A 798302-nucleotide genomic window follows, 5' to 3' on the forward strand; every position below is an offset into this window, starting at 1 on the left:
GCGCGGACGATCACATTGATGAACAATCAGCAACCCCCAGAGGGTTTGATTCTGAATAATTGGAACTACGAGTTTGGCTCTGACCTCGATGTCTGCGAGGAATTCAACCAAGCAGGGTACGATTGACTCGTTTTCATCTTCGCTATCGTTGAGGGCATAAACTCTTCCTTGGATATAGCGTTCGTAGGTGTCTTCGGGGAAAACCTCTTCTGGGAAGAGGATATCCAGGAGCTTAAGCCTATTTGGCGAAACAGATTCAGCAATGGCAGCCCCCGTCCCTTCAGGAAAAACCCGATAAACCAGCGTTCGGTCTGATTGCAAGAGCTGATGGATTTCCTCAACAGTGCTATTGAGAATCTCGTCCAGATTTAGAGACGATCGCATCCGTTTAGTAATCGCTCCCAGCAAACGTTCCTGTTTTGCTTGTTGTTGCAATTTCTGTTCGGCTTCTTTGCGATCTGTGATATCCTGAAACGTGCCTACCAGACCAATAACATTATCTGAGCAGTCTCGCAGGGGAGCCTTGTGGGTTTCGATAAATATTAGTTTACCATTGGGTAGGGTTAGCGTTTCTTCGATCCCTAATATAGCTTCACCCGTTTCCATTAACCGCCGATCCATCGCACAATACTCGTTCGCCTCGACTTCTTCCTGGCAAATATCTAAATCTTTTTTACCTATACTTTCGGTCGTAGATGGCAAGCCTAGAGTTTGGGCAAACTGCTGATTGCATCCTAAAAAAACCGACTCTCGATTCTTCCAAAACACGGCGAGCGGAATGGTATCGAGTACCGTTTGCAGAAACTGCTGAGATTCCTGCAAAGCCTTCTGGGCCTGTTTGCGCTCGCTGATGTCTACTAATACACAAATAGTTTGATCGTCTGAATCTGGGAGGAGTGCCACTCCGATCAGGACAGAAATCCGGCTGCCATCCTTACGGTAGTATTCCTTTTCCCAGGGTTCGATCGCGCCATCCTGCATCACGCGCTCCATCGCTAAAACATCAGCGGGGAAATATTCGGGGGGGGTCATGGCATCCCAATGAATTAGCCCCGCATCTAGTTCCTCCCGAGTGTAGCCAACCATCTGTAAGAAGCGATCGTTGGCATCGATAATGTTCCCCTGAAAATCGGCAAATATCATGCCGCTCACACTGGACTCAAACACCCGGCGGAAGCGGATTTCACTGCTTTCTCTTGCGATTTCAGCTTCTTTGCGATCGCTGATATCCGATAAAATTCCCTGGATGCTAATCAATTCCCCTTCAGCATTTATAACGGGTGTGGCGCTGCTTCTTACCCAGACATAATTGCCATCTCGGTGGCGGTGTCGGAACTCATAATCACTTGACTTTTTACCAGATTTGATATTTTCCCGATAATCAGTAACCACCAAAGAGCGATCGTCTGGATGCACCAGATATATAAACGACTTACCAATCCATGCACTCTCGTCCCAGCCAAACATGGTCTTGAATTGCGGTGACACATAAGTGAGTATGCCATCGGGTTCACATGACCAGATCAAATCATTAGCTCCTTCTACCAGTCGCCGGAATTTAGCTTCACTCTCTGCTAATTCGGCTTCGATCTGTTTGCGATCGCTGATATCGCGGCATACACAAATCAATAATCCATTCTCTGTGAGGGTGAGGGACAGCCCTTCGGCAAAGGTAGAGCCATCTTTGCGGGTGCCGATCGCCTCTCCCTGCCAAGCGCGATCGCGTCCCAGCACCGGAAAGACTTCCCGCTCAAACCGTTCTAACTCCTCTGGGGAATACAAAAGTTGCCAGGTTTTGCCCAGCAGTTCTTGGGGATGTTCGTAGCCAAACAGTTCTAGATGGGCTTGATTCAAATAGAGGTAGGTATCTCCTTGCATAATCGCAATGCCGTCGATCGCTGCCTCAATTGCCGCCAGTTGTATTTTTAGGGTTTCTTCGGTTTGTTTGACATCGCTAATATCGGCAAAATAGCCGATAATCTCGGTTGGGCAACCTTCTTCATCTCGCACCACGCGCAGCTCATCCCGTAGCCAAACGTAGTGACCATCGTGATGCAAAAATCGATATTCATGCTGATGAGTATTGTACTCAAAGAGAGCGGATAGATCTGCAAAAACTCTAGGGGCATCTTCTGGGTGAAGATGGTTAGCCCAGAAGCCAGATTCCGATAAAAATTCTTCTGGCTTGTAGCCCAAAATAGCTGACATATTTTTGCTCATGAAGGTTAATTCATAGTCGCCATAGGGCTTACAGCTATAGATCATCGCGGGACTGGATGCCAGAAGAAATTCGAGGCGTTCTTTCAACAGGCGATTTTCTCGCTCTGTCTGTTGGCGATGGGTGATGTCTTGGATCAGGGCCAGCGCATAGAGATGTCCATCATCACCCGATAGGACAGAGGTGGAAATGGAGATAGTGCGCCGCTGTCCATCTTGACGCTGGATTTCCCTTTCCACAGCGATCGGCTGCATCTGTCTACAGTTGGCGATCGCCTGTTCTCGATCTTCTAGATTCGGGTACAAGGTTTGATACCACCCCAGACGGTTAATTTCTTCTAAGGTGTAACCCGTAATCGCTTGCATTTGCTGATTCCAGACTGTGAAGCGGACAAAGGGAAACTCCTCAACTTGATGGAAAACGCACAGCCCTTCTGCCATGTTTTCTACAATTTGTTGACGGAAAGTATTTTCCTGCTGAAGCGTTGCTTCGGCCAACTTGCGATCGGTAATGTCGAAGCCAATGGCTAGATACTGAAAAGGTCGCCCTTGTTCGTCCAAAAAGGGGACGATGGTGGTGGCGACCCAGTACAGGCTACCGTTTTTTGCCAGATTGCAAATTTCACCGCGCCAAATCTGACTGCTGTTAATGGTGCGCCACAAGTCTTGGAAAAAAGCAGGGGGATGATAGCCAGAGTTGACAAGGCGATGGGTTTGTCCGATCAGTCGATCGCGGGAGTAGCCAGAGACTACACAGAAGCGATCGTTGACGTAGGATATCACCCCTTCGCGATCGGTGATGACCACAATGGCAGACTGATCCAAGGCCTGTTTAAAGGCTGATAATTCTTGAATTAACTGCTGTCGTTGGAGTTCAGCCTGTTTGCGATCGCTAATATCAAAGTTGACCCCTATCATGCTCTGGGGATTGCTTTGGGCATCTCGCACGACGACACCATAGGCTTTAATAAAGTGCAGGCTGCCATCGGGATGCACGATCCGATACTCGGTATCGTATTCTGCCTGTCCTAAGACGGCTTGGTGGAGCAATGTTTCGGTGGGGATGCGGTCATCGGGATGTAGCCTGTTTGCCCAAAAGTCGTAGACCTGACAGGCATCAGATGGTTTTGTCACAGCAAACAGTTCGTACATCCGCTCATCTCCAAGGATGGTATTCTGTCCAAGGTTCCATTCCCAAGAAGCGATCGCCCCAGATTTGAGGGACAAGGCGAGGCGTTCCGATAGTTTTTGTAGTTCTGCTTCGGCTCGTTTGCGATCGCTAATATCTTTGGCGATGCCTAAAAAGCCGATAATTTGCTGATGGACATCCTTGAGGGCGGTGATGGATAGCGACACAGGAAATCGAGAGCCATCTTTGCGGATATAGCTCCACTCTTCTTCGCTGACCAAGCCTTGGCGTGCTTTGGCAACAAAAACCTCAAAGCCGGGGGGAATATTTTGCCCTAGTTCGGCAGAGAGTGATGCTGCCCGGTCAATTACCTCATTTGCATCGTGGATGAGTGCGGGGGTAGCTTGACCGATGATTTCTTGAGCACTGTAACCCAGCATCCTTTCGCCTGCGGCATTCAAGGTCTGGATGATGCCACTTGGGTCACTGGAGATGATGGAGTAATCAGCACAATCGAGGATGGCGCGTTGCAGGCTGTTGACTTGCCAAAGCTCTTGGGTGCGTTCTGCGACTTTGGTTTCTAGCTGTTGGTTGAGTTGCTGGAGTTTTTGTTCGGCTTGTTTGCGATCAGTAATGTCTGTAGTAGTTCCTACATAGCCGACTACTTGCCCGTCTGCATCCCGTTCGGCAACGGACTGCCCATAAACCGACGTTACCCCACCGTCGGGACGTTGAAAGCGATATTCGAGTTGGAAAGGGCGATTTCTTTGGACAGATTGCTCCCATTCGGCGATGACGCAATCGCGATCGTCGGGGTGTAGCCCTTGTTGCCATCCTTCCCCGACGGCGGTTTTTGGGGTGAGTCCGCTGATCTGACACCAGCGATCGTTAACATATATGCAATTGCCTACAGCATCGGCGCGAAAAATCCCCACTGGAGCGGCTGCCACTAGGGTGGCGTAGCGTTCTTCGCTTTCTTGCAGGCAGACTTCAGTTCGTTTGCGAGCGCTAATGTCGGTAATAGTGCCTATATAGCCGCTCCGATGTCCATTGGCATCGAGTTCGGCGACGCACTGCCCATAAACCCACGTTACCGTACCGTCGGGACATTGAAAGCGATATTCGAGTTCAAAAGAGCGGTTACCTTGAATGAATTGCTTCCATTCGACCATGACCCAATCGCGATCGTCGGGGTGCACTCCTTGTTGCCATCCGTGTCCGATAGTGGCTCCTGGTGTGAGTCCGCTGATCTGAAAGTAGCGATCGTTGACATAGGTGCATAGCCCCGTAGCATCGGTGCGAAAAATCCCCACCGGAGCAGCAGCGGCAAGGGCGGCGTAGCGTTGTTCGCTCTCGATCAAGGTGGCTTCGATCCGCTGTCGCTTTACCAGTTCATTCTGCAATTTTTGCTGGATCATGGCTTGCCCAAGGGCGATCGCCACCTGTAGAGAAACTTGTCGCAGGAGTTCGATCTCGTCAGTCGTCCAAGAGTGTGCACTGGCTCGATAACTGGCGATCATTAATCCGCGCAGTTGTTCCTCAATCACGATCGGCACCATCAGCTTGGCGCGAATATCAAACCCCACTAACATTTCCTGATGGCACTGGGTCATTGGTTCGCCGTAGATGTCGTTGATGATGCGAATTCTGCCCTGGCGATAGGGTTCAAGCCATTCTGGGCTCATGCAAGGATCGTGGGCTTCCCTATGGAGCACCGATCGCCCAGTGTCGGTAATCGCTTCCGCAATCACCGTGCCGCTAAAGTCAGATCGAAACTGGTAAATGATGACGCGATCGCACCCCAGAAGCGAGTGAATTTCCTGCACCGTAGTCTGCAGAATATCTGACAAATTCAGGGACGAGCGGATCTGCTCGGCAATGGTATTGAGAAGTTGCTCTCGATCGGCCTTTGCTTTGAGGGCGGCTGTCCGAGCTTCCACCTGCTGCTCGAGCTCAACGTTGCGATTTGCCAGCAGCGCCACCTTTTCCGCCTCTAGGCGCACCACCTTCTCTTCCCACTTCTGGACCAGTTTGTATAGCTCCAGCGGGTTGAGGGCTTGCAGCAAACTGGTCTGGGTGACGATGCCTAATAGTTCTCCTAGCTCCCCTGTCACCGCCAACCGACGGATCGATCGCTGCTCCACGATCTCCTGCACAGTCCAGAGCGAATCGTCGGGTCTAACGGCAAAAATCGGCGTACTCATTACCGCCTGAGCTAGACAGGTTTCCAGGTTCAAGCCCAATGTCTGAAATTGCACAATATCCCGTTCGGTGAGAATCCCCACTGGAATTTGTAGCGGTTCAGTAGAGATTCCGCCTGGGTGTACAATCACCACGGAACTGACGCGATTCTCTGCCATAAGTTGGGCGATCGCCAGTAGGGAAGAATCTGGCGCAGCACAAATCACTTCGCGGGTCATCACTTCTGCTACCATACGCAACCGCAGCAGGTCGATCGGTCGAGAGGTTTGGCGCAGACTTTCGTGAGTCACTAGGCCCACTAGGCGATCGAGATCGTCCAGGATGGGCAAATGGCGAATGTGGTGCTGCTGGAGCAGGTTAATCGCAAAAAATAAATCGGTGAAGGCGGACTCGCGGAGGGTGACGACGGGGTGTGCCATCACCTCCCGGAGCACCAAATTCTCCAAGGAACGCTGTTGGGCACTCAGCCGCACCACGTCTCGCTCGGTCAGTACGCCGACCAATTGCTCGTTTTCCACTACCAACACGCAACTCGATCGCGCCTCTAGGTGGAGGTCGTCAAGTTGACCATCCGCCGTTCTAGTGGTGTTGCAGAGCGATCGCACGCCGCTCATTTGGGCGATCGCATCCATCACCGTCGTATCGGGCGAAACCACCAAGGGTTCCCGGACGATCGCAGTCCTGAGTTCTATTGGAGTCAGAGCCGTAGTACGCATGAACATGAGTTTATAGGGTTTTATTGCTGATTATTTTTTTAAACACTTCGCCTTAAACACATGAGCTGATAGCGTAGCCTGGCGTCAGCCATAGTAACGAGAATAGTTACTTAGCTGCACGACATTCTCTAAATATTATATTTACTTTCTGTTGGCTCCTGCATGAAATGAGTTATGGAAATTCGGCGACTCTAAGGTAACAATCTCTTATCACTCTCATGAGATCATAAAAAGAGAAAGTAACGATCTTTCATCACTTTCCTGAGATAATAAAAACAGAAAGTGGCGTAAACTCTTTACGACTATGTTGAAGCTCGGAGAACTCGCCGTAAGGAGAAAATTTATTGACGATTGACGCTTACTATAAATTATACAGAGCATACAAAACACTATTCCCAGAAGTGAGAATTTGTGAGGCTCTTAATTACTTTCATGGGGAGATTTTCTGATATTAAGCGTAAAACACTACCAGCAATATCTCGTGTAGTGGGATTAAGCAATGAACAAAAACTCTGGCTTTTTCTAAGCGAATTACTTGAAAATTATAACGCTTGAGACAGGCTAGGCTAAACCTTATTCTACAAGAACTAGCGAGACGATCAATTCTTATACTTATTGTTGATAAAGTAGGAAATTAAAAGAAAGGGAATACAACCGATTATCTGAAACGAGGTCACCACTCAAATAGAGTTTGAGGAAGTCGGGGTGAAAAAACAGAACTCTGTTAAAAATAAGTGAATACAGAGAATGTTTCTACTGAGGCAACTCAATATATGGGCGCTATATTAAGGGCAGTTTTGACTCAAAAGCAAGACAAAAATCTCGGAAAACTAAGAACGGCGGATGGAGCACAAAAAGTTAAATACGCCAGCCCTTGTAGTTAGATTAAATGCACATGGCTGGTAGGTTGTAAAAATAGCAACGCCGGATTAATTGGACTCCCCAAACAGGGAAATAGGTTTTACATAAATGGCAAAAACTATGCCAGAAAAAGGTTTGGTAATTTTGGAATCGATTTTTAAAAGCGAAGTTAAAAGAAGCAGACATAGAGTTCTTATAAGAATGCCTCAAAAACAAGCCACCTACATACAACAGTATTCTATTAGATAATAAATTAGATAAAAAGCGCTCTCTTATATTATAGAAACTCATGACTGATTAAATTAAATACTAAAAAAAATGGTTTATTTGCCAACGAGGAAGGAAGAGTCATAAAGGAAACCAAGAAGCTGTATTACACCAAATTAAACCAGACCTAGATATGTTGGAATGGGCTGCGTGGGGGGAATAAATCGACTGAAAATATTTGGTTAAATCAGGGTTGTGTGCAGGGAGTGAACCTGGTTACACTGATTACCAACGACGTGAGCAAAAACTGCTGAAATAAACGAAACGCCGTGCTCTTAGATTATTGTAGGAATTTTATAACATTAAATTAGCTGGGTTTGCGGCTTGGTAATTTAGTTTATTCATCGAAAAGTTTATATCAAGCTCATGGAGCAATAAGCCCAAAAACCTGCTCAGATTAGACGCTCCCGAATAATCATCCAAAACAACTGATAATAATACACGGGTGTCAAGAATTACAAGAGTTAGGATAAAAATAAAAAAATAGGTTGTACATATTTTTTATTATCCAACTATTGTGCCGAAATGAACCCAATTGAAGTGGAGTGGCAACCCATGAAAAAAGATGAATTAGCGGGAGAGATATTTGACTGAGAGTTAGAAGTCGCCACGCCGTAATTCACGGATTAGAAGTTAGAGGAGAAAGAGGAAACTACCGTACACAACGTGTTAAATTTAACTCCCTTCACGCTACTTAATATTTAGTTAAATAAAGATTATTTTTCCCGCCTACCTACTTAAGCTACAGCTTATTACTCGACCGAACGGCAGGCTGGCTTATTTGCATCTACCTACTTATTTATTCGGTGATTTATTCCCTCGCGACTGGAGCCATACTTTTTTATTAAGAATAAAATATCACATGAAGTATCCAGAAACCCGGTTTATTAAGGTCAGTGCCTCTTGGAAGCTCCAAAAGCGGAAACGAGAAACCGGGTTTCTTAGGCAAGGTAAGAGCATCCTAAGTTACAAAAATTATCACATTAATTATCAATGCGGTACTCTAAACTCAGCCGCGAGTTAAGTTAGACTGAATTGTCAGTGCGTGAATTATTCACAGGTTAGCATCTATGCAGCTCAAACATCTTAATCAGCCTTCACAAGAACTCTCTACCTCTTGCGAGCATAACATCAAAGAGACCCAGCCACCAAAGCTCAATTATTTCGCTCACATAGCCCGTTCCTTGGGCAACCTCAGTATTCACGACAAAATATGCCGTGGGTACGCACTGGCTCTTTGTGTTGCGATTGGGGGAACGACTGTCGGGATGTTGGTGGGCACTCATTACTATCGAATAACTAATAATCAAGTACACATCGATCGCGAAAGTCAGCTTTTACATAAGTTGCAGGTGGCTTTAGTGCGGACGCAAAACAGCCAAGAGTGGCTGATTTACGGCATCGACAAGCCCCAAATATTTGACAAAAAATACCAACAGCTACAAAAGAATATTTACAGCTTAAAAGAGTTGCTATCTGAAGTTAAAAAACCTAAATACCTGAAACAAATAAAAGGGCTAGGTAAATTTATAAATACTTGCGATTCGCTACTATCTAATTATATTTCTCAACTAGAAATAGTTAATAAAAAAAGTAGTTATTTGCCAAATAACCCCGCTCAACAAAGCGTAAAACGTAAGTTGGTGTCGAATTTCGCTCGAAATAAAACAGGGTTGCAACTAGATACGGCTGTCAATGATATAGCAGCAATTATCGATCGCGCCCAAGAGCAAGAAGATGCAGGGCGGGAGGATCTGCTGCGAGCCCAGGCGCTGCGGGTGCAAATAATTTTGGGTAGCATGGCACTGTCGATCGTCGTTGCAGCAGTGCTAGCGGGCTTCACCAGTCGGGCGATCGCCAAACCCCTCGCCGCTGTAACTAAAATCGCTCAGCGAGTGACTGAAGAATCTAATTTTCAGTTGCAAGTACCAGTTACCAGCACCGATGAAGTAGGAGTATTAGCAGCTTCGCTGAATCAACTGATTCAGAAAGTAAATCAGTTGCTACAAGAATTGAAATCTGAACAACAAACCCAGATACTTCAAAATGAGAAAATGGCAACTTTGGGGCGGATGTTAGCCGGTGTTGCTCACGAAGTTAACAACCCAATCAATTTTATCTATGCCAATATCGACCCAGCCAGAAATTATGTTGAAGATATTTTAGATTTGCTCAAAACTTACGAAACAGAAATTGCCAACCCGCCTGCCGCAGTGCTGGCGAAAGGCGAAGAAATAGACATCGATTTTCTCAAAGAAGATTTGATCAAAATATTGGACTCGATGCAAGTAGGGGCTGAAAGAGCCAAAGCTATTATCTTAAGTTTGAAAGATTTTTCTCGCCTTGATGAGGCAGCCCCTCATCCCGTCGATTTGCACGCCTGCATAGATAGCAGTTTGCTGATTCTCAACAGCCGCCTCAAACAGGGCATTGAAGTGGTATGCAATTACGGGAATATTCCGACTGTTGAAGGCTATATGGGTTTGCTTTACCAGGTATTTGTGAATCTTCTGAACAATGCACTAGATGCTGTGGAAGAAAAAGCAAAAATGGAGAAAACCCGCTCTAAGGAGGCGAAAAAACAATCGGCTTCGGACTCAAGCAAACAAGAAGCACCGAGTTTTTCGCCGAGAATTGTGATTGCTACAGAATACTTGGACGACGACTCAGTGGTAGTGCGAATTTCTGATAACGGTATGGGAATAGCGCCAGAAAGTCAAGAAAAAATGTTTGAAACATTCTTTACTACTAAACCGAGAGGTGTAGGTACTGGTTTGGGATTGGCAATTGGTCGCGAAATTATAGTCAAGAAACACGGGGGGACGATTAACTTTTGGTCAGAGGTGGGAAGGGGGACGGAATTTTCGATCGCCCTGCGGATTAAGCATGAGGATTCCATGCCAAATCCGCTGTTAAAACCTCCAATTGCTCGCGAATATAATTCCCTCGGCAACGAGAACGTGCCAACGAAGCCCGAAAAGAGAGGGACTGTAAAAACTTAAAAATAATAACTTTTGGTAAGTATAAAAAAATACTACAACTGCCCGCAAGCTAAAAACTCTGAGGTCATAATTTATGCCAAATCTCAAATTTCAAATAGTATGAGATTGCTTAGTGACTGGCTGTCACCCCCCCAGCACTCACTGAGTGATAATACCAAAATAAAAACTATTTTCCATAATCTTGAAAAACAGGATTTGCTATAATTTAAAGTTGAGCAATCACTGTACGGAGCGAAAATTATGGGACTATTTGACCAAATTTTGAGCGCGATCGACAATCCCAACCAACAAGCAAGCCCCAATCAGTTGGGCAACATTCTCGGTGCGGTAGAGCAGTTGAGCGGCAACCAGGGCATCGATGCGGGTACGACTCAGCTAGCAATGTCGGTTTTGGGCGGACACGTGCGATCGGCATTGCAAAACGTGCGATCGCAGTCAGGAGACGCACAAGCTCAACAACTTGTCAACCAATTTAGCGGCACAAATCCCAATCCCCAAGCGGTACAGAGTTTGTTCGGAGCCGGCCAACTGACGCAAATAATAGCCGATATCGCCCAAAGAACCGGTTTAAATAACGCGACAGTGCAGGCGATGATACCTGTTTTGGTGCCCCTGGTGTTGAATTTGCTAAAAACCGGCAGCAACGCCCAAAATCCAGCCCAGGGCAGCAATCCTGTTTTGAATACATTTTTAGATGCAGATGGAGACGGCGACGTAGATATTACTGACGCCATGTCGATGGCAGGCCGCTTTTTGAATCAGCCCCGTTAATTTGGGATTTTTGTAATTGCAGATATCAGCGGATGGACACAGATGAACGCAGATAGGATTTTATCTGCGTTTATCTGCCTTCATCTGCGCTTAAAAAAATTCCAACTTTAACCCAAACCCAAATCAGTCACAGCACCGACACTGCTAGAAGAAACCAACTTAGCGTATTTAGCCAAAACGCCCCTAGTATAGCGAGGTTTAGGAGGCTGCCAAAGAGCGCGCCGCTGCTCCAATTCAGCATCAGAAACATTGAGCTGCAACAAGCGATTGTTAGCATCAATCGTAATCGAATCGCCCTCTTTTACCAGAGCAATTGTCCCGCCAACTTGTGCTTCGGGTGCAACGTGACCGACAACCATGCCGTAAGTTCCGCCAGAGAAGCGACCGTCAGTAATTAACCCTACAGAATCCCCCAAACCAGCGCCAATAATTGCCGAAGTTGGTGCTAACATTTCGCGCATTCCCGGCCCGCCTTTGGGCCCTTCGTAGCGGATGATAATCACATCTCCGGCTTGAATCTTGCCGGCTAAAATTGCATCCAAACAATTTTCTTCAGATTCAAATACCCGCGCCGGGCCAGTAATTTGCGGTTTCTTAACGCCAGTAATTTTAGCAACGGCTCCTTCTGTTGCCAGATTTCCCCTGAGAATTGCTAAATGTCCTTGGGCGTAAATCGGGTTGTTCCAAGGGCGGATGACATCTTGGTCGGTGCGGGGTTCGGCTGGAATATCTGCTAACACTTCCGCAAGAGTTTGACCGGTAATTGTCAGCGCGTCTCCGTGCAGCAAACCCTGTTCTAGCAGGATTTTCATTACTTGGGGAATGCCGCCGGCTTTGTGCAAATCGGTTGCTACGTATTTGCCGCTGGGTTTGAGGTCGCACAGCACCGGCACTTTCGCTCTAATAGTTTCAAAATCGTCGAGGGACAGTTCAACTCCGATCGCATTGGAAATGGCCAATAAATGCAGCACAGCATTGGTTGAACCGCCGACTGCCATGATTACCGCGATCGCATTTTCAAAGGCCTTGCGAGTCAAAATCTGGCTCGGTAGCAACTGTTTGCGGATCGCTTCCACCACAACTTTTGCAGATTCGGCAGCGCTGTCAGCTTTTTCGGCATCCTCAGCAGCCATTGTCGAAGAATAAGGCAAACTCATGCCCATCGCTTCAAAAGCGCTCGACATCGTATTTGCTGTGAACATTCCGCCGCAAGAACCGGCACCCGGACAAGCATTCTGTTCCACTGCATTGAGTTCTGTTTGGTCAATTTTGCCCGCGCTGAATTGACCGACTGCTTCAAAAGCGCTGACAACGGTTAAATCCTTTCCGTTGTGGTGTCCTGGTTTGATCGTGCCACCGTAAACAAAAATAGCAGGAATGTTCATGCGGGCGATCGCAATCATCGCCCCCGGCATATTTTTATCGCAACCGCCGACAGCCAGCAACCCGTCCAGACTTTGACCGTTGCAAACAGTTTCGATGGAATCAGCAATCACATCTCTCGACACCAGAGAATATTTCATCCCTTCAGTTCCCATCGAGATCCCGTCGCTGATAGTAATCGTACCGAACATCTGTGGCATCGCGCCGGCTTCTCTTGCACCCGCAATAGCCCGCAAAGCGAGGTCGTTCAATCCCATATTGCAGGGCGTAATCGTGCTGTACCCGTTGGCAATCCCCACAATCGGCTTAGTGAAATCGCCGTCACCAAAACCGACTGCCCGCAGCATTGCTCGGTTGGGCGCGCGCTGCACGCCCCCAGTCACAGCTTGGCTTCTCAAATTTTCAGGCATTTTAAAATTTCCTTTGTCTGTTGACAGTTGACAGTTGACAGTTGACAGTTGACCGTTGTCAGTTGTCAACTGCCAGCTCGCCCAAAAACGAATACAAGTTTCCGATAATCGTCGTGGTGAGCCCATAATTTTAGACCAAAGTTCCGGCTCCCAGATGAATCTGTGGAGCAAATCTAAAATCTAAAATCTAAAATCGACTGACTCAGTGCCGAGCGCCGAGAGTTTTACCCTATTGTTGATTTTCTCAGAAGCTTTGATATTTGTCAGACCTTTTAGGAGGCAGTGGCACAGCAGTGCCCGGAAAGCCGTGCAAAGATTCTACAGATACTACAGCGTGCAGAGTGAATACCGTGGTTATCTGGGATGATGTGGTAACACCCATCACTCTAACGTTTAAAAAAATTGCGAGGCGAATGACATGGAGGCCGATCGAATTCTGAGGCAATATGCGGCCGGAGAAAGAAATTTTCGAGAGATTAACCTCGTCGGGGCCGACTTAAAAGGGGTAAACCTCAGCGAGGCTAACTTTACCAGATCGAATTTCCAAGACGCAAACCTCAAAGGCGCTAACCTGACGGGAGCGAACTTGCGCGAGGTGAAATTGGCAGGGGTGGACTTGACGGAAGCCAACCTCAGCGAAGCAAATCTCATCGGTACCGATTTGAGCCGCGCCAATCTCAGCGGGGCTAACCTGATGGGAGCCAACCTGCGCGGCTCAATGGCCAGAGAAGTCAACATGACCAAGGCTAATTTGACGGAAGCTAATTTGACCGAAGCCAACTTTACCGAAGCGAATTTGTTTGCGGCCAACTTAACCGACGCTAGCATGATTCGCATTAATTTGATGAAGGCAAATTTGAGTTGGTCAACTCTCAAAGCGGTAAACCTGACAAATGCCATCCTCAGCGAGTCGCTTTTAGAAAGAGCTAACCTGAATCAGGCAATTCTCAGCGGGGCGATGCTCAGCGGGGCTAACCTGACTGGTGCAGACTTGCGCCAAGTAACGATGGTGGGAGCTAATCTGAGCGAAGCTAATCTGAGCAATGCTAATTTGAGAGTTGCTAATGTGAGTTGGTCAACGCTAGCAAAAGCTAATTTGAGCGGTGCTAATTTGTACCGGGCCAAGCTGTGCTGGTCTAATTTGAGCGGGGCTGTTTTGTTGGAAGCGGTTTTGATTGACGCTAATCTCAATCGAACTAACTTCCGCGATGCAGATTTGAGGCGGGCAATTATGCCGGACGGCACGACTAATGATTCTTAAAATTTGATTGTTAACTGTTAACTGTTGACTGTTGACTGTTGACTGTTAACTGTTAACTGTTAACTGTTGACTGTTGACTGCTGACTAATAACTAATGACTATCACTGAATTATTGATTCTCGGTGCGGCAGGAATTTTTGCCGGAATTCTAGCTGGATTTTTGGGTATCGGTGGCGGTACGGTGCTCGTACCTTTGTTGGTTGCTCTCAATTACGTTCCGGTACAGGCGGTTGCTACTAGCGGTTTGTCGATCGTCATTACAGCTATTTCTGGCAGTATCCAGAATTGGCGCATGGGCTACCTCAGCTTGAGTCAAGTCGCAGGCATCGGATTTCCCGCCGTCATTACCGCACAAATCGGTGCTTATTTGGCGGGGATAATTCCGCCTTACTTGCTGTTACTTACTTTTGGGCTTTTGCTGTGGCTCAATATTTATTTGATTGAAGTTCGCAAGCACCTGACAGCTAAGAAGAAAGCGGAAGTAGAACAAGAGGAACTAGGAGGAGAAGCCGGACAAGGAGATAACGATCAATTACCAATTACCAATCACCAATTGCCAAATAATTCTAATATTTTATTCAATCCAACTTTTGCTAAAATTGCTACCGGCAGTGCTGCGGGTTTATTAGCCGGTTTGTTCGGCGTAGGCGGCGGCGTGATTATGGTTCCCCTCCAAATTTTGCTATTAGGAGAAAGCATTAAAACCGCAATTCAAACCAGCTTGGGCGTCATCGTCATCACGGCTATTTCGGCGACGGCGGGACACGCGGCGCGCGGCAATGTTTTGTGGGTTGTGGGGTTGATTCTGGGCGGCGGCGGTTTGTTGGGCGCGCAGGTGAGCACGCGGTTTTTGCCGAGATTGCCCGATCGCATTGTTAGTTTAGCTTTTCGATCGCTCTTGGCAATCTTATCGATTTATGTTTTCTGGCAAGCTTGGCAAAAATTTAGTAACGGGTAATGGGTAATTGGTAAGGTGCGCGGCAGAAGAGCCCCCTACGAAAAAATCCCGGAAGGTGCCCGCGCAGCACCCTACGAAAAACGAATAAGTAAGACTAATTTGCTGATAGTTTCTTCACGGCACGAGTCAGACGCTGCAAATAAGGCTTGACAATTTCTTGATTTTGCCGCTGCAATTCGGAAACTTGCTGCTGCAAATGCTGAATCTCGGTTTGCAGCATTTCTGTGTCTATTGTGGGTCGATCGAGCAAATCCTGCAATTGCTTCAGAGAACCTTGGATTTGATCCAAGTCTACTTCGTTCGATCGCTCCTGCAACTGAGCCGTAATAGTTTTAACTTCAGTTAACTTTTCGCCCATCAATAAAAATCGGACGTTGACATTTTCCCAATCATGCTCTCTCAGGGCGCTATTTTCCAAAATGCGGACTTTCTGCTGCAAATCCGACAGTTGCGTGTTGAAATCCTGAGAATCTGCCGGAAGCGCCTGCGCTTGGCGTTCGAGGGAGGCTACGGCAGCTTGTACCTCGGCGATGACGCCGGATTCCAAGCCGAGGAGTTTCTGCTGCAAGTCGGAGACGGCGGTGTAGAGTTCCGCAGGTTCTCCAGGTAGTATCTGAACTTGCTGCGAGCGACGTTCTACTGCGGCCTGTACGTCCGTAATCGCAGAATTTGCCTTTTGTTGCATTTGTTGCTCGAAACGCTGGCGATTGGCGAGATTCAGCGAGAGTGCTGCGGTTAAGGGGGCGGCAGCGTAGAGAATTTGGCCCGACAATACAGCAGTAATCGTGCCAATAGCTGAACCAGCCACAGAGGCGTATTCTGCCAATTCTAGCCAGTCCGGCTGGTTCGGGGCACTTCTCAAAGCTGGGAATGATGCTTTTTCAATCTTCTGCATAGCCTTTTAGTCGTAGTCGGATAGATGGCGATAGGGACATGATAAAAGCGATCGGCAAATAAATCAGGGCTATTTGTCAAAATTTCCGGATTGTGGTATTTTCATTGACCTCGGGGCGAATACCTTCTGCCTTCAAAAGGGTCAATCTCAGGTAAAATTCAGGATTAAGTCGATCGCTTAAGAGTTAACCATTAACCGCCGTCTGTCAGGAGTCTACAGAAAATGGGTCTCAAGATTATTGAAAGCTACGATAGCAGTTTTGTCCTCGAACCCGATGCTAAAACGGCACTGTTCGGTTTATTAACCGGTGAAAGCTTTGTCCAACAAGTAGCGCTACAATTGCAATGCTCGCGCCTGGAGTTTGCCGAGTTACTTTTTCAGCCAGTCCCTTACAGCAGTGAGACGCCGAAGGGAATGCCTGCGGAATTTGAAAAGTATCATCAATCGAGCGATTTTGCGATCGTCAACGTCCCGCCTAATTTCATGTTCCAAGCCAAAATATTTAAACCCAGCCGCCTCTGTGCCGTTTATCGAGTTTTTAAGAGTTAGGTAAAGGCTGGTTAATCTGTGGTTAAATCTAAAATCTAAAATCTAAAATCTAAAATCGGATGACAGAAGACATTCAATCTCTTGCCAGCTTAGAATTCATTCCATACATAGACTCCGAGGGGAAATTGCCTGATTTTGTTCAGGGAAAAATCGGCGTTTACGCGATTTTTGACAGCGAGAAAGTCCTGCAATTTGTCGGCTATTCTCGCGACATTTACCTCAGCCTCAAACAACATTTGGTACGCCAAACCCAATATTGCTACTGGCTGAAAGTCCAAACTATTGACAAGCCGAGCCGCACTATCCTAGAAAGCATTAGAGAAAGTTGGATTGCCGAAAACGGTTCCCAACCCCAGGGTAACGGTGCCGATGCTGCCAAGTGGAACGATCCCATCGACACCAAAACTGTAATGACTACCGAAGAAGTAGCAAATTATGAAGGTATCTTTGCCGATGAAATTGCCAAAGATAAATTGTTGAAAAATGTAGCGCGGCGCGTGGAAAATGAAATTTTATCGCTGTTGAAAGCTCGCGGCGTAACTGAAGAAATCCGGTTTAATCCCAAGCTGAAAACTAGCGGATTGCTGGATTTAAAGTAAATACCGCTCACCCGGCACTCCGCCAGGGAATGAATTCCCTGTCTAATAGCGAAAGTCCTCTAAAAGAGGACTGAATAATTTATTAGTCCTCTTTTAGAGGACTTTCGCTTTGAGGCAGGGGTTTCAACCCCTGACGGACTGACGGAATATCGGTTTTACCTTAAGGGAACACCAATAGCCATTGCCGTGTCCATAATTTCCGTGCCGCGACAGCTTAATGGCGTTTCCCTACAGATGCTCGCGTACAATCTATGTGATATATTCTCTGGGTCTGATTAAATTTTAAAAGGTTAAAATTTATTAACATTTAACAGATATCGGAATCTGCAAAGTTAACTCTGTTCCTCGGCCCGGAGCAGAAATACAACTGATTTTACCTCGATGTTTTTCCACTACAATATCGTGACTTATGGCCAACCCTAATCCAGTACCCCGGCCTACAGGCTTCGTAGTAAAAAATGGGTCAAATATCTGGTGGCGCACTTCCTCACTCATCCCACAACCGTTATCGGCAATTAAAATCACAACGGATTGATTGTTTTGAGTGGCTAATATTGAATCTGGATGGTGCAGCGCAGCTTCTGACTCAAAACTTACTGAAGTGGTAATGGTAATTTTTCGGGGAGACGATTGATTTTCCAGGGCATCAATAGCATTAGTTAGCAGGTTCATGAACACTTGATTTAACTCACTCGCGTAACAAGCGACTCTTGGCAGTAGGCTGTAGTTTTTAATGACCTCAATCTCACCGGCATTGTGTGAGCCCTTCAGTCGGTGTTGCAAAATAACTAAAGTATTGTCAATGCCTTCATGAATATCTACTCGCTTGTACTTTTGTTCGCCAAGGCGCGAGAAGTTCCGCAAAGACATCACAATTTCGCTAATCCGAGAAGCACCCTCGGTCATCGAATTCAGCAGTTTGGGATAATCCTCTGCGATGAATTCGGGTTGAATCTCGTCCAATTCGCCGATAATTTCTGCAACGGGGTGGGGGTAGTAATGTCGGTACAATTCAACGAGGCGAAGCAAATCTCGCGCATACTCCGCCGCTAGAGAAATATTGCCGTAGATAAAGCTGACGGGATTGTTGATTTCGTGAGCAATTCCTGCCGCTAGCTGACCTAAAGAAGCCATTTTTTCCTTCTGTATTAACTGAGCTTGAGTTTTCTTTAGTTCAGTTACGGTTTGTTCGAGTTCCTTGGCATAGGATTGTGTTTGCTGGAACAACTGGCGCTGCACGAGTTGATTTGAAACGCGGGCCAAAACTTCTTGTTCGTGAAACGGTTTTGTGATATAATCTCTACCACCAACTTCAAAGGCTTTGACTTTATCAAACACTTCATTTAAAGCACTGATAAAAATAACTGGAATGTCCTTCGTTGTGGGAGAAGCTTTCAATGCTTGGCAGACTTTGTAGCCGTCCATACCGGGCATCATGATGTCGAGCAAAATCAAGTCAGGAGGAGTTAACTCGATCGACCGCAGCGCTAGTTTGCCGTCGGGTGCGGTGCGTGTTTTGTACCCTTGCTGCGAGAGTATTTGAGCTAAAAGTTGCAAATTAGCCGGAATATCATCAACAATTAAAATATTCCCTTTGATGACGGGAGTTGGTTCGTAATTCATATCTAGTGCTGTAAAATAACCTTTATAGGTTTGTAGTGAGTACCATCGCCCGATGGGGTTTTATGAGGACGATCGTACTCACTACAAACCTATCTCATATCCTTATTATTTTGGTTCGGGATGGATGAGAGCTAGTATTTGATTGAACTGAAACTCGTTAGCCAATGCGGCTAGAGCGCTAGCTAAAGCGTCATTGCGATCGCGAATTTGCTCAATTTGGATCAGAATTAACTCTAAATCGCACTCAATTGTGGCTTTCTCTAAAGCTGCCAGCCAATCTGCGGGTAAAGCTGCCAGAGTCTCTGGAGTCGGAGCCTCGATTTGAGTTGACTCGGGAACACTCTCCGGTTCATCGTAAATGTAACGCACTCCCAGATGTTTGTGCAGGGTGGCCAAAATTTCTGTATCTCGAAAGGGTTTGTGGATAAAGTCATCGCAATCATCTGATACAGTAACGGTTTGCGTTTCCTCGGCGTTACCGGCACTCACGGCAATAATTGCCGTAGCTTGACCTTTAACGGTGGCTTTAATGCGTTTGGTCGCTTCATGTCCATCCATCACGGGCATCCACATATCCATAAAAATTAAGTGTGGCTCAAAACTCGACCACATTTCAATAGCTTCTATGCCGTTGGTGGCTTCTTGGAGTTCAAAGTTAAAGGCAGCGAGGAGTTTGATCAGCAGTTGGCGGTTGTCCGATTGATCGTCCACAATCAAAATACGATAGCGTGGCTGGTTGCGTTTGAGCGCTATCACCCGATGCAGCGGCTGTACGGGTTGAGTCGCCGGGGCATCAACGGCGCTGACGGGGATATCAAACGCGAAGGTGGTGCCGCGTCCTACTTCACTGCGTACAGTAATCACGCCGCCCATCAGCTTGACAAACTGTTGGCTGATAGCCAGCCCCAAGCCTGTTCCTTGCTGAGATTTGGTTCCTGTTTTGGTTTGCACAAAGGCTTGAAAAAGCTTATCTAACTCATCAGCAGCTATGCCGGCACCCGTGTCTTCTATTTCAAAATGTAATTGGTAATTACTGATTGGTAATTGCTGATTTTCACGGTCTATAAATGCACTTACTCTTAACTTAATTACTCCTTGTTTCGTAAATTTAATAGCGTTAGAAAGCAGATTAATTAAAACTTGGCGCAACTTCATTTGATCTGTTTGCACGTATTCGGGAACTTCGCTAGAGCAGTCAAATATTAACTGCAATTGTTGCTCCATTGCCTGGAGTTGAAACATCTCTTCCAGATCGTTTAACAGGCTGCTTAATTGAAAGCTGGTTGGGTTGATTGTAATGCGTCCCGCCTCTATTTTGGCTAAATCTAATATTTGATTGATCAGAGCTAGCAAGTGTTCTCCGCTGCGGTTGATGATGCGGATATTTTCCTGTTGTTCGCGATTCAGGTTGGTCGAACGCTGCATCAATTGCGAGAACCCCAGAATTGCGTTTAGCGGGGTGCGAAGTTCGTGGCTCATATTTGCCAGGAAAGTGCTTTTGGCAAGGTTGGCGGCTTCTGCGGCCCACGCGGCTTGTTGAAGCTGTACGGCTTGCTGTTGAGTGGCTTCGAGCAATTGAGCTTGTTGTAAGGCAACTCCCAGTTGAGTGCTAATTTGCAGCGCAATATTGATTTCTGCTTCGCGCCAAGTGCGGGGTACAGAATTTTGATAGCTGGCGAGCAAACCCCAAAGTTGACTGCCACAAAATATGGGAAAAATAACGTAGGCTCTAGCTTGAAATTGTTTTAACAGTTCTATGTAACAAGGGCTCAAGCCAGCGCTGTATATGTCTTCAATTATGCGGTAAGGAAGGCCTCTAGCGTACATACCGCCTTGATTTTTTTGTAGATAAGTATCCAGCACTGGTGTTCCGCCGGCTTGCATAGTTTTCACGGTACAGCGAGAGTGTTCGACGAGAGTGTTTGGCACATTACCATCGTCGCGTTGTTGCATCAGAGATATCCAGCCGGGAGCCATTGATTCGGCAACAAATTCCCCGCTCCAATCAGGATTAAAGCGATAGATACCGACACGATCGCATTTTAGGGTTTGTCGCAGTTCAGAGGTTGTGGTTTTGAATATTGTGTCAATATCTAAGGATTGACGGATGCGATCGATCGATCGGGCGATGGCTTGTTCTCCCTGGGCGCTTTCTCGCAAAGCTAACTCGGCTTGTTTGCGATCGCTAATATCCAAAACAGTGCCGAACAAACGGATCAACTCGCCTTTTTTATCATAAACCGGTTTCCCTCTGACTTCAATGTAACTGAGCGAGCCATCTCTTCGGATTAGCCGCACATCTATTTCAAAGCTTTGTCCCGACATAGCTTGCTCGCGAACCATTTTGACATAGCGCGATCGATCTTCTGGATGAAAATGCTCGATTAATTGTTCGGTTGGCAGCGGTTTTTGAGTCGGATCGAGCTCGTAAATGCGATATAGTTCCTCGCTCCAAGTAGTTGTTTTTGTGGCGATATCGTGTTCCCAACTGCCAATACGGGCAATTTTTTGGGCTTCGAGCAGTCGGGCTTCGGCAAACTGGCGATCGCTAATGTCGCGCGCTACCCAAACCGCAGAACTATCGGACAGTGGCGAAATTTTAGCAGCAAACCAAACTTCTTTGTTATTAATCCGCAGACTGTAATCAAAACTAATAGTTTGTTGGGTTTCCAATGCCTGTTGAACTTGAGCGAAATAAATGTCCTCGCTTTCCTCTTGAAATAATTGTTCGATGATGGAGTCGCTCTGATTAGTCTGATAGTTGTATTGGGAAATTCCCTTGGTAGGTAGAATTTGGATGCTTTTTTCCTCATGGTTAAAAATCAAGACAACATCGGTTATCGACTCAAATATTTTTACAACTTGCTCGGCCGAAGTGTAAAGTTTTTGTTCGAGCAATTTGCGATCAGCCATTTCATATTGTAATAGTTCGCTAGCACGAGCTAAGGCGCAGGTACGTTCGGCAACTTCGGCTTCTAAAGTGCGATTGTAGTCAGTTAATATTTTTTCATAGTGTTTGCGCTGTGCGATGTTAGAAAAAGCATTGATGGCATAAATAATATTTCCGCCTTCGTCGAAAATGGGTGTGGCGCGCACCTCAAAAGGAATAAATTTCCCATCTCGATAAAGTTCTATATCTTCAACAAATACCGTTTCGCCGCGCAGTGCTCGGAATGCAGGCAGTTCTTCAATTGGATACGGCTGGTTTTGGCGGTACATTTGATAAACTTCTACTGCTTCTTCTAAAGTCGCATCGGGGATAGTTTCTACACCGAGCCAATGCTTGGCAGTTTGGTTTAAGTACACGACTTTACCCGAGGCCTCGTGGATAGATACTCCTGCAGGTATGGCTTCGATAAATTGCTGGAGTTGGCTCTCGCTGTGCGCTAAAGCTTCATTTAAAGATTTTTGGTCTGCAAAAGCCTGTTGCAGTTGCCCTGCCATAAGATTGAAGGAATTGGCGAGTTCTCCGACTTCATCCAAGCGTTTAATTTCTAAAGGTTGATCCCATTTTCCTTTTGCAACATTTTTGGCGGCGGTATTCAAGCGCATAATTGGCTTTGTTACCCAACGGGAAGTCAACAATCCGATCGCCATTCCCAGCGGCAGTGTACCGGCCAATAACCACAATGTGTTGCGCGTATTTGCTTGAATCGGAGCCATGAAATCCGACTCTGGCACCACCACCACAATCAACCCATCCAAACTACGGCCATCTCGATAGGGAGTGACGCGGACAAACTGCCTATCGCCCTTGCTCGCCAGGGTCAATTTCTCGGTTGTTTGCAACGTGCGGAAGTTGCCAAATCGGTTGGCGAGTTGTCGAGCAATATCTCGCGTTCGAGCATCCTTGCTGTTGGTGGCTAGCAATGGCGTCGGTTGCTTTTTTGCTGGCGTCACCAAGGGTGTTTCTAGTCTGGATGTGGCAATCAGATTGCCCGATCGATCCATAATAAAAGTTTGTCCTGAAGCCGAGAATTGCAGCCTAGCCAGAAAGGTATTGATTGCCGACAGCCCATTATTATCCGTGAGGCGATCGCTAATTCGCTCTCCTACTTGTTCGATTAACTGATGCGCTACATCTTCGACTGATTCCTGACCACTTTTGAAAGAAAGATAGCCCACTAGCCCAACTACACTTACCGTTTGCAAAACCAACGGAACAATCAGAACCCTTCGCAGCGGAAGCTTGCTAAAAAATTTGGCGGTTAGGCGGTTGAAGTGATAAATGGGCATGGGTGTAAACCAATTTGCGCTGATAATCCTATTTTAACTGCTGTAGCCTGCCTTTTCCGGCAATTGGCGCGCCCTAAAAACTGTGAAATTTTCCGCCCGGTTCAATATAGCCAACTACTAGCGAAGATTAGACGCGGATGCGAAAATTTGCTTCTGTCAGTTCTGTTTCTAGCTGTTGGGAATTTGATTCACTTTTACTTGCAAAAACTGTGATAAATTTTCTAATTGCTTTGTGTGTATCGGCAATCATGTTGTTAATGAAAAGCCAGCGGGGGCGGGTTTATGAGATTGTAGATTATGGGCAATTATTATTGGTGAACCCGCCCCTACAAGATTTAACATCATACAAATCCCAATCAAACGGAAATGATATTATTTGTGCGTTCATCGAACCCGATCGCCCTAATGCAAATTTGTTAACTTGGCTAAAACGGTGGCGAAGAGAGCGGGTTCGATCGGCTTTGTTAAGTGTTCGTTGTAACCAGTGGCGAGCGCCTGATCGCGGTCTTCTTCGCTAGCATAAGCTGTCAGCGCCACGGCCGGCAAGCGCTTGATGTTGTCTGATTCAGACGATCGCACTTTGCTGATCAGCGAGTAGCCGTCCTCAACGGGCATACCGATATCACTAACTAAAATATCCGGCGGCGACTGCTGTAAAATGTCGATCGCCTCCGCAGCCGAAGCAACCGCAGTCGCAGTCGCCCCCAACTGTTCGAGGGCCGCAATCAAAAACTTGCGGTTGTCGGGTTCGTCATCAACTACCAACACCTTTAAACCTGCCAAAATACCCGGACGAATTTGATGGGATTTGCTTTCCTCTCTCAACTGTGGCTGCTGACCCCGACGGTGTTTGAGCGGCAGTTTCACCGTAAATGTCGCACCCTTGTCTTTACCGGGACTTTCCGCCGTCACAGTGCCGCCGTGGAGTTCCACCAAGTGCCGGACGATCGCTAATCCCAGTCCCAAACCGTTTTGAGGCCTAGTAAGCGAGGCGTCTGCTTGTCGGAAGCGATCGAATACGTAGGGCAGAAACTCAGCAGAAATGCCATTTCCGGTATCGCTGACAGTAATTTGCACGTAATTTGGTGAGGAGGAATTGGTAACAGCTACCGCCGATAAGCGGATTTTTACAGTTCCTCCAGAAGGCGTAAACTTGACGGCGTTAGTCAGCAAATTCGACATTACCTGCTGCAACCTCTGGGCGTCGCCCCACATCAAGTTGACTGCGGGGTCCAATTCTGACGAAACGGTGACAGACTTGGCCTGGGCTGCAAGACGAACTGAATTGAGGGCAACCTCGATCGTCGGTTTCATGATGAACCAGCCGGGTTTCAGAGCCAGCTTACCTTGAATAATCCGGGAAACATCGAGCAAATCTTCCACTACCTGCACCTGCACCTTCGACTGACGCTCGATGGCTTCCAAACCGCAAGCTAAATCATCTTCCGTGTAGGGGAGGGCGCGCAGCCTCTGCGCCCAGCCCATAATCACATTTATAGGCGTGCGGAGTTCGTGGGAAAGAGTGTCTAGAAACTCGTCTTTCCGGCGGCTGATAGCTTCTGCTTCCGCCCGCGCGGCCTGTTCGCGCTCGAGCAACTGAGCGCGTTGTGCTTCGACTTGCTTGCGATCGCTGATGTCGGCGATGATCGACATACAGTGGATATTGCCGTTGCTGTCGCGGACTGGAGTTGCCCAGAAACTGATGTCGATCAAGCTGCCGTCTTTCCTTTGGCGCTGGGTTTCCATGCCGGCGATCGCGTTTCCTTCGCGAATTCCTTTCAAATTAGCCATGAATTCCTCCCGCTTGTCTGCGGGAACGCTGGGCACAAATTGACCTACCGCCTCTGATTCGCGCCAGCCAAAAATCCTCTCGGCGGCTGGGTTCCACATTTTCACAGTCCCGTCGTCGCAGCCCAAAAGGGTAATTGCTAGGGGACAAGCCTGAATCAAGGCTTCTAAAGTTTGATGGAGGTGCGATCGCGCTGCTTCTGCTTGTTTGCGAGCGCTGATATCGACGTTCACCCCGATCATCCGCAAAGGCAAACCCCCCTCGTCCTGAAACACCTTAGCCCTGCAAGCAATCCAGCCCACGCTTTTGTCCGGGCGGCAAATGCGAAACTCTATGTTTAATTCCTCCCCGGACGCCCCCGCAGCTTTTATCTGCTGTTCGGTAACAGCGCGATCGTCTGGATGCACCATTTCCACCCAACTTTGATAGCTGTCGATACCGCCGGCCGGCAGCCCGTACAAAGCCTCTAACTCCGGTGTAAACGCGAGCTCGCCGGTTTGGACGTTCAATTCAAAAGTTCCGATTTTGCCTGCTTGCTGAGCGATTTGCAGCCGTTCTTGATGGTGTTTGAGTTCTGCTTCCACGCGGGAGATCTCGGTCAAGTCGATGAAGAATGCGACAATCGTCTCTGGTTCGCTAGCGTCCGGGGACAGAGTGGTTCCGCCCATCAGAATCGGCACGCGGCTGCCATCTTTGCGGATGTACTCTTTCTTGAAAGGAGTTGCGACTCCCTTAGCCCGCAGTTCTTGCGCCGCCACGGCGTCGAGGTGCAGGTATTCGGGGGGGTCATCCTGTCCCACCGCATTTTACCCGAGAGCAAGTCTGAGCGGGTGTAGCCGACCATGTTGAGCAGGGATTGGTTGGCGTAGGCGATGCGGCCGCTAAAATCGCCGATCGCGACTCCGAAAATATTTGACTCGAACAGCCGCCGGAATATGGCTTCGCTTTGCTGCATTACCCGTTTTGCTTCTTTGCGATCGGTGATTTCGGCAACCACCGTGCTAACTCCCAGCAGTGTTCCTGATTCATCGTTCACTGGGTAAAAGCTGATTTGCCAATCCCGCAAAACTCCCGGCTGTTGCTTGGTTTCGGCCTTAATTTCCAAGTCGAGCACGGGGGTTTGCGTCGCCAGCACTTGGCGGTAAATCCGCTCTACCATATCGGCCATTTCGGGAATTACTTCTCTAACTGTGCGCCCGAGGTGCTCTGCGATCGATCGGCCGTTGATCGCAGCGAGGCATTCGTTCAGGCGGATGTAGCGCAAATTGGTATCGACAAAGCACAGCCCGACTGGTGTAGTCTTGTAAACTAAGTCGAGTTCTGCTAGTTGGCGGCGAATGCGTATTTCGTTTTCTCGAAGTTGATTTTGGGCTTGTTTGCGATCGGTAATATCGAGTACAAAGAATGCTCCTTTGTCTTTGCATCCTTGGAAGTTTCCGCCGCCGACTAAAACTGGGAAGCGCGTGCCGTCTTTGCGGAGATATTCTTTTTCAAAAGGCGCGCAACTTCCTTCTGCTTCGACTTGCGCGAGGGCGACGCGATCGAGTTCTAGATATTCCGGCGCCGTAAGTTCGAGCCAGCGGATCTGTCCCGAAGCTAAGTCTTCCCTTGTATATCCGATCATTTCCAGTAAGGCGTCGTTAGCGTCCGTAACTCCGCCACTAACATCCCAGAAACCAATGCCAATTATGTTAGATTCTACCACGCTGCGGAAGCGCATTTCGCTTTCCCGCAAAGCTAATTCGGTTTGTTTTGCTGCGGTAATATCTGTGATAATTAGGCCGACTCCGATTATTTCTCCCCTTTCATTTTTCACTGGGTAGTAGTTGGCGAGCCAGTAGCCCAAATCTCCAGCTTTTCCCGGAGGTTCGCCGCTAATTTCTACGTTTAAAACAGGCTGACCGGTTTCTAAAACTTGCTGAATTATTGGTGCAAATTTGGTCGCGCATTCTGGCAACAATTCCCGGAAGTCTTTACCGAGATGCTGTTCGGCGGGCAAACCGTGGAGTTCGGCTAAAACTTGATTGATACGGATGAAACGCATTTCGCGATCCAGAAAGCAAATCGCTAGGGGAGATGCTTCTAATAGCGAGTCAATTAAGGCAAAGGATTGCGATGTTTGAGATAGTGCTTGCTGCGCTTTTGTGTAAAGTCTAGTGTTGTCTAGGGCGATCGCCACGCGATATGCTAAATCTTCTAGCATAGCCATATCTTCTGCATTGTAGCGGTGGCCCAACTTGGAGGTAAAGCAAGTGATGGAACCCATTACCCGCCCGCGGGCTTTCAGCGGTACGCAAGCCTGAGATCCGATATTGAGCGATCGAAGTATTTCCAATTCTGCTGCATTTTCGGCTGCTGCTGCTAAAATTTCTTCATCCACTTCGGCAATTAGTTGGGATGTTCCGGTGCGGATTACCAGCGGATAGCCGTTAACAGCATTGTCGGCGCTCGGACTGCGGATTCTCAAGTTATTCAGACTATCAACTATAGAGGCTTGTGCGTGAGCAGCAGCGACTCGACGCACTTTTGAGTCGGTTTCGGTCAAATAAATGCAGCACCCGTCGGCGATCGAATTTATTGCTAATTCTGCTACCTTTTGCAGCGCCGTTTCCCCGTCAAACGCATCAGCCAGCATTTTGCTAACTTCTGCTAAAAATGCCGAGCGCTGCTTTTCAATTTCCGCTTTTTCCCTCGCTGTTTGCTCGATTGTTAACTGCAATCTTTGAGTTTCCGCAAGTTTTATTTCTGTGATATCGCGAGCGACAATTAAGGCTGATTCTGGTACGCCATTTTTGTCCAATTCGGGAACTACGTGGGATTGATAACTTCGGAGGCCGTTGATTGAGAAACCCTCAAATTCGATAATTTCTTCTTGACCTGTTTCTAACACTTTGTGCAGGGTTTCATCCCACCTCTGGCACAGTTCCGGCGGCATTCCTATTTCTTGACTGGTTTTACCCAGGAAGAATGAAATCGGTTTTCCTTGGCTTCTTGCAACTGCTTGATTGACATAAATATAACGCAGATCTTTGTCAGTGCGGATAATTACATCGGGCGTATTTTCTAGCAGAGTTCTCAGTTGCTGTTCGCTGCTTGCCAAAGCTGCTTGCGTTTCTTGTCTTTCCGTGACATCTCTCACCGTCCCCACGTATCCGATGAGTTCGCCGGAGTCGGAGCACATCGGCGAGGAACAAACGTTAATCCAGCGCACAATCCCCTCTGGTGTTTGCAGGCGATACTCGATCGCATATTCCCCACCTTGCCGAGTATAATCCAGCCATCGGCTCAATACGCGATCGCTGTCTTCCGGGTGAATGCACTTCTCCCAACCGTCTCCTAAAAGTTCTGCCAAACTTAAGCCGCAAATAGCTTGACAGCGTGGGTTTGCATAGGTGTAGCGCCCCTCAAAATCTGCTACAAAAATGCCGACAGGCGAACAGGAACTTAAACAGCGAAATCGTTCTTCTTGAGCTTGCAGCGCTTCTTTAGCTACTGTTAGTTCTGCTGTGCGCTCTTTAACGCGGCTTTCTAGCTTCGTGTAGGATAAAGCCAGGGCTATTTCTGCTTTTTGGCGCTCAGTAATATCGATGCCTGTTCCTATCACATATTCCACCACGCCCTCGCCATCTAGGGTCACAGTATTAGACCAAGAAATTAAGCGTTGCTCGCCATTTTTAGTGCGCCAATAGTTTTGATATTCGCTGTAAAAATGTTCGACTTTGAGGTTGGTAAAAACTGTTTTAACTGGCTCTATTTCTTCGGGAATTAAAAACAAATCCCAAACATATTTATTAATTACTTCTGCTGTTGAGTAGCCTGTAGTTTTTTCGCAAGCTTGGTTAAACCGGACAATCCGTCCTTGGCTGTCGAGAACTACAATCAAGCAAGCTGTCGTGTCAATTACTTTTGAAATAATATTACGTTCTATTTCTAGTTCTTGTTCGGCGGACTTTAACCCAGCATACCAAGCGGTAACCATTGCAGCGGCCAAAAGTAAGAGAGTAGGAGCTGCCTTGAATGAAAACAGTAACAGGGTTGTCAGCAGTAAACCCGTGCCGACACTAAACGTAGCAATGTTGTAAGATTTAATGGGTAAGGGCAGGACCTGAAACCGATTCATTTTTTTTGACCTGTAGCGATGGCGCGATCGCACTATTGCTTATGTCGATGAAACAACCTCGTTAAAACTTAGTTAAAACTAAGTATTTATTTTTTCTATACAAAACCACATTTGTGGGTCGCGTGCCATCTTCCCAGAGACAGATTGGCAGCGGGATTTCTCCTGAATCAACTGCTATCATAGATCCAGGGACAAATTAGATTATCTAATTTTTGGGAGCAATAAGCGAGTGAATGACAAGCTGGCAAAAATTATCGGGTTATTTTTCGCAGCCGCCACCCTCTTTGGATTCGTCGGTTACGCGCTTCAATATCCCAACGTAGCTAGCAGCTCAGCGATATCGATCGGCTTCCCCAATCTTACCACCGTGGCCGTCGGGGCGATCGACAACAAACGATCCCAAATCTATCTCAACGGAACTTGGCAATTTGTCCCCGCAGTTGGCAACCCCCAAAACCCCCCCGTCTCTCCAAATTGGGGTTCCATTTCGGTGCCTGGAGACTGGCAAAAAGAAAACAACGAATCCGTACCCGGAATCATCACTCGCGGCAGCGGCAAAGAGTGGGAAAACTTCAACAGTAAACAACTATCAAAAGCTTGGTATCAAAGAAATATAGACATTCCCGGCGACTGGACAAACCGCCGAATTTTTCTCGACTTAGCCAGAGTCAGCACCGATGCAGTCATCTTTGTCAACGGCATTAACTGCGGTCAAATCCCCTGGCCCTACGGCACTATTGAAATTACCAAAGTAGCAAAACCAGGTCAAAACACCCTATCTATTTTAGTGGTGGCAGTATCCGATGAAAAGGAAAAAGCCGTCATCATGGACCCCACAGAAATCTACACAGAAAAAGCCAACTTGCACTCGCGGGGAATTATCGGTGAGGTACGGCTTCTGAGCCTTCCCCCCGGCCCGCTGATTAGCGACGTATTCGTGCAAACTTCCACCAGAAAAAAGCAAGTTAAATTAGATGTAGAACTCAAAGACGTTGCCCAAAACGGTCAAGTTGAATTAATCGCGCAAATGCTCGACGAAAAAGGCAAAGTCGAACAAAAATTTACCGGAACTGCCCGGGTTCAAGCTAAACCCATTCAAACCGTACAAGTTCAGTGGAATTGGCCAAATCCCCGTCTTTGGGAGGTCGCGCAACCAAACCTTTACACCCTGCAATTAGAAGTAAAAGGCAGCGGCATAGACACGCAATACGACCAACCTTTTGGCTTCCGCGAATTTTGGATAGAAGGGCGCAAATTTTTCTTAAATGGAACAGAATTTCGGCTGCGACCAAACTTGCACTCGGATACTTGGCAAGGCGGGACAGTAGAAGTTTCTGACCGCCTAATTGATGGCTACGTAAAAGCCGGTTTTAACATAACAGAAATGTGGCCTTGGAACCACGACGAACGCGGTAGGTGGCACTTCCGAGAGTTATTTTCCGAAAGAGCAGACCTCAAAGGCTTTCCAATTATGGCTCCCGCTTTAGACATTAGTCCTATCGCTTGGAACGGCAAGTGGAAAAACCGCCAGTGGAACGACCGCTGGAAAGCCCGAATGGTGACTGAAATGCGTCGCTACCGCAATCATCCATCAGTATTAATGTGGGCGACAAGTCCTAATTTTTTCGGCCACGCTGACGACCAAAATCCGCGCCGCATCGGCAAAAGAAAAGTAGAAGCAACTCTCAGTCCTTACGAAAGCGAGCGTTTGCGGGTGAACACTCCCCTAGGAAATGACGCTATAGCTGCGATTAAATCGGCAGACCCAACCAGGCCTGTGATGGTACACCAAGGCGCAAACTTCGGCGATGTTTATGCGCTGAATTCTTATTTAAATATGATTCCCTTGCAAGAACGGGAAGAGTGGATTTCTGAGTGGAGCAAAACCGGGGAAATGCCCTACATGGCAGTCGAGTTTGGGACTCCTCTGCACGCAACGATGATGCGGAACCGCAAAGGTTTTGGTCAGGTGATTCTCAGCGAACCTTGGATGACTGAGTTTGCGGCCATTTATTTTGGCAAGCAGGCTTACGAGTTGGAAACTGCCGCTTATAAAGCTAAAATTCGCGAGCAATTCGTCAATGGTCAGGAGTATCAAAGCTGGCATGGTAAAAAAGAGTTAGATTTTGCACCCGCTTTTCAAAAGTTGCAGCAGTTATTCAGTACAAATACTTGGCGGAGTTGGCGGACTTTTGGAATGTCTGGGGGGATGATTCCTTGGAATGACGGACATGGTTGGGAAGTTTCCGAAGCTGGTCGAAAGAAAGTGGATATTGGGGCATTTCAACCGGGTCGCCGGGGAGTTTATTTGAAGCAAGTCTCGAATAATCTTTTGAATTATTTGCAGCCCGAAGCTTACACTGTTCATCCTGGGGGCGAGGCAATTATGAATAATAATAGCTCGACTTTGGCTTGGATTGCTGGTGCTAGCCCGGTTTTTACTGCGAAGGATCACAATTTGTTTGTGGGCGCAAAACTGGCAAAGCAAGTAGTGTTAATTAACGATACGCGGGCGGCGCAAGAATTTTCGTTTAAGTGGCGGGTTTTGGTGGGGGGTAAAGAAGTTAAAAAAGGCGAGCAAAAAGGGAGGATTGAGTCGGCAGGAACGCTGTTTTTCCCAATAGATGTAAATTTGCCAAATACCATTTCTAGCAAGGCTGACGGCGAAATTCGCTTGACTGCACGGGTGGGCGAGCGATCGCATTCTGATACATTTGCTTTCCGGGTTTTTCCCAAGCAAGCCAAAAGCAAGGATACGCTGACAATCTTCGATCCAGCGGGCAAAACATCGGCAATGTTAAAACAGTTAGGTCATCCGCTTTTACCGTGGAATGGTTCGCAAGTTTCATCGCTATTAATTATCGGTAGGGAAGCGTTTTCGAGTGGAGAAAAATTGCCGGGAAGTTTAGAAAATTTTGTCCGAAACGGCGGCAAAGCAATTGTGTTTCCTCAACGCAGAGAATGGCTGAAAAATACGGGTTTCCGGGTTGCTGCCCACGTCAGCCGTCGCGCTTATTCAGTTGACAGCAACCACCCGGCAATTAGCGGTTTAGACAGTGAAGATTTGCGGGATTGGGTGGGGGAAAGCACGCTGGTTGAAGCTTATCCAGATACGAGCAAAACTGGCCCTAATTTGAGTCCGGCAAATAAACCTTGGTACGGCTGGCGTTGGGGAAATCGTGGCGGTGTCAGTAGCGCTTCAATTGAGAAGCCGCACCGCAGCGGTTGGCGCCCAATTTTGGAATCAGAGTTTGATTTAGCTTATTCGCCGCTGATGGAATTGGATTACGGAAAAGGGCGGCTGATTTTAAACGAGTTGGATTTGGAAGACCATTATTCTGTAGATGCTGGGGCGGCGCAGTTAGTGCAACAAATTGTGAGTTACGGGATGAATTCTCCGGTGGTTGGAAAGCCGGAGAAAGTGGTTTTAATTGGGGGAGATGGGGATGCCCAAAAGTTGGACAGTTTGGGGGTAATTTATCAGCGCGCTAGTTCGCTTTCTAATGATTTTGGTTTGGTCATTGTGGGGAAAGAAGCGAATCTGAAAGATGCAGATTTGCGCGGTTATTTGAATGCTGGCGGGAAGGCGTTTTTCTTGCCGCGTCAAGTGCCTGTTGCGGGTTTGGGTGTGGGTTTGCAGCAAGCGCAGGATTTTGGGGGTTCGCTGGCGGTTCCGAGTTGGGATGAGGTGAAGGGGGTTAGCGCCTCAGATTTGCGATCGCGCTCTTTTTATGATACTTGGTTGATTAAGTCTGGGGGAGAAATTGGTGCTGACGGTTTGTTAAGTCGGGTAAAAGTTGGCAAGGGTGTGGCGATTTTTTCTCAGATTGAACCGGACAGTTTGAATGCTGATACTAAGACTTATTTGCGTTTTACTCGCTGGCGGCAAACCCGGGCAAATGCTCAGATTTTGGCTAATTTAGGGGCGAGTTTTAAAGCGGATGGATCTGTGTTTAACGGTTCGAGTCGGGAGTTTTATCACTGGGATTACAAGACGGATTTTGAGAATGGGGACGATCCTTATCGGTATTATCGATGGTAGGTGTTTTTAAGCGCCGATTAACGCGGATGTTATGGAGGATATTACAGGTCAAAGTGACGGCGGAAGCGCGGGTCTAGTTTGTCGGTTTTCTTTTGGTTGCAGGTGCCGCAGAGGGTTTGCAAGTTGCTGATGTCGTTGCTGCCGCCGCGCGCTAGGGGGATGATATGATCGATCGTCAGTTGGGTTTCTAGTTTGGTTTGGCCGCAGCTTTGGCATTGGTATTTATTGCGCTCGAATACATATTTTCTCACTTCTGGGGGAATGGGAATTCTAGGGGTTTTGCTCATGAATTGTTCGGTTGATTTTCATGGTTTAGTAGTTGGCGGCGCAAATCATCAAGGGGTGATTCTGGTTGGGGAGTTTCTGATTCGTTCTTTTCTGGTGTTTGTTCGGCTTCTGGTTCCTCTGGGCAAAATTCTACGCATATTTTAACTCGAATTTTTCCTTTTTGCCATCCTTGAGAACCAAACCTAAGAACTTTACCTGCTATACCTTCATTAAATAGCACATCTTTTATCTGTTGTACTAGGCTAATAGAGTTTTTGAGATAAGTTTGAAATTGACCACTACTAATAATTGGGTACTTAAAATAGGAGTTGACTCCTAAATCTTTATTGACACTTTCCCAGTCGTTTACCAACCACAAAACTTCTTCATCATCTAACTCAATAAATCTTTCTTCTGTGTCATCCTTATTCATAATTCAACCTAGGTTCCGAGTAATCATTGACTTGTGGAAGTAAAGATAGACTCGCGTCTAACTGATTTTTCACTTAATGCAAACATTATGTAGGGTGCGCAATGCGCACCCTACTCAAGATAATGTATCGGGAACCCAAAAATCAGGTGTTTTAATTTCTGGATGTTTTTGTAATAACTTATTCACTTTTTGACGAATTTCTAAAATATCGGGAATTTGTATTTCATGTTTACTCAAATTTTCTTTGGATAAGTTTGAGCCACTTTGAGAATCTTTAGCAAATACCTGACAGGCGTGAGAAACTTCAGCTAGGGATAAGCCGCAGTAATCAAAAATAGCGCTGACTATCTTCTGAGGATCTGCCACTAAATTTTCATAACGAATTGTACAGGTGGAAATTCCTTGCTGCTGAAGAAACCTGTAGCGTTGCATGACAGATAACCATGCTGTTGTATATACATCAATGGCGGTAGAGTCAGTGAAATCTATATCACTGGCATACTCCTTAAGTAAAGGGATAAATCGACTATATAAGTCTATGTTCTGTGCAATTGTCGGAAGCATGGTACTCATATAGACAAAAGCACTGATAGATGATTGAACGACAGCTTCTGCATTTCGATATAAGAAAATCACTTTAGAATCAGGAAAAGCCTGATATATTAAGTCTCCTAGTTCAATGCAAAAACTCCGTAGCTTAAGTACACAGCACGATTGTTTTCCTTTTAAAGCAGGTTTACTCAAAAGATAAATACAAATTTTTAGTAATTGGGCTATTTCAGTATCATTACTGCCGTCGGGATTTCGTAGACCTACTATCTGAGAAAAAACATCAGGTTCTGATAAACTGAGGACTGTTTCAATTTGATTAAACACTTTACTGAGCAAGGTAGAGCCACAGCGTCCGACGGAATAAATCATTATCATTTTTTCGATCGGCTCTTCTATAGCTGTCATCAGTTGAGGTAAATCTTCTAGAGGAACAGCAATTAATCGCTGGGCATATTCATACTGGGCTTGGTAAAAAAAAGGTGCATTGGAAAGCTGGATATCTAACGGGGTTTCAACAAAAATCGCTTGTTGGTTTTGAGGATCGAGGCAATATAAACTGATGTTAGGACTTTCAATAATAATTTGGGGGTTAATATTTTCTCCTTCTATATAGTCAAAATTTTGCAGCTTAACTATAGAGAGAGGGTCGGGTCGTTGCTTGCTTTGAATGTAAAGAACTTTAGCACTCATTTGAATTTCCTCTAATCAATCACATCGTCAAGAATTTGGTTGAGATTATCTGCCGAAATTATCACAGCCGGACGCAGTTTAAACTGTGTTAGCTGAGTAGAAGGCATTGGCACTTGAGCCAACACTACATCACGGCGCCGTAAGTTCATCGGCAAATAGTTCGTCATAAATGTCATTTTCCGCACTCAGCCAATCTTGATAAGCTTGGGATACAAGCATCGGTTGAACAGATTCTTTCCCACTTTTCAAGAATAGGGCTATGTTCAAAAGTGTTGCTAACTTATCCTCTGGAAGTTGTTCGATTATTGTTAAAAGTTTTTGGCGAATGTTCATAGGATTAAAGTCGCTCTTTGTTGGCTATTATAGCACAATAAACAGAATAAAGAGGCCTGCGAATTTTCTTAGCCAAAATTGCAATCATTCACCATCCACCGAAACGCTATCATTTTGTCCAATTACAGGCAATAGATGCTCGTGCAACTTCATCGCCTGCAAACAACTATTAATCCCAGAAACCGCCCGATCGTACTCTTGAATCTTCTGCTCATTCTCAGCTTGCAGCCGCTGGTTGCGGGCAATCTTTTCCTCCGCCTCCTGTGCCAAAGTTTGCTCCAAATAATCGCGGGCTTGACTGTATTTCTGCAAAATATCATCAGCTTGCTTTTGGGCCAGCGGCAACAAATGCTCTTTCAGCGTTTGGTTGACAGTTTGGCGGAAAGTTTGCCGAATAGTTCTAGATACTTTCGGCTCAAAATCCAGCCGCAATAATTGCCGAATTGCCGGTTGGGCGTCCACCATGTTTTCGCAGTCGTAACCTTGAGAAGTTTGCTGCAATGTTTCCCGGAATTGATAAATCGAAAATGTGCCTTCGTCGTAAAAACGGGGACTTTCTCGCACGTAGCGATCGCACTCAACGCCCGCCGCATTTACCAAAGCATCAGAAACCCGCTTTGATAAATCCTCTAACTGCTGTTCAATTCCCCCGTCGTTCCCCAACAACCGATAAAGTAATCGATAGTATTCAGACTTGCGAACGCTATCTTTCAAATACTGGAAATAATTATCAACCAGTGACTTAGTAGCCTCTACTAAAATATCTTCCAACTGATTGGCTAAATAATAAAGTGCTTCAACTAAAACAGCAATTAAAGGTGCTGTGGCATTGCGGGGATGATTCCGCAAAGTGCGTCCGTAAGCCGCCTCAACAGAAAATCCATCTAACAATTCATCCAAGCGCCGGATCATCCGAGATTGCAATTGCCGAAAGTCTATATCGAAAATATCGCATCTGTTCATAATCATGTCATTGACTTCTTCGGCGATATGCTCCCGAAATTCCTCCCCAACTTGCTGCAATTCTTGATTTAGTCGCAAAAGTTCCTGTGCTTTCATTGCTTCAATTTCGCGGGGCTGGCTGTCCAAATTCCGCTGAATTGTTTGGTAATGTTTCCGCAGTTGAATGCACAAGTCTTCTAAGTCGTCAGCTAAATTTTTGAACAGTTGCGGGCGTTTTTCTTCGGTGAGGTACCGGGTGATGGCTGTGCGAAAATCTTCTATCCCGCTATCTTGAATTAATTGACCAATTAATGGTTGTCCTTGCTCTGCAAGAATCCGCACGTAGTTTTCATTTGGTGTTTCGTAGCTGTTAACTGAAATGCGAAATCGGCTCGGAGATAGCTTGCCGGAATTCGCACAGTAGCGATTAAATTCACTAACAAATTGCGGAGTTTCTTCACTATTACCGAGCAATTCTGAATCTAATTTATCATCTCCAGAAACTCGCCCTTGACTACTGGCAAAGATTGTATTTAAACCAAAGCGATCGCGCCCTGTTGTCCCTCGAATCAAACTCCCGTAAAATCCCAACAATCCGCTAGTTTTGTAAACTCTCGCAGTATCGCGAAAGTCGGAATTAATCAAATTTTCTAAGCGCTGTCGCAGTTGCGTGTTGTACCAAGTTTCGTCGATGCGGTTGAAAATGTAAAAAAGTCGATCGCGAATTCCCGGATTTCCCCGTGTCTTTTCCATCAACTCGGTTTCTTCCATCGTCATTTCCCCAGACGAAGCCGCTTTCAAAACGCAGACAACCGCCGAAGTATCCGGGCTTTCAATCTTATCATAAGTCAATTCTGCATCCCGCTGCACCGGCGCATCAATTCCCGGCGTATCGATAATAATATTGCCATCTTGTAGCAAGGGATGATAACAGTAATATTCAACTCGCTTGAGTACAGCACTGTTGCTACCGCGACGGGCATAACTAGCAGCTTCCTTGAGATTGGAAAAGTTAAACTGTTCCATCGAGTAGGTAGCGTTTTCGAGAGTTTGGATGCGATCGCGATTTGCCTCAAAACCTTCTAACAGCAGCATCAAAGCCTTAGCTTTTTTGGCTAGCTCGGATTTATTTTCGCCACCTTCCGTTTCAATAATTATGTTACATCCCTGAGACAACAGCGACACTACATCTGTTTGATTAATATTAAGTTCAGTAGTTAAACCTAACTGATGGCAAAGCACAGAAGCTTGCTGGCGAATTTCAAACTCGCTCAAAAAAGTTAGAACAACGCGCTCTTTTTCCGGCTCAGCAAAGGCGATATAACATTCCGTACCTGTCGCGTGTCCTTCCGCACTGTAGAGCAATTCCCGCTCCAGCAAAGCATTAATTAACATAGATTTTCCCGCACTGAAAGCGCCAGCAAACACAATTTCAAACTCAGGAGAAATTGCCTTTTTCAGAGAAGCTTGTACCGCCGTGATATCTTGTTGTCGCAAAGACGATTCCTGACGCAGCAGTTGCACTAAAGAATCAACTTGCTCTTGCAGACTGGTGCATTGACGGGGCATTTGAGTCATGGCGGCAGACTGCTCCTGATTGTGGGAAAATTACCTTATTGTTAATTCTCTGCTAGTTCAGGGATAATCACAACAGTAATTTTACTTATGTGAGCGACGATTGCTGAAAGTGCGATCGGCTATTCTGGCGACAAATCCTATCGTTTACGGTTGTTTCGGAATTATTAAACCGCAGAGGCCGCAGAGGGCGCTGAGTTAGAGAATAGAGAGAGGAATAATTGGTATACCCACGGACTTGATATCATCTATTTACAGCCAAGTGGCGAAATCTGATATGTCAGTAAAATTCAGCCAAGCATCTCCTAATTTTTCGTACACGATTAGTAGTAAGGCACGCATTATTGCGCCCCTACAAAATTAAACTGGCGCATTGCGTACTCTACATTAAACCGATAAATCCTGACGCGGTTTAAAAGACTCAACTTGCCGCAACTTTTCGTATAATTCCCGTTCCTCCTCACTAATTTCTTTGGGAATTAACACCTGAATTTCTACCAATTGATCGCCCCGATCGCCATTTCCCGTCGGATAGCCCTTGTTAGCCAACCGCAACCGCTTTCCAGACGTTACTCCCGGTGGCAATTTCATCTTTACCAAGCCATCCAGCGTCGGTACTTCCACATCTCCACCCAACACCGCTTCGCTGGGAGTCAGAGGCAATTCGCAGCAAACATCCGACATTTCCAATCGAAAAAATTGATGGGGAGAAACCGTGATTTTCAAATATAAATCTCCGCCACCAATACCTTGATTTCGCAAGCGAATCCGCTGGCCTGATACCATAGCAGGAGGCAGATTTACCTCGATCGCTCGCCCATCTTCCAGACGAATTCGCTCGGTACCGCCCGAATAAGCCCTTTCCAAAGGCAGAGTTAGCCTGGCCTCAATGTCTCTTCTCGTTTCGCGATCGACTGTTTCCCTAATTTCCCGTCGCATTTCGCGATCGGCTATATCCCTTCTGATTTCGCGATCGACTATCTCCCGTCGCATTTCTCGATCGACTGTTTCTCGTCGCATTTCGCGATCGTCGAAATCCCGTCGCATTTCGCGATCGACTGTTTCTCGTCGCATTTCGCGATCGTCAAAATCCCTTCTAGGTGGGCGAGAATTAGCAACATAACTCGTTTTCTTAGAAGCCGTACTCCACGGTTCAGAGGAGGCTACTCCCGGTGCATCATTCGCTGTCGCCATCCTCACTTCCCGGCGTCTTCCGAGCACTTGGTCGAGAAATTTATTAAAATCCGAGTAATCGCTAAAATCGACATCTTCGGCCGGTTTTTTGCGGGTAGTTTTACTGTTTCCCCAAGTTTTGAAATTGGGAAGTCGTACCCCTTGCTTTCCTTGAAATCCCTTTTGTTTCCAGAATTTACTAAACTGATCGTATTGAGCTCGCTTGTCAATATCGGAAAGAATATCGTAAGCTTCATTAATATCCTTAAACCTATCTTCAGCAGATTTATCACCTGGATTTACGTCAGGGTGCAACTGTCTGGCTAGCCGTCGATAGGCTTTTTTTATCTCATCAGCCGTGGCATCTTTGGGTACTCCCAAAATTAGATAGTAATTACGAAAATTCTGCATAGTTGGAGAAGGAAGAAGGAAGAAGGAAGAAGGATGAAGGAAGAAGGAAGAAGGATGAGGGATGAGGGATGAAGGAAGAAGGATGAGGGATGAAGGAGGAGGGATGAGGGATGAAGGATGATGTTTTATCCTTCTAGTTTGTTGATTGTACTGACAATTAATCGGGTGAGTTCATCTGCTTCTTTGATAACTGGTGAGATTTTTTCTGGTGCGGCTAACCTACTCTTTCAGAAATCACTAGATGAGTATCCAGTTCTCGGAGCGAACCGAGAGCTATTCGCAAATATCGAATATACTCTTGTCTCGTAACACGCCCATATCCCTCCGCAAGGTTAGCTGGTACTGATACAGATGCACGGCGAATTTGACTGGTAATACCATAAATTTCCGACGCATGAAAAGATTTAGTTAATTCGTAGCAAACTTGACAAAGATAAATACCCCGCTGCCAGATGTATTGTTCTCTATGGGTCATACAACATAATTTTCTCCTTACTTATCCTAGTAATCTTTATCTACTTCAAAGAAGTCTAGTGTAGGAGAGGAGAAAGAAAAAAGCTGAGAAGAATTAGGAAAAGAGCTGTCACAAATTCTCTGCTGAAAATCCGTTATTTTCCTTCTTCCTTCTTGCCTCTTCCTTCTTCCTTCTTCCTTCAATTACAGCCAATCGTCGTCATCATCCCAATCGTCGCTTTGATTTTGATAAGGGCGACTCGGGCGATTAGCACTGCTTCTACGATCGCCCATACGATCGCCCATACGATCGCCCATACGATCGCCCATGCGATCGCCCATGCGATCGTTCATACGATCGCCGGTGCGATCGTATGGGCGATCGGGAATTGGATCGACAGTCGATCGCCTGTACGGCTTAGCATTGGTATAATAGCTGCTGTCATCGCTGCGCCGCTTCGTACCGTCGCCCGTAAAAGTCCGCTTCACAGACTCAAAGAAATCGTCATCATCGTCATCCATCGCAAACGCGGAAACTTCTCGGCTCAAATCGTAAAGAGCATCCTGCAAATCCGAACCAACTTGGTCAACTCCCCGCTCATCGTTGCGTTCCAAACTGTCTCGCAATTCCCGAATTAAAGTTTCAATTCGCTGGCGACTTCTTTGAGCAAACTGCATTCCGCGATCGAGCGCAACTTCTCGCAACTGCCGCTCGGCTTGATAAGCTAAAGCTTCAGCGCGATTGCGTTTTTCCACCTTTTCCCGCTGCAACTTATCAGCTTGAGCAAACTGTTCCGCATCGCGAATCATTTGATTCACTTCCTGCTGAGTCAGCGTCGAAGCACCTTGCACAGTAATGCTTTGTTCCCTGCCAGTAGTTTTGTCCAAAGCAGTCACCAACAGCATCCCGTTAGCATCAATATCAAAAGCTACTTGCACCTGCGGAATCCCTCGCGGTGCCGGCGGAATTCCAGTTAGTTTAAACCGTCCCAAAGACTTATTATCTCGGCCTAATTCCCGTTCCCCTTGGATCACGTGAATTTCTACCACAGTTTGGTTGTTTTCAGCAGTCGAAAAAATGTCCGATCGCCTGACGGGAATAGTAGTATTGCGAGGAATCAATTTTTTCATCACCCCGCCGATAGTTTCCAAACCCAGCGACAGCGGCGTCACATCCAACAGCAGCACATCGCGGACATCGCCACCCAAAATACCCGCTTGAATTGCCGCACCCACCGCCACAACTTCATCGGGATTCACATTTTGATTCGGTTCTCGATCGATCAAACTGCGAACCACTTCCTGCACCAAAGGAATGCGAGTCGAACCGCCGACCAACACAACTTCATCAATGCGAGAAGGACTCAAACTTGCATCAGCCAAAGCTTGTTTGACTGGCCGCCGCAACCGCTGCACCAAATCTGTACACAGCCCCTCAAATTGACCGCGAGTCAGCCGCGTTTCCAGATGCAAAGGCCCATCTTCATTCGCATCGATAAACGGCAAATTAATCTCCGTGACACCGACTCCCGACAGTTCAATCTTGGCTTTTTCGGCCGCTTCGATCAAGCGCTGCAAAGCTTGGCGGTTGCGACGCAAATCAATTCCTTCTTTTTCTAAGAATTGTTCTGCCAACCAGTCAACAATTTTGGAGTCAAAATCATTGCCACCCAATTGAGTGTCACCGCTAGTTGCTTTAACTTCAAATACTCCGTCTCCCACGTCTAAGATAGAGACATCAAAAGTACCGCCGCCCAAATCAAACACTAAAATAGTTTGACTTTCTCGCCTCTCCAAACCGTAAGCCAAAGAAGCCGCCGTCGGCTCATTTAAAATCCGCTTGACATCAAGTCCGGCAATTCGTCCCGCATCGCGCGTCGCCTGTCGCTGCGAGTCGTTGAAATAAGCGGGAACAGTAATTACAGCCCCCGTCACCTCTTGTCCCAGATAGCGGCTGGCTTCATCAGCCAGTTTCCGCAAAACCATCGCCGAAATTTCCTCTGGGGCAAAATCTTTTTTCAGGCGGGGACACTTGATTTTGATGTTCCCGTTTTCGTCGCGGCGAGTTGTGTAAGGGACGCGCTTTGATTCTGGAGTCAGTTCGGTATATTTGCGTCCGATGTACCGCTTGACGGCGTAAAAGGTGTTTTGCGGGTTGAGAACAGTCTGGCGTCTGGCCATCTGTCCCACCAGGCGTTCTCCTTCCTTTGTGAAAGCGACTACCGAGGGAGTTGTCCGCATCCCTTCTGCATTGGCAATCACAACCGGTTTGCCGCCTTCCATGACGGCTACTACTGAGTTTGTTGTTCCGAGGTCAATGCCAACTACTTTACCCATGCGTCAGTTGTCTCCTGTGGCGTTGTGTGTAGCCTTTTCAATATAAGCGTTAAGTATGATTGCATTTATTGTACCGCGTCGAGAAGCGGGGGCTGCGGGGGGATTGCCTCACTTTGGTCAAGCGGCTGCCGTTGGCTGGGTGCGATCGACCTTTTTTCGATCGCGCCCAGCGCCGCAACTGAGGAGCAACTTGATTAGAATGGAGAGCAAAAGTTATACCTATCATCAACATAGAGGTAGCCTGAATGACCGGATTAGAAGTATTGCACTCAGTTGAATTTCTCAATATAAAAGGCCAACAAGTTGCTGTCTTAGATGTCGAAACTTGGTAAGCACTCATCGAATAGTTAGAGACTTTAGAAGATTTGCCAATTCCCAAACAAGCATTAAAGGACTTAAAAGCTGCTGGTGGAAATTGCGATCGTGCCGCTTGGTGGAAATGGGATGAGGTGAATCGGAGCTAGAGTGAGTAATTACACAATTTACATCAGATATAATCGAAATTCAAAGTGCGATCGCCCTCCCTCTCAAAAATGCCTCCAATCAAAATAACATTATGAAATTCACCCTAGATGTAGAAAACAACCCTACAGGCTGGCCAGACCACACTCAGCTACCCGAATCAGACGGTACTTTTGTGAAAAATTTTCAAGAACATCCCCAAAGCATTCTGCTAACCGATTCAATTACTCCCGTCCTCCAAAGCATTCATCCAGATGCTAACTATTGTATCGGTCAAGACAGCGGTATTTATTGGCGATTAACTGAGCCGCTAGAACGGGGTGCGGAAGCACCGGACTGGTTTTATGTGCCTAATGTCCCCCCAACTATTGACGGTCAATTGCGCCGTTCTTATGTGATGTGGCAAGAATTTGTAGCACCGTTAATTGTGTTAGAATTTGTATCGGGAAATGGTGCAGAAGAACGGGACAGAACGCCTTTATTGCGATCGGGTCAACAGGAAACTAAGCCGGGTAAATTCTGGATTTATGAAAATGTCATCCGTCCAGCATTTTACGGGATTTATGAAGTGAATCGAGCTAGCGTTGAAGTCTATCACCTGATCGAAGATAGGTATCAATTAGTTGCTGCAAACGATCGCGGTCATTATCCCATTGAACCGTTAGGAGTGGAATTGGGAATTTGGCAAGGAAGGTATCAAAATGTTGAGTTACCTTGGCTGCGCTGGTGGGATAGTGAAGGGAATTTGCTGTTATCGGGATCTGAAAGAGCTCAACAAGAACAGCAAAGAGCCGATCGCGAACAAGAAAGAGCTCAACAAGCAGAAGACCAATTAGAGCAATTGCGCGCTCAGTTGCGATCGGCGGGAATTGAACCAGAATTGTGAATTGTCTGCAAGTGCGATCGCGCCCATCCCCAGCGCTCGCACCTCAAAACTTTACAATGGCGATCGGGAACATCGATCGCTCCTATTGAAGCTAAAATCAAACAACAACCCAAAATAAATCTATGGGACTCTTTGACAAGATTCGCGGCGAATTTGTCGATATCATCGAATGGTTGGACAATACCAGTGACACCATTGCCTATCGATTTGAGCGTCACCAAAACGAAATTAAACAAGGTGCTAAACTAACTGTACGACCAGGACAAATAGCAGTCTTTGTCAGCGAAGGCCAAGTTGCCGATGTCTTCGATCCGGGAATGCACGAACTCTCCACCCGCAACTTACCCGTTCTCAGCACCTTAAAAGGTTGGCCCTACGGTTTCAACTCTCCCTTTAAAGCAGAAGTCTACTTTTTTAACACCAAAATATTTACCAACCTGAGATGGGGAACCTCTAACCCTGTAATTATCCGCGATCCAGAACTCGGCCCAGTGAGAATGCGGGCTTTTGGCACATACAACATTAAAGTTTCCCATCCCGAAAAACTCTTAAAACAACTAATCAGCACTGACGGACTATTTCAAGTAGATGAAATCAGCGAACAGCTACGCAATACAATAGTCAGTGCCTTTGCCAATTGGGTTGGCAATTCCCGCGTTCCCCTGCTAGACTTTGCAGCCAACTACACGCACATGGGCGAACAGGTGCGAGTTGCCATAGAGCCAAGTATCCAGCAGTTTGGGTTAGAGTTAACTCAGCTATTAATTGAAAATATCTCGATGCCGCCTGAAGTTGAAGCAGCACTCGACAAACGAGCCTCGATCGGACTTCTGGGAAATATGCAGCAATATACCCAATATCAAGCTGCTAACGCTATAGAAGCATCAGCAAATAACCCCAGCGGCGGCAACCAAGCACTAGAATTGGGCATGGGCATGGCAGTAGGCCAACAAATGACAAATATGATGCAGTCACCAGCATCGCAAACACCGCCGCCACCTCCGGCACCAACACAAACTCAGTGGTATATTGCCCAGAACGGTCAACAAGTAGGCCCTTTTGGATTGGATAAACTTTTGCAAAATGGTTTGACGCATCAGGTAATGGTTTGGCGTGCAGGTTTTGACGGCTGGAAGTTAGCATCGCAAGTGCCGGAATTAGCATCTTTGTTAGCGACAGTGCCCCCGCCGCCCCCGCCAGCCGCCGCCTAAAATTTTGCATATTTATTTAATTGGTAATTGGTAATTAGTATGCTTTCCCGATTACCCATTGCCAGTTACATCACCAATAAATCATTATGAATACTTCTGAACCTGCTGTTAAACGTTTTCCCTGTCCTAGCTGCGGGGCTTATTTAGAGTTCAACCCCCAAGCAGGAAAGCTCAAGTGTGCTTACTGCGGCTGGGAAGATGCAATTGCCCAAACTGCTGAAGAGGTAAAGGAAAATTCTTACGAAGAATATCTCCAACTCGATCGAACGGCGCTGGCAACTTTATCAACAACAGCCGTTGAAGTAAAATGCAATGATTGCGGAGCAAGTGTTACTTTTGAACCGCCGAAAGTAGCGGGCCAATGCCCATTTTGTGCTTCTCCAATTGTGACGCAACCTGCAAAAGCGAACCCTAGCGTGCATCCAGAGGGAATTGTACCGTTTGAAGTTACTGATAAACAGGCCAGAGAAAGCATTCAGAAGTGGCTCAGCAATCGCTGGTTTGCTCCTTCTGCTTTGAAATCCCTAGCGCAACAGGAGAAAATTCAAGGGGTTTATCTGGGAGGGTGACAAAGAGGCCTAGGAACTAGACCTAATCAAGGTTGCAGCCCGTATACCCTGTTGATAAAAGCGACGTTTATTACGGGTTAACTTCATTAACTCTTGGACTTCTAACGAATATCGATCGAGATAATTCACCCACTCTTCTCCATCCTGACCGATGCCAAATATGCTCCTTCTACGGTATTTCTGGCGCTTGTCTTTACGGCGAGATACATATTTTTGTACCTGTTTTTTCTGAATTTCAGTGCCTTGAAATATAGCTGAGCTGTAAACGAGCGCCATTAACAAAATAATTTTTATGAGTCGGTCTCCCTTGAGACCACTCCCTTCTAAATTATAGCCTCCTGTCTTACAATCTCGGAACATTTCTTCAATTCCCATTCGTTTTTTATAAGCTGCGATCGCTACTGGCAAAGAGCCTAAATCAGTTAGAATAAACCAGGCGTCTTTTACTTTCAATCCTTGATAGTTTCTTTTCCATTTACAAGCGATATCAAACCCTAGTACGGGTCGACTTTTTCTGACCCTCACTCCTTGAAAATACAAAGATGTTCCCGGTACTACTCCTAATGAGTCTAAGCGTTGCCAGATTAAGTTTTCTGTTTCGACACAATGATTCTTTTTGAGCCTCAAGCAAAAAGACACACCCCTTGTCTTGAGCCAGAATCCCTGCGTCTACTGAACAAAATTCACGGTCACCCAAAACAATAACTTTATATTCTTTAAATAATGGTAATACTTGTTGTAGAGCGAGAGTTTGTTGTGGTAAGTTACTGTTTCCTAATTTGGGTAACAAACACCAGTATAATGGAATGGCTCTTTTCTGCCAAATCAAGGCGATTGTGAACAGGTTGATACACCCCCATTGGGTGCGATCGATCGCTACTGATAAAGTTTGTCCGACTGAGCAAAAAGTTGTTAACCAATAAGCGATCAATGGAAACCAGATGAGTGATATCGTTAATTGAGGTAAGTCCAGAAATCTTTGCAGTTTACGGCGCCGACTTTCGGTGGTAATTGGATAAGGAAATACTCGTGCCAGCCTCTCTAATCTCACTTGTTTTTCTGACTGTATCACATTCAATAAGATTGTGAGCAGCATAAACTGGGCCTGGGTCAGTTGTTTTTGTAAATGAGTCTGATAGAATGTGGGTAACATTTTTGTTGGGTAGGCTAGCCTGTAACAATTCGGCTGCCTATCTTTTTTTAGCACAAGTGGGTTAAATCTTTATTCACTCTGGGTTTCAGGCGGGGTTGTCACCCCGCCAGGGGGTTTATTTGCCGTTTTGGACTTACGACACTTATACAGTTAGTTACTATCAAGGTTCTCGCGGAGAACACTACTACGTGACTGAAACTTATACGGAAACAAACTCGCAGGGTGAAACTGAAACTAAAACTCGCGAAGTGCAACATACTAGGTGGTGGCCTGCTTCTGGCAAAGTCGATCGCTTTTTTGACGATATTCTGATTCCCGCTACAACTTCAGTCGATCGCCCCCGCCTAGATGCGTTAGAACCTTGGCATCTCAAGGAGTCGCTGCGCGCTTACAATTCATCTTATTTAGCTGGGTTTGAAGCGCAGCGATCGCAAGTTTCTCTCACTCAAGGATTTGAATCTGCTAAAAATGTCATGGCCTCTACTATTCACTTCGATGTTTGTAGGAATATTGGTGGCGACGAGCAGCGGGTTCACAGCATTTCTACTGATTACAGTGGTATCACTTTTAAGCATATTTTGCTACCTGTGTGGCTGTGTGCGTATCGTTATCAAAACCAACGATATCAAGTAATGGTTAATGCACGCACCGCTGAAGTTCAAGGCGAACGTCCCTACAGTGTTTGGAAAATTACTGCTGCTGTTGTTAGCGGTGTCGTGCTTGCGGGTGTTATGTACCTCTTGTTTACGGGTAATTGGAGATATATCCGTGTTCCCGGTTTGCCTCAACCCCAACCCCAACCCACTTCCCTACCTGTACCGCGCCAAAGTTTACCGCCAGTTCCTATTCCCTCTACCGCACCTGTACCGAGCCAAAAATTACCGCCAGCGCCTGTTCCTTCTACCGCACCTATACCGAACAAAAAATTACCGCCAGCGCCTGTTCCCTCTACCGCACCTGTACCGAACAAAAAATTACCGCCAGCGCCTATTCCCTCTACACTCTAGTAATTCTCGATGGAGCAGTCACCGGAGGCGGCGGAGGCATCGTCGTCGGTGTAGTAGTCGCGATCGATGTCAGTAAAATTAACTCAATTATTATTTTGTCCCAATCAATAAATTTAAGGGAAATCTACCTTAAGGAGTACACAACACTGTTTTTAAGTATATTTTTTAAAACACCTAAATTAAAGAGAACAAGCTCTCTTTAATTTAGGTGTTGCTTTAAGGAAAGATTATGAGTACAGTAGATTTAATTGTACTGATGATTTTAATAAAAACCCATACTATTTTCAGAAATAATATATAAACTACGAAATATCGACATTTAAAAACACATTCATGAACTGCAATTGATAGCATATAAAACTTCGTGAAAAAGCGAAAACTTGTAAATATATTGTGTCAAGCACTCAAAAATTATTTAATTAGTACAACAAACGAACTTTTACTAACATAATTTGAGAATCACTTGTATGAATCAAAATCAAATTAAATGGTTGGCCGCCGCTCTAATGCTAATAGACCACATCGGATTGATGCTTGAAGCAGAACCCATGCGTATCATCGGCCGCCTCAGTTTTCCGTTGTTTAGTTGGGTATTTGCTCAAAACTGGAAACGACCGGGGGACAAAAATCCTCTAATTACTCGACTGATATTATTTGGGGTACTTTCTCAAATACCTCATATGTTACTTTTTGGCAATTTACAGTTAAACATCATGTTTAGCTTTGCCGTAGCAGCACTAACTTTGAGCTACATCCGACGCTTCGATCGCAAAATTGCAGTTTTAAGCACAGGTCTAGTAAGTGCTCAAATTTTAGGAGTGACTTACGGCTGGTATGCAGTGGCTTGCCCGCTATTGATGATTAGGTGGAAAGGAGGAGGATCTCGCCTTTGGTGGTTCGGCTGGACTATAGCAAATATCGGATATGCAATTAGTTGCAAAAGCTGGATTCAAATTTTCGCTATATTCACACCGCTAGTTCTGGCATACTACGATACCTCTAAAGACCAAAAACCAACGGCTCTAGAAAAAAGATTTTTCTATTATTTTTACCCACTACACCTTGGGGGGCTAGCGGCACTGCGAACAATGGTCTAAATAAGACTGGGGATTCTAATTAGTTCATTGTTGATTTTTTATTTAAACGAAGTACAACCGCGTCTGTGAGCGATCGCCCCCAGAAAAGCGCGATCGCTTTCCTGTAACTTGCCTTCGCTCTGTCATCCAGGAGTATCTGACAGAAGTCGGGATCTTTGCTGGCTTACCCGTCTGTGAGATTTTTCCCTAGGCTGAGAATGACAAAATATTGTAACGAGTTGTAAAGTATAATTAAACCGAAGCGAACACAGAGGCCAAGTAGTATCAAATGCGAGTTGCGATCGCCGGAGCAGGCTTAGCAGGACTTTCCTGCGCTAAATATCTTACCGACGCGGGCCACACCCCCATCCTCCTAGAAAGTCGGGACGTACTCGGCGGCAAAGTAGCCGCCTGGAAAGATGCAGACGGCGACTGGTATGAAACCGGCCTCCACATCTTCTTCGGTGCATACCCGAATATGCTCCAACTCTTCAAAGAACTTGACATCGAAGACCGGCTGCAATGGAAAGAGCACTCGATGATTTTCAATCAGCCGGAAACCCCCGGAACCTATTCCCGCTTTGACTTTCCCGACCTTCCGGCTCCCTTCAACGGCGTCGCAGCCATCTTGAGCAACAACGATATGCTCACCTGGCCCGAAAAAATCCGCTTCGGTATAGGTTTGATTCCGGCGATGCTTCAGGGTCAAAACTATGTCGAAGCAATGGACAAATACTCGTTTTCCGACTGGCTCAAAAAGCAAAACGTCCCTCCCAGGGTCGAGAAAGAAGTATTCATCGCCATGTCCAAGGCGCTCAACTTCATTGACCCCCACGAAATATCTGCAACCATACTGCTGACAGCCCTCAACCGCTTCTTGCAAGAGAAAAATGGCTCGAAAATGGCCTTTTTAGACGGTTCCCCCACAGAGAGGTTGTGTCAGCCGATGGTAGACTACATAACTGAGCGCGGCGGCGAAGTACGGCTGAATGCACCCATCAAAGAGTTTTTGCTCAACGATGACAACACGGTGCGCGGCTTCCACATTCGGGGAGTAAAAGGGGCAGAGTCAGAAATTCTGACGGCCGATATTTACGTTTCCGCGATGCCGGTTGACCCGCTCAAGTTGATGATGCCGAAACCTTGGGGCGAAATGGATTATTTCAAACAGCTCGAAGGCTTGGAGGGAGTACCCGTCATTAATGTACACTTGTGGTTCGATCGCAAATTAACTGAAATCGACCATTTGCTGTTCTCGCGATCGCCCCTGCTGAGCGTCTACGCCGACATGAGCAACACCTGCCGCGAATATGCCAACCCAGACAAATCCATGCTGGAACTGGTTTTAGCACCGGCCAAAGACTGGATAGGCAAATCAGACGAAGATATCGTCGCAGCCACAATGGTCGAGTTAGAAAAACTCTTTCCCGATCAAATCCCAGAACCAGCCAAACTGCTCAAATATCACGTAGTCAAAACCCCTCGTTCCGTCTACAAAGCCACTCCCGGACGCCAGCAGTGCCGTCCCACCCAAACAACTCCCATTAGCAATTTCTATCTAACGGGGGATTATACGATGCAGCGTTATCTTGCGAGTATGGAAGGTGCCGTGCTTTCTGGTAAGCTGACAGCGCAGGCTATTTCAACGGCCAATAACCAATGAAAAATTAAGAATTTTTCATAAAGACGTAAAAAATCTCCCGTTTTCTAAACGGGGGAAAATCAGTTCTAATCTTTAAATTTCTTATTCTCGGATGCTGCAACTGTCAAAACTCCAGTGCATGAGAACTCTGGCTTCTGTGGATGACTCTTACGAACTGTGCCGCCAAGTCACCGCGAGTTATGCCAAAAATTTTTATTTAGGCACTCAACTCATGCCCGAAGCCAAGCGTCGGGCGATTTGGGCGATTTACGTCTGGTGCCGCCGCACCGACGAACTCGTAGACGGGCCGGGTTCTGATGCAACGACCCCTGAAACCCTCAATCTGTGGGAAAAACGGCTAGAATCTGTGTTTGCCGGCCATCCTCACGACGACTACGACGTAGCTTTGGTGGATACGCTGTCTCGTTTCCCGATCGACATTCTGCCGTTTCGAGAGATGATTGCGGGCCAGCAAATGGACTTGTACCGCAGCCGCTACGAAACTTTTGAAGAGCTCAATCTTTACTGTTATCGAGTAGCGGGTACTGTAGGGCTGATGTCGATGTCTGTCATGGGTGTAGGCGAATCGAGCTCCGCTGCTAACTGGAATTGGCATTGGGGGAATAGAATTCCCAAAGAAGAAGCGATAGCCCTGGGTATTGCCAAGCAGTTGACTAATATTCTGCGCGATGTCGGAGAAGACGCCCGCCGCGGCCGCATTTACATTCCCTTAGAAGACTTAGCCTTGTTTAACTACACCGAAGAAGATTTATTCAACGGTGTAATTGATAACCGCTGGCGGGAATTGATGCGGTTTCAAATTCAGCGAGCTCGCAAATTATACGCCAGCGCCGAACCGGGAATTAAAGTGCTGAGTCCCGATATTCGCTGGACAGTTTGGGCTGCTACTATGCTGTACAGCAGGATATTAAATGCGATCGAACGCAATCAGTACGATGTTTTCCAGAAGCGGGCTTATGTTAGCAATTCTCAAAAACTGCTGTGTCTCCCCGCCGCTTGGATGAAGTCAAAAGTGCTTTAGCCGCAGGCAATTTTGCTGGCGATTCGGCAAGGGGTAAGGGGTATTTGTCAAGTTACAAATTATATGATGTCCAGCAAATTGCATATGAGGTTTGTGGGGATGCGCTAGTGCCGTGTCCCTAACTTGGGTGGGTTAACTTAAGTCAATTTATAAGTCAAATTAGTGGAGTAGCGGGCGGAATTTTCAATTGGGCGATCGAACTTTCCAACAATTGCTTTTCCTGCTGGAGTTTTGCTTCTAAATTTTGAATTTGTTCTCGGCGGGCTTCAACTTCAATCAAGCGGCGAGACAATTCTTGACTCTGCAAAGTGAGAGATTGCCTCCAATCTTGTGCTTTCTGGGCTTCTTGCTGCAAAAAATCGGGAGTAAAGCCTGTTGTTAAATATTTCTCTACTAATTGTAGTACCCAGTTTGTAGCTGCTTGAATATGCAAAACTTGGGTATTTCCGTCAACATTTGCTAATACTAGCATTCCTTCATTTAAAACATTAGTTGCAGAGTCAATTTGATTTTGATCAAAATCTTTCGGTAATGTCAAGAAACTTTCTTCACTAAGAATAGCCCAAGTATCATCAGAATTTTGGCAAGCCAGCAATTGCAGACTTATCTCGCCTAAATTTTCCTCATTTTGTACTTTGGCTAAATATAGCATAAGGGTTATTAGTTATTAGTTATTCATAACTGGTAATTGGTAAAAACAGCTATCCCTGTATCGGTGCATTCCGGGTCATGCTATTGGTAATTGGTAATTGTAGGATTTGCATCGGGAGCATCTCATATTTGTAAAAACACTTCTTCTGGCTCCTTCCTTCTTCCTCTTTCCTCCTGCCTCCTCCCTCCTGTCTCCTGCCTCAAAACTCCAATTTCTAGCTGGGCTGCTTTCATTGAGAGGCTCCCTTTGCGAACTCGTAGGGGAGGGTTTTACCAAGAATAATTGCCTCAAACTAACTATCTCGTAAACCCGCCCCCGCCACTGTCAACAGTCAACTGTCAACTCTTAAAACAACTTTAGCCGATCGCGCAAAATCTCCGCCTGTTTTTCGGCTTCCGCCAAAGCATCCCTCGCCCCCTGAACCACATCAGGAGTAGCCTTATCCACAAACTTCTGATTAGTCAAACGCGCCGCAGTATGCTTAATTTCAGCTTCCACCTTGCTCAACTTCTTCTCTAATTTAGCACGCAAAGCCGCCAAATCGACCACCCCAGCCAGAGGAATCAATACTTGCACAGTACCGACCACCCCAGCAATTGATCCCCCTTGCCCCCCCTTACCAAGGGGGGATTCTGCATCCAAACTAGCAGTTACGGTCAGATTTTCGACTTTTGCCAAATCCTGAATGTAAACGCCTCCATCTGAGATGATTTGACGTTCTTTTTCGCTTTCGCTTTGCAAAATCGCCGTCACCTTCACACTGGGTTTGATATCAGCATCTGCCCGCAAATTGCGAATAGTGCGAATTGTACCGAACAACAACTCAAACTGCTGTTCCAAATCAGCATCAATGAGTGATGCGTTTGCTTCAGGATAAGCCTGCAAAGCCAAACATTGATCATCACCTGTTTGAGTCAGAGTGTGCCAAATCTCCTCAGTAATGTGTGGCATAAAAGGATGCAGCAGTTTCAGAATCCCTTCCAACACAAAAGCAAAAGTTTGCTGTGCCACTTTCTTAGAACTTTGTTCAGCATCCTGTTGCAAGCGAGACTTGACTAACTCAATATACCAGTCACAGAAATCGCCCCAAATAAACTCATAAAGTCCCTTCGCCGCTTCCCCCAAACCGTAATTTTCCAAACAATTGCGGCTTTGTTGCACAACTTGATAATAGCGAGACAGAATCCAGCGATCGCACAATTCCAAACCACCTCCCCCAGAAGGACTTCCCAACTGCTGCGGCGTCTGTCCCTCCAAATTCATCATCACAAACCTAGCGGCATTCCACAACTTATTCGTGAAATTCCGGGAAGCTTCCACCGATTTCGATTCATCAGTTTTGCGATCGTACTCCATGCGAATATTTTGACCGGCCCCAACCACTTCCTTAACCAAAGTGTAGCGCAAAGCATCAGTCCCGTACTTGCCAATCAACAGCAGCGGGTCGATACCGTTGTTTTTACTCTTAGACATTTTCTGACCGTTTTCATCCAATACCAAACCGTGAATGTAAACAGTATCAAAAGGCATCTTTTCAGTAAAATGTCCCGCCATCATCGTCATTCTAGCAACCCAGAAAAAGATGATATCAAAACCCGTAACCAAAGTAGTTGTAGGATAGTAAAACTCCAAATCTTTAGTTTCATCCGGCCATCCCAAAGTTGAGAAAGGCCACAACCCGGACGAAAACCAAGTATCCAATACGTCTGGATCTCTTGCTAGCTGCACGTCATCACCAAATTTAGCCGTAGCTTTTTCCTTAGCTTCAGCTTCAGTTTTCGCAACTATAAAAGGTGTTGTATCAGTAATTTCTCCTTGGGTTTCGCTAACAGCATACCAAGCCGGGATTTGGTGTCCCCACCACAATTGCCTGGAGATACACCAATCCTTTAGCTTCACCAACCAATCGCGATAAACCTTTGTCCATCTGTCAGGAACAAAGACTGGTGAGTTACTTTGATCTAATGCTTCTAAAGCGCGTTGAGAAAGAGGGTCTATCTTCACAAACCATTGCGTAGATATCAACGGTTCGACCGCAACTTTGCCGCGTTCGCTGTAGGGAACTGTATGCTTATAATCTTCTATTTTAACCAAAACCCCGTCATTTTCTAACCGCTGCACCACATTTTTCCTGGCAACAAATCGGTCTTGTCCCTGGAACTCTCCGGCATTTTCATTTAAACTGCCGTCCTTATTCATGATGTTAATAAACGGCAAATTGTGACGCTTACCCATCTCGAAGTCATTCGGATCGTGGGCGGGTGTCACCTTGACACAACCAGTTCCGAAAGTCGGATCGACAAACTCATCAGCAATGATTGGGATTTCGCGATTCACGATCGGCAAAGTCACAGTTTTACCGATAAGATGCTTGTAGCGATCGTCCTGTGGATTCACAGCCACCCCTGTATCGCCCAACATCGTTTCCGGCCGAGTCGTCGCCACCTCCAAATAACCAGAACCGTCCGTCAAAGGATAGCGGAAATGCCACAAATGGCCTTCAACTTCCTGCTGGTCTACCTCCAAATCCGACACAGCAGACTGACTCGCCGGACACCAATTCACCAAGTAATTGCCGCGATAAATCAGCCCCTCATCGTACAGCCGGACAAACGCTTCTAAAACCGCAGCGGATAAGCCTTCATCCATCGTAAAGCGTTCACGCGACCAATCGACAGACACGCCCAAACTGCGTAACTGATTAGTAATAGTATTGCCGGATTCCGCTTTCCACTCCCAGGCCCGTTCCAAGAATTTTTCTCGGCCTAAATCGTGGCGAGTTTTGCCTTCTGCTTTGAGTTGCCTTTCGAGAATAGTTTGAACTGCGATGCTAGCATGATCCGTTCCCGGCAACCACAGCGTATTGCGTCCAGTCATGCGGTGATAGCGGACGAGGACATCAATCAGCGTCTCTTCAAAAGCGTGTCCCATGTGGAGGCTGCCGGTCACGTTGGGCGGCGGGATGACGACGCAGTAAGGTTCGCCTCCGGCTTCGGGGTCAGCTTTGAAGGTTTGGTTGTCTTCCCAGTATTTTTGCCATTTGGCTTCGGTGGCTTTGGGGTCGTATTGCGGGGGTAGATTTGCGGTCATGGTGGCTTGAGAGTTTGATCTTATTTAAGATTGTGCCACAGGAGAGGGAGGAGAAGAGTTTTGAACCGCAGAGGGCGCAGAGGACACAGAGGGAAGAATGCTGGGAGGGTTTTGGGTTATGATTGCGATCTAGGTTTGAGAAGAGGAGAGAGGAGAGTTGGGAGAGGAGCTTAATGAGTTGACTTATGCTGTGATTGGGGCAGCAATGGAGGTTCATAAGGAGTTGGGGCCGGGGTTTTTGGAAGCGGTATATGAGAATTCGTTGCGTGAAGAACTCTCGCGCCGGGGAATTCCTTTTGAACCTCAACCTACAGTAAATGTGATTTACAAAGGTGTTGTGGTTGGGGAAGGCAGATACGATATGCTGGTTGCCAACACCCTCGTTGTTGAATTAAAGTCAGTTCAAAGTATACTTCCTATCCATGAAGCTCAAGTTATATCATATCTGAAAATGACTGGTTATCCTCTCGGTCTTCTCATCAACTTTAACGTCCGCTTTTTAAAAGAAGGAATCCGCCGCCTCATCGTCTCCTAAATAAACCTCTCATCCCTCTCCTCTCTGCGCCCTCTGCGCCCTCTGCGGTTAAATCCTCTTAATATCTTTAATTATTTCACCTCCTTATAATCCACCCCATAACTCGTATCTCTCCCCGACAAATACGTAGTTTTCCCGGTTAAAGTCTCCAGAGTTTTTTTCGTTTCAGCCGAAGTAATCGAATTCAGAGGTACGCCGAACTTGCTAGCCAAGGCAGCCGCCACGCCCACACCTTGTCCTTGATAAATATTCACCGTCGCAATTCGCCCGACGGATACAGCCATACCCACATAACCAGACGATCGCCCGACAATGGCTAAATTCTTGACTTTGCTAGCCAAAGCGCTTTCAATCCCGAAATTATAGACTGGCAGCGGCGGAATTCTTGCAGATAAATTCTTGACTCCGCCCCGCATATCGAAATCGTAGGAAAAACTGCCGATCGACTTTTCGGGTACTGTTCCTCCTTTGATAATCTCCTTCCCCGTCAGTGGATCTACCACATCGCGAACGTTCAAAGTTTGCCTGATATAAATCTCGTCTGGAATAAATACTCTCACATCTTTACCAGACTTCTTTTGTAGCCAGTGTTGGAGATGTGACATTTCTTTAATCATTTCAGGAGTCGGTTTTCTGCCGTTAGCTTCCATCTTCATGATTTGGTGAACTTGGTATTTAAACAAAAACCCGTTCCAGGACAGCACATTTTTGTTATAAACGCAGACATTGCCTTTATCAAAAAAGAATCCTTTATTTTGACTAAATGGTAGATTTCTGTCTATGTGATACGCTGCGCCTATGGCTACACTTCTGATATCGTAGCCGTCTGTATATGGCTGATAAATCGTACTCCAGAAATTCCTCAGCCAGAATTTTGTACTGGCCGGATCTTTAGATTTTGTAATGCTTTCTTTAATCTTTTTTACTAAAGGCCTGTTGTAAAGAATATCATCTTCTATTCTGCGGAATTCGGACATTGTTATACCTGTAATTCTCGGAACTACAGAGACTGCTAAAGTTTCATTTTTTGATTTGATATTTTGAGATTCATATCCTGTATAATAAGATAATCCGGCTTTTCTGGCTAATTCCGCGTCTTGAGTTACGTCAATAAAAGAGTTGGCTTTAATTTTTAGATTGCTGCCTTTTACTTCGGCATATTCAATTTTTTTATGGACGACGTGGGGAGTAAGAGTTGAGTTGGAAATAACTTTGACTTTTGCTGCTGAAAGCATTTGCCTGAGAGCTCGATCTGCCATTTTTGGGTCTAAGCAAGATTCGCGCGCATTGGCTTTATCTAAGAATTCCTTAAAACATTGGGCGTAGGGTTGGCGATACCAACCGGGGATTTTATCTAAATCGATGTAAGCTAAACCGCCGCGGGTGAGTAAGCCGCCCAAAGGATCTCTTCCGTAGTTCGATCGCACGATCGCAACTTTGCCCTTTGCGCCTAAAGTTTTCTTAGCCCATATCGCCGCACATATCCCCGGTACTTCATCACCATATACTACTACATCGAACTTTTGCTCGGGTGATTTTTTGGGAGGTAACGGAGGCGGGCTGCTGGATTTTTGCTGCTGATTTCCAGCGTCTAAGGTAGCACTTGCTGGGTCTCTATTTGCGATATAATTTTCTATTTCTCTGAAAACCGGATAATTAAGTAAAAGTTTTAGGGCGGCAAAGATGATTGCAATTGAAGCTAATTTCTTAAAAGTAGAGAGCATTCAGTTGACTCGTTTGTAAATTTGCATTACCTGAAAGCACAGTTCAGGGTTGACGGAATTGAATATAGCACGTTTAGATTATTTCGACACAAGTTTAAATTTTCCGGCAACTGTTGTTAGAGGTTTTGCCAGTGTTACTGGTTTGGCAGGGCAATTGATGAGGGTAATGATGGTGGGTGCGATCGCATCTCAGATATCTGGTGTCGGGAAGGGCGATCGGCTACAATAATTTAAGAACAACAATTGAGTCACCTTAAACATACAGAAAAAATGAAAAAAGTTTTTGTACATCCTGAATGCCCTTTTTCAGTAAACACATTTAACCTATTGACAGAATTTTATGAAAATCCTAGAGTTGATTTTTACAGGATACACAAAAAAGATTTGTTGAAATATGTAGAAGAGCCAGTCAAGTATATTTTAAGCCAGGTAGAAGAGCAGTTGCCGGATTTTATTAAAAAATATATAGATCTCAAGCAGGAGAGCTTTGGCCGCATTCAAACACAACATTTGGAATCCGCAGTAGTCTACCCCTACCCTATAGACTACTGCGCCTTTAACAGTATGATTCCTCCCGAAGCTCCTCAGTTAATGTTAAAATTGGAATACCCCACATTAACTTTTGGTTTGAAGGCACAAAAGACTGTGTTTGAGTTCATGCTATATAATTATAAAAAAAATCTTAGAACTGATCTTAATTCCCTCGAAATTCTTAAAGGTTATAACCTTCCCAATAAAGATGAGTTTTATTTAGACTATAACATTGCAAAACAACCCGATGGCAATTATTATCCTCTTCAGATTACTTGGAGTGATATTGTTCTTGGGATAAATAAACCTCGCAAATATACTTGTATTTATGAACTCTTAGAAAGTATTTTGACAAAGCTTCCTGTCGATTCATTAGAATCTGAAAAGTTTTCAGAAGCATCTCAAAAATTGGCACACGAAATGATTTTTGTGAATGATTTTTTTGTTGGTAGCTCGCTTGACTTACAAGAAATATTCGGATATTCTAGTCAACAAATAATTTACAAGGTAGCACAAACGTTTAAAAAAGTATTTCCCTTGTTTTTGATTAGTAATAAGAATTTACCTATTCTTATTAGTGAATATTTTTCAGTATATGAAAAGGAATTTAACCCAGTGTATCAACTAGAAAAAATTTCCAAAATTACAGGTTTTCAAACAACCCAACTAACTCAATGGATACACGCCATTAACCGCAAAGGTCAAACCATCATCCAAGGCCCACCCGGAACCGGAAAAACCTTTATAGCCGAAAAACTAGCCAAACACTTAATCGGCGGTGGTGACGGTTTCTCAGACATTATCCAATTTCACCCAGCCTACACCTACGAAGACTTTATCGAAGGCCTCCGCCCAATAACTCTAAACGGACAATTAACCTACTCAATAGTTCCCGGTAGATTCCTAGAATTCTGCGAACAAGCCGAAGCCTGTGAAGACACTTGCGTTCTCATTATTGATGAAATTAATCGCGCAAATCTTTCTCAAGTCTTTGGCGAGTTAATGTATCTCCTAGATGACCGACAAGACACAGCACGCTTTATTACACTAGCCAGCGGTAAACTATTTAGAATCCCTACAAATGTCCGCATTATCGGCACAATGAACACCGCAGACCGTTCTATTGCCTTAGTCGATAACGCACTCCGCCGCCGCTTCGCATTCCTCCCCGTCTATCCAAACTATGAAGTGCTGCGAGAGTATCACCAGAGAGAGAAAACAGGTTTCCCAGTTGATAAATTAACTAGCATTCTAAAAGATGTCAATCGCGCAATTAACAACAAACACTATGAACTAGGCATCTCCTTCTTTTTGACAAAAACCTTAGCTGAAGATATCCAAGATATTTGGAAAATGGAAATTGAGCCATACCTCGAAGAATACTTCTTTGATAATCAGGCAAAAATGGAGGAGTTTCTCTGGGATAAAATCGAATCTCAATTCAGCAATTGATAATCTAACGCTACCATTATTACCACAAACACGGCGTTACAGCATCTATGAAACGAGAATCACCCCAAATCATCGAACTCACAGAATATCAATCAGCAACCTTTGATCGAAATTCAATCCCCGAATTAGTAGGAGAGAAAATATACCAGAATTATGCCAAGGAAATAGAGATAGAATTTCCCAACCCTAAAACTAAATATAAATGGCAATTAAAATCTAAAGGCAGAGTTGGCAACATTCCCATCACTCCAGAATTTCACATCGCCATCCGCCCAAAGGTTCCCATAAACAACCTCTTCGGAATGCTTGACTATGCCTACAACCTTAAGATAAAATTTCCCCAAGGCTCGATTCAGTGCCAATCTTTACAAGAAAGTTACGAGAAATTAGCTAACATTCTTGCCCAAAAAATTCTAGAACGCTGTCGCAAAGGATTATATCGCGATTACTTATCCAAAACAGAAAGACTCGCCTACATTCGCGGTCGCGTCGATTTGCGGTCAGCCCTGCAAAAACCTTGGGATGTTAAACTAAAATGCCACTATAACGAACAAACAGGCGACATCGAAGACAATCAAATACTCGCTTGGACACTCTTCATCATTGGTCGCAGCGGTTTGTGCCGTGAATCTGTTTCATCTACTGTGCGAAAAGCCTTTCACGCACTCCAAGGATTTGTTACATTAAAACCTTTTAAATCAGAAGCTTGTATTGATAGAAATTATCACCGTTTGAATCAAGATTATCAACTTTTACACGCCTTATGTCGATTCTTTTTAGATAATACAGGGCCGAGTCACGAAACAGGCGATCGCGAAATGCTCCCTTTTCTCATAGACATGGCTAATTTATATGAACAATTTGTCGCTGAATGGCTCAAAGCAAATACACCAAAACGCTTTTTTGTCAAACAACAACACCGAGTCACCCATGACCAGAACTATTTCGATCGGATTGACTTACTCCTAGGCGATAGTGAAACAAAAAAAGTCCAATACGTCCTCGATACAAAATACAAAGCTCCCGATAAAGTAGCCAATAATGACATTCATCAAATAGTTGCTTACGCAAATGCGTTAAAGTGCCAAAATGCAATTCTCGTCTACCCGCAAAACCTCAAACAGCCACTAGATATAAAAAATGACGATATCCGAGTTCGCAGTCTAACTTTTTCCCTAGATAGCGACCTCAATGAAGCCGGAAAAACCTTCTTAAAATCTCTACTTGCAAACACCCTCCCCTATTGGTGACAACTTAAGAAAACGTACAAAATTTTAAGGCATACAAAAAAATGTAAATAGCTGAAACATTTACAGGCAAAGCAGTTTAGCTCCCTTGAAGGAGTAAGGGATCATCTCTGTTTTGCTTTTTTACTGCGATCGCCCCCGCTCGCTAATGAGATGATTCCCAAAACAGTCTTGATGTACAACAGCTTAATTAATAAGCCGTATAATTAAAACAAGAGAAAAAGTAATTATCCAGAAACAACTTCCGTTCCCCAAAAGCGCATTGATTCGCGCCGCCATATTCAGATAGACCTGGCAACTGTGATAGATTGGTTCGACGCAGTATTACTGCACTGCGGCAGTTTCGACACTGCACAACAAGCAGTCCACAAAAAGCTGTGAGCTGGATGAATGCGGGAGAAGGAGTTGGCGACACGCTGCCATTTCTTAAGCTCGCTTGCCCTACTTAAATCACAAATATGATGAACTCTCAAGATTTTTTGACGAGTGGTGATGGGTACTTACCCAACAAGGAAACTCATGCGCTAAAAACTACCCACGATGTCTGTTTTGATGTTCCATTATATACTCACGATATTTCCTCTGTCGAGGACTCTCAAGTCGATCTAACTCGATCTGACTATGTGAGTATCCATCAATGGTTTGAAGCACAGGTTAAGCAGACTCCTGATGCGATCGCCCTGTCATTTCAAGGGCAAGAATTAACCTATGATGCCTTAAATCAACGCGCAAACCAGCTCGCCCATTACCTTCAAGCACTAGGAGTGCAACCGGATGAACTGATTGCTATCTCTATGAATCGCTGCATGGAAATGGTGATTTGCTTTTTGGGGGTGCTCAAGGCTGGGGCGGCCTATGTGCCGATCGACCCAACCTATCCCCACGAACGTCGAGCGTACCAGTTACAAGACGCCGCTGTGCGATTCATTTTGATTCAACAGCATCTGGTTGAATTTTTGCCAGAACACAATGCTCGCGTGATTTGTCCAGATACAGACTGGCACGAGATGGCGCTATACAGCACTGAAAATTTGTCTCTGCTGACAACGCCCGAGCATTTGGCTTACGTTATTTACACCTCTGGTTCGACGGGATATCCCAAGGGTGTAATGATTGCTCACCGGGGCATGGTTCACCACAGCAAGGCGATCGCACAGGCATTTAATCTTGGATTGGGCGATCGGGTACTTCAATTCTCTAGCATGAGCTTTGACACCATCATTGGGGAAGTTTTTCCATCCTTGGTAAGTGGTGCAACAATCGTGCTGCGAACGGAAGACTGTATTAGCTCTACCCGCCAATTCCTCGAATTTATTGAGCAAGAACGCATTACTATTCTGCACTTGCCAACTGCTTTTTGGCATGGCCTCGTCAGCGGACTCTCATTGCTACGCGTTCCCATGTCGCCAGATGTGAGATTGGTGATTGTGGGCGGAGAAAAAGCCTCTCGGGCTCTGTATGGTGAATGGCGACAATTGGTTGGGCAATATCCTCGTTGGCTCAATGCCTATGGGCCAACTGAAACTACGGTGACGGCCACCATTTTTGACCCGATCGCTGAAGATTACGATCTCAGTAGTGAAGCAGACATTCCGATTGGTCGTCCTCTTCCCAACAGCCAAATTTACATTCTGGATGAAAACCTAAATCTTGTGCCAGATGGCGATATTGGAGAACTGTATATTGGCGGCCCAGGGCTTGCGAGGGGATATCTCAATTTGGCAGAACGCACTGCAAGTAATTTTGTTGCTAATCCATTTAGCGATCGACCTGGAGACAAACTTTACAGAACAGGGGATACTGCCCGCTATTTACCCAATGGAACGTTGGAGTTTATTGGTCGCCTCGATTTTCAAGTAAAAATTCGAGGTTTTCGGATTGAGTTACTAGAGATTGAAACCTATTTGGAACAGTACCCATCTGTGCAACAAGGTATAGTTTTGGCACGGGAAGATGTACCCGGTGAAAAGCGCTTAGTGGCATATATCATTCCGAAGCACGGACAACCAATTCAGGTGTCTGCATTGCGTAGTTTTCTACAAACAAAGCTACCGCCATACATGATTCCGCCAGCGGTTGTAGTGATGGAGAGCTTCCCCATGACCCCCAATGGTAAAGTCGATCGTCGTGCATTTCCAGAACCGCAGGTTGTCGATCTGGTTCAGTACGGTGAAGTTGTGTTGCCTGCTGATGTACTAGAAACTCAACTTCTCCATATTTGGGAGCAGGTACTCAATATTAAGCCGATCGGTACTGCGGATAATTTCATGGATTTAGGCGGTACATCCCTGCTAGCAGCTCGCTTAGCTGACAAAATTGACCAAAAGTTCCAGCAGAGTTGGCCACTATCGATTATCTTCCAAGCCCCAACCATCAAACAATTAGCCGACATTCTACGTCAAGGGAATATCCCCAACCAAAGCCTTTCCTTAGTTGAGATTCAACCGAAGGGTTCTGTGCCACCACTATTTCTGTTTGAAGGAGTGTCTATTTATCATCCGTTAATTCCATATTTGGGGGTAGATCGGCCGATATATGCCTTAATTACTCTTGTTAAAGATCGCATGAATGGACCACTCAATCAGGTTGAGGCGATCGCAGACTATTACATCAATGAACTCGTGAAGGTGCAACCAGAAGGCCCCTATTATTTGTGTGGTTTGTCATTTGGAGGTATTGTTGCTTTTGAGGTAGCTCAAAAATTGGCAGCTAAAGGACAGGAAATAGGGTTATTGGTGATGTTTGATCCCATATTGCCCTCTGCCTGCAAGCCCCTACCCATTCAGCAGCGGCTGCGCTTCCATACCCAAAAAATTGCTAAGCAGGGTATAGGTTACATCGTCCGTAGTGTCGTCTATAAAATAATGACACTTACAGACCCAATGACAATGCTGGCCCGCAAGACGATCGGGCGATACCTTAAGCCGAAAGAACCTACAGAGTCAATGTCTTACACCACAGACTATTGGATGACAGACAAGATAATTCAGCAAGCAGAACGAGCTTACGTGCCAAAACCCTATGCTGGCAAAGTAGTTATGTTTAGAGCGCTGGATTCTGAAGATGGCAAAAGTGTCAGTCTCGATCCGGATCTAGGCTGGAAACCTTATCTCAAAGACAATCTGACCATTTACGATGTACCTGGAGACCATGTAGGTATTTTACAGGAACCCAATGTCGGGGCGATCGGCAACCGAATGAAGCTATTGCTGGAAGAGGTAATGGTGCAGCAGTAAAGTTTTTGGCATTCTTAATCGATATTCAGACAGGGTTGCATCGAATTGCGGTTATTAGAAAGATGAGGTACAACTTAGATTGCAGAATTTTAGATTAGGGGAGTGGAGGATTGGAGGATTGGGGGATTGTTAATGAATTGATGAATACCTCATCTTTCCGAGAACCGCTATAGATAATTCAAGAAAGTAGAACTACCCTCAATCAAGCATGAAAAACATTTTTAAACTCTCTATTGCCAAACACTCTACCCTAACTCAATATGCTTGGGTTAACGCTTTTTTCCGAATCTCATCTCACGATTTCATAGGCAATACAGGCATTTTTTGAAATTTAGATATTTCTGAAATGAATTGTATTATGCCCTAACTCTTCTCTGCGCCAAAATCACCCTCTGCGGTTCATTTCTCCACAAAAAAAGAGGCGCAATTGCGCCTCCCAAATCTTTCATGTCTGCGTTCTAAACACTAACAGCCACTTTCGCTTCTTTTGCAGTCAACTTCTCGTAAGTCGCCCGCATCTTCAATCCGACTAACACTTGGAACAAACCAGTTCCATTGTTGGAACCAGGATATTCGCGGTGCTGAAGCAACAGGTGAGTTAACTCGCCTTCATACTTCGCAGAAGTCTTGCTCAAATGGCTTTCGATGTAAATAACTTCTTCGAGATTCTCGAATTGACCATCTACTTCCAAAATCGAGACTTCGTGACCGTAGAAAGCATCAGGCCCGTAGTACATCTTAATTCCGGGATAGGAACAAGTCAGCTTGCGGCCGCAAGGAACCCAGTTAATTGTTGAACCTTCGTCAAACAAATACGCAGGCTCAAAATTGGCGATACCTTCGCGCTGGATCATCTGCACGCGCAGAACCTTCCGCTCTTTGTCATCTTTGATCAAGTTGGTGGGCAACACTTGAATTACCACATCAGCATATTGCTTTTGCGGGTCGATGTAGGCGGTAAAATCCGGTTTGCGAGCATTGATGGCAAACAGCACGTCTTCGTAACGGTGGCCCCGTTCCGCCATGTCGCGCTGGATTTTCCAAGCAATTTTTACCTCGTCGCTGATGTCGAGGTAGACGCTGAAGTCGATGAGCGATCGAACTCGCTCGTCGTACAGCGGATGCAGCCCTTCAATCACAATCACGTGATTCGGCTCTACCCTTTCGGGCGGGTCGATCATACCGGTTTCGTGGTTGTAAATCGGCTTGTCGATCGCATTACCTTCTTTGAGAGCCTTCATTTGCTCGGCCATCAGGTCAAAATTGTTGGCTCTGGGGTCAAGGGCTGTAATCCCTGTTTCCTTGCGCTGCTTGCGATCGAGACTGTGATAGTCGTCGAGGCAGATTACAGTCACGAAATCTTCCCCGAACAAATCTGTCAATCGGCGTAAAAAAGTAGATTTTCCGCATCCGGAATCTCCGGCAACGCCAATTAAAACCACGCGATCCGGCTTACTGGTCATAGTTTCCCTCTAACAAAATCACTGTTTACTAACTAACTCAAGTCTAGATTCCACAAAATTTCAGCCCGCAGGTAGCCACAAGCAGGTTTTGTGCTGCTTTGCTACCCCGAGAGGATCAAGTTCTCACCAGCATACAGCAGTGAGTTGACTGCCTGCCCGGGAAGACCCAAGCAATCTTCAAGGCAAGTAATTAATACTAACTTTAGCGGTTAATCTTACCAGAATGCGTCGGCCCCCTACAAGCTCAACCTCATTAAACTCCTCGAATCTTCCTTTCTCTGGTGGGGCGCTCCCCAAATCACAAGGACTTATCGGGGCAGATGCCCCGATCGGGTAAAATATTGGCAGTACGCAGACAACAATAGCTATAGGTCAACAGCCGAACGCAATAGGGCTCGGTGAGCGCGGCGTTCGGCTAGTAGGGATTTGATACGCGAGCGATCGCAACTTCAACCTTCCCGCCGGCGTGGCGAGGCCCAAAAATTGGCGCGGCCAATTAGTCCCGATGGCCTTAAGAAAAAAGTAAATTGAGTCTAACGTCACATTCTCTTTCTTTATAACTCTGTATCGTGAAGGAAAATCAACAAATGTACAGCCCAAGCTTATCTGGTGGAGCGGCAAACTCAGAATCAGGCAGCCGCATCTTTGTTTACGAAGTGGAGGGTATGCGTCAGAGCCAAGCAACTGACCAAATAAGTAACCCGATTCGCCGTAGTGGCAGCGTATTTATCTCCGTGCCCTACGAGCGCATGAATCAGGAAATGCGTAGGATTGCTCGCATGGGTGGAAGAATTGTCAGCATCCGCCCCTCAAACAGCGCTCCCGAAACAAATGGCAAAGTCGCACCAGAAGCAGGGCTACAGAGTCAGAAATCTGGAGAAGAAACTAAGCCCATGACTCAAGCCAAGGAAAAAGTTCAGGTTCCTGTTAACCTCTACAAGCCGGCCAATCCCTATATTGGTAAGTGCATTTCTACAGAAGAATTAGTCAGAGAAGGCGGCGAAGGCACAGTCCGCCACGTCACCTTTGACCTTTCTGGAGGCAATTTGCACTATCTCGAAGGTCAAAGTATCGGGATTATTCCCGATGGCACAGATAAAAACGGCAAACCTCACAAAATTCGGCTGTACTCGATCGCCTCCACCCGTCACGGCGACCACCTCGACGACAAAACAATCTCCCTGTGCGTCCGTCGGCTGGAGTACAAAAGCCCAGAAACTGGCGAACAAGTGTTCGGTGTTTGTTCGACTTTTCTCACCGGTTTGCAACCTGGGGATGATGTCAAAATCACCGGCCCCGTAGGCAAGGAAATGCTGTTGCCCGACGACGAAGAAGCCACCATTATTATGATGGCTACCGGTACGGGTATTGCTCCTTTCCGCGCTTACTTGTGGCGGATGTTTAAAGAAAACAATCCGGATTACAAGTTCAAAGGTCTAGCTTGGCTCTTCTTGGGAGTTGCTTACACTCCCAACATTCTCTATAAGGAAGAGTTGGAGCAATTGCAGCGCGAGTTCCCCGATAATTTCCGCTTGACTTATGCCATCAGCCGCGAGCAAAAGAATGCTGACGGCGGCAAGATGTACATTCAAAACCGGATTCAAGAGAACGCAGACCAATTGTGGGAATTAGTTCAAAAGCCGAATACTCACACTTATATCTGCGGTTTGAAGGGTATGGAAGGCGGAATTGATGAAGGAATGTCGGCAGCGTCTAGCAAGTACGGTGTTGAATGGGCTGCCTATCAGAAACAGTTGAAAAAAGAACACCGTTGGCACGTTGAAACTTATTAATGTGTTACCTGATTTAATCTGATTTGTAGGGTGGGCTTGGCTCGCCCTACAATTGTTTGTAGGGCAATTGTCTCCGACTTGTAATATCGTTTCCGGTTGCATCGGAATAATAAAATCCAGTCAACAGTTAACACTCAACCCTTCAGTTTTTCGACCCGCCCGTCAACAGTCAACAGTCAACAGTCAACAATCATGTATGAGTGCAACCGGAATTGATATAACGTACTGAATGCGTACCCTACAATACTATTTTGATTGCTCCGGTACGGGAATAGCCTACAATGGTTGTGGCTTAATTGAGTTTCTACGGGTCAAAGTCGTGGCTTTCAAAATTGGTTTGTTAGGTTTGGGTACAGTTGGCGCGGGAACAGCAGAGATTTTGCTCTCCCCAGATGGTCGCCATCCGCTGTTGCAGGAATTGGAAATCTATCGGGTGGGAGTGCGCGATATTTCTCGAACTCGGTCTTTACAATTGCCAGAAAATGTGCTGACAACTGACCTAGAAGCGATCGCAACTGACCCGGAAATTGATATTGTAGTAGAATTGATTGGCGGATTGGAACCGGCGCGATCGCTCATTCTGCAAGCTATTGCCAGCGGCAAGCACGTCGTCACTGCCAACAAAGCAGTTATCGCCCGCTACGGGAATGAAATCTTCGAGGCCGCCAACAAAAAAGGCGTTTACGTAATGCTAGAAGCTGCTGTCGGCGGCGGCATTCCGGTCATTCAAAGCCTCAAACAATCTTTAGGTGCAAACCGCATTCAAACTGTCACCGGCATTGTCAACGGCACAACTAATTACATCCTGACGCGGATGCAAACAGAAGGCGCAGACTTTGCCGAAGTGCTCGCCGACGCTCAGCAATTAGGTTATGCTGAAGCTGACCCCACAGCAGATGTAGATGGATTAGATGCTGCCGACAAAATTGCTATTTTAGCCTCGCTAGCTTTTGGCGGACGCATCAAATTAGCAGATGTTCACTGCGAAGGTATCAGAAAAGTTAGTGCGGCTGATATTGACTACGCCGACAAGCTGGGATTTGTGATTAAATTGTTGGCTATTGCTCAAGAAACCTCCGGCTACAATGGCAAGCAAGCGGAGGGAGAAAGCGAACTGCTGTCAATTCGAGTGCATCCTACTTTTGTGCCGAAAACTCATCCGCTGGCGAGTGTCAACGGGGTTTACAATGCAATTTTAGTCGAAGGAGAGCCGATCGGGCAATTGATGCTGTACGGACGCGGCGCCGGTGCGGGCCCCACAGCTAGCGCCGTAGTATCCGACATTATAAATGTGGCGGCCATCCTGAAAAGCCAAGCTGTTCCGACTCCTCATCCTTTGCTGAGTTGCAGTCACCAACACTACTGCAAAATTGCTCCGATGCAGGAACTTGTTACTCGCTTTTATGCCCGTTTTCTGACGCGCGATACTCCGGGGGTAATTGGCAAACTCGGCACTTGTTTTGGCAATCACAAAGTTAGTTTGGAATCAGTTGTCCAGACGGGAATTCACGGCGACTTAGCAGAAATTGTCGTCGTGACTCACGATGTTAGGGAAGGTAATTTTCAACAAGCACTCGATGAAATTCGCGCGCTGGAAGCAGTCGATAGTGTTGCTAGCACGTTGCGAGTTTTGTAAAAGTGATGGGAGAGGGACGGGTTTCACCAACAATAATTTACAATCTCTAAAACCCGCTCTCTCATTCACCCAACGGTAAATGTCATGTAGATTTTTCGCATCTGGTAGCGGCGGGTTTCCTATCAAATCTGTTAGCACCGGATTATTCCTATCTCTCTTCTCGACCTCTGCGTGAATCGGCGTCAATCCATTGTCATCTGCGGTTAATACATTCTCTTTTTTTCACCCCAGATACAGGCAGATAAACACAGATTAACGCAGATGAATTCTATCAATTCGTTGCACAGTCCGTGGTTGACTGTTGACTGGATTTTACGCCCGACGATGCTACCGGATTTGATATCACATAGAATATTTGCCAATCATGGACAATCTCTAAAACCCGCCCTCTCACTCACCCAAGGGTAAATGTCACGTACATTTTTGCCATTTGATACAAGTAAACCTTAATTGAGATTATTCGTTGTCCGGTGGCGGTTTATCTATATTTTTGGTAGTTATTAAATATTGTTGGTAAAACCTGCCACTACCAGATAATGAAAGGAACAGAATTCGATTTTGTCGATCGCCAGACGGGAAGGCACTTGCTAGATTCCCTCTACGAAAAGTTTGCAAAACCCCAAATGCACGATACTTCTAAACCCAATAATCCTTCAATTTACGTTCGGCACGAGTTAGGGCAAGTTATTGATGGAAATTATATCATAGAAAAAGTGTTTGAAGATTCTAGCACTGGTTTTTATGCTGAAAGTCGCGTTCCCATTTCTGGCAATAATCCGCCTGTTATCGTGATTCGCGGATACGGTTCTTGGTATCCTTTCGATGGCGTTTTGGAAGATACGCCAGATGTATTTATGGCAAAACTAGAACGCCAGTTCAAATCGGCGCAAACTGCGGGTGCTATTGATTGGATAAAGCAGCAATTTCACAGCGGGAATCCGCCGGATGTCATCGGAGAAAGTTTGGGCGGCAAAGTTGCTCAGCAAATAGCAGCAAAATACCCGGATTATATTAGATCCACTGTAATTTTTAATTCTTTGGGCGTTTCGGAAAAGTTAGCTAAAGCTTCCACCGCTAACAATGTTTTTCACTACTTTACTTTAGGCGAAAGGTATGCTTTCTGGGCAAATGAAGGCGATTACATACCGGGAACGATTTTTGTGGTTTCCCAGAAAGGCAACAACTGTTGTTATAAAATCGAAGAGGCGATCGTCCGAATGGCGCGTTTTGAAGGCAATTTTCAGAAAAGACGAGCCCTGGTGGTAGTATTGGCTCAGTTGCTTTTGGTAAACAGACACAATGCGATCGTCCTCAACAAGCCACGGCCGGTAGTCGTTCAGATCGATCGCACTCAATTGCAAATTTTCCGAAAAAAGCGCTTTGTTTAAACTCAGACAGAATGGCTTCAGGCCGCAGATGGCTGATTTTCCCGCGCTGCGACGGCGAGAACCAGACAAAGTGCTGCGATCGCTTTTTCCCATTCTTGCTTTACAGCCGTGGGTTGAACTTCATCAAAGGCGCTAACTAAACGAGGGATCGCTCGTTCTAATGCCTGTCTGGGAATTGATTTGTGCAGATCAACTAAACGAGTTAAACTTTCTTGATTCTTCAAAAAACCGACTACCCATTTCGTAGTATGATCGGGACTGTCAGGGACGTTTTTAAGTCCTAGTTCTGTTTGCAACCAGTCGTAAAAAGGCGGCAGCTTTTGAGCTAAAACAGTTCCTGCTGTTGGCAAAGTTTCTTTGAGCAAACCACTATCCAGACTTGCGAATAATTGATTGAATTCCGGTGAATCGAGCAAGCTGGTTAAGGGCAGTGAAAGCAGGGCTTCCGAAGCCTCAGGGGATACATTTAAAGTCCGCGAAAATGTTTGCAGCATTGGAAAGTCTCTGGTAGTGATGACTTTTTTAGCCTAACAATCACGCGAATCAATGAATATGAGCTACCTCATACAGCGTATTCCAGGTTTATGAAGTAGGGACAAAGGCTTTCGCCGTGTCCCTACGGCGGGGATAGAGCGATCAGGGGTATTCTTCATAAACGTGGAATCGGCTGTATCTGCGTATATCTGCGTGCATCTGCGGTTAATAATTCTCTGTTAAAAATTCTACACAAATTCTCCCTTAGCAACCATCACCACCTTACCACCAACCAAAACTTCTATTTTCCCTTCATTTTGGGCTGCTTGTAACAACAACAAAGAAGGTCGATCGATTTCATAACCCTGCTCAACTCTGACATCAATCTTTGCTTCCCCATAATAAGCATATTCTACCAAATATCCAGCCAAACAGCCGTTAGCACTGCCAGTCGCCGGATCTTCAGGAATTCCTAATGAATGGGCAAAAACTCGCACGCTTAAATCATTAAGGTCGCTGTAAGTTTCTGGGCAAAATATCAAAATTTCTTTCGCTTCCATTGTATTAACTAGCTCAAAATATTTATCTAAGTTGACTTGAGCTTTTTTGAGCGAGGCGAGAGTTTTTAATGGGACAATTATAAACGGCACTCCGGTCGAAACTTCTTGAATGGGGAAGTTGGCATCAATTTCATCGGGTTCTAAATTCAAGACATTTGCCAGAGTTCCGGTTGATAAAACTTGACCAAAACTAGGCGGGTTTTGTCGCATCCACAAAATATCTGCCGATTCATTGTGATAATTAAAAGTAACCGGAATTTGACCGACGGCTAGATTGAGAATTACTCGATCGACCTTTTCGCGAATAATCTCTTGTTGCAACACAAACGCAGTGCCCAAAGTCGGATGACCGGCAAAGGGCAATTCCTTCTTGGGCGTGAATATCCGCACGTCATAGCCGCCATCTTGCGGATCGGGCGATCGAATAAACGTAGTTTCTGAATAATTGATTTCCCTCGCTATCAGCAGCATTTGGGCCTCAGATAGTTCGGCAACTCCCGCACCGCAAAATACAGCTAGTTGATTGCCAGCATATTTTGACTCGGCAAACACATCAACTATATAAAAATTCACATTTCCCTCGTTCAACAGTAGTTTGTGTAGCAGCGGTTTCAACCGCCTCCTCCTTATAAAAGAAGTTTTTAACTTGCTATTTCAAACAGCGAATTGCTTCCAACATTCCCCTGGCTTTATTGAGTGTTTCCTCATATTCCATATCCGGGTTAGAATCGGCCACCAAACCAGCACCTGCTTGCACAGAAACCGAATGTTTATCCCCTCCTTGAGAACGAACAACCATAGTCCGAATTGCGATCGCACTATTCAATTGCCCCTCAAAATCATAATACCCGTAAACCCCAGAATACGGCCCCCGGCGGCAACCTTCCAACTCGTGCACAATCTCCATCGCCCGAATCTTCGGAGCACCGCTAACCGTACCTGCAGGAAAACCAGCTTTCAACAAATCCCAAGCTGTCTTATCCTCAGCCAATTCTCCCACCACATTGCTCACAATGTGCATGACGTGAGAATAACGCTCAATTTCCATTAATTCGTCAACTTTTACAGTACCGTTTCGACAAACTCTTCCTAAATCGTTCCTGCCCAAATCAACTAACATGACGTGTTCCGCAATTTCCTTCGGATCTTGCAGCAATTCAGCAGCCAAAGCATCATCTTCTTGAGGAGTTTTCCCCCGGCGGCGAGTGCCCGCAATCGGTCGCAAAGTTGCAATCTTCTTGCCATCAGCAGTGTTTTCCGCCTTCACCATAATCTCGGGACTCGAACCGATAATCTGCCAATCTCCGAAATGAAAATAAGCCATGTACGGAGAAGGATTTATGAGACGCAAAGATCGGTAAAGTGCAAAAGAATCGCCACTGTATTCAGCCTCTAGGCGCTGCGAAATAACTACTTGAAAAATATCTCCCGCTTTGATATAATCCTTAGCCTTTAAGACATTGGCACAATACTTTTCACGGGTAATATTGCTCGTGTAAGCCAATTCTGTATTTCCGGTTGTGGAACGGGCATCTTGCCCGTTATTGGGAGGTGTCCATTCTATGAGAGTAGATTGCCGGGAAAGCGGCGATTGCAGCTTCTGAACTAACTTACCAACCCGATCGCACGCTTGCTGATAAGCATCGGCCAAATCAACGCCAACATCCCGCAAATCCGCATAGGCGACCGCCCAAATTTTCCGCTTCACCTGGTCGAAAATCAGCAAATTATCCACCTGCATCCACAATCCATCCGGCAAATCATTCTCGCTTGCTGGATGCACGGGAACTCGCGGTTCTATCCACTTAATTAACTCGTAACCCCAAAAACCAAATAACCCGCCAATTCCCGGCGGCAACTGCGGCAATTTCACCGGTTGATAAGACTCCAAACATTCAGTTAAAGCTACAAACGGATCGCCCGTAAATACTTTTTCGGAACCGTCACGGTAAACTTGAGTTGTGCGAGATCCCCTTGCCTCCAAAATCCACAACGGATCGCACCCTAAGAAACTATAACGCCCAAGTTTTTCCCCACCTTCCACGGACTCCAGGAGAAAACTGTAAGGTTGACCGGCACAAACCCGATACCACGCAGACACCGGCGTATCCAAATCAGCAACCCATTCTTGATACACGGGTACAAAATTGCCTTGTTTCGCCAGTTCCGAAAATTGTGAGAAATCGGGAAATATCATATACTCACTTTACTATACTATCAATAAGCAAAAGACGGAAAGTAACAGCCATGAGGCTGCTGGTACTCGCCAACTGCCATCACCGCCATCGGTTTGAGCGCGCGCAGCCCCTCTTGCAAACACCAGCGAAACAAACTTGCGTAACGCATCGGCAAGTGGAAAGAAACCTGTGCTTCGGAGTTCGACGCGGCCGCCCCCAACAGTAAAGCCTGCATATCCGCCTCAGTTTCTGCGACGCTGTGGCTCAAAGCCGACACCGCACAAGTATAAGCCACAATCCGACCTTGTTTGCAAGCAACCCAAGGAGAAAAGAAATTCAGGGCGTACTCAATATCGCTAGTTCGATCGCACCTGTATAATTTCTTGCACAAAGCCGCACATTCACCAACATCCTCACTAGCCAGCGGCCGCACCTCAAACCCATACGGAGGCTGGCTGTGAAACTTCCCCTCCATTAAAACGAAAGGTTCCTTCACCTCAAAACCCACAGAAGCGTACAGCGACAGCGACGCCATATTAAAAGATTCCTGAACCAAACGGATGCCCCGAGCGTCCTGTCCCCGTTCCAGCAAAGCTTTCATGATTTCCCGCCCCGTGCCGCGGCCTTGAAAAGTTCGATCGACAGTGACAGGCCCGATACCGCGAATCGGGTTGCGTTCGTCCATAAACCCGCAGCCGACAACCGCACCCTCGATCTCGGCTACGATCCCAAAAAATACCGGACTTTCGATCGCAAGACCAATAATTTCAGTTGAAAACTCCAGCGTCGGAAAATCTGTAGGGAATTGATGCCGATCGGAAATCTCTTTAAAAGCTTCATAATTAATGCGAGCGCAAACATCGATATCAGAAGGCTGCGCTCGCCTGATTGCGACATTCATTTTTAATTTAACGATTAACTTTTAATTAGATTTGAAGTTTGCAGTAGTATTCTGGCGCTGCGGGCTTAGCCTCCCGCGCCAGAATACTACTGCAAAAACAAGTTTACAAGCTGAGCCTTACAGGGAATATTACCTATGTTTTGCTCAGCCATGCACTCATGGTCTAAGGATCGAAAGTCTTCTTACCTGTGAACTTCAGCGTAGCCGGATTTGGATTGCTGCCAATATTGCGCTCAATCTTACCGTTGTAGGGACGACCTTCGTTCACCTTCTCAGGGAACACGCCATCCTTGGGATGCAGGTACTCAGTATTACCGTCGGGAAACACGCGGTAAATTTTGTAGTTCGTGATTTTGAATTTAGCCCGCAGTTGCTGGCCGCCCAAAGCGATGCACTGCTCCTTCCGGGGCAGATACAGCAAGTTGTCGCCTTGACGCATAATCGCAGCGCCACCAGTAGGCATTTCAAACACCTGCTCCTTGGGGCTAGTCCAAGTGATAGCGTACTTCTCTTCAACTAGCGCCTTGGTCAGCAAGCCGCCTGTGCTGCCGCCGAAGATTGGGGGTTGTCCAGTGAGTTGTTCGGCCATAAATATATCCAAAGGATTTTTAGGGCATCGTATCATCGAGACTGCACGCTGTTCTCGAAATTGTAAGGAAAATTAACAGTTTTTTGGCGATCGATCTTTTGTGATAATTGATAATTAGTATTTAATAATTCATAATTGGTAATTTCCACCAAAGTTAGAAAACAGAATTAGGCAGCACGAATCCCGAAAAAATAATCAAAAAAAAACAGCAATTATTCTGGTGCTTGTGGGGCACCCGAATAATCGCACATTCCCCCAATTTTCCCCCACACACGATCGAACAATTTACCGCGCCACCCTAAGTCAAGAACCAATTAGGGTCATAGCCGCGCGGAATTTGGCTCAAAGCAGTCCAAGTTTCTTGATTGACAATCCCGTCGGCCTCAATCCCAAAGCTTTTTTGAAACGCGCGAACAGCTTTGTCCGTCAAAGTTGCAAAGTCGCCGTCAATTTTACCGCCATAATGCTTGGAACTTTTGAGAACTTCCTGAACAGTAGCGACTGCTTCCCCAGAACTGCCCAATCTGAGTACCGGCATATTAACTGGAGCTGCAGTATAAAGCGCCTGCCAAGTGAGCGGCCCGACAATGCCGTCCGGCGACAAGAAAACCCGAAACTGAAACAGCTTCACAGAAAATTCAACTGCTTTGTTAAAAATTCCTTTAGCAGGGTGCCGATAAAGTTGCAACTTGGTTAGCAGTTGTTCGAGTTCCAATACCGCTTTACCTTGGGAACCTAATTTTAGTTGTGGCTTGTTGGCCATAGGTTGAGTAGATTTCATCTGGCTTGTAGGTGACATAATCGATTTTCCTACCCTCTAGGTTGGAATATTCTCCTGGAAACAAACTTTTTCCGGGTGAAACATTTGCATCCTCAACTTTTCACGAATCAACACTGGCGTCGGCAGGCATCAACAGATTCGATCGACTTTTACCATCTCACGGCTTGTGCAGGGCAGACTTATACCATTTTAGATTTTAGATTTTAGATTTTAGATTTTAGATTGGGCATGACGGATTACTATCGGGGTTTGCAGCTTGCCTACAGTTGCATTTTTTTTAAACGGGTATTAATTTTCGGCAGCATCCCTAGGTATTCTGTCGCCAAACCGGGTTTAAGAGGGCAAGCGCGTGCTGAATCTGCTTTGATACTTTCTATCCTAAAGGTGAAGACCGCTCCCGCCGCATCACCTCTAAGGCCGATCTAAGAGGGTGAGGGTTGAGGGTTGAGGGTGTAGCAGCGGAGGCTGGTTCTGCAGTGAAAACTTTTCTGTGCTATCGTGTCTCGGTCGATCGATTAACTCGATCGAGACTTGCGCGATCTGACCCTCACAAACCCGGTTTTTTAACTTTGTTCGAGGGCTTTAAGCAAGTATTTTCGTTACCGGAAATAATCCACACGATTTTGATTCGCATTGCTGACAACGGACTGGAAATGCCGGAATCATATCAATTCCGGTAGCATCGGAATAGTAAAATCCAGTCAACAGTCAACAATCACGGATGGTGCAACCGGACTTGAGATAATTAATCTGCGTTAATCTGTGTTGATCTGCCTGTATCGGCAGTAAAAAAAAGAGAATGTATTAACCGCAGATGACAATGGATTGACGCTGATTCACGCAGATCAAGAGAAGAGAGATAGAAATAATTTCGATGCTAACAGATTTGATATCAGTCACAGCAAAATTGTTTACGGCATTTTTTACAACTAAAGCAGAAGGCAAAGGTACGGGATTGGGACTGTCTATTGGCTATCCGATAGTAACTCAAAAACATTGGGGAACTTGGAAATGTTTGTCATCGCTAGAAGGTGGAACAGAGTTTGCGATCGGTATTCCAATGTAGGATAGACTGACGGGTAGTTTGCAGTCATTAGTAATTAGTCATTAGTGATTAGTCATGAGTTAACACTTGTCAATTGATTCTCAACAGTGGGAATAGTAAAGTGAAATTCACTTCCTCGGTCTTTTCCTGCGGAATCTACCCAAATTTTACCGCCCCAGCCGGCAACAATCTGTTTGCAAATTGCTAATCCCAAACCGGTACCGCCGGCGCTGCGGCGCAAAGCTCCTTCTTCTTGATAAAATCGATCGAACACTACTTTTAAACTGTTCGCCTCGATTCCCCTCCCCGTATCGGCTACGAGCACTTCCACCATTCGAGAACCGTTGCATTTCGCTCGCACTGTCACGCTTCCTTGAGGTGTGGTGAATTTGCAAGCGTTGTCTAACAGTTTGGAGAGGACCTCCACCAACCACTCTCCGTCAGCTTGCACTAAAGGCAATTCTGCAGACACCTCGGCGATAATTTCCGGTAACTGTTGATCGACCGTGCGCGATCGCACGCTGCTGAGGGCCAAATCAACGCATTCTTGCAGCGTCAGCGATTCTACATTCCATTTAACTCGCCCGCTTTCTAAGTGAGAAAGAGTTAAGAAATCCTGCACGAGTTTCCGCATTCTATCGGCATCGCCGAGGGCAGTTTCTAACATGATTTGCCGCAATGGGGCGGGCATATCTGGTTCGGAGTTCAAACTTTCCAAACAAACTTGAATCGTAGAAAGAGGGGTGCGGAGTTCGTGTCCGGTGATGGCAATTAGATTGCTGCGAGTGCGGTCTAATGCTTCTAATTGTTGGTTGAGCTCTTCTAAATGAGCATAGGTTTCTGCTTGAATTAAGGCCGCTCCGAGTTGGGTGGCGATCGCCTCTACTAAAGCAATTTCGTCTTCTTCCCAAGCCAAAGTCGATCGGCACTGGTGCATTTCCACCATGCCCAAAACCCGCCCCTGATAAAGCACTGGCACCATTAACCAAGAGACAATTTGCCAATTTTTTACAGTTTTTTTCAGGAATTTTGTATTGACAATCAGCGGGTGTTGTGCTGTGTCTTGGATGTAAACTCGCTCCTGCCGCGCCACCGCGTCGCTCCATATTTGATTTTCCTGCAACAGGCAAGTCTGATCCAGCATGGAACTAGCGCCCGGCCCCAAAAACTCGCGATCGATTTTGACCGCCACATCTGTGGCCTTGCACCGATAAATCAAACATCGGCTTGCCGACAGGGCAGTACCCAGTTCTTGCACTGCGACTTCGACGATTTCTTGTGGGTTGAGAGACTGCCGCATTGCCGTGGTAATTAAGTTTACCAGGCGTTCTTTGCGTTCCTGAGCGGCGATGGCGCTGTATGCTTTGAGCAATTTGTGCTGGCCTGCTTGCAAGTAGGTGACTAAGCGTTCGGTAAAAGCATCGCTCAATTTGGGATTGGGAATTTTTGAGTTTTTTCCCGTAATTATGTCGGGTTTGCTGGCTTTGGAAGTGGCGGATTTCCTGGTTTTTTTCGGTGTTTTGACGAGCTTGTAAGTAGTTCGCGCTCGATCGATCTTTTCGGCCAATTCCGGGCGATAATTGCCAATTCTATCGAGCAACAATGCCGCAGCTTTGGAGCTTACCTCGCGATCGAACGTCCAAATTCCTTCAAATCTGCGAGCTTGATCCATCAACAGTGGCCCGCGATCGTCCTGGTTGTCGATCGGCACAATTTTTTCTTGACAAATCAGGCAAGTTGAGTAGTGTTCCCCCAGTACCACTAAGTGCCACTCTTTACTTAATCCGTCCTCCGGTGCAAACGCCACAGTTTCGTGACACTCCGAAGCATTTTTAAAGTCTGTTTCCGGTGCTGCCAGCACGTATACCTGAGACGAGCGTGAGGCAATTCGCCGATAGCGGTGAGCTTCCTGGCGGTAGAAGCGCTCTCGCTGAAAGCTTGCAATGACTAGCGGTTCGTCGGAACCCGCCAAAACTAAGTCTTCCATCGCGTGAGACAGGGCTATCATGGAAGATTTGAAATAAATTTGTGCCCGCAGTTGGGGCAAAGCTTGCAGAACTTCTGCCAGTAGCGAAATAGGGACGATCATCTAGCCTTAAACGTGCATTTTTGCCGATGACAAAACAGGATCGATAGGAGGTTTAGAGCGATCCCTTTTCAGTATCTGATACATTTATGCTTCATAACACGACTGTTTAAGTCATATCATGCTAGCAATAGCACTTAGACGAATCTAAGCAGAGGTATCCCTCCACGACCTTGAGTTCATCCCAAAGTCACCTGTTTTTACCTCTAGGTTTTGACGCTAACTCATCTATTCAGGCTTCGATTCGGGCGTTAGCACTCTCACCATTCAGACTTGTTAGGCACCGCTTGCGGATCTCTTGCATTATACTATTCTTGAGCTATTTGATATCAGTGCCATCAGTATCGGTTTTTGGCGAACCGGTTTTTGGCGATTGATCGGGCTAATCGGCAATTAAACTTTCAAAAATCACAAATAATTGGCCATTAGTTAAAAACTAACGGCCAATTATTTTTAGGACTTATATCCAATCTGGTGAGATGCAGAATGATGCCAAGGGTGCAAGCATCATCGCGATCTCTTAAGCTCGCACTGAACTCGGAAAATTATTATTCCGATGAAGCGCGGAAACGATTTTCACCAAAATCTATGAAGAAAAAGGGTTTCGGACACCTAGCTTGTAAGTCCTATATTTTTTTTGAGGCCTAGCGCCTAAGTATAAATGCTGCGGCTGTGGTTGTCTTAGGCTAGTTCGCCCCCTTCGTCGCTGCCGCCCGGAGATGATTTGTAGAGAGCATCTAATTGTTCGCGGGCGTCTTGGACAGTCAGCGAACGCATCACTAACAGTGGCTCATTGACTATGTTTCCCTGTTCGTCTAAAAGTTCTGGATGCGGTACAGATTGAGAGCCAGGATAGGATGGGTGGCGATTATTTGCCCTGAATTGTTGAGGACGCTGAGACTCCATACCAACGGTGACTAGACTGCGGATTAAGTTACCGACTGCCAGAAAGGCAAGAACGGTAAAAGCTAAAATATAAAGCAGGTGCAACATTATTTTCTCCTCCGGGCTAAACAGCCACACAGCAATTTACAAAAGTGTTTCAGCAAGTAATAACTTATTAACTGGAAATTTGTTTGAGGTTGTCAAGTGGGCCGCCACATTTCCCAAGGTTGGGGATTTGACTTCAAATTTAACTTGAACTCGCTTCCTTATTTTCCAGGGGGAGCGGACTGCAATGAGCGAAAGCGTGCCGATACTTGCCAGCATTCGGCGAGCAGTCTGTGCCACGGCATCAGTGCTGTGGTTTCAATCCCAACTTGACCTCCGGTTGCTTGAAATAGACCTTTAGCTGCGCCTACTTCTTGCTGAGCTTGTTTGACTCGCGCCAGCAAGTCAGATTGCTCCTCGTCGCTGAGAAAGGGAATTTCCTCAGTTTCTAAGAGGTTTGCCGATCGATCTAACCAGTAATTGAAATCCTCTAACAGCGGTTCCAGTAACGCTTTGAGCAATTCTGGCTCGGGCAAATTGGAATTAAGCATGGATCAAAATTGGGTTATTTATCTATTATAGTCTTAGACGAGCTTTACAAATTGTAACATATTTTTAACAAAAATTCAATGATTTAACAACAATTAGCAGGTGGGTGTGAATAAATTTAATTGTGTCAGCAGCGATTTTTGAGTCGAAATCCCCAAATTCTGCCAAATTAGTTCGGGAACTCACGCATGGTTAGAACCGGGTTTTTTCAGGCAATACTTAGTTACAGCCCACCCAAATAGTAAAAAACCCGGTTTCTGAGAGTGGGAGTGCGGGAGGCACTAAACGTCGTAACCATCAGGGCCGTTGTTGTAATTTCCCGGAGTGTCCCCCAGCCGGAAGTCGGCGCTTACTGTCCCAACCTTAGTAAGATAGAAGCAACTGCAACTAAATTAATTGCTAATTCAGCCGATGTCTAGCTCACAATCCATGTCCCCTCCAGAAGAGTCCGTTAAGATTGAGTTGCCCCGCACGAGTGAGTCGGAGCCACTAAAAAAAATTCGCCACACCACCTCCCACGTTATGGCGATGGCGGTGCAGAAGTTATTTCCCAAGGCGCAAGTGACGATCGGCCCTTGGATTGAAAACGGTTTCTATTATGACTTTGACACTCCCGAACCTTTTACGGAACAGGATTTAAAAGCCATTAAAAAAGAGATGATCAAAATCATCAACCGTAAATTGCCTGTAATTCGGGAAGAAGTCAGCCGCGAGGAAGCGGAACGCAGAATTAAGGAGATTAACGAACCTTACAAATTAGAAATTTTAGAAGGTTTGATCGAACCGATTACTCTTTACCATGTGGGGGAGGAATGGTGGGATTTGTGCGCCGGGCCTCACTTAGATAATACCAGTGAGTTGAATCCAAAGGCGATCGAGCTAGAAAGCCTAGCAGGCGCTTACTGGCGCGGCGACGAAACCAAAGCTCAGTTACAGCGCATTTACGGCACTGCTTGGGAAACTCCCGAACAATTAGCAGCATACAAACACCGCAAAGAAGAAGCCCTCAGGCGCGATCACCGCAAATTAGGCAAAGAATTAGGCTTATTTATTTTTGCCGATGCTGTGGGGCCGGGTTTGCCTTTGTGGACGCCGAAAGGCACTGTTTTGAGAAGTATTTTAGAAGATTACTTGAAACAAGAACAAATCAAGCGCGGCTATTTGCAAGTAGTGACTCCGCACATCGCCAGAGTGGATTTGTTTAAAATTTCCGGCCACTGGCAGAAATACAAAGAAGATATGTTTCCGCTGATGGCGGAGGATGAAGAAGCGGCAGCAAACGAACAAGGTTTTGTCATGAAACCGATGAACTGCCCTTTTCACATTCAGATTTACAAAAGCGAATTGCGTTCCTATCGAGAACTGCCCATGCGCTTAGCGGAATTCGGCACAGTTTACCGCTACGAACAATCGGGAGAATTGGGCGGTTTAACACGGGTGCGCGGCTTTACGGTGGATGATTCCCACTTATTTGTTACGCCGGAACAGTTGGATGCAGAATTCTTGAATGTAGTGGATTTGATTCTGTCAGTCTTCAAGAGTCTGCAACTGAAAAACTTTAAGGCGCGTTTGAGCTTCCGCGATCCGAACAATTTAGAGAAATACATCGGTTCTGATGAAGCTTGGGAAAAGTCTCAAGGTGCCATCCGCCGCGCGGTGGAAACTTTGGGTATGAATTATTTTGAGGGAATTGGGGAGGCGGCTTTTTACGGGCCGAAACTCGATTTCATTTTCCAAGATGTCTTGGATAGAGAATGGCAGCTAGGAACTGTTCAGGTAGATTACAATTTGCCAGAACGTTTTGATTTGGAATACGTCGCTGAAGACGGCACTCGCAAGCGTCCGGTGATGATTCACCGCGCTCCTTTCGGTTCTTTGGAACGTTTGATCGGGATTTTGATCGAGCAGTATGCGGGCGATTTTCCGCTGTGGTTAGCGCCGATTCAGGTGCGGTTGTTGCCTGTCAGCGCCGAGTTTTTGCCGTTTGCGAAGGAAGTGGCGGCGAAGATGAAAATGCTCGGAATGCGCGCCGAAGCTGATGAGAATAGCGAGCGTTTGGGCAAGTTGATTCGCAATGCTGAGAAGGATAAAATTCCGGTGATGGGTGTTGTGGGTGCGAAGGAGGTTGAGGCGAATAGTTTGAATATTCGGACTCGCGCTTCTGGGGAGTTGGGGGCGATTTCGGTTGATGAAGTGATTGGGAGGTTGCAGGCTGCTATTAGTAGTTACGGCGATTTTTAAGCGATTTTAATCGCAGATTTTAGAACGGGCGAGACGCCCGTTCCACAATTCACTTAATGGGCGTCTCTCCCGTTCCACGATTCACTTAACGGGCGAGACGCCCGTTCCACAATTAATACAAATGATAAGCTGTTGTGCATTTAATTTTCACAATCCTCTCCGTTGCCTTTGCGTGCAGGTGATGCTGAACCAATTGTAGATTTACCAGTGTTATTAAATGGGGTTTACGATCGCCCCGCCAAGGACTTTAGAATAAATTATATCGCCCTATCAGTTCCCCCGCTGTCCGAAACTTAAGCTGCTGGGGCGGATGTTTTGTTGGAGGAGAGGGGATCGATCGGATGAGAGAGGGAGGTTTAAGTGCGATCGCCCGCATATAAATTGCTGAGATATAATTAGATGACGTAGAGTGCCAATAACAAGTAATGGCAGATATTCAAATCAGCGTCGAAGGACAAGATGCAGTTGCTGCTACAGAGGAACTGTTGGCGATTTCTGGCTTGTGGGGAAATTGGGAAACAACCGGGGATGGTGAGAAAGAGGGAACTTTAATAATCATCCGCTTACAAGCCAGAGACAATTCCAGAAGTAGGAGAACTAGATGAGCTACAAATCTTTCTAGGATAAAAAAACAATCTGGGTGTGGACAGCAGTAAATTACTTTAGACCTGGTATTCTAGGATGGGTATTAGGAGACCGAGCGTCCTAAAACGTTTGAACCTTTGTGGGATGTAGTTAGTAGATGGGGATGCTATTTTTATGTGACGGATAGCCGGAAAGTTTATGCAATGTTTATTCCCGATGGAAACCAAATTATGTACCCAACTTACATGACTTGCTGTTGAAGGTGAAAACACAAGATTAAGACACTATCTGGCTCGCTTAAAACGAAAGACTTTTTGTTATTCTCGCAGCCGAACAAATGCTCAGATATCCAATTAAACTACTTATTCATTATCTCATGTTTAATGATGTTCCCCTTCCCTATTCAATTAATTATTTCGATCGAGGATTAGTCACCCCACGCGATTGCTAAACCATACCCCAATTCAGCAACGCCGGGATTGGTTTGTGTGGACAGTGTAGGGTACTGGGTTCTACGGCTGATGCGTTACAAATTGTTGCGAAATGATGCCGTAATGCAGTAAAGAGTGAGATAGTTGGTAGTGGTGCATTATCATGTTAAACTAATAAAATAATATCAATACTCCTGAGTATATATGAGTATCACTTGTTTAAGATGTCCTGCGGGGAAAATTATTAAATACGCTCATACTTATGGTAAACAAGTGGTAAACAAGTGGTAAACAAGTGGTAAACAAGGATATAAATGTCAAGAATGTGGGCGACGGTATTTTGTCCATGAGTATAATTTATCGTTAAGGCGAGTTCCGTGACCTGCAATTACTATACACTACTACCCAATTACTATGTACGACAAAAATAATCCAAATAAGCTCATGCCAGATCCAACAAGTGAAGGGAAGACTCACTTTATCTCACCACGGTTACTAAAGTTATTAAGTTACCAGACCCCTATAAGACAATTCTTTACCCAAGCGACCTATATGAGTCGCCGAACTGAGCCGGGAAGTATTGATTTTACTATCGGTGATGCCCATGAAATACCACCTCCAGGGTTTGTAGAAGCCTTACAGCGTTGGAGTGTACCGCAAAATCAAGGGTGGTATGGCTACAAGGGAAATATTCCACAATCACGGATCACTGTATCCGCTGCTCTTCAGGATAAACGCGGACTTTCTATATTGCCTGAAGATATTTTTATGACCAATGGTACTGTAGTTGGTTTGGCGATTTGTCTGCAAATGTTAGCTGGTGAGGGAGATGAGGTAATTATTTTGACTCCACCCTGGTTAGGTTATAGGAGTATGGTGCATTTTACCGGTGCGGTTCCGGTGGGTGTGCCTGTGGATACAAACACCTTTGATATGGATTTGCAGGCGATCGCATCTGCAATTACAGAACGGACTCGAGCAATCATTATCAATTCACCCCACAACCCTACAGGTAAGCTTTTTTCAGCTAGTACCCTGGAGGGTTTGAGTGGTATACTTAACGAGGCTTCTAAGCACTATGGCAAGCCTATTTATATTATTTCCGATGAAACCTTCAGCCGCATTGTTTTCGACAACCAAACTTGTCCCAGCCCTACTCAGTTTTACCCATTTTCTTTCTTAGTATATGGTTATAGTAAGACTTTAATGGCACCCGGTCAACGTATAGGGTATATTGCTTTACCTCCCACTATGCCTAATCGGGAAGAAATAAGACGAATCATTGCTTTCCTACAACAAACTCCTTTTGGTTGGTGTTATCCTAGTGTGCTCATGCAGTATGCCTTAGGAGACTTAGAGCAACTCAACATAAATATCGAGCATTTACAAAACAAGCGAGATGGGATGGTAAAGGCACTGCGGGATATGGGTTACACCATGTATAACCCTGATGGGACGTTCTTCCTCTTGGTGCAATCACCTTGGGATGATGACCTTGCTTTTGCCGAGTTATTAGCAAGTGAAGATATATTTGTTTTACCAGGAACTCCCCAGGAAATACCCGGTTACTTCCGAATTTCCCTTACTGCCAACGAAGAAATGATTTCGCGTTCTCTACCCAAATTCCAAGCTGCGATGGAATACGCTGTTGCTAACCCACTTGCTTCCCCCTCTTCTGTCACTAAGCGGCAGAGTATAATAGAACAAAATCTCTCAAACCAAAGCTAGGTCTATGGTTAACCCTCGCCAAGCTAATTCAACCTTGAAATTGATTGATGAGTATTGTCGCTATTACAGAAATCTGTTTTCAGAAGTCAGAAGCTTCAAAGCTTTTACAAACCTTCATGCTGGTATAATTTCTGATATGGCGTTGCTGAATTGGGGTATGGTTTAGCGATCGCGTGCGGTGAGTAATGCTCGCTCGAAATAATTAATTGAATAGGGAAGGCGAACATCATTAAACGTGAGATAATGAATAAGTAGTTTAATTGGATATCTGAGCATTTGTTCGGCTGCCAGAATAACAAAAAGTCTTTCGTTTTAAGCGAGCCAGATAGCGTCTTAATCTTGTGTTTTCACCTTCAACCGCAAGCCATGTAAGTTTGGCACATAATTTGGTTTCTCTCTGGAATAAACATTCCATAAACTTTCGGGCCATCCGTCACATAAAAATAGCATCCCCATCTACTAACTACATCCCACAAAGGTTCAAACGTTTTAGGACGCTGGGTCTCCTAATACCCATCCTAGAATACCTGGTCTAAAGTAATCTACTGCTGTCCACACCCAGATTGTGTTTTTTTTATCCGACAAAGGTTTGTAGCTCATCTAGTTCTCCTACTTCTGGAATTGTCTCTAGATCGTAAGCGGATGGTAGCAGCTTTCCAACTTGCTTGAGCCAATTAATTATTGTCGTGTGATGCAGGTCTTTGACTCTCTGGCTCGCACGAAAACCCATCCCATTGACATATATCTTTAGGTATTGATATTTAACTTCTTGCGCGTAACCCTGGTGGGTTTGATAGCAATCTCTAAATGGCCTGCCACAGTCAACACAAATATAATTTTGCTTGCCTTTCTTGGGCGCATTTTTATTAACATGAGTTGACTTATCTTCAGGAAATTTTATTGGCTTTGACTTTCAGTTAATTGGTTTTTGTGAATCGCTCACTCGCTCTATCGTACCTCAATTCAACAACGCCAGGAAAAGATTGGCAATGTTCAAGGGAAAGCTGCTACTTGGCACCAACTAGCAGGAATTTATGCGGATCAAGGGGAAGTAGCAAAGGCGATCGCACTTTATGAAGAATCTCTCGAACTTACGGAAAAGAGTGGCGATGTTCGAGGGAAAGCTGCTACTTTGCACCAACTAGCAGGAATTTATGCCAATCAAGGGGAAGTAGCAAAGGCGATCGCACTTTATGAACAATCTCTCGAACTTCAGGAAAAGATTGGCTAGGTTCGAGTAAAAGCTGCTACTTTGCACTGTCTAGCAGGAATTTATGCCAATCAAGGGGAAGTAGCCAAGGCGATCGCACTTTATGAACAATCTCTCGAACTTCAGGAAAAGATTGGCAATGTTCGAGTAAAAGCTGCTACTTTCGCAATGTTAGGACAGTTGTTAGCAGATAAGAAGGGAGATTTTGACAAAGCCTTGAATTATTTACAGCAATCTTTGGACATTTTGCAGCATTTGCGATCGCCAGAGGCGGAAAAAGTGAGGAAAATTATTGCTATAGTTCAGCAGATGGCTGGAGATTGATGGTGAGTTTGCAGTTTATACAATATTAAGCGCCTAACCGCTTTTTCAAAGCATCCAAAAAATGAACAGACCAATATTCAAGAAATCGGCTTTTCAGAGGTTTGATGAATTTATCCCAAGGATTGAGGTCAACAATATAATTACCGATTTTGATACCAATCGGCTCTAAATGTTTGCCTTCTATTTCCTGGCTCAATAAAGGCAATTTTCTATTACTTAGCTGTTGTATGAGCCAAAGTACATCGCTGTTTTTTTGTTGTTCGGGACTTTTGTTAATATCATTGGTAGAACCAGCACTATCATCTCGATCGAAAGAAATTATTGCAGTCAAATTAAACAGAGAACTATTAGCAATAAAGCATTGAGTTTGTTCTCTGGTTGGTAACACTCCTAAGCGGAATTTGTCTAACAGTTTTGCTAGCGATCGCACTGGAATAGCGCTCTCTGTATTGCTGATATCAGGAGCAATTAATAAGGACGGCTGGCCTTTAATTGAAGGTCGGTCGATGCCCAGATTTTCGATTAACCTTTGAATCCGTTCGTAGTCAGCGCGATCGCAGAATTTATCCACAATATTTGGATACCGATCGTCGCTTAAAAATTCTAAAAGAGCAATATACTTGCATCCCAGACTGTGACCTACCCAAAAATAACTTGATGGTTCTTGATAAATTTCGCTTTCATAGCCTAATCTTTGAGCAATTGTGGTCAGTTCTGTTCTCAGTATCTCCTGCTCTTTTAATAACCCAATAGCGATCGGCCAGTGCCGAAAAGTAAATCTAAATGGCAAAGCAACTACGGTATAACCTTCTTCAAACAACTGCTGTAAAAAATATCGATAAAACAAAGTTGGCAAACTACCAAAAAAAGTTCCACCAATAAATTGAACCACACCTTTGGGCTGCGGATGAACAGCCACCCAACTAAAAGAAACAGCCTGAAATTTAAAGGAGTGCGACATTTGAATAAAGCTCACTGAGTGTATAAGTATGCTTAATTAAACCTAATCAAACATAAGGTGGGCATTGCCCACCTTACAGTTACTTAGCATTTAACAGTTCTAGCTGCGAGACATTCTGACAGGAATATCGAATTTATCCATCACTGTATTTAGCTCTTTCAAATTGACATCATTGGCATCGAGTTGGGCCAGCAGTTGCACTAAAAGTTGAGCTTTTTCGGAATTGTCTGCTTCCAAACTAGCTATGTCCAAATTACCGTTGCGTAACTCTTCCAGAACTGGGGTAACAATTGGTAAATCGATGATAATTGGTTTACCTGGTTCAGGCGTAATCTCGTTCAAGCCTTTTCCACTGGCGATCGCTAAAGTGTAATTAATTTGATCGAAGTCTGGTGAAGTTCGAGTTTCTGATGGGAAATCGTTTGGCAAGAAAGTACCGCGAATTTCGGGATTCAATAACACCTTGACTGGTTTCTTGCTTTGGGGTGTAGGCTTGGGAAAGATGGAACGCGCTGGCACAAATAGCGAGACATAGCCGCGCACTTCCAACAAACCTGGAGTCAGAGTTTTTGGCAGAATGGGCAACAATTGAACAGATGCAGTTTTGTGAGCGGGTATTGTGAAAAATGCGCGATATACCTTCGGTTTCCCTGGCTGCTGAGTCAGAGGTACTTCGATGTTACTGCCTTCAACGTCAACAACTAAGAAAGCGTTGTTGAGCAAGATTTTATTAGGATCTGCCGGCACGGGTAAGCTGATGGTAAACTCAATCCGATATCGCAAGTCGATCGCTTCGAGATTGGAGATGGTGAGAAAATATCCCTGAACGATTCGACGAGCCACTGGGATGAGTTGTGGAGGGATGGCCATCACAGGTGCGATCGGTGCGGTGAGGATTTCAAAGGTGGAAACTTCCATGTTTTTGTGCGAGTAATTTAACTTTTAGCTTGGGTTATTTAGCCGGAAAATTTTGTTTCTGTTTTTCCGTGCCTATATCTATGAATAACTGCCCGTCGCGGTTGGTTAACAGTCGCTTTTTCTGGTGACACTCATTTTAGTTAACTCAAATGAGTGTCGCTTGATTGTGCGACTTGACAATTTAAAAATTTTTGTTAAAGCGCACAGGAACACGGATCGGGAATTAAATTTATCCTTGTGTATCTGAAGATAAAAATAAAATATCAAATTGATAATCAGCCCGATCGCACATTAATCTGTTGGTATAATCCCCCTTTAATGCGCCCGGGGCGATCGAAAAGCTCAAAACACCTACACAAAACGTTACATATTTGTTACCATCGGGACGAGGCTATCCTCGGCAGCCTCTCTATTAACCTTCTAAACTAACCGTTATGAGTCAACCTCCCTCAGCAATTCCTGCCTCCGAAGAGTCCGCCGAAACCCAGACAGCGCCGACAAACACTGCACCTCCACCGAGTTATGTCAAGCTGGCGATGCGGAACATGGTTCGCAAGCGGGCGACTTCTTTGTTTCACTTTGCTTTGACAGCGGCGGGACTTTTAGGCGTACTCGTCGGTTTGGCTTTTCTCGATCACTATTTCAATTCTTAATCGAGGATTCCAACAATCAGCCTCTAATTTCTGCTGATGTTTTTGATCTTTCTTAATCGGGAGTTAAGCTGATTGTTCTGCCTGCCTGTTGCAATCTCTAACAGATTACTGTATCTTTCCAGCAACAGCAAAATCCCCTGCCGTTCGATCGCGCAATTGGAATTTGTAAAAAAATTGAATATATCCCTTGACAGGAGAGCAAAAAAATGTTAATTGAGGTGAACGTCGAAGACTGTTACGGGATCGCCCAGCAGTCAGCCGACGCTTCCAACCTCCCTGAGAGTGCAGCCAGCGGGGAGATTTCAGCCGAAACCTGGGAAAATTGGTTTAGCGTTTGGCTGGAAAACCAGGCGGCGGATGTGCCAGTGGCCCCGGGCTACGAGGTCAGTCTGCGTTTAACCGCCGATACGGAGATGCAAGCCCTCAACCTCCAGTACCGCCAGCTCGATCGATCAACCGATGTACTAGCTTTCGCATCTTTAGAGGTAGACTGTCCTCAGCTAGAGGAAATGCAGTCATCGGAACCCCTATACTTGGGTGATATCGTCATCTCGATCGATACAGCTAACCGACAAGCCCAGCAGCAAGGACATCCCCTGAAGACCGAACTAGCTTGGCTCGCAGCCCACGGTTTTCTGCATCTTTTGGGCTGGGATCACCCGGATGAAGAAAGTCTGACTCAAATGCTCGATCAACAAGAAACATTGCTGCAGGCGATCGGTCTTACGATCCAAACAGCATAACTTAAGTTGATGGTTACTTGACAAATCATGTCAAGCCCAACATAACTTTCTGAAATTACACCAAAACTTTAGTAAAAACTTAGGAAAGTTACCTAGACTAGATGAAGTCAATTTGAAAAGTCTAGCTTTCATTCATCTCTGTAACTTAAAGTTGGTAGTTTATGACACTAAATCGACCGTCAATTTCATCAAGAATCGCACAGTTTCTGCCCATGCCTCAAGACTCTTCCAGCCCAACAGTCCACGAGTCTAAAACAGCCTTGAAATACAACCGAGAGCTATCCTGGAAAATCGCATCTAGCTTAGCTACCAGTTTTAGATACGCTTGGGGGGGTCTGACTTATGCTTTTGAAACTCAGCGAAATTTTCGGATTCACACTGTTATAGGAACATTGGCGATCGGACTAGGACTATTTTTGCAACTCAAACCTGTAGAAATATCTGTGATCGGCGTCACCATTGGCATAGTTTTAGCAATGGAACTTTTGAATACGGCGATCGAATCGGTGGTAGACTTGACAGTCGGGCAATCTTATCACGAACTAGCCAGAATTGCCAAAGACTGCGCTGCCGGAGCAGTTCTGGTATCGGCAATGGCTGCGATCATCGTCGGTACTGCACTTCTGCTTCCTCCTTTGTGGGTCGTCATTCAAATTGCGATCGCCCGTCAGTAACTTATTGGACTCAGCAAATTTTAGGTTTTAGATGACAAATTTGAGATTTTTAGTTTTAGTCGTCTATATTGCAGCTATTTTTATCTTCCGCATCTATCTAAAATCTTGAAACCCTTGCTTTCAGGCAGCGAGTCAATCTAAAATCTAAAATCTAAAACCTAAAATCTAACTTAACCCGTGATTATAGTCATCGATAACTACGACAGTTTTACATACAATTTGGTACAGTATCTAGGAGAACTCGGTGCTGAGTTGCCGGTAGCAAGCGAAGTGCAAGTCTACCGCAACGACCAAATTTCCTTAGCAGAAATTCGCCAATTGCAGCCTGCAGCAGTGGTGATTTCTCCAGGCCCGGGGCGGCCAGAAGATGCGGGAATTTCTCTGGAATTAATCAAAGAATTGGGACCGACTTTACCAATCTTAGGCGTGTGCCTCGGACATCAAAGTATCGGTCAAGTATTCGGCGGCAAAATTGTTTCTGCGCCCGTGTTGATGCACGGCAAAACTTCTCAGGTAGAACACGCAGGAGTCGGAGTTTTTCAGGGCCTGGAATCGCCGATGATTGCAACTCGCTATCACAGTTTGGTAATTGAAAAGCAGAGTTGTCCAGAAGTGTTAGAAATTACGGCTTGGGTTGAAGACGGAACTATTATGGGTGTGCGGCACCGCGAATATCCGCACATTGAAGGTGTACAGTTTCACCCGGAAAGTATTTTGACGACTGCGGGAAAGCAATTATTGCGAAATTTCTTAGAAAGACTTTAGTTGGGTGGTGAATTTTGAGTTTTTGTCTGCATCTTTCGGGTGCGGAATTCGCACCTGACTGTGCAAATTCTGTGAAGCTTCCGGGTGCGAATTACTTACCTTACGGTAAAAGTAGGGTGTACATTTCGCACCTGACGGTGTTTTGTGGTATTGTAAAACTTCGTTGATTTTATAAGCAATTATAAACAATAATGGTATCATATCGCTATGAGTGTTGAACAAGAAATACGCACAGCCCAAAGAACGGAAGTCTCAAATGCAGCTAACAGAGAGGCACATCATTAAATCCACGGAACACCGTTTCGCCCAAATTGACGAACTAGCTTTCAAGTCCAAAAACCTCTACAATGCCGCCAATTACGTTATTCGTCAGAGTTTTATTTATGGGTGGGGCTATGTTAATTACAACGAAACGAACCGCTTGATGAAGTCTCATGAAGCCTACAAGGCTTTGCCTGCCAAAGTAAGTCAGCAAATCTTAATGGTTTTAGACAAGAACTGGAAATCGTTTTTTGAAGCCGTTAAAGCTTACAAAGTTGATTCTTCAAAATTCACGGGTCGCCCAAAACTGCCGAAGTACAAAGATAAAGTTAAAGGGCGAAACCTTCTCGTCTACACGATTCAAGCAATTAGCAGCAAACAGTTGAAGAAAGGAATCATTAAACTTTCGGGTACAGAACTTTTAATTAAAACGAAAGTCAATCCCGACCAGGTTTGCCAAATTAGGCTGGTTCCGAAATGTGATTCCTATGTAATTGAGGTAATTTATGATGAACCGGAGTCCACCCTTGGCAACGCTAATTCTGTAGCTAGTATTGATTTAGGACTGGATAATTTAGTGGCGTTAACTTCAAATCAACCGGGATTTATCCCTTTGTTGATTAACGGGCGACCATTGAAATCGATTAACCAGTTTTACAACAAGCGGAAAGCACGATTGCAATCCCAGTTCAAAGGGAATCGCAAAACTTCGCCCCGCATTCAGCGCTTAACTCGCTGTCGCCATCAAAAAGTTGATAATTACTTACATCATGCTAGCCGTCTAATTATTAACCTTTTGCTCACCAAGCAGATTGGGACGCTAGTAATTGGCAAGAACGCGCAGTGGAAAACAGAAATCGAGTTAGGGAAGCAAACCAATCAAAACTTTGTTAGTATTCCTCACTCTCGATTAATTGAAATGTTGGAGTACAAAGCTCGGTTGGCGGGAATCACAGTAATTGTGCAGGAAGAATCCTACACATCCCGATCCAGTTTTTTAGGTTTAGACCCAATTCCTGTTTATGGAAAAACCGAAAAAGAGCCTGTGTTTACTGGTAAGCGGATTAAGCGGGGTTTGTACAAAACATCGACTGGTCAGCTAATTAATTCCGATGTGAATGCAGCGTACAATATCCTCAGAAAAGCAATCCCAAATGCGTTCAGCAATGGGATAGGGAGCTGCCTAGTTCAGCCGAGGCGGGTCGATCCGCTCAAAGTGAAAGGGAAGGGGGAGGGACTTAACGCCTCCCATGTCATGCAATAAATGACTATACTTTTACCAGCTATAACAACAAACGACCAACACCCGACAACCCCAACCACAAGATGAAACGGCGACAATTAATACGTTACGCACAGACGGGTTTGCTAGCAGCTTTAGCAACTGGTTTACCATCTGGATGGGAAAGCTATCAAGCTCAAACTGCTGATTCTTTGTCGGTTCAGTGGTTGGGCCACACTTGCTTCTTGTTCTCCGGAGGCGGTGCGAGGGTGCTGGTGAATCCTTTTCGCCCCCTGGGCTGTACCGCCGGCTATCGCTCTCCTAAAGTGCCAACAGATTTGATTCTGATTAGCAGCCGGTTGCTTGATGAAGGGGCGATCGACGGATTTGCGGGCAATCCCGGCCTGTTGTACGAGCCAGGGGCTTACAGGTCTAACGGGCTGCGGATTCAAGGGATTAGGACGGAAAAAGACCGTGAGGGAGGAAGGCGATTTGGGGTCAATGTGGCTTGGCTGTGGCAGCAAGCGGGCGTTAAGATTTTACACTTGGGCGGAGTTGCTGGCCCGATCGGCATTGAAGAGCAAATCTTGATCGGGCGGCCGGATATCGTGCTGATTCCCGTGGGCGGAGGGCCGAAAGCTTACACTCCGGCGGAAGCGAAGCAAACTTTGCAACTTCTCAAACCAAAGATGGTGATTCCGACACATTTCAAAACCCAAGCCGCCGATGCTGCTGCGTGCGATTTAGTGCCGCTAGATGAATTCTTGGCGCTGATGGATGGTACGCCGGTGCGCCGATTGAATAATGACACGATTTCGATCAAATCTGCTGACTTACCCCAAACTGGTTCGGTGATTGAGGTTTTGAGTTACAGATTTAGCGGTTGATGCCCGATTTCTTAGCTTGCGTTATAGTAAGGAAGTTTTGGTCGATCGGGGATGCAAGAGAAATTTCTCTCTATCTTAGCCTCTGGCAACCTTGCCTTTTGTCGAGATTTGGCTAACATAACAATTCATGTTCACTGTTTTATCTCCTAAGGAAATGCAAGCGCAATGAAAAATCAAAATTTACCTAGCTGGATGAAACAACTGACAGGTTTCGCAGGAATAATCGGCGCTAGCGCGTTGATTGGTTTCCCGGCTTGGGCTCACATCACCTCCAACACCAATGTTGCTAATGCAACTCAAACTCCACAAGTTGCAGGAAACGTGAAAACCGCTGCTTCACCGGCACCAACTGGCGCTACACAGGCACCAACTGGCACTTCACCGGCACCAACTGGCACTTCACCGGCACCAACTGGCGCTTCACCGGCACCAACTGGCGCTACTAAGGATATTGTTGCTATTGCATCTGGCGACGCTCAATTCAAGACGCTGACAAAGGCTTTGGGAGCTGCAGGTTTGGTGACAACTTTACAAGGAAAAGGCCCTTTCACTGTTTTTGCTCCGACTGACGCGGCATTTGCTGCTTTGCCAAAAGCAACTGTGGATGATTTGCTCAAACCGGCAAACAAAGCCAAACTTACTAAGATTTTAACTTACCACGTTGTTCCTGGTGCGGTTTTATCTACTAGCCTGAAATCCGGCGATGTTAAAAGTGTGGAAGGCACCTCGCTGAATGTGGCAGTTAGCGCAGGCAAAGTTACTGTCAGCGGCGCTAATGTTGTGAAAGCTGATATCAAAGCTAGCAACGGCGTTATTCACGTAATTGACAAGGTATTGATGCCCCCTGCTCCAACAAAGTAGGACTAGCGTTTTTTGCATCAATTGATGTCAGATTCGGTTAAATGAAAGCGAAATAAGGACACAACATTGTTGTGTCCTTATTTGTATGGCAGGCAATTCAGAATTAATATAGATAAAGCTTTAGCTAGCTGTGGGTAGTTACAAAAATTGCTGCCAACCCTTACCCCGATAGCCAAAATCGAAGATTTCGGGATGGAGAATTTCTGCTAAAATTTCTAACGAATCAACCAATCTCGGCCCCGGCCGATTAAAGTAAGAATTGCCGTCAGTTATGTAAACTTGCCCCGTTTTTACTGCTTGCAAATTAGGCCATTCTGGGTTTTTAGTTATCTGCATTGCTTCGCTGCGAGTGCGGCTTAAATCAAAGCCGCAAGGCATGAAAATAATTACATCGGGATTAGCTTCTACTAGCGATTCCCATTTTAACCAAGGGGAATGTTCCCCGACCATTCCAAATAGTGAATTGCCTCCCGCCATTGCCACTAATTCCGGAATCCAGTTACCCGCAGCCATCAAAGGCTCAATCCACTCGATGCAAGCTACTTTGGGAACTCTCTCTTTTGTGGTAAGAATAGATGATGCTTGTGTTTGAGAGGTAATAGCATCGATGCGGGATTGCAAAAGGTCGATCGCACTTTTGCCATTTACGCCCAAAGCATCAGCAACTCGCTGAATATCCGTCCAGATTTCTGCTAGCATATTCGGCTGCAAAGAAATAATTTCCGGCTTGCTATTTACCAGCGTGCTTACCGCTTGTTCAACCTCTGTTAGAGAACAAGCGCAGACTTCACATTGAGCTTGAGTAATAATGTGAGTCGGCTGCAATTTTTCCAAAGTATCTATTTCTACTTTATAGACACTCAGCGCATTTTGCAACAATTCTGTCACGCGGTTGTGAATTTCGCTGCTAGTTCCTTCTGGATTGAATTTAGGCTGAGTGCAAATAGGTAAATTTTGAATTTCTGGGGGATAATCGCATTCGTGGGAACGGCCCACAATTGCATCGGTTAATCCTAAAACTGCTACAATTTCGGTGGCACTGGGAATTAGAGAGACAATTCTGAGTTGGTTCATTGGTTTTCTGTTTTTTACCGCTTCGCAAGCACAGGCGTTACAGATTTAGAAGCACAGGCGGGACGCCCGTGCCACAATAAAAGGGATTGTTAAACTTTCAACTTTTTTAAGAATTGCAAATCTTGCCATGCTTGAATGAGATTACCTTGCATCAGAGCCGCTACGCCGTTTAAAACTCTAATTTCCGGTAGGTTGGAGTTGAGAGCGAGAGCTGGTTTTAATGCTGTTTGAGCAGCTTTGGGATGCCAGCCGTACAGGTGTACGAAAGCGAGATAGGCATAGGCGTAGGGGTTTTGAGAGTCGAGTTGGGTAACTTTTTCTAAGGCGGCGATCGCACTTTTGACATTCTGCTGCAATACCCGAGAAAATGCCAAAGCATAAGCCAATTCTAGATTATTTGGTTCCTGTTTCAACCGATATTCTAATGCTTGTTCTGCTTGCACGGTATAATCTTGAATTGGATCGTACTGATTGATGCGCCCAATCTGCTCGAACACGGGTTCTAAACCGGGCAATCCTTTGGGTAAATTAACCGCCATCGCCCGCAATTGAGTCACCAAATCTAACTCAGGCTTATCTGTATTATCCTGGTTCCCAGGCTCTGCCTGGAAACGCATATCCCGAGGCTCTGCCTCGATCTTAACACTAACTGCCGGCCCATTAATCGGATAAGTTTCGCCGGTTTTCCGATTTAGATAAGTAGCTTGCAGATTGTAAGTTCCCGGTGCAATATTAGCAGGAGGAAGCATCGCCGTGCGATCGACAACTCGAAACCCCACAGCAAATTTATCCGCTTCCAGCATCCCCGGATGCAAAGCCGCCTGGGCGATCGCGCGATCGTGTAAAATCCTGAAAGTCTGTCCCGGTGGAATATTGCCAGACTGCTGATTTTGCCACGTTACCAACACTAAACCAGACTGCAACTGCTGCCAAGGTCCAGACCAAGTATAAGTAACCGGCAGCGCGACTCCGGGAACTGCTTTTGCAGCGACAGTAACTCGATCTAATTGTACTTGCGATCGCGCTTCATTCAACGGCTGTATTTCGACGGGCTGCACTCGCTTGCGATAAAGATTTAAATTAGTAAAATCTGGCAAAATCCAAGTTTTTTCTAACTGAAATTTGTCCTCTTTTTCAATCGCGGTTACGGCTGCATCTTGAGCTTTTTTAATGCGTTCGCGAATCGAACCTTGCGGGCCACTTTTAGTTACGAACCAAGAGAGCGATCGCACATCTTGCGGCACTTGTTTTAAATTCGTTCCCACCTGCCGCCCGTAAACCTGAAAATTAGCCAAAGCACCGTAAAAATTCAAATTATGCTGGTTAATTTCCGGCGTCGAAGGCAACACCCCTAAAGTAGATTGTAAATAAGGTTCCCTATCAATAATTTCTGCAATTACCTCTCGGTGCGGCCACTCTTTCCCCAAGTAAGGATAGTTAGAATTGCCGGGACTGATAATTTGGACTAAGGTATTTCCCAGAGCACCTCCCAGCGGCAAGATATGGAACAGCATCGCCAGAATGGCCAAGCCAATTGTACCCCAGCGAATTTGTCGTCCCCACCGAGAAGGCCACAGCGTTAAACAGTAGGCTAAGAAAATAGATAAAACTGGCAAATAAGGTATCACATATCGGTCGTCTTTGTTGATATTTAGAGAATTAATTAAATAAGCTCCTCCCCAGAAAACAGCCAGCCACCGACAGGAGTTGAGATGCAAGATTGACGAACTATCTTGCCGGCGACGCCAATAAAGTATCAATCCTACTAAGGGAATAAGTAACAGAGGCCAAGAAATGTGTTCGGGTAAGTGCTTACCGTAGTAAATCCAAGCGTCGATCGTATTGATGCCCGGATCTCCTTCGGCGATCGCAGAATCCAGCGTTGCCCGTTTTCCCCCGGTCAAAATTAACAGCCAATTGGTTTTCGCCCAGGGCCCAAACACGGCCGCAGACAGCAACAGAGCACCAGTTAATTGACCTAATCTCCCCCAAGCTTTTTGCCGCACAGCACCAACAGCCAACCACACAATCGGGGTAAACAGAAATAATACGGTAGTGTGTTTAACTAATATTGATAAACCGAGAGAAATTCCAAAGGCGATCGCCCAAAAGAAAGATGACGCGGAGAGTGAGGGAGTGTGGGAGAGGGAGAATTTATACTTTTTCTTTGTTCGTTCCTCCAACTGAGTTCTATCGGTTACATCCGTTAAATCCGTTGCCGAACTTCCTTCTTCCTTCTTCCTTCTTCCTTCAGAAGCCTTCCACATTGTCAGACAATAGAAAGCAAAAGTAATTGCCGCAGTGAGGGGATAGTCGAGCAAAAATTGCAAGCGGAACCGATAAAGTCCCGGTAACAAAACGCAAATTGCAGCGGCCCACAAACCGACTTGTCGGTTAAATAATTGGACGCCCAGACTGTAGACTGAGGCGAGGAGAATTGCACTAAATAATAAATGAACGAGGGTTGCCCGATCGCCCCCAGTACCGAACACCTGAAGAAACGGAACCGTCAAGATGTATGCTAAGGGCGGAATTTTCGTCGAAAGCAGCCAGAAGTTTGTCCACCACTCCCCGGAAAACCACTGAGGATGCTGCAACGCCTGCAAGTATTTCAGGGTGCTAGTCAGGTAGTCTGCTTGATCCCACGCCGGGACAGATCGATCGAGGGCAAACCAGAGGCGATCGCTAATTGCCCCCAGCAGCCAAATTATGCCTAAGACAAGCAGACTCTTGCCCTCGCTGTCCCGATGTTGCTGTGCCATTGCGATTGTTGGATTTTAGGTTGCAGCTTTTAGCTTACAGGCGGGCGGTTCCGGGCGATCGAAAAATTAATTTGAAAAAGTGCTTGCTAAATTCTGTATGTGTCTGCTAAGATAGTAAAGCGCGAAAAAACAAGCCGGGATAGCTCAGTTGGTAGAGCAGTGGACTGAAAATCCACGTGTCACGAGTTCAAGTCTCGTTCCTGGCATCGCAAAGCCCTCACAAAGTTGAGGGTTTTTTTTTAGGCAAAATGCGGGCAATGCAGTCAATTATCGAACTCGATTTGCCTCAAAGTTTAGCTTACGAGATTGATGAATCTGTTCGACCTGAATATTTAAAGCTGTGGAGAAGCGTTTAACCCCGCCGAGAATAGTTTTTTCGGGATAGCGCCTTATTTTTGAGTGAGGTACGACCCTAGTTCTGGAATTTCACCGGCGCGCTGCCACTCGGCTTCCCCGCGCCGCACTTTGGTTCGGGCTGTGATTTCCTGAATCTCCCATAATTGCAATTTGGTATAGGGCCCCTTGGCTTCACCGCTGCGAAACACATACCAGTCGGCAATTTCAGGAGTTGGCTGGGTCGATCGTCTTACTGACTTCATCCGATTCATTCCAGTTGTCGCTTTGAGCTGATTTAGTTCTTGTTCTACCGGATTAGGAGGCGCTGAATTAGAATTGGGCGAGCGCTTTTTCTTAGCTGAACTCTGACTTTTCTTAGCCTCCGGCTTACCTCTGGCAATTTCTACTTCGCGAGGCCACCCCCAGAAATGCCACAGCGCCACCCAAACTAGGGCTACGGCAGATCCTAAAATCTCTTCTTGTGTTTCTGACCATTCTGAAGACTCTCCAAACAGCAGAAAACCGATCACACCGAGTACGCTCGCTATGAGGTTTAGGCAAATTAGGTTGGTAGCGTCGTTAGCGGCTAAGTGCCAACTGGTTGTGTGCCGAACAAAAGATTGGCTGGTTGCTGTCGTGTTGTGTTTCCAGGCTTTGCGAGCTTGAATCCGGCTATGACCAGGAGATTCGGCGGGCCACCACATCGCTGCCCAATTAACTAAATGCGCTGACCAATACTGCAAAGCTGCATATCCCACTATTGCGCTCAGCAGTACGCACACAACTAAGAAAAAAGTTGTTAATGGTAGTAGCTGTTTCGGTAGGATTTGTGCCGTCGCAATAGTTAGCAAAAAAAACGGAGTACCAGTTACTACTGGAACTAACAAAAGTTCAAATATCTTTAGAAGGTCTGCATAGAAAATCCCTAAGAATTTAAGAATAATTTTAAGCAGCTTTGCAAAGCGGAAGTGATACAGGTAAGCAGATGCGAGCGCAGTTCCTAGAATTAAAGCAATGAGCGCGCCCGAAGAGCGGTTGACCGGCAGCATAAAAATTGAGATCGCCGGAATTCCCATCACGATTGCTGCTGGCAGCGTGAGAAATGCAATAACCCCTTCCCTCCAGTGCTGCCAAGCCGATACAGTCGGCGGTTGCTGATTGTGCCGCCGAATTTCCACCCACTCTGCAAGCTTGGTTAACCCCCAGTGATAGAAAGCAAATAACAAGATTTGGCACAACCAAGCAAATGTTATTACGGCTTGAAAGTCTGAGCTCCTCATGGTGTACCAGTACCTCCTGCTAAATCCGTAGGAATAATAGTAAGCATTGGGCCACAGTAGAGAAACAATCAGCCAAAAGCTAATGCTTAAGGCAAACCCTCTGGCGCAGGATGTAGGATCGGGGAGGAATTTCGGCCAATTATTCATGGTTAGGATAATTTGACGGGATATCAATATTGTCCCATTGCGCCGATCGTTCTGGGGAGTGCGATCCGATCATCTTGAGCGCCGATCACTTGAGACCGATCGCCCGCTCTGGGACAATTTAAATTAAATTGCTGCAATTACCAACTTTAGAATAAAGATAACTGTGCTTCTGTGAGTTCCTTGTTCCTCAAAAAATCATTTATTCTACTAGCAACAATTTCACAGTAATCAGCCCTAATTTCAAATCCAATAACTTGACGCTGCAAACCCAGAGCCACAATTGCTGTAGTACCTGAACCCATAAACGGATCTAAAACAATTTCGTTTAAATTCGATGCAGACTTGATGATGCGATCGACAACAGCAACAGGAAATTGAGTGGGGTGAGGCGTGCGTTCTTTTGAAGCTCGGTTTTTCCCCGACGTAACTTTTGGGAACTGCCAAACATCCGTCGGATTTTTGCCTTTTAAGTTTACTTTAATCTTGCCGTTCTTTTTCTGATTCGGGTATTTCACATTTGGATCGCGCACTTCATCTAAATTAAAAGTATACTTATCTTGATTTTTTACATACCAGAGAAACTTTTCATTGCGGGGTGAAAAGAACTTGCTGCCCGCAACTCCCGCGCCGTAGTTCCAGACAACTTCTTGAATCAGATAAAAAGGCACTTTGTCCCAAAGCAGGTAGGAAATCGGAATTGCTTTTGCCCGATCGCGAATTGACAAATAACCTAAATTCAGCCAAAATGCTCCTCGATCGAGCGTTACCCGGTAAACCTCGGCTATCCACTGCTCGCACCAGTTTAAATACTCATCTAACACCAAGGATTTTTCGTACTCTTTGCCGATGTTATAAGGCGGGCTGGTAACGGTTAAATCTACAAATTGATCGGGTAGCAGCTTCAAAGCTTCCAAGCAATCCATGTTATAAATTACGCAATTAGGAGCTTGGAAGTACGGTTTACCTAAAATATTCGCGATCTCAGTCAAGCTCATGAAATATTGGGGAGAGATTTTGTTGACAAGATGCAATAATTATAGTAAGTGAGTTTAGAAATATTGTCAAACTCATCTGGACTGGGGAATCGCCCTGTCGGAAACAAAAGGTTACAATCACAAATACATTCTATTTCCATAACATTACTGTTTATAGCTTGAACTCCTCAGTGCCAAATAACAACTCCTCCACACAATCATTTCAATTTGACTCGATCGACAGCGCCCTCGCAGACCTCAAAGCAGGTCGCATGGTGGTAGTAGTCGATGACGAAAATCGCGAAAACGAAGGCGACGTGATTTGTGCCGCCCAATTCGCCACCCCCGACAACATCAATTTCATGGCCGTGAACGCGCGGGGTTTGATTTGTCTAGCCTTGAGTGGCGAAAGGCTCGATCGCCTGGAATTGCCCCTCATGGTCAGCAAAAACACTGACAACAACCAAACTGCCTTCACTGTCAGCATCGATGCAGTCAACGGCGTCAGTACCGGTATCTCGGCCGAAGACCGCGCCCGCACCATCCAAGTAGCCATTCACCCGGACACCAAACCTCAAGACTTGCGCCGTCCCGGTCACATTTTCCCCCTGCGGGCGATCGACGGTGGCGTCCTCAAACGCGCCGGCCACACCGAGGCCTCCGTTGACCTCGCCAGACTCGCTGGCCTGTATCCCAGCGGCGTCATCTGCGAAATTCAAAACCCCGACGGTTCGATGGCGAGGTTGCCCGAATTAATCGAGTACGCCAAAACCCACAACCTCAAAATAATCAGTATTGCCGACTTAATTAGCTACCGGCTCAAGCACGATCGATTCGTCCGCCGCGAAACCGTCGCCAAATTGCCCACTCAATTCGGCGAGTTTATGATTTACGCCTACCGCGACACCCAAGACAATTCAGAACACGTTGCGATTGTCAAGGGCGACCCGGCAGAATTTAAAGACAAACCCGTGATGGTGCGGGTGCATTCCGAATGCCTGACCGGCGATGCTTTGGGTTCCCTGCGCTGCGACTGCCGGATGCAACTGCAAGCGGCACTGAAAATGATCGAAAATGTCGGTTCTGGCGTCATCGTTTACTTGCGCCAAGAAGGTCGGGGTATTGGATTGGTAAATAAACTAAAAGCTTACTCGCTGCAAGACTTGGGATTGGATACTGTAGAAGCCAACGAACGGTTGGGATTTCCCGCCGACTTGCGGAACTACGGCGTCGGAGCACAAATGCTCAACGATTTGGGAGTTCAAAAAATTCGGTTGATTACCAACAACCCGCGCAAAATTGCGGGTTTGAAAGGTTACGGGATTGAAGTAGCCGATCGCGTCCCCTTACTAATTGAAGCCACAGATTACAACTCGATCTATCTGGCAACAAAAGCCGAAAAACTCGGTCATATGCTACTGCAAACTTATTTAGTAACAGTGGCGATTCAGTGGGACGAAACGAAGGAAGAAGGTAGAAGACCTTCGTCAGAAGGAAAAGAGGAAGATTCTGCAATCCAAAATCGGTACGAACACCTCGAAAAACTGCGGCATTTGGCGGCTAGCCAGCACTTGCTGCTGCAAGAAGAAGCGCGACCGGTGGGAATAGCCCTTTTCGGAGAAGGCTCCCTCATCGTTCACCTCGGCTTCGATCAAGCCGGACTCGCAGCCCCCGATTGGTACAAAGATCCAAACCATCCTTACGTCAAGGCGATCGGTCAAATTTTGGGCGAAATCAGCACTGATCCGAATTTGCAAACATTAGAATTCATGGTTTCCTCCGGTGGAGATCCGCTCAAAACCCTGCAAGTCCAGCTCGATCGCGAGACATTTCTTTTGTCGGAATTAACCGGAATTTGCGATCGGCTCGAACCTCAAAAAATCTACAGTTTTGCTCCTCTTGCCTGAAGGCAGAAGGTAGAAGTTAACCCCCCCCTACCCCAGCGGGGGGGAAGGCAGAAGCCAAGAAAAACTGTGAATTTCAGAATAATACTTGTTGATACCAGCATCTTCCTTTCGTCAGAAAGCAGCCACCAATAAAAACAGTTAATAACAATGTTGATGGCAGTCTAACAAGTCGATATAGCGAATACTTGAGAGAGAATCCTAGATCCACATTTATATTATTAAGCAGTATTAATAGTTATTAAATTATTTACTAGGACTTTTAGTTAATGTTAATTTTTTTAGACATGGATGGTGTACTTATTCCTGACAGAAGACATGAAACAGCGAGCTTGCCAACAGATATAATGAAATTTAGTTCAGCTTGCCTTAATCACTTTGAAAATGCCCTTCGTTCCTATCCTAATGCGCGAGTAGGAATTTCATCTTCCTGGCGTGAAATATTCCCCTTCGAGGTAATCCCGCCATTATTTTCACCAGATATCGCTATCCGTATTATCGGATTCACCCCTTTTCTAAACCCCAAAAATATTCACCAACACAAATATTTACGACCCCAGGAAGTTCTTGAGTATCTTCGACAAAATCAAGCAGAAAACTCACCTTGGGTAGCCATTGACGATATTCCAGAGCACTATCCGCCAGATGCGCCAGTTGTGGCTATTGATGATTACAATGGTTTTGACCAGAACTCAGCAAAGGTACTTTCAGAATATCTAACTTGATTTCAAAGGTTAGGAAAAAAGTATCGGAATAGAGAGGGTGAATTTGACATGGAAATGAACGTTGGTGACTTTCTGCACCGACTCGACCTCAGGGGACAAGCACTTAAAGGCACCAACCTCGGCGGTGCGGAACTCCGGGGAGCCAACCTCAGAGGCACGGATCTCCGAGAAACTAACCTCAGCGGCGCTATGCTCAGGTATGCAGACCTGATTGAAGCCGACCTCAGCGGCGCTAATCTCAGCGGGGCGGATTTAGCTGAATCATTTCTTAATTTAGCTAACCTCACTAGAGCTGATTTGACTGGTGCTGTCCTCCGAGAAGCTAATCTCGTAGGAGCCGAATTCACCGGCGCCAACCTCAAACAAGCAAGTTTGATCAAAGCTAATTTAGTTGGAGCAAATCTCCACGAAGCCAACTTAACCAGAGCCAACCTCAGTGGGGCCGATTTGCGCGGTTCTCAGTTGAGCGGGGCCATTTTAGACAAGGCGGTATACAACAACCGGACTATCTTTCCCGAGGATATTGATCCGGGTGCAATGGGAGCATTTTTGCTAGCTCCCAATGCTTCGCTCCCTGGCTTAAATCTGGCTATGGTAGATTTGACCGAAGCCGATTTAAAAGGAGCCGATTTGCGGCGGACAAACTTATACAAAGCTATTTTATTTGGCGCAAAACTCGATCGGGCCAACTTAGCAGGAGCCAACCTCAGCGCAGCGGACTTGAGGGAAGCTAGTTTGAGCGGCACGATTTTGGAGAAAGCTGTTTACAGCAAGAAAACATTGTTTTCAGAAGGCATTGACCCCGCTCTGGGCGGAGCTTATTTAATTGCTCCCAATGTATCGCTGCAAGGGGTAAACTTAACCGGAGCCGACTTAAACGGGTCAGATTTAAGCGGAGCTAATTTGAGCGGTTCTAACTTAAGTTCGGTTAATCTCAAAAATGTAGACTTCAGCAGAGCTAGCTTAAAAAAAGCTTACCTCAAAGGTGCAAACTTGGAGCAAACAGATTTGAGAGGAGCCGATTTAAGCGGCGCAATTTTACACCAAGTAAACTTGAGTTCTGCTGACCTCCGGGGTGTAGACTTAACAAGGGCTGACCTCAGCGGCGCTAATTTAAGCGATGCCGATTTGAGGGAGACAGATTTCACGGGAGCTACTTTGCTGTTCGCTAACTTGAGCGGGGCAGACTTGAGAGGTGTAGACTTGACAAAAGCTGACCTCAGCGGCGCTAACTTAACCGAAGCTGACCTCCGAAAAGCAGATTTGATGAGAGTAAATTTGGAGGGAGCAGATTTAACTGAGGCAGACTTGAGCGATGCTCATTTATTCCGAGTTAATCTCAGAGGTGCTAACCTGAAAGGTACTAACCTCAAAGGCGCAAGTTTAAAAGGGGTTTTTTTGACCGATGCTTATTTGAGCGAAACCGATTTGGCCGATATAGATCTGAGTCCAAGTTTTTTTGAATTGCCACTAGGATCGGAATGGTAATTAGTTGACTGTTAACAATCGAAAATCTAAAATAAAAAATCGCCCATCGAAAAGTGCTCGATTATTAACAATCTAAAATCTAAAATCTAAAATCTAAAATGGATCGACCGTTAGGCTCTGTTATTCAAGGTTCTCTGAGCAAGGGATTAGAAGTGCGACTGCACGCCGACGTTTCGGTGGAAGATATGAGGGTGGGGAAATTTCTAGTAGTGCGGGGGGTGCGATCGCACTTTTTCTGTATGCTCACCGACGTGTCTCTCGGAACTTCTAGCGCCCGCATTTTATCGAATCCTCCCAATCCCGACGACGATTTTCTTCTCGCAGTGCTAGCCGGTAGCAGCACCTACGGTACGATCGAACTGTCGCCGATGTTGATGTTGACTGCTGAACGAGAAAAACCGCAGGCAATTTTCGACCCGACGAAAAACGGCGGAGTTCGCGAGAATAAGCTGGCGTTAGGAAATTTGGCTTCTTTTGAGTCACAAACCGGTGCGGATATTGAGTTGCTGCCTGTCAAAACTATTCCCAGCCACTTTTCCCAGGTGTTTGATGCCAAAGAAACTGATTTTCGGGCAGTTTTTGGCTGGGAAGATGACCCGTACCGCCGCAATTTTGCGATCGGCAAACCGATTGACATGGACGTTGCTGTGTGCTTGGATTTAGACCGATTTGTGGAACGCAGCAACGGCGTTTTTGGCAAGTCGGGAACGGGAAAATCTTTTCTGACGCGCTTGCTATTGTCGGGAATTATTCGCAAGCAAGCTGCTGTCAATCTAATTTTTGATATGCACTCGGAGTACGGGTGGGAAGCAGTTTCGGAAGGGAAACAGTTCAGCACTGTTAAAGGTTTGCGGCAGTTGTTTCCCGATAAAATTCAGATTTATACCCTCGATCCAGAATCGACGAAACGCCGGGGAGTCCGCGACGCTCAAGAGTTATTTTTAAGTTTCGATCAAATTGAAGTGGAAGATATAGCGCTGGTGCAGCGCGAGTTGAATTTGTCGGAAGCTAGTATCGAAAATGCGATTATTTTGCGAAATGAGCTTGGAAGTGGTTGGATAAACAAGTTGCTGGAAATGAGCAACGAAGATATCCAAATGTTTTGCGAAGAAAAGCGGGGAAATAAGTCTTCGATTATGGCTTTGCAGCGGAAATTAGAGCGGCTGAATGATTTGAAATACATTCGGAAACGCTGTCCGAAAAATTATGTGACTGAAGTTTTGCAGTGTTTGGATGGCGGGAAGAATGTAGTAATTGAGTTCGGTTCCCACTCGGATTTGCTGTCGTATATGTTGGCTGCAAATGTAATTACTCGCCGCATTCACCAAGCTTACGTGCGGAAAGCTGAGAAGTTTTTGCAGAGCAAAAATCCGTGCGATCGCCCGCAGCCATTGGTGATTACCATTGAAGAAGCTCACCGCTTTCTCGATCCGGCGATCGTGCGCTCAACTATTTTCGGTACGATCGCCAGAGAAATGCGAAAATACTTCGTAACCCTGCTGATTGTAGACCAGCGTCCTTCTGGCATCGATGCCGAAGTCATGTCGCAAGTCGGGACGCGCATTACTGCTTTGCTAAACGACGATAAAGACATCGATGCTATTTTTACCGGCGTTTCGGGAGGGCAGAGTTTGCGTTCAGTTTTGGCAAAACTCGACTCCAAACAGCAAGCATTAGTTTTGGGGCACGCCGTACCCATGCCCGTAGTCGTGCAAACTCGCCCCTATGACGAGCAATTCTACAGAGAAATTGGGGATATTGACTGGCAAGAAATGCCCGATGAACAAGTATTTGCCGAGGCAGAATCTGCTAAAATGGATTTGGGATTTTAGATTGACAACTGCGAGATTAATTACAGAACTGAGGCAAATGTTACTGTAAATTAGTCTTTGCGAACAATTCGCGATCGCGGGCAATGACAGAAATATCTGATTTTTGCCTCAGTTATAAACGAAAAAGTGCGATTGAACGTCAAAAAAACTAGACCCCAGCTTTCAGTCAGAAGCTTTTCCCCTTTCACCCCCTCACCCCTCATCCCTAACTGCCCAAAATTTGCATAAGCTTAAACATGATGGAGATGATGGAGCCTCGCAGCACAATGAAAGTCAAACAGGGCAACAGCCAGCCTTTATACACCTTGTCGTTACTCGTAGCAGAATTGGATTAGCATATTTAAATAAAAATGTCAATAAATATTTTAAACAGTTACTCGCATCTAATACGGCGATCCAGTTCGGTTATCTCGCATGCCAGCATCTAGGCAGCGAGAAAATTTCAAGCGATGATGGAACAGAGAGCAAAACAAAGCCCTCGAATTGCATGAGTCTGTTTGCATGAGTATTGTGAAGTTGAGTGGCAGTTAAAACTAACAGGGAATTCAAAACCTTAAGGAAAAATGTAGAATCTTGACCTTAAGACAGAGGTTTTTACCCTTTACGATCCTCAAAATTGGGAATAATATTGAGAAAACTAAACTCTTGCTCCACTTCGCCTTGAACTAGCCGTTAAAGCTAGCGAGCTACCGAAAATCGACGGGGATTACTGGAAAATCCAGCACAAAAGTAATCCCAAACAAAAAGCTTCTACCGATCGTCACCGATAAACAGGAGGGGAAACATCCCCTTTGTCGCAGTCTTTATCCCACTTGCAAAAGTGGGACAGGGTATCACCAACTTTTTATCTGTTGTTACAAGGAGTGCAATACTCACCCATGTCCACCATAACCCCCAAAAACAAAACAGTGAAAGCCGATCGCATGGGCAGCCGGCCATACTCCTCAACGGATACGGTTCGTACCTATCTGCACGAGATCGGTCGCGTACCCCTGCTAACCCGAGAAGAAGAAATTGTTTTCGGGAAGCAAGTGCAGCAAATGATGAAATTAATCGAAGCAAAACAAGCACTTGCTAAAGAATGGCAGCGGGATCTGACGAATCAAGAGTGGGCTGCCGAAATGGAGTTGACCGAACCTGAACTTAGCCGGATATTACACATAGGGCGGCGGGCTAAGCAAAAGATGATTGAAGCGAATTTGCGGCTAGTAGTGGCGATCGCCAAAAAATACCAGAAACGCAATATGGAATTCTTGGATTTAATTCAAGAAGGCACCCTTGGTTTAGAACGAGGAGTCGAAAAATTTGACCCAATGCGGGGATACAAATTTTCTACCTATGCCTACTGGTGGATTCGGCAAGCAATTACCCGCGCGATCGCCCAACACGCCCGCACAATTCGATTGCCAATTCACATCACCGAAAAACTCAACAAAATCAAAAAAGTGCAGCGGGAACTTACCCAGCAGTTGGGCCGATCTCCCTCCCCCGGGGAAATTGCCGCGGCCTTGGAACTGCACCCTTCCCAAATTCGGGAATACCTGCTGATGGCAAGACATCCAGTTTCTTTGGACTTGCGGGTAGGAGACAACCAAGATACCGAACTGCAAGAACTCTTAGAAGACGAAACTGCATCTCCCGACAACTACATTACCTCGGAATTGCTGCGGCAAGACCTCGATACTTTGATATCAGAACTGACCCCCCAGCAGCGAGATGTGATAATTCTGCGCTTCGGTTTGGAAGACGGCACAGAAATGTCTCTGGCGAAAGTGGGAGAACGCCTCAATCTCAGCCGGGAACGGGTGCGGCAGCTAGAACATCAAGCCCTTGCCCACCTGCGGCGCCGCCAATCTCAAGTCCGAGAATACTTGGCTAGTTAGTTACTAAAAAAGTTGAGATTTTGGGAAATCTCAACTTTTTTTACGTCTATACCAGGTTGAAAAAAGAATGTAACTGTAAGCAGGTGATTCACACAATTAGGCAATAGGTCATTCCCAATTATTCCATTCTTTAATCTAAAACAGGACTTACGCACTATCGAGCTTAAATCAAGGGTTTGAGATTGCTTCACTACGTTGTCTTCGGAGAGAAAATTGTAGTAGATGCGTCCAGGACTATAAAATTTAAAATCTAAAATGGTATTATTTGATGGGTGGATTGCCCAATCAGGGCGGACGCAAAATTTGTCAAAACTAATCTTACATTTAAGTTCAGGAACCGGGCGGGCGATCGTTCCTTCAAGTTAATAGCCAACATTAAGCCAAATACCCGGTTTCTCTACGATCTTTGTGAAACTGGTACAAAAGGCGCTTGGAACCAGGTATTTTAAATTTTGGGGTCTGGAGTGGTTTTGACTTATTTGATATTGACAGGAAGTTTAGAAGCGATCGCGATCGTGCTTGCTCTCTCGCCCAGTAACTTCAGCATCGCATTCCCCGCACGCCTGGTGCAGGACTCGGACATCAAATCCAGCGTTTTAAGCTTGCAATCTCCCCCAAATCCTGCGCCAGATACAGCTAGCACAGGTTTAGCAGATGGCATTTACCTCTACGGCCAGTCGAGCAAGCCAGATGAAATTAAACAAGAATATTTGGTATTGGAAATGCGGCAGAGTAAGGTAGTCGGAGCTTTTTACCTGCCTCGGTCTGCTTTTTACTGTTTTTACGGCACAAGCGATCAAACTCAGTTAAATTTAACAGTAGTTGACAGTTACGACGGCAGTCGCTCTCCCTACTCCGTAAATCTGCAACAGTATTACCCAATTTCCACCATCAGCGACAACGATCGGCGCATCTTGGGTATTTGCAAGGAAGCTCACAAGCAGCAGGTGTGGGAAAAGTAGGAAACACGCGCTGCGCCACCAGTCAATCGATTTTAGATTTTAGATTTTAGATTTTAGATTTTAGATTTTAGAATTGAAGAAAGCAACCCCACTGATACATCGGGGGCCCCCGGATCAAATTGCTTTCGCTCAGGGTTCAGGAAACAGCAGTAAAATTGCTCCTGAGTTTAGAATTTCGGACGGACACCACACACATGGCAAGATGAAACTGCGTCGGAAAACACTATCGATCATTGGCATTACTATCGCTGGATTGACTGGCATTCTGTATGCCGCCTCCTCAAGAATCCTCTTGGGCAGCCTGATCAAAGCAGAGGAACAAGAAGCCACACAGGTTGTCAAGGGAGTGCTCAGCGTGTTCGGGCAAACTGCAGACGACTTCAACTCGCGCTTTGCCGACTGGTCGGCCTGGGACGACACCTACGCTTTCATCCAAAACCGCAACTCAGAATTTATTGCCTCCAATTTAATTCCAGAAGGGCTGGCTAATTTGAGAGTTAATATAGCCGTATTTGTCAATACTTCGGGCAAAATAGTTTACGGTACGGGTTTCGACAGCGAAAAGCTGAAACTAACGTCTGTTCCAGAAGCATTAAAACGGCGCATTTCTCTCAGTGACGCGCTGTTGCAGCACCCCAACGCCAAAAGCAGCATCGCTGGTATCTTGCTGCTACCATCAGGGCCAATACTGATTAGTTCCCGGCCAATTCTGACGACTAAAAGCACCGGCCCGATCCGAGGTACGCTGATATTCGGGCGCAACTTGGATGCTGCGGGCATTGCGAAGCTTTCTAAAATTACTCGCTTGCCGCTAATCGTACACAGCGTTAATGAGCCTGGGTTGCCTGCTGACTTTCAGAAAGCGCGGGAGAAACTGTCGGAAAAAAAGCCGATTTTGGTGCGTCCTGTAAGCGAAGAGTCGATCGCGGGTTACACTTTGATCCGCGATATTTACAACCAACCTGCGCTGCTGTTGCGGGTGGATATCCCCAGAGAAATATATCGGCAAGGTCAAATTAGTTTGCTGTACCTGCTGGGGTCTGTAGCGTTAGCGGGAGTTGGGTTGGTCGGCTGCACTCTGCTACTGCTAGAGCGTCTGGTGCTGTCTCGGTTGAGCGGTTTGGCGAAAGCAGTGAACCACGTCAGCAGCAGCCAAGACCTCTCGGTGCGACTGCCGGTTACGGGTGAAGATGAGTTGTCAGACCTTGCCCATACTATCAACGGAATGTTGAGTGCCATCGCCCAAGCCGAAAGCGAACAACTTGAGGAAAAAGCCCGCTACCGAGCCGTAGTCGAGCAAGCTACAGATTGTATTTTCCTATGGGACGCTCAAACCAAACGCCTTTTGGAAGCCAATACAGCGTTTAGAGACTTGCTCGATTACAGTCCTGATGCGATTTCGCAACTAACTATTTACGATATCATCGCTTACTCTAAAGAGCTAATTGACAACAATATCGAGTTGCTGCTGACGAACAAACAATTCAGAATTGGCGAAGTTCTCTACCGCCGCCGAGACGGTTCCTGCGTGGATGTGGAAGTGAGCGGGAGCGTGATTTCCTACGGCGGCCGCGAGATTATTTGCACTGTTGTCCGCGACATTACCGAGCGCAAACAAGCCGAAGCCGAACTGCGAGCCTCGGAAGAACGCTACAGACTTTTGTTTAAAAATAACCCCCATCCGATGTGGGTTTACGATTTAGAAACTCTGGAATTTATAGCCGTCAATCAGGCTGCTGTCCAACACTACGGCTACACTCGTGACGAATTTCTCAACATGACCGTTGCGGACATTCGTCCCCCCCAAGAGCGGCCGAGATTGCTAGAAAATATCTCCCAAGTAGATGCCGGTATTGAGTTTGCAGGTGTGTGGCAGCACCAGAAAAAAGACGGAACAATTATTGATGTTGAAATTACTTCTTATGCCATGGTATTTGATAGCAGAAATGCTGAATTAGTGCTTGCTCACGACGTAACCGACCGCTTGCAAGCCGAGGCAGAACTCTACAAGGCAAAGGAAGCCGCAGAAGCAGCTAGTTTGGCTAAAAGTCAGTTTTTGGCTAACATGAGCCACGAACTGCGAACTCCTCTGAATGCGATTATCGGTTACAGCGAGATTCTGCAAGAAGAGGCTTTAGATTTGGGCGAAGAAAATTTTGTGTCCGATTTGGAGAGAATTCACAATTCAGGCCAGCTTTTACTTTCCTTAATTAATGATATTCTGGACTTGTCCAAGATTGAAGCCGGTCACGCGGAACTTGAATTAGAAAGTTTTGACGTGTCGGAGGCCGTTCAAGATGTAGCCAGAACTGTTGAACCGCTATTTTTGCGAAACACTAATCGCCTGAATGTGGAGTGTCCTAATAATATTGGCGAATTATATTCGGATAAAATTAAGTTGACTCAAATTTTGTTTAATTTGCTCAGTAATGCAGCTAAGTTTACTCATAAAGGAACAGTTACACTCAGCGTTGAAAGAATAAACAATGACGAGAATAGTGGGAATTCGGAACAGTTAATTATTAAGTGTACTGATACGGGGATTGGGATTACTCCTGAACAGCTACAAAAGTTATTTCAACCTTTTACGCAAGCTGATGCTTCGACTACCCGCAAGTACGGAGGTACGGGTTTGGGCTTGGCAATAGCGCAGAAATACTCTCAGATGCTGGGGGGAGAAATTACTGTGAGTAGCGAGTTTGGCAAGGGGTCAACTTTTACTTTAACCTTGTCAGCTTAGGATATATTTAAGATTTTAGATGTGAGATTGGTGAAAAGTCCTGACTACAAAAAACATTAATACTCAATACCTGGTTGAGCTTTAATGCCTTGTTCTCGGAATGGATGCTTAACTAAAGTCATTTCTGTCACCAAGTCTGCGCGTTCGATTAGCGCTGGCGGGGCGCCTCTGCCTGTTAAAATAATGTGGGTTTCTTCTGGTTTTTGGTCTAACCCGGAAAGCACTTGCTCGACTTGCAAATAACCTAGTTTTAATGCTATATTGACTTCATCTAGAAGAACTAATTTAAATTCGGGATTGCAGATAAAAGTTAGGGATTTTTCCCAGGCTTTTTGAGCTGTTTCGATATCTCGATCGCGGTCTTGCGTGTCCCAGGTAAAGCCTTCCCCCATTGCGTGGAATTCTAGCTGTTTTTCCCAGAGTTGAAAAACGGCTTTTTCTGCAGGTTCCCAAGCTCCCTTGATAAATTGTACTATAGCGACGCGGTATCCGTGACCGAGCGATCGCACAACCATTCCCAAAGCGGCCGTGGTTTTGCCTTTACCGTTACCCGTATTGACTATAATTAAACCTTTTTCTTTGGATGAGTTAGCGATTCGCTGTGATTGCACGTCTTGGCGGCGCTGCATTTTCTGTTTGTGTTGTTCCGCTGTTAAGCCAGTGGTTGCAGTGGTTTCTGTATTTGTTTCCATTAGATTTTTTTTAACCGCAGATGAACGCAAATAAACGCTGATAGATGCAAGATGTCTAGTTATTGCCACAGTGTTTGCAAGTTTAGCACGAAACCGGGCAAAATATCTTCTCCTGAAAGTTCTGTTGGACATTCCAAAACTTCTATTTCTTGTCCTTGGCGAGAAATTTCGACTCTCCGGGTTTTGCGGTTGATTAACCAGCCTAGTTTTACTTGGTTATTCATGTATTCTTGCATTTTGTCTTGAGTATCTTTTAAACTGTCGGTTGGCGACATTAACTCTAAGACAAAATCCGGGGCAATGGGAGGAAATTTTTGTTTTTGTTCGGGAGTGAGGGCATCCCATCTTGATTTTTCAATCCAAGAGACATCGGGAGAACGGTTTGCACCGCTGGGCAGTTGGAAGCAAGTTGAAGAATCGAAACAAACTCCCAGTTGAGTTTGTCTGTTCCAAATTCCAAAATCAGTAGCTATTTCAAAATTGTAATTTCCGGTTTCTCCTCCTGTGGGTGACATAACGATTATTTCTCCTTCGGCATTGCGTTCAAATTTGACATCGGGGTTTTCACGACACAATTGATAAAATTGGTCGTCGGTTATTTTAATTATGGAGTTGAAGTTGATGGTAACTGCTATCATGGTATTTTATCAAAGTGCGTTGGAATTTTTAAGCCACATAATGTATATGAATGCCGAGCAAGGCAGAACGATGGAGATACTGTAAATATTATTGAGGTAGCCAGGGGATTTTAGGATATTTTTTGAGGCAGTTTTGATAATGATATCACCTACTTATAACTAGCTATCAAGAGTTTTATAAAAAGCTTTTTGTAGTAAACACTTACAGACATACCAATAATAAAATGCAATGTTAATTTCGCTAAACAGTTTAGGTACTCCCTCTAGTAAACTGGAGAACATCTTGTTTTTTAAATGCAGGGAATCCACGCCGATCGCAAAAAACAACAAGCCCAAAGCCGCTAACAATATTTGGTAGGGAGTCAACAGTAGTTCTCGCCGAAAAAACCATCCGTAGGAGGACAAAACAACGGCGTACAAAAGGCTTACTCCTAGCTTGGGAATGCCTAATGCTATCATATATATATGAATTCTGTAACTGTGATTGAGCAGAAAGCCGCCTGTTAAAAGAGCGGAGAAGAGAATAAATCGATTTTCTAAATTGCGCGGTTGAATACTTTGAGCTAGTCCATAGGTGAAAGTACAAACAATGACGGGTACAGAACATAAAATCTGGAATGTCCGAGTTAGCAAGGCGACATTGGGATTGGGGGAAAAATAAGGGTGAAAGAATAAATCGCTGACTTTTAAGCCGGAAAGTTGAGTGAAAAGTATCAGCAGCACAACCAGAAATAAGGATAAACCATTTAGTCGAACAACAAAGCGAGAAATAGTCATAAGCAATTAACACCAAAAATTAGGTTTACTGCCCAAGTACAAAAAATTATATCACCAATATCTCTGGATATTTTGCTAAACTTAATCAGGAGTGTTATCAAAACAAGGAGACAGTCATGCTGTCAGTGAAAGAAGCAGAATCGATCGTTCTAAATTTGGCGCAACCCCTCGACAGTCAGCGGGATGTAGAAACTGTAGACTTGCTGGCAGCATCGGGGCGCATTTTGGCTGCCCCTGTAACTGGTTCCCTTGATTTTCCTTATTGGGACAATTCCGCAATGGATGGGTACGCGGTGCGCTTTGCTGATGTTGAAAATTGTAGCGCCGAAAAACCAGCGGTACTCGAAGTAGTTGAAGAAATTCCAGCCGGATATCAGCCTCGGAATACCATGCAATCGGGGCAAGCGGCGCGGATTTTTACGGGTGGGGTGATGCCTGCGGGTGCTGATACGGTGGTAATGCAGGAAGAAACAAGGCGTGAGGGCGATCGCATTTTTATCTTAGTTTCTCCTGAAAAACCGCAAGCATTTGTCAGGCACAAAGGCACTTTTTATCAAGCAGGAACAACTTTGCTAACTTCCGGTACAGTTATCAACGCCCCAGAAATGGCGGTGTTAGCAACTGCCCAGTGCATTCAAGTTCCAGTTTATCGGCGGCTGCGGGTGGCAATTTTTTCTACGGGTGACGAATTGGTATCGCCAGACGAACCTTTGGCACCGGGTAAACTGGTAGACTCGAATCAGTATGCTTTGACAGTTTTGTTGGCCCAAATGGGATTTGAACCGATTCGATTGGGGATTGTTTCTGATAATGAAGATGCGTTAAATAAGGCGATATCCGGGGCTGTTGCGACGGCGGATGTGGTGCTTTCTACGGGGGGCGTCTCCGTAGGAGACTACGATTATGTCGAGAAAATTTTGGCAGATTTGGGAGGAAAAGTTCACATTAGTTCGGTGGCGATTAAGCCGGGGAAACCTTTAACGGTTGCTGCGTTTAAACGAGGTGAAAAAAATGATGATTCGCCGACTTTGAGTTCGGATTGTCTCTATTTTGGTTTGCCGGGAAATCCGGTTTCGGCTTTAGTCTGTTGTTGGCGGTTTGTTGTGCCTGCTTTGAAAAAGATTTCTGGGCTTGGCCCGGATGCTTGGGGGCCGGAGTTTGTCAAAGCTAGGTGTAATGCTGAATTGCGATCGCCTGGCCGGCGCGAAACTTATGTTTGGGGTAAACTACATTTAGTTGCGGGAGTGTGGGAATTTGAACCTGCTAGCGGCAGCCAAAATTCAGCGAATTTAATTAACCTCGCCAATACAAGTGGTTTAGCAGTTTTGCCACCAGTGGAAACCGGGATTTTACCAGGCGAATTCGTGGAGGTTTTAAAAGTTAGTCATTAGTTAGTTGTTATGGATTATTTGTTATTGGTTCGGTATAAGTTAATGTAAAATATTAACAACTAAGTAATCTTCCTCCTTCCTTCTTCCTTCTTCCTTCTTCCTCCTTCCTTCTTCCTTCTTCCTTCTTCCTTCTTCCTTCTTCCTTCTTCCTTCTTCCTTCTTCCTTCTTCCTTCTTCCTTCTTCCTTCGTATTATGAGAATTTTAATTGTTGAAGATGACCCGATGATGCAACTGGGATTAGAGCAAGTTTTAGCCGATTCCCCAGAAATAGAAATAGTAGGACAAGCAGAAGACGGGTATTTAGGCGTAGCAGCCGCACTGAAACTTAAACCTGATATTATTGTGATGGATATCGGTTTGCCACGGCTGGACGGCATAGCAGCGACGCAGCAAATTAAAGCACAACTGCCAGAAGTTCGAGTAGTAATGTTAACTTCTCACACGGCAGAAACTGAAATTATTGCTGCCCTTTCTAGCGGTGCTGATGCTTATTGTATTAAAGGTGCTTCCGTAGACAGGCTGTTAGCAGCGATTGCAGCCGCAGCAGAGGGGGCTACATATCTTGACCCTCAAATTGCCCGGACTGTCATTGAACACCTCAAACCCCCGATACCTGCCTCTACAACTACTTTTGGTCAGTTGTCACAGCGGGAATTGGAGGTGTTAAAATTAATGGTGGAAGGTAACAGCAATCCCGAAATTGCAGCGGCGCTTTACTTGAGTCCAAATACGATTAAAACTCATGTTCGCGGTATTATGAATAAGTTGGCAGTGGATGACCGCGTGCAAGCAGCAGTTGTAGCGCTGAGAACTGGATTGGTGTAAAGAAGGAAGAAGGAAGAAGGAAGAGGGAAGAAGGAAGAGGGAAGAGGGAGAAGGGAAGAGGGAATAAGGAATAAAAATAATTCAACATTTTTCAGTTGCCAATCCCCACTTCCCTATTGCGGCTTCTCAATTCCAAACACCAAATTCCCCTTATCAATTACTAGCAATTTGAGTGATATAATCTATGTCTGAGTGGATAGAAATCGGTAAAATTGTAGCAGCTCAAGGTTTGGACGGGGAAGTGCGAGTCTATCCCGATTCGGATTTCCCGGAAAGGTTTATCGAACCGGGGAAGCGGTGGATTTTGCGCCCTAACAAAAGTGAACCGGAACCGATCGAGTTTTTGGGCGGTCGCTACATTCCGGGCAAAGGGCTGTATGCTGTAGAGGTAGAGGGTGTGGAAGACCGCGATAGTGCTGAGGCGCTGCGGGGCTGTAAGTTGTTTGTTGAAAAGACCGATCGACCTTACCTCGAATCTGATGAGTTTTACGTCCAAGATTTGATCGGTATGGAAGTTTTTAACCAGCTAACCGGGGAAATTTTAGGCAAGGTAAGTGATATTATTCCCGCAGGTAACGACCTTTTAGAAGTAGAAACGAATCTAACGCCGCCGGAAATTGTCGCCGCAGAATTAGAAAAGCCAAAACAGCCTGAAACTCCCAAAGCCAACGCTGACCCCAGAAATACCCGCAAACCCCGGAAAATTCGCGTTAAAGAGCCTAAATCCACAAAAATTTTGATTCCTTTTGTGGAAGAGATTGTGCCAATTGTTGACTTAGAACAAGGCCGAATTGAAATTGTGCCCCCTCCTGGTTTATTGGAATAATATCATTTCTGGTCAATCGACCGGATATGATAGAGCAATTCTAAATAAGTCGTAATTTTTTTACCCCACCCCAACCCTCCCCTTGGTAAGGGGAGGGAGTAAGAAATTCACAAATGAGGCGAGGATTGCTATATTAGTTATTTAAAATTCCCACTTCTCAATTCCCGATATTACTCTTTTTCTTTATTTGTGTACCGCACTATCAAGTAACTGATGGAAAGGGCGAAAATGGCAGTCGCTAAACCAATCAAGTCGGCTGCTGTTTTTTTTTCCAGGTCAAGAATGATGATTTTTCTAGATACTGCTATCAAAGAAGTTACAATAACTAGCTCTACTTGAATTACGTGCTTTTTCAGATAAGCTGTAATATTTTCCAAGATTTCCAATGCAATTAAAACATTTAAAAATAACCCAAATATGACAAACAACGTGTCTTTTAACAAATTATCAGTGTTGCTTACCAATTCTTTTGCTAAAAAAATCAGCAAATCGCAAACGCTGAGGAGAATTACCCAAATCATCGCCAGTGATAAAATTTTCGATATTATTACTTCTACACTTTCTGTAAAATGCAGAAAATTTTCATCATTGCTGAACTTGGAAATTTGCCTAAATATTTTTTTCAGCATACCAGTGATTTAGTCATCATTGTTGATGATTTTGCCATTGTTCGGTACACTTTGCAAGCACAAAACTCTGCGATTGCCTGGTTTCACTGCGCCACGCGGGTAGTGGGGAAGGCGACTCTCTGTGCCTGTTATTTTTTATAGTTTTTCGTGCCAACTAGGAATCGATCGCACGCGATGACCTCCTGATTAATAATTTTTGCCATAAAAAAACCTCAAACTATTGTCTAGCAATATTTTGAGGCTTTTAAGGCGCGGTGCTACACTGAACTAACTATCTATTCTCAACAGAAAATGATTGTTGACTCCCAGCTTGCTCCGACGCCATATACAAGATAGCTAAAAATTTAGCTCGGGTGGTTTAGTAGCGACGAGAATTGCCACCGCGATCGTTGTTGCCCCAGTTACCACCACCAGCATTGGAACCACGTTCTTCACGGGGTTTTGCTTTGTTGACTTTGAGGTCGCGACCCATCCACTCAGCACCGTCAAGAGCCTCAATGGCTGCGGTTTCTTCGGCTTCAGTAGACATTTCTACAAAAGCGAAGCCACGCATCCGGCCTGTTTCGCGGTCAGCAGGCAATTGAATGCGCTTTACTGTTCCGTATTCTCCAAAAGTTTGGCTGAGGTGCTCCTGCGTTACTTCGTAGGATAAATTGCCGACATAGATTGACATTGAACATTCTCCAGAATCGAGGGTGTAGAGATTTAAATCCGGAGGAACGCCGATCGAACGAACTGTACTGCCGAAAATAAAGCCTTGTAAAAACATCATAGCACCTCTAGGTGCAAACTGCAATTGTCTGACTCGATTAATTAAAAAGAAGGCCGAAAGCATTCGCCAGAAGACATTCTCCCCCAGGAAAAACCCCCAATCAAGAAGGAAGAACTCAGAATACATAAATTTACATAAATTTAATTTTCCTTATTCCCGAGCTCTGCCGGGGAAACGCAGTTTTTAGGCTGCGTAATGCCATAACGATTTTAGGTTTTAGATCTGGGATTTGAGATTTAAGATTTATCTGTAGGGTATGTCCGGGTTCAAAATTGCTTGATCGAGAGAGGTTGTTACCCCAAAAAACGGATACCCGCCCCGGACTCGTGTCGGGAAGAGTGCACAATTTTAGAATCTTGTTCAAGAACCCAGATTCATGTGTGGAGTAAATCTCCAATAGTTCGACTGAGCGCGATTGACGGAGCGCTCGCCGAACGTATCGCCGAACGTCCACCACGTTCCTCCCCATGTCTATCGCCCGAGGCTTCCGGCTCGTTCTGCGGTGATTTGTAACATCCCATAGTTGGACGGCAGCTCAAGAAGTGACGGCAAGGGTGGATTTGGCCCAATTAAATTCCCCAACTTCTGCTGCAACTTCTGCTGCAACTTCTGCTGCAACTTCTGCGACAACTTCCGCTGCAGTTTCTGCCCCAACCAGGCTCAACTGCACCGCACAAGCTTTTAACTCAGGCTGTTTGGAATCTGGACAGCTTGCAGCATGAGTCATGGCATTGGCTTCAGCACCTTCGGCCCACAGGCAACCCCAGTGCATGGGTACAAATAGCGTACCTGGGGCGATCGCCTTTGTGACTTTTGCTGGAAACTGCGCCTTGCCACGGCGCGATCGAACTTCCAGCAAATCCCCCTCCTTAATCTGCAATTTGGCAGCATCGCGGGGGTGAATTTCCAAAAACGGATCGGGGTGCAATTGATTAATTTTCTCTGTTCTACCCGTCCGCGTCATCGTGTGCCAGTGTCCGTAAACTCTTCCTGTCGTCAACACAAACGGATAATTCGGATCGGGAGGTTCTGCCAGTCCCCGGGAGTGATAGGCCGAAAATCTCGCCCGCGCGTCAGGAGTGTGAAAACGCCTGTCAGTGTACAGCCGTTTCGCTTCGTTCGCGGGATGCGGAGGCAGATTTTCTGGGCAGGGCCACTGCTGGGGGCCTTCGGTGCGCAAATACTCATGGCTGAGGCCTGTGATGTCGCAAGGCTGGCCCTGCGTCAACTGCACGTACTCTTTGTATACGTCACCAACGCTGTCGAAAGCAAAGTGTTGGGCAAAACCCAACCGCCGTCCCACCTCGGCGAAAATGCTCCAGTCGTCCCGGGCTTCCCCGGAGGGAGTGTCGAAACCGGGACAAAACGTAACGCGGCGTTCGGAATTCGTCATTACTCCGGTTTTTTCGCTCCACTGCGTTGCCGGCAGCAGGATGTGAGCGTAGGCGGAGGTTTCAGTGGGATAGTAAGCTTCTTGATAAATAGTAAAGGGCGATCGCAGCAAAGCGGCTTTAGTGCGTTCCAAATCCGGCATACTCACCACCGGATTGGTAGCTGCAATCCACAGCAACTCGACTTCGCCAGTTTCCAAACCGGTAATCATATCCCAAGCTGTGCGGCCCGGATTCGGGGAAATGCTTCCCGGTGCGATTCCCCAAAACTCCTCGACTTGGGTTCTGTGTTCAGCATTTTTCACAAATCGGTAGCCTGGGAGCAAGTGAGACAGTCCTCCCGCTTCCCGCCCTCCCATCGCGTTTGGCTGGCCGGTAAGGGAAAACGGGCCGCATCCCGGTTTGCCGATTTGACCGGTCATCAAGTGCAAATTAATCAGCGATCGCACCTTTGCCGTGCCTTCCGACGACTGGTTGATTCCCATCGACCACAGCGACAAAACCCGCTGCGACTGTTCCCAGTAGTTTGCCGCCGTTTCTAACTCGCTGACAGTAATGCCGCACCGCGAGGCTACAAACTCCGGCGTGTAGCTGCTAATAACCTCAGCAAAAGCTGAAAAATTCGCCGTGCATTCTTGAATAAAGTTAGAATCTATTGCTTGCCTGTGTAACAACAAATATGCAATTCCGTTAAGCAAATCTATATCCGTACCCGGTTTAATTGCTAAGTGCAAATCCGCAGCTTCAGCAGTCGGAGTCCGCCTCGGGTCTACCACAATCATCTTGACATGGGGATGCTTTTTGTGGTATTTTGCTAATCGATTAAACACGATCGGATGGCATTCCGCTGTATTGCTGCCGATAATAAAAGCGCAATCGGTTAATTCTAAATCGTCGTAACAGCAAGGCGGCCCGTCCGAACCAAAGCTTTGAACGTATCCTGACACGGCCGAAGACATACACAAGCGAGAATTCGCATCAAAATTATTAGTACCCAGACAACCTTTCATTAGTTTCTGGGCAACATAATAATCTTCTGTTACGAATTGACCCGAACCGTAAACGCACAAAGCATCGGGGCCGCTGGTGCTGCGAATTGTTTGGATGCGATTAACAATTGCATCGAGAGCTTCGTCCCAGCTAGCGCGGCGGAACGGTTGGTCGAGAGTATCTCGCATCATCGGATACAGTAGCCGATCGCTCCGAATGGACTCTGCTACGGTTGCTCCCTTAATACAAACCATACCTTGACTCGATGGGTGATTGCGATCGCCCCGCACTTTCCAACTTTGTTTTTTGTCTGGAACAACTTCTAGACCGCAACCTACACCGCAGTAAGGGCAAAGAGTTTTTATAGTTTCCATCTGGTGATTTTAGATGCTAATTTTTGAAAGCTAATGGGTAATTCGTAATTTGTCATTATAGTCGGAACTGAGGGCTCCTGCAAATAACGTGTCAATCCTTACTAAATTTCCGCATATATGCTTCCCAGAAACGGACAATACCCTGATTTAAAATTACCCGCTATCTTACTAAAAATCGTGTTCGCTCTCGCTTGTAGTCAGCTTCTGGCTGCTACTAAATCTTCCTCAAACAGAGGAAATTCCAACCTAACTCTTGTCACCCCCAAAAATGGGGGGTAGGAGGAATTTTTGCCTATTTCAAACAGCGCCCAGGTACTACTTTTGACCTAGTTGTTGATAGCAAGGTGAGATTTAGTGCGGGAGTATTATGTCGCCTACTTCCCTGATTTAACTTCAAATACGCCACCGTTGGTGGGGCTAAAAGTTACTTGGAACTCAGCAGTTTTTTCAGCGCCGGCTGTGGCACCGACAGGAGTTTGCAAAACAGGTAGAGGAGTTTCTTTGACGAAATCTTTAGCTGCTTTATTTGTGGGATCGAACTGTAGGATATCCCCGTTTTGTTTTACTTTGACCCGATAAGTCAAACTTTCGGTAAATGTTGGAATTGTTCTCCACTTTTGGTCGATTTGTGCATACAACTTCTGTCCGATCGCATCGAGTTCGGCTTGGTCAGAAATCTCTGATGTGGCACTGGTTGCTGCATTGGGCGCGACGGCGCTGTTAGCAGCAGCGATGGCTGCAGGGCTGGCATTCGGTGCAGGACTTGCAGCAGCGATGGCTGCAGGGCTGGCATTCGGTGCAGGACTTGCAGCAGCGATGGCTGCAGAGCTGGCATTCGGTGCAGGACTTGCAGCAGCGATGGGCGCAGAACTTGCAGCAGCAGCGATGGGTGCAGGGCTAGCAGCAGCGATGGGTGCAGGGCTAGCAGTCGGTGCGATGATCGAACTTGCTGCGATTTGCGGGCTGGCGGGAGAACTCACAACCGCCGCCGCATTCGTCGCCTGCGGTGCAGTTTCTTCTAGTTTCGCTTCCTTTAGCTGGCTGGAAATAGCAGACATATTGACGGCAGCTAAAGTAACCATTGCTACGAACCACGAGGCTGCCAGGATGCCGCGTTTTTTTGGCGAAGCTTCTGGGGCAACGGCTGCGTGAGACACAAAAGGTGCAGGTGCGATCGGCTTGTTAGCAGTCTCGGCAAGCGCAGGCTTTTTGCTAGCAGGTAATGGCATGGGTAGTGCGACGGCTTCTGTCTCCGAGTCCGTTGCTTCATCCCCTTCGTGGTGCGCGTAGCGAGAAAACAGGAACTCCAAAGCAAAGTTGCGAAGTTCGTAGTATTTCGGGTCTTCCATAATCCGCGCCCGGTTCCGGGGACGGCTGAACGGAACGTGCATATCTTCGCCGATGGAAGCTGCTGGCCCGTTGGTCATCATCACGATGCGATCGGCCAAAAACAAAGCCTCATCAATATCGTGAGTAATCATAATGACGGTAATTTTTTCCTTCCGCCAAATTTTCAGCAATTCTTCCTGTAACTCTTCCCGGGTAATCGGGTCTAGAGCTCCGAAAGGTTCGTCCAAAATCAATAGTTTGGGGCGAGTTGCCAGAGCTCGGGCGATCGCCACCCGTTGTTTCATCCCCCCAGACAATTGGCCCGGTCTTTTGTTACAAGCTTCGGTGAGCCCCACTAATTCCAAGTGTTCCTTGACGATCGTATTGTGTTCGTCTGCGGACTTTTCCGGGTAAACATTTTCAACGCCGAGGTGAATGTTTTCAGTAGCAGTCAGCCACGGTAGCAGCGAGTAGTTTTGAAACACCACCATGCGATCGGGGCCTGGTTCAGTAATCTGGGAACCTTCCAGGGCTACTTCTCCGTTTGTCGGCCCGTTGAATCCCGCAATCATATTCAGCAAAGTGGATTTGCCGCAGCCCGAGTGACCAATCAAACAAATAAATTCGCCTTCATTAATAGTCAGGTTTACACCGTCGAGAACGACGTAAGGGCCTTTAGGGGTTTCGTAGACTTTCGATACGTCTTTAATAGTAAGAAAGTCTTGCTTGGACGTTTGAATTTTGGTTGTTTGGGGATTTTTTAGAGTTTGCATATTTTCAGGATTTGGATTTTGGGTCGGGGAATTAGACATGACAACTTTCGATTGAGAATTTGAAATTAGGGATTTAGGAAGGAGAAAATGTGGAGTCTTGTTTCCTGATTTCTTGCTCCTCATTCCCTCTTCCTATTTGCTGGTTATGCTGGCAGTTTGATGGAACACTGACTGCCTATTTGTTCAATTAAGATTTCTTCAATGCGGACGGCGCGCTTAATTTTGACATTCTGAAGATACTGGATCGGGTCGTCTAGATTAAACACAGTGCCGTCAAATAGCTCGATCGTCCGGCGATCTCTGGCGATATCCGGCAAACCCAATTCGCGCACTGCTTGACCGAAAACATCGGGCCGCAAAACTCGATCGACCACTTCCACCCAGTTTCTCGGGAACGGGATCAGTCCCCAGCGAGCCATCTGCGCCATCACCCACACCATTTCTAGGCGGTCTGGAAAATTGGTTTTGTCAACATAGAACTGGTTGAAGTTGTAGAGCATTTCGGGTTCTGCCTCCGTACCGGAGTTGTACGGATCGATGAACCCCGGACGGATGTCTTTCGGATCGGCGGCGATGTATTGTTCTTGGCTAATCAATGCTAGGACTTCTTCGCGGTTGCGGCGGTCGTCGCAGTAGTCGCAGGCTTCCAAAAGCGCTTTGACAAGGGCGAGGTGGGTTTGAGGATATTTTTGAGCCCAATCTTCGGTAACACCGAGAACTTTTTCGATGTGTCCGGGCAGAATATCGAGGGAACGGGCCATGACAAAACCCGTACCGCTGTTGACTGCGTGGGAGTTCCAGGGGTCGCCTGAGCAGTAGCCGTCAATGTTGCCTGCTTTTAAATTCGATACCATCTGCGGGGGCGGAATCACGGTCAAGCCCACGTCGAGGTCGGGGTCAATGCCCCCAGCGGCCAGCCAGTAGCGGAACAGCAGATTGTGCATGGAGGCGGAGTGTACCATGCCCAAGGTGTGAGCTTTATCGGGACTCTTGGCGATCGCAGCTTTGAAATCCTCTAATGTCCGAATGCCTTGTCTGTAAAGGTCTTTGCTGAAAATAATCGAATTGCCGTTGCGAGACAGGGTGAGGGCGCTACAGACGGGTACAGGGGCTTCACCGTCCAGGCCCAACAGCATGGCGATCGGCATTCCTGCGACCATTTGCGCCGCGTCCAGCCGTCCTTCGGCGACTCCTTGGGCGATCGCTTTCCAGCTAGGTTCGCGGCTGAGAGTAACTTCTTCCAAGCCGTGGGCTTGGAAGAATCCTTTTTCTTTGGCTACTACTAAGGGCGCGCAGTCGGTGAGGGGAATAAAGCCGATGTCGAGGTTGATTTTTTCCAAGCCGTTGCGGGCGATCACAGGCGGTTGTTGTTTGGCCCGGCGCTGTTTGACCCGCTTTTGCTGGTTGAGGAAGTAAACCATTTCGTTGCGCAGCGCATAGTAACTCGGATGGTTAACAACTTCCATGCGCTTGCGGGGGCGAGGAATGTTCACTTCGAGGATTTGCCCGATTTGGGCTTCCGGGCCGTTGGTGAGCATCACAATGCGATCGCTCAGTAATAAAGCCTCATCCACGTCGTGAGTTACCATCACGCTGGTGACTTTACTTTCTTCGCAAATTTTCATCAACTGGTCTTGCAAACCACCGCGAGTTAAAGCATCGAGGGCGCCGAAGGGTTCGTCTAGCAGCAGCAATTTCGGGCGAATCGCCAGGGCGCGGGCGATCGCAACTCTTTGTTTCATCCCCCCAGAAATTTCGCCCGGGCGTTTGTCGGCGGCGTGTCCGAGTCCGACTAATTTAATGTGGTGTTCGATCACCAACTCGCGATCTTCTTTCGAGTTACCGCTGTAAATTTCATTTACTGCTAGGGCGATATTTTCGCGCACCGTCAGCCAAGGTAGCAGCGAGTAATTTTGAAACACCACCATTCTGTCCGGCCCTGGATCGCGGACTTCGCGCCCTTCTAAAGTAATCCCGCCCTGACTTGCTTTGTCGAGGCCGGCGATGATATTTAGCAGTGTAGATTTACCGCAGCCCGAGTGTCCGATTAAGGTGATGAATTCTCCCTTTTTAATTTTCAGTTCGATATTTTTAAGAGCGATATATTGCTCTCCATTGGGCAAGTTAAATACGCGGTCAACGTGGTCTACTTCAACAAATACTGACATGGTAATTTTAGGTTAGTTGGTAATTTCTAGAGGCTAATTATTAATGGGAAATTGGGCATTGGGCATTGGGCATTGGGCATTGGGCATTGGGCATTGGGCATTGGGCATATATAATTATTCCCGCTTCCTAATAACTAATCACCAATCACCAACCACTAATCACCCATTCCCCATTCCCCATTCCCAAATCCTATTTCTGTTCTTCTGGAACTACTTTGGACGCGATGAAACCAACGATTCTGTCTAAAATCAAACCGACGATTCCTACATAAAGCACTGCTAGAATCACTGCACTGAGTCGAGAACTGTTGTAAGCGTCCCAGATGAAGAAGCCGATACCGACGCCGCCGACTAACATTTCCGCAGCTACGATCGCCAGCCAAGACAAACCGATGCCAATTCTCAAGCCAGTGAAGATGTAAGGAACTGAAGAGGGCAGCAGGATTTTCCAGAAGTATTTTTGGTTAGGGAGGCGCAAGACGCGGGCGACGTTTCTGTAGTCTTGGGGTATTTGTTGAACGCCTACTGTGGTATTAATTAAAATCGGCCAAATTGCTGTAATTAAGATTACGAAGAGTGCGGATACTTCGTTAGCTTTTACCCCCATGCCTTCAAAGGGATTGAACTGTTGAAATACTGCCAGGGCGATCGGCAGCCAAGCCAGGGGCGGGATAGTTCTGAATACTTGAAACAGCGGGTCTAAAGCATCGAACATTAGGGAGTTTGTGCCGATCAGGATTCCTAAACTGATGCCGAGAACTGCTGCCAAAGTAAAGCCGATCGCCACCCGCTGCAAGCTAGCCAAAATTTGCCAGAACAAGCCTTTGTCTGTACCGCCGTTGTCGAAGAAAGGATTGATAATCAGATTCCAGCTTTCTTGGACAGCTTTGATTGGCCCTGGCAAGCTGGACTCTGGACTGTTGCAGAGGATTTGCCAGATTATGAGCAGAACTGTAATTGCTACCAGCGGGCGGATGATTTTCCGGCGGTTTTTTTGAACCTGATCCAGAACGAAATTTACTGGATTTTTGCTTTTAGTAACAGCGAGGTTTGTTGCCATTTTTGTTTTTGCTGTATTGTGAATAATCGATTATTTGTAGATACTTTGAACTGAGTTCAGCAGGTTTAATCCGTGGACCGAACCCTCCGTTTCACTGTGTCCAACACCATCAATTTTAGAAGTTGGTCAACAGTTGACTGTCAACTGTCCACTGTTGACCAACTAATTATGCTTTTTTGATTGCCAGACCCTTCAGATATTCTTCGGGTTTTTCTGGGTCAAACTTCACGCCGTCAAAGAAGGTTTCGACACCGCGAGAAGTGGTAGTAGGAATTTGGGCTGCGGGAACGCCAAGTGCTGTCGCTGCTGCTTTCCAAATATCTTCGCGATTAACTTTATCAATTGTGGCTTTGATGTCGGTAGTTGCCGGGATATAACCCCAACGAATATTTTCAGCTAAGAACCAAGCATCGTGACTCTTGTAGGGATAAGAAGCATTGTCCGCCCAGAATTTCATCGCCACTGGGCTGGCGGCTTCTATGCGGCCAGTACCGTAGTCAATTTGTCCTTTCATGCGACCAATAATGTCTGCTGCTGGCACTTTCAACCACTTATCTTGAGAGATGATTTGAGACATCTCATCGTGATTTTCTGGCTTGTCGCACCACTGCTGGGCTTCCAGTACGGCCATTGTAATTGCTTTAGCAGCTTTGGGGTTTTTCTCAACCCAATCTCCTCTTAAAGCTAAAGCTTTTTCTGGGTGGTCTTTCCAAAGTTCTCCGGTTAATAAGGCGGTGTATCCTACCTTTTGAGTAACTAGCTGAGCATGCCAAGGTTCGCCTACGCAAAAGGCTTCCATGCTGCCAGATTTCATGTTCGCTACCATTTGGGGCGGCGGTATGGGAATCACGGAAACATCTGTATCTGGATTAATACCGCCGGCTGCTAGCCAGTAGCGCATCCACAAGTCGTGGGTGCCGCCGGGAAAAGTCATAGCAACAGGAACGTTTTGATTGCCAAAAGCTGCTTTCAGGGGTGCGCTGTCTGTACCTACTTTTAAATCTAGGTATTTTTTGCTAAGCGAAATTGCCTGACCGTTAGTATTTAACCGCGCCAGAATGTTCATCGGCACTGGCTGATTGCCTTTGGTAATAGTGCCTAATGTCATGTGGTAAGGCATCGGGGATAAAATGTGGGCCCCGTCAATGCCGCCTTTGTCGGAACCGAGTTCTAAGTTGTCGCGAGTAACTGGCCAAGATGCTTGTTTGGTAACTTGTACGTCTTTCATGCCGTACTTGGCAAATAACCCTTTTTCTTGGGCGATGATTAAGGGTGCTGAGTCGGTGAGGGCGATGAATCCGAGTTTGGCTGCGGTAACTTCTGGGGCGTCGGCGGGGTTGATGTTGACTGCTGGGGCGGCGCTGGGTGAGGCGCCGCTGGGAGTTGCGCTAGATGTGGTGGGACCGGAACTGCAACCGTGGGCTAGGAGGGTGCCGGCTGCTGTTGCTCCGGCGGTGATGATGAATTTTCTTCTCGAAAGGTTGCTCATTTGTCTTGAATTGTTGTTGTACTTGAGATGGTGGAAATGTGAGATGTGAGATTGATTCGCGACCTTCGCATCGCATCTCACATTATGAGATTAGGCGTCGATCGTCACTTTGCCGATCGCCCGCGCGCTGCAAGTTAAAATGAACCCTGATTCTAAGCCGGCGGCCGCTTCGGGGTGGCTGTCGTAGGCGGCAATATTACCTTCTAGGAGTTTCTGCTTGCAAGTGCCACAAACTCCCTTTCGGCAATCGCTGTCAAGTTCGACCCCGGCCCGTTCGGCAACGTCGAGAATGTACTCATCTTCGCTGCAAGCAACTTCTTTGCCCGATCGAGCGAAAATGACAGTAGATGTCTGAGGTTTGGGAGCCTGGGCTGCCTTTTCGCCCTCCTCAACCGTCAATTCCAGTTGCCGGTGCAGCACAGCTACATCCCCTGTAATCTCTTTGGGAACTGCCCCAAACTGCTCGACTAACAGTTGATGCAGCAGCGGTTTGAGGTCTTCGCAAGGGATGCCTTTTTGGACGCAAGCACCCAAATGAGCCTCTTTGCCAACTGTGCCTCCCATGTAAATGTCTACACCTTCGAGGGTTTTCCCGTTCTTGCGAACTTTTGTTCCCATCAAACCGATGTCTGCTACTTGGGGTTGACCGCAGGAATTGGGGCAACCCGTCCAGTGAATTCTCACAGGTTTGGGAAGTGAAAGTTCGACATCAAGTTCCTCAATCATTGCCACAGCGCGACTTTTGGTTTCGATGAGGGCGAAGTTGCAAAACTTGGCGCCGGTGCAGGAAACCAAGGCTCGCATCAGGGGTGCGGGCTCGATGGAAAAACGCTGCAACAGCGGTTCTTTGACCAGTGATTCAATCCGCGAGTCGGGAACGTTGGGAATAATCACGTTTTCTTCCACAGTGAGCCTGAGCTCGCCGCTGCCGTAAACCTCGGCGATTCTGGCTAAATCGAATAAATCCGATGCCAGCAGCCGTCCGACGGGAACGTGCAGCCCTACATAGTTGAGCCCTGATTGTTTTTGGGGGTAGATGCCGATGTGGTCGCGTTTGTCCCAGGTGATTTCATCTTTGAGGGCGGCGGCGGGCAAAGTGCGACCTAATTCTTGTTCGACTTCGGCTCGGAATTGTTCGATTCCGAGTTCGTCAATCAGCCACATCAGCCGCGATTTTTGGCGGTTTGCTCTCGGGCCTCGATCGCGAAACACAGTTAAAATTGCTTTGCACAAATCTACAACGTCGCTGGGACTTGCCCATGCGTTGAGAGGAATTGCAGCTTCGCAGCGTTTGGCAGAGAAGAAGCCGCCGACTAAAACGTTAAAGCCGATGTTGCCGTCTTTGTAAGCGGGTACAAAGGCGATGTCGTTGATTTCTGCGTGGACTGAGTTGTCGCGGCAGCCTGCGATCGCAATATTAAACTTTCTCGGCAAATTTGAAAACGCGGGGTTGCCTTCGCCGCTGTTGGTAATCATGTCTTGGACTTGGTTCGCCAGTTCCCGCGTATCAATCAGTTCGTCGGCGTCCAGGCCCGCGACTGGGGAACCGGTGATGTTGCGTACATTGTCCATGCCAGACTGGATGCTGGTCATGCCCGCTTCTTTGAGGCGGCGGAAGATGTCGGGTACGTCTTCGATGCGAATTCCGCGCAATTGCAGGTTTTGTCTGGTGGTGATGTCGGCGCTGCCGTCCTCGCCGTAGCGTTGGACGATTTCTGCTAGCGTTCTGGTTTGATTGCTAGTAATGATGCCGTTGGGCAAGCGCAGCCGCATCATGAATTTGCCGGGAGTTACTGGCCGAAAGAAGATGCCGAGCCATTTGAGGCGGTGCTCGCGATCTGTTTCGTTCATGGCTTCCCAGCCGATTGCGGCGAAGTGGTCGAGTTCGCCTTTTAATGCTAAGCCATCTTTTTCGGCTTTGAGTTTTTCAAACTTGTTCAGGCTCGCTTGGGCTTTGGGTTCTATTGTTTGGGTCATCGGTTTACCCTCGCTGCTGGCTTGTGGGGAGGTATTGACTTGGAGCATAAAGTGTGTGTTTCCTGCTAACCTTAGTGACTGTATGAATTTAAAACTGTATATTTAGTTACTAGATCGAATTTCTTTTAAGCATGGTTGGTCTTCTGTAAACTTTAGTTTGACTGGGCGCTGGCTCGAACGTCGCCAAACTATTTATGGTTATAGTTGCTACCGATGATTGGGTCGATCGCTGCGTTTCGATGCACCTTGGTTATGAGCTAATGTAAAGCCCACGATTGTAAATATTCGTAGCTATTTTTACAAAATATTGAGTTTTATGAATATTTCGCATAAGGGCGATGCGTTTTATACATGGGAAATGGGTAAAGACGCCCACAAAACCGAAAAATCTCTCTAAATATTTAGATTTAGGAGGAAAGAGGGGGAAATTGGAATATCTAAGATTAATTCTGTGACTGCGATCGCAGACTTAAAACGAGCTCGTCACACAATTACAACGGTCGCTGTCACACAGTTTGCCTCAAAACATCACCTTGTGTGCTATGCGAGCGTCACTATTAATTTTCGGAGAACGAGAGATGATATAAGTATCGAATTCAGGGAACATCTCATGTTTTTAGTTCAACTTATCCCCGGCGCTATTTCCGAAATGGTTGCCTCTGTTGCGGAGACGGGTTGTTTGACTTTAGCCGATCGCTACGGCTTGATGGCCGCTGTTTTGGACGACTCTCTCGACGATGAATACAGACATTCGATCAACCGCCTGCTGCGTTCTGTGATTAAGGGAAGAGTCAAGATAGTCAACGAACTGTCGGCGATATATTAATAGCATTTAAAAATTTGATTGATTTATGCAGCCCTGCAAGTGCAGAAACCACCCGCCCATTTAGAAGGAACCCACGATGCCTGCAGCGGATGTAGGGCCGGAAGTTTCTTGGGTGTTCTAAAAACTTGCGATCGCTCTTGCCGTATGATTTTTTTTGATTATCCAATTCTCGCTTTGTGGGCCACTTACAAAAAAAGTGGTGATTCACAGTTTTGACGCTCAATTGAGAGCCTGTTGGGTGGAACGCTTATGGTAAAATTAGTAAAATTGTGGGCTATCGGCATTTAAGGAGTTTGAGGAATGAAGTCATCCCAACCAACGTAATTATAATTATTCAACAGCGCTGGAAAGGAAAGACAATTTATGAAAATCATTAATCAAACAATCGAATTATTAATAGAATCCGGCATAGGCATCTACAACATCACGCCTATTTTTGTCAAAATTCATTGGTAATTGATAAAAAATCAATTAAGTCGAGTGGCCCGAAAGAACAATAATATCTTGTAGGGGCCGGTCAAGCCTGGATATTGACTCGCAGACAGTTTATTGCTGCACTCAACCGCCTAAACCCGGTAGTTGGTTTATTTGCACCTATACAAGACTTATGCAGCCATACTTTATACTGTGCCTGCATAAATCCTATATTTAGTCACTGCCATTGGTTAGTTTTTTTAACCAATATACTTGATATAATGCGATCGCCCGACCAAAATTTTAATATTTTCAGCCGGAATATATGATTGACTGAAAATTAAAAACAGTCGAGCAAGCAGACTTGACAATTTAAAAATGATTCCCAGGGAGCATTTTATGAATTCCATTGGTAAAAACAGCATCCACTGGACTTACCCAGTGGCTCTTTTATTTGCAATAATCGCACTACAGCAACAAAAAGCTACAGCAGCAACGCTATCGAACGGCTGGAATTATGCGATCGATTCCTTCAACGACGGCGTGACAGGGCCCCAAATCGGCGGCGGGGAATTTGAATTTTACGGCATCGCCATCAAAGAAACATCAGATACAGCTTTCATCGCCATCAACTCCAATCTAAGTTTAGCAGGATATGCCGACCCACTAGCTCAAAGAGGCAACATCAACTACGGCGATTTATTCTTCAATTTTTCCGGTCAAAACTTCAATACAGCTAACGCAAACGGCAGCTTGTTTGGTATCCGCTTTGCCGCCGAAAATGACTCCGGCGTGGCGACAACAGGCGCTTACAGAAATGTTACAGCGAAAAACGTCACCCAAACTAACTCTGGCTTTAGCAATTTAAATCAATTCAATACGGTAGTGGCATCTCAAGGCGGAACCCCATCAATGGGCGATTTAGCTGCCACAGACCCCTATTTTCAACAAACAGGAAACTCGACTATTCTCAACTCAATAGCTACGGGTACAAAAGTAGGAGAAATCAATTTTTTAACGCCAGCAACTTTGAGCGTCCTCGGTCTTAATTTCGCTCAATTTAATGCAGTAGGTTCTCAAACAATTGGATTCAGTTTTAATAAATCCTCAATGCCTTCGGGGAACTATATTGCTAACTTTTTGGCCGAGTGCGCTAACGATGCGATCGCTATTCACGGATCGTTTGAGGCTGTACCCGAACCTTCTACTTGGTTTGGTACGTTACTAGGATTGAGCTTTTTAGGTATTGGCGTAGCAAAACGCAAAATTAAGCGCAAGATTTCCTAATTTAGGTAGGGTGTGCATTAAGTACCTTACGAATAGCTGTTATGCACACCTTACGAATAGGCGTAGTGCCTCACAAATTGCAAACAGTAGAGTAGATTATGGAGAGATAAAATGGGCCCAAACATTCCCATCTGGCCCAGCAACTTGATTGACGTAACTGTAGGGATACATCAACTTTCTCCCCTCAGTATCGCTGTAACCAGTGAGTGCATCTCCCCACGGATCTTGCACGATATAACCCTGAGAATTGTAGCCAATTACAGTAAGAATGTGACCGGCCGCAGTAAAATCTCCGGCTAAAACTATTGGCCGCCGATTTAGCAATTCCGATCGCACCTCAGCCCATGTGCGAGTCGTACTAAAACTCGTCTTAAACCCGTAGGCCTGAATCAGCGCCGAAAGCACACTGTGATCCGTTTGAGAACCCTGGCCCGCATAGTCGAAACACCACTGCAACAACTCATCCTCCAATTGTCCGCCCCCCTCAGAACGAAGGCCGTAATAATAAAGCACCATGGCGATCGAAGTTACGTTGCAAGTAGACCAATCAAAACGCGGATTGTCTCGCTGCGAAAAATACGGCACGTTCAATTCCACATTGTTCGGAACCGGATCGAAAATTTTATCTCCCCGCTTGAACTGAACAAAACTAGGAAAAACATAACCTGTATTGCCAAAATTCGGCAGTTCTTCAGTCAGGGAAACTTTCATGTGAGATCCTTCCACACCGTAGCTGTTCACGCCGTAAACTCGACCTAAAGGCAGCGTAGTTTTCTCGGTACTGCTCAGGCTGGCAGCATCTACAGGCCGTTTTTTAAACACAGTTGCTTGCAGGATTGTCATCGTCAAAGCACTGGTGTCATAGGGAACTTCTTTGCCGTCTTTTTTAATTTTAACATCCTGCCAATAAATAAATCCGATATTGCCGAAACCGGGAATAGGTTGGGCGAGAGTTACTCGGAAATGCCCCAAAATGCAGGCATAACCAGTAATGGCATAGGTGCTGCCTAAAGTTATTTGAGCAACTTGATTTGCAGGCAGTTTAGATGAATCTTCTGGTTGAGCTTTAATCTGAGTTGTTTGAATTACCAACAGTTGAGCGCTGACGTTGCTATTCGGTACGTCGGCCAGGTCAAATTTTAGGATTTGAGTACCTTTGGCCAACTGAACGTCGGGTTCGTAAAAATAGCCAAAAGTGCCGATCGGCGAAATTTCTAAATCCACAACCACCTTGAGATGCCCGTCAATAAATCCGTATCTGCTAACGGTCAAAGTTTGACCTGCTTTGACAAGAACTTTTTGCTGATTGTTGAGTTGAGAAGAATCAACAGGAGCTACCTTAAACAAAGTGTCAGAAACTATCTTTAAGGTCAAACCTCGTCCTACAGTTAGCGGATCGGAACTTACGGTAATGTAAATTATTTGGCTGCCAGTAACGTTGCCTTTGCTGTCAGTTGCCCGCAACCTGAGCCACCGAGCTCCAGCTACGCTAAATCCTTTAGACAAATTAACTTGCCAAGTGCTGGCTTCTTGGTTTAGCGTCACGCTTAGGGGCAAGGTATCCTCAGCTATCACCTCAATTTTTGCTGCTTGTTGCCGATCAAAAGTACCCCGAAGGACGATCGGCTGATTTACTAAAACTTCTGACGGCCCTTGATAAGTTAAATTCACAGCGGGATTAAAAGATTTGCCACCGCGGCTGAATTGCACAAAATCGGGATAAATGAAACCCGTATTGCCAAATTGCGGCAAATTCTCGGTCAGCGAGACTTTTATGTGGCTTTGTTCGATCGAGAATCCGGCAATTCCGTAAATCATTCCCGCCGGCAAGGTAATCTTTTCTTGGGGTGGCAGGCTAGCGGCATTTATCGGCCGCTTTTTAAACACAGTCGTTTTGATGATTGTCATCGTAACTGCATTTCTATCATACTCAATTCCCCTGCCGTCTCGCAAAATTTGGACGTGCTGCCAGTACAGAAATCCCGAAGTTCCCAAGTTAGGAACTGCCCGAGCAAAAGCGACTCGAAAATGGTTTTCCACGCAAGCGTAGCCGAGAATATTGAAAGTTTCTCCCGCGTTAAATTGTAATTTCTGAGTTGATCCTAAAGTAGCGGAATCTGTGGGGTTGAGCTTTAACCAGGTCTTTTTTATCACCCATAGTAACTGCATTCCCGGCGGCGGGGTCGGCAACTCGGCGCGATCGAATATGAGAATTTTTGCGCCTTTGGTTATAACTACGTGTTTTTCGTAGAAAAAGCCAGAGGTTCCCACCGGAGGAATTGGATTATTTAGTTGAACATTCAGGTGACCGTCTTCTAACTCGTAGTCCCTAATTTGATAAGTTTTACCTGCTGGTATTTCCGCTTTTTGCAGGTTGTTGAGATTGCTTGCGGGCAGTGTTCCGACTTTGAATGCGGTATCTCTGAGAGTAATTAACGTGAAGAATTGAGCGGGTGACTGAGAAGCAGGATTAACTTTGATGTTAATTGTTTGTTGGCCGATAACTTTGCCGGTCTTATCAGTTGCCCTCACCTGCAGTGTGCGAGTTCCTGCGCTATCGAATCCTTTTTCTAAACTGATGTGCCAAAAGCCTCTAGAGAGATTGATCCCCACATTCAGCGCATTTGAGCCTTCTGCTGCTGAAATCGCTGCCACTAGATTTTTGTCAAAACTGCCAACTAAGACAGTGGCTCTATTAGCCTCAATTTCTCGCGGGCCTAAGTAACTCAAAATAATGTTGTTGGTTGTCATTATATATCCCTCTACCTACTTAGTTATTCAGCTAAAGCAAGGATAACTTCTGATTTTATCAAACACAATGACCCGAACCAGGACAAAATCGCCCCTAGATTCAGCCTACGGGCGGTTAATGCCTTTTCCAGCATAAGTTTTTAATTATTGGCGGGAGTTGCGCCACAAATCTAACTTTAGACGTACCATAAGCACATTAAGCGAATATATGCCTGGTTGAGCAGATTTGTGGTGCAAGTTTTGAGGGAAGGGATTTAGTTCGAGTAGGTTGCTTCCCCCTGTATCCTTGACCCCTCACTTGCTGAGTCAGGACTTACGAAAAAAACCCGGTTCCTACGAGAATATTGCTTATAGCAACGAGGCATCTAGGAAGAAACCGGGTTTTTAGCCGTTTGGTGCATCCAGGAAGGTTAGTGCGATCGGCTAAAATTCGACTAAACTATGGTGACAAGAATATCTTGAGCGTGAGAGTCAACTTTCATGGTTTCGCCCTCATAAACTTGAATGATTTTGCCGGTACCGTCGATGACGAAAGTAACGCGCTTGGCATAATCGCCTTTTTCGACATCGTAAGCTTTGGTAATCGTGCCATCAACATCTGCTAAAAGCTGGAAAGGCAAACCGTATTTCTCTGTAAACTTTTGGTGCGATTCCTCGTTGTCTCGGCTGACACCGAGAATTACAAGATCTTTGCCTTTGTATTCTTCATAAGCTGCTTTGAAGCTTTGGGCTTGTCTTGTGCAACCGGGGGTGTCATCTTTAGGGTAGAAATACAAGATGACGGTTTTACCGGTGAAGTCGGAGAGTGAGACGGTGTTGCCGTTGGTGTCTTTGGCGGTAAATTGAGGGGCAGCGCACCCAACTGGTAATGTCATAGTTTTGTTTCCCTTGGGATTTACCAACCTATTTTAGTTGATTTTGTGCTGCTACCGTCAATCTTTTGAATGTGAAGTTCGGGATTGAGTTTTTCCCAGGGAAATTTTGCGCTTGGAAATAGTTTGCTCGGGTGATTTTTGGCGTTGACTGGCGGGCGATCGCGTGTTATAATATTATAAACGTTTCCTCCTATTGTTATAAAACTTTTGTAATAAACGTAACAAATTTATGAAGCTAGATATTTTTGAATATGTGTATAATAAAGGTTTGCCTGGTGAATGGCGAGTCGAAGAATGTCGATTAAGCAAAACCAATTTAATTGTAGGTAAAAATGCTAGTGGTAAATCAAGAATTGTGAGAGCAATACATACTCTCTCCGAGTTACTATCAGAAAGTGGATCTCTTGCTCCCCAACCCAAAAGCTATGAATGGCGTTTGCTGTTTGATACTGATCTGCATGAAGAAAAAACAGAATATATATTGAAAATAGAGAAAGGTCTTGTAATTAAAGAAAAATTAATTATAGGCAGTGGAAGTGATGAGCCACTTTTAGATAGGGATGAATCAGGCAAAGGTAGTATCTTTGCTAAAGAACTTGAGCAAAATATACGGTTTCAAACTGACCAAACAGAACTCGCAGTCGTTAAGCGTAGAGATTCTATTCAGCATCCATTTTTAGAGAATTTATATCAATGGTCTAACTCCCTAAGATTTTATGAGTTTGGAGAACAGCTAGGTAAAAATACGATGGCTCGTATTCCTTCCACAATGGAATTACTGAAAAATAAAACAGATTTCAAGGATTCTGATTTTGTGGTCGGTATATTTGTGATTGGAAAACAGGAAATAGGCGAGCCGTTTATAAAAGCAATTCTCTCTGACATGAGAGAAATTGGTTATAAATTATCAGACATTGGCACAAAAGTGCCATCTTTAATCAATGCCGATATTTCTGTTGATAGCCTAGCTCTAAATAACTTACCACAATTTTTATATATTCAGGAAGAAGATTTAAGTGATGTTACAGAACAATCAGAAATGTCACAAGGAATGTTTCGAGCCTTATCATTATTTATTCAAATCAATTACTCTTTACTAGCAAGTAAGCCTAGTTGTATTGTGATTGATGATATTGGAGAAGGGTTAGATTATCAACGATCTTGCTCTATAATTAAAATACTAATTAAGAAAGCTGAGACAGGATTAGTTCAACTTATTATGACTACCAATGATGAGTTTATTATGAATGGTACTCCGATAGAATATTGGTCATTAATTGAACGAACTCCTGGTAGTGCCAAGTTACATAATATTTATAATTCACGCGATAAGATTGAGGAGTTTAAGTTTATTGGACTTAATAACTTTGATTTGTTCACCAGTGAGTTTCTGTTACAAAAAGAAGGTGATGAAGAGGCAGCATAAATTATGACACCAAAGAAAATCGCTTGTTTTGTAGAAGGACAAACGGAACAGATATTTGTTGAAAGGTTATTTCAGGAAATTGCTGGTTATAAAAAGATATCTATTGAAACTTATAAATTTCAAGGCAGTAAAGATAATCGTATAATTCAATCACTTAAACTGAGTAAAGTACAAGATGCTCCTTTCTTTGTTCTTTTATATAATTGCGGTTGTGATTCTCAGGTACTTTCTGATATCAGAAAACGGCATGAAAGTCTAACGAATAGTGGCTATGAAAAAATTCTAGGACTTAGGGATTTATACCCAGACCCTTTAGAAAAAAAGCAAGAAATAGAAAAAGGAATCAGAGGCTGTTTGAAGCCTTTGCAGAAAAAGGGTATTCCAATTTCTATGAATTTAGCTGTTATGGAAATAGAAGCATGGTTTTTAGCAGAATGGCATTATTTTTATAAATTAGATAATTGCTTAAGCCCAGATTTTATTCGGCAAAATTTAGGTTTAGATTTAATAAATATTGATGTTGAACAAAGACTACATCCAAGTCAAGATTTAGATGACATTTATCATTTAATAGGTAGTAAATATGACAAAAGTGAAGAAATATCTCAAAATATTATAAATTATCTAGATTATGAATTTTTGTATTTGGAGTTAGTTAGTCGTGTCAAACAACTCAAAAGTTTTATTGGTGAGATAGATAGTTTTTTGGTTGAGTAAATTAACCACGACTTAGGCAGAAGCTGTATATGTAGGTGCGCCGAAGAGCACCTCACCCTATAATTCGCGCGTCAAACCACTTTTTACGTAAGTCCTGATTGAACTCCTCTCACAATTTTGGTATGCTTTTCACAACTCCACTTTGACTCTAAATCTGTAACAATTAAAAACACAATACCTACTCAAAAGTTCTCTCAATGACTTTTATCCCATCCGAAGCGTTTAAATCTATTAGTTATCCCAGCCGCACCGTCAAAAGATCCGATCGCGCCGTCCGGTGCAGCCCTTTTCAATTACACTTCTTCCAGACGATCCGCGATAACAGTGTTTTCCTAAGTGTGATCGCCTCAAACGCGGGTGTCGAAAGCGGCTACACCCGATCGCCCGTATCCGAACTCGTAGCCGAAAACTCCCTACTGTGGCTGATCCAAGTCGGCGTTTTGCGGCGGGAAGTAGACGGACAAGGGATTACCGACAGTTTTCGCCTCACGCCCCTGGGCCGCCAACTCGTGGAAAAATGGGAACAGGAAGGACAGGGAGTGCCGGCCGCGTCATTGTGCGATCGCATGGGAAATGCCGTTAGCCGCGGGTTGGGACTATTTCTATAACCTTTTCTCGCTTGCTACAGTCCGACAGGGAATGAATTCCCTGTCTCATAGCGAAAGTCCTCTGAAAGAGGACTGGGGCTTGTTGTTTTTTCTCGGAGAATCCCATAAGAAAATTTACTCTTTATTGTGGAACAGGCATCTTGCCTGTTCTTAAAAAGGGTGCGGGCCAGATGCCCTCCCCGCAATAATTTGAATAAATCCACCCCATAAGAAAATTTACTCTTTTTTGTGGAACAGGCATCTTGCCTGTTCTTAAAAATGATGCAAGATGTGAGTATAAATTAAACGCCCGATCGCTTAACTAATACAAATTAAACTTAAATCAAATAAAAATAATGCTTCAAACCGCTTCTAACCCTTTGAGTCTCGATGAATTTCTCCAACTCTCGGAAACCAAACCCGCTAGCGAATTCATCGACGGTCAAATTATCCAGAAACCTATGCCCCAAGGAAAACACAGCACAATTCAAAGCGATTTGGGTGCTGACATCAACCGGGTACTCAAACCCCAACGCATCGCCCGCGCTTATCCAGAATTGCGCTGTACCTTTGGTGGTCGATCGACAGTACCCGATCTTGCAGTCTTTACCTGGGAACGCATTCCCCGCGACGAAAACGGCGAAGTAGCCAACACTTTCGCCATCGCCCCCGACTGGACAATCGAAATTCTTTCCCCCGACCAAAGTCAAACTAAAGTCGTCCGCAACATTCTCCACAGTCTCAGCCACGGAACCCAGATGGGCTGGCTGATTGACCCGGAAGAAGAACTGGTATTTGTCTATTTTGCCGATCGCACCATAGCAGTTTTTGAAGAACCGGGCGATCGCATCCCCGTTCCAACCTTTGCCGAATCCTTTAATCTCACCGTCGGTGATATGTTCAGTTGGCTGACTGAGTAGTGCCACCTCGGTTTATGAATGATTTAACCGCAGAGGGCGCAGAGGGCGCGGAGGAGGGAGAAGAGAGATCGCCCTACGGATTTGCTTCGATCAAATGTGCGGTCGATCGCTTATACTAAAATATCTGGTTGTCAGCTCTTCAATGACGAGAGATGACTAAAGTGGTCACTACAAACTTAATTATGATTATTTAACCGGACTTGATATCATCTTTCAAATAACCGCTAACTACTAACAACTAACTACATAAAACGTTTCTCAAAAATGGAAGCTAAATCTTACAAAGACACGGTAAATCTGCCCAAAACCAAGTTTGATATGCGCGCCAACGCCACCAAACGGGAACCCGAATTGCAACAATTTTGGGCAGATCAAGAAATCTACGATCGCCTCTCCCACAATAACCCAGGCGACTTGTTCATCCTGCACGACGGCCCCCCCTACGCCAACGGACAACTCCACATCGGCCACGCCCTCAACAAAATCCTCAAAGACTTTATCAACCGCTACCAAATGCTGCGCGGCAAAAAAGTCCGCTACGTGCCCGGTTGGGATTGTCATGGATTGCCGATCGAACTTAAAGTATTGCAGAACATGAAATCGGAGGAGCGGCTCAATCTTACCCCGATCGAACTCCGTCACAAAGCCGCCACCTTCGCGCAGCAAACAATGGAACAGCAGCGCGAATCCTTCCAGCGCTACGGCGTTTGGGGCGACTGGGAACACCCGTATTTAACCATGAAACCCGAATACGAAGCCGCTCAAATCGGCGTTTTCGGTCAAATGGTGCTCAAAGGCTACATCTACCGCGGCTTCAAACCTGTTCACTGGAGCCCGAGCTCGAAAACAGCCCTCGCCGAAGCGGAATTGGAATATCCCGAAGGCCACACGTCGCGCAGCATCTACGTCGGCTTCCATGTGAAAAAATTGTCAAAATCCCTGCAAACGAAGCTCAAGCGCTATATGCCGAGCCTCTGGGCGGCGATTTGGACGACTACCCCCTGGACGATTCCGGCCAACTTGGCGATCGCCGTCAATCCCGAACTAACTTATGCCGTGGTGGAACCGCCGGGAAATGCCCACATCGCACAACAATTTATCTTAGTAGCTGTCGATGCGGTCGATCGGCTGTCGGCAACTTTTAACACTAACTTAAAAATACTCGCCACCTTCAAAGGCAAAGAATTAGAAGGTTGCAGTTACAAACACCCGCTGTTCGATCGCGAAAGTCCAATTGTTGCCGGCGGTGACTACATTACCGCCGATTCAGGAACCGGATTGGTGCACACCGCACCGGGGCACGGACAAGAAGACTTTATCGTCGGAAAACGCTGCGGTTTACCAGTTTTAACACCCGTAGACGAGAACGGAAATTTCACCGCAGAAGCAGGACAGTTTGTAGGTTTAAATGTCCTCGGAAATGGCAATGCCGCAGTGATTGATGCCCTTGGCGAAGCAAATTGTTTGATTAAAGAGGAAAGTTACGCTCACTCTTATCCTTACGATTGGCGCACGAAAAAGCCGACCATTTTTCGGGCGACGGAACAGTGGTTTGCCTCCGTTGAAGGATTTCGAGATGAAGCCTTAAAAGCGATCGCGGATGTTAATTGGATTCCCGCCCAAGGGGAAAATCGGATTACTGCAATGGTGGGCGATCGATCGGATTGGTGTATTTCTCGCCAGCGGACTTGGGGCGTTCCCATTCCCGTATTCTACGACGAAGAAACCAACGAACCGCTGTTAAATGAAGAAACGATCGCCCATGTGCAAGCCCTTTTTGCCGAGAAAGGTTCGGATGCTTGGTGGGAATTGTCGATCGCCGAATTGCTGCCGGAATCTTACCGCAATAACGGCCGCACTTACCGCAAGGGAACCGACACGATGGATGTGTGGTTTGACTCGGGTTCTTCCTGGGCCGCAGTTGCCCAAGGTCGATCGGAATTAAACTATCCTGCTGATATCTATTTGGAAGGTTCAGACCAGCATCGCGGCTGGTTTCAATCGAGCTTGCTTACCAGTGTAGCAACTAACGGTGTTGCTCCTTACAAAACTGTTTTGACTCACGGTTTTGTGCTCGATGAAAAAGGCCGCAAGATGAGCAAATCTGAAGGAAATGTTGTCGATCCGGCAGCCGTAATTAAGGAATATGGAGCCGATGTTTTGCGGTTGTGGGTGTCTTCTGTAGACTACTCGGCAGACGTGCCGTTGGGCAAAAACATTCTCAAACAGCAGTCGGATGTTTACCGCAAAATTCGCAATACAGCTAAGTTTTTGCTGGGGAATTTGCACGACTTCGACCCGGCAAAAGATGCCGTTGCTTACGAGGAATTGCCGGAACTAGACCGCTATATGCTGCACAGAATGTGCGAAGTTTTTGCGGAAGTTCAAGATGCTTTTGAAAGCTTCCAATTTTCCCGCTTTTTCCAAACTGTGCAGAATTTCTGCACGGTGGATTTGTCGAATTTTTACTTGGATATTGCCAAAGACAGACTTTACATCAGCGCCACAGATACCCGTCGCCGCCGCAGTTGTCAGACGGTGATTGCAATTGCTGTGGAGAATTTAGCAAGGGCGATCGCACCTGTTTTGTGTCACATGGCTGAGGATATTTGGCAGTACCTTCCCTATCCGACTCCTTACAAGTCAGTGTTTGAAGCCGGCTGGGTGCAAATTGATGCTTCATGGCACAATCCAGAATTGGCTACTCGCTGGCAGTATTTGCGACAAGTGCGCGGCGAAGTTAACAAGGTTTTGGAAAAAGCCCGGATGGAAAAGGCGATCGGTTCTTCTTTGGAAGCTAAGGTGTTGCTGTACGTTCCCGATGTGGAGAAAAGAGAGCAATTGCAAGCTTTGAATCCCAGCAGCGAAGAATTGGTGGATTATGTACGATCGCAAAATTCCGTCATACAGTTAGCGGCCCAGGAGAAAGCAAAAGCAGCACAAGATCAACAGGAAGAACAAGCGGCAAAAGTTGCCAAAGTGTTGACAGAAAACACAGTTTATGTTGAGGGTAAAACGCTCGCAGAAAAGGGCGATCGATCTTCTCAGATCGTACAGTATTCGGCCCCGGAACCGTCGGCTTTAGATTTGCAGCAAATCTTAGATCGAAGCGCCGAGTTTTTGGCTAATTTGCCTGAATACGCGGGCAAGTTTTTCACAGAATACCAAAAAGCGCTGGTAACACTTGGGCTGTTAGCCTCTGTGTTGATAACGGGCAGAGTAACGCTGGCGATTTTGGATACGATTAATCAGATTCCGATGTTGGGAGGCTTATTGGAAGTCATCGGCATCTTATTTACAATCTGGTTTGCTTTCCGTCACTTGCTGTTTGCCGCCAACCGTCAACAACTGGCTCAAAAGATTGATTTTATGACAGCAGATGTGGTGGGGCGGACAAGCGGGCTTGTGCTTGCAGAAACACAGGCGATCGTACTCGCACCCCCAGTAGAGACAGCGCTTGTGCTTGTAGAAGAAACACAGGCGATCGTACAAACAGCCCCAGTAGAAACGGCGCTTGTAGAAACACCCCAAATCCTGGAAGCAGAATTAGTGGCGATCGATCCCAAACCAGAAATTCCTGCTTCCATAGCTGTAACGCACGATTTTACAATGATCTGCAAGGGTGTAGATGAACTGCGGTATTTGTTCATTACTTCGGAAGTGGAACTGGTAGAATCGAATGAAATTCTGCAAGAATTGCCGTACAGTTATCAGTCTCCCGAGTTGGCGATTGGTGTAGTGAAAGCAGACGGGGAAAAGTGCGATCGCTGCTGGAATTACTCGACTCACGTCAGCGAGTCGATCGAACATCCGCTAATTTGCGAACGCTGCGTGTCAGCAGTAGACCACAAATTCTAACCTAGGCTGTGTACCGCGCACCTTACATCTTCATGTAGGGTGCGTTACTATCTCAAAAGTTTTTTTGGCAACCTTGTTTCCGGTTATATCGGAACTATAAAATCAATGGGTTATATGGTTTCCGGTTGCATCACAATCATAAAATCGAGTCAACAGTTAACAGTTAACAGTCAACAGTCAACAGTCAACAGTCAACTTCGATGACTTTTTCGAGGATGTCGAGTTCTTGGTAGAGTTGGCGGCTGTCCAGGCAGAATTGCACGGCGGTGGTGGCGGCATCGGGTTGATGCGGGATGCGATGTTTGTAGATTTCGCCGAGGAGTTTGAGGGCATCGGCTTGGAGTCGGCGGCGGTTGAATTCCTCGAAGGTTTGCAGGGATTGGCGGGTGAGGGATTCGGCAAGGTTGAGGTTTTCTAAGGCAGGGATTTCTAGGTAGGCGCGGGCGATGTCTAGGGTTTTTTCAGCGAGATTGACGGTTTGCCCGAGGGCCGTGAAGTGGCCCAAACCCATCGAATAGTTGTTCTCGAATTGGGCGATGCGGATGGGTTGGGTGGGATCGCCGGCGGGGATGTGACGTAGAAAATCGCTACAGACGAGGCTGAGGGCGATGTAGTCGTAGGCGAGGTTTTCTCGATATTCACGATCGATATTTAGCTGTATTGCCTGTTCTAGGTGTTGTTCTGCTTGGGTTAGAAGGGAAATTGCGGCAGTACGATCAACGGTTTCGCGGGCGAGTTGGCGCTGACTGTTGGCAATGTGTCTGAGTTGTCGGCTAAGGCTGTCAGTTTTGCCCAATTGCTGATAGATTTCTCGGCTTTGTTGGTGATGGGCGATCGCTTCTTCATATTTCCCCCAATCTTGATAGATTCGTCCCAATTGATAGTAGGCCTCAGCAATGTTGGGTCGATCGTCGAGTTGCTGACGCAGGGCTAAATTCTGTTGTGCGGCATCGAGTGCCTGTTCATATTTACCCCACTGCCGATAGCAAACTGCCATCCAGTACCATTGGGTGGCGACATTTTTTTCATTACCCAATTGCTGATAGAGTTCTCGGCTTTGTTGGTAATGGGCGATCGCTTCTTCATATTTCCCCCAATCTTGATAGATTCGTCCCAATTGATAGTAGGCTAGGGCAATTCTGGGTCGATCGTCGAGTTGCTGACGCAGGGCTAAACATTGTTGTATGGCATCGAGTGCCTGTTCGTATTTACCCCACTCCCGATAGCAATCTGCCAAGTTGTGCCATTGGTTGGCGACATTTTTTTCATTACCCAATTGCTGATAGAGGTCTCGGCTTTGTTGGTAATGGGCGAGCACTTCTTCATATTTTCCCCAATCTTGATAGATTCCTCCCAATTGATAGTAGGCTAGGGCAATTCTGGGTCGATCGTCGAGTTGCTGACGCAGGGCTAAATCCTGTTGTGCGGCATCGAGTGCCTGTTCGTATTTACCCCACTCCCGATAGCAATCTGCCATCCAGTACCATTGGTTGGCGACATTTTTTTCATTACCCAATTGCTGATAGAGTTCTCGGCTTTGTTGGTAATGGGCGATCGCTTCTTCATATTTTCCCCAATCTTGATAGATTCGTCCCAATTGATAGTAGGCTAGGGCAATTCTGGGTCGATCGTCGAGTTGCTGACGCAGGGCTAAACATTGTTGTATGGCATCGAGTGCCTCTTCGTATTTACCCCACTGCCGATAGCAATCTGCCAAGTTGTACCATTGGTTGGCGACATTTTTTTCATTACCCAATTGCTGATAGAGGTCTCGGCTTTGTTGGTAATGGGCGATCACTTCTTCATATTTCCCCCAATTTTGATAGATTCGTCCCAATTGATAGTAGGCTAGGGCAATTCTGGGTCGATCGTCGAGTTGCTGACGCAGGGCTAAATCCTGTTGTGCCGCATCGAGTGCCTCTTCGTATTTACCCCACTGCCGATAGCAATCTGCCATCCAGTACCAAGCATCAGCAACATCTTTTTCCTTACCTAACTGCTGATACAGTTCTCGGCTTTTTTGGTGATGGGCGAGCGCTTCTTCATATTTTCCCCAATCTTGATAGATTCGTCCCAATTGATAGTAGGCTAGGGCAATTCTGGGTCGATCGTCGAGTTGCTGACGCAGGGCTAAATCCTGTTGTTCTGCATCGAGTGCTTGTTCGTATTTACCCCACTGCCGATAGCAATCTCCCATCCAGTACCATTGGTTGGCGACATTTTTTTCCTTACCCAATTGCTGATAGACTTCTCGGCTTTGTTGGTAATGGGCGAGCGCTTCTTCATATTTTCCCCAATCTTGATAGATTCGTCCCAATTGATAGTAGGCTAGGGCAATTCTGAGTTGATCGTCGAGTTGCTGATGCAGGGCTAAATCCTGTTGTGCTGCATCGAGTGCCTGTTCGTATTTACCCCACTGCCGATAGCAATCTCTCATCCAGTACCAAGAATCAGCGACATCTTTTTCCTTACCCAATTGCTGATAGATTTCTCGACTTTGTTGGTAATGGGCGAGCGCTTCTTCATATTTTCCCCAATCTTTATAGATTCCTCCCAATTGATAGTAGGCTAGGGCAATTCTGAGTTGATCGTCGAGTTGCTGATGCAGGGCTAAATCCTGTTGTGCGGCATCGAGTGCCTGTTCGTATTTACCCCACTGCCGATAGCAATCTCTCATCCAGTACCAAGAATCAGCGACATCTTTTTCCTTACCCAATTGCTGATAGATTTCTCGACTTTGTTGGTAATGGGCGAGCGCTTCTTCATATTTTCCCCAATCTTTATAGATTCGTCCCAATTGATAGTAGGCTAGGGCAATTCTGAGTTGATCATCGAGTTGCTGACGCAGGGCTAAATCCTGTTGTGCCGCATCGAGTGCCTGTTCGTATTTACCCCACTGCCGATAGCAATCTGCCAAGTTGTACCATTGGTTGGAGACATTTTTTTCATTACCCAATTGCTGATAGAGGTCTCGGCTTTGTTGGTAATGGGCGATCACTTCTTCATATTTCCCCCAATCTTGATAGATTCGTCCCAATTGATAGTAGGCTAGGGCAATTCTGGGTCGATCGTCGAGTTGCTGACGCAGGGCTAAATCCTGTTGTGCCACATCGAGTGCCTCTTCGTATTTACCCCACTGCCGATAGCAATCTGCCATCCAGTACCAAGCATCAGCAACATCTTTTTCCTTACCTAACTGCTGATACAGTTCTCGGCTTTTTTGGTGATGGGCGAGCGCTTCTTCATATTTTCCCCAATCTTGATAGATTCGTCCCAATTGATAGTAGGCTAGGGCAATTCTGGGTCGATCGTCGAGTTGCTGACGCAGGGCTAAATCCTGTTGTTCTGCATCGAGTGCTTGTTCGTATTTACCCCACTGCCGATAGCAATCTCCCATCCAATACCATTGGTTGGCGACATTTTTTTCCTTACCCAATTGCTGATAGACTTCTCGGCTTTGTTGGTAATGGGCGAGCGCTTCTTCATATTTTCCCCAATCTTGATAGATTCGTCCCAATTGATAGTAGGCTAGGGCAATTCTGAGTTGATCGTCGAGTTCCTGATGCAGGGCTAAAGCCTGTTGTGCTGCATCGAGTGCCTGTTCGTATTTACCCCACTGCCGATAGCAATCTCCCATCCAGTACCAAGAATCAGCGACATCTTTTTCCTTACCCAATTGCTGATAGATTTCTCGACTTTGTTGGGAATGGGCGATCGCTTCTTCATATTTCTCCCAATTTTGATAACTTCGGCCAATATTCCAAAGAATGTGAGCTTCCGTTTTCCGGTTGTTAACTTGTCTGGCAATTCCCAATGCTTCCTGGAAGCAATTTAACGAGGAATCGTATTTTTGATGCGATCGATAACAAATTCCCCAACATCCCCACAGGATAAATAAATCAGCAGCAGGGGAAGATAGCAGCTTATCCGAACATTGCTGATAGTAACTCAAACCCCGATCGTAATCTTCTTTTTTCTCGCAGGCAAAGGCGATCGCCCATTCGACAAAACCTCCTAGAGCGCAATCCCCTCGCTCTTCTATAGTTTGTAACAGGGAAATTGCCTGATCGTACTTTTCCGATCGCAAATAAGACAATCCGGTCATAAATTCTAAGGCTTGTCGGCGATCCAAATCGCAGATTGCATCTTCCGAAGCGCGTTCCAATGCCAGAGTCATCTCTACTCCCAATTGGGAGACTAAATTCAGAATTGCTTCAAACAACGATGGCGTTAACTGTTGTACGGTGCTCGTCACGCCTGCAATTAAACCTTCTCCCGCTTCGCCACAAACCACATACAGCATCGCCACCCGCGCCTTATTTTGCTGCTGTTGAGAAAGCATATCGTCTGCTGCTGCTTGTTGCAACCTGTCTAAAACCTGTTGATTAAATACCTCAATTCCCCGCAGCAACCGCAACAACTCCTGAGTTGGTTCATCTGCAAAATCATCCCCATCCAATCCCAAATAAGTCACTACCAGCTTCTCCACTTGCTGCCGACAGAATTTGGGCGTAACTTTGATTTCTGCCAATACCTGCCCCACAAATAGCAAATCCTGCCACAGCGAATCAGACTCCCGCGGGGCTGCCTCTGCCGGTGGATACCACACCAGCACTCGATTAGCGCCCGCCTGTTTCAGCCGAATCTCCTTCCCAGCAATATCCGGTTGATAGTCGGCTAAATTGCCAAACAACAGTTCCAACAACCGATTCACTCGTTGGCGATCCGCACTCAAATACCCCAACGCCAGCAAAATCGGCTCGTTCCACCGTGCCTGATAGCGATAGGTGTCGATAATTTTCAAAATGTCGGGAATCTCGTTGTCGGCAATGTACCGCGCCGCATAATATTCCTCAAAAGTCAGGTGCATAAACCCATACACCGCCGGAGCTCGTTCTACAAATAGCCCCGTCGTCTCCCGCACCTTCCGCAAAAACTGTCGCACCAGTTCCAGTGCCTCCGGTTCCTCCACCCCCTGTAAATCCGCCATTTTGGGCGTCAACCAAGCTTCCACCTCCCCCTGCGTCACCAACCCCGACGGCTTCTCCTCGTGCATCTGGAACGCCAGAGGAGCCAGCAGTGCCGTCACTTCCTCTTCCACCAGCGAAAATTGCTTCTGCTTTACCCCATAGGCAATGTTGCGCCCCGACTGCCAATCTTCAATCAGCGTCTTGGTTGCCAAGTGATACAATTCCACCCGTCGCTGCGGCATTTGAGTGCCGTTGCGGTGAATCAGCGCCAAAATCGTCAAAAGCAGCGGATTCGTGGCAAATCGACTCACTCCCGGCTTGGTTTCAATCGCCTGCAAAATGCCTCCTGCTTCTCTTTCCGCATCCCGCTGATGCGAACTAACATCAGCATCGGGACGTTGCGCCTCTTCTATAGCCCGACACCAGCGTTCCAGAAACAGCTTGATTTGGGCATTGCCCATCGGCGTAATCGTGAACTCTCGAAACCGGCTGCCCAGGGAGGCTTCCTGATATCCGGCAATCCGGCTGGTGATGACAAACTTATTCTCGCCGTATTCCTTCACCAATCGATCGATCTGCTGCACCACCTGCACCCGATTTGCTCGATCGAAAACCTCATCCAACCCATCCATCAGCACCAAACAATCCCCCGCCGCCATCTTTGCCAGCAACAAGTCGGCAACCGCATCGCCGTGGGCTCGATCGCGATTGCACTCCCACTGGCGATAAAACTGCTTCAGGTACTCCACCAAACTCAAATCGGGCTCTTGGGCAAGGCGTTCGGCAAAATCGGCAATCCGAAACAAAACCGGCAACCGAATCTCTCCTAAATCTTCACCCATGCCTCCGGGCACCCTCAAGGGCGGCCCCTCCCCAACCCTGAGACGAGAGGGGCTTTCCTCCCCAGAAGGCTGGGCGGTTGGGTATTCAACAGCTTGAAGGCCGCCATAGGCGATCGCAAAATGTCGCGCCAGATAGCGCAGCAACGTCGTTTTCCCGGCTCCAGGCTCCCCTAAAATCGCACTGTAGGTGTGTTTCCGCAACGCTTCCGCGAGATCGACGATTTTAGTCACGCGCTGGCGACTGCTAGGTTCCGCACTCACAGCCAGCATCGGCTCATCTGTAAACTCGAAGTCTGGGAAATCGGGTTCTCCCAGTTTGTGAGGGCGACTCGGTTTGACTCGCCCTTCCCCCCTTGTAACTCGTTCTCGAAACGATTGACTCTGTTCCTCGACCCATTCTGCCTGAAGCGATACATAAATGCGATCGAGGAGAATATCCACCTGGCGGTTGACTTGCATCACCCCAGCAATTTTCAGGTAAGAGTTTTCAGCAATCAGCCACTGCAGATACGGATACAGCAGCGGATTCGACGGGGGGCGCGTCGCAAAGACGGCCACGTTCCCCCGCCAATCCCAAAAGTCTGCAGCCTGCTGGCGAAACTCATTGAGAAACGTCTCCCGACTCAGCCAAAACACCAGCACGATATTGCGATCGAAAATGCGTTCTCGCCCCAAATTCAACTGCTGCATTTCCTGTAGCAATCGGGGTCTGGGCAGGTACTCCAGCCCAAAAGCCATCACTACCCTGCGCCCCGATGCCGCCACTCCATCAAGACGGTGGAGGCAATCGAACAGCGAATCGTCACTGTAGAAGAGGGTGTGGAACTCAAACGGCTCATCCAACTCCAGCAACTGCGCTTTAAACTGTTCCACCACCGGATGATTCGGGGCGCTATCCGGCGCGATCGCAAATAAGCTGAGGCTGCGATCGCTCAACGCCACTGCATTGACCAGTTTCGTTAATTCTGCTCGATCGCCCGGTTCTAGTTCCTGCATCACCTACTCCTTGGCTTACTGCCAGCGTTCCAAATCAACCCACAACATCGGATTCACATCAAACCAACGCCCATATTTCTTGTCGTTGTACCCTAACACCAACTTGTAGTGCAGTAACTCATTACAAATGACAATTCTGCCGTGCTTTGGCGAGTCAAACTCATTGCTGGTCAACTTGCCCGTGCGATGCACCGCCTTCAGTTCGGGAAAATGGTAATCCTCGATCGTGTACGTTTGATGTTCTAATCGAACCGCTTCCTCGGCAATGGCGCGATCGATCTTGCTCGCTTGCTTGTTCACTGCCACTTCGCAAGCCGTCCGCGCCAACCGCACCAACTCCCGCATCACGCCCCCACTCTTCTCGCCCAGCAGATCCAGCGCCTCCGGTTCGACTAAATTCGCGTAGGCATTGCCCAATTTTGCCAACCGTTTCTGAACCACATCCTTCAAAATATGCCGTCCCACATTATCGGGATTTGTAGTCGGACGAGCCATGTCATCGCATTTAAAAACACCAATATTGGATAAATCTAGACATTTGTTAAAGCTCTCCATCGGCTGCTTAAAAGATGGAGAATAGCGCAAGGCGATCGGAATTGCATAAACAATATGGCACTGAATATCCGTCAACAACGAACTGGAAAACATCTCCAGGGCGATCGAATATTCCTTTCGATCCAAACCATCCACAATGACTAATAACTTCCGTGTCTGTCCTTGAGCCGCAGCAATAATCTCATTCACCTTGTTGATAATTTCACCCAGAACTGGTTTCACTTCCAGCGTCCGCGTCGTTTCTCGCTGAAACCCCACTTTGAGCTGTGCCCCCAAATCTTGAAACAGCTTCGGTAACTGAAGTTCGCCCCCACCCGTAACTTTATCTTGGTAAGTTATTTTTTTGAGACTTTCCAAAAGTTCCTTTTCCAACTTTTTGGGCAACTTCCAACCCACATCTGCCAGTCGCTGCACGACTTGCATCCCAATCAGCACAGCCACTTCCGCATGACCGATGTTAAACTTGTCCAGCGCCGTATCCGTATCCACCCAAACAACTGTGTAATCGGCCATACAGCCTCGTTCTAGTCGTCTCAGTTCGGTGGTTTTACCGCCCCCGCGATGTCCGGCGACCAGATACTTAGCTGGGTCGTCGTCCATTTCCAGCAAATTTACCAAAGTATCCACCGGACTATCTTCCCGGCGCACGTAGAACTCTTCTAATTCCTTATTCATTAACGGCTCATCATGTCGGAATAGTTGATAAGCTGGTTTCCAAAATTTGATGTTACTCATTCGCCGCTCATTTAATTTCTTTTTCAATTGCAGGTATTATACCAGTTAATTAGGGCATAGGGCATAGGGCATAGGGCATAGGGCATAGGGCATACCTCACCACGCTTGAGAACCGTTATAATTAATTTGACAAATTTAACAATCTTGAACCTTGTATGGTGCCTAATTTATTTTTCAGCATTTAGATTTGAGCGATCGCACTGGCATATCCCAACTTTTACTAGACCAAAAATGCGATCGCCTTGTACACCTCGCCAAGCCGGCGTCCGCTACTCCCTGCAAAATACCCACGCTTGCGCAGACAGCAACCTCACGGGATTTATTAACCTTTTAGAAGGCTGTCGCTCAGCAAAATCGAGCATTCAGTTTTTGCTTATTCGAGTTCCGTTTACGGTACTAACACCAAAGTTCCGTTTGCTGTTAGCGATAACGTCGATCGTCCTATTTCCCTTTACGCAGCCACCAAAAAAGCTAAGGAACTGATGGCTCATTTCTACAGCCATTTGTACAACTTGTCAATCACCGGATTGCGCTTTTTTACAGTCTACCGCTATTGGGGGCGGCCGGATATGGCTGATTTCAAATTTGTAAATTTGTCGGTATCCTTTCCTACTAATTTGTGTTTATTTTTAGGCAAAACTATCCGACTGGCACTAAATGTAAGCTAGCTTATAAGAAGACGAGATAAATTGAATTGCCAAAACTATTTCTGATTAAAAAAACCGCAGACGATTTCACCAGGGTTGTTTTGTCCAAATTTCAAAACAGTTCCATCTTTCTTAACTGTAGTGCGATCGCGGCAATTGTAGACTTCCAGAGGCTGTTTAACTCCATCAACACTCAGAATTACCCTGTATTCCCAATAGTTTTTCGCACTGCGTTTAATATCGACAATGCAAATCTCGCGCTCTTGATAATTGCGGCATACAGATGCCTTAGCAGGAAGCGCCCAGAAAAAAGATATTAATAGCAACAAGCAGCAAACACATTTCATCATCCGCGATCGCATTTTCCTTTACGCTACTCCGAACCCAGTCTGCGGACGCTTGTAAGGTGGATGCAACCCCAACACAATATCATCCTCCGATACTCCCATCTCGACAAATTCCCGTGCAATATCCACTTCTGTCATATTGCGCTGAATCCAAATTTTGCCATCCTTAATATCTAAATGAATGAAACAGTTGTATATCCGCTTTAGCCCCTCCCAGCCAACATCTAGTAACTGATAGTGGTCGTGTTCCCAATCAAAAACAAGCTGGCATTCAACGTCTGAATTAGGCTTTTCTATCGTTGCTTGTTGAGTTAGCAATTTGCGGATACACTGGCGGTAATGCTCTACTCTTTCCATTCCACAATTACCTCCTTTTGCGGATCGTAAACGACGAGTTTAAGTTGATAAACATTGACCGCTTCTTGTATAAATGGCTCTTGAAAAAACGAGTCAAAAGTATCAAAGGGTACTGCTAGATACAGTGTTCTGTCCGGTTCTTTGATTTGTAAGGCAAGCCGATAATTTAAAAATTGACCCAAGGCGAGATGAAAGTCAGTAATTGCAGAATTGTTGAGAAAGCTTTTAATTTCAACAGCAATTTTTTGCCCTAATTTTTCCGCCGCCAAAATCTTCTCTGCGGCTAAATCAATCTCAAACTTAACACCCTGAATTTTGACGACCAGCGGATCTGCGGTGATTTCCCACTCCTCCTTCTGAAGCGCTTTTTTTACAGCATCGTGAAATAAATCTCTAGCAGCCATTTCTCCCTCATACAGCTTCTATATCTATCTTATAGCAGCCAAAGCGCAAGCTGCTGCGATCGATCGCCCTCAAGTGGCGACATCGTAAGATAGCTGAACCATACCAGAACTATATGTCTGACATCCAGTTAACTGCAAAGCTGTAGTATTTATGGGATTAACAAATAAAGGGATTCCCTCGCCTAAAATAATCGGGTGCACCGAGAGAATCACTTCGTTGACAAAGTTTTGATTTAGGAAATCGCGAATTAGCAGAGAACCTCCCACCAACCAAATATTCTTGCCGTCAAGCAAGCGCACATCATTGACAAACCTCTCTAAATTTGTTACCACTTCGACATCAGAAGTCCCTGGAAAATCTCGATTTTTCGTAAAAACATAACTCTTTTTTTCCTGGTACGGATACTCGCCAAAAGTTAGAACTTGTTCGTAAGTCTTTCGACCCATGAGAACCGTATCGATGCTATCTAAGAATTTAGTATAACCGTAATTTTGGTCTGTAAACAGCCAGTCAATATCGCCATTCGATCGGGCAATATAACCGTCCAAACTAGATGCAATGAATAGTACAATTTTCCGCATGGCAACACCTATATAAATGCTCTACAGATACTTTATAATACTATAGGGGCTTTCCGTGGTCTAGAGGCACATTTTGATAATTAGTAATTTATGTTTGTAATTTATCGGCTGTATCCCACCTATTTTGCCATCGCCCTTGTCACTTCCAAAAACTCCCGCAAAATCGGCGAATTATCGTCTGCCCTCCATACCGCTGCCATCGGAACAGTTGGTGTAGATTCCGCAATACTTTTATAAATAACGCCCTTCCGTTGAATATTTTGAGCATTAGCCGGCAGCAAAGCAATTCCCACGCCGCCCGCGACTAAGCCGAGTATGGTCAGCATCATTGTTCCTTCTTGAATAACATTAGGAGAGAAACCAAATTGTTGGCACAAATGTTCTATTTCTTCTGACCAACCGGGTGCAAATTGACGAGAGGGAAGAATAAACGCTTCCTGTGCAAGTTCTTTTAAAGAAACTTGAGTTTCATTAATAACCGATGATTTTCTGGTAGTGCCGCAATCAAAGGTTCTTGCCAAATCGTCACTGAACATAAATCTGATTCTTGAACCATTGATGACATTAAATGGAAAAACCCAACATCCAAATGCCGATCGCGTAGTGCTTGCAATTGCAGCGATGTTGCTAACTCCCGCCAAGTCAGTTCCACTTTGGGAAATCGATCGCGATAAACTCGCAAAATATCAGGCAACAAACAGTTTGCCATAGAACTGTTAAAACCCACAATCAAACGCCCGATTTCTCCCCGACTGGCGCGTTTGGCGGTTTTGACAGCATTGTCCACCTGCGCGAGGATCAAACGAGTTTCTTCTAAAAAAGCCTGTCCTGCCCAAGTTAACTGAATGGCTTGCTTGGTACGATCGAACAACTGCACCTCAATCTCGTCTTCCAGCGCCCGAATTTGCTGGCTCAGAGGAGGTTGGGCCATGTGCAAACGCTTCGCAGCGCGACTGAAGTTCAACTCTTCTGCTACTGCAATGAAATACCGCAAATGTCGAAGTTCCATTAATTAACTACTACTATATCTTTTAAATATAGCTTACTACTTAATTCGATATTGGACATATACTAAGACCTTAGCTAATCTGGATAGTAAGACATTATTAATCTCAAGTCAACAGACTTCGAGAGATATTGCTGCCGTTGGGATAGGAAGTTATTTGTTTATGAATCAAATTAAACGTGTTGCCATAGTGGGAGGAACCCACGGAAACGAACTCACAGGAATTTACCTCGTGAAGAAATTCGATCGCGCGCCGGAGTTAATTGGGCGATCGACTTTTGAAACAATCGCCCTGCTAGCCAATCCCAAAGCTTGCGAAATCGGGACACGCTACATCGATATTGACCTCAACCGCTGCTTTAGAAAGCAAGATTTAGCAAATCCCCATCTCTCCAGCTATGAAGCGCAGCGGGCGAAAGAAATCTACCGCCTTTTTAGTTCAAAAAACACTCATCTGCCAAACTTAATTATCGATTTGCACAGCACCACATCCAACATGGGGCTAACATTTATTCTCGCCAGCCATCATCCATTTAACCTGCAACTAGCAGCTTATTTAACATCTTTTTATCCCCACCTCAAGGTACTCGCTTCTACAACCAAAAATCATGATAGTCCTTTGCTGCGATCGCTTTCCGAGTTAGGCGGTACGCTGGAAGTTGGTGCAGTGCCGCAAGGCGTATTAGATGCCTCTTTATTTCAGCAAACTGAGCAAGTTGTGTGCCGAATTTTAGACTGCGTAGAAGCCTACAATCAAGGCACAATGCCTGCTGCAAAGAATCCCCTGACTATTTATCACACCATTGGGGCGATCGACTATCCCAGAAACGAGAACAGAGAAATTCAGGCAATGATTCATCCTCATCTGCAATCCAGAGATTATCAAGCCCTGAATCCCGGCGATCCGATGTTTTTAACCTTTGATGGTGAGTCGGTATTGTATGAAGGTAAATCAACCGTTTATCCAATTTTCATTAACGAGGCAGCTTATTACGAAAAAGGAATTGCCATGTGTTTTACCCAAAAGCAAATTGTTGTTAGTCATTAGTCATTAGTCATTTCTAGAGACGGATCTGGTGACAAAAACTCCTCTTTAGAAGCCGTAGTCAAAGAACGCAATTCCTTCCATATTTCCAAACTGAGAATACAGGTAATCAGCCACACCAAACCAGCCGTATAACCAGCAATAACATCGGTAGGCCAGTGAACTCCTAGATAAAGCCGACTCAAACCAATAGCAGCAATTAATACAACTGTCAAGCTGTAAATCCACCAGCGCTGTTTCGGAAAGCGCGTACCCAAGAAATATCCTAGCAAACCGTAAATAACCATGGAAATCATCGCGTGTCCGCTAGGAAAACTATAAAAGCGAACGTCAACAACGCGCTCCCAAAGTTGAGGTCGAGCGCGGGCAAAAAGTTTTTTTAAGAGTAAATTTAAACCGATCGCCCCCCCACCGGTGATCGCAATAGTTGCGGCTTCCGATCGGTGATTGCGCGCTAGCAAAACAATACCCAAGCTCAGACAAATCACTAGCAGCAACTTCGGCTCGCCCACAAAGGTAAAGCCCAGCATTATTTGATCGCGCAGCGGAGTGTGAAGGCTCCTGAGATATAGTAAAATAGATGTATCGAAAGCGTAACTTTGTTTTCCCAACACGTCTTCGGCAATGGTGGAAAATCCCCACATCCCCAAAGCAGCAACAGCAAGCCCGGCCAGCCGAATTATCGAAATGAGCGATCGAATTTTAGAACGCATTTTCTAAGTAATTAAAATTTTAAAATTTCCAACTGCAAATAATACCACAAGTATCGGAAACGAAAACGCCTTACCCATCGTCTAGATTCTTGAGCAACTATATTCTGAACCATTAATTGATTTTTCACTACCCACCTCAGCTTTTACATCCAATCGGCGAATGACTATACTATCCACAAAACACATTTCTGCAATTTTGTTGACATTGGGGTTGACAACTGTGTCTAGCTGTGGTAAGACAACAGGAGTCACTGCCCCGATCGCCGAAGCAAACACGATCGCCCAGCGTCTCGTCTCGACCGCAGTCGCCCAAAAGCCGAACAACCCGCAATTCGGCCAGCCGATCGACTGTACCCTAGGCAAAGACTGTTTTGTATTGCTGTATTTCGATCGAGAACCCGGCCCCACCGCCGTAGATTTTGGCTGCGGGCGCCAAACCTACGACGGCCACGACGGCACAGATTTTGCCATTCCCGACGCCAAAGCAATGGCAAAAGGAGTTCCAGTTATTGCCTCCGCTGCAGGCAAAGTTTTGCGATCGCGAGATGGTGTGATCGATCGGCGTTTACAAAATGATACAGAAAAAGCCAACATCGCAGGCACAGAATGCGGCAACGGCATGGTAATCGACCACGGCGGTGGTTGGGAAGCCCAATACTGCCACCTCCGCAAAGGCAGCGTTGCGGTCAAACCGGGTACGCAGGTACAAAAAGGCACAGTTTTGGGCATGGTGGGGAACTCTGGGATGGCATCTTTCCCCCACGTACACGTAACTTTTCGCTATCAAGGCAAACCCGTAGATCCGTTTGTCGGCCCCGACGCGAAGGTAGGCTGCAACATCGCCCGCAATCCAATTTGGGACAAGCCTCTAGACTATATTTCCACAGGTTTAATTCGGGCTGGTTTTGCCAATAAGCCACCCGATATTAACGCTCTCTGGGAAGGACAATTTTCAGAGACTCAACTCCCTGCAAACAGTCCAGCTTTGTTGTTTTGGGTGCAAAGTTACGGAGTGCTCAAGGGCGATCGCGAACAATACAAATTATTTGCACCCAACGGCACAACCATCGCTGACCAGACGAATGAAATTAAAGCCCCCAGCCGCACTTGGTTGGGTTATGTCGGCAAAAGAAACAGTACAAATTCTCCTCTGACTCCCGGAGTTTGGCGGGCCGAATATCGGTTGACTCGGGGCGATCGAGTTTTGACAGAAGTCAAGCGAGAAGTTGAGTTGCGTTAGTCCGTTGACTGTTGACTGTTGGCAGCCTTTAATTCCTGTATCCGTGTCAAAATCACTCTCTTCCTTCTTCCTTCTTCCTTCCGAAGATTATTTCAGCAGCCAGCCAAATAATTCTCCGACACTCAACCGCAGTTCGCTAGCGAAGGACGGCACCGGTAGCAGCATTTCTGGTTCATCAAATACTGCTGTCTGTTGCTGGGGAACATAAACAAAAACGCATTGTTCGTCGGGATCGATCAGCCAGCCCATGTGACTTTGATGATTTAAACAGTGGAGAATATTTTTAGTAAGTTTAGTTTGACTTTGTTCCGGCGACAAAATCTCTATTGTCCAATCAGGAGCTATGGGAAAGACATTAGCAATTTCGCCGTTATCATCTGTGGGAATTCTGTTCCACACAAATACTGAAACATCAGGCACTGTTGACCTTCCGCCAAAGGTACACCGGAGTTCGGGAAAAGCTCGTGCAACTTTTTTTGGTTTTAATATAGCGTTAATGAAAATAATTAGTTCACATTGAGTCGCACTGTGTTTTCCTTGTGGCAGTGGTTTCTGAATAATTTGATTATCAATGTATTCGCTTGCAGGTTTGGTTTCGGGTAGTTGGAGAAACTCTTCTAAATTTAAGGATTTTAATGTTGTTTGTACCATTTTAAGTTCACCTTTAATTAGATAGATCTTTTAGCTGCCGTCTAGTCTAAGGTAAATTGTTCCAAGCTTGAGCCACAATGTCGCTCAGCCATAGCCTCTGAGCAAAATCGAGCAGATTGTCGTCCGCGAGTACCTCAGCCTTTAATTCCTCCAAAGACTGAGATCGCGATCGAGCTATTTGGATCACACCCGCGATCGCCGACGCCACCAATTCTTCATTCAGTGGCTGCTGTCGCAAAGCAATCATTTCTTGAGGATTCGTAGGGATGGGATAATTCATAGGAGTGCATACCAAAGGGAGTAGATATTCAGCCGTTGCGGGCCAACCGAGAGCAAGAGCGATCGAAAACCTAAAAATCTGAGAACATTGTAAACTTATTTAAAACTCAATAAGTATTCGGGAGTATAGCCTACTTTGCTCCCTTGTCAACTCCCCCATCTTTATTAATTTATTCAGAATTGAGAGCCTAATCATGCAAGAAATTCTTTATCTAGAAGTCCCGACACCGGATACAGCAGCCGTCTGCACTTGGTTGCAGCATGAATTCGATCCCGGAATCGGAGAAAAAATTATTACTGCTGACGGCTTTCGCCTGCTTTCACCAGCCACAACAGCCGAGGTTCTCAAGTCTGGAACTCAAAAGGCCAATCCAAAACCCGCCTTGGCTGACACCAATTCAGGAAACCAAAATTGGCGATCGACAGAACTTTCCACCTTTGTCTGGTCACTGCAACGCACCACTTATTTAAAAGTCTTTCGTCTAGAAGAGGCGCCTGCGGGAGAAAAAAAGTTCCTGGAAGCTCTGAATCTTGCTGTGAAAAACAAGTTTCCCGATCGCTACCCGGAACCCCCTGTCATAGACCTCTCCAAACAGTCAATTTTTGAGGCTCTTGCCCCCTATTACCCCCTCACCGTCAAATACTTCCAAAAAATGCCTGAAGGCGAATACGACCTCAAGCGCGTCTACTGGTGGGAGCAACGTTGGCGCGAAGGCACTCGCAATCCTCAAAAGCCAAAACAAGTAGTGTTTTTGAAGGAAGAGGGAACAGGGAAGAAGGCAGAAGACACGATTTTGGTGTCGGATTCTGGCGATACTTTTTATGACTTAATTTATATTGGCGGGGCCTTGGGAGTGATTCACGCCGCAGTCATGGCGAGATTGGGCTACCGGGTGCTGCTAGTTGAACGAATGCCTTTCGGGCGAATGAATCGCGAGTGGAATATTTCGCGGGATGAAATTCAAAGCTTAATTGATTTGGGTTTATTTACTGCTGCAGAAATCGAAACTTTGATTGCCCGAGAATATAAAGATGGCTACAACAAGTTTTTTGATGCTAACAATCCGCCCGTGGCTAAAGCACCAGTTCTGCACACACCAAAGGTACTCAATGTAGCTTTGGACGGCGAAAAATTGCTGAATTTAGCGGGAGTTAAGCTAACAGAAGCTGGTGGGGAAATCTGGGACGAAACTGAGTTTCTCAGAGCCGATGTTGAAGCAGAAAAAGTAGTAGTTCAAGCCCGCCACTTGCCGACAAAAGCCGATCGCACTGCATTAGGACGGCTGCTGGTGGATGCAATGGGTTCGGCTTCTCCCATCGCTTGGCAATTGAACGAAGGGCGGACTTTTGACAGCGTTTGTCCGACAGTGGGAGCAGTTATCGACGCAGGATTTGAGCCGGGAGTGTGGGATTCCGAGTACGGGGATGTGCTCTACACTCACGGGGACATTTCCCGCGGGCGCCAGCTCATCTGGGAGTTGTTTCCCGGCGCTGGCACAGAATTGACAGTTTATCTATTTCACTACCACCAAGTACATCCAGAGAATCCCGGTTCTTTGCTGGAAATGTACGAGGATTTTTTCGCAATTTTGCCGGAATACCGCCGCTGCGATGTCGATAAATTGGTGTGGAAAAAACCGACCTTTGGTTATATTCCGGGGCATTTTAGCAGCAACAGCAGCGATCGCTCCGTGGCGATCGATCGCCTAGTCTCGATCGGCGACGCAGCATCCCTGCAATCTCCCCTCGTTTTCACCGGCTTCGGCTCCCTAGTCCGCAATCTTTTTCGCTTAACAGACCTTTTGGATACAGCTTTAAAGCACAATTTGTTGACGGCCAATCACTTAAACCAAATTCGCGCCTACCAGAGCAATGTTTCAGTAACTTGGCTCTTTTCTAAAGGCATGATGGTTCCTACCGGGAGCAGTTTGCCACCTCAAAGAATTAATTCTATTCTCAATACCTTTTTCGGTATTTTGGCAGGACAAAAACTCACCGTAGCCGAAACTTTTATTAAAGACAGAAGCGACTGGCTAACTTTCAATCGACTGGCGATCGAAGCAGCCGGAAAAAACCCTTCTCTCCTCTTGTGGATTTTAGATTTTGTCACCTTGGGGGATATTTGGCGCTGGCTGGGAAGTTACGTGAATTTTACTCTGCTGGCTTTGGCCAGTTTGCTGTTCGGATGGCTTCCCAGCTTCGCTCGCAGGGTACAACCTTGGTTGGAGCCCCGGTATCCGGCTGTTTGGCTGTGGCTGTTGGCTACCAGCTATGCTCTCACCTACGGCATGGGAAAAGGGAGAAAAGAGTTTTGAGTTTTGACTCAAAACTAGCAACTTCAATTCGCTATCGAAAACTCGGCAATTCAATTTCAGCTAGCGATCGGCGTTTTTTAGAAGCCCGCAGCGGACTGGCAATCAAGCTCAGCCAGTCTGGTTGGGCGACTGCTGTAGGTTTTGCCACACTCGATCGCACTTCTTGAATGCCAAAGGTTTCAACGGAGTTCAAAATTTGAAAAGCCCTGGCCAATTCTTGGGTGTCCACATTGGTAGCAGTTTCGGGTTCAGACTCCGCCACCGGCAGTTCAGGTTCCGCAACCGCAGGGGCCGAGTCAGGTGCCGGCTCATCAGGCTGGTAGGTTTCGGTCTCCTGTAATTGAATGGCGGATACTTGGGCTAATTTGTTGAGTTCTAGAGGGGCGGGGGATTCAGGCTCGATCGCATCGACAACAACCGCTACCTCTGGATGCTCTTCGGTTTCCGACCAAGGTTGGACAGGGGAAGCGTTAAAGGCAGGCGGCAGCGGAACTTGAGAGCTTTTGACCGCAGCGAGCAAGGATTCTAATTGCGCGCTGGCGCTATCCTCTGCATTGTCAGGCGGCTCGATCCTCGGCGACTTTACCTGCGGCCTGTCCAAACTTCTTTCCAAGGCAGCTTTGAATTGCAGAGTGTGGCGCTGCTGGCGGTGCAAGCGGGCTCGCAATTCCCTGCAAATATTTTCTGTGGCTACTAACTGGTGTAACTGTTCGTTGTAGCGCTGCACAGTTGACGCACATTCTCGCTCAACAGTCGCTAGCCTTACTTGGCTGGTTGCCAACTGACTTCTTAATTTTTCGACTAAAATTTCTTGACTTTGGAGGGTTTGATGGGAAACTTCCACTTTCCCAAACAGCCGCGTCAATTGTTCTTGAGTATTTTCCAGTTCTGCAGTCCGCTGTTCTAGCAAAGTTTCGCGATTCTGCAATGTTTTTTGGGACTCTTCGAGAGCTGTTTCTAGCTGGGCGATGCGCTGTAAAAGGTCGCGGTTGCATTCGTGCAGCGCTTGCATTAAGGTGACTGGGGTTGATCCTTTGCCCTTGGCCTGTTCGGCATTCCCAAGCATATTTTTTAGATTCTCTGAAATCGGGGGCGAGCCCGCCTCAGTCGGCTGTGTCGGAGATTGCGAATTTTTTGTTTCAGGTTTTGTGGGAATTGCATCTACACTGATGGCGTTGGGAAAATCTACTGTTTGCCAGTCTTCTTCTGGCTGTTGGAGAACCGTTGCGGGAGGGTCTGTCGCATCGGGGGCGATCGGCTCAAAACCCCCAGCAGCAGCAAAATCTGACTGCAATGGTTCGGTATCGGATGGAACAGCAGGGTGCGGTTGGTGCTGATGGGCTCGAAGATCAGCTTCTGACATGGCTTTTTATCCCAATACTCACAGGGTCTCAGATACAGTCTATCCTTAGAGATTCTCCAGAAGGAAGCCCCTAAGTGATAGTTTTTGGCATTTTTCCGGTTTTTTGGGACAATAACCTCTGAATCGAGTGGCGCGATCGAACTATAGCGTTCGGAACAAGTCCCATGGAAGTCGCAACAAGCAAGAAGGAAGAACCAATAAAATCAAGGGTTTGAGCAATTAAGAACGTCCTAACCGTTTTAGCTGTTGCGCTATACAACCCGAACTCTAATTAACGCGTAAGTTGCGCGCACCAGCACCCTCCGGCTGTGAGTTTTTCGCCGCGACTCCTATCAAAATGATTTTTCTCAATCTCTAATAGCAGTTTCAAACAATGATGCCACTGTAGACCCCTGATCCAAACCCAGGCAGAATAAGTTATTCCCAATTCTTTAATTCTTTAATCTAAAATGGTATAACTTCCTGTTTCGGTATCCGTGCGATCGCCTAAGCTTTAACAACTGCAAAATGTTTGTCAATGATTGCTGGAACTTCTGCCGGGGCAATGCGACTGTAGCGAGTTTTGTCCGGCATTAAAACTATATTTGGGCCGGCTTTGCACTGTTTGAGACATCCGGTTCCCTGAACTGTCACTTTGTCTTCTAAACCGCGCGAATTCAAAGCATTTTCTAAAGCTTTACAGACTCCTCCAGCGCCCCGCTTCAGGCAGTCTGATTTTTGACATACTAATATTTTGGTTTGGGTTTTTGCCGGAGCTTTTACAGTTTGAGCTGCTGTGGCAGAGGTGAATTGGCTTTTGGCGATCGCGCGAGCGTCGGATGTCCATACCGCAACAGGCAGATTGGTGGAGTCGAGCAGTTCTGGCGATCGATCGTTTTGGCCTTGAGCCAGCTTGAGGCTGCGAGCTTTAAGTTTTATTTTACCGTTTTTCAAGTTGATTTCTTTCTCACCTACAACTTCAACTTTCAAACCCGGCGTCAAAACAGGTAACAGAAATGACCGCAATTCCTTGCACAGTTTAACAAGATATTCTACTCCCCGAGCATTGCTAATTCGCAAATATTTAAGTTTGCAGCCATCTTCAATAATCAGGCCGAGGATTTCTCCCTCTAAACTGAATTCGGAAACTTGCTTGCCAGACTTATACATTGTTATGACTCCTTTAAATCCGTTACATCCGTTACATCTTGTACACTGAGCTTTGCCGAACTTCCTTCTACCTTGAAGCCTTTTGCCAGCAGCACTCCAGCCATTCCACCAGTTCGTCCCGAGGGGCACTGACTTGCCTCAACACGCTCATTAACTGAGCCGCTTGTTTAGCTGTGTTGACTTTTGCCCGCAAAGGTTGGTCAACCGCACACCAGCAGGGAATTTCTAGTTCTTGCAAGCGTTTGTAAACTTGCCACCTATCTAGCCAACTAACTTGCACAATGTCACAAACTTCTAATTCTGGATCTGCTGGATTCATTTTTTAACAACAGTAATAATTTGCATTAATTTTTACCCTGAAGGGTAGCGGGTAGAAGTTAAAAGCCAGATTTCAGCAGAACATCAAAGATGATCGAAAGCCCTTCCTGAAAAATTCTGCCTTTTGCCCTCTGCCTTCTGCTTTCAGAAGGTTCGCCCCACTTTCAGGAAGCGTTCAGAACTAGGATCTTGTTCAAGCATAACCCAACTGCTAATAATTCTCAATAGGTTTACAAAAAAAATTTCCTACTCTATAAAATCTTCTACTATCGAGGCAGACGCTGCTTGACTGGTAAATTTACGGTGCTAGACTGACTCTATTGGCAACAAAACTGCCTATTGAGAGGAGAACACACATGGCTGAGACTCAGAGTGCATTGAGACCGTTTGGACACATAGCCGAAAACCCAGTTCTACTGGAACATTCAGTCACAGCACCGATTTGTGAAGGGATGAACGCGCTGCTGGCCAGTTTTCAGGCTCTATACCTGCAATATCAAAAACATCATTTTGTGGTGGAAGGGGCAGAATTTTACTCCTTGCACAAATTCTTTGAAGAAAGCTACGGAGAAGCTCAAGATAGCGTCCACGAGTTGGGCGAACGGTTAAACGGGTTGGGCGGCATACCAGCAGCTAGCTTTAGCAAGTTAGCCGAGCTGTGTTGTTTTGAGCCTGAAGCCGACGGCGTATATTCCTGCCGCCAAATGCTGGAACACGATTTAATTGCGGAACAAGCTATCCTCGGTTTGCTGCGGCGTCAAGCAGGACAAGCAGAAAGTTTGGGCGATCGAGCTACGCGCTACCTCTACGAAAAAATCCTGCTAAAAACAGAAGAGCGGGCTTATCACATTTCTCACTTCCTCGCCCCCGATACCTTAGTGCAGTTGAACTTGAACTAACAATTCTTCTTCTTCCTCTTCCTTCGCGCCTTCGCGGTTCGTTATCTTAGATCAAAAAAAAGCGGGCAGTTTTGTGACTGCCCGCTTTTTTATACAAAGTGCGCTTGCCTGCAGGGAATTAAGGCGCTAAAGCATTGCCGCGCAACAAGCTACCAATGGTTTTCGCAGTAATCTTCATCTGCACGAAAGGATTGGCCGGTACTACTGTTTTATACAAGTAGCTATCGAATGTGAGCTTTTGCACATCGCGATCGGCACACATTTCCACAAAAGCTTCGCGGGTAGCGTCGGAACGGTAAAACACGCGCTGCAAAATGTCAAGAACTTTGTAAGTAATGCCGTAGGCTTTATCCCACCGCTTCAGGTAAATCTTAATTTCCTCTTCAGTCGGAATGCGCGCGCCTTTATTGGAAATCTCCACAATAGTTTCGGCGCACATCCGGCCAGACTTGGCGGCAAAATAGATACCTTCGCCGGAAGACTTGGTAACGTAGCCTGCAGCATCGCCTACGAGAGCAACTCGGCCGACAACCCGGCGGGGACGCGGATGTTCCGGGATGGGGTGAGCTTCCACTTTAATAATCTCACCGCCCATCAGTTTTTTGGCAGCGCGGGCGCGGACTCCTGCTTGCAGCTTTTTGATGCTGGCTTGATTGACTTTCATCGTGCCGGTACCGACGGCTACGTGGTCGTATTTGGGGAACACCCAAGCGTAGAAGTCGGTAGATACGTCGTCGCCGACGTACATTTCGGCTAAGTCTTCGTAGTAAGCCATTTTATCTTCTGGCAGGCGGATGCGCTCTTGGAAGGCGATCGCATAATTGTAGTCGCCAGCGTCGATCGCCTTTGCTACGCGGGAGTTAGCGCCGTCAGCCCCGATTACCAAATCGACTTTCAGAGTTTTCTGAATTCCCATTGCGCTGCCGTCGGAGTGGTCGGCATAGTGGAGAGTGTAGGGGTCTGTATTGTTGCCGGGAATTTCTAATTTGTGAACGGTGCCGTTAATCAGTTTTGCACCCAACGAAGCGGCGCGATCGCGCATGAAGCCATCGAGCACTTCGCGGCGGCACATACCGATGTATTCGTGTGCGTTTTCAATATTGATGTCCACCTCGACGTTGGAGGGGGAGATCATTTTCATTTTTCTGACTTGGCGGTCAATAATACTTTGCGGCAAATCAAATTCGCTGACCATGCACAGGGGAATCGCCCCACCGCAGGGTTTGGCGTTGTCTAATTTACGCTCGAATAGGTATGTTTCGATTCCTGCTTTTACCAATGTTTCGGCGGCGGAAGAACCCGCAGGGCCTGAACCTACTACTGCAACCCTTAGTGTCAAAGCTTTTCTCTCCAGTTTTTTTCTATAGGCATTACTCAGGTGTGATGGTATCACGGACTTTGGATGCGGTGGCGTGAAGCAGGGGAGATTTCAATGAAATGAAACAGAGCTTAACAGTTCGATACGAAAATCGGGTTTCGGGCAGTAGGTGCGATCGAAGATCTTAAATCTTTAACGGCAGATGAACGCGGATGGACGCTGATGTGCACGGGTGTACAGGGGTGTGCGATCGAACTTCTAAGAAGAAGCTTTCGGGCCTGTTCCACAACAGATGAATTTTCTGCTTGTGGGGTGGGCTTCTAGGCTGAACGAGCTTTCGGGCCTGTTCCACAACAGATGAATTTTCTGCTTGTGGGGAGTAGGGGCTGGGCATCTTGCCCGCCCATAAGAGGTTAGAAGCAGTCCAATAAGTTACATTAAAGTTACTTGCACTTATATCTAAAATTCTTATGCTCGGTAATTTTCAACAAAGCAACCTGCGGATTGAGCTTGAAGCTTCTGAAACAGCGATTAGAGACAGCTTGTTGCGTCCGAGTCAATTGCAGCAGTGGATGTGGCCGCAGCAGTTGTCTAGCGGTTTGCCGGAAGAATTTGCTCAAGGTTTGACCTTTACGAGTTGGTTGGGCCCGGTGGCAGTTCAGCATCACGTTGATATTGCTGAGCCGAATTGTCTGCGGCTGTTATTGAGTCAGGGAATTGACGGATTTCACGAGTGGTATTGGGGCGACGGTTGGGTGCAGTCTCGGTTGGAGGGAGTGTCGCTGCTGCCACTGAATTTGGGGCAAACCGCTAGTTTACTGCGGCTGCGGGAGTTTGTGGCCCGCAAGGGGAAGTAGATAAATGACTCTCCAAAATCCTTAGAACAAAGTCTGGTAGTCCTGCATAGCAACGAAAAATCCTAAACACTTTTAGGGGTAAAGAAGCGTTGTAATGATGGATAAAATACCCGAAAGCCCCACATCATTGGATATCTTTATAGATAGATGAGAACAAAGTCTTTCTTACCAACCGAGATATCCTTTGGTGAGGGGTGTTATTGAATCTTTCGTCGATCTCAGAAGTTTTGCCCGTATCTTTCCCGACAGATTTGTGTCGCTGGCGAGGCAAAACTTTTTTATATGCGGCCAAAAAATCTGTATAATAGACGGCACCTTGTCTGTCAACTACTGGGAGGGAATCCGACCAACCTTTAGCACCCATTTCAACTAGACTTCCTATATATAGCAATCCTCGCATCATTTGTGAATTTCTTACTCCCGAGCGAGCGAGATCGGGGAGGGTTGGGGTGGGGTAAAAAATTTACGACTCATGTAGGATTGCTATAAACCGCTAAAATTTCTTTGGTTAAGGCATCAATTGGCAGCTTTTTCCACTGCTTGTTACCATTAGGGTCTACGAAAGACTACATTTCATCACCTTGGATTGTTAGTTGGCCTTGGTTTTTTGACTTTACTTGAACTTTCCGGGGGACTGATGCTAATTGTTGAAAAACACATAGTATTGGAACCAGCGAGGGGACAGCCTCGTGACTTTGACAATCGCGACTCAAGATATTTTTTCTAATAAAAGCTGATCTCTCAATTTTTTTGTTTCTTCTGAAATCCTTGGATGTCTGGGGTTTTAAACAAACTGTTTGTGACAATATATACATTTAAAGTTTTGCTGAGCGCGGGGGGTGGGACAATTTTTAACGATGTTTGGAGAACCGAAACGGGGACAATTCATGGAGTTGAGAATTAACAAGGCTTAGATACGTCGCATTATAACTGCTTACCCTTACTATGCCAGACTACCTGAAAGCCACGAGCTGCCGAAAAACTAACAGTGTGTTATAAAAACATAATTTGTTCCTTTCTAAAGCGCTATTCTCGACAGAACGAACCCGGTGTGTTTTGACTTCGCGTTAATTTTTACCAGAAAAATAAATATGCTGTCCATTCCAGGCATTGCCGTCCAGAAGCTGCTTTACGAAAGTGCTAACTCTCTGGTTTACCGGGCCCTTCGGGAAGCGGATCGCCAACCGCTCATCCTCAAACTTCTCAAAGAGAGCTACCCCACACCTCAAGAATTGCTACGCTACCGCACCGAATACCGAATCACCCGAGAGCTGAAAGAGGCGGGAGTCGTGCAAGTTTATGACTTGCAAAAATACCAAAACAGTCTCGTGATTTTTGTGGAGGACTTTGGTGGCGAATCCTTGAAAATATGGATGCAGCAGCGAAAGTTTAGCCTCAAGGAATTTCTGCTCCTGGCGATCGCAGCCACTGAAACTTTAGGGCAAATTCACAGCGCCAATATCATCCACAAAGATATTAACCCCTCAAATATTGTTTATAACCCGGAAACGAAACAATTAAAAATTATCGACTTTGGCATTTCCACTCAGCTCACGCGAGAAATGCCAACCCTGAAAAATCCCAACGTTTTAGAAGGAACCCTCGCTTACATCTCGCCGGAACAAACTGGTAGGATGAATCGCTCTATCGATTACCGCACTGACTTTTACTCCCTCGGCGTCACCTTCTACGAATTGCTGACAGGAAAACTGCCTTTTGAGACAGAAGACGCTTTAGAGCTAGTTCACTGCCACATTGCCAGACAACCAGTTCCCCCGCACGAAATCAAGCCAGAAATTCCCCTAATTGTCTCGCAAATTGTCTGCAAGCTGATGGCAAAAAATGCGGAAAATCGCTATCAAACTGCATTGGGACTCAAGCAGGATTTAGAAATGTGTCTGGTTCAATTACAAGAAACCGATAGCATAGAAGAATTTGACTTGGGGACGCTGGATCTTACAGATCATTTCCTGATTCCCGAAAAGTTATACGGCAGAGAAACAGAAGTTTTTAATCTATTAGCGGCCTTTGAAAGAGTTCGTAATGCTAGTGCCGAAATGATGCTAGTAGCTGGCTTTTCTGGGATTGGTAAAACCGCAGTAGTGAATGAAGTGCATAAGCCGATCGCCCGACAGCGTGGCTATTTTATCAAAGGCAAATACGACCAATTCCAGCGCAATATCCCCTTCAGTGCATTTGTGCAAGCATTTCGGGAATTGATGGGACAATTATTATCAGAAAGTGACGCTCAGTTACACAGATGGAAAACCCTGATCCTCACCGCAGTAGGCGAGAGTGGGCAAGTCTTGATTGACGTAATTCCTGAATTAGAACACATCATTGGCGCTCAACCGGCTGCACTAGAATTGTCGGGGAGTGCAGCACAAAATCGCTTCAATCTGCTGATGCAGAAATTTGTGCAAGTATTTACCCAAGCAGAACATCCCTTAGTGATGTTTTTGGACGATTTGCAGTGGGCAGATTCGGCATCGCTGAAATTGCTACAACTGTTGATGGAGGATACGGGGCATCTGTTAGTATTGGGTGCTTATCGGGATAATGAGGTATCACCGGCTCATCCGTTTATGTTGACTGTGGATGAGATTGTGAAGTCTGGAGCCACGGTGAATACGATTACCCTGCAACCGTTGAGTTTAGCAGATCTCAATCAGTTGGTAGCAGATACGCTGATTTGCGATTTATCTTTAGCCAGCCCCCTGACAGAATTGGTTTATCAAAAAACCCAAGGTAATCCCTTTTTCTCGACTCAATTCCTCAAAGCCTTGTATGAAGATGGTCAAATTATTTTTAACCCCCCTCAATCCCCTCTTAGTAAGGGGGGAAGTAAAGGGGGGTGGCAGTACGATATTAATCAACTTAAATTTGCCGACGCCTCGGATGTGGTGGAGTTTATGGCGGCGCAATTGCAGAAGTTGCCTGCCAAAACTCAGGATGTTCTCAAGTTGGCGGCTTGCATTGGGGCGCAATTTGATTTAGAGACATTGGCCATAGTCAGCGAAGAATTACCCGAACAAACGGCATCAGCGCTGTGGATAGCTTTGCAAGAAGGACTTATTTTAGCGATTAGTGAAGGCTATGATTTAATTCAAACAGATGCTCAATTCCCTACTGGGTCTGTTGCTAATCCAATTTATAAGTTCTTGCACGATCGCGTCCAACAAGCGGCTTACTCATTGATTCCCGAAAACCAAAAACAAGCCACGCATCTCAAAATTGGACAGTTACTTCTACGAAAGTCTTCGGTTCTAGAAAGAGAAGAAAAACTATTTGATATTGTGGGGCATTTAAATTTAGGAAAAGATTTAATTAATCAATTAAGCGAACGAGAAGCTTTAGCCAAACTCAACTTAGAAGCGGGAGGTAAAGCCAGAAGTTCTACTGCGTACACTGCGGCAAATATCTATGTACAAACGGGAATTGCTCTTTTGAGAGCCAACTCCTGGCAAAGCCAGTATGAGTTAACCCTAAATCTCTATGTTGCTGCTGCCGAAACTGCCTATTTGAATGCTGACCTTGAGGGTATGGAAGAAATGGCAGCGCAGGTTTTGCAAGAAGCTAAGACGATTTTAGACAAAGTTAAAATTTACGAAATTCAAATTGCCGCTCAGACAGCCCAGAGCAAGGTGTTAGAAACGATCGCAGTAGCAAGAGAAGCACTCTTGCAATTGGGGATTGAAGTCCCTACCGAACCTGATGAAGCCTTGATTGGAAAAGCGCTACAAGCCCTTGCTGCTCAATTAAGCGGCAGAAGGATTGAGGAACTGGTTGACCTGCCTGTGATGACAAATCCACAGACTCAGGCAGCCATGGAACTGTTAGGAATGTTGTTTACAACGATATTCCAGGGAATGCCGGGTTTGCTGCCCCTGCTTAGCTCGACGATGGTGAATTTATCGCTTTCCTTTGGGAATACACCCGCATCTACTGTGGGGTATGCAATTCACGGAATGGTCTTGTGTGCCTTTTTGGGAGAGGTGCAAACGGGCTATGGCTTTGGGCAATTGGCACTCTTATTGCTGGATAGGTTCAATGTGCCCGAATTCAAGTCTATAATTCTCTTTTTGTTTGGGGGCTGGATTCAGCATCATCAAGAACCTGTGAGGGCAACGATACCGACGCTGAAAGATGGCTACACGGCGGGCATGGAAACTGGTAATTTTCTACACGCTGGCTACAGCATAAGTATTTACTTTGATTCCAACTTTTTTGGTGGAGTAGAACTAGACACTTGGGAACCCGAACTAGCAGCTTACAGTGCTGCGTTGGTTCAAGTGAAGCAATATTCTGCTCGGGTTTATTTGGATATGAAACAGCAGATGGTGTCGAACTTGAGGGAAGCTCGTATTCGGTCGGATTGTTTAATAGGAAGTGCCTACGATGAAACCGTGATGATTCCTAAGCACCATCAGAACAATGAGCTGACGGCGATCGCTGCTGTCTACATCTACAAACTATTGCTTGCTTACTCATTCGGGAATTACACGACTGCCCTAGACAACATTACTCAAGCCAAGCCGTATTTAATGGCAGTATCAGGATTTGTTTTTGTTCCCATTTTTCATTTTTATGCCGCCCTGACGCACCTGGCACTTTTTCGGGCACAGCCAGAAGCAGAGCAAACTGAAATCCTTGCCTTAGTCGAAAGCCATCAAAGCACTCTGCAACAGTGGGCCCAAAATGCTCCGATGAATTATCTGCATAAATGGTATTTAGTTGAAGCAGAACGGCAACGGGTGTTGGGCAATAAAGCCGAGGCGATTGAAATGTACGATCGCGCCATTTCTGAAGCCAAAGAAAACAAATATGTTAATGACGAAGCCCTGGCAAACGAACTAGCAGCCAAATTCTACGGGGAATGGGGCAAAATAAAAGTTGCTCAAGCCTACATATTTGAGGCGTATTATTGTTATGTTGAATGGGGAGCTACTGCTAAGGTAACGGATTTAGAAAGGCGATATCCCCACTTATTCGCGGTAACTCAACCGGGAAGGAAAAACACTCAAACTACGGTAGCAATGACAACGACTGGTTCGGGGAATCACCTAGATATCACCGCAGTCATGAAGGCTTCTCAGGCGATTTCTGGAGAAATTATGCTAGATAAGCTACTGTCTAGCTTGATGAAAATTTTGATTGAAAATGCAGGGGCGCAACGAGGCTATCTGATTTTGTTAAGCCAGGGACAACTGTTCATTGAAGCTGAAGGGACAATCGATGACGAACTCGTCACCGTGTTGCAGTCAATCCCCGTTGAAACCTGTCCAGAACTTGCCTCCGCAATTGTCAATTATGTAAGCCGCACTCAAGAAAGCGTGGTACTGGATGATGCTGCGCGATCGGGACAATTTACCAACGACGCCCACATCCGAAAGCATCAGCCGAAATCAATTTTATGTGTGCCGCTGATTAACCAATCTCAAATCATTAGTATTGTTTACTTAGAAAATAATCTGACCGCAGGAGCTTTTACCCCTGAAAGAGTGGAACTATTAAAAGTGTTATCTGGACAGGCGGCGATCTCGATTCAAAATTCTAAGCTTTATACAGAAGTACGCGAAAATGAAAGCAGGCTGGCTCAACTCAACAAAGCTTACGAGCGATTTGTTCCCCATCAATTTCTCCAGTTTTTAGAGAAATCAAGCATCATTGATGTGGAATTGGGCGACCAAGTGCAGTTAGAAATGTCGGTGTTGTTTTCCGACATTCGCGACTTTACCACGCTTTCGGAAACTATGACACCGGAGGATAATTTCAAATTTATCAATTCCTATCTTTCCCGTATGGAACCTGTTATTAATCAAAATCACGGGTTTATTGATAAATATATTGGCGATGCGATTATGGCGCTGTTTAGCGGTGAGGCGGATAATGCGGTGAAAGCGGGAATTGCTATGCTGCACCGTCTCGTTGAATACAATAAATACTGCGCCAACGCTGGCTGTGCCCAGATTCAGATTGGGATTGGGATCAATACGGGTTCTTTGATGCTGGGAACGGTGGGAGGACCAAATCGCATGGACGGGACAGTAATTAGCGATGCGGTGAATTTAGCTTCTCGCGTGGAAAGTTTGACAAAAAATTATGGGGTGGCGCTGTTAATTACCCAGCCAACTTATGCGCGCCTGAAAAATCCATCCCAGTACGCAATCCGCACTCTAGACACGGTAAAAGTCAAGGGAAAATCCGAAGCTGTGACGATTTATGAGGTGTTTGATGCAGATCCGCCAGAAATTAAACAAGCCAAGTTAGCTACGCTGGAATTGTTTGCAGAAGCTAGGGCACTTTACTCGGAAGGGAAGTTATTTGAAGCGGCGCGGTTGTTTTCCGAGTGTGGGCGTCAGAATCAGGGCGATCGCGTCTCTAAAATTTATTGGGAACGCTGTGAGTCTGCATTGGTGACTCGCACAAAAATCAAAGACAGGCTACACAATTTACATTAAGCGGTTGCTATACTTGACAATCAAAGCCACAAAAAATGCGATCGACTGCTGAGACACCCTACAAACTAGGCGATCGAAATGGGGTAGGTATGTTGTTGCGCTAAAGCGCTTTAGCGCAACAACATACGAAGTCTAAAAAGTTACTCCCTGAACTATACTGCTGGCAGTGACTCCCTTCAAGACAGCTAAATATTCCCCTGTTACCTGATACTGAATTATAGTATCGTTCACCAAAGCGCCCGTCCCTTGATAAATATTTAACTGGTTAAAAGCCAGGGGGCTAATTAAATCAATTTTGTCTTGATTTAGCGTAAAATCAGTAATAACATCGGCGGCGGCTAAGTCTGTTCCACCAGTATCGATCGCGATCGCAAACACATCAAAACCCAATCCGCCTGTGAGAGTGTCGGCACCCATTTCTCCAAATAAGTAATCATTGCCCCCGTCGCCAAACACTATATCGTCGCCATCGCCGCTGTAAATGCGATCGTTTTCCTTACCTGCGTAAATCAAGTCAATACCGCGATCGCCACTAATAAATTCACTCCCTTGGCCGCCAAAAAGAATGTCATTGCCATCACCGCCCCTGATGCCGTCATCACCTTTTTGTCCGTAAAGCAAGTCATCCCCTGCTTTGCCATGAAGATAGTCATTGCCGGGGCGTGCGTGGATAATGTCGTTTAATGCCGATCCTGTGATGCGATCGTCCTTATCTGTCAAACCGATTACTGATTTGTTCAACAAAGTTTTGACATCGCCTAAGTTATCGTTATCGCTGATATTGACTGTGAGAGGGGCGACTAGATTATTATACAATGTGTCAGTGCTAATAGAGGCGTGGCTAATTGAGCTTACACGATCGCCCTCAACAACCGCATCGTCAACCGCAGTCACCGTTACCGTTTGAGCGACCTTCCAATTGCCGGGAGTAAAAGTAAGGGCAGGTTGGCTGACAGTAACTTGAGTTTCAGGGGTAATGGCGACGGTGACATTAGCCGTTGGCTGAGTATTTAGTCGCACTTTGTATATATCGCTGCCCAAGCTTTCGAGTACCTCGGTAGTGCCAAGTGGTTCAAGGAAAATGACAGCGGGAGTACCTAGAGTTGTTGTCGCAGTTGGAGTCGGAGTCGGAGTTATTGTCGGTGTTGGCGTCGGAGTTATTGTCGGAGTTATTGTCGGAGTTATTGTCGGAGTTATTGTCGGAGTTATTGTCGGAGTTGGCGTCGGAGTCGGAGTCGGAGTTATTGTCGGTGTTGGCGTCGGAGTCGGTGTTGGCGTCGGAGTTATTGTCGGAGTCGGAGTTGGAGTTGGAGTCGGAGTTATTGTCGGAGTTGGCGTTGGAGTCGGAGTTGTTGTCGGAGTCGGAGTCGGCGTGGGAGTCGGAGTCGGCGTGGGAGTCGGTGTTGGCGTGGCAATGTTAACGGTAAAACTGCCTAAATTGCTAGCTACAACTTGATTGCCAAAAGTATCTTTTACTTGCGATGCTTGCAAATTAACAGCGTAACTGCCATTATCTGTATCATCCCAACTTCCCCCAGGCGGAGTCAGCGAATAAGTTGCCGTGCGAGGTGTGCCATTACTATTAGTATCGACGCTGACAAATGTAGCGGGAATTGCACCACCTGACCAGTTTACTACCAGATCAGAATTATCTAAACTGCTAACATCAACTCCACTGCTATCAGTGAAAGTAACTGTCAATGTCTGACTTGCGCCGCCCGCTGTAATAATGTTAGAAATTGTACCCAAGCTACCAGTAGGTGCGGTAAAATCAGCAGTACGAACCAGTTGAGTTGCTGCGGTATTGTTATTACTCGCAGTATCCGTAGCTGTTGCCTCCGGTACATCAACTGTGACAGCGCTATCAGCATTCGGTGTGACTGTAAAATTATAAGTCGTGCCGCTACCTGTAAAGCCGCTAACCGTACCGTTAGTAACATTAATGCCACTATTACTAAATCCTGTCACATTTTCACTGAAAGTTGCTCTGACTAAAAATGGTGCATTTATTGTTGTGGGTGAAGTTGATGTTAAGGCAACAGTTGGCGGTGTAAAATCAGCGGTACGAACCAGTTGACTGGCAGCGGTATTGTTATTACTGGCAGTATCCGTAGCTTTAGCAGCAAGTACATCAACTGTGACAGCGCCATCACCATTCGGTGTGACATCAAAGGTGTAGGTTTTGGCATCAACTGTGACAAAGTTACCGACAGTCGCATTGGTGACGGTAATATCAGTATTATCAAACCCAGCGACATTTTCGCTGAATGTTGCTGTGACGCTAAATGCTGCGTTGACTGTGGTTGCTGAAGTTGATGCTAAGGTGACATTAGGTGCGGTAATATCAGCAGTACGAACCAGTGGAGTGGCGGCTATATTATTATTACCCGCAGTATCTGTGGCTTTAGCAGCAAGTACATCCACGGTGACATTACCATCAGCATTAGGTGTGACATCAAAGGTGTAGGTTTTGGCATCAACTGTGACAAAGTTACCGACAGTCCCATTGGCGACGGTAATATCAGTATTATCAAACCCAGCGACATTTTCGCTGAATGTTGCTGTGACGCTAAATGCTGCGTTGACTGTGGTTGCTGAAGTTGATGTTAAGGCAACTGTTGGTGCGGTAAAATCAGCGGTACGAGTTAACTGAGTGGCCGCCGTATTGTTATTACTCGCAGTATCCGTAGCTTTAGCCACAGGTACATCAACTGTGACAGCGCCATCAGCATTCGGTGTGACATCAAAGGTGTAGGTTTTGGCATCAACTGTGACAAAGTTACCGACATTTGCATTGGCGACGGTAATATCAGTATTATCAAACCCGGTGACATTTTCGCTGAATGTTGCTGTGACGCTAAATGCTGCGTTGACTGTTGTTGCTGATGCTGATGTTAAGGCAACTGTGGGTACAATCGTGTCTACAATTATGGCTCTGGTATCCGCTAAAGAGTGTCCCGCAGAAATAGTTAAAGTTGCATCATTTCCAGCAGTATCTTTTAAGGTTGCACCAGTCGCTAAAGTTATACTATTTGAATTAAGGTCGAGGCTATTTTGTCCGGTTGCTGGAGTATAAATGCCCACAGCAGATGTACCCGTAAAAGGTGCAATAGTAACAGTGCCACCTGTGTCTAAGGCGACACTCATATTACCGCCTGCTAAGGTGACGGCTTCGCTGAAGTTGACGGTAACGTTGATGTTGCCAGTTGTGTTGTAACTGCCGTCAGTGGTGGTAGAGGTGACGCTGGCGATGGTGGGTGCAAGGGTATCAATAACTATGGCTTTACTACCGCCGAGAGAGTTAGCTGAGGCGGTAGCGGGGAGAGTTAAGATGCCATCCACAGTCAAATTATCTTTAATTGTGCCGCCGTTGAGGGTGAGGGCACTTGTGGATAGGTATTCTAAGTCGAGGGAAGTGTCTCCGGCTTGCACTACATAGTTGAACGTGAGGGCTGTACCGCCGCTACCAGAGGCATAAGTGGCAAAGCGGTCGGTTGTGCCGGTTTCTACCTGCAGTTGAGGTGTGCCGGTGACGTTGACAGCGGCATCGAAGGTGACGGTGATATTGATGGTGCCACCGACACCGTAGCTGCCGTCAGCGGTGGTGGCGGTGACAGCAGTAACTTTGGGGGTGGTGTTGAGCAGGATGCCGGCGTTGTTGTCGCCCGGGTTCCCCACAGCTAAGTCAGGTTTTCCGTCGCTGTTGATGTCACCGATGCTGACGGAGCGGGGGTAACGGCCAGTTGGGAAGGGAACTTGGGGGGCGAAATCAGGGGTGGTCGCTCCGGTGGCAGTATTGTTGAGCAGGATGGAGACGTTGTTGCTGAAGTCGTTCGCCACAGCTAAGTCAGGTTTTCCGTCGCCGTTGATGTCGCCGATGCTGAGGAATCTGGGGCCAGCGCCAGTTGCGAAGGGAACTTGGGGGGCAAAAGTGGGGGTGGGGGCTCCGGTGGCAGTAGTGTTGCGTAGGATGGAGACGTTGGCGCTGTCCGTGTTCGCCACAGCTAAGTCAGGTTTTCCATCGCTGTCGAGGTCGCCGATGCTGACGCCGAAGGCGCCAGCGCCAGTTGCGAAGGTAACTTGGGTGGCGAAAGTGGGGGTGGTGGCTCCGGTGGCAGTAGTGTTGCGTAGGATGGAGACGTTGGCGCTGCCGTAGTTCGTCACAACTAAGTCAGGTTTTCCATCGCTGTCGAGGTCGCCGATGCTGACGCCGAAGGGGCGATCGCCAGTTGCGAAGGTGACTTGGGTGGCGAAAGTGGGGGTGGTGGCTCCGGTGGCAGTATTGTTGAGTAGGATGGAGACGCTGTTGCTGCCGCTGTTCGCGACAGCTAAGTCAGGTTTCCCGTCGCCGTTGATATCGCCGATGCTGACGGAGGCGGACTTAGTGCCAGTTGGAAAGGGAACTTGGGCGGCGAAAGTGGGGGGGGTGGCTCCGGTGGCAGTATTGTTGAGTAGGATGGAGACGTTGTTGCTGGTGTAGTTCGCCGTTGCTAAGTCAGGTTGACCGTCGCCGTTGAAGTCGCCGATGCTGACGCCGAAGGGGCCAGCGCCAGTGGCGAAGGGAACTTGGGGGGCGAAAGTGGGCGTGGTGGCTCCGGGGGCGGTGGTGTTGAGCAGGATGGAGGCGGTGTTGCTGTCGGTGTTCGCCGTTGCTAAGTCAGGTTTCCCGTCGCCGTCGAAGTCGCCGATGCTGACGGACAAAGGGTTACTGCCAGTAGGGAAGGTGACTTGGGGGGCGAAGCCTAGTAAACCGCTGTAGGTTTTGAGGGTGGTTTCTGTGAGAATTAGTTTTGGCTTTTGAGGGGATGGGGGGATGAGTTGGGGGATGTCCCAGGTGCCTCCTCGTTTGCTGTTGCCTGTAGGGTGGGGGTTGGCGGTGATGTTGGCGCCTGTGAGTTGGTTGAGTTGAGTGAGGAATTGGTGGCCTGTGTCTCCGGCTGCTAGGTTACACCCGTAGAGGAGAATATCGGCACCAAGAATTAGTGCTTTGCGCCACTGTTTGAGTTGAGGGGCGAAGCTTTCTATGTTGCTGTTGTTGAGTGTATTTGTACCGAGATGTACTGCACCAGGACTGCCGTGAGAGATAATATGGATTGCTTCTATATTTTGTTCAATTGTTAGCCTTTCGGTGATTTGCTCAATCCCCTCCCGCGTTTCATCTAGGATAATTACTTCTGCATTTGGGGAAACGCCACTAATTAAGCTCTGATAATCTTCAACACTTGAGTCAATAAAAACTAGAAGTGAAACCAATTTTTGGTGTATCATTTGCATCATATTTACTTTTAAACTTTTAGAGTTTTCCTTCAAATAACATTAGTAAAATTACTAGCAATCAGATGTTAGGAATTTCCTTGTTACTGGCGATTGCTTCGCTTCTCAATGATAGTGTTATTTTTTATGCATTTCCTACTAGGTCCTTACGAATAACAAAGCAATTTTATGGCGCGATTCACGAAGCAATTGCAATTACCTTTATACCTTACCAAGGACTCCCAATCATTGTAAAGCCCGACCAATAATAAGGATGGAAGAGATTTTCATTACCTAGTTTAGCTAATTCAGGTGGCAATTCTAACTCCTTATTTAAGTTTGAGAAAATTAAACGGCCATTTTCAATGCGAACTTGACCTTTGAGCATGGCGATTTGAGCCTGCCGTAAGGCTTCGGCTTTAATAGGCGCGAGTTTTAACTCATGGTAAAATTCAGCCATTAACCCTAAAGTACCTTCATCGCTGACGTACCAAAGACTTGCCAAAACTGATTTCACCCCTGCTTGCACAGCTAGCCCCGCAAAGCCTAATTCCACGCCCTCATCACCCACAGCAGTTTTACAAGCGCTCAACACCAATAGCTCAACTTTAGGCGGCTGATTCCAGCCTAGTTCGCGCACGCGATCGAGTGTTAGCCTGGTGTCTGATAACTGAATGTAAGAATTGCTCGGTACTCCTGACTTAAACTCTCCGTGAGTGGCGAGGTGAATAATTCGATAGGCTTGGGCGCGGCGTTGCGACCTGAGATTATTGAGAGTAAAGGTTTGATTAAGGAAAGATTCGCCTTTCCATTCGGAGGCAATAGCGTTAAGTTCTGCAGGCACTGCTAGCAAGGGTTCGTTATTGGTAAATTGCGAGGCTCCCATTGCTAAAACTTCAGCATTTTTAACGCTTTCATAATTGGTATCGGTCAAGTTGACGCTGGGAATGAGTCCGATGCTGTACTTTTCTACTAGAAATTGGGAACCGTCATGGAGGGCGGCTAAGGGGAGCGATCGCAACCCCGTATCCATACTAAAAACTAGCGTATCGATGCCCTGAGCTTTCAAATCAGCTTCCAAGGGAGCAATTATCCACTGGTAAAGTTGTTGGGATGCTGGCAAATAGCTCTCAGTATTGATGTTTCTGGGATTAAGGAGTTCCGATCTGAAATTGCCGGCCACTTGCATCAAAGTTTCGCGCTTAGCTGCGGGGATGCTTTTGTGAATTGGGAGGCCTGTAGGGGGAACGATGATCAGGTCTAATTGTTCAGGGCGGGCTAAGGTGTAGATAATAGCCGGTTTTTTACCAGTTTGGCTAGCGATCGCTCTAATTCTTTGCTGTATGGCCGTAAAAGATTGCAAATCCCGCCTGATTTGTTGGTTAATGTATGACCCCACTTGTTCACTATAGAAGATATCAAGAAAGAAACTGCCTTGAGGAATATCGCCTCTATCGATCAGTCGTGTGATATCGCTGGGGCTAACTCTATTTAGAGGCGATGCCGTTTGAACAACTTCGCTTTCCCAATCGGATCTGTAGTTAAAAAGAGATTCAATTCTATTAATGCTATTCAGGTTGCCAGATTCGGCGATCGCGTTGGTAATTGAAATATCGGGTAAAGGGAAGGTGGCACCCACAGACGGAGATAGAGTGGGTGTCGAAGTTGGCAATGGCATCGGCGCTAGCACTTCAGGCGTAATGGGGGGCACAACCAATATCGGTGATGTTGTTGGAAATGATATGGGCGATGGCGCGGGTGATGTTATTGGAGATGATATAGGTTCCGGTGTTGGAGATGGTGTTGGTTCCGGTGTTGGAGATGGTGTTGGTTCCGGTGTTGGAGATGGTGTTGGTTCCGGCGTTGGAGATGGTGTTGGTTCCGGCGTTGGAGATGGTGTTGGTTCCGGCGTTGGAGATGGTGTTGGCGATGATGTCGGTGCCAATGTTGGAGATGGCGTCGGCGATGGTGTCGGCGATGGTGTCGGTTCCGGAATTGGTTCCGGTGTCGGTTCCGGCGTTGGCGAGGGTGTCGGTGCCGGCCTTGGCGATAGCGCGGAAGTAATGATAGCAATATTGCCCTGAGTGTAAGTGCTAGGCGGCACCGGCACCGCAAACTGTGGCGAAATTGTCTCGGAACCTGATGCGATCGCTCCCGTCGTCCCATTCGTTGTCGCATCGCCGACAATAAAAGGTGTAGTAGTGCTCCCCGCGTGGCGAATAGTAATCGCGCCGCCACTTGTGCCATTAGCGCTGGAAATGCTCACATTTACACCGTTACTATCTGTAAAAGTGCCGCTGACTGTGAGAAGATTGCCAGCCGTGAGGTCAATACTGCCGCCAGTAGACTGAAGAGTGCCTGTAACGGCGATGTCGCTAGCAGCTTTGAGAGTAATATTGCCCCCAGAAGTGGCGATCGCATCCAGCGCAATGTCCCCTCCTGATTCCAAAATCACAGGCCCGCCTGCTGTCGAAATCGCTCCCACTCCGATGCTATTGCCCGAAGCAACACCGGGTGAAGCAAAAAATGTCTCCCCTGCGGTGACATTCGGCGGCAGATTCGCAGCATTCGCCAGAGTCGAAACGCCCGATCGCAGAATTAAAGCTGCACTACCTGAAAGCACCGCCGCATCTGGATCGGCGGAACCCAACAAAGTAGTATCTGGCCCAGTGATGGTAATATCTCCGGCCGCGATCGCGCCTTTTGCTTCTACCTTAAGTGAGGTTCCAGTATAATCACCAAATCTTACATCTCCCTCGGAGCTAATAATCGGGTCGAACAAACTCACAAAACTGCCGCCGTTGCCAGACAATGTGAGAATACTTAGATTACCTCCCGCAGCGAAGTGAGCATCACCGGAAACATTGCCATTGCTCAATAATGTGATATCCCCTGCGGATTGGAATGCAGGGTTAGGGTAATTTAGCGCCAAGATATCAATATTTTGATTACCTTGTATAGTAAGATTGCCGCCTGCGATCGCCCTGAAAGCGTTATTTCCATCCCTCACCCGCACCGTATCTCCTGCCAATAGATTCAAATTACCCTCAGTAAGTAGCTGGGTTTCTACCAAAGTGAGATTACGTGCTGCCGAGAGTGTAGCATTCTGACTATTAACAGTAGAACTAGCGATCGCAACATCCCCGCTTTCCACGCTCAAACCCGCCGTCAAAACCACTTCTCCTGCACCGTTAACGGAGATACCAGTAGCAGAGTTTCCACCTGCGCCCCCAAGCAATTGCGGAAGAGACAAAGGCAGAGATAATTGCCCATTCTGTGCCAACAATCCCCCGTCAACAACCCCTATTTCTAAACTTAATAAATGTCCTTCTTGACTAAGCCGAATAGTATTCTCACCGGGAACAGCAGCGACAATAATATTACCTTGGGGAGCCTTGAGGGAACCAGTGTTGACAACTGTGCCGCCAATTAAACTTATACTTTGCCCCGCCCTGACTGCTAAAGGACCTGCATTGATGATACTTCCCGGTTGGCTGAGATTAAAGTAAAAAGTGTTCGGAGTTCCTATCAGCGTACTGTAATAGTTCGCTCCGGCAACATTGAGCAAACCCGAATCAAAACCGATGTTAGTAGCAGTAGTAGCTGTAAAAGCAGCCGGAAGATTCAAGCTAGCATTAGGGCCAAAGATAATGCCCGAAGGATTGATTAAAAATAGGTTGGAATTGCCACCACTTACTTGAATTAAACCATTAATAATAGAAGGATTGCCTCCTACTACCCGTCCTAAGATATTGCGAATAGCGGGATTAGAGATAAAATTAGCAATCTGCCCTTCGGTAAGCCCAAACTGTTGAAAACTGTGGAAAAGATTCGCTCCATCTCTAGAAGTTTGGCCACCAGTGATATTCAAGCGATCGCCGTTGTCAGGCGTGACAGTAGTGCCAGTGCCATCAGGTGCGGGAACAATGGGTTGTCCTTGTACCACCGCTGTACTCAAAATAGTGGCTGCGATCGCTAGCATTGCAGCACTCTGTATAGAAAAGAAGGCTAGTTTCATTAGCTTTGAGCTGGCAGAGTACGTATCTGACAATTATAACTTTAAGGTATTAGCTACTCAGTGGGGTCAACTGCGACGCAGGCTTAGCTATTATTAAGAACGTCGTCGGCATCAGGGCGGTTGCTTTACCTGAAAATCACATTCTGCACCCTCAACTCTCACGATCGGTTTTTACTTATTTTTATCCAGCAAAAAAGCTATAATTTATAGCTTTAAACCGTACATTGACGGATAAAAAACTTTTTAAAAGCCTAATTTATTACTTAAAAAATAGAGTTTTCTGCGTAATTATGCTGTGTGAAACCCCAGGCTGCGTAATGTGGGCTGAAAATCAAAGCAAAAGTGCGATCGACTGCTGAGGCATCATACAAAGTAGGCGATCGAAATCGGGGCTACCACAAAGTATTTCCAGGCTGTTACCCCAAAAACTCAACATTTGTTAACAAACCCCATTTTGTCCTTTTTAACGTGCTATTCTCTACACAAAGCTGGTGCGTTTTGACTTAGCGTTAATTTTTAGCAAAAAAATCAATATGTTGTCGATTCCAGGCGTTACCGTTGTGACACTTCTCTATGAAAGCGCCAACTCTCTCGTTTACCGAGCGATTCGGGAAGCAGATAACCAGCCGATTATCCTCAAACTGCTCAAAGAAAGCTACCCCACACCTCAAGAATTAGTGCGCTACCGCACCGAATACCGCATCACCCGAGAGTTGAAAGAGGCGGGAGTCGTGCAGGTTTATGACTTGCAAAAATACCAAAACAGCCTCGTGATGTTTGTGGAGGACTTTGGCGGCGAATCCTTGAAAGTTTGGATGCAGCAGCGGAAGTTTAGTCTCAAGGAGTTTCTGCAAATTGCGATCGCCACAACTGAAATTTTAGGCCAAATTCACCGCGCCCACATCATCCACAAAGATATTAACCCTTCTAATATTGTTTACAACCCGGAAACGGAACAATTAAAAATTATTGACTTTGGCATTGCGACTCAGTTAACGCGGGAAAACCCTACGATTAAAAGCCCCAACATTTTGGAAGGCACTCTCGCCTATATGTCACCGGAACAAACCGGACGAATGAACCGCATTTTAGATTATCGAACCGATTTTTACTCTCTCGGCATTACTTTTTACGAATTGTTGACCAATAAGCTGCCTTTTGAGACACCAGATGCGCTCGAATTAGTCCACTGTCATATCGCTAAACAGCCATTACCACCCTCTGATATAAATTCAGAAATTCCCCAAGTAGTTTCAAATATTGTAATTAAATTAATGGCGAAAACGGCCGAAGAGCGATATCAAAGTTCTTTCGGAGTTAAAGCGGATTTGGAAAACTGCTTAAATCAATTACAGAACCTAAATATAATATTATCTTTTCCAATTGCCAATCAAGACATTTGTGATAAATTTCAAGTCCCGCAAAAACTCTATGGCAGAGAGCAAGAAATCGAAATTTTACTAACCGCTTTTGAGCGGGTTACATCCCAAAGCGAATTAATGCTCGTTAGTGGATATTCCGGCATCGGTAAATCAGCTTTGGTGCAGGAACTCTACAAACCAGTTACCGAGAAGCGGGGGTATTTTATCTCGGGAAAATTTGACCAGTACCAGCGCAACATTCCCTACAGCGCCATCGTTACAGCGTTTCAAAAATTAATCAACCAATTGTTAAGCGAAACGGAAGCACAGCTTCAAGAGTGGCGTGAAAAACTTCAAGCTGCCTTGGGGAACAATGGGCAAGTGATTGTCGAGGTAATTCCTGAAGTAGAGTTGATAATTGGCAAACAGCCTGCCGTGCCAGATCTCGGCCCCAACGCGTCTCAGAATCGCTTTAATTTAGTCTTTCAAAACTTTATTAAAGTGTTTACTAAAGCCGAACATCCCCTAGCATTATTTATCGATGATTTGCAGTGGGCGGATGGCGCTTCTCTGAAATTAATGCAACTGCTGATGAGCCGGGGCCGGGCATCAATCGGCTTGTTTTTAATTGGGGCGTATCGGGATAACGAGGTGGGATCTGCTCATCCGTTAATACTGGCAATCGAGGAAATTGCTAAAAGTGGGGCAATTATTAACCGGATTTTCTTGGCACCTTTCGAGTTACTGACTGTTAGTCAATTTATTTCAGATACTCTCAATAGCTCTGAGAGTGCAGCAAAGCCCCTAGCCGAGTTGGTGCTTTTTAAAACCGGGGGCAATCCGTTTTTTATGAATGAGTTTCTCAAGTCCCTTTATACGGAAAATTTACTAGAATTTGACTTTCAGACATTGAGTTGGCAGTGGCAGTTAGGGCAAATTCACGCGCGAGGCTTTACTGATAACGTTGTCGAACTAATGGCACGCAAAATTCAAAAACTGCCAAAAAATACGCAAGAAGTGTTAAAGTTAGCTGCCTGCATCGGCAATCAATTTGACTTAAAGACCCTGGAGTTAGTCGCCGGATACTCGCTAAAAGATACAGTCAGCCATCTGTATCCAGCAGTTACTGAGAGTCTAGTTGTGCCGTTCGGGAATATAGGGGATGTGGAATTAGCGATCGCGGCGACAGAATTTCTCGCTTGCCCCTTACCAACGACCCAATCCCCATTTTTAGAATACAAATTTGTTCACGACCGGATTCAGCAGGCAGCTTCTTCTCTGATTCCCGAGGACACAAAGCAAGCAGTACATTTGCAAATGGGACAGATCCTGCTAAAAGATACTCCGCCTGACAAACGAGAAGAAAAAATATTTGATATTGTTAATCAACTGAATTTCGGCACCGAGTTAATCACTTCTAGAGCAGAGAAAGATGAACTGGCACATTTAAACCTCATAGCAGGCAAGAAAGCGAAACTATCGGCAGCGTATCAGCCCGCATTAAATTATTTGCAAGTTGGCATAGGACTGTTGGCAGCCGATAGTTGGCAGCAACGGTACGATCTCACTCTCTCGCTTTACGAAGAAGCCGCTGAAGTTGCCTATCTTAATGCAGAGTTTGATTTAATGAAAATATTTATTGAAGCAGTGTTATTACAAGCAAAAAAAGTATTAGATAAAGTAAAAGTTTATGAAGTAAAAATTATTGCAGACACTGCCCATAGCCAGTTTGATGACGCGATCGCAAGTGGATTAGAAGTGCTTAAATTGCTGGGAGTAAGATTGCCCAAACAGCCCAAAAAACTCGATATTTTATGGGGAATGCTGCGAACAAAACGGACAGTAGGACTTCGACCCATTGCCAGCTTAGTTGACCTGCCAACAATTAGCGACCCTGACCTTAAAGCAGCGATGCGTATTTTAACTACGATCGTCTCTGCTACTTACTCGGCTGCACCGCTGCTGTTCCCACTGATTGTGTTGAAACTGGTCAACTTATCCATCAAATGGGGCAATGCTTCTGAATCTGCTTTTGCCTATAGTTGCTATGGGATGATTCTCTGTAGCGTTGTCGGTGATATAGAGAATGGCTATCAATTTGGTCAACTCGCCCTCAACTTGCTCTCCCGGCTTAATGCAAGAGTTGTTAAAGGTAGGACAGAGATGGTAGTACATGGCATAATTCAACACTGGATAGATCCTGTAAAGAAAACGTTGAACCCACTGCGGGAAACTTACGCGGTTGCACTGGAAACTGGAGATTTAGAATTTGCAGCCTATTCAGCTTACCACTACTACTACCATGCCTTTCTGAGCGGCTCCGAATTGGCGCAACTGGAGTTAGATATGGCGACCTATGCTCAGGTCATTCGTCAAATGGGGCAAGAAAAAGCTGTTGATATGCACAATGTATATCATCAAGCAGTCCTCAACTTGCAAGGGCTAGCCAAAAATTCCTGTTATTTGATTGGCAAAGCTTTCGACGAGGAGGTGATGCAACCTGCGCTTCAAAGCAGAAATGACCGCACTGCCATTTGCTCTTTGTACTTCAATAAGTTAATGCTTTGCTTTTTATTTGGTGAGTACGCTCAGGCCGTGGAAAATGCCTCAGCAGCCGAAGATTACCTAGATGGGGTTACAGGACATCTTACCGTTCCTCAATTCTACTTTTATGATTCTCTAGCGCGTCTGGCAGTGGCTACTGATGCTGAGCAAGCCGAGCGAAAGCCCCTTACGAGAAGGGTGCTTCACAACCAGAAAAAGATGCAAAAATGGGCAAAGTATGCCCCGATGAATAACTCGCATAAATATCTGCTCGTAGAGGCTGAACTTTGTCGGGTGCAAGCCCAAAATGCTCTTGCAATGGATTATTACGATCGCGCCATTTCCCTCGCCAAAGAAAACGAATACATTAATGAAGCTGCCATTGCTTACGAACTGGCCGCTAAGTTTTATCTATCCACAGGTAAAAAACTGACAGCGAGAGCTTATATGCAGGAAGCGCGTTACTAAGTAGGTCGGCGCAAAAAAACCGAAGTATGTTAAAATAAGTAAAGAAAGAGAATACATCTACTGAGGTAACTCAATATATGGGCGCTAGATTAAGGGTATTCCTGACTCAACAACAAGACAAAACTCTATTAGAACTGAGAATTGCGGATGTTCCACAAAAAGTCAAAGATAGAGCAGAAGTAATTAGATTAAATGCACATGGCTGGTACGTTGAAAAAATAGCTGCTCATTTTAACTGGACTCCACAAACAGTGAGAGAGGTTTTACATAAATGGTCGCATCTAGGCATGGAAGGGCTTTGGGAATCGCCTGGTCGAGGGGCAAAACCCAAGTGGAAAGAGTCAGATATAGAGTTTTTAAAAGAATGCCTCAAAAACGAACCACGTACATATAACAGTCTTCAATTAGTCCAGAAATTAGAAAAAGAACGTTCTGTTAAACTAAGTGCCGACCGATTAAGACGGATACTAAAAAAAAAGGTTTATTTGGAAATTCGCTTAGAAAAAGTCATAAAGGAAAACAAGACCTCATAGTACAAGAAACGAAGCAATCCGACTTAGATATGTTGCAATTAGAGGCAGCGGCGGGAGGAATTGACTTAAAATATTTAGATGAATCAGGATTTTGTGCGTGGAGTGAACCTGGTTATACTTATTACCAAATAGGTGAGCAAAAACGGTTGGAACAAACGAAACGGCGTGGTCGCAGACTAAGTATTGTCGGACTTCTTCAACAGGGAATCAGTTTTGTTTACGGTTTAATCATTGGGGGTGTTGATCGAAAAGCTTATATCAAAATGATGGAACGAGAAGCCCAGGAAGCTGCTGAGATTGGACGACGGAGAGTAATCGTACAAGACAACGGCCCAATACACCGATGCAAAGAAGTCCAAGAATTATGGCCGCGTTGGGAAAATCAAGGTTTATATATCTTCTTTTTGCCCAAGTATTGTTCGGAAATGAACCCCATTGAATTGGAGTGGCAACACATTAAAAAAGATGAATTGGCAGGACAAATGTTTGATGATGAGTTAGAACTCGCCTACGCCGTAATTCATGGAGTAGAAGTTAGAGGACAAAGGGGAAATTACACTACACAACGTCTTAAGTTTAACTCCAATTAGGTAACTTAATGTTTTGTTACATAGATAGGTTTTTTACCGCCTACCTACTTACTATCAGCTATGGGGTGCGACTGCGAAAGTTAAGCATTTAGAAACGCGATATGGTGAGTTATTAACGGGAACTCAATTGGGAAGTAAAGGTTCCCCAACAACTAGCACAACTGGCATCCGTTCAGGTTCTAACCTTGATATTGCCACAATAATGAAAGCTGCTCAAGCTATTTCCGGCGAAATATTGCTGGATAAGTTACTGTGTAGCTTGATGCAAATTCTCATCGAAAATGCAGGAGTTCAAAAAGGCTACCTCATGTTACCCAGCGAGGGAAAGCTGCTCATTCAAGCTGAATGGGCGCTCAATTTTGACTGCTGTACTGTGTTGCAGTCTATGCCCATTGCTAACTGTCGGGTACTTTCCGAAGCCATTGTTAATTATGTCGCGAGGACTAAAGAAAGCGTCGTGTTAAATCATGCGACTCGCGAAGGCCAATTTACCAATGATGACTACATCAAAAGATATCAACCTAAATCTATATTATGCGTGCCACTGATTAACCAGGGAAAGCTCGTAAGTATTGTTTACTTAGAAAATGAGTTAACGACTGGGGTGTTTACCCCCGAACGGTTGGAAGTATTAAAGGTGTTATCTTCCCAAGCAGCCATCTCGATTGAAAATGCCAAGCTGTATACAGAAGTACGCGAAAATGAAAGCAGGCTGGCTCAACTCAACAAAGCTTACGAGCGCTTCGTCCCCCATCAATTCCTCCAGTTTCTAGAGAAATCAAGCATTATTGATGTGGAATTAGGCGACAAGTGCAGTTAGAAATGTCGGTGCTATTTTCCGATATTCGCGACTTCACCACGCTTTCGGAAACTATGACGCCGGAGGATAATTTCAGATTTATCAATTCCTATCTCAGTCGCATGGAACCCGTTATTAATGAAAATCACGGGTTTATTGATAAATATATTGGCGATGCAATTATGGCGCTGTTTAGCGGCGAAGCGGATCATGCGGTGAAAGCGGGAATTGCCATGCTCAATCGCCTAGTTGAATACAATCAACACCGCGCCAAGTCTGGCTATGCACCGATTCAGATTGGGATTGGAATTAATACGGGTTATTTGATGCTGGGAACGGTGGGCGGACCAAATCGCATGGACGGGACGGTAATCAGCGATGCGGTGAATTTAGCTTCTCGGGTGGAAAGTTTGACGAAAAATTATGGGGTGTCGTTATTAATCACCCAGGAAACTTACTCGCGTTTAGAAAATCCATCTCTGTACGCAATCCGCACCCTCGATACGGTAAAAGTCAAGGGAAAATCTGAATTAGTAACAGTTTATGAGGTGTTTGATGCTGATCCGCCTGAAATCAAAGCGGGCAAGTTAGCTACGCTGGAATTGTTTGCAGAAGCTAGGGCAAATTACTTGCAAGGGAAGTTTGCTGAAGCGGCTGGGCTGTTTTCCGAGTGTTGGGGTCATAATCAGGGCGATCGCGTCGCTAAAATTTATTGGGAACGCTGTCAGTCTGCATTGGTGAGTGGCAGCACAAAAATTAAAGATCGGCAACACAATTTAGATTAATTGGAACAGTCCCAAACTCGATCGCTACATTGTTGGAGGGGGAGATCATTTTCATTTTTCTGACTTGGCGGTCAATAATACTTTGCCGCAAGTCACATTCCTTGACCATGCACAGGGGAATCGCCCCACCGCGATATTGCTGAGCAGAATTGTCTACCGCTGTTATTGAGTCAGGGAATTGACGGATTTCACGAGTGGTATTGGGGCGACGGTTGGGTGCAGTCTCGGTTGCAGGGAGTGTCGCTGCTAGCGCTTTCTTTGGAGCAAACCGCTAGTTTGTTGCGACTCCGGGAGTTGGTGGCGCGGAAGGGGAAAAACCCAAACTGATGTGAAGGCCGATCGCTTCATTGAGGACTAGAATTAGGTCAAGATCGATCAAAGCAGCGATCGCGGGCAAGGAAGGCAAAAGCAAGAGTAACCGAATTTTTCTGGCATTATCTAAACTTATGTCCCTGTGTAAAAACATACCGGAACATATTCTAGATTTTTCGCCCAATTCGGTATGCAACATTAGCTGTAAGTTTGGGAAAAGTAATTATCCTTGTCTTGTTAAAATGCTAAAATTAGCTTTACATGATTAATGGTAAAGCTGGGCAGTGCTTGTGTCAACAACTGTATATTTATAAATTTCAGTAAAACGTAATCAGCGAGCAGATTTATGTATACTCAACTTTCATTATGGGAAGAGCCAAAAGCAGAAAGCCAGAAGCATGGTCAGCAATTATCTCTGCCAGATGCCGAAGTAATCATGTACCGCGACTTCTTCAATAACAATGAGAGCAACGAGATATTTGCGGAATTGTACGGCACTATTAATTGGAAGCAAGAGGTGACTCTGCTTTTTGGCAAGCAAGTCGCTATACCGCGACTTACCGCATGGTACGGAGATGCAGGTAAATCTTACACTTACTCCAACATAAAAATGGAGCCTAATCTATGGACACCTACACTCATAACAATCAAATCTAAAATAGAAGCAATAGCAGGTACAGTTTTTAACAGCGTGTTGCTTAATCTATATCGCGACGGCAAAGATAGTGTAGCTTGGCACAGTGATGATGAATCAGAACTTGGTGAAAACCCAGCGATCGGTTCTGTAAGTTTTGGGGCTACTCGTCGTTTTATGCTCAGGCACAAATACCAAAAAGAAATGAAATTAGAAATTCAATTAACTCCTGGAAGCTTCCTGCTGATGAAAGGACAAACCCAGCATTTTTGGCAACACCAAATCCCGAAAGCAGCCAAAGTTACTGAACCAAGAATCAACCTTACTTTCAGGAAAGTAAGCTAAATTAATTAATGATAATTGGTAATTTGCATATGCGTTTATCTGCCTTTACTTGGGGTTTTAATAAAAAATATTGCAACTTTTGTTAACAGTAAAAGTAGCGATTTTAGCACAGCAATAAAAGTACCGCCGAATTAGCGATCGCACGGGAGTGCCGCTGCTAAGGCTGAATTTGGGTCAAACGGCTAGTTTGTTGCGGCTGCGCGGGTTTTTGGCGGGTCAGCAGAAAGGCTCAGACTGATGTGAAGCGCGATCGCACTTATTGTCTCTCAAAGTCTCCTTCTTCACGTTTACCGATTTGGCCTGTTAAGGTGTAGTGCATCGCCTTAAGTTTTACCTCATCTTTACGCCCTAACTCTTTCAATTTCCTTAACTAACTCGAAGCTAAATTTGCTCAAACTATTGACCTAATTTTGGCAACATATATATTAATAATTCGTAAATAGCTAGGTCGGGAGGAATACCAATCTCGACAATAATAATTATATCTGAAGATAGACGAATCCTAAATTAAACACAGCTAGGCTATATAACTAGCATCAAAGAAAATACTTAAAAATTGCTTATAATAAATTGATTAATATAAGGAATTTTTAAGTAGAGCTTAAGATAAAAAAAGGAAACTTATGGTATTGAGTATTATTGTTCACGGTGGAGCAAAAACCATCTCCGAAGAGAAGGTTGCAGCAAACAATGCAGGCTGTACCGCAGCAGCAGAAGCTGGTTGGGAAGTGCTGGCAAGGGGGGGTACAGCAGCAGAAGCTGTTGAGGCCGCTATCCGGGTTCTGGAAGCTGACCAGACATTTAACGCAGGCTTTGGATCAGTTCTCAACAACCAGGGAGAGGTAGAGCTAGACGCAGCAATAATGGAAGGCGGTTCATTAGCTTGGGGAGCGCTCGCCAATGTTCAAGGCGTGCGCCATCCCATCTCGGTGGCGCGAAAGATTATGGATAAAAAACCCATGTTCTTAGTAGCGGATCACGCAGAACATTTTGCAGCAGAAAATGGAGCCGAGATGTCTGCAAAAGAAGACTTAATCGCGGATGAGCAACAGGAAGAGTGGGAGGAGGAAAAAGAAGTTCTTGACCGCCCCAATACGGTTGGTTGTGTAGCTTTGGATAGTAGTGGCACCTTAGTTGCCGGTACCTCAACAGGCGGCACTATGAATAAGCCCGCCGGTCGCGTCGGCGACAGCGCCATTATCGGCTCAGGCTTGTTTGCTGAAAATAAACGCGGCGGTTGCTCGACCACAGGCGATGGCGAGTCGATTATGCCAGTAGTTCTGGCTAAAACGGCGATCGACATTCTAGCGTCCGGCAAGCACCCAGATGAAGCAGCGCAGATCGCAATTGAGACTCTGGCATCTAAGGTGGCAGGAGAAGCTGGGTGCATCCTCATAGACCCTCAAGGGCGGGTTGGCTGGGCGCATAACTCAACCGACATGGCTTGTGCTTATAGAACCGAAGAAATGGACAAGGTGGCTGTGTTCACTAAGAAAAAACAACTCGTCCATCATTGAAATTATTGAGGCTGCATTCTCTCTAGTTGGAGAGAGTGACTATTCCGCAACTAATATCTTGTTTCCTAGGTATTAAGTAGCTGGACATCAATAAACACTTTTTTAATTTGTAGGGCGGGCAGTGCCCACCCTACTTTTAATTATGTCGAGCTACTTAGTGGCCGGGAAAACAGTTCAATTCAAACTAGACTTGGAGGTTTCTATGAACTCAACATACGACTTTCCTTACTTTCAGGGTAATTCTCTTTCCGATTTGTTTGCTCCCGACATCACAGATGCACGTTATGCGTTCATCCTAAATTATCCTGCAACTGCGAGTTGGGCTGCTTACCCCAACAGGGAAAAATACTTTATTCAAGACGGCAGCAGTGAAGCCACCAAAACTTCTTTCGACAAGATTGGCCAGAAGGAACCTTGGAAAAATCTGGCTGTGTTAGGCGATGCCATCCCAGGGATTGTGATTAATTCGCCGCCGAAGTCGCTGATGGACTATTGGCGGGAGCATTTTGGCTTCAGCTACAGCAGTATGGAGATGATAGACTGCTCAACTTATCTCGAAGATCTCAGCGTAAGCGATCGCTTTGACAAACTCCTCACTCTCTTTCCCTTCGACAATCTCAAACCCGAAAAACACGCCGTCCATCCTGACATCCACTACCACTTGCTCAGCAAAGCAACGCTAGCCGAATTAGGCGTGCAATGTCCGAAATACCAAACCTACAATCTGCACGAAGTCAATCTCGAAAGCATTCAGTTACCCGAGAAATTCCCCTACTTAATTAAAGCATCCCACGGACTTTCTGGAGAAGGCACTTATATTATCAAAAGCGCCAGCGATCTCAACTACTGCTTGCAGGAAGTGAGGAAATATCTTGATATTAAGTTGCTGGATACGATTATTGTCTCGGAATTCGTCAAGAATGAAGTGCAGAACTATTGCGTGCAGTTCTATGTAAGCAAAACGGGAAATATCACGCTTATCGGCACTACCAGCCAACTTGTAACCCCAGAGGGCAGCTATTTAGGGGGACTAATTCACTACCGCGAAACCGACATGAGTAGGTTTTTTGAGATGATTGCCGCTATTGGTAAATATGCTCACCAACAGGGTTATTTCGGTGTTATTGGTTTCGACGTGCTAGAAGACTCTGAGGGACAGTTGTATGCCATCGATGCCAATTTCCGAGTTAATGGCTCGACTCCGCTTTGCTTACAGCGCCATACCCTACTGGGGCGGGGAAAGGAGGTGGCTAAATATTCCAGTGACTGCCGAATGGACGGGACTTTAGAATCGATTCTTGTCACCCTGAAACCCGAACTCGAGCGCAAGGACTTGATAATCTTGTCAGCTTTAGAGAAGGTTAAATACGGAAAAATCTACACGGAAATTTACGGGATAGTTGCGGGTGAGGATATGAATGACATGCAGCACATTGAGGAGAATTTGCACAGTAAGGGATTGCACCAATTGGGTTAATTCTACTCTACCCATTGCAGCGGTTATGGGGTTTTCCCGCTCATCTCGCCCGCACCACCAACACCGAACAAGGAGCCTCAGCGACAACCTCAGCACTCACCGAGCCCTCCAAAATTCGCTTTAAACCAGTCAAACCCCGGCAGCCGATCGCAATTAAATCCGCCTTATAAATATTAGCCAAACGCAAAATTTCCTCTGCGGGCTGTCCGGAAACAATTTCTAAATCGCTCTGGCAAGGCAACTTTTCCTGATAAGATTGCAGTAACTTCTCCACCTCTCGGTAAGCAATCTCATCTCCCTGAGCGTGAGGTCGATCGACAACCGCGTCAAAATCCGACGTACCAGAACTCACAACATGAACTAGAATCACCTTTGCCGTCGGTTCTAGCTGAAATTGTCCTACAACTTGCAAAACTCGTTCTGCAAGCTCTGAATTGTCGATCGCTACCAAAACAGTATTCAATACCATGCACCTTTAAATTTTTCGTTGATTGTCGCCTACTGTCCACAATTTAGCCCTTCCCACCAACATCCTTATTTCCTACCCAGAAACCCGGTTTCTTAACATAATTGCGTCATTTAAGCAAGATACTTGAAGAAACCCGGTTTCTTAAGCCCGGAGTTGGTAAGTAGATAGGTGCAAATAAACTTTGCCACTTGTCACATAATGTAAAGCTACGATAATCACCAGCGAAGTGCTTCGTTTCACTGGCTTTTGACTAATTATGTATTTTGCCGATCATCTACTTAAATCTACCATCTAAAACTCACCCTTTCCCTCATTTTCAGTCCGCAGTCGCACCGAATCAGCGTGAGAAGGAAGCCCCTCTGCTTCCGCCAAAACATTAATCGCCCTACTCACCTTCTTAAGTGCTGCAGGCGAATATTGAATCAAACTCGAATGCTTCATAAAAGTTTCGACACCCAGCGGCGACGCATAGCGCGGAGCCCCAGAAGTCGGCAAAGTGTGATTCGGGCCAGCCAAATAATCACCCACAGCTTCCGGCGTCGAGCAGCCCAAGAAAATCGCCCCAGCGTGGCGAATTTGGTCGAGCAAAGCCCAAGGATCTGCAACTTGCAATTCCAAGTGTTCCGGGGCAAACTCGTTAGAGAGTTCCGCCGCCGCTTTGAGCGAGTCAACTACCACGACTAAACCATAGTTGGCGATCGCCTTTTCTGTTAAAGTTCGGCGCGGGTGATTTGCCAACTGTCTGTCCACCTCAGCCACCACCTTCCTAGCCAGCACCGAATCCGCCGTCAGCAAAATTGCCGACGCCATCGAATCGTGCTCAGCTTGAGCCAACATATCCGCAGCCACGTGCACGGGATTCGCCGAACCATCCGCAATAATCAACACTTCCGACGGGCCAGCCAGAGAATCGATCCCCACAGTCCCGTAAACCAGTTTTTTAGCCAGAGTGACGTAAATATTCCCCGGCCCAGTAACTAAATCCACCTTCGGAATAGTTTCCGTACCGTAGGCCAAAGCCGCGATCGCCTGCGCCCCGCCTACTCGATAAATCTCATCAACTCCCGCTTCCTGAGCCGCTACCAGCACCGCAGGATTCATTTTCTTCTCCTGTCCGGGGGGAGTACACATCACCAGTCTCGGCACCTTGGCGACCTTCGCAGGAACCGCATTCATAATCACCGAGCTTGGATAGGAGGCCTGACCGCCAGGAATGTAGATTCCCGCTCGATCGACCGGCGTGTAGCGCTTGCCCAAAACAATCTCGTCATCGCCAAACTGCACCCAAGACTTGGGTACGCGCTGTCGGTGAAACGCCTCTACTTGTTTGCAAGCCAGCCGGATGGCATTTAATAATTCTTTCGACACCTGCTGGTAAGCAGCATCCAGTTCGGCGCCGCTGACCCGTAAATCTTCCACATTTAGGGTCATGCGGTCAAATTCAGCAGTGTAGTGCAGCACAGCCTGATCGCCTCTGCGCCTTACAGCTTGCAACACCTCGCGCACGGTGGCTTCTTTGTGAACGACAAGTTCGTCATGGGTGCGATCGCAGATCCGTCGCAGTTCAGCTTGTGCCTCAACCCACTGAGTAATGATTCGCAGCATGGAGATTAGGAATGCCGTCTATAACTTCACTAACATTTGCTTGACAATTGGGGATTTTTGTGGCGTTCTCCTAGAGAAGTAAGCCACCACCAGTCCACAAGCTTAAACCGCGAGTTTCGCGGCATTTTCCAAGGCTTCAGTGCAGCGTTTAAATCTCTGTCGAGGATTTTGCAACACTGAGGACAAGTCACAACCTTCTCTAGGAATTGCCCGCCAGAGAACCAGGTGCGGAGGAAGAGGGTTGGAACGCAGAGGGGGAGAGTGTCCGACCCCGATAATATCCGAGAGGGAGAGTGTTCGAGGGGGAGAATTTTGATTCTGCCTTCTACCTTCTACCTTCTGATCCGGCTGTCTTCTACCTTCTACCTTCTGCTTTTTACCTTCTACCTTCGGTAAGTGCTTCTTGCCGAAGCCCAAATAACCCGTATTCTTTGTTATAGCTTAACTTGGATTTTTCATAGAATGGGATTTTAAGCAGAATAGGTGCTATATTAGTTTTTCCAACACCTGATAATTTTTTTATAAAAAAACGCCAAATTATTGTATACTTGAAAATTGCGCGCAAGAAACCGTGACTTTAACTCGTGACGGTGGAAACACCGCAAGACGCCTCTGTAACACCCGTGTCATACCTTTGGGTATTGTCAGGGGTAAAAACCAGGCAGTTAAATGAGTCAATAAAAAATTATTGCGCGGGCGTCGCCAAAAAGTAGCCAGAGACTCAGCTCAATCTGAGCTAATTGAAAGTTGGCTGTCTCACTCCGCCTTTAAAAATCAAGCTTTTTGCGGATCGATCCCGAAAAGGTTGTCCTTCAAAATCCCCCTGTCTTGGGACTGTCTTGAGACTAGGGTGTATCAATCAATACCTACTTCCAGCAACTGAACTATGGCAAATATTAAGTCCGCCGTCAAACGAGTCAAAATCGCCGAACGTAACCGCTTGTACAACAAATCTTACAAGTCAGCGGTCAAAACTTTGATGAAAAAGTATTTCGCTGCCGTAGACAAGTACGCCGCAGCTCCGAGCCCGGAATTAATGCAAGAAGTCCAGCAGCGAATGTCTGAGGCCTACAGCAAAATTGACAAAGCTGTCAAAAAAGGTGTACTCCACCGCAACAACGGCGCTCGCAAAAAGTCCCGCTTGGCAAGAACCCTCAAGCCGCACGAAGTATCGGTAGCATCTTAAGGAAGCAGAAAGTTCGGCAACGAAGCAGTGTACAAGATTGAAGGGATGGATGTTGAGGGAAGAAGTCAAGCGTGAAGCAGTCAAGCGTGAAGAAGGAAGAAGGAAGAAAGAAGACGGAAGATTTTTCCCACACACTCTCTGCCACTCCCACTCCCAGACTCTCTCACTCCCCCCTCGCCCTATCCCACCAGGACTCTCCCGTATCACCTCTAATCTGCTTCCCCCATGCAGCTCATCGACACTCACGTTCATATCAACTTTGAGACCTACAAATCTGAGTTAGAAGCCATTCGAGAACGCTGGCGCGAAGCTGGTGTAGTTCGGCTGGTTCATTCTTGTGTAGAGCCAGAAGAGTTTGCCGGCATTCAAGCAATCGCCAATCAGTTTGCAGAAGTCTCGTTTGCGGTTGGACTCCACCCCCTAGATGCCGAGAAGTGGAAAGACGAGACTGCGAGCCAGATTAGGGAATTAGCGAATTCGGACTCTAGGGTAGTGGCGATCGGCGAAACCGGACTGGACTTTTATAAAGCGGACGATCGAGAACACCAGTTTAAAGTGTTTGAGGCACAGCTTGAAATCGCCCAGGAACTTGACAAACCAGTCATTATCCACTGTCGCGACGCCGCCGCCCCAATGGCCGAAATGCTAAGGAACTTTTGGCAAACACGCGGGCCAGTGCGCGGGGTCATGCACTGCTGGGGAGGCACACCCGAAGAAACCCAGTGGTTTTTAGACCTAGGTTTCTACATCAGTTTTAGCGGAACAGTCACCTTTAAAAAAGCCTTGCAAATACAAGAATCAGCTTGTATGGTAAATAGCGATCGCATCCTAGTCGAGACAGATTGCCCTTTTCTCGCCCCCGTACCCCAGCGGGGAAAACGCAACGAACCAGCCTACGTCTACTACGTAGCCGAGCAAGTTGCTAAATTGAGAGGAGTTTCTCTCTTAACTTTGTCCCAGCAGACAACCGAAAATGCCTGTCAGCTATTCGGCTTTTCAGTTTAGCTTATTCAGAACAGAGAAACGAGGAAAAAAGGTCGATTTAGGGGCAAGCCATAGGGACAATCCCATTTCTATCCTGCCAGAAAAACCGGATTCATCCTTTATTGGAGATTCTTTTGGCGTTGCCTGTTGCGATCGGATTTGCGTCCTATAATAAAAAGAACAGACCGATCGGGCGTTGGTTTAGTATCCGCGACTGCGATGTCGCCCGGGAACTATCAACACAGCGCGAGTACCCTAACCTTCGGGATCGGTCAAAACTTCACGCAATACCTCAAACTTACACACTCAAACTTACACATCAGAAGAAACTTGGAACATCAGCAATTTGGCAATAGCTGTCAAGTCAATTTTAGGAGTCAAAAGTGTAGGGGATTTACCCAGGAAAACCACGAGATCGGAGCTAAAAGCATCGGGATCGAAACCAAAATCCGCACAAAAATACTGCGAGGCACCCGCAAAAATAACCGTTGCAGCAGTTGGTAGGCGATCGAAAACATCATATAAATTCTCTCACACAATCAATCAAAAAAACGCAACAAGGTAAAAAAGCCCAGCCTTGGCGCCATGTAAAAAGCTAGAGCCACTGCGGAAAAAGGATACCCATGACGATTACTAAAGATTACACAGAATTCGCCTTCACCTTGCCCGACCTGATCGAAATCCAGCGGGCAAGTTTCCGCTGGTTCCTAGAAGCCGGACTGATCGAAGAACTCGACAGCTTCTCCCCGATTACAGACTACACGGGCAAGCTGGAACTCCACTTCATGGGCAAAGACTTCAAACTCAAGCGCCCAAAATACGACGTGGACGAAGCCAAGCGCAGGGACAGCACCTACTCGGTGCAAATGTACGTGCCCACCCGCCTGATTAACAAAGAAACAGGGGAAATCAAAGAACAAGAAGTCTTCATCGGCGATTTGCCCTTGATGACCGAGCGCGGCACTTTCATTATCAACGGCGCCGAACGGGTGATAGTCAACCAAATCGTGCGTTCCCCCGGCGTCTACTACAAATCGGAAACCGACAAAAACGGTCGCCGTTCCTATAACGCCTCGCTCATCCCCAACCGCGGCGCTTGGCTCAAGTTTGAAACAGACAAAAACGATTTAGTCTGGGTCAGAATCGACAAAACCCGCAAACTATCGGCTCAGGTGCTGCTCAAAGCATTGGGACTCACAGACGGCGAAATCTACGACTCCCTGCGGCACCCGGAATACTTCCAAAAAACGATCGAGAAAGAAGGACAATTCGGCGAAGAAGAAGCTTTGATGGAGCTCTACCGCAAACTCCGTCCAGGGGAACCCCCCACCGTGGCGGGCGGCGAACAGCTCCTCAACTCGCGCTTTTTCGACCCCAAACGCTACGATTTGGGCAGAGTCGGTCGCTACAAACTCAACAAAAAATTGCGCTTGACAGTCCCCGATACCATGCGGGTGCTGACATCGCAAGATATCTTGACAGCGATCGACTACTTAATTAACCTCGAATTCGACATCGGCTCCACCGACGACATCGACCACTTAGGCAACCGTCGCGTCCGCAGTGTCGGAGAACTGCTGCAAAACCAAGTGCGCGTCGGACTCAACCGCTTAGAACGGATCATCCGCGAAAGAATGACCGTCTCGGATGCCGACTCCCTCAGCCCCGCTTCTCTGGTCAACCCCAAACCGCTGGTAGCAGCAATCAAGGAATTCTTCGGTTCCTCCCAGCTATCGCAGTTCATGGATCAAACCAACCCTCTGGCAGAACTGACTCACAAACGTCGGCTTTCCGCCTTAGGCCCAGGAGGTCTGACTCGGGAACGCGCCGGGTTTGCAGTACGGGACATTCACCCGTCCCACTACGGCCGGATTTGCCCGATCGAAACACCAGAAGGCCCCAACGCCGGTCTGATCGGTTCCTTGGCAACTCACGCCCGCGTCAACCCCTACGGCTTTATTGAAACTCCTTTTTATCCAGTAGAAAAAGGACGGGTGCTGCGCGACAAAGCCCCTGTTTACATGACAGCCGACGAAGAAGACGATTTGCGCGTCGCCCCCGGAGACATCAGTCTCGACGAAAACAACAACCTCTTGGGCGAAACCGTAGCCGTCCGCTACCGCCAAGAATTTACTACCACCACGCCGATGCAGGTGGACTACATGGCGATTTCGCCCGTGCAAATCGTCTCCGTAGCGACATCGCTGATTCCTTTCTTGGAACACGACGACGCCAACCGAGCTCTGATGGGATCGAATATGCAGCGGCAAGCTGTGCCGCTACTGAAACCAGAACGGCCGCTAGTCGGTACGGGGTTGGAAGCTCAGGCGGCCCGAGATTCCGGGATGGTTGTGGTTTCCCGGATCGACGGCGAGGTGATTTACATCGACGCTACCCGGATTATTGTCAAACCTCTGGCTGTAGATGCCGAATCGAATTCCAGCGAAGAACATTTCCTGATTAAGGAATACGACGATCTCAAAGTCAAACAGCCCTCGGTTTGGAAGCAAAAATATGCTGGCTGCATCGAACACGAACTGCAAAAATATCAGCGCTCTAACCAAGATACTTGTTTAAACCAGCGTCCGCTGATTTATGAGGGCGATCGAGTCGTAGCAGGTCAAGTTCTCGCCGACGGTTCATCCACCGAAGGAGCAGAACTCGCTCTGGGTCACAACATCCTCGTAGCTTATATGCCTTGGGAAGGCTACAACTACGAAGACGCCATGCTAATTAGCGAGCGTTTGGTGTACGAAGATGTCTACACATCGATCCACATTGAAAAATACGAAATCGAAGCCCGCCAAACCAAACTCGGCCCCGAAGAAATCACCCGCGAAATTCCTAACGTCGGCGAAGACGCGCTGCGCCAGCTAGACGAACAGGGCATTATCCGCAAAGGTGCTTGGGTGGAAGCCAGCGACATCCTAGTCGGCAAAGTCACCCCCAAAGGCGAATCCGACCAACCGCCGGAAGAAAAACTGCTGAGGGCAATCTTCGGGGAAAAAGCCCGCGATGTGCGCGACAATTCCCTCCGCGTCCCTAACGGCGAAAAAGGCCGCGTGGTGGACGTGCGGGTGTTTACCCGTGAACAGGGCGACGAACTGCCCCCCGGCGCCAACATGGTCGTCCGCGTCTACGTAGCTCAAAAGCGCAAGATTCAAGTCGGCGACAAAATGGCCGGCCGCCACGGAAATAAGGGTATTGTGTCCCGGATTCTGCCGATGGAGGATATGCCCTACTTGCCCGACGGGACTCCGGTTGACATAGTGCTCAATCCTTTGGGCGTACCGTCGCGGATGAACGTAGGTCAGATTTTTGAGTGCTTGCTGGGATGGGCGGGCGAAAATCTGTCCATGCGGTTCAAGATGGTGCCTTTTGATGAAATGCACGGCGCTGAAAAGTCGCGGGAAACCGTACACGGCAAGTTACAGGAGGCGCGCGAAAAAACCGGCAAGCCTTGGGTGTTTAACGAAAAGCACCCCGGCAAGACTATTGTCTACGATGGCCGAACTGGCGAACCGTTCGATCGCCCCATCACAGTCGGCATCGCCTATATGCTGAAGCTGGTTCACTTGGTAGACGATAAGATCCACGCCCGCAGCACAGGCCCTTACTCGCTGGTAACGCAGCAGCCTTTGGGCGGCAAAGCGCAGCAGGGGGGTCAGCGGTTCGGAGAAATGGAAGTCTGGGCTCTGGAAGCGTTCGGCGCAGCTTATACTTTACAAGAGTTGCTGACTGTGAAGTCGGACGATATGCAGGGACGGAATGAAGCGCTGAATGCGATTGTTAAGGGCAAAGCTATTCCGCGCCCCGGTACGCCGGAATCTTTCAAGGTGCTGATGCGGGAGTTGCAGTCTTTGTGCTTGGATATTGCTGTGCACAAGGTGAATACGTCCGACGAGGGCAGCGAGCACGTTGAGGTGGATTTGATGGCAGATGCTGGGGGCAAGCGATCGCCATCCCGGCCTACTTACGAATCGCTTTCTCGTGACGAACTTGACGAGGATTAGGCATTAAAGATTAAAGATTAAAGATTAAAGATTTTTTGACAGCATTCAATTCTTTAATCTTTAATCGACAATCTCAAATTAAAATGCCTCAGCAGTGTTCGTACCACTGCTGAGGCGAATCAACGCTCTAAACAGGAGAGACGCTGAACATGAATATTGTAACAGTTGTCCCAGGAATAGAAGGAGAATTTGACCGGGCGACAGGCTGTATTAACTGGCAAGGGAGCAAGTTTGGCAACGGTTACGCGCGCAAGTGGATCGATGGCAAAACAGTATTAGTCCACCGTTTAGTCCTCGAATCGAAAATAGCAGGGTTCCTCGGTTCCGGTTATTTTGGTTGCCATACCTGCGACAATCGAAGCTGCATCAACCCGGCACATCTGGTAGTAGGTACTGCTGCTGAGAATACCGGGCAGATGATGAAGCGCGATCGCAAAACTCCCAGACGCAAAAGTATTCCCGGTATTGGTAAACTATCGATCCTGTCCGAGGGCTGCGCTAACGAACAACTGCGGGAAATTCAGGCTAAGTATTTAGCTGGAACCATCAAAAGCCACCTAATAAAAGAGTATGGCGTACACTATGAAACTATTACTAAGAGACTTCAGGCAAATATTCCTGATAACTTCACTACAGTTCCCTCCGGTTTGGTAGGAAAAATTCAAGACAGCGGCTGCATAATTTTTCAAGGGGCAAAGGATGGTCAAGGTGGTTATGGCAGGTACTTTAAAAATGGGAAATCCCAATCAGTTACTCGTGCTGTTTTAGCCGAGAAATTAGGATGTGAAGTGCCGACTTCGATAGATGCTGGTCATACCTGCGATAATCCCAGTTGTATTAATCCCGAACACCTTTGGGGTGGAACTCGCACTCAAAATTTATTAGATGCTTCTAAGAAACGACGCACTCAAGGCAAAAGTCATCCCCTTTCAAATGCCAAATTAGATTGGGAAAAGGTGCGAGAAATTCGGCAAAAACTAGCAGCAGGAGAGAGAGTGAAGGATGTAGCTCAGGAATACAGTGTTGGTTGCAAAACCATACACGATATTAAGTATCACGTCACTTGGAAGGAAGCAGGCGAAGAGGTTCCAGTGCCTCGCATGGGTGGATATCTCGATCGCAAATTGACTTTCGAGCAAGCTCTTGAGGTACGAAAAAGAATTACAGGTAGAGAATCCATCTCTCAAATCGCTGATAACTTTGGAGTATCGTCAAGTGTCATTTGTGATATTAAAAACAACGTCACATATAGAGGAGTATAACATTGAGTTAAACCGTGAAACAAGCCAACAAAAAAGATAAACAACCACAAATAATCGACTGTAAATTATCAATTGGAGTCAAGAATGGCTAAAATAGAACAACGCTTTGATTACGTCAAGATCGGGTTAGCTTCACCAGAAAGAATTCGACAGTGGGGAGAGAGAACTTTACCCAACGGTCAGATTACTGGAGAAGTGACAAAACCAGAAACAATAAATTATCGGACGTTAAAACCAGAAATGGATGGCTTGTTTTGCGAGCGCATTTTTGGGCCGGCAAAAGATTGGGAATGTCATTGTGGCAAGTACAAACGAGTTCGCCATAGAGGCATTGTTTGCGAAAGATGCGGTGTTGAAGTCACTGAATCTCGCGTCCGCCGTCACCGGATGGGATTTATCAAATTAGCAGCCCCAGTAGCTCACGTTTGGTATCTCAAAGGCATCCCGAGTTACATGGCAATTTTATTAGATATGCCCCTGCGAGATGTCGAACAAATCGTCTATTTCAATGCCTATGTTGTTCTCAATCCCGGTAATGCCGAAAAACTGCAATACAAGCAATTGCTAACCGAAGATGCTTGGTTGGAAATAGAAGACGAACTTTACAGCGAAGATTCCACGCTGACGGGTGTAGAAGTAGGCATAGGTGCTGAAGCTTTGCAAGTTTTGCTGCAAAACATTCCGCTAGAAAGCGAAGCGGAAAAGTTGCGGGAAGATATTGCCAATGCTAAAGGTCAAAAACGGGCGAAGTTAATTAAACGTTTGCGGGTAATTGACAACTTCATCGCTACGGGATCTCAACCCGATTGGATGGTGCTCAATGTGATTCCGGTGATTCCCCCCGACTTGCGGCCGATGGTGCAGCTAGACGGCGGGCGTTTTGCAACGAGCGACCTCAACGACCTTTACCGGAGAGTAATCAACCGCAACAACCGCTTGGCGAGACTCCAAGAAATTTTGGCGCCGGAGATTATCATCCGCAACGAAAAGCGGATGCTGCAAGAAGCTGTGGATGCGCTGATTGACAACGGCCGCCGGGGCCGGACGGTGGTGGGGGCAAACAACCGCCCGCTGAAGTCGCTGTCGGACATCATTGAAGGGAAACAAGGTCGTTTCCGGCAAAACTTGCTGGGGAAACGGGTTGACTACTCCGGGCGTTCGGTGATTGTGGTGGGGCCGAAACTGAAAATTCATCAGTGCGGTTTGCCGAGGGAAATGGCGATCGAGCTTTTCCAGCCTTTCGTCATCCACCGCTTGATCCGCCAAGGATTGGTCAACAACATCAAAGCTGCCAAAAAACTGATCCAGCGCAACGATCCCAGTGTTTGGGACGTGCTTCAGGAGGTGATTGAAGGACACCCGGTAATGCTAAACCGGGCGCCGACCCTCCACCGTTTGGGGATTCAAGCCTTTGAGCCGATTTTGGTGGACGGGAGGGCAATTCAGCTTCACCCGCTAGTCTGTCCGGCTTTTAACGCTGACTTTGACGGCGACCAAATGGCAGTGCACGTGCCTTTGTCTCTGGAATCTCAGGCGGAAGCGCGCTTGCTGATGCTGGCTTCTAACAACATTATGTCGCCGGCAACCGGAAGACCGATCGTTACTCCTTCTCAAGATATGGTGCTCGGTTGCTATTACTTGACAGCCGAAAATCCTGACGCTCAAAAAGGAGCTGGTCACTATTTTTCCAACCTTACCGACGCGGTTGTAGCTTACGAACAAGGAGTCGTTGACTTGCACTCATACGTGTGGGTGAGGTTTCAAGGCGCCATAGAAAACACAGAACCCGAAGGAGAACCGCTGAAGGTGGAACGCTCTACCGACGGTATCGTGACGAAAGAATACAAGTTCCGCCGGGTTCGGGAAGACGGAGACGGCAAGGTGATCAATCAATTCATTCGCACTACTCCGGGCAGGATTATCTATCACCAAACCATCGAATCGGTCATTAACAATTAGAAATGGGTAAGGGGTAAGAGGTAATGGATAAGAGGTAACGGGTAAGGGGTAATGGGTAATAACTGACAAATAATCGCTAACAAATAATAGTGATTGAAACCAGAAAATTTACCCATTACTACTTACAAAAACTTTCAGCGATGCGGTTAGTGAGCGAAGTCTAAGGGCAGTAAAAGTTACCAATTACCAATTAAGTAGGTAGGTGCAAATAAACTTTATTATGGGAAGGGCAGGTGAGTCAATTCATTTTTTAGCTTAGCTCTCTTCCTTATACGCTAAACCCGCCCCTAAAAACAAAATGCTTGTTGTTTTTTCCCGCCGCTCTACTTATCAATTACCAATTACCAATTACCAATTACCAATACTTCGGCTACGCGGTTCCTGAACCCTTGGGCTTCGCTCAAGAGAACCGAAGTCGAAGGGCAGTAAAAGTTACCAATTACCACTACTCAGAAAAATGACAGAAAATAAGGAAATTGTTTTTCGTAATCGAGTTGTTGACAAAGGTCAGCTCAAAAAATTAATCTCTTGGTCCTTCATGCACTACGGAACGGCCCGTACAGCGCAAATGGCCGATAAACTCAAAGACTTGGGTTTCCGCTTTGCGACACGAGCGGGAGTTTCGATTAGCGTAGACGATTTGCAGGTTCCCCCGTCCAAACGATCGCTCCTCGATGCCGCCGAAGAAGAAATCCGCATCACCGAACAAAAATACACCAGAGGCGAAATCACCGAAGTCGAACGCTTCCAAAAAGTAATCGATACCTGGAACAGCACCTCAGAAGACCTCAAAGACGAAGTAGTCAAAAACTTCCGAGCCACAGACCCCCTAAACTCGGTCTACATGATGGCATTCTCCGGGGCGCGGGGAAACATTTCTCAAGTGCGGCAGCTAGTCGGAATGCGCGGATTGATGGCTGACCCCCAAGGAGAAATCATCGACTTGCCAATTAAAACCAACTTCCGCGAAGGACTCACCGTCACCGAATACATTATCTCTTCCTACGGCGCGCGCAAAGGCTTGGTAGATACAGCTTTGCGGACGGCAGACTCGGGTTATCTGACCCGCCGTTTGGTGGACGTATCCCAAGACGTAATTGTGCGGGAAGTGGACTGCGGCACTCAGCGGGGAATTCGAGTACGGCCGATGACGGACGGAGCAACAGTGCTGATTCCCCTCAAGGACAGGCTGCTAGGGCGGGTGTTCGCCAGAGATGTGGTGCACCCCAAAACCGGGGAAATCGTGGCTTACGGCAGCGAAAAAGCCGTCCGAAATCAGCCAATTACCGAGGAGTTGGCGACGGAAATTGGTAATTCTGGGGTGGCAGAGGTGTATTTACGATCGCCCCTGACTTGTGAATCAACCAGATCGGTTTGTCAGCACTGCTATGGCTGGAGTCTCGCCCACTTGAAAATGGTGGACATGGGAGAAGCCATCGGGATTATTGCAGCTCAGTCGATCGGGGAACCGGGAACCCAGCTCACCATGCGTACCTTTCACACCGGCGGCGTATTCACTGGAGAAGTCGCGAAACAAGAACGCGCACCCTTCCCCGGCGTAGTGAAATTCAAGAACTTGCGTACTCGCTCGTTCCGCACCAGACACGGTGAAGAAGCACTGGTGGCAGAAAACAACGGCAAACTTGTATTTGAGGGCGACGGATTTGAAGAAGGGAAATCCGGCGCCAAAAATCAAAAACTGAAAATCGAATTGGCGATCGTCCAGGGTTCTACTCTGATGGTCAAAGACGGACAGCGCGCCATTCCCGGTCAAGTTTTGGCAGAAGTGCCGATCGTCGGTCGCGCCGCCCGCAAAACCACTGAAAAAGTGACTACAGACGTGGCTTCCGACTTAGCCGGAGAAGCCAAATTTGCTGATTTGGTGCCTGAAGAAAAAACCGACCGCCAAGGGAACACAACCCGCACAGCCAGCAAAGGCGGACTGATTTGGATTCTCTCAGGAGAGGTCTACAACTTGCCCCCGGGCGCGGAACCAGCAGTGAAAAATGGCGATCGCATTCCGGCCGAAAGCGTAATTGCCGAAACCAAACTCATCTCTGAACACGGCGGCGTAGTCCGCATCGCTGACCCCAGAGAAATTGAAATTATCACCGCCCAAGTCCTGCTCGACCAAGCAGTCGTGCGGGCAGAAAGCGCAGGCGGCCGCGACCACTACACCATCGAAACCTCTTCTAAGCAGCGGTTTTCCCTCAAGACGGCTCCCGGGAGCAAAGTCATCAACGGGGAAGTGGTGGCGGAACTGCTCGACGACAGCTACCGCACAGCTACAGGGGGCATTGTCAAGTACGGGGGGGTGGAAGTCCACAAGCGCGGCAAAGCTAAACTTGGCTACGAAGTCGTTAAAGGCGGCACTCTGCTCTGGATACCGGAAGAGTGCCACGAGGTAAATAAAGATATTTCATTGCTGCTGGTGGAAGATGGTCAGTACGTTGAGGCCGGTACAGAAGTCGTTAAGGATATTTTCTGCCAAACCAGCGGGGCAGTGGAAATCACTCAGAAAAATGACATCCTCCGGGAAATTGTGATCAAACCGGGCACACTCCATGTAGTTGACCGCCCGCCACTAACATTTGGGGAAGGTCAAATCGTCAACGCCGGTGAAGAAATTTTCCCAGGCTTGGTTGCCGAAGAGTTGGGCTATGCGGAGTATATCGAAACTCCCGAGGGCCCGGCTTTGCTGCTGCGCCCTGTGGTGGAGTTTCCGGTGCCGGATAAGCCACCTGTGCCTTCTCAGACGGCGCTGAATGAGTCGATCTCTTTGAAAGCAGTGCAGCGACTGCCTTATAAGGATGGGGAGCGCGTCAAATCTGTGGAGGGATTGGAACTGCTGCGGACTCAGCTTATCTTGGAAATTGGTTCGGGAGCTCCGCAACTGGCGGCGGATATCGAGCTGCTGCCGGATGAGGAGGATGCTACGGCTTTTGGGGCGGACGGTTCGGGACCTGCTTGGGGCTCGCCTGAAGACGCTAGTGCGTCGCAAGAGTTGGCGATGGCTGTGAGCGATGGGGGCGATCGAGCTTCAAAGACTTTCCGCTTGCAGTTAGTGATTTTGGAATCGCTGGTGATTCGGCGGGATGTGTCTGCCGATCCGACTCAGGGCAGCACTCACACGCGGCTGTTGGTCGAAGATGGGCAGTCGATCGCGCCCGGGGCAGTAGTCGCCCGCACGGAGATTCTCTGCAAAGAAGCGGGTATTGTTCGGGGCATCCGTGAGGGGCATGGCGAACCAGTGCGCCGACTGTTGGTGATGCGAGATGCGGATTCTATTTCGATCTCTGTGGCGGGTACGCCGGATGTGAGTCCGGGTCAACTGCTGGTGGCTGGTACCGAAATAGCTCCGGGGGTTGTTCTCGAAGAGTCCGGTCAAGTTGTGAAGGTTGTACCTGCGTCGGAGACAGAATCGGCGAAACTCTTGCTCAGGGTGGCTCGTCCTTACCGGGTTTCGGCCGGTGCTGTGCTGCACGTAGACGACGGCGACTTGGTGCAGCGGGGTGACAATTTGGTGATTCTGGTGTTTGAGCGGGCAAAGACTGGGGATATCATTCAGGGTTTGCCACGGATTGAGGAACTTCTGGAAGGGCGGAAGCCGAAGGAAGCTTGTATTTTAGCCAAGCGACCGGGGACGGCTCGCGTGGTTACAGATGACGATGTTGTGGAACTTGCGGTGATTGAGGATGATGGCCGGATTGAGGAGTATCCTTTGTTGCCTGGTCAAAACCCGATCGTTTCCGACGGACAGCGCGTAGGCGTCGCCGAAGCTTTGACCGACGGGCCTGCTAATCCTCACGAAATTCTGGAGGTGTTCTTCCATGTGCTCAAGGAGCGGCAGTCTACTTTTGAGGCTGCCTTGGAGAGTTTCCAACAGGTGCAGACGTTTTTGGTGAATGAGGTGCAGTCGGTTTATCAGTCTCAGGGCGTGGATATTTCTGATAAGCACATCGAGGTCATCGTCCGCCAGATGACCAACAAAGTCAGGATGGAAGATGGTGGGGATACTACTATGCTCCCGGGCGAGTTGGTAGAATTGCGGCAGGTTGAGCAGGTTAATGAGGCGATGTCAATTACTGGTGGAGCGCCGGCGGATTATACTCCGGTGTTGCTGGGGATTACTAAGGCTTCGCTGAATACCGATAGCTTTATTTCCGCTGCTTCGTTCCAGGAGACTACGCGGGTGTTGACTGAGGCTGCGATCGAAGGTAAGTCTGACTGGCTGCGGGGGCTGAAGGAAAATGTGATTATCGGCCGCCTGATTCCTGCGGGTACTGGGTTCAATGCCTATGAGGATGCTGGCGTCCAGGATGCGGGTTTTGATGGTGCTGTGTTTGATGACGACATCCACGATTTACAGGAGGATGTGGTTTTGGATGATCGCACTGCGCGCCGCGCTTATACGATCGAGAGCGGTTTTGAGATCGGGCGCCCGTCTGATCTTGAGCCTGATGAGGATTTTGAGGAAGTTGAGGTTGATGAGGACGAGTTTGTCGCTGAGACTGATGATGATGCCTTGGGACCTGATGTTGACGATGATGATGATATCGGTTTTGACTTCGATGAGGACGAAGACTAATCATAGTTTTGAGCTTGCATGAATGAGTGAACAGCGTTGTGTTCGCTGAGGATAAGTTGGTTCCTCGCCACAACGCACACTCCGATTTCATCAGTTAAAAAAGCTCAAATTTTTCCTCACAAATTCCAAGTCCGAACTCCTAGCATTGTGCGATGGGACATCGAAAGGAAGAAGGAAGAAGGAAGATTCAGAGTTTAAGCAAACTTTGTAACTCTAGAGTTTTAATTGTTTGTTGGTTCAAACAAATAATTCTTTCTTCCTGCTTCCTTTTTCCTTCTTCCTTCTTATTCCTTCTGCATATATGGTTCACTCAATCAGGCAGCAAAGCCTTGATTTGATTAACAAACTCTTGATGGTCTACCACAGGTTTAGAGATGTAACCGTCGGCACCGCTTTGATCGAGAAATGTTTCTTTATCACCAGCCATCGCGTGAGCAGTCACCAAAATAATTGGCAGCGAGGCAGTTTGCGGGTCAGCTTTAAGCAGTTGAGTAATCTTAATGCCGTCAACAGATTTGCCCTGGTACACGCTGCGCGAAAGAGACACATCCATTAAAATCAAATCAGCTTCGCCGTTGGCAGCAATCTGCATCACCTCTTCAACATTTTCCGTGTGCTTGACGGCTAAGCCCCCCCGCTTAGTCAGAATTTTGGAAAAAACCCGAGCATTAACCAAATCGTCCTCTACAATCAGAACGGTTTTCATAAATAAATATGGGAAGTATAGAAACTTTGTGACTTTAGTCCAAAGAGGAACACGACACGGGGACTACATTCCCCGTCAAAAATGCAGAGTTTTTAGCGCCATCAGCCGGGAACCCTGCAAAACCCGTATGTATATCCTTGAGCCACTAGCTGTGAGAGGGTTTACAGATGCCTAGAAGCATCCAGTACCATCATTTAGACTACTACACACAGACAGTTTAGTTCTTTTTTATAACTAGACCTGACACTGGTGAGAGTCTCAAGATTCTCAGGTAGCAGGTTTCTAGTACAATCCAGGACGCATGGACGAGGCCTCGAAACCGGGTTTTTGCTCGTTTCGGCGGGCTATAACGAACTATTGCTATGAAAAAACCCGGTTTCTGACTACCCGTGCGTCCTGGACTTATAGTATCGTCTCTTTCGGTCAAGCCTCCGGCTTCTACCATTTTAGATTTTAGATTTTAGATTTTAGATTTTAGATTTTAGATTTTAGATGGGAACTGATTGACTGGATATGGGTTGGGATCACGGATATACAGTTGCATTATTTTTTGAACTGGTATTAGATTCGGGAATGTGGGATAATTATTTTCCTTCTTCGTCATTAGAATCAAGCCATGTTTATTCACATACTCCCGTCGCCACAGCATTCGGAGTAGCGAATCTAGCGGGGATTGTTGGAGATTGCTAATTCTCAGTTTTAACCCTTCAAAACCGCTTAAAATATCGACGCTTCCGTTCATCAAGGGGATGTCAGACTAGGAGATATCGCCAGGAGAGCTTTTGACTGATGAATTCATCAATATCGGCATTTTTCACACTCTCAGCGAGTCACGGCCACGCTCTATGGTTGAATAAGGCCAAAACTTGGACTTCACTCATAGTCCAGTCGCCTCTACACGATCAGAACAAGTACCAGTACCAGAGGTATTCCAATTCCGCTTACTTTTCTTTTTTAATACTTTCGGAGTCCCTGACGCTTGCCAAAATACGGTAAGCTCGATCGTCTACCATTGCTGCTTGATCCACGCTACGGCTGTACCGAGACGAGATCAATCTGGGGTTTCTCCTGAATAAAATATTTCTTCGTGTAGATGGTTATTCCTAATTGCAATTAAATTCTATCATAGATTGACGGGGACTCAAGTTCCTCGTGATGCTTTCGTAGGAAGAGCTACAGCCTCACTACGTTCTGAGTTTCTGGCATTCCGTGTTCTCCTGTGAATCAAGCTTCTCACGATAGAAGGTAAATAGACAGGTAGGCGCAAATGAAGGCAACATAGAGGTTAGGGTAAGAGTGGAGAGTAAGAGGCAAGTGTTGCCCGTCTTCGGGACTCTGATTCTGCTTTCACAAGTTAAGTTTATTTTTATTCTTCAACTGGGCGGTTGGATCGAACTTTCGGTTCGCCTGCGGCAAAGCCTTTTAAATCGAGACAGGGAACCTCGGCATTATTGACAGAGGCTGTTTTCACTCAGGAATTAACGGACACAAGGACTCATGGCTAAACAACTCAACCTACTTTCCGGGCAAGTAATTTCTACGCCTCTGCACGCCGAGATGCAGCAATCGTACCTCGAATATGCCATGAGTGTGATCGTCGGGCGAGCTTTGCCTGATGTCCGCGACGGTTTAAAACCAGTTCACCGTCGAATTTTATATGCGATGCACGAACTCGGTCTGACGCCAGACCGACCTTACCGTAAGTGCGCCCGGGTAGTTGGAGATGTTTTGGGAAAATATCACCCCCACGGCGACCAATCGGTTTACGACGCTCTGGTACGCATGGTTCAGGAGTTTTCGAGCCGCTATCCTTTACTGGCGGGTCACGGCAATTTCGGTTCGGTGGACAATGATCCGGCGGCTGCTATGCGCTATACGGAAACGAGGCTAGCGCCGATCGCCCACGAAGCCATGCTAACCCAAGTCGGCGATGCAACTGTTGATTTTACTGCTAACTTTGACAGTTCCCAGCAGGAACCGACGGCGCTTCCTGCTCAGTTGCCGTTTCTGTTACTCAACGGCTGTACGGGCATTGCTGTGGGGATGGCAACTAATATCCCGCCGCACAATTTGGGGGAGGTGGTAGACGGTTTAATTGCTTTGATTGAAAACCCGGAACTATCCGACGAGAAGTTGATAGAACTGATTCCGGGCCCTGATTTTCCAACCGGAGGGGAAATCGTCGCTACAGAGGGCATTGTTGACGCCTACACTAAGGGTCGAGGCAGCATTGCGGTCAGGGGTGTGGCAGGGGTGGAAGAGGTGCCAGGTAATCGCAAAGTGCGTACTAAAACGGCGATCGTGGTGACGGAGTTTCCGTTTCAGGTAAATAAGGCGGCTTGGATTGAAAAGGTGGCGGAGTTGGTCAATGCTGGCCGCCTCGACGGTATTTCTGATTTGCGTGATGAGAGCGATCGCGAAGGCATTCGAGTGGTGATTGAACTCAAGCGGGAATTTACGCCAGAAGCGGTTCTCGCTCGCCTTTACCAACAAACTGACCTGCAAACAAATTTTGGGGCGATTTTGCTGGCAATTGTCAACGGTCAACCGCGACAGTTGACGCTCAGACAATTGTTGCAGGAATTTCTGGATTTCCGGGAAGTGACTCTTACCCGCCGCTACAATTACGAGTTGCAAGCTGCCGAACGCCGCTGTCATATTGTCCAAGGCTTAATGTTGGCTTTGACAAATCTCGATACAGCGATCGACATTCTCAGAAATTCTCCTGACGGTTCTACTGCTAAGCAAACTTTGCAAGTTCGCCTCAATTTAAGCGAAAGTCAAGCTGATGCGATTTTGGCGATGCCTATGCGTAGGCTCACTGGTTTGGAAAGGCAAAATTTGCAGTCTGAGTTTGATGAGTTGATGGCTAATATTCAAGAATTGCAGCGGTTGTTGAGCGACAGGCGCGAACTTTTGAAGGCTTTAAAGAAGGAATTTCGCTCGCTCAAACGCAAGTACGCTGACCCCCGTCGCACTAAATTCGCCAATGGAACTGCACGCGCAGCAAACGCCGAATCACAATTTTCTGGTAAGAAAAATTCTGGGGTCAAGCAGTTGTCGCCGGCAACGATTCAGCCTAACTTATTGCCCGTTGTAGAGGCAGAGGAAACTATTGTTGAATTTTCGCACAAGCAGTACGTGCGACGCTTGCCGACTGGGGAAAGGCCACGCTCGAAAAGTCGCGAAAAATCGGTTTCAGCTTTAGAAAAAAATGAAGATTTTATTGTGACGGCAAATCTGACCAAAACCGATCGCACTTTGGTCGTCTTAACTCCTAACGGCAAAGCTTACCCGCTGAAAGTTGCCGATATTCCTAGTAGTAGCGCCAAAGACCGGGGAACGCCGATCGTTAGTTTGTTGTCGCCGAGTGCTACTAAAGAAAGTGCCGGTCGCGCTTTGTCGGAAATCACAGTTGCACACTTTATTTTGCCGGAAAATTCGGAAGCAGCAGATTTAGTAACTCTGACTCAGCAAGGGAAAATTAAGCGCTTGCCGATGCAGGAATTTGCTGATTTGACTAATCGTGGCGTTACTGTTGTTAAACTCAAGGAGGACGATCGGCTGCGCTGTGCGAGTCTGGCTAAAGTCGGGGAGCAAGTGGCGATCGCAACTTCAGGAGGCCGAGTCCTCCGGTTTGAGATTGATGATGAACAACTGCCGCCAATGGGCCGCGCGGCCCAGGGCTCTCAAGTAACCAGGTTGCGGAAGCAGGAAGAGTTGGTGGGTTGCATCACTCTGGACCCGAACGACAGTCTGGTGCTATTTTCCGAGTTGGGTTGGGCAAAACGAATGCCTGCAGGTTCTGTCAGACTTACTAACAGAGGTGAAATTGGCACTCAAGCTTTTCGTTTCTCAGAGCCTAAAGATGCTTTAGTTGGCTTGCTGCAGGCGGTTCCGGGTACGGATGTCAAACTTTTTACTAATTCAGGCCGTATGCTGCGATCGGCTATTGATGCTATAGCTTTTTGGGGGAAAGATGCTGCGGGCGATCGAGTTTTTGACCTCAATCCGGGTGAAAAAATTATCAAAGTTATCAGCAGTCAATAGTCATTAGTCATGGGTCATTCATTGTGTCATTATTCGCTGTGAGTCAATTAAAGCTTGCCTTTGTTGCCTTCGAGCGTATACGTCCAATTCCATCCCCCATTCAGCCTTGTTCCCAGGCTCTGCCTGGGAATACATACCCACAGGATCTGCCTCCAATTCTCCAATCTAAAACCTAAAATATAAAATTATTTAATGGCGCAAGTTGTATTAGAAAATATTTACAAAAGTTTTCCGCTCCGCCAAGGAGAACAGGAAAAAGAAGCAAACACCGTCGCAGAAAGTGTCTCACCTCTAGCCGATCGCTCTTCGTCTAACAGCGTTTTGCGGCGCATTAACCTGACGGTCGAAGACGGGGAATTCATGGTGCTGGTGGGGCCTTCTGGCTGCGGAAAAAGCACTTTGCTGCGAGCGATCGCTGGTTTGGAAATCTTGACTGCCGGTAATATTTGGGTTGGCGATCGGCTCCTTAACGATTTGCCTCCTAAAGACCGAAATATCGCTATGGTATTTCAAAATTATGCTCTCTATCCTCACTTAACAGTTTACGATAATCTCGCCTTTGGATTGCGCCGCTCTGAAAGGGAGAAGGAAGAAGGAAGAAGGAAGAAGGAAGAAGGAAGAAGGAAGAAGGAAGAGGAAAGAGAGAAGAAAGTAGAAGGCATAAGGGGGAACATACAAGGAGAAGAAGGAAGCATCCCGAAGGGAGAAAAAATTAGGAATAAGCTAGAAGAGGTTATTAATTATTTAGCTTATAATTATTTTAAAACTCCTCTAGCTTATCCTTTGTTTGAGGACTTTTTAGGAGGAGCGACTCGCAAGTTGCCTCCAGGTTTGCGCTATTTATCGGAACGGGAAAAGGCCGTAGGAGAACGAGTCCTGAAGGTAGCTGAATTATTGCAAATAGAATCTCTTTTAAATCGGTTGCCGAAACAACTTTCGGGAGGGCAAAAGCAGCGGGTAGCTTTGGGTAGGGCGATGGCTCGAAATCCTGAGGTGTTTTTGATGGACGAACCGCTATCGAATCTTGATGCGAAATTGAGGGCGGAAACTCGATCGCAAATTGTGCAGTTGCAGCGACAGTTGGGAACTACAACTATTTATGTAACTCACGACCAAACTGAGGCGATGACTATGGGTGATCGGATTGCTATTATGAATAGAGGCCAGCTTCAGCAAGTAGCTCGACCTCTAGAGCTTTATAACAAGCCGACTAATCTGTTTGTTGCTGAGTTTATCGGTTCTCCGCCGATGAATTTTTTGTCTGTCGAATTTAGTGCTCCGCTGTTGATTTCTCACCCGCAATTTCGCTTTACTTTACCCGATATTTGGGCAAAAAGTCTACAACAATATGACGGGCGAGGGCTAATTTTGGGTATTCGGCCGGAACATCTGAGTATTAACCCTCCGGCTACCAAAAATCTTTCGGTACAAGTGGAAATTGTAGAGGCTTTGGGACACGAAACTTATTTGGGGGTTTGTTTGACGGATGCTCCGGCGGTGCGGATGCAAGTGCGGGTTCCTCCTGAGCGATCGATCCGAGTTGGCGAGGAGCTTTGGTTGGCCATCGCCCATGACAAAATTCACTTGTTCGACCCTGATACTGAGTTGGCTATTTTTCCTCGTTAGGCAAAATCATCAAGGTCGATCAACCGCTGTGACCGATATCACTACTCACAAGCTTGCATTTTTATCAAGGAATGTTATATTTATTTACATAAGCCTTACACAAGTTAACGAAAGGAGTTCGCACTATGCAAGAACAAAAACGCAACGCTTGGAAGTGGGGCTTCAGCGAAGGAGCCGAAAATTGGAACGGTCGTTTGGCGATGATTGGTTTCTCTGCCGCTGTCATCATCGAATTGGTTTCCGGTCAAGGCCTGCTTCACTTTTGGGGCGTGATGTAATTTTATAGTTAAGGATTATTTTGTAACACTGCAAAGCTTGGGAGTTCCGTAACGGACTCCCTAAATTTTGGCAGCGCGATTTGGGCAGCAAATAGCCACTTGCTCCGGGCAGTTAGCTGGACAAAATTTAACAGCTATAGCTCAAAGCGGGGCGGGGGGTCTCCCCCCCAAAAAAAACAGTGCGAATCACTCTTTTGGGTGATGCTAGCAAATTACTCTAGCGGATATATTCTTTTAAGATGCTGTTGCGATTGGGATGGCGCAACTTCCGCAGGGCTTTAGCCTCGATTTGGCGAATCCGCTCACGAGTGACGTTAAAGATTTGACCAATTTCCTCCAAGGTCTTCATCCGTCCGTCATCTAAGCCGTAACGCAGCCGCAGTACATCCCGTTCTCGGGGGCTGAGAGTATCCAAAACGCTTTCCAAGTCTTCCCTGAGCAAGTTTTTCGAGACTTGATCTTCTGGTGTTTCCCCGTCGGATTCAATAAAATCTCCCAGACGTGAGTCTTCCTCTTTGCCGATCGGAGTTTCTAAAGAGATAGGCAACTGTGCGGACTTAGCGATGAACCGCAACTTCTCGATCGTCATCTCCATGCGGGTAGCAATTTCTTCTTCCGTAGGCTTGCGACCCATTTCCTGAGACAAGAGTTTGGTAGTTTTCTTGATCCGCGAAATGGTTTCATAAAGGTGAACCGGCAGGCGGATAGTGCGCGATTGGTCGGCAATTGCCCGCGTGATGGCTTGACGTATCCACCAAGTTGCGTAGGTAGAAAACTTGTAGCCTTTTTCGTGATCGAATTTTTCAGCAGCCCGGATCAGACCCAAAGAGCCTTCCTGAATCAAATCTTGGAAAGACAAACCGCGATTCATGTATTTTTTGGCGATCGACACCACCAAACGCAGGTTTGATTGCACCATTTTTTCCTTGGCCCGACGGCCGACGTGGAGTCGGTGACGGAATGCAGGAAGTGCCATATCTACAGCATTAGCCCATTCGCTGTCTTTGGGTTCGCGGTTATACTCTTCGAGCAGTTGTTCTCGAACTCGCTCTAATTCCAGCAAATCTGCAATCTTGCGCGCTAGTTCAATCTCTTCGTCAGCTCGCAGCAGTCGAATCCGACCGATTTCTTGCAGGTAAAGACGAATAGAGTCTTCAGTATAATGCTTTTTCTTTGCCTGTGCCCGACGGCGGGCTTTGGCGCCTTTGCCAGATTTAGGGTCTTCCTCAGATTGAGAGTCTAAGAATTCTTCTCGATCGTCATCTTCGTCGATAAAAAGTTCTAACTCGCTCTCAGGTAGAACGCTTTCGGCGCTCCGAAGCAACTCGATTGTTTCCATTTCCGGTGTAATTGTGGTTTCGAGTACGGTGTTAGCCTGGATCATGCCGTCTTCCTCATGCTCCTGAATTAAAGAATAAATAACAGTGGAATAGTGTCTGTTTGTAGTTTAGACAAGTTAGCCAGTATTGACATTCCCGCAGGAAAAAATAGTGGGATTTTCGGTCTGCTAGCTGAATCTGTTACCGAAACTGCACCAGTTTTATGAGTCAAAGTTCGAGTTCGGGTTTGAAGCAGGCAGCGCATTCAATCGAGCGCAGATTTTAACATCGCGACCTTAAATTGAGCTGGCGGCTTTTTCTTTCGGAGCGAGTTACCACATCATCTGCAATACCTTGCCCAGAAAAGCAAACCATGAACTACGATCGATCGCACTTCCAAAAATACTGGCTTTTTTACTCGGTACTTCGAGTTTTTACCCGTACAAGTTTTCCGGCACGGAACCCTCTAACTTTTGTATTCGAGGTGTCGAACTTTTGATTCGCCTTGCTTTACTCGGGTTGTCGGACATGACAGTTGCGCGGCAGATTTTCGCCACCTTGGATGTCGGTCTGCTGCCTCAAATGCAACAGCAGAGGGTTGAAGCACCAAACCGGGAGAATCGGATCTTGCAAAGACCTTCCCGATTGTAGCCTTTCTCACAAAAAATGGAAGTTGTTTTCCATTGTTGGTCAAGAACTAGGAAAACTCTGTCAGCTTAGCTTGACAATACTAACTTATGTCCGGCTCTGCTAAATCCTGAGAACGGCCCGCAAAAACTTTGGCACGATCAAACGGCGCTGTTTTCTGCGTATATCTGGGTGAACGGCTGCGGCGTAGTTGGCCAGACAGTTAGCAGACAATTTTTGAGTTGCCCAAATTGGAACCAATACAATCCGTGTAGATACACCCATCATTACCCTGTTTCCCTGAATTGAATCATACGCAATCTGCGATTGAATAAAGCTCGTAGCTTTAGTTTTAAGCCGGCCACTCTGGATTAGAGACCGACTCTGACCCCCCATGAAGCGTTGCGGGTTGAGTAGTGCAACAGGGGCTTTCATTGTTAAGTTAGCTCAAATCTCAGAAATTGGGTTTAATTTTGACGTTAAATCACATTAAGTTCTTAACGTCACATTCTTATTTAAGCAGTTCGACACGAGTTTGTCGCGTCAATGGCAAAAACCACCAGGATAAATTCTACTAAGAGTTAACCCGCCGCGCAACTCTAGGCTGCGGACTTCTCTAAATTTTTGGCTTGCGGTTCGCACTTGCGTGATCGCACGTTCTTCTCACAAACAACACAATTCGCCATCTCTCGGAAGTATAGCTTCACGATTGCTTTAAATATATCGTGACAGTGTGAAGATTCCATAAAGCCCCTCAATCAATTTTAGGTAGCATTCCCGAATTGTCTGGATAATTTGAAGCAGACGAAACAAAAGCCACAGGGGGCGTTGCTGCAACTGTCGGCCGATGATAACTCCGCCAGGGAAGAAAAATTTACCCAGTTAGCGATGTGCTTGCTATGGTTAGAGAAGGCCTAAACTCCAGGATACTTAAAGCAATGGAACGGTAGGACGTTGGTGCGATGCTCAAAATTTTGTTATTATTTACAGCGTGTCATCAGAAAGCACAGAGCCTTGCTTTATCCTCTACTCGGGTTTAAATTATGTGGCTTGACCTTTAGGGGATGAAGCTATCAAGAAAAATTTCAGATCCGTGTCTATATTGACAACCCAACGAAGGTTTACTAGAAAAAATTCACATTCTTGAGAGAAAGATTTAGTAATTAATCGGACCGATATTACCATCTCTTTCTAGCGCCTGTTTGTAGTCAGGACTTCAGTTTTTTTTATATTTGTGAATAAGCACTAAAGTCCTGACTGCGAACTTAATGTAACCGCGAGACAGATTACTGCTGATTCCGCAGGCGAGGGTTAACAAACTCGTTTAATCCTTCCCCCACCAAAGACAGTCCCACCACCATTAAAGTCATCGCCAAACCGGGAAACAAAGCTGTCCACCAAATGCCAGTAGGTAGCGCATCTAAAGCTAAACGCAAGTCGTGTCCCCATTCGGGAGTCGCTTCGGGAAGTCCTAATCCGAGAAATCCCAAACCTCCTAATGTTAAAATTGCATCGGCCGCGTTGAGCGCAAACAGGACAGGTACGCTCTGAATCACATTCAGAAACAGATAGCGCGAAAGCACTGTCCAAGTGTCAGCACCCATTGCTCGCGCAGCTTCGACAAACAATTCGGTTTTGACGCTGACGGTGTGATTCCTGACGACGCGGTAGTATTGAGGGATGTAGGAAATGCTCAGGGCGATCGCAGCATTCAAAACTCCTTTTCCCACTACAAACGCTAGCGTCAAAGAAAGTAGCAGCCCCGGCAAAGTATAAATTGTATCCATTAAAAATAACAACACTCGATCGAGCTTACCGCCCAAATAACCGCTAACCAAACCCAGCGGCACACCGATAAACAAACTCAAAGATGTGGCTAAAATCACCACTTGCCAAGCGGCCCGAGAAGCAAACAGCGTGCGGGAAAACACATCGTAGCCACTGCGGCTAGTACCAAACCAATAATTCGCCGACGGCGGTTCGTGGATGGGGTTAATCAAAGCCTCGGTAGGATTTTGCAGCCATCCCCAAGCTTGCATAGCTGGAGACAAGGTGGCTACCAATATAAACACGGCAGTTATTGTCAAACCTGCCCACATCATTTTCATTGACAGGCTTGAGGGTGAGGCACTGTTGAGAAATCGCGGCAGTCGGAGGCGGCTTTGAGCCATAATGACGATCGACCTATATAAGACTTTTCGATTTTAGTAGCACTCCGGCGAAAAAACTCGGAACACTCCAAAATCCTCTTTCTCATTCGCCAAACACTCGCGACAAACCGGGTTTTTTCGCGCGATAGGGATAAAAAAAAACCGGTTTATCCCCTGCGCGGGACTGGCGCGCAGGGGATAAACTGTTTTTTTGGCAGGTGGGACGCAAGTTGAGTTTAGGTTAAATCTCCCTTGGCGAACCTGAAATCTAAAATCGATCGACTTGCTACAAATTACTGGCAATTAACTCGCGGTACTGGCTTTTCGGCTTAACTCCCTTGAGTTCAGCCACCATATCTTTGTCTTTGAAATACTGAATCGTCGGTGTACCAATCACGCCAGCATTTTCAGCAATTTCTGGATCTTCTTCGATGTCAATTTCCACGTAGTGGATTTTGCCATCGAACTCATCTACTACTTTGCTCAAAATCGGCTTGAGGCTGTGGCAAGGCCCACAACTCGGAGAGGCATATTTGACCACAATCAGTCGATCGCTATCGTGGAACAACTTCCGCAAAGCATAACCTCCTTCGTGGCGCGTGTCTTGGATATCAAAGTTCGCGCTGGTTTTGCGGACTTTTTGAGCTTCCGGCGCTGCCACGGGTTGCTCGGATTCCTCGGTTTGGCGGAATTCCTGAGCTAAACCGTTGACTGACAGCCAACGTTCTGCCAGCATGGCCCCCATGCAGCCGCTGCCGGCGGCGGTAATTGCTTGGCGAAACTCGTGGTCTTGCACGTCGCCGACGGCGTAGACTCCCTCAACGCTGGTTTCTACCGAACCGTGTTTGGTGGCGATATAGCCTACTTCGTCGAGTTCTAGCTGACCTTGGAAGAGTTGAGTGTTGGGAGTGTGACCGATGGCGTAAAACAATCCCTTCACCAGCAAATCGCTCTCAGCGCCTGTCACGATATTTCTAAGTCTCACCCCGTCCATTTTGCCGCCCGCTTCGCCCAAAATATCAACTGCTTCGGTGTTCCAGTGAACGGTAATTTTGGGATTGCTCAGCACTCGGTCTTGCATGGCTTTGCTGGCGCGCATTTGATCGCGCCGCACCAGCATATGTACGTGAGAGCCGTATTTTGTCAAATAAATAGATTCTTCCGCTGCTGTGTCGCCCGCGCCGATTACAGCTAAATCTACTCCTTTAAAAAGTGGGGTAGCGCCGTCGCAAATCGCACAGGCAGAAATGCCGTGACTCCAAAATACGTGTTCGCTAGGCAGCCCCAGCCTTTTCGCCGTCGCGCCTGTAGCGATTACTATCGTGTGGGTTTTAATTTCTCGGTCTTCCGATCGCACTGTAAACGGACGCTTGGTCAAATCCACCGAAATTACATCTTCTGTGTATAATTCGGCACCCCAGCGCACTGCTTGAGCTTTCATCCGATCCATGAGTTCCGGCCCGGTGATGCCTTCGGGAAAGCCGGGAAAGTTTTCGACTTCTGTGGTGGTCATCAGTTGACCGCCGGGGACGCCTCCCGCTTGGTAGCCCTCAAACACTACGGGTTTCAGGTTGGCCCGACCTGCGTAGATTGCTGCTGTATAGCCTGCAGGGCCTGAGCCGATAATTACTAGGTTTTCTACGGTTTCGTTGGTCATAGCTATTTACTTAAACTCATAACGACTTCGTTTAACTAATTCTAGCAGAGTTCGATCGAGTTTTGTTTGATGCCCCGAAGTGCGATCGAGCATCTGTATCTATTGTTGAGGGTCGATCGGTCTTCGGGGCAATTCCAGCTACTTTAATAAGCAAAAACAATCTAAAAGTCGATTTAGTTTTAAATGTTCGATCTATTTTCACTTCTCAATTCTTAAACCAATCTAAAGACGACCGAAATTATTGACTTCATTCTCAATTATTTTACCTATTTACTTGCTTTGAAGCTTGTGGTAGGATTTTCACACTCCAGGGGCTTTATGACTAATTTAAGTTTTTGATGCTGAAAGCTTTTAAAATCGTCAAACTAACGAACTCTGCAAATGTAATAAGTACAATTGTTTATGCAAAATCCGCATTTTATGGTTTAAGAATTGTAACGGAGATTTTGGTCACTTTGACAAAATACATGATTTGTGGTATGTAAGGTGATCTCAGGGGAAAATTCGATCGAGCTTTTTAACCACAGATGTGTGCGGATTAACGCAGATAAAATAGCATTTTGTATTTGTGTCTGAATGGATAAAATCAAGATATTGTTTGTGTGCAGCCGGAATAAGTGGAGGAGTTTGACTGCCGAGAAAATATGCCAGAAAGTTAGTGGCTACAGTGTGCGATCGGCTGGAACCGAAAAAGGTGCAAGAATTAGAGTAACTGAGGGTCTTCTCGGTTGGGCAGATTTGATATTTGTGATGGAGAAGAAGCATGGCGATCGACTCCGCAGCAAATTTCCCGAAAGTCTCGAAGGCAAGAAGCTTATTTGTCTGCAAATCCCGGACAATTACGAATATATGGAACCGGAGTTAGTCGAGCTTTTGCAGGCGAAACTGAACCCCTATATGAAAATGCCAGATAACGAGATAAATTCTATGCAGCGAGTTTTAGAACCGGAAGTGATGGATTCCTTGGAAGAGGCGATCGAATACGATTCGATGGACTTTGCTGAGGTTAATGCTGCTTTTGCTCAGAGTGCTGCGGCGTTGGGGCCGGTTTTTGGAAACGTTTTGGATGCGGGGACGGGTACGGCGAGAATTCCGATCGCCCTTTGTCAACTCCGACCAGCATGGAAATTGACGTGCATTGATTTGTCCGCAAATATGCTGAAAGTCGGGGCAGAAAATGTGGAAAAGGCGGGCGTGCGATCGCACATTAATCTCGAATTAATTGATGCTAAGGCAATGCCTTACCCTGACAATTATTTTGACATGGTTATTTCCAACAGCATTATTCACCATTTGCCAGATCCACTGCCGTTTTTGCAGGAAGTCAAGCGCGTCTTAAAACCGAACGGAGCAATATTTTTGCGGGATTTACTCCGACCTATGGATGAGGCAATGAGGACTCATTTAGTCGAGATGTATGCGGGAGATTGCAACTCGCATCAGAAACAGTTATTCAGCGATTCGTTGCAAGCAGCATTTACGGTGGATGAAGTTGAGGAGATGATCCAAAATGCCGGGTTGGATGGGTTGAGGATTTATGAATCTTCAGACAGACACTGGACGGCGGAGCGTGCTTGGTGCGAGTCTTTGTAGGCACGGGACGATCGCCCGATAACATTTCAAATGAGAATAGGAGCGATCGCACCTCTCCAGCTATGCGTCGTACCGTGGGGCGATCTGTTTGTTGTTTAATTACTGTTTTCGGGTCGGAAAAATTAGTATGATTGAACCGCGAAGACGCGAAAAACGCGAAGGAAGAGTCAGGAAGAATCACAAGTAGATAATCTTCTCCGAGGAAGGAAGTAAGATGTTTAATCATCTGATCGGAAAAATCTGCGATCGAAGTTATGCCGAAAAAGCCCGTTCCGCAACCAGAAGATGAAGAGTCGCATTTGAAGAAGCTCAGGGAAGAACTGGAGATGAGTCAGGAAGATTTGGCGCGAGAGCTTGGCGTTTCGTCGCAAACAATCAGCCGTTGGGAGTTGGGAAAGAATGTACCCACGTTCACCGTCAAGCAGATGAAAGCTTTGGAGAAATTGCTGGCTAGCATCGGCAGGTCGATCGGCGATTTGCCAGACAATCTGTGATCGAAACCATTAAACAAGCCCACGGATAAATCCGTGGATAACTTTTTCCAATCTAAAATCTAAAATCTAAAATCTAAAATTACTCGATCGCGCCCTAGGTCTTTAGCTTGATAAAGCGCGCGGTCTGCCGCTGCAATCAAGTTTTTTTGTGCTGCGGACGATCGAGGGAACGTACTCGCTACCCCCAAACTCAGCGTCACGAGAGAACACACCTCCGAATTAGCGTGTTCAATTTTTAGTTCTTTGATCCACACTCGAATTTTCTCTGCAATCCAGACAGCTATTTCAGGTGAAGTCCGAGGCAAAATCACTGCAAATTCTTCGCCTCCGTAACGGGCTACCAGAGTCTCACCCGCAACTTCGCCTGCCGAGTAATTTACGGCTTCCAAAATAGCTTGGGCTACCTGCTGCAAGCAAGCATCTCCCGCCTGATGTCCGTAAGTATCGTTGTATTTCTTAAAAAAGTCAACATCGCATAAAATTAAAGATATTTCTGCTGCTGCTTCTCCCAATTCTTGCCATTTTTTCTCTAAGTATTCGTTAAAACAGCGGCGGTTCGCCACCTGAGTTAACCCATCTGAGTTGGCAAGGCGATACAATTCGGAATTAGCTGATTGTAATTGAGAATTAGCTGCTTCTAACTCGGCTTGTGTGACCGCTAAATTGTAATACAGTTCCCTAATATACCCAGTAGCTTGTTGGTGAATTTGGGATAAAGCTACCAATACTTGATGCACGTCTAACAGTCGGTAAACTTGAGGTTCTAACTGCACAACAATCGGGTCGTAAAGCAGTTCGGGCTGCCGCTGCATGGCTCGATGAGCTGCCACGACAATTAAGGCTACTCCTGGTAAAATCAAAATATCAGTTTGAGCTATTTGATACAAAGCCATAATGGGTCTGCCAGCAAATGTATCTAGTCCGTAAGGGCGGCTCATGCGTTCCATAAATCGCCGGCGCGATATCATCCCTAAAAATTCGCCTTTTACGGTCAAGATAACTCCCGGAAGCAGCGGGTGAGCTTGAAAAAACCGGGCTACTTCTTTGGCTAGGGATGAAGCTTCAACTTGAAAATTTAATACAGCCAGATCCTTAAGAGTAGACTCTAAAGATAGATTTTTTGGTAGTTTTTCGGGCGAGTTAGATGGCGGGATAAATTCAACAGACACAGCGCAGATCCGAATAAACAATAAAGCAGCAACAAAGCTAGTCTCAACTATTAACTTATCTTAGTATTTATTTCGGATCATGGGCTGTATTTTTACTACACTATATATTTAAGGGGATAAGATCATGCGTTAGTTTATGCCCTGCGTGCATTGCCTTGCATTGATTCATCCTCACTTAATTATAGATTTATTGAATTATTACTCGATTTTTTACTGTTGGTTTTTTGCGTCGTAAAAAAAACGATTTCAGCGGCAGTCCTCAACTCATTGACGGTGTACACAAAGTCAAGAAACCAGGTTTTTAAACCTGGGTCGAGGCTGTAACGAGGTTGGGCGTAAAAAAAACGTGGTTTCTCCCCCTGTTCTCAACTCAAAACTCAAAACTCAACCTTCCCTCACCACCCCCAAGTTCCTGGCCCTCCCTTAAACGGGCCGACAATATCTTTGGTAATCCAGCCGCCGTAAAAATCCCCTGGTTGAGATTGCACTAATTCCCCGTCCACATAACAGGCATCCATCTTGCTCGGATAAAAAGCCACATAATCTTTAACAGCCTCAAAAACTTGGGTGGGATTGGGATAAAACCAAGCAGCATTTACTACTTCCTTTTCTCCCACCGTCACAGTGTAATAACCGGCTTGTCCCTTCCACTCGCACCAAGAACCCCGTAAAGTTTTGTGCAAATATTCCATTTTGATGTCATCGGGGGAGATATAATAAACAGGAGGGTGGCTTGTCTCCAATACCCGCTGAGGGCGGCGCGTGTCTGCGATCGTCACTCCATTAAAAATTATCTGTACGTGTTTGGTCGATTCCTCAAGGCGAGGGGGGCGCGGGTAATCCCAAACAGACTCTTCACCAGGGCCGGGCTCTATTCGATCGAAGTTCATTTGCACTATCTCCCCTGCAAAAAAAACACTTAGCGACTTAGCATTACAATTTAATGTACCCTTAATCGAGTCGCTGCTTCAGAGCAAACCAGCTTTTCTCAACTCTTCGTAATATGAGTATTCGCGGTATAGATGTTTCCGACTACCAGCCCAATGTCAATTGGCAAGCAGTTGCCCGGGATGGTATTACCTTCAGTTTTGTCAAATCGACCGAGGGCGCAACGTTCGTTGCCCAAAGTTTCGCTCGCAATTGGGCGGCGATGAAAGCGGCGGGGATTCAACGCGGTGCTTACCACTTTTTTCGACCTGCAAGCAGCATTCAAGGACAAATAGATTTGTTCTTGAAAACTGTAAAACTCGAACCGGGGGATTTGCCACCAGTCTTGGATGTGGAAACTACAGGCGGTTTGAGTACGACTCAATTGTGCGATCGAGCCGCAATTTGGCTAGAAGCCGTCGAAAAAGCCACCTTGATGCGGCCGATTATCTACACCTACCCCGGTTTCTGGGACAACCTGGGGACAAAACGGTTTGCCGATTACCCACTGTGGATTGCTCACTATACCACTGCTGAGGAACCTTGGGTGCCCGGCGGCTGGAAAACTTGGACTTTTTGGCAGTACAGCGACAGCGGCAGCGTGTCCGGCGTCTCGGGCAATGTAGACACCAATATTTTTGAAAGCGTCCGAGAAGGCGCTCAAAATTATAAAGTTGCAGACATCCAGAGGGAATTAAGAATTAAAGGTTTTTATCAAGGCGCGATGGATGGTAAATTTGGAGCCACCACCACAGCGGCCCTCATCTCGTTTCAGAAATCTCAAGGTTTCAATCCAGATGGCATTGCAACCCTCAAAACTTGGGCCGCTTTGATGCGAAAATCTCCCAAAGTAGTTGTCCCCCCTCCAGCGCCGACACCCGCCCCGCCGCCGACTCCCGCTCCCATATCAGGCGTGCGGCTGACTCAGGTATTCTCGTCTTATAAAGCTAGCGCTAGCCAAGATACTGCCTTAATTTGGCTGCAAAGTCAGGTTCCTACCTCTGTTTTAGGGGAATTTGCTCAAAAATGGCGGGCAACTACCTTACCTCCAGACAGTAATTTGCGATTGATAGATGTCGGCAAATTTTATCGCGGTTTAGCACAACAAGACCAAGCTTTAGATTGGCTGCAAAAACAAATTTCTCCGGCTATTATTACTGAGTTTGCACAAAAATGGCGCTCTCAATCTATTGTCACTAATTCTCCGATTCGGCTGATAGATGCGTGCAAATTTTATCGGGCCGCACCCAACCAAAACCAGGCTTTAGATTGGCTGGAAGGGCGAATTTCGCCGGCAATTCTATCCGAGTTTTTTGGCAGGTGGCAGAATGCCAATCGATGATTGATTTTAGATTTTAGATAGACTCTACAGATGAATCGTGCGATTTTAGAGTTTTTTAGATAGGAGATTGACTCCACAAATGAATCTGGGGGTTTGACCGCTCTATAATGGAAAAGCTAGCAAATCTTGCTATTTGAGATTGGAGATTAACTCCCCATCAAAATTCGTCAAATCCTCTTCCTCTGTGCCCGCATCCCCATCTGACTCTCGAACATAACAGAGACTCTCTCGCTTAGCTACAGCTTACTGCCATCTTTGACGCCAAGAGAATTATCTGATAAAGTTATACCGACTATCAAGGTTTTTTAATCTAATTGGGAAAAATGCAGGGCCGTGCCGAGTTTGTAAGCTGCGCCGAAAATAGCGCCTGCACTCCTATTACCCGCGATCGAACATTGAAAACTAAGCGGGCAGCCTGTAACAATTATATCTATGGAAATCCCCTTTAACATCACCCTGTTGATGGTCATGACCGTCATCTGTGGCATCAGCGCTCAAGTTCTCGCCGCTTATCTGAAAGTTCCGGCGATCGTCTTTTTGCTGTTGTTTGGAATTTTAGCCGGCCCAGACTGCTTCGGAGTGCTGCACCCGAATCTCCTGGGCAGCGGTTTGGAAGTTATGGTATCGCTTTGCGTAGCGTTAATTCTGTTTGAAGGCGGCTTGAATTTGGAATTGCGAGATTTAGGAAAACTTTCCGGCAGCATCCGCAATTTAGTTACCGTAGGCACTTTAATTACGCTCATTGGCGGCGGAATGGCCGCACACTGGTTGGGGGAATTTCCCTGGCCGATCGCATTTTTGTATGCTTCTCTAGTAGTCGTCACAGGCCCGACAGTAATCGGCCCTTTACTCAAACAAGTATCTGTTGACAAACAAGTCGCCGCCTTGCTAGAAGCAGAAGGCGTTTTAATCGATCCTGTCGGGGCAATTCTGGCAGTATTGGTGCTGAATATTATTTTGAACGGCAATCCTGATTTGCTGGTTTTGTTCCGAGATTTAATCGTGCGACTCTTCGTTGGCACAGCCATCGGGGTTGCGGGAGGTTGGCTGCTGGGATTCATTCTCAAGCGATCGCAATTTCTCTCAGAAGACCTCAAAAACTTAGTAGTTTTAGCCGGTTTGTGGGGGTTTTTCGGCTTAGCCGAAGAAATCCGCAGCGAATCGGGACTGCTGGCAACAGTCCTATCCGGCATCGTCCTCAGAGCCGCTGCTGTGCCGGAAGAAAGGCTACTGAGGAGGTTTAAAGGCCAACTGACAGTCCTGGCTATTTCGATGCTATTCGTGCTGCTGGCGGCCGATTTATCGCTCGCTAGTGTGGTCGCCCTCGGTTGGGGAAGTTTGTTTACAGTTTTAGCTTTAATGTGGGTAGTGCGCCCGATCAACGTTTGGCTGTGTACTTGGAACAGCGGACTGAATTGGCGGCAGAAATTATTTGTTTGTTGGGTAGCGCCGAGGGGAATTGTCTCAGCGTCGATCGCATCTTTATTTGCAATTTTGCTCACCCAGCGGGGAATCAACGGCGGCGACTCGATTAAAGCCTTAGTTTTCCTAACAATTATTATGACAGTTTTCGTCCAGGGACTAACGGCCGGACGGATCGCTCAACTTTTGGGCATCACCTCAAAATCCGCAACCGGTGCTGCAATTGTGGGGTCAAATCCTTTAAGCAGATTAATTGCTCGCTTGTTTCAAGAACGCGGAGAATCTGTAGCAATTATTGACACCGACCCGGAAGCTTGTGCACAAGCAGAACGAGAAGGTTTGCGGGTGTTTTTGAGCAGTGCTCTCGACCACAGCGTGTTAGAAGAAGCCGGACTCGATTCGATGGGAACTTTTTTGGCAATGACTAACAACGGCGAGGTAAACTTAGTGTTAGCTCAGCGAGCAGCCGAAGAGTTTGCACCGCCGAGGGTTTTGGCCATATTCCCCAAAGATCCGCAAGCAAATACGCCTGCAAATCCGACTAAAATCAATCAAGCTTTTGTCTCGGATTTGTCGCTGAAGGATTGGAACGAATATTTGAGCGACGGCGAAGTGAAATTGGGGGAAACTGAGTTAAAAACAGAGGGATTGCAGTTTCAGATTGCTCACTTGCAAGCTTTGGTTCAAGCCGGGGAGTTGGCGCCGCTGCTGCTGGAAAGGCAAGGATACTTGCAAGTAGTGTCGGCGACTCAGATTTGGCAAGCAGGCGATCAAATTATTTATTTGCTGTACGATCCGACACCGAAATTGTTGAAAAGATTGTCTGGTTCGTCGCAGTCTCGCTTGACTTTGGAAAAGCATCAGGTAGTTGAAGAAGTGCCGATTCCTTCTCCGGTTTTAGAGCCGGTTTTGGAGGAAGCTAAAATCGAGAAGGAAGCAGAAGTTTTGCTACCGCCAGTTTCGCGATAGGGGCAGTAAGCTGTCGTGCATCTAGATTGTCTATGGTATTAGAGGGGAAGAGGGGGAGACGGGGAGAGGATTTGACAATTTTTGATATGGGATTGAAATATACAATTTCAATGCACAACATATATCAGATCGATCGCGACAAGCAGATTAGAGCGATCGTCCTTACTCTGCCTCCCCAATTAAAGTAAATGCCGCCCAATTTCGCGGCCCAGGATGAGTTTTCATCGTAGTTAACATTGCTTGCCGCAATGCCTGTGCTTTGTCGGGATTATTTTGCAAGTTTTGATAAAACGACTGCATCAATTCCGATGTCGGCGCATCGGGAACCGCCCATAAAGAAACAATCACACTCGGCACTCCGGCCGAAATCAAAGCGCGCGACAAACCAATCACCCCATCCCCGGTAATCCTGCCTTCTCCAGTGTTGCAGGCACTCAAAACGACTAAATTTGCTTGCAGTTTCATGTCGAAAATCTCTTCTGCGGTCAATAAGCCGTCATCACTACCAGAGGGAGCCAGGGCGATCGCACTTCCCAATCCATGCACATCGTCCAGCAATCCATGCGTTGCTAAGTGAATAATCGATGCTTGGGGCATTTTTTGAACGATCGCAGCTTTTGTCCCTTGTGCGCCTGTGATGGCTTGAGTATTGAGCAGAGGGGCGATCGCGATCGCTTCAGCTTCGGCCCCAGGTAGAGGAGACAATTGCTGCTTGGGCTCTCCCGGATAGGCAGACACACTAGGCATCGTAGGATTGCCCAATACTAGAGCCCTGCCGCTGTGGGATTGCTTCTGTGCTAGCTTCTGTCGTTGTTGTCGAGTCAAATCCAATACTTGAATCGAAGGGGCGGTGAGAATGGTGTGTTTTTCGATTAAGTAAGTGCCGTTGGCATCTTGCAGGGCGGGAAACGGCACCTGGAAAAGCGATCGTTGAGGAATGAAAATGACGTGGGCATTGGGGTCTTTGGGTAGGAGGCTGGCAATGGGCTCGATCAGCAGTTGATGCAGTGTCGGTAAGTCGGGTTGGGGTTGGGTAGAGCCAAGACTGCTGCGACTGCGGACAGCCAGGAATTCTTGATTGCCAACGATCAAGCTGGCTAGAGAGGCGTTATGTTTTTGCCACAGGGGTTGGAGGTCAACTTGGTGGAAGGTAATTTCGCCCGTGGGTTTAATCACCCAGATGTAGAGCGCGGATTCTCGCCCTACTTGTTTGCCCTCAATCTGAAAGTCGTTGTAGATGATGGAATACTGCACCAAAGTGGCGTTCTGCGCTTTGGCGATTTGTCGGATTTGCTCCCCATCGGGAGCAGAGGCGATGACCGAATTGGCATCACCTGTTGATAAGCGCTGTGTCAGTAGATCGACAAAGGCACGAGCACGTCCCCGTTCGGCAATTTCTAAGGCGGCATTGGGGTTATTCTGAGCCACCCGAACTTCTTGTAAACTCCGATAGGTGCGAGCTTGTCCTTCAAAGATGGAGACTTTATTCGCGTCGTTGGAGCCGACCATTTGCCGCATCGATTCCCAAACTTGAATCGCATTCACGAGCATTTTCTCAGCTTCTGTGGAATTGCCAGCCTTAAAGAATGTCGCTCCGAGGTTGTTGAGCGCCGCACCTTCCCCCTGGCGGTTCTTAATTTCGCGGGCGATGGCTAAACTCTGCTGTGTATACTCAATGGCTTTGGCCAAGTTGCCCAGAGAGAGGTAAGCGAGTCCCAAATTGCCCAGTATCCCAACCTCTCCAAGGTGATTTTGAGTTTCGCGGGCGATGGCTAAACTCTGCTGTGTATACTCAATGGCTTTGGTATAGTTGCCCAGATTGATGTAAGCACCTGCTAAATTGGCCAATGCCCTACCTTCATTGAGGCGGTGTTTAATTTCGCGGGCGATGGCTAAACTCTGCTGTGAATACTCAATGGCTTTGGCCGAGTTGCCCAGAGAGATGTAAGCGGCTCCCAAATTCCCCAGTGCTATACCCTCCCCTTTGCGGTCTTTAATTTCACGGGCGATGGCTAACCTCTGCTGTGTATACTCAATGGCTTTGGCCGAGTTGCCCAGAGAGCGGTAAGCGACTCCCAAATTCCCCAGTGCATTACCCTCCCCTTGGCGGTTTTTAATTTCGCGGGCGATGGCTAAACTCTGCTGTGTATACTCAATGGCTTTGGCCGAGTTGCCCAGAAAGAGGTAAGCGAGTCCCAAATTGCCAAGTGCATCACCCTCCCCTTGGCGGTTTTTAATTTCGCGTGCAATGGCTAAACTCTGCTGTGTATACTCAATGGCTTTGGCAGAGTTGCCCAGAGAGTGGTAAGAGGCTCCCAAATTGCCGAGTGCATTACCCTCCTCTGGGCGATCTTTAATTTCGCGTGCAATGGCTAAACTCTGCTGTGTATACTCAATGGCTTTGGCAGAGTTGCCCAGAGAGTGGTAAGAGGCTCCCAAATTGCCCAGTGCAAAACCTTCACTTTGGCGGTCTTTAATTTCGCGGGCGATCGCTAACTGTTGCTGTGAATACTCAATGGCTTTGGCCAAGTTGCCCAGAGAGTGATAAACACTTCCCAAAATGCCTAGTGCAAAACCTTCACTTTGGCGGTTTTTGATGGTGCGATAAATTTGCAGTGCCTCTTGCCAGGAATTCAGCGCTGCTGGGAATTGCCTAGTCTCAAGCTGTTGAATCCCCTGCTCCATCAGCCGATCGCCCTCTGCTTCACGAGCATCGGTAGTTTGAGCGATCGCTGGGAAGAGAGAGTCAGGAGTAGTTAATAGGGGGATAGTGGCAAGCAGGAACAGGGAAATGGAAGCTAGGAAAACATTAGTGAGCCTAGAGTGGGTTGATTTGAGCCGCTTAAATGGGGAATACAACATAGGATTCTAGAGTTGGAATTTAGAGAATTAGCCTGATCGCTCTTTCTGCCGTCGTCGTGCGATCGCCTCAATCTGCCACAGGCGATCGACCTTCATAGAAGTTTACTCTGCCTCCCCGATCTCGTTGCATCGGAATTATTAGTATCCGAAAAGGAGACGGCAGTGCGGTTTCCCTACAATGTTATTTGGGGTAGGGAAACCGCACTGCCGTCTGCTCTATCATTCCGGTACAACCGGAATTGATATAATTTAGGAGAAAATTTAGGAGAAAAACCTTGAGCCAATTCGCTATTAATAAAAACTTACTCTGCCTCCCCAATTAACGTGAAAGCTGCCCAATTTCGCGGCTGGGGATGAGTTTTCATCGTGGTTAACATTGCCTGCCGAAGTGCCTGTGCTTTATTCGGATTCTTCTGAAGGTTTTGATAAAATGCCTGCATCAATTCCGATGTCGGCGCATCGGGAACCGCCCATAAAGAAACAATCACGCTGGGCACTCCTGCCGAAATCAAAGCGCGCGACAAGCCAATCACCCCATCTCCGGTAATTCTGCCTTCTCCAGTGTTGCAGGCACTCAAAACGACTAAATTTGCTTGCAGTTTCATGTCGAAAATCTCTTCTGCGGTCAATAAGCCGTCATCACTACCAGAGGGAGCCAGGGCGATCGCACTTCCCAATCCATGCACATCGTCCAGCAATCCATGCGTTGCTAAGTGAATAATCGATGCTTGGGGCATTTTTTGAACGATCGCAGCTTTTGTCCCTTGTGCGCCTGTGATGGCTTGAGTATTGAGCAGAGGGGCGATCGCGATCGCTTCAGCTTCGGCCCCAGGTAGAGGAGACAATTGCTGCTTGGGCTCTCCCGGATAGGCAGACACACTAGGCATCGTAGGATTGCCCAATACTAGAGCCCTGCCGCTGTGGGATTGCTTCTGTGCTAGCTTCTGTCGTTGTTGTCGAGTCAAATCCAATACTTGAATCGAAGGGGCGGTGAGAATGGTGTGTTTTTCGATTAAGTAAGTGCCGTTGGCATCTTGCAGGGCGGGAAACGGCACCTGGAAAAGCGATCGTTGAGGAATGAAAATGACGTGGGCATTGGGGTCTTTGGGTAGGAGGCTGGCAATGGGCTCGATCAGCAGTTGATGCAGTGTCGGTAAGTCGGGTTGGGGTTGGGTAGAGCCAAGACTGCTGCGACTGCGGACAGCCAGGAATTCTTGATTGCCAACGATCAAGCTGGCTAGAGAGGCGTTGTGTTTCTGCCAGAGGGGTTTGAGATCGACTTGACGGAAGGTAATTTCGCCCGTAGGTTGAATCACCCAGATGTAGAGTGCGGATTCACGTCCTACTTGCTTGCCCTGAATCTCGAACTCGTCGTAGATGATGGAATACTGCACCAAAGTGGCATTCTGTGCTTTGGCGATTTGTGCGATTTGATCCTGATTGGGAGCAGTGGCGATAACCGGATTGGCAGAATCAGATGATAAGCGTTGTGTGAGTAGATCGACAAAGGCACGAGCACGTCCCCGTTCCGCAATTTCTAACGCGGCGATCGGGTTATTCTGAGCCACCCGGACTAGTTGTAAAGTCCGATAGGTACGAGCTTGTCCTTCAAAGATGGAGACTTTATTCGCGTCGTTGGAGCCGAGCATTTGACGCATCGATTCCCAAACTTGAATGGCATTGACGAGCATCTTTTCAGCTTCTGTTAGGCTGCCAGCCTTTAAGAACGCTTCTCCGAGGTTGTTGAGTGCCACACCTTCTTCTTGGCGGTCTTTAATTTCGCGGGCGATGGCTAAACCCTGCTGTGAATACTCAATGGCTTTCGGATAGTTGCCTAGATAGAGGTAAACGGCTCCCAAAATGCGCAGTGCCATACCCTCCCTCTGGCGGTCTTTAATTTCGCTAGTGATCGCTAAATATTGCTGTACATACTCAATGGCTTGGGCCGATTTGCCCAGATTGAAGTAATCGGCTCCCAAATTGCCCAGTGCCCTACCTTCACTTTGGCGGTCTTTAATTTCGCGGGCGATCGCTAAAAATTGCCGTGAATACTCAATGGCTTTGCCATAGTTGCCCAGAGAGTGGTAAGCACTTCCCAAATTGCCCAGTGCATTCCCTTCCCTTTGGCGGTCTTTAATTTCGCGGGCGATGGCTAAACCCTGCTGTGAATACTCAATGGCTTTGGTATAGTTACCCAGATAGTAGTAAGCGACTCCCAAATTGCCCAGTGCCCCACCCTCCCCACTGCGGTCTTTAATTTCGCGGGCGATGGCTAAACTCTGCTGTACATACTCAATGGCTTTGGCATAGTTGCCCAAAGAGCGGTAAGCGATTCCCAAATTGCCCAGTGCATTCCCTTCACTTCGGCGGTCTTTAATTTCGCGGGCGATGACTAAACTGAGCTGTGAATACTCAATGGCTTTGCCATAGTTGCCCAGAGAGTTGTAAGCAACTCCCAAATTGCCCAGTACCATACCTTCACTTCGGCGGTCTTTAATTTCGCGGGCGATGACTAAACTGAGCTGTGAATACTCAATGGCTTTGCCATAGTTGCCCAGAGAGTTGTAAGCAACTCCCAAATTCCCCAGTGCTGCACCTTCACTTTGGCGGTTTTTAATTTCGCGAGCGATCACTAACAGTTGCTGTGAATACTCAATGGCTTTGCCATAGTTGCCCAGATAGAGGTAAACGGCTCCCAAATTGCCCAGTGCCCTACCCTCCCCGTCGCGGTCTTTAATTTCGCGAGCGATGGCTAAACCCTGCTGTGAATACTCAATGGCTTTGGTATAGTTACCCAGCTTGAGGTAAGCGACTCCCAAATTGCCCAGTGCATTCCCTTCCCTTTGGCGGTCTTTAATTTCGCGGGCGATCGCTAACAGTTGCTGTGAATACTCAATGGCTTGGGTATAGTTGCCCAGAGAGCCGTAAGCATTTACCAAAAAACCTAGTGCAAAACCCTCCCCTTGGCGGTCTTTAATTTCGCGGGCGATGGCTAAACTCTGCTGTGAATACTCAATGGCTTTGGCCGAGTTGCCCAGAGAGCCGTAAGCGAGTCCCAAAAGGCCCAGTGCCTTACCTTCCCCACGGCGGTCTTTAATTTCGCGGGCGATGGCTAAACTCTGCTGTGAATACTCAATGGCTTTGGCATAGTCGCCCAGAAAGAGGTAAGCGACTCCCAAATCCTTCAGTGTTCCACCTTCCCCAGGGCGGTTTTTAATTTCGCGGGCAATGGTTAAAGTCTGCTGCCCATACTCAATGACTTTGGCGTAGTTGCCCAGAGAGTGGTAAGCGAGTCCCAAAAGGCTCAGTGCCAAACCCTCCCCTGGGCGGTTTTTGAGGGCGCGATAAATTTGCAGTGCCTGTTGCCAGGAATTCAACGCTGCTGGGAATTGGCCGGTCTGATACTGTTGGTTGCCCTGCTGCAAGAGCCGATCGCCCTCTGCTTGACGGGCATCGATCGCCTGAGCAACAACCGGGAGTTGAGAGTGCCGAGGAATGTAAAAGGCAACAGACAACAGGCAAAAGGCGAGGGGAAAGAGGAAGCGCGATCGCACTTTACGATTACTGGATTTAAACAGTGTTAGCGAGAAAGGCTGCATGGGATTTTAGGGTTTGGGTTGCGGGAGTTGGCGTTGTTGTTCGATCGCCCTAATTTGCCGCAATTGATCGCTCCAGTCTTTCAAAGGTTCGGCTTCCGAACTAGCAAGAGCATCTAGCAATTCCAGCACAGCCGCTTGGTTTTGAGAAGTCTCAGAGGCTTTGCGCGCTTCGGCGATCGCGTCATACCACAGCCCAGACTCCGCATACAGGTCGATCCGCTGTTGGGGAGTTTGCGCCGCTGCAAGTTGAGTCTGCAACGACGCCGCAGGCCCAACGACTTGGATTTCTGCCGCGGCCACCACATTGCTCGAAGGAACATTCGGATCGCACACCAACACCACTTGCCACTGATAGGATTGCCCGATCGACAGTTGGGGCAGATTTGAGGGCAAAGCAACCGACATAATCCCTTGCTGACTCTGCATCTCGGTTCTGTAGAGCAGTTGTCCCGTGCGAGTAAACAGCCTCAATTGCAGCGGACGAGGAGTGCGATCGGGTACAAACCAGGTAAAGGTCGGATGCCCAGAAATCGTCTCTCCCACATGGCTAAACGGCACCAAGACAGTCAATCTCGCCGATGAATTAGCTTCGCAACTGCCGCCGCGAGTGGTATTCGTCCCGGTGTCTTTCGGTTTAGAAGGGTTTTCAGGAGGAGTATATTTTGCCAGCGCTACAGGAGCGATCCAGAACGAAACACTCAGCATTAAACTCGCAATGCCGGCAGAGTAAACGGTTCGACGCTTCAACTCGTGAGTCATCATCTGAATCCTCATCTGTAACTATCTTCTAGAGTAATCACGAATACACAAACACAATAGAGGACTCTCCGCAAGCTTAGTTTGCGGGAAGGTGCAAAGATATTGGTATCAGCTTAAGGGCAAACCCTCAGTCCGGCAGTCCGGCAGGGGTTTAAACCCCTGCCTCAAAGCTAAAGTCGTCTTCAGACGACTAATGAGTTCTTCAGTCCTCTTTGAGAGGACTTTCGCTCTGAGACAGGGAATTCATTCCCTGGCGGACTGCTGGGTGGGCGGGAGGACTGGGTGGACTGACAGCTTAAGTTGACACTAATGGGCATTGCCCTATCCAGAGTTGCCGTGTTGTCGATCGTGATATCTAAGCTCTTGGACCATTCTCAAGAACGGGCATCCTGCCCGTTCCACAAAGAGTGAATTTCTTGTGGAACGGGCATCCTGCCCGTTCATAAACGCCTTATTGAAAATGGTGCAATATCTCATCTCAATTAGCTCCGATTTGACAAGGGTGAACCCAACCAATTACCAGAACCACCGCCGTTTTGCTGGCCAGGTTAACTCGCACACTGTCCCCTTCGGTTGATTCGGGTAGCGCCGAAATGCTCCGCCTAACTGTTTGGCTAAGTTCTTTGCAAGCTGGGTTCCTAATCCTGAAGGTTGAAGTTTAGGGTTTGGATCTTCGGTTATTTCCCTGTCTCGCTCGATTTCAGCCAAGCTAAGCGTTTCTGACTGAGACTGTTTCCCCCTACCATTATCCGCCACCCGAATCACCTGCCGATCGCCTTCTTGAGTGCAAATTACAGTCAAGCGAGTGGCTTCGATCGCGTGTTTGCCGACATTGCAGAGCGCTTCTTCTAGAAAGCGGCAGAGTGCTCGCTTGTGTTCCAACCGCAGATGCGAGGTGTTCAAGGGATCGAACTGCACAATTTTGAATTTGATGGTTTTGAGGTAGGGCAATTCTTGTTCGAGCGTGTTGGAATAGACCTTGTAGAGCAATTCATGCAATGGAGCCTGCAGGGCCAATTCGATCGCACTTCCCATGCGGAGATGCGGTTCATCCGCGATCGCGTCTCGTTGCACAGAGCCGTAAACTGCCCGCAATTCTTCATTCAAGCGTTGCAACTCCGGTAGAAATAACGGCGGTGTGGCTTGTTCTTGAGCAGTTCTCAAAATCCCAACCAATGTTTGTAACGGGCCGCTATGAATTGCATTAAAGGTCTGCTCGATCGCAAACTGACGTTCCTCCAACCGCAGTCGGAGTTCCTGTTCGTGGCGATAAAATAACGCTGCCATCAAGCCAGCCCCATTCAACACCAGCACCAACAATACAGGTACGATCGGCACCCACCATCCCAAAAGAATCAGCCAGTAACAGAGCGCGATCGAGCTGACACTGGCGACTAAGAGCCCCAACAAAATTTTCCAGGGCGATCGCAAAAACCGCCCCAGACTTATCCCCAAAAGTCCCCATGCCACAATCCAGAGATATTCCCATGCGTCTGCCCAAACCCGAAGCAACGATCGGCTATCGAGCACCGCACTAACGATCTGGCTAGTGGCGTGTGCCTGGATTTCGACTCCGTAAATCCGTCCCGGATTGATGCCAAGGATCGCACCTGAACTTGCCAAATCCTTCGCGCTAAAAGACATCATCCCTATCAGCACAATCCTGCCTCGAATCCAATCCGGGTTCACCTGTCCCGATTTGATTTGCGAGAGAGAAAGCACGCGAAACGGCATTGTCCCGCTGCGAACATTGAGTAAAATCTGGTTGCCGCCAGCATCCGCCCCCACATATCCGCCAGAGTTTGACTGCACTCTGGTCAATTCAATGCTGCCAAAGCGCTTCGCGTCTGGGTCGCGAATTCCATTACCAAACTCAATTCCTCGGGCTGCTAAATAGCGTTCTGCCAGCCGGATCGCCAACGAAAAACGGTATTCCTGCTGGGAGTTGTGAGCGCCCAATAAACTGCGGCGCTGGTAGCCATCCGCATCGAGAACGGCATCTGCAAAGCCAACCTGTTCCGATGGCAGCGCGGGCGGAGGTGCCACGGTAAAGCCACTGCGATCGGGCAGAGCAATCTCCACTCCGATCGTATTCTTGCTGCTGCGAAACACCGATGTTAGTTCAGCATTACCCGGCTCAACCGGAATATCGCGTACAATATCCAGCCCGATCGCGATCGGTTGATACGTCTGCAAAGATTTGACAAGTTCAGAAATTTCACGATCGGGAATCGGATAAGTTTTGGCGCGTTGAATATCTTCCTCGGTGATACTTACGATTACAGTCCTTTCATCCATTGGCTCAGGAGGACGCAGCAGCAGAAATCGATCGAACGTCACCAACTCCAAAAACTGAAGCGAACCGGTCAATCGAGCGATCGTCACAGCGCCAATCACCATCACCCCTGGAAGCGCTCCTCGTCCCCAAGTCGTGACACCCGCTTTCACTGCTTGCCATCGATCGCGCTTCACTAATCAATCAATCCTTGTTCCCTAGCTCGCACTTCCGTTTGAATCCGCAGATTCTTATCATTATGAGCATACACCTCTAGCACATCTCGAATCTTAGTCCAGTAACACTGCACAGTGCGTTCAGAAACATTCATCCGTTTGGCGATCGCAGTATCCTGCAAGCTCTCTTGAAAAGCAAATTGCAACACCTGCAGCCAGGCGGGTTTGAGTTGCAGCCCATTGCGGATCTCTCTGGGTGTATAAATCCGCTCGTGCAGCGCCCAATCAACCATTGCTAGTAAGTCTTTCGTCGGCTGGCTCTTATCGACAACTGTGAAGCCGCCCATGTGATTGTCGATCGACGGTTTCAGCCAAACTAAAGTCCGAACATGGGCACTCTGCACCACAATATTCAGACTCGGATACTGCTCCATCAACGTTTTGAGGAGTTGAAGCCCTGAATTCGCTTGAGCTGTTTCGCCGGTCGTCTCTGGCATTACCAAATCCACAATCACCAAATCCGGGGTCGTCTGCGCTATTTGCTCAAGCGCTGCCTGAGCCGTCGGAGCAGTCAGAATGTCTGCCTCTGGATATTCTTGCTTCAGAATGTTAAGCGTGCCACCTAACACCATCGCATGGTCATCCACGACTAAAAATGTTCGTTTCTCTGGTTGAGGTAAAGTCTGGGGCATAATTGATTCGTTACCACACAACATCGTCAGTTTAGGTAATCCGTCAACCCATTTTAGATTGGGAATTTACGATTTTCGATTTGTGACCTAGTTGAAACTAGGGGCTTTAAACCGCTGAAATTCTCATTCAAAATCCCAAATCTAAAATCGTCTCGGTCATCTTCTTACAATAGAGGAATTACCTGGCTCCCGTCCTGCATCTGTCCGCCAACTGGCGTTGGGGATGTCCGCAATGAGAATTGCGCTAAAGCGCAGTTCTATTATAATCTAGGTGTCCCAGCAGGAAAAAGGATGATTTTATGGCAGCAGAAGGTTCGTATCAAGCCAGCACGTACAATCTGGAACTTGACGCAGAAATCCAGCGGTTAAAAGGTCAAGTTCTCCTCAGTTGGGAAAAGGAGGCGCGCAATTTAACTTGGTTCGGTTTAGCTGACGGGATGAATGTTTTGGAAGCGGGTAGCGGGCCGGGATTTTTCACTGAAAAACTGTTAGAATTGCTGCCAAACAGTTCGGTAACAGCGGTAGAAATCGACCCGGTACTGCACGAAAAAGCAGTAGCATATTTGCAGGACAAAGGGGGCGATCGAGTAAATCGCATTCAAGCATCGGTGGCGGATACTGGTTTGGATGATAACACGTTGGACTTTGCGATCGCCCGTTTGCTGTTCGTTCACCTTCCCGAGCCCGTCGCAGCAGCTAGAGAAATATTCCGCATCTTGAAACCGGGCGGCAAACTGGTGATTATTGATAGCGATGCCGATCTGTTTTGGCTGACAAATCCACCTTGGTCAGTCGAGATTGTCAGGGAGAAATTCAAGCAGGTAATGGCATCGCGGGGCGGCAATTTATCCGTCGGGCGAAATCTGTGCCGCATTCTCCAAGAAGCTGGGTTTGTTAGCGTTGATTTAGAAGCCGTTGTCAGCCACAGCGATTTAATTGGAATTGAAGCGTTTGAACCTTTGCTGGACTCCGGGCCCATTTTGCAAATGGTCAAACAAGGGTTGATTTCCGAGTCTGAAATAGAAAGCTATCTGGTTTCGCGGGATGAGTTTGTAGCTGCGGGCGATCGATCGATGATGAGTTTTTGGTTGATGGCTTGCGGGAAAAAAAATGAATAAAATTAAGACAGATATTTCACACAATAGTGATGTCCCCTCGCAGCAAAGCCTCTACCACTCTCGCTACATTCCCAGCTCACAAAGCAAACTTATTTAATAGCCAATTAGGAAAAAATTCAGAATAAATTATCTTTTCAGAATTAGGTTTAAGCTGCACGTATAGCTCTAGGATCGTATCCTATCAAATCCGGTAGCATCGTCGGGCGTCAAATCTAGTCAACCGTCAAAAATCACTGACGGTGCAACCGGAATTGATATAATTAATCTGCGTTAATCTGTGTTTATCTGCCTGTATCTGCGGTTAAAAAAAGAGAATTTATTAACCGCAGATGATAATGGAGTGACGCAGATTCACGCAGAAGTCGAGAAGAGAGATAGGAAGAATTCCGATTCTAAAAGATTTCCTATAAAAGCTATAAATTTTCCTATTTCTGAGCTTAGTAACTTTACACCTACAAGTCTAACCAATCGTTGGAGCCGATCGCGCAAAGGTTGTTTGTGAGAGCAAATGGTTGTCTGTCACATTTTAGCTTAACCAATCAAGCCGTTAGCGAAGCCCTCGTAGACGATCACACTTTTTACCAACTCCTCAGCATTCAACCCACTTGCCGAACCCCATTAAGAAACTCCGTCCTTGCCTCAATCCTTGAAGGCATTAAAACGCAACGTACCAGTAATTCTAAATCCAATTCCGGCAGCAACTCACTTCTTAAAATTTGCTCATAATTATCCTCGCGCAGCCCATAAACAGAAAGCCGATTATTTTCCCAAAACCAAACTTCTGGAATGCGAAGTCGCAGATATTTAGCTAGTTTATTGGTGCTACCGCTAGTCATCGTTACCTCCACGGCTAGATCGGGATGCTCTTTTCTTGAACCTATATAATAAGACTCGTCTGGTTCAAATGATACATCTCTGGCCCGGTCTCTGCGAGTCGCACTACCTACAGGAATATATTCAATTCCCATTTCACAAAAGTAGAGTTGTAGCAAAAAATTAAGAATACAACTGATTGTCTCATGTGCTTCGCCCAGTGTCATAAACTCGATCCACCCATCAAGATAAGTTATCCGCAAACCAGAAGAGTCGGCCATCAAAGATTCGATCGCCTCAAATTGCTCCCAAGTATAATAACCGGGGAGAATCAATCGCTGTTCTGCAAGCGTACCTATTTCTTCTAAAATTTTTGCTGTCATAGGTATCACCATCCTATTTTAAATATTACTAGCCCCTACCCAGCACAAACCAGGCAGGGGCATTCACTCACATTCTAACTTAATGAACTAGCTCGATCGCTCTTTTAGTCAACGCCTCAGCAGTCAACCCGTTAAACGCCATCAACTGACCAGCACTAGCAGTAGTTTCCCCCCGCTTCCAAGCGAAAGTATCCCGCTTGCAATTGCTCCGTAGCATCACAGGTTCCAACATCCCCGAAGCACCGCCTGTCACGCCAATCAAGGCATCTCCGCCAAACAATTCGGCAAATTTCTCATCGCTCAAAAAGCCGCCGTCAGCTTCCGAACAAGTATCCCAAGCAACATCGCTAGCACGATACAAACGCCGGGGATTCACAATAGAAACAATCCGCACTCCAATCCCTTCTGTTTCCAAAAATGCCGCCGCTTCAAACACTGGCATTAACGTCATGTCGCCGACAACTGCAAACACAACTTTCTTGCTCCCCCCTTGATTGTGGGGAGCTTGGGGGGAATCGACTTCGTGCAGCACTATTGCACCGTCTTGCAAACCTTGGCGAGTCTGTTCAAAAGTAGTGCGAATCGGCAGTGGCGACTTGCTCGCAGTAATCACAACTCCCTTATTTTTAGCAGCCAAAGCCCACTCGTAACAAGCTTGAATACTGTTAGCATCCGGTGGAAACAAAGGAAACACATTTCCGTTCCGCATCATCGCCGCAAAATAAGCCTCAATTTCCGGCCGCTGGTGCGTCCAACCGTTGCGGCCTTGCTCCAATGCACCCGCTGTAAATAAGGTGACAGTTGCGGGAGTTGGACGGCGCAATTCTGCCATTGCTTGGGTTACAGTTTGCCAAATTGGTAAACCGTTGATGGCAAAAGATTCGTAGGAACACCACAAACTCCGCGCTCCGAATAGCGATAAACCTACCGCTAAACCAGCGCAAGCATCTTCGCTCAAAGGTTCGTAAACTTGGCCGTTTGGCGATTGATTGTACAGGTCATCTGTCGTCGGGTGAATAATCTTGAGAGCTTGGTTGATATTGGCAATTGCCGATGCTTCATTGCCGTCAGCATTAGTGACAATAAAAGTACGATCGCGCTCGCCAACTTTCCCTACCAAAACCCCCATTGCTGTTGTCGAAATCTTCGGTTCTCCCCCAACTGCAAATTCTTCCAAAGGCAATTCGCCTAAATCTGCCAGCGGCAATGTAAACTCAGTAACAACTGTTTTCGCCGCCGGCCCGCCGCCCGCACGCTCGCAATTTGTCCGCACCAACTCCCAAGCAGCAGCAGTCAAAGCGCGCTCTTTTAAAGCACTGATAATGTGCGGAGCATCCAGCGTATCTTTCGGATAAAGGTTGTGAGATTTTGCTCCGCGCGCGTGGACGCCGGCACCTTTCAACTGTTTGATAATAAACACAGTTAATTTGCCGCCGAGAGCAGATTTTGCCGCTTTGTCAACTCCTTGTAAAACAGCTTTGGTAAATGCCATGCGCTGTTCGAGCGAAAAAGCAGTGCTGTCAACATAATCTTCCGGTTGATTTTTATCGTCAAATTCCTTAGCATCAACTAAGATAACTTCTTCAAAACCGTTGCCTTGCCAATAAGCAATCATTTCAGCATTAGTTTTAGTGGAAACCATGCTGTGATGTTCCTGAGAATATCCGTTCCAAACCAACACAGGCAAAAAGTTCGTAACGCTGGGATAAGCAGTGTGGAAATGCCCCATGCTGCTCATCGGATAGGGTTCGCCCATGCCGCCGTCGCCTATTGTGAAAGCAAAGAGTTTTTCGCGGTGTAAAAGCGCTCCTGCCATTGCGAAATGCTGCCCTTGTCCGAGGGGACCCGCCGGTGCTAAAAGGCCGGGAATGAAACCGGAAAGATGTCCTAACAAACCGTCTTTTTCTCGGAATTTATCGCGCATTTGCTGCACGTTAACAATTCCCATATCCTCCAAAGATCGATCGAGAAACATGGCGCTGTAAAATCCCGGCGCGTGATGGCCGACTTCGGTGACAATGTTCTTGTGTCCGAGCATCACCAAAGCGGCATAAGCTTCAGCTTGGCTAGCAAAACCCCCCGGATGTCCCGATGCCTTGCTAGCGGTAACTTGCAGCGTCAGGTAGCGCAGGGCGTCTGCTCCCAGCATCGTTTGAAAGATGGCTGCTGGATCGGCAGGATCGGCGATCGACTTGCTCCCCTCGGCGATCGCAGGTGCTTTCCCATAAGTCTCAAAACCAGGGACTGTTTCAGCAAAATGTTGAATGCCTTCGCAAAAAGCGGGCGTTGCTGACGTTGCCTGCGGGGTAGTTGCTGTCATGCTTGATACCTAAAAAATTTGAATTGGATTAATGTAAGAGTAATTTTATAGCTTCCGTGTTCCAAAAAATCATTAGTTCTATTATGTCAATAATAAATAAGTAAAATATCTCAATTTTTAAGCTAATAAGTAGTTGTTTGAGAACCCCGACTTATGCAAAAAGTCGGGGTTCTGTGTTTACCCATTACTAATCCATCTCAAATCCCAAATCTAAAATTGTTCCAGCCGTTCCCGGACATCGATATAAAGCACAGTACCGCTTTCAGAAAGAGAAGGCACAGCCTTTTGATTCCCCAGCCAAACAAAAAAACTGCTAAGTGCAGGAGTCGGGTCTTGATCGCGGCGCAGCGTGTAGATCAAACCTTCGCAAGGCCCATTAACGCGGCTAGTCGTGCAAATCGCTTTCTGGTTATTTACAATACCCACCGTGACATAATTTAGCTGTTTATTTCGGTTATAATTTTCAAGGCGCTGAGTCACTTGTTGGCAGCGAGTTAGAGGATCGTAGCCCGAACTAGAAAAGAAATTAGAATTCCAGCGAATCCAAGGCTCCCTGAACCCTTGCGGATTTTGATACACAGTCACCGGCTCGCCCGTCGAGGTATCGCACACAAATCCTCCATAACCCCGATTCGGTTGGTTTTGACCCGAGGCGCTGCTGAGAGAAAGATTGCTGAGAATATCAAAGCCGTTATGCTTATTTTGTGATAGCAACTCTTTAAAAGCATCGATCGGGATTGCCGCGTTCAACCCCGTTTTTATCTCCTCAATCTGACCGTTCCACTGACTCCTAATTGTGCCAACAGTATCCCCCTGGCCGTGAATTCCTACCACCCTGCCATCAGCATCAAATACAGGCCCCCCGCTCATCCCGCGCCTGGTTACAGCTTGGTAGCGCAGACGATACCCCGATGAGGCGCTGCCCAAGCGAGAAGAGATGATACCAGCAGTAAACTCAAGTTTTCGTTCAAATCCCGAAATTGGCAGCGGATAGCCAGAAACGTAAATAGCAGAACCAACAACAGCACGTTCCGACTCGCCCATTGGTGCTACTGGATACTGTTCTCGGCTCTGAAACTGTATCAAAGCCAAGTCTATATCCCGGTCATTTTTCGGGAGGCGCTGTATTCTAATCGCAGCATAATCCTTCTCCAAATGAGTGCGAATGCTGTATTTTTGAGCGAGGCTTGCCACCACATGATTAGCTGTCAGAACAGTGTAAATATTACCCTGTTTGGCAATAATTACTCCCGATCCACTAGCCAAAAAACCCAGCGTATTGTTGACTTCCACAGTTGTCAACGTCGCTAGCTGGGCAATTTCTTCGGCTGTTTTGGCACAGGCAGCATATTGTTGGCTGACAAGCGCCGTCACTGTTAATGCACCTGTCAAGATGATTGTCAGCGCGTCAAACCGCAAACTCCACACATTCATCGATAACTCCCTAGATGAAACGAGGCGAACTGCAAATATATACTAATCGGAATTCCCCAACTGGATTTAACCATTTTCTCCAATAATTCCGCTCTTGGTTCACTTCCATCTTCAAAAGCATAGACGCCAAAATTTGGATCTCGATACTTGCCCCTACCGTTAATCCCAACCAAGAAACCTTTGGCATTAAAAATCGGGCCGCCACTCGTACCGATTTTAACCTCATTTGTATAGCCCAAGCTCCTTGAGGAAAAGATTTGGGTAGCAGCACCGAAACGAAGCCCGGCGTCAGCGCTAAAGCCCCAACCTCAGCACCCGCAGGAAAGGCGGCTGCCAGCACGGGATCAGACACGGCTCCAGGCTCAAGGCTGAATAGTGCTATTTTATACTCGCTCGCGCTGCGAAACTGAACGATCGCCCCATCGGTATTGCCCAGCCGCCTCAGAACTCCTAGCAGTGGGTGGAGGAGGCCGTCGTCGGTGACCCTTGTCCGATCGCCACAACGTGCCAGTTAGTCAGCACCGTATAGGTTTGGCCCTGCTGCCGGACGATCGTCCCAGAACCAGAAGATATTCCCGTCGGGATGCGTACCGCTGTTTGATGCGCCAAGTTTTCCACCTCAATCCTTGGAATTGGTGATGGGATGGAAAATTTGCCAATCTTTAAGGCTGTCCGAACGGTGGGGAAAAGGGGGCAGTTGGGCCTCATCGGCAGTGTTTTCCCCTAGCTTTTCTCTCACATCAATGTAAGGAATTTTACTGGTTTCATCAAAAGACGGCATCCCGACATATCCTTGGCGCCAAGCCAACAAATTATACAAAGAGCCGATCGGGTCTTGGCCGGGTCTGAGGGTATAAATCAAATTTTGACACCGCCCATTGACTTGATTCGCCGTGCAGATGACGTTCTGGCCGTTCATTTGGCCCGCAGTAATGTACTTAAGCATTCGTCGGCGGCGATAGGTTTCGAGGCGTTGACTCACTAATTGACACCGAGTTGCCGGATCGTAACCAGAACCGGAGAAATAATCGGAAGTCCACTCAATCCAAGGCTCTACGGCACCTTGAGCGTTTTGGTACACCGTCACCGGCGCACCGGTCGAGGTACTGCACCAAAATCCACTTTCCCCCTGTGCTCGCCGACCGTAACTAGGTTGAGAAGCAACCGTTAAGCCGGTGAGGGCGATCGCTGTTGTCGCCAAAACTTTTGTCAATAATTGCTGTTTCATGATGTGTTCACTCTTTTTTATGGGATTCGCGACAAAAATCACCAAATGCTGCCATAACACCCTTGACGCGCCAGTTCGTTACAGATCCGCTGACTGGGGAATTATGTGATTCGCGACTTGACCAGAAACCAGGTTTTTTTACGAAAACACTTCGTTGCAGCCCTTATGCCTGGTTAAAAAACCCGGTTTTTTTGCTCTTGATGCGTAAGTTTTGATATTGTTCGCGACTTGCACGATCCCTCTAACCGCGATTTCGGCGCTGTTAAAAAAGCGCTCCGAAGCCGAGCTTAAAATGCGCGCGCAAGTCGGAATTCTGTCCTCATTACTACTAATCAAACTCAGGCTTTTACCAACGGGAAAGAGGCTTTTCACCTCAGACCTTGGAAGGGATCGAGTTGCAACGGTACATCACACCACTGACAAGGTATTTGATATCACTTACGAGCTGGGTCGCAAGCTTGATCTGCTGAGACAGGTAAACTGCTGGGTTACACCACTGAGGGGTAAAACCCCTACTACCTGATCTAACACTAAAATCCACGTATTAACAAGAACTCTTAACTTGTTTTCATCTCCGTACTGGGGGAAATACTTCTAAGTGAGTGTAATCAGGGTCTAAGTGCTTTCTACAACCAAAATTCACCCTCCATACACTGACGTTTAGTAAAGTATTAAAAACTATGAACCGTATCTGCAAACAGTTAGGATATTTAGGCGTTTGGTTAATTTTGATGGGCGGTAGCAGTTGTTCTAGCTCAGATGCAGCTACCTCAACCGAAAACCCGAGCCAACTCTCAGCCAACGCCCCTCAGTTCCAAAACCTACAGCTAACGGGAAATCAAATTGAGGCTCAATTGAGTCAATTAACGCAGCCTTCTAACTCTGTTGCGTCAGTTTTAGGCAGTGCTGCCCTCTCAGAAAATACTGCCACCGTTACGGTTTATAAGGTAGATAATTTGTGTCAAACTCTGAAGCCGGAAACAGTTACAGGCCCTGAGAATCAGTTAATGTCATCAGCGGTTAATGAAGTGTTAAAGCAGCAGATTTTCGATAGTCTTGGTTTGGCTGGTTATCGCCTCAAGATCGATCGCGACCTCGGAATAGCTACCGTGGATCTGCGAGCCTCCGGAAATTCGCGGCAGAAATTGCAAAATCTGTCCAGTTGTCAAATGTTAGGTTTGTTCGGGGGCGTGCGCCAAACTTTAACCAGTTATGCTCCTTGGCAAATCAAAACTGTTCGTTTTACAGAGCTTGGAGAGGATATTTTGAGCACCGTTCGAGAATAAGCTATTAAAATTATTGGAGATGGGACTTACGCAATTCTCCCCTTAAAAACAAGGGTTGGGAGGGATTGAACCAACCTTCAAACCCTTTGAGGTTTGTTGATACTGCTAAGTCCTGTGACCCAAACCCCGGTAATTCCTATGACACTACCTAACGGCCCCAAAGCTCCACCCTTTGTGCAGCTAATTCAATGGATCGGCGATCCGCTGACATACATGGATAAATGTGCCAAACAATACGGCGACATTTTCACAGCTCAAGTGAACAACGGGAAACCATTGGTGATGCTCAACCACCCCCAAGCTGTCCAGGAGATGCTCAACAGCAACGCGCTTCACGCTCCAGGCACGCTGAATAGTATTCTCAAACCGATCGTGGGAGAACAATCCATGATTACGCTCTCGGGAGAAAGGCACAAACGCGAGCGCCAATTATTGATGCCACCTTTTCACGGGGAACGGATGCGGAACTACGGCCAACTAATTTGCGATATCGCTCAAGATGTTGCCAGCAAATGGTCCGTTGATCGGCCTTTTGTGGCTCGCAGCGCGATGCAGGAAGTCACTATGCGGGTAATCTTGCAAGCTGTCTTCGGCATGGATGACGGGCCGCGGTTACAAGCACTCAGACCACTACTTGCCTCAGTCGTCGATATGACCAACTCTCCCCTGCGATCGAGTATGCTGTTTTTCGGCTGGATGCAGCAAGATTGGGGCTCTTGGAGTCCTTGGGGACGCATGAAACAGCGGCAGCGGAAAGTTGACGCATTGATCGACGCGGAAATTGAAGAACGCAGACTGCAACCAGACGCCAACCGCACCGACATTCTCAGCTTAATGATGGCCGCCCGCGACGAAAACGGGCAACCAATGACCAATGAAGAATTGCGCGACGAGTTGATGACGCTGCTGTTTGCAGGCCACGAAACCACAGCAACGGCCCTAGCTTGGGCGTTTTACTGGATTCACCGCTTGCCCTCGGTGCGCCAGAAGTTGCTGCAAGAATTGGACAGTTTGGGGGAAAATCCCGACCCGATGGAGATTTTCCGCTTACCTTACCTGAGTGCAGTTTGTCAGGAGACGCTGCGAATTTACCCGGTCGCAATCCTGACGTTTCCGCGAGAAGTGCTCACGCCCGTGGAACTGATGGGACATCAACTCGAACCGGGAACGGTTGTCGTCGGCTCGATTTATTTGATCCACAGGCGGGAGGATTTGTATCCAGAACCGCTGCAATTTAAACCGGAACGGTTTTTGGAGAGACAATTTTCGCCTTACGAGTATTTGCCCTTTGGAGGCGGCAGCCGCCGCTGTATCGGCTTGGCGCTGGCGCAGTTGGAGATGAAACTGGTGCTGGCAACCATTTTGCGGAATTTCGACCTAGTATTGGCCGAGAAAAAGCCCGTACAGGCCAAACGCCGAGGGGTGACTTTAGGACCAGCAGGCGGCGTGCGGATGGCCCTGCTGGGGCGGCGGACGCCGCAGCAGAAGCCTGAACCTGTCGCTAGTGGGGTTTAAAGTCGCAGCGGTTGCAGGGGGCGATCGAACTTTCTGCTTTGAGTGCCCACCATTTAGGGAGAATGTGCGATCGTCCGCCAAGGCCACCATTTTTTGTAGCACCCGCTACAGATAAATAGCTAGAATCCTTAACCTGTAACCCTCGCCCCCTCTTACTTTTCAAATTTTCAGTCTAAAATGATATGAACCTTGCAAACACAGCCTGAAAACAAAAGTGGGTGATTGCAATAGTCCTCTTGATATCTCAAAAGCCTGCCTGCCATACTTTAAAAACATATGCATACCCTGTTATTCAGCAAGGTCGGAAGCGTGTTGGCATTGCCAGCAATCTTCCGGCCTCTTTATTTTTTGGGCTACTTGAGGCATTGGAGACAAGATGCAGAAGGCAAAGCAAAAGTATAAATTCTCCCCCTGTCCTCATCTCCACCTCTCCCCAATCTAGAGCTTCTGCCTCTAATTCCAATAGAATCCGACAGCAAGTTTAAGGAATCACTAAGGAATAATTAATAACTTGTTAAATTATCTCCTTCTGCCCTTCTCTCAATCTTCTGTTTTCAGAAATTCCGATACCGAGACAGACTTCGGGAGACTCTCCAGATCTTGAATTTCGCTTTCGTGGGCAAAAAACTCGACTTCTTTGTCGTCAATCTGGATCTGATAGCTAGCGGTAGCTGTCACAACCCGTCGCTTTTTTTTATCTTCTATTAAAACCCAACACACGACAGGTCTTACCCATCTCTCAACGTGCTGGCTTTGCTTCGTGCTCCCAAAGGCATACCAGCCTTTAGCTTCAATAATTTGAAGCACTTTAAAATCGTTATTTGCCATATATCTCTATCGCGTTAACTTCAGTATTCTTCTTAGATAGAACGGCTAGCTTGCTAAGCAGGGCATAGGTTTGGCAATTCCAAGCCGCACTAGATAACCTGATTTTTACTCAGGAGAAGCGGGTTTGCCGGGCCTTGTCTGCGTTGTTGCTTGCTAAATGTATTGCGAGCTTTTTGTACTCTCGCACAATTACCGTAAAGTATCTATACCGCATCCTCAAAAATTATTATCGCATTAGCCTCAACAGCAGCAAACTAGACCTTAGCTAGCTGCATCTAACTGGATGCCAAGTGCTTCAAACGCCTGGTTGGTGAGAGCGATCGGCATACAATCTTGTTAAGACTTTTTGGTGCAATCAACTATCATCTTTACCCGATGGGGTAAAACTTAACTAGAGGTTGCCGCTTTCAATTCTAAGCCTCGGCGCGCCTAATTCCTAATTAATTGTATGGTGTAGTTGATAATTGCCAAACCGTCGATCGCACTAAACTACCGTGTCTGACTCTTCAATTACCGTCACCGTTAAACTGTTCGCCGCCTTCGGTGAAGCCTACGGCGTTTCGGAACTTACATTAGAACTTCCTCCCGAAACCCCAGTGTCTCAAGTGCTCGAAAACTCGATCGCCCAATATCCTCAATTAGAACAATGGCGCGATCGTACCCGCTTCGGCCTCAACCTGGAATTCGTCTCCCCCGACACCATCCTCCAACACGGCGACGAGGTTGTACTCATCCCCCCCGTCAGCGGCGGGTAGGCTAAGTTGGTTAATCAAAAATTCGAGGTTTTGTAGTTGTGTTCGATCGCACGACTACCCAATTGTTAGCCCAAAAAAGATTTATTAAGTTTTGTAACAATTCCGTCGGCAAATCATCCTTGAGCTCGATCGGACTCGCGTGCCAGCCTGACAATCTCGATTCCCAGCCCGATCCTGAAAACAAGTCAAATCCTTGCGGGGTGGGCGTCCCGCCTGCCCAAATATCAAAGTTAAATACACCACTTTTTAACTCAAAAGTAACTGAAAAATCAATCCCGACTAAAAAAATCGGGTATGGTTGACGGGGTAAATTGACCGTGCTAATCTTGCACAAGAATTAGAAAACATCGCAAAACTAGAGAGTTGAGCTATGACCCAGGCGACCAGAACCCAATCCACAGCAGCAACCTTCACAGCCCTCAAATGTAAAGAATGCGGCGAAGAGTACGAACTCCAAGCTAAGCACGTCTGCGATTGCTGTTTTGGCCCGCTTGAAGTCAAGTACGACTACGATGCCATCCGCCGCACCGTCACTCGCCAAACCATCCAAGCCGGCCCCAACTCGATCTGGCGCTACCGCGCATTTTTACCAGTCGCTACAGATAACGTCATCGATGTCGGCACCGGGATGACTCCTCTATTAAAATCCCACCGCTTGGCGCGCCGCCTTGGTCTAAAAAATCTTTATATTAAAAACGATGCCGTCAATATGCCCACTCTCAGCTTTAAAGACAGAGTGGTGTCAGTCGCCCTCAGCAGAGCGAGAGAATTGGGTTTCACAACTGTATCTTGCGCCAGCACCGGCAATTTAGCTAACTCTACGGCTGCGATCGCCGCCCACGCCGGACTCGACTGCGTAGTCTTCATTCCCTCAGACTTAGAAGCAGGCAAAGTCCTCGGCACTCTGATTTACAATCCAACTGTCATGGCAGTTCACGGCAACTACGACCAAGTTAACCGCCTCTGTTGCGAAGTCGCCAATACACATGGCTGGGGATTTGTCAATATCAACTTGCGTCCCTACTATTCCGAAGGCTCAAAAACCCTCGGCTACGAAGTTGCCGAACAGCTAGGCTGGCAATTGCCAGATCACATCGTCGCTCCCCTCGCCTCCGGCTCTTTGTTCACAAAAATTTACAAAGGTTTTCAAGAATTCATCGAAGTCGGTTTAGTGGATGAGAAAAAAGTTCGGTTCAGCGGGGCTCAAGCTGACGGCTGTTCCCCCATCGCCCAAGCATTCCGCGAAGACCGTGATTTCGTAAAACCGGTGAAACCGAATACAATTGCTAAGTCGATCGCGATCGGCAATCCAGCCGACGGTATGTACGCCTTGGAAATCGCCCGCAAAACCAACGGCAACATTGAATCCGTCAGCGACACCGAAATCATCGAAGGCATGAAACTGCTAGCAGAAACTGAAGGCATATTCACAGAAACTGCAGGTGGCACCACAATCGCAGTCTTGAAGAAACTCGTAGAAGCAGGTAAAATCAATCCCGATGAAACTACCGTCGCTTACATCACCGGCAACGGTTTGAAAACGCAAGAAGCAGTTCAAGGCTACATCGGCGAACCCATCACCCTCGAACCGAAATTAGAAGCGTTCGAGCGCGCCCTAGAACGCGCCCGCACACTCGAACGCTTAGAATGGCAACAAGTTTCGGTTTAACAGCTATTAGTCAATAGTGGGCAGTCATTAGTCATGGGTTGTTAAGCTGTTGACTGATGACTACTGACTGAGGACTGATAACTAATAACTAATGACTACTGACTAAGGACTAAAAAAATGACCGTCAAAGTTTTAATTCCCACTCCCCTGCAAAAATTTACCAACAATCAAGCCACCATCGAATGCGCCGGCGATAACATTTCCGAACTAATTGAATCGCTGGAAACAAATTGTCCCGGCATCAAAAAAAGCCTGTGCGACGAAAAGGGAGAACCCCGCAGATTTCTCAACTTCTACGTCAACAGCGAAGACATCCGCTTTTTGGATGGCTCAAAAACAGCCCTCCAAGATGGCGATGAAGTCAGCATTGTTCCTGCTGTTGCTGGTGGCTGATTAATTTTAAAATAAATGCAAGTGAACGCAGATAGTTATTTAAATCTATCTGCGTTCACTTGCGTTTATTTACGGTTTAAAAACTACTCGTTCGCTAACCGAGAAAATCCTACAAATCCCGGATTTGGTAAGTAGCTGTCATCATGTTTCCATTCCGCTTAAAAGGTTTGGGAAAGAGACTCGCAGAGTAAACCGTGTTCAAACACAGCATTAAAAATAATCCCAAAAACACCAAAATCCACCGACTTTTTCCTGCGGGCCTTCCAAAAACTTGTAGCGGTTGGGGGCTTTCTCTAAGACTGCTTCCTGAAATACATCGAGTCGCAACTCTTCACTCTTGACAAGTTTAAATGTCTTAGCAAGATAGATCTCATATCAAATCCGTTGGCATCGGAATGATTCATCTGTCTCTTCCGTTTCTCTGTATCCTCTGCGCCTTGTGCGGTTTAATCATTCCAATACAACAGGCATTCATCTCAGGAGTTACGTGGATCTCTACTCACGTTTTTTGAGGTGGAGATACTTATGAAATCAAATCTAGGTTTGTAGTTGCGTTTGGGTACCCAAGCGCAACTACAAAACCTAAAACTCCTTTCTTAGTTCGCAGTGCGTCCGAGAATTATCGCGCTAAGAAGCTGCCCTTGCAGCAGTCCGGGGACGGCGCCGACCCGTCACCTGATTGGCAGGAGATGGCAAGGATGGGGAGGATGGCGATGATGGCGAGGGGGATGATGGCGAGGATAATAGCTTAGGTGCTTCCAGGGAACCTGGAGATACTGCTGCAACTTCCGATCGCACTGCTTCTTCAGGAATTTGCATCAGGAATACCAGCAGTGGATTGCTTTGCAGTTCCCGGCGCATTACCCGCTGAATTGCTTTTTCTATTTGGGTTTGCACTCCCACCCAGTCAATGTCAACTTGCGAGTCAGCAGTGGCGGGTTTGACAAATTCTGACCAGCGATCGCTCAAAACTGTTTCAATGGTTTGAGTGATTAATTTGATCACCTCAGCGCGATCGGCTGATGTCACTACACCTTTCAAGTGAACTTCTGGTTTGGCAACTAATTTGCCTTCCCAATTCAAAGCGGCTGCTACAGTTACAACGCCATCTCCGGCCAACTGCTGACGTTCCTTGAGGACGCTGGCTTTGACAACGCCCGATCGAGAAGAATCTACTAATTCAATTCCTGAAGGCACTTGACCAGCTACTCGCATCGAATTTTCGGTCAACTCTACAACATCGCCGTTGTCAATAATCACCATATTGCTAGCGGGAATGCCCATGCTTTGAGCCGTCTTGGAGTGCTGGATCAGCATCCGGTGTTCCCCGTGAACCGGCAAGAAGAACTTAGGACGAGTCATGTTAATCATTAACTTTTGGTCTTCTTGACAACCGTGACCCGAAACGTGAATGCCTTTGTCGCGGCCGTAAACCACGTGTGCTCCCAGCATCATCAGTTTATCGATCGTGTTTACCACTGCGATCGTATTTCCCGGAATCGGATTAGCTGAGAAAATGACTGTATCGCCCTTTCTGATTTTCAGTTCGTGATGTTCGCCGTTAGCAATGCGAGTCATCGCCGCCATCGGTTCGCCTTGGGAACCTGTAGTTAAAATCAGTACCTTGTCTTCAGCCAAATTGCGGATTTCTTTGAGCGGTTTGAAAATACTATCTTCGCATTTGATGTAGCCGAGATTGCGGCAGTGAGCGATGACGTTAAGCATCGAGCGCCCAACCACTCCGACATACCGATTGTTTTTCTTAGCCAAGTCCAAAACAATTTGCAATCGGTGTACCGACGAAGCAAAAGTCGTCAGCATCACTCGTCCCGGTGCTTGAGCGATAATTCTGTCTAAATTGGGCGCCACAGAACTTTCCGAAGCGGTAAAACCGGGAACTTCCGAGTTAGTAGAATCGCTGATCAAGCACAGCACGCCTTTCTCGCCGTACTCGGCCAGCTTTTGCAAATCAAAATGCTCGCCGTCTACAGGAGTGTGGTCAATTTTAAAGTCTCCGGTGTGGATCACAATTCCAACGGGAGTGTGAATTGCCACAGTAAAACTGTCGGCCATCGAGTGAGTGTTGCGAATGTATTCGACTAAGAAATTCTTGCCAATTCTGACAGTATCCCTCGGTCGAACCGTTCTCAATTCAGTGCGGTGAGACACTCCGGCTTCTTCGATTTTTCCGGCTAGCAAAGCCATCGCCAAACGGGGGCCGTAGATGACCGGAATTTCAAATTGTTTGAGGTGATAAGGGATGCCGCCTATGTGGTCTTCGTGACCGTGAGTCACGATCATACCTTTAATTTTGTGGCTGTTTTCCCGCAGGTAAGTCATGTCTGGGAGGACAATATTTACCCCGTGCATTCCATCTGTCGGGAACGCTAAACCGGCATCTAAAAGAATTATTTCGTCGCCGTACTCGAACACACAAGTGTTTTTACCGATTTCGTGCAGCCCGCCGAGGGGAATAACTTTTAGAGCAGATGCAGTTGTATTTTTGATCATGCGTATCCTTTGTTAGTTATTTTTGTTATTGGTCTGTGGTCTGTGGTCTGTCGTCTTTCGTCTACTGTTCGTTGGTAGGGCGATATTTTTCCAAATATTTATGGAAAACTCCCTGGCGGGTTTTACTATCCCGTACAGTCAGTTGTCTGGGGCCTTCATTCTTCTATCTTCAGTCTTTAATCCTTGACTGTTAGCTACTTACTAACACTTAATTACTAAGGACTGATGACTCCGAACTAATGACTGATAACAACCAATATTCAGTTGTCTGAAAACTCGTTCTCGCTCGTCTTGCTAGCTGATACTGCGGCTAGCTGATTCAGTACGTCCTTTAACTTTTGAGTTACCTCAACGGGCGGATCGCACAGGGGCGGACGGGTGGAGCCTACATCCCAGCCTTGAAGTTTGAGAGCTGTCTTGACGGGAATGGGATTTGTGGTGAGAAAAAGAGCTTTAAACAGGTCAAAAAGTTGCAAGTGAATCTGGGTAGCGACTTGAACTTGACCGGCCTCGAAAGCTTTGATCATCTGTTGCAGTTGCTCTCCTACCAGATGGCTGGCTACGCTAACTACACCAGATCCTCCTACCGCCAACATTGGCAAAGTTAGGGAATCATCTCCAGAATAGATGGCAAATTCAGGGGATGTCAAGCACCGAATTTGACTTGCTTGATCCAAGTTGCCACTTGCTTCTTTTACGGCCACAATGTTGGGGATTTGGGCCAATTGAGCCACCGTCTCCGGCAACATATTCTGACCAGTGCGACCGGGGATGTTATATAACATTATAGGCAATTCTGGAGCAGATTGCGCGATCGCCCGAAAATGATTATATAAACCTTCTTGCGGGGGTTTGTTGTAATAAGGAACCACCTGCAAACAGCCATCTAACCCGAGTTTAGCTGCTTTTTTCGTAGCTGCGACTGCTTCTGAAGTAGAATTCGATCCGGCTCCTGCGATTACCAACGCCTTACCGACCACCGCCTTTTGTACCACCTGAAATAATTCGTACTCTTCATCCCAGGTCATAGTGGGAGACTCGCCTGTAGTGCCGCACACTACCAAGCTATCTGTACCGTGATCGGCTAAATGAACTGCCAATTGTTCTGCTACTGCATAGTTAACGCTGCCGTCTTCCTTAAACGGCGTAATCATTGCAGTCAGAACCCGTCCAAACTTTACCACACTTTCTCCGATTTTAGACTGTTGATTTTTGATTTTAAATTTTAGATTTCAGATGAAAGGTTTATCTAAAATCCCCAATTTCAATTTCCAAATTGCCAGGGTTCCCCCTAATTAGAAGCCGCCGCCACTTGGGTTCGCAACAAATTTTTTTCTACCAGCAACTCAGCTATCTGCACCGCATTTAAAGCCGCCCCTTTGCGAATTTGATCGCCCGACAGCCACATCTCCAACCCGCAGGGGTGAGAAATATCTTGGCGAATCCTGCCCACTAACACCTCATCCTTACCGCTGGCTTCTGCGGGCATCGGGAAATAATTAGCTTGCCAGTCTTCTACCAGCTTAACCCCGCTTGCCTGCTTTAAGATTTCCCTGGCCTCGATCGCGCTAAAAGGCTCTGCAAACTCTAGATTAATCGCTTCCGAATGAGCACGCAGTACGGGAACCCGCACACAAGTTGCAGTAATTTTAATCTCGTCCGTACCAAATATCTTCCGAGTTTCGTTTACCATTTTCATCTCTTCTTCACAATACCCCAAATCGTTAATCGGGGTGTTGTGCGGAAACAAATTAAATGCTAAGGGGTAGGGAAATATATCTGTTTGGGGCGTTTCCCCCTGCAAAATTGCTCTTGCTTGAGCTTTCATTTCCTCCATTGCCCTCGCCCCCGCCCCGCTGGCCGACTGGTAAGTCGCTACAACGATGCGCTGTATGGGTCTAACTTTGTGAAGTGGCCAAACGGCAACTGCCATCAAAATAGTCGTGCAGTTGGGATTAGCAATTATACCTCGGTGAGCTGCTGCTGCTTGGGGATTGACTTCGGGAACCACTAGCGGTACCGTCGCATCCATGCGGAAGGCGCTAGAATTGTCAATTACCACTGCCCCGGCTGCTACCGCTTGCGGAGCCCATAACTTAGAAGTAGAGCCCCCTGCAGAGGCGAGAACCAAATCTACATTATCAAAAGATCGCGCCGAAACTGCTTCGACCGGCAGCATCTCACCGCCAAAAGGCAAAGTTGTGCCTGCTGAACGTTCCGAAGCCAGCAGCTTCAAGTTAGAAATCGGAAAACTCCGGCTGTGCAATAGTTCTAGCAACTCGGCACCGACTGCGCCGGTAGCTCCTAAAATGGCAACTCGATAGGATTGAGACAAATTAGTTTCCTCCACAAATTAAAGTCTAAACGATCGAAATCAAAAATTTAAATAACTGCAATTCTCAATATCAAACTTAATTAATGTTATGCGATATCAGGAGCATGAGAGGATAGCAATGGTGCAGTTAACGGAAACGGCCGATCGAACTTCCCGATTGCTCCGTGCGATCGTACCCAGTGCCAGTTTAGCATCTTTTGCCAATCGCCCACGCCCAATCCGCATCCGGTTAAGTTTTGCGATATATCTGCATTTTCGCAGGCGCATCCATTGACTTTGACGGGCGGCAGAGGCCGGCAAGATTGACATCACAGGGCGATATGTGCTATGGTGCATCGGCAATTAGTGGACTTAACCTCCACATTCCTAGCAGCAAAAGCTAGTATCCTCAAACCAAAACTATTTGGCAAGAGCCAAAAAAGTAGCCGGCAATGACTTACAGTCTCATCCGGTAAAGGTGTTGTAGTTGTGCCGTTCCGAGTCAAAGCGTACAAAATTAAAATGCAGGCAAAGTCAGATTTGTATGTATTTTATCAAGGAAATTGGGTCTAAAACCCTGTCCTTCTAGGACGGCTTTAATTTCTTAAATCCCTTCCTAAAAGTCAGGAACTTTCTAGTATACTACAGTAGTCAAGGTTAAACTCCTGCGCCATAGTGCATAAAAACAGTTAACGACACACTTTTAGGCGTAAACCGGGGGACAAAGAGTGGCGAAAACTCTATAAACAGCTAGGGGCTTAACACAGTTCCTTTAACCAGAGAAACAAACTATTTAGTCTTGTTAAGTAGGGTAGGGCATACCCGAACTCTAGGTAAATATCCTAGTACGCTTTTGGAGATAGACCCTCTGGGATGACTGCGAATCAGGCTCGTTAATTGGTAGGATTTCTACGGTTAAAAAGTTTGAGGATTGCCGAAAGGACGCAACATTTTAAGGTCAGTCGCTGAATTAAGAATCCCTGTCCTTTAGGTCAGGGAGTGTCAATACACTATTGTTAAATATCAAAAAAGCCGATGAAAGTAACCCAGGAAAAACTTCCAGCTAGCCAAATTGGTCTGGAAATCGAAGTACCGTCAGAAAAGTCAAAACAAGCTTACGAGCAAGTAATTAAACAATTTGCTCGCGAGGTTAATATTCCTGGGTTCCGCAAAGGCAAAGTTCCCCGTCAAGTTTTGCTACAGCGCCTAGGCCAGACTCGTTTGAAGGCGACGGCTTTGGAAAATTTGATTAATGATTCCCTGCAAAAAGCCCTCGAACAAGAAAAAATTGCCGCAATTGGCAGTTTTGAACTTCGCACCGAGTTTGAAGAATTACTAGCTAAGTTCGATCCAGAACAGCCTCTGATTTTTTCGGCAAAGGTTGATGTACAACCCGAAGTGAAAATGGGTCAGTACACAGGTTTGCAGCTTCAAGCAGAAGAAGCTAAGTATGATGAGGCTCAGGTAGATGAGGTATTGGCAAAATATCGATCGGACAAAGCTGCTTTAATCCCTGTAGAAGGTCGCTCGGCTCAGTTGGGAGACATGGCTTTGGTTGATTTCTCCGGTAGATTTGCGGAAGCACCTGAAGGCGAAACTCCCGCAGAAATTCCCGGCGGTCAAGCAGAAGATTTTCAAGTAGAATTGTCGGAAAATCAGTTTGTACCAGGCTTTATCCAAGGCATGATGGGGATGAATCCCGGAGAAACTAGAGAAGTTTCCGTGCAGTTCCCAGATGAGTATAGCAGTGAAGAACTAGCAGGCAAACCGGCAGTCTTTACGATTACCCTCAAAGAACTTAAGGAAAAAGAATTGCCGGAGTTGGACGACGACTTCGCCCAAGAAGTCAGCGAGTTTGAAACTTTAGCAGAACTGCGCGAGTCCCTAGAAACTCGGTTTAAAGCAGACCAAGAAAACAAGACATCAGCTAATAAGGAAAAAGCTATATCAGCAGCACTCGTGCAGCTAATAGAAGTGGAAATTCCCGAAACAATGGTCGATCGCGAAATCGATTATTTGTTGAATCAACAAGCCGTCCAATTGAAAAATTACGGCATAGATATCAACCAACTGTTTACGGAAGAAAATATGGGCCCGATGCGGGAACGCTCGCGCCCGGAAGCAATCGAGCGCCTCAAGCAGAATTTAGCTCTGGCAGAAGTAGCCAAGCTGGAATCCTTATCTGTTGAACCAGCAGAAGTAGCAGCAGAAGTAGCAAAAATCAGAAAGCAGTTTCCCAAAGGAGATTTTGACCCCCAAAGGTTGCAGGAATTTGTAGCAGAAGACTTGCTCAAACAAAAAACCCTGAAATGGTTGGAAGAAAAAGGGACAATCGAACTCCTACCTGAAGGCTCTCTGACTCCTGCAGCAGAAGAATCAGAAGAATCAGACGCTGAAGATTCAGCAGAAGCAGCCACGAGCGTTGAAGTGGAAGTCGTAGGCGAAGAATAGAACTTAATGTGTTCAAATGTCCTAATTGCGGGCATGAAATCAACCGTGATTTTAACGGCGCACCTGATCCTTAACTACAAGCTCCGGGTGCGCCTGATCCTTACTAAAAGCTCGGGGTGGCGACTAGAAGCAGCGATGATTTACAAGTAGGTCTTTTAACTCATTCACCCCGCGAGCCTGGCGAGTCACTCCAGCGTTGCGCCCAGCGCAGAAAGCAATTTCAAAACTCAAAACTCCCCATTCCCCCGATATCCGTTCAGAAGAGGCATAATAGTTAAAAGCTGGCGGCTTAATTTAAAGCTTTCATCAGCAGCAGCAAATTGTCTAGAATCCTTGACTGGTGTCTTATGGTTGTATCTCAATCTTCCAATTACCTAATTACAAGCTATAACGATTTTGATGTCAGTTCCAGCCCCAGCAATGTAGTGCCGATGGTACTAGAACAGTCGGGGATGGGCGAGCGGGCCTTTGACATTTACTCGCGCTTGCTGCGGGAGCGAATTGTGTTTTTAGGAACTCCCGTAACCGACGAAGTTGCTGACTCGATAGTGGCTCAGCTATTGTATCTAGATGCCGAAGACCCAGAAAAAGATGTCCAAATGTACATTAATTCCCCCGGCGGCTCGGTGACGGCCGGCATGGCAATTTATGACACAATGCAGCAAATCCGCCCGGATGTGGTGACGATTTGTTACGGTTTGGCAGCGAGTATGGGCGCATTTCTGCTGACAGCAGGAGCCCACGGTAAGCGGATGTCTCTTCCGAGTTCCCGGATTATGATCCACCAGCCACTCGGAGGCGCTCAAGGTCAAGCAGTTGATATTGAGATTCAAGCCAAAGAAATCCTTTATCATAAGCGTAAGCTGAATCAACTGCTAGCGCACCACACAGGTCAACCACTCGACAAATTAGAGGCTGATACAGAGCGCGACTTTTTTATGTCAGCCGAGGAAGCCAAAAATTACGGTTTGGTCGATCGAGTTATCGCTAAAGAAAACCTTCCGGCGGCGGGAGAGAATGTCACTGCACTGAATTAAGAGGCTGTTATGTCTAAGTACGACTCCCATCTAAAATGTTCGTTTTGTGGCAAGTCTCAAGAGCAAGTACGCAAGTTGATCGCAGGGCCCGGGGTGTATATCTGCGACGAATGCGTAGACTTGTGCAATGAAATTTTAGATGAGGAGTTGTTTGATTCGAGTGCAGTGCCCGCAGCGACGGTGGCCCCGAAGCAGGAAACGACGCAAAAGCGCCGCGCTACCTCGGGCAAAAGTATGTTGATGAGCCAAATTCCGAAGCCGAGGGAAATTAAAAATTACCTCGACGAAAACGCGATTGGGCAAAATGAGGCGAAAAAGGTGCTCTCCGTGGCTGTTTACAACCACTACAAGCGCCTGAGCTTTATCCATGCCAAAAATAGCGGCAAGCACCCGCCGGAAGAAGTAGAACTACAAAAATCGAATATTTTATTAATCGGGCCGACGGGCTGCGGAAAAACTCTGCTGGCTCAGACGTTGGCGGATATGCTGGACGTGCCGTTTGCGGTGGCTGACGCGACGACGCTGACGGAAGCAGGCTATGTCGGGGAAGATGTGGAAAATATTTTGCTGCGGCTGCTGCAAGTGGCAGATATGGACGTGGAAGAGGCGCAGCGCGGAATTATTTATATTGATGAAATTGACAAAATTGCCCGCAAAAGCGAAAATCCTTCGATTACGCGGGATGTGTCGGGTGAAGGGGTGCAACAGGCGCTGCTGAAAATGCTTGAGGGGACGATCGCCAATGTACCTCCCCAAGGCGGCCGCAAGCATCCCTATCAAGACTGCATCCAAATTGATACCAGCAATATCATGTTTATCTGCGGCGGCGCTTTTGTCGGTCTAGAAAAAGTGATAGAGCAGAGAACTGGCAAAAAGTCAATGGGTTTTATTCAGCCCGGAGAAGCTCAGCCGAAGGAAAAGCGGGCTGCTGATGTACTCAAGCAACTGGAACCGGATGATTTGGTGAAGTTTGGGATGATTCCTGAGTTTATTGGGCGGGTGCCGGTGGCGGCGGTGTTAGAGCCGCTAGACGAGGAAACGCTGATGGCGATTTTGACTGAACCGCGCAATGCTTTGGTTAAGCAGTATCAAAAGCTGCTCAAGATGGATAATGTGCAGTTGGACTTTAAGCCAGAGGCGATTCGGGCGATCGCCCAGGAAGCATACCGCCGCAAAACAGGAGCGCGGGCGCTGCGGGGAATTGTCGAAGAATTGATGTTGGATGTGATGTACGAGTTGCCGTCGCGCAAGGATGTTGCCCGGTGTACGATTACTAAGGAAATGGTCGAGAAGCGATCGACGGCTGAGTTGTTGGTACTTCCGTCTTCTTTACCTAAGCCAGAGTCAGCTTAAAAGTAGATATTCACAATCACTAGGTGACTCTAATTAAACCTAAAACTTTTAGGGTATTAAGAAACCTGGAAGGGCGGGCACTCTTAGCACCGCCCCTACTACAAAAACCGGGTTTCTCGGTTTTTTTTAGTGATCTATAGCAATCCTCGCATCATTTGTGATTTCTTACTCCCCCCCCTTGGTAAGAGGAGGGTTGGGGTGGGGTAAAAAAGTTACGACTCCTGCAAGGATTGCTATACTTACCAATCTATAAAATCATCCTCACCTAACTCAGAAGATAACTCGGGAAAATCCGGTTCAGATTCCAATCTAAAAGTTTCCGACTCCCAAATCTCCAAGTCATCCGACAAATCGACTACTTCCCCGTCAAACATATCAGCCAATTGCCTAGCCGTATTCGCGACATATTGAGCGTCATCACGCACCGCTATAGCCTGAGCGTTAAAATCATTTTGAGAGTCTGTAGATCCGTTTGTGGGCGATCGCGATTCGGAAATTGTCGGCACATTAACGGCGGTATTTTCAGGCGCTGGCGGGTGTTTTTGTTCTTCTCCACCATTCCCCAAAAAATCATCTGTAATCTCAGAAGCCGCCGACTTCTGCACCTGTTGGCTGGCATCATCCGCAGGATGAGAATTCCTAGGATTTTCGCCAACACCTCCCTTAGAAGTAGGCAAATCCTTGGCGCGGGAACTATTAGTTTCAGCGGGATTTGTCAAGCCCACTTTTACTGTTACTCGACGGTTAAAAATTTGCAAAAAAGCTTCTTCAATATTAGCTACTTTGTCTTTAACCATATTGAGCAACGGCTGTGAACTAATCTTAACATGAGCAGTATTATTGTTAAAAATTACTAGCTGTCCATGTTGGCGAAGCAGCGATTGAGTTCCATGCGGCCGCACGCGCTCAAGTACCTGTTCCCACACTCGATTTAAATCGATTTCATCGGCTGAATTAGCCTGTGAATAATTGGTTTGATTCGTTTCAGCGCTTGGTACAGGTGCGGTAATCGGTGCAGGAGGTGGGCTTTCTGTTCGATTAGCCACAGGCTGCGACTGAGGTGGATGATTTTGCGAATTGGAAACTGAAGATTGTTCAATATTAGATATCTGACTCCCCCCCTTAGCAAGGGGGGTTGGGGGGGGTGAATTTGTGATGGAGCAATATTTTTAGCTGGTTCGGCTGTTGGTTGCTGCTGAGTTCTAATTGCGGAGGGCAGCAATCCCAACAGCGTTACTTCCAGCCACAAACGCGGCTGAGTAGTGTTTTTAATTTGCACTTCGTGGGTTTGCAAATGTTTCTGACTGGCCAAAATCAACTCGACCTCCCATTTGCGGGCAAAATCCCCCAGTTTTTCCCAAGTTGCAGATGTTAAAGCTACTAAATCTGACCGTTTTGGTGCAGCTTTGGCTATTAGCAAATCTCGGTAAAAGCTCGCGAGACTTTGCAGCACGATTAGCGGTTCCCGACCGCGATCCATGAGGTGGCGGGTCATGTCTATTAGTGCTGTAGCGTTATCTGTATCAATAGCTTGCAGCAAATCCATTAAGTCATTTTCGGGGACTGCACCGACTAAATCCCAAACTTTTTCGACTGTTACTTCACCCTGAAATAAGCTTAGTTGGTCGAGCAAACTTTCGGCATCTCGCAGACCTCCTTGGGCGATTTGAGCAACCATTTGTACTGCATCGCTGGCAATATTGATGTTTTCTAATTTGGCAATTTTGTGCAAATGAGCAATCATTGCATCGAGGGGTATGCGGCGAAAGTCGAACTTTTGGCAACGAGAAATAATAGTTGGTAATACTCTTTGTGGGTCGGTCGTTGCGAGGACGAATACAACGCGATCGGGCGGCTCTTCTAATGTTTTTAATAAGGCATTAAATGCCTGGGTACTGAGCATATGAACTTCGTCGATTACATATACTTTATAGCGGCATTGTACGGGGGAAAATTGAGCTCGTTCGATCAAATCCCGAATGTTATCTACTCCCGTGTTGCTGGCGGCGTCAATTTCGATGACATCTAGTGTGGAACCTCGGGCAATTTCTTGGCAAACGTTGCATTTGCCACAGGGTGTAGGGGTGGGGGCATCCGTAGAAATACAGTTGAGGGATTTGGCGAAAATTCTGGCACTAGAGGTTTTACCGGTGCCTCTGGGGCCGGTGAATAGATATGCTGGTGCTATGCGCTCTTGGAGGATGGCGCTGGTGAGGGTTTGGGCGATCGCCTCTTGACCGACTAATTCGGCAAATGTCTGAGGGCGATATTTGTGATGCAGGGGTTCGTAGGTCACGATCGAATATTGGTGGTATTAGCTGTAATCTTAGCTAAGGAGACGTTGTTCGATCGCAAAGAGAGCTCGACTTTCACAGCACGCCACCCGGTGGGCTTGCACGGCGGGAGCGAGCCAACAGTAGGATATTAGCACCCTCCCAACGTCCGCCCCTCGAGCGTCCCGGCGATCGGCTGTTCTCCTTGATGTTTTCGGCTGCTGGCTCCCAGAGTTACTATTAATGTATGTGTATTTCTTTTTATTTTGCTAGAAACGGAGACCGCCGAACAAACATTTTTTTAGCTATATTGGTATAATATATTACAGACAATTCACCATTTCTATTTGGCAGTGCCAGGGCGGGATTTTCCGATATTGCGGAAACCGGCTTGCAGTTAAAGATAAAGTATTAATTAGAGGGTGCGTGCTCCAGTTGCAGAAATCCAGTTGTACCAAGATGATGGTGCAATGATGTCAATGTTGGTTGATCCAGTTGCACTACCAGCTCTACTCTGGAGTCCTGTATAAATCTAGCGTCAAATTTTACCCTTTAAAAGCCCATGTCAACCCAAATAATCCTTGTAGAACCAAGGTTGGCAGTAGCCTCTCCCAAACCTAAACAGGCTAAACCCGGAGATCCGTCCTCAGACCAACTCTTCATGGGAGCGTCGGGATTACTGTTGTTATTGCTTATCGGTTTAGCGGTGTTTACCAAGCTAAAACTCGACGATTTGAGCAAAAAGCTCAAATTTGAGGAGTTTAGAAATCGAGAACTCCAGAAAAAATACAAAATGGCTCTGGAAACCATGTTAAAGATGGAGAAGAATCCCGACCTTATCCACTCGCGAGACTTTAATTTAGACTACCTGAGAATGCGGATGGCGGAAGAAGTCTTTCACTTTGCCATTGTGAACCAGATCAAGGTAAAAGTTAAAGAAAAAATTAGTATTGCCCTGCGTCCGACTCAGGGGGCAGTGGGAGATAAAAATGGGAATGCAGGTAGCGGCAGGCAAGTGGATTCGATGTTTGATATCGAATACGAAACTGGCGATCCCGCAGTAAAAATAGAAAAACGTGTGCTGTTTCGGATTCAAATTAAGTTGATGAAACTGCCGACTCAGGCAACATCAGCGACAATTAATCAAATTATTGACTGTTTGGAAACTTATCTGAGTCCTTCCGACGACCACGACAGTTGGCAGCCGACGATTCAAGGTCGCATCGTTCATATTGAGTGGGATCAAAAAGCCAAGCCGACGCCGATGTTGGTGCTGGAACAGTCGAATGAAGGGGTGAATGTTACCTTTAGGACTACGAGAACGCCGGCCGGCAGACCTGCAAATGCCACTGAGGGCCAATTGGTAGGAGCTAAGGGTCAAAAAAGTGGCAAAAGTAGTTCTAAAAGTCCAGCCAAAGGTGGGACAAAAAGTCCTGCTAAGGTAGGAGGAAAGCGTCCCGTTTCTCGGAAATAAGTGTAGGTGGGTTAATATTATTTTCCCGAAAGAAGGCCGGTTGCCGCCGTTGTTGATGTGTCTTGTGCGAGGTAGCCGTCTTCCATGTGAATAATGCGATCGGCTATGTCTAAAATGCGGTTGTCGTGGGTGACCAGCAAAATAGTGCAATGCTGTTCTTTTGCCAAACCTCGCATAATTTCTACCACATCTCGACCTGATTTACTGTCGAGTGCTGCTGTGGGTTCGTCTGCTAATACTAATTTCGGCTGGCTGACTAATGCCCGGGCGATCGCAACTCTTTGTTTCTGGCCGCCCGAAAGACTGTCCGGGTAATAATCTATTCTTTCTCCCAAGCCTACAGCTTGCAGCATTCCCTCTATTTTATCATTAGTTTCTTGGCGAGAAAGATGGCTGTGCAGTTCTAAAGACATTTGCACGTTTTGCCTAGCACTCAAGCATTTGAGCAAATTGTGACCTTGGAAAATATAGCCGATGTCGCGACGGATTTTAACTAATTTATTTTTCGGCGTTCCCCGCAATTCTTGGTCGAGAATTTTCAGACTACCTTCTTGGATCGATCGCAAAGCTCCAATCAATGTTAATAATGTTGTTTTACCCGACCCCGAAGGCCCAGTCATCAGCACGATTTCGCCCGGATAAATTTCGAGGTTGATGTCAAATAATGTCTGTTTGCGAAGTTGTCCTTCGCCGAAGGAATGATTGAGATTTTTAATTGAGACAACTGGTAAAGTATTCATTGGTAATTTGTACGTGGTAATTGGTAATTGGTAATTCCTTCTTCCTTCTTCCTTCTTCCTTCTTCCTTCTTCCTTCTTCCTTCTTCCTTCTTCCTTCTTCCTTCTTCCTTCTTCCTTCTTCCTTCTTCCTTCCTTAAAAAATATCCGCCGGGTCAGCCGCCTGCAACTTCCTAACTGCGATCGCCCCCGACACAGAACACATGATCGTTGTCATTGCAAAAACAGTTATAACTTTTGTCAAAGTCATGTACATCGGCAAAGTCGTAGCAGTTCTAGCTAAATTGTACAACACCACAGAAATCCCAAGTCCTGGCAAATAGCCAAGGATTGCCAAAATTAAAGCCTCTTGAAAAACCACACCCAAAAAGTAACCGTCTTTATATCCCATCGCCTTCAGCGTAGCGTATTCTGGCAAATGGTCATTAACATCAGTATAGAGAATTTGATAGACAATCACGATTCCAACGATAAACCCCATTGTCGCGCCGAGAGTAAAAATAAATCCGATCGCCGTGCTTTCCTCCCAATATTTTCTCTCAAAATCTATAAACTCTTCTTTAGAAGCAATTGTCACGTCTTGCGGTAAAGTTGCCCTCATTTTTTCAATAACTGCCTTGACATCAGTTCCCGGCTGCAAGTGAACAATTCCGACATCAATTAAACCTTTACTTCTTCTACCGTGAAAAATTCGCATAAAGTTCAAATCGCTGGTAATAATATTGCCATCAGCACCGAAAGATGCTCCTAAAGTAAATAGCGCCTCTACAGTAACGCGGCGGTTATCTATTTCAGTTTCCACAGGCTTTCCCTGGTTGAAATATTCTGCTACTGGCCCAAACTCCGGGCGGGAAGCTCGATCGAATAAAACGACATCTGAAATTTTGATTTTGTCCAAATTATTTTTGACTTCCGGCATCTCAAAGATGGGATGAGCGGGGTCAAAACCGATTACCATCAGTTGGCGGGTATTGTTTTTGTCGGGTGCGGGATTTTTCCACAACCCAAAGCCTAAATATACCGGGCTAATTCCTGTAACGCCATTAAAACTCAAAGCTTGATACAAACGCCGTTGGGGAAAGCTTTTCATGGCTATTAAAGCCGTAGATTGCGTGCTGGTGATAAAAATATCCCCTTTTAATTGGGAGTGAAAGGTGGTGGAACTTTCAAATAGGGCGTCTCTAAATCCGAACTGTATAAACATCAGCAAGTCGGCAAATCCAATGCCGGCTATCGCGATTACTAAACGCATTTTTTCGCGCGTTAATTGTGCCCAAGCTAGTGGTATTTTTGCCATAAGAGTCACTTTTAGATTTTAGATTTGGGATTAAATAATTTTAGGATTTAAGCACGGGTGTTGAGAAATCGGTTTTTTTTACCCTTATATTTGATTCAAACCCTTAATCTCGGTTAAAAACCCGGTTGCTTGACTCCCCATGCGTAACTCCTGTCAAGGTAAAATTTAGATATCTATTTTGACTTCAACCTGCAAGTTTGTTAGGGTTGCAACTTTCTTGCTCGATTCCGGAGCAAGGCGAATTCTTACTTCGATAACTCTCGCGTCGGTGTCGGCTGCGGGGTCTGTATTGAGGACATCTTTTTTGCCGATTTGTTTGCCGATGCGAGCGACTGTTCCTTCCACAGTGCCTGCAAAAACCGGGCTGGTGACTGTTGCGCGCTGGCCGTTTCGCACTTTGGCGATGTCGGTTTCGTAAACTTCTGCTACGGCGTACATTTGATCGGTGCGGCCTAGTTCTACGATGCCGTTTTGAGTGTTGACACCTTCTCCTTGTCGGCTGTGAACTTTGAGGATGTAGCCGGATACGGGTGCTTTTACGTAGCTTAAGTTTAAGTCTACTTGAGCTTTTTGCTTTGTGGCGATCGCACTTTCAATTGCGGCTTGGGCGGCTTGCACGTCTTCGGGACGGACTTCGGCAATTTGGTCGAGATTTGCTTTGGCTTGATTGATTTCTTCTTGGCCGGTTTCTGCTTTTTGTTTGAGTATTGCTTCGGCTTGATTGATTTGTTCTCTACCAGTTTCTATCTTTTGATTTAAGGTGGCTCGGGCTTGGTTGATTTCCTGCCTACCTGTTTCTAACTTGCGTCTGAGATTGGCTCGGGATTGATTAATTTCCTGCTTGCCTGTTTCTACTGTTTGTTTGATTGTTGCTTTCGTTTCGACTATTTGCTCTTGCAGTGTTTGCACTGTTTTTTCTAATACAGCTTGCGCTTCTTTTACTCTCTGGCGAGCCGTCTCTGCTGCTAAGCGTTTGGTGTCGTAGGCGGAAGCAGAAATTGCGCCTGTTTCTGAGAGTTCTTTATTGCGTTGTTCCTCGGCTTCGGCGTTGGTGAATTCGGCTTTTAGCCGATCGACTGTAGCGTTTTGAGAGGCAATTTCGCCGCGCAATTGAGCTTCTAGCCTAGCCAATTTGGATTGCTGCACCTCTGTTTCTCTTTCTAGTTGTGCCTCAAATTTGGCAAGATTAGCTTGTTCGGCTTCGGTTTCTCTTTGGAGTTGTGCTTCAAACTTGGCGACGTTAGCTTGTTCGGCTTCGGTTTCTCTTCGCAGTTGAGCTTCTAAGCGGGCGACATTGGCTGATTCGCCTTCGGTTTCTCTTTGCACTTGTGCTTCAAACTTGGCAACTTCTGCTTTTTGAGCGCCGACAACGCCTGTTTTTGCGCCTGCTTGAATTTTCGCTAATTCTGCTTGTTTGACTTTGACTTCTTTGTCGGCTTGTTGGAGGATTGCTTGGAGCCGATCGCGCGTATCGAGAACTGCTATGATTTGTCCTTGACTGACTCGATCGCCCTCTTCCACCTGCAACTGTTCAATTCTTGCTCCCTCGGACGCAGAAGGGGCCGACAATTTGATAACTTCCCCCTGGGGAGTCAACCTACCCAAAGCGGTAACACTTTTGCGGGTGGCGACGGAAGTTGCAGCAGCCGTTGCAGCCGCCGCCTTTAACTCTTCGGCTTTTCTAAGTTGAGATACTTGCCAAAAACCGACTCCTGTGGTAATGAGAGTGGCGGCGATCGCTAAACCGATGATTCCTCGTCCTGGGGGTTTTAAAAATGATTTATCCTTGACCGGTGATTCCTTTCCCATGACTTATAAAGTAGGTGATTTCCTGATTAAGTTTTTTTCACCCACTGTGAAGTATTGTAAACCAATTTCAGCTATTTAGGGATATCAAAAAGCACCTCGGTCATGTAATGTTCGGCCCAATCTTTACCGAAAGCTTTTTCGAGTACGCGACGGGTTTTGTCGTTTTGCTGCTGCTGGGTGCAGTAGTAAATTTGAGCGTCTAGAATTTTCGAGGCTTCGGCGGCAGAGACTGGTTCGGAAGCGACTGCCTGTTTGCAGTGAATTTCAACGTAGGATTCAACAATATCCAAAAACCGACTGTCTTCTTCGATCGACTCTGGTCGCACAAACAGACAAAATTCTGAGAAAATATCCCCCCATTCGGGAATTTGGCGGGGACAAGAAAATTGATCGATCGGCAATATTGCCAGTTGGGTTCGGTAGGTTTCCGACAAAGTTCGATCGGGATTGAGGGGAGAAAGGTCTGCGATCGCGGCGCTAACTTGGCCTTTGCCTGCTACTATATCCGTACCGAACATCGGCAAAGCATAATTCGGTCTGGGAAACATCACGCAGTGCAGAATGTCAAGCAAGGGCCCGACTTTAGCGAGTTCGAGGTGTATTTTGCGGAACTGGGGCGTTTGATAGCAGCGGTTTTCAATGATCAGTTTTTCTCCTTCCAAGCGGCCTTCTACATATCCCAACTCAGCGGGCAGGTGGTAGGGTTCGAGGTCGAGATAGCGGTGCCATACTGCTTCCATCCGGTCTGCTAAATCGCGGATGAGATGGTGCTGTTGGTCGCGCAGAGAAGGCTGGGATATTTCTAACATTCGTATTTATCGGGGGATAGCTTAATAAAACTTGATTCTACTGTTGCAAGATGCAGGAAAAAAGGTAGATACTTTAACAATATCAGTAGATTGACTTACGATCGAGCAAGTTTTACAGGAGATTTTGTATGTTTGGTCTGGGATTGCCCGAAATGGGCATTATTGCGGTGGTGGCTATACTAATTTTCGGCCCCAAGAAGATTCCTGAGTTGGGAAATGCTTTGGGCAAAACGCTGCGGAGTTTTAAGGAAGGGGTTGGTCAATCTGAGGATGAAGCTGTTGAGAAGGATAAAGAGGAAGAGGGCCAGCCGAAAGTGTAAATGAGGTTTGTAGTGAGGATTTTAGTCTTCCTTTTTAAGGGCTCAAGCCCTCACTAAGAACCTATTCGGGAAATTTGCCTTCTCTAACTTCGAGGGAATAATCGGTGACAGCTTGGGTAATCGTTTCTCGCAAATTGGCGTAAGCTTTAGCAAAAGGCGGCTGTTTTTCAGAAAGTCCCAACAAATCGGAAGTAACTAAAACTTGACCGTCGCAGTGCGGCCCGGCGCCGATACCAATGGTGGGAATAGTTAATTTTTGGGTAATTTGAGCGGCTAAGTCTGGGGGAATGTGTTCTAAGACGATCGCAAACGCACCTGCTTCTTGAAGCGCGATCGACTCTGCTAGGATGCGATCGGCTGCTTCGGCAGTTTTCCCTTGTTTTTTGTAGCCGAGTTGGTGTACCGACTGCGGAGTTAAACCAACGTGCCCCATCACCGGAATTCCGGCGGATGTTAGCTGCGAAACTGTGGCAGCCATTGCTGGATATCCACCTTCCAATTTTACAGCTTGAGCGCCAGTTTCTTTCAAAGCTCTCCCGGCAGAGTGCATGGCTTGCTGGGGACTTTCTTGGTAAGTCAAAAACGGCAAATCGACAACAATTAATGCTTGTTTAACTCCGCGACGCACTGCTTTAGCGTGGTGCAGCATTTCATCGAGGGTTATGGGCAGGGTTGTTTCGTAGCCTAAGACTGTCATGGCGAGGGAATCGCCGACTAGGATGATATCTACGCCTGCTTGATCGATGAGTTGGGCGATCGCATAATCATAAGCTGTCAGGGCAACAATTGACCGCCCTTGTTGTTTCCACTGAATTAATTGATGAGTAGTGACTGACATTTTAGTGCAAAAATATAATATTATCTCTGGCTATTACTTATAATATCAAATATAACAAATTATATACAATCCATATTGTAGGGTGTATGAGGCGCGGCGATTAAGAATTGTCACAAAAAATTGAGCCAATTAATTCAGCGCCTCACGCACCAGCAAAAACTCAATGCACGCCTGCAATGATGCGCCTCAGCACTATGTATAAGCTGCGAGTTATCAACTAAATAATCTCTATTTAGGCTGTATATTGTACATTTTAACAATATTTGTAACTGAGAGGGAATTTTTATTTATTCCTGAAGTTCTGCTAATAACTGTTCCCCGAAAGGATGTTTTTGCAATTGCTCAAATGTCAAATGTCCTTTACTGATTGCTTCCCGCCACAGCCCAACATAATTTCCCCACACAACCTGAATGTCGGGGTGGTTTTCTGGCAATTTTTTGCAAAAAATTTCTAATGCTTGCAAACACAGCGGTTCTGCTTCCGAGTACCTGCCTTGTTCACAATAAAGTCCGGCTAAGTCGTGGAGGTGACCGGCTAAATTGGGATGGTTTTCTGGGAGCGATCGCCTGTTTATTTCTAATGCTTGCAAACACAGTGGTTCTGCTTCCGAGTACCTTCCTTGGGATTGATAAAGTCTGGCTAAATTGTTGAAGTTAATGGCTAAATCGGGATGGTCTTCTGGGAGCGAACTCCTGTATATTTCTAATGCTTGCAAATACAGTGGTTCTGCTTCCGAGTACCTTCCTTGGCAATAATAAAGTGTGGCTAAGTTGTTGAAGTTAATGGCTAAACTGGGATGGTCTTCTGGGAGCGATCGCTTGACTATTTCTAATGTTTGCAAACACAGCGGTTCCGCTTCCGAGTACCTGCCTTGGGAACGATAAAGTGAGGCTAAATTGTTGAGGCTAGTGGCTAAGTCTGGATGGTCTTCTGGGAGCGACCGCCTGCTTATTTCTAATGCTTGCAAATACAACGGTTCTGCTTCCGAGTACCTTCCTTGGGAACGATAAAGTTCGGCTAAATTGTTGAGAATAGTGGCTAAACTGAGATGGTTTTCTGGGAGGGAGCGCCTGTTTATTTCTAATACTTGCAAATACAGTAACTCCGCTTCCGAGTACCTTCCTTGGTCTTGATAAAGCGTGGCTAAATTGTTAATGTTAATTGCTAAGCTGGGATGGTCTTATGGGAGGGAGCGCCTGTCTATTTCTACTGCTTGCAAATAAAGCGGTTCTGCTTCCGAATACCGGCTTTGGGAACGATAAAGTTCAGCTAAATTATTGAGGTGAGTGGCTAAACTGGGATGGTCTTCTGGGAGCGAGCGCCTGCCTATTTCTAATGCTTGCAAATACAGCGGTTCCGCTTCCGAATACCTTCCTTGGAAATAATAAAGTCCGGCGAGGTAATTTAAACTACTTGATAATGCCAGTTCCACATCTAACTCTTGTTGAAGGGCGATCGCCTTTTTAAAATACTCGATCGCCAATTCATACTCTTGCTGAAAATTTTCGCACTCTCCCGACTTAATCCTTCTGTAATAAATCTTCCCCATACTCGCATAAAGACTTGCCAAACTGGGGTCTTGGAGTCCTTTTTTCTGTTCGGTTCGCGCGATTAAATCCTGCAAATCTTCCAGCGGTATCAAACTCGGCGGTTCGCGATCGTCCTCTTCAACTAGGGATCGAAACGGTTCAAATTCAGTTTTGGGAACAGCCGCAGTTTTTTTCGTATTAAAGCGAAAGACACCTTTCCGCCAACTCCAAAAATCAGGAGATTCATTGCTAATCAGAATTTCAATTTGTCGCGTCACCCACAAGACAATCGAAAACGGAAACTCCCGCAAGGCTTCCCGCGTCCATTGCAAATAGCCAAAAAACACTTGTTGTTCCGATCGACTTTCGCCAAATTGTTTAAAAAACCGCAGTTTCTCCACACCCGTCACGGTGATCACGGCTTTTCCCCGCTGCTGCAAATATGCTTCTTGTTCGACTAAATTGGCGATCGCCGATCGCAAACTCGGTTCACCCCTCGCCAATTCTACGCGATAGCGGCGGATATCCGGTTCGAGTTCTGCTTCATAATCCGCAATCAGGCGATCGCGACAGTCGCTATCATCGCAAACAGCGATTAGCAAGTTGAGAATATCTTTACCCGCTTCAATTGACACGAGTAAATCTTCATAATTATCTTGGTTTTGACTGTTGAGATTCGACATAATTGATTGTCATTTGTATCGAAGTCTCGATCCCCCTAAATCCCCCTTAATAAGGGGGACTTTGAGAATACTCTTGTCCCCCCCTTATTAAGGGGGACTTTGAGAACACTCTTGTCCCCCTTTATTAAGGGGGACTTTGAGAACATTCTTGTCCCCCCCTTCTTAAGGGGGGCTAGGGGGGATCGACTTTGGACTCAGACATTACCTTAGTCGGCGTAGCGCGACTTTGTTTGTGTGCTCGCGTTGCTAACGGTTTCAACCGCCGTTTTAACGCCGAGTTTAATTGTTGAGTATAAAAGAAATTATTCAAGCGGAAAATCATCTCGCTGCTTTAACAATTCTAGCACGATCGGGTGAATGTCGTACCACAAAACAGCATTGCGATATTCCAAAACATATAATCCATGCAGCAAGTCCAAAAACCCTTGTGCTTTCGGGTCAGCAGGTTTAAAATCTCTGTAAGTTGCTATCAACATCTCATAATCAGTTGTTCCTAAACGGGTATCAAAATCGATCCGCAATTTATTAATCGCTTCCTCAAACACCTCAGCATTAATTTTAATCCCAGCTTCTGGATTGCGTCGCACCAACCGCAAACAAATGCGGCAGCATTCGTTAGCAATTCTAATCAATTCTCGCAATACTCCACCGCTGTATGCGACAAGGTGATCGAGTGTTTCCGGTTCGATCAATTCGCTTCCCAAGCGTTTAGCTAAAATCTCTTTCAATCTCGCCGCCGGTTCCGCCATTGCAACAGCATCAGCATTCCGGCTTTCCCCGCGTTTAAACAGCTTAGTTACTGGCATAAACACGACTTGATTGTTAGTTTCCGTTTCCACGGTAGCGGCCAAAGAGACATCTCGCAGCGCCGAAATAGGAGTTGTTAAAATTATCCTAAAATTTGGCAAAAAAAGCGCTTTAATGTGTTCTTGATAAACTTGGCGAACTACACCTAAATCCAACTTGTCCAGGTCATCAATCACCACGATTATGTCTTTTTTCGCGCCTTCTCGAACTACGGCAGCAATCTGGTTAATTGTCGCAACCAAATCAGAAACTTTGCGAATAAACTCTTGTTTGATTTCCTCGCGAATCGTCGCATCAGCTTTTAACTTGCCTTGAATCATCTTAAACAAGTTAAAACCCACCGATCCGCTGGCGCTCAATTCGTCAATTGTTGTTTTAGTTTTAGTGGCAAACCAGTTATAAAATGATTCTTTAATTGATTTTTTGATGGGAATTTGCTGTTTTTCGGCTGCATCCATCAACTGAACGGCGATCGCAAATAAAATATTAATATGATTAACATCCGACATTTCGATCAAGTCGGAAATCGAGAAAAAGACTGTAAAATAGCGATCGTCCATCTGGCGACAGAACTCAGCCAACAGTGTAGACTTACCGCAGCCGCGATGTCCAGTAAAAATAATTTTACCGCTACCGGAAGGGTCATCTTCGACTAATTGCTCTAATTCTTCAAGCACTTCTGTCCCGTATTCTACTCGGAAATTCTCGACTTCTTTCGCAGTTATCAGCGGCTATAACTCCATATTTGCATAAGCTGTCCGAAAGGATTCTAGTAATATTTTGGACATGGCACTCTGAGGCTATTATTTAATGTTATTCATGATTATAAGCTGTCTAGCATCTAAATTGTAGATTTTTTGGCGACCTCCCCGGCCCGCCCCACAATAGTTTTCAAAGCCGGATAGCGCGCCTAGATCCCCTTAACAAGGGGGGGACAAGATTACCCAAAGTGAAGATTTTTAAGGGAGATTTAGGGGAAGATGAATCTGAGGTGAAATGTTTAATGTTTAATTAATTCCTACTTCCAGCCCAACCACCGCAACAAAGGCACAACTAAATAATGACTAACTCCCAAACAAAGCCCGATCGCACTTCCCAACAAACCAAAGAACACAATTGAGCCCCAAACTTGCAGCCAGCCGAAGGTAACGTTAGACAGTGACAAAATCCCAAAGAAACTCCCCGGAAAAATGTTCCAAGCATTCAGCAACAGAAACATTCCCGTAGAGAAAACAGCCACTACCAAAGCGTGAACTAATTGATGGCTCCGCAAACCCATTCCCACAGTCAAAGAGGCGATCGCAAAAGCTCCCAAAATAACCCCCTGCACACCACTAGAAGCTGTTGCTTCCATCCAGCACAAACCCGCCAACAAATAACCCTGAGCTCCCATCAATCCAGACAGCCAATACTGTTTTTGCTGGCGAAAACTCCCCGCATCCGTCAAACCGATCGCAGTTCCGAACCCCGCAAACCCAAACAGCAGCACTTCCGGCCCGACAGCGAAAGTCATGTTAGGCATTAATTGCTGCAAACCTTCATTCAGAAAACTGGCAATTTCCGGGCCTAGAGGCGAAGCATAACCCAAAACCAAACCGCCGAGCGCCCCCGCACTTCCACCAACGGCACCCAGCACCATTTCCCAGCCTGTATCCAGAGAAGCTACCACGATTTGAGCGATCGCGCCGAACACAAAACCAGTCAGGCTGACAGTTTTTTGTGCCCCCGCCACCACTACTTGCCGGCAGAATTCTAAAATAGCTTGACCCGCAGGGGCGATCGCAATTTTGCCGTTACTCCTAGCATAAATCTCCTGCAAACGCGCCCGAACATCGCCAGCCGTCGCCGGACGCTGCTGCACGTTCGATCGCACCATATCGTCCAACAAATTCGCCAAAGCCGGACTCACAGATACAATGTGCCGCCACCGCAATTCTCCCGTCATCGGATCTTCAATTTCCGCCGGATACTTCCCCGTCAGCAAGTGAATGCAAGTCCGCCCCAGGGCATAAAAATCCGTCGCCGGCACCACACCGCCGCCCACAATTTGTTCCGGGGGACTGTACCCAGGCGAAATCAACCGCGTCGAACTCGGAGAATCTTTCCCCACCGATTCGACACCGCCCATTTGTTTAACTCCCCCAAAGTCGATCGTCACCAATTGCAGTCCGCCCAAACCCTTGCTTAGCAAAACTTGGGGCGATTCCGGGTCTCGCAGCATCAAATTTGAGGGTTTAATGTCGCGGTGAATAATTTGACACCTGTGCAACTCCTCTAAAATTTCCACAGCTTGACTCAGCCAACTAAACACCCATTCCTGCGGACATCCTTGAGGGTGCTCGTCGAGAACCTCTTCTAAAGTTTTGCCGTGAATCTTTTCCATTACCAAACAAGGCAGCCGCTTCGCCGCAGGATTTCCCTCCCCGCCTGCAAAATTTTGCGTTTGGACGTGAAAATAACCGTCAGGCTCGACTCTCGGGACGCCTGGGTGCCGCAAACGTGCCAAAACCCAAGCTTCTTGCTCGAACAGCTTCAGGGCTTTCGCGGAAGTTTCGAGCAACACTTTCAGGACGCGCTCGGTTTGAGTTTCTGTGTCCCAGACTGTGAAAATTGCTGCAAAACCCCCGGAACCGAGGCTTTCTACAGGCACGTAGCGATTTTTTAGTCGCAGGGGAGCCCCGCAACTATGACAAAAATTGTTGCCCCAAGTCTGAGGGTAGGGCCTTGGGCAATCTGGATTGATGCAATGAACGGCTTTTGAAGGGGGGTGAGGCACAACCAGAGTAAAAATGGGGCTAAATATCCATACTAGACTTACGCGCAGCTAACGCAGGAACCCGGTTTTCAGCGAGGTTAAATGGCTGTAACGACGGATTTGGTTTGAGAAACGAGCTTGCTCTTGCTGCACAAGTCCTGTCCATATTATGTGGTATGCTGTCGATTTTTGAGTTGACGGTCTGGAAGTCACGGCATTTTAGATTTTAGATTTTGGATTTTGGATTTTAGATTGCATACTGGATTGCTGTTGAGATCGATCTCAACAGCAATCCACAACTTTAGGTATTTCTAACTACTTAGCCCTGGCTCATTACTCGTTACTAATTCTGATTTTTAAGTATTAAATTCTTTACATAAACCGTATTTATCCGCTGTTCGGCTCGCTGCACCATATCTTTCGAGCGAGCGAAATTCCTCGCCGCTGTGCGATCCCCAACCTTTCCTCCTGCATCCTTCGCCGCTGGCTTTTCATAAGATATGTTACAAATATTTGCCTAATGTAAAGCAAAATAAATAATACTTATGATGATTAAAAGAATATTAAAATCTGAGAGCGCCATTTTATTGATATATTTTTAACAGCCCCCGATCGGGCAAAAAAATTAAGCGAATACTAGGAAGCGAGATATGGCTTACGCGCAAACCCAAACTCAATCAAAGGCTGGGTATAAAGCCGGAGTTCAAGACTATAAACTAACGTATTACACGCCGGACTACACCCCAAAGGATACAGATGTTTTGGCGGCTTTCCGGGTAACACCGCAGCCGGGAGTACCCCCTGAAGAAGCAGGCGCTGCTGTAGCTGCTGAATCTTCCACAGGTACATGGACAACTGTGTGGACTGACCTCCTGACCGACCTCGACCGCTACAAAGGTCGCTGCTACGACATCGAGCCAGTTCCCGGTGAAGACAACCAGTACATCTGCTTCATTGCCTATCCTTTGGATTTGTTTGAAGAAGGTTCCGTCACCAACTTGCTGACCTCTTTGGTCGGTAACGTGTTCGGTTTCAAAGCTCTGCGCGCTCTGCGGTTGGAAGACTTGCGGATTCCCATTGCTTACTTGAAAACCTTCCAAGGCCCTCCTCACGGTATTACCGTTGAGCGGGACAAATTGAACAAGTACGGTCGTCCTTTGCTGGGCTGTACAATTAAACCCAAATTGGGTCTGTCTGCTAAGAACTACGGCCGTGCCGTTTACGAAGTTCTGCGCGGCGGTTTGGACTTCACCAAAGACGACGAAAACATCAACTCACAACCGTTCATGCGCTGGCGCGATCGTTTCTTGTTCGTTCAAGAAGCTATTGAAAAAGCTCAAGCAGAAACCGGCGAAGTCAAGGGTCACTACCTCAACGTAACTGCCCCCACCTGCGAAGAAATGATGGAGCGGGCTGAGTTCGCTAAGGAAATCAAAACCCCCATCATCATGCACGACTACCTGACAGGTGGTTTCACTGCTAACACCACCTTGGCTAAATGGTGCCGCCGCAATGGTATTTTGCTGCACATCCACCGCGCCATGCACGCAGTTATCGACCGTCAGAAAAACCACGGTATCCACTTCCGCGTGCTTGCCAAGTGCTTGCGGATGTCCGGCGGCGACCACCTGCACTCCGGTACAGTTGTGGGCAAACTCGAAGGCGAAAAAGGCATCACGATGGGCTTCGTAGACTTGATGCGCGAAGACCACATCGAAGAAGACCGCAGCCGCGGTATTTACTTCACCCAAGATTGGGCTTCCATGCCCGGTGTCATGCCGGTTGCATCTGGTGGTATCCACATCTGGCACATGCCGGCTTTGGTGGAAATCTTCGGCGACGACTCCTGCTTGCAGTTCGGCGGCGGCACCTTGGGCCACCCTTGGGGTAATGCACCTGGTGCAACTGCTAACCGCGTTGCTTTGGAAGCTTGCGTCCAAGCTCGTAACGAAGGTCGCAACTTGATGCGCGAAGGCGGCGACGTAATTCGCGAAGCTTGCAAATGGTCTCCTGAACTGGCTGTTGCTTGCGAACTCTGGAAAGAAATCAAGTTTGAGTTCGAGGCAATGGATACCGTTTGATGATTTTGGGTTTGAGAATTTAGGTTTTAGGTAGCAAACTTGCTGTGGAGTCTTTATCTTTGAAGAAGATTTACCAGTAAGTTTGCATCCAAAATCTAAAATCCAAAATCTAAAATTTGAGGGAGCTGGGGTCAAAAATGGATCTCAAACAAGTTGCGAAAGACACCGCTAAGGTGCTGGCAAGTTACCTAACCTATCAATCCGTGCGGGTTGTGGTCGCTCAGTTGAGCGAGACCAATCCTCCTGTGGCAATCTGGTTGAGCAACTTTTCCTCAACGGGCAAAATCCAAGATGGAGAAGCTTACATTCAAGAATTGTTGTTGGAAAATCAAGATTTGGGATTTCGGATCATGACTGTGCGAGAATCTCTGGCCCAGGATGTGACAGATTTTTTGCCTGAAATGGTTCGCACTAACATTCAACAGGCGAATATGGAACACAGACGCCAGCATTTAGAGCGAACTACGCAACTTAATTGGTCTGTTCCTAGCAGTAATCCTGAAACCTCAATTGATTCTGAACCGAATCTGGATAATTTGTCGAGTTAATCGATCGACAAGTGCGATCGAACACACACCTTAGAGATACAAAAAATGAAGACTTTACCTAAAGAGCGTCGTTACGAAACTCTGTCCTATTTGCCCCCCCTGACAGACGCGCAAATTGCCAAGCAACTCCAGTACATCCTGGATCAAGGCTACATTCCCGGCGTAGAATTCAACGAAACCTCTGCCGCTGAAATGCGCTACTGGACTCTGTGGAAGTTGCCTTTGTTTGGTGCTCGCAGCGTCCAAGAAATCATGACAGAAGTTCAAGCTTGCCGTCAAGATAATCCTAGTTGCTACATCCGCGTCATGGGTTTTGACAACGTGAAGCAGTGCCAAGTGCTCAGCTTCATCGTGCACAAGCCTAACACCAGAGGCTACTAAAAAGTATTGGCTGACTAATCTAAATTTTAGGTTAACAGTCATTGCAGATTGGAGGCGGGGAATTTTCCCTGCCTCTTTTTTTATAGTTTGCAAATAGCTTTTAACACTTGCAGCAACAAAATTGAAGAGTCGGACTCCATCAGGTTTAGCAAAGGCATTAACTGATAGGTTTGCTTATTGCCCCCCTGAATATTGACGAACTGATAGTGCATTCCGTTTGTTGTCAAGTCCCAGATTGTATCCTGATATTTTAAATTTTGATAAGCATAGGTTAGCAATTGGGATAAACCCATCAATGCGTTGATTCCAGAATTTTTACTTTCAATGATCAAAACAAAAAAATATGTATGGCTTCTGATGGGTTTTATCCTGTTGACTGCTAAGATATCAAATCTTCCTTTAATGATAGTATCTTCATCTTCAATGCTAATTTCGGCGAGGTCTTGTTCTAAACTAATTTTAATCGGGCGGCGGTAGAAGCCAGCCAATCGCATTAAGGGAAAGGTAGTCAGAGCTTTTACCAGTCCTTCAGAAACTCGATCCGTTGAAATGTAGTCATCGAAGTCCTCCCTAATTTGTGTAACTTCCTGCTGTTCGTGTTCTGTTAGATCTTCAAGGGATAACAGAGAGGTAAATGAGTTAGTGTAGTGCTTTTCAAAGCCGAAAAGACGGTGTACTTCTGATAACGTTAGGTTTTTGGCATTAATAGTTGTCTTCATCTTTTAATAGTTATTAAAGTTTTAGTTAAAATTTTAACATAGACATTGCGGTAGTCCACTTACACCATTCTTAGGAACAGGCAAGATGCCTGTTCCACAACATATCAAGTTTCTTGTGGGGTAGGCTGGAGAGTCGGCCCATGTTCTTAGGAACAGGCATCTTGCCTGTTCCACAACATATCAAGTTTCTTGGTGACAACAAACCTAATCTATCCTTTCCATCACAATCCCATCAACTATTTCATAACCCCAATTAAAATGTCGATTGGCTAACTGCTGGGCCATGTCATATTCCCCCAAATTGCAGAGTTCAACTAACATTTGATATGCTTCATCTCTTTCTCGCTGCCACCTTTCCCCCCGCAGTTTTTCTCTCTCTTCCTCAGAAGGATTGGGTCGCTCTTCTCCCAGCGGATTGATATCGCTAATTCCTTTCATATCAGCCTTATTAAAAAGGGATAGATTCGACTATTTCGCCGTCAACTATTTCGTAGCCCCAGTCGGGGTTTGCAGCGATTTGTTTTTCAACTATACTTCGGCCGAGAGGAGTTTTGTAAGCTTTTTGCAAAGAGGAAATACTGGGGATTTCGGCGGCGGTTGGTGGCTCTTTTAGTTCGATGTTGGGCGGTTCAGGAACTATTTCACATAGGGATTGATTTAAGGCAAATTGAGGTGCGATCGCCCCTAATTTTCGCATTACGCTATCCTTGGTGATTTGAGGTTTTTCGTTGAAGGAAGAGGGCAGATATGGTGTGTCAACTCCCTGCTGTTTTGCTTTGAGTGCATCATCGGCAAGGCGATCGCACTTTCGCAAAAATCCCTCCCACAAATCTTTGCCCAAAACCGGGTTTCTCAAATCAGCACGCGCTTTAGAGACTGCTGCTTCTAGCGGTTCGCCTTTGTGTACGTAATACTGAATTCGCTCTTCTTCAAAGGCAGGATAAGGCACTTCCGGTTCGATTTCCCAATCTCGCTTAACTTTCTGACTTTCTCCTAAAGGAATTCCGGCGATAAAGTCCTCCCAAAAACTCGAAGTTAAGCCTTTTGTCATGCGGTCAATAATTTTAAATGCCCATCCAGAAGGATCGCCAAACCCTAAATTACGTTCTTTGGCATATTCTTCTAAAGCTCGCTGAAAGTTCTGCAGTTCTTCTTGGGAATTCCAAGGGCCGCTAAATCGGTAATTCGGGGTGACAGCAACGGCTATTTGCTGGCGGGGTTGACCCCAAAATTTGTCTGTTTTAACTGCATGATCTGGGGGTGATGTTTCGGAGATTATTTCTACAGGGCGATTGTTGTTTTCGCGGCTTGTCTGTGTTATGAGATCGGCAGGATTTGGTGTCCAAAAGTTATTAAGTTTTTCCTCGAAAGCGTCAATGTCGGCCCAGAGTTCTAGGGTGTCCGTGTTGGGATTTGTTAATTTTTCTTTTAGGAGCGATCGCACTTTGAGCAGGCGTCTCGCGAGTTCTTGTTCTTCGTGATTTAAACCGGTGGCTTTTTCAATTTCGCTGCTGTTGGTTTTTACCCATTCGCCGGAGTTGGACTTTTGTGATTGCCATTGAAATAATTGGCAAATAAAAATACTCGCCGCGACTCCGCCGGTAATTGTGGCAAGTTTGGGATAGTAGATGGCGGGGTTTCCTAGATTTCCTAAAAATATTCCTATTTTCATTTTGTATATTCTTAATTCCCTTTAATCTTAGGGTGATTATTGGCCCAGCTTAGCTTGAATTCTAGGGGGCGCATCGGGGCAGCTTACCTCGACTAAACTAGCATGGAGAAACTTAAGATTTTCTTTAAGCTTCTGTCTATTCCTGACTGAATGGAGTTTCTAGAGTAAAAACGGGGATCGCTTATTCGATCGCCTGATTGACAGGACTGAGTTAAACGTAATAATAAATTATTTACTGTAGAGCTTCTGCCAAAATGAATCCAGAACGCCAAGAGGCTTATTTGAACTTAATCGAGCGAGTGCTTACCTGTCCTAACGGCCAAGAACCAGAGGTTTTGAGTTCCTGTTCCGATTTAATTGATGCGGGATTTGTGCAAATGCTAATCCAGATATCGGCTTCAATGGCGCGCGAAGGTGACGAAGATACTGCTAATTTTTTAGTGCAACTTGCTCGTTTGCTGGGGAAATCTTTGGGTTTGTCGCTGGATTTGAGGCCGGCTGGGTACAGTAGTGCAAAGGGGTAGAGAAGAGTTGCGATCGCCTCGTTGTATCATGTTTTGAGAAATGAGGGCGATTCCCTACCCTTCGGGATAGCTTTGCTTCACCTAATTTTTAAATGCAGCTATAGCTTTACAGTTTATATTCGAGAGGCTCGCAAAACTCATTCACCCCAGTTTTAAATACATAAATAATCACCGAAGTCACCAAAATATCAGGGCAAATTTTTGCTGCAACTAAATCTCTAAAAGCTGCATTCAATTGTCCGTTTGTTAACTCTTCTTTAACCTCGGATTTGCAGATAGCAACGCGGCATCTTTTGGCCAATCCGTCTAACCAATTTTCCGAGATATTCGGTTCTTGTCCGGCTTGAATTGCTAGAGATATTGCTGCATCTTCGATGTTGCCTTCGCAATCTTCGATTGCGTCTAGGGCTTTTAGGGCTTCCGGATATTCGGCTAATTGCGAGCGAAATTGGGCAATTTGTTGGGAGGTAATAATCACCATATTATTTTCGTGTGTTCTCTGCTGACGGGATAAGTTTAGCAATTAAAGTCGATATTATAGCATTTTTTTGAGCGAGGGTGGAATTGGGCGATCTAACTTAATTACATTTTCAACTAATATTTTGCACTTCGCAATACTCCGCCTGGGGTTTAAACAGGTGTCAAAGCTTAAGTATTCTTGCAGAGGAATGATGTTAAATGCGATCGATCTCTGGCATTTGCGCCCTAGTCCGCCTGGGGTCTAAACCCCTCTCAAAGCTTAAGCGTTCTTGCATAGGACTGATGTTAAATTCGATTAGTTTCGTCGGTCATTGACAAAAAGTGGCGCTAAAATAGGTTGGCAGAACTCATATTTCTAGGGAGTTAGGAAAAATGACAACCATTACTTTAAACTTAGATACTGTCGAACTAACAGATGAACAGTTTTACCGTTTATGTCAGATGAATCGAGATTGGCAATTTGAACGGACACCTAAAGGAGAAATCATTATTATGTCACCCGTAAGCGGAGTTAACGCCAATCGAGAAGCCTATTTAATTACAGATTTGGGCTTGTGGAACCGTAAAACGCAGCTAGGGAGAGTGTTTAGTTCCTCTACAATTTTTCGCTTGCCTAATAATGGCTATCGATCGCCTGATGCCGCTTGGGTTAGGTTAGAAAGATGGTCTGCTTTAACAGCAGAAGAACAAGAGAAATTTCCACCAATTTGTCCTGATTTTGCCATTGAATTGCGATCGCCCCCAGACCCGCTGCGGCCGCTTCAGGAGAAAATGCAGGAGTATCTAAACAGTGGTTTACGCTTGGGTTGGTTAATTAATCCTCTAGACGAACAAGTGGAGATTTATCGCCCTTCTCGCGAAGTAGAGATTGTACAATTTCCTGTAAGTTTATCGGGAGAAGATGTCTTGCCCGGATTTGTTCTTAATTTGCCGATGATTTGATATTGCATCAAATTTTTCCTGTTTCCACCTGTATTTTCTTCGGACAAATATCATCATCGTACCAACCAGTCAAAGCCACAGCCAAAGCATCCGCCGCATCGTCCGGTTTCGGAATATAAGCCAACTCTAACTCCCGCGCCACCGCCTCTTGCACTTCAGATTTATCCGCATTACCGCGCCCGGTCAAAGCTTGCTTAATTTGAGCCGGGGTAAACTCGAACAGCGGCACTCCACACTGCGCCAATACTAGCGTCAAAACACCCCGCGCTTGCGCTACAAGTATCGTATTTCCCATCTTGTAAAAGAACAGTTTTTCGGCAATTGCTAGATCAGGTTTAATCTGTTCAATTACCTCGTGCAAATCGTCGTAAATTGTTTTCAAGCGCTGTCCCATTTCCTGTTTTGGCGTTGTTTTTATCACGCCGCAATCAATCATGGAAACAACGTTTTCATCTTGTTTTCCGGGGACAATGTGACAGGAAATTGCGCCGTATCCGAGGCTTGCTAAGCCTGGATCTAATCCTAAAATTCGTTTTTCCATTGCTGAAATTAGTAATTGGAAATGGGGAATGAAGCCTTAAAAATTTGGGAAATGTTTCATCACCACCCATTACCAATTACCAATTACCAATTACCCCTCAGTTGTTTCTAGACCGAATACCCGATCGAACACTTTAGTCACTTTATAGCCCGAATCTATTGATTCTAGCGGGTCTTTCCGCAACCGGTGCCGCAAACACAGAGTCATCACGCGGCGAATATCATCCACAGTCACCTCTGTGCGGCATTCCAAAGCCGTGAAAGCTTTCGCAGCCCGATTCGTCACCAAATCGCCCCGCAGCCCGTCTACGTCCAATTCCGCGCAAACTTGGGAGATTTTTACCCGCAACTCTCGATCGATAGTTACCGATTTCAATCTTTCCTGTGCCTCCACCAACTTCTGCTGCATATCATCTTGTTCGTGCTGATATTTCGCGAGAAACTCGGGGGGATTTTGGTCAAAACTCGATCGCTGTTCGACAATTTCCACTCTTAAATTCGGGTCTTTTACAGTCCGAATTTCTGCGTGCATCCCGAATCTGTCGAGCAACTGCGGCCGCAATTCTCCTTCTTCTGGATTCCCGGAACCGATTAAAATAAACTTAGCCGGGTGGCGGATCGAAATGCCTTCTCTTTCAACAGTATTCCAACCGCTGGCGGCGGAGTCGAGCAAAACATCGACTAAATGATCGTCGAGCAAATTGACTTCATCAACGTAAAGAATGCCACGGTTAGCTTTAGCTAAAAGGCCGGGTTCAAAAGCTTTAACACCTTCCGACAAAGCTTTCTCGATGTCGATCGTACCGCAAACTCGGTCTTCGGTCGCGCCCAAAGGTAAATCTACCATTTGGACTTTTTTGCGGGCGATTTTAATGTCAGTTTGAGATAAAGTGCGATCGCGCACCTCATCACTCATCAAATCAGGATCAGTGGGATGACTGTTAAAAGGATCGTCAGCCACCACCTCAATTTCCGGCAGCAAATCAGTGAGGGCCCGGATTGTGGTAGATTTACCAGTACCTCGATCGCCCATAATCATCACCCCGCCAATTTTGGGATCGATGACATTCAACAGCAGCGCCAGTTTCATCTCCTCCTGGCCAACAATCGCAGTGAAGGGAAAAACAGCGCGGCGGGCTGGGGTAGCGGTAACGGTTGGTAGAGCGCCCGCATTTAGGGTATTGCTGACTTCGGCAGTAGGACTCACAGGATAACTCAAAATATAATAATTGCTTGTTTATTGTGACATACAAGCGGACAACAGTCACTCAAAGGTAGGCGATCGTCATTTTGAGTAGCCTCGTCGGTTTACAAAAATTCATATACCTCTATAATATCTTGTAACGTCCGTCAAGAGTTATAATTATGAGGTATTTCTCTATCTATTTTATCGGCATATATTGGCTAAGTCTATCGCATTAAAAGTTGAGTTACTTTATGTTAATTGAATTTTCAGTCAGTAACTTTAGGTCAATTAAAGAAGAGCAAACATTAAGCATGATTGCCGACTCTTCCACCAGGAAGAATGACAATACTTTTGTGCCAATCGAAGGTAATAAACTGCGCTTGCTTAGGTCTGCGGCGATCTATGGAGCAAATGCTTCTGGCAAGTCAAATATTCTCAAGGCTTTGACTAGACTGATTTCCTATATTCACACTCTAAATATTGATGTTGATGACAATATTCCTTATTACGAACCATTCGAGTTAGAGAAGTCGTGCTTAAGCCAGCCTTCAATCTTCAAGCTTAGTTTTATTCTTGAAGAAATTATGTATGAGTATCAAATTGCTTTTGACAGTCGAGAAGTTCATCACGAACAGCTAGATTTTTATCCAAAGAAAAGACAAGCCAACTTATTTATTCGTACAAAAAACGAGGTCAAGCGCGGTGATTTTTTTCAAGACAAGCGAGGGTTTTCAACCAAAGCATTAACTAAGTATCCTTATTTATCAAAAGTGGCTCGTGAAGAACATAAACAAATGCAAAAACTTTATAAATACTTAAGAACATATGCTTTTTTTGCAGCCAATGATACTGACATGAGGAGTTCTTTAGTACGTCATGTTAATCAAGTTTTGCAAAAAGATGAAAAGCTAAAAAGACAGTTAGATAAACTCATCAGAATAGCCGATACTCATATCGAAGAAATTAAAATTGAAGAAAAAAATGTTGATTTTGAATTTGATGATGACGTACCAGAAGAAATTAAAAAAATCCTTATCAGTGACAATAAGTATGAATTGTTTGCCCTCCATAAAACTTTTCGAGATGGCTTGTTAGAAGGTGAAGCTAACTTTCCTTTTTTCCAAAAAGAATCAATCGGAACTATTACACTTTACGGTATCGGCGCTTTAATTTTATTTATCTTAAATAAAGGTCATATTCTAGTTATTGATGAAATAGATAATAGTTTACATCCTAAACTGTGTAAGTTCTTAATTAAGTTATTTCACCATCCGTTAACTAATCCCCATAATGCCCAACTAATTTTTGCTAGCCATGAAACCACTCTACTAGATCGGGAATTATTGAGAAAAGATCAAATCTGGTTTACCGAAAAAAATAAATATGGTGAAACACAACTCTTTTCTGCCCAAGACTTTGATAAGGTAAAAGGTGATGAACCTTTTGACCTATGGTATATGCAAGGTAAATTTGGTGGTCAACCTAATATTAAAGAAGTTGAATTTATTTTTGGCAATGAAGAGTAGAAAAACAAAAATAAAATCAAGACAGTTAAAGCAGACCATCTACATAGTATGTGAAGGAACTAATACGGAACGGATTTACTTTGAGGCGATTGGTCAGCAACCTGATGTATTTGAAAAATATGACATCACAGTTTATCCAAGTGAAGAAGACCAAAGAAAAGCCTCAACAAAAGAAGGTGAATCTATTAAAACAGATGCGGTGAATCTGGTCAAACGCGCCAAAGAAGAAATAAACAACAATTATAACGAAGTTTGGGCAGTTTTTGATAAAGATGGTTATACCAAACATGAAAAAGCATTTGACGATGCACAGAAACACGGTATTAAGCTAGGGTTTTCAAGTATTGCCTTTGAACATTGGATTTTATTGCATTACGAACAGAATGGAACCGCTTTCCCTAAATCGCAGAATGTTATTGATTATTTGGAACAAGCAGGTTATTTTACAGGCTATTCTAAAAAAGCAGATATTTCCATTTATCCTAGACTTCAACACCTGACTCAAACAGCTATTGAAAATGCAGCCTGGTTACGGATGGAGATGGCAAAAAATCTAGCTGCTTGTGATGATAAAATCTATGAATTAAATCCTTATACCACTGTAGATGAGTTAGTAATGAAGCTTTTAGATTTTAATCCTGTAACCTACGGATATATTACGCAAACGCTTAGAATTAGCGATTTTAGTATCACAGTTAATGATGTTCAGCCCCACTGTGGAATAACTTTGAGTGTTTGTATTGTCAATCACGGAAAGTGTAGCTATTTAGTGAAGAACCCCTGCGACCACTTTTATTTAAAAGATGAAGACCAAAATACCTTTCCACTTGTCATTGATAATCTGATTATAATTGAACCCAATTCAACTCAACATATTGCCTTAAAGTGTGAAAATTTTGCCGCAAGGGGCAAGTTAAGATTGCATTTTAGTCCTAAGCAAAAGGAAATACTAATTATTGCGCTTGACAATACAACTGAACAGTGAAAATAATTACGCACAAAAACCAAATAAACCGCGTTTTGCAACCGGGCTCTATGGTGTGGGACGATCGACTTTCGTTCATCAAACCCGGTTTCTGCGGTCAGGACTATGTGAAACAAACAGGATTTACCACTGCGGCTCAGAAGCCATCAAAGCAGTCGCAGCCTCGCTGGGTAACGGCTTAGCAAAAAAATAACCCTGACCGTATTCGCAGCCGATCGACCTCAACTTAGCTAATTGTGCCGCCGTCTCCACACCCTCAGCAATCACATCCATGCCCAAAGCGTGCGCCAGCGCCACAATCGTCCGCACGATCGCCACATTCTCCCCCTCGCTTTCGAGTTCCATTCGCCCCACAAACGACTTATCAACCTTCAAAGTATCCGTAGGAAACCGACTCAAATAACTCAACGACGAATAACCAGTGCCAAAATCATCAATTCCCAACTTGACATTTAACCCTTTCATCTGCTTCAAAACCGCGATCGCCGACTCCACATCATCCATCACCACACTCTCAGTAATCTCCAACTTCAAACTCTCGGCACTCAAACCCGTTGTTCCCAAAATCGCCTTCAGGCGATCGACCAAATCCGGCTGAGCAAACTGCTTCCCAGATAAATTTACACTCATAATCAAAGGTCGATCGAAATCAAACATTTCCTCCCACAGCCGCAACTGCCGGCAAGCCTCCTCCAGCACCCACTCACCCAGCGGGACAATTGCCCCCGTTTCCTCAGCCACCGGAATAAACTTCATCGGTGGAATCAAACCGCGCAGCGGGTGTTGCCAGCGTACCAAAGCCTCAAACCCAATAATCCTCCCGCTTGCCAAAGATACAAACGGCTGGTAGTGCAGCAAAAACTCCTGACGCTTGAGGGCCATCCGCAAATCCGTCTCCAACTGCAACCTCTCCACCGCCAAATCGTGCATCGAAGCATTAAACACCTGATACCTTCCCGTTCCCAAAGCCTTCGCCCGGTACATCGCCGTGTGGGCGTCCCGCAGCAAGTGTTCCGGCTGTTCCCTGACATTAGCAGCGGGTTCGCCCCCCAGCGCAATCCCGATGCTCGCAGTGACAAACACCTCCTGCCCCTTCAACTCAAAAGGTACAATTAAAGCTTTGTGAATTCGATCGGCCAAATCCACCGCACTGTCAAGATCAATATTCCTCAGCAAAATCGCAAAATCGTCGCCCCCCACCCGCGCCACAGTATCCCCGGAGCCAATAATCGCCCTCAACCGCAGAACCACCGCCATCAGCAGTTCATCCCCCACCAAATGACCCAAAGAATCATTAATCACCTTAAACCTGTCTAAATCCAAAAACAGCACCGCAAACAGATAGCTGCGCCGGCCCCTAGTATTGGCGATCATCGCCCGCCCCAAGCAATCCACGAACAAATCCCGGTTCGGCAAACCCGTTAGAGAATCGTGAAAAGCATCGTAAAGCTTCCTGTAAGCACTGACACCCACACCAGTCACCACCAAACCCAAAGTCGGCGACACCAGCGGCACCCACCCACCCCAAATAAAAATCCCACAACTAATCCCCAACAGCCCCATCAATGCAGCACCCCCAGCCAATCCCGCCCTCACAGGGTGCTGAATCCGCCAAGCCAAAACCCCGCCCACCAAAGCCCAAGCACCGTTCCACAAAATTTCCGCCCATTCCGGCCACACCCAAAATAGCGATCGCCCATCCAAAACCGCACTCAATATTTGGCTGAGCATTTGCGCGTGCAGCAACACCCCTGGCATTTTCGGACTTTGCTTTTTAACCGGGCTGTAGGGCGTCAAAAACAAATCTCTGGTACTCGGTGCCGTCGTCCCGATCAGCACAATCTTGTCCTTAACCCAGCTTGGGTCAATTTCCCCCTTCAATACCTGCCTGATACTGACTTGTCGCACCACATCCTTACCAGAACGGTATTTGAGCAAAATTTGGTAGCCTTTGGCGTCGAGATTTGCATAGCCACCACTGTCAGAAGTTAAAGGCACAAATTCTGCCTTTCCCCAGTTGATTTGGTGGGGATGAACAGCGCTATTTTTCTGCTGTACTCTGTCTTTGAGATACAACAAAGCCACTTGCATAGAAAACGATAAAGCAATCTTTCTATCTGGTTGCGAGACTGAGAGCAAATTGCGGCGTACAACGCCATCAGGATCGAGCACGAAGTCGTTAAAACCGACCCGATCGGGCGGTATCCCAGGGGGCGCTGCCACTCCCTGACTTTCTGAATCGCTCAATTTATAGATCGCCACCACGTTCGGTGCTTTCAGCCCGGCCAGCAATTCCTCGTGTCCCGGTGCTTGAGGCAAATCCCGGTACAAATCCAAACCGATGACTTTTGGCTGATACTTTTGCAGTTTGACCAAGGTTTGGGCGATCGCACCGTCGGAAATCGGAAATCTCCCCAAAGCTTGAATATCGGCCTCAGAAATGGCCACTACCAACAGTCGCGGATCAGGGCCCAAATCTGGCTGCAAGCGCACTAACGAGTCAAAACTCCCCAATTCCAAGCTTTGCAGGCCTCCCAACTGCCGAACTCCCATATTCAGCAGCGTTACAGTCACCCCAGCAAGCATTGCAGGCAAAATCCTGACCCGTCGGTTATGAGAACTCAGGTCGAAGCCAGTTGCGACAGACATGACATATCGAAGATTTCGAGAGAATTTGGCAGTCACAGAAAAAATATGTCGGTGCAAATTAGCTTTGCACCAGTCTGTTCTTACAGAATTGAGCTTAATATGAGATTGAATGTAATTTTTTCAGAACTTGTGCCGCAACCGAGTTTCTTTAAGCTAATTACTCGATTTGGCAAAGTATTTCTCGAATGGGAACCGGGTTTTTGAAGATTTGCCACCAAATCCTGTCTTTCATTCCTTGTTTCCCCAAATTCGCACAAGCGTTAAAATTTAGTCGATCGAACTTTCAGGATATTTTTGAGATGATGGCGAATCAACTTCCGATTCCGGTGATTGTTAACGGTGCTGCAGGCAAAATGGGCCGCGAAGTAATTAAGGCGATCGCCCATGCTAGTGACATGACCTTATTTGGGGCTGTAGACCGCTCTCCTGAGTGCCTCAACGCCGATGCCGGCGAATTAGCCGGATGCGGCCCGTTAGAAGTTCCCATCACAGACGACTTGCAAGGAATGCTGGTATTAGCAGCTCAGGAAAAGCAGTTAGGGGTGATGGTAGATTTTACGCACCCTTCGTCTGTTTATGAAAACGTGCGATCGGCCATAGCTTACGGGATTCGCCCAGTAGTCGGCACTACCGGATTGAGCAGCAAGCAAATTGAAAACTTAGGTGAATTCGCTGATAAAGCTAGCACTGGGTGTTTGATCATACCCAATTTCTCAATCGGCATGGTTTTGCTCCAACAAGCCGCCGTCACGGCATCTCAGTATTTTGAACACGTAGAAATTATCGAGCTGCACCACAATCAAAAGGCCGACGCCCCCAGCGGTACGGCAATTCAAACTGCCCAAATGCTAGCAGAAATGGGAAAAACTTTCAATCCGCCAGAAGTTGAGGAAACCGAAAAATTAGCCGGAGCTCGAGGTTCAGTGGCCGATGAAGGGATTCGCATTCACAGCATCCGTTTACCCGGTTTAATTGCCCACCAAGAGGTAATTTTTGGGGGCGCCGGTCAAGTTTATACTTTACGGCACGATACGAGCGATCGCGCTTGTTATATGCCAGGAGTCTTGCTGTCTATACGCAAAGTCCTTGAATTGCGATCGCTCGTTTACGGCCTGGAAAAAATCTTGTAGTCATTAATCATTAGTCATGAGTCATTAGTCATTAGTAATGTGGAATTAATCTAACTTCTAACTTTTGACTTCTAACTTGTGATTTTTGACTTCAACATCAATCCGTAAAATCTGTTAAATCCCTTAATCTAATCCGCTTCCGAACAGACAGCCGTTACATCCCGTACATTGCTCGTTGCCCAACTTCCTATGCTAATTCCCTTAACCCGTGAAACATTTCAAGAACTAATTCCTGCCGTCGCCACGGGAGCGCAATACAAATATATCTGGGGAAAACCGCCAGATTTTTTGAGGCGAATGTTAATCTCTGCAGTCACCGTAGTTTTCCTCCTCGTAGTCTACAACTTCGCCGGTTCAGATGTCGGGCCGCTAGTTTTAATCACCGGATTGATAGCTGGTTTGTACTGGCTGTGGGGGCCGATTTTGTGGGCGAGTTTGCGGAATGCAGAATGCCGCAAATATCAATACTGCGGTTTTTGGCAAGGGCGAGTTTTGGATATATATATTACAGATGAAGTCACCAGTCAAGAAGAAACAGTCAATCAAAAAGGACAACTCGTAATAGTTGACAACCTAGAACCACGCATCAACTTAGAAGTTGGCGACAAAACCGGATTTACTACTACACTTCGAGCTCCATTGCGGAAAGATCACCAAGGAATTGTCCCCGGCCAAGCTGCTTTAATGTTAATTATGTCAAACCAAGAAGATTTAGGCAGAATTGCCAAAGTTTCCGATATTTATATTCCCAGCCGTGACGTGTGGGTGAGCGACTATCCTTATTTACGCAGAGATTTGTTTGTAGAAATGAGCCAGCAAATTAAAAAAGGCAGAAAAAAAGACCGCGATCGCACTAATCAAAGCAGAGATGTAAAAAGGCGATCGCCCGCTGATTATTAATATTGATCGTAGCCAGAAATTTAAGAGCGATGGCAAGTTACACCCGGGGAAAAACTTAATTTCTGGAGATGTCTAATAATAGTTAAACGTCATTGCGAGATTTTCAAGAAATATACCAATTTAGAGAAGTCGCTCCTAGAGCTTTCTCGTCATAAACACGCTATTCGGGTCATCAATATATTCAGCGAAGGGGCCTCGGTACTTGAACCCATACCGTATATACAAGGCTCGTGCCGGGGCGAACTCAGGCAAAGCCCCTGTTTCCAAATTCAGGCAATCGTAAGCACGCCGTTCGGCTTCTTTTATGATGTGTTCAAGAATCTTCGAGGCGATACCTTTACGGCGGTGAGCCTTGGCGGTACGCATTGATTTGACTTCACCACTTCTTGAATCTAGTTCTTTCAGTGCTCCGCATCCGAGTAATTCATCACCCTCCCAAGCCGTCCAGAAAGTAATATCGGGCGATCGCAATGCTTCTAAATCAAGAGCATGAATGCTTCCAGGTGGTGTAATCTCATTCATATTTTCGAGATGTTCGCGGAGAAAGTCAGCGATCTTTCTACCTCTGAGGTCATCTTCGCGAATTTGCAATCGACTCATTTCCTTAATTTGCTAGAGAATTCTACTCTATCAAGACTTACGAACTCCCACAAAGAAACCGGGTTTCGACTTCGCTCAATCAGCAGGTTTTTTACCGAATCTGTGGCTACAACCTGTGTATTTTCGTCCATCAAACCCGGTTTCTGGACTCTCATGCGTCCAGGACTATCTATGATGGTTCACAGAATCCCGCGTTATAAAAAGTAACTTAATTTGTTCACAAAATTCGGAAAAAACCTATTGTGAAAGTAGAGGGTGCCGAAAGCGGGATCTAAAATCTAAAATCCCATGACTCATGACAATTAACTTATCGATCAACTGTTCCCCTCTTGGCCGTAAGCTTGCCAAGCCAAATCCACCAGCCCGTTAACAATAGCCACAGCCACTACCGCAGAGCCCTTGCGGCCCTCAATGCGTATGTGAGGAATCATGGAATCATGCAGCCGCGACTTAGCCACGTCAACCCCTACAAACCCAGAAGGAGTCCCAATCACCAAAGCCGGCCGAATTTCCTCAGATTCAATCAAATCTACGATCGCCGACAAAGCAGTTTGAGCCTGCCCCACCACAAAAATCCCCTCAGGATAGCGTCTTGCCAAAGTTTCAATCCCCCAAGCCGCCCGCGTCCTTTCCTTTTGGGGGCGTGTCAAAGCCTCCATCGAACAGTAAACCGGATTCGCAAAGGTATTTTGGATTAGGGGCGTAATGCCCACCTGCACCATCGGCACATCTACCACGATCGTAGTCCGAGCAGCCAAAGCTGCCGCACCGGCCTGCAAAGCCTGATCGGAAAAACTAATTAAAGACTTGTACTCAAAATCAGCAGTCGCATAAATCACGCGGCGGACTATTTCGTACTCCGCCGCTGAAAAACCGTGGTCGCCAATTTCGTTATCGATTAATCCCAGACTCTGGGCATCGCTTACGTGCCATTCCATTTGTTGGATAGCTGTCGCCTGTGAGTTGTCAGGTATCAGCTTACCAGCTTTTAGTCATTCGTTGACTGTTGAGTAAAATCTGCCAACTGCCAACTGACAACTAAGTTTCCGACGACGAAGAAGATTTGCCCAACACCGGAGTCAGGAATGCCACCAAAACTCCGATCGCAAAACCGGCCACATTCCGAACCACAGGCAACCAGTCAGAAGTCCGAGTCACCACCGGCCCAAGTCCGAAAGCAAAAAACAGAATGCCCCACAGCGGCGAAAAAATCAGTGCCCACTGCCAAGCCACAACCTGTCCCGGCTTCCGAGGCTGAGCCGCAAACCCGCAGATGACGCCGCCAACCACCGACGTAATTAACGTCAGAACCCACTGTTCCCTCGGCAAGCCGGGAACCACGCGGCATCCGCCCTGACGCAAACAGCCTTCTATCGACTCCAAAGATTCAATAATCGCTCGATCTTCGCCATTGTCCCGCACAAAAAATTGATTACCGTAGCGAGTTTGCAGTTCCACCCAAAAAGTGCGTGGCAGCAGCGGATACAGCGAGTCGCCCACATTAAAATTGAGCAAATTGCCCCCTCGGGGGTCAGCAACTAGCAACACACTCTTGTTATCTAGCCCCCAATAACTTTTGACCGCCAAACCCGGCGTGCGATCGTACTGAGTCAGCACTCGCAATTTCCAGCCGGTTTCGGCTTCAAAGGCGTTTAAATTTTTTGTCAAACTCTCTTCTTCAATATCCGTGAGGGCTTTAGCTAAATCAATGATGGGCGTCTGAGTTGACGGCAACAAATCGGGATTATTGAAAGCGTGGGCTGCTGGTGCGATCGCCCACACGGACAAAGCCAGAAAAAATGCGGCAACAGAGGCTAGAAATTTTCGCGGGAAAAGCTGTGACATAGGAACTTATAATCCGGTTCTTAATTGTGAATGCTAGCTGGCGGTCTTAACCAGAGGATAAGAGAAAACTCATATTTCTTTACAATTATTTACTTTACAGGAAGCCGAGACCAAGGGGAAGAGGAAAATAGTTTTGAGTTTTGAGTTTTGATACCACACCCGGGCTTTTTAGCCCCTTGATTCTTGAGTCCCTCTCAGTTAAAACTTAGTTTGACTTTATGCGGCGCTTAAAACCGCTGCATAGAGTCAAGGGGATTTCTAGGAGGGACACTGAAGAAATTACCCATTACCTTAAAATTGAGATTTTGCCCCAACCCCCTCACAGAGACGCCGATCGCGATCGCTCACATTAGGATTAGTTCTCAGATAATCTCCCACCCAGTCACAGCCCCTCACCAGCAAATCGTCAAGATCCAAATTCCATAAAATCACCCGATTATCCCGGCCCGCAGAAGCCAGAACCTTCCCATCCGGGCTAAAACTTACACTCATCACACTATCCTTGTGACCCGTCAAAGTTTTCAGCAAAGTCCCGCTGCGACTCCAAAGCTTCACCTTATGATCGTAACTGCCCGAAGCAACCAACAAACCATCCGGGCTAAAACCCACGCTAGTCACGCTGTCGCCAGAACCCTTCAGCAGCGTCGCCACCAACGTCCCATCTACCTTCCACAATTTCACCGAATTGTCGTAACCAGCCGAAGCCAGCATTTTGCCATCAGGGCTAAAAGCAACCCCCAATACAAAACTGTTGTGAGCTGCTTCAAAAGTTCTTAGCAAACGACCGTCCCGATTCCAGAGTTTGAGAGTACCATCATCGCTTGCAGAAGCCAGCATCGAGCCGTCGGGACTGAAAGTCACCCCAGTCACCCAGCCTCTGTGTCCCGTCAAAGTCTTAATCAACCTGCCGTTTCTAGTCCAGAGTTTCACAGTCTTATCCTTGCTCCCGGAAGCGAGTATCTCGCTGTCGGGGCTAAAACTCACGCTCATCACGCTGTCGGCGTGGGCGTCGAGAGTGAACTGCACAGAAGGCGAACACGGGAATAGCGGGGCGGAAGGACAAGGGAGAATATTATTCATGCCATCTTCTGTCAAACTCCAGACTTTCACCGTTTTGTCGTAACTCCCAGAAGCAAGTAGCTGGCCGTCGGGGCTGAAACTGACGCTGGCGACTCTCTGAGTGTGTCCTTCCAAGGTTTCTAGCAAAACTCCCGTGCGACTCCAGAGTTTGATAGTTTTGTCCGTAGAAGCAGAAGCCAGCCTTTGGCCGTCGGGGCTAAAAGTAACGCCTTGCACCCGGTTTTGGTGTCCGTCGAGAGTTTTGAGCGGCACGTCATCGAGTCGCCACAGCCTGACAGTTTTGTCAAAACTTGCCGAAGCCAAGGTTTTGCCTTCCGGGCTAAAACTCACCTGAGTAACTCGATCAGCGTGTCCCTCAAAAGTTCTCAGTAAGCGACTCTCTGGTTTAATGTTGCTAGCATCGGTTGGGCGCTTGTCGCCAACACCAGCAAGACTCCAGAGTTTGACAGTCCCGTCTGCACTTCCAGAAGCAAGTGTTTGACCGTCGGGGGAGAAACTCACACCAAATACCCACTTGCTGTGTCCCCGCAAAGTTGTTAGCAGTTCACCTTTTTTTGCTTGTCTTGAATTTTCTGTTGGTGGGTGTTTGAGTGCAGCGATGCTCCAGATTTTCACCGTTTTATCTTCACCCGCACTGGCGATCGTTTCACCATCGGGCGAGAAACTGACGGTGTAAATTTTCGAGGGTTGTCTGTTTTCGCTGTGCCACAAATTAGCGATTAACCTGCCGTCAGAACTCCACAGTTTCACAGTACCGTCATGGCTCGCCACAGCAATTATTTTGCCGTCGCGGCTGAAGCTTAACCAATTTACGGGAGCAAATTGTTCGATCGTTCTCAGCAGCGTGCCGTCGGTTTTCCAAAGTTTGATAGTTTTATCTGTAGAGCCACTGGCGATCGTTTGACCGTCAGGGCTAAAAGCAACGCTGGTAACGCTATTAGTATGCCCGTTGAAAGTTGCCAGCAAACTGCCGTCGGTTTGCCAAATTTTGACAGTTTTATCTAAACTTGCCGAGGCTAGGGTTTTGTTGTCGGGACTGAACGTGACACAGGAGACGCTGTTAGTGTGGTCTTTTAAAGTTGCCAACAAACTGCCGTCGCGCCGCCAAAGTTTGACGGTTTTATCTACACTGGAAGAAGCTATTGTTTCGCCGTCGGGACTGAAGCTAAGACCCCAAACTACATCGCCGTGTCCTTCCAAGCGGTTGCGTTCTTTGACTCCATAAACTGCCTGCTGGAGGGCAGCAGAAATCAGAATTTCGGTGTCTTTGAGAGTATACATTTGTTGGGAGTTTTCGAGCTGTTTCCACTTTTTACCAGCTCTCAAACTTTCCATCATGGCGTCAAATTTGTTGTTTGAGAAATAAAGTGCTTCAGAAGCTGCTGTCAGGGTACTGATTTCGGCTCGCTGAGTTTGAGCGACAGCTAGCTGTTTTTGACCCACAGCCCGCCACCAAAAGTTGACGGCGGCGATGGTGGAACTCGTTAGCAGCATGACGCCAATCACTGCTAATCCCAGCAGTTGTTTGAGAAAAGTATTGGCTTGGTAGAGCTGTGCTTGACTCATTTTTTTGTCTGCTTCTGCTTTGTGCAGTCTGGCTTCTAAGCCGAATCTTTGGCGGATAGGTCGCACTAAATAGTCGTGTACCAATTGATAGCGGTCTTCGGGCGCTTCCCGTAGCAGAAATAGCAAACCGTGACCAACTAAAATGTCTAAAATTAAGTCGAGGTTGTCGATTTTCTTTTGTCGGCTTTCAGGGTCTTTTGCGAACTGTCGCTGTAGGGAAATTCTGTTTCTGCTGATCGCCGATAATTCGGTTTCGCGGGCATCTGCTGGCTGCGAACCTGTAACTAACGAGAGTTCGTGTTTGGTTTTTATCAGGCGAACGCCTCTTTCATCTGTCAGGGAAAACAAGATTTTCCAAGCTGCGTCTTCGTTAACCAGGCCACAGTCAGAGATGACTCTTTCGAGCGATCGTTTCACTAATTCCGCTTTGGGATTGTCCCCCAATTGCTGGTATTGGGCTAGACTGGTAATACCTTCTTCTTGCAGTTGCGCTCCTACTACCTGCAATTCGATCGGTCGCACTTCTTGCAGTTCGTCTGCTAAATCTTCTACGAAGGCATCGATCAGTGCCGGCTCTAAATAAAATTCCGCCCGTTCTGTTAAGTGTCCGATGACAGCCCGCGCGTCTTTGATAGAAAAACTCCGCAGTTGGTAGCGGATACTTTTGTCGAGAATATTATTGTTAATAGCGTCAAGATTTGGGAAGCGATCGCAATCTAGTAAGTAGTGCAAATAATCTTCCCGCAAGCAGAGAATTATCTTGACATAAGGCAAATTCAAAAACAAACCCAAAAAATTATAAAAAAGTTGTCTTTGTTCCACTGAAGTCGAAACAAAGAAAAACTCTTCAAATTGATCGAAAATCAACACAGTTAACAAATTATTTGTGCCATTTTCGCGCAACTGATCTATAATAAAAGAAGAGACTTCCGAGCTGCGAGCAGGAATAACCGAGCAACTTTTTTTGTGGATTCCCTGTAGTCCTTTCGATATTAATTTACTTTCCTCTTCGGCTTGTTTGTCGTACAGGGCGCTGTTCAAAGCATTTTCTAACTCTACCAGCCAGTCGGTGTAAACTTTGACTACTACGGGCAATGTATCCCGCGCGCCCGGAGTAATATTTTTCAAAGCTGGTACTAAGCCGGCATTGACTAGAGAACTTTTCCCGACTCCGCTGGGCCCATGAATAATAGTTAATTTATGGTCGTCCCTGCTAATTCTTTCTAGCAAGCTATTGATATCTGTTTGGCGCGAGTAAGCTGTCATGGACGCTGCGATGGCAGCTTGGTTTTGAGCTGAGGGACCTGAAGGATTGACGGCTTGGCGCTGCTGCTGCAATTGGCTGGCTCCGATAAAAGCTCTAAATCCGTATTGATATTCGATCGAACGCTGGGTTTTTTTAATCCGAAACGCTTTAAGATACTCTCCCTGCTCGAAATAAACGGCTTGCAGTTCCGTCAAAATATCGATGTAAAGTCGGGGGTCGTACTTCGGCTCGCTTTGAGATTGAGCCAACTCCAAAGAATGAACCGCCGCTTCCCATTGGCCTAACTGCCGCAAACTTCGGGCTAAAAGTAAAAGATATGAACTCCTGTCGGATTTGGGATGTTGGATTTTAGATTTGGGTTCGTTACTTGACTCGTTAGAGCCCACAAATTCTGGATAATTTCCCTCAAACCCCAATCTCAAATCTTCAATCAGCAATCTCAAATCATTAGGCGTTTGATCCAAAATCGCCAAAGCCAACTCGGCTAGCTGGCGGGCTTGACTCCACCTCGACTGTTGCAGGGCAACTTCAGCCAAAAAGCCGTAATCTTGAGCTAGTTGGCTGGGAGTACCGTAAGTGAAGTGCAACTGCAAAGAATTTTCAGCTAATGCTTGCAACTCTCCCCAAGCTTTCAGGCGCTGCAGCACTTCTCCGAGGTGTGCTGTCACCTCAGCTACCAATTCCGGGCGTGAGGCAAGGGAGAAAGCGTTTCTAGATTGTTCCAGGCTAATCCAAGCTTGTTCCCAGTGCTGGCGGTTGGCTACCGGGTTTCTGGCTGCTTGCAAGCGGTGACACAGGGCTATGTGAAACAGCACTATGCCTTCTCTCTCTAAAAATAAAATTTTGGGGACAGGATTCGACAAGGAGGAGAAGGTTTCTGGGTTTTCGGAATGTTCCAAGTTTGCCAGTTCCCAGTTGCCCGTTTTTTGCTGCCAAAATAGTAAACTTTCTTGGTAGTGAATTAAGGCAGTTTCGGTTTGGTCGCTGACATAGTAATCTCGACCGAGAACGAATTGCAGGCTGGCTTTGAGGGCGGGTTCTAATTCTTCACCGCGATTTTGTAAATCTCTTAAAGCTAATTCTAGTTCTCGGCGTGGCAAAGAGCCGATCGCCAAATCGAAGGTATTGCCCGGACTCAATGGGGAATACGAGTGGACATCTGATTGTCGTCGGTTTTGGGGTCCTGAATTAAAAGTTAGAAAGCGTTCTCCAGGGCTGATTTCGCGCTCCAGGCCGCGTTTTTCGCACGGGGTTTCGCAGGTCTCACAATTAGCAATGGTGCTGACGTTGTTGCTGGCGAGTTCTTGATTGAGTTCGCCTATTTTAAATATAGTATCTGCCCGCCTAGCGAGGAAATTAATTAATTCGTCAACGCCCATTTCAAATTTAATTGTGGCGGCGGCCCAACTTTTGAAATCTGGGGCCAGACGAATCATTTTGGTCACGATGTCATCTGTTACCCACAAAATCACTGGGCAGGAAAAATTTTTGCGAAATTCGTCTCGCACTTGATTGGTAGAAGCCATCAGTTCGTCGATCGCTACTACTGTTTCTAAACCGAATACCATCAAAGCCGAGGCGGCACTGACAGGCGAGTACCCCTCCTGGAAAGTGCTTGCTTGCAGAGTAGTGTAAAGGGTTTTGACTGACGCTGGCAGGACGATATCTTGAATTGGAATTGGGGAGACTTCTCGCAGCCGCTGCGCTATTTGCTGCCGCAACTGCTCATAGTTGCAGCGCACCAAAATTAGCGAGAATTGGTGTTGAGACATTGTGATGGACCTGACCAGAGTTTTGAGCGATCGCTCGTTGTAGTTGGCAGTTTCTTGTACCTTAATTAGATCGGTCATGCGTGCACCTCTTTTGCATTAATCAATTACCTAACTCTCGCCAATCGTGAGTGAAAGCCTATCTACTTAGAGATAGTCGTCTCTGTCTGACGCGGTATCTCTGTATAAATACGTAGTTTTGCGTACTTCTCCTATCAATACTTACAGAGTTATTAGCTCCAATGTAAAGATATCATACCTTTCAATCTCAGAGAATGCTAGACTTCCCAGTAAAAATTTAAGGCCCCCTTAGATTTTTTGATTCAGCTATATATAAAAAACTACAGATCATAAATACCCAACCGCTAAGTTCATGATCATACCGACGACTAGCTATTAGTAAACAACTGCGATATATCTGTAGCAGGCATTTAACACACCAGCAAAAAAAATTGTCGTCCGGGATGGGATTATTTGAAATTAACAGCAACAGGTAAAAACAGACATAGGGGGTCTGGCATTGCAGATATGAGAGTTGAGAGTGGGGAACGTCCTTGGTGGCGGCAAAGTTTTACGCGACAATAACATTCACCGCCTATAGCCAGCATTCAACAGAAATTAGCCAGTGGCAAAAACCGCTGACTGATTTCTGTATTGGATGGTAAGATTTCGGAGTTGTGAGCGATGAATTTTCAGTTAAATACTTTCTAAGTCCCTGGTGGTTAAGGGTTCTTAGAGTCGCGAAGGCATCTCAAAAATCCCAACTATTTTGCTTCACAGCGCTGCAGCCACTCCTTATACTTTCTAGTTTCTGCTAAGGCTGGATTAATCCCAAACCAACGACCTTCTTGATCGCGGTATTCAAAGACAAACATACTTCGCAACAAGATTTGAGACTCTTCTTCGCCGGTTACACTTTGTCGGTTGACGACTTGAAACAGCAATTCCCATTCCATGTCATTGATGGCTCCCAAAAGGTCATCGCGATATTCTTGAATGACGCTTTCGAGGCATTCGCGAGAAAAGGGAGGGTCTTCGTGCTGCAAACAGCTATACAAAAGCATCAGTAGATTGCGAACGTGACCGCCACTAATCCGACAAAGCCGGTCTAAAGTTTCGGGAGAGTCAAAGACTTGGGAAATCAAATCGATGCGTTGAGGGGCAGCAACTTTCGGAAAAGCTCTAGCTAATACTAGCTGCCGCAGCAGTGCCATTCCTTCAATGTGGTCGTCGCCCGATCGCATTTGCACCGGTACCATCGGCATCACCTTGGGCTTGACTCCAAATCGACTGGCGAGGCGGCCGAAGTCGTTGGAAAAAATCAAAGTCAGGGGAATCGTGTAGACAACATGGCAATTAAGTTTTTTCAACTGTTCGCCACGGTCTAAAAACAGGTATTCTGGCTGGGTGCGTCCGCTGGGTTTGAGGGAGGCATCGAGGCGATCGAGGTTGTCAACGATGACTGCGAGCCCTTTTTTGCCTTGGTGCTTAAGTTCAGCGTTAGCTTTGTTGAGGAGTTCTTCATTGATCGACTGCAAGATGCTGTTGGTGCGGGGCTCGAGATATTGCCTGAGTTGCGATCGCAGTTTGGGAGAGTCTTTAGTTTTAGCAGTAACTCTAGCAATGCCTACAGATAACTCGGCTTCCGCTGACAAATCTATGGGAGTCTGCAAAAATTCTGCCACTTCTGCAAACAGATTGGTAAAATAGCTCGGTCTGAGTTTGATTTTAGCGGATTCCATAGTTTCGCTGACTTGGCGCGCAATGCTCAGCAAAATATCGCTGATGTCTACATCACCCATGTCTAAGTCTTGGGAAGACTCGAAGTAGACGACGCAAAAACCCTCTTGCTCTAACTCAGCTTTTAGTCGAAACAATTCCGTAGATTTGCCACACCCGATATGTCCTGTAAATAGCTGACAGGTTGGCTCGTTGGGGGAGATGCGGGTAATGGTTCGCTGTAAAGATTCAATGATTTTGCCGCCACGCACGGAACCAAAATCAATGTAGTATTGATAATCTCCTGGGTCTCCGGCAACAAGGGTCTTGCTCGGGTTGCAGGCTTTATAGAATCTGTCTAATTCGAGTGCGATCACAATGGAAGCCGAATAAAAGTTAAAAAAGTTAATCGAAAGTCTAAACTTTCTTTAGTTGAGTTTAGTTTGATTTGTAACCTTTTGCCCTGTGGGGTAATGCCCTAAATACCCAAAGAACCTTGATCTGGTAAGGGGTTTTCCCGGCGCTGGAATTGGCAATTTTTAATTAATAATTTTTTATTACTTAGCGGACTCAGTGATATTACTGATATTGGCAGGAGTCTGGGTAAATTTGCGGGGATCTGGTTAAATGGTAGGGGAAAACAGGGTTCAAGAGAGAGATTCAACAGTTTTGAATTTGTGCTAATCCTTAATTACTATATTGTCAAGACGTAGATGGCTAGTTTTGGAGCGGTTTCTCAAACAGAGTTAGGGCGCAGGCGCCAAAAGTTGCGGCAGCAGAGGCGCGCTCGATTGGCGGCTGTTGTGTGGCAAATGCTGGCAGCGAGCGCAATGGCTGGAGGTTTGCTGTGGTGGATTGCTCAGCCGGCTTGGTTAATTGCCCGATCGGAACAAGTGAAGGTGGAGGGCAATCAGTGGCTGTCGGATAAGGCGGTGCGGTCTTTGGTGCCGCTGTCTTACCCGCAGTCGCTGTGGGGGATTCAACCGCAGGCGCTGGCCGAAAAGCTGGAGTCCACGGGACCGATCGCCAAAGCGAATGTGACTCGTAACTTGTTTCCCCCGAGTTTGACTATAGAAGTGGCAGAACGCCTGCCGGTGGCGGTGGCGCAGCCGACTGCGGTGTTGAAATCGAACAGCGACAAGGAAAAAGTGGGGTGGCTGGACGCTCGCGGAGGTTGGATGCCGTCGGATAGTTATACTGCTGTACGATCGCAGAATAGTTCGATCGGGCCCGGCAGCATTCCGGGAACGCAGCCTCAGCGTTCTTTGCCCACTTTAAAAGTCATCGGGCCTTTGGAACAGTATCGCGCCTATTGGCCGAAGTTTTACCAAGGACTCAGCGGCTTGACGGTGAAAGTGTTTGAGATTAATTGGCAAAACCCGAACAACTTGATCTTGAAAACAGAGATCGGTACCGTACACTTAGGGCCATACAGTTCCAAGACTGCGGAGCAACTTAAGGTTTTAGACCGAATGCGACAATTGCCAAAACAGCTAGATTCAAGCAAAATAGCCTACATTGACTTGAAAAATCCTGCTTCGCCGATCGTCCATTTGCCAGAACTCCCCCCCAGTTTGGAGAGTTCCACTCCCGCACCCACTCGCGCCCAGAATTGATTCTCTGTCAACAGAAGGTAGAAGGTATCGATCGATAGGCAGAATTTTTGCCCACCAGGATCGATAGGCAGGGCTTGCAATCAGCCGAGTTTTTGGACAGCGCCCCGGGTCTGGGGCTAGTATCCATTTTTTTTCCTTTTGCCTTGCTTACAACTGCCTTAATCCGGTCAAGTACCTGGAGGCGTCAAGCGAGGTCTGGGCTAGCGAGATCGGCCAAATCCGAGATTGCTAACATTAAGCATCGATCAGTGTTAGTTTTTCGCGCAACTTAGCCTATAGTTGATTGTGAATTGGCGTTTAGTTAACAAGCTGTAATCTACTATCCCCGACTCTAATGAAGCTTAATAATAGACAGGGGTCTGACCAAGACAGTCCCCCTTCGGAAGAAGTAAAAAATTTTCCGGTGGCTGCAGATTCCGCCAATCCGTTTAGACGCAAGTCTGGTTATGTAAATGTAGATAGTATTGATATCGATCCTATGGTCAATCCCAAAGACATAATGCCCAGCAGTGCTGCCAAAATCAAAGTAATTGGCGTCGGCGGTGGTGGGGGCAACGCCGTTAACCGGATGATTGCTAGCGAGGTTTCTGGTGTCGAGTTTTGGTGTGTGAATACAGATTCCCAAGCTCTGGTTCTCTCAAATGCTCCGAAACGCTTGCAAGTCGGACAGAAGTTGACGCGCGGTTTGGGGGCGGGGGGCAATCCGGCGATCGGTCAAAAGGCTGCGGAGGAATCTCGCGACGAGGTTGCTAATGCTCTGAATCATGCGGATTTGGTATTTATCACAGCCGGCATGGGCGGCGGTACGGGCACAGGCGCGGCTCCGATCGTGGCTGAGGTCGCTAAGGAAATGGGCGCATTGACTGTGGGCATAGTGACGCGGCCTTTTACGTTCGAGGGACGGCGGCGCACCAGCCAAGCTGAGGAAGGGATTGCGGCTTTGCAAACCCGGGTGGATACGCTGATCGTAATTCCTAACGACAAGCTGCTGTCTGTGATTTCCGAACAAATGCCGGTACAAGAGGCTTTTCGAGTTGCTGATGATATCCTGCGCCAAGGGGTTCAGGGTATTTCTGACATTATTACTATTCCCGGTTTGGTGAATGTTGACTTTGCTGACGTGCGGGCAGTAATGGCTGATGCGGGTTCGGCTTTGATGGGCATCGGCGTAGGTTCGGGCAAGTCGCGGGCTAGGGAGGCTGCGATGCAGGCTATTTCTTCGCCTCTGCTGGAAGCCTCGTCTATTGAGGGCGCTAGAGGTGTGGTGTTTAACATCACTGGCGGTACTGACATGACGCTGCACGAGGTGAATGCGGCGGCTGAGACGATTTACGAGGTTGTCGATCCGAATGCCAATATTATTTTTGGAGCGGTGATTGACGAGCGGCTTCAGGGCGAAATTAAGATTACTGTGATCGCTACTGGTTTTTCGGGAGAAGTTCCGTCGCCTCCGGCTCCGGGGCGGACGCAAAATGTTAATGCTCCTTGGCGAGCTGCAACTGTGCCGACGAGTCCGGCTCAACAGACGCCTGATCCGACAACGAAACCGCCGCAGGATTTGGGATTGGATATTCCTGAGTTTTTGCGTAACCGTCGCCCGCCTAGATAAATGTGGATTTGGGATTTTGGATGGCGGATTAAATCTAAAATCTCAAATCTAAAATCTCAAATTTCTAGGGTTTGGCCTGGTTCGGGTTCGAGGAGTTGGGTGGAAAGTCCCGATTTTGCTAGCAAATCGCGAAATTCGGGGATGCTGCCGACCGATCGCACTAACATTGGTAAAATGCCTGTGGCTCGGATGTCTCCCGCCGCTGTAGGCAGGAAAAACCGAGGTTTGAGAGTTTGGGCGAGGCGGAGGGCTTCCGAAGGGCCGATGATGACTTGTCCGAGGAATGGGAAGATTTGACCGATGACTGGGGCGATGGCTACGTCTACTGTGTCTATTTTCTGTTTGACTTTTTCTAATGGTGGCAGGTGCGGTTCGTAATAAAGTGTCTCGCCACTGCTTAAATCTTTGAGCAAATAGCCGTTTTCTTCTTGTCCCGGCCCGATTTCGGCTCCGGGTACGGCAGTAATTTGTAACTTTTCTTTAAAATTTAACTCTTGCCAATTTGCTAAAGATGTGATATTAGTGTAGCCTAAACTGCTGAGGACTTTGGCGGCGGTGGGTGAGGCGATCGCGGGAATTGTGCGATCGAGCTGTTCGAGTGTTGGTCTGTGACAGTGGTCGTCTAATCCTTGGGAAATCAGGATGAGGTCGATCGGCGGTAAGCTGCTGGGAGTGAAGGCGACGGGCGTGTTGTGGTAGGCGGTGAACAACCAGGGTTGACCGTAAAATACGAGCGGATCGACCAGCCAGGGATCGACGAGGATGGTTTGGCCTGCGATGTGGAAGATCCAAGAGTTGAGGTCGATTCGGGTGAGTTTCACGGCTGTTTGCAATAATTCTTTACAATAGGTTTAATCATAGCTAATTTTGTTTGGGAATTTTAACCGTTTCGGAAGCACAGGCGGGACGCCCGTGCCACGGGGAAGCACAGGCGGGACGCCCGTGCCACAGATATGATTGGGATGTGTCTGGGGAATGTTGGTGTTTATCTGGGGTTGAAAGAAGATGATTAAATCGAAAATTCCTGTGGCTTTGACTGTGGCGGGTTCCGATAGTGGCGGTGGGGCCGGGATTCAGGCGGATTTGCGGACTTTTGCGTTTCACTGTGTGCACGGTACAAGTGCTTTGACTTGTGTGACGGCTCAAAATACTTTGGGGGTGACGCGGGTGGATGCTTTGCCGGCGGAGGCTGTGGCCGCTCAAATTGAGGCGGTGGTTGGGGATATTGGGGTGGATGCTGTGAAGACTGGGATGCTGCTGAATCGGGAAATTATGGCGGCGGTGGCTTCACAGGTTGAGGCTTTGGGAATAGGGAATTTGGTTGTCGATCCGGTGATGGTTTCACGATCGGGCGATCGATTGATTGATGACGGGGCGATCGCCTTTTTGCAGGATGTTTTGATTCCTTTGGCGACTGTCGTGACTCCGAATCGGTTTGAGGCTCAGATTTTGAGCGGTTTGCAGATTGATTCTGTGGATGATATGCGATCGGCGGCGCAGCAGATTTACCGTTTGGGTGCGAAAGCTGTTTTGGTGAAAGGCGGCGGGATGGCGGGAGATTTGCGGGGAATTGATGTTTGGTTTGACGGTACGCGGTTGGAGACTTTGAAGGTTGAGACTGTTGATACTGGGAATACTCACGGGACTGGGTGTACTTTGAGTGCTGCGATCGCGGCTAATTTGGCTTTGGGGAAAGATTTGTTTACAGCGGTGACATTGGCTAAGGATTATGTTACTACTGCTCTCAAATATGCTTTGGATATTGGGGAAGGTCAAGGGCCAGTAGGTCATTTTTTCCCGCTTTTACTGAAGTAAATTGTGAACTCATCCCTTCTCTTCCTTTCTTCCTTCGCGTCCTTTGCGTCTTCGCGGTTCGTTTAATTTCTTAATTTTTCAGGCGATAAAGCGATCGCCACCAAGTCTTCGATTTTCTTAATATTCGGATCGCCGGCTAAATAACCAATCCCTCGGTGCAAGTGCAGGCGAAATTGTTTGGCTAGAGTTTCTTTTTCTGTGCCTAAATTATCTTGGTGACAGCGCTGCTTGAGGGCCATTATCAAGATATCGGCCATGTCGCCGCCGAAGACATCCCAGCTTAATTCGACGTTGCTGTCGCTGGGAATTGGTACTGGCGATGGGATGCTGGGTTCGGCGAGCGATCGGCAAAATCCCCACCTGCATAGAATATTCCACTGATCGATTTTGGTCGATCGTTTCAGTTTTGATAGTTGGTCTTTGCCGGTTTGGGAGAGGCGGATGCGATCGAGTGGTGGTTCCATGAGTTTGAGATTGTTTGGTATATTGCAAAAAGTGTTAATATTGGGGAAGCAAAGCCTCTAGATAACTGGAAATAATTAACATTTTTTTACACGGCGCGACTTGATTAAATCTGTTTTTTTTGGTATTTTGATTGTAGTAGGATTTATCCTTAATAATGGGATGGTGGCAAAAATAAAATTTTCGCAACCATCCCATTATGCTATATATACTACCGCAACTCCCCAGCAAAGTCAAGGGGGTTGCGGCTATTTTTTAGCGCGAATTTTTATTCCCAAAAGTAACCTTTTTCGACGGTGGTTTGGTGTTTGGCGGAGTCGTATTTGAGGAGGTAGCTGTGGGCGATCGCCTCTAATTCTTGGAGTTTTTCGTATTCTACTTTTCTAATTTCCGTGTCGGTAGAAAGCAGGATGACTTGGTGGCTGGCTGAGGGGAAATAGCGTTCGACTAGGTTGTTTCTGTGGGAGGAGTCGAGGCGGCCCAAGGGAGTGTCGATCGCCACTGGCAATTGTCTCCCGGATACTCTGGCTAATCCCCACAAAAAGGCGATCGCCAGCAATTGTTTTTCCCCGGCTGAAAGTCGGTGTTTGGGTACCGGTTTGCCTTCTGGATCGTAAATGGAGAGGCTAAATGTTTGAGTGTGGATCGCAACTCTGTGCACGAGGTCGGTTTTGTGCAACAGGTAGCGGAAACAGTCGGTAATTTCTATTTCGAGTTTGTTGAGTTTTTTGAGGGTGAGTTTTTCTTTAAAGAGTTTCAGGGTGGCTTGGGCTTTGGCGATGGAGGCGATGACGTGTTGGCTGTTTCTGATTGTGATGTATTCGCTGCTGTAGCTTTCTAGTTCTTTTTGGTTTTTGGCTAATTCTCTCTCTAATTCATCGACGCGGCGGTTGGCTGATTCACAGGCGGCGGCTGCTATAGCGACTGCCTTTTGGGCTTTCCTGACCTCTTCTTCTAGTTTTTCGTAGGCTTCGGGGGAAGCTGCGGCTGCGAGTTGTCTGTCTGTAAAATCGATTTCTGCTTCGATGCTTTTGATTTCTTCTATTTGGTCGCGGGCGAGAATTTGCTGGGCTTTGATTTGGTAGCTAAGAAGGTTTTCTAGTTGCTGGATGCTGTTGTTGTCGGCGTTCATCCAGGGCGGAACGTCTGTTCCCGCTTGCTGTTCGAGTTCTTGGTTTTCTTGGCGGATGAAGTCTTGAATTTTATCTAGCTGTTGGGGATTTAACGAGATTTCCGCGATGTAGTTGAGAAGGCGATCGCTTCTTTGTTTGATAACATTTTGGGCAATCTTTGCTTGCTGCTGGCTGGCTTCTGTTTCTGCTTGAATTTTGGCTTCGGTTAGCAAAGGCGAAATTAAGGCTAGTGGTAGCGTATTTGATGCCAATTCCATCATGGCTTGACGGGTTTTGTCTGCCTGATTTCTGTAGTCGTTTAGCTTGCTGTCTAGCTGACTGCGATCGGCGGCAATTTTCCCGCCTTCATAAATAAACTTGTCTGATGCTTGTTGCTGATTTTTTTGAGCTTTATCTAACTCGTTTTTAAAGCTGGCTTGTTCTTGCTTAGCTGCGTCTATTTCATCACTAATTTTCTTAAAAGTTTGTTCGATTTTCTCTAAAGCAGCCAAGTCTTTTTTGCCAGCAATTTCTTTCCGCTTGCGGCCGGCTAAAATTTCTAAATCGACGGCGAGGCGTTCTGCTAATTCTAAACCTAAAAGAGATTTAATCGCCCCGACGACAAACTCCGGCGGTGTTTCGAGTTCGGCGAGTTCTTTTACTTGTTCGCCGTCAAACAAAAATAGGTTGGATATTCCGACAGGCAAAAGGGTTTCGATGTATTCGTCCCAGGTGTTAGTAATTGCTTTGTCAGACCACCAATCGCTGACAATCTCACTGTATATGAGAATACTTAAGTTATCTTTGATATCGGGTTTTTTCCAGTATCTAACTATTTTGAATTGAGCTAATTTGTCATCTTGGACTTGTTCAAATGTTAGTTCGACGCGGGTATCTTCTAATGGGGGAGTATGGCGGTTTACGCATTGATTGAGAAAGTCGCTGTAGCTTAAATTGCCTCTGGTGGAACATTGGGCGCGACCACCGTAGAGGGCGAGGCGAATGGCGTCCATGAGGGTGGTTTTGCCGCCGCCATTCATGCCGCCAAATAGGATAACTGGGCAGGGATTTCCGTCTTTTTCGGGGCGGAGATTGATGGTTTGGGTGCCTGCATAGGGGCCAAAGTTTTTGAGAACGAGTTCGAGGAATTGCATTGTAGATGTTGTTGAGATGGGATGAAAGTTGGTGGGTGCGATCGGCGTATCCGACAGTCCGGGGTCGATGTGTGAGTCCGACAGTCCGACAGGGATTGAAATCCCTGTCTCATAGCTAAAGTCCTCTAAAGAGGACTGAAGTTTGTGACTGTTGAATCTGGGTTTTTAGTCGGTTAAAACCGACTTTCGCTATGAGACGGGGATTTCAATCCCCGGCGGATGTTCGGGTAAGCCCGATCGACTCGATTGGTCGATCGGGGTTGATCGGCGTGTCCCCCAGTACGACAGGGATTGAAATCCCTGTCTCATAGCTAAAGTCCTCTGAAGAGGACTGAAGTCGGTGGGCGTTTGATTTGGCTGTTGAGTCGGTTAAAACCGACTTTCGCTATTAGACGGGGATTTCAATCCCCGGCGGGTCTGGATGTAAACGCAATAGCTGGAGATCCCGCGAGTCGGAGAGTCGGCCAATATTTTTCAATTAATTCTCTGGCGAATTCGGGTGCCACCGGGTGGGTGGATTGTCTTGATCCGTGATTTGTTCTAAATGCGAATTTGTGGTTTTTTGCAAGTGATGTTCCTTTTGATTTATCACATAAGCGACTGCTGAGTCTAGTTGTTTTTGTCCTAAAGAAAATACTCCGTATCCTTCTTGCCACGAAAATTTATGGGGATTTTGCAAAGTTTGATTGAGATAACGGCTGCTGCTACCTTTAATATTTTTAACGAATTCAGCGATCGATTGTGTCGGAGGAATGGAAACTATTAAGTGGATGTGATTTTCTGTGCCGCCGATGGCGTGGAGGATGCAATTGAGGGTGTCTGCTTTGCCGATGATATAAGAGTAAAGTTCGGTTTCTTTTGCGGGAGATATGAGAGGCTGTCGCTCTTTTGTTGCCCAAACTAAATGATAGTACAGCCGCCACATTGCCATAAAGATTTTTCCGGATTTTTTAGGTGGATTTATGATTCTGTCAACGAATCTGAGAGTGCGATCGGGGTCGATCGGAGAGTCCCACGATCCGACAGTCCGACAGGGATTGAAATCCCTGTCTCATAGCTGAAGTCCTCTTAAAGAGGACTGAAGTCGGCGATCCTTTAATTTAGCGCTTCAGTCGGTTTTAACCGACTTGCGCTATGAGACGGGGATTTCAATCCCCGGCGGATCTTCGGGTAAGGGCGATCGACTTGCAGAGGACAATCGGGGCGAGAGTGCAATCGGGGTCGATCGGAGAGTCCCACGATCCGACAGTCCGACAGGGATTGAAATCCCTGTCTCATAGCGGAAGTCCTCTTAAAGAGGACTGAAGTCCCCAATCCTTTGATTTAGCGCTTCAGTCGGTTTTAACCGACTTTTGCTATGAGACGGGGATTTCAATCCCCGGCGGATCTTCGGGTAAGGGCGATACTCCTGAAGTCGGCGATCCTTTGATTTGGCCCTTCAGTCGGTTTTAACCGACTTTCGCTATGAGACGGGGATTTCAATCCCCGGCGGATCTTCGGGTAAGGGCGATACTCCTGAAGTCGGCGATCCTTTGATTTGGCCCTTGAGTCGGTTTTAACCGACTTTTGCTATGAGACGGGGATCTCAATCCCCGGCGGATCTTCGGGTTAGCCCGATACCCCAAAGCCCGATCGCCCGATCGACATTATTGACCTAATCTTTGCTATTTTCCCCTCCTGAATTTGGTGGTGAAAATTTAATATCCGCCCAAGATAGCTGCCTACTTTGATTGCTGTTGCTTTCGAGTTCTTCTTTAAGTTTGGCAATATCAACGGTATCGTTTTTGGCGGAACTGTTGGTTTGGGCGATCGCATCTTTGAATTGCTGAATATTTTCGGTCGGATTTGCTTTAATATCTTCCACCGCTTTTTTTAAATTGCGTTGATAGTGGGCGTTGCCAATCGCTTCTTCCTTCGATCGCGAACTGGTTTCAAAGCATTTGTCCAAATCGCCGTAAATTCCTGTACGGCGGGGTTTCGTGTAGTATTGGCGTTCTGTATCAAGGAGTTTTGCCATCAATTCGAGGTGCATTTTGTCCTCGCTGCAAATGTCTTCGATCACAGTCCATTCATCGCTACCTAGGAGTTTTCTTTCAGCGGCGGGACGGGAATCTTCAAAAGGCTCGCCCGTAACTTCTTCATAAATCCGGGGCAAGCTGTCGTCAAATTCGTGCTTTTGTTCCAGCCAAATTCGGCGGATTTCGCTAAGTTCTTCCGGGGTAATTAAGGTGATGTCGCGCATTTCTTGGGGTGCGGTTTTGCGGATGTGGGTTTGTGCTTCCAGGACTCGTCTCAGCCAGTGTTCTCGCCAGAATTTGGTGTAGGGCCCTGGGATGGGTTCGACGGAGGTTGTGTCGTCGCCCATGTTGCGTTCAAACAGTTCTACTCTACCGTAGATGCGTCGGAAGTCTCTTTTATCGTGATCGTTTTTAATGTCTAATTCGTTGCGAATATCAAGGAGAGGCTGCATCCATTCTTTTTCCTCATCGTTTTGAATCATTGCCTCCATAGATTTATCTTTGTCAACCATTGTACACACCCAGCACCCAAAGCGAGAATCGCCACAGCTAGGAGTAGAAGTATCTACAACTAAAGGACACTCATTGTCTGCTGTTGCACCTCGATACATGGCAAATAAATCTTTATTGTTATTTCCCCAAGGATTGTCCCACTGCATTAGATACAGCCAAACTTCATCATCACGCCAATCCTCGATAGGGGTATAAATTAAAGAGTTAGGTAAGCGACCATTAGGACTGAGGCGATCACGCAATCTACCTGCTTCATACTTTTTCATTGTTGCTGCACGTTTGCTGCTTTCAGCCTTGCGAGTACCCAAAACGACAATAGTTTCACCATGTACTCGAACTAAATCTCGGATAAATTGATTTACAGGCTGAATTTTCATCCTATCTGTACACCACCGAAATCCATTGCGAGGCGCTGGATAGCCTTTACCAATTAAGCATACCCAGAATGTTTCTTTCACCTCTGGATGAAGCAGATGCGGGGAAACAGGCATTTTTTGCTCTTGAGCAAGTATCTTGAGCTTAGCTAAAGATTTACGTACCCAAGTCGAAATAATCGGATTTTCAGCGAAAGTATCCGTTGTAATTACATGGATAGTTTTTGTGCGTTTCTCGATCGGAAGTGCTGCGATTGCGTTCCAGATAAGCTGCAATACTGCGGTGCTATCTTTCCCGCCACTCCAACCGATTAACCAAGGTATAGCGTCTGAGCAGTATAATTCTTGAATTTCTTTAGTTAGCTCTTTTATCTCATCGAGTAACTCCTTAACAGTTCGCGGCGCAAATAATGACATCTGCTGAATTTCTATCACGTTTGAAAACCCCTATCTTGCTACTTTTTAAGTTTTATGATACAATCTGCTTGTTTGCTAGCCTACTCATCCATGTGTCTTTGTTATTGGCCTTTTTGCACAATAGCATCCCTGGTTCACGTACCATCAACAAAGTTATAATAATTAAATAAGCTTTTACCCGCATTATGTCTGAAAACAACTACCCAGAGACTGATTCGAGCCAGAAACTTGAGGATGTTCTAGAGCCTTACTTTGCCAAGTACCACCGTCAGAAGTGCTATCCAGGGCTAATTTTCCAGCAGGGGAAGCGGAAGATGGTGCAAATAAATATCCCGGCTGATGACTTGCCTACCCTCCTCCAGGCCAAACCATCAACTGGCAACGATCCTGATTCTGGTAAAAACCGCCCAGAGATAAAGGGTCATGCTGAGGAAGTAAAACAATATATTCTTAAACGTGCTAGAAACGATCAACCCTGGATTTTGGGGACACTGACAGCAAATGTCGATCCAGAAAAGATTGACATTATAGAACTAGGTCGAGGGATTTGTCTAGTAGTTATTCATCGTGGTGTTAAGTTAGATATTACTGATGGACAGCATCGCAAGCGCGCTATTCACGAGTTAATTGAAAGTGCTGACGGCGAATTAATAGGTGATAATGATTTCCCTATTACGTTGGTTTTAGAGGAAGACTTTAACCAGTGTCAGGCGGATTTTCGAGATATGGCGCAGACAAGACAACTTGATAAATCCTTACTTTTGTCATTCGGTGAGTTTGAAGGTAGGGTTGGTATTACCAAAAACTTACTTGAAAAAGTTTTAATGTTTCATGGAAAAACAGATAAAATTAAAACTAATCCCGACAGTAAAAGGAAACTTATATACACAACTAATTTTATAGCCAAATTGGTGAGTTGTGCGTTTACTGACGGCCCAATTGATGAACTCAAAGATTATGACGTTGCTGAATCCTCAAGTATTCTGGCTAGATGTCTTAACAATTTCTTTTCCGAATGTAGTCAGACTAGACATATTTGTGAAACCAGCGTTGAAAATTTGACAGTTGAAGATGTGAATCATTTTAAGGAATACTGTATCTTAGGTAGAAGTGTAGGGCTAGAAGTTTTAGGTCGGTTGCTATACTATACCTATGACACAGATAGCAGCCAAGATTTTGATCCTGAAAAAGTATCGGAAGTGGCACAACTGGATTGGTCTAGACAAAGCCGTATTTGGGAGGGAAATGTTGTTTTATCTAACTCCAACCCTAATAATCCAAGAGCCTCCTATAAAATAACAGCAAGTGCTAGTGCTGTAAAAATGGCGGTCGAGGCAGCAAAAGCCGAGTTAGGATGGATTTAACTAATATTATCGGCGTTCATCTGCGTGCATCTGCGGTTCTCAAATCCATCCCCCCCCAGATCAAATATGTCCTACAGCGACTTCAAAACGATCGACCAAGCCGTCTCAACCCTGGATCTAACCGTTGAAGACATTCCCCACTTATTCAGCCAAATTACCCCGATCGCACCTTCAGAACGCCTCAAACAAACTCTAGACGAAACCTTAGACTTAGCATCCAGTATCAGCACGGAAAAAGCTCGCTCGGAATTAATCATTACTCCCATTCTACTCGAAATACGGCGCACTTTCAACAACAAAATTGGCTACTTTTCCGGCAACACATTTAACGTAGAAGAGAGCAAAGGATTAACCGGGGCTTGTGACTTTCTCCTCAGTGCATCCAGCAATCAATCATTAGTTACAGCCCCAGTCTTGACATTAGTGGAAGCAAAAGACAACGATATTAGAATAGGATTGGGACAGTGTGCGGCTCAGATGGCAGCAGCTCAAATATTTAATGCCCGCAAAGGGCAAGAACAATCCGCAATTTATGGAGCAGTTTCAACTGGTACAAACTGGAAATTCCTAATTCTAGAAAATCAGTTGTTAAAAATTGATTTGACTGAATATTTTATTACTCAGCTAGACCAAATATTGGGCATTCTTGCAGAACCATTCAGACGCTATTTTAATTAGCCTAGTTTTTGGAGGAATTTTGGCGCTGCAATTACAAACGCAGGTGGCACGGGCGTCCCGCCTGTGCCTGCATCTACGGGCGGGACGCCTGTGCAGTATCTGCGGTTTCCAAACCCAACCGCTTTTTCAAATAATTAGTCATCCAACTAACACTCGCCCTCGACTTAGAAATCCCCCCTTTCAACAAAATCCCACCCTCCCAATCAGGATTAGAAATCGACCAATCAACCTGCTGCAAAAGGCTCAAACGTTCCTCCCAACTCTCAGGAAAAACCGATCGCAAAGCCGCCCCAACTTCCCCCAAACTCTCAAGCACAACACTGTGACAGTGCACGCAATCCCGGCGCATTTCCCCCGCCGCAACTTGCTTGTGCAGAACTAATTGCCAATCTGGAATAAAACTGCAAACCGCATTCCAATAACTAACCGCCAGTTGTATTTTTTGAGCGAGTTCTTCCTCTTTCTGTTCTTTTTTGGTGCGAGAACCAGAGGGTTTTGCCTGTTCGCTGCGGTGAATATTAGACAGCAAAGCCATGATAGCACGATCGATCGCACTCAGCGCAAACAATTTGTGCGATCGCCCGTTCAAACTCCCCTTCTCCATCTCAGTCAAACACCGGAAAACCTCAACCTGCTTAACAACAGCCTTCACCACAAAAGCCCGATCGTCCCGGTGGTTGTAAAGTAGACTTAGCGACGCCTCCAAAGGAACTTGAAAATTATTCAAATCAGCAAACATCTGCTGCGATTTTTCCAACCCAATATCGAGAAACAAAATCAGCGCCACCGTCTCATATCCCAACTGCGGATTTTCCCTCAAAGCCATCTCAAAAGCCGCCCGGCGATGCTGTCCGTCATTAATAGTAAACTTAGCATCCATCGGCACCCGCAAGCGACCAATTTTCCGTTCTTCTGCCTCATTTCCCACTGCTTCAAAAGTAATATCCGCATCAATCGAAGCAGCAATTGCCCCACAAGTATAATTTGTAGGATTCTTAACAAAATAATCAGCAATTTCGGGAATCCTAGCTTTGTTAAGCGCGCGTTTCGCCCGCATAGACGGTGGCAATTCTTCAGATTCAAAGGGAAACAATTTCGGCAAAAAACGCACCGGACACATCGACACGTAATATTCGCGGCCCGCTTGAATTCCCCGGATGACCGGCAAAATGTATTCAAAGGAAGGAGTAGACATATTTTAGAATGGGGCATTGGGAATGGGGCATTGGGCATTAAGCATGGGAATTAAGCATTAATAGCTATTGACTTTGTGCATTGTTTATGGTATTAAGGTGGGCGAATAGGGCATAATTTAAGTATTTCACAATGGTTTTTTAAAAACAAGTGTTGACATAAACTTTAATATATGATATTTTGTGAAAAAATAGCCTAATTATATAAAAACAGCCGATGACTACCCATCCAGCGGATGACCTCGCTAGCAAAATTTTAGAAAAAGAAAATAGCGACAGACAGGAAATCGCACTTTTATTAGATAATTATTTAGGAAAGGACGATCGCATTTTCGTACAAAAAACCCAGATGGGAAACAGCGAAGCATACATCGGTTCAGTCACCCTAGAATGGTTAGACTCTCGCGTCCGTTTCGCCTCCCAGATGCCGCTTTTCCGCCAAAAATTCGACCTCCAAACCAACAACATCGTCCGCGACGACGAAACCATTGACGAAATTATCCAGCGTCCCTTAGATTGGTCGCGCCAAGCAGCCCTCACTCAATATTTAGCAGCCCGAAAATCGCACAAATTCCCCGCAGTTTTAGTAGTCGTCAGTCCCCCGTGGGTAGACAATCCTCTAGCAGAAGAATGGGATAAAAATGGCGTAGCAACCAAATCCGCGACTGAATTTACATCCTTTGATAAAAACGAGAACTTAGGGCTTTTGAATGTTTCTAAAGAACTCTCGATTTTTGCCTTAGACGGTCAACATCGGCTAATGGGAGTTCAAGGTTTAATGAGTTTAATTAAAACCGGAATCCTGCAAAGATACAACAAAAATAAAAAACCTGTCGGCGCTGCAATTACTCTGGAAGATTTAGCAGAAGAGTATCAAATCGACCCCGAAACAGTGTATAAATTAGCTCACGAAAAAATCGGGATTGAGTTTATCCCGGCGGCGGTAGCGGGGGAAACGCGACAGCAAGCACAACGGCGCGTGCGATCGATCTTTGTGCATGTTAACCTAATGGCGGTAACGCTGAGTCAGGGCCAGCTAGCATTATTGAACGAGGACAACGGATTTGCGATCGCAGCCCGAAAAATTGCCGTCACCCATCCCTTATTAAAAGAGCAAGATGACAGAAACCCCCGCGTCAATTGGGACAGCGCCACAGTCGCAGCAAAATCAACTGTGTTAACCACATTGCAAGCGCTGCAAGATATGTCCGAACGGTATTTAGAATACAAATTCCCTCATTGGAAGCCGGAACGAAAAGGTTTAATTCCCATGCGTCCCGAAGATGAAGAACTAAAAGAGGGAATTGAAGAGTTTAAAAAATTGTTCGATCATTTAGCAACTTTACCCAGCTATCAAAGAATTGAAAGCGGCGAAGAAACGGCAGAATTGCGCCGATTTAGTTTTGAAAAGCCACCGGGCGAGGGAAATCTTTTGTTCCGTCCAGTCGGCCAAATTGCTTTAGCTAATGCTTTGGGAATTCTAGTATTTAGAAAGAAACTTTCCCTGAAATCTATTTTCGACAAACTCCGCAGATTCGATGTCGATGAAGGATTTAGCCACATGGACAATCCTGAGTCTGCCTGGTACGGGATTTTGTACGATCCGAACAAAAAGCGAATGCTAGTTTCTGGAAAGGATTTAGCGACGAAGTTAATTGTATATTTGGTGGGGGGAATTCAGGACGATATGGAGCGAGCTCATTTGCGGCAAGCGGTGGCGGAAGCGAGGACTTTTGAGGGTAAAGCTGTTAGTTTTAACGGCCGATTTGTGCAGCCGCAAGAGGTAGGATTGCCGCCAGTGCTGAGCTAAGTTTTTCTTGGGCAAAGTCCACAGCGACGAAGACTGATAAAGCAGGAAGCAATTTGGTTTTGTATAATTGAATCTGCACCTTGCCTAGAACCAGATTATGACCATCGCTGAACAGATTTACGCAATCGTCAAAACCCTTCCCAAAGACCAAGCCAGCGAAATTCTCACTTTCGCTGAATTCGTTTGTGCCAAGCACCTTAGCGCCAACCAACCAACAGACACCGTAGACTCTCCGATTCCTTGGACTGAACTTGTTTTTTCCCTTGCTGGAACTTGGGCAAAAGATTTTCCATCCCTGGAAGATATTCGTGCTGAATCCGGACAAGACATCCTGCGGGAGAGTCTGTAAATGTACGTTTTGGATACCAACACTTTGATCTACTATTTCAAAGGTCAAGGACAAGTTGCTCAAAATCTTGCTAATGTTTCTCCCCAGGAAATAGTCGTTTCTACGATCGTCCTTTTTGAGTTGCAAGTCGGCATTGCTAAATCCAATTCGCCGGCAAAACGCACCCAACAACTTCAGCAATTTTTGAGCAGAGTTAACGTTATTCCTTTCGATCGCGATGCTGCTCTTGCGGCTGCTACAATTCGCGCCCAGTTGGAGCAACAAGGTACTCCCATCGGCCCGATCGATGTTTTGATTGCAGGGACAGCCGTAGCCCTCCAAGCGACTCTCGTCACCCACAATGTCAACGAATTTTCAAGAGTTTCGGAACTCGCAATCGCAGACTGGTATTGACTATAAAACTTCTCACAATCTGGCTTCCTTTAACAAAATAAGTTCGGCTCCTACAGGCAAATGATCGGACTCCGTGGCCTCCAAAACCGAACTCGATTTAGCACCCCAATGCTTTGAATACCAAATATAATCAATCCGGAAAACGGGATAATTTAATCTCCAATTCGACCTTTTTACCAAAAATTTAAGTTCCCAACCGTGAGGCCAGGTAAAACCAAACCCAAATCCAGATTTTCGGAAAGAATCTTGCATGACTTTCTGCACCCTGTCATAGTCTTGAGTTTCGTCTGTCATATTAAAATCCCCCGCGACGATTACTGGGAGAGTTTCTCGCTCAAGTCGCTGCACTAAGTCTTGAATTTCAGGCGCTCGTTTGCCATATTGGTAAACGGGAATTTTGAGAAAACGCCCGATGTTATATCTCTTAAACCACGGGCCGGTAGCTTGCATATTATAAATGACTACTTCTTGTTCGTTAAATTTAATAATTGCCCGTTGCTGCGTTTCTGGATGGCCGGCTAAGTGCAGTATTTCGCTAGATACAATCGGATATTTACTGAGAATTCCTACAGGGGGAGTGCCAATTTGATAGGGGTAGTCTGCTTTTAACCAGGTGAAAGCTCTTTCGGTATGTTTCCTAACGATTTCTTGTAAAAAGATAATATCGGGTTTTTGCTGGTCAATCAGTTTAAATAAAGTCGGTGACTGAGTTTTATGCCAACTGAGGTTATGGGATAAAATTTTGATGCTGGGGTGCGAATCTGTGATGTTGATGGGTGCGGGAGAAAAGTATTTGACGTGCAGCCAACTTATTAGAAGAATGCAGGCGATCGCAGAAATAACAGTGAACCATCTTTTTTTGATGATTAACAATCCGATGATGGGAAGCAGGAAAGTAGGGAAGAAAATTAAGGGGCTAAAAGTGCTAATTAAGGCAATAATTCCTATTCTATCCCAAAAGATTAGTTTGAGAATGAAATAGCAGATAATAAATGCTGAGTAACTGTAAGCAATAAATTTTGCAGATTTCTGTAAGCATCTCTTGATTATATCTTTTGGGATGTGCTTCATTGGGAACCTATTAAAATAAAAACTTGCTTAAATCGAATTCTTCATTTGACCGATGTTGGTTGTCTCTTTCAGAAATCAAAACCAACAAAAGGCGATCGGTATAATCCGCCGCGCCCCGCAACTCTTCGCGCAAAATTTCCAGTCCACCATTAGCATATTCTTCAAAAATTTGCAAGCGTTCTGCTTCCAATTTTTCGTCGAGATGGGAGAGAATTTGAGGATTTTTGGTTTCGGCGATCGCAATTAATTTAATCGCCATATCGTAGCCCCTCGATACAAAAATATCAACATCTATCGCACCCGGTTCTCGTTTAGAAATTTCCCCCAAAGGCGATCGTTTTTTCCGCTGATTTCCCAAGGCGGCAGCAAACGCGATGACATCGGCGTAAGTCTGGAAAGGGCCAGTGTTGTTATCCGATAAAGTTAAGGATTTGACTAAATCGGCTTTATCTTTAGCAATTCTAATTTTGTTAGCAACCATTGCAAATTACTATCTAAATTTTGACAAAAATACAGTTGTAAATAATGTAATTATATGGGCAAAGTGGGCCGATATTATCTAAATTGCTGGCGGAATATCTTGTATGGCGCGTTAAATTCGCCCTACAGGTATTGTTATTTTAGACTTTTTGTCCGCAATAACATAATTTTTTGTGCAAAACCTCCTCTTGCTTCCCGCCGCTTCCTTTGTTCGTCCAAAAGTCGATCGCCCGAAATGCCAAAACTCACCATCACCGCATCTATCACCTCATACAAATCTGCCAATTCCGCCACCAAATCTTCCTCATCAGCCTCCGCCGCTTCCCCCGCTTCTTCAATCAATTTCTGTCGCAAAGCTTGACGGTATTCTGCCTCAGACAAAATTACAACCTCGCATTCATTCCCACTTTGGCGAATAATTTCAGGAATGCGATCGCGCACCAACTTATGATACTCTTTTTCCACGTCAAACTCCCTTCAACCTTGACTAAAAGTTTGAATTAACCAGCGATTAATTTCCCCGTCATCTTCTGTTTGACTCCGGTTCAAAGCTTCCTCCACTAACCGGATTTCCAGCCCCGGTAAAACCCGCGACTGTTGAATTCTACCGCTACCTCCGGCATTAATCGCAAAGGCAAAAACCTCCCGCGTGTTCGCACGATCCACCCAATATTCAGCTATTCCTGCGTCTTCGTAAAGCAACCGCTTACTGCCTAAATCATCGTTAAAAGAAGATGCACCAATTTCTCTTACCAAATTAGGCGGATCGTATTCATCCAAATCAACAGGTGAATTGCTGTCATTAGGAGGAACTCTCAAATCTGAACCGATGTAGTAAGCTAAATCAGGTTGAAACTCGCGAATACCTGCTTTCCTAAAACTGGCATTAGCAAATTGAACTACTCGGATATTTCTCAATGTAGCAAACAGAATAACTACATACGGGATGATTGAATTATGACGCGCGTGCAATGGCCCTACTGGTGACATTTCTACCCTCATCTGTTCTTGATAGTAATAAAACTTGCCCTTGTCCCATGCGGAATCCTCAGCAAAATTCAGAAACTCTTCCCACGTCGCCTTCACCCAAATATCCGTTTCCAAAACCTGCGTAATTGCCGAATTAGAAGCCATAATCCACCTCTACAATTTCTGTATATTCAAATTCATTCGGACTGCGCTTAACTAAAGGATAGCGCGTCCCGCCGAGTTCGATCGCATCTTCTTCACAATCAGCTTTCGGAGAATTGTACACCAGCACGTATTCCCTGGCGGTGCAACTTTCCATTTCTTGAGCAACTTCTCCGCGCCACTGAGTTTTTGTTACCAAAACTACCAATTGATTCGCCAACTTCGGCAGCTTATTGGCAATTTGCTTGCGATAAATCTCGTCCAAACTACCAAAGGGAGAATCCATCACAATTGGAAACGTACTGCTATCCGGCCCCATCAAAGTATTCTTTTGACTCCACTCACGCACCCCCTCAATAATTCCGCCGATAAACGACAAACTGAGAATTTGATTTTCTCCTGTAGAAGCCGCAACCAAAGATTCTTTACCCGACGTATTTTCTACTAGCGTCAGTTCGTATTTATCGCTCAACTTGGGGATGTAAGGAGTAAAAGAAATTTGACTGAAAATATCTTGCACCCGCTTTTCCAACTGAGAACAAAACTGTTTTTCTAAGCGCGATCGCACTTCAGTTAGGCGATCGATCGCATCCTGAGTCGCAGCAATCCGGCGCTGAGCTAATACTTGCCTTTGCTCATTCAGTTGCTGCTTGTCGATTTGCTTGTCCAAAGCCGACACTTGCACATTCAAACTCTCAATCTGCTGCTGGTTAGAGCCTGTTTCCCGGTGCAAATCGCCAATTTTTGCCTCAATTTCCTCCAAGCGCTTTTGCAAGCGGCTGACATCGCCGTCAGGAAAATTTCGCAGCTTGTTGTGAATATCGTCTAGCTGATTTTCCACCCGAGAAAGTTCGGTTCTGTCGCGGCTGATATTGCCTTGCTGTCGGTCAATTTCCTCCCAAAAATCAGTCACTTGCCTATCAATTTCATTTACGCGATCGCTAATCCGAATAGTTGTTTCTTCCACATCCCCAACACCCGCTTTATCCATCCAACCGCTAACCTGTTGGTGAGATTCAGAACCCTCCACTAATTCCGCACCGCAGATACACCGCTGCTGCGCTAATAACTCTTCCAAAAACGGCCGCTGAATCCCCGAAAGCAACTCGCCTTTTTCTCGTAAACCTTCAACAATTACTTTAAATTCAGCCGCCGCATCTGACAGAAATACCCCATAACCCCGCATAGAGATTGAGCGCTTGAGAGCATCTGTAGCTTGTGAAATTTGTTGCTTAAATAAACTTTTCTGCATTTCCAATTCGTCTCGCAACTTTTGTAAATCCGCAGCAGCGCTAAGTTCCAACAAATTACCATTAACTGCTTTTTTTAACTCCCCTTGGTTTGCCAATTCCCGCTCGATTTCTACTTGTCTGCTCGAAAGTTGCTCAGCTTCTTGCTCAAATTTTTGCTTATCTTTTAAAAGTTTCTTCGTTTCAGCATTACCAATTATATTTAAATCTGTCTCTAGAGATTTTTTTGCTTCTAGTAAATGCCGGATCGATCGATTCAAGACTTCCACCCCCAGCAACTCCTTAGTAGCTTCCGCAATTTCTGCCTTCTTGTCATAGCGGACAATTTGCTCGATTCGCTCCCCGTCAAAAAAGAAATATTTATGTAAACTTTCCGGCAAAATCCGCCCGATAATATCATCGGGATGCTGATCAGGCTTCAGCCACAGACCGTTATCTTTTGCTACATTCAAAAACAATTCAGCCTTGCCATGTTCTACAGTATTTTCACTTTTATAAGCACGACAGATGCGTTTTGCTTGGTAGCGCGTGCTGTCATGTTCAAACACAATTTCCGCCCAACAACCTACGGCTTTGCCCATTTCAGCCTCAGCCAGAGCGCGCTTGTTTACTAATTGTTCTTCCGCCGCAAAAGCCGCGCTAAATTGTCCGTAAAGTACCCACGTAAAGGCATTCATTAAAGCCGTTTTTCCAGCGCCATTATTTCCGTGAATTACTGTAATATTTTGTACCCCAGAAGCGAGTTTTATTTCGGGAGTTTTGCCATAAAATTGACGAAAATTGCATAGAGTAATTGAGATTAACTTCATACAATTGCTTCCTTGATAATTTTTAAAATGTCATCGTTAATGTGGCGGGGAGCTCTCATGTACAGTTTATCTTTTTCAATTTCCAATACCCGCTCAATAATTTGTCGAACTTCTGGCGGCGCGCTAGTAATAGGTTGCTGTACGTCGCTGAATTCCTGATGAGTTTGATAAGAAGAACGCTTTTCTGCTAAAATGCTTGTCGGTACGGCTGCGATCGCACTATCTTCATATCTAAATGCCATAATCAGATTTTCATGCAGATTTTCAGTCATTTTTTTTTCAAATATTAAAAACTAGCAACTCAAACTGCGATCCAATAATTCTCTATTCTCAAACATAAACCGAAGCTTAATAAATGTCAAATGTCTAATAGCCCGTAACGCTTCTGAAGTTGCAGCAATTTCACTCTAGCTTCCCCAGCATTGTCGGCTAAATCGGCAAATTCCAAGAACCGCTTCAACTCTTTTCGCAGCAAATTGCGCTCGACTTCTAAGGTTTCACGACCCAAATCGGGAGGCAAAACTATCATGTCAAATAAAGTTGCCCTTTCCTTCCCCGGATGCGGCCGCAAAATGCGTCCCCGGCGCTGAATAAACTGGCGCGGATTGCTGCTGCTTGCTAAAATTACAGCATTGCGAATTGCAGGAATATCCACCCCTTCATCCAAACACCGAATCGCTACCAAACCTTGCAATTCTCCACTCTCAAATTGCTGGCGCAATCGTTCTCTTTCTGCTAAAGGAGTCGCCGCCGTATAAGTGTTAACTCGGTAGCCTAATTCGGAACCCAATAACTTCGCGGTTTCTGTTAGTTGGCGGTTGTTATTTCGGCGCGCACCTCCTTCGATCTCACCGTCGCCGCAGTAAAATAAAGTATGGCTTGTGTCGAGACGGTGAATCATTAATTCTCGCAAAGCTGTTAATTTATTAGCCGCTGCCCCAATTAACCGAGCTCGCTGCATTAATAAAGTCGTTAAAGCATCGTTTTCTTCTACTTTTTCATCGCCCCAAAGCGCCCAGCCAATCTTTTGAGTTAAGCGGGAATACTTGCGGGTTTCGGCTTCTGTCAATTCTACTAAAATTGGATAGTATAAATAATGTACTAATGCTTTTTGGCGGATGGCGTCGGCTAAGGTGAGTTCCGGCTGCAAAACAGGGCCGAAATAATCTAAAATAGCTTCGGTTCCTTGTTCGTCGAAATGCCTTTCTGGGGTGGCGGAAAGGGCGAGTCGCAGTCCAATATTGCGCGGCAAACTTTCTCCTAAACGGGGCGCGCCTAAGTTATGAACTTCGTCTCCAATAATCAGAGTTTTTTCTGGGAAATAGCGCAGTTGCGATCGCAAACTATCTCCCATTAAGGTAGCATTGGTAGTGATGATTGTGAGAAATGCTCGCTCGCCAGATCGCACTTCATACAAACCCCCAGCCAGCTTATTCTGCCAACTGCGGGCGCTATCAAAAGCCAAAATAGGTTTTAAACCAAATTTCTCGGATTCGCGCGCCCACTGATTCACCAGATGGCAGTAAGGGCAAATTACGAGCAGGACTTGCAGGTTAATTTTATTGTATAGTTCAGTGGCGATCGCCAGCGCAGTAATCGTCTTGCCGCTACCCGTCGCCATCTTCAGCGTACCGCGTCCCTGATTCGCAAACCAATTAGCAACCGCCACCCGCTGATACTGCCGCAATTGCAGCGATGGCGGCATTTTCGGAAACCCAAATTGCGAATTATTAGGCGTTGAGCGATTCACCTTTAAATGCCATTAGATGCAATATTCCCTATACTCAAGTGTAACTCAAGGGCGATCGAAACTTAACAGCCCAAACAAATCATCCGCCGACATTTGCAAATCCGACAGCACATCGAGCACAGGTAAAATATCCTGATTCTCCTTCGCCTCTGGTTGTTGCTGCGGTTTAAAAACTAGAACTAATTTTTCTTCCGGGTCAATCAACCAACCCAGTTTAGCATTGTGATTTAAGCAAAACAAAATATTATTAATGACGCGAGTTGGATTTTGATCCGGCGATAAAATCTCAATTGTCCAATCCGGCACAATTTCAAACCTATTTTCTATTTCTCCATTAGCATTGAGAGGAATGCGCGACCACTCAAACACGGCAATATCTGGAACAAGAGAACGTCCCCCAAAAGTGCAGCGCAATTCTGGAAACGCATAAGCTAACTTCTGCGCTTTGCCAACTTGATTAATAGCGGATGAAAATTTGATTTGTAACGTGCTGTGTTTTCCTTGGGGCATAGCTTTTTGAGAAATTTGACCGTCAACATACTCGCTAGCCGGCTTAGTTTCGGGAAGCAGCAGAAACTCTTCCAGAGAAATCTTTGACGGAGACTGAATTGACGTTACCATAAGCCATTAACCCCTCAACAAATCAACTCCGCCATTAAAAATCTGCATCGCCGTCTGTTTCCCAATCAGCACAACTCTCCGATTCCACACCAGTAGGGTGCATCGCACAAACCAACAAATTTCCCCCGTAAACTTGACCGTGATAGTTGCGACAACCGCGACAAGCCGGCTGCTGCGTCGGCGAAGGGTCTACATAAGTCACCATCGACAAATCTATCTCATCAAATTGCGGGTCGAAGTCGCGGCAAATTTCAATTATCGGTTCGATAAATTCATTCAATAAACCGTCAAATTCATTGAAATAACCGTCAATGTCGTTAATCAGATTATTTTGTACTTGTTCTGTAAACTCTTCCGACATTTTTGCCAAAACGTCCAGCATTTCGACAAACTCTTCGCTGATGTCGCTGAAAAAATGCTCTACTTCAGAAACAGCATTTTCCATTACTCCAAAAAAATCTTTAGACCAATCTTCCATGAATTTGACAGCTTGCTATTACAAAATATTTTACAGACAAGTGCAGCCAGCCTCATGTGAAGTGCTTGCACCTACTTTCAATTCTATTACCTATTGCCTGATATCCGTCCACATCTGACAGGGGAGATATTCAAAAAGGGAACTCAAGAGTATTATCCTGAGTTCCCTTCATGCTTTGCTGAGCGAGCTTTTTTGAGTTTAATCCCGCTTCAGCCGCCGCAATTCCTCTTGTAAATTCTGCACCTGTTCGCGGAGCTTGTCTACGCCGCCTGTCTCCTTAGCATCTTTTGCCGAGACATCTTCTTCCTCAGAAATAATTTCAATCCGCCGAGGTTCAGCGGGTTTTTCGTTCCCAGCCGATGCTACGGGGGGCTGCTGCTGCTGAGCCTGTTGCACCATGTCATCAACAAAGCGGCGAGCTTCTTCCGTTGACATCTCGCCACGCTTGACTAATTCGTCTGCCAGCTTTTGGGCTTCAGTGCGTAATTCAGTTAACTTGCTGCCAGCTTTTTCACCAGCGTAGGAAGCTAGCCCGACACCAAGGTAAACTGCTTTTTGTAAAATATCTCCGAAACCAGGCATAGGAGCTACACCTCATAAAACTGGGTGAACCGGAGACCACGCCTATTACAAGCATCCCGTGTTGCTGCTACCTTCCGGTCCTGACAAGATTTGGGCGTTGGAATCGCGTGGGTCCAGTTCATATATGAGTATAACACAGTTATTTATTCTTCAACCACACACCAGTGATAAATTTCATAAATAACGCAACCATTCTTCACCAGCGGGTCTTCAGCGACGATCGCCTTCGCCTCATCCATCGAACCCGCCTCAAACAGCAACATACCGCCGCCCCGCCGCCCCCAGTAGCCAGTTTTCGCTCGGTGTCCTTTAGAAATCAACTCTCGGACATAAGCTCTGTGAGCTGGCACGTATTGGTCAAAGACAGGCTTTTCGACAATTCCTTGCTCAATTTTGACAAACCAAGGCATTTTTATTTGGGATTTTAGATTTTATATTTTAGATTGGGAATGGGTGATCAGCAATGGGATCTAGGGCAAATGCTCTATATTCCATTTTGCACAATCCTTTCTTAACTGCGATGTTATCCGATGAACCAGTCAAAACAGCGATTTTTTATTGGCCTAGTGCCGCCTCCCGATATTGAACAGCACATTAGTGACATTCAACTGTATTTTGCGGAACACTACAACAGCCGCGGCGCTTTGAATTCGCCGCCGCACATCACGCTGCAACCTCCTTTTCACTCGTTAGCGGAGGATGTTCCAACATTAGAGCAAAGTTTGAAGGAGTTTTCGGCAAATCGGCTGTCAATTCCGGTTACTCTATCCGGTTTTGCTGCTTTCGCGCCCCGCGTCATTTACGCTGATGTTGTCAAATCACCCGAATTGCTGGAGATTCACAAAGATTTGATGAGTTATATGGAGGCAACTTTGGGAATAGTCGATCGAGTTTCTCAGAGTCGCCCATTTGTACCGCACATGACAGTAGCGTTTCGCGATTTAACTAAGCAGAATTTTCACACGGCTTGGTTGGAATTCTCCGGGCGATCGCTCCACTTTGAGTTTACCGCTTCGGCATTAACCTTGCTGCTTCATAACGGCAGCCGATGGAACATCAGCAACCTGTTCCCGCTTTCGGCCTAAACTCTCTCTCTTCTTTCTCTTTCTTCGCGTCCTTCGCGTCTTCGCGGTTCGTTTTCCCAAAAAAATCTTATTAGCCAATCCTGATTAATATCATGTCCTCACTACAAACCTTTTTAAACTTAAAGACAAAATAGCCTACCGATCGCTCTTAGTAGGAGTTGCAAGTGCCACAGTTCCATAAACCGAAATTCCTGACTGTTCCAATATTTTAATTGCCGACTTAACCGTAGTACCGCTAGTGTAAATATCATCAACTAACAGCACGCGATCGCGCGGAAGGCGACGACGAAAATCTTTCCCCAAACTTAAAGCATTTTTCATTTCCGCTTGGCGCTGCTGTGGCGTCAGAGCGAATAAAGCCTGAGTATTTTTCACCCGATCCAAACCGTGTCGCTGCAAAGGCAAACCAGTCAGCTCACAAAAACTTTCAGCCAAAAGTTCCGCCTGATTAAAACCGCGCTCCTTGACCTTTTCTTTGTGCATGGGAATCGGTACAACTGTTAAATTGTCTATAGCTAATTCCGGAAAACTCAGCCAAGCTTCTGCCAGCCAGCCGCCGAGAGGTTTGGCTAATTGCGGATTGCCGTCATATTTTAAAGCTGCGATCGCCCGTTTGAGAGCCCCGCCATACTCACCCCACACAAAAACACGCTGCTCTGAATGCCAAAATCGACCGGGATCGGTTAACTGACATCGCTGAAGTTGCTTGTGACAGTACGGACAAAACTCTCCGGCGGCCGGCCGCTGACAAAGAGGACAGTTAGACTTAAGAAATAGATTGAGAAAAGATTTGACTAATCCCGTCCATTGTCGCTTGTTCATCCTAAAATTGTGGTAAGTGATTAATGGGAAAAACTCTCAACTTCAATCAGTTTCCACCGACAGGCTCGCAGCGTGAAAAACCTCTACTGGTTAGACAAAATTCAACCTTCAGACCGAGATGCAGTGGGAGAAAAAGCATTTTACTTGAGCTGTTTGCTCCAGAAAAATCATCCTGTTGTACCGGGTTTTGTCGTGCCGGCTCAAACATTTTGGCAGTTTTTAGAGTCGATCGAGTGCCTAGAACCGCTGTTTGCTGACTGGCCACACTCTTCCCTGCACTTGAATGTCGATGAACCCAGACAACTGCAATCGATCGCCCGCAGCATCCGCCACCAAATCCTCGCCGGCAAACTGCCAGATTCACTGCTCTCCACCCTAGAGTCTGCTGTTTCTCAACTCAACTCACAGTCAAACTTAAACTCCACAGCCTTAATTTTTCGCCCTTCCCTGACTTCCTGGAACCCGAAAACAGTCGGCATTCTGGAATCTCAGGCAGTACGGGCAGAACCCGAAGCCATTGGGGCCGGACTCAAACGAGCTTGGGCAGAAATGTTCAGAGCCCGAAGTCTATTTTACTGGCAGCGGTGCGGCCTGCGGGTACAGCAAATCAATCCCGCAGTTTTGGTGCAGCCACTTCAAGAAGCGATCGCCGCAGGCGAGGTGAAAACAAAGGCGGGCGCACAGTGGGAAATCCAAGCCACCAGCGGTTTGGGATTGTCCCTCGCTAGGGGAGAAACCATCCCCGATTACTATCAAGTGCAGCCAGAAACAAGCGCCGTTAAATTCCAGCGGGTCGGTTACAAAACATTAGCCTACAATCTCAAAGTCGGCGATGGTAAACCGAAAAAAAAACTGCTGCTGGGCAAGTTTGCTGCTTTCCCAATCCCTGATTCTCCATTTATAATTCCTGATTTTGCTGATTGTTGCGTGCAAGTTTTAGGCCTGGGAGAGGAAGCACAAACAGAATACGTTTTAGAGGAATCGCAACTGCAAGAAATCATTGAATTGAGTAAAAAAGCGCTGGCAGAATTTGACTCAGATTTAATTTTAGAGTGGACGCTAAACCAGACAGTAAACAGCGGCGAACCGCAGTTTTATTTCACTCAAGTTCGTCTTGTGAAAGGGGAAAAAGTCGCGCCGATAGAGGAAAATCCGATCGCCCTCCCGCAGCCAAACTCAATCGCCCCAGCCCGAACTCCTGCGATACTCAGAGGTGTGGCAGCAGCATCAGGAAAAGCCGAAGCAATTGCCCAAGTTATGACTAATTCCCACCCAGAAAACGCGGAATTCTTAGCCGGAGGCATTTTGGTAGCCCGGACAATCGATCCGAATTGGCTGCCTTGGCTGAAGGTTGCTGCTGGGGTGATTGCGGAACAAGGAGGCCTGACATGCCACGGCGCCATTTTAGCTAGAGAATTGGGGATTCCCGCCGTTGTGGGAGTGGCAGGGGCCACTCGGGCGATCGCCTCGGGCGATTCGGTTTTGGTAGACGGCGATAGCGGAGAAGTTTTTGCCCTCGCCCAACACGATGCGATCGAGACAGGAGACAGCGGCCGACTTCGGGACACAGCAAAAAAGGCAGATACATACAGTACAGCAGCAAAAATGTCAATAGCCAAGCACCAATCTTCTACCTCCGATCGATCGTCCAATTCCGCGCCTAAATCTCGACAATCTGAGTCTACTCAATATGTTTGGGGTCCACCAACGGCGACTCAACTGCTAGTTAATGTCAGTCAAACAAGTTCGATTGACCGCCTCAAAAATCTGCCAATAGACGGCATCGGATTGCTGCGATCGGAATTAATGGCATTAGAAGCTTTGGACTGTCAAAACCCCAAAGTTTGGCTACAAGACGGCCGCCAATCGGAATTTGTCGATCGCATGGCGGATTGCCTCAGCTTATTTGCTGCTGCCGTTTCGCCGCGGCCAATATTTTATCGATCTCTCGATTTACGGGAGTCAGGCGCCCACGGCAGTTTCAGTTATACCTTTGAACCGGAATTATTTGATTGGGAACTCTGCGTACTTCAAAAAGTCTGCGAGTCAGGCCATACCAATGTTAATTTAATTTTGCCTTTCGTGCGCTCGGTTGAGGAGTTTATATACTGCCGACAGCGCTTAGAAACAGTTTGGAAAAACCGCTCAACCGAGTTTCAAATGTGGATTATGGCGGAAGTTCCTTCGGTGTTATTTTTATTGCCCGATTACGTAAAAGCCGGAGTTCAAGGAATTTCCATCGGCACTAACGATTTAACCCAATTGCTATTAGGAGTTCACCGCAACTCCGACCAGGTAGCAGGTGCTTTCAACGGGCGCGATCAAGCAGTGATGAGGGCGATCGAACAATTAATCAAACAGGCCCGGGCCGCCGGCATTCCTTGCTCAATCTGCGGCGACGCTCCCGCATTGTATCCCGAGACAGTGGAATCCTTCGTGCGGTGGGGAATTTCGTCTATTTCGGTCAATGTCGATGCTGCAGAACAAACTTCCAGGGCGATCGTCCGCGCCGAACAGCGCCTGCTGCTAGAAGCCGCTCGATCGATAATTAACAATTAACCACTTCCAGACTCACTTGACCCCAGAAATCCGGTTTCTACTCTAAATCATAGCTTTGGCAAGCAGCCACTTGCTCATAAATCGGATTTCTAGACAACCCGTGCGTCCAGGAATATTAACAACTACAGAAACCCGGTTTCTGAGTAGATATAGCAACCGCCCTGACGGTTAGGAAATTCTTAATTTCTCAAACCCTTGCTTTGATTCCTTTTATTGCTTCTTCCTTCTTCCCTCTTCCTTCTTCCTTCTTCCTTCTTCCTTCTTCCTTCTTCCTTCTTCCTTCTTCCTTCTTCCTTCTTCCTTCTTCCTTCTTCCTTCCGCTATCAAAAGCTCCGATTTTCAAGCTAGGATAGAAATATCACCAACTCTTGACCCGGAGGTACAAACCGTGAAATCAAAAATTATTGCAACCGCAGCAATACTTGCCGCCCTCGCCTTTCTGCATCCTCACCCAGCATTATCTCAACCTGCAACTGACGGTGGCAAAAAACCCGGATTCTGGCAACCTCAAGCGCAGGTTGACAATACTCGCAACATAACCCTCAGACTGTTAAATGAAACTGGATTAAACCTAGAATACGGTCAATCAGGTGCCAACTTGTCATCCTTGCCCGTCGGAACCAGCAAAAACATCATTGTTCGTATCAGCAATCGCACCGGCGACATTGCCAATATTCCGATTAATGCCACAGGAGGAAGCACAACTTTGAAATACGACTATAACGTTGACTCGCAGACAAACATTGTGACGATTCGCATCACCAGATCAGACCCCCGCACTCGGCAAGACCGATCAGTTTATATTGATGAAAAAGGGCGAGTTTACTCTTTCTAAGACTAACGCTCATCAACCCGGTTTCTCCTGATAAATTTTGCTTTTAGCAGCGAGGTATCGCCGAAGAAATCGGGTTTCTAGACTAGCGTGCATAAATTCTGTCTTTCTCAAAAAGTTATGAATCAAGTGCAGCCCACAAAGAATCGATGTTTTGGTGCAGCGGATTTGACATTGCATCCCCAAAATCAACTGCTGCTAGCAATTCGGCGCTAGTGGCGCACTGGTGCATCAGGTGGGTTTCGAGAGGATGTCAACCGCCGCATCGCAGACTAATATCCGTCGTTTCTCTTGATACCTGCGCCTCGATTTCCCTCTTCTTTCGGTTTAGCTTTGTTCACTCGCAAGGGGCGTCCCATCCACTCTGCGCCGTCTAATTCGGCAATTGCAGCGTCTTCTTGGGCATCCTCCATCATCTCAACAAATGCAAAACCGCGCATCCGACCGGTTTCCCTGTCGGTAGGCAAGACAACTCGCTTGACTGTGCCGTATTCTGCAAATACTGCTGTCAGGTCTTCTTCGGTGGCGCGGTAAGACAGATTTCCAATGTAGATAGTCATGTCGATCGAACTGAACTTGTTGTGCTATACATAATAACCTTTTAATTTAACTGTCAAGTGCTATCTAGCATACAACTGGCCAATCGACTCTGACTAAAAGGGTTTGCCGCACTGACCAACCCTTGGTACTGGCTGGAATAGTTAGCTTGATCAAAAGTCATGTCCTCACTCACCCGAAGAATGAGTGAGGACATGACTTTTGGGGTGGTGGGGAATCGCACCCGTCAACAATATTTGATTTTAATCAGATCAGTGATGGGTGGGCGACGAATCACCAAGCATCTTCGGAAACAAAGCGACTAACAAGGTATAATATATTAGGTTGCTCTGGACCACGAGCGTTGATATAGGGGTTCTCAACTTTCGTGAGGTACTTGGCAGTTAATTACCAATTCCCCACTTCTTCCATTCTTTAATCTAAAATTTAAATCTGTACCTCATTCACTGGAGAATTGCTATACACATCTAGACAGCCCTTTGAGGAAACCTACTTCACATCTCCCCAGCCCTTTCCTCAACCGAAAGAGGTCACCTTCAATCCTTGGACCAAATTTGGAATTGCAAATTGGAAATGAGGAATGGGACAAATTTTCTCTCGCTCTCCTTAATCCCCAGTTTAGGATATTACTTTTCTCAATTAAACTAAGGATGTGAGATTTAAAGCAGCTTTGTTAAGTGTTTGAGTGCCAATTCGACTTTGGGTAATACCGCTGGCTGTTTCCGTTGCTCCTTTATTCAGAACATTCATCGCATCTACCACTTGCTCAATAGCGATCGCCTGCTGTTTGGTATTGAGATAAATTTGCTGACTGCTGACAACAACACTGTTAATAGCATTAGCAACATTGCTAAAATTATCCGCCGTACCTTCAGTCAATTTCAGGCTATTATCTAAAGTTTTTTTGCCCTCATCTGTTACCATCACTGTCTTATTAATGGCATTCTTAATATCGTTTACTAAATCATTAATCTGAGCCGACGATTGTTTGCTTTCATCTGCGAGTCGGCGAATTTCCCTCGCCACCACCCCAAACCCCTTTCCTTGTTCTCCGCTGCGTACTGCTTCCACTGTAGCGTTAATTGCCAGCATATTAGTTTGATTAGCCAAATCGCTGACTAAATTGGTAATATTAGCAATCTGATTGGTTTGCTGGCTCAAATGTAAAACTTGCTCGGCGATAGCTCCGACTTTTTCCGTTAAACTCAACATTCCCTGCTGGGTTTTATGCACTACTTTACTGCCTTCTGCTGCCAGGTTTAAGACATTACTGGCATTCTCAAGGGCTGACTCGGCTTGCATAGCTGATTGCCTCGATGATGCGCCCAATTCATCCATTGTGGTAGTTGTTTGATTAACAGAAGCAGCTTGTTGTACAGCAATACGTTCCTGTTGCTCAATTGTCGCAGCGATCTCGGTAGAAGAACTGACAATCATATTAATAATACCTTTCAGCGCTTTATCTAAAGGTTTGGCGATCGCTATGCTTAAAGCTGTTCCTAAACTAATCGCTGTTAGCGGTCCAACTGTCATAGCCAATAATACAGCTCCTTGAGTATTCCTAATATCATTTTCTGCGGTTTTATAAGCGTCGTCTGCTTGCTTTCTGTTGGATGCAGCTACGGATAAGATGGCTTTTTCTGCCTTTATAAATTCAATCCGAATTACCTTAGATTGCTGACTAAGTTTATTCAAAAGGTTACTAGCTGTTTTGGCTCTTGCCATTTCTGGCGAATTACTTTTACCTTGATTAATTAGGTTTAGCTGCAAGCCCAAAGGATTCAAAATTCCCACTTTCTCAAATTCTTGATTAATTCGCAGGAGTTCTTGATCTTCCTGCTTCCACTTCTCCCAATACTTAAACATTTGTTGATATAGTGCGTTTTCATCTGCGGTACGTGGAGTGGCTTCGTATGCTTTAAACCCATCTTGAATCTGCTGCCAAGCCTTGTCCATTCTGTTTAAGGCATCTTGCCTTTCTGCTTGACTGAGTGCCGGATTAATTAGCGCTCTCTCGGATGACTCAATTTGGGTTTGTCCCTCGTTAATTTTCCATAATGCTTCAATACTCGGTAAATTATTTTTACCTATAGTATCTATGTGTTGACTGAGATTAGATGTTGAGTTCCCTCCTACCCAAGCAACTAAAAATACTAAAAGTCCCATAATCAGAAATGCGCCGATCAGTCTGGTTTGTAAATTCATTTTTCTCAACATACTATTTCTGCTTCCTTCTACTACAGTTATCCTCGCTGCCATCCTCCACATATCTTGTATATTATAGCTTTTCTCAGGTAGCTCAAGTACCTATTAGGATTTTACCTTTGAGATTTTACCTTTTAAAATTAGTAATTAATTGATCAGTAACTCCTGATCCTGAAAGTCGCTAGCGATTTTGGGTGACTACGCAGTTACGGTAGCTTTTTGGTTGTCATCATGCTGAATTCATTTTTATAAACCCCTTTAGTCTACAGCTTAAAACCTGGCTTTACACAAACCAAGCCTGGCCACGCCCATTAGAAAAAGTGGTAAGATTATAATTAAATTTGGAGTTCAGAGATATAGCCTTTGTGAGGCAGATGAAGTATCATATTGTTGACTTATTCATAACGGTAAAATATAAAATATAAGATAAATGAACTATAATTCGCTCAAGAGTCACAGCATCACCATAAGTGGAGGAGACGCCCCCTCAACTCACAGCACGTTTGTTTGCCAAGCATCGAAAACATCATACATTACTAGCAATGAAAGCTTATTATCTTGATTTTAGACAAGAAATTATCGATGTTTATCATTACGGAAGTAATCTCACAAAAATTCATACCTAACTGTTTTTTGGGAGTTCTCAGGTTTGTAAAAAAATTACTTAAACAGGCTCCTAAAACCACAAAAATTGTTAGGCGAGCTAATTTATGCGAGCATTCAAAATTAATACCGAACAAGTGATAATTTTAGAGCAGATTGAAAATAAAAATGATTCAAAGCTTGAATAAGTTCCTTTTTAACTATACAATAAAAGGTTCAATGGCGATAAATAAAACGAACAAACGTGTAAAAATATTTTTTACAAGCACTATATATAAGGCTCAATAAACTTCTAATATAAGTTAATTTAAGAAGTAAAATGATACAATTACATTTGAGGCTATTATGCTCCCTCACTACCCAAACTAGGGAAAAATGCTTTGGTCGTGAGGGAGAATGGTCATAGAAATAGGCAAAATAAGTAAAGAAAGTAATCACGAAAAAGGGCGAAAGTAATATACTTGTCGCCCCCTTCACCCGATTTATCACAAACCTAAGATTTTATGATCAAAACTTAAAAATGTTTTCCTTTTTATTAACCCAACCAATTATTAATAATTAGGAAAGGCGATAGAGTTTGCATTCCGTCAACTTTCTAAGCAAGATATTTGGAACTGGTTTACACACTGCTGTTATTGGACTTCATCTATCTGAGAAAGGCTATAGGGGAATCGAAAGTGTCTGTGCAGACTTTCTAGCGGGCACTGAGAAATTAAGTCTAGCCAAGTGTAGAAATCCCGTAAGGGAAAAACGCGAAAAGCCAAACTGTGAAGTTTGGAAGCCCACGCCATAACTGTAATCAGTTTGGCGTTGGGAGGATGTTACTGCTTTTCCTTAGTCGATCGAGATTGACTGAGGCCCGGTGCTTTTACCGTTGGTGGGTTCGGCTGGGGGAGTAGTGTAGGAAGTTGAACCAGCTTGCTCGTCGATCCAGCTTTTAACGGGATCTTCGTGAAGGTTGAGTCGAAGCAGGCCAGATAAAAATCCGCCCGCGAAGGCGATCGGCTGTTGGATCAATTCTTGGGCCATTGGGATGAGTTCGTCGAGGAACATTCAAGAGTCTCCTTTTGCTGCAGGGGTTCTACCTTAACTGTATCGTTTGTACTGCGATGCTGGCAGCGGGCTACAAAAAACCTTGTTCCCAGCGCTGAAGATGCCCGCTCGGGCAATTTTTCGGCTAATGACTTACAATGCTAATCACATTGCTGCAAAAATTTTATGTGCCGTTTGCTTGGCTACCTCGGGGAGCCGATTTTACTCGATGCTATTCTGTACAAGCCGGAACATTCCCTAATTGTGCAGAGTTACGAGCCCCGCGAAATGACTTCTGGCGTACTCAATGCTGACGGTTTTGGTCTTGGTTGGTATCACCCGCACCTAGATACTGACCCGTTCACCTATAAAAATGTACAGCCAATTTGGAGCGACGTTAACCTTCCGAGTATCAGTCGATACGTTGAATCTGGATGCGCGATCGGATATGTTCGCAGTGCAACTTCAGGACAAGCTGTAGATTTGAGCAACTGTCAGCCGTTTCAGAACGATCGCCTGCTGTTCGTACACAACGGCTTCGTGAAGAATTTTCGGCAAACTCTTTACAGACCAATTCGCGATCGACTCAGCGATACCATTTATCAATCAATTAACGGCACTACAGATTCAGAGCATATCTTCGGTTTGTTTGTCAATGAATTGACAGCCGCTAATATGACTCTAGAAGCTGCTTTGCAAAACACGCTGAAAACTGTGGCAGAGCTAGCCAACTTTCACCAAGTAGAATTTTCAGCTAATATCATTATCAGCGACGGACACCAGCTCGTTGCCTCTCGCTTTGCTGCCCAAAAAACCCCTCCTTCCCTCTATTGGCTGCGGGACGATTTAAATTTCCCGAATTCTGTCATCATTGCTTCTGAACCTTTATTTGCAGGCAATTGGCACGAGTGCCCAGTCCAGAGCATTATCAGTACCGGAGTAGAGCGTGATATCGAAATCTATCCAATCTTGTAGAGAGGCAATATATCGCGATTTGCAGCAGTGTCGGCGCGGCACTTTCAAGCTATTTGCAGACATCGATTATGATACTTTTTGCCGCCAAGCTCATCCTGATTTTAGTCCGGTTGGCTGGCACTTAGGTCACATTGCTTATACTGAGGATTTGTGGCTGTTGCAACGATGTGCTGGCTTGGAACCTGTCTTGCCTCAATATCACCAACTGTTTGCTGCTGATATTTTGCCGAAAAAACAACGGGTTTTTCTGCCGACGTTACCTGAAGTTGAATTATATCTGGACGCGGTGAGAAAAAAGGTGTTAGATTATTTGGAAGTAGCGCCGATAGAGGAGCAAGAACGTCTCTGGCGGTTTATTATTCAGCACGAAAGCCAGCACTGCGAAACAGTTGCTTTCGTGTTGCAAATGCAAAGGAAGAAGGAAGAAGGAAGAGGGAAGAAGGAAGAAGGAAGAAGGAAGAAGGAAGAAGGAAGATTAATTTCCAATTACCGATTACCAATTGCAGATTACCAATTACAAATTACGGATTCCCAGGCGATTGAAATTCCGGGCGGAGAATTTTACATGGGAAGCGATGCTGCTGAGGCTTTGGATAACGAGCGATCGCGCCACCTGTGTTATTTAGAAGCATACTCGATCGATCGCTATCCCGTCACTTGCCGTCAATACCGAGATTTCATGGAATCCGGCGGCTATCAAAACCCTGATTGGTGGTCAGCAGACGGCTGGAAATGGCTGCAAGGCGAAGCCGTCTCTCAACCGCTTTACTGGTCAGAAAATCCAGCTTTCAACAACCATCCAGTTTGCGGTGTCAGTTGGTACGAAGCCGAAGCTTACTGCAACTTTATCGGCAAGCGTTTGCCATCGGAAGCAGAATGGGAAAAAGCTGCGAGGTGGGATGCCACAAATCAAACATATCGCATCTATCCTTGGGGAGAAGAACCGCCAAACGGCAGCCTGTGCAATCACGGCAATAATATTGCCAATACCTCGCCAGTTGATGCCTTTCCCAAAGGAGCAAGTGCGATCGGCTGCTGCGATATGTTGGGCAATGTTTGGGAGTGGACTGCTTCAACCTTTGACGCCTATCCGGGATTTGAAAGTTATCCTTACAGGGGCTATTCTCAAGTTTATTTTGATGGAGAACACCGCGTTTTGAAAGGGGGGAGTTGGGCAACTTTTCCGCAGGCACTGCGATCGACCTTTCGGAATTGGTACTATCCGGGCGTGCGGCAAATTATTGCTGGTTTTCGCTGCGCTAAGTAGTTCGCCAGGTAATTATAACTACTAACAAATTTGTTCATATTAAGGAATTTAGTCATCCGATTTTCAGATTAACAAATTCCTTAATACTTGCATTACAAACCTTATTTGACGAACCTCAGATAACTGGCTGGAGAGGGAATTGGGGAAAAAAAATGTTGGCGAAATGCCCAACTTTTTTCCATGTAACAAGCTCAAAGAAAACAAGTTTGGTTAAGTATTCAATAATTTTTGTGGATAAATTTTAAGTTTTAATTGTGGATGCGATCGCCATCCGGTGAGACAAGACAGAACCGAGATCGGCATGAAAAATCTGACTTGAGCGCGATATTTGGCAACGCAACTGCGTGCTATACCCATATGTGCATCTAAAAATTACTTTATGAAATCCCCAAGACTGTCCGACACAACCAACTCAGCCTTAACGAAGGAAAACCGGCTGCACTTAGAGCGACTGGTGAGCGCTGCGGCACTGACACCCGCAGAAATCAATGCTGGCAGCGATGCAGTTAGCGGGTTGACTCAAACCCCTAAATCCCTGCCTCCAAAGTATTTCTACGACGATCGCGGCTCAAAGCTGTTTGAGTTGATTTGTCAGTTGCCGGAATACTACTTGACACGCACTGAGACGGCTATTTTGCAAGGGTGCGCGGGGGCGATCGCAAATTTAACGGGCCCCTGCGAAATCGTCGAACTCGGCAGTGGTAGTTCCACCAAAACTCGGATTCTCCTCGATGCTTACAGTCAACTGGAATATCCCCTGCACTATTTGCCGATCGACATCAGTCCTACTATCCTAGAAAGCAGCGCTTGTCAACTGTTGGCAGATTATCCGTCGCTCCAGATTCACGGACTTGTCAGCACATACGAATTAGCCTTAGCTAAAATTGCACCGTCGCCGTTGCCAACCCGAATGATTTGCTTTCTAGGCAGTACCCTCGGCAATCTCAACGCTCAAGAATGCGATTTGTTCTTCTCGCAAATTGTCGGTGCATTGCAGCCGGGAGAGTATTTTTTGCTGGGAATTGACTTGGACAAATCTAAGGATATTTTAGAGCCTGCATACGATGACAGTCAAGGAGTAACGGCGGCATTTAACTTGAATATGCTGCGGCATTTAAATCGAAAATTTGAGGGAAATTTTGATTTAGCACAGTTCGAGCATTGGGCTTTTTACAATCAAGAGGAATGTCAAATTGAAATGCACTTAAAAAGTAAAAAAACGCAAACAGTGCAGTTGCGTTCTCTCAATTTAACGGTTGAATTCGCAGCGGGAGAAACTATCCGCAGCGAAATATCGCGCAAGTTTAATCTCAATACTGTAAAAAAAGAACTTTCGCAGCGTGGTTTAATGCCTGTGCAGGTTTGGACAGATCCAAATCAGTGGTTTGGCTTGATGCTTTGCCAACTTTCTGATGTTAATAAATGAGTTCTTCACATATTACCCACAGTCAGGACACGGCAGTGTCGCGTCCCTACAAATTGGGCGATGGTTAAATCGGATTGGGGGAGGGCGTCGGGCCCTCGCCCGTGCTACTACGACGTTTTGGGGTAGGGACACGGCAGTGCCGTGTCCTCAATTTCTGTGTTGTTGAGGGTTCGGAATTCAGGGTATCCTCTTACCAATTACTAATTACCAATTAACAAATCGGCCGCTGTCCGGGTTTGACGGCATGAATGTACTCGCTGCCCGAGGTCGGCCATCCCCGCTTATAATAAGCTTCCTCCGGCTTCCCCCAGCCCAACTGCAACAAAATTTCTAGAAAATCCAACTTTTCCCACTTCGAGAGACTGGCCCACTCTGTGCGCTGGGCTATAGCCTCTACATCAACCGGCTCGATTGATCGAAAATCCTTCCCGTTGTTAATGCTTAAATACAAATCCATCCCGGCAGTTACCTGCTGCCAGAATTCCAACATAGCAATCTTAGCTGCCTTCAACGTAATCAAATCAACCGGTAGAGCTATTAATTCGTCATCTACTGCCGGATAGCGTAGAGTATTGCCTTTAACCGCGATTTCCCGCCAGACAATCCCAGAAACTTGATGTTCTCGCTGGTATTCGTGCACGGCAGCCTTAAAATTTTGATAAGCAGTGAACTTCTGAACTCCCTCAGATTTGAGAAAGCGGTCAATCACGGGGTTGCCTGTAGCAGGAGTTTCAGTCAAGTTGAGGCGCCGCCCATGCAAGCAGGCTTGGCGCTCTTCTTCGAGGATTTTAATGAGTTCCGCCGTGCTGTAGACCTTGGACATCTTTATTGAGGCAAAATCAAGATATTGGCTGATATTCGGCTGGTTTTCTCGACTAATCTTCGGTAAAGATAGTTTTGCTGTTCTAGGCAATATTCAGTTTTGCCGTTATTCTAACTTTTCTTGCTGCTTAATTCTAATTTGATAGTTTACAGGAATCGAGCCGCGAAATCCCGACAGCCTCTTAAAAAAAGCAGTTAAGAGGGTATCGAATCACGAACTAGAGTGGGAACTGCACCCCAGACGTACCTCGCGGGATTTTTCGCCAAAAACAAAGCCCCCTCCAAGGAGGGGGCAAAACTGATTTAGAGGTTTGGGAGTTTTATTTGAGGGGTCGATCGAACAACCCGAAAAAAAAGCAGCATTCGCACCTGCTGTCAACTACCAAAACTCAAATTTTCAGTCTCAAAGCTTAGTAGCGTCGTGAAGAGCGATCTTTGTCGCCCCAGCCGCCGCCGCCACCCGAGGGGCGTTTGTTGTCTTCGCGAGGTTTGGCTTTGTTGACTTTCAAGTCACGACCCATCCACTCAGCACCGTCTAGAGCTGCGATGGCTGCTGCTTCTTCTGCCTCGCTTGCCATTTCCACAAAAGCAAAACCTCGCATCCTGCCTGTTTCCCGGTCCATTGGCACTTGGACGCGGCTTACAGTACCGTACTCGGCAAATACTTCGTTGAGGTCGTCTGATGTTACCTCATATGAAAGATTACCCACGTAAATCGACATAAAATCTCCAGAATCATTAGGGTGCAGAGACTTAGATTCGGAGAGACGCTTGTAAATAAACACCAACAAACTACGCCACCGAATTTAATTCTTGGAAAACCACTATAACATGAAGCCAGCATAATCAGCAATTGGCTGTCATAATTTTCAATTTTGGGTGCCCTGGGCCAATCGCCAACAGAAAGTATTCCTGATAACTGACATCTTACACTCTTGGCGTCATCCGCTTGGTTTCTTGCAGCGCGATCGACCTGATATCTGAGATTTTTCGTCGCTGTTACCAGGTTGATTGGGTCTGATTGAGAACAGTGCCTGAGATTCCGTTATAACTGACATCTGGCACTGTTCTCCCTAGGCAAGCATCCTGCCCGTTCCACCAGAGATAAATGTTTTTAACCCAGGATTAATCTTCCGAGTCAATCTCCCCTCTTCCATCTCCCGTCTCTGGTCGCATCCGATTTAGCGCCCGAGAATGACGGTTCCCAAGTAATTATCAAAAGAGTTATTAGCCATATCTACGCGCATTTTATGCCTATATAGCAATCCTCGCATCATTTGTGAATTTCTTACTCCCGAGCGAGCGAGTTCGGGGAGGGTTGGGGTGGGGTAAAAATTTTACGACTCCTGCAATGATTGCTAGATAATCATAATTATTTCTATAATATTTCCCTTTTATTCATTTTTTAAGGCTTTGTGTAGTTTCTCTATTTGCTCTTTCTATAAGATGATTCTATGCTGTCATTTTTACACTAATTACATGAAATTTGTTTTCGATTATACCGTATTTAAATGCCTAACAGCTTATGTCCTTGGAAAGATGCGATCGCACTCTTGCCTCCCTAGCATTGTAAAAGTTGAAAGCCCACAGTCCACAAAGATTGTCTGGTACAGAGAGAAGCAAGCCTAGACAAACGAGCGTGAAGCAGTTACAGAGGATTTTAGATGGTTATAAACAGTTCGTTGACCCGGCCCTTGGCTGTCGTGACGGGTGCCTCTAACGGTATCGGCTATGAACTCGCCAAACAGTTTGCTCAAAACGGATTCGATCTCCTAGTCACCGCCACCGGAGCGAGCATCAATGAAGCGGCTCAAGCCTTTGAGGGGCTCGGTGCCCAAGTCGAGACAGTGCAGGCAGACCTCGCTACCTACGACGGTGTTGAGACGCTCTACAACCACATAAAAGCGACTAATCGGCCAGTGGAGGCGATCGCAATTAATGCAGGTGTCGGCGTCGGTGGCGACTTTGCCCGCGAGACAGACTTGAAGGACGAACTAAATCTGATTAACCTCAACGTTGTCTCGTCTGTGCATTTGGCTAAACGGGTAGTTAAGGATATGGTCGATCGCGGCCAGGGACGGATTCTATTCACTTCCTCCATTGCCGCCCTAATGCCGGGGCCATTCGAGGCAGTCTACGCAGCATCTAAAGCATTTATACACTCCTTCTCAGAAGGGCTGCGTAACGAGTTAAAGGACACAGGCGTCACTGTTACCGCCCTGATGCCAGGGCCGACGGATACTAACTTCTTCCATCGGGCGGGAATGGACGACACGAAGGTGGGCGCAGACAAGAAAGACGACGCGGCCGAAGTTGCCAAGCAGGGCTTCGAGGCGCTGATGGCCGGTAAGGACGACATTATCGCCGGTTCACTTAAGACAAAGATTCTGGCCAGCGTGAGCAAGGTTTTGCCTGATACCGTCAATGCCGAACTGCACAGTCAACTTACTAAACCGGAATCTGCTAACCAATAATTTCCGCCCGTCTTACTATTCTTATGTGCAGATTTAAAGAAAGTCAACATCGCAGATAATGGCAAGATTGCAGCCGATAAAAGCGTGTTTACTTCTCCCAGTAGTGACGATTTAGCACAGTTTTCTCAGGCGTTCATGGATGGCATTATGCAGCATCGGCATTAAATGCGAACTGAGGAATAAATGGTTATAGCCCAAGTAATGTAATAGAGAATATTTATGCAAATTCATCATCTCAATTGTGGCTGTATGTGTCCCATTGGAGGGGCGCTTTTCGATGGCTTCAGTCGCGGTCTGACGGCTCACCTCGTCTGCCACTGTCTGCTCGTTGAAACGAATCAGGGACTGGTTCTGATTGATACCGGCTTCGGATTGCGGGATATCCAGTCCCCTTACTCTCGGCTTAGCCCGTTTTTCGTCCATTTTAATAACATCCAGTTCGATCGCAAGTACACGGCCATCCATCAAATTGAACAGCTCGGATTTTCACCAAGCGATGTGCGCCATATTGTACTCACCCACCTCGATTTTGATCATGCCGGTGGTCTAGAGGATTTCCCTGAAGCCACGGTACACGTCATGCAGGCTGAAATCGATGCCGCAGAGGATCGGCACGGTTTCATCACAAAAAGGCGCTATCGTCCGGGGCAGTGGGATGAAGTCAAACGCTGGAAATACTATTCGGCGGGTGGCGAACCTTGGTTCGGTTTTGAAGCAGTCCGCGACCTCGACGGGTTGCCGCCGGAAATTTTGCTAATCCCGTTGGTAGGGCACACGCGCGGTCATGCTGGCATTGCCATTAATACACCCGATGGCTGGCTTCTGCACGCAGGCGATGCCTATTTCTACCGACACGAGATGGATGCCGCTAACCGGCGCTGCACGCCCGGTCTGCGCGCCTACCAATGGATGATGGAGGTCGATCGCAAGGCTCGGTTGCTCAATCAAGGCCGGCTGCACGCATTATCGGTGCAGCATAGTAAAGATGTGCGCCTGTTTTGCAGTCACGATGCTATTGAGTTAAAAGCCTTAGCTGGCGGGTCTAGGAACTCTTAAAACTAGAAATTTCATCATTACTATTGATTAGGCAAAGTAGGCAGTCGGGGAAGTTGCAGCCCGACTGCGCTCTGGATTTTGAGACATCTTAAATTCAAAACTCTTTAGTGCAGCGAAGCGGTGAGGGAGTCCTAGTAGTTTCTTGAAGAAGGCATTTATGAATATCAGCAGACGCAAGTTGTTAAAGGTAACTTCTGCTTCGGGTTTGGTTGCAGCAGGGCTGGCTGCTTCCGAAGGGTTTTTCAAACCCCTGTTAGCTCAAGATGAACCGACCCAAGTATACGGTGAAAGTGCAGTGGCCCAAGGTCAAACCCAAAGTGGCGAGATGAGTTACAGGACGCTGGGCCGCACAGGAGAGCGAGTGTCTGCAATTGGCTTGGATGGACGCTCATTTTAGAAGTTTTGAGCAACAAGTTCTGTCGGTGCTGGTGAAAAACCCAATAGGTGTATTGGGGATGAAATCTATGGGCGACCCCTACGTGCTTAGAAGCAATACAGTAAGTCCGATCGAATGTCTCCACTATGCGATGAATCTGCCTACTTCAGTCGTGATTACTGGCATTGATAGTATGCAACTCCTCGATCAAGCGTTTGAGGCCGCTCGCACGTTTAAGCCGATGGATCAAGCACAAGTTGCAGCAATGGTGAATCGCACTCGCGAGGCGGCAGCAAAAGGGCAATACGAACTATATAAAACTACCAACCAATTTGATAGTACCGCCATGAACCCATCGTGGCTAGGATAAGCCGTTTTGTATTATGCCTAAGCAAATTTACGATGAGGACGGACTTATTTATTTAGATAACCCACCAAGGCTAGAGGAGAGGTTGTCTCCGGTTCTCTTGGATTGTTTCTAGGGAGCAGAGAGAAGAGGGAAGTTTTTTTAGTTTTAAGTTAAATAGTTCAAGCTTTACCCCACCGAAGTATTACGAGGAACAAAGCAATTTCAAAAATCAAAACTATTTGTCAATTTCCCCTTACCACTTTCCTGACATCGCGCCTTTAAGCCTCAATTCTTCTCGACTGACTAGAGCTTCGTAGTAATCGGGTTTGATTTCGAGGGCGACTCCGTAAGAGCTAATAGCATCTTGAGTTCGCTGCAATTTTTGCAAAACGTCGCCCCGCTGCGCCCAAGCTTCCCAGTTGTCTGGCTTGAGTTGAATCACTTGGTCAAAAGCGACGAGTGCTTGGGAATAATTCTGCATTTCCCCTAGGATCAGACCTCGCTGTACCCAGCCTTGATAGTTATCCGGCCAGACAGTAATTGCTCGATCGTATGATGCTAGAGCTTGTTCGTACTGCTGCAATTTTGACAAAGCGTTGCCACGTTTCAACCAAGCTTCAAAATTGTCGGGCACGATTTTTAGTACGCGGTTGTAAGCTGCGACGGCTTCTTCGTAACGCTGCAATTTTTCCAGCGCTGCGCCTTGCTGCAACCCTACTTTTGATGTAATTTCTGCTTCCGAAGTCAGAGAGATTACTTTATCAAAACAGGCGATCGCTTCTTCGTACTGCTGTAATTTTTCCAGAGCTTCCCCTCGCAAGTTCCAAGCTTCTAGAAAATTACCTTCAATTTGTAGGGCATTACTGTAAGCGATAATTGCCTCTTTGTAGCGTTCCAATCCTGCCAGGGCGATGCCTCTACCCAGCCAAGCTTCGGGAAAATTCGGATTAATTTGAACTGCTTGGTCAAAAGCAGCGATCGCCCCTTCAAAATCTCTCGATTCTGACAGTGTTTGACCGCGCCCGATCCATGCTTCGGGATAAAAAGAATTAATTTTAATTGCCCGATCGAAACAAGCAATTGCCGCGTCTGCCCACTGGTGTTTGAGGGCCATTCCTTTATAAAACCAAGCTTCGCAGTCGTTCGGTTGCATTTGCAGTACGCGATCGTAAGCTGTCACGGCTTCTGCATATTTGTGCAATTTTGCGGAAGCAATGCCCCGATTGAACCAAGCCAGACTATTTTGTGGTTGCAGTTGAATGGCGCGATCGTAAGAAGTTACAGCTTCAGCGTAGCGTTCCGCTTTCATCAAAGCCAAACCTCGGTTCAGCCAAGCTTCCCAATTAGTCGGGACGAGTTTCAGCGCGCGCTCGAAAGCGGCCACGGCTTCAGGGTAGCGCTCCGCTTGAACCAACACGTTGCCTTGCCGATACCACATGGCGGGCAAATTCGGATGAAGTTGGGTTGCTTTTTTGTAACAGCTTGCGGCTGCCTCCCACTGCTGCAATTCCTCTAAAACTCGGCCTCGCTGATACCAAGCTTCGTGCTTTTCTGAATTGATTTGAATTGCGGTGTCGAAAGCCGCGATCGCTTCTGAGTGATTTTGCAAACTTAACAGCCCTGTGCCCCGCAGCATCCAAGCCCAGTATTCTTCGGGATTAATTGCTGTAGCTCGATCGGCGCAGGCTACGGTTTCTGCGTAGGAGTGCAGTTGCTTGTAAGCTTTGCCCAGATTCAGCCACGCCCGGGCCCAGTCCGGCTTAATTTGAACAGCTTTTCCGTAGCAAATGACTGCCGCTTCGTACCTTCCTGCGGCGTACAATCTATTGCCCCGATCGTAATCTGGAAATGCTGCAAAAATTCTTAAAATCGGCGGCAGCAGAGCTGGTTGGGGGTTTGAGGAGTTTTCTGTAGCCGAAGTCGAGAGGTCTGGCATACGCCTTTCACATAAAAAATTTAGTGGGATAACAAGCTTGCGGTCTTATATATTAACTTATGCTTTTCTTAATCTCGCTGCTGTTTGGAAACAAATTTAGCATATCAGGCTTGGTGCGACAAATCCTTTTTACTTAATTCGAGTAGGTATAAAATTATGCCCCGTTTCCACTTTCGGTACACCGCTGTAAAATACGGTCAGTCGATTTTCGATTTTCGATTGACTCCACCGATGAATCTGGGAGCTTGAACCAGAGTCTAAAATTTTGATCTCTCCACGACGAGTGTCGGAAACTTGTATCCGTTTTGGGCGGGCCCAGGACACAAGCACATAATGTCCTCATTCAGGTTTAAAACCAAATTTAAGATGCTAGAGTTGGACGCGCTTTTAGATTTCACGGACTGCGATCGGGGGTCGATCGACTCGCACCCGAATTATTGGTACGAAGGCCGTTGTCCTCAAAGTGGCGAGCTGCTGAGACTGCCGCGTACTCGAATGTCCGAGGATCTCGCTCGGGGTTTGATGCGGTACCTTGCTGCTGACGATTCCTACGATCGCGAAGGGAAGATGTACGGCATATTACTGGTGGAGATGCCTTCGGGGGAACAGGGGATACTCAAAGCATTTTCCGGGCTGCTGAACGGTTGCAGCATTGTTGAGGGCTGGGTGCCACCGATTCCGGGACGAGATCGAGTTGCTTTTGAAGAAGCCCGCACGTTAACTCAATTGGAGGCGATGAAACAGGAACTTATTGCACTGAATCAACTCCCGCAGCGACAAGAGTATGAAGCCTTATTTCGGGAGTTTGAAGTGCAAATGCAAGTTTTGAGCGATCGGCATCGCAATTGCAAGCAGCAGCGAGATGAAAAACGCCAGTTACTGTGTCAAACTCTCGCAGCAGAAACACTAGAAATTGCCCTGGAACAACTGAATCAAGAAAGCCGTTTGGAGAAAATTGAACGCAGGCAATTAAAACGGCAGCGGGATGAAACATTGCAGCCGCTAAAACAATTAATTGAAGCTGCGGAGCGGCGGATGCGGGCGCTGAAACAGCAGCGAAAAGAACTTTCCCGCGAACTTCAGACGCAAATGCACGCGGCTTACACTCTGATGAATTTTTTGGGCAAATCGCGATCGCTCTCCTCATTGATGCCAACTAATTCTATTCCGACTGGCACCGGCGACTGTTGTGCGCCAAAATTGCTCCACTACGCAGCAGTAAACAATCTGAAACCGCTGGCAATGGCTGAGTTTTGGTGGGGGCCGCCATCGGGGGATAAGATACAGGGAGAATTTTATGGTGCTTGTGGCGATCGGTGTCAGCCGTTAATGGGTTTTTTGCTGTCAGGATTGGCTCAAAATTCGACTGTTTCTAATGATGAGGATTTTACGGGCGGGCTAGAAGCCCAACCCTTACTCCCCACAAGCAATAATTTTTCTTGTGGAACGGGCATCTTGCCCGTTACCAAAATACATATTGTGGACGCAGAACCTCTAGATGTAGGGGCTGTTGAAGCCCGCCCTAAAAACCATAATATTTCTTGTGGAACGGGCATCTTGCCCGTTACGCAAATGCTACCGATTATTTATGAAGACAAATGGTTGATAGCGGTTAATAAACCCTCTGGCTTGCTGTCAGTTCCCGGTCGTTATTTGGAAAATCAAGATAGTGTTTTTAGTCGTTTGCGTAACTTGTTACCGGATAGTTTGGATTTGAATGCGGTGCATCGTTTAGATTGGGAAACATCGGGTATTTTGCTATTGGCGCGGGACAAAGAAACTAGCAGTCAACTCAGACAGCAATTTGAAACAAAGCAGGTTCACAAAGTTTATGAAGCGGTGCTTTCGGGTACTGTAAAAATTGAGGCGGGGACGATCGATCTCCCACTTTGGGGCGATCCAGAAAATCGCCCTTACCAGCAAGTCAATTGGGAGTGCGGAAAACCCAGCGTTACTCGCTTTCAGGTAATGGCGAGGAAGGGAAATTGCGATCGCGTCGAGTTTTTGCCGCTGACGGGACGCACGCATCAATTGAGGGTTCATGCAGCGGATGTTCGAGGGTTGGGGATACCGATTTTGGGCGATCGGCTTTACGGATGTCGGGCTGCTGCGAATCGGCTACACTTGCACGCGCGGGAACTTTCCTTTGAGCATCCGCAGTTGGGAGAAAGGCTATACCTAAAGGCAGAAACACCATTTTGAGCACAGGGCGGCAACGAGAGATAGTCTAGCAGTAAGAATTACATATAGAGGCAGCAAATATTTATTGTTGAGTAATCGGAGCAACCTGAATTCTGAGCAAATTTACAGGTTAGCAGCCAGCTTAAAAAAATCAGAATGCTTGAGACTTGCGTATTAGATGAAGCAAGAATATTTGGTTCTTCCGAACCTGTTATGCAAAATTAAATCAGATTTACCACAAAACAGGCAGAAAGGCTTTAGTAACAACTACCTAAAATGCTTAGTGGTCTTGACATCGGGCTTTTTTATAGTGTAGATTCGATGGAATAATTTCACTTGAGTTACAAATCAGCTACGCTCATGCCCTCTAATGCCGAACTTAAGCTAATGACTCAACTCCTTAATTTGCCAGGGATGAAGGTGAAGAATTATGAGTTTATAAAGCAATTGGGAGTTAGTCTTTATATCGAGAAGGAAGCGAAAGCAGTTCCCTGTCCCCACTGTGGAAAAACCACTAATAAACTTCACCAAAACCATCGATACGTGGTCAGAGATCTGCCCATAATGGAACAGCCAGTTTATTTACAGGTTAATCGCCGTCAAATGAGGTGTGCTGAGTGCAACCATAAGTGAGCGTGAGGACTTGAAGGCAATTCCCAAGAAACGAACTTATACCCAACGTTTTCGTCAAAAAATCCTGTCAGAAGTAGTGGAAGGAACCATTTCCAGAACGGCGAAAAGATACGGAGTTAGCGAGCAAGAAGTAGAAACGATGTTAAAAGATTTGGAGAACGAACTGCTCGAAAAAAAGCCTCAAGGGATTAAACGGCTGGGAATTGATGAAATTGCTGTAGTAAAGGGACAGAAAAATTATTATACTGTCTTTGTAGATCTGGACACAGGAAAGCTCATCGGACTCCTTAACAAACGAACGCAATCCGACATTTGCCAATACCTAAAAAGTTGGGGCCATGAGGCTTTAAGCCAAATTGAAGAAGTCAGTATAGACCTGTGGAAACCCTACAAAAAAGTGGCGGAAGAGTTAATGCCACAAGCATCCATAGTAGCAGATAGGTTTCATGTGATGAAGCAGGTTAATCAAGAACTAGACAAAGGGAGAAAGAATTGCAAAAAGGAGGTATGTAAGGAGAAAAATACTGCCAATAAACGTCGAAAAGAATCAGCCATCAACAAGAGTAAGTATGCCTTACTAAAAAACTTTGAAGACCTAAATGCTGAGCAGATTGAAAAAATAAAAGAGATTGAAATAGTTCTTCCCGATTTAGCTAAAAAATATCAACTAAAAGAAGAATTTAGAAAAATTTTTGAAAGTTCAGAAAATTGGAGTGAGGGAATTTTAAAATTGGCGGATTGGTTGAAAAAAGCCCTGAATCATTTTTCGCAAAGCTGCCAAACAATTCAAAGTTGGATTGGAGAAATTATTGCCTATTTTGACCGAAGAACAACCCAGGGAATGGTTGAAGGAGTAAACAATAAATTGAAGCTCATCAAACGGAAAGCTTATGGCTTCCGTAATTTCGATAATTTCAAGATTAGAAGCCAGCTCTCTATGATTATATTGGATTAATTTTACATAAAAGGTTCGGAAGAACCGAATATTTGCGGGAAATAGATGAAATTCCTATTACTCGAAGGCGCCTCAAAAGTGAGATAATCCCCTTGTGATTTTTGTACAACAATGTGTATTTATTTGTACTAACCAGAGGGGTATGCTAATCTTCCCTGGATATTTCTAGCCATTTAGATTAAGCGAGTCGCACGTTACTAAAAGCAGTATATACCAAGGTCATGAGAGAAGCGAGAAATTCCTAAAATCGGGAAACTTCAGCTTAGGTTGTCACCCATGAGTTGAGCAGGAAAACGAGCTACTTATTACTTATTACTTCTTTTATATGGCATTACTCGGAAATCTCTGCTTCAAAACAGGCATTACCGGACAAGGTTTTTGCTCCTGCAGATTCTCTGGTTTGTTCCAAGTAAAAGGCCCTTTCTTCTCCGCGGCCATCCACAGCAAGCTTTTTGCTCTGGTCATCGCCACATACAGCAGTCGAAACTCTTCTGCTGTTTTCAAATAACCTGCTTGTTCCCAGGCTTCGCCTAGATTTGGTAAAGGATATTTTTCGTGCAAACTTGCTCGAATTTGTGCTCTTGCTACCTCTGCTAAAGTGAAATCTCCTAAAAATCGGGTTTGTGGCAAAACTCGCAAATTTCCGGGGATGGTTTGTTCGTGCAGAAACGGCAAAAATACGCAATCCCAATCCAATCCTTTAGCTTTGTGCATGGTAATAATTGTTAGTTGACCTTTGCTGGTATAGCGTTCTTCTATTTTGTCGTCTGCATCCACAGGTTCAAATCTTTCGGAACTGACAATTTCGCTCAGTACATCCAAAATATTCCGCATTGAATTGTTGCCGGCTGTTTGGATTGCTACCCGTTCGGCTAATTTGTCGGCGGTGGCTAATTCTGTTTGGTCGTATTGCAGCGCTAAGGCTAAGAATGAAATGATTTGATAGGGTGGCAATTCCAAGCTAGCTTGCAGCAAACCGCAGCAAAAATAGCGACATTTGCGAACGGGGTCTGACTGCTGCGGGTCTAGCGGGCCTGGGTAAAGAAATTGCTCGGGGCTAGTCGCAAAAGCATTGTAGTCTTGTTTGGGGATCAGTTGCCGATCGCTCAAAATCTTTAAGGCTGCTTTTAGGTAGTCTGGAGAGTGCGGGCGATCGAGGAATTGCAGCAGTGTTAAGATTTCCCAAGGTACTTGAGAATGTCTGTCCCGCTCTCCCACATCCTCAATTTTAATCCCGTATTTCCGCAAATCAAAGCTTAATCCGTGTTTTTGAGGATTTTCCAGCACTTCTTTTATAAACTTACCTTGTTTGTTTTCCCGCACCAAAATAGCCATCGATTTCAGATTTTCTAACGGCAATTTGGCGCTATTTTCCCCCTCGCTCGCTTCTTCCCCTGCATCGATATCCTTGCCATCCCTGCCAAATTCAAAATCGGCTGGTAAAAATTCCTCTACTAACTCAATTACCCGCTTGCCAATTAACTCAATTGTATGGTAAATATCGCGGGGAGTATGTAATTCTAAGCCTCGACCAATGGGGGCAGGATTTGCATTTTGCTGCGGGTCATCGCTGGGTACTGGCTTAATAGTTTGGTCGCGAAAAGGCTGTTCGGTTCCCGCTAATTTTGAGCTATTTACCCATTGCAACATAAAGTTAGCTGCATTGATAATTACCTGGGTGCTACGGCCTGCGCCGTCCATGGTCGCTAACTTATTTTCTACTTCGCACCGATCGCAAAATTGGTTAAAATAAATCGGATCTGCGGGAGTGAAGGTAGAATTAATCGCTTGATTTGGATCGCCAACTCTGATAAAATTGGGAGGTGAGTTAGGATGTTCGGGATCGATCGCCAATGTTTCCAAAAGCCGAGTCTGCAAAGGTGTAGAATCCTGCGCTTCGTCCTCGAAAACAGCAAATACTTGCTTTTGCTCGATCGCCCTCGCCCTCGGATTGTCCAACACCCGCAAAGCGGCTAAAATCATTTCGTCGTAATCGATGTATTCCCGACTCCTCAACAAAGCCTGATATTTTTGATATAAACCCCCAGCTACTGCTAAAATTTCATAACCGTCCCCAGTATCAAGAGCGTTCATTTCTAACAACTGTTCGGGAAATAAACCAGAAGATTTCGCCTCGTGAATCACAGTTTTAGCTACCTGCGGCAAAATTTCTGTCCGCAAAACCGATTGTCGCCGCAGCCTCTCCGTTTCCTCTCCGTCGAATTGCTGTCCTTCCAGCAAAACTTGATATCGGCGGGGATTTTCGGCAATCCAAAGTTCTACACAGGTGCGAATTAATCGGTGACTTTGAGTAGGAGTAACTAAGGTTGAATTTTCTAAATTTAAACCAGACAAATCGGGATGGCGCATCGCAATATTCAAAGCTAAACCGTGCAAAGTGTGCACCGCAAAACCGCCTTGAGATAAAGACAATTCTGTCAATCTTTCCCGAATTTTAGCTTTAATATTAGCAGCAGCCGATCGCGTAAATGTCACGACAATTAACTGGCGGCGACTGTGAAGCCCGTTGCGGGCGATCGCAATTGCCGACGCAGCAGCCATTCCCGTAGACTTCCCGGCCCCTGGAACCGCCGAAACAGCAAGGGGGCCGCCTTGCCAATCCGCCATGTCCTGCTGCCCCGCACGCAAGCTTTCGCGAATTTTAAGGCAAGCTTGTTCTCGCAAAACGGCGGCAAACCCTGATTCTGAAAGCGTTGAGGCTACATCCGGGCGATCGATCTGGGTTGTCGATCGCATAAAATCAGTATCAAATTCATCTGTCATTCGATTTTAGATTTTAGATTTTAGATTTTAGATTAGAAAAATATTTGTGGGGTTCAGCCTTTTCAAACGGTATCAGAAACCGAGTTGCTTTAGTTGCGATCGCGTATGTCCAGATCCCGAACCGTCATTGCACCGGCATTGAGCGACCTGCATCTGCAGCTAAAAATCCCAAAGTATTCAACCTCTACCGTTTCCATTTCCGTATCGGCTAAACTAACACTATCTATTGAAGCTTAAATTGAAACCACCATAAAATTCAATACCAAAGCCTTTTTTAGAGGAGTCACCCAAATGAAAACTCACCTCAAAATCAATCCTCCCCCGCCCAAGCCAAACCCAAACCCAGCCAACAACAGCACAATTCGTTTTGCTGTGGCGGTATTCTTAACTTTATCTTCAGCCATTGCTTTGCCTAGCTGCGGAGGATCTCAATCGACCGGCAGCGCTCCAGGCGGCGCAGGTTCATCCAGCATCCCTGAAAACCAAGTTGCGGCATCGGCTCCACAATCGGCACCAGCACCCGAGCCAGCAGCCCAAAGGTCAAAAACTCCTGGTGCATCAAAAAAAGCAGCAGAAACTCCAGCAACCCGTCCCCAACTGATTAAAAAAGCCCAACTCAGTGTAGTTGTCAAATCTATTGACGCCAGCACTAAATCTGTTACTAATATTGTCGAAAAACAGCAAGGCGATATCTTGGGTTTCCAAAATCAAAAGCCGCCGGATTCGAGTGTCCGCCAAACCGCGTCGGTGGAGATTCGCGTGCCTCAAGAACGTTTAGAAACGACTTTAGAGGCTTTGGCAAAACTCGGAACTGTAGAGAACCGTGCTCTGACGGCTGAGGATGTGACCGATCAATTAGTAGACAACGAGGCTAGACTGCGGAACCTCCGCAAATCCGAGGAAATGGTGTTAAAAATTATGGAGCGATCGGGCTCTGTCGGCGATGTTCTCAAAGTTTCTCAAGAGTTGAGCAATATTCGGGAGTCGATCGAACGCATTGACGCTCAGTTAAAAAGTTTGCGAACTCAAGTAGCCTATTCGACTATTAGCTTAACTCTAGAAGCAGCAGTATCTGCTCAACAAACTCAGGAACCTTCTCTAGGTTTGCGGGTTCAGGAAACTTGGGGGAAAGCGACTCATTCTGTGGGCGAATTGACGCTCGGTTTGTTTGGTTTAGGTATTTGGCTGTTGGCTTACAGTCCTTATTTGCTGTTAATTGGGGCTGCGGTTTACGGCTTTAATCGATTTAAGAAACAGCATTCTGTTCCGCAAATTCAAGAACCGAAACCGCCTCAGTAGTCATTGGTTTTAAGAACTGGCTTTCCGGCCTGTTCCACAAAGAGTGAATTTTCTTGTGTGGAGTAGGGGCCGTTGCTCTTCTAGCCTGCCCCTCAAAGGCCGATCGACAATCATGACTCACTAATGACGAATGAGTAATGACTAATCATCAATTTGCCATCCATCTTTGGTATAGTCTTCATCCACAATCTTTTTCGGACGCATCACCAGAACAACTCGCCCCAAAATAGGAATATCCGGGGATTGTTCAAACCAGTACAATTCTAAATTGCCAGCGTTATCGGCGAGGAAATAACTGTCAGCATCCCACTGTCTTTGGGCTCGATCGGCAATAATCAAAACTTCTTCAACTTTGCCTTGCAGCGGTACCGGCAATCGATCGCTCATTCCCAAAACCGCTACCGGATCTTCAGCGTTCAAAATTACCTGCCATCCGGGAATCGCCACCCAAGCTCCCGCTCCCGAAAATTTTACCATTCGGAACGGCTCGATTTCCTCCGGTAAAGGCACTGCCAGCAAATCTCTCGTAGAGAGCGGCAATTTGCCCACAACCGGGACAACGCGGGGCAATTGTTCCTCGGTATCGAGTCGGTAGACGGGCAAGCGGGGCGCTTCCCGTCTCGCAACTACGGTAAAATCAACGAGCAACTGCTCGATTTGCGCCCTAGCGGTTTGGCTGCTAGCTAATTTTAAACCGCGAGCAATTAAGCGCGATCGCTCTTGCAAATCGCTTTTCTGTCTCGCCAATTGCCAGCATTGGTAAGCCATAGCATCGCCGGGAGTGTCTGTGAACCCTTGGGGGAGACTCCCGAAGTGCGAAAACTCTTTGATCGCTTTAGCAACTTGGCGAGCATCGTCAACATCCAAATTGTGGGTTAGCATCAAAGCGGCCGCCCCTGCCCGCTCTACTTGAGAGAGAATGCGAAACTCGTATAAGATATCACTACCTTTGCCCATGAAGTGCGATCGAACTTCGTCTGAAGCCCCAGCATTTACCATGCTGGTGTAGACTTGGGCTGCGACGCTCACTTGATTTTGCTGAATTGGCTCAAAACCAGTTTCTTCAAAAATCCTTTGAGAGTTGTAGCCAGCTTTTAGCAGTGCAGTGCAGGCCTGTCCCCACTCTACCCAAGTGCCTTCTTTTCGGCGGAGCGATCGAATTAACTTTTCGGCATCCACAGCAGTTGTGGAGGATGCAGATGCAGGAGGGGATGAATCTTGCGGTGTATCAGTCATAATTGAATCAAAAACTAGCGCTAAGTTATGTGTGGTTGGATACTGGCAAGGCTCGTGTCGCGGCAGAGCGATAGATTAATAGTAAGTGAGTTATGAGACTATTGTTACAGAATAGTTGCTCGCCTAAATTTACAAAGGGGAGTTTATCGTATTGTTATGGATAATGCCATTTCAGAGCTAGATCAAATTAAACGCCAGCTCATGACCCTACACAGACCGAAAAAGCCCAAAATGCTGGTAGTAGACGACGAACCAGACAATCTGGATTTACTCTACCGCACTTTTCGACGAGATTTTAACGTACTCAAAGCTGAGAGCGGAATTCGCGCCTTGGAAGTCCTGGGCATCGAAGGCGAGGTCGCCGTCATCATTTCCGACCAGCGGATGCCCGAAATGAAGGGGACGGAGTTTTTGAGCAAAACCGTGCCCCAGTTTCCGAATACGGTCAGAATTATCTTGACTGGTTTTACGGACATTGAAGACTTGGTGGATGCGATTAACTCAGGACAGGTTTACAAGTATATCACCAAGCCTTGGGACCCGAACGAACTGAAAATGGTGGTGCAAAAGGCGGCCGAGACTTATGAAATTCTCAAGCAGCGGACTGAGGAATTGGATCGCGCCCAAAATCAAATACAACTGTTAGCAACAATCATGCAAACGGCTGTGGATTATCCGAGTTTGGAAGCAAGTTTAGATCCAATTGCTACTGCTATAAGTGATAATTTTTTGGCGGACTCTTGCATTTTGCAACTGGTGGAAGAAAATGCTTTAATACCAGTCCAAGGCACTCACACCACGGGTTCGGCTGTGGAAAATTGGCTGGCAGATGACCCTCTGGTTCGAGAAGCAATTACCTCTCAAACTATTCAGGGTGCTGTGAATATTGGGATCGACACCGCCTTAGCGAGCCTGCCGCACTATCAGAAATCCGGCATTCAAGCTCACCTGACCATCCCGGTGATTCACAAAGGTCGATCAATCGCCCTGATTTCCATGCAGTGGAAGCAACCTTGTTCCCTGCGCCCCGACGAACTCACAACAGTTCACCTCGCCGCTCAAGAAGTTGCTTTGGTATTGACGAGTTTTCAGGGTCATTAGTCATCAGTCATCAGTCATCAGTCATTAGTCTTTAGTCATCAGTCGGCTCTCTGGAGTCGAAAATGATAGCAAACCAATGATTATAGACAAAAAATCACCAACGGCTAACAAAGAAAAAAGCATTAATGACTGGCGACAGCATGACATGAATGCACGGATTAATTATTTTTTCCGGCTGACAAATTACAAATTATCAATCACCAATGACAAATGACCAATGACTAATAACGCCGAAGAAATTAAAACTATATTTAATCGAATTGCACCAGTTTACAACCAATTGAACGACTGGTTGAGCTTTGGGCAACACCGGATTTGGAAACAAATGGCGGTGAAATGGAGCAGTGCTGGCCCCGGAAATACTTGTTTAGACTTGTGCTGCGGTAGCGGAGATCTAGCTTTGCTGCTGGCCAAACAAGCAGGGCCGACCGGTTGCGTATTTGGAGTAGATTTTTCCCCCGAACAATTGGCCGTGGCCGCCAGGCGCGATCGACCTTTTCTCACCCCTATAAGCCCCATTTCCTGGGTAGAAGCTGACGCCCTAGACTTGCCTTTTCCTGACAATTACTTCGACTGCGCCACAATGGGTTACGGCCTACGTAACGTGACTGACATCCCCCGCAGTCTTCAGGAATTGCACCGCGTGCTCAAACCCGGTGCCAAAGCAGCTATTCTCGACCTCCACCGCCCCAGCAATTCCCTAATGCGGAGCTTTCAGCAGTTTTATCTAGACAGTCTCGTAGTGCCCATTGCTCAGCAATTTGGCATGACTCAAGAATATGCTTACATTAATCCTAGTTTAGAAAAATTCCCGATCGGCCAGGAGCAAGTCGCGATCGCCAATAAAGCCGGATTTGCCGCGGCCACCCACTACCCGATTGCCGGAGCTATGATGGGAGTATTGGTACTGGGCAAAGCAATTTAAAATTAAAAATGCTTGCAGTCTATATCAGCTATCTAACTATAAGGCGCACCGCTCCCTGTGCACCTTACCCTATTTTTAATCCTTTATGAATGCGTCTGAAATTTGGCTGTTGTTGGCCCCACCTGTAGTGGGAGGTATTATTGGCTATTTCACTAACGATATAGCTATCCAAATGCTGTTCCGCCCCTATCGAGCTATTTACATCAAAGGGCGGAAGTTGCCTTTCACTCCAGGCTTGATCCCCCGCAACCAAGAGCGTTTAGCAAAGCGAATTTCCGACACAATTATGGGTTCGCTGCTGACGCCACAGGAACTGCAAAACTTAGCTCGCCGCCTCCTGCAAACCGAGCGGATGCAGTCGGTCATTCTCTGGTTGTTGCAGTTGGCGCTGGATCAGGTAAAAGCAGACGCCGAACAAAAAACCGCTAAAATTCTCGCTAACATTTTGCGAGATTTGCTGGGGGAATCTGTGCCGCGAATTCTCAAAGTTTTGGCGCGCCGGGAAGATTTTTTAGAAGTTCAGCTTAATCAAATTTTTGATCAAGTTTTGCTGGAGATTCAGCTAACTGAAGCTCAGGCGGCTCAGCTTGCTGAGTGGTTGTTGCAGGTAGTAATACCCCCGGAAGTGCTGCGGCAGGCTTTAATTGACTTTTTGACGGATCGCAATATTTCGATCATCGATGAAGGGTTTCGAGAAAAAACCAGCGGCACTTATTGGGTAGTAGCAAATTTGTTTGGTTTGCGGAACACTTTAACTCGGCTGCGGACTTTTTGTCTGGATGACAGAGAAGCTACAAATCAGCGCTTAGCAGAGTTAACTATTTCTTTGGGGATTCGCGGGCGAATTCAGGAATGGCTGCAAAATTTGTCGATGCAAAATTTACCGGTTTCGACTGTGAGACAGTTGCGAAAAACTATGCGCGACAGCGTTCGCAGCTACGTTCAAGAGCGGGGTACAGACGTACTTGAGGGGTTGAGTAAATCTATAGACTGGGAAAATATTTCGCGGTTGCTTCTCAATCGATTGCAGACTTCAGCGGTGATGAGCGCTTCCCTGGAAATTGTTAGCAAAGAACTTGCTTTGGTTTTAGAACGCTATCTAGAGCGGGATTTAGAAAATATTGTAGCTCAGGCTATCCCGATTTTGAATATTGACCAGGTGATTGTCGATCGAGTCAAAGGTACTTCTCCTGAAGAGTTGGAGTTAGCAATTCAGGGAATTGTCAAAAGCGAGTTGCAGGGAATTGTAAATTTAGGAGGCATTTTGGGGGTTTTGGTCGGCTGTTTGCAGACAGTTGTGCTTTGGATTCAGCGGTGATTTATTTCGGCAGTTGTGAGATATTTGTTGTAGTCTAATATTCGCTTGACTTGCGCCCCACTACCAAAAACCTGGTTTTTCGACCGTATTAGCCACCTCAGACAGAGGATTTTTGGTAGAAACCGGCTTTTTGTGGCCCAATCCTAATTTACTTATTTCCTAAATCTATGCCAGCCCCCAATTCAAACGATCGCACAAACATCCCAAAAAACCCGCGCAACCTCAGCCGCCAACAATACGAGCGTTTGACCGCAGAAATGGCCACTCCCTACCGGCCTCTGCGACAGTTTGTTTACCTAGCTTGTGGCGCTTCGGGCTTTATCGGCGGCTTGATTTTCCTCGCTAAAATTGCCTCGGGCCGGGAAATTGGTTCTGCTTTGCCTAATTTTGCCCTCCAAGTCGGAGTTGTCGCCCTGATGGTGTTCCTGTTTCGCTGGGAGCAGCGCGCCGAGGGCCGAGCCCCGAAGTCGAAGTAACAAAAATTTACAAATCGAGACAAAAATCTATCTCAGGCAAGGAAAAGTTAGAAATATAAAGAAATTATTATGAAATCCTGGTTTGCCAGCGATCCCTGTAATTATAATAATGTGGCTTCAATTGGGGTCAGCAAATTTAAAGGCCCTAATAATAAACCGCTTGTAATTCGTTCAAATGGGGTCAGCTTTCATAAAGACCCTAAATATATAAAATAAATGTAAGCCCAGCGCCAGCCTTCACTGATAGAAGAGCTGGCGTTCGGCATTTTGTTAGGATCGGGAGATTGGGAGAGAGAATCAGTAGGGTGCACACCCCGCACAGAGAGGCCCGTACAAGCGCCCTGAACCGAGTTTTGTGCCTAGCATCCGATATAGGTAATACCAGTTCCCCAAAATCAAGCAACTGTAGGCGCATATTCCAAACCCTAATAATCCTCAGTCATTCGCAAATCTAAAATCTAAAATGGTATCAGTGTTGGGGCGATCGAATAATTTGGTATTTCCCGAAGACCTTAGCCTGTGCAGTAACTAATCAGATGTGTCAAAGTCGAAGTAGAAAAAGATGTTGGGAGATTTTACTATGGGTCGATCATTTTTCAAAGGGCGGTGGACATTATTTTTGGCAGCAGGCGCGGGAATTGTATTTTACAGCAATGCTGCGGCGGCGGCCGAAAAGGTAGTGCTCAAATACAGTGCGATCCGAATGACTTTACCTGTCAGCGAATTAGAAATTTTTGCAGAAACTGGGCAAATGTCGCCCGCGTTAGAAATGCTGCTGGGAAAGGCAAACAAAGACCCGGAAGCGGTTCGCAGCAGTCTGACGAGACCGGTGAAAGTGAGTCAAAGCTTTTTGGATCGGACGCTTAACAGTAAGCTTGGGGAAATAATTCTTGATGAAGTGGGTCAGGTAATTCGCACTCCTTCTGGGAAGGCAAATCGAGAAGCTTTGCGCGAGGCCTTGGTGCTGTCTGCAACTAATGATAACGAGATTACGCTGCTGGAAGCGATGAAGAATTATCCGAATTCAGAAGTTTATGTTGAGGGCGATCGCTTAGTTGAAGCTTACGGTCAACTGGTAGCTTTGTCAGAACAATTGGGCGGCGTTTCAGAACGGCTGCAAGACATTTTGAACAAGATTCGCCTGCCTAGACTGTAGCGGATTTTGGCAAGGAGGGTTGATTGCTTGGAGCGATCGCAGAATGTTGCTGAATCTGCATCAATTACAGGGGAGTCACATTTATTTGTGCAAAATTTGTTGAATTTTAACACCAGTTTAAAAAAAGAATCTAACAGCAGGCCAGCTCCAAACCTGACGGGAATCAGTCATTCCCAATTTTAAAATCTAAAATCATATAACTTAGCTGTAAAATCTATCTCGGGATAGATGTTCGACAGTTTACAAAAACTTTATAGGGAGTAGCCTTTTTTTAGTCAGGAAAGTATTTGAAGCAAAAAATGCGGGCAAGAGCTTGCATTAATTAAAACTTGCACTCGCTCGACTCTATTTACTGGGTAACACTAGCAACATGAACAACAATCCTATTCGTTCAAAAGACCGTTTCTTGGTTTTCGGCGCTCCGGCGATCGAAGATGCTGAAATTCAAGAAGTGGTGTCAACCATGAAAACAGTTTGCTTGGGTACAGGCCCGAAAGTCAGGAATTTTGAAAATGACTTCAAAGCTTACAAGGGTTCCCAGTAGGCGATTGCAGTCCATTCCTGTACCGCAACGCTGCGCTTGAGCCTCCTCCCTGCTTCGTTACAACCGGGGGATGAAGTCATTACTCTCCGATGACTTTTTGTGCCACAGTTAATGCGATTATTCACGCAGGCGCACTACCCATACTGGCGGATGTAGATGCGGTGGCCATGAATATTGACCAGGCTCAAGTCGAAGCTAAAATAACTTCCATAACTAAAGCATTTTGCCGATTCACTTCGCAGGTCGTCCCTGCGATATGGATGCGCTTTGCGAGATTGCTCGCCGTCACAACTTATTGAAGAGTGTGCTCATGCGTTTGTAATCAGGTTGATGTGGACGGTTTCATGTACTGCCACTCTAGAACTGTTAATTTTATTTTGCTTCAGCCTTATGATCAAGAGTTTCGGCAACAGGCACGTCAATAGATAGCGGCCGCAGTCGCTTTCTCTAGGGGGTTTCAGGCTAATTTTCTCTTGAATTGTCTGAGAGTGTGTGGCCAGTAGGCTGCGGAAATTAATCCACACTCCGTAAGCACAAATACTGCCCCCTGCAATTTGATGCCCGAAGTTCCGATCAACACTCACTCTCGACACTAACTGTCGGCACTCACGCAGCATATTGGAGGGGATGCCAGCAGAATTGGGCTGTAAAATTCACAAACCGTGACAATATTTGGTTTTAGGCTACTCAATAAGCCAAAGTTTCTAAAGTTTCCCGCAGATAGGAACGAACCTGCTGATCGATGGTGGCATTTTGCTGCTGACGCTCAAAATTGAGTTCTAGCTGCCAGCGTTGAAATCCTGAACTTGCGCCGATCGCGGATTTGAGACTGCCCCAGATTTCAGAATCTTTGCACAGCTCGATCCCCTCTGCGGCTTGAGGTTCTTCTGCGAGCGGTAGATAATTCGCCATATTGTTATACCTCTGTTTTAATCCCTTGTAAGGATTGAAAGCTGACCTTGACACTCTCTATTATAGATTCTTCTCTCCAGATAGCCAATATAAAATATCCACACTCTGGGATTAAAAATTCAATATTAAGACTATTAATAATCTCTATCCGAAGAGGGGCCTTACCTATTTTTTTCAAAGCATACATCTGTACAACTTAAAGTAGCTTAAACTACAATTGTCCCCCTCTTAATTTTTAATTTCACTTTTTTTCGATCGACTGTTCAGGTAGAGATGTAACGCCGTTGGTATCAACAGGTTTTGGGTTGACAATACTATCGACTGACGAATTCCCTATGCCGGATGCTGGCCCAATTGACTCTACGGGTGCAGACACAGCGGCAGTTGTCTCGGCTGCAAAAGCCGGCAAAAGTCGATCGACTTGCCAAGGCGCGATCGTAAAATCCTGCCGAATTTTTTCTAAAACATGAGGCTTTGTCGCTGCAAATTCTGATTCTGGCGTCAGCAAAACCGCCATGACACTAGCAGACACCTGCAAAAACAAATTGCTAGCTAAAAAAGCAGAAGCTGCCAACAACAATCCAGCCCACCGCCAGGAAGGAGGAAAGGGAGCCACCGAAGCCGCGAGGGGAGCCAATCGGTAGAGTTGCCACAAAATTACTGCCAGCAAAACAGCGACAAAAAGAGCGATTCCTTGATTTAACTTTGTTTTAAACCGAGTCAGAATCTGCTGCTGCACAGAAGTTAAATTCTGCGGTTTTACCGCCACAACTAGAATACTAAAAATGTAAAAAGGGCGGAACCACTGCATCCACAGCACAGGAACAATACCTGCTACAGCCACTAAAAATATTTCTAACCAGACAGGGAGCAGGGGAGAACCCACTGCGAGTCCCAGCAAGCACAGTCCCAGGAATATCGGCAGTGTAGCCGCCCCAGAAAGGTGAATCCACAAAAAAGGATCTGACCAAAAAGAACGCACTTTAAATAATTATGAGTTATGAGTTATGAGTTTTGAAATTTGAGAGTCTGGGACGCACTTTTGACCCAGAAACCCGGTGCGAAGAGTACATTTCTAGCGGTCAAACCGAGCATTTTGGTAGGAAACTCGGTTGATTTGCGTAAGTCTTATTTTAGTTTTAAATTTTGAATTTTCAGCAACAGCCAAAACTATTAGGACGTTGTTAATTACTAACATCTTTGCTTTTATTGCTTCTTCCTTCTCTCGCGACGATAACTAAAACCTTCTTCCTTCGGCTATAAGTTAACAACCAAAGTTGCGAGTGATGAGTTTGGGAGTATTGAGTGAAGAGAAGAGTTGCGAGCGATCGGCAATTTGGTTGCCTTCACTCAAAACTTCTCTTCCAACTCAACACTCACAACTCAAAACTATTGAGAGAGAGTCCGGCGCTTAGTAACCATCCGGTAGGCTTCAATCATATCGCCATCCGCCCAGTCGCTAAAGCCGCTCAAGGAAATGCCGCATTCAAAGCCAGCATTGACTTCCTTGGCATCTTCCTTCATCCGTTTTAGGGAGTCGAGGACACCTTCGTAAACGACATTGTTGCCCCGGCGCACCCGCACCTTACAGTTACGGATGACTTTGCCAGAGAGTACCATACATCCAGCTACAGCTCCGCGACCGATCGCGAAGACAGCGCGCACTTCGACTTGACCCAAAGGTTCTTCCACCAGTTCGGGTTCCAGCAGACCTTCCATCGCCCCTTGAATGTCATCCAAGAGGTTGTAGATGATGCTGTATTCCCGCACGTCTACGCCCGCTTGGTCGGCCGCGAGGCGAGCGTCGGTAGCGAGAGTAGTATTGAACCCGATAATTACAGCATTACTGGCTGCAGCGAGGTCAATATCCGTTTCTGTAATTTCCCCAGGAGCAGATAGCAGCAGTCGGAGTTGAACTTCTTTTTGAGGAAGTTGAGTCAGAGCGCCGACAATTGCTTCGAGGGAGCCTTGGACATCTGCTTTCAAGATCAAGTTGAGTTCTTTGAGAACGCCTTCCTTAGCTTGTTGAGAGAAGCCGCTGAGGCTGATCCGGCCGCCTTGCAGCAGGCGGGAATCTCGTTGGGAGGTAGCTCTTCCAGTGGCGATCGCCGCAGCTTCTTTTTCGTTTGCGAAGACATCAAACTCGTCTCCGGCGCGAGGAACTTCCCGCAGCCCCAGCACTTCCACCGCGAAGGATGGAGTTGCTTGCTCTACGCGTTCGCCCCGGTCATCGATCATTGCGCGCACCTTGCCCAAAGCCGAGCCTGCGACCACAATATCGCCCACTCGCAGAGTGCCGTTCTGCACCAGCAGAGTTGCCACAGGTCCCCTTGCCTTGTCGAGGTGAGCTTCAATCACAGTACCCTTAGCTGGTCGGTGCGGGTTGGCGTTGAGGTCTTCCATTTCCGCCACTGTCAGAATCATTTCCAACAGCGTATCCAGGTTTTCGCCTCGGATCGCGCTGACTGGAACCATCGTGATATCGCCGCCCCAGTCATCTGCGACCAAGCCGTACTCAGTAAGCTCTTGCTTCACCCGTTCCGGCTGAGCACCCTCCTTGTCAACTTTATTGATAGCCACAACAATTGGCACTTTCGCCGCTTTCGCGTGGCTGATCGCTTCAATTGTCTGGGGTCGCACGCCGTCGTCCGCCGCCACCACCAAGATGGCGATGTCCGTAACCCGTGTTCCCCGAGCCCGCATCGCTGTAAAGGCTTCGTGACCGGGCGTATCCAAAAATACGACCTGCTGGCTCTTGCCTTCGTGTACCACATCCACGTGGTAAGCACCGATGTGCTGGGTAATGCCCCCAGCTTCTCCCTGAGCCACCTTGGTTTTGCGGATCGAGTCGAGCAAGGTAGTTTTACCGTGATCCACGTGTCCCATAATCGTTACGACTGGGGGACGGCGTTCGAGGTATTCCAAATCCGCTGCATCCAGCATCTCGATCACTTTGATAGCTGGGGCTACTTTTTCTGGGGTTTCCACCTCTACGCCCATTTCTTCGGCTACCATCCGCACCGCTGGAATGTCCAGGGTTTCGGTAATATTTACCGCAATTCCTTTAGAGAAAAGCCGCTTAATAATTTCGGTTTCGGGAACAGCCAGAGTAATTGCTAGTTCTTGAACGGTCATCGGCCTGCTCAGCAGCAGCTTTTCTGGACGTTCTACCTTAGCTTCGGCTGTTTTGCCCCGGTTGCCCCGTCCCCCGCTGGAACCTGAAGAAGAACTTTTATCGTGAGAAGGGCCTGGTCTCTTATTTTTTCCGCTGCTTCCGGGTGCGCCCGGAGTTGGTGTTGACTTGGGTGCTGCTTGTCCTTTCGCTTTAGCTGGGCGGGCTAGGGACAGGCTGACCGTGACTGGTGCTGGCAGATCCAACCCGTTTTCTAAGTCATCGTCATCCTCGTCTATCGGTTTTAGGCGAGAACGTTTTGCCTTAACTGCCTTGGCAGCTTTGGCAGCATCTGAGTTTTCGTCATCATCTTCTTCCCAAATGACCGATGTCTTTTTGGCAGGACGAGGGAGGGAGGGCCTTTCGAGGAGAGTAATCCCCAGCAACGGCGTATTATCTTCTTCATTGTCATCAGTGTCGTCCCCTGCGGCTCCGGTGTCACCGCCCCGGCTACGCAGCCCGGTAGCTGACGTTGCGGGGGCAAGGCTCCGGCGCGGGCCACCCGGCTGGGGTCGATCGGCAAGTGGAGTTTTGACTGGACCACCAGCGCCTTCCCGGCGCGGTCTTTGTGCGTCGCGAGATTCGGTAGCAGCTCCCGGTGCAGGTCTGCTGGGGCGGCTCGGTTTAGCCGGCGCTTCCAGAGTTTCTGACTGTTCTGATTGCTCTTGCTCGGTTTTTGCAAGTTTGAGTACCGGCTTGTTCCCCAGATTTTGTGGGGTACGGCTAGCCGACTCTGATGCCCCTCTGACTGGCGGCGACGTGAGTTTGGCCGACGGCGCAGGGGGGGCGATCGGCGGTTGCTTGGTGCGTTCGGGAGCCTTTTCCGACGGCGGTTGAGGTGCTGTAGGTGCCTGAGCCTGGGCGGTTGTTTCCGGGGCGATCGCACCTACAGTTTCGGAAACTGTTTCGGAAACTGTTTCTGACACTGTTTCTGACGGAGCAGCCGGGACAGCGACATTTGGCTTCGACAGTACAGGTCGATTGATATTCGGTTTAGCTGGAGGCTGGAGTTGTTGAGCTGCAGGCGACTTGGGAGGAGTTGCCACGGTTGCCGCAGGCTGGTCTTTGTTCTCCTCGTTGCCTGCAGGCTGGGAGTTTGCACCAGCCGGGCGTACTTTTGGACTGCGTATTTCTAAAATTTGCTGCTTTTTTTGTTGGTCGTTAGGGTGAGGGCCAGATTCTCTAGATGGCGCTGCTGCTCTTTCAGGTGGAGCTGGCTTGCCGGGGGAAGAGTGGCTACTGGCTACGTATTTTTCCGCCGTTTTGCGAATGCGCTCTGCTTCGGATTCTGTAATTGTGCTGCTGTGGCTCTTGACTGAAATATTGAGCCGCTCGCATACTGCCAAGATGTCTTTATTATCCAAATTTAGTTCCCGTGATAATTCGTAAATTCTTACTTTGCCGTTGTTCATCCACTCTGCCCTCTTTTGTGCCAACCAGTTTTTACATTGTGATTTTTTGTTCTAATGACGACATCATTCGCTGTGATTGATTCAGTGTCAGGAATCGGGGTTTTGGTACTCGCTCAGCAATTTTATCTAAAAGATGCAACTCGCTGAAGTCTGCGGTTGAAGAATTCTCAAGTCTGTTTGGGAACTTGGAACTCCGAAGTCTGAGTTTTGGCAAAACCCACTCTCTCAAGCTTCCAAGTTGGCCTTTCCACCTTGAGGATACCTCTGCTAGTACCCTACCCTTATCTAATCTGACACAAATCTTTCCAGACTGGTGGGCAGATCGGATTGGGGTTTTATAGCTGGCGCTACCGGTAATTACTGGTAGGGCTGCCAAGAGGGTTTATACAGTCGATACCGAACTATTGTCGGTTTTTCGTCCGGCCCGGCCAGAGTAAGATGTACAGTCAGATGTGGCTAAACGCTGCCAAAGTGTTTGGTACAGTTCGTCAGACACAGGCGCTTTGAGCGATCGCCCAAGTCGATTTTTTTTCTGAGCTGCTTTGAGGCATTCTGCTTCCCGACAAAGGTAAGCAGAACGGCCCATGCCACGATCTAATTGTACCTGATGAGAAGGATAGAGCCTGACTACTCGCCAAAAAGCTTCCTTAGGAGCTATTTTTCGACAACTTGCACAGCACCGGTAGTTCGGTTTCATTTCTTGTGAGAGGGGGAGTAGGGGGAGAGGGGGGAGTAGGGGACAAGTCCTCCTGGTCTCCCGAAGAGAGAAAATCTTATGACAAGGAGTCAGAAGACAGAATTCAGAATTCAAAATACGCCATGTCCCAAGTCAGGGGTAAGGGTCACGGAAAAAATTTTTTGTGATCCACGATTAAAATCGCGGGCTTTCAACCTCGATTCTTCATCCTGTCGCACAGAACCCATTCTGGATTCTGGGTTCTGAATTCTGAATTCTTCTTCGGTAAATGTCACAGTTTTTAGACTGCGGCTTCGGTTTCCTCCGTGGCGGCTGCCTCCTCTTCGTCAAATTCTGCGGTTTCCTCGTCGCCGTCGTAGTCGCCCGCTTCGTCTGCATCGTAGTCGCCTGCTAGTTCTTCGAGCCTAGTTGCTTCTGCTGCCAATTTGCTATCTTCGGCGGCGCGATCGTACTTAGCAATATCTTTGATATCGATTTTCCAACCGGTTAGGCGGGCTGCGAGACGGACGTTCTGACCTTCTTTGCCAATGGCAAGACTAAGTTGGTCTTCAGCGACCAAAATGTGAGCTCTCCTGCCTTCTGGAGCAACTAAACGCACTTCATCTACTCTAGCGGGACTCAGAGCGTTAGCAATATAAGTTGCTGGGTCTGGAGACCAGCGGATCACGTCGATTTTTTCGCCGCGCAATTCGTTGACTACTACCTGAATCCGCGATCCCCGCGCTCCGATGCAGGCTCCTACAGGGTCTACGTCGCGATCGAGAGTATCAACTGCTATTTTAGTCCGGGGGCCGACGTGCCGGGATGGCGGATTTGCCTCCCTGGCTACGGCGACAATTCTCACCACCCCGTCTTCTATTTCTGGTACTTCATTAGCAAACAGGTAAACCACCAAACCTGCGTCGGCTCTAGAAACAAGTAACTGTGGCCCTCTAGTAGAGCCTTCGCCTACTTTTTTGAGATAAACCTTGAATGTAGCGTTGGCCCGATAATTGTCGTTGGGCAACTGTTCGCGCTTAGGGAGTTCGGCATCTACTTCTGGCTGACCGAAGCTGCTGGTGACTGCTAAAATCACCGACTGCCTCTCAAACCTGAGAACTCTTGCTTGAAGAACAGTTTCTTCTAAATCTTTAAACTCTTCTTGAATCATTTTGCGCTGTTGGTCGCGCAGTTTTTGAGCGAGAACTTGTTTGGTCTGGATCGCGGCCATGCGACCAAATTCTTTTTGATTTGGTGTTACGTCTACGAGCACGATGCTGCCAGGCTGAGCTTCCGTGGCTACTTCTTGCACTTCCGAAAGTGAGATTTCGTGATCGGGATTGATGACTTCTTCGACAATAGTTTTGTTGGCTAAAACGCGGAAACCTTCTTGTTCTGCGTCGAGTTCTACATCAAAGTTGTCGAAGTATTCTTCGCTGAAGTGATCGAGTTTTTGGGTACGGCGGTAGCGTTCGTATCCTTTGAGCAGGGCTTCTCGCAAGGCTGCTTGGACGGCGTGTTTGGGTAAATTGCGTTCTTTGCTAATACCTTCGACCATTTCTTTTAGTCCGGGCAGGGGAACCATTGACATATAAAACACTCCTTTTTTGCTGTGGTAATAAGTAACTGGTAATCGGTAATTGGTACTGGAAAATTTTCAAGCAGGAGTGATGAGTTACTGGATAGGATTAGGGGAACTCGGTGCCGTAACAATTTATTTGTTATTCCTATTCAACCCGCTGCTACAGATATGATTGTTAAAAATTAACTCGCAGCCAAGCGTTTTCAGCTTGCTGCGAGGCAATCTCAAAACTCAAAACTCAAAACTCAAAACTCAAAACTCAAAATTTCCCTTTACATCTTTTTTCCTTCGTCTAGTTCAACTTTGACAATCTGAGGGCGGGGAATTTTAACCTGTCGCCCTTTTTGATTGAGATAAACCGCTGTTTCATCCCGGCCCAGGAGTAGTCCTTTCCACTCTTTGATTCGCGAGTCCGGTTCGGTGGTTGTGGCTGTCACGGGGAAACCTTTAAAGGTAATGAATTCTCGATCGCTGCTGAGCAATCGGGATATTCCGGGACTGGAAATCTCTAGCACGTAGGCATCGGGTATGATGTCGGCTGCCTCTAACTCAGCATCGAGGGCTGTGCTCATGCGCTCGCAGTCGGCTAAACCAGTGTCTTGTTGGAGGTTGCGGATGTCTACCCGCAAGACGGGAGGATTTTGGTTGGTGTGAAACACTGCTCCCACTACTTCCAATCCCAGTGTTTCCGCAACGGGGGTAGCTAAGTCTATGATTTGTGGGATTAGGGGATGAGTCATATCGAATACTTAAGTTAAAACTCCTAAACTCGGACACGGGCAAGGAAAAATTTGGTGTTGAGATTGCTTGGCTTTGAGGTGGTTTGATTAGGTGGCTGCGACTTTCGTCTTCAACTTTGGGACTTACCCAACATCCCAGCAGGGGATCTCAAGCGGGGGGTACCCCTACTAAATCAGTCCTCAACTTGCAAGTCAGACGCCCTGAGCTCTTTTCCTGCGACTAATGCAACAAAAAAAGTGGGCTTGACCCACTCCTAGGTAAAACAATTTCTTCCAAGAAGTTTGAGGACTTCTTCTGATCGAAGGGAGGCCTCAGTTCTCAGTTTAGCTCGATCGCCCGCCCGGTGACAAACCGAATCGGCATCGGCGGACTGTCCGAGGGCAGAAGGGGAGAGCTGACAGGGGAAATAAGGACGACTTCATCACCGTTTTGGAGTGGGGTGGGGCGAGGGCAAATTCCTGGTTGCTACCGAAGCCGATGGGTCGCCCCTAGAACCGTTGGCGATTGGCACTCAGGCGTTCTAGGACTTGCGATACGGGAGTTTCTTTGGGAAATTCTAATTTCAGTTCGGACAAGCCCTCTGCTTCTTGATAGGGGGTGAAGAGCTTGACAGTGATGGTGATCGGTAGATTAGACATGGGCGATCGCAAGATTAACGGTATATTGACCAAACAGCCAAACTAAGATTCACCCTAAAAAATTCCCATTACTAATGCTGAATGGGAAGCTCAATTACAAACTCTACCCCCCATTCTGGCGAGGAAATGCAGGTCAGCTTACCACCATGTTTTCGTTCTACGATCTCACGGCTAATAGACAAACCTAAACCTGTCCCTTTACCTACTGATTTAGTAGTAAACATCGGCGTGAATAAATGCTGCATTACTTCCTGAGTTATGCCAACCCCATTATCAGCAATCCGAATCACCACTCTGTCATCCTGAAGCATTTCAGTGCAAATCCGAATCTGTGGAGTGTCATTGCCCTGTTTCTTTTCCCCGCACAGCGGACAACTGATCGTAGACTCTTCTAAAGCATCAATTCCATTCGCCAATATATTCATAAATACCTGATTAAGTTGCCCCGGATAACACTCTACTAGCGGCAATTACCCATACTCTTTAATCACTGCAATTCCTGGAAAACTTCCTTTAGGTTTCAGTCGATGCCCTAAAATTAATAAGGTACTATCTAGCCCCTCGTGAATATTCACTGGCGTTAGTGCCGATGTGTCCAAGCGAGAAAAATTACGCAGTGACATAGAAAGATTGTAAAGTCGCTCTGTTCCGACCGCCATTGAATCAAGAATTTTGGGCAAATCTTCAACAATAAAATCTAACTCAATCTCCTGGGACTTATCCTCAAATTCTGATGTCGAAGTAACCTTGTGCTGGTAAAGCCGAGTCATCCCGATCAAATCGGCAATATATTCCTTGGCAATAGGGATATTATTGGAGATAAAACTAACTGGATTGTTAATTTCGTGAGCCACCCCAGCTACAAGTTGACCAAGGCAAGCCATCTTTTCACTTTGAACGATTTGCACTTGAGCTTTTTTAAGATTATCCAAAGCTTGAGAAAGCTCAGCCGTTCGTTCTTCCACCCGTTTTTCTAACTCCTGCGCGAGCTGATGTAAGGCTGCTTCTGCTGCGAGCCTGTCTTCTATTTCCCGCTTCAGCATTAGGTTTTGCTCTGCGAGAACTTTAGTCAAAGAACGCAATTTTAAATGGAGGTTGACGCGAGCTAACACCTCCTTTTGTTCAAAGGGCTTAGTAATGTAATCCACCGCCCCTAGATTAAAGCCTTTGACCTTATCTCCTATGTCAGAAAGAGCGGTCATAAAAATTATGGAAATTTCGTTCGTCAACGGACTTGCCTTCAACCGATGACAGGTTTCAAACCCGTCAATTCCTGGCATCATCACATCTAACAGAATCAAATCAGGCTGACTATATTCAGCTTGTTCTATGGCAGTTTCGCCATCAGTTGCTACCAATATCTCCCATCCTGAACCAGCTAAAGCTTCAGAAAGCACGTCCAGATTGCTAGGATTGTCATCGACGATTAAGATGCTACTTGTTTCCATATTTGCTGCCTTCATTCTTTTTCTATTCTGTGAGAGGTAATAAACTCTTTGATTTTTTTGACCTGATAGCCTTGGGCTAACTGGCGCAGCTCAACAGCAAAGGGCACAAATTGCTGATCCAACTTCTCTAGGTGCTCACTGCGCTTCACAATTCCTTTCACGTTGCCTCTCATGGCCAGTTCAAATAAAAGTTCAATTTCTGCGGGCGGGGGAGCCACTACAGAGGTCGATTCAGAAAGTGATTGAGCATCTGATGAAAAAGGAAGAGTGCTGATTTTTTCATGCTTTAGTTCCTCATATATCCATTCAAGTTTTAAATACTTGTGCAATATCTCAAATAGCTCTTCTGCCTGCACTGGCTTACCGACAAAATCGTTGGCTCCCCCCTCCAAACTTTTATGTTGATCGGTAGCAAATACACTGGCAGATGAAGCAATGATTGCCACGTCTTTATAGTGTGACAAATTTCGGATACGGCGCATCATCTCAAAGCCATCTAACACTGGCATCACCAAGTCAGTGATAATCAGATCAAACTTAAACTCTTCTACTTTTTCTAAACCTTCTTGACCGTTTTTAGCTTCGGTTACTTCAAAGCCGAGGGGTTCCAGGAGATTGACAATGACCGAGAGGTTTTCCCATTTGTCATCCACAACCAAAACTTTCTGCTTTCTACCTTGGTAGCCAACCAGCTTTCTTTCCTTGGCAATCGTGGCTGTATTTGCCCAGTCTGCCGCTTCCTGTAAATCCAAATCTAGCCAAAAAACACTGCCTGTTCCTGACTGACTTTTTACTTGAATGGTACTACCCATCATTTCAACAATTTTCTGGCTAATTGTTAAACCGAGTCCAGTTCCTTCCGCCTGACGCTTGCTGTCTCCTACCTGTTCAAAAGGCAAAAATATTTTTTTTAATTGTTCGGGTGTCATACCAACGCCAGTATCTTCAATTTGAAACCTAATTTTGTGAGTTGGTGAGGCTGGCTTTTGCTCATTGGTTTGTACCTTTTCACCTGTCCCCTTTTCCAGATGTTCTATCTTAAAAGTCACTCGTCCTGAGTCGGTAAACTTAATTGCATTGCTCAGTAAGTTAATTAGTACCTGTCGCAAGCGTTTCTCGTCAGCGTAGATGCCAACAGGAATTTCCCAACTGGGTTGATAAACAAAAGCAATTCCTTTTTGTTCGGCTCGGATGCGGCAAATTTCCGCGACTCCCTGCAAAAAGGAAGGAAAATGGAAATCTTTCGCGTACAGTTCCAATTTCTGAGCTTCAATTTTAGCGAGGTCTAAGATGTCATTAATCAGGGTTAAGAGGTGGGAACCACACTGGTGAATAATACTGATGCCTTGGATATCTTTCGGAGCCATCGTTTTTGAGCGTTCTAGGATTTGAGCGTATCCTAAAATTCCATTGAGTGGCGTTCTCAATTCGTGACTCATATTCGCTAAAAATTCACTTTTAGCTTGGTTGGCAGTATCAGCGATTTGTTTGGCTTCCGTCAGTTCAGCGGTGCGTTCTTCTACTCGGATTTCTAGCTCGGAATTGGTCTTGGCTAGCGCCTCAAAGGATTCGCGCAACTGTTGTGCCATAAGGTTGAAAGACTGACCCAAAACTTCTAGTTCTTCTATGCCTTTTACCTGCACCTTTTCCTTTAAGTCGCCACTGGCGATCGCTCTAGAAGCTGCGCTCAAACGGAGAATCGGGCTGGTAATCCAGCGTGCGGTTAAGATTCCCAAAACGGTAGCCAGCGCCAAGGCTCCCAAACACAACAAAATGGTAGTCTGGGTATTGGCGTTAATTTGATCCATGAAATCGCTTTCAGGAACTACGACGACGATCAGCCAGTCCAATCCTCCGCTATCCTGAAAGGGCATAACTTGGAGGAATTGTCGCTCGCCGGCGATCGTAAAATCTATTTGCTGAGATTTGCTAATTTTAGTGAGGTTGCCAAAGCGTTCTTTTAAATGCGCTGTTGTCAGCCGAATTAAATCGTCTGTGCTATCTAAAGCATTCAGGCGATCGAGTTTACCATTGTTGGTGATAAATGCTTCTTTGAGAGTTGAACTGCCTACTAGGAGTCCAGAACGTTCCATAATGAATGTCTGTCCCGATCGACCGATTTTTAAGCTTTGCAGAAAGTCACTGAGGAAAGAGATTAAAAAATTAGCAACGAATACTCCGCGCAGTTCGCCACTTTCGTCATAAACTGGATGTCCCGCAGGGAGGGAGAGCGTTTTCTGACCTGTAAGCGGAAAAATTTCGCTCCATGTGGGCTTGCCTAAGCGTACACTGTCTTTATACCAAGAACGGTTGAGTATATTGTTGCTAGGAGAAATTTTTAAGAGCTTTGTTTGATTGCCTTTGCTATCCGAGTCATAAATATGAAGTTCAGTACGACTATCCTTATCTACTCTTTTAAAAAATATTTTGCCATTCTCTTGGCGTTCAATGGCAATGAACTCTCCACTTGTAGTAGCAAAACCCATATTGGGCAGAGAAGGAAATGCTTGAATTTGCTCCCAAAAATAGCGCTCCATACTCTCCAATTCGTCTGGGTTTAAGTATCCTAGGCGAAGGGCATTGGCATTCAGTTGATTGACGCGAGGGGCTGTATCTAGGTATGTGTTGAGCTGCTGCTGGATGCGGGCCGTAATTTCACTCCGCAACTGGCTGGCAACTTCGTTGACTGCTTTTTGCCCGTTGCGTAAGGATAGCCAGCCTGTCAGGCCGACGGCAGCAAATATTTGCAGAACGAATGGCAATACTAAAATCAGGCGCAGGGACACCTTTTTTTGAGAACGGTTTGACAGGAAAGTGGTTGGAGAGGTCTGTGACATTGATTCGTGTTACTCCTGGGGTAACCAGTTGGCTGAAAAATCTCAGTAGATTTAGTGAAATGAGGCTGAGGAAATATATATTGAAAAGCAATCTATAATAGTTAGTGAAAAGTTTGAGACAGTAACTTGCTTAAACAAGCATCGCTACTTACGTGTTTTCTCTGAGATCGTTATAATAAAAGCTAACTAAAGATACTGACGCATCTTATTTTTCTTTAGCATTTGTAAATATTTTTAGCCTTTAGGAAACCAGTTAGCAATGATATCTAATAGACTACCTGGTTTACAGCTATTTGTAGTAGTTTTTAACTTTACTTTACAGATTGACTCTAAAAAGTAGGGTTTCATCTGAGTTACATATAAATTGATATAATATCCGTCTCAAAAAATTGACCTTGCTCGCTAAAAACATGAAACGCCAAGCCGCTGAGAACCCTAACGGCGGTCTAACTCACTACCGCGCTGAAGATTTGATGCACAACTCTGCAGATGACTCTCGTAGAGAATGCTGATCGCACATGAAACTTTACAATTCCAGCAAGTTTCATTTGCAGGAGTTACAGCAGGGTAATTGCTAATTGCTAATTGGGGAAGAAAAAAATAAGTAGAGCGGTGGAGCAGAGGGGATTAGGACACAGAAGAGGGTTAGGGCTATTCTTTTAATTCTGGGAAACTATCTCAGCTTAATAGTGAATTTGGTATTAGAGGTAAACACATGGCTGCCAAGGATTTAAAGCTTTTTCAAATCCGAGAGGCTAGGGTTTGTCATCAGTTAATGTAAAGGAAGGTAAAGAAGAGATACAGCCGACTAGAAGGATTCGATCGGCAGGACAAGCGGCCGTTATGCCCTACGGGATTAACAGTGGGAAAGGATCAAAGATTTATTGCGCGGACGTGAAGGTTATGTGGGTCGGACAGTCTGCCTACAATCGGTTGTTGGTGGAAGCGGTGTTGTACCGCTACCGAGCGGGCATCCCGTGGCGAGACTTGCCCGAACGGTTTGGGGACTTCCGAGTCATGACACGCCCTAACGCGGGGCTATCCGTTGCAGTTCTTTGGCTTGTTCTAAAATTTTCTCGAAGTCTTCTTCGCTCAACCGCTGAATGTAGTTGATTTTGAACTCTTCTAGGAAGTCGCACAGCAGCAGTTGTATTTCTTGCCAGGTGTGCTGCTGTTGCAGTTCGGTTCCTAAAGCTTGCCCGAAATGTTGGACTAGCTGGCTTGAGAGTTTGATGCCTATGGGGTCTTCGCTGGCGATTTTGAAGGCTTCGTAGGCATCTTGGGGGCCGAGAGTGACTAATTTTGACAGTTCTGCAACTAATTGCTCTGCTAGCTGTTCGGGCAGGTTTCCCAGCCCGGGTACTTGCTTCCATCCTTGATAGAGGGGGGATTGTTTGAGGAAGCTTTCAATAGTGTACCGGAGGAGGGCTTCTAGGTCTGGCTGGAGTTGGGGGAGGACTTTGTAGACGGTTATTTGCACGAGATGGGTGGCGATCGCTTCTATTTCATTGATATTGTTGATGTCTAGATAGCGCTGTTTTTTAGATTGAAATAGTTGACGAGCTAGTTCGCCTGTGGTAATTGATTGTTGCATCTGGTTGATGAGTTGAATTACTACTACTTCGGTCAATTCTTGGGCGAAGTTGGCGACGAAACCTCGGCTGATTTGGCTGCGTATGGGTTGGAGATCCGGCATTTTTGCTTGGTGGATGCGAATTGTGACGGGTAATATTCGCAACAGGCGCCAGAATGGGAGCAGCAGGAAGATGTCATACCATCGCCAGAGCATGGCTGCTCGCCAAGTGACGCTGCGGTGGCGGCGGCTGATCGAGTAGGTACGGGCTAGAAATTCGATCGCGAATATGGCAATAAATGGCAGGTCGATTTGCCAAAAGTTATCGATGAATTCGCCGTTTTCTCCAATCTCGCGGTAATAGTTGGTGGTGATTAATGGCTTGATTTTGGCGTCAAACCACTTGATTTCTTTTTGCCAGCCTTGTTTGTTTAAATAGTCTTGGCTCCAGAATCTTTGGAATGATTGTTTAGCGGAGTCTTGCGGATTCGGGACGCGATCGCGCATCCGGTCTTTTATTTTTTCTAGGGTGCCACTTTTTGAGGCTACTCGAAAGGGATCTTCGTCGATCATTTTCGCGCTCAGGTTGTTTATTTCCTGCAGTTTTGCTGCTACTTGGGGAGAGGGCAACCCTGTTTTCACTACTTGAATTTTTAATTCTTCTAAGGTTTTCAGATATTGCTGGGTGTCTCGGTGGGGTTTAATTCCTTTAAATGGGTCGTATACTTGAGTTAGAACTGGCACTTGCCGAAAGTAGAAATCTCGACCGGGGACGTAAGTTATGTCAAATAATACTAGGCTTAAATTTCCTAGGGCGACCAGTGCCATGAACCGCTCGAACCAGGGTACTTTTGGTGATTTTCTGCGGGAGTTTGGAGTGGAAGAGGGCTGTAGTTTTGGTGTCACTGGCGATTCCTAATTAAGTAGACCGATCGAATTAGATGTAACTGGTAATAGCTGAAAAAACGAAACAGGGAAAACTGGCTAAGTGGCTGGTCTGGCTCGGATTGCGATCGAGGAAGCTAGTATTGATTTTAACGTGCGTTTGTTGGGCATTTTTGGATTGTTAATTATGCCTGGTTAAGTTAAAAATTATACGGGTAAAATATTAAAGTAGATCGAACTTGACGGAACCTGTGGCTCCCGTTAGTGTGCTTCTCTCTGGCAATAAAATTATATCTCAGGCGGAATCCTCAGTTTTTTTGACGTTGCAGAACTCACGGGGCTGGTAATAAATTACTATTTCTGTTTGATCTACGGGCTATTTGACCGCTAAATCAAATGTATTGCACGGATCGGAGTCTCAGGTTAGATGTGGACTTCGAGTTTGAGGTCAAACCCTTAAGAGAGTTATACTTGCTCAGGGGCAGTCTGGCGAGAGCGCCCCCTCTGATCGCGAGGGTGGCGGCCGCCTCCGTAAGGTTCGAGGTTTCGCCTCTACAAAAACCAGCTCGCGATCGGACTCTTGAATAATATAAAACCCTGAGTATAATTTTGTTCGCATTTTTTTAATATATGACATACTGCCTTAATCTCGATTGCCCAAGAGACAAGCGTCAGAACCCACCAGGCACAAAGTATTGTCTTCATTGTGGTTCAAAGCTGCTGCTAAAAGACCTTTATGCAGCCACTGAACCGCTGCGCGATGGGGGATTTGGCAGGACTTTCCGAGCTGTTAATCATGGAAAATTTGAGGAATTGTGTGTGATTAAACAGTTGTCACCCCCTCAAGAGTTTCAGCGGAAGCCCGGTCATTTTAAAAAATATGTTCGGCTGTTTGAACAAGAGGCCAGGCGGTTATACGAACTGAAGCACCCGCAAATTCCTCAGTTAATTTCTTATTTTGAGGAAGATGGACGCTTGTATTTAGTGCAAGAGTTTATTGATGGCTATAATTTAAAGGATGAGTTAGAAAAGTACGGTGCTTATAGCGAAATTAAAACTTGCGAACTGCTGTTAGATTTGTTGCCTTTATTGAAGTTTGTTCACGACAGAAATGTAATTCACCGCGATATTAAGCCGGAGAATGTGATCCGCCGATCTCGCGATCGTAAGTTAGTGCTAATAGATTTTGGGGTTTCTAAACAGGTAGTAGCTGCTGCTCCGACCAAAACAGGAACTAAGTTGGGAACTCCCGGCTACGCGGCTCTAGAACAGCGTCACGGTAGGGCTGTTCCTGCTAGCGACCTTTATAGTTTGGGGGTGACTTGCATTCGCTTGCTGACTTCTGTTATGCCTTACCTGGATATCTATGGGGACATTCACGATGACCTTTACGATCCGCTTGAAGGCCGGTGGCTTTGGAGGGAGGCTTTGCCAAAAGGAACACAAATTAGCCAGGATTTAGGTCAGGTTTTAGATAAGTTGATTCAGGAATATGTTAAAGATCGCTACAAATCGGCTGTAGAAGTTTTGGATGCTTTAAAACCTGCGGTTGTTGTTGTCCCAGTGGTCGAAAAGTCGCAGCAGGCAACTGTCATTAGTCCTTCGGTGCCGACTCAACCCGTGACTGATTCTCCGCTAGTTGCCGTGAATTTAGAGTCCGAAAAAGGTATTGATTATTCTCACTTGGCAAGGCTGCTGGCTGCTAAAAATTGGCGGGGTGCTGATGAGGAAACCTCTGCGAAAATGCTGGAGGTGATGCAGCAAAATTCACGGGGTTATTTGAGCGAGGAAGATATTAGGAAGTTTCCCGCTAAGGATTTGCAGACTATCGATCAACTTTGGGTGCGGCACAGTCACCGCAGATTCGGTTTTTCTGTGCAAAAGGGTTTGTGGGTAAAGTCGGGGGGAAAGGCTGGTGTTTATGATGCTACAGTTTGGGAGAAGTTTGGCGATCGAGTCGGCTGGCGGGTTAACAGCCAGTGGGTATACTATTCGGAGCTGAATTTTACTTCTAAGGCAAAGCCTGGACATTTGCCGGGGGGGACTGTTTTTGGGTGGGAAGGCGGGGTTTTGTGCGGTGTTTTGGGTTTGGGTGGGATCTGGTTTCTGCTGTCGCGGCGGGATTTGTAGAAGGAAGCTAGAAGGTAGAAGGCAAAATTTATTAGTCAGGCTGCACCCCAAGCGCACTCGAAGTGTTAGTCATGAAATAGTTTTGAGTTACGAATTAAAGAATTAACAAGTTTTTAGTTTAATCATTGGTCATCTAGGAATTAGGTATAAAGAAAGCGGAAAATAAGATATAATCACAAACTATTTTTTTTGTGCTATGTTCTTAGACAAGGGCAAGTTTACAAAGTCAAAAGCCAGTCCTCGGCCCTGCCAAAGGATGGGGACTGGCTTTGGCTCCAATTTACCAAGGAGATATATATTATGTTGCAAGAAAAACGTCTCAAGCCGTGGACTATAGTTCGCTCGCTTCCAAATGTGGAAAAGGTGGTTGTGGGTGAGTTTCGCAGTTGGTCTGATGCAGACGGTCACTTGAAAATTCTCAAGCGGATGGTGCCGGCTGATCGATTGACTGTTGTGTTCGATCCGGTAGTTCAATCGTAATGTCGCTGCTAAATTGATAGCGTGCGATCGCTCTTTGAGCTAAGCGGTCGCCTATTTTTTTATATACTGCTTTTTTACATAAAAAATGCGACCGCTAAAAAGGATCTCGCAACTTGAATCTTTGTCCTTAACTGCGGCGAATTTCAGTAATTTGGTCGGCAACATCCAAAATTCTTTGGGGCATGGATGGCCCGGTAAAAATCATATCCAAATGATGCGGCTTGTTGTCAATCAATGCCACCACTTCGGCTTCGGGAATCAAGCCCAAATTAACCGCTAAACTCAATTCATCGAGAATAACTAAGGAATAACGACCTTCGCGCACTGCATTTTGAACATACTGCCACAATTGTTCGATCGCTCGCGTCTCCAGCTCATCTAAATCGGCATTCTCAATGCAGCGTGACAAATCGCAGCGCACCCAATCTAAATTTTGCCCCAGCCGCACCGGATGCTGATGCCCTTGATTAATTCCCCCTTTGAGGAACTGCACCGCTAGCACGGGAGCTCCCTGTCCTGCAATTCGGAGGGCCTGAGCCATGACACTGGTAAAAAAGCAGCGGTGCGGGCCTGTAAAGACTTGCACAAGCCCTTGAACTGTGTAGGGCAAGCTGTGGTTTAAATTTAGTTTAGGGGTTTGTAACTGAGCAACCATAGGGCAATATTTAATCAGCAACTAAGTCTTGAGTGCAGCTCCGACCTTGGCGTGGCTGAAGCCTGCTTGACAATATATAGTGTACGGGGCCGAGTGCACATCGGATCGAACACTAGATATACAAGTTGTCAAAAGCTAGCTGCAGTGGCATTCGCAGTCATTTGTTCAATTTTTGAACTCAATTAGCAGTTACGCAGAAACGGGGTTTTTTACCAAAATACGGCGCGAAGCTTGACATTTATACAGTTATAGGGTAAAAAACCCAGGTGATGAGAGTCTCGCTGCGTCCAGGGCTTTTAAGAAAAGGTACGCACATCGCGTAAAATTTGAATGTCGCGGCACTAGGAGCAGGGACTGTGAGAGTGGTGATTCTGGGAGGGCCAGGAGCGGGAAAGGGAACTCAGGCTGAACTACTGTGCAGCAATTTGAGCCTTCCTTTGCTGGCTGTGGGGGACATTCTACGGGAGGCGATCGCAGAAGACACAGATTTAGGCAAGCGGGCGGTGTCTTATGTCGAAAGAGGGGAATTAGTTCCCGATGCAACTATGATTGAATTCTTTCGCCGCCGGCTGCTGCTGTGGGATGTCTTTAATGGCTGGGTATTGGAGGGCTATCCGCGAACGGCTTTTCAAGCTGAGGAGTTGGATTTTTTATTAGAGGAGTTGGCACAGGAGCTAGATTGGGCTGTTTGGCTGAAAGTGCCGATCGAGGTTTTGCTGAGCAGGTCGATCAAGCGCGATCGATCGGATGACCACCCTGAAATTTTACAGCGTCGCCTCGATTTGTTCCACGAACGCACTATTCCTCTTTTAGAGTATTACGAATACCGCAACAAACTGTTAACTGTGGATGGCGATCAATCCCCAGAACAAGTCCAGCAGGATATTCTCACATTGATCGAGGCTAAAGGTCAATACTCATAGCATTTTAGATTTTACATTTTAGATTGAATGACTGCATATTTAACGACTCCAAAAAGACCGGAAAATTAATACTCAATTTTCAATTTTTAATTCCAAATTACCCAGTACCAATTACCTAAATATTATGTCTTTCCAGCGTCCAGATGGCAGACAACCAAATCAACTTCGTCCGATTAGTTTCGATAGACAGTTTACCAAATTTGCTAGCGGTTCCGTACTCGCAAAAAGTGGCGATACTCAGGTACTTTGCAGCGTTACAATCAAGCCGGGAGTGCCGAGATTTCTGGAGAATACCGGACAAGGTTGGCTAACAGCGGAATACCGAATGTTGCCTGGTTCTACGCCGCAGCGGCAAGAGCGGGAATTTATGAAATTATCGGGACGGACTCAAGAGATTCAGCGGTTGATTGGGCGCAGTTTACGATCGTGCTTGGATATGCAACTATTGGGGGAACGCACCATACTTGTGGATGCGGATGTTTTGCAAGCGGATGCGGGGACTCGCACAACTTCAATTACTGGCGGGTTTGTGGCTGTGGCTGATGCTTTAAACAAGTTGGTACAAAAAGGTGATTTAGAGCGATCGCCGATTATTCGTCAAGTGGCGGCCGTGTCTGTGGGGCTTTTGGAAGGCGAGCCATTTTTAGATTTGAATTATCTTGAAGATGTGGCGGCTGAAATTGATTGTAATGTGGTAATGAATGGAGATTTGAACATCATCGAAATTCAGGGAACTGCGGAAGCAGGAAGTTTCAGCCGCAGTCAGTTAAATCAAATTTTGGATGTGGCAGAAACTGGAATTCAGGAATTGTTGGAGGTTCAGCGGCAAGCTTTAGTCAGCAGTCATTAGTCATTAGTCAGCAGTCAGTTTTATGTACTCGATCGGGCAGATGAATAAAATATAAGCCTGTCCGTGAATCAGAGGTTAGCTAAGTAGAACGTTAGTTTGGTCTAGAAGAGTATTAGTAATGACTAAAATCGATTTCAAAGACATTCGCACTCACAAAGGTAGTCAACATGAAGGATTTGAAGAACTATGCTGTCAACTTGCATCATTTGAGGAAGTACCAAAAGACTCTATTTTTCGTCGCAAATCGGGTGCTGGAGGAGATGCTGGTGTTGAATGTTACTGGCGATTACCTAATGGAAATGAGAAGGCTTGGCAAACAAAATATTTTCCTGATAAATTGGGAGATAGCCAATGGGTACAAATTGATAAATCCGTTAAAGCGGCCTTGGATAAACATCCAAATTTAATTGAATATATAGTCTGTTTGCCCATTAACCGTACTGAAGGACGCAAGGACGGAGAAAAATCCCAAATGGATCGCTGGGATGAGCGTGTTCAAACATGGGAAGGATGGGCTGAAGAACGTGATATGAAAGTTCAGTTTGTTTATTGGGGAGAATCAGAAATTCTTGAAAGGCTTTCTCGCCCACAACCTCAGTATGCAGGTCGTGCCTATTTTTGGTTTAATAAACAAGAACTAACTAATGAATGGATGATTCAGCGTTTTCAAGAAGTTAGAGAAAATGCTGGGGCACGCTACACACCAGAAATTCATGTTGATTTACCAGAAGCTCAAATATTTGAAGGACTTGGTAGAACCGATCTTTTCTTTGACCGCATTGACAGCTTATACAGTCAGCTTTGTCGAAAGTTGAAAGATGCCAAGCCATCAGAAGACTTACAGGATAAAGTTCCTAATGTAGCTAACTCTTTAAACGATCTGAGTAAAGATGTCAACTTACTCATCACTGCCTTAAAAAAAGCATCTGATAGACAGGCCTTGTCGCCAATTGATTTTGATTCAATTGCTTGTTTGTCAAAGAAACTTTGGCAATATGATAGTTACACACAAATTCGGCAAGTGAATCCATCTCATAACGAACAGCAAGGAGAAAAAATAGAAAATAGAGACATTAATCGTTCACTTGAAGAGTTATTAAAATCAGTTCGTTATAAAATTTCAAAAATAGAAGAAATAGGAGGAGAAATTTACCATTTTGCTACCAGTGATATTACTGCTGCGTGTAATCAAGCCGCACTTCTACTTACGGGTGAAGCTGGAACAGGTAAAACTCATCTCTTCTGTGATATAGCTAAACATCGTCTAGATAACTCACTTCCGACCATAATTTTATTGGGTCAGCACTTTTGTCAAGGCGACCCTTGGATTCATATAATGCAGAGATTGCACCTTTCTTGTCACAATCGTGACGAGTTTTTAGGCGCATTAGATGCTGCTGCACAAGCTGGTGGTAGTCATGCAATGATTTTGATTGATGCTCTTAATGAGAGTGATGATAAAGGTTTATGGAAAAAGGAGCTAGCAGGTATATTAGCTGTTTTGCATAACTATCCACGCATTACTATTGCAGTAAGCTGTCGTACTTCATACGAGAAAGCAACAATACCAGAAAACCTGGTTGCAGAAGAAAAGTTAGTCAAAGTTGAACATCATGGATTTGCAAACCATGAATATATTGCTACAAAAACGTTTTTCAATCATTATGGTATTGAACAGCCTAACGTTCCTTTGTTAGTTCCAGAGTTTTCTAATCCACTTTTCTTGAAAACACTTTGTAAAGGAATTAAAAATCGTCATTTAACACGAATACCTAAAGGAATTAAAGGAATTAGTGCTGTTTTAAATCTATTTATAGATTCAATCAACGAGGTTTTATGTGAACGAATCGATTATGATGATAAAACCAATTTAGTAAGACAATCAGTAGAAGCTTTAGCCCGTCGGATGGCAGAAAAGGAACAGCCTTGGATAGATAGAGAAGAAGCCAAAAATATTGTTAATTCTGTCTTGCCTAATAATAATTTTTCACAGAGCTTATTTTATAATCTGCGTGCTGAGGGATTACTTTCAGAAGATTTAATTTATCGTCCCTCAGAAGACGAATATGAAGAACAAAATCAAAGGGTTAATATTATTAAATTTCCCTATGAAAAATTTAGCGATCATTTAATAGTCCGTTATTTGCTGAAAAACCACCTAGATAAAGATAATCCAACTACATCCTTTGATGAAAATAAACCGCTAGGCCGGTTAGTAGCAGCTAGATGGAATACACAGAGTATAAGTGGTTTACTGGAAGCTTTATTTATTCAAATTCCTGAACTACTTGGAAAAGAAGTAATGGAATTAACATCCATGCCATTATTGTGGTTTGAACGTCAATTTTTACAAAGTCTTATTTGGCGTAATCCAACTAAAATAACCCAAAAAACTAAAGATTATATTGATGAAATATTCCAAGAAGAAGGAAAGGAAGAAAAAGTTTATAATGTACTACTGACAGTAGCTACCGATCCTGAACATCCTTTAAATGCAAAATCTCTTCATCGTCATCTCATAAATCTGAGAATGCCAGAGCGCGATGAAATTTGGTCTATTTATTTATTCGATCAGTATGAACAAAAAGGGGCAGTAGATCGTTTACTTGAATGGGCATGGGAAGCCGAAAAAGACCATATCTCAGATGAATCCATCGAACTTTGTGCAATTGCTTTGACATGGTTTTTAACAACATCTCATCGTTTTCTTCGCGATCGTGCAACAAAAGCTCTTGTTTCAATGCTACATCCAAGACCTCAAGTTTTAGTCAAAGTTATCGAGCAGTTTTTAGAAGTTGATGATATTTATGTATTAGAACGTCTCTATGCTGTTGCTTATGGAGTCGCAATGGTTAGCAATGATGCTGACAAAATAGGAGAACTTGCCAACAAAATCTATGAATGGGTATTTAAAGAAGGTACACCACCAGTACATATACTTTTGCGTGATTATGCTCGTGGTGTTATTGAAGTAGCTAATCATCTGGGTACTTTATCAGACAAGGTAGATATTGATAAAACTAAAACTCATCCCCCTTATAAAAGTGATTGGAATCTCGATCTACCAACAGAAGAAGAATTAAAACTATATATTGAATTAATAAAGCTTGATTTTGACATCAATCTACCTCTATTACTATTACTTTTATTATTTAAGTCATGGGAGTCAAATTCTTTAATTATATGTAAGTTAAGAATTGTGTCAAAAAACAGTAAATTTAAGAGTTTTAAAGACGATCCTAAATGGAGCCTCGATCGTCTATACACATCAGTTATGGACTGTTTTATGGGAGGCGATTTTTCTCAGTATGTTATAGAATATCGTACTCGTTACTGGTCTTCCTGTATATTAGGCGAGCCAAAAGAACCCACTAAAAAAGAGAGATATGAGCAATTTATAGACTCTCTTACAACTATACAGAAACAAGCATGGGAAGAATATAAAACAATATCCGAGGATGTAGATTTGTATAAACAACTAGAGCCTGAAAGTCGTATAGAATATTTTGAAGAAGAGTTTACAGACGAAGAATTAAAGGAAGCTATTACATCTGGGAAAGAATCTTTTTTGAGCATTATTGACCAGGAAAAAACAGAATTTTTTGAAAAGTATGTTGTACCATTTTTAGAAAATCCAAGAGAAGATGAATGTCGGTTCGATACTTCTATTGCAAAACGCTGGATTGTTAAGCGAGTTCTTGAATTAGGATGGACAATTGATAAGTTCGGTTGGTTTGATAGGCGTTGTAGTAGTCATGGTCGTGCTGCGGATAAACCAGAACGAATTGGTAAGAAATACCAATGGATTGCCCTTCATGAATTTCTTGGTTGCATGGCAGATAATTTAGAGTTTACAGTTTCTTCTTGCTTGGATGAAGCATCTGAATCATCTGTTTATGAAGGAACTTGGCAGATTGGAATCCGAGATATCGATCCATCCTTTTTGTTAAAACAAATTCCTGAATCTCAACAAAATAATCAAAAAACTTGGTTAAAACCTATCGACTATATATTTGACGAAGTTGATAAACAAGGACAGATAGACTGGATAAAGCAACAAGATGACTGTCCCGAGCCATGTCAACTCATTGAATTAACTAATCCTAATGATGAAACAGTTTGGTTAACTCTAGAAGGTCATTATGGTTGGGAAGAAAAAGAACCTTTAGAAGAAGAAAAATATCAAACTTCTCAACGACAAATGTGGTATCAGATCCGAAGCTATATTGTGCGTTGTGAAAATATGGAAGAAACCTACAAATGGTTAAAAAATAAGAACTTTGAAGGGAGATGGATGCCAGAATCTGGAGAAATTTCTGATATATTTATTGGCGAATTTTCTTGGGGTTTACCTTATCATAAATGGATTGAAGCTAATTCTTGGGTTTCTCACATAAATAGTACAGACGGAGATTTACCTTATCCAGTCGTTGTAACAACAACAGGATATTCTTTTAGTAGTAGTTTTGATTGTTCAACAGATGAAACAATATCTGCTTTAATTCCTTCCGCTTGGCTAATGAAGAATATGGAATTGAGATGGTCAGGAGAATATCTGAAGTTTAGGAATTCAAACAATGAAGTTGTGGCATTTAATCCTTTAAATCAACTGTCTCCAGCAAACTTTTTAATCTCCAAATATCAACTGGTTAACTTTCTAAGGGAAAATAATTTAGATATTATTTGGACAGTATTAGGAGAACGTCAATTGATTGGTGGAAATCATAATGAATGGCCTGGACGCCTAGAAATTTATGGTGTGTATCGGCTAAAAAATGGTGTAATAGATGCAGAAAAGCTTAATACTTGGCATAGAAAACCCGATTTGCTTCTCAAAAGCTCGACTATTTGACTATCGCCCTTTCATCTATCCGCCTCCATCGTGGCACGGGCGTCCCGCCTGTGCGATGGTATCGTTTCAAAAAAGAGCGTGAAGCGTAGCTATCCCGTAGGGAATCGCCCTCCTTTATTTTCCTGACTGAATTTGGCTCCTCACCCACTGCCTAAACCCTCGCATCATCGATGTTTCACCCACATTTTCTTGCATTTCCAAAAATCTGATAATCTCAGATGGCGACAAAAAAGGAAAGTGGGGAGAAACCTCGCGCTCTACATATTCCAATACGGTTCAGATAAGACACTCAGGGAGACAAAACCCTGTGAAAAACAGAGACTGCGATTTCTTCCCTATGCGCTCGCAATGACAAAAAAACATTAACTGAACGGTATTGATTGATATCCAACCAATAACAAATGACAAATCACTAATCACCAATCACCAAGGACTCCCAATCATCACAAAAGCCGACCAATAATAAGGATGCGACAACTTTAAATCCGCAAACCCTTGCAGCGAAGTCGGCAACTCCACCCCCTCACCCCGACTCGAACCCCGCAATCGGCCACCCTCCAAACGCACATCCCCCCGCAACATCGCAATTTGCGCTTGTCGCAGCGCCGCCCCCTTAATTCGCGCCGTCTTCAACTGCTGGTAAAACTCACTCATCAATCCCAAAGTACCTTCATCACTCACGTACCACAAACTCCCCAAAGCCGTTTGCACCCCCGCTTGCAGCGCCAAACCCCCGAAACCCAACTCCGCCTGTGCATCTCCCACCGCAGTCCGACAAGCACTTAAAACTAACATATTCACCTGCGGATCATTCAATCTCAAATCCCGCAATTGATCCAGTCGCAGCCGACTATTCCAAAACTGAATAAAAGAATTATTCGGTGCTCCAGGTCGAAATTCGCCGTGAGTAGCTAAGTGAATAACCCCAAAAGGTCGGCTTTGATGCTGTCGCTTCAAATTATCCACAGTGAAATCCTCATTCAGAAAACTAACTCCCGGCCACTCTCTGGAAATAGCGGCTATTTCAGTAGGAACTGCAGGCAAAGGATTCAACTCTGAAAATTCCGAAGCACCCATTGCTAAAACTTGAGAATTTCTGAGATCGACGTAGCGAGTATCTGTTAAATTAATGCTGGGCATCAGGCTGAGATTGTACTTTTCCACCAAAAATTGCTGTCCGTCGTGCAAAGCAGCAAAGGGCATACCTCTCAAACCTCGATCGACAACAAAGGAAATAGTATCCGTTTGGCAGTTTTTCAAACTGTCCTCTAAAGGCGCAATCATCCACTTATAAAGCTGTTGGGAAGATGGTAGATAACTCGTAGTAGCCCGCACCCCCGGTTTGGTAATCTCATCCCTGAACTGAGTGACCACTTTCAGCAGTTCTTGTCGGTTCGCTGACGGCACACTTTTGTGAACCACTTCACCGCAAGAATTTATTAGCATTAAATTTAATTCTTCCGGCTGCGAGAACAGATAAATTAAGCTGGGTTTCGTGCCCGTTTCTGCGCCCACCGATGCTAACTTTTTTTGAATTTCCTCTGGGGATACCAACTCGTCGCTGATGTTGATGCCGAAATATTCCCGGAATTCTTGGCTGAAAGATTTGTCCAGCAGAGACAAAGCTTCCGATATTTTCCCGGCCTCCAAGTTCTTGCCGATGTCGCCGCGAAATGCTGACTGAATAACGGAATCTCTGATATTTGAATTGATGAAATTTCTCAGTTCTCTGGGAGATTGCATTCTTTCGGGCAGCATCCTTTCTCCGGGTTTTCCTATATCTCGCGATATTCTGTTTTGGTTCTCTCGCTGTTCGCGACTAAAGGGTTGGTTGGGCTCGGGGAAAAGCGATCGCGCTCTATCGAATGCCGGTCTATCCCTTGGTAATGTTGGCGGCGATTTTGGATTATTGAAATCAGAGGGAGTAGGAGGAGTAGGAGGAGTAGGAGGAGTAGGAGGAGTAGGAGGAGTAGGAGGAGTAGGAGGAGTAGGAGGAGTAGGAGGAGTAGGAGGAGTAGGAGGAGTAGGAGGAGTAGGAGGAGTAGGAGGAGTAGGAGGAGTAGGAGGAGTAGGAGGAGTAGGTTGGTTGGTAGTGACGATCGCACTATTGCCTTGAGTGTAAGAATTGATGAAAGATCGGCCCTGAGTAATCGTACCCACAGGATTACTGGCGATCGCCCCAGCAGTACCGTTAGTCGTCGCATCTCCCACCGCAAAAGGTATCGGCGGATTGACATCGCCGCCGCCGTGGCGGATCGTAACTGTACCCGGTTGAGTGCCACCAAGAGTCGAGACGCTAAGAGGAGTGCCGTTTTGGTCAAAAGTACCCGTCACTCGAACTAAACCCGGAGTTGTGAGCTCAACATTACCGCCCGGAGCATTGATCGATGCAACACTGATATCATTTTGAGCGTTAAGATTTACTGTAGAAGTGCGATCAACACTAACAACAGGATTAACATTTATTCGCCCAATTGCGATTTGGTTCCCCGCTAAAATTCCGACACTTTCGGCAGCACTTATATTACCAGTGCTGACTGTTCCCGTGCTGCTAGTGACATCAACTGCCACTCCCTGCAAGTCTCGTGAATTTACATCGAGCGGCGCGGTTAAATTGACATTTCCTGTTGTAGCGTCCGTATTGCCAATATTAATACTTCCCGTATTGCTAGTTACATTAACTCTAACTCCCCCCAAATCTCGGGAATTTACATTGCCAGAACTTGTCAAATTGACATTTCCTGTTGTGGCGTCGATATTGCCAATATTAATACTTCCCGCATTGCTGTTTATATTAACTCCAACTCCCCGCACATCTCGGGAATTTACATTGAGCAGCGCTGTTAAATTGACAGTATTTTCTGTTGCTGTAGCGGTGTCAATATTAATACTTCCCGTATTGCTATTTATATTAACTCCAACTCCCCGCACATCCCCGGAATTTACATTCCCCGAACCAATTATATTAATATTCCCAAGAGATGTAGTATTACCGATCGCAATATTTCCCTGAGCGCTATTGACTTCAACGTCTCCACCTTGCAAACTCCCTGCATTTAAATCGCTGGATGCTCTCAAATTAATAGTGCCACTGCCAGCGTTAATCGATGCAACATTCATATTAATTTGTGCATCCAAATTTACTGTAGGAATGAGGGAATTAACTGGATTTGTGACCACAGAATTAACACTTATTCCCCCTGTGTTGATTTCCTGTCCCGCTCGAATTCTGACATCTCCAGAAGTAGCGATCGCACTCGTATTAACACTCCCATTGCTGCTCCTAGCATTGACAGTCGCAGCGGTGAGATTACCTACTGTTAAGTCCCTAAAAGCTGTCAAATTGATATTCTCAGTTGCTGTAATATTGACAGGTGTAGTATTAGGCACAATGATATTGGCATCAGTCAAAACTCCCAATGCCCCGGAGTTACTGGTAATCTCAACATTAGATCCCTGCAAAGTCCCAAAATTCACATTGCCAAAAGCTCTGAGTTCGATCGCCCCGGAAGTCCCAGTATCGATCGATCCTGTGACGATATTACCCCGAACAGTATTCAGACTAATACTGCCGTTGATATCAGCACGAGAAATGTCACTTGTCAATATAATATTGTCATTAGCTTGAATATTAATTGTAGAACTAGACGTTAATCTGCCCCCAACTAGCACTCCGGCTTCCCTGCTTTCGATATTAATTTGACCGCCATTAATATCTCTAGTGGCGATACTTCCCGGCGCTGAAAAAATTACAGGCCCGCCTGCCGAAATATTTTCAACAAAAATCAAATTGCTAGATAAAAGTGGATTTGTAAATAATAGTGAATCATCTCCTAAACTGTCTGTAGTAAAATTAGGAAAATTTGCCAAATCTTGCACTCCAGCCCGCAGAATCAAGGCCGGACTGCTGGTTAAAATAGCAACATCTGGATCGTCGGGATTCCCATTTTCCCTACCCAATGCACTATCGGGACCGGTAATTGTAATATCCTCGGCAACAATGCTCCCCTTCGCCTCGACTTTCAGCGAAACACCAGTATAATCTCCAAAGAAAACATCTCCTTCCGAACTGATAATCGGGTCAAATAAACTGACAAAGTTTCCCGGCATTCCCGACAAATTGCGAATCGAAAAATTGCCACCAGAAACAAAGTGGGAATCCCCCGAAATAACGCCGTTGCTAACCAAACTCAAATTGCCGCCGCTTTGGAATTGCGGGGGAAGAGATAAGCCGCCGATCGCATTTTGAGTGAGAATATCAATAGTGCGATCGCCCTGAATGTATAAATTCCCCCCAGCCTGCGCCAAAAAAGGATTTTGGGCGCTGTCCCTGACCCGCACCGCATCCCCACCCAGCAAAGTCAAATCCCCCGTAGTTTGCAGCCTAGCGCCTGCTAACGTGAGATTTTCCGCAGCCCATAAATTCGCGCTTCCGGCATTCAACTGCGGCAGCCCAGACACATTAGCAGCAATCGCCACATCCCCAGAATTCACCTGCAAACCAGAACCCACAAGCCGCACAGAACCGTCATCAGCAACCGCAACACCCGCCGCCTGATTTTGACCCGTACCTGTCAGCAACTGCGGCAAAGAAACAGGATTCAAGGTCTGTTGAGAATTGCCAAAATTCCCGCCAGTTGCTATTTCCAAACTCAACAAATGCCCTGGTTGACTAATGCGGAGAACCTGAGCTCCCGCAACAGCAGCAACAGTAATTTGTCCGCCTGGGGCCGACAACTGCCCCGTACTAACAACCGTACCGCCAAGCAAAGCCAAATTTTGCCCCGGAGTCACAACTAAATTGCCAGCATTAACAATACTGCCCGGTACACCCGCACCAAAATAAAAAGCATTTGGCGTACCCACCAGGGCGCTAAAATTATTTGTACCCGCAGCATTAAACCAATTTGAACCAAAACCGACACCAGTTGCAGTAGTTGCAGTAAAAGCCGCCGGCACATTCAAACTCGCGTTGGGGCCAAACATAATCCCCGCAGGATTAATTAGAAAAAGATTAGAATTGCCGCCCGTGACAGTAATTAAACCGTTAATTAGCGAAGCGTCCCCGCCCGCAATTCGAGCTAATATATTCTGAATAGCCGAATTAGTCAGAAAATTAGCAATTTGACCTTCATTCAAGCCAAACTGCCCAAAACTGTGAAAAAGATTCGCGCCGTCTCCAGACAAACTGCCGCCGTTGATATCATAGCGGTTGCCGCTGGGGGTGACAACAGTACCCGTACCGTCAGCAGCAGGGACTATGGGCTGTGCTTGCGCGAAAGTATTAAAAATTAACAAAGAAAAGGGACAAATAAATAGCCCGACCTTTTTAATCTTTAAGTTGGCATTTTTCATAGCACCAAGTAAAACTATCTCAATTGCCTTAATTATCGCACTTGCAAACAAGTTACCTCTAAATAACAAATTAACTCGCTGATGACAACTCCCAAAATCAAAAGCCTCTACACAGACGGCGCTTGTTCCGGCAACCCAGGCCCAGGTGGCTGGGGTGCAGTAGTTTGCTTCGCCGACGGCAACTGTCACGAACTCGGGGGTGGAGACCCCCAAACTACTAACAACCGCATGGAAATGCAGGCGGCCGTCGCTGCGCTGGAATTTTTTGCCAATTCCGGTCAAACCGAACCAGTCACTGTTTACACCGACAGCGAATACGTTAAAAACGGCATCACCAAATGGATTCAAGGCTGGAAAAATAAAGGCTGGAAAACCTCAACCGGCAAAGATGTTGTCAACCAAGACCTCTGGCACCTGCTAGACAAGCTGAATTCCCGGCAAATCAAGTGGGAACACGTCCGTGGCCACTCCGGCGACTTCTACAACGACAGATGCGATGAAATCGCCCGCAGCTTCTCCCACAATCTCACTCCCGAACTGCAACAGCAGAAACCAACTGCAGGTGAGACTCAGGCGGGCACTTTTGTCAGCGCGGCCACACCGCCTCTAGGTTCGGAAAACACAATTGTTTCGGAAGGAACGGACACAACTGGTAACAAAACGATAGAATCCTATGTCATAACTTCTGACCTTCCGATCTCCAACTCTACCATGATGGACTCAACTGCCGATACCCTGGAGAACTTGCCCCGCGAGGTGAGGGTTCAGGACCTCCGCAATCTGATCGAAACGTTGCACATCGCCGACGAGGTTGCGACGAAAGGCTACTTGATTACCAGTTCTGAACTGGCTGATTTGATGGATGTAAATGCCAGCGCTGTCACCAGTCGGGGAGACAACTGGGTTTGGCGAAATTGGGTAGTTTCGCGGGTGCGGCGCGAAGGCAACCAAATTCTCTGGCAATTAGAGAGAATCGACCACGTTAGTACAACTGATTAGTGGTTAGTCATGAGTTATTAGTTGATTAATAACTGATGGCTAATGACTGTCTCAAAGCAAGATTTGGCAAAATTCCGTAGGGACACAACTAATGTTGTGTCCTTTTAGTCATCAGTTTAGTACACAGACTACTTAACATCAGTCCCAGTTACAAGAAAGAATCCAACTGTCTGTAAGCCCGTACTCCAAACCCTCATAAAATCAATGATTTTGCATTTAAAATCTCAAATCGAAAATCTAAAATAGCATGAGTATCAGCTTGCGAACAGTCACTGCTACCAGGTATGTCACTCCCTTGCGCGAGGGCGGGTCGCTGCCGGCGATCGTCGAAGCAGATGATGATGGTATGTACGTGCTCAAATTTCGCGGTGCGGGCCAGGGAGCCAAATCTCTGATCGCCGAGGTAGTGGCGGGAGAGATTGCTCGCGCCTCCGGGCTCCCAATCCCCGAACTCGTCTTTGTTGAACTCGATCCCGAACTGGCTCGCACTGAGCCTGACCCGGAAATTCAAGATTTGATCCGAGCAAGTGCTGGCCTCAACCTCGCCCTCGACTATCTCCCGGGCTCGATCACATTTGACCCGATAGCGGGGAAGTCCGATGCGGATCTGGCCTCAGAAATCGTCTGGTTCGATGCTTTTGTAACCAACATCGATCGCACGTCGCGCAATGCAAATATGCTGGTATGGCACCGCCGGCTTTGGCTGATCGATCACGGTGCGGCCCTCTACTTCCACCACACCTGGAAAGATTATCTCTCGCGCAGCCGCGATCGTTTCCCCCCAATCAAAGACCACGTTCTGCTGCGTTTTGCCAGTACGTTGGAAGCGGCAAATTCAAAGATGACTCAAAGGCTAACGCCGGACATCATTCGCAACATTGTTAAACTAATTCCTGATACTTGGCTGGTGGGAGATTCTCCTTTCAGCGATAGCAACCAACATCGGGATGCTTATATCGAGTACCTGCTAAATCGGTTAGAATCACCACATATTTTTTTGGAGGAGGCGATTAGTGCCCGATCGATTTCTGTATGATTACGCCATTATCCGCGTCGTTCCCAAAGTTGAGCGCGAGGAGTTTATCAACGTCGGGGCGATCGTTTCCTGCGGTACGAAAAAATTCCTCGAAGCCCGTATCGAGATAGATGAACAGCGCTTGATGGCGATCGACTCAACGTTGGATCTGGAAATGATTCGCAATCACCTAGCAGTCATTCCCATCATTTGTGCAGGCGGCAAGGAATCTGGCGCGATCGGTCAACTTCCCCACAGAGAGCGCTTTCACTGGCTCGTAGCACCCCGCAGTACGATCGTTCAGACATCGCGGGTACACACTGGTTTTTGCCAGAATCTACCGGGTGCGATCGAACACTTGCTCGATACAATGGTGCGATCGTCTTGCCGAAAACCATCTGTAAACGCTCGGTTGCTAGCGGCGGGAATTGACACTCACGAGATGCGATCGCACTCTAGTTAGCGTCAGCTTGTCGGTTAGATGTTGCTTTGAGCTTGGTGAGTTCCGAAAACAGCCAGAATCGAAGCATCCTCAAGCTGTTTTAGCTAAAAATGAGAACGCCAGAGCAAAATTCCTGACTGGTAATATCAAATCTGTTCGCATCGCAATTCTTCATATCTCTCTTCTGTTCATCTGCGTGAATCAGCGTCAATTCCTTGTCATCTGCGGTTAATACCTTCTCTTTTTTTAACCGCAGATGAGGGCAGATTAACACAGATTAACGCAGATGAATTCTATCCATTCCGGTTGCACCGTCGGTGATTGTTGACTGTTGGCTGGATTTGACGCCCGACGATGTTACAGGATTTGATCTAACTTTTCTAAAGTCTTAGCAGCAGTTTCGCAAGGCAGAAAGATGATGCAAATTGAACCGACAAATATGACTTTCCCTCTCTGGGGTTTAACAATTTTCATCCTGTGGACGATCGCGGTTGTTATGCTCCTGCTAGGAGTGAGGATTCGGCATCTATCTGCGGGCGGATCTGTAAAAGATTTCAGCACACAAAACGACGACAGCTTGCTTTGGCGACTATTTCGAGTACAATCCAACTTGATAGAAAACCTGCCTTTGTATTTGGGAGTTGTTTTCCTTCTAACCGTTAGGGGTGTTTCAGGAACAGCAGTAGATTTGCTGATTGTTGTGTACATTCTATTTCGGCTTGTACATTCAGCGATTCACATTGCTGGCCTCGAGCCCAAGTTTCGGTTCTTCAGCTTAGTAATTCAGTTAAGCTGCTTGGTCGTCTTAACTATTATGGCAGTTTTCTAGTTGAGAAATTACGCGGCACATATATAGTAGGATGCGTCAGGGGCAAACCTTAATTGTTTTTTACACAGCGTAAGTCAGACGCACCTTACAAGTCGATCGCCCCTGTGACATTAATGCCTGTGATTTGGCTAAATTATCGAAGTTTATGAACCGAATATCTCGTCGTGCGATCGCTCTTATTTTAATTGTATTAGGCTGTATTATTTCTGTTTTAGTTCAGCCACCGCAATCAGCCTTAACCGTGCCACCTCCAGTGCAAGAATCTCCACGACGGGGAGGAGATGTTGCTGAGACAATGAATTTTGGACGGCACTTTCAAGAACTAGGAGTGGAAGGCTCGATCGCAATTTACGATTTGAATAGCGCTCGGCTTTATCAACACAACCAGCAACGTAACGCGACAGCTTTTTTACCCGCATCTACATTTAAAATTCTCAACTCTCTGATTTCCTTAGAAACAGGGGTAATTTCAGATGAGATTGCCATTCTAACTTGGGATGGAACTCAAAGGCAAATTCCCGCATGGAATCGAGACTTGAATATGAGAGAAGCCATGAAACTTTCCGCCGTTTGGTTTTACCAAGTTCTCGCCCGCCGAGTCGGACACGAGCCAATGCAAAAATGGGTAGCTAAAGTCGGTTATGGGAACCAAAAAATCGGTAACAAAGACGATATTGACAAATTCTGGTTAGAGGGAGAACTGCGAATCACACCCAACGAGCAAATTCAATTTCTCCGCCGTCTCTACAAAAACGACTTACCCTTCTCGGAGCGATCGCTGTCTCTGGTCAAAGACATCATAATTGTTGAACAAACTCCCGATTACACAATTAGAGCCAAAACAGGCTGGGCAAATTTTGGAGAAGAAACAAAGCCTCAAATTGGCTGGTATGTAGGTTATTTAGAAAAGGATAAAAATGTTTACTTTTTTGCTACAAACATTGACATCCGCAACAAAAATGACGGAGCGGCAAGAATAGAGTTAACGCGCCGTTGCTTCAAGGATCTTGCGCTGCTGTAAGTGCGTTATTTGTTCTCTTATATTGGCAAAAACGCCAGCGGATCGGCTAACGGTGACAGCCAAAACACCCATTTATTCGATGCCTGAGTTCGCTCGTAGGAAGCCGAGTCTTGTACATCTTTTAGGACTTACGAAAAAAAACCGATTTCTCCCAAAAATTGTGGACTTATCCCTGAGATTTTGACGCAGAAACCTGTTTTTTTGCCCCGCGTGCGTAATATCAAATCCGTTGGTATCGGAATTATTGATCTCTCTTTTTCTTCCTCAGCTCCCTCTGTGGTCTCTGTGGTTTAATCATTCCGAAACAACCGTAAACTATATAAGTCCTATCTTTTAAAGAACTAGATAAAAAGTACCGCAGTAGCAACAGTTTAGAATCGCCGTCGCTTCAGCACGGGGAGAGGTCTACTATAATTAAGGAAGACCCACAAACCCTGAATCAACAATGAAAAACAAGAGCTCGATCGCCTTAATGAACTGGCTGCAACCCAAACCAGAAACCGTTTTGCTCTGCGACTCAAGTGCAGCAGCTTCTGAGATGGCATTCATGCTCAACGGTGAGTGGGATGGGTGCAATAGTTTGGTGCTCCCTAAATGCGACAAGGTAGCAATTGAAGCAGCCGCTAGTTTGCTGGAGACATCGTGGTGCTACCAAAATACTTGCGAACCCGTTTTAATTCGGCTGGAAGTTGACGAATTTCTGCGCCGTTATGCGATTGGAGACAGGTTTTTTATTAATGCTAACTTGCGATGCGCGCAATTGAGCGAACTTTGCTTGGAAAACATTGATTTGAGTTATGCTAAATTGAATTTGGCTAACCTCAACAGCACTAATTTAAGCAAAGCCAACTTAATGGCAACACAGATGCAATCCGCAAATTTGAGTGGCAGCAATTTGAGTGGATCGCAACTGGTGAGGGCGAATTTATCAGGAGCAAACTTATCTGATGCTAATCTCAGGGGTGCGGATCTGAGTTATGCAGATTTAAGCAATGTTTGTTTAACAGGTGCTGACTTAAGAGGTGCAAATTTAGCTAGAACAGACTTAAGAAAAACAAGCTTAGATGGGGCGATAGTTGAGTAATACCAAATCCCGCTTAAATACTTTCTCTCACACGCCGTAGGTAAATCCTGTAAACATTTATCTGCGTCCATCCGCGTACATCCACCACCATCTGCCGTTAAAATTCCCAAGTAATCTGTACTCATGGCAAAGATCCGACTTTTCCGACTTTACGATCCGACTTTTCCGACTTATAAAGGCAGAGGCCGGAAGCAATGATAGAGATAGGGAAAGTCAACCCACAATGTCTAGATTGTAAAGATATCGTAAACCTGGATGTTGTGTTGCGAAATGTAAAATAAAAATATGCTAGAAAAGATATGTCTTTAGTATGATACATTTAGTTTGCATCTAAGTTCTACAAACGCATTCCAACGCGAGGTCAGTGAAAGCCCACTTGATATCAGGATTACCGCGTTCAGGATCTACCTTACTAGCAGCCCTCCTGCGACAAAACCCCCGGTTTCACGCCGCCATGACTAGCCCCGTCGGGGGTTTAGTGGAGAGAATGTTGGAAGCCATGAGCGAAGATAATGAATTTTCGGTGTTTATTTCCCCAGAACAAAAACGGGCGCTGATTCTCAGCATTTTTTCTGCTTATTATCACCCGCAAGCTGAAAAAGAAGTGATATTCGACACCAATCGCCTTTGGTGTAGCAAATTGCCATTAATTCTGGAACTATTTCCTGAAGCTAAAGTAATCTGCTGTGTCAGAAATATCGCCTGGATTATGGACAGCATTGAGCTACTGATTCGGCGCAACGCCTTTGAGGTTTCCCGGTTATTTAATAATCCAGCAGAACGGGCTACAGTTTATAGTCGCACAGAGGCATTAAGTCAAGGTTCGCGTTTAGTTGGTTATGCTTATAATGCTCTTAAAGAAGCGTTTTATAGCGAACAGAGTGCATCTCTTTTACTGGTAGATTACGATTTATTAACCATAAAGCCGGCTAAAACCATGTCGCTGATTTATCAATTTCTTGGCGAAGAGCCTTTTGAGCATGATTTCGAGAATGTTCAATATCAAGAGCCAGAATTTGATAATAAGCTGAAAACACAAGGGTTACATCAAGTGCGTGCTCAAGTCGAGTTTAAACCGAGAAAAACAATTTTACCCCCCGACTTGTTTGAGCGATTTGATGGCTTATCTTTTTGGACAGATTCAACAAATAGTCGTGCTAGTGCGATTGTAGCGAAAACTCAATAAACCGCAAAACTTTAGCCTCTAGATCCCCCCTAACCCCCCTTAAAAAGGGGAAGAGCGTTCAATGTCCCCTTTTTAAGGGGGATGCGAGGGGGATCGAAACTTAAATGTAAACCATAGATATCAAGGATTTCAGTAATTATGAACTCATCAACCGCCAACAAGCAAATTATTTTCGTTGACTCTTCTGTACAGAATTATCAAAACTTGATAGAGGGCGCAGATGCTAACGCCAAAATAGTCATTTTAGATGACAAGCGTAGTGGCATTGAACAAATTACCCAAGCACTGGCTAGTGAAAGTGGCATTGAAGCTGTTCATGTAGTTTCTCACGGCAACCAAGGCAGTTTAAAACTCGGTGCAGACGTACTCAATGGGAATGACCTCGAAAATTTTAACACTCAGCTAAAACAGTGGGAAAATGCTCTGACAGAAAACGGAGATATCCTACTTTATGGATGCGATGTAGCCGCCGGAGAAACTGGCAATAATTTTGTCAAGCGATTGAGTGAACTCACAGGTGCAGATGTCGCAGCCTCTAACGACTTAACAGGAAATGCAGTTAAAGGCGGCGACTGGGATTTAGAAATAGTAACGGGCCAGATTGAATCCGCCGTGCCGTTTAATCGGCAGGCAATGGAAGATTATGACTATACACTGGCGACTTTTAATGTCACGGTGGGAACTGATGATGGCACCGGCACTGTAGCAGGCACATTGAGCAAAGCAATTTTAGATGCGAATGTCGCTGCCGGAGATGACACCATTACCCTCGCCACAAATCTCACTGTTACAGGGGTAATGAAGACCCTAGTTAACAGCAACATTGATTTTATTGGCAATAACTTTATTGTCAATGGCGGTAATGCTTTTCGTCCCTTCTTCGTCAAGTCGGGAACCGTGAATTTCTCCAACATGACTGTCACTAACGGAAGGGCGCAGGCGGGAGCGGGTGGCGATGGCGGTGGCGGCGCTGGTATGGGTGGCGGTTTATTCATCTACGATGGCACTGTCAGAATCAATAACGTCACTTTTAGCAACAACCAGGCGCAGGGGGGAGCGGGTGGCGACTATTTTAATGGCGGCGCTGGCGGTGGCGGGATGTTTGGCGCTGGCAACCGTGGAGGTGGTGGTCTTTTTGGCCGTAGCACAAGTAACACTGGCGGCTACGGCGGTAATGGCAACTACGGAGGTGGGATAGGATCTTTCGGCGGCGGCGGCAATTTTCCCCAGAGCCCGGGGGGTTTTGGCGGCGGTGGTGGTGGCTACTACAACAGTTCCCCAAACGGTGGCGCTGGAGGGTTCGGCGGCGGTGGCGGCTACGGCGCGAACGGCGGTCCGGGTGGCTACGGTGGCGGTGGCGGAGACTGGAGCTTTGGCAACACTGGACCGGGGGGCACTTTCGGCGGCAACAGTAACGGCGGTCAAGGTGGGGGCGGCGCTGGTATGGGGGGTGCCATCTTCATTCGCCAGGGCTCTTTAGCCCTCAACAACGCCAGATTCAGCAGCAACACCGCCACCGGCGGCATCGGTGTTTACGGTGGCAACCCCGGTCAAGGCAAAGGTGGGGCAATTTTTGCCATGCGTTCTCTCACCAACACCAATGGCAACAACCAGGGAATGCCAACTGCGCTACCTACTGTCACCTCATTTGGATTAGTAGGAGCAACTTTCACCAGCAACACCGCAGCCAACCAAGCTGGCACTCCCGCTACCTTCGCCAACGGTATCGGCAATAACCAAGACAATAACGATGTTTACGGTACGATTTTAGGCAACCCCGTCAACCTCTCAGTTACTCCCACCATCGGCACCGAAGTGGGAACAACCAGCATCATCGTCACCGCTACTGCGGCCGCACCTGTAGTCGGCAACCAAACCGTTGATGTTGCTCTTTCCGGTACGGCACTTCCTGCTGACTTCACAGGCATAATTCCCACTCTTATTACCATTCCCAGCGGTCAAACCATAGGTACATTTACCGTCAATATTAATGATGATGCCTTAATAGAAGGAAGCGAAACCGGCACTTTCACAATTTCCAATCCTTCTGCTGGCTTGACATTGGGAACTACTACTACTGGTAACGCCACAATTACCGACAACGACTTCCCCACAGTCAACCTCTTAGTTACTCCCACCACTGGCGCCGAAACCGGAACCACAGCAATTACCGTCACCGCCACAGCATCTCAAGCAGTTGTCGGCAATCAAACCGTTGATGTTGCTCTTTCCGGTACGGCACTTCCTGCTGACTTCACAGGCGGCATAATTCCCACTCTTATTACCATTCCCAGCGGTCAAACCACAGGTACATTTACCGTCAATATTGATGATGATGCCTTAATTGAAGGAAGCGAAACAGGCACTTTCACAATTTCCAATCCTTCTGCTGGCTTGACATTGGGAACTACTACTACTGGTAACGCAACAATTACAGACAACGACTTCCCCACAGTCGACCTCTCAGTTACTCCCACCACTGGCACCGAAACCGGAACCACAGCAATTACCGTCACCGCTACAGCATCTCAAGCAGTTGTCGGCGATCAAACCGTTAATGTTGCTCTTTCCGGTACGGCACTTCCTGCTGACTTCACAGGCGGCATAATTCCCACTCTTATTACCATTCCCAGCGGTCAAACCACAGGTACATTTACCGTCAATATTGATGATGATGCCTTAATTGAAGGAAGCGAAACAGGCACTTTCACAATTTCCAATCCTTCTGCTGGCTTGACATTGGGAACTACTACTACTGGTAACGCAACAATTACCGACAACGACTTCCCCACAGTCGACCTCTCAGTTACTCCCACCACTGGCACCGAAACCGGAACCACAGCAATTACCGTCACCGCTACAGCATCTCAAGCAGTTGTCGGCGATCAAACCGTTAATGTTGCTCTTTCCGGTACGGCACTTCCTGCTGACTTCACAGGTGGCATAATTCCCACTCTTATTACCATTCCCAGCGGTCAAACCACAGGTACATTTACCGTCAATATTGATGATGATGCCTTAATTGAAGGAAGCGAAACAAGCACTTTCACAATTTCCAATCCTTCTGCTGGCTTGACATTGGGAACTACTACTACTGGTAACGCAACAATTACCGACAACGACTTCCCCACAGTCAACCTCTCAGTTACTCCCACCACCGGCACCGAAGCCGGAACAACCAGCATCACCGTCACTGCTACAGCCGCCGCACCTGTAGTCGGCAACCAAACCGTCAACCTCGCCTTAACTGGAGTTGCCACGCCTGCTGATTTCACCGGCACAATTCCCACCCAAATAACCATCGCCGATGGCGCCACCAGCGGTTCTGTCACCTTCACCATTACCGACGACCAAATCGCCGAAATTGATGAAACTGCCAACCTCACCATTAGCAATCCATCAGCAGGCCTTCAATTAGGAACCACCACCACAGGTAGTTTCACCATCACCGACAACGACACCGCTGGCTTTCAAATCCTCCCGATTAGCGGCAATACCAGCGAATTCGCAGGTCAAGCTACGTTTGACATCCGCTTAACCAGCCAACCCACCGCCGATGTCATCCTTGGCTTAACCAGCACCAACACAGCAGAAGGCACCGTTTTACCCGCTAACCTCACCTTTAATTCCACCAATTGGAACGCTTACCAAACCGCCACAATCACCGGTGTAGACGATGTGGTGGCTGACGGTGATATTGCCTACCAAATTATCACCGCTGTCGATACCACCACCGCCGACACGAACTATAGCAATCTCAACCCACCAGATGTCAATGTCACCAACACAGACAACGACTCTCCAGGCGTTACCGTCACTCAATCTGCTGGCAGTACCGAAGTAACAGAAGGGGGAATTACCGATTCTTATACCCTACAATTGAACACCCTCCCCACCAGCAATGTTGACGTTACCGTGACAGCGGATACTCAAGCAGAAGTTAGCCTAGATGGAACGAATTTTGCTGCCACGCAAATTCTAACCTTCACAAATGTTAATGGCCAAACTCCTCAAATTGTCACCGTTCGTGCTGTTGATGACACCCTACCGGAAAACAACCATACAGGTGCAATAACCCACGCTATTACCAACAGTACAGATCCCAATTATCCAACAACATTGGCGATTGGACCTGTGAATGCACAGATTACCGATAACGATATTACTTACAGCGTCGTCGGCAGTACCGCCACAGTGACTGAGGGAAATAGCGGTACTCAAGTGGTAAGTTTCACCGTTACCCGCACCGGAGAAACGAACCAAAGTAGCAGCATTGATTTTAGTTTTGGGGGAACAGCAACCACTGGCGTCGATTACAATAACGCCATTGTTACCGGAACCGGAGTTACCGCCACTGGCAGTACGGTTAGTTTTGCTGCCAATGCTACCATAGCAACAATCGCGGTGGCCATTGTCGGCGATCGAATTACCGAACCTAACGAAACCCTAGCACTCACTCTGAGCAACGCGACTGCCCCAGGAACTGCTAATATTATTGGTTCTCCAATAACCACCACGATTCAAGACGATGATATTGCGGGAATTTCTATCACTCCTACCAGCGGATTAACAACCACAGAAGCGGGGGGAACGGCTACTTTTACGGTAGTTCTAGATACTCAGCCTACAGCAGATGTGACGATTGGGACGACTTCGGATAATACGGCAGAAGGTACTGTAGATAAACCGAGTTTAACTTTCACGAATGCTAACTGGAATACTCCCCAAACCGTCACAGTTACCGGAATAGATGAGAGTGTAGTAGATGGGAATGTTGCTTACAATATTGTCACTGCTGCTGCTACCAGTACCGATACTAATTACAGTGGTGTTGATGCGGATGATGTCGCAGTCACTAATACTGACAATGACAGCAAAGGCATCACCGTCACTCCTACCAGCGGTTTAACAACCACAGAAGCAGGGGGAACAGCTACTTTTACGGTAGTTCTAGATAGCCAGCCTACAGCAGATGTGACGATTGGGACGACTTCGGATAATACGGCTGAAGGTACTGTAGATAAACCGAGTTTAACCTTCACGAATGCTAACTGGAATACTCCCCAAACCGTCACAGTTACAGGAATAGATGACTTAGTAGAAGATGGGAATGTTGCTTACAACATTGTCACTGCTGCGGCTACCAGTACCGATACTAATTACAGCGGTGTTAATGCGGATGATGTCGCAGTTACTAATACTGACAACGACAGCAAAGGCATCACCGTCACTCCCATCACTGGTTTAACAACTACTGAAGCGGGGGGAACAGCTACTTTTACGGTAGTTCTAGATAGCCAGCCTACAGCAGATGTGACTATTGGGACGACTTCAAATAATACGGCTGAAGGTACTGTAGATAAACCCAGTTTAACTTTCACGAATGCTAACTGGAATACTCCCCAAACCGTCACAGTCACCGGAATAGATGACTTAGTAGTAGATGGGAATGTTGCTTACAACATTGTCACTGCTGCTGCTACCAGTACCGATACTAATTACAACGGTGTTAATGCGGATGATGTCGCAGTTACTAATACTGACAATGACAGCAAAGGCATCACCGTCACTCCTACCAGCGGTTTAACAACCACAGAAGCAGGGGGAACAGCTACTTTTACGGTAGTTCTCAATAGCCAGCCTACAGCAGATGTGACGATTGGGACGACTTCGGATAATACGGCTGAAGGTACTGTAGATAAACCGAGTTTAACTTTCACGAATGCTAACTGGAATACTCCCCAAACCGTCACAGTTACCGGAGTAGATGAATTAGTAGTAGATGGGAATGTTGCTTACAACATTGTCACTGCTGCTGCTACCAGTACCGATACTAATTACAGTGGTGTTAATGCGGATGATGTCGCAGTTACTAATACTGACAACGACACCGCACCAACACCCGCGCCCACACCAACACCCACACCCGCACCAATCGTTCGGGAAACACCAAGACCAACACCAACACCCGCACCATTCCCTGGGGAAACACCAACACCAACACCCACACCCGCACCATTCCCTGGGGAAACACCAACACCAACACCCACACCCGCACCAATCCCTGGGGAAACACCAACACCCACACCAACACCCGCGCCAATCCCTGCGGAAACACCAACACCCGCACCAATCCCTGGGGAAACACCAACACCAACACCCACACCCGCACCAATCCCTGGGGAAACACCAACACCCACACCCACACCCGCACCAATCTCTGCACCAACCCCTGGACTAACCCCTGCACCAACCCCTGCACCAACCCCTGCAGAAACACCGACGCCAACACCATCGGTAACACCAACACCAACAACCAACAACATCCCTAACGATGACTGCATCTGCGATGACATTGCCTATCCCAATTTAAACCAACCTAACTCGGTTGAAAACACCATACTTGGTGTATCGGGAATTCAAATAGGCACTGCCCAAAACGAGGAATTTCTCGGCACTAACAACGGCAATATATTCGATGCCAAATCCGGGAATGACAACTTATATGGTGGTGCCAGCAACGACATCTTTAATGGTAATCAAGGCAATGATTTCATCAGCGGAGGCAAAGGTGATGACATCCTATTTGGAGATGAAGGAAACGACATCGTACTTGGTGAGTTGGGCAATGATTTAATCTTTGGAGGCAAAGCCAATGACTCCATAAATGGCCGCGAAGGTAATGACATCATTCTTGGTGATAAAGATGATGATTTCATCGATGGTGGCAAGGAGAATGACGTTTTATATGGAGGCAAAGGTAACGACATAATTCTTGGTAGTCAAGGTGATGACTCCCTGTTTGGACAGTTAGGTTCAGATACTATCTGCGGGGGTGTAGGTAATGATTTCATCAGCGGTAACGAACAAGCCGATATCCTGGGAGGATGTGAAGGAAATGATACTCTTTATGGAGGGGAAGATAATGATACTCTCCTAGGGGGAAAAGGCTCTGATATCCTTTACGGAGACTTGGGTAATGATAGTTTGATTGGCGGTAGCGGCAACGATATTTTTGCCTTAAAAGCTGGTCAAGGATTTGACATAATCGCTGATTTTACAGTCGGTCAAGATTTGATTGGATTAACCGGAGGTTTGAGTTTTGGTCAGTTAGCAATCACTCAAAATACTCAGGGAACTCTCATCAAAAATGTCTTGACAGGAGAGGAGCTAGGTGTCATGATTGGAGTGAGTGCCAATGCGATTACATCTGCTAATTTCCTGCTGATTTAGGAAAGGAAGAAAAGTGCGAGATCCCATTCGATCCAAAAGAGATCTCGCAATTCTACCAATTTTAAAAGGTCTTGCTACAACGATCGATATTACTCTCACACCCCGTGGGTAAATCCTGTAAACATTTATCCGCGTCCATAGCGCGTACATCCGCCACCATCTGCGGTTAAAGTTCCAAAGTAATTAACTGAGCAATTTCATCCGTTTGAAAACCCAACGCCATCGGCTTTTGCACTGCCGGAATCACCTGCACATCATAAAGTTCCGTAACAATCCCTTCAAACCGCAACCAGTGAACGATCGCCCCAGTAGTCAAATCGATCGCCATCATACCACATCGAGGCTCAGCATCCTTTGCTACCAATAACTCATCCAATTCTAAACCGCTAAAAGTATTGTCACCACCCCTCGGTTTCGAGAGTCCAACAATTGCCCAATTTTGCCAAAAAGCTAGTCCTCGGACATATCCCGGACAAAACGCAATTGCCTCAAATTTCCCTGTCTCTAAATCCACATATCCTAATTCTCCCCGCCCCGAATTCAGCAACCACAATTTGTCTTGATACCAGCGGGGTGAGTGCGGCATTGACAATCCTGTGACGATGATATCATTAGATTCAATATCAATAACTATACCGCCATTTTTTCTGCGATCGCGCCAGCCATCCACCACATCCGACTGACTCGACGCTGTGACATATTTCGCCTCCCCAGCTACCATTGCCAAACCGTTGAGGTGACAGCGGTCTTCGTTGATGTATTGTGAGATAAATTGCGGTTTCCATAAAGGTTTACAACTGTGGCGATCGCTCAATGTAGCGATACAATTAAACAAAGTGCTAATAAAAATGATTTGATTATTTTTATCGACAGCGATATCGTGAATGTCGATATCACCTGTGGTGTGGGCGATGCGAGGGATGTAAAGGCGATCGTAACCTTGATGTTGTCCTCCCTCCGCTAGCACATTATCTAATTGCCAGAGTTGATATTTGGAACTTAAATAAATGCGTTCCGGCGTACAGAAAAGCCCCATTGCGCGATCGAATATTCGCCAAAAAGCCGAGATTCTGTTCGTTTCTGGCACAGCACCAATTAACATTAACCTGCTGGTTTGATAGGTAGTGCAAGCGAGGCTGATTTGTTGAGAAGTTAACCAAGATGGCAAATCGCGATCGCCAAAAATCTCGTGTTCTTGGGATGTATTCAAAATTGCGCGATCGTTATTCATAACTTTTGTCTCCTCAATATAAAGTTTCCTTAAAGGTGGTTACATACCCGGATGGCTCTGGTACACTAATCCTATATAATGTATCCGGTAATCTACCATGAACAAGCAAATTATTTTCGTAGATGACTCAGTTCAAGATTACCAAAGCCTTATTCAAAACATAGATCGCGCTCAAGTTTTCATTTTAAAGGAAAATTTGAGCGCGATCGAACAAATTACTAACGCTTTAAATAATCAAAAAAATATTTCAGCCCTACACATCCTTTCACACGGCAGCCCAGGCAGCGTCAACCTCGGCACAGAAGAACTCAATGAGAACAATCTAGAAAATTGCAGCCAACAGCTCAAACAGTGGGGAAAAGCCCTCACCCAAAACGCCGACATTCTCTTATATGGATGCGAAGTAGCCAAAGGAGAAGCCGGTCACAACTTCCTCAAGCGACTCAGTGAAATCACTGATGCCAACATCGCCGCCTCAGCCACCCCCACCGGCAGCGCTGAATTAGGAGGAGACTGGAACCTAGAAGTACAAATCGGGGATATTTCCACCCCAGTACCATTTAACGCCAACACCCTCAAAACTTACAGCGGCGTGCTCGGCTTCGCCCCCAAAGTTGACTTCCCTACTGGCAGTAGCCCCTTTTTTCTCAGCATCGGCGACTTCAACGGCGACGGCCGCCCAGACTTAGCTGTGGCGAACATAGGCAGCAACACCGCCTCCATCCTGCTCAACACCACCGCCACCAACGCCACCACCCCCACCTTCGCCACCCAAGTCACCTTCGCTACTGGCACTGGCCCCTACTCCGTCAGCATCGGCGACATCAACGGCGACGGCCGCCCCGACTTAGCTGTGGCGAACATAGACAGCAACACCGCCTCCATCCTGCTCAACACCACCCCCACCGGAGCCGCCACCCCCACTTTTGCCACCCAAGTTACCTTCCCTACTGGCACTAGCCCCAGATCAGTCAGCATCGGCGACTTCAACGGCGACGGCCGCCCCGACTTAGCTGTGGCGAACACTGACAGCAACACCGCCTCCATCCTGCTCAACACCACCCCCACCAACGCCACCACCCCCACTTTTGGCACCCAAGTTACCTTCCCTACTGGCGCTGGCGGTTACCCCAGATCAGTCAGCATCGGCGACATCAACGGCGACGGGAAACCCGATTTGGCTACGGCGAACAACGGCAGCGACACCGCCTCCATCCTGCTCAACACCACCCCCACCAACGCCACCACCCCCACTTTTGCTACCCAAGTCACCTTCCCTACTGGCAGTTTCCCCGTCGCCGTCAGCATCGGCGACTTCAACGGCGACGGCCGCCCCGACTTAGCTGTGGCGAACAGTGACAGCAACACCGCCTCCATCCTGCTCAACACCACCCCCACCAACGCCACCACCCCCACTTTTGCCACCCAAGTTACCTTCCCTACTGGCACTAACCCCAGAGAGGTCAGCATCGGCGACATCAACGGCGACGGCAAACCAGACTTAGCTGTGGCGAACAGCTTCAGCAACACCGCCTCCATCCTGCTCAATACCACCCCCACCAACGCCACCACCCCCACCTTCGCCACCGGTGTCACCTTCGCTACTGGCGATGGCCCCTACTCCGTCAGCATCGGCGACATCAACGGCGACGGGAAACCAGACTTAGCTGTGGCGAACTACTACAGCTACAACGCCTCCATCCTGCTCAACACCACCCCCAAAGTCAGCATCGCCGCAGGTACTACTCCCACCGAAACCGGCCCCACCACTGGCACATTTAATATCACCCTTGATACTGCCGCGCCCGCTGGTGGCATAGTCGTCAACTTCAACACCACCGACAGTACCGCCGCTACTCCTGGTCACTACTCCTTAACGGCGGGTACGAATATCACGGCTGTTACTGCTAATACTTTCACCATTGCCGCTGGTGCAACTACCGCTGTCCTCAATGCCGTCCCCATTGATGATGCTATTATCAACCCAGGGGAAACAGTCAAAGTCAACGTCACTGCTGATACCAACAATTTTAACTACTTTCTCGATCCAGTTGCCGCCAATACTACTGCTACACTAACAATTACCGACAACGACTTCCCCACAGTCAACCTCTCAGTTTCCCCAGTCACAAGTACAGAAACCGGAAGTCCAGTTATTACTGTCACCGCCACAGCATCTCAAGCAGTTGTCGGAGATCAAACTGTAAATGTGGCTCTGTCTGGAACTGCCACTGCTGCCGACTTCACTGGTACAATTCCCACTCTTATTACCATTCCTGCTGGTCAAACTACAGGTTCCTTTACCGTTAATGTTAATGATGATACCTTGGTAGAAGGGAGTGAAACAGGTACTTTCACAATCTCGACTCCTTCTAGCGGTATCACACTGGGAAATACGACAACAGGTAACGTTGCAATTACCGACAACGACTTCCCCACAGTCAACCTCTCAGTTTCCCCAGTCACAAGTACAGAAACCGGAAGTCCAGTTATCACCGTCACCGCCACAGCATCCAGCGCAGTTGTCGGAGATCAAACTGTAAATGTGGCTCTGTCTGGAACTGCCACTGCTGCTGACTTTAACGGCACAATTCCCACTAACATTACCATTCTTAACGGTCAAACCACAGGTTCCTTTACGGTTAATGTTAATGATGATGCACTAATCGAAGGAAGTGAAACAGGGACTTTCACTATTTCTACTCCTTCTAGTGGTGTTACACTGGGAACTACTTTATCGGGTGACGTTGCGATTACCGATAACGATTTCCCCACAGTTAACCTCTCCGTTTCTCCCACCACCGGCACCGAAGCCGGAACAACCAGCATCACCGTCACTGCTACAGCCGCCGCACCTGTAGTCGGCAACCAAACCGTCAACCTCGCCTTAACTGGAGTTGCCACGCCTGCTGATTTCACCGGCACAATTCCCACCCAAATAACCATCGCCGATGGCGCCACCAGCGGTTCTGTCACCTTCACCATTACCGACGACCAAATCGCCGAAATTGATGAAACTGCCAACCTCACCATTAGCAATCCATCAGCAGGCCTTCAATTAGGAACCACCACCACAGGTAGTTTCACCATCACCGACAACGACACCGCTGGCTTTCAAATCCTCCCGATTAGCGGCAATACCAGCGAATTCGCAGGTCAAGCTACGTTTGACATCCGCTTAACCAGCCAACCCACCGCCGATGTCATCCTTGGCTTAACCAGCACCAACACAGCAGAAGGCACCGTTTTACCCGCTAACCTCACCTTTAATTCCACCAATTGGAACGCTTACCAAACCGCCACAATCACCGGTGTAGACGATGTGGTGGCTGACGGTGATATTGCCTACCAAATTATCACCGCTGTCGATACCACCACCGCCGACACGAACTATAGCAATCTCAACCCACCAGATGTCAATGTCACCAACACAGACAACGACTCTCCAGGCGTTACCGTCACTCAATCTGCTGGCAGTACCGAAGTAACAGAAGGGGGAATTACCGATTCTTATACCCTACAATTGAACACCCTCCCCACCAGCAATGTTGACGTTACCGTGACAGCGGATACTCAAGCAGAAGTTAGCCTAGATGGAACGAATTTTGCTGCCACGCAAATTCTAACCTTCACAAATGTTAATGGCCAAACTCCTCAAATTGTCACCGTTCGTGCTGTTGATGACACCCTACCGGAAAACAACCATACAGGTGCAATAACCCACGCTATTACCAACAGTACAGATCCCAATTATCCAACAACATTGGCGATTGGACCTGTGAATGCACAGATTACCGATAACGATATTACTTACAGCGTCGTCGGCAGTACCGCCACAGTGACTGAGGGAAATAGCGGTACTCAAGTGGTAAGTTTCACCGTTACCCGCACCGGAGAAACGAACCAAAGTAGCAGCATTGATTTTAGTTTTGGGGGAACAGCAACCACTGGCGTCGATTACAATAACGCCATTGTTACCGGAACCGGAGTTACCGCCACTGGCAGTACGGTTAGTTTTGCTGCCAATGCTACCATAGCAACAATCGCGGTGGCCATTGTCGGCGATCGAATTACCGAACCTAACGAAACCCTAGCACTCACTCTGAGCAACGCGACTGCCCCAGGAACTGCTAATATTATTGGTTCTCCAATAACCACCACGATTCAAGACGATGATATTGCGGGAATTTCTATCACTCCTACCAGCGGATTAACAACCACAGAAGCGGGGGGAACGGCTACTTTTACGGTAGTTCTAGATACTCAGCCTACAGCAGATGTGACGATTGGGACGACTTCGGATAATACGGCAGAAGGTACTGTAGATAAACCGAGTTTAACTTTCACGAATGCTAACTGGAATACTCCCCAAACCGTCACAGTTACCGGAATAGATGAGAGTGTAGTAGATGGGAATGTTGCTTACAATATTGTCACTGCTGCTGCTACCAGTACCGATACTAATTACAGTGGTGTTGATGCGGATGATGTCGCAGTCACTAATACTGACAATGACAGCAAAGGCATCACCGTCACTCCTACCAGCGGTTTAACAACCACAGAAGCAGGGGGAACAGCTACTTTTACGGTAGTTCTAGATAGCCAGCCTACAGCAGATGTGACGATTGGGACGACTTCGGATAATACGGCTGAAGGTACTGTAGATAAACCGAGTTTAACCTTCACGAATGCTAACTGGAATACTCCCCAAACCGTCACAGTTACAGGAATAGATGACTTAGTAGAAGATGGGAATGTTGCTTACAACATTGTCACTGCTGCGGCTACCAGTACCGATACTAATTACAGCGGTGTTAATGCGGATGATGTCGCAGTTACTAATACTGACAACGACAGCAAAGGCATCACCGTCACTCCCATCACTGGTTTAACAACTACTGAAGCGGGGGGAACAGCTACTTTTACGGTAGTTCTAGATAGCCAGCCTACAGCAGATGTGACTATTGGGACGACTTCAAATAATACGGCTGAAGGTACTGTAGATAAACCCAGTTTAACTTTCACGAATGCTAACTGGAATACTCCCCAAACCGTCACAGTCACCGGAATAGATGACTTAGTAGTAGATGGGAATGTTGCTTACAACATTCTCACTGCTGCTGCTACCAGTACCGATATTAATTACAGCGGTGTTAATGCCAACGATGTATTAGTCAGTAATACTGACAATGACACCGCACCAACCCCTGCACCCGCACCAACCCCTGCACCCGCACCAACCCCTGCACCCGCACCAACCCCTGCACCCATACCAACCCCTGCACCAACACCCGCACCAACCCCTGCACCCGCACCAACCCCTGCACCCATACCAACCCCTGCACCAACCCCTGCACCAACTCCTGCACCTGTAACCACACCAACTCTCGCACCCGTAACCACACCAACTTCTGCACCTGTACCAACACCAACTCCTGCACCTGTACCAACACCAACTCCTGCACCAACGCCATCGATAACACCAACACCAACACCAATAACTAACAACATCCCCAATGATGACTGCATCTGCGATGACATTGCCTATCCCAACTTAAACCAACCGAATTTAGTTGAAAACACCATACTCGGTGTAGCGGGAGTTCAAATAGGTACTGCCAAAAACGATGAAGTATTGGGCAGCAACAACGGCAATATATTCGATGCCAAATCCGGGAATGACAACTTATATGGTGGTGCCAGCAACGACATCTTTAATGGCAACCAAGGCAACGACTTCATCACCGGAGGCAAAGGTGACGACATCCTCTATGGAGATGAAGGAAACGACATCGTTCTTGGCGAATTGGGCAACGATTTAATTTTCGGAGGCAAAGGCAATGACTCCATAAATAGCCGCGAAGGTAATGACATCATTCTTGGTGATAAAGATGATGATTTCATCGATGGTGGCAAGGATAATGACACCTTATATGGAGGCAAAGGTAACGACATAATGCTTGGTAGTCTAGGTGATGACTACCTGTTTGGACAGTTAGGTTCAGATACTATCTGCGGCGGTGTAGGTAATGACTTAATTAGCGGTAACGAACAAGCCGATATCCTGGGAGGATGTGAAGGAAATGATACTCTTTATGGAGGGGAAGATAATGATACTCTCCTGGGGGGGAAAGACTCTGATATCCTTTACGGAGACTTAGGCAATGATAGTTTGGTTGGCGGTAGCGGCAATGATATTTTTGTCTTAAAAGCTGGTCAAGGATTTGATATAATCGCTGATTTTACCCTGGGTCAAGATTTGATTGGATTAACCGGAGGTTTGAGTTTTGGTCAGTTAGAAATAACTCAAAATACTCAGGGAACTCTTATTAAGAACCTCTTGACAGGGGAGCAGTTAGGTGTGATGGTTGGAGTGAGTGCCAATGCGATTACATCGGCTAATTTCCTGCTGGTTTAGGGAAAGAGAGAAAAGTGCGATCGCCCGTTGAGTAAAAAAGGGCGATCGCACTTCTACCAATTTTAAAAGGTCTAGCAAAAATTTAATGGTTATTCATACTTTCGGCCGCGCCACTGAGTAGGCTGATTTAAAGCAGAAATTAGAATTCGCAAAAACGCCAGCGGATCGGCTAAAGGTGACAGCCAAAACAGCCATTTACCCGATGCCCCAGTTGTATCGTAGGAAGGTGCGATCGCCAAACACAAAGCCGATCGCACAGCAACCAAAAATACATTCAATCCCAACAGCCAAAAGTGCGGAAATAGACCAACCGGCGGCAGCGAACCAAACAGCAAATAGCACAACACAATCGGCACCGGCAAACCTTGAACCGCCAGCAACAGCCACAAATCGCCCCAAATTTGACCGCTTGAAGCAGCATCTTTCAAATCGAGCGATCGACCCCATTCATTCCAAGTCTCGATCGCCCCCTCATACATCCGCACCTGCAACACCTTAGCCCCATCCAAAAAGCCCACCTTAAAGCCCTTAGCAGCCGCATAGCGAGCCAGAGTCACATCATCGCAAAACGAACCCCTCGCGACCTCATAGCCCCCTAATGCCACCAAAACCTCGCGCTTACACAAGAAACACTGACCGTTCGCCATCACCCGTTCCGGCACATCCCCGCCAGTCCCCGTCGGCCCGAACCGATAAACCAAAGTCATTAACAAAGCAGGTTGCAGCCACAACTCCCCCGGATACTTGAGGATAAACTGCGGCGACAGCGAAATCAAATCGTAATTTCCAGCTTTCGCCGTTTTGAGTAAACTCGCAATCAAACCCGGATGCGGCACAGTATCCGCATCGATGCCCAAAATCCACTCGCACTTCTCGGAACTTGCCAAAAAACCCGCATTCAGCGCCCAGGGACGCCCTACCCAACCCGCCGGCAGCGGATCGTCGTTAATCAGGCGAAACCGGGGGTCTTTTTGTGCTGCTGCTTTGACTAAATCTCCGGTTCCGTCTACCGAATAGCTGTCAACCACAATTACTTCTCGGAGTTCGTAACTTTGGCGGCTTAATCCTTCCAAACAAGGCGAAATGCGATCGGCTTCGTTCAAAGTCGGTACTACCGCAGTACAAGCACCCAACAAATCCAGCGTCGGCGAATCCGGTTCCAGGGGCGGGATGCGCGATGGGCCTTTAATCAGACGCGACATAAGAAGGGCTGCGGCGGGCAATTGCAGCAGCAGGAATGCGACAGCGATGATACTTGTCAGCGGTTGGGGGAACAGGTGAGGGGCGATCGGGAAAACCATACTATTAAACAATTGAAGAATTGGGAAGGACTTACTGGATATGGGGCAATACGGTTGGGTTAAAACTATTTATTCCTCGGAGATCCCCCTCGCATCCCCCTTAAGAAGGGGGACTTTGAGTAAGTTCTTGTCCCCCCCTTAAAAAGGGGGCTTAGGGGGGATCAAGCTTAACTGAACCGTATTGGGATATGGATTGGGAGCTTATTTACAGTTAATTTTTTTTGTAAGTGGTATCAATTTAAAAATTTAATAAAATTTTGACCTCAAACATATTACAGGAATTGGGAATGAAAAAATCGCTGCTGAAAAACCCGGTTTCTTGTAGAAACCGGGTTTTTAAACTAGCTCAAAATTTAGTGTAAATTTTTGCTAAATCAGCCGCAGTTGCTCGCTAGCAACTCACTTACGCAAAACGCCCACGGGCTGAGGAGGAATTTCAGCCGTGATAACAGATGTATCCAAAGACGGCATTGTTTCGGTTACGTCACCTGCTGCGGGTTTAGCGATCCAGCTTAACGCGATCGCCGGAACTACGCCCAGAAGCACCGCTAGCGATGTCGGGAACCAGAACCGAGAATCCAACGAAGTTACAGTGATAATTGCTCCGAAAGCAAAGTTTACCAAATAAACAATTAAGGGCAAACCCAATTCCGATCGCTCTAATTTAATCGGTGTTTTTCTCCAGAAGAAAGCTGCTACAGACATAAATAGCGCCCCCGTACCCATCCAGCCAGCCAAATTGCGGTAAGGCATCCCAAAGAAAGCCCCAAGTTCCTCAAACTCCCAAAAAGGCACAGAAGTTTGACTCATCGCCGGATCTAGTACAAAATCCCAAGCTGTTAGCAGCAAAGCACCAAGGGCGATCGCCCCTATTTGGCGCACCCAGTTGAGTTCACCTTTACCGCCAGCTACTCCAGCGCGAGCAATTATGTATGAAACCAGTCCCAGATAAAACCACGAGAGGGGAATTGTAAACGGAACCAGGCCTGCAATTTTGTAACCCAAACCGCTCAAATAATGGTAGTGGCCGAAGGGAAAACCCGTACTCGTTCCCAACAACTCGCTACTCAAGGACAAAAACACAGAAGGCAGTAAAAAAGCCAGAGTTGCACCCGTGCCCAACGTCCGCAAGGCATAGAGAGCAACCGCTGCAGCACCAAAGATGATATAAACTACTCCACCCCCAGCCATCCCCCACTGGAATAGCGTTTGCCCTGCTGGTGGCAAACTCATCACCAATTCGGGACGGGGTAAAATCAGCAGCAACCCTGCCAATCCAAAAGCCATTGACAAGACGTGGGCAATTAAGCAAAAGCGCTCAGCAATCAAAAGTTGCTTCATGGGACTCCTCGAAAAAATATTAGATGCAGAAAGCACTTCCTAACAGTTTACAAATCTTTAACAAAAAACGAACACGAACTCGCGATCGGCATTTTTCCAAAACTTACACGCAGGGCCGAGAAACCCCGTTTCTGACTGACTACCTCGTTGCTAAACCCCTTATTTTTCTAAGAAACCCGGTTTCTTGGCGAGGGAAGAAGGGCATAAGTGCCGAATGCCCTTCTTCCCTCGGACTTCTATCCGTTATATCCGTTACACGCCTCCGTTACCTGCTAGATAACTAAATCATTCTGCCTTCTGCCTTCCAATAAATTACTGCCAATTGCCCACAAGCACGAAAGGTGCCCAGAAATAGGGATTCTGATACTGTTGGTTTTTCAGCAGAGTTAATTGAGCGTTGCGGAGGGCTTCAGCTTTGCTGGTTTTAGAAGAAGCCAGTTGTTTGTAAAACTCAGTCATAAAGATAGCTGTAGATTCGTCGTTGACTTGCCAAAGGGTGGCGGCGGTGCTGCGGGCACCCGATCGAATTGCGGCCCCGGCCAAACCCAAAGCCGCGCGGTTATCGCCCGAAGCAGTTTCGCAAGCACTCAAAACCAAAAGTTCGATCGGCTGTTGTTTCTCCCCAGTGCGGGCTCGCAGCAGTCGATCGAACTCTTTAACATTCACTTTCTGATCCCAAGTCACAATAAAAGTATCCGCTGCATTCGAGCTAAACTGACCGTGAGTTGCCAAATGGACGATCGGGTAAGACAAAGCTTTTATTCGATCGTGCAACCGCCCGCTGACAAAATCTTCATTCAGCAGCGAACTCGCCGGCATCTCGGCTGCAATTTGTTGAACTTCCTCCTTCACCCCCGGCAAAGCCGAGAAGCCTTGACGCGCTTCGGAGAGGGCAGCGGTGAGCACTTTTAACTTGACTTCCCTCAGTGGTTTCGGTGCCAGCAGTTGCAGTCCCGGCGCTAAAGCAATACTGTATTTTTCTACCAAAAACTTTTCACCGTCGTGCAGCACAGCCATCGGCAGATTTCGCAAATAACCGTCGAGCACAAATACCAAAGTTTTAATCCCGCTGGCGGTCAAATCCGCCTCTGCAGGGCGGATTAACCAGTCATAAACCTGTTCAACGGGTTGCCTCCTGTTGCGGGGGAAAGCAGCAGGCCTGATGGCATTTTTGGCTTGTCTGAAGGCAGTTTCCAACTCGGCTTGAGACTTCTTAGTAGTGTAGCGGCGCAGAGGTTTGCCAGGAAGTGACAAAATTACCTCCAAACGATCGCTCAAAATAATCGGATAAATCACCGCCGCCGTAGGATCAATTTCCTCGATCGACGTTGGTTTAGCATCAGCGCAAGCATCCCGAAAAAAGTTGTCTAATTCCGCCAACTGCAAAGATTCCACCGTTTGGCGCGCCAGTTTCAACTTAGCTTGACTGGGAGATTCCTCTTGCAAAAGCAGCCCGACTAATTCCCGATAAACCGGTTCGGCACTTTCCCGAAACGAAAATTGCACTTCGGGATTGACTGTCACCAAATCGCCCCGCAGAGAAGACAGTACATTCACAGCTTGAGTATATTGAGCGATCGCCCCTTCTGTATTCCCCTGAGCTTTCCGAATCCGTCCCAGTTGCCAAAACAATTGGTAAGCAATATCGGGAGATTGAAACGCCGGTGCTAAACTCAAAGCCTGAATTGTAATATTTTCCGCTGTCTGATACTGCTGTTGGATTTCCGATAGTTTGCCTTTAGCTGCCAGAATATAAGCTTGTATTCGTTTGTCGCCCAAACTGTTTGCTGGTTCGACAGAGCGATCGAGCATTGTGTCAATCTCGCTTAAACTCAAAGTTTTCGCAGGCGACTGAGCTAATTTCATCAAGCTTTGAGCTAGATTGATTTGAGCGTAAAGTCCGGCGCGGTTCGACCCAAATTGAGCGACTTGAGGTTCGATGGAACGCCACAAAACCTCCGCTTCAGACCAATTTTTGCGATCGACCAACAAACTCAATTGGTTTAACTTTGCCTGAATTTGTAGGAGAGCTCGATCCGGCATCGCCTGTGCCGATCGAGCATAATACTCTAGGGCAAAGCGTTCCCAATCACCCCGCTGTTCGGGTGTCAAACCCGGTTTATTGCTTTTAGCCCGTACCGTATTGCCCAGGTTGAGATAAATTGCAGCCTCCTCTGGTCGGCTACCTAATTTTTGGGCTGCTTCGAGTCCAGCCAACAGCACATCCTGCGATCGTTCGAGTTGTCCCAAAACCCGCAGTACCCGCCCTAAAGCATGAATTGCCCGGACTTGTTCGAGGGAAACCGACCCATTTTTCAAAGTTTCCAAACCCGCCGTCGAAACTTCGCAGGTTTGGTTTTCCAGCTTAAAATAAGCTAACAGCATTTTGCAAGCTCTGGGGTAAAGTCCGAGAGTTTCCCAAGCCCGACTTTGATTAATTTGAACGTGAAAAAATTGGTTTTTTCTATCAATTTGCTCGAAGATTTTAGCAGCTTGCGTCCAAATCTCGATCGCATCTTGAGTCTGCCCCCGTTCAAGTTGCAACTGTCCTTGAATGTTGAGAGTTTCAGCCAAAATCCGCTGCTGTTCGGGAGTTTTTGCCTGTGTTCGCACAACCGCCAAGCTCGAATTCACAGCTTGTTCTGCCTGTTCCCAAAGCGCCAACTGCCCGTAGGTTGCAGCTAAATTGCTCAAAGCTGTGGCGCGATCGAGATTTTCGCCTTTTGCCTCAAACTGCGCCGCCGCTTGCTGCAATAGCGGTACAGCTTCCGAAAAACGTTCCTCTTGGTATAGAGTTCGAGCTTGACGGACAAGGTGCACCGCTGGTGGTGGATTAACCTGACCAACTCCGGGAGGAATCGCAACGGATAGCAGACAGGACATCACAAATAACAGGATTACCTGTCGGAGCGATCGAGGAAACTTCATATTTAAAAAATAAAATTACAGATGCAGACACACATACTAACTAACCCAAATCCATCTTATTCTTTATCTGCGTTAATCCGCCTACATCTGCGGTTTAAAAAAACATAATTTCAACGCGGCACACAACCAGAATTCTGCCGAGGATTGCGAGAGTCAGCAACATTACCCGGATTATATCCAACAAGCGTCACCTCCCCTTTTGCATTCACCACCCAACCTTGCGCCGGAACAACTTCCTCTTGCCGAATGCCTTCTTCCCTCGAACCACTTCCCCCCTCGATCTCAATCCCTTCTTCCTGATTCCCTCTTCCTGCCTCTTCCACCCACGGAAACGGCGATGCAGCACTGCTGAGGGCATCATTAGGACTTGCTGGCACTCCTCCTTTCCCAGTAGCGGTAAACTCGCTCTCGGCCTCTTGCGTGCAGGGATTTGCCGCAATTAAAGCAGCCGGATCGACAACATTTTGCGGCAGTTCCACTAAACCTTGAGCAGGATTCACTCCAGAAGAACTAAATGTTACAGTACCTTGCAAAGCCGGGCCGCTACTTTGGGAAATAGCCGCAATATCGCTGGTAGGAACTAGAGAAGTAGGACTTACTTGCAACGCACCAAATTGAGCATCTGTTAATCCCAAACTCGCTCGAACCTGTTCACGAGTGACTGATGTAAACCCGAAAACATTGGGGACATTAATATTAACCCGACCACCCCCGGCCGATCGCGCATTAGCAGTAATATCGCTATTTTCGTTGGGTAAAGCCACCAGAATATCGCTTTTAATGTTGATATTGCCACCCTCAGAAATACTTGCATCAGTTGTAATTCTGCTCCCTCGGCGCAACTGGATATCTGGCGCCCTGATGTTAACATTTCCCCCGCCGCCAGAGTCAGTAGAAGCATTGATGCTGGCTTTATTTTCCAGAGCAATTGAGTCAGCTCTAACATTAATATTACCAGCCTGTCCCGTTCCTAATGCCTGAACATTAACCGTTGCGCTATCCCGCAGCCTCAATTGGTTAACATTGAAATTCAACGAACCCGCATTCGCCCTAGCATTGGGATTCCTCAACTGGTATAAAAAGCCAACGGAAGCCTGAATGGCACTGCTAAATTCACCAGGATTCCCATTACCGATAAGTTCCACTTTTTGTGCATCAATTGTGACGTTAGCGGCATCTGCTGTACCAAAAGAACCAGCAGAAATAAATCCCCCACTCCGTAGCAATAACACAGGTGTGGAAATGTAGATATCCCCTCCCCGATTCGATGAGTAGGTGTCACTAGCGATAAAACTAATACTCCTACGCCCATTTGCCAAAATTTCAGAAACACCTCCTATTTCTATCGACTCGCTAGCTCTAATGGTTACATTACCTCCTAAACCTCCAGTCGTATTTAATAGTTGAGTGCCAATCGCTGCACCACTCGATGAGTTAATCCCAGCACCACCAGAGATAGTCAATTTCTTGGTATTAATGGTAATGTTTCCCGCATTTCCATTCTGACCGAGAGCGGTTGTACTTATGATAGTTTGTAGGACACTGCCAGCGGGAGTACGTAAAATTTCTAATGATTCATTCGCTTTAATATTGATATTTCCTGATGCTGCCCTACTGCGGGTAACGCTGCTGATCGCAGCACCATCACGCACTATCAACCTTTCGCCCTCAAAGGTGATATTTCCGCCGATCCCGGTACTCCCAACAAATGTGCCACTGTTAATCGCAGAGCCAGCTAGATCGAAAACCTCGGCACGGATGGTGATATTTCCACCATTACCACTAGCAAATGTAGAGCTACCTACTAGGCTACCGTTGCGGATCAGCAGTCTTCCCGTATCAATTGCGATCGCGCCTGCGACTCCCCTGCCAAGAGTAGCAGTGCTCAAAACAATTTGCGGATCTAAAGGATTGCCTGTTCCAGATCTCAAATAATTCTGTAAAAACTGTTGATAACTCTCAAATCCAATGCCGCTCATTTCTACTGAGTCAGTAGCGCGGATATTAATATTGCCCGCCGCCCCATCTCCTAGCGCTACGGTTGAAATTTGCGACCCTCTATTTACTCGCAACTGTTGAGCATTGATGTCAATACCTCTACCATTAATATTTCCGAGCGTCAGCGCCAAAATTCGCGAACCGTTAAGGGTGACGTTTCCGCCCCTGATGTCTATTCTGCCACCTTCTAATCCGCTGGTATTTATAAATGCACCATTCATTTCAATATTGCCGAAGTTCTCAATATTCCCATAGTTTAAATTCAAACCTAAAGCTGTTGGCTCAAATTGTACTAAACCGGGACTTTTCACACTTCCCAGTAATATTTGTCCGGTATAAGCTGTTAAATTTCCACCTTGCAGTTGAATCTCTCCACCAATTAAGGCTAAGGTTTGACCGGGATCTACTGCTAAACCAAGTTTGTTAGAAACAGGAATTTCTACGGGCAGTGGCGGTAAGGTGGGTGTGGAGCCTATTGCTTGGGAAGTGTTAACGATTGTGCCGGGATTTTCTCTAAAGTTCAAACCTACAGGAATATTAATCGCTAACAATGGCACTGCACTTGGATTGGCGCTGCTAAATTCAAAGCCATTGTCAAAGAAAATGCCGCTTGCCGTTGAACCGATAAATGAGCCGCGCACATCTAACCGAGCATTGGGGCCAAATACTATCCCTTTCGGATTAAGTAAAAACAAGTTGGCATTACCTAGAACTCCCAAGACACCTAAAATATTAGAAGGGTTGCCACCAGTAACGCGGGTAAAAATATTCGCAATCCCGTTAGGATTGGCAAAATAGGCTCCTCTGCCTTCACCCACGTTAAATTGTTGTAAACTGTGAAATAAATTGGCTCCGCGAGTTGCACCGCCAGTGATTCTATCTGAGGGTAGGTTGTTGATAGTATCGGGAACAGTCCGTGAACTTTCCGCGCCCAGGGAATTATCGGGGATGATTTGAGCGATCGCAGGGAAAGGAAACAGCAGTAAAAATGCAAAAAATAGGGCGGAAGATTGGCGGGGCATCTTTTAAGTCTAGTTAATTTAATTTTAGGAAAATAGCGATGGATTAGCTAAAACCTAAAGAATACCTATCGAGGTACGCAAACACCCGTCGATTTCGGACTGCGAAGAGATGTACCACCACCTGAATTATACGCTACCAGCGTTACTTTTCCTTGCTCATCCATTACCCAACCTTGAGCGGGAATAATTTCTGTTGGCCGAACGTCTATGGATGCTCTTTTGCCTTCTACTTGCTGACTTTCACCTACCGCTGGTTCCACCCAAGGCAATGGCGATGCAGCGCTGCTGAGGGCATCATTCGGACTCGGTGGCACTCCTCCTTTGCCAGTGACGGTAAATGCGCTCCCGGCCCGTTGCGTGCAGGGATTTGCAGCAATTAACGCAGCCGGATCGACAACATTTTGCGGCAGTTCCACTAAACCTTGAGCAGGATTCACCCCAGAAGCACTAAATGTTACACTACCTTGCAAAGCCGGGCCGCTACTTTGGGAAATAGCCGCAATATCGCTGGTAGGAATTAAAGATGTAGGACTTAGTTGCAACGCTGCAAATTCAGCATCAGTCAGTCCTAAACTACTCCTGGCTTGTTCGCGGTTAAGGCTTGTAAAGCCAAATATATTTGGTACATTGACCGTAACTTGTCCGCCCCTAGCTGTGCGAGCATTAGCTGTAATATCACTATTTTCTCGCGGTAAAGCTACCAAAATATCGCTATTAATTCTGATATTACCACCCTCAGAAATACCTGCATCGGTGGTAATTCGGCTACCGCGCCGTAACTGAATATCTTGCGCTTGCAGGTGAATATTAGCACCGGAACCAGTGACCGTTGTGCCATCAATTATGCTTTTATTGTCCAGGGCAATGGAGTTAGCTACAACATTAATATTGCCAGCCCTACCTGTTCCTGAAGATTCAACATTAACCACTGCACTATCCCGAAGAATCAATTGATTAGCATTCAAATTCAACGAGCCTGCATTTCCGCTAGCAGTGGAATTGACAGCATTAAACGCCCTACCAGCCGAGGCTTCAATTCCACTCCTCAACCCACTGTTACTCCCAATACCTTGCACTTCTAAGCGATCGGCATTAATTGTAATATCTCCTGCATCTGCTATACCCAAAGAAGCCGCAGAAATAACCCCGCCATTCTGCACAGTTAGTTTAGGTGTTGAGAGGCGGATATCTCCACCTCTACCAGAACTTGCAGTTTGAGTAACAAAAGAACTTGCTACATAGCCCGCATTCGCCAAAAATCTTGACTCGCCGCTGACTTCTATAGACTCGGAGGCTCTCACAGTTAAATTTCCTCCCGTCCCCCCACTTGTAGAAAACACGACTTCGCCAAAAATCGCACCCGTAGTTAAACTAATTGTGGCTCCATTAGAAACACTCAGCCGCTTAGTGTCGATCGTAATATCCCCACCTTTTCCATTACTATCAAAAGTATTCGTGCCGAGCCGAGTTTGCCCTAGACCTACAGGAAGACTACCCGACAATTCCACAGATTCACTCGCTTTAATCGCGATATTCCCCGATGCTCCATCACTACGGCTGAAGCTGGCAAAAGCACCACCATCGCGCAGAATTAACCGTTGGGCTTCCACAGTGATGTTTCCGCCTTGACCAGTGGTTGCGTTCGTTGTTCCGTTATAGAGCGTTGAACTGACGAGTTCGACGGTGTTGGCGCGGATATTCAAATTTCCGCCATTCCCAGCACCAAAGGTGGGGGCACCGCCCACTACCCCATTGCTCATCAACAGCCGTCCCGCTTCAAGGTTAATGTCTCCGGCGGCTCCACTGCCAATAGCGCTAGTAAACAGAACAATTTGCGAAATAAAGGGATTGCCTGTTCCAGATGTCTGAAAATTTTCTGTAAGCTGCTGATAGCCCTCAATTCCCAACCCAATCATTTCTAGTGAGTCAGTAGCGCGGATGTTGATATCGCTTCCTCTCCCTTCTCCCAGTGTGGAGGCGAAAATTTGCGCCCCCCCCTCTACTCGCAAGTTTTGGGAATTGATATTAATGCCTCTACCATCGATATTTCCGAGTGTCAGTCCATAAATTCCTGAACCATTAAGATTAATATTTCCACCTCGAATATCGACTTTCCCACCTCCTAATCCGCTGGTATTTATAAATGCACCGTTCATTTCAATATTGCCGAAGTTCTGAATATTGCTATAGTTTAAATTCAGACCTAAAGCTGTTGGTTCAAATTGCACTAAACCTGGACTCTTGACACTACCTAGAAGAATTTGTCCGGTATAAGCAGTTAGATTTCCTCCTTGGAGTTGAAGGTCACCGCCAATTAATGCTAAAGTTTGACCGGGGTCTACTGCTAAACCGAGTTTTTCAAAAGCCGGAATTTCTATGGGTAGTGGCGGTAAGGCTGATTTGGGGGCCATTGTTTGGGAAGAGTTAACAATTGTGCCGGGATTTTCTCTAAATCTTAAACCCACAGGAATATTAATTGCTAACAATGGCACTGCATTAGAATTAGCTGCACTAAATTCAAAGCCATTATCAAAAAGAATTCCGCTACCAGTTGAACCGATAAATGAGCCCCGCAGATCTAACCGAGCGTTGGGGCCAAAGACAATCCCTTTTGGGTTAATTAAAAACAAGTTGCCGTTCCCCAAAACTCCCAGAGTTCCTAAAATATTAGAAGGATTGCCACCAGTAACGCGGGTGAAGATGTTGGCAATTCCGCTGGGATTGGCAAAATAGGCTCCCCGCCCTTCACGGATGTTAAATTCGCGTAAACTGTGAAAGAGGTTAACGCCGCGAGTTGCACCGCCTTCTATTCTGTCCGATGGTAAGTTATTAATCGTGTCGGGAACTGTGCGAGAACTTTCTGCACCCAAGCTATTATCGGGGATGATTTGGGCGATCGCGGGGAAAGGACACAGCAGTAACAATGCAAAAAATAGGGCGGAAGATTGGCGGCGCATCTTTGAAGTCTGGTTAATTTAATATTAGAAAAATAGGGAGGGGTTAGCTAAAACCTGAAGAGTACCTATCGAGGTACGCAAACACCCGTCGGTTTCGGACTGCGAATAGATGCACCACCACCAGAATTATAGGCTACCAGCCTTACTTTTCCTCGATCGTCCATTACCCAACCTTGAGCAGGAATAATTTCTGTTGGCCGAACTTCTATGGATGCTTTTTGGCCTTCTACTTGCTGACTTCCACCTACCGCTGGTTCCACCCAATTAAACTGGCTAGAATTGCTGCTGAGAACCTCGTGAGGACTCGGTGGCAATCCCCCCCGACCCGTCACGGTAAACTCGTTCTCGGCTCCTTGGATGCAGGGATTTGCAGCAATTAACGCAGCCGGATTCACCACATTTTGCGGCAGTTCCACTAAACCTTGAACGGGATTCACCCCAACAGAACTAAATGTTACCGCCCCTTGCAAAGCCGGGCCGCCACTTTGAGAAATAGCCGCGATGTCGCTGCTTGGAAGCAGAGATGTAGGACTTACTTGCAACGCTGCAAATTCGGCGTCACTGAGCCCCAACCTGTTTCTGACTTGTTCGCGACTCGCTGCTGTAAAACCAAAAACATTGGGAACATTGATATTTACGCGACCGCCGCCTGCTGTGCGGGCGTTGGCTGTGATGTCGCTATTTTCTTGCGGGAGGGCGACAAGAATCTCACTGTTAATATTGATATTTCCGCCGTCTGAACTGCCTGCATCGGTGGTAATTTGGCTGTTGTGGCGCAACTGGATGTCTCGCGCTTGCAGGTTAATATTGGCTCCAGTACCGGATACAGTCGTACCGTCAATCATCGCTTTGTTGTCAAGAGCGATCGAATTTGCGACAACATTGATATTACCAGCGCGTCCGGTTCCCGTAGCCTGCACTGTCACTGTAGCTCCATCTCGGACAATTAGTCGATCGGCATTCAGATTCAACGAACCCGCATTTGCCGTAGCATTAGGATTAGTACCAAATATCTTGCCCACCGAAGCATCAATTGTACTGACAAACAGACCATTATTTCCGCTGCCGCTGACCTCAATGCGATCGGCATTAACAGTAATATTCCCCACATCTCCCACCCCCAAAGAACTCGTAGAAATTACCCCCCCATCCCGCACGGTTAAGCTGGGCGTATCAATGCGAATATCCCCGCCCCGACTAGAGCTCAAAGTTCCAGAACTCAGCGCACTAGCACTCTGAATTCCGCTAGTCAAAAGTTGAGAAATACCTGAAATTTCTACTGATTCACTAGCCGTAACTGTTAAATTTCCAGCAGGCCCCCCATCCCTAGAAAACAAAAACCTGCCAATTAACACACCCGTTCCTACTGTAAACGCAGAACCCCCAGAGAGAGTCAACCGCTTGGTATCGACGTTAATATTCCCCGCCCTTCCGTTAGAGCCGATACTCAGGGTGCTAATTCCGGTTGACACAACTGTTGTCGGGCCGCTGTTAGACAATTCTACTGATTCCGCAGCTTTAATGTTGATATTCCCCGACGGGCCGCTGCTGTAGCTCGTCGTACCGAGAATAGAACCGTCGCGCATAATTAATCTCGCGACATCAACACTAATGCTTCCTCCCGCACCGGTACTTTCTTTAGCTGTCCCGTTGTTGATTCCAGAACCCACCATCTCAAAAGTATTGGCGCGAATGATTAAATTTCCGCCATTTCCACCACCAAAAGTGATGCCGCTACCTACTACCCCATTGTTGAAGAGCAAGCGCCCGGTGTCGATCGTAATATTCCCCCCCGAACCAGCGCCAGCACTAGCATTAAATAGCACAAATAGCGGGTCAAACGGGTCTGTAGTTCCCGATACCAAATATTTAATTGAAAGCTGTTGATAGCCCTCAACTCCCAGCCCGATCATTTCTACTGAATCAGCAGCGCGGAAATTGATATTGCCTCCTGCACCATCTCCTAGAGTCAGGGTAGAAAATTGCGTGCCGTTTTCCAATCGTAACTTTTGGGCGCTGATATCGATACCTCTGCCATCAATATTTCCCAGTGTCAGTGCATAAATTCGCGACCCGCTGAGGGCGACATTTCCACCTTTTAACTCTACTCTGCCACCACCAATTCCGCTGGTGTTGATAAGCGTTCCATCGGATATTTGAATATTGCCGAAGTTTTGAATATTGTCATAATTTAAAGCTAAATTCCCCTGCTGAGCAACAGGAGGAGCCAGTGCAAAATTAACTAATCCGGGACTGGCGACGCTACCGAGTAAAATTTGTCCGCCGCTGGCGGTTAAATTGCCGCCTTGCAGTTGGATGTCGCCGCCAATCAGTGCTAAAGTTTGACCGGGTTCTACTGCTAAACCAACTCGATCGCTAATCGGGATTGGTACAGCAGAGGCTGGGAGATTTACCTTTCCTACAGCCGTCGATTGATTGACAATTGCACCGGGATTGTCTCTAAATCTTAAACCAACGGGAATATTAACTGTTAACAGCGGAGATGTTTGTGGGTTGGTGCTGCTGAATTCAACGCCGTTATTAAACACAATACTGTCAGCGGTTGAACCGATAAAGGAACCGCGCAAATCTAACCGAGCGTTCGGGCCGAATATAATTCCTTTGGGATTAATTAAAAATAAGTTACCGTTGCCTAAAACTCCCAGAGTTCCTAAAATATTTGAGGAGTTTGGGCCCGTAACGCGGGTGAATATGTTGGTAATTCCGCTGGGATTTTCAAAATAAGCTCCCCGCCCTTCACGGATGTTAAATTCCCGCAAGCTGTGAAATAGGTTAACGCCGCGAGTTGCGCCGCCAGTGATTCTATCTGAGGGTAAATTGTTGATAGTATCGGGAACTGTCCGCGAACTTTCCGTGCCCAGGGTATTATCGGGGATGATTTGGGCAAAGGTTTTCGAGGGAAATAGCAATAAGAAAACAAAAAGTAGGCCGGAAGACAGGCGAGACATAGCTTTAATCCTGTTATATAAATAATATCGTTTCCGGTTCAATCAGAATTATATATTTGGATTATATCAGTGCGATCGTCCCCGTGTTCGATCGACTCTCTTTCACCCCTAAAGTGGACTTTTCCCAAATCTAATAAAGATAGCTTTTTTCAGTGTGACGGCTGAGGAAATCTGTTTCTGTTTAAATATGTGTGTAGAATATGCGTTCGATCATTCATACTAGACGGTAGACACCTTCAATCTTAGGAGCCGTCTATGTTACTACAAGAAGTCAAGGAGCTGGTCTTCAAACTGCCACCGAGCGATCGCCTGGCGTTAGTGGGCGCCATTATTGAGTCCTTACAAGATCAGCCAGTTGCCAGGGCCGATCGTTCTGGTGCGATTCAGCGGATGCGAGGCTTGCTAAAGACAGACCAACCCGCACCGACAGATGAGGACGTGGCTGCAATGTTGGAAGCGCGACGGGTGGAGAAGTATCTTTAGTTAGAGTTTTAATTGATACCAACATTGTCCTAGATTTTCTGTTGCAGCGAGAGCCATTTTTTCAAGATGCGGAGTTGTTGTTTCAAGCGATCGATGCTGGGCAACTAATCGGTTATGTTACAGCGACAACGCTCACGGATATTTTCTACATTTCTCGCAAACATACTCGCAGCGTTGAGCAAGCACGGCAAGCGGTTTTAGAAACGCTGACTGCTATGGTCATTTGTCCTATTGATCGAGCGGTTTTGGAATCAGCTTTCAACTCTGGTTTGGTTGATTTTGAAGATGCTGTTCCAATTTTTGGTGCAGTTGCTCAAGGGTTAGATGCGATTCTGACCCGTGATAATAAAGGTTTCTTGAGTTCGCCTATACCTGTTTTATCCATTCAAGAGTTGTTGCAGCAGTTAGGGACGTAGAATAAGGGTTAAATCATATTAAAAACAAGATTGACAACCTTGCCAGATCCGCAGCCCTAGGCTAAGATTTGGCAAAGGTTGAGAACACAATGACGATAATTCCAACTATGAACTACTGAAACCACAGCACGATCGAACCCAATAAACGCGGTGGTAAGCCTTGTGTACGCGGCTTGCGAATTACGGTTTATGAAGTGCTTGAGTACCTAGCTTCCGAGATGACCGAAGCAGAAATTCAAGGGCGATTTTCCCGATCTGACGCGAGAAGATTTAAAAGCCTGCATTGCTTATGCTGCTGACCGCGAGCGTCGGTTTATGACCGCGACCTTATCGGCATGAAATTACTTTTTGATGAAAACTTGTCGCCCAAGTTGCCGAACCGTTTGAGCGATGCTTGCTTTATCATAATTGTACCGCAACTGCGATCTAATTATAAGTTAGACAGCTAATCCTCTCAGTTGGGCCTTAGCGAGAAGTCATTTGTGAGTTGCAATGCTCAAGTAGGCGTGAGTTTCTGGTTGGGGTGCATTTAAGGGATTGTTAGCGGGGTACAACAATCAACCAACTTCGTAAAACATCCTGTTGAGGTATTAAAGCAGTAGGAATTGATTGTAAAAATGTTAGTTATTCATGTAGGACAATGAAAAATAATCAGCATGGACTCTTAAGCATGAAAATGAAAATTGCTATATCTTTAATAGGTTTAGCCCTGGCAATTTTACATACCACAAAATTTTTAATTTTTGACACTCAAGGATTAATTTTACTTGTAATAGCTTTTCTCCCTTGGTTAGCGGGTTTTCTATCGAAGGCAGAGTTGCCGGGGGGATGGAAATTAGAGTTTATACAACAAATTCAAGAGGAGCAGCTTAGACAGAAGTATGAGATTGAACAACTTAAGTTTCTAATAGAAGGTTTTGTGACTGAGAGCGAATTAAATATTCTAAAGAGGCTCAGTTCGTCAGAACCATATATGGTGAGAGTAGACAAGACCTCTCATTTTTTCTCTAATGAGTTAGACAGACTCAGAAGACTTGGGTTAATTGCAAATCCTGACAACAAAGGAAGGGCTACTCTGCTTAAGGATGATGGGCAGAGCCGAGAAGTCAAAGAACATTTTTACATTACTGAGAAAGGCAAGAGCTATCTTAAATTTAGAGGAACTGCCTAATACGGCTGTCTAACAATTCGGTTGGAGCGGACTACCGAGAGCCATTGGTGAAGATGCAAAGGTTGCTTTCAGCTGCTCAACCGAGTCGTTATCTCGTAAACGCTGCCTGACCTTGGAGATGATTCGCAACCTCGATCGAGAGTGTCAAATCAAAGCCCCTAACGCTTTCAGTCTCGCTTTTCGAGCATTCGTCAATCCCGCCCGGCCTCGACTATTCATGCCTTCATACAGCGATCGCCCATCAACGTCCTAATACAACATCCGGTTGCGACATCCCACAGTTTAATCGTGCGATCGAGGCCGCCACTTAATAAAATTTGACCGTCAGCGCTAAAGATGAAAGTGTTGGGTTCTAGCGAAGCGTAGGGTTCGAGCGCGCTCAACCCAACCTACAATTTAAAACGGAAAATAATTGATTCTAAAGTAGATGCCTTTTTCCTGCAAAGTTCGATCGCCCGATCGAGCATTTATCAAAGGAATACCGTAGTCTAAACGCACATTCAACCGATCGCCCATCTGCCAAACCAGCCCCAAACCCGCACCCAGCAGTTTATCCGACTCAGGATTCGGCTTTTCCTCCGACTGGTTCCACCCTACCCCAAAATCGATAAACGGAGCGACTTGCAACAATCCTTCGACTTCCGGGACACGCCAAACCGGGATTCGCACTTCTGCAGACGCGATCGCACCGCTATCAGTTAACAGCAAATCTTGGCGGTATCCGCGCACGCTTTGAACGCCACCGATCCCAATTTGTTCTAGGGAAAGCAGAGGGCGATCGGCTAATTGAATGTCGGAACGCACAATCAGCAAGGTTTCTGGCGCTAACAGCCGCACGTACTGGGCTTGTCCGCGCCACGCCAGAAAGCGGCTGTCACGCCCGCTATCGTTCGCAGTAGCGCCGAACAGATTAGTGCCGAGGGAGAACTGCGATCGCGCTGCGAACACTTGGCTGGAACTCCGCTGCACGTATTCTTGAAAAAAGCGCACAGCCGAAACCCGGGTTTCGCCGCGCTCGTTTGCTCCCGCCGAAAGCGCAAATCGTTCCCCCAACAGGAATGTATCGCTTTCTTGCCGGGAAAAACTCAGTCCCAAAGCCAAAGTGCGATCGGGTTTTTCGACAATCGGTTGGCGGTAAGTTAACTCGTAAGTCCGCGATTTCCCCTCAATTTCAGCAGCATCAAACGGTTCCTCGATGATGTTGGTGCTAGCAGCACTCGCAGCGAACCCAATCGTGCCGTTGCGCGCGTTGACGGGGACTGTGTAGCTGCCGTTGAATTCGTTGCTGCCGTCGGTGTTAGCATAAGATACCTCTAATCCGTCGCCCAAACCAAGCAAATTTGCTTGATTGATGCGAACACCGCGCCGAAAACTGCCGACGCTGGGCGATCGGTTGTTGTCTGCGAACACTTCACCGCTAAAGCTGTCTGCTTCTTTTACCCGCACTTCTAACCGGCTGTTTTCCGGGCGGCTTCCGGCTTGCAATTCGGCGGAAATATTGGCAATTAAGGGGTCGAGTTGCAGCAATTGCAAGGCTTCCAGCAACCGAGATCGGTTGAGGGGGCGTCTGGTAGCGCGCTCAAGGCGCGATCGCACGTAATTTGAATTTAAGCGCCTGTTTCCAGTAATCACAATTTCATCTAATCCGCCTTCTACAATCCGAATTTTCACCACACCTCCGTCTCTCGGAAAGGTTTGGTTGGCGAGAATTACAGCGCCGGAATTGATGTATCCTGCCGCTACATATTTTTGAGTGACGGCTGCTTCGGCTGCGATCAGTTCGGCAAAGGTGATTTCGCGCCCCGCAAACTGTTGCGTAACTTCTGCGAGTTCGCGATCGCTAAAAGCCGTGTTGCCCTCAAATTCAAAGCCAGCGACCTTAATTGTACCCGGAATCCCCGGTGTAATTTCGCTTTCAACGGGTGTTGGCTGGGTGGGTGGGAGGGGAGACGGCGCAGGCGGTTGCGGCGGATCAGGAGCTGGTAATTCGGGTTCTCGCGGCAAAATTGGGTTGGGCAGTTGACTGAGTTGCAAGTCGCGATCGATACCCAAATCAATTTTTTGTCGGTCAATATTTTCTTCTAGCTTTTGATCTGAGTTAAAAAGCTCGGTTTCTTGAGTTTTTGTGCTGAAAGTGCGATCGGTCTGAGATGTTGCACCATTGTCAATAAGCCTTTTACGGGCGGGCAGGATGCCCACCCCACAAGAAAACTCACTCCTTGTGGAACAGGCATCTTGCCTGTTCTTGAGAATGGTGTAAGATGTCACATTGACTGAATTTGCCGCCGACGGCGGTAAATCCGGAGTTTCCGCCACCCCCGAGTGTTCTGACTCAGCGGGTAACTGTGTCTTCTCGTCAGCGGTGGCTAAATCTTCACGACTGTCAAGATTAGTGTCGCCTCCGCTGCTGACTGCTACCAAATCCTCAACATTTGAGGTCAAAATTTCAACGGTGCTAGCGGATGTTTTCGCTGTTTTTCCCAACAAAACTAACCAAAAAAATCCCGCGACTAAAAATAGTTTTTGTGAGCGACAAGCCATAGAATATAATTATTATCTCGCTTAAGTGGGGGAAAATATTTTCAGGAAGTGAGCGCCCTCATGTAAAAATCAATTTTAACAGCTAAAAAGGAAACAGCCGTCGCAGCCAACAGTTTCGGCGACGCTACAAACCAAAAGGTCGATCGACCCCTGTTCATTTCCCAAGACTTACGCACCAACCGGGTTCTTATCCAAAAAAATATCGTGTAAGTCGATCGTAAACAGTAAAAAAAAGCCGATATTTTGGGTTGCAAAACCTACGCTTTCATGCTAAGGCAGCGACCAGAACAGTCCTAGACGCCAGGGTAAACCAGAAACCGGGTTGTTTCCGAAAAGACGGGTTACAACTGAGTTCTTGCACCATTCTCAATAATCTTTTTATTAACAGGCAAGATGCCTGTTCCACAAGAGATAAATTTTCTTGTGGAACAGGCATCTTGCCTGTTCTTAAGAATAGTGCAAGATGTGAGTTACAACCCGCAAAGCCACTAAAAAACCCGGTTTCTTTGATTTTGGTGCATCATATCGTTTCCGGTTGCAGCGAAATAATAAAATCGAGTCAACAGTTAACACTCAACCATTCAGTTTTTCGACCCCGAGTCAACAGTCAACAGTCAACAGTCAACAGTCAACAATCATGAGGAGTGCAACCGGAATTGATATCATACCAAATCCGACTTTAATACCCCCTTTATTATTGAGTCCGCGTCTACCCACCTCCTGTGCGTAGACGCCGTTTCAACCGCCAAGCCTGATAAAGGGGGTTTGTAACTTTGAATTATGCAGAGCGGCCCGCACCAGCGGCAGCACCCATTTGAGCACCGTCAGTCAATCCCACCAACTTAGCGCTCAACTCCCACATCCGCTCGCCTTTTTCATCATCACGAGCCTGGGGAGAAACCTTTTGCACAAAAGACTTACCATCTTTTTTCTGGCGGTTCCCCCAACTCCAATAAGCCCCAGATTGCTTGTATTCGGGATCAGCAACCACCATCGCCAGCCTTTCGCCCGCCAACTCCTGCGACACATAACCCCCGGTGATATTCTTCTGAAACAGCGGGAACAGCTTCTGAAACAAAGGATAGTGGTTGCGGAACAGCGGCGTATCCGCAACGCATCCCGGATAAAGCGAAGTGAAAGTAATCCCGGTGGATTCATGAAAGCGGCGGTGCAACTCCCGCATCGTCAGCACGTTGCAAACTTTGCTATCTTTGTAAGCCTTGACCGGTTCAAACTTCTTGCCATCAACCATCGAAATCGGGTCTTTGAAACCCGCTTCAAAACCCTCAAACTTGCCTAAATCCGGGCGCGGCGGAATCTTCCCACCCAACTCGTCTGGATTGTGAGTCACGGTTCCCAAAATCACGATTCTCGCATCGGAATAATAGGAAGGCTTCATATTTTCCATCATCAGGTTGCACAGCAGGAAATGACCCAGGTGATTGGTAGTCATCGTCAACTCGTAACCCTCCGGGCTCCGCAGCGGTTCCTTAATCAAAGGCATATAAATGGCCGCGTTGCACACCAAAGCGTCCAGAGGCCTGCCGCTGGCCTTAAATGCCCGAGCAAATCGACGCACGCTCTCCAAATCGCCCAAGTCAATCTCCATGATGGAGAAACTGCCTTGAGGTATACCCAACTCTTGGGCGGCGTCTCCGGCTTTCCGCACGTCCCGACAGGCCATGACTACGTGCCATCCCTTGTCTGCGAGAGCTTTCGCGCCGTACAAACCGACGCCGGAGGAAGCGCCGGTGATGATAACCGTTGATTTGTGATTTTGTGCCATCTTGTTAAAAGCGCTTCCGCTATTGATTTTTTTCAGGCTCTCAAACTGCTAAGCTCGTAGCTCCGATGTTTGAAAATATCCTACGCTTATTAGGATAGAAGGAAATGTTCTCGATCTCAACTGCCTTTTTGCCATTGGGTTAGATTAAGTCATTTTTGCTCTCTTTGCGGGAGTTGCTTCTCAAACACCAGAACATCAAAAAGTCATGAAACAAGTAAATTGGTTGATTGAAAAAGATATTTACGATCGCGAATCAGAATTTTTAGCAGAATTGCACAAACAAGGATACATTTACCACGAAACTAGATATCTCAATTTTCGCCCCGAAGCAGCTCATCAATATTTTCCCCCTGATGATTGTGTTTTATTCATGGGAACCCTGAATTTGGGTCGGGATATCTTAAGAACTTCGTGGATTCCGGGAGCTTATATGGACGAAAAGCATCTCCGTTGTTCCAGTTACTACACTTATTTCGGTCAATATTTGTTAAATAATAAATATTTTATTCTTTCTTTGGGCGAATTGGTCAGAAGAAAAACCGAAATTTTGGAATACTTCAAATCCGGTGGAGATTTATTTATTCGACCTGACAGCAATATGAAGTCATTTCGATCAGGGGTTTTTAACCTGAATATTTTAAATACTATGCAATCTCTGGGAAGCGAATTAAAAAGAGATGAAACAACTTTGGTATTAGTCAGTGGTAAGCGAGGAATTACGAAAGAATGGAGATTTTTTGTGTATAAAAATCAAATCATCACTGGTTCTCTCTATTTAGTGGGAGAAGAAAGAGTTGATGAAACAATCAGGGGAGGATATTTAGAAAACTATCTTAGCGAAGTTTTCAAACAAGTGAGTTGGTATCCAGAATCTGTCTACACGATCGATATCTGCGAGTCAGAGGGAGAGCTTTATGTCTTGGAACTTGGTTCTTTTAGTTGTGCTGGAGAATATGCTTGTGATTTGAGTGCGATCGTCGAATTTGGTGCAAAAGCAGCTTGGGAAGATTATGAAGCAGTCAATCAATTTTAGATTAGCCCGATTCCAGACTTCTTTAAGAAGTCTGGGATCTAACAGCAGGTGTCATCCATGTAATCTGACGCTCAGGAAATAGCTTGAGATTCCTGATATCTAGGGAAATCGATATAACCTTCAGGCCCAAAAGAATACCAGACGCCGACTTCAGCAGGCGGATTGAGCGGCCAACCATTAGTAAAACGCTCTACCAAATCGGGATTGCTGATAAAATCTCGACCAAAAGCAATTAAATCCGCAACTTTGCTGCTCAGGGCCGTTTCAGCCTGTTCTTGAGTATATCCGCAGTTGCCGACGAGCGGCCCTGCAAACACATCGCGAAACTCGGCTATCATCATCGGCGTTCCCAATTCATGAAAGCCAAATGCTAGACCGTCCACCAAGTGAAGGTAAGCTAAATCATAGGCATTTAACTGCGCTGCGAAATACAGAAAATCTTCTCGATATTCTGGAGAACCCATATCATTGTAAATACCGTTGGGAGAAAGCCTAACTCCCACTTTGTTTGCCGGAAATACTGTGATAATCGCCTCGACAATTTCCTTAAGAAAACGGTAACGGTTTTCAACTGTGCCGCCATAGGAATCAGTGCGGTGATTGGTTTTGGTTTGCAGGAAAGTGTCAATGAGATAGCCGTTTGCCGCGTGAATTTCTACACCGTCAAAACCTGCCATTTTTGCTCGCTCCGCCGCCTTGCGATAATCTTCTACAACGAGCGATATTTCATCGGTTTCTAGAGCCCGAGGGGTTTCGTAGGGTTGTTTGCCTAGAGGGGTATGAATTCCTTCTCCGTTTATTTTGATGGCAGAGGCTGCAACTGGCAATTGATTGTTTTCATGAAAACTGCTGTGGGAAGCCCGCCCGGTGTGCCAAAGCTGCATGAAAATCGGTGTTTCGTGGGCATGAACCGCAGTCACAATTTGTTTCCAAGCTTCGCCTTGCTCGTCTGAATAAATACCGGGCGTATTGAGCCAACCATTAGCTTGAGTAGAAACGACTGTGGCTTCTGTAATGATTAAACCAGCGGAGGCTCGCTGAGTGTAATACTCTGTCATCAAGGCGTTGGGCATCCGCGCTTCACCGGCTCTGGCTCTCGTTAGGGGTGCCATGACTACCCGATTTTTTAAGGATAAATCTCCGATTTTGAAGGGGCTGAGTAGGAGTGGAGAAGTTGTTTGAGTGGTCATAATTTTGGTATTTTTTCAACTGAATAATCTGGGAAATCACATATAGCAACTGCCCGTGTTAGGACACAAGGCAAGACATCCAAGGCTCGCCAAAATGTAAGCAATCAAACTCATCAAGCTGTTTGCGAATTTGACTTTTTAGCCAAGACTCTTCTTTGTTCAATTTTGTTAAACTCTGGAGAGTATGGCGGTAAATATAATAGTCTACACCCTGCTGTTTGAATCAATTCCTGAATCTGACCACTTTTATCAAATCTGAGATTATCCATCACCACTACCTGTGCTGCGACAAGTGTTGGAAGTAAACTTGTTTCCGGCTTTTGAAGGAGTCAGGAGTCAGGAGTCGGGAGAAGAACACCCTCTTTCCTCCTGTCTCCTCTTCTGGTGAATACTTCCGAAAGTTTCAATCCCTGATAGGGTTTTAGGTTGATTGCGGCTTTTGAAGGAGTCAGGAGTCAGGAGAAGAATACCCTCTTTCCTCCTGTCTCCTCCTCTGGTGAATACTTCCGAAAGTTTCAATCCCTGATAGGGTTTTAGGTTGTTTCCGGCGTTTTTTTACCACAATTTTTTACTCAAGAGACTACAGTTTCAATCCCTGATAGGGTTTTAGGTTGTTTCCGGCACGGCGGAAGTTCTTAGTTAGGGTGCTGACTGCTGGGTTTCAATCGCTGATAGGGTTTTAGGTTGTTTCCGGCCCAAAATTGAAGCTTTAGACGTGGTTAAAACACAAGTTTCAATGTGCGCGATCGCTTCCAACAAAAACTGATCGCCCTCTGTCGCCAGTACAACCTGGAAATCCGCGATTAAACAAAAAAAAAAGCAGCCGGTAAAGGCTGCTTTGACAAATAAACCGTTGTTGAGTTAGAGGAGAAAACTTTTAAATCGAATTCAAATTACTGCTGTTTCCACTCCTGCCTGAGTTTCCACTATTTTCATCTACCGCTGACTCACCTTGCCTTCAGAACAAAACTTCCAATCCCGATTAGAATGCTGCTGAAAGTTCGTTGACTACTTTCACTCGGCCTCTGAGCACTGCCCGCAGCAAGCGGTTGATACAGCCTCTGTCTTCGTCATTCAGAGAGTCGTCGAACGTGGCGGCCATCAAACCGTAGCGATCCGCCAGAGTCAAAACGCCTGTATCGGTTACAGAAGCCAGGATTTCAGAGATAGCGCCGGGGAGGAGTTGTACGGGGTGCATGGCAGTGCGGTTGAATTCGATATATCTATCATCTTCTGGTTTCCTCTAAATATCGGTGATATTAATAAGGTCGCGAATGTGATTTTCTAGGGTGAAAGCAAGTGATCCGAGTAGAGTAAAGTTGTGACTTGGGTCACAGCGCCACAGGTAGCCCCAAGCAATTCCATCCCGCGCCGATTTTTGGGTAGGACGTGGGGCCGAGGGCATTTCGCTAAAATGATCGTTAATCCCCCAACCAGTTTAATTTTTACCCCAGTACCGAAAATGCTTGATTTTCTCAATCCTCTCTTGGGCCGCAAGCCCGATCGCATCAAAGCCAATGTGGAAATATATACTTGGCAAACCTGTCCCTACTGCATCCGCGCCAAAACTTTGCTGTGGTGGAAAGGCGTAAATTTCACGGAATACAAAATTGATGGCGACGAAGCGGCTAGAAAAGCAATGGCCGATCGCGCTAACGGACGCCGCAGCGTGCCCCAAATTTTCATTAATAAGCAACACGTAGGCGGCTGCGATGACATTCACAAACTCGATTCAGATGGACAGTTAGATCCGCTGCTAGCTCAACCAGCAGTTTAAATTAGTGTAGGTTGGGTTTCGTTCCACCTGCTCAACCTACAAATTTACAAATCTTTGGCAAATTTACTTAGATTATCTTGCCGCCATTTAGCATCGCCGCGCCTGTCTGTTTGCAATTCTAAGACGCGAATCCCGCTATTTGGCAAAAAACTTAATTTTTGTTTGAACTGTTCCCAATCGTCTATTATCTCGTGTTTCACGCCGTAAGTTGCACACAACTGAGCAAAATTTATCTGCTGCGGCGTCGCAAAAAACTCTTCAAAGGGCGGGTCAAATTTGGCAACGGGCAACATTTCAAAAATTCCGCCACCGTTGTTATTAATTAATATGATTGTCAGATGACCGACAAATTTATTTTTAATTAAAAAACCGTTCGTATCGTGCAAAAGTGTTAAATCGCCTGTTAGCATGATGCTGCTTTGATGGCGGTGAGCAACTCCCAACGCTGTTGATAATGTGCCGTCTATACCGTTCGCGCCACGATTGACAAAAGGTTTTATTTCTAAGTGGTTTGGCTTCCAGAAAAACTCGACATCTCGGACGGGCATACTGTTGGCAATAAATATCGGTGTTGCAGGTGGCAAAATTTGGGAAAGCAGCCAGGAAACTTTGGGTTCGATTATGTTGTTAATTGCTGATATTTTTTGGTCTATTGTTTGTCTGACTTGGATTTCGGTGTTGCGCCAAAGTTGGAGGTATTCGTTTGATGGAGAGGTTAGAACCCCCCCTAACCCCCCCTTGCTAAGGGGGGGGACTTGAGGAAGGATATTAGTGGCTAGATGCTCTACAGAGGTTCGCAGGTGAATTGTTTGGCCGTGTAGCGGATCGAAATTGTGGTGGCTGGGGTCGATTATGTAGCGTTGTGGTTGGGTTTTGTCTAGCCAGTTTCGCAGTTCTTTGCTTGTGGGTAAGTCTCCGATTTGAATGGCGATTTCTGGGGTTAATTTATCTGCTAGTTCGCGGTTTCGCAGGATTAAATCGTAGGTGGAAATTAGATGGGGGTTTAGTTGAGCGTAGTTTCTGACTGGGGATAGTCCTTCTGCTAAAACTGGCCAGTTTAAGGATTTGGAAATTTGGGCGATCGCACTACAGTATTTTTCGGCAAATTGAGGCTGTGCAACGCCTGCAATAATAATCCCTCGATCGCACTTTTGCCATTGTTGCATGGTACTTTCTTCTCCCCCCCTTAACAAGGGGGGGCTGGGGGGGGTAGAGCTTTCTCCTGCGAAAATGGGTTCTAATCCTGCAAAGAAATCTTCGGGATTAAATTGTGTTTCTAAAGCTTCTACGGCTATGTCTGGAACGGGTACAAGCGGGTCGCGAAAGGGGAGGTTGATGTGGACGGGGCCTGGTGTTGGAAATTGCGATCGCTCCCAAGCATACACGATCGTCTGCCGCAGATAGTCTAGCATTCCTCTGGACGCAGAAGGTATCGCTAATTCGGCTTGCCAGTTCGGATAATTGCCGTATATTTTAACTTGGTCGATCGCTTGTCCGGCGTGACAGTCCCGCAGTTCGGGAGGTCGATCGGCGGTGAATATTAGTAGCGGAATTCGACTTTCTCGGGCTTCTATTATAGCAGGATAAAAGTTGGCGGCGGCGGTTCCAGATGTACAAATTAGTGCGGTTGGTAAACCGGATTTTTTGGCGATTCCTAATGCAAAAAAGCTGGCTGAACGTTCGTCGAGTATGGGAATAGTTTCTATTTTGTTGTTCTGGGCAAAGGCTATTGTTAGCGGTGCCGATCGCGAACCGGGACAAATCACGGCTGTAGTTAATCCCAGTCTTTGCAATGTCTCTGCTAATATTGAAGACCAGAGAGTGTTGGTATTGCGAAAATCAATCATTTTTATAATATATTGCTAAACCAAAGCGTTTAAAAGTGGTTGTAATTTGAGCTGAATTTCTGCTAGTTCTTTCTCTGGTTCCGAACCAGCCACAATACCGGCACCAGCATAAAGTATAGCCCGATCGCCATCGATTAATGCCGATCGAATGCCGACGGCAAATTCGCCGTTCCCCCTGCGATCGATCCAGCCCAGAGGTGCTGCGTACAAAGAGCGATCGCAGCTTTCGCAGCGGCGAATTTGCTCTAGGGCAATATCTCTCGGCACGCCTGCTACCGCTGGGGTTGGATGCAGTTGAGCTAAAATTTTTAATAAATGAATATCAGGGGGGATTTGAGCAGTTATGGGTGTCCACAAATGCTGAATGTTTGATAGTTGCAGCAGTCTGGGCACTGGGGAAAAATTGGGAGTTATGCCGAGTTTAGACAGGCGATCGACAATAAAGTCAATCACAACTTGATGTTCTCGAATATCTTTCTCGCTCTCAAGCAATCCCTGGGCTAATTTTGCATCTCCCGCCTCAGTTTTTCCCCTCGGTGCTGAACCTGCTAAAGCATCTGTTAATAACTGATTGCTGTGAATGCTAATTAAGCGTTCTGGACTGGCACCGATAAAAGTTTGTCCTTTGCCGTTACTGGTTGAAAATACATAGCAATCTGGATAGCTGAGGCGCAAGTTATTTAATGAATCTATTAAACTGAAAGGGGTTTGAGAAATCACATTGATTGCTTGAGATAAAACTATTTTACTAAAATATTTAGAGGCTATCAATTCTAAAGCAGACTTGACTGATGTTTTAAATTGACTGGCATCATTGACGGGAATTTGTTTAAAAGAGAGCGAACTGTTGATAGCAGTAGTTAGTTTAGGGTATTTACGAGATTCAATTTTATCAAATGTTTGCCAAATATTTTCAGCGATGCTTTTAATGTTTAGATCTTTTTCTATTACGGTATTTGCCACGAGAATGCAGCTATCTTTCTGTCTGGTAATTTGCCATTTTGGTAAAAATATGGTGGCGGGCGGAAAGTAAGAATTAGCCACAATGTTCTCATCAAAAAAAGCAAAACTACAAAAAAAGTGAGGCCCGCTAAATGGCAAGCGTTCCGCACCAATGGTAATTGTATTGGCAAGTGTTGAACGAATAAAATTTTGAGCTAAGGCAAATCGCTCGGTTCCTGCTACTGTGAGATGGATTGCCGAATCAAGGGCTGCAATCGCAAAACTTTTGCCGACAATAGGGTTTCTTTTTTCAAAGTAAAAGTGCCGCTGACAAGGTTCGGAAATCTCTTGCAGTACAGCTAGCGGATCGAGGGGGTAAATTTCCTGAGAAATACTAACTATTTTTGTGCGATCTTTTTCGGTTAAAGACTGCTGGCAATTTAACAGAAACTGATGCAGTTGATTGCGGTCTTGCAAGAGATTAGCGCGGTGCGGTATTACTGTCATGAAAGCGAGAATAGCAGATTTGTCAGATAGAGTGTGGGTTTGTCCGGCTAAAACCCCTATTTCGATCTAAGCACGGGAGGGCGATCGCAAAACATGACCTTTCGAGTTTCCCCGAAAGTTTGGGCTCGAAGAGGGCAGAAAACAGACGATCCTCTTCGAGGGCTTCGCCAACGTGCGATCGATCGAAACATTTAGACATAAAACTTTAAGATTGAGCGACTAAATCTCGACTCTCATGCTCACGCCCCTACAAAGGTTTGCAGACGGGCTACTTCAAGGCTGTGAGCACCTTCACCGCCTCTCAACGGATGCCCCGCACGCACTCAACCTTATACAGAGTAGACTTTGTTCACCAATAAAATTGTAAAATTACTAAGCTGCTATCAATTGCATCAAGTTTGTGTAATGACAACAAAGTTAATTGAACGTCCAAATAGTAAATTGTGGCTGGCGGCAATCAAGCCGCCCATGTACAGCGTTGCGGTGATTCCTATTTCAGTAGGAACAGCAATTGCTTTTGCCGAAACTCAAACGATTAATTCGTCAAATTTTTCGACATTTTTAATGTCAGCCATTTTGATTATAGCATGGCTGAATCTCAGCAATGATGTATTTGACTCGGAAACAGGCATCGATAAAAACAAAGCGCATTCCCTAGTTAACTTAACCGGAAATAAAGCTTTAATTTTCGGGCTGGCCAATCTGTTTTTAGCAGTCGGAGTGTCGGGAATATGCGCCATAAGCTGGTGGCAAAAAGACCCAACAGTAATTTTGCTAGTAGTTTTGTGCTGTGCTCTCGGCTACACTTATCAAGGGCCTCCGTTTCGCCTTGGCTATCAGGGTTTGGGGGAAATCATCTGCTTTTTCACCTTTGGGCCGCTAGCCTTTGCCGCTGCTTATTACAGTCAGACTCAAACTTGGTCGGCAACTAATTTTGCAGCTTCGGCCATCGTGGGAATTACTACGAGTATCATCTTATTTTGTTCCCACTTTCATCAAATTGCGGATGATTTGGCGGCAGGGAAAAAATCGCCAATTGTCCGACTCGGTACAAAGAAAGGTGCCCAGTTGTTGGAGTGGTTGTGCGGCAGCGTTTATGCTTTGACTGTGCTATTTGTGGCTTTGGGAATGTTCCCAATTTGGACGCTGTTGATTTTTGGGAGTTTGCCATTTGCGATCGACCTTTGCCGCCATGTCACAGACTATCACAACCAACCGACAAAGGTCAGCAACTCTAAGTTTATCGCAGTTACGCTGCATTTTTCGAGCGGATTGCTGCTGGCGTTGGGCTTTGCTTTGTAAATCGGGCGATCGAGAATTCCGGTAAAATGGAGGTATGGTTTGCTAAGTTGAGAGAGTTGGTGGAGTTTGGTGACTTCTCAAAATCTTGTTTAATTTAGCAATCCGTACCTCATATTGAATCGTATAATTGTATATGGACAAATTTAATAATTATAACTTTCACTATTCCTTAACTGGCAACAAGAATCAGCCGACACTTTTATTTTTGCATGGATTCACGGGCAGCAGTCTAGACTTTAGCAGGGTGATTCCCTTACTTTCTAACAGTTATTGCTGCTTAGCAGTTGACCTTCCCGGCCACGGAAAAACCCAAGTCAACGGCGACGAAAGTTACTACACTATGTCAAATACTGCCCAAGCATTAATCGAGTTATTAGATGATTTACAAATAGACAAATGTTTGTTGTTGGGCTATTCAATGGGCGGGCGATTGGCACTTTACATGACATTACATTTTCCAGAAAGATTCGAGAAAGTAGTGTTAGAGTCAGCTTCGCCAGGATTGAAAACAGAAAAAGAGCGATCGCACCGCCTGGAAGCCGATTTACAGCAAGCACAAAATCTGGAAAATAGCAACATTAAAAATTTTTTATTCAACTGGTACGATCGCCCTTTATTCAAATCTTTAAAAAACTCTCCCCACTTCGACAAACTCATAGAAACCCGCTTAGCAAACAATCCCTTAGAGTTAGCCAAATCACTCCGCAATATGGGAACCGGCAACCAGCCCTCTCTCTGGGAAAAACTCGCACAAAATCAAATTCCCATCCTCTTGCTAGCGGGAGAATATGATGATAAATTTACAACCATAAATACCGAAATTGCCAGCTTGTGTCCGGCCGCTACTCGGGAAATTGTACCAAAAGCTGGTCACAATATCCATTTTGAAAATATTGATAAGTTTGTCGCCGTTGTGAGACAATTTTATGATTAACTCAAAAACCCATGCTTTATCAATTCGAGTTTCGCACTTATCAGCGAAAATTTAAGCGCCCCTTGCGAACAAGTCACGGCATCTGGGATATTCGCTCAGGAATTATCCTGCGAGTTGTTGGCGAAAATGGTCGAATTGGTTGGGGAGAAATTGCCCCTTTGAGTTGGTTTGGTTCAGAAAGTTTTGAGCAAGCTTTAGATTTTTGTCACCAGTTGCCAGCTAATCTTTCATCAGAGATGATTTTTGCTATTTCCCCTGAATTGCCGGCTTGTCAATTTGGCTTTGAGTCAGCACTATCAAACGAGGAAAATTCACCCCCCCCAGCCCCCCCTTGCCAAGGGGGGGAGAAAAGCGAAAATTTAACTTACCTTCCCCAAAATGGGGAGAAAATGCAAAATCGGTTCAGCGGTTTATTGCCAGCAGGTGAACCAGCTTTGCAGGCTTTGCAAGTTCTTTGGTTAGAGGGATATCGCACGTTTAAATGGAAAATTGGGGTTGCTGCAATTGAGGAAGAATTAAAGATTTTTCAGCAGCTAATCCAAGCAATGCACAATTTGTGCGATCGACAATCGGCATTTTTGCGGTTAGATGCCAACGGGGGACTCAGTTACTCGCAGGCTAAAACATGGCTGCAAGCTTGCGACAAGGTAAAAGAAACTGACTTTTCTGCAGACATTGAATTTGTGGAACAGCCGCTGCCCGTAACACAGTTTCAGGAAATGGTAGAATTGAATGCTATTTATGCAACTCCGATCGCCCTTGATGAATCTGCAGCCAACCTCGATCGCATCCAAGAGTGCTACAGCCAAGGCTGGCGGGGACTTTTCGTCATTAAACCTGCGATTGCTGGTTCCCCATCCCAACTGCGAAAATTTTGTCAAACTCACAATATAGACGCTGTTTTCTCATCAGTATTTGAAACCCAAATCGGCAGACAAGCAGCATTAAACTTAGCAACAGAATTGTCTTTAAATAAGAGAGCACTCGGCTTCGGCACGGATTGCTGGTTCGATGACAATCATTCGATTTTAGATTTTAGATTTTAGATTTTAGATTAGTCCCACGACTAAATCAAGCGGGTTAGGTAATTGTTTTAAATCGAAAAACTTGGTGAAAGCATCTATGGCAACAAATCTCACAGTAAATATTCTGGATATCAAGTCGGGCTTGCCCGATAACTGGCTTATCGGTTGTGACAGTCGCGAATTTGCCCGAATTGTCGATCGGGTATTTCTTGAAATCACCCAAAATCCCGCACAAAAAACACCCCCAAAAATTTGCCTTGCCGAACCAGAACCCGTGCAATTTCTTGCCAGTTTCACCGCCGCCTGCGCCGCCAAAGGCCCCATTTTTCTCTGCAATCCCAACTGGGTAAAACCCGAATGGGAACAAGTCTTTGATTTAGTCCAACCAGACATATTTTTAGGACAATACCCGCTTCCCAAAAATCCCCATATCCCAGTCCGCGAAGGCGGACTTCGTTTGTATAGTCGCGAATTCCATTCGTCCGGTAAAAGCGGTTTTGATACGATCATGATTCCCACCGGCGGTTCGTCGGGAAAAATTCGTTTTGCCATCCACAATTGGGAAACACTAACAGCATCAGTACAAGGTTTTCAACAATATTTTCAAGTTGACCAAATCAACTCCTTTTGCGTTTTGCCCTTATATCATGTCAGCGGTTTAATGCAATTTATGCGTTCCTTTACTACCGGAGGAAAACTCGCTATTCAGCCATTTAAAGAATTAGAAAGTGGTAAAAAAAGCGACCTCGAACCAGAAGAATTTTTCATTTCTTTAGTTCCAACTCAACTGCAACGGCTGCTGCAAAATCCAGATACAGCTAATTGGCTGGGACGGTTTCGGGCCGTACTTTTGGGGGGTGCTCCCGCTTGGTCGGAACTTTTAGAAACAGCTAGAAACTATCAAATCAAATTAGCGCCTAGTTACGGCATGACAGAAACCGCCTCGCAAATTGCTACACTAAAACCCCAAGATTTTCTCGCGGGAAATAACAGTTCCGGTAAAATTTTACCGCACGCTAAAATAACTATTCGCAGTGCCAATGGCGATATTTTGTGCGATAATCAAATCGGAAATATTGTGGTAAATGCTAAATCTTTGGCGTTGGGTTATTATCCTAAAAATTTTGGCGATCGCCAATACTTCCAATTAGATGACTTGGGATTTTTTGATAAAAATAACTACTTAAATATCATCGGACGCAGCAGCGACAAAATTATTACAGGCGGAGAAAATGTATTTCCGGCGGAAGTTGAAGCCGTTGTGCGATCGACTAATTTAGTTGCGGATATTGCTGTAATTGGCTTGCCAGACAAAGATTGGGGTCAAGTCGTTACGGCTATCTACGTTCCCGCTAATTCCGAAGTTACGGTCAAAAATCTGCAAGCGGCACTAGAAGATAAGTTGAGCAAGTTTAAGCGACCGAAATATTGGGTAATCGTCGAACAATTGCCGCGCAATTCTCAAGGCAAAGTTAATCGAGAAAAATTGCAAGAAATTGCGCTCAAATATCAATAATTATTAGGCGATCGCAATCAATGCAGAAGGCAGAATTTCTCATGCTTATTTCCGCCTCCTGACAACAGTCAACAGTCAACAGTCAACAGTCAACTGACTAATTACGACAAACCTAACAGCCTTCTCGTCTTCTCTGCTTCTTGTCTTTGAACATCCACAAACTTCAACATTCGGTAAACTACCTCTATTTGGGGCAACTTAATACCTGCTTGCTGCGCCACCCGTATCGGATTACCAAAAATCGCCTCAACTTCCAGGGGTCGCGATTCATCATAATCGATTTTCATGCTCGTGCGGTAAGGCTTCATTTTCTGAGTGTATTCGAGCATCTGTGGGATAAAGTCATCGGGAATAATGCGATCGCAACTTTTGGCTCCCGCTACCACTTCCCCCATCATTTCCTTGACTAAAATCAGAGTATCGGGATTAGCCATCAGTTCGTCAGTTCTGGCATCCAACACTACAGACAGCCCGTTATAAGGAATATTCCAAACCAGCTTTTTCCACCTTGACAATAGCAAATCTTCGCTCATTTTAATAGGAATATGAGCACGTTTAAAATCCTTAGCAATTTGGTGCAATCTATCAGTAATACCAATTGCTTTGTAGTCCTGGGCATATTCTCCCAAGGTGATAGTGCCGTAATCTAGGTGGCAGATGTGACCGGGCCCAACTTTATAAGAGCAGAGAAAACACAGCCCGCCCACCACTCGTTCTGCACCGACAATTTTAGCTACTTCCGGTTCGGCATTCAATCCGTTTTGCAATACTAAAACCGCGCCGTTATCCTTTAATAAAGGAGGCAAAATTTGGGGCAAAAAGTTATTTTGAGTTGTTTTCAGCGCTACAATTACTACGTCGCACTTAGGCATTTTATGCGTGTTGTGGTAGGCGCGGACGTGGGGGAGGGTGAAGTCGCCTTCGGGAGACTCGACAATCAAACCGTGTTTTCTGACCTGATCGTAATCGCTGCGTAGCAAAAAATTGACTTCTAAACCTGCTTGTTGCAGTCTAGCACCGTAGAATCCGCCTAAAGCTCCCGTGCCCACAATGGCATAATTGCGATTTGACATAATATCAAAAAGTCAGAAATAATATCAACAAAACAGAAATTTGACTGTCATACCCTGCTATTATTTAAAGATAGAACTAATCTGAAATCTCAATCTCAAATTTCCTCATCCACTTCATCAAGTCTTCAGATAGCTGTTTTCGATCTCGGCTAACTGCATCGATGCAGACGTGCTTAGTAAGAGCTTTAGCAGCGCTTCTTCCTGCAACTTCCTCAGAAAATACTTCATAGGCAATTTCAAATTCATCGCCAGTAACTTGTTTGGGCGTCAATTGAATCGTCAGCCGATCGCCCGCAAACATTGGGCGATAAAAATCTAGACTAGCATGAATTATGGGGAAGGCAACCTGGGGATTGCTGAAAAATGCTTTGAGATTGATTCCCGATGCTGCTAGAGATGCCTCGTAAGCTTCGTGGCACATCGCCAAAACGTTAGCAAAGTAAACGACTCCAGCAGCATCGGTATCTTGAAAGTGAACAGTGCGGGTGTAAGTGAAAGGCATTTGAGGTAGTAACAGCGATCGAATTTGCGATCGCAATTTTACCAACCATCATATCGGTAAAACCGCACTTGTGGAGAAGTTGTCAGCTAAGTAAGTAGGCGCTAATTTTTTATATTGTAAAACTCGCCCTCCTCACTCCTTCCCCTTCTTTCTTAACCTTTGTTCTTAATCAACATCACGTCTATAATCTTGAGGGCAATATCTTCGGAAAGCCCCAATGCACTGTAAAGATCGTTCAAAAGTTGTTCTTCTTCTTCTGAAACCTCGCCATCTGCTAAAGCGATATCAGTTGTGACAGCAAAAACAGTTTCTTTAAGTTCGTCGGGAAGCGTTACCAAAGCAGCATTAAACAGTACCTCAACTCCTTGCCGTTGCAGAATCATCAGCAGGCGATCGAGCATTTTTCTCATCACGTCATCGGGATAACTACGGAACAGTTGCATCCGAGATAGCGTCATGCTAATCGCTTTACTTTCGCTGTCATTGATGTAACCGTCGGCTGCTACGGCAATTAGCGCGATCGCCGCAAATGCTTCGGCCGGTCCTAACGTTACGTCCGTTTCTTGGCGAGTCTGCGATACTTTATCAAATAAACCCATGATATTTTCCTCATTATTTAGTGGTGGATTTATGGAGTCAGGATGGGTTCTGGCTCTGGAGGTTTGTTTGGGAATTTTGATAATTATATCAAATTTTGTTAGTTATTTATTATCAATAAAATTATGAAAAAATTAAGAATTTTTATTTCGCCCTTCGGCGCTGCAATGGCGGGTTTATTCAGCTCCTGAATTGCCTTCCCATATCTGGGGTAAAACCCGCCCTCCCAGCGCAGACGATCTACTTGTGAAAAATGGCTAAATCTGCTTTCAGGAAATCAACAAACTGCCGTGCAGTCCTGCCCGATCGCCCATTGCGACGAGTTGCCCATTCTTTAGCTCGGTGATCCAAATCCTCGGGAGCGAGTTTGATTCCAGCAAGTTCTGCCAGATGTCGGACAATTGTTAAATAAGTGTTTTGATCGGCCGGCTCAAAAGTTAAAGTCAAGCCAAATCGATCGCTAAATGAAAGTTTTTCCTGCACAGTATCCCAAGCGTGAACTTCATCTCCGTCGCGGGGGCGAGGCCTGTCATCAAAAAACTCTCGAATTAAATGCCTGCGGTTAGATGTTGCGTAAACTACCACATTTTGAGAGCGAGCAGTGACATTTCCTTCCAAAACAACTTTCAGAGCTTTAAAAGCATCGTCATCTTCCTCAAAGGAAAGGTCGTCCACAAAAATAATAAACTTTTGAGGAACTCCCCGCAACTGATCGACAATTAGTGGCAAATCTTGCAAGTCGGATTTAGATACTTCAATCAAGCGCAGATTGCGAGATCCAAATTCATTTAACAGCGACTTCACCAAAGAAGACTTGCCCGAACCGCGGCTCCCGTACAGCAAAACGTGCAAAGCCGGATAACCTGCCAGCAAAAACTCCGTATTTTTCACAAGAGCATCCCGCTGCCAATCGCAGCAAACCAACTCTTTTAAAGTTATGCGATCGGGATACGAAATAGTTGCCAACTGCCCTCCCCGCCACGCAAAAGCGCGAGATTCTGCAAACAAGCCGGTGCCAAACTGTCGATAATAAGCTGCCAAAGATTCCGTAGCGCTCGACCATTTTTCCACTTTCCCGTGCAGCGGCAAATCGCCATTTTCTTTGACACTTTCTGAATGCCAAATCGGAGGTGCAGCGTCAAGTTGACCCGCTACCCGCACCCACTTGCTCAACTGATCGCTGCTGCTGTCGTAAATATTTTGCAGCACGTGTAAATCATGTCGCGCTGCCTCCACCAAAGCGGGGGGCAAACTCGCAAAATCTGTTTGCTGAGCTCGGCGAGAAAAGGGGTTTTCGTCTTTCAGAATTTCGGAAATTAGAGAATCTTTCCAGCTCAGATTTTTAGCAGCCTGAACTTTGAACCAGTTGCCGTAAGCTGTCAGACAGTCTAAACCGCTGACTTCGCTGTGGTAGAGGGCTTGCAGCAAGTCGAGAAAGGCTTGACCTGCAGGGCTTTTGAAAACCGATTGATACAGCAGCAGGGATGCTGCTTGGCGCTGGAGGTAACGAATTTGGGCGATCGCACCAGAAGTTAGGGCTGACATAATGGCAATTGTATAACAGTTAGATATCCTGACTGGGTTTAATAAATTTTCTAACAAGTCGTGACACTAATTGCAGGCCGCGCTGTATAAATTTAGATGCAAAGAGTCAAATCTGGAGGATTAAAAATGAATTTAGGTACAGCAGCGGCGATCGGCTACGGCATTTTAACACTGGTTGGTGGCATCATGGGTTATATCAAGGCCAAAAGCCAAGCCTCGCTAATTTCTGGCCTGATTAGCGGTTCGCTGCTAATTTTTGCCGGCACCGCACAACTCATGGGACAAAGTTGGGGTTTAACATTAGCAGCAGCCATCTCCGCTGTTTTAGTAATAGTCTTTATTTTACGGCTTGTAAAAACTCGCAAATTCATGCCAGCCGGGATGCTCATTCTAGCTAGTTTGGCATCTTTGGGCGCGATCGTTTACGAAATCAGCGGTCAATCTCAATAGTCATTCGATTTTAGATTTTAGATTTTAGATTTTAGATTAACTCCCCAGCCTTGAGTGGGAGGTTGAACTAAAGTCTAATTTTTTTATTTCCCTGACTTATACTAATTTTTAAAAGTCAGTAGGGACACGGCAATGCCGTGTCCGGTCATTAGATTTTAGATTTTAGATTAACTCCCCAGCCTTGAGTGGGAGGTTGAACTAAAGTCTAATTTTTTTATTTCCCTGAGTTATACCACGTCTGACAAGTACGCGAGTAGGGAGACGGCAATGCCGTGTCCGGTGCGGGGATATGCGACAATTAAACATAAAAATTTGGATAAAGCAATGCAGCTAGCGTCATTAGAAACTTCACAAAGATTTCAAGGCGATAAAGCTTATGTAGGAGAACCATTAATTAACACTCCTCATAAAAAACATCGTCAGGAAGTTCTGATTCCAGCTCAAGAGAGAGCCAATAAGTCAAAGGCTCAAATAATAATCTTTGTAAAGTATGTAATTAAATTAGTAAAGACCTTTCGAGTATCAGCAGAAATATTCGACTTTAAGCCGCAAAATTAGGAGACAGTAATTTGGCTGGTATGTGGATTAATACGGTGGCGCATAGGTGCGAGCGTTATGTGTCAATAACAGTCCCTACAAGCTGAAAAAAAACACTAAAAATTAGGTCAAAAAATTGGGTAGTTTTTATTGACTAACCGTTGAAACCCTTCTTGAAGCGTTGTGTTCTGGCGGACGGTTATTCCAAGAACCGTCCGACAGAAACCAAGCGGGGAAAGGGATTAGAATTATGGGAGAGGTCTATTATGTCCCTGATGCCAGCCACGGCGAATATGCTGCTCGCATTCACACGGCTGGGGTTGTTCAATGCTGGCAAGCACACGCAATTTTGCCTTCAATTTGTATCGCGCTCAGAGCCTTCAAAATATGGCTCAAGCTCAAGGTTGAGCTGGTTTTAATTTCAACATACTAAAGGCTGCTTGAGAATGAAATGTGCTGGCAACTATCACCTTCGGTACGATGCGCCCTCACAGCTATTAAAGGTAGCTTCTAATAAGGGTTAGTAAGGAGTACCAGCAATGCAGCTTAAACCAATAGACCAACAAGTTGTCGCCGTTGTAGGAGCTTCCAGCGGGATCGGAAGAGAAACCGCTATTCAATTCGCGGCGCGGGGGGCGAAGTTGGTCGTTTCGGCTCGTAGCGAACCAGGATTGGATTCTCTAGTGGATGAAATAAGGCAGATAGGGGGCGAGGCGATCGCTGTGCCTGCAGACGTAGCAGATTTTGAACAGGTAAAAGCGATCGCAGACAGAGCGATCCAGCAATACGGGCGGCTTGATACCTGGGTGCATTTAGCCGCCATCAATCTCTACGCGATTTTTGACCAGACAACACCAGAGGAGTTTAAGCGCGTCATCGATGTGAACCTCATGGGACAGGTATACGGGGCGATGGCGGCACTGCCCCATCTCAAGCGCGAGGGACGAGGATCGCTGATCCATGTCTCCTCCGTGGAAGGCAAACGTTCGTTCCCATACCACAGCGCCTACGGGGCATCCAAGCATGGGATTGATGGCTTTTTGGAAGCCATGCGGCTTGAGTTGATGCACGAGGGTTTGTCCAGCATCAATGTAACCAATGTCATGCCAGCCTCAATGAACACGCCTCTGTTTAACAAATCCCGCACCAAGATAGGCGTAAAACCCCAAGGACTGCCGCCGTTTTACCAGCCCGATATCGTAGTTGACACTATCCTCTACGCGGCTTGTCACCCAACCCGTGACATTATCGCTGGAGGGGCAGGGCGGGCGATGGATCTAATTCAGCGACTCTCACCCCAATTAATGGATACCTTGCTGCTGCAATTCGGAGCGGGCTTTAAGCTGCAGAAAACCAGCGAACCGAAGTCCGAAGATGCTCCCGATAATTTATTTGAGCCGATCGCAGGCTTCGATCGCGTTGAGGGAGATTTTAGCAAGCAATCACGCGCGAATAGCTATTCCACCTGGCTGGAAACCCATCCCACGGCAAAGTGGGGTGCGATCGCCGTTACAGCGCTGGGAGCCTTCGGGTTAGCCCTGCTGGCAGTGTAAGCCTTCAATTTGAATAAACTTATTGCAGAAGTGGGAACTTCTTAACAGGGAACAGGAAACAGAGGTGCCTATCCCAAACATTTGCAACAGCTCTAATCTTTCTTGAGGGAAAAAGGCTCATTCATAAGACAAACTCAATCCCCAACAAGCGAGCCCGGGGTTGCCGCCGCGCCAGCTTGGACGAGATGGCGACCACTTCTTATCCTGCTTGGCATAACTCTGTCGATCGGCTGAGTGTAGGCTACGGGATTAATGCCATTAATAAAGATCGGGCAACACGCCTTCTCCAAACCGATGAGGGACAAAAACAGCTATCGCCTGAAAATCGGGCGGTTGCCGTGACCGAGGACTTGCTAAAACTGGGGCGTAAGGCGTTTTACTCGGAAATCTTTGGGAATGAAGTCTTTCAAAAGGATGCGGTTGGTGCTCTTGATAGCCCGATTAACCGTGTTACCCTTCAGCATTCTTCAACAAAATTGACCCAACGCCCGGCGAACCCGGTTTAAACCAAACTATCAGGATGTCCGGTTAAAAGAATCACCAAGAATCGGATCACTGATAAATAAAACTGATTTAGAGGACGAAAAATAATGCAATTGAAGCCAATCAATCAGCAAGTTGTTGCCGTCGTTGGAGCTTCCAGCGGCATCGGACGCGACACCGCTCTTCAGTTTGCCAAGCGAGGGGCCAAGTTAGTTGTCTCCGCTCGCAGTGAGTCGAAGCTAGCCTCCCTAGTGGATGAGATTCGGGGCTTCGGTGGTGAGGTAACGGCTGTAGTTGCCGATGTGTCGGTGTTCGAGCAGGTCAAAGCGATCGCAGACCGTACCGTCGAAGTGTATGGGCGACTCGATACGTGGGTGCACGTCCCTGCTGTCGGCATTTTTGCCACATTCGACAACACCACACCCGAAGAGTTTAAGCGCGTCATTGATGTGACCTTGATGGGGCAGGTATACGGTGCAATGGCGGCGCTACCCCATCTCAAGCGTGAGGGACGGGGGGCGCTGATCCACATCTCTTCAATGGAAGGTGTGCGAAGTCTCCCTTACCAAAGTGCATACTCCGCCGCCAAGCACGGCATTGAGGGATTCATCGAAGCTATGCGCCTGGAGTTGCAACATGAGAACATACCTGTCAGCGTGACGAGCGTGAAACCAGCGGTCATTAATACACCCTTCTGGAACAATGGCCTCACCAAGCTAGGCGTAAAGCCAGGAGGGATACCGCCCTACTACGACCCCAGGTTGGTAGCTGACGCCATCCTCTACGTTGCTGAACACCCAACTCGTGACTTCTTGGTTGGGGATTCGGCTAGAGCTCTAGCTGCGTTACAGCGGCTTTCACCCGAAGTGGCAGATGCCTTGTTGCTGCTCATCGGCTTCCAGGCTCAACGCAGCAACGAGCCGAAGTCTCCAGACGATCGGAACAACCTTTACGAGCCTGTCCTAAACGATACCAGAGTTGATGGAGACTATGGCAATTTAGTGATACCGAGCGTTACTGACTGGCTGGCTAAGAATCCCGCTCTCCAGTGGGGTGCGGCTGGTGTGATGGCTTTAGCTTTGCTGGCAACACAAGGCTTCAACCACGAAAAGTGATTTTAGGATGAAATCAGTAACGCCCGTACATCAACAAATGTGAGTAGAAACTGCTGCCTCATCAAATATTTAGGTAGAGTGGAACGTTTCTGGGAGAGTAGCTAATCACAAATTAGCTTTATCCGTTTTATACTCAGGGTTTTATGGATGGACGAGGGAACTAACTTATCGATCTGCCATCTACGGCACTGTTGTAGAAGTGGTAGATCGATGGTATCCCTCATCTAAAACTTGTTCAAACTACGGTCACGTTCAACTAATGCCATTTCAAGCGCGAGTATTTGTTTGTTAGCAGTGTGGCTCTAGTTGTAGTAGAGGCTTGAACGGAGCTATTAATTTAGCTGTTGTCTTACAAAAAAAAGTAAGGAGGCGTCGTTCTGAATAGACGCCTGCCCCGTAGAAGGAGCCGACTCCCTACCCTGAAGCAAGAAGTAATTTTTAAGTGTACAAGATGTCGATCTTGTCCCTTTCATATCAATATTATGTAGCAGACGTAAATATGTGGGAAAGCTGGTTCGATTTCATCAAGTCTGCAACAACTCCCGCAACACCTGCTGCGGTCAAGGCTACTCAAAATCAAGCCGAGTTGTGGCAGATTTACCTGAAGGGGCTGCAAAAGTTGACTCAGCTTTGGGCAGAATCACTACAGCAGTCACTAGAGAGCGGAACCGGAGGAGTAGGGGGTTACGCTGGAGCATTGATTGAACTCAGCAGCCTCTACTGGAATATGTATGAAAAGACATTTGGTAGCGTTCTGCAAAGCCCAAACTTGGGATACGCTCGTGAGTTCAACAACAAACTGCTTAAAAGTTTTGATGCCGGGATCAACTTTTCTAAGGCCAAGTTTGACTATCAAATAGTGCTACTTGATGTCTGGCTGAAAGCTTCTGAGGAGCTGATGCGAGAGTTAGCCTCTTCTGAAGAAAAGGGCGAAACGGTTCAGAACTGGCAGCAGTTACTCCAAGTTTGGAGTAGCGTATTTGACGGAGTATTTCTACAAAGGTTCCGTGCAGAAGATGCTCTTGAAGTTCGAGGAAATTTTTTGAACTCCGCCATGATATACAGGCTTTATCAGCAACAGCTCACGGAAGTGTTTCTGAAGATGTATGACCTGCCAACTCGGGGCGAAGTAGACGAGATTCACCACAGCATTTACGAGCTGCGTAAGGAAGTTAAAAGCCTTAAAAAAGCATTAGCAGAATCTCAGATAAAAGGTTGAAGTAGGAACTATGAAAAATTCGATGACGTGGAAGTATTTATTTTTGGGCAAGGCTGGAATAAATTGGGTTGAATCTGTCGGGTTACTGTTTGGCGACCAATGGATTCGCCAGTTGCTTAATCTGAAACCTCTGGTCAATCCCGAGTATTTACATATGTTTATTGTGTTGATATTCATTTTCGGGATTGGCTATTGGTGGGTTGGTAACGACCTTTCCCGCCAGGATATCGTGAAACTTGGAATCTGCGCCCAATCCTCGGTTTTCCCCGTGCTGGCTTATCACACCGCGATCGGCAATCTTCACCCACTCTATTTAGTTCCGGGTGCGATCGACCTTGTGTTTTCGATTCTCTTCGGTCTGTTTCTCTACTCCTACAATGAGGCTAAGCCAGCTCTGGAGTGACTATTCCTAATGAATTCAGAATATCAATATGGTAACGACAGAGCTAACCCAAAAACTGGTCAAGGGCGTCGAGATTTTCACCCGCCTGCGGGAGGAAGATATTCAAGTCGGGGTGACTCCCAAGGAAGAAGTTTACCGGGAAGATAAGGTACTGCTGTACCACTTCTCGCCGAAAGTTGAGCATTCGCTGAATATTCCCATACTCATCGTTTACGCCCTGGTTAATCGTCCCTACATAGTCGATTTACAGGAGGGGCGATCGCTCGTTGCGAATTTGCTAGAGCTTGGTTTGGATGTTTACCTGATTGACTGGGGCTATCCGAGTCGCGGCGATCGCTGGTTAACTCTTGACGACTACATTAATGGCTATATCAACAACTGTGTGGATGTGGTACGCGATCGTCACAACTTAGAGCAAATCAACCTGTTAGGTATTTGTCAGGGGGGAACCTTCAGCCTCTGCTACAGTTCCCTTTACCCCGAGAAGGTAAAAAACCTGATTACTATGGTCACCCCCGTCGATTTTCACATCAATGAGGGACTCCTCAATGTTTGGGGTGGATGCACTCTGGGGTCAAAGGCTGTAGATATCGATTTAATGGTGGATACTCTGGGGAACATTCCCGGCGACTTCCTGAATTTGGAGTTCTTGATGCTGAAGCCTTTTCAGTTAGGAGTTCAGAAGTATATTGACCTTCTGGAGAACATCGATTGTGAAAGCAAACTAATCAATTTTCTCCGGATGGAAAAGTGGATTTTTGATAGTCCCGACCAAGCTGGAGAGGCTTACCGACAGTTCATGAAGGATTTCTATCAGGGAAACAAACTGATTCAAGGTCAGGTCGAGATTGGCAACAAGCGAGTGGATCTGGGAAACATCCGCATCCCGATTTTGAACATTTACGCCGAGCAAGATCATCTCGTTGCTCCAGCCTCTTCCTTAGCTCTTAAGACATACATTGCTAGCGAAGACTACACCTTGCGCTCCTTCCCAGTGGGGCACATCGGGATGTACGTCAGCAGTAAAGTGCAGCGAGACCTTCCTCCAACTATTGTCGATTGGCTTAAGATGCGGGCGTAGAAAATGGATGCTGGTGTTCTGCCTCACCACGATGCTTCGTTTGCTGCGATCGCCCACTTAGGCGCGTGTAAACGGGTGCTTCATTTTGGCAACCCTGTCCCTTCTACACAACCTAGCTTAACGTTAATATCCATCTAACAGTAGACAAGAAAAGAGCTTCCTTGATGGTACTCTATGAGCATCTATAAAGATAAGCAATCGCATAATTAAAACGTAATTCAACACCCCAAACTCAGCATGCTAGGGGGGTGTTAATTAGAACGAACGTTGAACGGCAAGAACACCTTAGCTAACAAGTAGAGAAACTGTATGGCTCAAAAAAAGAACGCTCCAGAAATCTTGCCGGAGGATTTTAGTGACCCATCTGCTGATAACGCCTTAATCGAGCCGAAACAAGACCGATTAGGATATGCACCCTTCGCCAAACATCTTGCAGACAGTATTTGCCAAATGAACTTTCCTGAAGGGTTCGTTATAGCGGTTTACGGTTCCTCAGGGTTTGGCAAATCCACACTATTGAACTTTTTAACGTACTATCTCAAGCAAAAGCCAGAGAGCGAGCAACCTATTATTGTCCCTTTTAATCCCTGGTTATTTTCTGGGGGCGAAGACATCACAAGGCGCTTTATTGGCCAATTACAGACTGTTTTGAGCCAATTTAAAGCTATCCCCAAAGGCTTCCTAGGTCGAATAACCAATCTGGCTAAAGCAGTTTCTGAAATTCCTCTTCCTTACGCTCAAGCTAGTAAGGCACTTGTAAAATTATTTGACGATAAAGAAAAGGAGACTTCCGACTTAAAAGAAGAAGTCGAAGATACACTAGAAAAGCAGCATCCGCGAATCGTAGTAACCATTGACGATATTGACCGGCTCTCCGCTGAAGAGATTAGTCAATTATTTTATCTTATTAAATCAATTCCCAACTTTACTAATGTTGTCTATTTGCTCGTTTTCGATCAAGAAGTTGTCATCAAAACCCTCGCAGACAAACAACCTTTACCTGGAGACACCTACCTCAATCAGATTGTTCAAGCTTCTTTTGAGTTACCTCTTCCAGATAAAACCTCACTCCGCAAGCTACTTTTTGAAAAACTCAATGGCATACTAGCTGATGTACCAAAGCCACTACTCAATCAAAATCGCTGGGGCAATGTTTATTTACAAGGGATAGACCACTTTATTACCAACCCTCGCGACATTACTCGTCTGACTAACATCTTAACCGTGACATACCCAGCGGTCAAAAGTGAAGTGAATCCTGTCGATCTTATTGCTATGGAGTCCCTGCAAGCCTTTCGCCCAACGATCTATGACATAATCCGCAAAAATCCTAAATTCTTTGCGGGAAATGTCGAGGCGGAGGGTTCTCTACTTCCGACTTTGGACGAGCTCAAAGATTTTCATTATTCGTGGCTGGCTCAGTTTGAAGATGAAGATAAAGAACCAATCAAACGGCTGCTATTGCACCTTTTTCCTAAATTACAAGGTGTTTGGTATAATACCTATCCCCCTGCCCAGGACGAGTCAATATGGGCCAAGCAATTACGTATTTGCAGCTTAGATATATTTCCCAACTACTTCGGTTTAGTCTTAACACAAGATGAATTCTCGGATGCTGAGATTAAAACAATTTTTGCGTTGGCAAAAGATGCAAAAGCATTTGGGAATAATCTTGTAGAACTCGTTCATCAAAAACGCTCTGATGGCACGACGCAGGTTCGGGCATTTCTTGAACGGCTGGAGGATTACCCTGAAAAAGAAATTCCTACCGATTGCATTCCTTCAATTGTGAAAGCTTTGTTTGATGTCGGCGACCAGCTTTTGCCTCCGGAAGACGAACCGCATGGAATGTTTGATTTTGGCAATGACATTAGAATTGAACGCCTGATCTCACAACTGTTGCATCGGATTGACGAACAAGCACGGTTTGAAACCTTGAAAGAGGCAATATCAAACGGTAACGCCTTATCCATAATTGTGCGCGAAGTAGCAGCTTTGGGTCAGGAACAAGGTAAATATGGAGCAGAGGAATATATCCCCGCAGAGGAATGGCTCCAGAGTGTAGAACACCTTAAAGAACTTGAAGGAATAGCCTTGAAGCGGCTGCGAGATGCTGCACAACAAAACTCCCTACTGGAATCCCCAAAGCTATCTGAAAATTTACACTATTGGCAAAGTTGGGCAGGAGGAGAGGAAGTCAAGCAATGGGTTGAAAAGATTATTGATAATGAGGAAGGGCTAGTTAATTTCTTGGAGAAGTTGCTGCAAAAAGATTTTAGTGAGGATGGGTCGAACGAAACTCAAAAAACTGGCTACAAACTTGACCTTAACTGGCTCGAACCCTATCTCGAACCATCCGCTATCGTTGAGCGAATGAGGAGTCTCGGTGAAACCAGCGAGTTAACAGAAGCCCGGAAAAATGCGATCGCCCAATTTATCCAAGAATATGAGATGCACCAGCAGGGACAAGGCTCGGATTAGGCAAGGATTTAGGCGGTTGAATAGCAGTGCTAGAGCCTCGATCCGGTAATCAAAATGGTGTGGAGGGTATGACGCAACTGACTGGCGACGAACGTTAGAAACTCATCGTTCAGAGAAGCAACCAGGGCTAGGCCATAAATTTATTGCTATTCCTTTGCTTCAATCAGCTTGGTTGGCTGCCTGACTGGGAATAGGGCGCGTATTAGCTGACTCACACCCACAGAACGCTGCTCGTGAACAAACACCAAGGGCAGCAGGGCAAACAGCCGCAGGACGGCTGAGAGAGCAAACGCCATTGGCAAACCACCAAAATGAGCCAGACTCGCGACATAGCTACCCACAGTGATTCCGATCGCCCCAGTGATTCCAGGAACCGCCGCCGCAATCGCAAAATAAATCGACTGATTGCGTAGCGGTGTCACCGACATCATCAGATTGCCACTGCACAGGTCAATCGCTGCCCAAGTCCCCCCGGCCACTATATGCAACAAGGGGAACCACACCCAAAGGAAAAAGGGAGTAGTTCCAGCTTCTAGCCACAGTAGAGGCGTCAGAGCCACCAAGACTCCCACAGTTATCATCACGGGGCGATTACCAATCCGGTCAGCCAGTCTGCCCCAGAACATCAGCATCAGCAAGTTAGCACCAGCTCCCAAGCTGTTATAGAGCGTTACCACACTGACATCTAGGTGGAGATCCCCCAGCAAGTAGAGGTTAAAGAAGGGAGCGCTCATGTTAACCGCAAAGCTCCAGAAGCCTGCGTAAAGAAGAAACCTCAAAAAATTGGCATCCTTGAAGAAGCTAAAAACTGTCTCCCAAGGTGACAGGTGGTCTGTATCCGAATCGGTGACCTGTAAAAGCTTTGGATTCACATCAGTCATCCAGAAGTGAAAGCCCAGACTGATTATCCCCAGCACGATTCCCAGAACCAACACCGCACCGAAGCCAGAGAGCGAGCCACCGGGCCACTTCGATACTGCTAGACCCAGAAGCGGCACAGCGATGAGATTGGTTAAGGTCACAACACTATTGCGAAAGCCAAAATACCGCCCCCGCAATCGGTCTGGTACTAACACAGCCATCCAGCTAAAAAAGGAAGCACGGCCCAAAGCTTCCATGATATTAGTCACCCAGATAATTGCCAGTGTCAACAGCACCAACTGATCTCCAGCCATACGAGATGAGCTGACCAACCAAATCCCTGGCACAACCAGCAACCACAGCAGCCGGGACGAGCCAAAAATCACCAGGGAATACCAATTGCGGCTCTTGATGCGGTCTCCCAGATAGGCTCCCAGCGGTTGCAGCAAATTGGTTAGCTGAGGAATTGAGGCGAGCAAACCAATTTCTACTGTACTCGCACCGAGATCCAGCAAGAAATTACTAAGCAAGGCGCCGCCAATGATACTGGAAAAGACTGTGGCGAAGCCTGCTTCGGTAGTTAATGCCTTGAGACTTGTCCGAATTTCTCGCTTGGAAATTTTTTGAGGCGGGTTTGGAGGAAATACCGTCTCTGATAATGCCCTATTCTCTTGTTCGACTTTTAATACTAAATCTTTCTCGGTGTGTTGAAAATCTTCAACTATTACTCCTTGGAAGTTTAGTAATCCTGTCAGTAGAGGATTCATGAGGGTTCTTGGTAATATCCGCTACATTAACATATGATAAGCAGAAAACCAAGGCTCATTTCGTTTTTTGCCACATCCCCACTAGGATAGATCTGTTCAAAAGCTTTTGTAATAAGCAGTTATACTTAATTATAGTTGAATTTTCAGAAATGGTACCAGGCGGCTCTTGTCCCCGCAGTAGTTCATTGCAATGAACTATGAATAAAAATCCCTCCCCGTTCAGGGGGAGGGTTCGTCAATTCGCCATCTCAAGACTAAGTGGATGAGCTTGCAGGTGGACTTTCATCCTCAAGTTCTTCTATTAATGGTAATGGTTTCAAAGTGGTGCGTCCTGCTTGAATAGCCCCTGCTTGACGCTTGAGTGTTGGGATCAGGACTCGCATTAGCTCACTCACAGGCACAGCTCGCTGCTCGTGAACAAACACCAAGGGCAGGAGGGCAACGACGCGCAGGACGGCTGAGAGAGCAAACACCGTTGGCAAGCCACCAAAATCCGTCACACTCGCGACATAGCCACCAACAGTAATTCCCATCGCCCCAGTGATTCCAGGAACCGCCGCAGCAACAGCAAAATAAATCGACTGATTGCGTAGCGGCGTCACCGACATCATCAGATTGCCACTGCACAGGTCAATCGCTGCCCAAGTCGCACCGCCGAGTATGTGCAACAAGGGGAACCAAGCCCAAAGGAAAATGGGAGAAGTTCCAGATTCTAGCCAAAGTAGAGGCGTCAGAGCCACCAAGATTCCCACAGTTATCATCAGTGGGCGATTGCCAATCCGGTCAGCCAGTCTGCCCCAGAACATCAGCATCACCAAGTTAGCACCAGCTCCCAAGCTGTTATAGACCGTTACGACGCTGACATCTAGGTTGAGGTCCCCCAGCAAGTAGAGGTTAAAGAAGGGAGCGCTGATGTTAACCGCAAAGCTCCACAAGGATGAGTAAAACAAAAACCTCAAAAAATTGCCATCCTTGAGGAAGCTAAAAACTTTCCCCCAGGGCGACTTGTGGTCTGTATCCGAATCGGAGGCGTGTACTAGCTGCGGGTTGACATCGGTTATCCAGAACTGAAAGATCAGACTGAGTGTTGCGAACACAACTCCCACAACCAGAACCACACCGAAGCCCGAGAGCGAACCACCCGGCCACTTCGATACCGCTAGACCCAGCACCGGCACGCCGACGAGATTGGTGAAGGTCACCACACTATTGCGAAACCCAAAATACCGCCCCCGCAATCGGTCTGGTACTAACACAGCCATCCAGCTAAGAAAGGAAGCACGACCCAAAGCTTCCATGAAATTACTCAGGCAGATAATTGCCAATGTCAACAGCAGCAACTGGCGTGGCTGCATACGAGATGAGCTGACCAACCAGATCCCTGGCACAATCAGCAACCACGGCAGGCGCGACGAGCCGAAAATCACCAGCGAATACCAGTGGCGGCTCTTGATGCGGTCTCCCAGATAGGCTCCCAGCGGTTGCAGCAAATTGGTTAGCTGAGGGATTGAGGCGAGCAGACCAATTTCCACTGTACTGGCACCGAGATCCAGCAAGAAATTACTAAGCAAGGCGCCGCCAATAATACTGTAAAAGACGGTAGCAAAGGCACCTTCGGTACTTAATGCCTTGAGGCTTTGCCGAATATCTCGCTTGGCAATTTTAAGATGCGGGTTTGCAGTAAATAGCGGCTCTGATAATGCCTTATGGTCTGGGGTTTCCTCAATGACCATAGGGGCCAGAGGACTCGTTTCTACTAAAATGTTATCTTCTTGTGGAGTGAGCATATTATCTGGGCAATATTTAAAGAGTTAATCGGAACTACATTACTGCTTTGCTCTGAGTGCCTTTCTAAAGACAAATGTCCTAAAAAATGCTTTATTTAAATCCTGTAATGGCAACCCCTTACCTGCTGAGCGTTAATTAGTAAACGCCATAAAGTATTTCAGAAATATAACCACAACCTGTCCCCAATAGTCAGGTTTTCTTGACAGAATTCATATAAAAATACTCTCTATTCTAGTATAGTCGACCTTTAACAATTTGACAAGAATATTTATAAATAATAACAAGTGTTTTTTGTAAACAAATTTTAAGCTTTTAGTTACAATAGTTACTTAAATTATTTTAGAGTTAATCATTAGAGGTTATTTCTCAAGATAGATTTCTTTCTAAACTCTAAGGAGGATGCAGATATGCTACCTCTAAGGTATCTGCAGTTAGAAGTTGAGCTCGTAGATTTCAACTCGACCAAACTTTCCTAGAGTGACTTCATCTTCAAGCGGAAGAATTTTTAATGAGGATTTTAAGGAGTAGGCTCGATTGAAGCCAATAAATTACAGGTGGTTGCCGTTGTTGGGCTTCGAGGGGCATCGGACTTGAGGTAATCATCAACTTGGTTTCAGGAAGGAGGGGCAAAAGGAAGGGGTTGTCTCTGCTAGCACTGAGGTGGGGCTAAATTCTTTGGTGGGCGAGATTTGTATCTCTGGCGGTGAGGCAACCCCTTTCGTTTCAAGATAGGTCGATCGCCGTAGCAGTACATTCCATTAGCTAGAGGAGAGGAAACGGATCGCAGCTTAGGATGTTTAATAAAACAGGGAATTTTCTAGGGAACGATGAGCTTATTACTAATAGATATGGATGGTACGCTCCGTGAACCACTCAGCGGACAACAATACTTCCAACATCCCAAAGATCAACGCATTATTGAAGGTGCCCAGATTGCCATTGGCGCTTACAAAGACGATTGGATTATTGCCGGCATCACCAACCAAGGTGGAGTTGCCGCAGGTCATAAGTCTATGCAAGAGTGCATCCAGGAACAGCAATACACGCTTGAGTTATTCCCAGAGTTGAGAGAGATCTACTTCTGCCCCGACTTTGAGGGTAAAAAGTGTTTCCGCGTCACTGGCCACAATGTTCATAACCACAGCCAAACTAAGTGGTCTGGACAGTACCGCAAACCGCGATCGGGTATGTTGCAACTAGCAATGGTCAGACACAAACACACCCCGCAAAATTCGCTGTATGTGGGCGATCGCCCCGAAGATGAACAAGCGGCGCAACGAGCAGGTATACCCTTTCAATGGGCATGGGACTGGATCGAGCAACATCAAGAGGCGATCGTCCCCAACCTTACAGAAGTATAGTAATCGATAGGATAGTCATGGAACGAGAGATTACAGATAGCAACGGCATTACCTGGGTATGTATTCAAGCGTATTCTGGGATTTCCCACAATGCAGAAAACCAGGATGCGGCTCAGGTTAAAGGACAAGAAGATACGTACTGGGTAGTCTGTACGCCTAGTGGTGGCGCAAAGTCAGTGCGGCTCAAGCTTCAGGGCGAATGGGAAAAATCCTACTCTGATGAGATGTTGCTCAATGAAATTCAAGCACAGCAGGGGGTATGACCACAGCAAAATCAAGTGGTCTGGACAATACCGTAAACCGCGATCGGGTATGCTGCAACTAGCAATGTCAGAGACAAACACACTCCGCAAAATTCGTTCTATGTGGGCGCAAAAAAAGTAGTCATTGTAAGACTATTTTTGCATCCTAGAATAAGTGCCAAGGAGCGCAGATAAAATAATTTCCAGCCGTAAGCATGAGAACCCTTTCTCTACTTGGCGAAAGTATTCTAGTTACACGCTAGCTTGAGCACTCGATGAACTCTGCATACTGATTTCTCCTCCCTCTGGAGCTTTCCTATAAATGCTGTGACTGGTATGCCTTCAACTGTGCAATTTCCGCAAGCCATGTCTAAAACCATTGCCACTGCCACTAAATTCAGCCCCAAATCCCGACGTAAGCGCTGAATTTGGCTGATGCGACCGATGTCGGGCCGCAGCATCTAACCCGTGGCTTCAATTAATCCCATTTCAACAAAGCCTTCCACTAGAGTGACAGAGGTTTCTGTAACTCTAGCTACATACTCAAATGAATAAAGGCGATCGCCCTCTTGTGAAACAACTACCCATGAAAGACTAACCTCGTTCATAGCCTTACCTCCTCTAAATTGGCACGCTGATTAAAACTGCTATTAGCACGAATTTTTTCATAGCAGTCACGCTCAATCTGGCTTACATCCTGAGGAGATACAATCTGTAACTTGACAATTTGATCGCTGCGCCCATCCTTAGGTTTGGGCCATCCTTTGCCTCGTAGTCGCAAAGATTGCCCAGAACGAACACGAGCAGGAACGCTCATTGTGACACTGCCGTCAGGCGTTGGTACTTTTATTTGAGAACTCAATACAGTTTCATCAGGTCTAATCGGAATTTCACTGTTTAAATCTGTTCTTCCCCTTGATTAAAACGCTGAATTCCTTGATTTTCCTCTACGCTAGCAATAGCCTCTTTGGGAATATTGAGGATGCCTGTAAACGAATTTTGGCTTACTTTCAAAGCTTGTTCCTTATTTTTGTACTCTGCCAGTTCGCCCTGTAAATTGTCAATTGTCTGTTGAAACCGAGCGGCTTGTCTGAGCATTTCTTGTTCGGAAAAATCCAGCAATTGAATTAACTTGGCAACTTGATATTCCAGTAATTGGGTTTCCCCAAAATCGTTATTTTTAAAAAAAAAGTTAGGATTTTCTGAAGACTCAAAAACACTTTGTGTGTCGGGGATGGACAATGCTGTTTTTACACTAAGTGCCAAATCTTTAAACATTTCAGCCCTGCTTTGGGGAATTTTAACTTTCAGGAACATCACTACCGCAAACACACTTCCTGAGGGCAGAAGTCCCCCAAATCCCAAGACAGACTTGACTTGGTAGGGGATAATTAAGGAATTTTGCTCAGGAATAAAGGGGCTGCCTTTTGCTTCTGATACATGAAAAATATTTAATACTGCGGGCTCTAATTGCAGGAACCTTTCTCGCTCAATTCCGAGGAATGTAGGAATGTCTAAACCGAACTGCCGGATTATTTCCGAAATCGCCGGCATTTGAGCCACTAATTTTGTGCTAACTAATGGAATAGCTGGATTTTCTGCTGCTGTGTGCCGAGAATTCCACTGCGGTTGTGTGCCTGCTGCTGCTAGCAGAGTCCAACATTTCATGTCGGCGGCGGGGGAATTGCCCTTCATCAAGCGGCGGGCGGATTGTTGCAATGAGTCTTCTAATTCCCCGTAGGGATGAGTTTTGAACAAACGCACTAAGGCACAGGTATTTTCTCCAGTTTGCGAATCGCAAAAATGTCGGTAAATATAGTTAACAATATTCTGGCTGCTGGCTTCCATACTAGCAGTATTTCTACCTAAGTGGCGCAGGACTAAGCTGCATTTAGCCATGTCTTGCGGGGTAAATAAGGTAATATCGTACATTAAAAAATGCTCTCCAAGAGCTCAAACACTCTTGTTCATTTATCGTTAAGGCCGCTACGGCATCCGGAATCCTACTGAGAGTTTTGAAAAAAGTGTTAGTTAAAATATGTATAAAATTTGCCCGCAAAATGCAGCAGTTGTATGGCAGGATACAGAAATTAAGATTAAAGAAAAAAAATCTCCCCCCTAGGATAGGGCACCAGGACAGAAAAGCCGATTTTTAATTTGTAAAAGGGTTTTTTACGAGAACTCCCCCAGAGGAATTAAAGAAACAGGGTTTTTCACCGGATATGCCTCGCGTTTTACATGGCATTTTCGTAGATAAAAGTCGGTTTCTGGGTAAGCCAGATTCACCGAAATCCTAGAAACTCAAGCTGCAATTTTTGTGGGGGGCGATCGCACGCCGATTTATCAAAAATTGGTACAATTTCGTCAGTCTTGGACGCAGAAACCGGGTTTGCTTACAGAGAAAAAACCCGGTTTCTTGGGTATTGGTAAGTAGATGCTGTCTTCAAAAATTTTAACCACCCCAAACAACTCTACTCAGCAGGTTGAGACTTTGCTTCCAGGGAATCTTTAGCAGACAATCCCTGATCTTGAACGCCAAAATACCACAAACTAGCAGCAGCTTCGGCACGAGTCACTGATTTCTTCGGCTGAAACAGAGTAGTAAAACCAAAAACGCGGCGAATATTCGCCAAATCTCCATTGTTAAAATCAGCTAAAACTGCCCGCGATGCCTGGGAATCAATCTTAGAAGCATCTTGAAAACCCCACTTTTCTTTCACTCCGTCAATGTTAGCTGTGGGCAAAACTTGACGAGTATCTAAAGGTACTTTCCAAAGAATCATTGTTTCGCGAGTTAAAGGTGCATCCGGGCGAAATTTCACATCTTTAGTTTCTCCCGAAAGCGAACTCGGAATTACACCGGCTTCTGCTAAACCTTGAATTGCTGAAAAATCGGGATCACTTTTGGGTATGTCAGAAAAGGCTGGTTCACTAGAGTCTACTGCTAATCTAATTTGTTTGGCTTGACGGCTAGCATAAATCTGATTGTTAGCTGCTACTAACCAGCGGGCGTATTCACGGCGAGTGACAATTTTGTTGGGTTTGGGCAAAGTGCTGGCTGTTTCTAAATTAGCACTTTCTGTCGATCGCACTTTCAGCGCTTCCAACTGACTTAAATCAGCCACATACTGCCGCAACTGTTGAGGAATTTGGGTGTCTAGTTGGCTAACTTGTGCTGATTTGGGCGAGGCGGATGGCGTTGGAGTAGTTCCCTCTGAATTAGATGGAGTTGGTGAAGCGGTTGGAGATGCGCTAGACTCGGAATTATTAGGTTGGGGGCTGGCGGGAATTTCTGATCCCTCTTTGCTGTAGTCGATCGCAAATTCTGTAGAACCCCCTACTTTCTGAGTAGGAGAAAGCGACACAGTTACCCGTAAATTATCTCGCGTTGCTACCAAAGAACCTTGTCCCTCGGCGGTGGGGCGGCTGACTATTTCCCAGTTGCGACGCCCAAACTCTGTGGAGTAAAAGTTCTGAACCGAATTAACAGGATCTGTGCTTTCCCAGCGCAGCCGCACATTTTTTTGCGACGGATCGGTTTCCCCACCAACTTCGATTAACTCAGCATTAGGATAGAGTGGAATCTCTGTCGGAAAATCGGGAGGAAGTTTGGCGATAGAGTTTGTCTCAATTGCTGTCGCTGGTGGCGGGGAAGAGAAAACCAGTGGATTTTGTTTTAATTTCGGATCCGCGGCTAAAGATTCTTCGAGTGCCTTGCTGTTGGGGCTGTTTGCACAAGCTGTGACAGCAGCCAGCAGACACACAGCCAGCCAAGTATTTACAGCAGCGAGTATATTGGTTTTATTGGTTTTATTGGTTTTAGATCGTCCGGGAGAGTTGCCTCGCCGTTGAGTAAATATAATATTCAGCATAAATCGCCCCTTTGCAGATATATTTCTAGGCTAGCGCAGATCGATCGGGCATATATAATTTTTACCCAAATGAAATTTCTGTATTTACTTCTAGTTACTGCTACATTACTTTCATACCCTGTCAAGTTTGCCCGTCCTGCAAAAGCTCAACCAGCCCCACTGCGGGCAGAAATTCAGACACCAGAGTGGCAGCCATTTTGCTCGGCGATGGGTCAGTTTGCGATCGATATGCCGGGAACTCCTAAAATTAATTCAGAAATTTTTTCAAATCAACTTATTGCTTATACATACCGATCGAACTTAAAAAACAAAGAAACTTATTTGCTTCAATACTTTGATCTAGATTTTCGGCTTACGAATAATAATATCAATAATATCAGAATTACTTTAAATAATGCCGTTGATTTTTTCGTCGTGGCAGCGAATGCTAAAGTCTTGCAGGTGCGGGATATTTCCCTCGGAGGCTATCCGGGAAAAGAATTTGAGTTTCAGCCGCTTTCGCCCACTGAACCTGTAGGTGTAGGTCAAGTTTTTTTGGTGGAAACGCGCGTTTACGGCCTGGTTGCCACTACCCCAGAACCAGAAAATGCTCAAAAATTTCTCGACTCTTTTCGTTTGTTTTGAAGCAGGAAATTTTACAATGAGTAGTGTACCCGATTTAACGGATTTCAGGGATGGATAGTGAGTGAACCGGGAAGAGGGAAAAATTAGTTGGGAGTAGCGCTCAAATTTATTAATAAAACTTACCGTTTTAAACTTGGTGTATAGGAAAATATTAGCTTTAGTAACTAAAAATTTCGGAATCAACCGGGTTTCTGAGGAATAGTGCGTCCCCGACTAATTAAGTTGAATTAGCTCTAAGACTTTATTTTGTTGTTTGTACTCTATCTAACGACATAGATAAATTTTACACCCGTGGAGCGATGTAGATACTTGCTGAACTTTATATATTTGATATAAGGATTTTTAAATCCTATAAAAAACCAAAGCAGAAAGCAGAAACAAAGACAAGAAACAAAGACAAAAACAAAGATTCTGTCTTGCTTAATCTGGCTCCTAAATCTGGCTCAACGAAGTCAGCCTCATCGAAAGCTTACCCGGACGGTATTAACCTATTATGAACAAACTAACACCAATTCTCCTCAGCGGCCTCCTATTATTTGGAGCTGCTGCTTGCAGCGAAGGGGCTAAAACTAGCTCGGATGCTCCTAATTCTACCACAGAAAATACCAATAGCCCGCCCCCAGCGGATACAGTTCAAAAAACTCAGGGTGACGCCACTAGCGAGATTCGCAAAAACCAAGCAAATTCTGATATCAGGGCCAGAGAACAGCGCAACAATGTGACGGGCGGCGATGCAATAAGAGCCGATGGCGACCTGCAAAGTGAAGTTCGCTCCAAGTTAGAAGTAAACATCACTAAAGGTGCGCTAACTGTTGACGCAAAAGATGGTCTTGTCACCGTAGGCGGCACAGTTCCCAATGAAACTGATTTAGCTAAAATTGAGCCGCTAGCTAAAGAGATTAAGGGTGTCAAACAGGTGAATGTTACGGCTGTTGTCGCCCCCGCTGCACCCGCATCGCCTAGCAGCAATCAATAAATTAAAAAGAAGAAGTCCGAGGGAAACAAGGAAGAAGGATGTAGTGATCTAGAAGAGAAGTCTGAGGGAAGAGGGTAAAGTCTGGCATTCTAAGATTACTTTGGGAGCGGATCGCAACGCTTAGGTGACTCCCTAGAGAGAGCGGGGTTTTAAGTTAAGGGGTGTAAATTGAATTTAAAATTAACGCACTCAAAACTCGCGGAATACCTGTAACTTTCCCTTCCCAATTTCCGATTTTTCAGCCCGGATAATTAGTGGGAAACCAACCTGAAGATAGAGCTGGAAGTTATTCCCAGCGACCGATGAAACTTGTTGGAAAAAAATGACTAAATGTGATTGATGGCAGAGCATAAATTCTGTGGTTGTGTAAAAGTAGTATATTCTCAAGGAGAAAAAAAATGGCTTTAGGTCAACACAAGCGAGCTGTAGGAGCATTTTCTAATTACCGAGATACGGAACTAGCCCTGATGGAGCTGCAAAGTACCGGGTTTCCGATGAATAAAGTTTCGGTAGTTGGGGAAAATCTCGATCGCAGCGGAATTGCGGGCGCTAACACTGGTACTGGTAAGGGTACCGACGACAAAGTGGGTGGCGGCGCAAAAGCAGGCGCGACAGCGGGAGTCGTGACAGGCGGTTTGATTGGGTTGCTCGGAAGCATTGGAGCACTGGCGATTCCGGGAGTTGGCCCGGTGATGGCGGGGGGCGCGCTCGCAACTCTGCTGGCAGATATGGTAGTCGGAGGCGCGATTGGGGCAGCAGCAGGCGGTTTGGTAGGCGGTTTGGTCGGTTTGGGAGTTCCCGAAGCGAAAGCTAAAGCTTATAACGATCGCGTCTCGCGCGGAGAATATTTGGTATTCGTAGAAGGAACAGATGCCGAACTTGCCACAGCCGAAGGAATTATGAGCGTGCGGGGCATTCAGGATTGGGGCATTTACGATGTGCCGGCAGACACCGGCCGCAGAGCTTCGGGCCGCCAGAAGCGCGCTGTGGGAGTATTTTCAACCCGCCGCGAGACGGAACACGCACTGGGAGAACTTAGAACTGCCGGTTTCGACATGAATCGGGTTTCGGTCATCGCTAAGGATGCTGACTCGAAAGGGGACATCGCAGGCATTGACGTGCACGACAGCACAGACAACAAATCCGATGAAGGGGTCACAAAAGGCGCCCTCACAGGTGGCACTTTGGGCGGTTTGACAGGCTTGTTGGTAGGTCTGGGTCTAGTGGCCATTCCGGGAATCGGGCCGATTATGCTGGCAGGAGCCTCAGCTACGGCGATCGCCACTACACTAGCCGGTACGGCTTTGGGTGCAGCAGCAGGCGGCTTGATCGGAGCTTTAGTCGGTATGGGAATTCCCGAAGAGGAAGCTAGAGCATACAACGATCGCGTGGCAAGGGGAGATTACTTGGTACTGGTTGACGGCAGCGAAGCAGAAGTCGCTAGAGCTGAAACCATTTTGAGTCGCGGAGGCATTCAGCATTGGAACACCTACGACCACCCCAGCGTGGATAGTGCTCGGGCTGATTACGGCGCTCCTGGCACTCCAGGCGTTGATACTACCGCTGGTATTTACGATCCCACTCGTGGCACTAGCGGCCGCCCTCTGATTTAATACTTCAGAGTTTGTTTGGGTATTGTTTCTAGTTGCGGCAGGGTAGTCGCACTCGCGCACTCGGATTGTTCCGGGCGATCGAACAAACACCGACGAGCTAGGCTTTTTACGCTTTGCCGATAAAATTATCTCAAAAGTCGGCTTTTTCTTTGGAAGCTGACTTTTGTTTTGTTCTGGAAACTTAAAAAAAAGCGGCCTGTCAAAAGTTTTATTTTGATTGGCAAGGTGGGCTTTGCGTCGGCGGCTCGATCGGCTCCCTTATTTTTTACATCCTAAATCCCCAGTGGTTTTTAAGTCTGTAACACTCACTACAGCTCGATTGCAAACCCCGCAGTATTATCAAATTTGATGACATAAATTACAGCAGATATTGCCCAGTTAGTCAAAGAGCGACTATCTTTAATTATGGGCTGGCTAATTTCACCAACTTATACAGGTGAAGTACACAGTCCCGCGCGCCCAGAAATGCCTGCGGTGGTCGGCAAATATTAGAATAATAATATTGTCGGAGCCTTCGGGCAACACTTAGGCTGGTCATTAGTTGGCTGTAGCAGCCGAATTGCCGTTGGCAAGACCTGCTACAGGAATACAGTTTTTCTGGGAATGCCTCAGCGAAACATTTGAGAAGCCCAGGAACAGCTTTTATGTCCGGGAGCGCGTCTGGTGTCGGGTGTTCTGTTAATTAGAACCGCAAGCGCTCATGGATCGAGTAAAGATTGATAGCAAGCACAGCAGCGCGGGAGCACAATGGCTCGCGGCTCATTTTTTCGCGAAATCTCAGGCTCACCGCAGCGTATTGTTTGCTTTGCCTGCGACTCGCTCAGCACTGCGAGGGAAACAGCCTTCCTGTTGGATTTCACTGGCGCGCAGCACAGTGGGGGGAGGTGAAACTAGCTGAGCTGACCGGGCTCTGCTTTCATGGGCTATCGAAGATAGAAGGCACTTATGTAGAAGGCATTTGGGGTTGAAGCTCCGAGATCTTGTTTCTTGATTGCACTAATAAATTCGATCGCCTGTACCAGCAATTTTTCCGGTCAGAATGCGGCGCGGATGCCGCCAGCAATACCCCAAATATTCGATCAACCTTGACAAGATCGATCGACAACTTCTCGGTATTTTGGTAAATGGTTAGCAGTTAATAGGTAGTGATTAGCAGTTAGTATAAATACAACTAACAATTAACAACTAACATCAACCGCAAACTAATTACTAGCCAAATAAGACTTACAGGGCTTACACGCGGCGAGAAACTAGGTTTCTTTATGACGGCCGCGCTGAAAACACCCAGATTATTTACGAGAAACCGGGTTTTTCGTGAGTTATAACTAGGTGAGCAGGATGATGCTAGGAATCAACCAGTTTTGACAATTGTTAATGTGGCAGTATAGGTTGAAAAAACTTACGGCCAAACACGATAGTACAAATTTTCAGACAACAGAGAACATCGAGAAATTAAGGAAACTCACTCAACTTTTTTTATGAATTTCACTGAAATTTTAAGTGCCGATGAACTTTTAATTAGACATAGAAACGGGGAACGAGATTTTCGAGGAGCTAACCTCATTGAAGCTCATTTGAGTGAAGCTAATCTCAGTCGAACAAATTTGAGTAGCGCTAATTTGAAAGGCGCCAACTTAATTAAAAGCAAACTGATTGGAGCTAATTTAAACGGCGCCGACTTGAGCGGGGCTAATTTGTCTAAGGCGAAATTAATTGAAGCTAACCTCGGGAGTTCTAGTTTAACTGGAACTGTGGCGATCGGAGCAGATTTTAGCGGGACCAATCTCAGCGGAGCAATATTGTCTCAGGCTGACTTGAGCAAAGCTGTAATGACGGGAGCGAGTTTAGTAGGAGCTTGTTTGCTAAGCGGCTCAAAACTAACTGAGGCTAATTTGAGCGGGGCGACGCTGAGCCGAGCAATTATGAGCGGGGTTGACTTAAGCAGAGCAAATCTGACGAGAGCGATTCTCAGCGAGGTAGATTTGACCGGGGCAAACCTGAGCGGAGCAACTTTAACTCGGGCTCATCTCAATCGCGGAAATCTCAGCGGCGTCAATTTGGTTGGGGCTTCTTTGAGCGAAGCAAGTCTGCGGGAGACTTCTATTTGCGCTGCTAATTTGAGCGGTGCTGACTTGAGCGGTGCTGACTTGCAATCGGCCAATCTAAATGGCTCTAATTTGAGCGGTGCCGACTTGCAGGGAGCTAATTTGAGTAAAGCTAATTTAAATGGTTTGATTCTGCACAATGCTGATTTGAGGGCTGCGAATTTGAACAAAGCTTCTTTGCGGGGAGCTAACTTGAGCGGTGCAAATTTGGCAGGTGCTAGCTTGCTGGAAGCGGATTTGCGGGGGGCGAATTTGAGTCACGCCAATTTGTCGGGAGCGGGTTTGCTGCTAAGTTCTCTGACAGGGGCGAATTTGACAGGAACTAATTTGTCGGAGGCTAATTTGATTGGGGCAAGCTTGAATGTTGATAATTTGAATGAAGCAGCTTTGGGCGGGGCGATTTTGCCGAATGGAGCTACTCACAGCCGGGATTGATAAGTTGATTAAGGGAAAATAGTTTTGAGTTTTAAGTTAAATAATCTTTAATTTAAAACTCAAGACTTTTGACCATAAAAAATTCAGGAGTCAGGAGTCAGAATTCAGTTATCGGTTGTGGGGGGCGGGTTTATATAGATTGTGGGCGATCGACAATCTATTAAAATTCGGACTCAGCGATGCAGTCTCAGAGGCAATTTCAGCATTGCTTTGACTAACTCATTCGCTTCCACAGGTTTTGCAATATGATGTTGAAACCCAGCAGCAAGAGCTTGTTTCTGATTAAAGTCTCCAGCATACGCAGTCAGGGCGATCGCCGGAATTTGCCCACCCTGCTCTGGTGGTAGAGTTCTAACTTGCCGCACTAGCATATAGCCATCCATATCTGGCATTCCGATGTCGCACAGGAGGATATCGAAGGCTGTGGTTGAGAGCAGTTGCAGCGCCTCGATCGCAGACCCAACGGCAGTAACTTTGGCTCCGGCTTGTTCCGCTACAAACGCCACAAACTCGCGTGAATCGCGTTCATCATCCACAACCAACACGCGCAGATTTGCCAGATCGAGCTCGTCAGATCGAGTTTCAGCCCCAGCGGCAACTTCTTCAACCGGATTCGCGGTATGCAAGAGGGGAAGTTCAACGGTGAAGCTGGCTCCCTGTCCTTCACCCCTACTCTCAACCCAAATTCTGCCGCCGTGCAGTTCCACAATTTGACGCGCGATCGCCAGCCCCAATCCCAAACCCCCAAATTTACGAGTTATGGCTCCATCCTCTTGCCGAAAATGCTCAAACACATAAGGCAGAAAGTCAGGATTGATACCCTTTCCCGTATCAATGACTTGAATCTGGGCATAAGTTTTAGTTTGGGTTAACCTAACAGTAATTTGCCCGCCTTCAGGGGTGAATTTCACGGCATTGGATAAAAGATTCCAGATTACTTGCTGCAAACGCCCGGAATCGCCCATTACCATTCCCAGGGAGGGTGAAAAGGTTGTTTGAATTTGCAGTGACTTAGCTTCGGCGGCTAGTCGAACGGTTTCTAAAGCGGCCGAAATCACCATATTCAAGTCAACGGACATCCGATTCAAACTCAGTTTGCCGCTCAGAATGCGGGAGATGTCGAGCAAGTCATCAATCAGTTGTGACTGGAGTCGCGCGTTGCGTTCGATCGTGGCAAGGGCGCTAGCCGTTTTTGCAGCGCCCAGTTTCCCCTGCTGTAACAGCTTCGACCAGCCGAGAATGGGATTGAGTGGCGATCGCAACTCGTGAGACAGCACCGCCAGAAACTCATCTTTAATTCGGTTGGCAGTTTCGGCGGCTTCTCGTGCCGCTTGCTCATGTTGCAGAAGCTTCTCGCGTTCAGCTTCGGCTTGCTTGCGATCGGTGATGTCGCGCGTTAAACCCGCTACCATTTCCACAGCACCCTCTGCATCAAAAACGGGCACCCAAATATACTCGTAAGCTCTTGTACCGAACGCGCTGGTGTATGGAGTTTCATCCTTAAGCGGTTGGCGCGTCTGAATCACTTTGTGAATCTGATTGTGCAATTTGACAGCTAAATCCACTGGGTAATCTAATTCAAAAAAGTTTTTGCCGATGACTTCAGCGAAGGATTTTTGCCAAAGGTCGAGCAACGGCTTGTTGACATCCATGAACCGCCCGGACAAATCGAACGTATAAATAAAGTCCGGCACCGAAGATTTAAAGGCGTTGAACTTTTGCAGTTGCCGTTCGAGTTCGGCGGACGTTTGGCGCAGGACTGCTTCCGCTTGAATTTGATCGGTGACATTCTTGAAATAAACGGTGATTCCATGTGCGGCAGGGTAGCTGCGGGCTTCGTACCAACGATCGTGGTCGGGATAAAACGCCGTCACTGACCCAGCCACGCGATCGCGCATGGCGCTCCTATAGATCGGCTCCAACTCGTTGTCAATCAGTCCTGGGTATTCTTCCCATAAATTCTTGCCAATCAAATCACCCGGAATGCGATCGAGCAATGTTTCAGCAAATTGATTGAGGTAGGTGAACCGCCAGTTCTCATCCAGGGCAAAGAATGCTTCAGCAATACTCTCTAGAATATTCCGGCTCTGCTCCTCGGTTTCACGCAAGGCTTGTTGGGCCCGTTGGCGCTCGTTTTCGACGCGCACCTGATCGGTGATGTCAACGGCAGTGCCGTAAATCACTTGTTCTTCTGGGTAGGGCTGGGCGTTCCAGAGCAACCAGCGGTAGGAACCGTCTTTGTGTCGGTAACGGTTTTCAAACCTCAAGCTTTGGTTACCGGAGAACAGACTGTCGGCTTCTGAAACCGAGGCGCCCAGGTCGTCCGGGTGGACAAACTCAGTCCAGGGGCGGGATGTCATGAAGTCTGGTGTCCAGCCGAGGATTCGTTCAAAGGTTGGGCTGATCCAGTGGAAATACCCGTTTATGCCCGTAATCGCTTGCAAATCTGAACCGACGGCAAGAAACCGTTCCCGTTCCTGCTCAATTTTTTTGCGATCGTTGATATCTCGAAAGAAAAGAGATAGCCCCGTCGGTGAAGGATAAACGTGAACCTCAACCCACACATCAAACGGGGCATAATATTCCTCAAAGTCCACCGCGATTTGCTCGCTGAGTGATCGGCGATACTCGAATTCAAACTGATTGCCGATCGTGCCTGGGAAGGCTTCCCACATCGTTTTGCCCAGCATTGCTTCTAAGGGAGTTCGCGACACTCGTTGTGCGGCTTCATTAGCATAGGTCAAGCGAAAGTCGAGATCCATTTCCATAAACGCATCGGTTACGCGCCCCAGAATGGTTCGCTCTCGCACAGTTGCTTCCTGCCGCAGCCGTGCCAGCTTCAAACTTGCTTCTACCCTTGCCAGCAGTTCGCGCGCCGAGAACGGTTTAATCAGATAGTCGTCGGCTCCGGCTGCGAGTCCTTCAATGCGGGATTCTTCGCCCGCGCGGGCTGATAAGAGAATGATGGGAATGTCTTGGGTTGCGGGATTAGAACGCAGCGATCGCAACAACTCAAACCCATCCATCCCCGGCATCATCACATCGGTTAATACTAAATCAGGGGGATTTTTCTCAATGGCAGTCAAAGCAGCAACGCCATCGGCGACGGTTTGAACAATATAAGAACGGCTCAGGAGTCGCCGAATATAATCGCGCATATCAGCGTTATCATCTGCCAATAAGATTTTTGATTCAGTGGCCTGATTGGCTGGTGCAAGATTTAAGTTAGTAGGATTATTGTCTAATTCAAAACCCACAATCGGCAATCTAAAATCGCCTTCTGGCAACCACCGTTGAGCTTCTTCGACATAGGGCATCGCGCCTAACGCCGTTGAGGCTAACGTGCAACTGGCACCAATTTGCTCCGGCGGCAGATGAGCTGTTGCGGTGGGAATTGTCACCGTAAAGCAACTGCCCTGCCCAAAAGTGCTGCTGACATCGATCTTTCCACTGTGTAGTTTGACGAGTTCTTGCACTAGGGATAGCCCAATGCCAGAGCCTTCAAAACTCCTGCCTTGCGAGTTTTTGATTCGATGAAATCGCTCAAATAAATGCGGTAGTTCTTCGGACGGAATACCGACTCCTGTATCTGAAACCGTTAACTCAACACAATTTTCGACGCACTGCAATCGAACAGTAATTGTTCCTCCTAACGTAAACTTAAAGGCATTTGATAATAGATTGAGAACAATTTTTTCCCACATTTCGCGATCGACATAAATCGCTTCGGGCAAGGGTAGACAGTCAACAATCAGCGACATTCCTGCCCGTTCTATCAGCGAGCGAAACGTGCTGGCAAGTTCCGCCGTATAGGTTGCCAAATCTACAGGTTCATAAGATGCTTGGACTCGACCTGCTTCGATGCGTGAAAAATCGAGCAAGCTATTAACGAGTTTGAGCAGCCGCATTCCGTTACGCTGCACCAACTGTAATTGTTCGCATTCTTGAGATGGAATTGTTCCATTCAAATTCGCGATCGTGTCTTCTAAGGGAGCCAGCATCAAGGTGAGCGGCGTGCGGAATTCGTGAGACACATTGCTAAAAAACGTGGTTTTAGCACGGTCTAACTCAGCTAATGCTTCGGCACGTTTACGCTCTTGTTCGTAAGCTTGGGCGTTGGCGATCGCTGTTGTCACCTGCCCAGCCATCAAGTCAAAAAAACCTTTGTAATCATCATCAAACGTTCTAAGCGGACTCACTCCAGCAATCAGGAACCCGAACGTTTCTCCCGATCGAGCTAGTGGTAGAACTACCGCTTGATGAGGAGATTCAGACCACGCGCCGCCCGGTAAAAGTCCAAATTGCGCCTCCAAATCTTCAATGATTCTGCTTTCGCCCGTCTCGATGACTTGCTTCAATTGCCACTCGCACTTTTGGGCCGATGTAAGCTCGATCGCCTCACAAGAGGCAAGGGTTCCGGCTGCTAACCTTGTTGTACCCGCGAGTCGTGCGATCTCGCTTTCGCCATCGAGTAGATAAAACAGCGCAAACGGGATGTCATAGGCGTTATTGGTCAATACGGTGGCGGAAATTTTGCAAGCTGCTTCTACCGTCTTGGCAGTGACTGTTTCTGCGGCTAATTCGCGCAACGTTGCCAAGCGGCGATCGCTCAACACGCGCTGAGTGTCCTCGCTACAGGCGCAGAAAACGCCCCCCACTGGGCCATCATCATTCGCCACCGGACTGTAGGAAAAGGTAAAATAGGTTTCCTCTGTATACCCGTTGCGCTCCATGACCAGAAGCAATTCTTGATTCCACGTCGATTGTCCCTGGTTCAAAACCGCTTCTGCTTGCGGCCCTAGCGTGTCCCAGATTTCAGCCCATACCCGTGAGGCAGGCTGACCTAGTGCTTGCGGATGTCGCTTGCCGAGCATAGGAATGTAAGCATCGTTATAAAACTTGGTCATCTGCTGTCCCCACCAGACGAACATGGGGTAACGAGAGCCTAAGATGATCCGAATCGCGGTTTTCAAGCTTTGAGGCCAGGTTTCGACAGCCCCTAGTGGCGTTTGCGACCAGTCGTGCGATCGCATCAGCATCGCCATCTCGCTATTGCCTGCAAAAATCTGTTCAACGAGTTGAGACTGCCGGATCATGCGCTTGTCCTTCCTTTGGGCCCACACAAACGGGCAACGATCTTCATTATCTCTGCTGGTCGGGCGGGTTTAGGTAGGTGAGCTCAGAAACCCAGCGGCGAGCGCCGGTTGCTGGTTAACTTGTCCAGCATAGGCTGCCAGAGCGATCGCCGGAATCTGCCCGCCGGGCGATCGCCCTTGGAGTTGGCGAATTTTAAGCATGAGAGCATAGCCGTCCTTCTGTGGCATTTGGATATCATATCAATTCGGCCACAGCCGGAACGAGCGAGCTTTGGTTTTTTTAGCCAATGGAAACCAGAGATCGCTTTAATCAAAAAAGGTGGTTTGAGAAGAACAAGGCAGCATTGAAATAATACGAATTCCATTAGTGAGTGGCATCTGCCTGTGAGACAGTTTGACCCCACCATAAAGCCAGCGCTTGGTGGTGGGTATTTCTCCTAATCTTCATTTTTATTTGTGAAACATACTTGCAAAATTTTTGACATCGTGCTAACGTTAAAAGGTTTGAGACTTAACATCAATAGAGGTAAAACCCCGCAGAATGAAACAATTGGGAACCCATCTGGTCGCTGATGCTTGGCAGTCTCCTGGAGACTTGCTTAACGATCCGGAACGTATCCGCCGCGCCATACTCGATGCGATCGAAGCCGGAGGAGCTACTCTCATCGATTTGTGCGTACACCAGTTTAGTCCTCACGGAGTGACGGCTACTGCTACTTTGGCCGAGTCTCATATAGCAATCCATACTTGGCCTGAACACGGTTATTTTGCCGCAGACTTATTTTTCTGCGGAGCCGGCGACCCTCACCGAGCCATGAAGGTGCTACAGACCGCTTTAGAAGCTAAACAGGTAAAACTCACTGAGTTCACGCGCGGTTTCGAGCCAGGGGTGGGCATCGTAGGTTCTGCTTGTGAAGAGCAGTATGCCCCTCGTTCAGTAGAAACGAGTGCCGCCAGAGGATGATGGCCAATTAGCGTAACTTTGAACAATTTATGCTAGGTTTTGTTTAAAATCCCACGGCTGGAGTCGTGGGATTCTTGTTGGAATTTACTTTTTCATTAATAAAGGGCGGACAACTAAATAACCTGCACCGAAAGCTGCAATCACAATCAGAAAAATCGCGATCGCCAACCACAATCCACTTAAGTCTGAGGTTTTTTTGAGTTGAGATCGGACACGGTAGGGAGTTTCCGGCACCTCTGTAAATAATTTTTCGGGAAGTGGCTGCGGCATCGGGGGTACTGTTGGCTCCGGTTCCGGTAGTGGGAAGGGGAAAGCCACTGTCTGAGGTGGTTGAGGTACGGCAGAGTTAGTCTGCAAGGTGGGAGGTGGTGGGGGCGGAGGTTGAACGCTGAAATTGAATTTGACTGACGGCATTTGAGGCATCCCTGTCTGGGTGACGCTCTGAGCCGAGTTGACTACTTGCTGTAACTGTTGGGATACTTGAACTACTGTTTCTACTTCTCGCCGCAGTTGTTGATTTTGTTGGACTAATTGCTGATTGTGCGTTTTGAGGGAGTCCACCATCGCTTGGGCTGCTTGCAGCTCTGCGGTGACTTCTCGATAGAGGGAAATTGGTACCGATGGAGAGTAACTATTTGAGTTTTCAGGGGAAGTATTGTCAGATAAGGTAGTATTTTGCATAATTGTAGATGGCGAGGGTGAACTTGTTTTAGTTTAGCCTGAGAGTATTTGCAATTAGATCGATCGCAACACAATTCGTCAAGATATTTGTTACAGATATTGAACGTAAATTTAATTTAATGTTACAAGTTTTTAGTCAATCGCTATGAACAACTACGCACCGGAACAAACTATGTCGCAAAAGTCAAGCACCGAGGAAATGAAATACGGCGAACGCCAGATTTTGGAAGGGGAGTTAATTACTTTTCCGAATCCGCGAGTCGGGCGGCGCTACTCGATTAACATTACGTTGCCGGAGTTTACTTGCAAGTGCCCATTTTCTGGCTATCCAGATTTTGCGACAATTCACGTTACTTATGTGCCCGACGAGCGGGTGGTAGAGTTAAAGGCGCTGAAACTGTACGTTAACAGTTATCGCGATCGCTACATTTCTCACGAAGAATCGATCAATCAAATTTTAGACGATTTTGTGGCCGCTTGCGCGCCGCTGGAAGCGACGATTAAGGGCGATTTTTCGCCACGGGGGAACGTCCACACCGTGATTGAGGTGTCGCACCAGAAGTAGGGTGGGTATTAAGCTGTTGTGGCATTGAGATTTAATTGTGGGGTGGCCTTGAAGCGCACCCCACAATAGTTTTAAGAAATAGGATTGTTAATAAAATTAGTAAGTAATTGTAGGGTGCGTCAGGGCAGCCCTCTCAAGCGAGTCAAAAAGTCGTTCAAACGCTTAAAATCTCGTAGTTTGTAGGGTGTACACTGGGCATCGGTTGAGTTTGTCGCCCACCCGAGAGTACCGATTGACCGGCGTTTCAGCCTTTTGATTTTTAAACCAAAACTCCGTATAGCAATTTTCATTACTGGAAATTTGAAAAATCAGAACGTGAAATAGCGGTTTTATGCTTTTTCTCAGGTTCACATTAACCACCTCGACATATCTGGCAACGCGCACGCTACAAACTCAACTAATCTTTTTGATATTGATCGTTGGTGTAAGGTGCGCCTAGCGCACCCTACGGTTAGCTTTGACTTGCAACAGAAGTCGGGGCGATCGCACTTTTTTCCTCTGCTGTTTTCGATTCGGCCAACTTGTCCAAAATCTCCACAACTTCTCTTTCAAAAGTCACCTGAGCGCGATTAGTGCGCCCGCCGACGTATAGTTTGCCGTCCTTTTCCAAAGCCCAAATCTGCGAGTGAGACAGATAGCTCATCAGCACGCTGAGCATTAGCAACCCGAAGCCAGTATAAACGATCGGAATGCCCGGATCAGCTTTAATTTGCAATCCCGTACTGCCTACAACTTCGTCAATTGTCAGCATGACTCCATTAACTTCTACTGCCGTGCCTGCGCGAACTGTAGTTAACAACTTGCCATCCGTACCGTACACTAACATCGTTCCTTGCAAGTCTTTTGCTAGCAGAGAAACTCCCGCACTCAAATCTGGTTTTGTTGGAATCCAAGCACCCCAAATTCGGCCTTGACCTTGGGTGTCTAGCTGAGCCATTGGCAATTGTAAAACCGGGCTTTTGTTGAGGCGAACTCGCACGGCGGCTATTGCCCAATCTGCTTGATAAAATGTGACTCCCCGGTATCTGAGGGGCTCGTTAACGTGAATGGTTTTGCGATCGACCTCTTGGCCTGTTTTGTCCAAAACTGACAGGTCAGAGTAAAATTGGTCGATCGCACCGCTCGGACTATAATCAATCCAGAACCGATTAACTCGCATCGACCAATCCTTCGGTATTTGCGGCCCCGCCCAAGGCCCTGCATCCATGATATTCTGCACCTGAAATGTTTCGCCGCTGGGAACCATTTCTTGACCTAGAAATCCCGTCATCGCGCCCCACATCGACCCAGCTAAAATAATTAGCATACTGGCGTGAACAATAATCGGGCCGACTTTGCCAATTATTCCCTTGCGAGCATAAACTTTTTCGCCTTCTCGAAATATGCGGTAGTTTTTTTGCTGCAAAAGTGGTTCTAAGGAACTTAAAGCAACTGTTTCTAATTCCGCACTGAGAGCTAATTTTTCAAACTGCTTTGGTTCTTCATAAAATTTCCAGCGGCGGGCGGCTTTTAATGCCGGAAATTGCCGCGTAAATGTGCAAGCTGTTAAGCTGCTGCCGAACAAAATTAGGATGGACAAAAACCACCAAGTGCGGTATACGTGGTCAAGTCCTGCAATTAGCACAACTTTCCAAGTTAAGAAGCCGAACAAAGCGGGGTGTTCTGGATAGTTAGATTGGTAAAAGGGTACTGATTGGCCTTGTTCGATAACAGTGCCGGAAATGCTGAAAAATGCGATCGTCAGCAGCAAGATAATTGCCAGCCGCAAATCGGCTAGCACCGGCAAGATTTCTCGCTTGAAAAACCTTTGAGGGGCAGTCGCCCAGTTTGATAGTTTAGATAGAAATACTTCTTTTGATGTCATTGGTAATTATGAAGAAAGTTCGGCAACGGATTGTGTAACGGATGTAACGGATGTCAGGAAGTTCGGCAACGGATTGTGTAACGGATGTAACGGATGGAAGAAGGGAGAAAGAAGAAAGAGGAGGGAGAAACAAAACATGAATAAAATATTATTATTTTTATCGAGCAAGCCTCAATCAATTTTGAATTCTTTTTCTTTTCTTTCTTCCTTCGTGTTCTTCGCGTCTTCGCGGTTCGTTAAAAAAACGTAATTCACGCCTTCAGTAGAGATTGCTATATCTTTAAATAAAGACTGTAGTCCTTACTACTCAACTTAAGCGGGAAGGATGCGGGAAAGCAGAGAGAAAACGCCAAATCCTACTAGCAAAACACCGCTAACAGGCGTAATCCAACTCGACCACCGACGTAATTCTAACAACTTTTTAATGCTAGCAGTAAAAGTACCTGCTATAATCAGCGGAGCGACGTAGCCAGCAGCGTAAAACAGCAGCAACACACCACCTAAAACTGTATCCCCCGTTTTGGAAACCCAAGCTAAGAGTGTAGCTAAAACCGGAGTGCTGCAGGGAGACGCTACTAAACCAAAAGTTAAGCCCAATAAGTACGATCGCAGGCCCGCAGGCAAATTTTTCGGCACCCACCCCACAGCGTCGAAAGACGGCATTTGTAAGGGTAAAGCTTCCAGTAAATTCAGCCCCATTAGAATAGCAATAATGCTGACAAGAATCGGCAAACCCAGGCCAATTTTGCCGTAAACTTGTCCGGCAAATGATGCTACAATACCTAAACCCGCAAGGGTGGTGGCTAATCCCAGGGAAAACCACGCAGACTGGGCTGCGGCTTGCAGGCGACTTTTTGCTTCGTATCCACCGATGTAGCCGATCGTGATCGGCAACATTGAAAGCATACAGGGCGTTAAGCTCGTTAGCAACCCTGCCAGAAAGATGACTCCGACGCTGACTAAACTGAGGTTGGTCAGTTGAGTATTTACTAAATTATTAGCAAATTGTGCGATTTCGTAAAGTTGGGTTTGCAGGGTTTCCATCAGTCGATTTTAGATTTTAGATTTTAGATTTTAGATTTTAGATTGACTCCACAGTCGATCGATTTTAGATTTTAGATTTTAGATTGACTGTACAGATGAATCTGGGAGTTTAAACTAAATATCTAATTTTTTGGCTCTCCACAGTCGATCGATTTTAGATTTTAGATTTTAGATTTTAGATTTTAGATTGACTCCACAGTCGATTTTAGATTTTAGAGAGACTCTACAGATGAATCTGGGAGTTTAAACTAAATATCTAATATTTTTGCTCTTCACGACTCCTGTCGGGGGCTTGTATCCCTAGGCAGGTGGCTTCAGGTTCGGGGCTGTTCTGGCTTTGTTGAAAATTGTAACAGATGCGCGCAGGTTCGGTTTGAGATTTAAGATTTTAGCGATATTTACTGGTTGGGAGTTAAAAGGTCGATCGCACCCTGGTTTAAATTGATATCTTGACAGCATCCTCAACAAGCTGTTGGCAACGGGCGCAGCTTGGGAGTTAAAAGGTCGATCGCACCCTGGTTTAAATTGATATCTTGACAGCATCCTCAACAAGCTGTTGGCAACGGGCGCAGCCTATTGCAAGATAATTCATTGACTGCGAAATCGGCGCAAAAGCCTGTTATTGAAATTATTCAAACAGACTTTAATTTAACTCTACTTTAAATTAAAGCCACTTTCTTCATTAATAGACCCATCCGGCATTATTGCTCCTGCCAGCACCGCACCTCTGAGATTTGCTCCCGTTAAAATAGCACCTTCTAAATTAGCATTGCTCAAATTTGTGACTTGTTTGGAACCTCGGAAAAAGAAGCTGTGCAAGTCAGCACCTGTTAAATTAGTGTCTGCCAAATTAGCATATTGCAAGTCAGCACCGTGCAGCGTCGCATCCGTTAAATTAGCTTGGGTAAGATTGCTTCCCCAAAGCCGAGAATCTAAGACATTAGCATCCTGTAAATTGGCGCGGCTCAGATTTGCCAAAGTCAGATTAGCATCCCACAAATTCGTGCTGTTGAAATTAGCTTCGGTCAAATTGGCTCGACTGAGATCCGTGCCTAAAATATCAGCATTTGCTAAATTAGCCCCGGTGAGGTCTGCGTCAGAAAGATCTGCATTTTTTAAGTTAGCACCGGACAAATTAGCGCCACTCAAATTAGCGCCGCTCAAATTAGCTTCTTGGAGATTAGCGCCCTGCAAATCTACAGTGCTCAAATCGCATTGCTTCCACAGAAAGCTGACGCACCAATTATCTTTTAATAGCTGACTCAAATCCTCCGTATTCGCGGCCATCACAGGAGGAGTTAAGTAGAGAGTGAACAGGACGATCGCCAACACCGCAGCGAAGAAAGTTTTCAGCCTCATAACTCTTTTCATTGACACTAATTTGCGCCATTAATTATTGATGTCTAATCAAAGCATAGCAAATAATCTGCAACTTCCCTCAGCAAGATTACTCAAAAATATTAGTGTAGTGAAAGGTTAATCAGGGTTGGCGCAGGCACAAACTTAACTAAGGTTGTGTTAGACCCGCTTTGAGCTAGAAACCCGGTTGATTCACAGATGCCTCGCTGCCAAACTAATATTTTTCCTAAAAACCTGGTATAAGATAACCGCAAGTTCGATCGGGATTGGCCAGTGCAATATCGCTACAAAGTAATACTTGCTCCAAGCAGTTGCGATCGCTCCCCCAGGGGCATATCTGCAAACAATCCTGGTATAAACTGCTCAATATGGGAATCAAGAAACCGCTCCTCTAGCCTACAAGCCTTATATTTAAAGGGTTCTAGACGCAATTTTTGTTAATTGCGATCGGCATCACTAACTAACGCTAACCCTCCTCACACAACTCAAGCCTCAGCATCACCCAATCTCATCAAACTGATCACGTTCCTGAGACTACGGATATCACTGTCCATAGCTCAACTATGGAGGAAAATAAGAGCATACAGTTGAACAGCACTTCTCCCATGCCTACTATCCCCCTTCTCCCAACCCAATTAGTTGTCACAACTATTTTCAATTCGATCGAATCTTTGGGATTGACTAATATTGCCGGCGTATTTTCGGGGGAGCAAGCTGAATCCCGACAAGAGGCAAATTTAAAAGTTAGTACCAAAAAGTTTTACACTCAGGGTTTAAAAAATCTCGAACAACTAGACTTGCACGGTGCGATTAAAAATTTCACTGCCACAATTAACATTAATCCGCAATTCGCCTCAGCTTACAACGATCGCGGTGTGACCCGCTACAAATTAGGCTACAAGCAATCGGCGATCGAAGATTTAACTACAGCCATCGAACTCAATCCTTACCGAGCCAAGTATTACAGCAATCGGGGGTTTATGCTGACTCGTTTAAAACATTATACTGCGGCGATCGCAGATTACACCTCGGCACTGCTGCTCAACCCAAATGTAGCTCAATCTTACTTTAACCGAGGTGCTATCCGCCTGCAAATGGAGAATTCCCTGGCAGCACTAGCTGATTTTGAGTCAGCAATTCGCCTCGATCGCGATTTTGCTAAAGCTTACTTTAATCGAGGACTGACTAGATATAAATTGAGAGAGGTTCAGGGAGCATTTGAGGATTTTCAGAAGGCGGCAGGGCTTTTTAAGCTGCAGGGGAAAATGGATTCTTATCAAGAGGCAGTTTCTCAAATTACAAAGCTATGGTGTTAGTTGAATTTGGCAATTGGCAATTGGCAATTGGCAATTGACAATCAGGTAAGGTGCACCGAAGAGCACCCTACACCTATAATAATTGCGTCAGTCTTGTTAAAGTTAGCCAATTCTCAAGGCGGCGTCTCCGGTGGGCAAGTTATCGACAAGGAAAGGACCAGGAGAGTTAATTGCAAAGGCGGCGTTTTGAACTGCTGCGGGGGTGGCATTTTGAACGACAGCCAAAGTAACTCCTCCAAATTGAATGAGTGTGTTGCTGCCAGATTGCGTAAATGAGGTGTTGGATAAACCGCTGGTCAAGCCAATGCGATCGCCATCTCCCGGCCTAAAATCAAGAATTATATCGCTCGACGCATCCAACTCCAGATTTTCACCCGTAACCAGAACAAAAGTATCTGCCCCGGCGCCACCAGTGAGAGTATCGCTACCAATATCGCCAAGTAAAATATCGTTACCATCGCCGCCGATTAAAACATCGTTACCTCTGCCGCCTCGCAAAAAGTCGTTACCAGCATCGCCATTGAGATTATCGTCGCCGAGATTTCCGTTGATAATATCGTTGCCCACACCGCCGCTAATGGAGTCGTTACCTTTGCCACCTCTGAGAAAGTCGTCGCCCGCTTCGCCCGTGAGGGTATCGTTGCCTTGGCTGCCGTTAATTGCATCATCCGTGGGTGTACCGAGGATGCGATCGTTTGCGCTACCTCCCACTACACCGTTAGCATTTTGCTGAGAGTCTTGGGAAGTGACTTGATAGTTGTTCGGGGTGTTGGCCAATCTGAGGGCTCGCAAAGGCAGATTTACAAAATTGGTAGTATTAATTAAATCGTTGAGGACATTAACATCGGTAATGATGCTAGAAACCCGACTGGGCACGATGCCTCCAACGACTTTTGCAGTTGAAATGCGATCGCCCTGCTGCACCGCATTCACCGTTTCAAAACCTTGAATAACGTTGCCAAAAACAGCATAACTACCGTCCAAAAATGGCAACTCATCCAAAGCAAAATAAAACTGCGAAGAAGCTGAATTCAAAGCATTAGAACGAGCCATTGCCACAGCCCCGCGAGTGTGCTGCAACTGCGGCGTCTGGGCTACAACTTGGTTGTAAACAGGTGGCGCGGCCCCTTGTGGCTTAATTTCCAAAGGAATAAAACGCGCCTGATTGGTATCCGGGTCAATAAAACTACCCGTTCCCAATTGACTTGCTGGAATTGTAGAATCTCTGCTGCGCGGATCGCCTCCTTGCACCACAAAAGGCTCTGGCTGACGCACAACTCGGTGAAACATCACCCCGTCGTAAATGCCACGTTCAACTAAGTCAACAAAATTTCCCCCAGTAATCGGGGCATTAGTGCCATCGACTTCGATCGTAACGGGTTGACCGTTAATTACCTGGACTACTATAGCTTTGCCTGTTAACGGGAGTGCAGCGCTCATTGGTAAATTGCTATTTGAGTGAGTGATCTTTGGCTTTTAGAAGCAATCCGCGAATTGCCCCTACCCATTTAATCAGAAAACTGTAAACTTGTCTTAAGTACAGTTCTACTTCTAAATTTATGATGTCCCGTCGCAAGTTTTTTAGCACGTTATTGGCAATTTGTCTAGTTTTTCTAAGTTTCAATTTTGCCACACCTGCATTTGCCCTCGGTGGCAAGCTTCCGACGGTGAATGAAGCCGCACCGGATTTTAGTTTGCCGACAAACAGCGGCGACGGACAAGTGTCCCTGTCCGATTATCGCGGTAAGTGGTTGGTAGTCTATTTTTATCCCAAAGACTTTACATCGGGATGTACGATCGAAGCGCGGAGATTTCAGCAAGATTTGCCGAAATACTTGGCCAAGAATACTCAAATTATAGGCATTAGCGCTGATGATGTCGATTCCCATGCGGAATTTTGCGATTCCGAAGGTTTGAAGTTTCCGCTGTTAGCTGATACGGATGGTAAAGTGAGTAAAGCTTACGGTTCTTGGATGAGTTTTATCTCGGCGCGACACAGTTTTATTATTGACCCTGAAGGTATTTTGCGCGAAACTTTTGTGAAGATTAATCCGGCGATTCATTCTAAAGAAGTGTTGGCTCGTTTGGGGGAATTGCAGGCTAACGGGTAATGCGAGCTTTCACAGTGCACGAAATACGAGAAACCGATCGCGTTCGCTTTCTCCATACCCGCAATCGCACCCTCTACAAGAACCTGCTGCGGATGAACATTGACCGCAACCTTACGCTGGCAATTCTCAATCAACTACACTGATGGCAAAGTCAGCATCAGTGGACAACATGAAGAAACCCCGATCGTCGGGACTGGATGGCTGGTGGAACTGCTAGACACGATCGATTTAGGACAGCCCATTGCCCTGGATGGAAATATCACCGATTTGATCGATCGCACTCGCGATCAATCTCCAGCCAGGGGATGGCATTGTCCTCTACAGCGATGGCATTACAGAACCCAAGAACATGGACATGGCCCAGTATGGATTGGAGCGACTCTGTGCGATCGTGAGTCAAAATTGGCAACAATCCGCAGAGGAAATCAAACAACCCGTGATTGCAGATGTCCGCGAATTTATAGATGGAAAAAAGCAGTTTTATGCTATCAGCTTACTTATCCTCAACTAGAAAAAATAGAGGGAGATTTAAGGATTTAATTAATCTTTATTTTGGCTATTGATAGAAATTTGTGGACTGTTCTATATTCTGGCGAGCGCGAATTTATCTGGTCTGGATCTTATAGCGATCGCTCTCGGTAATTTGCCAAGCCCGGTTTTTGATTAATATTTTCCAAACTTGCTCTCCACTTAGTCGAATTCCTGTTTTTTCTTCTAGATCGGTCGCTAACCTAGCCAGTCGCACTCATGTTTCTCTAATTGTCATTGGAGTGTTTATTGACAATATCGTGAGATTAGGGCGAAAATGTATTATCTAATTTTATGTGAGTATTGTTTGGGAAAATCCCCATCGCACTATTAACTAACAAATTATGCCAAAAGTTGTTTCGATACACTCCTATCGAGGTGGTACAGGTAAATCTAAATTTACTGCTAACTTAGCAACTACGGTAGCCCTGCAAGGTCATTGAGTCGGCGTAGTTGATACAGACGTGCCCTCGTCTGGTATTCACAACCTGTTCTGCCTGGAGCCGGAGCAAACCTCTAAAACCCTGAACAATTATCTCTGGCACGAAAGTGCGATCGCAGACGCTGTGCTGCCTATGATGTCAGTGTCAACATCGGTATAGATAGTCCAGGCAAGCTGTTTTTGATACCCTCCAGTGTCCAAGCAGATGAAATTGCCAGAATTTTGAAGGACGGCTATGAGGATGTCAAGCTGCTGAATGATGGGTTTCGTAACTTGGTGAAAGCACTCAAGCTGGATTATTTATTTATACCAATCCGGGCTTGTAGAAAAAGACGTTTCTCTCGATGCCATCTCCCCTGTGCTGATCCTGATCTCAAGATTTTGGCTTGCATTTGTTTAATGTTGTCAAACCCGAGTACAATTTGGACGAGTGGATTGCCAGGGGTGACGGAATTAATGATTGGTAAGGCTAAACATCGCCCTTAAATTACAATTTTTATATTAGTGAAAAAAAGGTGGTACGATACCTCAAACCTACTGCCACGAAAGAGGCTAAATCTCAAGCGAGCTTCAAAGCTGTAGTCACCGTCTAAATTTCTATAACTGTCATCTATTAATGGTAAGTAAATCCGATTGTTTTCTAGGCATTTTTTCCATCATTATTGCCTCCTATATCACCTTATAATTAACTGGGATAATGACTCCAAAAAAAGGTGAAAATATTCGCCTAGGTGGGTTAATTGGTAGTTCTTTGACAATGGGAACGGGCATCGGGGCAATCTACTTTATAGGAATGCTGGCTTATCACCTGCCAGTAGCGATCGCCTACGATTTACCCATTGTGATTGTCTTTCGGCTTGCCGTAATCATTGCATCTGGTATCACCTTCTACAGCTTGCATCGAGGTTTTGCACACAGGTTCTCGTTGTTAATTCCCGGTATTCTCATGGGCTCTGGCATTGAAAATATGCTTTATATTGGCATGGCGCCGATGCGAGTACCTGCCGAAATGCACCATAATTACTGGATTGTGGCACTGTCTTTCTTAGTTGCCGTTATTTCTAAATCTATAAGGAAATCCGATGTACGACTTGACGAGATTCACTTTAAGGGACATGGCAGAATGCGGGTTGGCTCTACGCCATTTTGGCTTGGGGGTTGAAAGTATGGAAGAGGCGAGTAACAGAATTGTTAGGTATGTTTACGAAAATTTCTGTACTAAGCCAACTGGTGAGAAATCCTGCGCCCTAGTCCGTTTGTTCAAAACTCACCCTTATGAAGACTTAGAAGTCGAACTTGCCGAGTATGCCCGTAGTATGTTGGGCGACTATCCCCCTTTGCCTGCCATGAAGTGCATGACTGCACTGGCAACAGTAGGAGAACAAACGGAATGGAACTCAAGACACACATCCGTTGGACATAAGGCTATTCCACTGGCAAGCGAATCTGTAGTCGATCAGCTACCGATGATCTCGCAACTCATCAGACAGCTCGGCTTAGATATAAAAACAGTTATCAACCCTGACCCGAATCTTTTGGTAGAAATCGAGCAGAGGAAATACAACGTCTTCTATGTACCTGAAGCGATTGGCAGCCCCTATATTCCCGCTCAGGACTCCTTTGTGATTCCCTTCGGAATCAAGTCTGTGTTGGGGTTTGGTGGTCTATTACCTTCAGGCAATATGTTTGCAATTATCATGTTCTTGAAAGTCCAGATTCCTATTAGCACGGTTCAGATGTTCAGCACTCTGGCGCTGAACGTAAAGACAGCACTGCTGCCCTTCGATCGAGGAGCTGTCTTCGCTCAAAAAGATGAATCTGCTACAGCCTCTAGGCAAATATTCACAAGAAACACTCAGCAGGAGCTAGCGCAGCTTAAATCCCAAGTAGCGACTTTGAGGCAGTTGCTTGATGTTTTTGACCAATCGATCTTGGTACAATCCGATCGACTCGAACAAGCCATAGAGGAACTGGCAGACTCGGCGCAAAAGTTAGATACCCTCAACCAGAGACTCAAGGAAGACAATCTTCGCATGGGTGCGGAATTGGATATTGTGCGTCAAATGCAGCAAATGATTCTGCCAAACGCTGAGGAACTGGAAATTGAAGGACTCGATATTGCTGGATACATGGAGGCTGCCGAGGAAGTCGGCGGCGACTACTATGATGTTTTAAACACCGATGGCGTTGTCACTCTGGGCATCGGCGATGTCACTGGACATGGACTTGAAAGTGGCATCTTGATGCTGATGGCGCAAACCGCCGTTCGCACCCTCAAGGAAATCCCCGAAGTAGACCCAGTTCGGTTCCTGGATGTGATCAACCGCACCCTTTACAAAAACGTCCAGCGCATGAATTCCGAGAAAAGTCTTACGCTAGCGATTTTAAATTACTCCCAAGGACGCATCAGCATCAGCGGTCAACACGAAGAAGTGCTCGTCGTGCGAAACGGTGGACAGCTAGAACGTATCGACACCATGGATTTGGGCTTTCCTATTGCTCTTGACGATGACATTGTTAAGTTCATCAGTCACATTTTCATTGAGCTACACACGGGAGATGGAGTAGTCCTCTACACTGATGGGATACCAGAAGCGAAAGATATCAACAAAGTGCAATATGGAGTGGAGAAACTCTGTGAAGTGATTAGCGAGAACTGGCACAAATCGGCGACCGAAATTAAAGAAGCCATTATTGGCGATTTGCGGCGGCATATTGGTAAGCAAAAGGTATTTGATGACATCACTTTGCTGGTTTTGAAGCGACAAAGCGATGCTTAAGATCCTCATCGATAACGGCAACTTGAAGTAGAGCTGTAGTTCAAAAGCTCAAAACTGTTCGGAGTATGAATTAGTACGACAGCATTTAATATATAGCGTTTTTCCGAGCTATGAGGTAAACTTAGTAAAGTAAAAGTATTGAGAGGAAAAGCATCAATGCAACCCTAGTCAACAGACTTGATAAAAAAAATAATAATAGAAGTGAGAAAACAAGAAAATATCTCAATAAGAAAACTAGCAGAACGTTTTAAGGTAGCCAAGAGCTTTGTTCAAAAATTACTAAAAAGATCTCAAGAGACACGAGATATAAGTCCTATTGCTAAAGTCGGAAGTCAACCACACAATTAAATAGCGAACAATTAGTGACTTTAGTGGAAATAATAGAAGACAATAATGATGCAAATTTAAAATAATTAACTTAATTGCTTGAGTCAAAATTGGCAACAATCCGCAGAGGAAATCAAACAACCCGTGATTGCAGATGTCCGCGAATTTATAGATGGAAAAAAGCAGTTTTATGCTATCAGTTTTCTTATCCTCAAGCAGCAAAAATAGCGTGCTGTTTTAGGATTTAACTTAACGCTTATCGCAATGTGTATAAAAATCAAAATTTGTCATTAATTATGTAGGTAATTATCGACCGTCGTCAATATGTCTTAAACTATTTTTCTATTAATTCTTATGTATAAATTAATTTATCGACTGTGTTTGGTTCTTATGGGTATAAGTAGATAACTAAGACTTATATCACTGAAAACATGAGGTTTCCAGTTGCTCAAGTACCATGTTTTCTGTCTTAAGCTACTTTTTTACCATAAACTCAGAAGAACTATCTATTTAACATCTACTTGGGAAATTCTATTTGTATGGATTTGAACCAAATTGTAGTGCATTATACAGAAACAATTCCCCAATCGACAGATAATACAGGGAGGAAAAAGAGTTGATAAAGTAATTAGTAAAAAGTGGCACAAATTTGACCAAAATATTAAGGATTCAGCAATAGTATTTATGGTCAGTAAAATGTTCTAGCTGGTCTCTTATATTAGTAATTTTTTTTGACAATAGTCACGCTTTTGAAAGCAATTGGATGTAATAAAACAGACATTTAAAAAATACACAGTCTACAGGACACAAGCGAAAGTGACTAACTCTACATTCAATAATTTACCAGCGGACGCTGCAACTATTCTGGTTTTGACATCCGATATTCACTATTTACCGGCAAAGCAATTTGTTAGTTTGGCGGTAACTTCAGAGCGCTTTCAGGTTTGTGGATTAAAACGCTTTGGGGCGATCGCTGCTGCAACCAATTTAGTTAGTAGCGAGTGGTTGAATCTGGGCTTAAATTCTCAAAATATTTTACCCGAAGAATTTGATAGTGCAGAAGCGGCAGTAATTTTTATCATGCCGACAGACTTATCTGAGGTGGTAGCCCTCACTCGTTCCTTTATAGATATAGCTAAAAAAAAGGGAATTCGGCGTTTAGCTTGGGTTGCACCTGCTTGTCTGAACGGAAAAGTAGCCGATCGCTTGGCTACAGCAGAAAGTCTGGTGCGCGACTTAAATATAGAAACTCTCATCTTGCGTCATGCGCCTTTATTTTCCCATCTGTTGATGCAGAAAAAGGAATTGAGGTTTCGCCGTACTTTGTCGTTACCGCTTGGGACTAGCACTATACCTTGGTTAGATCCTTCAGCGCTCGCGGAAGGGTTATCGAAATGGCTGCATGGAGAGATAAACAACCAACCTCCAGAAATCTTGACAGGTTCCAATTTGCTTAGTGGTGCTGATATTGCGCTCGAACTATCGGCAATGCTGCGGCAAACTATGTCGGCTCAACAATTTGCTCGGTTGCGATTTGAAGCGATCGACATTGATAAAAGCGGGCAAATTGAGGCTCAAGAGTTGTTTCCCTACCTATTAGATTTGGGATATAGCAACGATGAATCTGAGTCTATTTTAGAGCAGGCTGACAAAGACAAGAACGGCACGATTGATTTTGACGAATTTGTCTATGGTTTAGAAGCTCATTTAAACCGCATTCTAGCCGATGTGCCGACAGAAGTTCGCTATTTTGATCTGCCAACCTCCGCAGCGCTGCACGATGCAATGGCAGGGGGAATGAATGAAAAAGCAGCCCAATCTCAACTAGATTGGCTGGTGGGATTAAGTAAATCTGGATTAACCGAGCATGGAGTTGCAACAGCCCAATGGTTAGGGCGAAAAACTCTTGGTTTGAGCGATTGGATTGCTCAACATATTCTGGAACTTATTAACGTTTATATTCTGCCTGGACGCGGTATTTTAACTATTAGTGAGGGGTTTTTAGCAGGACGACCAGCACTAATTACACGGCTGCTACAAGCAAATGACCGGATGTTGATTGGAGAGCGATCGCTAGATGGCGAAGTGCTGGAGTGGTATTGGGCTGATGAAGATACAAATAATTTAGAAGAAATTCGCTATACTTCCGAAAGCGGTGGCGAACGAGTCCTGAGATTAAAGGATGGCAAGATTGCCAGTTTATCGGCACGCGGACGCTGGATGGGGCGGCGATTAGCAATTCAGTTATTTTTTGAATATCGAGTCCTTCCCCGTTGGCAAGTAGCATTATTCCGCGAGTTAGGAGAACTGCAAATTGAGGAAGCAACCACATCGGGAGCCGATAGCGATATCGTTTGCAACTGTACGAAAACCACCTGTGGCAAACTCCGAGAACTGATAGATATAGGTGTTGATTCCCTAGAGGGAATTGTGGAACAAACACAGGTGACAATGATCTGCGGTAGCTGCCAACCTTTAGTCGAAGAAATGCTAGGTTCGGCCAATCTGGCTGTTGCTGAACTCGTTGCTAAAGAAGATTTGGGGCGAGGGATGATGCGCTTCCACTTCCGCCCAGTGTACGAACAAGTCTTTGCTTCCAAACCAGGACAACATATCCTGATTCAAGGACGGGTGAATGGTTCTTGGGTAACTCGCGCTTACACTTTGAGTTCGCCAGCCGACCAAACCGAGCAATACGAAATCACGGTTAAACGAGAACAATTGGGTTTATTTTCTGGTTGGTTGTGCGATCGGGCAGATAAAGATGCGTTGTTACGCATTTCTCAACCAAGAGGTGAGTTTTTCTTAGAAGATGAAACTCCTGTAGTGTTTTTTGCTGGAGGGATTGGCATAACTCCAGCGATCGCCATGATGCGAACTTTAGCTAACCGAGGAGATACCCGCAAATTTCACCTCGATTTCTCTGCTCCCCATGCCGAAGATTTAGTCTTTCACCAAGAACTAGAGCAACTGGTAAGCACTCATCCTAATTTAAGCTTTACAGTTCGGGCAACTCGTTCAACAGGCAGACTCACCCCTGAAATTGTGCAAAGTTTGTATCCCTACACGGAAGCAACCGTTGCTTTTATGTGCGGGCCCCAACCTTTTATGGATGCGGTGCGCGGCTATTTACAGACCGCAGATTGGCAGGATCATGCCATTCGCCAAGAATTATTCTCCTCCAAGCTAAATGAGGACGGTAACGCTCAAACTCTCACCTCGCAACGTCCGGCGGTGCAACTAGCAGGAGGAATTACCCCCATCGAACAGACCAGCATTTACCTCCAACCGATTAACTCCGTCGCCAAAGAAGCAGAAGTTTTCCTCAAACAATGCTATCTCGAACAAGGTTTACCAGAAGTTTTCCTTCCCCGTTGGCAAGAAGTCAAGGAATCAATTGAGCGCACAGGCACTTACGAACATACCTATGATGAACTAGCTTACGGCACAAAGCTGTCATGGCGTAACAGTAACCGATGTCTGGGACGCAATTTTTGGCGTAGTTTGCAATTGCGGGATATGCGGCATCTGCAAACAGAGGAGGAGATTTTTGAAACATTAGTTGAACACATCAACTTTGCTACTAATAACGGCAATTTGCGATCGACAATTACGATATTGAATCCAAATTTGCAGATACGAATTTGGAGCAGTTTAATGCTGCGTTATGCAGGCTACCGTCAACCCGATGGCAGCATTCTCGGCGATCCTGCTAATGTGGAGTTAACAGATCAGGCAATCAAGTTAGGGTGGTCGCAAGAGTCTAAAACCCGCTTTGATGTATTGCCTTTTATTATCCAAATAGGGGAAGGGGAACCCAAATGGTTTGAAATTCCGCCAGAAGTTATTTTAGAAGTTCCCATTTCCCACCCTCGCGATCAGTGGTTTGCAGAATTGGGGCTGAAATGGTTTGCGCTCCCTGCTGTTTCTAACATGATGTTGGATATGGGAGGTATTCAATACCCCACACCATTTAACGGCTTTTACATGGGCGCGGAAATTGGCGGGCGGAATTTTAGCGACACTTATCGCTACAATCTGCTGCCAATTGTTGCGGAAAAGATGGGTTTAGATTGCAGTGACAATATGACACTGTGGAAGGATGCAGCGTTAGTAGAAATCAATGTAGCTGTGCTGCATTCTTACAAGCTGCATGGGGTAAGGATGCTGGATCATCATACCTTGAGCAATTCCTTTATGCAATTTGTGGATGAAGAGCAACAATGCGATCGCCACGTTTATGGAGATTGGCGTTGGCTGATCCCGCCGCTATCGGGTTCAACCGTACCAGTTTACCCCTTAGAGTTTGAAAATCGTCTGCTTAAACCGAACTATTTTTATCTACCCGATCCTTGGGAGGAGAAATCAGAGTCTGGTAAATGTCCATTCCACCATCAGTCCTAGGTTCCATTCTAATTGAGGCGATTTGTATGAATTATGACCGGAATAATTGGTTTAAGCTAGCTCTTGATTTAAAAAGTTCCGTTATTCGGGATATCACAACCCAGGTGCTTTTGAGCATGGTAATGGCTTCGATCATTACCATCGTTTACAAAAATGGCTATTTAGGTTTTAGCCAACCAATCTTAGCTGGATTAATTCCAGGAATTATATTAGGGTTGCTATTAGTTTTTCGTACTAATACAGCCTATGAAAGATTTTGGGAAGGCTGGCAAATTGCTGGTATGACTATATTTACGGGTCGCAATATTTCGAGACCAATGTGGCTAACAATCCCTACTAATACTTTAGCACAGAGTCAAGAAAAAGCTGCTTTTGTGCGCTTAATTCCCGCTTTTTTTATGGCAATGAAACAGCATTTAAGACACGCGGGAGTTGACCAGTCCTTAAAATCAGTGCTTTCTCCTGAACAATGTTTAGAGTTGCAATATGTCACTAATATGCCATTAAAAGTGACGCAATGGATTGGGGGATATTTAACTAAACAATATACCCAGCAGCATATTGATAGTATCCAATTTGCTGCCATCAATCGCTTGTTGGATCAATTAGTTGAATGTCTGTCACGCTGCGAACGCATTTTAGCGGCACCGATGCCAAAAGCTTATTCGATTCACTTACGGCATCTGTTACTTTTGTATTGTTTGGCACTGCCTTTTCAGATGGTGAAAGATTTGCAATGGTGCACAATTCCCGTTGTTGGGGTAGTGGCTTTTGCGTTGTTTGGCATTGAGGCAATCGGTTTAGAAATTGAAAATCCCTTTGGATATGATGCTAATGATATACCCCTCGATCGACTTTGCCAAAAGTTGCACAACGATATCGAAGAATTAATTGCTGCTGGAACAAAGGAAGACAGCATTGAAACATCACCAGGGCAAACGCATATTAAATGAGCAGAGCGGTTGTGTAGGAGTTTGGCTCCACCTAAAAAAGACAGGTTTTTTTTGATAAGTAAGATAGTACCTAAAAAGATACTAGAAGAACTAAGAGCGATCGCGCTTCCAAAATTTATCAACTGTCTTTAAAACCTGCAATAAGTAGCTTTGATAGCTAAAAGACAGAAGTCTGAATGCTGAAAGGCCGGAACTGCTATAAAATATGAGACTTGTAAAGAATTATTTTTGCTAGCTCGATCGACTCCAGCTAGCGACTCTAGGCTCTTATCATACAAAAGCCGGAAAGTCAACCCAAAAACCACAAGCCACCAAGAGAGAGGATTGAACACAATGGCATTTGAACTCGCACCATTACCCTTCGCCGCTGACGCCCTAGAGTCAGGTCATATGTCGGCCCACACTTTTTCGTTCCACCACGACAAGCACCACGCTGCTTACGTGACCAACCTCAACAAGCTGATTGAAGGCACTGAACTTGCCAGCAAATCTCTTGAAGAAATTGTCAAGGAATCTGCTAAAGATCCATCCAAAGCCGGCATTTTCAACAATGCAGGTCAAGTTTGGAACCACAATTTTTTCTGGAATTCCCTCGCACCGGGCGGCGGTGGCGCTCCGACAGGAGCTTTAGCTGAGAAAATCAACGCCGACTTCGGCAGCTTCGACAAATTCAAAGAAGAATTCAAGACGGCTGCGACAACTCAGTTCGGTAGCGGCTGGGCTTGGCTGGTTGTGGACAACGGTACTTTGAAAGTTACCAAAACAGCTAACGCCGACACCCCGCTAGCACACGGCCAAACTCCGTTGCTGACTTTGGATGTGTGGGAACACGCTTATTATTTGGATTTCCAAAACCGCCGTCCCGACTACATTACTAATTTCTTGGATAATTTGGCTAACTGGGATTTCGCAGCCACCAATTTGGCTGCGGCTTAGTAGCATTGGACTTTGAGGACTTTAGTCCTTCTTGGTTTGAGGACTTTAGTCCTCACTACAAACTTTATAGGTTGGTAGTGAGGACTTTAGTCCTTCTTGAGAGATGGCGAAGCCGATCGAACTACTTAGTAGTAGTTAAAAAATTCTGAAATTGTGTTATAGTGGGCTCGGTAACTATTTTACAAATCTTGTAGTTTCAGTGGCTGTTCGCGCGATGACCTCTTCACCAACCATAGCACCCGTTCGATCGAGTCAAGTTACCCGCAAACCTTATCCCAACTATCGGGTAATAGTCCTCAACGACGATTTCAACACATTTCAGCACGTTGTGGAATGTTTGACCAAATACATTCCAGGGATGACGAGCGATCAAGCTTGGAAACTCGCCAACCAAATCCACCACGAAGGCCAGGCCACCGTCTGGGTTGGCCCGCAAGAGCAAGCAGAACTTTATCATATGCAATTGAGCCGTGCGGGACTGACAATGGCTCCGCTAGAGTCTACGTGAAAAGTGTCTAGAGGGCCGAAAGTTCGATCGTTTTTCGGTAATTAATGTGAAATTGATAGGATGTCCGGTGAGGCGACGGAGATAGGGATTTAAGAGGCGATCGTAATTTTGCCAATCATTCCCGCCTCTGTATGTCCGGCTAACGTACAGCGCAGGTTGTACGTTGCCGATTTCATGGGTACAAACACCCATTCTGCCATAGCGCCCGGTTTAAGTTCCAATTCGTGAATCGCTCCTTTAATTTCCACCTTACCCGCTTCAACTTTTTGAGTCCAACTCGCATCAGCAAAGTTTTTGGCAGTGAAATAATGTTTCTGCGAACTGGGATTTTTTAGCACTAATTTATAGCGCTTGCCCGATTCAAATTCTAGCAGATTGGGAAAAAATTTGAGTTCCCCAGCTTCGTTACCTAAACTAACAGTAATTTCGGTGACAGGTGGCCGAGACAAATCACCGGCAGCACTAGCAATTGCCGCCGGCCTCAAGATTGTGCTCCCACATAAAATTAGTCCCAAAATAACCTTGAGAGCTTGTTGTAACCGCTGGCTGCGGTAGAATTTGCCTAATTGCCAACCGAGTAAATTGATCGTGGCTGTTATGACTACTGACTAATGACTGCTGACTTAATTCGATCGCCAAACTTCATCCCAAGGCCCGCCCCCAACTTCCAAACCCGATAAAGAACTTTGAGCCTCTAAGATAATTCTAGAACGCTGCTTGCCATTGTTTTCAACTTTTCCCCCCAAAAACTCTCGCAGTTGCAAGCGCAATTCGCCGTGCGTCGTATCCCGGCAGCAAAAAGCCATACCTTTTTCGGTCGGAGTTCGCACATAAGTACCAGGACTGTTTGTAGTGCCAATTAACTCAACTTCAAACTGACTGTTTCTAGCCTGCATTTTCCAGCTTCCCCAAGGTTCAATATTCCAACTAACTTGCGAATTCCAAGGCACAAATTCGTAAAACTTGCCTCGGTAATGCAGACAAATCATTGCTACCGATTCCATCCACCACAGCACGCCCCGCTTGCCGCCGCCAGCAGTTAAAGCTAAATCCTTTTCGCCTTGAAAACAATTGCAATTAATCCAAAACCACTTTTGCGGAAAAGCACCGCCCCAGTTTTTTTCGCTGTAAGCGGGAGCATCTTTAAATTCGTAGCGTTGGCCGTTCCAATCAATCCAGCCCGTGGCTAAACCGTGAGCCATTAAAATTTGCCATCCCGGCTCAAATACGGGGAGAAAAGATAGCATTCCCGCCGTAGATTTCTGGATTTCCTCAGAGTTTCCCCAGCCATAAATAGGTTGAATTTCGTACTGCCAAAAACAGCGGCTGCCGCTTCCCGGATCGTGCAGATAACCTTGATTTAAAGTAGCAGTAGCTTGATAGCCTTCTTCGACGCGGCTGTCGAATACTTGCGGCTCTAAATATTGGGGTTTAATTTGTAAATCTGTTTTGCCCCAATGTCCGAAACCTAAGCTTTCTCGGTGCGCCCAAAACTTATTTACATCGGGGAAAGTGCGGCACAAATAGCTATCTTCCGGGCCGAGAACTTGAGCTGCACCGCCACTGTAAGGTTGACCGCCTCTGGGGTCTTCGATGGAATACATGAATGCAAAGGATTGTCCGTGAATCGGTAATGTTATTCGGTAGTACCAGCCTTCAAAAAAGCGCCGGGAACTGCCGTCCCCAGTGATATCCGCTGTGGGGAGTTTCAATATTTTTGAATTTTGAGAGTGAATTTGACATAAAATTACCAGTAGCATGACAGGGAATTCACGGATAACTGTTTCTTCCTTCTTCCTTCTTCCTTCTTCCTTCTTCCTTCTTCCTTCTTCCTTCTTCCTTCTTCCTTCTTCCTTCTTCCTTCCTTTATGTCTTTAGCACTTTGGCGATCGCCCTTAGCTCGCGCGCTCCACCGCAACCGCAGTCTTGCTTTTGCCCGTTACTTGCAACTAGCAACTGTTCGCGCCACCGGGCGTCCTGCCAACCGCACTGTGGTGTTTCGAGGCTTTTTAGCAGATACTAATCAGTTGAAATTTATTATAGATATTCGCAGCCAAAAAGCCGAGGAAATTAACCTCTATCCTTGGGGGGAAATTTGCTGGTATTTCCCTAAGACTCGCGAACAATTTCGGATTGCTGGAAAGCTAGTTTTGGTAGGGGCAGATTATCCAGAGGCAGAGTTGTACTTATCGCGGTGCACAACTTGGCAGGAGCTTTCTGAGGCGGCTAGATCACAGTTTGCTTGGCCGCAGCCGGGGGATGACAAAGCCGAGGCTAGTGCTTTTGATTCTGCTTCCCCAAATGCGATCGAGCCGCTGCCTAATTTTTGCTTGCTGTTGTTGGAACCGGAAACGGTGGATTTTTTGGAGTTGCGGGGGGAACCGCAAAATCGGTCGCTTTATCGGCGCGACGGGGAGGGAAATTGGTCTATGCGATCGGTTAATCCGTGAAAAATTAAAGTGAAAAATTAAAAATTAAAAATTAAAAACAGAGATTGGGATTTTTAACTTTTAATTTTTCACTCCTCAGATGCCGGTGCCGTCAAAAAACTCTTGAATTGCTTTATCTTTTAACTGACAAGTGGTGGCAACAGCTAATTGGGTTTTTTCAGCTACAGCTACATTGCTGGTTTGATTTAAAGTTGGGAATGCTGAAGGCGAATTGGGAACAGAATTTAAGGAGACAGATGCTTGAGGAAGCAAACTTTTTACTTGCTGTTCGAGGGATTCGATACGATCGAGCAAAGAGCGAATTACCACAGCTTCCGAATCCGGCAAACTGCCGTGTTCTAGGGGATTGACGCGCACTCCCGATCGATAGACGATGCGGCCGGGAATCCCTACCACTGTACAGTCAGATGGTACGTCGCGGAGCACGACGGAACCGGCGCCGATGCGGACGTTATTGCCAATTTGCAGATTGCCGAGTACCTTGGCGCCGGCACCTACAACTACGTTTTCGCCGACGGTAGGGTGACGCTTGCCGCTTTGTTTGCCAGTACCGCCAAGGGTGACACCTTGGTAAATTAGGGCAAAATCGCCGATAATTGCTGTTTCGCCGATCACAACCCCCATACCGTGGTCGATGAATACGCTTTTGCCGATGGTTGCCCCTGGGTGGATTTCAATTCCGGTCAAAAAGCGAGCAATGTGGGAAATCAAGCGGGGGATGAAGGGAAGTCCCAACACATAAAGCCAGTGTGCGAGGCGGTGCAGCACTAGGGCCTGAAGACCGGGGTAGCAAAATAAAACTTCCAGCCAGTTGCGAGCGGCAGGGTCGCGATCGAAAATTATACTGAAGTCAGCTCTAAGAGTCTTTAGCACTTTCGGAGTTACCTATTTTGGTTAAACACGCCACTTTCGATTTTACATTTTACTGGATGGGGGAAGTGAGCGGTCGATCGGGAGGGGGGAGAGTGGGGTAGAATTTGACGACATTTTATTGCCGCCATCCAACAGCGCCGCTGTGTTTTATTCCTGTACTGAGATTGTATAGTTAGACTTGACTCCGGGTTCGACAGTACCTACCCAAAGCCTGTAAGAGCCTGCTTGCCAGTCAGAATCAAGTATGCCAGCATCTTTATTCTGACCTATATCGTCTCCGCAGCGCACCGCATTACCGGGGCCTTGTACGAGTAAGGTTGTGTCCTTGCCTCCGGTGTTGACTTGGAGTGTGAGTTTTGAAAAGTTTTCCTGCAAGACTATGATGTGGTCGGGAGTTGGGGTGGCAAAACCTAAACATTTGTTTTTGTGGCGATCGGCGTTTGCTACGGCAGATAGAGAGTACGATCCGCCTGTGGAACCTCTCAAAACTGCTGTTGGGGCTGCAAAACCTCGCGATAAAGTTAAAGTGCCGAAATTGGCTGTTTCTGCTAAAACTGGTAGGGCGACGATCGCGGCGATCGCAGCCAAGAGCGCACCGTTTTTGAAATTGGCTGGCTGATTAAACAACATGGCAATACTCCTCGGTCACAACTTAAAACCACAACTCAGAATTTACCCATCGCAGCCCCTAGAATCCAAACTCGGGAGGAAGAATAATTTTTTTTAAATTAGTTCAAAACCTCCTGGCTTCTCTTTCTTATGTCTATCAGGACAATCCCTGTACGATCGCGCTCGCTTGTGCCACTCGGATTTCTGCCACAGGCGAGCGACTCATGTCCGAAATTCTACGGTGTCAAGATGATAAATTTGATACTCCTAGCCTTGCTGTTGGCGATCGGTTCCCTATTGACACAGACCTTGGTATTGTTACCTATAGGCCTATCTGGCTGGCTCCACCTCCCTAATTGGCTGAGCCTGACCTTGATTTTTCTGGCTATTTCTTGGTGCTTGGGGGATTAGTTAGCAGTCATGAGTTATTAATGATTAGTCAAAAGTTAACGATCAATTATTACCCTTCCCCCAAGAGTCAAGGCGCGATTGTCCCCGGTTTGATGATGTATACTTCACAATTGACAATCAGCAATCTAAAATCTAGGATTTGACATCTACCTATAGAATGATGCAACGACAAGTTTATTCGATCTCAGCATTTCACTCTTCAGACAAAACCCTAGCGGAAACTCCTAAGAAACAGGAGCGTCCGATACACCGGGCGATCCTGTTAATGCTGGTGGCAACCGGTTTGCTGGGCCTGCACGCTAGTCGGCTGGTGGAATTGCAACTGGTACAAGGGAAGCAAAACCGGGAACGAGCCGAAAACAATCGCGTTCGCCTAGTGCCAATGCCAGCGAATCGCGGACACATTGTCGATCGCAAAGGCAAGCTGCTAGCGGCCAACAATTTAGCTCGATCGGTATATTTGTGGCCGAAAGAACAAACAGCGGAAGAGTGGAAAGCGACAGCAGAGAAGTTGAGTCCGCTGGTTAAAATCCCGGTCGAAGAAATTTTACAAAAATTAGAAGAGGTCGATCCTCTATCCTACAGACCGGTGCGGATTAAGCAAGCCATGCCGCCAGAGGTGTTTGTGCCCCTAGCAGAAGAGGTGGGACAAATACGCGGAGTGGAAGTGCGGCCAGAAGCGAAGCGCTATTATCCCGAAGGCAGTTTGGCGGCTCATGTTCTCGGATATATTGGCGAAGCTACCGCAACAGACTTGGCAGCTCACCCGGAATATCCGATGGGGATGATTGTCGGTCAGATGGGCATAGAAGCGAGTTCTAACAAGAAGATTGCGGGAGTTTGGGGCGATCGGCTGATCGAGGTAAATGCCAACAATCAAGAATTGCGGCTGATGGGAGAGACACCGCCCAAACCGGGCGAGGCGGTGCAACTAACCATAGACTTGGAAATGCAAAAAGCAGGCGAAAAAGCCCTGGGGAACCGCCGGGGGGCAGTAGTGGCCCTGGATGTCAAAACTGGCGCGGTATTAGTTCTGGCCAGCCACCCGACTTTTGACCCCAATCTGTTTACTCGAAAAATGACTAAGGATGACTGGGCAACTCTTCAAGACCCGGAAAATTCATTTTTGAATCGTGCTATGCAAGGCTATCCCCCCGGCAGCACTTTTAAAATTGTGACTTCCGTCGCGGGTCTGGAGTCGGGCAAATTTTCGCCGGACTCAATTCTCGGTACTTCGTCTTACATTACTGTGGGGGGAATTGATTTTAACGAACACAGCGGCGGTTTCGGCGACATCGGCTTTCGGGATGCTTTGGCTTTCAGCAGCAATACATTTTTTTATCAAGTGGGGATTAGTACGGGGCCGGAGCAAATTTCTAAGTGGGGAAAACGCTTGGGAATTGGCAAGGATACGGATTTGAATCTTTTGGGGCTAGGCGGCGGCACTCACGGTCAAATGCCGACACCGGAGGAGAAGGAGAAAATTTATAAAGAACCTTGGTATGCGGGTGATACGGTAACGATGTCGATCGGTCAGGGGTTGGTGTTGGTGACTCCTTTGGAGGCGGCGGTGATGGTGAGTTCGATCGCTAACGGCGGCTATCGGGTGAAGCCCCATCTTTTGACTTCTATGACCGGCACACCGGAGACTCAACGGGTACATACGGGGATGAAACCTTCAACAATTCAGGTGGTTAAGGAAGGACTGATCGCGGTGGTTGCCCAGGGTACGGGACAGGGGATGAATGACGGTACGATTCCACTAACGGCGGGCAAAACAGGGACTTCGGAGGTTATTGGACAGGAGGATCACTCTTTGTATGTGGCCTTCGGGCCTGCTGAGAAGCCGGAAATTGCGATCGCCGTGGTTGTGGAAAATGGGGGTTATGGTTCTGTTGCCGCGGCCCCGATCGCTAAGGAGGTGTTTCAAGCTTATTTTGGGAAACCGAAAAAGGTGAAGGAGTCAGTAGTGATTGCTCCTTAGTTATTGGGGATTGGGCATTGGGAATTGGGCATTGGGAATTGGGCATAGTTTCTTCCTTCTTCCTTCTTCCTTCTTCCTTCTTCCTTCCTTCTTCCTTCTTCCTTCTTCCTTCTTCCTTCCTTCTGACTAATTCAGCCGCATAAATATTGTAGCTTTGCGAATTCCTGTTATTTCTCCCGTACTGGTGACGGTGAGCGATCGCAAGTGGTCGAACAATGGTCTTGCCGAAAGTTCAATTAACCTCAACAGCGGGATTTGTTTTTCCCAAATTGCCCTGCTGGAGGGCCAGTCTAAATAAAAATAGCCGTCGTTAGATGGCGGTAGCGGTTCAATGCTGGTTTGAAAATCTTGATTAGCAACTAAAGAGCCTGTTTCGGCTGCTTCTAGTGCTGCGTCCATTGCTTCTACTGAGGTGGTGAAAATTTCGTATTTGCCGACGCTGGCTCGGACTCCTTTTGCCTCGGTTTCGAGCGCACTTTTTCTCTTATTTTCTCTATCATAATTTTGACTCGTTGTCAACTGCGTCCAAGCGGTAATTTTCTGGTTTCTGAGAGTGAAGCTGCCGATGCTGTATTCTTTGCTGCGGGCAATTTCATCGAGTTTGTCGATCGCCTTTTGGGAATCAGCAGATTTTTCGGCGGCAAAAATCCAGTCAGCACTATTTGACGAATTCGGAAGCACTGCTAAAGCGTATTCTCCTTGTACCCAGTTAAATATATCCTGCAGCAGGTTGACGCCCCAAACTTGCTGAATATCTGCGAGAGTGCGATCGACTAATTTTGAGACTTCTGCATTAGTGGACACCGCAGATGACAAATCAGCCCAAAAATTCCTTAAATCGGTGCTGGCGATCGCGAAAGGACTGGCTGAGGGAATATACTGCAAAGCTTGCACAGGTTCCGAGAGTGTTGGAGAAGCTGTGTTTTCTCGCGATGTCACTAAAGCAGTTTGAGCCAGCAATCCCCGTCGGTTGACTCCGACAGCAACTGCGAGAGAATTAAGAGAAACTTGGGGATTTTGCTCGGTTGCTGACTTCGGGAGATTGACAAATGCGAAAGCAATTCTGCCTTGAGTTAGCTGCTGCAAAGCTTTTTGATATTCCGGGGTATTATTGAGATTTAGAGTTGCTGCTTCAACGTTATTAATTGCATCTCGAATCACATTCGGACTGTTGGCAAATAAAACAAAACTGGGGTTATTTCCCGAATTTGAACTGCCGCCGATTGCCGCTGTTGCGAAGCTACGCGGCAAAGTTGACTTCGGCAGGGAAAACGGGTTGAAAGGCGAAATTGTAGCGGATTTTTTGTTAGCTGTAAGTGATTTTTTGTAATTTAGTTGGATGCCTTTATAGAGTTCCGACTGCACTGTTTTATCTGCCCGAGATTGTTTTCGCCAGTAGGAGTCGAGAAATTGTTGGCTGCGATCGATATTTTGGGAAGAAACTGCCAGCAAAAACCCAGTTTCTTTGCCGTTGCTGCTGTCGCCATCCAAATCGGGCGTTGTGACGGCGAGAGTAATTTCGTCACCTATCCAAGGTTGGATATCTCGACTGTAATCCAGACCTGTATTGGCCAGAAAACTTTTTTTGATTTGCTCAAATTCTGCGTGCGATCGACTTCTTTCTTCGGGAGTGGCAAAAACTTGTCGCAATGCTTCGAGGCGATCGGGATTTACTAGCATTGAAGCTAACAAAGGTGCTTGTTTCGAGACAAACACAGCCGCAGCCGGAGTAGTTGTCGGCCCGCCAGCGAGCAAATTCAGGGGAGTTTGAGTTGTCAGCCAGTAAAAACCACCGGTACTCAAGCCTAAGAGTGCCAAGACGCCAGCAATGAGGAAAGAAAAGAACGATCGCAGCTTCATACAACAATGACCACAGTCTATTATTAACTAGAGTAGCGCATGACCGTAGCTGTCTGCAGATACTTTTTGTGCGGTTCGCAAAAAAAAAAGGATAAACTAAAATATTCTCAAGCTCTAAAACCCAAGTAAAATGCTAACAATATCAACGCCCGCCGAACAGCGAGTTTTACTGCAAAATATCAGTTGGCAGTTATATGAAATCCTGCTAGCGGAACTGGGCAACAAACGTTCCACCCGAATTGCTTATCATCAAGGTCAATTAGAAATTATGGTGCCGCTACCGGAACATGAAAATCGCAACAGGCTGATCGATCGGTTAATTGTAACTCTCATAGAAGAACTCAATCTTGAGTACAACCCCTTTGGGTCGATGACTATTAAAAAACGAAAAAAAGCAGCGGGTAAAGAACCAGATTCATGCTATTATATCCAAAATGAAGCACTGGTCAGAGGGAGAACAGAATTAGACTTTGCTCAAGATCCGCCGCCCGATTTAGCACTGGAAATTGATATTACCAGCAGTTCCTTAAATCAATTCGATTTATATGCAGATTTAGGGGTACCAGAAATTTGGCGGTACGACGGACGAAGCATCAAGTTTTATCAATTGCAAAATGGCGAATATGCGGAGTGCAATTTTTCCCGGGCTTTCCCGATGCTACCGACTGCAAAAGTTGACGAATTTATCGATCGCTGTCAAACTACAGGCGCAACCGCAGCAGTGCGAGAATTCCGGGAATGGGTAAAAAATCAGTAATTGTGTAGTCTACCACGGCACTCCTCGCGCATCGGAAAAATCGGCATCTAGAACCGCCCCCGGATCGAATACAGCATCAGTTAAATCAGCTTTTCTAAACGACGTTATCGACAATTTTTCTATTTCTTCAACAGCGATAAAAAAGCCGATCGCAGTTAACCCAAGAATTACCCCAGAAACCAAAAATAAGACAATTCCCCTGATAGTATCTCCGCCCAAAAATGTCACAATACCGCTAGCCCCGATCGCAGCAGCAGCCCCAGCCACAGCCCCCGCCACAATTCCCGCCTCGCCCCGAGTCGCAGCAATCGCCGTAGCAGCCGTTCCAGCCACCGCCACAGCCCCCGCATCTGCCCCGGCAATCAGTCCTGTCAAAGCGCCAGCCGCCGTCACTGTCACCGCAGTTACCCCAGCCCTAGCAATCAAATTTCTCACCCGCCTGCGGCTTTGTCCGGTTCTGACACCCTGAAAATTTGCCCCCCTCAAAATCGCCCCGGTGAAATTGCAGCCTCGAATGTCGCAACCGCTGAAATTCGCCCCTGACAAGTCAAGCCCTTTAAAAGAACGGTTCCGCAAGTTTTGGTTAGCAAAATTGAGATTTCGAGGTTGAGTCATTCGATTTTAGATTTTAGATTTTAGATTTTAGATTCACAACCCAAAGACCTAGGATTGTAGATTTTAGATTATAGATTTTAGATTAACCAACCACAGGGCATTTAGAATAAAGCCTGTGGTTTATAACGACTTTCCATGTCTCCCATCTCCGAATCCCCATTTTCCCCCGCACAAATTGCCGGTGAAAGACTCACACCTGAAGAATATGAAGAAATCGTTCAGCGTCTAGGTCGCCATCCTAATAAAGCTGAATTGGGAATGTTCGGCGTTATGTGGAGCGAACACTGCTGTTACAAAAATTCGCGGCCACTATTAAAACAGTTTCCCACAGAGGGCGATCGAATTCTAGTCGGGCCCGGAGAAAATGCCGGCGTCGTAGACTTGGGAGAAGGCTTGCAACTCGCCTTCAAAATTGAATCGCACAACCACCCGTCTGCAGTCGAACCTTTCCAAGGTGCAGCAACCGGTGTCGGGGGGATTCTCCGCGATATCTTCACAATGGGTGCACGCCCGATCGCACTTTTAAATTCCCTGCGTTTTGGCAACTTAGACGATGCTAAAACTCAGAGATTGTTCAAAGGCGTAGTATCGGGAATTTCTCATTATGGAAATTGCATCGGAGTACCCACAGTTGGCGGCGAAGTTTACTTCGATCCTGCTTATTCCGGCAACCCGCTAGTTAACGTCATGGCCTTGGGTTTAATGGAAACTCAAGAAATCGTCAAATCCGGCGCTTCTGGCATCGGAAATCCCGTGCTTTACGTCGGTTCAACTACCGGGCGAGATGGCATGGGAGGAGCAAGTTTTGCCAGTGCCGAATTGACGGACAAATCAATGGACGATCGCCCCGCAGTCCAAGTAGGAGATCCATTTTTAGAAAAATCCTTAATTGAAGCTTGTTTAGAAGCATTCAAAACCGGTGCAGTCGTCGCCGCCCAAGATATGGGTGCGGCAGGAATCACCTGTTCTACATCAGAAATGGCAGCCAAAGGTGGCGTCGGCATTGAGTTTGATTTAGACAAAGTTCCCGTTCGAGAAAGCGGCATGATTCCCTACGAATACCTGCTTTCAGAATCCCAAGAACGGATGTTGTTTGTTGCCCAAAAAGGACGGGAACAGGAATTAATCGATATTTTCCACCGCTGGGAATTGCACGCCGTAGTAGCGGGGACAGTCATCGAAGAGCCGATCGTGCGAATTCTATTTAAAGGCGAAATCGCGGCGGAAATTACCGCGACTGCTTTGGCAGATAACACGCCCATTTATCACCGAGAACTGTTGACCGAGCCGCCCGAATATGCTAAAAAAGCATGGGAATGGACGGCGGATTCCCTGCCACAATCCACAGTTACAGGTATCGAAATTAACGGCAATTTCCAAACTTGGAGTCAGATTTTGCTGACACTTTTAGATACTCCCACCATCGCTTCTAAACGCTGGGTTTATCGCCAATACGACCATCAAGTGCAAAACAATACTGTTGTTTTACCCGGAGGCGCTGATGCTGCGGTTGTCAGATTGCGTCCGCTAGAACCTTGCCAATCTTCCCTTGGTAACGGGCTAGAAGTACACCCCCTTGCTAAGGGGGATCTACAGAGAGGAAATGCTGTTTCTCTAGCTTCCGAAAGCAAACAAGAAGAAGAAGTAATTCCTCTATTTACAAAGGCACAAGGTAGGGAAACTCCAAAAGTTTCTCCCCCCCTTAGCAAGAAGGAAGCGCCCCTGGGAATTATTCCTGGAGTTGCTGCAACGGTTGATTGCAATTCTCGTTATGTTTATCTCGATCCTTATGAAGGTGCAAAAGCAGTCGTAGCGGAAGCAGCGAGAAATTTAAGTTGTGTGGGTGCTGAACCTCTCGCAGTTACTGATAATTTGAATTTTGGCAGTCCTGAAAAGCCTATCGGATATTGGCAGTTAGCGTCAGCTTGTCGCGGGATTGCTGATGCTTGTCGCGAGTTGGGAACGCCTGTTACTGGCGGCAATGTTTCTCTTTACAATGAAACTGTTGATGCTGAGGGAAATCCTCAACCAATTTATCCGACTCCGGTAATCGGAATGGTGGGGTTAATCCCCGATTTGACCAAGATTTCTGGCCAAGCTTGGCTAAAGAAAGGTGATTTAATTTATGTGCTGGGAATGGGGGAATCATCCCAAAATCCAGAACTTTCATCGGAAAGCTCAAAAATCGAAACTTCTCCTACTTTGGGAGGTTCGGAATATTTAGCGGCAATTCACGGGATTGTAGCTGGGAAACCGCCAAGGATAGATTTTGAGTTGGAAAGAAAAGTGCAATCGGTTTGCCGCGAGGGAATTCGGCAAGGTTGGGTAGGTTCTGCCCATGATTGTGCGGAAGGTGGAATTGCGATCGCCCTCGCGGAATGCTGTATCTCTGCTAAAATGGGTGCGGAAATTCATCTCAGTTTCAATTCGGCCAATGTCGGCCGCTGGGATGAAATTTTGTTTGGTGAAATGGGCAACTGCATTGTAGTTTCAGTGGCACCGAAAAATCAAGAAATTTGGGAGTCTTACCTGCAAGAACATTTGACCAAAATGTGGCAGAAGATTGGTTTAGTTTGCTGTGCTGAATCACCTTTGCGGGTTGTGAGTGCTGACAATCAAGTGTTAATTGAGGTGGCGATGGGTGAGATGGGCGATCGATTCTATAATGCGATCGAGCGTCGGATTGCATCTGTCTGACAACTTGAAGTTTCGATCCCCCTAAATCCCCCTTAAAAAGGGGGACTTTGAATACTCTTGCCCCCCCCTTCTTAAGGGGGGCTAGGGGGGATCTCGGGGTTTAAAAACACGCCCAAGAACCCCGACTTCTTACAAAATTCACGATTTTGGCAAAAACTTATTACAGAACTCGGGGTTCTTAGACACTATACAATATAAACAGTATCATTCATAAAATAAATGGTTTGCTGTATCAATCCCGACTGCGCCAATCCTCAAAACCCCGACGGGCAAACATATTGCATCAGTTGTGGCGTTAAACTCGTCCCCATCTTGCGAAACCGTTACCGCATGATAGGATTCCTCGGTAAAGGCGGCTTCGGCAGAACCTATTTAGCAGAAGATATTGACAAACTAAATCAACGCTGTGTCGTTAAACAATTAGCACCAAATTTCCAGGGGACTTGGGAGAGTAGCAAAGCGGTAGAATTATTTCAGCAAGAAGCCAGACAACTGCAACAGCTAGGACAACATCCCCAAATTCCATCACTAGATGCCTATTTTGAAGACAACAAATATTTGTATCTCGTACAGCAGTTTGTGGAGGGGGATAATTTGTTGACGCTTTTGCAAGATGGGGGAATTTGGCAAGAAAGCCAAGTTAAGCAACTATTACTCGAACTTCTACCTGTTCTCAAGTTTATTCACGAACAAAAAATCATTCACCGAGATATCAAGCCTGAGAATATTATGCGCCGTCGCAGCGACGGTGTATTAATGCTGATTGATTTCGGAGTTTCCAAACAGTTGTCGGGAACAGTGATGTCGAGACTAGGAACGCAAATTGGTACGCCTGGTTATTCACCATTTGAACAAATGAAAGGGGGTGAAGCTTATCCAGCCAGCGATTTGTTTAGCTTGGGGGCGACGGCTTTTCATCTAATGACGGGCGTACATCCTTCTGATTTGTTGCTAGAAAAAGGTTATAGTTGGACTGCAAATTGGCAGCAACATTTGAAGACTCCCATAGATCAGCGATTGGAATTGATTTTATCTAAGTTGTTGGCAAAAGATATCCAGCAGCGCTATCAATCAGCAGAGGAAGTTTTAATAGATTTTCAACGTCAGTCAACGCCAAATTTTATACAGACTTTAAAAAAGTTTGACTTTGACACGGTGACAGTTGATGTGCGGGGTAATATAACTAGCCATCAACACCGTCAAGCACAATTTTTTAGGGAAAATTTAGGTAGCGGTGCAACCTTAGACATGGTAGCAATTCCTGGTGGCCGTTTCGTGATGGGTTCTCCCAATACGGAAGCAAGGCGAAGTAACAATGAAGGGCCGCAGCGTACTGTTAATATCTCTCCTTTTTTTATGGGTAAATATCCCATTACTCAAGAACAGTGGGAAGTAGTGATGGGGAATAACCCTTCTCATATCAAAGGTTTGAAACGTCCTGTAGAACAAGTAAGCTGGAATAATGCTCTGGAATTCTGCCAGAAAATTTCTCAAAAAACCGGCAAGATTTATCGCTTACCTTCGGAAGCCGAATGGGAATATGCTTGTCGCGCCGGAACTACAACGCCTTTCTATTTTGGCGAGACAATTACCCCGGATTTAGTTAATTATGATGGCAATCATCCCTACGGTTCTGCGCCGAAGGGACTTTACCGCAAACAAACAACGGATGTGGGGAGTTTTGGGCCGAATCCGTTTGGTTTGTATGATATGCACGGGACTGTTTGGGAATGGTGCAGCGATAAATGGCACGATAATTATAGTGGCGCGCCGACTGACGGAAGTTCTTGGGAAACTGGAACAGATAATAACCGAGTGCTGCGTGGTGGTGGCTGGAACTGCAATACGGTCTATTGCCGTAGTGCCTATCGTGGCAGGCATTGGGCGGGGGCGGTCCATCGCAGCAGGCACCTCGGTTTTCGCGTGGTGGTAGCTTCGGTTTCTTCCTCGTCCTAGTTTCCGCGTAGTGCGCGGGTTGAAGCCGTAGGGTGCGTCGCCCGAAACAATCTGCAAGTTCGATCTACAATTTCACAGGGACGCACCACAAATTTGTAAGATCCGTCGCCTGAAACAATCTGCAAGTTCGATCGACAATTTCACAGCGACGCACCCTACAAATTAAACTGAAAAACTTATCTGCTCCGTGCTATTGCCATAACTGGCTGCGCCAAAATAGACTTTACATGGCGGCACAGATTCCCATGATGATATACTAGGTCAATTTTATGAATAAGTCAAGCTCGATCGCGCTTAAATTCTAATATTTCAAAAAGCCAGTGAAGCAATTTTATAATTGATTTTCCATTACACGATCGCCTATTTCTTAGTCCCCCTCTGCTGGGACGAGAGTTTGACTCTTAAGCGATTTCAATAGACTGTTGGTGCCTTAAAAAATGCTTTCACCCCTCACCCCTAAAAATAGTGGAGCGGGAGTAAGTATTTAATTAACCATATAGCTATTAACTACCAATAACGAACCCAAATGCTGCATTCCAGATGTGAGGGGTAACACCCTCCGCGATATTCGCCAACAATCTCTTTTAATCGCCTAATCGAGCGCCCGAGCGCGCCCCATCGATCGCGCCCCATCGATCGCCCGACCGCCCGCAATTAATCAAGGTTAATATAGGATCAGGGGGCGATCGATACTACAATGCCATTAAACGCCCCATCGCTTCTGTCTGAAATGCTACACGAGTTGGAAATAATGACAGATACGTGGCAAGATTAAGGGAATGTTAAGTTATGCGACGCTTTCGCAAACAAGATTTCCCGCTGAAACTGTCCCCCTAACCCACCTTCCCCATTAGGAACCCACCCATCTATGATTCCCAACCATTCCTTCGCGGCTGACGAGCATTCTAACAAACCCGACAAGCCAGAGGAAGCTTGTGGCGTTTTCGGTATCTACGCACCGGGTGAAGATGTCGCCAAGTTGACCTACTTCGGTTTGTATGCTTTGCAGCACCGCGGTCAGGAATCAGCAGGAATTGCCACCTTTGAAGGTGAAAAAGTCCACCTTCACAAAGATATGGGACTGGTTTCCCAAGTCTTTAACGAATCGAGTTTAGGTCACTTGCCCGGTAACTTAGCCGTAGGCCACACTCGCTACTCTACTACCGGCTCGTCGCGGGTGGTCAACGCTCAACCTGTTGTCGTCGAAACCCGTTTGGGAAGTCTCGCATTAGCACATAACGGGAATCTTGTCAATACCAAAGAATTGCGGGAAGAATTGCTGTCTCGGAAGTGCGAATTTGTCAGCACGACGGATTCAGAGGCGATCGCAGTGGCGATCGGTTCCGAGGTAGACAAGGGCAAAGACTGGCTCGAAGCAGCGATCAGTGCCTTTGGTATGTGCCAAGGAGCCTTTAGTTTGACGATCGCCACCCCCAAAGGCGTGATGGGAGTTCGCGACCCCCAGGGCGTCCGCCCGCTGGTAATTGGCATCCTCCCCACAACTCCGGTACGATACGTTTTAGCATCGGAAACTTGTGGCTTGGATATTATCGGTGCTGAATTTTTGCGGGACGTAGAACCGGGGGAATTAGTTTGGATTACAGAGGAAGGTATGGCTTCCTTCCACTGGAGTCAGCAGCAGAAGCGCAAACTTTGTATCTTTGAAATGATCTATTTTGCTCGCCCGGACAGCCAGATGGAAGGTGAAAGTTTGTACAGCTACCGGCTGCGGATCGGGCGTTTGTTGGCAGCAGAATCTCCGGCTGATGCGGATATAGTCATCGGCGTTCCCGATTCTGGAATCCCGGCAGCTATCGGCTTTTCTCAAGCTTCCGGCATTCCTTACGCCGAAGGATTAATTAAAAACCGCTACGTCGGGCGCACTTTTATTCAACCGACTCAGACAATGCGGGAGTCAGGAATCCGCATGAAACTCAACCCTCTCAAAGATGTGTTGGAAGGGAAGCGAGTAATTATTATCGACGATTCGATCGTGCGCGGCACAACCAGCCGCAAAATAGTCAAAGCCTTGCGGGATGCGGGCGCAACGGCCGTTCACATGAGAATTTCTTCGCCACCGGTGACTCATCCTTGTTTCTACGGGATCGACACCGACAATCAAGATCAGTTGATTGCAGCTACTAAGTCAGTCGCAGAAATCGGCGCCCAAATAGGGGTTGATTCTTTGGCTTTCTTGAGTTGGGATGGAATGCTGAGGGCGACTAACGAAGACCCGATGAGTTTTTGTTCGGCCTGTTTCACTGGTGATTATCCGATCGACGTTCCAGAAGTGGTAAAACGGTCTAAGCTCATATTAGAAAAAGCTGGAACCTAGAAAATCCAAAATAGAGAAAGTGATCGCCCGTCACTTTCCCCAATTTATGGATTTTCAAGTTTTTCCGGTAAGTCATTGCCAGAATGTGTGTAGAAATGTTACATTAACTTAGCTTTAGCAATTCTTGCAGAATTTGTGAACTGTAGTAAACAGTCGCTTGGGTAAAACTTGTGTGAAAGCCAACCCTCGGATTGGAGATGGGAGATTGGAGATTTGAGATTTGTGCTTGAATCTACAATCGCCAATCTAAAATCGATGGTTTTTCCCTACACTCTCGTTCACAATTTCTGCTCGAAAGGCTGTATGCTACCTGCAGACTGGAGGTAGTTCCTCCAGATGTCCACTCTCAGATGGAAGTCGCATTTCGCACCAACAACGGGCACATGAGATTTTTTCAGATAACAGGGTCGATCGCACTAATTTTTCCCACACAAGTATTCCACAAGCCAACTTGCTTGAGAATCGCGGACGGGCTGTTCATGCGAACTAAAGAACTTTAGGAACCCTTGCAGAGTAAAAATATGGCTCCTTGCAGTTTGAAGCAGTGATTTCACCTGCATAGGGATACAACCCCCCGACTCCTGTCCGGGAGAGCCAAAAAATTTAGATCTTAGTTAAGCCCCCAGATTCATCTGTGGAGTGAATCTAAAATCTAAAATCTAAAATCTAAAATCGATTGACTGTTACAAGGCGGAATGCGGTTTCTCAAGTCAGCTTAAATCGGAAACTTCGTGCAATCAAATACTGTTCTCAATCCCCCGAGCAATCAAGACTCGTCCTCTCGTACAACAGAGTTACCTTTTACTCTTCAAGATATCAAGGCAGCCATTCCAGCCCACTGTTTTGAGCCCTCGGCATGGAAATCTCTGGCTTATTTCTTTTTAGATATTGGCATCATCGCCGGTTTGTATGCGATCGCCTACACCGTCGATTCCTGGCTGTTTTACCCAATCTTTTGGTTGATGCAGGGAACAATGTTCTGGGCATTGTTTGTAGTGGGCCATGACTGCGGACACGGTTCATTTTCTAAGAGCAAATGGCTCAACAACCTGATAGGACACCTCTCCCACGCTCCAATTCTCGTGCCCTTCCACGGTTGGCGGATTAGTCACAGAACCCACCACGCAAATACAGGCAGCTTAGATAACGATGAAAGCTGGTATCCGGTATCGGAGAGCAAATACAATCAAATGCCTTGGTACGAAAAGCTGGGACGCTTTTATTTGATGTTATTTGCCTATCCAATTTATCTATTTCGGCGATCGCCCGATCGGGAAGGTTCTCACTTCATGCCCGGTAGCTCGATTTTCCGTCCGTCCGAAAAATGGGATGTGTTGACGAGTTCCGCATCCTTGGTACTGATGGTAGCCTTTTTAGGCGCCCTAACCTATCAGTTTGGTTGGCTGTTTTTACTCAAGTTCTACTTGGTTCCCTATGTAGTGTTCGTGATGTGGCTGGATTTGGTAACATTCCTGCACCACACAGAAGCCGATATTCCTTGGTATCGGGGTAAAGATTGGTCTTTCTTGAAAGGTGCATTGTCTACGATCGATCGCGACTACGGCATCATCAATTCCATCCATCACGATATCGGCACCCACGTAGCCCACCACATTTTCTCGACAATGCCGCACTATCACTTGAAGGAAGCAACGGAAGCCATCAAGCCAGTGTTGGGCGATTATTATCGCAAGTCAACTGAGCCAATTTGGAAGAGTTTTATTCGCTCTTACTGGGATTGTCATTTTGTCTCGGATACAGGTTCTGGAGTTTACTACGAATCACCTCACAGTCGGCGATCGGCTGAAGTTAAGTAGCTTAAATAAACAATAGAATACGTAAAAACCCGGCTTCTTAAAGAAACCGGGTTTTTCTTTTTTGCGCGTGTTTGATAATAAGATGTTCCACATTTAACCTGGATAGGGCGGGCAAGATGCCCACCCCACAATAAATTTAAGAGTTTTAAAAATGCAAACTAACTAAATGTTTTTTAGCTAAGCGTATCCGCTGAAAAGAACACAATCAAAGAGGTTTTTAAGTTGTCACACGTTTAATCTATATACTTATTTTGATGGCAACTTTTGTGAGCCGTTGCTTCTAGCCCGCCCCAAAGATAAAAACTAAATGTAGTACAGCTTAGTTAGGACTTCAGTCCGAGCAAGTTTTATGAGGACTGAAATCCTCAGTACAAACTTGATAACGGTTATTCTACCGGACATAATATTACAGATTGCCTTTAAGCCCGATCGCCGTGACAATCGTCCACGCATCTACCAACAGCAACAGCAGCGTACAGAAGAGCAAAATAAGATACATCCAAGGCTGCGACAAAGGGCGGACATCTCTAGTATCAATACCTGTTTTTGCTTCCACCAAACCGACTAATTTACCAAACCCAGCCACTCGCATTGGCAACAAATAGCCTTCACCCGAATGACTCAAAAAATAGTAAACTAAACCTCCTTGACCGGTCGATCGAGGTTTGAGAGCTTTCACCTCAGTCCAAGGTAGCGACCAACCCTTGCGAAACAAACGCGGAAACCATTTGGGATACGTGACTTCAATCCCTTCTTCGCTCAAAATTACCCTTTCACTGAGCACGCCGTACAGGCCCACAGCCCCGACAAAAATTGCCACCCAGAGTGCGGCGGGGGGAACTGGCGCTTTGGTTACTTCCGACAAAAAGGGCAAGGGAATTGTCAGGGCTGCGTACAAGCTCAACAGCGTGATTCTAATCAGGGGAGAAAGCCGGAATATCGCCGGCTCAAATACTGGGGCAGAAGATGGGGAAGAGGCGATCGGTTGTGCTGACATGGCTGAAATTCGAGAAGCTGTTTAATGATATTTTTGCACAGCTTTCGGGCCCGCAAGAAAACTCAGGGAAATACGAAAAACCGGACAATATTTGCAGTTGTGAGTCTTGATCTAAAATTCATTCCAGAAACTTTGATTCTTAACTGTTGAGTTTTTACCGCTTTGGAGAAGTTGGAATTTTGAGCGCGGAGTTATCAATTAACTGACAATTTATAACTCAAAACTCACAACTGCGATTAATCGACGGCGGTTAGTGCCGGGACAGTCAAAGGTTCTGAGATTTCTCGGGATTTGGGGCGGCCGACCATTACTGCTCGATCGCCCTGAACTGCCTCTGGCGATCTGCTAGGATTGACGTTTGAATAGGGGCCTTCGTTAATCTGCAAGCGATCGCAAGGAATTTTATCCGACAAAATTGCACTGGCCATCATCCCGGTGTGAATTTCCAATGCTGCCGCCGGCATCGCTTCAAACACTAAGCGCTGTCCGGGAAACACCACTCGTTCAAAGTACCAGTTAGGAATGTTGGCGATGCGAGCAATCTGAATCTGACTGGTGGCGTTGACGTAGCAGCACAGAATTTTGCTGTCGGCGTCTGAGGGTACGGGGTCAAGAATTTGAGCCATAAATGCTGAGGGAGCCTTGCCTAAAAGTTTTAGTTATCTTCTCAGGCTAACACTAGGCGATCCCAGCCTACTGTAAAGCCGACTACCAACTCCCTTACACATTAGAGACCGATCGTACCTAACTTAAAATTTAACCGGATAAATATCTGGTTTTTAACTCCCCGCTGGGATTTTCTGTCAAAATACGCTGTATTGACTTAAAAATTAGCTTTTTTCTACTGCTGTCGCCGATCGACACCAACAAGCTCGGCCTTAATCCCAATAGAAAAATTTAAGAATATTTAATGTCAAATTGCGAAAATTAGACAGATTGTAAAGTTATATTAAAAGAATATTAACATAGCTGAAAAAGTTCCACTTTAGGATATGGCAATCATGGAAAACCGAGAAAACCGAGTCCTGTACGTTCGCCTCCCTTGCAATCCTATTTTCCCGATCGGAGTTGTGTATCTTTCGGATCACGTACACAAGCTGTTTCCCGATGTCGAACAGCGCATTTTCGATTTAGGTGCGGTGCCCCCCCTGGATTTCGCTAAAGCTTTGGATGCCAGCATAGACGAGTTTAAGCCGACTCTGCTGGTTTTCTCTTGGCGGGACATTCAAATTTATGCGCCCGTGGGCGGCAGGGGCGGCAATCCGCTGCAAAATGCCTTCGAGTTTTACTACGCCAAAAATCTGCTGATCAAGTTCCGGGGAGCACTCGGAGGACTGCGTTTAGCAGCGTCTTACTACACCGAACTCTGGCGCAATTTGGGACTGATTAAGCGCGGATTGAAGCGGGCCCGGAAATACCGCCCCGAAGCTCGTGCAGTGGTCGGCGGCGGTGCTGTGAGCGTCTTTTACGAGCAGTTGGGCCGCAGTTTGCCGGCGGGAACTGTGGTTTCGGTGGGGGAAGGCGAAGCTTTGCTGGAGAAGTTGATTAAGGGCGAAGATTTGGCCGAGGAAAGATGTTATGTGGTGGGAGAAACCGTGCCGCGCGCGAAGCTAATTCACGAAAAGCCAGCCAACATCGAGAAAACTGCCTGCAATTATAACTACATCGAAACGATTTGGCCGGAGTTTTCCTATTATCTACAGGATATGGACTTCTACGTCGGAGTCCAAACCAAGCGCGGCTGTCCTCATAATTGCTGTTACTGCATTTATACGGTGATTGAAGGGAAACAAGTGCGGATCAATCCGGCGGATGAGGTGGTGGCCGAGATTCGGCAATTGTACGATCGAGGTATTCGCAATTTCTGGTTTACCGACGCTCAATTTATCCCAGCACGCAAATTCATCGACGATGCAGTTGAATTATTGCAAAAAATCATCGCCGCTGGCATGGACGACATACACTGGGCCGCTTACATCCGTGCGGACAATCTCACACCCGAGTTGTGCGATTTGATGGTAAAAACGGGGATGAATTACTTTGAAATCGGCATCACCAGCGGTTCTCAGGAACTGGTTCGGAAAATGCGGATGGGCTACAACTTGCGAGTAGTTTTGGAAAATTGTCGCGATTTAAAAGCAGCAGGTTACAACGATGTGGTTTCCGTTAATTACTCGTTTAATGTCATTGACGAAACCTTTGAAACTATCCGGCAAACTATTGCTTATCACCGAGAATTAGAGCGTATTTTTGGAGCCGATAAAGTAGAACCAGCGATTTTCTTTATCGGGTTGCAGCCGCACACAATTTTGGAAGAATACGCCTTTAAAAAGGAGATTCTGCAACCTGGTTACGATCCCATGAGTTTGATGCCTTGGACTGCGCGCAAATTGCTTTGGAATCCAGAGCCTTTGGGTTCGTTTTTCGGGCAAATTTGTTTAGAAGCTTGGCAGCGTAATTCCAATGATTTCGGCCGCGAAGTGATGGCTATTTTGGAGGAAAAACTCGGCTGTGCGGATTTGGAAGAGGCATTAACCGCGCCTGTGGAACTCAAAGACAAACAGTTGGCAGCAGTTAATTAATTACCAGGTTCGCAGTCAGGACGAGGGTTATTTAAGAAATGGGAAATGGGAGAAAAAATGTTTCTTCTGTTTCCCTTTTTATTATTCACTAAATAGCTAACTGCAAATAAACATTACCCTGTAACTGAGTCAGTTCGCGATCGCATGGGAGGCGAGAAACCCGGTTTATAGGAAAATCAAAGGTTTAGTAACGAGAAATATATGAAGAAACCCGGTTTCTCAGATCAGCGTGAACAAGTCATAAAATCTTAAAAATGTCATAAATGCAAGAGATTGCTTTCCTTCGATCGCATTGACATACTTATGTATTTTCACGGGTGTAGGGTGCACAGTTCGCACCTTACTTAAACCGACGGTGTACCGTGTTCCTGCACCTTTCACCTCTGCTATTAAATATTATTAATATCCAGCAAAGATCGCTTAAGATGTAATTATATAGTTAAAACCAGGAGTGACAAGATGTTTTATAAAGATAGGGTTAAGGGCATTAAAGGAGTAGGTCTAGTTATGGCGGGCATTAGTGCGATTCCCTTCGGGATAGCTTCGCTTCACGGCTTTTTGACAGCCTCAGCAAAAGCAACTCCACTAAATCAACCGATTGGCAAAGTTCGGGCGATCGCACCCAACACTTTGGGCAATAATCAACCGCTGCAAATTGCTCAAGTTGAGGGATGTCCGAGGGCCCAAATGGTGCACTTTTTCGCAACGCCCAACTTTTCTATATACATTTGCAAAACCCAGGAAGGCGAAATTTTTTACCGCGGCCTGAGCAAAATAAATGGCAGCCAAATCAATGTCATGCAAGTAAGGACAGGTGACGACGGAACTTATGAAGCGACTAACGGCAATATTATCTATTCGATTAACCCGGAACGCCTACAAGTCCGGCAGAATGGTAAGGTAATTTTGACCGAAGCTGTCATCAAGTAACACTAACTGTTATTTAATGATAAATTCACTAAATTTAGGGTGTATTTTATTTACGTTAAAAAGTCAAGAGCCACCCAAACACATTGATTCCTTAATCATCAAAGAGAATCAGTGGTAACGCTTATAAAATTGACTAACTTTTGTTTAAATACCTCTGAATTAGGACGATCGCCACAATATCGTCCACCGGTCTCGGCGGCGTCCGCATTCCCTTCGGAATCAAGCGGTCGAGTCCCGTCGGAGGGTACATTTGCCAGTAGCGTTCCCTTGCTTCTAAACTGCTGTACCTCTCGTCCACCTGAACAATTTTGAGCGCAGGCGACACACTCTGCGTCAGTTTTTGTTTCCAACTCTTAGAAGTCGTTTGATCTCCGATCACCACTAAATCAATGGGAAACTGTTCGCACAAAGATTGAATAGTAGATATCGCTGCTTCCGACAGCACAACTTGATGGTAGCAGACCTTCTTATCTCTACCCATTACAGCTATGCCACACTTGTCTTTACCTGGATCGAAACCTAAAATCATAGCCAGTTACCCATTATTAATTACCAAATTTATTTTTTAATTTTCACGTCTCCTGGGCCTTGTGTTTGTTGTCCGGTGCGGAAAACAACGGCTCCGTTTTCAAGAGCCACTAAATCTATTTTAAGCGGGCCGGCGATGTAAGTGACATCTGCAGCGATCGCCTGAACGTCCAGCGGTTTCTCGTACTGCTGCAACTGCTCGATAAAACCAGCTAAAGTTTCAATCTGACTGTCGGCAACTTGGACTCTACCGCCGACAACACCGATCAGGCGAGCGCGAAATTGACAAGCTTCTATCAATTGCAGCAACTGCTGTCGCACCTGTTCGTCGGTCAAAGTCACCGGATCGACAGCAACCCCTGCAATTACATCTCCAGCGCGGAAAACCACTCGATTGATTTCTGCTTCTGCAAATACCTTAATTACCTTTTCTTCCCGCAGGTAATTAGCGCCGGCGACAATTCGCACCACGTAGTCTTGACCGTCTTTAATCTGACTAATTAGTTGATCGATTTCTGCTTTAGTAATTTGAATAACCTGGTCTCTAACCTTCCTATTTTCCGGCTGCATGAGTCCCACGGTGGTTTTATTTGCTTCTTGCAAAAGCCGATCGATCGCGCGGCTCGCCATACCGGGTTCGATAATGCGAACGACGCCAGCAGCTAAAATTTGACCGCGCCTGATGGCAACTGTACCCTCGCGGATTGCCTGAAAGTCGCGTTCCAAAACTTGCACTTGCTGCTGCAAGACAGTTTGTTGCTGTTCGAGTTGAGCTTGTTGCTGTGCCAAGGTTTCTAATAGTGCTTCCCTCTCGGCAATTACTTTGTCGCGCTCGACAATAGTTCGATCGCGCTCGGCGAGATTTTGCACCCGCTGAGCAATTTCCTTGTCTCGTTGGGCAATTAGTTCGTTGCGATCAACAATTGCTGCGTCTCGCTTAACAATTTCTCCCTCTCGCTGGGCAATTTCCTTGTCCCGCTGGGCAATTTCTGCGTCTCGCTTGGCAATTTCTCGATCGCGCTGGGCAATTTGAGTTTTTACCTGCTCTCGCTGCTCGATTAACTGTTGGCGTTCCTCTTGGAGTTGGGCGATTTCCGATCCTAAAGTCGTTTTTTGAGCAGAAACTGTTTTCAATTGGTTCTCAGTGCGATCGAGCTGAGCTTGTGTAGTCGATCGGATCGTTTCAACCAGTTTCAATTGTTCTTCGGTGCGGGATTTAGCTGCTTCCACGCTGCTGAGCTGTTCTTCTGTCTTAGATTTAGCCGCTTCTACCTGACTTAACTGCTGTTCAGTTTTAGACTTGGCTGCTTGCACGCTGTTGAGCTGGGCCCGCAGCGAGTTTAATTTTGTTTGCGTCCGAGCTTGCTCGGCATTAGCTGCTTGGAGCGATTGATTAATTTGCTCTAAATTGGCTCTAGCTTGCGCTTGAGCGGCTCTGGCTTGAGCTAATTCACTTTCAACTCGATTTTTTTCTTGAGTGGCAAGGTTGATTTCTCTGCGGGCGTTGTTGAGCCTTTTTTGAATCTCGTCTATTCTAAAAACTCCTGTTCGCAGCGGCTTGCTAGTAGCAAACAAAATGGCCAGAGTAATTGCTGACAGGATGCTGCCGGCCATCACTGTCACAACAACAGCAGTATCGCGGGGGCGAAGCTTGAATAAGCTCAACCTTGCCTTGCCGACTTTCGTCCCAAGGCGATCGCTGACAGTGGCGATCACACCCCCCAACACTAACATTACAAATACCAGGATGTATCCAGCAGTCATTCCGATTTTAGATTTTGGATTTTGGATTTTGGATTGAATCTAAAATCCAAAATCCAAAATCCTATACTTTCTCGGCATCAAGTGAATTGCTGGCTTAAAGCCACCGGGTTGTGGACTGTGATCTTTTTCTTGTGGATCGAGATCATTGTTTCTTGCCTGAGATCCCCCAGCAAACGAGTCACCGTTACCCGAGTCGAGCCGATCGCTTCGGCGATCGCCTGGTGGGACAGCTTCAAATCAATCGTAATCCCCTCTGTACCGGGCACGCCAAAATCCCGGCACAGAATCAGCAAAAAGCTGACCAGTCTCGAACCCATATCTCGGTGGGCCAGCGTTTCAATCATCATCTCGGTTTGCAAAATCCGAGACGACAGTCCCCGCAGCATCACCATCGACAGTTCCGGGTCTTCCTTGAGCGCTTTCTCGACTTGTTCGATCGGCAACGAGATCAACTCTACCGGCGTAAAGGCTACCGCGTGGTAAAACCTGTCCGATCGGTGTCCCGTAATCAGAGACAGCACCCCAAATACGCTATTTTCGCGCAGGAGGGCGACTGTAATTTCTTCCCCTGCTTCGTACACCCTGGAGAGCTTCACAGCACCTCTAATGAGAACGTAGACGCGCTCAGCCGGGTCTCCAGGGAAAAAAATTGTCTTGCCCCGTTCAAAGGTTTCCACAATGGGTGGAAACGCCCCGCCGCTGATTTGGCGGAACACGGCTGCTAGCGGTCTATCATGCGTCACGACTAGATCCTTCTGTACTAATCAATACTTTATAACTTGCCGATTAACCTTATTGAGTAAATATACTGCCCAACCTCCCATATCCAAGGATTCGGTTACTTCCATCTAATGTTAAGGTAAACACGCACTGTATGATTAAATCTAGCCCTTCTCTTAACTTTTTCAATTCCGCCCCCATGTAGCTCCACAGCAAAATTAATATAATTGTGTCTCAATTGTGTCTCAATTGTGTCTCAATTGTGTCTCAATCAGTTAAAGCTGAATCAGTTGTGTCTAAACTGGCGGGGTTGTCGCACAGAGCCAATGAGAACGGTGCTAGTTGCTTCTAGAAGAAATACAGATGATAGATTTGACCGGAAAAAATGCTCTTGTTACGGGCATTGCCAACAATCGCTCGATCGCCTGGGGCATCGCTCAGCAGCTCCACAAAGCTGGGGCCAACCTCGGCATAACTTATTTGAAGGACGAGAAAGGCAAGCACGAGCGCAAAGTCGCTGAACTGGTGGAACCGCTCAATCCCAGTCTGTATTTGCCCTGCAATGTCCAAGACGAGAGCGAAATTGAGTCTACTTTTCAAACCATCGCCGACAAGTGGGGCAAGTTAGATGTCCTGATCCACTGTTTGGCTTTTGCTGGCAAGGACGAACTTTCGGGAGATTTCACCAACACTTCGCGCCAAGGTTTCTCCAATGCTTTGGATATTAGCGCTTACTCGCTGGTACGGCTTTGTGCAGCAGCTAAACCGCTGATGGCCGAGGGTGGCAGTATTGTGACGCTGACTTATTTGGGCGGCGTCCGGGTAGTTCCTAATTATAATGTGATGGGAATTGCTAAGGCGGCTTTGGAAATGAATGTTCGTTATCTGGCTGCTGAACTGGGCCCGTTAAATATTCGGGTAAATGCGATTTCTTCTGGCCCGATTCGGACTCTGGCTTCGTCAGCAGTTGGCGGTATTCTTGACATGATCCACCACGTTGAGGAAGTGGCGCCGCTGCGGCGGACGGTGACTCAGCAGGAAGTGGGAAATGCTGCGGCTTTTCTGTGCAGCAATCTCGCTAGCGGAATTACGGGTCAAGTTTTGTATGTCGATGCCGGTTACGAAATCATGGGAATGTAACAGTTGTCGAGAATTTTGAGTTATGTAGGGGCGGGTTGAGACAATAAACTTTAACTTTAACAAGTAAGTTTTATGCAAAAGCCGCCCCTTTCGAGAGTTTTGAGTTGTGCATAATTCTCTTAACTAAACACTTGAGAATCAGCGCTGCTCAATCTGTAATCTTCAATTACTAATTATCAATAACTAATGAATGACCCATTGCGAATTATGGAGATAATAGATCGCCCTTCTGTACCTCCTGCAACTTCAGTTCAACCAGCTAGGGCCGCCTTGGTGAAACGCACGACACTGGAAACGGATGTCACGGCCAGCCTCAATCTCGACGGTGTGGGAACTTGCAAGGCGTCTACGGGGATTCCGTTTTTAGACCATATGTTGCACCAGATTGCTTCTCACGGATTGATCGATTTGGACGTGCAGGCGATCGGGGATTTGGAGATTGACGACCACCACACGAACGAAGATGTGGGAATTACCTTAGGTCAAGCGCTAGCAAAAGCTGTCGGCGATCGATCGGGCATTTCTCGCTTCGGGCATTTCATCGCACCTTTGGATGAAGCTTTAATTGAAGTAGTGCTCGACTTTTCGGGACGGCCTCACTTAAGTTACAGCTTGGAAATTCCCAACCAGCGGATCGGCACTTACGATACTGAATTAGTCAAAGAGTTTTTTGCGGCGGTGGTGAACCACACTCAAATGACACTGCACATTCGCCAGTTGCAGGGGGGAAATTCTCATCACATTGTGGAAGCGGCGTTTAAAGCATTTGCGCGAGCTCTGCGGATGGCGGTAGAAATCGATCCGCGGCGCGCCAGTCGGATTCCGAGTTCTAAAGGGGTTTTGTAGTATGGGGTTTGCAGTAGCGCTTCTGGGCTACTGCAAAGCTGTCACTCAAAATATATCTGCTATAGATAGCCTTTCTCACGTTTCTGGAGGTACAAAATGACTAACCCTCCTTGGCTGGAAAATATCAAATAACAAAAATCAGTTCGCTATAATTCAATCGAGGAGTATGCGCCCCACGCCGACAATGGGAACCAGGGTTGACCTGCAGTCGCCTATTTTTTTGATACATTTTTGATACAACAGATGGGGGAAATGGAGCATCTGAATAAATCGGGAAACATCTACCGTTATTTGCTGCTAAAGCAATGTCTCTAGCCTTAAATTGCGAGTGTTCTGACGGGTGCCCTAAATGCTTGATTCAGCTTGGCTTTCCCCAACAAAACCAGGGATGGCACAAGAAAGTTGGTGTGTTTCGGGTTGAAGCAATAGTAGCTAGTTCTCCAAATTAACAGTCTATAAAGTAGCATTGCACCTACCAACTCGTGAAACTTAAACAAAAATACCAGATTTTCTCCGCAACTGCGAACACTAAGCGCTGGAAGACTGTAAAGCTACTTTTAAACTAATTAAGCCGGACGAGCTTTGGTGAGGAAACTTGACAAGCAGCGGCTCCACAACTTTTTTTAAGCTGGCTAGATTGGGGAGTAGTTGAAAAAATTAACCCTATGGATTCACTAACTTTTTTGCAGAAGATCAAGCTGACAGCGACAAGACAGGAGACTCCTGCCGAATCGGAATCTCAATAGTAAACTCTGTTCCCCCGCCTGGTGCAGAAATACACCCCAAGCTTCCCCGGTGTTTTTCCACTACAATTTGCCAGCTAATCGATAGCCCAATCCCTGTGCCCTTACCGGGGGGTTTTGTCGTAAAAAACGGGTTAAATACGTGGCGACGAACCTCTTCCGAAATCCCTGGCCCATTGTCCACAATTCGGACAGCTACCCAATTGCTGCTTGTTACTTCTGTGCTAATCCGAATCACGCTAGGATTCGCTTTAATTTCTTCTAGCGATCTCTGCGTATTCCACTCGTCAATAGCATCGATCGCATTTGCAAGTACATTCATAAATACCTGATTCATTTCTCCCCCATAACAGTCCACTTCGGGCAGGTTTGGGCAATAGTCCCGCACCACTTCAATCGAGGGGCGCTCTGAGTTAAATTTTAGTCGGCTCTGTAAAATCATCAGCGTGCTGTCCATGCCTTCGTGAAGGTTGACCGATCTCATTTCATATCCTTCTTGCCGTGCGAAAAGGCGCAAAGATAAAACGATTTCGCGGATGCGATCGGCTCCTAAGTACATGGATTTGAACATTTTAGGCAAGTCGTCTTTGAGATAATCTAGCTCGCTGGCTGCGATTTCTGCTTGTATATCTGGAGCCGGATTAGGATAGTGCTTTTCGTAGAGGTCAAGGATAGTGACCAAAGTTTTTGAATATTCCAGAGCATAGGAAAGATTTCCATAAATAAAATTAATTGGATTATTGATTTCATGGGCTACGCCAGCTACGAGCTGACCTAGCCCGGACATTTTTTCGCTCTGAATGAGCTGGCTTTGCACCTGCTTGAGTTCGTGCAGGGAATTTTCGAGCTCTAGGGCTTTGTGCCGCTCTCGCGCTTCCGATGCTTGCAAAGCTACTTCTGCAAGCTTGCGTTCAGCAGCCTCCTGCTTGAGGCGTTCATTCGTTTGGGAAAGTTCAGCGGTGCGCTCTTCTACTCGCCTCTCGAGCTCTTGTGTCAAAACTTGTAGGTCGGCTTGCGCTCGCTCGCGCTCGATAATTTGCGCCTGAAGCTTTTTAGTTAGATTTCGCAGATTCAGGTGCGTGATAGCCCGAGCTAAAACTTCTTCCTGTTGAAGGGGCTTAGTGATATAATCAACTCCCCCCACATTAAAGCCTTGGACTTTGCTTTCTGTATCGTCCAGCGCGGTCATAAAAATGACTGGGATATCTTTAGTTAAGTCATTCGCTTTCAGATGTTGACAGGTTTTAAATCCGTTCATCTCTGGCATCAGAATATCCAACAAAATTAAATCCGGCTGGGAATATTGCACTTTTTTGAGAGCGCTAGACCCACTGCGAGCTACCCAAACAGTGAAGCCAGATGCGGTCAAAAAATCCAATACTGAGCCCAGATTAGTGGGCGTATCATCCACAATTAAAATGGTGCCTCTGTCTAAAGATTCGCTAGTCATTTTTAGTCCTCATCTAAACTGTTGAACAAATTCTACTAATTTGTCTTCTTCAAAGTTTTTGGTTAATTCAAGTAACTGATTGGCAAAAGGTGCATAACGCATATCTATTGCCTTCAGGTTGCTGGCTCGCTGCTCAATACTGAGGAGTTCACCTTTCATGGCTAAATCGAACAGGACTGCAACTTCTTCCGAAGGGGGAGCAATCATTTGTTGGTCTTGGATTTGGGAAGAGGGATCGGTAAATATACCTTCTGAACTGAAAGTTGTTCGCTCCTCATAAACCCATTGTAAACCTAAATGGTTGCCCAAGCATTCTAATAACTTTTCTGCCCGAATTGGTTTGAGGAGAAAAGCGTTGCAACCATCCTGGAAAATGCTGTGGGGATCACCGGATAAAATGCTAGCAGAAGTTCCGATCGCGATGACATCTTTCAATGGAGGGATTTTTCTGATCCGCCTCACCGCTTCAAAGCCGTCCATGACTGGCATTACTAAGTCAATTATAATACAGTCGGGTTGAAATAACAGCGCTTTATTCAAGCAGTCTTGACCGTCCGTTGCCTCCATTAATTCAAACCCGATAGGACCTAAAAGATTAACTAAGACAGAGCGATTTTGCCAGCGATCGTCAACAACTAAAATTTTCCGCCGATCGCCTGAGAAACCCCTGATAATTTTTTCAGTTTCTTTTTGATACCCTTCCCAGTTTTCGGTAATAGGCAACTCTAACTCAAACGAGAAAATACTGCCTTTACCTAAAGAGCTTTGTACTTTCAGTTCGCCGCCCATCATCTCCACTAATTGGCGACTAATTGGCAGCCCTAATCCTGTCCCCTCTATCTGGCTAACTGAACCGCTGGCTTGCTCGAAGGGCAAAAATATTTTTGAGAGTTCCTCCGGCGCGATGCCAATGCCTGTATCTTCTACTTGGAAAATAAATTTCGCTGTTAGGGATTGGGGATTGGCGATTGGTGATGACAAAGATTGCTGAGTCTCCAGCCTGTCTACTTTAAAACTAACGCCTCCTTTTTCGGTGAATTTTATGGCATTACCGAGTAAGTTGATGAGAATTTGCCGCAACCTTTTTTCATCGGCTTGGACGCAAGTGGGAAGTGGAGTTAGCGGTTCGTAAATCAAAGAGATTCCCTTCTGTTGGGCGCGAATCTGGCAGATTTCAGTAATGCCTTGGAGAAAGTCTGACAGGTGAAACTCGGTGAGATAGAGTTCCATTTTTCCGGCTTCGATTTTGGACAGGTCTAGAACGTCATTGATCAGAGTTAGGAGGTGTTCGCCACACTGATGAATGATGTTAATACCAGAATTTTGCTGACTGGTTAAACCTGTGTCTCGTTTGAGGATTTGGGTATAACCTAAAATGCCGTTGAGCGGTGTGCGAAGTTCGTGGCTCATGTTGGCGAGAAATTGGCTCTTGGCGCGGTTTGCGGCTTCGGCCGCTTGCTCGGCTCGCTGTCGCTCTTGAATTTCCACTTCTAGGCTCGTATTTTTGGCTTTTAATTCCTCGGTTCGCTCTTCTACTTTGACTTCTAAAGTGTGATAGAGGTTGGCATTTTCTAAGGCGATCGCAGCTTGTCCCGATAGCATCCGCAACACTTCTACCCGCTTCGGCGTGAAAGCGCCATCAATCACGTTGTTTTCTAGGTACAGGATGGCACTTAACTTACCTTGAGATAGGATAGGCGCACACAAAATTGATTTTGGTTTGTGTTGGGCAATGTAGGGGTCGGCGTTAAAAATTTCCTCGCGGCTGGAATCATTTAAAACGACATCTTTCTGAGTTCTGGTGACGTAATTAAGTACCGAGATAGGCACTTGCCCATAAGTTGATACTGGTAAAGATTCCAGCACTCGGACTTGATCTTTAGTCCCCGCCGCTTCTATAACAAGTTGACCCTCTTTTGAGAGAATAAGCGATCCAGTTTCAGCGCCGGCGTTTTCTATCAAAATTTTCATTAACTTGGTGAGCAAGTTAGGTAGAACAATTTCGCTAGAAATGGCAATAGATGCTTTCATTACAGTTGCCAAGTCTAGCAACTCTGTTTGAGCGCCTGTAATGGTCAAAGGAGCCATTGTCATCGTAGGATCGAAAGGGGTTTCGCTGACCGCAGGCGATCGCGCTATTAATTGCGGGTAATTTTCTTCTAGATGTTTAACTTTAGCTAAAGCTCCCCAGCGCATATAGGCATAATAAGCATCGGTCATGTAGGTGCGGGCAATCTTTTCTTTACCCCAGGAAAAATAGAATTTAGCAGCGAGTTCGTGAGCTAGTGCTTCTTCGTTGATGTACTCGTTTTCTTTGGCAAGAGCGATCGCTTTGTCGTACATTTCGATCGCTTCTACTGTTTCGCCTAAAACATGATGTTTTTCGGCCTCTACTAAATAGAATTTATGTAGATGATTCATTGGGGCATAATGGGCCCAGTTTTGCAATTTTTCTTGATTAGCTTGTACTCGGTTAAGAATGTCCTGTTGGTCGGAATGCGAAGTTTCAGGATACACAGCTAGCCGTACTAGAGAATCGTAGAAATAGAAGATAACAACAGTTAGCTGCCCTGTAGATGATCCGAAAGAACTTTCTACTTGAGGGATATTTTTTAACGCTTCCGCGTAATTGTCAAACACATAGCAAAGCGCAAGTTTTTGCAAGTATAAGTAATGAATTGCCAGTTGGTTGTTGGTTTGCTGATATAGCGGCAGCATTTTCTCTTCGTCGTATACTTCCCCCTTTAACTGGCATAGATTTTCGCTTCTTCCCACCATGTTTAAGACGGCTTGCCAACAGATTTTTGTATTATTAAGCGCTGTTTCTTGGCTGATTTTATGAATTGCATCTGTGTAAGTTGCTATCTCTTGTTCGAGTTGCATTAGTTGCTTCCCAACAAAAAACGAGTAATGACTCCAAACCATGACGGCATAGCCAGCATATTCTAAATCTCCAGTTTCCAGCCCAGTAGAGAAAGCCGACAGGAAAGGTTCTAAGGTATTCCGGACGTGTTCTTTCCAATGTTGAACGGCAGCATACACTAAGTGGCAAGTCTTGACTTCGATTTCTTTGGCATTTAACTTTGACACTAGACGTAAAGCTAATTGGCCCAACTCATAGCCCCGCTCAATATCTCCTACCGCCCCGCAAAGAAGAAGACTATATACCGCATATGCAAAGGGAGACACAGAAGCATTGCCATATTGAACGGATAAATCGACCTGTTTGCACACTGTTAAAGGCACGAGTGCGGGCATCCCAGAATAGCAAGCAGAAAATATACTTGACAAAATCCTGATCGCTGCTAATTGATAAGGATCGGTCATTTCAGGGAGATCGATTAAGTCCTCAATTCGGGTTCCGCTCAAAATTGCCGCAGTTTCCCCCAGCGCCTGGCCAATATCAGATGGGTTTGGCGAGTCGGGAAACTCTACCTCCAACTGCTTTAAGACTTGCAGCCCCGTATTCAATGCTTCGAGCAGCTTGTTCTGCGCCATATAAGCTTGAATCTGGACTTCGTACACTTTTACTATGTCCAATAGCGTTTTGGCGCAGTTTTGTACTATCTCAACGAATCTCTGCATTCGGCCAAAATCACCACTCAAATATGCTGACTCTGCTGCTTCCTCATGCAGCCTTAATGTCAGTTCATATTGATTGTCCCAACTATCTACCGCTAGCAGAGATAAACCCACTTGCAAATATTTGACGGCGGAATCGTGGGCTGTAGCAGCTTTCGCTTTCTGACCTGCAATCAGATTCAATTGGGCTAGTTCATATTTTTGGGATTCAGTGGTAAGTAAGTCAGTACCATAATTGAGTTGGTTAACTAAAGCGAAAATATTTTCTTTTCGGTCTTCGGGCGTTGTACTTTGCAGCAGCAGTTGACCGATTTTTAAGTGGGTTTCTTTTTTCTGCTCATCTGGAATCAAAGAATAGGCAGCTTGCTGCACTCGGTCATGTAAAAACTTGTAGTCAACCTTCACATCAGTTAAGGTAAAACCGCCCGATTCTTCCTGACTAAATACGAGGGGAATTTTGTATTCATTGCTCAAAGGTAAAATCAACCCAGCTTGAAGTGCTGCCCACAATTGCGCCGCCGTGACTAAGGATGATTCCTGATTGACAATCGCCAAAACTTCTAAGTTAAAAGTGTTGCCAATACAAGCAGCAAATTTTAATACTTTTTGGGTATCTTCTGGCAATTTGCGTATGTTTCTAGCAATCAGTTCTACAACATTGTAATCGGTGATGCCGATCGCTTGAATTTGCTCGATATTCCATTGCCAGACACCAGAATATAAATCATAAGTCAACAAATCTTCTTGATAGAGAGTTTTGAGGAGTTGACTTAAGAAGAAAGGATTGCCCTGCGTTTTATTAAAAAGTAGAGACGCGAAATTTCGCGTCTTTACAGACAGGGATTCCGAACCGCCCGATTCATTTAAAGTATCCGCAATTAATTCTTCGACATGAACTAGGTGTAATGGTTGAAGGACAATATTATTCACCGTCGCACCACTTTGGCGAATCTTGTCAAGTGTTTGAATCGTGGGATGAGTTGGAGAAACTTCGTTATCTCGATATGCCCCAATCAGCAACAAATACTTGCTATCAGAATCAGTTATTAGCAATTCTATTAATTTCAACGATGCCGAATCCGCCCACTGCAAGTCATCGAGGAAGATAACTAAGGGATGGTCAATAGTCGTAAATACGCCAATGAATTGTTTAAAGACGCGACTGAAACGGTTTTGAGCTTCAGTTGCCCCTAGTTCTGCTACGGGGGGCTGTTTGCCAATAATCAGTTCAACTTCAGGAATCACCTCTGCGATCACTTGCCCGTTAACGCCTAAAGCACCTAATAGTTTCTCTTTCCAAATTTGAATTTCTGCTTCGCCTTCGGTTAGAAGTTGCTGAGTTAAGGATTGGAATGCTTGAATCAGGGAAGCATAAGGAATATTGCGCTTGAACTGGTCAAATTTCCCCGCAATAAAATAGCCTCGTTGCCGCACAATGGGTTTGTGAACTTCATTGACCAAAACTGTTTTGCCTATCCCGGAATAACCGGAAACCAGCATTAATTCGCTGGTGCCACTGGCAACGCGATCGAAAGTTTCTAGAATTTTTTCAATTTCTTGGTCGCGACCGTAGAGCTTTTGCGGTATATTTAATTGCCCTGCTTTATCCGCACTTCCAACAACAAAGTTGGAAATATCTCCGCTAGCCTGTAGTTGGATAAAACAAGTTTCTAAGTCAAATTTTAGTCCTTCAGTGCTTTGGTAGCGGTCTTCAGCATTTTTAGCTAATAACTTCATCGCAATCGCTGAAATTTGTGGTGGGATTTCAGGATTTAGCTGCTGAGGGGGAATGGGAGTTTTGGCAATATGGCTGTGTACCAATTCCAGCGGGTCTGTGGAATTAAAGGGCAACTCGCCTGTGAGCATTTCATAGAAGGTAACGCCTAGTGAATAAAAATCAGTGCGGTAGTCAATTGACCGATTCATCCGGCCAGTTTGTTCGGGCGACATATAGGCGAGTGTGCCTTCGAGCAAATCGGGATGGCTGAGCGTCGAATTTTCTCGCTCCAGGCGCGAAGCGATGCTAAAATCAATAATTTTAACTTTTTCAGTGGCTGGGTTGATGATAATATTTTGTGGCTTTACATCTTTATGAATAATGTTATGTTTATGGAGTTCTGCTAAGGCAGAGACAAGCTGGAGAGCCAAAGAAAGAAATTGAATGATTGAGACTTTTTTACCCTTCATCCAATCGTTGAGAGACTCGGAGCCGGAATCTTCTAATATCAGTGCTAAACCGTTTTTATAGCTTTCTAAACTAATGGCTTTGATAATCGATTCTACGTTCAAGCTGTGCAGGATTTGATATTCGTGTCGCAAGCGGGTGATGTCCGAAAGAGTGGGATACTCAGCCTTTAGCCTTTTGACGATCACGCTGGAAAAGTCTGCATCCTTCCGAGCGCGATCGACTGAAGTTCTTATCCCGCTGTGGAGGGTTTCAACGAATTGATAGCCAGCTAAGTTGATAGTCATTGTTATTCTACCGATCGCAAGGGAATTGAGTGTGAGGTTAAGGCCGGTTTTAAAACTTAATTATTATTGGAGCTGATCGTAACATAGTAATTTACTCAACCAAAGTGAGCTCATGTTTCGCTTCTGGCAATCATGGCCTCATGAGATTGTGTTGTTAACTGTGCTGCCTCAAGGCGCGTTTTGGGTGTTTGTTGGGGGATTAGTTGGCTGCACTTTCAAGGGTGGTGTCGATCGAGTGTTTCCCCGTTGCTGATAATTATCGTTGTCAACCATCACCTCAAACCGAATCATCTATCCATCCGCAAGCCGAACAATCCTAATGAACAGGCGGCGTTTCATACTGGGGGTAAGTCATTTCACATTGGGGACACCGGTCAGTAAACAGTGGGTGGGTATCCAAAAGTTCTAACTGTTTTTCTTTCTGGTGTCCACCCCTGCCTCGGTTGCAGAATCAATTCGCCACCATTGTAGCTTGCCCCTTCGGGTTCCCACAGTTCATCGGGTTCAGCGTTGGGGGTCTGCTCAAAAGTCGGGGCAAGTGTCGGTGTCTGAGCCTGTGGGATGAACTGCACAGACTAAGTGTGGGTTGCGGGCGAGCCAGGAGACAGCGATGGCTCCGCCCCGGCTTACGCCTACGCATTCGGGAAGTTTGGGCATGGCGGGCGTGTTGGGGTTTTGGTTTGGGTTTAGTTTCCCAAAAATTGGGGTGTTGATGGCGATGATCGTACTCGCGTCAAAACATTCCTGCCTTACCGTTATCAAGGATATTGGGCAAAAACTGGGCTAGCTATCGCGACTGCGAGTTACTTGAAAACGCATGAGAGTGAGCTTACCGCCAACTGTCATGCTTTTTGTCAAATTCTAAATTAACGGCATCACTCCTCAGGTTAATTCGTTTAGCGGTCACACAACCACCAAACGTTGTCCAAAAACCAGGGCGTGTACCCGCACAGCGAAACGTGGACGCAGGCTGTTAATCCCTCACCATCTTACCAACGTCCCATGTGCTCACGCCCTTGGGTATGAAACAAAATATGCCTCCCTCGGTTGGATTGCTGTTTTTTAGCGGGCGTTAAAATTGATAGTTAAAATTGACGATAAAATTCAAGCAATGACCGTAGCTTTCATTGACATTGAACACATTCACAGTTTACAGTGTAAAATTACAGCCAAAAGTTTAGGTTAATTGGACTAGCAATACGACTGTGCAAATGGTAGCTCCAAAATTTAAAATAGAAAGGAGAGCGATCGCAGAGTTGGCAAAACTTGGGGAATAGGTGGAATTAGCTGTATTTTGCAATACTAACTATCCTTGCCAATAAGATTGCACTTGTCACAGGTAGCTCGAAAGGAATTAGTGCTGGCATCGCCCTTGAATTAGCAAAATTTGGTGCCAATATTTGTGTCAACTATTGCGATTCTCCAAAATCTGCACTCGAAGTAGTCAACCAGATTCGCTACACCTATAGGTAGCTTTTCTAAGGCTTTCCCAAATAAAGAATACCGAGAGCAATTGTAGCTCCCGGTATGAGTTTTTCCAATTCCGTTGTTGTTAGGTAAATCCAATCAGGCTCAATTTGGGAAAATTTGCCTCACTCAATTAAGCACAGCCTTCTGCGTACTGAGTTCACCATTCGTTACACCAAACGCCGATCGTTATTGGTTAGCCTGTTCCAGGGTCGGATTCGCTGTAGTTCCAGCAACTTGAGCCAAATTAATCTTGACGACTTTATTGCGAGCTTTAGTCACTTTGGGCAGGGTTAGCGTTAGAATGCCATCTTTGTATTCAGCTTGCACAGAGTCGTTTTCAATGTGTGCGGGCAAGGGAAGCACCCGGTGGAATTTGCCATAGCGGAATTCAGAGCGGACGTAGCGGGGTTTTTCGTCTGTGTTTTCGTAGCGGCGTTCGCCAGAGATAGAAATTGCTTCGCGAGTGACTTGAACGTCAATGTCTTTGGGGTCAATTCCAGGCAGTTGCGCTTTTAATACGAAGTTGTCCCCAGCATCAGCCAATTCCAGAGCGGGCATCCAAGTGGCTTCTGAGTTATCTCTCGTTGTTGCCCGTTGGTCAAAAACTTTATCGAGTTGCTCGCGGATGGTTTCTATTTCCGTGAAGGGTTGCCAATAGCGCATCAACATAATCTGTCACCTCAAAGATGGGTAAAGCGTTATAAGGAAAGTTTGGGTTGAAGCTCATTGCTTACAGTTATTATGATGCCGCTTTATAAGTGGGAGCAACAGTCAGGAAAACCCAACTCAGTTAGTCGTATTTGCCAGAATAAGTGCGAAAAGCTCAGGGGCAATTGCTATGGAAGAAAACCGTACAAAGCTATTCCTAGAAACCGAAAAGGCTGTAGCAACGCCATGATGAGCCAGCCTCAGAACTCTGCACGGCGCGAGCGTCGCCCGAAGGATCGCCGGTGTTGCCAACCGTACCAAAAATGCGGTGCGGGTGATGTGTAGCAGGGTAAGGACGTGCAGAGCGGGCCTGAGCTGCTTTCTAATAGCCATCGATCACTCTATGAGGGATCTCGCATAATCCCGCTCAAGCTTAAATATCTCCCTTATTTCTTAGTCTGCAGAGGCGGACTTAGTTTCTGTAGTTGCGGTTTCCACCGCCGAACTATCGAGGGGGTAGCTTGTATTAACCACCCGCACTCAATCTATCCAAACTTCGTCAAGAATCGGAAAGCATCGAGTACGTGACTCGCGCAAACGTAAGGCGAAGTATTGTAAAAAGCTTGCCAAGCCGCCGCTTTATCTTCGTCGTATTTATCGGCTCTTTCCGGGTATTTTCCTTGCCAATTCAGCCGGACTGCGTGACCGACTAATACATCTAAAACGATGTATTCTTCTACTTGCAATTCTGGGTTGCGCTGGGCAATCGCCGCCAACTCCATCAGCGCCTCAATATTGACTTGTCGGTATTCCGGCGCCACAATCTTATTCAGCAAATGCTCGATTTGTAGCGCGAAATTCTTTTCACCCGGTGTCATTTCCGATAATATAATATGGCTATCTAACCGATTGCGCCGCTCTAATTTGTCGCCAATTATCAAGCCTTTGCAGTGCCGCAGGAGTCCCCAAACACTCGGATAAAAATCCTTCGGTACGCGATTGACAGTACCTTCCATCTGCCGCTTCCGCCGCCATCCTCCCGCAGCCATTTGCGGTTCTTCGGAAACTGGCGCTACTACCCATTTAATATCTTTTTCCGCCTGTTTGACCCGCAGGGATTCTTGCTGTTTGAGGATTTGATTCATTTCCTCGTATTCTGTCAACACTTGGCGCAGGCGATTTTTGATTTCAAAGGGACTTAGCTGCATTAAATGTTCGTAAGCTTCATTTTGCGTAACTCCCAATTCGCGGGCTAATTCGCTTGTTAACAGCAGAATAAAGTAGCTAACTCTCAGTGTCAGCAGACCTTTAAATAATTGCGGTTCTGCTTTAATTAGGACGCTGAGGTAAATTAGAATTTCTTGGGTGAGAACTCGATCGCGAATATCTTCTCCGCAGAATTGGCGAATTTTGTCCATCACTTCCGTGTAAGATCCGGGTCGCGAAATTATTGAATCTTCGCTGTAGGCTTTCCCCACAGCAATCTGTTTTTGCCGCACCAAAATGTCTGTCACCGCATCGGACAAGCTGATATCAACTTTGTCCAGCAAACCTGCGACATGGCGGATGACGGCCCATTGGATTTTTGATTGCGAGCTTTCTCCAGCTTTTGTATAAACTTCGTTAAGCAAATCCACAACTTGTACCGTGGCTTCCGCGCCTCCAAATCCTGTATCAAAATTTAATCCTTTGAGACGAACTAAGGTGTGCAATAACTCAATTTGTTCGTACAAATTTTCTGAATCTCGCAGGCTACTTAGCAAGAATTGAGTATTAGTTTCGCACTCTAATTTAAATTCTTGCGTGTGACCCAAAGGCCAAGTTTTTTCGGGAGTGTAAGTTAGATAGCTGCGCGTTTCTACTGCACCTGTCACCGGAGATTCGGTAAATTCAAAATCCTGCATGATATCAATTCTTTCGGTACCAGCAGTCAGCATTAACTGCTTAAGATTTCCGAGTTTAACGGGCGTGTTGTTACAGTGTCCATCCCGGAATTCCTTCATTAATTCTAACAACGCTTCCCGGCCGGTTTCCAGCATCGTGTGAGTCAGCATCAGCGTTACCGTAGGGCGTCCCAACTGATACCAGTGGCGGTGAATGTGAGAAATTTCGCTCTTGATTTGAGCTACTAAAAAATGGTAATCTAAAGTTAAGTAAAACTCTTGTCTGTTCAAAAAGGAGGGGAGAAATACGATCGCCTCTTCGCGAATTTTAAACACTCGAGAAGTTGTTAAACTCCGCAGACGGCGCACGGGGCGCCCGGTTAAGCCTAATTGGTCGTTTCGTCCAATTTGCGTGTAAATAGCTGATAATTCTTTAGTCTGGCGGACTTGAATTGGTTCTACCTGTTTTGGGGTTTGGGCGGCAATGCCGTTAGCGGCTAATTCTGCTTGCAAATCTTCGTCTTCAGCTAACAGTGCAATTTGCACTAAAGGTTCTCTGTGTTGGCCCACTGATAGGTGCCTTCCCAGCGGGTCGATGTCGCCAACTGCGATTAATTCTTCGTTCAGCAATTGACCGAGAAAATACAGACTTTGCGCCCAAACTAGGGGAATATTTTCATTCGGTAAGCGCTGCTGGCTGCTGGGATTTAGCTTTTCTGCTTCTATATTTTCGGCGGGGACGTAGTACAATTCGGGTAGCAGCGGCAAACCAGAGCGATCGACTGCTAGAGATTCCAAACGCTGCTGGTACTCTTGCACTTGGGCTTGATTTCCCTGAAATATGCCGTCCAAGAGCAAATAAGTGAAAAATAGCGGCCACTCGCATTCAATGTGCTCGAACTGCCTTAATTCTGTGGGTTCGTAGTGCAGTCGATCGGCATCTTCCAACACTGTTTGGTGTCCGTCCCGCAGAAACCGCTTGCAGCCGTATTTTCCTTGCAATTTGTCAATAATCTTATTTCGAGTCCGTTCTATTAATTCTCGGTCTTCCACAGCAAAAGCCGGAAAACTAATCACGCTCAATAAAGCAGCATCTACTTCTTTTGAACTAGATTCGCGAGGCAAAAGCGATTCCAAAGTTATGCGGCTTCTGGCAATTTCGTCTGGCAAAACGTGAATAACCGATGCTTGAGAGCCTTTAATCCCAAACAAATCTAACCCATTTATTGCTTCCAGCGCTGCTTTTGCCATGCCAACTGAACTGGCATTCAATTCTGCATTGCCACGATTGATTTTATGGCCTCTTTCCCAAATTCCGTAATCCGGCGTGCGGTAGGCTCTACCGATGTAGTAAACTAAATTTTGCACGAAATTGACTTCATCTATTGTAAAAATTACGTGCAGCCCGGAAGCCGTCATTTGAGCAAGAATTAATAAGAATATAGATGTAGCGTCTAACTGTAAATGGCCCCACTTGTCATCACCGACAACAATACTTCCAGTTTGAGTGTTGTATTTAGCGTGCAGGGCATCTAGGGGCGACTGAGTATTTTTAAAATGTTCTACTTTGCTCGATTGCTGCATCATCGCAAACAGCAATCCGCGCATCAGTTTGACTGTGCTGTGTTCAAGTTCAAATGTCCTGCCCTGATCACCATCAATTTTGCGGTAAGCTAAACCCAAACCCCAAACCGCGAGAATGCTATACACGTTGTCACGCACCCAGGCATCGGTGTAGTCGCCGTGGGCGTTAACGGCGGTACTCGCCGGCAGCAAACCAGTAATTGGGTTCTGGCGCTTGAGGATGATGTTTTTGATTTGCTGGTAGTAATAATCTAACCTGGTTTGCCGCTGGGTTTTTGCGATCGCCATTTCGTTTTCCTTCTTTTTCCTGATGCGAATAGATTTGCGGTGAATAGACTTTTAAATATATCAGATATTAGATCATTTCTCAAGTTATCCAAACACAAAAAGGTAATTGCCATGTCTACCCAAAACCACAATAACAACAGCATTCCTTTCGTGAAAGTTGTCTACTCTACAGTGAAAATTAATGGTAAAATTGAGCTAGTACCGATGGAATGGTACGCTGACGGGTCTGTCAAAAAAATCGAACACTAATGCTCGATCGCACTTGGCTGGCAAACTCTAAGGAACTTGCGCGACCCGTCGCTTACAAAAAAACCGGTTTCTGGGCCACCGAACGATGACTTAACAGACTTTTGGTGGCACAAACCGGGTTTTTTGCGACCAAAACTGCTCTAGCGTCGATCGCCAATCTCAGCTAATTTAAATAACTAGGTGTGTAGGAATCTCAAAGAAAAAAATATGGATCGATCGCAGCCGCAATTTTCAGTGCTGGGACTACCAGTTCACATATTAGATGATTATGCAGGTTGGCTGATGCAGCGCCTGCATCAAGGGTTAGGAAGTCACGTCGTGACTTTGAATGCTGAAATGGCGATGCAAGCCGAGCAAAATCCGGCTTTAGCAGATGTAATCCGCAAAGCAGAACTGGTGATTCCCGACGGTTCGGGAGTGGTGCTGTACTTGCGGATGCGTGGCAAACCGGCGCAGCGCTATCCGGGGATTGAATTAGCAGAATCGCTGCTGCAACAAGCTGGAAAATTGCCGGATTCGGAACCACTATTTTTCTTTGGAGGTTCCCCAGGAGTAGCGGCTGCTGCGGCAGAAACTTGGCAGCAAAAAGTTAACGGATTGTCGATTGCTTCTCAACACGGTTATCTTTCCGCAGATGAAGAAAAAGACTTCCGTGAAAGCCTCAAAAAAATGCAGCCAAAACTGATTTTTGTAGGATTGGGAGTGCCGCGCCAAGAATTTTGGATTGCCGAACACCGACACCTTTGCCCTCAGTCAATTTGGGTGGGAGTAGGCGGCAGTTTCGATATTTGGGCGGGAACAAAAACCCGCGCGCCGGCTTGGTTTTGCGACAATCATTTAGAATGGCTGTACCGGCTTTATCAAGAACCTTGGCGGTGGCGCCGGATGTTGGCTTTGCCACAGTTTGCATTGAAAGCTTTGGGGGATTTTAGAGCTTAAAAGCTGCCAGCACAAAATAGGTTTGTAGTGAGTTCTTTAGTCCTCATAAAATTCTGCGAACTTCAGTCCTCACTACGAACCAATTGCCATTAGACAATGTAAGGAGAATCGATCGCCTTTGCCCGATTAATCGCCACCAAAGTCTGGTAAATCAAAGCCGAAATCTCAGCGCGGGTAATATCCCGCTGCGGCGAAAGCCAATCGCGGGAAGGATAATTAACCACAATCTTCAAGCTAGTTGCGGTGGCCATCGCACTTAAAGCAAAATTAGGAATTTGAGAACGATCGTTGTAAACTTTCAAAGAATCAGGATTGCCGCCCTTGAGTTCCAAACCGTTAACCAAAGACACGATCGCCTCACTCTTAGTCAAATTCTGATTCGGGCCGAACTTCAACCCCGGAAAACCCGCCAAAAACCCCCCCCGATTTGCCCGTTCGATCGCACTTCTCGCCCAAAAAGTAGCAGAAACATCAATAAAATTTGTAGCCGGCACCCTCGGAATCGGACTAAACGCACTCACCAACAGCGCCGCATATTGAGCACGATTTAAACTGTCATCAGGCCTAAAAGAACCGTCAGGAAAACCGCTAATTATATTCGCCGCAGCCAAAGCTTCAATAAACTTCTGTGCCCAATGTCCAGAAATATCGCTGAACACCGCACCCCCGATATTCGGATTGCCGCCGCCCTTTCTCACCGCAGCTTGCACAGCTTTCAAAGCATTCACTTTCCCGTAACCAAACCAATCGCTGCGGCCGTTGTTAGGATCGTAATTTCCCATGCGATTGCCCAACTGGGGATCGGGATCGGGATCGACAATTTTCTCAGCAGTTTGTTCGAGAATTCCCCGCACTTCCCGCGCCGTCAAACGGGGGTTAGCCGAAAGTATCAACCCTGCAACCCCAGCGACTACTGGAGTGGCGCTGGAAGTACCGCCAAAAGTATCAGTATAGTCCCCCCAGTCGTAGCCCCGATCGCCCACTCGATCGGCAGTAAACACCCCCAAACCCGGCAAATACTGCGTCACCTCCGGCGGCGTGGCGATAAATCCAGTTTCGGGCAACCAAGTTCCCGGTGGCGCGTTGTTGCTGGGGGCGCAAACCGAGATGCTGCTGCCCCAATTGCTGTAGGCTGCTTTTTTGTTGAGGGAAGTGGAAGCGCTGACGGCAATTACGTCGGGGTGAACGGCAAATCCGTTTAGCCATCTAGTTTGACCCTCCACGACGTTGTTGGGCCAGCCTTTCTCGTTAACAGTACCGTTGACTGGGCGGTTGGCATTCCCCGCAGCGAACAGAATAACGCAGCCTCTGCCGCCCCGCCCTTGGGTTGCTGCTTTGGTGATAACGGCACTCTGCCGCAGGGAAAGGGGATAGTAAACTGCAGCAGGCCCCCAACTGCAAGAAATGACGGCGGCACCTTTTTCGATCGCCCAATTAAATATTTTTTCGACAGAATTGTCATCGAGAAAACCACTGGCACGGATGGGCATCAGGGCGCATCCGGGGGCGACGCCGACAATGCCTTTGCCGTTTTCTTCAGCAATGGCGACGCCGGCACAACTTGTGCCGTGGTTGTCTGAGTCGGCGACTGGCATCGGGGAGGTGTCGCCGTCTTTGAAATCGATGGGTGAGACAATTTTGCCTTGGCCTTGAAAATCTGGGTGGGTGATGTCAACTGAATCGTCGGCGATTGCAATTACGATCGATCGAACTCCACGAGTCATGTCCCAAGCTGGTTCGGCATAAATTTGAGCACCGCCGACAAGTTGGTTGCCGCCTTTGTTATTGAGATACCACTGTTTGGGATAAAGCGGATCGCGGGGCGTGTAATGCTGCTGCGTCTCTACTAAAATGTTGGGTTCCGCTACGAGAACTTCTGGATATCTTGTCAGGCGGTTGGCAATTTTGACCGGGTTTTCTGTTGCTTGTTTTGTGACTTCGCAGACGAAGGTGTTGGGAATTCCTTCTACTGGCCGGACTATTTTTAAAGCTGCTGCATTGGCGATCGCATTTCGCGATTGTTCGTCTACTTGTTCGCCAAATTGAATGGTAATTTGCTCGGTTAAATAAAAGAATGTACTCGGATTGTTGGCGGGGCAATAGACGTGGCTGGCAAAAGCTACGGCATCACTGGCGCGGGCTGCTTGCATTGCTGCTTCTAGGCTAGAGGGCGCAACGAGATATTCTTCGAGATTGAAGAGGCCGACGCGACGGTTGAGTTTTGCCCCAGTTGTGGCAGCCCAATCGTTTGAGGCTGAGGCTGTTGATGAGGGGCGGACTGTAAAGCGATCGTCCGCTTTTGACAGCAGCAATTCGTCGCCGCCGCGCTGCAAAATCACTGCCAGACTTTCTTCTGGAACTCCGATACCTTGATAATTTTGGAGAGTGTCGGAGGTCGGTTTGCTGGGTTGTACCATCAGAAATGTTCCTGTTTGACTTTGATGTCTATTTATCAAACATATTTATAAGGCGTCAGGGATGTTTTTACCATGAGGGGTTTGAAACTGTAACTAACAGCGGTAGTTTTTCCATCAGTCCGCGTCGGACTTAGTTTGTGCTATCGCGTTGCTAGCGGTTTCAACCGCCGAGTCTTTTTCGATATCAGCGAGTTTTTCAGATAAACACGCTCAAATAAACACGCTAGGATTAACATTAAAAAATTCTCCCAGGGCCTTAGCTTGCGCCTTGCTAATCGCCCGTTTCCCATTAACCACCTCAGAGACTACTCCTTTGGAACCAATCACGCCCACTAAATCGGCTTGTTTGAGTTCGCGCACTTCCATGAAATGCAATAGAACATCCCGGGGAGTCACTTCCGGATCTGGGTAATACTTTGATTCGTATTCTTCGATCAACAGCCCCCAGAGACTCAGTAAAGTTTCTTCTTCTACTGTTAATTCTTCCTTAGACATCAGAAAATCGACTTCTGCGAGGGCAAGATCATTATCTTCTTCGTTCAGGATTGGCTTAGGCTGAGATTTAGCCAGCAGTTGACCGTAAGCTGTTTTTTCAATTGTGATGTTCATTTCTCATTCCTTTGCTTGCTTACTTAGACATGGTTCTCAAGTAGAAGGTGGGTGTTTGTTTCTCGCTATCATGATTTTGACGTTGGGAGTAAATGTTTTCGAGTGATTGAATACATCAGGGAATCTGTAATGTTTCCCCGATAATTTTAGTGGGACTTAACCTATTTTATGTTTGACTTCATCTTCATCATTCCACTTGATATTGTCATATTCGGTATGGGTTATAAATTTTTTAAAATATATAATTTTGGCGGTATAGTTGATTTTTACGATTAATCTATACTGATTACCTTTAATATTAAATATAGTATATCCACAGACTTGATCGACCGATTTGGAATATCCCTGTCGAATCTCTTCTAGTGATTCCCAATCGTTGTCTTTGATGGCCTTGCGCCAGACTGCGATCGCAGCCTTGGCATCGTCGGAGTAGGATTCGATCGCACTCTCCAGATTTTTCTTGGAAATTAGTCTCATTCCAGTACCGTTTTTTACACGACACCTCTATGTTCTCTTAATGAGAACCTCCTGTCAAGTCTCTACTTGAATTTTTCCTAAAAAGCCTTTTGCCCGATCGCACCCTTTGACATTTCAACAAATTTGGTTTACACTTAGCCGGTTGCGATCGCCAATGGTAAGATCGGCTCAAGCTAAATATTTTTTTAAGGCGCACAGGCGCAAAGTAATTTCATGGTATACTCTGGAACTGTTTGCTGGCTTCGCTCCACTGCCCGGATTACGATCGGGGCGATCGCAGCTTTTACCCTGTTGCAACCGCTCCCAGTCCAAGCACAACAACCTTCTGGGCCAGAGAATCAACCGCAAGTCGAACCCGCCGACGACCCCACAGACCCCAACAATCTTCGCCCTCTGACGCAAGACAGCAGTCTGCTGAGCGTCCCAGGAGGCCAGCGTTTGATGACAGAAGCCAGCAGTGCTATTTCCAATCAGAATTACACACTCGCCAGTCAAAAACTCCAAGAGTCCCGCCAAATTTTCAATCAACTGTCCAACTTCTACCAACAACTGGGGAGCAGTTTTGCCGGAATTGACATCCGCTTGGCAGAAAGCCACCGCACCAAAGCTGTAGAAACAGCCCAAATGCGCGACGAAGCTACCTACCGACTGGCGTTGGTACACCGGGCGCAAAATAAACCGGAACTGGCTGTGCCCCTGCTGATTCAGATTATTCGATCGCAGCAGCCAACTCGCGACTTGGGCAAGAAAGCTTACCAGCAGTTACTGGAATTGGGTTTTGTGGATTCGCCCTTTCCCCGGCCTGCCAGCAGTCAACCGAGATCATCGACAAAATAGTTCCACTAAAATCTAAATTACAGCCGTTTATCAGAGAAACCAATGGTTACACCGTCTCAAGTAGCAGAAATGATTAAGGCAGGGTTGCCCGACGCTAAAATACAAGTTGACGATTTGACCGGCGGCGGCGACCACTATCAGGCCAGAGTCGTCTCTGCAGCCTTTGAAGGAAAAAGCCGAGTACAGCAGCACCAACTGGTCTACGGCGCTCTCAAACAGGCAATGGCTAGTGAAGCCATCCACGCTTTGGGCTTGGAAACCTTAACTCCTGCAGAATGGGAAGCTAAGAATCAAGTTGCTTAATTGTTGAGTTGCAAGTGCCGGTCACAAGTTTGTGCAGGTGTCAAGAGTTGCTTGAAATACAACTGCTCCACTTACGCACAAAAACCCAAAAAATCCGGTTTTTTAACTGGAATCTATAGCTGTAACGAAAGATTTTCGTAAAAAACGCGGTTTCTGCGTCAGTCAACGTTTAAAAATTTTCAAACAATATTAGGGCCTACCATGAGTACAACAGCACATCAAAGAATTGACGAGTTGGTTAAGCAAAACAAAATCATGGTGTTTATGAAGGGCAATAAGTTAATGCCCCAGTGTGGTTTTTCTAATACTGTGGTGCAAATTCTCAATACTTTGGGAGTGCCTTACGAAACAGTTGATGTTTTGGCAGACCAGGAAATTCGTCAAGGCGTTAAAGAGTATTCCCAATGGCCGACAATTCCCCAAGTTTATATCAACGGCGAGTTTATTGGTGGCTCGGATATTATGATCGAGATGTATCAAAAGGGCGAATTGCAAGAAGTTGTAGAAGTGGCTTTGGCTTCTTAAATTAGACAGAAAAAACATATCCCCGACTTCTTAAAGAAGTCGGGGAAATAACAGCAATCGCGCTTTACGTGGAATTAGGTTGATTTACTTAATTATTCGTTATAGCAATACTAAATCATTTGTGAATTTCTTACTCCCTCCCCGCGGGTTCGGGGAGGGTTGGGGTGGGGTAAAAAATTTACGACTCATTTAGGATTGCTATACCAGGCTCTGCCTGGGAACGCAATGCGGCCGGCTCGGCATCGAATTTTTAGGCTCCCAAAGCGAGGCCGAGCCTCTGGACATCGGTTCCCAGGCAGAGCCAGGGAACCCGTTACAATTCCCAATTCCCAATTCCCAATTCCCAATTCCCAATTCCCAAATCATCAAGGGTTTATCCAACCGAATTTGCTATTTAATAGTAGTCGGCTTCAGTTTGGGTCTGTGGCATTGCAAAATTGGAGGGGTCGTGAATGTAACGCGCTGCTTCTTCCTCTAGTCTGTGAATCAGATAGGGTTCCAGACCGTTGGAATGCCGCAGGGCTGCTAAATACCCGTCTAAGTAAAGCCGCAGGTCATCGAAGCGATAACCTCTATTCCACATTTCGACGAGGGCGTCGGTGAGTTTTTGGTAGTGCCGGATTGTTTGGGTGTCTTGTAGCATGGTGTGAGGTTGAAATCCTTTGTGGTTTGTATAATGACGGCGGGATTTAGGAATGGCCTCGATTGATGCTGAGTGGCTCCGCTTGAGGCTATTTCTAAATAAAAGTTTTTACCCTGCTCAACAGGCTACCCTCCATAAAAAATTTCACTCGTTGCAATGCAGTTGCTCGACTTTTGGCGCGCACCTAGATAATTCGCTGTGCGTTTAATGGAGTCGGGATGTTGCTGAATTTGGCGGTCAAAGTGGGTTAGTGTTCCGGCTACCGAGCTAACGGTTGGAGGAATTCTAGTTTCACTTGCGCGATTTGTCAACCTCCTGGCAGTGGGGGCTGGGTCGGGGGGTTCGCTTTTGGCAGGCGGTTGGGGCATGGGGTCGATCATCTTTACACTGTCTTATTTTCATTGTAAGCTTACCGCCAGAAGGATTTAACCTTTCTGCAGGCTGACCCTACCAAATTGACCCAATATTTAAAAGTCCTACCCTAGGTATGTCCGCTGCTTTAAACGCAGCTCATGCTTGAGTAGCGATGGTTACAAAAGCTTGACAAAAGCTCTGTTAACCTTGTAGCAATTAGTGATATGGGAAGCTCGCCTCTGTGGAATCTGCAAGTATTTCAATTGTTGAAGGGAATCCGCACCTGCGATCGCTCTTGGGGTGGCATCTACAGCAAGTCGGTCACTGGGTGCACCAGTCAGCGGATATCAGTCACGCTAGGGAAATATTTTTCAGCCGTCAGCCAACTCTAGTCATTCTGGATGCCCAATTGCCGGATGGGGACGGTTTGGAATTTTGCCACTGGCTGCAACAGCAGCAGCAGTCACTGATTTTGATGCTGTCGGCGCGGAATTCGGAATCGGATATTGTTGAAGGTTTGAAGGCGGGGGCAGACGATTACCTGACTAAACCCTTTGGGATGCAAGAATTTATGGCCAGGGTGGAAGCTCTGATGCGCCGCAACCGCACGATGGTACCGCCGGCGACGCTGGAGTGCGGGCTGCTGAAAATTGATTTGGTGCAGCGCCGAGTCAGGTTGTACGAGGAACATATTGAGCTGACTCCCCAGGAATTTAGCCTGCTGTACGTGCTAGCTCAAGCTGGAGGAGTGCCGCTGTCGCGCTCGGATTTGCTGCGGAGGGCGTGGCCCGATGCTATTGATAACCCCCGGACGATCGACACTCACGTACTCTCTCTGCGTAAAAAAATCGAAATCGACCCGCGACAGCCGAGCCTGATTCAAACTGTACGGAATGTCGGCTACCGACTGAATCTGGAGTTGTTGAATGCGAATCAACGGCATTCACCGCTGGTACCCGGAGCTGTGAGTTCTTAGACTAGGATCGGGCTATAAGTCGGATTTTATTTTGGGAATTGATTGGCGATCGCATCTGTTTTCGCCGCCATAATAAAGTCATTGCGGTGCAGTCCAGAAATCGCGTGAGTCCACCAAGTAACGGTAACTTTTCCCCACTCGGTTAACAGTGCGGGGTGATGTCCTTCGGTTTCTGCTGCTTCGCCGACGCTGTTTGTAAAGGCGATCGCACTTTTGAAATCCGGGAATTCGTAGGTGCGTTCTATTTGGGGAATGCCATTTTTTTCGATTAAATTCCAGTCGGGAATTTGAGGTTTTAGCTGGACAATTTCGTAAGCTGTGAGGCGGGGAGAGTTTGGGCGGCAGGCGGCACAGGGTTCTTTTGCTAAAGGTTCCATAAATTGCGTGTTAGCGATCGGATGCTAAAAGATATTATAGACATTTCTAATGTGGATTATTTGGGACGGGGCAACTGTCCTTTAGGAGTGACGTAGAGATTGTGATGGAAATGGCTCAAAAAACAGATGAGCAATCATTTAAAGTTTATGGAAATAATCGTTCACCGTGGAATCGCTTAACCGATAATGTCAGGAAGGGGCGCGTTGATTTGGCTATCTCGCTTATATTGTCAACGTTGGTGAACCCGCCCCTGCAAGTGCGATCGATCAACCGATAACTTTCTTAATCAAATCCAACTTACCTAGATAGGGAGCGTACCGCCATTTTAAGTCAACTAAAAATGACTTTTGCAGCACGCTTTTGTAATGAGAAAAAGTATCAAAAGTCGCTTTGCCGTGATAACTCCCAATCCCGCTGTCGCCAACTCCCCCAAAAGGTAAAGTTGTCACCGCGTATTGCATTACAGTATCATTTATCGAAACTCCCCCAGAGGAAGTTTCCCGCAAGACTCGCTCTTGTTTTTCTTTATCCTTCGAGAACAAATACAAAGCTAAAGGTTTGGGACGAGCGTTGATTTGGGCGATCGCCTCCCCGAAATCATCATACTCCAAAACTGGCAAAATCGGCCCAAAAATCTCATCTTGCATCACAGGCGAATCCCAGGAAACATTATCTATAACCGTCGGTGCAATATATCTATCTTCCGGCTTAACTTTCCCGCCGACGACAACTTCCCCGTCTTTAATAAACTCTGCCAAACGTCCTAAATGATGCTGATTGATAATTCGGGAATAGTCGGGACTTTTCTGCGGATCGTCGCCGTAAAATCCGTGAATTGCTGTTTTAATTGCCTGCATCAAATCAGGTTTAACTTTTTTATCAACTAACAGGTAATCGGGAGCCACACAAGTTTGACCGGCATTGATGAATTTGCCCCACGCAATGCGTTTAGCAGTGTATTCAATTTGAATATCTGAGTCTACAATGCAAGGACTTTTGCCGCCCAATTCTAATGTGACAGGTGTCAGGTGTTTGGCCGCGGCTTCCATGACTATTTTACCGATTTTTGTGCCTCCTGTAAAGAAGATGTGGTCGAATTTTTCGGCTAATAATTGTTGACTGATTTCGACTCCTCCTTCGAGGGCGGCTACGTAGGCGGGATCGAAGGTTTTGGTAATCAAGTCGGCGACAACTTCCGACGTGTGCGAGGCGATTTCAGAAGGTTTGAGGATGGCGCAGTTGCCGGCGGCGATCGCCCCGACCAAAGGTGATATCATTAGCTGAAATGGGTAATTCCAAGGCCCGATGATTAAAACAACGCCCAAAGGTTCTGGGTAAATGCGGGCCGATGCTGGGAATTGATCGATCGAAGCAGGCACTTTTTTCGGCTTTGCCCAGGATTTAACGTTTTTGATGGCATAATTAATGTCTGCGATCGTAGCAATTTCAAAATAAGCCTCGTACTCCGGCTTGTTCAAATCAGCGTTGACAGCATCCACAATCCGTGATTCATTGGAAGCGATCGCACTTTTGAGATTTTTGAGTTGTTCGATCCGAAAATCCACATCCTTAGTTTTCCCAGTCGCAAAAAATTGTCGCTGCTGCTGGATAATATCGCTGACTCTGATTACCATATTTATTCCTCCATGTCTATCAATAAATGTTACAACAGGAAAACGGAAGTTGGGTAAAGTGCGATCGGTGTTAGATTCCCGACTTATTGAATAACTTGGGAATCTTGGCTTTATGCTATAACTTATAAGGTATTAAGTGTAGATTTTTAATGTGAGTTAAGTCATGAAAATCTCTAAGAACGATTTTTTTTTCTATTCCTGCTGGCTGCTTTGCTTGCTTGCAGTAGCAGGATGTACCTCTAAGCCCCAAAAGCAAGTTGTCATCTGCTCGAAAGACTTTACCGAACAAGTCATCCTCGCAGAAATTTTAGCACGCCATATCGAAGCTAAAACAGATATCAAAGTAGAACGAGAACTGAATCTCGGAGGCTCGCTTTGCCATCAATCCCTAACAACAGGTAAAATCGACTTGTACGTCGAATACACGGGCACTGCTTACGCCAACCTGCTCAAACAGAAACCGATTTCTGATCCCAAAAAAGTCCTCGATTACCTCAAGCAAGAATATCCCAAACAGTTTAAAGCAGAATGGACGGAACCGCTGGGATTCAATAACAGTTTTGCGATTATTGTGCGGGGAGAGGATGCCAAAAAACTCAATTTACAAACTCTCTCACAACTTGGGAAAGCTGCACCTAACCTCCGGGCTGGTTTCGGCCCAGAATTTAACGAGAGAGAAGATGGATTTCCCGGATTAGCTAAAACTTACGGGATTAAGTTTCGAGAAGAACCGAAGGAGTTGCTGTTAGGATTGCTTTATCAAGCACTGCAACAAAAAGAAGTAGATGTGATTGCGGGTAATACGACGGACGGTTTGATTCAAAGTTTAGGTTTAGTAGTTCTCAAAGATGACAAGAACTATTTCCCGCCCTACGAAGCAGTTCCGGTTGTGCGATCGCAAGTTTTGGAAAAATACCCGGAATTGCGTCAAGTGATCGGAGAACTGGGTGGCAAAATCTCCGAGGAAGATATGCGGAAACTAAACTACCAAGTTGATAAACAACAGCAGGAAGCCGGACAAGTGGCGCGGGAGTTTTTGCAGCAAAAGTTGGGCGTGTCAAAGCCCGTCGCTCCGGCGAAATAAAGGGTTTGAATTTTAGTATATTCCCACGTCAACTTAATTTGCCAAGCTGCAAAACAGAAGCTTTTATGGGATCAATTTGGGACTGGGCAACTTCAACTTTAATTGCTTCGACATTGAAACCCTCTAAGCTATAGCTGTCTTATTGATTTTCCGGCATCGGTACTTCTCAACAATAGTGCCTGTAGCACCTTTTTTAAAATTGTATTTGGGGATGTTTTCGCGCAATGCTACCGGTGAAAACAGTGGAAATTTCATTGCGACTTAGACCATTTTAGATTTTAGATTAAAGAATTAGGAACAGAGGATAAGGTGCGCGGGGCGCACCCTACAATACAGTTAGGCTATCTTCTTAAGTCCCTTCACTCAGCCTCCGCAAATTCAAAATATCGCTCATCTTTTTAATTTGCATACAAGTGCGCTCGAACTGTTGTTTATCCTGGATATCCATGCACAAGTCAATTAATGCAGGCAATCCGGGATATGTTTTGACTTGAGCGCTGCGGACGTTTACTTGGTTGTCCTTCAAATGCGATAAAACATCATTGAGAACTCCCACTCGATCGAGGGCTTCAATTTGAATGTTAACCGGATAAGTGTTGGGTCGAGATTCATTGCGGTTGCTGGAATTCCAACTCACAGGAACCAACCGATCCCCAGGCACGCTCTCAACATTTGAACATCCTTGCCGGTGAATCGAAATTCCGCGAGTGCGAGTCACAACTCCAATAATTGATTCCCCAGGAATCGGACAGCAACAGCCGGATAAATGGTAGAGCAATCCCTCTACACCTGCGATCGGCGATTTGCTCGGAGACGAACTCGGTACTGGTTTCGGTGCCGTCGATGCAGGTATTAGCTGGGGCAATTCCTGTCCTCCTGCGGGAGCAGCTTCAATTTTTTGCTGCACTTTTACTAAATCTCGCAGTCGATTTACTACGAGATTTAGAGTCACTTCGCCATAGCCCAAACCGGCGATTAAATCTTCGACGCTGTGGTAGTTGCAGCGCTGAGCCACAGACTGCATGGGTTCAGATTTCAGCAAAGATTCTAAGCCGTTTTTACCTAATTCTTTTTCCAGCAATTCCCGCCCGCGAGCAAGATTTTCATCTCGGTGCGATCGCTTCAACCACTGGCGAATTCGGTTTTTTGCTCCGTTTGTTTTGACAAAATTCAGCCAGTCGGAACTCGGATGACCATTTTTTTGGGTCAAGATTTCTACAATATCGCCGTTCTTTAAAACCTTATCTAGTGTTACCATTCGCCCGTTGACTCTGGCACCGGTGCAGCGATTGCCAATTTCTGTGTGAATGCGGTAAGCAAAATCTACGGGAGTTGATCCACTATTGAGAGCAATTACGTCTCCGTTAGGAGTAAAAACGTAAATATCTTCGTCGAATAAGTTGTCCTTAATGCTTTGTAAATATTCGCGATCGTCTTTCAGGTCGCTTTGCCATTCTAGAAGTTGTCGCAGCCAAGTAAATTTTTCGTCGTCGCCGGTGACTGTTGTGTTAGAACCGCCAGTTTCTTTGTATTTCCAGTGGGCGGCAATGCCGTATTCTGCAATGTGGTGCATTGCTACGGTGCGAATTTGCACTTCGATGGGGCGGCCGCTGGTTCCGATTACTCCGGTGTGTAAAGATTGATAGCGGTTGGCTTTTGGTAAACCGATATAATCTTTAAAGCGGCCGGGAATCGGGCGGAAAGAATCGTGGACGATCGCCAAAGCCCGATAACAGTCATCATTGCTTTCTACTATGATCCGCACCGCAGCAATATCGTACACTTGGTTAAACCCTTTTTGGCGGCGCTGCATCTTCCCATAAATCCCGTACAAATGTTTGGGACGGCCGCTAACTTCGTAGCATTTAATGCCTAAATTGTCAAGCCTTTCTCGCAAACAATCTGTGACTTCTGCGAGTTGAGTTTCTCGATCGGCCCGCTTCTCGGCCACCAATTCCTGAATTTCGCGGTAAGCTTCCGGTTCCAAGTATTTAAACGCTAAATCTTCCAATTCCCACTTAAAGCGCCCGATACCCAAACGGTTCGCCAGGGGAGCAAAAATATCTCGGGTTTCTAGGGCAATACTGCGCTGCTTTTCTTCGGACAAATGCTCCAAAGTCCTCATGTTGTGCAGCCGGTCTGCCAGTTTGACGACAATGACGCGAATATCTTTAGCCATTGCTAGGAACATTCGGCGGAAATTTTCAGCAAGGCGCTCTGTTTTGCTGGAAAAATTAAACTTAGAAAGCTTGGTGACACCTTCAACCAACTGTCGCACTTCCGCGCCGAACCGCTGTTCTATTTCTTCTAGAGTAATATCTGTATCTTCAACAATGTCGTGGAGGAAGCCGGCGGCAATCATGACGTTGTTGCCGCCCATATACCGGAGTATTCCAGCGACCGCTACCGGATGGCAAATGTAAGGTTCTCCTGATTTGCGGTATTGTCCTTCGTGCAAGTCGCGGGCAAATTCAAAGGCCCGACAAATTAAGCTGTCGTCCGTCGAGGAGCAATTCGGGTTAGGGCCCCCATCAGGCTGCGATCGAGTATTCAGGCATTCTTGCAGCCAATCGGGAACTACAGCAGGATCGATCGAATGAGAGGGAGTCAGAGTGTTCGCGTTCATGGGGTACACCTTTAAAACTTAGAAATACAAATGGTTAAAAGCCGGTTTCCGGTTGAATTGCCGAAATTATGTGTTTAGCTATACTAAACTAATTGAATGCCACAATTTGCAATTCAAAAAAATAGTCGATTTTTTTGTTAACTATACCTATGTAATCCCGAGTCGCCCCCCCTCGGAGGTAGGAAAATATAGTGACACCACTGCCGCCGCCGCAGTCTGTCGATCGGGGAAAATCGGGTAAAATAAGCATATTTTGGCGGTAGCGGTTGAGGTTGCGGGGGATCGGCATTTACCGGCAACGCTAAACTAACAGCAGCAGCCAGAAGGTTAGAGTCAGGGCAGAAAATCAAAAAAAGTTCTCACAAAACAGGGAATTGCTCCAAAAACGCACGGCTTCCCTCCATATGAGCAAACTTAAGTAAGTATCTACTTTGATTATAAATACAAATTTGTTTACAAAATCATGATATTGTCCGAAGACCGCCGCCAGTGCTACCAAGAATTACAGCAAGCACTAGAACAACTACAAAGAACTGCTGCACAGGATAATCTGGATGGGGCCGCCCTGGCGATCGAATACAGAAAAGTGCAACAATTTTTCGGAAACCAAATTATGAGAGCCGAAAGCGATGAGTTAGAGGGCTCCGAAACACCCCCAGAGCAGTCCTATTTGACGGAAATTCACAAGCAACTGCGGTTGTTGGGGACAGATGTCACGTTTTTGCAAGCGTCGCGCCAGCCAGCGACAGCAAAGGCGAGGCAAACTGCGGCGATCGCGCGGCTCAACACGCTAATTGGCTACTGTGGAGCACTGCTACAAAAAAATTCTGGTTCTTCAGGGCCCGCCAAGATACAGAATTAATAATTGAATTAACAGGGAATTAAGAAGGCAAGGAGAAATAAAGCGGTGGAATGTCCAAAATGTAAACATCCCAACTTAGAAGGCGGTACCTTAGCCGGCCGTATGTCGGTGCAGTGGTGTCCCACCTGTTACGGTATCTGGATTCCAGGCAGAGAATACGAAGCTTGGCAGAAAGAGCAGAGTCAGTGGTACAACAAATCCGAGAACCCAGATGCGACAGGGACTCTCGGCATAGAATTCACCCCGTCTGTCTACGACAGCAAAGCAGCGCTGTGTCCCGAAGACGGTCACTATCTGTCACGGGCGAAAGTTCCTTTCAGCAGAGTGCCCTTTTACATAGAGCGCTGTATGTTGTGCGGGGGCATTTGGTGCGATAACGGCGAGTGGGACATTCTCGAAAGTCTGGGATTCCACACCGAGATTGACAAGATGTTTTCTCCGAATTGGCAAGCTAAGGCCCGCGTGCAAGAACTCGCCTCTCGGGAACGTCAAGTGCTTACTGAGAAGCTGGGGCCGGATATCGCCGGATATGTGTTGGAACTCGCGGAAGTTTTAGCAGACCATCCTCACGCAGATTGTGCGGCTACTTACATACTGCGGAGAGCTGAGTTAAAGCGAAAGGAAATTTAGTCAGTTGGCTGTTGACAGTTGACTGTTGACTGTTGACTGTTGACTGTTAACGGTTGACTGGTGTTAGTAAGCGGTTGGTCGGTTAATGATGTAGTGATAAAATCTTTGTTTGTAGCAATTTCTATTGGTATTTACAAACAGCATATCGGTCTCTTGCCAATAACTAATAAGTCCTGAACCATACTAATAACTAACAACTAACCGCCGCTATATGGATAAATAATAAATAACAACAGACAACAGTTAACAGTTAACAGTTAACAGTTAACAGACAACAGACACCAGACTAAGGACTAATGACTAATGACTAATGACTCTTCTCTATTTTCAGTTGACAATCTGCGAGTAGCTTATCCTCAGCGGCGGGGCCAATCCGGTTGGGCCGTTGACGGGGTTTCCCTGACGCTGAAACCGGGGGAAAAGCTCGGATTAGTCGGGGAGTCTGGCTGCGGTAAGTCAACTTTGGGAAGGGCGGCGATGCGGTTGCTGCCGGATTCAACGCTGATTGAGGGGCGAGTTAGTTTTGCTGGAGAGTCGGTGTTTGATATGAATGCTTCGCGGCTGAGACGGTTTCGGGGCGAAGCTGTAGCATTGATTTTTCAAGATCCGATGACTCGTCTCGATCCTTTGATGACTGTAGGAGAACATTGCATCGAGACTTTGCAAGCTCACAGACCGAATTTGGATCGCAAGCAAGCTAAGAAACGGGCGATTGAAACTCTGGAAGCGGTGAAAATTCCCGCGTCTCGCTGGTCGCAATTTCCCCACGAATTTAGCGGCGGAATGCGGCAAAGAGTAGCAATTGCTTTGGCTCTTTTGCTCGATCCCAAATTAATTGTGGCGGACGAACCGACTACAAGTTTGGACGTAACTGTAGCTGCCCAGATTTTGCAGGAATTAACCAGACTTTGTGAGGAACGGGGAACGGCTATTTTGTTGATTTCTCACGATTTGGCGATGGTGGCTGAGTATTGCGATCGCATTGCGGTGATGTACGGCGGTAAAGTCGTAGAAACAGGGCCGGTGCAAAACGTTTTTGAAAAGCCGCAGCACGAATATACTCGATCGCTGCTCAAAGCAGCTTTGCACATTCAAGCCGATTCTGACAAAGGGTTAGCATTCGAGGAAATCAGGACTGAAGTCGTTACTGCAAACTTAACAAATTCGCCTCTTTTGACCGTAACGAATTTGCAGCAACACTACAGTTTAGAAAGCAATTTATTAGATCAGTTGTTTTCCAGGAATCGCCAGGTAATTAAAGCAGTAGACGGCGTTAGTTTAGAGCTACAACAGGGAGAAACCCTAGGGCTGGTGGGGGAGTCCGGCTGCGGTAAAAGTACCTTGTCACGCACGATTTTGCAGCTAATTACCGCGACTGGCGGCAAAGTTGAATTTCAAGGAATAGATATAACTGCTCTGAACCGCGATGCTGTGAGGAAGCACCGTCGCGAAATGCAAATGATCTTTCAAGACCCCCACGCTTGCCTGAATCCGATGATGACTGTGGGGCAAAGTATTGCTGACCCCTTGTTTATTCACAAATTAGCTAATGGCAGCGAAGCTAAAAAACAAGTAATCCAAATGTTAGAGCGGGTGGGTTTAACTCCCGGGGAGGATTTCTTCCGCCGCTATCCGGGGGAATTGTCGGGAGGACAACAGCAGCGAGTTTCGATCGCCCGCGCTTTGATTACTCGCCCGAAACTGATAATTTGCGACGAACCTGTGAGTATGCTGGATGCCAGCGTGCAGACTCAAGTTTTAGAGCTGATGTTGGAGTTGAAGCAGGAATTTAATTTGACTTATCTGTTTATTACGCACGATTTGTGGGTGGCGAGATTTTTTTGCGATCGCATTGCGGTAATGAATGCTGGAAAAATTGTTGAAATCGGTAAGACTAGGGATATTTTTACTAATCCGCAGCACCCTTACACTCAGCAATTATTGCAAGCAGCTCCTTTACTGGCTCGAACTCAATAAAAGGTCTAAAAAAGGGGCGAACAGATATCAGCCACTAAAGTCACTCACCGGCTTCTAGATGGATTTCGGAAATTTCCGGTTAAATTCGTTAAAGTTAAGGGATACTTTTCAAATCCTCCCACCGACACCAAGCACCATATGGCAGAATCTGACCTAGGCAGTTTTGCGGTGGCACCCGAAGCCTCATTCGCAATCGCAGAGGATGAGGACACCGAGATCGATCGTCCCACGGTAACTCCCTCGTCAGCATACAACAACTGGTCTGCCGACGATCCCGTGGGAGCTTTGTTCAAGGAAATGGCTCGCTATCCTCTACTGACTGCCACCGAAGAGGTGGAGTTGGCGCGCCGCGTTCAAGAATTGGTAGCCCTGGATGAAGTAGAACAGCGTTTGCAGCAGGAATTGGACAGGGTGCCGACAAAAGCTGAACTCGCAGCGGCTTTGGGGATAAGCGAAACTCAACTGCAACAGCTTCGCCACCAGTGTCAGTCGGCGAAACGGAAAATGATCAGCTCGAATTTGCGCTTGGTGGTTTCGATTGCCAAACGCTATCTGAATCGGGGCGTGCCTTTTCTCGATTTAATTCAGGAAGGAGCTTTGGGTTTGAACCGGGCCGCCGAAAAGTTTGATCCGGAGAAGGGTTACAAGTTTTCTACTTATGCCTATTGGTGGATTCGCCAGGGAATTACCCGGACAATTGCTAATCAAGGGCGGACGATTCGCTTGCCTGTTCACATTGTCGAACAGTTAAATAAACTCAAAAAAGTTTATCGAGATTTGAGGCGTTCTCTTCAACGCAATCCAACTGAAACTGAACTTGCTAGAGAAATGCAAGTTACTTGCGAACAGCTTCGCTACCTCCAGCAAGTACGTCGGCAATCTTTGTCTCTCAACCACCGCATCGGCTCAGAAGAAAGTTCGGAACTTTTGGATGTTCTCGAAGATAACGCGACGCAATCTCCCGAAGCTCAGATGAATGAGATGATGATGCGCCAAGATATTTTGGAGGTGTTGGACAGTATTTTGACTGAGCGGGAAAAAGAGATTGTTGCTATGCGTTACGGTTTGCTGACCGGCGAACCTTACACTTTAGAAGAGGTGAGCAGTTTGTTCAATTTGTCCCGCGAACGAGTTCGTCAAATTCAAAATAAGGCAATGCGAAAGCTGCGCCGCCCTCAAGTGACGGAACGATTGAAGGGCTGGTTGAAATAAACTAAAAAACATTGAGTTGGCATTTTGAAAAATCTTAAAATTATTGTGGGGACACTCCGACCCCGCCGTATATAGCAATCTTCGCATCATTTGTGAATTTATTACTCCCTCCCCGCTGGTTCGGGAGGGTCGGGGTGGCGTAAAAAATTTACGACTCCTGCAAGGATTGCTATATATGCTTATTCAATGGGGAAAAACTTAATTAAAAATTACAAATTAAAAATGTCTTGATGTGGTATTTTTAATTCTTGATTGTCGCGTACTACTTACTTATTTATGTCTTCTGAGGTAATTTTGCGTCCAGCTACCCGCGCCGACGTGCCGGTACTGTTTGATTTGATTAAAGCTTTAGCTGAGTACGAAAAATTATCTCATGCCGTTACTGGCAATGCCGTTGATTTGGAGCATCATTTGTTTGGCGACCGACCTTTTGCTGAAGCGATTTTAGCCGAGTGCGAAGGTCAAATTGTGGGCTGGGCGCTGTTTTTTTACAATTATTCTACTTTTTTGACTCAGCCAGGAATTTATTTGGAAGATTTGTTTGTGATCCCTGAGTTTCGAGGGCGGGGAATTGGCAAGTCTTTGATAGTTTATTTAGCGCAGTTGACGGTTGAAAGGGGCTGCGGGCGTTTGGAATGGAGCGTTTTGGATTGGAATGAATTGGCGATCGGATTTTACAAGGGTATCGGTGCTGATGTGATGCCCGACTGGCGGATTTGCCGGGTTGCGGGCGAGTCTTTGGCAACTTTGGCATCGAAGTAATTCAGGCGGGTTCGCGTGCCCAGCCCCTATTCCCCACAAAAAATTCATCTGTTGTGAAACAGGCATCTTGCCTGTGTGTGGAACAGGCATCTTGCGTAATTCAGGGCGGGCTAGAAGCCCACCCCACAAAAAATTCATCTGTTGTGGAACAGGCATCTTGCCTGTGTGTGGAACAGGTATCTTGCCTGTGTGTAGAACAGGCATCTTGCCTGTTAAGCTAAAATGCCGCACTCCGGTTAATTAATACCGCCCTACTTAATTGGCAAAAATATAGGAAAATTTAAGTAACAGTAAATTTTGATTGAGAGAGTCGATCGTGATTATTTGGGTAAACGAGCAAATCGATCCGTCGGGCATTCTTTATTCTTGCATTGCTTGTTGCGATGAGACTCAAGCGAAGGATTGCCACAAATCTTTTGAGCAGAATTTGACGGCGGAGCAAAAACAGCAGGGCTGGGTGGCTACCTTGCGGACTGTTAGTTCTTGGGATGAGGTGCCTGTTAATGCTTTGAAATTGAATTAATGAGTGCAAGTCATCAGCAGCTTTAGTCTCCCCCTGTTTCCGTTCGCTCGAAACGGTCGGAAAACGGGGGACATCTGTTTGGAAAAGGCAAGATAGCTCGATCGCACATTGGTCAAATTAACAGAGGTTTTGTGAATCTGAAGGCAAAAAGCTGCAAGCATTTGGGGCTGCCAGTCTGAAGATTGTGCCCTGCAAGGTGCGGGAATTTGGGGGGAAATTTTCGGGCCTGCTGTGCTGCGAACACGCTAGGACGAAAAAGCGTGCAGGTGCGATCCTCTTCGAGGGCTCCGCTAACGACAATTCGCATTTATTAAACGGACTTTAGCATTACTATTAATACATAAAGGCATTTCCAATTGTCAAGTTAAATTTTTATGCTTGAAACCTTATTTCACGCTTATACCCCTCTAGTTATCTGGACTGGCTTGGGACTGCTGTTGTTTCAGTACATCCCAGTGAATTTTCCCAAGGTGCTGAGCCACTTTCTTTTCTGGATTGGGATACCGCTGCAAATTCTAGTTTTGGCCCGTCAAAGCAATTTTTCGGGTGCTGTGGGATTTACGCCGGCGATCGCCCTATTCGTGTTATTTCTGAGTACGAGTTTTGCTTGGCTGACTTGGGTATTATTGCGTAGGCTGAGTGCGGCCCACATCAAAAAGCCCTATTTTCAGGGCAAAAATTCTCTAGTAAATTTATTTTTATTAAATTTTAATTCCCTGAAGCGATCGAGCCAAGGCAGTTTTCTCCTAGCTGCGATGTTAGGGAATACGGGGTTTGTTGGATTAGCAATCACCCCGTCTATCATCAGCACCGATAACAGCAACTGGGCTGTCTTGTACAGCGTCACTAACAATGTTATTGGAACTTATTGTTTCGGTGTATTTATTGCTAGCTATTTCGGGAACTCCGAGCAAAAAAATCACTGGTGGACTCCGATCCGGGACGTGCTGACAGTTCCTGCCTTGTGGGCTTTTTTAATTGGTTTTTATACTAGAAACATTCCCCTGCCCGAGACAGTGGAATCGGGATTGCAGACTGCTGTTTTGGTGGTAATTGCCAGTGCTTTGCTGCTGGTGGGCATCCGGCTGAGGTCTATTAAGAAATGGGAAAGTTTTGAACTGGCGTTAATCCCGTCGCTGTTAAAAGTGGTAATTGTGCCGGTGCTGATCGGATTGGGTGCTAGTTATTTCGGATTGAGCGGCGATCCGAGGTTCGTGTTGGTGTTGATGTCGGGAACGCCCACAGCTCTTTCCGTGCTGATTTTAGCAGAAGTCTACGAGCTCGATCGCGATTTGTTAGCTAGCAGCATCGCCCTCACTTCTGTCGGGTTGCTGTTGATGCTTCCGCTGTGGTTAGCTGGGTTTAGTTAATATTAGCTAAATTTTCAAATCAGATTGCTCTAAAATTTCGCAGTACAATCAACGATAACTGCACGGAAAAGAGGATGAACGAGCCAATAACTGCTACAGATCTGCCTCCTGCATTCCCCGATCATACCCAATTGCCAGACGAAGACGGTACATTTGTAAAAAATTTTCAGGAGCATCCTCAGAGCATCATTCTGACAGATTCGATCGGGCCGGTTGTAGAGCGCCTGCATCCAGACGGACAATATGCGATCGGGCAAGATTGCGGCATTTACTGGCGAGAAACTGACCCGCCAGAGCGAGGTGCTTCTGCACCGGATTGGTTTGAGGTGCCGAATGTACCGGCAACACTTGACGGTTTTCGCCGTTCTTATGTACTTTGGCGGGAACACATGGCTCCCTTCATTGCTTTAGAATTTGCTAGCGGTAATGGAGAGGAAGAGCGCGATTCCCTTCGGGATAGCTTCGCTTCACGTACTCCCTTGACTGTGGCCGCTGACGGTACAACAACTAAACCCGGTAAGTTTTGGGTGTACGAGAGAATTATCCGCATTCCTTACTAGGGTATTTATGAAATGAGAACTGGCAATTTAGAAGTCTATCACCTGATAGATTTTGTGTATCCAAGGATGGAGCCCAACGAACGCGCTCACTATCCGATTCCTGTACTAGATTTAGAATTGGGACTCTGGCAGGGAAGCTATCAAAATCAAGAACTATTTTGGCTGCGGTGGTGGGATTCGCAGGGGAATTTGCTGTTAACTGGCTCCGAAAAAGTTGAAATTGAGCGGGGCAGAGTCGAACAAGAACAGCAAAGAACTCAACAACAACAGCACAGAACTCAACAAGTACGGCAAAGAACTCAACAAGCAGAGCGAAAAGCCGCCCAGTTAGCGAAGCGACTGCGAGCAATGGGAATCGATCCCGATGCTGAGGATGGATATGAAAGTCCCAAAACTCTCTCTGTAGCGCTAGCACTGCGTACCTTACCTTTTATAATCACACAAAACCAAGCTTATGGAAACTAAACCACCTCTACCGCCCTTTACGCTGGAAACGGCTAAAGCCAAAGTTCAAGCTGCTGAAGATGCCTGGAATACCCGCGATCCAGAACGAGTAGCCTTAGCTTATACGGAAGATTCTCAGTGGCGAAACCGTGCCGAATTCTTCAGCGGACGGGAACAAATCAAGGCTTTTTTAAGACGAAAATGGGCAAAGGAACTAGATTACCGTTTAAAGAAAGAACTGTGGAGTTTTACAGAGAATCGGATTTCTGTTCGCTTCGAGTATGAGTGGCATGATGATTCGGGCTACTGGTATCGCGCCTATGGTAATGAACAGTGGGAATTTGCAGAAAATGGGTTAATGCGAAGACGTGAAGCTAGCATTAATGATGTTCCGATTCAAGAGTCTGAACGGAAGTTTCGATAAAATTTATCTGTGAGTTGCTAAACGCATAAACCTGGTTTTTTAGGAAAATATACAGGTTTATAGTGAGAACTTTAGTCATGATTGACTCAAGGCCTGAAAGACGAATAAAGTCCTCACTACTAACGAAAGGTTGGTAGTAAGGACTTGAATCATGATTAGAACTATTGCAAAAATACAAAGCACCCCACCCCAACCCTCCCCTGGAATCAGGGGAGGAGGCAAGATTATTCTTGTTTCCCTCCTTAATAAGGGGGGACTGGCGGGGGGAGAATTTGACTTTTGCAAGAACTCTAAAGAAGTTTATAGAGCATCTGCGATCGTGTAGAATCTGAAAAAACAATTTTAATGGAGTTTTGTTGCAAATGAAATTTTTGGCGATCGAAACACTGATTGTTAGTTCTATCCTTCTGTCAATCTCATCATTGTCCTCTGCTCAAAGTAATCCACAGGGCTCTACAATTCTACCCACAGGAGCTTACTACGCTCAAGGAACAATGTTCAATAACTCCCGTAGAGAAATTGCACATCAAAATAATAGAATCTGCATCAAGATCGTCGATGGCCCTGCAAATCCCTACAAAGGAGTCGAATCTATCACAATTAGCAGCGTGTCTTTGGAAAATGGGAAATACTATATTGATGCAACTGGCACAGAGCTAGTATTAAAAAACAATGGAAAAGCATTCTCTGGCGACATTCGCGGTACATGGGAGTATAGAGGTATCTCCCCCGATCCAAGGAGTCAACCCATACAAGCTAAAAAAATGGCAGAATGTGTAGCGGCTCAAGGACGATATGTGCAGAAGATGGAAGGAATATCCATTTCAGGAATCGATTTTCCCAAGCATTAACTATGATCGAGATGGGTGGGGGCGCAACCAAAAGGTGATCTGTGGGATGCAGTAATGGGTAATCGAAGTAAGGTGCGCGGCGCGCACCCTACATCATTAGGTTATGCGTCCAGGATTGTATCCTCAATCGGTAAGCAAACTCGGAGAAGTCAGCACAAAGACATCCCTGGTTCCCACCCCTTCAGATTCCGGTTTAATCGGTGTAGTAAAGTGAAAAAACTCGTGGTCGTTAACTAACAGCAATTCTCCCGGATGCAGAATTTTATTAAAAACAGGCTTCTCTTTTTTAGCCAAGTACAAATGCGTTTCCCCGCCTACAATATTAGTTCTGTCAACCGAGAAAATCCCGATAAAATCAGTACCGTCTTGGTGAATGCCTTCCGGTGCGGGGTTGCCAAAATTGTGCGGCGAACAAGTCGTCCTGATTTGATGGATGCCGATTTCAGCTTCTGGGTGAATTTTGCAAGAATCGAAAAAAGCAAAAATCATCTGTTTGAAATTATCGAGGGCGATTAGTCGATCGTCCAATTCGGCAAATTCCCGCCTGATATCACCCACTAGCGGATTGTATGTTTTGCTTTGAAACAAATAGCCGTGAGGTAACTTAACTAACTCATTTCCGTTGACTGTAAACCGCGACAATCTCCTCGAACGATACTTACCTTTTACATACGGATCGACAGGCATATCGTCAAAAAATTCCTTGAAGCCTTCTAGCTTAATCGAGTTTACTTTTTTGAAAGTAAACATGAAAGCATAATCCAAATCAATGGATTCTAATACCGTTTTCATAGATTTTTCTCCATGAAGCCTTGCTCCCCTCTCTAATTTAGCCTTGAGGAGGTGTATGCTTCTACTCTAGCGCAGGTTTTTTGTATGTGTCGTAAAAGACACTACAAAAATTGCAAAGATATCGTAAAGCTTGCAAGATGAATCCGGGGGCTTGTTCTTCTTTTAATCCCAAATCCAAAATCTAAAATCTAAAATCGATTGACCGCTTTCACCAGCGACTGACAGGCCCGCAGGAAAACGGCAACATCGACCCCAAGTGTGACGTACTGAACGCCAGCATCAATCCACTGCTGGGCGATTTCGGGGTTGTCAGCAAAAGTACCCGCGGCTTTGCCTGCTTTGCGGATGGTTTGCACTGCCTCCTGCATCATGTCGATGACTCGGGGATCGCGGACTTGGCCGGGAATGCCGATCGACTGTGACAGATCGTAAGGCCCTAGAAAAATCACGTCCACCTCTGGCACAGTAACAATTTCTGCCAGGTTGTCGATGCCGCCTTTGCCTTCGACATGAATCACAACTAAGGATTCTTCGTTGAGTCGATCGGTGATATTTGTACCTGCGGCGGTGTAAAGTCCCGCCCGCGTAGCGAAGGAAAGGCCTCGCGTGCCCAGAGGACTGTATTTAGCGCTTTTGACAGCGGTTTCGGCATCGATTTTGCTTTCAATTTGAGGTACTTGAACGCCTGCACTACCGATATCAAGAGCTCGTTGAATTTGCGGCCCGTCGTTTTTGCGGACGCGAATAATCGGTGCAATTCCAGTGCAGTCGGCGGCGCGACACAAATCTTCAGCAGCAAGCGGGTTCAGGGGGCCGTGTTCCATATCGATAACGGCGAAATCAAATCCAGCGTGACCGCATATTTCCATGAATGCGGGATAAGCGCAGTTCATAAATAAACCGAGGACTGTTTCGCCTTGTTTGATTTTTTGTTTGAGTTGGTTTTGACGCATAAATTTGGAGTTTTTTTACCGCCGCTGACGACCGATGAACCTAAATTATTTTTAAGAATACAGCTAAAATATTGCCGTTACAAATTACTTTAGGTTAACAGAATAGACAAAAATTTTGTAGCTGCTTTTGCTTCGATTTTAAAGGGAATCAAGCACAAAAGCCAGCCGAAAATAAACATTCCTAAAATTGGTAAAAATATTGGTCCCACGGAGGGTTCGACTAACCAAGCAAATAAAGAAAACATTCCTATACTGCCAGTTGTCCACAGCCAAAGAATCAAAAATCCTATGACTATTTTATTTAAAGTCATCCTAATTTTGATGGAACAACCGAACTGTTGAGTATGGATATCTCCTTCTATAATTGGGAACAATAAATTTCGACCAATGATGATGCGATTAATCTTGAAATTTTTGCCAGAAAGTGTTCCTTCATAAGGTTTCGCAGGTGGCGGACCAAAGGGTATAATTATTCTAACAACTTTGGGAGGAGTGACAACTTCGTCCAACCTGCGCCCCACTTCCGAAAAAGTTAAACTGGTGGTAATTGTTAAACTCTCAAAAGGAATCAATGACCTAAAAATTTTGACGATTTTGAGCATAAGGTTGACCCGGCTGTTCAATAGTTGTTGCTGGTATAAATGCCTCTTCTCTAAAAAAGTTTTCCCTGACAACACCGCGAAATACCAGTATACTGCAAAATAAACATTTAGATGGCATGAGTGTTTTTCGCGCTATGTCAAAATTAATTCCCCAATCTCTGATGAAACTTAGACAGTATCTATTTTTGCTCAAAGGTCGATCGATCCTTAGCCTCACCCTCGGCATCATTTCCGCGATAGGGAGCATTTCGCCAGTATTTGCCGAACCTCCGCGCAATCCCGACACTGCTGAAACTTGCGACATTCTAGTAGCAGGCGGCGGGCTCGCAGGCGCTGCTACCGCTTACGAAGGTTTGCTGGCGGGGCGCACAGTTTGCCTTACTGAAATTACTGACTGGGTAGGCGGTCAAATTTCCTCCCAGGGAACTTCCGCACTCGATGAAAGAGAGACTCAGCGATCGCTCTTATTTTACCCCCGTGGCTACCTCGAATTGCGGGGGCGGATCAAGGAACATTACGGCCGGCTAAATCCCGGAGGCTGTTGGGTTAGCTATTCGTGTTTCATGCCCTACGACGGTCACAAAATTCTATTTAACATCTTGCAGGATGCCGCTAGAAAAGGCAAAGGCACGCTGAAATGGTTTCCCAATACAGTTATTAAAGAACTAGCAATTACTCCTGCTGGGGCGGGGAATACGGTTGGGGGCCAACAAATTAAAAGTGCGATCGCCATTCAACATAAACCCGCCGCCAACACGCCACCACTCAACACGGAAACTCTTTCTCAAACTATCGAAGATGCCTATCGCTACGAAAATTCTCCGCGATTTAACAAAACTATTATTCGGTTTATTTCTAAAGCATCTGGAACCCCCCCTAACACAAAAAGGGGGGGGAATTCCACAAGTTCCCCGCCTGTACAAGGGGGTGCTGATTGGTATGTTGTAGATGCCACCGAAACAGGCGAATTGATCGGACTTGCGGATGTTCCTTACCGCCTCGGAATTGACCCGCGTTCCCCTCTTGAACCTTCCTCCCCCAGCCCAACCGGCGACGCTTACTGCACTCAAGGTTTTACCTACACCTTTGCGATGCAGGCAACGAAGGAACCGCAGCAGCATCAAGTGCCGTCTTTTTATCAACAATATGCTCCTTACTACAGCTACGAATTGCCGAGATTGGCGAGCTTTCCCTTAGTTTTCACCTACCGCCAAATCAGGAGCATGAGACCGGATGAAAAGCGACCTTCAGACCCGAAGCAATTCCCGATTTATCCCGGGGATATTTCGATGCAAAACTGGACTTGGGGCAATGACTATCGTCCCGGTTCTGCCCAGGATAATTTAATTTATTCTCGCGAGCAGTTGGAAGAAGCAGGTCAACTGCAACCGGGGGGATGGATGGGCGGTTTGCGAACGGAAACTTTGCGAAAGGGAGAAGAAAATGCCAAAGGATTTTTCTACTGGCTGGTAACAGGAACTACTGACTCGCAGCTAGGAGATGGAGTCAAAAAGCCTAATCCAAACAATCGTTTTTTGAGCGGGTTGGATTCGCCGATGGGGACGGTGCACGGACTTTCTAAATATCCTTATATGCGGGAGGGCCGACGCATTATTGGGCGGCCGAGTTTCAATCAGCCTCAAGGTTTTATGGTGTGGGAAGTTGATATGTCTCGCACTGACTTTACGGCTGATTTTTATCGCCAGAATTTGTCGGAGGAAGAGTATCGCAATTTGTGGTTGGCTGTGGGTGGTTTGAATGCCCCGGCTTTGGCTGTGGGAAGTCAATCTGTTGAGGATACAAAATCGCGATCGCGCGCTACGATTTATCCTGATTCTGTGGGTATCGGTCATTATGCGATCGACTTTCACCCCTGCATGACCAACAGTCCGCCGGAAGCACCGGGAAATACCGAACGGGAAGGTACTCGCAAAGCTCAAGGGCAAGCTTATCCCTTCCAAATTCCGCTGCGGGCAATGATTCCCCAGAAAATTGACAATATGTTAGTGGCAGGTAAAAGTATTGCTGTTAGCCACACAGCGGCTGCTGCTTATCGAGTGCATTCTTTTGAATGGTCTGCTGGTGCGGCGGCGGGAGTTACGGCTGCTTTTTCCCTAGAAAAAGGGATTCTACCTTATGAATTAGTGGACGAATTGCCGTCCCGCGAGCCAAACTTGGAAGTGTTGCAGTTGCGGTTGCAACAAAATGCTAATCCGATCGCCTTTCCGGGTACTTCTATTTTCAATAGTTCGTGGCAAAATTGGAAATAATCGCAGTTGGTAATCTGTAGGGCGGGCATCCTGCCCGCCCTACAATAAAATTCACTCTTTGTAGAACAGGGTGCAACAAGCTTTCGGGCTTGTTCCTGACACCCGACAATTAAGTGGTTACCAAGAAGAGCCTGCTAACCAGTATAAAATAACCACTAACAAAATAGCTGATAAATATAGCTGATAAACAGCAATTTGTCATCCATCTTTCGACAGAAGCAATCAGGCACTGCTTTAGTCGGATAATATCAATAATCTCAAAAATATTCCCCCCTTCCCCTTCAAACTCGTCAAAGGTAACTGTCATGTCAACTGCACAGATAACAAGCTCCAATTCCAATAATGGTTATGCCAAACAGTTACTTAGAACCTTAGTGGCAGTCAAAAAAGGGGACTTTTCAGTTCGGATGCCCATAGACCAGACCGGTCTAGCGGGGAAAATTGCTGACGAACTTAACGACATTATCGATCTCAATGAGAGAATGGCGGCCGAACTCGAGCGGATCGGCACAGTTGTCGGTAAAGAAGGCAAAATCGCCCAGCGGGCCACCATTGGCAGCGCCGAGGGGTCATGGGCAGCTAGCGTAAACTCTGTCAATACCCTAATTACAGATTTAGTGCAACCAACCTCTGAAACCGCCAGAGTAATTCGGGCCGTAGCAAAAGGAGATTTATCGCAAACTATCGCCTTAGAAATAGAAGACAGACCCCTCAAAGGAGAATTCCTCCAAACAGCGCAAATTGTTAACACAATGGTAGACCAATTGAGCTCCTTTGCGTCGGAAGTAACGCGGGTGGCTAGGGAAGTGGGAACCGAAGGGAAATTAGGCGTGCAAGCAGAAGTTAAAGGAGTTGCTGGAACTTGGAAAGATTTAACGGATTCAGTTAACTCGATGGCGGGGAATTTAACAGCACAAGTGCGTAACATTGCCGAAGTGACAACGGCGGTGGCAAATGGCGACTTGTCCAAGAAAATTACAGTAGATGTAAAAGGTGAAATTCTCGAACTGAAAAACACGATTAACATCATGGTGGATCAGTTGAGTTCCTTCGCATCTGAAGTAACGCGGGTGGCGAGAGAAGTGGGAACGGAAGGCAAATTAGGCGTGCAAGCTGAAGTCCGAGGAGTAGCAGGAACCTGGAAAGATTTAACGGATTCAGTTAACTCGATGGCCGGCAATCTTACCGCACAAGTACGGAACATTGCCGACGTGACGACTGCTGTGGCAAATGGTGACTTATCTAAAAAAATTACTGTAGATGTTAAAGGTGAAATTCTGGAGTTAAAAAACACTATTAACATCATGGTGGATCAGTTAAATTCCTTCGCATCTGAAGTAACGCGGGTGGCGAGAGAAGTAGGTTCCGAAGGCAAACTCGGCGGTCAAGCAGAAGTTAAAGGAGTTGCAGGAACTTGGAAGGATTTAACGGATAGCGTTAACTTCATGGCAGGCAGTTTGACAGCACAAGTGCGGAACATCGCTGAAGTGACAACCGCTGTGGCAAAGGGCGATTTATCTAAGAAAATTACCGTAGATGTTAAAGGGGAAATTCTCGAACTCAAAAATACCGTCAACACGATGGTTGACCAGTTAAATTCCTTCGCATCTGAAGTAACCAGGGTTGCTAGGGAAGTGGGAAATGAAGGAAAATTAGGCGTACAAGCTGAAGTGCAGGAAGTAGCAGGAACCTGGAAAGATTTAACGGATTCAGTTAACTCAATGGCGGGAAATTTAACAGCACAAGTCCGCAACATTGCTGAGGTGACGACGGCTGTTGCTAACGGTGACTTATCTAAAAAAATTACGGTACAGGTTAAAGGAGAAATTTTAGAGCTGAAAAACACCATTAACGTGATGGTGGATCAGCTTAATTCCTTCGCTTCGGAAGTAACCAGGGTTGCTAGGGAAGTGGGTTCCGAAGGTAAACTCGGCGGTCAAGCGGATGTCCGAGGCGTAGCAGGAACTTGGAAGGATTTAACGGATAGCGTTAACTTCATGGCTGGTAGTTTGACAGAGCAAGTACGGAATATTGCGGCTGTTACGACGGCTGTGGCTAATGGCGACTTGTCGAAGAAAATTACTGTCGATGTTAAAGGTGAAATTCTGGAGTTAAAAAACACCGTCAACACGATGGTGGATCAGTTAAATTCCTTTGCTTCGGAAGTAACACGGGTTGCTAGGGAAGTGGGAACCGAAGGGAAATTAGGCGTGCAAGCGGAAGTTAAAGGAGTTGCTGGAACTTGGAAAGATTTAACGGATTCAGTTAACTCGATGGCGGGGAATTTAACAGCACAAGTGCGTAACATTGCCGAAGTGACAACCGCTGTGGCAAATGGCGACTTGTCGAAGAAAATTACAGTAGATGTAAAAGGTGAAATTCTCGAACTGAAAAACACGATTAACATCATGGTGGATCAGTTGAGTTCCTTCGCATCTGAAGTAACGCGGGTGGCGAGAGAAGTGGGAACGGAAGGCAAATTAGGCGTGCAAGCTTACGTGCGGGGTGTAGGGGGAACTTGGAAAGATTTAACCGATAATGTTAACTTGATGGCGGGGAATTTGACCGCGCAGGTGCGGAATATTGCGGAAGTGACGAAAGCGGTGGCAAATGGCGATTTGTCTAAGAAAATCACCGTGGATGTTAAAGGCGAAATTCTGGAGTTGAAAGACACTATTAACGTGATGGTGGATCAGCTTAATTCCTTCGCTTCTGAGGTAACGCGGGTGGCGCGGGAGGTGGGAACCGAGGGTAAATTGGGCGGTCAAGCTGAGGTGAAAGGAGTTGCGGGAACTTGGAAAGATTTAACCGACAACGTAAACTCGATGGCGGGGAATTTGACAGCGCAAGTGCGGGGTATTGCTAAGGTTGTGACGGCGGTGGCGAATGGCGATTTGAAGCGCAAATTAATGCTGGAAGCTAAGGGAGAAATTGCAACTCTGGCAGATACGATTAACGAGATGATTGATACGCTCGCGACGTTTGCCGATCAAGTTACTACCGTGGCGCGGGAGGTGGGAATTGAAGGGAAATTGGGCGGCCAGGCAAAGGTTCCGGGCGCGGCGGGGACGTGGCGAGATTTGACGGATAATGTGAATGAATTGGCGGCGAATTTGACTACTCAGTTGCGGGCGATCGCCGAAGTGGCAATTGCTGTTACCAGAGGCGATTTAACGAGGTCAATTTCCGTCGCCACTGAAGGAGAAGTTGCGATCGTTAAGGACAACATTAACCAGATGATCGCCAATCTCCGGGAGACTACGCAAAAAAATACTGAGCAAGATTGGCTGAAAACAAACCTTGCTAAGTTCACTCGGATGCTACAAGGTCAGCGGGATTTAGAAACTGTTTCTAAACTAATTCTCTCAGAATTGACGCCGCTGGTGTCTGCTCAGCATGGCGTCTTCTTTATGATGGAAGCTGTCGAACACGATCCGTTTCTAAAACTGTTAAGTACCTACGCATACCGCGAACGGAAGCATCTGGGAAATAGATTTAATTTAGGCGAAGGTTTGGTAGGACAGTGCGCCCTGGAAAAGGAACGCATACTGTTGACCGAAGTCCCAGAAAACTACGTTAAAATTTGCTCTGGACTGGGAGAATCTACGCCGCTGAATGTGGTGGTTTTACCCGTACTATTTGAGGGACAAGTGACGGCAGTAATCGAGTTAGCTTCGTTCCGCCGATTCAGCGAAATACACTTGACATTCCTCGACCAACTTACAGAAAGTATCGCCATTGTCTTAAATACAATTGCGGCGAGTATGCGGACGGAAGAGTTGCTGAAACAGTCACAGTCTTTGGCAGAAGAGTTACAAACTCAGCAAAAAGAACTAACGGAAACTAACAAGCGTCTCGAACAACAAGCGCAGTCACTCCGCGCATCTGAGGAACTGTTGAAGAGTCAGCAGGAAGAGTTGCAACAAACAAATGAAGAACTAGAAGAACAAGCTGAATTGCTAGCGCTGCAAAATAAGGAAGTTGAGCGGAAAAACCGAGATATCGAACAGGCGAGGGGGTTGTTGGAAGAAAGAGCCGAACAGTTGGCTCTAACTTCTAAGTATAAGTCGGAGTTTCTGGCAAATATGTCTCACGAGTTGCGAACTCCGCTAAATTCGCTGTTGATTCTGGCTCGATTGCTTTCTGACAATACTGAAGGCAATTTGACTCAGAAGCAAGTTGAATACACGCGCACAATTTACTCGGCGGGAAATGATTTGCTGGGGCTGATTAATGACATCTTGGATCTCGCTAAGATTGAATCAGGCACGATGTCGGTGGAAATTGAGCAAGTGTTGTTTACGGACTTGCGAGATCATTTGGATCGGACTTTCCGCCAAATCGCGCAGGATAAGAAGTTGAGTTTTAAAATAGAGCTTGAGGCTGGGTTGCCAAAAGGTCTCTATACTGATGCTAAACGGCTGCAACAAGTTTTGAAGAATCTCCTCTCTAATGCGTTTAAGTTTACAGAGCGAGGTGAGGTGAAATTGCGTGCCGAAGTAGCGCGGGAAGGGTGGAGTTTAGAGATAGAAAGTTTAAGGAGTTCCCCTACTGTTTTGGCTTTCTCAGTTAGCGATACCGGGATTGGGATTTCTGCTGAAAAACACAGGGTTATTTTTGAGGCTTTCCAACAAGCAGATGGTAGCACTAGCCGCAAATACGGGGGCACGGGTTTGGGTTTGTCAATTAGTAGAGAAATCGCTAATTTGCTAGGCGGAGAAATTAAATTGACAAGTAGCCCTGGTGAGGGTAGTAGGTTCACGCTTTATCTGCCACAAACTTACCAAGAATCGCGAATAATAATCACTGATACGGGTTCGGGAACGGGCAAGCAAACGCCTCAATTACCCTCTGCTACTTCTCCCGCACTTCCTTTGCCGAATTTCCACTTGCCGATCGCGCCTTACCCCTCACCTTTAATCTCTGATGATCGAGAAAATATTGAGAGTGACGATCGCGTGCTTTTGATTATTGAAGATGACGTAAACTTCGCTCGCATTCTGTTGGATATGGCGCAGGAACAGGGTTTTAAAGGTTTGGTGGCTTTGCGGAGCGATATCGGTTTGGCGATGGCGCGAGAGTTCAAGCCAACTGCAATTATGCTGGATCTAAATTTGCCTGTGATGGATGGCTGGACAGTGCTCGATCGCTTGAAGCACGACCCAAGTACGCGCCACATTCCGGTTCACATTGTATCAGTTGAAGAAGGGCGGCAGCGCAGTTTGCAGTTAGGGGCGATCGCGTACCTACAAAAGCCTGTCAGTCGCGAAGCATTGAGCACAGCTTTGACTGATATTAAGGGGTTTGTGGAGCGGCCCGTGAAGAATTTGCTAGTCGTGGAAGACGACGAAACGCAGCGTCTGGGCATTGTGGATTTAATCGGCAATCACGATGTTTCTACAACGGCTGTGGGGAGTGGTGCAGAGGCGCTAGCAACTTTGAAATCGGGACATTTTGACTGCGTTGTACTCGATTTGGGACTACCAGATATGACTGGTTTTGAACTGATAGATCAGATCAAGCAAGAGGCTAATTTGAAAAGTCTGCCGCTTATTATTTATACCGGCAAAGAGTTGACAAGAGCCGAAGAAACTCAACTCAAGCGCATGGCGGAAACAATCATTATTAAAGATGTGCGCTCGCCGGAACGTTTGTTAGATGAAACAGCTTTGTTTTTGCACCGAGTCCAAGCAAATTTGCCGGAACCAAAGCGCCAAATGCTAGAGCAATTGTATCAAACAGATTCGACGCTCGCGGGCAAAACAGTCTTGATTGTTGACGACGATATGCGGAATATTTTCGCCCTCACGAGTATGCTGGAGCGCCATAAAATGAAGATTGAGTATGCTGAGAATGGGAGAGAGGGCATTGCTAAATTGCAAAATACGCCTGACATAAATATTGTGTTGATGGACGTGATGATGCCAGAGATGGACGGTTACGAAACCATGCAAGCAATTCGTAATATGCCTCAATTTGCTTCGTTGCCAATGATTGCTCTTACTGCGAAAGCTATGAAGGGCGATCGGGAAAAATGTATCGAAGCTGGGGCGTCTGACTACATTACCAAACCTGTTGATACCGAACAGTTGCTCTCGCTGCTGCGTGTCTGGCTTTATCGATAATGGAAGTCAGTTGTCAGTTGGCAGTTGACTGTTGGCAGTTGTCATTAGCGAGCAGTCAACAGTCAGCAGTCAACAGTCAACAATCAACAGTCAACAGTCAACAGTCAACAGTCAACAATCAACAATGCCCAATAACCCATTACTAATTAAAAATGTCCGAAAGCCATGAACTGGAAACAATCGAAATTCAACTCCTACTAGAGGGAATGTTTCGCTATTACGGATTTGATTTTCGCAATTATGCTCTTGCCTCTCTCAAGCGCCGTATTTGGAACACTATTCGCTCGGAACGGCTCACCACTGTCTCGGCACTTCAGGAAAAGGTACTTCACAATCCTGCTTACCTAGACCGTTTACTGCTGGACATTTCTGTCAATGTAACGGCGATGTTTCGCGATCCCAGCTTTTACATTAGTTTCAGAAATAAAGTGGTGCCGCTACTGCGTACTTATCCTTTTATTCGGATTTGGCACGCTGGATGTTCAACGGGAGAAGAAGTCTATTCTATGGCAATCTTGCTGCAAGAAGAAGGACTGTATGACCGTTGTCGGATTTACGCTACGGACATGAATGAATTAGTTTTGAAAACAGCCAAAACAGGGATATTCCCGCTGAAACAAATGCAAGAATATACGCAACTATACCACCAAGCGGGGGGCAACAAAGCGTTTTCTGAGTATTACACTGCTGCTTATGAAAATGCGATTTTTCGCTCTTCACTTAAAGATAATATTGTCTTTGCTCACCACAACCTAGCAACGGATAATTCTTTTAATGAGTTTAATGTTATTTTATGCCGTAATGTGATGATTTATTTCAATTCACACCTCCAAGAGCGGGTACACAAGCTTTTTTATGAGAGCCTGGGAATGTTTGGGGTTTTAGGCCTAGGACATCAAGAGTCTCTGACTTTTACACCTTATGAAAAATACTATGAACCAATTGAAAGTAGTGAGAAAATCTACCGAAGAGTTAAATAAAAAAAATTTTGAAATAGTGGTTGTTGGCACGTCTTTGGGAGGGCTAGAGGCTCTGACTCTGCTGCTGGCAGATTTGCCACAAAGCTTTCCTTTGCCGGTAGTTATTGTCCAACACCGCCATAAGAGTTCTCACAATAGGCTTACTTATTTTTTACAAAAGCAAAGCTCTCTCCCAATCACAGAGGCCCGAGACAAAGAGGAGATCTTACCTGGACGGGTTTACTTGGCTCCTGCGGACTATCACTTGCTAATAGAATCGCCCTCTGACGAGGAGTTTAGCCTGTATGAAAACGACTTTACAGAATGGGGGAGCGTGGCAGTGGAGTCAATCCATAATTCAAAATCCCCAATCCCCAATCGCGGAACTCCTAAATTTGCACTATCAACTGAGGCTCCTGTCTGTTACGCGCGGCCCTCAATCGATGTGCTGTTTGAGTCTGCTGCGGATGCCTTTGGGGAGAAAGTTATCGGCATAATTTTAACGGGAGCTAATTCGGATGGCACTAAAGGCCTGGCAAAAATTAAAGCTGAGGGAGGATTGACATTTGTGGAGGAACCGGCTTCAGCTCTATGCCCGGCCATGCCAGCGTCGGCGATCGCAAATGTTGAAGTAGACTGGATTTTACCCCTCTCTAAAATCGCTCCCTGTTTAGTCAATTTGCTAAGAATTAAAGATTAAAAAAATTATGACTCTGCAGCCCCCCCATCGAGTAAATGTCCTTTTAGTTGACGATCGCCCCGAAAATTTGATAGCTCTAGAAGCTATTCTCAACAGCCCCTCTTATCATCTAGTACAAGCTAATTCGGGCGCGGAGGCTCTGAGATGTCTGCTTAATGAAGATTTTGCGGTAATTTTGCTTGATGTGCAGATGCCGGGAATGGATGGATTTGAGACAGCAACATTGATTCGCTCTAGAGATCGATCGCGAGCGACTCCGATTATTTTTATCACAGCATTCAGCAGTAATGACACCCACGTGTTTAAAGGTTATTCTCTGGGTGCGGTGGATTACCTGTTCAAACCCTTAGAACCGGAAATATTGACCTCGAAGGTGCAGGTATTTGTGGAATTGTTCCAAAAAACAGTCGAGGTGAAGCAGCAAGCAACACAGTTAGCTGCGGTTAATAGTGAACTAAGTAAAAGTGAAGAGCGGTTTCGCACTTTGTGTGCTTGTTCACCACTGGGAATTTACTTAGCTGACGTTGAAGGCCGCTGTACTTACATCAACCCGCGTTGTCAAGCGATTTGCGGGCTAACTTTGGAGGAAAGTTTGGCAGAGGTTTGGCAGCGGGAAGTTCATCCAGAAGATCGCGATCGCGTAGTAGCAGATTGGTTAGCTTGGATTAAAGAAAGCCAGGAATATTCTAACGAGTTTCGATTAGCTGGTAGCGAAGCTGTGCGGTGGATTCACGTGCAGTCGTCGCCAATGTTTTCGGATTTGGGAAAACTGATCGGTCACGTGGGCACGATTAGAGATGTCACAGACCGCAAGCAAGCAGAGGAAGAACGCGGCAGACTAATCCGCGAACAAGTGGCGCGGCAAGAAGCGGAGAGAGCTAACCAGATGAAGGATGAATTTCTAGCTATTCTCTCTCACGAACTCCGTACTCCTTTAAATGCAATTCTCGGCTGGTCTAGGCTGCTTCGTACCAAAACATTTGATCAAGAAACTATTGATAAAGCTCTAGAAACAATAGAGCGTAATGCTAAATCTCAAGCTCAACTCATTGAAGATATTTTAGATGTTTCGCGGATTTTGCGGGGCAAACTAAATTTAAATATGCATCCGATTCGGTTGGAATCTGTGATCAAGTTGGCAATAGATTCATTGCAGCCGCTGAGTGAGGAAAAATCCCTAGTCCTAGAATTAACGTGCAGTCCAAATGTAGGTGAAGTTATCGGCGATGCCGATCGCTTGCAGCAAATTGTGTGGAATTTGCTGTCAAATGCGATTAAGTTTACTCCGCAAGAGGGTAAAGTAGAGGTGCGGTTAGAGTCAGTTGCCGATGAGGCTCAAATTCAGATAATTGATAGTGGCATTGGTATCGCTCCTGATTTTTTGCCTTATGTTTTTGATCGCTTCCGCCAAGCTGATAGCAGCACAACTAGGTCTTACGGGGGTTTGGGACTGGGATTGGCGATCGTCCGTCACTTGGTGGAACTGCACGGCGGTAAGGTGGATGCAGAAAATAATCCGGGCGAGGGTGCGAAATTTACGGTGGCTCTACCTATTGCTCAGAGGAAGACCCGATATGCAGGGGATGATGGGTCGCCGCTCAATGACGCGACAGAGACTCTCCCCACTCTGGCTAATTTGCAATTGCTGGTGGTGGATGATGAGGATGACACGCGGGAGTTTTTGATTGCTTTACTCGAGGACGAAGGAGCTATGGTGCGATCGGCGGCATCGGTGGCCGGGGCTCTAGATGCACTGGAGAGTTATTGGCCGGATCTGCTGCTTAGCGACATTGGAATGCCGGGAGCAGACGGTTATGAGTTGATCACGCGGGTGAGAGAAATGGAAGTGCTCAGGGGTGGAAAGATGCCTGCGATCGCCTTGACGGCCTACGCCAGAGAGGAAGAGCGCAAGCAAGCGCTGGAAGCTGGTTTCCAGATGCACTTATCTAAACCAGTTGACATAACTAAGTTAATTGCGGCAATTGCTAACCTCACAGGAATGCTCGGAAATCCCGAGCAGACGGACTCGGCGGTTTCAACCGCTTTGTTGACCCCCCAATCCCGTGCCGATTAGTGAGAAAAATATTAAGCTAGCTTAAAGGACAAGCGATCGACAGTTCGGAACAAGACATTCGTTTTTCCACAAAAAACTGGATATTTGCCGTTTTTTTGCTTCAACCTGCCGTCAAAGTACAAAATTACCCGCCAATCAATACATGAATATTTTTAGCAGTCTGCTTTCTGGCCCAACTCCAGCACCCCAAGTCAAAAAACAGCGTCGAGGCATTGAAATTAAGTCGGAACGCGAAATCGAAATTATGCGACAGGCAGGGAAAATCGTTGCAACGGTACTTAAAGAAATTTCCCTAATGGTAAAACCGGGAATGACTACTGCTGATTTGGATGCTTATGCCGAAAAACGCATCCGCGAAATGGGTGCAACTCCCAGTTTTAAAGGCTATCACGGTTTCACGGGATCGATTTGCTCTAGCATTAATAACGAAGTTGTTCACGGCATCCCCAGCGCCAAAAAAGTAATTCGGGCAGGAGATGTTCTTAAGGTAGATACGGGGGCATATTATCAAGGTTTTCACGGCGATTCTTGCATCACGATCGCAGTTGTGGAAGTGACTCCCGAATCTGCAAAATTAATCCGAGTCGCAGAAGAAGCTCTCTACAAAGGCATCGAACAAGTGAAGGCTGGAGCTTATTTGCTCGATCTGGCTGGTGCGATCGAAGATCATGTCAAAAGCAACGGTTTTAGCATCGTTGAGGAGTTTACTGGCCACGGTGTCGGGCGAAATTTACACGAGGAACCGTCGGTTTTCAATTTCCGCACCCGCGAAATGCCGAACGTGAAATTGCGAGCGGGCATGACATTGGCGATCGAACCAATTCTGAATGCCGGTTCTAAGTACACTCGGACGCTTTCTGACAAGTGGACTGCTGTAACCGTTGACAATGCTATGTCGGCTCAGTTTGAGCATACTGTGTTGGTGACAGAAACTGGTTATGAAATTTTGACCGATCGTTCAAAAGTTTAAGCGGAAGGGTTCAACAATAATTTTGAGTTTTGAGTTTCGAGTTTTGAATTAAAGATTTAAGAACTTTTTAATCGTTAGATCAAAACCTAACTCAAAGCTCTTGAGTTGAACAACAATTCTTTAACTTCCTTCGAGGGATAGAGTGACAATAAGAGTTAAATGCGGCTAAATTAAAAAATAGTGGTAAAGCGTAAGGGTAACAACTATGTCAGCACGATTATTATTGGTAGATGATGAACCGGGCTTGCGGGAAGCAGTACAAGCTTATTTGGAAGATAGCGATTTTGCGGTTGAGGTGGCCAGTAATGCTCGGGATGGGTGGGAACTCTTGCAGCAGACTAATCCGGATTTGGTGATTTCAGACATTATGATGCCCCAGGTGGACGGTTATCAATTTCTCAAGCAAGTGCGGGAAGATCCTCGCTATAGGGCTTTGCCGGTGGTGTTTTTGACGGCTAAGGGGATGACGAGCGATCGCATTCAAGGCTATCAAGCAGGCTGCGATGCTTATCTTTCTAAACCCTTCGATCCCGACGAGTTAGTAGCAATAGTAACCAATTTGCTGGCCCGCCGCGCGGCTGCTAAGGAGACGAGCGAAAATGCTGAAAGTCCAGATATTGCTGCTTTGACAAGCCAAATGGCGAGAATTGAGTCTTTGCTGAGTGGGCGGAGTTCGATCGCCCAAAGTCCTTCCCCGATTAAAATTGATTTGACTCCGCGAGAACAAAGTGTTTTGGATTTGGTTGCTCAAGGTTTGATGAATAAGGAAATTGCCCGCCGCTTGGAAACTAGCGTGCGTAATGTGGAAAAGTACGTCAGCCGTTTGTTTAGCAAGACGGGTACTAACAGCCGTACTGAGTTGGTTCGCTTCGCTCTCGAACACGGCTTGACGAAATAGGAGCCCTCTCGACTTGGCTGGAGGCTGTGCCTCGCCGAGCTGCGTTACCAGGCTCTTCCTGGTAACGAGAATTATGAAAAAACTTAAAAATGTTAAGATATAAGTATTGACAGGTATCCGGTGGCTGTGGTAAGTCACATCAGCTTGCTGGTGGCAGCGCGGGAGTGCGAAAACTGGTGTGCGAAAACTGGTGTGCGAAAACTGGTGTGCGAAAACTGGTGTGCGAAAACTGGTGTGCGATCGAACTTCTCACCCACTTTGCTTTGAGTCTGAGATGAACACTCGCAAAGGCTGGGGAATTACTTAACGGGAAAACCTGACTGTTTAAGAGTTTTCACGTAGTAAATAGAAAGGCAAACAGTTGACCGGATATGCTCCGTTAAGCAAACTTGCCGCGAAGAGTCAGATAAGGTTATATCCGGTGGAAAAACAAGTCACTATTAATTAATGACTCTGCTCAAAAACGGATACTTGCGAACGGCAGGAGCGGTAAGTAGCCCACAATTTTAGACCCTAGTTCAAGCTCTCAGATTCATCTGTGGAGTAAATCTAAAATCTAAAATCTAAAATCGACTCACAGCGCTCTAAAGTAGCGGCGGATGTTGAATGTATAGCAGCACCAAAGTTTGGTTTATATCAGGAGAATACCATGAGGAAAATTACGGCGCTACAAACAATAAGTGCCATAGTAGCACTGCCGATCGTACTAATAGCCAATACAACTCAAGCTTTTGCCACTGATACCGGTCAGAAAATAGATCCAATTAAGAAAGTTTCGGATTTTGGCGATGAGCTAGATTTTGATATTGGGCCACCAACAACAATCAGCATTGAAGAAAGCGAGGATTGGGATGAACCTGATTTTGCAGCTACTTTAGATATGGAGATTAGTAAATTTATGACAAAAAATCTTCAAGCTGTAATTGATGAGCCCGCGCCGATAGTTTATCTCAGTGCGGCGAGGGGCCAGTCAACCCGGGAATGCCGGATTTCTGGGATCTGCGAATAACTGAATCGGATTTGTGCGATTTGGGCGATGGCTGGGAGCCCCGCAAACAAAGACTCTTTTGCTGGGTAGAATGTGAGCAATTATCAAGATTTCAGTAAAATCCGGTTAATTTTGCTGGGAATATGCGAATAACAGAGTATGTATTTTTTTGGGTATGCTTTAATGCGATCGGCTAAAACAATAAGTATGCAGGCTGAAATAAACTTAACTAATTGATACTTCCCAGTGATTGGAAATCGCCCAAAAGGGCAAAAATAAAATTAATCATGTGATTCTTCCCTGTGATTGGCAAACGTAAAAACCGGTAAAAGTAAACTTATAGCAACCGCCCAAACGGTTAGGACGTTCTTAATAGCACTTTCCCCTGCAGTCGATCCCTTCCATCCGTTACATCCGTTAAATAATCCGTTGCGGAACTTCCATCCGTTACATCCGTTAAATAATCCGTTGCCGAACTTCCTTTTTTCGGCAGTTGACAGCACCTATCCTGAGAAACTTTTTCAAAAATTAATTATGATTAATTCGCACTGCCAGCAAGACACCGCAGCACAGCAAAACAAAAGTTCGCTGCAAACTCTCACCCGGACTCTGAGAATGTCTCAGGGGCAATTTTCGCTGATTTTGGTGCGGTGCAATTACAGTGCGATGAGAGAGGAAATTGCAAGGCAATTGCGGGAGGAGTCTGGTATCGAGATTCGAGAAATTGTCCTTCCCCCATCTGTTAAAACTCTTTACACGACACTAGAAACCAAACTTTCCTGCAGCCATCCACCAGCTTTAATGGTGTTTGGATTGGAATCGGTAAGTGCGATCGATCGGGTGCTAACTTCTACCAACTACGTGAGGGAAGAATTTCGGAATAATTTTCCCTTCCCGGTGGTGCTGTGGGTGACCGACAAAATCTTAAAAAAGCTGATTCGGTTAGTAACAGATATCGAAACTTGGACAACAAGTGTTGAATTTGTGATCGGCCCCGACGACTTGGTGGATTTCCTGGGCAAAAGTGCCGATCGCATTTTTTCCAACATTTTAGAAAGTGGCAATTGGCGTCTAACTAATTCTGCCATTCTCGGAGCCAATTCTTTGACTGAATTAGAGTCGGCTAGCCAAGACTTGCAAACTTGCAACATCAGGTTAGAACCAGCCATTGAAGCGAGTTTGCAATTTATTCGCGGTAGGCACGAATATGCTTGTCACCGCATCCCTGCGGCTATTGAATTGTATCAAAAAAGTCTCAGTTTTTGGAAGCATCAAGTAGCATTTATTGGACAAAAAACAGAATTTAGCGATTTGTTATTTACCGTTCACCCAGCACCGGTGTTAGAGGGAATTCTGCTATTCCACATCGGTCTTTGCTACCGCTTCCAAGCAGAACAACACCGCAGCAGCAACCGTCCTTACTGGACGGAAGCTAAGAATTATTTTCAGGAATGTATTGATGTTTTAGAACGGGCGGGACGGCCGGATGCCGTTGGTATATTCATCAATCAACTTGGCGAAGTATTGCAGCATTTAGAAGATTGGGATGCACTCTGGAATTTAGCTATCAAAGCTCGGAGGTTACATGAAAATATGGAAAATTCAGGAGTTAATTTGGCTCAAGATTACGGCTTTTTGGCTAGAGTAGCCTTAGAGCAAAAGAACTGGCAAGGGGCGAAAGAATGGGCTTTAGTGGCTCTAGACGTTCTCAACTCAAATTTAGAAGCGACGGGACAGGGGACCCCTGTAAAGTCGCAGCATCTAGGCTTGTATCGGTTAATTTTAGCAGAGGCTCAGAGTCAGTTGGGTGAGGTGCAGGAGGCGATCGCACATTTAGAGCTTGCTCGTTTGGAAACCGAACCTTGCTACAACCCGCAACTGTATTTGCGGGTTTTAGAAATGCTGCGATCGCTCTATTTTCAGCGGGGAGAATATCTCCAAGCATTTCAAATTAAGCAAGATTACCGAGCGGTGGAACACACGTATCGGTTCCGAGCTTTTATTGGAGCCGGAAAGTTGCAGCCGCACAGAGAAGCGGTTAATTCCGTCGCCGAAACTGTTGCTGACGCTGCTACTATTGCTGACGAAATTACAGCTTCCGGCAGAGAGCAAGACCTCAACCGCTTGATATATAGGATGAACAATACCCCCGACAAACTGACAGTAATTTACGGTCAGTCTGGAGTTGGCAAAAGTTCAATAGTCACGGGAGGATTAGTACCAGCTCTCAAACAAAAAAAAATAGAAATGCGGACTGTTTTGCCGATCGTGCTGCAAGTTTACAACAACTGGCCGCGGGAATTGACTAGACAGTTATCTGCTGGGAAAGCTGAAATATTCGATCCGGAAATTTCCGAAGCAGTACCAGAAACTGCTCCGGTAGATTTTCCAGTAGAAGCAGGTGCAGTCAAGGGAAATCTTATTTCGGGATTTCACGGTGGCTCGACGGGGAATAATGAGGATCAAAGGGAGGAGTCACAGCCAGTAGAATTAATCATACAACAACAGGCGATCGAATACGAAAATATTCTCAAGGAGCTGCAAAGAAATTCCGAACATTTAGTGACTGTTCTGATATTTGACCAATTTGAAGAATTTTTTTTCGTGTGGAAAGAGCCAGCGGAAAGACAAATATTTTTTGAGTTTTTGCGGGAATGCTTGAAAATTAAATATTTAAAAGTCGTCCTGTGTTTGCGGGAAGATTACCTGCACTATTTGCTGGAATTTTCCCGACCCAAAAACCAGACAGGATTCGTTAACAATGATATTTTGGATGACATTCTCAGCAAAAATATACTGTTTTATTTGGGAAATTTTTCCCTGGTCGATGCGCGATCGGTAATTCGCACTTTAACTGAGCGAGCGCAGTTTTACTTAGAACCGGAGCTGATCGAAGAATTAGTCAAAAATTTAGCTGGAGAATTGGGAGAAGTCCGCCCGATCGAACTACAACTTGTCGGCGCTCAACTGCAACAAGAGAACATTAGAACTTTAAGTCAATATCAGGAACTTGGCAACAATCCTCAACAAAAATTAGTCGAAAGTTTTCTCGAAGAAGTCATCAAAGATTGCGGCCCCGAGAATGAAGTAGCTGCCCGCAGAGTATTGTATTTGCTCACAGATGAAGAAGAGATACGTCCCCTAAAAACCCGCGCAGAATTAGCCTCAAATTTAGCGACGTTTGCTGAAGCTGATAAATTAGATTTAGTCTTAGAACTGTTAGTAAACTCGGGTTTAGTTTTTCGATGGACGGAACTGCCTGCTGAGCTTTATCAGCTCGTTCACGATTATTTAGTTAGCTTCATTCGCCAGCAGCAAGAATTAGATAAAAAGGCAGAAGTTGAGGAACTGCGAAAGCAAAACCAAATTAACCGAGATGAAATTGAACAAATTCGCAAAGACAGAGAGCAAGATGCTTTGCTGTCGGAAGCTAGAGACAAACAGTACAAAGCGGAAGCTCAACTTTACCATACTCGGAGATGGCAATTGCGGGCGGCGGTTGTAGGAGTGCTTGTACTCGCAGGTGTTTCGGGGATGGCATTCGAGCAAGCAAAATTAGCAGAAATCGCACGGCAAGAAGCAGAAAAAAGTCGGACTGATGCCCTAAATTCGGCGTCGGAAGCTTTGGTGCTTTCTAATGAAAAAAATCAATTAGGGGTGTTGGGAAATAGTATCAAAATTGGTCGTGATTCTCAGAAAAGTACAGCGCTGCCTGTGGACACTAAAAATCAAATTGCTGAAAGGCTCAGACAAGCCGTTTCCGGGGTGCAAGAACGCAACCGTTTCGAGCAGCACAGCAAGTTTGTTTTGGATGTGAGTGTCAGCCCCGACGGCAATTCAGTTGCTTCGGCAAGTGCTGACAAAACTGTTAAATTGTGGACCAAAGAAGGTAAGTTATTAAAAACTTTCAATCACCCCGATAGCGTGACGAGTGTTAGTTTTAGTCCCGATGGGAAAACGATCGCTACTGGTTGTGCCGATCGTACAATTAGAATTTGGCAAGTAGATAACGACAAAAGTGCGATCGGCATTTTATCTGGCCACGGCGATATCGTCACCAGCGTCACTTTCAGTCCAGACGGCAAAACCCTAGCTTCCGCCAGTCACGACAACACCGTCAAAATCTGGAACCGGGCTAACAAAAAATTGCTGCAAACCTTAACCGGACACAAAGACTGGGTGCTCGGCGTCAGTTTCAGTCCCGACAGCCAAACAATAGCCTCAGCAAGTGTTGACAAAACTGTCAAACTTTGGAACCGAGAAAGTAAAACCGATAAATTTCAAATTAATCCCAAAACACTAACCAAACATTCTGACATTGTGTACAGCATTAAGTTCAGTCCAAACAGTCAAGAAATCGTCTCAGCAAGTGCCGACACCACAGCCAAAGTTTGGAACCGAAACGGTGAAGAAATCAGAACTCTCAAAGGACACAACGATGAAGTTGTCAGCGCGACTTTCAGTCGCGACGGCAAAAAAATTGTCACCGGCAGTGCAGACGATACGGTGAAAGTTTGGAGTCGCAGCGGCACTTTGCTCAACACTTTTCGAGGACATCAAGACGACGTAAGATCCGTAAGTTTCAGCGGCGACGGCACTATTGCTTCCGCAAGTAAGGACAAAATAGTGAAAATTTGGAAACCGGACAGCACTCCGCTGAATAAGATTTTATCGGGACACGGAGACTGGGTTTACAAAGTCAGTTTTAGTGCTGACGGCAAAACAATTGCTTCTGCTAGCGGAGACAAAACCGTGAGACTTTGGCGGGCTGACGGCAGTTTATTTAAAACCTTAGAAGGTCACAATGATTCTGTTACCTGGGTGAGCATTTCCCCTGATGATAAAACTGTTGCTTCGGCGAGCGATGACAAAACAGTGAAAATCTGGAGTTTAAACGGCAAACTGTTAGATACTCTCAGCCACAGCGGCATTGTTAGAAGCGTGAGTTTTAGTCCCGACGGAAAGATAATTGCCGCCGCCAATGCCGATCGCAAATTGTACCTCTGGCGCTGGAACGGTTCTAAAGCAACTTTGTTTGCAAAACTCGATCACAGCAATCCAGTAATTAGCGTTAGCTTCAGTCCCGACGGCAAAACTATTGCTACTGCTACCGCTGCGGAGGACAAGGCAAGCGGGAAGAAAAAGGCTTTTGAAATTACCGGAGAAAAGAGAATTTACCTGTGGCAATTTAACGGTTCGTCGGCGAAAATTATGAAAACTCTCGACCACCAAGACCGCGTTAAAAATGTTAGTTTCAGTCCCGACGGCAAGACTATTGCTGCTGCTTGCGCTGACAAAAAAGTTTACTTGTGGGGGTTTGATGGAAAGGCAGTTAATTTAACTGAAAAACTCGACCACAGCGATACTGTAGAAAGCGTGAGTTTTAGTCCCGACGGCAAGTTGATTGCGGCGGCGAGTGGGGGAAATACTGTTAAGCTGTGGGATTTTGACGGCAAGAAGGCGCTGCTATCTAAGACTTTGGAATCGAGCGATCGCGTGTTGAGCGTTACTTTTAGTTCTGATAGCAAAACTCTGGGTTTTGCTAGTAGGGATAGGACTGTAATTCTGTTGCCTGTGGAGAATTTGGAACTGAAGAATATCATTGCTCGCAGTTGCGAGTGGTTGGGAGATTATTTGCAGAATGACCCGAATGTTGCTGAGGGCGATCGACTGCTTTGTCTTGGATTTGGGAAGCAGGCGTTAAATAAGAAGAAGTAAACCCTTTAGTGAGGACTGCATTTCGCTGTCGGCGGATGAATAAAAACTTGCCTTTGTGACTGCGAACCTCGATTTGAATTCCGATTAAAATATTTATCTGTTGACTGGTGTTTTCTGCTATAAATTTGCGGTAAAATTCCAGTAAGAAACTTAACTTTTTTGGCGGTTGACCCGCCGCATCAATCCGCAATTCCAACAAAAGGTAAACCGCATGGATGTCAACTCCCAAAATGTCCAACCAATCCCGCTCTTCAACGAGACAAACGAGGAAACACCAGAGATAGGTGGCGGTTTGCCCATAATAGAATATTGGGCAAAACATACATTGTCCCCGGAAGGCCCGAAACTTTGGAAAACTTTGCTGCACAAAAGTGCTTGTTTGTCTTGTTCTTGGGGCACTGGCGGGCAGAAAGGAGGTTTTACAAATGAAGAGGGCGAAAAACTTCAGCGGTGCATGAAAAGCGTCGAAGCAATCTCCGCTGAAATCAAGCCGGCTATCTCAACTCAATTTTTTGAAAAGAAGAGTATTGCACAACTTCAGCAATTAACTTCAATGGAAGCCGATAGGTTGGGAAGGCTGAGTTTTCCGATGATTTTGCGGGCGGGTTCATCTCATTACGATCGCATTTCTTGGGAAGAAGTTTATCAAATTGCCGAAGCTGCTTTTCGCAAAACCCCCGAAAGAGTGGCATCTTACAGTTCCGGTCGCTCTTCCAACGAAGCGGCTTTTCTGCTGCAATTGATGATGCGGGCGATGGGTTCCAATAACTTAGCAGATTGTTCCGATCTCTGCCACGCTCCCTCGACAATCGGGTTAAGCGAAATGTTTGCTACCCGCACCTCGTTAGTGAGTCTAGAAAACTTGAAGGAAGCAGATTGCGTCGTGCTCGCGGGCAGCAATTCTTCCTACAACCATCCCCGTTTGATGAACGAATTGATTAAAATTCGCGACAAAGGCGGTAAAATAATTGTAATCAATCCGGTGATGGAAATCGGGTTAGTCAAGTTTGGTTCTCCCGCATTTCCCGTCAAGTCGCTCATCCCCGGTTCCGATATTTCCTCGTTATACTTGCAACCAATTCCCGGCAGCGATACGGCGCTATTTGTCGGCATTCAAAAGTCTATAATCGAACAAGGATTGCTGGGTCAAAAATACTTGCAAGCTCATACAGAAGGCTGGGAAGCAGTAGTCCAGCACGCCCGCGAAACCGATTGGAAAACTATTACTAAAACCTGCGGAGTTTCCCAAGCAGAAATTGAGGTGGCAGCCAAAATTATCGGCACGTCCCAGCGGGTTGTATTCGGTTGGGCGATGGGAATTACCCAACAGGATAACGGTGTAGATAACGTTTTCAGCATCGCCAACACGGCATTGATGACAGGAAATGTCGGCAAAGAAGGGGCGGGATTAATGCCCGTCAGAGGACACTCAAACGTCCAAGGATTCGGCTCTATGGGCGTCACTGTGAAGCTGAAAAAAGAAATCCAACAAGCTTTAGAAAAGTTATTGAATCGTCCCCTCAGCCCTGTTAAGGGCTACGACACTCGATCGCTCATTGAAGCAGCAGATGCAGGCAAAGTCGATACCCTGATATGCCTGGGCGGTAATTTGTACGGGGCGAATCCAGATTCAAGTCAGGCAAAACAGGCTTTAGGTAAAATTGAAACCGTTATATACCTCGCAACCAAACCGAATTTAGGGCATTTTAGCGGCTTGGCAAAACACAATACAATTGTGCTTCCCGTCCTGAATCGCTTTGAAAATCCCCACAAAACAACGGTGGAAGCCGGTAATAATTTTGTGCGTTTAAATGATGAGGGCGAAACTCATCTCCAGAATTCGGATTTGATTCCTGAAGTGCATTTTTTAACAGAATTAGCCAGCCGAATTCACGGCAATTTTCCCGTTGATTGGCGCCAACTTCAAGACACAAAATACGTTCGGCAATTGATTGCTAAAACTATTCCGGGCTATGAAAAAATAGCGACAATTGATGAAAACCAAGAGGAATTCACCATCAGCGGTCGCATTTTTACAGAACCTAAATTTCCTACAGAGTCTGGGAAAGCGAAGATGTTTGTCACGCCTTTACCTAAGCTGAAATTACCGGAAGCGAAAGAGTTTGGAGTATCGGAATCAACACAGGGTATTGTTGTGGCATTGATGACGGGACGCAGCTATTCTCAGCATAATACTGTGGTTTACAAAATTGAGGACAAGTACCGGGGAATGCCGCACCGCAACTGCATTTTGATGAATCGCGCGGATGCAGAAAGCGCGGGTTTGCAAGAACATCAGCGCGTGACGGTGCAGGGAAATGTGGGGAAAATGGAAAATGTCGAGGTAATTTACGGGGCGGTTCGTGAGGGTGCTGCTTTGATGTTTTATCCTGAAGTTAATGTGATTTTTCACCCGGAGATTGAAAAGCGATCGGGCACGCCTGCTTACAAGCGCGTACCTGCTTTTGTATACGCGGAAGTTCGGCAACGGATTCTGTAAGGGATGTAACGGATGTTATGATTAGCTCTGCCTTCTGTCTTCTATAACTCACATTTTAGATGATTTTTAAGAACAGGCAAGATGCCTGTTCCACAAGGAGTTAATTTTTTGTGGGGTGGGCATCTTGCCTGCCCAGATGCAAGTCTTAATTAACTCTTAATTTGCAAAGTTCTACCGCGCCAAGTCCACCCCCAACCCGTTTCAGTTTTAATCCCAGAACCGATCGCAATCGCCGCCACTAACGCACCTCCGAAACCTCCCAACCACCAGTATTTCGTCGGACAGTCAGAAATCTCGGCACCCAAGCGGCGCAAATTGTAATGCTGCCAAATTACGATTACGGATAAACAGATAGTTAACCAGGTAATTGGTAATTGGTAATTGGTAATTGGTAATTGGTAATTGGTGATTGTCAGAATTTCTGCGAAGTCCCCGTTTGCCAGCAAAATAGCTAATGCCAACCACGGCATCGGATAAATAAAAAACATAATTGCAGCCATGTAAACCATCAACCCCCAACTGCGGTTAGCGCCGAGATACAGATTCTTTGTCCAGCCTTCCCACAATGCGCTCCAAGACCGATACATCCGCACGGATGCCAAATTTGACCCGGAATAAAGTCCGAGCTTTAAACCCGCACGTTTGATGCGCCTAGCTAATTCCACATCTTCCACAATTTCGCCGGCAACTGCTTCGTGACCGCCGATTTTTTCGTATCCCGATCGCCTAAATAACATGAACGGCCCGCCGGCAAAAGCACTGTCTGTTTTCGAGGGATCGTTGACGGCGGTAAAGTCGTACCAAACTGCTAGGTGATTGAACATTATCGGCTGCACCAACCACTCGGCAAAACACTCACAAACCAGCGCTGGCATACTGGTGAACAAGTCTATTTTCTCGGTTTCGGCTGTGGCGATAGCGGTTTCGATTGCGCCTGGTTTGAGTCGCACGTCGGCATCGATAAATAATAAGAAGTCTCCGGTTGCTATTGGAACAGCTTGGGCGCAGGCCCAGTTTTTGCCCGCCCAATATTGGTTGGTTGGTCGCGGCTGACCTGCTAATATTTTAAGCCGGGGGTCGTTGAGATGCTGTTGCAGGGTTTGCCCGATCGCTAGTGTGTCGTCTGTCGATCGATCGTCTACAATCAAAACCTCTAGGTTCTCCACAGACAGCGGTGTACTCTCCAAAATGGCGATCGCGCAATCCCGAATATTCTCTGCCTCGTTGTATGCTGGTACGATTACCGAAATTTTAGGGAACTGCGCGGCGGACTCCGGTGACAGCTTAGCCAAACTTCTGTCGGTTCGAGGCGCATTTTCGACTGATCGGCGCAAATTCTTAGTGTAAGCTCTACTTACAATCAGAGAAAAAATTAGCAGGGTTAACAATATCAAAGCGAACAGACCTCAAATTTTCGGTACACGATTTGTCTCCCTAAATATTAAAAAATATTAAAACAAAAAGCTAGTCGATCGCCCGAAAAGTTATTTTGACCGCCTCTTTTGCTATAATTTGTGAGCATCTTTCGGCTCGCTCGCAGCGAGGGGTAAGACCCCTCACCCAGACAGCGACCGAAAAGCCGAGGATAGATATCAGTTGTCAGAGGATATTGGAATGGGCGAATTTGTGACAGTCGATGTGTTGGCGAACGGGATAGCCGTACTTGGTGCTTTCGGTTTTTTCTTTTTAGGATATCAAGCTTTGCAGATGTTGAAAAAATAAAGTATGGAAGAAGGAAGAAAGAAGAAGGAAGAAGGAAGAACTATTAGCTCCTTGCTCCCCCCAAACCCCTAAAAAAAGGGGAGTAGGGGGTGGGACAAGAGCATTCTTTCGCTCCCCCCAAACCCCTGAAAAAGGAGGATTTAGGGAGCTAAACTCAAAGACAAGTGACTCAACAGTGCAACTGTTTCTTGCGAAAATCAACCAAAAAAAGGCTGCGTTATTATCATGGTGAGCCAACTTTTAGATGGACGCTATCAAATCATTGAAGTCATAGAAACAGGAGAATTTGGACAAACCTATCTGGCCAAAGATATTCGCCGTCCCGGAGAACCGCAGTGCTTTGTCAAGCACCTGCGTCCCGGTACCACCGAACCGAAATTAATTAATACTACACGCCGTCTTTTTCAAAAAGAAGCAGAAGTTCTAGAAAGGCTCGGTCAACACGACCAAATTCCTCAGCTATTCGCTTATTTTGAAGAAAACGAAGAATTTTTCTTAGTTGAATCCTTTGTTGCCGGTCACTCGCTATCAACCGAAATTGTACCGGGCAAGCCTCTGAGCGAAGAAAAAATGATTCCTTTGCTGAAGGAACTGTTAGAAATTTTAGTGTTTGTACACGGACAGGGAGTAATTCACCGAGATATTAAACCGGCAAATTTAATCCGTCGCTATTCAGATAACAAGTTAGTTTTAATCGACTTTGGCTCGGTGAAAGAAATTCACATTGCTCAAAGACAAGCGCCGGTAACGGTGCGGATTGGCACCCTGGAATATATGCCGATCGAACAATTTCAATACAACCCGCAACTCAACAGCGATATCTACGCTTTGGGAATGATTGGCATCCAAGCAATGACGGGTTTGCCGGCTTACGATTTGCCGAAACTGCGGGATTTGAAAAATTCTAATAAAGGCGAAATTGTTTGGCGGCATTTAGCCACGTGTTCCCAAGCGCTGGCCGATGTTTTGGATAATATGGTGCGCTACGATTTTCGGGAGAGATACCAGTCGGCGGCGGAAGCTTTAGCCGATTTGAGGAAAATTGGCGATCGCTCGCGGGCGCGGATTCCCAAGCTAACAATATATCGCGAAGAAGTCGATCGGCGCAGCAGCAGCCGGGGTGATATTACAGTCGTCGGTCGTAGAATATTAGATGAACTGCGCGTGAGTTTGGAATTGCTGCCAGAAGAAGCAGAGGCGATCGAAGATGAGGTATTGAACCCTTACCGCAAATACAGGCAAAAAGGCGAACGCTACGAACAATCACTGCAAGAAGCCATGCAGCAAGAATATCCCTTTTCTCAGGAAACTCGCGACGAATTAAAACGCTTGCAGCAAGTTTTAGGGCTTACCGACGAAGATGCCGCGAAAATCGAAGAATTAGTCATTCCTAAATCTTTATTTGCTAAATTGTACAAGGCGATCTCCACAGTTTTGGAGGGACACCGCAACCCCAGTGGGCCACCAGCCAGCAGCGCCCCTCACCTCGAATTGCAGGCAAGTCCGGCGGTATCCTCGCAGGTAAATCTGAACGGAAAAACCGATTTCTTGATCGCCAGCCCAGTAGCACTTGTCCCCAAAGAAACTCGCAAATTCAATCCTTATCTCGCCGGGGCAACAATTGCGGCTATCTTAGCTGCGATCGGCGGAATTTACGGATATCTCAAGTGGCAAGAAGGGCAGCAGCGAGTCCAGAAAGAATCCCAACAGCTCAATCAAATTGAAGCTCTTTATAAAGGCAGTAATTATGAAGACTGCATCAGCCAAATACCAACAATTGCCGATACTTCCAGCAGCTATTCGTCCGCTCAGAAGTTACAGGAACAGTGCCAAGCAGGTCTGCAGTGGAAGAACGCCAAAGTCAAAAATTTCGCTCAGCATTCCGATGCAGTTGGGTCTGTTGCTTTCAGTCCAGACGGCTTAATGTTAGCCAGCGGTTCTAAAGACAAAACCATCCAAATTTGGGATTTAGCTACAGGCAAGTCGATCCGCACTTTTCCAGGAGATTCCTCCACTATTTGGTCGGTTGCTTTTGACTCAAACGGTACGAAACTGGCGACTGGAACCGGTTTTTGGCGAGTCATGCTGTGGGATTTGAAAACAGGGCAAGTGATTCGCAGTCTCGACCACACTGCTTCTGTGTGGTCTGTCGCTCTCAGCCCGGACGGACAGCTTGTTGCTAGCGGTAGCGGAGACAAAACCACGAAGATTTCGGATGCAGCAACTGGCAGTTTGATTCAGAATTTTCCAGACCATACAGATTTTGTTTATTCTGTTGCTTTCACTCCCGATGGAAAAAGTTTGGTTAGCGCTTCTAAGGATAAAAAAATTACAGTTGTTGATGTAGCAACGGGGAGGTTGCTCAAAACTATTGAGGGACACGGCGACGCGGTGAGGTCGGTTGCTGTTAGCCCGGACGGCAAGACAATTGTTAGCGGTTCCTACGATGAAAGTATTAAAATCTGGAATATCGAAACAGGAGATTTAATTCGCTCTATCCAGGGACATTCTGACGATATTGTCTCGGTTGCTATCAGCCCGGACGGGAAGTTTATTGCGAGCGGGAGCAAGGATAAAACTATTAAAGTTTGGGATTTTGCTACCGGAGAATTGCTGAATACTTTGACGGGACATTCCGATGAGGTTTATGTGGTGACTTTTAGTCCCGACGGCAAAACTATTGCTAGCGGTTCTAAAGACAATACTATTAAGTTGTGGCTGAGGTAATCAGAAGGAAGAAGGAAGAAGGAAGAAGGAAGAAGAAAGAAGGAAAAATAGTCCTTGACGCACAGACTATACTTGTAGGGTGCGAAGTGCGTACCTTACTACTACAGATAGTGTAACAATTGAAAACTTGTGTCCAGGACTGAAGAAGTCAGTCAACAGTCAACAGTATCCATTTGTCACTGGTCCTTTAATTGCTAAGATTAAGCTCGTTTTTTAAGGTTTGGGGAAAGTGCCAATAAGGCGTTTCTAATTCGTCCTCACTTGGATAATTTTCAGTTGGTTCCTCTCGGATTTGAAAAAAGTGGTAGAGGTTAGCCACAGTTAAGTCGGATATTTCTTGCCAATTCGAGGCAGCTAAAGCTTGATAGCCAGTAGCGATCGCCTGCTGGCTGACATAAAATTCGTATCTCCGGCGGATTTCCGGCGACACAGCGAAGGTTAGCTGGTCGCGCAAGGATAGAAAGTGAGACTTTTGCTTTAAACTTTCATAAAGTGAAGGTTCCGCAGCTAATACCGCGAATGTAGTGTACACGCTGCTTTTTAAACTCTCGCCGGTGAGTTTATCTAAACTAGCTAACTGGTGCTGCTCTTTTGGAGACAAAGTTTGCATCCAATCAACCTCATTTTGCCAAAATTCTATTACACTTAAATCATGACCGAGAATTCTAGTAACTTCAGGAAATAAAAAATCTAGTTCTGGTTCTGATTGACATCCTTTAACAACAGTTAGAAGATTTTGACAAATTTTTGATTGGAGTTCCAGCAGGCGATCGCTCACCATATTGTAGGCCCGCTGCAACTGAAACGTGACCCCGATCGCCTGCTCGATCGCCCAAACACATTCCATTTGCCTGAGCTGTCCTGCAGAAGACAGCCCCTCCAACAAACTAGGATTATCATAAATTTTTAAAGCCTCAAACAGCATATCCCGCCCGCTATTAATTTCGGAATTCCGAAGTTTAATATCTGGCACTGTCAGGGCTGACTGACAGCGTTTGATAGCTTTAGAAAAAATCTCGTAACCCTTAACCAGTTTCTGGCGGTGCATTTCAAAACTAGAATCGTGAGACACCTTAAAAATCTGCTGGATTACCTCTACTCCCCTATCTTTGAGGATGTGTCTGAGATCGATAAATCCGTCTTTAATTTTTAGCTTCTGGTGCTTTGCCTCTTCTCGGATTTTTAATACTTGGTTGAGGTTTACTGCTGACAAAACTGTGCTCGATACAGTGCCAATACCAATGACAGCAGCAGTCGCTTGCATCACTGCCAAATTAATTTTCAGACAGTTAAGCATTCTGTATATTTTTTGAAACCCCTGATGAGTTTGAGCAACCTGCAACGGCGCCAGTGTCACGTACACGGGAGCTACCAGCGGCTGTAAGGGCCCACCTCCGGCTAACTGTGCGAGCAATCCTATAACTCCGCGATCGGATAGAGTTTCACCTCTTGATTGATAAAAAATTTTTCCAAGCTCCACAAACTCCCCTGTCACCGGATCTCTAGCTGCCGGGAGCAATTTTCCTGTTTTTGCAGCAGGCTGTACTAGGTTGCCACTATTGAGTCGCGCCTGAGTTGCAGGGGTGAATATATAATCCATGTTGTGGCTCAGTTTCCATTCAAAAAGGCAGATGTTCTGTATTGTATGCTGTTTAGGGAAACGAGGGATGAAAGGAAATGAATGAGTATCTCAAGGCATTCCAGGCTATTACCCAGTTTAGCGATCGATTGTTGGCAGACGAATATCAATCCGTGGAGATTAAACAGTCAGCTACCCAACTCAGTTTAGATGTGGAACCTTGTATTGACGAAATTAAGCAATCTGCCATCAGACTCAAGAGACTACTTCAGGTATGTTTCAAAGATGTATCTCAGGCTGAGGATGTCTGGAATAGCAAGCCGAGAATTGCTGGAGCATCTCCTGTTGATGTCTGGGAGCAAATTGGCGAACTAAGCGGATGCGATGTGAGAATTCGCAGTTTAGGAAAACAGGGCAAATATGATGCTGTTGTTAAAGTTCGCAAATCTTGGAGCGACAAGGCGACCAAGTTAAAAACTCAGTGGTTTTTGTGGGATAAAAACCCTCAAGTATTTCAAAGAGATACTATTGGTTTTTTTGACAAAGATAATTTGTACAAAGAGTTGCGTAATGAAGTGGATTCCCAGGCAGAGCGAGTGAGTTTAATTATGGAGAATGAACTGAGTTTAATTTTTAAAGAATTACAATCAATTGATATAGAAAACATTGAAGTTTGTATTGAATGCTTCGACCTAAACAGTCAATCTAAATTTAGAAATCGGCTACAATCAATAGGCGGGGAGATTGTATCGAAGTTTACGGAGCCACTGAAATATTTGCCGGATTCTTATATGAAGAGTTTTAAAGAAACGCTGAAAGAACCTGTAGAAACTCTCGTTCATAAAAGCAATCTGGGAATCAGTTTGGTCGATTTTGAAGACTCTTGTAAAGTAATTGGCTTAATCCTGGATAATGTGATTATAGCCGTTTTTGAGGAGCGCATGAAACTGGCAATTCAAACAGTTGAAAAAGCGATTAAATTCTACAATAATTTTTTAGATAAGCAGGCGCGGTATCAGAAAGAGACGCCGGAACAGCGATCGGCGGAAAAAGATTGGATCGAATGCCAGCGGCAGCAACTCAGGGAAGTTCAGCAGTATATTGATGCAGTCATCAATCATTAGTGGTTAGTTATTAGACATCTCCCCAAAAGAAATTGCGTGCCGCTCGCTCTTAAATATAATTGAGTTTTACCATCCAAAACATGAGCCAACTCCGAGAGTATCTTGAAAAACATCCATCCGAGACTCAAAGACTCTTGGGTATGGACTACGACCAACTAACGGAACTCATTATCAGAGCCGAAAATCTCTACGAGCGTCAGAAAATAAAGCGAGAAATTCAGAAAACCCGCATCCTTAAACCCGGTAGCGGTCGGCTCCCTAAGTTGGCGATCGCAGACCAAATCCTGATGACATTAGTATACCTGCATCGCCTACCCACCTTTCAAATCCTCGGGGTACAATTTGGAATTGGTGAATCAACTGCTAATTATATTTTTCACCGCTGGCTAAAAACCTTGAGGGAGTTATTGCCAGCTTCGTTGTTAGAACAAGTAAAAAAAAATAATTCAGACTCTGCCTAGGTGCTGGAAATATTGACAGAATTCGAGTTAATGGTAGATAGCTATGACCAGCCCATACAAAGACCTACAGATGCTCGGGAGCAGAAAAAAATTACTGGGTAAAGCAGAAAAGACATACTAAAAAGAACCAAGTAATAGTCATGCCATCCGGCAAAGAAATCGTTGATGTAGTAGTTGGAGAAACTGGAGCAACGGCAGACCTAAAAATTTGGAGAAACCAACGATTGTCATTAGAACCGTCACAAAGATTTCAAGGGTATAAAGCTTATGTAGGAGAACCATTAATTAACACTCCTCATAAAAAAACTCGCGAGCGACCTCTGACTGCGGCTCAAAAGAGAGCGAATAAGTCAAAGGCTCAAAAACGAATCTTTGTAGAGCATTTAATTAGATCGCTAAAGATATTTCGAGTAGCAGCAGAAAGATTCCGCTTAAAACAAAAAAGTTACGACCCAGTAATTTTGGTAGTATGTGGATTAATACGATGGCGGCTCGGTGCGAGCGTTATGTGTCAGTAAAAGTCCATACAAGCAGAAAAAAAATAGTAAAAACTAGGTCATAAAATTGGGTAGTTCTTATTGACAAACCGTTGAAACCCTTATTGAAGCGTTGGTTTCGGGAGTTGAGCCCTTTAAGGGGATATTCTCCAGAAACCAAGCGGGGGAAGGGATTGGAATTATTGGAGAGGTCTAATGTAGATCTTGCCAGAAAGGTACAACACAAGCCAGTGTGCCACTCGGTACAGTAAGGGGCCAGTCCTTCCCAAATTGCTCTTGCGAAACAGGTCGCCACTTTTTCTCCCCACACCCGGCTACCAACAGCAACATACCTATTGCCATGCACTTCTTAAAATTCATTTGATTTGTCCCTCAGTTCCTTTTTTTTTACTAAATCTGGCATCACCTACCAAAATTTTTATTACTCAACTTTTGCTCATATATAGCAATCCTAAATCATTATCATGATTACGGTACAATTATATGCAATACTTGATTAGAAAAAAAAATGAATAACTTACAACTTCCACAAAAAGACATGGGAAAAGAAATACCCCAATTAGAATCTTTCATTAAAAGCGATATCGATGCAAGAGAAGTAAAACGAGCAATAGCTGTCAGGATGGCGCTTGAAGGTAAGCTGTACCATGAAATTAGCAAAATGTTAGGTGTAAGTGAATTCTTTGTGGGTTATTGGAAAAAGATTTTTAAAACCCAAGGCCTCGAAGGAATAAAACTAGGATATAAAGGCTCACAAGGGTATTTGACAGAGCGACAAACGGATGGAGTAGTCGAGTGGTTAAAGAATAAAGAATATTGGAACTTAGATGAGTTAGGGACTTATGTATAGCAAGAGTTGGGTGTGATAGATAAATCAAAACAGAGCTATTATGAACTTTTCGCTCGGGCGAATATTAGTTGAGAAAAAACTCAAAAAGTTAATCCAAAATCCGATGAAGAACGGGGAAAAAAAAAGCGGGAATAAATTAACGAGACTTTATCCAAAAACAAGACTGGCATAGAATCTGGGGAAATAATAGTATTGTTTTTAGATGAATGTCATCTACTTCATGGCGATCTGACAGGCTACGTTTGGGGTCAATCCGATCGGACAATTGAAATTCCAATTACCCATGATAAAGATAGACAAACTTATTTTGGTGCTCTCAATTATCAAAACAAACAGTTCCACGTTCAAGGTCATCCATCGGGATCTGGAAAATAAACGGTTAACTTCATAAAATATTTATAAAATAAATATGAAGCTCGGAGAATTATCTTAAACTGGGATGGAGCTAGCTATCATAAATATGGAGAGTTTAGAGATTTTTTATCAACAGTAAATGGTGACAAAGAACCTGAAAATTGGTCAATTACTTGTATTTTATTTGCTCCCAATTCCCCCCAACAGAAGCCTGTGGCAGATATTTGGTTGCCAGCTAAAAACTTCTTAAGAAAGTATTGGTATTTATGTAGGTCTTTTAAGATTATCAAATTTTTGTTTAAGTTCTTCACTAATGAACATAAATTTTATTTTCCCAAAATTCATCAGTACACTTATACATAGAAAATCATTTAGGATTGCTATAGAAGCGTGAATACAGTTCATCCGTCTATTATGCAAAGCCAGTTTTTCAGGAATACAGCCTCGGAGGACACAAGTACCGCCTACTGAATCCTGTTCTGCGATCGCCACACGAACACCATAACTAGCTGCCGGTTAGGAAGTGGGAAATCCTCCCGACCCGGCACCAATTACAAAAAGGTTCTAACCGAATTTCAAAACTTAATCGGCTTATTTGTACCAAACGAAGCTAAAGGTTTGTCTCTAACATTCAATCCTCTCTAAGCCCCAATACAAAGTTTCTTGTTAACGGTTCTATATTCTCACTCAAAAGTCGGTTTAGTCCGAGCATAGGAGTAGAGAAACAGGCCGAAGAGAATTGCAAAGATAAGGTCAATCACACCCGGGATTAGATAAAATGGGTGAACATTGCCTACCAAAGTTTGATAAGCTAGCACAACGAACACGGAACATTGCGCGTAAATTCCAAGTTTTACAATTTCGCGATTGCGGGAGATGTCCTGACTGACCCACCAATAGCCAATTCCGATAACAAATACCAACACGACAAACAGTTGTAAATACTCAGGATTGGTGAGGGGTTTCTCACCAAGAAACTCGCGAATCCATCTGTCGGCAAACAGCAAAGCCAGAGATTCGATCCAATTGATCGCAGCCTTGAGTTGAAATATGTACTTCCACGTCATTGGATTGTTCATAATTACACAAAGTACCAAAATGATTTTTGATGAAAACGTTTCAGTTGAGGGTTATAAATGTCAAACTCTAGCTAATTTTTGCTTAGCTATTCACTTCGTCTTTGATTAGTTGGCTATTACGCTAGGGGAATCAGCCATTTGCTCTTGTAGTTGGCTTTTAAAGGTTTTGAACTCGGTCGCCATTTGCTTCTGCTGATCGTGGCTGAAGTTGTCTCGGATTATGGTGAATATATCTTTTTCTTCTTGATTTATGTGATTTCGCGTCGCAGTTCTTAACTGCTCAATTTTTGCTTTGAACTCAGATGAAGCTGGCTCTAAAGGCTTAATTTCATCTAACATCTCCATCACTTCATCGGTTTGCTCGTATATTTCCTGCGTGTGTTCGTAATACGGACGAATTGCCGGGTAGAGAACTTGTTCTTCGGCTGTACCGTGAACTTTTATATCTTTGTAGAGTTGTCCAAAATACTCTGCAATTTTTTGAGGTTCGTCAGCACCTAAAATTTCCGCGAATAAGGTATCGGCTTTAGTATGATCCATGCGGAGGAGGTCGCGGATACTCATCTCATCATCGGTGCGCGTTATGACACTACCCGCCACGCCTGATAAGGCGGCGACAGCATCTTGAACCCGTCCCCACAATCCTTGGTATGGCTCTTGTCCTGTCAATTCGCGAACGCCTAGAACTTCCAGAATTCCTTTGAGTTGCTCTTGATGAGCGCGGTTTTCAAAGTTAACTGCATTTAAAGGAGCGATCGCAGCTTCAATATCAGCACCAACAACTTGAGCAGCTTTGTGAATTAGCAGCCCAGTCATCGTCTGCTTGTGCTTGAGCAATTCTTGCTCAAATACTTTTTCAAACAAAGTTAGCTCAGAGCCTTCCATTAGTTTCTCAACTTCCTCTACGAGCTTCTGGGTTGTTTCCTTAAGCTCGCTCGGGACACCGTACTGAACGATCGCAGTATCGAGAACGCCCAGGTTTTTGCGATCGTCTTCGAGCATATCCTGTAGGCGCTTGCGAATCTCATCATCAGTACAATCCTGAATGAATTTCTCCTCGTTGCTAATCAGCAGATTTTGTAGCGCTTTCATATCTGCCAGTTTTGTGGCGATCGCAAGGCGCTTGGTGTCATCAATAGTCGATACCATTTTCATTGCTCCTTTACTGCTTTCCTGGATATTAAAGACAGACTTTGCCGTAGATTTGAGAGAATTTCCAACATCCGCTCATCTTTCTCGCAGTGGATGTTGCTGCTTTTGGAAAACACGAGCGCAGTTGCGTCCGCTCATCCCGGAAATTGTTTTTTCTGGATGAGTTCTCGCTCGGTTCAGAAATAGGCCATCAATTAAGGTTGTATAGTTGGCTACTTCCGACAAGGGGCGGAAGAATACCATCCGAAAGTGATGTCTTGAGTTCCCGCTCAAACATTGCGGGCTTGCTAAAACCCAACTCCAGCGAGAAACTTACTCAACTCCTCGGTAAAGAGTTCGGGACGCTCGACATGGGGTAGGTGACCGCAGTCGGGTATCAACGCGAGTTGTCCTTGCTTTAGGCGACTGACGGCATCTTGACCGTGGCTTTTTGGCAAAACCAGGTCATCAGTACCCCAAACGACAAGAGTGGGCATCTGCAACTCCGGTAGAGCGTCGAGCAATACCTGGTGCTGTCCAAATACATTAAGCTGGGCACGCAGCGAGGACACGGTGGCTTTAAGAAAACCAGGCATTTGCGACATTCGCTCCTGCTCCTCCAGCCACACATCGGGAACCTTTGAGGGGTGGGCAAAAAGCAGCGAGGTCCGTAACAAAGACCGCTGCTTCGCGCCAAGAGGCGTTTGGCACCAGGCGATCGCAGTCTCCCCGTACAAAGGCACAGTTAACTGGGACAAAGCCGGACTCACCGCGTAACCTAGCCCGGAACTGTCTACCAGTACCAAAGCCGCCACTTGTTCCGGATGGGACAGCGCAAAGCGCAGGGAAACCTGCCCACCTAGCGAGTTGCCAACTAGCACGGCCCGCTCAATTCCAAGCGCGTCCAGAAAATCGCCCAGGAACTGTTTGAAAAACTCTAGTGAATACTCGCGGTTGGGTTTAGCACTCTCGCCAAAACCTGGAAAATCAGGTGCGTACACCTGATGCGTAGCTGCGAGTTTAGGAAGCACCCAAGACCAATCAAGAGCACTGGCACTATCTCCATGTAACAGCACTAACGGTAAGCCATCATTACCCGCCGAAAAGTAGCGGGTGGTTAAACCGTTGACATTGATTCGCCGCTCTTCAATCGCTGTTTTCATGCTTGGCTCCAATTTTATCTAATTTTATTACTGTGAATTTTCAACCCTGTGCCGATCGCCATTGCCCTCAAGTGTGATGAGCGCCGTTGACTCGGAGAACTTCGCCCGTGACATAGCTGCTGGCGATCGGCGAGAGCAGGAACGCAATTGCCCAAGCAACCTCTTCAGGCTTGCCGAAGCGACGCAGCGGAATCTCAGACACAATACGCTCTTTCACTTTGTCTGGAACCGACTTAACCATATCAGTCTCAATAAATCCCGGTGACACAGCGTTGACCCGTACCCCGTACCGAGCTGCTTCTCTAGCTAGGGACTTGGTTAAACCAATTACAGCCGCCTTGGATGCGGCGTAGTTGGTTTGACCGAGGTTTCCCCGCTCACCCGAAATCGAGCTGATGCAGACAACAGAGCCTTCTCCCCGCTCGTACATCTTGGGGATAACGGGCATCAGTGTGTTGTAGACTCCCTTTAAGTTTGTGTCGATTACCGCGTCCCAGTCTTCTATCGCTAGTTTGGGAAAGAAGTTGTCTCGGGTAATCCCAGCATTCGCCACAATCCCGTAAATTGACCCTAGTTTTTGTTCAACCTGTTGTGCCACTGCCTCCATCGCTGCCTTGTCAGTCACATCGGCTTGGATTGCCAAAGCCCGATGCTGATCCTCACTACTGCTGCGGTAGGTGTAAGCTACCTGAGTTCCCAACTCCTGCAACAGACTGACGATCGCCGCTCCTATGCCTCGATTACCGCCCGTTACTAAAACGACTTTATCTTCCAGTCCCAAAGATGTCATAAGCCACTCTTCCACTGTATGGAGGAAAAAGAAAAAGGTGAAAGGAGAAAGGCAAAAGGAACAAGAAAACAATTTTTCCCTATTCCTTTCGCCTTTTTCCTTGTCAAAGCCGCTCAATTGCGATCGCAGTACCGCCGCCAGTGCCATGACACACAGATGCCAGCCCTAGCTGCCCATTTCGCTCCTGCAAGGCGTTGAGCAGCGTGACGATGATTCGCGCCCCAGAAGCCCCGATGGGATGCCCCAAAGCGATCGCTCCCCCATAGACGTTGAGCTTCTCGTAAGGAACGCCCAGCGTCCGGTTGAACAGCACGCTGCTTAAAGCGAACGCCTCATTGTTCTCGAACACATCGAAATCGTAGATTCTCATCTTGAGCTTGTCTAAAAGCTTGTTGACTGCCAGGATGGGAACTTCGGGGAATCGCCAAGCTTCCCCACCTATCGACGCTCCTCCAATTACCCGTGCTATTGGCTTAAGTCCGTAGTGGTCCACCGCCGTTTTGCTTGCTAAGACTAGCGCTGCTGCTCCATCCGATATCTGACTGCTGTTGCCTGCAGTGAATACTCCATTTTCCCCAAAAGCAGGCTTGAGTTTGGCAAGGCTTTCTAACGTGGTTTCGGGGCGAATTCCCTCATCTTTATCGACGATTTGCGAACCTTTCTTCCCTTGGATCTCAATGGGTACGATCTCCCTCTTGAAGAAACCTTGCTCGGTTGCAATCGCTGCCCTAGCTTGTGAATAGAAGGCAACTTCGTCCAACTCAGGGCGCGTGATCTGGTAAGCTGCTGCCAGCCGTTCAGCTTGCTCTCCCATTGTTTCGGAGGTGGTGGCGTCGGTGAGTCCGTCGTGGAGCAAAATATCCGTGAGTTGCTCTGGCGAACCTAGCAGTAATTTGTACCCCCATCTGGCTCGGTGCGATAAGAAAAATCCAGTCTGAGACATAGCTTCCATGCCGCCCGCCAGTACGATTTCGGCTTCTTGAGCGCGGATAGCTGTGACGGCGTTCATCACGCTCATCATTCCCGACGAACACACCATGTCTACGGCATACCCGTTCACTGTATCCGGTATTCCGGCTTTGAAAGCTGCCTGACGGGGCAATAACTGTCCGTGACCTGCCCTAAGTACGTTGCCAAAAATGTACAGGTCTAAAGCGTCACCCGATACTCCGGCTTGCTCCAAGGCGGCTCGCATAGCGTGTGCCCCTAAATCCACAGGGGAAAAGTCCGTAAAGACACCTCCAAACCGACCGAGTGGCGTGCGTAATGCTGAGACAATATAGGCTTCTTGCATACATCCTCACTATCTTTTAATTCTCGCGTTATTAAGCGCTACCAAGTTCAAGCGGGATGCTTGTGGAAGCGGATTCCGTCAGTAGTAGTATCAGGAAGTTGTCGTCATTTCTCAAAGCTCAATCTAAAGCCAAACACTTTGGGATTTGGGATTTTAGATTTTGCATTGTTCCTCTGACTAAAGCTCCGGAGATGAAGCCGGGATCTTGCAGATTTTGGATTAGTGATTTCAGGATTTGGGGATAATCGAAAATCCCCACGCCTGAATCCGGAAGTATCTTCTCCTCCCAATCGAAAATCGGCACAGTCATAAGTAGTTAGACTTTCATGGAACTAACTCAACATTATTGCCCAGGTTGCATAGGCGTTGAAATGTATTTTTTGACAAGCTGTAAGGCTTGTTAGGTATTGATTACAGCTTGCTTATCATACAAATCTTATTTACAACTGCGCTTAAAAAACATGGTTATTATCCATTGCAGACTATACAGGCTATAATTGATTATCAACTTGATTGTTTGCAGACAAGACAATCAGTATTTAATACCCCAATCAAAGGAGAAACATGATGGATTGGAATAGTAACCTCCAACAGTACCTAAGACAGTTAAGCGAATTGCAGACAGGGATTTTCACTAGCTGGACATCCATGATGCCGAATATGCCAAGTTCCAATATGCCCAACCCGCGCGATAGTGTCGCTAACAACCTGAAATTTCAGGAACAGGTGGTGACGAGTTCTCTGGAATTGCAGGGTATGGTAGCTCGTCTGTCAATCGAAACCCAGAAGCAATTTTGGGAAAGCTATTTCAAAATGCTTGGCAGGCCGTAAATAACAAAAGCCGACTGAGGATTAGAGTCGCATGAGTTTACCTAGAGAGTGATTTCTGATCTTTGATCGGGTGTTGCGAAAGTAATTAGGAAACCATCGGCTTTACAAACCTGCTAGAAAAACTAACAGAGCTCTCTAAGATAACCTCTTGGGGAGCTTTTTAAAGATGAAACCGTTTTCCATAAGAAAAAATTTCTTATTCGTTTTCCCCATAAAAAGGTTTAATTCACTAAAAAGCCCTCTATTAAACTTTAATGCTATTACTTGGTCTGAGGGTCTACCTAAAGAAAGGACTTATTAATATTAACCGAGTTCAAGCTTTTGTATACAAGAGCTTGAAATACAGCGCTTTATTTAAAGTACCTCTTAGGTAAGTGGTACGCGTCAAACTGAATCCATAAAATGATTGGAAATCTATACACTCTCAGCGCAGGACGATCGCGTCGTTGAATTGGGTTCCTAGTGCGTATCCTATTCATTTTGATTGAACCGCTTCGTGTATGGCTGATGTGATCGTTAACGCATACGTTATTATTGAGGATTGCGCTTTATGGACCCAAAACAACTGAGTGAGGAGCTGCGTCAAGGACAGAACCCTCACATGACCCGTCGGCGATGGATTATCGGCTTATCTATGCTTGGGGGCTCGATGGGACAAGCCGTCACACTCTACCAGACTGGGATCGTTAATCACCTACCAGATCCGCCGGGACAAAAGCTTTTCGATGCAGACCGCGTTGACGCTTCTAATTACGCTTACAACAAATTCAACTCACCCGACGGGCCAATAATGGTGGCTAATTATGCCCTCACTGCTTGGGTAGCTGCTGCGGGTGGTCTAGACCGCGCTAGACGCAACCCTCTGTTACCAATTGCAATGGGTATCAAGCTCGTGTTGGACGGGGTGACCAATGTCGAGTTAGCTCGTGAGGAGTGGAGCGAGAACAAGGCGTTTTGTGAATACTGCCAAGTTGCGACGGTTTGCTCGATCGCGTCGATCGTACTCGCAGTGCCGGAGGTTCTTACCGCTGTGCGGACCCTGCTGGGACGCCGTGACCAGGATACCGAAGCACAGGGCAACACACGGTAATCGATACAAGGGGGAAAAGTACGGATTTTCTACAGCGGTGTTGGGCGTACAACAAATGTTAAGCCCGATTGAGAATTATTGCATATATTTTGTGCAATTTTTCTCGCTCAATATTCCCTCTAGAATTAGTGGTAGAACGAGTCATGTCTGAGGATAGATCACGTACTTGAGACTGAATGATAGCCTTGTATAGTAAGGTGAAAAAGAGGTGCAAATCATGACATCAAATAATCCTCAAGACAATCGCCAAGATGATGCAAAAGATGAGCCTCAAGATAATCCTGGCACCCAAACAAGTATACCAACCACAGAAGAGGGTAACACTCCACTTGATGAGAGATCTCGCATGACGGGTCAAGAATCCGGCACTGACCTCCGTCCCGGTAGTGAGCCTGAAGCTCCGGGAGGTTCTGGCAACGTGGTTGGCAGTCCAAATCAAGGAACTGACTCTCGTTAAAAAGATTGTTGACAATGGGGCAAATTTTTGATCGGGATGAACCGTTGGTCAATCAACAAATAAGCTTGGTCTAAGTACGACCTTATTTGTAAATAAGGTTGGTCTAAATAGCCTGGCAAAGCGAGGAGCTACAGGTATCAAACAGCTATCAATCAGATTATTCACCATCGAGGAAGATTAAACATGGTTACAACGTTAGACGATACAAAACGGCTTGCGATCGGCGAAAGATTGGCAGACTTGAAAGCCTTTCAAAGTTTAATTATCTCGAACGATCAAAAGCTAATAGATGCCTGCCCTGATGATGATGTTCGCAAGCATCTCCAGAATATGCTTGAGGATGACCAGAAAAACCTGGGCATTATAGAGACCGTGATAGTCCAATACGGCATTCAAGCTGAACCTAGTCCTGCGACAAACATATTTATTCCGCAGTTTGAGAAGATGATGTCAGGCGATGAGTTTACTTATTATCAGAAACTCATTCACCACGAACTGATCAAGCATGGTCAAGCCATGAGTGGAATCATTATTCACAAAGCCGCTCAGAAGGTGGGAGCTGATATTGAAGTGGCAATTGGCCCTTTGAATACCGTCAATTTTGAGGGTCGCGCTCACCAAGAACAACTCAAAGGAATGCTCGAAGTGGTGGGTGTCCGCGAAATGACTGGTAAAGACGCCGACCAGGGACTCTGGGCACGGGTGCAAGATGGAGTTGCTGCATTGTCGGGTGTAGTTGGCAGCATAGCCACCCAAAACACTGACAAACAAGATATGAACATCCAGACCATCATCCGGCTGGATCACAACAAGACGAATACCATTTTCACCGAAATCGGAGCTACTAAAGACCCTCAAAAGCTCCAAGAGTATTTCGGGCAACTCTACAAAGATTTGTTGGTACACGCTCAAGCGGAAGAAGAAGTGGTCTATCCGAAAGTTCGCTCGTTCTACGGTGATGACAACACTCAAGAGCTGTACGATGAGCAAGCGCAAATGAAGGGGATGCTCGATGAAATTAAGGCTATGGACCCCACTAATGCCGACGAGTTTAGATCGAGAATTAAAGACCTGATGGAGGCGGTTGGCGACCACATTCGTCAAGAAGAATCTACGATGTTTGCGGCGATCGACAAGAATTGCAGCGACGATCAAAAAGAGCAAATGGCAACTGAATTCAAAGCTGCCAAGAGCAAGATTCAGCAAGAAATGGCAGCCTAATTGCAATAACAGCCAACCCTCTCATTACAAGACAAAGCATTGCCCGGTAAGTGGCTCGATGGCTCTTTATTGAGGGGGGAGCTGATTGTGCAATAAGAAAATAGCTTTTTAGCTCCCACACTCTAGTAGGTGGCGATCGCCCTAACAGCCGCTTCTAAACAGAAGTTCCTTCTTGAGGGGGAACTTCTGTTTAGAATAAAAAAAGTGTGGGTTACAACTTAAACTGGGACAAGAGGTAGATAGGTAGTGCTAATTTTAAATGGATACAAATAAGTCGCTTAGGGAATTGAAAGGCTAGCGATTTAAAAAGAAAAATTTGTATTTTAAATTACATTTAAATTTAACATTAGCTCTCCTATTAGACACAGCATTAGCTCAAAGATCACAACCCCTTAGTCAGAGCAGAGGATAAGTTTAGGTTTTAGTATGACGTTCAGGTAATAGGGTAGATTGCGCTTCACAATACATCAGCATTTGAGTTTTAACCATGAATTCCTATATAGATAATCAGAATCCTCTTATTCTTTTTGCAGTTGGCGTGGGCGCTTTGCTCGTCGTGCTTTGGGTGGTGCGATCGTGGCGCGAACGTCAATACGATCTCACAGGCAAGACGGTGCTGCTTACGGGTGGTTCTCGCGGACTTGGTTTGGTTATGGCACGCCAGTTGGTGCAGCAAGGAGCGCGTTTGGCAATTTGTGCCCGCGATCGCGCAGAGCTCGAAAGGGCGCGTGTCGAGCTGGAGCAGTGCGGTGGAGAGGTGGTGACTGTTCCCTGTGATGTCACCGATCGCTCCCAGGTTGACCAGATGGTGCAGCAGGTGCGCGATCGCTTCGGTCAGATCGACATCCTCATTAACAATGCAGGCACCGACCTTGTGGGGCCAATGGACGTATTGACGATGGAGGACTACGACGACTTGATGAAGCTGCATTTCTGGGCACCGCTATACACTACTTATGCGGTTTTCCCGGAAATGCGTCAACGACAAGCTGGACGCATCGTTAATATCTCTTCGATCGGCGGCAAGGTAGTTTCCCCGCATATGTTGGCGTATTGCGCCAGCAAATTTGCCTTAACCGGTTTGTCGGAAGGGATGCGGACAGAACTGGCAAAGGACGGGATTGCTGTCACAACGGTATGTCCGGGTTTCATCCGCACAGGCGTGATAGACCACGCTATGTTCAAAGGTCAGCACCGCAAGGAGTTTACCTGGTTCAGCATTGCTGATTCGTTGCCCTTGATTTCGACGAGTGCCGAAAAAGTTGCTCGTGAGACCATTGCTGGATTTCGACGGGGTGATGCAGAGGTAATTGTGCCACTTTGGACTTGGTTTAGTGCCAGACTCTATGCTCTTTTTCCAGGGCTTTCTGCCACTGCGATCGGTTGGTTTAATCGGTTATTACCTGGAACAGGTGGCATTGGTACTGAACGCGCTTTTGGAAAAGACAGCCACTCATCTTTATCGCCTTCGGTGTTAACCTCTTTGAGTGAACGAGCGGCACGTCGAAACAACGAGATTGCAACCGAGAAGGCAGATGGCGCTGGAGCAAATGGGCAGGTCGAAACTCAGCGATCAAATGGACAGGTAGAAGCACAATAAGTCTCCGCAACAGAGGCTGAATCCTCTGGAATTACTGCGCGATCGCCATCGCCGGAACCAGCGATCGCAGAAGACGACCAATCAGCATTCCCGTTGATCGAACCGTCCCAAGCACCCGCTGAAATTCAAGCCGGTTTAAGCGATATTCAAGACACCTAGGGAATTCCCTGGACACCCGAAAACTGGCGTCCTTATGCGATGTATCCATCGGTGATGCAGTTGTTTTGGGAGCGTCTCAAACCGGCGACGCAAACTGAATCTTTTTTGGAAGGCGCGATCGCGATTACCGAGCGGATTTACCGGGATACCAGCGACTGCTATCAACCTGGCTATCAAATTGATATGGACGAAGCACAACGGCATCAGATCCAGAGAGTCCTGAATGCGTTCACCTTTGGTAATCCCCAATTGCTGATTCAGCAAATTGCCTTGAGCCGAACTTTGGCAGGTGAAGTGGTTGGTCAGGAGGGCAATGGCAATGCTCGTCGCGGACTCAATTCATATCAGCACACAGAAATCCAACTGATTGGGGAGCAGTTTGTTCGGGAGATGTCGCCAGAAATGCAACAAGTATATCGAGACATCAAACAAACTTTGGGTGTACCGATTGTTAACTCCGACTACCAGGCATTAGCCCGCTGGTCTCCATTTTTCTTGACAGCATGGCAAGACATCAAGCGTTGGCGGGAGCGACCAGAATATCAGCTTCTCGAGCAAGATATTGTACGCAGAGCAGAGCAAGCTGCCAGTCGTCTCCGTCCGGCTGTTGCGATCGGTGAGCGGGAAGTGCGCGATCGCTTGGACAATCCCGAAGATTTCGCTCGGATTCAGCAGACGGTGCAAATGTTTAAGGATGTATTGCCGGAATTGATTGTACAGGATGCCCTATTTCAAATGGGTCTGGCAAATCTTAAACCGGTCACGACACGTTGATTTAATACACAGCGCGAAAGGAAAACAACATGGTCGCTACACAGTCTCATACAAGCCAGACCTCAGAATCCAAGTTAATGTGCGATCGCGTCGTCCTGATTACGGGTGCGAGTCGCGGCATTGGTGCGGCTACCGCTAAACTCTTAGGACAACACGGTGCTGCCGTTGGGGTTAACTACTATGGCAGCCAAGAGGCTGCTCAACAAGTCGTTGAGGAGATTTCATCAGATGGTGGTCGGGCACTAGCTGTCAAAGCAGACGTGCGCGATCCTCAACAAGTCGATGCAATGGTGCAACAGGTTTCAGAGGCGTTTGGTGTAATTGATACGCTCGTTATTAATGCCAATGCTGGGTTTCCTATGGCTCCCTTTGTAGATTATCGCTGGGAAGACTTTGAAGCAAAATTGCTCGGAGAACTCAAAGGTGCATTTTTCCCTTGCAAGGCAGTCGTTCCATCCATGATTGAACAGAAGCGGGGGTGCATCATTGCGGTGAGCAGTGGTTTATCTCGCAATCCTGGTGAAGGGTTCTCTGCCCACAGTACAGCCAAGTCTGGACTAGATGCCTTTATAAAAAGCCTGGCATTGGAACTCGGTTCTCACGGAATTCGTGCCAATGTTGTAGCACCCGGATTGACACTGACTGATGCAACGGCACGTTTGCCCCAGGAACATAAAGATGCGTCCGCTCAAATGGTTCCAATGAAACGAAATGGACTGCCGGAAGATATTACAAGCGCAATTCTGCTGTTAGCGTCCCAGGAAGCGAGATTTATCACAGGAGCTTATTTACCTGTCAGTGGTGGTATTCAGATGCTGTGACTCTTGATGGCTAGCGTCACCTAGCCTGAGCCAAGAGCCAAATCTGTCACGCAGTCTGGAGTTAATCAAGTTACTGCGCCCAATAGGAGCGCGTCTAGAGCGATCGCAACTTCACTGCTGCGATCGCTCTATGCTGCGACATCCTGCGATCGCGGGTGCCATTGTCGGCGGACGCAGAACTTTGCCTAGATTGACGAACAATAAGACAACTGCTCTTAGCGACCACTTTTTCCTCTGCTAGACAAGGGCAAGTTTCGTTAAACTGGAAGAAGAGAACAAGAGCAGATAAGACCTACTTTTTACTCTTGACAAAGGACTGGGCTTGAGTATCTAGATACGTTCTACTCTCGCTAAAAACCAGTAATTGTGCAAAGCAAGAGCGTTTAGTAAGCGAAGATAAGTGATGAAGCCTGATATCGTTGTCGTTGGAGCATCGGCGGGAGGGATGGAAGCCCTCAAAAAGCTTGTTGCTCAACTCCCCTCCAATTTTCCGGGTGCTATTTTCATTGTTTGGCATATTGCCCCAGCGTATCCAAGTGTGTTGCCCCAAATCCTGGAGCGGGTTTGCCCCTTGCCAGTCGCCCATGCAATTGACAAAGAGGAAATCCAAACGGGACGGATTTATGTTGCTCCCCCAGATCACCACCTGCTTATCGAACCGGGGCATATCCGAGTAACGAAGGGACCTAAGGAAAATCGCTTTCGTCCCTCGATTGACGTATTGTTCCGCTCCGCCGCTCGGTGCTATGGAAATCAAGTGATCGGGGTGGTTCTAACTGGAATGCTGGATGATGGGGCATCTGGGCTGTACGCGGTGAAGGAGCAAGGCGGGAAAGCAATTGTCCAACACCCTTTTGATGCACTTCACTCCTCCATGCCTATACAAGCCATGAAAACGGTAGAGGTCGATCACTGCGTCCCCGTCGCCGAAATGGGCGCTTTATTGGTTCGTATGACAAAGGAAGCCGTCAAGAAGGAAGGAGGACATCTGGTGTCTGAGCAGATGGACATTGAAGTCAAAGTGGCACGCGAAGACAATGCTTTTGAGAGCGGCATCATGAAGCTTGGGAAGCTCTCTCCCTATACCTGTCCAGAGTGCCACGGGATGCTTCTGCAAATGAAAGAAGGCAACCGTATCCGTTTTCGTTGCCATACAGGGCACGCCTATTCCCTGAATTCTCTGCTTGTAGAAGTAACAGAGTCTATTGAAGCCTCACTTTGGAGCACGCTTCGCGGGATCGAGGAGAGCCAATTGTTAATGAGCCACATGGCTAAACATCTGTGTGAAACGAACGATAGTGAGATGGCGGAACGCTTTTTGCAGAAATCCGAAGAAGCAAATAGGCGAGCTAGGCTAGTTAGGCAGGCGGTGATGAGCCACGAAGCCCTAAGTGAGGAGAAAATAACTAACCCGGAGGCGTATGAGTAGCAACCGATTAAAAACTTACGGAAATCAATGGGTCTAAAGCCTCCTCCTGGTTCTAATTTAATTTCTTAGAAATGAGTTACAAGCAATTCTATTTGAGTTGTGAGATATCAGGGGTTCAGATACCCGACTTTTTTGAAAAAGTCGGGTATCTCGCCTTCACGAGCGATCGCATAACGCATCAACTCAACCATGTACCTCACACCTCCTAAATTGCCAATACTCAGTTCTAGTGTGTCTCTAGCAAGATGTTGTAAACGTTTCCTTGCGTTTGAATTGGCTCATAGCTATATGCACTTAACCAATAGCTGCAAAACAAGGAGAACAGATGTCAGAAAGTACGTCAAACTCAGAAATGCTATACCGAACTCTTGGCAGCACAGGAGAGAAAGTTTCTGCGATCGGATTGGGTGGTTGGCACATCGGATTGAAGTATGTTGATGAGCAACTGGGTATCCGGATTGTTCGCACTGCGATCGACCGTGGCATCACCTTCATGGATAACAGTTGGGATTACAACGGTGGAGCCAGCGAGATTCGCATGGGGAAAGCTCTCCGCGATGGCTACCGAGACAAAGTATTCCTGATGACGAAAATTGACGGTCGCTCCAAGAAAGAAGCCACAAGACAGCTAGACGAATCACTGCAACGCCTGCAAGTTGATTGCATCGATCTCGTCCAGCACCACGAAATTCTCCGGTTCGAGGACCCGCATCGAGTTTTCGATCCAGAAGGGGCAAATGCCGCCTTAATTGAGGCGCGTGAAGCTGGCAAACTCCGATATATTGGCTTCACTGGACACAAAGACCCCCAGATTCATCTGCATATGCTGGAAGTTGCAGCCAGTTATGGGTTTAAATTTGATGCAGCTCAGTTGCCACTCAATGTGATGGATGCACACTACCGAAGCTTTGGGAAGCTGGTTGTGCCAGAACTGGTTAAACAGGACATCGGCATTCTTGGCATGAAAAGCATGGCAAACGGGATTTTGTTACAGTCCAATACGGTAACGCCAATTGAGTGTCTGCACTATGCGCTGAATCTACCTACATCAGTTGTGGTTACGGGAATTGACAGCATGGAGATTCTCGATCAAGCGTTTGAGGCGGTGCGGACGTTCCAGCCAATGAATGACGAGCAGGTGCGATCGCTGTTAGCAAAAACGGCAGAAGCAGCATCACGCGGCGAGTTTGAGCCATTCAAAACCTCATCAATTTTCGACAGCACTGCCCAGAATCTAGATTGGCTGGGAGAGGAGCCACAGCGCATTCAGCAACTGATGCCAACATGAACCAGAGAGCTTGTGCCACAGTAAATAAATTTAGATTGTAGGATAATACCCTGCTACGCCGTGAACCAGTCTACTGCAGAGTCTATAATCGCAGGCGGAATAGTGTGGGGACCGTCGAACTCCCGATAAACCACATCGTAGCCAGCACCCCGCACCTGTCGCACTATCTTACGGCTACAAGGATCGATCGGTAAAACAGAGTCTCGCGTACCGTGCGAGATGAACAGACGCGGTTCGCCAACCTGTGAAGCTGGTGCCATAAACCCCGGCGAGAACGCTATGACATGGCTGAACAAGTCGCCGTTGGTGATGCCGACACTTAGCGCATAGGAAGCCCCGTCCGAGAAGCCCTCGATCGCAATGCGGGTAGGGTCTACAGCGTAGCGGCTGAACGTCTGCGCCAGCGCCTGGTCAATCAAGGCGATATCGGGGCCGTACCCACCGACGAGCACATCCCACGTCTGGCGGCGCGAGGCAGGTGCCAGCAGAATGAGTCCAGTGGCATCGGCGAGGTTTTGGAACGGAGTCAGACCGCCGCGTGCGTCGCCGCCTGCGCCGTGCAGCATCACCACCAGTGGTGCGGGTCGGGAAGCTTGGTAATTTTTAGGCACGTAGAGGAGTCCGTCGCGCTTGGTCGAAAGTCCCAATGGTTGCAGACCCGTTGGTGCCGTTCCCGTAGGCTGCGTTGGTCGTGCCAGCAGGCGTCCGTTTATAGATGCCTGATCCTGATTCTGTGGTTTCTCTGTTCTCATTGATGTAATTCTCTCCATAGAGTTAGTGGTACAGGCTGATCCAATCGCCCCAGTGATGCCTACCAAAAACATTCCAAGTAGGTGCCTTCGCGTTAATCGCGAACCGATGTCGGTTTTCTGCTTCAGCATGATGCCCTTGCTTCTCCTGTTGTGAAAAGTGAATTTTTCTCCCGGCACCAATGAGAGCAAATGACATCTTGCACTACATAAGCAAAATGTTCTCGATTAGCCATAGTGAGCCTTCCTTGTAAGGTAAAAAAGGAAGGTGCTTTCGGGGGTATGCCGGAAGGCAAGAAACTGCGATCGCAAGCTGATCTCAAAAGAGGAAAAGAAATAACTGTAGGTTGATAAGCTTTCAGGTAATCGGCTATAACCTAGAGGCGATTTTTTTGATATTCCTAAGTCGCTTGATAGGGTATCCAAATTTGCTTCTTCAGGCGATTAAGAATTTCAAAAAATCTCTATCGCGTGGCCTCAGCAAATCGCCCACATACTGGAAGCCTCGATGCTCCATAAACCAAGCCCGCCTGTGTGGACTCAATTGGCTGTGGGTCGGCAGGCTTTGTTGAATAGAAGCGAAGCAACTTCTGACCCCTCCATGTTGGCGAAGCCTGCGCGTTAGCGATAGCGCATAGGGGTAAGGGGGCTTAGCGTAGCCGCGATTTCCTTTTCTCCTAGTATTTTGCAGTCCAAATAATGAGTCGGAAATGTTATTAAAAGTTAGATAACGATGGCTCTTGCCTCTACCTAATAAGATTAACAGTTCCTACTTTTTACAACGTCCTTCTTAGGTAGGATCGTAAAGCAAAGGCGACTGTAGTCGTTTTTTCAAAGTGACTTCATAATAGGTTGTGTCATCAGTAGGATGAGGTGACAATGGTAATCGAGATAGCGTTAAGAAGAAAAGAATTGCTCAGTAAGAGTTTAAGCTTGAGTACGTTGAATACAGCTTGAAGCAAAAGCCTTGAAAATCTGGCTTTCGATAAGTATTTCACCACAGTTGTGGCTGATGGTGATAGGTTCTGAAGTCAGGGGAAGTGGAAGGCGAGATATTGATACCGCAGTAATTGTTTAACAGATTTACGGAGAAATTAGAAATGAGTAACGTATCCATGCCTAATCAAGCAAGTGAGCCGACTCAAGAAGTTAACGCATCTCAACAGGCTCAACTTTTTGCACCCCCCAATACGGGTGGAAGTGCTGTTTTAAATGCCAACATTGCCACAGGAACCAGCACAAACCCATAGGGAGAAGCAATCGCTCATCCCATCGCCTCCCATTTCTCATCCGCAACCGAACAGGTGAGGCCAAAACTGCTGGCTCTTCAACCATTGCAGGCTCTTATTCGGCAGATGGGGAGCAGACGGAAAAAGGTGTCGTTAATCTTCACAACAATCCACACGTACCCGCTAGCGATGCTCAAGCAATGCTACCCGATACTGACGCAATTAAACTTCCGATCGATTCTGAAGTCAATCATCAAGAGTAAGAGTTCGGGATTGCCTCGCCTATATTGTCTGTAAACAAGGATACTTTTTTATGCCCATTATTAACAGTTGAGCCTTACCAATCCAATCTTTAGATATAGAGAGAATTTAAGTCTAATGGTAGACCATACCAGCAAATATACTCGATACCATGAAATCGAAACAGAATAATTAAAAACTACTCACCACTATGAAGACTTCAACGAAGAATTCAACAATCAATACTGATCCAGTGCCTACGATAACTCCGGCTTATAACGGTGCCGATCGCAATGCCTGGATTTTTGGTTGGAACCCGCAGCAAGAGCTATGGAACGGTCGTCTAGCAATGCTTGGTTTTGTCGCCTATCTTCTTTGGGATATGGCTGGTTATAGCGTTCTTCGGGATGTACTTCACCTCGCTCGCTAGGAGTTGAATCGTCAGTTACAAGCTGTTTGTGTTTCTCTAACAGCAGTAAAACACTTGTTTAGTCCACACCAAAAATTTTTGAAAATCAAAATACTGCCATGCAAACATCAACATCTTCCAATTCCTCAATTCGTTACGGTGCTCTGAGTCTAGGTCTCCTTTTCTTGTTACTTGGCGTAGCTGGATTTGTGCCTGCTTTTTTCACTCCCTCTGAGAACTTTACCTCCGCACCAGGCTTTGGCTATATATTCGGGGTATTCCCCACCAACTATTTTCATAATGCAATTGGCATTTTAGTGGGTGTTTGGGGAATTGCGGCATTTACTAGCTTAAGCGGAGCCATTGTATTCAATCGCATCTTCGCTATCCTTTATGCAGCAGGTGCAATTTTAGGATTGCTGCCATTTGCAAATACCTTGTTCGGGCTTACACCACTTTTTGGAAATAATATCTGGCTCAATGCCCTTACTGCTGCGGTCGCTTTTTACTACGGATTTGTGAAGTCAGGAGAAATCAGTATGCAGAGTCCATCGAGTGCTCAAGCTAGCGTGTAACTAGAAGAGTTTCTCGAAGTATAGAAAGGGTTCTCATGCTTATCGGTGGAAATTATTTCATCTGCGCTCCTTGGCATTTATTATAGGATGCAAAAGTAGTCTTACAAAGACTACTTTTTTTGCGCCTACATACAGCGAATTTTGCTGAGTGTGTTTGTGTCTGATTAGTGCTAGTTGCAACATACCCGATCGCGGTTTACGGTAATGTCCAGACCACTTGGTTTGGGTGTGGTCATACCCCCTGCTGTGCTTCAATTTCGTTGAGCAACATCTCGTCAGAGTAGGACGTTTCCCATTCGCCCTCAAGCTTGAGCCGCACCGACTTTGGGCCACCACTGGGTGTACAGACTACCCAGTAGGTATCCTCCTGCCCTTGGTAGTGATGCACAGTAATGGTTTAATATATTAAATCCACATAAATTTCAGAGGTAAAAGTATGGAATGTCCTAATTGCCAAAGGAATTTTTTTATTAAAAATGGAAAGACTTATTACGGGAAACAGCGATTTAAATGTAAAAATTGTGGTCGTCAATTTATTGAAACTACTAAATATAAGCAGATTTCACTCCTAGACTAAAGCCTTAATTGAGCGGCTGATTTTAGAAAAAATTTCTACAGCCGGAATTGCTAGAGCTACGGGCGTATCCATTCGATGGCTTCAGAATTATGTAAATAAAAAGTATGCCGAAATTTCTGGGGAAATTTCGGTGATGAAAAAACCGAAAGGTCAGTTGACTTTAGAGCTATATGAAATGTGGTCATTTGTCAAAAACAAGCGAAACAAGCCATGGATCTGGATAGCTTTCGATCAAAAGACCCGTGAAAGTGTTGGGCTTTATATTGGAGACCGCTCAAATAAATCTGCGTCCGATCTCTGGCAATCTTTTCCTCCTGTCTATAGACAATGTGCTGTTTGTTATACTAATTTTTGGGAATCTTATTGAGAAGTGCTACCTTTTAAAAGACATCGACCTGTAGGCAAACAATCGGTAAAAACCAGTCATATTGAAACACTTAATAATACTTTACGGCAGCGAATTTCTCGTTTGGTTCGTAAAACCTTGTCTTTCTCAAAAAAAATGCAAAACCCTATTGGGACAATTTTTAACTTTGTACATCACTATAATTATTGCATAAGAAAACGATATCATTACTGTGCATGACTAGCATTATATTTTTAAAACCGCAGATACAGGCAGATAAACACAGATGAACGCAGATGAATTATATGAATTCCGCTTGCACCGTCGGTGATTGTTGACTGTTGACTGGATGTGACGCCAGACGATTCTACCGAATTTGATATCAAAATGAAACTAGAAGGAGATTAAAAACGATTGAAGGAAAAATAATTATAGCTTTTGGAGTTAAAGCAATAGGCGAAGTTAAATAATGAAATTTAAATAACATTGAAAAAAGTCAAAAGTAAGAAAGCCAAAAGTAAAAACTTGTTTTTTTACTTTTGGCTTTTAGCACATCGAGTATTCCACTCAAAACTCAAAACTCAAAACTCTTAAGGCGCTGCTGCCGCCCTGCGGTTGGCAACAATCAGATTAGCCTGATACTCTGCCGCTTTTTGCTGAGCCTTTTGATAGTTCGCGCTGGTTGACGGTACGGCTCTCATGAGCTTAACCGCTTGCTGCCACTCGCTTGCTACTGCGATCCACTCATTTTGAGACTGAGCCTTCTGGGCCGAAATTGCTGCCTTCTGAGCTGTGTTAACGGCTTCCCTCCAAGAGTCAGGCTTAGGGGCGGCGGCTTTTGGTGCAGGAGAAGCTGGAGCTGGGCTTGCTGGCGCAGCAGCAGTGGGAGCGGGTTTTGGTGCAGGGGAGGCTGCCTGTGGGGTGCGTGGAGATGCGGCTGGAGAGGATGCAGCGGCTTTAGAAGGGGGAGATGAGGGTTGGGGGGAGGGGGAAGCTGCTTCCGGGGCGATGGGTTCTGGGTTCGAGTCGCCGAATGGGAAAGTTTTAGTAAAGAAAAGCCCTGCGATCGCCGCCAGAGGTACTAAGAGACCGACAGGTATTACCCATTTGGGAAATTGTTTTTTCGGAGGCGGGGCTTGATCTTCGTCTTCGTCTTCGTCTTCCTCGTCGTCATCTCGATCGAATTCTCCTTCTTGATAATAGTCTTCGCCTTCGGGCTCGACATCATCTAAACCTACAGAGTCGTCAGGCATTCCACTATCCAAGGGGTAAGGCATGGGTTCGGCAGGCATCAGATCAATTTCATCTTCCCACGCAGGCGATCCGTCACCTTTTCGACGCCCGTAAACCTTTACAGTGTGAATTGATTCAAGTCCCAGCTTCGTCATGCCGGTGCGGATGAAATCGACCAATACCATTTGATCCGGTACTTTGTCTGCCTCCAGAATTATGTGGAGGCAGCCGTTGTCCCGCGTCACATCGGCGTTGATGCCTTTGGGTTGGAGTGTACGGTTGATGCTAGATGCGATCGCTTTTGGATCGCCCTGCTTGAGCAGTTCCCGCAGGTTCTGTTGTGTCATGGGTAGCGCTCTTTTTTGGGGGGGGGTGGAGAGCCGGCAAATAATATTAACCGATCGGCATTCGGCGGACAATATTTATTTACCACATTAACTTCTACTTTGGCATTCTGAGAGTATTTCTAGTATCTATTGACCTTTTGGCCTGCGAGCCGGCATCAAGCACATAGCCACTATCGAAATTTGTTGTAAAAATTTACAGTAGGGGGCCGCTCCTGTACCCTGTCGCGCATCAGCGAAACAAGCTAGAAAGTTCTATAACTTTGGTTTGCAGGGTTGAGTTTTCTTCCCGCCCCCGCTTTAAAGAAGCTTCTAACTCTAGCAGCAAAGGCAAACTTTTTTGCAGTTTTTCTAAGCTGGCGTTCTTGACTTCTTGCCGAAAATAGTATACTCGTTTCGGATTGCCGAGATCTAGAGCTTGAGCAATTTTATCATCGCGATCGCCCGCTTGGATCATTGCCTTTACCCACAGCCAAATCCGAAACTTACCAGTCAAGCCAGCCACAATCCTCAAACCAGGCTCGCTGCGGCCAGTTAAGCCTGCCAATAAATCCAAAGCGGCGGAGGTATTGCCCTCGCGAATGGCATCGGCTAGCTGGAAGGTATTTTGGGCGTGACAGTGCACCAGTGCTGCAACTTCTTCCGGGTTCAGAGGTTGGCTGCGGTTGCCCGCAAACAGCAGCAATTTTTCGAGTTCGCTGTATAGCTGGCGGGTATCGCTGCCAATGGATTCGGCCAAAAGTTCGATCGCTGTGGCGGTCAATTTTACGTTCATTTCGCCCGCGACTTGGCGTACCCGCTGGGCTAATTCTTTGTCATTCCAAGGCGGAATCGGTGAAAATTCCCGCACTTGGGCGGACTGGACAAGTAACTTGGTAGACTTGAGCCGGCTGTCGGGTTTTTTGATGGATGTCAGCAGCAGCACGGTGGTAGGGGGAATCACTGGCAGTGTTCGTTCCAATTGGGCCAACAGTTCTTGAGAACACTGCTGCGTTACAGTCGTGTTTGCCAGCCACACAAAACGGCTGCCGGTACCGAAGGGGGGCGTTAAAGCTCGATCGAGCCCTTCGACCACAGCTCCGGCGGAATCGGCAATAATCTTGTCATAGTTAAAACTAGCCCAGTTGGGGTCGAGGACTGTTTGGCGCAAACTTGTCACAGCTTGCGCCATCGCAAAGTCGTCTTCCCCCCAAAACAGGTAAATTTGCATGAAAAACGCTCAGTAGCCAAAAAAATCACAGTTGCACGTGAGGCTTGTCCAACATATCCTGAATAGGGCTGTTGGAAGCCCGCGCCATAATATAAAATTTGGTGTGGGAGTATGTCACCGCGAGGAAATCAAGATTGGATGATACTTATCAAGCTTACGTAAATCGGGTGGCGCGAATGACGCTGCTGGACTCCTACAAGTCCCAGGTGGAACACATTCAGGAATCTCCAAAATTTAAGCCGGACGAAGCAGGCCGGAGAGATCCTGTACCTTTTCCAGGTTATTCGGTGATTACGCCCCCTGCGGGGGAAGATGCAGAAAATGCTGCATTTTATAGTAATTTGCACTCGAGCCAACAACGGCTATTGCAGGAAATAGCGGAGGGTGCGATCGTGGCACTGCCTCCTGATAGCTTCCATTTAACCGTAGCCGATTTGATTTGGAGCAGCGCTTTTCGAGATGCCTCTGATAAAAATCCCGAATTTGAGGAGCAACTGCGCTCGCGCATGGCCGATCGTTTTGCCGCCTGCAAACCCTTGGCGGGCGGCCCTCCCATTCGCTGGATAGTGCTGGGGTTGATGGTGATGACTAGAGCTGTGGGTGTTTGTTTGGCACCGACGGACGAAAACTCTTACAAGCAAATTCTGGAGTTTCGCCGATCTATCTATCAAAATCCCGATTTAATGGCTTTGGGAATTGAACAGCAATATCATTTTACGGCACACATTACTCTGGGTTATTTTGGGGACATCGGGCCGAACCTTGACCGCGCTCGCTTGTGCGCTTTGCTGTCAGAGTTAAACGAGCAATGGCTGGACACGCCGCAAGAACTGTCCGTAAACCGAGTGGAACTGCGGAAGTTTGACGACATGACCACCTACCTCCGGCAACCGGACTGGCCTGTTTTTGAGTTTTAACGAAGGAAGAGGGAAGAAGGAAGAAGGAAGAGGGAAGAGGGAAGAAAGAAGATTTTTTCCATCTCCCACTCTCCCCATCTCCCACTCTCTCGCCCCCTCTCCCCTGTGACAAGAGTCAGGATATTGCCTATTAAATGCTTTAATTATTTTTGTTTGACAGTAAAGTCAAGGAAAAAATTTATGAAAAACCAGGAAAAATCAGTAATTCTGGTTTTTTACTTTTTGCTTAAAAAGTGACAAAAAAAATGGGATACAAGCCTCCCCATTCTAGGGGGACTTTCGGTTGGGAATCTCTCCGAGAGGTTTGTGAATAAACAGCACCGCATTTATTCAGGTTGGCTCTACAATCGTTGTATGTTAAATCTAACCTACGAGTACAAGCTCATTCCTACCGACGCGCAACGCCAAACTTTCGACCTGTGGCTCAATATTTGCCGCAAGGTCTACAACTTTGCATTGCGGGAACGAAAAGATTGGGTTAATTCTCGTAAGTGTGATATAAACTTGTGCAGCATTAAGCAGGAATACATGATCCCTGCTGATGCACCGCGTCCAACCTTTGCCCGCCAATGCAAATCATTGGCATTCGCAAAGAAGTTAATTCCTGAGTTGAAACTACCTCACACCCATGTATTGCAGCAGGCGTTGCGCCAACTAGAGGCAGCGTTTGTGGCGATGTGGGAACGAGGACACGGTTTTCCTAGATTCAAAAAACGGATGCGCTCATTTGTGTTCCCTCAATTGAATCTAGACTCCGTTAAACGGTTTGATGGTGCCGATTGGGTCAACCTACCCAAGATTGGGTTAGTTAAAATGCACCTGTCACGTCCAATCCCTCAAGGGTTTGATGTCAAGCAAATTCGCGTTGTTAAGAGGGCTTCTGGTTACGTAGCCATGCTCACTTTGGAATGTGATGTCGCAGTGCCTCAAGCCTCACCTTCAGGGCATGGATTAGGGATTGATTTAGGGTTAAAACATTTTTTGGCAACTTCTGATGGTGAATTGATTGATAGGCCTCGATTCTTTGTGGATGGACAACGCAAGCTGAAATTGCTGCAACGTCAACTCAAAGGCAAGAAAAAAGGTTCTAGAAAGTTTCGTCAAATTCAACACCAAATAGCCAAGCACCACGAATACATCTCGAACAGTCGCAAAGACTTTCATTTCAAAACCGCACATCATTTATGTAACGCAGCCCAAACAGTATTTGCTGAGGACTTGAACCTCACAGCAATGTCAGCCGGAATGATCAGCAAGCACACGCTTGATGCAGGGTTTGGTCAGTTCCTGAATATCTTGGGTCATGTTTGCTTTAAGCGAGGTGCATACTTCGCCAAGGTAGACCCGAACCGAACAAGTCAAACCTGCCCAAGATGTCAAACTCATACAGGCAAAAAAGAACTATCCGAACGAATACATAGATGTCAAACCTGTGGCTATGAAACGAATCGAGATGTTGCAGCCGCGCAGGTGGTGTTGCAGCGTGGATATACAGCGGTTGGGCAAATCGCAGTGAATTTTGGGGAGGGCAAGCTACGTGAGTAGTCCCAATGAACCAAGAATCCTCGTGCCTTCGGGTCGAAGAGTTGTCAAAGTACACGTTGTTGGTATAGGTTTAGATGGGGCTGCTGGGCTGAGCGAATCGGCGCGGCAGGTTGTAGAAATGGCCGCTCTGCTAATAGGGAGCGAGCGCCATTTGAGCTATTTTCCCCAGCACGACGAAGAGCGCTGGGCGTTGGAAGATTTGACCGAAGCAATTCTGGAAATTCGGCGCTGGTGGGCGACTGAACCCGAATTAGAACCCTCTGGGGGGACGGTGGAACCCCGTGATCAACTCATTGTAATTTTAGTGGCCGGCGACCCGCTGTTCTACGGCTGGGGAAAGTTGTTAATTGCCCAATTACCGACAGAAGAATTGACTTTTCACCCCCACGTCAGTTCTGTGCAGTTGGCTTTTAACCGCTTACATATCCCTTGGCAAGACGCTCATTTTGTTGGCTCTCAAGGACGTTATTTTGAGGAACTGACGGCAAAACTCAAGCTGGGTGTCGAGAAAATTGCGGTCCTCGCCGACGAAACTCATACTCCGGCGGCCCTGGCAAATTGGGTGAAAGCTCTAGATTTGCCTACACGCTACGAGTTTTGGGTTTGCGAGAATTTGGGTGCTGCTGACGAGCGGGTGGGCCTGCGTTCTCTGTCAGCTTTGCTGCGAGAGTCTTTTGCACCGCTGAGCGTGGTTGTGATGCTGCGCGAGTCCCCGCCGAGGGCAGAACCTTTGGATTTGGAAAAGTTGCCTTTGTTGGGCATTCCGGATGCAGCTTTTATCGGTTGTGGCGACAAGCCGGGTTTGACGGTGGAACGGGAATTGCGGGTGTTGGTGTTGGCACAATTGGCTTTGCAACCGCGACAAGTTGTCTGGGATGTGGGTGCTGGTAATGGTTCTGTCTCGATCGAAATTGCTCGTTTATTCCCGCAGTCTGAGGTGTATGCGATCGAACAAACGGTTTCTGGTACTTCTGCGATCGAGTTCAACTATGGCCGTTTTGGGCTGCAAAATGTGTTCTCGATTTACGGAACCGCCCCGGAAATCTTGCACCGCTTGCGTCCTCCGCACCGGATTTTTATTGGCGGTAGTGGCGGAGGGTTAACTAAAATTTTGGGCGTTTGCGCGCTGCGGCTGCTCCCTGGAGGCTCGATCGTGCTGGCTTTGGATGCTTTTGAGGATATTGCTACTGTTTTGAGCTGGATCGGCGATCGGGTGCGCCGGGAACCGCACTGGAGTTACCGAATCGTGCAAATGCAGTTATCGCGTTCTGTGGCTGGGGGGAATTCAACTCGTTTTGATGCGTTGCGGCCTGTTTCGATTGTGACGATCGATCGACACTTGAATTAATGTCTGAATTTTAACCGCCGATTAACGCAGATTAATGCCTGTGTTATCTGTGTTTTTTGTGGTTTTAGTTCTCGCTTGATTGAATCTAATCTTTTTTTACCGCAGAGGGCGCAGAGGGCGCAGAGGAAGAGAGGAAGAGAGGAAGAGAAGAGGTAATTTTAAAGGGGTTTGGGGTATTAGGTTTTAATTTTTAATTAAGAACAGTACGGCTGCTGTTGCTAGCAGTAGCAGAATTCCGGCGGCACCGGCTAGGGGTTTTGCTGCTATTCCTGTAATCCATTCTGGTGCGCGGCCTGTGGGATTAATTGCGCCTTCTGTATCTACGGTAGTTATACCCCAAATCCAAGCTGCGTGAATGCCGATCGCCAATCCCAAACTACCATTGTCGGCGATGCGGGCTAATGTTAAAACCATCCCCATCAGCCACAATCCGGGCAGTTGCGGTAGAGTTTCTTTGGCGGCCCAAATTAGGTGGGCGATCGCGAAAATGAAACTCGCGATCGCTGCTGCGATTAGCACTGAGTAATCTTGCTGGAGGATTGTTTGCAAGCAGCCGCGAAAGATTAACTCTTCTGTGGCACTAATCCACATTCCTAATAACAGAGTCAGCAGACTAGCAGGGTTAAGAATTAAGGCCCAAGGATTAATTTTTTTTTCGCCTGTTTCGGTGGATATTTCCCCGATTTTTAGCTCGATCCAGCCTGCGCTTAATTGCAGACCGAATAAAATTACTAAGCTGATTATTCCTAATCCTAATCCCCGCAGTAATGACATCAAAACTGCGGGTTGCCAATCCCAACCCCAGTTGGCAAAAGGCGTGTTTTCGATCCAACTTGTCGCCCATAAAATGAAGGGGACAATCACGTAGAGGGAAGCTAGTAAAGGTAGTTTTTTGTTTCCCAGAGGTTGGGGCGGATGCCATTTGAGGGCGATCGCCAGCACAATCGCTGCGGGAAGCCACACAACAATCCAAGTTGAGAAAAACAAGATTATTTTGACAATTGCTGGTATTGACGGCGACAGCAGTCGCAGGTTGTTTATGCTATTCCACATTTAAGGGGTTGCAACTATAATACTGTTGACTGTTGGCTGTTAACTGTTGACTGTTGACTGTTAACTAATGACTACTGACTACTGCCAACTGCGAATTGACTACCGATCGAGCTTGCGCTGAATTTGCCTCAAAGACTGGTACATTTCCGGCAAGCGGTTGTAGACGGCTGCGGCTTTGAGAAATAGTTTGTGGGGAATTGCTGGAACTCCCGTCACGATCGCACCTGCGGGCACGTCGCTGTGAATTCCGGCTTTAGCAGTGGCGATTGCCCCATCTCCGATTTTGGCTTGATTAGCAATTCCCACTTGACCTGCCAAAATTACATTGTTGCCAATTTTTACTCCGCCGGCCATGCCAACGTGAGCGGCAAACGCACAATTTTTCCCTACTTGACAGCCGTGACCTACGTGTACTAAATTGTCGATTTTTGTATTCTGGCCGATGCGGGTTTCTCCGACAGCGGGCCGGTCGATCGTGCTGTTGCAGCCAACCTCAACGCCCTCTTCTAATACCGTGCAGCCAGACTGCTCCATTTTCACCCATCCTGTGGCTGTCGGCACGAACCCAAAACCTTCGCTGCCGATCGCCGCACCGCTGTGAATCACGCAATTTGCCCCGATGCGAGTGCGTTCGTGAATGACGCAGTTAGCGTGTAAAACAGTGCCTTCGCCTATTTCCGCATCAGGGTAAATTACGACATTTGGATGAATGCAAACGTTGCTGCCAATTTTGACTTTTGGTTGAATAACGACGTTGGGGCCAATATAGACATTTTCACTAATTTCTGCTGATGGGTGAACCGTGGCTGAGGGATGAATTTCGGATGCTGGGCGAAACGGTTGATAGAAAATGGCGATCGTTTCAGCAAACAGCAATCGCGGATCTGGTGCGGCAATCCAAGCAATATTGCGATCGTCACATTGAGCTTGGAGGCTTTCATCTAAGGGTAAAATTAAAGCCGAAGCATTTGTAGTGGCTGTATGAACGGCAAATTTAGCACCTTCTATGTAACTGATAGTACCGGGTGCAGCTTCATCAACAGGGGCCGCGCCTGTAATATCTGGATCGGTAGCAACCGACGCTGTGAGGGTGCGACTGCTGGCTAAGTTAAGTTTTTGTACTATTTCGCTAAACTTCATCTATAAAAATTTGTTGTTAGCACAGATGGATCATAGTTAAAATTACCAGCTTTGGAGCACGATCTGAGCAGTTGGCATTTAAAAAACAAAAACCCCGATTTCTTGAAGAAGTCAGGGTTGTAGCGCTCGATTATTTTTGGCAATTATTTTACAGAAACTGCATCTACGTCAACGGTGCTGCCTTGGGCTTCAGAATAATGGGCACCGGTGGCTTCGGATGCTGAGGCTGTCTCTGTTTGGCGGGATTTAAAGTAGTCGATCGCCATTTGGGACACTTCGGAAATCAGCAAGACAGCAATTGCCACATCGTCAATTTGTCCGACGACGGGGAGAAAGTCTGGGGCAATGTCGATCGGGCTTACCAAATATGCCAGCGTTCCCAGAATAATCCACCAGCGGTATTTGGGGTTGCGGAGGGTTTCGCGATACCAGTTGTAAACAGATTGTATAGAAAAGTTCATGTGGTTGTCCTCTACTTATATTTTCAATCTTGACAAATTGTCGCTCGAAATGCTTGTGGAGATATCCCCCCTAGGGTTGGCAAGAGACTTCTACCTGGGAGTATAGGGAATTGGGGAGGGAGAAGTTGTCAAGCTGTGTTGACAGGGCGGGGACTCTTGACAATGCCCCTACGGAAACCTGAAAGATGAAAGGCGATGGAATTAATCTGTGTTTATCTGCGTTTATCTGCGGTTTAAAAAAATATTCATATTGTTGACGGTAGATTCGGAATCTATTACTTGTATATTGTGATTAAAGCAAGTTACTTGGATTGGGATTTTTTAACCGCAGATGTCAGTAGATAAACACAGATGAACGCCGATGGAATTTATGTGTGTTTATCTGCTGTTTAAACAAATCTTCATCTCTCTCACTCACGAATTTTGAAAGATCCATTTTTGGTCGCCGATCGCAATTTCGCAGCCATTTGGCAGCCAAAAAGGCTCGTTAGCAGCCAGCCTCTGCCCACCCACAAAAGTGCCGTTGGAACTGCCGCTATCGACAAGCTGATACCGCTGTTTGCCAAGTTCGTCAGTGGCGCGGCGGATTTGAGCGTGGTAGCGCGAACTTTGCGGATCTTGTAATACTAAAGTGTTGGTTGGTTCGCGTCCAATTGTAAAGGGATTGGCTGTTAGGGCGATCGCCTCTCCAGAAAGTTTGTAGATTAAATATGCGGTTGTTTTGCGATCGCTGCTTGCGAGTACCGTTGGTGCAAGTTGAGGAGGATTTCTCCCAGGAGGGAGACTGTTTTGAGCAAGTTGGTCTGTCAGTCGTTGTAAATCTCGATCGAACCCTGCTGCTGTGTCAGAAGCTGGAAGACTCGCAGGAGAATTACCTGAAATTAAGTTTAACTGCTGTACGGGAGATTGAGGAACAATCGGACGGCCTGCTTCGGCAATTCTCATTTGCAGGGCGGCGGCATTTTCTGCTTCCTGTCGGGCACTCATTCCCTCAACTTGGCGAATAACTCCGTTGGTTTCGGGAAAGCTGACATCGCCAATTCGCACGTCTTCTAAGTTAAAACCCAGAGTATAAAAATCTTGGATGCGATCGAGCAAATTTTGGCGCAGCAACAGCCGTCCTTGACTGATAAGCTGTTGTAGGGGTATTTGCCCGATCGCTAATCCCATACAATCCTTAACTGCACTTGCTAAAACAGCTAGAGGATCGGACAATTCCAAAGCTACTCGTTTCGGATCTATCACTTGATAAATAACAGTCAGGGTGGCATCAATTAAAAATCGATCCTTAGATAAAAAATCTCCGTGCGACTGTACATCCAAATTGCGGAGTTTGGTGTCTACGAGGACAATTTGAGACTGTTCCAGCAGGGGAAGGGCGAAGCTGAAATGCCGCCCGGATTTCAGGGTACGCACGGCGCGGCCGTTTTTGACCAACAAACCCGTGTAACCCGCCCCTATAAAGTCCATACTAAACCCGGCCCAGCGTTCTGGAGTTATCGTTTGAATCAGGGGAGAAGCGTTGTTCATGGGAGGGAGTTGAGGGAGGGGAGATTCTATTTTTAGGGTAACAAATTGCTGGGGGCGAGCGATCGGGCGGTGTGCCGGTTCCGCAACCTCTATTCTATACTTCTGGACTCCCCCCGATTCCGCCCGGGCTGGATCTAGTTGGCACCCCAGCAATCGACCTTCTGTTTGTACTAGATTCCCACTTTTGGCATCACGCGCGGCGAAGCAATATTTTCAGATTTAGAAAGCGCTACAATGCGATCGAGTCCGAGAGTTTGAAACCCGTATTCTAAGATAGCAAACGCTGCTTCAGTTACCGAACTCCCCCTCCAGCTTATATCTTTTGTACTCACTTACTCACTCGGCTTAACTTGCATACATTCGCAAAAAATCTTTAAATTATCTGCGGTGCATCTGCGGTTTCCCTATCAATCAAAGATTTATGCACTAAGTCTAGTAGCTCGATCGCCCTTTCATTCACCTCACCAAAAACGCCGCACACTCAACATGAGAAGTCTGAGGAAAGAAATCCGCCGGCTGCACTCGCGCTAACTTATAATCCCCATTTTCGCACAAAATCTTCAGGTCGCGAGCCAAAGTAGCAGGCTTGCAGCTAACATAAACAATGCGATTTGGTTTGATTTCCTTGATAGCTTCCAAAACCGCGCGATCGCACCCTTTCCTGGGCGGATCTAGCAGCACAATATCCGGTGTCAATCCCAAGGAAGGCAGCAAACTCTCTACTGTTCCGGCCTGAAACTCGACATTTCTCACGTCATTTAACTCACCATTTAATCTGGCTTGTTCGATCGCCGCCGGTTGCACTTCTAAACCTATGGCTATTTTTACTTGTTTTGCCAGGGGTAAAGTAAAAGTACCAATTCCGCAAAAAGCGTCAACCAAAATCTCGTTTCCCTGCAAATTCAATTCCCCTACCATCACCTCTAACAATGCTTCAGCAGCCTCTGTATTTACCTGGAAAAAAGTATCGGCTCTTAGCTGAAATTTCAAACCAGCAAAGCTTTCTCGCAGATAAGAACGACCCGCAATGCAGCGAGTTTCTGTACCAAAAATCACATTAGTTTGAGCGGGATTTATATTCAAACAAACCCCTGCCAGTTGAGGATATTGTTTCAGCCACTCTGATGCTTGCTCTTCGATTCCGGGCAAGTCTCCAGTGCGAACTATTAAAGTTAGCAGCATCTCGCCGGTGCGCCGTCCGATCCGCAAGGACAAGTGACGCAATTCTCCTGTATGTTTCTTTTCGTCGTAGACTTGCCAATCCCGCCAGTGGATGTCTTCTTTGACTTCTTTTAACAAAGGATTGAGGCGCGGGTCTTGCACCGGACACTGATTGAGATTGACTAATTTGTGAGTGCTTTTTTGATAGTAACCTGCTTGGACTTGACCTGTCGCAGATATTGCCACCGGATAAGTCGCTTTGTTGCGGTATCCCAAAAATTGGGAAAATCCCTCAATTTTTCCCGTTAAAATTTCATCAACTTGCGGATTGCTAAATCCGCCAATCCGTTCTAAGGCTTGAATGATTTGATTTTGCTTGGCTGCAAGCTGATATTGATAATCTACGTGCTGCCACTGACAGCCGCCGCACTTGTCGGCGACAATGCAGTTAGCTCGGATGCGGTGTTCGGATGCTTCGAGAAGTGTGTCCAGCTTGCCTGTAGCATAGGTGGATTTGACTTGCACGAGGCGGACAAGGACTCGATCGCCCGTCACGGTATCGGGCACAAACACTACTAACTCACCAAAACGACCAACTCCGTCGCCGGTGTCTGTCAAGTCAGTAATCTCTATCTCAATCAGTTGACCTTGCTGGCAAGGGTTTGCCAATTTCGTCGAGTTTGGGGTCGGGAATTTAGATTTGGTCACAAGTAGTCGTGGTAGGATTTAATATGGTAATGCAATATCGCTCTCTCTTTCCTGAGATAAGTCGTAGCGAAGCGGGGCGTAAGCCATCGCACTCAAGCTCAATTGCAGGCTGTCTTCCTGCTGCTGAACGTCTTGCTGCTAAAGCCAAGCTTCAACCTGCAAGTCAAGCCTGTCGCGAGTTGCCCCTACCCGTGCCTGTGCGATCTGCTGTTGGGGCGAGCTAGCAAAAACTCGTTAAACAGTCAAAGTGTCTGCCGACATCAAAACTTTCACTCGCAGTTTTTGAGTTTTTCCCGCAGTACCCTGGAACACAGGGAAACTGGCTTGAACATCAAGCATAACGTTTGTGGAGATTTACCCGCTACTTCTAATGTTGATAAATGTTAGAAGCAAAGTAAATCGCCCCACCAAAAATCTCATCTTTAAGGGATGAGAATGTCAATTAATCTTACTCTCAAATATCCTCAATTCTTTTGAATAACAATGAGCGTAGTTAGCCAACTAATTCTCCAAGCCGACGACGAACTTCGCTATCCCAGTACCGGCGAACTTCAAAGCATCAAAGATTTTTTAAAAACCGGAGAACAGCGGGTGCGTATTGCTACTGCGCTGTCTGACAGTGAGAGAAAAATTGTTGAAGAAGCTAGTAAAAAACTCTGGAAAAAACGACCTGATTTTATCTCTCCTGGTGGCAATGCTTACGGCCAGCGCGAACGGGCTTTGTGTCTGCGCGACTACGGCTGGTACTTGCGCCTGATTACCTACGGTATCTTGGCGGGTGACAAAGAGCCGATCGAAAGCATCGGTTTGATTGGCGTTCGGGAAATGTATAATTCTCTCGGCGTTCCAGTTCCTGGCATGGTCGAAGCTATCCGCTGTTTGAAGGAAGCTTCTTTGGCTTTGCTCAATCAGGAGGATGCTAAGGAAGCAGCTCCTTATTTTGATTATATCGCTCAAGCAATGTCTTAATTGCTTTGGTGATTGCTTTCATGAATGTGGCGGAGCATTCGCGGGTGATTTTTGGGGTGATTTTATCTCGCAATTGCTCGCAAATGTTTCGCTTCTGTTTTTGGCAAGCAAATCTGCCTCATTTTTGCTAGGAAGCAATGCAGTTTAAGCTTTCCCAGATGTTGAGTTCGTCTTGTCTTTCTATGTACATTTGATTGAAAAAGTCAAGTGTTTTTGGGAGAGATTGTTTTTTGAATTTCCGGCTGTCGTAGTGAATGGATGTTTTGAGCTGCGAGAGTTCGGAAAGGCTGGGGCAGGTTTGGATATGATGGGCGATCGCATTTTGCCATTCTTCCAGGCTGCGGTACGAGATAAATTGTCCGCCTCTGTCCCGCCGGTGCACGAAAACCACGAAAACCCAGGATTCGATTCGCTTAATTTGATTTTGGCTGATTTTGAGCAGTTGGGCGATCAACCTGACGGTGATGCGGAGCTTTTTCGAGGGTTGGATGCGGCGAAACAGTGCTGTCATGGCTGAGTCACTCCTGAACTTGGGTGAGTTAGTAGGTGTTCGTCTTTGGATCTTACTATATCATATCATTCTACACGAATGCAGAGAAGTTGCAGTAATGTTTCTAAATGTGTAATGCTCAACCCCTGTGTGCTGCCTTGAGCAAGGCAAAAGTACAGCTAGCTTAAGAGTTAAATTGGATCTGTAAAATGCCGGGATTTCTTGACTTTAAGGCTGTCGTCGATCAGGAAAAACTGCGCCCTGTGCGATTTACGGATACGGGACGCGGTAGATTGGGCAAACTTCTGAAAGCAGCTAGAGAGATTCGGGGCTGGTCAATTATTGAAACAGAAATGGTCACAAAAGAATACGAGGCCGCTCTGTTTCGGACAGCCGGAGATCCTGTGCCAAAAGATGTCGGTATTAGTAATGCTACTGTTAGTCGCTACGAACGCGGGAAGTTAGAAAGTTTGGATTGGCGATCGCTCTCTCTGTTATGCTTTGTGCTCAAGCCGATCGACCCGGTGACAGGAGAGGCTCTGGAACCGACAAATGCTTTATATATCGCGTGCGAACATCCGCCGTACAATGACGCGAAGCTTTACGAGTAGTTGATTGCTGACCTCTGGCAGTATTGTTAATCAGCTTTTTTTGGGCGGGCTAGAAGCCCACCCCACAAGCAAAATATTGAGTTGTTGTGGAACAGGCATCTTGCCTGTTCTTAACAATAGTGGGGGCTAGAAGCCCACCCCACAAGCAAAATATTGAGTTGTTGTGGAACAGGCATCTTGCCTGTTCTTAACCATAAGTGCGGGCTAGAAGCCCACCCCACAAGAGGAATATTGAGTTGTTGTGGAACAGGCATCTTGCCTGTTCTTAACAATATTGCTCAGGAGTGAGTTATTACCGATCGCCCTTTTGTTTAGCAATTAAAGCTTTAGCTTGCTGCCACAGAGATTCTAACTCTTCTGGGGCATAATCCGACAAAGGTCGATCGCACGCAGCCTCTACCTTCGCAAACCGCTGCACGAAGCGATCATTTGTTCCCTGCAAAGCAGCCGACGGCTCTAAATCGTACCAGCGAGCTAATTGAATCAACACAAACATAATATCTCCCAATTCTGACTGCTGCGCTGCTTTATCCTCGTGTTTGAGAGCGTGTTCAAATTCTGCCATTTCTTCGTGAAATTTATCCCAAACGCCGTCTACATTCTCCCAATCAAAACTCACTTCCGCAGCTTTTTGAGAGATTTTCATTCCGGCGGTTATCGGCGGCAAAGTGCTGGCATAACGGCTCATTTTCGAGGCTAAAGTTGGCGGCTTGTCCGAAGTCGTGCCTTTTTCAGCAGCTTTGATTTTTTCCCAGTTTTCGTTGACTTCATCGACGCTGTTGAGTTCGACATCGCCGAAGACGTGGGGATGTCGCCGAATGAGTTTTTCTGTAATCCCCGCAGCGATTTCGTCGAAGGTAAACTGATTGGATTCGCTGGCAATTTGAGCTTGCAGAATTACCTGTAACAGTAAGTCGCCCAATTCTTCGACGATCGCATCTTTATCTCCTTTGCGAATCGCATCGGCGGTTTCATAAGCTTCTTCGATGATGTGAGGAACTAGAGTTTGGGGAGTTTGGGCTAAATCCCAAGGACATCCGCCGTCTGGCGATCGCAATTTAGCCACAACTTCTATAAGTTCTTTGAGTGCTGTGAGCGATCGACTTTCAGAATTAGACATAATAATTTACCTTTTATATCAACCGCCAAGACGGTTATAACGTTGTTAAGGGTTCCAACCATTAATTTTATTACTTCTTCCTTCTTACTTCTTCCTTCTTACTTCTTCCTTCTTCCTTCTTCCTTCTTCCTTCTTCCTTCTGCTATGGATTTGCTAGATGTGCGAGTGGGAGCTTTGATTTTGGGCCTCTTAATTGTCTTAGGAGGGCGCAACCCGCTCAATCCTTTCTTTTTGAATCTTTTGTAAGCCGAGCCGCCCCAATCGCTCAGATAGTGGCTCATAGCGCCCAATTCTAGACCGATGTAAACGGCTAAAATTTCGATGTGGTGTTCCCAGATCGATCGCCCATAACTCAAAACCACATCCTGCCAATTCCCGCCTAAGTTCCCGACTTTTTCGGCAATTGCCAATCCCAACATTCCGAGAACCGCGATCCAGATAGCGAGGTACAAGATTCGCAAAGCAGTGCCGATCAGAGGGCCGTGGGACAAAAAAGAGCGGTGGCGCAGGCTTTTTTGGTATGGGAGCCAAATCGCTTTGAACCATCCCCAGCGCTGATACTGGCAGGAGTAGATATCCAAGTCGGGGCCAAACATCAGCCCGCCGAATAAGAAACTGCCGGAAACGAGCAAAGTCAGGTTGCTGCTCTGAGTCTGGCCAAACGTGAGGCCTGCCACCAAGGGCAAACTCCACATGGTTATTTGATCGTGGGTGCGGCCAGAGGGCATTTAAAGTTTATGATTTTTTTTACTTGATCTTTCTGAGTTACTGTGATATGATAAATCCCTGTGAGTGCAATTGGGTGATTAGCTCAGTGGTAGAGCGCCTGCTTTACACGCAGGATGCCGTAGGTTCAAATCCTACATTACCCATCCGATAACTCAATATCAACAGTTTCAGCCGTTTTTAGCCGTCAAGCCGAGAACGGCTTTAACTTTTGCTGTTGACGGCTGACTTTTGAATTTGGTGACGACTAAATTTAACATTCTGTGGCGGATGTCTCAAAAGTTGGCGCCCAATGCTAGAAAATTAATTTATTGATTTTCTTTTTTAGAACCATCTACTATATGAAGCCTAAAATAACCAGCCCGATCGCGTGGCAGCAAGCTGAACTGCTCATGCAGCCAGCGATGATCCGAGTGCTCGACAACATCCGCAAACAATTAGAGGAGTCAGTCTGGACGGGCACTTATCAAGAAGTGCAGATTCCCATTCCCGGCTATCAACTACTTTTAGAGCTTCAAGGCGAGCAAAGATGGGTCGATATTTGGGAACTTTGCTATCGAGTCTGCTTTGTCAACTACCAGCCCGCCCAAACTCAAATGGAAAGTCAGGAAGTCGTAATTGACACTAGCTTGATTGAGGAGGACACTGGCGATGTAGATTGGAATCGTCTTGATGCCAAAGCCAGTCAATTAATACAAGAAATATTCGCCAATTTGGGCAAATAGTCAGTTGTCAGTTGTCAGTTGACACGAAAGCAGTAGTTAACAGTCATCCGTCAACAGTCAACACTCAACACTCAACAGTCAACAAAATTTTATGCTGATTCAAGAATTGCACGACATTCAAGCAGCGGCTGGTGCTACTTTTGCAGAGTTAACAACCAAAGAAATTGTGCCAGTGAGTTTTGGTAACGACGCAGAAGCGATCGCAGCAACTAAAAAAGGTGTGGCTTTGTACGATCGCACTCACTGGGGGCGCATTCAAATCTCAGACAGCGATCGACTGCGGTTCTTGCACAATCAAAGTACCAATAACTTTAATATACTCAAACCCGGTCAAGGTTGCGATACCGTTTTTGTCACATCCACCGCCCGGACGATCGACCTCGCCACCGCTTACGCGACAGAAGATGCCGTACTGCTGCTAGTTTCAGCCAACCGCCGCCGCCAACTCCTGGAATTGCTCGATCGCTATATTTTCCCAATGGATCGCGTCGAGTTAACAGATTTAACCGATACAACTGTTGCTTTCAGTTTCCTCGGCCCGGAAAGCACTCACCTATTAGAAAAAATCGGAGTTACCGTACTAGAAAATCAACCTTACGCTACTCACAAATTGATAAATTTTGCAGGTAGGGAAGTCCGAGTTGCGGTTGGTAGCGGTTTAGCAACTCCCGGATACACGTTAATTGCGCCAGCAAGCGATGCAGCAAGCTTGTGGCATGAATTACTCAAAGCTGGGGCCGTACCGATGGGCGATCGAGTTTGGGAACAACTGCGAATCGAACAAGGACGCCCCGCACCCGATTTTGAACTCACAGATGATTACAACCCCTTAGAAGCCCGTCTTTTACATACTATTACCTATGACAAAGGCTGCTACATCGGTCAAGAAACAATTGCCAGGTTGAACACCTACAAAGGAGTCAAACAGCAACTTTGGGGCGTGCAGTTGAGCGGTGCGGTTGAACCCGGAACAGCAGTCACTATTGGAGAGGAAAAAGTCGGCAAACTCACCAGTTTTACGGAAACTGAATCGGGCTTTTTTGGTCTTGCTTACATCCGCACAAAAGCCGGCGCCGAAGGACTGAAAGTGCAAGTCGGATCGGTGTCAGGGGAAGTAGTAAATGTACCTTTCTTGAGTTCGTAGTTGCGATCGATCGCCTGTTGGCGCCGCACCGCCCAAAACTTTTTTGTTGAGGTTGATTTAGGTGAACGTTAACGCAATAAATTGACACGAAGTCCTATCTTTAGATAGATTTGCAAACCAACAACAGCAATTATTGTATATTACAGTCGTCATAGAAAAAACAGAGTTTTTCAATGAAAAAGTTTACATCGCGCTTAGTTACAATTTGCCTGCGAGTAGGAATAATCTTTGCTGTAGGAATAGCGCTGATTTTTAGTTCCGAATTGGAATTGTCGGGCAACAAAATGCAAGCGATCGCTACACCTTTAACCCCAGAAACTAAATCTTACGAAATTGCCCTTCCTGATCGGCAGCCAACAAGCGATACAGAGAAGGATGCCAAGGGTGTACTTGACAATATCCGAGAAAAGCTGAATCTCGACCAACCCATTGCCCCCAGTACCAAAAGATTTATAGAATCGGTAAAAGATAACGTGGGCGAAGCAGTTACGCCGGCACAGGCAGCAGTAGAAAAAGCTACAGATATAGGTAGCAGCGATCGATCCAACTAATTCAATCGCATCCAGTTTTCAAATATCATATTCTTAGTCCGCCTGCGCGGACTTTGTTTGTTTAGTAGCGATTTCCAGATCCGAATCATGGAAGGGATAATGAACCCCGATTCGATTGTTCACATCGGCACTTCAGGCTGGAGTTACGACCATTGGGAAGGTGTGCTTTATCCCCACCAGCTACCGCCTCGCTCTAGGCTCGATTGCTATACCCAGCACTATCAAACCGTCGAAGTTAATAGCACCTACTACCGCTGGCCACCAAACACTACCTTTGCTAACTGGCGAGAGCGCCTCCCCCAAGGATTTTTGATGACCGTAAAAGCGCCCCGCGGTCTAACGCACTCCAAGCGTCTTTACTCGCCAGAAAAGTGGTTGGAACGGATGAGTGACGGACTTCAATGCCTGGGCGATCGACTCGGTATTCTGCTCGTCCAGCTTCCTCCCCAGTTCGGCTGCGATTTGGCCCGCCTAGCCTACTTTCTAGAACAGGTGCCTTCCTGGATCAAAGTAGCTGTGGAATTTCGACACCCAAGCTGGCACACAGAAGAGGTATTTTCGCTGCTAGAACGCCAAGGAGCGGCTTACTGCGTGATGAGCGGGGCGCTCCTCCCCTGTATCCTGCGCGCAACGGGATCATTCGTCTATGTGCGCCTCCACGGCCCCGACCCCAACAATCTCTACGGCGGCTCCTACTCGGATGATGATTTGCGTTGGTGGGCCGATCGCATCCACGAGTGGGAAAGCCAAGGGCGAAGCGTGTTCGTCTACTTCAACAACGACGGAGAGGGAAATGCAGTGAGGAACGCTTCAAAGCTAAAAACTTTTGTGGAGAACCGTACTTCCTGACAAGCGAAGATTGAGAGCGTCCCCATTCTTTTGGGCGCATTCAAAAACGCTCCCCAGTTCCCTGAAGTTGAATTAGAAATCGGAGGTGGCGTTCGTCTAGGTTGTTGTTTGACGATCGCACTCACCCCGAACCCGCACATCCAACTCAACATCACCCAGCACAAGCCGATCGCATTCAACTCAACATCACGCTCGCACTTTTGCTTCTATTTCAAACAAATCCCGTAGGGTGCGCTTGACATTGAGAAACACGAAATACTCCGTCAGTTTCTCGATACGATAATTAAACACTTTGTAGCGGTGTTTGAAGTACAGTTCCACATTCCCTCGGTGTTCCCACAATCCCAGCAAGTTGATGGCAACCTCTGAGTAATGGACTCTCACATCCCGCTGCACAGCGGCTATCCGTTCCTCAATTAGTCGAGTCGTAATTCCAATTTTATAGAAGCTGTTGCCCTCAGCTTTTACCTCAAGAAAGTAGAGCGATTTCACTCTTGATGCGCCTCAATTGTGCGCGGTAAATATTCAAGTCAGCCCGCCGTTCGTCCAAACAAGATAACTCTTCCACGCGGGCAACATCTACGGAGCGATCTAACTTAACTAACAGGGAATTGAAAGCCCCTGCTTGCGATCGCTCGGTCAGGAATCAGGGAGTATTTGGATTCTAGATATCAATGCCCGTCGATTGTATGTGTTTTCGGAGCCAGGGGCAGAGTGTTATGCTAGCCCGCTTGTGTTGGCAGAGTCGGATATAATCGCACCTTTGGCATTTCCAGATTGTCAGGTGTCTGTGGAGGATTTGCTCAGGAGGAGTGCAGAGCCCAGTTGTGAGTGAGGAAACTTTAAAAATTTATGGACAGACTGAAACGGCCTTGCAATGCTGTATCAGCCAGCCGCTACAGACAGGACTTTTCAAGGCAAGCGTTGTTTTTTGGACGCTTGCTACACAAACGCCAAACTCTAACTTAACTGGTTGTAGCGAAGTATACACTTGATTGTGGTTATAAGTCCCTCTAAAGAATTATTTGTATATTCTCCTGAAGACAGATGATAGCAGCGACCAAGGTCAATAATATACAAGGTGTACACCGCTATTAGGTAATCTAAGGGCATAATTTAAAAGCAGTCTAGCGCCTTATAGGAAGGACATTCGACTTATCCACTTGTCCAAGCTAAACAAAGTGGCAGTATGTGGCCTAGTCTTGTGCCTTACTTCAGGTTAATGACTACTTGCTATTTGATACTTAATTAAGTTTACCTGATTTCTTCTTTCTCTGTTCTACCTGTCAGACCCTAATTACCCTGTTGTTATAAGTACCTCTAAAGAGTTCTTTGGAGATTCTCCTGAAGACGGAGGATAGCAGCGACCAAGGTAAATAACATACAAAGAGTACAGAGTTATCAGGAAATCTAAAGGCAGACTTTAAAAGCAGTCTATTTGCGCCTTATAGGACAGACATTCGACTTACGCACTTGCCAAAGCTAAACACAGTGGCAGTATGGGGGGTATTCTTGTGCCTGACTTTAGGTTAATGACTACTTGATATTTGATACTTAATTAATTAAGTTTACCTGATTTCTTCTTTCTCTGTTCTACCTGTCAGACCCTACTTACCCTGTGGCTAAACGTTTCCTTGTAGATGCTACAGAGTATGCCTAAAATTTTCGCACTTTAAGATATTTGTCCTGCTTGTAGGTCAGGGGCTATACCCAGACTGACCTACTCTTTTTTACCTGATTATCCACTTATTATCTAAGAACTCTCATGGTTAACTTACTCAGACCGCCCAGTGTTTCTTCAAGTTCTCGCCTCGGTACTGTAACTGGTTTGTGGAGGGAACAGTCTTCTTACGACAGAAGGGCGCTTAATACTGGAATCGTCCATTTCGGGCCTGGTCGTTTTTTTCGGGGCCATCTCGCCTACATAATACATAACTATCTGGCACAGAAGGGTTTCCAAGAGCAGAAATGGGGGATTTGTGGGGTTAGCCTCAAGAGTCAACAGACCATTACTAGGTTGAAACCGCAGAGATTCCTTTACACTTTGACCAAACACTCTAGTTGCGCTCAAAATCGTGAGGAAGCGGAAGTTATAGGTTCTATCAGGGAAATAGTTAATGGTAGAGACAAGTGCGAGTATGTGCTTGAAAAGATGGCGTCTCCGTCTGTGCATCTGGTGACTCTTACTATTACTCAAGGAGGGTACCATCTAGACAAGAATTTTAATCTCGACACAACGAATGAAGACATCGCGCACGATCTGCGAAATCCTTCCACTCCAACAACTGCAATTGGCTTTATCGTAGAGGCGCTACGCCGACGACGCGATCGCTCAATGACCCCGTTCACCACCCTTTCTTGCGACAACCTCCCAAGAAATGGGGAGATCCTGCGAAAAGCAGTGCTAGCTTACGCTGAAGAGATCGATCCTCAGCTTGCAGAATACATCAGGGATAACGCCACGTTCCCTAATTCGGTTGTAGACAGGATTGTGCCTCAAGAGCAAGAATCCGACTATAACTACCCCAGCCGACTGTTGCAAGTTCGCGATCGCGCACCCATTGTAACGGAACCATTTTGGCAGTTTGTCGTGGAAGACAACTTCACAGGCGATCGACCCAAGTGGGAAGATACCGGGGTGATTATGACTAGCGACATCACTCCCTTCCTCTATATGAAGTCGAGATTCTTGAATGCAGTACACTCCTTCATAGCCTGTTTAGCTGTAAGAGCAGGTATAGAGTATATGCACGAGGCGATCGCACTACCGGAATTCCAGTTGTTTACTCGGCTTCTCATGGACGATATAGCGGCAGCAACACCAGTGCCTCGCGAGATGTGTGAACAATATATGGAGGAGGTGTTACGAAGACTGAGTAACGAAGATCTTCCCGATACTACTGAGAGAATCTCTTCAGAAACAGCGAGGAAAGTAGGCAAGTATATATTTCCGATACTTCAGGATGCCTATAGCCGAAAAGTCAGCATGAAGCGGATTATACTTCCTGTTGCAGCGTGGCTTCTTGCAGTCAGAGAGGAGGCGAGCGAGTCTGGTCAGCCTTATCATGCCAAGGATACCCAAAGCGCAATTACAGCGATTCAAGAAGGCGCAGTGATTAGTGGGATTCTGGGATTGGAGAATTGCGAACAGACACAGGTCGTAGATAATGAATGCCAACAAGCTTTGCGAGATCTCCAGACCCACGGACTATTGACTACGCTTAAAAATTACAGTGAGGGAGGTCTTTTAAATGAAAGCGCTTCAGCATGATAAGGTGGTGCTTTTCGATCATGACGGAACTGTCGTTGATAGTGAAACCATAGCACTTAAGAGCGCATGGAGGCTGACAAATGAAGTGGCTCGTGAGTTCCCTGGCGCTCAACACTATGAGCTTGAGGACTTTGTTAAAAGCTTCGCCGGGAAACCCTACAGGGAAATACTCAAAAAGCTCTACCCAGACTCATTTACCACTATTAATGAGCGCGATATTGACAGGCTAGTGGCTGAAGAAGAAAAGAGAGCGATTGAACGGCTTACGGTAGAGGCAAAAGCGACTCAAGGAACGCCGGAAGTGCTGTCTTACTTGCGTGATGACGGGTTCAAATATGCCCTAGTGAGTAACAGTAGCTTACAGAGGCTGAGTGCTTGCCTGACTTCTGCTGCCCTGACCGACTATTTCCCCAGCGAGCACGTATTTAGCGCTCACGACTCTCTCCCCGTTGCGCGACCCAAACCGCTTCCTGACATCTACCTACATACAGCCAAGTGTCTGGACGCTGACGTTTCGGATTGCGTGGCAGTTGAAGATTCTCTCAGTGGGGTAAGGGCTGCCGTTGCCGCTGGAATTGGGCACATTATCGGTTATGTAGGGGGAACTCATATAAGCGAGGATGAACGAAGCAGCCGTGCAGATAATCTTCAGTCGGCTGGTGCCCACCAAGTTATTGAGCGGATGCACGATCTTATCGGTCTATTATCAGCAACCCCAGTGTAAGGACACGGGCCATCAGGCGATCGCTTGATGCCGTTAGCCCGGTGTGTGAAAAATTAAATTTTGTCAAGAATAGCTCGGGGGACAACTTCATCGGAGATCAGTCATGCGATCGAGTTGCCATGCAGAGCCGCCAAAATTGACTCCACCTTTTTCACCCATCCTGCAATACTGATAATAAGCCGTCATCACAAGGTCATAAATTAAGATGAACAGCAATACCAGCACAGCCTCAACAATCAAGCTCAATGAAGCATCCCTGTCTCGTTTACCTGGAAACGTTCCCATACCCAAGTACGATCGCCGTCAAATTACTAATGGAATTGTGCATATTGGGGTGGGTGGATTTCATAAATCGCACCAAGCACTCTATCTTGATGATTATTTCCATCAGCATCCTGGTAGTGACTGGGGAATCTGTGGTGTGGGATTGCTGGACTATGACTATGACAGGCGGATGCGGAATGCGCTTCTTTCCCAAGATTGTTTATACACCTTAGTTGAGCGATCACCTGAGCGCGATCACCCTCGCATCATCGGCTCAATCACTCGATACCTGTTTGCACCAGACAATCGTCAAGCAGTTATTGAAGCATTAGCAGATCCCAAATGCCGAATTGTTACTCTAACGATCACTGAAAGCGGCTACTACTACATTGAAGGAAGTGGCGAATTCGATGTGAACCACCCGACAATTCAGCACGATTTGCAACATCCTGACCAACCAATCGGGACATACGGTTTTTTGACAGCCGCACTCGAAAAGCGGCGTAAACAGGGGTTGGCACCGTTTACAGTCTTGTCCTGCGACAATATCCAGGGCAACGGCAACATGGTGCGGAAAATGCTAACAACATTTGCCGAAATGCGCGATCCAGAGTTAGGACGTTGGATTGCTGAACACGTTGCGTTTCCCAACTGCATGGTCGATCGCATTACTCCGATGACAACCCCAGCAGATATCAAAATGGTGGCGGAACAGTTTGCTATTGATGATGCGTTTCCAGGCGTGACGGAGCCTTTCATCCAGTGGGTAATCGAAGATACCTTTTGTGCAGGCAGACCTGATTGGGAATCTGTTGGTGTACAGATGACTAAGGATGTTCATCCCTACGAGATGATGAAAATCCGGCTGCTCAACGCCAGTCATATGCTGATTGGCTATCTTGGCTCTCTGGCAGGTTATACCTACGTTTATGAAGTCATGGCTGATCCCTTGTTTGAGCAAGCAGTCGCTAAGTTGATGGACGAGGTGACACCAACGCTCCAACCCGTTCCGGGGATTGATTTAGATGATTATAAAAAAACTTTAATTGAACGGTTTTCCAATCCCAAAATTCGCGATCAGCTTCCACGCCTTTGCCTGAGTGGATCGGCAAAAATTCCTAAGTTTGTTTTGGGATCGATCCGCGATAAATTACAACTTGAAGGTGCGATCGATTACCTAAGTTTGACGATTGCTGCTTGGTGTCGATACATCAATAGTCATGATGAACAAGGGCAACCTATTCCCATTGATGACCCATTAGCAGACATCCTCATTCAACGCGCCAGTTTGAGTGAATTAGATCCCAGACCATTGCTCAGCCTATCTGAAATTTTTGGAGATTTAGTAGAGTCGCCACGTTTCGTTGAGGCTGTTGCTGACCAGTTGCGTAGTTTGCATGAGTTTGGTGCTAAAGGAACGCTAGCCCGATTGTCGTAGGCACCATCGGCATCGGTGAGGGAACTTATTTGACACTGCCACGGCTGCACTACGTTAAAGCCGTGGGGTTCTCCCGTCGAGCCCAGCTCTATGTCTACGAGTGCCAAGGGAAATTCAGCAGCCTGTACAGCGCAATATTTATTGAGGTTCTTCTTTCCTATCTTCCCTCTGACCAAAGCATCTATCTTAAGGCGGATTCTCCTCAGTGAGTAACTCAGGTTCAATGGAGAAGACCGTGTATGCCGACGGATGAATCTTCATGAAGCGCGACGCCACAGGCAAGTTTGTTAGCCATTGGAACTCGGAGACGAAACAACGAGTGAGCGTATCTCTGACTAATACAGCATGGCGATCGCTCGATAAAGAGGCTCACAGGCGAGGAATTTCTCGCTCTGAAGTCATTGAACGCTTTGCCCGCACTCTTGAAGGCGAACAGTTGTTCTGTGCCCAAGAAACTGAGGGCAAGGTAGCAACGATTCTTGAAAGCATTACGGATGCTTTTGTCGCCTTCGATCGCGACTGGCGTTACACCTACGTGAATCAAGCGGCGGCTAAAATCCTGCACAAAACGCCAGAAGAGCTAGTGGGAAAGCACGTTTGGAACGAGGTTTTTCCTGAGTTGGTCGGTGGAATTGCCTATGGGGAACTACATCGGGCAGTGATGGAACAGGTTCCTGTTTCCTGGGAAGAATTTGGGGAGCCGGTTCAGCGTTGGTTAGAGGCGAATGCCTATCCCTCTGCGGAGGGTGTAGCGGTTTATTTTCGAGATGTGACCGAGCGCAAGCAAGCGGAGGCAGAACGAGAACGATTGTTGCATGAGCTTGAAATTGAACGCGCCCGATTTGAAGCCGTTTTGCGACAAATGCCTGCTGGAGTCATGATTGCCGATGCGGCATCTGGTAAATTAGTTCTGGCAAACGAACAAACCAAGCAAATTGTTGGGTATGGCTACGAACAATTGCTTGAGATTGAGGACTATGCACCCATTGTTCCAAGTGAAATCTTTCACTTAGATGGTCAACTCTATTCGCCTCATGAGTATCCATTGGTGCGATCGCTAAAAACAGGTGAAGTCGTTACCAACGAAGAGATAGAAATTCATCGAAATGATGGTAGGTGCATTTTCGTAAACGTCAACTCAGCACCAATTTTAGATAACCAGGGGCAGATTGTTGCAGCCGTTGTTGTCTTCCAAGACGTGAGCGAACGCAAACGTGTAGAGCAAGCCTTACGCGAGAATGAATCGCAGCTACGAAGTTTATTTGATGCGAATCTCATTGGCATTATTATTGGCGATTTTCAAGGCAATATTCTGGAAGTCAACGAGGCTTGGCTTGCCACTTTAGGTTACACGCGAGAAGAAGTTTTATCGGGAGAGGTAAACTTCCTTCAGATTACTCCACCGGAGTTTCGGCATTTAGACGAGCAAGCAATGGTACAGATGAAACAAGTTGGTCGCCATGCGCCGTTTGAGAAAGAATACATTCGTAAAGACGGTACTCGCGTTCCCGTCTTGGTGGGAACTGCCTATCTAGGAGCACCCGATGATTTGGGACTAGGATTTGTAATTGACCTAACAGAGCGCAAACGCTTGGAATTAGAACTGTGGCAGCGAGAGCAACAGTTCAAAATGCTGGCTGAAAATGCCCCGGATATTATTAGCCGAAGTGATGCAGAGTTTCGCCATCTTTATGTCAGCCCTTCTGTAGAACTAGCAACAGGTATTCCATCAGAGCAATTTCTTGGCAAGACTAATGCCGAGCTAGGAATGCCAGAAGAAATGTATCGCGTTTGGCATGACAGTTTGCAGCAAGTGTTTGAAAGGGGCTCCGAACAGACGATTGAATTTAAGTTTCCGACTTCTTATGGTATTCGCTGGTATCAGTCGCGTATTGTCCCTGAATTTGCTCCTGATGGCTCCGTAGAAACGGTACTGGGGATTACTCGTGATGTGACCGATTACAAACAAGTTGAACAGGCATTACGAGAGAGCGAAGAACGCTTGCGATTGGCACTGACAGCGGCTCAGATGGTTGTCTGGGATATGGATTTGCAGGGCAATCGAGTGGTGTGTTCTGCTAATGCTCTAGACGTTTGGGGTCTTTATGAAGGGACGGGAGAAGAGTTTTTTGCGCTCATTCATCCAGACGATCGACAACAGGTGCTCCAAGCGACGGTAGGGGCAATGGCGGGAGAACAGCCCTACGCACCGGAGTATCGGGTAATGTGTCCAGACGGCGTTGTGCGCTGGCTCAACAGTCAGGGGCAAGTCTATCGGGATGAGACGGGGCAAGGAGTTCGCATGATTGGCGTTTCGGTTGATATTACAGAACGCAAACAGATCGAAGCAGAACGCGATCGCCTTTTAAAACGAGAACAAGCTGCCCGACTCGAAGCCGAAACCGAACGCCAGCGGTTGCATGACATCCTGATGCAATTGCCTGCCATGATTGCCATTGTTAAAGGTGCCGATCTTGTGTATGAATTTGCCAATCCCACCTACCTGCAAGGGACTGGGCGCACTCCAGACCTTATGGGGAAATCAATACGGGATGTTTTCCCAGAGATAGAGGGGCAAATTTACTTTGAAGCGTTTGAACAGGTTTACCGGACGGGAGAAACATTTATTCGGGAGGAGTCACCTACTTACTGGGATCGGAACGGCGATGGGGTGTTGGAAGAAGCATTTTTCCACTGCATCTTTGCGGCTTGGCGGGATGCTGAGGGAACCATTCAGGGTGTGTTGATTTATAACATGGACGTGACAGCCCAGGTGCGGGCAAGGCAACAAATTGAACAACTGCTCAAGAACCTCCAGCAGAAAGAAGAAATTCAGCAATTCCTAATCGAATTGAATGATGCGATTCGTGCCATTCAAGACCCAAAAGAAATTATGTGGCAGGTGGTTTGTGCCACAGGACAACACTTCCAAGTTACTCGCTGTACCTACGCTGAAATTGATTCTACTCAGGAATATGTCATCGTCGATCGCGACTATTGCAATGGTGTCATCAGCGTGGTGGGTAGCCATCACATGGATTCGTTTGGTCGTGAACTCATTGCTGAATTAAAGCAGGGCAAAACTATCGTCGTACATGATGTCGATCGCGATCCTCGGACTGCTGGATCGGGGGCTGCTACCTTTGACGCAATTCAAACCAAATCTCTCCTGTGTGTTCCCTTAGTGAAAGAAGGGCGATTTGTTGCATTGTTGGTGTTGCACCATGTCTCTGTTCGCCACTGGACCGATGAAGATGTGGTGCTGATGGAGCGAATTGCTCAAAAAACCTGGCTAGCCGTGGAGCGATCACGGACACAAGAGGAATTGCGAGAAAGTGAAGCTCACCTGCAACTGGCAGTGAAAATCGGACGCATGGGAACGTGGGGCTGGGACCTTCTGACCAATGCCTTGCATTGGTCAGAAGGTCACTTCACGATACTAGGGCTAAAACCGAATGAGTGCGAACCCGGCTATAAGGTTTGGGCAAGTCGGGTTCATCCTGATGACCTAGCAGAAGCTGAGGCGAAATTTCAGCAAGCCATAGCTGACAAGAAGGAGTATCACCATGAATATCGCCTGCGTTGGCCAGATGGCTCCATTCACTGGGTCGAAGCGAGAGGACAGTTTATTTATGATAGTCAGGAACATCCCAAGCACTCGATCGGAGTTGTCATTGATATCACACACCGCAAGCAAGCGGAACAGGAACGAGAACAACTACTAGAGCGCGAACGCATTGCCCGTTCAGAGGCAGAAGCGGCACAGCACCAATTGGCAACTATTTTTAATACATCTCCGATTGGACTTGCCCTGTTAGATGCACAGCAGCGATTTATTGCCATCAACGAAGCCTTAGCAGAAATTAATGGATTAACCCGCGAGCAACACTTAGGACATTCCATTTCACAACTTTTTGGTCAATCCGATCCAAAATTAGTTGAAGTCTTTCATCAGATATATACCACAGGAAATCCCTTTATTTCACCAAACTTTGCGGTGAATGTTCCCGGACGCAGCGATCGCCGTCCCGGTTACTACAACGTTTACTATCTTCCGACTGTTAACTCAAATGCTCAGGTTGAAGGGGTTTTAGTTTATGTAGTCGATGTGACTGAGCGCGTCAGGTTAGAGCTTGCCCAACGCTTTCTGTCTGAGGCAAGTGCGGTGCTTGCATCCTCACTCGATTATCAAACGACTCTAGAGCGAGTCGCGCAGCTTACGGTGCCGGAATTAGCGGACTGGTGTACGGTTCACATGATAGAAGAGGATGGTGCGATCGAGCAGATTGCAGTGGCTCACATTGACCCTGCCAAACTGGAATCGGCTTATCAGATTAGAGACAAGTATCCACTAAACCCGGATGACCCTCGCGCTGCTGCATACACATTGCGAACTGGACAACCAGATTTGGTGTCGGAGATTCCCGATGAACTGTTGGTACAGGCAGCGCGTGACTCAGAGCATTTAGAGATTCTGCGGCAGGTTGGATTCCAATCGGTAATGACGGTGCCACTACGAACTCAGGCACGAATTCTAGGGGTCATCTCCTTTGTTTCAGCCGAATCTGGACGACAGTACACCCCGACCGATTTGGAACTGGCAGAGGAATTGGCTCATCGTGCTTCCTTGGCGATCGACAATGCTCGCTTGTACCGGGTGGCTCAACGCGATCGCGCAAAAGCAGAAGCCGCTAACCGCATTAAAGACGAATTCTTGGCGGTGTTGTCCCACGAGTTGCGATCGCCCCTCAATCCGATTCTGGGCTGGACAAAATTGCTACGAACTGGGCGATTAGATGGCACAAAAACGCAGCAAGCGCTGGAAACGATCGAACGCAATGCCAAGCTGCAAGCCCAATTAATTGAGGACTTGTTGGATGTCTCGCGCATTCTGCAAGGAAAAATTACGTTAAACGTCGCTCCTGTGAATCTAGCGGCAATGATTGAGGCTGCACGGGAAACGGTACGACTGGCAGCCGAAGCCAAACACATTCAACTCCAGACCACATTTAATCCTATTTCAGGAACGGTTTCAGGCGATACCAATCGCCTCCAACAAGTAGTCTGGAACCTCCTCTCCAACGCTGTGAAGTTCACCCCAACCGGAGGACGAGTCGAGGTGCAACTAGAGCAGGTTGATATGTATGCTCAGATTCAAGTCAAAGATACTGGAAAAGGCATCAGACGAGACTTCTTACCCCATGTGTTTGACTACTTCCGTCAAGAAGATGGTACAATAACCCGACAATTCGGCGGATTGGGATTAGGGCTGGCGATCGTCCGTCATTTTACCGAACTGCATGGAGGAACCGTTCAAGCAGACAGCTTAGGACAGAACTTAGGGGCTACATTTACCATCCGGCTACCGTTAAACATCGTAGAGCCGGAACCCTCTTCTGATGACAGGCACCCAGAAAGTGCGGCAGACTTAGCAGGTGTTCAGGTCTTGGTTGTGGACGACGATGCAGATATGCGGGAGTTGGCAGCATTCACCCTGATGCAATCAGGCGCACAAGTTGCCACAGCCGCTTCGGCGGCACAGGCGTTGACCCTCCTGAATCAATCTGTCCCCGATCTACTCTTATGTGACATTGGGATGCCAGAGATGGATGGTTATGCCCTGATTCGGCAAATTAGAAAGTGGTCACCCCAACAGGGAGGCACGATTCCTGCGATCGCACTTACTGCCTATGCTGGAGAGATCAATCAGCAGCAAGCCTTAGCTGCCGGATTTCAGATGCATGTCTCCAAGCCTGTTGAACCTGAGGAATTGGTAAAAGCGATCGCCCGTTTGCTGAGACACTGAATGATTTGAGGATTAGCCTAATGCTGCTTGGTATAGATTTAGGAACAGGCTCTGCTAAGGCATTGCTTCTAGCGACAGACGGAACCACTATAGGTGAAGCATCAAGCTCTTATCCTGTTCATGCACCCCACCCGGGATGGGCTGAGTCGGAACCAGAAGATTGGTGGTTAGCTGTTGCCTCGGCTGTTAGGAAGGCAGTAGGAGATCGCGCTGATGGGGTACAGGCGATCGCACTTTCAGGGCAAATGCACGGTGTTGTCCTAGCTTCGGAGTCTGGTCAGCCCCTGCGTCCTGCTATCCTCTGGGCAGATAGTCGCTCTAGTGCCACGCTTAACACTTATCATTCGCTCGATGCCGCTATTCTAGAGCGCTTGGGCAACCCGATTACGGCTGGAATGGCGGGTCCAACTTTGTTGTGGCTACGAGAACACGAGGCTACTGTCTACACCGAAGCGCGTTGGGCACTTCAGCCAAAAGATTGGCTGCGGTTACGGCTGACTGGAGAAGTCGCAACAGAACCATCTGATGCTAGCGGTACTTTGCTTTACGATGTTGTGTCGGACAACTGGGCTGGGGAAGCAATCGGGGCGCTGAATCTACGTGGTGATTGGTTACCAAAAATTATCCCCTCTAGTGCGATCGCAGGCTACCTAACAACTATTGCTTCAGAGCATCTCGGCTTACCTGTTGGCTTACCGGTTATCGCTGGTGCTGCGGATACCGCAGCGGCGGCACTTGGTAACGGACTACTAGAGCCTGGATTGGTTCAACTAACGATCGGCACAGGCGCTCAAATCATTACACCTCGATCGCAACCAATTATCGATCGTCATGGTCGTACACATCTCTATCGAACCGCCCTACCTAACCAGTGGTACACCCTTGCAGCAATGCAAAATGCCGGGTTAGCGCTTGAGTGGGTGCGAGGTATCCTCGGCTTGAGCTGGCAGGAAGTCTATACTAAAGCGTTTTCTGTTCCCCCAGGATGTGAAGGATTGACATTTTTGCCGTACCTCACGGGTGAGCGAACTCCACACCTTGATCCCTATATACGCGGGGCATGGGTGGGGCTTGGACTTCATCACACACAGGCGCACCTGATGCGGGCGGCTTTAGAGGGAGTTGCTTTTGCCTTGCGACAAGGTTTGGAGGCACTTGAAGCAACAGGTTTTAAAGCGACAGAACTGCGTTTAGCAGGCGGTGGAACTGCAGAAATGCCTTGGAAACAATTACTGACCGATGTATTGAGAATACCCCTCTATTCTACTACAGTTGCTGCGGCTTCCGGACGTGGTGCTGCTCTACTGGCGGGTATCGGAATTGGCGTATACGCAGATGCTAATGACACCATCAAACTGGCAGCCACACCAATGCTTGCTGCCGCTCCCCAATCAGTTGATCCAATCCTAGAAGAGGCTGGGTTTCGATATCAATCCCTTTATCCACGACTTAAAAAAATGTGATAAAAGTTATGTCTAAAGGAGGAGGTACTAGAACCTATCGACAAATTACTCTTAAGCTAAGAGTGTTTAACCTCAGTCAAATAAAATAACTAAGTCTACTACAAGAAGAGGGAGATATTACATGAATATATTAGCTGGAATTAAGCTACCAAAATCAGCCGACGCCTCGGATGTATATATACGGTGTAATGAATCTGCATCTATAAACTACCAGGAAGATGACAAAAAAGTTGTTTTATCTCAGGGTGGTGTTGTCTCCTCAAATTCTTACTTTAATTCGTTTTACGAGAGATTTTATACTCAATATACAACTCTTAGCTCTATCTACTATGTGCTGAAACTTGAAGGCGATTTTAAAGTTTCTGTTTACCGAGAATTTGATGGACAAAAAAACAAAGAAATAATTTCTGAAGAGATCTTTGAGAAATGTCACTTCTCTAACCCTGTAAAAATCTCCCCAATAAATCTCCTTCAAGGTAAAAAAGCGGGCAGAATATATTTTGAAATAACTTGTTCTAGTGAACAGGGTGAATTTAAAGGGGCCTGGATAGCAACTGATCAAAGTAAAACTAGAGAAGCATCCTTGGGGATTGTAATTTGCACCTTTAAAAAAGAGGACTTCATACAAAATACATTAAGTGCAATTTTTCAAGATGAATTACTAGAAACCAAGGACTTTAAAGTATTCGTGGTTGATAATGGTAGAACTTTAGATGAAGCTGATTTCGGAAAGCCAAAACTGAGGCTAGTTCCTAATATAAATGCTGGTGGAAGCGGGGGGTTTACCAGAGGGTTGGTCGAAGCTTTAGAGGAAGAAAAATATTCTCACTTTTTGCTTATGGATGATGATATAGAGTTAGAAAGTGAATGTATTTATAAATTATTTCCTTTGTATGAATACGCCAATTCGGATTTTGCTGTAGCGGGTGGACTGCTAAATTTACAAAAAAAGCATATGTTGTATGAAGCAGGAGCATCGTACAACGCCTATTCTAAAACTAGAGGATTTGGGCCTGGGGCATTAATTGCTTTAAATTATAATATCGATTTACGAGATTCTAATTCTCTCAACAGGTTGCTCAAGGAAGAAGATATAGATTATGGCGGATTTTGGTTTTTCTCTTTTTCTAAGGAACTCGTTGAACAAACTAAATTACCGCTGCCTTTATTTATCAAAATAGATGATGTAGAGTTTGGTTTAAGAATAAAAGAGTTGGGCAATAACATTGTAGCTTTTCCATCACTGGCAGTGTGGCATCAACCAGCGGCGGCCAAGAATGTAAATTGGGAAAATTATTATTATATCCGCAATGATTTAATAGCTTATTCCATCCATTATTCTCCAGAATATATGGCTGCAGTTGAGCATTTGACAAAAGTAATACTTCAGGCTTTAGCAAAATTTGATTATAATCATGTAGAGATGGTTGTAAAAGCTTTTGAAGACTATCTAAAAGGCCCAGATTTTATCAAAAACACTGACCCAGAAAGCTTTCACATGAGCATTGTAAAGCTTAGTAAAAGCTATAACAACCAAAATGAGGTAGATAAAGTAGCTGGTACTAACCTTTTGACTAGGTGGTTTAAAGTTGCTGCTGAAGGTAGTAATGAATGGTCATCCGTAAGGGAAAAATGGAAAAGTGCTGCCCAGGAGATAACATCTACTATATTTTGGCAGCAATACCTTGGGCTAAAGAAATAGAATTGACCGCCTCCACTGGTTGATGGTTGACAGCTTAGGCCGCCAGCAACTCAACGATTCACAACAAAAGCGCCTTGGGATTAATTGTGGTAGTTGACACTCCCCCGTCACAACGTAGCTTGACGGGGGATTCTTCCTTCACAGCTTGATGCCAAGTAAAAGCAGTGCCTTTACTTGGTCTTACTCTAGCTGCAGAAGCTACTGAGGTATGCCCTACGTCTCAAATTCGTAAACCTCGATTTCTAATGTTTTTAGCTGCATGGATGTTTCTATCATGGTGAGGGCCGCATTAGGGCATTCCCACTTTCTGATATCCGATGAAAGCCAATTTACAGCAGATTGCAACCTTATAGACGGCAATAGGAGCATTTAGAAAACCAGTTTTTTAGATGTTGAGGATTAATTAAATCAAGTACGAAGTGCGACCCGAATTTAGTATCAGATGGAAGCAACTTGAGTTAAATGATGACATAATCTTCGCCCACAACAGATTGAGTGACCTGTGGTTCCGGCTCTATGGGGTCGCTGTAATGAGTGTCAATGTATTTCATGAAACTTTCCCGATAAGCTTTGAGATGCGAGTTAAGTGCTTCGATATCCTGCTCTCCTGTCGCGAAACCCCTCTCTCTTCTGAAGTGACCGGATTCCTTAACAAAAGCCATGTCAACTTGCCACAAAGCGTGATCTGTCGGGCGATATGACAAATCAACAATATCGTAAGCTGCGAAGCCTTGGGACTTCATAAAACTCATTACATCATACATCTGACCGAACAAAGTAACTTCTACAATTACATATTCAGTCTGCTGCAAAATCTCAGTTGCTCCTGCTAAAACATCTAATTCCTGTCCGTCTACATCAACTTTAATTAAATACGGGCCTGGCAAATTTCTTTCCCTGCATATTCCATCCAGGGTAATTGCTGGTATTTTTCTCAAATAAGGATCGCTGCTGTCAGTAACGCGATTTTCAGAAATTGAAGAATGCAACATAGAGGGACTGACGTTAAGCGTGAAAACTCCCGCTTCTTTGCTCGCTGCAGCGATAATGTATTCTGCACTTTTTAGCTTGCGGCAAATTTTGGCGAGATAAGGTTCATTTTCGGCGATGGGTTCAATTAGCAAATGTCGGGAATTAGGGAAAGTATCGTAAAGGTTAAAAGTTCCCAAGGCCGCGCCGACATCAATCACAGTTTTTGGTTCAAAACCTAAGTTTTTAGCCAGCAGCAAGCTGCCTGACATCGAGTTTCTGAGAATTCCTGTTTGTTGGCTCACAATTTTTTCCTGATTTCAATGTGGATATAATTAATATTATGTCTTGCAGCAGAGTTATTGTATGTCCGAATAATGAAACGAAGCAATCGCAAACCTCGGCGATTGCTTCCCTTCGGATCGCAATGACAGAAATAGGTTTTGACTGAGATGTTGCACCATTCTCAATCAGTTTTTTAGGAACAGGCAAGATGCCTGTTCCACAAGAAAATTTACTCGTGGAACAGGCATCTTGCCTGTTCTTGAGAATGGTGCAAGATGTGAGTTTCAATGCAACCTGCTACTATTTCGCGGATTTCTGCGCCTTGTTTTCCGGTTCGACAGATTGCAAAGCTTCGTCGAGAATGGCCCGTGCTTCTTCGGCTTTACTTCTAGCTTCTCGATAGCGGACATTAGCTTGAGCGAAGTTTTTGAGAACCTTGAAACCATCTTTCAAACGACCAATTTCCTCGGCAGTCACCGCCTCATCTGTAAACAAAATGTCGATCGCCGCCCGGATTTTGAGTGCTTCTTCGCGGGATTCCATGACTTTCAATTTGAGGCTTGCCAAATTGCTCAAAATCTGGACGGCTTCAGTAATCGCGTCCTCGCCTTCAGACGCAGCATCTTCGATATCCTTAACTTCAACAAACTGCTTGGGCCCAAATCCCTCCACGAGTTCCGTAGGCAGCTTGCCCTCATCCATGAGATCCATCAGGCGATCCATCGCTTCTTCCCGGGCTTTGGCTGAATCTTTCCCTTTGACAGTTAAAATAATTTCGGGGCTTTGAGGAAGTGTATAGCGAACCATATTTTGACAGCCTGTGCGCGAAAACAATTGAATGATATTTTATCTTTATTCGATCGCCAGTTGCAGCTATCAATCCGCTCGATTACCAACCGCTTGCCAAAACTTGACACATATACACTCAAAAGGAACCCTCGACAATGAAAGATAAATTTCTTAACTTGCTTAACTTGCTTTTAGTAGCTGATGTGTTTTTCGTCTTTGCCATTTTTGGGTGGTTTGTGATCGCAGTAGCAGGTCGATCGACCGGGGTGAATCTCGGTTTTGATTTGTGGTACAGTCTGTGGCAGCCCGTATTTAATCCCGCCCTCGGAATTCTCATGGGCGGTGCTATTCTCAGCGGTATAGTTAACCAAGTTTCTAAACGCCTCAATCCCAAGTAAAATTTATGTTTTGTTTGAGACGGGGATTGGCGATGCGACTGAGTTGGCGATCGAACTTGTAGGGTGCGTCAGAGATGAGGCACTCCATTAGGTGGATGAAGCGGGAAAATACATAAGTAGTCAAAAGCGAGTGAAAAGCTCCCCGAAGGAGCGATCTCTTATGAAAGCAATCACAAAAGTTATGATAGCTTTACATTCTGTTACCGAGTAAAGTTTATTTTCGCCTACCTATTTACGTCGAAAATCAGGATTGAACGATCGCGATCTAAAAATATCAACTCATGTTCTGAAGAACAAAAGTCGGGCATTAATTATGGGAGAACAAAAATGTATCGGTATCCTCACCAGCGGAGGTGACTGTGCAGGCTTAAACGCAGTTATTCGAGCCGTTGTCTACCGCGCAACGGGAACTTACAATTGGAAAGTGATGGGGATTCGTCAAGCCACCCACGGATTGATGAGTCGTCCCCCTGAAGCAATTCCCTTGGATATTGAGAAAGTAGACTCGTGGCTCACCATTGGCGGTACGATGCTAGGCACGACAAATAAGGGCGACCCTTTTGCTTTCCCGATGCCTGATGGGACTCTACGCGATCGCGCTGAGGACATTATCGAAGGCTATCATCAACTAGGTTTGGATGCTTTAATTGGCATTGGTGGCGATGGCAGTCTTGCCATTCTCAGGAAGATTGCTCAACAAGGGAATTTGAATTTAGTTGCTATTCCTAAAACTATAGATAATGATGTCGGAATTACCGAGCGTTCCATCGGTTTTGATACTGCGGTCAATATTGCAACTGAAGCACTCGATCGCTTGCATTTTACTGCGGCCAGTCACAGTCGCGTCATGATTGTTGAAGTCATGGGACGCGACGCTGGACATATTGCGATCAGTGCCGGAATTTCTGGGGGAGCTGATATAATTCTGATTCCCGAAATCCCTTACAAAATTTCCCAAATTTGTGCCAAAATCCAAGAACGCCAAGACCGGGGAAAAAACTACTGTTTAATTATAGTAGCGGAGGCAGTTCGCACTGAAGAAGGCGAGTTAGTAATGCACACAAATCGCTTAGGTCAAAGTCGATTAGGCGGAATTGGTCAGTATTTAGCTGATACAATTTCTGACTGCAGCGGTGCAGAAACTCGCTTCACCGTTTTGGGACATATTCAACGCGGAGGAACTCCTTCATCGCTAGAAAGGTTAATTGCTTCTGCTTTTGGCATCGCAGCAGTTGATTTAATTGCCGAAGAGAAATACGACTGCATGGTATCTTGGCAAAAGCGGGAAGTTGTGAGCGTTCCTCTGGAAGATGCGATCGCCAAATACAGACCTGTAGACTTCAATGGTACTCTGGTTAAAACGGCCCGCGGTTTAGGGATTTGTCTGGGAGACTAAACAATTACCCGTCCGATTTCTCAAAGATTAACAATTTGTAGTAAGGACTTCACTGCTTTATTTCCCAACTCAACAGCAAAGACTAAAGTCCTTACTACAAACATTTTGCAATTGTGAAAAAGGTTTAGGGTGTAATCCCCCCAAAAGTCGGATTGCCCGCCTGCCAGTTTGGATGCCACAGAGGTACGATGGAATATAGGGAGGGAGGCCAAGCCCGGTAAGGTTAAGCTTGGCGACAATACCCACAGGAAGGGAAAAATGACACTTAACTTGCGACGACCGATTTTAATTGGCGGAATAGGACTTTCAGCAGCGCTGTGGCTGTTGGAAACTCTACAGCATTCGGGTTCAGAAATGGGCGAAACGGCACTCATCGGCTTGGCGGCTGCCGGTGCGGGGTATTGGTGGTGGAAACAACAATCCCCCAAACTAGAACTCGCACTCCCGCAACCCCTGGCCAACAGGGAAGCAGCCGAAAAAGCGATCGCGGCTTCAGAAACTGCAATTAAATTGCTGGCTTCAGAAGCTCCAAACTCTGCAGATCCTGCTAATCTAACAGCACAGCTCGATCGGATCAGAGCCGAATTAGATAGACAAGATTTACGGATTACCGTAACTGGCGGCAAAGCTGTCGGCAAAACAGCCTTAATTCAAGTTTTAAATTCTAATTGGGCATCTCAACACCCGCAAAAGCTTAGTTTACAAGAAACGGCACCGCTGTTTGCTAATACAAATGCCGATGCCAAAATCAACGGTGATTTAGCGCTGTTTGTGACAGCGGGCGACATCACAGATTCCGAATTTCAAACATTATCTCAGCTAGCGTCCGCCAGTCAGCGCGTGCTGCTAGTCTGGAACAAACAAGACCAATATTTGCCAGAACAGCAGTCGCAGGTTTTGCACTCTTTGCAGCAGAAAATGCAAGGAATCTTGGGGACAGAAGATATAATTGCGATCGCAGCTTCTCCCAATTCTATTAAAGTGCGCCGACACCAAGCGGACGGCACAGTTCAAGAACGGATCGAAAATCAAGTCTCTCAACTCGACGGGCTGACGGAAAGATTGACTAAAATCTTAACTGAAGAACGGCAACAGTTGGTCTGGGCGAGTGCAGCGCGCGAGGCTGCAAGTATCAAGCTAGAGGCAAAAACCTTATTAAATGGAGTCAGGCGCGATCGGGCAATTCCCATTATCGAACAATATCAGTACATCGCCGCCGCCACCGTGTTTGCTAATCCGGTTCCGGCTTTAGACTTGCTAGCAACAACCGCCATCAGCACCCAGCTCGTAATCGATCTCGGCGCTATCTACCAGCAACAGTTTTCCTTAGACCAAGCTAAGACTGTAGCGGGTACTTTAGCTAATCAAATGTTCAAATTGGGATTAGTAGAACTGTCTACCCAAACTATTACTGGACTGCTGAAAAGCAATGCCGTCACCTATGTAGCAGGAGGCGCGGTGCAGGGAATTAGTGCAGCCTATTTTACCAGAATAGCAGGACTGAGTTTAATTGAATATTTCCAAAGTCAAGAACTGGAAAATGCTCCCAAAGGCATTTTCAATCTCGACCAGTTGACTAAAACTTTGCAAGCAGTATTTACGCAAAATCAGCAAGTTTCCTTCTTGCAATCTTTCGTCAACCAAGTGGCGAGTCGTCTTTCATCTCAGGTATCTGGGCCCGAAACCGTTAAGTCGCCGGTCACTTAGAAGTAGTCCAGCATCTGATGTTGTTAAATTCGGTCGATCGCCCATGATATCCGTAGGGACACGGCAGTGCCGTGTCCTAGCCCCAGCCCATTAAGAAACCGTTAATTCAGCGACCAATTAAAATTAGTCCAGCATCCGATATTAAATTCGGTCGATCGCCTAGGATATCTGATATTAAATCCGGTCATCGCCCAGGATATCCGTAGGGACACGGGACTGCCCTGTCCCTACGAATTCCCCAAATAAAAAGCTATAAATTTATCAAAAATTGTATTAACATAAGAAATAGAATTTATAGTTCGACGCTCAATTATACCTGCTTAAAAAAGCCGATCGCCAATGGCTGACAATTCTATTCAAGAAAATCGCTTATCCCTTGCCCGCGCCAGTTTGCGCGAAGCCCTGGCGCGCTATTCCCACCTGCGCCAAGGCAAAAAAAACTCGAATAATACAGAATTAGAAGCGGCGCTGCAATATCAGTTAGATATCTTAACTTCCACCTCAGAAAAACTAGACCACAACATAATCCGCATTGCTACTTTCGGCTTAGTCAGCCGTGGCAAGTCAGCCGTATTAAACGCGCTTTTAGGTCACAAAATTCTGCAAACAGGCCCTCTCAACGGCGTGACTCAGTGGCCGCGTTCCGTGCGCTGGAGTGTGCCTTTATCCTTCCTTGACAGCGAGGAATCCCCCCAACCCCCCCTTGGCAAGGGGGGGAAAGGAGGGGTGCAAGTTGAATTAATAGATACTCCGGGGCTTGATGAAGTTGGCGGCGAAGTGCGCGGCGAAATGGCGAAACAAGTAACTCGCCAAGCTGACTTAATTCTGTTTGTCGTTGCAGGGGATATCACCCGCACTGAATATCAAGCACTGTGCGAATTGCAAACAGCTCAAAAACCGCTGATTTTAGTTTTTAATAAAATTGACCTTTATCCAGAATTAGACAGAAAAGCTATTTACCAAAGTTTGCAAGCGCTGGGAAATTCAGAACAGTTAGCAGCCGCTGCGGTAACAGATGAAACAGATCCCGAAAATTTGTCCGATCGCCCAAACAACTCCTCCGATAAATCTACTGCCAAATCACCCGCTAAAACTGCCAAATCTTTAGAAATAGTCATGGTAGCCGCCGAACCAGCACCGGTGCAAGTGCGGGTGGAATGGTCCGACGGAAGAGTCACTTACGAATGGGAGTCGCCGCCTGCGCAGATAGAGGAACTAAAAAATAAAATTCTCACAATTCTTAACAGAGAAGGTCGATCGCTCCTCGCTCTAAATGCTTTAGTTGAAGCTAGAGATGCCGAAGCAAACATTGCCCGTCACGTTCTCAAATTGCGACAAACAGAAGCCGAAAATTTAATCTGGCAATTTGCAAAATATAAAGCTTTGGCTGTCGGTTTAAATCCAGTGGCATTCTTGGATGTAATGGGAGCAAGTGTCGCAGATTTAGCCTTAATTCGCTCTTTATCCAGACTTTACGGCTTACCCATGACTGGTTACGAAGCGGGGAAACTTTGGCAGACTATTTTCTCCAGTGCTGGCGGCGTACTTTTGGGAGAATTGGGTAGCAGTTTTCTGTTGGGATTTGGCAAAAGTGCGGCTGCTGCGGCCCCGCACATCGGCTTTTCTACTTTTGCCGGAGTTGCTGTCACTCAAGCTAGTTTAGCAGCTTACGGAACCTACGCTGTCGGTCGTGCCGCCCAAGTTTACTTAGAAAAAGGCTGCACCTGGGGTCCCCTGGGACAAGATACGGTAATTCAAGAAATTCTCGCCACCATCGAGCGTAATACAATTATCGATCGCTTGCAGCAAGAGTTTAAAATTGGCAATTAAAAATTGCCCTAGTAGTTGAGTAGGGTGCGTCAGGAGAGGGTTATTTGTGAATAATCGAAGAGCTAGGATCTGACGCGCCCTACGGCTTGTATTCTTAATACCATTGTCAAAAAAGAATGCAACTGTAGGTAAGCTCCCCACCACGATAGTCATCAGTGATTCCCAATTCTTTAATCGCAAATCGCAAATCGCAAATGGTATTACCGTCTCGCGATTCTCACACCTTCCCTAAAATGAGCTATTGTCGCAATTACCGCTATAGAAAAGTAAAATATTCTAATCAGCCAAAAACAAACCCGCATTGACCAAGAAACAATAGTCGGAGCAATACCTGTGAACTGTACAAATCTGGAATTAACTTTTTTTTCAAAGCTGTCAAGGTCTTTCATCTCGGATTGTTTCGCCGGAATAACGGGAAACTGACCAGTATATACGTAATAACCTATAAAACCCGGCAATCCTACTTTTCTATTCAAAAATGAGTTAGTTAATGTTGCAGTTTGCGCGGGTAATAAGTTATCCGATTCCTCTACTTTTTCCAGCCAAGAATTATATCTGATGGCTGGCGTAATCATGAAAACTAAGGGAACTATAACTATCAACAAAGCCGCACTAATTTTGCGACCGTATTGAGGGTGTAGAAGCCTTGTCGCCACACCCACTCCCATACCGATAAAAGCAAATACCAATATATTTAACAGTTCAATAATTTCGATGCCTCTCAACAAATCGCCGATAATCAGAATTGTATATAATAATTTGTCTGCCAGTAGCAGAGCTGCCCACTTGATGACAATTGAAACGCCTACAATAGTAGCTACAATCGCCACATACCCGATGGCACCTAGAACGTACAGGAAAATCGAACCGGCTTGTTTGAATGATTGCATGGAATTATTCACTAAGTGAAAGTTGAGGAGTCCGATTGACAAAAAAATTTGAAATTTTAGATTAATCAGGAGTTCCAAATTTGACTTTTAAAATAGATTAGCTTGACATCTTGAAATCAATCTAAAATCTACAATCTACAATCTACAATCGATCGACAAGTTCCCGCGCGGCCGCTTTGGTGACTTGTGCGATCCGTTCCTTCACAACGCTCTCTTCGATCGCCATCGGCTCTGGCTCCTGTTCGCGATCGATCCCCAACCATAAAAGATACTCGATATTACCGGCCGGGCCAAGTAAAGGCGACCATGTTAAGCCGCGTTCCTGCCATCCTAAAGCTGTGGCTGCCTTCCACACTTGAAAAATCGCATCGGCTTGAGTTGCTGAGTCTCGCACTACGCCTTTTTTCCCGACTCTCTCGCGCCCTACCTCAAACTGCGGCTTTACCAGCAACACCGCTTCTCGCGGTGGTGCCAACAATTCCCACAGCGCCGGTAAAATCTTATCCAGGGAAATAAATGACACATCTACTACCGCCAAATCTGCTCGCGCAGAGTCGCCGTAAAGCTCAGTAGCAGTCATGTACCGCAAATTGGTGCGTTCTTTCAAAATTACCCTCGGATCGTTGCGCAAGCCCCAATCTGCTTGACCGTAGCCAACATCTACGCCGTAGACTAGGGCGGCGCCGGCTTGCAGCAAACAGTCGGTAAAACCTCCTGTGGAAATGCCGCCGTCGAGACAAATTCTGCCTGCAATGGGAATAGCAAAAACTTCTAAAGCTTTGGCTAATTTGTCGCCGCCTCTAGAAACATAGCGCGATCGCTCTTTGATCTGAATTTTTGCTGCAATATCGACCTCAGTGCCCGGTTTGTCAACTACCTGTTGGTTGATGGAGACTTTCCCAGTCCGAATCAATGCCTGAGCTTGTTGTCGGGAACTGCACAAATCTAGGCTGACCAATAAAGTGTCTAGTCGCTGTTTAGCCAAGGTTTTTAATCTGTACGGATAGGGTGAAGGACAGTACCAGATTAGCACTTACGCACAAGCCCGACTGCTGATTTTTGGCGAGCATTTTGGTTTTTCGATCATCGCGGGGCGATCGCCCCCAGCTCACATTATGTGACTGAGATCGCTCTGATTGTGTAGTTTTATCACAGATCTACCTTCATAAAATCACACAATAATTTTTGCGACTAGCGGATGATTTATATGCAGCTAAAAGCGCTACAAATACCCTCAGGGCGATAGACCATGAAAACAATTAACTTTCCTATCAGAAATCAGGGCAATTGTCAAGAAAATCCCCTCGCCTTCGTCAGCGGTGACATCATCCACATTCTTTACCCCAACGGCGAAGTAGAAGCAACAACCGCCGAACAAGTCGATCTGGGCCAAACCAAAAGTCCCCTGGACAAATGCCTCGTCTGGGGATGTGTTGGCGATTTTTAACACCAGTTTCAAGAAAGAATGCAATTATAGGGAAGGTCCAAACCCTTAATTCATCAGTCAATCGATTTTAGATTTTAGATTTTAGATTTTAGATTGAAGCATTGACCCCACGGATAAATCCGGGGGCTTGTATCCTAGATGCTTTCGGTCATTCCCAATTATTCAATTTTTTAATCTATAATTTTTAATCTATAATTTTTCATCTGAAATCTTTAATCTAAAATTGTCTAACCCATAAAAAAAGATCGCTTGGAGGCTGTGATGCCAAAAAAAGCGATCGATCCAAATGCTGCTAACTGCAAGCCACAAGTGCAATTTGCTGTTAAAAGAATTAGCAAATTGACTTAAATATCTTGTTCGCTCAATTCGCGCATCAAGTAATCAAAAGGCTGCTCCAAAAAAGGCCCCACAGACAAGCCAGCAGCTTGCACTTGAGCCTTAACCATCTCCTTCATAATGCCAATCCCCATCACCGTCGGGCCAATGGGAACGCTTAGAGAATTGTAAGTTTCCCGCAAACCTTGCAGCACGCGCTCGTCCAGCACGTCGGTACTTCCAGCCACCAGGGCGTAAGTAGCATAGCGCAAGTAGTAGTCCATATCCCGCAGACAAGCCGCGTAGCGACGAGTCGTGTAGGCATTTCCCCCGGGACGGATCAGTTCCGGCTGTTCAGCAAATAGCTGGATACCAGCTTGCTTTACAATTGCCGCAGCATTGCTGTTAATCGCAGCCGCCGCCTGTACCCGTGCTGTGCCCGTTGCAAAATAAGATTTCAACCGATCGATACCATCTCGGTCTAAATACCTACCAGCAACATCATAATTTTCAATCAGGCTCGTCACTGCATCGCGCATAAGTTTCTCTCCCAAAAATCTTTATCAATACTTTGCTATCTGAGACAGACCGCCTATTGTAGACTACTACAAATCGGCGTTTGATTAAGATTTGAGATGGGATTTTCACTCTAGGTAGTCTATCCTCGGCAAACGGCCGCAAAATTCAGCCGTTTGCCTTGTATCTTCAGCCGAAAAATCGAGAGGGCAAGAATCACGAACTGCCCGGCCGCACTGGGCACCAATTTCAAAATTTTGTAGCCATAGATACAAAATAGTGGGTACTGAAGGCCTACGATCGCCCAAACAGTCTGAAATCGGCCGATCGCCAAGACACAACCAATATCAGGAGTAAGTCATGTTCCAGACACCCCAAGAAGCATTAAACTACATACAAGAAAATAAGATCCAAATCGTTGACCTCAAATTCATCGATATGCCGGGGATCTGGCAGCACCTTTCCCTGTACCACGACCAAATCGACGAAACCGCATTCACCGACGGCGTACCCTTCGACGGTTCCAGCATTCGGGGCTGGAAAGCCATCAACGAATCAGACATGACGATGGTCATCGATCCGACCACCGCTTGGATGGACCCGTTCATGGCAGAACCGACCATCAGCTTCATTTGCAGCATCAAAGAACCCCGCACGGGCGAACCGTACAGTCGCTGTCCCCGCACCATTGCCCAAAAAGCCATAGACTACTTGCTTTCGACCGGTCTCGGCGATACAGCATTCTTTGGCCCGGAAGCAGAATTCTTTATTTTTGACGACGTTCGCTTCGACCAAACCCAAAATTCCGGCTACTATTACGTAGATTCGATCGAAGGTCGCTGGAATTCCGGCAAAGAAGAAGCAGGCGGCAACCTCGGCTACAAACCGCGTTACAAAGAAGGTTATTTCCCAGTAGCACCAACCGATACCTCTCAAGACATGAGAACGGAAATGCTGCTGACAATGGCAAAATGCGGCGTACCCATCGAAAAGCACCACCACGAAGTCGCCACCGGCGGTCAATGCGAACTCGGTTTCCGCTTTGACACTTTGGTAAAAGCCGCCGACTACTTGCTGACTTACAAATACGTCATCAAAAACGTCGGCAAAAAATACGGCAAAACCATCACCTTCATGCCCAAACCGCTGTTTAACGACAACGGTTCCGGGATGCACGTTCACCAGTCGATTTGGAAAGACGGCCAACCTCTATTTGCAGGCGATCAATATGCTGGTTTCAGTCAAATGGGACTGCATTACATCGGCGGCATTCTCAAGCACGCACCGGCACTTTTGGCACTCACCAACCCCACGACCAATTCCTACAAGCGTTTAGTTCCGGGCTTTGAAGCGCCTGTAAACTTAGCTTACTCTCAAGGAAATCGATCGGCATCAGTGCGGATTCCGTTGTCGGGAACCAACCCCAAAGCCAAGCGGTTAGAATTCCGCTGTCCCGATGCCACATCCAACCCCTATTTAGCATTTGCAGCCATGCTGTGCGCCGGCATAGACGGCATCAAGAATCAAATCGATCCGGGCGAACCTTTGGACGTGGATATCTACGACCTTTCCCCTGAAGAATTGAGCAAAATTCCTTCAACTCCCGGTTCCTTGGAAGGCGCTTTAGAAGCTTTAGAAAAAGACCACAGTTTCTTAACTGAAAGCGGCGTATTTACCGAAGACTTCATCCAAACCTGGATTTCCTACAAACTCGACAATGAAGTCAACCCGATGCGGCTGCGTCCTCACCCCTACGAGTTTGCTCTCTACTACGACTGTTAGAAAATTAAAAATTAAAAGTTAAAAATGGTGATTATACCATTTTTAACTTTTAATTTTTAATTAATAAGAACGCCGCCCTTAAAAGCGGCGTTCTTTTTGAGTTTAGAACTGCTGGATCAGCGCCCTGACGCTCCTGTTACCCGACACTATCAGGGCGAAGCTATTAGTAGTAGCGCCCTCTGTAGCCTCCGAGACATCCTCTACAGCCCATTTAGTTGCTTTCTCATCCACAATAAACAAATCGTCAGCGGTAGTGCCTTCCTGAACCCGATATATCTTATTCAAAATGAAACGCTGTTGCGCCTCAGCTTTTGGTATGCCCGTAACTTCATCAGGATCGATAGAGAGGGCGCTGCCTTCTTTTACTGTACCTTTTGAGTTGGTTAAATTGCGATCTAGCCTTTGAGCAACCCGCACGCCGTGAAGCTGCAAACCAGGGTCAGTCTCAGACATATTCCAGGCAGCAGCTAGCGCCGCACTTTTTCCCAAACCGAGAACCGCTGCAACAGCCGTCAAAATTAGCAAAAACTTGAAATGATTCACTGTATTTATGCTCCTTTGCTTGTGAGCTTCTGCACTCATTCTAAATTAGCAATTAGCAATTAACAATGACTAAACGATGTCCGATATTTTTGTGATGATCCGCAATCAGACTAACGTCGCCATGACTTCAGTTGACGGAATTGCCTTTGTCACTTTACTAACTCAAGAAGGACGAGTGCTCGCCGAGGAGACAGTTGACCTATTTGAGGCCGATGTGAATTTTGATAACCTGAAGCAGGGCAAATATACTGTAGTTGTCAGGCACGAAGGCGTTGAACCTCGATCGGCAACCTGTAGTGTTACAATCACCGATGAAGATAAAGTAATCATGCTGACATTTGTTTACCTGGAGCTAGAACGGGTGCTGCTCCGCATTCAAACTTCAACCGAAGAAAGACTATGACAGTGAAAGTTACTCCGCCAAATTCAATTAAAATGTTTCGCTATCGAGTACATTTCTTGGCAAAAGACCTCTGGAGGGAAAAAAACCCGGTTTGTCGGATGAATCTGGCTTTACAGTTAGCCGATGTGGCGACAACTCTGGCTAGATTAGAAGTAGAAGAGGCGCGAAAATTTCAACAAGAGTCTGCTAGTGGGGAGGCTTCAGACTCGACGGAAACTGAAAAGTTTTGAGTGTATGAGGTTGCTTTCTGTGATCCGCGCAACCCTTGCGTGATAGCAGTTTAAAAAAATAACGTAACTGTAGAAAAGCTCCAAACCATGATAATCATCAGTCATTTTTAATCTAAAATCTAAAATCTAAAATCTAAAATGGTATGACTCGCAACTCAAAACTATTGTGGTTGGTCGATCTAGTAAAAAAATTCTCTGTATAAAATTGAATCTCCGTGCTAAACCACAACTTTCACCCTTGCGAGGTAATTGGTTGCCGAAAAAACTGCGTTACACTTATATAGGTATCTTTACAAAACAACATAAAAGCATGACTGTTGCCTATCCCCGCAAGCTTCGCAACGCAATGGGAGCGCGCGAAATTTTAGCTCAAGTGGTGCGCGATCGCGAAATTCACTTGATCACCCTCAATCGCTATCGGTTTAGCGAACAGCGCAGTTGCAAAGACCTCACCGACTTGATCGAACGGCTAGACGGCGAACCGGCCGAACTCGTGCGCGACCTCTCCCGGCACATCTCGGACGAAGCGCGACACGCTATGTGGCTCACCGACTTGCTGGTAGACTTGGGCCAAAATGTGGGCACGCCGCCGGGAGTCTCCTACATTGACGAATTTGACCGCCTGCTGGACAAAGAGCAATTCGACCCGAAACGCAACCTCGAGGACGGTATAATTGCAGCCTTAGCCGCAATCAATGTCACCGAAAAGCGGGGCTGCGAATACTTCTCAGCGCACATCCACGCCCTCAAACAGGCTCCCCAAACCGCAGAAAACATCAAAATCCGCGAAACAATCGAAAAGATTTTTCCCGAAGAAGCTGGTCACGTCCGCTGGGGCAACCGCTGGCTGGCCCAAATCGCCGACAAAAGCCCGGAACACCGCCAGAAGGTGGAACAGGCAAAGCGCAAGTATGTGGCGATCGAACAAGCAGCATTTGAATCGGGAATGGATATCATGCTGGGGGCAGAACTGCGGCGCGTCACCCGCCTGGTAGACATTGCCAACACCATGCCGATGTGGGAACGCCCGCAATACCTGATGGAACGCTTGCCCGCAACCCTGCTGGCCCCCGACCTACAAATGACCAGAGTCGATGTAGCTCAGCGGGCGTGGAACCGCGACCCGCAGGCATTTATGGAGAAATTGGTGCCGATGTTCCTCAACGGCTTGAATACCATTGAGAAGAAGCCGGCGACTAAGCCCAAGGCTTAAACACGATCGCGAACCTGGTTGAAACCGCTCTGCAAGTCAAACTTGCGCCTGCCTCCGCAAACAAGCAAGATATACTGGTTCCCAGGCATAGCCTGGGAACCAGTTATTTAAAGTCATAATTTTAAGCTTTAGCAAGTAAACTGATTATTGGAATAGTTTTCCATCTAAATATAATCATGACTACCAGCGAGCCGAACATACAAACAGTTTCCACAGAAAGCCTTTTAAGTGAAAGCGCGATCGCCGATGCCCAGGTCGAAAAAGCCACAGCCGTCACCTATGCAGAAGAAATTGAAACTGTCATCGCCAGCATGGCTGTAGACCAAAAAGTGATGGTCGGTCAAAGTGAAGCTGGCGGACATCTTTGGAAGTTTAAGTACGGCAGTGTCGAAGTGTTCGTGCAACTCACGGGCGAAACCGAAGATGATACTTTGACTGTTTGGGCTTTTGTACTGCAGTTGCCAGCGAAGAATGAAGCTCAATTAATGCGGAAAATCCTAGAAATGAATTGGCTGTCTACTTTGGAATCTCATTTTGCGATTGTTGATAATCAAGTTGCCGTAGTATCGACTCGGACGATGGCGGAAATCTCGACCGGGGAAATTTCTCGGGTTATTACTATTGTCGCCACGGTCGCCGATGACAATGACGATATTCTGCAAGCAGAATTCGGTCAGTAGTCATTAGTTAACAGTTAACAGTCAACAGTCAACAGTCAACAATTAACAGTTAACTAATATGCAGGCCCTGCGATCCAAGCAATAGTAATTCCCAGCCCCAAACCGACAAGCACTTGAAAAGGAGTGTGTCCCAGCAACTCTTTCAGGCGAGCCTCATTAAGGTTGTGATCTTCCTCAAAAAACTCGTCAATAATTTGGTTGAGGATGCGAGCTTGCTTGCCTGCTGCTTGGCGGACGCCTGCTGCGTCATACATCACAATAATTGCAAAGATCGCAGCGATCGCAAACTCCGGACTTTCCCATCCCATCGTTTGTCCGACTCCCGCAGCCAAAGCGCCCACAAAAGACGAGTGAGCGCTGGGCATTCCCCCCGTTGTTACCAAATACCGAAGATTAAACTTGCGATTTTTGACCAACTCGATCGGCAGCTTCATGATCTGAGCCGCCAGACAAGCGAGCAAAGCAACCACGAGTACATGATTGTTTAATATGCCGCTGCAAATTTCCTGCATAGTGTTTGGTATTTCTAGTTACTGCGGCTGGTAATAAAATCGGCGATTGCCAGCAGCGGTAGAGCTTTGCTCCCAAACACTGCCAATTGATCCTTAGCATCAGCAACAAGCTGCGAAGCTTGGCGCCGAGACTCCTCAATTCCCCACAAACTCGGATAAGTGACTTTTCCTGCTTGAACATCTTTGCCGGCAGTTTTGCCCAGTTCTTCTTGGGTAGCAGTAATATCCAGAATGTCGTCAATGATCTGGAAAGCCAGCCCAATATTTTGAGCGAAACGAGACAGCCGCTGCAAATCCGCAGCCGAGGCCCCAGCCAGAATTGCCCCACAAACTACGCAAGCCTCTAACAGCGCGCCAGTTTTGTGAGCGTGAATGTAATTCAAAGTTTCCAGAGAAACATCCGTCTTTCCTTCCGATTCCAAATCAACCACCTGACCGCCTACGAGTCCAGCAGCACCCGATGCCCGCGCTAAATGGGCGATCGTCTGCAACACCTGCTGGGGGGGTACGTTCTGAGTTTTAGTGGCGATAAATTCAAAAGCATAGGTCAACAAACCATCGCCAGCCAAAATGGCGATATCCTCGCCGTAGACTTTGTGGTTCGTCAGTTTGCCGCGCCGGTAGTCGTCATTGTCCATTGCCGGCAAATCGTCGTGAATCAGCGACATCGTGTGGATCATTTCCAAAGCGCAAGCTGTGGGCATTGCCATAGATGTAGTGCCGCCGGCCAGTTCGCAGCTAGCCAGACACAGGATCGGACGCAGGCGCTTGCCCCCCGCTAGCAGCGAGTAGCGCATTGCTTCGTAAATTTTCTCTGGGTAGATGACCGGGAGTGCACTGTCGAGAGCTACCTCGATCGCCTCTTTTCGCTTGACTAGATAAGTAGATAAATCGAAAGAGGATTCCGGTTGGGACGAACCCATTTCTGTTGCCAATACCATCCCTTGCTCTCTTGTACTGAATAGTTATGTGGGATATTGTGAGCCGTTCAGGTCGCATTGTGCCGACTTTTACGGCGGTAGTTGCTCGAAGTCTGAGCATCAATTAATCATTCTACGGGTGTTGTTGCACAGAAAATCTTTGAGTTTTGATAACTTTGTCAAATTACCAGTCAATCTAAAATTTACAATCTCAAATATCAAATCCGCTGATTTGTCTGGCAACTTCCAAAAACCGCTGCACCGCCGCCGTTGGATCGCTGCGCCAAATAAGAGCGATCGCCACAATGCAGGTTGATTCTGGCAAAGATTTGTAAACAACCCCGCTGCGCTGGAAATTTTGCATCGACGCCGGGACGATCGCCACCCCCATCTCGGCGGCTACCAGACTCACAATGGTTTGCATTTGAATTGCTTCTTGAGCCCCGCGAGGACTAAAACCTGCTTGCTGACAAAGACTGACGATCGCATCGTACAATCCCGGAGCCTGGGAACGCGGAAATAAAATGAACGGTTCCGTGGAAAGTTCGCGTAATTCAAGATGTGTGCGATCGGCCAAATGATGCGTTTCTGGCAGTGCCACGATCAGCGGTTCTCGAAAAACGATTTCAGAATTTATCCCGTCTTCCTCAACCGGAGGGCGCACGAAGCCGATATCAATTTGCCCGAACCGCAGCCGCTGCAACTGTTCGTTTGTCGTCAGTTCGTGCAGTTCGAGCTTGACGGCGGGACACCGAGTGCGAAAGGCCTGCAAAATCGCTGGAACCACGTTGTGTGCTGCAGAACTCACAAACCCGATCGTCAGTTGGCCGAGTTCGCCCCGACTGGTTTGTCGGCCGAGTTGAATTGCTCGATCGACTTGCTGCAGAATTTTCCCGGCTTCCTCGAAAAAAACCTGTCCCGCAGCCGTTAAATGCACCGTCCGCTTGGTGCGGCGAAACAGTTGAAACCCTAACTCTGCCTCCAAATGCTGGATTTGTTGGCTCAGCGGAGGTTGGGCAATATGCAGTTTTTCGGCTGCGCGAGTGAAATTCAGTTCCTCTGCAACTGCAATGAAATAACGCAAATGCCGAAGTTCCATAGCTCCCCAATCATCTATATTTTAAAAGTATAAGTTGTTACTTAAACATATATTGGACATTTTTGATGGTCTTTAATACAGTGATTAATAGGCGAAATTGAGAATTAAAGAATGGCTAATTTGGATATCATAATTAGAGAAGCAGATCTGGCAGATTTGGAATTAATTGTGAATTTCATTTCACAAAAAAGCGATTTTGATGGATGTAAAAACTTGTTGGCAGCAACAGCCGATAAATTGCAGCAAACGTTATTTTGCCAGCCTCCGCTAGTACGGGTTTTGTTGGCTGAAGTTGCCGGGAAAGCGGTAGAATTTGCTCTTTTTTATTCCTCCTATTCAAGTTTATTGACGCAGCCGTGCCTTTGGCTTGATGATTTATTTGTGCAAGCTCCTATGCGCGGTATGGGAGTAGGTACAGCGCTGTTAAAGTATTTTGCCCAAATTGCTGAGTCCACAAATTGCGGGCGTATGGAATGGAATGTTAATACTGGCAATGCGCCGGGAATTGCTTTTTATCAAAAGCAGGGAGCGCGGATTTTGGAAAATATTAGAGTTTGCCGTATTGAGGGGGATGGAATTAATCTGCTTGCTGGCAAATGATTTAATAACGAACCGCGAAGGCGCGAAGGACACGAAGAGAAGAGGAGAGAAGAGATGTCACAAGATTTTTGGAATTCAGTGCTTTATGAGGGAAATCATGCTTTTGTTTGGCAGTACGGTGAATCGCTTTTGGAGTTACTCGCTCCGAAGGCTGGTGAACAAATTCTGGATTTGGGCTGCGGTACGGGACAGTTAACTGAAAAGATTGCTCAAAGTGGTGCTTTTGTGCAAGGTATTGATTCATCTTTGTCGATGATTTCTACGGCAAAAGTTAACTATCCTCACATTAATTTCGCTGCCGCCGATGCGAGGAGTTTTCAAATAGAAGAGCCGTTAGATGCTGTGTTTTCTAATGCGGTTTTGCACTGGATTAAACAGCCGGATGCTGTGATTAATTGTGTGGAAAAAGCGCTGAAGCCGGGAGGTCGTTTTGTAGCTGAGTTTGGCGGTAAGGGGAACGTGGGGGCGATCGTCCGGGCGCTTTTGAGTGTTTTGTCGGAAATTGGCTGCGAGGAGCCTGAAGCGCTTAATCCTTGGTATTTTCCGAGTATTGGCGATTATGCTGGGCTTTTGGAAAAGCAGGGATTTGATGTAGGTTATGCCGTTTTGTTCGATCGCCCGACTCCCCTAGAAGGCGGCAGCGCGGGTATGGTAAATTGGATTGAAATGTTTGCTGGCGGGTTTTTGTCGGGGTTGTCTGAGGATGTGCGATCGCACGTAATTAACTCCGTTGAAGAGCGTTTGCGATCGGCGCTGTACCGCGATGGTAATTGGATTGCAGATTATCGCAGAATTCGCGTAGTTATGGTAAAATGGTAATTGGATTGCAGATTATCGCAGAATTCGCGTAGTTATGGTAAATTGGATTGAGATGTGTGCGGGCGGGTTTTTGTCCGGGCTGTCTGAGGATGTGCAATCCCAGGTAATTAACTCCGTTGAAGAGCGTTTGCGATCGGCGCTGTACCGCGATGGTAATTGGATTGCACATTATCGCCGAATTCGCGTTGTTGCTATCAAGAATTCCTATTTAAGTTTTGTATGAAGATCAAAATTAGGTTAAAATAACCGGGCCCTGTCAAATTAAGTTGACACGCATTCTATGCCTACCTTAAAAGAACCTCAATCCATCTTCCAGCCTCCGACCTTTGCTACGGTTGAGGAAGAACGCCGCCATCGCAAGCAGCGCCTTGCAGCAGCCTTACGTCTGTTTGGACACTTTGGGTTTAGTGAGGGCATCGCAGGACACATTACCGTCCGCGACCCTCAACACCTGGATTGCTTTTGGGTCAATCCGTTGGGTAAACACTTCAGTCTCATCCGGGTCAGCGACCTGCTGCTGGTGAACCATCAAGGTGAAGTTATAGAGGGGCACAAGCCTATTAACAGGGCAGCTTATGCAATCCATTCTCAAATTCATGCAGCCCGTCCTGATGTCGTGGCAGCAGCACACGCTCATTCAATTTACGGCAAAAGCTGGTCTAGCCTCGGTCGTCTCCTCGACCCCCTCACCCAAGATGCCTGTTCCTTCTACGAAGACCACAGCCTGTTTAATGACTACAGGGGAGTAGTTCTCCAACTTGAGGAAGGCCAGCGCATAGCAACAGCACTAGGGGAGAAGAAAGCCATTATCCTCCGCAACCACGGTCTACTCACTGTGGGTCATTCAGTTGATGAAGCGGCTTGGTGGTTTGTCGCAATGGAACGTTCTTGTCAGGCGCAGTTGATGGCAGAGGCGGCTGGCACCCCCATCCTCATCGACTCCGAAAATGCTCGTCTGGCGCAGCGCCAGGTAGGCTCACATCAGGTAGGCTGGTTTAGCTTTCAACCACTTTACGAATTAATCGTACATCAACAACCTGAACTGCTGGAGTAAGGTAGGTTTGATGTATTTTGAATAGAGGACTATTTAGAAATATCAAGGAATCGGCAGTGATTGTTTCAACCACACTCTGTACAAAGTAGAAAATAGCTAGGAGATAGAGATGAAGATAAATACACAGCTTTTATCAGAAAATGTTGGTCAACAAATCATCAATACAGATAATATTAATATTTTAGACCTGAACCGGGAAGAAATTATTAACCTGTTTAAATCTTATGGTTTCTTGCTGTTTAGAGGGTTTGAAAATAGTGTTGACACTTTTACCGAATTCACTAACTCCCTTAGTAAAGATTTTCGGGATTATAGCGGAGGCGTCTTTAATCGCCGAGTAATTAATGGGAATGCAACTCTATTAACCGTCAATGATTTTAAGGACGAGATTAAATTGCATGGAGAAATGTACTATCAACAAGATATTCCGTTGATGCTTTGGTTCTTCTGCGCTCATCCAGCATCACAAGACGGTGAAACAATACTATGTGATGGTAGGCAGTTGTTTAATGAACTCAGTAGTCCACTCAAAGAGTTATTTAGTAATAAAAAATTAAAATACTTTGGTCATTTGGCTAAGGAGGATTGGCAAAAAAAATACAAAACTGATGACTTAAGAGTAGTAGAACAGATCTGTAGAAGCAATAATGTACTATTGCAAATAAACGAAGATGAATCAATCGATTATCAATTTATTTGTCCAGCCATACACCCAAGTAGATGTGGAAAATATCCGACCTTTATCAACAGTCTATTGGCAGCAAAACATAGAAATCCCAACACCCCTTGCTTTGATGATGATTCAGAAATAACTGATGATATTGTGTCTGAGCTTAATGAAGTGGCTGAGAGAATAACTACAGAGATATCGTGGCAAACAGGGGATATCCTAATGGTTGACAATACTAGAATCATGCATGGCAGAAGAGCTTTTTCTGATACTCAACGGGATATTTATTTGCGGTTATGTTCTCCAGCGTTTCCATTCTAAATGCAACTCCCCGCAATCAGGGTAAGAGCATCTCAATCAGGCTTGGCACAAGGACTGGAGAATTTTCATCATGTAGTCATCATTCATCGCAGCCCGTAGTCTTTTCTGTCGTAAGCTACGCTTGAGAGTGGTTTCTTGATTAACAGCATAAAGAGCCATCCGTCTGAATACAGCCAAGTTCCGAGGGCGGTTAAACGAGCGGGTAGTCCTAAAGAGGAAAGGGTGAGAGAATGGAAGTGCTGTGACTCTAATGTTGTTTGTCTGCATGTCTACCGCTCTGCCTATCTGTCCGAATTGTCAGTCTGACGCTGTGATGAAAAACGGTCGAACTCGGCATCAGAAGCAAAATTACAAATGTCGAGACTGTGGACGGCAATTTGTCGAAGATCCGCAGTGGCGGATGATTAGCGAGGAAACTAAAGGCATCATTGACCGATTGCTCTTGGAGAAGTTGTCGCTGGCAGGAATTGCCCGTGCCTTGGAGATATCAGAACTGTGGGTGCAACAATACGTTAATGCGAAATACCAACAGGTAGAGCAGGAGGTGCAAGTGCGCCCAAAGCCAAAACGCCGTCTGACGGTGCAGATGGATGAATTGTGGTCATTTGTCGGCAACAGAGGCAACAAGCAGTGGGTGTGGCTTGCCCTCGATACCCAAACCCGTGAGATCGTCGGGGTGCACATCGGCAATCGCAGTTCCGGATCAGCACAAGCTGGCGTTGCAGTCGATGCCCCCGGTTTACCGCCAATGTGCCGTAGTCTACAGCGATTTCTGGTCAGCCTATGCGGAGGTCTTACCCAGCAAACGGCATTATGCAGTGGGCTCATAAACAGGAAAAACCAGCTACATTGAACGCTTCAATTGCACCTTGCGTCAGCGCGTGTCGCGTCTGGTTCGTAAAAGCTTGTCGTTCTCAAAGAAGTTAGAGAATCACATTGGAGCAATTTGGTTATTCATCCACCATTACAATGCTTCGCTTCCTGTCTGCTCATCCTTTCCTGCTTAGCACTACCAACGAGCGAATGCGACCTTAAGCTTGATTAAAAGCAGTAGGGTGCGTCGCCACCCTTAAATATTCAAATCCGATATACCATCTCACAACGACGCACCCTAGTTCTGATAAGTTTTTCATGCCACCAGTGATTGTCCTGAAATTATAAACCCTGAACGGAAACAATCCTGCTTTCTAGTTCATTAGGCGTTACAGCCTCTACAAAACCTAAAATCGCGTTAGAATTTCTGACTCTGATTAGAGTTCCTGAATAAACTCCGGTAATTCCGCCTCTGGGTTGAGTTGCTGAAGCAGATCCACTTGCGCCGGCCGGACCTGGAGGGAGTAATGGTTGTAAAGCTTGTGGGAAATCGATCGTATATGTTAATGCCACATTCTGTACCGGCTCCAACACTATATCATTGACCCTTAAGTCACCCGCTAATCCAATGCGATCTAAATCAGGATCAAAACTTTCGATTATATCACTAGAATTGATATCTGTAGTGGCAGGGTCTATTCCCAGAACGCATAAATTATTGCCAAACCCACAACTTAATAAGTCTGTGCCCAAGCCGCCAACCAGAGTGTTATCCCCCCCTGCGCCGCTTAAAGCATCATTGCCTCTCCCCCCAAATAAAATATCATCGCCAGCCTCTCCAAGAATAAAATCAGCATCTAGACCACCACTGAGGGAGTTATTCCCCTCCTGTCCAAACAAGGCATCTCTTCCTTTTCCCCCCAATAAAGAATCGTTGCCTGCAAAACCTGTGAGAATATCTTCCCCTTCATTTCCCAGGATTAACTCGCTAGCCTCTGAGCCATTTACTGTATCGTCGCCATCGAGCGCCCAAGCTCCTAAAGGAAAATTTGTTAGATCTCCAGGAAAAAGTTGAATGAATTCCGAGGTGTTGTCGCCAATTAAGCGCAATGCCCCTGACGCATCCGGTTTTAAAGCCATAGTTAAAATCTTTGTGTGTTGGTAGATTACTAACCCTACTAATTGAGCCAATACTGGCTCACAAGTGGGTCATAATTCAATTAGAACCGTATTCAATATAACTCGAAACGGTATTTTCCAAAAGCATAGCAACAGTAATCGGCCCGATTCCTCCCGGCACCGGCGTGATAAATCCGGCTACTGTTTTAACAGCATTAAAATCCACATCTGGGACCAAACGACTCGTACCGTCGGGATTGACGACGCGGTTGATACCGACATCAATATAATAGTCACTTTTTACACAACCGATAGTAGTAAGGTGCGTATTTCGCACCCTACTACTAGCGTTTCTGCGTAACTCCTCTAAATATCAGGAGTTAATTTGTGGCTAACAATATTATAAGTTTGTCAGCTTACCACTGATTGTCCTGAACTTAGAAACCCTGAACGGAAACAATGCTGCTTTGTAGTTCATTAGGCGTTACATCCTCTACAAAACCTAAAATCGCGTTAGAATTCCTGACTCTGATTAGAGTCCCTGAAGCAGGTCCGCTATTTTCCCTGGCCCGCTCTGGAGACAGGAGTAGTAAAGCTTGCGGCCCATCGAAACTAACTGTTATTGTCACATCCTGTACCGGCTCCAACACTATATCATTCACCGTTAAGCCACTGGCTAATCCAATTAGATCAAAACCAGGATCAAACAATCCGATCAGATCACTAGAATTGATATCTGTAGTGGCAGGATCTATTCCCAGAACGCATAAATTACCGCCAAACTCACAACTTAATATATCTCTGCCCAAGCCACCAACCAGAGTGTTATCCCCCCCTGCGCCCTCTAAAACATCATTGCCTCTACCCCCAAATAAAATATCATTGCCTAAAAGATTATCGCCAGAGTCTCCAATAAGCCAATCAGCATCTAGACCACCACTGAGGCAGTCATTTCCATCCGCTCCATACAGGCCATCTCTTCCTTTTCCCCCAAATACAGAATCGTTGCCTGCAAAACCTATGAGAAAATCTTCCCCTTCATTTCCCAGGATTAACTCGCTAGCCCCTGAGCCATTTACTGTATCATCGCCATTGAGTACCCAAGCTCCTAAAGGGAAGTTTGTTAGCTCTCCAAGAGAAAGTTGAATTAATTCCGAGGTGTTGTCGCCAATTAAGCGCAATGTCCCTGACGCATCCGGTTTTAAAGCCATAGCTAAAATGTTTGTCTGTTGGTAGATTACTAACCCTAATTGAGCCAATACTGGCTCACAAGTTTGCCCCTATTCAATTAGAACCGTATTCAATATAACTCGAAACGGTATTTTCCAAAAGCATAGCAACAGTCATCGGCCCGATTCCTCCCGGCACCGGCGTGATAAATTCGGCTACTGTTTTAACAGCCTCAAAGTCAACATCTCCGGCCAAACGACTCGTACCGTCTGGATTGACGACGCGGTTAATACCGACATCAATTACTACTGATCCAGGTTTGACCATATTAGGTGTAATCATTTCTGTGCGGCCGACTGCGGCTATTAAAATATCGGCTTGATTGGTAATAGATTCTAAGTTTTGCGATCGCGAATGAGCTACAGTAACAGTACAATCGGCTTCTAACAGCATCAGCGCCATCGGTTTACCTACCAAAATACTCCGTCCCAAAACAACGGCATTTTTTCCTTTCAAATCAATCTGGTATTCTTGCAATAACCGCATCACTCCGGCGGGAGTACAACTCCGCAAACCTTGCTCCCCGCGCACGAGACGGCCTAAATTTACAGGGTGAAGTCCGTCAGCATCTTTGTCGGGAGCAATTTGGTACAGCAGCCCAATTGCATCTAAGTGTTCTGGTAGCGGTAATTGAACTAAAATGCCATCTACTCGATCGTCCTCGTTGAGTGCACGAATTGCAAGTTCTAGTTCGGCTTGAGTAGCGTTTGCGGGGTAATGCTGGCCGAAGGAAGCTATGCCAACCTTAGCGCAGGCTCGCTCTTTGTTGCGAACATAGGCTGCGCTAGCTGGGTTGTCGCCCACCATCAGCACCGCAAGTCCGGGAGGACGCCCCTTTTGGGGTTGTAGGGCGCGGACTCGATCGCTCAGCTCGGTTTGAATCTTTGTGGCTAAAGCTTTGCCATCTAGTATTTGAGCAGTTTTGGCATCCATTGTAGACTCTGGGTTAGGGGCTGACGATTTTAGATTTTAGCTTAATCCCCGTCAAGGACTACACTAGAGAAATTTCTTACTTGCGATCGATTCTTTGGATTCTGTTAAAGTAAGTCGTATCTCACATCTCAAATCTCCAATCAGTTGACCAATGACTACTGCAATTAAGCAAGTTTGGGTTCAAAGATTCTGCACCGGCTCTTTATCGCTAATCCTCGCCAGCGGTTTTTTCAGTTGTGGCAATTTACCTCTGTCTCAACTTAATCTTGGTTTTAATGTGGCTAGCATTGGCGACGTTCAACAAAAGCGGCAAGTGGATGCTGAAGTTTATCTCCGGGGAAAGGTGGAAAATCGCGCTCCGTTTGTGGGGAATGCGGCTTATCAACTTGAGGATGGTACTGGCAGTATTTGGATTTTAACCACGCAAGATTTGCCCCAGCTTGGCGATGAAGTGTTGCTGAAGGGAGAAGTCCGCTACAAAAGTATTACTCTGAAGGAATTGGCAGGAAAGGATTTAGGTGAAGTTTATGTTGAGGAAATGCAACAATTAAAGCGCACTCCAGCGGCAAATAAATAAAAATACGAAGATGCTAATTTATTTCCATGAGTAAGTCTATTTCCTAAAAATCAAAGGTTTATAGTTGTGCTTGGGCGATTTGGAGCTGTTTATTTATCTTCAAAGTTCATTAACCATAATATTATGGTCGGGGCGGGTTTACCTATATTTTTGGTTAATTTTACAGATGTTGGTGAACCCGCTCCTACAGCAATTTCTTCCTTCTCTTTTCTTTCTAACACATGACTAAAATTCACGTTGCGATCGCGATTTTGTACCGAGAGGGCAAGTTTCTCTGTCAGTTGCGGGACGATATTCCTCATATCAGGTATCCCGGACATTGGGCTTTGTTTGGCGGACACTTGGAACCCGGGGAAACGCCGGAAGTTGCTGTAGTGCGGGAATTATCAGAGGAAATTGGCTATGCTCCTGCAAGTGTTTCTTTTTTCTGTTGTGATGTCGAAAAAGATGTGGTTCGCCACGTTTTTCATGCACAACTTAGTGCGGATGTCAAGGATTTAGTTTTGCTTGAGGGGTGGGATATGAAGTTGTTGACACCCGAGCAGATTCGGGCTGGCAAATGCTATTCTGAGCAGTCAAGAGATGTGCGACCTTTTGGCATTGCTCACCAGCGTATTTTATTGAATTTTATTGAGTCGATTTGAGAAAATTTCCGCGCCCCCTAGATGGGAGCGGTTTGAGCTGGGAGATATTTGTAAGGTGCGCCCGGTGGTACACCCTACATTGCAGGGGTTTTAAAAGTTAAGAGCGAGCGGCAATCATTCCTGTTTGGCGCGCGTAGTCAAACAGCCCTCCGGCATCTATTACAGGCCCTACTTCTCCTAAAGGTTTGAGCGAGAAAGTTTGATCTAGAGTGTGGTTGACAATTACCTCTGCTGTAAAGTCGATCGTCACTTCTTGCCCCGTAGCAAACAAGTCGCAGAGCCGCTCCACTGATTCGATCGGGTACAATTCGCCAGTAGCCGAGCAATTGCGAAAGAAAATGCGGGCGTAAGACAAAGCCACCACCGCTGTGACGCCGGCGGCCCCGAGAGCTATCGGAGCGTGCTCCCGCGAAGAACCGCAGCCAAAATTTTCGCCGGCTATGATAATCGGATACCGGGTTTTCTGTTCACCGGATTCGATAAACTTACCGTAGCGATCGGGCAACCCAATCATAGCGTAACTGCCTAGTTTCTCGTACTCATCCGGCTTCGAGGGAACCAGGGTCAGGTATTCGGCCGGGATAATTTGATCTGTATCGATGTTGTCGTCTACAACAAAAATTTGACCGCTAATTACTTTACCCATAGTTTATTTCCTGTTAGCCTCGCTCAATGCTGTGGTGATAATTTTAAGTGGATCGGTATGCAAGATTTGCATCTGTTCATTTTAACCTGGCAGTGTCAGTGATAACCTGTATTAGTAAAAATTAGATCCGAGACTTTGGGTTAACAATTAACAGATTGCTAAGCGTCAAGATAGTTTTATGACCAATCCAATAGATGACATTGCTCGACAAGCTCGCGAGGGCTCGGTTGCATCGATTATTCAAATCCTTAATGACGAACTGGCACAGGTAGGGGTCAGGGCCCGAGCTGTGTTTGCAGACGGGGTGCTGCAACTGCTGTGCGAAGCTGCAACGCCCCAACTGCTCCAAGAGTCTAGTTTGGTCGATCGAGTCCGAGAAATTTTGGAACGCATTTCGCCCCACAATATTCGCCGAGTCAACATCAACAGCCGGCTTGTCCGAGAACACCAACTGCTGTGGCTCGAAGAAATTAGTCGCGATTCGGAGAATCAACTGCTGTGGTCTCAAGAAATTAAACTCAGAAAACCGAATTTGTTCAAGCGTTTAGCCACCGCCCATCACGAACGCCAAGCTATCTCCGGCAAGCGGGCTTTGCCGAGAATGGCTGCACCTCGCTCGATCCACGAACCCCGACAATTTCAGCGCGGTATTGTCGGCGGCATCAGCTTGACGGTGCTGTTACTTGCAGCAGTGGCAGCCATCTACAAAGGACTCAATTCCCAAGTGCCAAACAGCACACAAGCCACCACCCAAGCAGTGGCAACTGCCCCTCCCTCGGAGGCAAAACCTGCTTTGAAAATTTCTAAGGAGACTGTTAATTCTGCTGTTGACTCTTTTGCCCAAGCAGTGCGAGTAGCCGAACAAGCAGCCACCGAGGGCAAAACCGCTCAATCTCGCGAGGATTGGTTAGTCGTAGCTGCTAAGTGGCAGCAAGCTTCGGATTTGATGGCCGCCGTGCCCTCCAAGCATCCCCGCTATACAATGGCTCTGAACCGGACTGCACTTTACCGCCAAAATAGCGATAAAGCCCAACAGGAAGCACAAAATAAGTAAGCAGGTAGGTGGGATAAATTTAACCAGAGACTTCGCTGCACGGCTCTAGGTGTTGTGAAAAATGAGTTTTTGAGCAAAAACTCGAAAACTCTCAACTATGTTATGATTGAGAATTTTTTGATTGAGAATTTTTGCGATCGGCGTTACTCGATCGGCGGATTTGTATCAAAATAAAAATTTGTTAAGATCACTAACTTAAATAGGAAACATCACACAGTGAGAAGAGGGGTGTCACTAAGCGGTCTCTAGAAAAGCTTCATACTATACAATAACAGTCAAAATTAGCGGGAATGGGATTGATAATCATCCGGTAAAGGATGGTAAAGTTCATCCCGTACAGATCGAAGGGTAGAAAACGGGAAAATAGAACTCAGTCAGCTCGGGGTATATTTTCAGATATCTAGTGACCCGCCGACAGGCTGCACAAACACAGAAAGCAGGGTCATAACTGTCAAGCCGACAGTTATGGAAAGGTTCTATATTTGTTGCAGCAGGAGCCGGGTCAAACATCTTAGAATAAAGGCTTGGTTGCCATGATCGATTGCCAGGGAAATCAAGACTTTAGTCCGATCGACCGATCGCCGTCCGAGTCTTGCACTTTGCATTTACCGCAAATCCCAGAACCAGTATCAATCCCAAAATTTCTGGATCGTCTTATGCAGTTCCAGGTCGATCCTGCCCTTCTCGGGCGACAAATTTGTCAAATTCTCGCGACCAGCTTTGATGGAGAAATCCTGCTCCAGCAAATAGCCACCACTTTGGGGGTTGCGTGGGGGGCAGATTTCTGTTTGGTTGCTGGTGTGCTTGACCAGAAAGTAGTAAATCCAAATGCTTGCTGGCAAAATAGGAGCGATCTCCCCTATTTGGCCGGTGCTGTGGATTCCACCGAAACACCCGAAGACCCCCAAACCCCAAGATTAAAACCGCCTAGCATATCACTCGAACATCCCGCTTGGGCAAACGTCCTAGCAGACGGCGAGATAGTGGCGATATCCGATTATCTTGATAGTCCGGCAGCTTCATCGCCCAATTCTCCTGTGACTGCGCTGCCTTTTCGGGCAATTTTGGCAGGGCCTGCGCGATTTGGAGGGGCTGTAAATGGCATGGTGATTGTTGGTAAGTCGCAAGCTCATGAGTGGTCGGTAGCCGATCGGCAGCGCCTTGAAGCAGCATCAGACGCGATCGGCATCGCGATTTCTCACATTCAAAAAACTCAAGAAATTGCCACCTTAAAGGAACAGTTACAGCGACAAGCTAAATACAAAAATCTACTCAGGTCAGTTGCTGCATCGATCGACACAAATTCAGAAGTCGATCGAAGATTGCAGCAAGTTGTTGAAAATACCGTCGATACCCTGGAAGTAGATAGAGGCCAAATTCTGCTATTGAAATATACAGATCCTTTATTTACAACTCGCTCCCCCAATCAAACTCCCAAAGCGAAAGTCGAATTAGTTTGCGAATCCGTTGTAAAAAAAGCTCCAAACAAACAGGCAATAACACAAAGCGCTACTGGGAAAAAAAGCTCAACATCCAAAACAAAAAACAAGAATAAAACTGCTAATTCCCAATCCAAAATCCCCAACTCAAAACCAAATAACTCTCCCGCTTTTTGGCTGTCAGAATCTAATTTGTGCCGCCAAGCATTCCACAGCGCAGCCAAACCCCTCGCCCTCGCTGACGCAGGCGCATTAATCGGCAAAGAACAAGAAGCAGCCAAAGAAATTTTGAAACTCCAAGGCATTCGCGGCTTGCTGCTGGTTCCCCTCACGGGCGGTTGCTGCCAGGAAACAGTTTTGGGTTTCTTGGTTTTGCAGCAGTCCGAGCCGCGCACTTGGACCCCGGAAGAATTAGAAGTTCTGGAATCAGTCAGCGCTCAAGCGAGCAAGATGATTATCCAAACTCAAACGCTTAAGGAATTGCAAACCGTAGTCTTAGACAGAACCTCTCAGTTGCAGCAAAGTCTAGACGTGCAGGGGAAACTGTACGAACAATCTGCCAATCAGCTAGAGCAAATGCGGAAATTGAAGCTGATTAAAGACGAGTTTCTCAGCACTCTGAGTCACGAGTTGCGTACCCCTTTAACAATCATGAAGCTGGCAATTCTGATGCTCAAACAAGCTGAACTGCCGTCAGCGAGTCGGACTAAGTATCTCGACATTCTAGAACAGCAGTGTTCTAAGGAAACTGCTCTGGTTAACGATTTGCTGGCCCTCAAGCAGTTTGAGCCTCAGCAAGTCCCGATTTCTCTAATCAAAATCGATCTCAACCGTTTATTGCAAGATTTAGTTAGGGATTTTGAAAAACAGTGGGCGGATAAGCAATTGACTCTGAAGGTGGATTTGCCCAAGTTAACCCCTTGCTGGGAAACCGACCCGGACATTCTCAATCGGGTGCTGCTGGAACTGCTGACGAATGCTGGAAAATACTCTGCTTCTGGAACGGCGGTAGTTTTGGAGGCGTCTGAGGCAGCCGGCTATATTGTCCTGAGCATTTCTAATTTCGGGCGCGGCATTTCTGCGGGTGATTTACCCCACATCTTTGACAAGTTCCGCCGCGGCACTGGCATTACTGACCAAGCTATCGCCGGTACGGGTTTGGGTCTGGCTCTGGTAAAGTCTTTAGTGCAGCACTTGAATGGTACTATTGATGTATCTAGCTGTCCGGCAGAAAGTTCAGAAGCTGACAATTTGTGGCGTACATCTTTTACTCTGACTCTGCCGCAATTTGCAGCGGAACTCTCTAATGTAGAAGAATAGTTCGGCTGAGAAGGTGCTGGGAATTGGCACCGAACAGGCGAAACTAGAAAACTTGCCAGAAGAGGGAGAGTTGGAAATGTCGTAAACGCTAGCAAGTCCTCTGTTTTGAATTGTTGGTCTGGTTGCCGTCTAAATTGCCGGTTCTCGATTACTGATTTTCCCGAGGGCTTATATTATGTCTGGTTATTGGCCTGTAATTAGCGCGTGTTTGTAGTGAGTACGACTGTCCTGTATTTATGAATTAATCAGGACTTGCATTACTTACTAGGAACTTAATTATAATTGTATAGTCGGAGATGATCTTACGCAGCATAGACCAAAGAAACTGAGTTTTTTAACTGTTTCAAAGGCCTGCAACCCGTCTTTTCGTACAAGCCGGTTTCTGCGTCCTGGATTGTCCCCTAAAAATTGTCACGGTGCATGGAATTCGATAGCCAATATTATGCTCACAAAAGCTGCACCTAAAACCCTGCGTTGGCAACGTTCTAAATATTCGCCACTGGCACGGCAAATAGACATTTTTGCAGCGGCGGGAAAGTTTATGTTTTTTTTGTGGTGGGATGGACTGCTGCAAAATAATTCTCCTCATACTAGAAGAATTCGCGCTCATTGGTTGGTCAATACTTTGCTAAATTTAGGCCCGACTTTTATTAAAATCGGGCAGTCTCTCTCGACTCGGGCGGATTTGCTACCGCTTGAGTATGTGAAGGAACTCGAACAGTTGCAGGATCGGGTTCCTCAGTTTAGTTCCGAAGAGGCGATCGCTCTTGTAGAATCAGAGTTAGGCAAGGATATTTATGCTTTGTACCGCGATTTTAACCCGTCGCCGATCGCTGCTGCGAGTCTGGGACAGGTGCACAAAGCTAGGCTGCACACCGGGGAAGATGTGATTGTGAAGGTGCAGCGTCCGGGTTTGGAAAGTTTATTTGATTTGGATGTGAAGGCGGTGCGCCAAGTGATGCGTTTTTGCGATCGCTATTTGCCTGGGACGCGCAAATATGACCTGGAATCTATTTATCACGAGTTTTTTAAGATTTTATATCAAGAAATTGACTACGTGCAAGAAGGTAAAAATTCCGATCGCTTTAGCCATAATTTTCGAGAATATCCTCAAGTTATTGTCCCGAAAGTCTACTGGCAATACACTACTAAAAAAGTGCTGACTCTAGAATACGCACCAGGCATTAAGGTGGACGATCGCATTAGTTTAGAGGCGATTGGAGTGGATATTGTGAAGCTCAATCAACTCGGAATTTGCTGTTATTTAAAACAGTTGTTAATTGACGGTTTTTTTCAAGCTGACCCGCATCCGGGAAATTTGGCGGTAACAGAAGATGGTAGCTTGATTTTTTACGATTTTGGGATGATGGCTGAGATAAAGTCTCTGGCTAAAGACCAAATGGTCAAGACTTTTTTTGCTGTGATGAGGAAGGATACTGACGAGGTACTCAATACTTTAATTTCGATCGGCTTAGTTGAGCCGATGCCAGATATGATGCCGGTACGCAGGCTGATTGCTTTTCTGTTGGATAAGTTTATTGATAAGCCGATCGACCTTCAAGCTTTTAATGAAATTAAGAACGAACTTTACATCATGTTCGAGCAGCAACCGTTTCGCTTGCCCGCAGAAATGATGTTTATTGTCAAGTCCGTGACGACTCTCGACGGCATTGCTAGAACTCTCGACCCTAACTACAATTTCATAGCCTCCGCTCAGCCTTTTGTCAAGAGTATTGCGGTGAGCAAGGGGCGGGGAAATGCGATCGGAGAATTGGCAAGGCAAGCGCGAAGTTTTATTACATATAAGTTACGGCAGCCGAGCAAATCGCAATTTTTTCTCAAGCGTTTGGAGCAGCGAATTGAAGAGGGCGAACTGCAAATTAGAGTGCGAAATATCGAGAGCGAAAGAGCCTTGAAACGCATTAATTTAGCTTTGAAAACTCTAATTTTCGCTTGTCTGACTGGTTTTGTGTTTTTGTCGGGTGCAGTGCTGCTAGTGGGCGGATATCAAACGGGGGCGATCGCAGCTTTTGCGGTTTCGGGATTCGGTGGCTTGTTTGTGTTGCGCTCGTTGTTAGACTTGTTGGTTAAGGAAAAGCTCGATCGAATGGTCGATCGATAAATATACTGGGTAATTGGGAATTGCGATCGTAGTCAGGACATTAGCCCTGATTAAAAAAACTAATGCTGACTCATGTCTCCTGCATGGGTAGGTTATTTAATGCTATCCAACGCTCATATTCCGATTCTTCAGCCACTAACTCTGCTTCTATCTCTGCTCGATTTTCGTGATAATAAGTCAGTGCAGGATAAACCTGCGCTAAGCAGAGATGATCCAATTCTGCTGCTATTTAGTCAGCAATATTAACTTGTTATATAACGCTGTAATTCGCTGCACTAATGTGGCAGTACCTGGAATAATAGGGATACAATTGCGAAGGTGTGGAGCGCGGATAATTAAAGTGGCAATATCCGTTAAATTTAGCCTAGGCGAATCAAAGGTTAAAAATTAAGTAGTCCTGCATAGTCAGTATAATTAAGGCTTTTATTGGATAGCTCAACTGGCGTTATACTCATCAATAAAATACCAAAGAGCTGCCTCTAATATAGGAGAGTATTTTAAAGTGGTATTTTTTTTATTACCGACTATATATTCTTTGTATCAGAGTATTATTAAATCTTTCTATATAGTTAGTCTGACCACTATCCTTTCCTACTGCTATATCTTGTTAAACAGGAGAATTGGTGATTTTTTGAGCCAGCAAGTTTTTAATCTCGTGAGGCTCACTCTTGATGAGAGAAAAAGGAGATGCCTTTTTTGGCACACTATATATAGTGGGCCTGCGTAAGTCCTGTCAAAGCTAAAGTCCTCTTAGATATGACTCAAGAACTCATTAGTCCTCATAGCGAGCTCTTTAGCTAAAAACCCCGTGGGTTTCGACGCCTGGCGGACTTGCGGACGGTCGACTGACGTTGGTACTGCAAAGTAAACTTGTTAAAATAATTTGCGACTTTAGGTAGGGGCGGATGCTCAAAGCACGAAGTTATACTCCTAACATATATTAAACGCGATCGCCCGCCCCTACAAAAAATGTACGCCCAAACATTGCTAAAACCAGACGGCCGCCCACTCACACTCTACAGTCGCTACCCAATCCCAGAAGGTATCGCGGCCGTAAGTCCCAGCAATGAACCCGTAGAGGCAAACCCCCACTTTCGGTGGCATCCTTTGCGAGGGGAATGGGTAGCATACGCCAGCCACCGTCAGGGAAGAACTTTCATGCCGCCGCCGGAATACAACCCGCTGGCAGCTACAATTAACCCTAAGTTTCCGACAGAATTGCCGCCGGGAAAGTACGATGTAGCAGTGTTTGACAACCGCTTTCCCTCGATGACTGTGCAAGCAAAAAATGCACCTGCAAATATTGTCGAAACTTTGCCCGCCAAGGGCATTTGCGAAGTCGTTGTTTTCACTCAAGATCCGCTGGCTTCCTTGGGTTCTTTGGAGTTATCTCACTTGGAATTGCTATTAGAAGTATGGGCCGATCGCACTTCAGTTATTGGCAGCAATCCCGAAATTCAATACGTCTTGCCATTTGAAAATCGCGGCGTTGAAGTCGGAGTAACTTTGCACCATCCCCACGGTCAAATTTACGCTTATCCGTTCGTGCCACCGGTGCCGGCACGGATGTTAGAATGTCAATCGAGTTACTATCAAAAAAACAGTAGCGGTTTGCTGCAAGATTTGATTCAAAAAGAGATTTCCGACAAACAGCGAATTATTTATTTAGACGAAGAGGCGATCGCCTTTGTCCCCGCTTGTGCCCGCTACCCTTACGAAGTGTGGATTGCCCCGATCGCCCCCGCTGCTACATTTATCGATTTGACGGAAAAACAGCGGCAATCACTCGCTAAGGCCTTAAAAACAGTCACCCTCAAATATGACGGTTTGTGGCATCGCCCATTCCCTTATTTGATGGCTTGGTTTCAAGGGCCCACAGACGGGAAACCCCATCCAGAAGCGCATTTGCACGCCCAATTTTATCCGCCCTATCGATCGAGCGAGCGGCTAAAATACCTAGCAGGAACCGAACTCGCCGCCGGAATGTTTGCCAACGACGCTTTACCCGAAGAAAAAGCTAAAGAATTGCAAGCCGTATCGGTCAATCTATCTTAGATTTTAGATTTTAGATTTTGGGTCAATATATGATAAACTCATTCAACAAAGAAGTCGATATAAAACTCGAATTCATCCGCAAAGCCTTAAACGAAACAGGAGCGATCGCCCTTCGCTTGCGAGGCACTGACTGGTTTGCCTGGGCCACAGCCGGCGGTTCTCATACAGTATTGCTAACTGCAGAAACCGGAGTTGCAGAAATATTAATTACTGCGGAAAACGCTTGGGTTCTCACCGATGAAATCGAAGCTCAACGCTTGCAGGACGAGGAAGTGCCAGCCAACTTTCAAATGCACATCTATCCTTGGGCTGATGTTGCACAGCGCGAAGCTTTCGTCAAAGAAATTACTGGTGACGGTAACGTCATGAGCGATCGGCCAATTTATCCCAAAGAAACGCCAATAATCGCATCTTTACAGTCTCGCAAACAGACAATGATGTCAAGCGAATTAGAGCGATATCGCCGAGTCGGGCGTTTAGCCAGCGAAGCCATGACAGAGGTACTTTCCGCAGCCAAACCAACATGGACAGAATATCAGCTAGCGGGAGCCGGTGCAGAGGCTTTGTGGGCGAGAGGTTTGCATCCAGCCCTGACATTAGTTGCTGGAGAAAGGCGTTTACCAATGTACCGCCACGCCACAGCTACCGCCGAACAAATTGGACGACAAGCAATGTTAGTATTTTGCGCGAGGGGATGGGGTTTGTATGCAAATTTAACCAGATTTGTCTGTTTCGATTTTCTTGGGGAAAAGTATTCAGAGTTGCACCGACAAGTCAGGGAAATTGAAGCAGTGGCGCTAAATTTTTGTCGGCCGGGAGTAACGCTGAATGCGGTTTATGATACGCTTAAAACTGCTTACGAAGAGCACGGATATCCTCAAGCAATTGCGGAACACCATCAAGGCGGAACTACCGGATATTTGGCGCGGGAAATTGTGGCGAATCCGGCTACTTCAGATATTTTGGCAGAAAATATGGCTGTGGCTTGGAATCCGAGTTTGTCGGGAGCAAAAATTGAGGATACGTTTTTAATTCACAGCGATGGAACGTTGGAAAATTTGACTTTTGATCCGAATTGGCCGAGTGTAGAAGTAGCGGGAAGGTTGCGACCAGTACCGCTGGAAATATGGCACGATCGACCGTCGTCAATTTAACTTATCGCTTTATTTTTATCTCAGGCGTGATCGACAAGTCATATCAATTCCGGTTGCACTCCTCATCAGGGCTTGACGAGTGACTGTCAGTGGAAAAACTGAATGATTGTTAAGTTTTGACTGTTGACTCGCTTTTATTATTCCTTCCGATGCAACCGGAAACGATATCCTTGCTAAGGCATTATTTAGAATGAAATAGCCCTGTCTAGAGGAGTTTAGGCAAAACTTGAAGATCTAGTATGATAAAGGCGTTTATCTCAAAAAAAAATAGGCTAGCCATATTTCACAGCGCCTATCTCAATCGAAATTTTAATGGCTCCCCGCAACGCCGTCTTACCTCAGCTTTTGACCTGGTATTTTACCAGGTGGGTACCGTTGGCTCGGACTTAAAGTTTCTGGGTACAAGCCCAGTTTACTGCTGTCCAAACATCTTGATTCCCGAGAGTTAAGAGTTATAGATCAAAAAAACATTATTGGCAGTCACCAACGTCGCAGTAGAACCTTTATTTAATATATACCAACTAACCAAATTTTGGCAAGCTTCGAGCAATTTAAGTTGCATACCAGATGGATTCTACGGTTTGAGCGAGATCCTCTGCTGAGGAGCGCCCCTGAGCCACCTTGTCCGCGTCGAGCACAACTGTAACGTGACCGAGTTTCCGGCCGGGACGCGATTCTTTCTTACCATACCAATGTACAAAAGCACCGCTAATTTGTGCCAGTTGTTTTCTTTTTGCTAAATAATCGGACTGGGCCGACTCGTAGCCTAGCAAATTTACCATGACAGCGCCTGCACATTTCAGAGCCGAATTGCCTAAAGGCAGTTGACAAACTGCGCGCAAATGCTGTTCAAATTGTGAAGTTTCGCAGGCATCAATGGTAAAATGTCCCGAGTTGTGAGTGCGGGGTGCAATTTCATTGACTAACAGCTTATTATCGGCGGTTAAAAATAATTCAATGCCGAATACGCCGACAGCTTGCAAACTGTTGAGGAGAGTGCGAGCGATCGCACAAGCTTCTGTTTTCACATCTAAACTAATATCAGCAGGCGCAATCACCAGATGACAAACCTGATTTTGCTGCTGAGTTTCCACTATCGGATAAATCGCAATTTCGCCATTTGCTGATCGAGCCGCAATCACTGCCAATTCGCGATCGAACGGCACAAACTCTTCCACTAGCAAAGACTGACCTTGGAGTTTAGCACGAATTGACTCCAAACTCCCCCGATCATTAACAATAAAAGTACCTTGGCCGTCATAACCGTGGCGGCGAACTTTGACGACAAACGGAAAGTCGATCGATCCAGCATCCGAGTCTCCTTCCATCTGCACGCTGTCGGAAACCGAAATTGCCGGAAAGTCGATCGCCACCGCCTTAAACAATTCTGGGGGCAAATCCGCGCTGCCATCCCATTCCCAAAACCTCGGAGTTGGTAAACCCAAACCTTGTAAATAACAGCGCTGAACGTACTTATCCAACAAAGGAGAAAGCGACGACAAACTCGGCTGAAATAACACACCTTGCTGTTCTAGTGGCCGCAAACCATCCAAATCTACAAACTCATTTTCAAAAGTAATAACATCGCAGCCAGCCGCCAATTGAGCCGTAGCCAAAACATCATCAACAGCAGCCAAAACAACACCAGCAGCAACAGAAACTGCCGGGTCAGTAGCATGGGGAGTTTGTACTACCAATTCAATACCTAGCGCCCTAGCAGCATCCCCCATCATCGAAGCTAGCTGGCCACCGCCGACAACGCCCACCCGCTTAAATTTGGCAGACGAACTCGCAGCGGTTTGATTTGATTTCATGTGAGTAAAATTCCGCAGAGTCAACCTGCCTATCTTATCGCTATTTGCCCCCGGATGAATTACAGTAATTGAAGAGTTAAAAGCCAGAAAAGAGTTTTAATTGCAGGATTAAATCGAGGCAGAACCTAGAAAAATTGTGCAGCTAAAGTCTTTAATTATTGCACGCTCCCAGCCATAGAGAAACAGCCGTCGAACCCCACCCCTCCAGAAAAGTGCCACATCTAGCAATTCCCTAGCGCCAAGCATGGCATAATTGACAGCACTGCAAAAAGCAGATAGATAGATGCCAACACTGAAAATCAGACATTCAGGGAACAAAATTCATAGGTGAGGATACTGTGAAAGTTTTAGTTGTGGGAAACGGAGGGCGCGAGCACGCGATCGCAAAAAAACTGCTAGAATCTACGCGGATTAAACAAGTATTCTGCGTACCGGGCAACGGCGGCACAGCTACCACCCAAGGCTGTCAAAATCTGTCGCTCAACATCGACGACTTCCAAGGCATCGAACGCTTTGTGATGGTCAACAACATCGGATTAGTCATCGTCGGCCCCGAATTGCCCCTATCGCTAGGCATCGCCGACTATTTCCAACAGCGAAAAATGATGATTTTCGGCCCCACAAAAGCCGGCGCCCAAATTGAATCCAGCAAATCCTGGGCCAAAGAATTGATGCTCCAAGCAGGCATCCCCACACCCAAAGCTGCCGTATTTACCGACGCAGAAGCAGCAAAAGCATACGTTCTGGAACAAGGAACCCCAATAGTCATCAAAGCAGACGGACTCGCATCAGGCAAAGGAGTCACCGTTGCCACCACCGTCAAAATGGCTCACAGCGCCATCAACACCATTTTCCGAGGCGAATTCGGCACCGACAACATCCGAGTCGTCGTCGAAGAATTCTTAACAGGTCAAGAAGTCTCGATTCTCGCCCTCACCGACGGCATCACAGTGGAACCGTTGTTGCCGGCCCAAGACCACAAAGCTATCGGCGAAGGCGACAAGGGAGCCAACACCGGCGGTATGGGAGCCTACGCCCCAGCGCCCATTGTCACCCCGGAACTCATGGAAAGGATTCAAGAAGAAATTCTCGAACCCACCCTCGCAGCACTGCAAAAACGCAAAATCGACTACCGGGGTGTACTCTACGCAGGTTTAATGATTACCCCCGACGGAGAACCCAAAGTCTTAGAATTCAACTGCCGTTTCGGAGATCCCGAAACTCAAGCGGTTTTGTCACTGCTGGAAACTCCTTTAGAAGACTTGGTGCTCGCCTGCTGTCAGCAGCGTCTCGGTGAATATTCTATTCGCTGGAAGTCGGGGGCCTCTGTTTGCGTAGTTTTGGCTTCTGGGGGCTATCCTGGAAGTTATCAAAAAGGCAAAGTTATTACAGGTATCGAGGAAGCTGAAGCCAAAGGAGCAGAAGTGTTTCACGCCGGCACCCAGTTGAAGCAGCAGCAGTTGGTGAGCGACGGCGGCCGGGTTTTGGGCGTCACTGCGACGGGAGAAACTTTGGAACAAGCTATCTCCAAAGCTTATGCAGCGGTTGATTGTATCGAATTTGAAGGGGTCTACTGCCGTCGGGACATCGGTCGCCGAGCTCTGGGCGATAAAAATTAGGAATTGCGACATCGGCCGCCATCCCACAGCCAAGCAATCTCAATGTAGAAATGTAACAATGAAGTTTGGTATCTCTGCGGTGGCGGTAGCGGACAAGTCGCAGCAGAAAATTTGATCGGGAGCCAACGGAATTGATCTTGCTTTTAATATTGAACGGGTGAACTGGTGAAATGCTGGCCATACTAAACAAAATCGGAGAAATTATTGCCCGCTGGTGGTCGGATTTTACCCTCCAGACCCGCCTGATGGCCGCTGCTACCCTCGTAGTGTCGTTAATTATGAGTGGCCTCACATTCTGGGCCGTGAATACTATCCAGCAAGACGCCCGACTTAACGATACTCGCTACGGCCGCGACCTCGGCCTGCTGTTGGCGGCAAATGTGGCGCCGCTGATTGCCAAAAACGATCGCTCCGAAGTAGCCCGCTTTTCTCGCCAATTTTACAGCAGCACCTTCAGTGTCCGCTATATGCTTTACGCAGACGAAGCGGGGGATATTTTCCTGGGGATACCCTTTTCCGAATCCGAGGTGGAAACTTCCCTGACGCTGCGCCGCCAGATCAAACTTCCCGATAATTTTATCGCCGATATTGAGGCGAGAAATTTAACTTCTTTGCCTTTGGTGCGGCAGCACTTGACGCCAGATGGAGAAGTTACCGATGTATTTGTGCCGTTAATTCATGAAGACAAATATTTGGGAGTTTTGGCGATCGGCATTAACCCAAATCCCGCAGCAGTTATCTCTTCAAATCTGACTAGGGATGTCACTTTAGCAGTATTTGTCACTATTTGGGTGATGGTAATTTTGGGAGCTGTATTTAATGCCCTGACAATTACTCAGCCGATCAAACAATTAGTCTTCGGGGTCAAAAACATTGCCACCGGTAATTTTAAGCAGCGAGTTGACCTGCCTTTAGGGGGAGAATTGGGCGAGTTAATCGGCAGTTTTAATGAAATGGCCCAGAAACTCGAAAGTTATGAAGAACAAAATATTGAAGAGCTGACAGCAGAAAAAGCTAAGTTACAAACTTTGGTATCAACGATTGCTGATGGCGCGCTTTTATTAGACGCAAACTTGCAGGTGATTTTAGTTAATCCGACAGGGAAGCGGATTTTTGGATGGGAAGGCAAAAAGGCGATCGGAGTAAATGTCCTGAACATTTTGCCTTCGGAAGTGCAGCAGGACTTGGCTAGACCTTTGCAGGAAATAGCTGCGGGCGATCGCGAAGGCGGCGAATTTCGCATCTCGATGAGCCAACCCGTTAACCGTACAATTCGGATTGTTTTAACTACTGTCATTCTGCACAAAGCGCCAGGGGCGGAACCGCTGTGCAAAAGCTGCATCCGCCATGAGGAAGATACCTGTACCGAACCACAACACCCGGTAGCTGTAGAGTGTACTTTCTACGAGCAAACCTCGAAGCATCAAGGTTCTGGACATTACCGGGAAAGTCTCAAAGGCATTGCAATGACTGTGCAGGACATCACTCGGGAAGTAGAACTAAATGAGGCTAAAAGCAATTTTATCAGCAATGTTTCTCACGAATTGAGAACACCTTTATTTAATATCAAATCTTTTATCGAGACTCTCCACGAGTACGGAGAAGACCTTCTAGAAAGCGAGCGCAGGGAATTCCTAGAAATTGCCAATCGAGAAACCGATCGACTAACTCGTTTAGTTAACGACGTGTTAGACTTGTCGCGACTGGAATCCTGCCGAGTTTATCACTTGGAGGCTGTTGACCTCCCGCAAGCTGTGGAACAAACCCTGCGGACTTATCAGTTAAATGCTAAGGATAAAGGCATTGAATTAGAGCAAGAAGTTGACCCGTATTTGCCACCTGCTTTAGGTCATTACGATTTGTTACTGCAAGTATTTGCAAATTTAGTAGGAAATGCCTTAAAATTTACTCAGTCCGGCGGCAAGGTGGCCATTCGAGCGTATTTGCTAGAGCCGGAGGTGCCCACCCACAAAGACGGTCACTCCCTCAACCAAAACTTGTCACCGGATGCCAAACATTTTCCGGTAGTGCGGATCGAAATTTCTGATACTGGAATTGGCATAGATCCTGAAGACCAACAAGCAATATTCGAGCGCTTTTTCCGGGTAGAAAACCGAGTACACACTTTAGAAGGAACGGGATTAGGTCTTTCTATTGTCAGAAACATTATTGACAAGCACCACACTAAAATTAATTTAGTTAGCGAAGTTAATGTGGGTACGACTTTCTGGTTCGACTTGGCAGTTTATCAGCCGAAACAAACACTAGAGATGGAAAATTCTTTGCCCGTAGAAGCAACTGTGGAGAGTGAAACAAGTTCGAGTCATCTTATATCGATTCCGGTTGCACCGGAATGATTGTTGACTGTTGACTGTTGACTGTTGACTGTTGATTAGGAATCAAGAAGAAAGCAGATTAGTTAGATTGGGATTTTTTAACCGCAGATATTAGCCGAGGGACACAGATGAAGACCGATGATTTTATCTGTGTTTATCGGCTGATATTTGCGGTTCAACCTACATTCCTATTGTTTCCGGTAGATGGGGTTCTAATTACGTCAAGACTTAAGAAAGAGTCTTTCGAGCACGTTCCGATCGCTCTTCTGCGGTATCCATAACATCCGCCATTTTATCCACCATTTCCCCAGGATAATTTTCCAGTACCCGAGTAGAAAGTGAAATCCGGCCACGACTTTCATCGAGGTCAAGCACGATCGCTTTCAGGGGTTGACCGGGAGCAAACACCTTTCCAAGGTTATCAATATATTTTTGGCTAACTTGCTTGATGTGCAGCAAACCGCTAACTCCTTCCAAGTCCACAAACACGCCAAAAGGCTTGATGCTGCTGACTTTTCCTTCCACCAACTGACCAATTTGCAAATCCTTGAAGGCATTCGATTGAGTGGCCATCCGCTGGGAAAGTACGAGTTTTTCTCGTTCGCGATCGACCTCCAAAAAATTAACGCTCAAAGATTGACCGATCAGCGATTCTAGGTTATCGCGTTCCACTAAGTGCGATCGGGGAATAAAACCGCGCATTCCCTGAACATCTACTGTCACGCCGCCCTTATTTGCCCCAGAAACCCGCACCTGAAGAACTTTACCGGTTTCCTGCAAATCAATTAAATCTTCCCAAGCTTGCTGAATTTGTAACTGCCGCAGAGACAAGGTAACTTGGCCATCTGCATCTTGTTCGCGGATAATCAAAAAGTCCCGTTCCTCGTCCAGCGGAACCACTTCCGACAAATCCGTTACTGTTCTCAAAGCAGCCTCTTCGATCGGCAAAAAAGCCGAAGACTTGCCGCCGATATCAACATACGCGCCGTTTGAGTCGTACTCGAACACTTTGCCGCGCACTACTTGTCCCTTCTGGAACTCATAATTGTGCTGTTCGAGGGCTTTAGCAAAATCATCCATTGAAAAGGATGCTTTTGCGCTTTGAGAACCTGTAGATTTGGAATTCATGTCAGTTTAGTTGTCAGTTGTCAGTAATTTAGTTGGCAGTCGTCAGTAGAAAAAATTTTCCCACTCTCCCCATCTCCCTATCTCCCCATCTCCCACTCTCTAAGCTGGTTGAAGTTGCTGATGAAATAGCTGCTTCACCTGCACCCACGAGTCGGCTGCTGCCGTAGCGTCGTAACTGCCGCGGTGGTCGCAGAAGAAGCCGTGATCGGCATTGTAGCGGAAAATTTGGTGAGAAATACTGTGTTTTTGCAATTCTGCGGCGATTTGGTCAACTTGTTCTAAGGGAATGCTGGGGTCTTGAGTGCCAAAAAAGGCGTAGAGAGTGCCTTTAATGTCTGCTGTGCGGGCGATGGTGGGGGTTCCGCCGCCGGGGGTTTGGGTGGCGATACCGGCGCCGTAGAACGAGGCTGTAGCCTTGATTTCGGGCAAAGTAGCTGCGAGGTAGGCGACGTGTCCTCCAAAGCAGAAACCGATGCAGCCAAAACCTTCTGGTTTGACAGAGGGTAGAGTTTTGAGGTAATCGATGGTGGCTTGGATATCGCCGAGAAGTTCGGAAGCTGTGGTTTTTTCTTTGTATTCTCTGCCGATTTGGATGGCTTCGGGTGTGTAGCCGGTTTCAAAGCCGGGGGCTTGACGCTGGTAAATGGCTGGGGCGATCGCCACATATCCTTCTTTTGCTATTCTTTCAGTAACTTCACGGATGTGCGAGTTGACGCCAAAGATTTCTTGAATTACGATAACTGCGGGAAATTGTCCTGGGGAGGCTGGCTGGGCTAGGTATGCAGCTATTTGCAAATCCCCGTTAGGAACTGTGATGTTTTTGGTGCTAATTTCGGCTTTTGTCATAGGTAGTTTTAAGGTAAATGCCACTCTACTGATTTTAAGTTAATTTGGGGAATTTTCAGGCAATTCGCCAATAATATTTTTCGGAACCGCGAAGCGCAAATACCGCAAATATGGCATATAAAAATTCGCTATTTATTGAAAATTTAGGTTTTTCTGAATAAGTGGGGGTCGATCGCTACTAGCAATTAATTGGGGTTAAATCCCAGTAACATATAAGTTTTGGTCTGGTATTTGCTCAAATATAGATTTTGACAAACCTAGGGTTGAGAATATTTTATCGGGCTAGTTCGTGAGATTTTTTAGATAAGTGTCTAACTCGATTAGCTGTTAAATATGAGCTAATTTTTTTACTATATGGGAGTATTTTTTAATTTTTTTTGCTTTTTGGTGGGCGGAATGGTTGTGTGTTTTTTGCTAATTTTAAGTAGTCTTTTAGGGCTATATTGCGGTAGGTTGTTTGTTTTTCCTTGAGCTTCCCTTTATGGGCAGTGGATGTAGTACAGTGTGTTTGAGTGTGCTGAATTGAGTGAGACTGAGTATGGTAATTTACGATCGCCCTTGAAGAAAGTCATGCAACCAGTTGAGGAGATTGATGCAGGCTAGGACTCAAGTCTAAGTTACGATCGCCACGCCGAACAAAGTCATCTAACTAACCCTTCTAGAACGCAGTAGACCTGTGCTCAGGCCGGAAAATACCTATTTCCCCATCTAGGGCTTGAAACGTCGAAACTACAAAATAATTGGCTCAAAAATAGACTTCTCCTCTCTCTTTTTATCTCCTCCCATAACCTCAAGCAATCGATCGACTACACGCCTCCAAGTAAAATTTTCAGCCACAAAAGCCGGGCCCGCAACCCTCGCTTTCGCAGCGATTCCAGGCTGTTCGATCGCCCCTTGCATCAAATCAGTCAAATGTTCCCACTCAGGAGCTAAGATAAATAAGGTTTCCCCGTCACTCACCACAGCCGTAAATTTACTTTCGATCCGCTGTGCAAAGTTCGATCGCGTAAAATCATCCGTAGGGCCGCCCGCAGTGCAAATAACCGGCAAACCACAAGCTGCAGCTTCCAACACCGGCAGATTAAAACCTTCTGCCAAATAGGGAGAAACATAAACATCTGCTGCTTGGTAAAACTCTGCTATTTGAGCAAAAGATAGCTGGCTACCAGTATAAATTAATCTTGGTAAAACCCTCGCTCTTTCCGCATCGTTGAGCACAACTCGGCAGGCTTCAGCAATCTCGTCTCTCGACGGATAAAGCAGTTCTGAACCTTTTAAAACTAATCTCGCATCTGGATATTTGTCAACTACCGCAGCGAAGGCTTTTAATAAAGGGCGAATACCTTTGCGATCCGTTTGCCCTCCAATGTTTAAAAATATAAAATAGTTTGACCAGCCGAAGCTTTGGCGCAGCGATTGACGCCGATCGCCCGCAGCAGGATAATAAATCTGAGGATCGACTCCCAAAGGTACAACGGCAATGCGATCGGCCTCAACTCCGCTGCGAATTAAGCCGGCTTTTGACCAAGCTGAAGGTGTAATAATTTTCGTTTCTGAGTTAACGGGGGTGTGGGCGATCGACTTAACACCCATCGCCTGTAATACTGAACTGGTAACAATCCCCCATTCTGTGGCTGCAAATACCCAAGTTTGAGCGCTGCTGGATGCCGAGAAGTCCCACGGGCAGTACATTCGCAGGGTAACATCGGCTGACTGATTTACCGCAGGGCTCTTAATGCTGCGAAGTAATGTTTCATTTGGGCGATCGAACAAACTAATTTTCGTCTCCCAAGCTGCGTCAATGTAAGGCATATCGCGGTGGAAAAGCTCAATTTGGCTTCGCGGGCGATCGAGCATTTCCAGCAGTTGAAATTGATTGGCTACGCAATAGGAATGATAAATAAAACGCCAGCCTTCAACAATAATCTGCAATTCAAAACTCCCGCTTTTGGAATTAAAAATTTAACTAATAATTAGAGATTGGTAATTAGTAACTAGCAAGCAGAAATTACCAATTACCGAAGAATAATTCACAATTCAGGAGCCAGAATCCAGAAGGGATTCTGTGCGACAGGATGGAGAATTGAGGTTTAAAGCCCGCGATTTTAATCGTGAATCACAAAAAATTCTTTCCGTGACCGTTACCCCTGACTTGGGGCATGGGGTATTCTGAATTCTGTTTTCTGTCTTCTGACTTCTGACTCCTGACTCCTTCTCCTCAATTACTAATTACCAATTCCTTACTTAATCACTTGCCAATCCATAATCCGCCACTGTCCCTCTTGACGGATCAAGTCGTAGCGCACCCGCAGGTTTTCATTGCGGGAAGAAACGAGCTGAGAACGATCGAACACCTCGGCTTTTTCCCCTACTTGGGCTTCTACTTGGGCGCGATCGGGATTAGTCGGATTCGTCTTAACTCCATTAACTTGCAGCTTGTGTACATAACGCTGGTGCGCGTTGTTTCGCTGTTGAGCTTCTGCCATCAATTGCCAGCGAGACAAAGCCGGTTCTGTCAGAACTTGCTTTAATTCTTCGACAGTGTGGTTGGGGCCCAAAGCGGCTGCTTTCGCCGACAGCCAGCTTTGAACTATTTGTTCCGCTGATTCCTCAGTGATTTCTCCCGACACTGCGCCTGCCGCGCTCGGCTCTGGGGCCGCGGTCAAGGCAGGGATTTCTAGGGGCGGTTCTTCCAGGCGGACGAGGGCTTGCTCTCCTCGGAGAGAGGGACCCGATAGGGCTTGCATCGCGCTAGCCAACAGACTGAGTATTAACCACAGGAGTAACAGGCTCAGGACACCTGCGACTAGAAACAAAGCCAGCCTCTTTGGAGGCATGGACTTGACTTGGGCGGTAAGTTCTGCTGCCTTGGTGCGCGCCCGATCGGCCAAATCGCCCTTTAGCCCATTGCCGGTTGCTCCGCTGCGCCCTGAATGTTGGCGTCTGCGTTGTTTGGAAGTCGAGTCTGCAGGGTGTGGCACTGTAGCTATCGGGATAGAGACGGGGGCAACAGCGCTCGGCGCGGCCACCGTTGCCTGGGATTTAGCGCCCGAGGCTGCGGTGGAAGCCTCGCCCGATACGGGGGTCAAGGTGACGGTACTGGCTCCCTGCTTGGCTGTGGGTGGCTGTGCGGGTATGGCAGCGGGCGATCGGCCTGCTGTCGGTTGCAGTCGCCCTGGGAGCTTGCCGGAGCGGGGCTGCACGACGACCCATTCGTTGGCGGTTTCTGCGTCCTGCGGCAAAGCTTCTAGGTAAGCTTGTACTTTCGGGTCGGCAAAGTAGTCTTTCAAGGACACTGACTCGTTGGCCAAGTCGCGGAAGTGGGGAAACACTTCTTCTTGTAGCCAGTGTTCGGCGTACAAGCACAGTCCGGGCAACAAGTCGGGTGAATCTTGGGAATGTTCGCGAATGAAGGCCAGGGGTTCTTTTTCCGAACTGAGTTCGAGGGCTCTGCTGGCTTCTTCTGTCTGGCCCAGCAGCAGGGAACAGACGGCTTTTTCCAGGTGAACGTCTTGGCGACGACCGAGCTGCATCAGCATCAGCTTGGCGCGACGGATCATTGATGGCTGTCTGGCGGCAAATCCTTGGGCTAACAGGGTGTAGACCGAGAGGTAAGTGGCGACTGCAGAGGGGCGGCCGGCTTCGGCTTCAAAGAGCGCCTGCTGCTCGCTGCTGGTTAGGTGTTTACGCATTTGCTGCACGAACCGGAGGAAATCTTCTATTCCTAAACCCGATCGATCATCTCCCGAACCGTCGATACCGCCTCGTTCTTGAAGCATTTCTCGCAGGATTTGCAGTCCCCGGCGACGCTCGGCGACTTTTTCTTCAGGGAGTGATAATAGCTCTAAAATGTTGTACGGACGGAGTTTGTATATATCGGCTTGCATTTCACCCCTCACGCTTGCAAATAGGCTTTCGCGCAGCAGCAATTCTTGACCTGCTTCTAATGATTTTGCGGCATTTTCGTACTGACCTTGCTGCCACTGTTCGCGGCCGAGTTCTAGACAGGCAAGGCTGACGGTTAAAACTATATCTGGCCTCACGAGCTGAGGGTCGCCGAAACGACCTTCTGCGATCGCGATGCTGCCATTGTTAAGATACGGGCGACCCAGCTTCTGTACGAGTTCGTATTCCCCCAGTTCTTGCAGTATGAGCAGGGCTCCTACGAATTGGTTGTCATCGATTTCAATACTTGGAGTGTGGGGGTCGGGAGCTGCCTCTAAAGCCTTGGACTCTGGCGGAGCGGTTTCTCCTGTGTCTTGCAGGAAGGTGGCCGTGCCGGCTGAGGTTTTTGACCTCTGGTGCTTGGCTTCCTGTGCGGCTTCCGACTCTCGATCGTAAGTTTTGGCTAAAAAACTGGCATCGTAAGCTTTGCGCCCCTCTGAGTCTGACAGAACGGCGCAGGCTTCATCGAGCAGTTGTTTGCGGGCGACGATCGCAACTTCGGAATACTCCCTGCGCGGAAGTTGTAAAGTTCGATCGCGGTGAGCCTGCTGCAACTGTTCGGCAGTAGCTTGAATCGGTAGACCCAAAATCCGGTAGTAATCTAGTGGAATTAACATAAGTTAAAGAACTGTCCACTTCCCCAAAGCGCTAGCAACTGAATTAGCCTATCTTAAGTGACATACTCCCGCAAACCAAATCAAAAATTCTGGTGTTGGCTTCCAACCGCCCCATTGACGGTATGTTGGACTTGCCGTAGAGATACTCTGATTTTTTTCCCTCTACAGCGTTGTACAGTGAGGAAAATGCAAAGGCCCACTTCCCGTCAGCTAAATGAGTTGTTTGACTCTTGAGCATTTTCGGGGTTGAGAGTAATGGAATTATATCATTCGTTTGCATGGGGTTTAGATGGGAGTTGGCTCTCCGAGTCCCGGCAATCCGCCCCGCCTGCCAAACTCATTTTAACAATTGGTGAACTGTTGCACAGAAAACGTTTGATCGTTTTCTGGTGCGGTTGTGTCCCATCTGGGTTTAAATTTAGATGTCTAGGAAGCCGATCGTCGGGTATTAATTATTTATGGTTCAGGAACGGACTTTACCAGTTTTTGACGCGCAAAGCGTAAACATTTCTCGGGATGAGGGCTTGATGCTCTACGAGGATATGGTCTTGGGGCGCTATTTTGAGGACAAGTGTGCTGAGATGTACTACCGGGGCAAAATGTTTGGTTTTGTCCACTTGTACAACGGTCAGGAAGCTGTCTCTACTGGCGTGATTCGATCGATGCGCCGGGATGACACTGATTACGTCAGCAGCACCTACCGCGATCACGTTCACGCTTTGAGCGCGGGCGTGCCGGCGCGGGAGGTAATGGCGGAGTTGTTCGGGAAGGAAACTGGTTGCTCGAAGGGCCGCGGCGGTTCGATGCACATGTTTTCGGCCGAACACCGACTGTTGGGAGGTTATGCTTTTGTGGCTGAGGGGATTCCTGTAGCTACGGGGGCGGCTTTTCAATCGAAGTACCGCCGCGAAGCTTTGGGGGATGAGAGTTCCGATGGCGTGACTGCTTGTTTTTTTGGCGATGGTGCTGCAAATAACGGGCAGTTTTTTGAATGTTTGAATATGGCGGCTTTGTGGAAGTTGCCGATTATTTATGTTGTGGAAAACAACAAATGGGCGATCGGGATGGCCCACGAGCGAGCTACTTCTGATCCGCTGATTTACAAGAAGGCTCATGCTTTTGGCATGGCTGGTTTTGAGGTTGACGGGATGGATGTTTTGGCGGTGCGGGAAGTGGCGAAAGAAGCTGTAGCGCGGGCGCGAGCCGGCGAGGGACCCACTTTGATTGAGGCTTTGACTTATCGCTTTCGCGGGCATTCTTTGGCAGATCCTGATGAATTGCGCTCTAAGGAAGAGAAGGAATATTGGTTCCCTCGCGATCCGATTAAGAAGTTGGCTGCTGATTTGATCGATCGAACTTTGGCAACTGCTGAAGAATTGAAAGAGATCGATAATAAAATTCAAGCAGTAATTGATGATGCAGTCGATTTTGCTGAGAAAAGCGCCGAGCCAGATCCTAGCGAATTGTATCGGTTTATCTATGCAGAAGATGAGTAAGCTGTTGTGCATTTAACTTGTATGTTTAGGGCGGTCAGGATGCCCACCCCACAAGAGTGATAGAACCCCGTAGGGACACGGCGAAAGCCTTTGTCCCTACTGCACTTCCTAAACCTGGAATACGCTGTAAGACTTACGTACAAACTCTATTTCTAGGGTGTGCACTGCGAACCTTACCACCATAAATTGTGGCTATAATCAAAGGCAGACTTTATAGACGACAAGAGAGGCGATAGGATAAATCTCGATCGCGATCTAAGTCAAGCCAGCAAAAATATGGGTGCAGTTCGAGTCAAAGTCAAGCTCACGAATGCCATTGATGAAGCCTTAGTGAGTCGAGGAGTTCTCAATCCAAATCTGTCGCGGGTGTACGAAGCAGAAGCACTGATAGATACTGGTGCAGTACGGACAGCTATTCCTGTAGGAGTCTGCGAACACCTGGGTTTAAGAATTAGGAGTCAGGAAATAGCAAAATATGCTGATGGCACACAAGATTTCTGACATAAGTAGCACATGAATGTCCTTTGATGTCGTCGTTACTGACCAATGGATATTCAAACATGATTTTTTCAAGGGACTTTCTAAGCGTCATAACGAATAATTAATGTTGCATCTTCAATTTAATTTATATAGTGCCTCACCAGCAGCTTTCAAATATTAACCCTGCGGATAACCCAGAGGTATAACCCTTAATTATACCGGAACAGCGGTATAACATTTTATACTAGATGTTAACTCCGCAAACAACCGTAAGATTACCCGATCGCCCATCCTGTATATCGCAGCAAATACAGCGCCACCCTCAACCCGCAAATCTCCCTTGCAGAAAGTACCACAAACGTGATACGGTAGAAGCTTGTGTCCAAATAACACCAGTCCATGCCAAAACTCAAAACTCGCAAAGCAGCCGCAAAGCGCTTTAGAGCGACCGGCAGCGGTAAGATTGTGCGCCGCAAAGCTTACAAAAGCCACTTGCTACAGCACAAAAGTTCAGCTCGCAAAAGCCGTCTCTCTAAGCTGGTCGTCATCGACGAGACCAACGATGCTAACGTGCGGTTAATGCTTCCATACTTGTAAAGTTTAACGGAAATTAAAGATGACACGGGTAAAACGCGGTAATGTCGCCAGAGCGCGCCGCAAAAAAATTCTCAAATTAGCCAAGGGTTTCCGAGGCGCACAGTCGAAACAGTTCCGCACAGCTAACCAACGGGTGATGCAGGCCCTGCGTAACGGTTATCGCGATCGCAAAAAACGCAAGCGCGATTTCCGCCGCCTGTGGATTGCTCGGATCAATGCTGCATCGCGCCAGCACGGCACGAGCTACAGCAGACTGATCGGCAACATGAAAAAAGCCAATATCGAAATCAACCGCAAAATGCTGGCACAAATGGCGATCATTGACCCCGCAACATTCGGTAAAGTCGTGGAAATGGCTAATCGAGCCGGAGCCTGAAAGTTAGGTTTATTTTCAGAAGGCACAAAGCAGAAGTAAGAAAGATTTAACTGTCTGCCAGAGAAGGAAAACTCCTGATCAATTTAGGAGGTTAAGAGCAACTTTCCTTCTTTGTTCTTACTTCTGGACTCTTGCTTTTTCAGAAATCGCGATCGGGCTTGTCGATCGCTATTTCCTTGTTTTTTATACAGTTGCAGAGGCAAATGTCAGAGATTGCTAGCGCCTTAAAATAAATAAGACATTCCACAGACCTACCTAATTTTAAGAAAAACATGGATAGTAATTTGCTCATTATTTACTTGTCAGTCCTGCTCGCTATACTCGGCAGCACTTCCTGGTTTGTGGTGCGCCAGATTCTCAAAACTCGGAAGCTGGAAATGTCTCTGGAACGCTTAGAAAATAAGCTGACAGTAGAAAAAGGAACAGCACAGGAATACTACGAATTAGGAAGTATCTATCTAGATAAGAAGCTTTACTCCCAGGCGATCGTATTGTTTCAAAAAGCCCTGAAAGCCAAAGACTTAGAAGGCGAAGAAAATCAAGCTGTTATTTACAACGCCCTCGGTTTTGCACACTTTGGCCAAGAACAGTACGACATCGCAATCCGCCACTACAAAGAAGCCCTGAAGTTACAGCCCGAATACGTTACATCTCTCAATAATCTGGGTCACGCCTACGAGCGCAAGAAATTAACAGCTCAAGCCTTGGAAATTTACGAACAAGCTCTCGCCTCCGATCCAGACAATACCACGGCCAAACAGCGAGTAGAGTCGCTCCGGAAGCGTTTGGTAATCTATAATTGAGCGCCCATGTTAGGAGCAATAGAGATCCCGCAAACCTGGTTTCATTCAGAAACCGGGTTTTTTCTTCACATAGTCCAAGATACTAAACTATCCAACACATTAATGCGTTAGTTTTTAAGAACAGGAATTCCAAGTGAAGCTCGATCACACACCGTCCCCGCACTTTAAATTACTGTCAAGATAAAAGCAGTACCTGCAACGCCGGTCAGTTCTAAACAATAGAAGGAGGAGAACGTAGTGACATCAATTCTCGTTGTCGAAGATTCGTGGTTGACTCGCAGGGTGATCTGCAAAATCTTGCGAGCAGAAGGATACGAGACTTGGGAAGCATCCAGCGGCCCAGAAGCTCTAGAACAGCTCGGCACTAAAACCCCAAACTGTATGCTCTTAGATCTGCTGATGCCAGAAATGGAAGGTCGCGAAGTCCTGCAAGCCATGCGCGATCGAGGATATAAAATTCCAGTAATCGTAATTACCGCAGACATCCAAGCCAGCACCCGCTCCGAGTGCATGGAACTCGGAGCCATGGCAGTCATTCACAAAATGCCCAACTCCGAGGAACTAATCGGGTGGATCAAAAAAGCTCTCAGTGTCAGCGAGGAGAGCACCCAATGAAATTAAGCACTCGACAGCTCGATGCTTTGCAGGAACTCGTCAACATCGGGATCGGTCAAGCCGCAGGGGTTTTGAACGACATGATCGACTCCCCGATTCGCTTGCAAATCCCCTACCTTCAAATCCTGACTCCCATCGACGTGGAAGAAGAGTTAGAGCAGCACCTCAACGGCGAGCAAATTGCCGCTGTCCAGCTTAAATTCACAGGCTCCTTTGGAGGCATTGCCCAGCTAGTCTTTCCCACCAACAGCGCTGCCCTGCTGGTGACAATGCTTACAGGCGAAGAAGTTGGAACTCACGATCTCGATTCAGTCAAAATTGGTACGCTGAGTGAAGTGGGAAATATTGTAATTAATGGGGTCATGGGTGCAATCAGCAACGTACTTCAGCAGCGCCTGAACTACTCAATTCCCACTTATAGCGAAGGGACGATTGCTAATTTGCTGATATCTGGCGGTTTAGCTACTGATACAGTTGTTTTATTAGCCCAGACCAGTTTCATGATTGAAAGGCTTCACATTGAAGGAGATATCATTCTTATTTTCAATGTTAATTCCTTTGACACCTTGTTGACTGCTATCAATCAACTTGCCGGGGGTCTATGATTGAGGAGAGCAAAAGTATTAAGGAAAAGTTTGGGGTTCTCGACAGCGTACCAGTCGGCGCCTGCTTGCTGCAAGATGATTTTGTGGTGCTGTTTTGGAACACTTGTCTGGAAGAGTGGACTAAAATTCCCCGCAGCCAAATATTGGGAACAAAGATCACAACCCATTTTCCTCACCTGAGTCAGTTAAAGTATGCCACTCGCTTCAAGCAAATCTTTGCAGGAGGCCCGCCAACAATTTTTTCTTCTCAAATTCACAAACACCTGATTCCGGCAACTTGGCAAGACGGCCAGCAGCGAATTCAGCAAACTACTGTAACTGCTGTGCCGGCCCAAGAGGCTGGCATAGAAGAACAGGAGATTAGAGACTGGGTTCTCCGTACTCTTGAGTTGGAATCAGACGGTACTGTCGGAGTCGGATCACCAAGAAGTGCTTTTTTGTCTAGGGAATCTGCACCCTCAGCTTCGTCATCAATATGGCCGGGGGTCAATTCCCCATCGTTCTACGCGCTGCTGGTGATTCAAGACGTGACCGACCTCACCCATCGCATCCAAGCTTACCGCACAATGCGGGATCAAGCTTTGGAAGAAGTGCAAGTGCGTCAGCGGGTAGAGGAAGAATTGCGATCGAGCCAGCATTTCATCCAGCAGATTGCTGACGCGGCGCCTTATTTGCTCTACATATACGATTTGACCGAACAGCGAAACGTCTACGTCAACGGTCAAGCTTCTAAATTGCTGGGCTACACTCCCCAAGAAATTTTACAGATGCAAACTGCTTTGTATTCCAGTTTGGTGTACCCAGAAGATTTGCCGAAGCTCAAAGCCCACCAGCAAAAATTTCCCTCGACCCAAGACGGGCATATTTTGGAGTTGGAGTATCGCCTCAAACATCGATCGGGCGAATGGCGCTGGTTTCGCTGCCGCGACCAAGTTTTCGCCCGCACAGCCGACGGCTGCCCCAAACAAATTTTCGGCACCGCTCAAGATATCACCGAGTACAAGCGGGCAGAAGAGGCGCTGCGGCAGCAGAACGAACGAGAACTGCTGATGGCGACGATTACTCAGCACATCCGCCAGTCTCTGGATTTGGGCGAAGTGCTCAGCACGACAGTGACAGAAGTGCGTCAGTTCCTTCAGGCCGATCGAGTGATGATCGTCCGCTTCAACCCCTGTACAGGCAGTCTCTGCGCCGGCCCGGCGACGGGGGCGGTGACAGTGGAATCTGTAGCTCCCAACTGCCCGCCGATGTTGGGGGAAACCCTGGAAAATTTCTGTTTTGACCAGTTCTATCTCGAAGCGTACCAACATCGAGCTATCCGACCGATCGCTGATGTCTTGGCCGCCGATTTGCCACAATATCAAATTGACTTGCTCGCACAATTCGCGGTGAGAGCTTATTTGGTAGTGCCTTTAGTGCAAGGAGACGAGTTGTGGGGGCTGCTGATGGCCCACCAGTGCAGTCCCCGGCAGTGGATGCAGTTGGAAGTAGAGTTGCTGTCTTCTCTGGCCACCCAGTTGGCGATCGCCATCAAGCAAGCAGAACTCTACCAGCAGTTGCAAGCGGCCAACCTCAAGTTAGAGCGCTTGGCAACTTTAGACGAACTCACGCAGCTAGCAAACCGCCGCCGATTCGATCAGTATTTAGAAATGGAATGGCGCAGACAAGCCCGGGAACAAACGCCTCTGTCCCTGATTCTCTGCGATATTGATTCTTTTAAAAGTTACAACGATACCTACGGGCACCCAGGGGGAGACGAATGTTTGCGGCAAGTCGCTGCGGCGATAGGCAATGCAGTCAGTCGCCCCGCCGATTTAGTAGCTCGCTACGGAGGCGAAGAATTTGCCGTTATTTTGCCAAATACCGCGATTCAAGGCGCCGTGATGGTAGCCGAACACATACAGCTTAAAATCGCAGCTTTGCAGCTTCCTCACGCTGGTTCCCAAGTGAGCCCGTACGTCACGATGAGTCTGGGCGTAGCGAGTATTGTTCCTGCATCTGAATCGGGAGCCGAAATTCTGATTGCCGCAGCCGACCAAGCGCTTTATCAAGCTAAACGACTTGGGCGCGCTCGTATCCAACTTTACCAGCCTGATCCTGCTGGCAAGGCGAATGGGACAGGCACTTCGATACTTCCTGTAGATTTTTCTATACCCAATACTAATTTACCCTCTCCCACTAGCGCTTGACGAATTGCAATATTTGTTGATTCCGAGTAGTTATACCACTCCGCCAAAAAAATGCCATTGTAAGCCCGTGATCCAAGCCCCGATCTCCCTCTTCTGTCACTTTCCGGATTAAAGAAGTAAGAAATAAGCCAGTTCAAACAGAAGAATAAAAGGGTGGGAATTGATTTATTGTATCCATTAAATCCTTGAACGCAAGCAATAAATTAGGATAAGCAAATATTGGTAACCAAGGATAAATCCACCAAAATAGAAGGATGGGTTGGATAAGCTGTTGTGCATTTAAACTGGGATACAATAATTACCCTTGTTTGTGATTTTTCTTCCCCATTTAATCATCAACTCTGCTTCATTTAATAGGCGATGTAATAAATACTCTATTTCTTCAATTTATCTATACAGTCGATTAACAATATATTGTTTTGTTGAAGGTCACACCAATTCAATTAAGTTATAGTCTGGACTCGCTTGCGGAAGGAATTATCAATGAATATTAGGCCTTTCTGTGTCAATTTTTTGGACGTACTCTTATTTCTTATGAAAACTGACCTTCCAGGACGATACAGCACTTGACCATGTTATGAGGTCCAATTGATAATTGGAATATCTGATAGCCAAAGCGTCGGAAATCCTATTCCCTCGACCTGGGTTCAAAAATAGTGACACCACACTTAGTAGAAAAGATGTCAAGCGAAAAAAGTAGCCACTCGGTTTGGGGTTACTAAAAGTCTGGTTCAAAAACTGGTCGAGCAACAACAAACTGAGGGAAACTTACTTCCAAAAAAGAGGGAAAAACCCCGATTCAGCCATTTGGCTAATGCAGAAGCAGAAGTCAGAGCAGGCTTTAGCCGAGTATCCCGATGCTAATGCAGGTTGAATTATCTGAATTATTGCTACAGCGAACGGGAAATTGGGTGAGTCGGACGGCACTGTGTCGGTATGCGACAAAAATTAGCACTCAATCGTAAAAAAAACATGGTACAGTAGCCAAGCTGGAACAGAAAGAGTCCAAAAGTTAAGAGTTGAGTATTGGGAAAAAATCAAAAATATCGAGCTCCAGAACAAGCGTATTTTTGGATGAAATGGCGATTATGCGCTCGTTTGGCTAGGACTCATGCTCGTTCACAGGTAGGGACATTCGTTGGTCGGAATCAAGCCATTTTATCGAGGCTCTAAAGTCACAGTTATTGGCGGAATTAGCCTGAAGAAATTTATGGCAGTAATGACAATGAATGATTCTATGGACGAGCCAGCATTGGCCGTATTTATTGAGAAGTTTTTCTGCCCTCAATTATGGTCAGAAGCGGTAGTAGTGATGGATAATTTACCAGCTCATAAACTCACCTCAATTGTACCACTGATTGAAAGCGTAGGTGCAAGTGTTATTTGTTTATTCCCCTCGTCTCCCGATTTTAATCCTATTGAAATGTGGTGCTCACAGCTTAAATCGTTTTTGCGAAGATTGGCTCCCAAGACCCCAGCAATGATTGATAGGAGCATAGCAGTTGCCCTCAACAAACATGAATCCTAACCCTTTAAAAATTTGGTTTACTGATTGTTGCTACTGTACCTCATAACTACGGGAAATGCTGTAAAATTTTTATCTATTTATCTGTGGCTTTTCTCTGGGAGGGTGACAAAGAGGCCTAGGAACTAGACCTAATCAAGGTTGCAGCCCGTATACCCTGTTGATAAAAGCGACGTTTATTACGGGTTAACTTCATTAACTCTTGGACTCCTAACGAATATCGATCGAGATAATTCACCCACTCTTCTCCATCCTGACCGATGCCAAATATGCTCCTTCTACGGTATTTCTGGCGCTTGTCTTTACGGCGAGATACATATTTTTGTACCTGTTTTTTCTGAATTTCAGTGCCTTGAAATATAGCTGAGCTGTAAACGAGCGCCATTAACAAAATAATTTTTATGAGTCGGTCTCCCTTGAAACCACTCCCTTCTAAATTATAGCCTCCTGTCTTACAATCTCGGAACATTTCTTCAATTCCCATTCGTTTTTTATAAGCTGCGATCGCTACTGGCAAAGAGCCTAAATCAGTTAGAATAAACCAGGCGTCTTTTACTTTCAATCCTTGATAGTTTCTTTTCCATTTACAAGCGATATCAAACCCTAGTACGGGTCGACTTTTTCTGACCCTCACTCCTTGAAAATACAAAGATGTTCCCGGTACTACTCCTAATGAGTCTAAGCGTTGCCAGATTAAGTTTTCTGTTTCGACACAAGGATTCTTTTTGAGCCTCAAGCAAAAAGACACACCCCTTGTCTTGAGCCAGAATCCCTGCGTCTACTGAACAAAATTCACGGTCACCCAAAACAATAACTTTATATTCTTTAAATAATGGTAATACTTGTTGTAGAGCGAGAGTTTGTTGTGGTAAGTTACTGTTTCCTAATTTGGGTAACAAACACCAGTATAATGGAATGGCTCTTTTCTGCCAAATCAAGGCGATTGTGAACAGGTTGATACACCCCCATTGGGTGCGATCGATCGCTACTGATAAAGTTTGTCCGACTGAGCAAAAAGTTGTTAACCAATAAGCGATCAATGGAAACCAGATGAGTGATATCGTTAATTGAGGTAAGTCCAGAAATCTTTGCAGTTTACGGCGCCGACTTTCGGTGGTAATTGGATAAGGAAATACTCGTGCCAGCCTCTCTAATCTCACTTGTTTTTCTGACTGTATCACATTCAATAAGATTGTGAGCAGCATAAACTGGGCCTGGGTCAGTTGTTTTTGTAAATGAGTCTGATAGAATGTGGGTAACATTTTTGTTGGGTAGGCTAGCCTGTAACAATTCGGCTGCCTATCTTTTTTTAGCACAAGTGGGTTAAATCTTTATTCACTCTGGGTTTCAGGCGGGGTTGTCACCCCGCCAGGGCTTTTCTATGACTTCCATTCATTCTCGCCTCTGGTTGCAGTTTCTAGATGGTCTGGATATCCCTGAATACACCAATGAAACACCTTATTTACGGAGCCACCCAAAAATTTAGCAATCTTAGCTTGATTTTATGTATCATTAAGCAATCATATAATCAGAATTATTTCTCTAATATCTCCTTGTTTCTCTTTTAAGGCTTTCTGTAGTTTTTATATGGGTTCGTCTCGTTGAGATAATTATTGGCTGGTCTTTTTTGAGTGATTGGCTAAATTCATTATTCATTTTTAATGAAACCATATTTAAATGCACAACAGCTTAGGGCTTTGCTAACTTCGACAATTTTCGTACCCGGTTATTAGCTGGCTTTTCTGATGAGTTTGACTTATCACCACAACTCCAGAAGAATTAACCTTCTTTCTGACATCCGTTACATCAGAAGAAAGTGAATCCGTTGCCGAACTTCCTTCTTCAACATCTGCTATATGCTGAAGGGTTGCAGGTTCGGGATGCTAAAATCGAGCCGTACCATTTATCTATTGGTATTTGCTTTCCGACCCGAAATCCTAAGTTTTCAATAATTTGTCGGGTTTCCGCGTGAGTGTGACCAGACCACAAGTGATATTCTAAAGAAAGGTTTTGCACAAGTTGCCAAGTATCTCGATCTTCAAATAACAGCCATTCTGCACCTTCGCAGTCTACTTTGGCTAAATCGACGCTACCACCAATTCGCTCGATCGCTCTGCGAAATGATACCATTGGTATTTCGCCGCTTTCGCTAACTATCGATCTGGTTTTTCCCGAAACTTCCCGAATGTCGAGGACTACTTTACCATCTCGGTTTCCTACTGCTTCCATAAAATATGTAAAATTTGCGATTTGAGATTGATGTTTGAGGTAATTTTCTAGGTATGGATTAGCTTCGTAGGCGTGAATTACGGCCTGGGGAAACCTGTTCCTCGCAGCAATCGGAAATAAGCCCACATTGGCTCCAATATCAATAATTGTCATCAGCGATTCAGATAATTGCTCGACTCCGTAGCAGTCGTCTAAAAGCACTTCTATAAATTCTCCGTCCATGCCTTTCTCTGCAGGCACGTTTACTCGATGCAGTTTTCCTTGCACAATTAATTGTTCTGGCAATTGAAAGCTAGCAACTCTGTTAAATTTAATCCCTAACTTTTTGGCTCGAATTTGGCGCTGCCGGAGTTGCTGAAGTTTATGGACAAGCATAGGGAGAGATTGAGATTTGTGGTAATTTTAAAATAACCTTAGATGATGGAAAAGCCTCTAGGTAATAATTCACATTTTGCACCGTTTGTAAATCCAGTTTAAGTCTGCGAATTCAACCTGAACGCGAGATTTTTAGTCAGCCAATCCGCCGGATTACGGGTGTGTTGATAAGGCGCTAGATATCATTACAGAGAGTTATTTTTTTGTTCATAAGAAGAGTAAATCTGCTTTAATATATGTCAAAATGCGCTTCAAAACACGGAATTGAAAAAGGTTAGAGTTCGATGGACTGCTCCCAACAATTGAAGAGTTAGTAATGCTCCACTTTCCCAGGGCTGCGGAGTCGGAAATTAACCCGCGGTTGATGGAAAAATTCGCCGGCCCGGGAGTGAATGCTTGGCTCGTCGATCGTGCGAACAATGCGATCGCTCTAATTCCCGACCGCAATCCCCAAAAGTCGATCGCCATTACCGCTCACAAAGATGAAATTGGCATCCTAGAGAATCTAGCACTCATGCAGACTCTACTCGATAACCACTCACAGTCCTTCCTATCCTGGATACAGTAGACCTGTTACCTGAATCAAGTTAACAGACGTTTGTCCTGCTGACGACACTCACAAGCTTGATTTCCCACAACCCCTAGCCTTCACCCCAAGCTGACAAGTAGCCCATTATTCTCAAACGCAACATTTGTTCTGGAACACCTGGGTTTTAGCACCTGCTTGTACGCCCGGTGAGGCTGGCCACCACCGCCACTAACTCGGCAGCATCTACGGGTTTGGTCAAATGCATCTGAAAACCTGCTAATAGTGCCTGCTGACGATCATCATTCCGGGCATAAGCCGTCAGCGCGATCGCCGGTAGCCTACCGCCCCGCTGCGCTTCAAGTTGACGCAACTGGTGGATCAGGGAGTAGCCATCCTCATCCGGCATCCCAATATCGCTCACTAAAACATCGATCCTGCGATCGGTTGCGGTTTCGATAATGGTCAAGGCCTCCTTGACCGAAGCCACAGCCATGACCTCAGCACCATACTTTTCGAGAATCGTGCTCAGCAACTCTAGCGCGTCAGCCTCGTCCTCTACCACTAAGATTTGTAAGCCCTCAAGGGTCGGCGAGGCCTGAAATCTCCCCTTCGCCTCGACGAGCGAGTTTAATGGCTCTGGAGCGCTGGGTGGTAGATGGATAATCATCACGGGCAGTTTGACTGTAAAGGTCGTCCCCTGTCCTATCCCTGGACTCACTACCGTTACAGTCCCGCCATGTAATTCAACTAATTGACGCACAATGGCTAACCCTAAACCCAACCCCCCATAACTGCGAGTAGTCGTGCTGTCGTGCTGGCTGAAGCGATCGAAGACAAACGGTAGAAAATCGGAGCTGATGCCTGCTCCAGTGTCGCTGACAGTAATTTCAACATGGGAATTAACCCGCTGCAAAAGAATCTGGACTCGCCCGTCTTTAGGCGTAAATTTGAGGGCGTTAGAAAGTAGATTCCACACAACTTGCTGCAACCTATCGGCATCACCCAAGAGCGGGCCAGCTTCAGAATCGAGTACGCTTTGCAGGCGAATTGACTTTGCCTCAGCCGCCAAGTGTACAGACTCAATCGCCGATTCAATCACCGACACGAGGTTGACAGGACGGACTCGGAGGCGCAGTTTACCCGTGATAATGCGAGAAATATCAAGGATGTCTTCGATGAGCTGGGCTTGAGACTTCGCGTTTCGCTCGATCGTCTCCAAAGCGCGCGCCACCTTATCCTCACTCAGGTGTTTTTGCCGTAACATCGTTGACCACCCTAAGATCGCGTTGAGAGGAGTTCTGAGTTCATGAGAAAGAATCGAGAGAAACTCATCCTTGGCACGGTTAGCTGCCTCTGCCTCTGCCCGAATTATTTGTTCACGCATCAATAATTCGTCTTTGGTGCGATTAGACGCTTCGAGTTGGGAAGTGCGTTCTTGCACCCGTTGCTCTAGCTCCACATTAATCGCTTGGATACGGCGGCGACTCTCTTCTAGTTCCTGGTTTGTAAGGGCAAGTTGAGCTGGACTGGGCGTATCGAGTGCCACTGGAATTAAGGGAATCAGTAAAAAGGTGAACGTATAGAAAGACCAAGCACCAGTGACAGCTTTGATCAGTCCTGAAACCCAATAAATGGGGTGCCAAAGTGTCACTATTCCCATCAGGTGGGTCGTGCCACATAAGGCAAAGATAAAAAAGAAACCCACCAGCAGTATCACGGTGTGGGCAGGCAGATCCTTACGCTTACTCGTAAAGTAAACAATGGCAACCGCCACCGAGAAATAAGCGAGGGTAGTCAAGGCATCGGACGTTAAGTGCAGCCAGACTAACCCCGGTTTCCAGAGGTAACAATGCCCGTGAGGAATGAAATTATTAGAAAAGAAGGTGCTCAAGAGGTCAGGCATATTAGTTTACGGCACTGTCAAGTTAATTTAGGGGGTGTCATCAATTCAACCAGATGACCGCAGCAGCCAGAAGCATCGCACGCCGGAAAGTTCACCGCCCTAGGGTGATAGCGCGTCGCGATTGCCTGATAATGCTTGAGCTTGGGGAAAAAGTTCTCACTCAACTGACGGGCTTTGTACAATTGAGCATCGTAAGTTTCCAGGGTCTTGCAATTGCGGCGAGGTGAAATCACGGTGGTCTGCCCCTCGGCATTGAGGCGGTCAATCACACGCTGATCTGGATCATAGCCCTTGTTAGCAAGCAGTGTATCCGCCACCAGTAATGGCTGCAGTTGGGCGGCTCTTGCTCGCGTCACCAGCTTGTCCGGGGGCGAGGTGAAACCCCAACGGATTGCCCAACGCATCCACGCGCTCCCATGAATCTTGTTACTCAATCCCCCTTTGCTGCGACCAATTGCTTCATTCCTAGGCTCCTCAAAAAGCTCAGCAGGAAGATGTTTCTTTCAAGTGGGAAAATGCCTGAATTAAAACTAAGTGTACCGCCGGGGAAATAGAGAGTAAATCTGCTTTAATATATGTCAAAATTCGCTCCTAAAAACGAAAATTAAAAATGTTAGAGTTCGATCGCCTGTTCCAAACAATCGAAGAATTAGTAATGCTGCACTCACCCAGCGGTGCGGAGTCGGAAATTAACCAGCGGTTGATGGAAAAATTCGCCGCCCTGGGAGTGAATGCTTGGCTCGATCGCGCGGATAATGCGATCGCCCTAATTAAGGGCCGCAATCCCGAAAAGTCGATCGCCATTACCGCCCACAAAGACGAAATTGGCGCCCTAGTTAAAACAATAGGCGAGAGTGGCCGCGTGGAAGTCCGCAGATTGGGGGGCGCATTTCCTTGGGTTTACGGCGAAGGCGTGGTGGATTTGCTCGGAGACAAGCAAACAATTAGCGGCATTCTCAGCTTCGGTTCCCGCCATGTTTCTCACGAATCTCCTCAGAAAGCTCAGCAGGAAGATGTTTCTTTAAAGTGGGAAAATGCCTGGATCGAAACTAAGTGTACCGCCGAGGAATTAGCCGAGGCCGGAATTCGACCGGGCACGCGGATGGTGGTGGGAAAGCACCGCAAGCGCCCGCTGCGGTTAAAGGATTGGATCGCCAGCTACACTCTTGACAACAAGGCTTCAGTGGCGATTTTGCTGGCTCTGGCGGAATGTTTGAAAGAGCCTGCGGTGAATGTTTACTTGGTAGCGTCGGCGAAGGAGGAGGTTGGAGCGATCGGAGCTTTGTATTTCACCCAGCGCCAGCCGTTGGACGCGCTGATCGCTTTGGAAATTTGCCCTCTAGCACCGGAATACCCGATTCGTGACAGCGAAAACCCGGTTTTGCTGGTTCAGGACGGCTACGGAGTCTACGATGAAGGATTAAACGCCCAATTGCGCGCAGCAGCCACAGCAGCCGATGTAGAGGTGCAGTTGGCGGTAATTAGCGGTTTTGGGAGCGATGCTTCGATCGCCATGAAGTTCGGCCACGTAGCCCGCGCCGCTTGTTTGGCTTTCCCCACCCAGAACACCCACGGCTTTGAAATTGCTCATCTCGGGGCGATCGGCAATTGCGTCGCCATCCTCAAAGCCTACTGTGACGAGCTTTGGGACGACTAGAAAAAAAACTTTCGCCAAGTAGTTGACAGATTGGGAAAGATTAGTTAAGGTAATAAAGGTGCGGAACACAAGCAAACGCAACGCGCCCCCATCGTCTAGAGGCCTAGGACACATCCCTTTCACGGATGCGACGGGGATTCGAATTCCCCTGGGGGTATTGAAAATTTAAGTCTGATATCAAACTGATATCTAGTATGTGGGGTGGGCATTTTGCCCGCCCTTATTGCTATTAGGACTTACGCACGGGTAGCCAGAAACCTGGTTTTTGCCCAGAAGACCCGTGACAGCCTGCCGCAACCGCAAAAACTGGCTTTATTTAGTTTGGTTTCTTTGGTGTTGATTCGTAAGTCCCCTTATTAAATCAATTATCAGAATTAGCAATTAATTACCAATTAAAGAGAATTTAAACCTGCCAGGGTTAGGTTTATTTCTTGTTGAACAGCAGAGTTGGTGGTTTTTTGAGCCATCAAGTTTTTAATCTCGTGACGATCGCTCTTTATGAGAGAAAAAGTGAGATCCTTTTTTTGGCATACTATATATAGTGTGCCTGCGTAAGTTTTGTTTGATGTAGAGGTTTCAACCCCTGTCTTAAGCCCCTGGTTAATACCTTAAGTCCTCGGTCGAGAACTAATGAGTTCTTCAGTCGTATGCAAGAGGACTTTTGCTTTGAGGCAGGGATTTCAACCGCTGGCGGACTGACGGAATTCCCGACGGTCGGTTTAACATTAAGCTGATGCGTTCGATCGCCTTTTCGTTAGTTTGCACCATTGCCATTGATATCAAACTTTTCTATAATGGGAATTTCTGAAGGTGAGGAAGCTACGATTCGCAGGTTTATATCAACTATGATTTGATTTTTATCAAGAACTACATTTGCTTTTTTTATTATAATTTTTGCCGATAAACAATCGCCTGACTCAGGTTCGGGAGACGGCTGAGTTTTATATCCTGCGTCCTCCAGCCATTCACAAATCTTCCTCCAGTTTTCTACCTTTTCATCAGCTTTACCTACAAGATTTTTTACATACTGGTATAAAGTATTACAGAAATCCACCGCAATTCCCTTGGGGTTTTTACTGAGCCTTTCGGCAATTTCGGCGGGACTGTAGCCGCAGAGTAGACCCCGTAGATGTTGTTTCTCTGTGGGCGTGAGCCGCTTTCCCTTGGCGGATGCTAGGTCTGTGTAGAGGGTTTCTAAGTCCCAGTCCCGGGCAGCTTCGGGGAAGCGATCGTTAGAGGATGCCATTGCAGGGGATAGGTTGCTGGATTTTTTATAATCAAAGTCTAACACGATTCCTAATGCTTATTAGTTTCTTTGTTAAAGGTAGTTAGATTAGTATCAGGGAAAGCAGGATCGTGATTAATTTTACACAGGAAATTCGGGCAAGGCTCACTTCTTGCGAGGTACCGTTTTCTGCTCGACAGAGTTATCAACCCAAACTCCTCATAATTAGGTATTTACCCGTAAATGTTTAACCACGAATACAAAAAAGAGGCACAAGAGAAACTGCGCCGTGCAGTAGAAAAGTACCAAAGAGATTGTGAGTATTTACAAAATGCGGCTGGAAGTCTTTATCAAACGCGAGTCAATCGTGGGGTTGAGATTATCCAACTATGCGAAAATTACATTAACACGTTGGCCAACTCGCCAAAAGAGTTTAGCAAAGTCGTTACAAAACTGAAGTTTCAGCTCAAGGAAATTACTGGCAAAGATTGGGATCTAATTTATTCGGCTCATAACAGCAATGTAGCCGCGGCAGCAGGTGGTGCAGGAGTCATGGCTGGAGCAGGAGTGGCCTGTTTTGGGCCAGCAGCAGCAATGGCAATTGCCACAACTTTTGGAACAGCCTCAACAGGTACTGCGATTGCTTCTCTTTCCGGTGCAGCCGCCGTTAATGCTGCTTTAGCCTGGTTAGGAGGTGGCGCTCTTACTGTCGGTGGTGGCGGTATGGTGGCTGGAAATGCACTGCTGGCACTAGCAGGGCCGATTGGCTGGGGGATTGGTGGGGTAGCTTTGGCTGGTAGTGCTTTTTGGACAAGTAGCGAGAATGAGAAAATTGGGAGAGAAGCTACTAACCGCGCTATTGAAATTGAAGGTGACATAGCTAAAGTCAACATAACCAAGAAAGAAGTCAATCTTCTGGAGGGGGAAACTGTCAAACTAGCTAACTTGATTCAAAGTGAACTGCAATACTTCAAGCAGAATGCACCTTTGAATTACCTGAATTTTAGCCAAGCTCTCAAACAAAGGCTGGGGACTTTAATCAATTCCATTACTTCCCTGAGCGAGTCTATTAAAAAGACCGTAAACCTGAAAATGTAATTATAATTTTGAGTGCAGCATTAGGCTCTAGCAATTAGGGAGTAATGCTGCAAATTATTAAACATGGAAAAAAGAGAAGATAGACATCTAACAACTCAATTCGTTGCTGCAATAGTAGCAGAGGAAAATCTACGCCATGCAGAACAGCTTGCAACGGAACTCAGTAAACAAGACCGAGCTTTTTTTGCAGCGGTGGGGGAGATTGATAAAGTTCGTAATTTTGTAGGTAGCCCCGAAAAAATTCTGGGAAACACAAGCACAAAACACGGTGAAATAGCTGAGCAAGTGGAAGTTGGTATTCGCAATGCCAAATCTCTTTTGAACTCCTCTGAAACTCGCGCTACTTTTGAGGGAGTGGGTAGAACAGCACCGGAAGATTATTTAATTGATGGTATTAAAGTACAGTCTAAATTTGTGAATGGGATTGGCAATAATTTAGACCACGTTCTCGACCACATGAAGAAATACGAAAACTTTGGCAGAGATGGGTCATATTACCATATCCCTAAAAACCAATATGAAATTATTGATAAAATATTGAAAGGGCAACAAGTCGAGGGAATAACAAGTCGTACTGCTCAAAAAATACAAGAAAAAGCTCAAGAAGTAGAGCAGATGTCTGGTCGTCCTTTCAGTCAGACTGTTCAAGCTGGATCGTCTAACTATGAAGATGTGCAAATAGGCAAAGTTGACGATACGCTAGACCGCAAAGAGCATGACTTAAAGCAAGAACACAAACAAATTAAGGATGGGATACGCTACGAGGCTCAACCTACTCTGGCTGATTTTGGTAACGTTGCTGTTAAAGGCGCGGTTATTGGTGGTAGTATTCGATTTGCTACTAAGCTTTACGCTAAGTATAAGCAAGGTAAAAACGTTTTTAAGGGTGAGTTAACCCCCGAAGACTGGCAAGAAATTGGAATTGATACCGCAAAAGGAGCTGCACTTAGTGGTATATCGGCAACAGCTATTTATGGGTTAACCAATTTTACCCAAATGTCTGCACCTTTAGCTGGTGCTTTTGTTAGTGCAGGCTTGGAAGTTGCTAGTTTAGTCGGTAGTTTGAATCGAGAGGAAATTACTGCCGATCAATTCGTTGAATTAAGTTTATTTGCTTGTGCTGATTCAGCCATTGTTGCTGCTGGAGCTACTATCGGACAAGCTTTGATTCCGATTCCTGTTGTTGGCGCTGTCATTGGTGCGAGCGCGGGTCGAATGGTGACTGGTTTTTGCAAGCAGTTATTGGGGCAAGATACTCATCTTGCTCGACAAGTGGAACAATATTATCAACAGTCCCTCGCTAAAATTGACCGAGCTTACAAGGCAGCCGTTGCTAATCTTCTTGCTACCTATGAAGGACTAGTGGGACTTAAACAAGTTTTAAGCCCAAACAAAGCCCAAACTGGCTTTATATAAAGTAAATAGGTCCCTGTTTTCTTGCAACCAGCCAAAAAACCTGTAAGATATAGCTGTTCTAAAAGCTGACAAAGCTTCAGTAAATGTTGTTAAAGGTTGGTTAGCCCACTGCCGACGCAATCCTCCTGTTAACTGATGCCAAATGATAAAAGTATAAGCACAAAATACTAATATTAAATGTCGATAAAGGCTTCTCTTTCCTCGGATTTGATATTCTTTTAACCCTAGCCATCCTTTAGCTTCACGGTAAAACACTTCTACCCAATTACGTTGGGAGTAAGTTGTTACTATCCATGATGCTGTTGCCCGCTCACTGGCAGCGTTAGTCACTAAATAATCAACTTCTGTGGCGGTAGAACAAGTCGGAGCATTCATGACGATAGCGACTGTTTTTGGCCCGGACATGGTTGAGAATTCTACTGTGATAGTTGCTACCCACACAGTTCTGGGCTTTTCCCGATTTAGTGTAATAGCACTTAAAGCCTCTGCTGGTAAACGTTTTGCTAATTCTGAGAGTTTGAGTTCTTCGGGTTGTCGCTCGGGTTCTATTTGACAGACTACTTTTCGATTTTTGGCTAATCCTCCTACATAGGTTAACTTCCTTTTCTCTAACTCCTGCAAAAATCTACTATTATTCCCATAGCCTGCATCGATTAAAACTACTGCTGGTCGCTCTTTCCTTTCTAAGCATTTGTCAATTAGTTTGATGGCTATATCGGGTTTTTTAATAAATTCTGGATTTTCTTTTCCTTGAGGTAACGAATGAGCGTGTTGATATAATTCAACATCAAGTGGTAGGCTTTTCACTCCATCATATAAGTGTGTAGTTACCACTACTACACCATTATCTGTTTTTCCGATTTCTCCAATATATTGCCGACCAACTCCTGCTGTTAAATTGCCACTTTTTCTGTGACCGGAATCATCTATTATCAGAGTAAACCCTCTGCTGATATGAGTCTGCCTACACTGCTGCATCACCTGCAACCGTCGTTGGTTAACTTGCTGGGCATTCCAAGGAGCTTCTGTCAAAAAATGATGCAATCGGTTGTATGTAACTCCTATACAGTCTCTTGACATCTGAGTCAGGTTTTTTCGCTCACTTTCTCCCAATAATCCCCCTAAATAGTGCTTAAACCCTGTTTTTTGGGCTTGATGGCTAAAAACATCGTCAAAACGACGACACCATCGATCGAAGCATGGTGGCATGGCGCTAGGAGTTGTTTCTTTCATTGCGCGTTTTTGACGTAAAAAGCTTAACCTGACTACATTATACTATTTTTAGCACAATTTTTTTGTTTAAGTCCCGCTAGGTAATTTAGCAGAAGCAGCTTTCGATCGTAACTTAAACCTTGACTTGAGATTGCAAGCTAGTATCGAATTAGCTGAAGCCTATGGCGTTCCTGATTCCAAGATTATTCACAATGTAGATGAGCTTGACTCTTTTATGCTGGGTTGAGCGAAGACAAAGGAAATCAAATTTAGTATTGTTAACGCAGATTTAGTATAAGGTGCGCCGCAGCGCACCCTACAGAATTAGATCGCAGCTATCACTTCTGCAACTTCAGCAACGGTTCAATCTGCTGCCTTTGAAACTGCAATTCATCTGCTAAAGGCTGGTAAATTTTTCGATCGCCCGATTCATTGCAATAATCCCACAAACCATTGTAACAGTGTCTGTCGTCGTCCCAACCCGGATGATTGACAATCGGATACAAACAGATTCCCTCTATCGGAACTCCTGCTTTCATCGTCGCCATTACCTCAGTGCACACATAATTAAACCAGACCGGTCTAAAATCGTCTTCAGTGCCTGTTTCTGCTATGAATAAGGGGCGACGGTAGCGCTCGAACACTTCTTGCAGCATTTCACCAAACGGGCGGTACAGCGGATCCGTGTATTTCATCGGCTCTTCATTGTGAATCCACTGATTGCGATCGTAATAATTCACCCCAATAATGCGGAGTGTGTAAATGCCTTGATCCTGCAAGCGTTATTAGTCGGCTGCTGCAAATTTATCGTGACCGGTGGCGGCTGTGACATCGAGGCGTTTTCCCGATCGCAATCTCTGGGTGGAACATTCAAATCCGCCCAGGAAAAAACTTTGAAACATCAATCCGATGGGTAATGGGGCATTCTGGTTTGTAGTCAGGACTAAATTCCTTAGATTTCAATCATAAAAAACTCAAGTCCTTACTACAAACGGTATTTTTGTAAGAAGTATATCGAGCGGAAAAAACTCAAAATGAAATCAGAAAAAATCTGAGATTTTCACTTTTTCCTTGACAAATCACCAATTAGCATTGAGTAATAGCTTGCGGCTGTGAACTGTCTTCGGAAATATCCGCGCCGAGAGTTGCCGCCGCGATCACCTCTAGGGGAAACTTGGGAGTGCGATCGGCATACAGCAAACCGTTAGCTTCTTGGTAAGTATCGGTCAACTGCGTGTAACAAAATCCACTGAACATTTCCACTTGGTTTACCACCTTCAGCAGCGCAATGTAGCGCCTTTGCAGTTCCTGGGTGTCCGACGCGCGTACGTAGCCCCAAACCCTGTAAAAATCGGGGTTTTCGCGGCCAGCGCAGGCGATGCCACCGAATTCTGTCAGCATCATCGGCTGTCCTTGGTGCGGGTGACCGTCGAGGGTGAGGATGCGCCCTCCCGGACGCCCGCGATCGAACAAATCCGCTAGCTGGACTTCGGGCCCGTAGCGCTTGGCTAGGGTGTGCGGGTTGTTGTCGTAGTCGTGAATCGCCAGGATGTCGGTATCGATGCTTTCCCACCCGTCGTTACCGATGACGGGGCGAGTCGGATCGAGGGTTTTTGTCAAGAAATACAGCGCTTGCACGTAGTTGCGGTGGGCTGCTGCTTCGACTAAATTCGGAACTCCCCAAGATTCGTTAAACGGCACCCAGACTACGATACAGGGGTGGCTGGAGTCGCGGTCGATGACTTCCGTCCACTCCCGCGTCAGCCGTTGAACGGCTTTGGGAGTGAAGCGGTAGGCGCTGGGCATTTCTTCCCACACTAAGAGCCCCAGCACGTCAGCCCAGTACAAAAATCGGGGGTCTTCAATTTTTTGGTGCTTGCGGACGCCGTTGAAACCCATTGCTTTGACTAATTCGACATCGTGGCGCAAAGCTTCGTCGGAGGGGGCAGTCATCATGGTGTCGGGCCAGTAACCTTGATCGAGCACCAGTCGCAAATAGTAGGGGCGGCCGTTTAGCATGAAGCGATCGCGCTGGATGCTCACCGTCCTCATGGCGGTATAAGATTTAACCTCGTCGAGCAGTTTGCCGTCGGCCCACAACTGCACTTGAGCGTTAATTAGCGTCGGTTTTTCGGGGCTCCACAGCAATTCGTTGCGGTAGTCGTCGATACCAGGGTCGGAGAGCGCGATGCGGCGGTGGATTTCGCCGTTGATGACTTCGTAGGTGTCGTTGACCAGCAGCATACAGCCGATCGACAGTTTAACTTTTACCTGGATTCCCGACTGGCGATCGCCCGCGACAAACGCTTCAAAACCGATTTCCCAGCGTTCAAACTGGGGAGTCCAGCGGATGCGCTCGATATAAGTGTGAGGCACCAATTCTACCCAGACTGTCTGCCAAATGCCGGTCGTGCGCGGATACCAAATATTGTGTGGCTCTATTTGCCAGTCTTGCTTGCCGCGCGGTTGCTCCAAATCTTGCGGGTCGTCCTGGGCCCAGACTGTCACCCGCTGCGGCCCGTTGAGGTTCACAAGTGCTGTAATGTCTGCGGTGAAAGGAGTGTGTCCGCCTTCGTGTTCCATGACAAACTGACCGTTCACCCAGACGCGGGCGCGGTAGTCTACGGCCCCAAAGTGGAGGAGAGTTCTTCCTTCTGTATGGGGTAGGTCAAATTCGCGCTCGTACCAGCAGTTGGGGTGAAAATTCGTGTCCCCGATCCCACTTTTTGCCGATTCTGGAGCAAACGGCACTTCTATAGTGTGAGTCCACTCAGAAATATCGATCGGCTGCACGCAGCGGCCCGCGTCATCATAAGCAAATCTCCACTGGCCATTGAGACAAATCCAGTTGCTCCGGCGCAGTTGAGGGCGCGGATAACCTGTTTTCTGTCCTTGAACTGTGACCTTACTATCAAGAGTTGCAGACTCTTCTATCTCGCAATTTTCTAGTTCTCTACCTAACCAACTCATCGGCACATCTACCCAAAGTTATATTTATAGGTTAGCTACAATTACCACCACTTTGACAAGTTTTTTGCTGATTAATTTGCAAAAGTTCTGCACCTTAAAACAGGCTCATCTGAAGGCTCTCTTGTGCTGAAGTCATTAGTCAGAAGAAAGAAGAATAAACCAGGAAGATTTTTCCTATCCCCCACTCTCCCCCTCTCCCCCTGTCCCCCTCTCCCTCTAGCTAGCAAGACTGTGCAAACCTCCTAACGGTTCAGTTAGCTCACTTTTGAGAGAAAATTCTTCCGCAAACGGCAAACACTGAAATATTTGCTGTAGTCCCGTGAGTTCAAAGAGAATTCTAACTTGTTCGCTCATGGCCGAGATCAAAAGTATACATTGGCTGTCTCTAACTAATTTCACGATCGCCACTACAGCCATTAACTCGGAATTTTTCAGGAAATTTATTTTTGAGAAATCCAGCATAAGAATTTTGCCACCGCTTTCAATGAGGCGCTGTATTTCTTTCTGAAACTGAGCAAATTGAGAATTTTCCAAAACCTCATGAGACAAAACAATTTTAACTAGAACGTTCATTTTTACCTCAGTGCTTGTTTGAATTATTAAATAACTTTTGATGAAAACCGAGTAAGGTGCTCTGTGGGCACCTTACCTTTTTAGCCGTAACTCGCCGCTTCCAGCTACTTGCTAGCAGAGTTGCCGTTACCGTTGCCGTTGCCGTTGCCGTTGTTGACAGCAGCGACTTCTAGAGAAGCTGCGGCTGGGCGAGAGGGGGTAACTGCATTGGAGGAGCTTACATTAGAAGCCGAACCGTTAACATTTTCTACCAATTCAATTACCGGCTTGGTAGTAATTTGTTTGTAAGTTGTCAGAGCTTGAGCGACCACTTGATCCATGTTGTAATACCTGTAAGTCGCCAGCCTTCCCACGAAAGAGACTCCCGGAGTTGCATCAGCCAAAGCCTTATATTTCTTGTAAATTTCGGCATTTTCTGGACGCGGAACCGGGTAGTAAGGGTCTCCCTCAGCTTGGGGATATTCGTAGACAATGCTAGTTTTTTGATGCTCTTGTCCGGTGAGGTATTTAAACTCCGTGCAGCGAGTATATAAATGCTCGTTGGGGTAATTTACGACCGGTGCTTTTTGGTGTACGGGTACGTTCAGTGTTTCGTGCTTGAATTCCAAGGAACGGTAAGGAAGTTTGCCGTAGCAATAATTGAAATAGGAATCGACAGGCCCGGTGTAAATCATTTCTCCGTAAGGGATAAAACCCTCAATTTCCCGGTAGTCGGTATTCAGCATCACCTTGATGTTTGGGTGAGAAAGCATCTTTTCAAACATCCGAGTGTAGCCGTGCAGCGGCATTGCTTGATAGGTATCGGTAAAATAGCGATCGTCCCGGTTAATGCGAGTGGGTACGCGCGCAATCACTGAGTTATCGAGTTCCGACGGGTCCATTCCCCACTGTTTGCGGGTGTAGTTGCGGAAGAATTTCTCGTAAAGTTCGCGACCGACTTTGCTGACAACCACATCTTCAGAAGTGCGAATGTAATCCTTTGGTTCTGCTACTTTCGCGAAGAAATCTTCTACTTCAAATGAGGTGAGATTCAGTCCGTAAAGTTGGTTGACGGTGTTGAGATTGATGGGAATTGGCAGCAGTTGACCGTCAACGCTGGCGAGGACGCGGTGTTCGTAGGGCCGCCACTCGGTGAAGCGCGAAAGATACTCGAAAACTGGGCGCGAATTGGTGTGAAAAATGTGGGGGCCGTATTTGTGTACCAGGATGCCGTGGTTGTCGTAGTGATCGTATGCGTTGCCGCCGATGTGGTTGCGGGTATCAATTATCAGGACAGTTTTTCCAGCTTCATTTGCTAGTCTTTCGGCAATGACGCTACCTGCAAATCCGGCTCCGACGATTAAATAGTCAAACATTGAAACACCTCTGATTGTGGGTAAGGGTAAGGGTAAGGAATAATTGGTAATTGGAGATAAAGCGAGGAGTGTTGAGTGTTAATTTTTGAATCCGTAAAAAAGTGTAACTCTTTAACTTCAACCTCAACATTCCTAACTTAAAACTTTCATCCGGTCTTGGGCTTTCTGCCGTTTCTGGTTGATCGCACTTTCGATCAACCCCAGCATTTCACCCCAGGTATTGTCCCAAGAATTGTCTGCTAAAAAGGCGTCTACGTCACTCAGCCACTTGGTGCGAACGTCCGAACTTTCGCTGAGGATTTCTTGGGCACAAGCAACGAATTCTTCAGAATTGCTAGCAATCCGAACCAAGCCGTTTTCTCCGTAGGGCCGCACCACGTCGCGGATAGGAGTAGAAATCACAGGTTTGCCGGCAGCGAGGTATTCTGGAGTTTTCGTGGGACTAATAAACTTAGTCGATTGGTTTATCGCAAAAGGCAGCATTGCGATATCCCACCCGCCAAGATACGCTGGCAGTTCTTGATAAGATTTGCCACCGAGATAGTGGATATTTGGGTGAGTTGGCAGAGTTGCCGGAGCGATTTTCGCCACCGGGCCAATGATGACTAAATGCCAGTCCGGCCTTGCTTGGGCTATGTCCCCCAGCAGTTTGATATCCATGCGTTCGTCTATGACGCCATAAAATCCCAAACGCGGGTGAGGAATGTCTTTTTGATCCGCCGGTTCTTGTGAAAGATTCCTGGCTGTCGCAAAGTGTTCTTTTTCGATGCTGCTGGGGAAGGCGTGAATGTTGGGGTGCTGGTGCTGTTTGGCTTCGTAAAGGTTGTGTCCGCCTGTAAATACTACGCTGGCGTGCTTTAATAGTTGGTTTTCATTGGCTTTTAAATCTGGGTGTGCGCCTTTGAATGCTGCCAATTCATCCATGCAGTCGTAGACTACAGCTAGCGGCTTTAAGTGGTTTGTGAAACTGACAGCCATTGGTGTGTAATACCAGAGGATGTACTGGCTGATTTCGGCCGCTCGAAACAAATCATCTAGCATGGCTTGCTGAGCAGTTTGTGCTGTTGCTTCGCTGGTTCCTTTGGTCAGGTGCGGTACTATTACCCAGACTCCGCTTTCGTGGATGCTGACATCCAGCCACCAATCTGTAGCCGCGCTATAAATCGGTTCCTCTACAAAGAATACGCGACGACTTTTCGCACAACGACTCAAGAGATGTTGCGGACGCTGATAGACAAAATTCCACCGCAAATGAGACAGGCAAACTAAATCTGGTACATCTAAAGCCTCAGTTTTTGATAATTTGGCGCGCAATGCGGGCGAGGAAGCAAATTGAGAGGGCGATTTGGTTGGATCTATAGAGGTAAATCGGATCTCCCATGCTGGCTCTTTATTGCTATAACTATTGTTTACTGAGTTTTCTGGGGGCGACATATTAGCCTCTGGAATTTGTCCATGAAAATTTGTCCGTTAAAATTTGTCAATAGGATATATTTCTCAGCATTCTCTTACTGAAAGTCGCAAGCATAAATCTGAGAACTTTTATTGACGAGCAAGCGCCGCATTCAGTAAACCAAACAAAGAAACTGTTTAGCTGCGGAGAAACACGCTTATCTGCTTTTTTCAGAATTGAAACTTGGAGATAAGTTAATATTGTTAGACTTGCTATTGCTGTTAAATGTAACCCAGTTTTTCTGCCCTAACTTCTATCTGAAGGATGAGTTCTATCTCAGAACGCGCTTAGCTTGCATGCTGGGTTCAAAAGCCGTTAAAATGCCGATCGACCTTGTAAAATGACTCTTAACTGGCAGGGACGGGGTGAAAAAAGAGCGAGTTTTATTGCTTTATTTGGAGATGATAGAAAATTTGTGATCAAGTTTATGTTGCTTTTTGATTTGACAAACCTGGCTTTTTTTTAACTTATCCGATCGCTAATTTGGTAAATTTGTATCCTAATATACCAAGTTGCGCCCGAGAGCTCTGACTTCCGATAGATTAACAATTGACAGTTTATGCAGTGAGGTTAAACTCACCGAACAGCACCTGTCTCAACAATACCAAAGAAACCAGGCAACCGCAACGAGAAACCTAAGATTTTGCGCGAGTCTGTGGCAAGAAACCAAGGTGATGACATTTGTGCTGTGGGCCTCAGTTTAACCTCGCGCCCACAGCACAAATGTCAATCATCCCTCTAAGGGCGGCTTCCCCGACATCTGCAATCAAACGCCAAATATCCACGTAAACCCGCCCAGACTAGAAGATAGCAGCAATTTTAAAGTCGGTGGTCAATTTTTGCCAGTCCCCCTCCAAAGGCAAAATCTTGCACCGTCGAACTCTTTAAGAAATCGTGGGGAAAGCCCAATTCAATTGCACTTACTTTCTCTAACTGCTGCATTTGATCCGGGGTTAATTCAAACTCCAAACAAGCGAGATTTTCCTGAAGTTGCGAGAGTTTGCGGGAACCCACAATCGGAATAACTTGGACTGGCTGTTGTCGCAGCCAATTTAGGGCTACTTGAGAAGCAGGTTTGCCAATTTCGGCTGCTATTTTGCTAACTTCGTCAGCAATTTGGAGGTCTCGTTCGTTAATTTTTCCCAATTCAGGTGAATTCAGCCGTTTAGCTTCGCTGGCTGTTTCTGAAGTGTTGTATTTTCCTGTTAGCAAACCGGCTGCTAGGGGGCTCCAAGCTGTGACGCCAATATCAAAGGCTTTTGCCATAGGGATCAAGTCCCGTTCGGGAGTTCGCTCTTTTAAAGAATACTCGATTTGCAAGCCGATAAATGGTGTCCAACCGCGCAGGTTGGCGATCGTATTTGCTTGAGAAATAATCCAAGCCGGCGTATCAGAAATGCCGATATAAAGAACTTTACCGGCGCGCACCAAATCGTCAAAAGCGCGCATCACTTCTTCGACGGGTGTGGTAAAATCCCAAGCGTGCAGCCACAGCAAATCTATGTATTCAACTTGCAATCGCTTCAAACTTGCTTCTACTGCTTGCACCATATTTTTGCGGTGGTTGCCGAAACCATTGATTTCGCCATTCTTCATGTTGAGGCTATACTTAGTGGCAACTACCCATTTTTCGCGATCGGCCGCGATGAACTCACCGACATATTTTTCGCTAGTACCGTTGGTGTAGAGATTCGCGGTATCAATGAAATTGCCCCCCGCTTCTGCAAAGGCGTCGAACATTTTCCGGCTTTCGTCGTAGGAACTCCCCCAACCCCACTCTTCCCCAAAAGTCATGGTTCCGAGGCAGATTTCGGAAACGCGAAGTCCGCTGTGACCTAGTAGTTTGTATCTCATGTCACCCTTGCGCTGGTTAATGGTTGTTAACAGTTTAAATCTGTGGATTTCCCATACTGTTGCCATCAGTCGGGGTGGCGGGTTTTACGGGGCCTTAGCGCTGTGCTTAATGTTGAATGTTTTGCCAAGTCAATCAAAATGTCTTAGCTTCCGGGACTCCGAGCCATCGCCCCTGCGTTTAGTTTAAACACCGGGCAGGGGCGATCATGTTACTAATATATTTAGGATTACATTAATGAATCAAAATACAGTAAAATCCCCAAAAAAAGATCTACCTTTAGATAGGTACCTTCTGAAAGGAGTTAAATTAAAAAGTGCTATCTTAAATATTCAGACAACCAGACAGAACTAGAGAAAAAATTAATGTAGCTAATTTAACTTTTTAGCGTTATAGTGACCTATAGATTACAAAAACTAGGTGACTCACTTGGCTGACATCGTTGATACCGCCGTTTCGGCAGGCTCTTTTACTACCCTAGTTGCTGCAGTCCAAGCCGCTGGTTTAGTCGATACTCTCAAAGGCGCTGGCCCCTTCACAGTTTTCGCGCCTACTGATGAAGCTTTTGCTAAGCTTCCCGAAGGTACTGTAGAAGCACTGCTTAATGACATTCCTAAGCTGACAAAAATCTTGACTTATCATGTCGTTTCTGGCAAAGTTATGGCCGCTGATGTGGTCAACTTGAAATCTGCCAAGACAGTTGAAGGTTCAGAAGTTAAAATTGATGCTTCCAATGGCGTCAAAATCAATGATTCTACCGTTACAACAGCCGATGTTGCTGCTGATAATGGTGTCATCCACATTATTGATTCAGTCTTGCTTCCTGCGTAAGCACAGACTTAGATAGCGCAATACTATCTTGAGGGCGGTGGCTATAGTTAGCCGCCGCCCTGTTTTCGTTGAGGTTTAAATATTTTAGGCAGCTCAATAATTAAAACTATTATAGAGCAGCGGGAATTGACCGATCGCACTCAACTTGATTCGGCCCCAAATTTGTCGCTGTTGGATTTACCGGGAAAACTGGTTGCAGGCTAACTGCGACAGGTACTCTGGACAAAATATTATCAAAAAAATAAAAAAGTGCGATTGACCGCGTTAGCAATTGCCGAGAATTAGCGACGCACTTATTTTGCACTCTCGCGCTGATTGCCGGTTGATGCGTAGATACCTGGCCACCAAACCCAACATTTCTCCGAGAAACTGGGTTTACGAGGCCTTGTGCTAATTAAGATACAATAAGAACCACAAAGAAAGTGCGATCGACATTATTTGACATTCAAGCTATGCAATCTACAACTCAGCCCGAGACAGAACCGGCGATGGACGCTCCCAAACACCGCTTACCCGTTACAATCCTTACAGGATTTATCGGTATTGATTAATACAGTTTACAGTGTTTTAGAACGCCCAGAAAATCTCGACTATCTAGTAGTCGAAACAACCCTATTCGCCACAGCCGACGGCATTCCCGACAATTTCGCTCACCCAGACTTTTCACTGCCCCTAGAAAGTAAGTAGAAAGTAAATTTATGTCGGTGAAAATAGCAAAAAAAACTCTTTATTTTAGCTTGCGCCTGGGAACATTTGACCAGTTGATGCAGACAGTTATCGCACCACCTGCACTTACAGCCAAACCTCGAATTGCAGACCCCCGTTTTGTAGTTAAAAACTTTCCTGGGAAACAGCCACTAGACCCGTTTCTAGATATCATCTTACCCGAAAACACGAGCGATAAAATTGACAAATCAACTTTTTAATCAATTATTTTGTAACCAAATAACCCTTTCTGTTAATTGGTAACGGGTAATTGGTAATAGGGCATTGGTAAGGGGTAATCGGTGAAGGGCGAGCCGTAACCAACCAAAACTAACAACTAACAACTAACAAATAAATGCGTATAATTGTTGAAGGCTGGCGCTTTTTGCCACACTCCTACGCGATCACCAATCAATTTCAGCTACTAGAAATGCTGAAATATCCCAATTTAGAACTTTTCCACAAAGATATCCCCTATCTAGACGAAAATTGGCAGCCAGCAACCGGTTTGTTAGATGCAACTGCTGAAGCAGCAATAAATAATATTCCCCACCCTTCCGCGTCTATAAAAGCAGACGCTACCTTACGGATCTCAGTACCTTACAATTTTGCCCCCTCAAATACAAAACGGACGTGCTTGTTTGCCACAACAGAATGGGGAATTCTGCACAACGAAAACTTTAGAATAACGGGCGCAGCTTCCCTCCGCGAAGGACACAGCAACTCCGATATAATTATTATTACGCCTTCCCAGTGGTCGAAAACCGGATTTATCCGCAGCGGTGCGACTCCCGATCGCACCATTGTCATACCCTGCGGCATCGATCCGAATATTTACAAACCTTTAACAAAATCGGAACGCGAAGCTTTGAGGAAACAGCTAGGATGGGAGGGATTTGTATTTTTGAATGTCGGTGCAGGATCTCCCAATAAAGGCATCGATTTATTGTTAAAAGCTTTCGCAGTTGTAGTTGAAAGTTATCCGGAAGCGAGATTAGTATTGAAAGGAGAAGAATCAATATATGAGTCGGATTCTCTGATCGCTCAAAACATAGATGAACTGACATTTGACGAAGCAGAAAAAGTTCTGCCGCGCATGGCTTACATAGGAGAAACACTGCCTTTTGCAAAAATGGCTCAACTTTATCAAGCCGCCGATGCCTACGTATCTCTTTATTTAGCAGAAGGATTCAATTTGCCCGCCCTAGAAGCAATCGCTTGTGGCTTGCCCCTCATCTGCACTAAAGGCGGCCCGACAGATGATTTTACAACTCCCGATTTTGCTTGGCACGTCGAAAGTACGTTTCAAGAAGGTACTTCTAACGGTCAGCCGATATTTCGCCTGATGCCCGATTTAGAACATTCGATCGCCTTAATGAAAAATATTATAGAACAGCCGGAGTGGTGCGATCGCTCTCGGGAAGCAGGCCCCAAATTTGTAGCGACTGGGTTTACCTGGAAACACGTTACAGACCAACTCCTAGAGGTACTTTTGCCAACAATTCGATCGCCAAATTAAACAGGGTGCGATCGCATACTTGCAACTTCCGATAATTAGCGCTTGTAACGCCCTGTTCGGAATTAATATAAGATACAATAAGAACCACAAGTTTAAGCTTCAGACCTTATTTGACATTCAAGCTATGCAATCTACAACTCAGTCGGAGACAGAACAGGCGATGGGCGCTCCCAAACACGGATTGCCTGTTACCATCATTACAGGATTTCTCGGCAGTGGGAAAACAACCCTGCTCAACCACATCCTGACCAACCAGCAGGGTTTGAAAACAGCAGTTTTGGTAAATGAATTTGGCGAAATCGGCATCGACAACGAACTGATTGTCACCACCGACGACAACATGGTTGAGCTGAACAACGGGTGCATCTGCTGCACAATTAATGAAGATTTGGTTAATGCTGTTTACAAAGTTCTGGAACGTCAAGAAAATCTCGATTATCTAGTAGTCGAAACAACCGGGCTCGCCGATCCGCTACCAGTAGCAATGACTTTTTTAGGCACAGAACTCCGCGACCTGACTCGTCTCGATTCGATAGTGACAGTAGTAGACGCAGCCAACTACAGCTTAGATTTGTTCAACTCTCAAGCAGCTTACAGTCAAATAGCTTACGGCGATATAATTATCCTCAACAAAACTGATTTGGTTGAAGAAGCAGATTTAGATTTGTTGGAAGTTAAGATTCGGGATGTCAAAGAAGGTGCTCGAATTCTGCGAACCGTAAAATCGGAAGTTCCCCTACCGCTAGTCCTCAGCGTCGGATTGTTTGAATCTGACAAATATTTCCAATCTGAAAAAACTCCTAGCAGTCACGACCACGATCATCACGACCATCACGACCATCACGACCATCACGACCATCACGACCATCACGACCATCACGACCACAGCCATCACGACCACTCCCACCATTTAGAAAATGACGGATTTACCTCAATTTCTTTCCAGAGCGAGAAGCCCTTTTCTCTGAGGAAATTTCAATATTTCTTAGACAACCAACTGCCAACAAACGTGTTTCGCGCGAAAGGGATTATGTGGTTTGAAGAAAGCCCCAAACGCCATATTTTTCACTTGAGCGGCAAGCGATTTACGATGGACGATGACGAGTGGAAAGGCGAGCGGAAAAACCAGCTTGTTCTCATCGGTCAGGGTTTGGATACCGAGACTTTGCGATCGCAACTCGAAAACTGTCTTTGTATGCCTTCAACCAATCGCGGCAAAGGTTTTGGGAAAAACTAACAGTAAAATATTCTTTTCTAGTCCCAGGCTAGAGCCTGGGAACCAATGTCTAGAGGCTCTGCCTCTCTGGTAGTCAGGAAGAGAGGAGGCAGAGCCAAAGCATCTGCGTTACCAGGCTCTAGCCTGGTAACGAGTAATTTCCTATTACCAATTACCGATTTCCAATGCGAGTCATCATCCAGCGAGTAAAATCTTCTCAAGTCGAAATTAAAGGTCAAATTGTCGGCAAAATTGGCTGCGGACTTAACTTGCTTGTAGGTATTGCAGACACCGACACCGAAGCAGAACTCGATTGGATGGCTCGCAAATGCCTGGAATTGCGTGTGTTTCCCGACTCGGCCGGGGATACCGGGCGCTGGGACAAGTCGGTACAAGACATCGGTGGCGAGTTGCTGGTTGTGAGTCAGTTTACGCTCTACGGCGACTGTCGCAAAGGTCGGCGACCTTCATTTGACCGAGCGGCGGCTCCCGAACGAGCTGAAATTTTTTATGATAAATTTGTCGAAAAGTTGCGCCAGAGCGGCTTAAAAGTTGAAACAGGCTTGTTTGGAGCGATGATGCAAGTCTCGATCGAGAATGACGGGCCGGTGACTTTGGTATTAGAGAAAGAATCAGGCTGAATTGTTTGCAAACAAAGCTCTCTGTGCTTCTTTCTTATTCCTTCTTCCTTCTTGAATAAGATCAAATTTTCAGATTAACCGGGTTTCCTAAATGCTGTGCCGTAGCTTCAGAATACATTGCAGTTAGCTACACTCTGCCGAGTCTCGATTCCACAATCTCTAACGCCCAAAACCGCCTCAACTAGCCAGTTATTAGATTGTCCACTCAGCAGTCTGGCAGCACCCTCAATTTTCCTCCCGATCGCCCCACCAAAATAACAGCTCAGAATGCTTGTACAGTAAGGCTTTAACGGCAATAAAACCAATCTCCCACAGCCAGCGCTTAGAATCAGATTCAGCAGCCAAAAACTGTTGCATGAGAGAGTGGAACACTCGCATCACTACGGTTATCTCTACTTCCGTAACATTCAATGTATAGAGAGTTGAATCAGCACAGCAAGCGAAACCGCCAGCTACTGCCGCCTCACTCTCTAACAAATGTCCTCGCACACCCGCTGTGTCCTACCACCCGATAAACGCCATGACTGTCAAAGCTGCCACCACCGTCAACTGCAACACCGCTTCTGACCTCAACTGCATTCCGGCTACCTCCAGCGAACAAACCGCCGAAATCAATACTGTTCCCAGCATCGATATCCTCGCTTTGGCTAACTTCGCCCTCAAAGAATTGCAAGCCGAAATGAAAACTGCCAGCCGCAGCGCTCAAGCAGTGGCGATGCGGATTGCTAAGGAAGTCGAACGGATTTGCCAAAAAAGCGATCGCATCCAAATTTCCGGCGAAGTTGAAGCTTGGCAAATCACCTTGGCCGAGCACCGGTTGCAAAAAACCCTGCAATACTACCGCCTCGGTTCCAAACAAGGCCGCGTCGAACTGCACTCCCACCTCGCGGCTATGATTTACCGCCATGTTGCTTCTTTCCGCTCGAACTTGAACTTCCAAGCTCGCTACAACATGATTGAAGACTTTTTGCAAGGCTTTTACATCGAATCTCTGCGAGCTTTCCGCCGCGAACACCAACTCGATGCCACCTACCAGCCCCGCACGCAGCTAGAATTAGCTGAGTACATGGCTTTCACTGAACACTACGCCAAGCGCCAAATTGGTTTGCCCGGCCGCAACCGCCAACGCCTGATCGTGTTGCGCGCTCAAGGATTTGCCAAGGGCCAGCCTCCCGAAACAGCGATCGACATTGAAATGGCTGTAGAATCCGGCAAGGGAGAAGAGGCGGAAATGTACAGCCGCTCTCCGGCGCTGCAACAAGTGCGTGAGCAAATGGTATCGGAAACTGTCGATCCGGCTGACGCTGTGCTGCGCGATCGAGTAGTCTCGGAATTGATCGCCTATCTGGAATCGCAAAATCAGCCAGAATGCGTGAATTACTTAACTTTAAAATTGCAAGACCTTTCGGCTTCGGAAATTGACCGCGCGCTCGGTTTGTCTTCCCGCCAGCGCGACTACTTGCAACAACGTTTCAAGTACCACGTCGAAAAATTTGCCCGCACTCAAAATTGGAAACTCGTCCACGAATGGCTGGGTGCTGATGTGGATCAAAAGCTGGGAATGACTTCTGACAAATGGGAAGCATTTCGCGCTCAACTGTCGCCGGAACAGCAGCAACTGTTAGACATGAAGCGGAATCAAGAAAGCGACAAGGCGATCGCCACCGCGCTCAAATGCACCCCCAAACAAGTCCAAAAACGCTGGGCGCAACTGTTGGAGCTGGCTAGCCAGACTCGCAACAGCAGCCAAGCTTAATTGGTACTCAAATATGAATGCAACTGTTTTCTTGAGACTGGAAAATGCGATCGGGTGCGGCACCTGCACAGGAATGCCCGCCCCGGCCTCCGCTCTCAAATCAACAAGCGCTGCTACTAAATTATCGCCGCTTTTTGGCCTATTCAATTTATTAAAACAACATTACTTTTTTTAATATCTTTCGTTCCCTGGTTAGGCCGGGGAATTTGTTTTTATTAGTCATTAGTCATTAGTCATTAGTCATTAGTCATTAGTCATTAGTCATCATTTATGGTAAATTGCTTGCGGAAGAGGCGGCATTGCATATATTCCTAATGATATTTAAACATAGGGAGTAGCATAATAAAGGCAAAGTTGTTCAAAGTTCAAAAATGCAATGCCCCAAATGCAAGGGTAAAGATTTACTTACAAATGGACATCAAGACGGAAAACAGTGCGATCGATTTAAGCAATGCAAGTGCCAGTTTGTCGAAACCTATAGTGAGCCTGGAGATTCCGAGGATGCCAAACAAATTTGCTTAACCAATCTACTGTAATGGCATGGCGCGCGAGACCAATTGAGCGTTGTACTGGTATCACCCACAATAGTGTCATCAACTGCAGCAAAGAAACAGGGGGACGATTATCTGAAACTGAGGCAGTTGAAACGATACCCGAAGTAAGCGAAATCGACGAAATCCAGATATTTGTTGACTTAACAAAAAAACAAGCTCCTTTTATGGACAGCAGTAAATCACTTTGCTGAGGGCATTCTTGCTTGGAGGTTAGGGGATAGGAGCAGTGACACTTTTGTGGCTTTGTAGATGATGATTAAAAATTGGTATTGCTATTCCTGAGTGACTGATGGCTATTGTGTTTACCCAAAATATATCCCTTCTGAAAACCATATTTTTGCAATGCTTATATGACAAGAGTCGAACGGCATAACACCGGAGTCCAGACCTTATTTGGCGCGGGTTACATCGCAAGAAATTATGTTACTCTAAGTCTAAAGAGATGTTGCAGTTTTCTATTCGTTTATTGCTTTTTTGTCTCAGAAAAACCCCCGTTTTTTCCTGCTTTTTCTTGAAGATTATGAATATATGCAATGCCCACATAACTCTATCTTTAAAGTAATAAATTATGTCTATAAAAGGTTTTACCTCCGTTAATTTACGGTATTAAAGTATAAGTTATAGTTTTATTTTTTGATAAAAACAGTTAAAAACCGATTGTGAAACTTGAGGGTGCGGAAGGTAGAGCAAAAATGACACTTCCTCTATCCAAAGACATAAAAAAATTAAAATAAATATACTCATCGTACTATTCTGTTTCATTTAATCCTTCATAAGAAGGAAGCATCAAATTGGAGTTCTATCTAAAATGGGGGCATAAGTTGATGTAGATAGAAAGGGAAGGACTCCTATGTTACTTTACAAAATTGAAGATTTTAATCCCAACTACCGCGAAGCTGCTTTTAATGGCGAAGATATCAAAGGTCTGGATATCTATGCTGGAAATACAGATGAGAAAATTGGCTCCATCGATACGGCGCTAGTTGATGAGACAGGACGTTTCCGATATTTTGTTGTTGACACGGGTTTCTGGATCTTTGGCAAGAAGGTATTAGTTCCAGTTGCTCTTTGTCGAGTGGAGGTTGATGCAGAGCGCATCTACGCGACGGGTTTGAGCAGTAAAGACCAAGCAGAAAAACTACCCAAGTATGAGGATGGGATGGTGGTTGATTACGATTATGAAGAACAAGTGCGGGGTGTTTATCGTACTCTAACTGTAGAAGGGTCTGCACCTGTAGAAGCATCATTGCCTGTAGAGGCATCTGCACCAGTTTCTATGCCGCCTTCTGTCTCTAACCAAGCTAGGGCTGCTGCTCATGACCGCAACACCTACACTTACGAACAAGAGCCTCAATTGTATCAGATGAACGAGCGCGAGCATCACAAATTCCGACTCTACGAAGAACGACTGGTTGCAGATAAAAGCCGTCACAAAGTTGGCGAGGTAGCAATTGGCAAGCGAGTAGAAACCGAAACGGCACGAGTTTCAATTCCCACAGAAAAAGAACGAGTTGTAATTGAGAGTGTAACTCCAGGGAAGGCAGGTGCGCCAGTAACTCGGGATACTCCATTCCAGCAGGAAAACGTGATGCGTATGGAAGTTTACGAAGAGACTGCTGAGCTCAAAAAAGAAGCTTTTGTGCGCGAAGAAGTTAACATCAGGAAAGAAGTTGAAACGGAGATTGTTGAGGCAACGGAAACACTGCGTCGTGAAGAGTTAGACGTGAAGACGGAAGGGCGTTAGAGTGCGAATAAATTGAACCAGGGTTTGTAGTTGCGCTCTCTTCGACCACATGTGGGTTGAAGCGCAAATACGAACCTTAAAAATTACTAAACTTACCAAAAAAGAGGAGCTTTATAATGTCTAATTGCTGGCGTTTGCCGTTAATTAAGTACAGCCTTTTTAGCCTTGTTGTTTAGCATCTATGCGACCAGTTGTTTAGTAAAATCTGAGCCAGTTGCAGCTCAACAAGCTGAGCAGACATTTCATATCGTTCTTGCCTTCAAAGATGCTGGCATCGGCTTGCGCGATCGTGATGTGCGAATGCTGATGCCGCGCCATCCCGATAAGTGGCGAACCGCATTGGGTTTGGGAGATAGCGATCGCACTCAGGATTCTGACAATGCTAGTCGGTAAGTCATATCGATTCCAGTTGCACAGTCGGTGATAGTTGACTGTTGACTATGAGTCAAAAAACTGAAAATAGCGCGCTATATTTGTTGGCAGCTTGATTCGACTTTACGCCCGACGATGAAGCGCGGATTTGATATCATTCCGGCAGCGCCGGAATGATATCAGTAGCATCATAATTACGACTCAACTTTTTGTCAGCCCTGGCACTACTTTTTCGCCAAACACCTCAATAAACTGCTCTTGCTCTCGGTTAACGTTGTGCAAAATTAGTTCATCAAACCCCAATTCAATATCTTTTTGCAACCACTCAAGATGCTGCTCTTGGTCTGCCGAGATGCGGACGTGTTGATATAACTCTTCTGGTTGTACAAACTCCCCGGCGGCATCAAATTGATCGGGTGTTATCAGTTCTGTCAGCATTTTGGTTTTGAAGATGTTATTACGCCATTGATGATGAGCACCTTGTAGTGCTTTCTCTGCATTACTGTCATAGGAAAGCTGCACTTTCAAAATCATTGGTTTCCCTTCTCCCCCACCGCGACGAAACGCATCGACGACTTTTTTTAACTTTTCAGGTGGGCGAGAAGTAGTAATTAATCCATCAGCCCAACTGCCCAACCATTCTGCGGTTTCTGGGGTAACTGCCGCGCCGATAATTAATGGGAGAATTTCCGGGCGGGTATAGAGTTTTGCATCTTCTACGCACACTAAACCGCGATGGGTGACGGTTTCTCCTGCCCAAAGGGCGCGGATAATATCGACACATTCTTTGAGGCGCGCGTTGCGATCGCTCTTAGTAGGCCACTTCTCCCCAGTAATATGTTCGTTCAACGCTTGACCGCTGCCAACCGTGAGCCAAAAACGATTTGGAAACATTTCTGCTAAAGTTGCCGCAGCTTGGGCAATAATAGCCGGATGATACCGCTGTCCGGGAGCGCAAACAACCCGATAGGAAAGCCTCGGCGTTGCTTGCATTGCTGCACCCAACCAAGACCAAGCAAAACCACTTTGTCCTTGCGCTTCACTCCAAGGATGAAAGTGATCGGAAGAAAGGGCATTGGTAAAGCCAGCTTGTTCTGCCATTTGGACATATTTCAGCAGTTCGCTGGGCTTAAACTGTTCGTGGGAAGCGTGATAACCAATTTGTGCCATAAGTTTTTAGGAAGGAGTTTTGAGTTTTGAATTTTAAGTTTTGAGTTTTGAATTTTAAGTTTTGAGTTTTGAGTTTTGAATTTTGAGTTTTGAGTTAAAATATCCAGACTTAAAAGCAGGTGATTTAATCAGGACGGCTAGTAAAAGTTATGAATTTTGAGTTAGAGCCGTTTTTAATTCACCAAAAATAATCTTGCACTTAAAATTCATAACTTTCTGTATAACGGGCAAGCTTATGAGCGGAAAATTCGCCGATAGCGAGCTTCAATTACCGAGTAGATGCCATAGGCAATTAAACCCAAAGGTACTAGAGCCAAAATCACTGGGCTAAAAGGCTGTTGTGCCAGAATTGCCAACACCTCGCCCAATCCCTTCGTTTGACTAGCATCCGATAGCCTTGCTGCTTGAATGAAGAAAAAACCGATTATAACGAAAACAATTCCACGGGCAGCAATTCCAAATCGACCCAACCGTGTCGCCCACTTTTGCTCGGTTGGGCTCATTTCATCTAGCTTGAAATGGCGGCGAAATTTGGCTTTATATGCTTCGTAGAAATAAGAAAATCCTACACCAATAACAATTGATCCCGCCAATCCTACCAGCCATTGTCCAAACGGTTGCGCTAAAATTTGGGCTGTCAAATCTTCGGTTGAATCGCTCTTACTAACGGCCGAACCCATTATCAGTTTTACAGCCGTTAAAGCCAAACCTGCGTAACCTAAAGCACTTAAGGCGTAGCCAATGCGTTGGGCAATTCGCTTGGCATCCATTTTCTGTCCTTGGTGTTCTGGGTCGAGAATTGTCTGAACGATACGCAAAAGGGCATAACCAATAATGCCAATCGTTACCAGAAATAGCAGAAATTTACCGAAGGGTTGGTTAACAATTTCTGATAATGCACCGCTAGTATCGGTTGTCCTGCCGCCCATACTAAAGGCTGCTTGTGCTGCTAGAAAACCGACAATAAAGTAAACTAAGCCTTTGGAAGCATATCCCAATCTTGCCAGTCGCTCAAACCAGGGATGAGAAGCTGCCTGTCCAATTGAGTCTTTAATGCTGTCGGTGGGTGAGTTGTCCCGTTTCATATTTTTTATACTTTAGTTGTTAACGACTGCTGGCATAGGCATATGGTGAATTCCTTTGCAGTTAACTGAGTTTTTAAACAAATAATTTATATTATTCTCTATTAATTTAATTATTAGCTTGTTTAGATATTTTTTCATCAGTCTTGAGCGGGAGTGTCAGGAGTTGATTGATTGATAAACTTCACATTAATTGGGCTTGACAAATATCGCTTTATGGATTATATCCTGGGTTCCCTGATGGAGCAGTCTGCCAGCGGTCTAGTATATCTTTGATTAAAACTTATTGAAGCCAAATTTGAATAACAATTAGAATTGGTAGCCCTAAAAATAATCCCAAAAAAATCAATAAAAATCTAAATACTGTCTTGAGTGCTAAGGTGTAATTGGAAAGCAAATATACCTGCTTATTCATAAGGATAGGGGTGACAAAATTGCCTCCTACAATTTGTTTGATTAGGAAATATAGCAACAACACTTAGCCTGCTTTCCAAGGCGAATTTAATAAAGGCAACCCGGCTAAAATTACGCTTAAAAATTCGCCCATATCAGGAATGAAAGCGAAGATAAATGCCACAATACCGTTAACACAAAGCAGTGTCACTTGCAAAGCAAAGAAATTAATAATGCTCGTAATATAGTAAGCCTAAATCATTGGTAAATTTCTTACTCCCTCCCCTTACTCAGGGGAGGGTTGGGGTGGGGTAAAAGATTTATGACTCTTGCAAGGATTGCTATAGCAATAAAACTCATGCTTTATGCAATGCCTGCCAACCAACCCATTAAACCCTCTTCGCCTTTTGAGATAATTTCATCGGCTCGCTGACGGTAAAAATCGGGAAAAATGCTGATAGTTACGTGGCGGTAAGGCATCGGATTTACCAGAAGTATGGTAAAAAATATAATTAATAAGCTATGAATAATCAGGCTTAGAGAGTGGGAATACAACAGATAAATATGCGGATTGGTTCAGCTAAAAATTGTTTAAATTTGTTGGGTTAAATCGTCAATACTGGAAAGGTGGTCAAAAATTTGTCCGGGTAATCTTGCTTGCAACCAATAGCTCCAAACTCCCATATGAATAGTTGGGAATCTGGAATAGGTGCCATAACGGGCTTATGGACGTTGCAAGAATGGATGCGCCCCAGTGCGGCTGTTGGGAATCAAGCATCTATCGCCAATAGTGCGATCGCTCGCACTTAACTTAAAGCATTATCATAAATTTTTTCTCATTCATCTTCCATCAGATGGATATTTTTTTATAACATCAGACAGATGGCAAGGTTGGGCTAGTTAGATTAAATAGAGAATAGAAGCAAAATTTTGAGATGGTGAACAAAGACAATAGACGTTTTGCGTAAGTCGATTTTTAAGACTTTAAATTCCCATTGTCGCAAGAAGTTGATTGTTCAGAACCGGGAGGATTTGAGGAAAATCAAATCAACCACAACGGCAGTGCGTGTGTTGAGTTCAACCTTTTATTTACCGGAAATTGCCGAATTCGGTTCCCAAAGATCCGGCATCCTGTCCTGCCCTTAACTGACTTTTCAGGAAAACTCTAATAGCTAACCACAAGGCGATCGCTTGCGACAGGAAGACAAGCAGAACCTATTTCTTACGTCGTTTGCTTTCATGATCAATTCAGCAATAAGGTGTATATAATGAATCAACTGAATCAACCAGAGTCCTTGTCGCAACCGCTGACCCAAACTGAATTCGTCGCAACTTTTCGCTTGTTTAGTAGATTTAGCTTCTGGATACAGTTATTCTTGGGTGCTATTTCCGGCATTGTTTTAGTATTTGCTATGTTGGGTCGCAACATGAGCGATCAAACCAATAATAATGCAGGTATTGGGTTCGGCATATTTTTAGCGGTAGTTGGTCTGTTATTGCTGTGCTTTAGAATTTTTTGGGATTTTCGCTATAGGCTTTTAGGGCGACTTTTGCACGCCGAAAATTCCCAGGTATATCCCAGCAAAGAACATATTACTCACACCTTACGGATTGGATTAGTTTCTAGTTTGGTGGGGGTATTAATCGCGTTTGTCGCTTCTGAAGAAACAGTTGCTGTAGTTCTAGCGAAAACTCTTAGTCAACCGCAAGCGATGGCAGCTTATGCGCCCGAAAATGTGATTCGTTCCCTAGATATTTTTGTGACGATGGCCAACGTCAATCTGATTGGCGCTCACTTTTTTGGAGCTGTTACTTCTCTTGGGTTACTCAATTGGGTAGAAGAGTAGTTGGCAAAATTAGCGATCGCTAAAGGCAAACACAACTCCTAGGCCGTCAGGACTTACAACCGCTGGCCGATTTAACTAAGGTTTTTGGTTTTGCACTGTCTTGGTGAAAGAGAGCGAAGACAGTGCAGCTACAAGCTAAACAACTGGGCTATTTGGATGAACATCTAATCGGAAATTGGTAGCGATCGCTCCTGCTAATGGTAGTCAGCTTGAGCAACCGCTTTTTTATTTAAAAAACGTAATTTATTTATTATCTTGATAGAGATTTCATCTACCTTTATATTGATAAATATATTTTTAATTGGGACAAACAGGACTAAGGCTCATATTCCGAAAGATGAGCTATAAGCGTGGCATTCAGCTTCCTAAATGATCCAGTGACCGGGTTTCTGAACAAAGCCATGTTACACCGTTTCTCTATTAGGAAATGTACTGTAATGAAACACCTCTGGTATAAAAACGCAATTGTCTACTCCCTCGATGTTGAAACCTTCATGGACTCCGACGGCGATGGTGTAGGAGACTTTCAAGGACTTATCAACCGCCTAGACTATTTATCCGCGTTAGGAATTACTTGTTTGTGGTTGCTGCCGTTTTATCCTTCCCCTAACCGGGACAATGGTTACGACGTGATGGATTACTACAACATTGATCCGAGACTGGGAACCCTGGGAGATTTTGTCGAGTTCATGCACCAAGCAAGGGAACGAGGAATTCGGGTGCTGATCGATCTGGTAGTAAATCATACGTCCAATCAGCATCCTTGGTTTGTTGCAGCCAAAAGCGATAAAAACTCCAAGTATCGCAATTACTACGTGTGGTCAGAAAATCCACCCAAAACCGCTCCAGAAGTGCTGGTGTTTCCCGATGCCGAGGACAGTATTTGGGAATACGACGAACAAGCAAACGCTTACTATTTGCATCATTTCTATAAAGAACAGCCTGATTTGAATATTGCCAATCCGGCAGTACGAGAAGAAATCTGCAAAATTATGGGTTTCTGGCTAGAACTGGGCGTGTCTGGATTTCGCATTGATGCTGTTCCCTTTTTAATTAAAGGAATTGGCATCGAAGGTGCAGACCCCGAAAACCTGCGAGGTTTCTTGGAAGAAATGAGAGAGTTTGTGTCATCGCGTCAGGGTCATGCTGTGTTGCTGGCAGAAGCAAATGTCGATCGCGATCAAATTTCTATCTACTTTGCTAAGGGCGACAGAATGCACATCCTGTTCAACTTTTTGCTGAACCAGCATCTGTTTTTGGCCCTGGCGCGTCAAGAATCCACAGCAATGCGCGATGGACTAAAAACCTTACCGGATATTCCTGATATTTGTCAGTGGCTTAATTTTGTGCGCCACCATGATGAACTGACGCTAGACCGCATTACTTCATCGGAACGAGAGGAAATTTTTGCAGCGTTTGCCCCTGAGAAAACTATGCAAATTTTCGGGCGCGGGATTCGTCGTCGCTTACCACCGATGATGAAAGGTGACCGCCGCCGGATTGAACTGGTCTACAGCTTGCTTTTCACCCTGCCTGGTACACCCATGCTGCGCTATGGCGAAGAAATTGGCATGGGCGACGATCTTTCGCTGGAAGGTCGAGGCAGCGTCCGCACGGTGATGCAATGGTCAGATGCAGCGAATGGCGGCTTCTCGACGGCCACAACTGATGCCCTTGCCAGACCTGCGATCGCCCACGGAGAATACGGTTACAAACAAGTCAATGTCCTCGCAGCGCAGCGCGATCCTGGCTCATTAATTAACTGGATGGAACGTGCAATCAGCATCCGCAAGCAATGTCCTGAGTTGGGTAGGGGCAAGTGGCACATTCTGGAAACCGACTCTCCCTCGGTTTTAGCCCACTGCTGCGACTGGCAAGGCAGGACGGTGATTGCTGTCCACAATCTAGCCGACAAACCTTGTACCGCTACGCTGAAATCTCAGGAATACAGCCATCTGTTCGATTTATTTGGCGATCGCCTCTATGAATCTCTCGATGCGGACTCGCCCTCTATTCCCTTAGAAGCCTACGGTTATCGCTGGTTTCGAGTCAATCGAATCCAGGGTTGAAAAAGTTAATGTTGATGGGAGTTATCAACGGTATTTCCGGCATACACATCCAGCCCTTTGATATCGTCCTCCTCAAAAGCTGCTTGGCGGTAGTTGGGATTAAAATCCTCAATTTTGTAAAGTAACATTGTTGTTTCCTGTACTATCTTAATCAACTTGTGCATTTACTTTAGATAGATATCAGTTCTCATACTTGCTTCTTATGAATGATTCAGCAAATTGAAAATCATCAAGATAGCGATATTTTTTTATATTTTTCTATCTTTAGGTGGATGAATTTAGCTTTACTATACTGAATGTTATAAATTTATCTAATCATTTGTAGGTTGGGTGGAGCCAACCTACAACCTTTCTGCCACCAACTCTCACAAGGATTTATTAGGTTTTATTATCACCTTAACTACGGGATATCCTACAAAATTAAGGCCATCTCTAAACTAGCTGCTGGTTTTTTTTAAAAGGAGATTTCGATTTTATGAGCTAAATTACTACTTTTGATATTTAAAATTTTCAACTTAAAAATATTATGCCCATCGGTAGATATTCTGGTAATGATGATTAAGTAAAATTAAATTACCCTCAAGGAAAAAAGGCACAACGTAACGCAGGGGTTAATCTTTTATGACTTATCCAGATCGATCGGGCAGTCAACTCACTGAGCCTAGAATCGTCAATCCGCTGGTGGATTATCACGACCAAGTGAGGTGGGGGCCAATTTTGGCAGGAATTGCGATCGCTCTGGGCACTCAACTGGGTTTAAGCGCTTTGGCAATGGCGATCGGATTAAGCGTCGGTGCAACAGGTGCGGATGCAGGTTCCGTTGGTTTTGGGGTCGTAATTTTGTCGATTATCAGTTTGCTGATTTCCCTATTTTTAGGCGGTTGGGTGATGGCTCAAAGCTGCGGCCCAATGACCATGAAAACAGCACTTTTGAATCCAGCAATTCTTTGGGGAACTACATTAGCACTTAGTTCTTAGTTATTAGCAAGCGGAATATCGGGTGCTGTTGGCGCTGTCGCTGTTAATGCTGGAGAAATTGCCAATCAAGTACAACAACAGGGCGGCGTTAATATACCGAATCAAGTGCCGAATGTAGACCCAAATCAAGACTGAAGAACCTGGAACCGAAACGCTGCAGGCGATCCAGCAACAAAGCGAGAAATATCTCCATGTTGCGATCGCGCAGCAAGCAGGGATGGATCAAATTATGGTTCACATGATTTTGGCAAGTTATCCCAACAAAAACTGGGAAGATATTCTGCCAGAATTGAAGGCATTGCAATTAAATGCCGATTCTCTCAAAAGGATTGCTGCTAACATCAAGTCTCCCAAACCATTGGATACATTGTTAGAGCAACTTAACCCCGACTTTGCAGTACCGCTATTAGCTCAATGCCGTCGCATTGCCGAAAGTAGCCCAGAGGTTTCCGAAGCAGAACAGAAGGTGCTGGATGCGATCGCACAAAAACTCAACGGTCAAGATGTGGCTTCGATATCCACTTGAAAAAAATTGTTGGTGCGTTAGCTTTCTGCGTAACGAACCATCCCCAATATTTACTGTCGCTGTGTAAATCCTAAATTAGCCTCACGTTACAGTAATCTACAGCCTTAAGATAGAGTTTGACATGGCTAATTTTAATACTATCAATAACAACTGATGCAAGAGGAAGTTTTATGACAGCAGAAATATCCGGAGTCTGGGACAAGATTGAAAGCATGATCAATAGCTTCATTGTCCTGCTGCCTAATATGATACTAGCGTTCCTTGTTTTTGCAATCTTTTTCTTTGTTGGAAGGTCAATTAAGAGAGCGGTCAGGCGACTTACCCGCAACCACCGCCAATCCCGGAATTTGGGACTGGTGTTGGGAAGGTTAGCGCAGGGTATTACTGTTCTGGTTGGTCTGTTTATTGCCTTGTCGATTGTAATTCCCACATTTAGAGCAGGCGATTTGGTGCAACTGCTGGGAATTAGCGGGGTAGCGATTGGTTTTGCCTTTCGCGATATCTTACAAAACTTCCTAGCTGGTATCCTAATTCTTTTGACGGAACCGTTCCAAATCGATGACCAGATTGTGTTTAAAAACTTTGAGGGAACGGTAGAAAGTATTGAAACTCGCGCTACAACAATCCGAACCTATGATGGTCGCCGGATTGTAATTCCCAATGCCGAATTGTTCACCAATTCTGTTATGGTGAATACCGCCTTTGATAAACGCCGGATGGAATACGACGTTGGTATCGGCTACGGCGATGATATTGACCTCGCCAAGCAGTTAATGATGGAAGCCATGCACAATGTGGATGAGGTTTTGAATGACCCTGCTCCTGACGTGCTGCTGATGGAACTTGCAGGAAGTACCGTCAATATCCGCGCTCGATGGTGGATTGCTCCGCCGCGACGAATTGACGATCTGCGATCGCGGGACAAGGTGCTGTCTGCGATTAAAAAAAAGCTGACTGCCAACGGCATCGACTTGCCCTTTCCTACGCAGCAAATTTTGTTTCACGACCAAACCGAAGAGACGGATGGCGATCGCCAACGTCAACGAGAAGGATGGCCCGTTGGTAATGGCGAAGTTCCCAAACCCCACAGCATCAGCGGTTCTCTGCAAAAACTAATAGAACTGCGAGCGCAACAAGACGGCAACGGACAATCTTAACCAGACCCCAACTCATGAAAAATGTCAAGTTAAGCAAACTTTGGGACTCGCTGCACTCTAGCTACTGGTTTATCCCAACGTTGATGGCGGTATCGAGTCAGCGCCGGATTATCCCGCCTCGCTCAAAGGGATTTTCCCTCGCCGTATCGCTACGACGATGAACAGAATTTGCGCGTCATTGTTGAAGGAGTGACGTTTGAAGGGTTAGTCGATGCTGCCTTTAACCAAATTCGCCAGTATAGTAAATCAGATGTGGCGGTAACAATTCGCTTATTGGAAGTTATAGCTTGCATCGCCACTTACACCCACAGTTCCAAACAACGAGAAGCTTTACGCCGTCAGGCGGAGATGATTTTAAATAGTAGCCGCGAACAAATCTCTCAGGAGCAAGACCAGAAAGATGTCCAAGAGCGCTATCACCAAGTCATTAAAGCTTTAAAACAGGATTAATTTGGTTGAGCAGAATTATGGTAATAACAACAGCTTTACGATCGGCTCCTAATACTTTAGCTTTAAGCGCGCTGATCGCCATTGGTTTAGCGCTGACACATTTATTTTGCGGCAAGTTGCGGTTTGCTCCTATTCCTCGCAGTGGCTGGCTTTCAGCGGCGGGTGGGGTTTCAGTAGCTTATGTTTTTGTGCATATTTTACCGGAATTAAATCTGCACCAAGCGGTATTAGAGAAAGTAGAAGCCGGAGTTATTTCCTATCTAGAACACCACGTTTATTTAATAGCTTTGTTAGGATTGACTGTATTTTACGGCCTGGAGCAAATTGCCAATTTATCTCGTCAGCGTGGCGAAGAAGATGTGACCAGTCTTGGTGTTTTTTGGTTGCACATTTCCTCTTTTTCAATTTACAACGCTCTGATTGGCTATCTGCTGGTGCATCGGGAACAACCGGGCATTACCAATCTGCTGTTGTTTTCTTGTGCAATGGCACTGCACTTTGCAGTGAACGACTCTGGTTTGCGGGAACACCACAAGCATATTTATGACCGCATCGGACGCTGGATACTAGCAGCAGCTATTATTGTGGGGTGGGTGTTGGGTAGCGCTACTGAAATTGGAAAAACTGCGATCGCAGTTTTATTTGCTTTTTTAGCCGGAGGAATTGTTCTCAACGTCCTCAAAGAAGAATTGCCAGAAGAACGAGAAAGTCGGTTTTGGGCATTTGCTCTTGGTGCTGGAATTTACACGGCTCTTTTATTGGCTTTGTAGAGGAATCAAAGGAAGCCAAAACGTTCGAGCTTAAAACCATTAGAAGGAGCAAATCGTTCTTTCAGACGCCGTTGAAAATTACCGGGATAATTTTTCCTAGCACTGCTACCAACTGCGACGGTATTAACAGTCTTAGCTTTAGTCAAATTTCTGAGCGGTCAATGTTTATTATTCGCATCCCTTGCTGCCAGTTCATTCTTAATTTATCTAGAGATCCAACACAGCACAAACGAAGTCAAAAGCCGGGTGATTTCTCACATGATTGCCGCAACGATTGGTGGGTTCACTTATCTAATTCTTGAACCAGGATATCCGTCAGCGGAGACGGCGATAAGGAGCAAAAATCGTTATTATTGATTGAATAATGCTAGTTAAAAAAATCAGCCCTCTCTTCCGTTAGAAGCCTACGGCTATCGCTGGTTTCGAGTCAATCGCATCCTGGGGTAAAAAAGTTAATGTTGATGGGAACACTAGCAACTCTAACTATGAGCAATGTACTTAGTGAATTAGGTAAAAAACCCGGTTTCTGGCCCCCATCCGTAAGTCCTATATATAATTTTTAGGCGGGCATAAAAAATTATCCTCTGAGGTAGGGCTGATGTTTCCAGTGTGGTTGCAGGCAGGATTTTGGGGTTTAGTGGGGGGTTCTGCCTTGCTACTGGGAGCGGGGGTGGGTTACTTTGTGAGCATTCCCCAGCGCGCGATCGCGACAATTGGCTTTTGGCGCCGGTGTGCTGATTTCAGCGCTATCCTTTGAACTGATGGATGAAGCTTACAAGCGCGGCGGTTTCGACTCGACGGCGATCGGCTTTTTGGGGCGCGCTGCTGTCTACACAGCCGCCAATTGGTTTTTGAGTCAGCAGGGAGCCAAACACCGCAAACGATCGGGCAATTTGCACCCAGCTAAAACAGAGTCAGGCGATGGCTAATCCGCCATCGCCCTCGGCGCGCTGTTAGACGGGATACCGGAGTCGATCGTTGTTGGCGTCAGCATGATTTCTGGAGGCGCTGTCAGTTGGGTGACTGTAGCGGCAATTTTTCTCTCCAACATTCCCCAAGGGCTCTCTAGCGCCGCCGGCATGAAAAAAGCAGGGAGATCGATCGGTTACGTTTTTGGAGTTTGGGGCGCGATCGCAGTTATTTCCGGTATCGCAGCATTGTTAGGATATACGCTTTTTAGCCACTTTTCTGGGGAAGTAATAGCCGCAACTACCGCCGTAGCAGCGGGCGGTATTTTAGCAATGATTTCAGATACCATGATTCCCGAAGCCTTCGAGGAAACTCACGATTTTGCCGGATTAATTACTGTCGGCGGGTTTCTGGTTGCTTTTGTACTCAGCAAGTTAGGGGAAACTTAATTAGTCAGCAGTCATCAGTCATTAGTCATCAGCTTGCTGTAGAGTGTGTCATATTGACCGTAATTTCTGTAGGGTTCAAGGTCGTACTCGAATAACAAGTACAGCATATTCGAGTACGAGCTTGAAAGGGTTCGCGCGCGATATTCAGTACAAATCCGAGATCCTGTAAACCCGCCCCGGCCGACTTGCAATATTCGATCGCCCGAATGAAATTTCGCTGGCTGACACCCCGGGCTAACTTGTTAAAGCGAGTTCGATCGATTGCCCGTTTTTGATATAATATCAGCCTGCATCTGGTAGCGAAAAAGCTTGTAGAGCAGTTTTCAAGTCAGTTAGGTACTCGCCGATCGATTGCCAATTACTAATTATCAATTACTAATTACCGAGTGCCAGACATCCCTCACCTAATTCAGGCTTGTTTTAATCCACATTAAGAACCGCAATTTCTCAATAAATTTTGGAAAATGTATGTGTCTCAACCCAGAGGATATCCTGCACGAAAACTATCAAATTATCAACCTGTTGGGAGCGGGAGGGTTTGCTAGAACCTACCTGGCTGAACAAATAAACACACCCGATCGTCCTTGGTGCGTTGTTAAGGAAATTCCTTTTCCCCGATCGGAAGAGCCGCGCGTCTTGGAACAAGCAAGGAGGCGGTTTCAAAGCGAAGCTAGCGCCCTGCGCCGTCTCTGGAATAACTCGCACATTCCCGAATTGTTCGATAGCTTTGAAGAAAACGACCATTTCTACTTAGTTCAAGAATACATTCAAGGATATCAGCTCCGTCAAGAACTCGTTGCGGGTCAGGGGTGGATCGACGAGGAAAGAACCGTTGCTTTTTTGCTGGAAGTTCTGGAAATATTACAATCTGTTCACCAAGAAGGTATTGTACACCGCGACATTAAACCTGATAACTTAATGCGACGCGAATCCAATGGAGAAATTGTTTTAATTGATTTTGGAGCGGTCAGAGAAATAGCCACTCTTAGCGTTAACTCTACAGGTGAAATATTAACAACCCAGGCGATCGGCACTAACGGTTATATGCCCGCCGAACAATACAATCCGCAGGCGTTACCGCAACCTTACAATGACATTTACGCGCTAGGAATTACCGCTATTGAAGCTTTCACCGGGCGAACTCCCCCTTTTCTCCTCGATCGGGAAACTGGCGAGGTCATTTGGCATTACTCAACACCCGATCGACCTGCGGTACAAGTTAGCGACGGTTTGAGAAATATTTTAACTGAGATGGTGCGCTGGAATTTTAGAGAGCGCTACCAATCCCTGAATGAGATTTTGCAACACTTGGATTTGTTAGTTGCACAACCTCCGCTAGCTGAACCTCCGTTACTCGAAACTCCGCTACCTGAACCTCCCGTAGCCGAACCTCCGCCACCTGAACCTCCGGTAGTCAAAACTCCGGGTTCTGGGAAATCGCACTTTCGCCGATTGTTGTTAGGTTCTGTGGGAAGTGCTACTGCATTGGCGATCGTACTTTTAAGCCCCAAAAATTCGCCGCTAATCCCCAGAATTTCCCCGCTAATCCCCAGAATTTCCGCACAGCCAACGCCGACTACAGCATCCGCAGATGGTGTAAGTTCTGGCGAAAAACTTCTAGTACAAACCTCCGCCCTTTGGTCAAAACAAAGAGGAATTAGCGAATTTGCCGACTCAAATTATCCAGAAGCTTTTAAATTGCTCAAACAGTCATGGAGGGAAGATCGCAGAGATCCGGAAACTTTAATTTACATAAACAATGCCCTGCTGGAAGCGAGCGGTGCAGAGTATTATACCATCGCCATTGTTGTTCCCATCCGCAGAAATCAAGACGGTAGCATCGCCAACGCCAACTTAGCCGAAGAGCTGCTGCGCGGCATTGCTCAAGCTCAAACAGAAGTTAATTTAAGTCTCATCTCCAATGAGAGCAAGCGAGATTTTCCGGGTCAAGGATTTCTCCAACCAAAAGCTATTAACGGAAAAGGTCTTAAAGTCATCATTGCTGATGACGGAAATATTAAATCCTACGCAGTTCAAAGAGCAAATTACCTAGTCGAGCGGCCAGATATTCTAGCACTCATCGGACATTATACTAGCGACATGACTGTGGAAACAGTAGATATTTACAATCGCCATAAATTAGTCGCCCTTTCGCCGGGAAGCACCACAGAAGAACTGACCCGAAAACCCCGAAAATTTTTCTTTCGGACGGCTCCGACAACTAGCGTAGAAGCTGAAGGGTTAGTAAATCAATTGTTGAGCGTGGGGCGAAAAAAAGTTGCTGTTTTTTACAATCCCGACAGTCCGTTCAGCTATTCTTTGTGGGAACAATTTACCGAGCAATTTGAAGCCAAAGGAGGTAAAACTTATAGACTCAGAAATTATGAGAACTTATCCAAAAATGATTTCAACGCAGAAGCAGCGATCGAAGAAGTTGAGAAAGCCGGAATAAAAGCCATAGCACTCTTTCCAGACGGTCAAGTAACTAAGTCCGTAGAAAATGCGATCGAAATGATAAAAGCTAACGGCGATCGCAATTGGATTGTCGGGCCATGGACGCTGTACGAGCCGAGAACGCTAGAAGTAGCAAAACAGCTAAAATCTGTTGAAAAACTGGGAATATCCCTGTTTTGGCATCCGCTAGCAAGCTTTGACAAAAAATTTCCTATAAACGCGGAAAAATTGTGGGGAGGCCCGGTAAATACTCGATCGGCTTTAACCTACGACGCCGCCCGGACGCTGATTAAAGCCCTAGAAATGCAGGCGCAACCCACTCGCGAAGGAATGCAAAAAACCTTAGCCGATCCACACTTTAAAGCCGAGGGAGCCACGGGTATAATTGAGTTTGACTCGAAGACTGGCAATCGGAAAAATCCTCCCAAACGAGTAGCGCATATTGTACCCTGTTCTACAGCAATATATGGCGTTACCTTTGTGCCGATCGAATTTCCCACCGCCGCAGCCGCAGGTTTAAAGTGCGATTGAATTGATATCTTGTGGCCTTGTCAACAAACCTTTCGAGGGCGGGCAGGATGCCCACCCCACAAGAAAATTTACTCTTTGTAGAACAGGCATCTTGCCTGTTGTTAAGAATGATGCAATATGTGGGAGTAATTGATATCTTGTGGCCTTGTCAAAAAACCGTCCGAGACGAGTTTTACCAAATATAATTGCCTAAAATCAATAATCTCATAAACCCGCCCCCACCCGACGATAAAATTCTGGGTAAAGAATTGTGCAAGATGTGCGAGTGAATTGATATCTTGTGCCGAACGCAACAATCCGCCAGATGTTTCAATCCTACAGCCGACTATTGCCACAGGTGCAACATATCAATTTATTAGATATATTAAACAAAGCTAGTTTTTTCTATAATAACGTTTATGGCTGTCAATTTCGCTACCTCCCCCGCTTCTAGTCTCAAACCAGAAGCCCAGAATATCTCAGCACTCAAACAAGTCTTTCAGACAATTGATGCCGATAGCTGTCCGGGTTCCTATAACTTTCATATGCACACAGTCTACTCCGACGGGCGATTGCAGCCAGAGAAATTGATGGAACAAGCCATAGCCGGAGGTCTCAAAGGCTTCGCTATCACCGACCACCACAGCACCCAAGGCTACGTTAAAGCTCAACTTTGGCTGGATAATTGGAAATTAAACCATCCCGACAAAAATAGCGAAGCACCTAGTCTTTGGACAGGCGCTGAAATTAATGCCGAATTGCTCAACAATGAGGTACACATTCTCGGTTACGCCTTCGATCCGCAACATCCCAGTCTCCAACCATACCTACGAGGTAAAAGCACTGAAGGTACTTATGCTTATTCAGCAGCCAGGGTAATTGAAGCTATTCATGAAGCAGGAGGTTTAGCAGTTCTCGCACATCCTTGCAGGTATCGATCGACCGCAGATCAACTAATCCCAGAAGCAGCCCGTTTCGGCATTGACGGTGTAGAAATTTACTATGCTTACGGTAATCCAAATCCTTGGAAACCGAGTCCCAAACAAACTGCTTTAGTCAAAGATTTAGCCGAAACTTATGGTTTGCTTGGAACTTGTGGCACGGACTCTCACGGCCTGAGTCTTCTAGTCCGAATCTAGATAGTTCGGAAATAAGAAGTGCTTTATCCTGTCATTACCAGTCTAAGCGTTAGCGGATATATCTCTTATGAAAGCAATCAAAATGACCCGAAAACAAACAGTTTATCAGGTCATATTATGTCCGCTAAAATGACTACTCTAAAATTGTTTGGTAGGGATGACTTCAGTCCTCATAAAAGTTTGAGGACTGAAGTTTTCACTACCTGCCTTATAACGGCTATTTGACGGGACGTGATATCATTTCGATCGCCAGGATGAGCTTTCGCGCTCCAAAAGAAAGCAATTGTCCAAGCAGGTAATATTGTTGTAACTTCGAGAGACCTTGCGCCCTAAAAACCAGTCGCCCTTCTACCGTTCGGGAAACAACTGACAGGCCCGGTTAGTGGGCTGATTTGCCCAATCCAAGCGAGAAGTCCCAAATCGATCCATCCAACCTTCTAAATAAGCTCGATTAGCCTTTTTTTCCTCTGGATCGGAGGTATTCATTGGATGAGGTGCTAAACCAAAAATAGTCGCCGTCGTCACGCAAAACATCGACTTTTGAAAACTCTGACAAATTTGCACCCGCACATCATCTTCACCGCGACAGCTAGTGCGATAAACTTCCTGCAAATACTCCGGCAAATAATGCCGCATATCTTGCATCAATTGAGTTGGGGGAATCCCTGCACCTCCAATAGGTAAAGGGTCAGCAAACAAAGCACCGTAGGCAAATTCTTTTTGTTCTCCCGGAATTTGATGAGCTTGAGCATTGTATGAAACTGTGCCAAAAAATGCCGTGCCCCGAAAGAAAACAGCCTCTACATAAGGCACGGCTACATCTGGTAAAAATGTCAAATTAGCCGTCGCTGGCAGGATATCGTAGACTTGAGAGCCAATCTTGACGCTGTAGGTAATCGGTAGGCTGGCTGCGGCGACTAAACCGGCTTTGACAAAATCAACTACATCAGAAATAGACTTAGTTTCCCCTCGATCGTAGGAATCAGATAAGTCCATAAACAAATCGCTCATTACCCGCCAAAACTGACCGAGGCCGGTGTAGTAAGCCAGCATCCGCACTTGTTCCGGCAAAAAATTAGGAAATGCTTTGTGTAGTGCCTGCATGAAAAAATTGCCTTTCAATTTAGCCGCGATCGCCTTTTCGGCCAAACGGCTAAATTCCGGGGAATCCAAATAACTGTCCAAACCCCCGCCGCCGTGCCAAAGCATTGTTCTCATGCAATACTCAGCATACTCAAAATTAATCCTGTCGTGCCACAAATAGCGCATTAACTTCGGCAGAGTGACTTCCCCATTGAAATATTTAAAAAACGGGAAAAGCACTAAAAACTGTTCTTCTGCAATATAATTGAGATTGCGAGAATAGGCATCTAAAACAATACCATAACTTTTAAGAACGCCGACAACTTCAACTACATTTTCCGTAGAATCAGGCAGTAAAGCTTTTCCTGATTCCAAGAGGTCAATGTATGCGGATAGGGGATGGGCAGACGGTTTTAATACGGTACTTTTCATCTGGATTCAGCCTGAATTTAATAACTATTTTTTTACTTACGGTTTATAGCTCTGCTATTATAGTAGCATTTTTGGCAATGTTGGCTACTTAAAACATAAATATTTACTTTATTTTGATATAAAAATATCTCCCCTCCAGGAAGCACTCTATCTCGAAGAAACCGGAGTTTTTACGGTTTATGCAGGCGGCGTTTGTTTGCAGTGAGTATGGCCGTCCTCACAATTGTAGGATGACTGGCATTCCTCACTACAAACGAATTGGATTGCGGTCGAGCGACCGGACATCCTATCAGTCTAAGTTTTGAGCAATCACTTTAACTTGCGGTGGCACATTAGCTGCCATTGCGATCGCAGTTTTTTCGCTCAAAGCAACTAAAACTCCCGGCTGCACTCCCATGATTGCGATAATTATTGCTAAAATCAGCGAAGGGATGCGATCGCGCCAGCGGACTTGCGGCAAATTTACCACCAAATCCGAAAGGCGGCCGAAAAAGGCGCGGTTGACCATAATTAAAAAGTAAACTGAAGTTAAACCAGTGCCGATCATGCAGAGGAAAGTTTGCACCGGAAATACTGGCAAACTGCCCCGAAATATCAAAAATTCAGCAATAAATCCAGCCAAACCCGGAATGCCGGCACTTGCCATCACGCCGAGGATCATTAAACTGCCAATCATCGGCAAACCGCGATCGGGATTGAACAAACCTTTGAGCACATCGATGTTGCGGGTGCCGGATTTTTTGTAAACAACGCCGACACTCAAAAATAGCAGCCCCGAAATTAAACCGTGGCTAACCATTTGCAAGACAGTTCCCAGCATACTAATCGGAGTAGCTGCGGCGCTAGCTAACAAAATGTAGCCCATGTGAGCGATCGAACTGTAAGCTACAATTTTTTTCATATCTTTTTGGGCGATCGCGCAACTAGCCCCGTAAAGCACGCTTACCACAGCCCAACTCGCCAACCAAGGTGCCGCCACCGCCCACGCATCGGGAAACAAACCCAAACCAAAGCGCAGCATCCCATAAGTTCCCAGCTTCAAAAGCACCCCCGCCAGCAGCACCGAAACCGGCGTCGAAGCTTCTACGTGAGCATCCGGCAGCCAAGTATGAAAAGGCACCAAAGGCATCTTAATTCCAAAAGCCAGCAACACCCCTGCCAGCAAAACAATTTGCCTTACCAAAGGCAATGGCAATCCTCCTTGCAAATGCGATGCGCCCGCTGCCGCCACCATATCGAAACTAGAAGCACCGCTAAGCCAACCAGTCCCCAAGAAAGCAGCCAGCAGCACAATTCCCGAAAATGCAGTATAGATTAAAAACTTAGTAGCAGCATAACCCCGACGCTCGCCTCCCCAAATCGCAATTAACAGGTAAAGCGGAATCAATTCTACCTCAAAAAATAGGAAAAATAGCAGCAAATTTTGAGATAAAAAAGCCCCTGTTACGCCGCCAGTAATTAACAGAATCAAAGAATAATAAAGTCGAGGTCTGCGGATCGACTCATCCGTAGCGTAAATAGCTATTCCTGTCAGCAGAGTATTTAAAATTACCAAAGGCAGAGCCAAACCATCAACACCGAGATTGTAATTCAATCCCAAAACATCTATCCAAGGAATAAATTCCGCAAACTGCAACTGACTGGTACTGGCATCAAACTGAACTGCCAAAATTACCGAAAGAATAAAAGTTATACCCGCAATGGCGATCGCGACATCCCGAACTATTTTAGAACTCACTGAACCGGGCCAGAACCCAATCAGGGCAGCAGCCAACATTGGTATCCAGATTAAAGCACTGAGCATCAATTAAAACTTTCCTTTGTTACACAGTATTTAGAGCTATATTTAACATTAACGCAAAGCAACTACATATAAAAGCGATCGGCTGATTTTCTTGTTAAGATAGATTCCAATGTCTCTGGAATCCTCCTATGACCTCAAGTCTTACAGATCGAGAAGATTTGCAAATTAAATCCGGTTCTCCTTCCACCCGCCTCACCGTTGCCGACTTGGAAGAACTGCAAGCTATACTCTCGGAAGCAAATCTAGACTACCAATTAGAACTGGTAGACGGGAAGATTATGGTTATGGGCCCATCAGACATTGTATCGAGCGAAATAGGAGCAGAGTTAGTCAGTCTTTTGCGTAACTGGGTCAAACCTCGCAAACTCGGACGAGTGTTTGACTCCAGCGGCGGGTTTATCCTTCCCAATTCCGATCTCAGAGCACCCGATGTTTCGTTTGTGGTAGCCGATCGCCTCAAACAAAGTAAAAGGTATTTTGCCGAACTCGTTCCCGACTTAGTTGTAGAAATCAAATCTCAGTCCGATCGCCTCCAACCCCTGCGAGAAAAAATTTTATCATTTATCGAACTCGGAGCAAAAGTAGGAATATTAATCGACCCGGACAAGCGCACAATAACAATTTACACTCCCCAAGCAGAGCCAGTGGTATTGAGAGACGGCGACATGATTTCAATTCCCGAACTTTTGCCCGGTTGGGAAGTTGCGGTGACAGAATTGTGGCCGATCGATTTTGAATAAAACTAGATAAAAAAGCAGACAAACCCAGACTAAAATTATCTGCGTTCATCTGCCTTCATCTGCCCTCATCTGCGGTTTAAAATTAAATAACATCAGACAAAAAGCAGACAAACCCGAAAAATTTATCTGCCAAACTCTGCGGTTTAAAACTGCCAAATAATCAACGCCAGCAACACAGCCACCCCCCCCGCAATAGTCAACACATAAAACTGCGACTGACCGGTGCCGGTGTACTTCAACCCTTCACCGCTGAAAATTGTGGCAAAACCGAACAAATTCACCGCCCCATCCACCACATACTTATCCGTCCAAGCGCTGATTTTAGAAATAAAAGCCACAGCCCAAACGACAGTCAAGCGGTAAACTCGATCGATATAAAAATCGTAAGCAAACAAATCCTGCACCGCCGGCATCGGCAGTCGTACCGGTCGAGGTAAAACCCCGTACCAATAAATAGCCACCCCAACCGCAACGCCAATCAACCCAGATAACAACAACAGCGGCGTATCGAGCGTCTTCAAAAGCAAATTTAAAGCATCAAAATCTCCCGTTTCCGCCCAAGGCCCAGTCCAACTAATTAATAGTTGCCACTCCTGCAACATCCAAGGCACCAACAGCCCCATCACCGTCAAAATTACCATCGGCAAAGCCATCGGCCAACCAACTTCGGGAGCTCTGCGAGTTTTCGGCTGCGGTTTTCCCACAAACACTAAACCGAATATGCGAGTTAAATTTAGCGCTGTCAAACCGTTAACTAAAAGCAGCACAATTACCAGCCACAAAGGCACCGTCCAAAAACCGTTGAGCCAGCGTCGCATCGCCCAAAAGTTTCCCAGAGGCAACAGCGCTACCATCCCCGCAGCGCCTACTAAATAAGCCGTAGTCGTGGCAGGCATCTTCGACCACAACCCACCCATTTCTGTTAAATCTTGAGTGTTAGTTGTGGTAATAATTGACCCTACGCTCATGAATAATAGGCCTTTGGCGATCGAGTGGGCGAACAGCAACAGCAAAGCAATGTCAACTTGATTTAGCCCCACGGCGATAAACACCAAACCCAAAGAGGCGCTGGTAGAATGCGATAGTGCTCTTTTGATGTCGATTTGGGCGATCGCCACCAAGGAAGCGCCAACAGCCGTCACCGCACCCAAAACCACGAGTACCGCATCTGCGACCGGGGAAAGCGCTAAAACAGGCTGAAGTTTAATCAAAACATAAGCCCCAGCGCCCACAACTACGGTATTCCTCATAATCGAAGCCGGGTTTGGCCCTTCCATCGCCTCGTCGAGCCACAAATGGAACGGAAATTGAGCGCACTTTGCCGTAGGTGCGGAGATTAAAGCCAAACCTAAAAGAGTCGCCACTACAGGAGACAAAGTTGCAGTTTCAGCCCATGTTTCCAAATCGGAAAAATTCAAACTTCCCGCTAAAGTTGAAAGCGTCACTACTCCCATCAGCAGTGGCACGTCTCCTACACGCTTGGTTAAAAACGCATCTCTAGCGGCTGTTACTACCAGCGGTTGAGCGTACCAAAACCCGACTAACAAGTAAGTTGAAAGCGTCAGCACTTCCAACAAAGCGTAAGTTAGAAGCAGCGAGTCGCTAATGGCAATGCCGCTAATTGCTGCTTCAAAAAAACCCATCAGCCCAAAAAATCGAGCTAGCGCCCAGTCTTTTTCCATGTAGCCTAGAGCGTAAATTTGTGCTAGCAAACTCAGAACACTAACTAACTCCATTGCTCCGACGCTGACTGTGGAGATTTCTATTGCAAAAGACAAATCTAAATCGGCTGCTTGCACCCAGTGCACGAGCAACTGTTGGGGCGGTTGATCCCAAGTCGCTGTAAAAATAACTGACCCGTGCAGGAAAGCCAACACCGTCATCAGCAAATTGAAGTAAGCAGCAGGTCTCGGGCCAGTTCTGCGAACGGTGCCGGTAGACCACGGCAAAGTTAAAATTGCGCCTATCAAGCCATATAAAGGTACCCACCAACAGGCTTGGAGGAGAAATTGAGTCATTTAATTTATCCCTTAAACTTCAAATTACTGGCTGCCTTTATACAAAAACAGTCGCAGGCGATCGCGCGAGACCCTAAAACTTTGACTAAACCCGATCGTATAGTTGTGGCAAAATAATTTGCACTCCAGATTAACTATACATTAAAGCATCAAAACTGAGAATTCTCTCCAGACAAAATTAGTAGCTGAGCAGACGAGGCACTCAAAGAAAAAAAATGCCTGCAGATCGGTCAAGACTGCCTTTTTTGCCGATTTCCCCGCGATCCCCCTTTTGGAATCCCCAAGTTTCCCGGCAGTGAGCTGCTCCGGCTTCACATACCGAACTCTACTTTATATGAGTATTATTACTTACTTTAATCCCCTTCGCCGTCGGCATCTACCCCTCTCTATATTAAGATTATTAAATAAATATTAAATTATTTTAAGTAACATAAAAAATTTTAATTTTTGTTATTAAACATTATGATGTTAGTTTATATTGTCAAGGTGGACAGCTTCCCCTATTCTTATAGGATAGGAAGCTTTACACTGCATTACTAAAAAATGTGGGCCTCCCCGTCCAAATTTTTAGATTTCTCAAAGATTTGTAACGGTAATTTCGCTCATCCTCAAAGGAGATTCAAAAATGTCAATTGCCGTGGGAATGATTGAGACAAAAGGTTTTCCCGCTGTTGTGGAAGCTGCCGATGCTATGGTCAAAGCTGCCCGCGTTACCCTCGTGGGCTATGAAAAAATCGGCAGCGCCCGCGTCACAGTAATTGTGCGCGGCAACGTGTCGGAAGTCCAAGCCTCAGTCGCCGCAGGAGTGGAATCCGTCAAGCGCGTGAACGGCGGAGAAGTTGTCTCTACCCACATTATCGCTCGCCCCCACGAAAACCTAGAATACGTTCTGCCGATTCGATATACAGAAGCAGTAGAACAATTCCGAGGCTACTAAGTTCTTAGCGCACAAAAATTTCCTTAAACGAAAATTTGTGCGATTGTCAAAAATTAACTGTTTAGTTCCCCAAATATTCAATCAGGAGTAAAACCAATGGCAATTGCAGTTGGCATGATCGAAACCTTAGGCTTTCCCGCAGTGGTAGAAGCCGCTGACGCGATGGTCAAAGCAGCCCGCGTCACCTTGGTAGGCTACGAAAAAATCGGTAGCGCTCGGGTTACGGTGATTGTAAGAGGAGATGTCTCGGAAGTGCAAGCTTCTGTCGCAGCCGGAGTAGAGTCAGTGAAGCGCGTTAACGGCGGACAAGTGATGTCCACCCACATTATCGCCCGCCCTCACGAAAACTTAGAGTACGTGTTGCCCATTCGCTACACCGAAGCTGTAGAACAGTTCCGCGAAGGCGTGAGCGGCATTCGCCCCCTCAACAGATCTTAAGACAGGCGATCGGCTGTTAGGGGCGTTTGGTAATTAAAAATTAAAAATTAAAAATCGCGCTGTTTTTGATTTAGCATTTTTAATTTTTAATTGAGGTGGGTATGGGATATTGGTTATTAGTCATGAGTAATTAGTCATGAGTCATTAGTTACTAGACGAAGCTCTAAAAAGCGGACAGCGGACTGAGGACAGAGCTAATTAAAAAAAGACAAGTGACAGTGTAAAAATGACAGTTACCAATTACCTATTACCTATTACCTAAAATGCAAATGGCCAAAGTTCTCGGCACAGTTGTCAGTACCCAAAAAGAGCCGACACTGAGAGGATCGAAATTTCTACTGCTGCAATTCATCGATGAGGAAGGTTCGCCAGTTCCCGGCTATGAGGTAGCCGCTGACTGTGTGGGTGCTGGTATAGATGAATGGGTTTTAGTAACCCGAGGCAGCGCAGCCCGGATCGCGCCCGGGAGCGAAAACCGTCCGATCGATGCTCTGGTAGTAGGCATTATAGATACTGTCAATGTAGAAAACCGCCTCATTTACAGTAAAAAAGACGACCCATACGGCTAGTTGCAACCGTTAGCAGTTAGCAGTTAGTGGAAAAATAACTAACAACTAACAACTAACAACTAACAACTAACAACTAACAACTAACAAAAAGATTTTTCAGCTTAGGAGAACTTAATTTATGGCAGTCCGCAACGTTGCGGCTCCCCCGACGCCTTGGTCGAAAAACTTGGCTGAGCCCAAAATTCACGATACCGCCTTCGTACATTCCTTTTCTAACATTATTGGGGATGTGCATATCGGTTCTAATGTGATGATTGCCCCGGGGACATCTATCCGCGCCGATGAAGGCACTCCTTTTTATATCGGACAAGGAAGCAACATTCAAGACGGAGTAGTGATTCACGGCCTAGAACAAGGCCGAGTCACAGGAGACGACGGCAAATCCTATTCTGTGTGGGTGGGGAAAAATACTTCCCTCACCCACATGAGTTTAATTCACGGCCCTGCCTACGTGGGCGAGGATAGCTTTATCGGCTTTCGCTCTACGGTGTTCAATGCCAGAGTGGGCAAAGGCTGCATTGTGATGATGCACGTACTAATTAAAGATGTGGAGATTCCCCCGGGTAAGTACGTACCTTCGGGAGCCATCATCACTAATCAGAAGCAAGCCGATCGCTTGCCTGACGTTCAAGATTCTGACGTTCAATTTGCGACCCATGTCATCGGCATCAATGACGCTCTGAGAACGGGTTATCGCTGCGCTGAGAACATCGCCTGTCTAGCACCAATTCGCAACGAGAAAAGTACAAACCCAAATATGACTCAAACCCCATATTCTACCCATGCCGGCACCCAATTGAGTTCTTCTCTAGCCGATAGCATCCGCAATTTACTAGCTCAAGGATACAGCGTAGGAGCTGAACACGCCGACGCACGCCGCTTCCGTACCGGTTCTTGGCGTACTTGCGGCCCGATTTCCTCAACCCGCGAGTCAGAAGTAATCGCGGCTTTGTCAGCTTGCATGGCTGAACACCAAGGAGAATACGTCCGCTTGATCGGGATTGACACCAAAGCCAAGCGCCGCGTACTAGAAGAAATCGTCCAAAGACCGGGAGAAAACGGCTCTAACGGTTCTAACGGTGCGAAAACTCACCAATCTAACGGTAAAGTTGCACAAGGTTCCAACCACAATAGCGGTTCCGTATCAAGCGGAAAATTGAGTGCCGAAACAGTGGCTCAGGTTCGCGGCTTGCTAGCTCAAGGCTACAAGGTGGGGACGGAACACGCCGACGCGCGCCGCTTCCGCACCGGTTCTTGGCAAAGCGGGGCTTCGCTGCAAGTCAGAAACGAATCTGAGGCGATCGCCGCTTTGGAAGCTGTTATGAACGAGTACACGGGCGAATACGTGCGCTTGATCGGGATTGACCCGAAAGCTAAGCGACGCATAGTTGAAGAAATTATTCAGCGTCCCGACGGCCCGGTTGGTCAATCGGCTCAGCCGGCCGCAACATCTAAGTCGGCAGCAACATCGGGATACAAAGCAGCTTCGACTGGTTCGGCGAGCAGCGGAAGTTTGACCGGCAAGACGATCGACCAAATCCGCAACCTGCTTTCCCAAGGCTACAAAATTGGCACGGAACACGCCGACGCGCGCCGTTTCCGCACCGGTTCTTGGAGCAGTTGCGCGCCGATCGCATCCAACCGCGAATCTGAAGTGATTTCTGCCCTCGAAAGCTGTCTCAAAGAACACAGCGGCGAGTACGTCCGCTTGCTTGGCATCGACTCCAAGGCGAAGCGCCGGGTACTCGAAGAAATTATCCAACGACCTTAATTTGCCTGGTAATTAGCTTGTTTCTCCCGTTTAGCCCTGGCACAGGGGCCAACGGGAGAAACCCCAGCGGATTGAAGTTGGATTTGAGATAGTTAAAAAGCTCGATTGGGAAATGTTGGTCAAAATCTAGAATCTTCTGAAAGTTTCTATAAAACGTTAAAGCATCAAGCTTCTCAGTATTAGTAAATTATCGTTTCTTAGATTGACATGGTTAAATTTATCAGTCGAGAAAACCCATAATTTAAAGTCCTTTTATCGAAAAAAATAGCTCCTTTCATGGTGAAGTCGAATGTATTTATCGCCACTGCAATTAAGTAGCAACTCTCAGATTTTGATGAGTGGCGATGTAGTTGTGAATGAGGGTGCGGCGATCGCCCCGGGAGCAATCCTGCAAGCAGCTCCGGGCAGCCGGATCTCGATCGCCGCCGGTGCCTGTATCGGTATGGGAGTTATCCTTCACGCCCGTGAAGGTACTCTGGAAATCGCGGCGGGCGCTATTCTAGGTGCAGGAGTTCTGGTGGTAGGTGCGGGAACGATCGGGGAAAATGCCTGTATTGGCGCCGGGACGACCCTAATCAATCCTTGTATCGACAAAATGCAAATTATGGCAGCAGGTTCTCTAATCGGAGATACCAGCCGCCAAGCCGCCGCAGAAGCAACCGCAACAGCGCCAACAGCAGCGCCAACATCACCAGAAACCCCCGAAGCCCCTACGCCACCAGTCGATCGACCGATCGAGCCGATCGAGCCACCACAACCCACCCAAACACCGCCTCAAACTCCGCCGGAGACTGCCCCAGAGCCGCCGGAATCCACCGCCGCAGAGCCACCCCAACCAGGGGAAATGCCAACTATTCTGTACGGTCAAGCTCACATCAATCGGCTGTTGGGGACGCTGTTTCCGCATCGGCAAGCTTTTAATCGATCGGAGGAAAACGGCCAAACTCTATCGGGCGGTTCCGGGTAGCCGTCATTTCGGCAAAAGGCAGCTATGCTGAAGGCAGAAAGATCAAATATAAATAGGTAATCTCATATTATTGGTAGCTCAGCAATTTGTAAGACCTTGCAGCAGCAATCTGTGTCTTGTAGCTCGTGCAGTCTGTCTTCTCATCTGAGAAACTATAAACTATCAACAAATTTTTATTTTGGGAAGTTTCTAAGGGTAATAGAAGATGGACGGACAAACGGATCGTAACAGTCACGAAGAACGATCGCAGCGCCAGGAATACTTCAAAGACACTGCTTTGGGTTTGGTATCCACCAAGAGTTTTCCGGCAATTGTGGGGACTGCTGACATGATGCTGAAGTCGGCAGGAGTGATTTTAGTAGGATACGAAAAAATTGGTTCCGGTCACTGTACCGCGATCGTCCGGGGCAGAATTTCCGATGTGCGTTTGGCTGTGGAAGCTGGAGCTCAAACTGCCGAACAGTTCGGGCAGTTTGTTTCTAAGTTGGTGATTCCTAGACCTTTGGCTAATTTGGAAGTGGTTTTGCCGATCGGCTTTCGGCTGACTGAACTTTCGGAAAAAGGCAGTTATTCTCGGCTTAGCAATCAGGCGATCGGTTTGCTCGAAACCCGGGGATTTCCGGCAATGGTCGGCGCTTGCGACGCTATGCTCAAATCTGCAGACGTACACTTGGCAGCTTACGAGAAAATTGGCGCCGGTTTGTGCACGGCAATTATTCGCGGTGCAGTTGCAGATGTAGCAGTAGCCGTAGAAGCCGGGATGTACGAAGCTGAGCGAATTGGCGAGTTGAACGCGGTGATGGTAATTCCGAGACCTTTGGAAGATTTGGAACAAACTTTACCGCTGGCGAGTTGCTGGATCGAGCAGCGTAAACCTGTGATGATGCCCGTCTCGGTCAAGGAAAAGGAACAAGAATTGATCGAACTTCCAGATTTGGAGAAATTGACTGTTTATGTGGAAGAGGAAATCAATCGGTAATTGGTAATCGGTAATTGGTAATTGTTGGGCTGTATGTTACTGAATAGAGCTAGTAAGGTGCTTGTGGTATCATACATATAGAGTTTCTGAACAAATCATGACATTGTTTGCAACTCTTGGTGATATTAAATAGCGGACAATATCATGCACTTTAAGTTTTCACCAAGCATCCTCAACCGTCTGGGGGAGGAACTGATTCCTAACCCGGATCAAGGTATTATCGAGTTAGTTAAGAATGCTTATGATGCTGATGCTACAAAATGCACGGTAGAGCTTATCAATACTAACAATACAGGTGGTTCCATAATTATTTCAGATAACGGCACTGGTATGGATACCGATGCCATTAGTGAAGGATGGTTGGTACTGGGACGGTCAAAAAAAGCAGCCCGCGAACCTACACAGTTGGGCCGTCTGCCTGTTGGGGATAAAGGGTTAGGCAGGCTAGCAGCTCTGCGGCAAGGTTCTCAAGTTAACCTCATAACCAGACCAAAAAATGAGCCTGGAGTTGAGTACACTCTCACAATTAACTGGGATGTTTTTGCAGAGGCTGATGTTGTAGAGGATGTCTCTTTTGATACTCAAAAAAATCTCACTCAGAAACCTCACGGAACTGACATTATAATTCACAAAGTAAAAATGCAGTTGGGAAGAGCTGAGATTAAAAGACTGGCAAGAGAACTTTTACTTTTAGCCGATCCATTTGACAATACTGTCGCTTTCCGTCCTCGGCTGATAGCTCCGGGATTTGCGGATATTGAAAAAAAAGTAAACGAGGCTTACTTTGAGGCGGCTGAATATCATTTGAAAGCTAGCTTGAACGCGGAGGGAACTGTTGAAGCAAGGCTGTTAGACTGGAAAGGAGATTTACTTTTTTGCGCCGATCATGAAAATATTTCTGGAAATCCCTCTAAAGAACCCTACAGAAGTGTGGCAGCGGAATTAGAGATGTGGGTTTTTTTGCTAAATCCTCAAAATTTTTCAGCCAAAAAAGTTTCTTCCGCAGAAGTCAGAAGTTGGCTGAGTGAGGTAGGAGGTGTTCATCTTTACCACCGAGGTTTGCGGGTAAAGCCTTACGGCGATCGCACCGATGATTGGCTGAATATCAATTTAGCACGGGCTAGGAACCCTGAGGTGCGTCCTTCCACCAGCACGGTTATTGGCCGAGTAATTGCGATCGATCCTGATGACTTGCTTATTCAAAAAACAGATCGGCTCGGCTTCATAGAAAATGAAGCTTTTTTGGATCTGAGACGCTTTGCTGTCGATGTGTTGGAATGGATGGCTAAAGAGAGGCTGAAAGAAACAGAAAAGAAACGAGAGGAAATCAAGCAAGAATCTAGTCAAGATGTTGAGGATGTCAAAATACGTCTTGAACAGGTGATAGAAGAAGAAATACCGCAAGAAAATCGTGCAAAAGTGCGCCAAGTAGTTAAACAGTATGAAACAGCAAAAGAGCGAGAAATAAAAGCATTGCGCGACGATCTTCAGCTTTATCGCAGTTTGGCTACAGCGGGAACAACGGCAGCAGTTTTTGCACACGAATCTAGTAAACCTGTCACTCTAATCCAGAAATTAGCTCAGAGAATAGAAAGTAAAGGAAAACAACTACTGAGTGACGAGGCATATACAGAGTCTCTGAAAGAACCTGTAGAAATGCTTTATCGAGCCAGTAGTTCTTGGAAGCGTTTTGCTAATTTTCCGCTGCATTTATTAAAACGAGAAAAGCGTCGCTCTGGTGTGATAGATGTCCACAGTGTTATTGACGATACAGTTGAACTGTTCCAACCTTTTTTTGAAGAATCTAAAATAGAAATAAAAACAATAAAAGTTAATCAAATACCCCACATCAGGGGCAGCATTGCTCTGGTAGAAGCCATTCTGACAAATCTGCTGACAAATACTATTAATGCTTTCCAGGTTGAGGGCGCACGCAATCAAGGACGGCAAATAATTATCAGCACTGAAATTTTAGGGAATAACGTGCGGCTAAAAGTCTTAGATAATGGTTTGGGAATCAAGGATATTGAACTAGATGAAATTTGGTTGCCCGGTATCACGACTACACCTGGTGGTACAGGTTTTGGCTTGACAATTGTCAAAGATTCTGTTAAAGATATGAGAGGGAAAGTACGCGCGATATCGAATGGCGAATTGGGAGGAGCTGAGTTTGCTGTAGAATTACCGCTTTCTGGGAGTTAACTGTAATGATTGCACAAATTTTACTTAAGAAAATAGCAATAGTTGATGATGAACAAGACTTAGCTAAGGTGACTGGGTGGGATGTAGAGGAGGCGGGTTTTGAATCTTTTATAGTCGATGACTTTTTCAGAGAAGTCGATGTACTTGCATCGTATATTGAGAAAAATGCTCAAGGTGCCTTGTGCGACCATCGCTTGGCTAATTATGGGCGGACTAATTTTTCTGGAGCGACATTAGTAGCCGAATTGTACGATCGAAAAATTCCATCTATTCTCATCACTCAGTACACTGCAATAGATGCCAATGTCTCTATTAGAAAGTCGCGGCGCAAAATTCCCGTGCTTTTGAGTCGGGATGAAGCCAATGCTGCGACTATAAAACAAGGAATTAAAAACTGTGTTTTAGAACTTAGGGGTCAAGTCCCCAGTAACAGAAAACCTCATAGAACGCTAGTAAGAATCACCAATACTGATACAGAATCTGGGGAAGATGTTCTAGATGCAATAGTTCCTGGTTGGAATCCCCATGAGGCTGTTCGTTTTCCGGCTGTGCTTATTCCCGAAGAAATTCGACAGGACGCCCTAAAAGGAGGTGTCCGTTTATTTGCTCATGTTAATATAGGAGCTGATAAATCTGAGGATCTTTATTTTGAGAAATTCCAGTTAGCACCTGAGCTTGATGATAATGATGAGCTTACCTGAACTTATAATTTTAGATGTTGGTCATGGAAATTGTGCTATTTTGCGAGATACAAATGGCGTAATAATTATTGACTGTCCGCAGGGCGTTACTTTGATAGAAACACTGGAAAATCTATCTATTAAAGAAATTTCACACATTTTAATTTCCCATGCTGATGCTGACCACATTGCAGGGATAATTAACCTACTTTCAAATGAAACAATAAAAATTAACAAGGTACATTTAAACCCAGATTTATGCAGAGAAACTGAAACTTGGAATGACTTACTTATTGCTTTAAAAGATGCACGACTACGTTTAGGTACAGTAGTTTCAACTGAACTGACAACAACAAAAACAGGTCAGTTGAATGTGGGTCAAGTTCTGGTAGAAATTCTTGCCCCAACTCCTGAATTAGCTCTGGTTGGTGGGGTAGGTAGAAGTGTGGACGAGCGTCGGTTGAATCCAAACTCGACATCGGCTGTTGTTGGTCTGGTTCACGATTCTCATAGGGTGGCTATATTAGGTGCTGATATTGACCAAGTTGGATTAGATCAACTTCTAAAGGAAAGAAGTGATTTGAAAGCTGACATCTTGGTTTTTCCACATCATGGAGGTAAACCGGGCGGTGCAGATGGCAAAGCATTTGCTCAGCAGTTGTGCGATTTAGTCAAACCAAATCTAGTAGTATTTTCGATCGGTCGGGGGCGATTTGACAACCCCCGCGAAGAGATAGTAGAAGGTGTAGTTTCTTCTGTGCCAATGGCTCATATTTTATGTACTCAACTATCAAAAAAATGTGCGGACAGCGTTCCTGATTTAGAGCCTACACACTTAAATGCTCTGCCTGCTAGGGGGCGCGCAAGCAACAGTTGTTGTGGAGGAACTGTATCAATCAAGATTGCAGGCAACAAAACGACTTATGCTGCCGGCATTGCTGCACACCAACAATTTATCATCGATCGAGTTTCTAATCCACTATGTGGGCGTTTTAGAGTTTGATTTTGGTTATTCATAGCGAGTCTGTTAAAAATATCTAAAGTTTACACTTAGAAAATAAGGGCAGCAATTGATACCAAGTTGTACTATCGCTTCGATCACAGCCCGAGAATGGGAAACAGGGGCTCGACTAAAATCCGACTTTTTACTGAAAATCAAGATTGTCAATAATCGAACTGGTAAAGTAAATCAAGCCGACGTAGTGACGGTCTCCTGAAGCTCGAAGAGCTGTTAAAATGAACCTAAAATCCTGGTTCCCGTAGATAGGCTACAATCAATTTGAGGGTAATCTAATAACGGGTGGCAAAAAAAGAGAAGTTTAACCGGTGTTCAACGAAAAACTGACTGCCAAGAAATCAACCCCCAGAATCAAGCAATCCTGAAAGTTGACCTATGAACCTCAAACAATTTTACAAGCGCGGTTTGCACAGCGCCAAGAAAGGAAACTATGAAGCAGCACTTGAGGACTTCGATCAGATACTGCAAGTCAATCCCGCCGATGCCAAAGCCTACAACAATCGCGGCTTAGTTTACTATTACATGAAAGACTACCAAAAGGCGATCGCAGACCTCAGCCAAGCCCTAGATATCAATCCTAATTTCTTCGAGGCTTACTTGAATCGAGGCAATGCTTGGCGTCATCTCGGAGAACACGAAAAAGCCATTGAAGATCTCAACTGCGCTTTAGCAAATAAGCCTAACAGCCACGCTATCTACAACAACCGGGGACTTGTACTTGCTAATTTAGGAAATTACGAAGAAGCAATAGAAGACTACAATCGAGCTCTATCTATCAATTCCCACAATTATAAAACCTATTACAACCGGGGGCGCGCTTACTACCTTTTGGGAGAAAAAGAGGCAGCAACGGAAAACTTTAACGAAACGCTGCGGTTGAATCCTAAATATATCAAAGCTTACATAAATCGAGGTCTCTGTTACCACCAATTAGGAGACAATACGCAGGCGATCGCCGATTACAACACTGCACTCGGCATCGATCCACAAAATGTTTATGCCTATTATAACAGAGGTTGTGTTCGCTATAAATTAAAACAAATGCAGCTTGCAATTGAAGACTTTGACAAAGCAGTAAAACTCGATCCGAACTATGTTAAAGCTTATCTCAACCGGGGTTTAGCGCTGTATAAACTTGGAGATGTTACCGCAGCAAATAGAGATTTTTACCATGTAATGTGCATTAATGCTGAAGCTTATTTATACTACCAGGCCCAGCGGTGCACGCCTGATATTAATTCATACTTCAAGGAAGCGCCACAGGTAGAACTTAATAATGGTGCCGAATACTACAACACAACCTTAAATACGATGTCAACTTCCTTAAGTTCCGCAGCATTAAACGCGGTCTGGAATCAAGAAGATTTGGAGAACCGAGACTCGATTATCTGTGAAAGTGAATTTATCAATAATTGAATTAGTCAGTAATCAGGGTTCTTCCGTACTTAATGGGCTAAAATGTTACAATAATATCCAATTTTAGCACACTAAGTACGGAAGAACCATAAACATTAACTGAAACTATTCCATTATCTACTTTTCCTACACTTCCCAGATATTGTGTAGCTACATAGTCAGTTTTCCCCCCTTTTTTTTATTTATCTCCTGTTTCATTAATTACTAGGGTAATTTTCTTGCCCTTTAATTATTTGAGAATTTTTATTAATCTTTTTGGCTTCATTTCAATTACCGACCCAGGTGATTTGGTAATAAAATGATGCAACCAATGTGCAGATTTTATTGCTACTACTTTACCTATTGAGGGTAAGGGTTTTCTTTCGAGGGGTGCAATTATTCCTAAATGTAAATAGTTACAACCTTCATAATTTCTTACTTCTTTAAATATGTCTTTATACTGTGCACAATAGTCCTCTATCACTCTCCTTGTTGATTATGCGTCTCTCGCCAAATGTTTGAGAACTTGTAACCCTACATCCATTGCTAGGCCTCATTTGTAGCGTTTTTATCTTTTCACACTTTTATTTTAATACTCGGAGAGTGACAGAAGAGGGGTAAGGTTGGGTAACGCCATTCAAGATTTTAAGTTCAGCCGTTCTCCGGCAAGGAGAACTTCAATTTCCGTTTAACACTTGAACAATTGAATCAGTAAGTTCCTGAAAGCTTGCTCTCCCAAGCTGCGGGACAGCAGCGAGGGCTAAGTTCTCTTCTATATGTTTTGGCGCTTTCATCCCTACAAGGGCACTCAAGAGGCCAGGGGCGCTGCGGGTATATTGGAGCGCCCGCTGGCAGTCTGTCCGCAAGCGATCGCCAAAGGCAGAAGCAATCTTTTCTGGGATCTGACCAATAACCTGCGCTTCACAGATCGACCTACTGGCGATCGCGGAAATGCCTAAGCGATCTGCAGCTTCCAATACTGAGACTTGTTCTCCTTTGATGGTTTGAGTTGGGGTTAGCACCGCTTCCGGCATCCCCATATTCAAAGGAAGCTGGATAAACCGAAACCGATCCTCTCTGTTCCCAGCTACTTCCCGAGCAATGGACTTCGCGCGCGCCAGATCGATGTGGTTCCTTTCAGTTGGAGGTACGCGGAAAGCATTCCAAGTTGCCAGACCGTAATTGGCAATTTTCCCAGCTAAAACTGCCTTTTCAAATACCTCAAAAACCTCTCGCAACCGATGGTAAAAAGTATCGGGTTCCACTTTAGAAAGTAGCTTTTCTGGATTGTGAAGGTAGTAGACATCGATTGTCTCGATGCCGAGGTTGGCGAGGCTCCTATTAAGCTGATCTTGAATGTATTCTGGGTGGATACAGTAACGCTCCGCAGCCAAATCTGCCATGCTGACAGTAGAGTTGTTTGGCTCGACGTACTGCTGATAAAACCACTCTACATGGTTTGGAGTTGGATGCGGAACAACGCCGCCTTTCGTGCAGATAATTAGTTCATCTCTTGAGGCTTCTCCCGATTCCAGGAGACGCCGGATAGCCTTTCCGACACTCCGCTCTCCGTACTGGTAGCGGTAGTTAATTGCTGAGTCAATTAGGTTGGTACCCCGCCGAACCGATTCAACTACAGCGGACGCCACAAGAGTGTCAGTATACTCATCTGGTTCGCCAAGGTAAGTGCCAATTCCAATCGAGCTGGCAACGAGCGAACCAGTTTCTCGGAAGTGATCGGCTGCACAGTTTTTGTTGTGCCGTTCCCTGTAACGCCGCGTTCCTTCTGCGGTAGCTCTGCCTGCGATCGCATTACTATTTTCTAAGCTAACACTCATTAAGTTTAAGCCCTCCTTCATTGAAAATCCTCAAATACAGCGAAGTAGAAGCGCGAGCGCTCGCGCCTCTACATTTTTAGACCAGATGTTTGGGAGCCTCGATTAACTGGCGATCGACGAGATAAGAAAAATAAGTCCGAAACAAACTCGCATCCGCTTGCGGGCAGATAATATTTGTTCCAGAAAGCCCCTTCAACGCATTCTGGCAATCGAATTTCAGCGTCGCAGATTTAGGCATTTCTGCTTCCGAAACTTTTTCGGAAAAAAGACCGACAAGCGGATACAACGCATTTTCTGGAGAAGATCCAGCGCGATTGATTACTTCTGCTTGCCAAGTCTCAGAAGAAACTCGTTTGATTGGATAACCCATTGAGCCAATCCAGCCCACCAATTCACTCATTTGAAAGGACTGAGTGTTGACTAAATGAAAAGTCTTTCCGAGCAATTCTTTTTGGCTCGAAAGATGAACGATCGCTCGGCTCACATAGTCAACAGGCGCTACGTTCATCACCTTATCGTCATCGGGCGCACATCCAAGTTGCACGCAACCAGCGATTAACCTGTACAGTAAGTCACTGGGATTGCAAGCCCCTGTTTGGCTGTCCCCAGAAATGCGACCTGGCCTGTAAATGCTAACAGGAATTCCGCGCTCGCGCGCGACCTCTACTAACTTTTCTGCCACCCACTTCGTCTGAGTGTAAGCGCCTTTTAGACCCTCTCCCGGAGTGAGTTCATCCTCCTCTCCCACCACCTTAATCCCAGACTCGGCTATTGCCGAGAAAACGGAAATCGTAGAAATTAAATGGACTGGTTTTAGCTTACTTTGACTCGCCAATCTCAGAACTTCCTGCGTCCCCAAAACGTTAGCGGGTTTGAGAACCGAGTAGGGATAAGTAAACTTGACAAACGCGCCATTGTGGTAAATGACATCAATTTTACTGGCTAAAACTCCGAACTGCTCCTCGGAAAGCCCCAAAAGTGGTTGAGACAAATCTCCAGCAATTGGGATAATTCGCTCGCTGCTGCTTTCATCCCAAATTAAATAGGATTCGAGGCTGCTTTGAATCCGTTTTTTGGCTGATTCTGCATCGGCAGAACGGACTAGGCAATAAATTTCTGCGTGAGTTTGTTGCAAGAGGTCGCGGAGTAAAAAGGCTCCCAAAAAGCCCGTCGCCCCTGTTAAGAGAATGCAAGCTGGTTGAGTTTTTGGCTCGCTCAATGGAGTTGCAGGGCGAATTGCTGGATCTAAAACAACTTCAGCGTTAATATCGAAACTTGTAGTGCGATCGCCCGCAGAATCCGCCCCATGCTTCACCTCAATATTCTTTGCTAAAGCAGCGATGTTAGGCGCTTCAAAGAAACGGCGCAAGGGCAATTCCTTTTGGAAAGAATCTCTTACCTTTGCTAGCAACTGAGTAATCAGTAATGAATGTCCCCCCAAATCAAAGAAATTGTCATAAATTCCCACTTTTTCCAGCCCTAGCAGCTCAGCCCAAATCTCAGCAAGCATTTTCTCAATGGGAGTGCTAGGAGCGACAAAAGTATCTGCTAAATCGGCTCTCGCCGCCTCCGGCGCTGGCAGCGCCCGCCGGTCTATTTTTCCATTAGCCGTGAGGGGCAATGCTTTCAGTACGACAAAAGCAGAAGGAACCATGTAGTCGGGCAGTTTTTCTTTTAAAAATGACCGCACCTCGTTAATAGCGATCGCTGATTCCCTCGCGGGTACAACATAGGCCACTAAGCGCTGATTCCCCGGTTCATTTTCCAGTAGCAAAACCACCGCTTCGCGCACAGCGGAATGTTGAGATAGCGCTGCTTCTATTTCCCCCAATTCAATGCGGAACCCTCGCAGTTTAACTTGGCTGTCGATCCGCCCTAAAAACTCAATATTTCCGTCCGGCAAATACCGAGCCAAATCTCCTGTTTTATAAAGGCGATTTGAAGGTATAGCTAAGGAATCAGAAGGAAGAATGCCTTCGGCATTTCTCAAAGGGTTGATGATGAATTTTTCTGCTGTTAATTGGGGTTGGTTTAGATAGCCGCGAGCTAAAGAAGCACCGCCGATGTATAACTCGCCGGACAGGCCAATGGCAACTGGCTGCAAGTGCGAATCAAGTAAATAAATCTGCGCGTTATTGATAGGGCGACCGAGAGGAACTGTCTCCGAAATGCAATTTCCTCGCTTTTCAATGGGATAAGCCAGCACGCCTACGGTGGCTTCTGTTGGCCCGTAATGGTTGAAGACTGAACAGTCTGGGGCGTATTTCTGAATAGTTTCGAGCAAATTCCAACTTAAGGCCTCGCCGCCAAGGATTAATCGCTTTTTCGGCAAAACCTGCGCTGGATTAGAAGCGGTTAATAAAGCTTTTAGATGGGAGGGAACGATTTTGAGACAGTCAATGGAATGTTGCTGAAAGTAAGCAGCGATCGCCTCTGGATCGGTCGTGCGTTCCTGGGAAATTATGTGAAGGCTTCCTCCGGTACATAAAGCTGGAAAAATTACTGTATTTCCTAAGTCTGCTGCCAAAGTAGAAACGGTTGCGAAACTGGCACCTGATGGCAGGTTTAGCCGTTCCTGAATGCTGTAGAGGTAATTGACGAGCGATCGGTGTTCAATTGCCACTCCCTTTGGCGTGCCAGTGGAACCGGAAGTGTAAATGACATAAGCTAAATTTTCAGGAGAGAGAGGGGGAGAGGGAGAGGGGGAGACAGAGGGAATTTCTGCGTCTAAGCAAACGATTTTTGCCTGAGTTTTTGGCAACTTTTCGATTAGCTGTTGTTGCGTTAATAGCACTGCCACTTCGGCATCCTGCAACATCAAGGCGAGGCGCTCTTTTGGCATGGCCGGATCGAGTGGCAAGTACGCGCCGCCTGCTTTGAGAATGCCTAGAATTCCAGCGATCGCCTCTAAAGAGCGATCGGCGCAAATGCCGACAATCACCTCTGGTTTTATGCCTAATTGTTGCAAGTAATGGGCGATTTGGTTAGCGCGGGCGTTGAGTTCGCTGTAGGTAATTTGCTGATTTTCACAAACAGCAGCTATGCGGTGCGGCGATCGCTCTGCTTGTTCTTCAAATAGCTGGTGAACGCACTTATCGAGCGGGTAATCTGCTTTGGTGCTGTTGAATTCTACTAATAATTGATCTCGGGCGCGATCGCTCAGCATTTCGAGCTTGCCGATTGCGGTTTGTGGGTTGCTGGCTACACTTTGCACCAAGGCGTAAAATTGGTCTGCCAAGCACCGGATACTCTTGTCTGCAAGGAAGATAGGATCGTAGTGAAACTCAGCGGCGAGCGAGTCATTTTGGCGGTGGCAAGAGAGTTTAACTTTGAAGCGATCGCAGCACGCATACTGCTTGTAAATCGAAAAAAATACGCCACTCGCCGAATGCTTTTCGAGCTGTTCCTCAAACTCGAAACCAAATGGAAAGCCGGAAGAGTTGCCTAGATATTCGTGGGAGAAATATTCTTGATACTTGTATGCTTCGCGTTCTTCCTGCTGAATTTGCTGCAAGGTTTCCGCGAAGGAAAAGTTTTCTGTTAGTTGGCCCTGCAGCGGTAAAAATTTGGCAAACAGCCCCAGCGCTGGCTCTAGTTCTTCGTATTTTCGACCGTCGAATGCCACGCCAACAGCGATCTCTGATTGGCCAATCAGCCGCCAGAGCAAAATTTTCCAGCAAGCGAGCAAGAATGTAGAAAGTGAGGTGTTGTACTGGCGGGCGATCGCTTCCACTTGAACCAGCAAAGCTAACTCTAATTTGACCTCAAAAGATTGGGGAGTAAATTGAGCGGGCGCGTTAATTAATCTATTTTCAAACGGCAACCTTAAACTCGCTAGCGCTGAATAATTATGCCCAGTCCAGTATTCTTTGCCCTCCGCCGCTTCCTCATCTTCGAGCAATTCATTTTGCCATTCGGAAAATTGAATGTATTGCACAACTTCATCAGTAATTTCTTCGCCGTGAAGACAGGCGGCATAGCACTGGCTGATTTCTTGAACCAGATTTTTTAGTGTGCGACTATCGGCGCACAGTGCGGGCAAACTAACCAGTAAAATATGCCTCTCAGATGAAAGTGTAATTAAAGACAAGTGCCAAACAGGATTGCGATCGAAGTTGAATAAAACGCTTTTTTCTTGCTGAAAAATCTCTTCGAGTTTTGCTTCTTGCTCCTGGGGATTTACTTCACTTAAGTTAACCCAGTTCCAGGAAACAGAGCTATGTTCGGAGATAACTTGTATAGGAATTTTTAGCCCTGCCTTTCGCTGAAAGCTTGTCCGGATAATTTCGTGGCGATCGCTAACTTTTTCTAAAGCTTTCTTTAGGTTATCAGTTTGAAGACTTCCCTCGATCAAAATAGCGGATTGAATGCGATAAGCAGGGCTGTCTTGCTGCAACAGCCACAGATATTTTTGCTGGGGGGAAATCCGAAATCCATTAATTGTCTGCATTGTTCCTCTTTATCAAAGCACTACTTTATTCTCGTTACCTTTGCCTGGAAGAGATGAGAGGGAATTAAATTACTGATTCAGGAATCATTTCGCCCATCGCTACAACAATTTTTCGCGAACCGATAAATGGATTGCGACTGTGAGCGGCAAGCATATTATCTAGCATTAAGATGTCTCCTGCTTGCCAGGGAAAACTAACAGCAGCTTCCCTGTACACTGCCTGAATTTCTTCCATTACCGAGTCTTCAATAGGAGTGCCGTCACCGTAATAGACATTGCGGGGGAGGTTCTCTTCTCCAAAAACAGAGAGCAAGGAAGCGCGGGTTGCCGCATCTAAGCAGGAAATGTGGTGCAAGGGAAGTTGGTTAAAAAATACCATCTCTTGAGTTTTTGGGTGCTTGGCAATTGCGGGGCGAATTTTGCGAGTTCTCAAATTATTTCCTGCTGTCCACTCAAATTCCATCCCAGCTTGGCGGCAGTATTCCTCAACCACCGATTTGTTTTCAGTTTGGAAAAAATCTTTCCAGCTTACATCTAGTCCGTCTGTGTAGTTACGAACGTACATAATTTGCTTTTGGGCAAATTTTTCTCTGAGTTTCGGGTCTAGCAACTGGTAAATTTTACGGCAGTCAACAATCGGCGTTTCTCCGCCTTGTTGCGCTGGCTGAACGCAGAAAAACCAGATTTTCATCGGCCAGCGGTGCAGGTGCGAACTCTCGCTGTGAAATAAGATAGCTTTATCTGCTGGGTAAGGAGTTGAACCGTAAACTTTTCCGCTAACTCCTTCGCGTGGCAAATCGCCGTACTCCCCAAATAATTCCGAACAAATTGAGTGAGCAAACTGCTCGAATGCGGAAACCACAGGGCCGATGAATCCTCGAAAAAGAATCCCTCCATGCTGTAGCAATTTTGCCTCTATAAATTCGCGGTTATTTTTCGCCCAGTCTGCGAGATCGACATCGGCTACTGCGGGTTTTGCCACTAAAGGAAAGAGTTCGTCGGGGTGCAGGTACTCGGTTTTTATCAATTCGCCTTGCGGCAAAGCCACTACTTTCGGCTTGACGCTTTTGAACTTACTAAAATTGCTTTTTTCACGCTTTACTTCTTGCATGGCTTGTTTCTGCTTCTGGGCTTCTGTGAGAATTTCTAAAGTGTTCAAACGACTGTCAGGCTGCGCCGCAATGCTGCCTAGGAGGGTTTCAAAGCGATTTAACATTTGAGCGATCGTCTCCCTGTCAAATAGGTCGGAATTATACTTCCAACTGCCGACAATTCCTGTCTCTGTTTCCGACACAAATAGCGCCAAATCAAATTTAGCCGTACCGCTATCAATTGCAACCGGCATTAAAGTTAAACCCGCCATTTCTAAAGTCGGCATAGGCGCATTTTGCATGACGAACAAAACTTGAAATAGCGGTGTTTGACTCAGGGTGCGATCGGGACGCAGTTCTTCTACCAGTTTGTCGAAGGGCAAATCTTGGTGAGTGTAAGCTTTTAATGTCACCTCGCGCACGCGATCGAGCAGTTGGCGAAATGTAGGATTGCCGCGCATATCGGTTCGCAAGACGAGGATATTGACAAAGAAACCAATTAAAGCTTCAGTCTCAACTTGTGTGCGGTTTGCCAGGTCAGTACCGACTACAATATCTTCTTGATTTGTGTAGCGATAAAGCAGCGTTTGAAGTGCTGCCAACAAGGTCATAAATAAGGTGACATTTTGTTGCCGACTGAGTGCGTTTAGCGCTTCTGAAACTTGCCAATCAAGCTGGAATTCTTGAATCTCAGCTTGATTGCTAGAAACAGCAGAACGCGGTTGTTTTGCTGGCAATTGCAGCGGGGGCAAAATTTGACCCAACTGCTGCTTCCAGTCAGCAAGTTTTGCTTCCAGAACTTCGCCTTGCAGCCAATTTGTTTGCCAGACAGCATAGTCTGCGTACTGTACAGAAAGTTCGGGTAGGGGAGAAGGTTTGCCACTGCCGAAAGCTTCATAAAGCGCCGCCACTTCCCGCACGAGTACCCCCATCGACCAGCCATCAGCTACGATGTGGTGTACTGTCAGTAACAGCAGGTATTCTGTGTCGTCAAGATGTAACAAAGTGACACGCAGTAACGGCCATTTTGTTAGGTCAAAAGGCTGTCGCGCTTCTTCAGCGGCGAGTCGCATTGCCTCGGCTTCTCGTTCAGCTTGCGATAACTCTCTTAAGTTTACGATCGGCAATGTGAAATTAAAAGATGAAATAATAACCTGAGCGGGTCGTCCTTCCACCGATTTAAAAGTTGTCCGCAATGCTTCGTGTCGCTTGATAATCTCCTGAAAAGTTTGCTCTAGAACCGCTACATTGAGCGCCCCCTTCAAGCGCACGGCTGCTGGGATATTATAGGCAGGATTCCCCGGCTGCAATTGGTCGAGAAACCACAGTCGTTGTTGTGCAAAAGAAAGGGGCAATTCTCCCTGCCTTGACGCCCGCTTGATGGGGGGTGCTTTCAGTTTTTGCTCGGCGCGATATTGCAAGAGGCTTTCGGTGACTGTTGCGACGGTAGGCGATTCAAAAAGAGAGCGCAAGGGTACTTCAACTTGAAAAGCTTCTCGCAGGCGAGAAATCGCCTGAGTAGCCAGCAATGAATGACCTCCCAATTCAAAGAAGTTATCGTGAATTCCAACTCGCTCTAAACCGAGAACTTCAGCCCAAATTTCTGCTATTAATTGCTCGTGGGGAGTTCGAGGCTCGACAAAATTGCTCTCGAATTCTGCTCGGTTGATGTCAGGTGCAGGTAGCGATCGCTGGTCGATTTTTCCATTGGTTGTTAAAGGCAGCGACTCCAATAAAACAAACGCTGAGGGCATCATGTACTGCGGCAATTTTTGTTTCAGGTAACAGCGCAAATCATTAATAAGTTCTGAGTCTTGAGTTTTGAGTGCTGAGTTAGAAACGATATAAGCGACCAAGCGCTTGTCGCCTGGATTGTCTTCTCGAACCAGCACGACGGTTTCCCGCAAGGCTGGGTGCTGACCGATCGCTGCTTCAATCTCGCCTAATTCGATGCGAAATCCGCGAATTTTAACTTGGTGGTCGCTGCGCCCCATAAATTCAATGTTTCCATCTGGAAGATAGCGAGCCAAGTCCCCGGTTTTATAGATGTGTTCTGAAAGGATGAAGGATGGAGAATTCTGGATTAATGAAAAAGCAGTTCTATTTTCGGCAAAGGGATTGGGAATAAATTTCTCTGCGTTTAGTTCGGGGCGCTTTAGATAGCCTCTGGATAAGCCGGCGCCGCCGATATAAAGTTCGCCCAAAACGCCTACAGGAACGGGCTGCAAATTGGCGTCTAAAATATAAAGCTGGGTGTTGGGAAGGGGGCGACCAATTGGAATGTAAGGGCGCTCGGATTCAATGAATTTTATGGGATGAATGGCTGTCCAGACAGTTGCTTCAGTCGGCCCGTAAAAGTTCCAAAGGGGTATGTTCCACTCAAGTAATTGAGCAGCGAGTTCTGTAGGAAAAGCTTCCCCGCCGCAAACAATTAAGCGGAGGCTCGATTGTTGAAAGTTAGTGGCAGCTTTTTTAGCGTCAATCAGTTGGCGGATTGCTGAAGGAGTTTGATTGAGAATGGTGACTCGTTCTTTGCACAGCAGTTCGTAAAATGCGGCTGGCGATCGCGTCACTTCCAGGGGAACGACGATTAGTTTGCAACCGTGAAGAAGTGCTCCCCAAATTTCCCAGACGGAAAAGTCGAAAGCGTAAGAGTGAAAAACCGTCCAAACGTCGCGATCGCTAAAATTAAATAGAGGGCGAGTGGCTGCAAAAAGATGAACGACGCTGCGGTGGTTGACTTGAACGCCCTTGGGTTTCCCGGTGGAGCCTGATGTATAGATTACATAAGCGAGATTGTCAGGGGTTGCTTCACTCGATGGATTTTCTTCGCTTTCGGGCGCGATATTCTCCCAGTCGGAATCTAGGAAAATTTTATGCAAGGCGCGGTCAATTTTCTCACCTAAATGCGACTGCGCGATCAGTATTTCAACCCCAGCGTCTTCTAGCATGAAGTTCAAGCGCTCATGGGAATGCGCCGGATCGAGCGGAACGTAAGCGCCGCCAGCCTTGAGAATGCCGAGCAATCCCACTACCATTTCTAGGGAGCGATCGACAAAAATTCCGACTGGAATTTCCGGTTTAACCCCTAAGTTTTTTAGGTGATGTGCTAGCTGATTTGCTCGCCGATTCAGCTCTCGATAGGTTAGCTGCTGTCCGTCAAAAACGACAGCGATCGCATCCGGCGTCCGCTCTGTCTGCGCTTCAAATAATGCGTGTACGCACTGATTTTTCGGAATATCCGATTGAGTATTGTTCCACTCAAACAGCAGTTGCTGCTGTTCAGATTTCGTCAAAATGGGCAAATTTGAAAGGCGCTGTTCGGGATTAGCAGCTATACTTTCTAGTAAGGTTAGAAAATGTCCGGCTATCCGCCGTGCAGTGCTAGCATCAAACAAATCTTCGCTATACTCAAGCGTTGCATTAATACCCTCTAATCCTTCCTCCAGGTCAAGCGCTAAATCAAATCTCGCCGTTTTCCGTTCTATTTCTAAATTGCTCAACGTCACTCCTGGCAATTTTATCTGCGGCGTCCGAACATTTCGCAGAGAAAACAATACCTGAAATAGCGGATTATGACTTAAATCTCGTTCGTGGTGTATGATTTCTACCAGTTTCTCGAAGGGCAAATCCTGGTGGTTATACGCGCCGAGAGCTACTTCTCGCACGCGAGCCAGTAACTCTTTAAAAGTCGGGTTGCTCGACAGATTGGTGCGGAAAACTAAGGTGTTAGCAAATAAGCCAATTAATTCCTCGATTTCGCGTCGGTTGCGGTTAGCAATGGGGGAGCCGACTAATATATCTTCTTGCCCGGTGTAGCGATAGAGCAACGTTTTAAACGCTGCCAGTAGGGTCATAAATAAAGTAGCTTTTTCCCGCTGGCTTAATTGGGCGATTTCCTCTGCGATTGCCTTGGGAATGGTGAATTTATGCACGGCCCCTCGAAAGGTTTGTACTGCCGAGCGGGGGCGATCGGTTGGCAAATTTAGTACAGAGAGATTGCCTCCGAGCTGTTTTTTCCAGTAAGCAAGCTGCGTCTCTAAAACTTCTCCCTGCAACCACTGGCGCTGCCAACTTGCAAAGTCTGCGTACTGTACCGACAGTTCGGGAAGGGGAGAAGGTTTGCCAGTACAAAAGGCTTGATAAAACGTGGCCAGTTCCTGGATGAATATTCCCATTGACCAGGCATCGGAAATGATGTGGTGCGTACTCAATAGCAGCACCCAGTTTGAAGCGCTCAATTGCAGCAATTTGGCACGCAATAAGGGTGCTTGTGACAAATCGAAAGCAAGCTTTGCTTCTGCGGCGATTAACCGTTCAACTTCGCGAGATCGTTCAGTTTCAGGAAGCGATCGCAAATCTATTTCTAAAATTTTCAATTCCAGCTTTGAAGCGATCGCCTGAACGGGTTGCCCGTTTATTGTCTTAAAAGCCGTTCGCAAAACTTCATGACGCTTGACAAGTTCGTTGAGACTGCGATCGAGGGATCTCGCGTCGAGTGTTCCCGTCAAACGCACGCCGGCGAGGATGTGATAGGTAAAGTTGCCTGGAGTTAGTTGCTCAAAAAACCACAACCGCTGTTGAGCAAACGACAGAGGAAAAGTGTTAGACTCTCGACTTTGAGGCAGAATTTTTGCTAGCGAAACGTTTTCGTTTTTATGGTTTAGTCGCTGCAACAGCAACTCGCGCTTTTCAGGAGAAAGAGCCGCGATGCGTTCGATTAAATCACTCATTTGCTGACTCCTTGCTGGGCGAGAATTTCCTGAATTTGTGCTTCTGACAGTTGATCGAGGTCTGCTAACACCCTCGCTAGCATTTCACTGTCTGTTTGTTCGACTTGCTTTTGCGCGATCGCTACTGCAAAATCTGCGACAGTGGCCGACTCAAATAAACGGTGCAAAGGCAACTCGACCTGAAATGCTTGGCGCACTCGGGAAATTACTTGAGTGGCTAATAGGGAATGGCCTCCTAATTCAAAAAAGTTGTCGTAAATGCCGACTTTTTCAAGCTTGAGAACTTCAGCCCAGATAGCGGCTAAAACTTCCTCGATATTTGTGCGAGGCGCGACAAAGTTTCCTGTCAACTCCGGTCGCATTTCGTCAGGTGCGGGCAGCGCTCGTCGGTCTATTTTTCCGTTAGAAGTTAAAGGCAAACTTTTGAGTATCACAAAAGCAGAAGGCACCATGTACTCCGGCAATTTTGACGTTAAAAAATTGCGAATTTCCTTGTGGGTAGGTGCTTGTTTCTGCTCGGAAACCAAATAAGCCACGAGCCGCTTTTGTGCCATTTCGTCTTCCCGCGCCACAACTACAGCCTGCGCGATATCTGGATGTTGCCCCAGCACCGCCTCAATTTCTCCCAATTCAATGCGGAAACCGCGAATTTTTACTTGGCCGTCAATTCGCCCGATAAATTCGATGTTTCCGTCTGGCAAATAGCGAGCCAAGTCGCCGGTTTTGTACAGTCGCGTCTTTGCTTGCGTGTCAAAGGGATTGGGAATAAATTTTTCTGCGGTTAATTCAGGGCGGTTAAGATATCCGCGTCCCAAATTATCACCGCCGATGTACAGTTCACCAGGTACGCCTATCGGTACCAACTGCAAGTAAGAATCCAAGATATAAATCTGAGTGTTGGCAATCGGATGACCGAGTGGAACTGTGTCAAAATCGCACCCAATTTTATCAAATTCGACTTGATAAGTCAGGACACCTACAGTTGTTTCTGTTGGCCCGTAGTGATTGAATACTGAGCAACTGGGAGCAAGATTGCGAAGTGTTTTAATTAAGCTCCAGTTGGCAGATTCACCTCCTAAAATAAGCCTTTTACCAGGCAAAATTGACTTGGGTTGAGAGGAATTTAAAAGGGCGGCTAGGTGAGAGGGAACTATTTTGAGGCAGTCGATGGGATTGCGGCCGAAATATTCACCCAGTGCCTCTGGATCGGTGGCGCGTTCTTGGGAGATAATATGCAGGCAACCGCCGAAACAAAGGGCGGGGAAAATCACTGTGTTTCCTAAGTCGGCGGCGAAGGTGGAAACGGTGGCGAAACTGGCACCTGATGGCAGGTTTAATTTTTCCTGAATGCTGTGCAGGTAATTGAGCAGTTGCCGGTGTTCGATCGCTACTCCCTTGGGCGTGCCAGTGGAACCGGAAGTATAGATGACGTAAGCTAAATTGTCAGAAGAGCCGCGAGGCGTGTAAGATTCAGAAACAGTGGGAATGTCTGTATCGATGCAAACAATATTTGCCTGAGTTTTCGGCAAGCTTTCGATGAGCCGCTGTTGTACCAGCAAAACCTTCACCTGAGCGTCTTCTAGCATTAGTGCTTTGCGCTCTATTGGGGTCGTTGGATCGATCGGTAAATAGGCGCCACCGGCTTTGAGTACGCCCAGCATTCCTACGATTGTTTCTAAGGAGCGATCGAGGCAAATTCCAACAATTGTTTCGGGCAAAACTCCCAAGTTTTGCAGGTGATGGGCGAGTTGATTGGCGCGATCGTTGAGTTCTCGGTAGGTGATTTGTTCACTTTCAAAGACGACGGCAATGCTGTCTGGGTTGCGTTCTGCTTGTTCTTCAAAAAGCTGGTGAACGCATTTATTTTTCGGGTAATCTTTTTGAGTTTGGTTAAAGTCAATGAGAAGTTGCAGCCGATCGCGATCGCTCAGTATGTCTACCTGACTGATAGCAACTTCGGGATTTTTGACTGCGCTTTCTAAAAGCGCCTGAAAGTGTTCTGACAAGCGCTTTATATCGGCCGCAGCAAATAAAGCGGAATCGTAGTGAAATTCAGCGCTTATGGAATTGCACAGGCGGAGGCAGGAGAGCTTAAGTTTGAATGGCTCTAGGCAGGCATCTTGCCGAACAAGGGAAAATGAAACGCCTGAATTACCATAGTTCTTAGGCTCTGCTTGGAACTCAAAGCAAACGGGCCAAAAGCTGCTGCTTTTTTCGTTTCCTAGGATTTGTTCCCAGTTAAAATATTCTTGCCAGTTGTACATCTCGTTGAGATTAAGCTCAACTTGCTGCCTCGCTTGTGAGAAATTTAACTCGTCTTGCACTTGCCACTGTAGGGGTAAGTATTTGCCCAGCAGCCCCAGAGAGTGTTCTAATTCTTCATATTTTCTGCCGTCAATCGCTACGCCGATTATCGGGGTTTGCTCTCTGGTAAGCCGCCCAATCAGAATTTGCCAGCAAGTCAGCAGGAAGGCAGAAATATCGCTTGTGTGCTTTGGGGCGATCGCTTCCAGGCTGTTTAACAAATCACCCCGAATTTCCACCCTTTCTACTTGTGGCTGAAATTCCGTTTCGGAATTCTTCTTTTCCCAAGGAAGCGTTAATAAATCCCAAGATTCAATGTTCAGCTTTCGCCAGTATTCTTGGCCGATTGCCGTTTCTTCTGATTCGAGTAACTCATTTTGCCACTCAGCAATATCCGCATATTGCATTGACTCATCAGAGAACTCTTCCCCGCACGCGCAGGCTGAGTAGGAAAGACTGAGTTCGCGGGTAAAATTTTTCAGGGTGGCACTATCTGCAATTAAGGCAGAGAAGTTCGCCAGTAATAGGTGCTTGTTTTGCGCCAGAGTGACTAAAGATAGATGCCAAAGTGGGCCGCGCTCAAAATCAAAAGGAAGCAGGTTTAGTTGCTGAAAAAGCGCTGCGATTTTAGCTTCTTGTTCTTCGGGAGACAAACCGCTCAGATTGTATTCCGAGATAGGAACTTCACCAGTGCTGGCGATCGCTTGCAGGGGTAGTGTCATCCCAGAAAAGCAGTGAAAGCTGGTACGCAGGATTTCGTGCCGATTCACGACATTTTGCAGCGCACTTTTAAGCATCTCTTTGTCGAGATTTCCGGTAATTAAAATTGCACCTCGAACGCGATAAGTCTGTTGGCTTTTATTTTGCTGTAACCCCCACAAATGCCGTTGCTGTGGAGAGATTCTAAACCCTTCGATTGTTTCGTTTTGCATTTCTAAAGATCCTTTAATAAGCCTAAATATTTTGACAGCTAAACGCTTCTGCCATACCGACAACAACCCGACGCGAACCCGAAAATGGCGTGCGTCCGTGCGCGGCTAGCATATTATCTAACAGCAAGACATCTCCTTCTTCCCAAGGGAAAACAATCGTTTCTTGCTGGTAGCAGCGACGAATTTCGTCTAATATAAAATCTTCAAGGGGCGAGCCATCGCCGTAATAAGCATTGCGGGGTAAATCTTCCTGTTTAAAAGAAGTTAAAAGCTCTTTGCGAACGGCGGGTTCGAGATTGGAAATGTGGAAGAGGTGAGCTTGATTAAACCACACCATTTCCTGAGTTTTTGGGTGCTGGGCGACCGCTTGACATATTTGCCGAGTTCTCAAGCGATCGCCACTTTTCCATTCTAACTCAATTCCCGCTTTTTTGCAATACTCTTCTACCTCTATTTTGCTATCAGTATTGAAGACATTTTGCCAGGGTAAATCTACGCCTCCGCCGTAATTTCGCACATACATAACCTTTTTTTGGGCAAACTTTTCTCTAATCTTTGAATCCAGGCTTTCAAACACTTTGCGGCTGTTAGCAATCGGAGTTTCTCCTCCCTGTTCGGCTTTCTTGACGCAGAAAAAAGCGATTTTCAGCGGCCAATTTCGAGAATAAGCCATTTCATTGTGCAGGGGGATGAATTGCTCGGCAGGATACTCGGTGGAAGTGTAGATATTTCCGCTCACCTGACTGCGCGGAGTTGAGCGAAAAGAATATTCCAACAAGTCGCCAGCAATAGTTTGAATAAACTGCTCGAAACCCTTCACCCCGCCGACTTCAAAGCCTCGAAAAAGTATTCCTCCGTGCTTCCATAACTGCGTTTCAATTGATGAGCGATTGTTCTGTGCCCAACCCGCGAGATTTAATTTTTCTACTGTTGGCTGAAGAACAAGAGGTAGAAGGTTTTCGGGCTGGAGGTAGGCGGTTTTGACTAATTCCTCTGAGGACAGGGTGACGGCTTTGCGCCTAACTGAGCCTAACTTTTGGGAATTGAGATTCTTTGTTTCTGTATTTGTCATAACTTTTGCTTTGGTGAAATTCTTGCGATTTTTCCCGAAAAAACCTGAGAGATTGAGCCATCATTTTAAACTTTTCATAACTTTGCGTTTAGCCATTTTTAATTTTTGAATTCCCGAAAGATGAATTTGTTTTTCCTGCTCGATTTGGTGCTGCCTTTCTGCTTCGGCAAGAATTTCTGCCAAGTCATCAATCCTGATATCTGGCTGGATGACTACCTGGTTGAGCAGGATTTGAAAACCTCTCACTATTCGGGCAATGGTCGCAGCCTCAAATAAGTCTGTTTTGTACTCAAATAAGCCTTGAATTCCTTCTGAAATCTCCCAGAGAGTGAGGCTTAAGTCGTGTCTCGACATACCGACATCGAATTCCAGAATGCTCAAGGTCAAACCAGCTAACTCCAGGGGTGGCATGGGCGCATTCTGGAGTACAAACCACACTTGAAACAGCGGGTTATAGCTGAGATTTCGCTCCGGCTGCAATTCCTCCACGAGCTTTTCAAAAGGGACATCCGGGTGAGCGTAAGCTGCTAAAGCTACCTCGCGTGTTCGACCGAGTAGTTCGCGGAAAGTTGGATTACCTGCGGTGTCAATTCGCAGCACTAAAGTATTGACAAAAAATCCAATCAGTTCCTCTAATTCAATGCGGTTGCGATTGGCAATGGGAGAGCCAATAGCGAGGTTATCCTGATTTATTTGGCAGGAGAGCAAGGATTGAAATGCTGCCAACAACGTCATAAATAGGGTGACATCTTGTTGCTGGGCGAGCGTTTTCAGCCTTTCAGTTAAAGAAGCAGAAATTACAAAAGATTGCTGCGACCCTCGGAAAGTTTGCACGGGAGAGCGCTGCCTATCTGTTGACAGCACAGCTAAACCGCCTCCCAATTGCTGTTTCCAATAAGCGAGCTGTTTTTCTAATTTCTCTCCCTGGAAATGCTGCCGCTGCCAACTGGCGAAGTCGGCATACTGTACGGAAAGTTCAGGCAGCCCAGAGGGTTTGTCAGTGGAAAAAGCTTCATAAAGTGCGGCTACTTCTCGCACCAATACCCCCATAGACCAACCATCAGAAATAATGTGGTGTATCGTCAGCAGCAACACATATTCTGCCGAACCCAGTTGCAGCAGAGTGGCCCGCAGTAAGGGATCTCGCGTTAAGTTAAAGGGGCGTTGGGCTTCTTCCAGAGTACGCTGCTCAATTTCAGCTTGCTGCTCAGTTTCTGGTAAATGTTGCAAGTTTACCACCGACAAAGCGAAATCCAAGGAAGGAGAAATCAGTTGAACAGGTTCCCCGTCCACTTCTGCAAAAGCAGTCCGTAAAACTTCGTGACGCCGGACAATTTCATTGAGTGTTTGTTGCAGTGCCGACAAATTCAATTGCCCTTGCAAACGCACAGCAGCAGGAAGGTTGTAGGCAGGGTTTTCGGGAGACAATCGATCGAGAAACCACAGCCGTTGCTGGGCAAAAGAAAGGGGAGCAGAATTTTGCTGCGATCGCCTGGGAATGCGCTTAGATTGCTCAGCCTGTACTGCCTCTTTGCCCAATGCTTTGAGGAGGAGCGCTCGCTTCTCGGGCGAGAGGTTTTTCAGTCGTTCTGAACGATTAGTAGACATCATAATTTACCTCGTCGCAGTGGTCGCTGTTTGTGATAGTTAAGGAAAGCTTTGCTGCTATTTTTAGCTGGTCGTTTAAAACAACGTTGATATCTGCTTCAGTGGTGAGGGGGTTGGCAAGGACGACTCGAAAAGCAACAATGGGAATGGTTTTGCCATAACAGGTGTTTTGCACGGTTGTTCGCGATACGAATGTGTGACCGGCTCGCCGCTGGGCCTCCTGAAGGCGCTCGTTAAATTGATTGATGAAGTGGTTGTCTGCTTCGGCTAGTTGTTTTTTGGCTGCTTTTTCCCTGAAGGTTTCTGGAATGTAGCGGTATAAAAGAATATTAATTTCTGGTTCTAGCAGCAATTCAAATGCTGGATTTTCCCGAATTAAATTGGCGAAGTGCTGCGTTTTATGGATGCCTGCATCTATCAAAAACTCATAGCCTTGATGGCCGATGATATTCAACGCGGCTTGCAAGTACAAACTCGCACCTGGTCGAGAGCCTTCGAGAGAGCGCTTGCCTAGATCGATGGAG

Annotated in this window: 568 protein-coding genes, 3 tRNA genes, 2 other RNA genes and 58 pseudogenes (1 of these 631 only partly in view); 340 read left to right on the forward strand and 291 right to left on the reverse strand. The window is 46.3% G+C overall.

The window, feature by feature from the left end; genetic code table 11:
* A protein-coding gene (locus tag D0A34_24510; protein UNU21583.1) for a PAS domain S-box protein crosses the window boundary here: on the reverse strand, positions 1-6270 show its 5' portion. 1968 nt of this gene lie to the left of the window's left edge; 6270 of the gene's 8238 nt are visible here — the first part of the coding sequence; it begins with the start codon at positions 6268-6270; the stop codon falls past the left edge of the window.
* Positions 6271-8462: 2192 nt separating this feature from the next.
* On the opposite strand from D0A34_24510, the gene D0A34_24515 reads away from it, so the two are divergent.
* Complete coding sequence (locus tag D0A34_24515; protein UNU21584.1) at positions 8463-10394, forward strand: sensor histidine kinase; 1932 nt, start codon at positions 8463-8465, stop codon at positions 10392-10394.
* 240 nt (positions 10395-10634) lie between these two features.
* A complete protein-coding gene (locus tag D0A34_24520; GenBank protein UNU21585.1) occupies positions 10635-11165 on the forward strand; it encodes a DUF937 domain-containing protein in 531 nt (176 codons plus the stop codon).
* A 107-nt stretch (positions 11166-11272) separates the two neighbouring features.
* Here the strand turns inward: D0A34_24520 and ilvD are convergent, their stop codons facing one another.
* The gene (ilvD, locus tag D0A34_24525; protein UNU22453.1) at positions 11273-12958 is read right to left on the reverse strand and encodes a dihydroxy-acid dehydratase; all 1686 of its coding nucleotides are present in this window, start codon (positions 12956-12958) and stop codon (positions 11273-11275) included.
* A gap of 418 nt (positions 12959-13376) precedes the next feature.
* Between ilvD and D0A34_24530 the strand changes: the two genes are divergently transcribed.
* Together D0A34_24530 and D0A34_24535 are read left to right on the forward strand one after the other, a co-directional pair.
* A complete protein-coding gene (locus tag D0A34_24530; protein ID UNU21586.1) occupies positions 13377-14219 on the forward strand; it encodes a hypothetical protein in 843 nt (280 codons plus the stop codon).
* A 94-nt stretch (positions 14220-14313) separates the two neighbouring features.
* A complete protein-coding gene (locus tag D0A34_24535; GenBank protein ID UNU21587.1) occupies positions 14314-15177 on the forward strand; it encodes a sulfite exporter TauE/SafE family protein in 864 nt (287 codons plus the stop codon).
* A gap of 94 nt (positions 15178-15271) precedes the next feature.
* On the opposite strand, the gene D0A34_24540 is transcribed toward D0A34_24535, so the two are convergent.
* Positions 15272-16072: a hypothetical protein gene (locus D0A34_24540; protein UNU21588.1), complete on the reverse strand. Its 801-nt coding sequence runs from the start codon at positions 16070-16072 to the stop codon at positions 15272-15274.
* Positions 16073-16294: 222 nt separating this feature from the next.
* Between D0A34_24540 and D0A34_24545 the strand changes: the two genes are divergently transcribed.
* Positions 16295-16621: a hypothetical protein gene (locus D0A34_24545; GenBank protein UNU21589.1), complete on the forward strand. Its 327-nt coding sequence runs from the start codon at positions 16295-16297 to the stop codon at positions 16619-16621.
* 59 nt (positions 16622-16680) lie between these two features.
* The gene (locus D0A34_24550; GenBank protein UNU21590.1) at positions 16681-17220 is read left to right on the forward strand and encodes a GIY-YIG nuclease family protein; all 540 of its coding nucleotides are present in this window, start codon (positions 16681-16683) and stop codon (positions 17218-17220) included.
* Between the two features lie 300 nt (positions 17221-17520).
* On the opposite strand, the gene D0A34_24555 is transcribed toward D0A34_24550, so the two are convergent.
* The 3 genes and pseudogenes from D0A34_24555 to D0A34_24565 form a co-directional block, all read right to left on the reverse strand.
* On the reverse strand, positions 17521-18843 hold the full coding sequence (locus tag D0A34_24555) for a hybrid sensor histidine kinase/response regulator (GenBank protein ID UNU21591.1): 1323 nt from the start codon (positions 18841-18843) through the stop codon (positions 17521-17523).
* A 105-nt stretch (positions 18844-18948) separates the two neighbouring features.
* Positions 18949-23079, reverse strand: coding sequence for a response regulator (locus D0A34_24560; protein UNU21592.1), 4131 nt, complete (start codon positions 23077-23079; stop codon positions 18949-18951).
* Positions 23080-23481: 402 nt separating this feature from the next.
* A pseudogene (locus tag D0A34_24565) lies at positions 23482-28988 on the reverse strand (PAS domain S-box protein).
* Positions 28989-29217: 229 nt separating this feature from the next.
* Between D0A34_24565 and D0A34_24570 the strand changes: the two are divergent.
* Positions 29218-33030, forward strand: a complete 3813-nt coding sequence (locus D0A34_24570; protein ID UNU21593.1) for a beta-galactosidase — start codon at positions 29218-29220, stop codon at positions 33028-33030.
* 41 nt (positions 33031-33071) lie between these two features.
* On the opposite strand, the gene D0A34_24575 is transcribed toward D0A34_24570, so the two are convergent.
* The 9 genes and pseudogenes from D0A34_24575 to dnaK form a co-directional block, all read right to left on the reverse strand.
* Positions 33072-33317 carry an HNH endonuclease gene (locus tag D0A34_24575; protein UNU21594.1) on the reverse strand — a complete coding sequence of 82 codons (246 nt, stop codon included), beginning with the start codon at positions 33315-33317 and terminating at the stop codon, positions 33072-33074.
* Positions 33314-33730 (reverse strand): hypothetical protein, encoded by a 417-nt coding sequence (locus D0A34_24580; GenBank protein ID UNU21595.1) that lies wholly within the window; start codon positions 33728-33730, stop codon positions 33314-33316. The genes D0A34_24575 and D0A34_24580 overlap by 4 nt, the downstream gene beginning before the upstream one ends.
* A 114-nt stretch (positions 33731-33844) precedes the next feature.
* A complete protein-coding gene (locus tag D0A34_24585; GenBank protein ID UNU21596.1) occupies positions 33845-34972 on the reverse strand; it encodes a sulfotransferase in 1128 nt (375 codons plus the stop codon).
* Positions 34973-34989: 17 nt separating this feature from the next.
* Positions 34990-35121 (reverse strand): annotated as a pseudogene (locus D0A34_24590) (type II toxin-antitoxin system PemK/MazF family toxin).
* Positions 35102-35305 (reverse strand): hypothetical protein, encoded by a 204-nt coding sequence (locus tag D0A34_24595; GenBank protein ID UNU21597.1) that lies wholly within the window; start codon positions 35303-35305, stop codon positions 35102-35104. Before D0A34_24595 ends, D0A34_24590 begins: the two are co-directional and overlap by 20 nt.
* Before the next feature lie 84 nt (positions 35306-35389).
* On the reverse strand, positions 35390-37825 hold the full coding sequence (locus D0A34_24600) for a dynamin family protein (GenBank protein UNU21598.1): 2436 nt from the start codon (positions 37823-37825) through the stop codon (positions 35390-35392).
* 384 nt (positions 37826-38209) lie between these two features.
* Positions 38210-39406 (reverse strand): J domain-containing protein, encoded by a 1197-nt coding sequence (locus tag D0A34_24605; GenBank protein ID UNU21599.1) that lies wholly within the window; start codon positions 39404-39406, stop codon positions 38210-38212.
* Positions 39407-39531: 125 nt separating this feature from the next.
* Positions 39532-39881: pseudogene (locus D0A34_24610) on the reverse strand (four helix bundle protein).
* A 182-nt stretch (positions 39882-40063) separates the two neighbouring features.
* Positions 40064-42196 carry a molecular chaperone DnaK gene (gene dnaK, locus D0A34_24615; protein UNU21600.1) on the reverse strand — a complete coding sequence of 711 codons (2133 nt, stop codon included), beginning with the start codon at positions 42194-42196 and terminating at the stop codon, positions 40064-40066.
* Between the two features lie 245 nt (positions 42197-42441).
* On the opposite strand from dnaK, the pseudogene D0A34_24620 reads away from it, so the two are divergent.
* The 4 genes and pseudogenes from D0A34_24620 to D0A34_24635 all read left to right on the forward strand — a co-directional run bounded on the left by D0A34_24620 (position 42442) and on the right by D0A34_24635 (position 45324).
* Positions 42442-42660: pseudogene (locus tag D0A34_24620) on the forward strand (hypothetical protein).
* Between the two features lie 92 nt (positions 42661-42752).
* Positions 42753-43544, forward strand: coding sequence for a Uma2 family endonuclease (locus tag D0A34_24625; GenBank protein ID UNU21601.1), 792 nt, complete (start codon positions 42753-42755; stop codon positions 43542-43544).
* A 122-nt stretch (positions 43545-43666) separates the two neighbouring features.
* The gene (locus D0A34_24630; protein ID UNU21602.1) at positions 43667-44755 is read left to right on the forward strand and encodes an SPFH domain-containing protein; all 1089 of its coding nucleotides are present in this window, start codon (positions 43667-43669) and stop codon (positions 44753-44755) included.
* Positions 44756-44841: 86 nt separating this feature from the next.
* A complete protein-coding gene (locus D0A34_24635; GenBank protein UNU21603.1) occupies positions 44842-45324 on the forward strand; it encodes a hypothetical protein in 483 nt (160 codons plus the stop codon).
* 9 nt (positions 45325-45333) lie between these two features.
* On the opposite strand, the pseudogene D0A34_24640 reads toward D0A34_24635, so the two are convergent.
* Positions 45334-46477, reverse strand: a pseudogene (locus D0A34_24640) (IS4 family transposase).
* A 95-nt stretch (positions 46478-46572) separates the two neighbouring features.
* On the opposite strand from D0A34_24640, the gene D0A34_24645 reads away from it, so the two are divergent.
* The 4 genes from D0A34_24645 to D0A34_24660 all read left to right on the forward strand — a co-directional run bounded on the left by D0A34_24645 (position 46573) and on the right by D0A34_24660 (position 51244).
* Positions 46573-47484, forward strand: coding sequence for a hypothetical protein (locus tag D0A34_24645; GenBank protein UNU21604.1), 912 nt, complete (start codon positions 46573-46575; stop codon positions 47482-47484).
* A gap of 467 nt (positions 47485-47951) precedes the next feature.
* Positions 47952-48581: a hypothetical protein gene (locus D0A34_24650; protein UNU21605.1), complete on the forward strand. Its 630-nt coding sequence runs from the start codon at positions 47952-47954 to the stop codon at positions 48579-48581.
* 268 nt (positions 48582-48849) lie between these two features.
* A complete protein-coding gene (pds, locus tag D0A34_24655; protein UNU21606.1) occupies positions 48850-50223 on the forward strand; it encodes a 15-cis-phytoene desaturase in 1374 nt (457 codons plus the stop codon).
* Between the two features lie 91 nt (positions 50224-50314).
* Positions 50315-51244, forward strand: coding sequence for a phytoene synthase (locus D0A34_24660; protein UNU21607.1), 930 nt, complete (start codon positions 50315-50317; stop codon positions 51242-51244).
* A gap of 154 nt (positions 51245-51398) precedes the next feature.
* Here D0A34_24660 and D0A34_24665 read toward each other — a convergent pair whose 3' ends face one another.
* A complete protein-coding gene (locus D0A34_24665; protein ID UNU21608.1) occupies positions 51399-51896 on the reverse strand; it encodes a hypothetical protein in 498 nt (165 codons plus the stop codon).
* Between the two features lie 345 nt (positions 51897-52241).
* A complete protein-coding gene (locus tag D0A34_24670; protein ID UNU21609.1) occupies positions 52242-54986 on the reverse strand; it encodes a valine--tRNA ligase in 2745 nt (914 codons plus the stop codon).
* 157 nt (positions 54987-55143) lie between these two features.
* On the opposite strand from D0A34_24670, the gene D0A34_24675 reads away from it, so the two are divergent.
* Positions 55144-55521 carry a GxxExxY protein gene (locus D0A34_24675; protein ID UNU21610.1) on the forward strand — a complete coding sequence of 126 codons (378 nt, stop codon included), beginning with the start codon at positions 55144-55146 and terminating at the stop codon, positions 55519-55521.
* 71 nt (positions 55522-55592) lie between these two features.
* On the opposite strand, the gene D0A34_24680 is transcribed toward D0A34_24675, so the two are convergent.
* Positions 55593-57245, reverse strand: a complete 1653-nt coding sequence (locus D0A34_24680) for an FAD-dependent oxidoreductase (GenBank protein ID UNU21611.1) — start codon at positions 57243-57245, stop codon at positions 55593-55595.
* A 49-nt stretch (positions 57246-57294) separates the two neighbouring features.
* On the opposite strand from D0A34_24680, the gene D0A34_24685 reads away from it, so the two are divergent.
* From D0A34_24685 to D0A34_24700, 4 genes are all read left to right on the forward strand, one after another.
* Positions 57295-57474, forward strand: coding sequence for a hypothetical protein (locus D0A34_24685; GenBank protein UNU21612.1), 180 nt, complete (start codon positions 57295-57297; stop codon positions 57472-57474).
* A 41-nt stretch (positions 57475-57515) separates the two neighbouring features.
* Positions 57516-59228: an AAA family ATPase gene (locus tag D0A34_24690; GenBank protein ID UNU21613.1), complete on the forward strand. Its 1713-nt coding sequence runs from the start codon at positions 57516-57518 to the stop codon at positions 59226-59228.
* 47 nt (positions 59229-59275) lie between these two features.
* Positions 59276-60478, forward strand: a complete 1203-nt coding sequence (locus tag D0A34_24695) for a restriction endonuclease (GenBank protein UNU21614.1) — start codon at positions 59276-59278, stop codon at positions 60476-60478.
* Positions 60479-60933: 455 nt separating this feature from the next.
* Positions 60934-63711: an amino acid adenylation domain-containing protein gene (locus tag D0A34_24700; GenBank protein ID UNU21615.1), complete on the forward strand. Its 2778-nt coding sequence runs from the start codon at positions 60934-60936 to the stop codon at positions 63709-63711.
* A gap of 458 nt (positions 63712-64169) precedes the next feature.
* Here D0A34_24700 and D0A34_24705 read toward each other — a convergent pair whose 3' ends face one another.
* Positions 64170-65174: a phosphoribulokinase gene (locus D0A34_24705; protein ID UNU21616.1), complete on the reverse strand. Its 1005-nt coding sequence runs from the start codon at positions 65172-65174 to the stop codon at positions 64170-64172.
* Between the two features lie 587 nt (positions 65175-65761).
* Here D0A34_24705 and D0A34_24710 point away from each other — a divergent pair.
* From D0A34_24710 to D0A34_24720, 3 genes are all read left to right on the forward strand, one after another.
* Entirely contained in the window at positions 65762-66967 is a 1206-nt protein-coding gene (locus D0A34_24710; protein ID UNU21617.1) for a ferredoxin-NADP reductase, read from the forward strand.
* A 319-nt stretch (positions 66968-67286) separates the two neighbouring features.
* Positions 67287-68603 (forward strand): homoserine dehydrogenase, encoded by a 1317-nt coding sequence (locus tag D0A34_24715; GenBank protein UNU22454.1) that lies wholly within the window; start codon positions 67287-67289, stop codon positions 68601-68603.
* A 536-nt stretch (positions 68604-69139) separates the two neighbouring features.
* Positions 69140-69991: a hypothetical protein gene (locus D0A34_24720; protein UNU21618.1), complete on the forward strand. Its 852-nt coding sequence runs from the start codon at positions 69140-69142 to the stop codon at positions 69989-69991.
* A gap of 17 nt (positions 69992-70008) precedes the next feature.
* Here D0A34_24720 and D0A34_24725 read toward each other — a convergent pair whose 3' ends face one another.
* From D0A34_24725 to D0A34_24750, 6 genes are all read right to left on the reverse strand, one after another.
* Entirely contained in the window at positions 70009-70485 is a 477-nt protein-coding gene (locus D0A34_24725) for a hypothetical protein (protein ID UNU21619.1), read from the reverse strand.
* 228 nt (positions 70486-70713) lie between these two features.
* Positions 70714-71598: a PhzF family phenazine biosynthesis protein gene (locus D0A34_24730; GenBank protein ID UNU22455.1), complete on the reverse strand. Its 885-nt coding sequence runs from the start codon at positions 71596-71598 to the stop codon at positions 70714-70716.
* Positions 71599-71674: 76 nt separating this feature from the next.
* Entirely contained in the window at positions 71675-73222 is a 1548-nt protein-coding gene (gene trpE / locus D0A34_24735; GenBank protein UNU21620.1) for an anthranilate synthase component I, read from the reverse strand.
* 20 nt (positions 73223-73242) lie between these two features.
* On the reverse strand, positions 73243-74103 hold the full coding sequence (locus tag D0A34_24740) for a GNAT family N-acetyltransferase (protein UNU21621.1): 861 nt from the start codon (positions 74101-74103) through the stop codon (positions 73243-73245).
* A gap of 163 nt (positions 74104-74266) precedes the next feature.
* Positions 74267-74692, reverse strand: a complete 426-nt coding sequence (locus tag D0A34_24745) for a Photosystem I reaction center subunit II (GenBank protein UNU21622.1) — start codon at positions 74690-74692, stop codon at positions 74267-74269.
* A 298-nt stretch (positions 74693-74990) separates the two neighbouring features.
* Positions 74991-75491: a peptidoglycan-binding protein gene (locus tag D0A34_24750; GenBank protein ID UNU21623.1), complete on the reverse strand. Its 501-nt coding sequence runs from the start codon at positions 75489-75491 to the stop codon at positions 74991-74993.
* 419 nt (positions 75492-75910) lie between these two features.
* On the opposite strand from D0A34_24750, the gene D0A34_24755 reads away from it, so the two are divergent.
* Positions 75911-76153, forward strand: a complete 243-nt coding sequence (locus D0A34_24755; GenBank protein UNU21624.1) for a hypothetical protein — start codon at positions 75911-75913, stop codon at positions 76151-76153.
* Between the two features lie 194 nt (positions 76154-76347).
* On the forward strand, positions 76348-76539 hold the full coding sequence (locus D0A34_24760) for a sensor histidine kinase (protein ID UNU21625.1): 192 nt from the start codon (positions 76348-76350) through the stop codon (positions 76537-76539).
* Positions 76540-76591: 52 nt separating this feature from the next.
* Here the strand turns inward: D0A34_24760 and D0A34_24765 are convergent, their stop codons facing one another.
* From D0A34_24765 to D0A34_24775, 3 genes are all read right to left on the reverse strand, one after another.
* Positions 76592-78607, reverse strand: coding sequence for a GAF domain-containing protein (locus D0A34_24765; GenBank protein UNU21626.1), 2016 nt, complete (start codon positions 78605-78607; stop codon positions 76592-76594).
* 678 nt (positions 78608-79285) lie between these two features.
* A complete protein-coding gene (locus tag D0A34_24770; protein UNU21627.1) occupies positions 79286-79597 on the reverse strand; it encodes a DUF2973 domain-containing protein in 312 nt (103 codons plus the stop codon).
* Between the two features lie 158 nt (positions 79598-79755).
* Positions 79756-80085, reverse strand: a complete 330-nt coding sequence (locus D0A34_24775; protein UNU21628.1) for a DUF2605 domain-containing protein — start codon at positions 80083-80085, stop codon at positions 79756-79758.
* Between the two features lie 394 nt (positions 80086-80479).
* Here D0A34_24775 and D0A34_24780 point away from each other — a divergent pair, with 394 nt between their 5' ends.
* From D0A34_24780 to D0A34_24800, 5 genes and pseudogenes are all read left to right on the forward strand, one after another.
* Positions 80480-82324 carry a threonine--tRNA ligase gene (locus D0A34_24780; GenBank protein UNU21629.1) on the forward strand — a complete coding sequence of 615 codons (1845 nt, stop codon included), beginning with the start codon at positions 80480-80482 and terminating at the stop codon, positions 82322-82324.
* A gap of 162 nt (positions 82325-82486) precedes the next feature.
* Positions 82487-82621, forward strand: coding sequence for a DUF4058 family protein (locus D0A34_24785; GenBank protein ID UNU21630.1), 135 nt, complete (start codon positions 82487-82489; stop codon positions 82619-82621).
* A 128-nt stretch (positions 82622-82749) separates the two neighbouring features.
* Positions 82750-82929 (forward strand): hypothetical protein, encoded by a 180-nt coding sequence (locus D0A34_24790; protein UNU21631.1) that lies wholly within the window; start codon positions 82750-82752, stop codon positions 82927-82929.
* Positions 82889-83360: pseudogene (locus D0A34_24795) on the forward strand (IS1 family transposase). Before D0A34_24790 ends, D0A34_24795 begins: the two are co-directional and overlap by 41 nt.
* A gap of 424 nt (positions 83361-83784) precedes the next feature.
* Positions 83785-85068, forward strand: coding sequence for an aminotransferase class I/II-fold pyridoxal phosphate-dependent enzyme (locus tag D0A34_24800; protein UNU22456.1), 1284 nt, complete (start codon positions 83785-83787; stop codon positions 85066-85068).
* 162 nt (positions 85069-85230) lie between these two features.
* On the opposite strand, the pseudogene D0A34_24805 reads toward D0A34_24800, so the two are convergent.
* A pseudogene (locus D0A34_24805) lies at positions 85231-85969 on the reverse strand (IS1 family transposase).
* Between the two features lie 33 nt (positions 85970-86002).
* Here D0A34_24805 and D0A34_24810 point away from each other — a divergent pair.
* Positions 86003-86602, forward strand: a pseudogene (locus D0A34_24810) (tetratricopeptide repeat protein).
* A gap of 25 nt (positions 86603-86627) precedes the next feature.
* On the opposite strand, the gene D0A34_24815 reads toward D0A34_24810, so the two are convergent.
* The gene (locus tag D0A34_24815) at positions 86628-87563 is read right to left on the reverse strand and encodes a DUF1350 domain-containing protein (protein UNU21632.1); all 936 of its coding nucleotides are present in this window, start codon (positions 87561-87563) and stop codon (positions 86628-86630) included.
* Between the two features lie 99 nt (positions 87564-87662).
* Positions 87663-88481, reverse strand: a complete 819-nt coding sequence (locus tag D0A34_24820; protein UNU21633.1) for a hypothetical protein — start codon at positions 88479-88481, stop codon at positions 87663-87665.
* Between the two features lie 434 nt (positions 88482-88915).
* Between D0A34_24820 and D0A34_24825 the strand changes: the two genes are divergently transcribed.
* The 7 genes from D0A34_24825 (at position 88916) to D0A34_24855 (ending at position 94547) form a co-directional block, all read left to right on the forward strand.
* Complete coding sequence (locus D0A34_24825; protein UNU21634.1) at positions 88916-89134, forward strand: DUF3285 domain-containing protein; 219 nt, start codon at positions 88916-88918, stop codon at positions 89132-89134.
* A gap of 206 nt (positions 89135-89340) precedes the next feature.
* The gene (gene ybeY, locus D0A34_24830; GenBank protein UNU21635.1) at positions 89341-89877 is read left to right on the forward strand and encodes an rRNA maturation RNase YbeY; all 537 of its coding nucleotides are present in this window, start codon (positions 89341-89343) and stop codon (positions 89875-89877) included.
* Positions 89878-90038: 161 nt separating this feature from the next.
* Positions 90039-90551: a diacylglycerol kinase family protein gene (locus D0A34_24835; protein ID UNU21636.1), complete on the forward strand. Its 513-nt coding sequence runs from the start codon at positions 90039-90041 to the stop codon at positions 90549-90551.
* 177 nt (positions 90552-90728) lie between these two features.
* Positions 90729-91316, forward strand: a complete 588-nt coding sequence (locus D0A34_24840; protein ID UNU21637.1) for an aminodeoxychorismate/anthranilate synthase component II — start codon at positions 90729-90731, stop codon at positions 91314-91316.
* A 256-nt stretch (positions 91317-91572) separates the two neighbouring features.
* Positions 91573-92841, forward strand: coding sequence for a transposase (locus D0A34_24845; protein ID UNU22457.1), 1269 nt, complete (start codon positions 91573-91575; stop codon positions 92839-92841).
* A gap of 62 nt (positions 92842-92903) precedes the next feature.
* The gene (locus tag D0A34_24850) at positions 92904-93686 is read left to right on the forward strand and encodes a Zn-dependent hydrolase (GenBank protein ID UNU21638.1); all 783 of its coding nucleotides are present in this window, start codon (positions 92904-92906) and stop codon (positions 93684-93686) included.
* A 165-nt stretch (positions 93687-93851) separates the two neighbouring features.
* Positions 93852-94547, forward strand: coding sequence for a fasciclin domain-containing protein (locus D0A34_24855; protein ID UNU21639.1), 696 nt, complete (start codon positions 93852-93854; stop codon positions 94545-94547).
* 138 nt (positions 94548-94685) lie between these two features.
* Here D0A34_24855 and D0A34_24860 read toward each other — a convergent pair whose 3' ends face one another.
* Positions 94686-95621 (reverse strand): cobalamin-binding protein, encoded by a 936-nt coding sequence (locus tag D0A34_24860; GenBank protein ID UNU21640.1) that lies wholly within the window; start codon positions 95619-95621, stop codon positions 94686-94688.
* A gap of 89 nt (positions 95622-95710) precedes the next feature.
* The gene (locus D0A34_24865) at positions 95711-98383 is read right to left on the reverse strand and encodes a phospholipid carrier-dependent glycosyltransferase (GenBank protein UNU21641.1); all 2673 of its coding nucleotides are present in this window, start codon (positions 98381-98383) and stop codon (positions 95711-95713) included.
* A gap of 133 nt (positions 98384-98516) precedes the next feature.
* Between D0A34_24865 and D0A34_24870 the strand changes: the two genes are divergently transcribed.
* Positions 98517-98589, forward strand: a tRNA-Phe gene (locus tag D0A34_24870).
* Positions 98560-98739, forward strand: coding sequence for a hypothetical protein (locus D0A34_24875; GenBank protein UNU21642.1), 180 nt, complete (start codon positions 98560-98562; stop codon positions 98737-98739). The genes D0A34_24870 and D0A34_24875 overlap by 30 nt, the downstream gene beginning before the upstream one ends.
* Positions 98740-98772: 33 nt before the next feature.
* Here D0A34_24875 and D0A34_24880 read toward each other — a convergent pair whose 3' ends face one another.
* Positions 98773-100146 carry a hypothetical protein gene (locus D0A34_24880; protein ID UNU21643.1) on the reverse strand — a complete coding sequence of 458 codons (1374 nt, stop codon included), beginning with the start codon at positions 100144-100146 and terminating at the stop codon, positions 98773-98775.
* Positions 100147-100292: 146 nt separating this feature from the next.
* Positions 100293-101141 carry a site-specific DNA-methyltransferase gene (locus tag D0A34_24885; protein UNU21644.1) on the reverse strand — a complete coding sequence of 283 codons (849 nt, stop codon included), beginning with the start codon at positions 101139-101141 and terminating at the stop codon, positions 100293-100295.
* 170 nt (positions 101142-101311) lie between these two features.
* On the opposite strand from D0A34_24885, the gene ribA reads away from it, so the two are divergent.
* The 8 genes from ribA to D0A34_24925 all read left to right on the forward strand — a co-directional run bounded on the left by ribA (position 101312) and on the right by D0A34_24925 (position 112654).
* Positions 101312-103027: a bifunctional 3,4-dihydroxy-2-butanone-4-phosphate synthase RibB/GTP cyclohydrolase II RibA gene (gene ribA, locus D0A34_24890; GenBank protein UNU22458.1), complete on the forward strand. Its 1716-nt coding sequence runs from the start codon at positions 101312-101314 to the stop codon at positions 103025-103027.
* A gap of 266 nt (positions 103028-103293) precedes the next feature.
* Positions 103294-103749, forward strand: coding sequence for a hypothetical protein (locus D0A34_24895; protein UNU21645.1), 456 nt, complete (start codon positions 103294-103296; stop codon positions 103747-103749).
* A 48-nt stretch (positions 103750-103797) separates the two neighbouring features.
* The gene (locus D0A34_24900; protein ID UNU21646.1) at positions 103798-105237 is read left to right on the forward strand and encodes a pentapeptide repeat-containing protein; all 1440 of its coding nucleotides are present in this window, start codon (positions 103798-103800) and stop codon (positions 105235-105237) included.
* A gap of 98 nt (positions 105238-105335) precedes the next feature.
* The gene (locus D0A34_24905) at positions 105336-107069 is read left to right on the forward strand and encodes an ATP-binding protein (protein ID UNU21647.1); all 1734 of its coding nucleotides are present in this window, start codon (positions 105336-105338) and stop codon (positions 107067-107069) included.
* A gap of 220 nt (positions 107070-107289) precedes the next feature.
* Positions 107290-107574: a hypothetical protein gene (locus tag D0A34_24910; protein ID UNU21648.1), complete on the forward strand. Its 285-nt coding sequence runs from the start codon at positions 107290-107292 to the stop codon at positions 107572-107574.
* Between the two features lie 373 nt (positions 107575-107947).
* Positions 107948-108952, forward strand: a complete 1005-nt coding sequence (locus D0A34_24915; protein ID UNU21649.1) for an RNA polymerase sigma factor, RpoD/SigA family — start codon at positions 107948-107950, stop codon at positions 108950-108952.
* Positions 108953-109416: 464 nt separating this feature from the next.
* Positions 109417-109914: a hypothetical protein gene (locus tag D0A34_24920; GenBank protein UNU21650.1), complete on the forward strand. Its 498-nt coding sequence runs from the start codon at positions 109417-109419 to the stop codon at positions 109912-109914.
* 202 nt (positions 109915-110116) lie between these two features.
* Positions 110117-112654, forward strand: a complete 2538-nt coding sequence (locus D0A34_24925) for a PAS domain S-box protein (GenBank protein ID UNU21651.1) — start codon at positions 110117-110119, stop codon at positions 112652-112654.
* A 56-nt stretch (positions 112655-112710) separates the two neighbouring features.
* On the opposite strand, the gene cobO is transcribed toward D0A34_24925, so the two are convergent.
* The 3 genes from cobO to D0A34_24940 form a co-directional block, all read right to left on the reverse strand.
* The gene (gene cobO, locus D0A34_24930; GenBank protein UNU21652.1) at positions 112711-113346 is read right to left on the reverse strand and encodes a cob(I)yrinic acid a,c-diamide adenosyltransferase; all 636 of its coding nucleotides are present in this window, start codon (positions 113344-113346) and stop codon (positions 112711-112713) included.
* A 59-nt stretch (positions 113347-113405) separates the two neighbouring features.
* Positions 113406-113984, reverse strand: a complete 579-nt coding sequence (locus D0A34_24935) for a Uma2 family endonuclease (GenBank protein ID UNU21653.1) — start codon at positions 113982-113984, stop codon at positions 113406-113408.
* Positions 113985-114143: 159 nt separating this feature from the next.
* A complete protein-coding gene (locus tag D0A34_24940) occupies positions 114144-114761 on the reverse strand; it encodes a hypothetical protein (protein UNU21654.1) in 618 nt (205 codons plus the stop codon).
* A gap of 116 nt (positions 114762-114877) precedes the next feature.
* On the opposite strand from D0A34_24940, the gene D0A34_24945 reads away from it, so the two are divergent.
* The 3 genes from D0A34_24945 (at position 114878) to rimM (ending at position 117804) form a co-directional block, all read left to right on the forward strand.
* Positions 114878-116152: a molybdopterin molybdenumtransferase MoeA gene (locus D0A34_24945; protein ID UNU21655.1), complete on the forward strand. Its 1275-nt coding sequence runs from the start codon at positions 114878-114880 to the stop codon at positions 116150-116152.
* 193 nt (positions 116153-116345) lie between these two features.
* Positions 116346-116978 carry a DNA-binding response regulator gene (locus tag D0A34_24950; GenBank protein UNU21656.1) on the forward strand — a complete coding sequence of 211 codons (633 nt, stop codon included), beginning with the start codon at positions 116346-116348 and terminating at the stop codon, positions 116976-116978.
* A gap of 184 nt (positions 116979-117162) precedes the next feature.
* On the forward strand, positions 117163-117804 hold the full coding sequence (rimM, locus tag D0A34_24955; GenBank protein UNU21657.1) for a ribosome maturation factor RimM: 642 nt from the start codon (positions 117163-117165) through the stop codon (positions 117802-117804).
* Between the two features lie 170 nt (positions 117805-117974).
* On the opposite strand, the gene D0A34_24960 is transcribed toward rimM, so the two are convergent.
* The 5 genes from D0A34_24960 to D0A34_24980 form a co-directional block, all read right to left on the reverse strand.
* Positions 117975-118433, reverse strand: coding sequence for a hypothetical protein (locus tag D0A34_24960; protein UNU21658.1), 459 nt, complete (start codon positions 118431-118433; stop codon positions 117975-117977).
* 358 nt (positions 118434-118791) lie between these two features.
* Entirely contained in the window at positions 118792-119106 is a 315-nt protein-coding gene (locus D0A34_24965; GenBank protein UNU22459.1) for an RNA-binding protein, read from the reverse strand.
* A gap of 634 nt (positions 119107-119740) precedes the next feature.
* The gene (locus D0A34_24970) at positions 119741-121960 is read right to left on the reverse strand and encodes a nitrate reductase (GenBank protein ID UNU21659.1); all 2220 of its coding nucleotides are present in this window, start codon (positions 121958-121960) and stop codon (positions 119741-119743) included.
* A 374-nt stretch (positions 121961-122334) separates the two neighbouring features.
* Positions 122335-124185 carry an ATP-binding cassette domain-containing protein gene (locus tag D0A34_24975; GenBank protein ID UNU21660.1) on the reverse strand — a complete coding sequence of 617 codons (1851 nt, stop codon included), beginning with the start codon at positions 124183-124185 and terminating at the stop codon, positions 122335-122337.
* Positions 124186-124205: 20 nt separating this feature from the next.
* On the reverse strand, positions 124206-126230 hold the full coding sequence (locus tag D0A34_24980; GenBank protein ID UNU21661.1) for an ATP-binding cassette domain-containing protein: 2025 nt from the start codon (positions 126228-126230) through the stop codon (positions 124206-124208).
* A 43-nt stretch (positions 126231-126273) separates the two neighbouring features.
* On the opposite strand from D0A34_24980, the gene D0A34_24985 reads away from it, so the two are divergent.
* A complete protein-coding gene (locus D0A34_24985) occupies positions 126274-126477 on the forward strand; it encodes a hypothetical protein (GenBank protein UNU21662.1) in 204 nt (67 codons plus the stop codon).
* Here D0A34_24985 and ntrB read toward each other — a convergent pair.
* From ntrB to D0A34_25000, 3 genes are all read right to left on the reverse strand, one after another.
* Complete coding sequence (gene ntrB / locus D0A34_24990) at positions 126421-127290, reverse strand: nitrate ABC transporter, permease protein (protein ID UNU21663.1); 870 nt, start codon at positions 127288-127290, stop codon at positions 126421-126423. The genes D0A34_24985 and ntrB overlap by 57 nt on opposite strands.
* 166 nt (positions 127291-127456) lie before the next feature.
* Positions 127457-128779 carry a bicarbonate-binding protein gene (locus D0A34_24995; GenBank protein ID UNU21664.1) on the reverse strand — a complete coding sequence of 441 codons (1323 nt, stop codon included), beginning with the start codon at positions 128777-128779 and terminating at the stop codon, positions 127457-127459.
* A gap of 90 nt (positions 128780-128869) precedes the next feature.
* A complete protein-coding gene (locus D0A34_25000; GenBank protein UNU22460.1) occupies positions 128870-130756 on the reverse strand; it encodes a ferredoxin--nitrite reductase in 1887 nt (628 codons plus the stop codon).
* Positions 130757-131366: 610 nt separating this feature from the next.
* Here D0A34_25000 and D0A34_25005 point away from each other — a divergent pair.
* The 4 genes and pseudogenes from D0A34_25005 (at position 131367) to D0A34_25020 (ending at position 133283) form a co-directional block, all read left to right on the forward strand.
* On the forward strand, positions 131367-131582 hold the full coding sequence (locus D0A34_25005; protein ID UNU21665.1) for a hypothetical protein: 216 nt from the start codon (positions 131367-131369) through the stop codon (positions 131580-131582).
* Between the two features lie 18 nt (positions 131583-131600).
* The gene (locus tag D0A34_25010; GenBank protein ID UNU21666.1) at positions 131601-131798 is read left to right on the forward strand and encodes a hypothetical protein; all 198 of its coding nucleotides are present in this window, start codon (positions 131601-131603) and stop codon (positions 131796-131798) included.
* Between the two features lie 135 nt (positions 131799-131933).
* Positions 131934-132014, forward strand: a pseudogene (locus D0A34_25015) (YjbQ family protein).
* A gap of 381 nt (positions 132015-132395) precedes the next feature.
* Positions 132396-133283, forward strand: a complete 888-nt coding sequence (locus D0A34_25020; protein UNU21667.1) for a PEP-CTERM sorting domain-containing protein — start codon at positions 132396-132398, stop codon at positions 133281-133283.
* A 96-nt stretch (positions 133284-133379) separates the two neighbouring features.
* Here D0A34_25020 and D0A34_25025 read toward each other — a convergent pair whose 3' ends face one another.
* Both D0A34_25025 and D0A34_25030 read right to left on the reverse strand, forming a co-directional pair.
* Positions 133380-136034 (reverse strand): peptidoglycan-binding protein, encoded by a 2655-nt coding sequence (locus D0A34_25025; protein UNU21668.1) that lies wholly within the window; start codon positions 136032-136034, stop codon positions 133380-133382.
* A gap of 434 nt (positions 136035-136468) precedes the next feature.
* Positions 136469-136909 (reverse strand): peroxiredoxin, encoded by a 441-nt coding sequence (locus D0A34_25030; GenBank protein ID UNU21669.1) that lies wholly within the window; start codon positions 136907-136909, stop codon positions 136469-136471.
* A gap of 229 nt (positions 136910-137138) precedes the next feature.
* Here D0A34_25030 and D0A34_25035 point away from each other — a divergent pair, with 229 nt between their 5' ends.
* From D0A34_25035 to D0A34_25055, 5 genes are all read left to right on the forward strand, one after another.
* Complete coding sequence (locus D0A34_25035; GenBank protein UNU21670.1) at positions 137139-138335, forward strand: ATP-binding protein; 1197 nt, start codon at positions 137139-137141, stop codon at positions 138333-138335.
* Between the two features lie 3 nt (positions 138336-138338).
* Positions 138339-139052 carry a hypothetical protein gene (locus tag D0A34_25040; protein ID UNU21671.1) on the forward strand — a complete coding sequence of 238 codons (714 nt, stop codon included), beginning with the start codon at positions 138339-138341 and terminating at the stop codon, positions 139050-139052.
* Between the two features lie 197 nt (positions 139053-139249).
* Positions 139250-139660: a hypothetical protein gene (locus D0A34_25045; GenBank protein ID UNU21672.1), complete on the forward strand. Its 411-nt coding sequence runs from the start codon at positions 139250-139252 to the stop codon at positions 139658-139660.
* Positions 139661-139995: 335 nt separating this feature from the next.
* Positions 139996-140559 (forward strand): Uma2 family endonuclease, encoded by a 564-nt coding sequence (locus D0A34_25050; protein UNU21673.1) that lies wholly within the window; start codon positions 139996-139998, stop codon positions 140557-140559.
* A 264-nt stretch (positions 140560-140823) separates the two neighbouring features.
* Positions 140824-144417 carry an isoleucine--tRNA ligase gene (locus D0A34_25055; protein UNU21674.1) on the forward strand — a complete coding sequence of 1198 codons (3594 nt, stop codon included), beginning with the start codon at positions 140824-140826 and terminating at the stop codon, positions 144415-144417.
* Positions 144418-144601: 184 nt separating this feature from the next.
* Here D0A34_25055 and D0A34_25060 read toward each other — a convergent pair whose 3' ends face one another.
* Positions 144602-151225: a histidine kinase gene (locus D0A34_25060; GenBank protein UNU21675.1), complete on the reverse strand. Its 6624-nt coding sequence runs from the start codon at positions 151223-151225 to the stop codon at positions 144602-144604.
* A gap of 15 nt (positions 151226-151240) precedes the next feature.
* Complete coding sequence (locus tag D0A34_25065) at positions 151241-152515, reverse strand: hypothetical protein (GenBank protein UNU21676.1); 1275 nt, start codon at positions 152513-152515, stop codon at positions 151241-151243.
* Between the two features lie 169 nt (positions 152516-152684).
* On the opposite strand from D0A34_25065, the pseudogene D0A34_25070 reads away from it, so the two are divergent.
* Positions 152685-153183 (forward strand): annotated as a pseudogene (locus D0A34_25070) (NAD-dependent epimerase/dehydratase family protein).
* 35 nt (positions 153184-153218) lie between these two features.
* Here D0A34_25070 and D0A34_25075 read toward each other — a convergent pair.
* From D0A34_25075 to D0A34_25095, 5 genes and pseudogenes are all read right to left on the reverse strand, one after another.
* The gene (locus D0A34_25075; protein UNU21677.1) at positions 153219-153512 is read right to left on the reverse strand and encodes a hypothetical protein; all 294 of its coding nucleotides are present in this window, start codon (positions 153510-153512) and stop codon (positions 153219-153221) included.
* Positions 153513-153530: 18 nt separating this feature from the next.
* A complete protein-coding gene (locus D0A34_25080; protein UNU21678.1) occupies positions 153531-153866 on the reverse strand; it encodes a XisI protein in 336 nt (111 codons plus the stop codon).
* Positions 153854-154270 carry a fatty-acid oxidation protein subunit alpha gene (locus D0A34_25085; GenBank protein ID UNU21679.1) on the reverse strand — a complete coding sequence of 139 codons (417 nt, stop codon included), beginning with the start codon at positions 154268-154270 and terminating at the stop codon, positions 153854-153856. The genes D0A34_25080 and D0A34_25085 overlap by 13 nt, the downstream gene beginning before the upstream one ends.
* A 69-nt stretch (positions 154271-154339) precedes the next feature.
* Positions 154340-154852, reverse strand: a complete 513-nt coding sequence (locus D0A34_25090; GenBank protein UNU21680.1) for a dihydrofolate reductase — start codon at positions 154850-154852, stop codon at positions 154340-154342.
* 119 nt (positions 154853-154971) lie between these two features.
* Positions 154972-155861 (reverse strand): annotated as a pseudogene (locus tag D0A34_25095) (LysR family transcriptional regulator).
* A 160-nt stretch (positions 155862-156021) separates the two neighbouring features.
* Here D0A34_25095 and D0A34_25100 point away from each other — a divergent pair.
* Positions 156022-156906 (forward strand): aspartoacylase, encoded by an 885-nt coding sequence (locus tag D0A34_25100; GenBank protein ID UNU21681.1) that lies wholly within the window; start codon positions 156022-156024, stop codon positions 156904-156906.
* On the opposite strand, the gene D0A34_25105 is transcribed toward D0A34_25100, so the two are convergent.
* Complete coding sequence (locus D0A34_25105; GenBank protein ID UNU21682.1) at positions 156903-157616, reverse strand: phosphatase PAP2 family protein; 714 nt, start codon at positions 157614-157616, stop codon at positions 156903-156905. The genes D0A34_25100 and D0A34_25105 overlap by 4 nt on opposite strands.
* A gap of 160 nt (positions 157617-157776) precedes the next feature.
* On the opposite strand from D0A34_25105, the gene D0A34_25110 reads away from it, so the two are divergent.
* On the forward strand, positions 157777-158856 hold the full coding sequence (locus tag D0A34_25110) for a M23 family peptidase (protein UNU21683.1): 1080 nt from the start codon (positions 157777-157779) through the stop codon (positions 158854-158856).
* 87 nt (positions 158857-158943) lie between these two features.
* On the opposite strand, the gene D0A34_25115 is transcribed toward D0A34_25110, so the two are convergent.
* Complete coding sequence (locus tag D0A34_25115) at positions 158944-159507, reverse strand: Uma2 family endonuclease (GenBank protein UNU21684.1); 564 nt, start codon at positions 159505-159507, stop codon at positions 158944-158946.
* 46 nt (positions 159508-159553) lie between these two features.
* Positions 159554-159886, reverse strand: a complete 333-nt coding sequence (locus D0A34_25120; GenBank protein ID UNU21685.1) for a hypothetical protein — start codon at positions 159884-159886, stop codon at positions 159554-159556.
* Positions 159887-159980: 94 nt separating this feature from the next.
* Here D0A34_25120 and D0A34_25125 point away from each other — a divergent pair, with 94 nt between their 5' ends.
* The gene (locus tag D0A34_25125) at positions 159981-162101 is read left to right on the forward strand and encodes a flavin-dependent dehydrogenase (GenBank protein UNU21686.1); all 2121 of its coding nucleotides are present in this window, start codon (positions 159981-159983) and stop codon (positions 162099-162101) included.
* A 31-nt stretch (positions 162102-162132) separates the two neighbouring features.
* Here the strand turns inward: D0A34_25125 and D0A34_25130 are convergent, their stop codons facing one another.
* The 3 genes from D0A34_25130 to D0A34_25140 form a co-directional block, all read right to left on the reverse strand.
* Positions 162133-163464: a hypothetical protein gene (locus D0A34_25130; GenBank protein UNU21687.1), complete on the reverse strand. Its 1332-nt coding sequence runs from the start codon at positions 163462-163464 to the stop codon at positions 162133-162135.
* A 486-nt stretch (positions 163465-163950) separates the two neighbouring features.
* Positions 163951-164613: a (2Fe-2S) ferredoxin domain-containing protein gene (locus D0A34_25135; protein UNU21688.1), complete on the reverse strand. Its 663-nt coding sequence runs from the start codon at positions 164611-164613 to the stop codon at positions 163951-163953.
* 67 nt (positions 164614-164680) lie between these two features.
* Entirely contained in the window at positions 164681-164932 is a 252-nt protein-coding gene (locus tag D0A34_25140; GenBank protein UNU21689.1) for a hypothetical protein, read from the reverse strand.
* Between the two features lie 355 nt (positions 164933-165287).
* Here D0A34_25140 and D0A34_25145 point away from each other — a divergent pair, with 355 nt between their 5' ends.
* On the forward strand, positions 165288-165830 hold the full coding sequence (locus D0A34_25145; protein ID UNU21690.1) for a DNA starvation/stationary phase protection protein: 543 nt from the start codon (positions 165288-165290) through the stop codon (positions 165828-165830).
* 118 nt (positions 165831-165948) lie between these two features.
* On the opposite strand, the gene chlP is transcribed toward D0A34_25145, so the two are convergent.
* Positions 165949-167169, reverse strand: coding sequence for a geranylgeranyl reductase (gene chlP / locus D0A34_25150; protein ID UNU21691.1), 1221 nt, complete (start codon positions 167167-167169; stop codon positions 165949-165951).
* Between the two features lie 449 nt (positions 167170-167618).
* On the opposite strand from chlP, the gene D0A34_25155 reads away from it, so the two are divergent.
* On the forward strand, positions 167619-168005 hold the full coding sequence (locus D0A34_25155) for a hypothetical protein (protein ID UNU21692.1): 387 nt from the start codon (positions 167619-167621) through the stop codon (positions 168003-168005).
* A 124-nt stretch (positions 168006-168129) separates the two neighbouring features.
* On the opposite strand, the gene D0A34_25160 is transcribed toward D0A34_25155, so the two are convergent.
* Together D0A34_25160 and D0A34_25165 are read right to left on the reverse strand one after the other, a co-directional pair.
* Positions 168130-168408 (reverse strand): hypothetical protein, encoded by a 279-nt coding sequence (locus D0A34_25160; protein ID UNU21693.1) that lies wholly within the window; start codon positions 168406-168408, stop codon positions 168130-168132.
* Positions 168409-168571: 163 nt separating this feature from the next.
* A complete protein-coding gene (locus D0A34_25165) occupies positions 168572-168820 on the reverse strand; it encodes a hypothetical protein (GenBank protein ID UNU21694.1) in 249 nt (82 codons plus the stop codon).
* Between the two features lie 276 nt (positions 168821-169096).
* Here D0A34_25165 and D0A34_25170 point away from each other — a divergent pair, with 276 nt between their 5' ends.
* Entirely contained in the window at positions 169097-174466 is a 5370-nt protein-coding gene (locus D0A34_25170) for a GAF domain-containing protein (GenBank protein ID UNU21695.1), read from the forward strand.
* A gap of 132 nt (positions 174467-174598) precedes the next feature.
* On the opposite strand, the gene D0A34_25175 is transcribed toward D0A34_25170, so the two are convergent.
* Both D0A34_25175 and D0A34_25180 read right to left on the reverse strand, forming a co-directional pair.
* Positions 174599-179743, reverse strand: a complete 5145-nt coding sequence (locus tag D0A34_25175; protein ID UNU21696.1) for a DUF4347 domain-containing protein — start codon at positions 179741-179743, stop codon at positions 174599-174601.
* A gap of 205 nt (positions 179744-179948) precedes the next feature.
* The gene (locus tag D0A34_25180) at positions 179949-183701 is read right to left on the reverse strand and encodes a CHAT domain-containing protein (GenBank protein UNU21697.1); all 3753 of its coding nucleotides are present in this window, start codon (positions 183699-183701) and stop codon (positions 179949-179951) included.
* A gap of 569 nt (positions 183702-184270) precedes the next feature.
* Here D0A34_25180 and D0A34_25185 point away from each other — a divergent pair.
* The 7 genes and pseudogenes from D0A34_25185 to D0A34_25215 all read left to right on the forward strand — a co-directional run bounded on the left by D0A34_25185 (position 184271) and on the right by D0A34_25215 (position 195102).
* A complete protein-coding gene (locus D0A34_25185; GenBank protein ID UNU21698.1) occupies positions 184271-188110 on the forward strand; it encodes a serine/threonine-protein kinase PknK in 3840 nt (1279 codons plus the stop codon).
* A gap of 77 nt (positions 188111-188187) precedes the next feature.
* A pseudogene (locus tag D0A34_25190) lies at positions 188188-189233 on the forward strand (IS630 family transposase).
* 127 nt (positions 189234-189360) lie between these two features.
* A pseudogene (locus D0A34_25195) lies at positions 189361-190817 on the forward strand (GAF domain-containing protein).
* A gap of 126 nt (positions 190818-190943) precedes the next feature.
* Positions 190944-191144, forward strand: a pseudogene (locus D0A34_25200) (hypothetical protein).
* 331 nt (positions 191145-191475) lie between these two features.
* A complete protein-coding gene (locus D0A34_25205) occupies positions 191476-192108 on the forward strand; it encodes an alpha-ketoglutarate-dependent dioxygenase AlkB (protein UNU21699.1) in 633 nt (210 codons plus the stop codon).
* A gap of 623 nt (positions 192109-192731) precedes the next feature.
* Positions 192732-193625, forward strand: a complete 894-nt coding sequence (locus D0A34_25210) for a peptidase T (GenBank protein ID UNU21700.1) — start codon at positions 192732-192734, stop codon at positions 193623-193625.
* Between the two features lie 202 nt (positions 193626-193827).
* Positions 193828-195102: an ATP-grasp domain-containing protein gene (locus D0A34_25215; protein ID UNU22461.1), complete on the forward strand. Its 1275-nt coding sequence runs from the start codon at positions 193828-193830 to the stop codon at positions 195100-195102.
* 40 nt (positions 195103-195142) lie between these two features.
* Here D0A34_25215 and D0A34_25220 read toward each other — a convergent pair whose 3' ends face one another.
* The 3 genes from D0A34_25220 to D0A34_25230 form a co-directional block, all read right to left on the reverse strand.
* Entirely contained in the window at positions 195143-195571 is a 429-nt protein-coding gene (locus tag D0A34_25220; protein UNU21701.1) for a universal stress protein, read from the reverse strand.
* 291 nt (positions 195572-195862) lie between these two features.
* Positions 195863-197176: a histidinol dehydrogenase gene (gene hisD, locus D0A34_25225; GenBank protein ID UNU21702.1), complete on the reverse strand. Its 1314-nt coding sequence runs from the start codon at positions 197174-197176 to the stop codon at positions 195863-195865.
* A 102-nt stretch (positions 197177-197278) separates the two neighbouring features.
* Positions 197279-197593 carry a hypothetical protein gene (locus D0A34_25230; GenBank protein ID UNU21703.1) on the reverse strand — a complete coding sequence of 105 codons (315 nt, stop codon included), beginning with the start codon at positions 197591-197593 and terminating at the stop codon, positions 197279-197281.
* Between the two features lie 469 nt (positions 197594-198062).
* Between D0A34_25230 and D0A34_25235 the strand changes: the two genes are divergently transcribed.
* The 6 genes from D0A34_25235 to D0A34_25260 all read left to right on the forward strand — a co-directional run bounded on the left by D0A34_25235 (position 198063) and on the right by D0A34_25260 (position 211168).
* Positions 198063-198362, forward strand: coding sequence for a 30S ribosomal protein S20 (locus tag D0A34_25235; GenBank protein UNU21704.1), 300 nt, complete (start codon positions 198063-198065; stop codon positions 198360-198362).
* A 225-nt stretch (positions 198363-198587) separates the two neighbouring features.
* A complete protein-coding gene (locus tag D0A34_25240; protein ID UNU21705.1) occupies positions 198588-199367 on the forward strand; it encodes a TatD family deoxyribonuclease in 780 nt (259 codons plus the stop codon).
* Positions 199368-199969: 602 nt separating this feature from the next.
* Positions 199970-203359, forward strand: a complete 3390-nt coding sequence (gene rpoB / locus D0A34_25245; GenBank protein UNU21706.1) for a DNA-directed RNA polymerase subunit beta — start codon at positions 199970-199972, stop codon at positions 203357-203359.
* A 149-nt stretch (positions 203360-203508) separates the two neighbouring features.
* Positions 203509-204621 (forward strand): hypothetical protein, encoded by a 1113-nt coding sequence (locus D0A34_25250; GenBank protein ID UNU21707.1) that lies wholly within the window; start codon positions 203509-203511, stop codon positions 204619-204621.
* An 84-nt stretch (positions 204622-204705) separates the two neighbouring features.
* Positions 204706-206580 (forward strand): DNA-directed RNA polymerase subunit gamma, encoded by a 1875-nt coding sequence (locus D0A34_25255; GenBank protein UNU21708.1) that lies wholly within the window; start codon positions 204706-204708, stop codon positions 206578-206580.
* 457 nt (positions 206581-207037) lie between these two features.
* On the forward strand, positions 207038-211168 hold the full coding sequence (locus D0A34_25260) for a DNA-directed RNA polymerase subunit beta'' (protein ID UNU21709.1): 4131 nt from the start codon (positions 207038-207040) through the stop codon (positions 211166-211168).
* Positions 211169-211478: 310 nt separating this feature from the next.
* Here the strand turns inward: D0A34_25260 and D0A34_25265 are convergent, their stop codons facing one another.
* Positions 211479-211874, reverse strand: a complete 396-nt coding sequence (locus D0A34_25265; GenBank protein ID UNU21710.1) for a response regulator — start codon at positions 211872-211874, stop codon at positions 211479-211481.
* A gap of 217 nt (positions 211875-212091) precedes the next feature.
* Positions 212092-212319 (reverse strand): hypothetical protein, encoded by a 228-nt coding sequence (locus tag D0A34_25270; protein ID UNU21711.1) that lies wholly within the window; start codon positions 212317-212319, stop codon positions 212092-212094.
* A gap of 1052 nt (positions 212320-213371) precedes the next feature.
* Between D0A34_25270 and gyrA the strand changes: the two genes are divergently transcribed.
* The 3 genes from gyrA (at position 213372) to D0A34_25285 (ending at position 217828) form a co-directional block, all read left to right on the forward strand.
* The gene (gyrA, locus tag D0A34_25275; GenBank protein ID UNU21712.1) at positions 213372-215924 is read left to right on the forward strand and encodes a DNA topoisomerase (ATP-hydrolyzing) subunit A; all 2553 of its coding nucleotides are present in this window, start codon (positions 213372-213374) and stop codon (positions 215922-215924) included.
* A gap of 192 nt (positions 215925-216116) precedes the next feature.
* Positions 216117-217550: an ABC transporter ATP-binding protein gene (locus tag D0A34_25280; GenBank protein UNU21713.1), complete on the forward strand. Its 1434-nt coding sequence runs from the start codon at positions 216117-216119 to the stop codon at positions 217548-217550.
* A gap of 125 nt (positions 217551-217675) precedes the next feature.
* Complete coding sequence (locus D0A34_25285; GenBank protein ID UNU21714.1) at positions 217676-217828, forward strand: chlorophyll A-B binding protein; 153 nt, start codon at positions 217676-217678, stop codon at positions 217826-217828.
* A 217-nt stretch (positions 217829-218045) separates the two neighbouring features.
* On the opposite strand, the gene rpoD is transcribed toward D0A34_25285, so the two are convergent.
* On the reverse strand, positions 218046-219212 hold the full coding sequence (gene rpoD, locus D0A34_25290; GenBank protein UNU21715.1) for an RNA polymerase sigma factor RpoD: 1167 nt from the start codon (positions 219210-219212) through the stop codon (positions 218046-218048).
* 289 nt (positions 219213-219501) lie between these two features.
* On the opposite strand from rpoD, the gene D0A34_25295 reads away from it, so the two are divergent.
* Positions 219502-219798 carry a hypothetical protein gene (locus D0A34_25295; protein UNU21716.1) on the forward strand — a complete coding sequence of 99 codons (297 nt, stop codon included), beginning with the start codon at positions 219502-219504 and terminating at the stop codon, positions 219796-219798.
* Between the two features lie 99 nt (positions 219799-219897).
* On the opposite strand, the gene D0A34_25300 is transcribed toward D0A34_25295, so the two are convergent.
* The 3 genes from D0A34_25300 to trxB form a co-directional block, all read right to left on the reverse strand.
* Entirely contained in the window at positions 219898-220209 is a 312-nt protein-coding gene (locus D0A34_25300) for a hypothetical protein (GenBank protein UNU21717.1), read from the reverse strand.
* An 851-nt stretch (positions 220210-221060) separates the two neighbouring features.
* Entirely contained in the window at positions 221061-221945 is an 885-nt protein-coding gene (locus D0A34_25305) for an ABC transporter permease (protein ID UNU21718.1), read from the reverse strand.
* A 265-nt stretch (positions 221946-222210) separates the two neighbouring features.
* A complete protein-coding gene (trxB, locus tag D0A34_25310; GenBank protein ID UNU21719.1) occupies positions 222211-223581 on the reverse strand; it encodes a thioredoxin-disulfide reductase in 1371 nt (456 codons plus the stop codon).
* Between the two features lie 576 nt (positions 223582-224157).
* Between trxB and D0A34_25315 the strand changes: the two are divergent.
* From D0A34_25315 to D0A34_25325, 3 genes and pseudogenes are all read left to right on the forward strand, one after another.
* Positions 224158-224490 (forward strand): annotated as a pseudogene (locus D0A34_25315) (ubiquinone biosynthesis protein UbiE).
* Between the two features lie 18 nt (positions 224491-224508).
* Entirely contained in the window at positions 224509-225174 is a 666-nt protein-coding gene (locus D0A34_25320; protein ID UNU22462.1) for a class I SAM-dependent methyltransferase, read from the forward strand.
* Positions 225175-225428: 254 nt separating this feature from the next.
* Entirely contained in the window at positions 225429-225668 is a 240-nt protein-coding gene (locus D0A34_25325) for an XRE family transcriptional regulator (GenBank protein UNU21720.1), read from the forward strand.
* A 59-nt stretch (positions 225669-225727) separates the two neighbouring features.
* Here the strand turns inward: D0A34_25325 and D0A34_25330 are convergent, their stop codons facing one another.
* Positions 225728-226888 carry a diguanylate cyclase gene (locus tag D0A34_25330; GenBank protein UNU21721.1) on the reverse strand — a complete coding sequence of 387 codons (1161 nt, stop codon included), beginning with the start codon at positions 226886-226888 and terminating at the stop codon, positions 225728-225730.
* A 344-nt stretch (positions 226889-227232) separates the two neighbouring features.
* Entirely contained in the window at positions 227233-227727 is a 495-nt protein-coding gene (locus D0A34_25335; protein UNU21722.1) for a DUF427 domain-containing protein, read from the reverse strand.
* A gap of 113 nt (positions 227728-227840) precedes the next feature.
* Here D0A34_25335 and D0A34_25340 point away from each other — a divergent pair, with 113 nt between their 5' ends.
* Positions 227841-229106, forward strand: a complete 1266-nt coding sequence (locus tag D0A34_25340; protein ID UNU21723.1) for a hydrolase — start codon at positions 227841-227843, stop codon at positions 229104-229106.
* A gap of 432 nt (positions 229107-229538) precedes the next feature.
* Positions 229539-231497 carry a sodium:proton antiporter gene (locus D0A34_25345; protein UNU21724.1) on the forward strand — a complete coding sequence of 653 codons (1959 nt, stop codon included), beginning with the start codon at positions 229539-229541 and terminating at the stop codon, positions 231495-231497.
* 162 nt (positions 231498-231659) lie between these two features.
* Here D0A34_25345 and D0A34_25350 read toward each other — a convergent pair whose 3' ends face one another.
* The 5 genes and pseudogenes from D0A34_25350 to D0A34_25370 all read right to left on the reverse strand — a co-directional run bounded on the left by D0A34_25350 (position 231660) and on the right by D0A34_25370 (position 241860).
* Positions 231660-234359: a CHAT domain-containing protein gene (locus D0A34_25350; protein ID UNU21725.1), complete on the reverse strand. Its 2700-nt coding sequence runs from the start codon at positions 234357-234359 to the stop codon at positions 231660-231662.
* A gap of 302 nt (positions 234360-234661) precedes the next feature.
* A pseudogene (locus D0A34_25355) lies at positions 234662-237808 on the reverse strand (CHAT domain-containing protein).
* Positions 237809-237964: 156 nt separating this feature from the next.
* Complete coding sequence (locus D0A34_25360) at positions 237965-238732, reverse strand: DUF928 domain-containing protein (GenBank protein ID UNU21726.1); 768 nt, start codon at positions 238730-238732, stop codon at positions 237965-237967.
* A gap of 501 nt (positions 238733-239233) precedes the next feature.
* Positions 239234-241117, reverse strand: a complete 1884-nt coding sequence (locus D0A34_25365; GenBank protein ID UNU22463.1) for a CHASE2 domain-containing protein — start codon at positions 241115-241117, stop codon at positions 239234-239236.
* A gap of 71 nt (positions 241118-241188) precedes the next feature.
* Complete coding sequence (locus D0A34_25370) at positions 241189-241860, reverse strand: DNA-binding response regulator (GenBank protein UNU21727.1); 672 nt, start codon at positions 241858-241860, stop codon at positions 241189-241191.
* 299 nt (positions 241861-242159) lie between these two features.
* Here D0A34_25370 and D0A34_25375 point away from each other — a divergent pair, with 299 nt between their 5' ends.
* Positions 242160-242978 (forward strand): class I SAM-dependent methyltransferase, encoded by an 819-nt coding sequence (locus D0A34_25375; GenBank protein UNU21728.1) that lies wholly within the window; start codon positions 242160-242162, stop codon positions 242976-242978.
* 596 nt (positions 242979-243574) lie between these two features.
* Here the strand turns inward: D0A34_25375 and D0A34_25380 are convergent.
* The 6 genes from D0A34_25380 to D0A34_25405 form a co-directional block, all read right to left on the reverse strand.
* Entirely contained in the window at positions 243575-244174 is a 600-nt protein-coding gene (locus tag D0A34_25380) for a Uma2 family endonuclease (GenBank protein UNU21729.1), read from the reverse strand.
* A gap of 79 nt (positions 244175-244253) precedes the next feature.
* Entirely contained in the window at positions 244254-246494 is a 2241-nt protein-coding gene (locus D0A34_25385) for a phosphoketolase (protein UNU21730.1), read from the reverse strand.
* A 210-nt stretch (positions 246495-246704) separates the two neighbouring features.
* On the reverse strand, positions 246705-247928 hold the full coding sequence (locus D0A34_25390; protein ID UNU21731.1) for a peptidase S1: 1224 nt from the start codon (positions 247926-247928) through the stop codon (positions 246705-246707).
* A gap of 10 nt (positions 247929-247938) precedes the next feature.
* Entirely contained in the window at positions 247939-248280 is a 342-nt protein-coding gene (locus D0A34_25395; GenBank protein ID UNU21732.1) for a hypothetical protein, read from the reverse strand.
* 267 nt (positions 248281-248547) lie between these two features.
* The gene (locus tag D0A34_25400) at positions 248548-249198 is read right to left on the reverse strand and encodes a hypothetical protein (GenBank protein UNU22464.1); all 651 of its coding nucleotides are present in this window, start codon (positions 249196-249198) and stop codon (positions 248548-248550) included.
* Positions 249199-249294: 96 nt separating this feature from the next.
* Positions 249295-249528, reverse strand: coding sequence for a hypothetical protein (locus tag D0A34_25405; GenBank protein ID UNU21733.1), 234 nt, complete (start codon positions 249526-249528; stop codon positions 249295-249297).
* Positions 249529-249836: 308 nt separating this feature from the next.
* On the opposite strand from D0A34_25405, the gene D0A34_25410 reads away from it, so the two are divergent.
* Positions 249837-250442, forward strand: a complete 606-nt coding sequence (locus D0A34_25410) for a hypothetical protein (GenBank protein UNU21734.1) — start codon at positions 249837-249839, stop codon at positions 250440-250442.
* Between the two features lie 138 nt (positions 250443-250580).
* Positions 250581-251957: a cytochrome P450 gene (locus D0A34_25415; protein ID UNU21735.1), complete on the forward strand. Its 1377-nt coding sequence runs from the start codon at positions 250581-250583 to the stop codon at positions 251955-251957.
* 540 nt (positions 251958-252497) lie between these two features.
* On the opposite strand, the gene D0A34_25420 is transcribed toward D0A34_25415, so the two are convergent.
* Positions 252498-252785: a hypothetical protein gene (locus tag D0A34_25420; GenBank protein ID UNU21736.1), complete on the reverse strand. Its 288-nt coding sequence runs from the start codon at positions 252783-252785 to the stop codon at positions 252498-252500.
* A 494-nt stretch (positions 252786-253279) separates the two neighbouring features.
* Between D0A34_25420 and D0A34_25425 the strand changes: the two genes are divergently transcribed.
* The gene (locus D0A34_25425; protein UNU21737.1) at positions 253280-253540 is read left to right on the forward strand and encodes a MoaD/ThiS family protein; all 261 of its coding nucleotides are present in this window, start codon (positions 253280-253282) and stop codon (positions 253538-253540) included.
* A gap of 10 nt (positions 253541-253550) precedes the next feature.
* Here the strand turns inward: D0A34_25425 and D0A34_25430 are convergent, their stop codons facing one another.
* Positions 253551-253874, reverse strand: coding sequence for a hypothetical protein (locus D0A34_25430; protein UNU21738.1), 324 nt, complete (start codon positions 253872-253874; stop codon positions 253551-253553).
* Positions 253875-253910: 36 nt separating this feature from the next.
* On the opposite strand from D0A34_25430, the gene D0A34_25435 reads away from it, so the two are divergent.
* The gene (locus D0A34_25435; protein ID UNU21739.1) at positions 253911-255209 is read left to right on the forward strand and encodes a threonine synthase; all 1299 of its coding nucleotides are present in this window, start codon (positions 253911-253913) and stop codon (positions 255207-255209) included.
* A 117-nt stretch (positions 255210-255326) separates the two neighbouring features.
* On the forward strand, positions 255327-255602 hold the full coding sequence (locus tag D0A34_25440; GenBank protein UNU21740.1) for a MoaD/ThiS family protein: 276 nt from the start codon (positions 255327-255329) through the stop codon (positions 255600-255602).
* 627 nt (positions 255603-256229) lie between these two features.
* Here D0A34_25440 and D0A34_25445 read toward each other — a convergent pair.
* The 3 genes from D0A34_25445 to D0A34_25455 all read right to left on the reverse strand — a co-directional run bounded on the left by D0A34_25445 (position 256230) and on the right by D0A34_25455 (position 260463).
* Positions 256230-258113, reverse strand: a complete 1884-nt coding sequence (locus tag D0A34_25445) for a ribonuclease J (protein ID UNU21741.1) — start codon at positions 258111-258113, stop codon at positions 256230-256232.
* Between the two features lie 260 nt (positions 258114-258373).
* Complete coding sequence (locus D0A34_25450) at positions 258374-259297, reverse strand: 4-hydroxy-tetrahydrodipicolinate synthase (GenBank protein UNU21742.1); 924 nt, start codon at positions 259295-259297, stop codon at positions 258374-258376.
* A 107-nt stretch (positions 259298-259404) separates the two neighbouring features.
* Positions 259405-260463, reverse strand: a complete 1059-nt coding sequence (locus tag D0A34_25455) for an aspartate-semialdehyde dehydrogenase (GenBank protein UNU21743.1) — start codon at positions 260461-260463, stop codon at positions 259405-259407.
* A gap of 999 nt (positions 260464-261462) precedes the next feature.
* Here D0A34_25455 and D0A34_25460 point away from each other — a divergent pair.
* The 4 genes from D0A34_25460 (at position 261463) to clpX (ending at position 265268) form a co-directional block, all read left to right on the forward strand.
* Positions 261463-262878 (forward strand): trigger factor, encoded by a 1416-nt coding sequence (locus tag D0A34_25460; protein UNU21744.1) that lies wholly within the window; start codon positions 261463-261465, stop codon positions 262876-262878.
* Positions 262875-262952: a hypothetical protein gene (locus tag D0A34_25465; protein UNU22465.1), complete on the forward strand. Its 78-nt coding sequence runs from the start codon at positions 262875-262877 to the stop codon at positions 262950-262952. Before D0A34_25460 ends, D0A34_25465 begins: the two co-directional genes overlap by 4 nt.
* A 273-nt stretch (positions 262953-263225) precedes the next feature.
* The gene (gene clpP / locus D0A34_25470; GenBank protein ID UNU21745.1) at positions 263226-263915 is read left to right on the forward strand and encodes an ATP-dependent Clp endopeptidase proteolytic subunit ClpP; all 690 of its coding nucleotides are present in this window, start codon (positions 263226-263228) and stop codon (positions 263913-263915) included.
* Between the two features lie 9 nt (positions 263916-263924).
* A complete protein-coding gene (clpX, locus tag D0A34_25475) occupies positions 263925-265268 on the forward strand; it encodes an ATP-dependent protease ATP-binding subunit ClpX (protein ID UNU21746.1) in 1344 nt (447 codons plus the stop codon).
* A 239-nt stretch (positions 265269-265507) separates the two neighbouring features.
* Here clpX and D0A34_25480 read toward each other — a convergent pair.
* Positions 265508-267564 (reverse strand): annotated as a pseudogene (locus tag D0A34_25480) (DNA polymerase III subunit gamma/tau).
* Between the two features lie 539 nt (positions 267565-268103).
* On the opposite strand from D0A34_25480, the gene D0A34_25485 reads away from it, so the two are divergent.
* A complete protein-coding gene (locus D0A34_25485; protein ID UNU21747.1) occupies positions 268104-269015 on the forward strand; it encodes a hypothetical protein in 912 nt (303 codons plus the stop codon).
* Positions 269016-269032: 17 nt separating this feature from the next.
* Here the strand turns inward: D0A34_25485 and D0A34_25490 are convergent, their stop codons facing one another.
* From D0A34_25490 to D0A34_25505, 4 genes are all read right to left on the reverse strand, one after another.
* Entirely contained in the window at positions 269033-269755 is a 723-nt protein-coding gene (locus tag D0A34_25490; protein ID UNU21748.1) for an ATP-binding cassette domain-containing protein, read from the reverse strand.
* Between the two features lie 133 nt (positions 269756-269888).
* Positions 269889-271049 carry an ABC transporter permease gene (locus tag D0A34_25495; protein ID UNU21749.1) on the reverse strand — a complete coding sequence of 387 codons (1161 nt, stop codon included), beginning with the start codon at positions 271047-271049 and terminating at the stop codon, positions 269889-269891.
* 165 nt (positions 271050-271214) lie between these two features.
* Complete coding sequence (locus D0A34_25500; protein UNU21750.1) at positions 271215-272858, reverse strand: HlyD family efflux transporter periplasmic adaptor subunit; 1644 nt, start codon at positions 272856-272858, stop codon at positions 271215-271217.
* A 71-nt stretch (positions 272859-272929) separates the two neighbouring features.
* Positions 272930-273667, reverse strand: coding sequence for a phycocyanobilin:ferredoxin oxidoreductase (locus D0A34_25505; protein ID UNU21751.1), 738 nt, complete (start codon positions 273665-273667; stop codon positions 272930-272932).
* Between the two features lie 128 nt (positions 273668-273795).
* Between D0A34_25505 and tatA the strand changes: the two genes are divergently transcribed.
* Complete coding sequence (gene tatA, locus D0A34_25510; GenBank protein ID UNU21752.1) at positions 273796-273987, forward strand: twin-arginine translocase TatA/TatE family subunit; 192 nt, start codon at positions 273796-273798, stop codon at positions 273985-273987.
* Positions 273988-274048: 61 nt separating this feature from the next.
* Here tatA and panB read toward each other — a convergent pair whose 3' ends face one another.
* From panB to D0A34_25530, 4 genes and pseudogenes are all read right to left on the reverse strand, one after another.
* Positions 274049-274825 carry a 3-methyl-2-oxobutanoate hydroxymethyltransferase gene (gene panB / locus D0A34_25515; protein ID UNU21753.1) on the reverse strand — a complete coding sequence of 259 codons (777 nt, stop codon included), beginning with the start codon at positions 274823-274825 and terminating at the stop codon, positions 274049-274051.
* Positions 274826-275112: 287 nt separating this feature from the next.
* Positions 275113-277038, reverse strand: a pseudogene (locus tag D0A34_25520) (tetratricopeptide repeat protein).
* A gap of 302 nt (positions 277039-277340) precedes the next feature.
* Positions 277341-278633, reverse strand: a pseudogene (locus tag D0A34_25525) (ATP-binding protein).
* A gap of 230 nt (positions 278634-278863) precedes the next feature.
* Positions 278864-280621, reverse strand: a complete 1758-nt coding sequence (locus D0A34_25530) for a serine/threonine protein kinase (GenBank protein ID UNU21754.1) — start codon at positions 280619-280621, stop codon at positions 278864-278866.
* A gap of 629 nt (positions 280622-281250) precedes the next feature.
* On the opposite strand from D0A34_25530, the gene D0A34_25535 reads away from it, so the two are divergent.
* The 3 genes from D0A34_25535 (at position 281251) to D0A34_25545 (ending at position 283610) form a co-directional block, all read left to right on the forward strand.
* Positions 281251-282681, forward strand: coding sequence for a ribulose-bisphosphate carboxylase large subunit (locus D0A34_25535; GenBank protein ID UNU21755.1), 1431 nt, complete (start codon positions 281251-281253; stop codon positions 282679-282681).
* Positions 282682-282818: 137 nt separating this feature from the next.
* Entirely contained in the window at positions 282819-283229 is a 411-nt protein-coding gene (locus tag D0A34_25540; protein ID UNU21756.1) for an RbcX chaperonin protein, read from the forward strand.
* A gap of 45 nt (positions 283230-283274) precedes the next feature.
* Positions 283275-283610 carry a ribulose bisphosphate carboxylase small subunit gene (locus D0A34_25545; GenBank protein ID UNU21757.1) on the forward strand — a complete coding sequence of 112 codons (336 nt, stop codon included), beginning with the start codon at positions 283275-283277 and terminating at the stop codon, positions 283608-283610.
* Between the two features lie 80 nt (positions 283611-283690).
* Here D0A34_25545 and D0A34_25550 read toward each other — a convergent pair whose 3' ends face one another.
* From D0A34_25550 to D0A34_25560, 3 genes are all read right to left on the reverse strand, one after another.
* Entirely contained in the window at positions 283691-284329 is a 639-nt protein-coding gene (locus D0A34_25550; GenBank protein UNU21758.1) for a restriction endonuclease subunit R, read from the reverse strand.
* A 204-nt stretch (positions 284330-284533) separates the two neighbouring features.
* On the reverse strand, positions 284534-284767 hold the full coding sequence (locus D0A34_25555) for a hypothetical protein (protein UNU21759.1): 234 nt from the start codon (positions 284765-284767) through the stop codon (positions 284534-284536).
* A 10-nt stretch (positions 284768-284777) separates the two neighbouring features.
* Positions 284778-286001, reverse strand: coding sequence for a hypothetical protein (locus D0A34_25560; protein ID UNU21760.1), 1224 nt, complete (start codon positions 285999-286001; stop codon positions 284778-284780).
* Positions 286002-286255: 254 nt separating this feature from the next.
* Here D0A34_25560 and D0A34_25565 point away from each other — a divergent pair, with 254 nt between their 5' ends.
* On the forward strand, positions 286256-286525 hold the full coding sequence (locus D0A34_25565; GenBank protein ID UNU21761.1) for a hypothetical protein: 270 nt from the start codon (positions 286256-286258) through the stop codon (positions 286523-286525).
* A 106-nt stretch (positions 286526-286631) separates the two neighbouring features.
* On the opposite strand, the gene D0A34_25570 is transcribed toward D0A34_25565, so the two are convergent.
* The gene (locus D0A34_25570; protein ID UNU21762.1) at positions 286632-287006 is read right to left on the reverse strand and encodes a hypothetical protein; all 375 of its coding nucleotides are present in this window, start codon (positions 287004-287006) and stop codon (positions 286632-286634) included.
* A 371-nt stretch (positions 287007-287377) separates the two neighbouring features.
* Here D0A34_25570 and D0A34_25575 point away from each other — a divergent pair, with 371 nt between their 5' ends.
* On the forward strand, positions 287378-287947 hold the full coding sequence (locus D0A34_25575; GenBank protein ID UNU21763.1) for a Uma2 family endonuclease: 570 nt from the start codon (positions 287378-287380) through the stop codon (positions 287945-287947).
* 7 nt (positions 287948-287954) lie between these two features.
* On the opposite strand, the gene ruvC is transcribed toward D0A34_25575, so the two are convergent.
* Positions 287955-288488 carry a crossover junction endodeoxyribonuclease RuvC gene (gene ruvC / locus D0A34_25580; protein ID UNU21764.1) on the reverse strand — a complete coding sequence of 178 codons (534 nt, stop codon included), beginning with the start codon at positions 288486-288488 and terminating at the stop codon, positions 287955-287957.
* Between the two features lie 90 nt (positions 288489-288578).
* The gene (gene bchI, locus D0A34_25585) at positions 288579-289694 is read right to left on the reverse strand and encodes a magnesium chelatase ATPase subunit I (GenBank protein ID UNU21765.1); all 1116 of its coding nucleotides are present in this window, start codon (positions 289692-289694) and stop codon (positions 288579-288581) included.
* Positions 289695-289924: 230 nt separating this feature from the next.
* Here bchI and D0A34_25590 point away from each other — a divergent pair, with 230 nt between their 5' ends.
* Both D0A34_25590 and D0A34_25595 read left to right on the forward strand, forming a co-directional pair.
* On the forward strand, positions 289925-291199 hold the full coding sequence (locus D0A34_25590) for an ATP-binding protein (protein UNU21766.1): 1275 nt from the start codon (positions 289925-289927) through the stop codon (positions 291197-291199).
* Positions 291108-292184, forward strand: coding sequence for an RloB domain-containing protein (locus D0A34_25595; protein ID UNU21767.1), 1077 nt, complete (start codon positions 291108-291110; stop codon positions 292182-292184). Before D0A34_25590 ends, D0A34_25595 begins: the two co-directional genes overlap by 92 nt.
* Before the next feature lie 123 nt (positions 292185-292307).
* Here the strand turns inward: D0A34_25595 and D0A34_25600 are convergent, their stop codons facing one another.
* Positions 292308-294833 carry an EAL domain-containing protein gene (locus D0A34_25600; protein UNU21768.1) on the reverse strand — a complete coding sequence of 842 codons (2526 nt, stop codon included), beginning with the start codon at positions 294831-294833 and terminating at the stop codon, positions 292308-292310.
* Positions 294834-295135: 302 nt separating this feature from the next.
* Between D0A34_25600 and D0A34_25605 the strand changes: the two genes are divergently transcribed.
* Positions 295136-295963, forward strand: coding sequence for a 4-hydroxy-tetrahydrodipicolinate reductase (locus D0A34_25605; GenBank protein UNU21769.1), 828 nt, complete (start codon positions 295136-295138; stop codon positions 295961-295963).
* A gap of 189 nt (positions 295964-296152) precedes the next feature.
* A complete protein-coding gene (locus D0A34_25610; GenBank protein ID UNU21770.1) occupies positions 296153-296863 on the forward strand; it encodes a phosphate ABC transporter permease in 711 nt (236 codons plus the stop codon).
* A gap of 135 nt (positions 296864-296998) precedes the next feature.
* Here the strand turns inward: D0A34_25610 and D0A34_25615 are convergent, their stop codons facing one another.
* The 5 genes from D0A34_25615 to D0A34_25635 form a co-directional block, all read right to left on the reverse strand.
* Positions 296999-297463, reverse strand: a complete 465-nt coding sequence (locus tag D0A34_25615; protein UNU21771.1) for an N-acetyltransferase — start codon at positions 297461-297463, stop codon at positions 296999-297001.
* Positions 297464-297777: 314 nt separating this feature from the next.
* On the reverse strand, positions 297778-298401 hold the full coding sequence (locus D0A34_25620) for a Precorrin-8X methylmutase (GenBank protein UNU21772.1): 624 nt from the start codon (positions 298399-298401) through the stop codon (positions 297778-297780).
* Between the two features lie 100 nt (positions 298402-298501).
* Positions 298502-299308 carry a TPM domain-containing protein gene (locus D0A34_25625; protein UNU21773.1) on the reverse strand — a complete coding sequence of 269 codons (807 nt, stop codon included), beginning with the start codon at positions 299306-299308 and terminating at the stop codon, positions 298502-298504.
* 291 nt (positions 299309-299599) lie between these two features.
* Positions 299600-305071 carry a hypothetical protein gene (locus tag D0A34_25630; GenBank protein UNU21774.1) on the reverse strand — a complete coding sequence of 1824 codons (5472 nt, stop codon included), beginning with the start codon at positions 305069-305071 and terminating at the stop codon, positions 299600-299602.
* Positions 305072-305754: 683 nt separating this feature from the next.
* Positions 305755-307083, reverse strand: a complete 1329-nt coding sequence (locus D0A34_25635; protein ID UNU22466.1) for an ATP-binding protein — start codon at positions 307081-307083, stop codon at positions 305755-305757.
* A gap of 339 nt (positions 307084-307422) precedes the next feature.
* Here D0A34_25635 and D0A34_25640 point away from each other — a divergent pair, with 339 nt between their 5' ends.
* Both D0A34_25640 and ftsZ read left to right on the forward strand, forming a co-directional pair.
* On the forward strand, positions 307423-308325 hold the full coding sequence (locus tag D0A34_25640; GenBank protein ID UNU21775.1) for a cell division protein FtsQ/DivIB: 903 nt from the start codon (positions 307423-307425) through the stop codon (positions 308323-308325).
* A 334-nt stretch (positions 308326-308659) separates the two neighbouring features.
* Complete coding sequence (gene ftsZ, locus D0A34_25645) at positions 308660-309934, forward strand: cell division protein FtsZ (protein UNU21776.1); 1275 nt, start codon at positions 308660-308662, stop codon at positions 309932-309934.
* A 56-nt stretch (positions 309935-309990) separates the two neighbouring features.
* On the opposite strand, the gene D0A34_25650 is transcribed toward ftsZ, so the two are convergent.
* Positions 309991-310755, reverse strand: coding sequence for an MBL fold metallo-hydrolase (locus D0A34_25650; protein ID UNU22467.1), 765 nt, complete (start codon positions 310753-310755; stop codon positions 309991-309993).
* Positions 310756-310939: 184 nt separating this feature from the next.
* Between D0A34_25650 and thiD the strand changes: the two genes are divergently transcribed.
* Entirely contained in the window at positions 310940-311749 is an 810-nt protein-coding gene (thiD, locus tag D0A34_25655) for a bifunctional hydroxymethylpyrimidine kinase/phosphomethylpyrimidine kinase (protein ID UNU21777.1), read from the forward strand.
* A gap of 62 nt (positions 311750-311811) precedes the next feature.
* Here thiD and dndE read toward each other — a convergent pair whose 3' ends face one another.
* The 4 genes from dndE to dndC all read right to left on the reverse strand — a co-directional run bounded on the left by dndE (position 311812) and on the right by dndC (position 317817).
* Positions 311812-312213 (reverse strand): DNA sulfur modification protein DndE, encoded by a 402-nt coding sequence (gene dndE / locus D0A34_25660; protein ID UNU21778.1) that lies wholly within the window; start codon positions 312211-312213, stop codon positions 311812-311814.
* 266 nt (positions 312214-312479) lie between these two features.
* Positions 312480-314477 (reverse strand): DNA sulfur modification protein DndD, encoded by a 1998-nt coding sequence (gene dndD, locus D0A34_25665; GenBank protein ID UNU21779.1) that lies wholly within the window; start codon positions 314475-314477, stop codon positions 312480-312482.
* Between the two features lie 478 nt (positions 314478-314955).
* Complete coding sequence (gene tnpA, locus D0A34_25670) at positions 314956-315408, reverse strand: IS200/IS605 family transposase (GenBank protein ID UNU21780.1); 453 nt, start codon at positions 315406-315408, stop codon at positions 314956-314958.
* Positions 315409-316131: 723 nt separating this feature from the next.
* Positions 316132-317817, reverse strand: coding sequence for a DNA phosphorothioation system sulfurtransferase DndC (gene dndC, locus D0A34_25675; protein ID UNU21781.1), 1686 nt, complete (start codon positions 317815-317817; stop codon positions 316132-316134).
* A 167-nt stretch (positions 317818-317984) separates the two neighbouring features.
* Between dndC and D0A34_25680 the strand changes: the two genes are divergently transcribed.
* Both D0A34_25680 and D0A34_25685 read left to right on the forward strand, forming a co-directional pair.
* Complete coding sequence (locus tag D0A34_25680) at positions 317985-319163, forward strand: DGQHR domain-containing protein (GenBank protein UNU21782.1); 1179 nt, start codon at positions 317985-317987, stop codon at positions 319161-319163.
* A 66-nt stretch (positions 319164-319229) separates the two neighbouring features.
* Entirely contained in the window at positions 319230-319841 is a 612-nt protein-coding gene (locus tag D0A34_25685) for a hypothetical protein (protein ID UNU21783.1), read from the forward strand.
* 73 nt (positions 319842-319914) lie between these two features.
* Here the strand turns inward: D0A34_25685 and dndB are convergent, their stop codons facing one another.
* Positions 319915-321036, reverse strand: coding sequence for a DNA sulfur modification protein DndB (dndB, locus tag D0A34_25690; GenBank protein UNU21784.1), 1122 nt, complete (start codon positions 321034-321036; stop codon positions 319915-319917).
* A gap of 215 nt (positions 321037-321251) precedes the next feature.
* Between dndB and D0A34_25695 the strand changes: the two genes are divergently transcribed.
* The 3 genes from D0A34_25695 (at position 321252) to D0A34_25705 (ending at position 323586) form a co-directional block, all read left to right on the forward strand.
* On the forward strand, positions 321252-322844 hold the full coding sequence (locus D0A34_25695; protein ID UNU21785.1) for a DGQHR domain-containing protein: 1593 nt from the start codon (positions 321252-321254) through the stop codon (positions 322842-322844).
* A gap of 97 nt (positions 322845-322941) precedes the next feature.
* Positions 322942-323193 carry a DUF2281 domain-containing protein gene (locus D0A34_25700; protein ID UNU21786.1) on the forward strand — a complete coding sequence of 84 codons (252 nt, stop codon included), beginning with the start codon at positions 322942-322944 and terminating at the stop codon, positions 323191-323193.
* The gene (locus D0A34_25705) at positions 323194-323586 is read left to right on the forward strand and encodes a type II toxin-antitoxin system VapC family toxin (protein ID UNU21787.1); all 393 of its coding nucleotides are present in this window, start codon (positions 323194-323196) and stop codon (positions 323584-323586) included.
* Positions 323587-323598: 12 nt separating this feature from the next.
* Here the strand turns inward: D0A34_25705 and D0A34_25710 are convergent, their stop codons facing one another.
* The 12 genes from D0A34_25710 to D0A34_25765 all read right to left on the reverse strand — a co-directional run bounded on the left by D0A34_25710 (position 323599) and on the right by D0A34_25765 (position 332168).
* Positions 323599-324657 (reverse strand): endonuclease/exonuclease/phosphatase, encoded by a 1059-nt coding sequence (locus D0A34_25710; protein ID UNU21788.1) that lies wholly within the window; start codon positions 324655-324657, stop codon positions 323599-323601.
* Between the two features lie 10 nt (positions 324658-324667).
* On the reverse strand, positions 324668-325138 hold the full coding sequence (locus D0A34_25715) for a DNA phosphorothioation-associated protein 4 (protein UNU21789.1): 471 nt from the start codon (positions 325136-325138) through the stop codon (positions 324668-324670).
* Between the two features lie 134 nt (positions 325139-325272).
* Positions 325273-325602 carry a nucleotide pyrophosphohydrolase gene (locus D0A34_25720; GenBank protein UNU21790.1) on the reverse strand — a complete coding sequence of 110 codons (330 nt, stop codon included), beginning with the start codon at positions 325600-325602 and terminating at the stop codon, positions 325273-325275.
* A 12-nt stretch (positions 325603-325614) separates the two neighbouring features.
* Positions 325615-326271 (reverse strand): Uma2 family endonuclease, encoded by a 657-nt coding sequence (locus D0A34_25725; protein UNU21791.1) that lies wholly within the window; start codon positions 326269-326271, stop codon positions 325615-325617.
* Positions 326261-328327, reverse strand: a complete 2067-nt coding sequence (locus D0A34_25730; protein UNU21792.1) for an ATP-binding protein — start codon at positions 328325-328327, stop codon at positions 326261-326263. The genes D0A34_25725 and D0A34_25730 overlap by 11 nt, the downstream gene beginning before the upstream one ends.
* On the reverse strand, positions 328324-328599 hold the full coding sequence (locus tag D0A34_25735) for a hypothetical protein (protein ID UNU21793.1): 276 nt from the start codon (positions 328597-328599) through the stop codon (positions 328324-328326). Before D0A34_25735 ends, D0A34_25730 begins: the two co-directional genes overlap by 4 nt.
* A gap of 86 nt (positions 328600-328685) precedes the next feature.
* Positions 328686-330077 carry a DNA phosphorothioation system restriction enzyme gene (locus tag D0A34_25740; GenBank protein ID UNU21794.1) on the reverse strand — a complete coding sequence of 464 codons (1392 nt, stop codon included), beginning with the start codon at positions 330075-330077 and terminating at the stop codon, positions 328686-328688.
* Between the two features lie 45 nt (positions 330078-330122).
* Positions 330123-330698, reverse strand: a complete 576-nt coding sequence (locus D0A34_25745; protein UNU21795.1) for a Uma2 family endonuclease — start codon at positions 330696-330698, stop codon at positions 330123-330125.
* Positions 330699-330732: 34 nt separating this feature from the next.
* Positions 330733-331176 carry a hypothetical protein gene (locus D0A34_25750; protein UNU21796.1) on the reverse strand — a complete coding sequence of 148 codons (444 nt, stop codon included), beginning with the start codon at positions 331174-331176 and terminating at the stop codon, positions 330733-330735.
* Between the two features lie 198 nt (positions 331177-331374).
* Positions 331375-331758: a hypothetical protein gene (locus tag D0A34_25755; GenBank protein UNU21797.1), complete on the reverse strand. Its 384-nt coding sequence runs from the start codon at positions 331756-331758 to the stop codon at positions 331375-331377.
* 23 nt (positions 331759-331781) lie between these two features.
* Positions 331782-331878, reverse strand: an RNA gene (gene ffs / locus D0A34_25760) — signal recognition particle sRNA small type.
* A gap of 23 nt (positions 331879-331901) precedes the next feature.
* On the reverse strand, positions 331902-332168 hold the full coding sequence (locus D0A34_25765; protein ID UNU21798.1) for a hypothetical protein: 267 nt from the start codon (positions 332166-332168) through the stop codon (positions 331902-331904).
* Positions 332169-332288: 120 nt separating this feature from the next.
* Here D0A34_25765 and D0A34_25770 point away from each other — a divergent pair, with 120 nt between their 5' ends.
* Complete coding sequence (locus D0A34_25770; GenBank protein ID UNU21799.1) at positions 332289-332843, forward strand: 2'-5' RNA ligase family protein; 555 nt, start codon at positions 332289-332291, stop codon at positions 332841-332843.
* A gap of 135 nt (positions 332844-332978) precedes the next feature.
* Here the strand turns inward: D0A34_25770 and D0A34_25775 are convergent, their stop codons facing one another.
* Positions 332979-333665: a ComF family protein gene (locus tag D0A34_25775; GenBank protein ID UNU21800.1), complete on the reverse strand. Its 687-nt coding sequence runs from the start codon at positions 333663-333665 to the stop codon at positions 332979-332981.
* A gap of 72 nt (positions 333666-333737) precedes the next feature.
* Here D0A34_25775 and D0A34_25780 point away from each other — a divergent pair, with 72 nt between their 5' ends.
* Together D0A34_25780 and D0A34_25785 are read left to right on the forward strand one after the other, a co-directional pair.
* Positions 333738-336224, forward strand: a complete 2487-nt coding sequence (locus D0A34_25780) for a phosphoenolpyruvate synthase (GenBank protein UNU21801.1) — start codon at positions 333738-333740, stop codon at positions 336222-336224.
* A 388-nt stretch (positions 336225-336612) separates the two neighbouring features.
* Complete coding sequence (locus D0A34_25785; GenBank protein UNU21802.1) at positions 336613-337059, forward strand: hypothetical protein; 447 nt, start codon at positions 336613-336615, stop codon at positions 337057-337059.
* A gap of 269 nt (positions 337060-337328) precedes the next feature.
* Here D0A34_25785 and D0A34_25790 read toward each other — a convergent pair whose 3' ends face one another.
* The 3 genes from D0A34_25790 to D0A34_25800 form a co-directional block, all read right to left on the reverse strand.
* Positions 337329-337616 (reverse strand): RNA-binding protein, encoded by a 288-nt coding sequence (locus tag D0A34_25790; protein UNU21803.1) that lies wholly within the window; start codon positions 337614-337616, stop codon positions 337329-337331.
* A gap of 637 nt (positions 337617-338253) precedes the next feature.
* A complete protein-coding gene (locus tag D0A34_25795) occupies positions 338254-339831 on the reverse strand; it encodes a chemotaxis protein (protein UNU21804.1) in 1578 nt (525 codons plus the stop codon).
* 1425 nt (positions 339832-341256) lie between these two features.
* Positions 341257-341475 carry a hypothetical protein gene (locus tag D0A34_25800; protein ID UNU21805.1) on the reverse strand — a complete coding sequence of 73 codons (219 nt, stop codon included), beginning with the start codon at positions 341473-341475 and terminating at the stop codon, positions 341257-341259.
* Positions 341476-341640: 165 nt separating this feature from the next.
* On the opposite strand from D0A34_25800, the gene egtC reads away from it, so the two are divergent.
* The 3 genes from egtC (at position 341641) to egtD (ending at position 345122) form a co-directional block, all read left to right on the forward strand.
* On the forward strand, positions 341641-342429 hold the full coding sequence (gene egtC / locus D0A34_25805; GenBank protein UNU21806.1) for an ergothioneine biosynthesis protein EgtC: 789 nt from the start codon (positions 341641-341643) through the stop codon (positions 342427-342429).
* Complete coding sequence (gene egtB / locus D0A34_25810; GenBank protein ID UNU21807.1) at positions 342401-343696, forward strand: ergothioneine biosynthesis protein EgtB; 1296 nt, start codon at positions 342401-342403, stop codon at positions 343694-343696. Before egtC ends, egtB begins: the two co-directional genes overlap by 29 nt.
* 379 nt (positions 343697-344075) lie before the next feature.
* Positions 344076-345122 (forward strand): L-histidine N(alpha)-methyltransferase, encoded by a 1047-nt coding sequence (egtD, locus tag D0A34_25815; GenBank protein ID UNU21808.1) that lies wholly within the window; start codon positions 344076-344078, stop codon positions 345120-345122.
* A gap of 211 nt (positions 345123-345333) precedes the next feature.
* Here the strand turns inward: egtD and D0A34_25820 are convergent, their stop codons facing one another.
* Together D0A34_25820 and D0A34_25825 are read right to left on the reverse strand one after the other, a co-directional pair.
* Positions 345334-345945, reverse strand: a complete 612-nt coding sequence (locus D0A34_25820) for a hypothetical protein (GenBank protein UNU21809.1) — start codon at positions 345943-345945, stop codon at positions 345334-345336.
* A gap of 409 nt (positions 345946-346354) precedes the next feature.
* Positions 346355-346666, reverse strand: coding sequence for an RNA-binding protein (locus D0A34_25825; protein UNU22468.1), 312 nt, complete (start codon positions 346664-346666; stop codon positions 346355-346357).
* Between the two features lie 948 nt (positions 346667-347614).
* Between D0A34_25825 and D0A34_25830 the strand changes: the two genes are divergently transcribed.
* The 3 genes and pseudogenes from D0A34_25830 (at position 347615) to D0A34_25840 (ending at position 350220) form a co-directional block, all read left to right on the forward strand.
* Complete coding sequence (locus D0A34_25830; protein UNU22469.1) at positions 347615-348418, forward strand: SDR family NAD(P)-dependent oxidoreductase; 804 nt, start codon at positions 347615-347617, stop codon at positions 348416-348418.
* 219 nt (positions 348419-348637) lie between these two features.
* Positions 348638-349474 carry an MBL fold metallo-hydrolase gene (locus D0A34_25835; GenBank protein ID UNU21810.1) on the forward strand — a complete coding sequence of 279 codons (837 nt, stop codon included), beginning with the start codon at positions 348638-348640 and terminating at the stop codon, positions 349472-349474.
* Positions 349475-349631: 157 nt separating this feature from the next.
* Positions 349632-350220: pseudogene (locus tag D0A34_25840) on the forward strand (hypothetical protein).
* A 232-nt stretch (positions 350221-350452) separates the two neighbouring features.
* Here D0A34_25840 and D0A34_25845 read toward each other — a convergent pair.
* Positions 350453-352135: a tetratricopeptide repeat protein gene (locus D0A34_25845; protein ID UNU21811.1), complete on the reverse strand. Its 1683-nt coding sequence runs from the start codon at positions 352133-352135 to the stop codon at positions 350453-350455.
* A gap of 366 nt (positions 352136-352501) precedes the next feature.
* On the opposite strand from D0A34_25845, the gene D0A34_25850 reads away from it, so the two are divergent.
* The 3 genes and pseudogenes from D0A34_25850 (at position 352502) to D0A34_25860 (ending at position 355904) form a co-directional block, all read left to right on the forward strand.
* Positions 352502-354337: an RluA family pseudouridine synthase gene (locus D0A34_25850; protein ID UNU21812.1), complete on the forward strand. Its 1836-nt coding sequence runs from the start codon at positions 352502-352504 to the stop codon at positions 354335-354337.
* A gap of 37 nt (positions 354338-354374) precedes the next feature.
* Positions 354375-354491, forward strand: a pseudogene (locus tag D0A34_25855) (ISL3 family transposase).
* 185 nt (positions 354492-354676) lie between these two features.
* Positions 354677-355904, forward strand: a pseudogene (locus D0A34_25860) (ISL3 family transposase).
* Positions 355905-356225: 321 nt separating this feature from the next.
* Here D0A34_25860 and D0A34_25865 read toward each other — a convergent pair.
* Positions 356226-358688, reverse strand: coding sequence for an ATP-dependent helicase (locus D0A34_25865; protein UNU21813.1), 2463 nt, complete (start codon positions 358686-358688; stop codon positions 356226-356228).
* 291 nt (positions 358689-358979) lie between these two features.
* Between D0A34_25865 and D0A34_25870 the strand changes: the two genes are divergently transcribed.
* Positions 358980-359987, forward strand: coding sequence for a DUF4349 domain-containing protein (locus tag D0A34_25870; GenBank protein UNU21814.1), 1008 nt, complete (start codon positions 358980-358982; stop codon positions 359985-359987).
* A 141-nt stretch (positions 359988-360128) separates the two neighbouring features.
* Here the strand turns inward: D0A34_25870 and D0A34_25875 are convergent, their stop codons facing one another.
* Positions 360129-361223: a hypothetical protein gene (locus D0A34_25875; protein UNU21815.1), complete on the reverse strand. Its 1095-nt coding sequence runs from the start codon at positions 361221-361223 to the stop codon at positions 360129-360131.
* Positions 361224-361379: 156 nt separating this feature from the next.
* Between D0A34_25875 and D0A34_25880 the strand changes: the two genes are divergently transcribed.
* The 6 genes and pseudogenes from D0A34_25880 (at position 361380) to D0A34_25905 (ending at position 367058) form a co-directional block, all read left to right on the forward strand.
* Complete coding sequence (locus D0A34_25880; protein ID UNU21816.1) at positions 361380-362324, forward strand: response regulator; 945 nt, start codon at positions 361380-361382, stop codon at positions 362322-362324.
* Positions 362325-362541: 217 nt separating this feature from the next.
* Entirely contained in the window at positions 362542-363249 is a 708-nt protein-coding gene (ubiE, locus tag D0A34_25885; GenBank protein UNU21817.1) for a bifunctional demethylmenaquinone methyltransferase/2-methoxy-6-polyprenyl-1,4-benzoquinol methylase UbiE, read from the forward strand.
* Positions 363250-363334: 85 nt separating this feature from the next.
* A complete protein-coding gene (locus D0A34_25890) occupies positions 363335-364567 on the forward strand; it encodes a DUF445 family protein (protein ID UNU21818.1) in 1233 nt (410 codons plus the stop codon).
* A gap of 167 nt (positions 364568-364734) precedes the next feature.
* Positions 364735-365043, forward strand: a complete 309-nt coding sequence (locus D0A34_25895) for a DUF3493 domain-containing protein (GenBank protein UNU21819.1) — start codon at positions 364735-364737, stop codon at positions 365041-365043.
* A gap of 580 nt (positions 365044-365623) precedes the next feature.
* Positions 365624-366199, forward strand: coding sequence for an alpha/beta hydrolase (locus tag D0A34_25900; protein UNU22470.1), 576 nt, complete (start codon positions 365624-365626; stop codon positions 366197-366199).
* 370 nt (positions 366200-366569) lie between these two features.
* Positions 366570-367058 (forward strand): annotated as a pseudogene (locus D0A34_25905) (UDP-4-amino-4,6-dideoxy-N-acetyl-beta-L-altrosamine transaminase).
* 372 nt (positions 367059-367430) lie between these two features.
* On the opposite strand, the gene D0A34_25910 reads toward D0A34_25905, so the two are convergent.
* The 10 genes and pseudogenes from D0A34_25910 to D0A34_25955 form a co-directional block, all read right to left on the reverse strand.
* On the reverse strand, positions 367431-367655 hold the full coding sequence (locus tag D0A34_25910; GenBank protein UNU21820.1) for a hypothetical protein: 225 nt from the start codon (positions 367653-367655) through the stop codon (positions 367431-367433).
* Between the two features lie 4 nt (positions 367656-367659).
* Entirely contained in the window at positions 367660-367842 is a 183-nt protein-coding gene (locus D0A34_25915) for a hypothetical protein (protein ID UNU21821.1), read from the reverse strand.
* Positions 367843-367896: 54 nt separating this feature from the next.
* Complete coding sequence (locus D0A34_25920; protein ID UNU21822.1) at positions 367897-368637, reverse strand: low-complexity tail membrane protein; 741 nt, start codon at positions 368635-368637, stop codon at positions 367897-367899.
* A 407-nt stretch (positions 368638-369044) separates the two neighbouring features.
* Entirely contained in the window at positions 369045-372239 is a 3195-nt protein-coding gene (locus tag D0A34_25925) for a translation initiation factor IF-2 (GenBank protein ID UNU21823.1), read from the reverse strand.
* A gap of 285 nt (positions 372240-372524) precedes the next feature.
* Positions 372525-372936: pseudogene (locus D0A34_25930) on the reverse strand (YlxR family protein).
* A 280-nt stretch (positions 372937-373216) separates the two neighbouring features.
* Positions 373217-374506 carry a transcription termination factor NusA gene (nusA, locus tag D0A34_25935; GenBank protein ID UNU21824.1) on the reverse strand — a complete coding sequence of 430 codons (1290 nt, stop codon included), beginning with the start codon at positions 374504-374506 and terminating at the stop codon, positions 373217-373219.
* Between the two features lie 263 nt (positions 374507-374769).
* Positions 374770-375237, reverse strand: a complete 468-nt coding sequence (gene rimP, locus D0A34_25940) for a ribosome maturation factor RimP (protein ID UNU21825.1) — start codon at positions 375235-375237, stop codon at positions 374770-374772.
* 489 nt (positions 375238-375726) lie between these two features.
* Positions 375727-375876: a thiamine S protein gene (locus D0A34_25945; protein UNU21826.1), complete on the reverse strand. Its 150-nt coding sequence runs from the start codon at positions 375874-375876 to the stop codon at positions 375727-375729.
* 71 nt (positions 375877-375947) lie between these two features.
* Positions 375948-377324, reverse strand: a pseudogene (locus D0A34_25950) (response regulator).
* Positions 377325-377335: 11 nt separating this feature from the next.
* Positions 377336-380161: a hybrid sensor histidine kinase/response regulator gene (locus D0A34_25955; GenBank protein ID UNU21827.1), complete on the reverse strand. Its 2826-nt coding sequence runs from the start codon at positions 380159-380161 to the stop codon at positions 377336-377338.
* Positions 380162-380982: 821 nt separating this feature from the next.
* On the opposite strand from D0A34_25955, the pseudogene D0A34_25960 reads away from it, so the two are divergent.
* A pseudogene (locus D0A34_25960) lies at positions 380983-381175 on the forward strand (transposase).
* 13 nt (positions 381176-381188) lie between these two features.
* On the opposite strand, the gene D0A34_25965 reads toward D0A34_25960, so the two are convergent.
* Positions 381189-382562 carry a hypothetical protein gene (locus D0A34_25965; protein ID UNU21828.1) on the reverse strand — a complete coding sequence of 458 codons (1374 nt, stop codon included), beginning with the start codon at positions 382560-382562 and terminating at the stop codon, positions 381189-381191.
* A gap of 453 nt (positions 382563-383015) precedes the next feature.
* Here D0A34_25965 and D0A34_25970 point away from each other — a divergent pair, with 453 nt between their 5' ends.
* The 3 genes from D0A34_25970 to D0A34_25980 all read left to right on the forward strand — a co-directional run bounded on the left by D0A34_25970 (position 383016) and on the right by D0A34_25980 (position 385229).
* Positions 383016-383207 carry a hypothetical protein gene (locus D0A34_25970; GenBank protein UNU21829.1) on the forward strand — a complete coding sequence of 64 codons (192 nt, stop codon included), beginning with the start codon at positions 383016-383018 and terminating at the stop codon, positions 383205-383207.
* A gap of 42 nt (positions 383208-383249) precedes the next feature.
* Positions 383250-384749 (forward strand): hypothetical protein, encoded by a 1500-nt coding sequence (locus D0A34_25975; GenBank protein UNU21830.1) that lies wholly within the window; start codon positions 383250-383252, stop codon positions 384747-384749.
* A gap of 300 nt (positions 384750-385049) precedes the next feature.
* Positions 385050-385229 carry a hypothetical protein gene (locus D0A34_25980; GenBank protein UNU21831.1) on the forward strand — a complete coding sequence of 60 codons (180 nt, stop codon included), beginning with the start codon at positions 385050-385052 and terminating at the stop codon, positions 385227-385229.
* Between the two features lie 127 nt (positions 385230-385356).
* On the opposite strand, the gene D0A34_25985 is transcribed toward D0A34_25980, so the two are convergent.
* Entirely contained in the window at positions 385357-385884 is a 528-nt protein-coding gene (locus D0A34_25985; protein ID UNU21832.1) for a P-loop NTPase family protein, read from the reverse strand.
* Between the two features lie 356 nt (positions 385885-386240).
* Between D0A34_25985 and D0A34_25990 the strand changes: the two genes are divergently transcribed.
* The 3 genes from D0A34_25990 to D0A34_26000 all read left to right on the forward strand — a co-directional run bounded on the left by D0A34_25990 (position 386241) and on the right by D0A34_26000 (position 392509).
* Positions 386241-386807 carry a nucleoside monophosphate kinase gene (locus tag D0A34_25990; GenBank protein UNU21833.1) on the forward strand — a complete coding sequence of 189 codons (567 nt, stop codon included), beginning with the start codon at positions 386241-386243 and terminating at the stop codon, positions 386805-386807.
* A 124-nt stretch (positions 386808-386931) separates the two neighbouring features.
* Positions 386932-387657 carry a ribonuclease PH gene (rph, locus tag D0A34_25995; GenBank protein UNU21834.1) on the forward strand — a complete coding sequence of 242 codons (726 nt, stop codon included), beginning with the start codon at positions 386932-386934 and terminating at the stop codon, positions 387655-387657.
* A 118-nt stretch (positions 387658-387775) separates the two neighbouring features.
* Entirely contained in the window at positions 387776-392509 is a 4734-nt protein-coding gene (locus D0A34_26000) for an ATP-binding protein (protein UNU21835.1), read from the forward strand.
* A gap of 423 nt (positions 392510-392932) precedes the next feature.
* Here D0A34_26000 and D0A34_26005 read toward each other — a convergent pair whose 3' ends face one another.
* A complete protein-coding gene (locus D0A34_26005; protein UNU21836.1) occupies positions 392933-397864 on the reverse strand; it encodes a CHAT domain-containing protein in 4932 nt (1643 codons plus the stop codon).
* Between the two features lie 81 nt (positions 397865-397945).
* Here D0A34_26005 and D0A34_26010 point away from each other — a divergent pair, with 81 nt between their 5' ends.
* The 8 genes from D0A34_26010 (at position 397946) to D0A34_26045 (ending at position 411673) form a co-directional block, all read left to right on the forward strand.
* A complete protein-coding gene (locus D0A34_26010) occupies positions 397946-398863 on the forward strand; it encodes a ribonuclease HI (GenBank protein ID UNU21837.1) in 918 nt (305 codons plus the stop codon).
* 253 nt (positions 398864-399116) lie between these two features.
* Entirely contained in the window at positions 399117-399899 is a 783-nt protein-coding gene (locus D0A34_26015) for an aminotransferase class I and II (protein UNU22471.1), read from the forward strand.
* The gene (locus D0A34_26020; protein UNU21838.1) at positions 399877-400341 is read left to right on the forward strand and encodes a DUF3037 domain-containing protein; all 465 of its coding nucleotides are present in this window, start codon (positions 399877-399879) and stop codon (positions 400339-400341) included. The genes D0A34_26015 and D0A34_26020 overlap by 23 nt, the downstream gene beginning before the upstream one ends.
* 394 nt (positions 400342-400735) lie before the next feature.
* The gene (locus D0A34_26025; protein ID UNU21839.1) at positions 400736-401149 is read left to right on the forward strand and encodes an MAPEG family protein; all 414 of its coding nucleotides are present in this window, start codon (positions 400736-400738) and stop codon (positions 401147-401149) included.
* Positions 401150-401294: 145 nt separating this feature from the next.
* A complete protein-coding gene (gene blaOXA / locus D0A34_26030) occupies positions 401295-402170 on the forward strand; it encodes a class D beta-lactamase (protein UNU21840.1) in 876 nt (291 codons plus the stop codon).
* 472 nt (positions 402171-402642) lie between these two features.
* Positions 402643-403254, forward strand: coding sequence for a pentapeptide repeat-containing protein (locus D0A34_26035; protein ID UNU22472.1), 612 nt, complete (start codon positions 402643-402645; stop codon positions 403252-403254).
* 364 nt (positions 403255-403618) lie between these two features.
* Positions 403619-404440 (forward strand): sulfotransferase, encoded by an 822-nt coding sequence (locus D0A34_26040; GenBank protein ID UNU21841.1) that lies wholly within the window; start codon positions 403619-403621, stop codon positions 404438-404440.
* A gap of 138 nt (positions 404441-404578) precedes the next feature.
* Positions 404579-411673, forward strand: a complete 7095-nt coding sequence (locus D0A34_26045) for a DUF4347 domain-containing protein (GenBank protein ID UNU21842.1) — start codon at positions 404579-404581, stop codon at positions 411671-411673.
* A gap of 166 nt (positions 411674-411839) precedes the next feature.
* Here D0A34_26045 and D0A34_26050 read toward each other — a convergent pair whose 3' ends face one another.
* Positions 411840-412904 carry a TIGR03032 family protein gene (locus D0A34_26050; GenBank protein UNU21843.1) on the reverse strand — a complete coding sequence of 355 codons (1065 nt, stop codon included), beginning with the start codon at positions 412902-412904 and terminating at the stop codon, positions 411840-411842.
* A gap of 97 nt (positions 412905-413001) precedes the next feature.
* On the opposite strand from D0A34_26050, the gene D0A34_26055 reads away from it, so the two are divergent.
* The gene (locus D0A34_26055) at positions 413002-419322 is read left to right on the forward strand and encodes a DUF4347 domain-containing protein (GenBank protein ID UNU21844.1); all 6321 of its coding nucleotides are present in this window, start codon (positions 413002-413004) and stop codon (positions 419320-419322) included.
* Positions 419323-419411: 89 nt separating this feature from the next.
* Here the strand turns inward: D0A34_26055 and D0A34_26060 are convergent, their stop codons facing one another.
* From D0A34_26060 to D0A34_26085, 6 genes are all read right to left on the reverse strand, one after another.
* Positions 419412-420623, reverse strand: coding sequence for a glycosyltransferase (locus D0A34_26060; GenBank protein UNU21845.1), 1212 nt, complete (start codon positions 420621-420623; stop codon positions 419412-419414).
* 399 nt (positions 420624-421022) lie between these two features.
* Entirely contained in the window at positions 421023-421964 is a 942-nt protein-coding gene (locus D0A34_26065; GenBank protein ID UNU21846.1) for a carotenoid biosynthesis protein, read from the reverse strand.
* A 312-nt stretch (positions 421965-422276) separates the two neighbouring features.
* A complete protein-coding gene (locus tag D0A34_26070) occupies positions 422277-424892 on the reverse strand; it encodes a CHAT domain-containing protein (GenBank protein ID UNU21847.1) in 2616 nt (871 codons plus the stop codon).
* 110 nt (positions 424893-425002) lie between these two features.
* The gene (locus D0A34_26075) at positions 425003-427912 is read right to left on the reverse strand and encodes a filamentous hemagglutinin N-terminal domain-containing protein (GenBank protein ID UNU21848.1); all 2910 of its coding nucleotides are present in this window, start codon (positions 427910-427912) and stop codon (positions 425003-425005) included.
* Between the two features lie 65 nt (positions 427913-427977).
* On the reverse strand, positions 427978-430869 hold the full coding sequence (locus tag D0A34_26080; GenBank protein ID UNU21849.1) for an S-layer family protein: 2892 nt from the start codon (positions 430867-430869) through the stop codon (positions 427978-427980).
* Between the two features lie 65 nt (positions 430870-430934).
* A complete protein-coding gene (locus tag D0A34_26085; GenBank protein UNU21850.1) occupies positions 430935-433838 on the reverse strand; it encodes an S-layer family protein in 2904 nt (967 codons plus the stop codon).
* A 255-nt stretch (positions 433839-434093) separates the two neighbouring features.
* Between D0A34_26085 and D0A34_26090 the strand changes: the two genes are divergently transcribed.
* From D0A34_26090 to D0A34_26105, 4 genes and pseudogenes are all read left to right on the forward strand, one after another.
* A complete protein-coding gene (locus D0A34_26090) occupies positions 434094-434321 on the forward strand; it encodes a hypothetical protein (GenBank protein ID UNU21851.1) in 228 nt (75 codons plus the stop codon).
* An 11-nt stretch (positions 434322-434332) separates the two neighbouring features.
* A complete protein-coding gene (locus D0A34_26095; protein ID UNU21852.1) occupies positions 434333-434737 on the forward strand; it encodes a PIN domain-containing protein in 405 nt (134 codons plus the stop codon).
* 107 nt (positions 434738-434844) lie between these two features.
* Positions 434845-435076, forward strand: a pseudogene (locus D0A34_26100) (DUF433 domain-containing protein).
* Positions 435077-435377: 301 nt separating this feature from the next.
* Positions 435378-435908 (forward strand): hypothetical protein, encoded by a 531-nt coding sequence (locus tag D0A34_26105; protein UNU21853.1) that lies wholly within the window; start codon positions 435378-435380, stop codon positions 435906-435908.
* 396 nt (positions 435909-436304) lie between these two features.
* On the opposite strand, the gene D0A34_26110 is transcribed toward D0A34_26105, so the two are convergent.
* The gene (locus tag D0A34_26110; GenBank protein ID UNU21854.1) at positions 436305-438449 is read right to left on the reverse strand and encodes a ShlB/FhaC/HecB family hemolysin secretion/activation protein; all 2145 of its coding nucleotides are present in this window, start codon (positions 438447-438449) and stop codon (positions 436305-436307) included.
* Between the two features lie 347 nt (positions 438450-438796).
* Between D0A34_26110 and D0A34_26115 the strand changes: the two are divergent.
* Positions 438797-438895: pseudogene (locus D0A34_26115) on the forward strand (cobalamin biosynthesis protein CbiG).
* A 332-nt stretch (positions 438896-439227) separates the two neighbouring features.
* On the opposite strand, the gene D0A34_26120 reads toward D0A34_26115, so the two are convergent.
* A complete protein-coding gene (locus tag D0A34_26120) occupies positions 439228-440235 on the reverse strand; it encodes a protochlorophyllide reductase (protein ID UNU21855.1) in 1008 nt (335 codons plus the stop codon).
* 205 nt (positions 440236-440440) lie between these two features.
* Between D0A34_26120 and D0A34_26125 the strand changes: the two genes are divergently transcribed.
* Positions 440441-441268, forward strand: coding sequence for a DUF4343 domain-containing protein (locus tag D0A34_26125; GenBank protein UNU21856.1), 828 nt, complete (start codon positions 440441-440443; stop codon positions 441266-441268).
* A gap of 71 nt (positions 441269-441339) precedes the next feature.
* On the opposite strand, the gene D0A34_26130 is transcribed toward D0A34_26125, so the two are convergent.
* From D0A34_26130 to D0A34_26140, 3 genes are all read right to left on the reverse strand, one after another.
* Positions 441340-442458: an alkene reductase gene (locus tag D0A34_26130; GenBank protein UNU21857.1), complete on the reverse strand. Its 1119-nt coding sequence runs from the start codon at positions 442456-442458 to the stop codon at positions 441340-441342.
* A 113-nt stretch (positions 442459-442571) separates the two neighbouring features.
* The gene (locus D0A34_26135; protein UNU21858.1) at positions 442572-442727 is read right to left on the reverse strand and encodes a hypothetical protein; all 156 of its coding nucleotides are present in this window, start codon (positions 442725-442727) and stop codon (positions 442572-442574) included.
* Positions 442728-443440: 713 nt separating this feature from the next.
* The gene (locus D0A34_26140) at positions 443441-443656 is read right to left on the reverse strand and encodes a hypothetical protein (protein UNU21859.1); all 216 of its coding nucleotides are present in this window, start codon (positions 443654-443656) and stop codon (positions 443441-443443) included.
* A 264-nt stretch (positions 443657-443920) separates the two neighbouring features.
* Here D0A34_26140 and grxC point away from each other — a divergent pair, with 264 nt between their 5' ends.
* Positions 443921-444235 carry a glutaredoxin 3 gene (gene grxC, locus D0A34_26145; protein UNU22473.1) on the forward strand — a complete coding sequence of 105 codons (315 nt, stop codon included), beginning with the start codon at positions 443921-443923 and terminating at the stop codon, positions 444233-444235.
* Between the two features lie 44 nt (positions 444236-444279).
* Here the strand turns inward: grxC and D0A34_26150 are convergent, their stop codons facing one another.
* On the reverse strand, positions 444280-446082 hold the full coding sequence (locus D0A34_26150) for a 2-succinyl-5-enolpyruvyl-6-hydroxy-3-cyclohexene-1-carboxylic-acid synthase (GenBank protein ID UNU21860.1): 1803 nt from the start codon (positions 446080-446082) through the stop codon (positions 444280-444282).
* A gap of 15 nt (positions 446083-446097) precedes the next feature.
* On the reverse strand, positions 446098-447531 hold the full coding sequence (locus D0A34_26155; protein ID UNU21861.1) for an isochorismate synthase: 1434 nt from the start codon (positions 447529-447531) through the stop codon (positions 446098-446100).
* 405 nt (positions 447532-447936) lie between these two features.
* On the opposite strand from D0A34_26155, the gene D0A34_26160 reads away from it, so the two are divergent.
* From D0A34_26160 to D0A34_26175, 4 genes are all read left to right on the forward strand, one after another.
* Positions 447937-448833, forward strand: coding sequence for a 2-carboxy-1,4-naphthoquinone phytyltransferase (locus tag D0A34_26160; protein ID UNU21862.1), 897 nt, complete (start codon positions 447937-447939; stop codon positions 448831-448833).
* Between the two features lie 133 nt (positions 448834-448966).
* A complete protein-coding gene (gene menH, locus D0A34_26165; GenBank protein ID UNU21863.1) occupies positions 448967-449767 on the forward strand; it encodes a 2-succinyl-6-hydroxy-2,4-cyclohexadiene-1-carboxylate synthase in 801 nt (266 codons plus the stop codon).
* Between the two features lie 11 nt (positions 449768-449778).
* Positions 449779-450813, forward strand: a complete 1035-nt coding sequence (locus D0A34_26170) for an o-succinylbenzoate synthase (protein ID UNU21864.1) — start codon at positions 449779-449781, stop codon at positions 450811-450813.
* Positions 450814-450889: 76 nt separating this feature from the next.
* Positions 450890-452308: a 2-succinylbenzoate--CoA ligase gene (locus tag D0A34_26175; protein UNU21865.1), complete on the forward strand. Its 1419-nt coding sequence runs from the start codon at positions 450890-450892 to the stop codon at positions 452306-452308.
* Between the two features lie 101 nt (positions 452309-452409).
* On the opposite strand, the gene D0A34_26180 is transcribed toward D0A34_26175, so the two are convergent.
* The 4 genes from D0A34_26180 to D0A34_26195 all read right to left on the reverse strand — a co-directional run bounded on the left by D0A34_26180 (position 452410) and on the right by D0A34_26195 (position 456025).
* Positions 452410-453381 (reverse strand): putative 2-dehydropantoate 2-reductase, encoded by a 972-nt coding sequence (locus D0A34_26180; protein UNU21866.1) that lies wholly within the window; start codon positions 453379-453381, stop codon positions 452410-452412.
* Positions 453382-453457: 76 nt separating this feature from the next.
* A complete protein-coding gene (locus D0A34_26185; protein UNU21867.1) occupies positions 453458-453883 on the reverse strand; it encodes an acyl-CoA thioesterase in 426 nt (141 codons plus the stop codon).
* A gap of 152 nt (positions 453884-454035) precedes the next feature.
* Complete coding sequence (locus D0A34_26190) at positions 454036-454482, reverse strand: Tellurite resistance protein TerB (protein UNU21868.1); 447 nt, start codon at positions 454480-454482, stop codon at positions 454036-454038.
* 238 nt (positions 454483-454720) lie between these two features.
* Positions 454721-456025 carry an ATP-binding protein gene (locus D0A34_26195; protein ID UNU21869.1) on the reverse strand — a complete coding sequence of 435 codons (1305 nt, stop codon included), beginning with the start codon at positions 456023-456025 and terminating at the stop codon, positions 454721-454723.
* Between the two features lie 126 nt (positions 456026-456151).
* On the opposite strand from D0A34_26195, the gene D0A34_26200 reads away from it, so the two are divergent.
* The 11 genes from D0A34_26200 to D0A34_26250 all read left to right on the forward strand — a co-directional run bounded on the left by D0A34_26200 (position 456152) and on the right by D0A34_26250 (position 465347).
* Entirely contained in the window at positions 456152-456475 is a 324-nt protein-coding gene (locus D0A34_26200) for a hypothetical protein (GenBank protein ID UNU22474.1), read from the forward strand.
* A gap of 267 nt (positions 456476-456742) precedes the next feature.
* On the forward strand, positions 456743-457033 hold the full coding sequence (locus tag D0A34_26205) for a hypothetical protein (GenBank protein ID UNU21870.1): 291 nt from the start codon (positions 456743-456745) through the stop codon (positions 457031-457033).
* 229 nt (positions 457034-457262) lie between these two features.
* Positions 457263-457445, forward strand: coding sequence for a hypothetical protein (locus D0A34_26210; protein UNU21871.1), 183 nt, complete (start codon positions 457263-457265; stop codon positions 457443-457445).
* A 106-nt stretch (positions 457446-457551) separates the two neighbouring features.
* A complete protein-coding gene (locus D0A34_26215) occupies positions 457552-458565 on the forward strand; it encodes an SDR family NAD(P)-dependent oxidoreductase (protein ID UNU21872.1) in 1014 nt (337 codons plus the stop codon).
* A 185-nt stretch (positions 458566-458750) separates the two neighbouring features.
* Positions 458751-459071 carry a hypothetical protein gene (locus D0A34_26220; protein ID UNU21873.1) on the forward strand — a complete coding sequence of 107 codons (321 nt, stop codon included), beginning with the start codon at positions 458751-458753 and terminating at the stop codon, positions 459069-459071.
* A gap of 84 nt (positions 459072-459155) precedes the next feature.
* On the forward strand, positions 459156-460163 hold the full coding sequence (locus D0A34_26225) for an SDR family NAD(P)-dependent oxidoreductase (GenBank protein ID UNU21874.1): 1008 nt from the start codon (positions 459156-459158) through the stop codon (positions 460161-460163).
* Positions 460164-460341: 178 nt separating this feature from the next.
* Positions 460342-460455 carry a hypothetical protein gene (locus tag D0A34_26230; protein ID UNU21875.1) on the forward strand — a complete coding sequence of 38 codons (114 nt, stop codon included), beginning with the start codon at positions 460342-460344 and terminating at the stop codon, positions 460453-460455.
* Positions 460456-460614: 159 nt separating this feature from the next.
* The gene (locus D0A34_26235) at positions 460615-461382 is read left to right on the forward strand and encodes a class III poly(R)-hydroxyalkanoic acid synthase subunit PhaE (protein UNU21876.1); all 768 of its coding nucleotides are present in this window, start codon (positions 460615-460617) and stop codon (positions 461380-461382) included.
* A gap of 10 nt (positions 461383-461392) precedes the next feature.
* Positions 461393-461785, forward strand: coding sequence for a hypothetical protein (locus D0A34_26240; GenBank protein UNU21877.1), 393 nt, complete (start codon positions 461393-461395; stop codon positions 461783-461785).
* A gap of 28 nt (positions 461786-461813) precedes the next feature.
* Complete coding sequence (phaC, locus tag D0A34_26245; GenBank protein ID UNU21878.1) at positions 461814-462866, forward strand: class III poly(R)-hydroxyalkanoic acid synthase subunit PhaC; 1053 nt, start codon at positions 461814-461816, stop codon at positions 462864-462866.
* A 309-nt stretch (positions 462867-463175) separates the two neighbouring features.
* Positions 463176-465347: an NTPase KAP gene (locus D0A34_26250; GenBank protein ID UNU21879.1), complete on the forward strand. Its 2172-nt coding sequence runs from the start codon at positions 463176-463178 to the stop codon at positions 465345-465347.
* A gap of 146 nt (positions 465348-465493) precedes the next feature.
* Here D0A34_26250 and D0A34_26255 read toward each other — a convergent pair whose 3' ends face one another.
* Positions 465494-466975 carry an MFS transporter gene (locus D0A34_26255; protein UNU21880.1) on the reverse strand — a complete coding sequence of 494 codons (1482 nt, stop codon included), beginning with the start codon at positions 466973-466975 and terminating at the stop codon, positions 465494-465496.
* A gap of 254 nt (positions 466976-467229) precedes the next feature.
* The gene (locus D0A34_26260; GenBank protein ID UNU21881.1) at positions 467230-468762 is read right to left on the reverse strand and encodes an MFS transporter; all 1533 of its coding nucleotides are present in this window, start codon (positions 468760-468762) and stop codon (positions 467230-467232) included.
* A gap of 828 nt (positions 468763-469590) precedes the next feature.
* Here D0A34_26260 and D0A34_26265 point away from each other — a divergent pair.
* Positions 469591-470124, forward strand: coding sequence for a polynucleotide kinase (locus D0A34_26265; GenBank protein ID UNU21882.1), 534 nt, complete (start codon positions 469591-469593; stop codon positions 470122-470124).
* 17 nt (positions 470125-470141) lie between these two features.
* Positions 470142-470387, forward strand: a complete 246-nt coding sequence (locus D0A34_26270) for a hypothetical protein (GenBank protein ID UNU21883.1) — start codon at positions 470142-470144, stop codon at positions 470385-470387.
* A 295-nt stretch (positions 470388-470682) separates the two neighbouring features.
* Here D0A34_26270 and D0A34_26275 read toward each other — a convergent pair.
* From D0A34_26275 to D0A34_26290, 4 genes and pseudogenes are all read right to left on the reverse strand, one after another.
* Positions 470683-470974 (reverse strand): annotated as a pseudogene (locus D0A34_26275) (hypothetical protein).
* On the reverse strand, positions 470971-471255 hold the full coding sequence (locus D0A34_26280) for a hypothetical protein (GenBank protein UNU21884.1): 285 nt from the start codon (positions 471253-471255) through the stop codon (positions 470971-470973). Before D0A34_26280 ends, D0A34_26275 begins: the two are co-directional and overlap by 4 nt.
* Positions 471256-471263: 8 nt before the next feature.
* On the reverse strand, positions 471264-472298 hold the full coding sequence (locus tag D0A34_26285; GenBank protein UNU21885.1) for a histidine kinase: 1035 nt from the start codon (positions 472296-472298) through the stop codon (positions 471264-471266).
* A gap of 539 nt (positions 472299-472837) precedes the next feature.
* Positions 472838-474238 (reverse strand): S-layer homology domain-containing protein, encoded by a 1401-nt coding sequence (locus tag D0A34_26290; protein UNU21886.1) that lies wholly within the window; start codon positions 474236-474238, stop codon positions 472838-472840.
* 69 nt (positions 474239-474307) lie between these two features.
* Between D0A34_26290 and D0A34_26295 the strand changes: the two genes are divergently transcribed.
* The 5 genes from D0A34_26295 (at position 474308) to D0A34_26315 (ending at position 479991) form a co-directional block, all read left to right on the forward strand.
* Positions 474308-474862: a hypothetical protein gene (locus D0A34_26295; GenBank protein UNU21887.1), complete on the forward strand. Its 555-nt coding sequence runs from the start codon at positions 474308-474310 to the stop codon at positions 474860-474862.
* Positions 474863-475355: 493 nt separating this feature from the next.
* Positions 475356-475838 carry a BON domain-containing protein gene (locus D0A34_26300; GenBank protein ID UNU21888.1) on the forward strand — a complete coding sequence of 161 codons (483 nt, stop codon included), beginning with the start codon at positions 475356-475358 and terminating at the stop codon, positions 475836-475838.
* Between the two features lie 398 nt (positions 475839-476236).
* Positions 476237-477451, forward strand: a complete 1215-nt coding sequence (locus D0A34_26305; protein ID UNU21889.1) for a histidine kinase — start codon at positions 476237-476239, stop codon at positions 477449-477451.
* Positions 477452-478151: 700 nt separating this feature from the next.
* Complete coding sequence (locus tag D0A34_26310) at positions 478152-478349, forward strand: hypothetical protein (protein ID UNU21890.1); 198 nt, start codon at positions 478152-478154, stop codon at positions 478347-478349.
* Positions 478350-478929: 580 nt separating this feature from the next.
* Complete coding sequence (locus D0A34_26315) at positions 478930-479991, forward strand: hypothetical protein (protein UNU21891.1); 1062 nt, start codon at positions 478930-478932, stop codon at positions 479989-479991.
* Positions 479992-480164: 173 nt separating this feature from the next.
* Here D0A34_26315 and D0A34_26320 read toward each other — a convergent pair whose 3' ends face one another.
* On the reverse strand, positions 480165-485087 hold the full coding sequence (locus D0A34_26320) for a response regulator (GenBank protein ID UNU21892.1): 4923 nt from the start codon (positions 485085-485087) through the stop codon (positions 480165-480167).
* Positions 485088-485628: 541 nt separating this feature from the next.
* On the opposite strand from D0A34_26320, the gene speD reads away from it, so the two are divergent.
* Positions 485629-486051 (forward strand): adenosylmethionine decarboxylase, encoded by a 423-nt coding sequence (speD, locus tag D0A34_26325; GenBank protein ID UNU21893.1) that lies wholly within the window; start codon positions 485629-485631, stop codon positions 486049-486051.
* A gap of 84 nt (positions 486052-486135) precedes the next feature.
* Here speD and D0A34_26330 read toward each other — a convergent pair whose 3' ends face one another.
* Positions 486136-486732, reverse strand: a complete 597-nt coding sequence (locus tag D0A34_26330; protein ID UNU21894.1) for a hypothetical protein — start codon at positions 486730-486732, stop codon at positions 486136-486138.
* A 145-nt stretch (positions 486733-486877) separates the two neighbouring features.
* Here D0A34_26330 and queF point away from each other — a divergent pair, with 145 nt between their 5' ends.
* A complete protein-coding gene (gene queF, locus D0A34_26335; GenBank protein UNU21895.1) occupies positions 486878-487297 on the forward strand; it encodes an NADPH-dependent 7-cyano-7-deazaguanine reductase QueF in 420 nt (139 codons plus the stop codon).
* Between the two features lie 451 nt (positions 487298-487748).
* Here the strand turns inward: queF and D0A34_26340 are convergent, their stop codons facing one another.
* The 4 genes from D0A34_26340 to D0A34_26355 all read right to left on the reverse strand — a co-directional run bounded on the left by D0A34_26340 (position 487749) and on the right by D0A34_26355 (position 491576).
* A complete protein-coding gene (locus tag D0A34_26340; protein ID UNU21896.1) occupies positions 487749-489161 on the reverse strand; it encodes a cytochrome c biogenesis protein in 1413 nt (470 codons plus the stop codon).
* 312 nt (positions 489162-489473) lie between these two features.
* Positions 489474-490205 carry a cytochrome C biogenesis protein CcdA gene (locus tag D0A34_26345; GenBank protein ID UNU21897.1) on the reverse strand — a complete coding sequence of 244 codons (732 nt, stop codon included), beginning with the start codon at positions 490203-490205 and terminating at the stop codon, positions 489474-489476.
* 300 nt (positions 490206-490505) lie between these two features.
* Complete coding sequence (locus tag D0A34_26350) at positions 490506-490748, reverse strand: hypothetical protein (protein ID UNU21898.1); 243 nt, start codon at positions 490746-490748, stop codon at positions 490506-490508.
* Between the two features lie 111 nt (positions 490749-490859).
* Positions 490860-491576: a pentapeptide repeat-containing protein gene (locus tag D0A34_26355; protein ID UNU21899.1), complete on the reverse strand. Its 717-nt coding sequence runs from the start codon at positions 491574-491576 to the stop codon at positions 490860-490862.
* 593 nt (positions 491577-492169) lie between these two features.
* Here D0A34_26355 and D0A34_26360 point away from each other — a divergent pair.
* The gene (locus D0A34_26360; GenBank protein ID UNU22475.1) at positions 492170-492880 is read left to right on the forward strand and encodes a tetratricopeptide repeat protein; all 711 of its coding nucleotides are present in this window, start codon (positions 492170-492172) and stop codon (positions 492878-492880) included.
* A 102-nt stretch (positions 492881-492982) separates the two neighbouring features.
* Here D0A34_26360 and D0A34_26365 read toward each other — a convergent pair whose 3' ends face one another.
* Positions 492983-494320, reverse strand: a complete 1338-nt coding sequence (locus D0A34_26365) for a peptidylprolyl isomerase (GenBank protein UNU21900.1) — start codon at positions 494318-494320, stop codon at positions 492983-492985.
* Between the two features lie 119 nt (positions 494321-494439).
* Here D0A34_26365 and D0A34_26370 point away from each other — a divergent pair, with 119 nt between their 5' ends.
* From D0A34_26370 to clpS, 9 genes and pseudogenes are all read left to right on the forward strand, one after another.
* A complete protein-coding gene (locus tag D0A34_26370; protein UNU21901.1) occupies positions 494440-494991 on the forward strand; it encodes a peroxiredoxin in 552 nt (183 codons plus the stop codon).
* Positions 494991-495502: pseudogene (locus D0A34_26375) on the forward strand (hypothetical protein). Before D0A34_26370 ends, D0A34_26375 begins: the two are co-directional and overlap by 1 nt.
* 361 nt (positions 495503-495863) lie before the next feature.
* Positions 495864-496284: pseudogene (locus D0A34_26380) on the forward strand (MinD/ParA family protein).
* Positions 496285-496658: 374 nt separating this feature from the next.
* Positions 496659-497123, forward strand: coding sequence for a hypothetical protein (locus tag D0A34_26385; GenBank protein ID UNU21902.1), 465 nt, complete (start codon positions 496659-496661; stop codon positions 497121-497123).
* Between the two features lie 520 nt (positions 497124-497643).
* Positions 497644-498741 carry a stage II sporulation protein E (SpoIIE) gene (locus D0A34_26390; protein ID UNU22476.1) on the forward strand — a complete coding sequence of 366 codons (1098 nt, stop codon included), beginning with the start codon at positions 497644-497646 and terminating at the stop codon, positions 498739-498741.
* A gap of 1143 nt (positions 498742-499884) precedes the next feature.
* Positions 499885-503472: a nitric oxide synthase NOS gene (locus tag D0A34_26395; protein UNU21903.1), complete on the forward strand. Its 3588-nt coding sequence runs from the start codon at positions 499885-499887 to the stop codon at positions 503470-503472.
* A 26-nt stretch (positions 503473-503498) separates the two neighbouring features.
* Positions 503499-504425: a hypothetical protein gene (locus D0A34_26400; protein UNU21904.1), complete on the forward strand. Its 927-nt coding sequence runs from the start codon at positions 503499-503501 to the stop codon at positions 504423-504425.
* Positions 504426-504758: 333 nt separating this feature from the next.
* A complete protein-coding gene (locus tag D0A34_26405) occupies positions 504759-505361 on the forward strand; it encodes a superoxide dismutase (GenBank protein ID UNU21905.1) in 603 nt (200 codons plus the stop codon).
* A 214-nt stretch (positions 505362-505575) separates the two neighbouring features.
* Positions 505576-505869, forward strand: coding sequence for an ATP-dependent Clp protease adapter ClpS (gene clpS, locus D0A34_26410; protein ID UNU21906.1), 294 nt, complete (start codon positions 505576-505578; stop codon positions 505867-505869).
* A gap of 89 nt (positions 505870-505958) precedes the next feature.
* On the opposite strand, the gene D0A34_26415 is transcribed toward clpS, so the two are convergent.
* Both D0A34_26415 and D0A34_26420 read right to left on the reverse strand, forming a co-directional pair.
* Positions 505959-506456, reverse strand: coding sequence for a biphenyl 2,3-dioxygenase (locus D0A34_26415; protein ID UNU21907.1), 498 nt, complete (start codon positions 506454-506456; stop codon positions 505959-505961).
* Positions 506457-506492: 36 nt separating this feature from the next.
* Positions 506493-507612, reverse strand: a pseudogene (locus D0A34_26420) (tocopherol cyclase).
* A 125-nt stretch (positions 507613-507737) separates the two neighbouring features.
* Between D0A34_26420 and D0A34_26425 the strand changes: the two are divergent.
* Complete coding sequence (locus D0A34_26425) at positions 507738-508319, forward strand: pyridoxamine 5'-phosphate oxidase (GenBank protein ID UNU21908.1); 582 nt, start codon at positions 507738-507740, stop codon at positions 508317-508319.
* A gap of 75 nt (positions 508320-508394) precedes the next feature.
* On the opposite strand, the gene cysE is transcribed toward D0A34_26425, so the two are convergent.
* Together cysE and D0A34_26435 are read right to left on the reverse strand one after the other, a co-directional pair.
* Positions 508395-509192 carry a serine O-acetyltransferase gene (gene cysE / locus D0A34_26430; protein ID UNU21909.1) on the reverse strand — a complete coding sequence of 266 codons (798 nt, stop codon included), beginning with the start codon at positions 509190-509192 and terminating at the stop codon, positions 508395-508397.
* A gap of 147 nt (positions 509193-509339) precedes the next feature.
* Positions 509340-509822 (reverse strand): hypothetical protein, encoded by a 483-nt coding sequence (locus D0A34_26435; protein UNU21910.1) that lies wholly within the window; start codon positions 509820-509822, stop codon positions 509340-509342.
* A gap of 129 nt (positions 509823-509951) precedes the next feature.
* On the opposite strand from D0A34_26435, the gene D0A34_26440 reads away from it, so the two are divergent.
* Positions 509952-510212 carry a hypothetical protein gene (locus tag D0A34_26440; protein ID UNU21911.1) on the forward strand — a complete coding sequence of 87 codons (261 nt, stop codon included), beginning with the start codon at positions 509952-509954 and terminating at the stop codon, positions 510210-510212.
* Between the two features lie 160 nt (positions 510213-510372).
* On the forward strand, positions 510373-512196 hold the full coding sequence (gene mrdA / locus D0A34_26445) for a penicillin-binding protein 2 (GenBank protein ID UNU22477.1): 1824 nt from the start codon (positions 510373-510375) through the stop codon (positions 512194-512196).
* Positions 512197-512322: 126 nt separating this feature from the next.
* Here the strand turns inward: mrdA and D0A34_26450 are convergent, their stop codons facing one another.
* A complete protein-coding gene (locus tag D0A34_26450; GenBank protein UNU21912.1) occupies positions 512323-514056 on the reverse strand; it encodes a DUF3352 domain-containing protein in 1734 nt (577 codons plus the stop codon).
* 130 nt (positions 514057-514186) lie between these two features.
* On the opposite strand from D0A34_26450, the gene D0A34_26455 reads away from it, so the two are divergent.
* The gene (locus D0A34_26455; GenBank protein ID UNU21913.1) at positions 514187-514813 is read left to right on the forward strand and encodes a Uma2 family endonuclease; all 627 of its coding nucleotides are present in this window, start codon (positions 514187-514189) and stop codon (positions 514811-514813) included.
* Between the two features lie 9 nt (positions 514814-514822).
* Here D0A34_26455 and D0A34_26460 read toward each other — a convergent pair whose 3' ends face one another.
* Positions 514823-515428, reverse strand: coding sequence for a hypothetical protein (locus tag D0A34_26460; protein UNU21914.1), 606 nt, complete (start codon positions 515426-515428; stop codon positions 514823-514825).
* Between the two features lie 135 nt (positions 515429-515563).
* Here D0A34_26460 and purL point away from each other — a divergent pair, with 135 nt between their 5' ends.
* The 4 genes from purL (at position 515564) to D0A34_26480 (ending at position 524233) form a co-directional block, all read left to right on the forward strand.
* On the forward strand, positions 515564-518125 hold the full coding sequence (purL, locus tag D0A34_26465; GenBank protein UNU21915.1) for a phosphoribosylformylglycinamidine synthase subunit PurL: 2562 nt from the start codon (positions 515564-515566) through the stop codon (positions 518123-518125).
* Positions 518126-518344: 219 nt separating this feature from the next.
* Positions 518345-520081 (forward strand): serine/threonine protein kinase, encoded by a 1737-nt coding sequence (locus D0A34_26470; protein UNU21916.1) that lies wholly within the window; start codon positions 518345-518347, stop codon positions 520079-520081.
* Between the two features lie 868 nt (positions 520082-520949).
* The gene (locus D0A34_26475; protein ID UNU21917.1) at positions 520950-522416 is read left to right on the forward strand and encodes an amidophosphoribosyltransferase; all 1467 of its coding nucleotides are present in this window, start codon (positions 520950-520952) and stop codon (positions 522414-522416) included.
* Positions 522417-523147: 731 nt separating this feature from the next.
* Entirely contained in the window at positions 523148-524233 is a 1086-nt protein-coding gene (locus D0A34_26480) for a DUF3474 domain-containing protein (GenBank protein UNU21918.1), read from the forward strand.
* Between the two features lie 406 nt (positions 524234-524639).
* Here the strand turns inward: D0A34_26480 and D0A34_26485 are convergent, their stop codons facing one another.
* Together D0A34_26485 and D0A34_26490 are read right to left on the reverse strand one after the other, a co-directional pair.
* Positions 524640-525230: a hypothetical protein gene (locus tag D0A34_26485; protein ID UNU21919.1), complete on the reverse strand. Its 591-nt coding sequence runs from the start codon at positions 525228-525230 to the stop codon at positions 524640-524642.
* Between the two features lie 236 nt (positions 525231-525466).
* Positions 525467-525856, reverse strand: a complete 390-nt coding sequence (locus tag D0A34_26490; GenBank protein UNU21920.1) for a DUF1830 domain-containing protein — start codon at positions 525854-525856, stop codon at positions 525467-525469.
* Between the two features lie 375 nt (positions 525857-526231).
* On the opposite strand from D0A34_26490, the gene D0A34_26495 reads away from it, so the two are divergent.
* Positions 526232-527812: a radical SAM protein gene (locus D0A34_26495; GenBank protein UNU21921.1), complete on the forward strand. Its 1581-nt coding sequence runs from the start codon at positions 526232-526234 to the stop codon at positions 527810-527812.
* A 459-nt stretch (positions 527813-528271) separates the two neighbouring features.
* Complete coding sequence (locus D0A34_26500; protein UNU21922.1) at positions 528272-528742, forward strand: hypothetical protein; 471 nt, start codon at positions 528272-528274, stop codon at positions 528740-528742.
* Between the two features lie 133 nt (positions 528743-528875).
* Here the strand turns inward: D0A34_26500 and ruvX are convergent, their stop codons facing one another.
* The 3 genes from ruvX to ntcA all read right to left on the reverse strand — a co-directional run bounded on the left by ruvX (position 528876) and on the right by ntcA (position 531777).
* Positions 528876-529271, reverse strand: coding sequence for a Holliday junction resolvase RuvX (gene ruvX / locus D0A34_26505; GenBank protein ID UNU21923.1), 396 nt, complete (start codon positions 529269-529271; stop codon positions 528876-528878).
* 29 nt (positions 529272-529300) lie between these two features.
* Positions 529301-531034, reverse strand: a complete 1734-nt coding sequence (locus tag D0A34_26510) for a DUF3084 domain-containing protein (GenBank protein UNU21924.1) — start codon at positions 531032-531034, stop codon at positions 529301-529303.
* 77 nt (positions 531035-531111) lie between these two features.
* The gene (ntcA, locus tag D0A34_26515) at positions 531112-531777 is read right to left on the reverse strand and encodes a global nitrogen regulator NtcA (protein ID UNU21925.1); all 666 of its coding nucleotides are present in this window, start codon (positions 531775-531777) and stop codon (positions 531112-531114) included.
* Positions 531778-532117: 340 nt separating this feature from the next.
* On the opposite strand from ntcA, the gene fabI reads away from it, so the two are divergent.
* Together fabI and hisB are read left to right on the forward strand one after the other, a co-directional pair.
* A complete protein-coding gene (gene fabI, locus D0A34_26520; GenBank protein UNU21926.1) occupies positions 532118-532894 on the forward strand; it encodes an enoyl-[acyl-carrier-protein] reductase FabI in 777 nt (258 codons plus the stop codon).
* 186 nt (positions 532895-533080) lie between these two features.
* The gene (gene hisB / locus D0A34_26525; protein ID UNU21927.1) at positions 533081-533740 is read left to right on the forward strand and encodes an imidazoleglycerol-phosphate dehydratase HisB; all 660 of its coding nucleotides are present in this window, start codon (positions 533081-533083) and stop codon (positions 533738-533740) included.
* 693 nt (positions 533741-534433) lie between these two features.
* On the opposite strand, the gene D0A34_26530 is transcribed toward hisB, so the two are convergent.
* The 5 genes and pseudogenes from D0A34_26530 to D0A34_26550 all read right to left on the reverse strand — a co-directional run bounded on the left by D0A34_26530 (position 534434) and on the right by D0A34_26550 (position 547860).
* Positions 534434-535933, reverse strand: a complete 1500-nt coding sequence (locus D0A34_26530; GenBank protein UNU21928.1) for a hybrid sensor histidine kinase/response regulator — start codon at positions 535931-535933, stop codon at positions 534434-534436.
* A gap of 9 nt (positions 535934-535942) precedes the next feature.
* A complete protein-coding gene (locus D0A34_26535; GenBank protein ID UNU21929.1) occupies positions 535943-541987 on the reverse strand; it encodes a response regulator in 6045 nt (2014 codons plus the stop codon).
* Positions 541988-542303: 316 nt separating this feature from the next.
* Positions 542304-542599 (reverse strand): annotated as a pseudogene (locus tag D0A34_26540) (hypothetical protein).
* Between the two features lie 1044 nt (positions 542600-543643).
* Positions 543644-544126, reverse strand: a complete 483-nt coding sequence (locus tag D0A34_26545) for an Hsp20/alpha crystallin family protein (GenBank protein ID UNU21930.1) — start codon at positions 544124-544126, stop codon at positions 543644-543646.
* A gap of 524 nt (positions 544127-544650) precedes the next feature.
* A complete protein-coding gene (locus tag D0A34_26550) occupies positions 544651-547860 on the reverse strand; it encodes a glycosyl hydrolase family 15 (GenBank protein ID UNU21931.1) in 3210 nt (1069 codons plus the stop codon).
* Between the two features lie 456 nt (positions 547861-548316).
* On the opposite strand from D0A34_26550, the gene D0A34_26555 reads away from it, so the two are divergent.
* Entirely contained in the window at positions 548317-549048 is a 732-nt protein-coding gene (locus D0A34_26555) for a glycosyltransferase (protein ID UNU21932.1), read from the forward strand.
* 89 nt (positions 549049-549137) lie between these two features.
* On the opposite strand, the gene D0A34_26560 is transcribed toward D0A34_26555, so the two are convergent.
* The 3 genes from D0A34_26560 to D0A34_26570 form a co-directional block, all read right to left on the reverse strand.
* On the reverse strand, positions 549138-551465 hold the full coding sequence (locus tag D0A34_26560; GenBank protein UNU21933.1) for a peptidase S8: 2328 nt from the start codon (positions 551463-551465) through the stop codon (positions 549138-549140).
* Between the two features lie 210 nt (positions 551466-551675).
* Entirely contained in the window at positions 551676-552074 is a 399-nt protein-coding gene (locus tag D0A34_26565) for a transcriptional regulator (protein ID UNU21934.1), read from the reverse strand.
* Between the two features lie 156 nt (positions 552075-552230).
* On the reverse strand, positions 552231-552551 hold the full coding sequence (locus D0A34_26570; protein ID UNU21935.1) for a type II toxin-antitoxin system HigB family toxin: 321 nt from the start codon (positions 552549-552551) through the stop codon (positions 552231-552233).
* Between the two features lie 213 nt (positions 552552-552764).
* Between D0A34_26570 and D0A34_26575 the strand changes: the two genes are divergently transcribed.
* The 3 genes from D0A34_26575 to grxD all read left to right on the forward strand — a co-directional run bounded on the left by D0A34_26575 (position 552765) and on the right by grxD (position 554216).
* Positions 552765-553388, forward strand: coding sequence for a hypothetical protein (locus D0A34_26575; protein ID UNU21936.1), 624 nt, complete (start codon positions 552765-552767; stop codon positions 553386-553388).
* A gap of 42 nt (positions 553389-553430) precedes the next feature.
* The gene (locus tag D0A34_26580) at positions 553431-553691 is read left to right on the forward strand and encodes a BolA family transcriptional regulator (GenBank protein ID UNU21937.1); all 261 of its coding nucleotides are present in this window, start codon (positions 553431-553433) and stop codon (positions 553689-553691) included.
* Positions 553692-553892: 201 nt separating this feature from the next.
* Positions 553893-554216 (forward strand): Grx4 family monothiol glutaredoxin, encoded by a 324-nt coding sequence (gene grxD / locus D0A34_26585; GenBank protein UNU21938.1) that lies wholly within the window; start codon positions 553893-553895, stop codon positions 554214-554216.
* Between the two features lie 394 nt (positions 554217-554610).
* On the opposite strand, the gene D0A34_26590 is transcribed toward grxD, so the two are convergent.
* Together D0A34_26590 and D0A34_26595 are read right to left on the reverse strand one after the other, a co-directional pair.
* Positions 554611-554859, reverse strand: a complete 249-nt coding sequence (locus D0A34_26590; GenBank protein UNU21939.1) for a hypothetical protein — start codon at positions 554857-554859, stop codon at positions 554611-554613.
* Between the two features lie 125 nt (positions 554860-554984).
* Positions 554985-555227, reverse strand: a complete 243-nt coding sequence (locus D0A34_26595) for a hypothetical protein (protein ID UNU22478.1) — start codon at positions 555225-555227, stop codon at positions 554985-554987.
* Between the two features lie 227 nt (positions 555228-555454).
* Between D0A34_26595 and D0A34_26600 the strand changes: the two genes are divergently transcribed.
* Positions 555455-556189, forward strand: a complete 735-nt coding sequence (locus D0A34_26600; GenBank protein ID UNU21940.1) for a DNA-binding response regulator — start codon at positions 555455-555457, stop codon at positions 556187-556189.
* Between the two features lie 26 nt (positions 556190-556215).
* Here D0A34_26600 and D0A34_26605 read toward each other — a convergent pair whose 3' ends face one another.
* Positions 556216-556566 carry a 4a-hydroxytetrahydrobiopterin dehydratase gene (locus D0A34_26605; protein ID UNU21941.1) on the reverse strand — a complete coding sequence of 117 codons (351 nt, stop codon included), beginning with the start codon at positions 556564-556566 and terminating at the stop codon, positions 556216-556218.
* Positions 556567-556833: 267 nt separating this feature from the next.
* Entirely contained in the window at positions 556834-558207 is a 1374-nt protein-coding gene (locus D0A34_26610; protein ID UNU21942.1) for an aldehyde dehydrogenase, read from the reverse strand.
* A gap of 157 nt (positions 558208-558364) precedes the next feature.
* Here D0A34_26610 and D0A34_26615 point away from each other — a divergent pair, with 157 nt between their 5' ends.
* On the forward strand, positions 558365-559285 hold the full coding sequence (locus tag D0A34_26615; protein ID UNU21943.1) for an ABC transporter substrate-binding protein: 921 nt from the start codon (positions 558365-558367) through the stop codon (positions 559283-559285).
* 28 nt (positions 559286-559313) lie between these two features.
* Here the strand turns inward: D0A34_26615 and D0A34_26620 are convergent.
* The 3 genes and pseudogenes from D0A34_26620 to D0A34_26630 form a co-directional block, all read right to left on the reverse strand.
* Positions 559314-559540: pseudogene (locus D0A34_26620) on the reverse strand (DUF4926 domain-containing protein).
* Positions 559541-559634: 94 nt separating this feature from the next.
* Entirely contained in the window at positions 559635-561911 is a 2277-nt protein-coding gene (locus tag D0A34_26625) for a bifunctional (p)ppGpp synthetase/guanosine-3',5'-bis(diphosphate) 3'-pyrophosphohydrolase (protein ID UNU21944.1), read from the reverse strand.
* 88 nt (positions 561912-561999) lie between these two features.
* Positions 562000-562200 carry a hypothetical protein gene (locus D0A34_26630; protein UNU21945.1) on the reverse strand — a complete coding sequence of 67 codons (201 nt, stop codon included), beginning with the start codon at positions 562198-562200 and terminating at the stop codon, positions 562000-562002.
* A gap of 177 nt (positions 562201-562377) precedes the next feature.
* Between D0A34_26630 and D0A34_26635 the strand changes: the two genes are divergently transcribed.
* The 11 genes and pseudogenes from D0A34_26635 (at position 562378) to D0A34_26685 (ending at position 571526) form a co-directional block, all read left to right on the forward strand.
* Positions 562378-562773: a hypothetical protein gene (locus D0A34_26635; GenBank protein UNU22479.1), complete on the forward strand. Its 396-nt coding sequence runs from the start codon at positions 562378-562380 to the stop codon at positions 562771-562773.
* 45 nt (positions 562774-562818) lie between these two features.
* Positions 562819-563403 carry a hypothetical protein gene (locus D0A34_26640; GenBank protein UNU21946.1) on the forward strand — a complete coding sequence of 195 codons (585 nt, stop codon included), beginning with the start codon at positions 562819-562821 and terminating at the stop codon, positions 563401-563403.
* Between the two features lie 303 nt (positions 563404-563706).
* Positions 563707-565380: an ABC transporter ATP-binding protein gene (locus tag D0A34_26645; GenBank protein UNU21947.1), complete on the forward strand. Its 1674-nt coding sequence runs from the start codon at positions 563707-563709 to the stop codon at positions 565378-565380.
* Positions 565381-565518: 138 nt separating this feature from the next.
* Entirely contained in the window at positions 565519-566592 is a 1074-nt protein-coding gene (locus D0A34_26650) for an RNA polymerase sigma factor, RpoD/SigA family (GenBank protein ID UNU21948.1), read from the forward strand.
* Positions 566593-566868: 276 nt separating this feature from the next.
* Entirely contained in the window at positions 566869-567354 is a 486-nt protein-coding gene (locus D0A34_26655; protein UNU21949.1) for a GNAT family N-acetyltransferase, read from the forward strand.
* A 28-nt stretch (positions 567355-567382) separates the two neighbouring features.
* On the forward strand, positions 567383-567598 hold the full coding sequence (locus D0A34_26660; protein ID UNU22480.1) for a hypothetical protein: 216 nt from the start codon (positions 567383-567385) through the stop codon (positions 567596-567598).
* Between the two features lie 72 nt (positions 567599-567670).
* A complete protein-coding gene (locus tag D0A34_26665; GenBank protein UNU21950.1) occupies positions 567671-567877 on the forward strand; it encodes a glycogen debranching protein in 207 nt (68 codons plus the stop codon).
* 374 nt (positions 567878-568251) lie between these two features.
* Positions 568252-569247 (forward strand): AEC family transporter, encoded by a 996-nt coding sequence (locus D0A34_26670; GenBank protein UNU21951.1) that lies wholly within the window; start codon positions 568252-568254, stop codon positions 569245-569247.
* Positions 569248-569321: 74 nt separating this feature from the next.
* Positions 569322-570053, forward strand: a pseudogene (locus D0A34_26675) (Uma2 family endonuclease).
* A 208-nt stretch (positions 570054-570261) separates the two neighbouring features.
* Positions 570262-570675 (forward strand): nuclear transport factor 2 family protein, encoded by a 414-nt coding sequence (locus tag D0A34_26680; GenBank protein UNU21952.1) that lies wholly within the window; start codon positions 570262-570264, stop codon positions 570673-570675.
* A 362-nt stretch (positions 570676-571037) separates the two neighbouring features.
* Entirely contained in the window at positions 571038-571526 is a 489-nt protein-coding gene (locus tag D0A34_26685; protein UNU21953.1) for a hypothetical protein, read from the forward strand.
* Between the two features lie 123 nt (positions 571527-571649).
* Here the strand turns inward: D0A34_26685 and D0A34_26690 are convergent, their stop codons facing one another.
* From D0A34_26690 to D0A34_26700, 3 genes are all read right to left on the reverse strand, one after another.
* Entirely contained in the window at positions 571650-572318 is a 669-nt protein-coding gene (locus D0A34_26690) for a hypothetical protein (protein ID UNU21954.1), read from the reverse strand.
* 188 nt (positions 572319-572506) lie between these two features.
* The gene (locus tag D0A34_26695) at positions 572507-573271 is read right to left on the reverse strand and encodes an aldolase (protein ID UNU21955.1); all 765 of its coding nucleotides are present in this window, start codon (positions 573269-573271) and stop codon (positions 572507-572509) included.
* A gap of 89 nt (positions 573272-573360) precedes the next feature.
* Positions 573361-573873, reverse strand: a complete 513-nt coding sequence (locus D0A34_26700; protein ID UNU21956.1) for a hypothetical protein — start codon at positions 573871-573873, stop codon at positions 573361-573363.
* 161 nt (positions 573874-574034) lie between these two features.
* On the opposite strand from D0A34_26700, the gene D0A34_26705 reads away from it, so the two are divergent.
* On the forward strand, positions 574035-576143 hold the full coding sequence (locus tag D0A34_26705; protein UNU22481.1) for an FAD-dependent oxidoreductase: 2109 nt from the start codon (positions 574035-574037) through the stop codon (positions 576141-576143).
* 109 nt (positions 576144-576252) lie between these two features.
* On the opposite strand, the gene D0A34_26710 is transcribed toward D0A34_26705, so the two are convergent.
* On the reverse strand, positions 576253-576450 hold the full coding sequence (locus tag D0A34_26710; protein UNU21957.1) for a hypothetical protein: 198 nt from the start codon (positions 576448-576450) through the stop codon (positions 576253-576255).
* Between D0A34_26710 and D0A34_26715 the strand changes: the two genes are divergently transcribed.
* The 9 genes from D0A34_26715 (at position 576449) to D0A34_26755 (ending at position 597075) form a co-directional block, all read left to right on the forward strand.
* On the forward strand, positions 576449-582268 hold the full coding sequence (locus tag D0A34_26715) for a response regulator (GenBank protein UNU21958.1): 5820 nt from the start codon (positions 576449-576451) through the stop codon (positions 582266-582268). The two genes, D0A34_26710 and D0A34_26715, sit on opposite strands and share 2 nt — an antisense overlap.
* Before the next feature lie 152 nt (positions 582269-582420).
* Positions 582421-583248: a protein-glutamate O-methyltransferase CheR gene (locus D0A34_26720; GenBank protein ID UNU21959.1), complete on the forward strand. Its 828-nt coding sequence runs from the start codon at positions 582421-582423 to the stop codon at positions 583246-583248.
* Complete coding sequence (locus tag D0A34_26725; protein ID UNU22482.1) at positions 583220-583927, forward strand: chemotaxis protein CheB; 708 nt, start codon at positions 583220-583222, stop codon at positions 583925-583927. The genes D0A34_26720 and D0A34_26725 overlap by 29 nt, the downstream gene beginning before the upstream one ends.
* A 7-nt stretch (positions 583928-583934) precedes the next feature.
* Complete coding sequence (locus D0A34_26730) at positions 583935-586001, forward strand: hybrid sensor histidine kinase/response regulator (GenBank protein UNU21960.1); 2067 nt, start codon at positions 583935-583937, stop codon at positions 585999-586001.
* A gap of 142 nt (positions 586002-586143) precedes the next feature.
* Entirely contained in the window at positions 586144-586971 is an 828-nt protein-coding gene (gene map / locus D0A34_26735) for a type I methionyl aminopeptidase (GenBank protein UNU21961.1), read from the forward strand.
* A 205-nt stretch (positions 586972-587176) separates the two neighbouring features.
* Entirely contained in the window at positions 587177-587869 is a 693-nt protein-coding gene (locus D0A34_26740) for a DNA-binding response regulator (protein UNU21962.1), read from the forward strand.
* 649 nt (positions 587870-588518) lie between these two features.
* Positions 588519-588878 carry a hypothetical protein gene (locus D0A34_26745; GenBank protein ID UNU21963.1) on the forward strand — a complete coding sequence of 120 codons (360 nt, stop codon included), beginning with the start codon at positions 588519-588521 and terminating at the stop codon, positions 588876-588878.
* Between the two features lie 513 nt (positions 588879-589391).
* On the forward strand, positions 589392-594575 hold the full coding sequence (locus D0A34_26750; protein UNU21964.1) for a hypothetical protein: 5184 nt from the start codon (positions 589392-589394) through the stop codon (positions 594573-594575).
* 211 nt (positions 594576-594786) lie between these two features.
* Positions 594787-597075, forward strand: coding sequence for an oxidoreductase (locus D0A34_26755; protein UNU22483.1), 2289 nt, complete (start codon positions 594787-594789; stop codon positions 597073-597075).
* A gap of 149 nt (positions 597076-597224) precedes the next feature.
* Here D0A34_26755 and D0A34_26760 read toward each other — a convergent pair whose 3' ends face one another.
* On the reverse strand, positions 597225-598469 hold the full coding sequence (locus D0A34_26760; protein UNU21965.1) for a glycosyltransferase: 1245 nt from the start codon (positions 598467-598469) through the stop codon (positions 597225-597227).
* 553 nt (positions 598470-599022) lie between these two features.
* Between D0A34_26760 and D0A34_26765 the strand changes: the two genes are divergently transcribed.
* Positions 599023-601524, forward strand: coding sequence for a serine/threonine protein kinase (locus tag D0A34_26765; GenBank protein UNU21966.1), 2502 nt, complete (start codon positions 599023-599025; stop codon positions 601522-601524).
* Positions 601525-601711: 187 nt separating this feature from the next.
* Here the strand turns inward: D0A34_26765 and D0A34_26770 are convergent, their stop codons facing one another.
* The gene (locus D0A34_26770; protein ID UNU21967.1) at positions 601712-603124 is read right to left on the reverse strand and encodes a hypothetical protein; all 1413 of its coding nucleotides are present in this window, start codon (positions 603122-603124) and stop codon (positions 601712-601714) included.
* A gap of 77 nt (positions 603125-603201) precedes the next feature.
* Here D0A34_26770 and D0A34_26775 point away from each other — a divergent pair, with 77 nt between their 5' ends.
* From D0A34_26775 to D0A34_26790, 4 genes and pseudogenes are all read left to right on the forward strand, one after another.
* A complete protein-coding gene (locus D0A34_26775) occupies positions 603202-604227 on the forward strand; it encodes a hypothetical protein (protein UNU21968.1) in 1026 nt (341 codons plus the stop codon).
* An 80-nt stretch (positions 604228-604307) separates the two neighbouring features.
* Positions 604308-605206, forward strand: a pseudogene (locus tag D0A34_26780) (IS5/IS1182 family transposase).
* Between the two features lie 487 nt (positions 605207-605693).
* On the forward strand, positions 605694-606035 hold the full coding sequence (locus tag D0A34_26785) for a helix-turn-helix domain-containing protein (GenBank protein UNU21969.1): 342 nt from the start codon (positions 605694-605696) through the stop codon (positions 606033-606035).
* 135 nt (positions 606036-606170) lie between these two features.
* Positions 606171-606410 carry a hypothetical protein gene (locus D0A34_26790; protein UNU21970.1) on the forward strand — a complete coding sequence of 80 codons (240 nt, stop codon included), beginning with the start codon at positions 606171-606173 and terminating at the stop codon, positions 606408-606410.
* A 662-nt stretch (positions 606411-607072) separates the two neighbouring features.
* Here the strand turns inward: D0A34_26790 and D0A34_26795 are convergent.
* The 6 genes from D0A34_26795 to D0A34_26820 all read right to left on the reverse strand — a co-directional run bounded on the left by D0A34_26795 (position 607073) and on the right by D0A34_26820 (position 612156).
* A complete protein-coding gene (locus D0A34_26795) occupies positions 607073-607468 on the reverse strand; it encodes a hypothetical protein (protein UNU21971.1) in 396 nt (131 codons plus the stop codon).
* A gap of 105 nt (positions 607469-607573) precedes the next feature.
* Entirely contained in the window at positions 607574-608617 is a 1044-nt protein-coding gene (locus tag D0A34_26800) for a DNA nickase (GenBank protein ID UNU22484.1), read from the reverse strand.
* A 290-nt stretch (positions 608618-608907) separates the two neighbouring features.
* On the reverse strand, positions 608908-609780 hold the full coding sequence (locus D0A34_26805) for an alpha/beta fold hydrolase (GenBank protein UNU21972.1): 873 nt from the start codon (positions 609778-609780) through the stop codon (positions 608908-608910).
* 49 nt (positions 609781-609829) lie between these two features.
* A complete protein-coding gene (locus D0A34_26810; protein ID UNU22485.1) occupies positions 609830-610552 on the reverse strand; it encodes a beta-ketoacyl-ACP reductase in 723 nt (240 codons plus the stop codon).
* A 103-nt stretch (positions 610553-610655) separates the two neighbouring features.
* Positions 610656-611846 carry an acetyl-CoA C-acyltransferase gene (locus D0A34_26815; protein ID UNU21973.1) on the reverse strand — a complete coding sequence of 397 codons (1191 nt, stop codon included), beginning with the start codon at positions 611844-611846 and terminating at the stop codon, positions 610656-610658.
* Positions 611847-611964: 118 nt separating this feature from the next.
* Positions 611965-612156: a hypothetical protein gene (locus D0A34_26820; GenBank protein ID UNU21974.1), complete on the reverse strand. Its 192-nt coding sequence runs from the start codon at positions 612154-612156 to the stop codon at positions 611965-611967.
* A gap of 257 nt (positions 612157-612413) precedes the next feature.
* On the opposite strand from D0A34_26820, the gene D0A34_26825 reads away from it, so the two are divergent.
* From D0A34_26825 to D0A34_26865, 9 genes are all read left to right on the forward strand, one after another.
* Positions 612414-612677: a hypothetical protein gene (locus D0A34_26825; protein UNU22486.1), complete on the forward strand. Its 264-nt coding sequence runs from the start codon at positions 612414-612416 to the stop codon at positions 612675-612677.
* A 550-nt stretch (positions 612678-613227) separates the two neighbouring features.
* Positions 613228-613767, forward strand: coding sequence for a vitamin K epoxide reductase (locus D0A34_26830; GenBank protein UNU21975.1), 540 nt, complete (start codon positions 613228-613230; stop codon positions 613765-613767).
* Between the two features lie 217 nt (positions 613768-613984).
* On the forward strand, positions 613985-614224 hold the full coding sequence (locus D0A34_26835; GenBank protein UNU21976.1) for a hypothetical protein: 240 nt from the start codon (positions 613985-613987) through the stop codon (positions 614222-614224).
* Positions 614225-614407: 183 nt separating this feature from the next.
* A complete protein-coding gene (locus D0A34_26840; protein UNU21977.1) occupies positions 614408-615445 on the forward strand; it encodes a DNA nickase in 1038 nt (345 codons plus the stop codon).
* 487 nt (positions 615446-615932) lie between these two features.
* A complete protein-coding gene (locus tag D0A34_26845; GenBank protein ID UNU21978.1) occupies positions 615933-617045 on the forward strand; it encodes an SDR family NAD(P)-dependent oxidoreductase in 1113 nt (370 codons plus the stop codon).
* A 198-nt stretch (positions 617046-617243) separates the two neighbouring features.
* The gene (locus D0A34_26850) at positions 617244-617978 is read left to right on the forward strand and encodes a hypothetical protein (GenBank protein UNU21979.1); all 735 of its coding nucleotides are present in this window, start codon (positions 617244-617246) and stop codon (positions 617976-617978) included.
* A 29-nt stretch (positions 617979-618007) separates the two neighbouring features.
* On the forward strand, positions 618008-618799 hold the full coding sequence (locus tag D0A34_26855; GenBank protein ID UNU21980.1) for an SDR family oxidoreductase: 792 nt from the start codon (positions 618008-618010) through the stop codon (positions 618797-618799).
* A 400-nt stretch (positions 618800-619199) separates the two neighbouring features.
* Positions 619200-620228 carry a chemotaxis protein CheB gene (locus D0A34_26860; GenBank protein ID UNU21981.1) on the forward strand — a complete coding sequence of 343 codons (1029 nt, stop codon included), beginning with the start codon at positions 619200-619202 and terminating at the stop codon, positions 620226-620228.
* A 325-nt stretch (positions 620229-620553) separates the two neighbouring features.
* The gene (locus D0A34_26865) at positions 620554-621516 is read left to right on the forward strand and encodes an aldo/keto reductase (GenBank protein UNU21982.1); all 963 of its coding nucleotides are present in this window, start codon (positions 620554-620556) and stop codon (positions 621514-621516) included.
* A 53-nt stretch (positions 621517-621569) separates the two neighbouring features.
* On the opposite strand, the gene D0A34_26870 is transcribed toward D0A34_26865, so the two are convergent.
* Positions 621570-622268 carry a phospholipase gene (locus D0A34_26870; GenBank protein UNU22487.1) on the reverse strand — a complete coding sequence of 233 codons (699 nt, stop codon included), beginning with the start codon at positions 622266-622268 and terminating at the stop codon, positions 621570-621572.
* Between the two features lie 1097 nt (positions 622269-623365).
* On the opposite strand from D0A34_26870, the pseudogene D0A34_26875 reads away from it, so the two are divergent.
* From D0A34_26875 to D0A34_26885, 3 genes and pseudogenes are all read left to right on the forward strand, one after another.
* Positions 623366-623757 (forward strand): annotated as a pseudogene (locus tag D0A34_26875) (hypothetical protein).
* Positions 623758-623945: 188 nt separating this feature from the next.
* On the forward strand, positions 623946-624164 hold the full coding sequence (locus D0A34_26880) for a high light inducible protein (GenBank protein UNU21983.1): 219 nt from the start codon (positions 623946-623948) through the stop codon (positions 624162-624164).
* A 98-nt stretch (positions 624165-624262) separates the two neighbouring features.
* A complete protein-coding gene (locus D0A34_26885) occupies positions 624263-624718 on the forward strand; it encodes a DUF4383 domain-containing protein (protein UNU21984.1) in 456 nt (151 codons plus the stop codon).
* Between the two features lie 57 nt (positions 624719-624775).
* Here D0A34_26885 and D0A34_26890 read toward each other — a convergent pair.
* Positions 624776-624967: pseudogene (locus D0A34_26890) on the reverse strand (hypothetical protein).
* 187 nt (positions 624968-625154) lie between these two features.
* Here D0A34_26890 and D0A34_26895 point away from each other — a divergent pair.
* Positions 625155-625881, forward strand: a pseudogene (locus tag D0A34_26895) (IS1 family transposase).
* Between the two features lie 350 nt (positions 625882-626231).
* Here the strand turns inward: D0A34_26895 and D0A34_26900 are convergent.
* A complete protein-coding gene (locus D0A34_26900) occupies positions 626232-627221 on the reverse strand; it encodes a hypothetical protein (GenBank protein UNU21985.1) in 990 nt (329 codons plus the stop codon).
* A 229-nt stretch (positions 627222-627450) separates the two neighbouring features.
* Positions 627451-628428, reverse strand: coding sequence for a DNA polymerase III subunit delta (gene holA / locus D0A34_26905; GenBank protein UNU21986.1), 978 nt, complete (start codon positions 628426-628428; stop codon positions 627451-627453).
* A 176-nt stretch (positions 628429-628604) separates the two neighbouring features.
* Here holA and D0A34_26910 point away from each other — a divergent pair, with 176 nt between their 5' ends.
* From D0A34_26910 to D0A34_26925, 4 genes and pseudogenes are all read left to right on the forward strand, one after another.
* Positions 628605-629345 (forward strand): DUF1868 domain-containing protein, encoded by a 741-nt coding sequence (locus D0A34_26910; GenBank protein ID UNU22488.1) that lies wholly within the window; start codon positions 628605-628607, stop codon positions 629343-629345.
* Between the two features lie 2 nt (positions 629346-629347).
* Positions 629348-629431, forward strand: a pseudogene (locus D0A34_26915) (ribonuclease HII).
* Positions 629432-629699: 268 nt separating this feature from the next.
* Entirely contained in the window at positions 629700-630890 is a 1191-nt protein-coding gene (locus D0A34_26920; protein UNU21987.1) for a transposase, read from the forward strand.
* Between the two features lie 22 nt (positions 630891-630912).
* Positions 630913-632238 carry a bifunctional cobalt-precorrin-7 (C(5))-methyltransferase/cobalt-precorrin-6B (C(15))-methyltransferase gene (locus D0A34_26925; protein UNU22489.1) on the forward strand — a complete coding sequence of 442 codons (1326 nt, stop codon included), beginning with the start codon at positions 630913-630915 and terminating at the stop codon, positions 632236-632238.
* Between the two features lie 183 nt (positions 632239-632421).
* Here the strand turns inward: D0A34_26925 and D0A34_26930 are convergent, their stop codons facing one another.
* The 6 genes from D0A34_26930 to rlmD form a co-directional block, all read right to left on the reverse strand.
* Positions 632422-633291 carry a CPBP family intramembrane metalloprotease gene (locus tag D0A34_26930; GenBank protein UNU21988.1) on the reverse strand — a complete coding sequence of 290 codons (870 nt, stop codon included), beginning with the start codon at positions 633289-633291 and terminating at the stop codon, positions 632422-632424.
* A 99-nt stretch (positions 633292-633390) separates the two neighbouring features.
* Entirely contained in the window at positions 633391-634431 is a 1041-nt protein-coding gene (gene lpxD / locus D0A34_26935; protein ID UNU21989.1) for a UDP-3-O-(3-hydroxymyristoyl)glucosamine N-acyltransferase, read from the reverse strand.
* A 143-nt stretch (positions 634432-634574) separates the two neighbouring features.
* Positions 634575-634892 (reverse strand): DUF1232 domain-containing protein, encoded by a 318-nt coding sequence (locus tag D0A34_26940; GenBank protein ID UNU21990.1) that lies wholly within the window; start codon positions 634890-634892, stop codon positions 634575-634577.
* 414 nt (positions 634893-635306) lie between these two features.
* Positions 635307-636422: an FHA domain-containing protein gene (locus tag D0A34_26945; GenBank protein ID UNU22490.1), complete on the reverse strand. Its 1116-nt coding sequence runs from the start codon at positions 636420-636422 to the stop codon at positions 635307-635309.
* 170 nt (positions 636423-636592) lie between these two features.
* Positions 636593-636754 carry an N-acetyltransferase gene (locus tag D0A34_26950; protein UNU21991.1) on the reverse strand — a complete coding sequence of 54 codons (162 nt, stop codon included), beginning with the start codon at positions 636752-636754 and terminating at the stop codon, positions 636593-636595.
* A gap of 124 nt (positions 636755-636878) precedes the next feature.
* Positions 636879-638291 carry a 23S rRNA (uracil(1939)-C(5))-methyltransferase RlmD gene (gene rlmD, locus D0A34_26955; protein UNU21992.1) on the reverse strand — a complete coding sequence of 471 codons (1413 nt, stop codon included), beginning with the start codon at positions 638289-638291 and terminating at the stop codon, positions 636879-636881.
* Positions 638292-638774: 483 nt separating this feature from the next.
* Here rlmD and D0A34_26960 point away from each other — a divergent pair, with 483 nt between their 5' ends.
* Complete coding sequence (locus D0A34_26960) at positions 638775-639260, forward strand: allophycocyanin (GenBank protein ID UNU21993.1); 486 nt, start codon at positions 638775-638777, stop codon at positions 639258-639260.
* A 127-nt stretch (positions 639261-639387) separates the two neighbouring features.
* On the opposite strand, the gene D0A34_26965 is transcribed toward D0A34_26960, so the two are convergent.
* Complete coding sequence (locus D0A34_26965) at positions 639388-639771, reverse strand: hypothetical protein (GenBank protein ID UNU21994.1); 384 nt, start codon at positions 639769-639771, stop codon at positions 639388-639390.
* A 188-nt stretch (positions 639772-639959) separates the two neighbouring features.
* On the opposite strand from D0A34_26965, the gene D0A34_26970 reads away from it, so the two are divergent.
* Positions 639960-640361, forward strand: a complete 402-nt coding sequence (locus tag D0A34_26970) for a helix-turn-helix domain-containing protein (protein UNU21995.1) — start codon at positions 639960-639962, stop codon at positions 640359-640361.
* 292 nt (positions 640362-640653) lie between these two features.
* On the opposite strand, the gene D0A34_26975 is transcribed toward D0A34_26970, so the two are convergent.
* Together D0A34_26975 and D0A34_26980 are read right to left on the reverse strand one after the other, a co-directional pair.
* The gene (locus D0A34_26975; GenBank protein UNU21996.1) at positions 640654-641481 is read right to left on the reverse strand and encodes a nucleoside triphosphate pyrophosphohydrolase; all 828 of its coding nucleotides are present in this window, start codon (positions 641479-641481) and stop codon (positions 640654-640656) included.
* Positions 641482-641579: 98 nt separating this feature from the next.
* Entirely contained in the window at positions 641580-642209 is a 630-nt protein-coding gene (locus D0A34_26980) for a metal-binding protein (GenBank protein UNU21997.1), read from the reverse strand.
* Between the two features lie 72 nt (positions 642210-642281).
* On the opposite strand from D0A34_26980, the gene D0A34_26985 reads away from it, so the two are divergent.
* The 5 genes from D0A34_26985 (at position 642282) to D0A34_27005 (ending at position 645476) form a co-directional block, all read left to right on the forward strand.
* Positions 642282-642353 (forward strand) — tRNA-Val (locus tag D0A34_26985).
* Between the two features lie 195 nt (positions 642354-642548).
* The gene (locus D0A34_26990) at positions 642549-642932 is read left to right on the forward strand and encodes a hypothetical protein (protein UNU21998.1); all 384 of its coding nucleotides are present in this window, start codon (positions 642549-642551) and stop codon (positions 642930-642932) included.
* A gap of 94 nt (positions 642933-643026) precedes the next feature.
* A complete protein-coding gene (locus D0A34_26995) occupies positions 643027-644076 on the forward strand; it encodes a folate-binding protein (GenBank protein ID UNU22491.1) in 1050 nt (349 codons plus the stop codon).
* A gap of 173 nt (positions 644077-644249) precedes the next feature.
* The gene (locus D0A34_27000) at positions 644250-644627 is read left to right on the forward strand and encodes a hypothetical protein (protein UNU21999.1); all 378 of its coding nucleotides are present in this window, start codon (positions 644250-644252) and stop codon (positions 644625-644627) included.
* Positions 644628-644726: 99 nt separating this feature from the next.
* Positions 644727-645476 (forward strand): DUF72 domain-containing protein, encoded by a 750-nt coding sequence (locus D0A34_27005; protein ID UNU22492.1) that lies wholly within the window; start codon positions 644727-644729, stop codon positions 645474-645476.
* A 186-nt stretch (positions 645477-645662) separates the two neighbouring features.
* Here the strand turns inward: D0A34_27005 and D0A34_27010 are convergent.
* A pseudogene (locus D0A34_27010) lies at positions 645663-646119 on the reverse strand (hypothetical protein).
* Between the two features lie 1122 nt (positions 646120-647241).
* On the opposite strand from D0A34_27010, the gene D0A34_27015 reads away from it, so the two are divergent.
* From D0A34_27015 to D0A34_27040, 6 genes are all read left to right on the forward strand, one after another.
* A complete protein-coding gene (locus D0A34_27015; protein UNU22000.1) occupies positions 647242-648747 on the forward strand; it encodes a mannitol dehydrogenase family protein in 1506 nt (501 codons plus the stop codon).
* Entirely contained in the window at positions 648728-649471 is a 744-nt protein-coding gene (locus D0A34_27020) for an HAD family phosphatase (protein UNU22001.1), read from the forward strand. The genes D0A34_27015 and D0A34_27020 overlap by 20 nt, the downstream gene beginning before the upstream one ends.
* A gap of 205 nt (positions 649472-649676) precedes the next feature.
* A complete protein-coding gene (locus D0A34_27025; protein ID UNU22002.1) occupies positions 649677-651173 on the forward strand; it encodes a mannitol dehydrogenase family protein in 1497 nt (498 codons plus the stop codon).
* A 259-nt stretch (positions 651174-651432) separates the two neighbouring features.
* Positions 651433-656979, forward strand: coding sequence for a PAS domain S-box protein (locus tag D0A34_27030; protein UNU22003.1), 5547 nt, complete (start codon positions 651433-651435; stop codon positions 656977-656979).
* A 20-nt stretch (positions 656980-656999) separates the two neighbouring features.
* Entirely contained in the window at positions 657000-658442 is a 1443-nt protein-coding gene (gene xylB, locus D0A34_27035) for a xylulokinase (GenBank protein ID UNU22004.1), read from the forward strand.
* Positions 658443-658563: 121 nt separating this feature from the next.
* Positions 658564-660144, forward strand: a complete 1581-nt coding sequence (locus D0A34_27040; protein UNU22005.1) for a glycosyltransferase family 2 protein — start codon at positions 658564-658566, stop codon at positions 660142-660144.
* 458 nt (positions 660145-660602) lie between these two features.
* Here D0A34_27040 and D0A34_27045 read toward each other — a convergent pair whose 3' ends face one another.
* The 3 genes and pseudogenes from D0A34_27045 to D0A34_27055 all read right to left on the reverse strand — a co-directional run bounded on the left by D0A34_27045 (position 660603) and on the right by D0A34_27055 (position 662205).
* A complete protein-coding gene (locus tag D0A34_27045; protein ID UNU22006.1) occupies positions 660603-661421 on the reverse strand; it encodes an FkbM family methyltransferase in 819 nt (272 codons plus the stop codon).
* A gap of 139 nt (positions 661422-661560) precedes the next feature.
* Positions 661561-661686, reverse strand: a pseudogene (locus D0A34_27050) (LysR family transcriptional regulator).
* 12 nt (positions 661687-661698) lie between these two features.
* Positions 661699-662205, reverse strand: coding sequence for a hypothetical protein (locus D0A34_27055; protein ID UNU22007.1), 507 nt, complete (start codon positions 662203-662205; stop codon positions 661699-661701).
* A gap of 137 nt (positions 662206-662342) precedes the next feature.
* Here D0A34_27055 and D0A34_27060 point away from each other — a divergent pair, with 137 nt between their 5' ends.
* The 4 genes from D0A34_27060 to D0A34_27075 all read left to right on the forward strand — a co-directional run bounded on the left by D0A34_27060 (position 662343) and on the right by D0A34_27075 (position 667518).
* Positions 662343-662585, forward strand: a complete 243-nt coding sequence (locus D0A34_27060) for a hypothetical protein (protein UNU22008.1) — start codon at positions 662343-662345, stop codon at positions 662583-662585.
* 313 nt (positions 662586-662898) lie between these two features.
* The gene (locus tag D0A34_27065) at positions 662899-663981 is read left to right on the forward strand and encodes an ATP-dependent 6-phosphofructokinase (GenBank protein UNU22009.1); all 1083 of its coding nucleotides are present in this window, start codon (positions 662899-662901) and stop codon (positions 663979-663981) included.
* Positions 663982-664239: 258 nt separating this feature from the next.
* Positions 664240-665688, forward strand: coding sequence for a DUF697 domain-containing protein (locus D0A34_27070; protein ID UNU22010.1), 1449 nt, complete (start codon positions 664240-664242; stop codon positions 665686-665688).
* Positions 665689-666027: 339 nt separating this feature from the next.
* Positions 666028-667518 carry a DUF697 domain-containing protein gene (locus D0A34_27075; GenBank protein ID UNU22011.1) on the forward strand — a complete coding sequence of 497 codons (1491 nt, stop codon included), beginning with the start codon at positions 666028-666030 and terminating at the stop codon, positions 667516-667518.
* A 200-nt stretch (positions 667519-667718) separates the two neighbouring features.
* Here D0A34_27075 and D0A34_27080 read toward each other — a convergent pair whose 3' ends face one another.
* Both D0A34_27080 and D0A34_27085 read right to left on the reverse strand, forming a co-directional pair.
* The gene (locus D0A34_27080; GenBank protein UNU22493.1) at positions 667719-668408 is read right to left on the reverse strand and encodes a hypothetical protein; all 690 of its coding nucleotides are present in this window, start codon (positions 668406-668408) and stop codon (positions 667719-667721) included.
* Positions 668409-668550: 142 nt separating this feature from the next.
* Positions 668551-669393, reverse strand: coding sequence for a TlyA family rRNA (cytidine-2'-O)-methyltransferase (locus D0A34_27085; protein ID UNU22012.1), 843 nt, complete (start codon positions 669391-669393; stop codon positions 668551-668553).
* 264 nt (positions 669394-669657) lie between these two features.
* On the opposite strand from D0A34_27085, the gene D0A34_27090 reads away from it, so the two are divergent.
* On the forward strand, positions 669658-669855 hold the full coding sequence (locus tag D0A34_27090) for a hypothetical protein (GenBank protein UNU22013.1): 198 nt from the start codon (positions 669658-669660) through the stop codon (positions 669853-669855).
* A gap of 344 nt (positions 669856-670199) precedes the next feature.
* Here the strand turns inward: D0A34_27090 and apcB are convergent, their stop codons facing one another.
* Positions 670200-670709: an allophycocyanin subunit beta gene (gene apcB, locus D0A34_27095; protein UNU22014.1), complete on the reverse strand. Its 510-nt coding sequence runs from the start codon at positions 670707-670709 to the stop codon at positions 670200-670202.
* Between the two features lie 337 nt (positions 670710-671046).
* Between apcB and glnA the strand changes: the two genes are divergently transcribed.
* Entirely contained in the window at positions 671047-672468 is a 1422-nt protein-coding gene (gene glnA / locus D0A34_27100; protein UNU22015.1) for a type I glutamate--ammonia ligase, read from the forward strand.
* A gap of 102 nt (positions 672469-672570) precedes the next feature.
* Here glnA and D0A34_27105 read toward each other — a convergent pair whose 3' ends face one another.
* Positions 672571-673050 carry a hypothetical protein gene (locus D0A34_27105; GenBank protein ID UNU22016.1) on the reverse strand — a complete coding sequence of 160 codons (480 nt, stop codon included), beginning with the start codon at positions 673048-673050 and terminating at the stop codon, positions 672571-672573.
* A gap of 37 nt (positions 673051-673087) precedes the next feature.
* Between D0A34_27105 and D0A34_27110 the strand changes: the two genes are divergently transcribed.
* The 4 genes from D0A34_27110 (at position 673088) to D0A34_27125 (ending at position 675537) form a co-directional block, all read left to right on the forward strand.
* Complete coding sequence (locus D0A34_27110; GenBank protein UNU22017.1) at positions 673088-673414, forward strand: hypothetical protein; 327 nt, start codon at positions 673088-673090, stop codon at positions 673412-673414.
* Complete coding sequence (locus D0A34_27115; GenBank protein ID UNU22018.1) at positions 673411-673644, forward strand: hypothetical protein; 234 nt, start codon at positions 673411-673413, stop codon at positions 673642-673644. The genes D0A34_27110 and D0A34_27115 overlap by 4 nt, the downstream gene beginning before the upstream one ends.
* A 310-nt stretch (positions 673645-673954) precedes the next feature.
* A complete protein-coding gene (locus D0A34_27120; protein ID UNU22019.1) occupies positions 673955-674857 on the forward strand; it encodes a ferritin-like domain-containing protein in 903 nt (300 codons plus the stop codon).
* Between the two features lie 176 nt (positions 674858-675033).
* A complete protein-coding gene (locus tag D0A34_27125; GenBank protein ID UNU22020.1) occupies positions 675034-675537 on the forward strand; it encodes a YbjN domain-containing protein in 504 nt (167 codons plus the stop codon).
* A gap of 53 nt (positions 675538-675590) precedes the next feature.
* Here D0A34_27125 and D0A34_27130 read toward each other — a convergent pair whose 3' ends face one another.
* The 3 genes from D0A34_27130 to D0A34_27140 form a co-directional block, all read right to left on the reverse strand.
* Entirely contained in the window at positions 675591-676049 is a 459-nt protein-coding gene (locus D0A34_27130; protein ID UNU22021.1) for a divergent PAP2 family protein, read from the reverse strand.
* Positions 676050-676063: 14 nt separating this feature from the next.
* Positions 676064-676990, reverse strand: coding sequence for a polyprenyl synthetase family protein (locus D0A34_27135; protein UNU22022.1), 927 nt, complete (start codon positions 676988-676990; stop codon positions 676064-676066).
* 190 nt (positions 676991-677180) lie between these two features.
* On the reverse strand, positions 677181-678068 hold the full coding sequence (locus D0A34_27140) for a LysR family transcriptional regulator (protein ID UNU22023.1): 888 nt from the start codon (positions 678066-678068) through the stop codon (positions 677181-677183).
* Positions 678069-678179: 111 nt separating this feature from the next.
* Here D0A34_27140 and D0A34_27145 point away from each other — a divergent pair, with 111 nt between their 5' ends.
* From D0A34_27145 to D0A34_27165, 5 genes and pseudogenes are all read left to right on the forward strand, one after another.
* Positions 678180-678668: a GNAT family N-acetyltransferase gene (locus D0A34_27145; GenBank protein ID UNU22024.1), complete on the forward strand. Its 489-nt coding sequence runs from the start codon at positions 678180-678182 to the stop codon at positions 678666-678668.
* A gap of 54 nt (positions 678669-678722) precedes the next feature.
* The gene (locus tag D0A34_27150; protein UNU22025.1) at positions 678723-679487 is read left to right on the forward strand and encodes a methyltransferase domain-containing protein; all 765 of its coding nucleotides are present in this window, start codon (positions 678723-678725) and stop codon (positions 679485-679487) included.
* Positions 679488-679521: 34 nt separating this feature from the next.
* Positions 679522-679710: pseudogene (locus D0A34_27155) on the forward strand (SAM-dependent methyltransferase).
* A 57-nt stretch (positions 679711-679767) separates the two neighbouring features.
* Complete coding sequence (locus D0A34_27160) at positions 679768-680541, forward strand: class II aldolase/adducin family protein (protein UNU22026.1); 774 nt, start codon at positions 679768-679770, stop codon at positions 680539-680541.
* Between the two features lie 109 nt (positions 680542-680650).
* The gene (locus tag D0A34_27165) at positions 680651-681532 is read left to right on the forward strand and encodes a TauD/TfdA family dioxygenase (protein ID UNU22027.1); all 882 of its coding nucleotides are present in this window, start codon (positions 680651-680653) and stop codon (positions 681530-681532) included.
* 36 nt (positions 681533-681568) lie between these two features.
* On the opposite strand, the gene D0A34_27170 is transcribed toward D0A34_27165, so the two are convergent.
* Positions 681569-681799 carry a hypothetical protein gene (locus tag D0A34_27170; protein UNU22028.1) on the reverse strand — a complete coding sequence of 77 codons (231 nt, stop codon included), beginning with the start codon at positions 681797-681799 and terminating at the stop codon, positions 681569-681571.
* Between D0A34_27170 and D0A34_27175 the strand changes: the two are divergent.
* Positions 681798-682539: pseudogene (locus D0A34_27175) on the forward strand (IS1 family transposase). The gene D0A34_27170 and the pseudogene D0A34_27175 sit on opposite strands and share 2 nt — an antisense overlap.
* 148 nt (positions 682540-682687) lie before the next feature.
* On the opposite strand, the gene D0A34_27180 reads toward D0A34_27175, so the two are convergent.
* The 4 genes and pseudogenes from D0A34_27180 to folD form a co-directional block, all read right to left on the reverse strand.
* On the reverse strand, positions 682688-683485 hold the full coding sequence (locus D0A34_27180) for a calcium-binding protein (protein UNU22029.1): 798 nt from the start codon (positions 683483-683485) through the stop codon (positions 682688-682690).
* A 76-nt stretch (positions 683486-683561) separates the two neighbouring features.
* Positions 683562-683750, reverse strand: a pseudogene (locus D0A34_27185) (bifunctional 5,10-methylene-tetrahydrofolate dehydrogenase/5,10-methylene-tetrahydrofolate cyclohydrolase).
* 151 nt (positions 683751-683901) lie between these two features.
* Positions 683902-684675, reverse strand: a complete 774-nt coding sequence (locus D0A34_27190) for a calcium-binding protein (protein UNU22494.1) — start codon at positions 684673-684675, stop codon at positions 683902-683904.
* 73 nt (positions 684676-684748) lie between these two features.
* Entirely contained in the window at positions 684749-685627 is an 879-nt protein-coding gene (gene folD / locus D0A34_27195; protein ID UNU22030.1) for a bifunctional methylenetetrahydrofolate dehydrogenase/methenyltetrahydrofolate cyclohydrolase FolD, read from the reverse strand.
* A gap of 151 nt (positions 685628-685778) precedes the next feature.
* Here folD and D0A34_27200 point away from each other — a divergent pair, with 151 nt between their 5' ends.
* Together D0A34_27200 and D0A34_27205 are read left to right on the forward strand one after the other, a co-directional pair.
* Positions 685779-686204 (forward strand): DNA-binding protein, encoded by a 426-nt coding sequence (locus D0A34_27200; protein UNU22031.1) that lies wholly within the window; start codon positions 685779-685781, stop codon positions 686202-686204.
* 221 nt (positions 686205-686425) lie between these two features.
* Positions 686426-686848, forward strand: coding sequence for an NUDIX domain-containing protein (locus tag D0A34_27205; GenBank protein ID UNU22032.1), 423 nt, complete (start codon positions 686426-686428; stop codon positions 686846-686848).
* A gap of 97 nt (positions 686849-686945) precedes the next feature.
* Here the strand turns inward: D0A34_27205 and D0A34_27210 are convergent, their stop codons facing one another.
* The gene (locus D0A34_27210; GenBank protein ID UNU22033.1) at positions 686946-687494 is read right to left on the reverse strand and encodes a 3-isopropylmalate dehydratase; all 549 of its coding nucleotides are present in this window, start codon (positions 687492-687494) and stop codon (positions 686946-686948) included.
* Between the two features lie 178 nt (positions 687495-687672).
* Here D0A34_27210 and D0A34_27215 point away from each other — a divergent pair, with 178 nt between their 5' ends.
* From D0A34_27215 to D0A34_27225, 3 genes are all read left to right on the forward strand, one after another.
* Complete coding sequence (locus tag D0A34_27215; protein ID UNU22034.1) at positions 687673-688548, forward strand: hypothetical protein; 876 nt, start codon at positions 687673-687675, stop codon at positions 688546-688548.
* A gap of 533 nt (positions 688549-689081) precedes the next feature.
* Positions 689082-691307 (forward strand): GAF domain-containing protein, encoded by a 2226-nt coding sequence (locus D0A34_27220; GenBank protein ID UNU22035.1) that lies wholly within the window; start codon positions 689082-689084, stop codon positions 691305-691307.
* A gap of 442 nt (positions 691308-691749) precedes the next feature.
* A complete protein-coding gene (locus D0A34_27225) occupies positions 691750-693429 on the forward strand; it encodes an AarF/ABC1/UbiB kinase family protein (protein ID UNU22036.1) in 1680 nt (559 codons plus the stop codon).
* 70 nt (positions 693430-693499) lie between these two features.
* Here the strand turns inward: D0A34_27225 and D0A34_27230 are convergent.
* Positions 693500-693777, reverse strand: a pseudogene (locus D0A34_27230) (hypothetical protein).
* 621 nt (positions 693778-694398) lie between these two features.
* On the opposite strand from D0A34_27230, the gene galT reads away from it, so the two are divergent.
* Together galT and D0A34_27240 are read left to right on the forward strand one after the other, a co-directional pair.
* Positions 694399-695484 (forward strand): galactose-1-phosphate uridylyltransferase, encoded by a 1086-nt coding sequence (galT, locus tag D0A34_27235; GenBank protein ID UNU22037.1) that lies wholly within the window; start codon positions 694399-694401, stop codon positions 695482-695484.
* A gap of 29 nt (positions 695485-695513) precedes the next feature.
* Positions 695514-696638, forward strand: a complete 1125-nt coding sequence (locus D0A34_27240; GenBank protein ID UNU22038.1) for a M24 family metallopeptidase — start codon at positions 695514-695516, stop codon at positions 696636-696638.
* 314 nt (positions 696639-696952) lie between these two features.
* Here D0A34_27240 and ssrS read toward each other — a convergent pair.
* A non-coding RNA gene (ssrS, locus tag D0A34_27245) (6S RNA) lies at positions 696953-697139 on the reverse strand.
* Positions 697140-697189: 50 nt separating this feature from the next.
* On the reverse strand, positions 697190-698452 hold the full coding sequence (locus D0A34_27250) for a 5-(carboxyamino)imidazole ribonucleotide synthase (protein ID UNU22039.1): 1263 nt from the start codon (positions 698450-698452) through the stop codon (positions 697190-697192).
* 338 nt (positions 698453-698790) lie between these two features.
* On the opposite strand from D0A34_27250, the gene D0A34_27255 reads away from it, so the two are divergent.
* Together D0A34_27255 and D0A34_27260 are read left to right on the forward strand one after the other, a co-directional pair.
* Positions 698791-700071, forward strand: coding sequence for a phosphoribosylamine--glycine ligase (locus tag D0A34_27255; GenBank protein ID UNU22040.1), 1281 nt, complete (start codon positions 698791-698793; stop codon positions 700069-700071).
* A gap of 170 nt (positions 700072-700241) precedes the next feature.
* The gene (locus tag D0A34_27260) at positions 700242-702428 is read left to right on the forward strand and encodes a sensor histidine kinase (GenBank protein ID UNU22041.1); all 2187 of its coding nucleotides are present in this window, start codon (positions 700242-700244) and stop codon (positions 702426-702428) included.
* 207 nt (positions 702429-702635) lie between these two features.
* Here the strand turns inward: D0A34_27260 and D0A34_27265 are convergent, their stop codons facing one another.
* Together D0A34_27265 and D0A34_27270 are read right to left on the reverse strand one after the other, a co-directional pair.
* Positions 702636-703535 carry a S1 RNA-binding domain-containing protein gene (locus D0A34_27265; protein UNU22042.1) on the reverse strand — a complete coding sequence of 300 codons (900 nt, stop codon included), beginning with the start codon at positions 703533-703535 and terminating at the stop codon, positions 702636-702638.
* A gap of 99 nt (positions 703536-703634) precedes the next feature.
* On the reverse strand, positions 703635-704381 hold the full coding sequence (locus D0A34_27270; GenBank protein UNU22043.1) for a dienelactone hydrolase family protein: 747 nt from the start codon (positions 704379-704381) through the stop codon (positions 703635-703637).
* 480 nt (positions 704382-704861) lie between these two features.
* On the opposite strand from D0A34_27270, the pseudogene D0A34_27275 reads away from it, so the two are divergent.
* Positions 704862-704966, forward strand: a pseudogene (locus tag D0A34_27275) (CRISPR-associated endonuclease Cas2).
* A 144-nt stretch (positions 704967-705110) separates the two neighbouring features.
* On the opposite strand, the gene D0A34_27280 reads toward D0A34_27275, so the two are convergent.
* The 3 genes from D0A34_27280 to D0A34_27290 all read right to left on the reverse strand — a co-directional run bounded on the left by D0A34_27280 (position 705111) and on the right by D0A34_27290 (position 709223).
* Positions 705111-706313 (reverse strand): glycosyltransferase, encoded by a 1203-nt coding sequence (locus D0A34_27280; GenBank protein ID UNU22044.1) that lies wholly within the window; start codon positions 706311-706313, stop codon positions 705111-705113.
* A 308-nt stretch (positions 706314-706621) separates the two neighbouring features.
* Entirely contained in the window at positions 706622-708943 is a 2322-nt protein-coding gene (locus tag D0A34_27285) for a DUF4101 domain-containing protein (protein ID UNU22045.1), read from the reverse strand.
* Positions 708944-708986: 43 nt separating this feature from the next.
* Positions 708987-709223 (reverse strand): hypothetical protein, encoded by a 237-nt coding sequence (locus D0A34_27290; protein ID UNU22046.1) that lies wholly within the window; start codon positions 709221-709223, stop codon positions 708987-708989.
* Positions 709224-709401: 178 nt separating this feature from the next.
* Here D0A34_27290 and pdhA point away from each other — a divergent pair, with 178 nt between their 5' ends.
* From pdhA to D0A34_27330, 8 genes and pseudogenes are all read left to right on the forward strand, one after another.
* Entirely contained in the window at positions 709402-710439 is a 1038-nt protein-coding gene (gene pdhA / locus D0A34_27295) for a pyruvate dehydrogenase (acetyl-transferring) E1 component subunit alpha (protein ID UNU22047.1), read from the forward strand.
* A gap of 276 nt (positions 710440-710715) precedes the next feature.
* A pseudogene (locus D0A34_27300) lies at positions 710716-710934 on the forward strand (clan AA aspartic protease).
* Between the two features lie 384 nt (positions 710935-711318).
* On the forward strand, positions 711319-711516 hold the full coding sequence (gene rpmI / locus D0A34_27305) for a 50S ribosomal protein L35 (GenBank protein UNU22048.1): 198 nt from the start codon (positions 711319-711321) through the stop codon (positions 711514-711516).
* Positions 711517-711535: 19 nt separating this feature from the next.
* Positions 711536-711892: a 50S ribosomal protein L20 gene (gene rplT, locus D0A34_27310; protein ID UNU22049.1), complete on the forward strand. Its 357-nt coding sequence runs from the start codon at positions 711536-711538 to the stop codon at positions 711890-711892.
* Between the two features lie 272 nt (positions 711893-712164).
* Positions 712165-712695, forward strand: coding sequence for a tetratricopeptide repeat protein (locus D0A34_27315; GenBank protein ID UNU22050.1), 531 nt, complete (start codon positions 712165-712167; stop codon positions 712693-712695).
* A 237-nt stretch (positions 712696-712932) separates the two neighbouring features.
* Positions 712933-713310 (forward strand): response regulator, encoded by a 378-nt coding sequence (locus tag D0A34_27320; GenBank protein ID UNU22051.1) that lies wholly within the window; start codon positions 712933-712935, stop codon positions 713308-713310.
* Positions 713307-713915: a chemotaxis protein CheC gene (locus D0A34_27325; protein ID UNU22052.1), complete on the forward strand. Its 609-nt coding sequence runs from the start codon at positions 713307-713309 to the stop codon at positions 713913-713915. The genes D0A34_27320 and D0A34_27325 overlap by 4 nt, the downstream gene beginning before the upstream one ends.
* Positions 713912-716104 carry a diguanylate cyclase gene (locus D0A34_27330; protein ID UNU22053.1) on the forward strand — a complete coding sequence of 731 codons (2193 nt, stop codon included), beginning with the start codon at positions 713912-713914 and terminating at the stop codon, positions 716102-716104. The genes D0A34_27325 and D0A34_27330 overlap by 4 nt, the downstream gene beginning before the upstream one ends.
* Before the next feature lie 279 nt (positions 716105-716383).
* Here D0A34_27330 and D0A34_27335 read toward each other — a convergent pair.
* Positions 716384-716647, reverse strand: a pseudogene (locus tag D0A34_27335) (IS630 family transposase).
* A 595-nt stretch (positions 716648-717242) separates the two neighbouring features.
* Here D0A34_27335 and D0A34_27340 point away from each other — a divergent pair.
* Positions 717243-717632: a transposase gene (locus tag D0A34_27340; GenBank protein ID UNU22054.1), complete on the forward strand. Its 390-nt coding sequence runs from the start codon at positions 717243-717245 to the stop codon at positions 717630-717632.
* 115 nt (positions 717633-717747) lie between these two features.
* Here D0A34_27340 and D0A34_27345 read toward each other — a convergent pair.
* Both D0A34_27345 and D0A34_27350 read right to left on the reverse strand, forming a co-directional pair.
* Positions 717748-718891: pseudogene (locus D0A34_27345) on the reverse strand (IS4 family transposase).
* 580 nt (positions 718892-719471) lie between these two features.
* The gene (locus D0A34_27350; GenBank protein ID UNU22055.1) at positions 719472-720233 is read right to left on the reverse strand and encodes an FkbM family methyltransferase; all 762 of its coding nucleotides are present in this window, start codon (positions 720231-720233) and stop codon (positions 719472-719474) included.
* 316 nt (positions 720234-720549) lie between these two features.
* On the opposite strand from D0A34_27350, the pseudogene D0A34_27355 reads away from it, so the two are divergent.
* Positions 720550-720759: pseudogene (locus D0A34_27355) on the forward strand (M42 family peptidase).
* Positions 720760-720946: 187 nt separating this feature from the next.
* Here D0A34_27355 and D0A34_27360 read toward each other — a convergent pair.
* Entirely contained in the window at positions 720947-722665 is a 1719-nt protein-coding gene (locus D0A34_27360; GenBank protein ID UNU22056.1) for a hybrid sensor histidine kinase/response regulator, read from the reverse strand.
* Positions 722666-722682: 17 nt separating this feature from the next.
* On the reverse strand, positions 722683-723069 hold the full coding sequence (locus D0A34_27365; GenBank protein UNU22057.1) for a hypothetical protein: 387 nt from the start codon (positions 723067-723069) through the stop codon (positions 722683-722685).
* Between the two features lie 206 nt (positions 723070-723275).
* Between D0A34_27365 and D0A34_27370 the strand changes: the two genes are divergently transcribed.
* Entirely contained in the window at positions 723276-724322 is a 1047-nt protein-coding gene (locus D0A34_27370; protein UNU22058.1) for a M42 family peptidase, read from the forward strand.
* An 84-nt stretch (positions 724323-724406) separates the two neighbouring features.
* Positions 724407-724479, forward strand: a tRNA-Glu gene (locus D0A34_27375).
* Positions 724480-725076: 597 nt separating this feature from the next.
* Here the strand turns inward: D0A34_27375 and D0A34_27380 are convergent.
* Positions 725077-725568, reverse strand: a complete 492-nt coding sequence (locus D0A34_27380; GenBank protein ID UNU22059.1) for a helix-turn-helix domain-containing protein — start codon at positions 725566-725568, stop codon at positions 725077-725079.
* A gap of 222 nt (positions 725569-725790) precedes the next feature.
* On the opposite strand from D0A34_27380, the gene D0A34_27385 reads away from it, so the two are divergent.
* Both D0A34_27385 and D0A34_27390 read left to right on the forward strand, forming a co-directional pair.
* Entirely contained in the window at positions 725791-726645 is an 855-nt protein-coding gene (locus D0A34_27385) for a hypothetical protein (protein ID UNU22060.1), read from the forward strand.
* Between the two features lie 63 nt (positions 726646-726708).
* Positions 726709-728061 carry a hypothetical protein gene (locus D0A34_27390; protein ID UNU22061.1) on the forward strand — a complete coding sequence of 451 codons (1353 nt, stop codon included), beginning with the start codon at positions 726709-726711 and terminating at the stop codon, positions 728059-728061.
* On the opposite strand, the gene D0A34_27395 is transcribed toward D0A34_27390, so the two are convergent.
* The 7 genes and pseudogenes from D0A34_27395 to D0A34_27425 all read right to left on the reverse strand — a co-directional run bounded on the left by D0A34_27395 (position 728026) and on the right by D0A34_27425 (position 737478).
* A complete protein-coding gene (locus D0A34_27395) occupies positions 728026-729294 on the reverse strand; it encodes an IS701 family transposase (GenBank protein ID UNU22062.1) in 1269 nt (422 codons plus the stop codon). The genes D0A34_27390 and D0A34_27395 overlap by 36 nt on opposite strands.
* Positions 729295-729611: 317 nt before the next feature.
* Positions 729612-730157, reverse strand: a pseudogene (locus D0A34_27400) (hypothetical protein).
* A gap of 202 nt (positions 730158-730359) precedes the next feature.
* The gene (locus D0A34_27405) at positions 730360-732243 is read right to left on the reverse strand and encodes a glycoside hydrolase family 2 (GenBank protein ID UNU22063.1); all 1884 of its coding nucleotides are present in this window, start codon (positions 732241-732243) and stop codon (positions 730360-730362) included.
* A 216-nt stretch (positions 732244-732459) separates the two neighbouring features.
* Positions 732460-732816, reverse strand: a complete 357-nt coding sequence (locus D0A34_27410) for an anti-sigma factor antagonist (protein UNU22064.1) — start codon at positions 732814-732816, stop codon at positions 732460-732462.
* Between the two features lie 104 nt (positions 732817-732920).
* Positions 732921-734171 (reverse strand): UDP-galactopyranose mutase, encoded by a 1251-nt coding sequence (gene glf, locus D0A34_27415; protein ID UNU22065.1) that lies wholly within the window; start codon positions 734169-734171, stop codon positions 732921-732923.
* A gap of 132 nt (positions 734172-734303) precedes the next feature.
* Positions 734304-735605, reverse strand: a complete 1302-nt coding sequence (locus D0A34_27420; GenBank protein UNU22066.1) for a glycosyltransferase family 1 protein — start codon at positions 735603-735605, stop codon at positions 734304-734306.
* An 838-nt stretch (positions 735606-736443) separates the two neighbouring features.
* Entirely contained in the window at positions 736444-737478 is a 1035-nt protein-coding gene (locus D0A34_27425) for an aldo/keto reductase (GenBank protein UNU22495.1), read from the reverse strand.
* A 427-nt stretch (positions 737479-737905) separates the two neighbouring features.
* Between D0A34_27425 and D0A34_27430 the strand changes: the two genes are divergently transcribed.
* Positions 737906-738307 carry a fasciclin domain-containing protein gene (locus D0A34_27430; GenBank protein ID UNU22496.1) on the forward strand — a complete coding sequence of 134 codons (402 nt, stop codon included), beginning with the start codon at positions 737906-737908 and terminating at the stop codon, positions 738305-738307.
* A 109-nt stretch (positions 738308-738416) separates the two neighbouring features.
* Here D0A34_27430 and D0A34_27435 read toward each other — a convergent pair whose 3' ends face one another.
* A complete protein-coding gene (locus tag D0A34_27435) occupies positions 738417-738611 on the reverse strand; it encodes a hypothetical protein (protein UNU22067.1) in 195 nt (64 codons plus the stop codon).
* A gap of 148 nt (positions 738612-738759) precedes the next feature.
* Here D0A34_27435 and D0A34_27440 point away from each other — a divergent pair.
* From D0A34_27440 to D0A34_27480, 9 genes and pseudogenes are all read left to right on the forward strand, one after another.
* Positions 738760-738919 (forward strand): annotated as a pseudogene (locus D0A34_27440) (GTP-binding protein).
* Positions 738920-739005: 86 nt separating this feature from the next.
* Positions 739006-739233, forward strand: a complete 228-nt coding sequence (locus D0A34_27445; GenBank protein ID UNU22068.1) for a hypothetical protein — start codon at positions 739006-739008, stop codon at positions 739231-739233.
* A gap of 134 nt (positions 739234-739367) precedes the next feature.
* A complete protein-coding gene (locus D0A34_27450) occupies positions 739368-740531 on the forward strand; it encodes a glycosyltransferase (protein ID UNU22069.1) in 1164 nt (387 codons plus the stop codon).
* Positions 740532-740655: 124 nt separating this feature from the next.
* Positions 740656-741768 carry a GTP-binding protein gene (locus D0A34_27455; protein UNU22070.1) on the forward strand — a complete coding sequence of 371 codons (1113 nt, stop codon included), beginning with the start codon at positions 740656-740658 and terminating at the stop codon, positions 741766-741768.
* Between the two features lie 164 nt (positions 741769-741932).
* Positions 741933-742388: a D-tyrosyl-tRNA(Tyr) deacylase gene (locus D0A34_27460; GenBank protein ID UNU22071.1), complete on the forward strand. Its 456-nt coding sequence runs from the start codon at positions 741933-741935 to the stop codon at positions 742386-742388.
* Between the two features lie 520 nt (positions 742389-742908).
* Positions 742909-744144, forward strand: a complete 1236-nt coding sequence (locus D0A34_27465) for a hypothetical protein (GenBank protein UNU22072.1) — start codon at positions 742909-742911, stop codon at positions 744142-744144.
* Positions 744145-744679: 535 nt separating this feature from the next.
* On the forward strand, positions 744680-744889 hold the full coding sequence (locus tag D0A34_27470; protein UNU22073.1) for a hypothetical protein: 210 nt from the start codon (positions 744680-744682) through the stop codon (positions 744887-744889).
* 659 nt (positions 744890-745548) lie between these two features.
* Complete coding sequence (locus D0A34_27475; protein ID UNU22074.1) at positions 745549-746442, forward strand: DUF2382 domain-containing protein; 894 nt, start codon at positions 745549-745551, stop codon at positions 746440-746442.
* A gap of 165 nt (positions 746443-746607) precedes the next feature.
* A complete protein-coding gene (locus D0A34_27480; protein ID UNU22075.1) occupies positions 746608-746835 on the forward strand; it encodes a hypothetical protein in 228 nt (75 codons plus the stop codon).
* 180 nt (positions 746836-747015) lie between these two features.
* Here D0A34_27480 and D0A34_27485 read toward each other — a convergent pair whose 3' ends face one another.
* From D0A34_27485 to D0A34_27500, 4 genes and pseudogenes are all read right to left on the reverse strand, one after another.
* Complete coding sequence (locus D0A34_27485; protein ID UNU22076.1) at positions 747016-747984, reverse strand: LLM class flavin-dependent oxidoreductase; 969 nt, start codon at positions 747982-747984, stop codon at positions 747016-747018.
* A gap of 233 nt (positions 747985-748217) precedes the next feature.
* Entirely contained in the window at positions 748218-749069 is an 852-nt protein-coding gene (locus D0A34_27490) for a DUF1206 domain-containing protein (protein UNU22077.1), read from the reverse strand.
* A 280-nt stretch (positions 749070-749349) separates the two neighbouring features.
* A complete protein-coding gene (locus tag D0A34_27495; protein ID UNU22078.1) occupies positions 749350-749544 on the reverse strand; it encodes a hypothetical protein in 195 nt (64 codons plus the stop codon).
* Positions 749545-749825: 281 nt separating this feature from the next.
* A pseudogene (locus D0A34_27500) lies at positions 749826-750143 on the reverse strand (AI-2E family transporter).
* A gap of 584 nt (positions 750144-750727) precedes the next feature.
* On the opposite strand from D0A34_27500, the gene D0A34_27505 reads away from it, so the two are divergent.
* A complete protein-coding gene (locus D0A34_27505; GenBank protein UNU22079.1) occupies positions 750728-751306 on the forward strand; it encodes a DUF3611 family protein in 579 nt (192 codons plus the stop codon).
* A gap of 437 nt (positions 751307-751743) precedes the next feature.
* A complete protein-coding gene (locus D0A34_27510) occupies positions 751744-753375 on the forward strand; it encodes a trehalose synthase (protein UNU22080.1) in 1632 nt (543 codons plus the stop codon).
* A 29-nt stretch (positions 753376-753404) separates the two neighbouring features.
* On the opposite strand, the pseudogene D0A34_27515 reads toward D0A34_27510, so the two are convergent.
* Positions 753405-753503, reverse strand: a pseudogene (locus D0A34_27515) (photosystem reaction center subunit H).
* 493 nt (positions 753504-753996) lie between these two features.
* Here D0A34_27515 and D0A34_27520 point away from each other — a divergent pair.
* The 8 genes and pseudogenes from D0A34_27520 to D0A34_27555 all read left to right on the forward strand — a co-directional run bounded on the left by D0A34_27520 (position 753997) and on the right by D0A34_27555 (position 762717).
* Positions 753997-754353 carry a hypothetical protein gene (locus tag D0A34_27520; protein ID UNU22081.1) on the forward strand — a complete coding sequence of 119 codons (357 nt, stop codon included), beginning with the start codon at positions 753997-753999 and terminating at the stop codon, positions 754351-754353.
* Between the two features lie 217 nt (positions 754354-754570).
* On the forward strand, positions 754571-754879 hold the full coding sequence (locus D0A34_27525) for a hypothetical protein (GenBank protein UNU22082.1): 309 nt from the start codon (positions 754571-754573) through the stop codon (positions 754877-754879).
* Positions 754880-755049: 170 nt separating this feature from the next.
* On the forward strand, positions 755050-756036 hold the full coding sequence (locus tag D0A34_27530; protein UNU22083.1) for a mechanosensitive ion channel family protein: 987 nt from the start codon (positions 755050-755052) through the stop codon (positions 756034-756036).
* Between the two features lie 93 nt (positions 756037-756129).
* A pseudogene (locus D0A34_27535) lies at positions 756130-756486 on the forward strand (DUF2254 domain-containing protein).
* Between the two features lie 17 nt (positions 756487-756503).
* Positions 756504-757256, forward strand: a complete 753-nt coding sequence (locus tag D0A34_27540; protein UNU22084.1) for a hypothetical protein — start codon at positions 756504-756506, stop codon at positions 757254-757256.
* Positions 757257-757854: 598 nt separating this feature from the next.
* Positions 757855-758614 (forward strand): annotated as a pseudogene (locus D0A34_27545) (ZIP family zinc transporter).
* A gap of 429 nt (positions 758615-759043) precedes the next feature.
* The gene (locus D0A34_27550; protein UNU22085.1) at positions 759044-761599 is read left to right on the forward strand and encodes a serine/threonine protein kinase; all 2556 of its coding nucleotides are present in this window, start codon (positions 759044-759046) and stop codon (positions 761597-761599) included.
* A gap of 398 nt (positions 761600-761997) precedes the next feature.
* Positions 761998-762717, forward strand: coding sequence for a PHP domain-containing protein (locus D0A34_27555; protein ID UNU22086.1), 720 nt, complete (start codon positions 761998-762000; stop codon positions 762715-762717).
* A gap of 348 nt (positions 762718-763065) precedes the next feature.
* Here the strand turns inward: D0A34_27555 and D0A34_27560 are convergent, their stop codons facing one another.
* Positions 763066-764232 carry a CO2 hydration protein gene (locus tag D0A34_27560; protein UNU22087.1) on the reverse strand — a complete coding sequence of 389 codons (1167 nt, stop codon included), beginning with the start codon at positions 764230-764232 and terminating at the stop codon, positions 763066-763068.
* Positions 764233-764521: 289 nt separating this feature from the next.
* On the reverse strand, positions 764522-766036 hold the full coding sequence (locus D0A34_27565; protein ID UNU22088.1) for an NADH-quinone oxidoreductase subunit M: 1515 nt from the start codon (positions 766034-766036) through the stop codon (positions 764522-764524).
* A 164-nt stretch (positions 766037-766200) separates the two neighbouring features.
* Between D0A34_27565 and D0A34_27570 the strand changes: the two genes are divergently transcribed.
* Positions 766201-766776: a Uma2 family endonuclease gene (locus tag D0A34_27570; GenBank protein UNU22497.1), complete on the forward strand. Its 576-nt coding sequence runs from the start codon at positions 766201-766203 to the stop codon at positions 766774-766776.
* Between the two features lie 143 nt (positions 766777-766919).
* Here D0A34_27570 and D0A34_27575 read toward each other — a convergent pair whose 3' ends face one another.
* On the reverse strand, positions 766920-768794 hold the full coding sequence (locus D0A34_27575) for an NAD(P)H-quinone oxidoreductase subunit F (GenBank protein ID UNU22089.1): 1875 nt from the start codon (positions 768792-768794) through the stop codon (positions 766920-766922).
* Positions 768795-769419: 625 nt separating this feature from the next.
* Here D0A34_27575 and D0A34_27580 point away from each other — a divergent pair.
* From D0A34_27580 to D0A34_27625, 10 genes are all read left to right on the forward strand, one after another.
* Entirely contained in the window at positions 769420-769731 is a 312-nt protein-coding gene (locus D0A34_27580) for a carbon dioxide-concentrating mechanism protein CcmK (GenBank protein UNU22090.1), read from the forward strand.
* A 96-nt stretch (positions 769732-769827) separates the two neighbouring features.
* Positions 769828-770169: a carbon dioxide-concentrating mechanism protein CcmK gene (locus tag D0A34_27585; GenBank protein UNU22091.1), complete on the forward strand. Its 342-nt coding sequence runs from the start codon at positions 769828-769830 to the stop codon at positions 770167-770169.
* Positions 770170-770432: 263 nt separating this feature from the next.
* Positions 770433-770738 carry a carbon dioxide concentrating mechanism protein CcmL gene (locus D0A34_27590; GenBank protein ID UNU22092.1) on the forward strand — a complete coding sequence of 102 codons (306 nt, stop codon included), beginning with the start codon at positions 770433-770435 and terminating at the stop codon, positions 770736-770738.
* 118 nt (positions 770739-770856) lie between these two features.
* Positions 770857-772509 carry a carbon dioxide-concentrating mechanism protein CcmM gene (locus D0A34_27595; protein UNU22093.1) on the forward strand — a complete coding sequence of 551 codons (1653 nt, stop codon included), beginning with the start codon at positions 770857-770859 and terminating at the stop codon, positions 772507-772509.
* Between the two features lie 289 nt (positions 772510-772798).
* Positions 772799-773476: a carbon dioxide concentrating mechanism protein gene (locus D0A34_27600; protein UNU22094.1), complete on the forward strand. Its 678-nt coding sequence runs from the start codon at positions 772799-772801 to the stop codon at positions 773474-773476.
* Positions 773477-773681: 205 nt separating this feature from the next.
* The gene (locus D0A34_27605; GenBank protein ID UNU22095.1) at positions 773682-774455 is read left to right on the forward strand and encodes a BMC domain-containing protein; all 774 of its coding nucleotides are present in this window, start codon (positions 773682-773684) and stop codon (positions 774453-774455) included.
* Positions 774456-774599: 144 nt separating this feature from the next.
* The gene (locus D0A34_27610; protein ID UNU22096.1) at positions 774600-776657 is read left to right on the forward strand and encodes an ATP-binding protein; all 2058 of its coding nucleotides are present in this window, start codon (positions 774600-774602) and stop codon (positions 776655-776657) included.
* Between the two features lie 5 nt (positions 776658-776662).
* Positions 776663-777358, forward strand: a complete 696-nt coding sequence (locus D0A34_27615; GenBank protein UNU22097.1) for a hypothetical protein — start codon at positions 776663-776665, stop codon at positions 777356-777358.
* Positions 777345-778340 carry an MBL fold metallo-hydrolase gene (locus D0A34_27620; protein UNU22098.1) on the forward strand — a complete coding sequence of 332 codons (996 nt, stop codon included), beginning with the start codon at positions 777345-777347 and terminating at the stop codon, positions 778338-778340. The genes D0A34_27615 and D0A34_27620 overlap by 14 nt, the downstream gene beginning before the upstream one ends.
* A gap of 390 nt (positions 778341-778730) precedes the next feature.
* Positions 778731-779771: a tetratricopeptide repeat protein gene (locus tag D0A34_27625; GenBank protein UNU22099.1), complete on the forward strand. Its 1041-nt coding sequence runs from the start codon at positions 778731-778733 to the stop codon at positions 779769-779771.
* 656 nt (positions 779772-780427) lie between these two features.
* Here D0A34_27625 and D0A34_27630 read toward each other — a convergent pair.
* The 7 genes and pseudogenes from D0A34_27630 to D0A34_27660 form a co-directional block, all read right to left on the reverse strand.
* Positions 780428-781588, reverse strand: a complete 1161-nt coding sequence (locus tag D0A34_27630; GenBank protein UNU22100.1) for an aldo/keto reductase — start codon at positions 781586-781588, stop codon at positions 780428-780430.
* 76 nt (positions 781589-781664) lie between these two features.
* Positions 781665-786038 carry a non-ribosomal peptide synthetase gene (locus D0A34_27635; GenBank protein UNU22101.1) on the reverse strand — a complete coding sequence of 1458 codons (4374 nt, stop codon included), beginning with the start codon at positions 786036-786038 and terminating at the stop codon, positions 781665-781667.
* 64 nt (positions 786039-786102) lie between these two features.
* The gene (locus D0A34_27640; protein ID UNU22102.1) at positions 786103-791862 is read right to left on the reverse strand and encodes a non-ribosomal peptide synthetase; all 5760 of its coding nucleotides are present in this window, start codon (positions 791860-791862) and stop codon (positions 786103-786105) included.
* Positions 791859-795098 carry a non-ribosomal peptide synthetase gene (locus tag D0A34_27645; protein ID UNU22103.1) on the reverse strand — a complete coding sequence of 1080 codons (3240 nt, stop codon included), beginning with the start codon at positions 795096-795098 and terminating at the stop codon, positions 791859-791861. Before D0A34_27645 ends, D0A34_27640 begins: the two co-directional genes overlap by 4 nt.
* A gap of 22 nt (positions 795099-795120) precedes the next feature.
* Complete coding sequence (locus D0A34_27650) at positions 795121-796170, reverse strand: TauD/TfdA family dioxygenase (protein ID UNU22104.1); 1050 nt, start codon at positions 796168-796170, stop codon at positions 795121-795123.
* A gap of 60 nt (positions 796171-796230) precedes the next feature.
* Positions 796231-797781, reverse strand: coding sequence for a condensation protein (locus tag D0A34_27655; GenBank protein UNU22105.1), 1551 nt, complete (start codon positions 797779-797781; stop codon positions 796231-796233).
* Positions 797768-798301, reverse strand: a pseudogene (locus tag D0A34_27660) (putative pyridoxal-dependent aspartate 1-decarboxylase). The gene D0A34_27655 and the pseudogene D0A34_27660 overlap by 14 nt, the downstream one beginning before the upstream one ends.
* Position 798302: the final 1 nt, after the last annotated feature.

The sequence above is a fragment of the Microcoleus vaginatus PCC 9802 genome (assembly GCA_022701275.1).
Lineage (GTDB): Bacteria > Cyanobacteriota > Cyanobacteriia > Cyanobacteriales > Microcoleaceae > Microcoleus > Microcoleus vaginatus_A.

Excerpts from the sequence above, each read along its gene's own strand:
- D0A34_26075 (UNU21848.1), bottom strand. The coding sequence starts at position 427,912 with ATGCCCCGCCAATCTTCCGCCCTATTTTTTGCATTTTTACTGCTGTTT.
- D0A34_25825 (UNU22468.1), bottom strand. The coding sequence starts at position 346,666 with ATGTCGATTTACGTGGGTAATCTTTCATATGAGGTAACATCAGACGAC.
- rpoD (UNU21715.1), bottom strand. The coding sequence starts at position 219,212 with ATGATCCAGGCTAACACCGTACTCGAAACCACAATTACACCGGAAATG.
- D0A34_25820 (UNU21809.1), bottom strand. The coding sequence starts at position 345,945 with ATGTCCAAGGTCTACAGCACGGCGGAACTCATTAAAATCCTCGAAGAA.
- D0A34_27575 (UNU22089.1), bottom strand. The coding sequence starts at position 768,794 with ATGACTCAATTTCTCCTCCAAGCCTGTTGGTGGGTACCTTTATATGGC.
- D0A34_25540 (UNU21756.1), top strand. The coding sequence starts at position 282,819 with ATGGATCTCAAACAAGTTGCGAAAGACACCGCTAAGGTGCTGGCAAGT.
- D0A34_24530 (UNU21586.1), top strand. The coding sequence starts at position 13,377 with ATGGAGGCCGATCGAATTCTGAGGCAATATGCGGCCGGAGAAAGAAAT.
- D0A34_25025 (UNU21668.1), bottom strand. The coding sequence starts at position 136,034 with ATGACAACCAACAACATTATTTTGAGTTACTTAGGCCCGCGAGAAATT.
- D0A34_27640 (UNU22102.1), bottom strand. The coding sequence starts at position 791,862 with ATGAGTGATTTAATCGAACGCATCGCGGCTCTTTCTCCTGAAAAGCGC.
- D0A34_27560 (UNU22087.1), bottom strand. The coding sequence starts at position 764,232 with ATGAAAAGTACCGTATTAAAACCGTCTGCCCATCCCCTATCCGCATAC.
- D0A34_27220 (UNU22035.1), top strand. The coding sequence starts at position 689,082 with ATGATCGATTGCCAGGGAAATCAAGACTTTAGTCCGATCGACCGATCG.
- D0A34_26815 (UNU21973.1), bottom strand. The coding sequence starts at position 611,846 with ATGCAAGAAGCCTATATTGTCTCAGCATTACGCACGCCACTCGGTCGG.
- D0A34_27585 (UNU22091.1), top strand. The coding sequence starts at position 769,828 with ATGGCAATTGCAGTTGGCATGATCGAAACCTTAGGCTTTCCCGCAGTG.
- D0A34_24860 (UNU21640.1), bottom strand. The coding sequence starts at position 95,621 with ATGAACCAACTCAGAATTGTCTCTCTAATTCCCAGTGCCACCGAAATT.
- D0A34_26080 (UNU21849.1), bottom strand. The coding sequence starts at position 430,869 with ATGCGCCGCCAATCTTCCGCCCTATTTTTTGCATTGTTACTGCTGTGT.
- D0A34_24555 (UNU21591.1), bottom strand. The coding sequence starts at position 18,843 with ATGAATTACGAACCAACTCCCGTCATCAAAGGGAATATTTTAATTGTT.
- D0A34_25060 (UNU21675.1), bottom strand. The coding sequence starts at position 151,225 with ATGCAGGAACTAGAACCGGGCGATCGAGCAGAATTAACGAAACTGGTC.
- menH (UNU21863.1), top strand. The coding sequence starts at position 448,967 with ATGGACAAATTTAATAATTATAACTTTCACTATTCCTTAACTGGCAAC.
- D0A34_26705 (UNU22481.1), top strand. The coding sequence starts at position 574,035 with ATGAAACTTAGACAGTATCTATTTTTGCTCAAAGGTCGATCGATCCTT.
- D0A34_25685 (UNU21783.1), top strand. The coding sequence starts at position 319,230 with ATGTCCTACAGCGACTTCAAAACGATCGACCAAGCCGTCTCAACCCTG.
- D0A34_24690 (UNU21613.1), top strand. The coding sequence starts at position 57,516 with ATGAAAAAAGTTTTTGTACATCCTGAATGCCCTTTTTCAGTAAACACA.
- queF (UNU21895.1), top strand. The coding sequence starts at position 486,878 with ATGAACAACTACGCACCGGAACAAACTATGTCGCAAAAGTCAAGCACC.
- D0A34_25765 (UNU21798.1), bottom strand. The coding sequence starts at position 332,168 with ATGCCTTGGTTTGTCAAAATTGAGCAAGGAATTGTCGAAAAGCCTGTC.
- D0A34_26135 (UNU21858.1), bottom strand. The coding sequence starts at position 442,727 with ATGGATAATCTCAGATTTGATAAAAGTGGTCAGATTCAGGAATTGATT.
- D0A34_27590 (UNU22092.1), top strand. The coding sequence starts at position 770,433 with ATGCAAATGGCCAAAGTTCTCGGCACAGTTGTCAGTACCCAAAAAGAG.
- D0A34_26170 (UNU21864.1), top strand. The coding sequence starts at position 449,779 with ATGCTTTATCAATTCGAGTTTCGCACTTATCAGCGAAAATTTAAGCGC.
- D0A34_27240 (UNU22038.1), top strand. The coding sequence starts at position 695,514 with ATGATAAACTCATTCAACAAAGAAGTCGATATAAAACTCGAATTCATC.
- D0A34_26785 (UNU21969.1), top strand. The coding sequence starts at position 605,694 with ATGAATAACTTACAACTTCCACAAAAAGACATGGGAAAAGAAATACCC.
- D0A34_24970 (UNU21659.1), bottom strand. The coding sequence starts at position 121,960 with ATGGAAACTATAAAAACTCTTTGCCCTTACTGCGGTGTAGGTTGCGGT.
- clpX (UNU21746.1), top strand. The coding sequence starts at position 263,925 with ATGTCTAAGTACGACTCCCATCTAAAATGTTCGTTTTGTGGCAAGTCT.
- D0A34_24905 (UNU21647.1), top strand. The coding sequence starts at position 105,336 with ATGGATCGACCGTTAGGCTCTGTTATTCAAGGTTCTCTGAGCAAGGGA.
- D0A34_24665 (UNU21608.1), bottom strand. The coding sequence starts at position 51,896 with ATGCTATATTTAGCCAAAGTACAAAATGAGGAAAATTTAGGCGAGATA.
- rpmI (UNU22048.1), top strand. The coding sequence starts at position 711,319 with ATGCCAAAACTCAAAACTCGCAAAGCAGCCGCAAAGCGCTTTAGAGCG.
- clpP (UNU21745.1), top strand. The coding sequence starts at position 263,226 with ATGGTTGTATCTCAATCTTCCAATTACCTAATTACAAGCTATAACGAT.
- D0A34_25605 (UNU21769.1), top strand. The coding sequence starts at position 295,136 with ATGGCGAATCAACTTCCGATTCCGGTGATTGTTAACGGTGCTGCAGGC.
- D0A34_25005 (UNU21665.1), top strand. The coding sequence starts at position 131,367 with ATGTTTTTAGTTCAACTTATCCCCGGCGCTATTTCCGAAATGGTTGCC.
- D0A34_25835 (UNU21810.1), top strand. The coding sequence starts at position 348,638 with ATGCAAATTCATCATCTCAATTGTGGCTGTATGTGTCCCATTGGAGGG.
- D0A34_24765 (UNU21626.1), bottom strand. The coding sequence starts at position 78,607 with ATGATCGTCCCTATTTCGCTACTGGCAGAAGTTCTGCAAGCTTTGCCC.
- D0A34_27600 (UNU22094.1), top strand. The coding sequence starts at position 772,799 with ATGTATTTATCGCCACTGCAATTAAGTAGCAACTCTCAGATTTTGATG.
- D0A34_26235 (UNU21876.1), top strand. The coding sequence starts at position 460,615 with ATGTCGATCTTGTCCCTTTCATATCAATATTATGTAGCAGACGTAAAT.
- D0A34_26550 (UNU21931.1), bottom strand. The coding sequence starts at position 547,860 with ATGGCGATCGCAAAAACCCAGCGGCAAACCAGGTTAGATTATTACTAC.
- D0A34_26070 (UNU21847.1), bottom strand. The coding sequence starts at position 424,892 with ATGAAGTTTCCTCGATCGCTCCGACAGGTAATCCTGTTATTTGTGATG.
- D0A34_25440 (UNU21740.1), top strand. The coding sequence starts at position 255,327 with ATGACCGTCAAAGTTTTAATTCCCACTCCCCTGCAAAAATTTACCAAC.
- D0A34_24670 (UNU21609.1), bottom strand. The coding sequence starts at position 54,986 with ATGACCGCAAATCTACCCCCGCAATACGACCCCAAAGCCACCGAAGCC.
- D0A34_27315 (UNU22050.1), top strand. The coding sequence starts at position 712,165 with ATGGATAGTAATTTGCTCATTATTTACTTGTCAGTCCTGCTCGCTATA.
- D0A34_27565 (UNU22088.1), bottom strand. The coding sequence starts at position 766,036 with ATGCTCAGTGCTTTAATCTGGATACCAATGTTGGCTGCTGCCCTGATT.
- speD (UNU21893.1), top strand. The coding sequence starts at position 485,629 with ATGAAACAATTGGGAACCCATCTGGTCGCTGATGCTTGGCAGTCTCCT.
- D0A34_25385 (UNU21730.1), bottom strand. The coding sequence starts at position 246,494 with ATGACAGCAACTACCCCGCAGGCAACGTCAGCAACGCCCGCTTTTTGC.
- D0A34_25915 (UNU21821.1), bottom strand. The coding sequence starts at position 367,842 with ATGTATGCTTTGAAAAAAATAGGTAAGGCCCCTCTTCGGATAGAGATT.
- D0A34_26510 (UNU21924.1), bottom strand. The coding sequence starts at position 531,034 with ATGACTGCTGGATACATCCTGGTATTTGTAATGTTAGTGTTGGGGGGT.
- D0A34_25490 (UNU21748.1), bottom strand. The coding sequence starts at position 269,755 with ATGAATACTTTACCAGTTGTCTCAATTAAAAATCTCAATCATTCCTTC.
- D0A34_26060 (UNU21845.1), bottom strand. The coding sequence starts at position 420,623 with ATGGTTTTCCCGATCGCCCCTCACCTGTTCCCCCAACCGCTGACAAGT.
- D0A34_26440 (UNU21911.1), top strand. The coding sequence starts at position 509,952 with ATGTCTATCAGGACAATCCCTGTACGATCGCGCTCGCTTGTGCCACTC.
- D0A34_25610 (UNU21770.1), top strand. The coding sequence starts at position 296,153 with ATGCTAATTCCCTTAACCCGTGAAACATTTCAAGAACTAATTCCTGCC.
- D0A34_26255 (UNU21880.1), bottom strand. The coding sequence starts at position 466,975 with ATGAATCCTCTACTGACAGGATTACTAAACTTCCAAGGAGTAATAGTT.
- D0A34_26270 (UNU21883.1), top strand. The coding sequence starts at position 470,142 with ATGGAACGAGAGATTACAGATAGCAACGGCATTACCTGGGTATGTATT.
- D0A34_26590 (UNU21939.1), bottom strand. The coding sequence starts at position 554,859 with ATGCTACAAGACACCCAAACAATCCGGCACTACCAAAAACTCACCGAC.
- D0A34_26315 (UNU21891.1), top strand. The coding sequence starts at position 478,930 with ATGAATTTCACTGAAATTTTAAGTGCCGATGAACTTTTAATTAGACAT.
- D0A34_27060 (UNU22008.1), top strand. The coding sequence starts at position 662,343 with ATGAAAGATAAATTTCTTAACTTGCTTAACTTGCTTTTAGTAGCTGAT.
- D0A34_26495 (UNU21921.1), top strand. The coding sequence starts at position 526,232 with ATGGAAAACCGAGAAAACCGAGTCCTGTACGTTCGCCTCCCTTGCAAT.
- D0A34_27130 (UNU22021.1), bottom strand. The coding sequence starts at position 676,049 with ATGCAGGAAATTTGCAGCGGCATATTAAACAATCATGTACTCGTGGTT.
- D0A34_26595 (UNU22478.1), bottom strand. The coding sequence starts at position 555,227 with ATGCCCCAACCGCCTGCCAAAAGCGAACCCCCCGACCCAGCCCCCACT.
- pds (UNU21606.1), top strand. The coding sequence starts at position 48,850 with ATGCGAGTTGCGATCGCCGGAGCAGGCTTAGCAGGACTTTCCTGCGCT.
- D0A34_25730 (UNU21792.1), bottom strand. The coding sequence starts at position 328,327 with ATGAAGTTAATCTCAATTACTCTATGCAATTTTCGTCAATTTTATGGC.
- D0A34_27365 (UNU22057.1), bottom strand. The coding sequence starts at position 723,069 with ATGCGTTGGGCAATCCGTTGGGGTTTCACCTCGCCCCCGGACAAGCTG.
- D0A34_26605 (UNU21941.1), bottom strand. The coding sequence starts at position 556,566 with ATGGAACCTTTAGCAAAAGAACCCTGTGCCGCCTGCCGCCCAAACTCT.
- D0A34_25910 (UNU21820.1), bottom strand. The coding sequence starts at position 367,655 with ATGGCGAATTATCTACCGCTCGCAGAAGAACCTCAAGCCGCAGAGGGG.
- D0A34_27520 (UNU22081.1), top strand. The coding sequence starts at position 753,997 with ATGACTTATCCAGATCGATCGGGCAGTCAACTCACTGAGCCTAGAATC.
- D0A34_25030 (UNU21669.1), bottom strand. The coding sequence starts at position 136,909 with ATGACATTACCAGTTGGGTGCGCTGCCCCTCAATTTACCGCCAAAGAC.
- D0A34_27510 (UNU22080.1), top strand. The coding sequence starts at position 751,744 with ATGAAACACCTCTGGTATAAAAACGCAATTGTCTACTCCCTCGATGTT.
- D0A34_27540 (UNU22084.1), top strand. The coding sequence starts at position 756,504 with ATGGTAATAACAACAGCTTTACGATCGGCTCCTAATACTTTAGCTTTA.
- D0A34_25175 (UNU21696.1), bottom strand. The coding sequence starts at position 179,743 with ATGATGCAAATGATACACCAAAAATTGGTTTCACTTCTAGTTTTTATT.
- D0A34_24760 (UNU21625.1), top strand. The coding sequence starts at position 76,348 with ATGCTAACAGATTTGATATCAGTCACAGCAAAATTGTTTACGGCATTT.
- D0A34_26455 (UNU21913.1), top strand. The coding sequence starts at position 514,187 with ATGCTAACAATATCAACGCCCGCCGAACAGCGAGTTTTACTGCAAAAT.
- grxC (UNU22473.1), top strand. The coding sequence starts at position 443,921 with ATGCTTGATTTTCTCAATCCTCTCTTGGGCCGCAAGCCCGATCGCATC.
- rplT (UNU22049.1), top strand. The coding sequence starts at position 711,536 with ATGACACGGGTAAAACGCGGTAATGTCGCCAGAGCGCGCCGCAAAAAA.
- D0A34_24815 (UNU21632.1), bottom strand. The coding sequence starts at position 87,563 with ATGTCGCACTCCTTTAAATTTCAGGCTGTTTCTTTTAGTTGGGTGGCT.
- D0A34_27140 (UNU22023.1), bottom strand. The coding sequence starts at position 678,068 with ATGGAACTTCGGCATTTGCGTTATTTCATTGCAGTTGCAGAGGAACTG.
- D0A34_26770 (UNU21967.1), bottom strand. The coding sequence starts at position 603,124 with ATGGATTATATATTCACCCCTGCAACTCAGGCGCGACTCAATAGTGGC.
- D0A34_26220 (UNU21873.1), top strand. The coding sequence starts at position 458,751 with ATGGCGACCACTTCTTATCCTGCTTGGCATAACTCTGTCGATCGGCTG.
- D0A34_26475 (UNU21917.1), top strand. The coding sequence starts at position 520,950 with ATGATTCCCAACCATTCCTTCGCGGCTGACGAGCATTCTAACAAACCC.
- D0A34_25270 (UNU21711.1), bottom strand. The coding sequence starts at position 212,319 with ATGGTAGAAGCCGGAGGCTTGACCGAAAGAGACGATACTATAAGTCCA.
- D0A34_26940 (UNU21990.1), bottom strand. The coding sequence starts at position 634,892 with ATGAACTTTTCTATACAATCTGTTTACAACTGGTATCGCGAAACCCTC.
- D0A34_24725 (UNU21619.1), bottom strand. The coding sequence starts at position 70,485 with ATGCTGCAAACATTTTCGCGGACTTTAAATGTATCCCCTGAGGCTTCG.
- D0A34_26185 (UNU21867.1), bottom strand. The coding sequence starts at position 453,883 with ATGCCTTTCACTTACACCCGCACTGTTCACTTTCAAGATACCGATGCT.
- D0A34_27455 (UNU22070.1), top strand. The coding sequence starts at position 740,656 with ATGCAATCTACAACTCAGTCGGAGACAGAACAGGCGATGGGCGCTCCC.
- D0A34_25680 (UNU21782.1), top strand. The coding sequence starts at position 317,985 with ATGTCTGAAAACAACTACCCAGAGACTGATTCGAGCCAGAAACTTGAG.
- D0A34_26035 (UNU22472.1), top strand. The coding sequence starts at position 402,643 with ATGAACTGGCTGCAACCCAAACCAGAAACCGTTTTGCTCTGCGACTCA.
- D0A34_24710 (UNU21617.1), top strand. The coding sequence starts at position 65,762 with ATGTACAGCCCAAGCTTATCTGGTGGAGCGGCAAACTCAGAATCAGGC.
- D0A34_26345 (UNU21897.1), bottom strand. The coding sequence starts at position 490,205 with ATGGAAACCCTGCAAACCCAACTTTACGAAATCGCACAATTTGCTAAT.
- D0A34_26825 (UNU22486.1), top strand. The coding sequence starts at position 612,414 with ATGGATTGGAATAGTAACCTCCAACAGTACCTAAGACAGTTAAGCGAA.
- D0A34_24775 (UNU21628.1), bottom strand. The coding sequence starts at position 80,085 with ATGCTTAATTCCAATTTGCCCGAGCCAGAATTGCTCAAAGCGTTACTG.
- D0A34_26215 (UNU21872.1), top strand. The coding sequence starts at position 457,552 with ATGCAGCTTAAACCAATAGACCAACAAGTTGTCGCCGTTGTAGGAGCT.
- D0A34_27485 (UNU22076.1), bottom strand. The coding sequence starts at position 747,984 with ATGGCACAAATTGGTTATCACGCTTCCCACGAACAGTTTAAGCCCAGC.
- D0A34_27135 (UNU22022.1), bottom strand. The coding sequence starts at position 676,990 with ATGGTATTGGCAACAGAAATGGGTTCGTCCCAACCGGAATCCTCTTTC.
- D0A34_25800 (UNU21805.1), bottom strand. The coding sequence starts at position 341,475 with ATGTTCCTCGACGAACTCATCCCAATGGCCCAAGAATTGATCCAACAG.
- D0A34_25970 (UNU21829.1), top strand. The coding sequence starts at position 383,016 with ATGTATTGCACGGATCGGAGTCTCAGGTTAGATGTGGACTTCGAGTTT.
- D0A34_24985 (UNU21662.1), top strand. The coding sequence starts at position 126,274 with ATGGGAAATTGGGCATTGGGCATTGGGCATTGGGCATTGGGCATTGGG.
- D0A34_26690 (UNU21954.1), bottom strand. The coding sequence starts at position 572,318 with ATGAAAACGGTATTAGAATCCATTGATTTGGATTATGCTTTCATGTTT.
- D0A34_27160 (UNU22026.1), top strand. The coding sequence starts at position 679,768 with ATGCCTACCTTAAAAGAACCTCAATCCATCTTCCAGCCTCCGACCTTT.
- D0A34_27105 (UNU22016.1), bottom strand. The coding sequence starts at position 673,050 with ATGAGTGCAGAAGCTCACAAGCAAAGGAGCATAAATACAGTGAATCAT.
- D0A34_24575 (UNU21594.1), bottom strand. The coding sequence starts at position 33,317 with ATGAGCAAAACCCCTAGAATTCCCATTCCCCCAGAAGTGAGAAAATAT.
- D0A34_25875 (UNU21815.1), bottom strand. The coding sequence starts at position 361,223 with ATGACTGATACACCGCAAGATTCATCCCCTCCTGCATCTGCATCCTCC.
- D0A34_26285 (UNU21885.1), bottom strand. The coding sequence starts at position 472,298 with ATGTACGATATTACCTTATTTACCCCGCAAGACATGGCTAAATGCAGC.
- D0A34_25110 (UNU21683.1), top strand. The coding sequence starts at position 157,777 with ATGACTATACTATCCACAAAACACATTTCTGCAATTTTGTTGACATTG.
- D0A34_25850 (UNU21812.1), top strand. The coding sequence starts at position 352,502 with ATGCTAGAGTTGGACGCGCTTTTAGATTTCACGGACTGCGATCGGGGG.
- D0A34_24650 (UNU21605.1), top strand. The coding sequence starts at position 47,952 with ATGAATCAAAATCAAATTAAATGGTTGGCCGCCGCTCTAATGCTAATA.
- D0A34_25350 (UNU21725.1), bottom strand. The coding sequence starts at position 234,359 with ATGTTGTATTCCCCATTTAAGCGGCTCAAATCAACCCACTCTAGGCTC.
- D0A34_24625 (UNU21601.1), top strand. The coding sequence starts at position 42,753 with ATGAAATTCACCCTAGATGTAGAAAACAACCCTACAGGCTGGCCAGAC.
- dnaK (UNU21600.1), bottom strand. The coding sequence starts at position 42,196 with ATGGGTAAAGTAGTTGGCATTGACCTCGGAACAACAAACTCAGTAGTA.
- D0A34_27470 (UNU22073.1), top strand. The coding sequence starts at position 744,680 with ATGGCATGGCGCGCGAGACCAATTGAGCGTTGTACTGGTATCACCCAC.
- D0A34_26200 (UNU22474.1), top strand. The coding sequence starts at position 456,152 with ATGAATTTAGGTACAGCAGCGGCGATCGGCTACGGCATTTTAACACTG.
- D0A34_26560 (UNU21933.1), bottom strand. The coding sequence starts at position 551,465 with ATGGTACAACCCAGCAAACCGACCTCCGACACTCTCCAAAATTATCAA.
- D0A34_25640 (UNU21775.1), top strand. The coding sequence starts at position 307,423 with ATGGCTAGTTTTGGAGCGGTTTCTCAAACAGAGTTAGGGCGCAGGCGC.
- D0A34_25745 (UNU21795.1), bottom strand. The coding sequence starts at position 330,698 with ATGGTAACGTCAATTCAGTCTCCGTCAAAGATTTCTCTGGAAGAGTTT.
- ntrB (UNU21663.1), bottom strand. The coding sequence starts at position 127,290 with ATGGCAACAAACCTCGCTGTTACTAAAAGCAAAAATCCAGTAAATTTC.
- D0A34_26005 (UNU21836.1), bottom strand. The coding sequence starts at position 397,864 with ATGAAAAATGCCAACTTAAAGATTAAAAAGGTCGGGCTATTTATTTGT.
- D0A34_25715 (UNU21789.1), bottom strand. The coding sequence starts at position 325,138 with ATGGTTGCTAACAAAATTAGAATTGCTAAAGATAAAGCCGATTTAGTC.
- D0A34_27460 (UNU22071.1), top strand. The coding sequence starts at position 741,933 with ATGCGAGTCATCATCCAGCGAGTAAAATCTTCTCAAGTCGAAATTAAA.
- D0A34_26260 (UNU21881.1), bottom strand. The coding sequence starts at position 468,762 with ATGCTCACTCCACAAGAAGATAACATTTTAGTAGAAACGAGTCCTCTG.
- D0A34_24545 (UNU21589.1), top strand. The coding sequence starts at position 16,295 with ATGGGTCTCAAGATTATTGAAAGCTACGATAGCAGTTTTGTCCTCGAA.
- D0A34_24770 (UNU21627.1), bottom strand. The coding sequence starts at position 79,597 with ATGTTGCACCTGCTTTATATTTTAGCTTTTACCGTTCTTGCCTTTCTG.
- D0A34_25925 (UNU21823.1), bottom strand. The coding sequence starts at position 372,239 with ATGAACAACGGCAAAGTAAGAATTTACGAATTATCACGGGAACTAAAT.
- D0A34_26485 (UNU21919.1), bottom strand. The coding sequence starts at position 525,230 with ATGTCAGCACAACCGATCGCCTCTTCCCCATCTTCTGCCCCAGTATTT.
- D0A34_25700 (UNU21786.1), top strand. The coding sequence starts at position 322,942 with ATGACCATCGCTGAACAGATTTACGCAATCGTCAAAACCCTTCCCAAA.
- D0A34_27165 (UNU22027.1), top strand. The coding sequence starts at position 680,651 with ATGAAGATAAATACACAGCTTTTATCAGAAAATGTTGGTCAACAAATC.
- clpS (UNU21906.1), top strand. The coding sequence starts at position 505,576 with ATGACCTCTTCACCAACCATAGCACCCGTTCGATCGAGTCAAGTTACC.
- D0A34_25105 (UNU21682.1), bottom strand. The coding sequence starts at position 157,616 with ATGCGTTCTAAAATTCGATCGCTCATTTCGATAATTCGGCTGGCCGGG.
- D0A34_26120 (UNU21855.1), bottom strand. The coding sequence starts at position 440,235 with ATGGCACAAAATCACAAATCAACGGTTATCATCACCGGCGCTTCCTCC.
- hisD (UNU21702.1), bottom strand. The coding sequence starts at position 197,176 with ATGCTGCGAATCATTACTCAGTGGGTTGAGGCACAAGCTGAACTGCGA.
- D0A34_25870 (UNU21814.1), top strand. The coding sequence starts at position 358,980 with ATGAAAACTCACCTCAAAATCAATCCTCCCCCGCCCAAGCCAAACCCA.
- D0A34_25165 (UNU21694.1), bottom strand. The coding sequence starts at position 168,820 with ATGTATATATTGTCACAAACAGTTTGTTTAAAACCCCAGACATCCAAG.
- D0A34_25300 (UNU21717.1), bottom strand. The coding sequence starts at position 220,209 with ATGAAAGCCCCTGTTGCACTACTCAACCCGCAACGCTTCATGGGGGGT.
- D0A34_27000 (UNU21999.1), top strand. The coding sequence starts at position 644,250 with ATGAAAAAGTTTACATCGCGCTTAGTTACAATTTGCCTGCGAGTAGGA.
- D0A34_27525 (UNU22082.1), top strand. The coding sequence starts at position 754,571 with ATGGATCAAATTATGGTTCACATGATTTTGGCAAGTTATCCCAACAAA.
- D0A34_27290 (UNU22046.1), bottom strand. The coding sequence starts at position 709,223 with ATGCAAACGAATGATATAATTCCATTACTCTCAACCCCGAAAATGCTC.
- D0A34_24705 (UNU21616.1), bottom strand. The coding sequence starts at position 65,174 with ATGACCAGTAAGCCGGATCGCGTGGTTTTAATTGGCGTTGCCGGAGAT.
- D0A34_26085 (UNU21850.1), bottom strand. The coding sequence starts at position 433,838 with ATGTCTCGCCTGTCTTCCGGCCTACTTTTTGTTTTCTTATTGCTATTT.
- D0A34_25630 (UNU21774.1), bottom strand. The coding sequence starts at position 305,071 with ATGACCGATCTAATTAAGGTACAAGAAACTGCCAACTACAACGAGCGA.
- D0A34_27005 (UNU22492.1), top strand. The coding sequence starts at position 644,727 with ATGAACCCCGATTCGATTGTTCACATCGGCACTTCAGGCTGGAGTTAC.
- xylB (UNU22004.1), top strand. The coding sequence starts at position 657,000 with ATGCTGCTTGGTATAGATTTAGGAACAGGCTCTGCTAAGGCATTGCTT.
- D0A34_27115 (UNU22018.1), top strand. The coding sequence starts at position 673,411 with ATGACAGTGAAAGTTACTCCGCCAAATTCAATTAAAATGTTTCGCTAT.
- D0A34_27110 (UNU22017.1), top strand. The coding sequence starts at position 673,088 with ATGTCCGATATTTTTGTGATGATCCGCAATCAGACTAACGTCGCCATG.
- D0A34_26055 (UNU21844.1), top strand. The coding sequence starts at position 413,002 with ATGAACAAGCAAATTATTTTCGTAGATGACTCAGTTCAAGATTACCAA.
- D0A34_26530 (UNU21928.1), bottom strand. The coding sequence starts at position 535,933 with ATGACTAGCGAATCTTTAGACAGAGGCACCATTTTAATTGTGGATGAT.
- D0A34_27065 (UNU22009.1), top strand. The coding sequence starts at position 662,899 with ATGGGAGAACAAAAATGTATCGGTATCCTCACCAGCGGAGGTGACTGT.
- D0A34_27075 (UNU22011.1), top strand. The coding sequence starts at position 666,028 with ATGGCTGACAATTCTATTCAAGAAAATCGCTTATCCCTTGCCCGCGCC.
- D0A34_25945 (UNU21826.1), bottom strand. The coding sequence starts at position 375,876 with ATGTCTAATCTACCGATCACCATCACTGTCAAGCTCTTCACCCCCTAT.
- D0A34_26535 (UNU21929.1), bottom strand. The coding sequence starts at position 541,987 with ATGACTATCAACTTAGCTGGCTATCAATTCGTTGAAACCCTCCACAGC.
- D0A34_25575 (UNU21763.1), top strand. The coding sequence starts at position 287,378 with ATGACAACCATTACTTTAAACTTAGATACTGTCGAACTAACAGATGAA.
- D0A34_25050 (UNU21673.1), top strand. The coding sequence starts at position 139,996 with ATGCTTCAAACCGCTTCTAACCCTTTGAGTCTCGATGAATTTCTCCAA.
- D0A34_24580 (UNU21595.1), bottom strand. The coding sequence starts at position 33,730 with ATGAATAAGGATGACACAGAAGAAAGATTTATTGAGTTAGATGATGAA.
- D0A34_26290 (UNU21886.1), bottom strand. The coding sequence starts at position 474,238 with ATGCTGAATATTATATTTACTCAACGGCGAGGCAACTCTCCCGGACGA.
- D0A34_24960 (UNU21658.1), bottom strand. The coding sequence starts at position 118,433 with ATGCTGAAAAAAATATTTAGGCAAATTTCCAAGTTCAGCAATGATGAA.
- D0A34_26615 (UNU21943.1), top strand. The coding sequence starts at position 558,365 with ATGAAAATCTCTAAGAACGATTTTTTTTTCTATTCCTGCTGGCTGCTT.
- D0A34_25725 (UNU21791.1), bottom strand. The coding sequence starts at position 326,271 with ATGGCTTCTAATTCGGCAATTACGCAGGTTTTGGAAACGGATATTTGG.
- D0A34_25345 (UNU21724.1), top strand. The coding sequence starts at position 229,539 with ATGGAAATCCCCTTTAACATCACCCTGTTGATGGTCATGACCGTCATC.
- D0A34_27360 (UNU22056.1), bottom strand. The coding sequence starts at position 722,665 with ATGCCTGACCTCTTGAGCACCTTCTTTTCTAATAATTTCATTCCTCAC.
- D0A34_25375 (UNU21728.1), top strand. The coding sequence starts at position 242,160 with ATGGCAGCAGAAGGTTCGTATCAAGCCAGCACGTACAATCTGGAACTT.
- D0A34_25320 (UNU22462.1), top strand. The coding sequence starts at position 224,509 with ATGCAGCGAGTTTTAGAACCGGAAGTGATGGATTCCTTGGAAGAGGCG.
- purL (UNU21915.1), top strand. The coding sequence starts at position 515,564 with ATGTCTCCCATCTCCGAATCCCCATTTTCCCCCGCACAAATTGCCGGT.
- D0A34_27350 (UNU22055.1), bottom strand. The coding sequence starts at position 720,233 with ATGCTTGTCCATAAACTTCAGCAACTCCGGCAGCGCCAAATTCGAGCC.
- D0A34_24950 (UNU21656.1), top strand. The coding sequence starts at position 116,346 with ATGAGAATTTTAATTGTTGAAGATGACCCGATGATGCAACTGGGATTA.
- D0A34_27475 (UNU22074.1), top strand. The coding sequence starts at position 745,549 with ATGTTACTTTACAAAATTGAAGATTTTAATCCCAACTACCGCGAAGCT.
- D0A34_27405 (UNU22063.1), bottom strand. The coding sequence starts at position 732,243 with ATGAGTTGGTTAGGTAGAGAACTAGAAAATTGCGAGATAGAAGAGTCT.
- D0A34_26865 (UNU21982.1), top strand. The coding sequence starts at position 620,554 with ATGTCAGAAAGTACGTCAAACTCAGAAATGCTATACCGAACTCTTGGC.
- tnpA (UNU21780.1), bottom strand. The coding sequence starts at position 315,408 with ATGGCAATGTGGCGGCTGTACTATCATTTAGTTTGGGCAACAAAAGAG.
- D0A34_25185 (UNU21698.1), top strand. The coding sequence starts at position 184,271 with ATGTTGTCGATTCCAGGCGTTACCGTTGTGACACTTCTCTATGAAAGC.
- D0A34_25895 (UNU21819.1), top strand. The coding sequence starts at position 364,735 with ATGCCAGCCCCCAATTCAAACGATCGCACAAACATCCCAAAAAACCCG.
- rimM (UNU21657.1), top strand. The coding sequence starts at position 117,163 with ATGTCTGAGTGGATAGAAATCGGTAAAATTGTAGCAGCTCAAGGTTTG.
- D0A34_27200 (UNU22031.1), top strand. The coding sequence starts at position 685,779 with ATGACTACTGCAATTAAGCAAGTTTGGGTTCAAAGATTCTGCACCGGC.
- D0A34_27260 (UNU22041.1), top strand. The coding sequence starts at position 700,242 with ATGCTGGCCATACTAAACAAAATCGGAGAAATTATTGCCCGCTGGTGG.
- apcB (UNU22014.1), bottom strand. The coding sequence starts at position 670,709 with ATGCGCGATGCAGTGACGAGCCTGATTGAAAATTATGATGTTGCTGGT.
- D0A34_25335 (UNU21722.1), bottom strand. The coding sequence starts at position 227,727 with ATGAACTTCGATCGAATAGAGCCCGGCCCTGGTGAAGAGTCTGTTTGG.
- D0A34_25365 (UNU22463.1), bottom strand. The coding sequence starts at position 241,117 with ATGGTGATTGGCGCTGTGACGATCGCTCGATTGACCGGTTCGCTTCAG.
- phaC (UNU21878.1), top strand. The coding sequence starts at position 461,814 with ATGGTAACGACAGAGCTAACCCAAAAACTGGTCAAGGGCGTCGAGATT.
- D0A34_25305 (UNU21718.1), bottom strand. The coding sequence starts at position 221,945 with ATGGCTCAAAGCCGCCTCCGACTGCCGCGATTTCTCAACAGTGCCTCA.
- D0A34_26575 (UNU21936.1), top strand. The coding sequence starts at position 552,765 with ATGGTATACTCTGGAACTGTTTGCTGGCTTCGCTCCACTGCCCGGATT.
- D0A34_25625 (UNU21773.1), bottom strand. The coding sequence starts at position 299,308 with ATGTCACAGCTTTTCCCGCGAAAATTTCTAGCCTCTGTTGCCGCATTT.
- D0A34_26685 (UNU21953.1), top strand. The coding sequence starts at position 571,038 with ATGAAATTTTTGGCGATCGAAACACTGATTGTTAGTTCTATCCTTCTG.
- D0A34_26295 (UNU21887.1), top strand. The coding sequence starts at position 474,308 with ATGAAATTTCTGTATTTACTTCTAGTTACTGCTACATTACTTTCATAC.
- ilvD (UNU22453.1), bottom strand. The coding sequence starts at position 12,958 with ATGCCTGAAAATTTGAGAAGCCAAGCTGTGACTGGGGGCGTGCAGCGC.
- nusA (UNU21824.1), bottom strand. The coding sequence starts at position 374,506 with ATGTCAATGGTTCCCCTGCCCGGACTAAAAGAAATGGTCGAAGGTATT.
- D0A34_26150 (UNU21860.1), bottom strand. The coding sequence starts at position 446,082 with ATGATTGATTTTCGCAATACCAACACTCTCTGGTCTTCAATATTAGCA.
- dndD (UNU21779.1), bottom strand. The coding sequence starts at position 314,477 with ATGCAATTCCTCGAACTCGTTCTCAAAAACTTTGGCCCCTATGCAGGC.
- D0A34_25255 (UNU21708.1), top strand. The coding sequence starts at position 204,706 with ATGGCTAAAATAGAACAACGCTTTGATTACGTCAAGATCGGGTTAGCT.
- D0A34_26310 (UNU21890.1), top strand. The coding sequence starts at position 478,152 with ATGGATCGAGTAAAGATTGATAGCAAGCACAGCAGCGCGGGAGCACAA.
- D0A34_27030 (UNU22003.1), top strand. The coding sequence starts at position 651,433 with ATGAAGCGCGACGCCACAGGCAAGTTTGTTAGCCATTGGAACTCGGAG.
- D0A34_24515 (UNU21584.1), top strand. The coding sequence starts at position 8,463 with ATGCAGCTCAAACATCTTAATCAGCCTTCACAAGAACTCTCTACCTCT.
- D0A34_25535 (UNU21755.1), top strand. The coding sequence starts at position 281,251 with ATGGCTTACGCGCAAACCCAAACTCAATCAAAGGCTGGGTATAAAGCC.
- D0A34_26745 (UNU21963.1), top strand. The coding sequence starts at position 588,519 with ATGAGGAAAATTACGGCGCTACAAACAATAAGTGCCATAGTAGCACTG.
- D0A34_26900 (UNU21985.1), bottom strand. The coding sequence starts at position 627,221 with ATGACACAACAGAACCTGCGGGAACTGCTCAAGCAGGGCGATCCAAAA.
- ruvX (UNU21923.1), bottom strand. The coding sequence starts at position 529,271 with ATGATTTTAGGTTTCGATCCAGGTAAAGACAAGTGTGGCATAGCTGTA.
- D0A34_26340 (UNU21896.1), bottom strand. The coding sequence starts at position 489,161 with ATGACATCAAAAGAAGTATTTCTATCTAAACTATCAAACTGGGCGACT.
- D0A34_26630 (UNU21945.1), bottom strand. The coding sequence starts at position 562,200 with ATGCCGATCCCCCGCAACCTCAACCGCTACCGCCAAAATATGCTTATT.
- D0A34_26820 (UNU21974.1), bottom strand. The coding sequence starts at position 612,156 with ATGACTGTGCCGATTTTCGATTGGGAGGAGAAGATACTTCCGGATTCA.
- D0A34_27530 (UNU22083.1), top strand. The coding sequence starts at position 755,050 with ATGACAGCAGAAATATCCGGAGTCTGGGACAAGATTGAAAGCATGATC.
- D0A34_26180 (UNU21866.1), bottom strand. The coding sequence starts at position 453,381 with ATGTCAAATCGCAATTATGCCATTGTGGGCACGGGAGCTTTAGGCGGA.
- D0A34_25500 (UNU21750.1), bottom strand. The coding sequence starts at position 272,858 with ATGGGAAAGGAATCACCGGTCAAGGATAAATCATTTTTAAAACCCCCA.
- D0A34_25560 (UNU21760.1), bottom strand. The coding sequence starts at position 286,001 with ATGAAAATAGGAATATTTTTAGGAAATCTAGGAAACCCCGCCATCTAC.
- D0A34_25390 (UNU21731.1), bottom strand. The coding sequence starts at position 247,928 with ATGAATGTGTGGAGTTTGCGGTTTGACGCGCTGACAATCATCTTGACA.
- D0A34_25965 (UNU21828.1), bottom strand. The coding sequence starts at position 382,562 with ATGGCACTGGTCGCCCTAGGAAATTTAAGCCTAGTATTATTTGACATA.
- D0A34_27655 (UNU22105.1), bottom strand. The coding sequence starts at position 797,781 with ATGATGTCTACTAATCGTTCAGAACGACTGAAAAACCTCTCGCCCGAG.
- D0A34_26885 (UNU21984.1), top strand. The coding sequence starts at position 624,263 with ATGCAAACATCAACATCTTCCAATTCCTCAATTCGTTACGGTGCTCTG.
- D0A34_26975 (UNU21996.1), bottom strand. The coding sequence starts at position 641,481 with ATGTCTAATTCTGAAAGTCGATCGCTCACAGCACTCAAAGAACTTATA.
- D0A34_24885 (UNU21644.1), bottom strand. The coding sequence starts at position 101,141 with ATGAGCTTGACTGAGATCGCGAATATTTTAGGTAAACCGTACTTCCAA.
- D0A34_27080 (UNU22493.1), bottom strand. The coding sequence starts at position 668,408 with ATGCAATCATTCAAACAAGCCGGTTCGATTTTCCTGTACGTTCTAGGT.
- D0A34_24940 (UNU21654.1), bottom strand. The coding sequence starts at position 114,761 with ATGACTATTTCTCGCTTTGTTGTTCGACTAAATGGTTTATCCTTATTT.
- D0A34_25565 (UNU21761.1), top strand. The coding sequence starts at position 286,256 with ATGAATCCAGAACGCCAAGAGGCTTATTTGAACTTAATCGAGCGAGTG.
- D0A34_27025 (UNU22002.1), top strand. The coding sequence starts at position 649,677 with ATGAACAGCAATACCAGCACAGCCTCAACAATCAAGCTCAATGAAGCA.
- D0A34_25980 (UNU21831.1), top strand. The coding sequence starts at position 385,050 with ATGTTGCAAGAAAAACGTCTCAAGCCGTGGACTATAGTTCGCTCGCTT.
- D0A34_24880 (UNU21643.1), bottom strand. The coding sequence starts at position 100,146 with ATGAATAATTGGCCGAAATTCCTCCCCGATCCTACATCCTGCGCCAGA.
- D0A34_25880 (UNU21816.1), top strand. The coding sequence starts at position 361,380 with ATGGATAATGCCATTTCAGAGCTAGATCAAATTAAACGCCAGCTCATG.
- D0A34_26840 (UNU21977.1), top strand. The coding sequence starts at position 614,408 with ATGGTTACAACGTTAGACGATACAAAACGGCTTGCGATCGGCGAAAGA.
- D0A34_25130 (UNU21687.1), bottom strand. The coding sequence starts at position 163,464 with ATGTCAGAAGCTGATCTTCGAGCCCATCAGCACCAACCGCACCCTGCT.
- D0A34_25795 (UNU21804.1), bottom strand. The coding sequence starts at position 339,831 with ATGTTGAGAAAAATGAATTTACAAACCAGACTGATCGGCGCATTTCTG.
- D0A34_27125 (UNU22020.1), top strand. The coding sequence starts at position 675,034 with ATGACTACCAGCGAGCCGAACATACAAACAGTTTCCACAGAAAGCCTT.
- D0A34_26065 (UNU21846.1), bottom strand. The coding sequence starts at position 421,964 with ATGAAGCAACTTTTGATTGCTGAGCGCTTTTGCTTAATTGCCCACGTC.
- D0A34_25755 (UNU21797.1), bottom strand. The coding sequence starts at position 331,758 with ATGCCTGGTTTCGGAGATATTTTACAAAAAGCAGTTTACCTTGGTGTC.
- D0A34_26405 (UNU21905.1), top strand. The coding sequence starts at position 504,759 with ATGGCATTTGAACTCGCACCATTACCCTTCGCCGCTGACGCCCTAGAG.
- D0A34_24800 (UNU22456.1), top strand. The coding sequence starts at position 83,785 with ATGCCAGATCCAACAAGTGAAGGGAAGACTCACTTTATCTCACCACGG.
- D0A34_26385 (UNU21902.1), top strand. The coding sequence starts at position 496,659 with ATGACTCCAAAAAAAGGTGAAAATATTCGCCTAGGTGGGTTAATTGGT.
- D0A34_25420 (UNU21736.1), bottom strand. The coding sequence starts at position 252,785 with ATGGCAAATAACGATTTTAAAGTGCTTCAAATTATTGAAGCTAAAGGC.
- gyrA (UNU21712.1), top strand. The coding sequence starts at position 213,372 with ATGGCTAAACAACTCAACCTACTTTCCGGGCAAGTAATTTCTACGCCT.
- D0A34_27055 (UNU22007.1), bottom strand. The coding sequence starts at position 662,205 with ATGGTTCGCTATACACTTCCTCAAAGCCCCGAAATTATTTTAACTGTC.
- D0A34_26830 (UNU21975.1), top strand. The coding sequence starts at position 613,228 with ATGGACCCAAAACAACTGAGTGAGGAGCTGCGTCAAGGACAGAACCCT.
- D0A34_26450 (UNU21912.1), bottom strand. The coding sequence starts at position 514,056 with ATGAAGCTGCGATCGTTCTTTTCTTTCCTCATTGCTGGCGTCTTGGCA.
- D0A34_24585 (UNU21596.1), bottom strand. The coding sequence starts at position 34,972 with ATGAGTGCTAAAGTTCTTTACATTCAAAGCAAGCAACGACCCGACCCT.
- D0A34_26765 (UNU21966.1), top strand. The coding sequence starts at position 599,023 with ATGGTGAGCCAACTTTTAGATGGACGCTATCAAATCATTGAAGTCATA.
- D0A34_24900 (UNU21646.1), top strand. The coding sequence starts at position 103,798 with ATGGAAATGAACGTTGGTGACTTTCTGCACCGACTCGACCTCAGGGGA.
- D0A34_24790 (UNU21631.1), top strand. The coding sequence starts at position 82,750 with ATGGCAGATATTCAAATCAGCGTCGAAGGACAAGATGCAGTTGCTGCT.
- D0A34_25000 (UNU22460.1), bottom strand. The coding sequence starts at position 130,756 with ATGACCCAAACAATAGAACCCAAAGCCCAAGCGAGCCTGAACAAGTTT.
- D0A34_26305 (UNU21889.1), top strand. The coding sequence starts at position 476,237 with ATGGCTTTAGGTCAACACAAGCGAGCTGTAGGAGCATTTTCTAATTAC.
- D0A34_26130 (UNU21857.1), bottom strand. The coding sequence starts at position 442,458 with ATGACCACTCAAACAACTTCTCCACTCCTACTCAGCCCCTTCAAAATC.
- D0A34_27265 (UNU22042.1), bottom strand. The coding sequence starts at position 703,535 with ATGAATTCCAAATCTACAGGTTCTCAAAGCGCAAAAGCATCCTTTTCA.
- D0A34_24995 (UNU21664.1), bottom strand. The coding sequence starts at position 128,779 with ATGAGCAACCTTTCGAGAAGAAAATTCATCATCACCGCCGGAGCAACA.
- D0A34_24835 (UNU21636.1), top strand. The coding sequence starts at position 90,039 with ATGACACTAAATCGACCGTCAATTTCATCAAGAATCGCACAGTTTCTG.
- D0A34_26655 (UNU21949.1), top strand. The coding sequence starts at position 566,869 with ATGTCTTCTGAGGTAATTTTGCGTCCAGCTACCCGCGCCGACGTGCCG.
- D0A34_26845 (UNU21978.1), top strand. The coding sequence starts at position 615,933 with ATGAATTCCTATATAGATAATCAGAATCCTCTTATTCTTTTTGCAGTT.
- D0A34_27285 (UNU22045.1), bottom strand. The coding sequence starts at position 708,943 with ATGTTAATTCCACTAGATTACTACCGGATTTTGGGTCTACCGATTCAA.
- D0A34_26160 (UNU21862.1), top strand. The coding sequence starts at position 447,937 with ATGACAACAAAGTTAATTGAACGTCCAAATAGTAAATTGTGGCTGGCG.
- D0A34_24965 (UNU22459.1), bottom strand. The coding sequence starts at position 119,106 with ATGTCAATCTATGTCGGCAATTTATCCTACGAAGTAACGCAGGAGCAC.
- D0A34_25615 (UNU21771.1), bottom strand. The coding sequence starts at position 297,463 with ATGAGTCGATTGCAAATTCGCGAAGATGACCTCAGAGGTAGAAAGATC.
- egtC (UNU21806.1), top strand. The coding sequence starts at position 341,641 with ATGTGCCGTTTGCTTGGCTACCTCGGGGAGCCGATTTTACTCGATGCT.
- map (UNU21961.1), top strand. The coding sequence starts at position 586,144 with ATGAATATTTTTAGCAGTCTGCTTTCTGGCCCAACTCCAGCACCCCAA.
- D0A34_24535 (UNU21587.1), top strand. The coding sequence starts at position 14,314 with ATGACTATCACTGAATTATTGATTCTCGGTGCGGCAGGAATTTTTGCC.
- D0A34_26850 (UNU21979.1), top strand. The coding sequence starts at position 617,244 with ATGTATCCATCGGTGATGCAGTTGTTTTGGGAGCGTCTCAAACCGGCG.
- grxD (UNU21938.1), top strand. The coding sequence starts at position 553,893 with ATGAGTACAACAGCACATCAAAGAATTGACGAGTTGGTTAAGCAAAAC.
- D0A34_26350 (UNU21898.1), bottom strand. The coding sequence starts at position 490,748 with ATGCTGTCAAGATATCAATTTAAACCAGGGTGCGATCGACCTTTTAAC.
- D0A34_26715 (UNU21958.1), top strand. The coding sequence starts at position 576,449 with ATGTCAACTGCACAGATAACAAGCTCCAATTCCAATAATGGTTATGCC.
- D0A34_26710 (UNU21957.1), bottom strand. The coding sequence starts at position 576,450 with ATGACAGTTACCTTTGACGAGTTTGAAGGGGAAGGGGGGAATATTTTT.
- D0A34_27145 (UNU22024.1), top strand. The coding sequence starts at position 678,180 with ATGGCTAATTTGGATATCATAATTAGAGAAGCAGATCTGGCAGATTTG.
- D0A34_26125 (UNU21856.1), top strand. The coding sequence starts at position 440,441 with ATGAAACAAGTAAATTGGTTGATTGAAAAAGATATTTACGATCGCGAA.
- D0A34_25505 (UNU21751.1), bottom strand. The coding sequence starts at position 273,667 with ATGTTAGAAATATCCCAGCCTTCTCTGCGCGACCAACAGCACCATCTC.
- D0A34_27205 (UNU22032.1), top strand. The coding sequence starts at position 686,426 with ATGACTAAAATTCACGTTGCGATCGCGATTTTGTACCGAGAGGGCAAG.
- D0A34_25055 (UNU21674.1), top strand. The coding sequence starts at position 140,824 with ATGGAAGCTAAATCTTACAAAGACACGGTAAATCTGCCCAAAACCAAG.
- D0A34_26960 (UNU21993.1), top strand. The coding sequence starts at position 638,775 with ATGAGCGTAGTTAGCCAACTAATTCTCCAAGCCGACGACGAACTTCGC.
- D0A34_25410 (UNU21734.1), top strand. The coding sequence starts at position 249,837 with ATGAACCGTATCTGCAAACAGTTAGGATATTTAGGCGTTTGGTTAATT.
- D0A34_25545 (UNU21757.1), top strand. The coding sequence starts at position 283,275 with ATGAAGACTTTACCTAAAGAGCGTCGTTACGAAACTCTGTCCTATTTG.
- D0A34_25045 (UNU21672.1), top strand. The coding sequence starts at position 139,250 with ATGACTTTTATCCCATCCGAAGCGTTTAAATCTATTAGTTATCCCAGC.
- D0A34_26800 (UNU22484.1), bottom strand. The coding sequence starts at position 608,617 with ATGGTATCGACTATTGATGACACCAAGCGCCTTGCGATCGCCACAAAA.
- D0A34_25220 (UNU21701.1), bottom strand. The coding sequence starts at position 195,571 with ATGGTATTGAATACTGTTTTGGTAGCGATCGACAATTCAGAGCTTGCA.
- D0A34_26390 (UNU22476.1), top strand. The coding sequence starts at position 497,644 with ATGTTTGCAATTATCATGTTCTTGAAAGTCCAGATTCCTATTAGCACG.
- D0A34_27650 (UNU22104.1), bottom strand. The coding sequence starts at position 796,170 with ATGACAAATACAGAAACAAAGAATCTCAATTCCCAAAAGTTAGGCTCA.
- D0A34_25735 (UNU21793.1), bottom strand. The coding sequence starts at position 328,599 with ATGACTGAAAATCTGCATGAAAATCTGATTATGGCATTTAGATATGAA.
- D0A34_26000 (UNU21835.1), top strand. The coding sequence starts at position 387,776 with ATGACTAAAATCGATTTCAAAGACATTCGCACTCACAAAGGTAGTCAA.
- D0A34_26470 (UNU21916.1), top strand. The coding sequence starts at position 518,345 with ATGGTTTGCTGTATCAATCCCGACTGCGCCAATCCTCAAAACCCCGAC.
- D0A34_25435 (UNU21739.1), top strand. The coding sequence starts at position 253,911 with ATGACCCAGGCGACCAGAACCCAATCCACAGCAGCAACCTTCACAGCC.
- D0A34_25550 (UNU21758.1), bottom strand. The coding sequence starts at position 284,329 with ATGAAGACAACTATTAATGCCAAAAACCTAACGTTATCAGAAGTACAC.
- D0A34_25985 (UNU21832.1), bottom strand. The coding sequence starts at position 385,884 with ATGGTTGCTCAGTTACAAACCCCTAAACTAAATTTAAACCACAGCTTG.
- folD (UNU22030.1), bottom strand. The coding sequence starts at position 685,627 with ATGGATGCCAAAACTGCTCAAATACTAGATGGCAAAGCTTTAGCCACA.
- D0A34_26750 (UNU21964.1), top strand. The coding sequence starts at position 589,392 with ATGATTAATTCGCACTGCCAGCAAGACACCGCAGCACAGCAAAACAAA.
- D0A34_26360 (UNU22475.1), top strand. The coding sequence starts at position 492,170 with ATGCCTACTATCCCCCTTCTCCCAACCCAATTAGTTGTCACAACTATT.
- D0A34_25170 (UNU21695.1), top strand. The coding sequence starts at position 169,097 with ATGCTGTCCATTCCAGGCATTGCCGTCCAGAAGCTGCTTTACGAAAGT.
- D0A34_27250 (UNU22039.1), bottom strand. The coding sequence starts at position 698,452 with ATGAAATCAAATCAAACCGCTGCGAGTTCGTCTGCCAAATTTAAGCGG.
- D0A34_25485 (UNU21747.1), top strand. The coding sequence starts at position 268,104 with ATGTCAACCCAAATAATCCTTGTAGAACCAAGGTTGGCAGTAGCCTCT.
- panB (UNU21753.1), bottom strand. The coding sequence starts at position 274,825 with ATGTCAGTCACTACTCATCAATTAATTCAGTGGAAACAACAAGGGCGG.
- D0A34_25125 (UNU21686.1), top strand. The coding sequence starts at position 159,981 with ATGCAAGAAATTCTTTATCTAGAAGTCCCGACACCGGATACAGCAGCC.
- D0A34_26870 (UNU22487.1), bottom strand. The coding sequence starts at position 622,268 with ATGAGAACAGAGAAACCACAGAATCAGGATCAGGCATCTATAAACGGA.
- D0A34_26330 (UNU21894.1), bottom strand. The coding sequence starts at position 486,732 with ATGCAAAATACTACCTTATCTGACAATACTTCCCCTGAAAACTCAAAT.
- D0A34_24600 (UNU21598.1), bottom strand. The coding sequence starts at position 37,825 with ATGACTCAAATGCCCCGTCAATGCACCAGTCTGCAAGAGCAAGTTGAT.
- D0A34_24680 (UNU21611.1), bottom strand. The coding sequence starts at position 57,245 with ATGCTCTCTACTTTTAAGAAATTAGCTTCAATTGCAATCATCTTTGCC.
- D0A34_25695 (UNU21785.1), top strand. The coding sequence starts at position 321,252 with ATGACTACCCATCCAGCGGATGACCTCGCTAGCAAAATTTTAGAAAAA.
- D0A34_25215 (UNU22461.1), top strand. The coding sequence starts at position 193,828 with ATGAACTCAACATACGACTTTCCTTACTTTCAGGGTAATTCTCTTTCC.
- D0A34_26835 (UNU21976.1), top strand. The coding sequence starts at position 613,985 with ATGACATCAAATAATCCTCAAGACAATCGCCAAGATGATGCAAAAGAT.
- ftsZ (UNU21776.1), top strand. The coding sequence starts at position 308,660 with ATGAAGCTTAATAATAGACAGGGGTCTGACCAAGACAGTCCCCCTTCG.
- D0A34_24630 (UNU21602.1), top strand. The coding sequence starts at position 43,667 with ATGGGACTCTTTGACAAGATTCGCGGCGAATTTGTCGATATCATCGAA.
- D0A34_25600 (UNU21768.1), bottom strand. The coding sequence starts at position 294,833 with ATGTCTGTCGCAACTGGCTTCGACCTGAGTTCTCATAACCGACGGGTC.
- ruvC (UNU21764.1), bottom strand. The coding sequence starts at position 288,488 with ATGGAAAAACGAATTTTAGGATTAGATCCAGGCTTAGCAAGCCTCGGA.
- D0A34_26025 (UNU21839.1), top strand. The coding sequence starts at position 400,736 with ATGATGCAAATTGAACCGACAAATATGACTTTCCCTCTCTGGGGTTTA.
- D0A34_25750 (UNU21796.1), bottom strand. The coding sequence starts at position 331,176 with ATGGAAGATTGGTCTAAAGATTTTTTTGGAGTAATGGAAAATGCTGTT.
- D0A34_27170 (UNU22028.1), bottom strand. The coding sequence starts at position 681,799 with ATGCAGACAAACAACATTAGAGTCACAGCACTTCCATTCTCTCACCCT.
- D0A34_27425 (UNU22495.1), bottom strand. The coding sequence starts at position 737,478 with ATGAGATACAAACTACTAGGTCACAGCGGACTTCGCGTTTCCGAAATC.
- glnA (UNU22015.1), top strand. The coding sequence starts at position 671,047 with ATGTTCCAGACACCCCAAGAAGCATTAAACTACATACAAGAAAATAAG.
- D0A34_25115 (UNU21684.1), bottom strand. The coding sequence starts at position 159,507 with ATGGTACAAACAACATTAAAATCCTTAAATTTAGAAGAGTTTCTCCAA.
- D0A34_24520 (UNU21585.1), top strand. The coding sequence starts at position 10,635 with ATGGGACTATTTGACCAAATTTTGAGCGCGATCGACAATCCCAACCAA.
- D0A34_25235 (UNU21704.1), top strand. The coding sequence starts at position 198,063 with ATGGCAAATATTAAGTCCGCCGTCAAACGAGTCAAAATCGCCGAACGT.
- D0A34_26670 (UNU21951.1), top strand. The coding sequence starts at position 568,252 with ATGCTTGAAACCTTATTTCACGCTTATACCCCTCTAGTTATCTGGACT.
- D0A34_26920 (UNU21987.1), top strand. The coding sequence starts at position 629,700 with ATGTTAAATCTAACCTACGAGTACAAGCTCATTCCTACCGACGCGCAA.
- D0A34_25265 (UNU21710.1), bottom strand. The coding sequence starts at position 211,874 with ATGAAAACCGTTCTGATTGTAGAGGACGATTTGGTTAATGCTCGGGTT.
- D0A34_26010 (UNU21837.1), top strand. The coding sequence starts at position 397,946 with ATGACAACTCCCAAAATCAAAAGCCTCTACACAGACGGCGCTTGTTCC.
- D0A34_26740 (UNU21962.1), top strand. The coding sequence starts at position 587,177 with ATGTCAGCACGATTATTATTGGTAGATGATGAACCGGGCTTGCGGGAA.
- D0A34_27040 (UNU22005.1), top strand. The coding sequence starts at position 658,564 with ATGAATATATTAGCTGGAATTAAGCTACCAAAATCAGCCGACGCCTCG.
- D0A34_25280 (UNU21713.1), top strand. The coding sequence starts at position 216,117 with ATGGCGCAAGTTGTATTAGAAAATATTTACAAAAGTTTTCCGCTCCGC.
- mrdA (UNU22477.1), top strand. The coding sequence starts at position 510,373 with ATGCAACGACAAGTTTATTCGATCTCAGCATTTCACTCTTCAGACAAA.
- glf (UNU22065.1), bottom strand. The coding sequence starts at position 734,171 with ATGTTTGACTATTTAATCGTCGGAGCCGGATTTGCAGGTAGCGTCATT.
- D0A34_26265 (UNU21882.1), top strand. The coding sequence starts at position 469,591 with ATGAGCTTATTACTAATAGATATGGATGGTACGCTCCGTGAACCACTC.
- D0A34_27610 (UNU22096.1), top strand. The coding sequence starts at position 774,600 with ATGCACTTTAAGTTTTCACCAAGCATCCTCAACCGTCTGGGGGAGGAA.
- D0A34_27465 (UNU22072.1), top strand. The coding sequence starts at position 742,909 with ATGACTGTCAAAGCTGCCACCACCGTCAACTGCAACACCGCTTCTGAC.
- D0A34_26400 (UNU21904.1), top strand. The coding sequence starts at position 503,499 with ATGAATTATGACCGGAATAATTGGTTTAAGCTAGCTCTTGATTTAAAA.
- D0A34_26730 (UNU21960.1), top strand. The coding sequence starts at position 583,935 with ATGACTCTGCAGCCCCCCCATCGAGTAAATGTCCTTTTAGTTGACGAT.
- D0A34_24550 (UNU21590.1), top strand. The coding sequence starts at position 16,681 with ATGACAGAAGACATTCAATCTCTTGCCAGCTTAGAATTCATTCCATAC.
- D0A34_27450 (UNU22069.1), top strand. The coding sequence starts at position 739,368 with ATGCGTATAATTGTTGAAGGCTGGCGCTTTTTGCCACACTCCTACGCG.
- D0A34_27190 (UNU22494.1), bottom strand. The coding sequence starts at position 684,675 with ATGGCTTTAAAACCGGATGCGTCAGGGACATTGCGCTTAATTGGCGAC.
- D0A34_24605 (UNU21599.1), bottom strand. The coding sequence starts at position 39,406 with ATGCAGAATTTTCGTAATTACTATCTAATTTTGGGAGTACCCAAAGAT.
- rpoB (UNU21706.1), top strand. The coding sequence starts at position 199,970 with ATGACGATTACTAAAGATTACACAGAATTCGCCTTCACCTTGCCCGAC.
- D0A34_26695 (UNU21955.1), bottom strand. The coding sequence starts at position 573,271 with ATGCGTCAAAACCAACTCAAACAAAAAATCAAACAAGGCGAAACAGTC.
- D0A34_26555 (UNU21932.1), top strand. The coding sequence starts at position 548,317 with ATGGATCGATCGCAGCCGCAATTTTCAGTGCTGGGACTACCAGTTCAC.
- D0A34_25775 (UNU21800.1), bottom strand. The coding sequence starts at position 333,665 with ATGAACAAGCGACAATGGACGGGATTAGTCAAATCTTTTCTCAATCTA.
- D0A34_26965 (UNU21994.1), bottom strand. The coding sequence starts at position 639,771 with ATGACAGCACTGTTTCGCCGCATCCAACCCTCGAAAAAGCTCCGCATC.
- D0A34_26175 (UNU21865.1), top strand. The coding sequence starts at position 450,890 with ATGGCAACAAATCTCACAGTAAATATTCTGGATATCAAGTCGGGCTTG.
- D0A34_26625 (UNU21944.1), bottom strand. The coding sequence starts at position 561,911 with ATGAACGCGAACACTCTGACTCCCTCTCATTCGATCGATCCTGCTGTA.
- D0A34_24820 (UNU21633.1), bottom strand. The coding sequence starts at position 88,481 with ATGGAAGTTTCCACCTTTGAAATCCTCACCGCACCGATCGCACCTGTG.
- D0A34_26210 (UNU21871.1), top strand. The coding sequence starts at position 457,263 with ATGGGAGAGGTCTATTATGTCCCTGATGCCAGCCACGGCGAATATGCT.
- D0A34_26190 (UNU21868.1), bottom strand. The coding sequence starts at position 454,482 with ATGGGTTTATTTGATAAAGTATCGCAGACTCGCCAAGAAACGGACGTA.
- fabI (UNU21926.1), top strand. The coding sequence starts at position 532,118 with ATGATAGATTTGACCGGAAAAAATGCTCTTGTTACGGGCATTGCCAAC.
- D0A34_26250 (UNU21879.1), top strand. The coding sequence starts at position 463,176 with ATGGCTCAAAAAAAGAACGCTCCAGAAATCTTGCCGGAGGATTTTAGT.
- D0A34_26050 (UNU21843.1), bottom strand. The coding sequence starts at position 412,904 with ATGAATAACGATCGCGCAATTTTGAATACATCCCAAGAACACGAGATT.
- D0A34_26910 (UNU22488.1), top strand. The coding sequence starts at position 628,605 with ATGACGCTGCTGGACTCCTACAAGTCCCAGGTGGAACACATTCAGGAA.
- D0A34_27215 (UNU22034.1), top strand. The coding sequence starts at position 687,673 with ATGACCAATCCAATAGATGACATTGCTCGACAAGCTCGCGAGGGCTCG.
- D0A34_26370 (UNU21901.1), top strand. The coding sequence starts at position 494,440 with ATGATGTCCCGTCGCAAGTTTTTTAGCACGTTATTGGCAATTTGTCTA.
- D0A34_25325 (UNU21720.1), top strand. The coding sequence starts at position 225,429 with ATGCCGAAAAAGCCCGTTCCGCAACCAGAAGATGAAGAGTCGCATTTG.
- D0A34_25145 (UNU21690.1), top strand. The coding sequence starts at position 165,288 with ATGGCTGAGACTCAGAGTGCATTGAGACCGTTTGGACACATAGCCGAA.
- D0A34_26320 (UNU21892.1), bottom strand. The coding sequence starts at position 485,087 with ATGATCCGGCAGTCTCAACTCGTTGAACAGATTTTTGCAGGCAATAGC.
- D0A34_27270 (UNU22043.1), bottom strand. The coding sequence starts at position 704,381 with ATGACAAAAGCCGAAATTAGCACCAAAAACATCACAGTTCCTAACGGG.
- D0A34_25340 (UNU21723.1), top strand. The coding sequence starts at position 227,841 with ATGAGTATTCGCGGTATAGATGTTTCCGACTACCAGCCCAATGTCAAT.
- D0A34_25555 (UNU21759.1), bottom strand. The coding sequence starts at position 284,767 with ATGAAAGGAATTAGCGATATCAATCCGCTGGGAGAAGAGCGACCCAAT.
- rimP (UNU21825.1), bottom strand. The coding sequence starts at position 375,237 with ATGACTCATCCCCTAATCCCACAAATCATAGACTTAGCTACCCCCGTT.
- D0A34_25590 (UNU21766.1), top strand. The coding sequence starts at position 289,925 with ATGTTAATTGAATTTTCAGTCAGTAACTTTAGGTCAATTAAAGAAGAG.
- D0A34_25180 (UNU21697.1), bottom strand. The coding sequence starts at position 183,701 with ATGCTAGCGATCGCAGCCACTATTTTGAGTACAGCGGTGGTACAAGGA.
- rph (UNU21834.1), top strand. The coding sequence starts at position 386,932 with ATGTCTTTCCAGCGTCCAGATGGCAGACAACCAAATCAACTTCGTCCG.
- D0A34_27605 (UNU22095.1), top strand. The coding sequence starts at position 773,682 with ATGGACGGACAAACGGATCGTAACAGTCACGAAGAACGATCGCAGCGC.
- D0A34_25205 (UNU21699.1), top strand. The coding sequence starts at position 191,476 with ATGTATACTCAACTTTCATTATGGGAAGAGCCAAAAGCAGAAAGCCAG.
- D0A34_26990 (UNU21998.1), top strand. The coding sequence starts at position 642,549 with ATGAAGCCTAAAATAACCAGCCCGATCGCGTGGCAGCAAGCTGAACTG.
- dndE (UNU21778.1), bottom strand. The coding sequence starts at position 312,213 with ATGGAACCACCACTCGATCGCATCCGCCTCTCCCAAACCGGCAAAGAC.
- D0A34_27645 (UNU22103.1), bottom strand. The coding sequence starts at position 795,098 with ATGCAAAACGAAACAATCGAAGGGTTTAGAATCTCTCCACAGCAACGG.
- D0A34_26930 (UNU21988.1), bottom strand. The coding sequence starts at position 633,291 with ATGTGGAATAGCATAAACAACCTGCGACTGCTGTCGCCGTCAATACCA.
- D0A34_25495 (UNU21749.1), bottom strand. The coding sequence starts at position 271,049 with ATGGCAAAAATACCACTAGCTTGGGCACAATTAACGCGCGAAAAAATG.
- D0A34_27385 (UNU22060.1), top strand. The coding sequence starts at position 725,791 with ATGTTTAACCACGAATACAAAAAAGAGGCACAAGAGAAACTGCGCCGT.
- D0A34_24935 (UNU21653.1), bottom strand. The coding sequence starts at position 113,984 with ATGATAGCAGTTACCATCAACTTCAACTCCATAATTAAAATAACCGAC.
- D0A34_26355 (UNU21899.1), bottom strand. The coding sequence starts at position 491,576 with ATGAAAAGAGTTATGAGGCTGAAAACTTTCTTCGCTGCGGTGTTGGCG.
- ubiE (UNU21817.1), top strand. The coding sequence starts at position 362,542 with ATGACTAATAACGCCGAAGAAATTAAAACTATATTTAATCGAATTGCA.
- D0A34_27615 (UNU22097.1), top strand. The coding sequence starts at position 776,663 with ATGATTGCACAAATTTTACTTAAGAAAATAGCAATAGTTGATGATGAA.
- thiD (UNU21777.1), top strand. The coding sequence starts at position 310,940 with ATGATTAAATCGAAAATTCCTGTGGCTTTGACTGTGGCGGGTTCCGAT.
- D0A34_26970 (UNU21995.1), top strand. The coding sequence starts at position 639,960 with ATGCCGGGATTTCTTGACTTTAAGGCTGTCGTCGATCAGGAAAAACTG.
- D0A34_25380 (UNU21729.1), bottom strand. The coding sequence starts at position 244,174 with ATGACAGCAAAAATTTTAGAAGAAATAGGTACGCTTGCAGAACAGCGA.
- D0A34_25065 (UNU21676.1), bottom strand. The coding sequence starts at position 152,515 with ATGAGTAACATCAAATTTTGGAAACCAGCTTATCAACTATTCCGACAT.
- D0A34_27555 (UNU22086.1), top strand. The coding sequence starts at position 761,998 with ATGGCTGTCAATTTCGCTACCTCCCCCGCTTCTAGTCTCAAACCAGAA.
- D0A34_25020 (UNU21667.1), top strand. The coding sequence starts at position 132,396 with ATGAATTCCATTGGTAAAAACAGCATCCACTGGACTTACCCAGTGGCT.
- D0A34_27380 (UNU22059.1), bottom strand. The coding sequence starts at position 725,568 with ATGGCATCCTCTAACGATCGCTTCCCCGAAGCTGCCCGGGACTGGGAC.
- D0A34_27225 (UNU22036.1), top strand. The coding sequence starts at position 691,750 with ATGCTCACAAAAGCTGCACCTAAAACCCTGCGTTGGCAACGTTCTAAA.
- lpxD (UNU21989.1), bottom strand. The coding sequence starts at position 634,431 with ATGAAGTTTAGCGAAATAGTACAAAAACTTAACTTAGCCAGCAGTCGC.
- D0A34_25570 (UNU21762.1), bottom strand. The coding sequence starts at position 287,006 with ATGGTGATTATTACCTCCCAACAAATTGCCCAATTTCGCTCGCAATTA.
- dndB (UNU21784.1), bottom strand. The coding sequence starts at position 321,036 with ATGTCTACTCCTTCCTTTGAATACATTTTGCCGGTCATCCGGGGAATT.
- D0A34_24635 (UNU21603.1), top strand. The coding sequence starts at position 44,842 with ATGAATACTTCTGAACCTGCTGTTAAACGTTTTCCCTGTCCTAGCTGC.
- D0A34_26545 (UNU21930.1), bottom strand. The coding sequence starts at position 544,126 with ATGTTGATGCGCTATTGGCAACCCTTCACGGAAATAGAAACCATCCGC.
- D0A34_27370 (UNU22058.1), top strand. The coding sequence starts at position 723,276 with ATGTTAGAGTTCGATCGCCTGTTCCAAACAATCGAAGAATTAGTAATG.
- D0A34_27595 (UNU22093.1), top strand. The coding sequence starts at position 770,857 with ATGGCAGTCCGCAACGTTGCGGCTCCCCCGACGCCTTGGTCGAAAAAC.
- D0A34_27395 (UNU22062.1), bottom strand. The coding sequence starts at position 729,294 with ATGAAAGAAACAACTCCTAGCGCCATGCCACCATGCTTCGATCGATGG.
- D0A34_26945 (UNU22490.1), bottom strand. The coding sequence starts at position 636,422 with ATGAACAACGCTTCTCCCCTGATTCAAACGATAACTCCAGAACGCTGG.
- D0A34_24855 (UNU21639.1), top strand. The coding sequence starts at position 93,852 with ATGAAAAATCAAAATTTACCTAGCTGGATGAAACAACTGACAGGTTTC.
- D0A34_26140 (UNU21859.1), bottom strand. The coding sequence starts at position 443,656 with ATGCACCCCGTACAACTCCTCCCCGGCGCTATCTCTGAAATCCTGGCT.
- D0A34_26795 (UNU21971.1), bottom strand. The coding sequence starts at position 607,468 with ATGAACAATCCAATGACGTGGAAGTACATATTTCAACTCAAGGCTGCG.
- D0A34_26650 (UNU21948.1), top strand. The coding sequence starts at position 565,519 with ATGGCAGAATCTGACCTAGGCAGTTTTGCGGTGGCACCCGAAGCCTCA.
- D0A34_25790 (UNU21803.1), bottom strand. The coding sequence starts at position 337,616 with ATGACTATCTACATTGGAAATCTGTCTTACCGCGCCACCGAAGAAGAC.
- cobO (UNU21652.1), bottom strand. The coding sequence starts at position 113,346 with ATGGAAACAAATACAGAAACCACTGCAACCACTGGCTTAACAGCGGAA.
- trpE (UNU21620.1), bottom strand. The coding sequence starts at position 73,222 with ATGATATTTCCCGATTTCTCACAATTTTCGGAACTGGCGAAACAAGGC.
- D0A34_24695 (UNU21614.1), top strand. The coding sequence starts at position 59,276 with ATGAAACGAGAATCACCCCAAATCATCGAACTCACAGAATATCAATCA.
- D0A34_26980 (UNU21997.1), bottom strand. The coding sequence starts at position 642,209 with ATGCCCTCTGGCCGCACCCACGATCAAATAACCATGTGGAGTTTGCCC.
- D0A34_27120 (UNU22019.1), top strand. The coding sequence starts at position 673,955 with ATGACTGTTGCCTATCCCCGCAAGCTTCGCAACGCAATGGGAGCGCGC.
- D0A34_26155 (UNU21861.1), bottom strand. The coding sequence starts at position 447,531 with ATGACAGTAATACCGCACCGCGCTAATCTCTTGCAAGACCGCAATCAA.
- D0A34_26240 (UNU21877.1), top strand. The coding sequence starts at position 461,393 with ATGAAAAATTCGATGACGTGGAAGTATTTATTTTTGGGCAAGGCTGGA.
- D0A34_25710 (UNU21788.1), bottom strand. The coding sequence starts at position 324,657 with ATGAAGCACATCCCAAAAGATATAATCAAGAGATGCTTACAGAAATCT.
- D0A34_26580 (UNU21937.1), top strand. The coding sequence starts at position 553,431 with ATGGTTACACCGTCTCAAGTAGCAGAAATGATTAAGGCAGGGTTGCCC.
- D0A34_26110 (UNU21854.1), bottom strand. The coding sequence starts at position 438,449 with ATGGCTTGTCGCTCACAAAAACTATTTTTAGTCGCGGGATTTTTTTGG.
- D0A34_25845 (UNU21811.1), bottom strand. The coding sequence starts at position 352,135 with ATGCCAGACCTCTCGACTTCGGCTACAGAAAACTCCTCAAACCCCCAA.
- D0A34_25370 (UNU21727.1), bottom strand. The coding sequence starts at position 241,860 with ATGCCCCAGACTTTACCTCAACCAGAGAAACGAACATTTTTAGTCGTG.
- D0A34_26090 (UNU21851.1), top strand. The coding sequence starts at position 434,094 with ATGTTACTACAAGAAGTCAAGGAGCTGGTCTTCAAACTGCCACCGAGC.
- D0A34_25865 (UNU21813.1), bottom strand. The coding sequence starts at position 358,688 with ATGACAGATGAATTTGATACTGATTTTATGCGATCGACAACCCAGATC.
- D0A34_26775 (UNU21968.1), top strand. The coding sequence starts at position 603,202 with ATGAATGAGTATCTCAAGGCATTCCAGGCTATTACCCAGTTTAGCGAT.
- D0A34_27325 (UNU22052.1), top strand. The coding sequence starts at position 713,307 with ATGAAATTAAGCACTCGACAGCTCGATGCTTTGCAGGAACTCGTCAAC.
- D0A34_26435 (UNU21910.1), bottom strand. The coding sequence starts at position 509,822 with ATGTTGTTTAATCAGCCAGCCAATTTCAAAAACGGTGCGCTCTTGGCT.
- D0A34_24540 (UNU21588.1), bottom strand. The coding sequence starts at position 16,072 with ATGCAGAAGATTGAAAAAGCATCATTCCCAGCTTTGAGAAGTGCCCCG.
- D0A34_27490 (UNU22077.1), bottom strand. The coding sequence starts at position 749,069 with ATGAAACGGGACAACTCACCCACCGACAGCATTAAAGACTCAATTGGA.
- D0A34_27210 (UNU22033.1), bottom strand. The coding sequence starts at position 687,494 with ATGGGTAAAGTAATTAGCGGTCAAATTTTTGTTGTAGACGACAACATC.
- D0A34_24560 (UNU21592.1), bottom strand. The coding sequence starts at position 23,079 with ATGCCCATTTATCACTTCAACCGCCTAACCGCCAAATTTTTTAGCAAG.
- D0A34_24945 (UNU21655.1), top strand. The coding sequence starts at position 114,878 with ATGCTGTCAGTGAAAGAAGCAGAATCGATCGTTCTAAATTTGGCGCAA.
- D0A34_25135 (UNU21688.1), bottom strand. The coding sequence starts at position 164,613 with ATGTATAAGTCTGGCAAGCAAGTTTCCGAATTCAGTTTAGAGGGAGAA.
- D0A34_25620 (UNU21772.1), bottom strand. The coding sequence starts at position 298,401 with ATGGAATGGCACGTAAGCGATGCCCAGAGTCTGGGATTAATCGATAAC.
- D0A34_25460 (UNU21744.1), top strand. The coding sequence starts at position 261,463 with ATGAAAGTAACCCAGGAAAAACTTCCAGCTAGCCAAATTGGTCTGGAA.
- D0A34_27580 (UNU22090.1), top strand. The coding sequence starts at position 769,420 with ATGTCAATTGCCGTGGGAATGATTGAGACAAAAGGTTTTCCCGCTGTT.
- D0A34_26810 (UNU22485.1), bottom strand. The coding sequence starts at position 610,552 with ATGACATCTTTGGGACTGGAAGATAAAGTCGTTTTAGTAACGGGCGGT.
- D0A34_27090 (UNU22013.1), top strand. The coding sequence starts at position 669,658 with ATGAAAACAATTAACTTTCCTATCAGAAATCAGGGCAATTGTCAAGAA.
- D0A34_24660 (UNU21607.1), top strand. The coding sequence starts at position 50,315 with ATGCTGCAACTGTCAAAACTCCAGTGCATGAGAACTCTGGCTTCTGTG.
- D0A34_25250 (UNU21707.1), top strand. The coding sequence starts at position 203,509 with ATGAATATTGTAACAGTTGTCCCAGGAATAGAAGGAGAATTTGACCGG.
- D0A34_24915 (UNU21649.1), top strand. The coding sequence starts at position 107,948 with ATGTCCACCATAACCCCCAAAAACAAAACAGTGAAAGCCGATCGCATG.
- tatA (UNU21752.1), top strand. The coding sequence starts at position 273,796 with ATGTTTGGTCTGGGATTGCCCGAAATGGGCATTATTGCGGTGGTGGCT.
- D0A34_25035 (UNU21670.1), top strand. The coding sequence starts at position 137,139 with ATGAAGCTAGATATTTTTGAATATGTGTATAATAAAGGTTTGCCTGGT.
- D0A34_27150 (UNU22025.1), top strand. The coding sequence starts at position 678,723 with ATGTCACAAGATTTTTGGAATTCAGTGCTTTATGAGGGAAATCATGCT.
- D0A34_27410 (UNU22064.1), bottom strand. The coding sequence starts at position 732,816 with ATGAACGTTCTAGTTAAAATTGTTTTGTCTCATGAGGTTTTGGAAAAT.
- D0A34_26045 (UNU21842.1), top strand. The coding sequence starts at position 404,579 with ATGAACTCATCAACCGCCAACAAGCAAATTATTTTCGTTGACTCTTCT.
- D0A34_24895 (UNU21645.1), top strand. The coding sequence starts at position 103,294 with ATGTTAATTTTTTTAGACATGGATGGTGTACTTATTCCTGACAGAAGA.
- D0A34_25075 (UNU21677.1), bottom strand. The coding sequence starts at position 153,512 with ATGATGAAATGTGTTTGCTGCTTGTTGCTATTAATATCTTTTTTCTGG.
- D0A34_25155 (UNU21692.1), top strand. The coding sequence starts at position 167,619 with ATGCTCGGTAATTTTCAACAAAGCAACCTGCGGATTGAGCTTGAAGCT.
- D0A34_24750 (UNU21623.1), bottom strand. The coding sequence starts at position 75,491 with ATGTCACCTACAAGCCAGATGAAATCTACTCAACCTATGGCCAACAAG.
- D0A34_26755 (UNU22483.1), top strand. The coding sequence starts at position 594,787 with ATGGATGTCAACTCCCAAAATGTCCAACCAATCCCGCTCTTCAACGAG.
- D0A34_26720 (UNU21959.1), top strand. The coding sequence starts at position 582,421 with ATGTCCGAAAGCCATGAACTGGAAACAATCGAAATTCAACTCCTACTA.
- D0A34_26880 (UNU21983.1), top strand. The coding sequence starts at position 623,946 with ATGAAGACTTCAACGAAGAATTCAACAATCAATACTGATCCAGTGCCT.
- D0A34_24850 (UNU21638.1), top strand. The coding sequence starts at position 92,904 with ATGAAACGGCGACAATTAATACGTTACGCACAGACGGGTTTGCTAGCA.
- D0A34_26570 (UNU21935.1), bottom strand. The coding sequence starts at position 552,551 with ATGAGACTAATTTCCAAGAAAAATCTGGAGAGTGCGATCGAATCCTAC.
- D0A34_26195 (UNU21869.1), bottom strand. The coding sequence starts at position 456,025 with ATGTCAGCCCTAACTTCTGGTGCGATCGCCCAAATTCGTTACCTCCAG.
- D0A34_25090 (UNU21680.1), bottom strand. The coding sequence starts at position 154,852 with ATGCGGAAAATTGTACTATTCATTGCATCTAGTTTGGACGGTTATATT.
- D0A34_27390 (UNU22061.1), top strand. The coding sequence starts at position 726,709 with ATGGAAAAAAGAGAAGATAGACATCTAACAACTCAATTCGTTGCTGCA.
- D0A34_26680 (UNU21952.1), top strand. The coding sequence starts at position 570,262 with ATGGAAACTAAACCACCTCTACCGCCCTTTACGCTGGAAACGGCTAAA.
- D0A34_26425 (UNU21908.1), top strand. The coding sequence starts at position 507,738 with ATGTCTTTAGCACTTTGGCGATCGCCCTTAGCTCGCGCGCTCCACCGC.
- D0A34_26490 (UNU21920.1), bottom strand. The coding sequence starts at position 525,856 with ATGGCTCAAATTCTTGACCCCGTACCCTCAGACGCCGACAGCAAAATT.
- D0A34_27445 (UNU22068.1), top strand. The coding sequence starts at position 739,006 with ATGTCGGTGAAAATAGCAAAAAAAACTCTTTATTTTAGCTTGCGCCTG.
- D0A34_27505 (UNU22079.1), top strand. The coding sequence starts at position 750,728 with ATGAATCAACTGAATCAACCAGAGTCCTTGTCGCAACCGCTGACCCAA.
- D0A34_25595 (UNU21767.1), top strand. The coding sequence starts at position 291,108 with ATGAACCTTTTGACCTATGGTATATGCAAGGTAAATTTGGTGGTCAAC.
- D0A34_24845 (UNU22457.1), top strand. The coding sequence starts at position 91,573 with ATGCAGCTAACAGAGAGGCACATCATTAAATCCACGGAACACCGTTTC.
- D0A34_27015 (UNU22000.1), top strand. The coding sequence starts at position 647,242 with ATGGTTAACTTACTCAGACCGCCCAGTGTTTCTTCAAGTTCTCGCCTC.
- pdhA (UNU22047.1), top strand. The coding sequence starts at position 709,402 with ATGGTTCAGGAACGGACTTTACCAGTTTTTGACGCGCAAAGCGTAAAC.
- D0A34_25285 (UNU21714.1), top strand. The coding sequence starts at position 217,676 with ATGCAAGAACAAAAACGCAACGCTTGGAAGTGGGGCTTCAGCGAAGGA.
- D0A34_25085 (UNU21679.1), bottom strand. The coding sequence starts at position 154,270 with ATGGCTGCTAGAGATTTATTTCACGATGCTGTAAAAAAAGCGCTTCAG.
- D0A34_27420 (UNU22066.1), bottom strand. The coding sequence starts at position 735,605 with ATGTCGCCCCCAGAAAACTCAGTAAACAATAGTTATAGCAATAAAGAG.
- D0A34_25890 (UNU21818.1), top strand. The coding sequence starts at position 363,335 with ATGAATGCGTCTGAAATTTGGCTGTTGTTGGCCCCACCTGTAGTGGGA.
- D0A34_25770 (UNU21799.1), top strand. The coding sequence starts at position 332,289 with ATGAACCAGTCAAAACAGCGATTTTTTATTGGCCTAGTGCCGCCTCCC.
- D0A34_24975 (UNU21660.1), bottom strand. The coding sequence starts at position 124,185 with ATGAGGAGCAAGAAATCAGGAAACAAGACTCCACATTTTCTCCTTCCT.
- D0A34_24595 (UNU21597.1), bottom strand. The coding sequence starts at position 35,305 with ATGAACATTCGCCAAAAACTTTTAACAATAATCGAACAACTTCCAGAG.
- D0A34_26565 (UNU21934.1), bottom strand. The coding sequence starts at position 552,074 with ATGAACATCACAATTGAAAAAACAGCTTACGGTCAACTGCTGGCTAAA.
- blaOXA (UNU21840.1), top strand. The coding sequence starts at position 401,295 with ATGAACCGAATATCTCGTCGTGCGATCGCTCTTATTTTAATTGTATTA.
- hisB (UNU21927.1), top strand. The coding sequence starts at position 533,081 with ATGAATGACCCATTGCGAATTATGGAGATAATAGATCGCCCTTCTGTA.
- D0A34_27180 (UNU22029.1), bottom strand. The coding sequence starts at position 683,485 with ATGGCTTTAAAACCGGATGCGTCAGGGGCATTGCGCTTAATTGGCGAC.
- D0A34_24720 (UNU21618.1), top strand. The coding sequence starts at position 69,140 with ATGAAAGGAACAGAATTCGATTTTGTCGATCGCCAGACGGGAAGGCAC.
- D0A34_26205 (UNU21870.1), top strand. The coding sequence starts at position 456,743 with ATGCCGTGTCCGGTGCGGGGATATGCGACAATTAAACATAAAAATTTG.
- D0A34_25975 (UNU21830.1), top strand. The coding sequence starts at position 383,250 with ATGACATACTGCCTTAATCTCGATTGCCCAAGAGACAAGCGTCAGAAC.
- D0A34_25140 (UNU21689.1), bottom strand. The coding sequence starts at position 164,932 with ATGAATCCAGCAGATCCAGAATTAGAAGTTTGTGACATTGTGCAAGTT.
- trxB (UNU21719.1), bottom strand. The coding sequence starts at position 223,581 with ATGACCAACGAAACCGTAGAAAACCTAGTAATTATCGGCTCAGGCCCT.
- D0A34_26460 (UNU21914.1), bottom strand. The coding sequence starts at position 515,428 with ATGACTCAACCTCGAAATCTCAATTTTGCTAACCAAAACTTGCGGAAC.
- D0A34_26700 (UNU21956.1), bottom strand. The coding sequence starts at position 573,873 with ATGCTCAAAATCGTCAAAATTTTTAGGTCATTGATTCCTTTTGAGAGT.
- D0A34_24740 (UNU21621.1), bottom strand. The coding sequence starts at position 74,103 with ATGAATGTCGCAATCAGGCGAGCGCAGCCTTCTGATATCGATGTTTGC.
- D0A34_27620 (UNU22098.1), top strand. The coding sequence starts at position 777,345 with ATGAGCTTACCTGAACTTATAATTTTAGATGTTGGTCATGGAAATTGT.
- D0A34_25040 (UNU21671.1), top strand. The coding sequence starts at position 138,339 with ATGACACCAAAGAAAATCGCTTGTTTTGTAGAAGGACAAACGGAACAG.
- D0A34_25955 (UNU21827.1), bottom strand. The coding sequence starts at position 380,161 with ATGTCACAGACCTCTCCAACCACTTTCCTGTCAAACCGTTCTCAAAAA.
- holA (UNU21986.1), bottom strand. The coding sequence starts at position 628,428 with ATGCAAATTTACCTGTTTTGGGGGGAAGACGACTTTGCGATGGCGCAA.
- D0A34_24925 (UNU21651.1), top strand. The coding sequence starts at position 110,117 with ATGAAACTGCGTCGGAAAACACTATCGATCATTGGCATTACTATCGCT.
- D0A34_25900 (UNU22470.1), top strand. The coding sequence starts at position 365,624 with ATGGGTCGATCATTTTTCAAAGGGCGGTGGACATTATTTTTGGCAGCA.
- D0A34_26500 (UNU21922.1), top strand. The coding sequence starts at position 528,272 with ATGTTTTATAAAGATAGGGTTAAGGGCATTAAAGGAGTAGGTCTAGTT.
- D0A34_25260 (UNU21709.1), top strand. The coding sequence starts at position 207,038 with ATGACAGAAAATAAGGAAATTGTTTTTCGTAATCGAGTTGTTGACAAA.
- egtD (UNU21808.1), top strand. The coding sequence starts at position 344,076 with ATGAAATCCCCAAGACTGTCCGACACAACCAACTCAGCCTTAACGAAG.
- D0A34_25705 (UNU21787.1), top strand. The coding sequence starts at position 323,194 with ATGTACGTTTTGGATACCAACACTTTGATCTACTATTTCAAAGGTCAA.
- D0A34_25360 (UNU21726.1), bottom strand. The coding sequence starts at position 238,732 with ATGAGGATTCAGATGATGACTCACGAGTTGAAGCGTCGAACCGTTTAC.
- D0A34_27020 (UNU22001.1), top strand. The coding sequence starts at position 648,728 with ATGAAAGCGCTTCAGCATGATAAGGTGGTGCTTTTCGATCATGACGGA.
- D0A34_26300 (UNU21888.1), top strand. The coding sequence starts at position 475,356 with ATGAACAAACTAACACCAATTCTCCTCAGCGGCCTCCTATTATTTGGA.
- galT (UNU22037.1), top strand. The coding sequence starts at position 694,399 with ATGTACGCCCAAACATTGCTAAAACCAGACGGCCGCCCACTCACACTC.
- D0A34_26645 (UNU21947.1), top strand. The coding sequence starts at position 563,707 with ATGACTAATGACTCTTCTCTATTTTCAGTTGACAATCTGCGAGTAGCT.
- D0A34_26225 (UNU21874.1), top strand. The coding sequence starts at position 459,156 with ATGCAATTGAAGCCAATCAATCAGCAAGTTGTTGCCGTCGTTGGAGCT.
- D0A34_25160 (UNU21693.1), bottom strand. The coding sequence starts at position 168,408 with ATGATGCGAGGATTGCTATATATAGGAAGTCTAGTTGAAATGGGTGCT.
- D0A34_24700 (UNU21615.1), top strand. The coding sequence starts at position 60,934 with ATGATGAACTCTCAAGATTTTTTGACGAGTGGTGATGGGTACTTACCC.
- D0A34_27630 (UNU22100.1), bottom strand. The coding sequence starts at position 781,588 with ATGAGTGTTAGCTTAGAAAATAGTAATGCGATCGCAGGCAGAGCTACC.
- D0A34_25080 (UNU21678.1), bottom strand. The coding sequence starts at position 153,866 with ATGGAAAGAGTAGAGCATTACCGCCAGTGTATCCGCAAATTGCTAACT.
- D0A34_27635 (UNU22101.1), bottom strand. The coding sequence starts at position 786,038 with ATGCAGACAATTAATGGATTTCGGATTTCCCCCCAGCAAAAATATCTG.
- D0A34_25445 (UNU21741.1), bottom strand. The coding sequence starts at position 258,113 with ATGATCAAAAATACAACTGCATCTGCTCTAAAAGTTATTCCCCTCGGC.
- D0A34_24980 (UNU21661.1), bottom strand. The coding sequence starts at position 126,230 with ATGTCAGTATTTGTTGAAGTAGACCACGTTGACCGCGTATTTAACTTG.
- D0A34_26105 (UNU21853.1), top strand. The coding sequence starts at position 435,378 with ATGAAAAATAATCAGCATGGACTCTTAAGCATGAAAATGAAAATTGCT.
- D0A34_25240 (UNU21705.1), top strand. The coding sequence starts at position 198,588 with ATGCAGCTCATCGACACTCACGTTCATATCAACTTTGAGACCTACAAA.
- D0A34_24865 (UNU21641.1), bottom strand. The coding sequence starts at position 98,383 with ATGGCACAGCAACATCGGGACAGCGAGGGCAAGAGTCTGCTTGTCTTA.
- D0A34_27625 (UNU22099.1), top strand. The coding sequence starts at position 778,731 with ATGAACCTCAAACAATTTTACAAGCGCGGTTTGCACAGCGCCAAGAAA.
- D0A34_26855 (UNU21980.1), top strand. The coding sequence starts at position 618,008 with ATGGTCGCTACACAGTCTCATACAAGCCAGACCTCAGAATCCAAGTTA.
- D0A34_26365 (UNU21900.1), bottom strand. The coding sequence starts at position 494,320 with ATGAGCGCTGCACTCCCGTTAACAGGCAAAGCTATAGTAGTCCAGGTA.
- ybeY (UNU21635.1), top strand. The coding sequence starts at position 89,341 with ATGTTAATTGAGGTGAACGTCGAAGACTGTTACGGGATCGCCCAGCAG.
- D0A34_25415 (UNU21735.1), top strand. The coding sequence starts at position 250,581 with ATGACACTACCTAACGGCCCCAAAGCTCCACCCTTTGTGCAGCTAATT.
- D0A34_27330 (UNU22053.1), top strand. The coding sequence starts at position 713,912 with ATGATTGAGGAGAGCAAAAGTATTAAGGAAAAGTTTGGGGTTCTCGAC.
- D0A34_27070 (UNU22010.1), top strand. The coding sequence starts at position 664,240 with ATGACACTTAACTTGCGACGACCGATTTTAATTGGCGGAATAGGACTT.
- D0A34_24825 (UNU21634.1), top strand. The coding sequence starts at position 88,916 with ATGAGTCAACCTCCCTCAGCAATTCCTGCCTCCGAAGAGTCCGCCGAA.
- D0A34_25100 (UNU21681.1), top strand. The coding sequence starts at position 156,022 with ATGAATCAAATTAAACGTGTTGCCATAGTGGGAGGAACCCACGGAAAC.
- D0A34_24745 (UNU21622.1), bottom strand. The coding sequence starts at position 74,692 with ATGGCCGAACAACTCACTGGACAACCCCCAATCTTCGGCGGCAGCACA.
- D0A34_25210 (UNU21700.1), top strand. The coding sequence starts at position 192,732 with ATGGTATTGAGTATTATTGTTCACGGTGGAGCAAAAACCATCTCCGAA.